Origin of the sequence: Streptomyces sp. NBC_00080 (assembly GCF_045041255.1) — a bacterium.
Classification (GTDB): domain Bacteria; phylum Actinomycetota; class Actinomycetes; order Streptomycetales; family Streptomycetaceae; genus Streptomyces; species Streptomyces coriariae.
Genome location: NZ_CP108235.1, coordinates 7772011 through 8685645, shown reverse-complemented (window position 1 = coordinate 8685645; position 913635 = coordinate 7772011). Strand labels below are relative to the sequence as shown.

Annotated in this window: 787 protein-coding genes, 3 rRNA genes, 23 pseudogenes and 4 riboswitches (2 of these 817 cut by a window edge); of the genes and pseudogenes, 377 read left to right on the top strand and 436 right to left on the bottom strand. The window is 71.8% G+C overall.

Annotated elements, in window-relative coordinates:
* Nucleotides 1-296 carry the 3' portion of a GNAT family N-acetyltransferase gene (locus OHU34_RS38775; RefSeq protein WP_405770892.1) on the top strand. The gene continues 307 nt to the left of window position 1, outside the view, so only the last 296 of its 603 coding nucleotides appear in the window; its start codon lies off the left edge, out of view; its stop codon occupies nt 294-296.
* Nucleotides 297-581: 285 nt separating this feature from the next.
* Here OHU34_RS38775 and OHU34_RS38770 read toward each other — a convergent pair whose 3' ends face one another.
* Nucleotides 582-1373 carry a GNAT family N-acetyltransferase gene (locus tag OHU34_RS38770; RefSeq protein ID WP_230193749.1) on the bottom strand — a complete coding sequence of 264 codons (792 nt, stop codon included), beginning with the start codon at nt 1371-1373 and terminating at the stop codon, nt 582-584.
* A gap of 40 nt (nt 1374-1413) precedes the next feature.
* Nucleotides 1414-1812 carry a MerR family transcriptional regulator gene (locus OHU34_RS38765; RefSeq protein WP_142268776.1) on the bottom strand — a complete coding sequence of 133 codons (399 nt, stop codon included), beginning with the start codon at nt 1810-1812 and terminating at the stop codon, nt 1414-1416.
* A gap of 134 nt (nt 1813-1946) precedes the next feature.
* Here OHU34_RS38765 and OHU34_RS38760 point away from each other — a divergent pair, with 134 nt between their 5' ends.
* Together OHU34_RS38760 and OHU34_RS38755 are read left to right on the top strand one after the other, a co-directional pair.
* Nucleotides 1947-3146 (top strand): MFS transporter, encoded by a 1200-nt coding sequence (locus OHU34_RS38760; RefSeq protein WP_405770888.1) that lies wholly within the window; start codon nt 1947-1949, stop codon nt 3144-3146.
* A gap of 44 nt (nt 3147-3190) precedes the next feature.
* Nucleotides 3191-3373 (top strand): annotated as a pseudogene (locus OHU34_RS38755) (nucleoside deaminase); the annotation flags it as partial.
* A gap of 212 nt (nt 3374-3585) precedes the next feature.
* Here OHU34_RS38755 and OHU34_RS38750 read toward each other — a convergent pair.
* Nucleotides 3586-4293: a chaplin gene (locus OHU34_RS38750; RefSeq protein ID WP_230193767.1), complete on the bottom strand. Its 708-nt coding sequence runs from the start codon at nt 4291-4293 to the stop codon at nt 3586-3588.
* A gap of 329 nt (nt 4294-4622) precedes the next feature.
* Here OHU34_RS38750 and OHU34_RS38745 point away from each other — a divergent pair, with 329 nt between their 5' ends.
* Together OHU34_RS38745 and OHU34_RS38740 are read left to right on the top strand one after the other, a co-directional pair.
* Nucleotides 4623-6242: an alpha/beta hydrolase gene (locus tag OHU34_RS38745; protein WP_230193768.1), complete on the top strand. Its 1620-nt coding sequence runs from the start codon at nt 4623-4625 to the stop codon at nt 6240-6242.
* Nucleotides 6243-7733, top strand: a complete 1491-nt coding sequence (locus tag OHU34_RS38740; RefSeq protein WP_142268778.1) for an FMN-binding glutamate synthase family protein — start codon at nt 6243-6245, stop codon at nt 7731-7733.
* A gap of 45 nt (nt 7734-7778) precedes the next feature.
* Here OHU34_RS38740 and OHU34_RS38735 read toward each other — a convergent pair whose 3' ends face one another.
* Nucleotides 7779-8561 carry an alpha/beta fold hydrolase gene (locus tag OHU34_RS38735; protein ID WP_142268779.1) on the bottom strand — a complete coding sequence of 261 codons (783 nt, stop codon included), beginning with the start codon at nt 8559-8561 and terminating at the stop codon, nt 7779-7781.
* 256 nt (nt 8562-8817) lie between these two features.
* On the opposite strand from OHU34_RS38735, the gene OHU34_RS38730 reads away from it, so the two are divergent.
* On the top strand, nt 8818-9912 hold the full coding sequence (locus OHU34_RS38730; protein WP_142268780.1) for a chemotaxis protein: 1095 nt from the start codon (nt 8818-8820) through the stop codon (nt 9910-9912).
* A 117-nt stretch (nt 9913-10029) separates the two neighbouring features.
* Nucleotides 10030-11055 carry a Gfo/Idh/MocA family protein gene (locus tag OHU34_RS38725; protein WP_142268781.1) on the top strand — a complete coding sequence of 342 codons (1026 nt, stop codon included), beginning with the start codon at nt 10030-10032 and terminating at the stop codon, nt 11053-11055.
* A gap of 13 nt (nt 11056-11068) precedes the next feature.
* Here the strand turns inward: OHU34_RS38725 and OHU34_RS38720 are convergent, their stop codons facing one another.
* Nucleotides 11069-11482: an SsgA family sporulation/cell division regulator gene (locus OHU34_RS38720; protein ID WP_142268782.1), complete on the bottom strand. Its 414-nt coding sequence runs from the start codon at nt 11480-11482 to the stop codon at nt 11069-11071.
* 349 nt (nt 11483-11831) lie between these two features.
* Between OHU34_RS38720 and OHU34_RS38715 the strand changes: the two genes are divergently transcribed.
* On the top strand, nt 11832-13229 hold the full coding sequence (locus tag OHU34_RS38715) for a PP2C family protein-serine/threonine phosphatase (protein ID WP_405770882.1): 1398 nt from the start codon (nt 11832-11834) through the stop codon (nt 13227-13229).
* Nucleotides 13230-13254: 25 nt separating this feature from the next.
* On the opposite strand, the gene OHU34_RS38710 is transcribed toward OHU34_RS38715, so the two are convergent.
* Nucleotides 13255-14766, bottom strand: coding sequence for a hypothetical protein (locus OHU34_RS38710; RefSeq protein ID WP_142268784.1), 1512 nt, complete (start codon nt 14764-14766; stop codon nt 13255-13257).
* Between the two features lie 232 nt (nt 14767-14998).
* On the opposite strand from OHU34_RS38710, the gene OHU34_RS38705 reads away from it, so the two are divergent.
* Nucleotides 14999-16138 carry an aminoglycoside phosphotransferase family protein gene (locus OHU34_RS38705; protein ID WP_142268785.1) on the top strand — a complete coding sequence of 380 codons (1140 nt, stop codon included), beginning with the start codon at nt 14999-15001 and terminating at the stop codon, nt 16136-16138.
* A gap of 243 nt (nt 16139-16381) precedes the next feature.
* Entirely contained in the window at nt 16382-18301 is a 1920-nt protein-coding gene (locus OHU34_RS38700) for an N-acetylmuramoyl-L-alanine amidase (RefSeq protein WP_405770878.1), read from the top strand.
* 7 nt (nt 18302-18308) lie between these two features.
* Here the strand turns inward: OHU34_RS38700 and OHU34_RS38695 are convergent, their stop codons facing one another.
* The 6 genes from OHU34_RS38695 to OHU34_RS38670 form a co-directional block, all read right to left on the bottom strand.
* Nucleotides 18309-18806, bottom strand: a complete 498-nt coding sequence (locus OHU34_RS38695) for a hypothetical protein (protein WP_020126127.1) — start codon at nt 18804-18806, stop codon at nt 18309-18311.
* A 175-nt stretch (nt 18807-18981) separates the two neighbouring features.
* The gene (locus tag OHU34_RS38690; protein ID WP_020126126.1) at nt 18982-19224 is read right to left on the bottom strand and encodes a DUF397 domain-containing protein; all 243 of its coding nucleotides are present in this window, start codon (nt 19222-19224) and stop codon (nt 18982-18984) included.
* An 83-nt stretch (nt 19225-19307) separates the two neighbouring features.
* A complete protein-coding gene (locus OHU34_RS38685) occupies nt 19308-20474 on the bottom strand; it encodes a thiolase domain-containing protein (RefSeq protein ID WP_142268787.1) in 1167 nt (388 codons plus the stop codon).
* Nucleotides 20471-21520, bottom strand: a complete 1050-nt coding sequence (locus OHU34_RS38680; RefSeq protein WP_020126124.1) for a thiolase domain-containing protein — start codon at nt 21518-21520, stop codon at nt 20471-20473. The genes OHU34_RS38685 and OHU34_RS38680 overlap by 4 nt, the downstream gene beginning before the upstream one ends.
* Nucleotides 21517-22458, bottom strand: coding sequence for a Zn-ribbon domain-containing OB-fold protein (locus OHU34_RS38675; protein WP_142268788.1), 942 nt, complete (start codon nt 22456-22458; stop codon nt 21517-21519). Before OHU34_RS38675 ends, OHU34_RS38680 begins: the two co-directional genes overlap by 4 nt.
* Nucleotides 22459-22590: 132 nt before the next feature.
* On the bottom strand, nt 22591-23391 hold the full coding sequence (locus OHU34_RS38670) for a crotonase/enoyl-CoA hydratase family protein (protein WP_142268789.1): 801 nt from the start codon (nt 23389-23391) through the stop codon (nt 22591-22593).
* Nucleotides 23392-23564: 173 nt separating this feature from the next.
* Here OHU34_RS38670 and OHU34_RS38665 point away from each other — a divergent pair, with 173 nt between their 5' ends.
* Nucleotides 23565-25169, top strand: coding sequence for an acyl-CoA synthetase (locus OHU34_RS38665; RefSeq protein ID WP_142268790.1), 1605 nt, complete (start codon nt 23565-23567; stop codon nt 25167-25169).
* A 42-nt stretch (nt 25170-25211) separates the two neighbouring features.
* Here the strand turns inward: OHU34_RS38665 and OHU34_RS38660 are convergent, their stop codons facing one another.
* Together OHU34_RS38660 and OHU34_RS38655 are read right to left on the bottom strand one after the other, a co-directional pair.
* Nucleotides 25212-26720, bottom strand: a complete 1509-nt coding sequence (locus OHU34_RS38660; RefSeq protein WP_230193756.1) for an alpha/beta fold hydrolase — start codon at nt 26718-26720, stop codon at nt 25212-25214.
* Between the two features lie 44 nt (nt 26721-26764).
* Nucleotides 26765-27634, bottom strand: a complete 870-nt coding sequence (locus OHU34_RS38655) for an alpha/beta fold hydrolase (protein WP_142268792.1) — start codon at nt 27632-27634, stop codon at nt 26765-26767.
* Nucleotides 27635-27843: 209 nt separating this feature from the next.
* Between OHU34_RS38655 and paaK the strand changes: the two genes are divergently transcribed.
* Nucleotides 27844-29139 (top strand): phenylacetate--CoA ligase PaaK, encoded by a 1296-nt coding sequence (paaK, locus tag OHU34_RS38650; RefSeq protein WP_405770871.1) that lies wholly within the window; start codon nt 27844-27846, stop codon nt 29137-29139.
* Here paaK and OHU34_RS38645 read toward each other — a convergent pair.
* The 4 genes from OHU34_RS38645 to OHU34_RS38630 all read right to left on the bottom strand — a co-directional run bounded on the left by OHU34_RS38645 (nt 29134) and on the right by OHU34_RS38630 (nt 34342).
* Complete coding sequence (locus tag OHU34_RS38645) at nt 29134-30630, bottom strand: acyl-CoA synthetase (RefSeq protein WP_405770868.1); 1497 nt, start codon at nt 30628-30630, stop codon at nt 29134-29136. The genes paaK and OHU34_RS38645 overlap by 6 nt on opposite strands.
* A gap of 131 nt (nt 30631-30761) precedes the next feature.
* Nucleotides 30762-32315 carry an acyl-CoA synthetase gene (locus OHU34_RS38640; RefSeq protein ID WP_142268795.1) on the bottom strand — a complete coding sequence of 518 codons (1554 nt, stop codon included), beginning with the start codon at nt 32313-32315 and terminating at the stop codon, nt 30762-30764.
* On the bottom strand, nt 32312-33421 hold the full coding sequence (locus tag OHU34_RS38635) for a nitronate monooxygenase family protein (protein WP_142268796.1): 1110 nt from the start codon (nt 33419-33421) through the stop codon (nt 32312-32314). The genes OHU34_RS38640 and OHU34_RS38635 overlap by 4 nt, the downstream gene beginning before the upstream one ends.
* 69 nt (nt 33422-33490) lie before the next feature.
* On the bottom strand, nt 33491-34342 hold the full coding sequence (locus tag OHU34_RS38630) for a helix-turn-helix transcriptional regulator (protein WP_230193761.1): 852 nt from the start codon (nt 34340-34342) through the stop codon (nt 33491-33493).
* Between the two features lie 54 nt (nt 34343-34396).
* On the opposite strand from OHU34_RS38630, the gene OHU34_RS38625 reads away from it, so the two are divergent.
* Nucleotides 34397-35230 (top strand): SDR family NAD(P)-dependent oxidoreductase, encoded by an 834-nt coding sequence (locus OHU34_RS38625; RefSeq protein WP_200840014.1) that lies wholly within the window; start codon nt 34397-34399, stop codon nt 35228-35230.
* Nucleotides 35231-35245: 15 nt separating this feature from the next.
* Here OHU34_RS38625 and OHU34_RS38620 read toward each other — a convergent pair whose 3' ends face one another.
* Complete coding sequence (locus OHU34_RS38620; RefSeq protein WP_142268799.1) at nt 35246-36853, bottom strand: NAD(P)/FAD-dependent oxidoreductase; 1608 nt, start codon at nt 36851-36853, stop codon at nt 35246-35248.
* Nucleotides 36854-36895: 42 nt separating this feature from the next.
* The gene (locus tag OHU34_RS38615; protein ID WP_142268800.1) at nt 36896-37591 is read right to left on the bottom strand and encodes a class I SAM-dependent methyltransferase; all 696 of its coding nucleotides are present in this window, start codon (nt 37589-37591) and stop codon (nt 36896-36898) included.
* 59 nt (nt 37592-37650) lie between these two features.
* On the opposite strand from OHU34_RS38615, the gene OHU34_RS38610 reads away from it, so the two are divergent.
* On the top strand, nt 37651-38169 hold the full coding sequence (locus tag OHU34_RS38610) for an NUDIX domain-containing protein (RefSeq protein WP_142268801.1): 519 nt from the start codon (nt 37651-37653) through the stop codon (nt 38167-38169).
* Between the two features lie 4 nt (nt 38170-38173).
* Here OHU34_RS38610 and OHU34_RS38605 read toward each other — a convergent pair whose 3' ends face one another.
* From OHU34_RS38605 to OHU34_RS38575, 7 genes and pseudogenes are all read right to left on the bottom strand, one after another.
* Nucleotides 38174-40405 (bottom strand): tetratricopeptide repeat-containing serine/threonine-protein kinase, encoded by a 2232-nt coding sequence (locus OHU34_RS38605; RefSeq protein ID WP_142268802.1) that lies wholly within the window; start codon nt 40403-40405, stop codon nt 38174-38176.
* Nucleotides 40406-40463: 58 nt separating this feature from the next.
* Nucleotides 40464-40565, bottom strand: a pseudogene (locus OHU34_RS38600) (DUF2236 domain-containing protein); the annotation flags it as partial.
* 1 nt (nt 40566) lies between these two features.
* A complete protein-coding gene (locus OHU34_RS38595; RefSeq protein WP_142268803.1) occupies nt 40567-42105 on the bottom strand; it encodes a cell wall metabolism sensor histidine kinase WalK in 1539 nt (512 codons plus the stop codon).
* Nucleotides 42102-42845, bottom strand: a complete 744-nt coding sequence (locus OHU34_RS38590) for a response regulator transcription factor (RefSeq protein WP_142268804.1) — start codon at nt 42843-42845, stop codon at nt 42102-42104. The genes OHU34_RS38595 and OHU34_RS38590 overlap by 4 nt, the downstream gene beginning before the upstream one ends.
* A gap of 48 nt (nt 42846-42893) precedes the next feature.
* Nucleotides 42894-45098 (bottom strand): glycosyltransferase family 39 protein, encoded by a 2205-nt coding sequence (locus OHU34_RS38585; RefSeq protein ID WP_142268805.1) that lies wholly within the window; start codon nt 45096-45098, stop codon nt 42894-42896.
* Between the two features lie 17 nt (nt 45099-45115).
* Entirely contained in the window at nt 45116-46405 is a 1290-nt protein-coding gene (locus OHU34_RS38580; protein ID WP_142268806.1) for a glycosyltransferase, read from the bottom strand.
* A gap of 628 nt (nt 46406-47033) precedes the next feature.
* Nucleotides 47034-48305: a hypothetical protein gene (locus OHU34_RS38575; RefSeq protein ID WP_230197049.1), complete on the bottom strand. Its 1272-nt coding sequence runs from the start codon at nt 48303-48305 to the stop codon at nt 47034-47036.
* A 460-nt stretch (nt 48306-48765) separates the two neighbouring features.
* Between OHU34_RS38575 and OHU34_RS38570 the strand changes: the two genes are divergently transcribed.
* Nucleotides 48766-49215 carry a DUF1931 family protein gene (locus OHU34_RS38570; RefSeq protein ID WP_142268807.1) on the top strand — a complete coding sequence of 150 codons (450 nt, stop codon included), beginning with the start codon at nt 48766-48768 and terminating at the stop codon, nt 49213-49215.
* A 359-nt stretch (nt 49216-49574) separates the two neighbouring features.
* A complete protein-coding gene (locus OHU34_RS38565) occupies nt 49575-50768 on the top strand; it encodes a PP2C family protein-serine/threonine phosphatase (RefSeq protein ID WP_142268809.1) in 1194 nt (397 codons plus the stop codon).
* A gap of 610 nt (nt 50769-51378) precedes the next feature.
* On the opposite strand, the gene OHU34_RS38560 is transcribed toward OHU34_RS38565, so the two are convergent.
* From OHU34_RS38560 to OHU34_RS38550, 3 genes are all read right to left on the bottom strand, one after another.
* Nucleotides 51379-51771, bottom strand: a complete 393-nt coding sequence (locus tag OHU34_RS38560; RefSeq protein ID WP_405770856.1) for a DUF2267 domain-containing protein — start codon at nt 51769-51771, stop codon at nt 51379-51381.
* 26 nt (nt 51772-51797) lie between these two features.
* The gene (locus OHU34_RS38555) at nt 51798-53729 is read right to left on the bottom strand and encodes an MFS transporter (RefSeq protein WP_405770853.1); all 1932 of its coding nucleotides are present in this window, start codon (nt 53727-53729) and stop codon (nt 51798-51800) included.
* A gap of 466 nt (nt 53730-54195) precedes the next feature.
* A complete protein-coding gene (locus tag OHU34_RS38550; RefSeq protein ID WP_405770850.1) occupies nt 54196-54690 on the bottom strand; it encodes an Hsp20/alpha crystallin family protein in 495 nt (164 codons plus the stop codon).
* Between the two features lie 332 nt (nt 54691-55022).
* Between OHU34_RS38550 and OHU34_RS38545 the strand changes: the two are divergent.
* Nucleotides 55023-55181 (top strand): annotated as a pseudogene (locus OHU34_RS38545) (Hsp70 family protein); the annotation flags it as partial.
* Here OHU34_RS38545 and OHU34_RS38540 read toward each other — a convergent pair.
* Nucleotides 55178-55279, bottom strand: a pseudogene (locus OHU34_RS38540) (Hsp70 family protein); the annotation flags it as partial. The pseudogenes OHU34_RS38545 and OHU34_RS38540 sit on opposite strands and share 4 nt — an antisense overlap.
* 268 nt (nt 55280-55547) lie before the next feature.
* Between OHU34_RS38540 and OHU34_RS38535 the strand changes: the two are divergent.
* A complete protein-coding gene (locus OHU34_RS38535; RefSeq protein ID WP_405770848.1) occupies nt 55548-56231 on the top strand; it encodes a hypothetical protein in 684 nt (227 codons plus the stop codon).
* A gap of 758 nt (nt 56232-56989) precedes the next feature.
* Nucleotides 56990-59440, top strand: coding sequence for a SpoIIE family protein phosphatase (locus tag OHU34_RS38530; RefSeq protein ID WP_405770845.1), 2451 nt, complete (start codon nt 56990-56992; stop codon nt 59438-59440).
* Between the two features lie 531 nt (nt 59441-59971).
* Here the strand turns inward: OHU34_RS38530 and OHU34_RS38525 are convergent.
* Together OHU34_RS38525 and OHU34_RS38520 are read right to left on the bottom strand one after the other, a co-directional pair.
* Nucleotides 59972-60163, bottom strand: coding sequence for a hypothetical protein (locus tag OHU34_RS38525; RefSeq protein ID WP_405770843.1), 192 nt, complete (start codon nt 60161-60163; stop codon nt 59972-59974).
* Between the two features lie 190 nt (nt 60164-60353).
* Nucleotides 60354-60896, bottom strand: coding sequence for a MarR family winged helix-turn-helix transcriptional regulator (locus tag OHU34_RS38520; RefSeq protein WP_405770840.1), 543 nt, complete (start codon nt 60894-60896; stop codon nt 60354-60356).
* A gap of 249 nt (nt 60897-61145) precedes the next feature.
* Here OHU34_RS38520 and OHU34_RS38515 point away from each other — a divergent pair, with 249 nt between their 5' ends.
* The 6 genes from OHU34_RS38515 to hpaD are packed head-to-tail and all read left to right on the top strand — an operon-like array spanning nt 61146 to nt 68016.
* Nucleotides 61146-61649, top strand: coding sequence for a flavin reductase family protein (locus OHU34_RS38515; protein ID WP_405770838.1), 504 nt, complete (start codon nt 61146-61148; stop codon nt 61647-61649).
* 59 nt (nt 61650-61708) lie between these two features.
* Nucleotides 61709-63175: a 4-hydroxyphenylacetate 3-monooxygenase, oxygenase component gene (gene hpaB / locus OHU34_RS38510; RefSeq protein WP_405770835.1), complete on the top strand. Its 1467-nt coding sequence runs from the start codon at nt 61709-61711 to the stop codon at nt 63173-63175.
* Nucleotides 63175-64599 carry a fumarylacetoacetate hydrolase family protein gene (locus OHU34_RS38505; protein ID WP_405770832.1) on the top strand — a complete coding sequence of 475 codons (1425 nt, stop codon included), beginning with the start codon at nt 63175-63177 and terminating at the stop codon, nt 64597-64599. The genes hpaB and OHU34_RS38505 overlap by 1 nt, the downstream gene beginning before the upstream one ends.
* Nucleotides 64596-65522: a 4-hydroxy-tetrahydrodipicolinate synthase gene (gene dapA, locus OHU34_RS38500; protein WP_405770829.1), complete on the top strand. Its 927-nt coding sequence runs from the start codon at nt 64596-64598 to the stop codon at nt 65520-65522. Before OHU34_RS38505 ends, dapA begins: the two co-directional genes overlap by 4 nt.
* A gap of 2 nt (nt 65523-65524) precedes the next feature.
* Nucleotides 65525-67009 (top strand): 5-carboxymethyl-2-hydroxymuconate semialdehyde dehydrogenase, encoded by a 1485-nt coding sequence (gene hpaE, locus OHU34_RS38495; RefSeq protein WP_405770826.1) that lies wholly within the window; start codon nt 65525-65527, stop codon nt 67007-67009.
* A complete protein-coding gene (gene hpaD / locus OHU34_RS38490) occupies nt 67006-68016 on the top strand; it encodes a 3,4-dihydroxyphenylacetate 2,3-dioxygenase (protein ID WP_405770823.1) in 1011 nt (336 codons plus the stop codon). Before hpaE ends, hpaD begins: the two co-directional genes overlap by 4 nt.
* Nucleotides 68017-68071: 55 nt before the next feature.
* Here hpaD and OHU34_RS38485 read toward each other — a convergent pair whose 3' ends face one another.
* Nucleotides 68072-69325 carry an acyl-CoA dehydrogenase family protein gene (locus tag OHU34_RS38485; protein ID WP_405772503.1) on the bottom strand — a complete coding sequence of 418 codons (1254 nt, stop codon included), beginning with the start codon at nt 69323-69325 and terminating at the stop codon, nt 68072-68074.
* A gap of 140 nt (nt 69326-69465) precedes the next feature.
* Here OHU34_RS38485 and OHU34_RS38480 point away from each other — a divergent pair, with 140 nt between their 5' ends.
* Nucleotides 69466-70428 (top strand): helix-turn-helix domain-containing protein, encoded by a 963-nt coding sequence (locus OHU34_RS38480; protein WP_405770820.1) that lies wholly within the window; start codon nt 69466-69468, stop codon nt 70426-70428.
* Here OHU34_RS38480 and OHU34_RS38475 read toward each other — a convergent pair.
* The gene (locus OHU34_RS38475; RefSeq protein ID WP_405770818.1) at nt 70410-70667 is read right to left on the bottom strand and encodes a hexameric tyrosine-coordinated heme protein; all 258 of its coding nucleotides are present in this window, start codon (nt 70665-70667) and stop codon (nt 70410-70412) included. The two genes, OHU34_RS38480 and OHU34_RS38475, sit on opposite strands and share 19 nt — an antisense overlap.
* A gap of 169 nt (nt 70668-70836) precedes the next feature.
* On the opposite strand from OHU34_RS38475, the gene OHU34_RS38470 reads away from it, so the two are divergent.
* Together OHU34_RS38470 and OHU34_RS38465 are read left to right on the top strand one after the other, a co-directional pair.
* Nucleotides 70837-72369 (top strand): GMC family oxidoreductase, encoded by a 1533-nt coding sequence (locus tag OHU34_RS38470; RefSeq protein ID WP_405770816.1) that lies wholly within the window; start codon nt 70837-70839, stop codon nt 72367-72369.
* On the top strand, nt 72366-73802 hold the full coding sequence (locus OHU34_RS38465) for an aldehyde dehydrogenase family protein (RefSeq protein WP_405770813.1): 1437 nt from the start codon (nt 72366-72368) through the stop codon (nt 73800-73802). The genes OHU34_RS38470 and OHU34_RS38465 overlap by 4 nt, the downstream gene beginning before the upstream one ends.
* A gap of 155 nt (nt 73803-73957) precedes the next feature.
* Here OHU34_RS38465 and OHU34_RS38460 read toward each other — a convergent pair.
* From OHU34_RS38460 to OHU34_RS38450, 3 genes and pseudogenes are all read right to left on the bottom strand, one after another.
* Nucleotides 73958-74209, bottom strand: a pseudogene (locus OHU34_RS38460) (transposase family protein); the annotation flags it as partial.
* A 673-nt stretch (nt 74210-74882) separates the two neighbouring features.
* Nucleotides 74883-75221, bottom strand: a complete 339-nt coding sequence (locus OHU34_RS38455; RefSeq protein WP_405770810.1) for an oligopeptide/dipeptide ABC transporter ATP-binding protein — start codon at nt 75219-75221, stop codon at nt 74883-74885.
* Nucleotides 75175-75756 carry an ATP-binding cassette domain-containing protein gene (locus OHU34_RS38450; protein WP_405770807.1) on the bottom strand — a complete coding sequence of 194 codons (582 nt, stop codon included), beginning with the start codon at nt 75754-75756 and terminating at the stop codon, nt 75175-75177. Before OHU34_RS38450 ends, OHU34_RS38455 begins: the two co-directional genes overlap by 47 nt.
* A gap of 100 nt (nt 75757-75856) precedes the next feature.
* Between OHU34_RS38450 and OHU34_RS38445 the strand changes: the two genes are divergently transcribed.
* Together OHU34_RS38445 and OHU34_RS38440 are read left to right on the top strand one after the other, a co-directional pair.
* Nucleotides 75857-75958, top strand: coding sequence for a winged helix-turn-helix transcriptional regulator (locus tag OHU34_RS38445; protein ID WP_405770805.1), 102 nt, complete (start codon nt 75857-75859; stop codon nt 75956-75958).
* Between the two features lie 15 nt (nt 75959-75973).
* Entirely contained in the window at nt 75974-76303 is a 330-nt protein-coding gene (locus tag OHU34_RS38440; RefSeq protein ID WP_405770803.1) for an Lrp/AsnC family transcriptional regulator, read from the top strand.
* Between the two features lie 575 nt (nt 76304-76878).
* On the opposite strand, the gene OHU34_RS38435 is transcribed toward OHU34_RS38440, so the two are convergent.
* Nucleotides 76879-77784 (bottom strand): LysR family transcriptional regulator, encoded by a 906-nt coding sequence (locus tag OHU34_RS38435; protein ID WP_405770800.1) that lies wholly within the window; start codon nt 77782-77784, stop codon nt 76879-76881.
* Nucleotides 77785-78008: 224 nt separating this feature from the next.
* Between OHU34_RS38435 and OHU34_RS38430 the strand changes: the two genes are divergently transcribed.
* Genes OHU34_RS38430 through OHU34_RS38405 form a run of 6 tightly spaced genes read left to right on the top strand, consistent with a single transcriptional unit; the run spans nt 78009 to nt 83813 of the window.
* Entirely contained in the window at nt 78009-79169 is a 1161-nt protein-coding gene (locus tag OHU34_RS38430; RefSeq protein ID WP_405770797.1) for a substrate-binding domain-containing protein, read from the top strand.
* A complete protein-coding gene (locus tag OHU34_RS38425; protein WP_405770794.1) occupies nt 79166-80656 on the top strand; it encodes a sugar ABC transporter ATP-binding protein in 1491 nt (496 codons plus the stop codon). Before OHU34_RS38430 ends, OHU34_RS38425 begins: the two co-directional genes overlap by 4 nt.
* The gene (locus OHU34_RS38420) at nt 80653-81684 is read left to right on the top strand and encodes an ABC transporter permease (protein WP_405770791.1); all 1032 of its coding nucleotides are present in this window, start codon (nt 80653-80655) and stop codon (nt 81682-81684) included. The genes OHU34_RS38425 and OHU34_RS38420 overlap by 4 nt, the downstream gene beginning before the upstream one ends.
* A 28-nt stretch (nt 81685-81712) precedes the next feature.
* Nucleotides 81713-82171 carry a VOC family protein gene (locus OHU34_RS38415; RefSeq protein WP_405770788.1) on the top strand — a complete coding sequence of 153 codons (459 nt, stop codon included), beginning with the start codon at nt 81713-81715 and terminating at the stop codon, nt 82169-82171.
* Nucleotides 82168-82626 (top strand): VOC family protein, encoded by a 459-nt coding sequence (locus tag OHU34_RS38410; RefSeq protein WP_405770786.1) that lies wholly within the window; start codon nt 82168-82170, stop codon nt 82624-82626. Before OHU34_RS38415 ends, OHU34_RS38410 begins: the two co-directional genes overlap by 4 nt.
* Complete coding sequence (locus OHU34_RS38405; protein ID WP_405770783.1) at nt 82623-83813, top strand: acyl-CoA dehydrogenase family protein; 1191 nt, start codon at nt 82623-82625, stop codon at nt 83811-83813. Before OHU34_RS38410 ends, OHU34_RS38405 begins: the two co-directional genes overlap by 4 nt.
* A 322-nt stretch (nt 83814-84135) precedes the next feature.
* On the opposite strand, the gene OHU34_RS38400 is transcribed toward OHU34_RS38405, so the two are convergent.
* Both OHU34_RS38400 and OHU34_RS38395 read right to left on the bottom strand, forming a co-directional pair.
* A complete protein-coding gene (locus OHU34_RS38400; RefSeq protein ID WP_405770780.1) occupies nt 84136-84402 on the bottom strand; it encodes a hypothetical protein in 267 nt (88 codons plus the stop codon).
* Complete coding sequence (locus OHU34_RS38395) at nt 84399-84824, bottom strand: DUF1622 domain-containing protein (RefSeq protein ID WP_405770779.1); 426 nt, start codon at nt 84822-84824, stop codon at nt 84399-84401. The genes OHU34_RS38400 and OHU34_RS38395 overlap by 4 nt, the downstream gene beginning before the upstream one ends.
* Before the next feature lie 168 nt (nt 84825-84992).
* Here OHU34_RS38395 and OHU34_RS38390 point away from each other — a divergent pair, with 168 nt between their 5' ends.
* Nucleotides 84993-85247 carry a hexameric tyrosine-coordinated heme protein gene (locus tag OHU34_RS38390; protein ID WP_405770776.1) on the top strand — a complete coding sequence of 85 codons (255 nt, stop codon included), beginning with the start codon at nt 84993-84995 and terminating at the stop codon, nt 85245-85247.
* Between the two features lie 397 nt (nt 85248-85644).
* On the opposite strand, the gene OHU34_RS38385 is transcribed toward OHU34_RS38390, so the two are convergent.
* The 6 genes from OHU34_RS38385 to OHU34_RS38360 all read right to left on the bottom strand — a co-directional run bounded on the left by OHU34_RS38385 (nt 85645) and on the right by OHU34_RS38360 (nt 95729).
* On the bottom strand, nt 85645-87186 hold the full coding sequence (locus OHU34_RS38385) for a glycoside hydrolase family 43 protein (RefSeq protein ID WP_405770774.1): 1542 nt from the start codon (nt 87184-87186) through the stop codon (nt 85645-85647).
* A 70-nt stretch (nt 87187-87256) separates the two neighbouring features.
* Complete coding sequence (locus tag OHU34_RS38380; protein ID WP_405770771.1) at nt 87257-89830, bottom strand: glycoside hydrolase family 3 C-terminal domain-containing protein; 2574 nt, start codon at nt 89828-89830, stop codon at nt 87257-87259.
* Between the two features lie 110 nt (nt 89831-89940).
* Nucleotides 89941-92490: a glycoside hydrolase family 3 C-terminal domain-containing protein gene (locus OHU34_RS38375; protein WP_405770768.1), complete on the bottom strand. Its 2550-nt coding sequence runs from the start codon at nt 92488-92490 to the stop codon at nt 89941-89943.
* A 103-nt stretch (nt 92491-92593) separates the two neighbouring features.
* Nucleotides 92594-93508, bottom strand: a complete 915-nt coding sequence (locus OHU34_RS38370) for a carbohydrate ABC transporter permease (RefSeq protein WP_405770766.1) — start codon at nt 93506-93508, stop codon at nt 92594-92596.
* The gene (locus tag OHU34_RS38365; RefSeq protein WP_405772502.1) at nt 93508-94353 is read right to left on the bottom strand and encodes a carbohydrate ABC transporter permease; all 846 of its coding nucleotides are present in this window, start codon (nt 94351-94353) and stop codon (nt 93508-93510) included. Before OHU34_RS38365 ends, OHU34_RS38370 begins: the two co-directional genes overlap by 1 nt.
* A 50-nt stretch (nt 94354-94403) precedes the next feature.
* Nucleotides 94404-95729 carry an extracellular solute-binding protein gene (locus tag OHU34_RS38360; protein WP_405770763.1) on the bottom strand — a complete coding sequence of 442 codons (1326 nt, stop codon included), beginning with the start codon at nt 95727-95729 and terminating at the stop codon, nt 94404-94406.
* A gap of 239 nt (nt 95730-95968) precedes the next feature.
* Between OHU34_RS38360 and OHU34_RS38355 the strand changes: the two genes are divergently transcribed.
* Nucleotides 95969-97000, top strand: a complete 1032-nt coding sequence (locus tag OHU34_RS38355) for a LacI family DNA-binding transcriptional regulator (protein WP_405770760.1) — start codon at nt 95969-95971, stop codon at nt 96998-97000.
* Nucleotides 97001-97038: 38 nt separating this feature from the next.
* A complete protein-coding gene (locus OHU34_RS38350; protein WP_405770757.1) occupies nt 97039-99345 on the top strand; it encodes a glycoside hydrolase family 3 N-terminal domain-containing protein in 2307 nt (768 codons plus the stop codon).
* Between the two features lie 622 nt (nt 99346-99967).
* Here OHU34_RS38350 and OHU34_RS38345 read toward each other — a convergent pair.
* From OHU34_RS38345 to dctA, 3 genes are all read right to left on the bottom strand, one after another.
* Nucleotides 99968-101050: a tartrate dehydrogenase gene (locus OHU34_RS38345; protein ID WP_405770755.1), complete on the bottom strand. Its 1083-nt coding sequence runs from the start codon at nt 101048-101050 to the stop codon at nt 99968-99970.
* Nucleotides 101051-101208: 158 nt separating this feature from the next.
* Complete coding sequence (locus tag OHU34_RS38340) at nt 101209-102114, bottom strand: LysR family transcriptional regulator (RefSeq protein ID WP_405770753.1); 906 nt, start codon at nt 102112-102114, stop codon at nt 101209-101211.
* A gap of 75 nt (nt 102115-102189) precedes the next feature.
* A complete protein-coding gene (gene dctA / locus OHU34_RS38335) occupies nt 102190-103677 on the bottom strand; it encodes a C4-dicarboxylate transporter DctA (protein ID WP_405770750.1) in 1488 nt (495 codons plus the stop codon).
* Between the two features lie 764 nt (nt 103678-104441).
* Between dctA and OHU34_RS38330 the strand changes: the two genes are divergently transcribed.
* From OHU34_RS38330 to OHU34_RS38320, 3 genes are read left to right on the top strand one after another with little or no spacing between them, the layout of a single operon-like run.
* Nucleotides 104442-105032 (top strand): hypothetical protein, encoded by a 591-nt coding sequence (locus OHU34_RS38330; protein WP_405770747.1) that lies wholly within the window; start codon nt 104442-104444, stop codon nt 105030-105032.
* Nucleotides 105026-105376, top strand: coding sequence for a hypothetical protein (locus OHU34_RS38325; RefSeq protein WP_405770745.1), 351 nt, complete (start codon nt 105026-105028; stop codon nt 105374-105376). Before OHU34_RS38330 ends, OHU34_RS38325 begins: the two co-directional genes overlap by 7 nt.
* Nucleotides 105377-105383: 7 nt before the next feature.
* Nucleotides 105384-105659 carry a hypothetical protein gene (locus tag OHU34_RS38320; RefSeq protein WP_405770742.1) on the top strand — a complete coding sequence of 92 codons (276 nt, stop codon included), beginning with the start codon at nt 105384-105386 and terminating at the stop codon, nt 105657-105659.
* A gap of 243 nt (nt 105660-105902) precedes the next feature.
* On the opposite strand, the gene OHU34_RS38315 is transcribed toward OHU34_RS38320, so the two are convergent.
* The 5 genes from OHU34_RS38315 to OHU34_RS38295 all read right to left on the bottom strand — a co-directional run bounded on the left by OHU34_RS38315 (nt 105903) and on the right by OHU34_RS38295 (nt 114429).
* Nucleotides 105903-109562, bottom strand: a complete 3660-nt coding sequence (locus OHU34_RS38315; protein WP_405770740.1) for a discoidin domain-containing protein — start codon at nt 109560-109562, stop codon at nt 105903-105905.
* 195 nt (nt 109563-109757) lie between these two features.
* Nucleotides 109758-111452: a glycoside hydrolase family 5 protein gene (locus OHU34_RS38310; protein WP_405770738.1), complete on the bottom strand. Its 1695-nt coding sequence runs from the start codon at nt 111450-111452 to the stop codon at nt 109758-109760.
* A gap of 33 nt (nt 111453-111485) precedes the next feature.
* A complete protein-coding gene (locus tag OHU34_RS38305; protein WP_405770736.1) occupies nt 111486-112310 on the bottom strand; it encodes a carbohydrate ABC transporter permease in 825 nt (274 codons plus the stop codon).
* Nucleotides 112303-113253 carry a carbohydrate ABC transporter permease gene (locus OHU34_RS38300; protein WP_405770733.1) on the bottom strand — a complete coding sequence of 317 codons (951 nt, stop codon included), beginning with the start codon at nt 113251-113253 and terminating at the stop codon, nt 112303-112305. Before OHU34_RS38300 ends, OHU34_RS38305 begins: the two co-directional genes overlap by 8 nt.
* Before the next feature lie 63 nt (nt 113254-113316).
* Nucleotides 113317-114429 carry an extracellular solute-binding protein gene (locus tag OHU34_RS38295; protein ID WP_405770731.1) on the bottom strand — a complete coding sequence of 371 codons (1113 nt, stop codon included), beginning with the start codon at nt 114427-114429 and terminating at the stop codon, nt 113317-113319.
* Between the two features lie 1688 nt (nt 114430-116117).
* Between OHU34_RS38295 and OHU34_RS38290 the strand changes: the two genes are divergently transcribed.
* Complete coding sequence (locus OHU34_RS38290) at nt 116118-116333, top strand: twin-arginine translocase TatA/TatE family subunit (RefSeq protein WP_405770729.1); 216 nt, start codon at nt 116118-116120, stop codon at nt 116331-116333.
* A gap of 131 nt (nt 116334-116464) precedes the next feature.
* Here OHU34_RS38290 and OHU34_RS38285 read toward each other — a convergent pair whose 3' ends face one another.
* Both OHU34_RS38285 and OHU34_RS38280 read right to left on the bottom strand, forming a co-directional pair.
* Nucleotides 116465-118810 carry an FtsX-like permease family protein gene (locus OHU34_RS38285; RefSeq protein WP_405770727.1) on the bottom strand — a complete coding sequence of 782 codons (2346 nt, stop codon included), beginning with the start codon at nt 118808-118810 and terminating at the stop codon, nt 116465-116467.
* Nucleotides 118807-119517: an ABC transporter ATP-binding protein gene (locus OHU34_RS38280; protein WP_142268810.1), complete on the bottom strand. Its 711-nt coding sequence runs from the start codon at nt 119515-119517 to the stop codon at nt 118807-118809. The genes OHU34_RS38285 and OHU34_RS38280 overlap by 4 nt, the downstream gene beginning before the upstream one ends.
* 213 nt (nt 119518-119730) lie before the next feature.
* On the opposite strand from OHU34_RS38280, the gene OHU34_RS38275 reads away from it, so the two are divergent.
* Nucleotides 119731-121026 carry a sensor histidine kinase gene (locus OHU34_RS38275; protein WP_235034700.1) on the top strand — a complete coding sequence of 432 codons (1296 nt, stop codon included), beginning with the start codon at nt 119731-119733 and terminating at the stop codon, nt 121024-121026.
* On the top strand, nt 121023-121724 hold the full coding sequence (locus tag OHU34_RS38270; protein ID WP_142268811.1) for a response regulator transcription factor: 702 nt from the start codon (nt 121023-121025) through the stop codon (nt 121722-121724). Before OHU34_RS38275 ends, OHU34_RS38270 begins: the two co-directional genes overlap by 4 nt.
* A gap of 61 nt (nt 121725-121785) precedes the next feature.
* Here OHU34_RS38270 and OHU34_RS38265 read toward each other — a convergent pair.
* Together OHU34_RS38265 and OHU34_RS38260 are read right to left on the bottom strand one after the other, a co-directional pair.
* A pseudogene (locus tag OHU34_RS38265) lies at nt 121786-122250 on the bottom strand (CBS domain-containing protein); the annotation flags it as partial.
* A gap of 99 nt (nt 122251-122349) precedes the next feature.
* Nucleotides 122350-124908, bottom strand: coding sequence for a GH32 C-terminal domain-containing protein (locus tag OHU34_RS38260; RefSeq protein ID WP_405770722.1), 2559 nt, complete (start codon nt 124906-124908; stop codon nt 122350-122352).
* 542 nt (nt 124909-125450) lie between these two features.
* On the opposite strand from OHU34_RS38260, the gene OHU34_RS38255 reads away from it, so the two are divergent.
* The 9 genes and pseudogenes from OHU34_RS38255 to OHU34_RS38215 all read left to right on the top strand — a co-directional run.
* Complete coding sequence (locus OHU34_RS38255) at nt 125451-126458, top strand: LacI family DNA-binding transcriptional regulator (RefSeq protein ID WP_142268814.1); 1008 nt, start codon at nt 125451-125453, stop codon at nt 126456-126458.
* Nucleotides 126459-126854: 396 nt separating this feature from the next.
* Nucleotides 126855-128153, top strand: coding sequence for an extracellular solute-binding protein (locus OHU34_RS38250; RefSeq protein ID WP_142268815.1), 1299 nt, complete (start codon nt 126855-126857; stop codon nt 128151-128153).
* Between the two features lie 34 nt (nt 128154-128187).
* On the top strand, nt 128188-129174 hold the full coding sequence (locus OHU34_RS38245; protein ID WP_142268816.1) for a carbohydrate ABC transporter permease: 987 nt from the start codon (nt 128188-128190) through the stop codon (nt 129172-129174).
* Nucleotides 129175-129180: 6 nt separating this feature from the next.
* The gene (locus OHU34_RS38240) at nt 129181-130068 is read left to right on the top strand and encodes a carbohydrate ABC transporter permease (protein WP_142268817.1); all 888 of its coding nucleotides are present in this window, start codon (nt 129181-129183) and stop codon (nt 130066-130068) included.
* Nucleotides 130069-130315: 247 nt separating this feature from the next.
* Entirely contained in the window at nt 130316-132532 is a 2217-nt protein-coding gene (locus OHU34_RS38235) for a glycoside hydrolase family 3 N-terminal domain-containing protein (RefSeq protein WP_405772501.1), read from the top strand.
* A 123-nt stretch (nt 132533-132655) separates the two neighbouring features.
* The gene (locus OHU34_RS38230; RefSeq protein ID WP_405770717.1) at nt 132656-134128 is read left to right on the top strand and encodes a glycoside hydrolase family 32 protein; all 1473 of its coding nucleotides are present in this window, start codon (nt 132656-132658) and stop codon (nt 134126-134128) included.
* Between the two features lie 92 nt (nt 134129-134220).
* The gene (locus OHU34_RS38225) at nt 134221-137157 is read left to right on the top strand and encodes a discoidin domain-containing protein (RefSeq protein ID WP_405770714.1); all 2937 of its coding nucleotides are present in this window, start codon (nt 134221-134223) and stop codon (nt 137155-137157) included.
* Nucleotides 137158-137961: 804 nt separating this feature from the next.
* Nucleotides 137962-139089, top strand: a complete 1128-nt coding sequence (locus tag OHU34_RS38220) for a transposase (protein ID WP_405770712.1) — start codon at nt 137962-137964, stop codon at nt 139087-139089.
* A 126-nt stretch (nt 139090-139215) separates the two neighbouring features.
* Nucleotides 139216-140497 (top strand): annotated as a pseudogene (locus OHU34_RS38215) (LCP family protein); the annotation flags it as partial.
* Between the two features lie 15 nt (nt 140498-140512).
* Here OHU34_RS38215 and OHU34_RS38210 read toward each other — a convergent pair.
* From OHU34_RS38210 to OHU34_RS38200, 3 genes are all read right to left on the bottom strand, one after another.
* Nucleotides 140513-140743 carry a hypothetical protein gene (locus tag OHU34_RS38210; RefSeq protein ID WP_405770709.1) on the bottom strand — a complete coding sequence of 77 codons (231 nt, stop codon included), beginning with the start codon at nt 140741-140743 and terminating at the stop codon, nt 140513-140515.
* A 181-nt stretch (nt 140744-140924) separates the two neighbouring features.
* On the bottom strand, nt 140925-141554 hold the full coding sequence (locus tag OHU34_RS38205) for a hypothetical protein (RefSeq protein ID WP_405770706.1): 630 nt from the start codon (nt 141552-141554) through the stop codon (nt 140925-140927).
* Between the two features lie 14 nt (nt 141555-141568).
* A complete protein-coding gene (locus tag OHU34_RS38200; protein WP_405770704.1) occupies nt 141569-142144 on the bottom strand; it encodes a TerD family protein in 576 nt (191 codons plus the stop codon).
* Between the two features lie 166 nt (nt 142145-142310).
* Between OHU34_RS38200 and OHU34_RS38195 the strand changes: the two genes are divergently transcribed.
* Together OHU34_RS38195 and OHU34_RS38190 are read left to right on the top strand one after the other, a co-directional pair.
* Nucleotides 142311-142697 (top strand): BlaI/MecI/CopY family transcriptional regulator, encoded by a 387-nt coding sequence (locus OHU34_RS38195; RefSeq protein WP_405772500.1) that lies wholly within the window; start codon nt 142311-142313, stop codon nt 142695-142697.
* Nucleotides 142698-142703: 6 nt separating this feature from the next.
* A complete protein-coding gene (locus OHU34_RS38190) occupies nt 142704-143636 on the top strand; it encodes a M56 family metallopeptidase (protein WP_230197040.1) in 933 nt (310 codons plus the stop codon).
* 85 nt (nt 143637-143721) lie between these two features.
* Here OHU34_RS38190 and OHU34_RS38185 read toward each other — a convergent pair.
* From OHU34_RS38185 to OHU34_RS38170, 4 genes and pseudogenes are all read right to left on the bottom strand, one after another.
* A pseudogene (locus OHU34_RS38185) lies at nt 143722-144093 on the bottom strand (tellurite resistance TerB family protein); the annotation flags it as partial.
* A gap of 127 nt (nt 144094-144220) precedes the next feature.
* Nucleotides 144221-145315, bottom strand: coding sequence for a GNAT family N-acetyltransferase (locus OHU34_RS38180; protein WP_142268823.1), 1095 nt, complete (start codon nt 145313-145315; stop codon nt 144221-144223).
* Nucleotides 145316-145454: 139 nt separating this feature from the next.
* Nucleotides 145455-145985: a hypothetical protein gene (locus OHU34_RS38175; RefSeq protein WP_142268824.1), complete on the bottom strand. Its 531-nt coding sequence runs from the start codon at nt 145983-145985 to the stop codon at nt 145455-145457.
* A gap of 195 nt (nt 145986-146180) precedes the next feature.
* The gene (locus tag OHU34_RS38170; RefSeq protein ID WP_142268825.1) at nt 146181-146588 is read right to left on the bottom strand and encodes a helix-turn-helix transcriptional regulator; all 408 of its coding nucleotides are present in this window, start codon (nt 146586-146588) and stop codon (nt 146181-146183) included.
* A gap of 127 nt (nt 146589-146715) precedes the next feature.
* Between OHU34_RS38170 and OHU34_RS38165 the strand changes: the two genes are divergently transcribed.
* A complete protein-coding gene (locus tag OHU34_RS38165; protein WP_142268826.1) occupies nt 146716-148701 on the top strand; it encodes a heavy metal translocating P-type ATPase in 1986 nt (661 codons plus the stop codon).
* Nucleotides 148702-149480: 779 nt separating this feature from the next.
* Here the strand turns inward: OHU34_RS38165 and OHU34_RS38160 are convergent.
* Nucleotides 149481-150659: an acyl-CoA dehydrogenase family protein gene (locus tag OHU34_RS38160; RefSeq protein ID WP_142268827.1), complete on the bottom strand. Its 1179-nt coding sequence runs from the start codon at nt 150657-150659 to the stop codon at nt 149481-149483.
* Between the two features lie 109 nt (nt 150660-150768).
* Nucleotides 150769-151161: a ferredoxin gene (locus tag OHU34_RS38155; protein ID WP_142268828.1), complete on the bottom strand. Its 393-nt coding sequence runs from the start codon at nt 151159-151161 to the stop codon at nt 150769-150771.
* 165 nt (nt 151162-151326) lie between these two features.
* On the opposite strand from OHU34_RS38155, the gene OHU34_RS38150 reads away from it, so the two are divergent.
* Nucleotides 151327-151692: a DUF6479 family protein gene (locus OHU34_RS38150; RefSeq protein ID WP_405770697.1), complete on the top strand. Its 366-nt coding sequence runs from the start codon at nt 151327-151329 to the stop codon at nt 151690-151692.
* A gap of 81 nt (nt 151693-151773) precedes the next feature.
* Here OHU34_RS38150 and OHU34_RS38145 read toward each other — a convergent pair whose 3' ends face one another.
* The gene (locus OHU34_RS38145; protein ID WP_142268830.1) at nt 151774-154158 is read right to left on the bottom strand and encodes an excinuclease ABC subunit UvrA; all 2385 of its coding nucleotides are present in this window, start codon (nt 154156-154158) and stop codon (nt 151774-151776) included.
* A 309-nt stretch (nt 154159-154467) separates the two neighbouring features.
* On the opposite strand from OHU34_RS38145, the gene OHU34_RS38140 reads away from it, so the two are divergent.
* The gene (locus OHU34_RS38140; protein WP_405770695.1) at nt 154468-156414 is read left to right on the top strand and encodes a PAS domain S-box protein; all 1947 of its coding nucleotides are present in this window, start codon (nt 154468-154470) and stop codon (nt 156412-156414) included.
* On the opposite strand, the gene OHU34_RS38135 is transcribed toward OHU34_RS38140, so the two are convergent.
* The 3 genes and pseudogenes from OHU34_RS38135 to OHU34_RS38125 form a co-directional block, all read right to left on the bottom strand.
* Complete coding sequence (locus OHU34_RS38135; protein WP_142268832.1) at nt 156398-157375, bottom strand: RimK family alpha-L-glutamate ligase; 978 nt, start codon at nt 157373-157375, stop codon at nt 156398-156400. The genes OHU34_RS38140 and OHU34_RS38135 overlap by 17 nt on opposite strands.
* 356 nt (nt 157376-157731) lie before the next feature.
* A pseudogene (locus tag OHU34_RS38130) lies at nt 157732-157875 on the bottom strand (hypothetical protein); the annotation flags it as partial.
* A gap of 323 nt (nt 157876-158198) precedes the next feature.
* Complete coding sequence (locus OHU34_RS38125) at nt 158199-158723, bottom strand: RpiB/LacA/LacB family sugar-phosphate isomerase (protein ID WP_235034701.1); 525 nt, start codon at nt 158721-158723, stop codon at nt 158199-158201.
* A gap of 212 nt (nt 158724-158935) precedes the next feature.
* On the opposite strand from OHU34_RS38125, the gene OHU34_RS38120 reads away from it, so the two are divergent.
* Both OHU34_RS38120 and OHU34_RS38115 read left to right on the top strand, forming a co-directional pair.
* Nucleotides 158936-161920, top strand: a complete 2985-nt coding sequence (locus OHU34_RS38120) for a glycosyl hydrolase 115 family protein (protein WP_142268833.1) — start codon at nt 158936-158938, stop codon at nt 161918-161920.
* A gap of 147 nt (nt 161921-162067) precedes the next feature.
* The gene (locus OHU34_RS38115) at nt 162068-162271 is read left to right on the top strand and encodes a hypothetical protein (RefSeq protein ID WP_200840016.1); all 204 of its coding nucleotides are present in this window, start codon (nt 162068-162070) and stop codon (nt 162269-162271) included.
* A 38-nt stretch (nt 162272-162309) separates the two neighbouring features.
* On the opposite strand, the gene OHU34_RS38110 is transcribed toward OHU34_RS38115, so the two are convergent.
* Nucleotides 162310-163098, bottom strand: a complete 789-nt coding sequence (locus OHU34_RS38110; protein WP_142268834.1) for a YqjF family protein — start codon at nt 163096-163098, stop codon at nt 162310-162312.
* A 245-nt stretch (nt 163099-163343) separates the two neighbouring features.
* Between OHU34_RS38110 and OHU34_RS38105 the strand changes: the two genes are divergently transcribed.
* Nucleotides 163344-163871, top strand: coding sequence for a hypothetical protein (locus tag OHU34_RS38105; protein ID WP_405772499.1), 528 nt, complete (start codon nt 163344-163346; stop codon nt 163869-163871).
* Nucleotides 163872-163888: 17 nt separating this feature from the next.
* Here OHU34_RS38105 and OHU34_RS38100 read toward each other — a convergent pair whose 3' ends face one another.
* From OHU34_RS38100 to OHU34_RS38090, 3 genes are all read right to left on the bottom strand, one after another.
* Entirely contained in the window at nt 163889-164452 is a 564-nt protein-coding gene (locus tag OHU34_RS38100) for a hemerythrin domain-containing protein (RefSeq protein WP_405770689.1), read from the bottom strand.
* 138 nt (nt 164453-164590) lie between these two features.
* Nucleotides 164591-165736 (bottom strand): RNA polymerase sigma factor, encoded by a 1146-nt coding sequence (locus OHU34_RS38095; protein WP_142268836.1) that lies wholly within the window; start codon nt 165734-165736, stop codon nt 164591-164593.
* Complete coding sequence (locus tag OHU34_RS38090; RefSeq protein WP_054240770.1) at nt 165733-166152, bottom strand: YciI family protein; 420 nt, start codon at nt 166150-166152, stop codon at nt 165733-165735. Before OHU34_RS38090 ends, OHU34_RS38095 begins: the two co-directional genes overlap by 4 nt.
* A gap of 274 nt (nt 166153-166426) precedes the next feature.
* On the opposite strand from OHU34_RS38090, the gene dhaK reads away from it, so the two are divergent.
* Genes dhaK through OHU34_RS38075 form a run of 3 tightly spaced genes read left to right on the top strand, consistent with a single transcriptional unit; the run spans nt 166427 to nt 168509 of the window.
* Nucleotides 166427-167419: a dihydroxyacetone kinase subunit DhaK gene (gene dhaK / locus OHU34_RS38085; RefSeq protein ID WP_142268837.1), complete on the top strand. Its 993-nt coding sequence runs from the start codon at nt 166427-166429 to the stop codon at nt 167417-167419.
* Between the two features lie 60 nt (nt 167420-167479).
* Nucleotides 167480-168091: a dihydroxyacetone kinase subunit DhaL gene (gene dhaL / locus OHU34_RS38080; protein WP_142268838.1), complete on the top strand. Its 612-nt coding sequence runs from the start codon at nt 167480-167482 to the stop codon at nt 168089-168091.
* 7 nt (nt 168092-168098) lie between these two features.
* Nucleotides 168099-168509, top strand: coding sequence for a PTS fructose transporter subunit IIA (locus OHU34_RS38075; RefSeq protein WP_054240767.1), 411 nt, complete (start codon nt 168099-168101; stop codon nt 168507-168509).
* 523 nt (nt 168510-169032) lie between these two features.
* Here the strand turns inward: OHU34_RS38075 and OHU34_RS38070 are convergent.
* Nucleotides 169033-169731, bottom strand: a pseudogene (locus tag OHU34_RS38070) (glycoside hydrolase family 75 protein); the annotation flags it as partial.
* A gap of 429 nt (nt 169732-170160) precedes the next feature.
* Here OHU34_RS38070 and OHU34_RS38065 point away from each other — a divergent pair.
* On the top strand, nt 170161-171099 hold the full coding sequence (locus tag OHU34_RS38065) for a fibronectin type III domain-containing protein (protein WP_405772496.1): 939 nt from the start codon (nt 170161-170163) through the stop codon (nt 171097-171099).
* Between the two features lie 331 nt (nt 171100-171430).
* On the top strand, nt 171431-171976 hold the full coding sequence (locus OHU34_RS38060) for a hypothetical protein (RefSeq protein ID WP_142268839.1): 546 nt from the start codon (nt 171431-171433) through the stop codon (nt 171974-171976).
* On the opposite strand, the gene OHU34_RS38055 is transcribed toward OHU34_RS38060, so the two are convergent.
* The 4 genes from OHU34_RS38055 to OHU34_RS38040 all read right to left on the bottom strand — a co-directional run bounded on the left by OHU34_RS38055 (nt 171973) and on the right by OHU34_RS38040 (nt 176089).
* Nucleotides 171973-172518: a PadR family transcriptional regulator gene (locus tag OHU34_RS38055; RefSeq protein ID WP_230197033.1), complete on the bottom strand. Its 546-nt coding sequence runs from the start codon at nt 172516-172518 to the stop codon at nt 171973-171975. The two genes, OHU34_RS38060 and OHU34_RS38055, sit on opposite strands and share 4 nt — an antisense overlap.
* Before the next feature lie 31 nt (nt 172519-172549).
* A complete protein-coding gene (locus OHU34_RS38050) occupies nt 172550-174565 on the bottom strand; it encodes an NADPH-dependent 2,4-dienoyl-CoA reductase (protein WP_230197032.1) in 2016 nt (671 codons plus the stop codon).
* A 116-nt stretch (nt 174566-174681) separates the two neighbouring features.
* Nucleotides 174682-175050 (bottom strand): hypothetical protein, encoded by a 369-nt coding sequence (locus OHU34_RS38045; RefSeq protein WP_142268842.1) that lies wholly within the window; start codon nt 175048-175050, stop codon nt 174682-174684.
* 133 nt (nt 175051-175183) lie between these two features.
* Nucleotides 175184-176089: a hypothetical protein gene (locus OHU34_RS38040; protein WP_230197031.1), complete on the bottom strand. Its 906-nt coding sequence runs from the start codon at nt 176087-176089 to the stop codon at nt 175184-175186.
* Between the two features lie 240 nt (nt 176090-176329).
* On the opposite strand from OHU34_RS38040, the gene OHU34_RS38035 reads away from it, so the two are divergent.
* Both OHU34_RS38035 and OHU34_RS38030 read left to right on the top strand, forming a co-directional pair.
* Nucleotides 176330-178396 carry a SpoIIE family protein phosphatase gene (locus OHU34_RS38035; protein WP_142268843.1) on the top strand — a complete coding sequence of 689 codons (2067 nt, stop codon included), beginning with the start codon at nt 176330-176332 and terminating at the stop codon, nt 178394-178396.
* 117 nt (nt 178397-178513) lie between these two features.
* The gene (locus OHU34_RS38030) at nt 178514-179218 is read left to right on the top strand and encodes a hypothetical protein (protein WP_142268844.1); all 705 of its coding nucleotides are present in this window, start codon (nt 178514-178516) and stop codon (nt 179216-179218) included.
* On the opposite strand, the gene OHU34_RS38025 is transcribed toward OHU34_RS38030, so the two are convergent.
* The gene (locus OHU34_RS38025; RefSeq protein WP_405770682.1) at nt 179211-180089 is read right to left on the bottom strand and encodes a putative protein N(5)-glutamine methyltransferase; all 879 of its coding nucleotides are present in this window, start codon (nt 180087-180089) and stop codon (nt 179211-179213) included. The two genes, OHU34_RS38030 and OHU34_RS38025, sit on opposite strands and share 8 nt — an antisense overlap.
* 250 nt (nt 180090-180339) lie before the next feature.
* On the opposite strand from OHU34_RS38025, the gene OHU34_RS38020 reads away from it, so the two are divergent.
* On the top strand, nt 180340-180801 hold the full coding sequence (locus OHU34_RS38020) for a MarR family winged helix-turn-helix transcriptional regulator (RefSeq protein ID WP_200840017.1): 462 nt from the start codon (nt 180340-180342) through the stop codon (nt 180799-180801).
* A 16-nt stretch (nt 180802-180817) separates the two neighbouring features.
* On the opposite strand, the gene OHU34_RS38015 is transcribed toward OHU34_RS38020, so the two are convergent.
* On the bottom strand, nt 180818-181546 hold the full coding sequence (locus tag OHU34_RS38015; protein ID WP_142268846.1) for a GNAT family N-acetyltransferase: 729 nt from the start codon (nt 181544-181546) through the stop codon (nt 180818-180820).
* A complete protein-coding gene (locus OHU34_RS38010) occupies nt 181543-181824 on the bottom strand; it encodes a zinc-binding dehydrogenase (protein WP_372481814.1) in 282 nt (93 codons plus the stop codon). The genes OHU34_RS38015 and OHU34_RS38010 overlap by 4 nt, the downstream gene beginning before the upstream one ends.
* A 207-nt stretch (nt 181825-182031) precedes the next feature.
* On the opposite strand from OHU34_RS38010, the gene OHU34_RS38005 reads away from it, so the two are divergent.
* The 7 genes from OHU34_RS38005 (at nt 182032) to OHU34_RS37975 (ending at nt 187789) form a co-directional block, all read left to right on the top strand.
* Nucleotides 182032-182637 (top strand): sulfite oxidase-like oxidoreductase, encoded by a 606-nt coding sequence (locus OHU34_RS38005; RefSeq protein ID WP_142268847.1) that lies wholly within the window; start codon nt 182032-182034, stop codon nt 182635-182637.
* Nucleotides 182630-183385: a ferredoxin reductase gene (locus tag OHU34_RS38000; protein ID WP_142268848.1), complete on the top strand. Its 756-nt coding sequence runs from the start codon at nt 182630-182632 to the stop codon at nt 183383-183385. Before OHU34_RS38005 ends, OHU34_RS38000 begins: the two co-directional genes overlap by 8 nt.
* Nucleotides 183386-183542: 157 nt before the next feature.
* On the top strand, nt 183543-184130 hold the full coding sequence (locus tag OHU34_RS37995) for a hypothetical protein (protein WP_142268849.1): 588 nt from the start codon (nt 183543-183545) through the stop codon (nt 184128-184130).
* Nucleotides 184131-184217: 87 nt separating this feature from the next.
* Complete coding sequence (locus tag OHU34_RS37990) at nt 184218-185186, top strand: acetylxylan esterase (RefSeq protein WP_230197025.1); 969 nt, start codon at nt 184218-184220, stop codon at nt 185184-185186.
* A 10-nt stretch (nt 185187-185196) separates the two neighbouring features.
* Nucleotides 185197-185601: a nuclear transport factor 2 family protein gene (locus tag OHU34_RS37985; RefSeq protein WP_142268851.1), complete on the top strand. Its 405-nt coding sequence runs from the start codon at nt 185197-185199 to the stop codon at nt 185599-185601.
* A 107-nt stretch (nt 185602-185708) separates the two neighbouring features.
* Nucleotides 185709-186875 carry a serine hydrolase domain-containing protein gene (locus tag OHU34_RS37980; protein ID WP_405770675.1) on the top strand — a complete coding sequence of 389 codons (1167 nt, stop codon included), beginning with the start codon at nt 185709-185711 and terminating at the stop codon, nt 186873-186875.
* A gap of 155 nt (nt 186876-187030) precedes the next feature.
* Entirely contained in the window at nt 187031-187789 is a 759-nt protein-coding gene (locus OHU34_RS37975; RefSeq protein WP_142268853.1) for a GntR family transcriptional regulator, read from the top strand.
* A 29-nt stretch (nt 187790-187818) separates the two neighbouring features.
* Here the strand turns inward: OHU34_RS37975 and OHU34_RS37970 are convergent, their stop codons facing one another.
* A complete protein-coding gene (locus OHU34_RS37970) occupies nt 187819-188547 on the bottom strand; it encodes a class I SAM-dependent methyltransferase (protein WP_142268854.1) in 729 nt (242 codons plus the stop codon).
* 5 nt (nt 188548-188552) lie between these two features.
* Nucleotides 188553-189116 carry a PadR family transcriptional regulator gene (locus tag OHU34_RS37965; RefSeq protein WP_142268855.1) on the bottom strand — a complete coding sequence of 188 codons (564 nt, stop codon included), beginning with the start codon at nt 189114-189116 and terminating at the stop codon, nt 188553-188555.
* Nucleotides 189117-189195: 79 nt separating this feature from the next.
* Here OHU34_RS37965 and OHU34_RS37960 point away from each other — a divergent pair, with 79 nt between their 5' ends.
* Complete coding sequence (locus OHU34_RS37960) at nt 189196-189603, top strand: nuclear transport factor 2 family protein (RefSeq protein ID WP_142268856.1); 408 nt, start codon at nt 189196-189198, stop codon at nt 189601-189603.
* A 2-nt stretch (nt 189604-189605) separates the two neighbouring features.
* Here the strand turns inward: OHU34_RS37960 and OHU34_RS37955 are convergent, their stop codons facing one another.
* The 5 genes from OHU34_RS37955 to OHU34_RS37935 all read right to left on the bottom strand — a co-directional run bounded on the left by OHU34_RS37955 (nt 189606) and on the right by OHU34_RS37935 (nt 195790).
* On the bottom strand, nt 189606-191507 hold the full coding sequence (locus OHU34_RS37955; RefSeq protein WP_405770669.1) for a hypothetical protein: 1902 nt from the start codon (nt 191505-191507) through the stop codon (nt 189606-189608).
* 251 nt (nt 191508-191758) lie between these two features.
* Nucleotides 191759-192529, bottom strand: coding sequence for an SDR family NAD(P)-dependent oxidoreductase (locus OHU34_RS37950; protein ID WP_142268858.1), 771 nt, complete (start codon nt 192527-192529; stop codon nt 191759-191761).
* Nucleotides 192526-193827, bottom strand: a complete 1302-nt coding sequence (hisD, locus tag OHU34_RS37945) for a histidinol dehydrogenase (RefSeq protein ID WP_142268859.1) — start codon at nt 193825-193827, stop codon at nt 192526-192528. The genes OHU34_RS37950 and hisD overlap by 4 nt, the downstream gene beginning before the upstream one ends.
* Before the next feature lie 50 nt (nt 193828-193877).
* Entirely contained in the window at nt 193878-194813 is a 936-nt protein-coding gene (locus tag OHU34_RS37940) for a VOC family protein (RefSeq protein ID WP_142268860.1), read from the bottom strand.
* Nucleotides 194810-195790, bottom strand: a complete 981-nt coding sequence (locus OHU34_RS37935) for a fumarylacetoacetate hydrolase family protein (RefSeq protein ID WP_230197017.1) — start codon at nt 195788-195790, stop codon at nt 194810-194812. The genes OHU34_RS37940 and OHU34_RS37935 overlap by 4 nt, the downstream gene beginning before the upstream one ends.
* 264 nt (nt 195791-196054) lie before the next feature.
* Between OHU34_RS37935 and OHU34_RS37930 the strand changes: the two genes are divergently transcribed.
* The 8 genes from OHU34_RS37930 (at nt 196055) to OHU34_RS37895 (ending at nt 203799) form a co-directional block, all read left to right on the top strand.
* Nucleotides 196055-196351, top strand: coding sequence for an antibiotic biosynthesis monooxygenase (locus OHU34_RS37930; RefSeq protein WP_142268862.1), 297 nt, complete (start codon nt 196055-196057; stop codon nt 196349-196351).
* A 43-nt stretch (nt 196352-196394) separates the two neighbouring features.
* Nucleotides 196395-197519, top strand: coding sequence for an FAD-dependent monooxygenase (locus tag OHU34_RS37925; protein ID WP_405770662.1), 1125 nt, complete (start codon nt 196395-196397; stop codon nt 197517-197519).
* The gene (locus OHU34_RS37920) at nt 197516-198541 is read left to right on the top strand and encodes an amidohydrolase family protein (RefSeq protein ID WP_405770659.1); all 1026 of its coding nucleotides are present in this window, start codon (nt 197516-197518) and stop codon (nt 198539-198541) included. Before OHU34_RS37925 ends, OHU34_RS37920 begins: the two co-directional genes overlap by 4 nt.
* On the top strand, nt 198538-199506 hold the full coding sequence (locus OHU34_RS37915; protein WP_142268865.1) for a cyclase family protein: 969 nt from the start codon (nt 198538-198540) through the stop codon (nt 199504-199506). The genes OHU34_RS37920 and OHU34_RS37915 overlap by 4 nt, the downstream gene beginning before the upstream one ends.
* A gap of 8 nt (nt 199507-199514) precedes the next feature.
* Complete coding sequence (locus tag OHU34_RS37910; RefSeq protein ID WP_405770655.1) at nt 199515-200885, top strand: FAD-binding oxidoreductase; 1371 nt, start codon at nt 199515-199517, stop codon at nt 200883-200885.
* Nucleotides 200886-200888: 3 nt separating this feature from the next.
* Nucleotides 200889-201845: a fumarylacetoacetate hydrolase family protein gene (locus OHU34_RS37905; RefSeq protein WP_405770652.1), complete on the top strand. Its 957-nt coding sequence runs from the start codon at nt 200889-200891 to the stop codon at nt 201843-201845.
* A gap of 158 nt (nt 201846-202003) precedes the next feature.
* Nucleotides 202004-202978 carry a LysR family transcriptional regulator gene (locus tag OHU34_RS37900; RefSeq protein ID WP_142268868.1) on the top strand — a complete coding sequence of 325 codons (975 nt, stop codon included), beginning with the start codon at nt 202004-202006 and terminating at the stop codon, nt 202976-202978.
* Nucleotides 202979-203016: 38 nt separating this feature from the next.
* Nucleotides 203017-203799 (top strand): SDR family NAD(P)-dependent oxidoreductase, encoded by a 783-nt coding sequence (locus OHU34_RS37895; RefSeq protein WP_142268869.1) that lies wholly within the window; start codon nt 203017-203019, stop codon nt 203797-203799.
* Nucleotides 203800-203854: 55 nt separating this feature from the next.
* Here OHU34_RS37895 and OHU34_RS37890 read toward each other — a convergent pair whose 3' ends face one another.
* The 4 genes from OHU34_RS37890 to OHU34_RS37875 form a co-directional block, all read right to left on the bottom strand.
* On the bottom strand, nt 203855-204751 hold the full coding sequence (locus tag OHU34_RS37890; protein ID WP_200840018.1) for a hypothetical protein: 897 nt from the start codon (nt 204749-204751) through the stop codon (nt 203855-203857).
* A 175-nt stretch (nt 204752-204926) separates the two neighbouring features.
* Entirely contained in the window at nt 204927-206462 is a 1536-nt protein-coding gene (locus OHU34_RS37885; RefSeq protein WP_405770647.1) for an MFS transporter, read from the bottom strand.
* An 11-nt stretch (nt 206463-206473) separates the two neighbouring features.
* Complete coding sequence (locus tag OHU34_RS37880) at nt 206474-206887, bottom strand: VOC family protein (protein WP_142268871.1); 414 nt, start codon at nt 206885-206887, stop codon at nt 206474-206476.
* A 6-nt stretch (nt 206888-206893) separates the two neighbouring features.
* A complete protein-coding gene (locus tag OHU34_RS37875; protein ID WP_200840019.1) occupies nt 206894-207664 on the bottom strand; it encodes an SDR family NAD(P)-dependent oxidoreductase in 771 nt (256 codons plus the stop codon).
* Between the two features lie 500 nt (nt 207665-208164).
* On the opposite strand from OHU34_RS37875, the gene rho reads away from it, so the two are divergent.
* On the top strand, nt 208165-209307 hold the full coding sequence (rho, locus tag OHU34_RS37870) for a transcription termination factor Rho (RefSeq protein ID WP_142268872.1): 1143 nt from the start codon (nt 208165-208167) through the stop codon (nt 209305-209307).
* An 88-nt stretch (nt 209308-209395) separates the two neighbouring features.
* A pseudogene (locus tag OHU34_RS37865) lies at nt 209396-210250 on the top strand (D-alanyl-D-alanine carboxypeptidase family protein); the annotation flags it as partial.
* A gap of 83 nt (nt 210251-210333) precedes the next feature.
* Here the strand turns inward: OHU34_RS37865 and OHU34_RS37860 are convergent.
* The 15 genes from OHU34_RS37860 to OHU34_RS37790 all read right to left on the bottom strand — a co-directional run bounded on the left by OHU34_RS37860 (nt 210334) and on the right by OHU34_RS37790 (nt 226897).
* A complete protein-coding gene (locus OHU34_RS37860) occupies nt 210334-211752 on the bottom strand; it encodes a glycosyltransferase 87 family protein (RefSeq protein ID WP_142268873.1) in 1419 nt (472 codons plus the stop codon).
* A gap of 20 nt (nt 211753-211772) precedes the next feature.
* Nucleotides 211773-213179, bottom strand: a complete 1407-nt coding sequence (gene mptB / locus OHU34_RS37855; RefSeq protein ID WP_405770641.1) for a polyprenol phosphomannose-dependent alpha 1,6 mannosyltransferase MptB — start codon at nt 213177-213179, stop codon at nt 211773-211775.
* 142 nt (nt 213180-213321) lie between these two features.
* Entirely contained in the window at nt 213322-214251 is a 930-nt protein-coding gene (locus tag OHU34_RS37850) for a glutaminase (protein WP_142268875.1), read from the bottom strand.
* Nucleotides 214252-214346: 95 nt separating this feature from the next.
* Nucleotides 214347-215759 carry an aspartate ammonia-lyase gene (gene aspA, locus OHU34_RS37845; RefSeq protein WP_142268876.1) on the bottom strand — a complete coding sequence of 471 codons (1413 nt, stop codon included), beginning with the start codon at nt 215757-215759 and terminating at the stop codon, nt 214347-214349.
* Between the two features lie 238 nt (nt 215760-215997).
* Entirely contained in the window at nt 215998-217014 is a 1017-nt protein-coding gene (locus OHU34_RS37840; protein WP_142268877.1) for an asparaginase, read from the bottom strand.
* Between the two features lie 44 nt (nt 217015-217058).
* On the bottom strand, nt 217059-218498 hold the full coding sequence (locus OHU34_RS37835) for an amino acid permease (protein WP_020126060.1): 1440 nt from the start codon (nt 218496-218498) through the stop codon (nt 217059-217061).
* On the bottom strand, nt 218495-219172 hold the full coding sequence (locus OHU34_RS37830) for a FadR/GntR family transcriptional regulator (RefSeq protein WP_020126059.1): 678 nt from the start codon (nt 219170-219172) through the stop codon (nt 218495-218497). The genes OHU34_RS37835 and OHU34_RS37830 overlap by 4 nt, the downstream gene beginning before the upstream one ends.
* A gap of 197 nt (nt 219173-219369) precedes the next feature.
* Nucleotides 219370-220206, bottom strand: a complete 837-nt coding sequence (locus OHU34_RS37825) for an undecaprenyl-diphosphate phosphatase (RefSeq protein ID WP_020126058.1) — start codon at nt 220204-220206, stop codon at nt 219370-219372.
* A gap of 94 nt (nt 220207-220300) precedes the next feature.
* Nucleotides 220301-220666: a fluoride efflux transporter CrcB gene (crcB, locus tag OHU34_RS37820; protein ID WP_142268878.1), complete on the bottom strand. Its 366-nt coding sequence runs from the start codon at nt 220664-220666 to the stop codon at nt 220301-220303.
* Nucleotides 220663-221055, bottom strand: a complete 393-nt coding sequence (locus tag OHU34_RS37815) for a DUF190 domain-containing protein (RefSeq protein ID WP_142268879.1) — start codon at nt 221053-221055, stop codon at nt 220663-220665. The genes crcB (OHU34_RS37820) and OHU34_RS37815 overlap by 4 nt, the downstream gene beginning before the upstream one ends.
* A complete protein-coding gene (crcB, locus tag OHU34_RS37810; RefSeq protein WP_142268880.1) occupies nt 221052-221522 on the bottom strand; it encodes a fluoride efflux transporter CrcB in 471 nt (156 codons plus the stop codon). Before crcB (OHU34_RS37810) ends, OHU34_RS37815 begins: the two co-directional genes overlap by 4 nt.
* 78 nt (nt 221523-221600) lie before the next feature.
* On the bottom strand, nt 221601-222569 hold the full coding sequence (locus tag OHU34_RS37805; RefSeq protein ID WP_405770634.1) for an SMP-30/gluconolactonase/LRE family protein: 969 nt from the start codon (nt 222567-222569) through the stop codon (nt 221601-221603).
* Between the two features lie 134 nt (nt 222570-222703).
* Complete coding sequence (locus OHU34_RS37800) at nt 222704-222991, bottom strand: ArsR family transcriptional regulator (protein ID WP_142268882.1); 288 nt, start codon at nt 222989-222991, stop codon at nt 222704-222706.
* Nucleotides 222992-223202: 211 nt separating this feature from the next.
* Nucleotides 223203-224771, bottom strand: a complete 1569-nt coding sequence (locus tag OHU34_RS37795) for an arabinogalactan endo-1,4-beta-galactosidase (RefSeq protein WP_142268883.1) — start codon at nt 224769-224771, stop codon at nt 223203-223205.
* 104 nt (nt 224772-224875) lie between these two features.
* Nucleotides 224876-226897 (bottom strand): beta-galactosidase, encoded by a 2022-nt coding sequence (locus tag OHU34_RS37790; protein ID WP_142268884.1) that lies wholly within the window; start codon nt 226895-226897, stop codon nt 224876-224878.
* Between the two features lie 228 nt (nt 226898-227125).
* On the opposite strand from OHU34_RS37790, the gene OHU34_RS37785 reads away from it, so the two are divergent.
* The 6 genes from OHU34_RS37785 (at nt 227126) to OHU34_RS37760 (ending at nt 232272) form a co-directional block, all read left to right on the top strand.
* Nucleotides 227126-228454 carry an ABC transporter substrate-binding protein gene (locus OHU34_RS37785; RefSeq protein WP_405770629.1) on the top strand — a complete coding sequence of 443 codons (1329 nt, stop codon included), beginning with the start codon at nt 227126-227128 and terminating at the stop codon, nt 228452-228454.
* Nucleotides 228451-229386, top strand: a complete 936-nt coding sequence (locus OHU34_RS37780; RefSeq protein WP_142268886.1) for a carbohydrate ABC transporter permease — start codon at nt 228451-228453, stop codon at nt 229384-229386. The genes OHU34_RS37785 and OHU34_RS37780 overlap by 4 nt, the downstream gene beginning before the upstream one ends.
* Nucleotides 229383-230288: a carbohydrate ABC transporter permease gene (locus OHU34_RS37775; protein WP_020126048.1), complete on the top strand. Its 906-nt coding sequence runs from the start codon at nt 229383-229385 to the stop codon at nt 230286-230288. The genes OHU34_RS37780 and OHU34_RS37775 overlap by 4 nt, the downstream gene beginning before the upstream one ends.
* The gene (locus OHU34_RS37770) at nt 230285-231319 is read left to right on the top strand and encodes a LacI family DNA-binding transcriptional regulator (RefSeq protein ID WP_054240731.1); all 1035 of its coding nucleotides are present in this window, start codon (nt 230285-230287) and stop codon (nt 231317-231319) included. The genes OHU34_RS37775 and OHU34_RS37770 overlap by 4 nt, the downstream gene beginning before the upstream one ends.
* A 125-nt stretch (nt 231320-231444) precedes the next feature.
* Complete coding sequence (locus OHU34_RS37765; RefSeq protein WP_142268887.1) at nt 231445-231795, top strand: VOC family protein; 351 nt, start codon at nt 231445-231447, stop codon at nt 231793-231795.
* 84 nt (nt 231796-231879) lie between these two features.
* On the top strand, nt 231880-232272 hold the full coding sequence (locus OHU34_RS37760; protein WP_405770623.1) for a MarR family winged helix-turn-helix transcriptional regulator: 393 nt from the start codon (nt 231880-231882) through the stop codon (nt 232270-232272).
* Between the two features lie 56 nt (nt 232273-232328).
* Here OHU34_RS37760 and OHU34_RS37755 read toward each other — a convergent pair whose 3' ends face one another.
* Both OHU34_RS37755 and OHU34_RS37750 read right to left on the bottom strand, forming a co-directional pair.
* Nucleotides 232329-232727: an SseB family protein gene (locus OHU34_RS37755; RefSeq protein ID WP_142268889.1), complete on the bottom strand. Its 399-nt coding sequence runs from the start codon at nt 232725-232727 to the stop codon at nt 232329-232331.
* A 239-nt stretch (nt 232728-232966) separates the two neighbouring features.
* The gene (locus tag OHU34_RS37750; protein ID WP_405770619.1) at nt 232967-233596 is read right to left on the bottom strand and encodes a MerR family transcriptional regulator; all 630 of its coding nucleotides are present in this window, start codon (nt 233594-233596) and stop codon (nt 232967-232969) included.
* Nucleotides 233597-233729: 133 nt separating this feature from the next.
* Between OHU34_RS37750 and OHU34_RS37745 the strand changes: the two genes are divergently transcribed.
* Both OHU34_RS37745 and OHU34_RS37740 read left to right on the top strand, forming a co-directional pair.
* A complete protein-coding gene (locus OHU34_RS37745) occupies nt 233730-234131 on the top strand; it encodes a DUF3291 domain-containing protein (RefSeq protein WP_230197006.1) in 402 nt (133 codons plus the stop codon).
* Between the two features lie 117 nt (nt 234132-234248).
* Nucleotides 234249-235694: a glyceraldehyde-3-phosphate dehydrogenase gene (locus OHU34_RS37740; RefSeq protein WP_020126040.1), complete on the top strand. Its 1446-nt coding sequence runs from the start codon at nt 234249-234251 to the stop codon at nt 235692-235694.
* A 60-nt stretch (nt 235695-235754) separates the two neighbouring features.
* Here the strand turns inward: OHU34_RS37740 and gndA are convergent, their stop codons facing one another.
* From gndA to OHU34_RS37725, 3 genes are all read right to left on the bottom strand, one after another.
* Nucleotides 235755-237194 carry an NADP-dependent phosphogluconate dehydrogenase gene (gndA, locus tag OHU34_RS37735; protein WP_142268892.1) on the bottom strand — a complete coding sequence of 480 codons (1440 nt, stop codon included), beginning with the start codon at nt 237192-237194 and terminating at the stop codon, nt 235755-235757.
* Nucleotides 237195-237372: 178 nt separating this feature from the next.
* Complete coding sequence (locus OHU34_RS37730) at nt 237373-237879, bottom strand: MarR family winged helix-turn-helix transcriptional regulator (protein ID WP_142268893.1); 507 nt, start codon at nt 237877-237879, stop codon at nt 237373-237375.
* A gap of 319 nt (nt 237880-238198) precedes the next feature.
* Nucleotides 238199-239881 carry a cellulase family glycosylhydrolase gene (locus OHU34_RS37725; RefSeq protein ID WP_372481812.1) on the bottom strand — a complete coding sequence of 561 codons (1683 nt, stop codon included), beginning with the start codon at nt 239879-239881 and terminating at the stop codon, nt 238199-238201.
* Nucleotides 239882-240174: 293 nt separating this feature from the next.
* Here OHU34_RS37725 and OHU34_RS37720 point away from each other — a divergent pair, with 293 nt between their 5' ends.
* Together OHU34_RS37720 and OHU34_RS37715 are read left to right on the top strand one after the other, a co-directional pair.
* Nucleotides 240175-241665, top strand: coding sequence for an aldehyde dehydrogenase (locus OHU34_RS37720; RefSeq protein ID WP_405770613.1), 1491 nt, complete (start codon nt 240175-240177; stop codon nt 241663-241665).
* A complete protein-coding gene (locus OHU34_RS37715) occupies nt 241662-242372 on the top strand; it encodes a gamma-glutamyl-gamma-aminobutyrate hydrolase family protein (RefSeq protein ID WP_405770610.1) in 711 nt (236 codons plus the stop codon). The genes OHU34_RS37720 and OHU34_RS37715 overlap by 4 nt, the downstream gene beginning before the upstream one ends.
* A gap of 283 nt (nt 242373-242655) precedes the next feature.
* On the opposite strand, the gene OHU34_RS37710 is transcribed toward OHU34_RS37715, so the two are convergent.
* The 6 genes from OHU34_RS37710 to OHU34_RS37685 form a co-directional block, all read right to left on the bottom strand.
* A complete protein-coding gene (locus OHU34_RS37710; protein WP_020126034.1) occupies nt 242656-243228 on the bottom strand; it encodes a MarR family winged helix-turn-helix transcriptional regulator in 573 nt (190 codons plus the stop codon).
* Between the two features lie 92 nt (nt 243229-243320).
* A complete protein-coding gene (locus OHU34_RS37705; protein WP_142268897.1) occupies nt 243321-244277 on the bottom strand; it encodes a TIGR03619 family F420-dependent LLM class oxidoreductase in 957 nt (318 codons plus the stop codon).
* A 27-nt stretch (nt 244278-244304) separates the two neighbouring features.
* On the bottom strand, nt 244305-246002 hold the full coding sequence (locus tag OHU34_RS37700; protein WP_405770606.1) for an amidohydrolase: 1698 nt from the start codon (nt 246000-246002) through the stop codon (nt 244305-244307).
* A gap of 41 nt (nt 246003-246043) precedes the next feature.
* Nucleotides 246044-247048 (bottom strand): ABC transporter permease, encoded by a 1005-nt coding sequence (locus OHU34_RS37695; RefSeq protein ID WP_142268899.1) that lies wholly within the window; start codon nt 247046-247048, stop codon nt 246044-246046.
* Complete coding sequence (locus tag OHU34_RS37690) at nt 247045-248649, bottom strand: sugar ABC transporter ATP-binding protein (protein ID WP_405770603.1); 1605 nt, start codon at nt 248647-248649, stop codon at nt 247045-247047. The genes OHU34_RS37695 and OHU34_RS37690 overlap by 4 nt, the downstream gene beginning before the upstream one ends.
* A gap of 9 nt (nt 248650-248658) precedes the next feature.
* Nucleotides 248659-249696 (bottom strand): sugar ABC transporter substrate-binding protein, encoded by a 1038-nt coding sequence (locus OHU34_RS37685; protein ID WP_405770600.1) that lies wholly within the window; start codon nt 249694-249696, stop codon nt 248659-248661.
* Between the two features lie 238 nt (nt 249697-249934).
* On the opposite strand from OHU34_RS37685, the gene OHU34_RS37680 reads away from it, so the two are divergent.
* On the top strand, nt 249935-250972 hold the full coding sequence (locus tag OHU34_RS37680; protein ID WP_142268902.1) for a LuxR C-terminal-related transcriptional regulator: 1038 nt from the start codon (nt 249935-249937) through the stop codon (nt 250970-250972).
* Nucleotides 250973-251187: 215 nt separating this feature from the next.
* On the opposite strand, the gene OHU34_RS37675 is transcribed toward OHU34_RS37680, so the two are convergent.
* Nucleotides 251188-251931, bottom strand: coding sequence for a GntR family transcriptional regulator (locus tag OHU34_RS37675; RefSeq protein WP_142268903.1), 744 nt, complete (start codon nt 251929-251931; stop codon nt 251188-251190).
* 140 nt (nt 251932-252071) lie between these two features.
* Between OHU34_RS37675 and OHU34_RS37670 the strand changes: the two genes are divergently transcribed.
* Together OHU34_RS37670 and OHU34_RS37665 are read left to right on the top strand one after the other, a co-directional pair.
* The gene (locus tag OHU34_RS37670; RefSeq protein ID WP_160160048.1) at nt 252072-252221 is read left to right on the top strand and encodes a hypothetical protein; all 150 of its coding nucleotides are present in this window, start codon (nt 252072-252074) and stop codon (nt 252219-252221) included.
* A gap of 213 nt (nt 252222-252434) precedes the next feature.
* On the top strand, nt 252435-253091 hold the full coding sequence (locus tag OHU34_RS37665; RefSeq protein ID WP_142268904.1) for a YceI family protein: 657 nt from the start codon (nt 252435-252437) through the stop codon (nt 253089-253091).
* Between the two features lie 360 nt (nt 253092-253451).
* Here the strand turns inward: OHU34_RS37665 and OHU34_RS37660 are convergent, their stop codons facing one another.
* Nucleotides 253452-254012 carry a TetR/AcrR family transcriptional regulator gene (locus OHU34_RS37660; protein WP_142268905.1) on the bottom strand — a complete coding sequence of 187 codons (561 nt, stop codon included), beginning with the start codon at nt 254010-254012 and terminating at the stop codon, nt 253452-253454.
* Between the two features lie 109 nt (nt 254013-254121).
* Between OHU34_RS37660 and OHU34_RS37655 the strand changes: the two genes are divergently transcribed.
* On the top strand, nt 254122-254808 hold the full coding sequence (locus tag OHU34_RS37655; protein WP_405770593.1) for an SDR family oxidoreductase: 687 nt from the start codon (nt 254122-254124) through the stop codon (nt 254806-254808).
* Nucleotides 254809-254848: 40 nt separating this feature from the next.
* Here OHU34_RS37655 and OHU34_RS37650 read toward each other — a convergent pair whose 3' ends face one another.
* Nucleotides 254849-255349: a PaaI family thioesterase gene (locus OHU34_RS37650; protein WP_230196997.1), complete on the bottom strand. Its 501-nt coding sequence runs from the start codon at nt 255347-255349 to the stop codon at nt 254849-254851.
* A gap of 91 nt (nt 255350-255440) precedes the next feature.
* On the opposite strand from OHU34_RS37650, the gene OHU34_RS37645 reads away from it, so the two are divergent.
* Nucleotides 255441-255908 (top strand): helix-turn-helix domain-containing protein, encoded by a 468-nt coding sequence (locus tag OHU34_RS37645; RefSeq protein ID WP_230196996.1) that lies wholly within the window; start codon nt 255441-255443, stop codon nt 255906-255908.
* On the opposite strand, the gene OHU34_RS37640 is transcribed toward OHU34_RS37645, so the two are convergent.
* Entirely contained in the window at nt 255868-257397 is a 1530-nt protein-coding gene (locus tag OHU34_RS37640; protein WP_405770587.1) for a flavin-containing monooxygenase, read from the bottom strand. The two genes, OHU34_RS37645 and OHU34_RS37640, sit on opposite strands and share 41 nt — an antisense overlap.
* 1 nt (nt 257398) lies before the next feature.
* Complete coding sequence (locus OHU34_RS37635) at nt 257399-258385, bottom strand: patatin-like phospholipase family protein (protein ID WP_405770584.1); 987 nt, start codon at nt 258383-258385, stop codon at nt 257399-257401.
* 160 nt (nt 258386-258545) lie between these two features.
* On the opposite strand from OHU34_RS37635, the gene OHU34_RS37630 reads away from it, so the two are divergent.
* Complete coding sequence (locus tag OHU34_RS37630) at nt 258546-259139, top strand: TetR/AcrR family transcriptional regulator (RefSeq protein WP_230196993.1); 594 nt, start codon at nt 258546-258548, stop codon at nt 259137-259139.
* Nucleotides 259140-259176: 37 nt separating this feature from the next.
* On the opposite strand, the gene OHU34_RS37625 is transcribed toward OHU34_RS37630, so the two are convergent.
* A complete protein-coding gene (locus tag OHU34_RS37625) occupies nt 259177-259896 on the bottom strand; it encodes a DinB family protein (protein ID WP_405770581.1) in 720 nt (239 codons plus the stop codon).
* 309 nt (nt 259897-260205) lie between these two features.
* Between OHU34_RS37625 and OHU34_RS37620 the strand changes: the two genes are divergently transcribed.
* The 3 genes from OHU34_RS37620 (at nt 260206) to OHU34_RS37610 (ending at nt 263132) form a co-directional block, all read left to right on the top strand.
* On the top strand, nt 260206-261063 hold the full coding sequence (locus OHU34_RS37620) for an SDR family oxidoreductase (protein ID WP_142268912.1): 858 nt from the start codon (nt 260206-260208) through the stop codon (nt 261061-261063).
* A gap of 157 nt (nt 261064-261220) precedes the next feature.
* Nucleotides 261221-261979: a nuclear transport factor 2 family protein gene (locus tag OHU34_RS37615; protein ID WP_142268913.1), complete on the top strand. Its 759-nt coding sequence runs from the start codon at nt 261221-261223 to the stop codon at nt 261977-261979.
* A gap of 112 nt (nt 261980-262091) precedes the next feature.
* The gene (locus OHU34_RS37610; RefSeq protein WP_405770576.1) at nt 262092-263132 is read left to right on the top strand and encodes a macro domain-containing protein; all 1041 of its coding nucleotides are present in this window, start codon (nt 262092-262094) and stop codon (nt 263130-263132) included.
* A 30-nt stretch (nt 263133-263162) separates the two neighbouring features.
* Here the strand turns inward: OHU34_RS37610 and OHU34_RS37605 are convergent, their stop codons facing one another.
* The gene (locus tag OHU34_RS37605) at nt 263163-264074 is read right to left on the bottom strand and encodes an AraC family transcriptional regulator (RefSeq protein ID WP_200840021.1); all 912 of its coding nucleotides are present in this window, start codon (nt 264072-264074) and stop codon (nt 263163-263165) included.
* Nucleotides 264075-264231: 157 nt separating this feature from the next.
* Between OHU34_RS37605 and OHU34_RS37600 the strand changes: the two genes are divergently transcribed.
* Nucleotides 264232-265098, top strand: a complete 867-nt coding sequence (locus OHU34_RS37600) for an NAD-dependent protein deacetylase of SIR2 family (protein ID WP_405770573.1) — start codon at nt 264232-264234, stop codon at nt 265096-265098.
* Between the two features lie 22 nt (nt 265099-265120).
* Here OHU34_RS37600 and OHU34_RS37595 read toward each other — a convergent pair whose 3' ends face one another.
* The 3 genes from OHU34_RS37595 to OHU34_RS37585 all read right to left on the bottom strand — a co-directional run bounded on the left by OHU34_RS37595 (nt 265121) and on the right by OHU34_RS37585 (nt 268569).
* The gene (locus OHU34_RS37595; protein WP_372481813.1) at nt 265121-266590 is read right to left on the bottom strand and encodes a glycoside hydrolase family 43 protein; all 1470 of its coding nucleotides are present in this window, start codon (nt 266588-266590) and stop codon (nt 265121-265123) included.
* A 253-nt stretch (nt 266591-266843) separates the two neighbouring features.
* Nucleotides 266844-267716: an N-acetyltransferase gene (locus tag OHU34_RS37590; protein WP_142268917.1), complete on the bottom strand. Its 873-nt coding sequence runs from the start codon at nt 267714-267716 to the stop codon at nt 266844-266846.
* An 82-nt stretch (nt 267717-267798) separates the two neighbouring features.
* On the bottom strand, nt 267799-268569 hold the full coding sequence (locus OHU34_RS37585) for a response regulator (RefSeq protein ID WP_230196988.1): 771 nt from the start codon (nt 268567-268569) through the stop codon (nt 267799-267801).
* A gap of 110 nt (nt 268570-268679) precedes the next feature.
* Between OHU34_RS37585 and OHU34_RS37580 the strand changes: the two genes are divergently transcribed.
* A complete protein-coding gene (locus OHU34_RS37580; protein WP_230196987.1) occupies nt 268680-270287 on the top strand; it encodes a sensor histidine kinase in 1608 nt (535 codons plus the stop codon).
* An 8-nt stretch (nt 270288-270295) separates the two neighbouring features.
* Complete coding sequence (locus OHU34_RS37575) at nt 270296-271516, top strand: PP2C family protein-serine/threonine phosphatase (RefSeq protein WP_142268919.1); 1221 nt, start codon at nt 270296-270298, stop codon at nt 271514-271516.
* Here the strand turns inward: OHU34_RS37575 and OHU34_RS37570 are convergent.
* The 3 genes from OHU34_RS37570 to OHU34_RS37560 form a co-directional block, all read right to left on the bottom strand.
* Entirely contained in the window at nt 271498-272100 is a 603-nt protein-coding gene (locus OHU34_RS37570; protein ID WP_142268920.1) for a dihydrofolate reductase family protein, read from the bottom strand. The genes OHU34_RS37575 and OHU34_RS37570 overlap by 19 nt on opposite strands.
* The gene (locus OHU34_RS37565) at nt 272097-273011 is read right to left on the bottom strand and encodes a metalloregulator ArsR/SmtB family transcription factor (RefSeq protein WP_405772493.1); all 915 of its coding nucleotides are present in this window, start codon (nt 273009-273011) and stop codon (nt 272097-272099) included. Before OHU34_RS37565 ends, OHU34_RS37570 begins: the two co-directional genes overlap by 4 nt.
* Nucleotides 273012-273244: 233 nt before the next feature.
* Entirely contained in the window at nt 273245-274057 is an 813-nt protein-coding gene (locus OHU34_RS37560) for a VOC family protein (protein ID WP_142268921.1), read from the bottom strand.
* Between the two features lie 245 nt (nt 274058-274302).
* Here OHU34_RS37560 and OHU34_RS37555 point away from each other — a divergent pair, with 245 nt between their 5' ends.
* Nucleotides 274303-276042, top strand: coding sequence for an immunity 49 family protein (locus OHU34_RS37555; RefSeq protein ID WP_405770566.1), 1740 nt, complete (start codon nt 274303-274305; stop codon nt 276040-276042).
* 332 nt (nt 276043-276374) lie between these two features.
* Here the strand turns inward: OHU34_RS37555 and OHU34_RS37550 are convergent, their stop codons facing one another.
* Nucleotides 276375-278180, bottom strand: a complete 1806-nt coding sequence (locus tag OHU34_RS37550) for a RecQ family ATP-dependent DNA helicase (protein ID WP_405770563.1) — start codon at nt 278178-278180, stop codon at nt 276375-276377.
* Between the two features lie 390 nt (nt 278181-278570).
* On the opposite strand from OHU34_RS37550, the gene OHU34_RS37545 reads away from it, so the two are divergent.
* On the top strand, nt 278571-278741 hold the full coding sequence (locus tag OHU34_RS37545) for a hydrophobic protein (protein ID WP_405770560.1): 171 nt from the start codon (nt 278571-278573) through the stop codon (nt 278739-278741).
* A 561-nt stretch (nt 278742-279302) separates the two neighbouring features.
* Nucleotides 279303-280742: an MFS transporter gene (locus tag OHU34_RS37540; RefSeq protein WP_405770557.1), complete on the top strand. Its 1440-nt coding sequence runs from the start codon at nt 279303-279305 to the stop codon at nt 280740-280742.
* A 64-nt stretch (nt 280743-280806) separates the two neighbouring features.
* Here OHU34_RS37540 and OHU34_RS37535 read toward each other — a convergent pair whose 3' ends face one another.
* The 4 genes from OHU34_RS37535 to lnt (OHU34_RS37520) form a co-directional block, all read right to left on the bottom strand.
* Nucleotides 280807-282735, bottom strand: coding sequence for a GAF domain-containing protein (locus tag OHU34_RS37535; RefSeq protein WP_142268926.1), 1929 nt, complete (start codon nt 282733-282735; stop codon nt 280807-280809).
* An 84-nt stretch (nt 282736-282819) separates the two neighbouring features.
* Nucleotides 282820-283623, bottom strand: coding sequence for a 3-hydroxybutyrate dehydrogenase (locus OHU34_RS37530; RefSeq protein WP_405770554.1), 804 nt, complete (start codon nt 283621-283623; stop codon nt 282820-282822).
* Between the two features lie 54 nt (nt 283624-283677).
* On the bottom strand, nt 283678-284157 hold the full coding sequence (locus tag OHU34_RS37525; RefSeq protein ID WP_142268928.1) for an NUDIX domain-containing protein: 480 nt from the start codon (nt 284155-284157) through the stop codon (nt 283678-283680).
* Nucleotides 284158-284183: 26 nt separating this feature from the next.
* Entirely contained in the window at nt 284184-285794 is a 1611-nt protein-coding gene (lnt, locus tag OHU34_RS37520; protein ID WP_142268929.1) for an apolipoprotein N-acyltransferase, read from the bottom strand.
* Nucleotides 285795-286015: 221 nt separating this feature from the next.
* Here lnt (OHU34_RS37520) and OHU34_RS37515 point away from each other — a divergent pair, with 221 nt between their 5' ends.
* Nucleotides 286016-287092 carry an O-antigen ligase gene (locus OHU34_RS37515; RefSeq protein WP_230196979.1) on the top strand — a complete coding sequence of 359 codons (1077 nt, stop codon included), beginning with the start codon at nt 286016-286018 and terminating at the stop codon, nt 287090-287092.
* A 49-nt stretch (nt 287093-287141) separates the two neighbouring features.
* Here the strand turns inward: OHU34_RS37515 and OHU34_RS37510 are convergent, their stop codons facing one another.
* Together OHU34_RS37510 and OHU34_RS37505 are read right to left on the bottom strand one after the other, a co-directional pair.
* Nucleotides 287142-287717, bottom strand: a complete 576-nt coding sequence (locus OHU34_RS37510; RefSeq protein ID WP_200840023.1) for a hypothetical protein — start codon at nt 287715-287717, stop codon at nt 287142-287144.
* A 105-nt stretch (nt 287718-287822) separates the two neighbouring features.
* Nucleotides 287823-288608 carry a glutamate racemase gene (locus OHU34_RS37505; protein ID WP_142268931.1) on the bottom strand — a complete coding sequence of 262 codons (786 nt, stop codon included), beginning with the start codon at nt 288606-288608 and terminating at the stop codon, nt 287823-287825.
* A gap of 69 nt (nt 288609-288677) precedes the next feature.
* Here OHU34_RS37505 and OHU34_RS37500 point away from each other — a divergent pair, with 69 nt between their 5' ends.
* A complete protein-coding gene (locus OHU34_RS37500) occupies nt 288678-289841 on the top strand; it encodes a glycosyltransferase (protein ID WP_372481811.1) in 1164 nt (387 codons plus the stop codon).
* 52 nt (nt 289842-289893) lie between these two features.
* Here OHU34_RS37500 and OHU34_RS37495 read toward each other — a convergent pair whose 3' ends face one another.
* The gene (locus tag OHU34_RS37495) at nt 289894-291219 is read right to left on the bottom strand and encodes a TerD family protein (RefSeq protein WP_405770548.1); all 1326 of its coding nucleotides are present in this window, start codon (nt 291217-291219) and stop codon (nt 289894-289896) included.
* Between the two features lie 281 nt (nt 291220-291500).
* Here OHU34_RS37495 and OHU34_RS37490 point away from each other — a divergent pair, with 281 nt between their 5' ends.
* The 4 genes from OHU34_RS37490 to OHU34_RS37475 all read left to right on the top strand — a co-directional run bounded on the left by OHU34_RS37490 (nt 291501) and on the right by OHU34_RS37475 (nt 296139).
* Nucleotides 291501-291932 (top strand): DUF6643 family protein, encoded by a 432-nt coding sequence (locus OHU34_RS37490; protein WP_020125984.1) that lies wholly within the window; start codon nt 291501-291503, stop codon nt 291930-291932.
* Between the two features lie 39 nt (nt 291933-291971).
* On the top strand, nt 291972-292796 hold the full coding sequence (locus OHU34_RS37485) for an MOSC domain-containing protein (RefSeq protein WP_405770545.1): 825 nt from the start codon (nt 291972-291974) through the stop codon (nt 292794-292796).
* A 182-nt stretch (nt 292797-292978) separates the two neighbouring features.
* Nucleotides 292979-293584, top strand: coding sequence for a hypothetical protein (locus OHU34_RS37480; RefSeq protein WP_405770543.1), 606 nt, complete (start codon nt 292979-292981; stop codon nt 293582-293584).
* A 107-nt stretch (nt 293585-293691) separates the two neighbouring features.
* Nucleotides 293692-296139, top strand: a complete 2448-nt coding sequence (locus tag OHU34_RS37475) for a right-handed parallel beta-helix repeat-containing protein (protein WP_230196976.1) — start codon at nt 293692-293694, stop codon at nt 296137-296139.
* Between the two features lie 5 nt (nt 296140-296144).
* Here the strand turns inward: OHU34_RS37475 and OHU34_RS37470 are convergent, their stop codons facing one another.
* Entirely contained in the window at nt 296145-298490 is a 2346-nt protein-coding gene (locus tag OHU34_RS37470) for a hypothetical protein (protein WP_405770539.1), read from the bottom strand.
* Between the two features lie 281 nt (nt 298491-298771).
* Here OHU34_RS37470 and OHU34_RS37465 point away from each other — a divergent pair, with 281 nt between their 5' ends.
* Both OHU34_RS37465 and OHU34_RS37460 read left to right on the top strand, forming a co-directional pair.
* A complete protein-coding gene (locus OHU34_RS37465) occupies nt 298772-299602 on the top strand; it encodes a DeoR/GlpR family DNA-binding transcription regulator (RefSeq protein WP_020125979.1) in 831 nt (276 codons plus the stop codon).
* A gap of 55 nt (nt 299603-299657) precedes the next feature.
* Nucleotides 299658-300128: an SRPBCC family protein gene (locus tag OHU34_RS37460; RefSeq protein ID WP_142268935.1), complete on the top strand. Its 471-nt coding sequence runs from the start codon at nt 299658-299660 to the stop codon at nt 300126-300128.
* Between the two features lie 39 nt (nt 300129-300167).
* On the opposite strand, the gene OHU34_RS37455 is transcribed toward OHU34_RS37460, so the two are convergent.
* Complete coding sequence (locus OHU34_RS37455) at nt 300168-301292, bottom strand: PLP-dependent cysteine synthase family protein (RefSeq protein ID WP_142268936.1); 1125 nt, start codon at nt 301290-301292, stop codon at nt 300168-300170.
* A 397-nt stretch (nt 301293-301689) separates the two neighbouring features.
* Between OHU34_RS37455 and OHU34_RS37450 the strand changes: the two genes are divergently transcribed.
* Nucleotides 301690-302013, top strand: a complete 324-nt coding sequence (locus OHU34_RS37450) for a hypothetical protein (RefSeq protein WP_142268937.1) — start codon at nt 301690-301692, stop codon at nt 302011-302013.
* A 224-nt stretch (nt 302014-302237) separates the two neighbouring features.
* Complete coding sequence (locus OHU34_RS37445; RefSeq protein WP_142268938.1) at nt 302238-302774, top strand: ATP-binding protein; 537 nt, start codon at nt 302238-302240, stop codon at nt 302772-302774.
* An 83-nt stretch (nt 302775-302857) separates the two neighbouring features.
* Here the strand turns inward: OHU34_RS37445 and OHU34_RS37440 are convergent, their stop codons facing one another.
* The 3 genes from OHU34_RS37440 to OHU34_RS37430 are packed head-to-tail and all read right to left on the bottom strand — an operon-like array spanning nt 302858 to nt 306464.
* A complete protein-coding gene (locus OHU34_RS37440) occupies nt 302858-305419 on the bottom strand; it encodes an ABC transporter permease (RefSeq protein ID WP_405770534.1) in 2562 nt (853 codons plus the stop codon).
* Complete coding sequence (locus OHU34_RS37435; RefSeq protein ID WP_230196973.1) at nt 305416-306174, bottom strand: ABC transporter ATP-binding protein; 759 nt, start codon at nt 306172-306174, stop codon at nt 305416-305418. Before OHU34_RS37435 ends, OHU34_RS37440 begins: the two co-directional genes overlap by 4 nt.
* A complete protein-coding gene (locus OHU34_RS37430) occupies nt 306171-306464 on the bottom strand; it encodes an SHOCT domain-containing protein (protein ID WP_230196972.1) in 294 nt (97 codons plus the stop codon). The genes OHU34_RS37435 and OHU34_RS37430 overlap by 4 nt, the downstream gene beginning before the upstream one ends.
* A 188-nt stretch (nt 306465-306652) precedes the next feature.
* Here OHU34_RS37430 and OHU34_RS37425 point away from each other — a divergent pair, with 188 nt between their 5' ends.
* The 3 genes from OHU34_RS37425 to OHU34_RS37415 are packed head-to-tail and all read left to right on the top strand — an operon-like array spanning nt 306653 to nt 308717.
* Nucleotides 306653-307219 (top strand): TetR/AcrR family transcriptional regulator, encoded by a 567-nt coding sequence (locus tag OHU34_RS37425; RefSeq protein WP_230196971.1) that lies wholly within the window; start codon nt 306653-306655, stop codon nt 307217-307219.
* Between the two features lie 8 nt (nt 307220-307227).
* Complete coding sequence (locus OHU34_RS37420; RefSeq protein ID WP_230196970.1) at nt 307228-307812, top strand: DUF4865 family protein; 585 nt, start codon at nt 307228-307230, stop codon at nt 307810-307812.
* On the top strand, nt 307809-308717 hold the full coding sequence (locus OHU34_RS37415; RefSeq protein WP_405770529.1) for a phosphotriesterase: 909 nt from the start codon (nt 307809-307811) through the stop codon (nt 308715-308717). The genes OHU34_RS37420 and OHU34_RS37415 overlap by 4 nt, the downstream gene beginning before the upstream one ends.
* 24 nt (nt 308718-308741) lie before the next feature.
* On the opposite strand, the gene OHU34_RS37410 is transcribed toward OHU34_RS37415, so the two are convergent.
* Together OHU34_RS37410 and OHU34_RS37405 are read right to left on the bottom strand one after the other, a co-directional pair.
* Nucleotides 308742-309164 (bottom strand): PPOX class F420-dependent oxidoreductase, encoded by a 423-nt coding sequence (locus OHU34_RS37410; RefSeq protein WP_142268944.1) that lies wholly within the window; start codon nt 309162-309164, stop codon nt 308742-308744.
* A 32-nt stretch (nt 309165-309196) separates the two neighbouring features.
* Complete coding sequence (locus OHU34_RS37405) at nt 309197-310081, bottom strand: NAD(P)-dependent oxidoreductase (protein WP_142268945.1); 885 nt, start codon at nt 310079-310081, stop codon at nt 309197-309199.
* Nucleotides 310082-310365: 284 nt separating this feature from the next.
* On the opposite strand from OHU34_RS37405, the gene OHU34_RS37400 reads away from it, so the two are divergent.
* Together OHU34_RS37400 and OHU34_RS37395 are read left to right on the top strand one after the other, a co-directional pair.
* Entirely contained in the window at nt 310366-310950 is a 585-nt protein-coding gene (locus OHU34_RS37400) for a TetR/AcrR family transcriptional regulator (RefSeq protein WP_405770526.1), read from the top strand.
* Nucleotides 310951-311029: 79 nt separating this feature from the next.
* Nucleotides 311030-311803 (top strand): SDR family NAD(P)-dependent oxidoreductase, encoded by a 774-nt coding sequence (locus OHU34_RS37395; RefSeq protein WP_405770524.1) that lies wholly within the window; start codon nt 311030-311032, stop codon nt 311801-311803.
* Between the two features lie 99 nt (nt 311804-311902).
* Here OHU34_RS37395 and OHU34_RS37390 read toward each other — a convergent pair whose 3' ends face one another.
* Nucleotides 311903-313147, bottom strand: coding sequence for an ROK family protein (locus OHU34_RS37390; protein WP_142268948.1), 1245 nt, complete (start codon nt 313145-313147; stop codon nt 311903-311905).
* A 27-nt stretch (nt 313148-313174) separates the two neighbouring features.
* Nucleotides 313175-313837 (bottom strand): alpha-ketoglutarate-dependent dioxygenase AlkB, encoded by a 663-nt coding sequence (locus tag OHU34_RS37385; protein ID WP_142268949.1) that lies wholly within the window; start codon nt 313835-313837, stop codon nt 313175-313177.
* A 78-nt stretch (nt 313838-313915) separates the two neighbouring features.
* Here OHU34_RS37385 and OHU34_RS37380 point away from each other — a divergent pair, with 78 nt between their 5' ends.
* Nucleotides 313916-315055: a methyltransferase gene (locus OHU34_RS37380; RefSeq protein WP_405772491.1), complete on the top strand. Its 1140-nt coding sequence runs from the start codon at nt 313916-313918 to the stop codon at nt 315053-315055.
* Here the strand turns inward: OHU34_RS37380 and OHU34_RS37375 are convergent.
* Together OHU34_RS37375 and OHU34_RS37370 are read right to left on the bottom strand one after the other, a co-directional pair.
* The gene (locus tag OHU34_RS37375) at nt 315042-315884 is read right to left on the bottom strand and encodes a class II fructose-bisphosphate aldolase (RefSeq protein WP_230196967.1); all 843 of its coding nucleotides are present in this window, start codon (nt 315882-315884) and stop codon (nt 315042-315044) included. The two genes, OHU34_RS37380 and OHU34_RS37375, sit on opposite strands and share 14 nt — an antisense overlap.
* Before the next feature lie 27 nt (nt 315885-315911).
* Nucleotides 315912-316793 carry an SIS domain-containing protein gene (locus OHU34_RS37370; RefSeq protein WP_142268952.1) on the bottom strand — a complete coding sequence of 294 codons (882 nt, stop codon included), beginning with the start codon at nt 316791-316793 and terminating at the stop codon, nt 315912-315914.
* Between the two features lie 94 nt (nt 316794-316887).
* Here OHU34_RS37370 and OHU34_RS37365 point away from each other — a divergent pair, with 94 nt between their 5' ends.
* Nucleotides 316888-317667 (top strand): DeoR/GlpR family DNA-binding transcription regulator, encoded by a 780-nt coding sequence (locus OHU34_RS37365; RefSeq protein ID WP_054240658.1) that lies wholly within the window; start codon nt 316888-316890, stop codon nt 317665-317667.
* Between the two features lie 109 nt (nt 317668-317776).
* Here the strand turns inward: OHU34_RS37365 and OHU34_RS37360 are convergent, their stop codons facing one another.
* From OHU34_RS37360 to OHU34_RS37345, 4 genes are all read right to left on the bottom strand, one after another.
* Complete coding sequence (locus OHU34_RS37360) at nt 317777-320164, bottom strand: MFS transporter (protein WP_405770520.1); 2388 nt, start codon at nt 320162-320164, stop codon at nt 317777-317779.
* Between the two features lie 144 nt (nt 320165-320308).
* Nucleotides 320309-322243, bottom strand: a complete 1935-nt coding sequence (gene htpG, locus OHU34_RS37355; RefSeq protein ID WP_142268954.1) for a molecular chaperone HtpG — start codon at nt 322241-322243, stop codon at nt 320309-320311.
* Nucleotides 322244-322405: 162 nt separating this feature from the next.
* Complete coding sequence (locus OHU34_RS37350) at nt 322406-323029, bottom strand: hypothetical protein (RefSeq protein ID WP_230196964.1); 624 nt, start codon at nt 323027-323029, stop codon at nt 322406-322408.
* Nucleotides 323030-323125: 96 nt separating this feature from the next.
* Nucleotides 323126-323902 carry a class I SAM-dependent methyltransferase gene (locus OHU34_RS37345; RefSeq protein WP_230196963.1) on the bottom strand — a complete coding sequence of 259 codons (777 nt, stop codon included), beginning with the start codon at nt 323900-323902 and terminating at the stop codon, nt 323126-323128.
* Nucleotides 323903-324211: 309 nt separating this feature from the next.
* Between OHU34_RS37345 and OHU34_RS37340 the strand changes: the two genes are divergently transcribed.
* The 7 genes and pseudogenes from OHU34_RS37340 to OHU34_RS37310 all read left to right on the top strand — a co-directional run bounded on the left by OHU34_RS37340 (nt 324212) and on the right by OHU34_RS37310 (nt 330809).
* Nucleotides 324212-325603: a sensor histidine kinase gene (locus OHU34_RS37340; protein WP_405770516.1), complete on the top strand. Its 1392-nt coding sequence runs from the start codon at nt 324212-324214 to the stop codon at nt 325601-325603.
* A complete protein-coding gene (locus OHU34_RS37335; RefSeq protein WP_142268957.1) occupies nt 325600-326247 on the top strand; it encodes a response regulator transcription factor in 648 nt (215 codons plus the stop codon). Before OHU34_RS37340 ends, OHU34_RS37335 begins: the two co-directional genes overlap by 4 nt.
* A gap of 157 nt (nt 326248-326404) precedes the next feature.
* Complete coding sequence (locus OHU34_RS37330) at nt 326405-326968, top strand: CGNR zinc finger domain-containing protein (protein WP_405770514.1); 564 nt, start codon at nt 326405-326407, stop codon at nt 326966-326968.
* A gap of 272 nt (nt 326969-327240) precedes the next feature.
* Complete coding sequence (locus OHU34_RS37325) at nt 327241-328392, top strand: alpha/beta fold hydrolase (RefSeq protein ID WP_230196961.1); 1152 nt, start codon at nt 327241-327243, stop codon at nt 328390-328392.
* A pseudogene (locus OHU34_RS37320) lies at nt 328332-328563 on the top strand (glyoxalase); the annotation flags it as partial. The gene OHU34_RS37325 and the pseudogene OHU34_RS37320, both read left to right, overlap by 61 nt.
* A 153-nt stretch (nt 328564-328716) precedes the next feature.
* Nucleotides 328717-330012: an MFS transporter gene (locus OHU34_RS37315; RefSeq protein WP_405770511.1), complete on the top strand. Its 1296-nt coding sequence runs from the start codon at nt 328717-328719 to the stop codon at nt 330010-330012.
* A gap of 50 nt (nt 330013-330062) precedes the next feature.
* Nucleotides 330063-330809, top strand: a complete 747-nt coding sequence (locus tag OHU34_RS37310; RefSeq protein ID WP_142268961.1) for a maleylpyruvate isomerase family mycothiol-dependent enzyme — start codon at nt 330063-330065, stop codon at nt 330807-330809.
* A gap of 49 nt (nt 330810-330858) precedes the next feature.
* Here the strand turns inward: OHU34_RS37310 and OHU34_RS37305 are convergent, their stop codons facing one another.
* The gene (locus tag OHU34_RS37305; protein WP_020125945.1) at nt 330859-331263 is read right to left on the bottom strand and encodes a MarR family winged helix-turn-helix transcriptional regulator; all 405 of its coding nucleotides are present in this window, start codon (nt 331261-331263) and stop codon (nt 330859-330861) included.
* 86 nt (nt 331264-331349) lie between these two features.
* Between OHU34_RS37305 and OHU34_RS37300 the strand changes: the two genes are divergently transcribed.
* Together OHU34_RS37300 and OHU34_RS37295 are read left to right on the top strand one after the other, a co-directional pair.
* Nucleotides 331350-332840 (top strand): MFS transporter, encoded by a 1491-nt coding sequence (locus tag OHU34_RS37300; protein WP_142268962.1) that lies wholly within the window; start codon nt 331350-331352, stop codon nt 332838-332840.
* A gap of 101 nt (nt 332841-332941) precedes the next feature.
* Entirely contained in the window at nt 332942-333226 is a 285-nt protein-coding gene (locus tag OHU34_RS37295) for a DUF6332 family protein (protein WP_142268963.1), read from the top strand.
* Here OHU34_RS37295 and OHU34_RS37290 read toward each other — a convergent pair.
* From OHU34_RS37290 to OHU34_RS37280, 3 genes are all read right to left on the bottom strand, one after another.
* Nucleotides 333187-333852 (bottom strand): response regulator transcription factor, encoded by a 666-nt coding sequence (locus OHU34_RS37290; protein ID WP_230196960.1) that lies wholly within the window; start codon nt 333850-333852, stop codon nt 333187-333189. The two genes, OHU34_RS37295 and OHU34_RS37290, sit on opposite strands and share 40 nt — an antisense overlap.
* A gap of 121 nt (nt 333853-333973) precedes the next feature.
* Nucleotides 333974-335239: a sensor histidine kinase gene (locus OHU34_RS37285; protein ID WP_230196959.1), complete on the bottom strand. Its 1266-nt coding sequence runs from the start codon at nt 335237-335239 to the stop codon at nt 333974-333976.
* A 253-nt stretch (nt 335240-335492) separates the two neighbouring features.
* Nucleotides 335493-336182 carry a TetR/AcrR family transcriptional regulator gene (locus OHU34_RS37280; RefSeq protein WP_142268966.1) on the bottom strand — a complete coding sequence of 230 codons (690 nt, stop codon included), beginning with the start codon at nt 336180-336182 and terminating at the stop codon, nt 335493-335495.
* Between the two features lie 163 nt (nt 336183-336345).
* On the opposite strand from OHU34_RS37280, the gene OHU34_RS37275 reads away from it, so the two are divergent.
* Entirely contained in the window at nt 336346-336801 is a 456-nt protein-coding gene (locus OHU34_RS37275) for a nitroreductase family deazaflavin-dependent oxidoreductase (RefSeq protein ID WP_057605354.1), read from the top strand.
* 15 nt (nt 336802-336816) lie between these two features.
* Here the strand turns inward: OHU34_RS37275 and OHU34_RS37270 are convergent, their stop codons facing one another.
* The gene (locus OHU34_RS37270) at nt 336817-338088 is read right to left on the bottom strand and encodes a geranylgeranyl reductase family protein (RefSeq protein ID WP_405770506.1); all 1272 of its coding nucleotides are present in this window, start codon (nt 338086-338088) and stop codon (nt 336817-336819) included.
* Nucleotides 338089-338281: 193 nt separating this feature from the next.
* Here OHU34_RS37270 and OHU34_RS37265 point away from each other — a divergent pair, with 193 nt between their 5' ends.
* Both OHU34_RS37265 and OHU34_RS37260 read left to right on the top strand, forming a co-directional pair.
* On the top strand, nt 338282-339637 hold the full coding sequence (locus OHU34_RS37265) for a dipeptidase (protein WP_142268969.1): 1356 nt from the start codon (nt 338282-338284) through the stop codon (nt 339635-339637).
* A gap of 61 nt (nt 339638-339698) precedes the next feature.
* The gene (locus OHU34_RS37260; protein WP_405770503.1) at nt 339699-340046 is read left to right on the top strand and encodes an MBL fold metallo-hydrolase; all 348 of its coding nucleotides are present in this window, start codon (nt 339699-339701) and stop codon (nt 340044-340046) included.
* A 385-nt stretch (nt 340047-340431) separates the two neighbouring features.
* Here the strand turns inward: OHU34_RS37260 and OHU34_RS37255 are convergent, their stop codons facing one another.
* Nucleotides 340432-341475 (bottom strand): NUDIX domain-containing protein, encoded by a 1044-nt coding sequence (locus OHU34_RS37255; protein ID WP_405770502.1) that lies wholly within the window; start codon nt 341473-341475, stop codon nt 340432-340434.
* 149 nt (nt 341476-341624) lie between these two features.
* On the bottom strand, nt 341625-341819 hold the full coding sequence (locus tag OHU34_RS37250) for a hypothetical protein (protein ID WP_142268972.1): 195 nt from the start codon (nt 341817-341819) through the stop codon (nt 341625-341627).
* A 118-nt stretch (nt 341820-341937) separates the two neighbouring features.
* Here OHU34_RS37250 and OHU34_RS37245 point away from each other — a divergent pair, with 118 nt between their 5' ends.
* Complete coding sequence (locus OHU34_RS37245) at nt 341938-342897, top strand: ADP-ribosylglycohydrolase family protein (RefSeq protein ID WP_142268973.1); 960 nt, start codon at nt 341938-341940, stop codon at nt 342895-342897.
* A 159-nt stretch (nt 342898-343056) separates the two neighbouring features.
* Here OHU34_RS37245 and OHU34_RS37240 read toward each other — a convergent pair whose 3' ends face one another.
* Nucleotides 343057-344028 (bottom strand): ROK family protein, encoded by a 972-nt coding sequence (locus tag OHU34_RS37240; RefSeq protein ID WP_142268974.1) that lies wholly within the window; start codon nt 344026-344028, stop codon nt 343057-343059.
* Nucleotides 344029-344260: 232 nt separating this feature from the next.
* Between OHU34_RS37240 and OHU34_RS37235 the strand changes: the two genes are divergently transcribed.
* The 3 genes from OHU34_RS37235 to OHU34_RS37225 all read left to right on the top strand — a co-directional run bounded on the left by OHU34_RS37235 (nt 344261) and on the right by OHU34_RS37225 (nt 346518).
* On the top strand, nt 344261-345298 hold the full coding sequence (locus tag OHU34_RS37235) for a LacI family DNA-binding transcriptional regulator (protein ID WP_405770499.1): 1038 nt from the start codon (nt 344261-344263) through the stop codon (nt 345296-345298).
* Nucleotides 345299-345304: 6 nt separating this feature from the next.
* Nucleotides 345305-346042 (top strand): hypothetical protein, encoded by a 738-nt coding sequence (locus OHU34_RS37230; protein ID WP_405770497.1) that lies wholly within the window; start codon nt 345305-345307, stop codon nt 346040-346042.
* An 86-nt stretch (nt 346043-346128) separates the two neighbouring features.
* Nucleotides 346129-346518, top strand: coding sequence for a VOC family protein (locus OHU34_RS37225; RefSeq protein WP_142268976.1), 390 nt, complete (start codon nt 346129-346131; stop codon nt 346516-346518).
* 91 nt (nt 346519-346609) lie between these two features.
* Here OHU34_RS37225 and OHU34_RS37220 read toward each other — a convergent pair whose 3' ends face one another.
* Nucleotides 346610-347914, bottom strand: coding sequence for a DUF6986 family protein (locus OHU34_RS37220; RefSeq protein ID WP_405770493.1), 1305 nt, complete (start codon nt 347912-347914; stop codon nt 346610-346612).
* 199 nt (nt 347915-348113) lie between these two features.
* Here OHU34_RS37220 and OHU34_RS37215 point away from each other — a divergent pair, with 199 nt between their 5' ends.
* A complete protein-coding gene (locus OHU34_RS37215) occupies nt 348114-349034 on the top strand; it encodes an endonuclease/exonuclease/phosphatase family protein (protein WP_142268978.1) in 921 nt (306 codons plus the stop codon).
* A gap of 63 nt (nt 349035-349097) precedes the next feature.
* Here OHU34_RS37215 and OHU34_RS37210 read toward each other — a convergent pair whose 3' ends face one another.
* The 4 genes from OHU34_RS37210 to OHU34_RS37195 form a co-directional block, all read right to left on the bottom strand.
* Nucleotides 349098-350060 carry an electron transfer flavoprotein subunit alpha/FixB family protein gene (locus OHU34_RS37210; protein ID WP_020125926.1) on the bottom strand — a complete coding sequence of 321 codons (963 nt, stop codon included), beginning with the start codon at nt 350058-350060 and terminating at the stop codon, nt 349098-349100.
* Nucleotides 350061-350110: 50 nt separating this feature from the next.
* Nucleotides 350111-350899: an electron transfer flavoprotein subunit beta/FixA family protein gene (locus OHU34_RS37205; protein WP_028806184.1), complete on the bottom strand. Its 789-nt coding sequence runs from the start codon at nt 350897-350899 to the stop codon at nt 350111-350113.
* A gap of 218 nt (nt 350900-351117) precedes the next feature.
* A complete protein-coding gene (locus OHU34_RS37200; RefSeq protein ID WP_142268980.1) occupies nt 351118-351627 on the bottom strand; it encodes a flavin reductase family protein in 510 nt (169 codons plus the stop codon).
* A 208-nt stretch (nt 351628-351835) separates the two neighbouring features.
* On the bottom strand, nt 351836-352249 hold the full coding sequence (locus OHU34_RS37195; protein WP_142268981.1) for a thioredoxin family protein: 414 nt from the start codon (nt 352247-352249) through the stop codon (nt 351836-351838).
* Between the two features lie 75 nt (nt 352250-352324).
* On the opposite strand from OHU34_RS37195, the gene OHU34_RS37190 reads away from it, so the two are divergent.
* The 3 genes from OHU34_RS37190 (at nt 352325) to OHU34_RS37180 (ending at nt 354869) form a co-directional block, all read left to right on the top strand.
* The gene (locus OHU34_RS37190) at nt 352325-352741 is read left to right on the top strand and encodes a DUF4395 domain-containing protein (RefSeq protein WP_142268982.1); all 417 of its coding nucleotides are present in this window, start codon (nt 352325-352327) and stop codon (nt 352739-352741) included.
* A 188-nt stretch (nt 352742-352929) separates the two neighbouring features.
* Nucleotides 352930-353658, top strand: coding sequence for a 1-acyl-sn-glycerol-3-phosphate acyltransferase (locus tag OHU34_RS37185; RefSeq protein ID WP_020125921.1), 729 nt, complete (start codon nt 352930-352932; stop codon nt 353656-353658).
* 212 nt (nt 353659-353870) lie between these two features.
* Nucleotides 353871-354869, top strand: coding sequence for a hypothetical protein (locus OHU34_RS37180; RefSeq protein ID WP_142268983.1), 999 nt, complete (start codon nt 353871-353873; stop codon nt 354867-354869).
* Nucleotides 354870-354881: 12 nt separating this feature from the next.
* Here the strand turns inward: OHU34_RS37180 and OHU34_RS37175 are convergent, their stop codons facing one another.
* The 5 genes from OHU34_RS37175 to OHU34_RS37155 all read right to left on the bottom strand — a co-directional run bounded on the left by OHU34_RS37175 (nt 354882) and on the right by OHU34_RS37155 (nt 360102).
* A complete protein-coding gene (locus OHU34_RS37175; protein WP_405770488.1) occupies nt 354882-356126 on the bottom strand; it encodes a hypothetical protein in 1245 nt (414 codons plus the stop codon).
* Nucleotides 356127-356174: 48 nt separating this feature from the next.
* Nucleotides 356175-356768, bottom strand: coding sequence for a transglutaminase domain-containing protein (locus OHU34_RS37170; protein WP_405770486.1), 594 nt, complete (start codon nt 356766-356768; stop codon nt 356175-356177).
* A 78-nt stretch (nt 356769-356846) separates the two neighbouring features.
* Entirely contained in the window at nt 356847-357920 is a 1074-nt protein-coding gene (locus tag OHU34_RS37165) for a low specificity L-threonine aldolase (RefSeq protein WP_142268986.1), read from the bottom strand.
* Nucleotides 357917-358663, bottom strand: a complete 747-nt coding sequence (locus tag OHU34_RS37160) for an SDR family NAD(P)-dependent oxidoreductase (RefSeq protein WP_142269922.1) — start codon at nt 358661-358663, stop codon at nt 357917-357919. The genes OHU34_RS37165 and OHU34_RS37160 overlap by 4 nt, the downstream gene beginning before the upstream one ends.
* Before the next feature lie 41 nt (nt 358664-358704).
* On the bottom strand, nt 358705-360102 hold the full coding sequence (locus OHU34_RS37155; protein ID WP_142268987.1) for a DUF6421 family protein: 1398 nt from the start codon (nt 360100-360102) through the stop codon (nt 358705-358707).
* A 288-nt stretch (nt 360103-360390) separates the two neighbouring features.
* Between OHU34_RS37155 and OHU34_RS37150 the strand changes: the two genes are divergently transcribed.
* Nucleotides 360391-361074, top strand: a complete 684-nt coding sequence (locus OHU34_RS37150) for a glycerophosphodiester phosphodiesterase family protein (protein ID WP_020125914.1) — start codon at nt 360391-360393, stop codon at nt 361072-361074.
* Nucleotides 361075-361089: 15 nt separating this feature from the next.
* Here OHU34_RS37150 and OHU34_RS37145 read toward each other — a convergent pair whose 3' ends face one another.
* On the bottom strand, nt 361090-361629 hold the full coding sequence (locus OHU34_RS37145) for a GNAT family N-acetyltransferase (protein ID WP_142268988.1): 540 nt from the start codon (nt 361627-361629) through the stop codon (nt 361090-361092).
* Between the two features lie 74 nt (nt 361630-361703).
* Between OHU34_RS37145 and OHU34_RS37140 the strand changes: the two genes are divergently transcribed.
* Both OHU34_RS37140 and OHU34_RS37135 read left to right on the top strand, forming a co-directional pair.
* Nucleotides 361704-362099 (top strand): VOC family protein, encoded by a 396-nt coding sequence (locus OHU34_RS37140; protein WP_142268989.1) that lies wholly within the window; start codon nt 361704-361706, stop codon nt 362097-362099.
* A gap of 262 nt (nt 362100-362361) precedes the next feature.
* Entirely contained in the window at nt 362362-363126 is a 765-nt protein-coding gene (locus OHU34_RS37135) for a VOC family protein (protein ID WP_142268990.1), read from the top strand.
* A 78-nt stretch (nt 363127-363204) separates the two neighbouring features.
* Here the strand turns inward: OHU34_RS37135 and OHU34_RS37130 are convergent, their stop codons facing one another.
* Nucleotides 363205-363720 (bottom strand): MarR family winged helix-turn-helix transcriptional regulator, encoded by a 516-nt coding sequence (locus OHU34_RS37130; protein ID WP_020125910.1) that lies wholly within the window; start codon nt 363718-363720, stop codon nt 363205-363207.
* A 215-nt stretch (nt 363721-363935) separates the two neighbouring features.
* On the bottom strand, nt 363936-365549 hold the full coding sequence (locus tag OHU34_RS37125) for an FUSC family protein (RefSeq protein WP_405772488.1): 1614 nt from the start codon (nt 365547-365549) through the stop codon (nt 363936-363938).
* Between the two features lie 258 nt (nt 365550-365807).
* Here OHU34_RS37125 and OHU34_RS37120 point away from each other — a divergent pair, with 258 nt between their 5' ends.
* From OHU34_RS37120 to OHU34_RS37100, 5 genes are all read left to right on the top strand, one after another.
* Nucleotides 365808-366350: a DUF5134 domain-containing protein gene (locus OHU34_RS37120; RefSeq protein WP_142268991.1), complete on the top strand. Its 543-nt coding sequence runs from the start codon at nt 365808-365810 to the stop codon at nt 366348-366350.
* A gap of 81 nt (nt 366351-366431) precedes the next feature.
* Nucleotides 366432-367367 (top strand): M56 family metallopeptidase, encoded by a 936-nt coding sequence (locus OHU34_RS37115; RefSeq protein WP_142268992.1) that lies wholly within the window; start codon nt 366432-366434, stop codon nt 367365-367367.
* A gap of 352 nt (nt 367368-367719) precedes the next feature.
* Nucleotides 367720-368391, top strand: coding sequence for a phosphatase PAP2 family protein (locus tag OHU34_RS37110; RefSeq protein ID WP_142268993.1), 672 nt, complete (start codon nt 367720-367722; stop codon nt 368389-368391).
* A 148-nt stretch (nt 368392-368539) separates the two neighbouring features.
* A complete protein-coding gene (locus OHU34_RS37105; protein ID WP_142269924.1) occupies nt 368540-369229 on the top strand; it encodes an HAD family hydrolase in 690 nt (229 codons plus the stop codon).
* A 189-nt stretch (nt 369230-369418) separates the two neighbouring features.
* A complete protein-coding gene (locus tag OHU34_RS37100; protein ID WP_230196924.1) occupies nt 369419-370102 on the top strand; it encodes a TetR/AcrR family transcriptional regulator in 684 nt (227 codons plus the stop codon).
* Here the strand turns inward: OHU34_RS37100 and OHU34_RS37095 are convergent.
* Nucleotides 370090-371592 carry an LVIVD repeat-containing protein gene (locus OHU34_RS37095; protein ID WP_142268995.1) on the bottom strand — a complete coding sequence of 501 codons (1503 nt, stop codon included), beginning with the start codon at nt 371590-371592 and terminating at the stop codon, nt 370090-370092. The genes OHU34_RS37100 and OHU34_RS37095 overlap by 13 nt on opposite strands.
* Nucleotides 371593-371783: 191 nt before the next feature.
* Here OHU34_RS37095 and OHU34_RS37090 point away from each other — a divergent pair, with 191 nt between their 5' ends.
* On the top strand, nt 371784-372422 hold the full coding sequence (locus OHU34_RS37090; RefSeq protein ID WP_230196923.1) for a DUF305 domain-containing protein: 639 nt from the start codon (nt 371784-371786) through the stop codon (nt 372420-372422).
* Between the two features lie 125 nt (nt 372423-372547).
* Here OHU34_RS37090 and OHU34_RS37085 read toward each other — a convergent pair whose 3' ends face one another.
* A complete protein-coding gene (locus OHU34_RS37085) occupies nt 372548-373117 on the bottom strand; it encodes a DUF6214 family protein (protein ID WP_230196925.1) in 570 nt (189 codons plus the stop codon).
* Between the two features lie 199 nt (nt 373118-373316).
* On the opposite strand from OHU34_RS37085, the gene OHU34_RS37080 reads away from it, so the two are divergent.
* Nucleotides 373317-374699 (top strand): FAD-dependent oxidoreductase, encoded by a 1383-nt coding sequence (locus OHU34_RS37080; protein WP_405770479.1) that lies wholly within the window; start codon nt 373317-373319, stop codon nt 374697-374699.
* A gap of 207 nt (nt 374700-374906) precedes the next feature.
* Nucleotides 374907-376373 carry a nucleobase:cation symporter-2 family protein gene (locus OHU34_RS37075; RefSeq protein ID WP_405770476.1) on the top strand — a complete coding sequence of 489 codons (1467 nt, stop codon included), beginning with the start codon at nt 374907-374909 and terminating at the stop codon, nt 376371-376373.
* On the opposite strand, the gene OHU34_RS37070 is transcribed toward OHU34_RS37075, so the two are convergent.
* Nucleotides 376345-377601 carry a PHB depolymerase family esterase gene (locus OHU34_RS37070; protein ID WP_372481809.1) on the bottom strand — a complete coding sequence of 419 codons (1257 nt, stop codon included), beginning with the start codon at nt 377599-377601 and terminating at the stop codon, nt 376345-376347. The two genes, OHU34_RS37075 and OHU34_RS37070, sit on opposite strands and share 29 nt — an antisense overlap.
* Before the next feature lie 466 nt (nt 377602-378067).
* On the opposite strand from OHU34_RS37070, the gene OHU34_RS37065 reads away from it, so the two are divergent.
* Nucleotides 378068-378871, top strand: a complete 804-nt coding sequence (locus tag OHU34_RS37065) for a pectate lyase (protein WP_142268999.1) — start codon at nt 378068-378070, stop codon at nt 378869-378871.
* 81 nt (nt 378872-378952) lie between these two features.
* On the opposite strand, the gene OHU34_RS37060 is transcribed toward OHU34_RS37065, so the two are convergent.
* A complete protein-coding gene (locus tag OHU34_RS37060) occupies nt 378953-379705 on the bottom strand; it encodes a PaaX family transcriptional regulator C-terminal domain-containing protein (protein ID WP_142269000.1) in 753 nt (250 codons plus the stop codon).
* A 71-nt stretch (nt 379706-379776) separates the two neighbouring features.
* Here OHU34_RS37060 and OHU34_RS37055 point away from each other — a divergent pair, with 71 nt between their 5' ends.
* Complete coding sequence (locus tag OHU34_RS37055; RefSeq protein ID WP_142269001.1) at nt 379777-381474, top strand: acyl-CoA dehydrogenase family protein; 1698 nt, start codon at nt 379777-379779, stop codon at nt 381472-381474.
* 38 nt (nt 381475-381512) lie between these two features.
* On the opposite strand, the gene OHU34_RS37050 is transcribed toward OHU34_RS37055, so the two are convergent.
* Nucleotides 381513-382094 (bottom strand): hypothetical protein, encoded by a 582-nt coding sequence (locus OHU34_RS37050; protein ID WP_142269002.1) that lies wholly within the window; start codon nt 382092-382094, stop codon nt 381513-381515.
* Between the two features lie 280 nt (nt 382095-382374).
* Here OHU34_RS37050 and OHU34_RS37045 point away from each other — a divergent pair, with 280 nt between their 5' ends.
* The 4 genes from OHU34_RS37045 (at nt 382375) to OHU34_RS37030 (ending at nt 386356) form a co-directional block, all read left to right on the top strand.
* Entirely contained in the window at nt 382375-383460 is a 1086-nt protein-coding gene (locus OHU34_RS37045) for an exo-alpha-sialidase (RefSeq protein ID WP_142269003.1), read from the top strand.
* Between the two features lie 81 nt (nt 383461-383541).
* Nucleotides 383542-384219 (top strand): uracil-DNA glycosylase, encoded by a 678-nt coding sequence (locus tag OHU34_RS37040; RefSeq protein ID WP_028806178.1) that lies wholly within the window; start codon nt 383542-383544, stop codon nt 384217-384219.
* Nucleotides 384216-385244 (top strand): N-acetylglucosamine kinase, encoded by a 1029-nt coding sequence (locus OHU34_RS37035; RefSeq protein ID WP_230196920.1) that lies wholly within the window; start codon nt 384216-384218, stop codon nt 385242-385244. The genes OHU34_RS37040 and OHU34_RS37035 overlap by 4 nt, the downstream gene beginning before the upstream one ends.
* A gap of 188 nt (nt 385245-385432) precedes the next feature.
* Nucleotides 385433-386356, top strand: a complete 924-nt coding sequence (locus OHU34_RS37030; RefSeq protein ID WP_082412707.1) for a sirohydrochlorin chelatase — start codon at nt 385433-385435, stop codon at nt 386354-386356.
* 114 nt (nt 386357-386470) lie between these two features.
* Here the strand turns inward: OHU34_RS37030 and OHU34_RS37025 are convergent, their stop codons facing one another.
* Both OHU34_RS37025 and OHU34_RS37020 read right to left on the bottom strand, forming a co-directional pair.
* Nucleotides 386471-387511 (bottom strand): lactonase family protein, encoded by a 1041-nt coding sequence (locus OHU34_RS37025; RefSeq protein ID WP_142269005.1) that lies wholly within the window; start codon nt 387509-387511, stop codon nt 386471-386473.
* A gap of 262 nt (nt 387512-387773) precedes the next feature.
* Nucleotides 387774-389285: an FUSC family protein gene (locus tag OHU34_RS37020; RefSeq protein ID WP_405770470.1), complete on the bottom strand. Its 1512-nt coding sequence runs from the start codon at nt 389283-389285 to the stop codon at nt 387774-387776.
* A gap of 313 nt (nt 389286-389598) precedes the next feature.
* Between OHU34_RS37020 and OHU34_RS37015 the strand changes: the two genes are divergently transcribed.
* Nucleotides 389599-390075, top strand: coding sequence for an Lrp/AsnC family transcriptional regulator (locus OHU34_RS37015; protein ID WP_142269007.1), 477 nt, complete (start codon nt 389599-389601; stop codon nt 390073-390075).
* Between the two features lie 139 nt (nt 390076-390214).
* Complete coding sequence (locus OHU34_RS37010) at nt 390215-393001, top strand: beta-L-arabinofuranosidase domain-containing protein (protein WP_405770467.1); 2787 nt, start codon at nt 390215-390217, stop codon at nt 392999-393001.
* 15 nt (nt 393002-393016) lie between these two features.
* On the opposite strand, the gene OHU34_RS37005 is transcribed toward OHU34_RS37010, so the two are convergent.
* Nucleotides 393017-393820 carry a LysR family substrate-binding domain-containing protein gene (locus OHU34_RS37005; RefSeq protein ID WP_142269008.1) on the bottom strand — a complete coding sequence of 268 codons (804 nt, stop codon included), beginning with the start codon at nt 393818-393820 and terminating at the stop codon, nt 393017-393019.
* Nucleotides 393821-393878: 58 nt separating this feature from the next.
* Between OHU34_RS37005 and OHU34_RS37000 the strand changes: the two genes are divergently transcribed.
* Nucleotides 393879-394265, top strand: coding sequence for a DUF5997 family protein (locus tag OHU34_RS37000; RefSeq protein ID WP_230196890.1), 387 nt, complete (start codon nt 393879-393881; stop codon nt 394263-394265).
* Nucleotides 394266-394280: 15 nt separating this feature from the next.
* Here the strand turns inward: OHU34_RS37000 and OHU34_RS36995 are convergent.
* Nucleotides 394281-394490, bottom strand: a pseudogene (locus OHU34_RS36995) (EamA family transporter); the annotation flags it as partial.
* Here OHU34_RS36995 and OHU34_RS36990 point away from each other — a divergent pair.
* The 8 genes and pseudogenes from OHU34_RS36990 to OHU34_RS36955 all read left to right on the top strand — a co-directional run.
* Nucleotides 394491-394604, top strand: a pseudogene (locus tag OHU34_RS36990) (LysR family transcriptional regulator); the annotation flags it as partial.
* Between the two features lie 88 nt (nt 394605-394692).
* The gene (locus OHU34_RS36985; protein ID WP_028806173.1) at nt 394693-395082 is read left to right on the top strand and encodes a cold-shock protein; all 390 of its coding nucleotides are present in this window, start codon (nt 394693-394695) and stop codon (nt 395080-395082) included.
* Nucleotides 395083-395262: 180 nt separating this feature from the next.
* Nucleotides 395263-396117: a DUF4132 domain-containing protein gene (locus OHU34_RS36980; protein WP_142269010.1), complete on the top strand. Its 855-nt coding sequence runs from the start codon at nt 395263-395265 to the stop codon at nt 396115-396117.
* Nucleotides 396114-401114 (top strand): hypothetical protein, encoded by a 5001-nt coding sequence (locus tag OHU34_RS36975; protein WP_405770462.1) that lies wholly within the window; start codon nt 396114-396116, stop codon nt 401112-401114. The genes OHU34_RS36980 and OHU34_RS36975 overlap by 4 nt, the downstream gene beginning before the upstream one ends.
* Nucleotides 401115-401149: 35 nt before the next feature.
* Nucleotides 401150-402352 (top strand): AAA family ATPase, encoded by a 1203-nt coding sequence (locus tag OHU34_RS36970; protein WP_405770459.1) that lies wholly within the window; start codon nt 401150-401152, stop codon nt 402350-402352.
* Between the two features lie 5 nt (nt 402353-402357).
* Nucleotides 402358-406218, top strand: a complete 3861-nt coding sequence (locus tag OHU34_RS36965) for a vWA domain-containing protein (RefSeq protein WP_405770457.1) — start codon at nt 402358-402360, stop codon at nt 406216-406218.
* Complete coding sequence (locus OHU34_RS36960) at nt 406215-407987, top strand: hypothetical protein (protein ID WP_405770454.1); 1773 nt, start codon at nt 406215-406217, stop codon at nt 407985-407987. Before OHU34_RS36965 ends, OHU34_RS36960 begins: the two co-directional genes overlap by 4 nt.
* An 87-nt stretch (nt 407988-408074) precedes the next feature.
* Nucleotides 408075-408629: a DinB family protein gene (locus OHU34_RS36955; RefSeq protein WP_142269014.1), complete on the top strand. Its 555-nt coding sequence runs from the start codon at nt 408075-408077 to the stop codon at nt 408627-408629.
* Nucleotides 408630-408648: 19 nt separating this feature from the next.
* Here OHU34_RS36955 and OHU34_RS36950 read toward each other — a convergent pair whose 3' ends face one another.
* The 3 genes from OHU34_RS36950 to OHU34_RS36940 are packed head-to-tail and all read right to left on the bottom strand — an operon-like array spanning nt 408649 to nt 411529.
* The gene (locus OHU34_RS36950; protein ID WP_405770451.1) at nt 408649-410097 is read right to left on the bottom strand and encodes an alpha-amylase family glycosyl hydrolase; all 1449 of its coding nucleotides are present in this window, start codon (nt 410095-410097) and stop codon (nt 408649-408651) included.
* Nucleotides 410094-410417 (bottom strand): hypothetical protein, encoded by a 324-nt coding sequence (locus OHU34_RS36945; RefSeq protein WP_235034709.1) that lies wholly within the window; start codon nt 410415-410417, stop codon nt 410094-410096. The genes OHU34_RS36950 and OHU34_RS36945 overlap by 4 nt, the downstream gene beginning before the upstream one ends.
* The gene (locus OHU34_RS36940) at nt 410417-411529 is read right to left on the bottom strand and encodes a hypothetical protein (protein WP_405770448.1); all 1113 of its coding nucleotides are present in this window, start codon (nt 411527-411529) and stop codon (nt 410417-410419) included. Before OHU34_RS36940 ends, OHU34_RS36945 begins: the two co-directional genes overlap by 1 nt.
* 275 nt (nt 411530-411804) lie before the next feature.
* Between OHU34_RS36940 and OHU34_RS36935 the strand changes: the two genes are divergently transcribed.
* On the top strand, nt 411805-414273 hold the full coding sequence (locus OHU34_RS36935) for a CBM35 domain-containing protein (protein WP_405770447.1): 2469 nt from the start codon (nt 411805-411807) through the stop codon (nt 414271-414273).
* A gap of 25 nt (nt 414274-414298) precedes the next feature.
* On the opposite strand, the gene OHU34_RS36930 is transcribed toward OHU34_RS36935, so the two are convergent.
* Nucleotides 414299-415699, bottom strand: a complete 1401-nt coding sequence (locus tag OHU34_RS36930) for a cytochrome P450 (protein ID WP_142269017.1) — start codon at nt 415697-415699, stop codon at nt 414299-414301.
* Nucleotides 415700-416077: 378 nt separating this feature from the next.
* On the opposite strand from OHU34_RS36930, the gene OHU34_RS36925 reads away from it, so the two are divergent.
* The 6 genes from OHU34_RS36925 (at nt 416078) to OHU34_RS36900 (ending at nt 426602) form a co-directional block, all read left to right on the top strand.
* Nucleotides 416078-417667 (top strand): acyl-CoA carboxylase subunit beta, encoded by a 1590-nt coding sequence (locus OHU34_RS36925; protein WP_405770444.1) that lies wholly within the window; start codon nt 416078-416080, stop codon nt 417665-417667.
* A 58-nt stretch (nt 417668-417725) separates the two neighbouring features.
* A complete protein-coding gene (locus OHU34_RS36920) occupies nt 417726-419483 on the top strand; it encodes a fatty acyl-AMP ligase (RefSeq protein ID WP_405770442.1) in 1758 nt (585 codons plus the stop codon).
* Nucleotides 419480-423511, top strand: coding sequence for an acyltransferase domain-containing protein (locus OHU34_RS36915; RefSeq protein WP_405770441.1), 4032 nt, complete (start codon nt 419480-419482; stop codon nt 423509-423511). The genes OHU34_RS36920 and OHU34_RS36915 overlap by 4 nt, the downstream gene beginning before the upstream one ends.
* Nucleotides 423512-423520: 9 nt before the next feature.
* The gene (locus tag OHU34_RS36910) at nt 423521-424465 is read left to right on the top strand and encodes an alpha/beta hydrolase (RefSeq protein ID WP_405770439.1); all 945 of its coding nucleotides are present in this window, start codon (nt 423521-423523) and stop codon (nt 424463-424465) included.
* Nucleotides 424466-424587: 122 nt separating this feature from the next.
* Entirely contained in the window at nt 424588-425796 is a 1209-nt protein-coding gene (locus tag OHU34_RS36905) for a CdaR family transcriptional regulator (protein ID WP_142269021.1), read from the top strand.
* Between the two features lie 164 nt (nt 425797-425960).
* A complete protein-coding gene (locus tag OHU34_RS36900; RefSeq protein ID WP_230194038.1) occupies nt 425961-426602 on the top strand; it encodes a cutinase family protein in 642 nt (213 codons plus the stop codon).
* Between the two features lie 75 nt (nt 426603-426677).
* Here the strand turns inward: OHU34_RS36900 and OHU34_RS36895 are convergent, their stop codons facing one another.
* The 5 genes from OHU34_RS36895 to OHU34_RS36875 form a co-directional block, all read right to left on the bottom strand.
* Entirely contained in the window at nt 426678-428399 is a 1722-nt protein-coding gene (locus OHU34_RS36895) for a hypothetical protein (protein WP_405770435.1), read from the bottom strand.
* A gap of 118 nt (nt 428400-428517) precedes the next feature.
* Nucleotides 428518-428958 (bottom strand): OsmC family protein, encoded by a 441-nt coding sequence (locus OHU34_RS36890; RefSeq protein ID WP_142269024.1) that lies wholly within the window; start codon nt 428956-428958, stop codon nt 428518-428520.
* Nucleotides 428959-429079: 121 nt separating this feature from the next.
* Nucleotides 429080-430495, bottom strand: coding sequence for a DEAD/DEAH box helicase (locus OHU34_RS36885; RefSeq protein ID WP_142269025.1), 1416 nt, complete (start codon nt 430493-430495; stop codon nt 429080-429082).
* 191 nt (nt 430496-430686) lie between these two features.
* A complete protein-coding gene (locus OHU34_RS36880) occupies nt 430687-430890 on the bottom strand; it encodes a cold-shock protein (RefSeq protein WP_020125862.1) in 204 nt (67 codons plus the stop codon).
* Nucleotides 430891-431160: 270 nt separating this feature from the next.
* On the bottom strand, nt 431161-434181 hold the full coding sequence (locus OHU34_RS36875) for an AAA family ATPase (protein WP_405770432.1): 3021 nt from the start codon (nt 434179-434181) through the stop codon (nt 431161-431163).
* 229 nt (nt 434182-434410) lie between these two features.
* Between OHU34_RS36875 and OHU34_RS36870 the strand changes: the two genes are divergently transcribed.
* The gene (locus OHU34_RS36870; protein ID WP_230196858.1) at nt 434411-437302 is read left to right on the top strand and encodes a LuxR family transcriptional regulator; all 2892 of its coding nucleotides are present in this window, start codon (nt 434411-434413) and stop codon (nt 437300-437302) included.
* Nucleotides 437303-437405: 103 nt separating this feature from the next.
* Here OHU34_RS36870 and OHU34_RS36865 read toward each other — a convergent pair whose 3' ends face one another.
* Nucleotides 437406-438347, bottom strand: a complete 942-nt coding sequence (locus OHU34_RS36865) for a transmembrane domain-containing protein (protein ID WP_142269028.1) — start codon at nt 438345-438347, stop codon at nt 437406-437408.
* 365 nt (nt 438348-438712) lie between these two features.
* Here OHU34_RS36865 and OHU34_RS36860 point away from each other — a divergent pair, with 365 nt between their 5' ends.
* The 5 genes from OHU34_RS36860 to OHU34_RS36840 all read left to right on the top strand — a co-directional run bounded on the left by OHU34_RS36860 (nt 438713) and on the right by OHU34_RS36840 (nt 442570).
* Nucleotides 438713-439339, top strand: a complete 627-nt coding sequence (locus OHU34_RS36860) for a response regulator transcription factor (protein ID WP_230196856.1) — start codon at nt 438713-438715, stop codon at nt 439337-439339.
* 60 nt (nt 439340-439399) lie between these two features.
* On the top strand, nt 439400-440140 hold the full coding sequence (locus OHU34_RS36855; protein ID WP_142269029.1) for a class I SAM-dependent methyltransferase: 741 nt from the start codon (nt 439400-439402) through the stop codon (nt 440138-440140).
* Nucleotides 440141-440245: 105 nt separating this feature from the next.
* Complete coding sequence (locus OHU34_RS36850; protein WP_142269030.1) at nt 440246-440461, top strand: DUF4177 domain-containing protein; 216 nt, start codon at nt 440246-440248, stop codon at nt 440459-440461.
* A 188-nt stretch (nt 440462-440649) separates the two neighbouring features.
* Entirely contained in the window at nt 440650-442152 is a 1503-nt protein-coding gene (locus tag OHU34_RS36845) for an APC family permease (protein WP_142269031.1), read from the top strand.
* Nucleotide 442153: 1 nt separating this feature from the next.
* Nucleotides 442154-442570: a universal stress protein gene (locus OHU34_RS36840; RefSeq protein ID WP_142269032.1), complete on the top strand. Its 417-nt coding sequence runs from the start codon at nt 442154-442156 to the stop codon at nt 442568-442570.
* Nucleotides 442571-442620: 50 nt separating this feature from the next.
* On the opposite strand, the gene OHU34_RS36835 is transcribed toward OHU34_RS36840, so the two are convergent.
* The 6 genes from OHU34_RS36835 to OHU34_RS36810 form a co-directional block, all read right to left on the bottom strand.
* Nucleotides 442621-443784, bottom strand: coding sequence for a substrate-binding domain-containing protein (locus OHU34_RS36835; protein ID WP_405770425.1), 1164 nt, complete (start codon nt 443782-443784; stop codon nt 442621-442623).
* A 70-nt stretch (nt 443785-443854) separates the two neighbouring features.
* Complete coding sequence (locus OHU34_RS36830; protein ID WP_142269034.1) at nt 443855-444964, bottom strand: ABC transporter permease; 1110 nt, start codon at nt 444962-444964, stop codon at nt 443855-443857.
* Nucleotides 444961-446514: a sugar ABC transporter ATP-binding protein gene (locus tag OHU34_RS36825; protein ID WP_405770422.1), complete on the bottom strand. Its 1554-nt coding sequence runs from the start codon at nt 446512-446514 to the stop codon at nt 444961-444963. Before OHU34_RS36825 ends, OHU34_RS36830 begins: the two co-directional genes overlap by 4 nt.
* Nucleotides 446515-446648: 134 nt before the next feature.
* Nucleotides 446649-449561, bottom strand: a complete 2913-nt coding sequence (locus OHU34_RS36820) for a SpoIIE family protein phosphatase (protein ID WP_405770420.1) — start codon at nt 449559-449561, stop codon at nt 446649-446651.
* Between the two features lie 168 nt (nt 449562-449729).
* On the bottom strand, nt 449730-451376 hold the full coding sequence (locus OHU34_RS36815) for a serine/threonine-protein kinase (protein ID WP_405770418.1): 1647 nt from the start codon (nt 451374-451376) through the stop codon (nt 449730-449732).
* A gap of 134 nt (nt 451377-451510) precedes the next feature.
* Nucleotides 451511-451933, bottom strand: coding sequence for a YjbQ family protein (locus tag OHU34_RS36810; protein ID WP_142269037.1), 423 nt, complete (start codon nt 451931-451933; stop codon nt 451511-451513).
* 89 nt (nt 451934-452022) lie between these two features.
* On the opposite strand from OHU34_RS36810, the gene OHU34_RS36805 reads away from it, so the two are divergent.
* Entirely contained in the window at nt 452023-453099 is a 1077-nt protein-coding gene (locus OHU34_RS36805; RefSeq protein ID WP_230196851.1) for an NAD(P)-binding domain-containing protein, read from the top strand.
* A 12-nt stretch (nt 453100-453111) separates the two neighbouring features.
* Here the strand turns inward: OHU34_RS36805 and mltG are convergent, their stop codons facing one another.
* Both mltG and OHU34_RS36795 read right to left on the bottom strand, forming a co-directional pair.
* Nucleotides 453112-453996 carry an endolytic transglycosylase MltG gene (mltG, locus tag OHU34_RS36800; protein WP_142269039.1) on the bottom strand — a complete coding sequence of 295 codons (885 nt, stop codon included), beginning with the start codon at nt 453994-453996 and terminating at the stop codon, nt 453112-453114.
* Between the two features lie 53 nt (nt 453997-454049).
* Nucleotides 454050-455852: an ABC transporter ATP-binding protein gene (locus OHU34_RS36795; protein WP_142269040.1), complete on the bottom strand. Its 1803-nt coding sequence runs from the start codon at nt 455850-455852 to the stop codon at nt 454050-454052.
* A gap of 93 nt (nt 455853-455945) precedes the next feature.
* On the opposite strand from OHU34_RS36795, the gene OHU34_RS36790 reads away from it, so the two are divergent.
* Nucleotides 455946-456479, top strand: coding sequence for a MarR family winged helix-turn-helix transcriptional regulator (locus OHU34_RS36790; protein ID WP_405770413.1), 534 nt, complete (start codon nt 455946-455948; stop codon nt 456477-456479).
* 81 nt (nt 456480-456560) lie between these two features.
* Here the strand turns inward: OHU34_RS36790 and OHU34_RS36785 are convergent, their stop codons facing one another.
* From OHU34_RS36785 to OHU34_RS36775, 3 genes are all read right to left on the bottom strand, one after another.
* On the bottom strand, nt 456561-458081 hold the full coding sequence (locus tag OHU34_RS36785; RefSeq protein ID WP_405770411.1) for a cation:dicarboxylate symporter family transporter: 1521 nt from the start codon (nt 458079-458081) through the stop codon (nt 456561-456563).
* A 180-nt stretch (nt 458082-458261) separates the two neighbouring features.
* Nucleotides 458262-459968: a peptide-N4-asparagine amidase gene (locus tag OHU34_RS36780; protein WP_405770408.1), complete on the bottom strand. Its 1707-nt coding sequence runs from the start codon at nt 459966-459968 to the stop codon at nt 458262-458264.
* Between the two features lie 57 nt (nt 459969-460025).
* The gene (locus OHU34_RS36775) at nt 460026-460730 is read right to left on the bottom strand and encodes a L,D-transpeptidase family protein (RefSeq protein WP_405770405.1); all 705 of its coding nucleotides are present in this window, start codon (nt 460728-460730) and stop codon (nt 460026-460028) included.
* Nucleotides 460731-461023: 293 nt separating this feature from the next.
* Between OHU34_RS36775 and OHU34_RS36770 the strand changes: the two genes are divergently transcribed.
* The 4 genes from OHU34_RS36770 (at nt 461024) to OHU34_RS36755 (ending at nt 466182) form a co-directional block, all read left to right on the top strand.
* Nucleotides 461024-462904, top strand: coding sequence for an ABC transporter ATP-binding protein (locus OHU34_RS36770; protein ID WP_142269044.1), 1881 nt, complete (start codon nt 461024-461026; stop codon nt 462902-462904).
* Nucleotides 462901-464754 (top strand): ABC transporter ATP-binding protein, encoded by a 1854-nt coding sequence (locus OHU34_RS36765; RefSeq protein ID WP_405770403.1) that lies wholly within the window; start codon nt 462901-462903, stop codon nt 464752-464754. Before OHU34_RS36770 ends, OHU34_RS36765 begins: the two co-directional genes overlap by 4 nt.
* Before the next feature lie 591 nt (nt 464755-465345).
* Complete coding sequence (locus tag OHU34_RS36760) at nt 465346-465816, top strand: DUF5709 domain-containing protein (RefSeq protein ID WP_054240566.1); 471 nt, start codon at nt 465346-465348, stop codon at nt 465814-465816.
* Between the two features lie 108 nt (nt 465817-465924).
* Entirely contained in the window at nt 465925-466182 is a 258-nt protein-coding gene (locus OHU34_RS36755) for a type B 50S ribosomal protein L31 (protein ID WP_028806163.1), read from the top strand.
* A 44-nt stretch (nt 466183-466226) separates the two neighbouring features.
* Here the strand turns inward: OHU34_RS36755 and OHU34_RS36750 are convergent, their stop codons facing one another.
* Nucleotides 466227-467021, bottom strand: a complete 795-nt coding sequence (locus tag OHU34_RS36750; RefSeq protein ID WP_405770399.1) for a metal-dependent hydrolase — start codon at nt 467019-467021, stop codon at nt 466227-466229.
* A 145-nt stretch (nt 467022-467166) separates the two neighbouring features.
* Here OHU34_RS36750 and OHU34_RS36745 point away from each other — a divergent pair, with 145 nt between their 5' ends.
* Together OHU34_RS36745 and OHU34_RS36740 are read left to right on the top strand one after the other, a co-directional pair.
* Nucleotides 467167-469680, top strand: coding sequence for an RNA helicase (locus OHU34_RS36745; protein ID WP_142269047.1), 2514 nt, complete (start codon nt 467167-467169; stop codon nt 469678-469680).
* Nucleotides 469681-469711: 31 nt separating this feature from the next.
* The gene (locus tag OHU34_RS36740; protein WP_230196847.1) at nt 469712-470578 is read left to right on the top strand and encodes an acyl-CoA thioesterase II; all 867 of its coding nucleotides are present in this window, start codon (nt 469712-469714) and stop codon (nt 470576-470578) included.
* A gap of 10 nt (nt 470579-470588) precedes the next feature.
* On the opposite strand, the gene OHU34_RS36735 is transcribed toward OHU34_RS36740, so the two are convergent.
* Both OHU34_RS36735 and OHU34_RS36730 read right to left on the bottom strand, forming a co-directional pair.
* A complete protein-coding gene (locus OHU34_RS36735; RefSeq protein WP_230196846.1) occupies nt 470589-471485 on the bottom strand; it encodes a DUF6397 family protein in 897 nt (298 codons plus the stop codon).
* A 138-nt stretch (nt 471486-471623) separates the two neighbouring features.
* Nucleotides 471624-472037 (bottom strand): roadblock/LC7 domain-containing protein, encoded by a 414-nt coding sequence (locus OHU34_RS36730; RefSeq protein WP_405770395.1) that lies wholly within the window; start codon nt 472035-472037, stop codon nt 471624-471626.
* A 105-nt stretch (nt 472038-472142) separates the two neighbouring features.
* Between OHU34_RS36730 and OHU34_RS36725 the strand changes: the two genes are divergently transcribed.
* Nucleotides 472143-472571 carry a PPOX class F420-dependent oxidoreductase gene (locus tag OHU34_RS36725; protein ID WP_405770393.1) on the top strand — a complete coding sequence of 143 codons (429 nt, stop codon included), beginning with the start codon at nt 472143-472145 and terminating at the stop codon, nt 472569-472571.
* 20 nt (nt 472572-472591) lie between these two features.
* Here OHU34_RS36725 and OHU34_RS36720 read toward each other — a convergent pair whose 3' ends face one another.
* From OHU34_RS36720 to OHU34_RS36700, 5 genes are all read right to left on the bottom strand, one after another.
* A complete protein-coding gene (locus tag OHU34_RS36720) occupies nt 472592-473197 on the bottom strand; it encodes a GTP-binding protein (protein ID WP_405770390.1) in 606 nt (201 codons plus the stop codon).
* A 249-nt stretch (nt 473198-473446) separates the two neighbouring features.
* A complete protein-coding gene (locus OHU34_RS36715) occupies nt 473447-473857 on the bottom strand; it encodes a DUF742 domain-containing protein (RefSeq protein WP_142269052.1) in 411 nt (136 codons plus the stop codon).
* 22 nt (nt 473858-473879) lie between these two features.
* Nucleotides 473880-474317: a roadblock/LC7 domain-containing protein gene (locus OHU34_RS36710; protein ID WP_405770387.1), complete on the bottom strand. Its 438-nt coding sequence runs from the start codon at nt 474315-474317 to the stop codon at nt 473880-473882.
* Nucleotides 474314-476881, bottom strand: a complete 2568-nt coding sequence (locus OHU34_RS36705) for a nitrate- and nitrite sensing domain-containing protein (protein ID WP_405770384.1) — start codon at nt 476879-476881, stop codon at nt 474314-474316. Before OHU34_RS36705 ends, OHU34_RS36710 begins: the two co-directional genes overlap by 4 nt.
* 42 nt (nt 476882-476923) lie before the next feature.
* A complete protein-coding gene (locus OHU34_RS36700; protein WP_142269055.1) occupies nt 476924-477718 on the bottom strand; it encodes an MHYT domain-containing protein in 795 nt (264 codons plus the stop codon).
* A 152-nt stretch (nt 477719-477870) separates the two neighbouring features.
* Between OHU34_RS36700 and OHU34_RS36695 the strand changes: the two genes are divergently transcribed.
* Complete coding sequence (locus tag OHU34_RS36695) at nt 477871-478470, top strand: class I SAM-dependent methyltransferase (RefSeq protein ID WP_230196843.1); 600 nt, start codon at nt 477871-477873, stop codon at nt 478468-478470.
* 4 nt (nt 478471-478474) lie between these two features.
* Here the strand turns inward: OHU34_RS36695 and OHU34_RS36690 are convergent, their stop codons facing one another.
* Entirely contained in the window at nt 478475-479233 is a 759-nt protein-coding gene (locus OHU34_RS36690) for an alpha/beta fold hydrolase (protein ID WP_142269057.1), read from the bottom strand.
* A gap of 157 nt (nt 479234-479390) precedes the next feature.
* Here OHU34_RS36690 and OHU34_RS36685 point away from each other — a divergent pair, with 157 nt between their 5' ends.
* Nucleotides 479391-479915, top strand: a complete 525-nt coding sequence (locus OHU34_RS36685; RefSeq protein ID WP_405770379.1) for a PadR family transcriptional regulator — start codon at nt 479391-479393, stop codon at nt 479913-479915.
* On the opposite strand, the gene OHU34_RS36680 is transcribed toward OHU34_RS36685, so the two are convergent.
* Entirely contained in the window at nt 479901-480797 is an 897-nt protein-coding gene (locus OHU34_RS36680) for an oxygenase MpaB family protein (RefSeq protein WP_200840029.1), read from the bottom strand. The two genes, OHU34_RS36685 and OHU34_RS36680, sit on opposite strands and share 15 nt — an antisense overlap.
* A 99-nt stretch (nt 480798-480896) precedes the next feature.
* Here OHU34_RS36680 and OHU34_RS36675 point away from each other — a divergent pair, with 99 nt between their 5' ends.
* The gene (locus tag OHU34_RS36675) at nt 480897-481226 is read left to right on the top strand and encodes a hypothetical protein (protein WP_142269059.1); all 330 of its coding nucleotides are present in this window, start codon (nt 480897-480899) and stop codon (nt 481224-481226) included.
* 138 nt (nt 481227-481364) lie between these two features.
* Nucleotides 481365-482273, top strand: coding sequence for a hypothetical protein (locus OHU34_RS36670; protein ID WP_142269060.1), 909 nt, complete (start codon nt 481365-481367; stop codon nt 482271-482273).
* Between the two features lie 97 nt (nt 482274-482370).
* On the opposite strand, the gene OHU34_RS36665 is transcribed toward OHU34_RS36670, so the two are convergent.
* On the bottom strand, nt 482371-482553 hold the full coding sequence (locus tag OHU34_RS36665) for a hypothetical protein (RefSeq protein ID WP_020125819.1): 183 nt from the start codon (nt 482551-482553) through the stop codon (nt 482371-482373).
* Nucleotides 482554-482794: 241 nt separating this feature from the next.
* Here OHU34_RS36665 and OHU34_RS36660 point away from each other — a divergent pair, with 241 nt between their 5' ends.
* The 3 genes from OHU34_RS36660 (at nt 482795) to OHU34_RS36650 (ending at nt 488438) form a co-directional block, all read left to right on the top strand.
* Nucleotides 482795-485650, top strand: coding sequence for a DEAD/DEAH box helicase (locus OHU34_RS36660; RefSeq protein ID WP_405770373.1), 2856 nt, complete (start codon nt 482795-482797; stop codon nt 485648-485650).
* Nucleotides 485647-486948 (top strand): SWF or SNF family helicase, encoded by a 1302-nt coding sequence (locus tag OHU34_RS36655; RefSeq protein WP_142269062.1) that lies wholly within the window; start codon nt 485647-485649, stop codon nt 486946-486948. The genes OHU34_RS36660 and OHU34_RS36655 overlap by 4 nt, the downstream gene beginning before the upstream one ends.
* A 146-nt stretch (nt 486949-487094) precedes the next feature.
* Nucleotides 487095-488438 carry an esterase-like activity of phytase family protein gene (locus OHU34_RS36650; protein ID WP_405770370.1) on the top strand — a complete coding sequence of 448 codons (1344 nt, stop codon included), beginning with the start codon at nt 487095-487097 and terminating at the stop codon, nt 488436-488438.
* A gap of 58 nt (nt 488439-488496) precedes the next feature.
* Here the strand turns inward: OHU34_RS36650 and OHU34_RS36645 are convergent, their stop codons facing one another.
* Together OHU34_RS36645 and xylA are read right to left on the bottom strand one after the other, a co-directional pair.
* On the bottom strand, nt 488497-488961 hold the full coding sequence (locus OHU34_RS36645; protein WP_230196840.1) for a hypothetical protein: 465 nt from the start codon (nt 488959-488961) through the stop codon (nt 488497-488499).
* A gap of 231 nt (nt 488962-489192) precedes the next feature.
* Nucleotides 489193-490359 (bottom strand): xylose isomerase, encoded by a 1167-nt coding sequence (gene xylA, locus OHU34_RS36640; RefSeq protein ID WP_142269065.1) that lies wholly within the window; start codon nt 490357-490359, stop codon nt 489193-489195.
* A 128-nt stretch (nt 490360-490487) separates the two neighbouring features.
* Here xylA and xylB point away from each other — a divergent pair, with 128 nt between their 5' ends.
* The 7 genes from xylB (at nt 490488) to OHU34_RS36605 (ending at nt 499839) form a co-directional block, all read left to right on the top strand.
* Entirely contained in the window at nt 490488-491933 is a 1446-nt protein-coding gene (xylB, locus tag OHU34_RS36635; protein ID WP_230196839.1) for a xylulokinase, read from the top strand.
* Nucleotides 491934-491955: 22 nt separating this feature from the next.
* Nucleotides 491956-493164: an ROK family transcriptional regulator gene (locus OHU34_RS36630; protein ID WP_142269067.1), complete on the top strand. Its 1209-nt coding sequence runs from the start codon at nt 491956-491958 to the stop codon at nt 493162-493164.
* Nucleotides 493165-493619: 455 nt separating this feature from the next.
* Nucleotides 493620-494219, top strand: a complete 600-nt coding sequence (locus tag OHU34_RS36625; RefSeq protein WP_230196838.1) for an N-acetylmuramoyl-L-alanine amidase — start codon at nt 493620-493622, stop codon at nt 494217-494219.
* Nucleotides 494220-494349: 130 nt separating this feature from the next.
* Complete coding sequence (locus tag OHU34_RS36620) at nt 494350-495618, top strand: GAF domain-containing protein (RefSeq protein WP_142269069.1); 1269 nt, start codon at nt 494350-494352, stop codon at nt 495616-495618.
* Nucleotides 495619-495790: 172 nt separating this feature from the next.
* Nucleotides 495791-497314, top strand: coding sequence for an aldehyde dehydrogenase family protein (locus OHU34_RS36615; protein ID WP_142269070.1), 1524 nt, complete (start codon nt 495791-495793; stop codon nt 497312-497314).
* 690 nt (nt 497315-498004) lie between these two features.
* On the top strand, nt 498005-498811 hold the full coding sequence (locus OHU34_RS36610; RefSeq protein ID WP_142269071.1) for an alpha/beta hydrolase: 807 nt from the start codon (nt 498005-498007) through the stop codon (nt 498809-498811).
* Between the two features lie 494 nt (nt 498812-499305).
* Nucleotides 499306-499839, top strand: a complete 534-nt coding sequence (locus OHU34_RS36605; RefSeq protein WP_142269072.1) for a sigma-70 family RNA polymerase sigma factor — start codon at nt 499306-499308, stop codon at nt 499837-499839.
* 68 nt (nt 499840-499907) lie between these two features.
* Here OHU34_RS36605 and OHU34_RS36600 read toward each other — a convergent pair whose 3' ends face one another.
* Nucleotides 499908-501338: a hypothetical protein gene (locus OHU34_RS36600; RefSeq protein ID WP_405770364.1), complete on the bottom strand. Its 1431-nt coding sequence runs from the start codon at nt 501336-501338 to the stop codon at nt 499908-499910.
* A gap of 266 nt (nt 501339-501604) precedes the next feature.
* Between OHU34_RS36600 and OHU34_RS36595 the strand changes: the two genes are divergently transcribed.
* The 3 genes from OHU34_RS36595 to OHU34_RS36585 all read left to right on the top strand — a co-directional run bounded on the left by OHU34_RS36595 (nt 501605) and on the right by OHU34_RS36585 (nt 508364).
* Complete coding sequence (locus tag OHU34_RS36595) at nt 501605-503509, top strand: hypothetical protein (protein ID WP_405770361.1); 1905 nt, start codon at nt 501605-501607, stop codon at nt 503507-503509.
* A 90-nt stretch (nt 503510-503599) separates the two neighbouring features.
* On the top strand, nt 503600-503893 hold the full coding sequence (locus tag OHU34_RS36590; RefSeq protein ID WP_142269075.1) for a WXG100 family type VII secretion target: 294 nt from the start codon (nt 503600-503602) through the stop codon (nt 503891-503893).
* Nucleotides 503894-503972: 79 nt separating this feature from the next.
* On the top strand, nt 503973-508364 hold the full coding sequence (locus OHU34_RS36585; RefSeq protein WP_405770360.1) for an FtsK/SpoIIIE domain-containing protein: 4392 nt from the start codon (nt 503973-503975) through the stop codon (nt 508362-508364).
* Between the two features lie 117 nt (nt 508365-508481).
* Here the strand turns inward: OHU34_RS36585 and OHU34_RS36580 are convergent, their stop codons facing one another.
* Together OHU34_RS36580 and OHU34_RS36575 are read right to left on the bottom strand one after the other, a co-directional pair.
* A complete protein-coding gene (locus OHU34_RS36580) occupies nt 508482-509099 on the bottom strand; it encodes a hypothetical protein (RefSeq protein ID WP_142269076.1) in 618 nt (205 codons plus the stop codon).
* Nucleotides 509096-509377, bottom strand: coding sequence for a hypothetical protein (locus OHU34_RS36575; protein ID WP_142269077.1), 282 nt, complete (start codon nt 509375-509377; stop codon nt 509096-509098). The genes OHU34_RS36580 and OHU34_RS36575 overlap by 4 nt, the downstream gene beginning before the upstream one ends.
* Nucleotides 509378-509494: 117 nt before the next feature.
* Between OHU34_RS36575 and OHU34_RS36570 the strand changes: the two genes are divergently transcribed.
* From OHU34_RS36570 to OHU34_RS36550, 5 genes are read left to right on the top strand one after another with little or no spacing between them, the layout of a single operon-like run.
* Complete coding sequence (locus OHU34_RS36570; RefSeq protein ID WP_405770356.1) at nt 509495-510169, top strand: hypothetical protein; 675 nt, start codon at nt 509495-509497, stop codon at nt 510167-510169.
* Between the two features lie 52 nt (nt 510170-510221).
* Complete coding sequence (locus tag OHU34_RS36565) at nt 510222-512990, top strand: ATP-binding protein (RefSeq protein ID WP_405770354.1); 2769 nt, start codon at nt 510222-510224, stop codon at nt 512988-512990.
* 51 nt (nt 512991-513041) lie between these two features.
* Nucleotides 513042-513887 carry a BTAD domain-containing putative transcriptional regulator gene (locus OHU34_RS36560; protein ID WP_142269080.1) on the top strand — a complete coding sequence of 282 codons (846 nt, stop codon included), beginning with the start codon at nt 513042-513044 and terminating at the stop codon, nt 513885-513887.
* A gap of 39 nt (nt 513888-513926) precedes the next feature.
* Nucleotides 513927-516659, top strand: coding sequence for a LuxR family transcriptional regulator (locus OHU34_RS36555; protein ID WP_230196569.1), 2733 nt, complete (start codon nt 513927-513929; stop codon nt 516657-516659).
* Between the two features lie 18 nt (nt 516660-516677).
* Nucleotides 516678-519590, top strand: coding sequence for an AfsR/SARP family transcriptional regulator (locus OHU34_RS36550; RefSeq protein ID WP_405770351.1), 2913 nt, complete (start codon nt 516678-516680; stop codon nt 519588-519590).
* A 33-nt stretch (nt 519591-519623) separates the two neighbouring features.
* Here the strand turns inward: OHU34_RS36550 and OHU34_RS36545 are convergent, their stop codons facing one another.
* Together OHU34_RS36545 and OHU34_RS36540 are read right to left on the bottom strand one after the other, a co-directional pair.
* The gene (locus OHU34_RS36545; protein ID WP_142269083.1) at nt 519624-520445 is read right to left on the bottom strand and encodes an alpha/beta fold hydrolase; all 822 of its coding nucleotides are present in this window, start codon (nt 520443-520445) and stop codon (nt 519624-519626) included.
* Between the two features lie 194 nt (nt 520446-520639).
* Nucleotides 520640-523465, bottom strand: a complete 2826-nt coding sequence (locus OHU34_RS36540; RefSeq protein ID WP_405770349.1) for an AfsR/SARP family transcriptional regulator — start codon at nt 523463-523465, stop codon at nt 520640-520642.
* A 179-nt stretch (nt 523466-523644) separates the two neighbouring features.
* Between OHU34_RS36540 and OHU34_RS36535 the strand changes: the two genes are divergently transcribed.
* A complete protein-coding gene (locus OHU34_RS36535) occupies nt 523645-524235 on the top strand; it encodes a LuxR C-terminal-related transcriptional regulator (RefSeq protein WP_405770346.1) in 591 nt (196 codons plus the stop codon).
* On the opposite strand, the gene OHU34_RS36530 is transcribed toward OHU34_RS36535, so the two are convergent.
* The 6 genes from OHU34_RS36530 to OHU34_RS36505 form a co-directional block, all read right to left on the bottom strand.
* Entirely contained in the window at nt 524222-525010 is a 789-nt protein-coding gene (locus tag OHU34_RS36530; RefSeq protein ID WP_142269086.1) for an oxidoreductase, read from the bottom strand. The genes OHU34_RS36535 and OHU34_RS36530 overlap by 14 nt on opposite strands.
* A gap of 67 nt (nt 525011-525077) precedes the next feature.
* Nucleotides 525078-525902 (bottom strand): alpha/beta fold hydrolase, encoded by an 825-nt coding sequence (locus tag OHU34_RS36525; RefSeq protein WP_405770343.1) that lies wholly within the window; start codon nt 525900-525902, stop codon nt 525078-525080.
* A 19-nt stretch (nt 525903-525921) separates the two neighbouring features.
* Nucleotides 525922-526734, bottom strand: coding sequence for an alpha/beta fold hydrolase (locus tag OHU34_RS36520; RefSeq protein ID WP_405770340.1), 813 nt, complete (start codon nt 526732-526734; stop codon nt 525922-525924).
* Between the two features lie 433 nt (nt 526735-527167).
* Nucleotides 527168-528262, bottom strand: coding sequence for an MBL fold metallo-hydrolase (locus tag OHU34_RS36515; protein ID WP_405770337.1), 1095 nt, complete (start codon nt 528260-528262; stop codon nt 527168-527170).
* A gap of 1138 nt (nt 528263-529400) precedes the next feature.
* Nucleotides 529401-530702, bottom strand: a complete 1302-nt coding sequence (locus tag OHU34_RS36510; protein WP_142269934.1) for an RICIN domain-containing protein — start codon at nt 530700-530702, stop codon at nt 529401-529403.
* A gap of 100 nt (nt 530703-530802) precedes the next feature.
* A complete protein-coding gene (locus tag OHU34_RS36505) occupies nt 530803-532233 on the bottom strand; it encodes an endo-1,4-beta-xylanase (RefSeq protein WP_142269089.1) in 1431 nt (476 codons plus the stop codon).
* A 923-nt stretch (nt 532234-533156) separates the two neighbouring features.
* Here OHU34_RS36505 and OHU34_RS36500 point away from each other — a divergent pair.
* The gene (locus OHU34_RS36500; RefSeq protein ID WP_142269090.1) at nt 533157-534623 is read left to right on the top strand and encodes a non-reducing end alpha-L-arabinofuranosidase family hydrolase; all 1467 of its coding nucleotides are present in this window, start codon (nt 533157-533159) and stop codon (nt 534621-534623) included.
* Nucleotides 534624-534940: 317 nt separating this feature from the next.
* Nucleotides 534941-536161 (top strand): metallophosphoesterase, encoded by a 1221-nt coding sequence (locus OHU34_RS36495; protein WP_142269091.1) that lies wholly within the window; start codon nt 534941-534943, stop codon nt 536159-536161.
* A gap of 136 nt (nt 536162-536297) precedes the next feature.
* Here the strand turns inward: OHU34_RS36495 and OHU34_RS36490 are convergent, their stop codons facing one another.
* Both OHU34_RS36490 and OHU34_RS36485 read right to left on the bottom strand, forming a co-directional pair.
* Complete coding sequence (locus tag OHU34_RS36490) at nt 536298-537269, bottom strand: hypothetical protein (protein WP_142269092.1); 972 nt, start codon at nt 537267-537269, stop codon at nt 536298-536300.
* Nucleotides 537270-537501: 232 nt separating this feature from the next.
* Entirely contained in the window at nt 537502-538401 is a 900-nt protein-coding gene (locus OHU34_RS36485; protein WP_405770332.1) for a helix-turn-helix domain-containing protein, read from the bottom strand.
* Between the two features lie 131 nt (nt 538402-538532).
* On the opposite strand from OHU34_RS36485, the gene OHU34_RS36480 reads away from it, so the two are divergent.
* From OHU34_RS36480 to OHU34_RS36465, 4 genes and pseudogenes are all read left to right on the top strand, one after another.
* The gene (locus OHU34_RS36480; protein ID WP_405770325.1) at nt 538533-539063 is read left to right on the top strand and encodes an SRPBCC family protein; all 531 of its coding nucleotides are present in this window, start codon (nt 538533-538535) and stop codon (nt 539061-539063) included.
* Nucleotides 539064-539386: 323 nt separating this feature from the next.
* A complete protein-coding gene (locus OHU34_RS36475; RefSeq protein WP_142269095.1) occupies nt 539387-539557 on the top strand; it encodes a hydrophobic protein in 171 nt (56 codons plus the stop codon).
* A 352-nt stretch (nt 539558-539909) separates the two neighbouring features.
* Nucleotides 539910-540263 carry a PRC-barrel domain-containing protein gene (locus OHU34_RS36470; protein WP_142269096.1) on the top strand — a complete coding sequence of 118 codons (354 nt, stop codon included), beginning with the start codon at nt 539910-539912 and terminating at the stop codon, nt 540261-540263.
* A gap of 101 nt (nt 540264-540364) precedes the next feature.
* Nucleotides 540365-540670: pseudogene (locus OHU34_RS36465) on the top strand (homoserine O-acetyltransferase); the annotation flags it as partial.
* Nucleotides 540671-540901: 231 nt separating this feature from the next.
* On the opposite strand, the gene OHU34_RS36460 reads toward OHU34_RS36465, so the two are convergent.
* The 13 genes from OHU34_RS36460 to OHU34_RS36400 form a co-directional block, all read right to left on the bottom strand.
* Nucleotides 540902-541897, bottom strand: a complete 996-nt coding sequence (locus OHU34_RS36460; RefSeq protein WP_230196590.1) for a LacI family DNA-binding transcriptional regulator — start codon at nt 541895-541897, stop codon at nt 540902-540904.
* A gap of 88 nt (nt 541898-541985) precedes the next feature.
* The gene (gene purU, locus OHU34_RS36455; RefSeq protein WP_142269097.1) at nt 541986-542891 is read right to left on the bottom strand and encodes a formyltetrahydrofolate deformylase; all 906 of its coding nucleotides are present in this window, start codon (nt 542889-542891) and stop codon (nt 541986-541988) included.
* Nucleotides 542888-543760, bottom strand: coding sequence for a methylenetetrahydrofolate reductase (locus OHU34_RS36450; protein WP_405770321.1), 873 nt, complete (start codon nt 543758-543760; stop codon nt 542888-542890). Before OHU34_RS36450 ends, purU begins: the two co-directional genes overlap by 4 nt.
* 40 nt (nt 543761-543800) lie before the next feature.
* The gene (locus tag OHU34_RS36445; RefSeq protein ID WP_405770318.1) at nt 543801-545144 is read right to left on the bottom strand and encodes an aminomethyl transferase family protein; all 1344 of its coding nucleotides are present in this window, start codon (nt 545142-545144) and stop codon (nt 543801-543803) included.
* 264 nt (nt 545145-545408) lie between these two features.
* Complete coding sequence (locus tag OHU34_RS36440; protein WP_142269100.1) at nt 545409-546056, bottom strand: CoA transferase subunit B; 648 nt, start codon at nt 546054-546056, stop codon at nt 545409-545411.
* Nucleotides 546053-546838 (bottom strand): CoA transferase subunit A, encoded by a 786-nt coding sequence (locus OHU34_RS36435; RefSeq protein WP_142269101.1) that lies wholly within the window; start codon nt 546836-546838, stop codon nt 546053-546055. Before OHU34_RS36435 ends, OHU34_RS36440 begins: the two co-directional genes overlap by 4 nt.
* Nucleotides 546839-546866: 28 nt before the next feature.
* Nucleotides 546867-547619 carry an SDR family NAD(P)-dependent oxidoreductase gene (locus OHU34_RS36430; protein ID WP_142269102.1) on the bottom strand — a complete coding sequence of 251 codons (753 nt, stop codon included), beginning with the start codon at nt 547617-547619 and terminating at the stop codon, nt 546867-546869.
* Nucleotides 547616-548587, bottom strand: a complete 972-nt coding sequence (locus tag OHU34_RS36425) for a fumarylacetoacetate hydrolase family protein (protein WP_405770314.1) — start codon at nt 548585-548587, stop codon at nt 547616-547618. Before OHU34_RS36425 ends, OHU34_RS36430 begins: the two co-directional genes overlap by 4 nt.
* Nucleotides 548588-548638: 51 nt before the next feature.
* Nucleotides 548639-549571: a VOC family protein gene (locus OHU34_RS36420; protein ID WP_142269104.1), complete on the bottom strand. Its 933-nt coding sequence runs from the start codon at nt 549569-549571 to the stop codon at nt 548639-548641.
* A gap of 5 nt (nt 549572-549576) precedes the next feature.
* Nucleotides 549577-550584: an amidohydrolase family protein gene (locus OHU34_RS36415; RefSeq protein ID WP_405770311.1), complete on the bottom strand. Its 1008-nt coding sequence runs from the start codon at nt 550582-550584 to the stop codon at nt 549577-549579.
* Nucleotides 550581-551711: an FAD-dependent oxidoreductase gene (locus tag OHU34_RS36410; protein WP_405770309.1), complete on the bottom strand. Its 1131-nt coding sequence runs from the start codon at nt 551709-551711 to the stop codon at nt 550581-550583. The genes OHU34_RS36415 and OHU34_RS36410 overlap by 4 nt, the downstream gene beginning before the upstream one ends.
* A gap of 23 nt (nt 551712-551734) precedes the next feature.
* Entirely contained in the window at nt 551735-552733 is a 999-nt protein-coding gene (locus OHU34_RS36405) for a cyclase family protein (RefSeq protein WP_230196584.1), read from the bottom strand.
* Nucleotides 552730-553752: a fumarylacetoacetate hydrolase family protein gene (locus tag OHU34_RS36400; protein WP_142269108.1), complete on the bottom strand. Its 1023-nt coding sequence runs from the start codon at nt 553750-553752 to the stop codon at nt 552730-552732. The genes OHU34_RS36405 and OHU34_RS36400 overlap by 4 nt, the downstream gene beginning before the upstream one ends.
* Nucleotides 553753-553878: 126 nt before the next feature.
* Here OHU34_RS36400 and OHU34_RS36395 point away from each other — a divergent pair, with 126 nt between their 5' ends.
* The 3 genes and pseudogenes from OHU34_RS36395 to OHU34_RS36385 form a co-directional block, all read left to right on the top strand.
* Nucleotides 553879-554826 carry a LysR family transcriptional regulator gene (locus tag OHU34_RS36395; protein WP_142269109.1) on the top strand — a complete coding sequence of 316 codons (948 nt, stop codon included), beginning with the start codon at nt 553879-553881 and terminating at the stop codon, nt 554824-554826.
* Nucleotides 554827-555192: 366 nt separating this feature from the next.
* Nucleotides 555193-556491 (top strand): MFS transporter, encoded by a 1299-nt coding sequence (locus OHU34_RS36390; protein WP_405770305.1) that lies wholly within the window; start codon nt 555193-555195, stop codon nt 556489-556491.
* Between the two features lie 54 nt (nt 556492-556545).
* A pseudogene (locus OHU34_RS36385) lies at nt 556546-556808 on the top strand (LysR family transcriptional regulator); the annotation flags it as partial.
* A gap of 134 nt (nt 556809-556942) precedes the next feature.
* Here OHU34_RS36385 and OHU34_RS36380 read toward each other — a convergent pair.
* From OHU34_RS36380 to OHU34_RS36355, 6 genes are all read right to left on the bottom strand, one after another.
* Nucleotides 556943-557611, bottom strand: coding sequence for a potassium-transporting ATPase subunit C (locus OHU34_RS36380; RefSeq protein WP_405770302.1), 669 nt, complete (start codon nt 557609-557611; stop codon nt 556943-556945).
* 5 nt (nt 557612-557616) lie between these two features.
* Nucleotides 557617-559713 carry a potassium-transporting ATPase subunit KdpB gene (gene kdpB / locus OHU34_RS36375; RefSeq protein ID WP_405772485.1) on the bottom strand — a complete coding sequence of 699 codons (2097 nt, stop codon included), beginning with the start codon at nt 559711-559713 and terminating at the stop codon, nt 557617-557619.
* A gap of 29 nt (nt 559714-559742) precedes the next feature.
* Nucleotides 559743-561407: a potassium-transporting ATPase subunit KdpA gene (kdpA, locus tag OHU34_RS36370; protein WP_142269112.1), complete on the bottom strand. Its 1665-nt coding sequence runs from the start codon at nt 561405-561407 to the stop codon at nt 559743-559745.
* A 6-nt stretch (nt 561408-561413) separates the two neighbouring features.
* On the bottom strand, nt 561414-561503 hold the full coding sequence (kdpF, locus tag OHU34_RS36365; protein ID WP_016434100.1) for a K(+)-transporting ATPase subunit F: 90 nt from the start codon (nt 561501-561503) through the stop codon (nt 561414-561416).
* Nucleotides 561500-561688 (bottom strand): hypothetical protein, encoded by a 189-nt coding sequence (locus OHU34_RS36360; RefSeq protein WP_142269113.1) that lies wholly within the window; start codon nt 561686-561688, stop codon nt 561500-561502. The genes kdpF and OHU34_RS36360 overlap by 4 nt, the downstream gene beginning before the upstream one ends.
* A gap of 63 nt (nt 561689-561751) precedes the next feature.
* Nucleotides 561752-564214 carry a SpoIIE family protein phosphatase gene (locus OHU34_RS36355; protein ID WP_405770298.1) on the bottom strand — a complete coding sequence of 821 codons (2463 nt, stop codon included), beginning with the start codon at nt 564212-564214 and terminating at the stop codon, nt 561752-561754.
* 138 nt (nt 564215-564352) lie between these two features.
* Here OHU34_RS36355 and OHU34_RS36350 point away from each other — a divergent pair, with 138 nt between their 5' ends.
* Nucleotides 564353-566419, top strand: coding sequence for a SpoIIE family protein phosphatase (locus tag OHU34_RS36350; RefSeq protein ID WP_142269115.1), 2067 nt, complete (start codon nt 564353-564355; stop codon nt 566417-566419).
* Here the strand turns inward: OHU34_RS36350 and OHU34_RS36345 are convergent.
* The gene (locus tag OHU34_RS36345) at nt 566400-567020 is read right to left on the bottom strand and encodes a TetR/AcrR family transcriptional regulator (protein ID WP_142269116.1); all 621 of its coding nucleotides are present in this window, start codon (nt 567018-567020) and stop codon (nt 566400-566402) included. The two genes, OHU34_RS36350 and OHU34_RS36345, sit on opposite strands and share 20 nt — an antisense overlap.
* 23 nt (nt 567021-567043) lie before the next feature.
* On the bottom strand, nt 567044-569098 hold the full coding sequence (locus tag OHU34_RS36340) for a discoidin domain-containing protein (protein WP_405770295.1): 2055 nt from the start codon (nt 569096-569098) through the stop codon (nt 567044-567046).
* Nucleotides 569099-569407: 309 nt separating this feature from the next.
* On the opposite strand from OHU34_RS36340, the gene OHU34_RS36335 reads away from it, so the two are divergent.
* Together OHU34_RS36335 and OHU34_RS36330 are read left to right on the top strand one after the other, a co-directional pair.
* The gene (locus OHU34_RS36335) at nt 569408-571408 is read left to right on the top strand and encodes an FAD-dependent oxidoreductase (protein ID WP_200840030.1); all 2001 of its coding nucleotides are present in this window, start codon (nt 569408-569410) and stop codon (nt 571406-571408) included.
* Nucleotides 571409-571505: 97 nt separating this feature from the next.
* Entirely contained in the window at nt 571506-572447 is a 942-nt protein-coding gene (locus tag OHU34_RS36330; protein ID WP_405770292.1) for a DUF1731 domain-containing protein, read from the top strand.
* A gap of 55 nt (nt 572448-572502) precedes the next feature.
* On the opposite strand, the gene OHU34_RS36325 is transcribed toward OHU34_RS36330, so the two are convergent.
* The 5 genes from OHU34_RS36325 to OHU34_RS36305 all read right to left on the bottom strand — a co-directional run bounded on the left by OHU34_RS36325 (nt 572503) and on the right by OHU34_RS36305 (nt 580806).
* A complete protein-coding gene (locus OHU34_RS36325; RefSeq protein ID WP_057605494.1) occupies nt 572503-573216 on the bottom strand; it encodes an alpha/beta fold hydrolase in 714 nt (237 codons plus the stop codon).
* Nucleotides 573217-573236: 20 nt separating this feature from the next.
* Nucleotides 573237-574205 (bottom strand): alpha/beta hydrolase, encoded by a 969-nt coding sequence (locus OHU34_RS36320; RefSeq protein WP_142269120.1) that lies wholly within the window; start codon nt 574203-574205, stop codon nt 573237-573239.
* Nucleotides 574206-574423: 218 nt separating this feature from the next.
* A complete protein-coding gene (locus OHU34_RS36315; protein WP_405770290.1) occupies nt 574424-575479 on the bottom strand; it encodes a helix-turn-helix transcriptional regulator in 1056 nt (351 codons plus the stop codon).
* A gap of 93 nt (nt 575480-575572) precedes the next feature.
* Nucleotides 575573-577801, bottom strand: a complete 2229-nt coding sequence (locus OHU34_RS36310; RefSeq protein ID WP_405770288.1) for a BTAD domain-containing putative transcriptional regulator — start codon at nt 577799-577801, stop codon at nt 575573-575575.
* A gap of 50 nt (nt 577802-577851) precedes the next feature.
* Nucleotides 577852-580806 carry an AfsR/SARP family transcriptional regulator gene (locus OHU34_RS36305; RefSeq protein ID WP_405770285.1) on the bottom strand — a complete coding sequence of 985 codons (2955 nt, stop codon included), beginning with the start codon at nt 580804-580806 and terminating at the stop codon, nt 577852-577854.
* Between the two features lie 216 nt (nt 580807-581022).
* Here OHU34_RS36305 and OHU34_RS36300 point away from each other — a divergent pair, with 216 nt between their 5' ends.
* On the top strand, nt 581023-581883 hold the full coding sequence (locus tag OHU34_RS36300) for an alpha/beta fold hydrolase (RefSeq protein ID WP_142269124.1): 861 nt from the start codon (nt 581023-581025) through the stop codon (nt 581881-581883).
* Between the two features lie 107 nt (nt 581884-581990).
* Here OHU34_RS36300 and OHU34_RS36295 read toward each other — a convergent pair whose 3' ends face one another.
* Nucleotides 581991-582284, bottom strand: coding sequence for a DUF6355 family natural product biosynthesis protein (locus tag OHU34_RS36295; protein WP_037733872.1), 294 nt, complete (start codon nt 582282-582284; stop codon nt 581991-581993).
* Nucleotides 582285-582622: 338 nt separating this feature from the next.
* Here OHU34_RS36295 and OHU34_RS36290 point away from each other — a divergent pair, with 338 nt between their 5' ends.
* The 4 genes from OHU34_RS36290 to OHU34_RS36275 all read left to right on the top strand — a co-directional run bounded on the left by OHU34_RS36290 (nt 582623) and on the right by OHU34_RS36275 (nt 587423).
* A complete protein-coding gene (locus OHU34_RS36290) occupies nt 582623-583189 on the top strand; it encodes a hypothetical protein (RefSeq protein ID WP_405770282.1) in 567 nt (188 codons plus the stop codon).
* A gap of 209 nt (nt 583190-583398) precedes the next feature.
* Nucleotides 583399-584982, top strand: coding sequence for a hypothetical protein (locus OHU34_RS36285; protein ID WP_405770280.1), 1584 nt, complete (start codon nt 583399-583401; stop codon nt 584980-584982).
* Between the two features lie 158 nt (nt 584983-585140).
* Nucleotides 585141-586502, top strand: a complete 1362-nt coding sequence (dacB, locus tag OHU34_RS36280; RefSeq protein WP_230196565.1) for a D-alanyl-D-alanine carboxypeptidase/D-alanyl-D-alanine-endopeptidase — start codon at nt 585141-585143, stop codon at nt 586500-586502.
* 204 nt (nt 586503-586706) lie between these two features.
* Entirely contained in the window at nt 586707-587423 is a 717-nt protein-coding gene (locus OHU34_RS36275; protein WP_142269128.1) for a response regulator transcription factor, read from the top strand.
* Between the two features lie 89 nt (nt 587424-587512).
* Here OHU34_RS36275 and OHU34_RS36270 read toward each other — a convergent pair whose 3' ends face one another.
* The gene (locus OHU34_RS36270; RefSeq protein ID WP_142269129.1) at nt 587513-588493 is read right to left on the bottom strand and encodes an SMP-30/gluconolactonase/LRE family protein; all 981 of its coding nucleotides are present in this window, start codon (nt 588491-588493) and stop codon (nt 587513-587515) included.
* Nucleotides 588494-588739: 246 nt separating this feature from the next.
* Here OHU34_RS36270 and OHU34_RS36265 point away from each other — a divergent pair, with 246 nt between their 5' ends.
* The gene (locus OHU34_RS36265; protein ID WP_020125738.1) at nt 588740-589030 is read left to right on the top strand and encodes a zinc-ribbon domain-containing protein; all 291 of its coding nucleotides are present in this window, start codon (nt 588740-588742) and stop codon (nt 589028-589030) included.
* 15 nt (nt 589031-589045) lie between these two features.
* Here the strand turns inward: OHU34_RS36265 and OHU34_RS36260 are convergent, their stop codons facing one another.
* Nucleotides 589046-590140: a substrate-binding domain-containing protein gene (locus OHU34_RS36260; RefSeq protein WP_405770277.1), complete on the bottom strand. Its 1095-nt coding sequence runs from the start codon at nt 590138-590140 to the stop codon at nt 589046-589048.
* Nucleotides 590137-592497: a SpoIIE family protein phosphatase gene (locus tag OHU34_RS36255; protein WP_405770274.1), complete on the bottom strand. Its 2361-nt coding sequence runs from the start codon at nt 592495-592497 to the stop codon at nt 590137-590139. The genes OHU34_RS36260 and OHU34_RS36255 overlap by 4 nt, the downstream gene beginning before the upstream one ends.
* A gap of 119 nt (nt 592498-592616) precedes the next feature.
* On the opposite strand from OHU34_RS36255, the gene OHU34_RS36250 reads away from it, so the two are divergent.
* Both OHU34_RS36250 and OHU34_RS36245 read left to right on the top strand, forming a co-directional pair.
* Complete coding sequence (locus OHU34_RS36250; RefSeq protein ID WP_142269132.1) at nt 592617-593705, top strand: sugar ABC transporter substrate-binding protein; 1089 nt, start codon at nt 592617-592619, stop codon at nt 593703-593705.
* Between the two features lie 184 nt (nt 593706-593889).
* Entirely contained in the window at nt 593890-595101 is a 1212-nt protein-coding gene (locus tag OHU34_RS36245; RefSeq protein WP_142269133.1) for a sugar ABC transporter permease, read from the top strand.
* A 46-nt stretch (nt 595102-595147) separates the two neighbouring features.
* On the opposite strand, the gene OHU34_RS36240 is transcribed toward OHU34_RS36245, so the two are convergent.
* Nucleotides 595148-596281, bottom strand: a complete 1134-nt coding sequence (locus OHU34_RS36240) for an NAD(P)/FAD-dependent oxidoreductase (protein WP_142269134.1) — start codon at nt 596279-596281, stop codon at nt 595148-595150.
* A gap of 309 nt (nt 596282-596590) precedes the next feature.
* Between OHU34_RS36240 and OHU34_RS36235 the strand changes: the two are divergent.
* The 5 genes and pseudogenes from OHU34_RS36235 to OHU34_RS36215 all read left to right on the top strand — a co-directional run.
* Nucleotides 596591-596821 (top strand): annotated as a pseudogene (locus OHU34_RS36235) (DUF899 family protein); the annotation flags it as partial.
* Between the two features lies 1 nt (nt 596822).
* Nucleotides 596823-597243: pseudogene (locus OHU34_RS36230) on the top strand (sterol carrier protein domain-containing protein); the annotation flags it as partial.
* A gap of 194 nt (nt 597244-597437) precedes the next feature.
* Complete coding sequence (locus OHU34_RS36225; RefSeq protein ID WP_405770270.1) at nt 597438-599669, top strand: nitrate- and nitrite sensing domain-containing protein; 2232 nt, start codon at nt 597438-597440, stop codon at nt 599667-599669.
* A gap of 118 nt (nt 599670-599787) precedes the next feature.
* Nucleotides 599788-600912 carry a nitrous oxide reductase family maturation protein NosD gene (locus OHU34_RS36220; protein ID WP_405770267.1) on the top strand — a complete coding sequence of 375 codons (1125 nt, stop codon included), beginning with the start codon at nt 599788-599790 and terminating at the stop codon, nt 600910-600912.
* A 40-nt stretch (nt 600913-600952) separates the two neighbouring features.
* Nucleotides 600953-601981 carry a methyltransferase gene (locus OHU34_RS36215; RefSeq protein ID WP_142269136.1) on the top strand — a complete coding sequence of 343 codons (1029 nt, stop codon included), beginning with the start codon at nt 600953-600955 and terminating at the stop codon, nt 601979-601981.
* Between the two features lie 93 nt (nt 601982-602074).
* Here the strand turns inward: OHU34_RS36215 and OHU34_RS36210 are convergent, their stop codons facing one another.
* The 12 genes from OHU34_RS36210 to OHU34_RS36155 form a co-directional block, all read right to left on the bottom strand.
* Nucleotides 602075-602407, bottom strand: a complete 333-nt coding sequence (locus tag OHU34_RS36210) for a TcmI family type II polyketide cyclase (protein ID WP_020125749.1) — start codon at nt 602405-602407, stop codon at nt 602075-602077.
* Between the two features lie 20 nt (nt 602408-602427).
* On the bottom strand, nt 602428-602907 hold the full coding sequence (locus OHU34_RS36205) for an SRPBCC family protein (protein WP_142269137.1): 480 nt from the start codon (nt 602905-602907) through the stop codon (nt 602428-602430).
* A 1-nt stretch (nt 602908) separates the two neighbouring features.
* Nucleotides 602909-603163, bottom strand: coding sequence for an acyl carrier protein (locus OHU34_RS36200; protein WP_142269138.1), 255 nt, complete (start codon nt 603161-603163; stop codon nt 602909-602911).
* Nucleotides 603164-603198: 35 nt separating this feature from the next.
* Nucleotides 603199-604449: a beta-ketoacyl synthase N-terminal-like domain-containing protein gene (locus tag OHU34_RS36195; RefSeq protein WP_142269139.1), complete on the bottom strand. Its 1251-nt coding sequence runs from the start codon at nt 604447-604449 to the stop codon at nt 603199-603201.
* Nucleotides 604446-605714 carry a beta-ketoacyl synthase gene (locus OHU34_RS36190; RefSeq protein WP_028806148.1) on the bottom strand — a complete coding sequence of 423 codons (1269 nt, stop codon included), beginning with the start codon at nt 605712-605714 and terminating at the stop codon, nt 604446-604448. Before OHU34_RS36190 ends, OHU34_RS36195 begins: the two co-directional genes overlap by 4 nt.
* A complete protein-coding gene (locus OHU34_RS36185) occupies nt 605711-606130 on the bottom strand; it encodes a cupin domain-containing protein (RefSeq protein WP_054240490.1) in 420 nt (139 codons plus the stop codon). Before OHU34_RS36185 ends, OHU34_RS36190 begins: the two co-directional genes overlap by 4 nt.
* 94 nt (nt 606131-606224) lie before the next feature.
* Nucleotides 606225-607379 (bottom strand): SchA/CurD-like domain-containing protein, encoded by a 1155-nt coding sequence (locus OHU34_RS36180; protein WP_142269140.1) that lies wholly within the window; start codon nt 607377-607379, stop codon nt 606225-606227.
* Nucleotides 607380-607516: 137 nt separating this feature from the next.
* A complete protein-coding gene (locus tag OHU34_RS36175) occupies nt 607517-608158 on the bottom strand; it encodes a class F sortase (RefSeq protein ID WP_200840086.1) in 642 nt (213 codons plus the stop codon).
* A 221-nt stretch (nt 608159-608379) separates the two neighbouring features.
* Nucleotides 608380-608931: a hypothetical protein gene (locus tag OHU34_RS36170; protein WP_405770262.1), complete on the bottom strand. Its 552-nt coding sequence runs from the start codon at nt 608929-608931 to the stop codon at nt 608380-608382.
* A 134-nt stretch (nt 608932-609065) separates the two neighbouring features.
* Nucleotides 609066-610784 (bottom strand): FAD-dependent monooxygenase, encoded by a 1719-nt coding sequence (locus OHU34_RS36165; RefSeq protein ID WP_230196562.1) that lies wholly within the window; start codon nt 610782-610784, stop codon nt 609066-609068.
* A 174-nt stretch (nt 610785-610958) separates the two neighbouring features.
* A complete protein-coding gene (locus tag OHU34_RS36160) occupies nt 610959-611888 on the bottom strand; it encodes an anti-sigma factor RsbA family regulatory protein (protein WP_142269143.1) in 930 nt (309 codons plus the stop codon).
* Nucleotides 611885-612241: an STAS domain-containing protein gene (locus OHU34_RS36155; protein WP_142269144.1), complete on the bottom strand. Its 357-nt coding sequence runs from the start codon at nt 612239-612241 to the stop codon at nt 611885-611887. The genes OHU34_RS36160 and OHU34_RS36155 overlap by 4 nt, the downstream gene beginning before the upstream one ends.
* A gap of 183 nt (nt 612242-612424) precedes the next feature.
* On the opposite strand from OHU34_RS36155, the gene OHU34_RS36150 reads away from it, so the two are divergent.
* On the top strand, nt 612425-613084 hold the full coding sequence (locus OHU34_RS36150) for a DUF6629 family protein (RefSeq protein ID WP_142269145.1): 660 nt from the start codon (nt 612425-612427) through the stop codon (nt 613082-613084).
* Between the two features lie 21 nt (nt 613085-613105).
* On the opposite strand, the gene OHU34_RS36145 is transcribed toward OHU34_RS36150, so the two are convergent.
* Nucleotides 613106-614830, bottom strand: coding sequence for a VanW family protein (locus OHU34_RS36145; RefSeq protein WP_230196560.1), 1725 nt, complete (start codon nt 614828-614830; stop codon nt 613106-613108).
* A 188-nt stretch (nt 614831-615018) separates the two neighbouring features.
* On the bottom strand, nt 615019-615438 hold the full coding sequence (locus tag OHU34_RS36140; RefSeq protein ID WP_142269147.1) for a hypothetical protein: 420 nt from the start codon (nt 615436-615438) through the stop codon (nt 615019-615021).
* 180 nt (nt 615439-615618) lie between these two features.
* Between OHU34_RS36140 and OHU34_RS36135 the strand changes: the two genes are divergently transcribed.
* Nucleotides 615619-616104, top strand: a complete 486-nt coding sequence (locus OHU34_RS36135) for a cation:proton antiporter regulatory subunit (RefSeq protein ID WP_200840035.1) — start codon at nt 615619-615621, stop codon at nt 616102-616104.
* 18 nt (nt 616105-616122) lie between these two features.
* Here the strand turns inward: OHU34_RS36135 and OHU34_RS36130 are convergent.
* The 3 genes and pseudogenes from OHU34_RS36130 to OHU34_RS36120 form a co-directional block, all read right to left on the bottom strand.
* Nucleotides 616123-616347: pseudogene (locus OHU34_RS36130) on the bottom strand (helix-turn-helix domain-containing protein); the annotation flags it as partial.
* A 107-nt stretch (nt 616348-616454) separates the two neighbouring features.
* Entirely contained in the window at nt 616455-617675 is a 1221-nt protein-coding gene (locus OHU34_RS36125) for a cation:proton antiporter (RefSeq protein ID WP_142269148.1), read from the bottom strand.
* A 429-nt stretch (nt 617676-618104) separates the two neighbouring features.
* Nucleotides 618105-620237, bottom strand: coding sequence for a SpoIIE family protein phosphatase (locus tag OHU34_RS36120; protein WP_142269149.1), 2133 nt, complete (start codon nt 620235-620237; stop codon nt 618105-618107).
* Nucleotides 620238-620448: 211 nt separating this feature from the next.
* Nucleotides 620449-620633, top strand: a riboswitch (cobalamin riboswitch).
* 29 nt (nt 620634-620662) lie between these two features.
* On the opposite strand from OHU34_RS36120, the gene OHU34_RS36115 reads away from it, so the two are divergent.
* The 9 genes from OHU34_RS36115 to OHU34_RS36075 all read left to right on the top strand — a co-directional run bounded on the left by OHU34_RS36115 (nt 620663) and on the right by OHU34_RS36075 (nt 628107).
* Entirely contained in the window at nt 620663-621388 is a 726-nt protein-coding gene (locus tag OHU34_RS36115; RefSeq protein WP_142269150.1) for an energy-coupling factor ABC transporter permease, read from the top strand.
* Nucleotides 621385-621888 carry an energy-coupling factor ABC transporter substrate-binding protein gene (locus OHU34_RS36110; RefSeq protein ID WP_405770255.1) on the top strand — a complete coding sequence of 168 codons (504 nt, stop codon included), beginning with the start codon at nt 621385-621387 and terminating at the stop codon, nt 621886-621888. The genes OHU34_RS36115 and OHU34_RS36110 overlap by 4 nt, the downstream gene beginning before the upstream one ends.
* Nucleotides 621889-621894: 6 nt before the next feature.
* Nucleotides 621895-622656, top strand: coding sequence for a cobalt ECF transporter T component CbiQ (gene cbiQ / locus OHU34_RS36105; protein WP_142269152.1), 762 nt, complete (start codon nt 621895-621897; stop codon nt 622654-622656).
* Complete coding sequence (locus OHU34_RS36100) at nt 622653-623573, top strand: energy-coupling factor ABC transporter ATP-binding protein (protein ID WP_230196557.1); 921 nt, start codon at nt 622653-622655, stop codon at nt 623571-623573. Before cbiQ ends, OHU34_RS36100 begins: the two co-directional genes overlap by 4 nt.
* Nucleotides 623574-623595: 22 nt before the next feature.
* Nucleotides 623596-624081, top strand: coding sequence for a hypothetical protein (locus OHU34_RS36095; protein ID WP_405770251.1), 486 nt, complete (start codon nt 623596-623598; stop codon nt 624079-624081).
* Between the two features lie 288 nt (nt 624082-624369).
* Nucleotides 624370-624819 (top strand): carboxymuconolactone decarboxylase family protein, encoded by a 450-nt coding sequence (locus tag OHU34_RS36090; protein WP_020131593.1) that lies wholly within the window; start codon nt 624370-624372, stop codon nt 624817-624819.
* A gap of 165 nt (nt 624820-624984) precedes the next feature.
* Nucleotides 624985-626187: a bifunctional class I SAM-dependent methyltransferase/NUDIX hydrolase gene (locus tag OHU34_RS36085; protein ID WP_405770249.1), complete on the top strand. Its 1203-nt coding sequence runs from the start codon at nt 624985-624987 to the stop codon at nt 626185-626187.
* Complete coding sequence (locus OHU34_RS36080) at nt 626177-626725, top strand: GNAT family N-acetyltransferase (RefSeq protein ID WP_405770247.1); 549 nt, start codon at nt 626177-626179, stop codon at nt 626723-626725. The genes OHU34_RS36085 and OHU34_RS36080 overlap by 11 nt, the downstream gene beginning before the upstream one ends.
* A 152-nt stretch (nt 626726-626877) precedes the next feature.
* A complete protein-coding gene (locus OHU34_RS36075) occupies nt 626878-628107 on the top strand; it encodes a phosphodiester glycosidase family protein (protein ID WP_142269157.1) in 1230 nt (409 codons plus the stop codon).
* A gap of 32 nt (nt 628108-628139) precedes the next feature.
* On the opposite strand, the gene OHU34_RS36070 is transcribed toward OHU34_RS36075, so the two are convergent.
* The 6 genes from OHU34_RS36070 to OHU34_RS36045 all read right to left on the bottom strand — a co-directional run bounded on the left by OHU34_RS36070 (nt 628140) and on the right by OHU34_RS36045 (nt 633401).
* Complete coding sequence (locus tag OHU34_RS36070) at nt 628140-628334, bottom strand: hypothetical protein (protein ID WP_142269158.1); 195 nt, start codon at nt 628332-628334, stop codon at nt 628140-628142.
* A 117-nt stretch (nt 628335-628451) separates the two neighbouring features.
* Nucleotides 628452-629312 carry a phosphatidylinositol-specific phospholipase C/glycerophosphodiester phosphodiesterase family protein gene (locus OHU34_RS36065; RefSeq protein WP_405770243.1) on the bottom strand — a complete coding sequence of 287 codons (861 nt, stop codon included), beginning with the start codon at nt 629310-629312 and terminating at the stop codon, nt 628452-628454.
* A gap of 170 nt (nt 629313-629482) precedes the next feature.
* Complete coding sequence (locus tag OHU34_RS36060; protein ID WP_230196552.1) at nt 629483-630565, bottom strand: acyl-CoA dehydrogenase family protein; 1083 nt, start codon at nt 630563-630565, stop codon at nt 629483-629485.
* Nucleotides 630562-631746: an acyl-CoA dehydrogenase family protein gene (locus tag OHU34_RS36055; protein ID WP_142269161.1), complete on the bottom strand. Its 1185-nt coding sequence runs from the start codon at nt 631744-631746 to the stop codon at nt 630562-630564. Before OHU34_RS36055 ends, OHU34_RS36060 begins: the two co-directional genes overlap by 4 nt.
* Nucleotides 631743-632714 carry an NADPH:quinone oxidoreductase family protein gene (locus OHU34_RS36050; protein ID WP_020131600.1) on the bottom strand — a complete coding sequence of 324 codons (972 nt, stop codon included), beginning with the start codon at nt 632712-632714 and terminating at the stop codon, nt 631743-631745. The genes OHU34_RS36055 and OHU34_RS36050 overlap by 4 nt, the downstream gene beginning before the upstream one ends.
* A 111-nt stretch (nt 632715-632825) precedes the next feature.
* Nucleotides 632826-633401, bottom strand: a complete 576-nt coding sequence (locus tag OHU34_RS36045) for a helix-turn-helix domain-containing protein (protein ID WP_142269162.1) — start codon at nt 633399-633401, stop codon at nt 632826-632828.
* A 70-nt stretch (nt 633402-633471) separates the two neighbouring features.
* Here OHU34_RS36045 and OHU34_RS36040 point away from each other — a divergent pair, with 70 nt between their 5' ends.
* The 5 genes from OHU34_RS36040 to OHU34_RS36020 all read left to right on the top strand — a co-directional run bounded on the left by OHU34_RS36040 (nt 633472) and on the right by OHU34_RS36020 (nt 638226).
* The gene (locus OHU34_RS36040; RefSeq protein ID WP_142269163.1) at nt 633472-634464 is read left to right on the top strand and encodes an NAD(P)/FAD-dependent oxidoreductase; all 993 of its coding nucleotides are present in this window, start codon (nt 633472-633474) and stop codon (nt 634462-634464) included.
* Between the two features lie 29 nt (nt 634465-634493).
* Complete coding sequence (locus OHU34_RS36035; RefSeq protein WP_142269164.1) at nt 634494-636032, top strand: ATP-dependent DNA ligase; 1539 nt, start codon at nt 634494-634496, stop codon at nt 636030-636032.
* Nucleotides 636029-636502 (top strand): NUDIX domain-containing protein, encoded by a 474-nt coding sequence (locus OHU34_RS36030; protein WP_142269165.1) that lies wholly within the window; start codon nt 636029-636031, stop codon nt 636500-636502. Before OHU34_RS36035 ends, OHU34_RS36030 begins: the two co-directional genes overlap by 4 nt.
* 76 nt (nt 636503-636578) lie before the next feature.
* Entirely contained in the window at nt 636579-637964 is a 1386-nt protein-coding gene (locus OHU34_RS36025; RefSeq protein WP_142269166.1) for an NADP-dependent succinic semialdehyde dehydrogenase, read from the top strand.
* A gap of 25 nt (nt 637965-637989) precedes the next feature.
* The gene (locus OHU34_RS36020) at nt 637990-638226 is read left to right on the top strand and encodes a DUF6213 family protein (RefSeq protein ID WP_028807142.1); all 237 of its coding nucleotides are present in this window, start codon (nt 637990-637992) and stop codon (nt 638224-638226) included.
* 90 nt (nt 638227-638316) lie between these two features.
* Here the strand turns inward: OHU34_RS36020 and OHU34_RS36015 are convergent, their stop codons facing one another.
* On the bottom strand, nt 638317-639543 hold the full coding sequence (locus OHU34_RS36015) for an acyl-CoA dehydrogenase family protein (protein ID WP_020131607.1): 1227 nt from the start codon (nt 639541-639543) through the stop codon (nt 638317-638319).
* A gap of 178 nt (nt 639544-639721) precedes the next feature.
* Between OHU34_RS36015 and OHU34_RS36010 the strand changes: the two genes are divergently transcribed.
* Nucleotides 639722-640363: a TetR family transcriptional regulator gene (locus OHU34_RS36010; protein WP_020131608.1), complete on the top strand. Its 642-nt coding sequence runs from the start codon at nt 639722-639724 to the stop codon at nt 640361-640363.
* 74 nt (nt 640364-640437) lie between these two features.
* Here the strand turns inward: OHU34_RS36010 and def are convergent, their stop codons facing one another.
* Nucleotides 640438-640992 (bottom strand): peptide deformylase, encoded by a 555-nt coding sequence (gene def, locus OHU34_RS36005; RefSeq protein ID WP_142269167.1) that lies wholly within the window; start codon nt 640990-640992, stop codon nt 640438-640440.
* A gap of 158 nt (nt 640993-641150) precedes the next feature.
* On the opposite strand from def, the gene OHU34_RS36000 reads away from it, so the two are divergent.
* The 5 genes from OHU34_RS36000 to OHU34_RS35980 all read left to right on the top strand — a co-directional run bounded on the left by OHU34_RS36000 (nt 641151) and on the right by OHU34_RS35980 (nt 645743).
* Nucleotides 641151-642389 carry a MurT ligase domain-containing protein gene (locus tag OHU34_RS36000; RefSeq protein ID WP_020131610.1) on the top strand — a complete coding sequence of 413 codons (1239 nt, stop codon included), beginning with the start codon at nt 641151-641153 and terminating at the stop codon, nt 642387-642389.
* Between the two features lie 17 nt (nt 642390-642406).
* Entirely contained in the window at nt 642407-643135 is a 729-nt protein-coding gene (locus OHU34_RS35995; protein WP_020131611.1) for a type 1 glutamine amidotransferase, read from the top strand.
* Nucleotides 643136-643376: 241 nt separating this feature from the next.
* A complete protein-coding gene (locus OHU34_RS35990) occupies nt 643377-644402 on the top strand; it encodes a 6-phosphofructokinase (RefSeq protein WP_054240459.1) in 1026 nt (341 codons plus the stop codon).
* Between the two features lie 148 nt (nt 644403-644550).
* Nucleotides 644551-645501 (top strand): cytochrome c oxidase assembly protein, encoded by a 951-nt coding sequence (locus OHU34_RS35985; RefSeq protein ID WP_020131613.1) that lies wholly within the window; start codon nt 644551-644553, stop codon nt 645499-645501.
* Nucleotides 645502-645560: 59 nt separating this feature from the next.
* Nucleotides 645561-645743 carry a hypothetical protein gene (locus OHU34_RS35980; protein WP_020131614.1) on the top strand — a complete coding sequence of 61 codons (183 nt, stop codon included), beginning with the start codon at nt 645561-645563 and terminating at the stop codon, nt 645741-645743.
* Here OHU34_RS35980 and OHU34_RS35975 read toward each other — a convergent pair.
* The 4 genes from OHU34_RS35975 to OHU34_RS35960 are packed head-to-tail and all read right to left on the bottom strand — an operon-like array spanning nt 645712 to nt 649788.
* Nucleotides 645712-646935 carry a sensor histidine kinase gene (locus tag OHU34_RS35975; protein WP_142269168.1) on the bottom strand — a complete coding sequence of 408 codons (1224 nt, stop codon included), beginning with the start codon at nt 646933-646935 and terminating at the stop codon, nt 645712-645714. The genes OHU34_RS35980 and OHU34_RS35975 overlap by 32 nt on opposite strands.
* Nucleotides 646932-648662: a cation acetate symporter gene (locus OHU34_RS35970; RefSeq protein WP_020131616.1), complete on the bottom strand. Its 1731-nt coding sequence runs from the start codon at nt 648660-648662 to the stop codon at nt 646932-646934. The genes OHU34_RS35975 and OHU34_RS35970 overlap by 4 nt, the downstream gene beginning before the upstream one ends.
* Nucleotides 648659-649027: a hypothetical protein gene (locus OHU34_RS35965; RefSeq protein ID WP_405772483.1), complete on the bottom strand. Its 369-nt coding sequence runs from the start codon at nt 649025-649027 to the stop codon at nt 648659-648661. The genes OHU34_RS35970 and OHU34_RS35965 overlap by 4 nt, the downstream gene beginning before the upstream one ends.
* The gene (locus OHU34_RS35960; RefSeq protein ID WP_020131618.1) at nt 649024-649788 is read right to left on the bottom strand and encodes a LytTR family DNA-binding domain-containing protein; all 765 of its coding nucleotides are present in this window, start codon (nt 649786-649788) and stop codon (nt 649024-649026) included. Before OHU34_RS35960 ends, OHU34_RS35965 begins: the two co-directional genes overlap by 4 nt.
* Before the next feature lie 78 nt (nt 649789-649866).
* On the opposite strand from OHU34_RS35960, the gene OHU34_RS35955 reads away from it, so the two are divergent.
* The 5 genes from OHU34_RS35955 (at nt 649867) to OHU34_RS35935 (ending at nt 656520) form a co-directional block, all read left to right on the top strand.
* Nucleotides 649867-650352 (top strand): Lrp/AsnC family transcriptional regulator, encoded by a 486-nt coding sequence (locus OHU34_RS35955; RefSeq protein ID WP_142269169.1) that lies wholly within the window; start codon nt 649867-649869, stop codon nt 650350-650352.
* 162 nt (nt 650353-650514) lie between these two features.
* Entirely contained in the window at nt 650515-651327 is an 813-nt protein-coding gene (gene ddaH / locus OHU34_RS35950; protein WP_028807143.1) for a dimethylargininase, read from the top strand.
* Nucleotides 651324-652553 (top strand): ornithine--oxo-acid transaminase, encoded by a 1230-nt coding sequence (gene rocD / locus OHU34_RS35945; protein ID WP_142269170.1) that lies wholly within the window; start codon nt 651324-651326, stop codon nt 652551-652553. Before ddaH ends, rocD begins: the two co-directional genes overlap by 4 nt.
* A gap of 145 nt (nt 652554-652698) precedes the next feature.
* Nucleotides 652699-655164, top strand: a complete 2466-nt coding sequence (locus OHU34_RS35940) for a SpoIIE family protein phosphatase (protein WP_405770227.1) — start codon at nt 652699-652701, stop codon at nt 655162-655164.
* A gap of 102 nt (nt 655165-655266) precedes the next feature.
* On the top strand, nt 655267-656520 hold the full coding sequence (locus OHU34_RS35935) for a PP2C family protein-serine/threonine phosphatase (RefSeq protein WP_142269172.1): 1254 nt from the start codon (nt 655267-655269) through the stop codon (nt 656518-656520).
* Nucleotides 656521-656576: 56 nt separating this feature from the next.
* On the opposite strand, the gene OHU34_RS35930 is transcribed toward OHU34_RS35935, so the two are convergent.
* The gene (locus OHU34_RS35930; protein ID WP_405770223.1) at nt 656577-657296 is read right to left on the bottom strand and encodes a hypothetical protein; all 720 of its coding nucleotides are present in this window, start codon (nt 657294-657296) and stop codon (nt 656577-656579) included.
* A 683-nt stretch (nt 657297-657979) separates the two neighbouring features.
* Here OHU34_RS35930 and OHU34_RS35925 point away from each other — a divergent pair.
* The gene (locus OHU34_RS35925) at nt 657980-658714 is read left to right on the top strand and encodes a 1-acyl-sn-glycerol-3-phosphate acyltransferase (protein ID WP_142269173.1); all 735 of its coding nucleotides are present in this window, start codon (nt 657980-657982) and stop codon (nt 658712-658714) included.
* 86 nt (nt 658715-658800) lie between these two features.
* Here the strand turns inward: OHU34_RS35925 and OHU34_RS35920 are convergent, their stop codons facing one another.
* The 8 genes from OHU34_RS35920 to OHU34_RS35885 all read right to left on the bottom strand — a co-directional run bounded on the left by OHU34_RS35920 (nt 658801) and on the right by OHU34_RS35885 (nt 665893).
* Nucleotides 658801-660333: an alpha/beta hydrolase gene (locus tag OHU34_RS35920; RefSeq protein WP_372481794.1), complete on the bottom strand. Its 1533-nt coding sequence runs from the start codon at nt 660331-660333 to the stop codon at nt 658801-658803.
* Between the two features lie 186 nt (nt 660334-660519).
* Complete coding sequence (locus tag OHU34_RS35915; RefSeq protein WP_142269175.1) at nt 660520-661278, bottom strand: urease accessory protein UreD; 759 nt, start codon at nt 661276-661278, stop codon at nt 660520-660522.
* Between the two features lies 1 nt (nt 661279).
* The gene (gene ureG, locus OHU34_RS35910; RefSeq protein ID WP_142269176.1) at nt 661280-661957 is read right to left on the bottom strand and encodes an urease accessory protein UreG; all 678 of its coding nucleotides are present in this window, start codon (nt 661955-661957) and stop codon (nt 661280-661282) included.
* A gap of 139 nt (nt 661958-662096) precedes the next feature.
* Nucleotides 662097-662771 carry an urease accessory protein UreF gene (locus OHU34_RS35905; RefSeq protein WP_142269177.1) on the bottom strand — a complete coding sequence of 225 codons (675 nt, stop codon included), beginning with the start codon at nt 662769-662771 and terminating at the stop codon, nt 662097-662099.
* Between the two features lie 21 nt (nt 662772-662792).
* Nucleotides 662793-664514 carry an urease subunit alpha gene (locus OHU34_RS35900; RefSeq protein WP_142269178.1) on the bottom strand — a complete coding sequence of 574 codons (1722 nt, stop codon included), beginning with the start codon at nt 664512-664514 and terminating at the stop codon, nt 662793-662795.
* Complete coding sequence (locus OHU34_RS35895) at nt 664507-664818, bottom strand: urease subunit beta (protein WP_020131633.1); 312 nt, start codon at nt 664816-664818, stop codon at nt 664507-664509. The genes OHU34_RS35900 and OHU34_RS35895 overlap by 8 nt, the downstream gene beginning before the upstream one ends.
* Before the next feature lie 10 nt (nt 664819-664828).
* The gene (locus OHU34_RS35890; protein ID WP_028807144.1) at nt 664829-665131 is read right to left on the bottom strand and encodes an urease subunit gamma; all 303 of its coding nucleotides are present in this window, start codon (nt 665129-665131) and stop codon (nt 664829-664831) included.
* Nucleotides 665132-665263: 132 nt separating this feature from the next.
* Complete coding sequence (locus OHU34_RS35885) at nt 665264-665893, bottom strand: TetR/AcrR family transcriptional regulator (RefSeq protein ID WP_142269179.1); 630 nt, start codon at nt 665891-665893, stop codon at nt 665264-665266.
* 266 nt (nt 665894-666159) lie between these two features.
* Here OHU34_RS35885 and OHU34_RS35880 point away from each other — a divergent pair, with 266 nt between their 5' ends.
* Entirely contained in the window at nt 666160-667149 is a 990-nt protein-coding gene (locus OHU34_RS35880) for an ABC transporter permease (protein ID WP_405770212.1), read from the top strand.
* A gap of 128 nt (nt 667150-667277) precedes the next feature.
* Here the strand turns inward: OHU34_RS35880 and OHU34_RS35875 are convergent, their stop codons facing one another.
* Nucleotides 667278-667556 (bottom strand): type II toxin-antitoxin system Phd/YefM family antitoxin, encoded by a 279-nt coding sequence (locus OHU34_RS35875; protein ID WP_142269181.1) that lies wholly within the window; start codon nt 667554-667556, stop codon nt 667278-667280.
* 94 nt (nt 667557-667650) lie between these two features.
* On the opposite strand from OHU34_RS35875, the gene OHU34_RS35870 reads away from it, so the two are divergent.
* From OHU34_RS35870 to OHU34_RS35860, 3 genes are all read left to right on the top strand, one after another.
* Entirely contained in the window at nt 667651-668286 is a 636-nt protein-coding gene (locus OHU34_RS35870; protein ID WP_142269182.1) for an ATP-dependent Clp protease proteolytic subunit, read from the top strand.
* A gap of 7 nt (nt 668287-668293) precedes the next feature.
* Nucleotides 668294-668599, top strand: a complete 306-nt coding sequence (locus tag OHU34_RS35865; protein ID WP_142269183.1) for a hypothetical protein — start codon at nt 668294-668296, stop codon at nt 668597-668599.
* Nucleotides 668600-668941: 342 nt separating this feature from the next.
* Nucleotides 668942-669153, top strand: a riboswitch (cyclic di-AMP (ydaO/yuaA leader).
* 3 nt (nt 669154-669156) lie between these two features.
* Nucleotides 669157-669630, top strand: coding sequence for a C40 family peptidase (locus OHU34_RS35860; RefSeq protein WP_057601952.1), 474 nt, complete (start codon nt 669157-669159; stop codon nt 669628-669630).
* Between the two features lie 57 nt (nt 669631-669687).
* Here OHU34_RS35860 and OHU34_RS35855 read toward each other — a convergent pair whose 3' ends face one another.
* On the bottom strand, nt 669688-670170 hold the full coding sequence (locus OHU34_RS35855) for an ATP-binding protein (RefSeq protein ID WP_142269184.1): 483 nt from the start codon (nt 670168-670170) through the stop codon (nt 669688-669690).
* Between the two features lie 213 nt (nt 670171-670383).
* Here OHU34_RS35855 and OHU34_RS35850 point away from each other — a divergent pair, with 213 nt between their 5' ends.
* Complete coding sequence (locus OHU34_RS35850) at nt 670384-671244, top strand: helix-turn-helix domain-containing protein (protein ID WP_405770207.1); 861 nt, start codon at nt 670384-670386, stop codon at nt 671242-671244.
* Nucleotides 671245-671253: 9 nt separating this feature from the next.
* A complete protein-coding gene (locus tag OHU34_RS35845; protein WP_142269186.1) occupies nt 671254-671505 on the top strand; it encodes a DUF397 domain-containing protein in 252 nt (83 codons plus the stop codon).
* Between the two features lie 46 nt (nt 671506-671551).
* On the opposite strand, the gene OHU34_RS35840 is transcribed toward OHU34_RS35845, so the two are convergent.
* Nucleotides 671552-672679, bottom strand: coding sequence for an 8-amino-7-oxononanoate synthase (locus OHU34_RS35840; protein ID WP_142269187.1), 1128 nt, complete (start codon nt 672677-672679; stop codon nt 671552-671554).
* 147 nt (nt 672680-672826) lie between these two features.
* Between OHU34_RS35840 and bioB the strand changes: the two genes are divergently transcribed.
* Genes bioB through bioD form a run of 3 tightly spaced genes read left to right on the top strand, consistent with a single transcriptional unit; the run spans nt 672827 to nt 676090 of the window.
* A complete protein-coding gene (bioB, locus tag OHU34_RS35835) occupies nt 672827-674083 on the top strand; it encodes a biotin synthase BioB (RefSeq protein ID WP_230196542.1) in 1257 nt (418 codons plus the stop codon).
* Nucleotides 674076-675365 carry an adenosylmethionine--8-amino-7-oxononanoate transaminase gene (locus OHU34_RS35830; RefSeq protein WP_142269189.1) on the top strand — a complete coding sequence of 430 codons (1290 nt, stop codon included), beginning with the start codon at nt 674076-674078 and terminating at the stop codon, nt 675363-675365. Before bioB ends, OHU34_RS35830 begins: the two co-directional genes overlap by 8 nt.
* Before the next feature lie 2 nt (nt 675366-675367).
* Nucleotides 675368-676090 (top strand): dethiobiotin synthase, encoded by a 723-nt coding sequence (gene bioD / locus OHU34_RS35825; protein WP_405772481.1) that lies wholly within the window; start codon nt 675368-675370, stop codon nt 676088-676090.
* Here the strand turns inward: bioD and OHU34_RS35820 are convergent.
* Nucleotides 676087-678309, bottom strand: a complete 2223-nt coding sequence (locus tag OHU34_RS35820) for a LuxR C-terminal-related transcriptional regulator (protein WP_405770202.1) — start codon at nt 678307-678309, stop codon at nt 676087-676089. The two genes, bioD and OHU34_RS35820, sit on opposite strands and share 4 nt — an antisense overlap.
* 216 nt (nt 678310-678525) lie before the next feature.
* Between OHU34_RS35820 and OHU34_RS35815 the strand changes: the two genes are divergently transcribed.
* Nucleotides 678526-679212, top strand: coding sequence for a triacylglycerol lipase (locus OHU34_RS35815; RefSeq protein ID WP_142269191.1), 687 nt, complete (start codon nt 678526-678528; stop codon nt 679210-679212).
* A gap of 92 nt (nt 679213-679304) precedes the next feature.
* A complete protein-coding gene (locus OHU34_RS35810) occupies nt 679305-679982 on the top strand; it encodes a class I SAM-dependent methyltransferase (protein ID WP_405770199.1) in 678 nt (225 codons plus the stop codon).
* On the opposite strand, the gene OHU34_RS35805 is transcribed toward OHU34_RS35810, so the two are convergent.
* Nucleotides 679977-680351, bottom strand: a complete 375-nt coding sequence (locus tag OHU34_RS35805; protein WP_142269193.1) for a fic family toxin-antitoxin system, toxin component — start codon at nt 680349-680351, stop codon at nt 679977-679979. The genes OHU34_RS35810 and OHU34_RS35805 overlap by 6 nt on opposite strands.
* Before the next feature lie 4 nt (nt 680352-680355).
* Nucleotides 680356-680598: a hypothetical protein gene (locus tag OHU34_RS35800; protein ID WP_020131652.1), complete on the bottom strand. Its 243-nt coding sequence runs from the start codon at nt 680596-680598 to the stop codon at nt 680356-680358.
* Between the two features lie 148 nt (nt 680599-680746).
* Here OHU34_RS35800 and OHU34_RS35795 point away from each other — a divergent pair, with 148 nt between their 5' ends.
* From OHU34_RS35795 to mug, 8 genes are all read left to right on the top strand, one after another.
* A complete protein-coding gene (locus tag OHU34_RS35795; RefSeq protein WP_142269194.1) occupies nt 680747-681622 on the top strand; it encodes an ABC transporter ATP-binding protein in 876 nt (291 codons plus the stop codon).
* Between the two features lie 4 nt (nt 681623-681626).
* Nucleotides 681627-684194, top strand: a complete 2568-nt coding sequence (locus OHU34_RS35790; RefSeq protein WP_405770195.1) for an ABC transporter permease — start codon at nt 681627-681629, stop codon at nt 684192-684194.
* A gap of 252 nt (nt 684195-684446) precedes the next feature.
* A complete protein-coding gene (locus OHU34_RS35785) occupies nt 684447-684872 on the top strand; it encodes a GNAT family N-acetyltransferase (protein WP_142269196.1) in 426 nt (141 codons plus the stop codon).
* Nucleotides 684873-685058: 186 nt separating this feature from the next.
* On the top strand, nt 685059-686399 hold the full coding sequence (locus OHU34_RS35780; protein ID WP_405770192.1) for a hemolysin family protein: 1341 nt from the start codon (nt 685059-685061) through the stop codon (nt 686397-686399).
* Nucleotides 686396-687427: a hemolysin family protein gene (locus OHU34_RS35775; RefSeq protein ID WP_142269197.1), complete on the top strand. Its 1032-nt coding sequence runs from the start codon at nt 686396-686398 to the stop codon at nt 687425-687427. Before OHU34_RS35780 ends, OHU34_RS35775 begins: the two co-directional genes overlap by 4 nt.
* Before the next feature lie 68 nt (nt 687428-687495).
* A complete protein-coding gene (locus OHU34_RS35770; RefSeq protein ID WP_230196529.1) occupies nt 687496-688275 on the top strand; it encodes an SGNH/GDSL hydrolase family protein in 780 nt (259 codons plus the stop codon).
* Nucleotides 688276-688440: 165 nt separating this feature from the next.
* Nucleotides 688441-689883, top strand: coding sequence for an adenylosuccinate lyase (purB, locus tag OHU34_RS35765; protein ID WP_405770189.1), 1443 nt, complete (start codon nt 688441-688443; stop codon nt 689881-689883).
* Entirely contained in the window at nt 689880-690425 is a 546-nt protein-coding gene (mug, locus tag OHU34_RS35760; RefSeq protein ID WP_142269200.1) for a G/U mismatch-specific DNA glycosylase, read from the top strand. Before purB ends, mug begins: the two co-directional genes overlap by 4 nt.
* Before the next feature lie 31 nt (nt 690426-690456).
* Here the strand turns inward: mug and OHU34_RS35755 are convergent, their stop codons facing one another.
* From OHU34_RS35755 to OHU34_RS35745, 3 genes are read right to left on the bottom strand one after another with little or no spacing between them, the layout of a single operon-like run.
* The gene (locus OHU34_RS35755; RefSeq protein WP_230196528.1) at nt 690457-690828 is read right to left on the bottom strand and encodes a hypothetical protein; all 372 of its coding nucleotides are present in this window, start codon (nt 690826-690828) and stop codon (nt 690457-690459) included.
* Between the two features lie 57 nt (nt 690829-690885).
* On the bottom strand, nt 690886-691635 hold the full coding sequence (locus tag OHU34_RS35750) for an ABC transporter permease subunit (protein ID WP_405770188.1): 750 nt from the start codon (nt 691633-691635) through the stop codon (nt 690886-690888).
* A gap of 2 nt (nt 691636-691637) precedes the next feature.
* Entirely contained in the window at nt 691638-692558 is a 921-nt protein-coding gene (locus OHU34_RS35745; RefSeq protein WP_405770185.1) for an ATP-binding cassette domain-containing protein, read from the bottom strand.
* A gap of 109 nt (nt 692559-692667) precedes the next feature.
* Between OHU34_RS35745 and OHU34_RS35740 the strand changes: the two genes are divergently transcribed.
* The 3 genes from OHU34_RS35740 to OHU34_RS35730 all read left to right on the top strand — a co-directional run bounded on the left by OHU34_RS35740 (nt 692668) and on the right by OHU34_RS35730 (nt 695754).
* Complete coding sequence (locus OHU34_RS35740) at nt 692668-693822, top strand: sensor histidine kinase (protein ID WP_405772477.1); 1155 nt, start codon at nt 692668-692670, stop codon at nt 693820-693822.
* Nucleotides 693823-693836: 14 nt separating this feature from the next.
* Nucleotides 693837-694499 (top strand): response regulator transcription factor, encoded by a 663-nt coding sequence (locus OHU34_RS35735; RefSeq protein WP_142269204.1) that lies wholly within the window; start codon nt 693837-693839, stop codon nt 694497-694499.
* Nucleotides 694500-694596: 97 nt separating this feature from the next.
* Nucleotides 694597-695754: an ROK family transcriptional regulator gene (locus OHU34_RS35730; protein ID WP_054240418.1), complete on the top strand. Its 1158-nt coding sequence runs from the start codon at nt 694597-694599 to the stop codon at nt 695752-695754.
* A gap of 127 nt (nt 695755-695881) precedes the next feature.
* Here OHU34_RS35730 and OHU34_RS35725 read toward each other — a convergent pair whose 3' ends face one another.
* Nucleotides 695882-696643, bottom strand: a complete 762-nt coding sequence (locus tag OHU34_RS35725) for a GntR family transcriptional regulator (protein ID WP_405770182.1) — start codon at nt 696641-696643, stop codon at nt 695882-695884.
* Between the two features lie 348 nt (nt 696644-696991).
* Here OHU34_RS35725 and OHU34_RS35720 point away from each other — a divergent pair, with 348 nt between their 5' ends.
* Nucleotides 696992-697822 (top strand): alpha/beta fold hydrolase, encoded by an 831-nt coding sequence (locus OHU34_RS35720; protein ID WP_230196525.1) that lies wholly within the window; start codon nt 696992-696994, stop codon nt 697820-697822.
* Between the two features lie 45 nt (nt 697823-697867).
* On the opposite strand, the pseudogene OHU34_RS35715 reads toward OHU34_RS35720, so the two are convergent.
* Nucleotides 697868-698704: pseudogene (locus OHU34_RS35715) on the bottom strand (EamA family transporter); the annotation flags it as partial.
* Nucleotides 698705-698751: 47 nt separating this feature from the next.
* On the opposite strand from OHU34_RS35715, the gene OHU34_RS35710 reads away from it, so the two are divergent.
* From OHU34_RS35710 to OHU34_RS35700, 3 genes are all read left to right on the top strand, one after another.
* Nucleotides 698752-700188: a PLP-dependent aminotransferase family protein gene (locus tag OHU34_RS35710; RefSeq protein ID WP_142269207.1), complete on the top strand. Its 1437-nt coding sequence runs from the start codon at nt 698752-698754 to the stop codon at nt 700186-700188.
* A 166-nt stretch (nt 700189-700354) separates the two neighbouring features.
* The gene (locus OHU34_RS35705; protein WP_142269208.1) at nt 700355-701941 is read left to right on the top strand and encodes an alkaline phosphatase; all 1587 of its coding nucleotides are present in this window, start codon (nt 700355-700357) and stop codon (nt 701939-701941) included.
* Nucleotides 701942-702172: 231 nt separating this feature from the next.
* On the top strand, nt 702173-703549 hold the full coding sequence (locus OHU34_RS35700) for an N-acetyltransferase family protein (protein WP_372481793.1): 1377 nt from the start codon (nt 702173-702175) through the stop codon (nt 703547-703549).
* 114 nt (nt 703550-703663) lie between these two features.
* Here the strand turns inward: OHU34_RS35700 and OHU34_RS35695 are convergent, their stop codons facing one another.
* Nucleotides 703664-704887 carry a trans-sulfuration enzyme family protein gene (locus OHU34_RS35695; RefSeq protein WP_405770178.1) on the bottom strand — a complete coding sequence of 408 codons (1224 nt, stop codon included), beginning with the start codon at nt 704885-704887 and terminating at the stop codon, nt 703664-703666.
* A gap of 60 nt (nt 704888-704947) precedes the next feature.
* On the opposite strand from OHU34_RS35695, the gene OHU34_RS35690 reads away from it, so the two are divergent.
* Nucleotides 704948-705439, top strand: coding sequence for an Lrp/AsnC family transcriptional regulator (locus OHU34_RS35690; RefSeq protein WP_054240412.1), 492 nt, complete (start codon nt 704948-704950; stop codon nt 705437-705439).
* Nucleotides 705440-705472: 33 nt separating this feature from the next.
* Nucleotides 705473-707164 carry a DUF885 domain-containing protein gene (locus OHU34_RS35685; RefSeq protein ID WP_405770176.1) on the top strand — a complete coding sequence of 564 codons (1692 nt, stop codon included), beginning with the start codon at nt 705473-705475 and terminating at the stop codon, nt 707162-707164.
* Between the two features lie 57 nt (nt 707165-707221).
* Here OHU34_RS35685 and OHU34_RS35680 read toward each other — a convergent pair whose 3' ends face one another.
* Nucleotides 707222-707737: a rhodanese-like domain-containing protein gene (locus tag OHU34_RS35680; protein ID WP_405770173.1), complete on the bottom strand. Its 516-nt coding sequence runs from the start codon at nt 707735-707737 to the stop codon at nt 707222-707224.
* Nucleotides 707738-707876: 139 nt separating this feature from the next.
* On the opposite strand from OHU34_RS35680, the gene OHU34_RS35675 reads away from it, so the two are divergent.
* Nucleotides 707877-708323: an Lrp/AsnC family transcriptional regulator gene (locus tag OHU34_RS35675; protein ID WP_142269210.1), complete on the top strand. Its 447-nt coding sequence runs from the start codon at nt 707877-707879 to the stop codon at nt 708321-708323.
* Here the strand turns inward: OHU34_RS35675 and OHU34_RS35670 are convergent.
* The 3 genes from OHU34_RS35670 to OHU34_RS35660 form a co-directional block, all read right to left on the bottom strand.
* Nucleotides 708284-711307, bottom strand: coding sequence for an AAA family ATPase (locus OHU34_RS35670; RefSeq protein ID WP_405770172.1), 3024 nt, complete (start codon nt 711305-711307; stop codon nt 708284-708286). The genes OHU34_RS35675 and OHU34_RS35670 overlap by 40 nt on opposite strands.
* Complete coding sequence (locus OHU34_RS35665; protein ID WP_142269212.1) at nt 711304-712467, bottom strand: exonuclease SbcCD subunit D; 1164 nt, start codon at nt 712465-712467, stop codon at nt 711304-711306. The genes OHU34_RS35670 and OHU34_RS35665 overlap by 4 nt, the downstream gene beginning before the upstream one ends.
* A gap of 175 nt (nt 712468-712642) precedes the next feature.
* On the bottom strand, nt 712643-713269 hold the full coding sequence (locus OHU34_RS35660) for a YigZ family protein (protein WP_142269213.1): 627 nt from the start codon (nt 713267-713269) through the stop codon (nt 712643-712645).
* A gap of 121 nt (nt 713270-713390) precedes the next feature.
* Between OHU34_RS35660 and OHU34_RS35655 the strand changes: the two genes are divergently transcribed.
* Nucleotides 713391-715358 (top strand): amino acid transporter, encoded by a 1968-nt coding sequence (locus OHU34_RS35655; RefSeq protein ID WP_405770170.1) that lies wholly within the window; start codon nt 713391-713393, stop codon nt 715356-715358.
* Here OHU34_RS35655 and OHU34_RS35650 read toward each other — a convergent pair.
* Nucleotides 715355-715906, bottom strand: a complete 552-nt coding sequence (locus tag OHU34_RS35650) for a SixA phosphatase family protein (protein ID WP_405770168.1) — start codon at nt 715904-715906, stop codon at nt 715355-715357. The genes OHU34_RS35655 and OHU34_RS35650 overlap by 4 nt on opposite strands.
* Entirely contained in the window at nt 715903-716655 is a 753-nt protein-coding gene (locus OHU34_RS35645; protein ID WP_405770167.1) for a hypothetical protein, read from the bottom strand. The genes OHU34_RS35650 and OHU34_RS35645 overlap by 4 nt, the downstream gene beginning before the upstream one ends.
* A 112-nt stretch (nt 716656-716767) precedes the next feature.
* Between OHU34_RS35645 and OHU34_RS35640 the strand changes: the two genes are divergently transcribed.
* Together OHU34_RS35640 and OHU34_RS35635 are read left to right on the top strand one after the other, a co-directional pair.
* Nucleotides 716768-717175, top strand: coding sequence for a CoA-binding protein (locus OHU34_RS35640; protein WP_142269217.1), 408 nt, complete (start codon nt 716768-716770; stop codon nt 717173-717175).
* 50 nt (nt 717176-717225) lie between these two features.
* Nucleotides 717226-718434 carry a 4-hydroxybenzoate 3-monooxygenase gene (locus tag OHU34_RS35635; RefSeq protein ID WP_405770165.1) on the top strand — a complete coding sequence of 403 codons (1209 nt, stop codon included), beginning with the start codon at nt 717226-717228 and terminating at the stop codon, nt 718432-718434.
* Between the two features lies 1 nt (nt 718435).
* On the opposite strand, the gene OHU34_RS35630 is transcribed toward OHU34_RS35635, so the two are convergent.
* A complete protein-coding gene (locus OHU34_RS35630) occupies nt 718436-718795 on the bottom strand; it encodes a metalloregulator ArsR/SmtB family transcription factor (RefSeq protein ID WP_200840040.1) in 360 nt (119 codons plus the stop codon).
* A gap of 61 nt (nt 718796-718856) precedes the next feature.
* Here OHU34_RS35630 and OHU34_RS35625 point away from each other — a divergent pair, with 61 nt between their 5' ends.
* Complete coding sequence (locus OHU34_RS35625; RefSeq protein ID WP_405770164.1) at nt 718857-719969, top strand: cation diffusion facilitator family transporter; 1113 nt, start codon at nt 718857-718859, stop codon at nt 719967-719969.
* 21 nt (nt 719970-719990) lie between these two features.
* Here the strand turns inward: OHU34_RS35625 and OHU34_RS35620 are convergent, their stop codons facing one another.
* Together OHU34_RS35620 and OHU34_RS35615 are read right to left on the bottom strand one after the other, a co-directional pair.
* Entirely contained in the window at nt 719991-720548 is a 558-nt protein-coding gene (locus OHU34_RS35620) for a YbaK/EbsC family protein (protein ID WP_230196516.1), read from the bottom strand.
* Between the two features lie 43 nt (nt 720549-720591).
* Entirely contained in the window at nt 720592-721164 is a 573-nt protein-coding gene (locus tag OHU34_RS35615; protein ID WP_142269221.1) for a helix-turn-helix domain-containing protein, read from the bottom strand.
* 105 nt (nt 721165-721269) lie between these two features.
* On the opposite strand from OHU34_RS35615, the gene OHU34_RS35610 reads away from it, so the two are divergent.
* A complete protein-coding gene (locus OHU34_RS35610; RefSeq protein ID WP_142269222.1) occupies nt 721270-722127 on the top strand; it encodes a DMT family transporter in 858 nt (285 codons plus the stop codon).
* A 1-nt stretch (nt 722128) separates the two neighbouring features.
* Here OHU34_RS35610 and OHU34_RS35605 read toward each other — a convergent pair whose 3' ends face one another.
* Nucleotides 722129-722920: an acyltransferase gene (locus tag OHU34_RS35605; protein ID WP_078615958.1), complete on the bottom strand. Its 792-nt coding sequence runs from the start codon at nt 722918-722920 to the stop codon at nt 722129-722131.
* 76 nt (nt 722921-722996) lie between these two features.
* Here OHU34_RS35605 and OHU34_RS35600 point away from each other — a divergent pair, with 76 nt between their 5' ends.
* Nucleotides 722997-723524, top strand: coding sequence for a gamma carbonic anhydrase family protein (locus OHU34_RS35600; protein WP_142269223.1), 528 nt, complete (start codon nt 722997-722999; stop codon nt 723522-723524).
* Nucleotides 723525-723534: 10 nt separating this feature from the next.
* Here OHU34_RS35600 and OHU34_RS35595 read toward each other — a convergent pair whose 3' ends face one another.
* The gene (locus tag OHU34_RS35595) at nt 723535-724188 is read right to left on the bottom strand and encodes a DedA family protein (RefSeq protein ID WP_142269224.1); all 654 of its coding nucleotides are present in this window, start codon (nt 724186-724188) and stop codon (nt 723535-723537) included.
* A 201-nt stretch (nt 724189-724389) separates the two neighbouring features.
* Between OHU34_RS35595 and OHU34_RS35590 the strand changes: the two genes are divergently transcribed.
* Nucleotides 724390-724803, top strand: coding sequence for a hypothetical protein (locus OHU34_RS35590; protein WP_405770161.1), 414 nt, complete (start codon nt 724390-724392; stop codon nt 724801-724803).
* A gap of 93 nt (nt 724804-724896) precedes the next feature.
* Here the strand turns inward: OHU34_RS35590 and OHU34_RS35585 are convergent, their stop codons facing one another.
* Nucleotides 724897-726807, bottom strand: coding sequence for an RICIN domain-containing protein (locus OHU34_RS35585; RefSeq protein WP_142269226.1), 1911 nt, complete (start codon nt 726805-726807; stop codon nt 724897-724899).
* 407 nt (nt 726808-727214) lie between these two features.
* On the opposite strand from OHU34_RS35585, the gene galU reads away from it, so the two are divergent.
* Entirely contained in the window at nt 727215-728144 is a 930-nt protein-coding gene (gene galU / locus OHU34_RS35580) for a UTP--glucose-1-phosphate uridylyltransferase GalU (protein ID WP_142269227.1), read from the top strand.
* A 114-nt stretch (nt 728145-728258) separates the two neighbouring features.
* Here the strand turns inward: galU and OHU34_RS35575 are convergent, their stop codons facing one another.
* Entirely contained in the window at nt 728259-728696 is a 438-nt protein-coding gene (locus OHU34_RS35575) for a DUF4442 domain-containing protein (protein ID WP_142269947.1), read from the bottom strand.
* A 246-nt stretch (nt 728697-728942) separates the two neighbouring features.
* Between OHU34_RS35575 and OHU34_RS35570 the strand changes: the two genes are divergently transcribed.
* Nucleotides 728943-729992, top strand: a complete 1050-nt coding sequence (locus tag OHU34_RS35570; RefSeq protein WP_405770158.1) for a hypothetical protein — start codon at nt 728943-728945, stop codon at nt 729990-729992.
* A 153-nt stretch (nt 729993-730145) separates the two neighbouring features.
* On the opposite strand, the gene OHU34_RS35565 is transcribed toward OHU34_RS35570, so the two are convergent.
* Nucleotides 730146-730937, bottom strand: coding sequence for a spermidine synthase (locus OHU34_RS35565; RefSeq protein WP_142269948.1), 792 nt, complete (start codon nt 730935-730937; stop codon nt 730146-730148).
* Nucleotides 730938-731079: 142 nt separating this feature from the next.
* A complete protein-coding gene (gene tuf, locus OHU34_RS35560) occupies nt 731080-732261 on the bottom strand; it encodes an elongation factor Tu (RefSeq protein WP_142269229.1) in 1182 nt (393 codons plus the stop codon).
* A 266-nt stretch (nt 732262-732527) separates the two neighbouring features.
* Between tuf and OHU34_RS35555 the strand changes: the two genes are divergently transcribed.
* Nucleotides 732528-733088, top strand: coding sequence for a hypothetical protein (locus OHU34_RS35555; RefSeq protein ID WP_200840041.1), 561 nt, complete (start codon nt 732528-732530; stop codon nt 733086-733088).
* Between the two features lie 4 nt (nt 733089-733092).
* On the opposite strand, the gene OHU34_RS35550 is transcribed toward OHU34_RS35555, so the two are convergent.
* The gene (locus OHU34_RS35550) at nt 733093-733821 is read right to left on the bottom strand and encodes a DNA alkylation repair protein (protein WP_405770154.1); all 729 of its coding nucleotides are present in this window, start codon (nt 733819-733821) and stop codon (nt 733093-733095) included.
* 49 nt (nt 733822-733870) lie between these two features.
* On the opposite strand from OHU34_RS35550, the gene OHU34_RS35545 reads away from it, so the two are divergent.
* Complete coding sequence (locus tag OHU34_RS35545; RefSeq protein WP_142269231.1) at nt 733871-734680, top strand: TVP38/TMEM64 family protein; 810 nt, start codon at nt 733871-733873, stop codon at nt 734678-734680.
* Nucleotides 734681-734722: 42 nt separating this feature from the next.
* On the opposite strand, the gene OHU34_RS35540 is transcribed toward OHU34_RS35545, so the two are convergent.
* Nucleotides 734723-735892 (bottom strand): thiolase family protein, encoded by a 1170-nt coding sequence (locus OHU34_RS35540; RefSeq protein WP_142269232.1) that lies wholly within the window; start codon nt 735890-735892, stop codon nt 734723-734725.
* Nucleotides 735893-736027: 135 nt separating this feature from the next.
* On the opposite strand from OHU34_RS35540, the gene OHU34_RS35535 reads away from it, so the two are divergent.
* On the top strand, nt 736028-736498 hold the full coding sequence (locus OHU34_RS35535) for a helix-turn-helix domain-containing protein (RefSeq protein ID WP_142269233.1): 471 nt from the start codon (nt 736028-736030) through the stop codon (nt 736496-736498).
* Nucleotides 736499-736605: 107 nt separating this feature from the next.
* Here OHU34_RS35535 and OHU34_RS35530 read toward each other — a convergent pair whose 3' ends face one another.
* From OHU34_RS35530 to OHU34_RS35515, 4 genes are all read right to left on the bottom strand, one after another.
* On the bottom strand, nt 736606-737313 hold the full coding sequence (locus OHU34_RS35530) for a hypothetical protein (protein WP_230196512.1): 708 nt from the start codon (nt 737311-737313) through the stop codon (nt 736606-736608).
* 111 nt (nt 737314-737424) lie between these two features.
* Nucleotides 737425-738141: a cupin gene (locus OHU34_RS35525; RefSeq protein ID WP_230196511.1), complete on the bottom strand. Its 717-nt coding sequence runs from the start codon at nt 738139-738141 to the stop codon at nt 737425-737427.
* Nucleotides 738135-739064, bottom strand: a complete 930-nt coding sequence (locus OHU34_RS35520) for a PmoA family protein (RefSeq protein WP_142269236.1) — start codon at nt 739062-739064, stop codon at nt 738135-738137. The genes OHU34_RS35525 and OHU34_RS35520 overlap by 7 nt, the downstream gene beginning before the upstream one ends.
* Nucleotides 739061-740296 carry a Gfo/Idh/MocA family protein gene (locus OHU34_RS35515; protein ID WP_405770150.1) on the bottom strand — a complete coding sequence of 412 codons (1236 nt, stop codon included), beginning with the start codon at nt 740294-740296 and terminating at the stop codon, nt 739061-739063. The genes OHU34_RS35520 and OHU34_RS35515 overlap by 4 nt, the downstream gene beginning before the upstream one ends.
* Nucleotides 740297-740723: 427 nt before the next feature.
* Here OHU34_RS35515 and OHU34_RS35510 point away from each other — a divergent pair, with 427 nt between their 5' ends.
* From OHU34_RS35510 to lnt (OHU34_RS35485), 6 genes are all read left to right on the top strand, one after another.
* Complete coding sequence (locus tag OHU34_RS35510; protein WP_142269238.1) at nt 740724-741599, top strand: undecaprenyl-diphosphate phosphatase; 876 nt, start codon at nt 740724-740726, stop codon at nt 741597-741599.
* Nucleotides 741600-741769: 170 nt separating this feature from the next.
* Nucleotides 741770-741949: a hypothetical protein gene (locus OHU34_RS35505; RefSeq protein WP_405770148.1), complete on the top strand. Its 180-nt coding sequence runs from the start codon at nt 741770-741772 to the stop codon at nt 741947-741949.
* A gap of 154 nt (nt 741950-742103) precedes the next feature.
* The gene (locus OHU34_RS35500; RefSeq protein WP_235034719.1) at nt 742104-743081 is read left to right on the top strand and encodes a YhjD/YihY/BrkB family envelope integrity protein; all 978 of its coding nucleotides are present in this window, start codon (nt 742104-742106) and stop codon (nt 743079-743081) included.
* Between the two features lie 138 nt (nt 743082-743219).
* Entirely contained in the window at nt 743220-743753 is a 534-nt protein-coding gene (locus tag OHU34_RS35495; RefSeq protein WP_142269241.1) for a GNAT family N-acetyltransferase, read from the top strand.
* 390 nt (nt 743754-744143) lie between these two features.
* Nucleotides 744144-744614 carry a nuclear transport factor 2 family protein gene (locus tag OHU34_RS35490; RefSeq protein ID WP_142269242.1) on the top strand — a complete coding sequence of 157 codons (471 nt, stop codon included), beginning with the start codon at nt 744144-744146 and terminating at the stop codon, nt 744612-744614.
* A 142-nt stretch (nt 744615-744756) separates the two neighbouring features.
* Nucleotides 744757-746328 carry an apolipoprotein N-acyltransferase gene (gene lnt, locus OHU34_RS35485; RefSeq protein ID WP_142269243.1) on the top strand — a complete coding sequence of 524 codons (1572 nt, stop codon included), beginning with the start codon at nt 744757-744759 and terminating at the stop codon, nt 746326-746328.
* Here lnt (OHU34_RS35485) and OHU34_RS35480 read toward each other — a convergent pair.
* Nucleotides 746246-747157: a Gfo/Idh/MocA family protein gene (locus OHU34_RS35480; RefSeq protein WP_142269244.1), complete on the bottom strand. Its 912-nt coding sequence runs from the start codon at nt 747155-747157 to the stop codon at nt 746246-746248. The genes lnt (OHU34_RS35485) and OHU34_RS35480 overlap by 83 nt on opposite strands.
* Before the next feature lie 75 nt (nt 747158-747232).
* On the opposite strand from OHU34_RS35480, the gene OHU34_RS35475 reads away from it, so the two are divergent.
* Both OHU34_RS35475 and OHU34_RS35470 read left to right on the top strand, forming a co-directional pair.
* The gene (locus tag OHU34_RS35475; protein ID WP_405770141.1) at nt 747233-747412 is read left to right on the top strand and encodes a DUF664 domain-containing protein; all 180 of its coding nucleotides are present in this window, start codon (nt 747233-747235) and stop codon (nt 747410-747412) included.
* A 111-nt stretch (nt 747413-747523) separates the two neighbouring features.
* Complete coding sequence (locus OHU34_RS35470) at nt 747524-748015, top strand: hypothetical protein (protein WP_230196505.1); 492 nt, start codon at nt 747524-747526, stop codon at nt 748013-748015.
* A gap of 77 nt (nt 748016-748092) precedes the next feature.
* Here the strand turns inward: OHU34_RS35470 and OHU34_RS35465 are convergent, their stop codons facing one another.
* The 7 genes from OHU34_RS35465 to OHU34_RS35435 form a co-directional block, all read right to left on the bottom strand.
* Complete coding sequence (locus tag OHU34_RS35465; RefSeq protein WP_230196504.1) at nt 748093-748593, bottom strand: hypothetical protein; 501 nt, start codon at nt 748591-748593, stop codon at nt 748093-748095.
* Nucleotides 748594-748742: 149 nt separating this feature from the next.
* The gene (gene ung, locus OHU34_RS35460; RefSeq protein WP_020132836.1) at nt 748743-749435 is read right to left on the bottom strand and encodes a uracil-DNA glycosylase; all 693 of its coding nucleotides are present in this window, start codon (nt 749433-749435) and stop codon (nt 748743-748745) included.
* A 92-nt stretch (nt 749436-749527) separates the two neighbouring features.
* Nucleotides 749528-751111: an ABC transporter substrate-binding protein gene (locus OHU34_RS35455; protein WP_142269246.1), complete on the bottom strand. Its 1584-nt coding sequence runs from the start codon at nt 751109-751111 to the stop codon at nt 749528-749530.
* Nucleotides 751112-751317: 206 nt separating this feature from the next.
* Nucleotides 751318-752079 (bottom strand): SDR family oxidoreductase, encoded by a 762-nt coding sequence (locus OHU34_RS35450; RefSeq protein WP_142269247.1) that lies wholly within the window; start codon nt 752077-752079, stop codon nt 751318-751320.
* Between the two features lie 31 nt (nt 752080-752110).
* Nucleotides 752111-752872, bottom strand: a complete 762-nt coding sequence (gene fabG / locus OHU34_RS35445) for a 3-oxoacyl-ACP reductase FabG (RefSeq protein WP_054240370.1) — start codon at nt 752870-752872, stop codon at nt 752111-752113.
* 132 nt (nt 752873-753004) lie between these two features.
* On the bottom strand, nt 753005-753421 hold the full coding sequence (locus tag OHU34_RS35440; protein WP_142269248.1) for a DUF3037 domain-containing protein: 417 nt from the start codon (nt 753419-753421) through the stop codon (nt 753005-753007).
* Nucleotides 753418-754173, bottom strand: coding sequence for a HipA family kinase (locus OHU34_RS35435; protein ID WP_405770135.1), 756 nt, complete (start codon nt 754171-754173; stop codon nt 753418-753420). Before OHU34_RS35435 ends, OHU34_RS35440 begins: the two co-directional genes overlap by 4 nt.
* Before the next feature lie 191 nt (nt 754174-754364).
* On the opposite strand from OHU34_RS35435, the gene OHU34_RS35430 reads away from it, so the two are divergent.
* Nucleotides 754365-754856: a Rieske (2Fe-2S) protein gene (locus OHU34_RS35430; RefSeq protein ID WP_142269250.1), complete on the top strand. Its 492-nt coding sequence runs from the start codon at nt 754365-754367 to the stop codon at nt 754854-754856.
* On the opposite strand, the gene OHU34_RS35425 is transcribed toward OHU34_RS35430, so the two are convergent.
* Nucleotides 754843-755490: a cysteine hydrolase gene (locus OHU34_RS35425; protein WP_405770132.1), complete on the bottom strand. Its 648-nt coding sequence runs from the start codon at nt 755488-755490 to the stop codon at nt 754843-754845. The genes OHU34_RS35430 and OHU34_RS35425 overlap by 14 nt on opposite strands.
* Nucleotides 755491-755622: 132 nt before the next feature.
* Between OHU34_RS35425 and OHU34_RS35420 the strand changes: the two genes are divergently transcribed.
* Nucleotides 755623-756090 (top strand): pyridoxamine 5'-phosphate oxidase family protein, encoded by a 468-nt coding sequence (locus tag OHU34_RS35420; RefSeq protein WP_142269252.1) that lies wholly within the window; start codon nt 755623-755625, stop codon nt 756088-756090.
* Between the two features lie 6 nt (nt 756091-756096).
* Here the strand turns inward: OHU34_RS35420 and OHU34_RS35415 are convergent, their stop codons facing one another.
* Entirely contained in the window at nt 756097-756999 is a 903-nt protein-coding gene (locus OHU34_RS35415) for a LysR family transcriptional regulator (protein WP_405770130.1), read from the bottom strand.
* A 74-nt stretch (nt 757000-757073) separates the two neighbouring features.
* On the opposite strand from OHU34_RS35415, the gene OHU34_RS35410 reads away from it, so the two are divergent.
* From OHU34_RS35410 to OHU34_RS35395, 4 genes and pseudogenes are all read left to right on the top strand, one after another.
* Nucleotides 757074-758006 carry a DMT family transporter gene (locus tag OHU34_RS35410; RefSeq protein ID WP_230196502.1) on the top strand — a complete coding sequence of 311 codons (933 nt, stop codon included), beginning with the start codon at nt 757074-757076 and terminating at the stop codon, nt 758004-758006.
* 330 nt (nt 758007-758336) lie between these two features.
* A pseudogene (locus OHU34_RS35405) lies at nt 758337-758690 on the top strand (three-helix bundle dimerization domain-containing protein); the annotation flags it as partial.
* Between the two features lie 79 nt (nt 758691-758769).
* Nucleotides 758770-758925, top strand: a complete 156-nt coding sequence (locus OHU34_RS35400; protein WP_405772567.1) for a hypothetical protein — start codon at nt 758770-758772, stop codon at nt 758923-758925.
* A gap of 211 nt (nt 758926-759136) precedes the next feature.
* On the top strand, nt 759137-760921 hold the full coding sequence (locus tag OHU34_RS35395) for a SulP family inorganic anion transporter (RefSeq protein WP_142269255.1): 1785 nt from the start codon (nt 759137-759139) through the stop codon (nt 760919-760921).
* 315 nt (nt 760922-761236) lie between these two features.
* Here OHU34_RS35395 and OHU34_RS35390 read toward each other — a convergent pair whose 3' ends face one another.
* Entirely contained in the window at nt 761237-762568 is a 1332-nt protein-coding gene (locus OHU34_RS35390) for an aminotransferase class I/II-fold pyridoxal phosphate-dependent enzyme (RefSeq protein ID WP_142269256.1), read from the bottom strand.
* A gap of 35 nt (nt 762569-762603) precedes the next feature.
* Between OHU34_RS35390 and OHU34_RS35385 the strand changes: the two genes are divergently transcribed.
* Complete coding sequence (locus tag OHU34_RS35385) at nt 762604-763287, top strand: pyridoxamine 5'-phosphate oxidase family protein (protein ID WP_230196495.1); 684 nt, start codon at nt 762604-762606, stop codon at nt 763285-763287.
* Entirely contained in the window at nt 763287-763919 is a 633-nt protein-coding gene (locus OHU34_RS35380; RefSeq protein ID WP_142269258.1) for an FMN-binding negative transcriptional regulator, read from the top strand. Before OHU34_RS35385 ends, OHU34_RS35380 begins: the two co-directional genes overlap by 1 nt.
* 61 nt (nt 763920-763980) lie before the next feature.
* Here the strand turns inward: OHU34_RS35380 and OHU34_RS35375 are convergent, their stop codons facing one another.
* Both OHU34_RS35375 and OHU34_RS35370 read right to left on the bottom strand, forming a co-directional pair.
* Nucleotides 763981-764985: an EamA family transporter gene (locus tag OHU34_RS35375; RefSeq protein ID WP_405770126.1), complete on the bottom strand. Its 1005-nt coding sequence runs from the start codon at nt 764983-764985 to the stop codon at nt 763981-763983.
* 98 nt (nt 764986-765083) lie between these two features.
* Entirely contained in the window at nt 765084-765644 is a 561-nt protein-coding gene (locus OHU34_RS35370; protein WP_405770124.1) for a Clp protease N-terminal domain-containing protein, read from the bottom strand.
* 258 nt (nt 765645-765902) lie between these two features.
* On the opposite strand from OHU34_RS35370, the gene OHU34_RS35365 reads away from it, so the two are divergent.
* Nucleotides 765903-766331 carry an SRPBCC family protein gene (locus tag OHU34_RS35365; protein ID WP_142269260.1) on the top strand — a complete coding sequence of 143 codons (429 nt, stop codon included), beginning with the start codon at nt 765903-765905 and terminating at the stop codon, nt 766329-766331.
* 91 nt (nt 766332-766422) lie between these two features.
* Here the strand turns inward: OHU34_RS35365 and OHU34_RS35360 are convergent, their stop codons facing one another.
* The gene (locus tag OHU34_RS35360) at nt 766423-767043 is read right to left on the bottom strand and encodes a PadR family transcriptional regulator (protein ID WP_054240358.1); all 621 of its coding nucleotides are present in this window, start codon (nt 767041-767043) and stop codon (nt 766423-766425) included.
* 186 nt (nt 767044-767229) lie between these two features.
* Between OHU34_RS35360 and OHU34_RS35355 the strand changes: the two genes are divergently transcribed.
* Nucleotides 767230-768033 carry an SDR family NAD(P)-dependent oxidoreductase gene (locus tag OHU34_RS35355; RefSeq protein ID WP_020132815.1) on the top strand — a complete coding sequence of 268 codons (804 nt, stop codon included), beginning with the start codon at nt 767230-767232 and terminating at the stop codon, nt 768031-768033.
* A gap of 59 nt (nt 768034-768092) precedes the next feature.
* On the opposite strand, the gene OHU34_RS35350 is transcribed toward OHU34_RS35355, so the two are convergent.
* From OHU34_RS35350 to OHU34_RS35320, 7 genes are all read right to left on the bottom strand, one after another.
* Complete coding sequence (locus tag OHU34_RS35350; protein ID WP_142269262.1) at nt 768093-768932, bottom strand: class II glutamine amidotransferase; 840 nt, start codon at nt 768930-768932, stop codon at nt 768093-768095.
* A 91-nt stretch (nt 768933-769023) separates the two neighbouring features.
* Nucleotides 769024-769458 carry a hypothetical protein gene (locus tag OHU34_RS35345; protein ID WP_020132813.1) on the bottom strand — a complete coding sequence of 145 codons (435 nt, stop codon included), beginning with the start codon at nt 769456-769458 and terminating at the stop codon, nt 769024-769026.
* A gap of 107 nt (nt 769459-769565) precedes the next feature.
* Nucleotides 769566-769994, bottom strand: coding sequence for an SHOCT domain-containing protein (locus tag OHU34_RS35340; protein ID WP_405770119.1), 429 nt, complete (start codon nt 769992-769994; stop codon nt 769566-769568).
* Nucleotides 769995-770103: 109 nt separating this feature from the next.
* A complete protein-coding gene (locus OHU34_RS35335; RefSeq protein ID WP_142269264.1) occupies nt 770104-770790 on the bottom strand; it encodes an HdeD family acid-resistance protein in 687 nt (228 codons plus the stop codon).
* A gap of 46 nt (nt 770791-770836) precedes the next feature.
* Nucleotides 770837-771034: a hypothetical protein gene (locus OHU34_RS35330; RefSeq protein WP_020132810.1), complete on the bottom strand. Its 198-nt coding sequence runs from the start codon at nt 771032-771034 to the stop codon at nt 770837-770839.
* Nucleotides 771035-771151: 117 nt separating this feature from the next.
* Nucleotides 771152-771670, bottom strand: a complete 519-nt coding sequence (locus tag OHU34_RS35325; RefSeq protein WP_142269265.1) for a hypothetical protein — start codon at nt 771668-771670, stop codon at nt 771152-771154.
* A gap of 197 nt (nt 771671-771867) precedes the next feature.
* Entirely contained in the window at nt 771868-774588 is a 2721-nt protein-coding gene (locus OHU34_RS35320) for a LuxR C-terminal-related transcriptional regulator (protein WP_200840043.1), read from the bottom strand.
* 370 nt (nt 774589-774958) lie between these two features.
* Here OHU34_RS35320 and OHU34_RS35315 point away from each other — a divergent pair, with 370 nt between their 5' ends.
* Nucleotides 774959-775768 carry a PhzF family phenazine biosynthesis protein gene (locus tag OHU34_RS35315; protein WP_142269267.1) on the top strand — a complete coding sequence of 270 codons (810 nt, stop codon included), beginning with the start codon at nt 774959-774961 and terminating at the stop codon, nt 775766-775768.
* A 31-nt stretch (nt 775769-775799) separates the two neighbouring features.
* Here OHU34_RS35315 and OHU34_RS35310 read toward each other — a convergent pair whose 3' ends face one another.
* Nucleotides 775800-776579, bottom strand: coding sequence for a CPBP family intramembrane glutamic endopeptidase (locus OHU34_RS35310; RefSeq protein ID WP_142269268.1), 780 nt, complete (start codon nt 776577-776579; stop codon nt 775800-775802).
* Nucleotides 776580-776787: 208 nt separating this feature from the next.
* Between OHU34_RS35310 and OHU34_RS35305 the strand changes: the two genes are divergently transcribed.
* Nucleotides 776788-777381 (top strand): hypothetical protein, encoded by a 594-nt coding sequence (locus OHU34_RS35305; RefSeq protein ID WP_405770114.1) that lies wholly within the window; start codon nt 776788-776790, stop codon nt 777379-777381.
* 223 nt (nt 777382-777604) lie between these two features.
* On the opposite strand, the gene OHU34_RS35300 is transcribed toward OHU34_RS35305, so the two are convergent.
* Nucleotides 777605-779122, bottom strand: a complete 1518-nt coding sequence (locus OHU34_RS35300; protein ID WP_405770111.1) for a glutamate--cysteine ligase — start codon at nt 779120-779122, stop codon at nt 777605-777607.
* A 571-nt stretch (nt 779123-779693) separates the two neighbouring features.
* Here OHU34_RS35300 and OHU34_RS35295 point away from each other — a divergent pair.
* The 3 genes from OHU34_RS35295 (at nt 779694) to OHU34_RS35285 (ending at nt 782132) form a co-directional block, all read left to right on the top strand.
* Nucleotides 779694-780284 (top strand): hypothetical protein, encoded by a 591-nt coding sequence (locus tag OHU34_RS35295; protein ID WP_142269270.1) that lies wholly within the window; start codon nt 779694-779696, stop codon nt 780282-780284.
* Nucleotides 780285-780649: 365 nt separating this feature from the next.
* On the top strand, nt 780650-780838 hold the full coding sequence (locus tag OHU34_RS35290) for a DUF5999 family protein (protein WP_020132802.1): 189 nt from the start codon (nt 780650-780652) through the stop codon (nt 780836-780838).
* A gap of 226 nt (nt 780839-781064) precedes the next feature.
* A complete protein-coding gene (locus tag OHU34_RS35285; RefSeq protein WP_142269271.1) occupies nt 781065-782132 on the top strand; it encodes a LacI family DNA-binding transcriptional regulator in 1068 nt (355 codons plus the stop codon).
* On the opposite strand, the gene OHU34_RS35280 is transcribed toward OHU34_RS35285, so the two are convergent.
* The 4 genes from OHU34_RS35280 to OHU34_RS35265 form a co-directional block, all read right to left on the bottom strand.
* Nucleotides 782125-783198, bottom strand: coding sequence for an endo-1,4-beta-xylanase (locus OHU34_RS35280; RefSeq protein WP_405770109.1), 1074 nt, complete (start codon nt 783196-783198; stop codon nt 782125-782127). The genes OHU34_RS35285 and OHU34_RS35280 overlap by 8 nt on opposite strands.
* A 50-nt stretch (nt 783199-783248) precedes the next feature.
* Complete coding sequence (locus OHU34_RS35275; RefSeq protein WP_230196500.1) at nt 783249-784013, bottom strand: carbohydrate ABC transporter permease; 765 nt, start codon at nt 784011-784013, stop codon at nt 783249-783251.
* 83 nt (nt 784014-784096) lie between these two features.
* Nucleotides 784097-785095 carry a carbohydrate ABC transporter permease gene (locus OHU34_RS35270; protein WP_142269274.1) on the bottom strand — a complete coding sequence of 333 codons (999 nt, stop codon included), beginning with the start codon at nt 785093-785095 and terminating at the stop codon, nt 784097-784099.
* A gap of 6 nt (nt 785096-785101) precedes the next feature.
* Nucleotides 785102-786394: an extracellular solute-binding protein gene (locus OHU34_RS35265; RefSeq protein ID WP_230196499.1), complete on the bottom strand. Its 1293-nt coding sequence runs from the start codon at nt 786392-786394 to the stop codon at nt 785102-785104.
* Nucleotides 786395-786790: 396 nt separating this feature from the next.
* Between OHU34_RS35265 and OHU34_RS35260 the strand changes: the two genes are divergently transcribed.
* Together OHU34_RS35260 and OHU34_RS35255 are read left to right on the top strand one after the other, a co-directional pair.
* Nucleotides 786791-788746 (top strand): amino acid transporter, encoded by a 1956-nt coding sequence (locus OHU34_RS35260; RefSeq protein ID WP_230196491.1) that lies wholly within the window; start codon nt 786791-786793, stop codon nt 788744-788746.
* A 126-nt stretch (nt 788747-788872) separates the two neighbouring features.
* Nucleotides 788873-789292: a molybdopterin-binding protein gene (locus OHU34_RS35255; RefSeq protein ID WP_230196490.1), complete on the top strand. Its 420-nt coding sequence runs from the start codon at nt 788873-788875 to the stop codon at nt 789290-789292.
* Nucleotides 789293-789342: 50 nt separating this feature from the next.
* Here the strand turns inward: OHU34_RS35255 and gcvP are convergent, their stop codons facing one another.
* The gene (gcvP, locus tag OHU34_RS35250; protein ID WP_230196489.1) at nt 789343-792228 is read right to left on the bottom strand and encodes an aminomethyl-transferring glycine dehydrogenase; all 2886 of its coding nucleotides are present in this window, start codon (nt 792226-792228) and stop codon (nt 789343-789345) included.
* A gap of 183 nt (nt 792229-792411) precedes the next feature.
* A riboswitch (glycine riboswitch) is annotated at nt 792412-792507 on the bottom strand.
* 112 nt (nt 792508-792619) lie between these two features.
* Between gcvP and OHU34_RS35245 the strand changes: the two genes are divergently transcribed.
* Nucleotides 792620-792991 carry a PRC-barrel domain-containing protein gene (locus OHU34_RS35245; RefSeq protein WP_020133144.1) on the top strand — a complete coding sequence of 124 codons (372 nt, stop codon included), beginning with the start codon at nt 792620-792622 and terminating at the stop codon, nt 792989-792991.
* A 12-nt stretch (nt 792992-793003) separates the two neighbouring features.
* On the opposite strand, the gene OHU34_RS35240 is transcribed toward OHU34_RS35245, so the two are convergent.
* The 14 genes from OHU34_RS35240 to OHU34_RS35175 form a co-directional block, all read right to left on the bottom strand.
* Nucleotides 793004-793465, bottom strand: coding sequence for a nucleotidyltransferase domain-containing protein (locus tag OHU34_RS35240; RefSeq protein WP_142269279.1), 462 nt, complete (start codon nt 793463-793465; stop codon nt 793004-793006).
* A gap of 100 nt (nt 793466-793565) precedes the next feature.
* Complete coding sequence (locus OHU34_RS35235; protein ID WP_405770104.1) at nt 793566-794984, bottom strand: DNA polymerase IV; 1419 nt, start codon at nt 794982-794984, stop codon at nt 793566-793568.
* A 69-nt stretch (nt 794985-795053) separates the two neighbouring features.
* Complete coding sequence (locus OHU34_RS35230; protein WP_078616156.1) at nt 795054-795737, bottom strand: MerR family transcriptional regulator; 684 nt, start codon at nt 795735-795737, stop codon at nt 795054-795056.
* Between the two features lie 245 nt (nt 795738-795982).
* On the bottom strand, nt 795983-796456 hold the full coding sequence (locus OHU34_RS35225; RefSeq protein ID WP_004934251.1) for a bifunctional nuclease family protein: 474 nt from the start codon (nt 796454-796456) through the stop codon (nt 795983-795985).
* Nucleotides 796457-796540: 84 nt separating this feature from the next.
* Nucleotides 796541-797278 carry a MerR family transcriptional regulator gene (locus OHU34_RS35220; protein WP_142269281.1) on the bottom strand — a complete coding sequence of 246 codons (738 nt, stop codon included), beginning with the start codon at nt 797276-797278 and terminating at the stop codon, nt 796541-796543.
* A 44-nt stretch (nt 797279-797322) separates the two neighbouring features.
* The gene (locus tag OHU34_RS35215; RefSeq protein ID WP_078616158.1) at nt 797323-798207 is read right to left on the bottom strand and encodes an FHA domain-containing protein; all 885 of its coding nucleotides are present in this window, start codon (nt 798205-798207) and stop codon (nt 797323-797325) included.
* Nucleotides 798208-798289: 82 nt separating this feature from the next.
* The gene (locus OHU34_RS35210; RefSeq protein WP_142269282.1) at nt 798290-799123 is read right to left on the bottom strand and encodes a DUF881 domain-containing protein; all 834 of its coding nucleotides are present in this window, start codon (nt 799121-799123) and stop codon (nt 798290-798292) included.
* Between the two features lie 5 nt (nt 799124-799128).
* The gene (locus tag OHU34_RS35205) at nt 799129-799461 is read right to left on the bottom strand and encodes a small basic family protein (protein ID WP_020133151.1); all 333 of its coding nucleotides are present in this window, start codon (nt 799459-799461) and stop codon (nt 799129-799131) included.
* Nucleotides 799458-800294 (bottom strand): DUF881 domain-containing protein, encoded by an 837-nt coding sequence (locus OHU34_RS35200; RefSeq protein WP_230196498.1) that lies wholly within the window; start codon nt 800292-800294, stop codon nt 799458-799460. Before OHU34_RS35200 ends, OHU34_RS35205 begins: the two co-directional genes overlap by 4 nt.
* 166 nt (nt 800295-800460) lie before the next feature.
* On the bottom strand, nt 800461-802956 hold the full coding sequence (locus tag OHU34_RS35195; RefSeq protein ID WP_054240337.1) for a mannose-1-phosphate guanyltransferase: 2496 nt from the start codon (nt 802954-802956) through the stop codon (nt 800461-800463).
* Between the two features lie 114 nt (nt 802957-803070).
* Nucleotides 803071-803679, bottom strand: a complete 609-nt coding sequence (locus tag OHU34_RS35190; RefSeq protein WP_020133154.1) for a CDP-alcohol phosphatidyltransferase family protein — start codon at nt 803677-803679, stop codon at nt 803071-803073.
* Nucleotides 803680-803788: 109 nt separating this feature from the next.
* Nucleotides 803789-803905: ribosomal RNA gene (gene rrf, locus OHU34_RS35185) — 5S ribosomal RNA — on the bottom strand.
* Nucleotides 803906-803995: 90 nt separating this feature from the next.
* Nucleotides 803996-807118 (bottom strand): 23S ribosomal RNA (locus tag OHU34_RS35180).
* A 316-nt stretch (nt 807119-807434) separates the two neighbouring features.
* A 16S ribosomal RNA gene (locus tag OHU34_RS35175) occupies nt 807435-808960 on the bottom strand.
* Together the 16S, 23S and 5S rRNA genes form the textbook arrangement of a ribosomal RNA operon.
* Nucleotides 808961-809533: 573 nt before the next feature.
* On the opposite strand from OHU34_RS35175, the gene OHU34_RS35170 reads away from it, so the two are divergent.
* Both OHU34_RS35170 and ptsP read left to right on the top strand, forming a co-directional pair.
* On the top strand, nt 809534-809983 hold the full coding sequence (locus tag OHU34_RS35170; protein ID WP_142269285.1) for a PTS glucose transporter subunit IIA: 450 nt from the start codon (nt 809534-809536) through the stop codon (nt 809981-809983).
* A 77-nt stretch (nt 809984-810060) separates the two neighbouring features.
* Nucleotides 810061-811731: a phosphoenolpyruvate--protein phosphotransferase gene (gene ptsP / locus OHU34_RS35165; RefSeq protein ID WP_405770099.1), complete on the top strand. Its 1671-nt coding sequence runs from the start codon at nt 810061-810063 to the stop codon at nt 811729-811731.
* A gap of 95 nt (nt 811732-811826) precedes the next feature.
* On the opposite strand, the gene OHU34_RS35160 is transcribed toward ptsP, so the two are convergent.
* Both OHU34_RS35160 and OHU34_RS35155 read right to left on the bottom strand, forming a co-directional pair.
* A complete protein-coding gene (locus tag OHU34_RS35160; RefSeq protein WP_142269287.1) occupies nt 811827-812720 on the bottom strand; it encodes a hypothetical protein in 894 nt (297 codons plus the stop codon).
* Between the two features lie 255 nt (nt 812721-812975).
* Entirely contained in the window at nt 812976-814952 is a 1977-nt protein-coding gene (locus OHU34_RS35155) for an acetoacetate--CoA ligase (protein WP_142269288.1), read from the bottom strand.
* A gap of 214 nt (nt 814953-815166) precedes the next feature.
* On the opposite strand from OHU34_RS35155, the gene OHU34_RS35150 reads away from it, so the two are divergent.
* Nucleotides 815167-817545 (top strand): TIM-barrel domain-containing protein, encoded by a 2379-nt coding sequence (locus OHU34_RS35150; protein ID WP_142269289.1) that lies wholly within the window; start codon nt 815167-815169, stop codon nt 817543-817545.
* On the opposite strand, the gene OHU34_RS35145 is transcribed toward OHU34_RS35150, so the two are convergent.
* Nucleotides 817536-818072 (bottom strand): NUDIX domain-containing protein, encoded by a 537-nt coding sequence (locus tag OHU34_RS35145; RefSeq protein WP_142269290.1) that lies wholly within the window; start codon nt 818070-818072, stop codon nt 817536-817538. The two genes, OHU34_RS35150 and OHU34_RS35145, sit on opposite strands and share 10 nt — an antisense overlap.
* A 47-nt stretch (nt 818073-818119) precedes the next feature.
* On the bottom strand, nt 818120-818929 hold the full coding sequence (locus tag OHU34_RS35140; RefSeq protein WP_405770096.1) for a M15 family metallopeptidase: 810 nt from the start codon (nt 818927-818929) through the stop codon (nt 818120-818122).
* A 97-nt stretch (nt 818930-819026) separates the two neighbouring features.
* Here OHU34_RS35140 and OHU34_RS35135 point away from each other — a divergent pair, with 97 nt between their 5' ends.
* The 5 genes and pseudogenes from OHU34_RS35135 (at nt 819027) to glpK (ending at nt 824921) form a co-directional block, all read left to right on the top strand.
* A complete protein-coding gene (locus tag OHU34_RS35135) occupies nt 819027-819449 on the top strand; it encodes a Zn-ribbon domain-containing OB-fold protein (RefSeq protein WP_405772471.1) in 423 nt (140 codons plus the stop codon).
* Nucleotides 819449-820639, top strand: coding sequence for a lipid-transfer protein (locus tag OHU34_RS35130; RefSeq protein ID WP_405770093.1), 1191 nt, complete (start codon nt 819449-819451; stop codon nt 820637-820639). Before OHU34_RS35135 ends, OHU34_RS35130 begins: the two co-directional genes overlap by 1 nt.
* Before the next feature lie 129 nt (nt 820640-820768).
* The gene (locus tag OHU34_RS35125) at nt 820769-822430 is read left to right on the top strand and encodes a GGDEF domain-containing protein (protein WP_230196480.1); all 1662 of its coding nucleotides are present in this window, start codon (nt 820769-820771) and stop codon (nt 822428-822430) included.
* Between the two features lie 541 nt (nt 822431-822971).
* Nucleotides 822972-823337, top strand: a pseudogene (locus tag OHU34_RS35120) (MIP/aquaporin family protein); the annotation flags it as partial.
* A gap of 63 nt (nt 823338-823400) precedes the next feature.
* Entirely contained in the window at nt 823401-824921 is a 1521-nt protein-coding gene (gene glpK, locus OHU34_RS35115; protein ID WP_230196479.1) for a glycerol kinase GlpK, read from the top strand.
* A gap of 79 nt (nt 824922-825000) precedes the next feature.
* Here glpK and OHU34_RS35110 read toward each other — a convergent pair whose 3' ends face one another.
* Genes OHU34_RS35110 through OHU34_RS35090 form a run of 5 tightly spaced genes read right to left on the bottom strand, consistent with a single transcriptional unit; the run spans nt 825001 to nt 829474 of the window.
* The gene (locus OHU34_RS35110) at nt 825001-825606 is read right to left on the bottom strand and encodes an ATP/GTP-binding protein (protein ID WP_142269295.1); all 606 of its coding nucleotides are present in this window, start codon (nt 825604-825606) and stop codon (nt 825001-825003) included.
* 3 nt (nt 825607-825609) lie between these two features.
* Nucleotides 825610-825732 (bottom strand): hypothetical protein, encoded by a 123-nt coding sequence (locus OHU34_RS35105; protein ID WP_405770089.1) that lies wholly within the window; start codon nt 825730-825732, stop codon nt 825610-825612.
* Between the two features lie 35 nt (nt 825733-825767).
* The gene (locus OHU34_RS35100; RefSeq protein WP_142269296.1) at nt 825768-826163 is read right to left on the bottom strand and encodes a DUF742 domain-containing protein; all 396 of its coding nucleotides are present in this window, start codon (nt 826161-826163) and stop codon (nt 825768-825770) included.
* Between the two features lie 9 nt (nt 826164-826172).
* Complete coding sequence (locus OHU34_RS35095) at nt 826173-826613, bottom strand: roadblock/LC7 domain-containing protein (protein ID WP_142269297.1); 441 nt, start codon at nt 826611-826613, stop codon at nt 826173-826175.
* Complete coding sequence (locus OHU34_RS35090) at nt 826610-829474, bottom strand: nitrate- and nitrite sensing domain-containing protein (protein ID WP_142269298.1); 2865 nt, start codon at nt 829472-829474, stop codon at nt 826610-826612. Before OHU34_RS35090 ends, OHU34_RS35095 begins: the two co-directional genes overlap by 4 nt.
* Before the next feature lie 420 nt (nt 829475-829894).
* Between OHU34_RS35090 and OHU34_RS35085 the strand changes: the two genes are divergently transcribed.
* Nucleotides 829895-830545 (top strand): hypothetical protein, encoded by a 651-nt coding sequence (locus OHU34_RS35085; RefSeq protein WP_142269299.1) that lies wholly within the window; start codon nt 829895-829897, stop codon nt 830543-830545.
* A 177-nt stretch (nt 830546-830722) separates the two neighbouring features.
* Nucleotides 830723-831016, top strand: a pseudogene (locus OHU34_RS35080) (amino acid permease); the annotation flags it as partial.
* A gap of 144 nt (nt 831017-831160) precedes the next feature.
* Here OHU34_RS35080 and OHU34_RS35075 read toward each other — a convergent pair.
* The 4 genes from OHU34_RS35075 to OHU34_RS35060 form a co-directional block, all read right to left on the bottom strand.
* A complete protein-coding gene (locus OHU34_RS35075; RefSeq protein ID WP_405770086.1) occupies nt 831161-835789 on the bottom strand; it encodes a hypothetical protein in 4629 nt (1542 codons plus the stop codon).
* A gap of 102 nt (nt 835790-835891) precedes the next feature.
* On the bottom strand, nt 835892-836770 hold the full coding sequence (locus tag OHU34_RS35070; protein WP_142269301.1) for a hypothetical protein: 879 nt from the start codon (nt 836768-836770) through the stop codon (nt 835892-835894).
* A gap of 52 nt (nt 836771-836822) precedes the next feature.
* The gene (locus OHU34_RS35065; protein WP_142269302.1) at nt 836823-838352 is read right to left on the bottom strand and encodes a hypothetical protein; all 1530 of its coding nucleotides are present in this window, start codon (nt 838350-838352) and stop codon (nt 836823-836825) included.
* A 158-nt stretch (nt 838353-838510) separates the two neighbouring features.
* Entirely contained in the window at nt 838511-839212 is a 702-nt protein-coding gene (locus OHU34_RS35060; RefSeq protein WP_405770083.1) for a GntR family transcriptional regulator, read from the bottom strand.
* 169 nt (nt 839213-839381) lie between these two features.
* Here OHU34_RS35060 and OHU34_RS35055 point away from each other — a divergent pair, with 169 nt between their 5' ends.
* From OHU34_RS35055 to OHU34_RS35035, 5 genes are read left to right on the top strand one after another with little or no spacing between them, the layout of a single operon-like run.
* Nucleotides 839382-840695, top strand: a complete 1314-nt coding sequence (locus OHU34_RS35055) for an MFS transporter (RefSeq protein WP_230196474.1) — start codon at nt 839382-839384, stop codon at nt 840693-840695.
* Between the two features lie 8 nt (nt 840696-840703).
* Nucleotides 840704-841546: a putative hydro-lyase gene (locus OHU34_RS35050; protein ID WP_142269954.1), complete on the top strand. Its 843-nt coding sequence runs from the start codon at nt 840704-840706 to the stop codon at nt 841544-841546.
* 20 nt (nt 841547-841566) lie between these two features.
* Nucleotides 841567-842334: a LamB/YcsF family protein gene (locus OHU34_RS35045; RefSeq protein ID WP_230196473.1), complete on the top strand. Its 768-nt coding sequence runs from the start codon at nt 841567-841569 to the stop codon at nt 842332-842334.
* 2 nt (nt 842335-842336) lie between these two features.
* On the top strand, nt 842337-842972 hold the full coding sequence (locus OHU34_RS35040) for an allophanate hydrolase subunit 1 (protein ID WP_230196476.1): 636 nt from the start codon (nt 842337-842339) through the stop codon (nt 842970-842972).
* Entirely contained in the window at nt 842969-843838 is an 870-nt protein-coding gene (locus tag OHU34_RS35035; RefSeq protein WP_142269306.1) for a biotin-dependent carboxyltransferase family protein, read from the top strand. Before OHU34_RS35040 ends, OHU34_RS35035 begins: the two co-directional genes overlap by 4 nt.
* Before the next feature lie 39 nt (nt 843839-843877).
* Here the strand turns inward: OHU34_RS35035 and OHU34_RS35030 are convergent, their stop codons facing one another.
* The 5 genes from OHU34_RS35030 to OHU34_RS35010 all read right to left on the bottom strand — a co-directional run bounded on the left by OHU34_RS35030 (nt 843878) and on the right by OHU34_RS35010 (nt 849590).
* On the bottom strand, nt 843878-844864 hold the full coding sequence (locus OHU34_RS35030; protein ID WP_142269307.1) for an SGNH/GDSL hydrolase family protein: 987 nt from the start codon (nt 844862-844864) through the stop codon (nt 843878-843880).
* Nucleotides 844861-846093: a glycosyltransferase gene (locus OHU34_RS35025; RefSeq protein ID WP_405772468.1), complete on the bottom strand. Its 1233-nt coding sequence runs from the start codon at nt 846091-846093 to the stop codon at nt 844861-844863. The genes OHU34_RS35030 and OHU34_RS35025 overlap by 4 nt, the downstream gene beginning before the upstream one ends.
* Nucleotides 846094-846107: 14 nt before the next feature.
* Nucleotides 846108-847235 (bottom strand): glycosyltransferase family 4 protein, encoded by a 1128-nt coding sequence (locus OHU34_RS35020; RefSeq protein ID WP_405770077.1) that lies wholly within the window; start codon nt 847233-847235, stop codon nt 846108-846110.
* A 217-nt stretch (nt 847236-847452) separates the two neighbouring features.
* Nucleotides 847453-848874 (bottom strand): HEAT repeat domain-containing protein, encoded by a 1422-nt coding sequence (locus OHU34_RS35015; RefSeq protein WP_142269309.1) that lies wholly within the window; start codon nt 848872-848874, stop codon nt 847453-847455.
* Between the two features lie 323 nt (nt 848875-849197).
* Complete coding sequence (locus OHU34_RS35010) at nt 849198-849590, bottom strand: ankyrin repeat domain-containing protein (RefSeq protein WP_142269310.1); 393 nt, start codon at nt 849588-849590, stop codon at nt 849198-849200.
* A gap of 263 nt (nt 849591-849853) precedes the next feature.
* On the opposite strand from OHU34_RS35010, the gene OHU34_RS35005 reads away from it, so the two are divergent.
* Nucleotides 849854-850048 (top strand): hypothetical protein, encoded by a 195-nt coding sequence (locus tag OHU34_RS35005; RefSeq protein WP_020128927.1) that lies wholly within the window; start codon nt 849854-849856, stop codon nt 850046-850048.
* Between the two features lie 41 nt (nt 850049-850089).
* The gene (locus tag OHU34_RS35000; protein ID WP_142269311.1) at nt 850090-851754 is read left to right on the top strand and encodes a hypothetical protein; all 1665 of its coding nucleotides are present in this window, start codon (nt 850090-850092) and stop codon (nt 851752-851754) included.
* A 21-nt stretch (nt 851755-851775) separates the two neighbouring features.
* Here OHU34_RS35000 and OHU34_RS34995 read toward each other — a convergent pair whose 3' ends face one another.
* Nucleotides 851776-853275 (bottom strand): PLP-dependent aminotransferase family protein, encoded by a 1500-nt coding sequence (locus tag OHU34_RS34995; protein ID WP_142269312.1) that lies wholly within the window; start codon nt 853273-853275, stop codon nt 851776-851778.
* Between the two features lie 99 nt (nt 853276-853374).
* On the opposite strand from OHU34_RS34995, the gene OHU34_RS34990 reads away from it, so the two are divergent.
* The 4 genes from OHU34_RS34990 to OHU34_RS34975 all read left to right on the top strand — a co-directional run bounded on the left by OHU34_RS34990 (nt 853375) and on the right by OHU34_RS34975 (nt 856923).
* The gene (locus OHU34_RS34990; protein ID WP_142269313.1) at nt 853375-854061 is read left to right on the top strand and encodes a YitT family protein; all 687 of its coding nucleotides are present in this window, start codon (nt 853375-853377) and stop codon (nt 854059-854061) included.
* An 8-nt stretch (nt 854062-854069) separates the two neighbouring features.
* Nucleotides 854070-854825: a glycerophosphodiester phosphodiesterase gene (locus OHU34_RS34985; protein WP_372481788.1), complete on the top strand. Its 756-nt coding sequence runs from the start codon at nt 854070-854072 to the stop codon at nt 854823-854825.
* A 53-nt stretch (nt 854826-854878) separates the two neighbouring features.
* Nucleotides 854879-856270, top strand: coding sequence for an MFS transporter (locus OHU34_RS34980; protein WP_405770073.1), 1392 nt, complete (start codon nt 854879-854881; stop codon nt 856268-856270).
* 278 nt (nt 856271-856548) lie between these two features.
* Complete coding sequence (locus OHU34_RS34975; RefSeq protein WP_020128921.1) at nt 856549-856923, top strand: RNA polymerase-binding protein RbpA; 375 nt, start codon at nt 856549-856551, stop codon at nt 856921-856923.
* 195 nt (nt 856924-857118) lie between these two features.
* On the opposite strand, the gene fxsA is transcribed toward OHU34_RS34975, so the two are convergent.
* From fxsA to OHU34_RS34955, 4 genes are all read right to left on the bottom strand, one after another.
* Nucleotides 857119-857649 (bottom strand): FxsA family membrane protein, encoded by a 531-nt coding sequence (gene fxsA, locus OHU34_RS34970; RefSeq protein WP_142269316.1) that lies wholly within the window; start codon nt 857647-857649, stop codon nt 857119-857121.
* A gap of 103 nt (nt 857650-857752) precedes the next feature.
* The gene (locus OHU34_RS34965) at nt 857753-858589 is read right to left on the bottom strand and encodes a polyprenol monophosphomannose synthase (RefSeq protein WP_142269317.1); all 837 of its coding nucleotides are present in this window, start codon (nt 858587-858589) and stop codon (nt 857753-857755) included.
* Between the two features lie 584 nt (nt 858590-859173).
* Nucleotides 859174-860790: an amidohydrolase gene (locus tag OHU34_RS34960; RefSeq protein WP_142269318.1), complete on the bottom strand. Its 1617-nt coding sequence runs from the start codon at nt 860788-860790 to the stop codon at nt 859174-859176.
* 57 nt (nt 860791-860847) lie between these two features.
* On the bottom strand, nt 860848-861288 hold the full coding sequence (locus OHU34_RS34955) for an Lrp/AsnC family transcriptional regulator (protein WP_020128917.1): 441 nt from the start codon (nt 861286-861288) through the stop codon (nt 860848-860850).
* A gap of 277 nt (nt 861289-861565) precedes the next feature.
* On the opposite strand from OHU34_RS34955, the gene OHU34_RS34950 reads away from it, so the two are divergent.
* Nucleotides 861566-862027 carry a hypothetical protein gene (locus OHU34_RS34950; RefSeq protein ID WP_142269319.1) on the top strand — a complete coding sequence of 154 codons (462 nt, stop codon included), beginning with the start codon at nt 861566-861568 and terminating at the stop codon, nt 862025-862027.
* Between the two features lie 542 nt (nt 862028-862569).
* Here OHU34_RS34950 and OHU34_RS34945 read toward each other — a convergent pair.
* Nucleotides 862570-863745: an acyl-CoA dehydrogenase family protein gene (locus OHU34_RS34945; protein ID WP_405770067.1), complete on the bottom strand. Its 1176-nt coding sequence runs from the start codon at nt 863743-863745 to the stop codon at nt 862570-862572.
* 231 nt (nt 863746-863976) lie between these two features.
* Between OHU34_RS34945 and OHU34_RS34940 the strand changes: the two genes are divergently transcribed.
* A complete protein-coding gene (locus OHU34_RS34940) occupies nt 863977-865218 on the top strand; it encodes a glycoside hydrolase family 18 protein (RefSeq protein ID WP_405770064.1) in 1242 nt (413 codons plus the stop codon).
* Between the two features lie 107 nt (nt 865219-865325).
* Here OHU34_RS34940 and OHU34_RS34935 read toward each other — a convergent pair whose 3' ends face one another.
* From OHU34_RS34935 to OHU34_RS34925, 3 genes are all read right to left on the bottom strand, one after another.
* On the bottom strand, nt 865326-865985 hold the full coding sequence (locus OHU34_RS34935) for a TetR/AcrR family transcriptional regulator (RefSeq protein WP_142269323.1): 660 nt from the start codon (nt 865983-865985) through the stop codon (nt 865326-865328).
* A gap of 74 nt (nt 865986-866059) precedes the next feature.
* Nucleotides 866060-866200, bottom strand: coding sequence for an SCO1431 family membrane protein (locus OHU34_RS34930; protein ID WP_142269324.1), 141 nt, complete (start codon nt 866198-866200; stop codon nt 866060-866062).
* A gap of 103 nt (nt 866201-866303) precedes the next feature.
* Entirely contained in the window at nt 866304-867680 is a 1377-nt protein-coding gene (locus OHU34_RS34925) for a peptidase C39 family protein (protein ID WP_142269325.1), read from the bottom strand.
* A 206-nt stretch (nt 867681-867886) separates the two neighbouring features.
* On the opposite strand from OHU34_RS34925, the gene OHU34_RS34920 reads away from it, so the two are divergent.
* Complete coding sequence (locus OHU34_RS34920) at nt 867887-868522, top strand: uridine kinase (RefSeq protein WP_142269326.1); 636 nt, start codon at nt 867887-867889, stop codon at nt 868520-868522.
* Between the two features lie 437 nt (nt 868523-868959).
* On the top strand, nt 868960-870822 hold the full coding sequence (locus OHU34_RS34915; RefSeq protein ID WP_142269327.1) for an AAA family ATPase: 1863 nt from the start codon (nt 868960-868962) through the stop codon (nt 870820-870822).
* Nucleotides 870823-870840: 18 nt separating this feature from the next.
* On the opposite strand, the gene OHU34_RS34910 is transcribed toward OHU34_RS34915, so the two are convergent.
* The 9 genes from OHU34_RS34910 to OHU34_RS34870 form a co-directional block, all read right to left on the bottom strand.
* Complete coding sequence (locus OHU34_RS34910) at nt 870841-871965, bottom strand: hemolysin family protein (RefSeq protein WP_020128908.1); 1125 nt, start codon at nt 871963-871965, stop codon at nt 870841-870843.
* Nucleotides 871962-873287, bottom strand: coding sequence for a hemolysin family protein (locus OHU34_RS34905; protein WP_142269328.1), 1326 nt, complete (start codon nt 873285-873287; stop codon nt 871962-871964). The genes OHU34_RS34910 and OHU34_RS34905 overlap by 4 nt, the downstream gene beginning before the upstream one ends.
* Nucleotides 873288-873493: 206 nt before the next feature.
* Nucleotides 873494-873961, bottom strand: a complete 468-nt coding sequence (locus tag OHU34_RS34900; RefSeq protein WP_142269329.1) for a PH domain-containing protein — start codon at nt 873959-873961, stop codon at nt 873494-873496.
* Between the two features lie 14 nt (nt 873962-873975).
* On the bottom strand, nt 873976-874824 hold the full coding sequence (gene hisG, locus OHU34_RS34895; RefSeq protein WP_020128905.1) for an ATP phosphoribosyltransferase: 849 nt from the start codon (nt 874822-874824) through the stop codon (nt 873976-873978).
* Between the two features lie 71 nt (nt 874825-874895).
* A complete protein-coding gene (locus tag OHU34_RS34890; protein WP_054239553.1) occupies nt 874896-875168 on the bottom strand; it encodes a phosphoribosyl-ATP diphosphatase in 273 nt (90 codons plus the stop codon).
* Between the two features lie 33 nt (nt 875169-875201).
* Nucleotides 875202-875687, bottom strand: coding sequence for a 6,7-dimethyl-8-ribityllumazine synthase (gene ribH / locus OHU34_RS34885; protein WP_020128903.1), 486 nt, complete (start codon nt 875685-875687; stop codon nt 875202-875204).
* A gap of 37 nt (nt 875688-875724) precedes the next feature.
* Nucleotides 875725-877014 (bottom strand): bifunctional 3,4-dihydroxy-2-butanone-4-phosphate synthase/GTP cyclohydrolase II, encoded by a 1290-nt coding sequence (locus OHU34_RS34880; protein ID WP_142269330.1) that lies wholly within the window; start codon nt 877012-877014, stop codon nt 875725-875727.
* Nucleotides 877011-877652 carry a nicotinamide riboside transporter PnuC gene (pnuC, locus tag OHU34_RS34875; protein ID WP_405770057.1) on the bottom strand — a complete coding sequence of 214 codons (642 nt, stop codon included), beginning with the start codon at nt 877650-877652 and terminating at the stop codon, nt 877011-877013. The genes OHU34_RS34880 and pnuC overlap by 4 nt, the downstream gene beginning before the upstream one ends.
* The gene (locus OHU34_RS34870; RefSeq protein WP_142269331.1) at nt 877649-878254 is read right to left on the bottom strand and encodes a riboflavin synthase; all 606 of its coding nucleotides are present in this window, start codon (nt 878252-878254) and stop codon (nt 877649-877651) included. Before OHU34_RS34870 ends, pnuC begins: the two co-directional genes overlap by 4 nt.
* Nucleotides 878255-878400: 146 nt before the next feature.
* A riboswitch (FMN riboswitch) is annotated at nt 878401-878531 on the bottom strand.
* A gap of 378 nt (nt 878532-878909) precedes the next feature.
* Here OHU34_RS34870 and OHU34_RS34865 point away from each other — a divergent pair.
* On the top strand, nt 878910-879671 hold the full coding sequence (locus OHU34_RS34865; protein ID WP_142269332.1) for an SDR family oxidoreductase: 762 nt from the start codon (nt 878910-878912) through the stop codon (nt 879669-879671).
* Here the strand turns inward: OHU34_RS34865 and OHU34_RS34860 are convergent.
* Complete coding sequence (locus OHU34_RS34860) at nt 879668-880924, bottom strand: ROK family transcriptional regulator (RefSeq protein WP_405770054.1); 1257 nt, start codon at nt 880922-880924, stop codon at nt 879668-879670. The genes OHU34_RS34865 and OHU34_RS34860 overlap by 4 nt on opposite strands.
* A gap of 135 nt (nt 880925-881059) precedes the next feature.
* Here OHU34_RS34860 and OHU34_RS34855 point away from each other — a divergent pair, with 135 nt between their 5' ends.
* Nucleotides 881060-882280 carry an MFS transporter gene (locus OHU34_RS34855; RefSeq protein ID WP_142269334.1) on the top strand — a complete coding sequence of 407 codons (1221 nt, stop codon included), beginning with the start codon at nt 881060-881062 and terminating at the stop codon, nt 882278-882280.
* Here OHU34_RS34855 and OHU34_RS34850 read toward each other — a convergent pair.
* Nucleotides 882240-882698 (bottom strand): thioesterase family protein, encoded by a 459-nt coding sequence (locus OHU34_RS34850; protein ID WP_142269335.1) that lies wholly within the window; start codon nt 882696-882698, stop codon nt 882240-882242. The two genes, OHU34_RS34855 and OHU34_RS34850, sit on opposite strands and share 41 nt — an antisense overlap.
* Before the next feature lie 142 nt (nt 882699-882840).
* Between OHU34_RS34850 and OHU34_RS34845 the strand changes: the two genes are divergently transcribed.
* Nucleotides 882841-884220 (top strand): uracil-xanthine permease family protein, encoded by a 1380-nt coding sequence (locus OHU34_RS34845; protein WP_230196466.1) that lies wholly within the window; start codon nt 882841-882843, stop codon nt 884218-884220.
* On the opposite strand, the gene OHU34_RS34840 is transcribed toward OHU34_RS34845, so the two are convergent.
* Nucleotides 884199-885317: a glycoside hydrolase family 6 protein gene (locus OHU34_RS34840; RefSeq protein WP_142269957.1), complete on the bottom strand. Its 1119-nt coding sequence runs from the start codon at nt 885315-885317 to the stop codon at nt 884199-884201. The two genes, OHU34_RS34845 and OHU34_RS34840, sit on opposite strands and share 22 nt — an antisense overlap.
* A 142-nt stretch (nt 885318-885459) precedes the next feature.
* On the opposite strand from OHU34_RS34840, the gene OHU34_RS34835 reads away from it, so the two are divergent.
* On the top strand, nt 885460-886188 hold the full coding sequence (locus tag OHU34_RS34835; protein ID WP_230196465.1) for a DUF5995 family protein: 729 nt from the start codon (nt 885460-885462) through the stop codon (nt 886186-886188).
* Between the two features lie 19 nt (nt 886189-886207).
* Here the strand turns inward: OHU34_RS34835 and OHU34_RS34830 are convergent, their stop codons facing one another.
* From OHU34_RS34830 to OHU34_RS34795, 8 genes are all read right to left on the bottom strand, one after another.
* Nucleotides 886208-887920 (bottom strand): NAD(P)/FAD-dependent oxidoreductase, encoded by a 1713-nt coding sequence (locus tag OHU34_RS34830; protein WP_142269337.1) that lies wholly within the window; start codon nt 887918-887920, stop codon nt 886208-886210.
* 78 nt (nt 887921-887998) lie between these two features.
* Entirely contained in the window at nt 887999-888787 is a 789-nt protein-coding gene (locus OHU34_RS34825) for a carbon-nitrogen hydrolase family protein (protein ID WP_142269338.1), read from the bottom strand.
* A 188-nt stretch (nt 888788-888975) separates the two neighbouring features.
* Nucleotides 888976-890121: an MFS transporter gene (locus OHU34_RS34820; protein WP_405772464.1), complete on the bottom strand. Its 1146-nt coding sequence runs from the start codon at nt 890119-890121 to the stop codon at nt 888976-888978.
* Nucleotides 890122-890185: 64 nt separating this feature from the next.
* Nucleotides 890186-891664, bottom strand: a complete 1479-nt coding sequence (locus OHU34_RS34815) for an HAD-IA family hydrolase (RefSeq protein WP_230196463.1) — start codon at nt 891662-891664, stop codon at nt 890186-890188.
* A gap of 23 nt (nt 891665-891687) precedes the next feature.
* Nucleotides 891688-892773: an ABC transporter ATP-binding protein gene (locus OHU34_RS34810; protein WP_230196462.1), complete on the bottom strand. Its 1086-nt coding sequence runs from the start codon at nt 892771-892773 to the stop codon at nt 891688-891690.
* A 3-nt stretch (nt 892774-892776) separates the two neighbouring features.
* Entirely contained in the window at nt 892777-893589 is an 813-nt protein-coding gene (locus OHU34_RS34805; RefSeq protein ID WP_142269342.1) for an ABC transporter permease, read from the bottom strand.
* A complete protein-coding gene (locus tag OHU34_RS34800) occupies nt 893577-894473 on the bottom strand; it encodes an ABC transporter permease subunit (protein ID WP_230196461.1) in 897 nt (298 codons plus the stop codon). Before OHU34_RS34800 ends, OHU34_RS34805 begins: the two co-directional genes overlap by 13 nt.
* Nucleotides 894470-895630, bottom strand: coding sequence for an ABC transporter substrate-binding protein (locus tag OHU34_RS34795; RefSeq protein WP_142269344.1), 1161 nt, complete (start codon nt 895628-895630; stop codon nt 894470-894472). The genes OHU34_RS34800 and OHU34_RS34795 overlap by 4 nt, the downstream gene beginning before the upstream one ends.
* A gap of 211 nt (nt 895631-895841) precedes the next feature.
* Between OHU34_RS34795 and OHU34_RS34790 the strand changes: the two genes are divergently transcribed.
* A complete protein-coding gene (locus tag OHU34_RS34790) occupies nt 895842-896582 on the top strand; it encodes a GntR family transcriptional regulator (RefSeq protein ID WP_142269345.1) in 741 nt (246 codons plus the stop codon).
* Nucleotides 896583-896754: 172 nt separating this feature from the next.
* Here the strand turns inward: OHU34_RS34790 and OHU34_RS34785 are convergent, their stop codons facing one another.
* The 7 genes from OHU34_RS34785 to rpe all read right to left on the bottom strand — a co-directional run bounded on the left by OHU34_RS34785 (nt 896755) and on the right by rpe (nt 903185).
* Nucleotides 896755-897207 carry an Lrp/AsnC family transcriptional regulator gene (locus OHU34_RS34785; RefSeq protein ID WP_020128883.1) on the bottom strand — a complete coding sequence of 151 codons (453 nt, stop codon included), beginning with the start codon at nt 897205-897207 and terminating at the stop codon, nt 896755-896757.
* Nucleotides 897208-897217: 10 nt separating this feature from the next.
* Nucleotides 897218-898693: an amino acid permease gene (locus OHU34_RS34780; protein WP_142269346.1), complete on the bottom strand. Its 1476-nt coding sequence runs from the start codon at nt 898691-898693 to the stop codon at nt 897218-897220.
* 330 nt (nt 898694-899023) lie between these two features.
* Complete coding sequence (locus OHU34_RS34775) at nt 899024-900463, bottom strand: GuaB1 family IMP dehydrogenase-related protein (protein ID WP_028806693.1); 1440 nt, start codon at nt 900461-900463, stop codon at nt 899024-899026.
* 131 nt (nt 900464-900594) lie between these two features.
* Nucleotides 900595-900900: a barstar family protein gene (locus OHU34_RS34770; protein ID WP_142269347.1), complete on the bottom strand. Its 306-nt coding sequence runs from the start codon at nt 900898-900900 to the stop codon at nt 900595-900597.
* Entirely contained in the window at nt 900897-901316 is a 420-nt protein-coding gene (locus tag OHU34_RS34765; protein WP_405770045.1) for a ribonuclease domain-containing protein, read from the bottom strand. Before OHU34_RS34765 ends, OHU34_RS34770 begins: the two co-directional genes overlap by 4 nt.
* 48 nt (nt 901317-901364) lie before the next feature.
* Complete coding sequence (locus tag OHU34_RS34760; RefSeq protein ID WP_028806692.1) at nt 901365-902408, bottom strand: sugar-binding transcriptional regulator; 1044 nt, start codon at nt 902406-902408, stop codon at nt 901365-901367.
* Between the two features lie 90 nt (nt 902409-902498).
* Nucleotides 902499-903185 carry a ribulose-phosphate 3-epimerase gene (gene rpe / locus OHU34_RS34755; protein WP_057606884.1) on the bottom strand — a complete coding sequence of 229 codons (687 nt, stop codon included), beginning with the start codon at nt 903183-903185 and terminating at the stop codon, nt 902499-902501.
* Nucleotides 903186-903346: 161 nt separating this feature from the next.
* On the opposite strand from rpe, the gene OHU34_RS34750 reads away from it, so the two are divergent.
* Both OHU34_RS34750 and argG read left to right on the top strand, forming a co-directional pair.
* Nucleotides 903347-905491, top strand: a complete 2145-nt coding sequence (locus tag OHU34_RS34750) for an MMPL family transporter (protein WP_405770042.1) — start codon at nt 903347-903349, stop codon at nt 905489-905491.
* Nucleotides 905492-905533: 42 nt separating this feature from the next.
* Nucleotides 905534-906988: an argininosuccinate synthase gene (gene argG / locus OHU34_RS34745; protein ID WP_020128875.1), complete on the top strand. Its 1455-nt coding sequence runs from the start codon at nt 905534-905536 to the stop codon at nt 906986-906988.
* An 87-nt stretch (nt 906989-907075) separates the two neighbouring features.
* On the opposite strand, the gene OHU34_RS34740 is transcribed toward argG, so the two are convergent.
* The gene (locus OHU34_RS34740; protein ID WP_142269349.1) at nt 907076-908503 is read right to left on the bottom strand and encodes an RsmB/NOP family class I SAM-dependent RNA methyltransferase; all 1428 of its coding nucleotides are present in this window, start codon (nt 908501-908503) and stop codon (nt 907076-907078) included.
* Between the two features lie 178 nt (nt 908504-908681).
* On the bottom strand, nt 908682-909614 hold the full coding sequence (fmt, locus tag OHU34_RS34735) for a methionyl-tRNA formyltransferase (RefSeq protein WP_142269350.1): 933 nt from the start codon (nt 909612-909614) through the stop codon (nt 908682-908684).
* A 223-nt stretch (nt 909615-909837) separates the two neighbouring features.
* Between fmt and OHU34_RS34730 the strand changes: the two genes are divergently transcribed.
* Complete coding sequence (locus OHU34_RS34730) at nt 909838-910479, top strand: hypothetical protein (protein ID WP_020128872.1); 642 nt, start codon at nt 909838-909840, stop codon at nt 910477-910479.
* A gap of 122 nt (nt 910480-910601) precedes the next feature.
* Here OHU34_RS34730 and OHU34_RS34725 read toward each other — a convergent pair whose 3' ends face one another.
* A complete protein-coding gene (locus tag OHU34_RS34725) occupies nt 910602-912755 on the bottom strand; it encodes a primosomal protein N' (protein WP_142269351.1) in 2154 nt (717 codons plus the stop codon).
* Nucleotides 912756-912843: 88 nt separating this feature from the next.
* On the opposite strand from OHU34_RS34725, the gene OHU34_RS34720 reads away from it, so the two are divergent.
* Nucleotides 912844-913509 (top strand): hypothetical protein, encoded by a 666-nt coding sequence (locus tag OHU34_RS34720; protein ID WP_142269352.1) that lies wholly within the window; start codon nt 912844-912846, stop codon nt 913507-913509.
* A gap of 66 nt (nt 913510-913575) precedes the next feature.
* Here OHU34_RS34720 and metK read toward each other — a convergent pair whose 3' ends face one another.
* Nucleotides 913576-913635: the 3' end of a methionine adenosyltransferase gene (metK, locus tag OHU34_RS34715; protein ID WP_142269353.1), read on the bottom strand. The gene runs 1149 nt beyond the window's last position; the window shows 60 of its 1209 coding nt (coding positions 1150-1209); its start codon lies off the right edge, out of view; it ends in the stop codon at nt 913576-913578.

Genomic DNA, 913635 nt, shown 5'->3' with positions numbered 1-913635 from the left:
AACTCGCCTACGGGGTCGGCGCCGGGCACCGCGGACAGGGCCTCGCCGGCCGGGCGGTGCGCCTGGTCGCGGAGCTCGCGCTGCGTGAACTACGGCCACGGCGGCTGGTGTTGTGCATCGAACAGGGGAACACGGCGAGCGAGGCCGTCGCCCGCGCGTGCGGCTTCGCGCTCGCCGACGAGGCGCCCGTGCCCCGCCAGGCCAAGGGCCGCGAAGTCCTGCTGCGCACCTGGTCCCTCCGTCCGGAGGACACCGTCCGGTCGGGCCGCCCGGGAGATGCGGCCCGACCGGCCTGACGCGGGCAATAACGCGAGCGAAAACGTCAACACCTGCCCCGGCACGGCCGCAGCGGAGCGGCTCGTCGTCCCGAGCGACACGGCTGCAGCGGGAGGGCTCGCCCTTCGGGCGGCCGGCCGTCGGCGTGCTGTCGGCGATCGGCGTCGGCGTCCCGGCCGCGCCCGTCGGATCGTTCGCCCGCCGCGGTGCCCGGCGGGGACGGGACCGAGGGCGTCGACCGTGTCGAGTGGCCGCCCCTCCGGATCGAGATCGGCCCGGCCGCGTCGGGCGTCGGCCCTGCCGCCCTACGCCGTGCCGCCCTGCCCCGTGTACACGTACGGCGTCGTCGTGCTCAGGGGCGCGAAGCCCAGGCGTTCGAGGATGGGGCGGCTCTGGTCGGAGGCGTCGACCTGGAGGTAGCGGTAGCCGCGGTCGGCGGCGATGCGGGCGCGGTGGGCGATCAGAGCCCGGTAGACACCTCGGCCGCGCCAGCCCTCGACGGTGCCGCCGCCCCACAGGCCCGCGAACCTCGTTCCCGGGATGAGCTCCATCCGCGCCGAACTCACCGGCACGTCCCCGGCCATCGCGACCAGGGCCACGATCGCGTCCGGGTCGGCGGCGAGACGGGCGCGCAGAAGATCCCGCAGCCAGGAGGCGTCGTGCCCGAACGCCCGCTCGTTGGCCTCGACCATGAGCTCGACCCCCGCCCGGTCCGTGACGGGGACGATGCGGACCCCCTCGGGCGGTCCGGCGTCGATCAGCTGGTCACCGGTCTCGCCGATCATCAGGGTCTCCTCCGGGTCCGCGGTGAAACCGGCCGCGGTGAGCCGCTGCCCGAGGTCGGCCGGACGGTCGTGACCGTGCAGCTTCCACTCGAACTCGTGCCCCAGACCGGTGAAGTAGGCGACCTGTTCCGCGATCACCGCGTCGGCGTCGGCGGAGTCCAGGTCCGACCAGAGCACCCCGCTCCAGCCGCCCTCGCCGCCGACATGGCGGACCACGGACCCGGTCCGTTCGACGCGTGCGTCGGAGCTCTCGGGGCGCGCGCCTTCACGCATCTCCCGGTCGTACAGGGCGAGTACCGCGGCATGATCCATGCGCCCACTCCAGCACCCCCGCCCGGCCGCGACAACGGATTTACGGGGGCGGGGACGAGCGGGGCGCCGCCACGCCGTCCGGCCGCACCGCCGCCAGGTACGCGCTCAGCCGGTCGCGGTTGCGGGCCAGGCAGTCGATCCGGGCCTGGATGCGGTCGATGTGCCCTTCGAGGAGGGCGGCGGTCTGCGGGGTGAGGTGCTCTGCGGGCAGGACGATCTCGTCGGGGCCGGACAGATACGGCAGGATCGCGCGGATCATCTCGGTGGTGAGGCCGGAGTCGAGCAGCCCGCGGATCTGCTGGACGTCCCGGACGGCCGCCTCCCCGTAGGAGCGGTAGCCGTTCTCCCCGCGGTCGGGGTGCAGCAGGTCCTGCTCCTCGTAGTAGCGCAGCAGCCGGGTGGGGACACCGGTGCGGCCGGAGAGGTCGCCGATCTTCATGCCGCGCTCCGATCTTCGCTCACCGTCACCGCTCACCGTCACCGCTCGGCGCAGCGGCTCCCCGCCGTCGCTCCGTGAGCGGCGCGCGGGGCACGCTTGCCTTCACACTGATGTGAATGTTCGACCATGGTGGCATGTCCACCACCTCCATGGTCAAGGGCACCGCTGTGCCCGCGTCCCTGCCCTGGCCGGGGCTGCTCGCCCTGTCCACGGCCGCCTTCACCGCCGTGGTGACCGAGCTGCTGCCCGCCGGGCTGCTGCCGCGCATGGCACCGGCCCTCGGCGTCCCCGAGGCCCGGGTGGGATTCCTGGTCACCGGGTACGCGGTGGCGTCGTTCGTGGCAGCGATCCCGGTGACGGCACTGCTGCGCGGCCTGCCGCGCCGACCGGTCCTCGTCGGCACCCTGCTGGGCTTCGCGCTGAGCAACGCGGTGGTCGCGCTGTCGTCGTCGTACGGCCTCACCTTCACCGCGCGCCTGGTCGCCGGTGTCATGGGCGGCACGCTGTGGGCGATGCTCGCCGGGTACGCGGCCCGGATGGTGCCGGCCGAGCGACGCGGCCGGGCGATCGCGGTCGTGCTCGCCGGCATCACGCTCGCGCTGTCGCTGGGTGTGCCCGCCGGAACGGCGCTGGCCGAGGTGGTGGGCTGGCGCGCGGCGTTCGGGCTGCTGTCCGCACTGGCGGTGCTGCTGGTGGGCTGGGTGCGGTGGCGGGTCCCCGACTTCCCGGGCGAGGCACGGGGCGAGCGGGTGCCGTTGGCCCGGGTCGCCCTGCTGCCGGGGCTCCCGGTGATCCTTTCCGTCACCCTGTTCCTGTTGCTGGGCCACCAGGTGCTCTACACGTACATCGCGCCCTTCACCGAGCACGCGGGGTTCGGACGTACGGATGTGGTGCTGCTGGTGTTCGGGGCGTCCACCGTCGCCGGGATCTGGGGGACGGGCCTGCTGGTGGACCGGCGCCCGCGGGCCACGCTGCTCGGCGCGCTCGCCCTGTGCGCGGCGGTCATGCTCGCCCTCGGCCGGTACGCCGACGCGCCCTCCGTGCTGCTGGTCTCCGTAGCCCTGTGGGGAGTGGCCTTCGGCGGGGCGCCGACCCTCATCCAGACGGCACTGGTGAACGCCTCGGGGCCCGCCGCCTCCGACGTGGCGACCTCGCTCCAGACGACGGTGTACAACGCGGGCATCGCGGGCGGCTCGCTGACCGGAGGTGTGGTCCTGGGAGCGCTGGGCGCGGGGGCCCTGCCGTGGACGGCACTGCCGCTGGTCGCGCTGGCCCTCACCGCGGTCGCGCTGGGCCGCGGGCACGCCTTTCCGGTCGGGCGGAGCCGAGCCTAGGTTGGGCGGCCAGGCCCGGGTCAACCGTCGAGGAGCCGTACACCATGGTCGAGGCCGCCGAACTGCCGTATCTGCGCCGCTGCGTGGAACTCGCCGCCGAGGCGCCGCGGGTCGGCGACGAGCTGTTCGGTTCCGTACCGGTGGGCGCGGACGGCACGGTGCTCGCCGAGGACCACAACCGGGTGGCCTACGGCGACCGCACCCGGCATCCCGAGCACGAGGTCGCCCCCTGAACGACGGTGGAGGGACCGGTTCCCGAGCTGGTCGAGGAGGTACACGCCCTGCACCGGCGGTTCCGCGACGGCTGAGGCGGACCCACCCGCCCGCACCCCGCGCTTCGACGGCCCACCCCCTGCGGCGCGCCGGACCGCCACAGGCCCCCCGCCCCCGCCCGACCTGACCGAGGGGGCCTGCGCACTCCCGCTCCGAGGAGGGCGGCTCAGCGCTCCGCGTGCGGGCGGAACCGCCGCTGGAGGGCCAGACCGCCGAGCAGCAGGGCCGCGCTGCCGGCGACGGCCGGCAGAGTGGCGTCTGCCCCCGTGTGGGCGAGCGAGGACACGGCCTCGGGCACCCCGATCTGGGGCGCGACGGCCGGCGCCTGCGGAACGGCCCGCGGGCCGGGGTGCTGCGGCTCCGAGGGCGGCTCGTGCCGGGTCGGCGGCTGCGGCGCGGGCTCGCCGGGCGGCGGGGGCTCCTCGTCGGACACGTTGACGGACTCGTTGCCGAATGCCGGGTTCGCGATGCCGACGACGTTCACGCTGTTGCCGCTGACGTTCACCGGGAGATGGACCGGCAACTGGATGCCGTTGCCGGAGACGACGCCCGGGGAGCCCTGCGTGACGCCGTGTGCGGTGGCCCCGCCGCCTGAGGACGCTCCGTGCGTGGCGGCCCCACCACCGGACGAAGCGCCGTGCTTCCCGGGAGCGGCCGCCGCGCCCTTGTCGGCACAGGTGTTGCCCGCGGCGGGGTTCAGCACGCCCACCACGTTCACCGTGTTCCCGCACAGGTTCACCGGGAGGTGCACCGGCAGCTGGACACCGTTGCCGGAGATCAGTCCGGGCGAGCCGGCCGCTGAGCCGTCCGCCGCGGAGTCGGCATGTGCGGGCAGTGTCACAGCCATCGCGCCGGAAACTGCGGCGACGGCCATCACACCGGTTCGGGTAACCCGTCTCATGGGTCCCTGCCTTCCAGACTTGAATCGCGGGCACTCGCCCGCACCCGGTAGAACGTCGGCGCACCATCCGGGTTATGCCTGAACACCCTTTCACCCCATTGGGTCACCTTTGCGATCCCTCTTCGGCCCTCTGGTCGAACTGGTGTCAGCCCCTTCGCACGGGCCTCGCGGGGCGCCCCGGGCGCACCCGGCGCAGAGGCGCGGGGTGCGCCCCGCCCGCCCGGAGGCGGGTCGTCGGCAGGCCGCCTATCGTGAGCCAGGGCGCCGTTCCCGGACCGCTGCGGGCGTCCCTGGAGGCACTGATGCTGGCCAAGCTGCCGACGCGCCCCGGGCTGCGACGTTGCGCGCTCGCCGCCACCGCCGCACTCACCCTGGTGGGCGCGGGCCTGCCGACGGTGACCGCGAACCGGAACACCGCCGAGGGCGACCGTCCCGACCTCTCCCGGTTCTACGACCAGAAGGTCACGTGGTCGGCGTGCGACGGCGACGGCATGCCCAAGGACCTCCAGTGCGCCGACCTGACCGTCCCCCTCGACTACGGCCGTCCCAAGGCCGGCACGCTCGACCTCGCGCTCGCCCGCTACCGGGCCACGGGCGACAAGCGCGGCTCGGTGGTGCTCAACTTCGGCGGTCCCGGCGGCCCCGGTGTTCCCGAACTCGCCTACGGAGGCAAGGAGTTCATGGATCTCACCGACGGCTACGACGTGGTCACCCTCGATCCCCGGGGGGTCGGCCGCTCCTCCCCCGTCAGCTGCGGGGACGGTGCGGACAGCGGACTGGCCTCCCTGGACGCCGACTCGGCCCTCGCCGATCCCCAGGCGCTCCTCACGAGATTGAAGCGGGTGGCCGGCGACTGCGCCGAGCACTCCGGGCCGGTGCTGCCGCACATAGGCACCGTCGACGCGGCACAGGACCTGGACGTACTGCGCGCGGCACTCGGTGACAAGAAGCTCAACTACCTGGGGTTCTCGTACGGCACCCGGCTCGGCGCGGTGTACGCCGCCCGGTTCCCCGACAAGGTGGGCCGGGTGGTCCTCGACGGCGTCGACACCCTGACCGAGCCGCTCACCGAGCAGGGCCTCGCGGGCGCCCGGGGGCAGCAGGTGGCGCTGGACGACTTCGTCGGCTGGTGCACGAAGGACATCGCCTGCCCGTTCGGGCAGGATCCGCGCGTGGCCCGCGAGGAGGTCGTCCGGCTCGTGCGCTCGCTGGACGAGGACCCGGTGCCGACCGACTTCGGCGACGACTTCTCCGGCCAGGACCTCGTCGGCGCGCTCGGACAGGGGCTGTACAGCAAGGAGCTGTGGCCCCTGCTGGAGCGGGCGCTGGCCCAGCTCATCGAGAGCGGGGACGCCAGCGGGGTCCTGAGCTTCGCGACCGGCGGCTTCGCCCTGCCGCTGCCGTTCCCGCTCCGGGCCGCGGGCCGCGGCGAGCCCTCCCCCGGGGCGCTCGTCGAGGAGGAGGACGTCCCCCTCGACAACCTGCCCGCGGCGCTGATGGCGATCAACTGCGCCGACGATCCCGACCGCCCCACGGCCGCGCAGATCTCCGCGGACCTCAAGCGGCTGCGCGCCGCGTACGACAAGGCCTCTCCGGTCTTCGGGCAGTACCGCCTCACCGAGGTGCTGATGTGCTACGGCCGCCCCAGGGGAACCGATTTCATCCGCGACGAGGTGAAGGACCTGAGCAGCCCGGAGATGCTGCTGGTCGGCACGCGCGGGGACCCGGCGACGCCGTACCACTGGACCGTGGAGACGGCGAAGCGTCTCGGTGCCGCTGCCGTGGTGCTCGACAACAAGGGCGACGGCCACACCGGATACGGGTCGTCCAAGTGCGTGCACCGCAAGGTCGACGACTTCCTGCTCTACGGCTCCCTCCCGCCCAGCGGCAGCTCCTGCGGGCCCGACGAGGACGACGACTGAGTGCGCCGGCTCCTGCCACTGCTGCTCGTCTGCCTCCTCGCGGCCGGGACGACGGTCGCCTCGTCCGCCCGGTCCGCCTGGTGGTGGCTCGCGGCCGGACCGCTGCTGGCGGCGGCCTGTCTGGGGGGCTGGGACCTGCTCCAGCGCCGCCGCTCCGAACTGCGCAACCACCCGCTGGTCGGGCGGCTGCGATATCCGACGCAGGAGGTACGCGCGCGTGCCCGGAGCGGCGACGCGCGGGAGCCGTTCGGCGGCGACCGGGACGCGTACGAATATCTGGTGCCGTCGCTGCGGCCGGTCGAGCCGGCCGAGGAGCCGCCGGTGGTGCGGGTGGGCGGGCCGGACTGCTCCCAGCCCTACGACATGGCGCTGCTGAACGTGTCCGCGATGAGTTTCGGGGCGCTGTCGTCGCGCGCGGTGCTCGCCCTCAACAGGGGCGCGGCGCTGGGACGTTTCGCGCAGGACACCGGGGAGGGCGGGCTGTCGGAGCACCATCTGCGCGGCGGCGGCGACCTGGTCTGGGAGATCGGGACGGGGTACTTCGGCTGCCGCGACGCCGACGGCGGCTTCGACGCAAGGGAGTTCGCGGACAAGGCGGCGCTGCCCGAGGTGAGGTGCGTGTCGTTGAAGCTGTCCCAGGGGTCGGCGCCGGGCAGCGGCGGGGTGCTGCCCGGGGTGAAGGTGAGCGCCGAGATCGCGCGGGAACGGAAGGTCCCGGTGGGCGAGACGGTGGTGTCGCCGCCCTCGCACCGGGTCTTCTCGACGCCGCGTGAACTGGTGCTGTTCCTGGCCCGGCTGCGTGAGCTGGCGGGCGGCAAACCGACCGGGTTCAAGCTGTGCGTGGGCTCGCGGCGGGAGTTCCTCGCGGTGTGCCGGGCGATGGTGGCGGAGGGTCTGACGCCCGACTTCGTGGTGGTGGACGGGTCGGAGGGCGGCACCGGCGCCGGACCTGCGGGGTTCGCCGGCCGCCTCGGTATGCCGCTCACCCAGGGGCTGATCACCGTGCACAACGCCCTGGTCGGCGTCGGGCTCCGGGACCGGGTCCGGATCGGGGCGAGCGGCCGGGTGGCCACCGGCTCGGACATCGTCACCCGTCTCGCGCAGGGCGCCGACTACACCAACGCGGCCCGGGCGATGATGCGCGCCGTCGGCTGTGTCGGCGCGCTGCGATGCCACACCGGGACCTGCCCGGCCGGCGTCGCGACCCAGGATCCGCTGCGGACGCGCTCCTTGAACGTGGCCGACAAGGCCCGGCGGGTCCGGCGCTACCAGCGGGAGACGGTGCGTGACGCCGTCCGGATCATGGCGGCGATGGGCATCCGCGAGCCGGCCGAACTCACTCCTGGCCATCTGGTCCGGCGGACGCGGCCGGGCACGGTCCGTTCGTACGCGGAGCTGTACGAGTGGCTGGCCCCGGGAGAACTGCTCGCCGGACCACCGCCGTCCTGGGAGACGGACTGGAAGGCCGCGGACCCGGACAGCTTCGGCTAGCGGCCCCGCGGCCGACGGCCACGAGACCTACCGCGGCTGCAACGGCTACGAGGGCTTGACGGTGACGAAGGCGTCGATCGCCGCCGTCAGCTCGGCCGGCTTCTCGACCGGGAGTTCGTGGCCCGCGTCGAGGACGCGGACGGTGGCGTCCGGATAGGCCTTGGCCATGCGCAGCATCTGCTGCACCGGGAGCTGGATGTCGTGGTAGCCGTGGATCATCAGGGTCGGGGCCTGGATCTCCCCGACCCGGTCCAGCACGTCGAAGGCCCGCATGGCGCCGTACAGCGTCATGACCACCTCACGCGGGGTGTCCGCGGAGGACTTGATGTACGCGCGGATCTCCTCGCGGGGGTAACCGGGAGCGAAGGCCCGCTGGATGTTGGTGGCGACGAACAGCTTGAAGGGGACGAGGGTGGAGACGCCCATCAGCAGACCCCTGCCCCGGCTGTAGGTCATCCGGCCGATGGAGTTCACCAGCACCATGCGCTCCACCCGTTCGGGGTGGGAGAGGGCGACGGTCTGCGAGATCATCCCGCCCATCGAGTGGCCGATCAGCACGAACCGTTCGATCTCCAGGTGGTCGAGGAGGGCAAGGAGGTCCGTCGCCAGCTCCGCGACCGTCTTCACGCCGGCACCGCTGCTCTCGCCGTGCCCGCGCAGGTCGAGCCGGATCACCCGGCGCCGCTCGGCGAAGTGCGCCACCTGGTGGTCCCAGCGGTGCCGGTTCGCCGTCCAGCCGTGCACGAACACCAGGGGCACCCCGTCGCCGTCGCGCGGGCCCTCGTCGTCGTACGTCAGTGCTGCGCCGTCGACTTCGAGCTGCGGCATGGGTGCCTCCTGCGGTGCGGTCCCGGTTACTGACGCGTACGGTAACCGGCCGAGGGGGTCGCCGTCACCGTCGGGCGCCTACGAGATCGCGCAGGTGCGATGGCTCGCGCATCAGCACAAGGCTTCCCCCGGCGGCCGGGGAACGCCCGCCGACCACCGCTGCGACCCCGACGGCGACCGCGACAGCGCAGGGGACCGGAGGTGTACCGATATTGCCCCAAATGCCTTAACGGCAATTGGGACCTATCGTGCCGATATGGAGCACGCACTCAGCCCAACGACCCTCTCCGAACTGCGCCGCCCGCGCCCCTATCCCGCGGTGTCCGTGCTGACGCCGACGCACCGCCGTGAACCCGAGAACGCCCAGGACCGGGTCCGGCTGCGCAATGTCGTGGCCGAGGCGAAGAAACAGCTGGAGACCGACCCCGCGGTCAGCCGCGAGCGGCGCGCCGACGTCACCGACCAGCTCGACCGGGCCCTGGCCGAGGTCGACCTGGCGCACACCGAGGACGGCCTGGTCATCTACGCCGCCCCGGGCGAGCACCAGGTGTGGTCCCTGGCCCGTGCCGTCCCGGAACGCGTCGTGCTCTCCGACACCTTCCTGACCCGCAACCTGGTCTCGGCCCAGGCCGCCGAACGCCCGTTCTGGGTCCTGTCGGTCTCCGCCGACCGCGTCACGTTGTGGAACGGCGGCGCCGACCGGATCACCGAGGAGCACTCCGGCGGCTTCCCGCTGGTCAGGAGCCAGCCGAACTTCGACGCCGAACGCATGGAGCGGATCGGCGACCTGCCCAGCACGTTCCGCGACGAGGACACCCGTCACTTCCTGCGTGAGGCCGACACCGCGCTCGGCGGACTGCTGCGCCAGGACCCGCGACCGCTGTACGTCACCGGCGAGCAGGCGGCGCTGTCGCTCCTCGACGAACTGGGCGGAGTCACCCGGGACGCGGTGCACGTCGCGCACGGCGGACTCTCCCACGGCACACCCGACACGGTGTGGCAGGCGGTGCGCCCGCTGCACGACGCGGAGGCCCGCCGGAACACCGCCGCCGTCGCCCGGGAGCTCGACTCGGCCCGTGGACACAAGACGTTCGCGGCCGGCGTCGACGAGCTCTGGCAGAACGCCCGGGAGGGCCGGATCCGGCTGCTGGCCGTCGAGGAGAACTACCGTGTCACGGTCCGCGACGGCGGCGACCATCTCGTCCCCGCCCTGAGCGACGATCTCGACGCCCGCGAGGACATCGTGGACGAGATCGTCGAGCAGTGCCTGGAGACGGGCGCCGAGGTGCGCTTCGTACCCGACGGCGCACTGGGCGACGCGGACGGGATGGCAGGCGTGCTGCGCTACTGACCCCGCTCGACGGCGGCCCGGCGGTTGCACCGGCGTTGCACCGGCCGGGGCCCCGGCAGCGGCTTTCACCGGCGGCGTACGCTACGGCGTGATCGTCCACCGGGAGGGTGAGTACGCGTGAGTGACCTGCTGGGCGTGGCCGTGCTGGGTGCCGGACACATGGGAGCCGACCACATACGCCGCCTCGATCGCGTGGTCAGCGGAGCCAGGGTCGCCGCCGTGGCCGATCCCGATGCCGCGCGCGCGAAGGAGGCCGTGGCCGGGATCGAGGGGGTGACGGTCCACACGGAGGTCGAGGCCGCGCTCGACGCGCCCGGCGTCGAGGCCGTACTGATCGCCTCGCCCGGCCCCGCGCACCGGGAGGCGCTGCTCGCGGCCTTCGCCCGCGGGCTCCCGGTGCTGTGCGAGAAGCCCATGGTGCCGGACTCGGCCGGGGCGCTGCGCGTGCTGGAGGCGGAGGCCCGGCTGGGGCGGCGGCTGACGCAGATCGGGTTCATGCGGCGCTACGACGCCGGGTACCGCAGGCTCAAGGCGCTGCTGGACGACGGGCGGCTCGGACGGCCGCTGATGCTGCACTGCGTGCACCGCAACGTCTCCTCACCGCCGGGCTTCACCAGCGCGATGCTGATCGACAGCTCGGTGTCGCACGAGATCGACGCGGCCCGCTGGCTGCTCGGCCAGGAGCTGACCGCGGTCACCGTGCGGCGCCCGCGCCCCTCCGCCGGCGCCCCGCAGGGCCTGCTCGACCCGCAGTTCGTGCTCTTCGAGACCGACGGGGGCGCCCTGGTCGACGTGGAGGTCTTCGTCAACTGCGGCTTCGGGTACCAGGTGCGCTGCGAGGCCGTGTGCGAGGCGGGCAGCGCGCGGATCGGCGACGACCAGGGGATGCTCGTCACCGCAGGGGGAACCGCCGCCGCGGAGGTGCCCCAGGACTACCTCGTGCGGTTCGTGGAGGCCTACGACCGCGAGGTGCAGGCCTGGGTCGACGCCACCCGGCGCGGTCTGGTCACCGGCCCGACCGTCTGGGACGGCTACGCGGCCTCCGTCGTCGCCGAGGCCGGGATCCGGGCCCTGGAGAGCGACACGCGCGTCGCGGTCGAACTCGCCCCGCGCCCCGGCCTGTACACCGCGGGCGGTCACTGACACCCGGCGGGTCTCAGGCACTGCCGAGCAGGGCCTCCAGCCCCTGGTCGACGGCGGCGCCGACATCCTCCCGGCCCGCCGCGACCACGGCGTAACTGCGCAGCAGGAACCGCCGCAGGGCACCCGTCTCGAACTGGAGCAGGGCCAGACCGAGCGGGGAGTGGAACTCCACCACCGTGCGCACCGGCCCACAGGGCCAGATGTGCACGTCTCCGCTCCCGGCCGGATCGCTCACGCCCTGCTCCAGCAGGGCCCGGCCGAAGGTCCAGGTGACGGCCTCACCCGCGAGGGACACCTCCGGCGGGAAGTCGACGTGCACGGCGAACGGGTCGGTGGAGTCGTAGCGGAGCGTGGCGGGCACGGGCAGCTCCTGGTCCTCCGCGGTGATCAAGCGGGCGCGGACGGGTTGTTCAAGAGTGATGTCCATGCATGTACGACCCCGCGGGGGCCTCTTGCATTACGCGAAAGCGGTCTCCAATTCTTGTGACCTGCGTCACAGTTGCTCTTGCCTGGAACATCAGCCCGGCGAACATGCGACCGATGGTCACCTCGACCCCCTCAGGAGTCCCCCAAGTCACGTACGTCACCTACGACTTGACCCCCGCCCAGCGCCCACCGGCCACCTCCCGCCGCCCCTCCCCGAAGACACTGGCATATGCCAGAAGCACCACCGAATCGTGTGTTGCCAAATCCCTTACACGCCGTCGCGGGCTGTGCAACAGTCGTAACGGCCCTTGCGCCAGCCTTCGCCGTACCGTCCCGCATCGGAGTGCGTCATGCCGCCCCATGTCTCTGCGGACCGCTCAGCCGCCCAGCCGCCGGGGCGCGGCTCGGTCGACGCGCTGATCACGCAGACGCGACGGCTCAAGGGCGACATGGACGCCGTACGGCAGGACACCCGGCGCGACGCGGCGGACCCGCAGGGCCGCTGGCAGCGCGCGCTCTGCGATCTGGCGCTGCACCAACTCGACGATCTCGACACGCACTTGGCGCAGTTGCGGGACGGGCCGCCGCCCGTGCCGGCCGCCGGGCCCGCGCCCGCCGCACCGGTCGCTTCCCGGCGCGAGTCGCTGCTGAGCCGGGTCGGCAGCGCGGAGTGGAACCTGCTGACGGACGAGGCCCTCTGGTCCGAGGAGCTCTACGGGATCCTCGGCCGCGGCCCCACCGCCCCCCCGCTCACCCTCGACGAACTGCCGGCGCTCGTCCTCGACGAGGACAGGCCGAAGCTGACCGCGATGGTCACGGACTGCCTGATCGACGCCCGGCCCATCGACGGCGAGTTCCGCGTGGTGCGCCCGGACGGCGAGCAGCGCACCGTGCACATGATGGGCGAGCCCGTGCTCGACGCCGAGGGCGGCACCACCTCGATGTGGGCCGTGCTACGGGACGTCAGCGAACTGCGGCGCAGCCAGCGCGCCGTGCGCGAGAGCCGTGACTCGCTCCAGCGGCAGCGGCACCTGGCCCAGACCGAACACCGGCTCGCGGTGGAGTTCCAGGAGGCAGTGCTGCCGCCGTGGCGCGGCTCCCCGCGCCTGCCGCACCAGGGCCCCCGCTCCCTCGACCTCGCCGCCCACTATCTGCCCGCCGCGACGACCTCGCGGATCGGCGGCGACTGGTACGACGCGCTCGAACTCGCCGACGGGCACACGCTGCTGAGCGTCGGTGACCTCACCGGCCACGGCCCGACCGTCACCTCGACCACGGCGATGCTGCTGGGCGCCCTGCGCGGAATGGCCATGGCGGGCACCCACCCGGCCCAACTGATGGCCTGGCTCAACCAGTTACTGGACGCCACGGTCCAACCGGCCCTGGGCAGCGCGGTCTGCTGCCGCTACCGGCCGGACACCCGCACCCTGATGTGGGCGCAGGCCGGACACCCCGTCCCCTTGCTGTTCCGCGACGGGACGGGTCGCCGGCTGGACGCACCTCAGGGGGTGCTCCTCGGAGCCACCGCACGCGCCGCCTACGGGCAGGCCGAGGAGACCCTCGAAGAAGGCGACCTCCTTCTGCTGCACACCGACGGGCTGGCGCCCGCCGACCGCCTCCTCGGCCTGGCCCCTCGGCTGGACAGGGCGCGCACCGCACAGGAGTGTGTGCGGATGGTCGTGGAGGAGTGCGGCGAGAGCGAACGCGCCGACGACGCCTGCGTGCTGGTCGCCCGGGTCACCCGCTGAGCGGACCGACCGACGACAACCCCCTTCACACCTGAGTGCCGTTGCCCCCCTTGCTCGCCCTGCTGCCCTTCTGCTTCGGCAGCGCCAGCCTGATCTCCTCCCGCAGTTCACTGATCCTCGGGTAGCCCGCGTACTGCGCGGTGAGCCGGTACATCTGGCTCAGCCGGTCCCAGGTGCGCCGGGAGGAGTTCGATCCCATCGACATCAGGGCCAGCCGCGCGAAACGGTCCGCCTGCTCGGGGTCGTCGGCGATGAAGCAGGCGGACGCCATGGACAGATGGTCGAAGATCTTCGACCGTTCCCGCCCGTCGACGCGCAACGCCAGCGCCTTCTCCGCGTAGTACTGGGCGTGCGCGGCCGCCTGTGGCTCGAACTCGGCCAGCGTCCGGTAGGCCAGCGCCTGCATGCCGTACAGATCCTCGTCCTTGAAGGTCTGCATCCAGGACGGCGGTGTGACGTCACCCTTGCCGGAGACGAAGAGGTCCTCCGCCTGACCGAGGGTGCGGCGCATGGCCTGGCCCTTGCCCATCGACGCCTGCGCCCAGGCCTCGATGGTGTGGAACATCGCCCGGGTGCGCGGGGTCACGTTGGCACCGGAACCGGACTGGGCGAGTTTCATCAGGTCGAGCGCCTCGTCCGGCCGCCCGAGATGGACCATCTGACGGGCCGCCCGGGAGAGCGCCTCGCCGGCCCGCGGGCGGTCACCGCCCTCTCGTGCGGCATGGGCGGCGATGACGAAGTACTTCTGGGCCGTGGGCTCCAGACCGACGTCGTGCGACATCCAGCCCGCGAGGACGGCGAGGTTGGCCGCGACGCCCCACAGGCGTCGCTGGAGATGGGAGGGGTGTCGGTAGGCGAGGATGCCGCCCACCTCGTTGAGCTGCCCCACCACGGCCTTGCGCTGCAGCCCGCCTCCGCGGGCGGCGTCCCAGGCCCGGAACACCTCCACCGAGCGCTCGAGTTCGTCCACCTCCTCCGTTCCGATGGGGGCGGCCTCGTAGCGGTCGAACCCGGCGGGGTCGGCATGGTGGAGGAGGGGGTGGTCGATGACAGGAGCGTCGGAGGAAAGGGTGGGGTCGGTGTGCAGCCACTCGTGCATGGCACTGCTGAGAGCTGATCCCGCGGCGAGCGCGGCACCCGCGCCCACCAAGCCGCGTCGGTTGAGCATGAGGTCCATTCCCGTGAATTCGGTGAGGACCGCAGCAGTCCGTTCGGGCGCCCACGGCACGTCGTCGGGATGTTCCACACTCCCGCCACCGGGCCGATTCCCTGTACGCCCGTGCCGGACCAGACCGAGGTCCTCGATGGTCACGACACGGCCGAGACGCTCGGTGAACAGGACCGCCAGCACCCGCGGTACCGGATCGCGCGGGATCTCTCCCGTGTCGATCCACCGCCGCACCCGGGAGGTGTCGGTCGACAGCTGGGGGTGGCCCATGGCCGCCGCCTGCCGGTTGACCAGCCTCGCGAGTTCCCCTTTGGACCAGCCGGCCAGGCCGAACAGGTCCGAGAGGCGGGTGTTGGGTTGTCCGCTCACGTCAAGCCCCCAGGTTCTCGGCTGAGTTGACAGTAGCCCGGTGAAAGTTGCCGGGCGACTATTCGCCAGGGTTCGCCAGGGTTCGCCAGATGGTGTGCCACTGGGCGATGGGTGTCAGGTAGGAAAGCGCCACCCCGACCCGGTCGCCGAGGGACATTCCCCAGGATGTACCCGAAAGGACCGGTCGGGGCAGCGTTCTGACGTCCGGCACACGAAGGGATCTGTTTCTCCCATGTACGCAGCATCGTCCTCCGTGTCCGCCCCGCCCCGGTCGCTGCACACCCGTCCGGGCGGTGGCGGCCCCTACCTCGATCCCGCCGCGCGGTCGGCGGGTCCCGCGCTCGGCGCCGGTCCGGCCCGGCGTCCTGCGGGGCTCGGCACCCAACCGCTCAGCGGGAGACTCGACCTGTCCGGCCCCCAGGGCGCCCAGCTGCGCACGGCGATCGCGTCCGTGCACCGGATCTGCCCGGAGTTCGCGCCGGTCCAGGTGCTGCGCCGCAGCGGACGCTCGGTGCTGCTGGTCGGTACGACCGGCCGCAGCACGGCGGTCGCCAAGTGTTTACTCGACCACTCCCCCGTGTGGGCCGAGCAGATCCGGCACGAAATAGCCGCGTACCGCACGTTCGTCCGGCACCGCCCTCCAGTGCGGGCGCCGAGACTGATCGCGGCGGACCCGGACAACTGCACACTGGTGATCGAGCGGATGCCGGGCCGGGTGGCGGCACTCCAGCGGCACCCCACCGAGGCCCCGCCGCGGGCCGACGTCCGGGCGGCACTCGGCGCGGTCTGCCGGCTCAACGCGTGGCGGCCGCCGGCGGGGACGTTCGACGCCCCGCTGGACTACGCCGCCCGTATCTCCCGCTACCACGAGCTGGGTCTGCTCACCGACCGGGACCTCGGCGACCTCCAGAAGCTGCTGCACGGCATCGCGGCCACCGCGGGCCGGCAGGGCATGGGCCAGTTCTGTCACGGCGACGCCCTCCTGTCGAACATCCTTCTCTCACCGGCCGGTCCAGTGCTGGTGGACTGGGAGCACGCGGGTTGGTACCTGCCGGGCTACGACCTGGCGACACTGTGGTCGGCGCTGGGCGACGCGCCGGTGGCGCGCCGTCAGATCAGCCAGATCGCCCAGTCGGCGGGCCCGGCCTCCCGGGACGCCTTCCTGGTGAACCTGATGCTGGTCCTGACCCGCGAGATCCGTACCTACGAGACGGCCGTGCAGCGTTCGATGCACGACATCACCCCGGCGGCTCCGGGGGGCCATCCGGGTGGCGGGCCGTCCGGCGAGGAACAGCGCCTGCTGCTGCGACGGCTGCACGACGACTGCCAGCTGGCCCGCCGGGCCGTACGCGCGGCGGTCGGCACCCGCTGAGGGGACGGGGTTCGCGGTTGCGCCTGAACGGCGGCGCGCCGCGGGTCCCTGCGGTGCGTTCGCGGTGTCTTGACGAGGTAAATCTCCTGCCTGTGGGCATGATTGACGGGTTGTCGGCAAGCCGGTGACAGATGGCTCATGTCCGGCCCCGCACGCCCCGCCCGCTCGTTCCAGGAGGCCGCATTGCGAAAACCCGTCACTCACCCCGGACCTGGCAGACACGCCCGTAGAGCCGCAGGCGCCATGGCGTCGGCGGCTCTGTTGCTCCCGCTGCTCGGCGCGGCCTCCCCGTCCGAGGCCACCGGTCCCTCGACCTCCCGCGCTGCCGGGGCGGCCGGCCTCCAGCGGGCCTTCGCCGTCGCTGCCGCCGAGTACCACGTGCCGCGGAGCCTGCTGCTGGGCGTCTCCTATCTCCAGTCCCGCTGGGACACGCACGGCGGAGCGCCGAGCGTGACCGGCGGCTACGGACCGATGCATCTCACCGACGCGCGTACGGCGCTCGCCGCGGCACCGCACCACGGCCAGGGCGCGGAGGACTCCCGTGGCGACTCCGCCCGCCCGGCCCGTGTCCCGAAGACGCGGCTCCCGGCCGGCGAGGAGATCCCGGCCCGGCTGCGCACCCTGCCGAGGGCGGCGGAGCTGACCGGCCTGAGCGCGGAGGAGCTGCGCACGGACCCCGCGGCCAACATCGCGGGTGGAGCCGCGCTCCTCGCCGCCGCGCAGCGGAGCCTGGGCGAGCCGCTGAGCGGTGACCCGGCGGACTGGTACGGCGCGGTGGCGCGTTTCTCGGGCGCGGACGACCGCGCGACGGCCGCCGACTACGCCGACGACGTCTTCGACGTGCTCCGCACCGGCGCGGAGCGCAGCACGGACGCCGGTGGGCCGGTCGCCCTGGCCGCCGTGCCGGACCTGGCCCCGCGGACCGCCCAGCTGCGGAAGACGGGCCTGCGCACGGCCTCCACGGCCGGCACCGAGTGCCCGACGACGGTGTCCTGCGAGTGGATCCCGGCGCCGTACGAGCAGTTCGGTGACAACGACTACGGCAACCACGACCTCGGCGACCGGCCCGCCGCGCCGAGCATCAAGTACATCGTCGTGCACGACACCGAGGGCGGCTGGGAGGGGGTACTGAACATGGTCCAGGACCCCACCTATGTGTCCTGGAGCTACACCCTGCGCTCCACCGACGGGCATGTCGCCCAGCATGTGAAGGCCAAGGACGTGGCCTGGCACGCGGGCAACTGGTACGTCAACGCCAAGTCGATCGGCCTGGAGCACGAGGGCTTCCTCGCCCAGCCGGACTCCTGGTACACGGAGGCGATGTACCGGTCGTCGGCGCGTCTGGTGAAGTACCTGGCAGCGCGGTACGGCATCCCGCTGGACCGGCAGCACATCCTGGGCCACGACAACGTGCCGGGGCCGACCACCGCGACCGTCTCCGGGATGCACACCGACCCGGGCCCCTACTGGGACTGGCGGCACTACTTCGAACTGCTGGACCGGCCCTTCGCGGCCACGGCCCGCAGGAGCGGCGGTCTGGTGACGATCCGGCCGGACTACCTCGCCAACCAGCCGGTGTACACGGACTGTGTCACCAAGGGCGCGCCGTGCGCGGCGCACGGCTCCGGCGCCGTGCGGCTGTACTCCGACCACGACGAGAAGTCGGCCCTGATCAAGGACATCGGCCAGGGCTCGGCCCCGACCACGGGCGTGAACGACACCTCCTCGCGGGTGTCCACCGGCCAGCAGTACGCGGTCGCCGACCGGTGGGGTGACTGGACGGCGATCTGGTACCTGGGTCAGAAGGCGTGGTTCCACAACCCGCAGGACCGGCCGACGGCGGTACCCGCGGCGGGCCAGGTGATCACCCCGAAGGACGGCCGCGACAGCGTTCCGGTCTACGGCCGCGCCTACCCCGAGGCGTCGGCCTACCCGGCGGGCGTCCCGGCCCAGGCGGTGTCACCGCTTCCGTACACCCTGCCGAAGGGCCAGAAGTACGTGGTCGGTGACAAGGTGCCGGGCGAGTACTACTACGCGGCCACCTTCGCCACCGGCTCGCACCGGGTGGTGATCGGTGCGGACCAGTACTACGAGATCCAGTACGGCCACCGGGTGGCGTTCGTGCGGGCCGCGGACGTGAAGCTGATGTCGTCCACGTCGTAGCGGCGCCTCAGCCCTGCTGGAACAGCTCCGCCGGGAGCGGTTTCAGCAGGGCGTACAGGTCGTCGGTGATGGGGCGGTCCCAGGCGGCGATGGTCACCAGGACGTTGTCGCTGCGGTCGAACTGCACGCAGGAGATCCGGCCCTCGGAGAGCTTGAGGCGGCGCACGATCAGGAGGTTGTCGCCCTGCATCACCGGCATGTCCTCGGTGCCGACGACGGTCACCTCCTCGTCGTTCTCCAGCGCGAGCAGCAGCTGGGCGACCTCGAAGGGGACCTCGTCCTCCTCCACCTCGCGGGCCGGGGAACCCTCGGGCAGATTCCCGATGATCATCGCGGGGCCGCGGCCGCCGAAGAGGTCGTAGCGCAGGAAGACGCCCTGGCAGCTGCCGTCGGGGGCGGGCAGCAGCCCGGCACCCAGATTGCCGGGCCAGTCGCCCGGATCCATGGCCAGGACGTCGAAGTCGGGCCCGGCGGGAGTGGCGCTGCGGCGGCGGAGGAACGACATGCCGCCATGGTACGTGGACAGCGCCGTCCGGCGACCGCCGGGAGGGACGCGGTCCGTCGTCCCGGGTGCCGTCACTCCCCGGGTGGTGGCGGCCGACGCCTGTCCGCCCGGTTCCCGCGTCGGGTCCTCTCGTCCGGACAGGCTCCCGGTGCCGGCCGTGCGGCCGACACCGGTCTCAGGTCAGGTCGAACTCCCCCTCCCGCGCCCCCGACACGAACGCGCCCCACTCGGCGGGCGTGAAGATCAGGGAAGGGCTCTGGGGACTGCCACTGTTGCGCATCGCGATGAATCCCTCGACGAAGGCGATCTGGACATCCCCCCGCCCCCGGCTGCTGGACTGCCACTCGGCGTTGCTGAGGTCCAGCTCCGGCTTGTCCCAGCCCGTGAGCGGCTGCTGCTGGATGGTGCTCTCGGCCACGTCCGTGCTCCTCCCGGTTCGTCGTCCGCGGGTCAGCCTAGCGATCGGTCCCGGACGCCGACAGAGCACGTGAGGGGGACCTTTCAGGACTCAGGTGGCCGCGCTCCCACGAGCCACATGGAGAAGAACTGCGAGCCGCCGCCGTAGGCGTGCCCGAGAACCCTCCGGGCCCGCTCCACCTGGTGTTCCCCGGCCTGCCCGCGCACCTGGAGCGCCGCCTCCGCGAAGCGGATCATGCCGGAGGCTCCGATGGGGTTGGTGGACAGGACGCCGCCCGACATGTTGACGGGCAGGTCGCCGTCGAGCTCCGTCACCCCGGCCTCGGTCAGTTTCCAGCCCTCGCCCTCGTCGGCGAAGCCGAGGTTCTCCAGCCACATGGGCTCGTACCAGGAGAACGGTACGTACATCTCGGCGGCGTCGATGTCGCGGCGCGGGTCGGTGACGCCGGCCTGCCGGTAGACGTCGGCGGCGCAGTCCCGGCCTGCCCGCGGGGACACGGCGTCCTTGCCCGCGAACAGGGTCGGTTCACTGCGCATCGCGCCGCCGAGCATCCAGGCGGGCGGCCGGGGCGCGCGGGCGGCGCCGGCCCGGTCGGTGAGGATCATCGCGCAGGCGCCGTCGGAGGAGGGGCAGGTCTCCGAGTAGCGGATCGGGTCCCAGAGCATGGGCGAGGCCTGGACCTTCTCCAGCGTGATGTCGTGCTCGTGCAGGTGGGCGTAGGGGTTCTTCAGCGCGTTGCGCCGGTCCTTGTAGGCCACCAGCGAGCCGACGGTGTCCGGGGCGCCGCTGCGCCGCATGTACGCCCGCACGTGGGGCGCGAAGAATCCGCCCGCCCCGGCGAGCAGGGGCTGCTGGAAGGGGATCGGCAGGGACAGTCCCCACATGGCGTTGGACTCGGACTGTTTCTCGAAGGCGAGGGTCAGCACGGTGCCGTGGACGCGGGCCGCGACGAGGCCCGCGGCGACGAGCGCGGTGGACCCGCCGACCGAGCCGGCCGTGTGCACCCGCAGCATCGGCTTGCCGACGGCGCCGAGCGCGTCGGCGAGGTAGAGCTCGGGCATCATGACGCCCTCGAAGAAGTCGGGGGCCTTGCCGATGACGACGGCGTCGACGTCGGCCCACGTCAGCTCGGCGTCGTCGAGGGCGCGGCGGGCGGCCTCGCGGACCAGCCCCGCGATCGACACGTCCCGGCGGGCCGCGACGTGCTTGGTCTGGCCGATCCCGACGACGGCCACGGGCTCCTTGCTCATCGCGGTTCCCCTTCGAGTACGGCGACCAGGTTCTGCTGGAGACACGGGCCGGAGGTGGCGTGGGCGAGGGCGCGGTCGGACTCGCCCCGGTGGATACGGGCGGCGGCCTCGCCGACGCGGATGAGGCCGGCGGCCATCATCGGGTTGGCGGCGAGGGCACCGCCGGACAGGTTCACCCGCACGCTGTCGTCGAGCCGCAGCGCCTTGCGCAGGACCACCTCCTGGGCGCTGAACGGAGCGTGCAGTTCGGCGGTGTCGACGGGCCGTTCGAAGACGCCCGCCCGTTCCGCGGCCAGGCGGGTGGAGGGCGAGTCGGTCAGGTCGCGCACACCGAGCGAGTGCGCCTCGATCCGGTGGTCGATGCCCCTGATCCAGGCGGGCCGGGAGCACAGGTCGCGGGCCCGCTCCCCGGCCGCGAGGATCACGGCGGCGGCGCCGTCGCCGACGGGCGGGCAGTCGCCGGTGCGCAGCGGCCGTACGACATAGTCCCCCTGGGGGACCGCTCCACGGAGCTGAGCACGGGAGTTGAGGGTCGCGACCCGGCGGCTGCGGGTACCGATCGCGGCGAGTTCGCGCTCGTCGGTGTCGCCCGCGTCGATCAGGGCCTGCGCCTGGAGGGCGGCGAGGGCGACGGAGTCGGGCCACAGCGGGGCGACGTAGTACGGGTCGAGCTGGCGGGTGAGCACGTCGCGCAGGGAGCCGGGTGAGGACTTGCCGTAGGAGTAGACGAGCGCGGTGTCGGCGTCGCCGGTGAGCAGCTTGGTCCACGCCTCGTACAGGGCCCAGGCGCCGTCCATCTCGACATGGGACTCCGAGATGGGCGGCCAGGCGCCGACGCCGTCGAGGGCGAGGGTGAAGGAGAAGGCCCGGCCGGCGAGGTAGTCGCTGGAGCCGGAGCAGGTGAAGCCGATGTCGGCGGTCTTCAGGCCGGTCCGGTCCAGGACGCTGTGCAGGACCGGCATGAGCATCTCGACCTCGGAGAGCTCGTCGGTGGTGCGCAGGACGTCGGTCTGCGCGAAGGCCACCACCGCGATGTCCCGGGTCATAGCAGCTCCTTGTAGGCGTCGTAGTCCGCGTCGGGTTCGCCGGTCGGCCGGTAGTGGTCGGGGTAGCGGGCGCCGTCCGTCCACACGGGTTCGACGCGCAGGCCCATGCGCACCTGGTCGTAGGGGATGCCGCCGATGCGGGCGTGCAGGGCGAGGTCGGCGCCGTCGAGGGCGATGTGGGCGTAGACGTAGGGCACCTCGATGTCGAGGTTCTTCGCCTTGATGTTGACGATGCAGAAGGTGGTGACGGTCCCGCGCGGCCCGACCTCGACCTGCTCGGCGGTCGGGACGCCGCAGGTGGGGCAGGCCCCGCGCGGCGGCACGTACACCTTGCGGCAGGACGGGCAGCGCTCCCCGACGGTCCTGCGGTCGGCGAGGGAGTTGATGTAGGCGGTCTGGGCGCGGCCGGGCGAATAGGTGTAGTCGAGCCGGGCGGCTGCGACGATGCCGGCGACCGGGTCCGCGAACTCGCCGTTGCCGCCTGTGAGTTCGGCCGGCTCACCGCCGTACGGTTCGAAGCAGGCGATGTCGGTGATGGCGCCGGTGCGTTCCTCGGCCCAGCGGATCCGGACGCGCATTCCGGTGTGCACGGCGTCGGGGCCGGGGGCGTCGAGGGCGTGCAGGAGGGCGGTGTCGGCGCCGTCGAGCCGGACCAGGGCCCAGGCGAAGGGGGTGGTGAGGGGCTGTCCGCGGCGAGGGGCGTGGTTCCACGCCCAGGTGGTGACCGTGCCGGTGGGGGCGACCTCGACCAGGTCACTCAGGTCGTCGGCGGTGACCGGGTCGTACTCGACGGGCGGCACGAGGGTGCGCCCGTCGGTGGTCGTCACCCCGAGAACGACCCGCTCGCGCAGACCGGTGAGAAAGGCACTCTGGACAGGGCCGAGAGACCGGGTGAACGGAAACTCGACAACCAGCGGCGCTTTGAGAACTTCGGGCATCGGGGCTGCCTCCTCGGGAAGCCGACGTCGGCGGAAGCGCCCCCGAAAAGGGGGGCGCGGGGAACTGCGCGACCAGCACAACGGACCGCAGTACGGCGAACAGCGCGCACCACCCCCTCACCCAGCGGAGCGTCACGCACGCTTGTAGACCGGCGCCCGCTTCTCCGTGAAGGCACGCGCGCCTTCCTTCGCGTCGTCGGTGTCGAACACCGGCCACCCCCGCACGAGTTCGGCGGCGAGGCCGTCGGTCTCGGTCAACTCGGCCGCCTCGTACACGGACGCCTTCACGGCCTCCACGGCAAGTGGCGCGCAGGCGTTGACGCGTTCGGCGATCTCCAGGGCCCTGTCCAGGGCTGTGCCGTCGGGGACGACGTGCCCGATCAGCCCGATGCCGGCGGCCTCGCGGGCGGTGTAGGGCCGGCCGGTGAGCAGCATCTCCAGGGCGTGGGTGCGCGGGATCTGGCGGGGCAGCCGGACCGTCGAGCCGCCGATCGGGAAGAGGCCGCGTTTCACCTCGAAGAGTCCGAAGGTGGCGGACTCGCCCGCGACGCGGATGTCGGTGCCCTGGAGCATCTCGGTGCCGCCCGCCACGCAGTACCCCTCGACGGCGGCGATCACCGGCTTGCGGGGGCGGTGGTGGCGGAGCATCGCCTTCCAGTGCAGATCGGGGTCGGCCTTGAGCCGGTCGCGGTGCTGCTCGCCCTCCATGCCGCGGCCGGCCAGCGCCTTGAGGTCCATGCCGGCGCAGAAGGAGCCGCCCGCGCCGGTGAGGACGATCGAGCGGACCGAGTCGTCCGCGTCGGCCTCGAGCCAACCGTCGTACAGGCCGACGAGCATGGCGATCGAGAGCGCGTTCCTGGCCTCCGGTCTGTCGAGCGTGAGCACGAGTGTGGCGCCTTCGCGGCGCACGGTGAGGTGTTCGGTGCCGCCCATCGCAGGTCTCCCCTCGGAAAGAACGAGAACAGGTTGCAGGAGGCGTGATGGCAGTTCAAGGGTTTTCTGACAGTCAGTCAGATTTATTGGCGCGAGCCCTTCCCACTTGCCGCCCCCTTTGCTCAGATGACCGACGAACCGTCAAAGAACCAGGCCCCCGGTCAGGAGGAGCGGTGGAGTACAACCTTGCCGACCTGTTCGAGTCGGTCGTCGACGTGGCGGCGGACCGCGAGGCCCTCGTGTACGTCGACCACCCCGGCACGGGGGCGGAACGCCGTCTGACGTACGCGGAGCTGGACGCCGCGGCCAACCGCGTCGGGCACCACCTCCTCGACAGCGGGATCCGCCCCGGCGAGCACCTCGGCCTGCATCTGTACAACGGCGTCGAGTACCTCCAGACGGTGCTCGGCTGCCTCAAGGCGCGGATCGTGCCGGTCAACGTCAACTACCGCTATGTGGAAGAGGAGTTGGTCTACCTCTACCGGGACGCGGACCTGGTGGCACTCGTCTTCGACGCGGAGTTCACGGACCGGGTGGCGGCGGCGCTGCCGCAGACGCCGGCGCTGCGGCACCTGATACGGGTGGGGCCGTCGGGCGAGGGCATCACCTCCTTCGCGGACGCCGAGGCGGGCGGCTCTCCCGAGCGCGGCTTCCCGGCCCGTTCGGGCGACGACCAGTTCATCATCTACACCGGTGGCACGACCGGCCTGCCCAAGGGGGTGATGTGGCGTCAGGAGGACCTGTTCTTCTCGGGGCTGGGCGGTGGCTCACCCACCGGTGAGCCGGTGAAGAAGCCGGAGGAGATCGCCGAGCGGGTCGCGGCCGGCGGTACGGGGATCACCTTCTTCCCCACCCCGCCGCTGATGCACGGCACCTCCACCCTCACCGCCTTCATCGGCTTCAACTTCGGTCAACGTGTGGTGATCCACCGCAAGTTCGTGCCCGAGGAGGTACTGAGGACGATCGAGCGGGAGAAGGTCACCAGCATCTCCCTGGTGGGCGACGCGATGCTGCGGCCGTTGATCGACGCGCTCGAAGGGCCCCTGAGGGGCACGGACTGCTCGTCGGTGTTCAGCGTGTCGTCGTCCGGCGCGATCATGTCGGACACGGTCCGCCGCCAGTTCCGGGCGCTGATGCCGAACGCGATGCTGCTGAACAACTTCGGCTCCTCGGAGTCCGGGTTCAACGGCACGGCGACGGACGACTCGGGGCCCGAACGCGGCTTCCGGGTCCGCGTCAACTCCCGTACGCGGGTGGTCGATCCGGCCACCCACGAGCCGGTCGCCGCGGGCGAGGTCGGACGGGTCGCCCAGTGCGGCCATGTGCCGCTCGGCTACTACAACGACCCCGCGAAGACGGCCGAGACCTTCTTCCGCAAGGACGGCGAACGCTGGGTGCTGCTCGGCGACATGGCGACCGTCGACGAGGAGGGCGTGGTCGTGGTCCTCGGGCGCGGGTCGCAGTGCATCAACACCGGGGGCGAGAAGGTGTACCCCGAGGAGGTCGAGCAGGCGCTGAAGTCCCATCCGGACGTGTACGACGCGCTGGTGGCCGGGGTGCCGGACCCGACCTGGGGCAACCATGTGGCGGCGGTCGTACAGGTGCGCGACGGCGCGGCGCGGCCCTCGCTGGAGGACATCCAGCGTCATTGCCGCTCCCGGCTCGCCGGCTACAAGATCCCGCGTCAGCTGGTGGTCACGGAGGTCATCCGCCGCTCGCCGAGCGGCAAGGCGGACTACCGGTGGGCGCGCGAGGTGGCGGTCACCGAGGACCGCTGACCCGGCCGGGCGTCGGCCGCGGGGGGTGTCAGCCGCGGAGCGTCAGCCCCAGGGCGTGACCGTCAGCCGGATGCTCGCCTCCTCCCCCAGGATCGGCGCCGCCGTCCCGGGGAGGGGGATGTGGGCCAGCCAGACGCCGCTGCGGGGATCTTCGTCGCCGCACGGCGTACCGGTGGGCCGGTGTTCCCAGATGGCGCCGGGAAGGTCCGAGTTCCAGACGGCCCAGACACCGGGGCCCGGCTCGGCGGATCCGACGTCGACGACGAGGATGTCGGCGAAGTCCGCGGTCTGTTCGAGGTGGTCGGTGAAGCGCAGGATCCCGTCCCGCTCCCGCAGCGACAGGATCCGCAGGTGCAGCGCGTAACGCAGTGTGGGGGTCTCCGGGGGCCGGGGCGCCTTGCTGTTGAGGAAGGTCGTCGCCAGCGGGACGGGCTCGGCGGCCGTGCCGTCGCCGTGCGGCTCCGGCAGCTGGATCGGGCACCAGTGGGCGGCCAGCTGTTCGTGCATCACGCTGGGCAGCCCGCGCACGGCCAGCCGCACCTCGGCCTGCCAGCTGGTGCCGCGGCTCTCCCGGGGCAGCCGCAGGCCGACCAGTTCGGCCTGGACCCGCAGGTCGCCGAAGAGGAAGCGCTGGAGGTTCTGGTAGCCCTCCTCGGAGTTGACGAGTCCGTAGCGTCCGCTGTGACTGCGGTGGACGAACGCCCGGTGCGCGTGGGGCACCTGCGCGTTGTCGATCTGCACCAGCCCGTCGCTGCGAGCGCCGACGGCACGCGCGGACAGCCCGTGGGCGACGTCGTAGTCGGTGGGATCCGTGCCCACCAGGCAGAAGACCCGGTGCGGCGGGAATCCGCCCTCGGGGATCTCCCGCGGGTCCCAGTTCCGCGGCGGGCCGCCGTCCTCCCGCAGGGAGTCGGGCGTGAGGTACTCGTACATGCGCCGGGGGGCGAAGACGTCGGCGCCGCTGATGCCGGTGGCGCCCATCAGCCGTTCGACGAGACCGAACCCGACGTCGAAGGCGATGCCCCCGTGCGGTGTGCCGTAGGTGAAGAACCTGTCCACGTGGTCGGCCGGGTCCTCACCGAGCTCGGGGAGGATCTTCTGGATCAGACAGCGGCAGACGAGGCCGCCCATGGAGTGGGCCACGAGGTGGACCCGCGGCGCGCCGCTCTTCTCCTTGAGCCTCCTGACGAGGCGGAGCAGGTCCTCGGCCGCGTCCTCCAGGCGGAACTTCCTGGGGCTCGTGCCCCAGGTGCTCGCCGAGACGTCGTAGAAGCGGTGGATCCAGATGCTGTCGGACGGGATCTCGTCGTGCGTGTCCAGGTAGGTCTCCTGGCCGCCCTGCACCAGGATCCGGTACCCCTCGTCGAGGTGCAGTCGCAGCAACGGGCTCTCGAACTGGTGGAACGCGGGTTTGTCGTCCGGTCCGACGCGCACATGCGTCGATCCCTCGTTGAAGCCGTAGAAAGGGTCCTGGACGGCACTGTTGATTCCCGAGGTGTCGCCCGCGAATCCCCTCACGTACACGATGGGGAGCTTCGGCTGGTCGGGCATGGCCCACTCCGCGGCTCGAGTTCGCTGGTGGAGGCACCCTCAGTTTAGGCGGGCGGCACCGAACCGGCGACCGGTGCGGCGGCGAGGAAGGCGCCGACACGTCCGGCGAACCACTGCGGGTCGTCCAGCCACGGATAGTGGCCTGCACCGGGCTGTACGGCGAACTCGGCGTTCGGGAAGGCGTCGGCGAGGAGCCGGGCCAGTTCGGGCCGGGGACCGCCGTCGACCTCGCCGGCGAGCACCAGCACCGGGGCGGTCAGGTCCGCGAGGGCGGTCCGCAGCGCGGCCGGGTCGAAGGCCTCCGGATCCAGAAACCCCTTCTCCGCCTCGGAGTTGGTCTGCTCGTCCGCGGCGGCGTCGTGGGCGCGGGCGGCGGCGTCCCACCGGCCGTAGAAGAAGGCGCCGACGACCTCCCAGTCCGGCTCGTCCCCACCGGTGAGCCATGCCTCGAAGGCGGGGTACGCCGCTGCGAACCAGGGTTGGCCCGTGCGCAGCCGAGCCGCCGTCAGCCGGTCCTCAGCCGTGGCCGGCCGGCCCAGGGCCCACGGCGTGGCGGTGATCAGCGCGAGCCGCGACACCCGGTGCGGGTACCGGGCCGCGTACAGCAGCGCGAGACTGCCGCCCGCCGAGTGGGCGAGCACGTCGATCCGCTCCTGTCCCAGCCGGACGCGCAGCGCCTCGACGTCGTCGACCTGCCGGTCGCAGCGGTACGTCGCCGGGTCGGCCGGGACGGCGGAGTCGCCGGTGCCGCGCAGGTCGAGGAGGACGAGGCGGCGGTGGGCGGCGAGACCGCCGAGGTCGCCGAGGTAGGCGGAGGCGCGCATGGGGCCGCCGGGCAGGACGACGAGCGGCTCTCCCTCGCCTCGTACGTGGTAGGTGAGCTCGGTCCCGTCCGGGGCGGTGAAGGTCGGCATGCCCCGATCGTCCACGTGGGCCGGACCGGCCCGCAACGGAGTTCCCCCGGACGAAAGTCACGGCCGCCCTCTTGCCTGCGGCCGGCCGGCCTGGATTACTGATCCCGAGGAAGATCGACCGAATGATCGGTCGTCCGTATTGGCATGGTTCGATGGCCGTGTCGGCGTGGTCCGACGAGGGTGACCAGGGTGACGAGGGAGAAAGTCGCATGACGGATGCGAGGAACCTGCTGGACGAGGGCGAGCGCCTCGACGAGGGCGCCCTGCGCGCCCTGCAGTTAGAGCGGCTGCGGGCCTCGCTGCGCCACGCGTACGCCCACGTCCCCTTCTACCGCGAGTCCTTCGACAAGGCGGGCGTCCACCCCGACGACTGCCGAGACCTCGGCGACCTGGCCCGCTTCCCGTTCACCACCAAGGCGGACCTGCGCGAGCACTACCCGTACGGGATGTTCGCCGTGCCCCGGGACCGCGTCCGCCGCATCCACGCCTCCAGCGGCACCACCGGCCGTCCGACGATCGTCGGCTACACGGACGCCGACCTGGCCATGTGGGCCGACGTGGTGGCCCGTTCGATCCGGGCGGCGGGCGGCCGGCCCGGTGACACGGTCCATGTGGCCTACGGGTACGGCCTGTTCACCGGCGGCCTCGGCGCCCACTACGGCGCCGAACGCCTCGGTTGTACGGTGATCCCCGCGTCCGGCGGCATGACGTCCCGTCAGGTGCAGCTGATCCTGGACCTCGAGCCCCGGATCATCATGGTGACCCCCTCCTACATGCTCACGCTGCTCGACGAGTTCGAACGCCAGGGCGTCGACCCCCGCTCCACCTCGCTGCGGGTGGGCGTCTTCGGCGCCGAGCCGTGGACGGAACGGATGCGGCAGGAGATCGAGGACCGGTTCGCGATCGACGCCGTGGACATTTACGGATTGTCGGAGGTGATCGGCCCCGGGGTCGCGCAGGAGTGCGTGGGGACGAAGGACGGCCTGCACATCTGGGAGGACCACTTCTATCCCGAGGTCGTCGACCCGATCACCGGCGAGGTGCTCCCGGAGGGCGAGGAGGGCGAGCTGGTCTTCACCTCGCTCACCAAGGAGGCGATGCCCGTCGTCCGCTACCGCACCCGTGACCTGACCCGGCTGCTGCCGGGCACGGCCCGGGTCTTCCGGCGGATGCGGAAGGTGACCGGCCGCAGCGACGACATGGTCATCCTGCGCGGGGTGAACCTCTTCCCCACCCAGATCGAGGAGATCGTGCTGCGCACGCCGGGCGTGGCGCCCCACTTCCAGCTCCGCCTGACCCGCGAGGGCCGCCTCGACGCCCTCACGGTCCGCGCGGAGGCACGCCCCGACGCGACCCCCGAGGACCGTGACACGGCCGCGCGCACCATCGCGGCGGCCGTGAAGGACGGGATCGGTGTGTCGGTCGCCGTCGAGATCGTCGATCCGGAGTCGCTGGAGCGGTCGGTGGGCAAGATCAGGCGGATCGCGGACCTGCGGAATTCATGATCCGAACCGATCCCGCAGCTCCCGCTTGAGGATCTTGCCGCTGGCGTTGCGTGGCAGCTCCGCCACGAACAGCACCCGCTTCGGCGCCTTGAAGTGAGGAAGGTTCCCGCGGGCGTGGGCGACGAGTTCCGCCTCGGTGACCTCGCCGCGCGGAACGACCACGGCCGTGATCACCTCGATCCACTTCTCGTCGGGCAGTCCGATCACGGCGGCCTCGGCGACGGCGTCGTGGGTGTACAGCGCGTCCTCGACCTGGCGCGAAGCGACCAGCACACCACCGGAGTTGATGACGTCCTTCACCCGGTCGACGATCGTGAAATAGCCGTGGGCATCGCGCACCGCGAGGTCGCCGGAGTGGAACCAGCCGTCGCGGAAGGCGGCCGCGGTCTCCTCGGGCTTGTCCCAGTAGCCCTCGCACAACTGCGGGGACCGGTAGACGATCTCGCCGGCCGTGCCGTCGGGCACGTCGTTGCCGTTCTCGTCGACGACACGGGCGTCCACGAACAGGACCTGGCGCCCGCAGGAGTCCAGCCGGCCCTTGTGCTCGTCGGGGGCGAGGACGGTGGCGAGCGGACCGATCTCGCTCTGCCCGAAGCAGTTGTAGAAACCCAGCTTCGGGAGGCGTTCGCGCAGCCGCTCCAGCACGGGCACCGGCATGATCGACGCCCCGTAGTACGCCTTGCGCAGCCCGCTCAGGTCACGGGTCGCGAAGTCGGGGCGGTTGGCCAGGCCGATCCACACGGTCGGCGGCGCGAAGAGGCTGTCGACACGGTCCGCCTCGATCAGGTCGAAGAGACGGTCGCCGTCGGGCGCGTCCAGCACGATGTTGGTGGCGCCCACCGCGAGATAGGGCAGCAGGAACACGTGCAGTTGCGCCGAGTGGTACAGCGGGAGGGAGTGCGCGGGGCGGTCGCCGGCGCTCAGGTCGAGGGCGGTGATCGCGCTCAGGTACTCGTGCACCAGGGCGCGGTGGGTCATCATCGCGCCCTTGGGCAGAGCCGTGGTGCCCGAGGTGTAGAGCAGCTGCACCAGGTCCTCGGAGCGCGGTTCGGGACCGTCGTACGCGGGAGTCGCGGGCAGCCGGGCGAGGAGCGAGTCGTCCGCGTCGCGCAACGCGAGCGTCCGGGTGCCGGCCGGGAGCCGGCCGGTCAGGTCCGGGTCGGTGAGGACCAGCGCGCTGCCCGACTGGCGGACGATGTACGCCAGGTCCTCGCCGGTCAGGTTCTGGTTGACGGGGACGTGCACCAGGCCCGCGCGGGCGCAGGCGAGGAAGGCGACGAGGTAGGCGTCCGAGTTGTGGCCGTAGGCGCCGACCCGGTCGCCGGGGGCGAGACCCTCGCCGAGCAGGACGCTCGCCGCGCGCGAGACGGCCTCGTCGAGTTCCTCGTAGGTCCAGGTGCGGTCGCGGTACTCCACCGCGACGCGTGCCGGGGTGCGGCGGGCGCTGCGCCGCAGCACCCCGTCGACCGTGCTGCCATGTCCGGGCGTCATGACTCATGATCCTCGGGCGGCGGCCGGGGCGGGTCAAGTCGTCGGCGGCCCGGGATGCCTGCCGGGCCGCCGTGGTGGCGCCGCCTCCGGGGAAGGGGCGCCACACGCGTCACACGCCGACCGGGCCCCGCTCAGACGGGCCGGGTCCGTCCCTCCCAGTACGGTTCCCGCAGCCGCCGCTTGTAGAGCTTGCCGTTGGGGTCGCGGGGCATCTCGGTGATGAAGTCGATGCTCCTGGGGCGCTTGTAGCCGGCCAGCCGTTCGGCGCAGTGGTCGAGGAGGGCGGCGGCGAGGTCGGGTCCGGGTGCGTGGCCGGGGGCCGGTTCGACCACGGCCTTCACCTGCTCGCCCCAGTCGTCGTGCGGGATGCCGAAGGCGGCGGCGTCCGCGACGGCGGGGTGGGCGAGCAGCGCGGACTCGATCTCGGCGGGGTAGATGTTGACGCCGCCCGAGATGATCAGGTCGATCTTGCGGTCGCGGAGGAAGAGGTAGCCCTCCTCGTCGAGCACGCCGAGGTCGCCGACGGTGAAGAAGTCGCCGATGCGGTTCTTCCGCGTCTTGTCGGCGTCCTTGTGGTAGGCGAAGCCGCCGGTCGCCATCTTCATGTAGACCGTGCCGAGTTCGCCGGGCGGCAGACGGTTGCCGTCGTCGTCGAAGACCGCCAGTTCGCTGATGGGCCAGGCCTTGCCGACCGTGCCGGGTTTTTTCAGCCAGTCCTCGGCCGTGGCGAAGGCACCGCCGCCCTCGCTGGCCGCGTAGTACTCCTCCACGCAGGTGCCCCACCAGTCGATCATCGCCCGCTTCACATGGTCGGGGCAGGGCGCGGCACCGTGGATGGCGTGCCGCATGGACGACACGTCGTAGCGCGCCCGGACGTCCGCCGGGAGGGCCAGCAGACGGTGGAACTGGGTCGGGACCATATGGGTGTGGGTGCACCGGTGGGTGTCGATGAGACGGAGCATCTCCTCGGGCGTCCACTTGTCCATCAGGACCAGCGGGTGGCCGATGTGCAGGGACGCGCCCGCGAACTGGAGCACCGCCGTGTGGTAGAGCGGCGAGCACACGAGATGCACGTTGTCGTCGAACGGCCGGACGCCGAAGATGCCGAGGAATCCGCCGAGGTAGGCCTCCTCGGGCAGCTTGCCGGGCAGCGGGCGCCGGATGCCGCGCGGGCGGCCCGTCGTGCCCGAGGTGTAGTTCATGACCCAGCCCAGGGTGCGGTCGGCGGGGGGCGACTCCGGTTGTCCGTCGAGGAGTTCGGCGTACGGCCGGAAGCCCTCGACCGCGCCGACGGCGTAGCGGTGGGTGGCGGGGAGAGCGGCCTCGTCGGCGGCCCGGCGCGCCTGGTCGGCGAACCGCTCGTGGGCGAGGAGGACCTTGGCGCCGGAGTCGGAGACGATCCAGGCGATCTCGGGGCCCACCAGATGGTGGTTGACGGGGACGAGGTAGAAGCCGGCCTGGGTGGCGGCGAGATGGGCGGTGAAGAACTCGGCCGAGTTGGGCAGGACGACGGCGAAGGCGTCGCCGCGCTCCAGACCGGCGGCGCGCAGTCCGTGCACGAGCCGGTTGGCGGCGGCGTGCAGACGTCCGGCGCTCCACTTCTCTCCGTCCGGCGCGATCAGGACCGTGCGGTCGGGGTCCTGGGCCGCCTGGGCCCAGAAGCCCGCGGGGGGTGTGCTGGTCATGTGCCGCTCCTTCCGGCGATGCGGTTGACGCGGTCCACGGCCTGTTCGAAGCCGCGGGTGAGGTCGTCGAAGACGGCCCGGACACTGCGGACGTCCTTCATCCGGCCGACGATCTGGCCGACGGGCGTGCCGAGCAGGGGGTCGATCTCGTACTTCTGGATGCGCGAGACGGCCTCGGCGACGAGCAGGCCCTGGAGCGGCATGGGAAGGGTGCCGGGCCCGTCGGCGGCGTCCCAGGCGTCGGTCCATTCGGTACGCAGCTGGCGGGCGGGTTTCCCGGTGAGGGCGCGGGAGCGGACCGTGTCGCCGGAACCGGCCGCGAGGAGTTTGCGGGTGAGCGCGGAGGAGTGCAGGTCGGCCTCGGCGGTGGTGAGCCAGACCGATCCGAGCCAGACGCCCTGGGCGCCCAGGGCGAGGGCGGCGGCGACCTGCTGTCCGCTGCCTATGCCGCCGGCGGCGAGGACCGGCAGCGGGTCGACGGCCTCGACGACCTCGGGGGTGAGCACCATGGAGGCGATCTCGCCGGTGTGACCGCCCGCCTCGTAGCCCTGGGCGACGACGATGTCGATGCCGCCCTCCTGGTGTTTGCGGGCGTGCCGGGCGCTGCCGGCGAGGGCGGCGACGAGCACGCCCTGCTCGTGGGCGCGGGCGACGATGTCGGCGGGCGGGGAGCCGAGGGCGTTGGCCAGCAGCCGGATCGGGTAGTCGAAGGCGACGTCGAGCTGGCTACGGGCGACCTGTTCCATCCAGCCGGTGATCCGCCATCCCGACGCCTCGCCCTCGGCCAGCTCGGGCACCCCGTACTTGGCGAGGGTCTCCTGCACGAACTGCCGGTGCGCCGCGGGGATCATCGCTTCGACGTCCGCCTCCGTGACGCCTTCGACCTTCTTCGCGGGCATGACGACGTCGAGGCCGTACGGCTTGCCGTCGACATGCGCCTCGATCCAGTCGAGGTCGCGTTTGAGGTCGTCGGGCGCGGTGTAGCGGACCGCGCCGAGCACGCCGAAGCCGCCGGCCCGGCTGATGGCCGCGGCCACGGCGGGGAACGGCGTGAAGCCGAAGACGGCGTGCTCGACTCCCAGTTGATTGCTCAGCTCCGTCTGCATGGGCGCAGGATGCCGTAGCCCGTGCGACGACGGAAGCCTCTTTCTGATACTCCGTCAGATTTGCTGTCCTCAGCCGGGCACGTTCATCCGCTGGGTGCCCACGACCGAGAGCAGACGCAGCGCCTCCTCGGACGGCGAGCCCGGGGCGGCCGTGTAGATGACCACCCGCTGGTCGCGGTCGGTGATGTCCAGGACATCGCAGTTCACGGTGACGAGACCGACGAGGGGGTGGTCGAAGGTCTTGCACAGGGTGGGCCGCGCGGTCACCTCGTGGGCCGCCCACAGCGCGGCGAACTCGGCGCTGCCGGTGAGGAGTTCGTCGATCAGCGCGGTCAGTTCGGGGTCGCCCGGGTAGCGGCCGGCGGCGCCGCGCAGGTGCTGGGCCGCTGTCCGGGCGAACTCGTCGGCGTCGGACACGCTGAACAGCCTCGTACCGCTGCGCCAGGGCTCCAGGAAGGCCCGCCGGACGAGGTTGCGGTCGCGCCGCGGCAGAGCGGAGAAGTCCTCCAGCAGGGCGGCGGCCAGATCGTTCCACGCGATGACCTCGTAGGTCGCCGACAGGACGATCGCCGCGGCCTGCGGCAGCCGGTGCAGCAGGTCGACGATGCTCTGCCGTACCTCGCGCGAGGGGCCGGGCGGGGGGCCGGGCGGTGTGCCCGCGAGGTGGTGGAGGTGGTCGCGCTCGGCGTCCGACAGCCGCAGGGCGCGGGCGATCTGGGCCAGCACCTCTCGGGACGGGTGCGGGGCACGGGCCTGCTCCAGTCGGGTGTAGTACTCGGTCGAGATGAACGCCAGCTGGGCCACCTCCTCGCGGCGCAGCCCGGGGGTGCGTCGGCGCGAGCCGGCGGGCAGCCCCACGTCGGCAGGGGTGACGCGCTCGCGTCGGCCGCGCAGGAAGTCGGCCAGTTCTCGTCGGTCCACGTCCCCAGTGTGCGCGGACCGCCGTGCGCCCAGCCAGGTACCGGCTGTGCCTGGATGAGCGGCGCGGCCGGGCGCAGGCTCGTCGGCATGAACCACAACACAACGACCAGCACCCCGTCCCACCCCGCCGCGGGCCTGCTCGCCGACAAGGTCGCCTTCGTCAGCGGCGCCGGCCGCGGCATCGGCGCCGCCGCGGCACGGCTGTTCGCCCGGGAAGGCGCCCGGGTGCTCCTCGCGGCCCGCACGGAGAACCAGCTCAAGGCCGTGACCGAGGAGATCCGGGCAGCCGGCGGCACCGCGGAGTACGTGCGCTGCGACCTGGCCGAACCGGCGAGCGTCCGTGCCGCCGTCGACCGGACCGTCGAGCTGTACGGCAGGCTCGACGTGGCCTTCAACAACGCGGCGACCATTCAACAGCCGGGCCCCATGGAGGAGTTGCCGGAGACCGACTTCGACCATGTCCTCGCGGTCAACCTCAAGGGGCCCTGGCTGGCGATGAAGGCGCAGATCGCCGCGATCCGCGCCACCTCCGGGACCGGCGCCATCGTGAACACCTCCAGCGTCGGCAGTCTGATGGCCAACCCGGCCCTGCCCGTGTACGGCGCGGCGAAGCGGGCTCTGAACAGCCTGACCGCGTCGGCCGCCGCCACCTACGGCCCCGAGGGCATCCGCGTCAACGCGATCGCGCCCGGTACGACGCTGACGGAGATGATCGATGCCTGGGAGGCGGACACCCCGGGAATCGTCGGCCACCTCAACGCGCTCACCCCGCTGGGCCGTGCCGCCGACCCGGACGAGATCGCCCAGGCCGCGGCCTGGCTGCTGAGCGACCGGGCGTCCTACGTCACGGGCACGGTCCTGCGGGTCGACGGGGGCATGCGGGCCTGATCCCGGGGCCGCTGCTCAGCCGGTGGCCGGCGCCTCCAGCACCGCCATCGCCGCGTTGTGTCCCGGCACCCCGCTGACCCCTCCCCCGCGCACCGCGCCCGCGCCGCACAGCAGCACGTTGGCGTGCCGGGTCTCCACGCCCCAGCGGCCGGCGCCCTCCTGGGCATACGGCCAGGCCAGGTCGCGGTGGAAGATGTTGCCGCCGGGCAGCCCGAGGTCGCGTTCCAGGTCCAGCGGGGTCCGCGCCTCGATGCAGGGGCGGCCGTCGGCGTCCGTGGCCAGGCAGTCGGCGAGGGGCTCGGCGAGATGGGCGTCGAGCTGGGCGAGGGTCGTCCTCAGGAGCTCCTCGCGCACGGCGTCGTTGTCCCGCTCGAAGAGCCGGGCAGGGGTGTGCAGACCGAACAGCGTCAGCGTCTGGTAGCCCCGCGCCACGAGGTCCGGCCCGAGGATGGTGGGGTCGGTCAGGGAGTGGCAGTAGATCTCCGAGGGCGGGGCGGCGGGCAGTTCACCGGCTGTCGCCTGGGCGTGGGCGGTGGCGAGCTGCTGATAGCCCTCGGCGATGTGGAAGGTGCCGGCGAACGCCTCGCGCGGGTCGACGGAGCTGTCCCGCAGCCTGGGCAGGCGCTCCAGGAGCATGTTCACCTTGAGCTGGGCGCCCTCGGCGGGGGTGGGCGGCGCGTCGCCGGTGAGGGCCGCGAGGGCCTGCGGGGAGGCGTTCACCAGGACGTGCCGGGCGATGGCGACGCCCTCCCCGTCGGCGGTGCGGTAGGTGACCTCCGCCGTACGGCCGTCCGTGTCGATGCGTACGGCCTCGTGCCCGGTGGCCAGGACGGCGCCCGCCTCCCGGGCGGCGGTGGCGAGGGCGTCGGTCAGCGCGCCCATCCCGCCCACCGGTACGTCCCAGGCGCCGGTGCCGCCGCCGATCACGTGGTAGAGGAAGCAGCGGTTCTGCTTGAGCGAGGGGTCGTGGGCGTCGGCGAAGGTCCCGATGAGGGCGTCGGTCAGGACCACGCCCCGCACCAGGTCGTCCGTGAAGCGCTCCTCGACGGCGACGCCGACGGGCTCCTCGAACAGGGTCCGCCAGGCCTCCTCGTCGTCGACACGGCGGCGCAGTTCGTCCCGGGTGGGCAGCGGTTCGGTGAGGGTGGGGAAGACCCGCCGGGCGAGGCGCCCGGTCATGCCGTAGAAGCGCTCCCAGGCCGCGTACTCGCGCTCGCCGCCGGTCAGCCGTGCGAACGCCTCCCGGGTGCGTTGCTCGCCGCCGCCGACGAGCAGTCCGGTGGGCAGTCCGCCGCGCTCCACGGGAGTGTACGAGGAGATGGTGCGGCCCTGGACACGGAAGTCCAGCCCGAGGTCCCGCACGATCTTCTGCGGCAGCAGGCTGACCAGGTACGAGTAGCGGGACAGCCGGGCGTCCACGCCAGTGAACGGGCGGGTGGAGACGGCGGCGCCGCCGGTGTGGTCGAGCCGTTCCAGCACCAGCACGGACCGGCCGGCCCGGGCCAGATAGGCGGCGGCGACCAGACCGTTGTGGCCGCCGCCGACGATCACGGCGTCGTAGGCGCGGTGTCCCCGGTGATCCGCGTGTCCCGCGTGTCCCTGGTGTCCCTCGTGTTCAGGCATGGTTCTTCGTAACACGAGCCGATCAAGGTCGGCCAGAGGTGGTCACGGCCGGCGCAGCCGGACCGCCAGGAAGGTCGGCGTGCGGTGGGTCTTCTCGTACCTGCGGGAATCGACCGCCCGCGCCTCCTCCGTGGCCCGCGGCTCCACCAGCCGCTCCAGGACGTACCCGGCCCGGAGCAGCTCCCCGAGGAAGGTCTCCAGCGTCATCCGCCGGTAGCTGAGGGCGTGCCCGTTGCCGAAGGGCAGCGTGACCCGGTCCTCCGTGAAGTAGGAGCCGCCGCGGTACTGCCAGTCGCCCGTGGGGTGGGTGGTGGACACGAGCAGGATGCCGCCCGGCCGCAGCACGCGCCGGATCTCGGCGAGCAGCCCCTCCCGGTTCTCGACGTGGTGGTAGACCAGCGCCAGCACCGCCAGGTCGAAGGTCTCGTCCGCGAGAAAGGCCAGCGGCTCCTCCAGGTCGTGGCGGTGCAGGTCGGCCCGGTCGCCGAGCCGCTCCCGCGCCACGCGCAGCAGACTCTCGCTGCCGTCCACGCCGACGACCGTCGCCGCGCCCCGCTCCAGCAGCTCGGCGGCGTAGTGCCCCGCCCCGCAGCCGAGGTCCAGCGCCCGCAGCCCGCCGACGTCACCCGCGAGCCCCAGCACGGCCGGACGGTCGGTGTAGCTGTTGTAGACGCTCCTCGTGACCTGGGCGGCGAACTCCTCGCCCATCTCTCCGTGATACGCGGTCTCGGCTCCCATACGATCATGATGGCCTCAAGTACGCGGCACCGCACCCGTGTTGGACCCGAGGGGGACGCATGACCACCGAGCCCGAGCCCGATCCCGAGCCCCGCGGGACCACCGCGCCCGCCGCGCCCGCCCCGGGGCCGCCCGCACGGCAGACCGTCCTCAACGTCGTCGGCGTGCACCTCTATCTGGAGCGCGACGGCAGGATCCTGCTCGGTCTGCGGCACCCCGACTCGCCCTTCGCGCCCCTGCACCACCACTTCCTGGCCGGTCACTGCGAGCAGGAGTCCGCCGTCGCCTGTCTGATCCGCGAGGCCCGGGAGGAGGCCGGCCTGGAGATCGCGGCGGCGGACGTCGAACTGGCGCATGTCGTCCACGTCGTCGACTCTCCCGGGACGCAGCCGCGGATCCAGCTGGTGTTCCGTGCGGAGCGGTGGCGGGGCGAGCCGCGGCTGCTGGAGCCGGACAAGTGTCTCGGCTGGGACTGGTGGCCCCTGGACGCGCTGCCGGAGCCGATGGTGGGGTACGCGCGGGCGACGGTCGCCGGGATCCGCGCCGGGCGGCGGTACACGGAGCTGGGCTGGGTCTGAGGACCTACGCCCCGCCCGCCGCGCGCTGCTGTTGCAGTACCGCCACCCTCCGGTACAGCGCGACCGCCTCCTGGCCCCGGCCGAGCCGCTCCAGGCAGTGGGCCTCGTCGTTGCGGGCGGCGAGGGTGTCGGGGTGGTCGGCGCCCAGCAGGTGCTCACGGGCCGCGGCCACCCGCCGGTACTCGGTCAGGGCGTCGGTCCAGCGGCCCAGCCAGCCCAGGCCGACGGCGACCTCGCGGCGGCTGACCAGCGTGTCGGGGTGGTCGGCGCCCAGCACGCGCTCCCGGATGGCGCACACGTCCCGGGACTCGGCGAGAGCCTCCTCCCAGCGGCCCAGCCGGCCGAGGTTGACGCCGAGACCGTGGCGGGCCCGCAGGGTCTCGGGGTGCGCCGGGCCGTGGATGCGGGTGCGGTCGTCCACGAGATCGCGGTAGAGCCGGAGCGCCTCCGCGCTGCGGCCGAGGCGGCCGAGGCTGATGCCGGTCTCGTAGCGGGCGGCGAGGGTGTCGGGGTGGTCGGGGCCGAGGGCCTGCGCACGGGCCGCGGCGACCTCGCGGTAGGTCTGGAGGGCTTCCGGCCAGCGGCCCAACTGCCCCAGGGCGTAGGCGACCTCGTAGCGGGTGACCAGGGTGTCCGGATGGGCGGGGCCCAGGACGCGGGCGCGGGCCACGGCGACCTCGCTCGCCATCCGGTAGGACTCCTCCAGCCGGCCGAGCCTGCTGAGGTTGAAGGCGAGGTTGTGGCGGCAGCGCAGGGTGTCGGGGTGGTCGGGGCCCGCCGTACGCACCCGGGCGGCGAGGACCGAGGCGTACACCTGGTGGGCGTCGAAGTGGCGGCCCAGCCGGCCGAGCACGTAGGCCATCTCCTGCCGGGTGGCCAGCGTGTCGGCGTGGTCGGCGCCGAGCACCCGGGTACGGGCGGCGGCCACGTGCTGGTACTCGCGCAGCGCGTCGGCGGCGCGGCCGGTGCGGCTCAGGGTGAAGGCGACCTCGTAGCGGCTGGCGAGCGTCTCGGGGTGATCCGCGCCGAGCAGGTGCGCGCGTTCGGCGGCGACGGCGCGGTGCACCTCCCCGGCCTCCGCCCAGCGGCCGAGCCGCCCCAGGCCCAGGCCCGCGCCGTGCCGTCCGGCGAGCGCGGTGAGCGCCTGCGGGGACGGCGGGTCCGGGGCCGGCGGGGCGGGGACCGCGCCGAGCGCCGGCCGGGGGATCCACTCGCCGGTCAGGGCCGCCCCCGCGTCCGGCGGCGTGACCCGCAGTGCGGCGCCGGTGGCCTTGTGACCGGTCGTCATGCCCTGTGTCCAGGACGGCAGCCGCGGCTCGCGGCCGGCGGGCCCGGGCGGCCGCAGCTCGGGCCGGGGCGTCACCAGGGTCGGGACGTACGACGGTGCGGTGCGGCCCGCGGCGATGCGCCGGACGATCTCACGGGCGTCCTGGGGACGCTGGTCGGGCCGTTTCGCCAGCAGGTCCAGGATGATCCGGTCGAGGTGGTCGGGCAGGTCCGGGCGGAGTTCGCGCGGCGGCCGGGGCGGGGTGTCCCGGTGGCCGACGAGGATCGCCCACGGGTCGTCCAGGTCGAACGGCGGGGCCCCGGTGGCGATCTCGTACAGCACACAGCCCAGCGAGTAGAGGTCGCTGCGCTGGTCGACCTCCTCCCCGCCGATCTGCTCCGGTGACATGTAGTGCGGCGTGCCCATGGCTATGCCGGTGCCGGTGAGTCGGGAGGTGAAGCCGATGTCGTGGCCGAGGCGGGCGATGCCGAAGTCGCAGATCTTCACCGTGCCGTCGGCGAGCCGCACGATGTTCGCGGGCTTCAGGTCGCGGTGCACCACGCCCTGCCGGTGCGTGTAGGCGAGGGCCGCGGCGACCTGGTCGGCGACCTCCACGACGTCGGCGACGGGCAGCGGCCGGCGCTCGTTGTCGTCCAGCAACTGGCACAGGTTGCTGCCGTCGAGCAGCTCCATGACCAGGAAGAGGACACCGTCGCTGTCACCGAAGTCGTGGACGACCGTCACCCCGCGGTGCTGGAGCGCGGCCGCGACGCGGCCCTCACGCCGGAAGCGTTCCCGCAGGACGCGTCCGGAGGCCGGATCGTGGTGCGGGGCGATCGGTTTGAGGCACTTCACGGCCACCTGCCGGCCGAGGGACTCGTCACGGGCCCGCCACACCTCGCCCATGCCACCGCGCCCGATCCGGTCCAGCAGCCGGTACCGGCCCTGGATCACCCTGCTCTGAGCCATAGTGCGCCGCCGCCCCCGTTGCTTTCCGGCCCTCCCCTGGCCGGTCCAGTATGGCGGCCTATCGCCCCACTTTGAACGGGTCCGGGCGAGCTTCGGGGCCGAGCCTCGCCATGGCCCGCAGAATGTGTTCGGGCGGGAGTTGCCACCGCACACGCGCGGGATCAGCGGGGTTCCTGGCCAAAGTCGGCTGCCGGCAGAACCAGCCGGAAGGTGCAGCCGCGGCCGGAGACCGTGTCGAGTTCGAGGCGGCCGCCGTGGCCCTCGGCGATGGTCGCGGCGATGGCCAGGCCGAGGCCGCTGCCGCCGTGGATGCGGGAGCGGGCGGGGTCGGCGCGGTAGAAGCGCTCGAAGACGAGTTCGGCGTCGGCGGGTTCGAGGCCCGGTCCTTCGTCGGCCACCTCGATCACGGTGATCGGCAGGCCCTCCGGCAGAGGCGGTGAAGCGGTGGTGCGTCCGGGTCGCTCCGTCCCTCCGGTTCCGGCACCCGCCTCGGTCGTGCCGACGCGAACGTGGACGCGGGTGCCCGGTGGGGTGTGGGTGCGGGCGTTGGAGAGCAGGTTCTCCACGATCTGACGCAAACGGTGCGGGTCGCCGACAGTCTCCGCGACGTCGAGTTCCTCGGCTCCGGTGGGATCGGCCGGGGTGTGCAGCGGGCCGAGGTCGACGGGGTGGGCCTCGCTGTGTACGGCGGCGGCGCTGACGGCGTCCGCCGCGAGGGTCAGCAGGTCGACCCGTTCCCTGCGGTAGGAGGGTTCTTTGTCCAGGGTCGCGAGCAACTGGAGGTCGTCCACGAGCAGACTCATACGTTCCGCGTTCTGTGCGATGAACCGGTCGGCCTCGTTTCGGTCGAGGGCCGAGCGCGGTTCAGGGCGGAGGGCGAGTTGGGCGTAGCCCTGGATGGCGGTGAGCGGAGTGCGCAGTTCGTGCCCGGCGTCGGCGACGAACCGGCGCAGGCGGGCCTCCGAGGCCTCTCGGGCCAGCAGCGCCTTCTGCAGGCGGTCGAGCATGGAGTTCAGGACCTGGCCGAGTCGTCCGATCTCGGTACACGCATCGGTGTCGGTCAGCCGCAGATCGAGTCGGCCTGCGGTGATGTCCTGAGCCGTCCGTTCCATTCTGGTCAGGGGCAGCAGCCCCAGTCGAACCACCCACCGGCCCAGGGCGATCAGGGCGACGATCGTGACAGCGAGCAGCACGGCGTTCAGCCACAGAAGCTTCGATGTGGCGCCGTCGACGGTCTCGAGCGGAAGGGTGACCACCGCTCTCATGCCGTCCGGACCGGGGTTCAGCAGCACCCGCCAGCGGCCGTCACCACTGATGGCGGGCACGGTCTCGGGGTGCCCGTCCTGCAGCCCGAGGTCCTCCGCGTGATCGGCCAACCGAGGTCCTGGCTTGGTCTCGGAGCCCAGGGAGCTGTTCAGACGGCGCCCGGAGGAGTCGTAGAAGTAGATGTGGAAGTCCGAGGGAAGCACGTCCGGACGTTCTCCCGAGTGCGGGAGCCTGCCTTGGAGCGCGTCGTAGTAGGCGGGAGCCGGCGGATGGAACCCGACGAGCTGCTCGTCGACGCGGTCCAGCAGCCAGGAGCGAAGCACCACGAAGCCGATCGCCTGGGAGGTCAGGACTGCCGCGGTGGCGAGCAGAGTGGCGCCGAGGACGAGGCGCCGTCGCACCGACCTGGGCGGCCGGGGCAGGAACCGGGTCACTGGTCCGACGTCCCTGAGTGGTCGCGGGGAAGCCTCAGGCAGTAACCCACGCCACGCACGGTGTGGATCAGTGGCGGCTCGAAGCAGTCGATCTTCCTGCGCAGGTACCTGACGTACGTTTCGATGATCCGCGAGTCGCCCGCGAAGTCGTAGCTCCAGACGTGGTCGAGGATCTGGACCTTGCTCACCACCTGGCCCGCGTTCGACAGGAGGTATGCCAGGAGCTTGAACTCGGTCGGAGACAGGGCGATGTACTGCCCTGCGCGGTGCACCTCGTGGGCGGCCTCGTCGAGTTCGAGGTCGGCGTAGCGCAGAACACTCTGGACCGCCTGCCATGCGGCGGCCGGCGCCGTGCGACGCAGAATGGCCTCGATGCGCAGCAGCACCTCCTCGATGCTGAAGGGTTTGGCGACGTAGTCGTCCCCGCCGGCGCTGAGGCCGGTGATGCGATCGTCGGTGCCTGTGCGGGCGGTCAGGAACAGGATCGGACAGTCGTCGCCCGCCGCCCGCAGCCTGCGGGTCACCTCGAAGCCGTCCAGGTCGGGCAGCATCACGTCCAGCAGCAGCAGATGCGGTTTCAGGCGTTCGACCTCCAGGAGGGCCGCCTGTCCGGTGTCCGTGCTGCTCACCTCGTATCCGGTCAGGCGAAGCGTTGCCTCCAGCAAGGTGCGAATGCTGGGCTCGTCCTCGACCACGAGGAGCCGATGTCGCGGCCGCGCGGTTGCGGGCTGCTCGGTCATGGGTCTGCTGGTCCGTTCTGCCGTGTCGCGACCGTGGCTCGGGCGTCGCTACTTGGCGGCGCAGTCGTAGAGCACGTCGCTTCCTCCGAATCCCATCGCACCGCCGCCGCTGTTCTGTGACGACGTGCCGGAGTTGCCGCCGTATGCCGACGCCGGAACCTCGGTGCAGTGGTCGGCGATCCAGTCGGATCGCTGCTTGGTGTATCCGCCGGACAGGCCCGGCACGCCGCCGCCGTTCGTGGCGGAGCCCAGGACGTAGCGTAGTTCGCCGTTCCTGGTCCATTCCTTCAACTGGGCCACCGACGGCGCGTTGTCGCTGTTCGTGAAGCCGCCCATGCCGATGACCCTCTCGTCGGTGCCCAGGATGAAGGCGCTGGCGGACAGGGCGCCCCCCTCGACGGCGAGCTTGATGCGTGCGTCGGGTGCGTGCTCGACAGCGTACTGAAGGATCTTGCGCTGGTCAGCGGTGAGTTCCCCATCGCCGAGACCACCGCGCCCGCCCGGGGCACTCCCCGAGCCTCCGGACGTACCGGGCATGCCGTTCGCTCCACCCGTGGGCATGCCAGAAGGCATTCCGCCGGACGGGGGTCCGCCCGAGGCCGAGGACTCGTCACCGCCGGGGAGGCCAGGCATGTTCGACGGCATCCCGGACGGCATGCCCGACGGAAGGTCGCCGCCGCTCCCACTCTGCCGGGGCATGTCGCCGCCTCCACCGAAGCCGAGCGTCTGCGGACCGGCCATCGGGTTGGAGCCGCCCATGGTGGTGGAGCCGGGCACGCTCAACGCCCAGGCTCCCGGGGCCACCAGTACCGACGCCACCGCTGTGCCCACCGCAGCAGTCAGCAACCGGCCGTGCCGTCGTGAGAGCCCCAGCAGGACGACGGCGGCGCAGCCCACGAACAGCACCGGCCACACCAGCCAGCCGTTCCAGTCGGGTTCACGGCGGATCAGCACCACCGCCCAGACCACGCTCACCGCGACCCCTGCCACGCCGGCCAGTGGCGCCCAGCACAGGCCCGCACGGTGCACGCGGACCAGGGCGGCCGTCAGTCCGCCGCACAGAGCGGCGATGGCCGGCGCGAGCTGGGTGGTGTAGTAAGGGTGGAAGATGCCCTTCTGAGTCGAGTACACGGCGGCGCAGACCACCAGCCAGGTGACCCACAGCAGCCAGCCGGAGGCCGGGAGCAGGGCGGAGGCGGGCAGCTTCCCACGTCGGCGCAGCACCGCCGCGGCGACGGCGACGGCGAGAGCCAGCGCGCAAAGCGGCAGCAGCCAGCTGATCTGACCGCCCACCTGCGTGGCGAACATCCGACCCGGGCCGGACTGGCCGCCGAACCCGCCGGCGAAACCGCCCCCGCCCCCCATGCCCTGGGGCGTTCCGTCGCTGGAACCGAAGACCCTGCCCAGGCCGTTGTAGCCGATCACGAGGTCCCAGGCCGAGCCGTCCTCGCTGCCGCCGATGTAGGGGCGGTCGCCGGGCCACAGGGCCACCATGGCGACCCACCACAGAGAGGACGCCGCCAGGATGGCGCCCGCGCCCAGCAGACGCCGCACTCGCGGTATCCAGGGGCAGCTTCCTCCCACGAGCCAGGCGACGGCGAACGCGGGAACGACCATCCAGGCGGCGAGCATTTTGGTGAGGAATCCGCACCCGATCAGGAAGCCGCTCGCGCACAGCCACCAGGTCGCGGCCCGGCCCTCGGCCTGCAGCGCGCGGGTGAGCGCGTACGCCGCCGACACCAGCAGCAGGACCAGCAGCGTGTCCGGGTTGTTGTCCCGGTTGATGGCCACGGTGATGGGCGTCAGGGTGAACACCAGAGCCGCGATCAGCGCCGCTCCCTCCCCCGCCCAGCGCCGCACGGTGCGGTGCAGCACCAGCACCCCGGCCACACCTTCGAGCGCCTGCGGCAGGATCAGCGCCCAGCCGTGCATCCCGAATATCTTGCTGCTGACCACCTGCGGCCACAGCGCGGCCGGAGGCTTGTCGACCGTGATCACACCGGCCGGGTCGAAGGAGCCGAAGAGGAAGTCGGTCCAGCTCATTCCCATCGACTTCACGGCCGCCGAGTAGTAACTGTTGCCCCAGCCCAAGGAGCCCAGTGCCCAGCCGTACAGGACGGCCGCGAGCACGAGGACGGCTCCGAGCGCCGCGGGTGCCGCCCAGGCGGGGAGCGAGCGGACGGACGTACTCGTACGCCTCCCGTCGTGTGTCGATGCCGCCGGTGCGGGCCTGATGTGCGCGTAGTCGCTCATGTCGGGATTCGCTCTCGTCAACGGGTACGGCTACGGGGGTCGGTGAAGACAGCCAGCCGCAGTACGGCGAAACGCACGCAGGTGACCGCGACCGACGCCGTGGCGAGGACCGCCGTCTCCGCGGCCGGCGAGGCACCGGGGTCGAGCCACTTGAACCACAGCACCGCAGCGGAGGTGACCAGATAGCCGAGGAGGAACAGGCCCCCGGCACCGAGGTGCGCCCGTGCGGGCGGGGTGGCGGAGTACCGGAAGGTGAGGCGGCGGTTCGCTTCGGTGTTGAGGACGGTGAGGCCGAACAACGAGATCAGGTTGGCGACGGCCGGAGACCACCAACCGCGCAACAGCCAATACAGCAAGGCCTGTCCGACCGTGGAGACGACACCGATCGCGAGGAAACAGCCGACCTCCCACGACAGCACACCGCGTCCTGTGGAGGGGGCGAGGACGGCGTCGGGGTGTTCGGCGGCCGGCTCGGGGCGCGCCCGCACCTCGACCCGGGCGTCACCGGCCGCCTTGAGCCGCGCCATGCGCCACAGGCCCCGCAGGTCTTCCCTGGCGGTGCTCACCACATCCACCCGGGTGTCGATGTCCTCGACCCAGTCGACCGGGACCTCGTGGATACGCAGTCCGTTGTGCTCGGCGAGCAGGAGCAGCTCGGTGTCGAAGAACCATGCGTCGTCGCGGGTCACTTCCAGCAGCGGCCTGAGCACGTCCGTGCGGGCCGCCTTGAACCCGCACTGGGCGTCGGTGAAGCGGACTCCGTGGGTGAGCCGGATGATGCCGTTGTAGCAGCGGGAGACGAACTCGCGGCGCGGGCCGCGGACCGTGCGTGCGCCGGAAGCCAGCCGGGAGCCGATCGCGAGGTCCGAGTGGCCGCTGGCCAGGGGCGCGACCAGCGGGAGCAGTCCGTCGAGGCCGGTGGAGAGGTCCACGTCCATGTACGCCACGATGTCCGCGTCGCTGGCGCCCCAGACGGTGCGCAGCGCAAGCCCGCGCCCCTTGCGGTCCAGGTGGACGACGCCGACGCCGGGCAGTTCGTCCGCGAGGCGGCGGGCGGTGGCGAGCGTCTCGTCGGTACTGGCGTTGTCGGCGACGGTGATCCGCCAGGGGAAGGGGAAGCCCTGGGACAGCCGGGCATGGAGCGTGCGCAGGCAGCCGGGCAGTGCTCGTTCCTCGTTGTATACCGGAACGACGATGTCCACCGTCGCGGTACCGGCGTCAGGGAGAAGCGGATGTGCCGCGGGCTGGAAGGGGGCGGGGCGCTCCACGCGGGCGGCGAGTTCGGTGAGGTGGGGGGTGGGAGTCATGGTTTCCTCAGGCATGAGGGGACGGCAGACTGCGGCTCACAGGCCCTGGTCCAGGGCCTGTGACCTCACTGTTGCCGCCCCGCCTGTGGGGGCAACGGGAGAATCGCGAGAACTGACGGGGAGTCAGATCAATGGCCGAAAGCGCTCCCTCGATTCACCCTGCGCTCGGCCGCGTCACGGCGTTGCGGGCCCGGAGACCGCCTCATCTCCCCCATGCGTCCCCTGCACTCCGCCTCGCGCCGACGGGGCGGTCGCCGGGCCGGCCGAGGGGACTGCTCCGGCGTCGCTACCGACGCCGAAGGTCAGGGGCACGTCTCGTCCGTGGGACGCGCGCCCCCGGGCCGGCCTCCACTCATAGACCGGCACACCCTCGCGTACATCGGCGAGCGATGACCACACCCTCCGACGCCGGCTGTTCAGCCCCAGCGGCTCGACGTCGCCCTCGGGACCGATCCGGGATGGCCGACGGAGGTCGCGAAGCGGCTGAGGAAGGGTGACGGACCTGCCCTGCCAGGACGCCCCGGCGTCGCCGAAGGGCCGCCGCGTGGAGCTCGAACGCCCGGTACGCCGACCAGCGGTGAGCGGCGATGCCGCACGCGCGTCCAGAGCCATCTGTGGCGGTATCGGTTCACTTCGAGGGCTGGTCACCGTGGTCGCCTCGGAGCGCGTGGCGACGTTGCTGTTCGCGCTTGGAGTAGGCGGCTGCCCGGATCGCATCGTCGCTCTCCAAGCCCGATCCCAGCGCGCCGCCCACGGTGGCGACCGAAGCGACGAACCAGGACAACGTCAAGTACTCCGTGGCGTGGAGCGGGGTTCGCGTCATGGACGCGAACACTCGGTCGTTGAGGATGAACAGCGCCCACATCAAGTTGACGACCATCAGACCCACATAGCAGACCAGCACCCCGATACCCACGGTCACGACCGTCGAGGCGTTGTAGAGCCTGGCCCTCTGCCTCGCCTCCGGCGAGCCTTCCGATGATCGATGCCACAGCTCCCCGTCTACGATCAGCCAGCCGATCATGAGCCCGACGGACCCGACCATGGCGATCACGAGGCGTGGCGCGCTCAGGGCCTCAGCGAGGCTCCAGGTGGTGGAGTCCAGGGTGGCGATGGCCCCCGTGGCGAGTGCGGCCGCCAGGGCTTTCGACAAGCCCGTAACCAATCGCCACGGCCGGTTGGCGCGGACCATACCGACGAGCACCCGCAGGTATCCGCGCGGCCCGCGGACGACGTACCGAAGATCGTCGGTCTCCTTCTCACCGCTCGGGCCCGGACGAATAGGCGCGAGACGTTTGACGAAGGGCCCCAGAAGCGGCTGACTTCGCGGAGGTCCTTCAGCCCCGGTGGTCTGCGGGCCCGCCAAGCCAAGCACGGCTTCTTCGACGGCCCGCCGGGCCCTCGTCTGCAGCCGCAAGCCCCCCAGTGAAGGAAGAGAGAGCAGTGCCAAGCCGTGTTCGTGGTTCAGATTCACAGCGAGCTTGCGCCCGTGCGAGTGCAGCGGAAGGTCGGTGAGGGCCACGACGATGTCCCAGTTCTCCGCACTCCCACGGTCCATGATCCGGCGCATCAGGGTGGGCGGGTCCTCGGTCCCCGCGGTGAAGGGCTCACTGACCACCTCGACGTCGAACCGTCGCCCCTGGCCAGACTTGTCGGCGAGCCGAGCAGGAAGTGTCCGGGCCATGCGCTGCGCGATCTCCGTCGGCACGTCCGGATCCGCCAGGAGAGCCACGACCGTAACGCCCTGAGACGACACCTGCATGACTGGGCCCTCCTCGTCGGCTGCCCCGCGATCCCAAGTGCCCAGGGACGCCGCCCAGGTAACGTCGACGCCGCGTGACACGCTGGCCTCCGCCAGCAGGTGCAGGCTGTACGGCCATATCTCCTCGTCTCCCAGCACAGGGCCTGCTCCCACCGCCGGGCCACGATCACGTGCGCCACCGCGAACACCCGCTCCGGCACCACCCCGGCACGCACCGCACGCCGCGCCACCGACCACCCCGCTTCGGTGTCCGCCCCGGGAGCCGGAGTCCGGCAGGCCCTGCCACGCGGGAAGATCCAGACCGCCTGCGAGCACAACGCTACGTCCTGCCCGGCGCCGGGGGCGGCTGGTGGGCGGGATGGGCCGCGTCAACCGGCCCTGGCTGCTGCTCCCCGGCCTCTGCCGAGCGCTCTCGGGCCCTGCTGTCGGTCCGCACTCCCGTCCGACGACACGCGCAGTCGGATGCACGGGCCTGGCAGGGCAATCCACGGAGGCTATTTGGCCCCGCCATGCGCATGCGTTCGCGTGCCCCGTCGGCCAGGCTGACCGGGAAGCCCAGGGGCCAGGAGCGACCTGGCTCCCGCAGGAGGTTGTCGTCATGACCGTGATGTCCATCGCCAGATTCGAGAGGTTCTTTCGCGCGGCCGCAGGACTGAACGTCGACAAGAACGATCTCAAGCGGTACAGCGACTTCGTCGACGCCAAGCTCTACGATCTGCTGACCGTCGCCCAGGCCACTGCCAAAGCCAACGGGCGCGACATCATCCGGACCTGTGACCTGCCGATCACGAAAGGCCTGCGGGAGAGCATTCACCACTTCCGGAAGATCGACCAGGAAGTAGAACTCGAGCCGATCCTGGAACAGCTCGCCACCCATCCCGCTCTGGACCGCACGCCCGATGAGGAGACCGAGGCGGCCTATCCGGACATCATCGGCGGACTCGGTCTGGCCCTTGCCCAGAGCTTCAAAACCCTCCACCCTGACCTGAAAAACCCCCAGACCCAGCACTGGGACGAGGCTCGAGCCGTCTTCGACCTCCTGCTGTGAGTGGCGACCGGAACAGCGGTGCAGGCCACGGCCGACCAGCGTCAGCGCGTTCTGCTTCTCGGCTGCCGCAACGACCTGCTGGCTCGCCGCAGGCCCTCGTCCACGTCCAGGGTGCTGCCGAAAGCGGTTCCGGTCGGTGAGCCGGCCGAGACCGCGGCGGGTACCCGCCGGGTGCTGGACCAGACCGCTGTGCGGCTTGCGGGGGTCTGCCCGATCCCCGACCGGCTGGTGTCGCCAGCCGATCCCGATGCCCGGCCGATCCGGGCAAGCCCCAGTCCTCCAGGCTGATCAGCCCACGGCTCGAGTGTCGGAGAGCTCGGATCGTGGCGGCTCGTACTCGAAGGGATCATCGAAGGCACATGGACAGGAACGTGTCCGTCGGGTACGGGGAGCGGCTGCTGGATGAACTGGTCAGGGCGGCCCAGCTTGCATCACCCGGGGAACTGCCCTTGGTCCTGAACCGGTATACCGAGGCCATGGGCTTGGGCAGGGCCGTTGTCTATCTGGTCGACATCCAGCAAGGACTGCTGGTGCCGTTTGTCGAAGGCGAGCCGGAACTGGAGCTCGACACTTCGCTGGCCGGATGGGCCTACCGCACCGACTCTCTCCGAGTGGAGGAAACCCCCTCCGGGGGGCTGAACGTGTGGCTGCCCCTGGCCGACGGAGCGGAGCGCCTGGGCGTCGTGGAGCTGAACATGAGCACTCTGGACGGGCTCAAGCTCCGGCGCTGCCGAACGGCGGCGCTGCTCCTGGCACTGGTCATCACGTCCAAGCGCACCTACAGCGACACCATCGCGCAGCGCATGCGTACCAGGCCGATGCACCTGCCCACGGAGATGGTGAGGGCCTTTCTCCCTCCCCGGTCGATCGGCACCGGGCGGGTCGTGTCGACGGCGGTCGTGGAGCCTGCGTACGAGCTGGGCGGCGATGCTTTCGACCATGCGTTCACCGAGGACGTTCTGCACGCCACAGTCCTTGACGGCATGGGGCACGATCTGGCGTCTGGACTTGCCACCTCTGTCGCCATGGCAGGCTGCCGTAACGCCCGGCGCAGCGGGGCAGACCTGAACGAACTCGTGGGCACTATGGACGAGGCGTTGGCGAAGTGGCTTCCGGAGCAGTTCTGCACGGGGGTCTTCACCCAGTTGCACATGCCCACCGGTGTGCTGCGATGGTGCAACTGCGGCCACCCGCCTCCGTTGCTCATCCGTCGCCATCGCCTGCTCCACAGGGCCTTGGAGCGGGCACCTGAGCCTCCTTTGGGTCTGCCCGCCAGCCTCGCCGGGACCGCCCGTCAGGTGCACGACGTCAGCCTCGAACCCGGTGACCGGATACTGCTCTACTCAGACGGCGTCGTGGAGTCACGCGATGATGCAGGCGAAGAGTTCGGCCTGGAGCGCTTCACCGACTACATCATCCGGTCGACCGCAGCGGGGCAGAGCGCCCCGGAAGTGCTGCGCCTGCTCATCCATGCCATCCTCGAGCATCAGCACAACGAACTCAGCGACGACGCCACGATCCTGATGTTCGAGTGGCAGCCCCCTGATCCGTGACCGCAAGAGCCGGAAGGCGCAGCCGTGGCGCCGGACTCCGAGGACGCAGCCGCTACGTCGGTGGATTTCCGGGCGGAGCTCAGTCTCCGGGAAGCGGCCGGCGCCGCAATCTGCGGCGCCGGCCCGCGCAGGCAGGGCCTCAGGCGATCACTGCGAGGGTAAGCGAAGATCCGGACACAGCGGTTTGAACCCGTCGCACACTCCGGCAGCGGAACCTGAAATCCATCCCGCAGGACCGGCGGACGACGGTCATCACACTCGGTAACCGCATGTCGGGCCGGCTCATGACCTCCTCCGCCGGGGTCACGGCAGGAGCGCGGCAAACGAGGTCGGCAACCGGGATTTGAGGTGCTGCCATTCGCCGGCGCTCACATGGCGCTCCAGAGATCCCAGAACTCCTCGTCACTCATCTTCACGGGCGTCCCGGCCGGCTTCCAGCCGTCGTGGTGGACGCCCCTGACCAGGGTCGGCAGCTGGGCGCCGGACTGTACGGCCGTCTCGACCGGGAGGACGATCCCGGAGCGGGTACAGCACGGCCCGCAGTGCCGCGTACGACTGCTTGCGCCGGTCTTTGGCCCATTGGGCCCTCCGTTCTGGGCGCCTCACGGGCTCAGTCGGCGAGGTCGGCCTTGCCGAACAGGACCGCGTAACTGGAGGGGAGCTGGCTGATGATCTGGTTCAGTTCTCCGCCGGTGACAGCGTCGGCAACAGTGGTCAGGACCGCACTGGCGTCCCACTGCGCCGTACGCGGCCGGGCATTGGTGCGCTCGGCGACCCGGCGGTAGAACTCTTCGATCCCGAAGCTCTGCGCCTGCTGCGGCGTGGCATGGTCAAGAACCTGTCCCAGCGGGCCGGGCAGCTGGGATGCGAGGTCCTTGACCTCTCCCGGACTGATCCGTTGGGCCAGCACTTCCAGCACGGCGTTGGTGACGTTCGCGGCTTCGTCCTGGTCGTTGTATTCGCCTCGCTCGCGTACACGGGCGAGGAACCCGTCGTATTTCATCGCTGCCTTCCTCCTGCCCGCTCCGGTCACCGCTGGTCATGGGGATCGCCCGGTGCACTGCCGGGCCGTCCGGGTCCGTGCGTCGGCGCGTAGCTGCCGTCCGCAAGGCTCTCGGCCCGGGACTCCCGCACGGACGCACGCAGGGCACGGCGGAAGCGACCGGGGCCCCAGGAACGGCCGCCCACGGCCTGTTCGAGTCGGTCGCGGCTGGTCGGGCCGGCTTCTCGGAGCGTGTGGGTGATCTGTTCGATCTCGTCGTCGAGGCGTTGTTCGGCCATGGCGGACGTACGGCTTGCCGTACCCGCGGTGCCGGCCATCCCCGGCGAGTACAGGGTGCTGCCCGGTCCCGTGCCCGGGCGGTAGCGGCGGGCTCCGGCGCGCTCCCGCTCCCGGCGGCGGCCGGTGCGGTCGGCGATCCGCAGTTCCCGCTCGTGCGCGGCCTGCCGGACGTGCGCGGGCCGGACGCGGTCTCGCGCGTCCTGTGGCGCGGGCTCGTTGCGCCAGGCTGCTTCGGTTTCCTCGGCGGTGAGCGGCCGGGCGATGTTCTCCAGGGACTGCTGTTCGGCCTGGACACCGAAGAAGACCTCGGCCAGTCCGCCCAGCGCCATGGCTGCCGCTCCGACGAGGAAACCGACGGCCACCAGATCGGCATCGCCACTGTGAATCAAGTGGCCGAACAGCAGCGGGCCGGTGATTCCGCCCACGGCCGTGCCGATCGCGAAGAACAGCGAGATGGACAGGGCTCGGGTTTCCATGGGGAAAACCTCACTCACCGTCAGGTAGGCCGAACTCGCTCCCGCGGACGCCACGAAGAAGGTCAGCGAGACCAGCAGGAAGAACCACCATGTCGTCAGGGAGCCGCTGATCAGCAGGACGGCGAGCACGGCTGCCACGACTGCCGAGCCGAAGTAGGTGCCCGCGATCATCGGCTTTCTGCCAATGGTGTCGAACAGTCGGCCGAGAAGGAGTGGTCCGAGGAAGTTGGCGATCGCGAAGAGGGCCAGGAAGTAGGGGATCGAGCCGGAGCCGATGTCGAAGAAGCCGTTCAGGATCGTGCCCAGGTCGAAGACGATCGCGTTGTACAGGAACGCCTGTCCGATGAAGAGCGCCAGACCGAGAACGGCGCGACGCGGGTACCGCCGCAGAGCCACGACGGCGATCTCCGTGAACGGGATCACGGCGCGCTGCCGTACGGTGACCGCCTCGCCCGGTTCCGGCAGCTCGCGGCCGGTCTCCTGGCGGACCTCGGCCTCGATCCGGTCGACGATGCGTTCAGCCTCGGCTTGATGCCCGTGGATGAACAGCCAGCGCGGACTCTCCGGTACGTGGCGGCGTACCAGCATGATGCCCAGGCCCAGGGTGCCGCCCAGGCCGAAGGCCAGCCGCCAGCCGAGGTCGGCTGCCAGCAGACTCTCGTTGAGAAGCAGCACAGCGACCAGGCTGCCGAGCGCCGCACCGACCCAGTAGCTGCCGTTGATGGCCAGATCCACCTGGCCGCGGTTGCGGGCGGGAATCAGCTCGTCGATGGCCGAGTTGATGGCGGCATACTCTCCGCCGATGCCCATACCGGTGATGAACCGGGCGAGGTAGAGGTACCAGGCGTCGTGGGCGAACGCGGTCGCGACGGTGGCGAGGATATAGATGCCGAGCGTGAGCATGAACAGCTTCTTGCGCCCGTAGCGGTCGGTGAGCCTCCCGAACAGGAGAGCGCCCGCACATGCGCCGGCCACATAGATGGCGGCGGCAGTGCCTATGTCGCCGCTGGTCAGGTTGATGCCGCTGCCCGGCTCGGTCATACGGGCGGCAACCGCTCCGACGATCGTCACTTCGAGTCCGTCCAGAATCCAGACGGCTCCCAGACCGATGACGATCCGCCAATGGAATCGGGACCACGGCAGCCGGTCAAGCCGGGCCGGGACCTTCGTCGTGACGACGCCGAACTCGGCGGTGGTGGTCATGCCATGCCTCCTCGTTCAGGGCCATGGGCTGTTGCCCGGAGAGGGACAGAACAGGCTGGAACGGACCGGTCCACATAGAGTGGTCTTCTGTGCTGCGCTGCCACCTTCTGGGACACCGTTTTCGCTTCCTCCACGAGGGCGACACGATGCTCTGGCACTGCGCGCGTGGGTGCGGAGCGGAAGGAAGCAAGCGATATCCGAGGGCCCAGGACGCCGAGCGTTACGCACGGGCATTCGACCGCGAGGACCAGGCGGACATGGGCCGGCGAGCACCGCTGGGCCTGCTTCCCCTTCGGCTGCTGCGCGCTTGGCGTCTGCGGGGCCGAAAGGAGGCCGGTGGGGAGCCGCGTGCAGAGTTTCCGCCGCCGTGAGGGGGTGCGGACGTCGTTCACGAGTCACTCGGTGTCGAGTCTCGCCGGCCCGGCCGCGGTGCCGGACGTCTGTCCGGAACCGCGGCGTTCGGGTCTCAGCCCTCGCTCTCGGGGCTTTCACTCTTCTCGCTGATCTCGATGTGCCGGGGCCTTGCGACCTCGGCCTTGGGTACGGCGATGTTGAGCACCCCGTCCGACATCCGCGCATTGATCTTTTCGGTGTCGACCTCTCCGGGCAGCCGCAGCCGGTACTCGAAGGATCCGGTGCGGCGGGTGCTCCGGCGCAGGACGCCTTTGCGTTCCTTCTCCTTGATCTCTCCGGTGACCACCAGCTCCTGGCCGTTCGCTTCGACGTTGATGTCCTTGCTCTTGACGCCGGGGATTTCGATCTCGACGTGGAAGGCGTCGTCGGACTCCGTGACATCCGCCAGAGGTGTCCACGCGACTGCGGGCGCCGCGCCTCCCACCGTGGATTCCATCAGTCCGCTCATCTCGCCGAGCAGTTGGTCGAACTCCGTCAGTGGATTGCGTGCCCAGCCAAGGGGTCTGTCCTGTATTGCGCCGCGGTGGCGCCGGACGGGCGTGGACATTGCCATCGCCTCCTTCTCCTTCTCGTGATCTCGTCGCCTGCTGGGTGTCATGCGGGCCAAGCGGACTGTTTCGGACGGGTCTGCGGGGAGGTGTCGGTGCCGCCGGGCGCGGCCGTGTGGCTCAGGTAGCGGTGCACGGAGTGGATGCTCATCGCGCCTTCGCCGACCGCGGAGGCCACGCGCTTCACCGAGCCGCTGCGGACGTCGCTTGCGGCGAAGACGCCAGGCAGGCTGGTCTCCGACGTCAGGCAGTCACGGGCCCTCTCCCGCTCGCCCTGCAGGACGACGACGTCGACGGCGGGCTGGTTGTCCTCGGCGGTGGAGAAGGCAGTGACAACGACATCGGCGAGGTCATCCTGGTCGGCGGCTCGGCCCGCATCCCCGCCGTCCAGACCCTGGTGCGGAGGCTGAGCGGCGGCAGGGACCCCAACATGAGCGTCAACCCCGACGAGGTCGTGGCGATGGGCGCCGCGATCCAGGCCGGGGTGCTCTCGCTGCGGCGCACCGGGATGGTGGTGTTCCGCTCGATGATCTTCGTCATCACTCCGCCGCGCGTCTCCACGCCCAGCGACAACGGGGTGACGTCGAGCGGCGATGGTCCTGCGGGCCTGCTCGTTCATCAGCCAGTCCTTCCTGCCACAGCCACCGGTGCGCCCGGCGATCCCTGACAAGCCCAGAGTGGCAACAGAGCAGCGCGCTCCGCCTGCACCCGGCAGGTCGGAAATCGACGCAGTCGATCGGCCCACGAGAACAAGGCTCAAAGTCGGATGGTCTTGCCTGCGCCGGGTGCTCGGGGCTCGCCCGGGCGGGGATCCCACGACTCGCTCGATCCCCTCCGATGACCGGAGGGGAACGGAGTGATCCATGGCCTGCCATCCGTAACGGAGGCCGTCCCCTCACGTCTCCGAACCAAGACGTCCCCCGCCACCCGAGCAACACCGCGGGCGCCGAACGGCACAACCCCCGTCCACTCGCGGCGCTGCACCCACACGGGCTGCTGGTGCTGTCCCACACCCTGCCCAGCGTTCGCTCGCCCAGGAGCTCATGCATATGCGCGAACTCACCGAGGTCGACTGCGGCTGCGCCGCCAGCTGATCGACAACCTGTTGGAGGGCACGGACGAGACGAGCGCCTGTGCCCGGGCCGAAGCCGTCGACCACGACCTGCAACGTACTCACTACGTGGTCGCGGTGCACTGGCCGGGCGACGCCGCGACCAGCTCCTTCACTTGTGCCGTCGAGCAAGCGACGGCCACCACGGCGACCCGGCCGCTGATCACCCGTCGCGGCGACCGGATGGTCCTGCCGACCGAAGCGAGGATGGGAACGGCGCCACTGCGCGCCGGGCCAGTAGGAGCGGTCGCGGTGCGGTGCGGGCCGGTCACGACCTTCTCGCACTTCTCCTACGAACGCGACGAGGCGAGGCCGAGGGCGCGCATGCGCCTCACGTGCCGCGGAGAAGGGTTCGGGTCTCGTGCTCGATCTGCCGGGCCTCTCCGGTGGGTACGACCACGATCGGTATTTCCGCCCCCGGCCCGCTGACGATTGCCGGACGGCCCACGTCATCGGGCGTGCGCAGGCCGCCGGTCAGGCCGAGGGCGGTGAGACGGGTGCATGGTTATGGCACGGAGCTGAAAGTGTGCGGACCAGGACGGGTACCGCGGCCAGGCAGTGCGTGCGGGTCGCTCCCGCGGCGTTCGACCAGCACGACAGCAAGGGCGACGTGCATTCTCCTTCATTCACCGCCGAGGTCGGTCAGGCGGTGCGGTGGACGATCCGGCCACGATTACCGGCGCGGATGGATCGAACGCTCCCCGCTCGACCGCCGGCCGGCACCGACCAGATGAGCGACCTGCCCTTCCTGTCCTCGTCGAGACTGCTGGGGCCCCGTGGAACATGACCAGAGCGTCGGCGGCCCTGCCGAGAGGCCCCGTATGAGCGCGGCCTATCTGTTCTGTTCCATCGGCCAGGCAGGCGGCCGGACCACTTCACGTGGCCGTGAAGGCGCCCGGTCGGGACAGGGAGGGGCCACGACGCACCAGCGCCGCCCACTTCGGCGCCGCGGACATCGAGGTGGCTGTGCCGACCGGGGCGCCAGCGCGTAGTGATTCGCGGCCGCTCTGAGTGGCTCACTACGCGTGGCGCGGCAGGAATGTGGACCCACCTGGTTCAGCAGCGCAATGATCCGGATCAGGCGACATATCACCATCTTGCCTCTCAGGAGTTCCAGGGGGATGCTGAGGTCACTGACCCCGGCCGCGGAGGGCACGGTGGCTCCGCCGGAGTGAGGAACGCCAGCAATGGACCTGCCCGGAGGCGCTGCCAACCGCAAACCCGCCGATCTTCCGTCCGGCATCGAACCGCCTGTCGCGATGACCGTCGACACCTCCGGCGTCGTGACGGGGTGGAGTCCTGGCGCCTACCGGCTCCTGGGCCGCACCAGTCAGAAGATGGTGGGCCGGCCGCTGACCGACATCATGGTCTCCGTGAACGGTTTCCCGTCCGCTCTACGGGACGGGTGGCGCGATGAACTGGGGATGCGGTGCCGAGACGGGCGCGTCCTCAGGGCGGTGGTGGAGGCGCACGCCCTCAGTCGGCAGGGAGCGGCGGAGTGGTTGCTCACGATCGGAGCCTGCCGTCAGGACGGCGGGGCCATCGCAGCCGATCAGGCCGTACTCGAATGGCTGTTCACGGACTCGCCGGTCCCGCTCACGGTCTACGACACGGACCAGCGCTGCGTGCGGCAGAACGTAGCCATGAGCCGGATGATCGGCATGTCCGAGGACGACAGGCAGGGGCGCGAGCTCGAAGACGTCCTGACCGGCCCGGACACGGAGGACTGGCAGAGCCGACTACGGCAGGTGGTGGAGAGCGGCCGCCCGGCGACGGCGCACATGATCCGTGGGCGCACGCCGGCTGATCCGGATCACGATCACATCTTCACCGCCACCGCTTCTCCGCTGTACGGACGGGCCGGAGACGTGGTGGGCGTGTGCGCCACCGTTCGAGACATCACCGATGAGCACCGCGACAAGCAGCGGCTGGCCATCCTGAACGAAGCCAGCGCCCGCATCGGCAGCACCCTGGACGTGATGGGCACCGCCCAGGAACTCGCCGAAGTCGCTGTTCCCCGGCTCGCCGACTTCGTCAGCGTGGATCTGCTCGAGCCCTTGTTGCGCGGCGAAGAACCCGATTCAGTCACGCGGGGGGCCGAACTTCGACGTGTGGCTCACCTGTCTGTGCGTGAGGGCACACCGGAGGCAGTGGTGGCGCTGGGGGAGGTCGACTACTTTCCATGGCACTCACCCGCAGCCCGCTGTCTCGCGACAGGTCGCCCTGTGCTGCTGCGGGGCGAGGACGCCCGTAGCTCCCGATGGTTCGCCGACGACCCGCGTCGCGCGCGGAAGACAGCGCAGTACGGGTTCCATTCGTGGATGTTCGTCCCGGTCCGGGCCCGGGGGCTTCCGCTCGGCGTGGCGCTCTTCTGCCGGTCACGGCCCGCCGAGCCGTTCGAGCAGGCGGACGTGGAGCTGGCGGAGGAACTGGTCTCGCGCGCCGCGGTCTCACTGGACAACGCCCGCCGCTTCACCCGCGAGCGCGGGGCGGCCCTGACCCTGCAGCGCAGTCTTCTTCCCGGCCGCCTGCCTCAGCAGTCCGCCCTGGAGGCTGCCGGCCGCTATCTGCCGGCGACATCGCGGTACGGGGTCGGGGGCGACTGGTTCGACGTGATCCCGCTGTCCGGTGCGAGGGTCGCCCTGGTCGTCGGCGACGTGGCCGGGCACGGCATCCAAGCCTCTGCCACCATGGGACGCCTGCGCACGGCGGTCCGTACCCTGGCCGATGTCGACCTCCCTCCCGACGAACTCCTGATCCACCTCAGTGATCTCGTCGCTCAGCTGGGCGACGAAGAGCCCTTCGAGGCGGACGATTCGGCCCCCACGGCGATATGGGCCACGGCCCTGTACGCCATCTACGATCCCGTCTCGGGCAGGGCCTCGTTCGCCAGCGCCGGCCATCCGCCCCCGGCGGTACTCGCTCCAGGCAACGGCACGAGGTTCCTGGAGCTCGAGCCGGGTCCCCCGCTGGGCCTGGGCGGCCTGCAATTCGACGTCTGCGATGTCGACCTGCCCGAGGGCAGCGAGATCGTCCTGTACACCGACGGGCTGATAGGCCCGCGTGACAGGGATGTGGACGAGGGGCTCGAACAGCTACGCCGCCGACTCGCCAGGCCCTCCGCATCGCTGCGGACGAGGTGTGACGACGTGCTCGGAGACCTGTCGTCGGGGCATCCCGCGGACGACGTGGCCTTGCTGATCGCCCGCACCCACACCTTCGGTGAGGACCGCGTGGCCGTCCTGGACGTACCCGTGGACCCGGCCTTCGTGGCCGACGCCCGGTCATGGGCCAGAGGCCGGCTGGTCGCCTGGGAAATGGAGGAGGCCGACTTCGTCACCGAGTTGGTGGTGAGCGAACTGGTGACCAACGCCATCAGGTACGGCGCCCCGCCGATTCAGCTGCGGTTGGTCAGGGACAGCACCTTGATCTGCGAAGCGAGTGACGCGAGCAGTACGGCCCCGCACCTGCGCCGAGCCCAGCTCTTCGACGAAGGCGGACGCGGACTCCTTCTCATCGCCCAGGTGACCGACCGCTGGGGAACGCGGCAGAACCGGCACGGCAAGACGATCTGGTGCGAGCAGAAGTCGTCGGAGGATTCCGGGCGCGGCCTGTTCCCGGCTCCGGGCTCCCTGTGACGGGCTGCGTACCTAGCCGCACGCGCGGCGTGTGTCGAGGACGAAGCCGGTTCGCGGACGATGGCATCGATGGACGCCTGCGTGGGATCGAAGGCAGCCGTGTCGGTCGTCAACCGCGCACTCCCTTTGTTGAGGGCGATAGCGGCCGGGACGGCCAGCAACGCAATCGCGGTACTGACCGGCCCCCTCGCCGCGAGGGAAGCCCTCCCGCGTCCGCGCCGCCGGGCCCGGCCGCCGTCCGCGACGGGATCGATGTGGCACATCGTACGTCGTGGTTATCCGGATTCTGGGCCTCGATGAACTGCCCCGCCCACCGCTGCGTCCTGCTCGCCACCGCAATCGCCGTGTCCGCCGTGCTCTGGTCGCGCTCCACCGTCGGCATGCGGGCCGCGGCCGCAACCCTGCGCGTGCATCACTCCACCGTGCAAGAACGCATTTTCCCGCGCCGACCTCGACGGAGGCCGCGTCCTGTTCTCGACGGGGCTGCCGGCCGCGGGTCCGGTCCAGGACGGCGGCGGCCGCGTCGGCCGCTCATTCCAGCACTATGGCGTCCACGGGTCGTCGCGGACCGGAGTGCTCCAGCCGCAGCACGGTGCCCGCAGTGCCGCCGTGGGCGCGGGGCCAGGCCGGGTCGGGCAGGTCGGCCGACGCGGCCGTCCGCGTCGACGCCGTCCAGCGCCTCTTCCCTGCCTCCGAGCGAGCAGCCGCCTCGGCAACCGACACGGGATAGCCGGTCCCTCCCCTCCGCTTCGGCCGGAGCGATAGGCACCGGCAGCGCGTTCGGGACCGTGTCCGGCGGGCGCGGGATGGTGGAGCCGGTACGACGAACGGGACCGAATACGCCCGGACCCCGTGACGCACGCATCCTGAGATCATCCGGATGGCGATCCCCGCTCCGCCTGTCGTCCCCCACTCAGACCCGGTGGCGGACGTCGAAGCGCGTGGAGTGGGCGATCAGCTTGCCCAGCAGTTCGGTGAGGCTTCGCTGCTCCTCCGCGGTCAGGGAGCTCGCCCATTCCTGCTCACGTTCGTTGTGTGCCCGGAAGGCCGAGGTGATCGCCTCCAGTCCGGCCGGAGTCAGACGGAGTTGGACAGCCCGGCCGTCGTACGCGGCACGCTCTTTGCTGATCAAGCCGTCCCGCTCCAAGGTGGCGACCAACGCGGAGACCGCGGCCCTGCTCATCCCGGACAGTTCCGCCACCTTCTTGGCCTCCGCAGGGCCGGCCAGCCAGACGGCGAAGAGAACCCTGAAGCCGGGCCACGACCAGCCGCGCGGCCTGTGCACGCTCGACTCGAGGTCGTACACGAGCATGTTGGCGGCGCGATGCAGGGTGAGCACCAGCCGCATGGCGACGGGGTCGATACCGGGCAGTTCCCGTTCGGCCCGTTCGACGGCGTGGTCGATGAACGACCAGAAGTGCAGGTCCTCGGCGGCGTCGGGTTCTTCCTGGGTCACACCCGGAGTGTAGGCCGGGCCGCGAGGCTGCCCCGGCGGGCCGCCCCGCAGGTTTCCGGCGAGTAACACGACTTTCCCCCCGGGGGTTCCCAACCCCGCACACCGCGAGTACGGTCACAGCAATAATCAAAGCTTTGATTGTTCTTGTTGGCCGTGTTCTCCGCCGGTGCACAGGTCCCCCGCGTCCCTTGGTCCTCCGGCGGAATCTCCGCCCAAGGTCCCGTCGCCCGGCCGCCCCTGGGAGTCCCCATGCCAGATGCCCTCGCTCCACCCAGTCCCGGCGCCCTGCGCGCCTGTATGGCACGCTTCGCCACCGGTGTCACTGTCGTGACCTACCGCGGTGACGACGGCGCGCGGGGCGCGACGATGAACTCGTTCACGTCCGTCTCGGCCGATCCCGCGCTGGTGCTGATCAGCGTCGCCCGCCGGGCCCGCTGCCATGACCAGCTCCTGGACCGGCCCTTCTGCGTGAACGTCCTCGGCGCCGAACAGGAGCCCCTGGCCCGGCAGTTCGCCGGCGTCGAGGGAGCCGCGCAGCCGCGCTGGATGCCCGACGCCCGCGTGCCACGGCTCCATAGCCCCCTCGCCTGGATGGAGTGCGCACCCTGGCGCTCGTACGACGGCGGCGATCACACCCTGGTGCTCGGCCGCGTCACCGATCTCGGCCACCGCGACGGTGACGCCCTCACCTACGCCTGGAGCCGCTTCGGCACCGCGACCGAATCGGCCGACGGCATCGAGCACCTCTTCTGACACCGACACCCCTCCGCACCCCTGTCCCGAGCCCCTCCCCCAGCCCGTAGGAGCTGAACATGGCCGCACGCACCGGCAAGGAATACCTCGAGCGACTCGCCGTCTCCCGACCCACCGTCCACATCCAGGGTGAGACCGTCACCGGCGGCATCCCCGATCACCCGGCGTTCCGGAACGTGGTGCGGACCTACGCCGAGTTGTTCGACCTCCAGCACTCGGACGAGCACAAGGACGTCCTCACCTACGCCTCCCCCACTTCCGGCGAGCCGGTCGGCACCTCGTTCCTCACGCCGAGGAGCGCCGACGACCTGGTCAAGCGCCGCGAGGCGTTCAAGGTGTGGGCCGACCACAGCAACGGCATGCTCGGCCGCACCGGCGACTACATGAACAGTTCCCTGATGGCGCTCGCGTCCGCGGCCGACTGGTTCGCGCAGGCCGATCCCGGCTTCGGGGAGAACATCCGCCGCTACTACGAGAAGGTCCGCGAAGAGGACCTTCTGTGCACGCACACCCTCATCCCGCCGCAGGTCAACCGTGCCGTGGCGGGCACCCAGCAGGCGAGTGGGAAGCTCGCTGCGCGGATCGTGAAAGAGGACGACAACGGGGTCGTCATCCGGGGCGCGCGGATGCTGGCCACCATCGCCCCGTTCGCCGACGAGATGCTGGTCTTCCCCTCGACGGTGCTGCGCGGCACTCCCGAGGACAAGCCGTACTCCTTCGCCTTCGCCGTCCCCAACGACGCCCCGGGGCTGCGCTATATCGCCCGCGAGCCCCTCGACTACGACCGCCCGCGCCACGACCACCCCCTGGCCTCCCGCTTCGAGGAGTCGGACTGTGTGGTCGTCTTCGACGACGTGCACGTGCCCTACGAACGGTGCTTCGCCCTCGGCGACGCCGAACTGTGCAACGGCTTCTACTCCCAGACCTCCTCCGTCGTGCACATGACCCACCAGGTCGTCACGCGTACGTCCGCGAAGACCGAGTACGTCCTCGGCCTGGTCTCCCTGCTGACCGAGGCCATCGGCATCGAGCAGTTCCAGCACGTCCAGGAGGACATCGCCGAGATCATCACCACCCTGGAGATGCTGCGCGCCTTCCTGCGGGCCGCGGAGGCCGACGCCGAGCTCAACGAGTACGGGGTGCTGACCCCCGCCTGGGCCCCGCTGAACGCCGCCCGCAACCTCTACCCCAAGCTCTACCAGCGCTTCCCGCAGATCCTGCGCAAGCTCGGCGCCTCCGGCCTCATGGCCACGCCGACCGAACTCGACATCACCGGGCCCGCCGCCGCCGACATCGAGGCGTACCTGCAGTCCGCGACACTGACCGGCCCGGAACGCGTCAAACTCTTCCGCCTGGTGTGGGACACCTGCATCTCGGCGTTCTCCAGCCGGCAGGCCCTGTACGAGTACTACTTCTTCGGTGACCCGGTCCGTATGGCGGGCGCGTACGTCAAGTCGTACGACCGCGATCCGTACAAGGCCAAGGTGCAGGCCTTCCTGAATCAGCACAGCCTGGAGCGTTCGTAATGGCGCACCCGCTGGGAAACCCCCCGTCGAAGATCATCGCCGTCCACCTCAACTATCCGAGCCGCGCGAGGGAACGGGGCCGCATCCCCGCCCAGCCGTCGTACTTCCTCAAGCCGCCGTCGTCGCTGTCCGGGACGAAGGAGGCGATCGTCCGGCCCGACGGATGCGAACTCCTCGGCTTCGAGGGCGAGATCGCGCTCGTCATCGGCTCACGCGCGCAGCGCGCGGCCCCGGAGGACGGCTGGTCGTACGTCCGCTGGGTCACGGCCGCCAACGACGCGGGGGTATACGACCTCCGGTACGCCGACCGCGGCTCCAACCTCCGTTCCAAGGGCGCCGACGGCTTCACCCCGATCGGGCCGCGGCTGCTGGACGCACGCCAACTCGACCCGGCCGCGCTGCGGCTGCGGACCTGGGTGAACGGCGAACCGGTGCAGGACGACACCACGGACACGCTGCTGTTCCCCTTCGGGCAGCTGGTCGCCGATCTGTCACGACTGGTCACCCTGGAGCCGGGGGACGTGATCCTCACCGGGACTCCGGCGGGCGCCTCGGTCGTCGCGCCCGGCGACGTGGTGGAAGTCGAGGTCACGGGCGGCGGGTTGTCGACGGGACGGTTGCGCAACCCGGTCGCCGCCGGGCCCGCGCTGGAACCGTACGGGGCGATGCCCAGGACCGATGCGGCCGAGCGGGACGCGGCGTACGGCACCGCGCACCCGCTGCTCGACCCGACGTTGGAAGAAGGGCTGCGGTCGGTGGCCGTGGCGACCTTGAGCGCCCAGTTGCGTTCGCGCGGCCTGCCCCACATGTCCGTCGACGGCGTCCGCCCGCTGCACCCCGGGGCTCGGCCCATGGTCGGGGTCGCCCACACCCTGCGCTACCTGCCGCTGCGTGAGGACCTGTTCCAGCGGTACGGCACCGGCATGAACGCCCAGAAGCGCGCGGTCGAGGAACTGCGCCCCGGACACGTGCTGGTGATGGACGCCCGGCGCGATCCGAGCGCCGGCACCCTCGGCGACATCCTCGCTCTGCGCGCCCAGCGGCGCGGTGCGGCCGGAGTCGTGACGGACGGAGCGGTCCGCGACAGCGTGGCGGTGGCGGGCCTCGGTCTACCGGTGTATGCGGCCGGTTCTCATCCGTCGGTCCTCGGCCGCCGGCACGTCCCCTGGGACACCGGGGTGCCCATCGCCTGCGGCGGGGCCCTGGTGCAACCCGGCGACCTGATCGTCGGCGACGCGGACGGCGTGGTGGTCGTCCCGCCGGACCTGGCCGAGGAGCTGATCGCCGACTGCCGGGAGCAGGAACGGCAGGAGCGCTTCATCACCGAGCAGGTCGCCGCGGGCGAGAGCGTCGACGGCCTGTATCCGCTGGGTCCGCCCTGGCGGGACGCCTACGAGAACTGGTGCAAGGGAGAATCACAGTGAAGTTCCGCAGCGACCCGTCGGCCATCCGCGGGTCCATCGCCCCCGTCGTCACACCGTTCACCGCGGACGGCGCCCTCGACCACGACAGCCTGCGTAACCTGATCCGCTTCCAGCTGGAGTCCGGTTCGCACGGCATCTCGCTCGGCGGCTCGACCGGCGAGCCGAGTGCGCAGAGCGTCGCCGAACGGATCGCGGGGATGCGTACGGCGGTGGAGGAGATCGGCGACCGGGTGCCGTTCCTGCCCGGCACCGGCTCCCACAAGCTCGATGAAACCCTGGAAATGACCGCGGCCGCCCGGGAGTTGGGCGCGGACGCGGCGCTCGTCATCACGCCGTACTACGCGCGGCCCACGCAGGAGGCGCTGTACCAGTGGTACGCGCGGGTGGCGCGGGAGTTCCCGGACCTGCCGATCGTGGCCTACAACGTGCCCTCGCGCACGGCGGTGGACATCGCACCGGAGACGGTCAAGCGACTGTTCACCGACTTCGAGAACTTCGTCGGGGTCAAGGAGACCACGAAGGACTTCGAGCACTTCTCCCGCGTGCTGCACGCCTGCGGGCGCTCCCTGCTGGTGTGGTCGGGCATAGAGCTTTTGTGTCTGCCGCTGCTGGCGCTGGGCGGGGCCGGGTTCGTGTCGGCCGTCGCCAACCTCGCGCCCACCGCGGTGGCCCGGATGTACGAGCTGTGGGAAGCGGGCGAGTTCGACGCGGCCCGGGACCTGCACTACCGCCTGCACCCGCTGGTCGACCTGCTGTTCGTCGAGACCAACCCGTCGCCGGCCAAGTGGGTGCTCGCCCAGCAGGGCCACATCGCCTCCACGTACGTCCGCCCGCCGCTGACCGGCCCCACCGACGCGGGACTGACCGAGATCCGTGCGCTGCTCGCACAGGGCGGCGACCTCGCCCAGCAGATCGGAGCCTGACCATGACCTCCATCGAGGATCTGCCCTCCGTGATCCGGCACTGGATCGGCGGGGAACTCACCGACGCCACCGACAGGCGGACGTTCGACGTCGCCGACCCCGTGGCCAACACCCCCTACGCGCAGGCCGCACGCGGTTCGGCGGCCGACATCGACCGGGCTGTGACGGCGGCACGCGCCGCCTTCCCGGCCTGGTCGGGCCTGTCCAACCGGGGGCGCGCCACCGTCCTGAACCGCATCGCGGACGCCGTCGAAGCGCGCCACGAGAAGCTGGCCGCCTTCGAGACGTACGACACCGGGCTGCCCATCACCCAGGCGAAGGGGCAGGCCCGCCGGGCCGCCGAGAACTTCCGCTACTTCGCGGACGTGATCGTCGCTCTCGGCGAGGAGGCCTTCCGTCAGGGCGGCGAGCAGGTCAGTTACGTGGTGCGCAAGCCGGTCGGGGTGGCCGGGCTGATCACACCGTGGAACACCCCGTTCATGCTGGAGAGCTGGAAGCTGGCCCCGGCGCTGGCCTCCGGCTGCACGCTGGTGCTCAAGCCCGCCGAATGGACGCCGCTGTCCGCCTCGCTGTGGCCGGAGATCTTCGCCGAGGCGGGTGTCCCGGCCGGTGTGGTGAACATCGTGCACGGCATCGGCGAGGAGGCCGGGCAGGCGCTGGTGGACCACCCGGACGTGCCGCTGATCTCCTTCACCGGTTCGACCGACACCGGCCGGCACATCATCCGATGCAGCGCCCAGCACCTGAAGACCACCTCCATGGAACTCGGCGGCAAGTCCCCGGCCGTCGTCTTCGCCGACGCGGACCTCGAAGCCGCACTCGACTCAGTGGTGTTCGGGGTGTTCTCGCTCAACGGCGAGCGGTGCACGGCTGGTTCACGGGTGCTGGTCGAGCGTCCCGTCTACGAGGAGTTCACCCGCCGGCTCGCCGAGCGGGCGGCGAACGTGCGGGTCGGGCCGCCCTCCGATCCGGCCACGGAAGTCGGCGCCCTGGTCCATCCCGAGCACTACGAACAGGTCCTCAACTACGTCGGGATCGGCAAGAAGGAAGGCCGGCTGGTCGCGGGCGGCACCCGTCCCGACCACCTCACGGACGGCAACTACCTCCAGCCCACGGTCTTCGCCGACGTGGAGCGCGACGCCCGGATCTTCCAGGAGGAGATCTTCGGCCCGGTCGTCGCCGTCGCCCCCTTCGACGACGAGACCGAGGCCATCGAACTCGCCAACGCCACCCAGTTCGGCCTGGCCGCCTACATCTGGACCTCGGATCTCAAGCGCGGCCACCGCATCGCCCACGCCGTCGAGTCCGGCATGGTGTGGATCAACTCCCACAACGTCCGCGACCTGCGTACCCCCTTCGGGGGCGTGAAGGCCTCCGGCGTCGGCCGCGAAGGCGGTGCGCACTCGATCGACTTCTACACGGAATCGAAGATCGTCCACATCGCCCTCGGTGACGTCCACACCCCCCGCTTCGGAGCCGCCTCATGACCACCGCGCACCCCGACGCCCCCGACGTCATCCGCTCCGCCTACGCGCAGCTCGCCGTCACCGACCTCGGCTCCGCCCGCTGGTTCTGGGTCGACATGCTCGGCTTCCACGTCCAGTACGAGGACGCCGACTCCCTCTACCTGCGCGGCACCGACGAACTCACCCACCATTCCCTGGTGCTGCGGCGCGGAGAAGTGGCCGCCCTCGACCACCTCGCCTACCGCGTCCGCAGCCCCGAGGACGTCGACAAGGCGGAGAGGTTCTTCACCGACCTGGGCCGCCCCGTCCGGCGCGTCCCGAAAGGACAGGGCACCCACGGCGTGGGCGACGCCGTGCGCGTGATCGACCCGCTCGGTTTCCCGGTCGAGTTCTTCCACGAGATCGACCGCGCCGAGCGCCTCATCCAGCGCTACGACCTGCGCCACGGCGCCGAGATCGCCCGCCTGGACCACTTCAACATCTGCACCCCCGACATCCCCGCCGCCTACGCCCACTACCGGTCCCTCGGCTTCGGCTGCTCGGAGACCATCGAGGGCGACGAGCACGAGCTGTACGCGGCCTGGATGTACCGCAAGCAGACCGTCCATGACGTCGCCTTCACCGGTGGTGCGGGCCCCCGCCTGCACCACCTGGGTGTCGCCACCCACGAGTCCCACCAGGTGCTTCGCTGCGCCGACCTCTTCGGTTCGATCCGCAAGGAGCACCACATAGAACGCGGCCCCGGACGGCACGGCGTCTCCAACGCCTTCTACCTCTACCTGCGCGATCCCGACGGCCACCGGGTGGAGATCTACACCTCCGACTACTACACCGGCGACCCCGACCACGAGACCTACCGCTGGAACGTCCACGACGACCGCCGCCGGGACTTCTGGGGCAACGCCGTGATCGAGTCCTGGTACAAGGAGGCCGCGCCTGTGCTCGACCTCGACGGGAAACCACAGTCCGTGTCCGACGCAGTGCTGGACGAGTCCGCCGTGCAGGTCGGCGCGGACGGTCTCGGCTGAAATGAACCCAGGGGCGGAACCCGTCCGGGTTCCGCCCCCGCGAGGAGCTGTCATGTCACTCCCCCGGCACACGCCCCTCGGCTGCGGCCAGCTGGTCGTATCCGGGCCGGGCGAACAGCCGCTGCAGCTGCGGCCTGCGCACCCCCACGTTGCCGCCGTCGAACAGCGGGTAGGCGAGGACGTCCTGGAGCAGACCGCCCAGTGGGCGGGCCGTGGTGTAGGCCTCGGCGCCGACGGCGCGCATGGCGTCGTAGACGACCTGGACTGCGGTCTCGGAAGCGAACACCTTGGTGGCCAGGGAGAGTTCGGTCCCCTGTCCGCCGGTCTGGTCGAAGTAGTGGCAGGCCTTCCAGGTCAGGTAGCGGCAGGCCTCCAGGCGCGCCTTCATGTCCGCGAGGAGTGTGCCGACGTTCTGGTGCTCGATGACAGGAACCGGGCCGCCGCGACGTTCGGTCCGGGCGAAGTCGAGCACCGTCTGGAAGGCCGCCCGCATCACGCCCACGCAGAACGCGCCGACCAGGCCGGCGGTGGCACTGAACGCGGTCTCCAGAATGCGGATGCCGTCACCGGGCGCGCCGAGGATGTTCCCGGCCGGAACGCGCACCTCGTCGAAGCGGATCCTGGACACGAGTGCCGACCGGTGGCCGAGGGTGTCCATGGCTCCGAGCACCGTCAGGCCGCTCTTCGGGCGGGGCGCCAGGAAGACGGCCAGGGACTCCTGCGGCGGGTCCTCCAGGTCCGTGCGAGCCGCGACCGCGAAGAGGTCGGCGCCCTCGCCGTCCCAGCCGGAGGCATGCGGGATGAACTGCTTCTCTCCGCTGATCACCCACTCGTCGCCCTCCCGGCGCGCCACGGTAGCGATCCCCGTGCCGGGATGGGGCGAGCGGAAGTTCGCGGAGCCGCCCGGCTCGCTGAAGGCCGGCGCGGCCAGAGGTTCGCCGTCGTCACCGACGAACAGCGGCAAGAGCCGTTCCTGCTGGTCAGGGCTGCCGAACATCAGCAGGGGCATCAGGCCCAGGCCGGTGGAGAACAGCGACAGCGGTACGTCGGCATCGACCGCCCACAGTTCCTCGGCGACCAGCGCGAGGTCGAGCAGACCGGTCATCGTGCCGCCGAGCGGCGGCGGAACCTGCTTGCGCAGCAGCCCGGCCCGCACGAGTTCCCGGTAGCGGGGCCGCGTGGCGGCGAACCGCTGCTCGGGCGTGCCCTGGCCCACGCCGGTGGCCTGGGCGCCGCCAAGAACCTCTTGCGCGGTCTTTCGCGCATGGAGCTGCAGCTCTCGCTGCTCGGGGCTGAGAGTGAAGTCGATGGTGCTGGATCGTGCCTCTCTCCGGTCGGTGCGCCGCGGGTGCCTGCGGACACTGTCGGACCTGCGGGAAGTGTGGCACTTGTCGGCCGCGGCACGGATGCTTGTCGTACCGCGCACGTGGCCGTGGAAGGGAGACGGTGATGTCCACGATGACGACTCCACTGGAGGAGACCGCGGCTGGCCGCTTCGACTACTGGCACGCGCTCATCGGCCGCAGCTTCGTGCCCCTGGAGGCGTTGCCGCACGACGTGCCCGACTTCAGCGCCAGTCTGTGTAGTGCCCTGGTCGGACCGGTGCAGGTGTCGGTCGTCGAAGCCGATCCGCACGCGGTCGCCCACACCCGCCGGCACATCACCTCCGACCTGCCGGACATGATCAAGGTGAGTCTTCAGCTCACCGGACAGTGCGCCCTGGCGCAGAAGGACCGCCAGGTCTTCCTGAGACCGGGTGAACTGGCCCTGTACGACACCAGGTTTCCCTACACGCTGGACTTCGAGCGCCCCTACCGCATGCTCGTGCTGATGTTCCCCCTGCCGATGCTGCGACTGCCCGACCGTGAGGTGGAGCGGCTGACGGCCACCCCGATCCCCTCCCGGACAGGCCTCGGGCCGGTGGTCATGCCCTTCCTGAAGGGACTCGCGGAGCAGGTGAACGAGCTCGAGGCCGTCGCACCCCCGCGGCTGGCGGACACCGTGGTGGACCTGGTCGGCGCACTCGTGACGCCGAGTACCGAGCGGGCGCGCGAGGTGCCGTACGGCGACGGTGAACCGCTCACCCGCCGCATCCTGAGCTACATGGAACAGCGGCTCGCCGACCCGCGGCTGGGACCCGACCAGATCGCCGCCGCCCACCACATCTCACGCCGCTACCTGTACAAGCTGCTCGCCGACCGGGGCCACACGGTCTCGGGCTGGATCCGTGAACAGCGCCTCGAGCACTGCCACCGGGACCTCACCGATCCCGCGCTCGACACGTTGCCGGTGAGTGCCGTCGGCGGGCGCTGGGGCTTTCCCGACCCGGCCGGCTTCAGCCACGCCTTCAAGGCCGCCTACGGGATGAGCCCCAGCCAGGCGCGCGCCGCCGCTCAGGCCTTGCGCCAGTAGTCGTTCGCCGCCGCTATGGTGGCGAACTCGACCGCCACGACGTGCGAGACCGCGATGAGCGAATCCGCGTTCTCGGCGTACTCGGGACGCAGCCGGCCGCGTGCGGCGTCGTCCGGCTGTGTCGCCTTCACCACCAGCCGGGCCATCTTCAGCGCCAGCTCCCGGCCCGCTTCGGGCGTAGCGGTGATCAAGGTGTTGCCGGGGACGAGTGCCATGGGGACCTCCGTGGTGCTGGACATGCCGGGACCGAACGGCCCCGCCGGTGGCAGGTGCCGGCACCCATCCTCGCCTCGTCCCACGGCGCCGCGGACCGGAAGCGGCCGTCCGCGGACGTTCGTGCCCAGTGCCGCAAGCGACCGTGCACCGCACCGCAAGCCAAGGCGCGTCCCGCGGAGCGAGGCTCACCGCATGCGAGCCGCACACACTGCCTATGACCACATCGTGGTGGGCGCCGGATCCGCCGGCTGCGCTCTCACGCGCCGCCTCGTGGACGCCGGCCGCACCGTCCTGCTCATCGAGGCGGGCGGCCGGGACGACAATCCGGCCATCCACGACCCGGGGCGCCTGTGGGAGCTGTGGAACTCCCCTCAGGATCACGCCTACAGCACCGAGCCGCAGCGCCACTCCTCGGGGACGCGGGTGTTCTGGCCGCGTGGCAAGGTCCTCGGCGGCTCCAGCGCGCTGAACGGCATGATCTACGTCCGGGGCAATCGCGCCGACTACAACGCCTGGACCTGTCAGGGGGCGTCCGGCTGGTCCTACGACGAGGTGCTGCCGTACTTCAAGCGCTCGGAGGACTTCGAGGACGGGGCGTCGTACTACCACGGCGCGGGCGGTCCGCTACCCGTCACCCGCAACCACTCCCCCAACCCGGTCACGACCGCGTTCGTCGAGGCCTGCCAGGACTACGGCATCCCCCACAACGACGACTGCAACGGCGAGCGGCAGCTCGGCGTGAACGTGCTGCACCGCACCGTCCGCGACGGCAGACGGGTCAGCGCGTGGACCGCCTTCGTGCGGCCGGTGCTCGACAGCCCGCTGCTGACGGTGCTGACAGGCTCGCTCGTCGCGCGGCTCCTCGTGGAGCGGGGCCGGGCCCGGGGCGTCGTCCTGCTGCAGGACGGCCGGGAGACGGAGATCCGCTGCGAGGGCGAGGTGATCCTGTCCGCCGGCACCATCGGCTCGGCCCAGGTACTGCTGCTCAGCGGCATCGGACCCGCCGACGAGCTGCGGGCACTCGGTATCGACGTCACCGCCGACCTGCCGGGCGTGGGTGCCAACCTGCACGACCACACGCTCGCACCGGTGGTGTGGGAGTCGGCACGCCCGATTCCCCAGGGCACGGCGAACAAACTGGAGGCGCACTACTTCGCCACGTCCGACCCCGCGCTGGCCATGCCCGACCTCCAGCCGCTCATGTCGCACGTGCCGCTGCCGGTGTCCGACATGACCGTCCCCGAGGAGGGGCACGGTTACACGGTGCTCGCCGGCACGATCCGCCCGCTCAGCCGCGGCCGGATGTGGCTGCGCTCCACCGACCCCACCCGGGCGCCCGCCCTGGACCCCGCGTACTTCGCCGAACCCTCCGACCTCGCGGCCATGGTGCGGGCCGTGCGGCAGGTGCGGGAGATCGGCGAGGAGAAAGCGCTCGGCGATTGGCGGGCCCGCGAGGTGGCGCCGGGACCGTACGTGCGCACCGCCGAGGAGATCGCCGCTTACATCAAGCGCACCCTGCTCAGCTACCACCACCAGGTGGGCACCTGCCGCATGGGCACCGACCGGGCGGCGGTCGTCGACCCACGGTTGTCCGTCCACGGCATCACCGGGCTGCGCGTCGCGGACGCCTCCGTCATGCCCTCCGTCACCTCCGGCAACACCCACGCACCGGCCGTCATGATCGGCGAGCGCTGCGCCGACTTCACCCTGGGAGTACACCAGTGAGCGACACCCTCTTCATCGGCGGCGCATGGCAGTCCGCCGCCTCCGGCGCCGAGTTCGAGACCCTGGACCCGGCCACGGGCCGTCCCCACGCCAGCGTGTCCGACGCCAAAGCGGCGGATGCCGACGCGGCCGTACGGGCCGCCCGCACAGCCTTCGACAGCCCCGAATGGGCCGGCCTCACCCCGGCCCGGCGCGCCCGGATACTGTGGCGTATCGGCGATCTCATCGACGAACACGCCGAGGAGCTCGCCGCGTTGGAGACCCGCGACCAGGGCCAGCCACTCGGGATCTCCGCCGCGATCAGCGTCGCGGGGGCGGCCGAGCACTTCCGCCACTACGCGGGCTGGGTCACCAAGATCTACGGCGAGACAGCACCACTGTCCTTCCCCGGTGTGCTGCAGTACAGCAAACGCGAGCCGGTGGGCGTGTGTGCGCTGATCACCCCGTGGAACTTCCCGCTGATGATCGCAAGCTGGAAGATCGCCCCGGCCCTGGCCTGCGGGAACACGGTGATCGTCAAGCCCGCCGAGCAGACCCCGATGACCACTGTGCGGCTGGTCGAACTGTGCCGGGCGGCCGGCATACCCGCCGGCGTCGTCAACCTGCTCACCGGCGGTCCCGAGGCCGGGCGCGCCCTCGTCGAGCACCCCGGCGTGGACAAGGTGTCCTTCACCGGTTCCACGGAGACCGGCCGGGCCATCGTCCGTGCTTCGGCGGGCAACCTCAAGCGGGTCTCCCTCGAGCTCGGCGGCAAGGCGCCGAGCATCGTGCTTCCCGACGCCGACCTGGACGCGGCCGTGGCCGGCTGTCTGCAGGGTGCCCTCCTCAACAGCGGTCAGGTGTGCGCCGCGTACACCCGCTTCCTGGTCCACCGCTCGCTGGCCGACGCGTTCGCCGAGCGCTGCGCCAAGGCGGTCGCCGGCATGCGGATCGGCGCGGGCAGCGCGCCGGGCACCGAGCTCGGCCCCCTCGTCACCGCCGAGCACCGTGACCACGTCGACGCGCTGGTGCGCAGCGGGACCGCGGAGGGTGCGCAGCTGCTGGCCGGCGGGGCGCCCGTGGAAGGTATGCCCGGCTTCTTCTACCAGCCCACCGTGTTCGCCGGAGCCCGCGACGACATGCGCATCGCCCGCGAGGAGATCTTCGGGCCGGTGCTGACCGTCCTGGCCTACGACGACGAGGAAGAGGCCGTCACCCGGGCCAACGACACCGAGTACGGCCTGGCCGCGGCCGTCTGGACGCGTGACGTGGCCGCGGCGCACCGCGTCGCGGGTGCCGTCCGGGCGGGCACCGTCTTCATCAACATGCCCAATCCGCTGGACGCGTCCGCCCCCTGGGGCGGCTTCAAGGCGAGCGGCTGGGGCCGGGAGATGGGCTCGGGAGCGATCGATCTGTACACCGAGGTCAAGAGCGTGTGGACGTCACTCACCTGACGCGCTCCGGCCGACGCGAATGATCCCCGGCGGGTGACTCGCCTCCGCACTCAGGGAATCGAGTGGGGTGCGGCTCTGTTTGAGGGACGGTGCCGGCGGGGGTTTCGCGTTCCGGTGGTCCGGTAAGTCCTCGGGGGGTGTGGGGGCTGGATCCGGCGCTCGCGGAAGGTCTGCCGGCAGCCGCGCGTGGGACACACCAAGCGTCGCACCCGCACTCGCAACACCACCCGCCGTCCGTCGACCGGCACGTCGGCCACCGTCCGCAGGTGAAGGCCGTGCACCCGCCCCGACGACGCGCCGCACACCGGACAGACCGCGGTGCCCTGCCCAGCCCGTGCCCGCACCACGATCCGCTCGCCCTCGTCGGCCACATCCTCTACGACCAGCGGGGAGAGACCCGAAAACACCGTCTGCACAAGCTTGTTGACATCCTCCACGCGAGTGTCGAGGACCTTCACGACTCTCCGTCACCACCGAATGTGAGACAGGGCCGCTCACCGTACAGACCCCTCCATGCCGATCCACTGCTCGCGGGCGGGGGTGGGGGGGAGGGCATGTCGTCGGCGTCAAGCCGATGTCCACCGACATACGACAGCGGATGATCGTCCCTCCCTTGCTCGGAACGTGGTCCGAAGCGAAGGAGGCGGCGGTCCAGCCACCGTATTCGGGCAGCCAGACGTCCCGCCAGTGCCTATCGGCCCGCGGCACCGTGGACATCTTCGCGCAGATGGACGATCAGCCATCCGGCGTCGCTGCCGCCGCGTCGCAGGACGGCGGTGTTGCGCGCCGGTTCCGGTGTCGCGGTGTGGAAGTCGACGCACAGCCAGTAGCGGGCCGCGGCCTCGCGGGCGTGGCCGAGACGGTCGGCCGGATACAGGTCCTGGCCGGACTCGTCCGCCCGGAGGGCAGGCGGAAGCGGTACGCCGCTGACGCGTGGTGGCAGCCGCGCATCGCGGCCGCTCCGGGGAGCTCCGGGCCCCTTTCAGGCGGGGCTTCGGCACGGACGGTTGTGTGCGCCGGCCGGGCACCAGGGCGTGCTGAACCTCCGTGGCCGCGGGCAGGTGGACTGTTCGGTTCAGGTCACGCCGCGTAGAGGCGGCGGGCGACGCCACCGGAGATCAGCTGCGGCTCCTCGCGGTCGCAGCCGTCGAAGGCACGCGGGCAGCGGGGGTGGAAGCGACAGCCGCTGGGCGGGGCGGACGGGTCGGGTACGTCGCCGGGGAGTTCGGCGGGCAGCATGCCGGCGCCGTCGGGCTGCGGGATGACGGCCAGCAGCGCCTGCGTGTAGGGGGGCGGGGGTTGTCCCAGACCCCGGCGGTGGGGCCGGTCTCCACGATCCGGCCGAGGTACATCACGGCGATGCGGTCGGCGATCAGCCGTACGACGGACAGGTCGTGGCTGATGAACAGCAGCCCCCACCCGACTCGACGGCCAGCGACCGCATCAGCGTGGCCACTTGGAGCTGGGCGGAGGCGTCGAGGGCGGAGATCGGCTCGTCTCCGACCAGCAGCTGGGGCCGGGCGGCGAGGGCACGCGCGATGGCGATGCGCTGCCGCTGGCCGCCGGAGAACTCCTGCGGGTAGCGCTGCGCGGCGCTTTCAGGCAGTCCCACGCGGGTCAGATACTCCTCCGGTGTGGCCACCTCCCCCTTGTCGGCGCGAGCCGCCGCCGTACGGATGCCGTCGGCGATCTGCGCGCCCACCCGGCGCCGCGGGTTGAGCGATCCGTACGGGTCCTGGAAGACCATCTGGACGGCGGTCAGCGCGAGGTCCCGGCGGCGTACCTTCAGTGACCGCACCGGCGTGCCGTCGAAGGTGATCCCGCCCTTCTTGGGTGCCGTGAGGCCGCAGACCGCGCGAGCCAGTGTCGACTTGCCGCAGCCCGACTCGCCGACCAGACCGACGACTTCCCCTGCGCGGTCAATATCAAATCCGATTGGCCAACTGCCGCTCATCGTGCACCAAATTCATCGGACCGCCTGGCACGACCGGAGGGGCCGAAGAACATGCAGCCCGATGAGCTGGACGAACGCATCCTCTGAGAACTGATCACGGATGCGAGAACCCCCCAACAACGCCCTCGCCTATCGGCTTCACGTATCCCCCTCGACAACGCTCAACCGGGTGCGCGCTCTGCGCGAGTCGGGGATCCTGTAGTCATCGCACGCCGTCGTGGACCGGCGAGCGCTCGGACTGTCGATCCAGGCAGTGGTGTCCGTGCGGCTCCGGCCGCAAAGCCGCGGCGACATCAAGAGCTACGCGACGCGGATCATCCGTCTGCCGAACGTCCTGAACGTCTTCTTTATCGGCGGCCCGGACGACTTCCTCGTGCACGTCGCCTGTACCGGCACGGAACAACTGCGCGACTTCGTTGCCCACTCGCTGAGTTCCGACCTCGCCGTCGCGTCCACGCAGACGCACATCGTCTTCGACCATCTCTTCGAACCCCAGTACACACGGCTCATCAGCGGCTTCGACGACATGCGGCGCAGGATCGACTGACGGCTTCCCCGTTGCGCGTCCTGCACCGATGCGGCGCCGACGCTGCGGATCCCAGCACAAGCAGGGCGGAGCCGGTGACGACGGCAGGCTCGCTCCGCGGACAGGCGAGCTGGCCCCATCGCTTACTGCACCGTCATGAAAGCCCTGCCCGACGCCAGCGACAACGATGCCGTGGTGGTCGTGGGCGCGGGCGGAGTCGGAGCATCGCCCTGCTGCTGACCTCGGCGACCGTGACCGCCGTGGACCGCCCAGAGCGCCCACCGCTCAAGACTCGCGGGCGTCGGGCTGAGCGGACCGCGAGGGCGCTGTCAGACCGCGAGGCGGTTGAAGGACGTGGTGCAGGACCGAGTTACGCCGGCCCGGATCCTGGTCCGCGCGCGGTGGCACTACCAGGACAGCGCAATCCACTCCGGCTGCCAGCGCGCCGGGGCCAAGCGGCGCACGGAACATCAACCAGGCCGGCCTGCGGTTGCGCAGAAACACTCGAAACGCGAAAGGATCCCAGCGCCGCAACCTCCTGCGCGGCGCTGACGCCCCGGTCACGATCTCTGCGGGCACTCTGCGACGAGCGCGTTTCAGCCGTCGGATGCTGCCCCCACCCGGGTCACCGCCTCCAGCAGTGCGCACTGCGGCCGGGACAACGGGCCGGGCGGGAAGACGAGTTCGATCGAGGCGGGCGAGACGTCCGTGATCGGCAGGAACACGATGTCCGGCCGTGGGAAGGCGTCCGCGATGCTCTGCGGGGTGATGCCGACCTCGTGGGAGGCGGCCACCACCTCCAGCATCTCCTCCAGCGAGTGGACGACCGAGCCGAAGCGCGCCCGGCTGCCGTCCGGCCGAGGATCCAGCGCCCACCAGGCCCGCCACCCCTCGGGCGCGTCGGCTGCCTCGACCTGCACGCAGTCGCTCAGATCGGCAACCACCACCTCCACCCGGCCGGCCAGCGGATGCCGCCGCGACACCACCAGCATGCGCGGCTCCGTGAGAACCAGGTGGTGCGGCAGCTCTCCGATCGGCACCGGCGGCCGGGCGAACACCGCGTCGAGCTCGCCGTCGAGAAGGCCCGACAGCTGGTCCCCCCAGGGGACCTGCTTCATGGTCAGCGACACCGACGGCTCAACGCCCCGCAGCTCATCGAACAAGCGCCCCGTCTGCCGTCCCGCGGTGCCCGGGAGGAAGCCGACCCGCAGCGCCGCTGTCGGTGCCTCCGGGCCGGCACCGAGCGTCCTGGCCAGCGACACCACCTCGTCGTGCAGCTCCAGCAGCCGCGCCGCCCGGGCCAGCACCTCACGCCCGGCGGGCGTGGGGCGGACCCCCGCCGACGTACGGTCCAGCAGCTTCACCCCCAGCTGACGCTCCAGTTTGGCGACCTGCTGGCTCAGCGAAGGCGTCGTGATGAACAGCCGGCGGGCGGCCCGGGTGAACGAACCGGCCTGCGCGACCGCAGCGACGTAACGCAGCTGCCTGATGCTCAGCTCCATGGAGCAGATTAGGCGATCGCCAAAGAGGCCTTGTCAAGTGCGTCATACGCACTCACACGAGAACCATCGCGCCCGAGCAGGCCGGATGACTACCGTCAGCTCACCGATCGCGACGGTTCAAGTCCCCTTCTCTCCCCATTGGACTGACCATGCCTTCAGCCTCCCAGCGCGCCTGTTCCGGCGCACATCCGCCCGCAGGCCCGCCGAGCCCGCCGAGCCGTACCGTGGCGCCACACCCCATCGGGCCGCGCCGAGTCGTGCGACTGCTGCTCGCACTGACCATGCTCACGCTGGCCCTGGCCGGCTGTTCCTCCTCAGCCGGAGCCGGCTCGGCACCCGGGCACACCAAGGGTGCCTCCGACGCCGCCCTCAGCGCGCTCTACCGGGGCCGGTACGGCACACCACCGTCCACCGCTCCGAAGCCCCGGCCCGGAGTGAAGCTGTGGGTCCTGTCCTGCGGCGCCCAGTCGGTCGGCTGCACGGCCGTCTCACAGGCAGTCGTCGATGCCGGTCACTCCCTCGGGTGGACCGTGTCCGTCTGCGACGGCAAGCTCGATCCCGGTGTCTGGGCCGGCTGCCTGCGCTCCGCGGTGGCCGCCAAGGCGGACGCGCTGGTGCAGGTCGCCGCCGACTGCGCGGCCGTTCGCCAGCCGCTCAGCGAGGCACGCTCTGCCGGGCTGCCGGTCGTCGGGGCGCTGTCCTTCGACTGCGGCGCCGACGGGCCCTCCGCCCTGTTCTCGGCGAGTGTCCAGATGGCCGAGCAGTACCCGAGCCTGCAGTCCTACGCCGCGGCGAACGGGGCGGCGCGCGCGGACTGGGTCGCCGCCAAGACCGATGGCCGGGCCAAGGTCATCACCGTGACCGCCGCGAGTTCACGGATCACCAAGGTCCAGAACGACGCCTTCACCACGCGACTGGCGAAGTGCCGGGGGTGCTCGGTCGCCGAGCACGTCGAACTCACCAACGAGGACCTGGCAACGGGCAAGGTGCGGCAGAAGATCGAGTCGGCCCTGCTGCGGAACCCGGCCGCGAACGCGTTGGCGACCCCTGCGGACACGTTCTTCACCCTCGGCCTGCAGCCCGCGATCATGGCCTCCGGCCGGTCCGGTGACCTGGCCGTCATCGGTGGTGAGGGTGACCCGCCGAACTTCGGCTTCATCGCGGGAAACCAGGGGCAGGACGCTACTGTCGCCGTCCCCAACGGCTGGGTCGGATGGGCCGCGGTCGACACGGTGATCCGCGTGCTCGCGAAGCAGCGGCCGGTGGACGAGGGAATCGGTTTCCAGGTGGTCGACCATGACCACATGTCGGCGGTCTCGCACGGTACGTACGTGCCCCCGGTCGATTACGAGGCCGCCTATCGCACCGCCTGGGGCCTGAAGTGACCGCGCTGCGCCTCACGGGGCTGAGCAAGACATTCGGCGGGAGCAAGGCTCTCGACGACGTCTCGCTGGAGGTGGCTCCCGGCACCGTGCACGCTGTGCTCGGCGGCAACGGCTCCGGCAAGTCGACCCTGGTGAAGATCCTCGCGGGTGTGCACACCGCGGATCCCGGTGGGCACCTCGAGGTGGGCGGACACCGGGCGCGGGCGGAGCGGTTCACGGCTCACCGGTCTCGTGCCTGGGGGCTGCGCTTCGTTCACCAGGACCTCGGCCTGATCGGTGAGGCGACCGTCGCCGAGAACATCGCCCTGACCGAGGGCTTCCCCCGCCGGGGCGGTGGCATCGCATGGCGCAGCCTGCACCGCGACGTCGACGAACTGCTCGAACGTTTCGACGTGGCGGCGCGGGCCCAGGACCGGCTGGACACGCTCTCACCCGCGACGCGGACCATGGTCGCGGTGGCACGAGCACTGCGTGACCCGGCCGGTTCCGTGCTCGTACTGGACGAGCCGACCGCCAGCCTACCTCCGCGCGAGGTCGAGATCCTGCTCGGCGCCCTGCGCCGGTCCGTCGCGAAAGGCAGGACGATCGTCTACGTCGGCCACCGGCTGGAAGAGGTGCTCGCCCTGGCGGACGACATCACCGTGCTCCGTGACGGCCGTCGTGCGGGCACGCTGGCCCGCGCGGAGGTCGACGAGCGCACCCTGATCGAGCTGATCACCGGTGGCACCCACACCACCGCACACAGGCCCGCCATCCGTGCCGACGGCGACGAGGTGCTGGCCGTCGCGGGGCACCAGGTCGAGCTGTCGGTCGCAGCCGGCGAGGTGGTCGGCCTGGCCGGCCTCGCCGACTGCGGGGCCCGGGAACTGCTCCAGGCCGTCCACGGCCAGCGTCCCGGCATCCTGCGCTCGATGAGGGTGGACGGAAAGGCGGTGCGGCCGCGCACTCCTGCCCAGGCGATCAGTGCCGGCATCTCCTACGTGCCTCCCGACCGGCTGGCCCAGGCGTCCTTCCCGGACCTGAGCGTGCGGGACAACCTGACGCTGCCCCTGCTGCGCCGGTACTGGAGCCACGGCCGGATACGCGGCAGACATGCGGCCACCGACGCCGACCGGCTCGCCCGGCGGTTCGCCGTCCGGGCACCGTCGCTGACCGCGCCCTTCGGCGCGCTGTCCGGCGGCAACCAGCAGAAGGTGGTGGTCGCGCGAGCGCTGGAGACCCGCCCTCGGGTCCTGCTGCTCGACGAACCGACCCAAGGCGTGGACGTCGGCGCACGCAGGGACATCCACACCGCGGTGCGGGGTGCCGCCGAGGAGGGCGCCGCGGTTCTCGTCGCCTCCACCGACTTCCACGAACTCGCCGAACTGTGCGACCGCGTGGTCGTACTCCACCACGGCCGCCCGCTGACCGAGGCCACAGCCCCCGGCCTCAGCGCGCATGCCCTGCTGACCCTGCTGCAGTCCGCCCTGGAGGAGGCCCTCGTATGACCGAGACCGGATTCAAGACGGCCGACCGGCGGATCACACGGTCAGGTGGCGTGCCCCGGCGTCCACGGCTGGCCGATCTGCTCGAACGCTATCTGCTGCTCGGGCTGGTCGCCCTGGTGGTCGTCGTCTTCTCGGTGCTGCCGGCCACGTCCGGCACCTTCCCCACCACCGCCAACCTCGCCGCGGTCCTGGCCAACCAGAGCATCGTCGCACTGGTCGCCGTCGCGGTCATCCTGCCGCTGGCGGCGGGCCACTTCGACTTCTCCGTGGCCGCGAACGCCTCACTCAGTTCGGTGGTCGTCGCCGCGGCGATCACCGATCTCTCCTGGCCGCTGTGGCTGGCGGTGCCCGCGGGAATCGTGACCGGCATGCTGGTCGGGGCCGTCAACGGGTTCCTGGTGGCCTGGCTGCGCACCAGCGCGTTCGTCACCACACTGGCGACGGCGACACTCCTCGGGGGAGTCGTGCAGTGGGCGACGGGCGGACAGCAGATCACTCCGGCCGGCCCCACCGGGCTGTCCGAGCTGTCCGCGCAGCGGTTCGCGGGCCTCAACCTCGTCACCTACCTCGTCGCGGCGGTGCTGCTGGCCTTCTGGTGGCTGCTCAGACACACCCCGTACGGCCGACGGCTGTACGCCGTCGGGTCCAACAGCCGCGCAGCGGTGCTCATCGGCATCCGTGCCGACCGGCTGGTCTTCTCCACCTTCGCCGTGTCCGGACTGATCGCCGGGCTGACCGGCTGCCTCTACGTGGCACGGATGGGCGGCTCGGCCGCCGACGGCGGCACCGGGATGATGTTCCCCGCGCTCGCCGCCGTCTTCCTGGGCGCGAGCGCGGTGCAGCCCGGCCGGTACAACATCGCGGGCACCGTCCTGGGCCTGCTGTTCGTCGCAGCCTGCGTGTCCGGCCTGACCCTGAGCGGGGTGGCCGCCTGGGTCGAGCCGGTGTTCAACGGCGTCGCACTGGCGGTCGCCGTGTGCGTGGCGGCCCTGCTCGCCCGTCGCCGCACGGGTCCCACCGCCGTCTGAAAGCGCCCCTCCCGCAGACAGGAGAGTCATGTTCGACCGCTTCTTCCACATCAACATCTGTGTCTCCGACATGGACCGGGCGATCGCGTTCTACACCGCCCTGGGTTTCGACGTGGCCGAGGACGTCCACGTCGAGGGCACCGACGTGGCACCCCATCTGGGCATCACCGTGCGCGAACTCCGCGCCGTCATCCTGACCTGCCCGGGCACGTCCTCGCCGATGATCGACCTGGTCCAGCTCATCGACCCGCCCGCCGCGACCGGCCCCTACCCGCGGCTGGACAACCTCGGCGCGGCCCGGATCTCGTTCTGGACCGACGACGTGGACCGTGTGCTGGCGCACCTGGCCGAGCACGGCATCGAGACCTTCGGCCCGGACGTCCGCTACCCCAGCCCCACGAACGAACAACTGCGCACCGTGGTGTTCCGCGATCCCGACGGCACGGCACTGCAGGTCATCGGCTCCGGACTTGAGGTGGCTTCATGATCAGCGACGTCTTCCACGTCAACCTGGTGGTCTCCGACCTGCCCCGCTCGGTCACGTTCTACCAGGGACTCGGATTCGAGGTGCTCGGGCAGCTCGAACCGGCCGGGCCCGACCTGGGGCTGCCGCTCGGCCTGACGACACGGCGGCTGCGGACGGCGTTCCTGCGGCTGCCCGGCGACGGCCCCTACCTGGACCTGGTCGAGTTCGTCGAACCGCCGTCGACGCTCCCCGCCCACCCGAGCGCCGCGGCCCTCGGCATCGCCAGGATCGCCTTCTGGTCACGTGACCTGCACGGCACGGTCGCCGCGGCGGAGGCGGGCGGGGCGACGGCCGTGGCTCCGCCGTACCGGTTCCCGGGCCCGGGCGGAGCCGTGGTGGACACCGTGTGCTTCACCGACCCGGACGGCATTCTGCTCCAGGTGTTCAGCGCCGTGCCCGAGGAGGCAGAAGCATGACCACCGCCCGGCTGCGGGCCAGGGAGTTCGCCTGCGACGTACTGGCCGCCGCGCACGCCGAGACCACCAAGGGCCGGAACTCGCCGCAGGAGGTCTTCGCGGCCACCGAGCCGTACTACGCCGAACTGGTCCGCGAAGGCTACTTGCGCGCCTTCATCCCGGCCGCGCACGGCGGGGACGGAGACAGTGTGCGCGAGCAGCTGGCCATCGTGGAGGAGTTCGCCGCCGTGGAGCCGGGTGTGACGCTGACCCTGCTCGCCACCACGTTGGGCCTCGCTCCCCTGTTGACGGCCGGCACGGCAGAGCAGAAGGCGGCCCATCTGCCGCCGTTCCTGACCCGAACAGGCACCCCGCTGGCCTCGTTCGCGTTCTCCGAGCCCGGTGGCAGCGCCGACTTCGACGCTCCGGCGCCGGCCGAGGGAACGCGGACAACGGCTACCAGAGACGGCGCGGACTGGGTGATCACGGGCGCCAAGCAGTGGATCTCCAACGCGATGGGCTGGGGAGGGGACGGGCCCACTTTGCTGACGGTGACCGCGATGGCAGGACCGGGTGACCCTGACACCTCCCTCGCCGTCTTCGCGCTCCCCGGCCGGCTCCGGGGACTCACCTGCACTCCCATGGCGCGTACGGCCGGCCTGGCGACGCACCCGCTGCCCCGGGTGGACTTCGCGGACGTGCGCGTGCCGGCCGAGGGCCTACTGGGGCGTGTGGGCGATGGCGTGGCCACGGTCCGGGCCGCGTTCGGCAGCGGCGCGGGAGTGGGGGCCCTCGCGGTGGGGGTGGCCCGCGCCGCCTTCGAGTTCGCCCTCCGATTCGCCGCCGGCCGGCGCAGCGGTGGCCGGCCGCCCCTTCTCGAACATCCTGTCGTCGCCACCGCTCTCGTGGACGCCAGGACTCGGCTGGCCGCGGCCGGTGCCCTGGTCCACCGGGCCGCCGCGGCGACGGACGCGGGCGAGGACGCGGCGTTCGAGCTCGGCCTGCAGGCCAAGGTCTTCGCATCGGAGACAGCGGTCGATGTGGTGCCCCGGCTGATGCGGGTGGTCGGTGTGGAGAGCTGGTCCGAGGACACCCCGCTGGCGCGTCATCTGCGCGACGCGCTCGCTTTCCCGCTCATCAGCGGGAGTAACGACGGCGTCCGGCGTCGCCAGCTCGTGACTCTGCTCACCGCGCCGGAACTCGGGTAGCCGCCGATACGGGGCCTCGTTCCCGGGCGTGGACGTTCTTGTGGTGACCCTTTCGCCGATCGTGTCGGCACGCCACAGGCAGGGGGCGGTGGCGTACAGATCTGCGCGGCCGGGACGCGACCTGCTCCCGATCCCGCCCGGCAGACCGAGAGGGGCGTCGCCCTTCGGTTTCGCGAAAGAGGCGGGCGTGGTCACCCGCCGATACCGGGCCGCCGTGCGGCGTCCAGCACACGCCGGCCACGGCCGTCCCCGGGCCGCATACCGCGCATCCGCGCCCGTGCCGCTGTGGCGGCCGGTCGCAGCTCGACCGAGGACGGGCTGGTCACAAGGTCCGCCCCCGGACGTGCCGCGAATGCAGCTTGCGCAGGTTGGCATTGAGCACCAGCCGAACGGCGGCCGTGGCGGAGGCGAGGGCGAGAGAGGTCCAGGTCAGGTGACCGGCCAAGCGGATGAGTCCGGCAGCCAGCAGGAAGTCCGACAGGACTGCGATGGCCGGCTGCAGTCGCCGCAGCCGCACGGTCACACCGACTGCGGCCAGCATCCCGAGGACGGTCACCAGGAGCGCGGCCTGCCCCAGTGCCTCGGTCATGGCGAAACCTCCGCACCACTGAGGCGTGCGGCAGCACCCTGCTCGACCTCCTTGCGCTCGTGCTCGATCTCCTTGCCCAGGAAGTAGTTCAGCACGGTGCGGATCGCGGCGATGGCGGCGAGCTGGCCGATCTGGGCGAACGTCGGGGCGACGGCAGTGCGCAGGATGTCCCCGGCGAGCTGGAACTCCAGGCCGAGCGCCAGGTAGCGGCCCAGTCTGAGGCGGACACGGTTGAAGTCGCCGGCCGGACTGGACACCGAACCTGCTACGGAATGTGACCTTTTGAAGGTACCGACGACGAAACCGGCGAACGCCAGGACCGCCCCGGCGGCAATGACAAGCGCCCCGGAGCATTCCACGAGTCGCACCAAGAGATCGACAACGTCATGCAGTACCGGCTCCGGCAAAATTTCCAGTTTCATGGAAGGAAGTCTCGCCACTCGAACCTGCATTAGGCAATACCCATATCAAGCTTCGCGGCCTCACGGACCGACCCGCCGGACCCGCTCAAAATCTCGCTGGTTTGCGTTTCCCCACTCATCACCTGCTGCCTGTTGTAAAAGCACGGGAACAGGAGTACTTTCCACCCTATGAACCGAGTACCCGACGAGGGGCTGATCCTGGTCCCCGGCAACTCCCTGATCACCGAAACACCCGAAGAGGGCCGCGCACTGGCTCTCACCATCGCCCGACACACGATTCACAACATCCAGCCTGACCTGGATGTTCTCAAAGGTGGGCGCCCGAACTATTCCACATCCCCGGACAGCCTGATCCACGCGGCACAGGTGGTGTCACTCGAATTCCAGACCATCGCCGCCGCCAATAACTACTGGCGGGAATGAGCAGCTCCAACGCTCCCGACGAAGAATTTCTGAAATGGACTCGCAGGGCGACACCTGCGGGTCCATTTCACTGACTATTGGTGAGCGAAGAGGTTTCTATGCTTGCCCTTCATCGGCGATTAAAGCCACCTTCACGGACGGTGCCGCCTTCACGATCACTGCCGCCGATCTTTTTCCTGGCATGCGAATAAATTTCAAGAGCAGCAACGCAGCGGACCGATCCGGGAATCAGTCCGATGCCATTGATTGCATTGCCTTAATCAGTGCAGGGTGGAACTTCTTGACCTCTGGATGAAATCTCCCGTTGGTGACCGTGCGTTGCTTACCGGCCTGGGTTCGAACTCTTTGCCTGGGTCCCGGACAGAACGCGGTGCGGACGTAAGCGGAGCTTCGCTGTTCAGCGCTGCGCGTCATGTCCTTCGTAGGCGAACCAGTCGGCGTCGACGGTTCCTTCGGCGGCGTAGAGGCCTACGGACCTGCCGGTGAAGGAAGCCGTGGTCTCCGCGCTCACGTAGCGGCCGTCGAGCAGGGCCAGGGTCGTCCATGCCTCGCCGCTGTCCCCGGCAGTGCCGGAGCGAACGGACAGGCGGACCATGTCGGCGGCGAGGTTCTCCAGTCCGTCCGCCGGGGGCTTCTCTGTGCTGATACGCAGAACGGCCACGTCACCCGGGTGGGGCTGTTCCCAGGTCTGCGTCAGCGAGCCGACCCGGGCGCGGGCCCGTATGACGCCGTGACCGGCTTCGATGTCGTAATGGTGCTGCTCGTCGATGCGCAGACTGATCCCGCCCGTGCCACCGCTCACGTCCAGCAGCGCGCTGAAGGCGGCGCGTTCGTGCTGCTGGCGCCGTCCCACGAACGCGGGCCGCAGGTCGTCCATGCCGGCCTTCGCCTCGCCGGCGTGCAGGCGCAGCCAGCCGGAGCGCTCGGTCAGCGAGGCGACCGAGGCCGGCAGCCGGCGCACACCGAGCCAGCGCGGTTCCAGGCACTCGTCGTCGAAGTCGTCGCGCTCGCGCACCTCGGGCCCCGGCGGCGTGAGCTCCACCGGAGCGACGACGGGCCAGCCGTCCTCCCAGTGAAGGCTGGTCACGAACGTCTCACGGCCCATCGGCGAGAAAGCACGTGTCGTCCCGCGCGGCCGCATGCCGAGCATGACCATCAGCCAGGAGCCGTCGGGCCGTTGCACGAGGTCGGCATGGCCGGTGTTCTGGATGGGGCGGTCGGTGCTACGGGCGCTGAGGACGGGGTTGGCCGGGCAGCCCTCGAAGGGACCTTCCGGGCGGGTGGAGCGGGCGATGCTGACGGCATGCCCGCGCTCGGTGCCGCCCTCGGCGATCAGCAGATACCAGGTCTCGTCGATCTTGTAGAGGTGGGGGGCCTCGGGAAACATCAGGCCCGTACCCGACCACAGGGACCGCGGTTCCTCCAGGGCCCGGCCGGTCCGGGGGTCCATGCGCACCTGCTGGATGCCCAGATGGGTGGGCGGGGCGTCACCGTCGTGCAGCAGCAGTCCCGAGTAGGTGATGTAGCAGGTGCCCTCCTCGTCCCAGGCGATGTCGGGGTCGATACCGGAGACGCCCTGCATGACCGTCCCGTTGGACCACGGGCCCTGAGGGTCTTCTGCGGTGAAGATCAGGCTGCCGCGTCCGTGGGCGTCGGTCACCACGCAATAGAACCGGCCGCCGTGATGACGCAGCGTCGGAGCCCAGGCCCCGCCCAGGGTCGGAGTGTCGCACACATCCAACTGGCCCTCACGATCGGCCACATGCCCGATCAGAGACCATGCGGCCAGGTCCCGGCTGTGGAACACCGGAATGCCGGGGAGGTATTCGAAGGACGAACAGGCCAGGTAGTAGTCGTCGCCGACTTTGCAGACGCTGGGGTCGGGATGGAAGCCGGGGATCAGGGGATTGCTGGGGGCGAGGGATGGCGTCTGGGTCATGGGTACGTGGCTCCTCGGTAAGAAACAGACAGGGGGAGGTGAAGAGTCGGTCTGGGGTCCGGCGCGGTGCTCACGCTCGCCGGGACGGGTGGCCGGGTGGTTCGTGCGGGGCGTCGGTGTCGTCGACCTTCAGATCGACGTCGAGGCGCAGGTCCGCGTAGCTCCGGCCGATCCGGATCCGGTACGGTCCGCCAACCGTGTGCCAGGACGCCGAGTCGGCATCCCAGACCTGCACCGCGCGGCGGGGCACGGAGATCTCCGCCACGGCGGACTCGCCTCGGGCGCAGTCGAGGACGGTGAACCCGGCCAGCCACCTGAGCGGCCGGTCGTGCGTCGTCCGGCCGGGGGCCGGGAGCTGCTCGTCGCGCTGCGGCTCGATGTAGGCCTGAACGATCTCGCGTCCCTGACGGACACCGGTGTTGCAAAGGGTGGCCCGGACGACGCCGAGGAGCCCTGGCCCCTCCTGTTCGTCGCCGGGATGGAAGTCGGCCCTCTCGTAGGCCCATTCGGTGTAACCCAGGCCGTGCCCGAACCAGTAGGCGGGTGGGGTGCTGTGGCGCTGCCAGGCGCGGTATCCGACGTGTACTCCCTCGTCGTAGGAGAGGACGCCGTCGTGAGGGTGGGTTTCCAGGACGGGGCAGTCGGCGGTGGCGGACGGCCAGGTGGTGGGCAGCCGGCCGCCCGGCTCTCTGACTCCGAGCAGGACGTCGGCGAGGGCGTGCCCGGCTTCCTGGCCCGGGAACCAGGTCACCAGGATGGCCGCGACCTGCTCGCGCCAGGGCATCTCCACCGGCGAACCGGCATTGACCACGACGACGGTGTCGGGGTTGGCCTGCGCGACCCGTGCGACGAGGTCGTCCTGGCGGCCGGGCAGGCGCAGGTCCGTGCGGTCGAAGCCCTCGCTCTCGACCTCGTCGGTGGTGGAGACCACCACGACGGCGACATCGGCTCCGGCCGCTGCCACGACCGCCTCCTCGATGAGTTCGTCCTCGGAGGCGGTGGGCGGTCGGTGGCCCAGGCACACGGACAGGGACGGGATGCCGTCGCCGAGGTCGGCGCCGTACGGTACGCAGCTGAGCGTGACCTCCACGGGCCGGCCCGCCGTCAGCTTCGTCTCCCGGCGCACTTCCGTGGGCGCCATGACGGCCAGGAAGGGATCGTCGGTCTGCGGCACCCGGTGCGCATCGAAGAGGGTGTGGCCGTCGACGGTGAGGACTACGTCCCCGTAACCGCTGACGCCGAAGGTGTGGACGCCGTCGCGGTCCGGGGTGAAGCGGCCCGAGATGGTGACCGAGTGGAGGCGGTCGGGGGAGACACCGGCGGGCAGGCTGCCCATCATCTGCACCCTGCCGTCCGGCTGCGGCAGGTCGGCGAGCACCGTGCCGTCGGCGGCCCGGAAGCGCGAGCGGAGTTCGAAGCCCGCCCGGGCGGGGGCGAGGCTGGTGCGCGGGTCGGCGCCCTGGGCGTATACGACCTCCACGTCGCCGGGCAGAGCGTTGCGCAACCCGTCCAGCGGGGTGACGGTGTGCGGCGGGAAGACAGTCGCGCTGCCTCCGCCCATGATCCTGGCTTCCTCGGCGGCGTCCCCGATGACGGCCACACAGGTGAGCCGCCGCGGGGACAGCGGCAGAACGGAGCGCGGGTTCTTCAGCAGGACGAAGGAACGTGCGGCTGTCCGGCGTGCCAGTTCGGCGCCGTCGAGTCCCTCCTCCGGCCCATCGGTGCCGAGCCACGGTCGGCGCAACGGGGTGGGCCGCTGGTTGTGCGGCCCCTCCAGCGCGCCCACGCGGGCGGCCAGCAGCAGCACGTGCCGGACCGCGTCGTCCACCAGTCGCTCGTCGACGCGGCCGTCGCGGACCGCGTCGGCCAGATGCTCGCCGTAGACGGTGTTCGGACCGGGCATGGCGACATCCAGTCCGCCCGTGATCGCCCGCACGGTGTCCCGCGCGGCGCCCCAGTCGGAGACGGTCACCCCGTCGAAGCCCCATTCGCCGCGCAGCACCTCCTGCTGGAGGTGGCGGTTCTCCGTCATGCTGGTGCCGTTGACGCCGTTGTAAGCCGACATGACGCCCCATGGACGCGCGCGGGTCACGACGTGCTCGAACGGCGCCAGGTACACCTCGCGCAGCGCCCGGTCGCTGATGCGCACGTCCATCGAGAAGCGCTCCGTCTCGCTGTCGTTGGCGACGAAGTGCTTGACGACGGCGGCCACCTTCCCGCTCTGCACGCCGTCCACGAACGCGGCCGCGATCACGCCGGTGAGCAGCGGATCCTCGGAGAAGCACTCGAAGTGCCGGCCGCCCAGTGGTGAGCGGTGCAGGTTGATGGTGGGGGCGAGCAGGACGTCCGCGTTCTTGCGTCGCGCCTCGCGGGCGAGGAGCTGCCCGACACGGTGCACGAGCCGGGCATCCCAGGTGGCGGCCAGGGCCGTGGGGCTGGGCAGGGCCACCGACGGATCGTCGGGGGACCATCGCGTGCCTCGCACGCCCACCGGGCCGTCCGACATCACCACGGCACGCAGGCCGATCTCGGGGACGGCCGGCAAGGACCACATGTCGTGGCCCGCGAGCAGGCGCGCCTTGGTATCGAGATCGAGGCGGGCGAGCGCGGTCTCGATCACCTCCGTGGCGGGGGTCTGCCACATATCTGTGAGTGGTCCTTTCACTGGGCGCCCGCGGTGGTCAGGCGCGTGATGCGGGGCGGAGGCAGCCGGACGGCAAGGCCCGCACGTGTCACTGGCGGTTCGGCTGCCGGTCAGCGCACGTTCAGCCAGCCGGCCAGCCGGGCGTCGGCGGCGGAGGTCCCGACATAGACGGGCGTCCGTCCCCTGGGCGTGACCCAGGCGTCGCGGCCTTCGTCGAAGTAGGACACCGAACGCCGGTCGACCGCGATCGTCGCGTGTCCCTCCTGGCCCGGCTTCACCTCCAGGCCGCGGAACCCGGCCAGTTGCCGCGACGGTGTGTCGACCGCGGTGGGCAGGTGCCCGACGTATACCTGGACGGTCGTCCTGCCCGGCTGCCCTCCGGTGTTGCGCACCTGCACGCGGACCTGACCGATGGTGTCCCCGGCGGTCTGTGAGGCGACCTGGGCGCGGGTCGTGAACGTGCCGTAGGACAGGCCGTATCCGAACGGGAACAGCGGTTTCTGACCGGTCTTCTGGTACCAGCGGTAGCCGACGTAGATTCCTTCGGCGTACGACTGGGCCGGCCCCGTCGGGGTCATGACGCCCGGGTAGGTCAGCGGTGCGTTGGCCGCGGCGGGGCCCTGGGTGTCGGATGCGGGGAAGGTGACCGGGAGCCGCCCGCTGGGGTTGGTGTCGCCGAAGAGGATCCGGGCGAGGGCGGTGCCGAACTCCTGGCCCGGGTACCAGGCCTGGACGACGGAATCCACGTCGCGCAGCCACGGCATCAGCACGGGGCCGCCCGTGTTGAGGACGACGACGGTGCGGGGGTTGGCCTTCGCGACCGCTTCGATGAGCTGGTCCTGGTCACCGGGCAGGGCGAGGGTGGAGTGATCCATGCCCTCACCGGATGCCGCCTGGGCGAACACGACAGCCACGTCGGCCTTGCCGGCCGCCGCCACGGCCGCGGGGATCTGCGACTGCGCCGGCGTCTGCCAGCCGACAGTGAGCGAGGGGCGGCCGAGGGAGGCGCTGTAGTCGACACGGAGATCGACCGGACGGCCCGCTGCGAGCCGGATCGTGCCCTGGACGGGGTACTGGGGGCCGGCGAGGAAGGAGGCGCCCTCCCGGTAGCCGGTGCCGATCTTCTTGCCGTCGACATACACGGAGGTGATGCCGCGGCCGAGCATCGTGAACCGGTACAGCCCCGTCTCGGGCGGGGTGAGGGTGCCGGTCCAGCGCACGGAGTACGCGGAGGCCAGAGATGCTGGTGGGGTGGTGAGGCCCGGACCGTTTTCGGTACGGGTGGCCGCGGGAGTTCCGCGGAAGTCGGTGTCGTTCCAGTAGGTGGCCGTCACTCCATGGCCCCCGCCGTCGGCGGGCCTGAGCGCTTCGGACGGCAGGGAGGTCCTGGCCGCGGTGTCACCGGCGGAGCCCTGGGCCGTGGTCACGGTGACGGACGTGCCGGCCCGGGCGGTGATGCCGTGCAGCGGGGTCACGTTGGCGCCCACGGTGGTCGGGACCGCTGCGGAGCCGCCGCCTGTGTAGAGGGCGTCCTCACCCGACGGGCCGATCACCGCGATCGAAGCGCCCGGCTTGGCGGACAGCGGGAGCGTATGGTCCTCGTTGCGCAGAAGGACCATGGAGTCGGCCGCCACGTCGGCCGCCAGGCGGCCGTGGGCGGCGGTGGACACGACGTCCTGGGCGGAGCCGACCGGATGGTCGAACACCCCGGAGTCGAAGATCGCGAACAGGGTGCGGCGCACGATGTCGTCGAGCCGGGACTGCGGGACGGCACCGGAAGTGAAGATGCCGACCGTCCGGCCGCCGCTGCCCTGGTCGTACTGGGGTATGTCGACGCCTGCGTTGGCGGCGGCGGCCTGGTCGCGCACGGCCAGGCCGTAGTCGGGGGTGACGACACCGTCGAACTGCGGTTTCAGCCGGTCCAGCAGATGCTTGTTCTCGCATGCCTGGGTGCCGCCCACGCGGTTGTAGGAGCACATCACCGCGTCGGCTCCACCCTCGGTGACCAGCTGGTCGAAGGGCTTGCCGTAGATCTCGCGCAGCGCCCGTTCGGAGACCTCGACGTCCACTCCCCCGGTCCGTCCGGTGGCCGTCTCAAGGCCGGTGCGGTAGTACTCCTGGTTGTTGCCGGCGTAGTGCTTGGCGGTGACCAGGACGTTGTGCGACTTGGCCGCGGCGGCCTCCGCTGTTGCCAACTGTCCTGCCAGATAGGGGTCTTCGCCCAGGCTTTCCGGCTGCCGCCCGGCCAGTGGGGTGCGGGTGATGTCGGCCGCGGGGCCGAGCCAGACGTTGCGTCCCTTGCCTCGCAGCTCGTCGGCGATGGCGGTGCCGACAGCCTGGGCGTGGCCCGGGTCGAAGGTGGCCGCCAGCGCCTGTGAGGACGGGAACGCGGTGGTTCCGGACAGCCCGATGCCGCTGGGTCCGTCGTGGGAGTTCAGCAGCGGGACGCCGTATCTGGCGAGCGGTGCGAGGTCGTCCAGGGCGACGGCGATCTTCTCGTCCTGGCTCAGTACGGTCAGCAGTTGCCGGGCGCGCTGCGCGGCGGGCTGGTTGGGGTCGCGCCACGGCTGTCCGGCCGGGGCCTCGGCGGCGCCGGTGGGTGCCATGCCGGTGAGTGTGGCCAGCACGGCGGTGACGGCGAGGGCGGCGAGTGTGCGCATCCCCTTTCGGGTCCTCGTGGTGGCTCTGGGTGCGGGCAGCATGGCATCACTTCCTCGTGATCGCTGAGTGCCGAAGGGGGACCCCGGCGGTTCTTGGGAGGCGCTACTTGCCGAAGCCGGCGGTGAGGCCGCTGATGAGCTGGCGGCGGCCGACGACGTAGAGCGCGAGGATCGGCAGGGTGGACAGGACCACGGCCGCCAGGATCGCCGGGACGTTGATGGTGAATTCGCCCTGGAAGCCCCACACGAACAGCGGCAGGACCCGCTTGTCGGGGCTCTGGGTCAGGATCAGCGGGAAGAGGAAGCCGTTCCAGACGTTGAGCGCGTCATAGATCGTGACGGTGATCAGGGCGGGTCGGGAAAGCGGCAGCACCAGGCTCCACAGCATCCGCCAGTGACCGGCTCCGTCCGCGCGCATCGACTCGTACAGCTCGTCGGGGATGTCGCGCAGGAAGTTCACCAGGATAATCACGGTGAGCGGAATGGCGAACGCCGCCGACGGGAGCACGATGGCGGGCAGGGTGTCGTACATCTGCGCCTTGGCGATCAGGTAGTACACCGGGATGATCGTGGCCTGCAGCGGGATCGCCAGGCCCAGCAGGAAGACGCTGAAGGCCCAGCGCAGTGCGCGGGTGGTGCCGCGGACGATGGCGTACGCCGCCAAGAACGACACGACCAGCGTCAACGCCGTCGCGCCGGCCGTGACCAGGACGCTGTTCAGGAGGTAGTGCCAGAAGCCGCTGTCCAGGACCTGACGGTAGTTCGCGAGGGTGGGGTCGGTCGGCAGGGCGAGCGGGTTGGCGTCGAAGAAGCCCTCGCGGGTGCGCAGGCTGGTCACGACCACCCAGTACACCGGGACCAGGGTGATCACCAGCCAGAACAGACCGCCCAACGCACCGAGGGGGTTGGCCCGGCGCAATCGGCCGATCCGGCCGCGCGGCTTCTGGGGGGAGGTGACACGCCGAGGCCGCGCGGGGGGCGGGGAGTCGGTGGACGGGGCGTGGGAGAGCGCGGACATCACATACCTGCCTGCTGGCTTCGCATACGGGAGAAGCCGGAGAAGCGGACGACGATCAGGGAGAGGAGGAGCCCGGCTGCGACCAGGATTACGGAGACGGCGCTGGCGAGACCCATCTGGTTGCTCTGGAACCCGGTGATGTACATGTCCAGGGGCAGCAGGCGGGTGGCGTATCCGGGGCCTCCGCCGGTGAGGACGAAGACCAGGTCGAAGTAGGTGAGGGAGCCGACCAGCATCAGCGTCGAGGAGGTGACGACTGTGTACCGCAGCTGGGGCAGGGTGATGTGCCAGAACTGCTTGAGCCGGCTCGCCCCGTCGATCGACGCGGCCTCGTACAGCGAGGCGGGGATCTGCCGTGCGCCGGCCTGGTAGAGCAGGGTGTGAAACGGCACGAACTGCCAGGAGATGACGAACACGACTGTGAAGAAGGCGAGTTGGGGGTCCCCCAGCCAGTTCTGGTTCAGCAGGGGCAGGTGCAGGGTCGCGCCGAGGCCGAAGTTCGGATCGAGCAGGTTCTTGAAGATGATCGCGATCGCGGCCGAGGAGATCAGCAGCGGCACGAAGTAGAACACGGCGAACAGGGCCCGGTAGCGCTGCCGGCCCGCGACGAACACGCCGAGCAACAGGCTGATGGGGGTCTGCACCAGCCAGGACACCAGCATGAACTTGCCCGTGAGCCACAGCGCATGCCGGGTGACGTCGCTGGTGAGGGCCGTGTGCCAGTTGTCGGTCCCGGCCCAGGCAGGCGTGCCCAGGCCGTCCCAGTGGGTGAAGCTGAGGTAGACCACGATCGCCATCGGCACGAGCGCGAACAGGGCGAAGAGCGCCAGAGCGGGCACGGCCATCAGGAAGGGCGGTCCGCCACGCCCGGCGGACGCGGGGGCCTTGACCGCACTCACTGGGTCGCCGCCTTGTCCATCTGGGAGCAGAACTGCTGCGGGCTGATCTCGCCGAGGAAGAGCTGGTCGAGGTGGGTGAGCAGTTCCTGGCCGAGTTGGGGGCTGACCGCCTGGTCCCAGGAGAGCTGGAAGCTCTCGGCGTTCTGGGTCAGGTGGTAGGCGTACGTCAGCCAGTCGGGGTTCTCGGTGGCCTTGATCTTGGCGTCCAGGTCCTTCACGGGAGGGACGTCGCCGTTCTTGAGCAGGTTGTCGACGTAGTTGTCGTTGTAGACGCCGTCCTTGAGGTAGGACACGGCGGTCTTCTTCTCCTTGGCGCTCGCCTGCGCCGACAGGGAGTAGAAGTTGGCGGGGTTGCCGACGATGTTGCTCGCGTCGCCCTTGCCGCCCGCGACGGCCGGGAACCCGCTCCAGCCGAGCTTGCCCTCCGCGACGAACTTGGGCGCGCCGCTGACGATGGTGCTGTACGCCCAGCCGCCCTGGAGGATCATGGCCGCCTTGCCGGTGTACATCTGCGCCTCGGCCTGGCCCGCGTCGGCCGTGACCGAGGTGAACCCCTTCGCGAAGCCACCCGCGTCGACCAGCTGCCTGATCATCTGCGCGGCCTTCAGCACCGCCGGGTCCGACCAGGCGCCCTTCTTGCCGGCCGCGATGTTCGCGAAGACCTCGGGGCCGCCGACCCGGTCGACCAGGTACTCCAGCCACATCAGGTCGGGCCACTTGGAAGCGCCGCCCATGGAGATCGGCGCGACCCCCTCGGCCTTGAACTTCTTCACCAGGGCCAGCAGGTCCTCCCAGGTCTTGGGCGGCTGAGCACCGGCCTTGGCGAACAGGTCCTTGTTGAAGTACAGGACCACCGGCTGCACGCCGTTGACAGGGACGCCGTAGACCTTGCCGTCGACCGTGGCCGCCTTGAGCACCGACGGGAAGATCCGATTCTTCCACTCGGGGTTCTTGTCCAGGTCGGGCGTGAGATCGGCGACCTTGCCCGCGTCCACATAGTCCTTCAGCGCGCCCCCGCCCCAGTTCTCGAAGAGCACCGGTCCGTTGCCGGCGCCGACGGCCGTGCGCAGCTTCTGCTTGTACGGGTCGTTCTGGAAGAACTGGTAGTCGACCTTGCTGTCGGGGTGGGCCTTGTTCCACTCCGTGGCCGAGGCACGGAACGTCGCCTCGGACCCCTGCGTCAGCGCCCACACCAGTGCACCGTCACCGGCGCCGCCGCCACTGGAGCGTCCACTGCTGCCACAGGCCGACAGCGTCAGCGCCAGGGATGCGGCAACCGCGGTCGCGGTCATCAGTACGCGGGGGGATTTCGTCGTGGCCATCGTGAGCTCCCTTGCTCCTCAGAGGTCCGATGCCGTTCGCGGCTCGAAAGTTTTCGAAACCTCTGCTCTTTCCGGCCATAAAGTAGGAGGTGACGTTTCGAGGGTCAAGAGGTTGGCCGTGCTTGGTTCCGCAGAACCATGAGGAGTGCACTCCAGAACAAATCTTGAGCAGGCGCAGTTCACTGGACCTCCCCGAAAGCTTGCGCTACGTTCCCTACAGACCTCCGAAAGGGATCAGCATGGCGAAGACAGCCGTCGGTCGGAACCGGACCACGCTGACCGGCATCGCCGAAGCGGCCGGTGTCTCCGTGGCCACGGTGTCGAAGGTGGTCAACGGCCGCAGTGACGTGTCCCCCGAGACCCGGGCCCGCATCGAGCGTCTGCTCGTCGAGAACGACTACGTGGCAAGAGGGCCGGGCGGAATCCAGGCTCCGGTCCGTACCATCGACCTGACCTTCGACCAGCTGGTCAACCCCAACGACCTGGTGATCATGCGCGGCGTCACAGAGGCCGCCGCCGACGCGGGGGTCGACGTCGTCGTCGGCGTGACACCCGACGACCCGCTGGGCGCCTCGTGGGCACGGAAGGTCACCAACGCCGGGCGGGAGGGCGTCATCCTCGTGACCTCCGAACTGACCCCCCAACAGCGGGCGCAGTTCGCGCAGGCCGGCATCCCGCTGGTGCTCATCGATCCGATGAACGTGCCCGACGAGTCCGTACCGAGCATCGGCGCGACCAACTTCAGCGGCGGTATGGCCGCCACCGCACATCTGCTGAAGCTCGGGCACCGCCGGATCGCGATGATCGAGGGCCGACACGACGCGGTCTGCAACACCGCCCGTCTGCACGGCTACCAGGCCGCACTCGGCGGCGCCGGGATCACCCCCGACCCCGCCCTCATCAAGCGCGGCGACTTCCGCTTCGAACCCGCCTACCAGGCTGCGCTCGAGCTCTTCGCGCTGGACGAGCCCCCCACCGCCATCTTCACGGGCAACGACCTGGAAGCGTTCGGCGTCATGGAGGCCGCCAGGGCAAACGGGCTGCGCATCCCCGACGACCTCAGCGTCGTCGGATTCGACGACACCGTCGCCGCCGGCACCTCGGCCCCACCGCTGACCACCGTGCGCCAGCCGCTGGCCGAGATCGGCCGTGCCGCCCTGCGCACGCTGCTGCGCCTGGCGGCGGGAGAGACACTCGACAGCCACCGGATCGAGCTGGCCACGCAGCTCATCGTCCGGGCCTCCACCGCCCCGCCGAAGTCCAACACCTGAGACGCCCTGCCCGACGCCACCATCTCAAGGGACGCACGATGACCGCACCTTGGGCCGATCCGGCCTGCCCCCATGACGACAGAGTCGAGGCCCTGCTGGCCGAGATGACCCTGGAGGAGAAACTCGCCCAGCTCGGCAGCTCGTGGCCCGGCGTGGAACGCGTCAGCGGCAACGTCGCCCCCATGCAGGACGTCTTCGCCCGGCACACCGACTTCGCGGCCGCGAGCAAGAACGGCCTGGGCCACCTGACCCGGCCGTTCGGCACCAAGCCCGTGGAGCCCGCCGACGGGGCCCGTCAACTCGCCGTGATGCAGCGCGAACTGATGGCCGGCACCCGGCTGGGCATCCCCGCCGTCGCACATGAGGAGTGCCTCACCGGCTTCACCGCCTACCGCGCCACCGTGTTCCCCGCCGCCCTGGCCTGGGCCGCCGCCTTCGACCCGGCCCTGGTCGAGCGGATGGCACACGCCATCGGGACCAGCATGCGCCAGGTCGGCGTCCACCAGGGCCTGTCCCCCGTCCTGGACGTCGTACGCGACTACCGCTGGGGCCGGGTCGAGGAGACCCTCGGCGAGGACCCCTACCTCGTGGCCATGACCGGCACCGCCTACGTGCGCGGCCTGGAGAGCGCCGGGATCATCGCCACGCTCAAGCACTTCGCCGGCTACTCGGCGTCCAAGGCGGCCCGCAACCACGCCCCCGTCTCCATGGGGCCACGCGAGTTCACCGACGTGATCCTGCCCCCCTTCGAGATGGCGATCCGCGAAGGCGGGGCGCGCTCGGTCATGAACTCCTACGCCGACGTCGACGGCATGCCGGCGGGCGCCGACGCCGGCCTCCTCACCCGGCTGCTGCGCGAGGAGTGGGGTTTCGAGGGCACCGTCGTCTCCGACTACTGGTCGGTGGCTTTCTTGCGCACGATGCACCGGATCGCGGCCACCGACGGGGAGGCCGCGGCCCGCGCGCTCGAGGCGGGGATCGACGTCGAACTGCCCGACACCCTGTGCTACGGCGAGCCGCTCGCCGAACTCGTCCGCACCGGCGCCGTCAGCGAGGACCTGGTCGACCGGGCGGTTCGCCGCGTCCTGCGCCAGAAGGCCGAACTGGGTCTGCTGGACGCCGACTTCACACCAGAGGCCCCCGCCGGGAACTCCGTCGACCTCGACCCTCCCGCGCACCGCGCCCTCGCCCGGGAACTGGCCGAGCAGAGCATCGTCCTGCTCGACAACCCCGCCGGGTTGCTCCCGCTGTCGCCGGACGCTGCCTCCATAGCCCTCGTCGGCCCCTGTGCCAACGACCCCAACGCCTTCTTCGGCTGCTACTCCTTCCCCAATCACGTCCTGCCCCACCACCCCGGCCACGACAACGGCATCGAGACCCGCTCGCTACTGGAGGCGCTCGCGGCCGAATTCCCTTCGGCACGGATCGCCTACGAACCGGGGTGTCCCGTTCGGGACGTCGACCGCAGCGGATTCGACGCGGCCGTGACGGAGGCCCGGCGGGCGGACGTCTGCGTCGCCGTGGTCGGCGACCGGGCGGGCCTCTTCGGCGCAGGCACCTCCGGGGAGGGCTGTGACGCGGAAGACCTCGCCCTGCCCGGAGTGCAGGCGGAACTGGTGGAGGCGCTCCTGGACACCGGCACGCCGCTGGTGCTGCTCGTCGTGTCGGGACGCCCCTACGCGCTCGGCGCGTACACCGACCGCGCGGCCGCCGTCGTCCAGGTCTTCTTCCCCGGGGAGGAGGGCGGAGGTGCCCTGGCCGGTGTGCTCTCCGGGCGCGTCAATCCGTCCGGGAAGCTGCCCGTACAGATCCCCCGCACACCGGGCGGCCAGCCGGGCACCTATCTGCACGCCCCGCTGGGCGGCCACAGCCAAGGCGTAAGCACCCTCGACCCCACCCCCGCCTACCCCTTCGGGCACGGGCTGTCCTACACCACATTCGCCTACGACCGGCTCGAGGTGAGTGCCGAGGAGATCCCGACGGACGGGGAGGTGGAGATCGGCTGCCGGGTCCGCAACACGGGCGAGCGCACCGGTGCTGAGGTCGTGCAGCTGTACACCGCCGATCCTGTGGCACAACTGCCCCGGCCTGTAATCCAGTTGACCGGCTTCACGCGGGTCCGGCTGGACCCCGGCGAGGAGCGCCGGGTCAGCTTCCGGCTGCACGCGGACCGACTCGCCTACACCGGCCCGGAATTGCGCCGCATCGTCGAACCTGGCGAGATCACCGTCATGCTCGGCACCTCCAGCACCGACATCCGGCTCACCGCCGGCGTCCACCTCACCGGGCCGGTCCGCCAGGTCGGCCACGACCGGGTCCTGCACACATCGGCACACGTCGACTGAGCCATCACACCAGAACGTCCCGCCGACGCCACTGCACCGGCGCCCGTGCCCGGCCATCCTGCTGAGATCCGGGCAGAGTTCGCGCCTACTGGGCCGCCAGGACCTGTCGGGCGGATCACGGACGCCGGCACGCGAATCTCGGAAGGGCCGGCTTCACTCTTCTTGCCGCGCCCTTTCCAGACACTCGGCCGCGCGCTGAGCGCCGAGTGAGGCCCCTTCACGCGGCCCGCCTCGGCAGGTCTGCGTTCCCACAGTCGAGGTTCGCGCTGATCCTGTCCGGTTCGACTCCCTCGGTGCAGACTCCCATGCAGGCGCTCAGCATGGCCGTACCGTTCGCGGTGAAGGCACCCGTGGTCGGCCTGCTGCTGGGATCTCTCCTGGCGTGGCTGCGCCCTTGAGCCAGGGGTTGCCCTGCCTGGCAGGGGCCGCCGCGTTCTTCGCGCCGGACTGGGATCGTGCGCGGACATGACCTCCCCCCAGGAGACCAGCTGGTCGGAGGCGACAATGCCGGGCCCCTGGTGGATCTCAGGGGCCCGGCACTGTGGGTGTGCCGCTGTGGAGCGGCTTCCAGGCCTGCCGGCGCGACATTGAGGCAGACCGGGACGTGCGGGTAGTGGTTGCGTCAGTCGTTCAGTGCGTCGATGAGGGCCTTGGTGACCTGTTCGGTCGTGGCAGTGCCGCCGACGTCGCGGGTGAGGATGCCCGCAGCGGTGGTCGTTTCGATCGCCTTGTGCAAGCGTGCGGCCTGTTCGGTGAGCCCGAAGTGTTCCAGCATCAGTGCGGCGCTACCGACGGCGCCGATGGGGTTGGCCAGGCCCTGCCCGGCGATGTCCGGCGCGGAGCCGTGGACGGGTTCGAACATGCTGGGGAAGCGGCGTTCGGGGTTGAGGTTGGCGCTGGCGGCGAGGCCGAGGCTGCCGGCCAGGGCGCTGCCGAGATCGGAGAGGATGTCGGCGTTGAGGTTGGAGGCGACGACGACGGAGAGGTCCTCGGGCTTCAGGACGAACTTGGCGGACATGGCGTCGACCAGGACGCTCTCGGTCTCGACGTCCGGGTAGTCGGCGGCGACCCGCTTGAAGACGTCGTCCCAGAGGACCATGCCGTACTGCTGGGCGTTGGACTTGGTGACGGAGGAGACCTTGCGGCGGGGGCGCGTGCGAGCGAGGTCGAAGGCGAAGCGCATGATCCGCTCACAGCCCACCTCGGTGAACAGGGCGGACTGGACGGCGACTTCGCCGCCGGGGCCGCGGCCGGAGAGATTGCGGCCGCCCAGGCCGGCGTATTCGCCCTCACTGTTCTCCCGGACGACGACCCAGTCGAGGTCGGTGTCGTCGGCTTTGCGCAGAGGGCTTTGGACGCCGGGCAGGAAGTGCACGGGTCGGACGTTGGCCCACTGGTCGAAGTTCTGGCAGATCTTCAGGCGCAGCCCCCACAGGCTGATGTGGTCGGGGACGCTGGGCCAGCCGACTGCGCCGAAGTAGATCGCGTCGAAGTCCTCGAGCTGTTCGAGGCCGTCGTCGTCGATCATCTTCCCGGTGCGCTCGTAGTAGTCGCACCCCCAGGGGAACTCCTGCCAGTCAAAGGCGAAAGCTCCGCGGGAATCGGTGGCCAGCGCGTCCAGCACGGTCCGGCCCGCAGCAACGACCTCGGCGCCGACTCCGTCGGCGGGGATCGCGGCGATCCGGAAGGTTTGGGTCTCGGTCACGGGGGCCTCCGACGCTCAGGGGACCGCCCTGTACTCAACCGAGCGTGGGCGGGGTGTGGGTGGGATGATGCCGAGTCAACACGCCCGTGCTGTAGGGCGTCCAAGACTTGCTTCCGATCCGCCCCATAGGTACCGCCGATGGGTTCGGCGGCGGCACGTCACCCTGATGCGGTGTCGGCGCGTTGCCGGGCCAGGGTGCGGGTCAGTTCCAGGAAGGCGCGTGCGCCGGGTGTCAGGTGGGAGGGGAGGCTGATCATCGCGACGTGCAGGTGCGCGGTGGGTTCCAGGGAGGCGACCGTGAGCCCACAGCGGCGGGCCAGACGGGTCCAGGCGGCAGGCAGGACAGCTATGCCCACGCCGGTGAGTACCAGCGGAAGGATGGAGGTGCGGTGGTCGACGACCGCAACGATCTCCGTGTCGCCGCTCGATGCGGTGATGTCGTCGACGATGCTGCGCATCAGGCTCCCGGGCCGTGATGCGATCAGCTTCTGGCCTGCGAGTTCCTCCGGGCTCAGTACCGTGCCGTCGGTGAAAGCGCCGTCGGCCGCGGCCACGACGACGAACGGCTGTTCCTCCACGGGCAGGACATCGATCCCCGGCACGGTCACGGGTTTGGGCGATCCGAGCAGTCCCAGTTCGCAGGCTCCGCTGCGGACCAGGTCGACCGTCTCCGCGGGGGTGAATGCAGCCCGGGTGGTGATCGTGACAGACGGGTGCAGTGCGGTGAACCGGTGGATCAAAGAGGTCAGGGGTTCGATGCCCGGTGACGGCATGGCGGCCACCTCCACGAAGCCGCTCCCCAAGTCGGCCAGGGCGGTGGCCTTTTGCCGTACGGCGTCCAGGTCGCGCAAGACCCGGCGGCTCGGTTCGAGGAGTTCGGCGCCGGCCTGGCTGAGGACCACCCCGCGGCCCATGCGGTGGAAGAGGGAGACTCCCAGGTCTGCTTCCAGGTTGGCCATCGCCTGCGACAGGGACGGCTGTGCCACGTGGAGCGCGGCAGCGGCCTTGCTGAAGCCGCCGTGCTCCACGATGGCGAGAAAGTACTGCAGGTGCCGGGCGTCCAATGTGGCTCCTCCGCTGGCCGTACAAGAGCAGCCTATCGACGGCGCAGCGGGCGGGGGCAGGGACCGTCCCGGCGGTCAGGTCGAGCGGGGCGACATCACCGTGGCCACTACGCCGTCGCTGTCGCGGTGGTGTCCGTCCTCCCGGCCGGTACTCACCTGCGCTTCCCCGCCGGCATCGGCAGCGGCCTCCGTGCTGGGTTGGCGCTCCGCGTCCTGACCCTGTGCACCCTCGTGCGGATCGGCCGCTGCAGGGGGTTCGGGGAGCCGGCCCGACAGGACCTGCCGGGCGCGATCGAGGTCCACGGCATTCTCCCAGCGTGCGACAAACAGGGTGGCCACGGCATTGCCGCAGAAGTTGACCAGGGCCCGGCACTCGGACATGAACTTGTCGATGCCGAAGACGAGCATGATGCCCGCGGCCGGGACATGTCCCACGGTGGACAGCGTCGCGGTCAGGGCGATGAACCCGCCGCCGGCGACACCGGCGGCCCCCTTGGACGTCAGGAGCATCACCGCGAGCAGTCCGAGCTGCTGGCCGACGGACAGCGAGGTGTCGGTGGCCTGGGCGATGTACATCGTGGCCAGGGAAAGGTAGATCGCTGCCCCGTCGAGGTTGAAGCTGTAGCCGGTCGGCACCACCAGTCCGACCGTGGGCCGGTCGACACCCATGAACTGCAGTTTGCGCATCAGCCCCGGCAGTGCGGGTTCCGCGGTCGACGTGCCCAGGACCAGGAGGAGCTCTTCCTTGAAGAAGCGCAGCAGCTGGAAGATGCTCAGCTTCACATACGCCGCCAGCGCGGCGCCGAGCACGACCACGACGAACAGGATCGAGGTGACGTAGAAGAGCAGGATCAGCGAGCCGAGACTGGTCAGGGTGGACAGGCCGAACTTGCCGATGGCGAAGGCCATCGCCCCGAACGCCCCGAGCGGGGCGGCTTTCATCACGAAGGAGAGGACCTTGAACACCACGTCGGTCAGTCGGTTGACCGAGGCGATGAGCGGCTCGCCGGCCTTTCCGACCGTTTTGAGCGCGATCCCGAGGAGCACCGCGAGGAAGATGACCTGGAGGATGTCCCCCTCGACGAAGGGGCCGAAGAAGCTGTCGGGAACCAGGTTGGTCAGGAACTCCCACCAGTGCTGGTGTTCCCCTTTGTCGATGTACTGACCCGCGTCCCCGGACGTGCGCAGACTGCTCACGTCGGCGTGCACACCGTCGCCCAGCGGGAAGAGGTTGATCGCCACCAGCCCGGCGGTCATCGCGATGATCGTGCCCACCTGGAAGTAGACGAGCGCCTTGACGCCGGTGCGCCCCACCTTCTTCAGATCCGCAACGCCGGCGATTCCGCCGATGATGGTCAGGAAGACGATCGGCCCGATGAGCATCTTCATCGCCGTGACGAAGGTCGTGCCGATCGGCTCCATCGAGGTGCCGACGTCGGGCCACCGCCACCCCAGCACAATGCCGACGACGATCGCCGCCAGCACCTGTATGTAGAGCTGCCAGTACCACGGCTTGGCTTTCTCCACTGCGCTACCTGCGGCATCGTCCGGGGTATGCGTCATTGCAACCTCCATCCAGGCACGGTGTGAGCGACACCCCCGAGCGACGAGCCGGACGGTCGGCGGTCGCGGCGCTGGGGCCCCTCCGGCGCCGAACATGCGGCACCGCTCTGACTGACGGATCAGTGAAGCGGCTCACACGACTGCGGGTCCACGACCAAAAACCGATGCCCCGCATAGGCAGTACCTATGAGTGGGCAGTCATCCGCCGATGGCAAGGGGCACTGACGGTGCCGCCCTCACGTCACGATTCATAGGCAGCCTCAATACGCCCTACAGGAACTTGGTCTTGGACGTGACGACCGTCACGCGGTCACAGTGTGCGCAGTCGAGCCTCAAGGAGGAGGAATGACGTCCGCGGCTTCACTGAGTGAAAGACCTGGGGCCGGACGGGAAGGCAGTACGCGGACCGGAGTCGGGAAGCCGTTGCCCGGCGGATCCGCCTACCGGAGTTCTGATCGAGCCGAGGCTGCCTTCGGCCGACGAGCAAGCAGCGGCCCTCCGGCACCGCCCCCCGGTCGGCCATCATCCTGGTGTTCGGGCATGCCGCTTCGGTCGCAGGGTCTCGCCCCGTTCCGCCTGGCCACCAGGCGTTCACCGACGCGTTCATCCTCATCCAGCACCCGGATTCTCAGCGCTGGGCTCACCTTCGCCGTCCTTCGCACCTGCTGACCGCCTCCCGGTCACGCCCGGTGTGGCGAACCTCAGCTGACGGGCTGACAAACCCGGCCTTGCCATGGTTCCTTCCCACATACCCCGGAGGCGTCTTGAAACGCAGACAGCTGCTCGCCAACTCCTCGGCCGCGCTGTCCGCGGCCCTGGTCGGATCCGGTGTCGCGACCGCTCCGTCGGTCGGCGCCGTGACCCGGTCCCGAAGTGCGCCGCTGCCCGATGAGACCGTGGCAGCCCGGATCCGCTTGTTCGGCCCGGAGCATGTCGACCTTCGCAGCGGGGCCCTGCCCGAGGGCCGGGTTGTCTTCTCGTGGCTGTCCAAGTCCAGCTTCGCCGCGGCCGTGTGTGGGCGGCTGCTGTATCTCGACACCTACATCACTCGTCTGGAGACTCAACGCGGCCGCACCCCCCTGGTGATCGCCGACCTGGTTGACGCCCGGCCCGACGCGATCCTGCTGGGGCACGACCACGGTGACCACGCCGACAACGCCGCATACATCGCCGCCCGCACCGGCGCGACGGTCTACGCGTCCGAGGAGACCTGTGGGGTGATGGTCTCGGACCTCGCCCGCATGAAGGCCGACCCGGCGATCCAGTCCGATCGGCGTAGGCGCATCGCCCCCGACACGGTGGTCCGCACGGTACCCGTCACCACAGCCGCGTCGGCCCCGGAACCGAGATGGTGAGGCTCGACGTACTGGAACCGCACGCCCAGGTGGTCGCCTTCCGCCACCTGCTCTCCGGTCACCAGGTGGGCCGGTCAGCCTGTACTTCCACATCACGCTGCGACACGGCAGCCGCTTCGCCTTCCGGCTGGCAGAATTCGGCTGGTGCCCTCAAGGAGGGCAATGGCTGGGACGGTACTCCGGACGACGGGCGGCGCGCCCTCGACCGCCTCGGCCAACTCCCGGCGACGGACCTGCACCTGGCGACCGCGTCCACGGCCAATTACACCAACAACGGTCTGCGGGACCTCAATCACTACCAGGGGGCGCGCTCCACCCGCGCATCTTTGTGCCCAACCACCTGACCAGCGGTTGCTCACCCGCGAGGCCAGCTCGCTGGCGGTCTACGCCGGCTACCTGGAACAGCTCGATCTCATGCAGGTGGCCACCGGTGACCGCCCGGCCGTGCCGTGGCTCATCGATCCGATGGACTACCTCGTGCCGATGTCCTTCGACATTGACGACAATACGTGGCGCGGCCAGACAAAGCTGACCGTGATGCGGGCCCTCGACCGCCTTACTCCAGCATCGCCCCACACCGTACGCGCCACCCGCACCGCCGGTTCGTCGGAACCCTGCGACTGTTGACGCTGCCCATCCCGCGAGTCCGCTCCGTGCCTGCGCCCGGCGTGGTCGGAACCCGGCACTGAACGAGCTGACCTGGGTGAGCAGGGCCGGGGTGTGCACCGGCTCGGGGCCGCTACGATTCCTGCTCGCCCCCTCGCGCTGTGTGAAACCCGCCCGCGAGCGCCCGGTCGACGGCGGCGTCTCCTGGCGCTGCTGCGGCAGGGGACGCGCCGAGCCGGGACACCGCGGGCCCCGGACTTCTGTTCACTGGAACACACGGAACTCCGCGATCGACCACCACTTCGCACTGGCGGCCTGGAGTGTCACCCGGGCGTAGCGGGCCTGCACGATGGGGAAGTTGGCGGTCACCAGGTCTCCCTTCGCCTCGCCGTTGGCGACGGTCTTCCAGGTGCTGGCGTCGTTGGAAGTCTGCACGACGAAGCTGGCCGCCGAGTCCCCGGTGCTGGTGCCGACGTCCATCACGATCTGGTTGAACCACTGGGGCGATCCCTGGTCCAGCTGGAACCACTGGCCCGAGGCCTGGGGGGTGCCCGAGGTCCAGCGGGTGGTGAGGTCGCCGTCGAAGGCGTTGGCCGTCGAGCTCCCCGCCCCTGTGGAGGAGGCCGTCGCCGACCATCCGGTGGCGCTGTTCTCCTGTTCCCCGTAGACGAAGAGCTCGTTGACAGACCACCAGGTGGACGAGGTGCCCGTCTGGACGATCTTCAGGTAGCGGGCTGTCTGGGCGGGGAAGTCGGCGAGCGTGACCCAGCCGGTGCCGGTGCCGGTGGCGGCTGTCGTCCAGGTGGAACCGTCGTCGGACACCTGGATCTCGTATCCACGCGGGTAGTCACCGGAGGACGCTGAGCCCGCGTCGAGCACGACCTGGTCGAAGGTCTGCGCCCGGCCGAAGTCGACCTGGTACCACTGGCTGTTGCTCTGCGCCGCGCCGGTGCTCCAGCGGGTTCCGGAGTCGCCGTCGAGAGCGGCGGACGGGGTGGTGCCCGACGCGCTCGAGGAGGCCGTGGCCGTCCAGGACGCGCGGCCCAGGGCCGGCTCTGCGTAGGCGTGGAACTCCGCGATCGACCACCATTCCTGGGCGCTGCCCGTCTGGGTGATGCGGACGTAGCGCGCGTACTGCGGGGCGAAGGCCAGCACCTGCTTCCATCCGATGCCGTCGCCGCTGCGGACGGTCGTCCAGGTACTGGCGTCGGCGGAGACCTGGACCCGGTAGGCGCGGGAGTAGTCCCATCTCTCGTTCGACCTGGTTTCGAAGGACACCTGGTCGACGGCCTGAAGGGAACCCATGTCGACCTGGAACCACTGACCGTCGCTCTGGGAGGCTCCCGTGCTCCAGCGGGTGCTGGTGTTCCAGTCAAGGGCGGCTGCGGGCGAGCCGCCGGACTCGGTGGAGGAGGCCGTGGCGCTCCAGCCGGTCTGCGGCAGGACGACCGGCTGCATCCAGGGCCGGCCTCCGGTGAGCGGTTTCACGTCGTCGATGAAGGCGGTGTTGGGCTGGAAGTCGGCGATGGTGAACTTGCCGAGTTTCGCGGTGATGGTCGCCGCGTCGTCGCTGTTGATGACCGGCACCGGGTTGGAGTTGCTGTTGTAGAAGCCCCAGTAGCCGCCGGTGGGTTCGTTCTGCCCGGCGGTGACCTTGTAGTTCCAGTTGGTCCAGGAGACGTGCAGGGCGTTCAGGCCGGCCATCCACTGCTGCCACACGTCGTCGTGCTGGTAGAGCTGGTACTCGCCGTAGAGGACCGGGACCTGCCAGGCGGGGTCCGCCTGCTTGGCGGTCACGGCGGCGAGCTGGGTCTGCACCAGGTCGCTCTGGGCGTCGTGGTCCTGGCCTTCGGGCATGTTGTACGGGTGGAGCTCGTAGGCGACGTTGGTCCAGCCGTACGTGCTCGGCGCGGCGATGTTCTCCCAGCTGAAGAACGCCTGCATGAAGATCACGTGGTCGGGGTCGACCGCGCGGACCGTCTTGTAGAGCCGGTCGTAGTAGGCGCTCTTCTGGGTGACGTCACTGGTCGACTCGTTGTAGCTGAGCAGCGGTTCGTTCATCAGGTCGTAGCCGGCGACCGTCGGGTTTCCGGCGTAGCGTGCCGCCATGGTGTGCCAGATGTCGTTGACCCAGTCCTGGTAGGTGGCGTTGCTCCAGAACTCGTTGGGGTTGATGGCCTGGCGTCCACAGCTGCCCCAGGGGCAGTTGCCGCCGGGCAGGGAGTGCAGGTCGAGGATCACGTAGATGTTGCGCTGCGCCGCCTGGGAGACGAGCCAGTCAATCTTGGTGAAGGCGTTGGTCTTCCAGGTGCCGTCGTCGTTGAGCAGTGTTCGCCAGCCGATGGGCAGGCGGATGGTGTTCATGCCCATCGCCGCAATGTTGTCCAGGTCCGATGCCTGGATCCAGGAGTTCATGTGAGTGTTCAGGATGCTCTGGGTGGTGGTGGCTCCGAAGCGGCTCTGGTACTCGACGTTCATGTTGTTGTCGTCGTTGTACAGGGAGACGCTCGCCTCGTCGACGGACCACCAGGCGGAACTGGAGGCGGTGAGGGCCAGCTTGATGTAACGCCCGCTCGCCGCAGGGAAGCTGATGGGGGTGGCCTTGGGATATCCGGAGCCGCTCGCGACCTGGTTCCAGTGCGTGCCGTCGGTCGATACCTGCACGCTGTAGCCGCGCGGGTAGTCGCCTGGGTCGGCGGTGTTGTCGAGCTGGACCTGGTTGAAGGTTTCGGTGGCCCCCAGGTCGATCTGCAGGAACTGTCCGGCGGACTGGGACTGGCCGGTACTCCATCGGCTTGAGGTGTTGGCGTCGATGGCCTTGGACGGTGAGCCGCCGCTTTCGGTCGCGGTCGCCGTCGCACTCCAGCCGGAGCGGTCGAAGGTGTCGCCGGAGTAGAGCGCGAGGCCGGCGATCGACCACCAGTTGCTGCTGGTGCCGGTCTGGACGATCTTCAGGTACTGCACGTACTGCGTGGCGTAGAACGAGGCGGTGGTGATGCGACCGCTGCCGGTGCCGCTGGCGTACTTGGACCAGTTGGTGTTGTCCGTCGAGCCCCAGACCTCGTACGACGTCGGCCGGTCCCCGGCCGAGGTCGGTCCCGCGTCCAGCAGGACTTTGCTGACAGAGGTGCCGGCACCGAGATTGACGGTGAACCACTGGCCCGGCTGCTGGGACGTCCCCGTCGTCCAGCGGGTGCCGGGGTTTCCGTCGAGGGCGTCGCCGGGAGCCGATCCGGATCCGGTGGTGGAGGTCGTCGCGGTGCGGCCGCCGTTGTGGAGCACGGGGTCGGAGAACGCGTTGAACTCGGCCAGCGTCCAGGGCTGTGACGAGGTGCCCGTCTGGACGATCCGTACGTAGCGGCCGATCTGCGCGGGGAAAGTGACCGCGGTGCGCTGGCCACCGGCCGAGCCGCTGGCGACGTTGCTCCAGGTGCTCGCGTCGTCGGACACGAGGACCTGGTAGCCGGCCGCCTGGTCGCCGTTGAAGGCCGCCGCGTCGAGGTAGACCCGGTTGAGCAGGGTGGGAGTGCCCATGTCAATCTGATACCACTGACCTGCGGCCTGCGCGGTGCCCGTCGACCAGCCGGTCGTGGCGTCGCCGTCCAGAGCCTTCGTGGCCGAGGCGCTGTTCGTCGAGGCGGTGGCCGTCCAGCCGGTCCGGTCCAGGGCGAATTCGCCGAGCGGCGACATCCACGCTTCCTGGGTGAGCCAGCCGCCGAGGTTGGTGCCGCGAAGGGTGACCATGTCCCCGGATCCCGAGTTGTTCCTGAGGTACTTGCCGTCGGCTTTCAGGAAGTCTGCGGCGCCCAGGGCGGCGTGCGCCGGCGGGGCGGACGTGATGAGGGCGAGCAGTTGCACCAGCAGGACGGTCGCGAGACAGATCGCCAGGGCCGGTCCGTGTCTGCGGGATGTGAATGTGCGCACGTGCTCCTCATTGAGCAGTCGCGACTGGCACAGCACGCCGGCGCCCTTCCGGAACGAGGGCGCAGGCGCTGCCCGGACATGCCCGGTCTCTCAGGGCATGTCCGGTGAAGAGGGGGTGCGCCCGGTTCAGGACAGGCGCACCCGGTCGGGGGGTGTGGGGGGTGGGTGCGCCCGCGTCAGGACGGGCGCACCCGGTCAGGGGGCGAGAGCGGGACGGTCCGCGTCGGCCGGCACGACCTCCGCTTCGCTGGGCTGCTCGGGTACCGCTTCGGAGACGTGGACGAAGCACACGACGACCGCGGGTGCGCGCCCGGTGAGCTGCAGAGTGTGACGACCGGGCTGGACGGTCGTGGGCGTCACGGCACGGACGAGGGTGTTCCCCGGTGTGGGGACGGCGTCGGCCGGTTCCCTGTCGACGAGGACGTCGAGCGGCGCCGGGTGGTCCTCACCTGGGTCGGCGCTCAGTTCGACCAGGACATCAAGACGCAGCGGGGTCGTCACCTCGATGTCGTATCTGACCCAGTCCCCCGCCCCCAGTTCCAGGAACAGTTCCTGGTCGACCGTCCGGGGGGCTCCGGTCATGTGCTCGAAGTCGATGTTCTCGGGCTCGGTCCCCCCGGCGTGCCGGATGGTCACCTGCTCGTCGCTGCGGAAGCCGCGCAGTGGTTCGGCTCCCGTGGACCGGTAGGAGACTCCCGCGCCGAGGAAGCCGAATCCGCTCGCCGGGATCTCCAGGGGAACGCGGCGCATCAGTGCTCGGATCACCTCCGGCCGGTAGGTGCAGCGGGCGATCGGCATGACGTCGAGTAGCGCCGTCAGTGTGTCCCATGCCTGGTCGGGGTGAGGCTGGGGAGCGGATCCCGCGGCGTGGGCGAGGATGTCGGCCCACCCGGCGGGCGCGTCCACGGAGCAGGGGGAGGTGAGGGTGTCGATCTTCTTCCACGGCCAGAAGTTCCAGCCGATCCCGCAGTCCTCGTACAGCTGGAAGGCGGTCTGCAGCCATGCGAGGTTGTTTTCGCCGCCCTCACCCATGTAGACGGGCAGACCGAGCCGGCGCCCGGTGTCGATGAACCGCTGGATGCCGGGCCGGTCCGGCGGCGACCAGTACCGGTGGAACTGGAGCATGGAGTTCGGGTCCCAAACCTCGGTGAATATGCTCCAGTTGGTGGCCCAGTGGGTGCCCTCATAGCACAGCAGATGGTTCTGGTCGATCTCACGGATCGCCTTGGTCAGATCGATGTAGAGGGCGGCGAGGTCGTCGGCGTGGCGGTGCTGGTACTCGTTGGGCAGCGGTTCGTTCAGCAGGTCGTAGGCCGCGACGACCGGCTCGTCGCGATAGCGCTCGGCGATGGCGCGCCACAGCCTGATCGTCAGTTCCCGGTAGCGGGGCTCGGTGAACAGCTCCGGGATCCCGCGCGGGGAGTCGTCGATGTTGGTGCCGGTCTGGCCGCCCGGTGCGCCGTGGAGGTCGAGGACGACCCAGAGACGGTGGGTTCGGCACCACTCGATGAGCTGGTCGATCAGCGCGAAGCCCTCTTCGACGAGAGCGCCGTCGTCGTCCATGACGACGCGTGAGTTGATCGGAAGGCGGACGTGGTTCATGCCTTCGGCGCGGATGCGGGCGATGTCGTCCTCGTTGACGAAGACCTGCCGGAAACGCTGCCAGAACTCGTCGGCGCGCGTGGTGCCGACGAGGCTCTCGAAGAGCGCCTCGATCTCACGGGGCGACTGCGCCGCTGCCGACGGCGTGAACTTCCACATGTAGCCCTCGGGCAGCAACCAGTTACCGAGTCCCACACCGCGCAGGAGCACGGGATTGCCCGTGCCGTCGACGATCCGGCCGTCCGCCGCACGGAGGAATCCGTCGAAGCAAGCGGGAGGAGAGGTCATGGAGTTGCTCCAGGAAACGTTGGTGGCTGCGGGTCACTTGAGGCCGGACAGGGCGAAGCCCTGGACGACGTGCTTCTGGAAGACGACGAAGACGATGACGATCGGAACGACCATGAGTGAGGCGCCGGCCATCTGCAGGGGCGGGTCCACCGTCAGTTGCTTGTTCAGCAGGGAGAGGCCGACGGCCAGGGTGTAGTTCTGCTGGTCGTTGGCGAGAATCAGTGGCCACAGGAAGCTGTTCCAGCCCGAGATGAACGTCAGCACGGCCACGACCGCGAGGATCGGCCGGCACATGGGCAGAACCATCGAGAAGAAGATCCGGAACTCGTTCGCGCCGTCGATGCGCGCGGCTTCGAGGACCTCGTCGGGGATGGTCGTCATGAACTGGCGGATGACGAAGATGTTGAACGCGCTGACGAGCGACGGAAGCGCGACACCGACCAGGGTGTCCGTGAGCCCGATGCCGTTGATGACAAGGTAGGTGGGCACCATGGCGACCTGCACCGGGATCATCATGCTGGTCAGCACCAGCATGAAGAGGCCGTCGCGACCGCGGAAGCGGAACTTGGCGAACGCGTAACCGGCCATCGTCACCAGCAGCATTCCGGCGAAGCCGATGAGCACCACGATGACGGTGTTGACGATGTAGGGACCGAAGTCCAGGTCGCGGAACAGGGTGAGATAGCTGTCGAAGGTGATTCTCGACGGGACGGCGTGCGGAGGGTAAGCGACCGCGTCGCTCTCCGGTTCGAGAGAGGTGGTGAGCATCCAGAGGAACGGAAACGCGGTGAGCACCGCACCGATCGTGAGGAGGACGCCGATCGGCAGGACGTGGCGGCGCCGGGTGCGACTAGTCATCGCTGTCCTTCCTCATGCGCAGTTGGATCACGGTGACGGCCGCGATGATCAGAAACAGCACGATCGACGCCGCCGATGCGAAGCCGAACGCGTTGTAACGGAAGCCCTGTTGGTAGATGTAGAGCGACACGGACGTCGTCGCGCCCACCGGCCCGCCCTGGGTGAGGACGTACGGTTCGTCGAAGAACTGCATCCAGTTGATCAGGGTCGTGACCGTCACGAAGAAGATCGCGAAACGCAGGAGCGGAACGGTGATGCTGAGGATCTTGCGCCATTCCCCGGCGCCGTCGAGCGACGCCGCCTCGTAGTAGTCCTCGGGGATGGCCTGCAGCGCCGCCAGGAAGATGACCACGTTCAGGCCCGACCCGCGCCAGATCGCCACCAGCGCGACGGAGAACTTCGCCGTGGTCGGATCGCTGAGCCAGTCCACGGGGCCGAGACCCACCAGGTGCAGGAGGTAGTTCAGCAGCCCGAACTGGCCGTTGTAGAGGTAGCCCCAGATGAGTGAGATGGCCACGATCGCGGTGATCGCGGGCACGAAGTAGAAGGCGCGCAGGGCCCGGAAGAAGCGCGAACGGCTCCGGTTGAGGCCGATGGCGATGATCAGTGAACCGAGGACCAGGACGGGAACGCCCAGGGCGACGAAGAGGCCCGTGTTGCGCAGCGCCTCCCAGAACGCGGCGTCGCCCAACAGCTTCTGGTAGTTGTCGAGTCCGATGAAGTGGACGTTTCCGTAGTCGGCGAGCCCGCTGATGTTCATGTCGGTCAGGCTGACCAGAGCCGCGAGGACGATCGGAAACACGCCGAAGGTCAGCAGGCACAACACCGCGGGGCTGAGGAAGACGTACGGCACCAGGCGTTGGAGGCGCCTTCGGGGCAGCGGACGGGCCTGAGGCGGTGGGGTTTGTTCCTTGCGGGGGGCGAGTTGGGTGGCGGTGCTCATGCGGTCTCCCGTCGAGGTGCGGGCGCCGGATACCGGACCGGCGCCCGCACAGGCCTGAAGGTGCTACTGCTGCGCTTGGGCGACGGCTTTGTCGAGGCCTGCCAGCGCCGACGACTTGTCGGCGCCCTTCAGCGCGACGCTGTTCAGGGAGTCCAGGAGGCTCTGGCTGATCTTGTCCCACTGCGGCGCGAGGGGCAGCAGCCTGGCGTCCTTGAGCTGGCGCACGTAGACCTGGGCCTTGGGGTCCTGGGCGAGCGCGGGGTCGTCCAGTGCCGCCTTGGCGGCCGGCAGATCGTTGGTGGCCTTGTACCACGCGACCTGGGTCGCGGGACGAGCCATGTAGTCGAGCAACCGGAGCGAGTCCTTGATGTGTGAGGAGTTGCGCCAGACGCCCAGGTTGGAGCCGCCGAACAGGGATGTCCCCGCACGGTCCGCGGGCAGCGGCGCCACCTCCCACTTGCCGGCCAGCTCCGGTGCCTGGCTGTTGATGGTGGCGGACAGATAGGGGCCGGAGATCAGCATGGGTGTGGCGCCGGAGACCAGGCCCTGGGTCTGGTCGAAGTCGGACGCCGTCGGGACGAGCTTGTCCTTGTAGAAGGAGAGGTAGTAGTCGGCGGCCTTCTTGAACTGCGGGCTGTCGAAGGTGACCTTGCCGGCGGCGTCGGTGATGTCTCCGCCGGCCTGCCAGGTCAGTTCCGCGGGCAGCGCGCTGTCCCACTGCGGAATGTAGAAGCCGTACTTGCCCTGCCCGCGGCCGGCGAGCTTCGCCGCGTCCGCGTGGAGCTCGGACCAGGTGGTGGGCGGCTTGGTGATGCCCGCCTTCCCGAGGATGTCGCTGCGGTAGAAGAGCACGCGGACGTCACTGATCCAGGGCATGGTGAGCCGCTTGCCGTCAGGGTGGAGCTTGTTCGAGGCGACGGCGTCGAGGTACTGGGAGTCCTGGAGGGCGGGGTGGTCCTTGGCGTAGGGGGTGAGGTCTGCGAGAGCGTCTGCGGCCACGAAGGACGGCAGCTGTGACAGGCCCACCTGGACGACATCCGGACCCTTGCCCGACGCGACCGCCGTGGTCAGCTTGTCGTTGACGTTCGCCCACGGGATCGCCTGGACCTTCACCTTGACGTGTGTCTCCTTGGTGAAGCCACGCAGCAGTGTGGTCAGAGCCTTGCTGTCCTCCATGGTCCACACCGTGATCGTTCCCGGCCCGTCGGCCTGGGGGGAAGTGCCACCACACCCTGCCACGGTCATGGCCAGAGCCATGATGCCTGCTGCTGCGCCAGCTCTGCGCACTCTCTTCATCGGGCTCTCCTCGGTGACTCTCGCCTGCTTGCGGCCCTGCACTGGCTGAGCGATGGCGACCGCTCCCGGACGTCGACGCCGGATGCGGCACCATGCCGCCGCCATGCAGCCGACGCTCAGTCAGTTGTTGTGCAGGGGCCAGTGCGGGGATTCCTGGCCCCTGCCGCCGCACCTCGATTCGAAAGTTTTCGAAATTCGAGCTGCGGTCAGGCCGAGAAGTTAGAGCGACCGAAACGGGTTGGTCAATGGCAATGCCCGAAATTCTTTGACAGGCTCCCCCCGTCGTCAGCCATGGGGAGCCTTCATTTCCGGCCCTCGGCACCCTCGCCAACGACAGACCGCGCGCTCGATAAGTTGCGAAAGAAGACACACTCCCTTTGAGCGACTGGCGTCGACAACACCAGATCTCGGCGCGAACCCGGCCGACAGCAGCTGGGCGCAACCCCCATTCACACATGACCTGCCGAGACTGCCTCCGCCCGCATTACCTTCGCCTGTGCAATCTTCGCGATTCGAGTAGCAAGCCCCGGCAGAAACCACCGGCTTCACGTGCGTCCCGCCGTTTCGACCCTCGCCGATGCCCGGGCCGACGCCGCGTCGGCCTGGGCGCCGACCGCGCGCTGATGCACCCGCACGAGGGTGGAGTGCGCCGACCTCCCGGCCGATCTCACCCGCGGGTCAGCGGCGGCCCGCGGAACCGGCACCGAGGGGCCGTCCGGCGTCTCGCCGGCCGCGGCGGCGTTCTCTTCGCCATGCTCCGCGACGAGACCTTCTGCTTGCGACGCCTGAACCCCGTCCTCGCGGGCCCGACCGCACCGGCCTGTCCTGAACCTGCCTCGACCCGGACGACGGCTGGGCCTGACGGCGGTCACCGGCTAGGCGGCGAGGGAGCGGTCAGAACGGCCCGTCAGTCGACAGGTCCTCCCGCGCAGCCGGAGGACAGCCGGTACACGCCCGGCCGGGGTGCGGTAGCCGGGTCCACGAGCCGTCCGCGGCGACCCGCGCTCCCCGGACCACGACCACGGCGAATACGCGATCCGCACGGTGCGCGTCCCGGCACGAGGCGCCGCCCTCTCGATCCCGCCATCACGCCTTGAGATCACATAGCTGACCTGCAGCGACACCCTGAAAGACGCGGAATGCAGCCGGATTCGACCCCGATTCGACCCAGAAGCCCTCTCATCAAAGCCCCCCCTCGCCGCCATGGCCGAGGCGTTCCAGCGGGGTTCAGCTCACTCAGCGGCGTGGACCTGCCGCCATTGCGCAACTGCTCCTCGGTCAGCTCCACGGTCCGCGCAAGTCGATTCCACGACCGTTCGCCATAGAGCACCTGGCTCACAACCAACCCCGTTTTCACGCAGCCGGCTCAGCAGATCCCAACTTCACACCCCGACGTAGCCCCGCCGTGGCTCATCCTCTTGGCTCAAGGGGACTACACACGCAGAGTGTGCCTGGTGCCTTCCTGGTTCCGCATGAAGGGTCCCGAGTCGCCCGCGGTGCGTGTGCAGACGGGGTGGCGGCGCTCAGCCGGTCATGAAGCCCCCGGGAGAAAGCACACGATGTTCGGTATGAGTGAGCTGGCCTTGATCCTCCTCGTCGTCGTGGTCATCCTCGGGATCAAGAAGCTGCCGGAGTTGACGCGTTCGGCGGGCAAGGCCGCCCGGATCTTCAAGAGCGAGGCGAAGGCTCTCAAGGAACAGGATGCCCCCGGCGCTCCGGCTGGAGCCGGGCCGGCCGTCTCCGGCACCGTCGTCGATCGGGACGAGCCTTCTGCGCGTGCCTGACGGCGGGGACGACCCGCACAGGCTCCGGGCGACCGGGCGACACCCTCACCGCACGTGCGGCGGGGGCCGGTTACCTGCGCTTCCCGCCCCACCGCCGCAGCGCACAGCCGTTCGCCCGCCCCGCTCCATCCCTACTCGGTGCGCAGGGCGGTCGCCGTACGGGCTCTGGCCGCCCAGCTCGCGGGCAACAGCGCACCCAGGACGGCGATGAGCAGGCCCCCCAGGGCGAGCAGGGTCAGTTCGGCCGCGTGGTAGACGGCGAGTACGGAGTCCGGGAGTTCCAGGCCGGCGCTGTGGCCCATGGCTGGAATGACCCAGCCGTGCAGGGCGACGCCGAGCGGAACGCCCAGGGCTCCGCCGAGCAGCCCGGTCACCACGACGGAGGTGACGACCATCGCGATCACCTGCCGGGGGGTCATGCCCAGGGCTTTGTGGACGCCGAGTTCGCGCACGCGTTCGCGGGTGTCGAGGACGACCGCGTTGAGCACGCCCAGCGCTGCCACGGCGACGAGCATCAGCGTCAGGAGCGCGGACAGTGCGTTCAGGGTGGCGACCATGTCGCTGCCGCCTTCGGCCCCGCCCGCTCGGGCGGTGACGCCCAGCGGTTCGAGGCCCTTGTTCAGGGCGGCGACATAACCGGCCACGTCAGTACCGGATTTCGCCGCGATGTGCTGCGTGGTGTCGGTCAGGTCCGGGTGTGCGGGTGCGAGCGTCGCGGCGTCGGTGAACACCTGCATGCCGTCGTAGCGGGGGTCGAGGACCTCGCCGACGATTCGGACCGTGACCGCCTTGCCCAGGCCGCCCAGCGTGATGGTGTCCCCGATGTGCGTACCGGTGGCGGTGAGGAAGGGGGTGGGAACGGCGGCCTCGCCGGGCTCGGCGATCCAGCGGCCGGAGACCATCGTGTAGCCGCCCCAGGAGGCGTCGCCGGTGAAGGCGACGACCGCGGTGGTGCCGGCCAGGCCGGGGACCGTGGCCCGGGCCGTCGCGGTCGTGTAGTACGTCCTGGTCGCGGGCTGGGCGTCGATCGCCGCGGCGACGGCGGCGGGATCGGGATCGGGCCGCGTGTCGGGGATCGGACCGTCGGGGCCGAGTTCCGGCAGGGGCGCAGCGACGGTGACGTCGGCGGCGGCGTGTGCCCTTGCCTTCGTCACTTCGCCGAGCGATGACCCCATGCCCACGGTGAAGGTGATCGCGGTGGCGCCGAACAGGATCGCCGTCCCCGTGGCCAGGGCACGGGCGGGTCGTGCGAAGGGGCGGGTCAGTCCCAGGGCGAGCGGCCGTGACAGGGGCAACCGTCCGGCCAGGCTTGCCGCCCACCGGCCGCGGTCCGATTGCGCGGCCCGCCCGACGGCGAGCGCGTCGACCGTGCGCAGCCGCCCGGCCCGCCAGGCGCTCGCCCACGCGGTCACCGCGACCAGGCCGAGCACGCCCGCGACCACGGCCGCGTCGACCCAGGGGGCGACGGCCAGGGACGTGGTGCCGTAGACGTCCTCCGTCTCGGACATGACCGGCACGGCCAGCAGATGGCCCGCGAGGAGGCCTAGCACGGTGCCTGCCGCCGCCGGGACGAGCGCCTGGCCCACGTAGGCCCGTACGACCTGTGCCGGGGTGAAGCCGATGGCCTTGAGGACGCCGATCCGGCGCAGTCCCGCCCCCACGGTGCCGGCGACCACGTTGCCCACGATGAGCACCGACATGACCAGACCCAGGACGCCGAACGCGAGGAGGAAGGGTACGTACAGCGCGGTCTCGCGCTCGGCGGAGGCCCTGACGGTGAGCCAGGACTGCGTCCCCGTCACCGCCTCGACCCCCGCCGTCACGGCCTCGCGGCCTGCCGCGATCTGTGCGGCCGTGCCGGCTGCGGTGAAGCGGTAGAGCATCTGGTAGCCGCCGGGGCGTTCGGGCGTGGCGAGTGCGGCGGCTTGGGCCGGTGTCACCCACGCGTCGGCGCTCCCGGTGACCGAACGGGCCGCGCCGACCACCTTCAGGGTGGGGTTGCCGGGCAGTCCCGGGAAGGTGAGTTCGAGCCCGAGGGCGGGAAACAGCGAGGCGTCGGTGTTCAGCACGATCTCGCCGGGACGAGTGGCCCAGCGCCCGGCGCTCAACGTCAGGTCGTCGACCGCGCCGTCGGGATCGCCACGGCCGACGACGGTCATCGGCCACGCGTCCGTACCTCCGTGGATCCGTGGGTTGACCGACACCGTACGGAACGGTCCGGCAGCGGCAGCCACTCCTTCGGCGCGACCTGTCTCCTTCGCCTGCCCGGCGTCGGTGCGGGCCGCGTCGTACTCGACGGACAGGTGCGCGCCGTGCTGCCGGGCGAAGGCGTCGTCGAAGGGCGCGCCGGAGACCACCAGCAGCGAGCCTCCCAGGACGGACGCGGCCACCGCCATCATCGCGGTCAGGCCGATCACCAGCGTCTGCACCCGGCGCCGGCCCACACCCGCGCGCACCACCCGGCCCAGCGCGCTCATCGGGCCACCTCCACGCTGACGTCCTCCACACCGGCGTCCTCGGCGATCCTGCCGTCGACGATGCGCACCGTGCGGTCCGTGCAGGAGCGGGCCAGGGCGAGGTCGTGAGTGACCACGACGAGGGTCTGGCCCTCGGCATTGAGGTCCCTGAGCAGTCGGCTGACGTCCTCACCGGCTGCCGTGTCGAGCGCGCCGGTGGGTTCGTCGGCCAGGATCAGCGCCGGGCGGTTCATCAACGCCCGCGCCACCGCGACGCGCTGGCGTTCACCGCCGGACAGCCGCCCCGGGTAGACGCGGGCGTGCCGGTCGATGCCGAGGGTCTCGAGGAGTTCCGCCGCGCGGCGATGCGCCTCGCCCCGCGCCATGCCGGCGAGCAGCGCGGGGAGCGCGACGTTGTCGGCGACGGTCTGATCGTCGAGCAGATTGAAGAACTGGAAGACCATGCCGATTTTGGATCGCCGGTACCGGGCCGCCGCCGCCTCGCCCAGGCCGTCGACCCGTACGCCGTCCACGGTGACGGTCCCCGTCTCCGGCCGGTCCAGGCCCGCGATCAGGTTGAGCAGCGTGGACTTGCCGCTGCCGGACGGCCCGAGGATCGCGACGGCCTCGCCGGAGCGCACGGTCAGCGACACGTCGTGGAGGGCGGGCGGCCCGTCGTCGTATCTGCGGCTCACGTCGCGCAGTTCGATCAGCGGCGGCTCGGTCATGAAGGGCTCCTTGCTTCCACACAGCTGGCGCCCTGGACGCTAGGCGGGCTTCCGGCCCGGCCACGTCCTTCGCCCGAGCCGTTTGCGGTCCTCCGTCGGAACGAGGGCCCGGCGGTGTCCTCCTTGAGAAGTAGGCGGCCGGCGTAGGAGGTGCGCCGGAAGTGATCTCCGGGACGGATCCCACGAGGGCGAGGCGGCGGTGAGAATGTGCCGGTGACGAACGAGACGACCGCGGCGGGCCGGCCACGAGAGGCAGCCCGCCGTGCGCTGCGCCCGACCGGGCCGGCTCCGCGCCTCACCCGGCGCGGACGGCAGTTCGACGTGATGGTGGCGGTGGCCTTCGCCGTCACCACCGTGTACTACGCCATCGACGTCACGAACAATCAGGTGCGCGAGGTCCTCCCCGGTGTGGAGAAGGTGGTCCAACCGTCGGGAACGGACGGCGCGGTCGCCCTGAGCGCCCTCGCGCTCGTCACCTCCGGTGCCCTGATCCAGCGGCGCCGCTACCCGCTCGGCGTGCTGTGCGTGGTGGCCTGCCTGGCGCTGCTCACCCCGCAGGACGTCGCGCGGCTGACCTTCTACCCCCTGGTCGTCGCCGTCTACAGCGCCGCCGCCTACAGCCCGTACCGGATTCCCACCCTGGTGGCCGTACCGACGGCGGTCCTCCTGGTCTACACGTCGGGCAGCTCGACCACCCACGTCTACCCGTACCAGCCGGGCATCGTCCCGAACGAGTACGTGGTCCTGTGGATCCTCGGGCCGCTGGCGATGGCCGCCAACGGGCTTCGCACCTGGAGGGTGCGCACCGACGAGGGCCGCGCGCGGCTGACCGCCGTGGAACGCGAGCAGGCCGAGGCGCTGCGTCGTGCCGTCGCCGAGGAACGCGCCAGGATCGCCCGCGAACTGCACGACGTCGTCACCCACAACGTCAGCGTCATGGTCATCCAGGCCGGGGCCGCCCGCAGGGTCATGAGAGCCGTCCCGGACGAGGCCGACGAGGCACTGCTCGCCGTCGAGGCGAGCGGACGGGCGGCCATGACCGATCTGCGTCACGTCATGGGCCTGCTCACCATGGACAGCGGCAGCCAGAACGCGGACCGCGCCGAGAAGTTGACCCCGCAGCCGGGTCTGGAGCAGCTGGAGACACTCGTCGGGCGGGTCCGGGAGACCGGCCTGCCGGTCGACCTGGAGATCACCGGAGCGGCCCGCCCCGTACCGCCCGGCATCGGGCTCACCGCATATCGCGTGGTCCAGGAGGCGCTCACGAACACGGTCAAACACGCCTGCGGAGCACATGCCACCGTGTCCGTCGAGTACGCCCCCGACCGGCTGCGGGTGGAAGTCTCCGATACCGGTGGCCTTCCCGGGCCCGGCGCGGCCACCGGGAACGGCCGCGGGCTGCTCGGCCTGCGCGAGCGCCTCTCCGTCTACGACGGAACCCTGGACACCGGCCGGCGCCTCACCGGCGGCTACCGTGTCGAGGCACTCATCCCTCTGGAGGCACTGTGACCGAGCCGCCGCCGCGCGTGGTGCTCGCCGACGACCAGACCCTGGTCCGTACCGGATTCCGGATGATCCTGCGCTCCGACGGCATCGAGGTCGTGGGCGAGGCCACCAACGGGTCCGAAGCCGTCGACGCGGTTCGCCGTACCCGGCCCGACGTCGTTCTGATGGACGTCCGGATGCCGGAGATGGACGGCCTGGAGGCCACTCGCCGCATCCTCACCGGCACCCCGGGCGAGCCGCGCGTGATCATCCTGACCACCTTCGACCTCGACGAGTACGTCTACGCGGCGCTGTCCGCGGGCGCCAGCGGCTTCCTCCTCAAGGACGTCACCCCCGAGCAGCTGATCGCCGCCGTCCGCACGGTCCGCTCCGGCGACGCCCTGCTCGCACCGGCCGTCACCCGACGCCTGGTCGAACGGTTCACCCGCCACGGGAGCCAGACCACGGCGATCCACCGGGACCTCACCTCGCTCACCTCGCGCGAACGCGAAGTCCTGGGGCTGGTGGCCCGAGGACTGAGCAACGCCGAACTCGCCGACCGCCTGCACCTGGCCGAGACCACGGTCAAGACCCATGTCTCCCGTGTCCTCGGCAAGCTCCAACTGCGTGACCGCGTCCAGGCCGTCATCGCCGCCTACGAGACCGGGCTGGTCAGCGTGGGCGGGCAGGAGCCCGCCCAGCCGACCGCCGAACACCCGTGAGGCCTGTCGGCGGCCACCCGAGTTTCCAGGACCTCGATGACGGTGCCGTGACAAGCGTCCGTCAGGCGGCCTGCGGATGCAGCAGCCGGCCGAGCAGGTCGTCGAGGGTGACGATGCCGGTGAGGCGACCGCTGTCGTCGCGGACGACGGCGAGCGAGGCCCGGCGTCGGCGCAGCTGCTCGATGGCGTGGCTGATCGTGTCCTGCTCGGTCAGTTCCGGCAGCGGACGGGCCAGGTCCCGGGCCGTGGCAGACCGTCCACGGGCGCGGGCGATGAGCGCGTCACGCGCGTGCACCGATCCGACGACCCGGTCACCGTCGCGCACCAGCAGACGGTTGCGGTCGTGCTCGGCCGCCTTGGCGAGGATCTCGTCCACCACCGCTTCCACCGCCACCGAGGTCACCTGCGCGGCGGGCACCTGGAGATCGCCCACCGGGTTGTGGGGCTCGGTGAGTGAGCTGGTGAGCAGCTCCGAGTCCGTCTCACTGATCAGACCGAGCCGCTCCGACTCCTCGATGAGACGAGTGGGGCACTCTCCCATCGAGTCACACCAGTGTCAGCCGCGCGCCGAGAGCCGCGCGCCGGCAGCCGCTCCTGGTCAGCCGGCGCACGGACCCGCGGCGCGTCACCGCCAGATGGACTTCAACTGCCACGCCCGCATGTGGTTGAGGGTGGCGGCGCCGCCCTCGGCGAAGACCTCGACGCCGGTGCTGGAGGGGTCGGGGAAGATCTGGTCGGTGATCACGGCTTCGCCGTTGCCGCCGAAGACCTCGACGGAGGACCAGTCGACGAGGATACGCAGTTTGACCTTGCCGTTCTTGGGCTTCAGGGGTGCGGTCTGGACGCCGGGGAAGGTGCTGTTGAAGTCCTCGGCGCCGGAGCGGGTGCGGTCGACGTACAGCTCCTGGGTCGTGGTGTCGTAGCCGATGACGGTCTCCTCGCCGCCTGCGCCGGTGCGCACCTTGAGGCCGAAGCGGTCGGCGTCTTTGAGGGAGAAGGTCGCCTCGATGTCGAGTGCCTTGCCCTTGGCCGCGGGGCCGATCAGCGGCTTGGAGGTGCTCTTGACGGTGACGCCTGACGCCGTCGCTGGGTGCTGCTGCCGGAGGGACTCCAGGCTGCCCACCGGCTTGCTGGTCAGCCGGGTCTGGCCGTTGATCGTGCGCAGGGCCATTTCCCGGGGAACGCTCTGCGCGCTGCGCCAGGGGGAGGTGGGGATGGATTGGCCGTAGTCCCAGTTGTTCATCCAGCCGATCATGTAGCGCTTGCCGCCCGGGGCGTTCTCCCAGGACACCGCCGCGTAGTAGTCCTTGCCGTAGTCGGTCCAGTCGGCGCGCTGTACGACGGACTTGGCGGGCTTCTCGGCGGCGGTGAACTGGTCGGCCATGACGTGGCCCCAGCCGACGGAGTTCATGTCGACGACCTGGATCTGCGCCTTCTTGCCGACGTAGGGGCGCAGGTCGAAGGAGGCCCAGTCCAGGCTCTCGCTGTCGGCGCCGGTCGTGCTGCGGACGACCTCGCCGTCGACCAGGAGATTGACGGACGTCTCCTGAGAGACGCGCGGGGCCTTGGTGTCGGACAACATGATGTGGTCGACGTTGAGGTGACCCCAGCCGCCGCTGTTGTTGTCGACGATCTTGATCTGCGCCTTCTTGCCGGCGAGTTCGCCAACGTCCCAGGAGGCCCAGTTGAGTGCCTCGCGGTCCTTTCCGGTGGCGCTGCGGACGACCTGGCCGTCCACGAGGAGTTCGACGGCGGTGGGGTTGTCGGAGTCGGCAGGGTGGTTGCCGCCGCCGATGAGGAAGTTGATGTGCTTCTTGTCGATGGTGAACTCGGGCGAGGTGAGTGTGCCGGTGGCCGAGTCACCGTTCAGGAAGGTGTTGGCCAGCCCGTCTCCCAGGAATCCGGAGACTTGCCCCTGGTCGGGGAGGGTGCCGGGGGCCGGTGCGGTGCCGAAGGCGTCCCCGGTCGCCGTCCAGTCGCCGTAGGTGCCGCCTTCGAAGTCGGCGAGGACCGTGCCCTCGGGCGGAGTTCTGTCCATGACGGTTCCGGCCTCGTGCGGATGCCGCCCGCCACCGACCTTGAAGTTCAGGTAGGGGCTGTCGACGGTGAATTCGGGTGAGGTGAGGGTGCCGGTGGCTCCGTCACCGCCGTGGAAGCTGTTGGCGAGGCCCTTGCCGTCGAAGCCCTCGACGGTCCCCTGCCAGTCCACCGCCCCGGTTGCCGGTCCCTGGCCGAACGCGGTGCCGGTGGTCGTCCAGGAACCGAAATTGGTGCCCTCGAAGTCCTGCACCACCGTGCCGGTGGGCGGGGTGTAGGTGCCCTTGTCGTCTGCGGTGAACTTCTTGCCATCGAAGTCACCGATGAAGTATTGCGAGCCCGAACCGCCCGCGATACCACCGGGATTGATGTTGACGACCAAGACCCACTTGATCTTCTTCTTGTTCCCGTCGACCGCGAGGGGGAACAGGTCGGGGCACTCCCACACGCCGCCCGTCGCACCGGCCGGCCCGAACTCGCTCTGCAGCTTCCAGTCCTTGAGGTTCTTGGACGAGTAGAACTGCACCTTGTGCTCGGCGGACAGCGACACCGTCATGAGCCAGCTGTTGGTCGGCGCGTACCACTGGACCTTGGGATCGCGGAAGTTGTTGGAGCCGATGTCGATGACGGGGTTGCCCTGGTACTTGGTCCAGGTGCGGCCGCGGTCGGTGCTGTAGGCGAGCGACTGGGCCTGCTTGCCGCCGTTTTTGTAGGCGCTGGTGTAGATCGCCACCATGGGCGGGTTTTTCTTCGTCCCGAAGCCGGTGGTGTTGTTCCAGTCGACGACCGCACTGCCGGAGAACACCATCTCCTCGTCGTCGTGCGACAGGGCGAGCGGCAACTCCTCCCAGTACACGAGGTCCTTGCTCACCGCGTGCCCCCAGGACATGTCGCCCCACGTGTTGCCGTTGGGGTTGTACTGGTAGAAGAGGTGGTACTCGCCCTTGTAGTACACGAGCCCGTTGGGGTCGTTCATCCAGTTCTTCTCCGGAGTGAAGTGGAACTGGGGTCTGTAGGTCTCGGTGTACGTCGGGGTGTCGGCAGCGACGGCTGAAGGAGCCAGCGGAGCTGCGGACAGGGCGCAGACGGTCGCCACCGCCGCCATCATCCGTATGCGGGCATGCCGGGATACGCGTGCAGAGCTCATGGTGTCTCCTAGTCCCGCGGCTCGTCGGCGCAGCACTGACTGCGGCCCCGGCGCGGACGGACCGAAAAGTGGCATCCCAGCGGCGTCGACGTCCACGCAGCCGACTGGGGCGTCAGCGACGACGAATGTCATCGATGACAGCGAGTGCCCGATTATGAAGGGCAATCCGGCCAGCGCGTCAACGGTGCGGGCGGGATTGCTTCGGGACGGGTCTACGGTCCGTCGGGCATCGTCGGCAGTCGCGAACCGCACCAACGAGTTCGGCCATGGCGGGTTGGACTTGGCAACCGCGCAGGTCAGAGCGGTGACCTGGGTGGCAACCGGCAGGCTTCCGCGGCCTCGCGCGAGACCGAGATCGGCTGCGTCAACAAGTTGTTTCCGGGGTGTTGACCGGTGGGGCCTCTCGGTGCTTCACTCCCGGAACCGGTACCGAAACCGGTTCCGGTACTGCTTCCGGTACCGGTTGCACGGGTCTCTGTACGATCGTCCCTTCGGTGCGGGAGGGAAGTCTTCCGCCTCTGCAGAAAGGGAGGGGAGGTGACATGGGAGTCACTATCGCCGACGTGGCCACGCGGGCCGGCGTCAGCAAGACGACGGTCTCGCGGGTGCTGAACGCCAAGGGCGAGATCAGCGAGGACACCGTCTCGAAGGTCCGCGAGGCGATCTCGGAACTCGGCTATGTGCCGAGCGCGGGGGCCGTGGGGCTGGCACGCGGCACGACACAGATGATCGGCATGCTGGTCCCTGACCTGGCATGGGTCTGGGCCGGCATCGTGCAGGCGGTCGTCGAGACGCTGGAGGCCGAGGGCTTCGGGCTGCGGATGCTGACCGTGAACGGCGGTGAGGAGTCACTGCGCAGGCTGGGCCTGCAGGTCGCCGCCAAGTCGTTCGACGGCCTGCTGGTGATTGAGCCCGAGGGGGCCCTGGCGGCCATCACGGAACTGCACGAGGCCGGACTGCCGGTGGTGCTGATAGACGACCGCTTCCAGCGGCCGGGATTCCCCTACGTGGCCACCACCAACCGGGAGGGCGGTGAGCAGGCGGCGCGCCACCTGCTGGACCTCGGTCGCCGTCGCCCTCTGGTGGTGACCGGTCCTGATGAGTACGGCTGCACCCAGGAACGGCTGGGCGGCTTCGTCGACGTCTATGCGCAGGCCGGGATCGAGCTCGACCCGCGCAGCATCATCGGCGGTGACTTCTTGTTCGACACAGCCCGGAGCGCGGTCGCGGGGGCTCTCGCGGACGGCGTGGAGTTCGACGCGGTCTTCGGGCACAACGACCCCTCGGCGGCCGGCGTGCTCGCGGCCCTGCACGAGGCCGGCCTCAAGATTCCGCGGGATGTCGCCGTGGTGGGGTTCGACGACGTCGAGGTGGCGTCGTACACCTATCCGGCCTTGACCACCATCCGCCAGCCGATGCGGGAGATGGGTGAGGCAGCGGCGCGTCTGCTGCTCGACCACGTGCGCAGATCGCCCGAGGCCGCCCCCTCGCGCATCATTCCCACCAGCCTCGTGATCCGTGGTTCGACGTTAGAGCCGAGCTCGAACTGACGCGATGTCATCACGATGCGTACGTGATGGCACCTCGCAGCCGGGCGGTGCGTCGCCGGTGACGCACCGCCCCCCGTCTCCTTGAAACCTCGGCGACCCACTTGGGCCTCGCCTTCCTCGCAACCATGGCGGCTGCACACGCGTTCATGCGGCACCGCCCACATGCGCCCTTCCGCTCGCGCGTTCCCGATCCGGGACACCGAACGGCGCGCCTGGCCCACCCCGCCCGGCCCCTACCCACTCCGCGTCGGATGCTCCAGCCGCGCCCTGCGGCTGACCGCCGATGCCGCTGTCGCCGCAGACGGTCCCCACCCGTGCGCCGGCCCATCCGGGCGTCCGCCCGCTCTCACCCTTAGCCCCCCGCGCCTGTATCGCTCAACGGCAAGGAGCCGCATCATGCGTATCACCACCCGTCACGCTGTCAGAACCGTCCAGACCCTGTGCGTCACCGTCACGGCAGCCCTCGTGGCCACCGGCTGCGGCCGGAGCGAGGATTCCGGCCCCGGCAAGGACGCACCCGCCGAGATTGCCGCGGGCAAGGCCAAGGGGACGGTGGTCATGTGGTCCATGGGCGACCCCGACGAAGACCTCAAGGAACTGGCCAAGAAGTTCGAGCAGGAGAACCCGGACGCAGACGTCAAGATCACCGCGGTCCCGTGGGACGGCGCCCACGACAAGCTGACCACCGCCATCGCCGGCGGCAACACACCGGACATGTCCATGGTGGGCAGCACTTGGATGGCCGAGATGGCCGCCTTGAACGGCTTCCAGGCCACCCCGACGTCGATCAAGTCCTCGGACTTCTACCCCGGCCAGTGGGACACCACCAAGTACAAGAAGACCTCCTACGGCGTCCCGTTCATCGCCGACACCCAAGCGGTCTTCTACCGGACCGACATCACCAAGAAGGCCGGTATCAAGGGCGCCCTGGCCGGCGACCGGGCCGGATACCTGAAGGATCTCAAGGCCATCCAGGCCACCGCCGGCAAGGAGAACCCCAAGCTGCGCCATGCCAGCGGGCTGGTGATGGGCTTCAACTCCTGGATTTTCTGGGTGCCGATGGTCTGGCAGCAGGGCGGTGACATCTACGACGCCAAGACCGGGAAGTTCACCTTCGACTCGCCCGAGGTCGCCAAGGCGCTGGAGGACTACGCGAGCGTCCCCAAGCAGGGCCTGGCGCCGACCGACAGGTCGGACAACGTTCAGGGCTTCCGGGACGGGCTGATCGCCGTCTACCAGGAGGGTGCGTGGGCCGGCGGCAGCCTCCACAAGGACGCCCCGGAGCTGGACGGCAAGTGGAAGACCATGCCGATGCCGTACTCCGAGCAGCCCGCCGGGTTCGCCGGCGGCAGCGACCTGGCGGTGTTCAAGGAGGCCAAGAACCCCGACGCGGCATGGAAGTTCGCCCAGTTCCTGACCGAGCCCGCCAACCTCGCGGCCTATTCCAAGGCCACCGGCAGCCTGCCTCCTTCGCCCCAGGCGTGGACGGAGGGGAAGCTGACCGAGGACGAGAACTTGAAGGCGTTCGCCGAGCAGCTCGAGGTCAGCAAGGCGCCGCCCGCCATCACGACCTGGCAGCAGATCGCCGACACCATCGACTCCGAACTGGAGAAGCTGACCCTCGGCAAGGCCACCGTCGCCGAGGTGCAGAAGACACTGCAGTCCAAGGCCACCAGCATCGGCACGGGCCGCTGAGCGCCACCGCCATGAGCACCCCTCGTAGGGACGGATGACATCCATGTCCACGAATACACTCCCCGGGCGGGGCGACACCGGCAAGCAGAACACCGGAGGGCCGGAGCGGAGTGCCGATCGCCGGAGCCTCACGTTCCGGAGCCCGGCGCGCGGCAGGCAGGCCCGGGCCGCCTGGCTCCTCGCCGGGCCCTTCCTCGCGCTGTTCGCGGCCTTCATGCTGCTGCCGGTGGTGTGGTCGCTGCTGATGAGTTTGACCGACACTCAGAGCGCTGACCTGCGCACCCCTTTGAACGTGTCGTTCGTCGGCTTCGACAACTACGTGCGGCTCTTCCAGGACGATCAGTTCTTCACGGCCCTGCGCAACACGGCCGTGTTCGTCCTGGTGGCCCTGCCCCTCACCCTGGCCGCCGGGCTCGCCGCGGCGGTCGCCCTCGACCGGGGCATCCGCCGTTTCCGGGCCGTCTTCCGGGTCGGCTTCTACCTCCCGGTGATCACCAGCATCGTGGCCGTCGCCGTGGTGTGGAAGACGCTCCTCGAACCTCGCGCGGGACTGGTGAACCTCGTCCTGGGCTGGTTCGGGATCGACGGCCCGGCCTGGCTGGCGGACACCCGCTTCGCACTGCCCGTCATGATCCTGATGGCCGTATGGCGCAACCTGGGCACCGTCATGATCATCATGCTGGCCGGGCTGCAGTCCGTGCCCCAGTCCCTGATGGAGGCGGCAGAACTCGACGGCGCCGGGCCCTGGCAACGGTTCTGGCGCGTCACCTTCCCGCTCCTGCGTCCCGCCCTGCTGCTCACCGCCGTCACGACCGGCATCGGCTACCTGCAGTTCTTCGACGAACCGTTCGTCATGACCGACGGCGGACCGCTGGACTCCACCCTCTCGGCCACGTTGTACGCCTACAAACAGTTCGGCAACGGCAATTACGAGATGGCGTCGGCCGCCAGCTACGTCATCTTCGTCCTCATCGTGGCGCTGACCGTGCTGCAGTTCCGCGTGCTGCGAGACAAGGACTGACGACCCATGAGCACCCTCTCCACCCTCCCCACGGCACAACCGGGCACGGACCGCGTCCTCAAGCGTCGCCGCATCCGCCAGACCTGGGGCCAGCCCTGGCTGTATCTGCCGCTCGCGGGCGCCCTGCTGCTGATGATCGCGCCGTTCCTGTGGATGCTGTCCGGCTCCTTCAAACCCGAGGCCGACATCCGCAGCGTCCCGCCCGTCCTGCTCCCCACGGCGCCCACGACCGCCAACTACGGTGAGCTGTTCAGCACGCTCGACTTCACGAGCATGTTCGCCAACTCCGTGATCGTGGCCCTCGCCGTCACCGCCGGGAACCTGATCTTCTGCTCGATGCTCGGATACGCCCTGGCCAAGCTGGAGTTCCGCGGACAGCGCGCCGTTTTCCTGCTGGTCATGGGGACGCTCATGATCCCCGGCCTGGTCACCTTCGTTCCCCTGTACGTGCTGGTGTCCAACATGCAGCTGACCGGCTCCATGCTCGGGCTGATCCTGCCGTTCCTGGCCGGCCCCTTCGGGGTGTTCCTGATGCGGCAGTTCATCTCCACCCTGCCCGACGAGCTGATCGACGCCGCCCGCGTCGACGGCTGCAGCGAACTGTCCATCTTCGCGAAGATCATCCTGCCGCTGACCAAGCCGGCCCTCGCCACCCTCGGGATCATCACCTTCCTCGGCTCCTGGAACAACTTCCTGTGGCCCCTGGTCGTGGCCCAGAACGAGAGCCAGTACACCCTTCCCGTCGGCCTCGCCCTGGCCAGCAGCGGACAGTCCTTCACCCGCTTCGGCATCCTGCTCGCCGGCGCCATGGTCGTCCTGCTGCCGGTGATGATCGTCTTCCTCTTCTTCCAGCGCCAGTTCGTGGCCGGCATCGCCACCACCGGCCTGAAGTGACACCCCGGCTCCCACCCCGCCGCCCCATGCCGTGCCGGTCCCGCCCGGGGCGGCGGACAGACGGCACGCGAGCCCCGCCGCGCAGGGCGGCAGCGTGCGCGCGACGAGGCACTCGCGTCGCCCATCAACTCTCTGATCTGTGACGACTCATCTCTTGGAGAACACCGTGGGACAGCCGGTCCACTCTGCCTTGTACCTGGATCCGGAAGCGGCCGTGGAATCGAGAACCGAGGACTTGCTGTCCCGGATGACCCTGCCGGAGAAGGTCGGGCAGTTGCTGATGCTCGACGCACAACACGGGGACCTGGTGGACATCCTGTCGGCCAAGCTGGCCGGGTCCGTTCTGCATGTGACTCCCGAACGGATGCCCGAGGCCATGAAAATGGCCCGGCGGACACGGCTCGGCATTCCGCTGCTGACAGCCGACGACGCCATCCACGGCCACTCGTTCTGGCCCGGCGCGACCATCTTCCCGACACAGCTGGCCATGGCCTGCACCTGGGACCCCACTCTGCTCCACCGGGTGGCCCGCGCGTCCGCGACCGAAATCGCGACGACCGGAATCCACGGGACCTTCTCCCCGGTCCTGTGTATCACCCGGGACCTGCGCTGGGGTCGGATCAACGAGACGTTCGGCGAGGACCCCTTCCTGATCGGCGAACTCGGCGCGGCAATGGTGCGCGGCTACCAGGGCGAGGGCCTCAGCGACCCGACAGCCGTGCTGGCATACGCCAAGCACTTTGCGGGCTACTCCGAAACCCTGGGCGGCCGCGACGCGAGCGAAGCCGAGCTCAGCCCACGCAAGCTGCGCTCATGGTTCCTGCCCCCGTTCGAGCAGGCGGTGCGGGCCGGCTGCCGCGGCTTCATGCTCGGTTACCAGTCGATCGACGGGGTGCCCATCACCGCGAATCAGTGGCTGATCAACGATGTGCTCAAGGGCGAGTGGGGCTTCACCGGGACGCTGGTGACCGACTGGGACAACGTCGGCCGGATGGTCTACGACCAGCGGACCTGCGCCGACTACGCCGAGGCGGCGGCGGTCGCCGTCAACGCCGGCAACGACCTCATCATGGCCACGCCGCAGTTCTTCGAGGGCGCGCAGGAGGCGGTCGCCCGCGGCTTGGTCGACGAGAAACAGATCGACGACGCGGTACGGCGGGTTCTGCGGCTGAAGTTCGAGCTCGGGCTCTTCGAGGACCCCCGCGCCCCCGACCCCGAGCGGCAGGCGCAGGTGATCGGCTGCCGCACCCACGCAGACCTCAACCTCGAGACCGCCCGGCGCTCCCTGGTGCTGCTGCGCAACGAGGGGATCCTGCCCCTCGAAGGCGGGCTGACCTCGGACGGAACCGGCCGCGCCGCGAGCCAGGGCGCACTGCGGACGATCGCGGTCATCGGCCCCAACGCCGACAGCCCGGAAGCCATGCTCGGCGACTGGGCAGGCGCCACCGGCCAGGTCCCGTGGATGCCCGAAGGCCATCCCCGCGAGATGGTGGAGACGGTGCTCGACGGCCTTCGCGCCGTCGCACCCGCCGGCTGGACCATCACGCACGCCCGCGGAGCCGACATAGCAAGCCCCACCGCCGACCCCGGATGGTCCCTCGGGCCCGACGGCCAGCCACAGCCGGACGCTTTCACCCCCGCCCCGGTCGACCAGGCACAGCTTCGAGAGGCCACCGCCGCCGCGCAGACTGCCGACTACGCCGTCGTGGTCGTGGGAGACACCATCGCCCTCACCGGCGAGGTGCGCTCGACGGCCACGCTCGACCTCCAAGGAGGACAGATCGCCTTGCTGGACGCGGTCGCCGCCACCGGCACACCCATGATCGTCGTACTCGCCCAGTCCAAGCCGAGCACGCTTCCAGAGTCGGCACTGAACGCGGCAGCCCTCATCGAGGCGTTCAACCCGGGCATGCGCGGTGGCCGCGCCATCGCCGAACTCCTCCTCGGACTCATCGAACCCAGCGGCCGGCTCCCGCTGTCCTTCGCACGCCACGTCGGTCAGCAACCGGTCTTCTACAACCAGGTGCGAGGCCAGCACGGGAGCCGCTACGCGGACCTCACCCAGGACCCCCTGTTCGCGTTCGGCGAGGGCCTCACCTACACCACCGTCACCTACTCCGACCTCGTCGTGCACGACCCGGACGTCCCTTCCGACGGCACCGTCGACGCGACGGTACGACTGACCAACAGCGGAAGCCGTCCGGCCCTGGAAACGGTCCAGGCATACGTCAGCGACCTGACCACCAGCGTCACCTGGGCCGAGCAGGAGCTGAAGGGTTTCACCCAGGTAGAGGTCCCTGCCGGCGAAAGCCTGGACGCCACCATCAATATCCCGGCCACTCACTGCTCACTCGTCACCGCGGACAACCGCCGAGTGGTCGAACCGGGTGAGTTCATGCTCCGCGTCGGCCCCAGCTCACGGCGGGAGCAGCAGCTGAGCGCGGGATTCCGCATCGGGACCTGAACCCCCGTATCTGGACCTGTAGCCCGCATACGGGCTCGAAGACCCCCGCCCCGCCAGCCTGCCGCCCCGCCAAATCGAGGGCCGGCGGGGCGGGTTCCATCTGAGACACCGAAAGGCACGCGTGTGTCCACCACACCCCGCGATCCGCACCGCCCCGTGGCGCACCTGCGCCCGCCCCGCAACTGGATCAACGACCCCAACGGGCTGGTCTTCCACGACGGCCACTACCACGTGTGCTACCAGTACAACCCGTCCGGAGCGACCCACGCGAACATGCACTGGGGCCACTTCCGCAGCCCCGACCTGCTGACCTGGGAGCCGCTGCCGATCGCCCTGTCCCCGAACCCCGATGGCGTGGACGCCGACGGCTGCTTCTCCGGCAACGCCGTCTCCGACGGCGACCGTCTCGTCGCTTTCTACTCCGCGCACCGCGAGGACCGCTCGTTCCAGCACCAACCGGTCACTTGCGCCGTATCCCACGACGGCGGCAACAGCTTCAGCCCGTGCGGCGAACTGCTCATCCCCGAGCTGCCCGAGGGCTGCACCATGTACCGCGACCCGTACGTCTGGCAGGACGGCGAAGGCTGGCGGATGCTGGTCGGCGCCGCCCTCGCGGACGGCCGCGCCGCCGCCCTTCTCTACGACTCACCCGACCTGGAGAACTGGACCTACCGGGGGCCCTTCGCGGCCCGCCGTCCGGAGCCCATCGGTGGTACCGACCTGTTCACCGGCGAGGGCTGGGAATGCCCCCAATACCTCCCGGCAGCCGACGGACCCGGCGCCCTCCTCTTCAGTACCTGGACCGAACCCACCGGTCCGCAGAGGGTCGCGGCCCTGATCGGCGAAGAGCATGCCGGCCACTTCGAGGCCGGCCCAGCGGTACTCGCCGACCACGGCCCCGATTGCTACGCGCCCGCCCTGCTGCGGGCACCGGGCGATCGGTGGCTGCTGTGGGGCTGGTCGTGGGAAGCCCGCGACGAAGCCTGGGCCGTCGCGGACGGATGGGCCGGGGTCCTCACCCTGCCCCGCGAGATCCATGTCGACGGCGACGGTACGCTGCGCCAGCAGCCCGTCACCGAACTGCTCGCCCTGCGCGGCGAGCACACCATCCACGCCGAAGGCGCGACGCACGGCCCGCAGCCGGTGGACCTCGGCAGCGTGGGCCGCGCTTTCGACCTGACGGCCCGTCTGGAGCCGAGCGGAAACGCCGGTCTGCGGCTGCTCACCACCCTGGACGGCTTGGAGTACCTCGACATCCGCGTCGATACCGATGCGGGCGAACTGGTCGTCGACCGCGACCACGCCTCACTGGACAGCCGGGCCCGCGGCGGCTCCTACCGGATGCCCTGCCCCTCTGGTCAGCCGGTCGACCTGCGCGTGGTCGTCGACCACTCCATCGTCGAAATCTTCCTGATCACCACCGGCCAGGTCCTCACCCTGCGCTGCTATCCCACAGGGCAAGGCCCGTGGCGACTTGAGGCCCGCAGCGCACCGGGTACGCGCCTCGGCTTCGCGGTCGACGCGTGGGAGCTGCACCCGCTCGTGATCAAGGAGCCGAGCACCGGCACCGCAGAGCCGGCGCCGACGTCGCCGTAGCACCGACTCCTACCGGTCGATCCCCCACCTCGGCGATGTGTCCCACCCTCTCTCCCAAGTGCTGACCAAGCAGGTCCGAAGGAGGATCTTCCATGAGTTCATACGGTCTCGGACGACGCCAGTTCCTGGCCACCGCTGTTGGTGTCGCCGCCGCCTGGACCTCGGTTTCCGGGAGCGCCATCGCCGCCCCGCAACTGAAGCAGGCCGCACGTGGCCATTCCGTCCGTGTGTGGCTGACGGACGTATCGGCCGACAAGTGGGTCGCCGGCCAGGACGATGTGCTGTTCAAGGCGAAGAGAACGGCCAACCCGCTCACGATCAAGATCGACGGCAGCGTCAAGTACCAGAAGGTCCAAGGCTTCGGTGCGGCCATGACCGACTCCTCCGCCTGGCTCATAGACAAGCTGTCCACCGTCGAGCGGACCAAGCTGATGAAGAAGCTGTTCGATCCCTCGAAGGGAATCGGCCTCAGCCTGCTCCGCTCCCCGATGGGCGCCACGGATTTCAACGCGTCCGGGAACTACTCCTACAACGACATGCCCGCCGGCCAATCGGACCCGACGCTGTCCAACTTCTCCATCCAGCACGATGTGCCGTACATCATTCCGGCCTTGCGGCAGGCCCTCTCACTCAACCCGTCCATCAAGATCATGGCCAACCCGTGGAGCCCGCCAGGCTGGATGAAGACCTCCGACTCTATGATCGGCGGCACCCTCAAGAGCGAGTACACCTCCGCGCTGGCCAACTACTTCGTCAAGTTCATACAGGCCTGTGGCGAAGCCGGCGTGCCCATCTCCTACATTTCCCCGCAGAACGAACCCATGGGTACTCCCACCTGGCCCGGAATGTTCCTGTCCGCGTACCAGGAAGCCGAGTTGATCCAGGAGATCGGCAAGGCGTTCGAAGCCAACGGAATCTCCACGAAGATCCTGGCTTGGGACCACAACTGGGACGTGCCCTCGTATCCGGAGACGATCTTCAGCGATCCCGCAGCCTCCAAGTACACCGCGGGAACCGGATGGCACATCTACAGCGGCAACCCGAAGTACCAGTCAGTGGTCCACAACGACTACCCGAGCAAGGAAACCTTCATCACGGAAGCCACCGGAGGCGTTTGGCAGGACAGCGACCAGACGGCGTTCAGCGAAGCGCTGGGTACCTGGATCATCAACGGCACGCGCAACTGGGCGAACGGGGTGATGCTGTGGAACATCGCACTCGACCCCGATCGGGGCCCGCTCAACAGTGACACCGCCGGTATACCCATGCTGCGGGGCCTGCTCACGATCGACCCGGCCGACGGGCGGGTGACCTACAACGTGGACTACCACGCCCTCGCTCACGCCAGCAGGTTCGTCAGGCCCGGAGCACGCCGGATCTACTCGAACACCTTCGGGGAAGGCAGCATAGAGAACGTTGCGTTCCAGAACCCGGACGGATCGAAGGTCCTGATCGCGCACAACACGGGAAGCGCGGCCAAAACCTTCAGCGTCGCGGACGGGACGCACTCGTTCGACTACACCCTGAACGCCGGCGACGCCGTCACCTTCACGTACTCCGGACCTGCGCAGAGCGGCCGTACCCCCGCAGCGACCAAGGTCTCGGACCCGACACACGACTTCACCTTCAAGTCGGCATCCGGCCCGGTCACCGTCACGTACGACCCGGCACTGCTGCCCTACCAGAACTCCATCCGCACCGGAAACAAGCTGGTCACGTACTCCCTGCCGATCGGAGCTTCCGTCCAGACGACAGGAAGGGCACTGAGCCGCAGCAAGTGGACCGCCACGGCTTCGGCGCAGCCGGACTGGGGTGTGGCCGCGAACGCGATCGACGGCGACATCGACACGCGGTGGAATCTCGGGCACGGGCCCACGAGCGGCGACTGGTTCCAGATCGACCTGGGGAGCCCTACGAGCTTCAATAGAATCGTCCTCGACACCGGCGTGAACAACTCGTTCGACTACGTCACCAAGTATCAGATCTACGTTTCGAACGACGGTGCCGATTGGGGCAGCGCGATTGCGAGCGGCAGTGGAGGCATTGGCAAGATAGCCGTCACGTTGCCGACCTGTACGGCACAGCACATTCGCATCGTCAGTACTGCGGCATCCGGTTTCTGGTGGTCCATCGGCGACATCGAGGTGTACGGGTCTGCGCGTGGAACCGGCTCGATCACAGCTCCGGCAGCGGCATCGAACGGCCTCCAGCTGAAGAACTGGACCAGCAAGGAAGGGGAGCAGGTCACCGCTGTATTCAACGGGACCGCCGACAGCAAGAGCTTCAAGATATCCACCGACGGCTCGTACACGTATACGCTGCCGGGCGGCACCTCGGCGATGTTCACTACCAAGAAGCTGTCGAGCTTCCCATCGCCGACCTTCAGCGATCTGAAGCCGGGCCAAGGCATGCCGCGCTCCAAGTTCACGATTCGCGGCTCTGGTTTCGGCGATGCACAGGGGCTGGGCACGGTTTATTTCGGATCAAGCTATGCCGAAATAGACACCTGGTCGGACACGAGCATCAGCGCCTACGTTCCGAAGGGGCTTCCAGCGGGGAAGGTCACGGTTTCCATGAAGGGAACCAGCGGAGCAGACGCAGGACGATCGTCGTTCGACGTCATCGATCTAGGTCCTGCACTGCCCCGGGCAGGCTGGACCGCAAAGGCTTCGGACGCAAGCCAGTGGGATGCGCCCGGAAACATGCTGGACGGTAATTCCGACACCCGGTACAGCTCCGGAACAAGGCAGTACGACGGACTCTGGATCCAAGTGGACATGGGGCAGACACAGACCTTCGACAAGATCGTGCTCGATGTCGGCGCCAGCGTAAGCGACTATGCGCGGAGCGCAGACGTACACGTGTCCACGGATGGAACCGACTGGACCAAGGTCACGTCCGTAGCGGACGGCCAACGAGTCCACCTGATCTCCTTCCCGACGCAGAAAGCCCGCTACATCAAGGTCGTCAATACCGGAAATGTTGCGCGTAGCTGGTGGTCAGTCGCAGAATTCAACGTCTACAACTGACCCCGGGCTTTCATGTAGGGCGACGTTGGCCTTGCCCCCGTCGCAGAGAGAGTGCATCTTGCCGGCGGGAACAGGGAGTGCTGATGTCCTTGTTCCCGCAGGGCCCTCCGATCAGGCCGTCGCCGTCGTGACCCCCACGCGACCGCTACCAGGACGGTCGCGGAGACCGTAAGCGCCTGGGGCCTGCACAGCTGAACCGTCGCACCACCATGACGCCATCACAGGGCATTAAGACCGCGGTTCGGACACGGGCCTTTGGCATGTCGGCTTCAGCAGCAGACTCTGACCTTGTTCTTTATGGTCGGAGGCTTCGTTGAGGCCAGCAGCGCACCCGGGCGGTGTGACCGTCGATACGGACGATGCACTCTTTGAAGAGCGCCATGGGTCGACCTTCGTCTTCCGGAACCAGCGTTAGTCCGAGGTCCATGATGGGCTTGATGGCCTGCGCTGTGCGAGAGCCGTCGGGGTCCGGGCCGTGCAGGTCCGCCCAGCTCTCGAACAGCGCACGGACCTCTTCCCATCCGGGCCCCGGGATGAAGTGGCAGAGGAACGCTGGCTGATCAATTGCGTACTGCCGTAGCTCGCCGATCCGGGTGTCGCCCTGTGTGAGCCACCACGTCCCGTTCACTACCGCTCCCGTCAGCCACGGCCTCAAGCGGGTTGCCTGAGCTCCCGAGCTCCGTAGTGTCGAATGTCCGTCGAACTGGCTCCCCCACGCGGAAGTTCATCAGACGTGTGGGCGGCCTCCGTCCGATTCTGTGCTCCGACCAAGGAATGCGCCGAACCAGAACGAAGGCCGTGGGGATGAGCCTGCCGCACCTCGATGTCCCGGGGGAAGCGTTCGCCGAAGCGTCACGCCTCCGGGACGACTTCTTCGACTGCCTGACCGCCCGCGGGGACGAGCTGTTCGAGCTGGCCGACGCGCTGCTGTGTGCGGATGGGCCGGTGACCTCGCTGGTGGACCTGACGCTGGTGGCCGAGCACCGGCGTGGGCACGGCGCGATGTACGAGGCGTTGAACCACGGAAACGTGGACGTGCCCCGGCTGCGGCAGGTGCTGGCCGGGCTGCCGATGCCGCGGGCCGCCGACGGGCGCCTGGTCCTGGCGGTCGACGTCAGCAACTGGCTTCGCCCCGACGCGCCGACCAGCGCGGACCGCCTGTTCTGCCACGTTTACGGCCGCAGCGGACGGTCCTCGGACCAGTTCATCCCCGGCTGGCCGTACTCCTTTGTCGCCGCCCTCGAATCGGGCGGACGTCCTGGTGCCAGCTGCTGGACGCTGTCCGTCTCGGGCCCGAGGACGACGTCGCCGAGGTCACCGCCACCGGACGCAACCACGACGCAGGTCACCGACCGGTACGGCACCGCCCGCGCGATGGCCTGGGACCGCATCCACCCCCGTCTGACCACCCGCTCCGCTTGGATCGACCACACCGGCGAACTCCCCATCATCGAAGGCACGCTGATCCGCCTCCAGGTCGACCGCCTGCCTGGCGGAGGCGACCCGCTCCCGCTCTGGCTCTGGTCGTCCGCCACCGGCCTGAACAGCGAGGACGTCGACGTGCGCTGGCAGGCGTTCCTGAGGAGGTTCGACATCGAGCACCTATTCAGGCTGATGAAGCAGACTCTCGGGTGGACCCGCCCGAAGCTGCGAACTCCCGAGGCCGGCGGGCGCTGGACCTGGCTGATCATCGCCGCTCACACCCAGATCCGTCTTCTGCGCGAGGCCGCGTCGACTTGCGGCGGCCGTGGGAGAAGCCCGCCGAGCTTGGCCGGCTCACCCCGGCCCGTGTCCGCCGGGGGTTTCGGAACCTCCGCCCGCACCTGCACTGTCCGGCCCGTGCACCGAAAATCTCAACTCCTGAACCTGGAAGGCCACTTGGTTCGAAGAACCAGCGGCCCGCCACCCGCTACGACGTGGGCAAGACCGTGAAACGACCCGAGAGCATCACCGAGCGAAACCGACTCAGACCATAAAGAACAAGCTGACTGGTTTGCCGCACGGGAAGGCACACTGACGCCGAGCATTCCGCAGGTTCTGATAGCAGGACTTACCGATATCGGCTCGGACGCGCGCACGGACAGCAACAGCGCGCTGGGCGGGGGCGAGTCGGACGACATCGGCCGGTCGGACACGGCGTTCCTTCTGCACGTCTACGCCGACCACAAGAACGCCATCGCGGTCTCCGTCCCCCGCGACACACTCGTCACGATCCCACCCTGCAAACTCCCGGACGACTCCTGGACGAAGACGCGGACGGACACGCAGTTCAACGCGGCCTACTCCGTCGGCGAGACCGCCGAGGGCAACCCCGCCTGCACCCAGAACACCGTGGAGAAGCTGACCGGCCTGCGCGTCGATCACACCGTCGTCGTCGACTTCAAGGTCTTCGCCTCGCTGACCGAGGTGGTCGGCGGCGTGAGGGTGTGCCTGCCGAACGACATCTACCAGGGCGATCTCAACCCCAACCGCGCCACCAAGGGCAAGCTGCTGTTCAAGAAGGGCGAGCAGACGGTCTCCGGGCAGGAGGCCCTCGACTACGTCCGGATCCGGCACGGGATAGGCGACGGCTCCGACATAGGGCGCATCAAACGTCAGCAGGCGTTCGTCGGCAGCCTGATCAAGACGGTCAAGAGCGACGGGCTCACCCCGACCAAGCTGCTGCCCCTCGCCGAGGCGGCGACGAACTCGATGACCGTCGACCCCGGCCTCGGCACGGCCAACAAGCTGATCTCCTTCGCGATGTCGCTGAAGAACATCGACCTGCACAACACCAAGTTCGTCACCATTCCCTGGCGCTACGACGGTTCACGCGTCGCGATCGTCGAGCCGGACGCCTCCGCGCTGTGGGCGGCGCTCAAGGCGGACCGCACCATCGACGGCAAGGACGCCGGCGGCACGAAGAGCACGGCCACGGCCGCCGCCTCCGCGTCACCGAGCGCCGCAGAGAGCATCTCGGGCGAAGGCATCGCCGTAACCGTCTACAACGGCACCACCACCACCGGCGGCCTGGCCTCCACCGCCGCCACCAAGCTGACTCGGCACGGCTTCACGGTCACCGGCACCGCGAACGCCGACAGCCAGGACCACACCACCACGGTCGTCGAGTACCGGTCGGGCCTGAAGGCCCAGGCCGACGGTCGCCCGGCTCTTCCCCGACGCCGAACTCCGGTCCATCACCGGCTCCGGCATCAACGTCGTCCTGGGCGCGTCCTACACCGAGGACGACGGCCCCTCCGCCTCGGCCACCCCGACCGCCGTCCGGACCTCTGTCGCGGACGACGCACGTTCGGCGGACGACGACCTGTGCTCCGACCTGTCGTACGGCTCGGGCGGCTGAATCGGACGTCAGAAATCAGCGCTGTCCTTGACGAGCCCGGACGGCCATCAACCCGGTGGTGTAGAGCGCGAGGACGGCGGCCAGCAGAAGGTAGTAGAGGGCCGGCAGCGGTGTGAGGCCCAGCAGCGAGCCGACCGGGGAGAGCGGCAGCAGCAGCCCGACAGCGGTGAGTGCGCCGGCTGCCCAGCTCACCGGGCCGGGCGGCCGGCCCTCGGCGCGTCGGCGACCGCCCCGCAGCAGGAGCATCTGTTCGGCAACTCCAGGAACTGATCCCCCACGTCCGTCGTCGCCGCCACAGACGTGCGGCGACGGCCGCCTCCCGCGTCCCGCCTCCCGCCTCCCGCGTCCCGCCTCCCGCCTCCCGCCTCCCGCCTCCCGCCTCCCGCCTCCCGCCTCCCGCCTCCCGCCTCCCGCCTCGGCGGACGCTCTACGGGGCGAGCGGTTCCGGCAGATGAAGGCGCAGATAGGGCAGCACACCCCGCTCCAGCAGGGCCTCCCGCCATCGCTCCCGGGCCCGCTCCACATCCGCTCCGTTCGCGGAGCCTCGGGCGCCAGGGGACGCCGTGCCGGGCTCGTCACGTCCGCGCAGGGCCGTGCGCAGCAGCGCCCAGAGGCCTGCGGCCGTGGTGACGGCCGCTACGAGAGCCAGCATCCACCCCGCCGTGACAACCGACGCGGCGAACCCCTCGCCCTGCCCGACGAGACGTAGCCCGTACCCGATGAGGAGAAGTGCCGCCGCGGCGACGGCGGACACGGCAGGGACCAGAACCGCGAGTACGGGCCACACGGCGCCGTCGGGCGCAGGGAAACGCCCGTCCGGCGCGGACGCCCGACGCCCGACCGCCGTGCGCACGGCGCAATAGGCGCGGTACTCGGCACCGGCGGCCGCCGCTATCTCCTCGGCCGCTCCCAGAGCCTGGGCACGCAGCCGGGTCGTGGAGTTCCGGTCGAGATCGTCACGGAGTCCGGCGCGGACATCGGTGAGAGCCAGCGCCATGTCCAGCACCGTCTCGAAGTCGACTCGGTCCTGCGGACGGAGAGCGGGTCCACCGATCACGCCTTCTCCGCGGCTCAGACGTTGACCCCGAAGTCGGAGGCGATACCGGTGAGTCCGGAGGCGTACCCCTGACCGACGGCACGGAACTTCCACTCGGCGCCGTTGCGGTACAGCTCCCCGAAGACCATCGCGGTCTCGGTCGAAGCGTCCTCGGACAGGTCGTAGCGGGCGAGTTCGGCTCCACCTGCCTGGTTGACGACGCGAATGAAGGCGTTGCGGACCTGGCCGAAGCTCTGGCCGCGGTTCTCGGCGTCATGGATGGACACCGGGAAGACGATTCGGTCGACCTCGGCGGGCACGCCGGCCAGATTCACCTTGATCGACTCGTCGTCGCCCTCTCCCTCGCCGGTGAGGTTGTCACCGGTGTGCTCGACCGAACCGTCAGGGCTCTTCAGGTTGTTGTAGAAGACGAAGTACTGGTCGGAGGCGACCTTGCCCGACGCGTCGAGGAGCAGTGCGGAGGCATCGAGGTCGAAGTCGGCTCCGGTGGTGGTGCGCACGTCCCAGCCGAGACCGACCAGGACGGCGGTCAGGCCCGGCGCCTCCTTGCTCAGCGAAACGTTTCCGCCCTTGGACAGGGAAACACCCATGCCTCATCCCTCCACGCATTCCGACGGTCCGACTCCACGGCACGGACCCGAGCCAGAATCTACATCACTGTAGAATTCGAGGGTGGCAGCTGGGTAACCGGGCCCATGCCCGCTCTATACGATGTGACGACCGCGACCCACGGCCGCAGGAGGGAGACGCAGCGTGATGGATCCGGATTTCCGCCCTCAGCGCCGTGCGCAGGGCGAACTCGAGACACAGGTGCTCACGGCGCTGCACACGGCCGACACCCCGGTGACCGCGGCCTGGGTGCAGGAGCACGTGGACGCCGAACTCGCGTACACGACCGTCATGACCGTCCTGGTACGTCTGCTGGAGAAGCAGGCCGTGACGCGCAGACGGGAGGGACGCTCGTTCGTATGGTCGCCCGCCGCGGACGAGGCGGGCCTCGCCGCACTGAAGATGTACAAGGTCCTGAACGGCGAACGGGACCGCCGCGCGGTGCTGGCCAGCTTCCTGACCACCCTGCGGGAGGACGACGAGCAGTTGCTGCGCGACCTCATGGAGCAGGCGACCGACGAATCGGCGGACTGACATCTCGTGGGTGTTTTCGTCTTCCTCCCGCTCGTACTGCCGTTGACGGCATGGCCGACCGCCCGCCTGGCCACCCTGCACCTTCATCCGCGCACCGCCACCACCCTGTTGAGTGTCGTGGCCGCTGTCATGGCCTTGTGCAGCACGCTCTGCCTGGGCCTGCTGATGGTGGTCGGCACCGCCCAGCTACCGGGCAACCCGCTGCCGGACGGCTGGTCGGACCCCGAAGTGCGCGCAAGCGTCCCGCATGACGAGATCGCCGGAAAGGCCGCGATCCCCGCGCTCTTGGCAGTGGTCCTGAGTTGCACCCGGCTGCTGTGGCGGCATTATCGGGTACGGAGTCGGGCCCACGCGGCGCTCGTCGGGCTGCGCGACACCACGGTCGCCGTCCTCCCGGCCACCGAGCCGTATGCCTACGCCCTGCCCGGCGGCCCCCGCGACCGGATCGTGGTGTCCACCGCCATGCTCGGCTGCCTGAACTCGCGCGAGCGTCGGGCCCTCTTCGCCCACGAGCGAGCCCATCTCACCGCTCGCCATCACCGCCAGCTGCTGATCGTCCAACTGGCCGCGCGCGCGAACCCCTTCCTCCTGCCACTGCGGACAGCCGTCTCCTACGTCACGGAACGCTGGGCCGACGAGGAAGCCGCGCAGAGCGTCGGCAGCCGCAAGACCGTCGCCCGCGCGATCGGCAAGGCAGCCCTCGTCTCACGCGGTACGCCGGCGCCGACACTCGCCGCCCTCGCGGCGCCCGGACCGCTCCCCCGCCGGGTCGCGGCCCTGCTGGCCCCGCCACTCACCACGCGCACCTGGCCACCGCTCTTCACCACCGCGGGCCTCGCGCTCTGGAGTGCCGCGGCGGGTTCCGTACTGTCCGCCATGTTCTCGGCGAACTCCGCAGTGACCCTGCTGCTCCTCCTGCACGCCGCGACGCCGTTGTAGCCATCACGGCAGGGGCCACATGTTTGCGGCCGACCGGGATGCGTTCCCGGTCGGCCACAACCACGTCCTGCTCAGCGCTTTCGGACTACAGGTCGAACTCGTGCGGCGGCAGGTCGAGGGTGAAGCACGCCTCCCGTACGACGGCCTGCTCGGTCTTGTCGAAGTCGCCGTCGGCGCCGCCGATCACGATGCCGATCTGGATCACCGCGCGCGCCTCGGCCGGCTTCTTCTTCGCCTTCGCGATCTCCTGGAGGACGCTCACCTTGCCGAAGTCGAAATCGGTGGTCAGCTTGTTCAGGTTCTCGTCGAAGCGCCGCTGGAGATCCGTGGCGTCGAAGTTCTGCAGCACCTCGTTGGAGGCGATCAGCTGCGCCACACGCTGCCGTTCGGACGGGTCGATCTTCCCGTCGGCGGCCGCAACGAGCGCGCACATCGCCATGCTCGCGTCGCGGAACGCGCGCCCCACTTCCTACATCTACAGCAATGTAGAAGGTATCAGCGATCGCCTCCGCCGCAACGACGCCGGGCGCCCGCCACCCGAACCAACGTACGAAACAGCCGTCCCGTTCCCTGGTGATCGGTTGCTACGCCGAACCCCGGACCGTGCCGACGGCCCTGAGAGTGCGTACCGCCGCGCTTTTCAGCGCGGGGTGCTCGCGCACCAGCCGGTGGGCCGCCCGGAGCGGTTCGCGGCGGAGCCAGTGCAGGGCAGCGCCCGGGCCGGACGTACGCAGCGCTCCTTCGTGGACCATGAGGTCACCCGTCTTGAAGGAGTCCTTGTAGGCGGCCTCGCCCCTGCCGAAGTCGACCAGCCGGACACCGGACGCCGCGGCGGCTTCGATCATGCGCAGATAGAGGATCCGGCCGGGCGAGAAGGTGGCGACGGTTCGATCGTAGGAGGGGAACCAGCAGGAGAGGACCGTGCGCGAGCGCAGGCCGAAGTGGGCGGCGACCGGGCGGTCTGCGGCGTAGAGCACCGAGAGAATGCCCGAGCAGTCCGGTGACGTCGTGTCGGCGAGCAGGTGCACGAGGTTGGCGATCCACGACTGGTCGAACGGGTCACGGCGGCCGGTGCGGCGGTAGTGGGCGGACTTCCAGTCGACGAGGGTCCGAAGGGCCGCCGGGTGGCGCTCGTCGTGAACGAAGCGCAGGGGACCGAGGTGCCGTGCCACACGGCGCTCCTGAGCCAGGGTCGATTTCAGGAGACTTCGCGAGTGGGCGCGCAGGTGGGCTTCGTACGCATCGAAACCGTGCGTGAGGTCGACGACGGGAGACGCGAACCGGCCCGTCGCGTACGGCAGGAAGAGGTCCTGGCCGCTTTCGAGGTGGTTGAACTCCCAGGCGTTCAGTGAGCAGGCACGCAGGAGGTGGTGCGGGTCGAGATGCGTGTCGTCGGGGTGCAGGACGGCGCCCTGACAGTCGGAAACCCCCAGACCGACCGCGCGGCCGTGGCCCCACCGGCCCTGCTGGTAGGGGAAGTAGCCGACGGGCCGGCGCTTGCGGCGCAGCACCGCCACTCGGGCGTCGCGGCGCACCCGGCCGACGGCCTGGGTGAACTCGGCGCTCATGAAGGGGTTGGCAGGAGCGGTGGTCGTGGCGCGTCGCAGTTCGTTCCAGATGTCGAGGTCGCTCGGCGTGAGTTCGCCGGCGGGCACGATGTCGATGCGTGGAGTCGTCATGGAGGTCCCTGAGTCCTGGTTTCGCGGCATGGCAGGTGATCCCGCTGGGCCGCATGAGGTGCGCGACGGTCGGACCGTGGGGCGCCGAGGAGTTCGGCGACGCGTCGAGTACGCGGAACCGCGACGGTCCGTCAGGGTGCTAGGGAGGGCCTCGGCGGCCGGTCGCGCCGGTGAGCAGTACCTCGGAGACGCACTCCTCGTCGTCGGCACGTGCTCCGGAGAACCGGCTCGGGTCCACGGCCGGGACCGTGGACGTTCGTGCGAACAGCAGGGCGCGCAGACGGCGGAAGAGGCTGCGAAGTCCCGCCTGCACCATGACCGAGAGCCGGAACCGGGAGCGTGCCACGGTACGCAGCGCGCACACGGTGACCAGAGTCATCGCCAGATGGACCGCGCCGCCCGAGGCTCCGTGGAAGGCCCCTCCGGCGGGGCTGGGGTCGGAGGCGGCGAAGGAGAACCAGCAGCAGGCCGCAGCCTGTGCCAGAACCATGGCACCGAGGTCGGGCAGCAGGGCGCCGGATCCGGCGGCGCGCAACCGCAGCAGGGCACTCACGAAGAAGGCCAGCGCCACCACCAGGCATGCGGTGAAAGAGGCGGTGCGCGCGAAGACCAAGTGGTAGCCGGCGGCGGCCAGGGCGGTCGCCGTCGCGGCCAGGCCGATGGCCGGCAACGCTCCTGTCGCGGCCTTGCCGTCAGCATGCCGAGGGCAAGGCCGGGCGAGAGCAAGCGGGTGCACGGTCATGTCTCGTCCATGGTCGGCGAGATGTGCGGCCGCGAAGTCCGGAACGGGGAAACCGTTTGTGCGAACGTTCGCGCGACCTGTCACGTCTGCGGGTGAACCGGCACGAGAGCGGTAACCGCGGACTCAGCGGGCCTCGGTCGGCGCCGACCGGTCCGCGAGCCCCACGACGGCCTCGACGGTCGGGGTGTCAGCGAGGCCGAGACGAAGGTGCTCGACGTGGTAGAGAGCCTGGTCGAGCAGTTCGGCGACGTGGTTGTCGTAGAGGGCGTAGATCACGGAGCGGCCCCGGCGTTCACCCGTGACCAGGCCGAGGTTGCGCAGCAGGCGCAGCTGGTGGGAGCAGGCCGACTGCTCCATGCCCGCCGCGTCGGCCAGCTCCGTGGCGGGGCAGGGCCCTTCCTGGAGGCGGGCCAGAATACGCAGACGGGACGGCGTCGCCAGCGCTTGGAGAGCGGCGGCAACCTCCGCCGCTCCGACCCTGTCGAGTCGGTCGCGCGCAGTGGCGGTGTCGGTGTCGGCTCCATGACCCATGCGCTCATCCTACGGACCGCAACGCATGAACACATGAATCGTTGTTCATTCAATCCTGTACAGTGAAGGGCGAAGCAACGTCGATGTCCCCCTGAGCCGCCCCGCGCCTGAAGGATCGCCCCTCTCCATGTCCGACACGCTCACCCGCCCAGTACCGTCCGGTACCACCCGAGAGGCCGCCGCTCCCCGGCGGCGCACACGCGTCCTCGCCCTCCCCGAGGCCCGCTGGGCTCTCGCTGCGCTGATGCTGTTCCTGACGGCCCTCCCGCTGCATCTGCTCGGGGCACCGGCGTGGTCGTGGGGTGCGCTGTACACGCTCACCTACGTGACCGGCGGATGGGAGCCGGGATGGGAAGGGCTGAAGGCCCTCAAGCACAAGACCCTGGACGTGGATCTGCTGATGGTGGTGGCCGCGCTCGGGGCCGCCGCGATCGGACAGATCCTGGACGGCGCTCTGCTGATCGTCATCTTCGCCACCTCCGGCGCTCTGGAGGCCGTCGCCACCGCTCGCACCGCCGACTCCGTCCGAGGCCTGCTCGACCTCGCCCCCGCCACCGCCACCCGACTCGGCGACGACGGCAGCGAAGAGGACGTGCCCACGGACCGGTTGACGGTCGGTGCCGTGATCCTGGTGCGTCCCGGCGAGCGGGTCGGCGCCGACGGGCGGGTCCTCAGCGGGACGAGCGAAGTGGACCAGGCCACCATCACCGGCGAACCGTTGCCCATCACCAAGGAAGCGGGCGACGAGGTGTTCGCCGGCACCATGAACGGGACCGGCGCCCTGCGCGTGAGTGTCGAACGTGACCCGTCCGACTCGGTGATCGCTCGGATCGGGAAGATGGTCGAGGAAGCCTCCGAGACCAAGGCTCCCACCCAGTTGTTCATCGAGAAGGTCGAACAGCGTTACAGCATCGGCATGGTGGCCGCCACGGTCGCCCTGTTCGTCATCCCGCTCCTCCTGGGAGCCGCGCTCCAGCCGACCCTGTTGCGCGCGATGACCTTCATGATCGTGGCCTCGCCGTGCGCGGTGGTCCTGGCCACCATGCCCCCGCTGCTGTCCGCGATCGCCAACGCCGGCCGCCACGGAGTGCTGGTCAAGTCCGCCGTGGTGATGGAACGCCTGGGCCAGGTCGACGCCGTGGCCCTGGACAAGACCGGCACCCTCACCGAGGGCACCCCCCGCGTGACGGACGTCCGCCCGCTTCCCGCCTCGCGCTTCTCCGACGACGCTCTCCTCGCCCTCGCCGCGGCGGCCGAGCGCCCCAGCGAACACCCCTTGGCCCGCGCCGTGGTCGACGCCGCTCACGCCCGCCGTCTCGCGCTCCCGCCTGCGGAGGACTTCACGTCGGCCCCGGGCAGGGGGATCACCGCGACCGTCGACGGGCACAAGGTGGAGGTCGGCAGCCCAGCCCGTCTTCTGAACGGCGACACCGACCATCCCGGCGCAGCCGTGGTGGCGCAACTGGAGGACGACGGCCGCACCGCGGTCCTGGTCGAGATCGACGGCATCCTCGTCGGTGCGCTCGGCGTCGCAGACCGGCTCCGCGAGGACGCCGCCGCCACCTGCGCCGCCCTGACGACGCTCACCGGGACCACCCCGATCCTGGTCACCGGCGACAATCCGCGCGCCGCCGGGCATCTGGCCGCCGAGGTCGGGATCACCGACGTACGGGCCGGACTCCTGCCCGAGGACAAGGTCGCCGCTGTCAAGGAACTGGAGACGGCGGGCCGCCGTGTTCTGGTCCTCGGCGACGGCGTCAACGACGCCCCGGCACTCGCTGCCGCCCACACCGGCATCGCCATGGGCAGGGCAGGCTCGGACCTCGCGCTGGAAACCGCCGACGCCGTCGTCGTCCGCGACGAACTCGCCGCCGTCCCCGCCGCCGTCGCCCTGTCCCGCCGCGCCCGCAGGCTCGTCGTACAGAACCTCGTGATCGCCGGCGCCTTCATCACCGGCCTGGCCGCCTGGGACCTGGCGGGCACCCTGCCGCTTCCGCTGGGCGTCGCGGGGCACGAGGGCTCCACCGTCATCGTCGGCCTCAACGGCCTGCGGCTACTGCGGGACGCCGCTTGGGCCGGGGCCCGCACGGACAGTGGAGTGACTCGGGACTGACGGGGAGAATCCACTGCTGTGGCCGTCCTGCCGGGGAGACCGAGCGGAACAGCCGCAGCAGCAGGTCTGGGCAACAGGCGCGCGCCTGCCAGGACTATTCGGCCTTGTCCGCCTCCTTGCTGCCACAGCGCCGGTCCTGCCACAGCTGGGACACCAGCAGAACCGTCACCACGAAGGCCGCCACGATGGCGATGACCATCTGGGCCGAGGAGAAGAAGTCGAGCAGGGAGTTGGTCTCGTCCGGTTGCTGCGGGGTGTAGGTGTCGTCGGCGAGGAGGACGACGTGGGACTCGTCGACTCTTGCGCCTCCGTCTCGATCGTTACGCCTCTTCGCTGTTCCAGGCTTGCGACCTGCAGAGACCTTTGGACATCGACATCGACGAGATCGCCGCCACTCCTGCCACATCGATGTCTCAGGTGTCCCAGGTCCGACGCCGCTCCCCTGAACCCGAACCCTCACCTCCCGTACAAGTGCGCAGCCCGAAGCTCACCTCCGCCGCAACCGCCCGTTCCGCCGCTGTCGACGTCTGAACCCCGACGCGACGCATGTGATGCAAACCTGCGACCAAGACACGGAGCTTCCGCTCGACATAGCCGTCGGAGCCCCGGAGGAAACGGCCATCCGTGCCTCAAACACTGCAGCCTCGCCCCGACATAACAGCAGTTCAAAGCCCAGTCAGCAACATCGCTGACGGATCTGCACCGCCGCCGCCGAACGTTGAGCTCAGTGCCAACTGTCCCGCTTTTGCGCCAACTAAAAAGCCTCGTCACAGTTCCGGCTAACGCCGTACCCGCGGCATCCCCAGGCCGATCCACGAGATGATCTCCCGCTGGATCTCGTTGTTGCCGCCGCCGAAGGTGAAGATCACGGCGGAGCGGTAGCCGCGTTCGAGTTCGCCGTGCAGCACGGCGCCCGCCGATCCCTCCTGGAGTGCGCCGGGGGCGGCGACGACCTCCATCAGCCAGGCGTAGGCGTCCCGGCGGGCCTCCGAGCCGTAGACCTTGACGGCGGAGGCGTCCTGCGGGGTGAGGGTGCCGTTCTGGAGGGCGCCGACCATCTGCCAGTTGAGGAGCTTGAGCGCGTCGAGCTTCACATGGGTCCGGGCGAGCAGGCGGCGCACCCAGGGCAGGTCGACCACCCGGCGCCCGTCGGCGAGCTTGGTCTCCGTCGCCCAGCGCTGCACGTCGTGCAGGGCGCGGATCGCCATCGTGCCGTGCGCGGCGAGGGTGACCCGCTCGTGGTTGAGCTGGTTGGTGATCAGCCGCCAGCCCTGGTTCTCGGCGCCGACGCGCCGCGAGACGGGGACGCGCACGTTCTCGTAGTAGCTGGCGGTGGTGTCGTGCGAGGCGAGGGTGCGGATCACCGTGCAGGAGTATCCGGGGTCGCCGGTCGGCACGAGAAGCATGGTGATGCCCTTGTGCGGCGGGGCGTCGGGGTCGGTGCGCACCGCGAGCCACACCCAGTCGGCGGTGTCGCCGTTGGTCGTCCAGATCTTCTGCCCGTTCACGACGTACGTGTCGCCGTCGCGCACCGCGCGCGTCTTGAGGGCGGCGAGGTCGGTGCCCGCGTCGGGTTCGCTGTAGCCGATCGCGAAGTCGATCTCACCGGCGAGGATCTTCGGCAGGAAGTACGCCTTCTGCTCGTCGGTGCCGTACCGCATGATCGTCGGTCCGACCGTGTTCAGCGCCATCAGCGGCAGCGGCACGCCGGCCTGGGCGGCCTCGTCGAAGAAGACGAACTGCTCGATCGGGGTGAGGCCGCGGCCGCCGTACTCCTCGGGCCAGCCGACGCCGAGCCAGCCGTCCGCGCCGAGCCGGCGGATCGTCTTGCGGTAGAAGCGCTTCGCGGCGACCGGGTCGATGTGCCGGGCGTAGGCGTTGTGCGGCACCAATTCGGCGAAGTAGGCGCGCAGTTCGGTGCGCAGCCGCAGTTGCTCGGGCGTGTGGTCGAGGTGCACGGCGCCTCCTGGCTCCCCAAGGCCGGTCCTGACGGCGCACACGGTAGAACGTGTTTCAGAAATTGGGAATGGCAGGGGCTCGCTTCCTTCGGTTCCCGGGCGCGGGGCCTCAGGCCAGCGTGGCCATGAATTCCGTGCAGGCCTCGGCACAGGCGCGGCAGGCGGCAGCGCCCTCCTCGGCCCCGGGGTGCTTGTCGAAGACGTGGGCGGTCTCCAGGCACACGGTCCGGCACCACTCCAGCTGGGCGCGGATACCGGCCTCGTCCAGGCGGTTGTCCTCGGACAGCACGCGGCAGGTCGCGTCGCACACCTCCGCGCACATGATGCCCTTGCGGCGCAACAGCGCCTGATCGTCGGTCCCCTCCGGATCCACGAGGCTCGCGCGCAGCGCACTTTCCCGCGCACACCCGGTGCACGCCTGGGCACAGGCGAAGCGGTCCTCCAGGAACCGGAAGAGCTCCTGTTGCGATGTCTGACAGGTCTGAGATGTCGTCGGAGTCACCCCTGACGGGTAGCCGGGCGCGGCGGCACGAAACCCGTGGGCCGGCCCGGAGGCGGCGGCGGCCACAACGCGCGAGGCGTCGTCGGCGAAAGGCCGCAGGCCCGGAACGGCGAGTTCATACCTCGAAGACGGATTCATGTCCCATTTGGTGGGTATTCGCCTGATATGACTACCGCAAGCGTTCAGCTGGCCGCCGCGAGCGGCCTGCTCAGCCTCGTGCTGTTCGTGGTCGCGATGGCCGTCGTCGCCGTGCTGGGGGGCAGCTTCTGGCTGGGCGCGCGTGTGAAGTCGCGCGAGCCGGCCCGGCCGCGCCCCGAGGAACAGCCGCACCTCCCGCCGGACGGCGCGGTGCACGAGATACGCGAGAACCGGGAACCCGACGAGGTGCCACGGACGCCGAAGGGCGGCCGTCCTCTGACGCCGTACGAGCTGACCAACATGCAGACCCGGTCGAGCGGGGACAAGACACGGCCGCGCTGGAGCCGCGGCAGCAGTGGCTCCTTCGGCGGGGGCGGTATCGGATCCCACTGACCCGGACCGGCGGGCCGAGCCGAAGGGCGCCCGGAGCCGGTCGCACCAGGCCACGCGGGAGGGGTCCGGCGGGTGCCTCGGTCAGGCGCCGACGTAGTCCGCGAGGTGTTCGCCGGTGAGGGTGGACCGGGCGGCGACGAGATCGGCGGGGGTGCCCTCGAAGACGATCCGGCCGCCGTCGTGACCCGCGCCGGGACCGAGGTCGATGATCCAGTCGGCGTGCGCCATCACCGCCGGGTGGTGCTCGACGACGATGACCGACTTGCCGGCGTCGACGAGCCGGTCGAGCAGGCCGAGCAACTGCTCGACGTCGGCGAGGTGCAGGCCGGTGGTCGGCTCGTCCAGTACGTAGACGCCGCCCTTCTCGCCCATGTGGGTGGCCAGCTTCAGCCGCTGCCGCTCGCCGCCGGACAGCGTGGTGAGCGGCTGGCCGAGGCTGAGGTAGCCGAGCCCGACGTCGGCGAGACGGCCCAGGATGCGGTGCGCGGCCGGCGTGCTCGCCTCACCGGTGCCGAAGAATTCCTCGGCCTCGCTCACCGACATCGCCAGCACCTCACTGATGTCACGGCCGCCGAGGTGGTACTCGAGGACCGCGGCCTGGTACCGCTTCCCCTCGCACTCCTCGCAGGTGGTGGCCACACTCGCCATCATCGCCAGGTCGGTGTAGACGACGCCGGCGCCGTTGCAGGTGGGGCAGGCGCCCTCGGAGTTGGCGCTGAACAGCGCCGGTTTCACGCCGTTGACCTTCGCGAACGCCTTGCGGATCGGGTCGAGCAGGCCGGTGTACGTCGCCGGATTGCTGCGTCGGGAGCCGCGGATCGCGCCCTGGTCGACCGACACCACGCCCTCTCCGGCCGGGATCGACCCGTGCACGAGCGAGCTCTTGCCGGAGCCCGCCACACCGGTGACCACACAGAGCACCCCGAGCGGAATACCGACGTCGACATTGCGCAGGTTGTGCGCCGTCGCGCCGCGGACCTCCAGCGTGCCGGTGGGCTTGCGCACGGTCTCCTTGACTGCGGCCCGGTCGTCGAGATGACGGCCGGTGATGGTGTCGCCGGACCGCAGGCCTTCGACGGTGCCCTCGAAACAGACGGTGCCGCCCGCCGTGCCGGCCCCGGGGCCGAGATCGACGACGTGGTCGGCGATCGCGATGGTCTGCGGCTTGTGCTCCACGACGAGCACCGTGTTGCCCTTGTCCCGCAGCCGCAGCAGCAGGTCGTTCATCCGGCTGATGTCGTGCGGGTGCAGGCCCGTGGTGGGCTCGTCGAAGACGTACGTGACATCGGTGAGCGAGGAGCCGAGGTGGCGGATCATCTTGACGCGCTGCGCCTCACCGCCGGACAGCGTGCCCGACGGCCGGTCGAGCGAGAGGTAGCCGAGACCGATCTCCACGAACGACTCGAGGGTGTGCTGGAGCGCGGTGAGCAGCGGCGCCACCGACGGCTCGTCGAGGCCGCGCACCCATGCGGCCAGGTCGCTGATCTGCATCGCACAGGCGTCGGCGATGCTGATCTCGCCGATCTTCGAGGACCGGGCGCCCTCGCTGAGCCGGGTGCCGTCGCACTCGGGACAGACGGTGAACGTCATGGCCCGCTCCACGAACGCCCGGATGTGCGGCTGGAGCGCGTCGATGTCCTTGGCGAGCATCGACTTCTGGATCTTCGGGATCAGCCCCTCGTACGTCAGGTTGATGCCGTCGACCTTGATCTTCGTCGGCTCCTTGTGCAGGAGGTCGTGCAGCTCCTTCTTGGTGAACCTGCGGATCGGCTTGTCCGGGTCGAAGAATCCGCAGCCGCCGAAGATACGGCCGTACCAGCCGTCCATGCTGTAGCCGGGGATGGTGAGCGCGCCCTCGTTGAGCGACTTGCTGTCGTCGTAGAGCTGGGTGAGGTCGATGTCGGAGACCGTGCCGCGGCCCTCGCAGCGGACACACATGCCGCCGGTACGGGAGTAGGTCGCCTTCACCGTCTTCTTGGTGCCGCGCTCGACGGTGATCCCGCCGCTCGCCCGGACCGAGGCGGTGTTGAAGGAGTACGCGGTGGGCGGCCCGATGTGCGGCCGGCCGAGCCTGCTGAAGAGAATGCGCAGCATCGCGTTGGCGTCCGTCGCCGTGCCGACGGTGGAGCGGGGGTCGGACCCCATCCGCTGCTGGTCGACGATGATCGCGGTCGTCAGCCCTTCGAGCACGTCGACCTCGGGGCGGGCCAGCGTCGGCATGAAGCCCTGGACGAACGCGCTGTAGGTCTCGTTGATCAGCCGCTGCGACTCCGCGGCGATCGTGTCGAACACCAGTGAGCTCTTGCCCGAGCCGGAGACGCCGGTGAACACCGTCAGCCGGCGCTTCGGGATCTCGATGCTGACGTCCTTGAGATTGTTCTCGCTGGCGCCGTGCACGCGGATCAGACCGTGACTGTCGGCGATGTGCTGCGCAGGCGGCGCGTCCGTCTTCTTGGCCATGCTCATCGTCTCTCCATCTGCTGCTCGCGACCGCCTTCGCGGGGTCGGGCGTCGCCTGGCCCGATCTGACCGACGCAACGCTATCCGTGACCCGATGACCGGCGCTTCTCGAATCCTGATCGGTTCGGTCGCGTTCAGGTTCGGACAGGGGGCGGACAGTATGCGACAACGCGCGGCGCGGGCGGGCCGGAGGCGATGGGATGGCCTGATTCGTCGTGCGGGATGAGGTGGAAGATGGCCGATGTGATGCGGGCTGAACCAGCGCGGCGCGCGGACACGGGGGCAGCCGCGGGAGCGGGCACCGCGAAACGGAGCGTGAAGCAGAAGGCCGGGCAGAACGTGAAGCAGAAGGTCCGGCAGAAACGGTGCGGCTGCGGAGCGTCCCCGGCGGACGGGGCGGTCGGCGGGGCCGAGGAAAGGTTCCGGGGGTTGCTGGAGGCGGCGCCGGACGCCATGGTCATCGTCGACGACTCCGGCATCATCAGGCTCGTCAACGCCCAGACCGAGGCCCTGTTCGGGCACGGCCGCGAGGAACTGCTCGGCCAGCCGGTCGAGCTGCTCATCCCGCACCGGTTCCACGGCCAGCACACCGCGCACCGGAGCGGGTACACGGCCAACCGCCAGGTGCGTCCGATGGGCGCCGGGCTGGAACTGCACGGGCTGCGCAAGGACGGCACGGAGTTCCCCGTCGAGATCAGCCTGAGCCCGCTGGAGACGGCGGACGGGCTCCTGGTGTCGGCGGCCGTGCGCGACGTCAGCGACCGCAAGGCGGCCGAGGCGCGCATCAACGAGCTCGCGGCGCTCGTGGAGTCGTCGCAGGACGCGATCCTCGCCCACACCCTCGACGGGTACATCACCTACTGGAACGCGGCCGCGCAGCGCCTGTACGGCTACACGGCCGAGGAGGCCATCGGCCGGCACATCTCGCTGCTGGCTCCGCCGGAGCTGCGGGACGAGATCCGCGAGCTGCTCCAGCGGCTGCGGCACGCCGAGAAGGTCGAGCACTACGAGACGCTGCGGATGACCAGCACCGGGGCGCTGCGCGACGTGGACGTCACGCTGTGGCCGACCCGGGACGCCCACGGCGCCGTGGTCGGGGCGTGCGCGATCGTGCGGGACATCAGCGACCGCAAGCGCGCGGAGGCCGAGCTCAAAGCCCTGTACGAACAGCAGCGGCACATCGCCCTGACGCTCCAGCGCAGTCTGATGGGCACGCCGCCCGCCCTGCCCGGTCTGGCCACCGCGAGTCGCTACCGGCCCGCCACCCAGGGCGCCGGCGTGGGTGGCGACTGGTTCGACCTGATCCCGCTGGGCGCCGACCGGGTGGGGGTGCTGATAGGCGATGTGATGGGCCGCGGGCTGGAAGCGGCCGCCGTGATGGGCCAGTTGCGGTCGGCCGCGCACGCGCTGGCCAAGACCGGTATGCAGCCCCGGCAGCTGATGCAGGCGCTGGACACCTGCGTCGGAGACCTCGACGTGCCCGACCAGCTCGTCACCTGCTGCTATCTGGTGATCGCCCCGGACGCGGGCACGGTGACGGTGTGCTCGGCGGGACATCTGCCGGTACTGGTCGCCGGGGTGGCCGAGGGCGTCAACGCCCTGCCCTGTCCGGTCAACGCTCCGCTCGGCGTGGGCGACATCCTGTACGAGCAGTCCAGTTCGGAGATAGCGCCCGGAGCCACCCTGGTGCTCTACACGGACGGCCTGATCGAGACGCCGGGCAGCGACATCGAGGTACGGATCGGCGAACTGACCCTGCTGCTGAACAAGTTGTTCGTCGGAACACCTTGCCTGGAGGCCGCGGCCGACCATGTCCTCGCCGGTCTGCTGCCGGACGCCGACGGCCACAACGACGACGTGACCCTGCTGCTCGCGCAGCTGCCGGCCGCGCCCCTGGCCGCCGTCACCACGCACTTCCCGGCCGCCCCGGCCTCCGTGCCGGAAGGACGGGCCTTTCTGCACAAGGCGCTGACCTCGTGGAACTGTACGGAACGGGCCGACGACGCGCTCCTGCTGCTGTCGGAGACGCTGACGAACGCCGTGCAGCACTCCGAGGGCCCGATCGGCCTGCATCTGCACCGCACCGCCACCGACCTCACGGTCGAGGTCAGCGACCCCAGCCCGCAACTCCCCCAGCCGCGGGTGGCGGTCGAGGAGGCGGAGTCGGGCCGCGGTCTGATCCTGGTCCGTGCCCTCGCCGCCGCATGGGGGGTGCGGCCGACGGACGAGGGCAAGACGACCTGGTTCACGCTGAAGCTGTGAGCCCCCGGGACGGGCCGCCGCAGGCGAGCGCGAAGGCGTCCAGGTGCGCCTGGACGTACGGCACTGCCACCGCCCGGAGTTCCAGCTCGCCGTCGACGAAGGCGGGCTGGACGTTGACCTCGAAGACGACCCCGCCGTTCTCCGCGGCCAGGTCGACACCGGCGAAGGGGAGCCCGACCGAGGCGGTGGCAGCGACGGCGAGTTCGGCGAGCCGGGGCTGGAGGTCCTGCGGGGCGATGTGGACGGCGGTGGCGCCCTGGCAGGTGTTGCACGGGGTGTCGGTCTCCGGCTGGAGGTGCTCGCGGGCGTGCACGACACGGTCGCCCAGGACGAAGACACGGAACTGGTGGCGGCGGCCGTCGGCGGTGAAGTTGGCCGCGTCCCGGGAGAGCAGCCAGTCGGTGCCGCGCTCGGCGTAGTAGGCGGCGGCGAGTTCCAGTTGGGCGGGGTCGGTGACGTGGAAGGTGTCGTTGCCGCCGGTGCCGACGACGGGCCGGGCCCAGGTGTCGCGGCCGAGCCGGTCGAACGCGTCGGCCGCCTCCCGCGGGGAGGGCCGCGACAGCACGGCGGTCTCCATCTGGGCGACACCGTCCCGGACGAAGCGTTCGACGGTGAGGTTCTTCTCGGTCGCGGTCCGCCAGGCGTCGGGTCCGGCGGCCAGGGTCACCACGTCGTGGGTCTCCAGCAGCTCCTGGAAGCCGGCGAGGGCCTGCCGGTGGTGCGGCGGGATCTCGTAGAGCAGGACGACGTCGGGTACGAAGTCCAGCCGCTCCTCGGGGACCCGGAGCCGTAACCGGCCTCCGTCACGGACGCCGTGGCCGGATCCGCCGGTCGCGAAGTGCCGGGAGTCGACCCGGACGGGCGGGGCGCCGGTGAGCAGTTCCACGGCGTCGGCGAGATACTCGCGGCAGCCCTCGGGCGAGGTGGGGTCGGCGATCAGGGCGATGCACGGTCGGGACACAGCGGCCTCCAGCGGCTCTCGACGCGCGCTCGTACCGCGAACGGGCCCTCACACGGCACGAGCGGTGTCACGGATGGTGTCTGTCGCGCGGGTCGTCGTCGCGCCCGTCGCCCTTCGGAGCCGCTCCGGTGCCCGGAGCCGCCCGGGCCCGGACGCGTGCCGGGCGGGGACGAGGACGACGGTCGACCACGGGGGGTGGGACTCGCCCCGCCGGATCCGCGTGCAGGGCTGGCCGACCACTGTAAGCACCGGGCGGGACGCCGTACCAGGGCGCACGACGGCCCGCCCGCTGCCCCTCCCCCTGCGCCGTCCGCCCCGGTCCGTGCGCCCTGGCCGGTCCGCGCCGGCCCGCCGTCTCACCCGTCCCAGGTCCAGTCGGCGACCTCGGGAAGGTCGGTGCCGTGGACGCGGATCCGGTCGTGGTGGCGCAGTCGCGCGTCCTCCATCCGCCGCCGTACGCCGGCGGCACGCACGGCGAGGCCGGGGACCCGGTCGATGACACGTGGGCGTGCAGCGTCCTGAGCTCGTCGTCGGTGAGCCGGGCGGACGTCGCCTGCGGTTCGACGGGCATCTCGGGTTCCCTTCCGGGTCGGGTCGCTCGGAGGTGCGTGCCGGTCCGCACGTCCCCACCCTCTCCGGCCGCCGGGTACCCGGCAGAGTCGAACGAGCCGTACGGAGCCGCGAAGCCGTCCTTACGAGGGGCGCGGCCCCGGCCGTGTCCGCGGGTCCGGCCCGGCCACGCACTCCCCCGGAGGGCACCCGCAGCCGCGTCGGCGGGGTCGCCCACGTGCACCGGGTACGCGGGCGACCCCGCGCCCCGCGATCACACGCACGGACGCCGCGAACCCTGCCCTCCGGGCGGACGACGCCCCTGTGCGGAGACGGCCTGGGGCCCCTGTCGCGCCCGGGCGGCGTCGAGGCCTTCGACATGGGCCACGTTCTGCCGGTCCTCGGTGTCCCCGCCCGACTCGGCGGCGAACCATGCGTCGAGGATCTCCTTGAGCAGCGGCTCCGAGGTGAGGCGGAGGCTGAGGGCGAGGACGTTGGCGTCGTTCCAGCGGCGGGCGCCGTCGGCGGTGTAGGCGTCGGCGCACAGGGCGGCCCGGACGCCGGGCACCTTGTTCGCGGCGATCGACGCGCCGGTGCCGGTCCAGCAGCACACCACCGCCTGCTCCGAGGTCCCGTCGGCCACGTCCCGGGCCGCCACCGCCGAGCACACCGCCCACCGAGGGTCGTCGCCGGGCCGCAGCGCGCCGTGCGGCACCACGTCGTGCCCTCGGCCGCGCAGCTCCGCGACGAGGGCGCGGGCCACTGGTTCGTCCATGTCCGAGGAGACGGAGATCCGCATGCCGCAGAGCCTACTGAGGAACCGGCCCGGGGGCACGGCCTGAGGAGTTCGTCGCCTCGCCGTGCGGAGCCGGTGCCGATCGGACCAGGACCGCCAGCGGCCCCGCACGGATATGGACGCCGCCGTCGGCGTCGGTCTAGGGTTTGGGGAAAGCGCTTTCTAGCATGGTCATGCCACTGCCCTAGCCGTCACTGCCCGGACCAGGAGCGTAGATGCCGACCACCGCACCGCAGGACCCCTCGCAGCCGTGGACCCGAAAGGGGTTCCTGCGGGGCATGACGGCCGTCGGGCTGGCCCCGCTGCTGCCCGCGGCCGCGCACTCCGCGTCGGCGGCCACCCGTCCCGGATTCGACCTGGTGCGGGACGGCGTGGCGGTGGACGTGTTCGTGGACGCGGCCGACCACCCCGCCGTGATCCGCGCGGCCGGGGACCTCCGGGCCGACGTGGAACGGGTCTGCGGGGTACGGCCCGGGTTACGGCACACCCTGCCGGAACGGTCCACGGCGCTGGTCCTGGTGGGCACCCTCGGCGCGAGTCCGGTCATCGACCGGCTCGCGGCACAGGGACGGCTGGACGTCCGGCGGGTGAAGGGGCACTGGGAGGCCTCGGTGACCCAGGTGGTGGAGCACCCGGCACCCGGCGTGGACCGCGCGCTGGTGATCGCGGGCAGCGACCGGCGCGGCACGGTCTACGGGATCTACGACACCTCGGAACGCATCGGCGTCTCACCCTGGTACTGGTGGGCCGACGTACCGGTGGAGCAGCGTGACGCCGTCTCCGTGCCCGCGGGCCCCTTCGAACGGCGCGAGCCGTCGGTCCGCTACCGGGGTGTCTTCATCAACGACGAGCAGAACCTGACCACTTGGTCACAGCGCACCCAGGAGCCGGACAAGAACATCGGCCCGAAGACGTACCAGCGCCTGTTCGAGCTGCTGCTGCGGCTGAAGGCCAACTACCTGTGGCCGGCGATGCACCCGTACTCCGACTTCTTCAACAAGTACCGGGAGAACCCCGAACTCGCCGACCACTACGGCGTCGTCGTCGGCTCCAGCCACCCGGAGGCCCTGCTGCGCAACGGCGTCCACGAGTGGGCGCCGTGGGCCGAGGAGCACCGCGGCGCCGACGGCGGACTGCCGGCGTACGACTACACGGTGAACCCCGCCGTCATCTCCGACTACTGGAGAGCCCGGGCCCGGGAGAACGCGGCGTACGAGAGCAGTTGGACCCTCGGCATGCGCGGCCTGCACGACACCGCGCTGGAGACCAAGTACGCCACCACGATCGCGGAGAAGGTCGTGGTGATGAACGACATCATCGCCGACCAGCGCCGGATCCTGGCCGAGGAGGTCGGCGCGGCGGCTCAGCCACAGATCTTCATCCCGTACAAGGAGGTCCTGGACCTGTACAACGCGGGCGTCCAGGTCCCGGACGACGTCACGCTGATCTGGCCGGACGACAACCACGGCAACATGCGCCAGCTGCCGGACGACGCGGAACGCGCCCGGTCCGGCGGCAACGGGATCTACTACCACCTCTCCTACTGGGGCCGTCCGCGCAGCTATCTGTGGCTCGACACCACGCAGCTCACCAAGGTCTGGCAGGAGCTGCGCCGGGTGTACGAGCACGGTGCGGACCGGATGTGGATCTTCAACGTCGGTGACCTCAAGTCGATCGAGACCGGACTGTCCTTCTCCCTGGACATGGCCTGGGACGTGGACCGGTGGCACGCCGACGACGTCGCGGGCTTCCTCGCGCAGTGGTACGGACGGCAGTTCGGGCTCCCGCACGCCCAGGAGATCGCCTCGATCCGCACCGAGTACTACCGGCTCGCGGCCGAGCGGCGCCCGGAGTTCATCGACCGGAACATGTTCTCCGTCGTGCATCACGGGGACGAGGCCGGACGCCGCATGGCCGCGTACGACCGTCTGCTCGAACGGGCCGTGACGCTGGGAACCGGGCTCCCCCAGGCGTACCGGGACGCCTACTACGAGCTCGTCCAATATCCGGTGCACGGGGCGTACTTGATGAACCTCAAGTACTACTGGGCGGACCGCAACGCCCTCGCGGTACGTCAGGGCCGCGGCGCCGGAGCCAACGTCCTCGCGGACCTCGCCGAAGCGGCGCACACCCAGGAGGCGGCGCTCACCAGGCGGTACAACACGGAGGTCGCGGGCGGGAAGTGGGACGGTTACGTCAACCCCTATCCCTCACAGATCCCGAAGGCGCCGGGCCGCCCGGCCGTCACCAGGATCCCCCGGCAGGAGACCTCGGGTCTGGGGGTGGCCTCCGAGGGGAACGAGATCGGCACGCAACGGCCACTGGCCTTCTCGGCCGTCACCCGGGACCGGCGCTTCGTCGATGTCTTCAACACCGGCTTCCTCCCGGTCGACTGGGCCGCGGAGGCCGAACACCCCTGGGTCCGCCTGAGCGCGGCGGGCGGCACGCTCACCGAACAGACCCGGGTGTGGGTCGGGATCGACTGGGCGCGGGCACCCGAGGGCACGCACGACGTCACGGTCGCGTTCACGAGTGGCGCCCTGCGTTTCGAGGTGCCCCTGAAGGTCGTCAACGACGGGGGCCGAGCGCGCCGGCGTGCCCGCGGGTTCGTCGAGGCCAACGGCTACGTGTCGATCGACGCCGTGCACACCGAGCGCCGGGTGGCACGCGGCCGGGCCCGCTGGCGGACCGTGCGAGGCCTCGGACGCCGTACCGCCGCGGTGGAGGCGGTACCGTCCACGGCGGCCCCGATCACCGCCGACTTCGCCGCTCGCGCACCGGAGTTGAGGTACCGGGTGCGGTTCGACAGCACCGGCACCTTCCCCGTGACGGTCTTCCGGCTGCCCTCGCTCGACGAGCGCGGAGCGCGGCGGCTGGCCGTCGCCCTCGACGACCGGCCGCCGACCGTCCTGTCGGGGCAGGCCGTCGCCACCGGCAACCGCGGCGACGCCTGGGCGCGCAACGTGGAGGAGGGCGTCGAGAAGCTGACCGCGACCATCACGGTCACCGCGCCCGGCGAGCATGTCCTGCGGGTGTTCATGGTCGACCCGGGGACCGCCGTGGACCAGATCGTCGTCGACACCGGCGGACTGCCGGCCGGCGCCTATCTCGCACCCCCGGAGAGCTATCACCCGGTGTTCAACCCCGAGCCGGACGCCGGGACGGATGCCCGGCCGGGCCTGGACGCGCCGAGCCGGTAGGCGAGCCGGTCGCGGCGATGTTCGCGCTGCACACGCCGACAACGCCAACTCCGCCGGCCTGGTCCGCGGCCCGTGGACACCCCTGGACGAGGCGCCCGAACTCGCCGCCGTGACCGCCGAGTTGCTGACGACGGCCGGAGCGTCGCGGTGGGCACCGGCAAGGAGGTGCTGGGGCATCCGGCCACCGCGGTCGCCTTGGCCGCCGACAGGCTCGCCTCCTTCGGCGCCGCGCCGGAGCCGGGCCGCCTGGTCCTGCCCGGCACGATGACCGGGGCGCCGTCCGTCGAGGCCGGCCGGCACGTCGAGGCGCGCTTCGGCGGTCTCGGGGCGGTGTCGGTGACGTTCGCCTGATCCGCGGCATCCGGGCCCGGCGGCGAACCCCGGTGCGGTCAGGGGGTCGGGATGCCCGCCGGACGGTGGGGCCGGGCCGGACGGTCGAAGCGGGCCGGGACGCCCGGTGAGTACAGGACGCTCACCGGTTCCCCCACCGGCTCCGGCAGGCCCGCCGCCGTCACCAGGTCCTCCTCGCACTCCACGAGCTCGGCCCGGTGCAGCGGCCAGCGCGGATGGGCGTTGGGCAGGTACATCGACCGGCCGAAGAAGGCGCTGTGCATGCCCCAGCGCGCGGTCAGGAAGTGCTCCGACGCGGTCGGTTCCCCGATCCGTTCACCCACCCGCACGGTGAGCCGGCTGCTCGCCCCGCGCGGGCCGGGCCAGCGGCGGCGGCTGGTGTACGTGACGGTGTCGGCGTCGGCGTCGATCGCCATACGGGACCACACGTAGGGCATCCGGAACCCGATCCGGCCCACCGCGACCGGCAGCAGCCGGGAGGCGTCGAGCGACCGGAAGACCACACCCCGGCGACCGTGCTCGTCCACCGAGTAGAGGCGGACGTTCGTCTCGGGAAAGGACCCCAGGTAGGGAACGCCCGGGAGACGCAACCAGCCGACGCGATGCATCCGGAACGCGACCAGCCCGACGTAGGTCACACCGTCCAGCGTGTCCGGGACGGTCCCCGGCGGCAGCAGCCCGGCCACGTCGGCCGGGTCCGCGGCCCAGTGCACGAAGGTGAGGTCGAGCCAGGACTGGGTGAGCAGGGGCCGCGCTATCGCGTCCGGTGCGTCGGGTGTTATCGGATGCGGGGGAACCAGGGCCCGCGGCTGCGGTGTCGACGGCACGGCGCCAGTATCGCAGAGGCCCCGCCCGGGGGCGGGTTGCGGGCCGGGCTCGGCCGGGCGGCGACGGGTCTCGGCGGTGGGTGGGTCCCGGTGGGTGATGCCGGTGGGGTCGTGGGTGGGGCGCCGGGTGGTGCTGTGGTCGAGGCCACGGTCGGGGCGGGGACTCGGGCATGTCGTCCGGCGGGGGTCGCGGGCTACGGTTGCGGAGCTTCCCGTTCTTCTCGCCGCACACCCCGGACGGCTCCGTGCTCGCAGATCTCTCCCCCGTCATCGCCGCCACCACCGAATGGCTGACCCGCGCCTACCCGGCGAGCGGCGGCGCGCTCGCCTCCGCCCTGTGCGAGGCGCAGGCCCGGCAGGCGGTGACCGTCGCGGCCTGGCTGCGCTATCCGACCGTCACGGACGCCGCTCTGCTCGGCATCGCGGGCCCGGGCGGCTCGGCCCGGCTCGACCGGATCAGCGGCGCGGACCCGGACACCGGCCGGGACACGGACGACGCGGCCTGGCGGAGCTGGGTGGACGAGGTCGTGGCGAGCTGGGCGGCCTGTCTGCTCGCCGATCCGGGACTGGCCGCGGGCGCGGTGGCCGGGCTCGCCGGCGGCGACCACACCCGTGGGACGGCGCCGGACTTCCGGCGTCTGGTCGCACCCGACCGGCGCGACCGGCAGGCGGCGGCGCTGCTGCGCCACCCCGACCTCCTCGCCTCCGTGGCCGGCCTCCATCACACACAGCTCCTCGGCCGCCTCGGCCGGGGCCCGGCGCTCATCGCCTGACGGCCACCGGGGCCGGCTCAGTCGGCCCTGCCGCGGCCGGTCAGCGCGTCGCGCATGCGGTCGATCATCCCGACGCCGGGGGCCAGCATCTTGTTCGCCGGGGGCTTGTCCGGGGCGGCCGGGTGCGGACGGGTCGGGGCCGTCTTCTTCGCCTTGCGTACCTTGTCGCCGAGGTCGTCGAGGGTGTCCGCCGGACACACCGCGCGCAGCCTCGGGAACAGGTTCTGCTCCTCGTCGGCCACATGCTCGCGGATCTCGCGCATGAGCATGCCGATGAGCCGGTCGAACTCGGGGTCGTCCGCCCGACAGCCCTCCAGGTCCTTCATGAGCTGTTCGGCCCGCGCGTGGTCCTCGAGTTCCTTGTCGGCCAGGGCCTCGCCGCCGGGTACGTGCTCACGCACCGCCGGGTAGAGGTACGCCTCCTCGGCCACCGAATGCCGGACCAGCTCCATCGTGGCCTGGTCCGCGTACAGCTTGCGGTCCTTGGCACCGGACGGCAGTGCCTCGATCCGGCCGAAGAACTCCTCGACCTCGTGGTGATCGGTCACCAGCTCGTCGATCACGTTCCCACCATGACCCATGTCCCACACCTCCAGCCTGGCACGACGGCCCCGGACCGGAGCCGTCCCGCCCCGAGTGCCCGACCTCGACAGATCGATGCGACAGATCGACACGACACGCCGTACGGCCCGTCCCGGACCGGGGCCGGCAGCGGCCCGTCAGCGGGACAGGCGGACGTTCAGCCGGGCGGCCTGGCGGGTCAGGTGGTCGCGCTCGGCGAGGTTGGGTGCCTTCCGGGCCGCCTCGACGTACAGCCGCGCCGCCGTCGTCAGGTCGCCGTCGCGTTCGTGGAGGTACGCCGCCACCGCGGTGTGGCGGGGCAGCGAGTCGTCCAGCGCCGCGAGCGCCGCCAGCCCGGCGCGCGGCCCGTCGGCCTCACCGACGGCCACCGCACGGTTGAGCCGGACGACCGGGTTGTCGGTCAGGCCCGCCAGCTCGTCGTACCACTCGACGATCTGCACCCAGTCGGTCTCCCCGGCGGTGGGCGCGTCGGCGTGCAGCGCCGCGATCGCGGCCTGGGCCTGGAACTCGCCCAGCCGGTCGCGGGCGAGCGCCGCCTGGAGGATCACGACGCCCTCGGCGATCGCCCGGGTGTCCCACCGGCCGCGGTCCTGCTCGGCGAGCGGCACCAGGCTCCCGTCGGGCGCGGTCCGGGCGGCGCGCCGGGCGTGGTGGAGCAGCATGAGGGCGAGCAGCCCCGCCACCTCGGGGTGGTCGATCGCCGCCGCGAGCTGCCGGGTGAGCCGGATGGCCTCGGCGGCGAGGTCGACGTCACCGGAGTAGCCCTCGTTGAAGACCAGGTAGAGGACGCGCAGCACGGTGGCGACGTCGCCGGGCTGGTCGAACCGCACGCCGGAGACGGTTCGCTTGGCCCGGCTGATGCGCTGCGCCATGGTCGCCTCGGGCACCAGGTAGGCCTGCGCGATCTGGCGGGTGGTCAGCCCGCCGACGGCGCGCAGCGTGAGCGCGACCGCGGACGACGGCGTCAGCGACGGGTGGGCGCACAGGAAGTAGAGCTGGAGCGTGTCGTCCGCCGCGGGCGCGGGCCCGGGCACCGGCTCCTCGTCGACGAGGTCCTCGCGCCTGCGGCGGGCTGCGTCCGCCCGGGTCGCGTCGAGGAAGCGGCGCCAGGCGACCGTGATCAGCCAGCCCTTCGCGTCCCGCGGCGGGTCGGCCGGCCATACGCGGACCGCCTCGACCAGCGCGTCCTGCACGGCGTCCTCGGCCGCCGCGAAGTCGGCTCCGCGGCGGACGAGGATCCCGAGCACGCTCGGCGTGAGGCTCCGGATCAGGATCTCGTTCACTTCAGAGTGCACTCGGTGACCGTGGGGTGCGCGCCCAGGAACGGGCGCAACTCGAGCCACTCGTGGATCGGCTCCCCGCCCTTCCCGGGCGCGGCCGACAGTTCCCCGGCCAGCTCGACGGCGCGCTCGTAGCTGTCGACGTCGATCACCATCCAGCCGGCGATGAGGTCCTTGGTCTCGGCGAACGGGCCGTCGGTGACCGGCGGGCGGCCCTCGCCGTCGTACCGGACGAACGAACCCTCGGCGGCGAGCGCCTGGCTGTCGACGAACTCGCCGGTCTCCTCCAGCCGGGCCGCGAAGTCGTTCATGTACTGCACGTGGGCCGAGATCTCCTCCGGCGTCCACTGGTCCATCGGCACGTCGTTGACCGAAGCCGGGGCGCCGCGATAGTGCTTGAGCAGCAAGTACTTTGCCATCGTCGTTCTCCTCGGTGCGGGTGCGGCCCATTGTGGTCGCTTCCACCACGGGGACGGAGCCGGCCACGGGTTCTCGACATCGTCCGCGGAAGTTTTTTCGGCTCCGGTGGACGACCCCGGTGGGGACCCGCCCGCTCCGCCGGCATCTGGTAGCCGCCCGGGATATCGGGGATGCTCGAAGGGAACGCGGAACACGCCCGATCCTGGGATCGTGACACCGACCTGAGGAAACGGGGGTCACAGGCTCCTTTGTCAGTCTCATCAGGAGGTACCCATGAAGATGCTGATCAACGTTGCGGAGACCGTGGTCGCGGACGCGCTGCGTGGAATGGCGGCCGCCCATCCCGAGCTGACCGTCGATGTCGAGAACCGGGTGGTCGTGCGGCGGGACGCTCCGGTGGCGGGCAGGGTGGCGCTGGTGTCCGGCGGCGGCTCGGGGCACGAGCCGCTGCACGGTGGGTTCGTCGGGCCCGGAATGCTCTCGGCGGCCTGCCCGGGTGAGGTGTTCACCTCGCCGGTGCCGGATCAGATGGTGCGTGCCGCGGCGGCCGTCGACAGCGGGGCGGGTGTGCTGTTCATCGTCAAGAACTACACGGGCGATGTGCTCAACTTCGACATGGCCGCCGAGCTGGCCGAGGACGAGGGCATCCAGATCGCGAAGGTCCTGGTCGACGACGACGTCGCCGTGACCGACAGCCTCTACACGGCCGGGCGGCGCGGCACGGGCGCGACCCTGTTCGTGGAGAAGATCGCGGGTGCGGCCGCCGAGGAGGGGCAGCCGCTGGAGCAGGTCGAGGCGGTCGCCCGGCAGGTCAACGAGAACTCCCGCAGCTTCGGCGTGGCGCTCAGCGCGTGCACCACACCGGCCAAGGGCAGCCCGACCTTCGATCTGCCGGCCGGCGAGCTGGAGCTGGGCGTCGGCATCCACGGGGAGCCCGGACGGGAGCGGCGGGCGATGATGACGTCCGGCGAGATCGCCGACTTCGCGATCCACGCGATCCTGGACGACATGACGCCCCGCAATCCGGTGCTCCTCCTGGTCAACGGCATGGGCGCGACACCCCTGCTGGAGCTGTACGGCTTCAACGCCGAGGTGCACCGCCTGCTGGCCCAGCGCGGGGTGGCGGTCGCCCGTACGCTCGTGGGCAACTACGTGACGTCCCTCGACATGGCCGGCGCCTCGGTGACCCTGTGCCAGGTGGACGAGGAACTGCTGCGCCTGTGGGACGCGCCGGTGAAGACCCCCGGGCTGCGCTGGGGTGTGTGAGGCAGGGAGAGAAACACCGGGACAGGCGCCCCGACCGTACCGACCATGCAAGGAGATCCCGTGCTCGATGCCGATTTCTTCCGCCGTTGGATGACCGCGACCGCCGCGTCCGTCGACCGCGAGGCGGACTGGCTCACGGCGCTCGACTCACCCATCGGGGACGCGGATCACGGCAGCAACCTCCGGCGTGGCTTCACCGCGGTGAGCGCGGCGCTGGAGAAGGAGGCACCCGAGACGCCGGGCGCCGTCCTGGTGCTCGCGGGACGCCAGCTGATCTCGACGGTGGGCGGGGCCTCGGGGCCCCTGTACGGCACGCTGCTGCGCCGGACCGGCAAGGCGCTCGGGGACGCGGCCGAGGTGGACGAGGAGCGGTTCGCCGAAGCGCTGCGTGCCGGAGTGGACGCGGTGATGCAGCTCGGCGGTGCCGCACCCGGCGACAAGACCATGATCGACGCGCTGGTACCGGCCGTCGACGCCCTCCCCGAGGGTTTCGGCGCCGCCCGGGCCGCCGCCGAGCAGGGTGCCGAGGCGACGACGCCGCTCCAGGCCCGCAAGGGCCGGGCCAGCTATCTGGGCGAGCGCAGCATCGGGCATCAGGATCCGGGCGCCACCTCGTCGGCGCTGCTCGTCGCCGCCCTCGCCGACACCGGCGCCGACGCGGGCGGGGAGTGAGGCACCGATGAGCGACGAGAAGCTGGTGGGCGTGGTGCTGGTGTCGCACAGCGCGGAGGTCGCGTCGGCGGTGGCCGGGCTGGCGCTGGGCCTGGTGGGCGGCGGTCCGGTGGTGCCGGTCGCCGCGGCGGGCGGTACGGCGGGCGGCGGGCTGGGCACGAGTGCCGAGCTGATCACCGCCGCTGCCGCCTCGGTGGACCGGGGCGCCGGGGTCGCGGTCCTCGTCGATCTGGGCAGCGCCGTCCTCACGGTCAAGGCACTGCTCGCGGAGGGCGACGAACTGCCCGACACCGCACGGCTGGTGGACGCCCCGTTCGTCGAGGGCGCGGTGGCCGCGGTGGTGACGGCGGCGACCGGTGCCGACCTGGACGCGGTGGAGGCGGCGGCCGTGGAGGCGTACGGCTACCGGAAGGTCTGAGGCGGCACGGCCGGCGTGCGACGCGCGGTCAGGTCAGTCCCTCCGACGCCACCACGAGGGCCGAGCGCGGGGCCTCCGCCAGCTCGGCCCCTACCGTCGCGGGGTCCGTGCCGGTGGCCTCGGCATGCCACGCGTGGTGCTCCACGGCGGCGCGCAGAGCCGCGTAGGCCGGGCCGGACTCCGCCTACGCGGCCTCCTCGTCGCCTTCTCCCTCGTCCCCCTCGTCCGTCCCGCCCGTCCCGCCCGTCTCGGCGTCCAGGGCCTCCTGAGCCTCCGTGTCGTCGGTGTCGTCGGTGTCGTCCGACGGTGCCTCCGGAGCCTCGTCCTCCTTCGGCGCCGCCCGCTCCTCCCGGTCCTGCGGCTCCTGGGGGGTGGCCCCGCCGTCGCCCTTGGCGGCTGCGCGGCCTTCGCTGCCGGCACCCGTCCGCCACGCCACGCCGCCCTCGCCCTGCGGCGGCTCCGCGAGACCGCCCGGCGCCCATTCGTCCGCCTCCTCCTCCGGCGGACGGGGCTGTTCCTTCGTGCCGCGCACGAAGAGCCGCGCCAGTCGCTCCCCCACCTCCACCGCCGACGCATGGCTCTCGATGGGGGTCGCCCGGGAGTCCTTGAAGACGATGTACGTGACGCCGGAGGGGGTGCCGCCGCCGCGCGGATCGGGACGGATGCCGAGCGCCTTGGCGGTGGCGTACGACGCCTCGCCGATGATCCCGCTCGGTCCCGTGTCGCCGACGACCGCGTACTGCACCCGGTCCTGGTAGACGACGGCCGCGACCGAGCCCCCGCGCACCCCGTGGTCACGGTGGTCCCAGAGTGCGCTCACCCCGGGCACCACGATGTAGGGCAGCGTCTCGGCGCTCAGATAGCGGCCGTCGGACTGCTGATAGGCCGTCGCGTCGGAGAACAGCGGGTCGGTGCGGCTGTTGCACTCCGGACCCGGGCGGCCGTCGCAGTCGATGTCCATGTCGGCCGTCCAGAACACCGCCTCGTCGGTACCGCAGACCGGGACCGTGGCCGCCGCGCCCTCGTCCGGGCGGTAGCGGCCGCGCGAGACGGGGGCGCAGTCGCGGACCCGGGCCAACAGGTCGGCGGCACGGATCGTGCCTTCCTGCCGGGGCGCCGGAGCCCCGAGGGCGCCCGAGGACGGATGCGGGGCGACGGGTGAGGTGGTCGGGGCCAGCAGGGCAAGGCCGGCCGCGGCCAGCGTCAGCGACTGGACGCGCACGATACGGACCCTCTCGTGGGGGCATTGACGGACACCCGGAACAATCTGGTGTCGATCACGCCCCGGGGCCAGCCCGAAGGGGCCGTACGGAGCACGAGGAGCATCCTCGGGGCGGCCGACGGTGCGACAGAGGGCCGGGGGCCCGGACACCGTTTCGGCTCCGGGCCCCGGGCCGCTTTGCCGGCGCGGGATCAGCGACGACAGCGGTCCGCGCCGCCGGCTTGAACTCACGAGCGCTGAGGGTGAGTTCAAGCCGGGAGGAACTTCAGCATACGTAACCTCCGGAAGCGGTCGCCGACGGCGGCCCCGTCCGTCCGCCCCCTTGATGTGTGCGCACCGCCGCGTCATATTGGTCCGGACCATTGCCGCCGTGCCGGGCCGGGAGGCGAAGCCGTGCGACGCGTTGTGCTGTGGGTCGTGGTGTACGGCCTGGCGGCAGCCCTGTGCTGCGGGTGCGCGGGCGGGAGCCGGGACGAAGGAGGCGCGCCGGGCGCGCCGACCGGGGTCACCGCGGAGGCCGGAAGCGCGACGAGCGTGCACGTCATGTGGAACGCGGTCGCCGCGGACCCCGCCGTCAGCGCCTACGAGGTGTACCGCGGTTCCGAGAAGGTCCGCGAGGTGCCCGGCTCCGCGCACATGCTGGACGTCGTCCGCCTCTCGCCGTCGACCACGTACGTCTTCACCGTGCGGGCCCGCGACGGCGACGGGCGCCTCGGTCCGCGCAGCCGGGAGGTGCGGGCCACGACACCGGCGGCCGCCGCCGCGGACCGCTCGCCCCCGACCCCGCCGGGCGCGGTGACGGGCCGGGCGGCCGGCAGCCGGGCCGTCCAGCTGTCCTGGACGCCGGCCACGGACGACCGCAAGGTGGTGTCCTACGACGTCTACCAGGGTAGCGTGCGGATCCACAGCGTCGGCGGGGGTCAGACGGCGACGGTCGTCACGGGACTGCGTCCCGGCGCACGCTACTCGTTCACCGTCCGGGCCCGGGACGCGGCCGACAACGTCTCGCCCGCCGGTGCGCCCGTGCGCCTGACCACCGCGCCGGGTGACGACGAGGGGGCGGAGACGGCGCCGGCCGACTTCCGGGCGAGCGCCCACCTTGCCGACGGGTCGTACTACCTCGACCTGTCGTGGGTGCCGCCCCGGGTGGACGGGGTGGTCACGGAGTACCAGATCCAGCTCGACGGGCGGCCGGCCACCTCGCTGGTGTGGGGCGGGACCCCGCCGCGGGGAAGGGCGACGTACAGCTTCTATGTGGGGCGGGAGGCAGGAGCCGGACACCGGGTGCGGCTGCGGGCCCGGCTGCCGGACGGCACATGGGGCGCGTACTCGGTGGAGCGGACGGTGACGACGGGCGCACGGCGCTGAGAGGCGGCACCCGGCGGTGCGCTGCCGGCCCGGCCAGGGTGCGGGCCACGGCCAGGCCGCCCGTCGGGCCGACGCTCGCGCTATGGGTCGCGCCGGGCCGGGGCACGGGGCCGGGGCACCGTCGAAGCGCCCCTCGGGCCGCGGGTCGGTCACCACGCCGGGAAAGCGGTCCGCATGGGCCGTCCGGAGGAATCCGTCACCTGGGCGGTGGCCGTCCGCATGCGCGGCGGGACCGGGGCGCGTTGGCTTCCCGTGAGGCAGCACGGGCGTACCCGACCTTCGGCGGCGCAAGGGATGTACCGCCAACCGTGCCGCCGCCGGAGGACATCCGATGCGCACTTCCCGTTTCCTCGTCCGCTCAGGGCTGACCGTCGCAGCCGCCGCCGCCCTGCCGCTCGCCCTCACCGCCCAGCCAGCCGCGGCCCGCGCTTCGGGCATCTCCGTGAGCACGACCGGCTCCACGGTGTCGGTCGTGACCAGCGCCTGCACCCAGATCAACGGCAGTTGGGGCACGGCGGCGCTGCTCGGCAGCGCCCAGGCGAGTTTCGCCCAGGGGCGCCAGGTCGCCCTGTCCGGGACGGCGGCCGGGCAGTCCGCCGCCTGGTCCGGGGTCTCCCCGGGCACGTACACCGTGGTCGTCATGTGCTCCAACGGCAGCACCGCGGGCACCCAGTCGGTGATCGTCTCGACCCCGGCCACGGCCTCCCCGAGGGTCACGGTGACGCCCACGCCCTCGCGGGGCGTCATGGGAGGCCTCGGTGGCGCGGCCCGCGACGTCGGCCCCGTCGCCATGGGGGTGGGCGGGGCGCTGGTGGGGACGGGCGTCATCGCGGCGGCGTGGTTCCTGCGCCGCCGCTCGAAGCCGTACCGGCTCTAGGCCGTGTCCTCCACGACAGGCAGTTCCTCGACGGCCTCGGTGAGCCACTGCGTCCAGAAGGTCTCCAGCTCGATGCCCGCGCGCAGGACCAGGTGCTGGAGCCTGGCCTGCGGGCTCTCGTCGCCGGGCGGGAAGTCGCGCTTCTCGATCTCCTCGTACTCGGCCAACTGCCGCCGGTGCAGTTCGAGATGGCGGCGCAGGTCGGCCTCGAGGCCCGCGGTGCCGACGACCGCCGCGGCGCGCAGCCGCAGCAGCATGGCGTCGCGGTGCGGCTTCGGGTCCTGGGCGGCCGCCGTCCACCGGGCGAGTTCGGCGCGTCCCGCGGGCAGCACCTCGTAGGCCTTCTTCTGCCCGCGGGCCGGCGCCTGTGCCGGCAGGGCCCGGATGTGCCCCTCGGACTCCAGTTTTCCCAGCTCGCGATAGATCTGCTGGTGCGTGGCCGACCAGAAGTAGCCGATCGACCGGTCGAACCGGCGGGTCAGATCCAGCCCCGACGAGGGCCTCTCGAGCAGGGCGGTGAGGATCGCGTGCGGGAGTGACATGCAGTCATCCTAGGGAGGCGCCGGGCCGGTCCTACAGTGCCGCCGCCAGTTCCGTGCCCTGCTGGATGGCGCGCTTGGCGTCCAGTTCGGCGGCGACGTCCGCGCCCCCGATGAGGTGCACCTTTCCGCCGTCGGCGACCAGCGCCTCGTACAGGTCCCGGCGCGGGTCCTGGCCCGTGCACAGCACGATGGTGTCGACCTCCAGGAGCGTGCTCCGCTCGCCGACGGTGAGGTGCAGCCCGGCGTCGTCGATCCGGTCGTAGCGCACCCCGGGAACCATCGTGACGCCCCGGTGCTTGAGCTCGGTGCGGTGGATCCAGCCGGTGGTCTTGCCGAGGCCCGCGCCGACCTTGCCGGTCTTGCGCTGGAGGAGGTGGACCGTGCGCGGCGGTGCCGGGCGCTCGGGGGCGGTGAGACCGCCGGGGCCCTGGTAGTCCATGTCGACGCCCCACTGGCGGAAGTAGACCGCCGGGTCCTCGCTCGCCTTGTCGCCGCCGTCGGTGAGGAACTCCGCGACGTCGAAGCCGATGCCGCCCGCGCCGAGGATCGCGACGCGGTCGCCGACGGGGGCGCCGTCGCGCAGGACGTCGAGATAGCCGACGACGCTCGGGTGGTCGACGCCGGGGATGTCGGGGGTGCGGGGGCTGACGCCGGTGGCGACGACGACCTCGTCGTATTCGGCCAGGTCCCCCGCGCCGACGTACGTGTCGAGCCGTACGTCCACACCGTGCGCGTCGAGCTGGTGGCGGAAGTAGCGCAGCGTCTCGTCGAACTCCTGCTTGCCGGGGACCTTGCGGGCCACGTTGAGCTGGCCGCCGATCTCGCTCGCCGCGTCGAAGAGGGTGACGTCGTGCCCGCGTTCGGCGGCGCTCACGGCGCAGGCCAGGCCCGCCGGGCCGGCGCCCACCACCGCGACCCGCTTGCGCAGCCGGGTCGGGGCGAGGGTCAGCTCGGTCTCGTGGCAGGCGCGCGGATTGACCAGGCAGGAGGTGATCTTTCCGCTGAAGGTGTGGTCGAGGCACGCCTGGTTGCAGCCGATGCAGGTGTTGATGGCCTCGGGCCGACCGGCCGCGGCCTTGGCCACGAACTCGGGGTCGGCGAGCATCGGACGGGCCATCGACACCATGTCCGCGCAGCCGTCGGCGATCAGTTCCTCGGCGAGTTCGGGGGTGTTGATGCGGTTGGTGGTGACGAGCGGGACGGAGACCGCGCCCATGAGCTTCTTCGTCACCCAGGTGTAGGCGCCGCGCGGCACGGAGGTGGCGATGGTGGGGATGCGCGCCTCGTGCCAGCCGATGCCGGTGTTGATGAGGGTGGCGCCGGCCGCCTCGACGGCCTTCGCGAGGGTGACGACCTCGTCCAGGGTCGAGCCGCCGGGCACCAGGTCCAGCATGGACAGCCGGTAGACGACGATGAAGTCCTCGCCGACCGCCTCGCGCACCCGCCGCACGATCTCGACGGGGAAGCGCATCCGGTTCTCGTACGAGCCGCCCCAGCGGTCGGTGCGGTGGTTGGTCGGGGCGGCGATGAACTCGTTGATGAGGTAGCCCTCGGAGCCCATGATCTCGACGCCGTCGTAACCGGCCTGCCGCGCGAGCCGGGCGGCACGGACGTAGTCCTCGATCGTGCGCTCGACGTCGGCGTCGGTCAGCTCGCGGGGCGGGAAGGGGCTGATCGGCGCCTGGAGCGGGCTGGGAGCGACCAGGTCCCGGTGATAGGCGTACCGGCCGAAGTGCAGGATCTGCATCGCGATGCGGCCGCCCTCGCGGTGCACGGCCTCGGTGATCGCCCGGTGCTGCTCGGCCTCCGCCTCCGTGGTGAGCTTCGCGCCACCCTCGTAGGGCCGGCCCTCGTCGTTGGGGGCGATGCCGCCGGTGACGATGAGGCCCACTCCCCCGCGTGCCCGGGCGGCGTAGAACGCGGCCATGCGCTCGAAGCCACGCTCGGCCTCTTCGAGGCCGACGTGCATCGAGCCCATCAGGACGCGGTTGGGCAGCGTGGTGAAGCCCAGGTCGAGCGGGCTCAGCAGGTGCGGGTAACGGCTCATGACAGCCCTCCGTGCGCGGTGTCTTCCCTCCAGTTCTAGAGGACCGTGCACGGGTTGTGCAACTAGTTGCACAATGGGATCGGCGTCATGTGCCGCAGGTCACCGGCAGCGTCGCCTCACCGGCTCTCCAGCAGGACGTGCAGTTGCCGCTCCTGGTCCCCGGAGGCCGAGGAGAGGTCGCGCACCGCGAAGACCGAGTCCAGCGTCGAGCGGAGCCGCTCGATCGCCCAGTAACTGCCCTGCGCGTCGGCCTCCACGGAGGACGAGAGCCGGGCCGGGCGCGCGCAGTCATGCGTCTCGGTCACCTCGAAGGTGCCGAGCCACACCATCGGACGGCTCTCGTGCAGCTGCTGCGGCACCTCGTCGCTGCCGCGGTCCGATGCGAAGCACTCGCCGAGCATGTCGAACACGATCCGGGCGTCCTCCTTGCTGCATCCGCTGATCTCGACGGAGACGGACTCCTCGTGCGGTCGTTCGCGATCCATCGTGATCGCTCCTCTCATGGGATGTGGCGCGGAGGTGCGGGTTCCCCGCGAACCGCGCCACATCCCCAGAAAAGCACCACTTTCCGAGTGGGACCAGCGACAGGAGGGGCGCCGGAGGCCCGCCGGCCCCCGGTCAGCTCCGGGTGAAGCGGTAGGTCTTGCTGTCGGTCAGCACACAGAACCCGGGCGACACGACGATCACCCGCAGGGTGCCGGAACGGCGGTCGTAGTCGATGCCCTCGGCCTCGAACGTGCCCGAGCAGGAGCTGCGCAGCGGAAGCTGGCGCAGGGCGGTGACATGGCCGGTGACGTCGGAGGTGCCGTTCGGTTCGGCGGACAGGTCGATCTGGAGGAGGGGCTTGGTGATGCCGAAGAGGGTGCCCGCCGGGTCGTCCGAGGCGCACAGCAGGGTGGTCGGGCCGGTGAAGTCGCAGCCCTGGACATCGCGCACCGCATGGTCGAGGCGGACGGTCGACACCTGCGGCAGGTTCGCGGAGGGCGAGGTGACGGGGTTGGCGCCCGGGGTCGGGAAGACGAGGAACCGGGTCATGGTGCCCCACTCGCCGGACAGCATCCACTGGCTGTTCGGGGTGATCGCCGCCCAGGAGTTGTTCAGGGCCTCACCGGATCCGAGCGCGTGGACGTACTCCGACCAGGCGCCGCCCGGTGCCTGCACGCGGTACATCTTCGCGTTGTTCGAGTCGCTCTGGTACGGCTCGACGTAGTAGCCGTCATAGGAGGCGTCGGGGTCGCCGACGTGGTTCCAGCCCCGGGTGGAGACGGCGAAGGGGATGGTGCCGATGCCGGTGTAGCGGTTGGCGCTGCCCGCCGGGACCTCGACCGACGCCAGGCCCTGGCTCTCGGTCAGCGGGTCGGCACGGTCGGAGCCGACCTCGGTCCAGGTGTCGGCGGCCGCGGCGGGCGGGGCCGCGGAGAGGACGGCGACCGTCGCCACGGCCAGCGCCAGGGAGGCGGTGCGGGCGGCGGTGCGGGCGATGCCGGCCGTGGTGCGACGGCGGCGGGCAGGACGCAGGGGCATGGGACTCCTCGTCGAGGGGGGTGGGCGCGCTCGGCGGACAGTCTGGCCCGGCAGGATAGTCATGTACAGACCAATTCCATGGACAGGTGCGGGCCTTGAGGAGAACGGCGCGCGACGCCGTACTGGAGGAGCATGAAGAAGGGCGCCCCAGGCGTGGGAGAAAAGGGTTGAGCACGGTAGAACAGGGGAGTCGGCACGGGGGACGGCGTGCCGCGTCGATATGCGGAGGCGGTGCGTGGCATGAACGGAGCCGGATCGTCCGCGGCTGAGGGCGGTGGCCCGACCGGGCCCAGCGGCCTGCTGGACGTGCTCAACGTGGCTTCTGTGGTGCTCGACACCCAGGGCCGCATCGCCCTGTGGAGCCCCCAGGCCGAGGAGTTGTTCGGATACTCGGCCCATGAGGCGCTGGGGCGGTACGCGGCCCATGTGATGGTCCACGAACGGCACGTCGACCTGGTCGTGCAGCTGTTCGCCGATGTCATGGCCACCGGCGAGAGCTGGGCGGGGGCGTTCCCGATCCTTCGCAAGGACGGCACCACCCGGTTGGTGGAGTTCCGCAACATGCGCCTCATGGACGACCGGGGCGACGTCTACGCCCTGGGTCTCGCCACCGACCGGACGACGGTGCGCCGGCTGGAACGACACCTGGCGCTGTCGACGCGGATGGTCGCGCAGTCCCCCAACGGCCTGGCCGTCCTGGACACCGACCTGCGGTACGTCTCGGTCAACCCTGCACTGGAGCGGATCAACGGCGTTCCCGCCGCCGATCACCTCGGCCGGACCATACACGAGGTGCTGCCCCGGCTGGACGCGGAGGCGCTGGAGGCGGCGGCGCGCCAGGTGCTGCGGACCGGGGAGCGGCTCGTCGACCGGTCCACGGTCGGCCGCACCCCCGCCGATCCGGACGAGGACCACGTCTGGTCACTCTCCCTGTACCGCCTGGAGGACGCCCGGGGCACCGTGCTGGGCGTGGCCGTCTCGGTCGTCGACGTCACCGACCGGCACCTGGCCGCCGTCGAGGCCGAGGCGGCGCGCCGCCGGCTGGCGCTGATCGCGGACGCCTCCGCCCGGATCGGCACCACCCTGGATCTGGAGCGCACCGCCTTCGAACTGGCCGACGTGGCCGTGCCGGAACTGGCGGACGTGGCCGCGGTGGATCTGCTCGACGCGGTGATGGGCGGCCGCCGCACCAGCCTCGGGCCCGCCGAGTCGGCCGTGATCCGCGCCCTCGCGGTGTGCGGCGCCGACGAGCCCGACGCCCTGCGGGCCGCCGACCAGCCCGGCCAGGTGGCCCGCTACGCGCCCGACCGGCTCGTCACCGAGTGCGTACGCTCGGGCCGGCCGGTCATGGTGGCCCAGGTCAAGGACGAGGACCTCGGGCGGATCGCCCACTCCCCCGAGGCGGCCGCACTGCTGGCGCGGGCCGGTGTGCACTCCTATCTGGCCGTGCCGCTCATCGCGCGGGGCGAGGTACTGGGCGCCCTCGACCTCAAACGGACCCGCAACCCGCTGCCGTTCGACCACGACGACCTGCTGCTCGCGCGTGAGCTGGCGGCCCGGGCGGCAGTCCAGATCGACAACGCCCGCTGGTACCAGAGCGCCCGCACCACCGCGCTCACCCTCCAGCGCAGCCTGCTGCCGAGCCATCCGGCCGTCACGGGCGGCCTCGAGGTCGCCTCCCGCTATCAGCCCGCGGGCGCCACCACCGAGGTCGGCGGCGACTGGTTCGACGTCATACCGCTCCCGGACGGCAAGACGGCGCTCGTCGTCGGCGACGTCATGGGCAGCGGTATCGACGCCGCCGCCACGATGGGCCGGCTGCGCACCGCGACGACCACGCTGGCCTCCCTCGACCTCGACCCGGCGGTCCTCCTGGAGCACCTGGACCGGATCACCCAGGGCCTGGACCACTTCATCGCCACCTGTGTGTACGCCGTCCACGATCCCCGGCTGGGGAGATGCCGGATCGCCAACGCCGGCCATCTGCCGCCGGTGCACATCCGCCCGAACCGTCCGCCGGAGCTGCTCGACCTGCCCACCGGCGCGCCGCTGGGCGTGGGCGGGGTGCCGTTCTCCACGACCGACGTCGACTTCGCCCCCGGCGACCAGCTCGTGCTGTACACCGACGGCCTGGTCGAGACCCGCACCCACTCGCTCGACGAACGTCTGGAGGCGCTGCTGGCGCTGCTCGACGATCCCGCGCGGCCGCTGGAGGAGGTGTGCGACCTGCTGCTGAGCGCGTTGCACCACCCCGACAACCACGACGACGTGGCTCTGCTGGTGGCACGTGCGCGAGCCGGGGAGTGAGCGGCGCCGCCGTCCGATTCACAGGCTTTCGTTATCGCTTCCTTACCGGACACCTCGGACAATCACAGTGAGGCGTGGCAGTGGTGCCGCCGTCGTGGCCGAGGAGAGTGAGCCGTGATGCAGGAGCCGGACAGGCCCGAGGGGCCGGAAGAGGTCGAACTGCTCTCGGGACCGGTCGAAGGGGAACGGGAACGTACGGACCTGCGCGCGCCGTGGCGGCGCCGGTCGGCCCGCGGGCGGGCGCTGATCGCGGCCACCACCGTCGCCGTCCTGGCGCTCGGCGGCACCGTCGCCTACGCGGCGGCCTCGGGGGACTCCGGAGGCGGTTCGCCGTCGGCGGCCCCGTCCGCGTCCTCCTCCGAGGGGCCCGCTGGACGGCACGGCCACGGCGGCCCGTGGTTCGGCCTCGGCGGGGACGCGGCGCACGGTGAGGCGACCGTCAAGGACCCCGACACCGGCGACTGGGTCGTCCGCGTCTGGCAGCGGGGCGCCGTGGCGAAGGTGGCCGACGACCGGGTCACCGTCCGGAGCGAGGACGGCGTCTCGTGGACGTGGACGGTGGGTGCGGACACGACCGTGTCCGCCGAGGGTTCCTCCGGCTCCGGGGCCGACGCGTTGAAGAAGGGCGACACCGTCCTCGTCTTCGGCTCCCGTTCCGGGGACACCAACACCGCCGACCGCGTCCTGTCCGGCACCTTCCGGGACCGCGGCCCGGGCGAACGCGGGCCCGGCGACCGCCACGACGACGCCCCGGGGCACGGCCCGTGGAACCGCGGGGACGACCGCTCCCCCGGCCCCACGGGCAGCGGAGCCGCTACCTGACCCTGGTGCCGACGACCACGTGGGCGTACAGCCCCTCGTCCGCGGCCAGACGCACCGTCAGACCGCCGCGGGTGAACGCCTCGACGGCGGCCGGGGCCTGGCGCTCGCTGGTCTCGACGAGGACACAGCCGCCGGGGGCGAGCCAGCGCGGCGCCTCGGCGGCGACCCGGCGCAGCACGTCCAGCCCGTCACCGCCGCCGTCGAGGGCGGTGAGCGGCTCGTGGTCCCGGGCCTCCGCGGGCAGCAAGGGGACCTCGCCGGTCGGGACGTAGGGCACGTTCGCCGCCAAGATGTCTATTCGGCCCCGCAGTTGCCCGGGAAGCGCCGCGAACAGGTCGCCGGCGTAGGCGTGTCCGCCGTGCTCGGCGATGTTGCGCCGGGCGCAGCTCACCGCCGCCGCGTCGATGTCCGCGGCGTGCAGCTCGACTTGTCCGAGGGATGCGGCGAGGGCGGCGCCGACGGCGCCCGAGCCGCAGCACAGGTCGACGACGACGCGGGCGTGCGGCATCGCGGCGAGGGCCTGGTCGACGAGGAACTCGGTGCGGCGGCGGGGCACGAAGACGCCCGGCTCGACGGTGATCCGCAGACCGTGGAACTCGGCCCAGCCGACGACGTGTTCGAGGGGCAGGCCCGCCGCGCGGCGGGCCGCCATGGCCGCGGCCTCGTCGGGCGTACGGGCCGCGCCGAGGATCAACTCCGCCTCCTCCTCGGCGAACACACACCCGGCGCCCCGCAGAACGGCGACCAGGACGTCACGGGACGACAAGAGTGAGGCCGGGGAGGGCGACGAGCCAACGGGAGACGAACCAGAAGAACTCGGAGGGGGAGAAGAAGCGGGAGAAGACGAAGAGGCGGGAGAACGAGGGGGCATGAAGCCGCGAAGCCTTTCGGAAGCCGAAGGGCGCTCTCACGGTCGCCTACCGGCGGCGATCCACGCTGTCACGGGAGGAGAGCACCCGACCTGACACTGCGGTAATGGGTCTCACCTCCTCGGTCACGCGCGACTGGGAACCTCCGCAGCCGGACGACCACCCTACCCCAGAGATCGGACGACGTTCCTGGCACGAAAGCCCTCGCCACCTGAAGTTGTACTATGCAACCAGGCTAGTGAGGGAGGACCGGTGGAAGCACCCGAGGCCGTGGAGACCATCCAGCGGGAGATGACGAGCTTCGCCCGGCGGGCCCGTGCCTCGGCGGGCCGGCTGCACCCCGAGCTGTCGCTGGTGTCCTACACGCTCCTCGGCCATCTCGAGGAGAGCGGCGGTTGCCGGGCCACCGACCTCGCCGCGCACTACGCCCTGGACAAGTCCACGGTCAGCCGCCAGGTCGGCGCCCTGGAGCGGGCCGCCCTGATCGAGCGGCGCCAGGACCCCGAGGACCACCGCGTCCAGGTCCTGCACCTCACCGACACGGGCCACCGCATCCTCGCCCAGGTCACCGAGAGCCGCCGTACGGCCTTCCGGGAACGGCTGGCGCAGTGGCCGCAGGCGGACCTGGAGCGGTTCGCGGAGTACCTGGTGCGCTACAACGCGTGGCGCGGGCCCGCCGCCGGGAGCGACCCGGCTCCCCCGGCGGCCCCGTGACCCCCCGGCCGGCCCGCTACGCCACCGGGACCGACTCCCGCCCCTCCCCCAGCCGCTCCGGCACCCGTACCGCCAGGAACGCCGTTCTGCGGCGCAGCCGGAAGCCCAGGGACTGATAGAGCCGGATGGCGTTCGTGTTGCCGGCGCTGGTGTGCAGGAAGGGCGTCTCGCCCCGTTCGCGGATGCCGTGGGCGACGGCCAGGATCAGCCGGGTCGCCAGGCCCTCGCCCCGGAAGGCGGGGTCGGTGCAGACCGCGCTGATCTCGGTCCAGCCCGGCGGATGCAGGCGCTCGCCGGCCAGGGCGATCAGGGCGCCGTCCCGTCGTATGCCCAGGTAGGTGCCGAGTTCGATGGTCCGGGCCTCGAACGGCCCCGGCTGGGTGCGGGCGATCAGGTCGAGGATGTCCGGTACGTCGGCGGGACCGAGCCGGACCGCCTCGGGTTCGGGTGCGGCGGCCAGCCCGTCGTCGACGAACTGCACGCCCTCGATCTGCAGGGTGAGCTCCCAGCCGGCCGGGAGCTCACCGCGGAAGCCCGGCAGCGGGACCTCCGCGCCGGGGCCGGCGAGCGCTGCGAGATCCGCCCAGTCGGCCGCGTCCGGCTCGTCCGGCAGGGCCAGCCAGGGCGACACGTCGACGGGGTAGCGCAGCACCCGGCCCCGGCGCTCGGCGAAGTGGGCGTGCGGACCGGTGAGGGAGGCGAGGGCGGGGTTGTCGAGGACGTGCGGGGGCTCGATGGCGCTCATCCGTCCGCTCCGATCTCCAGGACGACCTTGCCCCGGGCGTGGCCGCTCTCGACCTCGCGCAGTGCCTCGCCCGCCCGCTCCCGCGGGAACGTGAGGGTGACCTGCGGGTTCAGCTCGCCGCGCACGACCAGGTCCGCCACCGCCCGCTGCACGGCCGTGTCACGGGCGCGGGCCACCCGGGCGCCGCCCAGCCGCTCGACCTCCTCGGCCGGGGCTCCGGCGGTGATGGCCTCGGTCTCCGGGCCGCCGTACCGGGTGAAGACGTACGCCTTCGGCATTGCTCCCACTCTCCTTCGTCGGCACCGGACCGCTGGGCCGCTGGATCCGGAACGACACGTGCAAGAGCCGGGGCCCGGTGCCTATTCCCCCCTCGCGGGACTGTTCATACGGGCTTAATGATCGGCGGGCGGACCGGGTGCGGAGCAGGGCTGACATGCACGTACGGTTGACTGCGTGAACATCCGCCGTCCTCCCGCTGGAACCGCATGAACGTCACCCGAGGCTTCACCTGCCGCCCCCGCGCCCACCGTCCGGGACTGCCCCCCGGCCAGTACGACGCGGGCGACGACTGGCCCGTGCTGTCCGCCGAGGTCACACCCGACCTCGCGCCCGCGGAGTGGACCTTCCGCGTCGACGGGCTGGTGGCGGCGCCCCGCACCTGGGACTGGGACGAGGCGCACACGCTGCCGGAGTCCGCGTACGAGGGTGACATCCACTGTGTGACCAGCTGGTCCAAGTTCGGGGTGCGGTTCGGGGGCGTGTCCCTGGACGCCTTCCTCGCGGCCGCACGGCCCGACGCGTCCGCGACCCACGCCGTCGCGTACTCGCACACCGGCTACACCACCAACCTGCCCCTGTCCGACCTGACCGGCGGCCGGGCGTGGATCGCCTGGGAGTACGACGGGAAGCCCCTCGCGGCCGAGCACGGCGGTCCGGCGCGGCTGCTGGTGCCGCACCTGTACTTCTGGAAGAGCGCCAAGTGGATCGCGGGCCTGCGGCTGCTCGACCACGACGAGCCGGGCTTCTGGGAGCAGAACGGCTATCACGCGCGGGGCAACCCGTGGGAGGAGCAGAGGTACGCCGGTGACTGAGACCTTCACTCCCCCGACCCGGTTCGCGGTGCCGGGCCGGATCGCCGTGAGCAACCGGGCCGCCGCCCTGTGGCAGACGGCGACGCTCACCGAGATCCGCCGCGAGACCCCGCACGCGGCCACCTTCCGGTTCGCGGTGCCGGCCTGGGCGGGGCACCTGCCCGGCCAGCACCTGATGCTGCGGCTGACCGCCGACGACGGCTACACCGCCCAACGCCACTACTCGATCGCCTCGGCGCCCGACGACGACGGGCACGTCGAGCTGACCTTGGACCACGTGGACGGCGGCGAGGTCTCGGGCTGGTTCCACACCAGGGCGCAGCCGGGTGACGAGGTCCAGGTGCGGGGTCCGCTCAGCGGCTTCTTCGCCTGGCCGGGCGACCGGCCCGCGCTGCTGATCGGCGCCGGCTCCGGGGTCGTCCCGCTGATGTCGATGGTCCGCCACCACCGGGCGCGCGGCCTCGACGTACCGCTGCGGCTGCTGGTGTCCGCGCGCGGTCCCGAAGAGCTGATCTACGCGCGGGAGTACGGCGCCGAGACGACGCCCGTGTTCACGCGGAGCGCGCCGGAGGGCGTGCCCGTGGGGCGGCTCGCGGCAGGTCACCTCGCCCCGCTGCTCGCCGAGGAGCCGGCGGGCGGCTGGGAGGCGTACGTGTGCGGCTCCAACGCGTTCGCCGAGCACGCCTCGCGGCTGCTGGTCCGGGCGGGGCAGCCGGTCGACCGCATCCGGATCGAACGCTTCGGCTGACCCGCCCGGCCGCCGCACCGGGCCGCTCCCTCCCCACTCGTCCCCGGCGTCCCACGGCTGCCGACGGGCCGACGTGAACGATGCGTGAAACGATGTACTCCGAACGGGGTATGTCGCTCATGTGGGCACTCGTACGCGTGACGGCGAGGAGGTCGACATGCGAGACCGGGTGCGTGGCTGGCGCCGGCGGGACAATCCGCTGCGACGCCGGTCGGACGTGGTGGAGGCGTGGACGGCGCTGTTCGTCGCCGTGCTTCTGCTGGTCGCCGTGCCGCTCGCCGGGGCGCTCGCCGGCCAGTGGGGCCATGCCGACGCCCAGGCGGTCGCGGACCGGCTGCGGGCCGAACGCCACCGGGTCCGGGCCGAGGTCGTCGGTCACCCTCCCGAGGCCCTGCCCTCGGTGGAGGGCGTCAGACAGCAGATGTCCACCGTGGCCGTGCGGTGGACCCCGCCGGGCGAGCCGGCGCGGACGGCCACCGCCCGGGTTCCGGCGGGCACGCACGCGGGCGAGATGGTGGACGTCTGGTTCGACACGCGGGGCCGCAACGTCGAACCGCCGCCGAACGACACCATGGTGTGGCAGCACACGCTCACCATGGGTGCGTGCGCGGCCGGGGGTACGGCCGTGGTGGTGCTGCTCGGGCACGCCGTGATCCGCCGGGTGTCGATGCGGCACCGGCTGGGCGAGTGGGAGCGGGAGTGGGCCCGCACGGAACCCCAGTGGACCCGCCGCAGGCCCGCCTGAAGGTCCTGACCAGGGTCTGGCGAGGTCTCCCGGTGCCCACGTACGGTGTGATCATTCGTATGGGCACTTAACAAAAGGCGGTCCTTGATGCCCCTGTTCGACCTGACCGACGAGGAGCTCCGCACCTACCGCAGCGCGTCCCCCGAGCCCGAGGACTTCGACGCGTTCTGGTCCAAGACCCTCCAGGAGGCCCGTGAGCACGACCTGGACGCCCGCTTCGAGCCGGTCGACACGGGTCTGACCACGGTGCAGGTGTACGACGTGACCTTCGCCGGATTCGGCGGGCATCCCGTAAAGGGCTGGCTGACGCTGCCCGCCGGGACGGAGGAACCGCTGCCGCTGGTCGTGGAGTTCGTCGGCTACGGCGGTGGGCGCGGACTGCCGCACGAGCATCTGCTGTGGGCGTCGACGGGCCGCGCGCACTTCATCATGGACACCCGCGGCCAGGGCAGCGCCTGGGGCGGTGGCGGCGGCACCCCCGACCCGGTGGGCGGTGCGCCCTCGTACCCCGGTTTCATGACACGGGGGATCGACGCCCCGGAGAACTACTACTACCGCCGGGTGTTCACGGACGCGGTGCGCGCGGTCGAGGCGGCCCGCTCCCACCCGCTGACCGACGCGGCACGGACCGTGGCGATCGGCGGGAGCCAGGGCGGCGGCATCACCATCGCCGTGGGCGGCCTGGTACCGGATCTCGCGGGCATCGCCCCTGACGTGCCGTTCCTGTGCGACTTCCCGCGCGCCGCGGTACTGACGGACCGTCACCCGTACCGCGAGATAGGTCTGTTCCTCAAGACGCACCGCGGCCGCTCGAAGGACGTCCTGAACACCCTGGCGTACTTCGACGGGGTGCACTTCGCGTCCCGGGGTTCGGCTCCCGCGCTGTTCTCGGCGGCCCTGGAGGACCAGACCTGCCCGCCGTCGACGGTGTTCGCCGCCTTCAACGCCTGGGCGCACGAGGACAAGAAGATCGAGGTGTACGACTTCAACGACCACGAGGGCGGCGGCCCCTACCAGGAGGCGGCCAAGCTGCGCTGGCTGCGCTCGTACCTCTGACGGCCGGGGCATGGACACACGGGCCGCCGCCGAGCGGTTCACCGGGGTGTGGGAGCGGGCCTGGGCGTCGCACGACGTGACGGCCCTGCTGGAGCTGTACGCCGAGAACTGCGTCCACCGGTCGATGCCGTTCCGCGCGCCGCACCGGGGACGGGCCGAGCTGGAGGCATATCTGCGCTGGTCGTTCGCGGCGGAGCGGGTGACCGACGTACGGTTCTCGCCCCCGCTCGTGGGCGCGGACCGGGTCGCGGTGGCGGAGTTCCGGGTGCTGGCCGACGAGGACGGGGCGGCCGGCACGCTGGCCGGCTGCGTCTTCGTCCGGTTCGACGAGGCCGGGCTGGCGGTCGAGTCACGCGACTACTGGCACACGGCGGAGGGCCACCGGGAGCCGACCGGGCAGACCTTTCTCCTGTGATCCAGGACCTGTTCGGCACACTTCCCTCCAGTCCGACCAGTCGGTACGTTCGGGGTGCCCGGGCCGCACCGTAGCGGTCCGGGGTTCCGGCGGACCACGGAGGCTCCATGTCCGAGCACGTGCCACAGATACACGGCCACTGCGATCCACGGTTCGCGGCGGTGCGCGCGGCCTTCGAGGAGAACTTCCGGGACCGGGGCGAGCTGGGCGCCGCGGTGAGCGTCACGGTCGACGGCGCCATGGTGGCCGATCTGTGGGGCGGCCGGGCCGACGCGGCGGGCACGCGCGCGTGGGAGCGGGACACCGTGGTCAACGTGTGGTCCACGTCGAAGGGCCCGACGGCGCTGTGCGCGCACATCCTCGCCGACCGGGGCCTGCTCGACCTCGACGCTCCGGTGGCCGTGTACTGGCCGGAGTTCGGCGCGGCGGGCAAGGAGCGCGTCCTGGTCCGGCATCTGCTGTCCCACCGGGCGGGCCTGGCCGGGCTGCGCGAGCCGCACTCCCTCGATCAGCTCTACGACTGGGAGCTCACCACCGCCCGCCTAGCGGCCACGGAGCCCTGGTGGGAGCCGGGCACCCGGTCCGGCTATCACGCGCTCACCTACGGCTTCCTGGTCGGGGAGCTGGTGCGGCGGGTGTCGGGGCTGCTGCCGGGGGCCTTCCTGGAGCGGGAGGTGACCGGTCCGCTGGGCGTCGACTTCACGATCGGGCTGCCGGAGAAGGAGGCCGGGCGGGCGGCCGAGCTGGTGCATCCGCCGGTCGCCTCGTCCAGCGAACAGGCCGCGATCCTGAGCCAGTTGGCACCGGCGGCCGTCACCGCCCTGACCAATCCGGCGGCGGGCGCGAGCGAGGCCAACTCGCCGCGCTGGCGGGCCGCGGAGATCCCGGCCGCGAACGGCCACGGCACCGCTCGGGCGGTGGCCGCGCTCTACGGGATCTTCGCCGGCCGGGGCGCGTACGGCGGGCATCGCGTCCTGTCCCCCGAGGCGGCCGAGCGGGTGCGCGAGGGACAGGGCGCCTGCCGGGACCTGGTGCTGGGGGCGGGGTTCGCGCACGAGACGGAGATCGGGCTCGGGCTGTGGCTCAGCGGTCCGAACGGATCGTACGGACCCAACCCGCGCGCTTTCGGACACGACGGCTTCGGCGGCTCGTGCGGGCTCGCCGACCCGGAGGCGGGGGTGTCGCTGGGGTACGTGATGAACCGCATGGGGCCGCACATCGCCGACGACCCGCGGAAGACAGCGTTGGTGGACGCCCTGTACAGCGCGCTCTGAGCGGCGGCGCGGCGCGGCCGCGCGGACGGTGCGGAGCGGTCCGGTTTCGGCCGATCGGGCGGCCCGCCCTTCCCTGCTGGTTTAGACCAATGCTAGATCTGGTGGCGCACCGAGTCCGCACGACCACGGCACGTCACCCACAGGAGGCGCGCGGCATGGCCCGCAGCACCACCCCCACCACCCCTGATGTCCACCCGCACCCCGGCGAAGGACCGCTGTACCGGCGGATCGCCGCGGAACTGCTCGGCGAGCTGCGCGAGGGCACCATCGCACCCGGCGAACGACTGCCGGCCGAGCGGCAGTTGGCCGGACACTTCGGCGTCAGCAGGCAGACCGTACGGCAGGCCCTGGAGGTCCTGCGGAGCGACGGACTGGTCGAGACCGACCGGCGGGGCAGTCACGCCGCCCTGCCGGCCGGGTCGCTCGGCACCCCGTCGTTCCTCGCCTTTCCCGTGGGCGCGCGGCCCGCGGACGACGCGTCGGCGGTGGCCCGCGCCGCCGTCAGCTGGGAGACGCCCCCGCCCGCACACGCCGAGGCGCTCGGACTCGCCCCGCACCGGCCGACGCTGGTGCACCGCTACGAGTCCGCCCGCGCCGACGGACGCGGTCTGCGTACGGCCGTCACGTCCTTCTCCGCGGTCGCCCTGGCCGAGGTGGAGGAACTGGCCCGCTACCGCGACCGCGCCGACTCGAACGCCTCCCCGGAGCTCCGGCGGGCCTACGACTGGATGCGCCGGGCCGGTCTGACCCTGCACCACCGGGACTGCATCACGCATCTCGACGACGACCCGTCGATGCGGGTCACCCGGCGCGTGCACGACCAGTACGCGCGCCCCCTGGAGATCACCGACCTGGTGGTGGACACCCGGCGGGAGGCACTGGTCTACGCGTTCACGCTGCCCGCGGCCGGCTGATCCCGTCCGGACCGGCTCCGCGTACCGTCTCAGCGGTCCGTCCGGCGCGCCTCGACCATGCGCACCCGTGGACTTCCGTCGCTCCTGGTCCCGAACTCGGGCAGGGCGCGGAGGTCCACGCGGAACCCGGCGCGCTCCAGTTCGCGCCGCACGTCACCGAGCCGGAAGGCCCGGTAGTACATCACGAACGGCGGCCGCCACAGGGCGTTGCGGACCCGCATCACGGCGTCGAAGCCGAGCAGCATCCAGAACGCCGGCGAGGAGCGCCTCGGCGGGGCCAGGACGGGGAACGCGAAGCATCCGCCCGGCCGCAGCGCGGTCCGCACCCGGGCGAACAGGTCCGGCAGTTCGCGGGGCAGGAAGTGCCCGAACGCGCCGAAGCTGACGACGAGGTCGAAGGCGGCGGTGAACGGCAGGGCCCGGGCGTCCGCGCGCACCCAGGACACCCGGGGGCCCGCCGGACGGATCCGCCGACGCGCCTGGGCCAGCATGCCGGCGCTGAAGTCGACGCCCGTCACACTCCCCCGGCACACCGTCGCCAGGACCTCGACCCCCGCACCCGTGCCACAGCACAGGTCGAGGCCGTCCTCGTACGGGCCGGAGTCCTTCAGGGCCGAGGCGACCGCGTCCAGGACGGCGTCCGGCGTGCGGAAGGGCGTGTGGTCGAACTTCGGCGCGAGGAGGTCGTAGCCGTGCTCGACGGACGACAGGGCCTGGACGGCGAGTTCGCGCAGCGTGGGGCCTTCGGGACTGAACATCCGCGTCAGCCTACGGCCGTCCGCCGCTTCAGGAGCAGCAGGGCGCGTTCGCACCAGGCCAGGTTCGTCTCCTCGAAGGCGATGCCGGCCATCAGCGTCAGATAGGGGCCGATCCGGTCGGCCTCGGTCAGGTACACGTCCTCGGTGCGTCCGTCGAGGAGGCGGTCACGCACCCGCAGGTAGCGGTCGAGCTTGGCGCGGGACCAGGTCCTGCGCTCCTCGACCAGCGCGCGGGTCACCTCGGGGTCCACGCCGTCCATGGCCTGGATCCTGATGAGGAGTTCGTCGCGGATGGCGGTGGGCCGCCGCGGCGGGGTGGCGGCGAAGGCGTCCAGGTCCGCGCGGCCGGCCTCGGTGAGGGTGAACATCCTTTTGTTCGGCCGGCGTTCCTGCTGCACCACCCGGGCCTCGATCAGGCCGTCCTGCGCGAGGCGCTCCAGTTCGCGATAGAGCTGCTGCGGGGTCGAGGGCCAGAAGTTCGCGAGGGAGACGTCGAAGACCTTCGACAGCTCGTAGCCCGATGCCTCGCCTTCCAGGAGGGCGGCCAGGACGGCGTACTTGAGGGACATATGGACACGTTAGCAGGAGGCGATTATTGTCATCGACACCTACTCAACAAATTTACCAATCATGCGATGAGGTGATCCGATGCGCGCGTTCCGCGAGGCGGTCGAGGCCGGCGATCTCGATGCCGTCGAAGCGCTGCTGGCCGAGGACGTGGTGTTCACCAGCCCCGTCGTGTTCAAGCCGTACCCGGGCAAGGCGATCACCGCGTCGATCCTGCGGGGGGTGACCCGGGTCTTCGAGGACTTCCGCTACGAGCGCGAGCTCGACGGGGGCGACGGGCGTGACCACGCGCTGGTGTTCCGGGCCCGGGTGGGCGAGCGGGAGCTGACCGGCTGCGACTTCATCCATCTGAACGAGGAGGGGCTGATCGACGAACTCACGGTCATGGTCCGCCCGTTGTCGGGCGCTCAGGCGCTCGCGGCGGCGATGGGGGCCCGGTTCGACCAGATCCTGAAGGAGGCGGAGGCCCGGTCGGCCTCCGCCTCCTGACGTCAGGCAACCGTGAGGGTGAGGGCTCCCGTATAGGTCGCACCCGGCGTGAGGGCCGTCGGCGTCCCGTCGACGGCCAGGGTCACCCTCCTGCCGCGCGGCGCCTTCACGGCCGCGTCGGCGGCCAGGGTCAGCGAGGTCAGGTACGACGTCCCGGTGACCGTCCAGACGGAGCCGCTGCCGAGCCGGACGATCGCGCCGTTGTTCACGGCGGGCCGCGCGGTGTTGGTGACGATGCCGAGCTCGTAGAAGGTGGACGCGTCGATCGACGGCACCCGGTGCTCGGCCTTCGCCGCCGAGATCACGCCCTTGAGCGTCGCCCCCTCGAAGGCGAGGACCATGTTCTTGCCGCTGCGCATGCCGTTGTAGAAGTCGCCCTCCAGGTCGATGGCGGTGAAGGTGGCCGCGCCGTCGGTGGAGTGGACGGCGGTGACGTCGAAGGACGCGTTCCTGACGGGGTCGGTCGTCGGCTCGGTGTAGACGCCGACGTTCATCATCCTGCCGCCGACGTTCACCGGGCCCGGGTCGTCCAGCTCGATCATCTGGAGGAGGACGCCGTCCCGCGGGTTCAGGCGGGCGCCGCCCGAACCGTCGACGGTGATGGCGGTCTGCTGGCCCTTGTTGAGGAAGGTGGCGCGCTCGGAGTTGATCACCGTGCCGCCGTCGAGGGTGAGCGTGCCGGCGCCGAAGAACATGTAGCCGAAGTGACCGGAGTTCACGACGGTGTTGCGGACCGGCAGGGCCGCCGACTCGGCCCGGGTGAGCCCGAGTTCCAGCTCCGCGTCGAGGGCGGCGACCGCCTCGCGGGTGCTGTCGCCGTAGTGCACGACCGCGGCCGGACCGGCGATGATGGTCGCGTAGCTGCCCACGTCGAACCGGGAGCCGAGGACGCGTACGGTGGCGTCGCCGATGGCGTAGGTCCCGTAGCCGTACTCCCCCGTGTTGCCGATGTGGCTGTTGATCGCGGTCAGCTTCAGCCCGCTGCCGCCCTCCACCGACAGGGCACCCCAGGTCTCCGAGAACACGGTGGAGCCGATGTAGGTGGCCCTGCTGTCCTTGCCGATGAGGTTGGTGGCGCGGACATTGCCGTCGAGGCCCAGCATCCAGGGCACCGACTCCATGTACGGGGTCTCGACCGTGGCCCGGTAGTCGGCGGGCAGCACGCCGTTGCGGGTGTGGACGGTGGAGTTCTTCACCACCACGTTCGCGCCGTCGTTCGAGATGACCCCGGTGCGCACGACACCCTTGGTGCTGATCCGGGCGCCGTCCACGACGAGCGTGGTCGCGGATCCGTCGCCGACGACCGCGGCGCCGTAGCCGGCGAAGTCGCAACGGCCGTTGCCGGTCAGGGAGATGACGGGCCGCTGGAGCGTGTAGGTACCGTCCTGCACGAAGACGCCGTCGAAGCACTCGCCGGTCGAGGTGATCGAGATGCCGCGGGCCAGGGTGTCGGTGAGCTTTCCGCCGGTCACCGCGGCGAGGACGGAGCGGTCGCGGTCGACACCGTCACCGTCGACGTAGAGGGCCTGCCGGAAGGGGAAGGTGAGGGTCTCGTAGGTGACGTCGTTGGCGGCCGCCACCGTGAGGACGACGTCACCGCGGTAGGTGCCCGGCCGGATCAGGGTGGCGGTGCCGCCCGTCGCGGTCAGCAGCTGTCCGGTCTCGACGCCGTCGACGGTCAGGGTGAGGCCGTGGCCGGCCGGGGCCGCGATCGCCCCGCCCCCGGCGAGGGTGAGGACGCTCAGCCGGGTGGTCGCGGCCACCTCGTACGTCTCGCCGGAGCCGACCGTGAGTGTCCTGCCGGAACTCTTGGTCCCCGCGGTGGCGGCGGTCGTCGGGATGAGGACCGCGCCGGCCGTGGCGGTACCGGCGATCAGGATCGAGCGTCGGGTGATCAGCGTCATTGCTTGCCTTCCCAGAGGTCGATTCGCGCCGTCGCGCCCGGAGACCGGGTGCGTCGTCGCGCAGCGTGAGCGCCCGCCGTCGGCGACAGAGGCCCGGACGGCACGGGCGGGGGCACCAGGGGTGCGCACGAGGGAGTGAATCAGCCTGCCCCACCTGGCAGTAGAGGTCGCGCGCAGCCATTCGGGAACCCGATGCCTCGGATCGCACCGCCCGGTCCACAGTGGTGACACAGGGTCGTGAAAGGCGCCGTCTAGGAGGGCGCGATCATGCCCGCCGACAGGTCGATGTCCGCGCCGCACAGCCCCGGCATGGCGAGCATCGCCACCAGGGCCCGGGCGACCTCGTCCTCCTCGACCAGGCGGCCCAGGGCGGCCCGGGACGCGAAGTCGTGCTCGGCCTCCTCGACCGTGCAGCCCGTCAGCTCGGCGGTGAGGCGGAAGTTGCGGTCCATGCGCGGGCCGCGCACCGGGCCGGGTGAAAGGGAGTTGACCGTCACGCCCTTCGGCCCCACCTCGCCGGCGAGGGTGCGGGTCAGGCCGAGCAGGGCCGTCTTGGAGGCCGTGTAGGGCGTGCGGTTGAGCAGCGGGCGTTTGCCGCTCACGGAGGCGACGTTGACGACGTCACCGCGTCCGGCCGCGAGCATCGGCGGCAGGAACGCCCGGCACATCAGGTACACCCCGCGGACGTTGACGGCGAAGACCTCGTCCCACTCCTCGGGTTCGACGTCGACGAGCGGGCGCACCGGGCCCGCGACCCCGGCGTTGTTCACGAGCAACGACACCTTCTCGTCGGCGAGTTCGGCGGCCAGGGAGCGGACCGAGACCGGGTCGGACACGTCACAGACCGCCGTACGCGCCTCGCCGCCCCCTTCGGCCACCCGCTCCGCCGCCTCGGTCAGGCTCGCCCGGTCGCGGCCGGTCAGCAGGACCCGGGCGCCCGCGGCCGAGAGCGCCAGCGCGAACGCCCGGCCCAGCGGCCCTCCCCCGCCCGTGACGAGCGCCGTCCGCCCGTCGAGGCTCACGCGGTGTTCCAGGGCAGCGCGTCACCCGCGGCCCGTGCCGCGCGGACGTCACCGGAGCGCGCGTGCCCCTCGAACAGCTCCACCCGCGAGGCCCGCCCGCACAGCCGGCCGAGCAGGGCCTGCGAGCCGGTGTCGGTGACCTCCTGGTAGGTGACGGTCCTGAGGTACTTCCCCACCCACAGGCCGCCGGTGTAGCGGGCGGCGCCCCGGGTGGGCAGCACATGGTTGGTGCCGATGACCTTGTCGCCGAACGACACACAGGTGCCCTCGCCGAGGAACAGGGCGCCGTACTGGGTCATCCGCTCCAGGGCGAGCCTCGGCTCGGCGGTCAGCACCTCCACATGTTCGAAGGCGAACTCGTCGGCCAGTGCGTACAGTTCGTCGATCGAGTCGACGACATGAACCTGGCCGTGGTCGCGCCAGGCGGGCTCGGCGAAGTCCCGGGTGGGCAGGCCGGGCAGCAGCCGTTCGACCTCGGCGACGGTCCGTTCGGCGACCGCCCGCGAGGTGGTGATCAGGACCGCCGGGGAGTCGGGGCCGTGCTCGGCCTGGGAGAGCAGGTCGACCGCGCACACGAACGGGTCGGCGTGCTCGTCGGCGAGGACGAGGATCTCGGTCGGCCCGGCGAACAGGTCGATGCCGATCTCTCCGAACAACTGCCGCTTGGCTTCCGCCACATAGGCGTTGCCGGGTCCGGCGATCAGGTTCACGGGCCGCATGGTGTCCGTGCCGACGGCCATCGCCGCCACCGCCTGAACCCCGCCGAGCAGCCAGATCTCGTCCGCGCCCGCGAGGTGCATCGCGGCGACGGTGGCGGCGGGGATCTCTCCGCGGATCGGCGGGGTGCAGGCCACGACCCGCGGCACGCCCGCCACCTTCGCGGTCACGATGGTCATGTGGGCGGAGGCGGTCAGCGGGTACCGGCCGCCCGGGACGTACGCGCCGGCCGCCTGCACGGGGAGGTGCTTCTGCCCCAGCCGGACCCCGGGCAGGGTCTCCACCTCGAACTCCCCCAGGGAGTCGAGCTGACGGCGGGCGAAGGCGCGCACCTGCTCCTGGACGAACCGGATGTCCTCGATGACCTGCGCCGGCACCGACGCGACGATCGCGGCGACCTCCGCCCCGGACAGCCGGAACGACTCCGGGCTCCAGTCGTCGAACTTCTCGGAGTACTCGCGCACGGCCGCGTCACCGCGCTCTCGTACGTCGGCGATGACGTCGGACACGGTCGCGCGCACCTGATCGAGGGAGGCGGTCACCTCGGCCCTGGGTACGGCGTGCTTCAGGATCTCTGCCACGACTGCGGCCTTTCTCGGGGAGAGGGAGGGGAGGAGGGGAGGGAGCGGCGTCACACGGGCGGCGCTTCGAAGAGCACGTCGGGGTCGTTGAACTGCTCCTTGGCGACCGACTCGCTCATCGGGTCGGCGGTGCCCCACTGGTCCTGGGTGAGCGGGTCGTCGACGTCATGCCGTCCGGGGTGCCACAGGTCCTCTTCGAGGACGGCGAGTTCGGTGGTGTACTCCACCGTGTTGCCGTGCGGGTCGTGGAAGTAGGAGAAGGTGTTGTCGCCCGCGAGGTGCCGTCCAGGACCCCAGGTCAGCCGCGTCCCGGCGCGCAGTGCCCGGCCGGTGCCACGCATGTACTCCTCGACACCCCGCATCTCGAACGAGGTGTGGTGCAGGGAGACATGGGGGCCGCGCGCGATGGCGAAGGAGTGGTGCAGGGGGCTGCACCGCAGGAAGTACATGAGGTCGCCCATGTGCGCGGAGTACAGGGTGTCGGTGAGCCGGAAGCCGAGGTGCTCGACGTAGAAGTCCCGCAGCCGCGCCGGGTCCTGGGAGTTGACCACGCAGTGGGAGAGCCGGACCGGGATCGCCTCGCGTTCCTCGATCCTGCGGTGGACGCGGGTGGCGACCTCGGCGGAGACCTCGACGACACGGCCGTCGGGGTCGAAGAAGCGCAGGGCGTAGCCGCCCCCCGGGGTGTCCAGCGCGCCCGGCTCCCCGATGAGCCGGATCCCGGCCCGGCCGAGTCGTACCGCGAGTTCGTCGACGGCCGCCGCGGACACCGCCCCGAAGGCGACGAGGTCCATCCGCTTGCGCTCGTCCGCGCGGATCCGCACGACGTAGTTCTCGGGGCTGCCCTCGGCGGCGAAGAAGGCGAGACCGCTGTCGCTCGCCACCTCGGTCAGGCCCCAGGTGGTGCCGTAGAAGGCGCGCTGCCGCGCGAAGTCCGGTACGGCCAGGTCGACATGGCGCAGATGGGTGATGAGGGAGGACGTCACGGTGCGCTCCTGACGGTGTTGCGCTGGTGGCCCAGGCCGGTGATCTCCGCCTCCAGCACGTCCCCGGGGCGCAGGAAGACGCCCCAGTGGGCGCCGTTGCCGGCCGGGGAGCCGGTGAGCAGCAGATCGCCGGGCTGCAGGGTGGTGGTCGTCGAGACGTAGGCGATGAGCCGCGGGATGTCGAAGATCATGTCCTTGGTCGACTCGTCCTGCCGTACGACACCGTTGTGGCGCAGGGTGATCCGCAGGCCGCCCGGGTCCCCGGCGAAGGCGGCGGGCACCAGGAAGGGGCCGGTCGGCAGGAAGGTGTCGGCGTTCTTGGCGGTGAACCAGTCGGTGCCGATGGCCTTCAGGTCGGGCCGGTAGAGACGGTCGCGGGTGGTGAGGTCGTTGCAGGCGGTGTAGGCGGCGACGTGGTCGTAGGCGTCCTCGGCAGCGATGTTCCGGCCCGGCTTCCCTATGACGAGGGCGAGTTCGAGCTCCCAGTCGTGCTGTTCGCCGAGCGCGGGCAGGACGATGTCGTCATAGGGGCCGCACATCGCGCGCGGAGAGCCGAGGAAGACGTACGGGACCCCGGTGCGGATCCGCTCGTCCATCATCTTCTCGGCGTCGGCGCGGGCCTGATCGGGGGTGGCGCCGTGCACGCTCTCCTTCTCGGCGGCGACCAGATCGACCACGTGCTTGCGGTAGTTGGCGCCGCTCTGGAGGATCTGCCCCGGCTCGATCGGGGCGAGGATCCGCAGGCCGGCCAGGTCGTGCCAGGTTCCGTCGGCGCGTCCGGCGAGTCCGGCGAGGCGGGGCAGCCAGGTGTCCCAGTCCTCGACCAGGGCGCGCACGGACGGCACCAGGTCGGACAGGTCGCGCACCCGCGCCCCGGTCACCAGACCGGGGAAGGGGCGGGATGCCGGGTCGTCGCCGGCCGTCCGGAACGTGCCGAGCGCGAAGGGTCCGGCATGGGTGGGGAGTGGATCGGGCACGGGCGGCTCTCCTCGTCCGGGTGGGGGGCTCGCCGTCGACGCTAGGCAGCCCGGGGCGGCGGCGGAAATGGCCGTTGGCGATGCCTGCCATCACCGGCGTGCCCGCACCCGGCCGCGCCGGGGGGCGGCTTCACCGCGCGGTACCTCCATCGCCGTACGGGATGGATGACGTCCCCCTTGGCGATGCCTCGATCCGTTGACCGCGCGGGCGGCCCCGACCAGGCTCGGAGCACCCCCGTCCCGAGGAAACCAACGGAGTCCGCCGTGGTCGTCGAGCATGCCCAACTGACCGTCGAGACCGGCCGGGAGGAGGAGTTCCAGGAGGTCTTCCGTACGGCGCGGGAGGTGCTCGCGGAGGCCGACGGCTTCCGGTGGGCGCGGCTGCTGCGCTGCGTCGAGCGGCCGCGGGGGTTCCTGCTGCTGGTCGGCTGGGACTCCGTCGAGGCCCACACGGTCGGCTTCCGGGAGTCCGAGCGCTTCGGGCGCTGGCGCGCGCTGGTCGGACCGTTCTTCGCCGCGCCGCCGGCCGTGGAGCACTACGACGAACCCGTCCCGCGCTGAACCCGATCTCCCCCACCTGTTCCTACGTCCGCAAGGATCGCCCATGCCCGTACAGAAGGTGCTCGTCGTCGGCGGCGGCATCACCGGAAGCGTGCTGTCCGTCGCTCTCGCCCAGCGCGGCGTCGACGTCGACCTCGTCGAGATCTCCCCCCGGTGGTTCGGCGTGGGCCACGGCATCACCCTTCAGGGCAACGCGCTCAAGGCGCTGCGCTCCGTGGGCGTACTGGACCGGGTCCTGGAACGGGCCGTGCCGTTCGACGTGCTGCGGCTGCTGCGCGCCGACGGCGCACTGATAGCGGAGCTGCCCACTCCGCGCACCGGGGGGCCGGACCTGCCCCCGACCGCGGGTGCGCTGCGGTCGGACCTGCAGGACGCACTGTGTGACGCCGTGCACGCGCACGGCGTCACCGTGCGGCTGGGCCTCACCGTCGACCGTCTGGAGCAGTCCGCCGACCACGTGGACGTGACCTTCACCGACGGCACCACCGGCCGCTACGACCTGATGGTGGGGGCCGACGGGATCAACTCCCGGATGCGCGAGCTGATCGGGATCACGGCCAGGCCCGCTCCGGTCGGCATGTCGATCTTCCGGGTGGTCGCCGAGCGGCCCGCGGAGATGGTCTGCCACGAGGTGTACTACGGCGGCCCGCGCTTCAAGGCCGGCTACAGCCCGATCTCCGCCGACCGCTGCTACACCTACCTCCTGGACGAGAACCTGGACGCGTCCCTCGTGGGTCCGCGGGCCCCGCTGGCGCTGATGCGGGAGCGCGGTACCGGGTACGGCGGCACCTGGGCGAAGATCATCGCTTCGCTGCCGGACGACACGGCGGTCGACTACCGCTGGATCGAGGCGGTGCTCGTGGACGAGCCCTGGTACCGCGGCCGGACGATGGTCGTCGGCGACGCCGCGCACGCCTGTCCGCCGCTCATCGCCCAGGGCGCGGCCATGTGCATGGAGGACGCGGTGCTGCTGGCCGAACTGGTCACCGGGGACGGGCCGTTGGAGAAGGCCCTGGACCGCTTCATGGCCCGGCGGCTGCCCCGGGTGCGGATGGTGCTGGAGAACTCGCTGCGACTGGCCGAGTGGGAGATCCACCCCGACACCCCCGGCGCGGACCCGGCCCGGATCATGTCGGAGACCCTCGACTCGCTGACGGCGGCCGCGTGAGCGCGCCCGTCGGCCGGCCGGGCGCCCCCGTCGTCGATTTCCACGGCCATCTCGCCGTCCCGGCCGCCGAGGCGATCGTCGCGGGCACCCCCGGTCTCGCCGCCGAGCTGGCCGCCGAACAGCGGGCCCACTCCCCGGCCTCCCTGGCCGTCAACCGGGCCCAGCTGGAGCGGCTGCGGCCGAGACTGACGGACGTGTCCGCGCGACTCGCCGATCTGGACGCGATGGGGGTCGACGCGCAGGTGGTCGGCCCGATGCCGATGCACCACTACTGGGCCGACCCGGCGACGGCCGCACGGCTGGCCCGTACCGTCAACGAGGCCGTCGCCGCGCACTGCGCGGCGGCGCCCGCGCGGCTCCACGGGCTCGGCACGGTGCCGCTCCAGCATCCGGACCTGGCCGTGACGCTCCTCGCGGAGGCGGTCGGCGAACTCGGCCTGCACGGGATCAGCGTCTCCACGACCGTGCACGGCCGCGAGCTGGCCGACCCGGCGCACGACCCGGTGTGGCGGGCGGCCGAGGGGACCGGGGCCGTCGTGTTCGTGCACCCCTGGGGCTGCTCGCTGGGCGAACGGCTGGCCACGCACTATCTGGGCAACACCGTCGGACAGCCGGTGGAGACGGCGGTCGCCCTCTCGCACCTGATCTTCACCGGCGTCCTGGACCGCTTCCCGGGCCTGAGGCTGGTGGCCGCCCACGGCGGTGGCTATCTGCCGACGTACATCGGGCGTTCCGACCACGCCTGGCGGGTGCGGGCGGACGCCCGCGGCTGTGCCGAGCCACCCAGCGCGTATCTGCGGCGGATGTGGTTCGACGCGCTCGTCTACACCCCGCGCGCCCTGCGCCATCTGGTGGCGGAGGTGGGCGCCGACCGGGTGGTGCTCGGCACCGACCACCCCTTCGACATGGGTGTCGGCGATCCGCTGGCCCGCCTGGACGCCGCCGGCCTCTCCCCGGCCGACCGGGCCGCCGTCGCCGGCGGCACCGCACTCGACCTGCTGCTGAAAGGACATCCGCGATGACCCTCGGTCCCATCGAGGAGGAGCTCGCCAAGGCCCGTTCCGCGTACCGCAACTGGGGCCGCTGGGGCGAGGACGACGTGCTCGGCACGCTCAACTTCCTCGACGACGCGATACGCGCCCACGCGGCGGGCCTGGTCCGCCGCGGACGTTCCTTCTCCCTCGCCCTGGAGTTCAACGAGGCGGGGCCGCAGCGCGGGTTCCGCGGCCGGATCAACCCGGTGCACTACATGAAGGACACCGGGTCCGACGCGGCCGCGGGCACCCAGGGATTCCCGCACGGCTTCGGCGGGGCGGACGATCATGTGGTGATGCCCCTCCAGGCCTCCACCCAGTGGGACGGGCTGGGTCATATCTTCGACAACAAGCAGGCCTGGAACGGCCGTTCGTGCACCATCGTGAACGGCGACGGCGACTCGGTCACCGGCATCGAGCACATGGCGGACGTCTTCACGGGACGCGGGGTCCTGCTGGACGTCGGCCGCGCGGTCGGCGACGAACACGGCGAACTGCCCGACGGCTTCGCCATCCTGGAGGAGCATCTGCGCGCCACGATCGAGGCGCAGGGCGCCACCTCGACGGTGCGTCGCGGTGACCTCGTGCTGGTGCGCACCGGTCAGCTCGGCCGGGTACGGCGGCTCGGCGGCTGGGGCGGATACGCGGCCGGGGACGCGCCCGGTCTGTCCTTCACCACCCTGGGCTGGCTGCACCGCACGGAGATCGCGGCGATCGCCACGGACACCTGGGGTCTGGAGGTACGGCCGTACGAGTTCGCCGAGCCGGCGATGTCCCCGCTGCACCAGATCGCCATCCCCAACATGGGCCTGCCGCTCGGCGAGATGTGGGACCTGGAGGCCCTCGCGGAGGACTGCGCGGCCGACGGTGTCCACGAGTTCCTGCTGGTCGCCGCTCCGCTGCCGGTCACCGGCGCGGTGGGCGCGCCGGTCAACCCGATCGCGGTGAAATGAGCAGGCACGTGAACGCGAACCGCTTCTCCGGCACTCTCCACCTCCCCGGCGACGAGGGCTTCGAGGAGGCCTGCTTCGGGCGGGTCTTCAACGCCCGGCGTCCCGTGGACCGTACGCCGGCGGCCGTCCTGGAGGCCGTCTGCGAGCAGGACGTCGTCGAGGGCGTGCGGCTCGCCCTGGAGCGCGGCTGGCAGGTCGCCGTCCGCTCGGGCGGGCACAGCTGGCCCGCCTGGTCGGTGCGCGAGGACGCGCTGCTGATCGACCTCGGAGAGTTCCGGGAGATGGCCTACGACCCCGCAACCGGGATCGTGACGGCCACGCCCAGCGTCAAGGGCGGCGACGAACTCAACCCGTATCTCGGTGAGTTCGGACGCTTCTTCAACGGGGGCCACTGTCCCTCCGTCGGCATCGGCGGCTTTCTGCTCCAGGGCGGTCAGGGCTGGAACGCGCGCGGCTGGGGCTGGGCGGCGGAGAACATCGTCGCGATCGACGTGGTCACCGCCGAGGGCGAGCCGGTGCGCGCGGACGAGGAGCACCACAGCGACCTGTTCTGGGCGGCCCGTGGGGCGGGCCCCGGCTTCTTCGGGGTCGTCACCCGCTTCCATCTGCGCACCCGGCCCCTGCCGCGGCACCTCGCCCACACGGTCCACGGTTACCCCCTGGAGCTCTTCGACGAGGTCATGACCTGGCTGCACGGCATGCACCACACGGTGTCCGACCTGGTCGAGATCGTCGCGCTGACCCAGACCCCGCCGGGTTCCGACACCGCGGTGCTGCTGGTCACGGGCGTGTCGATGACGGACACGCCGGCGCAGGCCGCCGAGGCGCTGGCCCCGCTGCACGCGAACCCGTACGCCGACCGGGCCCTGTTCCGGGTGGAGGCGCGGCCGACCACCCTGGCCGAGCAGCTCGCGGGCCAGCGCGCGGCCAACCCCGAGGGCCACCGCTACCTCGTCGACAACGCCTGGCTGACCGGCCCGGCGCGGGAGGTGGTTCCGGCGATCCGCGAGGCGTTCACCGGGCACCCGACCCCGGGGACCTTCACCATCTGGTTCTCGATGGCCCCGCTGCGCCCGCTCCCCGACATGGCCTTCTCGTTGCAGTCGGAGATCTACTGCGCCACCTACGTCGTGTACGACGACCCGGGGCGGGACGCGGAGCTGCGGGCCTGGCTGGACGCGGCGACGGCGGCGATGCGGCCGGTGACCGCCGGCCAGTACCTCGGCGACTCCGACTTCACCGTGCGGCAGTTGCGGTTCATGGGGGACGCGCAGTGGCGGCGGCTGAACGAGATCCGGGCCGTGCGCGACCCCAAGGGTCTGTTCGCGGGCTACCTCGATTCCGGGGCCGTCACCAACACCAACCACTGGGAGCAGTGAGCGATGCGGTTCGCGACATACGAGTACGAGGGCGCCGAGCGCGCAGGCGTGGTGCGGGACGGCGTCGTCCATCCGCTGCCCGAGGGTGTCACCGTCCTGACCCTGGTGGAACAGGACGTACTGCACGCGGCGGGGCGGGAGGCGCTCGGCCGGCCCGGTGAGCTGGCGGTGGACCAGGTGCGGCTGCTGCCGCCGCTGAAGCCGCCGTCCATCCGGGACTTCGTCGGGTTCGAGGCGCACATCGAGGGGGTGTCGAAGTCGCTCGACGGCCTGGAGCACGTGCCCGAGGAGTGGTACCGGGCGCCCAACTTCTACTTCACCAACCCCCACGCGGCCTACGGCGCCCACGACGACGTGCCGGTACCGGCGGGGTGCTCGGTGCTGGACTTCGAGCTGGAGGTCGCGGCCGTCGTCGGCCGGGCCGGACGCGATCTCACGCCCGAGGGGGCACGCGCACACATCGTCGGCTACCTGGTCTTCAACGACTGGTCGGCCCGGGACCTGCAGAAACCGGAGAAGAACCTGGGGCTCGGCTTCTCCAAGGGCAAGGACTTCGCCAACACGCTGGGCCCCTGTCTGGTCACCGCCGACGAGGTGGAGGACCGGCGCGACCCGGACGGCTTCCTGGACCTGGAGATGACGGCCACCCTCAACGGGCGGCTGATCGGCCGGGACACCCTGGCGAACGTCTCCTGGACCTTCGAGGAGATGGTCGCCTACGCCTCCCGGGACGCCTGGGTGCGGCCCGGCGACGTCCTCGGCTCGGGCACCTGCGGATGGGGCGCGCTGGCCGAGTTCTGGGGTCGTGTCGGGGAGCGCACCCCACCGCCGCTGCGGCCCGGCGACGAGGTGGAGCTGAGCGTGGAGCGGCTGGGCACCCTGCGCAACCGGATCGTCCCGGGGCGCAGGGACGTCTATCTCCCCCGGGCGCGCAAGCGGGGGCGCACGCCGCGGCCGTAGCCGGCCCGCTCTTCGTTGACCTGCGGGTATCCGGGGATCCGATGGCTGTTATCGGATCCCTGTGAGTTGCCTCCCGGAGTCTTCCTCGCCGTGGACGGGGTCGTTACGCTCCGGTTCCACCGAGCTTCAAGGACGCGGCGCGGCCGGAAGGGGACAACATGGGTCTCGGAGCGATCGACCTCAATCTTCTGGTGGCGCTGGAAGCCCTCCTGGAGGAGAAGAACGTCACCCATGCCGGGGTACGGCTCTCCACCAGTCAGTCCGCCATGAGCGGCTCGCTGGCCCGGCTGCGCCGTCACTTCAACGACGAGCTGCTGATCCGGGTGGGCCGCGAGTACGAGCTGACGCCGCTCGCGGAGCGGCTGCTGCCCGTCGTCCAGGCCTCCCTGCACAAGGCCGAGGAGGCGCTGTCGCTCACCCGGCACTTCGACCCGTCGCGCAGCCGGCAGCGGTTCTCCGTGGTGATGTCCGACTATGTGATGACGGTGTTCGTGGAGCCGCTGCTCCGGGTCATCGCCCAGGAGGCGCCGGGCGTGCGGATCGACGTGCACCCGATCGTCGACGGTCAGCTGGAGACGGAGACCCACCTGCGCTGTCACGACCTGATGGTGGTGCCGCTCGGCTACCAGCTGCCCGGGGTCAGCGAGGCCGTGATGCACGACCGGTTCGTGTGCATCGTCGACCCGGACCATCCGCGTCTGGTCGACGGACGGCTCTCGCTGACCGACCTGGCCCAGATGCCGCACGCCGCGTCGGCGATCGGCAAGAGCCTCACGCCCACCGACCGCCAGCTGGAGACCCTCGGCATCGTCCCGCGGGTGCAGGTCAGCACGCCGGGCTTCAGCGTCCTGCCGTTCCTGGTGGCCGGCACGGAGCTGGTGGCCCTCGTGCCGGAGCGGCTGGCGCGGCGCTACGAGGGCTTCGCCCGCTGCGCCGTGGTACCGACGCCGTTCCCCGACGTACCGCTGGTGGAGGCCATGTACTGGCACCACAACCGGCACTCCGACCCGGCACACCGCTGGCTGCGGGAGACGGTGCGCCGGGTGGGCGCGTCGCTGGACGAACCGGTGATCGCCGGAGCGGATGCCAGCCATGGTGAACACGCGTTTCCGGAGCTGACCGCGGCTCCCTAGCGTGGACGGGAAGGATTCCCGTACCCCCAGGAGGAGCCGTGAGCCGTACGCGTCTGGCGGGCCGCACCGTCGTCGTCACCGGAGCCGCGCAGGGCCAGGGCGCCGCGGAGGTGGCGGCCGCCGCCCGGGAGGGCGCGACGGTGGTCGCCACCGACGTCCTGGACGAGTCCGGCGAGAAGCTGGCCGCGGCCCTGCGCGCCGAGGGCCTCGACGTGCGCCACCGGCACCTGGACGTGTCCTCGCCGGACGACTGGGCGGGCCTCGCCGACGAGCTGGACGTCGTGCACGGCCTCGTCAACAACGCGGGCATCGCGATGCGGGCGCGCCTCGGCCAGGTGAGACTGGCCGACTGGGAGCGGGCGTTCGCGGTGAACACGACCGGAGCGCTGCTCGGCATCCAGACGCTCGCCCCGCTGATGCCGGCCGGCTCGTCCATCGTCAACGTCGGCTCGGTGGCCGCCCTGACGGCTCATCACGCGGTCGCCTACACGGCCAGCAAGTGGGCGTTGCGCGGACTGTCGAAGGTGGCGGCGCTGGAGTTGGCGCCCCGGGGGATCCGCACCAACCTGGTGCATCCCGGGTACATCGAGACCCCGCTGATGGCTTCCGCGAACCCGGTGTTCGTGGGGGCGCACCTGGCGATGACGCCCCAGGGGCGCCCCGGCTGCGTCGAGGAGGTGGCACCGCTCGTCGTCTATCTGCTGTCGGACGAGGCGTCGTACGTCAACGGCGCGGAGATCACCGTCGACGGCGGCTACGCGGCACACGGCGGGGTGATGGCGATCACGAACGCGCTCGACGCGCCGGAGGCCGGCCGCTGAGGCGTGTGCCCGCGGGCCGGCCGCCGTGCCGGGTGACCCCTGCCGTGGCCGGACCTCAACTCCCGAGGTCCTCCAGGGTCGTCCTCGTGTCCGTCTTCAGGTAGCCGGTGACCTCTTCGAGCGTCGGCGGGTCCGTGTCGTCGTCGTACGAGGAGTAGTAGGCGCTGTAACTCATCGTGTACGTCACCCAGCCGTCCCGCACGGCGAGCGTGGCGTAGAGGGATCCGCTCGACGACCCGGACGTGGTGTCGTTGCTGACGAGGTAGGCCTCGTCGCCAATGCCCGTGATGGCTTCCACGTCGTAACCCGTGTGGCTGTCGGCGTAGTTCTTCCAGGCCGCGGTGAACTCCGGCCCGGGGTCGGTCTTCTTGTGCAGGTCCAGCTGGGAGTACAGGTAGGCGTCCGCGTAGCTGGACGTGGACTTCTTCAGGCTGATGCTGCACAGGCCCTCGTCGAGGGCGTCGTCCTTGAGGGTGTTGTGCGTCGGGGAGGTGTCGTTGTCCGGGTACTCCTCCTTGAAGGACGAGTAGTCCGTGGAGTTGCACAGGTTCGACGGCGCCGAGTAACCGCTCAGGTCGGGGTCGTCTTCGGCGCCGATCAGGAAGACGCCGGCCGCCCAGGCCGCGGACGCCAGCACCGCTCCGACGGCGCCCCACAGGACGGCTTTCCCCGCGCCACCGCCACCGCCGCCTCCGGGCGGCGGGCCGACCACGGGGTACGGACCCTGCTGGAGGTAGGGGTTGACCGGCTGCGGCGGCGCGGGCTGCCCGACCAGGGTCGGCTGGGCGTAGACGCTCGGCTGGCCGACCTGGGTCGCGGGCGCCGCCGGCGGGAAACCCAACGGCCCGCCGGGGGCCGGCGACTGCGGATGCGGATAGGGGTACGCGCTCGGCTGGGCCGGCGCGTCGGACGGCTGCTCCGGCTGCTGCGGGGGCTGAGGCGGCGTGGACATGACGTGAAGATAATGCAGAAATGGCGGTCAAGTCCGCTACCGTTACGGATCGTTACCCTCTGAGGACATCTGTGGGAGAACCCGGAAGAGGCCGGGACTCCGGCCCGGCCTCTCCTGTGTCCGCCGTCGGTCCGGCTCCCCCTCCGTACCGCTTGTCCGGCGGGGGGGCCGGTGCCTAGACGGTCGCCGTCCGCACCCGGGCGCCGACCGTCGCCTGCGCGGTGCTCTTCCGCACCAGGAACAGCGTGACCAGCGCGCCCAGCAGTGACGCGCAGCCGCAGATCACCACGCCGACGGCCATTCCGTGCCCGAGGGCGGCCTGGGCCGCCGCGCGAGCGCTGTCGCTGCCGGCGTTGACGACCGCGAGGGGCCCCGCGGCCGCCTCCATCCCGGCGTCGGCTCCGCTCAGCTTGCCCACCAGCGCGGCGGACGCCGCGCTCATCGCGACCGTGCTGATGACGGCGGGGCCGAGGCCCTGGCCGAACTCGCGCACCAGGCTGGTCGCGCCGCTGGCCATGCCGGTCATGTGGAGCGGTACGGCGTTCACGGCGGCGGAGGTCAGCGAGGAGACCACGCAGATGAAGCCGATGCCGAGCAGCAGCACCGGGCCGATGAAGGCGGCGAGCGAGGTGGTCGTGATGGGCAGGGCCGCGATCCAGAACTGCCCGGCGGCCATCGGCAGCAGGCCGCCCATGAGCAGCCAGCGGGGTTCGACCCGGGTGAGCATCCGGCTCAGCACGGGCGCCAGGAGCAGCGGGACGAGCTGGAGGATCACGAACGGCATGCCGGCCCGCAGCGCGCTGAGGTGCATGACGGCCCCGAGGCGGATGGAGACGCAGTAGGCGGTGCCGATGAAGCCGAACATGCCGGCCAGGGCGACCACGGCGGCGGCCGCGAACGACGGGATCCTCAGCAGGTCGAGATTGAACATCGGCGACTCGGCGCGCTTCTCCGCGACGACGAAGGCGACGAGCGACACCGCGGCGAGGGTCAGCGAGCCGACGATGGCCGGGCTGCTCCAGCCGCGTTCGCCGCCCTCGATGATGCCCCAGAGCAGGGCGGTGAGGCCGACGGCGACGGTGATCTGGCCGGGCCAGTCGAGGGCGCGGCCCTCGGGCGCCTTCGAGTCGGTGACGAGGACCCGGCTGGTGACGGCGACGGCCAGACCGAGGACGACCGGGGGCACGAACGCCCAGCGGAAGTCGGCGACCGTGGCGAGCACACCGGAGGACAACGGGCCCGCGGCCGAGGCGAGGGAGATGCTGAGCGCCCAGGTGGACACGGCCCTGGCCCGGTCCTTCTCACCGGGGGTGGCGGCCGCGATCACGGCGAGGGAGCTGGGGAAGAGCGCGGCGGCGCCGACGCCCGCCAGGGCCTGGCCGATCCAGAGCATGCCGATGTTCTGCGCGGTGGCGTTGAGGAGTTCACCGAGCGCGAGAACCAGTCCGCCGAGCACCAGCAGGCGTTTGCGGCCGAAGAGGTCGCCCACCACACCGAAATTCAGCTCGAGAATGGCGGTGGGGAGAATGAACGCCGAGGTGACCCAGGCGACCTGGGAACCCGAGGCGCCGAATGCCGCCTGGATTTCTCCGTTGATGGGCGAGGGAACCGTGATGCACAACTGTGCCGCGGCGACCGCGAGACAGCATGCTATGAGCGTTCCACGGTCCAGTCTTTTCACAGCGGACGTCAAGGACGTCGAATCCGTCATCGCGCTTTCCCTCACTCTGCGTTCTTCTCTATGAGTTCGATGAGATTTCCCTCGGGGTCACTGACCCAGGCCATACGGACGCCGGGTTCGGGCGACGGCCCGGGTTTTCTGACCTCGCCCGCTCCGCACACGACGAGGGCGTCGTAGACGGGGTCGAGTTCGGGGGTGGTGACCGCGAAGTGGCCGTATCCCTCGGTGAGGACGGCGGTCACCGGATCGGGGGCCCTCAGGCCCGGGGCGGATCCGGGGCGGGCGAGGAGTTCGAGGCGCCAGCCGTGCGGATGTTCCAGGACGACCCCGGTCAGGCCGGTGCCGTCGAGGCGGAACTCGAAGACGCTCTTGAGCCCGAACGCGTCCTGGTACCAGGCGGTCTGGGCGGCGAGGTCGCGGACGTTGACGCCGACGTGGTCGAGCCGGGCGCGCATCCCGGGTCAGCCCGCCATCGCGCTGTCGCCGCCGTCCACCATGAGGTTGGCGCCGTTGACGAAGGCGGCCTCGTCGCTGCAGAGGAAGGCCGCGACGCGGGCGATGTCCTCCGGTTCGGCGATCCGGCCGACGGGGATCCGCGCCTCCAGGTGGGCCTTCGGCCCCTCGGGGTCGTCGAGGAAGGGCGCGGTGGCCGAGGTGCGGGTCATTCCGGGGGCGATGGTGTTGACCCGGATGCGGTGCGGGGCCCCGGCCGCGCACAGGTGCTTGCTCATGGCCAGCACACCGCCCTTGGCGGCACCGTGCGGCACCATCGGCAGGAACGGGGCGCCGCGTACGGCGGCCACCGAGGCGACGTTGAGGACGGCCCCGCCGCCACGGGCGACCAGGTGCGGCCAGGCGGCGCGGGTGCACAGGTAGGGGATGTCGAGTTCGTTGCGGAGGGTGAAGTACCAGTCCTCGACCGGCTGGCTGTCGAACGGTCCGTTCCGCAGCGCGGAGGCGTTGTTGTAGAGAATGTCGATTCCGCCCCAGGCCGAGATCCCGGCGTCGATCCACTCCTTCGCACCCGCCTCCGTGGACAGGTCCACGGGGGCGTGGGAGCGCATGACTCCCCCGGCCTTCTCCACGAGTCCCACGGTTTCCGCGGCGCCGTCGGCGTCGATGTCGCAGCCGAATACACTCGCCCCTTCCGCCGCGAACAGCAGCGCCGCCGCACGTCCTATTCCGGCTCCCGTGCCGCTGATGAAGGCGATTTTCCCCGCCAGTCGACCCATGATTGTCCAAGTCCCTTGTTCATGCCGCCGAAGTGCGGTGGTGGCAGCGTAGGGAGAGCCTTTCGCCGGAACAAGAAATGCGTCGGCCCGGGGGCATCGGGGGTTCGTATGGCTGGTATGCGGGGGCGACGCACGCCATGGTCGTCGCAGGGCCGCACAGCATCTCCGCGTCGCCCTTCGGCTGGGTGGCCGAGCCGTGGGGAACAACCGTCGCCATGGGCGCGTTGACGCCATCGGGACCGACCGGCGTGCTACAGTGCCGGTAGCACTTGTGTACGCCCCCCTTGTGGGCGCCGGTGCCAGTTCCCTTCAGTTCGCCGCATCACCCGTCGTTTCCGACCGGTACAGCGGCTTTCCCGCACCACCTCACCGACGGTTCGATTCTGCCGTGGCCGAGGTGCTGTTCCCGCCGCCCGAGGCGCGCCGTGCGCCCTCCCTTCGCGGCTGCTCCCCCCTCCCCGCATGTCTCATGCCTGCCGTCCTCGAAAGGACCGACCACCATGACCACCACTCTCGAACACCCCCCGGTACAGCAGCAGCCCCCGGCCCGGGCCGTCGCCGGTGTCCTCGACATCGACGCCGGCGGGAAGGGGCACCTGCGCCCCGCGGACTGCCTGCCCACAGCCGCCGACCTCCAGGTCCCGGCCGCGCTGATCCGCCGTCACAACCTGCGCAGGGGCGACCTCGTCGAAGGGGTGCGCGGTACTCAGCGCGCCCTCACCGAGGTCGCCCGTGTCAACGGCCGTACGCCCGAGGAGCAGCGCGCCCGTCGGCACTTCCGCGACCTCACCCCCGTCCACCCGCACGAGCGGCTCCGCCTGGAACATCCGGCGGCCGGCCTCGCCGGACGGGTCACGGATCTCGTCGCGCCGATCGGCAAGGGCCAGCGCGGACTGATCGTCGCCCCGCCGAAGACGGGCAAGACCGTACTGCTCCAGCAGATCGCCGCCGCCGTCGCCGGCAACCACCCCGGGGCGCGGCTGATGGTCGTCCTGCTCGACGAGCGGCCCGAGGAGGTCACCGACATGCGGCGCTCCGTGCGCGGCGAGGTGTACGCCTCGACGTTCGACCGGGCGCCCAAGCAGCACATCGCGCTGGCCGAACTCGTCATCGAGCGGGCCAAGCGGCTCGTCGAGGCGGGCGAGGACGTCGTGATCCTCCTCGACTCGCTCACCCGGCTGTGCCGGGCCCACAACAACGCGGCCGCCGCCGGGGGCCGCACCCTCAGCGGCGGTGTGGACGCGACCGCGCTGATCGGCCCCAAGCGGTTCTTCGGCGCCGCGCGGGCGGCCGAGGAGGGCGGCTCGCTCACCGTCCTCGCCACCGCCCTGGTCGAAACGGGCTCCCGCGCCGACGACTTCTACTTCGAGGAACTGAAGAGCACCGGCAACATGGAGCTCCGCCTCGACCGCGAACCGGCCTCCCGCCGGGTCTTCCCGGCCGTCGACATCAACGGCTCCGGCACCCGGCGCGAGGAACTCCTCTACTCCCCCGGCGAGTTGACCGGCGTACGCGGTCTGCGCCGGGCCCTGCAGACCCGGGACGGCCAGGCGAACCTGGAGACGCTCCTGGAGCGGATGCGCGAGACGCCGGACAACACCGCCTTTCTGCGCCGCATCCACCCGACCCTGCCCGCCGCATAGGGCTCGGCGTGCGGCATCCGGGTGCACGCACCCCCGTTTCCGGCACGGGCAGCGCGAGGAATGCCGGGTTCATTCCTACGTTGATCGTATGACGATCGGATTCTCTCCCCGGGCCGTTGCGACGGCGTGCGCGTTCTGTGTGGCGGGCGTCCTCGCCCTCGGCCCCGCCGCGGCCGCCGACCCGGCCGGGACGGACCCCGGACCGCCGGGGGGACCCGGTGGGCCGGCCGGCCCCCAGGTGGCGGCGCCCCTGCCGTCCGTGCTCTACCGCTCCGGGACGCAGGTCAGACCCCACCGTGGCGCCCCCGAGGTCCCCGACGTCTCGGCACTGTCCTGGCTGGTCTCCGACGCGCAGACGGGTGAGGTGCTCGCCGCGTCGAACGCGCACCGCAAACTGCCCCCGGCCAGCACCCTCAAGACCCTGTTCGCCCTCACGGTGCTGCCGGTCCTGCCCGGCGAGATCCGGCACCGGGTGAGCGAGGAGGAGCTCAGCGGCGTCGGGCCGGGCAGCAGCCTCGTCGGAGTCGCCGAGGGACACACGTACCGGGTCGCCGACCTGTGGCGCGGAGTGTTCCTCAACTCCGGCAACGACGCCGTGCACGTACTGGCGGCCCTCAGCGGCGGCTGGCACGCCACGGCCACCCGCATGCAGGCCAAGGCGCGCTCCCTGGGCGCCCTGGACACCCATGTGCTGTCGCCCGACGGATACGACACCCCGGGCCAGGTGTCCTCCGCGTACGACCTGGCGGTGTTCGGACGGGCGGGGTTGCGCAACGCGGACTTCGCGCGGTACTGCGGCACCGCGGAGGCGAGCTTCCCCGGCGACGACGACTGGTCGTACGAGATCGCCAACACCAACCGGCTGCTGACCGGGGCGGACGGTGTCGAGCCGTACCCGGGGCTGATCGGGATCAAGAACGGCTACACCAGCAACGCCGGCAACACCCTGGTCGCCGCCGCCCGCCAGGGCGGACGCACCCTCGTCGTGACGGTGATGAACCCTCAGGCGGGCGGCGGGTTCGAGGTCTACGAAGAGGCGCGCGCGTTGCTGGACTGGGGATTCGCGGCCGCCGGGCGGGTCGATCCGGTGGGCTCGCTGGACGCGCTGCGGGCCCCCCTCCGGCCGCGGCCGGTACCCGGGCCGGGTCCGGAGGCCGAACGGGTGCCCACCTCGGCCTCCGCCGCCGCCTCTCCCCCGGCCGGAGCCGGGGTCGCCGTAGCCGTGGCCGCCGCCGACCCGCCCGGCTGGCCGGAGGCCGCGCTGGTCGCGGGCGCCGCCGCGCTGGGCGGGGCAGCCGTGGCGCTCGTGCTGCGGCTCGCCGGCCGACGCCCTTCGGGAGGATGACCGACCGGCAGCCACACCAGCAGGCCGAGCGTGATCCAGGTGTAGACGTTGCTGCCGAGGAAGCCGTCGACGCCGGACGCGTCGTCGAACCACAGCCACACCACGCTGGTGCACAGCACCGCGTACAGGGCGCCCGCGACGCGTGGGCGCCCCGCGCGGATCAGCACCGCGAAGGACGGCAGCAGCCACACCAGGTGGTGCACCCACGTCACGGGGCTGACCAGACAGGCGGTGAGGCCGGTCAGGGCGAAGGCCGCCAGCCAGTCCCGCGCGGCGACCGCCCGCCGGGCCCGCCACGCCCACCAGCCCAGGGCGGCCGGCACCAGCACCGCCCAGACCGCCCGGCTCTCCACGCCCAGCCGCGCCAGGACGCCCTGGAGCGACTGGTTGGAGACGTAATCGAGCCGGCCCACCCGGGTCGTGTCCCACAGGGCCCGCGTCCAGTAGAAGCGCGAGGCGTCCGGAGCGACCAGGGCCGCGAACGCGGTGGCGGCCGCCGCCACGGCCGTGGCCACCGCGGCCTCCCGCCACCGGCGGGCGACCAGCAGCAGCCCGATGAAGAGCGCGGGCGTGAGCTTGACGGCCGCCGCCAGGCCGATGCCGACCCCCGCCCAGCGGGTCCGCCCCGAGGCGAGCAGCCCGGCGTCGGCGAGCACCAGGGCCAGCAGCAGCAGGTTCACCTGGCCGAAGCTCAGGGTGTCGCGCAGGGGTTCGAAGAGCGCGAGCACGCAGGCGGCGAGGCCGGCTCCGTACCAGCCGTACCGCCGCCACCGGGGTCCGACGCACACCCGCACCGCGAACGCCAGCGCCGCCAGGTTGAGCAGCAGGGCGGTCACGATCGCGGTGCGCAGTCCGACCAGCGCCATCGGCAGCATGACGACGGCCGCGAACGGGGGGTAGGTGAAGCCGTACGGCGTGCCCGGTACCCGGTAGTCGTAGACCCGGCCGCCGTCGTGGATCCAGCTGTTGACCGTGCCGTAGTAGACGCGCAGGTCGAACCAGTCGCGCAGCAGCGGCACCGTCGCGGTGAAGACGGAGACGACGACGGCGAGCGCGAGGAGCAGCAGAAGGCGGCCGCGGTCGGTGCGGGGCGGCCTCACCCGACGGATCTCACGAGGTCTCACGCCGTACGCCCCAAGGCGGTCGGCGCCTGTGCCGCGAGGTGGGCCTGCCACAGGACGACCACGGCGAGCGCGCCGCCGCACACGGCCAGGACCAGGCGACCCGTGTCGGCGGGGCCCCCGTCGGGCAGGACCGCGAGGGCGAGGACGCCCGCCACGGCCGCCGTCCGGTGGCGTATCAGGGTGTCCGGGGCCGCGGCGGCGATGAGGAACAGACCCCACAGCGCGTACCAGGGGCGGATCGCCGGGCCGAACGCGGCCACCGTGGCGAGACTCAGGCCGAGCGCGTACACCGGGCGCCGGCGCAGCCGCCACCAGATGACGACGAGGGCGACGGCGGTGACCGCGAGGCCCAGGGCGTGCCAGACGGGCACCGCCCAGGACGCGAGGTCGCTGCCCAGGCCCTCCAGGAGAGCACGGGTGGCCCGGCCCAGCAGGCTGGTGAGCGCCCAGTTGTGCGCGGAGACGGGTGTGTCCAGGGCGGCTATCCAGCCGTAGCCGGTGCCCGCGACGGCGGTCGCCACGACCGTGGTGGCGGTGACCGCGGCCCCCGTGCCCAGCAGGGTCAGGACCGGGCGCCGGCCCGCCCGCAGCGACAGGACCACTGTCGCGACGAGACCCAGCGCGGCGGGCGCCTTGACCAGGGCCGCCAGGGTGACCAGGACGGCCCCGAGCACCGGACGCCCGCCGAGCGCGGCCACCAGCCCGACACCGAGCAGGCCCAGCATGATCGCGTCGTTGTGGGCGCCGGCCACCAGATGCAGCAGGACCAGCGGATTCAGCGCGCCGAGCCAGAGCGCGGCGGCCGGGTCCGCTCCGCTGTGCCGGGCGAGCCGGGGCAGGGCGGCCGTCATCAGCGCCACCCCCGCCAGCGCCACGCACCGCATGCCGAGAAGCCCGGCGGACAGGGCGCCCCGGGTCAGTCCGGACAGCGCGGCGGCGACGGCGAGGAAGACCGGGCCGTACGGGGCTCCGGTGTTCCGCCACAGCGGGGCGACCTCCTCGGCGAGCGGACCGCCGAGCCGGGCCGGACCGTGCGCGTACACGTCGAGGTGCGCGTCCACCATGGCGCCCTGCGCGAGATAGCTGTACACGTCCCGGCTGAACAGCGGCGGCGCGATCAGCAGCGGCGCCGCCCAGACGACGAGGACCAGGACGAGGGCGCGAGGGGTCGGCGGATCCGCGCCGCGCACCAGCGTGCCCAGCAGGATCCAGGCCGCGGTCAGCAGCACCAGCCCGAAGTACACACCGACCAGGCCGAGCACGGCGTGCACCGAGGACGGGGCCAGGAGCTCCCGGGCGGGCAGCGCGCCGGCCGTCTCGCCGCCGAGCGCGAGACAGGCGGTCCCGGCCAGGCCCAGAGCCTGGCAACGCCGTAGATCGATGGGAAAGGCCTTGGTCAGCACGCTGTCATGGTGTCCGCCCCGGGTGACCGCGGAGCGACATCACGCCTTCCTGGCGGCGGCCTGCGCGTGACCGACGTGTGCGCCGGGCGCGGTGGCGACGAGCGCCGCGGGCCAGGACCGTCCCGCTGTCCGAACCGCGATCTCAGAACACCGACACCCCGGTCAGGGTCGTGAACCGGTCCAGGGCGGCCACGCCCGCCACCGAGTTGCCTCGTTCGTCCAGGCCCGGGCTCCACACGCACAGCGTGCAGCGGCCCGGTACGACGGCGATGATGCCGCCGCCCACGCCGCTCTTGCCGGGCAGGCCGACCCGGTAGGCGAATTCGCCGGCCGCGTCGTAGGTGCCGCAGGTCAGCATCACCGCGTTGACCTGCTTGGCCTGGCTGCCGGTGAGGAGCCGGGTGCCGTCGGCGCGGACGCCGTGCCGGGCGAGGAAGCCGGTGGCCAGGGCCAGGTCGGCGCAGGAGGCGGTGAGGGAGCACTGCCGGAAGTACTGGTCGAGGAGGACCGGTACCGGGTTGTCGATGTTGCCGTAGGACGCCATGAAGTGGGCGAGGGCGGCGTTGCGGTCGCCGTGCGCGGCCTCGGAGGCGGCCACCTCCTCGTCGAAGCCGAGCGTGGGATTGCCGCTCTCCGCACGCAGGAAGCCGAGGAGTTCGCCCGCCGCGTCCCCCGTACGGGTCTGGAGCCGATCGGTGACGACCAGCGCGCCCGCGTTGATGAAGGGATTGCGTGGGATGCCGTTCTCGTATTCCAGCTGGATCAGGGAGTTGAAGGGGTTGCCCGAGGGCTCGCGGCCCACGTGCTCCCAGAGCTCGTCGCCCTCGCGGGCCAGGTCCAGGGCGAGGGTGAAGACCTTGGTGAGGGACTGCGTGGAGAACGGCTCCTGCCAGTCCCCCACGCCGTACACCGTGCCGTCCGGCTCCGCGACGGCCATGCCGAAGCGGCGCGGGTCACAGGCCGCGAGCGCCGGGATGTAGTCGGCGGGACGGCCCCGGCCGGGGGTGCGTTCCATCTCCTCGGCGATGCGGTCCAGGACCGGCTGGAAGCCACGGGACGGCGTCGTTGTCATGATCACTATTGTGCCTCCGTGCCGGTCCCGGCGCGTCGTCGCGGGTGACGGGTGTCGAACGAGGGCTGCCGGAAGACGGCTGTCCGACGAGGGGGTCAGACGAGGGGGGCTCCGCTGCCCGCCAGGACCTCGGGGCGCAGCAGGGCGGCGAGCCGCTCGGCGGGCAGCAGGCCCTTCTCCAGGACGAGTTCGGCGACCCCGCGACCCGTGACGAGGGCCTCCTTGGCGATGTCGGTGGCCGCCGTGTACCCGATGTGCGGGTTGAGGGCGGTGACCAGGCCGATGGAGTTCTCGACGCTCGCGCGCAGCACCTCGGTGTTGGCGGTGATGCCGTCCACGCAGCGCTCGGCGAGGGTGAGGCAGGCGGCGCGCAGGTGGGTGATGGACTCCGACAGGGAGTGCAGGATGATCGGCTCGAAGGCGTTGAGCTGGAGCTGTCCGGCCTCGGCGGCCATGGTGATGGTGACGTCGTTGCCGATCACCTCGAAGGCGACCTGGTTGACGACCTCGGGGATCACCGGGTTGACCTTGCCCGGCATGATGGACGAACCGGCCTGCACGGGCGGCAGGTTGATCTCGCCGAGGCCGGCCCGCGGACCGGAGGACAGCAGCCGCAGATCGTTGCAGCTCTTGGAGAGCTTGACCGCGACGCGCTTGAGCACGCCGGACATCTGGACGAACGCACCGCAGTCCTGGGTGGCTTCGACCAGGTTGGCCGCGGTGACCAGCGGCAGCCCGGTGATCTCGGCGAGGTGACGGCGGGCCGACTCCGCGTATCCGGCGGGAGCGTTGAGGCCGGTCCCGATGGCCGTGGCACCCAGGTTGATCTCATGGATCAACTGGACGGCCTCGTCGAGACGGTTGCGGTCCTCGTCGATCATGACGGCGTAGGCCGAGAACTCCTGACCGAGCGTCATCGGCACCGCGTCCTGCAACTGTGTACGGCCCATCTTGAGCACGTCGCGGAACTCGACGGCCTTGCGGGCGAAGGCGTCCTGGAGGACCGCCATGGCCTTGAGCAGGCCGCGCACGGCGAAGACGGTCGCGACCTTGACCGCGGTGGGGTAGACGTCGTTCGTCGACTGGCCGAGGTTGACGTCCTCGTTGGGGTGCAGGTACCGGTACTCGCCCTTCGCACGGCCGAGCAGTTCCAGCGCGCGGTTGGCGACGACCTCGTTGGCGTTCATGTTGGTCGAGGTGCCCGCGCCGCCCTGGACGACGTCGACGACGAACTGCTCGTGCAGCTTCCCCGCGCGGATCTCACGGCAGGCGGCGACGATGGCGGCCGCCTTGTCCGGCGCGAGCAGGCCGAGCTCCTCGTTGGCGAGGGCGGCGGCCTCCTTGACGGCGGCCAGGGCGTCGATGAGGTGCGGGTAGGCGGAGATCGGCGTCCCGGTGATGGGGAAGTTCTCCGTGGCGCGCAGGGTGTGGACGCCCCAGTACGCGTCGGCCGGGACGTCCCGGTCTCCGAGCAGGTCGTGTTCGCTGCGGGTGACGGCGGCGGTCATGAGGGTGCGGCCTCTTTCCGAGGGTGAGGGTCGAGTGGAGCGGGTGTCGTCCGGTGGGAGGGCGGCCGGCTCGGGCGGTACGGGGTGACGCCCGCCCGAGCCGGTCGATGCACCCGCCCGGCGGTGACCGGGCCGGTGGTTCAGGGCCGGCCGCGCGAGGTCTGATCGCGGTGACCGCGCGTGGGGTCCGGCGGGACGCCGGTGACCACCGCGCACACCCGGTGGTCACCGGAGACTGTCAGGCGCAGGCGCGCACGGTGACCGGGTCCAGCGCGCGGACCGGGCGGACACAGCCGACCGGCTCGCCTCCGCCGAGGAGGGGTTCGCCCGCGAACTCGGTGAGCAGGGCGGGGTCCACACCGGCGCGGACGAGGGCGGCCGCGGTGACCGGGACGCGCGCGCGGTCCGCGCCGTCGGAGATCTTGACGGCGACGGCCCGGCCGTCCGGGAGCGCGGCGACCTCGACGCCCTCGAAGCCGTCCTTCGCCAGCAGGCCGGGGACGGCCCGCATCAGCGCGGCCACGTCCCGGCCGGAGCCGGACGCCATCTCGGCGTGCTCGCGCATCGCGTCGGCCACCCGCGCCTCGGGGGTGCCGGGCGCGGAGGCGGTGACGCGGGCGGCGGCCCGGGCGAGGCCGTGCAGGGAGACCGAGAACAGGGGTGCGCCGCAGCCGTCGACGGTGACCCGTGCGATCCGCTGTCCGGTGAGGTCCTCGACGATCTCGGCGATCGCCTGCTGGAGCGGGTGCTTCGGGTCGAGGTAGTCGTCCAGGGACCAGCCGTTGAGCCTGCAGGTGTACAGCATGGCCGCGTGCTTGCCGGAGCAGTTCTGGGCCAGTCGGGAGGGCGCGCGGCCTTCCCGTATCCATCCGTCGCGGACCGCCGGGTCGTACGGCAGGTCGGTGACGTTGCGCAGGTCGTCCTCCGAGACGCCCGCCAGGTCGAGGATCCGCCGGGTCCCGGCGAGGTGACGTTCCTCGCCGGAGTGGCTGGCGGCGGCGAGCGAGAGCAGCTCGCCGTCGAGCGGCAGTCCGGCCCGGACCATGGCGACGGCCTGGACGGGCTTGAGCGCCGAGCGCGGGTAGAAGGCGGCCTCGACGTCGCCGAGCTGGAGCTCGATCTCGCCGCCCGCGCCGAGGACGACCACGGAGCCGTAGTGGATGCCCTCGGTCACCCCGCCGCGGACGAGGTGGGCGACGGGGGTGTGGAGGGGTTCGCGGATCGCGGGGGCGTCGGCGAGGGAACTGCTGTACATCACTGCCTGCATCACTGGTGGGTGGTCGGCGGCCGGCGCCGGGGTCACGCGTCGGCCTTGGCTGAGGTGCGCGCGAGGTTGCGGCGGATGGCGTACCACCCGGCGACCAGCGCGGCGACGATCAGCGGCAGGCACAGCACGGTGGTGCGTCCGGCGCCGCCGTCGGCGTACATGAGGACCAGGACCGAGGCGAGGAAGAACAGGGTCACGAGTTCGGTCCAGGGGGAGCCCGGCAGCCGGTAGTCGGGCCGGGTCAGTTCGCCCTTCTGGGTCTTCTGCCAGAAGAGCAGGTGACAGATCATGATCATGCCCCAGGTGGAGAGGATGCCGATCGCCGCGAAGTTCAGCACGATCTCGAAGGCGTCCGCCGGGACCACGAAGTTGAGGCCGACGCCCAGCACACAGATACCGCTGGTGAGCAGGATGCCGCCGTACGGGACCTGGCTGCGGCTCATCACGCCGGTGAACTTCGGCGCGGAACCGGACATCGCCATGGAGCGCAGGATGCGGCCGGTGGAGTACAGGCCGGAGTTGAGCGAGGACATGGCCGCGGTGAGGACGACGAGGTTCATCACGCCGCCCGCCGCGGGGATGCCGATGTTGGAGAGGACCGTCACGAAGGGGCTCTCGCCGGACGTGTACTTGTTCCACGGCAGCAGCATCGACAGCAGGACCACCGAGCCGACGTAGAACAGACCCACGCGCCACATGATCGAGTTGATCGCCTTCGGCATGATCTTCTCGGGGTTCTCGGTCTCACCCGCGGCGACGCCGACCAGTTCGACGGAGGCGTAGGCGAAGACGACGCCCTGGATGATCAGCAGCATGGGCAGCAGGCCGCTGGGGAACACGCCGCCGTTGTCGGTGATGAGGGACGGGCCGGGGGTGGCTCCGTCCACCGGGTGCTGGGTGACCAGCAGGAAGATGCCGATACACATGAAGATCACCAGCGCGCTGACCTTGACGATGGCGAACCAGAACTCCAGTTCGCCGAAGATCTTGACCGAGATCAGGTTCACGGTGAGGACCACGGCCAGGGCGATGAGCGCGATCACCCACTGGGGTATGTCGGAGAACATGCCCCAGTAGTGGGTGTAGGTGGCCACCGCGGTGATGTCGGCGATGCCGGTGGTGGCCCAGTTCAGGAAGTACATCCAGCCGGCCGTGTACGCGCCCTTCTCGCCCATGAACTCGCGGGCGTAGGACACGAAGGCGCCGGAGGAGGGCCGGTACAGCACGAGTTCACCTAGGGCGCGCACCACGAGGAAGGCGAAGATCCCGCAGACCGCGTAGGCGATGAAGAGGGACGGGCCCGCGTCGGCGAGCCGCCCGCCGGCGCCGAGGAAGAGACCGGTGCCGATGGCGCCGCCGATGGCGATCATGTTGACGTGGCGGGACTTCAGCGACTTGCTGTAGCCCTCGTCTCCGGCGTCGACGTGACGGGTCGAGGGGCGCGTCTCGTCTTTGAGGTGCTGGTCGCTCACGCCGCGGGTCCGCCTTCCAGGGGAGTGTCCGTGCGCGGGGCGCGCACGATGTCGGTGAGGGTCGTCTCGACGCGGTCGAGGTGGTGGCTCATGGCCTCCACCGCGTCGGGCTCGGAACCGTCGATCAGCGCCTCGACGATCGCCCGGTGCTCGCGGTTGGACTGCTCGCGCCGTCCGCCCAGCTCGTTGAGGAAGGCCGACTGACGCGCCAGTGCGTCCCGGATCTCCTCGATGACCCGGCGGAACACCGGGTTCTGGGCGGCCTCGGCGACGGCCAGGTGGAAGAGGGTGTCCATCGCGACCCACGCGGTGGTGTCCGTCTCCCGCTCCATGCGGTCGAGCAGATGTGCCAGGTGGTCCAGGTTCTCCGGGGTGCGGCGCAGCGCCGCGTACCCGGCGACCGGGACCTCGACGTGCCGACGCACTTCGAGCAGATCGCTGGCCGCGTAGTCACCGAAGGTGGGGTCCTCCACGGTGTTCGCGATCACAAAGGTGCCTTTGCCCGTCTTGGCGACGGTCAGGCCCATCGTCTGCAGGGCGCGCAGGGCTTCCCGCAGGACGGGCCGGGACACCTCGAGGGTGCGGCAGAGCTCCGCCTCGGAAGGGAGCTTGTCACCGATGGCATAGCGGCCGCGCTCGATGGCGCCGCGGAGGTGGGTGAGGACCGCTTCCATCGCGCTGACGCGCCGCGGCCCCGTCCCACCTGTCTGGCTGTCTGACAGGTTCACGGGAGTGATACTCCGGGTGCGCTGCCACCGCTGTCAAGACGTGCCCTGAAACAGAAAATTCAGGGGGCGGGGGGCCTGAAAGGCACCTTCCCGCCCCCTGAGGGGGATGGCGAGGGGATTCCCCGGCCGGCTGTCGGGCCCGGTCAGCTGTCGAGGACCCCGGCGGCCAGCAGCCCGAACAGGGCCACGCCGACGACGAGCCGGTAGATGACGAACGCGTTGAAGGAGTGCTTGGCGACGAACTTCAGCAGCCAGGCGATGGAGGCGTAGGCGACCACGAAGGACACCGCCGTGCCGACGGCCAGCGGCGCCGCGCCGGCGCCCGTGCCCAGGGCGTCCTTCAGCTCGTAGATGCCGGCGCCGGTCAGGGCGGGGATGCCGAGGAAGAACGACAGCCGGGTGGCGGCCACCCGGTCCAGGTCGAGCATGAGCGCGGTGGACATGGTGGCACCGGAGCGGGAGAAGCCGGGGAAGAGCAGCGCGAGGATCTGCGAGCTGCCGACCAGCATCGCGTCCTTGAACGAGGTGTCGTCCTCGCCTCGCTTGTGGCGGCCCATCTGGTCGGCCGCCCACATCACGCCACTGCCGACGATCAGCGAACCCGCGACCACCCACAGCGAGGCCAGCGGGCCCTCGATGAGCGGCTTGGCGGCGAGGCCCACGACGACGATCGGGATCGTCGCGTAGATCACCCACCAGGCGAACTTGTAGTCGTGGTGGTGACGCTCCTCACGGCTGCGCAGCCCGCGGAACCAGGCCGTGACGATCCGCACGATGTCCTTGCGGAAGTACACGAGCACGGCGGCGATCGCCCCTACCTGGATCACGGCCGAGAACCCGACGACGGCGTCGTCGTCGACCTTGATGCCCATCAGGCCCTCGGTGATCTTCAGATGGCCGGTGGAGGAGACGGGGAGGAACTCGGTCACTCCCTCGACGGCTCCGAGGACGACGGCTTGGCCGACGGAGATGGCGCTCATGGAATCCAGTTCTGAGGAGACGAATCGGTCGACAGCGTTGTAGACGCTCCGGTGTCGTACACAGTCCTACCAGGCGTGGAGCCGGCCGGACCGCCTACGACCACGCCCACCGGCCTATCGCGACCCCGGCGAACGCGGCCCCGAGCCCCATCGCCACGCTCGCGACGGCATTGACGGTGGCGTAGAGGCCCGCGCCGGTCTCGGTCAGCCGCAGTGTCTCGTACGAGAACGTCGAGTACGTCGTCAGCGCCCCGCAGAAACCCGTCCCCAGGAACAACCGCAGGTCGGGACCGACGGTGGTGGCGCCGGTCAGCGCGCCGAGGATCAGGCAGCCGCCGACGTTGACGACGAAGGTGCCCCAGGGGAAGAGCGAGTCGCGCCGCGCCTGTACCGCGCGGTCGGTCAGGTAGCGGAGCGGGGCGCCGATCATGCCGCCGACGGCGACCACCAGCCAGTTCACAACGACTTCTTACCCTTCATGTCCGGATCGCCCCGGTTCTCGGCCCGGCCCCCGCCCCGGCCGACGTACCGGATGACCTCGCAGCGATCGAGGGTCACCATGCCCTCCGTGACCAGCTCGTCGAGCTCGGGCAGGAAGGCCCGCACCCGCTCCTCGGTGTCCACGACGACCACCGCGACCGGCAGGTCCTCGCTGAGCGACAGCAGCCGGGAGGTGTGGATCAGCGAGGAGGCGCCGAAGCCCTCGATGCCGCGGAAGACGCTGGCCCCGGCGAGACCCGCCGCACGGGCGCGGTGCACGATCTCCGTGTAGAGGGGCTTGCGGTGCCAGGTGTCGCTCTCGCCGATGAAGACGGTCAGCCGCACGGCCGCGCCGGTCGGTCTCGTCATCGCTGCCTCCACGATCGCTGCCTCCACAGGAGCACACGGCGGGTCGCCGTGGCCGCCAGCCGGACGGCGAGGAGCGCCGCGAACAGGGTCGCGGCGAGGTAGGCCAGGGCCGTGCCGGGACGGCCCTCGTCGAACAGCTTGCGGATGTCGACGGCGTACGTCGAGAAGGTGGTGAATCCGCCCAGCACACCGGTACCGAAGAACGGCCGCACGAGCCTGTGGGCGGTGACCGCCTCGGTGATCACCACCAGGAAGACACCGATCACCGCGCAGCCGACGACGTTCACCCAGAAGGTGGTCCACGGGAACCCGCCGGTCCGCGTGGGCCACCACAGGGAGGCCGCGTAGCGGGCGGCGGCACCGATCCCGCCGCCGACGGACACGACGGCGACCACCGGGAGCTGACCCGTCCCGGTGGCCCTGCGTGCTGCGCCGGTGCGGAGGCCCTCGGCCTCCGGAGCTGTCATGTCCTACGTCTCCTGCCCGGGCCGGGACCGTCCCGCCTCATCGGAGTGATCACGACCGGGCACCAGCGTAGCGCCGTCTCACTTGGTCACGGGCGCCTCGCAGATCGCGATGCCACGCTCCCAGAGGCTGCCCAGGACCAGTCGGCCGCCGGTCTCGCAGACGCTGGTGACCATGCGGAACCCGGAGCGGCGGTGGGTGAGGTGGTGGACGATCCGGCCGTCGTCGTCGACCGCGAGCACCCCCGCCGTGCCCGACGGACGGTACGGCGCCTTCACGGCGAGGCGGGCGGCGCGGCGGCGTACGGCGGGGCCGGCGCGGTGCAGGAGGTCGAGCGGGGGGACGCGCGGGCCGGCCAGCGCCACCCAGACCGGGCCGTCGGGCGCGCCGCGCCACAGGTTGTCCGGGAACCCCGGCAGCTGCTCGACGAGCGGCTCGGCCCGGCCGGCCCGGGGGCCGGTGAGCTGGTAGCGGGTGAGGCGGCGCGCGCCGGTCTCGGCGACGATCAGGAACGAGTCGTCGGCGCCGCGCGCCAGGCCGTTGGCGAACTGGAGCCCCTCCAGGACGACTTCGGCCTCCCGGGCGCCGGGTTCCAGGCGCAACAGGCGTCCGGTGCCGGTGTGTTCGACGAGGTCGCCCATCCAGTCGCGCAGGGGGTGGACCTGGCTGGACACGGTGAAGTACACGGTGCCGTCGGGCAGCGCGACGACGTTGCTGCAGAAGCGCAGCCGCTCCCCCGCCGCCGACTCGGTCAGGACCGAGACGTTTCCGGTGCCGCCGTCGGGGTCGACGCGCAGCAGCGCGCCCTCGGCGCAGCAGACCAACAGGTCGCCGTCCGGGAGGAGTTCGAGGCCGAGCGGCCGGCCGCCGATCTCGGCGATGTGCTCGACACGGGCCGCGGGCGGGTCGTCCAGACCGTCGATACGCAGGATCCGCCCGTCCGCCACCCCGGTCAGTACCCGCCCTCTGGGGTCGGCGACGACGTCTTCGGGGCCGTGCCCGGGGAGAGTGATGTACCTGAGGGGGACGAGAGGCGTCCGACGGTCCATATGGGCCGCCCTTCCTTGAGGAGGCGGCCATCCTCGCAGGCGGGCATGGCGTCGGCAGGTCGTGGCCGTGGTCTTTTGCCGGGCCTTTCCGGAGGGTGGACCCTCCGTCCCCTACCGCCTCTTCCCGAAGTCCTTCACCACCCCTTCTCGAACATCCGCGCCACTTCGGCGATGCGCATCTCGTCGCGCCGGTAGTAGGTGCGGCGCCTGATCCGCCTGGCGCGCAGCAGGCCGATGCCGGCGAGCAGGCCGAGGTGGGTGCCGGCCACCTGCCGGCGCACGCCCAGCTTCGCCGCGACGAGGTCCGCCGTGACACCGTCCTCGACGAGGTCGCCGTGGCGCTGCGGCGGGAAGTGCCGGGCCGGCTCCTTCAGCCACTCCAGGATTTCCAGTCGCCTCTCACTCACGGGAGTCCTCAGCATCGTCGTCCCCTCCGTCCCGGTGGTCGGGGCTCCCCCGGTACCGCGTCGTCCCACTGTTCCGCAGCCGGGGCCGCCGTGTCCCGCACTCCGCGAGCCTTGGCCGGGATCGAACACCCTTGCCGCGCAGTGGTGTTCGGGTGAACTGCCGGAAGACGGACGGGGGCCCGGCCGCGCGGTGCGGCCGGGCCCCGCTCCGGGAGGGGAGGACGGATCAGCGGTGGCTGAACCACGACATGGAGGACAGGGCCTTGTCGTCGTAGCCGAACAGGGCCTGGTTCTCCCAGCCGTTGCCGGAGGAGGCGTCGGTCGGGTCCCAGCCGTTGCCGGTGACGGCGGTCCAGGTGGACTCCCAGTAGAAGACGCCGAGTCCGCGGCCGTTCGGGACGGCCTCCACGATGCTCGCCACGTCGTTCATCCACCGGGTCTGGCCGGCGACGGTCGCCGGATAGCCGGACACCAGCTCGCTGGAGAGGTCGATGATGTTCTCGGTCGAGTCCTCGCTGTCCAGTCGGAAGGGGTACGCCGTCTCGGCGACGTAGACGGGCTTGGCGTAGCGGGAGGCCGCGTCGTCGAGGGTGGTCTGGAAGTCGGCGAGCGTGCCGTGCCAGTACCCGTAGTACGACAGGCCGATGACGTCGAACTTCACCCCGTTGGAGACGGCGTTGTCGAACCACCAGCGGGTGCCGGCCAGGTCACCGCCCTTGGCGAGGTGCAGCGCCACGGTAGTACCGGAGTTGACCGCCTTGACGGCGTCGTAGCCGGAGTTGAGCAGACCGGCGAGCTGCGACCAGTTGTCGGTGGAGCCCGTGGACCACAGCATGCCGCCGTTGATCTCGTTGCCGACCTGCACCATGTCCGCGGTGGTGCCCTGCGCCTTGAGGGCGTTGAGGACGTCGTAGGTGTGGTTGTAGACGTCCGTCTTCAGCCGGCTGTAGGAGTGCCCGGCCCACGCGGCGGGCACGGTCTGCGCCCCCGGGTCGGCCCAGGTGTCCGAGTAGTGGAAGTCCACCAGGAGCTTCGTGCCCTGTGCCTTGATGCGTTTGGCCGCCGCCAGGACCCGCGCCTTGTTGTTGTAGCCGTCGGCGGGGTTCACCCAGACCTTCAGGCGCGCGTAGTTCTGTCCGGCGTTCTTCAGGACGGCGAGCGCGTCCTGGGTGGTGCCGGAGCTGTTCTTGTAGACGCCGCCGAGTGCTTCGCTCTTGATGAGCGACGACACGTCCGAGCCCTTGATGGACAGGCCGGTGGAGCCCGACGCGAAGGTCAGGTCGTCGACGTTGATCCAGTTCCCGGCGTTGGCGTCGGAGTTGATGCTGATGGTGCACTGGTTGTTCGTCACCGCTATGGAGGTGACGATGCGGATCCAGCCGCTGGAGGAGACCGGGATGGCGGTGCGCTGCTCGGCGCTGCCGCAGTTCCTCAGCGCGAGGTACGCGGAGTTCTGGCCACCGCCGGAGCGCACCCAGGCGGTGAGCTTGTAGTTCCCGTTGGTGAGCCCGGACAGGTACTGGTACGTCTCGACCTTGTAGGCGGAGGCCGAGTAGTGCGAGAGGCGGTAACTGCCCGCGTGACCTCCGGACTCGGTGAAGGAGGCGGAGTTCTGCCCGGCCGCCGAGTACGTCGACCAGCCGGACGGGGTCGCGGTGCCGGCGCCGTCGGTCTCGAAACCGGCGTTGGTGAGGGTGGTGGCCGCCTGCGCGGTCTGTGCGGGCAGGACGGTGAGGGCGAGCCCCGCGGCGAGCGGCAGCAGCAGGGTTCTGAGTGTGCGTCTGGGATGGAACATCGTCGTCCGTCGTCCCTTCGACGTGATGGATGGGGATTCCCTCGTGAGACGAGGGGCCCCCTCCGCCCGCGGCTCGCGGCTCCACGGGCGAAGGGGGAGTCGGCTCAGCCGTCGAGTCGCACGACCCGTACGGCGCCCGCCGGGACCGCGAGGCGGCCGGCGGCTCGTTCGCCCGTCAGCAGTTCGGTGCCGGAGGTCTCCATCGGCACCTTGGCGTCGGTGGTGGTGTGGTTGATCGCGAAGAGGTAGCTGCCCGTCTCGCCGGAGCGGCGCACGACCTCCACGTCGTGCGGCAGGTCGGCGCGCGGGGCGATCGCCGCGTCCTCGGCGGCCCGGCCGAGCAGCGTGTCCAGGCCCTCGTGGCCGAGGCGGGTGGAGACGTACCAGGCGGTGCCCTCGCCCAGCCGGTGCCGGGTGACGGCGGGGTGGCCGGCGGTGAGGCCGTCGGCGTAGGTCCAGACGGTCTCGGCGTCGCGCGGCACCACGAACTCCGTCCACACGTCGCCGGCGAGCTCGCTGCCGTCGGGGCCGGTCAGGCGCACGCTCCCGCCCTGGAGCAGCGGCGAGAACTCCTCGACGGTCAGGCCCAGTACGTCGCGGAGCGCGCCGGGGTAGGCGCCCTCGTGGACGGCGTCGTGCTCGTCGACGATGCCGGAGAAGTACGACACGACCAGGGTGCCGCCGTTCGCGACGTACTCCCTGAGGTTGTTCCCGGCCGCCTCCGTCATCAGGTACAGGGCGGGCACCACGACCAGCGGGTACCGGGACAGCTCGGCCTCGGGGTGGGCGAAGTCGACGGTGAGGTGGCGGTCGTAGAGGGCCTCGTAGAAGGCGTCGGCGCGTTCGCGCGGGTCGGCGTCCTCGCTGGGCCGCCAGTCGAGGTTCTGCGCCCACCAGGAGTGCCAGTCCCACAGGACCGCCACGTCGGCCTCGGTGCGGGTGCCACGGATCGCGCCGAGCGAGTCGAGGGAGGCGCCGAGTTCGACGACCTCGCGCCAGACGCGGGTGTCGGTGCCGCCGTGCGGGACCATCGCCGAGTGGAACTTCTCGGCGCCGCGCCGGGACTGCCGCCACTGGAAGAACATCGCGCCCTCGGAACCGCGGGCCACGTGGCCGAGGGAGTTGCGGGCCATCTGGCCGGGGGCTTTGGCGGGGTTGCGCGGCTGCCAGTTGACGCCCGAGGTGGAGTGCTCCAGGAGGATCCAGGGGGCGCCGGCGGCGACGGAGCGGGTGAGGTCGGCGGCCATCGCGAGGTTGACGTGGGTGCGGCGGCCGTCGGTGATCAGGTAGTGGTCGTTGGTGACGATGTCGACCTCACGGCCCCAGGCCCAGTAGTCGACCGAGTCGCACTGGCTGAGGGCGGTCATGAAGTTGGTCGTCACCGGGACGCCGGGCGCGAGCCGGTGCAGGATGTCCCGCTCCATGACGAAGTTCTCGCGCATGGTGGCGTCGGCGAACCGCTTGTAGTCCAGTGCCTGCCCCGGGTTGCCGACGGTCGGGGTGGCGCGCGGCGGGTTGACGTCCTCGAAGCTCGCGTAGCGCTGGCCCCAGAAGGCGGTGCCCCAGGCCTTGTTGACCGCCTCGACCGTGCCGTACGTCGTCTCCAGCCAGCGGCGGAAGTGGGCGGCGCAGGAGTCGCAGTAGCAGGCGGAGACGGGCACGCCGTACTCGTTGTGCACGTGCCACATCGCCAGCGCCGGGTGGTCTGCGTAGCGCTCGGCGAGGCGGGTGGTGATGTTCGCCGCGGCGGCGCGGTAGTCCGCGTTGCTGTGACATATCGCGGCCCGCGAGCCGAACTCGTAGCGCACGCCCTCGGGGGTCACGGGCAGCGCGTCGGGATGGTCGCGGTAGAACCAGACCGGCGGCGCCACGGTGGGGGTGCCCAGGTCGACGCGGATGCCGTTGTCGTGCAGCAGGCCGATGACGCGGTCCAGCCAGCCGAAATCGTACTCCCCGGGTGACGGCTCCAGCAGGGCCCAGGAGAAGATCCCGACGCTCACCATGGTGACGCCGGCCTCGCGCATCAGCCGGACGTCGTCCTGCCAGACGCTTTCCGGCCACTGCTCGGGGTTGTAGTCCCCACCGAAGGCGAGCCTGGTGAGGCCCTTGGGGCTGGTCTCCGGCATGGATCTCTCCCGTTTAATCGATCATTTGGGAACGTGCACACACTGAGGCGGCGTTCGGATCCCAACATAACCGCACAGCAACAACCATTGACAAGTGTCCGGGATGTTTCTCTACTGTGAACGCTCACAGACAGCAGAGCAGCTTCTCGCGACGGGCGGGGAGCCCGCTCATGCGATCGCATGGCAGGTTTTCGCACCGGGCGAGAACCCAGGTCAGGGGAGAGATCCATGCCCAACACGAAGCGCCGGCGGCTCTTTGCCAGAGGTGCGGCTGCCACCATCGCCGTCGCCCTCGGCGCCACCGCACTCACCGCCTGCGGCTCGTCCGACGAGGACAGCGCCGAGTCCGGTCCGGTCTCGCTCACGTACTGGACGTGGACGCCCGGCATGGACAAGGTCGTGGACCTGTGGAACAAGGGCCAGGGCAAGAAGGACCAGATCACCGTCACGGTGAAGAAGCAGGCGTCCGGCGACACGCTGGTCACCAAGATCCTCACCGCGCACAAGGCCGGCAAGGCCCCCGACCTGGTCCAGGCCGAGTACCAGGCGCTGCCGACGCTGGTCAGCAATGACGCGCTGGCGGACATAGCGAAGAACGTCGGCGACGCGAAAGCCAAGTTCGCCGACGGTGTCTGGCAGCAGACGACGCTGGGCACGGACGCCGTCTACGCGGTGCCGCAGGACATCGGCCCGATGATGTTCTACTACCGCGCGGACCTGTTCAAGAAGTACGGGCTGACGGTCCCGACGACCTGGGAGCAGTTCGCGGCGACCGCCCGGACGCTCAAGGAGAAGGCTCCGGACACGGACCTCACCACCTTCTCCGCCAACGACTCCGGCCTCTTCGCGGGCCTCGCCCAGCAGGCCGGCGCCAAGTGGTGGACCACCTCCGGCGACAAGTGGAAGGTCGGCATCGACGACGCGGCCACCAAGAAGGTCGCCGACTTCTGGGGCGGCCTCGTCAAGGAGGGCGCCATCGACAACCAGCCGATGTACACGCCGGCCTGGAACAAGGCGCTCAACACCGGCAAGCAGATCGCCTGGGTCTCCGCCGTGTGGGCCCCGGGCACCCTGACCACCGCCGCGCCCGACACCAAGGGCAAGTGGGCCATGGCCCCGCTCCCCCAGTGGTCGAACAGCGAGAACGTCACCGGCAGCTGGGGCGGATCCTCCACCGCCGTGACGACGGACTCGAAGCACAAGGAGGCCGCCGCCGAGTTCGCCGCCTGGCTGAACACCGACGGCGACGCCCTCAACGCGCTGGCCAAGGAGAGCGGCATCTACCCGGCCTCCACCTCCGCCCAGCTCAGCGGCGCCTTCACCACCCCGCCGGACTACTTCTCGAACCAGGCGGACTTCTACACCACGGCCGCCAAGATCGCGAAGACCACGGCACCTTCGGCCTGGGGCCCGAACGTGAACGTCGCCTACACCACCTTCAAGGACGCGTTCGGCGCCGCCGCGAAGAACAAGTCGGACTTCTCCGCCGCCCTGGCCAAGATGCAGGCGGACACGGTCGCCGACCTCAAGAAGCAGGGCTTCGAGGTCTCCGAGTGACCATCGCACGCCGGAGGTCGTACGGGGTCAAGGGGGCCCCGTACGCCTTCCTTGTCCCGGCGACGATCCTCTTCGCCCTGTTCTTCGCGCTGCCCATCGGGTACGCGGTGTGGCTCAGCTTCCGCAAGGTGCACGTCTCCGGCCTCGGGCTGGGCTCGGGTGCGCGCAAGGAGGTGTGGGCCGGCCTCGAGAACTACACCGACGCCCTCACCGACAGCGAACTGCTCGACGGCGCGCTGCGCGTCCTCGGTTACGGCTGCATCGTCGTCCCGGTGATGCTGGGCCTGGCGCTGCTGTTCGCGCTGATGCTCGACTCCGACAAGGTGCGGCTCGCGCCGTTCACCCGGCTCGCGATCTTCCTGCCGTACGCCATCCCCGGCGTGGTGGCGGCGCTGCTGTGGGGCTTCCTGTACCTGCCCGACGTCAGCCCGTTCTACTTCGTTCTGGAGAAGCTGGGCATGCCGCAGCCGGACCTGCTGGACGGCGGTCCGCTGTACCTCGCCCTGTCGAACATCGCGGTCTGGGGCGGCACCGGCTTCAACATGATCGTCATCTACACCTCGTTGCAGGCCATCCCGGCCGAGGTGTACGAGGCGGCGAAGCTGGACGGCGCCACCCCGACGCAGATCGCGCTGCGGATCAAGATCCCGATGGTGGCGCCCTCGCTGGTGCTGACCTTCTTCTTCTCGATCATCGCCACCCTCCAGGTGTTCAACGAGCCGACCACCCTCAAGCCGCTCACCAACTCCGTGTCCACGACCTGGAGCCCCTTGATGAAGGTGTACCGGGACGCGTTCGGCACGGGCGACATCTACCTGGCGGCCGCCGAGGCCGTGATCATCGCTTTCGCCACGCTGGTGCTGTCCTTCGGCTTCCTGCGGGCCGCGAACCGCCGTACCAAGCGGGACGCCAGTCATGGAGGGGCACGATGAGTTCACTTGCCGTTCGGAAGGCCCCCTCCGCGGCCGGTGCCACCGGCGCGTCGCACAACCGTCCGCCGCTGCGCGGCCGGATCGCGCTGGTCCCGACGATCGGGCTGCTGCTGGGCGCCCTGTACTGCCTGCTGCCGGTGGCCTGGGTGGTGATCGCGTCCACCAAGTCCGGCAGCGAGCTGTTCTCCACGTTCACCTTCCTGCCGGGCAGCGGTTTCACCGACAACCTGCACGACCTCAACGCCTACCGCGACGGCATCTACTGGCAGTGGATGGCCAACTCCGCCCTGTACGCCGTGCTCGGCGCGCTGCTGTCCACGTGCGTGTCGGCGTTCAGCGGCTACGCGCTGGCGACGTACCGCTTCCGGGGCCGCGAGACGCTGTTCAACGTCCTGCTCGCGGGCGTGCTGATGCCGCCGATCATCCTCGCCATCCCCCAGTACCTGCTGATGGCGAAGGCGGACCTGACGGACTCCTACTGGTCCGTGCTGCTGCCGCAGGTCCTCTCCCCGTACGGCGTCTACCTCGCGCGCATCTACGCGGCCGCGGCCGTGCCGAGCGACGTGGTGGAGGCCGGCCGGATGGACGGGGCGAGCGAGTGGCGGATCTTCACCAGGGTCGCGCTGCCGATGATGGTGCCCGGCATGGTGACGGTGTTCCTGTTCCAGTTCGTGGCGATCTGGAACAACTTCCTGCTGCCGTACATCATGCTCAGCGACGACGAGAAGTTCCCGCTCACCCTAGGTCTGTTCACGCTCCTCGAACAGGGCGCCAACACCCCGGCGCTCTACACGCTGGTGATCACCGGCGCGTTCCTCGCGGTGATCCCGCTGGTGGCGCTGTTCCTGGTCATTCAGCGGTTCTGGAGCCTGGACCTGCTGTCCGGAGCCGTAAAGTCATGACCATGAACAATGGTGCGGGGGGCCGGCGCAGACCGCCGACCATCCACGACGTGGCGCGGGAGGCCGGAGTCTCGCGGGGCACGGTCTCGCGGGTGCTCAACGGTGGACACTACGTCAGCCCTTCCGCGGCCGAGGCGGTCAACGCCGCGATCCGCAGAACGGGTTACGTCGTGAACCGGCACGCCCGTTCCCTGATCACCGGCCGTTCCGACTCGGTGGGCTTCCTGCTGACCGAGCCCCAGGAACGGTTCTTCGAGGACCCCAACTTCAATGTCCTGCTGCGCGGCTGCACGCAGGCGCTGGCCGCGCACGACATCCCCCTCCTGCTGATGCTGGCCGGGACCGAGGACGAGCGGCGGCGCATCACGCGGTACATCACCGCCGGGCATGTCGACGGGGTGCTGCTGGTCTCCAGCCACTCCGGGGACCCGATCGCCACGGAGCTGCGCGAGGCGGGCGTCCCGCTGGTCGCGTGCGGCAAGCCGATCGGGATCGGGTCCAAGGTGAGCTACGTGGCCGCCGACGACCGGGACGGCGCCCGGGACATGGTGCGCCATCTGCTGGCGCAGGGCCGTCGGCGGGTCGGCGTGGTCACCGGCCCGCTGGACACCCCCGGTGGTGTGGAGCGGCTCGCGGGCTACCGGGAGGTGCTCGCCGAGGCGGGTGTCGACTACGACGAGCGGATCGTCGTCTCCGGCGACTACAGCCGGGCCAGCGGTGAGGCGGGCGCCGAGCGGCTGCTGGCGCAGGCACCGGACCTCGACGCGGTCTTCGTCGCGTCCGACCTGATGGCACAGGGCGTGCTGACGGCGCTGCACCGGGCGGGACGGCGGGTGCCCGAGGACGTCGCGGTCGGCGGCTTCGACGACTCCCCGGCGGCGACCGCGGCCAGCCCCTCCCTCACCACCATCCGTCAGCCCTGGGACCGGATCAGCAACGAGATGGTCCGGGTGCTGCTCGCCCAGATAGGGGGCGAGGACCCGGCGGCGGTGATCCTGCCGACGGAGCTGGTCAAGCGCGAGTCGACGTAGCGGACCGGGCGGCGCGCGCCGAACCGGTCAGGATCGGAGAAGCCGTCAGCCGCTCCCCGGCCTAGCGTGAGCAGTGCGGGAACACGGACCCGTTCCCGCCTACCGCACGCACCGAGGAGAACGCCATGGGCGCCGGCATGCAGACGATCATCTACCCCGTCAAGGACCTTGCCCGGGCGAAGGCCCTGTTCAGCGCGCTGCTGGACGTCGAGCCGTACGCCGACGAGCCCTACTACGTCGGTTTCAAGGCCGCGGGGCAGGACGTCGGGCTGGACCCGAACGGACACGCCAAGGGCATGACCGGGCCGGTTCCGTACTGGCACGTCACCGACCTGCGCGAGCGGCTCGCGGCGCTGGTCGCGGCGGGGGCGGAGCTGCTCCAGGACGCGCAGGACGTCGGCGGCGGCAGGCTGATCGCCTTCGTGAAGGACGCGGACGGCAACCTGGTGGGGCTGCTCCAGGACCCGGCCGCCTGAGACGCCCGAAGCGCCGGAAGAACCGCTTGCACCCGCACTAGTTGCACACTCAATGAACTGCCGTTTCGGTGTTACCGTGCACATATGGCAGCGAAGACGGCCGGGGCGGGCCTCGAAGAGCGATGGCGGGACATCCTGTCGGTGCACGCGCGCACGATGTGCGAGATCGATCGCGCGCTGCACCCGCACGGTCTCGGGGCGAGCGACTTCGAAGTGCTCGACATCCTCGCCTCCGAGGCACCCCGGGAGGGCGACCAGTGCCGGGTGCAGAACCTGGTCGGGCGGGTGCACCTCAGCCAGAGCGCGCTGTCCCGGCTCATCGGCCGCCTGGAGAAGGAGGGCCTGGTGGAGCGTTCCGTCTGCGTGGAGGACCGGCGCGGGGTGTGGGTCGCCCTCACCCGTAAGGGCCGCGACCTGCACACCGACGTACTGCCGCTCCAGCGGGCGGTGCTGGGGCGGATGCTGGCTGAGTCCTAGGCCTTCCCGGCTCCCCCGGTGCGCGGGGGAGCCCGATGCGGGGAGGCGCCCGTGGGTCAGCGGGCCAGCAGCGTGCGGACCCCCTCCGAGGTGAGCGTCAGGGGATGGTCTCCGGCCGCGTCGATCGACAGGGACAGCTCACCGGTCGGCCACTGAGCGGCGAGCGCGCCGAGCGGCACGAGTCGGTAGCGGGCGATCTCGGGCAGCAGGTCCACCATCTCCGGTTCGGAGGTGAACACCGGCACGACGGGCGCGCCACCTGGCTGTTCGAGGACGGGCAGCGCGACCGTTGCCGGGTTGGTGACGTCCTCGTCGATGGCGTCGTCGGGCACGGGCACGAGGACGTCGCAGTGCGCGAGCGTGTCCAGTGCGGCGGTGTCCTCGGTGTCCCGGGCCAGCGCGTCCAGCGCCAGCGCGGCGGGGTTGTTGATGCGGTCGTGCGCGGGTGTCTCCATGACGGTCTCCCCTGGTAGCGGTGGTTTGGCCACGCGTACCCGACCGGCAGACGCTCAATCACCCGTCGGCCGCCGGGGAGCCGACCGCCACATGCCCGGCACACATCCGGACGATCCGCGCGATCCGTGTGACTGGCGACCCGGGACCCGCCGGGAACGGCCTTCCCCGGCCCGCCCGAAACGGGTTCCCCCGGCCGGCCCGGCGACACTCGGACGTCGACGTCGGCGAAGGCCCCCGGCTACGGCAGGTCCTGGGAGGGGTGCCGGCGGGCCGACTCGTTCTCCTGCGCCATCCGCCTGAGGGCCATCAGCGCGGGCTCCAGCAGGACGGTCAGCAGCAGCGCGCGCTCGGCGGTCTCCAACGGGTCGGTGAGGCCGTCGAGCTGGTCGAGATCGAGGGTGGCCGTGCGCTCGGCGAGCCGCGCGTACGGCAACAGGGTGCGCCGGTCCAGCGGGACGCCGAGGGAGCGCAGCGAGGACAGGGTCTCGGCGAGGGCGGCCCGGGCGGGCGCCGACTCGTGCACGTCCCAGCCCAACTCCTCGACCAGCGCGGCCACTTCGGCAGCCTCCGGGGTTTCCTCGGCGGGCTCGTCGTCCACCCGGAGCGAACCCAGGGCGAGGCCGAGCAGGCGGTGGGTGTCGCCGGTGTGCTCCGCGAGGGCGTCCAGCACCTCGCGGGTGATGCTGACCGACAGCCCCCGGACGCCGGTCAGGGCGCGGATCAGGCGGAGCCGACGCAGGTGCTGGTCGTCGTACTCGGCCTGGGTCGCCGCCGTCTGCCGGCCGGGCTGGAGCAGGCCCTCGCGGAGGTAGTACTTGATCGTCGTCACGGAGACGCCGCTGTGGCGGCTCAGCTCGGAGATGCGCATGCGGTTCGGCTCCGGTTCCTGCGGTTCGGTTTCGGTCCGGCACTGCCCTTGAAAACTGGATACCTCTACTGTCTAACATAGATAGTGAAGGTATCCAATATTCCTTCGCCTCATCGGAGAGAAGGCGACAGCCATGCCCACCCTGCGCTGGACCACCGTCAGCACCCCCGCTCCGGACACCGAGGCATTCGTCATGGCATCCCGGTTCGAGGTGCGCTCGCTCAAGGACGTGCCGCGCTTCTTCGCCCAGTCCCTCAAAGCCTGGAAGCAGGTCTCCGGCGCGCCCGGCGCCTACGGGGCCGCACTGATCGCCCAGCCTCTGAAGCGCACCTTCTGGACCCTGTCGGCCTGGGAGGACCAGGCCGCGCTGTACACCTACGCGCGGACCGAACCGCACAGGTCGATCATGCAAGGGCTGCGGCCCACGACGAAGGGCTCGGTCTTCACGTTCTGGGAGGTACCGGCGGCCGACCTGCCCGTCGACTGGACGGACGCCCGGCGGCGGCTCGCCGATCAGGAGCGGGCCGGCGGCTGAAAACCCTCCCCGCACAGCCTTCCGTCACGGGGTGCACAGCTGAGCGCGGGCCCGCTTGAATGATCGAATGACCGGAGGGTTAGCATATGAGCGCCACCTAGCTCGAAAGATAGGCCCGTGACGCTCAACGACGATTCGTTCACCAACTGGAAGAACCGCGAGGAGATCGCGGAGTCGATGATCCCGATGATCGGGAAGCTGCACCGCGAGCGGGACGTGACCGTCCTGCTGCACAGCCGCTCCCTGGTGAACAAGTCGGTGGTCAGCATCCTCAAGACCCACCGGTTCGCCCGCCAGATCGCGGGCGAGGAGCTCTCGGTCACCGAGACGCTTCCGTTCCTCGAGGCCCTCACGGCGCTCGATCTCGGCCCCTCGCAGATCGACCTCGGTATGCTCGCCGCGACCTACCGGGCCGACGACCGCGGCCTGTCGGTGGCGGAGTTCACCGCGGAGGCCGTGGCCGGCGCCACCGGCGCGAACAAGATCGACCGGCGCGAGCCGCGCGATGTCGTCCTGTACGGCTTCGGCCGCATCGGCCGGCTCGTCGCCCGTCTGCTCATCGAGAAGTCCGGCTCCGGCAACGGCCTGCGACTGCGCGCCATCGTGGTGCGCGGCGGCGGCGAGCAGGACCTCGTCAAGCGCGCGTCCCTGCTGCGCCGCGACTCGGTGCACGGCCAGTTCCAGGGCACCATCACGGTCGACGAGGCCAACAGCAGGATCATCGCCAACGGCAACGAGATCACGGTGATCTACGCCGACGACCCGAGCCAGGTCGACTACACGGCGTACGGCGTCCGCAACGCCATCCTCATCGACAACACCGGCAAGTGGCGCGACCGCGAGGGCCTCGCCAAGCACCTGCGACCGGGCATCGACAAGGTCGTGCTGACCGCGCCGGGCAAGGGCGATGTGCCGAACATCGTGCATGGCGTCAACCACGACACCATCAAGCCGGACGAGCAGATCCTGTCCTGCGCCTCCTGCACCACCAACGCGATCGTCCCGCCGCTGAAGGCGATGGCCGACGAGTACGGTGTGCTGCGCGGCCACGTGGAGACCGTCCACTCGTTCACCAACGACCAGAACCTGCTGGACAACTACCACAAGGCCGACCGTCGCGGCCGTTCGGCGCCGCTGAACATGGTCATCACCGAGACCGGCGCCGCCTCCGCGGTCGCCAAGGCGCTGCCCGACCTCAAGGCGCCGATCACCGGCAGCTCGATCCGGGTGCCGGTGCCGGACGTCTCGATCGCGATCCTCAGCCTGCGGCTCGGCCGGGAGACGACCCGCGAGGAGGTCCTCGATCACCTCCGTGAGGTGTCACTGACCTCGCCGCTCAAGCGCCAGATCGACTTCACCACGGCGCCGGACGCGGTCTCGATGGACTTCATCGGCTCGCGCCACTCCTCGATCATCGACGCCGGCGCCACCAAGGTCGACGGCGACAACGCGATCCTCTACCTCTGGTACGACAACGAGTTCGGCTACTCCTGCCAGGTCGTCCGTGTCGTCCAGCACGTCTCCGGGGTGGAGTACCCGACGTACCCGGCGACGGGCGTCTGAGACCGACCGCGCGGAGTAGGAGTGGGGCGCCCTGGGCCGAGGGCGCCCCACTCCCGTGTGTCAGGCCGACGTCTCCGGGCGGTCGGCCTCGGCCCAGTGGGTGTGGAAAGCCCCGGGACGGTCGGTGCGCTGGTAGGTGTGGGCACCGAAGTAGTCGCGCTGGCCCTGGAGAAGGGCGGCGGGCAGGCGCTCCGCGCGCAGGGTGTCGTAGTGGGCGAGCGCGGCCGAGAAGGCGGGCACGGGAATGCCACGACGGGCGGCGGAGGCCACCGTCTCCCGCCAGGGCACCTGCGCGTCCGTGATCTCCATGGCGAACTCCATCTCGCCGAGCAGGCTGACCAGGTCCGGGTCGGCGGCGTACGCGGCGCGGATGCGGTCGAGGAACGAGGCGCGGATGATGCAGCCACCGCGCCAGATCCGGGCGACCGCACCCAGGTCGATCTTCCAGCCGAACTCGCCGGCCGCGTCCTGGATCATCTTCCAGCCCTGGTCGTAGGCGATGACCTTCGAGGCGTACAGGGCGTGCTCGACCTGCGAGGTGAAGCGGGTGGCCTCGGTGCGGCTGAGCGGGGGTGTGGTGCCCCCGGGGAGGCCGGCGTAGGCGGCGCGCAGTGCGCTCTGCCCGGAGGCGGCGCGCGCGAAGGTGGCCTGGGCGATAGCGGTGACCGGGGAGCCCAGGTCCAGGGCCGTCTGCACGGTCCAACGGCCGGTGCCCTTCTGACCGGCGGCGTCGGCGACGATGTCGACGAAGGCCAGGCCGGTGGTGGCGTCGGTGTGGCCGAGGACGTCGGCGGTGATCTCGATCAGGTAGGAGCCGAGCCGGCCCTCGTTCCAGGTGCGGAAGATGTCGGCGATCTCCGCCGGGGTGTAGCCGGCGACCTGGCGCAGCAGGTCGTACGCCTCGGCGATGAGCTGCATGTCGGCGTACTCGATGCCGTTGTGCACCATCTTGACGAAGTGCCCGGCGCCGTCGGTGCCGATGTGCGTGGCGCAGGGCTCGCCGCCGACCTTCGCGCTGATGGACTCGAACATCGGGCCGAGGACGTCGTACGACTCGGTCGAGCCGCCGACCATGACGGCCGGCCCGTTCAGCGCGCCCTCCTCGCCACCGGAGACGCCGGCGCCGACGAAGTGGAGACCACGCGCGCGCAGGGCCTCCTCGCGGCGGCGGGTGTCGGCGTAGTGGGCGTTGCCACCGTCGATGATCATGTCGCCGGGCTCCAGGAGCGGGGCGAACTCGTCGATGACCGCGTCGGTGACCGCGCCCGCCTGCACCATGATCATCAGCCGGCGGGGCCGCTCGAGCGCGGCCACGAAGTCCGCGGCCGACTCGGCGGGGACGAAGGCACCCTCGTGGCCGAACTCCTCGACGAGCGCGCGGGTGCGACCGGCGGAACGGTTGTGGACGGCGACGGTGTAGCCGTTGCGGGCGAAGTTGCGCGCGAGGTTGCGGCCCATCACGCCGAGGCCGGTGACGCCGATGGCGGCGGTTGCGTTCACGAGGTACGTCCCTAGGATCGGTGGCGTGGTCGGAGGGGCGGGCGGCCCCCCGGTACCCCCAGGTACGGACCGTCGGCCGGTTCTTCTCGATCCGTCGGCGATTCCTTGCGACGATCAGCGATTCCGTGACCCGGTCGAGCCGCCGGGACCGGCGGGAGCGACCGGGTCGCCCGACCCGCTACCGGCGACGCCAGGGCAGCCCCGCGGGGTCGGCCTCGGCGTTCTCGGCCCGCACCAGAGCCGCGCTGATGGCCTCGCCGATGTCCGCGAACTGGCGCACCTGTTCGGGGGTGAGGACGTCGAACACCGCCCGGCGGACGGCCTCCACATGCCCCGGGGCGACCTCCTCCAGCAGCGACCTGCCCTGTTCGGTGAGGAAGGCGAGCTGGCCCCGGCCGTCGGCGGGGTCCTCCCGGCGGTCCACGAGACCGACCTCGCGCAGTCGGTTCACCGCGTGCGTGAGCCGGCTGCGGGTGATCTTCAGCCGCTGCGCCAGCTCGGACATGCCGAGGGTGCCGTCCGGGGCCGCGGAGAGGTAGGCGAGCACGCTGTAGTCGGCGTGTGTCATACCCGCGTCGCGTCGCAGCTGCCGGTTGAGGTGGTCGGCGAGCAGGGTGGAGAAGTCGATGTAGGCCAGCCAGGCTCGTCGTTCGTCGGCGCTGAGCCAGCGGGGCGTCGTGGACATGGGCACACCCTACGGGGTGGGCCCGTCCCCGCCCGGAGAGCCGGAACGCCAGGACCGCCAGGACCGGCAGGACCGGCAGGACCGCCAGGACCGGCAGGACGAACCGGATAGGCAGGGCGAACCGAATAGGCCGGACCGCTTCGTCGGACTGCGCCGAACGCGACGCGGTGGCCGATCTTCGGCCGACCCCTTCCGGTACGAAACGCGAGTACAAAGCACCGGTACGGAACGCCGGTACGAAGCGCCGACGTGGAACACCGATACGGAGCACCGGCCGGCGGAGGCACCGAAGTCCTCCGCCGGGCGGCGGGAGCGCCGGTCAAGTGGTGGCGCAGGCACTGCCGTTGAGAGTGAACGCGGTCGGTGCGGTGTTGGTCGCTCCCTTGCTGCCGATGAAGCCGACGGTGACCGAACCGCCGGCGGGGACGGTGGACGTGTACGAGGCGGGGGCGACGCTCACCGAGCCGCCGCTCTGGGTGGCGGTCCCGCCCCACATGTTGGTGACGGTCTGGCCGTCGGCGAAGGCGAAGGCCAGCTTCCAGCCGCTGATGGCGGTGGTGCCGGTGTTGCGCAGGGTGATGTCGCCCTGGAAGCCGCCGGGCCACTCCCCCACGACGCGGTAGCCGACGGAGCAGGCCACGGCGGGCGCGCTGCCGGTGGTGACGTTCACTGAGGCGGAGCGGGCCGAGCGGTTCCCGGCGGCGTCGCGGGCGTAGACGGCGAAGGTGTACGCGGTGTTCGCGGTGAGGCCGGTCACGGTGGCGGAGTTGGTGGTCGAGGCGGCGACACCGGTCTCGGTGGTGCCGCTGATCCGTACGACGTCATAGCCGGCGACGCCGATGTTGTCCGTGGCGGCCGTCCAGGAGAGCGTCGCGGAGGTGGCCGTCACCGTGGCGGCGGTCGGGGTACCCGGAGTGGTGGGGGCCTGGGTGTCGCCCGGGGTGCCGCCGCCGAAGATCGTGGCCTCCTCGGCGGTCCGGGCGATGCCGTTGACGCCGTTGAAGATGCGCTGGCCCCATGAACTGAGCTGCGCGGGATCGAAGTTGATCGTCAAGTCGAGGATCGGGTCGGTGTTCCCGCTCCAGGACCAGGCGAGGTAGCCCAGGTCGAGCTGCTGGGCGGTGGCCATCATGGTGTCCTCGTCGGGATCGCCCCACTGGTCGGCGGGGCCGCCGAACTCGCCGATGAGGATCGGGAGTCGGGCGTCGACGAAGGCGTTCAGATAGTCGGTGATCTCCGTGGCGGTGTCGAAGACGCTGTACATGTGGATCGAGAAGATCAGGTTGCCGGTGGTGTCGGCGGCGTACACCGCCTGGGCGTTGGCGCGCATGACGCCCTGCCAGTCCTGACCCCAGTTGGGCGCGTCCACCATGATCGTGTGCTGGAAACCGGCGTTGCGCAGCTTCTTGATCGCGGCGATGGTCGGATCGGTCCAGCCCGCCGGGTCGGTGTTGCCCCAGGGCTCGTTGCCGATGTTGACGATGATGTAGTTCTCCTGGCCGGCCAGGACGTCCTTCAGGCCGATCCAGTAGTCGGCCGCCTGGTCGAGCGTGCCGGCGGCGGTGTCCTCGCCGTACCCGGTGGTGTCGTGCACCTCCAGTACGCAGATGAGCCGGTTGGCCTTGCACTGCGCGACGACGGTCGCCACGTCCGAGGCGCTGTTCGCGCTCCAGCGGTGGCCGTCGGCGAGGACGACGCGCACCGCGTTGGCACCCATCGCCTTGATGTCGGCGAGGGACTGCTGCGTCCTGCCCGGGTACCAGGTGTGGGCGTGGTTGACGCCGCGCATGACGAAGTCGTTCCCGTTGCTCTCGACCAGCCGGCCGTCGCTGATGTGCAGGCCGGTGGCGAGAGCGTCGGGCGATCGGGTCTGGGCCTGGGCGGCGGCCGGGCAGAGGGCACCGACGAGGACCAGGCCGAGGAGGGCCGCGAGTCTGGTCAACAGCGTGCCCAGGGGGTGCGCTCGCGACGCGCCTCGGGTCGTGCTCCTTGCCGTGCGCACAGCTGCACGTACGGCCGTGCTTCTCTTCGTGCTCCTTGCCGTGCTCGGTGTCGTGCTCCTTGCTGTTCTCACTGCGACTCCAGAAGTGAGGCCAAGAAACTCAGGCGGCAGAGGGGGTGGGGGGTGCGGGGGATAGCGTGTGGGAGCGCTCCCATGAAGCCACTACGTCAAGTACACGTCAAGCCCTGGCGCAGGGTCCCGCCGGATGCGGGGAGGTCGCCGAGCCTTGTGGGGAAACCCGTGAGGCCATATCGTTTGACATCAAATGATGCCCCGTGAAGGGAAGACCTGGCATGCCGGACCTCACCCACGACGAGTGGCTGCGCCGCGCCAAGACCCTTGAGGTGCCCGGCGCCCATCACCTCGACGGCGCCGACGAAAGCGGTGGCGGAGCCACCTTCGCCGCCGTCTCGCCCCGGGACGGCCAGGTACTGGCGCGGGTCGCCGACGGGGGCGCGGCCGAGGTGGACGCCGCGGTGGCCGCCGCCCGCCGGGCCTTCGACACCGGCCCCTGGCCGCGCCTCGCACCCGCCGATCGCGGCCGGACGCTGCTCCGGATCGCCGACCTGCTCGAGGAACGGCGTACGGAACTGGCGCTCACCGTCACTCTGGAGATGGGCAAGCCCGTCACCGACGCGTACGGGATCGAGCTGCGGGCCCTCATCAACACCTTCCGCTGGTACGGGCAGTTGGCGGACAAGCTCACCGACGAGGCCCCGCACACCGCTCCCGACGCGCTCGCCCTGGTCACGCGGGAGCCGGCCGGGGTCGTCGGCGCGGTCGTGCCCTGGAACTTCCCGCTCACGCTGGCGGGCTGGAAGGTCGCCCCGGCGCTGGCGGCCGGCTGCGCGGTCGTGCTCAAGCCGTCGGAGAACTCACCGCTCTCCGCCCTGCTGCTGGGCCGGATCGCGACCGAGGCCGGGCTGCCGGCGGGCGTGCTCAACGTGGTCAACGGCCAGGGGCCGGTGGCGGGCCGTGCGCTCGGGCTGCATCCGGACGTCGATGTCCTGGCCTTCACCGGTTCCACCGCCGTGGGCCGCCACTTCCTGCACTACGCCGCCGACTCCAACCTCAAGCGCGTCTGGCTCGAACTGGGCGGCAAGTCCCCCAACATCGTCCTGCCCGACGCCCCCGACCTGGCGAAGGCCGCCGCCACCGCCGCCTGGGGCATCTTCTTCAACCAGGGCGAGATGTGCACCGCACCCTCTCGTCTGCTGGTGCACTCCTCGATCGCCGAACGCGTCACCGAGGCGGTCGTGGCCCGCGCCCGGGAGCTGCGGGTCGGCGACCCCCTCGACCCGGCCACCGAGATGGGCGCGCTGGCCGGCGAGGCTCATCTCGACCGGGTACGGGAGCATGTGGGCACCGGGCTGGCCGAGGGCGCCCGGCTCCGGGCCGGTGGCGAGCGGGTCCTCGCCGACACCGGCGGCAGCTACCTGGAGCCGACGGTCTTCGACCGGGTGGACCCGGGGATGCGCCTGGCCCGCGAGGAGATCTTCGGACCCGTCCTGTCCGTGCTCGCCTTCGACGACGTCGACGAGGCGGTCCGCCTGGCCAACGCCACCGAGTACGGTCTCGCCGCCGGCCTGTGGACCTCCGACCTGTCCACCGCCCACCAGGTCTCGCGCGCGCTCAGGGCGGGCACGGTCTGGGTCAACTGCTACGAGGAGGGCGACCTGACCGTCCCCTTCGGTGGCATGAAGCAGTCGGGCAACGGTCGCGACAAGTCCGCCCACGCCCTGGAGAAGTACACCGAACTGAAGACCACCTGGATCCAGCTGTGACGACGTCCGTACGCCCGCTCATCGCGATCCCCGCCCGCTTCTCCGCCACCACCTCCGCGCTCCGGTACGCCGCAGAGGTCAACGCCCGGGCCCTGATCGAGGCCGTGTGGCGGGCGGGCGGCGAACCGGCGACCATCCACCCCGCCAGGGGCGACGTCGCCTCCCGCCTCGCCCGCTTCGACGGCGTCCTGCTGCCCGGCGGCGGCGACCTCGCCCCACATCGCTACGGCGTCACGGACACCCACGGCAGCGTCTACGACGTCGACGACCTCCAGGACGCCTTCGACCTCGAACTCGCCCGGCGGACCCTCGACTCGGGCCTGCCCCTGCTCGCGATCTGCCGGGGCCTCCAGGTCGTCGACGTCGCCCTCGGCGGCACCCTGGAACAGGACATGGGCGGGCCCGGGCGCGAACACCGGCACGTCGTGCACCCGGTGGAGGTGCTCCGCGGCACGCTGCTGGAGCGGGCAACCGGCGCACAGAAAGTGGAGGTCTCCTGCTACCACCACCAGCGGGTGAACGGCATCGCGGCGGGGCTCACGATCACCGCACGAGCCGCCGACGGCACCGTGGAAGGACTCGAACTCCCCGGCGCGCGAGGCTGGTTCACGGCCGTCCAGTGGCACCCGGAGGACACCGCACACGAGGATCCCGCACAACAGGGACTCTTCGACGCACTGGTCCGGGCCGCCCGCGACAGCCACTGACCCCGCCCACGCCTCCCGGACCGCCCGGCGCGGTCGGGCAGCGCGAGCGGCGGATCCCGGCAGGCCGTGCCGACGGGTGACCCCGGCAGGCAGTGCGGGCGGGCGGTCCGGGCGGGCGCGCGATCAGCGCGGGCAGGAGATGCGGGCGAACGCGCAGGCGGCGCGCCGGGCTGCCCGTTCAGACCGGCAAGCGGCGCGGCCGGGCGGCAACCAGCGCGATCTCCTGCCCCGGCAAGGGCGGCATCCGGCGGCTCCAGCGGGCGGGGTCAGGGCTTCGGCAAGGTCAGGCCTTCGGGCGGCGGCCACTGCGGCGGGGGGCCGGGGCGGCGCCGTCGAGCAGGGCCGTGCGGCGCTCCTCGCCCTTCTCCTCGACCTGACGCACGACGCGGCGCAGCCCGTCGGCGACGCTTCGGCACTCGTCGTCGCTGAGCCGGCTCGCGACGAACGCCTCCTCCTCGTTGAAGGCCGGGAACAGGCGCTTCATCAGCGCCTCCCCCTCATCGGTGAGGCTGAGCAGGACCAGCCTGCCGTCGGCGGGATGTCCGGCCCGCCGCAGCAGGCCCCGGCCTTCCAGCGTCCGCGACACGCCGGTGAGCGTGCCCTTGGAGATCCCGGCCTCCTCGGCGACGTGCCGGGTCTCCGACTCCCCCCACACCCACACCACCCAGAGCACGACGAACGCCGTCCACGTCAGGTCCGAGCCGCGCAGCACGGAGTTCTCCAAATGCTGCCGTACCGCCGAGGCGGCGCGGTAGATGTTGGCGACGACGGCCATCTGCTCCCGCCGCAACGGGATGCCGCCGAGCTTGGCCTCGGCGAGCTTCTCGGCTTCGGCGATGGATCGCTGGCCGGGCATCGGCACACTCCTTCGGCCACGTGACGCGTGGGTCGTCGTGTTGTTCGGACTCAAATTGTACGAAACGACAGGCCCATGGGGAGTGCGCCTCCTCAGGCGGTGAGTGCCGCGACGCGGCGCATCACCTCACGGCAGAACGCGCCGACGGCCGAGGGGTCGTCGATGAACTGGTTGGGCTTGACGCAGAAGGTGGTGAAGCCCAGTTCCAGCTGTTCCGGGATGCAGGCGAGCGCCGCGCCGAGGTCCGCGGTGGAGTGGTCGTCGGGGAAGACCGCACGGGTGCCGCCGATCATCTCCAGGTCGGCGATGTCCCGGCCGGCCGCGGCCATGGCCTCCCTGAGCGTCCGCAGGTCCTGCGGTGTCGGCCGCCCCAGCGGATGGAAGCCGTGGCCGTACCGTACGAGCCTGCGCAGGACGGGCCCGCCGAGACGCTGACCGCCGAACCAGAGCCGTGGTCCGGTGGGCCGGAACGCCTTGGGTTCGAAGTGGACGTCCCGGAACGGGTAGTGCTCGCTCTCGTGCGAGATCGGCGACGCTCCCCAGGCCTTCGCCCAGATGTCGAGGTGCTCGTCGAGCAGCCGCCCGCGCCGCCCGAAGGGGACGCCCAGAGCGTCGTACTCGTCCCGGCTCCAGCTCACCGTCGGCTGCACCAGCAGGCGTCCTTCGCTGATCAGGTCCAGGGTGCCCAGTTCCCGTGCCATCAGCAGCGGGTGGCGCAGGGGTGCCAGGACCGCGGCGGCGGCCAGGCGCAGGCGCTCCGTGACGGAGGCGATGGCGGCGAGCAGGAGCAGCGAGTGGGGCCAGGGAGTGAACGGGTCCTGGTTGCCCGGCAGGGCGTAGTCGCGGGGGTTGCCCATGACTCCGTCGGCGGCGGCGTCCGGGCCGAGCACGATGTGTTCGCTGACCATGACGGCGTCGAAGCCGGCTTCCTCGGCCTCGCGCGCCCACCGGACAGCGGCGGGCAGGTCGGCCCGGCCGCCGGTGAGCGTCCAGTTCTCGCTGAGGACGAGCAGCATCCGAGGTGCGCCGGTCGCGTCTGCGGTGGTCATTTCTTCTCCTCCGTGTTCCGTGCCTGCTCAGCGCTCGTGCACGATCCGGCCGTCGAACACCGTCAGGTCCACCTCGGCGTCGGTGAGGGTGTGCGGGTCCCGGTCCAGCAGGGGGCGGTCCAGGACACACAGATCCGCGACCTTCCCGGTCTCGATCGACCCCTTCCAGCCCTCGGCGAAGTCCTGTCGGGCCGGGTTGACCGTGTACGAGCGCAGCGCGTCCGCCAGCGGTACGCACTGCTCGGGCCCGCTGGGCCGGCCGCTGGCCTTGGACTCCCGCAGCAGCATCGCGGTCACCCCCTGCCGCCAGTCGGGCTCCGTGATCGGCGCGTCGGAGCTCGCACACACGGTCACCCCGGCCTCGACCGCCGACCGTACGGGCCACTGGTAGGCGGAGCGCTCGGGGCCGACGACCTCGTCCATCAGGTCGGAGATGGTCCACTTGATGGCCGGGTTCATGTTGACGCCGTAGCCGTGGGCGGCCAGCTTGGCGAGGCTGCGCGCGCCGACGAAGTCGCCGTGGATGACGTAATGCCGGGCGTCCGGTCGCGGCACGGCGGTGTTCGCGGCGACGAAGGCGTCGACGACCTCGTCGATGGCCCGGTCGCCGGTGACATGCACGCCGAGCTGGAAGCCAGCCTCATGGGCGACGCGGATCATCTCGCGCAGTTCGTCGCTGCGCAGGGCCGGTGTGTCGCCGTGCACGCACAGCGCGCCATGGCCACCGTCCGCGTACGGCTCGTTCATCCACGCCGTGCGGTTGGGCGGCACCCCGTCGGCGAAGATCTTGACGCCGATGGCGTTCAGCAGCCGCGGGTCCGCGGTGCCCGGGCGGCGCAGTTCGGCCAGTCCCCTGCGCACGTCGTCGGCCGAGCCGCCCATCGGGGCGGGCAGCAGCAGGACGCTGACCCGGGCCTGGAGCTCTCCGCTCGCGGCGAGTTCGGCGTAGGCGGTCCAGTTGTCGGTGCTCAGCCCGCCGAGGAGGGAGGTGGCGCCGCCGGGGCCGAGTCCCGGCTCGGTGTAGCTGGTGATGCCACGGGTGTGGAGTTCGCGCACCACACCCCGGACGGCTTCGCGGCGTTGCGCGACGGTGGGCGAGGGCAGCCGGGCGTTGACGAGTTCCTGGGCGGCCTCACGCAGGATGCCGGTGGGCCGGCCGTCGGGGTCGGCGTCGATGACACCGCCCGGCGGGGGCCGGTCGGCCCCGTCGACGCCGCAACGGCGCAGCGCGGCGCTGTTGACCCACACGAGGTGCGAGGAGAAGTGGGTCAGACAGACCGGGTGGTCGGGTGCGACCTTGTCGAGGTCCCGACGGTGCGGGAAGCGCCCGGGGTCGGCCAGACATTCGGCCAGGTAGCCGGTGTCCCAGCCCAGGCCGATGATCCAGTCGCCGGGCCGGGCCGTGCGGGCCGCCCGCCCGACGGCGTCGGCGATGTCGGCGATCGATCCGACCGCCGGGTGGCCGACGTCGAGGGCGAACGGCGGCTTGGTCAGGCCGTACGCGGCTCCGTGGAGGTGGGAGTCGTTGATGCCGGGCAGCACGCTCCGGCCGCCGAGTTCGACGAGCCGGGTGCCGGGTCCGACCAGGGCGCGCATCTCCGCGTCGCTGCCGACGGCGACGATGTCCCGCCCGCGCACGGCCACGCCCTCGCTCACGGTGAAGTCGGCGTCGACGGTCAGGACCTGGCCGCCGGTCAGGACGAGGGAGGGGGCACTGTCGTTCACGTGGGTCCTCTCGGAGTGGGGGCGGGGTGGGGCGATGCGCGTCACCGGGTCGGTCGCGGGCCGAGGCAGGCGAGGGCCGCTCCCGCGACCAGGGCGGTGCCCTGGGCCATCTGCTGCCAGAACGTCGGCACGCTCAGCAGTGTCAGGCCGTTCTGGAGACAGCCGAGGAACAGCACGCCGAGCAGGACACCGAGGACCGAACCGGAGCCGCCGGTGAGCGCCACCCCGCCGAGGAGGACGGCGGTGAGCACGGTCAGTTCGAACCCGGCCCCCGAGGTGCCGGCGACGACGCTGTCCAGCACCGACGCCTTGATCGCCCCGGCCAGCGCGGCGGCGGCCCCGGTGACGAGGAACAGCGCGAACGGCGTACGGCGGACGGCGATGCCGGAGAGGTAGGCGGCCTCCCGGTTGACGCCGATCGCGAAGACGTGCCGCCCGGCCGGGGTGAGCGCCAGGAACAGGGCGCCCGCGACCAGGACGAGCGCGGCGAGGACGACCGGTGCGTCGATCCCGGCGATCCGCGACCCGCCGAGCCAGGCGAACCCGGAGCCGAACCCGCTCAGCGGCAGCGGGAAGAGCTGCTGGGCGAAGCCGCGCACCGCCGTCAGCATGCCCAGCGTCACGATGAACGCGGACAGTCCCAGGTAGCAGCACAGGATGCCGTTCACGGCACCGACCGCGGCGCCCACCGCCAGCGCGCCGAGGACGGCGACGAGCGGGGGCTGGTGCTGCTGCCCGGCGAGCCAGCCGGCCACCAGTCCGCCGAGTGCGAGGGTGGAGCCGACCGAGAGGTCGAGGTAGCCGCTGATGACCAGCAGGGCCAGGGGCACGGCCACGATGGCCAGGGTGGCGGCGTCGGTGGCGATGCCGCGCAGGTTGCCCGCGTCCAGGAAGGTGCCGGTCGTCAGCTGGAAGACCAGCACCATGAGGGCGAGGACGAGGAGCAGCGGATGCCGCCGTACGGCGTTCAGCCCGACGTCCGCCCGCGCTCGCGGGGTCGGCGGGAAGGGGTCGGTGGAGGCTGTGGTCGTGGTCGCGGTGGTCATGCCGCTCCTTCCGGGCTCGGGGAGGTCGGGTGGTCGGCTTCGTGGACGGCCGAGAGCAGGGCGGCCTCGGTGAGCCCGGCGCCGGTCAGTTCGCCGACGACACGGCCGGCGGCGACGATCAGGCAGCGGTGGGCGAGCGCGACGATCTCCTCGGGGTCGCTCGAGGCGAACAGCACGGCGGTGTCCCGCTGTTCGGCCAGCGAGGACACCACCTGGTAGATCTCCTGGCGGGCGCCCACGTCGACGCCCTGGGTGGGCTCGTCCAGGAGCAGCACGCCGATGTCGCGCGCGTCATTGATCCACCTGCCGAGGACGAGCTTCTGCTGGTTCCCGCCGGAGAAGGCGGCGGCCGGCAGCCGTGGTCGGCCCGGGCGCAGCCCCACGGCTTCGGACAGCGCGCCGAAGATCCGCCGTTCGGCACGCAGGGCCCGCACTCCGTGCCGGGCCAGCGTGCGTACCGACGGGAGCAGCGCGTTGTCCTGTGCGCTCAGCACCGGGAACACCGCCTGTCGGCGTCGGTCCCCCGGGACGAGGGCGAGGCCTGCGGCGAGCGCGTCCGCGGGACGGGTCACGGTGACGGTCCGGTCCCCCACGCGGACGGTTCCGGCTGTCGCGGGGCGCCTGCCGAAGAGGGTCTCGAGGATGCGGGTGCGGCCTGCGCCGACGAGGCCGTACAGGCCGACGATCTCGCCCTCCGCGACGGCCAGGTCGACGGGGCCGAAGCCGGGGCCTTGCAGGGCTGCCACGGTGAGGCGGGGAGCGCGTGGGCGCCTGTGGGACGGGGGCCGCTTGTCGTCCGGCGGCGGTACGGTCGTCCGCGGCCGGTCGCGCGGTTCCCCGCGCACCGTGAGTCGTTCTCCCGGGCCGTGCCCGGCAGACGCCCCTCCGACGATGGCCTCCACCAGTTCTCTTCTGGTCTGCCCCGAGACCGTCGAGCGGTGGCTCACGCGGCCGTCCCTCAGTACCGTCACCGCGTCCGCGAGTCGCTCCACCTCGGCGAGCAGATGGGTGACGTAGACGATGGCCAGGCCCTGGTCCCGCAGGTGCTCGACGCGCGCGGCGAGGGCGTCGCCCTCCGACCCGGACAGGGCTGCCGTGGGTTCGTCCAGGACGAGCACCGAGGCACTGCGGCTGAGCGCCTTGGCGATCTCCACCAACTGCCGCTGCGCCATGGGGAGTTCTCCCACCCGGTCGCGAGGCGAGCAGGTTGCCGTCACCCGCTCCAGCAGACCGGCGGCCACCTCTTCCTGGGCGCGTCGGTGGACGGTTCCGTACCGGGTCCACTCCTGACCGAGGAAGATGTTCTCGGCCACCGTCAGGGAGTCGACGACGCTGAGCGTCTGGAAGATGATCGCCACACCGGCGGCGATCGACTCGCGCGGACTCAGCCGGGTGTGGGCGGTCCCGTTCACCGCCATCGTGCCGGTGTCCGGCGGGAAGGCGCCGCCGAGACACTTGATCAGGGTCGACTTGCCGGCGCCGTTGTGGCCGAGGAGCGCGTGCACCTGGCCCGCCGGGACGGTGAGGTCGACGCCGTCCAGTGCACGGACGCCGCCGAAGGACTTGCCGAGGCCGCTGATGCGGAGGGTCGGTTCCGTCATCGCGGGCGCCTAGGAGTTCTGGGCGAGCAGGGCGTCGATGCGCGCGGTGTCGCCGGGCCCGACCAGCGTGATGGGCACCTGGACGCCGGGGTTCGTCTTCCCCGCGGCGACCGCGAGGGGTACGTCGACGACGGCGTTCGCGATGTCCTGCGGCGCCAGGGCGGCCGACGCGCGGTAGAAGGTGCCCTGTTTGATCGCCAGGAGGGAGGGGGCCGCGCCGTCCTGTCCGCCGACGAAGGTCCTGGCGTCGGTCGTCCCGCGGCCCGTCTGCTGGAGCGCCTTGAACCCGCCGTACGCGGCGGCGTCCGTGACCCCGAGGATGATGTTGAGGTCGGGGTGCTCGGCCAGCAGGGCGCGGGACTTCGACAGCCCGGTGTCGGGGTCGATGGCCTGCTCCCGGGCGACCACGTCGACGCCGGGCGCGGCCTTGGTGAAGGCGTCGATCATGCCCTTGGTGCGCTCGCGGCCGAGTTGGATCGTGTCGTCCGTGAGGAACGCGATCTTGCCCTTGCCGCCGAGCCGCTCGTGCGCCCACCGGGCGGCGGCCTCCCCCAGGAGCGTGCCGCCCTCGCGGAAGCTGAACTGGATGTCCGCGCTCTGGTGCTCCAGCGATCCGCCGTACGTGACCCAGATCAGCCCGGCGTCCATGGCGGCCTCGGCGATCGACTCGGCGGCCTCGAAGACCATCGGGAACGACACGATGGCCGGGACCTTCCGGGAGACCCAGGTGTGCAGATTGGTGGCCTGGGTGTCGGCGCTGCTCGCGTCGCTCGTGGTCAGCAGGGAGACGCCGTGCTTCTTGGCGGCGGCGGAGGACAGTTTGACCAGGGTCGAGTAGAGCGGGAGCTGGGTGAAGGGGTAGTCCAGGCCGATCCGGCCGAGGGTGCGCGCCCCCGTCGCCGAGGCTCCCGCGGCCTGCGTGGAGTTCGTCCCCTCGTCCGGTGCCGCGCAGCCGGCGGCGCCCAGGAGTGCGGTGGCGAGGGTGCCGCCGGACAGGGCGAGGAACTGCCGGCGCGAGGCCTGGGAAGGGGACGGAAATCTGTTCATGGCGGCGGTCTCCGAGGAATGTGGCCCGGTCCTGCTGACGTCGGGCGTCCGGCTGTCCGAACAGGAAAGACCCGGGCGTCCCGGCCCGCCATCCGTACAAATACCGACCGTCCGAAGAGCTGGGCGGTGGTGGCGGACGTCCGGTCACGAAATCGGCGAACGTCTTGTCCGGCCACCGAAGGACCCATATCGTTAGGGACCAAACGACATTCCTGGTCGTGGGTTCCCGGAGGCCCGCATGATCAGCCACCAGCAGCTCGCGGCAGCCACCCGCATCGGCATGCTCACCCGCGAACGCGACACCGCGTCCGCCTGCGCCCAGGCCCTGCACGAGCTCGCTCACGCCCTCCCGCTGGACGCGGCGACACTGCTCGCCATCGATCCGATCAGGGGCACCCATGTACAGCTCGCGGGCATCGGCTACCCCGCCGGGACGTCCGAGTCGCTGGCCGCCGAGTTCACCTCGACGCCCTGGTACGCCAACGTGGTCCGGCAGAGCCTGCCCCAGTCCATCACCGAGGACGTCGAGGACATGACGTCCGGCGGGCAGCGCTTCCGCAACGGCTGGTTCTACGCCGAGCGGGTCCGCCCCGCCGGGTTCCGGGACGCGCTGACCGGCGCCCTGCGCCACCAGGGCCGCCTGGTCGGACTGGTCAACCTGTCCGCCGCGGGGCCGGGCACCTACGACACGGAGGCGCGCCGGCTGCTGGCCTCGATCCTGCCCGCCCTCGGCGCGCTCGCCGACCCGACGTCGCACAGCGGCGACATCCACGACCTGCCGGCCGCCGCGGGCGCGAACCTGGTCACGGCCGACGGCTCCATCGACCTGCCCGGCCGCGGGCCCGCCAGGGTGCTGACGGACCCCGCGTTCCGCCGCCTGGTCGCGGAGTTCACCGCTTCGGGCGGCCTGCGGCTGCGGGCACTGTGGCCGGTGGGGCGCGACTGGCACCGGGTCGTGCTGCGCCGGTGCACCTCGGGGTCACCGATCGCCCGGCAGTCGGTCCTGGTGACCGAGACGCCCACCGAGCTGCCGTACGGTCTGAGCCCGCGCGAGCTGGAGGTGCTCACCCGCGCCGCCCGCGGCCAGACCAACCAGGCCATCGCCCAGGCCCTGTTCCTGTCCCCGCGGACCGTGCACAGCCACGTCGAGCATCTGCTCCGCAAGACCGGCAGCGCCTCCCGCGCCGAGGCCACGGCGCTCGCCCTGCGGGACGGCCTGCTGAGGCCCACGACCGAGGACCTGGAACACTTCGTCGAGCGGCTCCCGGCCGCCTGAGACACCGGCCTCTCCGCCTGCCGAGAGCGCACAGCACCTCACTGCTGTCGACAGAAATACCTTTCCCCCGCCTCCAACCCCATGACCGACCCTTGATGTCGACACCAAGTAGGAGTACGCGCCGTGTCACGGTCGCGGGTGACGGGCGGCAACTTCCCCGTGGACGGCGGGGTGTTGGCCAAGCGAACTGTTCTCAGGGGGTGTTGCGGCGAGGGCTACGAGGCGGCGTGACGGCCGCGTGCGGGCTCCCGGCCGCGTGCCGCGCCGTCCTGCGACAACTGCTCCTCCACGGCCCGCTGCGCCCGTACGGTCGCCCCCGCGATCAGGGCGGAGGCCAGCTCCCCGTCCCGCTCCTCGCAGGCCTGGAGCAGCCGTTCCTGGTAGTCGACGCTGTGCGCGAGCCGGCCTGCCCGGGTCAGGCCGAGGTGCCGCAGCATCAGCGTGCGCAGGGCCAGCGAGTCCAGGATCTGCTTCAGCGTGGGGTTGCCGACGATCTCGGCCATCCGCTCCTGGAGCAGCACGTGGTTCCAGAAGTACCCGTCGACGTCACCGCCGTCGGCGAGCTTGCGCATCCGTTCGACCCGGGTGCGCAGCTCGGCCAGTTCCTCGTCGTCGGCCCGCTCCACCAGCAGCCCCGCGAGCATCGACAGGAGGTTCCTGCGCACCTGGTAGATGTCCCGGATGTCCTGCGGGGTCGGCGCGGCCACCCTGGGGCGGCGGCGCGCCCTCATCTCGACCAGGCCCTCCTGTTCGAGGAGCATCAGCGCCTCGCGGACGGGCGTACGGCTGGTCTCGAACCGGCGTGAGAGATCGACGCTGTTGAGGTCCTGACCTGGCTCCAGCCGGCCCTCGATGATGCCCGCGCCGACCCATTCGGCGATCTGCGCGACCAGCGGTTCACGCCGCTCCCGCAGCCGCAGGAGGCACTCCAGCACGAGGCGCGTGTCCTGATCGGTCATGCGGCACTTCCCCCTGCCTGTCCGGGCTCACAGCCGACGCAACGGTGTCGACACTGTCCCACCCCAGGGCGGTCCCCGCCGTAGATCCCCCGCTTGCTGTCGACAGACAGGCCCCCATACCGCACCGGAGAAGCGAGGAGATGTCCGGCCCCGCGCGAGCACCGGAGGAGCCCGCGTACGAGACGGCCCGCGACGCCCTGGGTGAACGCACCCTCTTCGAACTGTCCACGCCGGTGGGCTACCACAGCACCCCGGCTCTCCAGCCACGGCTCCTCGGCGTCCCGGCCTGACGGCGATTTCCCCGGATCTCGTCGAGCGGGTCCGCTACGGAACTGCTTGCCGAAGTCCGTGGATTCGCTCGACCATCGAGTGACGGGCGTGTGTGGGTATTGTATCCGCCGGTCATTCCGTGATGGTGTATCAGCCTTTCGGTACGGATTCATCCGCCGTCGCTCCCGAGGAAGCCTTGCGGCGATATCTGCGGTGCAGTAACTACGTGAACCATGAACCTGTTCACCCGTGGCGCATCCTCGCGACGCCCGGCTCCCCCCACAGCTCCGCAACGCACCGCCGACTCGCCCTCCCATCGCTCCGCCGGCCTGCCGAATCCCGCCCTCGCGGCGCTGACCGGCGACTGGATGATCGACCCGGCGCACAGCCGTATCGGCTTCTCCGTCCGGCACGCCCTGGTGACCACCGTGCGCGGTGCCTTCACGGAGTACCAGAGCCGGCTCTACTTCGACGGCCGCGATCCGGCCCGCTCACGGGCCGAGATCGTGTTGTCCACCGCAAGCGTCGACACCGGCGTGGAGCAACGCGACGCCCATTTGACCGGCCGTGACTTCTTGGACGCCGCGACCCATCCGCGTATGCGTTTCGCCAGTACCGCCGTGCAACTCGCGGGCCCCGACGTCTATCGCATGACCGGCGACCTCACCATCAAAGAGACCACTCGCCCCGTAGCCCTTGAACTCACCTACATAGGACATGTCACCGACCCGTTCGGTTACGAAAGGGCCGGATTCGACGGGACCACCACCATCGACCGTTCCGAATGGGGTCTGACGTACAACGCGCGACTGGCCGAGGGCGGCGCCATGGTGAGCGAGAAGGTGCGCCTCCAGTTCGACATCGCCGCCATTCGCACCTCCGTGCGCTGACCGGCTCGGGGGGAAGTCAGCGCAGGGCCCCCTTGGTGACGTCGGCGATGAATCCCCCACGGCCCACCGGGTGGTGACCCGGCAGCGGTGGCGAAGCCGGGAGGGGAGGGGGCTCACCCGCATCAGGACCCCCGCGCGCAACCCGACGCCCGGCCCTGCAAGCGGCGGTGAACAGGCTCAATAGGTGGCACGTCGAAGTCGGCCGCCCGGCGTCTCGACGCCGGGCGGGCGGGAGCCCGCGGAGAGTCGGATGCGGGCGACTCCGGCAGCCATGCAGCCATGCCTCCACGCCGCGTCGAGCGCGCGTCCCGGCCCGCATGCGCACTTCTCCGTACGAGATCCGCCTCGAGCCGGGCGGTATCAGTCCGCTTCCGTCAGGGCCACCCGCGCGGCGGCGAGGATCTTCTCGGAGAGGGGTGAGTCCTTGGTGGCCCGCGCCAGGACGAGTGCGCCGAGCATCGTGCACAGCCGGGCGATGCCGTCCTCGTCCTCGGTGGCGAGCCACTCGGCGAAGTCGCCCACGCCCTCGGTGTAGACCCGATGCGCCCCGTCGGCGCCGGGTTCACGGGCCATGTCGTGGGCGAGCGCGGCGGTGGGACAGCCTTCCGCCGGGTTGTCGCGGTGCTCGACGGACAGATAGGCGTCGATCAGCGCCCGCTGGGCGGCGGCGCGCTGCCCGGTGCCCTGTTCGAGGGCGGCCGCGCGACGCTGGGCGAGTTCCCCGAAGGCATGGGCGGTGGCTTCGTCGATGAGCGCGTCCTTGGAGGCGAACTGCTTGTAGAAGCCGCCGTGCGTCAGCCCGGACGCCTTCATCAGGTCGGCGACGCTGATGTGCGTGCCCTGCTCGCGGAACAGCCGGGAGGCGGTTCGCACGACCCGCTCGCGATTCTCCCGCGCCTGCGCCTGTGACACACGACCCATCGGACCTCCTCGGTTGAATGTCGGTTGCCATCTATTCTATGCTCTGTTTAGATTTTGATCGTAATCTAAATGGGCCCCTCCCCCGGGGTCCACAGCACAGGGAGCAGACATGGAACTCAAGGACGCCGTCGTAGTGGTCACCGGGGCCAACCGCGGACTGGGACGCGAGCTGGCCACCCAGCTCCTGGAGCGTGGCGCGAAGGTGTACGCGGCAGCGCGTCGCCCGGAGACCGTCGACCTGCCCGGCGCGACCCCGCTCCGCCTGGACGTCACGGACGAGGAGTCCATCCTGTCCGCGGCCCGCGTGGCGTCCGACGCGACGCTGCTGGTGAACAACGCCGGCATCTCCACCGGCACCCCGCTCATCGCCGGCGGCCTGGACGCGGTGCGACTGGAGATGGCGACGAACTTCTTCGGGCCGCTCGCCGCGACCCGCACCTTCGCCCCGGTCATCGAGCGCAACGGCGGCGGCGCCGTACTCAACGTCCTGTCCGTGCTCTCCTGGCTGCACCCGGCGGGCCTCGGCTCCTACGCGGCGACCAAAGCCGCCGCCTGGGCGCTGACCAACGCGACCCGGGAGGAGCTGGCGCCCCGCGGCATCACCGTGTCGGCGCTGCACGTCGGGTACATGGACACCGACATGGCCGCCGCCGTTCCCGCCGACCAGAAGGCCGACCCCGCCGACGTCGCCGCCCAGGCGCTCATCGGCCTCGAGCAGGGCCTGCCCGAGATCCTCGCCGACGAGACCACGCGGTACGTCAAGCAGGGACTGGCCGCGGCGCCGAGCGCGACATGAGGCCGTCCGGCCGGATGGCCCGGTCCGGCACGGAGCCGGGTCATCCCTGAGGGCGAGGCACCGGGAAGAGCAGGCAGCTACTGGTGGCGTGGGCGAGCAGACGGTCCGTCGCGTCGAGCAACTGCGCCTGGGCCAGAGCCGTTTGACGGCCGGCGCTGACCACCGTACCGATGGCACGGACGGGGCCCGTGTCGGCGGTGATCCGCCGCAGGAACTTCACCGTCAGGTCGAGCGAGGTGTAGGCCGTGCCCAGCGGGAGGGTGGACTGGACGGCGCATCCCGCCGCCGAGTCGAGCAGGGTGGCGAAGATGCCGCCGTGGACGCTGCCGATCGGGTTGTAGTGCTCCTCACCGGGCGTCAGGGAGAAGACGGCCCTGCCGGGCTCCACCTCGTCCAGGGTGAAGTCGAGGGTGTGACTTACGGGCGGTCCCGGCAGTCGTCCCGCCTGAAGCTCACGCAGGAAGTCGAGACCGGCCATGCGCCCGGCGGCGTCCGCGAGGATCGCCGGATCTTCCCACTGATACGTACGTGTTCGTCCCACAGCCCAGTGCCTCCATCTGACTTTTTGAAATGAAGCTAGCCTCCCCGTCGGCTGACTGTCAATGACGAAGCCAGGGCCCTAGGATGGCGGGATGAAGTGGCTTGAGGCGAGCACGGAGAACTGTCCCGTCCAGCGCACGCTCGACGTGATCGGGGAGAAGTGGACCTTGCTGATCCTGCGCGACGCCGTCAACGGAGTCCGCCGCTTCGACGACTTCCATCGCCATATCGGCCTGTCGGAGGCCGTCCTCAGCGACCGCCTCCGCAAGCTGACCGCGGCCGGCGTCCTGAGGACCGTCCCCTACCAGGAGCCGGGCAGCCGCCCGCGCAACGAGTACCGCCTGACCCGAAAGGGCTGGGACCTGTGGCCCGTGCTGATGGCACTGAGCCAGTGGGGCGAGGCCTACACCCTCGACGCCGAGGGTCCCGTGCTGGACATGCGCCACACCGACTGCGGCGCCCCGCTCCGCGTCGTCGTCGAGTGCTCCGCGGAACACTCCGCCCTCGGCCCCGGGGAGGTCACCGCCCGGCTGGGGCCCGGCGCCCGACCCCGGTCATGAGTGTGACGTCGTACGCCTCCGGGTCGAACCCGGCCAGCCGTCGGCGCATCCGGCCCGTCGACCAGGGCCAGCTGAAGCTGTTGCGGCCGTTGCCGTCGAGGTAGTAGCTCGAGCATCCACCCGAGTTGTAGACGGTGGACGGAAGGGCCTGCTGTACCTCGGCGTTGAAGGCGGCCTGGACTTCGGGACGGACGTCCATGGCCGCCCAGCCGGCCGAGCGGAAATGCCGCACCGCGCCCGCCAGATACTCCAGTTGGGCTTCCAGGACCATGAAGGCCGAGGAGTGCCCGGTTCCGAGATGCGGCCCGAGGAGGATGAACGCGTTGGGGAATCCGCTGACGGTGGTGCCCAGATAGGCGTCCGGGCTGCCCTTCCAGTGCTCGTCCAGACAGACACCGTCGGCGTCGAACACCCGCCGGGCGATGGGCATGTCCAGGATGTGGAAGCCCGTGCCCAGGATGATCGTGTCGACGTCGGCGCCGGTGCCGTCCGCGCCGACGACCCGGTTGCCGCGCACGGCCTCGACCGCCGTCGCGTGGACGGTGACATTGGGCCGCGTCAGTGCCGGGTAGTACGCGTTCGACAGCAACAGCCGTTTGCAGCCCAGCGTGTAGTCGGGTGTCAGCGCCCGGCGCAGCCGCCGGTCCTTCACCGTGGCCGCGAGGTGGAGGGTGCCCACCTGCTGCACCGCCCGCAGCAGGGCAGGATGCCGGAAGCCGAGACCCAGGGTCTCCATCGCCGCGTACTCCGCGCTCCGCAGGGCCCGTTGGGCGGCCGGAAAACGGCGCAGGAGCCGGCGCTCGGCCCCCGGCACATGGTGGTCGGGCTTGGGAAGCACCCACTGCGCCGTCCGCTGGAACAGGTCCAGCCGGGCCACCCGCGGCTGGATGGCGGGCACGAACTGCACAGCCGAGGCGCCACTGCCGACGACGGCCACGCGCGCGCCCGCCAGTTCGTGGTCGTGGCGCCAGCGCGAGGAATGGAAGACCTCACCGGAGAAGTCCGCCAGCCCGGGTATCCCGGGAATCAACGGCTCGTGCCAGGGTCCCGCGGCCGAGACGAGGAAGCGCGCCGTGTAGCGGTCACGGCTGGTCTCGACGTGCCAGCGCGACTCGTCCGCGTGCCACTGTGCGCGCAGGACCTCGGTGCCGAAGCGGATGAGCGGGGTGATCCCGTACGTGGCCGCCGTGCGGTGCAGATAGGCGCGAATCTCGGGCTGGGCGGCGAAGGCCCGCGTCCACCCGGGGTTGGGCGCGAAGGAGTAGGAGTACAGGGCGGAGGGAACGTCGCAGGCGCAGCCCGGGTAGGTGTTGTCCCGCCAGGTGCCGCCCGGTTCGTCCGCCTTCTCTATGAGGACGAGGTCGCGCAGACCGGCTTCACGCAGCTTGACCGCCGCTCCGATGCCGGACAGACCGCTGCCGATGATGAGCGCCTCCACCGCGTGTGTCTCGCGCGTGACGGTCGCGGCGGTGCCGTCGGGTCGGGACATGTCAGGCTCCTGTACGCGGGCGGGGAGAGGGCACGGGCTCTGTCAGACGGTCGCGGACCGTCGCCCGCGTCGTACGAAGAGAGGTCTCCAGCACGGCCGGACGACGGCGCGGGTCCATGAGGTTGCCGCCCATCGCCGCCAGGTCGGCGGCCGTGGGCTCGATGCGGACCACGCGGGTACCCGCGGCGCGCAGCGCGGCGCACTCGGCGCTCAGGATGCGGGTCATGACGCGGCGCAGCACCGCTTCGGCCCGGCCGAGTCCGCCGCGCCGCCCGGGAGCCCGCGAACTCATCGGGGCCACGACGTACACCTCGTCCAGTCCGCACGGCACCAGCAGGTCGGCCGAGGTCGGGGAGCTGATGCCGCCGTCCGCGTAACGTCGGCCGCCGATGCGCACCGGCGGAAACCAGCCCGGGACCGCCCAGGAGGCACGGAGCGCGTCCCGCAGGGCGACCGGCGGGGTGTCGGGATGCCCGAAGGGCGTGCGCCGGCCCGCGTCGAAGTCGGTCGCCACCAGCCAGGTCGCGGGATGGGCCACCCACTTTCCGTCCGGTGCCAGGAAGTCGGCGGCGGCCGCCAGCCAGGTGGCGTCGCCCCGGCCCCGCGGCAACAGACCGGACAGACCGGTCAGCGGGGGCAGGGCGCCGCCCAGTGCCCGGCGGGCGAGTCGCGGTGATCCGAGGAGGGCCGCCGGTCGTGGCGGTACACCTCGGGGCGGCGCCGCGAAGTGGCGGGCCAGTTCGGGACGGGAGTCCTGGCTCCCGAGCTGTGCGGTCAGCAGATCCCGCACACCGATGCCGCTCCCCAGCATGGCGGCCAGCTCGGCCCCCGCCGAGGTGCCCACCAGCACGTCCGCGTCGCGCGGATCCCAGCGCAGGGCCTCCTGGAGCGAGTGCAGGGCGCCGATCGTCCAGGCCGCGCCGAGCGTTCCGCCGCAGCCCAGCACCAGCCCTCGGGAAGGTGTCGCTCGCCTGCCGGTCGTGGTCAATGCAGTCTCCGCCCCTCTGCGATACCGCCGAGATCCGGATACTAGCGGTATCTGAAATCGGGGAACAGGCCCTGCGGGGATAGGATCCGAGAGCTTTCGAACTTCGCGGGACAGCCGCGCAGGGCGGACGCCGCACAGGACGGACAAGGGAACGGAAATCATGGCCCGCCTCAGCCGCGTCGAGAGCCAGGAACGCACTCGTGAACGGCTCGTCACCACCGCCCGGGACCTGTTCCTGCGCAACGGCTACGCCGCCACTTCCCTCACCGACGTGGCGGAAGCAGCCGGGTTCTCCAAGGGAGCCGTCTACTCGAACTTCCGCAACAAGGACTACCTGTGCCTCGCCGCCATCGACGACATCCGTGCCGAGCAGCTGAGGCTGCTGACGGACTCCGTCAGCGGCGACGACCGGTTCGAAGTCCGCCTCGCGGCCTTCTCCGCCTGGGGCGAAGCGCACATCGGCGACGAGGCGTGGACCACGCTCGAGGTCGAGTTCCTCACGCGCGCCCGTCACGACGACGAACTCCGGCGTGAGATCACGGCGCGGGCCACGGCCGTCCGCGCAGTGCTGGCCCAGCTCCTGGAGGCGCTGGCCGAGGAACTGGGGGCCGGCTTGGCCATGCCCGCCGACCAGGCCGCGATGACCCTGCTCAGCCTGGGTATCGGCCTGGGCATCCAGCGGGTGGCCGACCCGTCGGTTCCCACCACGGTCCTCACGGACACACTGCGGCTCGTTCTGAACCTGCGGCCATGACGCCGCGGCGCCCGCACGGGGCGCCGGGCGCCCGGCCCTAGCCGGCGGTGGTGAAACGGGACCGCCACAGGTCCCGGAGCAACGCGATCTCGGCCATGTGGTGGATGAATTCGAGGTTGGCCGACGCGAGCACACCGATGTACGGGTAGTCGCGGTCGTTGCTGTACGGGTACCGCGAGAACCCGACCGTGTCGAGCTGCTCGTCGGTGACGCCGGCGACGCTCTCCCGCCAGCGGTCGATCACCGCCCAGAACCGCTCCAGGGTCGGGGCGGCGGAGGGCGTGAAGTCGACCATCAGCTTCGGGTCCCGCCGCCGTTCACCGAAGGTCCACTCCCACATGCCCGCGAACTCGAAGTGCAGGTGCCCCAGCCGCCACGCGATGGTCGTGATCGGCGTCGCGTCGGGCTCCGGGGCGCCGGTGTGGGCGAGGATCTGCTCGACCCGCTCGACACCCACGCTCCAGTCCTCGGCGATCTTCGCGACGGACATGCCGTCGGCGGCCTGCCGGGCGACCTCGGCGTACTCGTTCGCCGGGATGTCCGCGGCACCCAGGTCGAGCACCCACTCCCCGGGCCCGAAGGCCCTGGGGGTCGCCGCTTCGCCCCGAAGCCGGAGCGACCAGCAGCCGGGCACCGGCTCCCACAGATACTCCTCGTCACCGAGCCCCGTCAGCCGCACCTGGGCCATCTCCCTGGCCTGGTCGAACTGATCGAGCAGTGGCCCCAGACGATCGGGTCGCGCGCCCTCGGTCTCCATGCGTGGCTCCCCTCACGGTCGCGGCCTCGTAACTCACCGCGCTCAGGCGGAAGTTAACGGCTCACCTCACGGGACGCCACCGAATTCCCCGCTCCCCGGAGCGGCAGGTGGTGTAGCGGGCTGCACCACGGGTTCGGGAGGCCGCTCCCTCGTGGCGGCGGTCGGACGAAGGGATGGGCCTGATCATCGGCGTCATACTGTTCCGGCGCGACGCGCCCACGGCGCGCGCCTGCTCGTCGACGGGCTCGACTCCGGATTCAATACACCGGCGTCAACCACCCCCACCGACCTGACGGAAGTGATGTCAGCATGACCGGATCATCCCGACCGACCCTGGTGGTCACCGGAGCCACGGGCCGACTCGGCGGTCGCGTCGCCCGTCGCCTCGCCGCGCGGGGAGTGGCTCAGCGGATGCTGGTCCGCAGCCCCGAGCGGGCACCGGAACTGCCCGGCGCCACACCGGTCCAGGGCGGTTACGGCGACCACGACGCCGTCCTGCGCGGTCTGGACGGTGCGCGGACCGTGTTCATGGTGTCCGCCTCGGAGAGCCCCGACCGGCTCGTCCAGCACAAGACCTTCGTGGACGCCGCGGCGGAGGCGGGCGTCGGACACCTCGTGTACCTCTCCTTCTTCGGCGCCGCGCCGGACGCCACCTTCACCCTCGCCCGCGACCACTTCCACACCGAGGAACACATCCGTGCGCGCGGCCTGTCGTACACGTTCCTGCGCGACAACCTCTACGCGGAGTTCGTCCCCGATCTGGCCGGTGAGGACGGTGTCATCCGTGGTCCGGCCGGGCACGGACGTGCCGCGTTCGTCTCGCGGGACGACGTCGCCGACGCCGCCACCGCCGTGCTGACCCGCCCGGCCGAGCACGCCGGCGGCGTGTACGACCTGACCGGGCCCGACTCCCTGAGCTTCGCCGAGGCCGCGGTGATCCTGTCCGAGACGCAGGGCCGCACCGTCACCTATCTGCCCGAGACCGTCGAGGAGGCGTACGCCTCCCGCGCCTCCTACGGCGCCCCGCGCTGGCAGCTCGACGCCTGGGTGTCGACCTACACCGCCGTCGCCGCCGGTGAGCTCGACGGGGTCAGCGAGGCCGTGCCCCGCCTCACCGGCCGCCCCGCCACTCCGCTCGCCGACGTCGTCCGCGCCAGCCGGGGCTGACCGGCGCGAGGCCCCTCCGTCGACGTCACCGGCGCCGCGAGACGACGCGATGTCACCTTTTGACCATCACTGGTCGCCAAAAGGTGACGGCAACCCTTCCATGTCGGCCTAGTTTGAACACATAACCCCCGCGCCACCGCCGACAAGGAAGACAGTCATGAGCGACAACAAGAACACGGCCCTCCAGGCCGCCACCGAACTGTTCGGCGACAAGGACCCCTCCGCCGTGGACCGCTGGGTCGCCGCCGACTACACACAGCACAGCTCCCTCGCGGCCGACGGCCCGCAGGCGCTGCGCGGACTGGTCGCCGGTCTCGGCGCCGACTTCCGCTACGAGGGCGCCCGGGTCATCGCCGACGGCGACCTGGTCGCCCTGCACGGCACCTACCACGGCTTCGGCCCGGACCCCCTCGTCGGCTTCGACATCTTCCGGGTCGCCGACGGCAGGCTCGCCGAGCATTGGGACGCCCTGACCCCGTACGTCAAGGACACCGTCTCGGGCCGCTCCCAGACCGACGGTCCCGCCGAGACCACCGACGCCGACCGGACCGAGGCCAACCGCGCCCTGGTGACGGAGTTCGCGGCGAAGGTGCTCGTCGGCGCCGACTACTCGGTCCTGGCCGACTACATCTCCACCGAGACGTATCACCAGCACAACCCGGAGGCCGCCGACGGGCTCGACGGCTTCGGCGCCGCCGCCGCGCGATGGGCCGAGCAGGGCAGGAACCTCGTCTACACCGAGGTCCACCGGGTCATCGCCGAGGGAGATCTCGTCCTGGTGCAGTCCGAGGGCGAGTTCGGAGTGCCGGTCGCCTACTACGACCTCTTCCGCGTCGCCGACGGCAAGATCGTCGAGCACTGGGACGTCATCGCCCCCGTCCCGGCCGAACTCCCCCACACCAACGGCCTGTTCTGACGGGTCCGCACCGGCTGCCGGCCGGGGCGCGGCGTCGCGCCCATGCCGGGGCCGGGCACTCCCCCGCCGCCGTACCGCCTCACCGATCCGCCCCACCAGCCGGAGCCGTTCCATGACCACTTCTCGGCCGCGGTTCAGCGATCCCGCCCGGACGGACACCCGGACGGACGCCGGGACCGACCGGGCCAGGATCGAGGGCCGCCCCTCGGCGTTGCCGCTGGCCGCCTACCGCACGGCCGTCGCCCTGGACGAACCCTTCCGACCGTCCGCGGCCGCCGCCCCGGCCGATCGGCCGGACGAGCACGTGCGCACGGCGCTGGGTCTGCTCGGCACCGACCGAGCCATGTCACAACTGGGCCTGCGAGCCGGCTCCCTGCGCGATCTCCGGCACGCCGACGCGGCCACGGCACGCCGGCTCCTGCGTGCCGTGCTGACCGTCCGTCCTCCCGGACCACTGCCCGAGGGCGCCGAGGAGGCCGTGGACCGGGTCCTCGGGACGGAACGTCGGCTGCGGCCGGGTGTCACGGCAAGTCATCTGCCCACGATCGAGGAGGAGTTCCCCGGCACGGCCTTTCCGGCGGCCCGGCACACCGCGCTGTGGCGGGGCGACATCACCACCCTCACGGCGGACGCCGTCGTCAACGCCGCCAACAGCGCCCTGCTCGGCTGTTTCCATCCCCTGCACGCCTGCATCGACAACGCGATCCACCACGCAGCCGGGCCCCGCCTGCGCGACGACTGCCACACCGTCGTCACCCTGCAGGGTGCCTCCGAACCGACCGGTGGCGCCAAGATCACTCGCGGCTACCATCTCCCCGCCCGCCACGTCCTGCACACCGTCGGCCCCATCGTCGACGGCCGGCCCCGCGCCGGTGACGCGCGGGCGCTGGCCTCGTCCTACCGCTCCTGTCTGGATCTGGCGGCCGAGGTCGGGACGATCCGCACCGTCGCCCTGTGCGCGGTGAGCACCGGCGTCTTCGGTTACCCCAAGGACGAGGCCGCCCTCGTAGCGCTGCGAACGGTCGCCGACTGGCTCGACGAGCGCCCCGGCAGGTTCGACCGCGTCGTGTTCACCGTCTACGAGGACGCCGACGAGAGCGCCTACCGCCGTGCCCTCGCGCGACGGACCCGGCCCTCGGCCGCACCCCGGTAGGGCGCCGAGCCCGACGGGGCGCTTGTCCGCTCATCCCGGCCCGTGTCCCTCGTCACGGCCGCGGACCACGTCACGGAAGTCGATCGGGGACCGGCCGACCCGGTGCAGGAAGTACTTGCTGAACTGGGAGGGATGGGCGAAGCCCAGCTGGTCCGACACCTGGGCCGCGGTCCGGTCGCTGTGTGCGAGCAGCCGCTTGGCCTCCAGGACGACCCGGCGGTCCACGAACTCCTTGGCGCTGATCCCGGCAGCGGTCAGGGTGGCACGGGCGAGCGTGCGCGCGGAGTAGCCGAGCATCTGGGCGTAGTCCTCCACGCGGCGGGTCCGCGTGAAGTGCCGCTCGACAGCGTCCCGGAATCGCAGGTAGGTCTCGTCCGGTTCCGGGGCGAGGCTGCCGACCGGGACCGTGAGGTGGGCCAGACGCAGCACGAGGACCGCCAGGAGATGCCGGAGGGCGGCCAGATGCACGTCCAGGGGCAGATGGCCGAACGCGCGGAACTCGCGGCTCAGGTGCTCCACCGCGAGGTCGAGCGCCTCGGCGTCCTCGGCGACGGGGGTGCTGACGACGGGGGCGTGCGGGTCGTCGATGCGGGCCGCCGTCGCGGTGGCCGCGTCGAGGAACTCCTGCCGGAAGAGGATCAGGGTGCCCTCGGCCCTGGTCAGGTCGCCCCACTGCTGAACCTGCCCGGGGCGCACCCACAACCAGGAGCCCGGCCGCAGGACATGACCGGCGAAGTCCACCGTGTGCCGGAGGTCTCCCGACGTCAGGGCGAGCAGATGGTGGAAGTCGGGACGCTGCGGCTGGGTGAGGATGCGCTCCGGCACCCGCCCCCGCAGGTCGGCCAGCGACATGACCTCGACGCCGGCGGGCGTCCCGGCCGGCGCGGCGAAGGGGACCTCGGGAATCTCCCGCGAGGAACTCTGTCGGTTTTTGGCCATCATCAGTCAGAAGTGTATCCCGATGACACCTCCTCTCACTCGTAAGTTGAAGGTGTCCCGCAAGCAGGGACGCCTCGAGTGACGGAAAAAGACAAGGCAACGAACCAGACCGCGAACAAGGCCACGAACCAGGCCACGGATGGGAAGGAACCCCGCAGTCGTGAGCACCACGAGCAAGCTCCCTCGCTCCGCAGCACAGGCGGCCGACACGTTCCGCGCCTGGCTGGGAGAGGCGGACCGGATCCTGGTCGCGGCCGGTGCCGGCCTCAGCGCGGCCGCCGGCTACGACTACGGCGACGCCGAGCGCTTCCGGGAACTGCTTCCCGCACTGCACCGCCTCGGCCTGCGCTCGCGTTACCTGCTCGGGGTGCCTCTGCCGAAGGACATGATGTGGGGCTACTGGGCCGTCCACATCGACGACATTCGCTACAGCACCGGTCCGAACCCGCTCTACCAGCGGCTGCGGGAACTGGTCGGCGACCGCGACCACCGGGTGATGACGTCGAACGTCGACGCGCTGTTCGTCCGCAACGGCTTCGCGGCGGACCGCGTCTTCACCCCCCAGGGCGACTACGGCCGGCTCCAGTGCACCGTTCCCTGCACGCGGGAGACCTGGTCGAGCAAGCCGTTCCTCGACGCGGTCCTCGCGGCGTACGACCGGGAGAGCGGTCGCGTACGCGACGAGGAGGCCCTACCGCGCTGTCCCCACTGCGGCGCGGAGGTCTTCCCCAACGTCCGGGTCGGGCCCGAGTTCGTCGACGACGCCCATCTGCCCTCCGGCCGGCACCTGGCCCGCTGGCTCGAACGGAAACCCGACGACGGCGACCTGCTCGTCGTGGAGATCGGCGCCGGGTTCAACACCCCCGGCGTGATCCGCCGCCCCATGGAGAACCTGGTGCGCCGAACGCCTCGGGCCCGACTCGTCCGGGTCAACCCCGAACACCCCGAGGTCCCCGCCGACCTCGCCGGACGAGCACTGTCCGTCCCTCTGGACGCGGACCTGTTCCTGCACCTACTCCTCGTCTGAGGGACTTCGGACCCGGAGCGGTTCAGCGATCGACCGGCTCGTACGCGAACCAGTCGAAATGGACGGCGCCGCCGCCGGCGAACATGCCGATCACCCGGCCGGTGAAGCCGCCGGCGACCTCCGTGGAGAGGTACTTCCCGTCCAGTGAGGCCAGTTCGACGATGGTGCCGTCCGGCTCCTCGATGCCGAACGTGACGATGTCCGGACCGGTGCGGGCATCGTGCACGGCGTGCACGGCGGCCACTTCGATGCGGAGGACCACGGGACCTGGGGGTGTGGACCGGGACGCCACCACGGTGTCCGACGGCCCGATACGGGCCCGCACCCGCACCTCCCCCGACGAGGCCTCGATGTCGTAGTGATGCTGCTCGTCGAGGCGGACGGCGAGGCCCCCTCGGCCGTCCGCGACGTCGGCCAGGACGCGCACCCGGCACGACCTGTGTTGCTGGCGCCGGCCGACGAACGTCACGTCGGTGTCGTCGAGCGATCCGCCGCGGGCCCGCAGGGTGAGCCAGCCGGGCTTCTCCTTCGTCGTGCACACCTCCGGCGGACGGTGCCGCAACGAGACCCAGAACGGGGCGAGTTCACTCAGCTCGAAGTCGTCCCGGTCCGGCACCGCAGGCTGCGGCGGCAACGGCCAGGGAGGTGCGGGCATCGAGGTCGACAGTGCGCCGACGACCGGCCAGTCGTCCACCCAGTCGACCGGCACCAGATACGTCTCCCGGCCGAGTACATGCCACCCCGGGGTGCCACCGCCCGGCCGTACGCCGAGCAGCACCATCCACCACGAACCGTCGGGCGCCTGCACCAGGTCCGCATGGCCGGTGTTCTGGATGGGGTGGTCGGTGCCCCGGTGGGTCAGGATCGGGTTGGCCGGGCACGGCTCGAACGGGCCCGTGGGTGTGCGGCCGCGGGCGATCGAGACACTGTGGCAGCGCTCGGTGCCGCCTTCGGCGATGAGCAGGTACCAGTAGTCGCCGATCCGGTAGAGGTGCGGTGCCTCCGGGGCCTTGGCGCCGGGGCTGCCCGACCAGAGCCGCCGCTGCGGGCCGAACGTCTCCCCGGTATGGGGATCGATGCGGATCTGCCCGACTCCGGCGGTGGTGCACCAGCAGTTGCCGTCCTCGTCCCAGGCGAGGTCCGGGTCGATGCCGTGCACTCCGGGCAGCCGGACGGGATCGGACCAGGGGCCGGCCGGGTCGGTGGCCGTGAACAGCAGATTGCCGTCGGCGCTCACATTCGTGACGATCAGCCAGAAGCGGCCGTCGTGGTGGCGGAGCGTGGGGGCGTAGATGCCGCCCGAGGACGGGGTGTCGAGCGGCAGGCGCAGCTGACTCGGCCGGTCGAGGGCGTTCCCGATCTGCGTCCAGTGCACCAGGTCCCGGCTGTGGAAGATCGGTACTCCCGGGAAGTACTCGAAGCTGGAGCAGGCCAGGTAGTAGTCCTCCCCGACCCGGCACACGGACGGATCCGGATGGAAGCCCGGAATCACCGGGTTGTCGACGGTCTCGGTCTTCTCGGGCCTGCTCGACACCCTCATCGAGTCCTTTCGCTGGTGTGACCCGCCGGAGGTCCGGCGGAGCCTGTCCGGTCGGTTCGGCGGCGGAGCCGGGCGATCACGATCGAGTAGGCGCGGCGCGCCGCTTCCTGTCAATTTCTCCGCCGCGTACCGAAAGTTTCCGTCGTCGTTCCGGGCCTGCCGCGACGGCGGTTTCGGCACCCCGCCCACGGTCGTGAGATGCGGCTCAGCCCTCTCGGTACAGGTCCCGGGTCTCGGGCAGTTGCCGGAAGCCGGCCGACCTGTAGGTGGCGACGGCGCCCGCATTCGTGCTCGGGGTGCAGACGATCGCGCTCGACGAACCGAGTTCCCGGAGTGCGGCCGCCGCGGCGACGGTGATCGCCTTGCCGTGGCCGTGACCGCGATGTTCCCGGTGCACGCCCATCGGCTCGAGCAAGCCGGGCTTTCCCGGACCGGCCGACCACACCGTCACCGCAGCCACCGCGTTGTCCCGGGCGTCGTACCCGACCAGGCACCGGGCGTCGGCATACGGCGATCCGGCGGCCATCGCGTGCCAGTGCTCGTCCGTGAACGTCGACCTCTCGAACGCCGCCCGCTGTACGGCGGTCCGCGCAGGTACCCGCGCCGACCCCGGCCCGGTGACCTCGATCCGTAGGCCTGGATCCTTCACCGGCCGCGTGAGGTCGCGGCGCAGCGGCGTCCACGGTTCGTCGGCGTGCCAGCCGCGCTCGAGCAGCAGATCTTGCAGCAGTGCGCCCGGCGGCGCCTCGACGGACACCTTGCCCGCCGGCAGTACGCCACGCTCGGGCTCGGTCAGGTCCTCGAGCAGCTGCTGCGCCGGCTCCTCGTCCCGTCGGGCGTCCGGGGCGATCGTCAGCCGCAACAGCCGGGGCCCGTCCAGCAGTCCGACGGCGAGAATCCGTCCGTCCCGGCTCCAGGTCCGGACCGCCGCGGCCGTCGCCTCCGCACCGAACCGCCAGAACCAGCCCAGGTCCCCCGGATGCAGTTGCGTCGGCGCCCCGTCGCACTGCCACTCCCGCAGCGCGCCCACGGCCTCGCTCAGCCCGTCGACCTCCGGCTTGCCCAGCACCATCGCCATACTCCCGATGACACACCACCGCGCCGACCGCCCGCACCCGAATTCCGGTGGCCGGGCGTGGTGGGGGTTCGGGGGCGGGGGTTCAGGGGCGGGGCCGCGTGGCGGTGTCGAGGTAGAAGGCGTCGATGCTCTGGACGGCCTGCTCGAACTCGTCCAGGTTGACGGGCTTGGTCACGTAGGCGTTGGCGTGGCTGCTGTATGCGTCGGTCACATCGCCGGGGGCCGTGGACGTGGTGAGGACGACCACGGGAATGGTCTGCAGGTCCTCGTCGTTCTTGAGGACCTTCAGCAGCTCGCGGCCGTTCATGCGCGGCATGTTCAGGTCGAGGACGATGAGGTCGGGCCGCGGGTTGCCCGGGGTACGCAGGTGCTCCAGGGCGGCGACTCCGTCGGTGACCTGGACCAGGTTGCGCGCTCCACGCTCGGAGAGGGCTTCCTCGATGAGCATCGCGTCGGCGACGTCGTCCTCGACGAGCAGGACGTCGAACGGGCGGGCGGGGGTGGTCATCATCGGATGCTCCGTGGGTGTCTCGTCAGAGTGGTGAAAGAGCCCCGGCCAGCGGCGCCGGGCGCCTTGGCGGGTCAGGCCGCAGGCGGCGCCGAGCTGCGGGTAGCCCGCTCCCGCGCGGGCGGCAGCCACGGCTGCTTCCCGCTGGAGGCGTTCGGCGGCCTGTTGGAGCTGGTCCAGCAGGTGGAGCAGGGCCAGGGCCTGTGCCGGGTCGTCCGGTGCCGGTTGCGGGGGGCTGTCCAGCAGCCGGTGGGCAAGGCGCTGGGCAAGGTTGCCGACCGCGGCGTCCGCGATGACGGCCGTCTCCTGCGGACTGGTCCGCAGAACGAAGTTCTTGCCTGGCATACCTGGCACTCTATGGTCCGGGAGGAGTTCGCGACAACAAGCGTTGTCGCCGTCTAGAGTGTGCTGACCGTTGTCTTCGGGCAAATGTTCGCAGCAAGGAGTTCCACAGAATGACCGGCAGTGAGAGACCACCGCGTACGCGGTGGCTTTCCACGTGGACGACCCGGCGGTGGCTTCGCGTGGGCGCGGCGGCGTCCCTGGCGGTTCTGGCACTTCTCGGTGTCACGGGAGCATGGGTCCTGGCGCGGACCGAGTCGATCAGCAGGGACCTCGTGGACGTGCGGTCTCCCGCCCTGACCACGGCGATCCGGCTGGAGTCGGCTCTTCTCGACCAGGAGACGGGGATCCGCGGCTACGGGATCACCGGCACGACGGACTTCATCACTCCTTACCAGGAGGGTCTCGCCGAGCAGAAGACGAGCATCGCGCAACTCACCGAGCTGCTCGCCGACGACCGGGCCGGCCTGGACGACCTGAAGGCCGTGCAGGACGCGTTGGCCACGTGGCAGGAGAGGATCGCGCGGCCGGTCGCCGCCTCGCCGGCCGGCTCACCCTCTCCGCTGGCCACCGAACGGGCGGCGGAGGGCAAGAAGGCCTTCGACGACGTACGTGCCGCCCTGAGCGCGCAGCAGCAACGGCTGCGCGCGGAGCGCGTCCGGGCGAGGGACGACCTGATGGCCACGATGGCCCTGCGCAACGTGGTGTTCGGCGCCGCCGCGGTGCTCGTCGTCATCCTCACCGCTTTCGTCTTCGAAGGACTGCGCCGCGGCATCACCCGGCCGCTGGATCAGCTCGGCGCGGACGCCCGCACCATCGCCGAGGGTGACTTCGACCACCCCATCTCCCCGACCGGCCCCGCCGACCTGCGGCGTCTCAGCGGTGAGATCGAGTTCATGCGCCGCCGTCTCGTACGGGAACTGGCCTTCAGCGAGGAGGCGCGTCAGCGTCTCGACGCGCAGGCCGCGGACCTTCAGCGCTCCAACGCGGAGCTGGAGCAGTTCGCGTACGTCGCCTCCCACGATCTCCAGGAGCCGCTGCGCAAGGTCTCCAGCTTCACCCAGCTCCTCCAGCGGCGCTACGGAGGGCAACTCGACACCCGGGCCGACCAGTACATCGACTTCGCGGTGGACGGCGCGAACCGTATGCAGGTCCTCATCAACGACCTGCTCGACTTCTCCCGGGTCGGACGGATGCACAACACCCACCAGAGCGTCGACCTGGACACGGTGCTGGAGCGGACCCTGTCCGCGCTGAGCGTCGGTATCGAGGAGGCCGGAGCGACGGTCACCCACGAGCCGCTGCCGACCCTGGTCGCCGACCCCACCCAGATGGGCATGCTCTGGCAGAACCTGATCGGCAACGCCGTCAAGTTCCGCCGCCCCGGCGAAGCGCCGAAAATCCATGTGACGGCGGTCCGGGAAGACGAACTGTGGCGGTTCACCGTCACCGACAACGGCATCGGGATCGCTCCGGAATACGCCGACAAAGTCTTCGTGATCTTCCAACGGCTGCACACCAAGGACGCCTACTCCGGCAGCGGCATCGGCCTCGCGATGTGCAAGAAGATCGTCGAATTCCACGGCGGCACCATCGGCGTCGACACCGCGTACCAGGACGGCACGCGCATCTCCTTCACCCTGGCACCCGAGCCGCCGGCGAACCCCGGCCCGTCCACCCTGCCGGAGGCCGACCGCGCCGGCACCGAGCAGACACGATGACCACAGCGATGACAACCGGTCCCGAAGCGGCGCCCGACGAGCCGATGTACCGCATCCTGCTGATCGAGGACGACCGGGGCGACGCCCTGCTCGTCGAGGAGCTCCTGTACGACACGGGACTGCGGTTCGAGCTGACGACCCGCACCAGCCTGGCCGAGGCCCGTACCGAACTGGCCGGCGCCCCGATCGACTGCGTCCTCCTCGACCTGCACCTTCCCGACGTGTCGGGCATCGACGCGGTCGCCGCCGTGCGAGCCCTGGCCCCGCACACCGCCGTCATCGTCCTGACCGGGCTGTCCGAGGCCCAGGCGGGCACCGACGCCATGGCCGCCGGAGCCCAGGACTACCTCGTCAAGGGCAAGGTCGAAGCGGACCTGCTGCACCGGACGGTGCGCTACGCCGTCTACCGCAGCCAGACCGAGCGCGCGAGCTCCGAAGCCCAGGCCTCCCGGCTGCGGGCGGAGGAGAACGCCCGCCTGGAACGAGGCCTGCTGCCCCAGCCGATGCTCGACACCTCCACCGTGCGGGTGACCTCCCGCTACCTGCCAGGCGCCGCGATGGCCCTGCTCGGCGGGGACTTCCTCGACGTGGTGGAGGGAGACGACGGACTGCTGCACGCCGTCGTCGGTGACGTCAGCGGACACGGCCCCGACGCCGCCGCCCTCGGTGTCTGCCTGCGCATCGCCTGGCGTTCCCTCGTGCTCGGCGGACACCGCGGCGAGGACCTGCTGCACCTGATGGAACGCATCCTGATCGCCGAACGCGGCGACCAGCAGCTGTTCGCCACCTGCACCCTCCTCACCCTCGACCAGGACACCGCGACCGCCACCCTCCACCTCGCCGGCCATCACGAGCCCCTCCTCACCACGGCCGAGGGAACCCGGGAACTGACCGCCGCGCACGGCATCGCCCTGGGTATCGTTCCCGGGCTGCGCAGCTGGCCCTCCACCGTCATCCCGCTCCCGGCCACGGGGGCCCTGACCCTCTACACCGACGGCCTCACCGAGGGGCACAACGGGGCGACGAACGAACGGCTCGGCGTCGAGGGACTGCTCACGCTGATCGGAACCCTGCCGTCGGCGGACCCGGCCGCTCATGTCGACCTCCTCATCAAGGAAACCCACGAGCTGAACGCCGGACGCCACTCCGACGACCTCGCCGTGCTCCGCCTCGACTGGGGCATCCGCCCCGGCGGCGGCGCCGAGGGAACTCAGCGGACCCGGTCGTAGACGAGGGCCAGCGTGCCGTGCTCGCCCGCGGTCTGGCTGACGAGCGTCCACCGATGCGCGGGCAGGCCGTCGTCGAAGAGGCGCGGCCCGCCGCCGAGGAAGACCGGAAAGACCGTGAGCGCAAGCCGGTCGACCTCGTCGGCCGCCAGCAAGGCCTTGACCACGCTCGCGCTGGAGAGCACGAGAATGTCGCCGCCCTCGGTCGCCCTGAGGTCCGCGACGACCTCGGCGGCCGGCTTGTCGACGAGCGTCGTGCGCTCCCACGGCGCCTTGTCGAGGGTCGAGGAGAGAACCACCTTGTCGGAGTCGACGAGCCACTTCGCGAAGCCCTCGTCGCGCGGGTCGGCGCCCTCCATACCGATGACGGTGGGCCAGAAGCCGAGGAATCCCTCGGCGTTGACCCGCCCGAGCAGGGCCGTCGTGGCCGGCTCCCAGAGGCTGGTCAGGTGGTCGCGGGCGACGTCGGTCACGGCGTACGGCATCACCCAGCCCATGTCCACGGGGTTGTCCGGTGCGGCGTAGCGACCGTCGAGGGAGAGGGCCATGTTGGTGACAACTCGACGGCCGGCGATCTGCTCTGTCATGTCGCGCTCCTTGTGTCGGTGCGGGCCGTGCCGTCTGCACGGCCCGCACTGTCGGTGTCCGTGCCGTTGGTGTCCGTGCCGTTGGTGTCGTCGTGCGGGGCCGCTGCGAGGGTCGACGCGAGCTTGTCGAGGCTCTGGCCGAAGCCGATCTCGATGCCCGCGACGAAGTCCGCGGATTCGACGGCGCTGTCGGTCATACGCCAGCGGACGTCGAGGTCCGTGCCCGCGCCGGTGGGCCGCAGGTCGATGTCGATGTGAGCGGTGAAAGCGAGGCGGCCGTCGGGAAGCAGCGGGGAGAGCCGGTAGGCGAGGCGCTCACCAGGGCTCACGTCGACGACGACGCCCTCCGCGCGCCCGGCGACCGGGTCGGAGTCGCCGATGTCCTCGGCGTCGCGGTACTCCTGGACGATCCGCCCACCGGGCCGTGCCTCGAAGACGAGTTCGCAGACGCGGAGGTCGTCGGGGGTCCACCAGCGTGCGAGCAGGGCGGTCTCGGTCAGGTGGCGCCAGACGAGCTCGGGGCGTCCCGCCAGGGACCGGTGGAACGTGAAGGAGCGGTCGTCGGCCCACCCCGGCTCCTGCGCGGCGAGCCGCTCCGTGTGGACGCCGAGCCCGTAGCGGTCGTACGTCGTGTGCGGGCCACCGACCTGGTCCGCGGCATCGGCCAGTCGACTCAGCGCGGCCGCCAGCTCGCGGAGGGGGCCCGGCCGGAGCGCGTAGATCCGGCGCTGACCGGTGCGCTGCGAGGTCACGATGCCGGCCCGCTCAAGAGTCTGAAGGTGCTTGGTCGTCTGCGGTTGGCGCGCGTCGGCGAGCCGAGCGAGAACGCCCACCGGGCGGGGCCGCTCGGCCAGCAGGCTCACGAGCCGCCGGCGGGCCGGGTCGGCCAGTGCGGCGAGGAGTGCGTCCATGGCGTCCATGAACACGAGTATTCCTTAAGGCGAATATTCGCGTCAAGGAATATGTGGGCGGGGTGTCCGACTCCTGCCGAGCCCGGCGCTCTCCAGCAGCGTTGCCAGCGCTCGGTGCGGAACCCGGTGTCGTCCTCACCACCCGCTCGGACAGCGGCACACCGGGTCCGGCGGCACACAGCCGCACGTCCCGTGCGCGCCCCGCGACGAGCGGGTGCGCAGAGCGGGTGCGTTCAGCTCGGGGAGGACGGCGTGAGCACCACGAAGTCGGCGTCGGACCGGTCGAGGCAGACGGCGAGCCGGCCGACGCCCTCCGCGTCCGTCGGTCCCATCTGCACGCTGCCGCCGCCCCCGGTGACCGCCGCAACGGCGGCGTCACAGTCGGCGACGGCGAACACCGGGTGCCAGTACGCCTGCCCGCCCGCCAGGGCGAGGTCCTCCTCGCGGACCTGCATCAGGCCGCCCTGCATACGTTCCTCGGGAAGCCCGGCCGGTGTGATGAGGGTGTACGTGCCTCCGCCGCCCGGCATTTCCGTGTCGCCGAACTGCCAGCCGAAGACCGTGCCGTAGAACTCCTTCGCGGCCGCGGCGTCGCTCGTGTACAGCTCCGTCCAGGAGAGCGATCCCGGCACGTCCGCCAGCTCGAAGCCCGCGTTCTTCCCCGGCTGCCAGACCGCGAACTGGCCGCCCGACGGGTCGGTGTACTGCGCCATCCGCCCCCACTCACCGAGATCCCTCGGGGGCACCCGGACCGTGCCGCCCGCACCCTCCACCGCCTGGGTGGTGGCATCCGCGTCGGTGACGCAGTAGTAGATCATCCAGGCCGAGCGAGCGCCCTCCTCGGACAGCTTGCCCAGACCGGCGACGGTCTTGCCGTCCTTCTGGAACATCCCGCCCTCCATGTCCCCGCCCTCGCCCCCGCCGTCGCCCATGGACTCGAAGTCCCAGCCGAGCACCGAGCCGTAGAAGGCCGCGGCGGCGCGGACGTCGGGCGCCCCGAGGTCGAGCCAGCAGGGGGAACCGGGAGTGAGGTCGGTCGTGATCACGGCTGTTCCCTTCGCAGGTCCTGTGTCATTTCAGCGTGACACCGGCCACCGACGATCGCGCGTCGGCCGCGTCCAGCGGCTCCCGACGACACGGCCGAGCGCTCCGGACACGAAGGCGCGGCCGGCCGTCGACAGGACGGGTCTGCGGTCCACCGCACCTGCGGCATGGGTGTCAGACCCCGCGCCTAGGCTGGCCTCCTGACAAGTGATCAAGGAGCGGCGTAGTGCGGATAGGGCGTCACCAGGTGGACGGAGCAGTGGTTTCGGCGGCGCGCGAGGACTTCGCGAACCGGATCGGGGGTCAGGTCCGGTCGATGTCGAAGGCCGGCCGTATGGCCACGTACGAGTGGACGTCGATCGCCGAGGAGTTTCTCGACCACCTCGGTGCCCTGTCCGTCGAGACACCTGACCTCGACACCCCGGAGGCGAAGGCGGTGCTGGGGGATGCCACCGAGGCCGCGGCGGGCGCGGTGGCCTTCGCGGCGTACTTCCCGCACTGCTCCTTCCACGTCACGCTCAACTACGTGAACTTCGGCATGGGGTACGACGCCGAAGACGAGGACGCGGCCGAGGAGAGCGTCACCCCGGGCGAATGGATCGACGCGTTCTGTCTCGCCGTCCTCTCGGACAAGGCCAAGTGGCACGGCGAGGCCTTCCACTTCGCCCGCCAGAAGTTCGCCGGCACGGACGGAACGCCCGCCGCCGAGCTGATCAAGGGCTTCATGGCACAGGTTCTCGACGACACGGGAGACGACGACGCGGACTACCCCCCGAGCACCCGGCACAAGCTCGCCGCCCTCGACGCCGCGCTGGCGCGTATCCGCAGCCGGGAGGAGCAGACGGGCGAAAGCCTCCTCGGCCGGCCGCACAGCGTGGCCCTCGCGACCCTGCGTGCCCTGGCCGCCGAGGACCGGGCGGGCTTCGACTCCGGACTGACCGCCCTCCTGCTGCCCCACAGTGCCCTACCCGGCCCCGGCGCCTCGCCCGGCAGCCTCCTCCCGCTGCTGCCGGTCGCCCTGGCCGCGCTCGCGTACCGGACGCTGGGCTGGGCGCCGGCCCTCGAGACCGACTACCTGCCGCGCGCCCTGGTCACCGGCTTCGAGACCCGCGGCCCGCGCGTCGAGGGCTTCGGCCGCCGCCGGCGCCCGGAGGCGGTCGCCGCGCTGGCCGCCGGGCCGCTGCCGGTAGGGCGGCCGGCCCTCGAAAGGGCCCCGGCCCCGGAGAGCGAGGCCCTGTTCGACCGGTACACCCGAGAGGCCCTCACCCCGGTGGACGGGCAGTCCCTCGCCGTCCGGCGGCTCGGGAGCGCCCTGCGCTATCAGGAGCTCCTGTTCAAGTGGCGTGCCTCGGACTCCGGCGAGGTCACGGACGCCCAGCTCGAGAACCTGCGCCTGGCCTCCCAGCTGGGTGCGGCCCTGTTCCGCATCGCCCTCGCCGAACCGGGCACCGAGGCCCGGGTCACGGTCGACGGCCGTACCTTCGGCTGTCCGGCCACCCGCGGCGAGGACGCGAGCGCGGGCAACTGGCAGACCGCCACCGCCTTCGCCCTGATCACCGGCGTACGCGAAGACCTCGCTCCCCTGGTCCTGACCGGTCCCACCTTCACGTCCGACGACCGCTCCGCGTTCGCGTCGTACCGCGTGGCCCTCCACGACTATCTGAAGGGCGCGGACCCGGAACCCGCGATGGAACGGGCGCTGCGGGACCTCGGCAAGGCCAGGGACTGGGGCTTCTTCCCGCCGCCGGGAGCCCTCCTGTCGCAGCTCGTGGAGGGTGACGAGGAGAGTTTCAACCTGGCCCTGGCCGACGCTCTCGAAGCCCACCGCGACCACTACCGGGTCGCCGACCGCGCCGACGACCCGGACGCCCGGTTCGACCTCGACGCCCTGGCCCTGGCCTGCCACGCCCGCCGCAGGGGCTGGAACGTCCGCGTCGAGTCCCCCTACCTGCCCCGACGGCTGCTCCAGGCGGCCGAACCCTTCTAGGACGTGAACCGAACGAGGGTGTGCCAGGAGGTCGGCTTGTTGAAGGGTGGGGACGCATCGGGGTGTGTCGGGCCGGCCGCGCGCAGCCGCCGAAGGGCCCCGGCACCGGAGGCTACGCCAAGTGGTCGGTGCCTCCGGGTGCCTGGCCGCCGAGACGTCTCCGCCTACCGCGGCGGCCCGTTCACGCATCCCGATCAGACCTGGAGTTCAGCGACGCGCGCCACGACCGGACCGTCACGCCCCCCGCGGACGAGTCGACCGGTGTCGGGCGCTCCGCACGGTGGCGTCACGCACTCGCCGACGCCATCGGGCAGCACCATGTGGGTCCGGCGTCAGCGTGGTGAGTCGGGCAACGCGGCGAGCAACTGCTTGTCCGTCACCACGGCCAGCGACAGGGTGCGATAGCCGACCGACTCGAACAGAATGGTGATCTTGCCGTCGCCCTCGCTCATGACCTCTCCCTGACCCCACCGGTCATGGCGCACGAGGACGCCCGGCAGGTAGGGGTGATCGTCCGCCGCGGGCCGTGCGACGGTCTCCACCGCCCGGACGGCATCCGCGGAGCCGCCCGCGCGCCCACCGACCCGGGTCCACCGGCGCTGCCGCGTGGCCGCCTTGTGGGGCCGTCCGGCGGTCTCGGACCGCTCGCGCCCAAGCCCGGCCGCAAACGCGGCCACCGGGCCCGTGCAGTTCCCGCACGCCCCGCACGGGACGGGGACGGACTCCCCGAAGTACCCAAGGAGGAACCGCCGTCGGCAGTCGGTCGTCTCGGCGTACCCGCGCATCATGTCGACCCGGGACTGTTCGAGCTTACGGTGCGTGGCATGGACGGCGAGGGCGCTCTGCACGGCGGCGTCGACGTCGTCCTCCGCGGAGGCGCCGACGGTGCCGGCCGCGCCGGTGAAGCGGCTGCCGTCCCGTCCGGTACGGACGGCCCCGGCCTCCTCCAGCAGGTTCAGCACGGCGGACAGCGCCGTCGCGCCGAGCTCGCAGTCGGCCCGGAGCCGGGTCGCGCTCACGGCGCCCTCCTCGCCGCGCAGCCGCCCGGCGACGCGGCGCAACGCGTCGGCGTCGGGAGCGCCGGCGGCGAAGAAGCGCTGCAGGCCCAGATCCTGCGGACGGTAGGCGAGGATCGCCCTGGCCGGTGCCCCGTCTCGGCCGGCCCGGCCGATCTCCTGGTAGTAGGCGTCGAGCGAGCCGGGGACGGAGGCGTGCAGCACGAACCGTACGTTCGCCTTGTCGATGCCCATCCCGAACGCCGAGGTCGCCACGACCACGTCGAGTTCACCGGAGCTGAAGCGGTCCTGGGTCCGGCCGCGCTCGGCGGCGGGCCGGCCCGCGTGGTAGCTCGCGGCGGACAGTCCCAGGTCGCTCAACTGCTCGGCAATGCTGTCCGCGGCCCGCCGCGTTCCCGCGTACACGATTCCCGGTTTCTCCTCGACGGCCGCCCGCTCCACGACGAACCGCTCCTTGGCGGCTCCGTCCTGAAAGGTCGACACGTCCAGGTGGATGTTGGGGCGGTCGAAGCCGGCCACTATCTCCACCGGGTCGTTCATGCCGAGCCGTTCGGCGATGTCCCGGCGCACCGGGGCCGCCGCGTTCGCGGTCAGGGCGAGCACCGGCGGGTTGCCGAGCCGCTCGCGCGCGTGGCGCAGCCGCAGGTAGTCAGGCCGGAAATCGTGCCCCCAGGACGACACGCAGTGGGCCTCGTCCACCACCAGCAGCCGGGGCCGGACGGCGGCGAGCCGGTCCGTGACGTCCGGCTTGGCGAGCTGCTCCGGAGCGAGGAAGACCACATCGACCGAGGAGGCACTGATGCGGGCCCACGCCGTCTCGTTGTCGCTTCGGCTCTGCGCGGAGTTGATGGCGGCGGCGCGCAGCGCACCGGACCCGAGCAGGCTCTGCAGCTGGTCCCGCTGGAGCGCGATCAGCGGCGAGACGACTACGACCGGACCGCCGAGCAGGACCGCGGGCACCTGGTACACGGCCGACTTGCCCGCGCCGGTCGGCATGACGGCCAGTACGTCACGCCCCTTCATCACGGCCCTCATCGCACTCAGTTGGGCCGGACGCAGCTGCTGCCAGCCGAAGACCCGACGGGCGATGCCGCGCAGACGACGGGACGTGAGTGCGAACATGGTTCTCCTTGAAGGATGGGCGTCCAACCGCCGTGTCTCTGGCGGCTACCCCGGTTCGCCGGGATATCGCCTCACGCGATTCGGTCACCCGTTTCTACGGCACCGACACCGGCACGAGGCCTTGTCCTTGGCCGCCGGTGATCTCTCGGGGTGCATGGCGCGCCGGTCGCCCGTTGATCCAGATCCACGGCGGGTGGCCGGGTCGGCATGGGCCGCAGAAGGTGATCGCGACGGTTGCCGATGTCGGCCTCGGTGAGGATCCCGAGTCTGATCTGGTGACGCCGGTGGAGAATCCGGGTCCAATGCCCGCAAGAGTGGTGAAGAAACCAGGTGAATCAGCCGTGTGCTCTTCGATTCGCCGGGCATCTGGAGCAACGGAGGTTGATAATTATGGTTCCCTTGCTTCTCGTTCTTCTGCTGGCTCTGATCCTCTTCGGCGCGGGCTTCGCGCTCAAGGCACTGTGGTGGATCGCCGTCATCGTGCTGGTCGTGTGGCTGCTGGGCTTCGTCATGCGCGGCGCGGACACCAGCGGCCGCAAGGGCCGCTGGTATCGCTGGTAGCCCGGCCAACAGCAGCCGGCTGTGGGCCCCCGGGGACACCCGGGGCCCACAGCCATGTCCGCCGCAGCTCCGCCGGTCATGTTGTTCATGCAGGTCAGAGGCAGGCGAGAGCTGTACCACCAGCAGACCAAGAACCTGCCGGGAGGGACCGAGCGACGGGAACTCGCCCTGTGCCGCCACCCGCAAGGGGACACACAGGCAGGTATGCACCCCCTCGCCGATGGGTCGCCCTGGTTCGGCGATACGTGTCACCACAGCGGTGCCGGCAACTTCCGAGGCTCGTCCGATCTGATCCACACGCCGGATTCTGACGCAGCGTAGTCGGCACCGAGTCAGCACGGGAGTCAGCACCCCACCTCCAAATAACGCCCGAGCAGTGCAACTCGGGCACGCTCTCGCGGGCTCGATTGAGGCTCTCGAGACGCCAGCGGCGCCCTCATGGTGGTCGCACGCACCTCCGCACACAGAACTATGGTGTCCCACCACATGTGCCCCTGACCTGCGGATTCCTACCGTATGGCGACACGGAACGTCCCCGCCAACCGCTTGGAAGTGGTACCGATGTCCTCCCCCGCGACCGCTCCGCCGTCCCCGGGAACCCCCGCCAGCCTCAAACGCATCGTCGCCGCCAGTCTCATCGGCACCACCATCGAGTGGTACGACTTCTTCCTCTACGGCTCGGCCGCCGCTCTCGTATTCAACAAGCTGTTCTTCCCGGACTCCGACCCTCTCGTCGGCACACTCCTGTCGTTCCTGACCTACGCCGTCGGTTTCGCCGCGCGGCCGCTCGGCGCACTGGTCTTCGGGCACTACGGGGACCGGCTCGGGCGCAAGAAGCTGCTGGTGCTGAGCCTGCTGCTGATGGGCGGGGCCACCTTCGCGATCGGACTGCTGCCGACGCATGCGACCGTCGGGAGCGCCGCCCCGGTGCTGCTGACCGTGCTGCGGCTGGTCCAGGGTTTCGCGCTCGGCGGCGAATGGGGCGGAGCCGTTCTGCTGGTGTCCGAGCACGGGGACGCGCAGCGGCGCGGTTTCTGGGCCTCGTGGCCGCAGACGGGCGCCCCCGCGGGGCAGTTGCTCGCGACCGGTGTGCTGTCCCTGCTCACGGCCGTGCTCTCGGACGCCGCCTTCGCCTCCTGGGGCTGGCGGATCCCGTTCCTGCTCTCCGGGGTGCTCGTGGTCGTCGGTTTGTGGATACGTCTGTCCGTCGATGAATCCCCCGTCTTCCGACAGGCGTTGGCGCGGGCCGAGGCCCGCAAGGCGGAACGGTCGGCGGAGGCGGAACAGCTGCCGCTGGTGTCGGTGCTGCGGCACCACTGGCGTGACGTGCTGGTCGCGATGGGTGCGCGGATGGCGGAGAACATCTCCTACTACGTCATCACCGCGTTCATCCTCGTGTACGCGACCACCTCGGCCGGTGTCTCCAAGCAGACCGCGCTCAACGCCGTACTCGTCGCCTCCGCCCTGCACTTCGCGGTGATCCCGGCCTGGGGTGCGCTGTCGGACCGGGTCGGGCGACGGCCGGTGTACCTGCTGGGCGCGGTCGGGATCGGGCTCTGGATGTTCCCGTTCTTCTCGCTCGTCGACACCGGCACCTTCGGCAGTCTCGTCCTCGCCGTGACGGTGGGTCTGGTACTGCACGGGGCGATGTACGCGCCCCAGGCCGCCTTCTTCTCCGAGATGTTCGCGACCCGGATGCGCTACTCCGGCGCTTCCATCGGCGCCCAGTTCGCCTCGGTCGCGGCGGGCGCGCCGGCGCCGCTGATCGCCACCGCGCTGCTGGCCGACTACGACAGCTCCACCCCGATCGCCCTCTACGTCATCGCCGCGGCCCTGTTGACGGTCGTCGCCGTGGGAGTCGCCAAGGAGACCCGTCACCGTGACCTGACCGACGGCGACCTGACCGACGGCGGTCCGGCCGACGGCAAGCTGACCGACGGCGATCCGGGCGTGGGCGCGGAGCACCCGCAGAGCCCGGCGACGGACGCGCGCGCCGTCTGATCCCGTCCGTGTGACCGCCGCACACCCGCCCCCGTACGCCGTCCCGCGCGCGTACGGGGGCCGGTCAGTGTGGCGCCGGACTCGCCAACCGGTGCAGTCTCAGGGCAAGTTGGATCTCCAGTGCGCGGGCCGGGCTCTGCCAGTCGTCGCCCAGGAGGCGGCCGACGCGTTCGAGTCGCTGGGCAACTGTGTTGACGTGGACGTGGAGTTCGTCCTTGGTGCGGGCCGGACTCATGCCCGACGCGAAGTATGCGTCCAGGGTGCGCAGCAGGTCGGTGCCGCGTCGTTCGTCATAGGCGACGACGCGGCCTATGGTGCGCTCCACGAAGCCCGCCACGTCCCGGTCGCCGGCGAGGAGGAGCCCCAGGAAGCCGAAGTCCTCGGCGGCCGCCCCGTCGCCGGAACGACCCAGCAGCCGCAGGGCGTCGAGACAGCGGCGGCCCTCCGCGTACGCGGCGACCACCGTGTCCGGGTCGGCGGCGAGGCCGCGCACCGGGGCGGACGCGCCGACGGTGACCGCTTCGTGGACGGCGGTTCCGAGGTGCAACGCCGTACGGCGGGCCAACTCCGTCGCGTTGTCGCCGCGTTCGAGCGGCAGCAGCAGGACGGTGCCGCCGTCGCGGGCGGCGGCCAGGCCGTGCCGGGTGGCGGCGAGGTGGGAGGCGGCGGACCACAGGCGGCGGCGTGCGGCCGCCTCCTGGTCGGCGTCGGGTGCGGCGGCGTCGAGGCGGGCCGCGAGCACGACATGGGTCGCGTCGAGGTCGGCGTGCAGCCGGGTGGCGCGCTCGCGCAGCAGACGCGGGTCACGGTCGCGGGCCTCGAGCAGGTCGTCGAGGAGCTCGCCGCGCACGCGCTGTTCGGCCTCGGCGGCCGAGCGTCTGGCCAGGAGCAGCAGGGAGGTGACCATCGCGGCCCGCTCCAGGGTGCGCTGATCGACCGGGTCGAGGCCCGGGTGGCCGCGCAGCACCAGCGCGCCGAGCAGTTCGCCGCCGGCCGCGACCGCCGCGACCCAGTCGTGCTCGTGGCGTACGGCGTGGCCTTCCGCGCGGGAGGCCTCCACGGCGGCGGCCGGTGCGGTCTCCAGAAACTCCACGGTGCCGTCGAGTACTTGGGAGACCGCTGCGGCCACGTCGTGGACCCCGCCGCCGCGCAGGACGAGTTCGGCCAGCCGGTCGTGGACGTCGGAGGCGCGCTCGATGACCGCGCTGCGGTCCCGGATGATCTCGTTGGCGTGCTCCAGGCCGGCCAGGGCCGAGCGCGTCTCGGTGAGCAGGTTGGCGGTGTCGATGGCGGCCGCCGCGAGCGCGGCGAAGGATCCGAGCAGGGCGATCTGCTCCCGTTCGAAGACCCGGGCGCGCCGGTCGGCGGCGAACAGCACCCCGATGACGTGCGGTCCCAGCATCAGCGGGACCCCGAGGATCGCGACCAGTCCCTCGTCGCGTACGCCCGCGTCGATGGTCGTCGTGTGCCGGAAGCGGTCGTCGCGGAAGTAGTCGTCGGTGACGTAGGGACGGGCCGTCTGGGCGACCAGGCCTCCGAGCCCCTCCCCCATTCCGAGGCGCAGCTGCTGGAAGCGGGCGGCGACCGACCCCTCGGTGACCCGCATGTACGTGTCGCCCCTGGCCGGGTCGTGCAGGCTGAGGTAGGCGATGTCGGTGCCGAGCAGCGAGCGGGCCCGTTGCACGATCGCCTGGAGTACGGCGTCCACGTCGCGTGGGCCCGCGAGGTCGTGGGCCGTCTCGAAGAGGGCGGACAGCTCGGCCTCTCGTCGGCGGCGGCCCTCCAGTTCGGAGCGGACCCGCAGCGCGAGCAGCTTGGCGTGTTCGAGTGCCGCGATCCGCTCGCCGGACCCTCCCTCCGCGCGGGCGAGCAGCACGGGCCGGTCGTACGCCTCGGCGGCCGCGCCCCGGGCGAGCAGCTCGAGGAACGGCGCGTCGGCGTCGTAAGGGGGACCGAGGGCTGCCGTGGCGCCCTTCAGGTGATCGCGGGACATGCTCACAGGATTCCTCATCGCCGGGCCGCCCCGTCAGCCCTGTGGACAACTCGGCCGGCGCGGGAGGCAGGGTGCTCGGTGCGCTCAGTGCGCGGTCCAGCCGCCGTCGAGGACCAGCGAGGTACCTGTCACGAAGGACGCCTGCGGGCCGCACAGGTACGCCACGGCCTCGGCGACCTCCTCCGGTTCGATGAGCCGTTTGACGGCACTGTCCCGCAGCAGCACGTCGGCCAGCACGCGTTCCTCGGGCACGCCGTGCGTCCGCGCCTGGTCGGCGAGCTGCCGCTGCACGAGCGGGGTGCGCACATAGGCGGGGTTGACACAGTTGGAGGTCACACCGTGGGGCGCGCCTTCGAGCGCGGCGGTCTTGGAGAGGCCCTCGAGTCCGTGTTTGGCGGCGACGTACGCCGACTTGTAGGCGGAGGCGCGCAGTCCGTGCACGGAGGACACGTTGACGATGCGGCCCCAGCCCTGCCCGTACATGTGGGGCAGGGCGCCGCGGATGAGCCGGAACGGTGCCTCCAGCATCACGGTCAGCACCGTGTGGAAGACGTCCGGCGGGAACTCCTCCAGTGGGGCCACCCGTTGCAGCCCTGCGTTGTTGACCAGGACGTCGGTCCCGGCGGCCGCGAGTTCGGCGGCGTCCAGGTCGGTGAGGTCCAGGACGTACGGTTCGACCGAGCCGGGCAGACCGGCCGCGCTCCCGGCCAACGTATCCAGTCCTGCCGCGTCCCGGTCGACGGCACGGACCTTGGCCCCGGCGGCCGCGAGCCGCAGCGCGCAGGCCCGTCCGATGCCGCCGGCCGCGCCGGTGACGAGGGCGGTACGGCCGCCGAGGTCGAGTGAGGGGGTGGCGGGACCGGGGGCGGCGACCTGGGGCGAAGTCATGCGACGAGCCTAGGCAGGGCCGGGTCACCGCCCCATGTGGTCACCGCCCATACTTCACGCGGAAGGCGTGGTCTCGAACCACGTGGGTTCGTCGGTGAGCGCCTGCTTGATACGGAAGAGCTGCCGGTCCTGCATCGGCGGCAGCGCGTCCAGCGCGAACCAGCCCACCTCGACGGACTCGTCGTCGTTGACGCGCGCCTCGCCGCCCACGGCCCGGCAGCGGAAGGTGACGTCCATGAACTGGCATTCGTCGCCGTTCGGAAACTTCACCTGCCGGCCGGCGCGGACCAGGACGACGCGTTCGGGGACGCAGTGCACGCCCGCCTCCTCGTACACCTCCCGTACCGCGCAGTCCGCGGGCTGCTCGCCCGGTTCCGGGATGCCCGAGATCACGCACCACTCGTGGTTGTCCGCGCGCTGGCCGAGCAGCACCTGCCCCTCGTCGTCGAAGACGACAGCGCTCACGCCAGGGAGCCAGAGCAGTTGGTGGCCCGCGGAGGCCCGGATCTCGGTGATGAAGTCAGGAGTCGGCATAGGGCGACCCTATCCGGGCCGCCTGTTCAGTCGGTGGCGCTCCGTCGGGCCCGCAGCCCGGCGCCGATCGCCCAACCCAGGCCGCCCACGGCGACGAGCACCAGGGCGATCTCGGGCAGGATGCCGAGCTTCGTCGCCGGCGTCTCGGAGGAGCGCAGGGGCACCTTCTGCACCAGGGAGTCCGCGACGAACATGCCGGTCTTCTGGGTGATCTTCCCGTCCGGCATGATGATCGCGCTGACGCCACTGGTCACGGGCACCGTGACGGTACGACTGTGCTCGACGGCGCGGACCCGTGACATGGCCAGCTGCTGGTAGGTCATCTCGCTGCGGTCGAAGGTCGCGTTGTTGCTGGGCACGGAGATCAGCTGGGCGCCATGGGTGACCGTGTCACGCACGGCCCAGTCGAAGGCCGCCTCGTAGCAGGTGGCGAGGCCGACCTTCGTCCCGTCCATGTCGAACACACCCGGCTTGCTGCCCCGGCTGAAGTCCTGGCCGACCATGGAGGTCCAGTTCTCGTTGATGGCCCCGATGAACGAACGCAGCGGGAGGTACTCGCCGAACGGCTGGACCTGCCGCTTGTCGTACGTCTGGGTGGGTCCCTTCACCGGGTCCCACAGGATCTGCTCGTTGTAGAGCTTGCCGTCCCGCTCGACCACGCCGCCGACCGAGATGGGCGCGTCGATGGCCTTGGCCGCCTTGTCGATGACCGCGGCGGCGTCGGCGTAGGCGAAGGGGTCGATGTCGGAGGAGTTCTCGGGCCACAGCACGAAGTCGGGCCGGGCGACCTTGCCCGCCTTGACCTGGGCGGCCAGGCGCTCCGTCTCGCGCGCGTGGTAGTCGAGCACGGCCCGACGCTGGGCGTTGAACTCCAGACCGAGGCGGGGGACGTTGCCCTGGATGACGGCGACCGTCGCCGTGCCGTCCTCCGCCTTGTCGCTGACCAGCGAGCGGGCGGCCACGGCGCCGACGACCGGGACGGCCACGCTGAGCAGGGCCAGGGCGGCCGCCGACCGCCGCACCTCACCCGAGCGCCGCCGCTCCAGGACGAGGCGCACGACCTCGTACAGGCCGAAACCGCACAGGACGACGGCGAAGCCGAGTACGGGGGTGCCGCCGAGCGCGGCGAGGGGCAGGAAGACGCCGTCCGCCTGACCGAAGGCGATCTTGCCCCAGGGGAAGCCGCGGAAGGGCACGCGCGCGCGTGCCGCCTCGCCGGCGATCCAGAGCGCCGCCGCCCACAGCGGCCAGGCCGGCAGCTTGGACACGGCCGCGACGCCCACGCCGACCAGCGCCACGAAGACCGCCTCGATGACCACCAGGGCGAGCCAGGGCCCGGGGCCGACCTCGACGCCGGTCCACACCAGGAGCGGCAGCAGGAAACCCAGCCCGAAGAGATAGCCGAGACCGAGGGCCGCCTTCCAGCTGCGCCCGCGCAGCACCCAGCCGAGGACGGCGAAGGCCGGCAGCGCCAGCCACCACAGGGTGCGTGGCGGGAAACTGACGTAGAGCAGCACTCCGGAGAGCGCGGCTGCGGCGGCCGGGACGAGGCGCAGGAGCCGCGCGCCGCGCGGGGCCCGCGCGGCCTGGGGCTCCAGCTGGTCCGGCTGGCCCACGGAAGTTGCGGTGACGGTCACTCCGGGAGTGTACGGCGAGTGACCTTTTGGCCGACAGCGCAGTCCGCGGGGCGGTCTCCGCTTGCCGCACAACCCGGCGCAACTCATCCACAAACCGCCCATCAGCCGTTACGGTGTGCCAGTGCCCCAGGTCGCGCGCGGGCGGCCGGGGTCCGTCACGGTTCAGGGCCGTCACGGTCGGGGGGCGACCGGGTTCGGGGGGACGGGTGGGTTCCACGGGGATGACGTCCGCGGTCGACGCGGACGGGGAAAGACGAAACGTTTCTGACGCGGCGGGCGTAGCCGTGCTCGGGGCCTGCGCCATCTGGTCCCTGGTCACCGCCGCCGTGCACGACGGGCGCCCCGAGGGTGTCCTGCTCGCGGTGCTGGCGGTGGCCGCCGGCTATGCGGCGGGGCGGATCCTCGGGGTGTTGCTGCCGGTCGCCGGGCCCTGTGCCGGGGCGCTGGCGGGGCTGACCCTGTCGGTGGCCCGGCCCCGGCTCGCTCCGGGCCCCGAGATCGCCGCGCCGCTGGGCCACGCCGGCGCCACCGCCGCGGTGCTGACCCTGTCGGCCGGTGCCGCGTGCTGCGCCGCCTGGGCGACCGCCGTGCCGGTGGTGCGGCTCGGGCTGTGGCTGCTCGCCGGAGGCATCACGGTCACCGGGGCCCTCCTGGGCTCGACCACGGCCGTGGTGACCTGTTGCGCGGTGCTGCTGTGCTCCCTGGCGGCCGGCCGAATGCGCCGCCGGGGGCCGTGGCTCGCGGCCATGGCCATGGCCGCCGCCCTGGTGACGGGCCTGATCTGGGCGGTCGCCGGGAACGTGCCGTCCGGCGGCCTCGCCGGGTCTGTGACGGACCGGCTGACCGCGCACCGGGTCGATCTGTGGCGCGACGCCCTGGGCATGGCCCACCGGGAGGCCGGCCTCGGCGTGGGCCCCGGGCGCTTCGGGGAGCTGAGCGGTACGGCGGCGCAGTCGACGCTGTCCGACGGCAAGCCGCACTCGGCGCCCCTGCAACTGGCGGCGGAGCAGGGTGTCGCCGGTGTGCTGCTGCTCGCCGCGGCGTTCTGCTGGGTGCTGTTCGCCCTGTGGCGGGCGCCGCGCCCCACCCCGGTCGTCCTCACCGCGGGTGCCGCGCTCACGGCTCTGGCCGCCGTCGCCGCGATCGGCAACGCGCTGAGCTTCACCACCGTGTCGGTCGGTGCGGGGCTGCTGGCCGGCCTGGCCACGGCCCGGCCGCTCGCCGAGGAACCCGCGGCGCCCGAGGCCCGGCCGGAGTTCGACCGGGACCTGCGCCACGACGGCCGCCCGGCCGCCTGACCGTCTGCCCTTCTGCCCTTCTGAGCCTCAGCGCTTTCCCGTGCGCGCTTCAGGGCGTGGTGCCCGGCGCGCCCGCCCGCAGCCGGTCTCTGATGACGCGCACCGCCGACTCCGCGTCGTCCACGGTGATGGTGAACGTGTGACCGTCCCAGAGCCGCAGCAGCACACCCTCGCCGCGGCGGACCACGACGGCCGTGCCCTTCTCCGGCCGCCAGCGATAGCCCCAGCCGCCCCAGTGGCGCGGAGTGACGAGCGGTACGAAGTCGGCCCCGGCGACATGGGCCAGCGGGATCCGCCGGCGCGGCAGCCCGATGTGCCCGCAGCGCACTTCGAGCGACTCCTTGTCGAGCTTGAGGTCGACGTGGACGAAGGCGAGGGTGCCGAAGAGAACCAGCAACCCGGCGGCGATACAGCCGACGACGGACATGGCGAGCGGGGCGATGCCGGACGTCCACGCGGATTCGACGGCGAGCTCGACGCCGAGCGCCATGCAGGCGGCGCCGACGAGCGCCAGCACCCACTGGAACCGGTTGGTGGCGCGTCCGGTCCAGACGTCGGGATGCGGGGCGTCTGCATGCGGGACGTCGGGAAGCGGGATGCTCTCGTCGTGGGGGTGGTCCCTCATATTCATGAGGTTACTCAGGTTTCGCTGCGCCGGTAGCGCGTAGCGCAGGGTGACTGCTCCGCCCGGGCGGCGGGCGACCCCGAGGGGCCGATCCGGGCCCTTCGGTCACCGGACGGAGCTGACGGCCTCCAGCAGTCGGCCTTCCGCGTAGGCCAGGGCGGGCGCGGGGAGAGCGCCGGGACGGCCGCTGAGGAGAACCGTCACGGTGCCGAGCGCCGCCGCCTCGGGTGCGGGGCGCGCGCCGATACGGCGCAGTGCCTGCGCGGCCACGGCTCCGGCCGAGCCGTGCAGGACGAGCGGCGGCCGGTCGGGTCGCTGTACGGCGGCCCGGATGCGGTCGGCGACCAGTTCGTAATGGGTGCAGCCCAGGACGACGGTCGTTACTTCCTCGGGAGTGAGGGCGGCGGCCGCGGTGACCGCTGCGTCGATCGCCGCCTCGTTCGCGTGCTCGACCGCCTCCGCCAGTCCCCAGCAGGGCACCTCGGCGACCGTGACGTCGCCGGCGAAGTCCCGGATGAGGTTGCGCTGATAGGGGCTGCCGGTGGTGGCGGGTGTGGCCCAGATCGCGACCGGGCCGCCGCCGGCCGCGGCCGGCTTGATCGCCGGGACGGTGCCGATGACCGGGATGCCGGGTTCGAGGAGGGAGCGGAGCGCGGGCAGGGCGTGCACGGTCGCCGTGTTGCAGCCGACGATGAGGGCCTCGGGCCGGTGCGCGGCGGCGGCCTCGGCGACGGCCACGGCACGCTCGGTGAGGTCCTGCGGGGTGCGCGGCCCCCAGGGCATGCCGTCGGGGTCGAGGGAGAGCACGAGATCGGCGTCGGGCCGCAGGCGCCGTACCGCGACGGTGGCCGCCAGCAGACCGATTCCGGAGTCCATGAGCGCGATCTTCACCCGGCCACCATAGACGATGTGCTCTTGCGGCCCGGTGGCGTGGGGCAGACTGCGCGCGTGAGCGCCATCGTGTGGATCGCCGCCGTGACTCTGGCCGCCTGGGTGTGGCTGTTGCTCTGTCAGGGCTTCTTCTGGCGCACGGACGTCAGGCTGCCGGCCCGGGTGGAGCCACGGGAGTGGCCGTCCGTCTGCGTCGTCGTCCCCGCGCGCGACGAGGCCGCTGTGCTGTCCGCGAGCCTGCCCTCCCTGCTCGCGCAGGACTACCCGGGGCGGGCGGAGATCTTCCTCGTCGACGACGGCAGCTCCGACGGCACGGGGGAACTGGCGCGCGTGCTCGCCCGGCAGCGGGGCGGGCTCCCGCTGACCGTGGACTCGCCCGGCGAACCTCCCGCGGGCTGGACCGGGAAGCTGTGGGCGGTGCGTCACGGCATCGGGCTGGCACGCGCGCGTGAGCCCGAGTACCTCCTCCTCACGGATGCCGACATCGCGCACGGGCCCGACAGCCTGCGGGAGCTGGTGGCGGCGGCCCGCACCGGTGGGTTCGACGTCGTCTCCCAGATGGCACGGCTGCGGGTGGAGAGCCTGTGGGAGCGGCTGGTGGTACCCGCCTTCGTCTACTTCTTCGCGCAGCTCTACCCCTTCCGGCGGATCGGCCGACGTGGGGCGCGGACGGCTGCCGCCGCGGGCGGATGTGTCCTGCTGCGCAGCGACGCGGCCGAGCGGGCGCGGATCCCTGACGCCATCCGGCACGCCGTCATCGACGACGTGGCGCTCGCGCGGGCCGTGAAGGGTGCGGGCGGTCACGTCTGGCTGGGACTGGCCGACCGGGTGGACAGCGTGCGCCCGTATCCGAGGCTGCACGATCTGTGGCGGATGGTCTCGCGCAGCGCCTACGCGCAACTGCGGCACAGTCCGCTCCTGCTGACCGGCACGGTGCTCGGTCTGGCGCTGGTGTACCTGGTGCCTCCGCTCGCCCTGATCGGCGGGCTCGCCGCAGGCAGTGGGGCCACCGCCGTGTTCGGCGGTCTGGCGTGGCTGGTGATGACGGGGACGTACGTCCCGATGCTGCGCTACTACGGGCAGCCGCTGTGGCTCGCTCCCCTGCTGCCGTTCACGGCGTTCCTCTATCTGTTGATGACGGTCGACTCCTCGGTCCAGCACTACCGGGGACGCGGGGCGGCCTGGAAGGGCCGTACCTACGCCCGTCCGGACGCCGTCGCGGACGAGGGCTGAGCCGTCGTACGGGGACCCCTGTGAACAAGGGCCCCCGACCTCGGGGCAGCCTCTATTTGCGGCCCGGCGTCCAGTTCATGCCCCACCCGTAGGTGTAGTCGACGGTCCGCTGGGGGCTCACCCCGCGCTCGGGCACCAGGTAGCGGGCCTCGCGCTGGACGACGAGGTCGCCCCCGTTGTTGGTGATCAGCGCAAGCGCGCACACGGTCGAGGGCACCGTGCACTCGTCGAGGGAGAAGTCGATCGCGGCGCCGAACTGCGGTTGCAGCGTGACGGTGGCGTGCAGGTCGGCGAAGGAACGGGCGCCCTCGTAGATGGTGACGAAGACGAGGATGCGCCGGAAGTCGTTCTTGTGGTCGAGGTTCACGGTGAGGTTCTCACCGCTCGCCAGGGCGCCGGTGCGGTCGTCGCCGTCGAGGTGGATGTAGGGCGGTTGGTGGAGGGCACCGAAGGCGTTGCCGAGGGCCTGGACCACGCCCTTGCGGCCGTCGGCGAGCTCGAACAGGGCGCACAGGTCGAGGTCGAGGTCGTTGTGCATGGCGACCGCGCGGCCGCGCTTGCTGCCCCAGCCCGAGAACTGCTTGCGCACCTCCCAGTTCAGGTTCACGCGCAGGGCGCCCGAGGTGCCGCCCTGCTTGCTCAGGGACACCGACGGGGCGGCCTTGGTCAGCGTCACCTTGGTCAGCCGGACCGGTGCGGCGGGCGGTGCCGGCGGCGGGGGCGGCGGGGCCTGGTGGACGGGCGGGGGAACCGTGGCCGGAAAGGCGGGCATGGTCGGCTGCTGGGACGGCGGCGGAGGAGCGACCTGACGGGCCGGCGGGGCCGGGGCGGCCGCCTGCTGCGGCTCGTCCACGGCGATCCCGAAGTCGGTGGCCAGGCCTTCGAGGCCGCTGTCGTAGCCCTGGCCGACGGCCCGGAACTTCCAGGCGCCCTGGCGGCGGTAGAACTCCCCCAGCACGAAGGCCGTCTCCACCGTCGCGCCCGCGCTGTCGAACCGTGCCACGACGGTGCCCTGCGCCGCGTCCCGTACCTCGATGTAGAGGTCCGGCACCTGACCGAACGAGCCACCGTCCGTCGAGGCCGCCAGGACGATGGTCTCGATCGAGGGCTCCACGCGCGCGAGGTCGACGAGCAGGCTGTCGGTCACCCGGCCCCCGGCGTCCCGCTTGCCCTCGTGCCGAACGCCTCCGGAGGAGTGGGCCGGCTGGTTGTAGAAGACGAAGTCCGCGTCGGAGCGGACCTTTCCGCCCACCAGCAGCAGCGCCGACGCGTCCGCGTCCGGAACGCCCGTTCCCGAGCGCCAGCCCAGTTCGACCCGCAGTGCCGTGGTCGGCACCGGAGCATTGGACCCCTTCGACATTGACATGTACGCCCCCATCGCGTGTCAGTGCACCGGGCCGCACGCCTCGGCACCCCTCGGGTTGTCTTTCCGGCCAACCTATTCCGCGGGACGGGGAACTCCCATCGGGAGCGCAGGATCAGCCCTGACCAACCGCCGGTAACCCGCTCGGAACTCGGCCTTTACACGATCGGAAGGACGCGCGCCGTCCTTTTTCCCCATGTTCGCTCGCATTGGGGGTCCGAGGTCACTGCGGACACGGAAATCAACCCTCTTATCGGTCTCCCCAACCAGCACATCGTGGGCTTAACTTATGTGCCATGACCTCCCCCCGCTCCACCTATGGCGGCGGCTACTACGCCTCCTTCCCGGACACCCCGATCTACGACTCGCTCGTGGCCGAGCGGGGCACCCCGCAGATCGCCCCGATCCGGGTCCCCGCCGCGTACGACATGGGCAGCAGCAACCTGCCCGCGTTGCCGTCGGCACTGCCCGCTCTCCCGGCGGGCCCCTCGCAGTCCTACGGCTACGGCTACCCGCAGGCGCAGCAGCCCGCGCCGTTGCAGCAGGCTCCTGCGGCGTACATCCCGCCGCAGGCCGGCGCGCCGCGCGGCTACCCCGGACCCCAGGCGCAGCAGCAGCCGCGTCCGGCGGGCCCCGGCACGGGCTACGACGCCATGCGCCCGGCCGCTCCCCGGCCCGCCGCGCCCCAGTACCAGGACCCGTACAACCAGCAGTACCGGGGCTACTGAGCCCACGGGGTCGTCGGTGCCACCTGGCAGGATGACCCCATGGGGCATGTGCAGCTGCTGTCGATTCACGTCCATCCGGTCAAGGCGTTCCGGGGTCAGGCACCCCGGGAGGCCGTCGTGGAGCCCTGGGGGCTGGCCGGGGACCGACGCTGGGCGCTGATCGACGACGGGGGAAAGGTCGTCACACAACGTCAGCAGCCGCGCCTCGCGCTGGCCGCCGCCGAGCTTCTGCCCGGCGGCGGCGTGCGTCTGTCCGCACCCGGTCTGCAACCGCTGACCGTGCCGGTGCCCGAGCCGGTGGGCACGGTGTCGATGGAGATCTTCCGTGACAAGGTGGAGGGGGTCCTCGCCGACGACACCGCGCACGCCTGGTGCAGCGCCCACCTCGGCGCCGACGTGCGGCTGGTGCACATGGACGACCCCGCGACCCGTCGGCCCGTGGACCCCGGGTACGCGCGGCCCGGCGAGACCGTCACCTTCGCCGACGGATATCCGCTGCTGGCCGTCACGACCGCGTCCCTGCACGCCCTCAACTCGCTGATCGCCCAGGGCGAGCACGCCGCGGAGGGCCCGCTGCCGATGAACCGCTTCCGGCCGAACCTGGTCCTGTCGGGCACTGATCCGTGGGCGGAGGACGGCTGGTCACGCATCGTCGTCGGCGAGGTCGAATTCCGGGTCGCCAAGCCGTGCGGCCGCTGCGTCGTGACCACCACCGACCAGGGCACCGCGACACGCGGCAAGGAACCCCTCCACACCCTGGGCCGGCATCGGCGCCTCGGCGGCAAGCTGATCTTCGGACAGAACCTCGTCCCTCTCGGTCACGGCACGATCAGAGTCGGTGACCCGGTGCGCGTCATCGCATAGTTCCGGCCTGGGTCGGAGGCCGGGCGATCCGTGGGAACCCCCGCCAGGCTCCGGAGCGTTGGGATTGCGTGAGAAGTTCATGAGAGGTCCCGGGCTCTGGTGATTTCGCTCTCTCTTTCCCCGGGCTCGCGCGTGAACGGCTCCAACGCGGGTTATCACGGAGCGGGAAGGGGGTGCGGGCGGTGCGAGCGATCGGCGGAATCTGGCGCTGGCGACACAACCCACTGCGTCGTACGACGGATCTGGTCGAGGCGTGGGTGGCCTTGTCGGCCTTGTTGCTGATCCTCCTGGTCGCACCCGTGGTGGGTTCCCTCGTCGGCGCCGTGGCACAGGAGGTCCTCCAGCAGTCGGTCCACGAGCAGCGGCAGTCCCGCCACGAGGTCACGGCCACCGTGGTGCGGAAGGTGGACGGTTCGCCGCTGGAGGTGGACCCGGAGACGGCCACCGGCCGGGAGGCCCGTACCCGGGTCGTCGCGGACTGGACGGCGCCCGACGGCACGGCACGGCACGGGACGGTCCTCGCGGGCCTCAAGTCCCCGCACGGCGGCGACCACTTCGCGATATGGACGGACGAACACGGCGCGCTGGTGGCCCGCCCGCTGGACTCCGCCACGGCGACGACGCACGCCGTGCTCGCCGGCTTCGGCGCGGCCCTGCTCACCGCGGGCACCGTCGAGGGCGTTCGGCGGCTGATCGTCTGGCGCCTGGTCCATCGCCGGTACGCCCGTTGGGACCAGGCCTGGGACCGTGCGGGCCCGGACTGGGGCCGCACCGGCACCGGCAGCTGACGGCCTTCCGTCTCTGGTCAACCCACCACCCGCGCGCACGCTACGGTGGTCCGGCCGAACCATTCGGCATCAACCCGCGTACCACGAGGTGGGGGCACATCAACGCCATGGCACAGGGCACGGTCCAGGTGACGCACACCGGCACATCGAGGTGGCGGCGCCGCACGGGTGAGTACGCATCGCTCGCCGCCGCCCTGGAGGCCGCGGCCGAGGGTGACGTGCTCACCATCGCTCCCGGAACCTACCGGGAGAACCTGGTCGTTGAGCGGTCGGTGACGCTGCGCGGACCCGAGGGCTCCCCCGGTTCCGTGCGTCTCGCGCCCTTGGACGGGGTGCCGTTGACCGTGCGCGCCTCGGCGGTGGTACAGGACCTGCACGTGGAGGGCCAGGACGCGGCCGCGCCCGCGGTGCTCGTCGAGGACGGCACACCGGAGCTGCTGGACGTACGGATCGTCACGCGGTCCGCGGCGGGCATCGAGGTGCGGGGCAGTGCCCGCCCGACCGTGCGGCGGTGCACCGTCGACAACCCGGCGGGCATCGGCATCGCCGTGGTCGACGGCGGCGGCGGTGTCTTCGAGGAGTGCGAGGTCGTCGCGGCGGGGCAGGCCGGCGTCTCGGTGCGCGGCGGGGCCCACCCCCGGCTGGAGCGCTGCCGGGTGCACCACACGTCGGGCGCGGGTCTGAGCGCGTCCGGCGAAGGCTCCTCCCTGGAGGCGGTGGGCTGCGAGATCTACGAGGTCAGGGGCAGCGGTGTGCAGATCACCGCCCGGGCCACCGCGCACCTCACCGACTGCGATGTGCACCGCACCACCTCCGACGGCGTCACGCTCGACACGGACGCCGTGCTCACCCTGGCCGACTGCCGTATCCACGACATCCCGGAGAACGCGGTCGACCTGCGCTCCCGTTCCGTACTGACACTGACCCGCACGACGGTGCGTCAGTTCGGCCGCAACGGGCTGTCGGTGTGGGACCCGGGCACGCGCGTGGACGCCAACCAGTGCGAGATCTTCGACAGCACCGGCGACTACCCGGCCGTCTGGGTCAGCGACGGCGCCACCGCGGTCCTCGACTCCTGCCGGGTGCACGACGTGCCCGACGCCCTGTTCGTCCTCGACCGGGGCTCCCGCGCGGACGTCGTGGACAGCGACCTGTCCCAGGTGCGCAACACGGCCGTGTCGGTGAGCGACGGGGCGACCGCCCAGCTCGACGACTGCCGGATCCGGGACGCGGCGACCGGCGCGTGGTTCCGCGACCACGGCAGCGGCGGCACCCTCAACAACTGCACCGTGGACAGCACCCAGACCGGCGTGATCGTCACCAAGGGCGCCGACCCCACCGTCGAGCGCTGCACCGTCGACTCCCCCGCCGAGGCCGGGTTCTATGTGTCGGCCGGTGGCCGCGGCACCTTCCTGAACTGCCGGGTGACGAACAGCGGCGGCTACGGCTTCCACGTGATAGACGGCAGTCGCACGACGCTGCGCAAGTGCCGTACGGAGCGCTGCGCGCGCGGCGGTTACGAGTTCGCCGACGCCGGGGGCGACGCGGGCTCGGGCTCCGGTCCCCTGGCCGAGGACTGCACCAGCGACGAGAGCGCGGGCGCGCGGACACCCGGGGCCGCAGCGTCGCCGGCGACGGTGGTGCAGACCACCGCCCAGTCGCCGGGTCTGCTGGGTATGGTCCCCGAGCAGCGGGTCACCACGCCGGAGCCGCAGCAGGCGGCCGGTGAGAGGGAGACGTCGGTGCGGACCTCGAAGGACGTGCTCGGCGAGTTGGACACGCTGGTGGGCCTGGAGAGCGTCAAACGCGAGGTGCGGGCCCTCATCGACATGATCGAGGTCGGGCGGCGCCGTCAGCAGGCCGGGCTCAAGGCGGCGTCCGTCAAGCGTCATCTGGTCTTCACCGGCTCCCCCGGCACCGGTAAGACCACCGTCGCCCGTCTCTACGGCGAGATCCTCGCCGCCCTGGACGTGCTGGAGAAGGGCCATCTCGTCGAGGTGTCCCGCGTCGACCTCGTCGGCGAGCACATCGGCTCGACGGCGATCCGCACCCAGGAGGCCTTCCAACGGGCGCACGGCGGCGTGCTGTTCATCGACGAGGCGTACGCGCTGTCGCCGGAGGACGCGGGCCGCGACTTCGGCAAGGAGGCCATCGACACCCTGGTGAAGCTGATGGAGGACCACCGGGACTCCGTGGTGGTGATCGTGGCGGGCTACACGGCGGAGATGGAGCGCTTCCTCTCGGTCAACCCCGGTGTGGCGTCCCGTTTCTCACGGACCATCACCTTCGGCGACTACGGCCCCGAAGAGCTGCTGCGGATCGTGGAACAGCAGGCCGAGGAGCACGAGTACCGGCTCGCTCCGGGCACCTCGGACGCCCTGCTGAAGTACTTCACGGAGCTCCCCAAGGGAGCCGCCTTCGGCAACGGGCGTACCGCGCGCCAGACGTTCGAGGCGATGGTGGAGCGGCATGCCGGCCGGGTCGCCCAGGTGGCCGAGCCGAGCACGGACGACCTGACCTTGCTGTACGCGGAGGATCTGCCCGAGCTGCCCTGATCCGCTCAGGTGCGCTGCTGGGGCAGCTCCGGTCGCAGCCGTCCCAGCAGCATCTCGCGTTCCTCTGCGAACGCCGGGTCGGCCTGGTAGTCGGAGTGGCCGAGCACAGGCGCGGGCAGCGGGTGTGCCTCGGTGCGGCCGTACGCCAGCGGGTCCGCCAGGGGCTCGCGGTCCACCTGGGGGCCGCAGGCGTCGCCTGACAGCCGGACCGGGCCGCCGATGGGGTCGGTGAGCCGGTACAGGTTGCGCCAGCAGGCGATGTCCTCGTGCAGGGCGGCGAGCGCGGCCGGGCCGAAGTGGGCCGGGAACCAGCGGCCGTAGAGGCGCTCGATCGGGGAGCCGTAGGTGAGCAGGGCGACCCGCTTGCGGTCGGAGGGTTTCAGCTGCCAGGCCGCGGCGGCCGCGAGGACACTGCCCTGGGAGTGACCGGAGATCACCAGACGCCCGCCCGTGGCGCGCGTCCAACCGGCCATCCGCCAGGTCAGGTCGGGGACCGCGCGCTCCGCGTAACAGGGCGGGGCGAAGGGGTGCGCGGCGCGCGGCCAGAAGGTGCCGACGTCCCAGAGGATGCCGATCGTGCGCCGCGCGGAGGCGTCCTTGTAGGCGCGCCGGCCCCAGGTGACGAAGAGGACGAAGCCGAGCCCTATGAGCCAGGAGCCCATGGCCTGAGCGGTCTGGGCGGCGCCCTGGACGAAGGCCTGGGCGCCGTCCGTGGCGCGCACCGGGGTCTTCCCGGTGCCGAAGGCGCCGACGAGCGCGCCCGCGCCCAGGAGCAGCGTCGCGGTGGAGACGACGGCGACGAGGAGCGGGCCACGGTCGGTGAGCGTGGCCATCGCGCGGGCGCGGGCGATGCGACGGGTGCGGGCAGGGTCGCCGGGTCCGACCCCGTACGCGCGGCCCACCGCGTCCTGCTCGGCCCGGGTGAGCAGCCAGGTCTGCCGTCCGAGCAGTGCACACAGCGCCAACAGGACGACGAGCAGCACGGGGATGACGGACGCCTGCCAGGTCAGGAGCACGGGCGGTCCGTCGAGGAAGGTCCCCGTGCCGTCCAGCCAGTCCGACACTCGCTGCGACACCCCGCCGGACATCACCCCGCCGAGCGCGCAGGCCAGCATCGCGACAGCGGGCCCCCCGAGCCCGCGCAGGGCGCAGCGCTCCTGCTGGACGAGTTGAACCCGCTCGACGGCGGTGGCCCCGTCCGGGTCAGCCGGCGCGGAGCGCTCGCGTGGGCAGTGGTGCAGGACGCGGGCGACGACCGCCAGGGCGATCACCAGGGCGCCCTGGGCGAGGGCGAGCGCGCCGAAGGTCGCGTCGCCGGGGAGCCGACCCTCGGAGTGCCAGCCGGGGCGCTGCCACCCGGCGTACACCAGGGTGAGGGTGAGCAGGACGAGGGCGGCCAGGGGCAGCCGATGGACGAGGTGCGCGTCGACGCGGCGGTCGAGGCGGTGCTCGCTGCGGCCCCGGCGGCACACCACCCAGACCGTGGCGAGCGTGCCCGCCACCAGGGACGCCTCCAGCAACCGGCCGAGCCAGTCGAGGAGGGCGGGGCCGCCGGGTCGGCGGTCCTGGCGCACGGCCGCCGTGCCGACGGCCGCGGCCACCGTCAGCAGTCCCGCCGCGGTGTGGGCCGCGCGCAGGCGGGCCACCAGCCGGCGCCCGTACCAGAAGCCGGGCCGGCGGAGTGCGGTGTGACCGGGGCCGTTCTCGGGTTCGGAGGCGCGGTCGAGGGGCTCCTGGGACTCGTACGCCCGCCAGGTGCGGTGGGACAGGTACCACAGGAGACCGACGAGGGCGGTCGGGACCAGGGCGGCGAGGGCGAGCCGGCGGCCCGGCAGGCTCCACCAGCCGCCGTCGGAGACCGCCGGGGAGAGGAAACCCAGCCAGGAGTGACGCTCGGCGCACGCGGTCGTGCCCGCGCACTGCCAGGCGGTCAGGTCGAGGGCGACCTCGCAGGCCGCGGCGACGAGCAGCACCGTCAGGCTCAGTGCCGCGAGCCGCACGAGCAGCCCGTACAGCCGCACCGCGCGGACGCCCTCCCGTGCGGCGGGGCGCATCCAGTGGGCGAGGTTGACGACCATGAACGGCAGCAGCAGGAGCCACAGGGCGCGCGTGCCGTTGCCGGAGGTGAGGTTGGACCACACATAGGCCTCGGGAACCGGGGCGTCGCGGCCGCGGTCGTCGGCGGGGCCGGTGTCCGCGGTGACGTCGTCGGCGCGCCGGAACACGGCCGCCGTGTCGTCGCCGGTGATCCGCACGGTGCGCGGATCGTTGAGCATCTTCTCGGGCGTGGCGCCACCCACGCCGTGGACCAGGAGTTCCAGGGCCGTTCTGTCCGCTGAGGCACGTTCCACTGTTCGCACTTCCCCCGTGACACGCCTTCGACATGTGTCCGCGCGGACATAAGGATCGCCATTTCGAAGGCCTGATACACCTCCCGTCACGGAACCTCCCCGGAGCGGGCGGGGAACGCCCACGCCACACGTGAGTGGCATGCACGCGTCGGGGTGGTGGACCAGCTGTGAGCAAGCCGTGCGAGGATGGGACGCCCCCGCACCGGAATCGGCGAGAATGGCCTCGTCGGAGCAGGTGAGCGGGCCTGTCGGACGGGCTGAGGGAAAGGACCGGAGCGTACGTGAGTGAGAATCAGAACCTCCTCGCGGAGCAGCGCCGCGCCCTGATCCTGGACGAGGTACGCCGCCGGGGTGGCGTACGGGTCAACGAGCTGACCCGCAAGCTCGGCGTGTCGGACATGACGGTGCGCCGTGACCTCGACGCGCTGGCGCGACAGGGTGTCCTGGAGAAGGTGCACGGCGGTGCGGTGCCGGTCGTGGAGGCGAGCACCCACGAGCCGGGCTTCGAGGCGAAGTCGGGTCTGGAGCTGACCGCCAAGGAGGACATCGCGAAGGCGGCGGCGGAACTCGTCGCCCCGGGCAGCGCGATCGCGCTGTCGGGCGGTACGACGACGTACGCGCTGGCGCATCATCTGGTGGACGTGCCGGATCTGACCGTGGTGACCAACTCGGTGCGCGTGGCCGACGTCTTCCACGTGGCGCAGCGCACCTCGGGCCCCCGCCAGGGCGCGGCCACGGTCGTGCTGACCGGCGGGGTGCGCACGCCGTCCGACTCGCTGGTGGGTCCGGTCGCCGACCAGGCCATCGCGGCGCTCCACTTCGACGTGCTGTTCCTTGGTGTGCACGGGATATCGGCCGAGGCCGGTCTGTCGACGCCGAACCTCGCGGAGGCCGAGACCAACCGGCGCCTGGTGCAGTCGGCGCGCCGGGTGGTGGTGGTCGCGGACCACACCAAGTGGGGTGTGGTGGGCCTGAGTTCGTTCGCGGCGCTGGAGCAGGTCGACACGCTGGTGACGGACGCGGGGCTGCCGGAGGCGGCGCGCGCGGAGGTCTCCGAGCACCTGCGGCGGCTGGTGGTCGCGGGCGAGCCCGGTGAGGGTACAGACATCTGAAGGGCCTGCGGCTAGGGTGACGCACCCGTTTCCTCGCCCCGAGGAGGTTGTGCGCATGGCTCACCGGTTGCGCCCCGAAGGACTCGCGTTCGTCGAGACCGCTCCCGTACGGCTGGTTTTCGCTCGGGAGGTGTCCGCTCCCCCTGGGCTCGTCTTCCGCGCTCTCGCCGAGGACGTGTCCGGCTGGGCGCAGTGGTTCCCGGCCGTGACGTCCGTCCAGCCCCTGGACGACGGCGCGGGGCGCGACGTACGGCTCAGGGGCGGCACGCGTTTCCGCGAGACGGTGCTCGTGGCGAAGGAGCCGGAGCTGTACGCCTACCGCGTGGACGTGACCAACGCGCCGGGCGTCCGGGCGCTGGTCGAGGAGTGGCGGCTGACGCCGGCCGGGGCGGGAACGCGGGTGCAGTGGACGTTCGCCGCCGACGGCAACGGCGCGTTCCGGGCGGTCCTGCGGCTGGCGCGGGCCGGTCTGGGGCGGTCGTTCCGGGACGCGGTGACGAAACTGGACCGCCGGCTCACCCCGTAAGGGCCACGAGCCGTCCGCTCGGGCGGCGCGGGCCGGAGGTCAGGCCGGCCACACGCCGGTGGCCAGCAGCGATTCGATCGCGGCGGTGTACGGGGCGATGTCCAGGCCCTGCTCGGCGAGCCAGCTGTCGGAGTAGTACTTGTCGAGGTAGCGGTCGCCCGGGTCGCACAGCAGGGTGACGACGCTGCCGCGGTGTCCGTCGGCCACCATCTCGGCGACGATCTTCAGCGCGCTCCACAGTCCGGTGCCGGTCGAGCCGCCCGCCTTGCGGCCGATGGCCCGTTCCAGGGCGCGTACGGCGGCGACGCTGGCCGCGTCCGGGACCTTCATCATCCGGTCGACGGCGCCGGGCACGAAGCTGGGTTCCATGCGCGGCCGGCCGATGCCCTCGATGCGTGAGCCGCAGTCGCAGGTGACGTCCGGATCGCCGGTGGTCCAGCCCTCGAAGAAGCACGAGTTCTCCGGGTCGGCGACGCAGATGCGGGTGTTGCGCCGCGTGTAGTGGACGTACCGGGCGAGGGTCGCGGAGGTGCCGCCGGTGCCGGCCGTGGCCACGATCCAGGCGGGCTCCGGGAACCGCTCCCACTCCAGTTGACGGAAGATGGATTCGGCGATGTTGTTGTTCCCGCGCCAGTCCGTGGCCCGTTCGGCGTAGGTGAACTGGTCCATGTAGTGACCGCCGCTGTCCGCCGCGAGGCGGGCGGACTCCTCGTACATCGTGCGGGAGTCGTCGACGAAGTGGCACTGGCCGCCGTGGAACTCGATCAGGCGGATCTTCTCGGCGCTCGTCGTGCGCGGCATGACCGCGATGAAGGGCACGCCGATCAGCTTGGCGAAGTACGCCTCGGAGACGGCCGTCGAACCGCTGGACGCCTCGATCACCGGACGGCCCGGCCGGATCCAGCCGTTGCACAGGCCGTAGAGGAAGAGCGAGCGGGCGAGTCGGTGCTTGAGGCTGCCGGTGGGGTGGGTCGACTCGTCCTTGAGATACAGGTCGATGCCCCACTTCTCGGGGAGCGGGAAGCGCAGCAGATGGGTGTCGGCCGAGCGGTTGGCGTCGGCCTGGACCTTGCGGACGGCTTCTTTCAGCCAGTCGCGGTAGGCGGTGTCGCTGCGGTCGACGTCGAGGGTGGCGCCGGTCCTGTTGTGCTGGGGGGTGGTCACGGCAGGGCTCCTTCAGGCTTCGCGCCGACGGTGTTCCGCGCGGCCGACACACCGATCATAAGCACCAGCCACACGCTTCTCACCTGCATAAACACACCTTTGAGAGCCTCAAAGGCGGCCCTGGGGGGCGGCTTTGGGGGCGCGGGGGCGCATTCCCGCGAATGCTCCGGGCGGGTAGCGCCGAGGCGTCGTGCGCACTGGTGCTCGACGCCGGGCGCGGGCAGACTGCACCGGGTCGGGCGAAGGTCCGGGCGGGGTGATGACGCCGGTCCGGACGCGGGACCCGGACGGGGGCGCACACTGGACCGAGGACGGGTTCGATCACGACGCGGGCTGGATCACGACCCACGCGGGTGCACGGTTCGGCTCGCCCAGGCACACAAGGGGGCGGGGAAGCATGGCGGAGCCGGAGTTCACGGCTACGGGCGTGCGCATCGGCAAGCGGCTGCGTTCGCTCACCCGAGCCGGCCAGGTCCGGATCAGCGACGGCAGGCTGGAGTTGCTGACCAGCTACGGCAGTGAGATCGACAGCGCGCCCGTACAGGCGGTCCGCGCCTCCAGGCCCTGGTTCGCGCCGGAGGACCGGGCACTGGCCGACTTCAACGGCAAGCGGTACCTGCTGACCCTCGGCGACCACGACCCGGCGCCCGGCGAACCGGGGCCGCCCGCGGCGCGCCGCTTCATCGAGGCCGTGCGCAGGGCGGCGGGGCGCGGCGGCTGAGCCGGCGCCGACGTACCGCGTCCGAGGCCGAACGGGTGGCCTGGCCGACGCAAGTTGCGGCACTGCGGCCACTGCGTCACTCTGGTCTCACGTCACTCTGGGTTTACCGGCGATAACGCTGCGAACCAGCCCGCCGGCCACGACAGCAGGCGGCCGCCTTGCGCAGACGCTCTGCTCGATCCGAATCCCGTGTTCTTCCGGACCTAAGTCGGGGAGTCGCAGCCGTGATCACCAACCCGAACAGGCACTGCACGGTCGAGCTTCAGGCCCTGCCGTCGCGGATCGGCCAGGTCCGCAGAATCGTATCGGCGCAGTTGCGCTACTGGCATATGGATCCACTCATAGACCGCGCCGCGCTCGGTGTGACGGAGCTGTTGACCAACGTCCACCTGCACGCGCAGCCCGACAAGATGTGCGTCGTGGAGATGGAGCTGCTGCTCGACCGGCTCACCGTCTCCGTGCGTGACCACGACCCGCGCCTGCCGGTCGTGGGGGTCGTCGACGAAGCGACGCTCGCCACCTGCGGGCGCGGGCTGGCCATGGTGGCGGCGGTGAGCGAGAGCTGGGGCGCCCGGCCGGACGGCGAGTCCGGCAAGGTCGTGTGGTTCACGCTGCCGGCCCCCGTCGCCACGCGGGAGCTCTCGGCGCGGCCGCCGCGTCGTACGCCCAGGGAGCAGGTCCCGCCGCGGTTCACGGAGGTCGTCTCCGTCGACGACCTGCGGCCCGCACATGCCCCCGCCCGGTCGGCCGCCGTCGGCTGACCGGGCGGTGACGTCACCTTCGGGGCGTCCGTCGCCCGGGCCACGGTGACCCATCCCTGAGGCGTACTCCGTCCGGGTGTACGTCACTCCGCGGCGACGGCCCGCAGCACGTCCAGGTGTGCCGCGCGCCGGGCCGGACGCAGCCCGGCGAGGACTCCGGCAGCGATGCCCACCAGGGCCACCACGGCGAGTCGCGCGGGCGGCAGCGCGAAGGCGAAGGCGCTGTCGCTCGACCCGTCGGAGGCCCGGACGAGCACCCAGCCGAGGAAGGCGCCGAGGGCCAGGCCGCCCACCGTGCCGAACGCGGCGACCAGGACCGACTCCCAGCGGACCATGGCCCGCAGCTGGGACCGGGTCTGGCCGACGGCGCGGAGCAGGCCGAGCTCGCGGGTGCGTTCGTGGATCGCCAGGGTCAGCGTGTTGGCGATACCCAACAGGGCGATGAGGACCGCGAGGGCGAGCAGGGCGTAGACCAGGGTGAGCATCATGTCGATGCCGCCGGCCGAGGACTGCGCGTACTCGTCTCGGGTCTGCACCTCGGGGTTGCCGTAGCGGGCCGCGACCTTCTCCACGGCGGCCTTGCCCTCGGCCGCGCTCACGCCGTCCGCGAAGGAGACCGCGAGGAGCGTGTCGGCGTCCTGGGTGCGGTGCGGGGCCCAGGCCGCGCGGGTGATGACGTACTCGCCGACGAGTTCGGAGCGGCCGTAGACGGCACGCACGGTGAACGTCTTCTCGTCGCCGTCGGTGAAGGCCAGCCGGGTGGTGTCACCGGTGGTCAGGTGCCGGCGGTCGGCCTCCTGCCGGGTGATCGCGATGCCGTCGGTCCCGAGGGCGCCCAGGTCGCCCCGGACGGTGCCGAGGTCGAAGGTGCGGCGCAGCGCGACCGGGTCCGTGACGGTCAACGCCCGCCCCTTCCCGTCGACTTCCGCGACGCCGCGGCCGAGTCCGACGGCCGTGGCGACCTCGGGCAGCCTGTCGAGGGCCGGTGCGAGCTTCGGGCTGAGGCCGCTGCCGCCCGCACCGAACGAAGGGGTGCTGACGGCTACGTCGCCCGCGAAGGAACGGGAGACGGTCTGGTCCATGGTCGCCTTGAGGGAGGCCCCGAACACGGTGAAGAGGGAGACCACGGCGACGCCGATCATCAGGGCGCCGGCGGTGGCCGCCGTCCGCTTCGGGCTGCGCAGGGCGTTGCGGCGGGCGAGGCCCCCGGTGACGCCCCGCAGCCGGTCCAGAGGGCTGCCGAGGACGCGTACGGCCGTTCCGGCGGCGACCGGACCGAGGACGACGAAGGCGATCAGGGCCAGGGCTGCTCCGCCTCCCGCCAGCCACACGGACGGGGTGACCAGGACGCCGGTGAGGGTCGCCGCGACGGCGAGGGCGAGCAGGCCCGCGCCGGTGACGGCACGCGGACGGGAGGCACCCAAGGAGTCCACGGCCGTCTCACGCAGCGCGGCCAGCGGGGCGGTGCGGCCGGCCCGCACAGCGGGCAGCAGCGCGGACCCCAGGCAGACCAGGACGCCGACCACGAGGGGGACGGTCAGCGACAGGGCGCCGATCACCAGGTCGCCCTCGGGGAAGGGGAATCCGATGGCCGGGAACAGTGCCTGGAGACCGGCGGCGATACCGATGCCGCCGGCGAGTCCGGCGGCCGAAGCGGTCACGGCGACCGCGGCGGCCTCGACGAGCGTGGCCTCGGTGACCTGGCGGCGGGAGGCGCCGAGGGCGCGCAACAGTGCGTTCTCCCGAGCGCGTTGGGCCACGACGATCGCGAACGTGTTGTGGATGGAGAAGGTCGCGACGAGCAGGGCCACACCGGAGAACACCAGCAGGAACGTGGTGAAGATCGTCAGGAATTGGCCGGCGATCATGTCGGTGTTCTCCTGCGCGGACTCCTGACCGGTGATGGCCTCGACGCCCTCGGGCAGTACGGGAGTCAGCCGGTCGACGAGCTCCGCCTGGCTCACCCCCGGGTCGGCGCGCACGACGATGCTCGTCGCCCGGCCGGGCCTGGCGGTGAGGTACTTCTCGGCGTCGGCGCGGGTCATACCGGTGAAGGTGACCTGGGCCATGCCGTCCTCGCCGCCGAAGGTCGCGAGTCCGACGATCGTCACGCGCACGGGGTCGGGGGTGCGCAGCGTGGTGGTGTCGCCGATCTTCAGGCCGCCCTTGTCGGCGGTGCCCCGGTTGACGACGACCTCGCCGGACCGGGCCGGTGCGCGGCCCTCCGCGAGCCGGTAGGGGTTGAGCTTCGTGTCCGGGATCCAGTTGCCGGCGAGGGTGGGCGGGCCCTGGCCGCCGATCGGTTCGCCGTCACCGGCGACGAGTTGTCCCGCGCCCCGGATGTCGGGGGCGACGGCCGCGACGCCGGGGACGGCAGCGACGGTGCCGACCAGGTCCGTGGGGACGGGCTGTCGCACGCCCTGGCTCTCGCCTGGGGTGGTGATGGTGTCGGCGCCGCGCACGACGGCGTCGGTGCCCGCGGTCGCGTTGCCGAACATCGAGTCGAAGCCGGCGCGCAGGGTGTCCCCCATGACCAGTGTTCCGGCCAGGAAGGCCACGCCGAGGAAGACGGCGAGGAAGGTTCCGGCGAAGCGGCGCCGGTGGGCGCGCAGGGACGAGAGGCTGAGGCGCAGGGACGCGTTCATGACGGCACCTCGAAGGCTTTCATGCGGTCCAGGACGCGGTCGGCGGTCGGGGACTCCATCCGGTCCACGAGCCGTCCGTCGGCGAGGAAGACGACCTCGTCGGCGTGGGCGGCGGCGACCGGGTCGTGGGTGACCATGACGACCGTGCGGCCGGTCCGGCGTACGGTGCGGGCGAGGAGCCCGAGCACCTCTCCCCCGGCGCGGGAGTCGAGGTTGCCGGTGGGCTCGTCGGCGAAGACGACGTCCGGTCTCCCGGCGAACGCCCGTGCCACGGCGACGCGTTGCTGCTGGCCGCCGGAGAGTTCGGAGGGCCGGTGGTGGAGCCGGTCGCGCAGCCCGACGACGTCCACGAGGGCGTCGATCCACTCCGACTCGCCCCGCTCGCCCGCCAGGTCCAGCGGCAGCCGGATGTTCTCCTCGACGGTCAGGGTCGGCACCAGGTTGTACGCCTGGAAGACGAACCCGACCCGGTCGCGGCGCAGGAGGGTGAGGCGACGGTCGTCGAGCGTGCGCAGTTCGGTGTCGCCGATGTACGCGGTGCCCGAGGTGAGGGTGTCCAGCCCGGCGGCGCAGTGCATCAGGGTGGACTTGCCCGAGCCCGACGGGCCCATGATCGCGGTGAACCGACCGGCCGGAAAGGCCACGTTCACCCCGTCCAGGGCCCGTACGGCGGTGTCGCCGACGCCGTGGACCTTCACGGCGTCGACGACCCGCGCGGCGTTGCGCGTGGCCGTGGTGGCGGTCGCGGTGCTCATGCCGCACCGCCCTTGTCCGTGCGGCCGAACTGCTCGTCCAGGACGGACAGCCGACGCCAGTACTCGTCCTCGTCGATCTCACCGGAGGCGAAGCGACGGCCGAGGACGGCGAGGGGCGAGTCGCCGGTGGGCCGGGGGTCGCCGGCCGCGCTCCACGGGCCGCGGCGGCCTCGCCACACCGTGCGGCGCAGGAGCGTGACGACGCCCACGACGACGGCCGCCCAGATCAGCGGGAAGAACAGGATCCACGGGCCGGGTCCGCCACCGTCCCAGTTCGCCAGGGTGTTCATCTCGGGTCATCTCCTCAGTGGGTCTGCGTGATGTCTCGAGAGTCCTGCCGGGAGGGGGTCCGGGTCGTCGTACGGCCAGCGGCAGTGCGCGTACCTCGCCGGGAGTACGCGCGCGTGTTGCGGCTGCTCCCTGCGGGCTGTTCCATGGGGGCTCGACTTCTGTAACTACCAGTATGTACAGTCGGGTCATGAGCACTGCGGAGCGGCTGATCGAGTCCACCCGGGAGCTGCTCTGGGAGCGCGGTTACGTGGGGACCAGCCCCAAGGCGATCCTGGAGCGCGCCGACGCCGGGCAGGGCAGCATGTACCACCACTTCAAGGGCAAGCCCGATCTCGCGCTGGCGGCGATCAGGCGGACCGCCGACGAGATGCGGGCCACCGCCGAGGGGGTACTCGACGGGCCGGGCACGCCGTACGAGCGCATCGAGGCGTACCTGACACGCGAGCGGGACGTGCTGCGCGGCTGCCCCATCGGGCGGCTGACGATGGATCCGGAGGTGATCGCGAGCGACGAACTGCGCGAGCCCGTCGACGAGACCATCGACCGGATCCGTGAACGGATCGCGCATCTCGTCGAAGAGGGGAAGGAACAGGGGCAGTTCGGGGCCGAGCTGGACGGCGAGGCGATCGCCGCCACCGTCGTCGCGACCGTCCAGGGCGGTTACGTGCTGGCCCGCGCGTCCGGTTCACCGACCGCCTTCGACGCGGCTGTCCGCGGGCTGCTGTCGCTGCTCGTACCCCGTCCGGCCGACTAGGAGACCCGATGCACGCCATGCAGTACGAGCTCACGCTGCCCGCCGACTACGACATGGGCGTCATCCACGCGCGCGTGTCCCGTGTCGGGCATCTGCTCGACGACTGGGAGGGCCTGGGCCTCAAGGCGTACCTGCTGCGCGAACGCGGGGTACACGGTTCGCCGGTCAACCAGTACGCGCCCTTCTATCTCTGGAACACCGTGGAGGGAATGAACGCCTTCCTCTGGGGAGGCGGCTTCCAGGGTCTGAGCGACGACTTCGGGCGTCCGACGGTCCGTCAGTGGACCGGTCTGGCCTACGCGGAGGGCGTCGCCGCCGGTTCCCCCGCCCTGTTCGCCGTACGGCGGCGCGAGCCGGTCCCGGACGGAGTGGCGCTGTCCGAGACGGCGCGGGACGCGGCGGACGAGGTGGAGCGGCTGGCGCGGGAGGAGGGCGCGGTGCTCGCGGCGGCGGCGGTCGACACGAGCCGCTGGGAGCGGGTGCACTTCTCGCTCTGGGCGCACGACATGCCGAAGGCCGACGGCGACCTGTTCCAGGTGCTGCACCTGTCGGCGCCGGGGCGGACCGTCCTGCCCGGGGGCCGGCACTGGTGAACGCCGTGCGGACCGTGCTCGGGGACCTGCCGGCGGAGCGGCTCGGCGTGTGCGACGCGCACGACCACCTGTTCTTCGGCAGTCCCCGGCTGCCCGGCCAGGAGCTGAACAGCCGCTCCGCGGCGCGTGCCGAACTCGCGGCGTTCCGCGCGCAGGGCGGTGACGCCGTCGTGCAGTGGACGCCGTACGGTCTCGGGCGGCGCGCGGCGGATCTGCCCCCGCTGTCCCGGGAGGCGGGGGTGCGGGTGGTGGCCGCGACGGGGCTGCACCAGGACGTCCACTACGACGAGGCGACACTCGACGGGTTGCGGCACCGGCTCGCCGAGGTGTTCGTGACCGAACTGACCGAGGGCATCGGGACGTCGGGGGTCCGCGCCGGGCTGGTCAAGGTCGCGGGCGGGTTCCACGCCCTCGACGCGCACGCCCGCTGGACCATGGCCGCCGCGGCCGAGGCGCATCACGCGACGGACGCGCCGATCGCCGTCCATCTGGAGCTGGGTACCGGCGCGCTCGACGTGGTCGACCTGCTGTGCGGGGAATTGGGCGTGCCCCCGCACCGGGTGATCCTCGGGCACCTCAACCGGGCGCCCGACGGGGTGGTGCACCGGCAGGCCGCCGAGGCGGGCTGCTGGCTCGCCTTCGACGGCCCGTCACGCGCCCATCACGCCACCGACTGGCGGATGCCGGACGCCGTACGGGCCCTGGCCGATGCCGGTTTCGGCGACCGGCTGCTGCTCGGCGGCGACACCACGACGGCCGCGGCCCGCTCGGTCGACGGCGGTCCCGGGATGCCGTATCTGCTGCGCCGGGTCCGGACACGGCTGGCGCTCGCCGTGGGTGAGGAGCTGGTGGTGCGGATCCTGGCGGAGAACCCGGGACGGGCCTTCGGCTTCGAGTGGCGCTGAACGCCGGGCCCGGCGGCGGGACGCTCAGGTGGACGCCTGGTCGCTGTCCTTCAGGGCGCCCCAGCCGTGCCAGCGGTCGATCTCGATCCAGGCGCTGACACGGGAGCGGACCCGGTCGGGGTACGGCTTGCCCGTGTAGTGGGTGGAGATGCGGTCGATGTCCGCCAGGCCTTCGTCCTCGTGCAGCTCGGCCACCCGCCCGATGAGGGTGACGTGCGTGTACCAGTCGTCAGAGTCGAGAACGGTGAGGGTCAGGCGCGGGTCGCGGCGCAGGTGCCGGAGGCGGACCCGGCTCTCGTCCAGGTTGATCAGGACGCGCCCGTCCTCCCAGAGGTACCAGGTGGGGGTGGAGACGGGGGCTCCGTCGGAACGCAGGGTCGCCATCACACAGGGGTTGGGGCGGCCCAGCAGTTCGACGGCCTCGGGCGGCAGCGGGGGCTTGGACACGGGATCTCCTCGCGGTTCGGGTGTCTCGCGGTTCAGGCGTTCTTGTCGAAGCTGGCGAAGTAGGCGGCGGCCATGTCCTCGTCGCCGTGGCCCTGAGCGGCGGCCCGCTCCAGACGCTCGGCACTCGCCGCCGCCACGTCCAGGCGGACGCCGTGCTCACGTCCGGCCTCGACGATCAGCCGCGCGTCCTTGGCCGCCGTCGCGACCGCGAACTGTGCGGGCGAGAGCCGGTCGTCGAGGATCAGCGCGGTCTTCGCCTTCAGGTACCCCATGTCGAGCGGGCCACCCGCGATCAGGTCGAAGAACGCGTTCGGGTCGACATCCAGGGACTGCGACAGGGCGAGGACCTCGCCGGCCGCGGCGGTGGCCGCGATGACCCAGCTGTTGGCCACCAGCTTCAGGCGCGTCGCGCTCCCCTCGCCGCCGTCCTCGCCCGTCCACACCGTCCGCGCGCCCACCGCGTCGAACACCGGCGCCACCGCGTCGCGGTGCTCGCTCGGGCCCGCCGCCAGCACGGTCAGCCGACCGTCCTCGGCGGGTTGCCGGGTGCCCAGGACGGGCGCGTCGAAGAAGACGAGGTCGTGTGCGAGCGCGAAGGCTGCCAGGTCGCCGATGACCCCGGTCCCGGCGGTCGTCGACTGCACCCAGGCCGCTCCGGCGCGCAGGCCGGGCACGGCGTCGCGCATGACCTCCAGGGCGGCGGGCCCGTCGTAGAGCATGGTGAGGACGACATCCGCACCCTCGACCGCCTCGGCGGGGGTGTCGACGACAAGGACGCCGTCGGCGGTGAGCGGCTCGGCCTTGGCGCGGGTGCGGTTCCAGGCACGCACGGTGTGGCCCGCCCGGGCGAGGTTGCGGGCCATCGCGGCACCCATGATGCCGGTGCCCAGGACGCCCACGGTCAGTTCGTCTGTCATGGCCTCAACCTACTTCGACGCGGCGCCGACCAGGTCGTCCAGCCACGCCCGGTGGCCGTTGAGCATAGGGTCCGGCGTACGTCCTGGTCGCCTCCCGGCCTGGGCCCGGCGCGTCGGAGAGTGCCGGCGGCGGACGGCGGTCCGTGCGCCGCGCCCCGGGGCGTCTCGCTCTTCCTCGTCCGGCATCCCGGAAGCCGGCAGCAACGCGGACGCCTGCGAGGACGACTGACCCGCACCCCCTCCCATACTTGACCGATCATTCTCGTTTGATCTAGCGTCACCCCATGGCCAGAACCAAGGAATTCGATCCCGACGCGGCTCTCCAGTCGGCCCTGGAGCTGTTCTGGCGGCGCGGCTACGAGGCCACTTCGATGGCGGACCTCGTCGAGCACCTGGGCATCGGCCGCGCCAGTCTCTACGCGACCTTCGGCAACAAGCACGACCTGTACCTGAAGGCGCTGGACCGGTACGGGGACAAGCATCAGCCGCTGCTCCTGGACGAGTTGTCGCAGCCGGGGCCCGCGCTCCCCGCGGTGCGCGCCGTGGTGCGGCGGTTCGCCGCGGAGGCGACGGACGAGGCGATTCGGGCGTACGGGTGCCTCGTCACCAACACGGCGGCGGAGCTGGCCCCGCACGACGTCGCGGCGGCCCGCCGGGTCGAGCGGAGCTGGGAGCATCTGGAGACGCTGCTGGAGTCGGCGCTGGTGCGCGCGCGGGCGCAGGGCGAACTGCCGGCCGGGCGCGATCCGCGGGGGCTGGCACGCATGCTGCTGGTCCTGCTCCAGGGGCTGCGGGTGGTCGGCAAGGCCTCGCCCGATCCCGCGCGGGTGCGGGACGCGGCGGAGCAGGCGCTCACCCTGCTGGACTGACCGACCCCGGCCCACGGCAGCCGTCGGGGTCGCTCTCAGCTGTCCACATACTGGAATGATCGGTCTGGAAAGGACTGCCATGCCTCGGAACCGGAACCGCTTCTCCGGCCGCACCGCACTCGTCACCGGTGGGGGTTCCGGCATCGGACGCACCCTCGCCCTGGCTTTCGCCGCCGAGGGGGCCCGGGTCGTCGTGGCCGGGCGCACCCGCGCCTCGCTCGACGAGACGGTCGGGCTCGTCGAGCGGGACGGCGGGACGGCGTTCGCCCGGGTCGCCGACGTCTCGCGCGCCGCCGACCTGGACGCGCTCGTCCGGGCGGCCGTCGACCAGTTCGGCTCGCTCGACGTCGCCGTCAACAACGCGGGGGTCCTCCGGGCGGGCCGGCCGCTGGCCGACGTCGACGAGGAGGACTGGCAGTCCATGATCGACACCAATCTGACCGGGGTCTTCCTCGCCCTGCGGGCCGAGGTGCGGCAGATGCGGACGCAGCCGGGCGGCGGCGCGATCGTCAACGTGTCGTCCAACATCGGCGTGCACCGGCAGATCCGGGGCCTGACCGGTTACGCCACGAGCAAGGCGGCCGTGACCGCGCTGACCCGTGGTGCCGCGCTGGAACACCTGGGCGACGGCGTCCGGATCAACGCCGTCAGCCCCGGCCCGTCCGAGACGGCCATGTCGCTGCGGCCGGGCGAGTCCTTGGACGAGCGTGCCCTGCGGATGAAGGAGCAGTCGCCGCTGGGCCGGGTGTCGTCGACCGAGGAGGTGGCCCAGGCGGTGCTGTACCTCGCCTCGGACGACGCGGCGTCCGTCGTGGGCACCGACCTGGTGATCGACGGCGGGGCCGCGCTGTAGACCGGCCGTGCAGTGGGCGCGCCGTGCAGTAGACGGCCGTGCGGTGGGCCGCCCCTGCGGTCGGCCGGGCCGTGCCCGTGCCGTGGGCAGCGCCGCGTCTCACACGGGCCCCAGCGCCCCCAGCGGATCGTCCAGCACCGGCTGCCAGGCCAACTCGGCCGCGCCGACCAGGCTGTTGTGATCGAGGGAGCAGGCGAGGATGGGAACGCCGCCGCTGCGGCCCCACAGGCTCCGGTCGGCGACGACGGCGCGCAGCCGGTCGGGGTCGGCGTCGAGAAGGGTGCGGTGCAGACCGCCGAGGATGATCCGGTCGGGGTTGAGGATGTTCACCAGACCGGCCAGCCCCAGGCCGAGCCGGTCGATCAGGGCTTCGGCGGCCATGCGGACCACCGGATCGCCGTACTCCTCGCGGATCAGTTCGTTGGCCTGCTGGAGCAGGGAGCCCTCGGGGCCGGGTTCGCGGCCCGCGGTGGTGAGGAGGGCGAGCGGGTCCGCCTCCACGTCGAGACAGCCCCGGCTGCCGCAGTAGCAGGGCCGGCCCTCGGGGTTGACGGTGAGATGGCCGACCTCCAGGGCGAGGCCCGAACTGCCCGTGTGCAGACGGCCGTCCAGCACCAGCGCGCCACCGACACCCCGGTGCCCGGTGGCCACGCACAGCAGGTCTCGGGCGCCGCGTCCGGCGCCGTGCCGGTGCTCCGCGAGGGCGGCGAGGTTGACGTCGTTACCCACGAACCCGGGGCCGGTGAGCCCGGCGGCGCGGATCCGCTCGGCGAAGATCTCCCGCACGGGCGCGCCCACCGGCCACGCCAGGTGCAGCGGGTTCAGCGCCAGCCCCTCGGGTTCGGTGACCGCGGACGGTACGGCGAGTCCGGCGCCCACACAGGGCCGGCCCGTCTGCCGCAGCAGTTCGGCGCCTGCGTCCACGGCGGCGCCGAGCACCTTGGCGGGGTCGGCGTCGACGGTCTCGCAGCTGGGCGTGGTGGCGACGATCCGCCCACCGAGACCGACCAGCGCGGCCCGGAACCCGTCGGCATGGACCTGCGCGGCGAGGGCGACCGGGCCTTCCTCGGCGACCTCGAGCCGGTGGGAGGGGCGGCCCTGGGAACCGGCGGCGGCGCCCGGCCGCGCGTCGACCCTGATCAGGCCCAGCGCCTCCAGCTCCGCGGCGACCGCGCCGGCCGTCGCACGGGTGACGCCGAGTTCGGCGGTGAGGACCGCGCGGGTCGGCGCCCGTCCGGTGTGCACGAGCTCCAACGCGGGCCCGAGCGCACCGCGCCCCCGGTCCAGCCGCGCTCTCGAGGTGGTCCCATCCCCCGCCGGCCGGGGGTCCGCCTTGCCGCTCATGAGGGCGAGTCTCCCATGATCCGTTCCTCAGGTGGCGGCGGGGAAGCCGCTCACCCGCAGGGTGATGTTCAGCCGTCCGGTCAGGCCGAGGCCGGCCGGCGCCGTGCCCGGGAGGACCCGCGGCACTCCGTGGTACGCGAGCCGCGACGGCCCCCCGAACACGAACAGGTCGCCGCTGCGCAGCTCGACGTCGGTGTAGGGCCGGGTCCGGGTCCGCGGGTTGCCGAACCGGAAGACGCAGGTGTCGCCGAGGCTGAGGGAGACCACGGGCGCGTCGGACTTCTCGTCGGCGTCACGGTGCATGCCCATCCGGGCATCGCCGTCGTAGAAGTTGATCAGCGCGATGTCGTACGCGGCTCCCGCGGCCTGCTCCACACCCAGCGCGTCGGCCACCGCGCGCCGGCCCAGCTCGCCCAGCCAGTCGGGGAAGGGCTTGACGGGCGCGCCGTCACCGTCGCTGACCGTCCGGGCGTAGGCGTACGGGTACCAGTGCCAGCCCAGACAGACCTGGCGGGCGGTCATCGTGCCGCCGCCGGGTGTACGGACCGTGCGCAGGCCGGCCGGCGGTCGGGCCCAGTCCCGGCAGGCCCGGAGCAGCTCACGCTGGTGTGCCGGGTCCGCCCAGTCGGGCACGTGCACCGCGCCCGGCGCGACCTGCGCGCGCTCCCGCGGAAACAGCTCGGAGTCCATGGACCCATCCTCCGCCATGGGTCCGACACCGGGCCTGAGCTGCTGCTCGGTTAGCCTTGAAGCACGATGAACGACCCTATGACGACGCCGTGGGGCGAGGTCACGCTGGCCCGCCACCCCGAGGATCCGCGCGAGACGCTGCGCGCCTGGGACGCATCCGACGCGTACCTGCTCAGACACCTCGCGGAGCAGGACGTCCCGCTGACCGGCACGGTGGTGGTGCTCGGCGACCGCTGGGGCGCGCTGGTCACGGCGCTCGCGGCGCATCGCCCCACGCAGATCACCGACTCCTGGCTGGGACAGGAGGCGAGCCGGGCCAATCTGGCGCGGGCCGGCGTCGAGACCGGCGCGGTCCGGCTGCTCACCACCCAGGACCCGGTGCCGGAGCGGATCGACGTGCTTCTGGTCCGGGTGCCCAAGAGCCTGGCGCTGCTGGAGGACCAGCTGCTGCGGCTGGCGCCCGCCGTGCACGCGGACACGGTCGTCGTCGGCACCGGCATGGTGAAGGAGATCCACACCTCGACGCTCAGGCTGTTCGAGCGGATCCTCGGGCCGACCCGGACCTCGCTCGCCGAGCAGAAGGCCCGGCTCGTCCTCTGCACCCCGGACCCGTCGCTGCGCCGCCCCGCCAACCCGTGGCCGTACGCCTACGACCTTCCCGACGACGTCGGCGGCGCCCTCGCCGGCCGTCCGGTCGTCAACCACGCGGGCGTGTTCTGCGCCGACCGGCTCGACATCGGCACCCGGTTCCTCCTGAAGCACCTGCCGACGACCAGCGGCACCCGCCGGGTCGTCGACCTGGGCTGCGGCAACGGCATCGTCGGCACGGCGGTGGCGCTGGCCAACCCGGAGGCCGAGGTGCTGTTCACGGACGAGTCGTTCCAGGCGGTGGCGTCGGCGGAGGCCACCTACAAGGCGAACGGGGTGCCGGGGCACGCCGAGTTCCGGGTCGGGGACGGGCTGGCGGGGGTGGCGGACGGCAGTGTGGACGTCGTACTGAACAACCCGCCGTTCCACTCCCACCAGGCGACGACGGACGCCACGGCCTGGCGCATGTTCACGGGGGCCCGGCGCGCCCTGCGGCCGGGCGGCGAGCTGTGGGTGGTGGGCAACCGGCACCTGGGCTACCACCTGAAGCTGAAGCGGCTGTTCGGCAACAGTGAACTGGTCGCCGGTGACCGGAAGTTCGTGGTGCTGAAAGCCGTCAGGCGAGGGTGAGCCCGACACCGGTGACGATCCGCTCGACGGTGCGCGCCATGGCCTCCCGTCCCGCGCTCAGGTAGGTCCGGGCGTCGACCGCGTCCGGATGCGCGTCCAGGTGCTCACGGATCGCGCCGGTCATGGCCTGGTTGAGCGCGGTGCCGATGTTGACCTTGGCGATGCCGCCCGTGACTGCGGCCGTCAGCTCGCGGTCCGGGACGCCGGAGGAGCCGTGCAGGACGAGGGGCACGTCCAGGGCGGTGCGGAGCCGGTCGAGCAGGCCGTGGTCGAGGACGGCGGTGCGGGTGGTCATCGCGTGGACGCTGCCGATGGCGACGGCCAGTGCGTCCACACCGGAGTCCGTCACGAACGCGCGGGCCTCGACCGGGTCGGTGCGGGCACCGGGCGCGTGCGCGCCCTTGCCGCCTATCTCCCCCAACTCGGCCTCGATCCACAGCCCTCGGGCATGCGCCAACTCCACGGCGGCACGGGTCGCGGCGAGGTTCTCCTCGTACGGCAGGCGGGAGGCGTCGTACATGACCGAACTGAAGCCCGCGTCGGCCGCCCGGCGCAGCAGCGGGTCGCTCTGGACGTGGTCGAGATGCAACGCGACCGGCACGGCGGCCCGTTCGGCCGCGACGGCGGCGGCGCGCGCCAGCGGGAGCAGCTGCCCCCGGCGATAGGCGACGGCGTTCTCGCTGACCTGGAGGACGACGGGCGCTCCGGCGGACTCGGCGCCGGCGATGACGGCCTCGACGTGTTCCAGCGTGATGATGTTGAAGGCGGCGACGGCGGTACGGGCCGCGTGCGCCCGGGTGACCAGTTCGCCGGTGGTGGTGAGCGGCACGGCAGCTCCTCTTCGGGAGTCGGGGGCTCAGGGGGTGAGGATCACCGAGCGGGTGAGATGGCGCGGGCGGTCCGGATCGAGGCCGCGGGCGGCGGCGACGGCCACCGCGAGGCGCTGGGCGCGGACCAGTTCGGCGAGGGGGTCCAGCTCACCCGGCACCCACAACGCGCCGGTGGCGCCCACCTGTCGGGCCAGCCCGTCGGGCGCCTCGCCGAACATCCAGGTCGCGGTGGAGGCGGTGGCGATGCTGATGGGGCCGTGCCGGTACTCCATCGCGGGATAGGCCTCGGTCCAGGACAGCGACGCCTCGCGCATCTTCAGCGCGGCCTCGTTCGCCAGTCCGACGGTCCAGCCGCGTCCGAGGAAGGTGAACTGCCCGCACTCCACGAGCCCTCGCGGAAGCGGCTCGGCGAGCGCGGTGCGGGCGTCGGTGACGACCCTGTCACCGTGCAGGCCGAGATGGGCGCGGAGCAGGGTGAGCGCGGTGGTCGCGAACCGGGTCTGCACGACGGAGCGTTCGTCGGCGTAGTCCAGGACCACCACGTGGTCGGCCGACTCCATGACCGGGGTGTGCGGGTCGGCGGTGATCGCGGTCGTGCGGGTGTGTCCGCGCAGCCGGCCGAGCAGGCCGAGGACCTCTGTGGTGGTGCCGGACCGGGTCAGGGCGACGACCCGGTCGTAGGAGCGGGCGTGGGGGAACTCCGAGGCGGCGAAGGCGTCGGTCTCGCCGTGCCCCGCCCCCTCGCGCAGGGCGGCCGCGGCCTGGGCCATGAAGTACGAGGTGCCGCACCCGACCATCGCCACCCGCTCCCCGGGCATCGGCAACTCGCCCGCGTATCGGGAGACTTCGGCTGCGGCGCGGGTCCAGCACGCGGGCTGGTCGGTCAGTTCGTCCTCGACGTGGGTCATGCCCCACCTCTTCCCGACGGTGACTGTTCATGCTTGTTCATGCAAGATAGGGCCATCATTCGAGCAACTTCAAGCATGCGAACGGAGAACGTCGATGTCGCGTGACGCCCGCTGGAAGGCGCTGCTGGAGCTGCTCGTCGAGCGCGGCCGGCTGGACGTCGAGGACGCGGCGGCCGAGCTCGCCGTGTCGGCGGCGACGATCCGCCGTGACTTCGACCAGCTCGCCGAGCAGCAGATGCTGCTCCGCACGCGGGGCGGGGCGGTGGTGCACGGGGTGTCGTACGAGCTGCCGTTGCGGTACAAGACGGCCCGGCAGGCGACCGAGAAGCAGCGGATCGCGAGGGCGGTGGCCGATCTGGTCGCACCCGGCGAGGCGGTCGGGCTGACCGGCGGCACGACGACCACGGAGGTGGCGCGCGCGCTGGCCGTGCGCGGTGATCTGGCGTCCGGCTCGCCCGCGCTGACCGTGGTCACGAACGCGCTGAACATCGCGGCGGAGCTGGCGGTGCGCCCCCAGTTCAAGATCGTGGTGACCGGCGGGGTGGCGCGGGCGCAGTCGTACGAGCTGGTCGGGCCGCTCGCGGACGGGGTGCTGGGTCAGATCACCCTCGACGTGGCGGTGCTCGGCGTCGTGTCCTTCGATGCGACGCACGGCGCCGCCGCGCACGACGAGGCCGAGGCGGCGGTCGACCGGCTGCTGTGCGAGCGCGCCGAGCGGGTGGTGGTGGCCGCCGACTCCAGCAAGCTGGGGCGGCGGGCGTTCGCCCGGATCTGCGCGGCCGACACGGTGGACACACTGGTCACGGACACGGCGGCCGACGCGGCGGCGGTGGGCCGGTTCGAGGAGGCGGGAATCAGGGTCCTCCTCGTCTGAAGCCGCAGCCCGTACGCCATCGCCCGCCGCCGTGCCGTTGCCGGCCATCCGCCACTGTGCCGCGCCGTTGCCGGTCGGCGGCCACGCACGCGTGGCCGCCGTCGACGAACTAGTCCCCGGCGTGGGCGAGTTCGATGTCGTGCTCGTCCACGTCACCGCCGCCGAGGCTGATGCCGCTCGCGCGGGGCGGATAGCCGGTCGCGACGACCGTGTACTGGCCGCCGTCCAGGTCGGAGAAGGCGTACGCCCCGTCGCTGCCCGTCGTGGTGGTCGCCACGACGTTCCCGGCGGCGTCCACCAGGGTCACCCGCGCGTCGCCCAGCGGAGCGCCGCCGCCGCGTATCGTGCCCCGCACCAGCGCGCCGGGCCGCAACTCGACGTCGACCCGGGTGACACCGGTGCCGGCGATCTCCACGGGCAGCGCCAGCGGCCGGTGCTTGGGCGAGCTGACCGCGAGGGTCACCGGACCCGGCACCAGTTCGGCGACGGAGAACTCTCCCGTGCCGTCGGTCTGCGCGGTGGCCAGCACATCGCCGCGCACGTCCGTGAGGATGACCACCGCCCCGGCGACCGGCGCCCCGCCCTCCGCGGACCGCACCGTGCCGACGAGCCCGCTGGTGCCGCTGAGCAGCACGTCGTACGTCACCGGCGCCGCCCCGACCACCACGGTCGTCGCCTGCGGCCGGTGCCCGTCGGCGGAGGCGATGAGCACGTAGGTGCCCTCGCCCGGCGCCTCGAGGGCGTAGGAGCCGTCCGGCCCGGCGGCCGCCCGGCTCAACTGCCGTCCGCCCAGCGAGATCAGGGTGACCGCGGCGCAGTCCACCGGCACGCTCTGGTCGCCCCGCACGTGCCCGCGTATCGGATGCCCGTGGCCGACCGGCCCGTCGTCGGTCAGCCCGGGGACGACTGCGACGAGTTCCGCGACCGCGCGGGCCAGCGGCACGGCCACCGCGGCACCCACGACCTGCTCGCCCGGTGCGGCGACCGCCGGTGTGACGACGGCCTGTTCGGCTCCGGTCGGTCCCACCTCGGCGGGCACCGGGGACACGGCTTCGGCGGCCGACGGCGCCGTGCCCGCCGTCCGCTGCCGCGGGATGAACGCGGCGACGGCGAGGGCCAGCAGGGCCGCTCCGGAACCGACGGCCATGACCACCTTGAAGCCGTTCTCCGAGGGCAGCGCGGTGCCGCCGAAGGTGGTGGTCAGCTGGGCCAGGAGCACGCCGGCGACGGCGCTTGCGGTGGACGTGCCGATGGACCGCATCAGCGTGTTGAGACTGTTCGCGGCGGCCGTCTCGGAGGGGTCCACGGCGCCCATGATGAGCGCGGGCATGGCCCCGTAGGCGAAGCCGATGCCTGCGCCGATGACACAGGAGACCAGGACGAGTTCCCACACCGCGTCCATCAACACGATGTTGAGGCCGTACCCGGCGGCGACGATGACGGCGCCGAGCATCAGGGTCACCTTCGGGCCCCGCGCCTCGGAGACCAGCGCGGAGAGCGGCGCGGTGGCCATCATCACCAGGCCCGTGGGCGCCATCACCAGGCCGGCGGCCAGCAGCGACCTGCCCAGACCGTAGCCCGTCGCCTCGGGCAACTGGAGCAGCTGAGGGAGCACCAGGGACATCGCGAACATGGAGAAGCCGAAGGCCATCGAGGCGAGGTTGGTGACCAGCACCTGGCGGCGGGCGGTGGTGCGCAGATCCACCAGGGGTTCCCCGACGCGCAGTTCGAACACGCCCCACAGCAGCAGGACGACGACAGCGGCGGCGAAGAGCCCGAGCGTGGCGCCGCTCCCCCAGCCCCAGTCTGCGCCCTTGGAGATCGCGAGCAGCAGACACACCAGCCCGGCCGCCATGCCGAGGGCGCCGACCAGGTCGAAGCGTCCGCCGGTGCGCACCTTCGACTCGGGCACGAAGACCGGGACGAGCACGGCCGCGACGACGCCGAGGGCGGCCGACGTCCAGAACAGCGTGTGCCAGTCGAAGTGGTCCGCGATGAGCGCGGCGGCGGGCAGTCCGAGGGCACCGCCGATGCCGAGGGAGGCGCTCATGAGGGCGGTGGCCGAGCCGAGCCGCTCGGCGGGCAGTTCGTCACGCATGATGCTGATGCCGAGCGGGATGACGCCGGAGGCGAGTCCCTGCAGGGCCCGGCCGACGATCATGGGGACGAGCCCGTCACTGAGGGCGGCCGTGACCGATCCCGCGATCAGCGTGAGAAGGCTGACGAGCAGCATGCGGCGCTTGCCGTACATGTCACCGAGCCGGCCCATGACGGGGGTGGCGACGGCGGCCGCGAGGAGCGTGGCGGTGACCGCCCAGGCCGTGTCGGAGGCCGGGGCGTCGAGCAGCTTCGGCAGCTCCGGGACGATCGGGATCACCAGGGTCTGCATCAGCGAGACCACGATCCCGCCGAAGGCCAGCACCGCCACGAGGAGGCCGGCCCGCGGCGCGGCGGATCCCTCCCCCGCCTCCGCGGACCTGGGTTGCGCATGGGACATGGCCGAGCCTCCGTGGGGGGATGCGATTCTGCACGACTGCGCAGCATCGTAAGCCCACTTGATTGACTCAAGCAACGAGTACTTTCGGTGTGCGACGGGTGAAGAAACCGGGCAGGAGGCTCTGCCCGGTCCCCACGGCGTCGGCTACAGCGCGCGCTCCAGCTGGTCGGCCACCAGCTTCACGAACCGTCCCGGCTCCTTCGGCCGTCCGCCCTCGGCGAGGACCGCCAGACCGTGCAGCAGCTCGGCGGTCTCGGCGAGCCCGGCACGGTCCTCCCGCTCCTTGAAGGCCTGGTTCAGGCCCTTCACGAGCAGGTGATCGGGGTTGAGTTCGAGGATCCGCAGGGCGCGCGGCACCTCCTGCCCCATCGCGCGGTACATGTTCTCCAGCGCCGGGGTGAGATCGTGCGCGTCGGAGACGATGCAGGCCGGGGACACGGTGAGGCGGGACGACAGCCGCACCTCCTTGACGTCCTCCCCCAGTTGCTCCTTCATCCAGCCGAGCAGACCGGCGTACTCCTCGCCCTGCTTCTCGCGCTCGCCGTCGGCCTTCTCGCCGTCCTCCCCGCCGAGGTCGACCTCGCCCTTGGCGACGGACCGCAACGGCTTGCCGTCGAACTCGCCCACCGCGTCTACCCACACCTCGTCGACCGGGTCGGTGAGGAGCAGGACCTCGATGCCCTTCGCCCGGAACGCCTCCATGTGCGGGGAGTTCTCGATGCTCTGCCGGGACTCGCCGGTCAGGTAGTAGACGGCGTCCTGTCCGTCCTTCATCCGCTCCACATAACTCTTCAGCGTGGTCGGTTCGTCCGCGCTGTGCGTGGACGCGAACGACGAGACGGCGAGAAGGGTGTCGCGGTTGTCGGAGTCGGACAGCAGTCCTTCCTTCAGAACGGCGCCGAACTCCCGCCAGAAGGTGGCGTAGCGGTCGGGGGCCGCGGTCATCATGTCCTTGACCGTGGAGACGACCTTCTTGGTGAGCCGGCGCTGCATCATCCGGATGTGCCGGTCCTGCTGGAGGATCTCGCGCGAGACGTTCAGCGAGAGGTCCGCTGCGTCGACCACGCCCTTGACGAACCGCAGGTAGGACGGCAGCAGCGCCTCGCAGTCGTCCATGATGAAGACGCGCTTCACATACAGCTGCACACCGCGCTGGTAGTTCTGGTTGTACAGGTCGTGCGGGGCGTGCGAGGGGAGGAACAGCAGCGCCTGGTACTCGAAGGTGCCCTCCGCCTGGAGCCGGACGGTCTCCAGCGGTTCGCGCCAGTCGTGGCTGATGTGCTTGTACAGCTCGTGGTACTCGTCGTCGGACACCTCGTCGCGCGAGCGCGCCCACAGGGCCTTCATCGAGTTCAGCGTCTCGGGTTCGGCCGCGGTGCCGGCTTCCCCGTCGCTGCCGGTGGTGTCGGCGGTGGCGCCGTCGACCGCCTGCGGGACCAGCCTGATGGGCCAGGTGATGAAGTCCGAGTAGCGCTTGACGATCCCCTTGATCGTGCGGTCCGCGGTGTAGTCGTGCAGCTGGTCGTCGGCGTCGGCCGGCTTCAGGTGCAGCGTGACCGTGGTGCCCTGCGGCGCGTCGTCCACCCTCGCCAGCGTGTAGGTGCCCTCACCGCGCGACGACCAGCGGGTGCCCTGGCTCTCGCCGGCCCGCCGGGTCAGCAGCGTCATCTCGTCGGCCACCATGAAGCCGGAGTAGAAGCCGACGCCGAACTGCCCGATGAGCCCCTCGGCCCCGCCCTCCTCCTGGGCCTCGCGCAGTTCCTGCGCGAACTTCGCCGTGCCCGAGTTGGCGATCGTGCCGATGAGCCGGCCGACCTCGTCGTACGACATCCCGATGCCGTTGTCCCGCACCGTCAGGGTGCGGGAGGCCGCGTCGATCTCGATCTCGATGTGCGGGTCCGAGACGTCGGCGTCGAGCGTGTCGTCCCGCAGCGCGGCGAGACGCAGCTTGTCCAGCGCGTCGGAGGCGTTGGAGACGAGCTCGCGGAGAAAGACGTCCTTGTTCGAGTAGACCGAATGGATCATCAGCTGCAACAGCTGACGGGCCTCTACCTGGAACTCAAACGTTTCTGTCGACATGATGGGCGTGTACCTCACAGGTTCCGGAGTCTCCTGGACTGGCGAGAGCCACTGTAAAACACCAAGTCAGCCTGCGGTGCTCGCTGTTCGTGATCGTCCGGATGCGGGAGAACGGGGCAGGCGGTCCGGGCGGGGGATCAGGGCGGCCGACGGGGCGGGGGATCAGCGCCGGATCTCCTCCACCTCAGCGAAGCCTTCCGCTCCGCTCCACCGCAGCCGGGTCAGCCACTCGGTGGAACCGCGGGTGAAGACGAGGTCCCCCGCGCCGCCCACGGGGGCGACCTTCGACCAGCCGTCGAAGCTCCTGGTGAGTTTCGTGTCCCACCGGCCGAGGTCCCCCGTGCCGACGGCCGCGATCGACTCCATGGGCGGTTCGCCGTCGTAGCAGTAGTCGCCCCAGTCGGCGATGACCGCGACCGTCGCGTCGAACACCTTGAGCGTGAGGCTCTGGCACCGGTCGGTGGCGGTCGCGTACACCACGCGCGGCGGGCTCCACACGCGCGTGTCCGCGTCCCGGTGCCGTTCCACGAGCCCGCGTCCCTCCACGTACGCCATGCCCACGCGTCGGCCGTCGGGCAACCCGATCTCCTCGTCGAATCGAGGGGCCGACGCGGTCGGCGCGCCCTCGCCACCTTTGCTCGCGCCCGTGGCCGTGCCCTCGGCGGGCGCGGTGGCCGTGGCGGTCGCCGGCCCGCCGCCGCCTCCCTGCCCGCCGCAGGCCACCGCGACACCCACCATCAACACCGCCCCCGCCAGGACCCGCAGCCGCTCTCCGTACATCCGCATGACGCCTATGGTCCCCTCTCCTCGGGTCGAGGCAGGACAGGCCGGCTCAGGCCGAGTGGGTTCGGCTCAGGTCCTGGCGTGTCATGTCATGTCATGTCAGGTCCTATGAGTGACGCGGATCTTGGACTGGCCGTGCGGGAGTTCCTCCCAGTCGTCCATGAAACCGGCTCGCAGGCCGTGCTTCTCGGCCAGGGCCACGAGGGTGTCGGTGCGGTAGTAGAAGTCCTCGCGCAGCACGTGGTGTTCCTCGCCCTCGGTGCGGTCGAAGGTGAAGTCGAACCAGCCGCCGGGCGCGAGCACCCGCCCGACGTTGGCCAGGCACTCGTCGATGACCGGAAGCGGCGAGTGCGAGAAGACGCTGTGCGCGTGCACCACGTCGAAGTGGGCGTCGGGCAGGAACCGCAGCGTCAGGTCGCGCACCGGCGTCAGCGTCGGCAGCCGCTGCCGCAGCCCCATCTCCACGATCGTGTCCTGCGCGGCCACGAGGATGTCGGGGGAGATGTCGATGCCGTGGTAGTTGCCGGGTTCCAGGTGCCGGATGAACCGCCAGCCGCCCCTCAGGTTGCCGCAGCCGATCTCCAGCATGCGGTGCTCCGGACGCAGACCGTGTCCGAGCAGGTAGTCGAACTGCATGGCCCCGAGGGCGAGCCACCGTTCACGGCTGCGGCTGCCGACCGCCGCGTCCGGATCGGCGCGGGTGTCGGAGCGCATCACCGCGCGGTAGTAGGAGACGTGATCCTGATGGCGGCGGCTCAGCCACAGGTCCCGGGCGGCACGGGCGACATGGCGGGGCACCCGGTCCGGGTGCCGCAGGGCGTACCCGATGCGGTGACCGAGGGCCGCGCGGTTGACGGTGAGCTTCTTGGCGGGCATGCGATTCCCGGCCTTTCCGAACGATGTTCTCGAGATGCGTGACGTGCGCGAGGTCCCCGGCGATCACGCCGGTTCCGGACCGTCGCGCGGCTCCGGGCTGTCGCGTGGTTCCCGGCAGCCGTGCAGGTCCCCGCGGTCGCGCAGGTCCCGAACGGTGTCTCCCGCACGGTGCGGGATCCGTTTCCAGCCTCGCGCTGCTTCGGCGTGTCCGCCTCGTTCGACCGTCTCGGCCGGCCGACCGGTTCGGGCGATCCGGATGTCAGCCGATCGGTTGATGCGGTCGGGCGTCCCTCGCGTTAGACACGGAGGATGAGAGACACCGATTCGGACGAGCGCTGGCTGGGCACCGTCGTTCACCTCGCGTTCTTCGTGCTGCTCGGCTCCTCGTTCGTCCGCTTCCTGAGCCGCGACCGGGGCGGAGCGCACGCCGGCTGGGTGGTCGCGCTGTACGCGGCCTTCTGCCTGCTCTACGTCCTCGGGCGGGTCCTGGCCCCGGCGCCGCGGCCCGGTTGCGCGCCTTCCTCGCGGCATCTTGCGTGGCTGGGCTCGGTCTCGGCCGTCTGGGTGGTTCTCCTGGCGCTCGCGCCGAGCGCGACCTGGTGCGCCATGCCGCTGCTGTTCGCCGGCCTGCACGCGTTGCCGACACGGATCGCGGTGCCGCTCGCGGCGGTGCTCACCGCGCTGGTCGTGGTCTCGGAGGTGCGCGTGGCCGACGGGGCACTCAATCCCAACATGGTCCTGGCCCCGCCGGCCGTCGCCGCGGTGGCCACCGCCGTGATGGTCCACCTGCAACGCCAGGGAGCCCGGCAGCGTGTGCTGATCGACGATCTGGTCCGTACCCGCCGCGACCTCGCGGCCTCCGAGCGGCAGGCGGGTGTCCTCGCGGAACGTCAGCGGCTGTCCACGGAGATCCACGACACCCTCGCGCAGGGCCTGTCCAGTCAGCGGATGCTGCTGCACGCGGCGGAGCGCGTCTGGGAGTCGGATCCGGACGCGGCCCGGGAGCACCTGCGCGAGGCAGCCGAGATCTCCTCCCGGGGCCTCGCCGAGGCCCGCCGGTTCGTACACGACCTGGCGCCGGCCGACCTCGCCGCACACACGCTCCCCGAGGCACTCACCCTGCTCGCCGCTCGGGAGAGCGGACCGGGTCTTGCCCTGGAGTTCCGGCTCGACGGCGACCCGGGCCGACTGCCCGAACGGGTCGAGGCTGCGCTCCTGCGCATCGCCCAGGGAGCGTTGGCCAACGTGCGCGAACACGCCGCGGCGACCCGCGGTGTCCTGACTCTGACCTGCCTGGACGACCTGGTCTCCCTGGACGTGGCCGACAACGGGCGCGGATTCGAGCCGGGGCCGAGGCCGCGGCCGGGGCCTGAGCCGGGGCCCGGCGAACCGGTCTGCCCGCGCGGTGCCGCCGCCGGTGCGCTCACCCCGGACATCGCCCCGAACACCGCTGCTGACGCCCCTCCGGGCACCTCTGCGGACATCGATCCGAGCACAGCTTCGGACACACCTTCGGGCAGGGCTCCGGTGCCGGAACAGGACCGCACGCGCGGGCACGGGCTGTCGGCCATGCGGATCCGGGCCCGGCAGACGGGCGGCACGCTGAGCGTCGAGTCCACCCCCGGCGAGGGCACTGTCGTCACCGTGGCCGTGCCCCTGACGTCGTCCGTCCCCGATCTTCACAAGGAGCCCGTCCCTTGAGCGCTTCCGCGCCCCCGCCGCCCGTCCGGCTGCTGCTGTGCGACGACCATGCCGTCGTCCGGGCCGGACTGCGCGCCCTGCTGTCCAGCGCCGACGGCATCGACGTGGTCGGCGAGGCGGGCACCGGCGAGGAGGCACTCGCCCTGACCGCCCGGCTGCGCCCCGACGTGGTGCTGATGGATCTGCAGCTCGACGGCGGCATGGACGGCGTCACGGCCACCCGGCGCCTGACCGGAGGACCGCAGGCGGGTCCCCGGGTCCTGGTGCTGACGATGTTCGACACCGACGCCGACATCACCCGCGCCATCGAGGCGGGCGCCACCGGCTACCTGCTCAAGGCCGAGCGGCCGGACGAACTCTTCGCGGCGATCCGAGCCGCGGCGGCCGGCCGCACCGCGCTGTCGGCGCCCGTCGCCGACCGTCTGCTGACCAGGCTGCGCAGCCCGCGCCCCACCCTGTCCGCCCGTGAGCACGAGATCCTCGCTCAGCTGGCCCGAGGCCTGGGCAACCGGGAGATCGCCCGGGCGCTGTTCATCAGCGAGGCGACGGTCAAGACCCATCTCGGGCGGATCTACGGCAAGTTGGGAGTGGAGACGCGGTCGGGCGCGGTGGCGGTCGCCAAGGAGAGACGACTGCTGCCGTGACGACGCGGCACGGGGCGGCCGGGTGCCGTCACCCGGCCCGCGCCATCGGTCACTCGCCACCGGCCACGCGCCATCGGCGCACCGTCCCGAACGTCCGTCACCGGCCTGACCGGTGACTAGCCTTGCAAGGCTACATGTCACCTGTCAAGATGGTGACGTGAATCCGGACCATGTCTTCGTCTGCGGGAACCCGGCCCTCGACTTCGCCGCGACGCTCCGCGCGCGGCGGTCGCTCCGGTTCGAGATGTTCGCGACGCCGAGCCGCCTGGAGGCCTGGTACGTCGAGTCCGCGGTCGTCGACGCGGTGACACCCAGCAGCGAGGCCGACGTGACGCAGGCGATCGCGCTGCGGGAGGCCGTCTACGACCTGGTCACGAGCCGTCGCCTCGGGGAGGCCTACCGTCCCGCGGCGCTCGCCGCGGTGAACGGCGCGGCCCGCGGGACTCCCGCGACGCCGCAGCTCACCGAGACGGGGCGGTGGACGAACGCGACGCCGGAACAAGCGCTGGCCACCGTGGCGCGGCACGCCGTCGAGCTTCTGAGCGGGCCGGATGTGCCGCTGCTCAAGGAGTGCGGCAACCCCGAGTGCACCCGCGTCTACATCGACCGCTCGCGCGGCATGCGCCGGCAGTGGTGCGGCATGGAGTCCTGCGGCAACAAGCTCAAGGCCGCGGCCTATCGCGCCCGCAAGAAGCAGCCGCAGGGGTCCGCTTCCCGCTGATCCCCGCCCGCCCCACCCGGTTGCGCCGAGCCTTACCGCCACCGAGCACATTGAGCACGCGGGGCCTCACCGAGCCCCACCGCGAGCGCACCAGGCCTCGCCACGGGAGCGCCGGCAGAGGCACGTCCACGTCTTACCCGAACCCCAAGGGCCCGCCACCGGCGGGCCCTTCGGCATGTCCACAGTCATGCGTTACTGGTTTGACAGGTGACGCACCCCATGCCAGTGTCGTTTCACGTTCGCGCCGCGTCCGATCGACGGAAAGGCTCCAGATGTTCACGAGGCGAGGTTTCGGCAAGGCCGTGGGGGTGGGCGTGAGTGCCGCCGGCGCGTCGATGACCGGGCTGCCCACGGCCGCGGGGGCGGTCCCCGCTCCCGGAGCGCTTCCCACGCCCGGGGGAACTGCCGCCGCCGGGGCGGCCTCCGACCCCGGGGCGCCGGACGGTTTCGAAGTGCCGGGCGGTTTCGGTCGGCTGAAGCAGATCCGCGCCGGGGAGTTGGACATCGGGTACGTGGAGACAGGCCCCGCCCACGGGCCGGCCGTCGTCCTGCTGCACGGCTGGCCCTACGACATCCACAGCTTCGCCGAGGTGGCCCCGCTGCTGGCGGCGCGTGGCCACCGAGTGATCGTCCCGTACCTGCGCGGGCACGGCACGACGACGTTCCTGTCGAGCACGACGTTCCGCAACGCGCAGCAGTCGGTGGTGGCGCTCGACATCGTCGCGCTGCTGGACGCACTGCGGATCCAACGGGCGGTCCTGGCCGGTTTCGACTGGGGATCACGGACGGCCGGCATCATCGCCGCGTTGTGGCCGGAGCGCTGTCGGGCGCTCGTCTCCGTGACCGGCTATCTGATCACCAACCGCGAGCGCCAGCGCCTGCCGTTGGCCGCCGAGGCCGAGTGGGCGTGGTGGTACCAGTACTACTTCGCCACCGAGCGGGGACGACGGGGACTGCACGACAACACGCGGGACCTGGCCCGGCTGGTGTGGACGTTCAACTCACCGACCTGGCGCTTCGACGAGGCCACGTTCGAGCGCACCGCGACCGCCTTCGACCATCCGGACCACGTCGACATCGTGATCCACAACTACCGCTGGCGGCTGGGCCTGGTCGAGGGGGATCCCCGTTACGACGGGCTCGAGAAGCGGCTCGCCGCAGGACCCGCCATCGCCGTGCCGACCGTCACCCTCGACGGCGAGAAGGACCCCTTCACCCCCGCGGGCGACGGCACGGCCTACCGCGACAAGTTCACCGGCCCCTACGCGCACCACACCCTGACCGGGATCGGCCACAACGTGCCGCAGGAGGCGCCCGGGGCATTCGCCGAAGCCGTCCTCGAAGCGAACCGCCTCGCCGGCGCCTCGTCGTCCAGGACATCGAGGCGGCCCGGGCCGAACTCGTCGAGCGGGGCGTGGCGGTGAGCGCGGTGTTCCGGCGACGCGGGCGGTGTGTTCCACCGCGCCGGGAACGAGGGACGGGTGCCCGGCCCGGACCCGGAGCGCCGCAGCTACGCGTCGTTCGCCTCGTTCAGCGACCCGGACGGCAACGGCTGGGTGCTCCAGGAGATCACCACGCGCCTGCCGGGCCGGTGACACGGGCCGACGCCCGCCCGACGCGCCCACCGGATGCCCGCGGGACGGGGCGGTACGTGCGGGGAGGGAGGGTCCCCCCGTCCGGGCGGAGGAGAGCGGCCAAGACCCCACGACGGTCTTGTTCAGTTCCGGACCACCACCTAGCCTGATTTTGTGCCGCAAATAAACAAAACCCGAACGCGCGACACGGCACCGGGTCACGGCAATGACCTCACCCGGCTCCGTATCGCCCTGACCACGTTCTTCGCCCTCGACGGCTTCGTCTTCGCCGGATGGGTCGTCCGCATCCCGGCCATCAAGGAACAGACCGGCGCCTCCCCCAGCACCCTCGGGCTCGCGCTCCTCGGCGTCTCCGCGGGCGCGGTGATCACGATGATGTTCACCGGGCGCCTGTGCGGCCGCTACGGCAGTCACCCGGTCACTGTGGCCTGCGCGGTCCTGCTCTCCCTCAGCGTGACGCTGCCCCCGCTCACCCACTCCGCCGCCACGCTCGGCGCCGTCCTGCTGCTGTTCGGCGCGGCGTACGGCAGCATCAACGTCGCCTTCAACAGCGCCGCCGTCGATCTGGTCGCGGCGCTGGGCAGGCCGGTCATGCCCACCTTCCACGCGGCCTTCAGCCTGGGCGGCATGATCGGCGCCGGTCTCGGCGGGCTGGTCGCGGGATCCCTGTCCCCCACGCTCCATCTGCTGGGCCTGGGAATCATCGGCCTGCTCGTCACCGCGCTCACTGCACCCACGCTGCTCCGACTGGAGCCGCCGCGGCCGCCGGAGCACGCCACCGCCGGGCCCGAGCGCCCCACCACCGCCGGGCCCGAACGCTCCACCGCCGGGCCCGAGCACCCGACCACCGCGGGGCCCGACGATCCGGCGACCGCGAAGGCGGCTCCGCACCGGGTGACGCCCCGCGCCCGTCGTCTCGTCGTCGTCTTCGGCCTGATCGCCCTCTGCACCGCCTACGGCGAAGGAGCCCTGGCCGACTGGGGTGCCCTGCATCTGCGACAGGACCTGGGGTCCTCAGCAGGGGTCGCCGCGGCCGGGTACTCGTGTTTCGCGCTCGCCATGACGGTCGGCCGGCTCACCGGCACCACCCTCCTCGAACGGCTGGGCCGCACCCGTACCGTGGTGCTCGGCGGCGGCGTCGCGGCGGCGGGGATGCTGCTCGGCGCGCTCGCCCCGGCCCTGTGGGCGGCGCTCCTCGGCTACTCGGTCGCGGGACTCGGACTGGCCAACCTCTTCCCGGTGGCCGTGGAACGCGCGGGCGCCCTGGCCGGCCCGAGCGGTGTCGCCACCGCCTCGACGCTCGGTTACGGCGGCATGCTCCTGGGCCCGCCCGCCATCGGCTTCATGGCCGACTGGTTCTCCCTGCCCGCCGCCCTCACCAGCGTGGCCGTACTGGCCGGAGTGGCCGCGGCGATCGGCTTCGCCACCCGTCGTGCGACCGCCGGCTGACGACCCCCGCCCCTCCCCTCGACCGCACTCCATCCGGCACACTCCCCCACATGGAGACTGCGGAGTTCATCCACGCCCTGGACCGGGAAGGCCGGTCGCTCGCCGCCGCGGCGGCGGAAGCGGGTCCCGACGCGAAGGTGCCGACCTGCCCGGACTGGCAGGTCAGGGACCTGCTGCGGCACACGGGCGCGGTGCACCGCTGGGCGACGTCGTTCGTGGCCGAGGGCACCCCCGCCCCCCGCCCCCTCGGCGAACCGCCGGAGCTCGACGGCGACGCGCTGCTCGACTGGTTCCGCGAGGGCCACCTACGGCTCGTCGGCACCCTGTCCGCCGCCCCGCCCGACCTGCGGTGCTGGCACTTCCTGCCCGCGCCCTCACCACTCGCGTTCTGGGCCAGGCGGCAGGCGCACGAGACGGCCGTGCACCGCGTGGACGCGGAGTCGGCCCGTGGCCGCGCACCCGAGGAGATCGCCCGGTACATCGCCGCCGATTTCGCGGCGGACGGCATCGACGAGTTGCTGCGCGGGTTCCACGCGCGCGCCAAGAGCCGGGTGCGGACCGACGAACCCCGGGTCCTGCGGGTACGCGCGACGGACATGGAGGACGCCGTGTGGACCGTACGTCTGTCGGCAGAGCCGCCCGTGACGGAGCGGAACGGCGAGGGGGACGCCGACTGTGAGGTGTCCGGTCCCGCGGCAGCGCTCTATCTGTCGTTGTGGAACCGGTTGCCGCTCCCGGCCGTGACCGGGGACGCCGCGCTGGCGACACTGTGGCGGGAGAAGTCCGCCATCGGCTGACCGGCCGCCGTCAACCGACAGGCGGGAGTCAACCCCCAGGCCGCCACGGTCAGTCCGTGAGCATCCTGGTCAACACCGCGCGCTGCACCGGCCGTACGTCGCCGTGCAGCGCGCGCCCTTTCCCGGTGAGCGCGACCCTGACGCCTCTGCGGTCCTCCGGGCACATGCCGCGCTCGACCAGACCGTCCTTCTCCAGACGAGCGACGAGCCGTGACAGCGCGCTCTGACTGAGATGGACCCGCTCGGCGATCTCCTGGACGCGATAACTGCACGAGCCGTCCGGCGCGGCCGACTCCGCGAGGACGTCCAGCACCTCGAAGTCGCTTCCGCACAGGCCGTGTTGGTGCAGCGCCCGGTCGAGTTCGCACTGGGTCCGCGCATGCAGCGCCAGCATGTCCCGCCACTGTTCCACGAGCGCCTGATCGGCCTCGGCCTCACCCTTCTTCGCCGCCATGGGGCGCACCGTAGCAGAGAACATCAATTATTGCATCGGAATTAAATGCATTTGCATTCGATGCATGTGCATGTAGCCTCTCCGTCATGACCTCTCCGCTCCCCTCCCCCGCGTCCCCTCTCACCGAGGGCCGCTGGACCTCACGGCTGTGGGGCACCCTGCTGGTGCTGTGTGCCGCGATGTTCCTGGACGCGCTGGACGTGTCGATGGTCGGCGTCGCCCTGCCGTCCATCGGCTCCGACCTCGGCCTCTCCACCTCGACCCTGCAATGGATCGTCAGCGGCTACATCCTGGGATACGGCGGCCTGCTCCTGCTCGGCGGTCGCGCGGCCGACCTGCTCGGCCGCCGCCAGGTCTTCCTGATCGCGCTCGGTGTCTTCGCGCTGGCCTCGCTGCTCGGCGGGCTGGTCGACTCGGGCCCGCTGCTGATCGCGAGCCGGTTCATCAAGGGCCTCAGCGCCGCCTTCACGGCCCCGGCCGGCCTGTCCATCATCACCACGACGTTCCCGGAGGGCCCGCTGCGCAACCGGGCGCTCTCCATCTACACCACCTGCGCCGCCACCGGCTTCTCGATGGGCCTGGTCCTCTCCGGCCTGCTCACCGAGGCGAGTTGGCGCCTCACCATGCTGCTGCCCGCGCCGATCGCCCTGATCGCTCTGGCGGCCGGTCTGAAGCTGCTGCCGCGCAGCGAACGCGAGAAGGACCACAACGGCTACGACGTGCCCGGCGCCGTGCTCGGCACCGCGTCGATGCTGCTGCTGGTCTTCACCGTGGTCCAGGCACCGGAGTCCGGCTGGACCTCCGCGCGCACGCTGCTGTCGTTCCTCGCCGTCGCCGCCCTGCTGACCGTCTTCGTCCTCGTCGAGCGCCGCTCGGCCGGCCCGCTGATCCGGCTCGGCGTGCTCCGTTCCGGCAGCCAGATCCGTGCCCAGCTCGGCGCGATGGCCTTCTTCGGCTCGTACGTGGGCTTCCAGTTCCTGGCCACCCTCTACATGCAGACGCTGCTCGGCTGGTCGGCGCTGCACACGGCACTCGCGTTCCTGCCGGCCGGCGCGCTGGTGGCGGTGTCCTCGACCAAGATGGGCTCGATCGTCGACCGGTTCGGCACTCCGCGGCTGATCGCTGCGGGCTTCGCCTTCATGGTCACCGGGTACGCCCTGTTCCTGCGCGTCGATCTCGACCCGGTGTACGCGGCGGTGATCCTGCCCACCATGCTGCTGATCGGCGCGGCCTGCGCACTGGTCTTCCCTTCGCTCAACATCCAGGCCACCAACGGCGTGGCGGACCACGAGCAGGGCATGGTCTCGGGGCTGCTCAACACCTCCGTGCAGGTGGGCGGTGCGATCTTCCTCGCGGTGGTGACGGCGGTGGTGACCGCGGGCGCCCCGGCCGACCCCACCCCGCAGGCCGTCCTCGACAGCTACCGGCCCGGACTGGCGGTGGTGACGGCCATCGCCGCCGCAGGCCTGCTCATCACGCTCCCCGGACTGCGCACCCGGCGCGCCCGGGGCTCGGTAGTGATCGCCAGGTCCACCGTGGCGGAGGCGGACGCGGAGCCCGTGGGCGTCCGCGACTAGGGCCCGTCTCAACAGACGGGCCCTGAGGGGGAAACCGCCTCCAGGAGTGCGCCCGGCGGGGCCGATTGCCTCGCCGGGCGTACACCTGTGAAACTCGCCGTATGAGCGGGTACGGGGGCCGGCGCACACAGGCCGAGCGGGACGTGATCACCGTCGAGATCGGATACGCGCTGTGCAGTGCGGTGTTCGCGGCGGCGGTGCTCTTCGGGGCGGTCGCCGGTCCAGCGCTGCTGTTCGAACTGCCGACTCTGGCGGAGAAGTCGCTGCTACGGGCGGGCCTGGCCCTCGCTCCCGTGGTGTTCGTGGTTCGAGTCGTCTCCGTCCTGGTCCGCTTGCGGACGGGCGCTCAGCCCAGCCAGCCCGGCCGGACCAACCCCGACTCGTAGGCCAGGACGACCAGTTGGGCCCGGTCCCGGGCACCCAGCTTCACCATGGTGCGACTCACGTGGGTCTTGGCGGTGAGCGGGCTGACCACCAGCCTGCGGGCGATCTCCTCGTTGGACAGGCCGATCCCGACCAGCGCCATCACCTCCCGTTCGCGCTCGGTGAGCCGGCTCAGCGCGTCGGCCGCCGCGGGCTCCTTGGAACGGGCGGCGAACTCGGCGATGAGCCGGCGGGTGACTCCCGGCGAGAGAAGCGCGTCCCCGGCGACCACCGCCCGTACGGCACGCAGCAGTTCCTCCGGTTCGGTGTCCTTGACCAGGAAGCCGGAAGCGCCCGAGCGGATCGCCTCGAAGACGTACTCGTCGAGTTCGAAGGTGGTCAGCATGATGACCTTGACCTGGGAGAGCGTCTCGTCGTCGGTGACCCGGCGGGTGGCGGCCAGCCCGTCGAGGAGGGGCATCCGGATGTCCATCAGCACGACGTCGGGCCGCAGTTCCCGCACCACGCGCACCGCTTCCTCCCCGTCGGCGGCCTCGGCCGCCACCTCGATGTCCGGCTGCGCGTCCAGCAGCGCCCGGAACCCCGCCCGGACCAGCGACTGGTCGTCGGCGAGCAGTACGCGGATCACGTGCCTCCCTCGTCCACCGGTCCCGGCCCGTCCACCGGTCCCGGCCCGTCCACCGGTCCCGGCCCGTTCGCCGGTCCCGCCCCATGCACCGCTCCCGGCCGGTTCGCCGGCTCCGCCGCGTTCACTGGTTCTCCCCGGCCTTCGTGGGCAGTACGGCGAGCACTTGGAAGCCGCCGTCGGGGCGCGGTCCCGCCTCGATCGTGCCACCCAGGGCCGCGGCCCGCTCCCGCATCCCGGCGAGACCGTTGCCGCTGCCGCCCGCGTCGGCACCGGTCGCCGGACCGTCGTCGTCGATGCGCAGCCGAAGCGTCCCGCCACCCTGTTCGAGCCGCACGCGCGCGTGGCGCGAGCCCGAGTGGCGTACGACGTTGGTGAGTGCCTCCTGGACGATGCGGAACGCGGCGAGATCCGTGTGCGGCGACAACCGGGGCGGGCGGCCGTCGACATCGACCGTGAGGCCCGCGCGCGCCGCCTGTTCCACCAGTTCGGGCAGCCGGTCCAGGCCGGGTGCGGGGGCGCGTGGCGCGTCCCCCGGCGTGCGGAGGCTGTCGAGCACCTGACGCACCTCGCCCAGCGCCTCCTTGCTGGCGGACTTGATGGTGGTGAGCGCGGTACGCGCCTGCTCCGGGTCGGAGTCGAGGAGCGCGAGCCCCACGCCCGACTGCACGTTGATCACCGAGAGGCTGTGCGCGAGCACGTCGTGCAGCTCGCGGGCGATCCGCAGCCGTTCCTCGTCGGCGCGCCGCCGGGCGGCCTGGGCGCGCTCGGCCCGCTCACGGGCCCACTGTTCGCGCCGGATCCGGGCCAGTTCCGCGACCGCCACGATCGCCACGGCCCATCCCGCGACGACGATCTCCTGCCCGTAGGAGGCCGCGTCGTCACCGGCGGGCGGCAGCCACCGGTACAGCCAGTGCGCGACCAGGAGGTGGACGGTCCACAGCAGGCCCAGCGCCGTCCAGGCGGCCCGCCGGTGCCCGGCGACCACGGCGGTGAAGCAGGCCACGGCCACGGTCAGGAAAACCGGTCCGTACGGGTAGCCGGCGCCCAGGTAGAGGGCGGCGGCGGAGGCCGTGCCGAACACGACGGCCACCGGGTGTCGCTGCCGCCACAGCAGCAGCCCGGAGGCGAGCACCAGCAGCACGCGCGCGAAGGCGTCGAGCGGTGCCCGCTCCCCTTCCTGCGCATGGGCCGCGAAGTTCGAGCCGACGAGGACGAAGGCGGTGAGCAGCACGGTGGAGCGCCAGGGCCACCGCGTGGCACCCGGCTCCGGGACCGCCCCACCCTCCCGACCGTCCCGGCCCTCCCCCCAGCGGCGCAGCCGGCGCGGCGGCCTGCGCGACCACCACTGTCCCGGGCCACCGTGCCCCCGCGTCCGCTCTTCTTCCATGTCCGCCACGCTAGACGCCGCCGGGCGCGCCGGACGTCCGCCGGGCGAGGTGATCAGCCGTACTCCCCTGGAAGTACGCGCCGCCCCTGGAGACGGTGTGGACCCTTGATCGACGGCCTTCACCGGCCTCCACCGCCGTTCCTGACCGGGCGCGTGACCGACGGGCCGACGCACCAACACGTCGACGCACCAACACGTCGACAGCTCGACAGGTCGACGGCCGAGTGGAGGGCCGCGGGCCGCGGGCCGCGCCCTAGCGGAGTCCCACCCCTTGGGCGAGGCGTGTGACCGCGTGCCGGAAGAACGGCTCGCGCTCCTCCACGACCCGGTTGAACTGCCCGAACAGCTCGAAGCCGACCAGCCCGTACAGCTGGGCCCACGCCGCCACCAGCGCCGTGACCGCCCCCGGCGGAAGGTCGGGGGCGAGGTCGGCCGCCAGCCGGACCGCCTCGGGGACCAGCTCGTCCGTCAGGAGCGGCACCTCCAGCGCGTGGCTCCGGTGCGCGTCGCGCACGATGCCGATGAGGAGAAGACCGACGCGGGCGGCGGCCGGGACGGTCGTCTGCGGCGCGCTGTAGCCGGGCACCGGCGAGCCGTAGATCAGCGCGTACTCCTGCGGATGCGCCAGCGCCCAACCGCGCACCGCCTCGCCGACCGTGACCCAGCGCTCGACCGGAGCGGCGTCGGTGACGGCCGCGTGCGCGGCTTCCGCGGCCTCGCCGAGGGAGTCGTAGGCGTCGATGATGAGTGCGGTGAGCAGGTCGTCGCGGCTCGGGAAGTAGCGGTACAGCGCGGAGGAGACCATGCCGAGCTCACGGGCCACGGCGCGCAGCGAGAGCCTGGCCGCGCCGTCGGACGCGAGCTGTCTGCGGGCCTCCTCCTTGATGGCGGCGGTGACTTCGATCCTGGCGCGGGCGCGGGCCCCTCGAACGACGCTGCTCATACCTGCCAGTGTCCCACGAAAACAGAGCACCGCACCCAACGAGGATCGGTGCACAAAACAGAGAGCACCGCTCTTGCAATGGAGCGGTGAACACGGCAGACTCGAATCAAGCGAGAGCAGTGCTCACACTTTCCGTCCCGTTGTCGTTCAGGAGGCAGCAGCCATGTCCACCCACGTGCAGAAGCCCGGCTGGTTCACCGTCAACGTCTTCAACCGCGCCGTGGCCTGGCTGACCCGCCGGGGTCTGAGCGTGTGGGGGTCCCGGGTGCTGGCGGTCCGCGGCCGCAAGAGCGGCCAGTGGCGGACCACCCCCGTCAACCTGCTGACCGTGGACGGGCAGCAGTACCTGATCGCACCGCGCGGCCACGTCCAGTGGACGCACAACATGCGGGCGGTGGGCGGCGGTGAGCTGCGCCTCGGCAAGAACGTGGAGGAGTTCACCGCGGTCGAGGTCGCCGACGACGACAAGACGCCGTTGCTGCGCGCCTACCTCAAGCGCTGGAAGGCCGAGGTCGGCGTCTTCTTCAACGGGGTGGGTCCCGACTCCCCGGACGCCGAGATGCGCCGGATCGCCCCTGACCACCCCGTGTTCCGGATCACCGTCACGAACCGACGGTGATCCGCGCCCTTCGGGTCAGGAGCCGCTCTCCTCGGCCGCCGGGGCTGCCGTCGCCGCCTGCCGCCGGTCCACCGCGGCCAGCGCCCGCTGGGCCATCGGATGCGAGCGGACGAGTTCGCCCAGGGTCGTCCGGCCGCGGGTGATGTCGGTGAAGGCCCGCCAGGCAGGGCGGACACCGGTGAGGGCGGCGTGGAAGAGTCCGGGACGACGCTCGAAGAGGGCGAGCAGCCGCTTGCCGACGCTCATCTCCACACCGAGGCCCGCCTTGATCGCGAAGGCGTAGTTCAGTGCCTGCCGGCGGGCGTCCACCGCGTCGTGCGCCTCGGAGACACGGACCGCCCACTCGCCCGCGAGCCGGCCCGAGCGCAGCGCGAAGGAGATACCCTCGCGGGTCCACGGCTCCAGCAGCCCCGCCGCGTCACCGCACACGAGCACCCGCCCGCGCGACAGCGGGGAGTCGTCGGCCCGACACCTGGTCAGGTGGCCGGAGGAGATGCTCGGCTCGAACCCGGCGAGGCCGAGCCGCCCGATGAAGTCCTCCAGATAGCGCTTGGTCGCCGCGCCCTCGCCGCGCGCCGAGATGACACCGACCGTCAGCGTGTCCCCCTTGGGGAACACCCAGCCGTAGCTGCCGGGCATCGGACCCCAGTCGATGAGGACACGGCCCTTCCAGTCCTCGGCGACCGTCTCCGGCACCGGGATCTCCGCCTCCAGGCCGAGATCCACCTGGTCGAGCTTCACCCCGACATGAGCCCCTATGCGGCTCGCGCTGCCGTCCGCGCCGACCACCGCGCGCGCCAGCAGCGTCTCGCCGCCCTGGAGGACGACCGCGACCGTGCGCCGGTCCGGCACCGCCGAGCCGTGCTGCTCGACCCGCTGCACGGTGACTCCCGTGCGCAGCTCGGCGCCCGCCTTCTGGGCGTGCTCGACGAGCTGATGGTCGAACTCGGGCCGGTTGATCAGCCCGAACAGCATCTGGCGGGAGCGGCGGGTCCGGGTGAAGCGCCCGTTGTTCGAGAAGGTCACCGCGTGCACCCGGTCGCGGAAGGGCAGCTCGAAGCCGGGTGGCAGCGAGTCGCGGGAAGGTCCGATGATGCCGCCGCCGCATGTCTTGTAGCGGGGCAGCTCCGCCTTCTCCAGCAACAGCACCCGCCGTCCCGTGACCGCCGCCGCGTAGGCGGCCGAAGCCCCTGCGGGGCCCGCGCCCACCACGACGACGTCCCACACCTGCCGTGCGTCGTCCGCCGAAGAGTTCTCGTCGTCCGCCGGAGAGTTCTCGCTGCTCACGATGGTCTACTGCTCCTGATCAAGCCGCTTGCCGCACCTGTCCCCCGCATCCTACGGCGGAGATCGCCACGGTCCGCTGTGGGAGGATCGACGGCGCGCGCGCCCCACATCCCGGCAGGCGCGTACGCTCGCACGGTCACCCGTACGGACCAGTACACACCAGTACAACGTCGCACCCACAAGGAGCGTGCCCATGTCGTCGAATCCGGTCGCCGAGACCGTCGCCTCGCTGCTGCCCAGGGCACGGGCGGAGCTCACCGAGCTGGTGGCCTTCAAGTCGGTGGCGGACTTCGACCAGTTCCCCAGGAGCGAGAGCGAGGCCGCCGCGAACTGGATCGCGGACGCGCTGCGCGCCGAGGGCTTCCAGGACGTGGCCCTGCTCGACACCCCGGACGGCACGCAGTCGGTGTACGGCTGCCTGCCGGGCCCCGCCGGTGCCAGGACGGTCCTGCTCTACGCCCACTACGACGTGCAGCCGCCGCTGGACGAGGCCGGCTGGACCACCCCGCCCTTCGAGCTCACGGAGCGCGACGGCCGCTGGTACGGCCGCGGCAGCGCCGACTGCAAGGGTGGCGTCATCATGCACCTGCTCGCGCTGCGCGCCCTCAAGGCGAACGGGGGCGTCCCGGTCACCGTGAAGGTGATCGTGGAGGGCTCCGAGGAACAGGGCACCGGTGGTCTGGAGCGGTATGCCGAGCAGCACCCCGACCTGCTGGCGGCCGACACCATCGTCATCGGCGACGCGGGCAACTTCCGGGTCGGTCTGCCGACCGTCACCTCCACGCTGCGCGGTATGACCATGATGCGGGTGCGGGTCGACACCCTCGAAGGCAACCTGCACTCCGGGCAGTTCGGCGGAGCGGCGCCGGACGCGCTGGGCGCGCTGATCCGCGTCCTGGACTCGCTGCGCGCCGAGGACGGCTCCACGACCGTCGACGGCCTCACCGACGACGCGCGCTGGGAGGGCCTGCAGTACGACGAGGCGCAGTTCCGCCAGGACGCCAAGGTGCTGGACGGGGTCGACCTGATCGGCTCCGGCACGGTCGCCGACCGTATCTGGGCGCGCCCCGCCGTCACCGTCCTGGGCATCGACTGCCCGCCGGTCGTCGGCGCCACCCCGTCCGTGCAGGCGGGTGCCCGGGCGCTGATCAGCCTCCGGGTGCCGCCGGGCGTGGACGCGGCCGAGGCGACGAAGCTGCTCCAGGCCCATCTGGAGGCCCACACGCCGTGGGGTGCGCGGGTGAGCACCGAACAGATCGGCCAGGGCCAGGCGTTCAGCGCGGACACCACCAGCCCGGCGTACGCGGCGATGGCCGACGCGATGGCGGTCGCCTACCCCGGCCAGGACATGCAGTACGCGGGGCAGGGTGGCTCCATCCCGCTGTGCAACACCCTGGCCTCCCTCTACCCGCAGGCGGAGATCCTCCTCATCGGCCTGAGCGAGCCCGAGGCGCAGATCCACGCGGTCGACGAGAGCGTGTCCCCCGAGGAACTGGAGCGGCTCTCGGTGGCGGAGGCCCTGTTCCTGCGCAACTACGCGGCCGGCTGACCGGCTCTGCCGTCGGCAGAGGGCCTCGCCCACCGGGCGGGGCCCTCTCTACGGTCGCCCCATGGACGTCATCGAGCTCCTCCCCCGCCTGCACCTGCTCCGCTTCCCGGTCGGCCAGGCCTGTCTCTGGCGCGACGGCGGCGAGTTGACCCTGGTCGACGCGGGGCCGCCCGGCTCCGGCGGGGCCGTCGCGGAGGCGGTCACGGCCCTCGGGTACCGGCCCGGGTCCGTACGGCGGATCGTCCTCACGCACTTCCACGCCCTCGACCGGCCACGGGCCCTCGCCTCGTTCCGCCGACTGGCCTCCCTGGACACGGACATGGCCTGCTTCGGGCACGGCGACCCGGTGACCACAGGAGCGTCGGCGGTGCTGCGAAAGGCGGCGGAAGACCATTCCGCCCCGCGGTGAGGCCGAGGATCTCCGAAGATGCCGGCCAGGACAGCGCCGCACCGCCCACGGCCCGGCCCTGTCCGCCGGGTTTCCGCTCGCCCGCCTGGACGGGCCCTCTTCGACCCGCACCGCGGTGACAACGTGCGTAGACCAGCTCCCACCTGGCGAAGTGGCTCGTCATCGATCTGTACGGGTACCGCGGCGAGGAACGGGCGGCTTTCGTGCGCACGTGCGCCAGGGCGCTGCGGCCCGAGGGCGTCCCGGACGAAGCCGCCGCGCTCGTCGGCCGTCACGCCCCGGTCGCCGGGGTGTTGGGGGGTTCGAGCGGCGGTTCCGGGAGGAGGGCCGGTCGGCTGCCTTCCCTGCGGAGGCGCTGCGGCGGATCCCGTCCCCGCAGCGGCGCTCACTCGGTCGGCACACCCGCCTCCAGATACAGCGCCGCCCCGCGCTCGCGGGCGCGCAGCGCCCAGCGCAGTCGCTCGTAGCGGACCGGCGGCAGGAGACCGGCCGCCTCCTCCTCCGTGACGAAGCGCCAGGCCCGCAGTTCGGGGCCGGGCAGCAGCACCCCCGCCACGGCGGCGGCGTCGAGCCGTCCACCGTCGTAGAGGAGGCGCAGCCCACCGTAGGCGGGCGGGGTCGGCCGTTCCCAGTCGACGACCAACAGCCGGGGTATGTCGTCCAGCCGGATGCCGGTCTCCTCCTCGACCTCGCGCACGCCCGCGCGCGCGGGCGCCTCGCCGGGTTCCACCACCCCGCCGGGGAACTCCCAGCCGGGCTTGTACGTCGGGTCCACGAGCAGCACCCGGTCCTGCTCGTCGAAGAGGAGGACCCCGGCGGCCACCGTCTCGGCGGTGGGCTCGGGGGTCTGCACGATGTCGCAGGCGGCCACGGCGCCACTGCCCACGGCCTCGGCAATCCGGGCGGCCGCCTCCCGCGGGGTGAGGACTCCGTTGTCGACGGGATGGGCGTCGGCGGTGAGCCAGGAGGCGACGGCGGCGTGGTACGGCTCGATGTGGTCGTACGACCACTGACGGATGCGTATCTCTCCGTCGGGGAGGTCCGGGGGAACGTCACGGGCGGCTATTCGCTCGCGCAGGATCGTTTCCCCCGGGGCGAGGAGCACATGGCGGACGGGAATCCGGCGGGCGGCGAGACCGCCGAAGATCTCGTCGCGGTACTCCTGGCGCAGCAGGGTCATGGGGACGACGAGGGTGCCGCCCAGCTCGGCGAGCAGCGCGGCCGCCGTGTCGATCACGAGCCGCCGCCAGATCGGCAGGTCCTGGAAGTCGCCGACCTCGGCGAGACGTTTGGGCGGCAGCAGGTACGGGAGAGCTCCGCCGATGACCTCGGGGTCGAAGAGCGTGCTGTTCGGGATCAGGTCGATCAATTCCCGTGCGGTGGTGGTCTTCCCCGCACCGAACGCGCCGTTGATCCAGACGACGGTCACAGTTCCCCCTCTTCTGTTGGCCCCCTGTGGCTTGCCCGCTCCACCCTGCCACGGAAACCAGTTCCCGTTGAGGGCGCACGAACGCCGTGGCGCCGACCCCTCGCGGTGGGGTGCCGGCATCACGGCGTTCGTGGTCGGTGCCCGGTCCGTCAGCCGTTCTGCCCCAGGGCGTCGTCGTCGACGGCCAGGCTGTCACCGGCGATGGTGTGGTCGAGGGTGCTGAGGGTGTCGCCCACGTTCAGCCCTTCGAGGTCGGCACCGGTCAGGCCGTGCGAGGGGGTGATCGCCGCGACGACGAAGCCGGTGGCGAGGGAGGCGATGGCGAGCATGCTGCGCTTCTTCATGCGGGGATCAACGGCGTCGACGGGGTCGGGGTCACGCGTCCCCCGGTAATCCCCGCGCACGATCGACCGGTCTGCGGCGAGAATGCCGTGGTCACCGACGGTTCGGAGGAGCTTCGCCATGATCGGCCCGCAGCACGCCCATGCCGGCCTGGACGGTCTGGTGACGGGCGACGCCTTCGGCGACAGCTGGTTCACCCGCTCCGACGAGCCCGCCGAGGAGTTGTGGGCGGCGCGGGAGCCGCGTCCCGCGCCTTGGCCGTGGACGGACGACTCGGCGATGGCGTTCGTCCTGTTCGCCCACCTGACGGAGCACGGGGAGGTCCGTCCGGGCGACCTGGCACGGCAGTTCGCCGCCGAGTACCGCCGCGACCCGGGCCGTAAGTACGGCCCGTCCATGCACAGCGTGCTGCGGCGCGTCGGCGAGGGCGAGGACTGGCGGGCGGTGACGACGGGACAGTTCGGCGGACAGGGTTCGTACGGCAACGGCGCCGCGATGCGGGTCGCCCCGCTGGGCGCCTGGTTCCGGGACGACCTCGCCGCGGCCCGCGAGCAGGCCCGGCTGTCGGCGCTGGCCACCCATGCCCACCCCGAGGCGGTCGCGGGCGCGGTGGCCGTGGCGGTCGCCGCCGCGCTGGCGGCCGCCGGCGCGGGCCGGGACGCCCCTGCGCGCGACGCGTTCTTGAGGGAGGTCGCCTCGCACCTGCCGGACAGCGACGTCCGCTCCGGGCTGCTGGTGGCCGCGGGCCTCCCCGAGCGCGCCTCGGTGCGCCACGCCGCGTCGGTGCTGGGCTCGGGGACGCTGATCTCGGCTCCGGACACGGTGCCGTTCGCCCTCTGGTCCGCCGCGGGGCACCTGGACGACCTCCCCGAGGCACTGTGGCAGACCGTCGGCGGGTGGGGTGACCGCGACACTACCTGCGCCATCGCGGGAGGCGTGGTCGCGTCCCGGACCGGCACGGACGGCGTCCCCGCCCGCTGGCGGCAGTCCTGCGAGGCCATCCCGGCCTGGAGCGGCTGGGACGCCGTCACGGCGGGCCGGACGGCATCCGGGACGGCGGGCCGGCACGTCGTCGAGTGAGCGTCGCACGGCCGGCCGTGTGACGGTCGGGTCCCCCGCCGGTGCCCGCGCCGTCCCCGGTCACCCGGCGCACAGACGAACACCGGCAACCCGGTCCGCCACCGCCCCGCACACCACGGCGACACAGGAAACGTTTTTCCAGGAGGCCGCCCGTCGGCGTCAGACCCCCGCCGCCGTGGCGCCCGCCCCCGCCCCGGCCCCCGCGCTCGCCGACAGCGCCGCCGCGGCCGCTCCCACCAGGCCCGCGTCCGTGCCCATCTGCGCCGGCGTCACGGTCAGGCGCTGGACGAAGGAGAGGGTGGCGTAGTGGCGGAGCGCCCGGCGCAGGGGGGCGAACAGCACCTCACCCGCCTTGCCCACGCCCCCGCCGATCACCGCGATGTCGATCTCGACGAGGGTCGCGGTGGCCGCGATGCCGGCGGCCAGGGCCTGGGCGGCCCGCTCGAAGGACGCCACCGCGACCGGGTCGCCCGCGCGGGCGGCGGCGGCCACCGCGGCCGCGGAGGTGTCGCCGTCGGGGCCGGGCAGCCAGCCGTTCTCCAGGGCCCGGCGGGCGATGTGGGGCCCGCTGGCGATGCGTTCCACACAGCCGCGGCCGCCGCACGGGCACGGGTCCCCGTCGAGTTCGACGCTGATGTGGCCGATGTGTCCGGCGTTGCCGGTGGGGCCGGGGTGCAGTCGGCCGCCCAGCACCAGACCGCCGCCGACGCCGGTGGAGACCACCATGCACAGCGCGTTGTCGTGCCCGCGGGCGGCGCCCTGCCAGTGTTCGGCCGCGGTGATCGCCACGCCGTCGCCGATGAGTTCGACGGGGAGGTTCCCCGTCACCGCCCGGACCCGGTCGACCAGCGGAAAGTCGCGCCAGCCGGGCACGTTCACCGGGCTGACGGTACCCGCCGAGGCGTCCACCGGACCCGCGCTGCCGATGCCGACGGCTCGGACGCGCCCCCACCGCGGAGCCGCGGTCAGCTCCGCCAGCGTCTCCTCGACGGCCCGCATCACGGTGTCGCCGTTCTCCTGGGCGGGCGTGGGGCGCTGCGCGCGGGCCAGGATCGTGCCGTCGCCGTCCACCAGCGCTCCGGCGATCTTGGTGCCGCCGATGTCGAGCGCGGCCACGAGGTCGGTGTACATCAGTCTGGTTTCTCCCGGTCCACCATGGAAGGGCTGGCCGGTCCAGCGATTGGGGGACGCGGGCCGGAGATGCGGTGGACAGTCTCTCCCGCATCTGACAACGTTGTCCAGGCTCTATGCTCGACGCCACATCCTCATACACACCCTGGGACCCACGCATCCCCGTGCGCAACATCTTGTGGACGGCGTGCATGGCCGACCTCCCGTGGACGACAGGACAGGACACAGCATCGTGCCCGAGACGCAGCGCCGGCCCGAGAGCCGCTACGGCAACCGTCCCACCATGAAGGACGTCGCCGCTCGCGCCGGAGTCGGCCTCAAGACGGTCTCCCGCGTGGTGAACGGCGAGCCGGGCGTCACGCCCGAGACGGAACGCCGTGTCCAGGAGGCCATCGACGCGCTCGGCTTCCGCCGCAACGACAGCGCCCGGGTGCTGCGCAAGGGCAGCACGGCCAGTATCGGCCTGGTCCTGGAGGACCTCGCCGACCCGTTCTACGGGCCGCTCAGCCGCGCGGTGGAGGAAGTCGCCCGCGCCCACGGCGCCCTGCTCATCAACGGCTCCAGCGCCGAGGACCCGGACCGGGAGCAGGAACTGGCGCTGGCGCTGTGCGCGCGCCGGGTGGACGGTCTGGTGGTGATCCCGGCCGGCGACGACCACCGGTATCTGGAGCCCGAGATCAAGGCGGGCGTCGCGACGGTGTTCGTGGACCGGCCGGCCGGGCAGATCGACGCCGACTGCGTCCTGTCGGACAACTTCGGCGGCGCCCACGAGGGCGTGACCCATCTGGTGGCGCACGGCCACCGCCGGATCGGCTTCATCGGCGACATGCCCCGTATCCACACCGCCGCCGAGCGTCTGCGCGGTTACCGGACGGCGATGGAGGACGCCGGCATACCGGTCGAGGACGCCTGGATGTCACTGGGCGCCACCGATCCCCTGCGGGTGCGCCGCGCGGCCGAGGACATGCTGTCCGGCCCCGCGCCGGTCACGGCGATCTTCTCGGGCAACAACCGGGTGACGGTCACCGTGATCCGGGTGCTCGCCGAGCGGGCCCGGCGGGTCGCCCTGGTGGCCTTCGACGACCTGGAGCTCGCCGACCTGCTCCAGCCGGGGGTCACGGTGGTCGCCCAGGACGCGGCCACGTTGGGCCGTACCGCCGCGGAGCGCCTGTTCGGGCAGCTGGACGGCACTCTCATCACCCCCGAGCGCATCGAACTGCCGACCCGGCTCGTCACGCGCGGCTCGGGCGAGCTGCCGCCGGCCGACTGAGACGCCGTGGACGCCCGCGACGACCACCGCACACTTCGCGCGCTGGGCCTGGCCGACGCGCCGCGCGACCACCCGCTGAGCTATCCCGGCGCCTGGCCGGCCAGGTCCGGGCTGCTCCACGGGGACGAGCTGCTGCCGCTGGACCGGCTGACACATCCCGGCCGCACTCCGGTCGTGGCCGTCGGTTCCAACGCCAGTCCAGCCCAACTGCGGCACAAGATGGCCGAGTTCGAAGTCACCTCACCGATCCCCATGGTGAGGGCCCGGGTGACGGGGATCGATGTCGGCGTCTCGGCGCATGTCAGCCGCGTGGGCTATGTGTCCGCGTCCCCCGTCGACGCCCCCCGCGTCACCCGCGAGTTGTTCGTCATCTGGCTGGACCCGGAGCAACTCGCCCTGATCGACGCGACGGAGCCGAACTACGACCGGGTCCTGCTGCCCGCTCCGGGTTTCCGGGTCGAGCTGGAGAACGGCGAGGCGCTCCTCGACTCGTTCGCGTACGTGAACCATCATGGTGTGCTGCACAACGGCGACGGCATCCCGCGCCGCCATCCCGGGCAGCGCGCCCTGATCGCCGAACTCCTCGCGCGGTCAACGGCGTTGCGGGAGCTGTTCGGGGCGACCCCGGAGGAGTTCTGCGCCCGCGCCAGGGCCGACGCGCGGCTGTGCGAACGGGGTACCCGGCTGTTCGCGGAAGAGAAGCTGGTGACCGCGTCCGGCCTGGAGCACCTGCACGTCCGATAGAATGATCGAACGGCATCGCGTGTCGGTCACCGGCCGGGTGAGGCATGGAGGTGCCCGTGAGTTTGCCTTACGGAGGCATTCCACACATGTCAGTCGAGTTGAACCACACCATCGTCCACTCCCGCGACAACCGCGAGTCCGCCGAGTTCCTGGCCCACATCCTGGGACTCGAAGTCGGGCCCGAGTGGGGCCCGTTCGTCCCGGTGAACACCAGCAACGGCGTCACCCTGGACTTCGCCGCCATCCCGGTGGAGTCGATCGTCATGCAGCACTACGCGTTCCTCGTCTCGGACGAGGAGTTCGACGCGGCCTTCGAGCGGATCGAGCGGGCGGGGATCACGTACTTCGCCGATCCGCACGGCAAGCAGCCGGGTGAGATCAACCATCACCACGGCGGCCGGGGTGTGTACTTCATGGATCCCGCCGGGCACGGCATGGAGATCATCACGACCCCGTACACCTTTCCTGAGCAGTAGTCGCCCCTGAGGGCCGGTGGCCGGTCGGCGTCTCTCACGCCGGCCGGTCACATCTCCTGCGCGCTGTCGCCTGCCGCCTTTGCCTGCCGCCCTACTGTCCGGAGACCGTCAGATCACCTCGGCGCGGCGTCGCGAAGCTCTCCAGGGCCGCCCGGCCGAGCCCGGTGGCGCCGCTCACCTCGGCGAGGTCGAGGGCGCCGCAGTCCAGGCCGCGCAGCAGGTAGCCGCTGAGGGCCTTGGCGGTCGCGGGCTCGTCCATCACATCGCCACCGGCCCGGTTGGCGTACCGCGCGAGCCGCTCGGCGGCCTGGGCGAAGCCCTCCCGGTAGAAGGCGAAGACGGCCGCGTAGCGGGTGGGGATGTGGCCGGGGTGCATGTCCCAGCCCTGGTAGTACGCGCGGGACAGGGCGCGGCGGGTGAGTCCGTAGTGCAGCCGCCAGGCGGCGTGCACCTGCTCGGTCGGGCCGACCGGCAGCACGTTCGTGGAGCCGTCCGAGACGCGTACCCCGGTGCCGGCCGCCGCGACCTGCATGACCGCCTTGGCGTGGTCGGCGGCGGGGTGGTCGCTGGCCTGGTAGGCGGCGGAGACGCCGAGACAGGCGCTGTAGTCGAAGGTGCCGTAGTGGAGGCCGGTGGCGCGTCCCCGGGCCGCCTGGATCATCCGGGCGACCGTCGCGGTGCCGTCGGTGGCGAGGATGGACTGGCTGGTCTCGATCTGGATCTCGAAGCCGAGCCGTCCGGCGTCGAGGCCCCGCGCCCGCTCGAAGGCCTCCAGGAGCCGGACCATCGCGGTGACCTGCTCCGGATAGGTCACCTTCGGCAGGGTCAGGACCAGGCCCTCGGGAAGGCCGCCGTTCTCCATCAGGCCGGTGAGGAAGATGTCGAGGGTGCGGATGCCCCGGTCGCGCACCGCGGCCTCCATGCACTTCATGCGGATGCCCATGTACGGGGCCCCGGTGCCCTTCGCGCTCGCCTCCGCGATCAGCCGGGCCGCGCGGGCGGCCGTCGCGTCCTCCTCGGCGTCCGGACGGGGGCCGTAGCCGTCCTCGAAGTCGACGCGCAGGTCCTCGATGGGCTCGCGCTCCAGCTTGGCCCGCACGCGCGCGTACACGGGCTCTGCGAGGTCCCGGGAGAGGCCGAGACAGGCGGCGAAGGACGCCGCGTCGGGGGCGTGCTCGTCGAGCGCGGCGAGGGCCCGGTCGCCCCAGGAGCGGATGGTGTCGGCGTCGAAGGCGTCGCCGGGGACGTAGACGGTGTGGACGGGCTGCCGGGTGCCGGGGTCGCCGGGGTAGCGACGGTCGAGTTCGGCGTCGACCGGGGCGAGGGAGGCACTGATCTCCTCGCTGACGGCGCCCGCGAGGCTCGTCGTGACCGTCTCCTGCTGGCCCTGACCCATTCCACACCCTCCGGTTTTTCCGCTGTACGGAATCAACAATCCGTAGAGCGAAGTTATCCGTGCAGCTTCCGGCAGGTCAACACCCTGTCCACGGCGCGGTCCCCACGCTCGGCGGCACTCACCGGTACACCGCCTCCCCCGTCTCCCTCTTCCGCACAACCGTCCTCACCTTCATCCTGTCTCACAAGGGAGGGAACATATGACCGGCACCACGGGGCAGACCCGGCGGGCGGGGCTGCGCACGGCCCTGGCCGTCCTTGCGACCGTGCCCGTGCTGGGCACGGCAGGGTCGTCCGCCACCCGCCACGAGAGCCCGGCGCGCGGGGCACTTCAGCCCGCGCCCGTGCCGCCGCTGGAGGTCATGACCTTCAATCTGCGCTACCCGGGCGCCAAGGACGCCCACACCTGGGCGGTCCGCCGTCCGGTGATGCGCGCGCTGCTGCGCCGGGCGGCTCCGCACGTCATCGGCACCCAGGAGGGCCTGCCGGCCCAGTTGCGCGACATCGAGACCGACCTGGGTCCGCACTACGACTGGATCGGCAAGGGCCGCAGCGTGGAAGACCCGGAGGCGGTGGCCGTCTTCTTCGACACCCGTCGGCTCGCCCCGGTCGAGCACGCGCACTTCTGGCTCTCCGACACACCCGAAGTGCTCGGCTCCAACACCTGGGGGGCGGACTACCCCCGCATGGTGACCTGGGTCCGCTTCCGCGATCTGCGCGCGCGGCAGGACTTCTACGTCCTCAACACCCATCTCGACAACGCCAGCCAGTACGCGCGCGTGCGCTCCGCCGACCTGATCGCCGCACGGATCGCGCGCCTCGACCGCTCCCTGCCGCTGCTGCTGACCGGCGACTTCAACGCGGTCGCCCACGTCAATCCGGTCTACGACCGGCTGCTGGCCGCCGGGCTGGTCGACACCTGGGACACGGCACGCGCGCGTGGCGGGGCCTACGCGACCTACCACGGGTACAAGCCGCTCACGCCGAACGGGGACCGCATCGACTGGATCCTGGCGACACCGGGCGTCACCGTCCACCGCGAGTGGACGGACACCTTCCACCTGGACGGCCAGTACCCGAGCGATCACCTGCCGGTGCGGGCCTCGATGACCCTGGAATGAGCCGAGGCCCCCGTGACCGGTACGGTCTCGGGGGCCTCGGACAGTCCTGCGACGGCCGGGTGATCAGCCCTTGCGGGTGTTGATCTCCTCGGTGAGCTGCGGGACGACGTCGAACAGGTCGCCGACGACGCCGTAGTCGACCAGGTCGAAGATCGGGGCCTCGGCGTCCTTGTTGACGGCCACGATGGTCTTCGAGGTCTGCATGCCGGCGCGGTGCTGGATGGCGCCGGAGATGCCGTTGGCGATGTAGAGCTGCGGCGAGACGGACTTGCCGGTCTGGCCGACCTGGTTGGTGTGCGGGTACCAGCCGGCGTCCACCGCGGCGCGGGAGGCGCCGACGGCCGCGCCGAGGGAGTCGGCGAGGGACTCGATGAGGGCGAAGTTCTCGGCGCCGTTGACGCCGCGGCCGCCGGAGACCACGATCGCGGCCTCGGTCAGCTCCGGACGCCCGGTCGACTCACGCGGCGTGCGGCCGGTGACCTTGGTGCCGGTGGCCTGGGCGGAGAAGGTCACCGCGAGGGCCTCGACGGCGCCGGCGGCCGGGGCGGCCTCGACGGCGGCCGAGTTCGGCTTCACGGTGATGACCGGGGTGCCCTTGGAGACACGGGACTTGGTGGTGAAGGACGCGGCGAACACCGACTGGGTGGCCACCGGGCCCTCGTCGCCGGCCTCCAGGTCGGTGGCGTCGGTGATGATGCCGGAGCCGATGCGCAGCGCCAGACGGGCGGCGATCTCCTTGCCCTCGGCGGAGGACGGGACGAGGACGGCGGCCGGGGAGACCGACTCGACCGCGGCCTGGAGCGCGTCGACCTTCGGTACGACGAGGTAGTCGGCGTACTCGGAGGCGTCGTGGGTCAGCACCTTCACGGCGCCGTGCTCGGCGAGCGCGGCGGCGGTGTTCTCGGCGCCCGCGCCGAGGGCGACGGCGACGGGCTCGCCGATGCGGCGGGCCAGCGTCAGCAGCTCCAGGGTGGGCTTGCGGACGGCACCGTCCACGTGGTCGACGAAGACGAGGACTTCAGCCATGGGATTGCTCTCCTGCGAAACGAAGTTGAGGGGCGGTCGGCGAAGGGCCTTTAGATGAACTTCTGGCCCGCGAGGAACTCGGCGAGCTGCTTGCCGCCCTCGCCCTCGTCCTTGACGATCGTGCCCGCGGTGCGGGCCGGACGCTCGGTCGCGCTGTCGACCGCGGTCCAGGCACCCTCGAGGCCGACCTCTTCGGCCTCCAGGTCCAGGTCCGACAGGTCCCAGGACTCGACCGGCTTCTTCTTGGCCGCCATGATCCCCTTGAACGACGGGTAACGCGCCTCGCCCGACTGGTCGGTGACCGACACGACGGCCGGCAGGGAGGCCTCGAGCTGCTCGGAGGCGGCATCGCCGTCCCGGCGGCCCTTGACGGTGCCGTCCTCGACGGAGACCTCGGAGAGCAGGGTGACCTGCGGGACGCCCAGGCGCTCGGCCAGCAGGGCCGGGACGACGCCCATGGTGCCGTCCGTGGAGGCCAGGCCGGAGATGACCAGGTCGTAGCCGGCCTTCTCGATCGCCTTGGCCAGCACCAGGGAGGTGCCGATGGCGTCGGTGCCGTGCAGGTCGTCGTCCTCGACGTGGATCGCCTTGTCGGCGCCCATGGAGAGGGCCTTGCGGAGCGCGTCCTTGGCGTCCTCGGGGCCCACCGTCAGGACGGTGATCTCCACGTCGTCGTCGGAGTTCTCGGAGATCTGCAGCGCCTGCTCGACCGCGTACTCGTCGAGCTCGGAGAGCAGACCGTCCACGTCGTCCCGGTCGACGGTCAGGTCATCGGCGAAGTGCCGGTCGCCAGTGGCGTCGGGCACGTACTTCACAGTGACAACGATCCTCAAGCTCACGCCGGCTCTCCTACTGCATCGTCAGTTCTCGGCTGCCTTCTTCCAGGCAGCATAGGCGCCACAAGCGGCCGATCCCGGTCGGGGCGGCCCGCGCTCCGACCGAAATATTACTCGTCAGTACACCCAGTTCGTTCCCGCTAAGCAAGCGCTTTGAACTGTGACCTTTGCAACGCAGCGTAATCGGAACTCGACGAGTTCGCAGGAAGGCCCGGCAGTGATCAATCCCGCAGGGCGGTGAACCGCCCCTGGTGGTAGAGCAACGGGCGGCCCGCGCCCTCCGGGTCACCGAGGACCACCTCGGCCAGCACGATGCGGTGATCGCCCGCCGGGACCCGCGCGACGACCCGGCACACGAGCCACGCCAGCACGTCGTCCAGTACCGGAACACCCTGCGGACCGTCCCGCCAGGCGGTCGGCGCGCCGAAGCGGTCGGCGCCGCTCCTGGCGAATGTGGCGGCCAGCTCCTGCTGGTGCTCGCCGAGTATGTGGACGCCCACGTGCGTGGCCCGGGAGAGCACGGGCCAACTGGAGGCTCCGGTGCCGATGCCGAAGGAGAGCATCGGCGGCTCGGCGGAGACGGAGCTGAGCGAGGTCGCGGTGAAGCCGACCGGGCCGCTCTCGCCGGAGGCGGTGATCACGGCGACCCCCGCGGCATGCCGGCGGAAGACGGAGCGCAGGAGGTCGGGAGAGGCCAGGCGGGGGGAACCGAGGCCGGGTATGACGGTCATGGGGTTGTCCTTCTGCGGGAAGTGGCGGGCCGGGCCGTGGGTGCTCAACGGGCCGGACAGCGCGCGCTCGCGGTACGGACCAGGTCCACGTGGACCCGGCCGTGGAGAAGGAGTTCCTCAGACATACGGTCAGGCTGACGATAGGTGGCGCGCACAGTCAAGTACGTTCCGGCATCTGGGAGATGCCTCACCGTCCCCCGCGGGCGGCTCACACCGCCTCCCCCAGGGCCGCGATGACGTCCGCCTTGCGGGGCTGGCCTGCTGCCCGTCGGACGATGTGACCGTCGGCGTCGAGCACCAGGACGGTCGGGGTCTTGAGGATGTCGAGCTCGCGGACGAGGTCCAGATGCGCCTCGGCGTCGATCTCTATGTGGGTGACTCCGGGGACCACGTCGGCCACCTCGCCGAGGACCCTGCGGGTGGCCCGGCAGGGCGCGCAGAAAGCGCTGGAGAACTGCACGAGCGTGGCCCGTTCGCCGAGTTCGCCGCCCAGCCGGTCGGCTCCGAGCCGTTTGCCGTCGTCGCGCCCGCGCACCCGCACCCTCCCGCTCCGCCGCTTGTGCAGCACTCCGTAGGCGCTCGCCGCCGCGAGCACCGCCACACACACCAGCAGTCCTGCCATCAGGTCCTCCAGCGTTCACGAGACTGCAAAGATTCCCGACCCCAGGAATCGTTTCCGTTGCGGAATGCTTGATTCATGGACATCGATGCGAGGGGCCCGCGCTTCGGGGCCGCCGTGACGACCGTAGTACTCGCGGTCGTGCTGATCAGCGGCGACGCCTGGCTGCTGGCGTGGCAGACGCTGGCGTTCGCGCTCGGCGCGGCGGGCGGGGTGGGTCGTTCACCGTACGGCTGGGTGTTCCGCAGGGCCGTGCGGCCGCGGATCGGGCCGCCGACCGAGTTCGAGGCGCCGGAGCCGCCCCGGTTCGCGCAGGCGGTGGGTCTGCTGTTCGCGGGGGTCGGACTCGCCGGCCTCACCCTGGGGCCCGACTGGCTGGGCCTCGCGGCGACCGGGGCGGCGCTCGCGGCCGCCTTCCTCAATGCCGCTTTCGGGTACTGCCTCGGATGCGAGATGTACCTGCTCGTACGGCGGGTCGCGGTACGCGCGGAGTAAAGGCGGCCTAAAAGCCCGAGGTCGATCAAGGGGGTGAAGTGACGAGGATCTCGCCCTTCCCGGGCACCAGGGCTGGCTCCCCGGCCGTTCTTCGGGCACGATCTGCGAGATGCCGTAAACCTACGGCTGCGTAACTTTGCCGCCGGGAGCCCCTCCCCGGCAAAGAGAAGGAAGGGTTCGCCCCGCCCATGGCAGAGATTGTCTACCGCCCCGTCGTCGGCCTCGCCCAGACGTTGTTCAAGGCCTGGGACCTCAAGATCGACTGCAAGGGTTCGGAGAACATCCCGCGCTCGGGTGGAGCCGTGCTGGTGAGCAATCACATCAGCTATCTCGACTTCATCTTCGACGGTCTGGCCGCGCTCCCGCAAAAACGTCTCGTTCGTTTCATGGCGAAGGAATCCGTCTTCCGCCACAAGATCTCCGGCCCGCTGATGCGCGGGATGAAGCACATCCCGGTGGACCGCAACCAGGGCGAGACGGCCTACGCGCACGCCCTGGAGTCGCTGCGCTCCGGCGAGATCGTCGGGGTCTTCCCCGAGGCCACCATCTCGCAGTCGTTCACGCTCAAGAGCTTCAAGTCGGGCGCGGCCCGGATGGCCCAGGAGGCGGGCGTCCCGCTGATCCCGGTGGCCCTGTGGGGTACGCAGCGACTGTGGACCAAGGGACACCCGCGCAACTTCAAGCGCAGTCACACCCCGGTCACCATCCGGGTCGGCGAGGCCATCGAGGCCTCCCGCGACAAGTACGCGGGTGCGATCACCCGGCAGCTGCGCGAGCGTGTCCAGGAGCTTCTGGAGGCCGCTCAGCGCGCCTACCCCGTCCGTCCCAAGGACGCCAACGACACCTGGTGGATGCCGGCCCACCTCGGCGGCACGGCCCCGACCCCGGAGCAGGTACGCGCGGCCGAGGCCCGCTGACGCGGTTCGTGCGCCTACGGGCCCCGGCCGGCATGCGCCAGGCCGGGCCCCGTTTGCGTGATCCCGCGCCCGGTGCGCGCCGCGGCGGCCGATAGGGTCCCGGCCATAACGGGAAGCCGGATGCCGGGGCGCCGAGCGTCCGTCGGGCCCGGCTGTTGTCTGCCGGACGCGCTACGGGGGCGAAGATGCGGCGTTGGGTCAAGGTGTCGGTCGTGGCTGCTGCCGTGCTCGCTCTGGGCGGCTGGATCGCCCAGCCGTACGTCCACCAGTGGTGGGTGATCCGCACCGCCTGCGACGGCATACTGCCCGACGGCGCCGTCCGCGACCTCGTTCCCGAGGACGCCCGGGTCACGGGTGCCGAGGCGGGCGGGGTGAAGGCGCTCGGCGACTACGGCTGCGAGGTCACCGTCGCGGGCGACCACGGTGCCGACCGGCGGCTCCTGTCCCTGTACGCCTACACCCGGCGCGACGACGTGGACCGCGAGTTCATGTCCGCCTTCCCGGAGAACGGATTCGACTCCCAGGCGGCGATGCCGGCCGGGCTGCCCGGCTTCGTCTCCCGCCTCGGCACCCTCGAGTTCCTGCTGCCCTGTCCCGACCTGGGCAAGGACGCCGACGGCCGGCAGCGCAAGCTGCTGGTGCACGCGGGCGTCAGCCGCAACGGCTCCGGGCGTCGGCCCGCCTCCTACGAGGTCGCCGTGGCCTTCGCCAACTCCGCCTCGAAGCGCCTGGGTTGTGGCGCAGAGCCGCTGAGGGCACCGGGGGGCGTCAGCCCGGCCGACCCCGGCGAGGACGAACCGAGGAAGGTCACCCTGGCTTCCGCCCGGGACACCGCCTGCGGCTGGCTGGCCGGGGCGGGGCTGCCGGACCCGACGCAGTGGAAGCTCGACGTCCGGCTCACCGACGCGGCGCCGACCGGTGGTTGCGAGGTGACCATCGAGGACGAGACCACTGGCGGCGGACCGAAGGGCATGGGCTTCGTCGCCTGGTTCGGGGACTGGAGCAACCGGCTCGTCTCCGGCAACGGCTCCGACCGTCCGTCCCCCACCGCGAGCGCCCGCTGTGCCGGCGAGGCCGCCCACTTCGGACTCGACGCCTCCGACGACCTCCCGGGGGTCGATCAGGCGAAGAAGCGGGCGCTGCTGCGGGCCTTCGCCGCCGCACAGGTGGAGCGGCGGGGCTGTACCGGCCTCGAGGTGGACGACGCCTGACACGGGTCGTCGTCAGATCGTCAGCCAGAGCGCCCGTACGTAACGGTCGTCGATGGCCTGCCGCATGACGTCGGCCCGCTCCTTCGGGACCTTCCGTGCCGTCGCCCAGGAGGACACCACCCTGAGCAGTTGGTGCCGGGCGTCCATCAGGTCACCGCTTACCCGGCCCGCGTACCGGGCGGCGATCCCGGCCATCGGCGGGCGGGTGGTGACCTGCGTGGTGTGGGCGGGATAGACGCCGGGCGTGTACCGGCCGACGGCCGCGTCGAAGGCGGTGACGTCGGCGATGGTGCCGTCGCGGGCGTAGCGCGCCCGGTACTTCATCAGGGCGCCGACCCGGTCGGCCATGTGCTCCAGGTCGCTGTCGACCCAGTAGGTGTCGGGCGTCTCGTACCCGTCCTTGCTCGGCTTCGGGTGGTAGTGGGGGTCGCGCCCCTGCCCGTCGAGCCGCTCCAGGTAGTAGGCCAGCCAGGCGCGCTCGGCGGAGTAGAGGATCGCGAAGGCCTCGGGGTCCTCGGCCAGTTCGGCGAACAGTTCCTCGGGTTCGGCCTCGATGTCCGAGTAGGGCTGGGTGTGTTCGAAGTCGGCGTGTGCCTCGCCGGGCGCGAGGAAACGGCCGTACGTGGTCCAGCCCTCGTCGTCGAGGCCGGCTTCCCCGGCGGGGACCGCGGGCCGGACGGCGTCGTCGTCGGAGCGCGTCCAGCGGTGCTGGTCGACGACGTACTGGGCGAGCATCCGGGCCACCCCGGGGGCCATCCCGTCGGGCAGTTCGACGCCGTTCAGGGCGGCGGCCACCGCGAAGGCGCCGCGTGCCTGGGCCAGGGTGTGCGGGTTCTCGGTGCCGGTGGCGCGGGTGGCCGCGTCCACGAGCCGGCCCAGCACCTCGCCGCCGTCGCCGCACGGGTGCTCGTACACGAGGAGGTCGCGCACGGCGTCGAACCGGGCGAGGTCGTCGCCCGGGTCGAGCGCGCGGGTCGCGGCCGCCGGGTCCTCGGCCAGGGCGCGGGTGGCGGCGGGGAGCTCCCGGCAGGGTGTCTCGTCCCCGGAGGCGGCGAGGACGATCGGGACGGTGGTGGCGGTCGCGAGAAGGGCCAGGGCCGCGGCGGAGCCGAGCAGCGGGTGCTTGCGCAGCCGGGCGAGGAGTCGCCGCCGGCCACCGGCCGGGGCGCTCGGCCCGCTCGGCTCGGGCGGGGCGTCCTGTCCCAGATCCTCGTTCCCGTCCGCACCGGCCTCTCGGGCCTCTCCCCCGTCACCCATGCCGGGGAGGTTAGCGACCGCGACGGCCGTGGCCCGCGGCGGGGGTGGTCACAGTGCGGTGGGGAGGGTCTTCCACAGGTGCGGGCGGTCGGGGGCGGCCCGCAGGGCGCCGAGGACGCCCGGATGCGGAATGGCGTAGAGGCCGGGGTAGTCCAGCTCGCCCGCCGCGGCGTCGGGCAGGAAGGCCAGGTGTTCGCCGTCCAGGGAGAACCGCGCGTCCACACCCGGTTTGTTGCCGCGTGGGTCCTGGCGGTGCCAGGCCCCGTTGAAGCGCACGGCGACGAGCCCGTGGAGGGCGTATCCGGCGCCCGCGTCGTGCACGAACCGCTGGTAGCACAGCGCGGTCGGGATGTCCTCGGCCCGCAGCAGGGCGGCCAGGGCATGGGCCTTGGCGTGGCAGATGCCGGTGCCCTGTTCCAGCACGTCCGAGGCGCGCCAGGTCACGCGCGGGTCGCCGACGTCCTGCGAGTGGGGAATCGTGTCTCGGACGAAGTCGAAGGCGAGGTTCGCATAACCATACGAGTCCTTCGCATCCTTCGCGAGGCGCGCGGCCGTGTCCCGCACCAGCGGATGGTGATGGTCGATGACCTCGTCAGCAGCCAGATAGGCCGAGAGGTCAGGGTTCTCCTGGATCAGCTCCATGAGGGGAGAGCATAGGAAAGCGATCACCCGAGAGTCAATGACTTTTCAGGTGACCGCATACCTATGCAATCGACGTCCTTACGACCGGGCCATCTCTTCCTTGACCGCGGCGACGAAGGTGTCCACGTCCTCTTCTGTCGTGTCGAACGCGCACATCCAGCGCACGACACCTGCCGCCTCGTCCCAGAAGTAGAACCGGAACTTCTTCTGGAGCCGCTCGCTCACCTCGTGCGGGAGCCGCGCGAACACGCCGTTGGCCTGCACGGGGTACAGGATCTCCACGCCGTGCACGGCCCGCACGCCCTCGGCGAGCCGCTGCGCCATCTCGTTGGCGTGGCGGGCGTTGCGCAGCCACAGGTCCTTGGCCAGCAGGGCCTCCAACTGCACCGACACGAAGCGCATCTTGGAGGCGAGCTGCATGGACAGCTTGCGCAGGTGCTTCATGTGGCGGACGGCGTCCTGGTCGATGACGACGACCGCCTCGCCGAACAGCGCGCCGTTCTTCGTCCCGCCCAGCGAGAGGAGGTCGACGCCGACGGCGTTGGTGAACGTCCGCATCGGGACGTTCAGCGAGGCCGCCGCGTTGGCTATCCGGGACCCGTCCAGGTGCACCTTCATGCCGTGCGCGTGGGCGTGGTCGCAGATCGCGCGGATCTCCTCGGGCGTGTAGAGCGTGCCCAGCTCCGTGCTCTGGGTGATCGAGACGACCTGCGGCATCGCGCGGTGCTCGTCGTCCCAGCCCCAGGCCTGCTTGTCGATCAGCTCGGGGGTGAGCTTGCCGTCCGGGGTGGGCACGGTGAGCAGCTTCAGGCCGCCCATGCGCTCGGGCGCGCCGCCCTCGTCGACGTTGATGTGCGCGCTCTCGGCGCAGATCACCGCACCCCAGCGGTCGGTGACCGCCTGGAGCGCGACGACGTTGGCACCGGTGCCGTTGAAGACCGGGAAGGCCTGCGCCGTGGCACCGAAGTGGCTGCGGATGATCCCCTGGAAGTGCTCGGTGTAGTCGTCCTCGCCGTACGCCACCTGGTGGCCGCCGTTGGCCAGGGCCAGGGCGGCCATCACCTCCGGATGGGCCCCGGCGTAGTTGTCGCTGGCGAAACCGCGGACCTCCGGGTCGTGATGGCGCCGTGCGTCGGTCTTCGGAGGGTTCACGGCTTCTCGGTGAGCCACAGACGCTGTCCGTTCACTTCGGGGGCGGGCTTGTCCCAGACTCCGGTGATGGCCTCGGCCAGATCCTTGACGTCGGTGAAGCCCGCGAACTTCGCGTTGGGGCGGTCGGCGCGCATCGCCTCGTGCACCAATGCCTTCACCACCAGGATCGCAGCCGCGGAGGTCGGGCCCTCGGCACCCCCGGCCTTGCGGAACGCGTCGGCGAGCGCCAGGGTCCAGGCCTCGGCGGCGGCCTTGGCGGCGGCGTACGCGGCGTTGCCCGCGGAGGGGTTCGAGGCGCTGGCGGCGCTGATCAGCACGTACCGGCCGCGGTCACTGCGCTGGAGGCCCTCGAAGAAGGCGAGCGAGGTGTGCTGCACGGTCTTGACGAGCAGCAGTTCCAGGAAGTCCCAGTCGTCCAGGCTGGTCTTGATGAACGTCTCGCTGCCGCGCCAGCCGCCGACGAGATGGACCACGCCGTCGATCCGGCCGAAGTCCTTCTCGACGCGCTGCGCCCAGTCCCGGGTCGAGTCCAGGTCGAGCAGATCGACCGGCTCACCGGTGACGGTGGCGCCCCCGGCCCCGTAGCGGGCCGCGTCGACGGCCTCCGCCAGGCGCTCGGGGTCGTTGTCCGCGCCGGCGACGATCGCGCCGGCCTCGGCGAGACGGAGCAGCGCCGCCCGGCCGGCCGGTCCGCCCGCACCGGCCACCGCGATCACCGCACCGCTGAGAGCCCCGTTCCCCATGGTCTTCGCCTCCTGAGCAGTGTTCTCGGTACGCAGGTCGCTCACGCGGCGATCCGCTCGGCGCCGTCCGCCGTGATGCCCCGGGTCGAGGCGATCACGCTCTTGAGCTTCTTGGACAGTGCCTCATAGAACATGCTCAGCGGAAACTCGTCCGGAAGCACGTCGTCCACGAGTTTGCGGGGCGGCTGGGTCAGGTCCAGGGCGTCGGGGCCCTTGGCCCACTTGGAGCCCGGGTGCGGGGCGAGGTAGGCGGAGACCAGCTCGTGGGCGGCGAACCAGTGGACGAGCTTGGGGCGGTCGATGCCGTCGCGGTACAGCTGCTCGATGTCGGCGCACAGCTCGTTGGTGACCTGCGGGGCGCGCTGCCAGTCGATGTGCAGCTTGTTGTCGGTCCAGCGGACGACGTCGTGCTTGTGCAGGTAGGCGAAGAGCAGCTGGCCGCCGAGGCCGTCGTAGTTGCGCACCCGGTCTCCGGTGACCGGGAAGCGGAACATGCGGTCGAAGAGCACCGCGTACTGCACGTCACGAGCCTGCGGAACGCCGTCGGCCTCCAGCTTCACGGCCTCCTTGAAGGCGGTGAGGTCACAGCGCAGCTCCTCCAGGCCGTACATCCAGAACGGCTGGCGCTGCTTGATCATGAAGGGGTCGAAGGGCAGGTCGCCATGGCTGTGGGTGCGGTCGTGGACCATGTCCCACAGGACGAAGGCCTCTTCGCAGCGCTTCTGGTCATGAACCATGGCGGCGATGTCCTCGGGCAGCGAGAGGCCCAGGACGTCGACGGCCGCGTCGGTCACCCGGCGGAAGCGGGCCGCCTCGCGGTCACAGAAGATGCCGCCCCAGGAGAAACGTTCCGGCGCCTCGCGGACGGCGATGGTCTCGGGGAAGAGGACGGCGGAGTTGGTGTCGTAGCCGGCCGTGAAGTCCTCGAAGGTGATGCCGCAGAACAGCGGGTTGTCGTAGCGGGTGCGCTCCAGCTCGGCCAGCCACTGGGGCCAGACCATGCGCAGCACGACCGCTTCCAGGTTGCGGTCCGGGTTGCCGTTCTGCGTGTACATCGCGAAGACGACCAGGTGCTGGAGCCCGTCGCGACGGTTCGCGGCGGGCTGGAAGGCCAGCAGCGAGTCGAGGAAGTCCGGCACCTCGAAGCCGCCGTCGGCCCAGCCCCGCAGGTCCTTGACGAGCGCCCGGTGGTAGTCGGCGTCGTGCGGGAGCAGCGGGGACAGCTCCTCGACGGCCTCGATCACCCGCAGGACGGCCTGCTCGGCGTCCGTGCGCGGCGGTGCGCCCTCGGCCGCGAAGTCGATCGACCCGTCCTTCGACTGCCAGGGCCGGATCTGTTCCACGGCATCCTTGAGCACGCGCCACGCCGGGTGCTCAACCACCCTGTCCGCCGGAGGAACCTGCTCCCCCGTAGCCGCCTGCACAAGAATTTCCGTCATGTCCCATCCTTCACTGGAGAAGCTCGCGTCAGGACACCGTATGCATATGAGGATTCCTCCAGCAAGTGGGACCTCCGGAAATTATCCTGCACTCCCGCACCTTCACCGCACTTTTTCCTGCCTGACACCGAAGATGCGGCTACTTCCACTAGCGCCTGTCCAGCGGGTCGGATCTGCGGCCCGGGCGGGTAGAGGAACCCTCGGTGCACGCTCATGTCCTTGACGGCCCCCGGGCCACTAGGCTGCGTGCTCCTCCAGCCCAAACCGTCGACGGAAGCGGGTCGTGTCTTGAACTTCCTCACCATCGGTCACCGCGGAGTCATGGGTGTCGAGCCCGAGAACACCCTTCGTTCCTTCGTCGCCGCGGAGCACGGCGGCCTGGACGTCATCGAACTCGATCTTCATCTGAGCAAAGACGGTGCTCTGGTGGTCATGCACGACGCCGATGTGGACCGGACGACCGACGGGACCGGCCCCATCGCCGACCAGACGCTCGCGGAGCTGCGGACCCTCGACGCGGGCCGCGGCGAGCGCGTGCCGTTCTTCGAGGAGGTCCTGGACGCCGTGCGGCTCCCGCTCCAGGCCGAGATCAAGGACGTCCAGGCCGCGCGGGCCCTTGCCGAGGTGATGCACGCGCGGGCCCTGGTGGACCGCGTGGAGGTCTCCTCCTTCCACGACGAGGCCGTCGCCGAGATCGCGCGCCTCGTCCCCGGGGTGCGCACCGCGCTCATCGGCAGCCGCTACGGCCTCGACATCGTCGACCGTGCCGTGGAGGCCGGCGCGGCGACGGTCTGTCTCAACCTGCGCCGGCTCACCCTGGAGATCGTCGAGGAGGCACGGAAGCGGGACCTGCGGATCATCGGCTGGGTGGTCAACACCCAGGACCAGTTGCGGCTCGTCCGGGCCCTGGAACTCGACGGCGCGACCACCGACTACCCGGAGATCAGGCGCACGGGCCGCTTCACGGCCTAGGCCGGGTCCCGACGGTCAGAGGAGCTCCTTGACCAGCAGCTCGAACCGGAGGTCGTCGCGCTGCGGGATGCCGAAGCGCTCGTCGCCGTAGGGGAAGGGGGTCATGCGACCGGTCCGCCGGTAGCCGCGACGCTCGTACCAGGCTATGAGGTCCTCGCGTACCGAGATCACGGTCATGTGCATCTCGGTCACGCCCCAGTTCTCGCGGGCCTGCCGCTCGGCCTCCGCCATGACCGTCTTGCCGAGGCCGCCGCCCTGGACCGCGGGACTGACGGCGAACATGCCGAAGTAGGCGTGGTCACCGCGGTGTTCCAGCTGGCAGCAGGCGACGATCCGGCCCTGCTGCTCGACGGTGAGCAGGCGGCTGTCCGGCGCCTTGATGACCGCGAGCACGCCGTCGGGGTCGGTCCGCCGGCCCTGGAGGATGTCGGCCTCGGTCGTCCACCCGGCCCGGCTGGCGTCTCCGCGGTAGGCCGACTCGATGAGCGCGACGAGCGCGTCCACGTCGGCGTCGACGGCGTCGCGGAAGGTGAATTCGGTGGCGGCGGTGTCCATGCGGGCGTTCTCCGGTCTCTGACTCGGCTGGGGCACCGCCGAGCGTAGACCCTGCGCCGGTAGGCTCCGGCTGCATGGTGCACGTACTCAGCAGTAGGACCCTGCTCCGGCCGACCGACCCCGAGCGTTCCCGTGTCTTCTACGGCGAGCAGCTCGGCCTGGCGGTCTACCGCGAGTTCGGGACGGGGCCGGAGCGCGGGGTCGTCTACTTCCTCGGCGGCGGCTTCCTGGAGGTCTCGGGCCGCTCGGAGACACCGCCGGATCCCGCCGCCGTACGGCTGTGGCTGCAGGTGCCGGACCTGGCGGCGGCGCACGACGAGCTGCGTGCCCGGGAAGTGGAGATCGTCCGGCCGCCGGTGCGGGAGCCCTGGGGGCTCCTCGAGATGTGGATCGCCGATCCGGACGGCACGCCGATCGTTCTGGTGGAGGTACCGGCGGACCATCCGATCCGGTACCGGCCGGGAATCTGAGCCGATCGGGCACGGCGGGGAGTCCGGGTCGATCCGTACCCACCGGAGACCGGGGTGGATCCGGGACCCCGGCCCCGCCCTGCCTGCCCGCGGCCGAGCAGGCGCCCTGCTGCCCACAGCCGACCGACGAGGAGATCCAGCGGCGGGTCGCGAGGCCATCGGGCCAGGCCGGAGCCTGTTTCCGGGCCTCGGCGGCCACCGGATGCCGTAGCGCGGACCGAGGCATAGCGTGCTGAAGGGGGCCCCTTTCGGAAGGAACGCCATGAAGCTCGACGCGCCCGTGCCCGGCGGGCCCTGCTGGGCCGAGCTGGGGACCAGTGACCTGGAGGCGGCTAAACGGTTCTACGCGGCGCTCTTCGGCTGGCGCGCGGAGACGGATCCGCGCCAGGAGGCGGGCGGCTACACGGTCGCGCACCTCGGCGAAGCGGCCGTCGCCGCACTCAGCCCCCTGTACCAGGAAGCACAGCCGTGCGCCTGGAACGTGTCGTTCGCGGTGACCGACGCGGATGTCAGCGCGCGGCTGCTCACGGAGGCCGGGGGCAAGGTGCTGGTCGGCCCGATGGACGTCTTCGACGTGGGTCGTTTCGTGGTCGCCCTCGATCCCGGTGGCGCCGCGTTCCAGCTGTGGCAGGCGCGGACCTTCCCGGGCGCCGGGCTGTTCAACGCACCCGGTTCGCTCGGCTGGGTCGAGCTGCTGACCCGCGATCGCCACCGGGCGGAGACCTTCTACACCACGGTGTTCGGCTGGACCGTCCGCTCCTCGGAGAACTACCTCCAGTGGGGCGTCGGGGGCGCGGACTTCGGCGGCATGATCACGATGGACGAGAAGTTCCCGCCCGAGGTGCCCCCGCACTGGCTGCCGTACTTCGCGGTGACGGACGTGGACGAGTCCACCGGGACGGCGGTGGAGGCGGGCGGCACCGCCCTGATGGAACCGACCTCGGTGCCGGACGGTCCACGCATCGCCGTACTGCGGGACCCGCAGGGCGCGGTGTTCGGTGTGTACCGGGCGGGAGACGAGGGGTGAACGCGACGGACGACCGTCGACGGGGCGCGGCCACCCGGTCGGCCCGGTCCCGTGTCCGGTCCCGCGTCGACGCGGCGTTCAGACCCGCAGGGCCCGCATGTGCCCCTCTAGCCGACTCAACAACTCGCCCAGCAGATCGGCCAGTTCGCCCTGTCGGCCGTCGTCCAGGGCGGACAGCACGGCACTCTCGTAGACGAGCTGCTCGGGCATGATGCCGTCGACGAGGTCCCGCCCGGCGTCGGTGAGGCGGAGGTGCGCGACACGGCGGTCCCGGGTGTCGACGCGACGCTCGACCAGTGCGCGCTCGGTGAGCTGCTTGAGCCGCTTGGTGACGGCGGCCCCGGAGGAGAAGGTCTCACGGGCCAGTTCGCCGGGCGTCAGCTCGTGGCCGGTGCGGCGCAGCGCGCCGAGCAGGTCGAACTCCGCTCGGCTCAGGCCGGCCCGGCGCAGGGGGGCGTCCTCGGCCTGCTGGAGGAGCGCGGCGCAGCGGTTGACGCGGCCGATGATCTCCATGGGGCCGGTGTCGAGGTCGGGCCGGACCGTCTGCCACTGCCGTACGACAGCGGCGACAGTGTCGTTCCGTACCGGCTCCACCGGCTCTGACGGCTCTGACGGCTGTGCCCGCCGTACCGGATCGCCGCTGCCCGTCCGGCCACCGTTCCCCCGCCCGTCGCCGCTCCGCGCGCGGTCACCGGTGGTTCCGGGGCCGCCGGCCGCCGGTTCCGCTCCGGTCACCGGTCTTTCCCCCGGCCCGGCCGCCGGTCCTTCCCCCGCCCCGTTCCCGGCCGCCGCCCGTCCCTGCGTCGCCGTCATCGCCGTACGTCCTCCGCTCCCGTGCTCGCGTCCCGGTCCAGGAGCAGTCCCTGGCGCCGTACCGTCGCCGCGAGCGTACGGTGTCCGGACTGTTCGGCCGCGACGACCCGCTCCTCGGGCAGCGCCCGCTGCCACCACTCGCCGGACGCGGCGTCGGCGGTGGCGCGCAGGTCGACCAGCGCGGCGGCGAGGCCGCGGCGGGCGGACTCCAGGGCGCCGGCGGCGGGACGCGGCTCCGCCAGGAGGCGGGCGGCCTGCTCGCGGGCCCGTTCGGCGGCCGTCAGGGCGTGCCCGAGGCGGTCGCCGGCCCGGCGGTTCGTGACGGCGACCGCGGCGACGAAGCCGACCACGGCGCCGACGAGGGTGTCCACCAGCCGCTCGGTGATCAGTCGGCCCGAGTCCTGGACCTGCGCGAACTCGGTGATGAGCAGCGCCATCGGGGTCACGCAGACGCTGCCGAGCCAGTAGTTGCGGCTGATCAGCGCCTCGGCGCCGAAGTTCAGGGCGAGGCAGACCAGGACGAGGGCGGCCTGGGTGAGATGGGCGAGCGGGACGAGCGCGGCGAAGGCGAGCACGCCGACCAGATTGCCGACGACGCGCTGGACTCCACGGCTCCAGGTGAGCGTGATGTTCGCCTGGTAGAGGGATGCGGCGGTGACCAGGGCCCAGTAGGGGCGGCCGACTCCGACGGCGAGAGAGGCGTACCCGGCGAGGGCACAGCCGAGGGCGGTGCGTGCGGCGATCGGCGCGAGAGGGCCGAGGCGGAGCCACAGCGGCGGTTGCCCGGTGGCGAGTTCGGCGTCGACGCCGAGGAGTTCGTCGTCGTCCACCAGATCGCCCGGATGCGGGACCGGGCCGGTGCCGCGCAGGTCGCGGGCCCAGTCGCGCAGCCGCTTCGGGTCGGTGTCGGCGGGGGCGGCCAGGGCGATCTCGGCGCGGACGACGAGACGTTCCAGGGCCCGCCGACTCTCCGTGGCGCGGGCCGCCAGCAGGGTCTGCCAGGCGGCGTGCACGGCGGCGGCTGCGGCGGCGCGGGTCCGGGCGTGGCCGTCGCCGGGGCCGTCCGTGGCGGCGTGGGCTGCGGCCGCGTTCAGGGCGTGGGCGGTGGCGCGGCGCTCGGGACCGTGCGGCCGCAGCAGGCCGGGCGCCATGCCGATCAGCCAGGCCCAGGCACCCGCGGCGAGTGCCAGCCCCAGGTGGCCGGGGACCTGCCCGAGGGACTGCGGGGTGAACAGTGCGGCGGAGCTGATGAAGGTGAGGACGACGTTGGCGGGCGGGCCGAGGCGGGTCGCGTCACAGAGCGCCTTCTGCGCGGCCGCCAGCAGGGCGCCGACGGTGACCAGGACGGCGGCGTCGCTCGTCAGCGAGGCCGTGAGCAGGGCGACCGCCAGCCCGGCGGTCATGCCCAGCACCACCCAGGCAAGGACACGGGCCCGGGCCGCGTAGGGGCGGTTGTGGGCGTACAGCGCGCACAGGGACCCGGCCATCGTGTACATCGCCAGGTCCAGCCGCCCGAGGGCCAGCAGGATCAGGTTCGGCGGGGCGACGGCGGCGATCACGCTCAGGGCGGGCTTGAACCAGATGTCGGAGGGCCTGCCGAGGCGCAGCACTCCGGCGATCGGGAGGCGGCGTCCCGGGCGCCGCCTGCGCCGACGGCCGTGCTGCCCGCCGCGCGGTTGCGGGCGGGCTTCGGGGCGGGGGTGCTGCGGGGTCGCACTGCTCATACGTACCAATTTAGCATGTGTTTTATCCGTGAAATACTTCGTGCTCCGTCGAATGCCCCCCGTGTACATCCTTGCGCCCGCGTGCGCACGGTGTGCCGTGGGCATCGCATCCCTCGATTGCGAACGTCGAGCGGGGAGGTGCGCGTGCACGGACCGGCTTCGCCCGGCTGGCTGCTGGTGGCGCTGTGTGCGGCGACCGGGGCCTACTGCCTGCTGCGGATGCGCAGCGCGGTCGAGGAACAGCGCAGGGCCGCGGGCGGCGAGGCGCTGATGGGCTTCGGGATGGCCGCGATGGCCGTGCCCGCGGCCGCGTTCACCCCACCCGCGTGGGCCTGGCCTGCCTTCGCGGCGGTCTTCGGGGCGGCCGCCCTGCGGGCCCTGTGGGCGGCCCGCGTCAGCGCCCACCACCTGCACCACCTGGTCGGGGCCGGGGCCATGGTCTACATGGCGGCCGTGATGGCCGCCGCGCCCGCGCACCAGCACGGACACGGCGGCTCCGGCGTCCCGCTGCTGACGGGGGTGCTGCTGCTGTACTTCACCGGGTACGTGCTGCTCGCCGGGGTCCGGCTGCTGCCGGCGGCCGGGACGGGTGGCGCCGCCGTGGCCTGGAGCGACCGGCCCGAGGTTGCGCGGGCGTGCCGGCTGTCGATGGGGATCGGGATGCTCGCCATGCTGCTGACGATGTGAACCCAACTCGGGCGTGGTCTACGTCACTTCGCTGTGACAAGCCGTACCCCTGAGCGGTACGCCGCTCATAGGCTGCTGCCCATGATGGTCCCCGCGGTACTGCTGCTGCTCGGTGCCCTGACCGCCGTGATCGCCCCCCGGCTGATCGCCCGGGCCGACTGGCCGGACCGCGAACCGGTGGTCGCGCTGTGGGCGTGGCAGTGCGTGGTGGCCGCGGTCCTGCTGTGCTGTGCGCTGTCGATGACGCTCAGCGCGGCGGCGGCCTGGCAGGCGGTGCGCGGCCATGTCTTCGCGCCGGCCCCGCGCTCGGTGGTGGAGGCGTACGCGCTGGGCGCGACGGGCCCCTGGGCGGCCGCGACAGCGGTGGCGCTCGCGTGCGGAGGGCTGTGGAGCGGCGCGATGCTCGTACGGGAGGTGCTGCGGAGCCGGGCGGGGCGACGATCGCGGCATGCCGAACTCCGTTTGCGTGCGCCGCTGTTGCCGGGCGAGGAGTCCGCGTCCGGCCGACTGCTCGTCCTGGAGGGTGAGCGGCCCGACGCCTGGTGGCTGGCAGGCGCGGCACCCCAACTCGTGGTCACCACAGCCGCGTTGCGGCGCCTGAAGGGGCGCCAGCTGGATGCGGTGCTGGCGCACGAGCAGGGGCACGCCCAGGCACGTCACGACTGGTTGCTGCACTGCTCGACCGCACTGGCCACCGGCTTTCCGCAGGTACCGGTGTTCGCTGCGTTCCGCGACGAGATGCACCGGCTGGTCGAGTTGTCGGCCGACGACATGGCCTCCCGGCGCTTCGGCCGACGGACGACCGCGCTGGCCCTGGTCGAACTCAACGAGGACCGGGGCGTGTTCGGCCCCTCCCCCGCCCCGCAGGCCCATGTCCCGCAGCGCGTGCACCGGTTGCTCACACCGCCCGACCGCCTCACCGCGGCCCGCAGACTACGACTGACGGCGGGAGCCTCCCTCGTACCGGTGATCCCGGTACTGGTGACCCTGGTCCCCGCCCTCCGGGCGGTGGGCTGAACCCCACGGCCCCGAGACCCCGCCCAGGAGCCGGAACCAGCGCTCCGGAGACGGCCGGGCTCCCCCTGACCGGCCGACCGACCGTCTCGGAGGCCCGGCGGGACACTCCGCCTCCCACGGCACGTCCACCCCACCGGCCGGAACCACCACTCCCCGAACCCGAGCCGCCCCCTGAACAAGCCATCCCGGGGTCATCACCAGCAGCACCCCCGGGCACCGCCTCGTCACCCCACCCGGCCGACCGAACCACCCCGGCCCCGCACCGGCTCCGGAACAGGGCCGACCGCCCGGAACCCGGACCGAGCGCGCCCCGGGTTCGCTTCCGGCCCCATCGGTCGGCGAGGATCTCCGTATGCCCCATCCGACCGTCGACCGCCCGCCCCGCCGCCCGGCCCTGCGCACGCCGCTCCGGACCGCACTGGTCCTGGGGCTGTGTTCGGCCCTGCTCCTCGCCCTGGTCGCGGCCGACTGGCATCCCCTGATGTCCGCCGACGGCGACATCTCCCGCACCACCCACCGCTGGGCCGTCGCCGACCCCGACGTCACCCAGGCCTGCCGCATCCTCACGGACTGGGTCTGGGACCCCCTGACCATGCGTCTGCTGGTCGCGGCGGTGGCCGTGTGGCTGGTGTGGCGGCACGGGGCCTGGTGGACCGCCGGATGGCTGGTCGTCACGGCGGCGGTGGGCACACTGCTCCAGCAGTCCCTCAAGGCGGGGGTGGGCCGCGCCCGCCCGGTCTGGCCCGACCCGGTCGACTCCGCCCACTACGCGGCGTACCCCTCCGGGCACGCCCTGACGGCCACGGTGGTGTTCGGTCTCCTGCTGTGGCTGCTGCACCGGCACGGCGTCGCCCCCGTCGTGTGGCGTACGGCGCTGGCGGTGGCGGTGGTCTCCGTGGCTGGCGTGGGACTGACCCGGATCTGGCTGGGCGTGCACTGGCCCTCGGACGTCCTGGGCGGCTGGCTGCTGGGCGCCTTGCTGGTGGCGCTGGCGATCGCGGCACACCTGCGCTGGCGACCGTGACCCTGCCGGGGCGAGGTGGCGGCGGTACGGCTACGCGGGTCCGCAGGACGTGCGGCGGGCGGTCGTTCCGGTCGTGCTCGGCGCGGGCGGGATCTCGTTCCGCCATACCCCGCTCGGCGGGCTGATTCATAGACTCGGCGCCATGCGCATGAGAGCCGTGTTGTTCGACTTCTCCGGGACCCTGTTCCGCATCGAGTCCGCCGAGTCCTGGCTGCGGGCGGTGCTGGAGGCGGCGGGCGTCGCGCTGCCCGCCTCGGAGCTCGCCGAGAAGGCGCGGGCGCTGGAGACGGCCGGCGCGCTGCCGGGCGGGGCGAGTCCGGTCCGGCTGCCCGCCGGGGTCGCCGAGGTGTGGCGGGTGCGGGACGAGAGCGCGGAGCTGCACCGGGCCGCGTACACCGGCCTGTCCCGTCAGGTGCCGCTGCCGGATCCGGCGCTGCACGACGCCCTGTACGAACGGCACAGGATCCCGGCGGCCTGGGCGCCGTACCCCGACGCCCTCGACGTGCTGAGCGGGTTGCGCGAGCGCGGGCTCCGGGTCGGCGTGGTCAGCAACATCGGCTGGGACCTGCGGCCGGTGTTCCGGGAGCACGGCCTCGACGGGTACGTCGACGCGTACACGCTGTCGTACGAGCACGGGTTCCAGAAGCCGGACCCCCGGCTGTTCACGGTCGCGTGCGAGGCGCTGGACGCCGATCCCGGCGGGACCCTGATGGTGGGCGACGACCGACGCGCGGACGGCGGGGCGGCGGCGCTGGGATGCGCGGTGCACTTCGTGGACCACCTGCCGGCGGCCGAACGTCCGGACGCGCTGCGGACGGTGCTGGACCTGGTGGGGTGACCCGACGGCCTCGGCCCGCCCCCTACCGAAGGTCGCCTGAGGCCACCATTACGAGCGAAGCACGCCCACTCTGGACGATCCCCCGCGTCGCCCAGAGCAGGCGGCAGCCCGGTGCGCTCCGTAGCGGAACCCCACCGGGTTGGCCCTGAGTATAGTTGGCTGCCAGCCAGTCAACGCAGGAGTTCCAGGATGTCCCCGCGCAGCGCATCGGTCAATGAAGAATTGCGGCGGCGTTCCCGGGAACGGCTCCTTCAGGCCGCGGTGGAGCTGGTGAGCGAGCGCGGGTACGAGGCGACGACGCTCGGTGACATCGCGGACCGGGCCGGCTCGGCGCGCGGCCTGGTGTCGTACTACTTCCCCGGCAAGCGGCAGCTGGTGCAGTCGGCGGTGCACCGGCTGATGCACCGCACGCTGGAGGAGGCGCTGGAGCGGGAGCCGCGCACCGAGGACGGCCGGGAGCGGATGGCGCGGGCCATCGACGGCATCCTGGGCCTGGCCCGGGACCGTACGGTGCTGATGCGCCAGCACATGGCCGGCCTTCTGCAGGCCGAGGGGTTCGTGCAGTGTCCGGAGCAGCAACGGCTGGCCGAGCTGCTGCGGGAGACCGCGGCCCGGCACGGGTCCCAGGACCTCGACCACGACTACCCGATGCTGCGCTCCCAGCTGATGGGGGCGGTCTACGCGATGGTGCTGCCGAACGTGCCCCTGCCGCTCGGGACGCTGCGCGCCGAACTGTTCGCGCGCTACCGGCTCGACTGGGAGCAGGGGGTCCCGCCGGACGCCGAGGCGCCCGGCGGGACGAGTGACACCGATCTGTCGCGCTTCTTCGCGACCGACCCGACGACTCCGCGGAGCGAGGGTCAGTCGAAGTAGTCCGGCTGGGTCTGGACGTTGAGCTCGTGGACACGGACCCGCTTGGCCGGGTCGGTGCGCCGGTCGCTGAGCTTCAGCACGTCGAAGCCCTTGGCGATGTCGTTCGAGTAGATGTAACCGTTGTAGTAGTACGCCGACCAGGAGCCGCCGCCCCTCAGCACCTGGGTGTCGAGCGGACCGCGCTCGAAGTAGGCGATCTCCTTCGGTTTCGACGAGTCGGTGAAGTCCCAGACCGAGACACCGCCCTGGTACCAGGCCTGCACCATGATGTCCTTGCCCTTGACCGGGATCAGCGAGCCGTTGTGGGCCACGCAGTTCTCGGTGTCCGCCTGGTGACGGGGGATCTTGTAGTAGCTGCGGAAGACCAGCTTGCGCTTGTCGCCCTTGCCGACGATGTCGTAGATGCCGTCGGCGCCCTTGTCCGGCCCGGTCGCCGCGTTGCACGTGGCCGCGCCGCCGCCGCCGAGCTCGTCGGTGAACACGACCTTGTTCGCCTTCTGGTTGAAGGTCGCCGAGTGCCAGAACGCGAAGTTCACGTTGTCCTGGACCTGGTCGATGACCTTCGGGTGCTCCGGGTCCTTGATGGAGAACAGGATTCCGTCGCCCATGCAGGCGCCCGCCGCCAGGTCCTTGGAGGGCAGGACCGTGATGTCGTGGCAGCCGGTGGTCTTGGAGACCCCGGGGTTGGTGGGCGAGCCCGGGTTGCCGCCGCCGTCCGGGCCCTCCCCCGGGAACAGCACGGGGAAGCTGACGATCGCGGCCTTCTCCGGCGTTTTGCGCGGCACCTTGATGACCGAGATGCCGTCGTGCGGCGGCTGGCAGTCCGGGTAGGCGGCGTTCGGCGAGTACGAGGAGACGTAGATGTAGACGTTCTTGCGCTCGGGCACCAGGGTGTGGGTGTGCGAGCCGCAGGCGGTCTCGACGGCGGCGACGTACTTGGGGTTCGCCTTGTCGCTGATGTCGAAGACCTTCATGCCCTCCCAGGAGGACTTCTCGGTCACCGGCTGCGTGGTGCTGTTGCAACTGCTGTCGCTGCGCGAGGAGTCGGTGGAAAGGAACAGCAGGTCGCCCGAGACGGAGATGTCGTTCTGCGAGCCGGGGCAGAGCACCTGGGCGACGGTCTTGGGGGACTTCGGGTTGCTGATGTCGAAGACCCGGAAGCCGTCGTAGTTGCCGGAGAAGGCGTACTTGCCCTGGAAGGCGAGGTCCGAGTTGGTGCCCGGCAGGGCATCCTTCGGGATGTTCGTCAGGTGCTCGATGTTGTCCGAGTGGACGATCTCGTCCTGCCCCGGTATCTCGCCGTCGGCGATCGCGGCCGCCGCCTCGGCCCGGGCGCCCTCGGACACCTTCTGCTGCACGGCGGGCCCGTCCCCCGGGTCGGGGGTAGCGGCTGCCGGGACGGCCGTGAGCAGCGCGGCCAGCAGTCCGGTACACGCGGCGGCCACCCCCAGCCGTCTGCGTCGCGTTCGAAGGTCGTTCAACAGGGTCACTGTGTCCTCCCTTGTCGCCGTTCACGCGGAACGGTTCGCGGTGCTCCGAAGTATCGTCTTCATCATGCACATATCAAGGGCTGGCAACGCACTCGTAATGAATCTTTCGGTTCAGTAGTGCGACCCATGGTGCGAAGATCCAGACGAGGACGGCGCCCCCGTCCTCAACCCACCTGCTTCAGGAGGTCGTTGTGCTCGTCCGCCGCGCGCCCCTCGTCTCAGCCTCACTGCTGCTCGTCCTCGCCCTCGCGGGGTGCGACTCCGGGCCGGACACCAAGTCGGGCGCGGCGAGCGGCCCTTCGGTGATCGCGCCGGGCAAGCCGGGCGAGACGAACCGGACCCTCTCCGCCCAGGACGCGGCCGAGCAGCGCGCCGACGACGACACACCCAACTCCGCCGACGTGGCGTACGCGCGGATGATGATCCAGCACCACGCCCAGGCCCTGGAGATGACCGAACTCGCCCCGAAGCAGGCCGAGTCGAAGGCCGTCAAGGGCCTCGCTTCGCGGATCGGCGCCGCGCAGGGGCCGGAGATCGAGGCCATGAAGGGCTGGCTCACGACATACGGCGAGGACGAGACGGGCGCCGAGCACGACCACGCGGCGATGCCCGGGATGGCCACCGAGGCACAGCTGACCCAGCTGCGGGCGGCCCGCGGCAAGGCGTTCGACACGCTGTTCCTCTCCCTGATGATCACCCACCACGGGGGCGCCCTCACCATGGCCGCGGACGTCAAGGCACAGGGCAACAACGTGCGGATCGAGGAGATGGCCGACGATGTGATCGCGCAGCAGACGAGCGAGATCACCCGGATGCGCGGGATGCAGTGACACCCCGGTCCACGGAACCTCGCCGGCAGACCTCGACAGCGCGACCGGTCGACGGGGCCGTGGCCGGGGCCGCTGAACGGGGTCCGTTCCACGGTCTCGCCTGCGGTCCTCGCCAATGAGCCCTGTCAGCGCCGGGCGTGACGTGGGGTCAGGTATCCCGCGTCACGCGCCTGCGCGATCAGCCTGAGCGATCTGCGGCGGCTGTGCCCCGTGGCGCACATGACCGCCAGGACGGGGTCCGCCCCCTCCTCCTGGGCCGCGCGGTACTCCTGCGCCGCCAGCCACCGCCCCTCGATGCCGCGCGGCCAGGCCTGACGGGCCCGCCGGGGGCCGAACGTCTCGTCGGCGTCCACGGCGACGGCCGGCTCCCGCGCACCCTCCGCGTCGCACCCGCCGTGCCCGCCGACCGTGTCCGCCGTGTCCGCCGCGTCTCCGGCACCCTCCACGCCCGCCGCTTCGAGGGCGCCGCCTTGGTCGCACCTCTCGAACAGCGGTCCCTCGATCCAGTCCGCGAGCATCCTCAGGTCCACGAGCGACAGGGGTGGCTGGGCGCGGACGTCCTCGACGGAGACACACCCCTCGCAGACGACGGCCAGCAGCTCCACGCGCGCACCGTCGACGAACCCCAGCCGCACATGGAACCAGGACGTGGCGCCCCCGGCTTCCCGGACCTCCCACCCGGGCCACACGGACACCGTGCCGTCCTCGGCGGAACGATCAGAAAGATTAAGAAACGATGCTTCCAGCACACACGCAACGTAACCGCATGATCACTTTCCATACGAACGGACACGCACGCACCGAGCGCGCACAGCACCCTGTCAGCGGAGCCGCACTGATGCGATGCTGGAGACACCAGCGATCTCCTCCGTCCCCTTGGGTAAGGAGTTCCGCGTGCTGCGTGTCGCCGTCGTCGGCTCAGGGCCGAGTGGGGTCTACACCGCCCAGAGTCTGATCCAGCAGGACCCCGAGGTGCTCGTCGACGTCCTGGACCGGCTGCCGTGCCCGTACGGGCTGGTGCGGTACGGCGTCGCCCCGGACCACGAGAAGATCAAGTCGCTGCAGAACAATCTGCGCGCGGTGCTGGAGCACGAGCGGGTGCGCTTCCTCGGCGGGATCAGGGTCGGGACGGGCGGGGTGCCGGCGGCCCGGCTGCGCGAGCTGTACCACGCGGTCGTGTACTGCGTGGGCGCCGCGACCGACCGGCACCTCGGCGTGCCCGGCGAGGAGCTGCCGGGCAGCTGGTCGGCGACGGAGTTCGTGTCCTGGTACAGCGCGCATCCGGACACCGTCGCCGACGGATTCCTGCGGGACGTCCGCTCGGCGGTGGTGGTGGGCGTGGGGAACGTGGCGGTGGACGTCACCCGGATCCTGGCCCGGCAAACGGCCGAGCTCACCCCGACCGACATGCCGCAGGCGGCGCTGACCGCGCTGGCGGCGAGCCAGGTCGGCGAGATCCACATGGTGGGGCGGCGGGGCCCGTCGCAGGCCCGCTTCACCACCAAGGAACTGCGCGAGCTGGCCGGCCTGCCGGACACCGAGGTGGTCGTGGACGAGGCCGAGCTGGCGCTGGATCCGGCGTACGGCGACCCCTCCGCACTGCCGGCGGCACAGCGGCGCAACGTGGAGGTGCTGCGCGGCTGGGCGGCGAACCCGCCGGCCGTCGGCGCCCGGCCGGTTCGCCGGATCCGGGTCCGGTTCTTCCTGCGCCCCGTCGCGCTGATCGCCGACCACGGCCGGTTGGGCGCGGTGCGTTTCGAGCGGACCCTTCCGGACGCGCACGGCGGAGTGACGGGCACCGGCCGGTACGAGGACATCGAGGCCCAGCTGATGCTGCGGTCGGTGGGCTATCGCGGGGTGCCGCTGGAAGGCCTGCCCTTCGATCCGGAGCGGGGTACGGTGCCGCATCTCGCGGGGCGGGTCCTGCGCGAGGGCGTGGTGGCACCGGGCGAGTACGTGGCGGGCTGGATCAAGCGGGGCCCCACCGGGGTGATCGGCACCAACCGGCCGTGCGCGAAGGAGACGGCGACCTCCCTGCTGGAGGACGGCCCCGTCCTCGTACGGCGGGAGCTGCCGGTTGATCCGCTCGAACTGCTGCGGGCCGCCGGGGCCGAACCCGTGGAGTGGGCGGGGTGGCTGGCGATCGAGCGGGCCGAGGCGGCGCTGGGCGCCTCACTGGGGCGGGGCGTGGTGAAGCTGCCGGACTGGGCGGCGCTGTGGGCGGCGGCGGGTCCCGCCAGGATCGGTGTACAGGACACACAGCAGCAACATCGGTGAAATCAACAAACTGTTTAAGTCCCGTACGTTCTCGTGCTGTTCGGCCTTCCCGGCCCGTTCGGTCCGACCGGTCCATCCGTTCGGCCTGACCGGTCCGTCCGTTCGGCCTGACCGGCCCGTTCCGTCCGTTCGGCCTGACCGGCCCGTTCGGTCCGTTCGGTCCGACCGGCCCTGTTCGGATGCCCCCGCCGCCGCCCTGGAGTGCCCATGACCATGACCGCCCCCGTCCATCCCGTCGACGAGGTGCCACCCGCACGGCAGTTGGCCGCCTTCGGCCTCCAACACGTGCTCGCCATGTACGCGGGCGCGGTGGCCGTGCCTCTGATCGTGGGCGGTGCGATGAAGCTGTCGCCCGCCGACCTTGCGTATCTGATCACCGCCGACCTGTTGGTGTGCGGCATCGCCACGCTGATCCAGTGTGTCGGCTTCTGGCGGTTCGGCGTCCGGCTGCCGATCATGCAGGGCTGCACGTTCGCCGCGGTCTCCCCCATGGTACTGATCGGGACGACGGGCGGCGGACTGCCCGCGATCTACGGGTCGGTGATCGTGGCCGGGCTCGCGATCATGCTGCTGGCGCCTCTGTTCGGCAGGCTGTTGCGCTTCTTCCCGCCGCTGGTCACCGGCACCGTCATCCTGATCATCGGCATCTCGCTGCTGCCCGTCGCGGGCAACTGGGTGGCGGGCGGCGCCGGTTCGGCGGACTTCGGGGAGCCGAAGAACATCGGACTCGCCGCGTTCGTCCTCGCAGTGGTGCTCGCCGTGCAACGGTTCGCGCCGGCGTTCCTGAGCCGGATCGCCGTGCTGATCGGCATCGTGGTGGGGCTCGCGGTCTCGGTACCGTTCGGGTTCACCGACTTCGACGGCGTGGGGGACGCCGACTGGATCGGGATCAGTACGCCGTTCCACTTCGGTGCGCCCGCCTTCGAGGCATCGGCGATCATCTCGATGCTGGTCGTGGCGCTGGTCACGATGACCGAGACCACCGGTGACCTCATCGCGGTCGGCGAGATGACCGGCCGCAAGGTCGAGCCGCGCAGCCTCTCCGACGGGCTGCGCGCCGACGGGCTGTCGACCGTCCTCGGTGGTGTCTTCAACACCTTCCCCTACACCGCGTACGCGCAGAACGTCGGCCTGGTGGGCATGACCCGGGTGCGCAGCCGCTGGGTCGTCGCCACCGCGGGCGGCATCCTCGTGCTGCTGGGCCTGCTGCCCAAGCTGGGCGCGGTGGTGGCCGCCGTTCCGGCGCCGGTCCTCGGCGGGGCGGGCCTGGTGATGTTCGGGACGGTCGCCGCGAGCGGTCTGCGGACGCTGGCCGAGGTCGACTTCAAGGGGAACCACAACCTGACGGTGGTGGCCGTGTCGGTGGCGATGGGCGTGCTGCCGGTCGGCGTGCCGACGATCTACGAGCAGTTCCCCGACTGGTTCCGGACGGTGATGAACAGCGGTATCAGCGCGGGCTGCCTGACGGCGATCGTCCTGAACCTGCTCTTCAACCACCTGCCCTCGAAGGCCGGTCCGGCGCCGGAGACGGTCGCTCTGCCGACCGGCGGCGGCGAGGAGCCCGTCGAGGACGTGCCGGAGAAGTCCGGGGAAGAGGTCGTCCAGACGGCGTGGGCGGCCGGGCTCACCGGCCGCCCACGGAACATCAACTCGCGCCGCAGGCGGCTCCGTTGAGCGAGAAGGCGCCGGGCGCCGCGCTGTTGCCGGTGTGGTTCGCCTGGTAGCCGATGGTGACGCTCGCGTTGGGGGCGAGCGTGCCGTTGTACGTGGCGTTGGTCGCCGTCACGGCTCCCGAGGCCGGTGCGTAGGTGGCACCCCAGCCGTTGGTGATGGTCTGACCGGAGGGCAGGGTGAAGCCGAGCCGCCAGCCGTCGACCGTGGTGGTACCGGTGTTGGTCAGGGTCACGGAGGCGGTCAGACCGGTGTTCCAGGCGTTGGTCGTCGCGGTCACCCGGCAGCCGCCGGGCTGGGGCTGGGGCACGGGGCCGGCGGCGTCCAGCCCGAAGAAGGTGATCACACGGGCCGCCATGCCCCAGGCGTACAGATTGTGGCCGACGCCCTGGAGGCTGACGGCCTCCGCGGGAGCCTGGTCACCCGTGCCGCCGTACCGGGTGCGGGTCCAGCCCGAGACGGGCGAGTCGGTGGCGGCGGGGGTCTGGCTCACGCCCCGCACATCGGTCCACTGCTTGATCTCCTCACCGAAGTTGGGGTAGCGCAGCACGTCGTCCTCGGTGCCGTGCCACACCTGCATACGCGGCCGGGACCCGGTGTAACCGGGGTAGGCCGCGCGAACGAGGTCGCCCCACTCGCGCGCCGTGCGGATCACGGTGCCGCCGGAGCAGGCGCTGTTCCACTCGGAGCCGTCAGTGGTGGCGAAGCAGCCGAAGGGCACTCCGGAGAAGGCGGAACCGGCGGCGAACACGTCGGGGTAGTCGCCGAGCAGGACGTTGGTCATCATCGCCCCGGAGGAGATACCGGTGGCGTAGACCCGGCCGGTGTCGGCCGCGTAGGCGGCGGTCACCCAGTCGATCATCGACTTGACGCCGACCGGGTCGCTGCCGCCGCCCCGCCGGAGCGCCTGGGGCGAGGAGACGTCGAAGCACTTGCTGCTCCGGGTGACGGACGGGTAGACGATCACGAACCCGTACTGGTCGGCGAGTTGGGAGTACTCGGTGCCGGAGTACATCGCGGGCCCGGAGCCGCCGCACCAGTGCACCGCGACGAGCACCGGCGGGTGAGCGGTGACGTTGGCCGGTGCGTAGACGTACATCTGGAGATTGCTGGGGTTGGCACCGAAGCCGGTGACCTCGGTGAGGGTGGCCGCCGGGACCGGCGCGGCGGCCTGTGGGCGGGCGGAGGCGGCGGGAGCGGTGAGGAGAGCGGCGGTGAGCAGGAGCAGCAATGCCCCGCACAACGAACGCAAGGCTCTCCCGGGGGAGTTCGACACGCGCTTGTCCCTTTCTGGTAGCGGCTCGGGGGACGTCGTACGTGGGGTGCGCGAGAGGGAATCGGCGGCTCGGCAGTTGGCGCCGGTCTGCGTGGACAGACCCGGACGCATGCCCCTCTCCGACACTCGTGAGGGGGCGTCCGCACCGCATGGTGACATGCACACGCTTGCCATGGAAGCGCTCCCACGGCAACTCCCGGCAAGCCCTTACCGGTTGGCCGGGGGCCGGCCGACTGGCCGGATGTGTTCTGCGCAAGGCGTTGACTAGAAAGCGCTTGCCCCCTACGTTCCGTTCAGCAGTGTGACCGAGCCGCTAACGCAGACCCACAAAGGGCCGCACTGCCCGCGCAGGCCGTTCAGCATGGCGCGCGACATTCACATACCTGACCATCGCCCCCCACCTGGAAGAAGGCATCGGGACATGACTTCACCAGCACTGCCGCGCCGACGACGCGCCTTGACGGGCGCCCTCGCCGCCCTCACGCTCTCGGTTGGCATGATCATGACCACCGGGGCGCTGACCCCGGCGAACGCCGCCACCTGGCCCAGCGCGACCGGCAGCCAGGCCGTCTCCTCCACCATCGCGGTGTCCGGCACCAAGGACTACGGGATGATCCGCCTCTACGGCACCGGCGACCTCGGCAGCGGCAGCCAGGACGAGGACCAGGGGCCGATCCTGGAACTGGCCGCCGGCGCGGTGCTCAAGAACGTCATCATCGGCGCCCCCGCCGCCGACGGCATCCACTGCAAGGGCGCCTGCACCCTTCAGAACGTCTGGTGGGAGGACGTCGGCGAGGACGCGGCGACCTTCCGCGGCTCCTCGTCGTCCAACGTGTACACCGTCTCGGGCGGGGGCGCGCGGTCGGCCAGCGACAAGGTGTTCCAGTTCAACGGCGCCGGCACGCTGAACGTCTCCAACTTCGCGGTGCAGACCTTCGGCACCTTCATCCGCTCCTGCGGCAACTGCTCGACGCAGTACAAGCGGACGATCAACCTCAACACCATCGAGGCGACCTACTCGGGCAGCAAGCTCGTCGGCATCAACACCAACTACGGCGACAGCGCGACCCTGAAGAAGATCACGATCGTCGGGGACAGCAGCAAGAAGATCATCCCGTGCCAGAAGTACATCGGCAACAACACGGGGGCCGAGCCGACCACCAACGGCACCAGCGCGGACGGTACCTACTGCAAGTACGCGTCGTCCGACATCACCTACAAGTAGCCCCTACCCCACCGGTCCCCCCACGGTAGGAAGGCGGCCGTACGAAGCGTCCCCGCACGGCGCTTCGCACGGCCGCCGTACCTATGCGCCCGCCCCCGACACGGTGGCGACGAGTTCCCGTTGGTAGTGACCGTAGGCGGTGCGCAGGGCCGGTCCCGGCCAGTCGGCGGGGAGGAGTCCGGCCGGCAGCACCGGGTCGGCGAGCAGATGCCGTACGACCGCCGCGAGCGCCGTGAAGCGGTCGGCGGGCCGCTGGGTCGCCTCGACGTGGGCCAGCAGGATCCGGGCCGTCCGCGCCCATGCGTCCAGCGGCCACAGTCCGGCGGCCAGGCCGGGGGCAGGCCGTTCGGGGCGGGCGGTGAAGTGCTGGAGCACGTCCCCGAGATCCGCGGGCCAGGGCCGGCCCAGATTCGCGGGCCGCAGCCAGACCCCCTCGCGGAGCTCGGCGAGCCGGAGGGTGCTCAACCGGCCGCGCAGTTCGGCGCGCTCGGCGGGGCCGCGGCCGGTCGCGGTGATGACGGCCATCTCCCACGCGCCGTCCCACGCGCGCGTGTCCGGGTGCACGGCGTCGTCCTGGCGGCGCTGGCGCTCCAGCAACCGGTCGCTGAGCCGGTAGACGCCGTCCGTCCGCCGCAGGTCGCCCGCCGCCACCATCCGGCTGAGCGCCGCCCGCACCGTCGATCCGCCGACACCGAACGGCTCCACCCCGCGTACCAGGTCCTTCGCCGCCATCTCGGGCGGATGCGTGCCCAGCAGCAGACTCAGGACCACCGACCGCGCGGACAGCGGGGGCAGGTCGACCTCGCCGGGCTGCGCCGTCACGTTCATCCGCATGGGGCCGTACTTTACGTGCGACCCGCTGTTGCACTATTGCTACACCCGTAGGGAAAGTGCAACATGGCCGCATGGCCCAGATACTCACCCAGCCGCAGCCGCAGGCACACCCGGCGCCGCCCGTCCCGTCGTACGCCACGCACGACGTCACCAATCAGCCTCCGCCCCTGGCTCCGTACGACGCCTCCGACGACGTGGCCCTCCTGGAGGGGCTGCGCCGGGAGGGCGCCGGATGGGCGGAGCCGGACGTCCGCCGGATCGGTCTGCTGGCGGGCGGCGTCGAGGCGCAGGAGTGGGGCGAACTGGCCAACCGGCACGAACCCGTCCTGCGCACGCACGACCGCTACGGGCACCGCGTCGACGAGGTCGACTTCCACCCCGGCTGGCACGAGCTGATGCGGGTCGCGGTCGCGGAGGGGCTGGCCGGCGCGCCCTGGGCGGACGACCGGCCGGGTGCCCATGTGGCGCGCACGGCGGGCGGTCTCGCCTGGGGGCACACGGAAGCCGGGCACGGCTGCCCCACGTCGATGACCTATGCGGCCGTCCCCGCGCTGCGTCGCCAGCCGGAACTCGCCGCCGTCTACGAGCCACTGCTGACCGGCCGGGTGTACGACCCGGGGCTGCGGGTGCCGACACAGAAGCGCGGGCTGCTCGCGGGCATGGGGATGACCGAGAAGCAGGGCGGCTCCGACGTCCGCACGAACACGACGACGGCCCTGCCCACGGCGGAGCCCGGTGTGTACACCCTGCGCGGGCACAAGTGGTTCACGTCGGCGCCGATGTGTGATGTCTTCCTGGTGCTGGCGCAGGCGCCGGACGGGCTCTCGTGCTTCCTGGTGCCGCGTGTGCTGCCCGACGGCACCCGCAACACGTTCCGCGTCCAGCGGCTGAAGGACAAGCTGGGCAACCGCTCCAACGCCTCCTCCGAGCCCGAGTTCGACGGGACCGTGGCCTGGCTGGTCGGGCCGGAGGGACAGGGCGTGAAGACCATCATCGAGATGGTCAACTGCACGCGCCTGGACTGCGTGATGATGTCGGCGACGCTGATGCGCAAGACACTCGTGGAGGCGGGGCACCACGTGCGGCACCGCAGCGCGTTCGGGGCGCGGCTGCTGGACCAGCCGCTGATGCGCAACGTGCTGGCCGACCTGGCGCTGGAGTCGGAGGCCGCCACCACGCTCACCCTGAGGCTGGCCGGCGCGGCCGACCGGGCGGTGCGCGCGGACGACGGTCCGGGTGCCGAGCGGGCCTTCCGGCGGATCGCCACCGCGGTCGGCAAGTACTGGGTGACCAAACGGGGTCCGGCGTTCACCGCGGAGGCCCTGGAGTGCCTCGGCGGCAACGGCTACGTGGAGGACTCCGGAATGCCCCGCCACTACCGCGAGGCGCCGCTGCTGTCCATCTGGGAGGGCTCGGGCAACGTCAACGCCCTCGACGTACTGCGGGCGTTGACCCGCGAGCCGGCGACGGCGGACGCGCTGTTCGGCGAACTAGCCCTGGCGCGGGGCGCGGACGCCCGCCTCGACGCCGCCGTCTCGCGGCTGCGGACCCGGCTGGGCGAGGCGACACCGGCCGGCGCCCGCCGTCTGGTGGAGCAGATGGCCCTCACCCTCCAGGCCTCGCTGCTGGTCCGGCACGCCCCGCCCGCCGTCGCCGACGCGTTCTGCGCGACCCGGCTGGGAGGCGACTGGGGGTACTCCTTCGGCACGCTTCCGGACGGCGCCGATCTCGACGGGATCCTGGAACGGAGCCTGCCCGGCACGGGCTGACGTCTCTCCCGGGCAGGAGCGCGGGCGGGGTCGTCGGGTCAGCCCGTCGGGCGGCCCCAGAGCGCGTCGAAGCGGGCCCAGTCGGTGTCCCACTGCTCCACGCGCCGGCGTTCCATCCGGCCCCGCAGGACGCGGCCGCCCGCGAAGGGGAGGACGGCCGTGCCGACTCCCGCAAGGCCGCCGACGAGGGAGGCGCGCAGTCTGGCCTGGGCGGCGGTGGCCGGTTTCGTCACCAGGCGGCCCTGCCGGTCCGTCCAGACCGTGACGGGGGTGCCCGCGGCGCTGCCGGGGCCGACCCGGACCTGGCCCTGGTGCGCGGAGCCGTCCGGTCCGGTCCAGCCGACCTTCGCCCACACCTGATCACCGGCGGCCGAACCGTTCACGGCGGCCCTGCCCGGGGCCCGCTCGGTCAGCCGCCCCTGCAGGGGCCGCCACTCGACGCGTTCCCGCGCCAGACCGTGTTCGACGGACCCCGCTGTCGCCCACCCCGCCAGCACCCCGGTGAGGACGGTCAGCGCCCACACGGCGAGCACGACCCAGGCCTCCACCGTGTCGGCGCGGCGCTTGAGCGGGTTGCGCCGCCAGCGCCACAGCCACACCTTCGGACCACGGAACGCCATCGAAGGCTTCCTCCTCATGAGCACATGAACATCCCGGCCGCCCTCCCATACGGGGCGGGCGGGCCTGATGCTCAGGGCGAATCCCTCGTCCCGACGCTGCCACGGGCCCGGCGCCCGCGCAGGCGTCCCGGTGAAAGTGGCCGATGTCTTGCGCTCGCGGACCGCCGTCGCCGCTGTGACCTGCGGCGACGGCGTTTCCGGAGGTGACTGTCAGTGGCGGGGTGCAGACTGGCCGGTGTCTGGGACAAGGACGTCAAAGACACAGCGGAGGTGATCGGGCATGACCGAGACACTGCTTGCCGTGGGCACGCGCAAGGGCCTGTTCATGGGGCGTCGGCGCGGGGGCACATGGGAGTTCGACGAATCCCCCTACTTCAACGCACAGGCGATCTACTCGGTCGCCATCGACACCCGTGGCGACCGCCCGCGGCTGCTGGCCGGCGGCGACAGCGCGCACTGGGGTCCGTCGGTGTTCCACTCCGACGACCTCGGCCGGACCTGGACCGAACCGGCCGCACCCGCCGTCAAGTTCCCGCAGGACACGGAGGCCTCGCTGGAGCGGGTGTGGCAACTGCACCCGGCGGCCGCCGAGCCGGACGTGGTGTACGCGGGCACGGAACCGGCCGCCCTGTACCGCTCGGAGGACCGCGGCGAGAGCTTCGAGCTGGTCCGCCCCCTGTGGGAGCACCCCACGCGCTCGAAGTGGGTGCCGGGCGGCGGCGGGGAGGGCCTGCACACGGTTCTCACCGACACGCGCGACCCGCGGTCGGTGACCGTGGCCGTGTCCACCGCCGGGGTGTTCCGCACGAGCGACGGCGGCACGAACTGGGCGCCCGCCAACTCCGGTGTCTCCGCGGTGTTCCTGCCGGATCCGAACCCGGAGTTCGGCCAGTGCGTGCACAAGGTCGCGAGGGACGCGGTGAACCCGGACCGTCTCTACCTCCAGAACCACTGGGGGGTCTACCGGAGCGACGACGGGGGCGGGCAGTGGACCGACATCGGCGCGGGCCTGCCCTCCACCTTCGGCTTCGCCGTCGCCGCGCACCCGACGCGCGGGGACACGGCGTACGTGTTCCCGATCAACGCCGACGCGGACCGGGTGCCCGCCGACCACCGCTGCCGGGTCTTCCGTACCTCGGACGCGGGCCGGACCTGGGAACCGCTCACGGCGGGCCTGCCGCAGGAGGACCACTACGGCACGGTGCTGCGCGACGCGCTCTGTACGGACGACGGAGACCCGGCGGGCGTGTACTTCGGCAACCGCAACGGCGAGGTGTTCGCCTCGGCCGACGACGGCGACAGCTGGCGGCAGTTGGCCTCGCACCTGCCGGACGTCCTGTGCGTACGGGCCGCGGTGGTCGGATGAGCCGACCCGCGCGCGAGGGGCGGCCGTCCGGCCTTGGCCACCGGTTGATCAGCGACCTGTGTACGGCAGTAGGGTGACGCCGTGGCACCACGACCCTTGCATGAAATCGTCGAACCGGGCTGGGCCGAGGCCCTTGCACCCGTCGCCGGGAAGATCGCCGAGATGGGCGACTTCCTGCGCGCGGAGATCGCCGCGGGACGCACCTACCTCCCTGCCGGACAGAACGTTCTGCGGGCCTTCCAGCAGCCCTTCGACGACGTCCGCGTCCTGATCGTCGGACAGGACCCGTATCCGACGCCCGGGCACGCGGTGGGTCTGTCGTTCTCGGTCGCTCCGGAGGTCCGTCCGCTACCCGGCAGCCTGATCAACATATACCGGGAGCTGAACACCGACCTGGGCCTGCCCCAGCCGTCCAACGGCGACCTGACACCGTGGACGCAGCAGGGGGTGCTGCTGCTCAACAGGGCGCTCACCACGGCTCCGCGCAAGCCGGCGGCACACCGCGGGAAGGGCTGGGAGGAGGTCACCGAACAGGCGATCCGGGCGCTGGCGGCGCGCGGCAAGCCCCTGGTGTCCGTCCTGTGGGGCCGCGACGCCCGCAACCTGCGTCCGCTGCTCGGGGACCTGCCCTCGGTGGAGTCCGCGCACCCCTCCCCCATGTCGGCGGACCGCGGCTTCTTCGGCTCGCGGCCGTTCAGCAGGGCGAACGACCTGCTGGTCCGGCAGGGAGGTCAACCGGTGGACTGGCGCCTGCCGTGACCGGCGGTGCCGGTCCCGGCGACGGGGCCGGGACCGGCACCGCGGCCGGCTCCGGCAGCGGCATCCTCGCCGTGGACTCGGGCGGTTCCGGTCTCCGCGTCGTCCTGGGGACCGCCGAGCGCGGTGCCCTCGGCCGGCGTTCGTCCCCGGTGCCCGTGCGCACCGGCGCGCGGGGCATCGACCCGGACCACCTGATGTCACAACTGACGCCGCTGGTCAGGGCGTTGACGGCCGAGACCGGAGTTCCCCGGCCCACTACGGCGGTCGTGGGCGCCGCGGGACTCGCCACCCTGGGCGACGCGCTGCGCGCGGAGCTCCCGGGCGCCCTGGCGCGGGAGTTCGGCGTCCGGACCACCGCGCTCGTCGCCGACGCCGTCACCGCCTACGTCGGCGCGCTCGGACCGCGGCCGGGCGCCGTGGTGGCCGCGGGTACGGGCCTGATCGCGATCGGGACGGACCTGACGGCATGGCAGCGGGCGGACGGCTGGGGCCATCTGCTGGGCGACTGCGGCGGCGGCGCGTGGATCGGGCGGGCCGGCCTGGAAGCCGCCCTGCGAGCCTATGACGGGCGGCCCGGCGGGTCGGCCGCGCTGCTGGCGCGGGCCGAGGAGCGGTTCGGGCCGATGACCGGGCTGCCCGGTCTGCTGTATCCGCGTCCGGACCGACCGGCCGTCCTCGCCTCCTTCGCGCCGCAGGTGGCCGCCTGCGCCCAGGACGATCCGGTCGCCGCCGGGATCCTGCGCACCGCGGCCCGGCACATGGCCGAGTCGGCCGCCGCCGTCTGTCCGGCCGACGGAGAGCCCCGGATCGCTCTCACCGGCGGCCTGTTCGGGATGGGCGACCCGCTCCTCGTCCCTCTGGAGGGAGAGCTCGCGCGGCTGCTGCCGCATGCCCTGCGGGTGCCGGCCGAGGGCGATCCGCTGGACGGCGCCGTGCGCGTCGCCACCGCACTGGCGACGGGCACGCTCGCGCTCCCGCGCGAGGAGAGCCTGTTCTCGGTGGAGAGCCTGGCGAACCCCCCCTGATGCATCGTGCGTAGGGAAAGTACGTCATGCCCCAAAAGGGGGATTACTGCCTCCGAGGGCAAGTCGCCTGGAAAACACGCTGATCACTTCTGATCCGTACGTAACTCATCAGACAAAACCGGACGGATACCGCTCACGTGCACCCTCCCCGAACAGGGGAGCCCAGGAAGCCAGTAACATGCGTCGCCATGAGCTCCCCCACTGGGCCCGCGTCCGGCCTGCCAGTACGAATGCCGCGGCCTCGCCAGCCTGGGCGGCACCGCCGACCCGAGCCGGTGGCGGCTCCCGAGGGCGCGCCCGCGCTCGTCCTCGCGGTGCCTGGTCCGCCGAGTGCCGCCACGCGCGGTCTCGCCGAGGAGATCGTGAGCATCGCCCGCTCCGAGCTGCCCGGCCTCGACGCACGCATCGGTTACCTGGACGGGGACGACAACGGTTTCCCCACCCTCCAGTCCGTTCTCGCGCACGCCGCCGACGAACGCACCGCCCGCTTCGAGCAGGCCCGTGCCGCCGGACTGGACGTCAAGGAGCCCGACGGCCCGGTGGGCGTCGTCGTGCCGCTGCTTGCCGGTCCCGACGGCGCGCTGCTGCGCCAGGTCCGCCAGGCCGTCATGGAGAGCCGGATCGCGGCCGAGCTGACCGATGTGCTCGGTCCGCACCCGCTGCTCGCCGAGGCCCTGCACGTGCGGCTGTCCGAGGCCGGTCTGGCCCGCGCCGACCGCGCCCGGCTGTTCACCGTGGCGACGGCCGCGGACGGCATCATCCTCGCCTCCGTGGGCGGCGAGGAGGCCGTGCAGGCCGCAGGGATCACCGGCATGCTGCTCGCCGCGCGCCTCGCCGTGCCGGTGATGGCCGCGGCTCTCGACCAGGAGGGCTCGATCGCCTCCGTCGCCGAGCAGCTGCGCTCCTCCGGCTCCCAGCAGCTGGCGCTGGCGCCCTACCTGATCGGCCCGGAGATCGACGCCACGCTGATCGAGGAGGCGGCCAGGGAAGCCGGCTGTGCCGCCGCCGAGGCGCTCGGCCCCTACCCGGCCATCGGCAAGCTCGCGCTGGCCAAGTACACGACCGCCCTCGGTATCGCCCCGCCGCAGCCCCAGGGCGCGCCGGTCCGCTGAACCGAACGCACGGACGCCGTACGCGCGAAGGGCCCGCTCCGGGTGTGGAGCGGGCCCTTCGCGTCACCCCGGACCGGCGCGAGGCAGGTCGGGGGCGCGGAGCAGCGGTGCGGCTCAGCCGAGGACCACGCAGGAGGCGGCGGGTACCGCGATCGAGCCGGCGCGCCGGGGCAGGCCGGTCGTCGGGTCGAGGGAGAACCAGGTGACATCGCCCGAGCGTTCGTTCGCGACGTACAGGAATCCGTTGGACTCGGCGACGGCCCGCGGCCAGTGTCCAGCGCAGGGCACGGTCCCGACCAGCCGCAGCGCCTCCCCCGCGCCCTCCACGGCGAACACGGAGAGCACGTCCTCGCCCCGGGTGGCGGTCCAGACGAACCGGCCGTCGGGCGAGACGACGAGGCCCGAGGGGTAGGCGTCCCCGGCCGGGGCGCCGGGCAGGACGGCGGCCTCGGCCAGCGGCTTCAGCGAGCCGTCGGAGGCGTCCCAGCGGCAGACGGTGACGGTCGGGGTGAGCTCGTTGACCACGTAGGCGTGGCCGCCCCCCGGGTGGAAGGCCAGGTGGCGGGGGCCCGAGCCGGGGCGCAGGGCGTGCTCCCGGTGCAGGACGGGGCTGCCGTCGCGCAGGGCGCACACCCGTACGGAATCGGTCCCGAGGTCCACGCTGACCGCCCAGCGGCCGCTCGGGTCGGGCTGCACCTGGTGGGCGTGCGGCCCCTGCTGGCGTCGCGTGTGCGGACCCGAGCCGGTGTGCCGGAGAACGCCGGAGGCGACGCGGGCGAGGCCGCCGTCGGCGCGGACCGGGACGGCCGTGATGCTGCCGGAGCCGTAGTTGGCGGTGAGGACGTGTCCGTCGAAAACGCTGAGGTGCGTGGGACCGCTGCCGCCGACCGGCACCGGTGGCCCGGTCTGCTCCGGCGTGTCGCCCGTCACCCGGTACGCGGCCACCGCGCCGTCCGCCGTCTCGCTGACCGCGTACAGCGTGTCCCCGGTGGCCGACAGGGCCAGATAAGAGGGGTCGGGGACGCCGTTCACTCTGCTCAGGACGGTCAGCGCACCGCTGACCGGGTCCACGGCGGCGGCCACGATCCCGGGCCCTCCAGCCGCCGTGAACGAGCCGATGAACGCCCGCTGTCGCCTTCCGCCGAGGTCTGCCACCGCTGTCCCCTCCCGGGTCGCCGCTGCCGCTGCTGACGCTGCTGCTCGGGGTGACCGTAGCAGTCGATCACCAGCGGTCTAGACCAGGCGCGCTCGCCCGTCGACAGACGGCCCCCGGGCGGCGGGCCGCCGGGTCCAGGAGCCGCGCCCGCTCGGGCGCCGAGCGGTACGGCGACGGTTGCGGCGGGTGCGGCCGTCCGTCGGCGGGTGCGGTCAACCGCGCCGGGGCGGCGGGCCGCCGCGCCGAGAGGGCCGCGTCCGCTCAGGCGCCGGCCGTGACGCGGGCTGCGCCGCGCAGGGGCACCGCGAGTTCGAGAAGGGCCCGCTCCAGGGCGTGGAGGTGGGCCAGGACCGGCTCGGATCCCGGGCCGAGCGGTACGGCGGCGGTTTCGGCGGGGTGGGGCCGTCCGTCGGCCGGTGCGGCGGTGAGCGCCTCGACCGCGGACTCCACCCGCCAACAGGCGGCGACGAGGCGGGCGTCGTGGGAGGCCTCGGGGTCCGCGGCGACCGAGGCCAGCCCGCGCACCTCGCGGGCGCACTCGTCGAGCAGCTCCAGCACGTGCCGGGCCCGGCCCTTGCGCGCCCGCAGGGGGCTGAGCGGATGCACCAGCGGCGCCAGCGACAGCCGGACCCGGGCGAGGATCTGCTCCAGTTCGACCACCCGCCGAGCCGGGTCCGCCGCCTCGGAACCCGCGAGCCGGGCGGCGGCCTCCGCGGTGCACAGGTGCACACAGCGCAGTGCGCGCTCCACCCAGGCGTCGGTGACGGAGTGCGTGGTCACCGGGAGCACCAGCAGCACCGCCAGGGCGGCCCCGAGCGCCCCGACGGCCGTCTCGGTCACCCGCAGGGCGAGCAGCGCCGGGTCGAGCAGGCCGAGCAGCCCGTACAGCGCGCTCGCCATGACGGTGACGGCGAGCATCATCCAGGTGTACGACACGGCGGCCGAGTAGAAGATCCCGAAGACGCCGGCCGCGACGACCACCGCGGTCGCCACCGGCTCGCCGTGCAGGGGCAGGGCCACGACCAGACCCAGCACGATCCCGAGGACGGTCCCGAGGAACCGCCGGAACCCCCGTACGAGGGTCTCGCCGCGCGAGGTGGTGTTCACGAACACCCACCAGGTGGCGCCAACGGCCCAGTACCACCGCTGGTCCGACATGGCCTGTCCGACGACGAGGGCGATCCCGGCGCCCACGGTCGCCTGCGTCGCCTGCCGCGTGGTGATCCGCGCCAGACCGGTCCCGCCGGTCGGCGGGGCGACGGCCGCCGGCGCCGGAAGCCGTCGTTCGTAGGGCCACACCCCGAACCGCACCGCGGACGAGGCGGCGATCGACAGCAGGACGGCGGCGCACAGCTCGGGCAGCTGACCGGGGACGGTGTGCAGGAACTGGGCGGCGAAGAAGGTCATGAACGCGAACACCCCGAGCGAGTGCCCGCGCGGCCCCCAGCGCCGCGCGTACACCCCGGCCCCGACCACGGCGAGGAAGGCCGCGTCACGGGCGACGGGCACGCCGTGCAGGACCGCCGCGAGCGCCAGCACCGGCAGCCCGACGACCGGGAGCAGGGCGGTGGTCACGGCCTGTCCGCGCACCGTCGGGTCCGTCACCGTGAACAGCGCGAGCAGCGCGGCCAGGCCACCGGTGATGGCCGCCACCAGCGAAAGCCCGGCCGGCCCGCACAGCCCGACGGCCAGCCCGATGCCGAGCACGGCCCGGGAGGCGAACCGCAGTCGCATCCGTCCGGGATCCGGTGCCACGAACGCCCTCTTCAGCAAGCTGCCCCGCCCTTTCCCCACCCTGATGCGCCACGGACGTACCGCGACATGAGAAAGGCGCCGCGGGGGTCCGCAGCGCCATCGACTCCACCATTTGAGCATCCGGAGGGCTGGTGGTTCAACAGGGGCCGGGTTGACTGGGCCAATGGCTCACACCAGACCGGAATCCCCTCGCCACCAGCCTGCCATCGGCACACTTCCGCCGACGACTTCGGCGGTGGCGCCCACCCGACCGGCGGCTCGGACCCCACCCGTCATCCTGGGCCATTGGTACAGTCGGCGCTGATCACGAACGTGCGAGGAGGCCCGCCGGATGGCCGTGGACGAGCTGGACACCCGCATCCTGCGCCTGCTGCTCGAGCAGCCGCGGACGAGCGTGCGGGAGTACGCCCGGCTCCTCGGCGTCGCGCGCGGCACCCTTCAGGCGCGTCTCGACCGGCTGGAGCGGGACGGCGTGATCACCGGCGCGGCGCCGTCGCTCTCCCCCGCCGCACTGGGTCACCCGGTGCTCGCGTTCGTGCACATCGAGGTCACCCAGGGGCACCTCGACGACGTGGGCGACGCGCTGGCCGCCGTACCGGAGATCGTCGAGGCGTTCTCCATCACCGGCGGCGGCGATCTCCTCACCCGGGTCGTGGCGCGCGACAACGCGCACCTGGAGGACGTGATCCAGAAGCTGATCAGTCTGCCCGGCGTGGTCCGCACCCGCAGTGAGGTAGCGCTGCGCGAGCGCGTGCCGCACCGGCTGCTGCCGCTGGTGGAGTCGATCGGACGAGCGGCCTCGAAGTAGCGGTCGCCCTCGCAACTTTCCGTCCCGTCAGGACCGTTGACGCTCACCCGCCACCCCTCTAGCGTCTGGTCGACCATCCGCACATCGTTCGTGATATCGAACGATCGTGTCGATCACCTGTGGACCGGAGGAGCAGCACATGGCACCGCCCCTCACCCGACGGATCCTGCTCCGGAGCGCGATGCTCACGGCGGCCGTCCCCGCGCTGTCCGCCACCGCCGCCGCGCGGGCCTCGACGGCCGCGCTCCCGCCCTCGGCCGCCCGGTCGCTCCGGCCCTTCGGCCTCGAGGACGTCGCGCTCGGCGCCGGTGTCTTCGCCGCCAAGCGGCAGCTGATGCTCGACCACGCCCGCGGCTACGACGTGAACCGGCTGCTCCAGGTCTTCCGCGCCAACGCCGGCCTCTCCACCCTCGGCGCGGTCGCCCCCGGCGGCTGGGAGGGCCTGGACGGGGAGGCCAACGGCAATCTGCGCGGCCACTACACCGGCCATTTCCTGACCATGCTCTCCCAGGCGTACGCGAGCACCGCGGAGCAGGTGTTCGCGGACCGGATCCGCACCGCGATCGGCGCGCTGACGGAGGTGCGCGAGGCCCTGCGGCACGATCCCGCCGTCCTGAGCACCGACGGGAGGTTCGGTACGGCCGTGGAGAACATCCGCGGCTCCTACCAGTACGTCGACCTGCCCTCCGGCGTGCTCGGCGGCGCCACGGAGATGACCCTCGCCGCCTGGGTGAAGCCCACCCATGACGCCGCCTGGACCCGGATCCTCGACTGCGGCAACGACACGACCCGGTATCTGTACCTGGCCGCCCGCAACGCGAGCGGGGTGCCCCGGTTCGCCATCACCACCGGCGGGCCGGGCGGCGAGCAGGGACTCGACGGCACGGCCGCGCTGCCCCTGAACCGGTGGAGCCACCTCGCGGTGACCCTCGCCGGGGGCACCGGCACCCTGTACGTCGACGGCACGGCAGTGGCCCGCAACACCGCCATGTCGCTCACCCCGGCCGCCCTCGGCGCCCTCACCGGCCACTGGCTCGGCCGGTCCCACTACGCGTCCGACCCCGTCTTCGCGGGTGCCTTCGGCGGCTTCGACGTCTGGTCGCGCGCCCTGACCGCCGACGAGGTCGCCGGGTTGCAGAGCGGCCGGACGGCCGGCGACCTCGTCTCGTACGCCTTCGACGAGACCTCGGGGAGCACCTTCGCGGACGCCTCCGGACGCGGCCTGACCGCCACCCTGCGCCGCACCTGGGACGGCCCCAGCCATCCCGGTTTCCTCGCGGCCTACCCGGAGACCCAGTTCATCCAGCTGGAGTCGATGACCGGCCCCGACTACACGAAGGTGTGGGCGCCCTACTACACCGCCCACAAGATCCTCCGGGGTCTGCTGGACGCGTACCTGGCCACCGACGACGACCGTGCGCTCGACCTGGCGTCCGGGATGTGCGACTGGATGTACTCCCGGCTGTCGAAGCTGCCCGAGGCGACGCTCCAGCGCATGTGGGGGATCTTCTCCAGCGGGGAGTTCGGCGGCATCGTCGAGGCGATCTGCGATCTGCACGCCCTCTCCGGCAGGGCCGAACACCTCGCGCTGGCCCGGCTGTTCGACCTCGACAGGCTCATCGACGCCTGCGCGGCCGACATCGACACGCTCGACGGGCTGCACGCCAACCAGCACATCCCGATCTTCACCGGCCTGGTGCGACTGTACGACGAGACGGGCGAGGCGCGTTACCTGACCGCCGCGAAGAACTTCTGGCGCATGGTCGTACCGCACCGCATGTACGGCATCGGCGGCACCAGCACGGCGGAGTTCTGGAAGGCGAGGGACGTCATCGCGGGGACGATCGGCGCGACCACCGCCGAGACCTGCTGTGCGTACAACATGCTGAAGCTGAGCCGGCTGCTCTTCTTCCACGAGCAGGACCCGGCCTACATGGACTACTACGAACGGGCCCTGTACAACCAGGTCCTCGGCTCCCGGCAGGACACTCCTGACGCGGAGAAACCGCTGGTCACGTACTTCATCGGGCTCACCCCGGGCCACGTGCGCGACTACACGCCCAAGCAGGGCACGACCTGCTGCGAGGGCACCGGCATGGAGAGCGCCACCAAGTACCAGGACTCGGTGTACTTCAGGGCGGCCGACGGCAGCGCGCTGTACGTCAACCTCTACAGCCCATCCACGCTCACCTGGGCCGAGAAGGGCGCCACCGTCACGCAGAGCACCGACTTCCCGCGCGAACAGGGCAGCACGCTCACCGTCCGGGGACGCCGGGCCGCCTTCGCGCTGCGGCTGCGCGTGCCGTCCTGGGCGACGGCCGGCTTCGGGGTGACGGTCAACGGGCGCGAGGCCGGCGGGACGCCGGTGCCCGGCACTTACTTCACGGTGTCACGGACCTGGCGCGACGGGGACGTGGTCCGGGTGACGATGCCGTTCCGGCTGCGGGTCGAGAAGGCTCCCGACGACCCGTCGCTCCAGACCCTGTTCCACGGTCCGGTCAATCTCGTCGCCCGCAACTCCGCGACGACGTACCTGGAGTTCGGCCTCTACCGCAACGCGGCCCTCTCCGGCGACCTGCTGCCCTCCCTCGCGCCGGTGAGCGGGAAGCCGCTGCACTTCACGCTCGACGGCACCGAGTTCGCCCCGTTCCACGAGGGCACCGAGGATCCGACCCACGCCTATGTACGGCGGGCCGAGCCCGGGATCGTCTTCGGCAACAGCGACTCGGGCGTGGCCAACCCGGCGAGGACGGACGGCACCACCCTGCTCGACGAGGTGTGGGCGCAGGCACCCTTCCGCGGGAAGCCGGCGCTGGTGGCGCGGGTACGGACTGTGGTGGACGCCTGGGTGGCCGGCGGGCTGCTCGGCGCGGCCGACGGGGCGAAGGTGGTGCGCACCGCGCGCGGGGCGACCTACGTGCCCTGACGGCGCGGGAGCCCGCTACGACCGGCGGCGGGGCTTGCCGCCGCCGGTACCGCGCCGACCGCCGCCGCCCTTCGCGGCGCCGCCCTTGGCACCACCGCCACCGCCGCGGCCGCGGGCGCCTCCGGCGGTACTCTTGCCCGCACCCCCGCCGGCCTGCGGCTTTCGACGCTCGCGCTCGGCCTTGCGGTCCGCTGCCGGAGCCTGCTGGGCCCGGCCCCGCGTGCTGTTGACGGTGCGGCCGCGGACGATACCGATGAAGTCCTCGACCAGCTCGGTGGTCGCGTCCTCGGGCCAGGCGAGGGCGATGTCCGACCGGGGGGCGTCGACGATCGTCCGGTAGGTGAGGTCCTTGCGGTGGTGCAGGCGGGCCAGGGACTGGGGCACGACCAGCACGCCGATGTTCGCCGCGACCAGCTCGATCGCGTCCTCGGTGGTCGCCGGGCGCTCGAAGGCGGCCTCGCCGGGCAGCTGCTCCCAGCCGAGGACGTCGTCCAGCGGATGGAGGACCACCTCGTCGGCGAGGTCGGCCACCGTGACCTCCTCGGCCGCGGTGATCACATGGTCCCGGGGGACCACGACGACGGTGGTCTCCGTGTACAGAGGAATCGCGCTGAACACCGTACGGTCGACCGGAAGCCGCACGAAGGCGGCGTCCGCGGCACCCTCACGCAAGACGTCGGAGGCCTCCGCGGGGGTCACCTGGAGGAGGCCGAGGGGTGTGTCGGGCAGGCGCTCCGCCCAGATCCGCACCCACTTGGCGGGCGTCACTCCGGGGACGTACGCGAGCCGGAACGAGGGGGAGTCCGCCGAGTCGGTCATCCCGCCAGGCTACCGGCTGTGGTCGGAGGTCTTCGCCGCGGCCGATACCCTGGACGGCATGAAGTCGCAGCAGAACACCCAGACGATGAAGCCCGCCACCGCGGCGAAGAAGCTGGGTGTGCACCTCCCCGCCACGCCCGCCGAGTTCCAGGAGGGCGTCGTCACGCGCGCCGAGCTGAACGAACTCCAGGCGAACCCGCCCGAGTGGCTGCTCAAGCTGCGCGAGACCGGCCCGCACCCGCGCCCGGTGGTCGCGGCCAAGCTGGGCGTCTCCATCGCCGGCCTGGCCCGCGCCGGGGTGACCGAGGCGCTCACCACCGAGCAGATCGAGGCCGTCAAGGACGCCAAGCCCGAGTGGCTGGAGAAGGAGCGCGCCACGCAGGCCGAGGTCCGCAGGGAGACCGTCCGCATCAAGAAGCGCAACGCGGAGCGATCCGAGTCCTGACCCCGGTCAGCGGCGCGGCACGAGGACGCTGAGGGGAACCCCGGCGGCCACGGCGAAGCCGACGGACTGCACGGTCGGCGGGTGGCGCAGGGCCAGTACCACGCCGACGGGCAGGAAAAGCACGGCGGAGACGGTCGCGGCGGCCGCCGCGCCCTGGGCACCGGGGACCCGTCGTCCGACCGTGCGGTTGAGCAGGATGTACGACGTCCGGCAGGCGGCGGCCAGTCGGTGCGTGACGCGGAGCCCGTCGCGGTCCGGCTGGTGTGGTGGCGCGACGACCCGCACCCCGCGACGCAGGCCGTGGTCGAGCTGCTCACCACGCTGTATCGCGCCCAGTGAATCCCCTGAGTCGCCCGGGGCCCGTCGCCTTGACTACGATCTGGGCAGGTTCACCGACGTGGGTGTTTCGAGGTTGCTGGGGGTTGGGATGGTTGCTGGTCGTGTGGTGCGCTTCGACAGTCAGCGGGGCTACGGCTTCATCGCGCCCGACGACGGCGGGGAGGACGTCTTCCTGCACGTCAACGACATGCTGATGCCCGAGTCGCAGGTGCGCCGGGGCATCGTGGTGGAGTTCGAGATCGAGGACGGCGAACGCGGTCCGAAGGCGTCCGACGTACGGCTGGCGCGGGGTGCGGACGGCAAGCCCCTGGCCGCCGACGACGACGTCCTGTGCGATGTGCTGAGCACCGAGGAGTTCACCCGGGACGTCACCGAGGCGCTGCTGACGGCGGCGCCCTCGCTCACCGGTGAGCAGATCGTCCAGGTGCGGGCCGGGCTGGCGCAGTTCGCGAAGAACCACGGCTGGGTCGAGGGCTGACGCCTGCGACCGGCCGGCGGCGCGCGATGACTCGGGCGAGTCCCGCCGCGAAGCCCTGAACCGGGGTCTCGTCCTGCCGGACCCCTGGGTGCCGCCCGTTCCGCCGCCTTCCCGATCCCGTTGTCAGTGGCCTGTTCTAGTCTTCCCGTCACTTGATCACTGCGGGTGCGGGAGGCACACATGGGGTGGGTGTCGGCCGGCGACTACGAAGTCGCCCTCGATGACGGCAAGGTGGTGTGCCGCAACGCGGCCGGGCGGCGGTTGAAGTCCGTGCCGCCCAAGATCGCCGACGAGCCGGCGGTGGTGGGCCTGCGTCAGCTCACCGAGTGGCTGGAACGGCACGAACGCCAGTGCCTGGCCGACGTGGAGCGGTGGATGGTGCGCTCGCTGCCGGTGCCGTTCGCCGTCGTCGCCCAGGTGTGGCCCGACCCCGCCTGGCAGGCCGCGCTGCGCGACCTCGTCGTCACCGGGGTCGACGGCGAGGTGGCCGGATTCCTGCGGGACGCCGACCCCGAGCGCGGACTCGGTCTGGTCGACCTCGACGGCGACACCGTCCGCATCACGCCCGAACTGGTCCACCTCCCGCACCCCGTGCTCCTCGACGACCTGGAGGAGCTTCGGGAGTTCGCCGTGGAACTCGGCGTCGAGCAGCGCGCCCAGCAGTTGTTCCGCGAGGTGTGGCGGCGTCCCGCGACGCTCGACGCGGAGGGCACCGCGGTCGAGGAGTACGCGGGCGGCTCGTTCAAGGAACAGCGGTTCCTGCACGGCCGGGTCACCCAGCTCGGCTACCGCGTGCGCGGCGGCCACGCCGTCACTTCCGTCCTGGAGGAGAACCGCACCGTGGAGGCCCGGGTGTGGGTCGGCGACTACGAGGGCTACGAAGAGGCGGAGACCGGCCCCCTGGTGTTCACCGACTCCGCCGGCCGGGTGCTGAAGCTCGGCCTGATCGGGCCGGTGGCCTGGTCCGAGGGCATGCGCATGGCGGCCGCACTGTACGCCGGGCGGGACATCGAGGACGAGGAGCGGGCGGCATGACGACCTACGACGAGACCACCGCCGGCGCGCTGCTCGACGCGGGCGCTGTGCTGCCCCCGGGGAGCACCACCCGCGAGGACGCCGACACACTCACCGTCCGCAGGTACACCCACCCCGCGCTGGACGACCGGCAGATCGTGCGGCTCGTGCCGGGCACCCTGGGCGAGGCCGAGGACCTGGCACTGGACTTCCTCGGGCTGGCCCGCGACCCGGAGACCCCCGAGGTCGGTCAGGTGCGCCGGGAGACCCTCGGCTTCCCCGCCTGGGCGCTGGTCAACGACCCGGCGAACGGCCACCACGCGCTGGCGCTGGTCAAGGACGTCGAGCGGCTCGCGCGGCAGGCCAAGTCCCGCCCCGGCAACGCCAAGGACGGCTTCGAGGCGCTCGGCACCCGGCTCGGTCGGGCCGTGCCGCACTTCCTGCCCACCTTCTACGAGCAGGCCGCCCGCGTCTTCCTCCAGCACGAGAACACGACGTACGCCTCCGCCTTCTTCGGCAAGGCCCGGGAGGCCGAGCGGGTGCACGCGCTGAAGGTGGACGAGGAGCGGCAGCGGGCCGTCTTCCTGGAGTTCGCGTTCGCCGGGGCGCTCACCGTCAAGGCACTCAAGGAGCATGTCAAGGCTCTCGCGGCGCGGCTCCACGCGGCCGAGGCCTGGGCGCAGTTCCGGCAGTTGACCGTGGAGCGCTGTGCGGCCGGGATGCCGCCGTACGCTTCCCTGCCGCAGGACGCGCGCGGGCTGATCAAGGCCGCCGGTCTCGACCGGGTCACCGAGGAGTGCGGCCTGGTCGCCGACCTGCTCTCCTCGCCGGCCGCGGTCCGGGCCCCCGCCTCCTTCTGGAACGCCTACCGGGAGACGCTCGCCGTCCTCGCCGAGCAGCGGCCGCAGGTGCGTGAGCGACTGCTGGAGATCATGCCGGCCGGCCTGGGGCGTACCGTCGAGGACGACGAGTTCTGGCTGGCGCTGCTCGCGGAGTGCGGGGCGGATCTGCTCCTCACCGGGGAGACGGCGGCCGACGTGGACCCGGCGGACTGGCTCGGCCGGTGGGCCCTGCACCGCAAGCACGGCGGCAATGTCAGCGGCCGTTCCCCGGCCACCCTCGCCCTGGTGGAGCGGATGGGGCCCCGGCTGCGTGACCTGGGCCGTCCGGTCGATCTGTGCTCGGGCCGATGGCACGCCGGCGCCGATCTCGACCTGCTCGACCTGTGCGCGGCCCAGGGCGTGCCGCTGACGCTGCCCGGCCCCGACCAGGTCGTGTACCTCTCCATCGACCGCTGGTTGCGCGAGGCCGTACCCGGCCGGCGCGACCTCACCGCGACCGCGGCGGACCCCCGCCTGCGCCGCCTGCTGTACGCCGACATCAGTACCCTCGGCGGCCTGCGCCCCGCGCCGAAGGTGCTGGAGAAGCTGGCCGCCCACCCCGTGCTCGCCGAGGTGCTGCGCGAGTGGCTGGACGACGCGGCCGGGGAACTGGCCTCGGCGGTCGGCCTGCCCGCCGCGCGGGCGGCGCTGGAACGGCTCCGCCCCTTCCGTACGATCGCCGCCCGGGTCAGCCCGGCGGCCGTCGCCGTGGTCGCCGCGCACGCGGTCGCGCCGCTGCTCGGGCACACGCTGCGGGCCGGACTGCTGGACGAACTGGGCTGGCCCGCGCTGGACGAGGCACTGCGCCGGCTCGACGCCGAGACCAAGCGCGACCGCGAGGACACACTGAGCGTCAGCGAGGCCTGGCCCGCGCTGATCCTCGCCCGCGCCCACAAGGTGATCGTCGTCGGCCCCGAGGAGATCCTGCTCGAGCACGACCTTCGGCTGCCCGTGACGCTGGACCGCTGGCAGCGCCCGAGCTACCGCTACACGGACGGTGAACTGCTCGTCATGTGGCGGCAGGACGGCAAGCAGTTCGGCTACTGGTCGGCCCGCCCCGCCGACGTCTTCCCGCTCGCCGGTGAACAGCTCCCGCACTGGTACGGCGGCAACGACGCGGGCGAACCGTCGATCCCGGTCCCCGGAGGCGGCCGCGCCACCGGCGGGCGCACGCTGCACGCCGGCGACACCGTCGTACCGCCGAGCCGCCGCATCCTCGGCGACGGCACCTCGTACTGGCGCCAGGGCAGGCAGGGCCGGCAGCAGGTGTGGCTCGAGTACGACCCGGCCACCGGCACCCACGGGCGCGCCTCGCTGCCCGCGTTCCTGTCGTCCGGCATCCGGGAGGACGCGCCCCTGCTCCAGCAGCACTGCGAGGTGCTGCCGCTCCAACCCGGCCTGGAGCGGACCCCGTTCGGCACGGACGGCACCGTGCTCGGCCGCTGGGTGCGCACCGAGGGCGAGGGTGCCGAGGGCCGCACCGTCGCCGGTAGCCCGGACGGCCGCACCGTCACCCTGCCGTGGGCCGACGGGCGGGCGCCCGGCGTCCTGCTCGGCGCGCTGCGGCTGCCGGGCGGGGCCGAGCCCGTGGCCGTCGCTCTGCACCGGCAGATCGCCCTCTACGCGGGTGACGACCCGTCCGCCGCCGGGGAACTGGGCCGGGTGACACCGATGGAGCGCGGCGGCGAGTTCGCCGCCGGCACCCGGTTCGTTCCGCCGGTCGACTTCTGGCACGCCCTTCGCCCGCGCGACGAGCGCGCGTCTGCGGCGCTGCGTGCCCTGACCGACGAGCAGGCGGCCGAGCTGCTGCGGGCCGGGAAGGAGGCGCTGGCTCAGCGGCAGGCGAAGCTGGCGACGGCCAAGGTCGTGGACGGGACCTCGGACGCCGCCGCCGTCGTGCCGCCCGCGGACGAGGTCGTCCGGGAGGTCGTGTCCCGCTCCCTGCCCTCGCTGGGCGACGGGGGCCTCGTCGCCGGTGTCGCCGCACTGGTGCGCGCGGTGCTGCGGCTCGCGGAGTCGACCGCCGCGTTCGTGGCGCCGCCGGTCGAGCGCCCGACGGCGGAGCGCCGCCGGACCGACGGCATGTTCGCCGACCTCAAGCCCGAGCACGGCGACGACGCGACGCTGCGCGAGGCCACCACCGGGCTCACCGAGGTGCACGGGTGGTGGGGCAGCGAGGTCCGCTGGAGCACGCTGCGGCAGGTCCGCGCCGTGAACCACGTGCTGGCCGGGAAGCCGGCCGACGGCAAGCCCCTGGCCGAGGCCTCCCGGTCCACCGGAACCGCCGACGGATGGCGCAGCGACGAGTTCACCCTGCCGGGCATCGGGCTGGTGTGGACGCCGGTGCTCGACATGCTGCGCCCGCTCGCGTACCGCGCCGCCTCCGCCACGGTGACCGAGGCGCACCGCGAGGCGCTGCTGCTGCTGTTCGAGGCGATCACGGACGGTCCGCTGGCCGCTCCCGGGGCCGCCCTGCGCGAGGTCGTGCTGAGCGAGCCGCACGAGAAGCAGGAGCGCGTCGGTCAGGTGCTGCGCCGGGACGGCCGTACCGTCGTCGTCCTCGGCTGCCAGAACGTGGACCGGCAGGCGGGGCGGGTGCACTGGCTCGCCCTGGACCACGATCCGGCCGGCTCCTTCGGCGCGATCGCCCACTTCACGCTGGAGCGGGAGACCGCGCACCCGGCGGTGTTCCCCGCCGACGCGCTGCGCGCCGTCACCGGACTCGTCCGGGACAAGGGCCCGGCGCCCTGGCAGCCGGAGGCGCCGGCCGCCCTCGCCTCAGCGACCCGCGGCGGGCTGGGGCTCATGCAGGCGGCCCTGCTGCTGGCCGGCAAGCCGAAGCAGCTCACCGCCGAGGTGATCGCCGCGACCGGGCTGAAGCCGCGTCAGAAGGAGCTGGCCGACGCCCTGCTGTCCTCGGTCGGGAGCGGCGACCGGGCGGCCCTCGTCGGTGCCCTGCTGCCCGGGAACCCCGGTGACCTGTGGACGGCCGGGCCGGACACGGAGGCGGCCGGCCGGGTGTGGGCCGAGCGGCTCGGCGAGGTCGTCCGGCTGCCCGAGGACCTCGCCGGAGAACTCTCCCTGGGCGGCCTGCCCACCGGCTCAGCGGAGGACATCCTCAACCCGGGGCTGACCCCCTGGATCAGCCGCACCACCGTCCAGCGGCCGGACAAGGACGGCAATCTGGTCGCGGCGGACCCCGCGGCGCTGCCCGGCCGGAACCACCTGACGGGTGCCGTGACCGCCCTGGCCGGACTCGCCTACTCCCTGCCGTACGGGCACCCGCTGCGGGCCGTCCTGCCGGAGAGCCTCGCCGCCCTGCGCCGCCGCTTCGCCGACCGGGGCCTGCTGCTCGACCTGGACGTCGCGTGGACGGAGAAGGGCTCCTCGTCCGCCGTCGAACTGCGCAAGGCGTACGGGCTGCCCGCCACCGGGGGCGCCGACGCCCACGGTCTGACACCCGTCGGCGAGGCGCTGGCGCTGCGCCCCTGGTACGGCGACCAGGAGACCGTCCTGGTCCGGCCGGGCGCGCTCGGCGCTCCCGACGACCCCGTGTTCGGGCTCGTCGAGGGGCTGGTCGGACCGGGACGGGGCGAGGGCATGCGGGCCCTGCGGACCCTTCTCGACGACGAACTGGCCCGCGCGGTCGCGGTCGGGTGCGATCCCGAGGGACCCTCCGGACACGCCCAGGACCCGACCTTCAGCGTGCCCGATCTGGTCGCCGAGGTAGCCGCGCGGCACGGTCTCGGCGAGGACGCGGCGGCGCTCTACCTCCAGCTGCTGGCTCTCCCGGACCCCACGGACCGCAACTGCGCCCGCTGGACCGGCTGGAAGCCCGCACGGACGAAGAAGGCCCGCGCCGAACTCGCGGCGAGCGAGCTGGTCGTCGAGGCCAAGCGGGCGCGCGCCGGACGCACCCTGTTCCTGCCGTGCGGCTGGCTGGACCTGACGTCGCCCGCGCTGCCGGTCGAGATCTGGAAGGAGGGCCTCTATCCGGTCCGCGCCTATGGGCGCGTGCTGCCGCTGATGCCCGTGCCCGAACTGTTCACGCGCGCGTGGGACCGCGTCCGCTCCGGCGACGCCCCGGCCTACGAGCAGCTCACCACCCGCGCCACCCGTAAGGGCCGCCGCCGATGACCACCCTCCCGCCCTCTCTGGAAGAACGCGCGCCGATGACCACGACCGCCCTGTCCCTCGACTCCGACTCCGACTCCGGCGGCTCCCCGGGCCCGGTTCGCCAGATCGTCCCGCCCGAGGACCGGTACGCCGGCGAGCTGGCCTTCCTGGCCGCGTACGACGACGGGCCGCGCCCGCCCGCCTGGCGGCTCACACCGCGTGCCGTCGTCACGTTCGTCATGGGCAGCGACGGTCGCGCCCTGAAGCTGCCCGAGGACGCCGAGGCGCCGGACGGGGTGCCGCGCCGGCTGGTGGTGGAGGGCAAGTTCGTCGGCGACCGTGCGCTGGTGGAGCGGTGTGTGGTCACGCTCGCCGGCGAGCGCGGACTGTTGCTCGTCGGCGAGCCCGGTACCGCGAAGTCGATGCTCTCCGAGCTGCTGTCCACCGCCGTGTGCGGCACCAGCGGGCTGGTCGTGCAGGGCACCGCGGGTACGACGGAGGACCAGCTCAAGTACGGCTGGAACTACGCCCTGCTGCTGGCGCAGGGGCCGAGCCGGCAGGCGCTGGTGCCCTCGCCGGTGCTGACCGCCATGTCGCGGGGCGCCATCGCCCGGGTCGAGGAGGTCACCCGCTGTCTGCCCGAGGTGCAGGACGCGCTGGTCTCGCTGTTGTCGGAACGGCGCATCGCCGTGCCCGAACTCGCGGGCTCGGACGACGCGTTGGCGCATGCCGCGCCCGGCTTCAACCTCATCGCCACGGCCAACCTGCGGGACAAGGGCGTCTCGGAGATGTCCGCGGCCCTCAAGCGCCGCTTCAACTTCGAGACGGTCGGGCCCATTCCGGACCTCGACGCGGAGACCGCCCTGGTGCGCAGCCAGGCACGGGCCTCGGTGGAGCGGGCAGGCGCGCCCTTCCAGGTCGACGACGCCGTGCTGGAGGCGCTGGTCACCGCCTTCCGTGATCTGCGGGAGGGCCGCTCGGCGGAGGGCTGGGAGGTGGAGCGGCCGTCCACGGTGATGAGCACCGCGGAGGCCGTGTCCGTCGCGGGTGCGCTGGCGCTGGCGGCTGCGTACTTCCCGGGCGACCGTGATGTGCTCGGGCTGCTGCCGGGCCATCTGCTGGGCGTGGTCCGCAAGGACGACCCGGCCGACGCGGCCCGGCTGCGCGGCTACTGGGACGGGCCGGTCCGCCGCCGTGCCGAGCAGGGTTCCGCCACCTGGCGCACCCTGTGGGACCTGCGCACGGTCCTGGAGGGCTGACGGCCGTGTCCCTGCACCCCACCACCGCGCCGGGCGCACCGGACTCCCCCGGCACACCGGCTTCTCCGGACTCCCCGGACGGGGCTCTCGCCGCCCTCACCGACCCGGCGGGGCCCTACCTCATCGGGGTACGGCACCACGCGCCGTCGCTGGCCGCCGCCGTGCCCGCGCTGCTGGACGAGGCGAAGCCCGACGTGCTGCTGGTCGAGCTGCCGGCGGAGATGCAGGAGTGGCTGCCCTGGCTCGGGCACGAGGAGACCAGGGCCCCGGTGGCGCTCGCCGCCGCGCCCGGTGACGGCGGGAGCGGCGGGGGCCCGGCGTTCTATCCGTTCGCCGATTTCTCGCCCGAGCTGGCCGCCGTGCGCTGGGCCGCCCGGCACGGCGTCCCGGTGGTCGCCTGCGACCTGCCCCTCGCGGACCGGGCGTGGGGCGAGGGGCGCGGCGGCGCCGCGCAGGCGGAGGCGCCCGGACTCGCCAGCGCGCTGCGGGCCCGGCTCACGGGCCGGCCCGGGGACGACCTGTGGGACCGGCTCGTCGAGGCCACCGCCCCGGGTTCGCCGCCCGAGGCACTACGCCGGGCGGCCCTGCTGACGGGGTGGGCGCTGCGCGAGGACGCGGCCGCTTCCGGCGGGGTGCCCGAGCTCGACCTGCGGCGTGAGCGATGGATGCGGTCCCGGATCACCGAGACCACCGCGCGGGGCGAGCGGGCCGCCGTGCTCGTCGGCGCCTTCCACGCACCGGCACTGACCGGGTCGGCCCTCGCCGGACGAGGAGACGGCTCGACACCCGCCGACGTCGGCGGACAAGGCGAGAGCGCTGCCCCGGGCGTCGGTAACAGGGCCGGGGCCACGCTCCCAACCACCGGCGAGCAATCCCGTGCCACCGTCCCGGACGACGGCAAACAGGGCGACGGCGCCGTCCCGGCCACCGGTGAACGTGCGGAAGCCACTGTCCCGGCCATCGGCGAGCAGGCCGGTGCCACCGTCCCGGACATCGGCAAGCGGGGCGCAGACGCCGTTGCGGGGGGCGGCGGGTCGAAGGAAGGGGCCGTGGGGAGTCCGGCGGGGTGGATCACCTCGCTGATTCCGTATGCCTATGCCCTTCTGGACGAGCGGTCCGGTTATCCGGCCGGTATCCGGGACCCGGAGTGGCAGGACATGGTGCTGCGGGCGGCGGGCGATCCGCTGGCGTTGGAGGAGGCGCTGACGGCGGCGGCCGTGCGGGTGTGTGCGGCGTTGCGGGACCTCGGGCATCCGTCCGGGCCGGCCGACGCGCGCGAGATCACCCGGCTGGCCTCGGATCTGGCCCGGCTGCGCGGGCTGCCCGCGGCGGGCCGGGGCGAGTTGGTCGAGGCGGTGCAGACGGTCCTCGCGCAGGGTGAGCCGTACGGGCGTGGGCGGGCCGTGGCGCGGGCGATGGAGCGGGTGCTGGTCGGCACCCGCACCGGCCGGCCCGCGCCGGACGCACCGCGCAGCGGTCTGGTCCCGGCGGTCGAGGCCGAGGTGGCGGGGCTGGGCCTGCCCGGACCGGAGAACGCCTCCGGCCCGGCGCGGGATCTGCGACTCGACCCGCTGCGGTCGGACCTCGACCGACGCCGTGAGCTGCTGCTGCGCCGACTGGCGGTGTGCGGTGTGCCGTACGGCGAGGCGCGGGAGGTGGTCGGCGCGGGCGGCTCCGAGGCTCTCACCTCGCGCTGGGAGGTGCGCTGGACGCCGGCGACGGCGGCCATGCTGACCGCGGCCGGCGTGCGCGGGGTCACCGCGGCGCAGGCCGCCGAGGGCGTGCTGCGGGAGCGTCGGCGCGTGGAGCGCGACGCGGGCGGGTCGACGGCAGCGCAGGTGCTCCAGGGGCTCGCGGAAGCCGCGGAGTGCGGCCTGCCGGCCCTGGCGGACGAGCGGCTCGACGACGTCGCCGAGGTGCTGCCCCTGGCCGGTACGCTGCCCGAACTCCTGGCCGGGCTGGCTCTGTCGGACCGGCTGCGGTCCGGTCATGTGCCGGGGCTCGGCGCCGACGGGGAGCGCACGGCGCGGGCGGCCGCCGTGGCCGAGCTGCTCACCGCGGCGGCGGTGCGGCAGGTGGACGGACTGACCGGTTCCGAGGACCCGGCCGACGCCCACGCCCTGCTCGAACTCGCGCACCGGGCCGACCTGTTGGGCGGCATCCGGCTCACCGACGCCCTCGCCCGGCTGGCCGCCGACGGTTCCCCGCTGATGCGCGGCGCCGCCGGAGCCGTCCGGGTGCTGCTCGGGCAGGAGAGCGCCCGGACCTTCGGCGACCGGGTCGCGTCCTGGGTGGACGGCGCCGTCGACGCCGAATCGCGGTCTGCGCTGACGGCCCGGCTGAGCGGGCTGCTGGCCGCCGCCGGTCCGCTGCTGGAAGCGGCGGCGCCCGCGCTGGAGCCGTTGCTGAGCCGCGTGTCGGAGTTGCCCGACCGGGACTTCCTCGATCGGCTGCCCGCGCTGCGGGGCGGCTTCGAGACCCTGAGCCCCGCGGCCCGCGACCGTCTCCTCTCGGCCGTCGAGGAACGCCTCGGCACCGGGCGTGTCGCCGACACCGACGGGCTGGACCCGGCCGCGCTCGCCGCCTGGGCCGGGGCGGACCTCGCGGCCCGCGCCGCCCTGCGGTCACTGGGGCTGTTGCCCACACCCGGTGGCGAGGCACAGGCGCCCACCGGCGGGACGGTGATCGCGACGGCCGCCACTGCGACCGCGAGCGGGAGCGACAAGGGCGGACCCTCCGGGGAGGACGGTCTCGACCGTCGGCTCTCCCCCGCCGACCGGTGGCGGCTCCTCCTGGGCCGTCGCAGTGATCAACTCCCCTCGTCCGCACGCGCCTTGGCGACGGCGCTGGACGAGCTGTACGGCAGCGGGCGCGGCGAGGGCAGCCGCGGGGACCTGACGGGCCCGGGGACCGGCGGTGGCCGGGACGCGCCGTATCCCGGGGTGCGGGAGTGGTCGCAGGAGCTGGCCGCGCTGTTCGGGCCGGGCATCCGGGAGGAGGTGCTGGCGGCCGCCGCCGCGTCGGGCCGCAGGGACGTGCTCACGGAGCTGGACGCGGACAGCGTGCGCCCCTCCGTCGATCTGCTGCGTACCGTGCTGCGGCACGCGGGCGGGCTGCCCGAGGCCCGGCTGGCGGCGCTGCGTCCGCTGGTACGGCGGCTGGTCGAGGCGCTGACCCGGCAGTTGGCCACCCGGCTGCGCCCCGCGCTGCACGGCACGGCGCTGCCGCGGCCCAGTCGGCGTCCGGGCGGCGGCCTCGACCTCCCGCGCACGCTGCGCGCCAATCTGGCGACCGCGCGGCGCGGCCCGGACGGCACGGTCCGGGTCATCCCCGAGCGCCCGGTGTTCCGTACCCGGGCCCGGCGGGCCGCCGACTGGCGGCTGATCCTGGTCACGGACGTGTCGGGATCCATGGAGGCGTCCACGGTGTGGGCGGCGCTGACGGCGTCGGTGCTGGCCGGGGTGCCGACGCTGTCCACACACTTCCTGGCCTTCTCCACGGAGGTCATGGACCTCACCGGCCATGTCGAGGACCCGCTGTCGCTGTTGCTGGAGGTCAGCGTGGGCGGCGGCACCCACATCGCGGCGGGGCTGCGGCACGCCCGCGAGCTGGTCACCGTGCCGTCGCGGACGCTTGTCGTGGTCGTCAGCGACTTCGAGGAGGGCTATCCGCTCGGCGGGCTGCTCGCCGAGGTGCGCGCGCTGGTCGGCGCGGGCTGCCACGTGCTGGGCTGCGCGAGCCTCGACGACACGGGCCGGCCGCGCTACTCCACGGGCGTCGCGGGACAGCTCGTCGCCGCGGGCATGCCCGTCGCCGCTCTCAGTCCGCTCGAACTCGCCCGCTGGGTAGGGGAGAAGATCGCATGAGCCAGGACCTGTTGCCGCCGGTCTCGCCGTCCGTCACCGCCGAACTCGTCGAGGCGCTCTCTCCCCGGCTGCGCAAGCGGCTGGACGCGGGCATCGCCAAGCTGGCGGCGCGTCCGGTCGTCCGTGACGGCGACACCGTGCGGATCGCCGTCGACGACGACACCGACCTCGAACTGCACGCACCCGAGGGCGCGGTGACCAGCGCGGACGCGATCCGCTGCGGCTGTCTGCTCGCCCCCGACTGTCTGCACCGCGCGGCGGCGGCCTCGGCCGCGCCGGTGGCCGAGGACGCTCCCGACAGCGCGCCCGCCCAGCCGACGGACGACGAGACCCCGCCCACGGCCGACGGAGCGTCACCACCGGGCGACGAGACCGTCGCCCCGGCCCAACTCGCCGCCGCGCGGGTCGTGTACGACGCGGCGGCCGCCGTGCTCGAAGCAGGTGCGGACGGCTCCGGTGCCGTGCTCCAGGCGGAGCTGCTGCGCGCCGCGCACACGGCGCGGCTCGCGGGTCTCCCGCGGGTCGCCGCCGCCGCGGTCTCCGTGGTGAACGGGGTACGCGCGGCCCGTTCCGCCGACCCCGCCCACCGGCTGCCCGACCTTGCCGACGCGCTGCGCACCGTCCTCGGCATGGCGCACCGCCTGCCGTTCGCGACCGGCCGGGACCTGGCCGAACTGCGCGGCAGCGTACGTCAGCCGTACACCCCGGACGGTTCGTTGCGGCTGTACGGGCTCTTCTCGGAGCCCGTGCTGACGACGACCGGCTACGCGGGCGCCGTGACCTGGACCGCCGACGCCGAGGGCCGCCTCTACACGGTCTCCGACGTGGCTCCGGGCGGCCCCGGCCGGGCGACCGGCGCCGCCGACCGGGCCATCCGGATCGGCGACACCGCCCTGACCCACCGTGAACTGTCGCGCGCGGGCCTCGCGGTGTCCGGCGCGACCGTCTCCCCGACGGGCCGGCTCGGCGCCGGGGCGGGGGTGCGGGCAGTGCGCGCGTCGGGTGCCGCCTGGAGCGCCGAGCCGCTCGACCGCCTGTGGACGGTGCCGGTCGCCGAGCAGGTCGCACGCGCCCTGGGCGGCGGCCACGGTCTGCTCTTCCTCGACGTCACCCTGACGGGCACGGTCCGGGAGGCGACGGGTGACCGTCTGCTGGCCGACTGCGAGGGCCGCACGGTCCGGCTCGCCGTCGCCCACGACGATCCCGCGCTCCCCTACCGCGACAACCTCCGTCTCCTGGCCGCCGCCCGGGGCAGCCGGCTGCGGGTCGTCACGCGTCTCGCCCCAGGGCCGCTCCCGCGCGCCCTGCTGCTCGCCGCCGAACACCCGGCCCGGGCCGACGAGCGGGTGGATCTGGGCCTGGACCGTCTCCAGCACGCGGACCTGCCCACGACGACGGCGACGGCCGCGCCCGCCCCCGCTCCTCCGGCGGACGAGGCGCCGTTGCACCTCCTGCGCCGACGGGTGCACCAGGCCGTGTCGGGGGGCCGCCGGGTGCTGGGCTTCCCGGACAGCGGGGCGGGGGACGGCGGTCGGCTGCGCCGTGTCGGTCTCGCCACCGCGGGCGAGCTGCTCGGCGAACTCCGGTCCGCGGCGGCGGACCGCTCCCGCGACGCCTTCGGCCGGCTGCTCCCGGCGGACACGGGCCGTTTCGCCCACGCCTGGCTGGCCGCGGCCGTCTACACCGACGAGGTCGAGCGGGCGCTGTGCGCGGCGGCCTGGGGAGCGGATGCGGAGGTGGGTGCGGAGCTCGTGGCGACATCGCGGTGAACCCGGCGCCTTTAGGACAGCACCTGACCTCTATCGCTCCTAACGTGGTACTCGCACACGGAAGAGGACTCACGGAAGAAGGCGCCCATGAACCAGCCCACCACCCTCGACGAGACCGCCTCGGCACCGGCCGTCAGCCGCGAGCGCGCCGACCTGCTGGAGGCGCTCGCCAAGCAGCGGCACTTCCTGCGCTTCACCACCCGCGACCTCACCGACGAGCAGGCAGGGCAGCGGACCACCGCGGGCGAGCTGTGTCTCGGCGGCCTGATCAAGCACGTCGCCTCGGTCGAGCGGGGCTGGGTGGCCTTCATCCTGGAGGGCGCGTCGGCGATGCCCGACTTCACCAAGATGACCGAGGAGGACTTCGCCAGGCGGGCCGACGAGTTCCGGATGCTGCCCGGTGAGACGCTGGCGGGGGTGCTGAAGGGCTACGAAGAGGTGGCTCACCGCACCGACGAACTGATCGCCTCCCTGCCCGATCTGGACGCGGACCACGCCCTGCCGGCGGCTCCCTGGTTCGAGGGGGACGCGCGGTGGTCGGCCCGCCGGGTGCTGCTGCACATCGTCGCCGAGACCGCCCAGCACGCCGGTCACGCGGACATCATCCGCGAGTCCCTGGACGGCGCGAAGAGCATGGGCTGAGGCCCCTCGCGCAGAACGGTCACCCGACTTCGAGGACATGCGTCTGCCAGGCCTCCAGGACCACGAACAGGCCGGGGTCGGTCAGTTCGCCGCCGTCACGGTCGTACGTCTGTGAGGTCAGCAGGTCGGTCAGGCGGTGCTCGCGCCCGGCCAGGTCGTCCCAGGGCAGGGGCAGCCGTGCCCGGGCCGGGTGGTCGGACTGGTTGACGACGACCAGGTGGCGCGCGTCCGCGTGCGTCCAGGTCCAGGCGAGCAGACCGCGGTGGGTCTCGTCGTCCGGCCGGCCCGTCGGGACGAGCGGCCGCCATTCGCCCCGGCGGACGGCGGCCGCGGCGGTCAGCAGCCGGTGGTGGAAGGCGCGCAGCGGCTCGTCGACGGGCTCGCGCGGTCTGCGCGCGAGGAACACCGGCGGGCGGACCCGGCGTCCCTCGAACTGGCCCTCGTGCCACAGCGTCGCGCCGGGCAGGGTGGCGACGGCCACGGCTGCCGCCCGTCCCCGCGCACCGGGCAGGGCGGCGGCGGCCCGTGGTTCGTCGTGGTTCTCGAGAAAGCGGACGAGACCTCGCTGGTAGGTGAGGCCGGCCCCCAGATGGGCGCGGACGGATTCGGCGTCCTCGTGCAGGAGACGGTCGTACAGCCGCTTGTCGTAGCAGTGGTCGAAACCCTGCTGCTGCAGGGCCCATTCGAGGTCCCAGTACGCCTCCGCGACGAGGAGGAGGTCCGGGTGGCGCTCGCGGACGCGCGGGAGGACGTACGGCCAGAAGTCCTCGGCGGGCACCGGTCCGGCCCGGTCGCCCCACGTCTTGGCGAAGACGTCGTTCATCAGCAGCATCGCCATGTCGCAGCGCACGCCGTCCGCCTGGTCGCCGATGGACACCAGTGTGTCCACGGTCGCCGTGCGCAGGGCGTCGCCGAAGGCGTTCAGCTGGACGACGTCGGGCCAGGGCGGGAAGAACGGGTCGCGTCCCCGGGCGAGGATCCGGCCGTCGGACTCGATGAAGTCGCCCGGCGTTCGGGACAGGTCGCCCGCGGTGCCCTGGATCAGCCGGTCGGGGTGCCGGGTGACCCACGGGTGGTCGGGGGCGACGTGGTTGGGGACGAAGTCGAGGATCAACCGCAGTCCGCGGGCGGCCAGTTCGGACCGGGCCTCGGCCAGTCCCTGCGGTCCGCCGAACGAGGCGTCGACGACGTAGTCCCGTACGCAGTAGGGGGATCCGGCGATGTCCGCCTCGGTGACGTCGGGCAGGGCGGCGCGGAACGAGGTCCGCAGGGCTTCGTCGCGCAGCGCGATCCGCAGTCCGGCCGGGCTGCGCTCCCACACACCCATCAGCCAGACGGTGTCGACACCGGGCAGGGCGATCTCGTCCCAGGCCTCGCCCGGCACTTCGCCCAGGGTGACCGGGCGTCCGTACCGTCCGCTCAACTCACCCAGCCAGACGGCAGTGTTGATCTCGTAGAGCACCGTCATGACAGCGGCTCCTCGCGGTCGCCGTGACTCTTCGGCCGCAGTGACTCGCGGCCGCCGCGGTGCCACTCGTCGGCCGCGAGGGTGTGGAACGGCGTCGTGGTGGCCGCGCCCAGGCCGGTCCAGCCGGTCTGGTGGGAGGCGCCGAGACCCGCGCCGTTGTCGCCGTGGAAGTACTCGTAGAAGAGGATCAGGTCCTTCCCGTGCGGATCCTTGGCGAACCGGGGCTGCGCGCCGTGCCCCGGGCGGTGGCCGTCGGCGTCCCGCAGGAAGATGGAGGTGAGCCGGTCGGAGAGCTCACGGGCGACCTCGTACGGGTTCATCAGGCGTCCGGTGCCGGCGCCTGCCGGACCAGGTGCCGCTCGCCCTCGCCCATGCCGTCCGGGGTGATGTCCTCGTAGAAGGCGTCGGCCTCGACCCGGCGCGACTCCAGGGTCGTGTCGAAGTCCCCCCAGGGGTCGTCGAGTTCGGTGTCGGTCAGGCGCAGCCGGAGGGTCGCGCTGTCGCCGGCGGGGACGGTGCGCACCTGGTGGACCGCCGCCTTGGTGCCGGTGCGTGCGGGGTCGACGGCGCCGGCCTCGCCGTGCACGACATGGCGGCCGATGCCGTCCTTGACGTAGGGCGTGGTGTTCGGACTCCCGAAGATCCGCTCGTTGTCGGTCTCGTTACCGGTGAACAGGAGCTCCGCGCCGTCGTGGTGGAGCCGGCGGGTGCCGAGCTCGTCGTGGCCGGCGCGGATGCCGCCGTCCGCCGCGCGCAGGGCGGGCACGGCCGTGCCGCCGGCCCAGGACCAGGTGTGCCGGAACCACGGCGTCGGCAGCAGACGGAGGACCGCCTCGTCGGGGCCACGGTTGTGTGCCGTGATCTCGACCAGCAGGTCTTCGGGGCCCGCTTTCGCGTACTTGACGAACACGTCGAAGTAGCGGTCCTCGTCGAAGACACCGGTGTCGAGCAGTTCGTACTCGAGGGCGTCGCGCCCGCGGGACCGGTCGGTGTCGACGAGATCGGCGTAGGGGAACTCGCCCTGCGGATACTTGTAGAGGTACTTCATGTACGAGTGGGTGGGCGTGTTGTCGAGGTGGAACCAGTACTCCTTGACGTCCTCGCCGTGGTTGCCCTCGGTGTTGGTGAGTCCGAGCATCCGCTCCTCGAGGATCGGGTCGCGGCCGTTCCACAGAGCCAGGGCGAAGCACAGCCGCTGCTTGTCGTCGCTGACGCCGGCGATGCCGTCCTCGCCCCAGCGGTAGGCGCGCGAGCGTGCCTGGTCGTGGGTGAAGGACGACCAGGCGTCGCCGTCGGTGCTGTGGTCCTCCCGGACCGTGCCCCACTGCCGCTCGCTCAGGTACGGCCCCCGGCGCCGCCAGGGCGCCACGCCCTCGTCGGCCTCCGCCAGCCGCCGCCGCTCGGCGTCCACGGCGCTGCCGCCGTCCGTCATCGCCCGTCCTCCTCGCCACCGCCCGCCACCTGGCTCCACCCTCGGGCGTCCGGGGGCGGGCCGCAATGACAGGGCGCGAGCCCGGTCACGACTTGGGCCGAACGACTGACGCGCGGCGCGGGCCACCGAGGACCACCCGCCCCGCGCGACCCTCCCCCTGCTCGACTCCCCACGCTCCACGCCCCCTTCCCCCTGCTCGACACCGCCCGTTCCACGCTCCACGCCCTCGTCACGGTCCCCTTGACGGTCTCCGTGGGGCCGGTCACAATCCCCCCATGGATGTGACCGGTCACATATCGCCCCCGTCGGAGGGCGCCCCGCAGCGCCTCACCGTCGACCTCGCCGTCTCCGAAGGACCGGTGCTGCTCGGCGCCAACGGCGCGCTGTACGGGCTCGGCGACGACGGGGTGCCCGGCGACGCCGTACTCGCACCGCTGAAGATCACCAGCATCACGCAGAAGCCGGAGGGCGGCGCCCAGCACCCGAACGGGGACGCGCTCTCCGTCTCCGGGGCGTTCTTCCGCAACGGCGGCGGCGAGATCAACGTGATGATGCAGGACGTCTACGCCGAGTGGCCCTACGAGAACCTGGGCATCGACGACTACCTCCCCAAGGTCGACAAGATCGTCAAGGAGGTCTCGGCGCACCCGCACGGCGACCGCTTCGTCCACATCCCCTTCAACGAGCCGGACTGCATCTGGTACGACCTCGGCGTCCCCGACCGGACGCGGTACGAAGCCAACCGCGACCGCTTCTTCCGGGACTGGACCACGGTGTACCGGCGCATCCGCGCCCTCGCCCCCGGCGCGAGGATCGCCGGGCCCAACGAGACCGGCTACCACACTCGCCTGATGACCGACTTCCTCGCCTTCGCCCAGCGGGAGAACGTGCTGCCCGAGGTCGTCACCTGGCACGAGTTGGGCCCGGACTCGCTGCGGGACTTCCAGCGTCACCACGACGACTACCGTGCGATCGAGCGCCGGTTGGGCATCGCACCGCTGAGGATCAGCATCGACGAGTACGCCAACCGCCGTGATCTGTCGGTGCCGGGACAGCTCGTGCAGTGGGTGTCGATGTTCGAGCGGAACAAGGTGTACGCCAACCAGGCCTACTGGGACGCCGCCGGCAACCTGGACGGCAACGTGGTGCGCACGAACATCCCCAACGGCGGCTGGTGGTTCTTCCGTTGGTACGCCGGGCTGACCGGCGACACCGTGCAGGTCACCCCGCCACAGCCGCACACCGTCGACACCCTCCAGGGCCTCGCCTCCCTCGACACCTCGCGCCGTCAGGCCCAGGTGCTGCTCGGCGGCTCGGACGGCGACGTGGACGTCGTGGTGCGCGGCGTCCCCCGTGCCGTCTTCGGCCGCACGGTCGTCGCGACCCTCGCCGAGGCCGCCTGGTCGGGCTACGAGGGACAGCACGCGGCTCCGCGGGTCCTCGCCCGCACCCGGGTCGAGGTGGCGACCGACGGTTCGGTGACGGTGCCGCTGCGCGGCGGGCACAGGATGTCCGCGTACCGGATCGTCCTCACCCCGGGCGGCGCCGGCACCCCGTCCGCCCCACCCGTGCCCTGGTCGGCGTCGTACGAGGCCGAGGACGCGGCGATCACCGACGGCCTGGTGCGGACCCTGGGGACGGTCGCCGACGCAGGCGGCTACGCGGCCTCCGGCACGAAGGACGTCGGCTCCCTCGACACCGCCTCCAGCAGGGTCGACCTCACGGTGACGGTCCCGGCGGACGGGAGGTACGACCTGGCGATCCTCTACGGCAACCAGTCCGGCGCCCCCGCCACGCACAGGCTGCTCGTCGACGGCGCGGACCCGGTCACCGTGACGTACCCCTCCACACAGAACTGGGCCTACCGCGCCAAGAAGGACCTCGGTGTCGAGCTGTCGGCCGGCACCCATGTGCTGACCCTCGCCAAGGGCGACGCCGAGGTCACCCTCGACCGCGTCGACCTCACCGCGCGGACCGGCGCGCCGTCGGCGTCGTACGAGGCGACGCTGGCGGACGTCGACGGCAGCCCGTCGTACGACTACTCCTCGTCGGCCGGAGTGGGCACGGGCGCCCTGGTCCTGCGGGAGGGCGACCGGGCCGTCTTCGACGTCTACGCCCCTCGCGACGGCTACTTCACGGCCGTGCCGCGGGCCTCGGCGGCGGTGCGCCTCACGCTGCACGGCGAGCGGGTGACGGCGGCGCCGGACCGGCCGCTGCGGCTCTACCTGGTGGCGGGCAACAACCGCGTCGAGCTGACCGCGCGGCACGCGGCCGTCCGGTCCCTCGACGTCTCGGGGGCGGGCTCCACCGAAGGCACCCTCTCCTACGCCGCCGCCTCCGCCACCCTCACCGGAGGAGCGAAACTCGTCGGCTCGGCCCACGCCTTCGGCGGCTCCTGCATCGACGACCTCGGCAACAGCCCGGCCGACGCCGCCGAGTTCACGGTGCACGCGCCCGAATCCGGCCGCTACCTGCTGGTCGTCCACTACGCGCACGACGACCGTCGCGACAACGGCCACGCCTACAACACCGACATCCTGTCCCGTACGGCGGAGGTCACCGTCGGCGCCGCAGCGCCACGAAGGCTCACCTTCAAGAACACCTGGAGCCGGGAGGACTACTGGACCCTGGGTGTCCCCGTCGACCTGCGGAAGGGCACCGAGAGCGTGACCTTCCGCAACGCGACCGGCCTGGCCCCGCGCATCGGCCGCATCGAACTGGGCCGGGTGTTCGGCCGGTCGTAGTCCGGCGCGCGTCGCTGCCGCGGGGTCAGCGGCCCACGCCGATCAGGCCCGTCAGATAGCGCCACAGCGACGAGCGCTGCCGGACCGCCGGATCGGTCAGTCCGATCCCGGCCGGTTCCTCGGCCGGGGCCCGCGAGGACGACGGCTCCGGCAGCGTGGCCAGTTCGTACCGCACGGGCAGCGAGCGCAGGCCGCGCATGAAGGGCGAGGAACGCCAGGGGAGTTGATCGGCGGGGAGGGCGAGGTCCAGGTGGGTGAACCGCTCGAACAACCGGCCCACACCGACCGCCGCGACCGTCGACGCGAGCTCACGCGCCGGGCACTGACGAGGGCCCGCGCCCCAGGCCAGGTGCGCCCGGGTGCTGACCGTGGTGCCCGACTCCACGTGGTCGGCGAAGAGCGGGTCGGCGTGCGCCGCCGCGGAGGAGACCCACACGGGGTCGCCGGCCCGGATCGTGTAGTTCCCGAGCGGGGTGTCCTCGGCCGCGAACCGCGGCACGAAGTTCACCAGCGGCGGCTTGCGCATGACCACCCGGTTCATGCTCTCCCTGACCATCCCGGCGGACAGACTGGCCCGTACGCCGCCCTCACCCGAGACGACCTCGACCACGGTGTTGGAGATGAGGATCCCGACATGGTCGGAGGTCATGCCCAGCAGCATGAACAACTCGCGGGCGAGCTGGTCGAGCGAGAGGTCGGGATGCGCGGCCAGCAGGTACGAGGGGAAGTCCTCCCCCGGCTTCTCCAGCTTGCCCGCCGCCAGTTCGGCCAGCGCGGCCAGCAGCCGTTCCAGGGCGGGTTCCGCGTCCGGACCCGCGTCCAGTACCCGCCACATGTCCATCAGCGCGTCGTCGCCCTGCGAACCGGGGAAGCCGAGCAGATGGCTGGCCACCATCAGCGGCAGCGGCCGGGAGAACTGCGCGGACAGGTCCGCCCAGCCGGTGCCGCCGGCCTGCCCCACCAGGCTGATCAGTTCGTCGGCGTAGGCGCCGACGGCCGTCTTCAGCCGCTTGGCCTGGGGGTGACGCGGGTCCTGGAACGGCTTGAGGGCCGCGTCCCATGCCGTGCGCAGCGGCCGGTAACCGGGGCCGCCCTGGATCAGCACATGGTTGACCTCGAGGGACGGTCCGAGCGGCCAGTCGGCCGGCACCCTGCCCTCCGAGCGGGCCCGCCACTTCTCCAACCCCTTGGGCCACCCGGCGTCGTCCTGGAGCACCTCGAGCGACTCGCGATAGCCCAGGACCAGCCAGGCGGGCACTCCCAGCAGGTCGACCGGCGCGACCGGACCGTGCTGTTGCCTGAGCCGCTCGTACACCAGCGAGGGGCGCGTCTCGTAGTCCCGGGTCAGCAGCGGCTGCGGACTCATCGTCTCCAGCCGCGCGCCGTCCAGGTCCACGGATCCGCCGTCACCCACCTGCGATTCCATCGCTCTGCCGCCCTCCGACACTCCCCGCACCGGCGCGTCGTCATTCGGTAGCCGGAACCGGTCGGACCCTATCCCAGGACCCGCCCCGGGTGAACGACGGGGGCACTGCGACCCATGCGATGCCGGGAACGCCGTCCCCGAGCGCGGCACCACGTCAACTCCGATGGCTCGCACCATGGTTGACGGCGCCGCTGCCGCGCCGCGCGAGCGTCCGGCGACGGCGGCCTTGTCACGCCAGGACGAACCCGCGTCCCCGAGGACTCACCTCACGCAAACAGAACGGTGATCCCTCCGGTTCGCTCCCCATCGCTGCCATATTCGAGAACCACTTCGGAGGTGGCTGTGACGCGAGAGGCGACAACATCCCTGGCTACGACGATGACGGCTACGGCTACGGCGAAAGACACAGCGACGACTACGGCGACGAGCGCGGCGGACCGGACCACCGACAGGACCGCCGACCGCATCGCCGACCTGGCGCGCCGTCAGGAACAGGCCGTGGCGCCGGGCAGGCCCAGGAGAGCAGGGGCCCTCGGTGCGCGGGAGCGGATCGAACGCCTGCTGGACGAGGGCTCCTTCACGGAGACCGGCGGGTTCGTCCGGGCGCGGTCCACGGGGGACGGTGCCCGCCGGCCCTACGGCGACGGGGTCGTCACCGGGTACGGCACGGTCGACGGACGGCCGGTCTGTGTGTTCGCCCAGGACTCCACGGTCTTCGGCGGCAGCATGGGCGAGGCCTTCGGTGAGAAGACCGTGGCCCTCATGGACCTCGCGCTGAAGACCGGTTGTCCGGTCGTCGGGCTCAACGACTCCGGCGGCGCCCGGATCCAGGAGGGGGTCTCCTCGCTCGCCCTCTACGCCGAGCTGGTGCGCCGCAACGTGCGGGCGTCCGGCGTCATCCCGCAGATCTCGGTCGTCCTGGGGCCCTGCGCGGGCGGCGCCGCGTACTCGCCGGCCATCACGGACTTCACCGTGATGGTGGACGGTGTCTCGCACATGTTCGTCACCGGGCCCGACGTCATCGAGGCCGTCACCGGCGAGCGCACCACCGCCGAGGAACTGGGCGGTGCCCGCGCCAGCAACTCCGTCAACGGCAACGCCCACTTCCTGGCCGCCGACGAGGAGGACGCCCTCGACACCGTGCGCGACCTGCTGTCCTACCTGCCCGCCAACAACCTCGGGCGGCCACCGGAGTACGCACCCGCGCCCGCCGCCGACGGGGTTCGGCTCGACACGCTGGTCCCCGACCGGACCGGCCAGGCCTACGACATGCGCGACCTCCTGCACACGGTCGTGGACGACGGCGAACTGCTCCAGGTGCAGGAGCTGTTCGCGCCGAACATCATCTGCGCCCTGGCCCGGGTCGAGGGCGCCACCGTCGGGCTCGTCGCCAACCAGCCGATGCACGCGGCCGGCGTCCTGGACATCGACGCCTCCGAGAAGGCCGCCCGGTTCGTACGGTTCTGCGACGCGTTCGGCATCCCCCTGCTCACCTTCGCCGACGTCCCCGGCTACCTCTCCGGTGTCAGCCAGGAACAGGCCGGCATCATCCGGCGCGGCGCCAAGCTCCTGTACGCCTACGCCGAGGCGACGGTCCCGAAGATCACGGTGGTGGTGCGCAAGGCGTACGGGGGCGGCTACGCGGTGATGGGATCCAAACACCTGGGCGCCGACCTCAACCTAGCCTGGCCCACCGCCCGTATCGCCGTCATGGGCGCGGAGGGCGCCGTCGGCGTGCTGCACCGGCGTGAACTCGCCGCGGCCGACGACCCCGAGGCGCTGCGCGCCCGTCTCGTCGCCGCGTACGAGGCCACCCACGGGACGCCCTACCCCGCCGCCGAACGCGGGTACGTCGACGCCGTCATCGCCCCGCGCGACACCCGCGCCCACCTGTGCCGTGCCCTGCGCGCGCTGCGCGGAAAGCGCGCCCCGATGCCGGAGCGCCGGCACGGCAACATCCCGCTCTGATCGCCCGATCCGCCAGCCCGACCCCCAGCCGACCCCGCGCCGTGAGGAGCCACGCCCGATGGACAGCCGCCCCCCGCTCGCGCCCGCGTACCGGACTCTGCCCGAGTACCTGCGGCACTGGGCCGAAACCGCCCCCGACCGCCGGGCGTTCACCTTCGTCGACCACCCCGCCCCGCACTCGCGGGGCGTACACCGAACGCTGACCTGGCGAAGTCTGGATCGCCGCGTGCGGGCGCTCGCGGCCCGGCTCGCCGAGCAGGCCGAGCCCGGGGCGCGGGTGGCGCTGCTGTGCCCGCAGGGAACGGAGTACGTCACCGGCTTTCTCGCGGCGCTGGCCGCCGGGCTGGTCGCCGTACCGCTGTATCCGCCCGGCCTGCCCGGGCACGGGGACCGGCTCACCGGGGTGCTGGCCGACGCGCGGCCCGCGGTCGTGGTGACCACGAGCCGGGCCATGGCGGAGGTCGCGGACCTCTGCGCGGGCGCGCGGGTGCCGGCCGTCGCCGTGGACCGGATCCCCGACACCGCCACCGACACCGCCACCGGGGACCGGTTGCCGGCCGCGCCGGACCCCGGGGCGACCGCCTACCTCCAGTACACCTCCGGATCCACCCGGGCTCCGGCGGGCGTGGAGATCACCCATGCCAACGTGGTCGCCAACGCCCGCCAGGCGCTGACCGCCTACGGCGCCGACGCGGCCCCGGTGACCTGCGTGGGCTGGCTGCCGCTCTACCACGACATGGGACTCGTGCTGAGCGTCGCCGCTCCTGTCGTCCAGGGGCGTCCGTCGGTGCTCATGGACCCGACGGCGTTCCTGCACGAGCCGGCCCGCTGGCTGCGGCTCCTCGCCGCACATCCGCGCGCCCTGAGCGCCGCGCCCAACTTCGCCTACGACTACTGCGTCTCCGCCGTCTCCGACGCGCAGAAGGCGGAGCTGCGCCTCGACGGGGTCGCCGCGTTGATCAACGGCAGTGAACCGGTGCGGCCCGGCACCGCCGACCGCTTCCACGCGGCGTTCGCCGCCCAGGGGCTGGCCGCGGACGTCCACTGTCCGTCGTACGGGCTCGCCGAGGCCACCGTCTTCGTGAGCGCCGCCCGGCCCGGTGAGCCGCTGCGCCGGTTCACCCTCGACCGGGACGCCCTCGCCGCCGGCAAGGCCCTGCCCGCACGGCCCGACGACGCCGACGCCGTGCAGCTGGCGGGCTGTGGCACCCCGGCGGGCCAGCAGGTCCGCGTCGTCGATCCCGTCTCCCGCGACTCCCTCTCCGAGGGGGAGGTCGGCGAGATCTGGGTGCGGGGACCCAACGTGGGGCGCGGCTACTGGAACAACGAGGCCCAGAGCCGCCGTGTCTTCGGTGCCCGGCCGGCCGGCGCCCCGGACGGCTGGCTGCGCACCGGCGACCTGGGGACGGTGCTGGACGGACAGCTGGTCGTCACCGGCCGGCTGAAGGACCTCATCGTCGTCGACGGCCGCAACCACTACCCGCAGGACGTGGAGGCCACCGTCCAGGACGCGCATCCGGCGGTGCGGCGCGACCGGCTCGCCGCCTTCGGCGTCCCGGGCGGCGCGGGGGACGCGGGCGAGCGGGTGGTCGTGGTGGCCGAGCACGCGCGGGCCGCCCCGCTCGCCGCGATCGACGTACCGGGCCTGGTCCGGGCCGTGCGCGCCGCCGTGTCCGCCCGGCACGGCCTGCGGCTCGCCGACGTCGTGCTCGTCGCTCCCGGCGCCGTACCCCGGACGTCGAGCGGAAAGGTCGCGCGGTCCCTGGCCCGGGCCCGCTATCTGGAGGGCGCCTTCGGGGCGGGGACCGCGCGATGAGCGCCGTCGACGAGGGCGCGCTGCGCCGCCTGATCGCGGAACGGGTCGCCGCCCGGATCGGCACCGGCGACGACGTACCGATGGACCTGCCGCTGGCCGACCTCGGGATGTCCTCGCGGGACGCCGTGGGCCTGGCCGGGGAACTGTCCCGGCTGACGGGCCGCGAGCTGCCGGCGACGCTGCTCTGGTCGGCGCCCACGCTGGAAGCGCTGGTGGCGCAGCTGCGCGGCCCCACCGAGCGGCAGTCCCCCGCGACGCCCGCGGCCCCTCCCCCGGCCACGCTCGACGAGCCCGTCGCGGTCGTCGGCGTCGGGTGCCGGCTGCCCGGTGGGGTGCGCGGCCCGGCCGACTACTGGCGGCTGCTGGGCGACGAGAGCGACGCGATCGGGCCGGTCCCGGCGGACCGTTGGCGGGACTTCACCGCCTTCCCGCCCGCCGAGGCGCCCACGTGCGGCGGCTACCTCGACGACATCGCCGGGTTCGACGCCGACTTCTTCCGCATCACACCGCGCGAGGCCACGGTGATGGACCCGCAGCAGCGGATGCTCCTGGAGGTCGTCCACGAGACGCTCGACCACGCCGCCGTCCCGGCCGCCGCCCTCGCCGGCACGGCCACCGGCGTCTTCGTCGGCGTCTGCGCCACCGAGTACGGCCAGCTCACCGGCGCCCGCGCGGCCGCCGTCGATCCGTGGGCCCCGGCGGGCGCGGCGCTCGGTGTGACCGCGGGCAGGCTGGCGTACGTCCTGGACACCCGCGGGCCGAGCATGGCCGTCGACACCGCCTGTTCGTCCTCGCTCGTGGCCGTGCACCACGCCTGCGTCAGTCTGCGCACCGGTGAGAGTGATCTGGCGATCGCCGCCGGGGTCAACCTGCTGCTGTCGCCCGTCGTCGGCGTCGCCTTCGCACGGGCGGGCGCCCTCGCGCCGGACGGCCGCTGCAAGCCGTTCTCCACGGCGGCCGACGGGATCGGGCGCGGTGAGGGGTGCGCGGCGGTGCTGCTGAAACGGCTGTCCGACGCCGAGCGCGACGGTGACCGCGTCCTGGCGGTCGTCCGGGCCACCGCCGTGAACTCGGACGGCCGCTCGAACGGTCTCCTCGCCCCCAACCCGGCCGCCCAGCAGGCCCTGTTGAGCACCGCCTACGCGCGGGCCGGGCTGGCCCCCGCGCAGATCGACTACGTCGAGGCGCACGGCACCGGTACCCCGCTCGGCGACCCGATCGAGGCGGGCGCGCTCGGCAGGGTGCTGGGCCCGGGCCGCGACCCCGACCAGCCGCTGCTGCTCGGCTCCGTGAAGGGCAACCTCGGGCACCTGGAGTCCGCGGCGGGCATCGCGGGCCTGGTGAAGACGGTCCTCGCCCTGCATCACGACCGCGTTCCGCCGTCGCTGCACTGCGCGCACGGCAGCGCGCTGGAGGATGTACGCCTGCGGGTGGTGACCGAGCCCGAGCCGTGGCCCCGCTACGGCGGCACGGCCACCGCGGGGGTGTCGGCGTTCGGGTTCGGCGGTACCAACGCCCATGCCGTACTGGAGGAATGGCGGCCCGACACGCTGCCGCCGCCCCCGGCCGAGGAGCCGGCCGCCCGGCTGCACCTGCTGTCCGATACCGACACCGAGCGGGTCCGGGACACCGCGGCCCGGCTCGCCGACTGGCTCCGCACGCCCGGGGGCCGCGCCGCCCGTCCGGCCGACGTCGCCCGTACGCTCGCCGGACGCACCGGGCGCGGGCCGGTACGCGCCGCCGTCGTCGCCCATGACCGGGACGAACTGGCCGACTCCCTGGACGCGTTGGCGGACGGCCGGCCGCACGCGCGGGTGCTGACCGGCGACCGCGACCGGATCGGGCCGGGCCCGGTGTGGGTGTTCTCCGGATACGGCAGCCAGTGGCCCGGCATGGGGCGCCGGCTGCTGGCCGAGGAACCCGCCTTCGCCGCCGCCGTGGAGAAGCTCGACCCGCGGCTCGCCGTCACATGCGGCTTCTCGCTCCACGACACGCTGGCTTCCGGAGCGGCGCTCGACCGCGTGGAGACCGCCCAACCCGTGCTGTTCGGAATCCAGTTGGCACTCGCCGAGTTGTGGCGCTCGTACGGCGCCGAACCGGCGGCCGTCATCGGTCACTCCATGGGCGAGGTGGCTGCCGCCGTCTGCGCGGGCGCGCTGGACCTCTCGGACGCGGCCCGGGTCGTCGCGGTGCGGGCCCGGCTGCTGAGCGGGCTCAACGGCGGCGCGATGGCCGTCGTCGACCTGGAGGACGGCGAACTGGCCGACCTGGAGCGCGACTTCCCGGGTGTCCAGGTCGCCGTCCACTCCTCGCCCCGGCAGAAGGTCGTCACCGGGGACGAGGGCGCGGTCACCCGGCTCGTGCGCCGGCTCGCGGAGCGGGGCCGCGCAGCCCGCGCCATGCGGGTCGTCGGCGCCGGCCACTCGCCCCAGGTGGACCGGCTGCTGCCGGAACTGACCGAAGCCCTCGCCGACGTCCGGGGCAGGCCCGCGCGCGTCCGGGTCTACTCCACCGTCCTCGACGACCCGCGCGGCGACTGCCGGTTCGACGCCGCCCACTGGGCCGCCAATCTGCGCCGTCCCGTGCGCCTGGACCGGGCCCTCGCGGCGGCCGCCGCCGACGGCCACACCGCCTTCGTCGAGATCTCGCCGCATCCGGTCCTGGCCCGGCCGGTGACCGACACGGTGCCCGGCGCCCTCGCGGTGGGCACCCTGCGCCGCGACGCGGACGGCTGCGCCGGGTTCCTCTCGGAGCTGGGCGCCCTGTACGCGGCCGGGCTGCCCCTGCCGCGGCCGCCCGGCCGGGTCGTCGACGTACCCGCACCGCGCTGGCGGCACACGCGGTACTGGTGGACGGACGGGCGGGCCCCCGTCGCGGCTGCGGCGGTGACCGCGGGGCGTTGGGCCGAGCCCGCACCGGGCGCGCAGGCCGACGGTCCGGTCTCGGTCGCCGCCCGCCTCAGCCACCACATCGCCGCCGTCACCGGCCACCCGACGGCCCGCGTCACGCCTGGCACGGCGCTGGCCGAGCTCGGCCTGGACTCGCTGATGGCGGTCCGTGTCCGCAGCGCCCTGGAACGGGAGTTCCGGGTCGACCTGCCGCTGCGCGACCTGCTCGGAGCCGCCACCGTCGACGAGGTGGCCGACCGCGTCCGGCAGGCCCTTCCCGCGCCGGAAGCGGCCGGGGACGAGACGGAGTCACCCGCTCCGCTGCGGCCCCTGCGCACCGCCGGTTCCCGGCCGCCGCTGTTCCTGTTCCATGCGGCAGGCGGCCGCGCCGACGTCTACCGCGCACTCGCCGAACGGCTCGGGGACGACCGTCCGGTGCACGGGCTGGAACGGCTGGAGGACGCCCGTACCGTGCCGGAGAAGGCACGCCGCTACGCCGAGGCGATCACCGCGGCCCATCCCGACGGGCCTCTGCTGCTGGGCGGTTGGTCCTTCGGCGGCTTCCTCGCCCAGGAGGCGGCCCGGCAGCTCACCGCCGCCGGACGGGCCGTGCCGCTGGTCGTCCTCATCGACTCGGTGCGGCCCCTCCTGCGACCGGACCGTACGCAGGCCGACCGGCTCCGCGCGCACTTCACGGGCTTCGCCCGGCACGTCGCCGACACCTACGGCGTGTCGCTGCGGCTGCCGTACGACGAACTCGCGGCGATGGACGACGACCGCGAGCGCATCGACCTCGTGCTGCGGACCCTGCGCGGCGCCGTCGAGGTACCGGCCGCCGCGCTGGAGCACCAACGCGCCTCCTACCTGGACCTGAGGGTCGGCGAGGCCCATCGGCCTGGCCGCCACGACGGCCGCGTGGTCCTGTACCGCGCCACCGAGCCGGCCCCGCACACCGTGCGCGACCCGGCGTACGAACGGGACGACGAGACCCTCGGCTGGGACGAGGTGTGCCCGCGCCTGACGGTCGTACCGGTCCCGGGGCACCACCTCTCGCTGCTCGACCCACCGCACGTCGACGAGATCGCCGCCCACCTGGGGCGGCTGCTCGCCACGCCGAGCGGACCCGCTGAACCGGACTGAGGAGCCGCCATGCCGCAGCACACCGCCCGACCGTCCCGCCGCGCCGTCGCCAGGGCCGCGGCTGCCACCGGCCTGGCCGCCCTGTTCGGCGCGACCGCCGCCGAGGGACGCGCCCGGGCCGCGAGCCCGCTGGGGCCGCGCACCTTCGACGTGTCCGTGTCCTCCCCCGCGCTGGGCCGCAACGCGCCGGTCCGGCTGATCCTGCCGTCGGACTTCGACGCCCGGCCCACCCGGAGCTATCCCGTCCTGTATCTCCTGCACGGCGCCCACGACGACTACACGTCCTGGACCCGGGAGACCGACATCGAGGCCTTCACCGAGGGCCGCGACCTGATCGTGGCCATGCCGGACGCGGGCCCCACGGGCATCCCCACCGCGTGGCGCGGCGGAGCCGACTACGAGACCTTCCAGCTCCAGGAGGTCCCGGCGCTGCTGGCCCGCGACTACCGGGCGTCCGGGGTGCGGGCCGTCGCCGGGGTCTCCACCGGTGGCTACGGAGCGATGGCGCACGCGGCCCGCCACCCGGGCACGTTCACCGCCGCGGCCTCCTACAGCGGCATCCTCGACACCACCGCCCCGGGCGTGCCCACTCTCCTGGACGCCATCGTGGCCCGCGAGAACCTGGCTCCGCACTCACTCTGGGGCAGTCCGCTCCTCAACGCCCTGACCTGGCGCGACTTCAATCCGCGGGCCCGGGCCGCCGGGCTGCGCGGCACTCCCCTGTACGTCTCCAGCGGCAGCGGGGTGGTCGGTGGCATCGGCGACTGGCTGCCCGAGGCGCTGGAGAGCACCCTGTGGCCCTCCGCACACGCCTTCACCGACTTCCTCGGACTCCTCGGCATCGCGGCCACCACCCACTACTACGCGGGAGGAGGACACAGCTGGACGTACTGGAAGCGGGAGTTCACCGCCTCGTGGCCGATGCTCGCCGGTGCGCTGGGGGTGCCGGAGTGATGTCGGTGCAGCCGGGGCACGGAACGGAGCGCAGGGGACGTCCGTCCAACGCAGGACGTCCCTCTCGTCCCACGGGCAACGGTGCGTGGGCGAGCCGCCTCCGGGTGAAAGGAGTGTCCGTCGTGGCTGTCCCCACCCCGCGCGGCGTGCCCACCGACCCCGGGACCGTTTCGGTTCCGCCCGACCTGGCCGAGTTGCTGCGCGCCCGGCTGCAGGACGTCGCCGCCGAGGTGCAGGAGGAGGTCCGCCGGCAGGTCCCCGAGTACGCGCGGCCTGCCGACGGGATCTACGGCCGCAACCTCCGGGCCGGAGTGGTGCAGGCGCTCACGCTGTTCGTCGACCACATCGCCGACCCGCGCGGCCAGGGAGCCGCCATCGCCGCGACGTACTACGAACTCGGGCGCGGCGAGGCCCTCGAGGGCCGCAGTCTGGACGCGTTGCAGTCCGCGTTACGGGTGGGCGGACTGCACGCCTGGCGGTTGCTGGGCCGCACGGCGGAGGAACTCGGGCTGGACTCCACGGTCGTGGCCACACTCGGCGAGCTGGCGTTCCGGACCGTGCACGAGGTCGCGGAGGCGGCCGCCGCGGGCTACGCGGAGGCACGGTCGCACAGCACGGACGAGCTGGAGCGGCGCCGCCGGCGTCTGCTCGACCTGCTGCTGGGCGACGGGCCGGTGTCCCCGGAGGCGGTGCAGGACCTGGCGCACGGCGCACGCTGGCGGGTGCCTTCGCAGGTCGCCGTCGTCACGCTGGCGGCCACCGCGGACCCGCAGGCGGCGGACGGGCCACCGGCGATGCCCGGGGCGCTGACGGACATGGGGTCACGGCCGCCGCGCGTGCTGGTGCCGGACCCGGAGGGCTCCGGGCGGTTCGGCGGCCGGTCGTTCCTGCTGGGTCTCCAGGGCCGTCCGGCGGCGATCGGCCCGACGGTCCCCGTCACCGAGGCCGCGCAGTCGCTGCGCTGGGCCACGCGGGCCCTGGGACTGATGGGCCGCGGGATCCTGCCCCGGCAGGGCGTGGTGCGGTGCGCGGACCACCTGTCGACCCTGCTGCTGCACAGTGACGAGCCGCTGCTGGCCCACCTGCGGACGCGGGCCCTCGCGCCCCTCGACGCCGCTTCCGAGGGCCAGCGGGCCCGGCTGGCCGAGACCCTGCTGGCCTGGCTGCTCAGCGGCAGCAACGTGCCCGATGTCGCCGCCCGGCTCCACATCCATCCGCAGACGGTCCGCTACCGCCTGCGCCAGCTGGAGAAGCTCTTCGGCGACGCCCTGCACGACCCCGGCGCCCGGCTGGATCTGATCCTCGCCCTGCGCTCCGCGCACCAGTCCTGACGGCCACCGGCGCCGCGCCGCATCGGCCCGCCCCGCTCACCGCAGAACAAAAACAAGCGGAATTTCTGAATTCTCGTCCATAACACCCGGCAAGGAAACGCGAATACCTTCGGGACTGTCCTTTTCACCAGGCGCTGCACGCGCCCCACCCGCAAAGGATTCCCATGCGTATCCGCTTGTGCCTCGCCGCGCTCTCACTCGTCGGCGGGGCTGGAATCGCCACTCTCACGGCACCCACCGCATCCGCCGCCACCTGCTCGGACATCGACGTCGTGGCCGCTCGCGGCACCTTCGAGCCGGGCACGCTCGGCCTGATCGTCGGCGATCCGGTGTTCTCCGCACTCCAGAGGAAACTGACGGGCAAAACCCTGTCCAGCTATGCGGTGAACTATCCCGCGGACCTTTCCCTGACATCGGCAGCGCAGGGAAACGCGGATCTGGTGAACCACGTCAAGGCGCAGGCGACGGCCTGCCCGAATCAGCGTTATATTCTCGTCGGATATTCACAGGGCGCGAATGTCGTCGACAACTCCATCGGTATCAGCAGTGCGGGTGCGGTGGTCGGCAGCCCCATCGTCGCGACCCTCCCGGCGGCGGTCGAGCCGAAGGTCGCCGCGGTCCTGCTGTTCGGCAACCCGATCCGGGCCCTCGGCAAGAGCGTCACCGGCACCTACCAGAGCCGCACCATCGACTTCTGCGCCACCGGTGACCCCATCTGCGAGAACGGCGGCGACGACGTGCTGGCGCACCTCGGCTACACCGCCGACGCCACCGCGGCGGCCACGTTCGCCGCCGGCAAGGTCTGACCGTACCGGCACACCGGCGCACGGCACGGCCCGGGAGGAGTTCCTCCCGGGCCCTTCGGACGGGCGACGCGACGGCTAGCGGGGAGTGCGGGCGAACGCCGCGAGAGCGTCGGACACGGGTTCGGGCAGCCCGTTGTTCTGCACCGGCGCAGCGGTCAGCACGTCGAGGTGCTGATAGCCGGGGGCGACGACCGGGTGCAGGTCGGCCGGGACGCGGCCCGCGAGCAGTCCGTCGCCCGCGAGCACCGTGAGCGTCGGACGGGCCGTCAGCCCGGTGGGATGTACGACGAGCTTCTTCACCTGTGGTGACGTGGCCAGCTGGATGTCGGTCACCAGTTTGGTCGGGAAGTACTGCTCGGTGAAGTCGAGCGGCTGCTCCGCCAGGCTGCGGGCCAGCTCCTGGAGGTCGGTGACCTCCTTGCCCGCGTCGGTGAACGGCGTACCGTCGGCCGACCGGTACCCGGGGTCGTCGGCGTCGCCGACCCGGTCGTAGTCGCGCCAGGTGTACAGCGGCCCGTGCGGCTGCGCGGGGATGGCCTTGTACCCGACGCCGAACAGCTGCGTCGGCTGCGTGCCGCCGTTGGCCACGGGGAAGCTCTTGTCCGTGACCGGCCCGCCGTCGAAGAAGCCCACGCTGCTCTGGAGGAACGCCAGCGGTACCGAGTTGTCGTCCATCAGGGCGCCGAGCACCGTGGCGTTGGTGAGCCGGAAGTCCTTCACCCCGGGGGAACCGGTGAGGAAGGCGGCGGCGTCCTTCGAGAACAGGAAGCGGTTGGTGGCCTCGACGTTGATGCCGGACGGCAGGTAGGCCGGCAGGTCCGCCTCACCGTCCGGGTCGCGCATCGCGCCCAGGCCGGCGATGGCGAGCAGGGTCATGGTCTCCGGGTTGAGCAGCACCGGCGCGGACAGCGAGCGCGGCAGCAGCCCGGTGTCGAGTCCCGCCTGCACCGCCGCGTAGCCGAGCCCGACGTCCGGCAGGTCGGTGTCGTCGGGCAGGCTGCCGCTCAGGTCGGCCAGCGAGGTGGAGATCGTCGTGTCGAGCGCGAAGTAGCCGGCGCACTGGTTGTGTCCCGCGTCCGCCAGGGTGGCGGGGTCGCCGTCGAAGTCGGCCGCCGCGAAGTACCCGGTGACGACCCCGCCCAGCGAGTGTCCGCCGCACAGCACCTTGCTCCGGCGCAGGCGCTGGTCGGGCAGTTCGTGGACCAGCAGGTCGTATTCGTCCCGTACGGTCTGTTCGATGCCGAGCTTCGCCATCCACCCGAGCCGGTCGTCGCCGACGAAGCCGCCGAAGACCCGGCCGTCGACCGGCTCGGCCCGGTAGTAGTAGTCGACGGCGGTGTGCTGGTCGCCGGAGGCGATGCCGGTGCGGTCCTCCAGGCAGTTGGAGCGCCGGTCCAGGGCCCAGAACTCGATGTGCCGCCCCTGCGCGGCGGCCTTCGCGACGGTGCCCCGGGCGACGCTGTCGAAGGCTCCGGCACCTTCCAGGATGCCCGGCTGGGCCACCAGGATCCGGTCGGCGTCGGCCGACGCCGCCGGTCCCTCGGCGGAGCGGTAGCGCAGATACGACAACTGGTCGCAGGCCGCCGGCCGGTCCCCGAAGGACCTCGGCAACGGCACCTTCACCCGTACCGACGACTCGGTCACGCCGTCGGCCGGGTGCGTCGACGGCACGGGCGTCTCGGTCCGTGCGCCGTCTCCCCGGGCGTCCGGGGCGGCCGCGGTGAGCGCCCCCGTGGTCAGCAGCACCGCAAGTACCGCGCCGCGCCACGTCCTTCCTCTGCTACGACTCGTCTTCATAGCCGGACGGTAGGGCCGTGGAGCGCGGGTGCCCGGGAAGTGCTCACAACAACGCAGCACGCGACGGCGCGCTTGTCACCGGCCCGCAGAGAACGGGGCGGCGGTGTCGCGCCGCGGGTCAGGCGTCCGTCACGGTCACGGTGACGGGAGTGCCGATCTCGATGGTGCGGCTGACGGTGCACTGCCGGTCGTGGGAGATCGCGACCGCCCGGGGCAGGATCGCGCGGGCCCGGTCGCCGGAGGCGCCCTCGGGGAAGCTGACGGTGAAGGTGACCGCGAGGTCGGTCATCCGGTTGCCGAACTCGTCGCCGACCTTGTCGCCGGTCACGGTGACGGTGAACTCGGTGGGGTCGACGTGCCGACCGGTGGCCGCGTCCACGTCGGCGGCGGTGCAGCCGCCGATGGCCGCGAGCAGGAGTTCGACCGGGGTGAAGTCGGTGCCGCCGTCGGAATCGGAGCGGGTACCGAAGCCGATCGTGCCACCGCGGACGTTCGTCGCGGTGAACCGGCCGGCGCCGGTCCGCTCGATGGTGACGAGGCGCTGGGAGTCTTCGCTCATGCCGACGACACTAGCGCCGCGCCACCGGCACGCCACACGGGCGGAACCCCGTCCCGGCGCCGTCTCGCCCCGCCGGGTGGCAGGGGCCGGGCGGGCCCGGGGCGCGACGGCCCGACGTGGGCTAGGCGCCCCGGCGTACCCGGGCTGCCGCTCGGGCCTCGGCGGCCTTGCGGGCATCGGCGGCCTTGCGGGACTCGCCACCGCGGCCGGGCCGCCCCGGGCGGGTGCCCATACCGCGGAAGGGGGCGCCGCCGCGCGCCGGACGCTCCGTGGCGGCCGGCCCGTTGCCTGCGATGGGGACGCCGGAGGGAGCCTGGGCGCCGGTGATGCGGCTCAGCTCGGCCTCGCCGGAGCGGATCGGTGTGATCTGCGCCCTGATGCCCGCGTCGGACAGCAGTCGGGCCATGTCCCGGCGCTGACTGTGCGTGACCAGCGTGACGACACTGCCGGACTCCCCGGCACGAGCCGTACGGCCGCCGCGGTGCAGGTAGTCCTTGTGGTCGGCGGGCGGGTCGACGTTGACGACCAGGTCGAGGTTGTCGACGTGGATGCCGCGGGCCGCGACGTTGGTCGCCACCAGCACCGTGACACGGCCGTCCTTGAACTGGGCCAGCGTGTGGTTGCGCTGGGGCTGCGACTTGCCGCCGTGCAGTGCGGCGGCCCTGACGCCGCTGCCCAGCAGGTGCCGGGTGAACTGGTCGACGGCGTGCTTGGTGTCCAGGAACATGAGCACGCGCCCTTCGCGGGCGGCGATCTCGGTGGCGGTGGCGTACTTGTCGGCGCCGTGCACCTGGAGGACGTGGTGCTCCATCGTGGTGACCGCGCCCGCCGACGGGTCGACCGAGTGGACCACCGGGTCGTGGAGGTAGCGACGGACCAGGAGGTCGATGTTGCTGTCGAGCGTGGCCGAGAACAGCATGCGCTGACCGTCGGGGCGAACCTGGTCGAGCAGCTCCGTCACCTGTGGCATGAAGCCCATGTCGGCCATCTGGTCGGCCTCGTCGAGGACGGTGATGTCCACCCGGTCCAGGCGGCAGTCCTTGCGCTCGACGAGATCCGTGAGACGGCCGGGCGTCGCGACGACCACCTCGGCCCCGGCCCGCAGCGCGCCGGACTGCCTGCCGATCGACATGCCGCCGACCACGGTGGCCAGCCGCAGCTTCAGCAGCCGGGCGTACGGGGTGAGCGCGTCGCTCACCTGCTGGGCCAGCTCGCGGGTGGGGACGAGGACCAGGGCCAGCGGCTTGCGCGGCTCGGCACGTCGGCCGGCCGTGCGCACCAGGAGCGCCAGGCCGAAGGCGAGGGTCTTGCCCGAGCCGGTGCGGCCGCGGCCCAGGACATCGCGGCCCGCGAGCGAGTTCGGCAGCGTGGCGGCCTGGATCGGGAACGGCTCGGTCAGGCCGTGTCCGGCGAGCAGCTCCAGCAACTCGGCGGGCATGTCCAGTTCACCGAAGGTCGCTGCGGCGGGGAGTGCGGGGGTGACGGTGACCGGGAGCGCGAACTCGGAACGGTCATTCGTGCGAGCTGAACGGTTCAACGGAGAACCTTCCTCGAGGGGCACGCATCGAGGAATTCCCGGCAGGAGTGGCGATGAGCCGGATGAATTGCAAGCACGAGCCGAAAATGAGACTGAAAGAATTCCATGAGAATCTTCGGAATCCCGGAAAAGCAGCAAGCTGGGGCCCGCACCACGTGGTGCGGGCCCCAGCTGCCTCATACGCTTTCGCGTCAGGCAGGCGTGATGTTCTCCGCCTGCGGGCCCTTCTGGCCCTGCGTGACGTCGAAGTTCACCTTCTGGCCTTCCTGAAGCTCACGGAAGCCCTGGGTGGCGATGTTCGAGTAGTGAGCGAAAACGTCGGGGCCGCCGCCGTCCTGCTCGATGAAACCGAATCCCTTTTCCGAGTTGAACCACTTGACGGTGCCAGTAGCCATGTCACATCTCCTTCGGGGCAGTGCCCAGAGGTCCACACCGTGTGGACCCATGCGTTGCCACAATGAACCCCGTCCGGATAAGCACCGGAGATACAAAAATGCCCGGCGACAGACTGTCGCCGAGGCACTTGAAGTTTCGGGAACCACAACTGCAACTAGCTTGAAGCCTAGCACGGTACATACAACCGCACTACCTTTCGCCCACGCGGCACCGGATCGGGCGCGCAAGCCTGTACGAAGTCAAATACACGCGAAAGGTTAATTTTCAGATTACACAAGGTGCGCCGCAGACGAACTCGACCATGGCTCGGGCGCGAGCCGACGGTCGGGCCGGCCGGTGAGCACGGCCGTGACCACCTCGGTGCGGGACCGCAGTCCGGTGCGTGCGAACAGCCGGGACAGCCGGTTGGCCACCGCGTCCTCACTGAGCCGCAGCACCGTGGCGATCTGGCGGTTGGTGAGCCCCTCGGCGATCAGGGTCGCGAGCAGCCGCTCGTTCTCGGCGGTGGCCCGGGCGCGTCCCGGGACGGTGATCCCGGCCTCCCGCATGGCGGCCCTGGTACGAAAGCGCGCCAGCGCGGAACCGGTCATCCCGAACAGCTCGTACGCCTCGTGCAGCAGCGTGGGCGGCCCCGCGCCGGCCTCGGCCGCGGCGACGAGCGTGAGCGCCGTCTCGAACGGCTGGCTGCGCGAGCGTGCCAGCTCCACCGCCTCCCGCAGGCCGTCCCGGGCGGTGCCGGGCGAGTCCTGCCGCAGCACGCGGGCCGACGCGAGCAGAAGCCTCAGCCTCGTCCGTCCGCCGCCCGTCCGGCCGGAGATCCGCTCCAGGCGTTCCAGACAGGTCAGCGCCTCGCCGGTGTGTCCCGTTTCCGCGTACACCTCGGCGAGGGCGGCCCACAGCTCGTCCACGCCGGCGACGTGTCCGTGGGCGTCCGCCGCGTCCAGACCGCGCCGCAGCGTCTTCTCGGCCCCGTTCGGATCACCGAGGGCCCGCTGCACCTCGGCCTCGACGGCGTCCAGCGAGTACTCCGGACGGCCCTCGCCCCGGTCGCGCACGCTGTCGAGGAGGCGGCGGGCGCTGGTGGTGCGGCCCCGGGCCAGGAGGATTTCCGCCGTCCGGGCGGGAATCAGACAGCCGTCCGCCGCGGGCGTGTGGATCCGGTTGTTCGCCAGCATCCAGCGGGCCGGCTCCAACGCCTCGTCCCAGCGCCCCTGGAGGTGGCGCCGGAGGAACACGCTGTGCGGCTGCAGCCGGTCGGGGGTCAGCCCCTGTGCGGCCAACAGGTCTTCCGCCGCGTCGAGGTCCCGGCCGCTGAGCAGCTCGTCGAACATCGTGGTGGCCAGCGCGTACACGTGCTCGGCACCGAGGATCGGGGCCTCGGAGAGGGCCAGGGCGCGTCTGAACCGCTCCGGCCGGCCCAACACCATCTCCGCCACGGCCCGGAAGTAATCGGGCTTCACCCGGCCTCGGACGTCGGTGGCCCACACCTCTTCCGTCCGGGCCAGCAGGTCCAGCGCCTCCTGCCACCTCGCCAGCCCGCACAGGGCCAGCGCCCGGCCGGTCACCGCGACCAGGCCCGGCAGCCGCAGTTCGTCCCACCACCGGGCCGTGGCCAGCCGGGACAGCGCCCGCCAGTCCGCGTCGTTGGCGGTCGCCGCCGTGAAGAGGTTCGCGGTGTCCTGCAGCGCATGAGTGCCCAGCACGTCCGCCCGGTCGCGCAGGATCGACTCGGCGATGGTCCGCGCGGTCCGGTGGTCCCCCGCCTGGTAGGCGGCCTTGGCGTACCGCTGAAGGGCCGGGACGCGGTCCTCGGGCCGCTCGACGAGGTTGCCGACCGCCCGGCACCACCGGAGCACTCCCCTGCCCTCGGAGTCGGGGTGCAGCCGCTTCGCCGCGGCCGTCAACTCCCGTACCGCACGGTCGCGGTCGACCAGGTGCCCGGCTTCCGCGACCCGGTCCGCCAGGTAGGCCACCGCGTCCGCCTCGTCGGACAGCGCCACCACCGGTGGCTCCGCCTCGTACGCGATGCCCGCCGCGTCGCGGTCCGCCCACACCGCCTCCACCGCCGCGGCGGACAGCCGACTGCGTTCCAGCGGCCCCAGCCGCTCGCGGACGGCGTGCGCCGTCAGCGCGACGGCGAAGGTCCATCCGCCCGCCCCGGCGCCGTCGGACCCGGGCCCGACGTCGACGATCTCCGCGTCGATCAGTTCGCGGATCGCGTCGTCGACCGTCCCGGCGGACAGTCCGGTCGCCGCGGGGACCAGCTGCGCGGCCCGCCCGCCGAGCGGCCACAGGATGCTCAGCGCCCCGGCCACCACACGGCACGGCTCACTCAGCGCGTCGAGCGCCCCGACGAACCGGTCGCCGTCCGGCAGCACCGGCGCCGGTGTCCGCACCCCGATGAAGGCGTGACCGTCGGCCACCCGGATCGCCCCTTCCCGCGTCCACCCGGTGAGCAGGGCGTCGATCGCGCCGGGGACGCCGTGCGTCAACTCCCGTATCCGCCGGGACAGACCGCTGTCCGGTGTCGCCCGCAACCGCCGTGCCACCGCCGCCGCCGTCTCGTCCGGCCCGAGACGGGACAGCACGATCGTGTGCGCCCACGGCACGTCTGCCTGCTGTTCCAGGGCGCCTGCGGCACCATGGCGCGTTGGCGTCCCGCCCTTGCCGTCCGCGGCGCCGCGGGCATCGGGCGCCGCCTCGTGCCCGTTGCGGCATCGGGCGCTCCGCTCACCGCGTCCCACCGCGGAGGCCAGCAGCCGGACCGAGGACGGCACGCGCGCGAAGTCGGTCCCGCGGAGCAGGGCCAGCGAATCCGCGTCGGCGAGGTGGAGGTCGTCCAACTCCACGACCACGGGCGCGGACCGCGCCAGAGCGGCGCGCAGCAGTGCGGCCATCGCGGTCCCGTCGCGCCGCTCGGCCGCGTGCAGCGCCTCGGTGACCGGCGTCGCCGCGCGCTGGCGTGCCGTGCCCGAGAGGTGCCCCTCCAGCGCCGTGACCAGCCGCAGCGCCAGCAGCAGCGGCCGCGCGTCGTCGCCCGGCACGCAGTCCACCGCGAGCACGGGCGTCCCTTCGGCGCGCAGCCGTTCGCCGAGTGCGTGCAGGAACACGCTGCGCCCGGCTCCCCGTTCGCCCCGGACGAGCACCAGGCGCGGTCCGGCCGGATCCCCGAGTCGGCCTCGGACCTCGTCCGACTCCCGCTCTCGGCCGACCGGGCAGCCGGCCGCGCGGTCGAGGCTCGCGGCCGTGCCCCCGTGGACCAGCCAGGGGCTTTCGGACGGAGCAGTCATGGTCCACCGCGTTCTCTTCGACGACCTGTGCGAGGCGGGTGGCACCGGACCCGGCCGCGTGACGCGTCTCCGGCGGCCTCGCGGCCGGGCCGTCAACACTGCGAACCATTATGGCCATTTCCGTATGATCATGTCCTGTCGGGCAGCGGGCTCCGAAAGCACCGTGCCGCGAACGTTCCTGCTCCGGTCGGCCGTTCACCCGCGCAGTACCGGACCGGGAGGAGTGGGCGTGCCGAAGTGCGGGCCTGTCGTCGGCAGGGACGGCGAGATCCGGGAAGTCACCGGCACCCTGGTGTCCACCGGTGCCTCGGCGCGCACCCTGCTGCTCGTCGGCGGAGCGGGAACAGGCAAGACCGCCGTGCTGGAACAGGCCCGCCGGACGGTGGTCGGGCAAGGCGCCAAGGTCTTGCGGCTGCGCTGTCACGACGGTGGGGAGGCGCCCGGCGCGGCCGCCCTCGCCGATGGCGTCCACCAGGTGCTGACCAAGGCCCACGACCGCTGGAGCCCGGCCCGTACCGGTGCCGTCCGCCGGACCCGGCTGCGCAACAGCGGCCGCGGCGGCGAGTTGACCCTGTTGTCCACGCTCGGCGAGGTGATCGGGGACGCGGCCCGTCACCTCCCCTTCGCACTGATGATCGACGACGTCGAGCGGATGCCGTCACCGACGGCGTCCGCCCTCGGCCTGCTGCTGCGCGTCTTCCGCCCGGCCGGCGTGCCGATGGTGCTGGCCGGCCGGCCGGCACGACCGGGAGACGAGGGTGTCCGGCAGCTCACCGTGGCGGCCGACCGGCTGCTCGAACTGCCGCCGCTGGGCCCGGCCGACGTGGAGGCCCTCGTGGTGCGGCGTCTCGGCCGCCCGGTCGAACCGGCCCTGGTGACGGCGGTGGTGCGGGCGTTGGGTCCGATGGCGGGCACCCCCGAGGCCGTGCTGTCGGTGCTCGACTCGATGGCGGAGCGCGGCGACTTCCTGGAGCTCGACGGTCATGTGTGCCTGACCGAGCCGGAACAGGCGCTGCGCCTCACCACGGATGTGGCGCGGCTGAGCCGGCTCTGCTGGCCGGCCGGCCCCCCGGGCGCCGCGGCCCTGGACGCGGCGGCCGCGGTGGCCCGCAACCTCGAGCACGCCGAGATACGGCTCGACGACCTGCACCGGCTGAAGCCGGGCGGGCCACGCCGGGCCGGCCTCGTCGACCGCACGCTGACCCCGCTGGTCGCGGACGGGATTCTCACCGTGGACGAGGACCGCCGCATCGCGTTCGCCGTTCCGGCCCTCGCGGCGGCGCTGCGCGCGCTGCCCACGCGTCACGCCGTGTCCTCGCTGCACGCCCTGATCACCCGATCGCTGACCGATCGGCTGGGCGCGGAGACGGCGGGGGGCGGCTGTCCCCGGCTGGCCGATCACGTGGCCGCCGCCGGGCCCGAGCTGGACGACGCCCTCGCGGTGGACGTGCTGCTGGCGGCGGCCCGTACGGACGCCGGGTCCGACTGGTCGCGATCGGTGCGCGCCTACTCCTCGGCGCTCCACCGTCTGCCGCCGCACGACCCCCGCACCCCCGGCGTGCTGCGCGAGTCCGCCGAGCTGAGCCTGCGTCACGCCGATCACCGCGGTGCGCTGGCCCTGGGCGAACCGCTGTTCGCCTGCCTGGCCGCGCCCTCCGCCGAACGGGACCGGGACGGGCTGGAGCACGTCGCCGGGGTGTGGGCGCTGGCGGCGCTGCACGAGCACCGGTTGCCGCCGTGCGGCGTCGACGCCGACGTCGACGCCGGCCCCGGGGGCCGTGCCGCGGTGGACCACGCGCCCGCCGTGGCCGGCTTCGGGGCGCTCGTCGGTCCGTACGGGCTCGGCCCGGTGACGCCCCGCCCGGGTGCGGAGGCCCCCCGCGGGCCTGCCACCACCGGCCCCCGGCCCGGGTCCGGGCCACTGCCCTCGGCGGCGGAACTCCGGCTGCTGGCCGGGGCCGCGGGCAGCCGCGCCGGGCTGTCGGACGTCCTGCCGCCCGGTGCGGACGGCGTACGGACCCTGGACCTGCTCCGGAACGCGAGCGCATACGCGGACCTGGCCGGCGCCCTGGCCTCCGTGCTCGGGGACCGCTATCCGGGGGCGGGGAGCAGCACCGCCGGGCTGTACCACGCCATGGTGCGCGCGTATCTGCAAGGGGACTGGGACCGGGCGCTGGCGTCCGCCCGCCGGATCGAGGCGCGCAGCCGGACCCGCGGCACAGCGGCCGGCCCCGCGCAGGCCGCCCGGGCGCTCGCGGCCGACATCCACTGCGCGCGCGGGGAGTTGGGATACGCGCGGGCGTGGCTGGAGCTGGTCCCGGGCACCGTGACCCACCCGCTCGTCGCCTGGACGAGGCTGGGCGTGCGGTACTGGTCGGGCCAGGTGGAGGAGGCGATGGAGGAGGCGCTCGACGAGGTGCGGCGGGCTCGGCGGAGCGGCCTGCTCTCGGGCATCGAGAAGGTGCTGGTGCGGTACCTGTCGTTCGCTCTGCTGGAGGCCGTGCCGCAGGCCATGGAGCGGGCGCTGGACGAACTGGAGGCGCTGGACGAGGAGGTGGGCTCCCCCATGACGCGCGAGGCGGTGCTCCTCGGCCGAGGCGTGGTGCGCCGCGACGTGGACAGCGCGCTGGCCGCTCTCCGCGCGGTGCGCCGACGGGGCGACGCGTACCTCGAACTGCTCTGCCACCTGGGTCTGGTGGAGATCGGCGACGACTGCGAACGTTGGCTGGCCGAGGCCACACGCGGCGCTCAGGCGCTGGGCATCGGGCGCGCCACCCGTACCTCGCTCGGCCATATGACGCGGCGCCGGACCCTGGTCCTGCCGCGGGTGCGTCCGGCCAGGGACGAGTTGAGCGAGGAGGACATCGAGCTGACCACGATGGTCAGCCGGGGCGCGACCAACCGGCAGATCGCGGCGCGGCTCGTGTGGAGCGAGAAAACCGTGGAGCGGCGGCTGACGCGGCTGTTCCAGCGCACGGGCTGCCGCTCCCGGGTGGAGCTGGCGGCGGCCTGGCTGGACGGCAGCCTCGCCCGCCGTGACCTGGTGCCGGACGGCGTGCGCGGCGCGGCCGGGGGTTCGTTCCCCGCCCCCGGCCCCGGGGCGCCGTCGAGCCGGCGCTGACGTGCGGTGTGCCGGGCGCGGCACACCGGCCGGGCGTCTGCGGCCGGGCGCCCGACGTCGCGGGCCTCGCGCGCCGGGCACGGCCGTTCCCCCGGTCGGCGGGTCAGTCGAGGCGGGCGGCGTGGGTGTCGATGGGCAGGCCGAGCCGGCCGGTGTCCAGGGAGCCGTCGGCGTTCACGTGGAAGTTCCAGTCGGCGTCGTCGCCGACATAGCCGAGCACCAGGAGCGCGTCGGTTCCGCGCAGCGCGGCGTCCCGCCAGTTCTCGTCGCGGAACTGGGCGGCGGTCACCACGAAGAGGCGGCGGGCGTGTGTCCAGGCGGTCACCCGGGCGGTGCTGTCCGGCGGCGAGGTCTGAAGGGCGGGCGATCGCCGGTCGGCACCCGTCGGCACGCTGTCCCGGCAGGCCAGAGCCTCGTCCCGGGTGGCCGCGGCACGCAATCGGGCCGATCTCGCGCCCAGTCCGTCGGTGACCGACGCCGTGGCCGCCGAGCCCACCAGGACGACTGTGGCGAGCGACCCGACCGGTCCCCCGATCAGTTCGGTGATGAGGGCCTGCGCCAGGGACAGGACATCGTTGTCCTCCCCCGTCAGGGCTATCGCCCCCGACAGCAGCGAGAGGTCGACGAGCACCCTGTCGCCTCGATGGCGGCCGAGGGTGACGGCCAGGGAGTAGGGATGCGCCACCTCTGCGCCCCCGTTCGCCGGACTCGTCAGGTCCTTCGGTTCCACCCACCACTCCTTGCCCGAGAGGTCGGCGGTCCATGGCGCGGGCGCGGGGGCGTCGGCCCCGGCGAGCAGCAACGTCAGCCGCTGACCCGAGTGGATGACCGCATGCACCTCGGGCAGCGCGCCTGCACTGGGCGCCCGCCCCTCGGCCACGGCCCGCAGGCCCAGGGCGACCGTCTCCAGTTCCTTGCGGTGGACGCTCGGTCTCGCGGTACGGACCGGTCCGGGCAAGGAGTCGCGTCTGCGCAGGATCCACGCGGCGGCGGCCCCGAGCAGCACCAGGCCGAGCACCACGGACGGAACAATGGACGCGATCATGCGGCCACCTTTGTTACTAGAAGTTGCCAGAACTGGTCACCGGCTCTGCGACGACGCCGTCCGCGGTGCTCCGCGGGCGCATCGCCAGGGGCCCGGTGGCACCCGGGGGAATGCCGCCGCCGATCGATCGGCAGCCGTGGGAAACGTCGAAACGCGTTTCCCACGCCATCGTGGTGCTTTCTCCCCTTCCGGTGGAAGGCGCGACCGCGAACCTTGCCGGTCCGTACAGGGAGAACGGGCCGGTCCGCTCGCGCCAGGTTTCCCTCGGTCGGCGGACGCCGGGCTCCTGACGCGGAGCTCCGGTCCTCCCGGGTGGCAGCATCGCCCTCCTGAACTCGTGGAGAATCTGTGTGATGGGGGGGCGCATGCCTCGGCAAGCAGTCGGCGGGACCGTGCGCGTGGCGATCCACGCGCCCGCCCCCTTGGTCCGTGCCGGACTGGCCGGCTTCGTCGCACTGGACCCGCGTCTGCACGAACTGCCGCGGGACAGGATCGGGGAGGCCGACGCCATCGTGGTCGCCGTGGACGTGGCGGACGCCTCCGCCCTGGACCTGCTCCACCGTGTGTGCGACAGACCCGGCGCACGTTTCCTCGTGGTGGTGGGCAAGAAGTGGCGGGCCGACCTGTCGGCTGCGCGGACGCGGGGTGTCCGCGCCGTGGTGTGGTGGGACTTCTGCAGCCCCGACGTCTTCGCCCGATCGGTGCGCGCGGTGGCCGGCAGCGAGGAGACCCCGCTCCCTTCCCCACTCGCTCCCGAGCGGGCGGAACACCACGTCGTCGCCTCCCGGGGCCGGGCCGAGCCGCGACTGAACGCTCGCGAGGTGGACGTGCTGCGCCTTATCGCCGAGGGAAAGCAGTGCGACGAGATCGCGCTCGAACTCTCCTACTCCGAACGCACGGTGCGTTACATCCTCTACGGCGCGATGAAGCGGCTGCGGACGCGCAACCGGGCCCACGCCGTCTCCCACGCCATCCGGGCCGGGCTGATCTGAGCCGCCGGCGGCGGAAATCTCGTCGACAGCGCGCGGCCGCACCCGGCACAGTGGCCGCTTGTGACGAGCAGCGAACTGTGGACCCGTGCGACCGCCGACCGCTACGACGCCGAGGAGGGCGAGATGTCCTCGGCCGCCGTCCTCGGACCGACCCTCGACTTCCTCGCCGAACTCGCCGGTGACGGCCGGGCACTGGAGTTCGCCATCGGAACCGGACGCGTGGGTGTCCCGCTCAGGGAACGCGGCGTGCCCGTGGTCGGCGTCGAACTGTCCGAACACATGGCGGCGGTCCTGCGGCGCAAGATCGACGAGGACGGGCTCCCGGTCACCCTCGGGGACATGGCCACGACCGTCGTGCCCGGCGAGTTCGCCCTGGTGTATCTCGTCTACAACACCATCACGAACCTGCTCACGCAGGACGAGCAGGTCGAGTGCTTCCGCAACGCCGCGCGGCACCTGGCGCCCGGCGGCCGCTTCGTCATCGAACTGGGGGTGCCGCCGCTGCGGTTCCTGCCACCCGGACAGGTCGCGGTGCCGTTCGACGTGTCCGAGCGGCATCTCGGCTTCGACACCTTCGACCTGGTCGAACAGATCCTCGTCTCGCACCACTTCACCCGCGACGCCGACGACGGCGGCTACCGCCGCGCCAACTCCCGGCACCGGTACGCGTGGCCCGCGGAGCTCGACCTGATGGCACGGATCGCGGGACTCGCACTGGAACGGCGCGTCGCAGACTGGGACGGCGCACCGTTCACCCAGGACTCCCCGAAGCACATCTCCGTGTGGCGCAAGCCGGCCTGACACGCCGCCTTCCGGGCCGAACTCCCCCCGACGCGTACGGTGACACGGACCGGTGATTGGCTGTCCCCGTTTCCGGTAGCCGGTCCACCCCCAGGAGGCCCCGTCATGAGCAGTTTCCACGCACTCGAGTACAAGGTCGTCACCTTCCGCGAGTCACTGATCGGCGACGCGCTGGACAGCGACAAGCTGGAGAAGGTCCTCAACAAGCACGCCGAGGACGGCTGGGCCCTCAAGGCGATCACGTCCGCCGACGTCAAGGGCCGGATCGGGCCCGGTGCGGTCGAGGGTCTGCTGCTCACGCTGGAGCGCCCGCGCCGCTGACCCCCGCGGTCCCGCCTACGGGTGCCGCTCCGCGGAAGGCCGTGGAGCGGCACCGGTCCGCCTTCGGATGCCTTCGGTGTCCTGTCGATGACACCCGTGCCCCATAAGTTCCCAATGGCACCGAAAGTCGTAAAGCTCCCTGTTGTATGGCTGCTGTAGGGCGTCACGTACAACCGGAGCGAGGGAACATGGCCAACGACACCACCGACGCACGTCCACCCGACGGGTTGAAGGCCGATGCGATCGGATTCGTCGACGCGCTCGTCATCGGGCTCAACGCCACTTCACCGGCGTACTCACTGGCGGCGGTCATCGGTCCGATCGTGGCGCTCGTGGGCATCTACGCCCCCGGCGTGCTGGTCGCCTCGTTCGTGCCGATGCTCCTGATCGCGTCGGCGTTCTACTACCTCAACAAGGTCGACCAGGACTGCGGCACCACCTTCTCGTGGGTCACCCGGGCCATGGGGCCGTGGGCCGGCTGGCTGGGCGGTTGGGCCATCACCTTGACCGGGGTGCTGGTCGTCGGGTCACTGGCGGACGTCGCCGTGAGCTTCGCGCTGCTCGCCTTCGGCCTCGACAGCTGGGTCGACAACGACTTCGTACGCCAACTGCTCGCGGTGTTGCTGATCCTCGTGATGACCGCCGTGTGCGTCATCGGCACCGAGGTGTCCGCCAAGGTGCAGAACGTGCTCATCCTCGCCCAGGTCGTCTGTCTGCTCGCCTTCGTCGTCGTGGCGCTCTACCGCGTCTACGCCGGCACCAGCACCTTCGATTCCATCGAACCGTCGTTCGGATGGCTCAACCCCTTCGGCGCCGGCGGCGCGACACTGACCGGAGCCCTGCTGCTGGGCGTGTTCATCTACTGGGGCTGGGAATCCGCGGTCAATCTCACCGAGGAGGTCGAGGACTCCGCCACCGCGCCCGGCAAGGCGGGCGTCTGGTCGACGGTCATCCTGCTGGTGACCTACGTGTCGGCCGGCTTCGCCGTCGTGGCCTACGCCGGTACGACCTTCCTGGCCGAGAACGCCGACGAGGAGGAGTTCATCTTCGCCCTGCTCGCCGGCAAGGTGATGGACGGCTGGGACTGGGTCGTCCTGCTGGCGGTCTCCACCTCCGCGCTGGCGTCGACGCAGACGACGATCATCCCGGCGTCCCGTACGGCGCTGTCCATGGCACGCCGTCAGGCGCTGCCCGCGCACTTCGCCCACATCCACCCGCGGTTCCGCACCCCCGACGTGAGCACCTGGTGGGTCGCCGGCATCGCCATCGCCTGGTACCTCGCCCTCAACCAGATCAGCACCAACGCGCTCTTCGACTCGCTCACCGCGCTGTCGTTGCTGATCGCCTTCTACTACGCCCTCACCGGTGTGGCCTGCGCCGTCTACTACCGCCGCCATCTGTTGGAGAGCGTCCGCCACTTCGTGCTCATCGGCCTCGGCCCGCTCGTCGGCGCCGGGCTGCTGGCGTGGCTCCTCGTGGAATCGGTCTCCGACATGTCCGACCCCGCGAACTCCTACACCGGCGCCTCGTGGCTCGGGGTCGGCCCGCCGCTCGTCATCGGCGTCGGCATCGCCGTCACGGGTGTGGTGCTCATGGTGGTGTGGCGGCTGAAGGCACCCGCCTTCTGGTCGGAACGCGCGGGCGTGGCCGACCCCGATCTTGTCCACGGCGTCCCCGGCAAGGAGTCCTGAGATGGCGGTCGTCCTCGGATACGACGACTCACCCGGCGCGGTACGCGCCCTACACATCGCGATCCAGGCGGCGGCCGCGTTCCGTGAACCCCTCGTCCTGGTCTACGGCGCCGCGGCCCCGGGCACGAGGGGCGAGGAGTACCGGGCCCACCACGAAGCCCTCCGCGAGGCCGGACGCCTCGCCCTCGATCACGCCGTCGCGAAGGCCGAGGCGGCGGGCGTAGCCACGACCGTCGAGCTCATCGACCAGAAACCGGCGCAGGCACTGATCGACGCCGCGACACGCCACGGGGCGAGGTTCATCGTGGTGGGCAGCTGGGGCGAGAGCCCGATGCGCGGGGCCCTGTTGGGCTCGACCCCTCACAAACTCCTGCACCTGTCGAGCATCCCGGTGCTCTGCGTCCCGACCGAGCGATAGGCCGCCGCACCCACCGTCACCGCCGGCCGCTCGAATCCCGGCGCCGGGTGTCACCTGCCCCAGATCCTCCGGTACGCCTCCTGGTACCCCGACGGGTCCCAGGTCGTGTCACCGGCGCTGTTGTCGGCCGTGGCGATGTGGACCGGGGCCGTGTACCCGCTGGCGGGACGGCCGGAGAAGGCGCGGTTGAACTCGTCGACGATCTGCCAGCCCTGCAGGGACAGCGGCTCGGGCACGGTGGCGGCCTGGTACTGCCCGCTGTTGATGCGCTGGAAGGCGGAGGGGTCGCCGTCGCCGGCCCCGATGTTGAAGGGCGGGCCGGAGCCTTTTTCCCCGGCCGCCCGGAAGGCGGGGGCGGCGTCGGCGAAGTACAGGTCGTTGATGGCGACGGAGTGGGTCCATCTGCTCCGGAACCGGGAGAGCAGGGAGGCGATCTCGCGCGGGGTGCGACTGCTCGCGTCCGGGATCGGGATGTTCTCGTACGCGAGCAGCCGCACACCCGGACAGGTGGCGAGCTCCTTCCTGATCAGGTCGGACTTGTTCCTGGCGAAGGGAATCGAGGCATCGGTGATGAGCACGACCCCCGCGCGGCCGTTGGAGGTCGAGATGATCCACCGCGCGCTGATTCCCGCCACCTCCGCGACGTCGGTGGTGACGTTGGTGAAGAGCTCGGGACGCCGGCTGGGGCCGGGAGCGGCGACCGCGTGCCAGCCGATGAGCGGGATGCCCGCCGCGTGGGCCCGCGCGACCTGTCGCGACGTCGCGTCGGGGTCGAACCCGCCGATGACGATGCCCGAGGGCTTGAGGGCCACGGCCTCGCTCATGGCCGCCTGGATACCGGTGGGGGTGCCCCCGCCGTCGATCACCCGGACGTCCCATCCGATGACCCGCGCGGCTTGCCTCACCCCGGTCGCGGCGCCGGCGACCCCGGGATTGGTCATGGTCTGGGCGACATAGACGATGGTCTTGCCGGCCACCGCCGCGGGGCCGCTGGTCGGCCCGTTCCAGGGGATGTCGGTCTCCTCCGCCCGTGCGACGGCCGCCTGGGCCCCGGCCTGGACAACAGGGCAGCCGCTCGGGCCGTCGGTGGATTCCTGCGGGCCGCCCGACGAGCCGCGTTCACAGCCGGCCAGCAGGGTCGCCGTTGCCACCAGGACGCAGGCGGCGAGCCGAGCCTCGAAGGCGCCAGGGGTCGCTGTGCGGCTGCCGTGCACGGGAGCTCCTCACGTGGGAACGAGCGGGAGGATGCGGCTGGAGGCCACGGAAGTGGTGCCCGCGGCGCGGTCAGGAAGCGCTGCCCGCTGTGCCGTCGTCGGGCGTCGCGGCCGGCGGCGGCCGAGGCGGCGGGGCGGGCCCGTCGCGGCCCTCGAAGGCGCCGGTGCGCATGCGGCGGCGGGCCGCGTAACCCGCCAGGCCGACGGCGAGGAGCAGGGTGCCGCCGTAGAACAGCGGGACCGTCCAGAAGTCGGCGCCCAGCTGGCCGATGCCGGTGAGACCGACGGCGAGGACGGCGACGGCGACCACGGTGCCGATGGCGTTGGGACGGCCGGGTTTGATCGCGGTGGAGCCGAGGAGGGCACCGACGAAGGCGGGCAGCAGGTAGTCGAGGCCCACGCTCGGATTGCCGATCTGCTGCTGGGCCGCGAGCAGCACACCGGCGAATCCGACGATCAGCCCCGATGCGGTGAACGCGTAGACGGTGTACCTGCGGGTCGGGATGCCGACGAGGTCGGCCGCGCGCGGGTTCGAGCCGACGACGTACAGGTACCGGCCGAGCGGCAGTCGCTCCAGCACCGTCCACAGGACGACCGTGAGGGCCAGCACGTAGAAGGCGGGGACGGGAAGGCCGAGGAACGTGGAGTCGTAGAGGTCCGTGAAGGCGGGCGGGAGGCCTTGCGGGCCGGGGACGATCCGGCCGCCGTCGGTGATCCAGCCGGTCACGGCGTACATCATGCTGCCGGTCCCGAGGGTGGCGATGAAGGAGTCGATCCGGCCGAACACGACGATGACACCGTTGAGGGCGCCCACGGCCGCCCCTGCGACGATCACCGCGAGGCAGGCGAGCGGCCAGGGCCACCGCTCGTGGACGACGAGTTGCAGCACCGTGACGTGCGCCAGGCCGAGGCCGTAGCCGATGGAGAGGTCGAACGCCCCGGTCACGATGGGGACCATGGCGGCGAGCGCGAGGACGGCCGGGATCGACTGGTTGGACAGGATCGAGTCGACGGTGTCCAGCGTGGGGAAGGTGCGCGGCAGGGCGAGGGAGAAGATCAGGACGAGCAGGGCGGTGAGGGCCAGGAGGCCGTACGCGCCGATGAGGTGCCCGGGGCCGTGCGGTCGCCCCGGTCGGCGCGGTCGTGGCCGGGGCGAGGAGGGGGAGGGCGGGGCGCTCATGGGTTCGTCCCGGCCCCTGGAGAGGGCACGGCCGAAGCCGCCCGGGTGAGCCCGGCGACCGTGAGGGCCGCACCGCTCAGCTCGGCCGTCACGGACCCGCGGACGAAGACCAGGGTGCGCCGGCACACGCCCGCCACCTCCTCGAAGTCGGTGGAGATGAGCAGGACCGCGAGGCCGCCGGCCAGCGCCTCGTCGAGCAGGCGGTGGAGCGCGGCCTTGGCGCCGACGTCGACGCTGGCGGTCGGCTCCTCGAGGATCAGCAGGCGCAGGCCCACCCGGAGCCACCGGCCGATCATGACTTTCTGCTGGTTCCCGCCGGACAGGGTGGCGATGGGGGCCTCGCTGTCACGGGGGCGTACCGAGAACCGTTCGATCAGGGTGACGGCCTCGGCGCGTTCGCGCCGGGGGTTGATCCAGCGCAGCGCCGACAGGCCTCCCGCGCGGGGATTGGCCAGGAGGTTCTCCCGCACGGTCAGCCCGGCGAGGCAGCTCTCCCGCAGTCTGTCGCCGGGCACGAGGCCGACCCCTGTTCCGACGGCCTCGGCCACCGTGCGGGGTCGGTACGGCCGACCGTCGAGAAGGGCCCGCCCGCCGAGCAGGGGCCGGGAGCCGGCGAGGGCCCGGCCCAGTTCCGTGTGGCCGGCGCCCGAGAGGCCGACCAGGCCCAGGGCTTCCCCGGCCCTCAGTTCCAGGCTGACCGGCCCTGTGCCGGCGGTCCTCACACCGTCGAGGGTCAGGACGGGCGCCCCGTCGGCCGGCGCCTTGACGGGGTGGTGGTCCGTCAGGTCCTCGCCGACGATGTCGTGCACCAGACGGGAGGGGCTGTGGCCCGCCAGCGAGCCATGGCTGACGAGACGGCCGTCACGCAGTACGGCGAAGGTATCGGCGACTTCGTACACCTCGTCCAGGCGGTGGCTGACGTAGAGGACGGCGTGCCCCCGGTCGCGCAGGGTGTGCAGGACGCGGAACAGCCGGGCACAGTCCGCGGCGGGGAGGCGGGCGGTCGGTTCGTCGAGGACGATGAGCTTGGCGCGCGCCGCCAGCGCCCTGGCGATCGCGACCAGCGAACGCTCGGCCGGGGAGAGTCGGGCGGCCGGTGCCTCGGGGTCGAGATGTCCGGCGACGAGACGCAGGGCGTCCACGCAGCGCTCGCGGGTCCGCCGCCAGGAGATCAGTCCGGCACGGCGCGGATATCCGGTGCTCAGCGCGATGTTCTCGGCGACCGTCATCCACTCCACGAGACCCAGGTCCTGGTGGATGAACGACATGCAGCGGGAGGCCGCCCGGCTCCCGAGCGGATGGCCGTCCACCGTGATCAGCCCCGCGTCGGCGTGGTGGACGCCGGCCAGCACCTTGATGAGCGTGGACTTTCCGGCACCGTTGGGCCCGAGGAGGGCGAGGACGCTGCCGGCGTGGACGTCGAGGTCGACCCCGGCCAGCGCGAGGGTCCCGCCGAACCGCTTGCCGAGCCCGCGGATCCGGACCACGGGTTCCGCATCAGAAGGCGCAGCCGCATCGGCGGACATGTCGGGAGCGTCGTGCACGGACATCTCCGGGGGTCGGCCTGGCGATTTCTTCCCGACGTTCACCGGCATACTATCCGAGGAAATCACATCATTTCAGACAATTCGGCTCGCCGTGACTCCAACGGGTCAGCGGGCCGCGCCCGGAGCGCCGGGCTTCCTCACGCCGCGCCGAGCCCGCATTCGGCCCAGATGACCTTGCCCTGCGGGAGGTAGCGCGTACCCCAGGCCCTTGACAGCTGTGCGACGAGGAACAGGCCACGCCCGCCCTCGTCCGTGCTGGCCGCCCGACGCAGGTGCGGGGCGGTGTTGCTGGAGTCGGAGACCTCGCAGATCAAGGTGCGGTCGTGCAGCAGCCGCACCCTGATGGGCCCGGCGCCGTGGCGGATGGCGTTGGTGACCAGCTCGCTCAGTATCAGTTCCGCGGCGAACGCCGCCTCGTCGAGTCCCCAGTCGGCCAGTCGCCCGAGGGCGGACGCGCGCACTTCACCGACGAAGGCCGGGTCGGCGGGCAGCTCCCAGGTGGCGATCCGACCGGGGTCCAGGGCGTGGGTGCGGGCGACGAGCAGGGCGATGTCGTCGCACGGGTGAGCGGGCGCCACGGTGTCCATGATCGCCTGGCAGGTCTCCTCGGGGGTGCGCTCCGCGTGGGCGAGGGTCCCGCGCAGCTCGTCGAGGACGACGTCGACGTCGCGGTGCCGGTCCTCGATGAGCCCGTCGGTGTAGAGGACCAGCTGACTGCCCTCCGGAAGATCGATCTCGACCGCGTCGAAGGGCAGGCCGCCGAGGCCGAGCGGGGGCCCGGCCGGCAGCTCGGGATACGACACCTCGCCGTCGGGGCGGACCAGCGCGGGCGGCGGGTGACCGGCCCGGGCCAGCACGCACCGCTGCGAGGTCGGATCGTAGATGGCGTACAGACAGGTCGCGCCGATGATGCCGACCCCCTCGCCGTCGGGGTCCTCCCGGTCCAGGCGGCCCACGAGGTTGTCGAGGTGGGTGAGGACTTCGTCCGGGGGGAGGTCGAGTTCGGCGAAGCTGCGTGCGGCGGTGCGCAGCCTGCCCATCGTGGCGGCGGACAGCATGCCGTGGCCGACGACGTCGCCGACGATGAGGCCGACCCGGGTCCCGGACAGGGGGATGACGTCGTACCAGTCCCCGCTGACGTCGGATTCGGCGGGCAGGTAGCGATGGGCGACCTCGACGGCATCCTGATCGGGCAGACCGTGCGGGAGCAGCCTGCGTTGCAGGGCCAGGACCATGGTGCGTTCGTGGGTGTAGCGCCGGGCGTTGTCGATGGACAGGGCGGCGCGGGTGGCGAGTTCCTGGGCCAGCGCGCGGTCGTCGTCCCCGAAGGGGGCGGGATCCTGGGCGCGGTAGAAGCCGGCGATGCCCAGGACGACACTGCGGGCGACGAGGGGTACGACGATGAGGGAGTGCACGTCCGCCGGCAGCCGTTCGGCGTGCTCGGGGTCCTCGGTGAGCCAGCCCGCGGCGGCCTTCAGGTCCGGTTCCAGTACTGCCTGTCCACCGGCCAGGCACCGCAGCCGGGACGTGGCCGGACCGAAGTCCGTCCGCTTGCCGACCGGGGTGAAGGGCAGGTCGTCGCGGATGCCGTGGACCACCGTACGGCGTAGGTCGTCGAGGGTGTCGGTGGCTTCCTCGCCACGCAGTACGGCCTCGGACAGGTCGACGGTGACGAAGTCGGCCAGCCGCGGGACCGCCGTCTCGGCGAGTTCTTCGGCGGTACGGCGCACGTCCAGGGTGGCGCCTATGCGGCCGCTGGCCTCGGAGAGCAGCTCCAGGCGGCGGCGCGCGGCAAGGGCGTACGCCCCCACGAGCGGCTCCCCCATCAACACCAGCCGCCTGGCCGAGGAGGACGGTACGGGGCGATCGTCCGTGGCGCCGTCCACGCCGTCCACGCCGTCCACGCCGTCCACGCCGTCCGGGCCAGAGGCTCCAGCGGCCGTGACGCCCTTGGCGCCCTTGGCGCCTGCGGCGAACCTGCCCGGCGCCGCGTCGGGAAGGTATCCGGCCTGCGCGGTGGCGAAGAACCGCGCGGCCGGTCGACCGGCAGAGACGACGGCGAGTTCGGCGGGGAAGCCCGCCACCTCTTCCACCTGGCGCGGGATGACCAGGGGCTCTTCCGGAGAGGAGTACGGCAGGACGGCCTCGACCGCGATGCCCTCCACCCCGGAGGCACTCGTCATGGGTCGGCTCACGAGCGTGATCCGCCGGCCGTCGGACAGGGGCACGTCGACGGCGGCCCGCTGCGCGCGGGAGATCAGCTCGGCGGCTTTCTCCATGAGGGCCGCCTGGTCCCGGGTGCTCAGCTCGGCGGCCAGTTCCTCCACCGCGATACCGCGATGGGGGCTGCCGGCGGATTCGGCTCCGGTGGTCAGGTACGCCCGCAGCAGAGCGCGCTCCCGCCCGGAACTCTGCCCCAGCAGCCGCCGTTCCATGGCCTGCGCCGCTTTGCGTATCACGGCGCGCAGCGCGGGGTTCTCGGCGCCGCGCGGATAGCCGAAGCACAGGACCCCTTCGATGCGCCCGCTGAGGGGGTCGCGGACGGGAAGCGCGACGCAGGCGCTCGCCTGGGAGCGCTCCGCGAAGTGCTCGGCCCCGTAGACCCGGATGAGCTGCCGCTCGGCCAGGGCGAGACCGATGCCGTTGGTACCGGCGACCCGCTCGGCGAACACGAAGCCCGGGACTCTCTGGATCGCCGGGAGTCTTCTGGCCAGCGACGCCTCGCCGAAACGGCGCAGGAGGACCGTCCCGTGCGCGTCGGCGACGGAGATGTTGATCTCGCTGCCGGAGAACCTGGCCTGCAATCGGTCGAGCACCGGCACGGCGGCGCGGACGATCCGGCCGTCCGGGTCGAAATCCTCCAGGAAGGGAAGATCGGACTGGTCCGGCGAGAGGCCGAGGGTCCGGCAACGCCGCCACGAGTCCAGGATCGACGTGCGTACGCCCTGCTCCACCGGCTCACCCTGCAAGAACCGCTCACGGGAGCGGACGGGCCCCGTGCCGTCTACGGCATGTCCCGCCGACCTCGGTTCCTCGCCGGACCGAACCACGCTTCGCCTCACCTGTGCCCGATTAGTCTCATTTCAACAATAGAATCCGATATCGGTGAGGATACGGGCATCGGGGGCACTAGTCACGGCTCACGAGGCCCCGCGCGGGTGCGGTGACCCGGCGAACCGGGGCCCGTCCGCGCACCTCCCCTGCACGTCCGCCTCCTTTCACCCCGGCACGGCGAACTGGCTCCCGGTCTTCTCACCGTCCTGCGTGACCGCGGCGGCCACGCAGCGGAAGACGCGCAGCCCCTTGTCCCATTCCACCGCTGTCGGCGGGAGGATGTCGACGTTCCACTCGTCCGCGACCTCGCGGCCACCATCGACCATGGACTCGGCCATGACCTGCTGCGAACACAGCGCCTTCACGTCGGGATGCTTGATCAGATCCCGCGCGTTGTTCGTCGTGCCGTCCTGCGGCAGCGGGGCGATGGCGAAGGTCTCCCACACATGCCTGGTCCGGCAGTCCGCTCGGCTGACGGTCACGATGCCCGAGATATCCGTGATGCCGCTCCAGCACTCGGGGCTCGCGACACATCGGCCGCCCACGCCGTCGACGCCCGTCGCGGGGCAGTTCTCCGTCGTGGTCGCCACCCCTCCGAAGCCGGACGCGCCCTTGCCCTCGGCCGTGGCGGAGGAGGAGGTCGAGGGAGAGCCCTCGCCCCCGCGGTCCTGCCGGCCGTTCTGATACGTCACCACGGTGACCGACACGCTCACCGAGACGGCCACGGCGGCCAGTACGGCGATCAGCCGGGGGCGCCGCGATCCCTTCCGCCCACCGTCGCCGTCACCGTCGCCGCCCGGCCCGACGGCCGCGGTCGTCCGGCTCGCGTCGCGGAGGGACGGCGGCGGAGGGGCGCCCCCGTACGGAAGAGCCACATCGCGCGGCCCTGTGGACGAAGCGGGCGACGCATCCCGGTACGACGGAGCGGTGGTGGTGCCGAATGCCGGTCCGAAGCCGCCGGCGCCTCCCGCGTCGAGGGTGTCCGGATCATCGAGATCGACGGCGGCGAGAGCGTCCCGGAACGCGCCCGCGTCGGACAGTCGCCGGGCCGGGTCCGAGGTCACGGCGTGCCGAAGAACCGAGTTGAGGGCCGCCGGTACCCCGGGCAGGGCGGGGTACGGCCAGGTGTGGCGCACGATCAGTTCGGCGAGGCTGAGCTGGGTCCCGTCGTCCGGGTAGTGCGGCGGACAGCCGCGCAGCAGGGCGTAGACGGTGGCGGCCAGTGAGTACACATCGCCGGCCGGGGTGGGTTCCGCCATGTGGAAGGCCTCGGGCGGCGCGTACGCGGGGGTCAGCGCCTCCCTTGTCACGGACAGTTCCCGCCCCGGCCGGGGCATGGCGGCCAGCCCGAAGTCGGTGAGGGCCACACCGCCGTACCGGTTGACCATGACGTTGCCGGGCTTGATGTCGCGGTGCAGCACCCCGGCCGCGTGAGCGGCCGCCACCGCGTCCGCGAGGCCCACGCCGATCTCGCGTGCTTCCTTGAGCGGCAGGGGTCCCTGCCGGTGCAGCCGGTCGCCGAGCGAGCCGCCGGGGCACAACTCCAGAACCATGTAAGGACGGTTGTCGGCAAGCACCCCGGCGTCGTACACCGGCACCACGTGCGGGTGCCCGGACAGTTGCCCGGCCGCGGTGACCTCACGCAGGAAGCGCTGCCGGTCGCGCGGTGTGGACAGGGTCCTGCTGTCCACCTTCAGTGCGACCTCCCGGCCCACGGCCAACTGCCTGGCCCGGTACACCGTGGCGAACCCACCCTGACCCAGGATCTCCTGGATCTCGTACCCGGGCAGTTCCATTCGTTCGAGCCCCACGTGCCGTACCCCCAGCGCACAGTCCCGGGCAGAACATCCGACCGAGGATGAGGCGAGACTCTAGCCCAGCGGGGGCCGCCGCCCTCGATGCCCGGTGCGCATCGAACTTCTCCCACGGGGCGAAGGACCCTCACTCACCCCAGGAAGCTCAACCGCACCTGGCGGTCGGGGTTGTCCTTGTTGGTGTCCACCAGGCACACCGACTGCCATGTGCCCAGTTCCAGACGTCCGTCCACGACCGGCAGGGTCGCGTGGGGCGGGACGAAGGCCGGGAGGACGTGGTCGCGGCCGTGGCCGGGGCTGCCGTGCCGGTGCTGCCAGCGGTCGTCGGCGGGGAGGAGGGTGTGCAGCGCGGCCAGGAGGTCGTCGTCGCTTCCGGCGCCCGTCTCGATGATCGCGATTCCGGCCGTGGCGTGCGGGACGAAGACGTTCAGCAGGCCGCCGCGCCCGGCGGCCACCTCGCGCAGGAACGCCGCGCAGTCCCCGGTCAGGTCGACGACCCTCTCCCGGGAGCCTGAGGAGATGTGCAGAACTCGGGTGGTGAACGCATCTGACATGCCCCCCATCCTGACTCATACGCCGGTGCCGAGTCCGATCTCACAGGCGGACCGGGAAGATCCACGCCGACCCTTCTGTTGGTGCGGGCGTGAACAGCTTGCGTGAGGTCGAGGTGGTCGTCATAGGCGCCGGCCAAGCGGGTCTGGCCGCCGCCTATCACCTGAGGCGCACCGGTTTCGCGCCGGAGCGCGACTTCGTGGTGCTCGACCACGCCCCCGCCGCCGGCGGTGCCTGGCAGTTCAGGTGGCCCTCGCTGACGTACGGCAAGGTGCACGGGATGCACGCGCTGCCCGGCATGGAGCTGACGGGTGCGGATCCCGCCCGACCGTCGTCCGAGGTCGTCGCCGAGTACTTCGCCGCCTATGAGCGGGCCTTCGACCTGCGCGTACGGCGCCCGGTCGACGTGCGGGCGGTGCGTGAGGGCACCGGGGGGCGGCTGGTCGTCGAGACCTCGGACGGTACGTGGTCCACGCGGGCCCTCATCAACGCCACCGGCACCTGGGACCGGCCGTTCTGGCCGCGCTACCCCGGCCAGGAGACCTTCCGCGGCCGGCAGTTGCACACCGCGCGGTATCCGGGCCCCGAGGCGTTCGCCGGGCTGCGGGTGGTCGTGGTGGGCGGTGGTGCGTCCGGCACCCAGCACCTGCTGGAGATCGCGCCGTACGCGGCGGAGACCATGTGGGTGACGCGGCGGCCCCCCGTCTTCCGGGAGGGGCCCTTCGACGAGGGCGCGGGCCGCGCCGCCGTCGCGCTCGTGGAGGAGCGGGTGCGGCAGGGGCTGCCGCCGAAGAGCGTGGTGTCCGTGACGGGACTGCCGCTGAACGACGCGATCCGGCAGGGGCTCGCCGACGGGGTGCTGGACCGGCTGCCCATGTTCGACCGGATCACTCCGGACGGCGTGGAGTGGGACGACGGGCGGCGGGTCACCGCCGATGTCATCCTGTGGGCGACGGGCTTCCGGGCCGCCATCGACCATCTCGCGCCGCTGCGGCTGCGCGAGCCGGGCGGTGGGATCCGGGTCGAGGGCACGCGCGCCCTCGCCGATCCCCGCGTCCATCTCGTCGGCTACGGGCCGTCGGCCAGCACCATCGGTGCCAACCGGGCCGGCCGCGCGGCCGTACGGGACATCCGGCGGCTCCTCGCGGAGGAGCCGGCCGCCGCCTGATGCCACGCCAGGTCACCCGGCCGCCGCCGACTGGCTCCGCGGGCTCTGCCCGCGCGGATGCGGGCTCGCCGGGCTCTGCTGGTTCCGGTTGAACTCGGCGACGTTGCGCAGGTGCTCCGCGTAGCTCGCCGTGAAGCGCGTGTCGCCCGGCTTGACCGTGACGAAGTACAGCCAGTCGCCCGGCGTGGGACTGATGGCCGCGCGCATCGCCTCCTCGCCGGGGTTGTCGATCGGCGTCGGTGGCAGGCCCATGCGCTGGTAGGAGTTGTAGGGGCTCTCGACACGGGTGTCGGTCTCCGTCGTCTTCAGCGTGAAGCGGTTCAGCGCGTAGTTGATGGTGGAGTCCATCTGCAACGGCATCCCGCGTTCCAGGCGGTTGAACACGACCCGGGCCACCTTGCCCATGTCCGCCTTGGTGGCGGCCTCGGCCTGCACGAGGCTGGCGATGGTGACCGTCTGATAGACGTTCATGGCGTTGCGCTGGGCGCCGGCCGCCGTCGGCGGCGCGTTGAACTTCTTGTTGGCGGTGTCGACCATGTAGGAGAGCAGCGTCTGCGGCGTCGCCTTCTTGTCCAGCGGGTACGTCGCCGGGAAGAGGTAGCCCTCCGGGTTGCCCTCGGCGTCGTTCGGCAGCTTCAGCCCGGCCTTCGGCAGCACGTTCCTGGTGGTGCCGGCCGGCAGGGCGAGCGCCTTGTCGACGGCCTCGTAGACCTGGCTCGCGCGCCAGCCCTCCGGGATGACCAGGGTCGCCGGCTTCGGCTTCTCCTTCGGACTCTCCAGGCTCAGCAGGGGCACCGCCACGGCGGTGCCGGCCACGACGGCTCCGGTCGCGATGAGGACGAGACGGCCCCGGCGCGTCAGTCGAATCGTGCTCCGTGGCGGAGTGTTCATCTGCATGCGGGCACGGTAACCCTCATATCGTCACAAAACCGTCGCAACTTGCCATACTGTCATCTTGTCGGCTCCAGACGGGCGTCCCGTCGCACCAGGGCCGCGTACCGTCCGTCCCGCTCCAACAGCTCCTCGTGCGTGCCCCGTTCGGCCACCTGGCCGGAGTCGAGGACCACGATCTGGTCGGCACCCCGAATGGTGGACAGTCGATGGGCGATGGTGAGCGTGGTGCGGTTCGCCGAAAGCGCGTCGATCGCGTCCTGGACGGCCTGTTCCGTGCGGGTGTCGAGGGCACTGGTCGCCTCGTCGAGGATCAGCACCGGCGGGTCGCGCAGGATGGTGCGGGCGATGGCCAGCCGCTGCTTCTCGCCGCCGGAGAACCGGTGGCCGCGCTCACCGACGACCGTGTCGTAGCCGTCGGGCAGGGCGGCGATGTGGTCGTGGATCTGCGCCGCCCGGGCGGCCGCGTGCAGCTCCTCGTCGGTGGCGTCCGGCTTGGCGAAGCGCAGGTTGTCGGCGACCGTGGCGTGGAAGAGGTACGTCTCCTGCGAGACGACGCCGACAGCGCGCGCGAGGGTGTCGAAATCGAGGTCACGGACGTCGACGCCGTCGAGCGTGACCCGGCCGCCCGTCACGTCGTACAGGCGCGGCACCAGATAGCCCAGCGTGGACTTGCCGGCGCCCGTCGGGCCGACCACCGCGAGGCTGCCGCCGGCGGGGACGTCGATGTCGATGCCGTCGAGGACGGGCCCGCCCTTGTCGTCGTACCGGAAGGAGACGCCCTCGAAGCGGACCTCGCCCTTGATCCGGTCGAGTCGGACCGGATCGTCCTGCTCGGTGATGTCGATGGGCAGGTCGAGGTACTCGAAGATGCGCTGGAAGAGCGCGAGGGAGGTCTGGATCTGCACGCCGGTCGACAGGAGGCTGACGGCCGGGCGGAACAGGCCCTGCTGGAGCGAGACGAAGGCGACGATCGTACCGAGGGAGACATCGGGGCCGCCGACCCGGAGGGCCATGCCCGCGGTCCAGTAGATGACCGCCGGCATGGCGGACATGACGATCCCGATCACGGCCATGCGCCAGCGCCCGGCCATGCTCGACCGCACCTCGAGGTCGACCAACTGCTCGGACTCGTCGGCGAAGGACCGCGTGAGGGAGTCGGAGCGGCCCATGGTGCGGCCGAGCAGGATGCCGCTGACAGACAGCGACTCGGTGACCGTGGCGGCCATCGCGGCCATCTGCTTCTGCCGCTGGGTGGTGATCTTCTTGCGTTCGTTGCCGACGCGACGGCTGATCCACACGAACACCGGCAGCAGGAGCAGCGAGACGACGGTCAGCCGCCAGTCGAGGGCGACCATCGCGATGATGGTGGCGACCACGCTGGTGAAGTTGGAGACCAGGGAGGTGGCGGTGGAGGTGACGGTGGCCTGCATGCCGCCGATGTCGTTGGCGATGCGGGACTGGACCTCGCCGGTACGCGTGCGCGTGAAGAAGGCGAGGGACATCCGCTGGAGGCGGTCGTAGACGGCCGTCCGCAGGTCGTGCATGACGCGCTGGCCGACGGTCGTGGAGATCAGGGTCTGAAGGACGCCGAAGACACCGCCCAGGACGGCGCTGAGGATCATGCCGAGGGCGAGGAGGCTCAGCAGGCCCGTGCGCCCCTCGGGAATGGCGACGTCCAGCGTCTCCTTCAGCAGGAACGGGGTGGCCACGCCGACCAGCGAGGCGGCGGCGACCAGCAGGCCGACGACCGCGAGCCGGGCACGGTAGGGCTTGAAGAGGGTGAGGATGCGGCGCACCTGCCGGGGCTGTTCGGTCGAGGTGCCGGGCGAGGGGGTCCAGTCGATGTGGTCGCGGGGCATGGCTCCTACGGAGGGTGAGACGATGAGGACTGACGGAGCATAGCTCATTGTTACCTATACTCACAATGAACGGCGTCCTGATATTGTTCCCCCATGACCACCCCCGATTCCGACAGCCTGCTCGCGGAGCAGCTGCTGCGGCTCACGCGCCGGGTGCACCGCATCCAGAAGCACCACCTGGAGCGGAGCGGGCTCGGCGTCACCCCGGCCCAGGCCCGGCTGTTGCGCACACTGGCGCACTGCGACTCGCCGCCGCGCATGGCCGACCTCGCCGAGCGGCTCGAGGTGGTACCCCGGGCCATCACGACCCTGGTCGACGGGCTGGAGGGGAGCGGCAAGGTGCGGCGGGTGCCGGACCCCACCAATCGGCGGGTCATCCGGATCGAGCTCACGGAGGACGGCCGCAAGGCCCTGCGGCAGCTGCGAGGAGCACGGATGTCCGCCGCGGAGGAGATCCTGGATCCGCTGACGGACCTCGAACGCCAGGTACTGAGCGGGTTGCTGGACGCACTGGTGGACGTGAACCCGGAACGGGGACCGAAGCATGACCACGGACACGGACACGGCCAGGGGCAGGGGCAGGGGCAGGGGCAAGGGCAAGCACGGGAGCAGGGACGCACCTGCTGAACCCGTGAGAACGTGCCGTGGCCGCCCCTCCGTACTGCTGGAGGGGCGGCCACGGCACTTTGACGCGTCGGCGTCGTCCGGTCAACCGGCCTCGGGGGCGGTCTCCTTGGCGGGCCCTGACCCGGACCCGGACCCGGCGGAGACGACCACCGGTATCCCACCCGCCGCTTCCGAACCCTCCGGACTCACCGAACCGGCCGGACCGGCCGGACCCTCCGACTGCCCGGAGCCTTCGGGTCGCTCGGAGCCTTCCGGACGCTGCGACCCCACCGGCTTCGCGGGGCCGCCCGGCTCCTCGTCCGGCATGACGACGGTCTCGCCGTCCAGGACCTTCCTGGCCCGCTCCAGGTCCAGCGCACCCTCCCAACGGGAGACGGCGAAGACCGCCACGCAGTTGCCGAGGAGGTTGGTGACGACGCGCATCGAGTCCATGATGCGGTCCACGCCCAGCAGCAGGGCGACGGCGCCGGCGGGGATGGCCCCCAGCGAGGAGGCGGTCGCGGACAGGGCGAGGAAGGCCGAGCCGGGGATGCCGGCCATGCCCTTGCTGGTGAGCATGAGCACCAGGATCACGGTGATCTGCTGGCCGAGGCCGAGGTCCACGCCCACCGCCTGGGCGATGAACAGGGTGCCGATGGACAGGTAGAGCGAGGCACCGTCGAGGTTGAAGGAGTAGCCGGTGGGCAGCACCAGGCCCACAGCGTCGTCGCGCGCGCCGGCCTTGCGCAGCTTCTGCATCACACGCGGCATGACGGACTCGGTGGAAGCGGTGCCGAGCGCGAGGAGCATCTCCTCGCGGATGTAGCGCAGGAACTTCCACAGACTCAGGCCGGTGACCAGTCGCAGGGCGACGGCGAGCAGCGTGATGAACAGGGCGGCGGCCACGTAGCACAGCACGATCAGCTTGCCGTAGGTCTCGATGACGCCCAGGCCGTAGTTGCCGATCAGGACGGCCATCGCGCCGAACACGGCGATCGGCGCCAGCCGCATGACGAAGCCGACGATCGCGAAGATGATCTCCTGCGCCTGCTCGACGGCCGGCAGGACCTTCGGCACCCTGGTGTGGCCGAGGTGCAGCAGCGCGGCGCCCACCAGACAGGCCAGGATGAGCACCTGGAGCAGGGAGTTCTCCGCGAAGGCGCCGATGAAGCTGGTGGGCAGCGCGTTCACGACGAACTCGGTCGTCGAGGGCAGCGAACCGCCGCCCGTCTTCGCGTCGACCGCCGAGGTGTCCAGCGTGGAGGGGTCCACGTTCATCCCCGAGCCGGGCTGGACGATGTTGGCGGCGAGCAGCCCGATGACCAGCGCGAGCGTGCTCGCAACCTCGAACCAGATCAGGGCCTTGAGCCCGATCCGGCCGAAGGCCTTCAGATCACCGGCCTTGGCGATGCCGACGACGACCACACAGAACACCAGGGGCGAGATGACGGTCTTGATGAGCCGGGTGAAACCGTCGCCGAGCGGTTGGAGATCCGTGGCCACGTCGGGCCACAGCTTTCCGACGACGATTCCGAGGACGAGCGCGCAGGCGACCTGCGCGAAGAGTGAGGTACGCAGTATGCGTGCGACGCGTCGCGGCAGGGACGGGACGGACGGCGGCACGGGCACTCCTTGGGGGGGATGGCGGCACGCGGAAGCCTGACGGGGACGGACAGGACTTCTGCGATGCGGAAAGCGGCTTCCGTAGCGATCACTGTGAACGTGCCGTTGATCGCGCACGAGACCTGCGCGTTTCCTCTGTGTAAATCCCGCCTCGAGTGACGCGTCGCACGCGTTCCCGACTCAGCAGCCTCCGTGATCCTCGGTCAGCACCCCCTGCCTCGTGGCCAGTCGCCGGTCGTAGCAGCCGCCCGAGCCGTACAGCCGGTAGCGCTCACTCGTCGTACCGACGGCATGGCGCTGATCCCGGGGCACGTTGACGGTGAAGGTGGCATCACCCGTGTATGTGTCGTCGAGCCGTGACCACGACGTGCGTCGGCCGTTCCGGGTCGTCACCGAGTCGGCCCGGTCACCCAGGGTCAGCACGGTGCGGAGCCGGTCGTCGGCGCCGAGGGTGGTGGTGCCGTTCATCGTGTAGGTCCGGTGGGTGCGCGTCGTACGGGCCGGTCCGCGGCCGTCGACGGTGACCGACTCCTCGTCCGTCCAGGTGGCGTCGAGGCCGTCCACCGCCTCACCGTCGGTCCAACGGTGCGCGGAGGTGTTCGCGAGGACGCGGGTCACGGTGGTCCGCACGCGTCCGTGCGAGGTGTCGAGGTACCCGGAGACGGTCAGGCGGTGCCCGCCCTCGGTGTCGACGCGGTGCTCCGTGCCGGGCGTGTAGGTGGCGGAGTCGGCGACTTCGCCCGCTTCGTGCGTCAGGAGCCCGCCGCCTACGACGGTCTTCCCCGGGTCCTGCCAGACAAGCACGTTGACGGGCGTGCTCCAGCCGCTCTGGCCCTCGGACACTCCGACGACGGACACCTCCACACGGTGCGGACGGCCGTCGTTGAGGATCCCGGCGAAGGGGGTCAGGTCGTATTCGATCGGCTTGATGTCGAAGGCCCGGGGACCCGGAACCACGTACCAGAGGAAGGGGTTGGACCAACCGCCGGTCCAGACGGTCGGGAAGGGGGCGGCGATTCCGGCCGGTCGCCCGTCGATCTCGACCTGCACCTCCCGATAGGGCCCGTCGTCCGACCGACAGGAGTACGGCGCGGTCGCGGGCACGGTCAGATACCAGTACTCCTCGCACCCGCCGCCCGAGCCGGTGGCGTACACCTCGGCGACGAGCCGCTCGGTGTTGCGGGGCGTGGTGAGGGTCGTGCCGCCCGGACCGTCGGCCAGGGTGAGGACCCGATCGGCGGCGGACGCGGCCGGTTTCCCCACGTAGAAGGTGAGCGTCACCTTGACGTCGATCACGCCCGTGTAGGTGTCGTCGACGACGTTGCCGATGAGCATCTCCACGTCCCGGGCGGAGCGGAACGTGTCGGCGTAGCGGGTGACGTCCTTCTCGACGGACCACTCGATCCCGTCGGGCGACGGCTCGGGCGTCGAGGTGCGGAAGATCTCCACGCCTCCGACGTGCAGATAGCCGAGCCGGTCGAACTGCCGCCCCTTGACCTTGCCGTCGAGGCGCAGCACCACCTTGCTCCAGCGGCCGCCGCAGCCGTCCGGCGGGGTGTACGAGCCCCGGTACGGCGTGAAGTCGCGGAACTGCGCCTCGGCGAGGGTGACCTGGCAGGTCTTGGCATGGGGCCTGGTCACGGGCGGGGCGGCGGTGAGGGGGTCGTGCCAGTCGCTCCCGAACTCGGCGGGGACCTCGGCCGAAGCGGACGCCGACGTTGACGCGGACGCCGACTCCGACTCCGACTCCGAAGCGGACGAGGACGGCGGGGACGACAAGGACGGGGAGGACGGGGAGGCATCCGCTCGCGCCGTGCCGCTCCCCAGGACGGTACCCGCCAGGAGGATCCCTCCGGTGAGCATGGACATGATAATCCGGCTTCTCATGGCCGGTGTTCTACGGGGAGTCGACCGTTCCCCGCAATGACGCCTCCGCCGCGAGAACTAGGCCTTCAGCGCGGCCCTGTCCCCCATGACCACCACCGGATGCCGATCCGGGTCGAGGGTGCGCAGCAGCTGTTCCATCGCCGCCCGGGGCAGGCTGACGCAGGCCGACGTGCCGCTGCCGTGGTCCAGGTGCAGCCAGATCCCCCCGCCCTTCTCCTCACCCTCGGGCCGCGTCGGATCGTCGGGCGGGGCACCCTTGACGCGGTTGTAGTCGATGGCGATGACGTAGTCGAAGTCATGCCAGTGCGACCGCGCCCACCAGCGCGGCGCCGCGAACGAAGCGGACCGCGTGTACGGCAGCCGGGTGCCGGGATCGGCCAGGACACCGCCCGCGTCGGTGAGCGTGAACACGCCGACCGGACTGCGGTTGTCGCCTGCGTGGTGCTCGGCGGTCCAGCCCTTCTTGCCGTTGTGCCCCCGCCAGCTCCGGACGCGCTCCCAGGACGGTCCCCTTCTGGCGTAGAGCACGACCGTGGCGTCCGCGGAGCCCTTCCCGTCGCCGTACACCGCCACAACCTGGCGGGAAACGGCGGGGATCCGCCGTTGCAGCCGGTCACCGACGCCCGGGACGCCGGTCGTCGGGGCGGCGCTCGACGGGGTCCCGCCCCTCCCACCGGCCGCTCCCGACATACCGTCACTCCCGTGTTGCACGGCCGCACCACCGCACGCGGACAAGGCCGCGAGCAGCAGGCCACAGACCATCGGAGCGGCTCCCGCGCGCCGCGCACAGCCATGTCGCATCGGCCCATGCTCGCACCACTTTCCGGGCGTCAGCGGCAGGTTCCGGACATCCGGGCCGTGTCGGACAGCTGCCGGATCCGGCCGCCGCCATGGAAAACCGGTTGATTTTGACCACGCTGCGACGCGAACCTTGCACGGTTTGTTGCCGCTCCCCGCTGACCTTCCCGCTCGTCCGTCCGCGCCTCCCCCCTCCCCGTCGCCTTCTCCCCCGTCTCCTTCTCCCCCTACCCCCTGACTCGAGCCACTGGGACGTCATGCAGATCCAAGACCTTCCGTACCCCGACCCGGGTGTGCCGGACGCACGCTCGGGACCCCGCTTCCTGTGGTGGCTCGGCCGCAACCAGCTGGGCGGCCAGCTCAAGTCCCTGGCCTGGGGGCTGCTGCACTTCGTCGCGGTCTCGGCGCAGCCGTTCTGCGTCGGGTTCGCCATCGAGGCCGTCGTGGACCGTTCCGGTACCCGGCTCGCCCTCACCGGCGGCGTGATGGCCCTGTGCGGTGCCGCCACCGCGATCGGGGACACCTTCCTGCACCGCGCCGCCGTCACCAACTGGATCACCGCCGCCGCCCGGGTGCAGCAGCTGCTCGCCCGCAAGGCCTCACAGCTCGGCTCCGCGCTGACCCGGCGGGTCGCGGCCGGTGAGGTCGTGGCCGTCTCCACGGGAGACGTAGAGAAGATCGGCTGGCTCGTGGAGGCGGTGTCCCGCTTCACCGCCGCGGCCCTCACGGTCCTGCTGGTCTGCGTCGGCCTGGTCGTCTACCAGCCGGCGCTCGGCCTGGTGGTCGCCGTGGGCCTGCCCGTTCTCGCGCTCGCCGTGCTGCCCCTGCTGCCCCCGGCGACGCGACGGGCCGACGTCCAGCGTGAGAAGGCCGGACGCGCCACCGAACTGGCCTCGGACACCGTGGCCGGTCTGCGGGTGCTGCGCGGGATCGGCGGCGAGGAGCTGTTCCTCGACCGCTACCGCAGCGCCTCGCAGGAGGTCCGGCACGCGGCCGTGCGCAGCGCCCGCATGTGGTCGCTGATCAGCGCCATCCAGGTGCTGCTGCCCGGCCTGCTGCTGATCACGGTCGTCTGCTACGGCGTCCACCTGGCCCGCGAGGGCCGCATCACCGTCGGCGAACTGGTCACGGTCTACAGCTCCGTCATGGTCCTGGCCTATCCCCTCAGGCACTTCGAGGAGATCGCGATGGCCTACTCCTTCTCGCGCCCGTCGGCCAGACGCGCCGCCCGGGTGCTGTCCCTGGAGCGGGTCACCGACATCGGCGGCTCCCGCGCGGCCGACGCTCCCTCGGGCGACCTGTACGACCCCGCCACCGGGCTGCTCGCCCCGACCGCCCGGCTCACCGCAGTGGTGTGCGGCGACCCGGACGCGGCCGGACAGCTGGCGGAGCGGCTGGGCGGGCATCCCCCGGAGGACACCCCTTCGGTACTGCTCGGCGGGGTCCCGCTGAACGAGCTGCCGCTGGACTCCGCGCGCGCCTCGGTCCTCGTCCAGGACAAGGACCCGGTGCTGCTGTCCGGTTCCCTGCGCGACCTGCTCGACGTGCCCGCCTCGGGTGCGGTCGACGCGGGTGCGGCGCTGGCCGCCGCCCAGTGCGGGGACGTCCTCGACGCACTCGTGCAGGGTTCGCTGGACGCCGACGACCCGATGGACGCCCGCATCACCGAACGCGGCCGGTCCCTCTCCGGCGGCCAGCGGCAACGGCTCGCGCTGGCCCGCTCCCTGTACACGGACCCCGAGGTCCTCGTCCTGGACGAACCCACGTCCGCCGTCGACTCGCACACCGAGGCACGGATCGCCGAGGGGCTGCGCGAACTGCGGTCGGGGCGCACGACGGTGGTGTTCACCTCGTCCCCCCTGCTGCTGGACCGCGCCGACCGGGTCGTGCTCGTGCACGAGGGCGAGGCCGTCGCGGTGGGCGTGCACCGCGAACTGCTGCGCTCCGAGCCCCGGTACCGGGCCGTGGTGACCAGGGAGACCGAGGAGGAAGCCGCGCTGGGCAAGGCCCTCAAGGACGAAGAGCCTTCCCTGAACGGTGCGTTGAAGGACCTGGAAGACAACCGACTCGCAGAGATCGAACGCGAAGAGATCGAACGCGAAGAGATCGAGCGCGAAGAGATCGAGGAGACCGCATGATCGGCGTGGCGCCGCCCGCGTACGACCCGGCGGCACCGACGACGGCGAACACGCTGCCCGTCGGCGCCCCCGCGACCGTCCGCGCCTACGTGGCCGAACTCCTGCGCCGGCACCGCCGCGCCTTTCTGCTCCTCCTGCTCGTGAACACGGTCGCCACGGTCGCCTCGATGGTGGGCCCATGGCTGGTCGGTGACCTCGTGGAGCGGCTCTCGGACGGCGCGCGCGAACTCCATCTCGGGCTCATCGCCACCCTGTTCGTGCTCGCCCTGGTCGTCCAGGCCGCCTTCGTACGGCAGGTTCGGTTGCGCGGCGCGATGCTCGGCGAGCGGATGCTGGCCGACCTGCGCGAGGACTTCCTCGTACGTTCGGTGCGGCTGCCGCCGGGCGTGCTGGAGCGGGCCGGGACCGGGGACCTGTTGTCCCGCATCACCACGGACATCGACCGGCTGGCCAACGCGATGCGCGAGGCCGTGCCCCAGCTGACGATCGGCGTGATGTGGGCTCTGCTGCTGCTCGGCGGGCTCGTCGTCACGGCGCCGCCGCTGGCGCCGGCCGTCCTGGTCGCGGTGCCTCTGCTGGTGGCCGGGTGCCGCTGGTACTTCAAGCGGGCGCCCGCCGGCTACCGCTCGGAGGCCGCCGGCTACGCCTCCGTGGCCGCCGCCCTCGCCGAGACCGTGGACGCCGGCCGCACCGTGGAGGCCCACCGGCTGGGCGACCGCCGTATCGCGCTCTCCGAGCAGCGCATCCAGCAGTGGACCGCATGGGAGCGCTACACGCTGTGGCTGCGCTCGGTGCTGTTCCCGGTCATCAACATGGTGCACGTCACCGTGCTCGGCTCTGTCCTGATGCTCGGCGGGGCGTTCGTGCTGAAGGACTGGATCGGGGTGGGCCAGCTGACGACGGGCGCGCTGCTGGCGCAGATGCTCGTCGACCCGGTGAACCTCATCCTGCGCTGGTACGACGAGCTCCAGGTGGCCCAGGTGTCGCTCGCCCGTCTCGTCGGAGTGCGTGACATCGAGCCGGACGGCGGCGACTCCGGGCTCGTGCCGGACGGACGCGACGTGCACGCCGACCGGGTCCACTTCGGCTACCGGGAAGGCGTCGACGTGCTGCGCAAGGTGACCCTGGAGGTCTCCCCCGGCACCCGGCTGGCTCTGGTCGGACCCTCGGGTGCGGGGAAGTCCACACTGGGGCGGCTGCTCGCCGGGATCTACGCGCCGCGCGACGGCCGGGTCACCCTCGGCGGCGCCGAGCTGTCGCGGATGACCGCGGAACGGGTCCGCTCCCATGTGGCGCTCGTCAACCAGGAGCACCACGTCTTCGTGGGCTCCCTGCGCGACAACCTCCGGCTCGCCCTCCCCCACGCGCGACTCCACCCGAGCGAGGAAGCCTCGACGGCCGCGGAGGGCGCGGAGGGCGCCGAAACCCGCAAGAGCGCCGAGGACGCCGAGCTGTGGGCGGCCCTGGGCGCGGTCGACGCGGACGGCTGGGCCCGAGCCCTGGACGACGGCCTCGACACCGAGGTCGGCTCCGGTGGTGTCGCGCTCACGCCGGCGCAGGCCCAGCAGATCGCCCTGGCCCGGCTGGTCCTGGCCGACCCCCACACGCTGGTCCTGGACGAGGCGACCTCGCTGCTCGACCCGCGCGCCGCCCGACACCTGGAGCGGTCCCTCGCCCGCGTCCTGGACGGGCGCACCGTCGTCGCCATCGCCCACCGTCTGCACACCGCGCACGACGCCGACGTCATCGCCGTCGTCGAGAACGGCCGCATCAGCGAGCTGGGCAGCCACACCGAGCTGGTCGCGGCGGACGGCGCGTACGCGGCACTCTGGCGGTCGTGGCACGACTGAGGAGCGAAGCGGCGGGGGCGGCCGCCGGGCGCCGGCGCGAGGCGTGAGAGCGCCTGCGGCGCGGGCGGCGCGAGTGTATGGGCCGGTGCCGAAGCCTGGACCGGTGCCCGAGCCGGCACCGGTGTCCGGGTGCCTGGGCCGGTGCCGGTGTCCGGGCCTGGGCCGCTGCGGTGCCGGTGCCTGGGACGGTGTCCGGGCCCGCACGGGCGTCGACGCCGGTGTCCGGGCCTGGCCGGTGCCTGGTCCCGCACCAGTGCCGGTGTCAGTGTCTGGGGCGACGGAGGCGCCCGGTCCGGTCCCGGTGCCGGTGCCCTCGGTTGACGCCTCGCGGGGCTGCGAGCTGCGTGCCCCGGGGACGAGGGTGGCCTCGGGTCGCGGCCCCCGCGCGCGGGCACAGGCGGCACGGCGCGGCCTTCGTACGCCCTCTGGCGTTGCGCGGTCCCGAAGCGGGGTGGAACGCTGGAAAGCGGCACCCGCGCGGAAGGCAGTCGGGATCCCTCCGGAAGACACCGCGCTCGACCGGTGCCCCGTGCGGCGGCACCCCGCCGCCGACCGCGATGAGTACGGGGCCGTCACCCCCTGGAGGTACCCGTGAACAGTGCCGACGGATGGGGGGACGACGTCTACCAGCCCGACGCGTCCGACATCCAGGAAGACTCGGGACTGCTCGATGCCGAGGACACACTGGAGAACGACGGCGTCGAGGACCCTCTCGATCGCGGTTGGTCCCCGCCGGACCGTCCCTGGGCGGTGGAGCACGACGGTGTGACCGCCGCGGAGCGCCGACAGGGCGAGAGCCTTGATCAGCGGCTCGCGGAGGAGGTCCCGGAGCCCGGTGCGCCGGACGGCGACGGCCTCGGCGATTGCGACGGCACCGACGGGGAACTCCTCGACAACGAGGTCGGCTCCGCTCGCTCCGGCAGACTCGTGGCGCCGGACGAGGGAGCCCACGAGGACGAGGAGAGCGCCCTGATCGCCACGGACGTGGGCATCGACGGCGCGGCGGCCTCCGCCGAGGAGGCCGCGATGCACATCGTCGACGAGGACGCCCTGTCCGGCTGACCCGTCCCCGGCGGCGCCGGCCGTTTCCGACCCGTCGCCGCGGTGTCCCTCTCCGTATCCGTCGGCAGCACCCTCGCCATCGCCATTGCCATCGCACGAGGAGCTCTCATGCAGCAGGACAAGCAGCCCGACTACCACGCCGTCGTGTTCCGCGACCGGACCGCCGGCTACGCCTTCCTGACCCGGTCCACCGCGAGCAGCGATCAGACCATCGAGTGGGACGACGGCGAGACGTACCCGGTCGTGGACGTGGAGATCTCCTCCGAGAGCCACCCCTTCTACACGGGCAAGGCACGCACCGTGGACACGGAGGGCCGGGTCGCCCGCTTCGAGCGGCGCTACGGCGACGGCGGGGCGATGACCTGAACTGCTGGCGTCGCCACCACCGACGGCAGCAGTCGGGTGGCTCGTCAGATGTAGTTGAGGGCGGCCGCGCCGCCCACTCCCCCGAGCAGCATGAACACGGGCATCAGCACTTTCAGCTCGACCCAGCTGCCGGCCCGGAACCGCATCACCTTGGGCGGACCGATCGGGTACCAGCGCTTGCGCCCGATCGGGATGGGCCACAGGACCGGGCAGCCCGAGACGGTCAGGGCGTCGCCGATGTCGTGCACCAGGGCGCCCAGCACGATCGGCAGCCCCAGCCACAGGTACTGCTGCCCCGGGTCCGTGAACAGCCAGTCCGAACCGTTGCCGGGCTTGTCCAGGACACCGGCGAGGATCCAGGCGCTGGTGGCGGCCAGCAGCCACACCAGCACATCGCTGCTTGATCCCCGGGCCGCCCGCCACAGCAGTCCTTCGATCGCCAGCACCATGTGCACGAAGAGGAGCGCCAGGACCGCCCAGCGGCCACCGGTGATCGCCAGGGCCGAGGCGCCTCCGCCGATCATGACGGCCCACAGCCAGGTGTGCGTCAGGGTCCGGTGACCGCCGGAGCGGCGCGGGTCGCCCTGCTTCCTGGTGCTCTTGTAGACGGCGTAGGAGAGCCTGTCGACGATCTCGCACAGCCAGCGCGAGACGGGTCCGAAGGCCCGCGAGATGGTGGCCGCCTTGTGGTCGAGGTCCGGGGCGAGCGCGGCTCCGGCGCAGATCAGCGCACCCGCGAGCAGGACCGGCCAGGGCATCGTGTGCCCGGCCGCGGCGGCGGCCGCACCGACGCCGAGCCAGGCGGCCGCGCCCGACAGTGAGTGTGCTGGTCCCATCATGGCCGGTGCCCGCCCTATTCCTCGAATGCCGCTGTCCAGTTGACCGGGTGCGTTGACGCTCCGTCGGCGACACAGCGTAGCGGTCGTGATCTTCGGACCGGCATCCGATTCCCCCATCAGGGACCAGGACAGGCAAGATGGGGGCGTGACCCTCATCGATCAGTTGCCGCCGACCGCAGATCCCGACGCCCTGTACGAAGCCTTCGAGTCCTGGGCGCAGGAGCGTGGTCTGACGCTCTACCCCCACCAGGAGGAGGCGCTGATCGAGGTGGTCTCCGGGGCGAACGTGATCGTGTCGACGCCCACCGGCTCCGGCAAGAGCATGATCGCGGCGGCCGCGCACTTCGCGGCGCTCGCCCGTGACGAGGTCACCTTCTACACGGCTCCGATCAAGGCCCTGGTGTCGGAGAAGTTCTTCGAGCTGTGCAAGATCTTCGGCACGGAGAACGTCGGCATGCTGACCGGCGACGCGTCGGTGAACTCCGACGCCCCGGTCATCTGCTGCACCGCCGAAGTTCTCGCTTCGATCGCGTTGCGCGACGGCAAGAACGCCGATGTCGGTCAGGTCGTCATGGACGAGTTCCACTTCTACGCGGAGGGCGACCGCGGCTGGGCGTGGCAGATCCCCATCCTGGAGCTGCCCCAGGCGCAGTTCGTGCTGATGTCGGCCACGCTCGGCGACGTGTCGTTCTTCGAGCAGGACCTCGCCCGGCGCACGGGCCGCCCCACATCGGTGGTCCGCTCGGCGACCCGGCCGGTGCCGCTGTCCTACGAGTACCGGTACACCCCGATGACGGAGACCCTCAGCGACCTGCTGGTCACGAGGCAGGCACCCGTCTACATCGTGCACTTCACGCAGGCGCAGGCGGTGGAGCGGGCGCAGGCACTGATGAGCATCAACATGTGCTCGCGCGAGGAGAAGGAACGGATCGCCGACCTGATCGGCAACTTCCGCTTCACCACGAAGTTCGGCCGTAACCTCTCGCGCTACGTGCGGCACGGCATCGGCGTCCACCACGCCGGCATGCTGCCCAAGTACCGGCGCCTGGTGGAGAAGCTGGCCCAGGCCGGACTGCTGAAGGTGATCTGCGGTACGGACACCCTCGGTGTGGGCGTCAACGTGCCCATCCGGACGGTGCTGTTCACGGCGCTCACCAAGTACGACGGCAACCGGGTGCGTACCCTGCGGGCCCGTGAGTTCCACCAGATCGCGGGCCGGGCCGGCCGGGCCGGCTTCGACACGGCGGGTCTGGTGGTGGCGCAGGCTCCCGAGCACGTCATCGAGAACGAGAAGGCCCTCAACAAGGCCGGTGACGACCCGAAGAAGCGTCGCAAGGTGGTGCGCAAGAAGGCGCCCGAGGGATTCGTGGGCTGGGCGGAGAACACCTTCGACAAGCTCATCGAGTCCGAGCCGGAGCCGCTGACGTCCCGCTTCCGGGTCACGCACACGATGCTGCTGTCGGTGATCGCCCGGCCCGGCAACGCCTTCGAGGCGATGCGGCATCTGCTCGAGGACAACCATGAGCCGCGCAAGCAGCAGCTTCGGCACATCCGGCGCGCGATCGCGATCTACCGCTCGCTGCTGGACGGCGGGGTCGTCGAGAAGCTCGACGAACCGGACGCCTCCGGCCGCGTGGTCCGCCTCACCGTGGACCTCCAGCAGGACTTCGCGCTGAACCAGCCGCTGTCCACCTTCGCGCTGGCCGCGTTCGAACTCCTCGACCCGGAGTCGCCCTCCTACGCTCTCGACATGGTCTCCGTCGTGGAGTCCACGTTGGACGACCCGCGTCAGATCCTGGCCGCCCAGCAGAACAAGGCGCGCGGTGAGGCGGTGGCCTTGATGAAGGCGGACGGCGTCGAGTACGAGGAGCGGATGGAGCGCCTCCAGGACATCACGTACCCGAAGCCCCTGGAGGAGCTGCTCTTCCACGCGTACGACACCTACCGCAAGAGCCACCCGTGGGTCGGCGACCATCCGTTGTCGCCGAAGTCCGTCATCCGTGACATGTACGAGCGGGCGATGTCGTTCACCGAGCTGGTGTCCCACTACGAGCTGGCACGCACCGAGGGCATCGTGCTGCGGTACCTGGCCGGCGCCTACAAGGCCCTCGACCACACCGTCCCGGACGACCTCAAGTCGGAGGATCTCCAGGACCTGGTGGAGTGGCTGGGCGAGATGGTGCGCCAGGTGGACTCGAGTCTGCTGGACGAGTGGGAGCAGCTCGCCAACCCGGCGGAGATGACCGCCGAGGAGGCCCAGGAGAAGGCCGACGAGGTCAAGCCGGTCACGGCCAACGCGCGTGCCTTCCGGGTCCTGGTCCGCAACGCGATGTTCCGCCGCGTGGAGCTCGCCGCCCTCGACCACGTCGCCGAACTCGGTGAGATGGACGGCGAGTCCGGTTGGGACGCCGACGCCTGGGGCGAGGCGATGGACAAGTACTGGGACGAGTACGACGACCTCGGCACCGGCCCGGACGCGCGAGGCCCCAAGCTGCTCGTCATCCAGGAGGAGCCGCAGAACGCCCTGTGGCGGGTCCGCCAGATCTTCGACGACCCGAACGACGACCACGACTGGGGCATCAGCGCGGAGGTCGACCTCACGGCCTCCGACGCCGAGGGCCGCGCGGTCGTCCGGGTCACCGCCGTCGGCCAGTTGTGAGTACCGAAGAGGGCACAGGAGAAGAGCACCGATGACGAATCCGGCCGAGAGGCTCGTCGACCTGCTCGACCTCGAGCAGATCGAGGTCAACATCTTCCGCGGCCGCAGCCCGCAGGAGTCCCTGCAGCGGGTCTTCGGTGGCCAGGTGGCGGGCCAGGCGCTGGTCGCGGCCGGCCGGACCACCGAGGGAGACCGGCCCGTGCACTCGCTGCACGCGTACTTCCTCCGTCCGGGCCGGCCGGGCGTGCCGATCGTGTACCAGGTCGAACGGGTGCGGGACGGGCGGTCCTTCACGACGCGCCGGGTCACCGCCGTGCAGCAGGGGCGCACGATCTTCAATCTCACCGCCTCCTTTCACAAGCCTGAGGAAGGTCCTTTCGAGCACCAGCTGCCGCCGGCTCGCGAGGTCCCGGACCCGGAGTCCCTGCCGACCGTCGTCGAGGAGATCCGGAAGCATCTGGGCGAGTTGCCCGAGCAGTTGGAGCGGATGGCGCGCCGTCAGCCCTTCGACATCCGGTACGCGGACCGGTTGCGCTGGAGCACCGAGGACGTCAAGGAAGCGGAGCCGCGCAGCGCGGTGTGGATGCGCGCCGTCGGGCCGCTGGGCGACGATCCGCTCGTCCACACCTGCGCGCTCACGTACGCCAGTGACATGACTCTCCTGGACGCCGTCCGTCTCCCGGTCGAGCCCTTGTGGGGTCCGCGGAACTTCGACATGGCGTCGCTGGACCACGCGATGTGGTTCCATCGGCCGTTCCGCGCGGACGAGTGGTTCCTGTACGACCAGGAGTCGCCGATCGCCACCGGCGGACGCGGGCTGGCCCGTGGCCGGATCTACGACCTGGAGGGACGCCTCCTGGTGTCCGTCGTCCAGGAGGGGTTGTTCAGGGCGCTGTAGGTCCGGTGCGTCACCCGTTTCGGCGGCGTAGCCAGGTCAGCAGTCCGCGGGTCGGCCGGTCGGGCGGGTCGGTGTCCTCGGGCCGGTCCGGTGGCCCGGCCGGGGGCGTCGGGGCCGGTTTCCAGGCAGGCCGTGGCGCGGGCTGCTCGGCCCGTGCCTCGGCCAGGGTTCGTTCCAGGTCGTACCTCAGCCAGTCGATCTCGTCCGGGTCGTCGGCCGTCATGATCTTCTCCACGAGGTGCGCGGCCGGTGTGCCGGGGGTGCCCTGGGCGGGCGGCCGGGGCCGGAACCTGTTCAGGTGGGAGCGTTCGTAGGGGTCCTCGACGACCGCCGCGACCTGGAGGGGGTCGAGGAACCCTGCCAGGACTCCGGCGCGTTGCCAGGGGCCGTCGGCCTGTCGGTGCAAGAAGCCCAGGTGGCGTCCCCGCCAGTTGCGGGACCGCAGGTCGACACCTGCATCCAGCTGGCTCCGCAGTACCTCGGGTGTGCGGCCGGTCAGCAGGAAGGCGTTGGTCCCGTCAGTGGCGAACTGCTTGAGTTCGTCGGCGAGATAGAGCCAGACGACGGCCCGATAGCGGTTCAGGTAGAACTTCACCGGCACCACCAGTCCCAGCCGCGCGAGGCGGGTGAACCGGGCCGGGGGCACGCCCATGACGGCGGCGCCTTCGCTGGTCCCCACGGCCAGCACGCTCGAGCGCAGTGCCTCGGGGAAGCCGGGGTCCGAGCGCAGACGTTCGATCTCCGCACGGGCCACCCGACGGCCCCCTCCGCCTTCGTCGGGCATGGTCCTGATGCGCCCGAGGTGCACGGCCAGGTCGAACTCGCTCCGCTTCAGATCCAGTTCCCGCGCTGCCCGGCTCGGCGTGCAGGAAGCGGAAAGTGGTCGCGTGACGGTGTTGCCGGACATGGTCGTCTCCCCCGTGGAGTGAAGTGGAGTGGAGCGGGCCCGCACGGTCGGCGGTGGCCTCGGAAAAAACCGTAGCCGGAATCGCCGACATCGAGGCGAGCCTGTGGATAACTCCACGAAGGAGGGAGAAAATGCAGGTCAGAGGTCTTCGAGTGGAGCACGGTCGGGCTGCCGGGCGTCCACGGTGAGGTGCTCTCCGACCCGGTTCACGAGCAGGGTCATCTCGTAGGCGATCTGGCCCATGTCGGCCTCCGCCCCGCTGAGCACGCACAGACAACTGCCGGTGCCCGCGGCGGTGACGAACAGCACCGCGTCGTCGAACTCGATCATCGTCTGGCGCACTCGGCCCGCGCTGAAGTGACGCCCCGATCCCTTCGCCAGGCTGTACAGTCCGGACGAGACGGCGGCGAGGTGCTCCGCGTCCTCCCGGAGCAGTCCCGCACTCGCGCCCGCCACCAGCCCGTCGTTGGACAGAACGAGTGCGTGCCGTACGTGGTCGACGCGCTCCGTCAGGTCGTCCAACAGCCAGCCCAGCCCCTGGTTCTGCGCCATGTCCCGCTCCCCGTGTGACGTTCCCCGTGTGACCCTCCGCCTCGCCGGAGAATCTGCCCGCCAGCCTTCCCCAGGAGCGGCCGCGGGAGCAAGGAGGATGGCGGCATGGCACAGAAGATGACCGATGAGGAATGGCGGGCGTTCGTCACGTACGGGACCCGCACCGCGAAGCTGTCCACCGTACGGGCCGACGGAAGCCCGCATGTGGCGCCGATCTGGTTCCTGCTCGACGGGGACGAGGTGGTGTTCAACACCGGCAAGGAAACGGTGAAGGGGCGCAATCTGGCGCGGGACGGCCGGGTCGCCCTGTGCATGGACGACGACCGGCCGCCCTTCGACTACGTGGTGCTGCGGGGCCGGGCCCGCATCTCGGAGGACCTCGACGAGGTCCGGCACTGGGCGACGCGGATCGCGGCGCGGTACATGGGCGAGGAGCGCGCCGAGGAGTTCGGCGCCCGCAACGGCGTGCCGGGCGAACTGCTCGTCCGTGTCGCCGTCGACAAGGTTCTGGCGCAGAAGGGCGTCGCCGGCTGACCGGTTCGACTTGGGCCGGGTCAGCCCACGGAGTCGAGCAGCCGGGCGGTGTGCATCCGCCCGGCGTACTCGACCAGCCGGATCAGCACCTCCTTCCCCGAGTCGCGGTCCCGGGCGTCGCACAGGACCACGGGGGTGCCGCCGTCGAGGTCGAGGGCGCGCGAGACATCCTGGGCACCGTATGTCCGCGTCCCCACGAAGCAGTTGACGGCCACCACGAACGGGATGTGCCGGTGCTCGAAGTAGTCGACCGCGGGGAAGCAGTCCTCCAGACGCCGGGTGTCGGCGAGGACCACCGCGCCCAGGGCCCCCTGCGACAACTCGTCCCACAGGAACCAGAAGCGGTCCTGGCCCGGGGTGCCGAACAGATAGAGGGAGAGGTCGGAACGGATGGTGATCCGGCCGAAGTCCATGGCGACGGTCGTCGTGACCTTCTGGTCCACGCCGTCGGTGTCGTCCACCGACTGTCCGGCCTCGCTGAGCAGTTCCTCGGTGCGCAGCGGCTTGATCTCGCTGACCGCGCCCACCATGGTGGTCTTGCCGACGCCGAATCCGCCGGCGACCAGTATCTTCAACGCCAGGGGAGCCGTGTCGCCGCCCGTGGTGTCGGAGTGTTCGAAGACCATGGATCACTTCTCTCGGGAGTGTCGGCAACGGTCGGGGTCGGTACCGGGGTGCCGTGGCTCGGCGCGGCGGTCGCGCGGGGTTTCGGCGCCGGAGTGCGAAGTCAGCATCATGACAACCACGGCCGCTTTCCGGGGGGTTCGACCGCTATCTGCCCGATGTGACCGACTCTTGCGTGTTCCGTGTCCGAAGGCGCGCACGAGGCGGTGTGCGGTGGGTCCGTACGCGTCCGGGTCCGTCCGAGGGTTCATCTACAGCGCTCGCAACCCCTCGATCACCTCGCGCAGAATCCGTTCGTCGGGCAGCTGCGCGGGCGGGACCGGGCGGCTGACGGTGACGCAGCCGAGTTCCAGCAGGTCTCCGAGGAGCACCCGGACCACGCCCACGGGAAGGTCCGCACCCGCCGAGAGTTCGGCGACGGACTGGGTCTCCGTGCGGCAGAGTCCGATGAGGGCGCGGTGTTCCGGTCCGAGCGCCATGCCGTCCGTGCTCGGCGCACCCGGATCCAGGGTGACCAGGGCGATCAGGTCGAAGCGCACTCCGGTGGGTCCCGGCTTCGTGCGCCCGCCGGTCATGGCGTACGGGCGGACGAGCGGGCCGGCCTCGTTGTCGTACCACTGGCTGTCCAGCTCGCGCGGGGTGCCGGTCATGTCCTCGGTCATCTGCGTGGGTCGCTCTCTGGCCTCATCCGGCGGCGGTCGGGCGCCCGGCAAGCCGTGGCGCCGTGTAGAGGTGCTCTCCGACCCGCTTGACCAGGCGCGCCATCTCGTAGGCGACGAGGCCGATGTCGGCGGTCACGGCGGTGAGGACGGTCAGGCAGGAGCCGTCGCCCGCGGCGGCCACGAACAGGAAGCCGTCGTCCATCTCCACCATGGTCTGGCGCACTCCGCCGGCGCCGAAGTGGCGGCCCGCGCCCTTGGCGAGGCTGTGGAAGCCGGAGGCGACGGCGGCGAGGTGTTCGGCGTCCTCTCTCCTGAGGCCCGTCGAGGCACCGACGGCGAGTCCGTCGTTCGACAGCACCACCGCGTGCCGTACCTCGCTCACGCGCATCACCAAGTCGTCCAGCAGCCAGTCGAGTTCGCCGGACCGCTGGGCCGACCTCGTGCTCGGGTCCTGGATCATCTGGGGTCTCCTTCGCTGCTGTCGCTGCCCGGTTCGGGTTCCGGGGCGGCTCCGTGGCCGGGCTGTATGCCGCCGCCGCGCGCCCAGCCCTTCCGGTACGCGGACATCCGGTCCCGTACGAGCTCGGGGGTGCGCTGTTCGTCGCCGCGCGGGCCGGGCGGCCGGGGCGGTTCCTCGGCGTGTGTCCTGCGCAGTTGGGGGGCGAGGTTGGCCTGCCGCACCCGGCGCGGGAGGTCGTCCGATCGTTCGGCGTCGTCCGGGGGACGGTGCAGGCGCAAGGCGGTGACTCCGGGAGGCGGGGGGTCGGCGGCCGCCGGTTCGGCAGCTTCCGGTTCCGCGGCGGCTCGGACGGCAGCGGCTCGGACGGGGGCCACCAGCGCGGGGCGGTCGGCGGAGGCGGGGACGGCTTCCTGATGCCGGTCGGCGGTGTGCCGGTCCGCGGCGGACACGCGCGCGTACACGCGTTTCGCGGGCCGTGGCTCGGTCTGGGCGACCTCACGGGCGGAACGTTCCGGCTTGTCACTGTGCAGCAGCGCCGTCGGCAGCAGGACCACGGCGGTGGTACCGCCGTAGGGCGAGGTCCGCAGATGGACCTTGATGCCGTGGCGGGCGGCGAGCCTGCTGACCACGAACAGGCCGAGCTGGTCGCTGTCGAACAGGTCGAGCGCCTCCGACTGCGCGATGCGCCGGTTGGCCTCGGTGAAGGTCTCCTTGCCCATGCCCAGGCCACGGTCCTCGACCTCGACGGCGTAACCGTTGCCCACGGGTTCGCCGGTGACCCGCACCCGCGTGTGCGGGGGCGAGAACTGGGCGGCGTTCTCGACGAGTTCGGCGAGCAGGTGGGTGAGGTCGGCGACGGCGGTGCCGATGACGGCTGCCTCCGGGAGCTGCCGTACCTCCACGCGCGCGTAGTCCTCGACCTCTGAGACGGCGGCACGCACCACGTCGGTGAGGGACACCGGCATGCGCCAGGCCCGGCCGGGCGCCGCCCCGGAAAGGATGATCAGGCTCTCCGCGTGGCGCCGCATGCGGGTGGTGAGATGGTCGAGCCGGAAGAGGTCGCTCAGCTCGTTCGGATCGTCGGAGCGGCGCTCCATGCTGTCCAGAAGGCTCAACTGACGATGGACGAGGACCTGGCTGCGGCGGGCGAGGTTGACGAACACCCCGGAGATGCCGCTGGCCAGTTCGGCGCGTTCCACGGCGGCCCGCAGTGCTGCGCGGTGCACGGTGCCCAGGGCCTGGGCGACCTGTCCGGTCTCGTCCTCGGAGGGAGGTCCCGGCGGCGCTTCGGCACGGACGTCGATCTCCTCCCCGGCGCGCAGCTTCCGCATGGCCTCCGGGAGTTTGCGCCGGGCGATCTCCAGGGCGCTGTTGCGCAGGCTGACCAGCTCGACGACGAGTCCACGGCCGATGCGCACGGAGATGACGAGCGAGGCGACGACGGCGGCGAGGCCGAGCAGGACTGCGGCGCCGGCCGAGGTGAACAGACCGCGGGTGAACGGGTCGGCGCGGTCGGCGACACCGCGTCCGGCGTCCGCCTCGATCGTCCGCATCCCGTTCTGCACGCGCGCGTGGGCCTTGTCCCAGCTGCTCGCGGGGGCGGCGGCGAGCGCCTTCGCGCCGGGTCCGTCGGCGAGGGCCCTGTCCTCGGCGGCGTACAGGGCCGCGTAGGTGGTGCCTGCGGCGAGCCGCTGCCAGGCGGTGCGTTCGGGTCCGCGCAGGTCCGCGACGGCCGATTCCGTCAGGGTGCGGCGGGTGTCGACGGCTCCGGTGAAGAGCCGCAGACGCTCTCCGTCGAGGCGTCCGGCGAGGCGCGCGCCGGCGAGCACGGCGCCCTCCTGGGCCAGTGCCTCCCCCGCGCGGGAGAACTCGAGCAGCACGCGCGCGTCCGAGCCGAGTTCGGCGTCCTGGACGCCCGAGAGGGCACCGCCGACCGAGAAGGCCGCCGAGATCGTGCTCGTGTACCGGCCGTACGTCTCCTCCCAGCCGGCGCTGCCGTCCAGGACCGCGGTCCGCAGCGAAGGGAGGCCCTCGGCCCCGGAGACGAACGTCTCGAGCCGCTGGGCCACTCCTGTGGGCAGGTCCTGGCCGTCTGCGACGGTGGCGTCGTCGCCCAGCCGCAGCCGGCCCACCGCGCGGTCCGTGCGTTCCGCGAGTGCCTTCAGGTCGCCGCCCTGCCCGGAGGCGGGTTTCGTCGCGTAGCGTACGGCGGCCGCCCGCTCGGTCTGGAGGGCGGCCACCGCGGCTGCCACGGGGGCGCGGACCTGGGAGTCCACGCGCTGCAACTGGCGCAGCCCGGACACGTCCTGGGCCGTGCTGACGGTGGCGTACGCCCACAGGGCGAGCAGGGAGACGACCGGCACCATCAGCAGGCAGACGATCTTGGCGCGTACGGTGCGCGGCCTGATGCGCCAGCGCTCCGCGCGCGGGGGTATCGCGTCCGCGAGCGTGTCGATCTGCTCTTCCGCGCCCTCGTCGGCGGGCGGTCCGGCGTGGGCGCGGCGCCCGCGTGTGGGGGGCGGCGCGTCGGCGCCTGCCGTGGGGGTCCTACGGGGTGTACGCATGGCCTCCTCGCTCGGAAGGGGTTCAGGGACGGGCCGGTCGCGTCAGACGGACCGGGCCTGCTGTCGGACGGTGAGGCTGTCCACGGGCTGCTGGGCCGAGGCGGACGCCTCGCGCTCCCCCGTGGTGGGCGACAGCGCGACGAAGGCCGAGGTCAGGAAGAGATAGGAGCCGAGGCCGACGGCGAGGGGGAAGATGAACTGCATCGCCGAGGCCCCCGGCAGCGGCTCGCCGGAGGGCGTGACATGGACGCTCACCGCGAACATCGCGGTGTAGTGCATGCTGCTCACCGCCGCGCCCATGACGAGGGAGGCGAAGGTGACCGCGATCGGCGACCTGATGTTGAGCGCCGCCCAGAGGGCCGCGGTGGCCGCGACGACGGCGATCAGGACGGACAGTCCGACGCGGACGGGGTCGTACGTCACGTCGGCGTGCAGGCGGACGGCGGCCATTCCCAGGTAGTGCATGCTGGCCACCCCGAGGCCGGTGGTGAGGCCGCCGATCAGCAACGCGCGTGTGCGGTCACGGCTGTAGCCGACGGCGAAGACGCCGGCGCAGACCACGGCCATGGCGACGAGAAGACTGAGCACGGTCAGCGGAACGTCGTAGCGGATGTCGGTGCCGCTGACGGCGAAGCCGAGCATGGCCACGAAGTGCATGGTCCAGATTCCGGTGCCGATCGCCGAGGCGGCGGTGATCAGCCAGTTGCGGCGCGAGCGTCCGGTGGCGCCGAGTGCCCGCACGGTGCAGCGCAGCCCGAGGGCGGCGCCCACGCAGGCCATCACGTACGACAGCACGGGGGTCAGCCAGCCGAAGGCGGCGTGGTCCAGGTGTCCCATGGCCACGGGACGCTAGTGGGGGCACGGGAGCACAAAGGGGGCGCATTTCGAAAGGTGTTGAAATGTGGCGCAGTAGTGCGCCGGAACGATCGGGTCACGCTCGAACGTGTGCACCGAGGCGTCGTCCGTGTCGGTGAGGGATCATGCGGAGCATGAGCGACGACCACACACACGTTCAGGAGTTCTTCGGCGCGCGGGCCGCGGACTGGGACAGCCGCTTCCCGGACGACGGCCCCGCCTACGCCGCCGCGGTCGGCCGGCTCGGCCTGCGTGCGGGAGCGCGTGTGCTGGACGCGGGCTGCGGCACCGGGAGGGCCCTGACGCCGCTGCGTGCGGCCGTGGGGCCGTCCGGAGTGGTCGTCGGGGCCGATGTGACGCCGGCCATGCTGGCGGCCGCCGTACGGGCCGGACGCGACCGTGCCGGGCGGCTGATGCTCGCCGACGTGACCGCGCTCCCCCTGCGCTCCGCGTCGCTGGACGCCGTGTTCGCGGCCGGCCTCATCGCCCACCTGCCCCGGCCGCAGGAGAACCTGCGGGAGCTGGCGCGGGTGGTGCGCCCCGGCGGCACGCTGGCACTGTTCCACCCGATCGGCAGGGCGGCGCTCGCGGCCCGTCAGGGAAGGCAGCTCACGCCGGAGGACCTGCGTGCGGAGCCCAATCTCCGCCCGCTGCTGGCAGGTTCGGGCTGGCGCATGACGTCGTACGCCGACGAGGACGCCCGCTTCCTGGCCCTGGCCGTGCGCGAGGCCTGAGGGCTCACGCCTCCCCGGCGACCGCCCGCACGAAGGCGTCGGGGTTGTCGAACATGACGTTGTGACCCGCCCCCGGGACCGTCACCACACGCACGCCCGCCGCCTCCAGGGCGTCCGCTCCGTCGAGCTCGCCGGTCAGCGCGCCCTGGAGGTAGACACGCTCCACCGCGTCGAGGCCGGCCAGGATCTCGCGCATGACGGGGTCGGAGCCGCGCCTGAGTCCGACGGCGGTGCGGTGCAGTGCCCGCGGGTCGGCCAGCCGCATGGTCGCGGCCCACATCGGCCCGACCTTGCCCAGCACGCGCGCGTACCCGCTGTCGACGAACTCCTCCTCCGTGTACGAGGCGATCCCGCTGCTGCCCGCGGAGGGCGGCGGAAAGGGGTCCAGATTGGCCTCCGTGAGCACGAGACGTGCGACCAGGTCGGGCCGGCGATGGGCGAGGACGACGGCCACGGAGCCACCCATGCTGTGGGCGACCAGCTCGGCGCCGGTCACCCCCGCCGCGTCCAGCGCGGCCGCCAGGGCGTCGGCGTGCTCGTCGAGTGTGTAGCCGAAGTCCGCGGGACGGTCACTGATGCCGTGTCCGGGCAGGTCGACGAAGAGGCTGCGCCGTCCGGCGAGTTCGGGACGGGCGGCCACATGCGCGTGGTAGACGGCCGAAGCCGCGCCCAGGCCGTGCACGTACACCCGCGCGGGTCCCGCGCCCTGTGACTCGGTCCAGCGGACATGGCTGCCCGCACCGTCGAACTCCGCCTGCTGCATCGTCTCCCCTTCGGCTCGTCACCGCCGTCGATTCCGGCGACGCTCAACATACATCGGATCGGATGTATCACGTCGACGCTATATTAAGCTACCGATGTAGACGACCATCGAGGTAAGGCCGTACCGATGTACCACTGTCATGCGGCAGAATGCGGGCATGCTGGAGCTCGCCATCCTCGGTTTTCTGTACGACGCCCCGCTGCACGGCTACGAGCTGCGCAAACGCATCACAGCGCTGACGGGACACGTCCGTCCGGTGGCCGAGAGCACGCTCTACCCGACGATCAAGCGGCTGGAGAAGTCGGGTTTCCTGGTGCGCACCACCGAGCCCGGCGCCGTCGCCGCTCCGCGCCATGTCCTCAGCCTCACCGACGAGGGCGGGAGGGAACTGCGCCGGCAGCTCGCCGAACCCGACCAGCGCGACATCACCGACGAGAACCGCTGGTTCACGGTGCTCGCCTTCCTCCGGCACCTGGACGACGCCGCAGCCCAGGCGGCCGTGCTGCGCCGCCGACTGGCCTTCCTGGAGGAGCCCGCGAGCTTCTTCTACGAAGGCGACCGGCCGCTGCGGGCCGAAGAGCTGGAGGACCCGTTCCGGCGCGGTGTGCTGACCATCGCGCGCGCCACGTCCCGGGCCGAGCTCACCTGGCTGCGCGACACCCTCGCCTCACTGGGCGGATGACCCGCCCGGCTGCCGGACGGGGCAGCCTGCGACGCCGGGTACCGGGCGGGTGCCCAGCTCGCCCAGCCGGAAGCCGTTGGGGTAACCCTTGATCTCCCGGTTCTGTCGCGCGTGGTGGGGTGCGCTGCGCGGCGGCAGCAGCCGCACCAGGCGTCCACGCGCGCGTACCGCGGCCCGCACCGAGGCGCGGGTCACGGGGCTCGGAGGGGTGTAGCGAAACGCCCTCAACAGGTGTTCGTCGAGCAGGGCGAGTGTGGCGTTGCGCAGGACGGGTGCCAGCGGCCTCGGATACCAGGAGGCCATCAGGGTGAGCGTGGCGTCCGAGACCCGCCGCGCGCCCTCGTCCCAGGCGAAGTGAGCCTCTTCGTAGGCGTCGAGGCAGGCCTCGAACTCCTCATAGGTCTCGGGGATGTCCTGGATACCCATGCGCTGCCCCAGGGTGCGGTAGTGCACGGTGCAGGCGACGATCTCGTGGCGCGACAGCCTGCGCCATCCGTAGGCGTCGATCCATCGCTTCGGCATCACGACGAAGGTGCAGAGCACGTAACGCATGTCGTCGTTGCTGATGTCGTAGGAGCGGTGCATCTGGTTGATGCGCCGGACGGCCGTCCGGCCCTGCTCGCTGTCGAAGCCGTGCTCGACGACGGCGTCGAGCAGGAGCGAGGTGTCGTCGTAGCGCTTCTGGGCGCGGTCCGTGAGTTCCGCCGTCTCGGCGAGCAGACGCCCGATGCTCGGCACCGCGTAGGTGCGGTACAGGGCCAGTTCCAGGGCGCGCGTGACGTCCCAGGGGAACTCGTACGCCGCGGTGAGTCGGTAGATCTCGAACGCGTCCTTGTACGGGTCCATCCGCCGGATCCGCCCGAGCCGTTCGAAGCGCTTCACCGCACCGTCCCCCTTCTGCCGCCGGAACTGCAACTCTAGTTTGAACAGAAGGAGATGAAGGATCAGTCAGGGCAACCACGCAGGGGGAAGGCGGTCGGCATGTTCGACAGGGTCAGCAAGGCCTACGGGAGATTCCGCGACGCGATGCGCGCGCGGTCGCGTCCGGACGGGGAGGGGCGTCCCGAGAAGGAGTCGCGTGGTGGCGGGAAACGCACCCACAATCTGTTCGAGGCGGCCGCCGCGTACGTCTCGGCGTGCGCCGAGGACGATCAGGACAGGATCGACGAGGCTGCGGGCTGGGTGTCGCCGGAGGCGCTGTCCTTCGGGGTCAACGAACTGGCCTGTCGTGCGGTCATCGCGCTCGCCCGGGAGCGCGACGAGTCGCCCCGCACCGTGGCTCGTGAGCTGCTCGGACTGCCGTCGGCGTGACGGACGCAACGGCCGGGGGTGGTCGATTCGCCCCGTCCGACCGGAAAGCCGCAGCTCGGGTGAGTCGGGGAGTCGTGACAAGCGCCTTCCCGCCGCACTAGGGTGCGCGCCGTTGGACAAACCTATGGGGAGGCTGGGATGGCTGGGACGGACGAGGATGCCGTCGCCGCCGCGGACGATGCGCTCTATGTGCTCACGGCGGTGCTGCTGACGCCGGCGAAGTTCCCGAGCGCGCTGGGCGACGACTACCCGGAGGCCTGTGCGGCGCTCGGCCTCCCGCCGCTCGCCGACGGGTACGGATTGGTGCTGGGCCAGGACGGCGAGGGCGCGCGGTGGACGGTCGTCATCGACGACGTGTCGCTGGTGGCCGTCGCCATCGCGTCGTGGGACTGCGGCATGGAGTACGACCTGTCGCCCGGCGAGCGGACGGTCGTCGCCGCCCTGCCCGGCTGGCCGCTGGCGGTCGCCGTCGCGGCTCCCGGCGTGCCCGCGCCGCACGATCCCGCCGCCGAGGTCGCGGAGGGCCCCGCGCTGTCGCCTCCGGACACGACCACCTGGGGTCCGGCCCAGCGGCGCCTGGGGGCCGACGAGATCGCGCTCCAGTGGGCGCTGTGGCGCGAGCAGATCGACGACGCGGACTTCGCCCGCCCCCAGGAGGGCACCACCGCGAACGCCGGCGTCGGCGCCGGTCAGGGGGCCCGGGACGAAGAGGCGGGCGGGTCCGACACCGCCGACCGCGCCGACGGGGTCAACGGTGCCGAGAAGGGCGCGGCGAACGGCCACAGCGGCATCCGACGCGTCCTCGCCGAGGTACGCGCCTACGTGGACGCCCCGCCTCCGCTCGGCCGCGTCCGGTCGTCGTTCGCTCCCGGTGACGCGCGTACGCTGCGCGCCGACGGCCCCGGGTGGTCACTGGTCGCCAGGACCGACGACATCGCGTTCGTCCTGCTCGACGAAGAGCCCGGCGAGGTGCTGCCGGTCGGCCGCGGACCCGAACTGCCCGGGCTCCTGGAAGCGCTCGACAAGATGGCCGTACGGCCGCTCTGAGCTCGCGGCGACCCCTCTGCGGCCGTCGGCGCCCACTCCATGGGCACCGACGGCGTGGATGTGCGAAGGACGGGGACCGCGACGCGGTCCCCGTCACTCAGCGGCCGAGCTCCTTGCGCGTGGCGCGGCGCAGCCTGCGCCGCTGAGAGGGATCCAAGGTGAGGTAGGCAGCCGCCGGAACCCCCAGCACGATCAGCAGGGCGGCCCACCAGGGCAGCCAGATCAACAACAGCAGTCCGACCGCCACACCCCCTGCGGCGATCTTCGCGTTCTTCGACATGTGCGTCGCCTCCTTCGCGGCCACTGCCGCTCTCTGCCATGAAAACGGCTCCACGCGGCCCGCGGTTCCGGACTCGACCCTGAGACGTCCCTGAGGTACAGCCCCGAGACGCCCCTGGGAGTTCCCGTCCCAGGATGGCGGACCAGACCGGATCCTCACATGGTGCGCGTTTGCCGCCGCAGTGCTGTACCCTCAGCGACCCCGCCCCTGGTAGTCAAGTTTGAGGAGTAATTTCATCACCGTGCAGAGGGTTCCCTTGGCGACACCGTTCGAGATCTCCGAACTGGCACGTTGCTCCGCCGTGTTCGTGCCCGGCACCCCGGCCCGAACCGGCGGCGTCGCCTTCTGGCGACCCGACGACGACGCCCTTCCCGCCGCCGGCCGACGGGTGGAGGATCTCTCAGTCGTTCTGCCGGCCGGCTCCGGTGTGGCACTCGCGCGCGTGCCCGCCCTCCTCCTGCCGCTGGAAGAGGCCCTGCCCCTCCTCACGCGCGCGCGTGACGTGCCGGACGGACACCGGGCCGCCGCCTTCTGGGGTGCGGCCGCTCTGCTGGCACTGCGGTGTGTGGCGCGCGGTCTCCTGCTGCCCGGCCTGTCACCGGAGGACCACGACGCCTGGCGGATCGGCCCGCTGGCTCCGCAGGACATCGACCAGGTACGCCGACTGGCCGCCTCGATGCCACCAGAAGCACACGCCGCCCCCCTGGACGAGGCCCCGCCCCTGCGCCTTCCCGACCCCGAGCGACTGCTGCGCGCCTTCCTGGACGCCGTGGCGGACGCGCTCCCGCGCACTCCCGCCGCGCCGCTCCTGACCGGAGGTCCGGCCTACGCGGCCCCGCAGCCCCGACACCTGCCGGAACTGCGCGCCTGGGCGGCCGACGTCGCCGCGGGCCACGACGCCGGCGTGCGGATCTCGCTGCGGATCGAGGTCTCCGGGCTCGACATGCCCGGGATCGACGCGCCCAGGTTCCGGGCCGTGCCGCAGGTGCACAGCGTGAGCGACCCCGCGCTCGTCGCGGACGCCACCGACGTCTGGGCGGACTCCGGCGTCACCCGCGGGGCGTTCGGCCCCCGCGCGCGGATGGACACCCTGCTCGCCCTGCGCCGTGCGGCCCGTGCCTGGCCTGCGCTGACACCCCTGCTGTCGGCCACCGTGCCGGACGCCGTCGAACTCCTCGACGAGGAGCTGTCCGAGCTGCTGGGCGAGGGCTCGCGGGCACTGGCGGGCGCGGGGATCGAGGTGCACTGGCCGAGGGAGTTGGCCCGCACCCTCACCGCCCGCGCGGTCGTGGGGCCGCCCGAGCAGGAAGGGGGGCACGCTCGGCTCGGCGCGGACACACCGTCCTTCCTGTCGGCGGACTCGCTCCTGACGTTCACCTGGTGGTTCGGGCTGGGCGAACAGCAGCTGACCCGCGAGGAGCTGGACCGGCTGGCCGAGGCCAATCGGCCTCTGGTGCGGCTGCGCGACCAATGGGTCCTGATCGACCCACGGGAACTGCGCCGGGCCCGCGCGCAACAGGACCGCAAGATGACGCCCGTGGACGCGCTGGGCGCGGCTCTGACGGGCTCGACGGAGGTCGACGGCCGCCGGGTCGACGTGCGGCCCACCGGGTGGCTGGCGGCCCTGCGAGAGCGGCTGACGCAGCCCGGGACGCAGGAGCCCGTGGCGCAGCCCGCGGCCCTCGACGCCACGCTGCGCGACTACCAGCGGCGCGGTCTGGACTGGCTGGCCCGGACCACGGCGCTGGGACTGGGCTGCTGCCTGGCGGACGACATGGGGCTCGGCAAGACCGTCACGCTGATCGCCCTGCACCTGCACCGCCAGACGGACGCCTCGGCGGCGGGTCCCACCCTCGTGGTCTGTCCGACGTCCCTGATGGGCAACTGGCAGCGGGAGATCGAGAAGTTCGCGCCGGGCACGCCGGTGCGCCGCTTCCACGGTCCGCAACGAGATCTGGCATCCCTGGCCGACGGGGAGTTCGTCCTGACCACCTACGGCACGCTGCGCCTGGACGCGGGACGGCTCGGCGAGGTGCCGTGGGGCCTGGTCGTGGCGGACGAGGCCCAGCACGTGAAGAACCCGTACTCGGCGACCGCGCGGGCGCTGCGCACGATCGGCGCACGCGCGCGCGTGGCGCTCACGGGCACGCCGGTGGAGAACAACCTGTCGGAGCTGTGGGCCATCCTGGACTGGACGACACCCGGTCTGCTGGGCCGGCTCGGCGCCTTCCGTACGCGGTACGCGCGGGCCGTGGAGAGCGGCGGGGACCCGGCCGCGGCGGAGCGGCTCGGCCGGCTCGTGGGACCGTTCCTGCTGCGCCGCCGCAAGTCGGACCCGGGGATCGCCCCCGAGCTGCCGCCCAAGACCGAGACCGATCGGCCCGTGGCCCTCACGCGGGAGCAGACCGGCCTGTACGAGGCCGTGGTGCGCGAGACGCTCGCCGCGATCGCCGAGGCGGACGACATGGCGCGCCGGGGGCTGATCGTGAAGCTCCTGACCGGTCTCAAGCAGATCTGCAACCACCCGGCGCAGTACCTCAAGGAGGAACGGCCGAGGACGGCCGGGCGCTCCGGGAAGCTCGAGCTCCTGGACGAGCTGCTCGACACCCTCCTCGCCGAGGGGGCGAGCGTGCTGGTCTTCACGCAGTACGTGCGGCTGGCGCGCCTTCTCGAACAGCACTTGGCGGCGCGGGGCGTACCCACGCAGTTCCTGCACGGCGGTACTCCCGTCGCCGAGCGCGAGAACATGGTCGGGCGTTTCCAGGACGGCGAGGTGCCCGTGTTCCTGTTGTCGCTCAGGGCCGCGGGCACGGGCCTCAACCTCACGCGCGCGGAGCACGTCGTGCACTACGACCGCTGGTGGAACCCGGCCGTCGAGGCGCAGGCCACCGACCGCGCGTACCGCATCGGCCAGACCCGGCCCGTGCAGGTGCACCGGCTGATCGCCGAGGGCACCATCGAGGACCGCATCGCGGCCATGCTGCGCCGTAAGCAGGATCTCGCGGACGCCGTTCTCGGCTCCGGCGAGGCGGCGCTCACTGAACTGACGGACGCCGAGCTGGCCGATCTGGTCGAGCTGCGAGGGGATGCGCGATGAACCGGCACGACAGCGTCGAGGAACGGACCTTCGCCGCATTGCCTCCCGCTCACGGGACGGGGTTCGCCCGGACGTGGTGGGGACGGGCGTGGCTGACCGCGCTCGAGGACGGCGCGCTGGACGGGGAGCAGGTGAGGACGGGCCGTCGGCTCGCGCGCGCGGGCGCCGTGGGCGCGGTGTCGGTGCGGCCGGGGCGGATCACGGCCGTCGTCCAGGACCGCGATCACACGCGGCACCGGGCCGACGTGCTGCTCGACCGGCTCTCGGACGACCACTGGGACCGTCTGCTGGACCTGGCGGTGGAGCGCGCGGGGCACGTCGCCGCGCTGCTCGACCGGGAGATGCCGCCCGATCTGGTCGAGGACGCCGAGTCGGCCGGCATCGACCTGCTTCCGGGGCTGGGTGACCTGGAGGCGCAGTGCGACTGCGGCGCCTGGGACCACTGCGGTCACACGGCGGCGGTCTGCTACCAGGTGGCGAGGCTGCTCGACCAGGATCCGTTCGTCCTCCTGCTGCTTCGGGGACGTTCGGAACGGAGCCTGCTGGACGACCTCCAGGCGCGTGGCTCCGCCGCTCGGCCCGACGCGGAGCCGCCGCGGACCGAAGGGGTGGACGCGGCGGAGGCGTACGCGGCCGGGAACATCCTGCCCCCGCTGCCCGCCGTGCCCGTACTCCCGCCGGAGCCGGGAGTGCCGCCCTCCTGGGACACGGATGCCCCTCCCCCGTCCGGGGTCGAACCGTCGGCGCTGGAGATCCTGGCCGCCCGGACGGCCGCCGCGGCACACCTGCTGCTCGCGGAGGCACTCCGTGAGGGAGCGGAACGGCGAGCGCCGACGGCCGGATTGACCGTGGGTCAGGACGCCGTACGGCTGGCGGAGGGCGTCCTCGGCGTATCCGGGACGGCGGACCGACCCGGCGCGGCCGTGCTGGACCGTCTCGCCACCGGGTCGGGGCGCGACCGGGCGGAACTGGCCGCTGCCGTCCGGGCCTGGCGACACGGCGGGGCGGCCGCCCTGTCCGTGCTCGAGGAGGAGTGGGTCGTGGAGGGCGAGGTGTTCGCACGCGCGCGTGCCGCGCTGGAATCGGCCTGGGAGGAGGACGAGCGGCCGGTGCTGCGGGCACGGGCGAACCGGTGGACGGTCGTCGGGACGGCCTGCCAACTGCGGCTGGGGCGGGACGGCAGATGGTGGCCGTACCGTGAGGAGGGCGGTCGCTGGATGCCGGCCGGGGATGCGGCCCACGACCCGGCGACGGCTCTGGCCGTGGCCCGCCCTGACGGCGAGGAAGCGCTCTCTTAGGCCTGCTCCCTACGATGCCGCGCGGGGCGTCGGTCCGACGGGCGGCCGACGCCCTCCGTTCATCCGGAGGTCGTACGGCGTTCGACGCGTGCCCCAAACCTGGCCGCTGTCAGCGAACTTGTCGCATCTTCTCCTCAGGAGGCCTGATGTCCCCGCACGCCACCGGTCGGCGCCGCGTCCATCGTTCCGTCGCGGCGGGCCTACCGCTCGCCGTGCTGGCCGCGCTCGCCACCGCCGGACCGGCCGCCGCGGGCACTCCGGCCCAGGAGGCGCACGTCACGCGGACCGCGACGCTCGCCGACATCCCGCTCGGGACGTTCAGCAACGCGCTGTTGCCCGGCACGGTGGCCGACGACCGGGGCGTGGACCTCGGCGGCATCGGCAGCGACATCTATCCGGCGGGCCGCAAGGGCGAGTTCTGGACGGTCACCGACCGCGGGCCCAACGGGCAGATCAAGGTCGGCGGCACCAAGCGCCGTACGTTCCCCGTGCCCGGGTTCGATCCGGCGATCGTGCGCATCGGGGTGTCCGGGGACACGGTGAAGGTGCTCCAGGCGATCCCGGTCACCACGAGGTCGGGCAAGCCCGTGACGGGCCTGTCGAACCAGGCGGGGCGCGACGAGGCGCCGTACTCCTACGACGCCCAGACGCCCCTGCCGTACAACCCGAACGGGCTGGACACCGAAGGCATCGTGCGGGCGGCGGACGGGAGTTTCTGGCTCGTCGACGAGTACGGGCCCTCGCTGGTGCACGTCTCCGCGCGCGGGAAGGTGTTGACGCGTTACGTGCCGCAGGGGCTGAAGCTCACGGGCACGGACTACCCCGTGGTGGAGGCGCTGCCGGCCGTCCTGCTGCACCGGAAGAGCAACCGCGGCTTCGAGGGGCTGGCCCAACTCCCGGGCGGCGACCTCGTCCTGGCGGTGCAGAGCCCGTTGTCGCTTCCGGACACGGACGCGGGAGAAGGCTCGCGGACCACGCGTCTGCTGCGTTTCTCACCGAAGAAGAAGGCCGTCACCGCAGAGTACGCGTACCGCTTCGACCCGGTCGAGGTGGTCGACCCGAGCGAGGACGACACCTCCGAGCTCAAGATCTCCTCGCTGGTCGCCGTGGGCGGCGACCGGCTGCTCGTGGAGGAGCGCACCGACAAGGCCGCGCGGCTGCACCTGGTACGGCTGAGCCGGGCGGCGAACATCCTGGGCGGCCGCTGGGACGACGACACGACGTCCCCCTCGCTGGAGCAGTTGGACGACCCCGCGGCCTCGGGAGTCCCGGTGCTGGCGAAGCGGCTGGCCGTCGATCTCGGCACGGTCGCCGGGGTGCCCGGGAAGATCGAGGGCGTCGCACTCGTGGACCACTCCACGTTGGCCCTCGTCAACGACAACGACTTCGGGATGACGGACGGCGCCGGCGCTGTCGACGCGCAGGGCCGGCTCGTCGACAGCGGCATCGAGACGACGGTCACCTACGTGCGGCTGCCGCGCGGCGTGTGAGCGACGGCACCTCGGCCCGCGCGCGTGGCGCTGACCGGCGGCCACACGCGCGTGGCCGCTAGGGCAGCAGCTCCTCCAGGGACGGCAGCAGGGACTCGAGATCGCTGGGCAGATCGCTCGGCAAGGCGGTCGGCAGCCGGCTCGGCAGTCGGGTGGGGAGCTGCGACGGAAGTTCGGTCGGCAGGCCGCTGGGCAGCTCGACCGGAAGGCTGAAGGAAGGGGTGGGGGTGGCGCCGCTGCCGGTGCTGTTGCCGACGTTCGGCTCGTTGTCCGGCGAATCGTCGCCTCTCATCAGCACGACGGCGACCACGGCCCCGGCGGTGACGAGCAGCGCGAGGACGACGAAGAGCGGGTTCCTCCGCCTTCCGGACCCGCCCGGCGGACCCGATGGCGGCGGCGACCAGCCGCCCCCGCCCGTCCCGTCGTCGGGTCCGTAGCCGGAGCGGGGCGGTCCGAAGCCGCCCGGAGGCGGCATGTCGCCCGGCGGTCCGGGCGGTCGAGGCGGTACGGGCGGCGTGGCCATGCCGTCCAGCGTCGCGGGGAACCGCCCGCGGCGCGAGCCCCGCACGGAAGTTGATACCGACTCATGCCATGGACCGCATGATTCCGGCGTATTCCGCGCGGACGCCGCTCGAAGCCGAGCGAGGACCGAGCGGAGACCGAGCGCGGACCGAGCGCGGACCGAGCGAGAACCGATCGTTCGACGGCACGCGTGTGTGCACGCTCATCGGTGCACACACGCGTGCGTGCCGGTTCAGCCCCGGGCGCCCAGCAGGTGGTCCATGGCGAGCTGGTCGAGGTGCTCGAAGGCCATGCCGCGGGCGGCGGCCGTCTCGGCGTCGAAGTCCTCGAAGGCGGTCCGGTCGGCGAGCAGGCTCTCCAGGCCGTCGGCGGCGGTCGCCTGGGCGAGCTCGTCCAGGCGGGAGGCGCGCAGGGCCGCCTGGACCTCCGGGTCGCTGCGGAACGCGGCCGCACGCTCCTTGAGGATCAGGTAGTTGCGCATGCAGCCCGCGGCCGAGGCCCACACACCGTCGAGGTCCTCGGTGCGCGGCGGCTTGAAGTCGAAGTGCTTCGGGCCCGCGTAACCGGCGCTCTCCAGCAGGTCGACCAGCCAGAACGCGGAGCGCAGATCGCCGGCGCCGAAGCGCAGGTCCTGGTCGTACTTGATGCCGGACTGGCCGTTGAGGTCGATGTGGAAGAGCTTGTCCGCCCACAGCGCCTGGGCGATGCCGTGCGGGAAGTTCAGCCCGGCCATCTGCTCGTGGCCGACCTCGGGGTTCACGCCGTACAGCTCCGGGCGCTCCAGGCGCTCGATGAAGGCCAGGGCGTGGCCGACGGTCGGGAGCAGGATGTCGCCGCGCGGCTCGTTCGGCTTGGGCTCGATGGCGAACTTCAGGTCGTAGCCCTGGGAGGTCACGTACTCGCCGAGGAGGTCGAAGGCCTCCTTCATGCGGTCGAGGGCCACTCGTACGTCCTTGGCGGCACCGGACTCCGCGCCCTCACGGCCGCCCCAGGCGACGTAGATCTTCGCGCCGAGCTCGACGGCCAGGTCGATGTTGCGGATCGTCTTGCGCAGGGCGTAGCGACGCACGTCACGGTCGTTCGCCGTGAACGCGCCGTCCTTGAAGACGGGGTGCGTGAAGAGGTTGGTGGTGGCCATCGGCACGGTCATGCCGGTGGTGTCCAGGGCCTGGCGGAAGCGCTTGATGTGCTCCTCGCGCTCGCTCTCGGAGGACCCGAAGGGGATCAGGTCGTCGTCGTGGAAGGTCACGCCGTAGGCGCCCAGCTCGGCCAGGCGCTGCACCGACTCGACCGGGTCCAGGGCACGCCGCGTGGCGTCACCGAACGGGTCCCTTCCCTGCCAGCCGACGGTCCACAGGCCGAAGGTGAACCTGTCATCGGGGGTGGGCTGGTAGCTCATCGTGCGGCTCCTTGCTTGAAGACTGTGTCGCCGACTATTTCGTCATGGCAGTTTACAAATTAGTATGCGGACGCATCTCTGGGAAGACAGATCCCGCAGAGCCGCGGAAAAACTTGAGGGAGAACCCGATGTCAGCAGCCGAGGGTCCGCTCGTCGTCGGCGTGGACACGTCCACCCAGTCCACGAAGGCGCTGGTCGTCGACGCGGCCACCGGCCAGGTCGTCGCGAGCGGCCAGGCGCCGCACACGGTGACCTCGGGCGCCGGCCGCGAGAGCGACCCCCGCCAGTGGTGGGACGCCCTGCGCGAGGCCCTGCACCAGTGCGGCGACGCGGCCCGCGAGGCCGCCGCGGTGTCGGTCGGTGGGCAGCAGCATGGGCTCGTCACGCTGGACGAGCGCGGTGAGCCGGTGCGTCCGGCGCTGCTGTGGAACGACGTACGCTCCGCACCGCAGGCTCGTCGGCTGACCGAGGAACTGGGCGGAGCGAAGTTCTGGGCGGAACGCACCGGGTCCGTCCCGGCCGCGTCCTTCACGGTCACGAAGTGGGCCTGGCTGGCCGAGCACGAGCCGGAGGCCCTGCGCGCCACGAAGGCCGTACGCCTCCCCCACGACTACCTCACCGAGCGCCTCACGGGTGAGGGCACCACCGACCGCGGTGACGCCTCCGGCACCGGCTGGTGGGCGTCCGCGACCGAGTCGTACGACGCGGAGATCCTCGCCCACGTGGGACTCGACCCGGCGCTGCTGCCCCGCGTGGTGCGCCCCGGGGAAGTCGCGGGCACCGTACGCGACAGTCACGACCTGCCCTTCGCCAAGGGCACCCTGGTCGCCCCGGGCACCGGGGACAACGCCGCGGCGGCGCTGGGCCTCGGGCTGCTCCCCGGCACGCCCGTGCTGAGCCTCGGCACGTCGGGCACGGTGTACGCGGTGGCCAAGCGCCGTCCCACCGACCCCACCGGCACCGTGGCCGGGTTCGCCGACGCGCACGGCGACTGGCTGCCCCTTGCCTGCACCCTGAACTGCACCCTCGCCGTCGACCGCGTCGCCGCCCTGCTGGGCCGGGACCGCGAGGCCGTGGAACCCGCCGCGGACCTCACCCTGCTGCCCTACCTGGACGGCGAGCGCACTCCGAACCTGCCGAACGCCTCGGGCCTCCTGCACGGTCTACGCCACGACACGACCGCCGGCCAGCTGCTCCAGGCCGCCTACGACGGCGCGGTGCACTCCCTGCTCGGCGCGCTCGACCTGGTCCTCGACGAGGACGCGGACCGCTCGGCTCCCCTGCTGCTGATCGGCGGCGGCGCCCGGGGCACGGCCTGGCAGGAGACCGTGCGCCGGCTGTCCGGGCGGCCGGTCCAGGTGCCCGAGGCCAAGGAACTCGTCGCGCTGGGGGCTGCGGCGCAGGCGGCGGGCCTGCTGACCGGCGAGGACCCGGCCGCCGTCGCCCGCCGCTGGAACACCACCCGGGGTCCGGTCCTCGATGCCGTCGAGCGGGACGAGGCGACGCTCGCCAGGATCGCCGGGGTACTCTCCGACGCGGCCCCGCTGCTGGACCGGAGCACGGACGCCCACTGAGCATCGACGAATCGACGGAGGCATGACCGCACCGCTGCACGAGGCCCGGCCGACCGGCCCGGGGCGCGCACTGCCCGACACCCAGCAGGGCATGCGCCGCCGCAACCTGGCCCGGGTGCTGCACGCCGTCCGCGCCGAGGGGCCGCTCTCGCGCGCCGCGGTCGCCTCACGCATCGGCCTGACCCGGGCCGCGGTCTCCACCCTCGTCGACGAACTCATACGCACCGGACTGCTCGAGGAGCTGGGCCCCGAGCGGCCGGGCCGGGTGGGCCGCCCCGGTTCGGCGCTGGCGGTCAGCGGGCGCGGTCCGGCGGGCATAGGTGCCGAGATCGGCGTCGATCACCTGGCGGCCTGCGCCGTCGACCTGCGCGGCGACGTGCGGGCACACGCCGTGCGGCACGGCACGAACCGGGGCCGCTCCCCCGAACCGGTGGTCGAGGAACTGACCGGCCTGGTGCGCCGGGTGGTCGCCGAGGCCGAACGCGCGGGGCTGTGGCCGGCCGGACTCGCCGTGGCCGTCCCCGGCCTGGTCGCCCGCGACGCCCGTACGGTCGTCCGCGCGCCCAACCTCGGCTGGCAGGACGTCGACCTCGGCGCGTTGCTGCCCGGGGAGTTCCCGCTGACCGTGGACAACGAGGCCAACTTCGGCGGGCTGGCCGAACTCTGGCTCGGCGCGGACACTCCGGGGAACTTCCTGCACGTGTCGGCGGAGATCGGCATCGGCGCCGCGCTGGTCGTGGACGGCAGCCTGCTGCGCGGCACCCGCGGCTTCGCCGGTGAGCTGGGCCATGTGCCGGTGCACCCGGACGGACCGGAGTGCGGGTGCGGCGGGCGCGGCTGTCTGGAGCAGTACGCCGGCGAGGAGGCGGTACTGCGGGCGGCCGGGCTGGAACCGGGCGAGGACCGCGTCGGACTCCTCGCGGGACGCGCCGCGGACGGCGACCCGGACGTACGGCGGGCGCTGCGCGAGGCGGGAACGGCCCTCGGCATCGCACTCACCGGGGCGCTCAATCTCCTGGACCCTGAGGGTGTCGTGCTCGGTGGCGCCCTGGCCGGGCTCGCGCCGTGGCTGCTGCCGTCGCTCGAGGCCGAGCTCTCCCGGCGTACGGCGGGCCCCGCCCGTCCGGTGTCCGTCTCCCGGCTGGGTCCCGAGGGCCCGTTGCTGGGGGCCGCGCACTCGGTGGTGCGGGCCGTGCTGGACGATCCCGCGGCGGTGGCGGAGCGGGCCTGAACTGACGGGCCGTGGAGGGCCGTGGACCTGGCCGCCCGGCCCGGCGCCGACGGCTCGCCGGTCGCGTGACGGCCCTGGCCGGACGTCGCGTGGCCGGACGTCGCGTGGCCGGACGTCGCGTGGCCGGACGTCGCGTGGCCGGGCGTCGCGTGGCCGGCATCCGCGCTCACAGCGGCCGGGGTGCCGATCGGATCGGGCCCGGAACTCCCCGTTCGGGTGAGCGAGTTGTCCACAGTTGCGCACTCGTCCACCGAGCCCCGGCGTGTCCTCCGGCCCGGCCCGTCGGCGCCGTAGCGTAATGCGTGCGGGACACGGCCGCCGAGTGGTGACGGCAGTGTCCGGCCGGTACGGGATCACGGGTTCGGCGAGTCGGACGCGCACCGGACCGACCGCCGCCCCGTACGCGCTCCGGTACCGCCCGCCGGACGCCCGAGACCCCGAAAGGCAGCACCTCTGTGGAACGAACGAAATCCCTCCCCGCACGACGACGGATCCTGAAGGGCGCCGCCCTCGCCGCCGTGCCGTACGTGCTGCTGCCCTACGCACAGGCGGGCGCCCGGCCTCGGACCGTCGACTTCCCGTCCGCCGAGTGGCGGCCCGCGGCCGACGCCAACCGCACGGCGGCGAACCGCCCCCTCACCCATCCCGTCGACCGCGTCGTCATCCATGTCACGCAGACCCTCTACGCCAAAGCCCTGACCGTCTTTCAGAACCCGCGCAAGAAGGTGTCCGCCCACTACGTCGTGCGCTCCGAGGACGGTCATGTGGCGCAGTGCGTGCGCGAGTCGGACATCGCCTGGCACGCGGGGAACTGGGGCTACAACACCCGCAGCATCGGTATCGAGCACGAAGGGTGGGTCGACAGACCCGCCTACTTCACCGACGCCCTCTACGAGAGGTCCGCCCGGCTGACGGCGTCGGTCTGCGACCGGTACGGCATCCCGAAGGACCGCGCGCACATCATCGGCCACTACGAGGTGCCGGGCACCGATCACACCGATCCCGGTCCGAACTGGGACTGGAGCCGCTACCTGAGACTCGTCGGCCGCGCCTGACCCGGACCGGACCGCAGACCCGGACCGCAGACCGGACCGTCGCCTTCGGAGTGACGTCGTCCAAACGGTTGTCGGTCCGCGTACCCGGCGTGACGATGTCCCCAGCCGTATCGCCTTCCGGGAGGACGAGTTGACCGATCCCTGGGTGGCCCTCGAACCGGGTGCCGACCCCGCCGAGCGGGTGCGGGTCCTGCGCCGGGCGCATGAGACGTTCACCGAGGCGGGCACCGTGCCGCGGCCGGTGCGCTCCGTCGTGGCCGACTCCTGGCGGCGTTCCGCACGGGCCGGCGTCGGTCCCGACGGCACGGCGAGCGTCGAGTTGACCGACGGCGATCTCGGCGCCTACCGGTCCGAGCATCCGCTGGCTCGGGTGATGCCGTTGTTCCGTGAGCTGATGGGCACGTTCGCGGCCGACGGCGAGCATCTGCTGGCGGTGTGCGACGCGCACGGGAGGCTGTTGTGGGTCGAGGGCCACGCGGCGACCCGGCGGCAGGCGGGGCGGATGAACTTCGTGCCGGGTGCGCGATGGGCGGAGAGCGCGGTCGGGACGAACGCGCCGGGCACCGCGGTCGCCCTGGACAGGCCGGTGCAGGTGTTCGCGGCCGAGCACTTCATCCGGCGGGTGCAGCCCTGGACGTGCGCCGCCGCCCCGGTGCACGATCCGCGGACCGGGCGGGTGCTCGGTGCAGTGGACATCACGGGCGGGGACGGCCTGGCGCATCCGCACAGCCTGGGCTTCGTGCAGGCGGTCGCGCGGGCCGCGGAGGCCCACTTGGCGCTGCTCGCCCCGGAGCGGCCCGCCGTCGACGCACCGCGGCTGACCGTGCTGGGCAGGGACGAGGCGCGTCTGGTCACCAACGGCCGTGACCTCAGGCTGAGCCGCCGGCACAGCGAGATCCTGGTGCTGCTGGCCCGTCGTCCCGAGGGTCTGACGGGCGACGAGCTGCTGTGCGCGCTGTACGAGGACGAGTCGGTCCCCCCGGTGACACTGCGGGCCGAACTCGCCCGGCTGCGCGGGGTGCTCGGCCCCGGGCTGCTGGCCTCGCGCCCCTACCGGCTCACCGTCGCGTGCGAGTCGGACGTCGCCGTCGTCGAACGCCGGCTGGCGGCAGGCGCGGTCACGGCGGCCGCGACGGCGTACACCGGGCCGCCGCTGCCGTCGTCGCAGGCACCGGCGGTGGCACGGCTCAGACGCCGCCTCGCCGAGGGCCTGCGCGCCGCGCTGATCGCCCGCGGCGACCCCGATCTGCTGGCGGACTGGGCGCACGCGCCGTGGGGCGAGGACGACCTCGACGTATGGCGGGCGCTCGCGGCGACCCGCCCGACGGCCGCGACACGGGCTCGCCTCGCGTCCCTCGAGTCGGAGCTGACGGCGCCGACCGGGTGGCCGCACCCGTAGGCCGGGCGAGCCGTCCGCAGTCGAGGCGTTGTCGTCGAGGTGTCCGTCGTCGAGGCGTCGGCAGGCAAGGCGTCCCGGCGGGCACCGCAACGTGGATGCAACGTCCGCCTGCCTAGCCTCCCGCGGAGAGCTGCCCAACGGCGGGCAGCGCTGCTGAGGGAGGCAGAGCAGGATGACCCGTTACGCGGCGCCAGGCACCGAGGGCGCGATCGTCTCCTACCAGACGCGTTACGACCACTACATCGGCGGCGCCTACGTGCCACCGGCCCGGGGGCAGTACTTCGACAACCCGTCCCCGGTGAACGGCGAGACGTTCACCGAGGTGGCGCGCGGTACGGAGGAGGACGTGGAGCGGGCGCTCGACGCGGCGCACGCGGCCGCGCCGGGCTGGGGCCGCACCTCGGCGACCGAGCGCTCCGACATCCTGCTGAAGATCGCCGACCGCATGGAGGCGCATCTGGAGCCCCTGGCGGTCGCGGAGAGCTGGGAGAACGGCAAGCCCGTCCGTGAGACGCTGGCGGCGGACATCCCGCTGGCCATCGACCACTTCCGCTACTTCGCCGGCGCGGTGCGGGCCCAGGAGGGTTCGCTCAGCGAGGTCGACGACGACACGGTGGCCTACCACTTCCACGAGCCGCTCGGCGTCGTCGCGCAGATCATCCCGTGGAACTTCCCGATCCTGATGGCCACCTGGAAGCTCGCGCCGGCCCTCGCCGCGGGCAACACGGTGGTCATCAAGCCCGCCGAACAGACCCCGGCCTCGCTGCACTACTGGATGAGCCTGGTCGGGGACCTGCTCCCGCCGGGCGTGGTGAACATCGTCAACGGCTTCGGGCTGGAGGCGGGCAAGCCACTCGCCTCCAGCCCGCGGGTGGCGAAGGTCGCCTTCACGGGCGAGACGTCCACGGGCCGGCTGATCATGCAGTACGCGGCGGAGCACCTGAAGCCGGTCACCCTGGAACTCGGCGGCAAGTCACCGAACATCTTCTTCGACGACGTGTGGGAGAAGGACGACGACCTCCGCGACAAGGCCCTCGAAGGCTTCACCATGTTCGCGCTGAACCAGGGCGAGGTCTGCACCTGTCCCTCGCGCGGGCTGATCCAGCGCGGCAACTACGGCGACTTCCTCCAGGCGGCCGTCGCCCGCACCGAGCTCATCAAGCCCGGCCACCCCCTCGACACGGACACGATGATCGGCGCGCAGGCGTCCGGCGACCAGCTCGCGAAGATCCTCTCCTACATCGACATCGGCCGGAAGGAGGGTGCGAAGATCCTCACGGGCGGCGAACGTGCCGAGTACGAAGGCGAGTTGAAGGGCGGCTACTACGTCCAGCCGACGATCTTCGAGGGTGACAACCGTATGCGGATCTTCCAGGAGGAGATCTTCGGTCCGGTCGTCTCGGTGGCCTCGTTCGACGACTTCGACGACGCCATCAAGATCGCCAACGACACGTCGTACGGCCTCGGAGCCGGCGTGTGGACGCGGGACATCAACACGGCGTATCGCGCGGGCCGGGCGATCCAGGCGGGTCGCGTCTGGACGAACTGCTACCACGCGTACCCGGCACACGCCGCCTTCGGCGGCTACAAGCAGTCGGGCATCGGCCGTGAGACGCACAAGATGATGCTGGAGCACTACCAGCAGACGAAGAACATTCTTTGTTCCTACAGCCCTCAGAAACTTGGCTTTTTCTAGAGCCTGATGTCGGGTTGCCTGGAGGCATCGTCGTGCACCAGCCAACCCGACATTGTAGGTATCCCGAACGCGCCGGTCGATCCCGGCCAGGCCGCCGCGCTCACGAGGTCGGCGGATCTGGAACCACTGGAGCCCTGGTCCCGGCACCGACCTCCCCTGGAGGTGCCGCTGCGCAACCTGCGGAACGGTCGGGACGCCCATTCATGGGGCCGGCCGGACCGACGGGCAGCAACGCGCCCGCCTCCGACTCCTGGACGCGAGGCGATCAGGGCACCACTGAGCGCACGGTCCGCGACGGCGGCAGCCGCTTCGCCGAGACGGTCCGGAAGCCGGGGCACGAGAGATGTGAGCCGAGCGCCCGCCAGATGATCGCCGGCGACAAGAGCGGTACGCAGCAGTGCGGGCAGCAGGAGGAGCTCGTTGCCCTCCGTGTCGCGGCCCGCGGGTCCGCACCATCGCACGAAGAATCTTTTGGTGTCGTATTCGGCAAAGAAGCTCGGGTTCTTCTGGGGACGACGAGTCCGGACCGAGTGACAGCCACTCTTTGGGACCCGTCCCTGGGGCCGGTCCCGTGGTCGTTCCGGTGGCCGGCCCCAAGGAGTCATCTGGCGGATTCAGCAGGCACGGACGGCAGTCAAGACTGACTTGGCAGCACCGCAAGTTAACGTCCCCACGCCTCAGGAGCAGACCGTGTCGGCCTCATTCGTACCTGTCGTCTTCATCCATGGGCTCTGGTTGCACGCCTCATCGTGGCAGCCATGGCAGGACCTGTTTTCCGAGCACGACTTCGATCCTGTCGCGCCGGGCTGGCCCGGCGAGGCCGCGACCGTGGCCGAGGCCAGAACCCGGCCCGAGACAGTGTCCGGCTTCGGTATCGACGACGTCACCGCCCACTACGCCGAGGTCGTACGCGGCCTGGACCGGCAACCGCTGCTGATCGGTCACTCCTTCGGCGGGCTGATCGCGCAGAAGTTGCTCGGTCAGGGGCTGGGCCGAGCCGCCGTCGCCATCGATCCGGCCCAGATCAAGGGGGTCAAAGCCCTTCCCTTCGCGCAGTTGAGAGCCGGTTTCCCGGTGCTGGGGAATCCTGCGAACCGGAGCAGAGCGGTATCGCTGACTGCCGAGCAGTTCAGATATGGCTTCGGAAATGCGTTGCCGCAGGTCGAATCCGACGATCTGTTCGATCGATACACGATCCCGTCGCCCGGGCGACCGCTCTTCGAGGCAGCCTTCGCCAACTTCGCTCGGCACTCACCCGCGAAGGTTGCGACGGACCGCTCCGATCGCGGTCCGCTGCTGTTCATCTCAGGGCAGGCCGATCACACCGTTCCGGACGTGGTGACCCGCTCCGCCCACCGCCTGTACCGCGGCTCGTCCGCCGTTACCGAGCTCAAGCAGTTCCCGGACCGTGGCCATTCCCTGGCCATCGACCAGGGCTGGCGCGAAGTCGCCGAATACGTCCTCGACTGGTCGAAGCGGCACGGTATCCAGGCCTGAATGCCCTCAGCAGGGGCGTGCCTTCTTTCGGCACGCCCCTGGCAGCCCGCCCCGAGGCCCTTGTCTCCGCCGGTTCATGACGCCGACTGCCCAGCACGTCAGGGGCAGTCGGTTTGTCATGTGTCCCCGCTCCCTGCCGCATTCGACGATCTTCGACATGCGTCCCGCCCAGCTACGACCGGCGGGCAGGAAGGGGTGATGTGGATGAACGTAGTCGCGCACTGTGTCGTGTACCGGGCAGACAGCGCCGGGTCGCAAGGCCTGGCACACGACTTCGATCTCGGCAGAACCGCGGGAGGGGCGACCGGTGAACACCGGACTGCGGTGGCATCCACCTTCTCGGCACTGGTTGGTCACCGGTGTCTTTCTAGGCTCCTGCTGCCGCACACCGACGGAGTGATCACACAGGTGAGGCGGTACGCACCGGCCTCTTTGCCCTGATCCGTGGACCGCACACGGACCGCACGGCAACCCTCCCCCTCAGGATGCGCCCCATGACGCCCTCTGCCCCGTCCTCTCCCCGGCTCGACGAGGTGCAACAACACAACGTGCAGGCCTTGTTGGCCGAACACCGGCCGGCGGTACTCGCCTACGCGGAGAAGCTCCTCGGCGACCGCCACGCCGCCGAGGACGTCGTCCAGGAAGTCCTCATCCGGGCATGGCACCACATCGACCGGCTCATGTACCGCTCCGGTTCCGTACGCGGCTGGCTCATCACCGTGACACGCAACCTCATCATCGACCGGCTGCGCAGTGCGGCCTCGCGCCACGAACTGATCGGCGCCGAGGACACCGACATCGCACAGCGCGATCACGCCGATGCCGTGGTGGCCTCGATCGAGACCACCGCCCTGATGCGCCGACTGCCCCTGGAACACCGGGAGGTGCTGTTCCACACCTACCTCTGCGGTCGTACGGTCCGGGAAACCGCCCAGCTGATGGGAGTTCCGACGGGCACCGTGAAGTCCCGTCAGCACTACGCCCTCACCAGGCTCAGACAGCGGTTCCCCGCCCACAGCCCCGCGTAGGGCGTCCCTGGGGTGGGACGCGCCCCGACCGCGAGTGTCGTCCCTCCGGGCGGCGGGGGGGGGCAGGGTCACGCAGGTGCGGTGACCTTCACCCCGAGGAGCGGGAGTTCAACCGATCCCTCGGCTTCGGCATGCCAACGCCATCGAGCGTCAGGCAGGTCTCCGCACACCAGGCCCGTCCACCCGGCGCCTCCCGGACCGCACAGTTCGAGGAGCTCCGCGGTCTCGTGCCGGGTGGGGGTGCCCGCGACCACCACGACTCCACGCACAGGGCGCCGCACCGCACCCGCGCGGACCGTGCCCGCACCACGCACGTCGCCGGGGGAGCGGTGTCTGTCCGACTCCGTGGGCTCACGCAGCCCGGCGGGCAGGGCGAATCCCGCTCCCCCTTCCGCTCCCTGCCTCAAGGTCACCGGGATCTCGGGACGGCTGCGGGCGAGTTCCGCCAGCAGACCGCTCACGACAGCCCGGCCGACCTCGGCATCTCCGGTGACACTCAGAACACCGTCCAGCCGACTGAGATCCACCAGCAGAGGAGCACCCTCCTCATCGATGCCGACTCTCACCAGGCAGGCCGAACCGTCGAGAGAAGCCGTGCGAGCCGTGGTCGTCGTGTCGGCTCCTCGGCCGAGCCAGTCAGCCGCCTGGCGGCGCCAACGGGCCGAGTCGAGCTGCTGCCAGGACGCAGGGACCCCGGCTGATGCTTCGAGCCACACCGTCGCCCCGGCAGCATCCACACGCACCGCGTGCACGGCTGTCTCCGGGCGGCTCCCCGAACCGGCGAACTCCCCCAACACGGCATAGGCCCGCCGGACCGGATCGGCGTCGACGGAGAACCTGGCGGAGAGTGCCACACGTTGACGCAGGCCACGGCGACGGCGAGCGGGTTCGCCCAGCCTGCGCAGCTGACGGAGAAACGCCCTCCAAGTGCTCCGCACCCGCTTCCTGGCGAGAATGGCGGCGGTGACCAGTGCCAGCAACACCGCTCCGGCGACGGCCAGGAGAGCCGGCAACGGCACGACGACGGTGGCGGAATCAGGCTGTCCTGCCGTGTCGCCGGGGGCCGCCTGCTGTGGTGGGGTGGCGGGTGAAACCGTCTCCGATCCGGCCCCGGTCTCCTGTGCCAACTGCACGTCCGGTCCTGCGGCGTCCTCGGGAAGCCTGAGAATCCAGCCGGTGCGGAGCGCGTCGCCCTGTGTGGTGAGCGCTCCTCCGTCGGGCTGGGCGAGGCCGCGGTTGAGGTCGAAGATCTCCTCGGCCCTGGAGGAACTGCCGAGAGTGCGGGCGGCAATCGACTCCAAGGTGTCGCCACCGGCGGTCTGCACGACGAACACCTTGACGGTGTCCCCGTCCGCGGCGGCCGCCCGGCCGGTCACCGCCGAGGCCAAGGCCGTGGCGAGGGCGAGAACGATCAGCAGTGCCGCCGCGCCGTGGGTGAACAGTGCCCGCCGCACGACCCGTGGTCGGCCGGATCCGTTCCTGTCCGCTGAGTCCATCATGATCGATCCATCCGTGTCTCCCGGTGTACGTGTCTGCGCTGTCCGCGGCCGTCGTGTCGGATGAGGGCGGCTGGGCACGGGCGCATGTCACGGGGTACACGGGACCGCCGCGGGAAAGGTTCGCATGCGACTCCGTCCCCTCCCTCGCCGCGGCGGCGACGGCCCGACGGCAGACGACCGGCGGCGAAGGACCGGGGCACGGGTGAACCACTCGGACGGCTGTCTCGTGTACCTGCCGACCAGCAGCCAAGCTCCCGGGAGATGCCGTGGCACGACAGCACGTTTCCGGCTTCGAGGTACTCGGCATGTCCGAGGACCCGACGCCCGGGGATCCCGACGAGATAGGCCGCTTGGAAGGCCGCTATCGCGACATCGGCGAGAAGGCCGAACTCGCGGCCCGGCACCTGAGCGAGGGCGGCGCGGTGGAGAAGGGCACCGGCGACGCCATGGCCGCCCTGCAGAACAAACTCAAGGACCTGCCCGGCAAGATGCGCAGGACCCAGAAGTCCTTCCTCACCGCCGCCGAGGCGTACAAGGCCTACGCCGCCGCGTTGACGGAAAGTCAGGCGATGGTCGACCGGGCGATGAACGAGGCACAGACGGTCGCCGACACCGCGAACCGCGTGCTCCCGGAGCTGCCCACGGACCCCACCCCGGAGCAACGGGCAGCCGCGACACAGCAGCGGGACCGGGTGTCCGCCGCCCAGGACGCGCTCAACTCGGCGAAACGACTGGCCGAGGACGCCCGTACTCTGCGCCAAGCGGCTTCGTCCAAGGCTCAGGACACGCTTGACGAAGCAGCCGGCGCGGCCATCCCGGAGCGTGACTTCTTCAAGAAGGTCGCCGACTTCTTTCAGGACTTCCCGTTCGTCCAGATCCTGCTGTCCATCGTCATCGCGGTGACGTCGATCTTCTTTCCCGTGGTCGGCTTCCTCCTGGGGCTCGGGACGTTCATCTTCAATCAGATCGTGGCGGCGCAGACCGGCGCTCTCAAACTGGGCGACCTCCTCATCGGGATCGTCGCCCTGATACCGGGCGCCGCCGTGTTCAAGGTGGGGGGAGCCGCGCTGACCAGGGTGGCACCGGCGCTGAGCAAGAAGATCGGCGGCCTCATCACCAAGGCCGGTGGCTCCTTCACGGGGTTCAAAGACGCCTTCGCCGCGACGCGCGTCGGCGGTGCCCTGCTCGGCAGCACAGCGGCACGGATCGGAGGGGAGGTCGTCGGAAAGTTCGCTGTGGGTGCCGTCACCGAGGTCCTGGTCAAGGCTGCCAACCACGACAAGATCACTGCCGGCAACATCCTGGCCGGTGCCGCGGCGGGGGCGGCGGCCGGCGGCCTCATCCGAACAGGCGGTGCGCTACGAAACCGGGGCGACCGGGCGACTCCTCGCGCGACGGCGCCGGACTCTCCCCCGGCAGCGAACGCTCCCCCGGCGGCGGTCCCGCCCGTGACTCCGCGAACGACTCCCCGACCCCTGGACGACGTGCCCGCCGCCCCGGCCGGGCGTACTCCTTCGCTTTCGCTCGGAGAGCGCTTCAAGGCCGGACTCAAGGAACAGGCTGAGGCCCTCGTCCCGGCCGGGGCGGAATCGGCGGCCAAGGTGGGCGTGGCGGTCGGCGAGGGCATGTCGTTGAAGGATGCTGTGGTGGGCGAGGCGGCCAACTTCGTCCCGAAGTCGCCCGGCCCGGCGGCACACAGAGGTCTGGAGGCAAGAGCGGACCGGCTCGTGGACCAGAGGACTCCATCCGAGCCCGGACCGTCCTCACCGCTCCCACCGCCCCCGCCGTCCTCACCGCTCCCACCGCCCCCGCCGTCCTCACCGCTCCCACCGCCCCCGCCGTCGAGCCTGCGGCCTTCGGTGAGCGACGGTGGTCCCCCGGCCGACCGGCCCGCCTCTCCGGCCCCGACACACCAGGACTCCCCCGTGCCGGCGGACGGCCCGCAGACGCCGACGTCGCCCGGGAGCTCACGTCCCTCTCCCGAGAACGGGCCGCTGCCTCCCTCCCCGACCTCGGCCGATTCCACCGATTCCACCGACGGGTTCGCCACCGCTCCTTCGTCGCCGACGACGGACGGGTTCGTCACAGCACCCACCTCGCCGACGACGGACGGGTTCACCACAGCACCCACCTCGCCCGTCACCGACCGGCCGGACCCGTCCGGCGCCTAGAGCCACCGGACACGGGGCGCAGGACGCAGGACCAAAACTTTCCGCCCACTTTCTGGGCGGGTTTCCCACCCACACGCAAGGAGCACTCCCATGCCCAACTTCGCCGTCAACTCGGACGAGACCGCTGCTGCCTCGGCCTCCCTCCTCAACGACTTCTCCTCGCTGCAGGACAAGCTGACCGAGGTGCGCGGCAAGATCACCCAACTGCTGGCCCAGGGCTACAGCACTCCTGCCGCACAGCAGAAGTTCCAGCCCTTCTTCGACGAGTTCGCCAAGGGCTTCGAGCAGGTGAACCAGGGACTTCAGGGGATCAGCCAGTACGTCAAGGCCGTCGGTGACGCCTTCTCGCAGACCGACGAGCAGCTCGGTTCCAACCTGGGCTGAGGTCTCACGTAACCCCATAACCCCGTTCGCGCTCCCCGTCACACCGTCGTCACCCCCGTGTGGAAGGACATCGATCACCGTGCGATTGAACGTCAGCGTCCGTGACCCCCAGGACGAGGGGGTGTCCATCCCTGTCGTCGTCGACACCGAACCCTCCGCCCGGACGGGCCGGCTCGCGGCGGAACTCGCCCGTGTGGTCGAGCAAGACGGTGCTGACGGAGGGTGGGACACCGGCCCCGCCCTCTACGCGGGAGCCGAACCCGTCGACCCGGACCTGACCCTGCAGGCCGCGGGGATACGCGACGGCATGGACCTCGGTCTCGGCGCGCCCCCTCCCTGGGCGCCAGAGCCCGAGGGCATGACGGAACTGCGCCTGGTCTCGGGGCCGGGGGCCGGCACCGTCTTCCGTCTGACGCCGGGCGAGTACGACCTGGGCAGCGCGCCGAACTGCCGCATCCGGCTGGCTTCCTCGGTACCCGCCTTCGCCGCCCGGGTCCAGGTCAGGGTGGACGGCACGGCATTCGTCTCCCCCGGTGAGGCCGCACAGCTGGACGGCCGACCGCTGAGCGATGAGGCGGCCTGGCGGGCCGGCAGCCAACTGACCGTCGGAGACGTCCTTCTGGAACTGAGTTCGAGGACATCGGCCAAAGCGCCACTGACACCGTCCGATGACGGCCTGGGACTGGAATTCAACCGGCCTCCCCGCTTCCTGCCCACACTCGGCAACGCCCGTTTCCGCCTGCCGACACCACCCGTGAAACCCGACAAGCGCCCGATTCCTCTGCTGCCGATCCTGCTGCTGCCCGCGGGAAGCGCCGTCATCGCCATCTTCGTCACGGGGCGCTGGACCTTCGTCTTCCTGGCGCTGCTGTCACCGATCGCCGCCCTGGTCACCCAGTTCGGCGGCCGCAAGCAGGCGATGCTCAAGTACCAGGAGCAATTCGCGGAACACCAGCGCACGATGGACCGACTGCGTTCGGACATCGAGGACGCCGTACGCGAGGAACAGCGCAGCCTCAGGGCGGCGCACCCGGATCCGGCCGCACTGCTCCAGATGGCTTCCCAGCCCTCGGAACGACTCTGGGAACGGCGCTGGCAGAACGCGGACTTCCTCACCCTCCGGGTAGGTACCGCCGACATCCCCTCCTCCGTGAGCGTGGAGGATCCGACACAGGACGAACACCGCCGCACGACGGTGCCCGGCCTGAACCAGGTCCCGGTCACCGTGCCCCTGAGACGTGCCGGAGTGGCGGGCATCGCCGGTCCAGGCTCCGGTCGGCTCGCCGGCTGGCTGGCGGCACAGGCCGCGACCCTGCACAGTCCGTCGGACCTGCGGATCGTCGTGCTGGCCGGCTCCGACGCCGAGGGCGACTGGGCCTGGACGCGCTGGCTGCCGCACTGCCGACCGCAGTCCGAGGACACGTACGCGCTGGTGGGATCCACCGCCGACTCGCTGGCCCGGCGCATCGGCGAACTCGGCCAGATCGTCGCGTCCCGTCTCGCCGCCGGGCCCGAGCGGCAGCGTGGTGGGGTGGCCGGACTGCCCGACGTCCTGGTGATCCTGGATCAGGCCCGTCGGGCCCGCTCCCTGCCGGGAGTGGTCGCTCTGCTGCGCGACGGCCCGTCGGTGGGGGTGCACACGATCTGCATGGACCGGGAGGAGCGTCTGCTGCCCGAGGAGTGCGGCGCCGTCGTGGTGCTGCCCGCCGGGCCCGACGGTGGTTCCCGGGTGCGCACCGGCGGGGGCGCGGCGCTGGAGGACGTACGTACCGACGTTCCCGATCCTGGCTGGTACGACCGGCTGGGCCGGGCCCTCGCGCCGTTGCGGGGCGTGGGCGACTCCGACGAGAGCGTGCTTCCCGGCGCCGTCCGGCTGCTCGATCTCCTGGGCCTCGAACCGCCGACGGCGGAGGCCGTGGCCGCCGGCTGGGCGCTGTCGGGACGCAGCACCCGTGCGGTCATGGGCACCGGCTACGACGGCGACTTCGCCGTGGACCTGGTGCGGGACGGCCCGCACGGTCTGGTGGCGGGCACCACCGGTTCGGGCAAGTCGGAGCTGCTGCAGACCCTCGTAGCCACGCTCGCCGTCGTCAACCGGCCCGACGAGATGACATTCGTCCTCGTGGACTACAAGGGCGGCAGCGCGTTCGCCGAGTGCGCGGAGCTGCCCCACACCGTCGGCATGGTGACCGACCTGGACACCCATCTGGTCGAACGGGCTCTGGTCTCGCTGGGAGCGGAGCTGCGCCGCCGGGAGTCGCTCCTGTCGGAAGCGGCGGCGAAGGACATCGAGGACTATCTCGACAAGCGGGCCAGGGGCGGGGACGTGCTGCCGCCCCTGCCGCGGCTCCTGCTCGTCATCGACGAGTTCGCCTCCATGGCGCGCGAACTCCCCGACTTCATCTCGGGGCTGGTCAACATCGCGCAGCGGGGACGGTCCCTGGGCATCCATCTGATCCTGGCCACGCAGCGGCCCAGCGGTGCCGTCACCGCCGACATCCGGGCCAACACCAACCTGCGGATCGCACTGCGCACCACGGACACCGGCGAGAGCCGGGACATCATCGACGCCCCCGAGGCGGGTGAGATCTCCTCCGCCACGCCCGGGCGCGCCTATGCCCGGCTGGGCCCTTCGGCCCTGCTGCCGTTCCAGGCGGCCCGGGTGGGCGGCCGAAGTCCCGCGGCGGCAGCGGTGGCGGACACCGAGGTACCGGTGCGGGCCCGCACGGTGAGCTGGCAGGAGCTGGGCGGGCCGGTGGTCCGCCGGCCCGGCTCCGCCGAGAACGTCTCCGCCGTCACGGATCTCTCCACGCTGACCTCGGCGATCGTCCAGGCGGCGCGTCTCGCGGAGGTGGCACGGCAGCCCAGCCCCTGGCTGCCGGCGCTGCCGGACGTCCTCGCCTGGACACCCGCGCAGTCTCCCGAGCCGGTCACCGTCCGCGAGGCGTCGCTGCCCGTCGTCGCCTACGGTCTGGTGGATCTGCCGGCCGAGCAGAGCCGTAGTCCGCTGGTGTTCGACCTCGACCGGGCGGGCCACCTGCACATCGTCGGCTCCGCCCGCAGCGGTCGCTCACAGGCGCTGCGTACGCTGTCGGCGGCGCTGGCCCAGGCGCACGGGGTTGAGGACGTCCACCTGTACGGCATCGACTGCGGCAACGGCGCACTGAACGCGTTGACCGCGCTGCCGCACTGTGGCGCCGTCGTGGATCGCAAACAGACCGAGCGGCTCAACCGGCTGCTCGACCGGCTCGTCGCCGAACTCACCTCGCGTCAGACGCTGCTGGGTGCGCGCGGGACCGCCGACCTCGCCGAATTGCGGAGCATGGCACCCGCGGACGAACGGCTGCCGCACATCGTGGTGCTGGTGGACCGGTTCGAGGTCTTCGAGCGCGAGTTCGCCACGTTCGACAACGGCAGCTTCCTGGAGCGCATGCTCAAGCTCCTCAGGGACGGGGCGGGCGCGGGCATCCACGTGGTGCTGGCAGGTGACCGGGTGCTGGGCAGCGGCCGTTTCGCCGGAACGACCGAGGACAAGCTCGTCCTGCGGCTCAACGACCGCTCGGACTACGGCACGGTGGGCATTCCGTCCCGGTCGGCACCCACGGATCCGGCGCCGGGCAGAGCGCTGCGGGCCCAGGATCTGAGCGAGGTGCAGATCGCCGTACTGTCGACGGACCTGGCCGGCACCGCGCAGGCCCAGGTGCTCACGGAACTGGGAGCCGCTCTGGCCCTGCGGGAGGCGGAGGTTCCCGACACCCGCCGCCCGCCGCGGCTGGACGTACTGCCCGACCGCATCCCGTACGCCGACGCGAAGGCGCTGCACACCGCGGGAGGTCCGCTGCGTCCCCTGGTCGCGGTCGGCGGGGACAGTCTCGTCTCCATGGGCCCCGATCTGGCGAACGTGCCCACGTTCGCCATCGCCGGGCCACCGCGCACCGGCCGCAGCACCGCTCTGCTGAGCGTGGCATGTTCTGTCCTGGCGGCCGGCGGCGGTGTCGTCGTGCTCGCTCCGCGCAGGTCACCGTTGCGTGAGCTGGCGGGGCGCCCGGGTGTCGTCGCCGTTCTCACCGACGCGGATGTGTCGACCGCCGTGTTCCGCGAGACGCTCGGAAGCGTCCCTCAGGAGACCGCGGTGATACTGGTGGACGACGCCGAACTCTTCATGGGAGCGGAGATCGACCCGGATCTGGGGTTGCTGGCGCGCGGCGGAGCGGGGGCCGGCTGGGGGTTGGTCGTGGCAGGCAACGCCGAATCACTGTCCCTGAGTCTCGCCGGTTGGGTGGGGCAGGTGAAGCGGAACAGGTCCGGCATGCTGCTCTCTCCGCAGAATCTGAGCGACGGCGATGTCGTCGGCGTCCGGCTCACCCGCGGGCTCATCGGCGGCGCTCCGCAGGCGGGACGCGGGCTGCTCCATCTCGGAGACGGCACTCTGACCGCTGTACAGGTTCCGGCCACACGTCCCGAGGACTGACGCGGACGTTGAGCGACGATGATGAGGGGCGGAGGCCCGTCGGCCTCCGCCCCCTCCTCGTGCGCTCTCCGCGCAGCCCCTGCTCGCAGGTCCCCGTCCCCGTCCCCGGGCCTCGCTTCACACGGCCGCCGGCTTCTCCGCGGAGTGCACATAGCGGAACGTGTGGGTGATGGCGTCGAAGAGGTCGTACACGTCAGCCCTGAGGGGCAGGTTGGGGCTGCTGCAGGACACCAACAGATAGTTCCTCGGCGCGGTGGGGACCGGGATCACCGTATGCATCGTGAGTACCTTCATCTTGACGTCGGCGGTCAGCGACACCTCCTCCACGGCTGTCACCCGAGCCGCAGTCCCCACCTCGGGGATCTCGACCGAGGTGACGACCCGGTCCGACAGTGCCTTCCCCCTGGCGGCCGGCCCGCCCAACTGGGCGGACAGGGTGGCCAGGTTCAGCTCCCGGCCCGCGGGGGCACTCACGGCGAAGACCATGACGTTGGCCATGAACACGCCCTCGTCGAAGAGGGTGACCGTGCCGGCCCCGTAGAGCGCGCCGTGGCTCCGTGCGGCGCGCACCAGTTCGCGGCCCTGCCGGAACATGTCGTTGATGGCCGCCTTCTGCCGGGGGTCGTCCGTGCGCGCCAGTGCGGCGGCGCGCATCTCGGTCAGTGACTCCCCGCTGAGGTCCGCGTCCGGCCAGGACTCGGGCACCTGGAGGACGAAGCGATCAGGGGCGTTCATCGGGGCGCTCCAAGGTTCGCGGCGGCATCGTTGTCCGTCTGGGTGAACTGGTCGTTGATGTCCTCGGCGGCGTCCCTGATGCCCTTCGCCTCTCGCCGGACCTGGGTACGGCCGTCGACCCACCGGTTCTCGAAGTTGCGCGCCGCGTCGACGAGCGGGGAGCCCAGCGCGCGCTCGAAGTCGATGCCGGCGTTGCCAGTGTCGATGTTGTCCATGACGGTTCCGAGGGACCGACGGACCTCGTCGAGTTCCGTGCCGGGTATGAAAATGTCAGCCATCACAGTCCTGCCGCTGGTCGGGTCGCATGCTCTGCCTCGCCGGGAACACGATGCGGAGCCCCGGAACGTTCGGCACAGATGTGTGAACCTTTCGGCCGTCCGTCTCGTGATGGCGATGTGATTCTCAACAGCACCACGACACATGGCCCGTTCACCCGGGCCACGCTCACCGCTCTCGTCCTGTGCGGACTGTCGCTGGCCACCGGCTGCGGCAAGACCGTTTCGGTGGGCAGTTCCTCGGACACTCCCGCATCCGTCCCGTCCCGGCAGGAGTCCTCGGCACCGCCGGCCGGTCAGCAGTCCGCGCCGCCGCCGGCCGCCGGCAACACCGGCCTGCAGGTGGTGGACAGCACTGCCGCGGACAACGGTCTCAAGGGGACCGGCGGCACGGTCACCGGCAAGGCGGCACAGGAGGCGCCGCCGAGGTGGGTGCAGCTGGCCGCGGTGCAGTCGCCCGCGCTCGGCACCCATCTGATCAACATCAACCAGGCGACCCTGTACCGGTTCGACAAGGACCCGGCCGAACCGTCCAAGTCGACGTGCGTCGGCGAGTGCGCCACCACCTGGCCGCCCGTGACGATCGAGGAGGGCGGCAACGTCTACCTGGCCGGAGTGGAGGAGAAGCAGGTGGGCGCGATCCGACGGGACGACGGATCGGTGCAGCTGACGGTCGGCGGCCGGCCCGTCTACCGCTACTCGGGCGACAGCAGGGCGGGGGACGCAAACGGTCAGGGGCTCGGAGGGACCTGGTTCGCGGTCGGTCCGACGGGGCGGAAATCCGTGTTGCCGTAAACGGAGATTCTGCGGAATTCGTTTTCTGCGCTCATTCTCTGGAGGTGCCCAGATGGTGGATTCACGTCCCCAGGATCTGTTCGGCCGCGAAAAGGAGACCGACTGTCTCCACGAAAAGATCGGGGCACTCCAGAACGGCGGCGGAGCGGTTCTCCTGCGCGGCGAACCCGGGGTCGGCAAGACCGCCTTGCTGGACATGGCCGCTTCGCACGCCTCGGAAAACGGTGTACGTGTCCTCCGGGCGACCGGCGTGGAATCGGAGGCACTTCTTCCTTTTGCCGGCCTGCATCAACTGGTCTATCCGGTCCGCTCTTTTGCCGCGCAGTTGCCCGCAGCGCGGCGCGACGCCCTGGAGGGTGCGCTCGGGGTACGGGGCTCCACCGTGCCCGACCCTTTCCCGGTGGCCCTCTCCGCCCTCGATCTGCTGGCCCGTGCCGCCGCGCACTCCCCCGTGCTGCTGGTGATCGACGATGTCCACCGGCTCGACCGCGCCAGCTCGGACGTCTTCGCCCTCCTCGCCCGACGGCTGGAGTCCGAGCCCGTCCTGCTCCTGGCGGCGCTGCGCGACGGTTGTCCCTCGCCGCTGACCGCGACCGGCGTGCCCGATCTGGCGGTGGGTCCCCTCTCCCCCGAAGCCTCCGCCGCCCTGGTCGACGTCCGGGCCCCGGATCTGACCCCCTCGACCCGCGCGGTTGTGCTGAGGGAAGCAGCGGGCCATCCCCTCGCGCTGACGGAACTGGCCGGCACCGCGGCGGGCCCGGGGTCCTCCGGCCCGGCCACGGAACCCTGGACCCCCATGTCCCGGCGCCTCCAGGACGCCTTCACCAGCCGTCTGCACACGCTGCCCCCCTCGACCCGTCTGCTGTTGCTGGTGGCCGCGTGCGACGACCGTGCCTGTCTCCCCGAGATCCTGCGCGCGGCATCGCTCCAGGGTCCGGTGCGGGTCGAGGCGTCCGACCTGGCACCGGCGATCGCCGCGGGCCTTGTGGAGGCCGGCGACGACACCGTACGTTTTCGCCATCCGCTGATGTCCTCGGCCATCCGCCGGAGCACGCCCGCGGACCGGCGCCGGGCGGTGCATGCCGCGCTGGCGCGCTACGTCACGGCGGGCTCCGACCGGCAGACCTGGCACGAGGCCGCGGCGGCGACCCACCCCGACGAGCACTTGGCCGTACGTCTCGACGAGGCCGCCCACCGGGCCCGTCGCCGCGGTGACGCCGACGAGTCGGTCAAGGCACTTGAGCAGGCGGCCAGACTGAGCGGCGACACCGCACGAGGGGGCGAACGACTCCTCAGGGCCGCGGCCCAGGCCGTCGACGCCGGTCGGCACCACCTCGTCACCCGGCTGCTGGAGGCCGCGGAGCCATGGGCCACCGCACCCGGGCAACGTGCCCGCCTGCAGTGGATAAAGGGCAGCCCGGAGGACGGGATGCGGGACGTCTCCGAAGGGGCCGCCGCTCTGACGCGGCTGGCCCGGACCGTTCTCGCGGAAGGCCGAGTCGATCTCGCCGCAAGCATCCTGGGGAGTGCCGCGCAACGCTGCTTCTGGTCCGAACCGGGGCCGGCCGCACGGCACGGCATCGTCGCGCTCGCCGACGAACTGCCCTTGTCCGACACCGATCCGTCGCTGCTCGCGATCATCGCCCACGCCCAGCCCATCGACTGCGGCCGCCGGGTGGTGAGCGGTCTGAGGCGTGCCGCGGCGCTGACCGCGGCCGATCCTGGGGCGGCACGTCTCATCGGCGGCGCCGCTCTCCTGGTCGGTGAGTTCGATCTGGCGCAGAGGCTGTCCAGGACGTCGGCACCGGGTCTGCGGTCGGAGGGGCGTCTGGGACTCGCCGCCAGGGCGTGGGGGGTGCAGGCCTGGAGCGGAGCCCAGTTGGCGCAGCTCACGTCGACCGTTCCGGTCGCCGAGGAAGCGACACGGCTGGCCCGGGACACCGGGCAGACCTATCTCCGCGGACTGGGTATCGCGACCGAGGCGCGTATCGCGGCGTTGCAGGGGCGGCACGGACGCGCTCTCGAACTCGCGGGAGAGGCGGAGCGCATCGCCCTGCCGGTCGCGGCGCGGCCCGTTCTCGCGACCGTGCAACTGGCGCGCGGACTGGCCGCGATGGGGGCTGGGCGTTTCCACGAGGCCTACGGGCATCTTCGGCGGATGCACGACCCGAAGGACCCCGCCCACCAGATCGCCCTGCGCTGCTACGCGCTGATCGAGCTGACGGATGCCGCCGTACATTGCGGGGAGCGGGACTCGGCGCGTTCCGTGACAGCCGAGATGACGCGGGCCGCCTCTCGGACGTCGTCCTCGGGAATGCACAGCGGCCTGGCCTACGCCCGCGCGGCACTGGCGGAGGACACGGACGCCGAGGGGCTCTTCCGCGCGGCGCTGGACGACGCCTCCTGCACCTGGCCCTTCGACCGCGCGCGCCTGCAGCTGGCCTACGGACAGTGGCTGCGGCGTCAACGGCGGGCCATGGACTCCCGCGAGCAACTGCGCGCCGCCGAGGATGCGTTCGACACGCTGGGAACCGTTCCGTGGGCGAACCGGGCCCGCCAGGAACTCCTGGCCTCCGGAGAATTCAGCAGACGCCGCGAACCGGCCGCCCGTGACCGTCTGACGCGGCAGGAGTCTCAGGTCGCGCAGCTGGCAGCCGAGGGACTCACCAACCGTGAGATCGCAGAGCGGCTCTTTCTCTCCCCCCGCACCGTGAGCACTCATCTGCATCGCGTTTTTCCGAAACTGGGCATCTCGTCGCGGGCCGCACTGGCTTCCGTCTTTCCCGAGCGGGGAGCCGAATACCACGAGGCTTCGAGGTGAGCGTCATCTGACGTACGCGACGGATATCCGGTCGGCCCTAGCGTATTTCCCATGGGACAGATGAGCTTCGGAGTACTGGGAGCGTTGCAGGTAAGGCGTGACGGCGTGGCCCTGGCCGCGGGGCCACCGCGGCAGCGGTCCCTGCTGGCGCTGCTGCTCGCGCGCGCGGGTGAGGCGACCGCCCTGCACGAGGTGGTGGACGTGCTGTGGAGCGAATCTCCGCCGCCGAGTGCGGTCAATCTGATCCGGCGGTACGTCGGTGAACTACGCAGGGTCCTCGAACCGGGACTGCCGTCCATGGCAGCCGGGCAGTGGCTGCTGGGTCAGGCCGGAACCTACCGGCTGGCCCTGCCGGACGGCCGCCTGGACCTCGTGACGTTCCGGCGGCTGAGGACCCAGGCCCGCGAGCGCTGCCGTGCCGGGGATCACCGGCAGGGCGTCGAGAAGTACGTTCAGGGGCTGCGGTTGTGGCGCGGGCCCGCGGCGGCGGACATACCGGCCGAGGTCAGGGGCCACCCCGTCTTCGGCGCGCTCGACCGGGAACGGCTGGCGACCGCCAAGGACGCAGCCGACGCGGCACTGCGGGGCGGCTGCGGCGCCCTGTTGGTGGACGAGCTGTACCGGGTCGCCGACCACCACCCGCTGGATGAGTCGTTGCAGGCCAAGCTGATGACAGCCTTGACGGCCACGGGGAACCGGGCGGAGGCGGTCGCCGTGTACAACGAAGTCTCGACCCGACTGCGCGACGACCTGGGCATCGGTCCGGGCCCTCAGTTGCGCTCCGCGCTCCGGGACACCGTCACACCGTCCGCCGGAGCCGGCGCCCCGGTTCTCGTGGCGCGGGAACGCGTCCAGGACGGACAGCGGACCCTGGAGCGCCGGACGGTCACGACGTAGACTGATCAAAAAAGATCATCAGTTCGAGAATCGAGCGTCGTGGCACTCATCGGACGGGGCCCCGAGCTCGCCACCGTCACGGCTGTCGTCGACCGTGCACGCGCGGGCGGTGGTGGGGCGCTCCTGATCGCGGGAGAACCCGGGATCGGCAAGACCGCACTGCTGGAGCACCTGCTCACCGGGCTCGCCCCCGAGGACGTCCGCGTACTGACGACCGTCGCCACCGAGCGGGACGCCCACCTGCCCTTCGCCGGCGTGAGCCGTCTGCTGGCCTCCGTACGCTCCCACGGCGCCACGCTGCCGCCCGCTCAGCAGGCGGCCCTCGCCGGGGCCTTCGACGCCGAGGACAAGGACGAGGACACCGCCGATCCGTTACCGGTGGCCCTGGCGACCCTCGGCCTCCTGGCGGAGGCAGCCGCCCGACTCCCCCTCCTGCTCGTCGTGGAGGACCTGCACCTGCTGGACGCGGCGAGCGCCACAGCTCTGGCCTTCGTGGCGCGCAGGCTCGCCTCGGAACCGGTCGTGCTGCTCGCCGCTCTCCGGGAGGGCCTCGACTCGCCGCTGAACAACGCCGGTCTGCCCACACTGACACTGAAGCCGCTTGACGCGGCCCACGCCGCCGATGTCGTCGACGCCCGGGCCCCGGGCCTTTCTCCCGGCTTGAGGGAGCGGGTACTGGCGGAAGCGGGAGGCAATCCCCTCGCTCTGACGGAGTTGGCGTTCGCCGCCCGGCAGAGCCACGCGACGACCACGATGACCACGGCATGGCTGCCGCTGTCCACCCGGCTGGAAAATGCTTTCCGCAGAAGAGTCGCGGCGCTGCCCTCGCGAACGAGAACCCTCCTGGTGATCGCCGCCGTCAACGACGGCAGCCCGCTGACGGAGATCCTCGACGTCGCACGGCTGGTCGACGGAGAGCCGGCCCGCGTCGAGGACCTGGCACCCGCCATCGACGCCCACCTCATCGCCCTGTCCGGCGACGAACTGCGCTTTCGTCACCCGCTCAGCCGGGCCGCCGTGCTCTCCGGGACGAGCACGCGCCGGCACCAAGCGGTGCGAGCGGCGCTGACGAAAGTACTGGACCATCCGATCGAACGTCAGATCCGCCAGTCGCAGGCCGCGCAGCCGCCACCGGCCGACGACGTCGCCGCGGCCCTGGAGGAGGCGAACCGCCGGATCGAACGGCCCGGCGGTGTCATGACGGCCGTCAGCGCGCTGGAACACGCCGCACGGCTGGTGAGTCGGCCGGAACAACGGACCGAACTGCTGCTGCACGCCGCCGACATCGCCGTGGAGTCGGGGCGGCACGACGAGGTGGTGCGCCTGCTGAACCGGGCGGCCGCAGACCCGCTGACCGCACAACAGCAGGCCCGGGTCACCTGGACGTCCGCCCGTTTCCAGGAGAACGTGCATGACGACGCCGATGTCTTCACCCTGGCGGCCCTGGCCGAAGAGGTGGCCTCCGGCGGCGACACCGGACTCGCGCTGCGGATCCTGTGGACGGCGGCCCGACGCAACTTCTGGCTGGAGAGCGGCGAGGACGCCGCCCGGTACGTGGCCGACCTCGCTCTCCGCCTGCCCTTCGACAACGAGCCGCAGGTCCTCGCCATCCTGGCCTACACAGCGCCGATGACGCAGGGAGCCCACGTCATCGCACGGCTGAAGCACTGGGCGGCCCATCCGAGCGGCGACGCCACCGCCGACCGGTTCCTCGGTACGGCGGCGGTCCTGGTCGGCGCGTTCGACCTTGCCGCGGGCTTCTCCGCCGCCTCCCTGTCCGGACTGCGGGCCCAGGGCCGACTGTTCCAACTGGTCGGCGCACTCGCCGCCCGGGGGTGGAGCGCCACTCTGCTGTGCGACTTGGCGGTGGCCGTCCCGTCAGCCGCGGAGGCCGACCGACTGAGCCAGGAGACCGGTCAGACCCTGCTGCAAGGGACGGCACGCTGTACGAAAGCCCTGATCGCGGCGCTGCAAGGGGAACTGGACGACGCCGAGCGACTGGCGGAGGAGTCGATCGACCTCGGCAGCAGCCTGCACGCCCGACCCGTTCTCGCCACCGCCCGCATGGCTCTCGCCCAAGTGGCGTCGGCCCGCGGGTCGTTCGACGAGGCACTGCTGCTCCTGCGGCAACTTCAGGATCCGGCTGCCGCCGCGTACCACCCGACGCTGCGGTGCTACGCATTGATCGATCTCGTCGACGTCGCGCAGCGGGCACACCGCACCGAGGAGATCCGGGACCTCGTCCGCCGCATGGAAGTCATCGCCCGCCAAACGCCTTCGACCGCCTTGCACGTGGGTGTGCGCTTCGCACGGGCCGTGCTGGCTCACGAGGACGCGGACGCCGAGCGCTGTTTCCTGGAAGCACTGGCCGCCGATCTGACTCGTTGGCCCTTCGCCCGCGCCCGCACGCAGCTCGCCTACGGCGAATGGCTGCGCCGCAGGCGCCGCGACACCCAGGCCCGCGGCCCCCTGCGGGCCGCCCGCGACGCGTTCGACGCGTTGGGCGCCGTCGCTTACAGCGAGCGTTCCCGCCGCGAGCTGCGCGCCTCCGGAGAGGCCGGATCGGAACGGGTCCCCAGGGCACACGAGTTGCTGAACCCGCAGGAGCTGCAGATCGCCATGATGGCGGCAGAGGGGCTCACCAACCGGGAGATCGGCGAAAAGCTCCATCTGTCCCACCGGACGGTCAGCAACCATCTGCACCGCATCTTTCCGAAGCTCGGGGTCACCTCTCGCACCGCCCTGGGACACCTGCTGCGGTCGGCCGTCTGAGTGAACGATTTCAAGACCATGGATGAGGATGACACCCCAGCCGCTCCGCCGCGCCCACCCGAGGTGCGCTTCGCCGTACTCGGCACGGTGCGGGTGTGGCGGGACGGAACCGAACTGCACGCCGGGCCCCCACAGCAACAGGCCCTGCTCGCCGTCCTGCTGGCGGGCGCGGGCCGGGCGATGTCGCTGCCCCAGCTGATCGGCCTGCTGTGGGGCGGCGCCGAACCGGCCAGCGCGACGAACGTCATCCGCCGTTACGCCGGATCGCTGCGACGGATGATCCAACCGGATCTCCCCCGCATGGCTTCGGGACAGTGGCTGGTAGGAGGCGGCGGCGGTTACCGGATCGACGTGGACGAGGACTCTCTCGATCTCCTGGGCTTCCGCGCGCTCTACGCGCGCGCACGCGAAGCCCGTGACGAGGGGCTTATCGACGCGGCAGTACGCCTGTATGTCGATGCTCTCGCCCTGTGGCGGGGCCCCGTGGCGGCCGGTATCAGCGCCGAGGTGCGCGGCCATCCGCTGTTCACCCAACTCGACAACGAGCGGCTGACGGTCGCCGTGGAGGCGGCCGACCTCGCTCTGCGGCACGGCGAGGCCGGTCCGGTCCTGGCCTCCTTGCAGACGTTGGCGGACCAGCACCGACTCGAGGAGCACCTGCACAGCAAGCTGATGCTCGCCCTGTCCGCGTCCGGACGGCAGGCCGAAGCCCTCGATGTCTTCCACCGTCTGCGCGACCGCCTCCGGACAGAACTGGGAGTCGAGCCCTCCGCCGTGCTGAGTGAAGCGCAGCAACAGGTGCTGGCCAAGACCCCTCCCCCCGCCCCTTCTCAGGCACGGGACGAGGCCGAGCGGCGGTCCGACCAGCCGGTCCGGCGAAGACACGGCTCCCTTCTTCCCCGCCCCGCTCAACTGCCGGCCGCTCCGGCGGACTTCGTCGGGCGGGAAGCCGAAGTCGACAGTCTGTTGCGCCAACTGACGGCCGGCGAACGCACCCCTCCCGCCTCCTCCACGATGATCATCAACGCCATCGGCGGCATGGCCGGTGTCGGCAAGACCACTCTCGCCATCCACCTCGCGCACCGCGTTGCCGACCGCTACCGCGACGGGCAGCTCTACGTCGATCTCCGCGGCTTCGATCTCAACGGATCGGCCATGACTCCCGCCGAGGCGATCCGCGGCTTCCTGGAGAACCTGGGTGTCTCACCCCAGCAGATCCCCGACGGTCTCGACGCCCAAGCCGCGCTCTACCGGAGCTTCCTCGCGGACCGGCGCATGCTGGTCCTGCTCGACAACGCCCGCGACGCGGAACAGGTCCGGCCGCTTCTCCCCGGATCCGCAGGTTGCCTGGTGCTCATCACGAGCCGTAACCAGCTGAGCAGTCTGGTGGCGGCGCACGGCGCGCACCCGCTGGCACTCGACGTGATGTCCACCGAGAGCGCCCGGGAGAGTCTCGTACGGCGGCTCGGCGCCGATCGGGTCGACGCCGAGCCCGAGGCGACGCAGACGATCATCTCCTTGTGCGGCCGGCTCCCGCTGGCCCTCTCCGTCATCACGGCGCGGGCCCTGATGAACCCCCGCCTTCCGCTCGGCGCCATGGCCGAACAACTGCTGGAGGCCAAGGGCAGCCTCGACGCCTTCGAAGGCGCGGACCGGTCCACCGACATACGGGCCGTGTTCGGCTGGTCCTACCGCACGCTCTCCGACGACACGGCCCGCCTGTTCCGCCTGCTGTCGCTGCATCCGGGAGCGACGTTCGACGTCCATTCCGCTGCCGCTCTGGGCGGGCTCACCGTCCGCCGGACCCGCCCGTCGCTGGCCGAACTCGTACGGGCGCACCTCGTCGCCGAGGAGGCGGGGGGCCGTCACCGCCTGCACGACCTCCTGCGCGCCTACGGACGGGAGGCGACCGACTCGTACGACACCGCCGACGACAGGGATGCGGCGCACGACCGGCTGTTCCGGCATTACGTGCAGACGGCCCACACGGCTCTGCGGTTGCTGGACCCGGCCCATCTCGTCACCGTCCCCGCCGGGATCGGGCCGCCCGCGGCCGCCGGGCCGTCCAGCGTGGAAGCCGCGGTGCGGTGGTTCCAGCAGGAACGCCTCACGCTGACGGCGGTCGTACGCCAGGCCGTCCAGGACGACCGGCCGCACGACGCCTGGCGGCTCGCCCGCCTGCTCGACTCCATGTACGAGCGGGTGGGCCACTGGCACGACTGGGCGGACCTCCAACTGACCGCGCTGGGTGCCGCACAGCAGGCGGGCGAACCGCTCGGCGTGGCCCACGCGCACGCGGGACTGGGACGCGCGCACTCACTGCTGCGCCGGTACGAGTCGGCCGAGGAACACCTGTGCCAGGCCCTCGTGCTGTTCGAGGCCCTCGGCGACCGTGTGGGGCAGGCGCACTGCCTGCGGCAGCTCGGCTGGCTGATGACGCGTACCGAACGTGACGTCCTGGCGATAGAGCACACACGGCGTGCGCTCGACCTCTATCGCGCCGCCGGTCATCTCAGTGCGCAGGCCGACTCCCTCAACGCGCTCGCCTGGTACCAGGCGTCGCTGGGAGCCTGCGAGGACGCGGTCACGAGCGCCGTGCGGTCGCTGCTGCTCTACCGCCGGATGGCCGCGGGCGGAGGCTCGGGGCACGGGAACACCTGGGACACCCTGGCGTTCGCCCATCATCATCTTGGCAATCTCCGCCGGGCCGTGCGCTGTTATGAACGCGCGGTCCGCCTCCTGCGGGCGGGCGGAGACCGCTACAACGAGGCCGGCAGCCTCAGCCGCCTCGGCGACACGCTCGCTCTGGCGGGCGCTGCCGAGGACGCCCGCGCGCGATGGCGTCAGGCGGTCGAGATCCTCACGCCGATCGATCCCGACTGGGCGGCCGAGATCCAGGAGAAGCTCTCCGCCACCGTGAGCGCTTCCTAGACCGACTGGACCGGGCACACCGACGGGTGTGTGTCAGTCCCTGATGAAGGCCAACAGATCCGCGTCGAAGGCTTCCCGGTACGCGCCCACCAGCCCGTGCGGGGCGCCGGGGTACACCTTGAGAACGGCGTCGGGCAGAAGTCTCGCGGTGCGCTCCGCCGACAGGTGCACGGGCACGATCTGGTCGTCACCACCGTGCGCCACGAGCGTCGGGAACGTGAACTTGGCCAGGTCGTCGTGGAAGTCGGTCTCCGAGAACTGCCTGACGCAGTCGTAGGCCGCTTTCAGCCCGGTCTGCATGCTCCACAGCCAGAAGGCGCGGCGAACTCCCTCGGACCCGGTCGCGCCGGGGCGGTTGAATCCGTAGAAACTCTCGCTCAGCTCCCAGTAGAACTGGGACCGGTCGGTCCGCACGCCGGCGCGGATACCGTCGAACGCCTCGCGGGGAAGGCCGTCGGGGTTGGCGTCCGTCCGGAGCATCAAGGGCGGAACGGCTCCGAGCAGGGCCGCCTTGGCCACCCGGTCCGTGCCGTGACGGCCGATGTAGCGCGCGACCTCACCGCCGCCGGTGGAGTGTCCCACCAGGATGACGTCACGTAGGTCGAGGGTCTCCAGAAGTTCGGCGAGGTCGTCGGCGTAACGGTCCATGTGGTTGCCGCCCCAGGACTGGCCGGAACGACCGTGCCCGCGTCGGTCGTGGGCGATGCCCCGGAAGCCGCTGCCGGCGACCAGAAGCAACTGCCCGTCCCAGGCGTCCGCGTTCAGCGGCCAACCGTGGCAGAAGACGACGGGCTGCCCGCTGCCCCAGTCCTTGTAGTGGATGTCGACACAGTCCGATGTGGTGAACGTGGGCATGACCTGATGTCCCTCCGGATGTCATCGAGGTGCTGCCGGGTGTGCCGGCGCGGTGCGGTGCTGGGGGGGAGGCCGGCTCGGCAGCCCGGCCAAGGTAGCCGGGGCGAGGTGACCAAAAGGTGCGGACGTACGACAGGATCTCCGCGGCCGCGGAGATCCGTCAGAGGCCTCCGGTGCCGCCGCCCGCGTCCTCGTCAGTGGACCAGGCGCTGCCGCACCGCCTGCGCGTCCGGGTGTCCCAGGTGTTCGAGGATCCGCAGGGCCTGCCGCCAGGACACACCGGCTTCGGTGCGCTCTCCCGCGGCCTCCTGGCTGTCGCCGATGTGGACCAGGGTGTCGGCTTCGAGGTAGGCGTCGTGCAGGCCGCGGTAGAGCGTCAGGGCATGGCGATAACAGTCGACGGCCCGTTCGTGGGCCGCCAGATGATGGTGTGCGTAGCCGAGGCTGTCCCACGCGGCGGCCTCACCGTTCGGATTGCCGAGTTCCCGGTGGAGGTCGATTGCCCTCTGGCACTCCACCAGCGCCAGGGCGTGGTCGCCCCGCAGGATGTGGGTCCAGCCGACCTCGTTGTGCACCTGGGCCTGTCCGATGCGGCCGCTCACGTCCGCCTCCGCATACAGGCTGCGGGCGAGACCGTAGTGGACCAGCGCGTCCTCGTGCCGACCGCCCTTGTTCGCCTGGAACGCCAGATATCGCCGTGTCCTGGCCTCGCCGGCCGGGTCGGCCGCCGCCCGGAACAGGTCCAGGGCGGCGGTCAGGTGCTGGGTGGCCGCCTCGGCGTCGCCGAGCCGGCCGTGGACGAACCCCAGGGCGCGGTGGGCGTGGGCGCGGCCGGACGGATCTCCGGAACGCTCCGCGGCGTCGAGCGCCGCCGACTGGAGGGCGAGTTGCTCCTGCCAGCGGCCCAGCCGGTCGAGGTGCAGTTCCACGGTCGCGGCCAACTGCCAGCGCCGCGAAGCCGTATGTGTGCGAGCGGGCTCATGGGCGACCGCGGCGAGGATGACGGCCCGCTCCGTCTCCAGCCAGTCCGCTGCCTGTTCGCGGTTGCGGAACTCGGCGACGACAGCGCCGTCGACGGGAGCAGGGAGGGTCAGCCGTTCTCCCTGCGGTGCGAGTACGGTGCCCGCGTGGTGCGCGCTGTGCAGCAGGTGGTCGAGCAGCCGCCGCAGGGCCAGGACCTGCTCCTGCTGGGACTCGTGGATCTGGAGCAGGTCGCCCGCGTAGGCGCGCAGGAGGTCATGGCACAGGAACCGGCCCGCGAAGCGTTCGGTGAGCAGGTGTGCCCTGGTCAGTTCGCACAGCGCGGGCCGTGCCTCGTCCCGGGGCAGACCGAGCAGGCTGGACGCCGCTTCGAGCGACACCTCGGGCCCGGGATGCAGGGCGAGCCGGCGGAAGAGCAGGGCGGCCAGCGGGGAGAGTGCCTGGTACGACCAGGAGAAAACCGTTTCGAGATCGGTGGACGGATCACCGGCCGACAGCATGGCAAGGCGGTCGTCCTCCTCCGTCAACTCGGACGCGAGGACACCGAGATCGCCGTGGGGGTTCATGGACATGCGGGCGCTGACGATCGCCAGGGCGAGCGGCAGGCCGGCGCACGAGTGGATGATGTCCTTGACCGCGTCCGGCTGTGCGGCGAGCCGTTCCGCACCGAGGCGACGGGTCAGCAGGGCCTGGGAAGCGACGTCGTCCAGTACGTCGAGGGCGATGGGATGTGCGCCTTCGGCCACCAGCCCGGACAGGAGGTTGCGGCTGGTGACGATGGCGAGGCAGTCGCCCGCGCCCGGCAGCAGCGGCCTGACCTGCTCGGTTTCCTTGGCGTTGTCGAGAACGATCAGGACCCGTCTGCCGACCAGAAGACTCCGGTACAGCGACGCCTGGGCGTCGACGCTCGGCGGTATGTGTTCCGACGCCACTCCCAGCGCGTCGAGAAAGGTGCGCAGGATCTGAGCAGGGCCGGGCGCCGCCCCGCCGGGGTCGAAGCCGCGCAGGTCGGCGTAGAGCTGCCCGTCGGGGTAGCGCGGGGCGACCTCGTGGGCCCAGTGGACGGCCAGCGTGGTCTTGCCCACTCCGGCCATGCCTCCGATGGCGCTGATGACGACGGGCCGCCCCGGCAGGCCGTCCGCGGGCAGGAGGCTCCGCGCCAGGGCCATCTCCGTGTGCCGACCGCTGAAGACACCCAGATCCGGGGGGAGTTGCGCGGGTCTCGTACGGATGATGCCGTCGCTCGCCGCGGGTGCCGCGGTCGGGGTGAGGCCGGTCGGGACGGCCGGCGTGCCCGTGGCCGGACCGGTCGAGCGCGTGCGCAGACGCTCTCCGGCTTCCGCCAGCTCCGGGCCGGGCTCCAGTCCGAGTTCCTGGTTCAGCCGTCCGCTGACCTCCTCGTAGCTCCGCCGCGCTTCCAGCACGTGCCCGGTACGGGCCAGCACGGTGACGAGCCGCGCCTGCAAGGCCTCGTCCAACGGATGCGCCTGGGCCGCCTGCCGCAGCGGCATCAGTACGCGTTCCAGGTGGACGTCACCGGCTGCCACGGCGGTGTCGACGGCTTCCTTGACAGCGTCCGGGTACTCGCGTTCGACCCGCGCGAACAGCGGGTGGGCGCGCATCGACGCCGACAGCCCGTCGGCGACCGGCCCGCGCCAGAGACCGAGGGCCGCCAGCAGTTGTCTCAGACCCGCGATGTCGTCGCCCGCCCGCCGGCTCTCTCCGGCGTCGGCGCGCAGCGCGCGGAACCGCAGGAGGTCCAGCTGACCGGAGTCGAGGTGGAGCCGGTATCCGCCGGACGCCCGCACCAGAATCGGGCCCAGCGCCTTCCGCAGGGTCCCGACGTGCCTGTGTACGACATTGACCGCGCTGTCCGGGGCGCTCTCCCCCCACAGGAACTCGACGATCTCGGAGGTCGGAACGGGCTGGTCGACCTGTGTCAGCAGGAGCGCCAGCAGTGCCTTCCTCTTGGGCGGGCCGAGTTCGAGCTCCTCCCCGTCCCGCCAGGCCCGGAGCGGGCCGAGAACCGTCACACGCACAAGTGGGAAGTGTACGAGGTCCCGGCGCGGGCCGAGTCGGGCCAGTCACCTTCTCGTCACGGATCGCTCACCATGCCCTGCGTAGCGTGCGAATCGGCAGAGGTCGAACGGCGAACGACCAGCCGTCGGACCGGACTTCGCCGGTGCCGGTGCCCCCGGCAGAGCGTTTTGGAGACACGATGCACTTGACGACCATCGACGACCCGCGGCTGCTGCACAAGCGCTTCCTCAAGGCGAGTCGAACGACCGACGGCCCCGTGGTGGTCGTCAGCGGGAGCACGTTGCTGGTGAACGGTTCGGCGGCGGCTCTGACACGTGTCGCCGACCGCTCGCTGTTGTGGGAGTGGGCCCGTCATGAGGTGGCGTCCCCGATGACGGACACGGCACCGCCCTCGTCGGCGCCGGCCCTGGAGTCCGGGGCGCGTCCACGGTTCTGCGAGGGCATCTGGACCGGACGGGCTCTTGCGGGAGCGGTCGTCCGGCTGACCGTGCCCGCTCCCGCCCCTCCTCCGCGCGTCGCGGGGCCGGGCGGGGTGCAGAACCTGCGGTGGGCCGAGCTGACGGAGGCGCAGAAGCTGGTGGCCGAGCATGTCGCCGGCGGCCTGACCAACCGGCAGACCGCCGCACTGCTGTCCGTGTCGCATCACACCGTGGACTACCACTTGCGGCACGTCTTCCAGAAATTCCAGATCCATTCGCGGGTGGAGCTGGCGCGCATGGTGGCGGCGGCGTTCCACACGACACCGTCCGTGCCGGTCACACCGTGCTGATCATTCCGCCGTCGATGACGAAGTCGGAGCCGGTGACATTGCCGCCCCGGTCCGAAACGAGCAGCAGGACCAGGTCCGCCACCTCCTCCGGGCGCGTGAAACGGCCGGTGGCGGAGTCCTTGGCGGCCTGTGCCGCCACGGTCTCCGCGTCCAGCCCGCCGGCCTGCCCCAGGACGGCGGCCACCCCCGCCTCGCCCAGCCACAGGTCCGTGGCCACCGGCCCCGGACTCACCGTGTTGACACGGATTCCGCGGGGGCCCAGTTCCTTCGACAGGGACTTGCTGAAGCTGAGGAGCGCCGCCTTGGCGGCGCTGTAGTCGATGACGAGCGGGTCGGGCAGCCTGGAGTTCACCGACGCGACCGTGACAATCGTTCCCGAGCCGCGTTCCAACATCAGCGGCAGCACCGCCCGCGTGGCGCGCACGGCCGACAGGAGATTGATCTCCAGCGTGGTCGTCCAGTCCAGGTCGGTGACGGACGAGAAGCCACCCGTCCGTGGGCGGACCGCGCCCACGTTGTTCACCAGGATGTCCGGCGGCCCGTACACGGCCGCCGCCCCCTCCACCAGCAAGGCCGGCCCTTCGGGGGTCGCCAGGTCCGCCTCGACGACGTGGACGGAGCCGGTCTCGCTCAGCTCGGACAGCGGGCCGGACGTGTGACGGGCGCCTGCGGTGACGCGTACGCTCTCGGCCACCAGGGCTCGGGTCACGGCAAGTCCGATGCCTTTGCCGGCGCCGGTGACCACGGCGCTCTTGCCTTGCAGATTCAGTTCCATCGCGGACCTTCTGGAGGAGGACGGACCCGGCAGCCGGAAGGCAGCCGGGTTCTCGGGCCGGTACGGGTCAAGCGGTGCCGCGGGCCGCGCTCACGATCACGTCGACCACGGCGTCGGGCCGGGACAGCATGACGAGATGGGACCCGGCGACCTCAATGATGCGACTGCGGGCCCGCTGAGCCATGGACCTCTGCCGGTCCGGCGGCAGAATGTGGTCCCTGGTGCCGAGCACATACCAGCTCGGCAGGCTCTTCCAGGCGGGCGGGCCCGAGGCTTCCAGCAGCGCGGAAAGCGCGATGGGGCGCTGCGAGGAGGCAAGCAGGTCCGCCGTGGCGGGGGCCAGATCGTTGGCGAAGACCTCGCCGAACAGGTCCGGTTTGATGTAGAGGTCGACAGTCTGTTCGCCGTGCTGCTCATGGACCACCTGGTCGAACAGCGCGCCGGGGTCGGCTCCCTCGCCCTGCAGGCCCAGGACGGTCTCGCCCTGTTCCGGGACGAAGGCGTCCACATAGACGAGCGCTCTGACGTCGGCGGCGGGGGTGACGGCGTTCGTCACCACGGCCCCTCCATAGGAGTGGCCGACCAGAACCACCGGACCGGTCACACGCTGAGCGAGGAAACTGTTCAGGTCCTCGGCGTCCTCGGCGAGGCCGCGCAGCGCGTTGGGCACCGCGTGCACGGTGTAGCCGCGGCGCTGGAGCCGCCGGGTGACCTCCTGCCAGCTCGCGGCGTCCGCCCATGCGCCGTGCACGAGGACGATGGTGGGCTTGACGGTCCGGGGGTGTCCCGCCTGCGCGGCGGCGGGAATCGACGAGGTCGCCAACGCGACGGTGGCGGCTCCGGCGCTCCCCACGACCTGCCGCCGGGACGGCGGCCTACCTTGGTACGGCATGGTCGCTCGCTCTCCCTGTCTAGTCGAGGAAGTCGAGAAGACGGCGCGTCATCTCGGCGGTGTGCTCTTCGTAGATCCAGTGACCGGAGTCGGCGATGACCGCGCCGGTGACGTGGCGGGCGTACGAACGTACCTGCAACTCGACCTGGTCCTTCAGGCTGCTGCTCGCGCCGATGGCCAGCACAGGCATGGGCAGCTTGGTCTTCTTGTAGACCAGGTTGTCCGCCATGTCCGTGGGGAAGGCACGGAACCACTCGTGGTTGGCGCGCAGATGCGCGTCGTCACGGAGGTACTTGGCGAACTCCTTGACCTGGGCGGGTCCGACACCGTCCTTCTGCACCTCGAGGGAATCGACGAATCCGTCGACCCAGATCTCTTCCTTGCCGTCGATCAGCTTCTCCGGCAGGCCGTTCTTCAGGTCGAAGAAGCCGAAGTGCCAAGCGCCGGGGCCCTGCGCGGTCAGCGACGGATACTCGTACAGCGCCTTGTCCGGGATCGGTGCCTCGCTCAGCACCAGCTGGTGCACCTGGCGGGAGTGAGCGGCGGCGTAGGCGTAGGCCACCATGGTGCCGATGTCGTGGCCCACGAGGCGGATGTCGCTGTCCAGCCCGAGTTGGCGCAGCAGTCCGTTGATGTCACCGGCCATCGTCTTCTTGTCGTAGCCGCCGGCCGGGGCGTCGCTCTTGCCTGCGCCCCGCAGATCGGGAGCGATGACGGTGTAGTGCTTACTCAGCTCGGGGAGCAGGTCGCGCCACTCGTACCAAGTCTGCGGATACCCGTGCAGCAGCACGAGTGTGGGCCCGTGACCACCTCGCACGTAGTTGATGTGCACGCCCCCCCACTTCGGCTCTCTGTTCGGTGAATCCGGCGGGGACGCGCTGTTCGGATCCGACGTATTCCGTCGGGCTGCCGCTGGCCGCGGATTCCTGCACGCCGGCGAACATCGCGGTGAACGCGGTGGTCACGGCGAGGGCGAGAAGCGCCGGGCGTGAGCGTACGAACGAACGGGACATGGGTGATGGCATGGAGGTTCCTTAGACGGACCGCGGAGTGCGGGGTGCAAAGTGCGGAGTGGGTGGTGAGAGCCGGGGCGGCGCGGTGCGTGGCGGCCACCGGCGTTCTGCAGGTCGTGTCACGTGGTGCCGGACACGACGTTAGGCGCGCTGCGCGGCGACCGGCCCACGTACTCACGTAGTCGGAAGCGGGCCGGCGGCCGTCACAGGGCTCGTGGCGGGCGACCCGCGTGCGCGCTCCGGGCCGTGGCTCTACGGGCGGATGCCGAAGGGCCCGAGGAGTCCCTGGTCGATGCGCAGGGACTCGATCATGGCGAATGCGTTGTCCACGGTGAAGACGTCGACGGCGGCGAGCCGGCCCGTGTACTTCGCCACGACTGGCTGTGCGGCCTGGTTCGCCGCCGCGTCGAGGTAGGTCTTGAAGATGGCCCAGGAGTTGCCGGTCGGCCCGTATTTGTCGAAGAACGGCGTGGGGTCCAGCGATTCCAGGGTCTGCCGTGCGCTGAGTTCCAGGTCGTCGATGTAGTGCTGCTGGACGACGGCGTCCGCGCGTAGACCGAGGCGGCCCAGGTGTCCCCCGACCAGGGTCTGCCATGGGTATCTCATGGCCACCTGGTGGGCTTCGACCCACGCCGGTATGTCCTGGGAGACAGCGAGGTTCTTGAAGGGAACCCACCCGGGATAGATGACGTCGACCACCATCAGGGTCTTGTAACGGGGTGCGTGGACGAAGATGTTGTCCGGCGAGTGGTTCGGGCCGTGATGAGCCAGTTCGAGCGTCTCCCCGCCGACCCTGAGGGTGTAGCGGTCCTTGAAGGTGATGTGGGGCAGGGGCCTGTTCGGGTCCCTGTCCTGGCGCAGGAAGCGCTCGGTCTCGACGTGCGCGATACGACGTGCCCCGGTGCCGAAGAGAACGGCGGCGCCGATGTGGTCGGCGTGGCTGTGCGAGTAGATGACGTGCGTGACCTCGGACGGCCTGCCGTTGGCGTCGGTGACCCCGCGGATGGCCCGCAGCAGGTTGTGGCCGATGGTCGGCGGCGCGTCCACCACCACGACTCCGGTGGTGGTGGTGAGGAACATGGCCTGGTAATAACCGTCGGTGACCCAGTACAGGTGGCCGCCGATACGGCCGACGTAGTAGCCGTCGGTGAGCGTGGGACCGACCGCCGCGCCCGGCACCGGTGCGTAGTCGGGCAGGACGGTCGCCGCGGCCGCCTCGGCGGGACCGGCCAGGGCCAGGTCGGCGAGAGCGGGAACGAAGGGCAGGGCGGTGGCAACACCGGCCGTCTTCACGAACGTTCTTCTGGTGGCCTGGGTGGACGCCCTGGGCGTGCCGGAGTTGTTCATGACGGAGATTCCTTCCGCGGTTGGTCGATGCGGGATCGTTCGGCACGCGGCGCCCACCGGGATGAGCGCCGAGGCTGAGGGAGGGACGGCGGCGGCAGAGGCGGCTGAGACTGTGGTGTCACCGGCCGCTGAGAATTCTCGGAAGACCACGTTGCCGATCGCGGGGCGGCGCTTGCGGCCGAGTCCCACGGCCAGATCGGTCAACGACCCGCCGCGGACACCCTTTTGCCGGGATTCCTCGATGCCGTCGGTGAGTCTCTGGCCGTCGGCCCGGGAGCTGGACCCTCCGCGGTTGATTGAGTGTCAGGGAGGTGCATGTCGGCTCATCCGTTCCACGGCTGACGGCGCGTACGTGGTGGTCCTCGTGCGACAGGACGACACTAGAAGCTCACCGTTCGCGCCACCCCACGTGGACGCGTAGGACGGATCCGCCACGCGGTAACGCCATGAGCCGAAGAAGTCCACGGCCCGAAGAACACCGGCTTTCGCCGACTCCCGCAGCCCTTCAGAAGCTCTCCACCAGTCGGCGGACGGCCAAGGAGTCGTCATCCGCGCCGCCGCACTCGCTGCCGCCGATGCGTCCGGAGACTGTCGCAAACCCTGCGGCATCAGCCGGCCGCCCATCTACGGACAGCAGTACCTGAGCCGGCCGAGCCGGCCCGGTACGCCCTTGCAGCCGCGCTCGCCCACGCCCAGAGCGCCGGCCGCGATCCGGCGGCGCTGCGCACGGAGAGTGCGGGACGGCGCGTACTGGACACCCGGGGTCGGTCAGCGACGCACCGGTGTGGCGGCTGCGCCCAGTGGCATATCGGTCCACCACGGCTTCACGGGCACCGGCACGTGGCCGGCCAACGGCGCAGACGAAGAACATTCTTTGTTCCTACGGCCCCAAGAAGCTCGGGTTCTTCCAGAGCTCACGGTCGTTGCCTGGAGGCCCGTCGCGCCTCAGGCAACCCGACACAGGAGTCAGGGCTCGCGGTTCATTGCCCGTTCTCGCCGGGAACGAGCGGAAAGGGGCGCAGCTCGACCTCGTTCGTCCAGTGGATGATTCCGGTCGCCTCTCCGCCCTTCGATCCGGGACAGACATCGACGAAGTGGAGCCGGGACCGTCCTGGCTCCACTCCGTCGTGCGGGCGTGTCACCCGAACTGTGCGAAGAACCTCCAGATCTCCGCTTTGGTCCAGGTGGCGACGCCGCTTTCGCCGGCGGAGCCGTCGACCGGACCGGGTATGTGGTCTCCGTCGAACGCGGCCCATCGGACCGGGTATCCGGCACGGCAGCCCGAGTAGGTGGTGGTGATGTGCGTTCGGCTGCCCGGCGCGGGCTCGCGCGGGCTCTGGGGGGTGCAGCCGTTGTTGCTGACGAATCTGTCGCGCAGGGACCGTCCTTGCGCGATGTTGAGGACGGAGTCGCCGACACCGTGGATGCCGAGGTAGGCGATGGGCCGGGTGCCTCCGCTGCACCCGCTGATCTGAGCGCCGGACATGACCGCGACGGCCCTGAAGACGTTCGCCCGGCTGCATGCGAGCGCGTGGCTCATCCCGCCGCCCCAGCTGAATCCCGTGGCGAAACGCTGTGCCGGGTCGACACAGAGGCCGCCCTCGATCCGCCGGATCATGTCGTCGACGAAGGTGATGTCCTCACCACCCGCATTGGCCCAGCCGTTGCCGAGACCCTGGGGGGCGACGAGGATCGCGCTGTTGTTCGACTGTTCCTGTTGGCCGTAGTAGGACCAGGCGTTCCCGCTCGTGCCGCCCGAGGCGACGTCGCCGGCGGTTCCGCCCCGCCAGTGGAACGCGAAGATCAGCCGGTAGGGGTGGCCGTCGTCGTAGTCGGCGGGAACCCTGAGGATGAAGCTGCGGCTCTTGCCGCCGCTCTGCATCGTGTGCGTACCGCTCGCCAGAGTCGGGGGGCTGCCGCATCCGCCGGCGCCAGGTGCCGACAGTTTGATCATCTGCCATTGCTGGTTGGCGCCGCCCCAGTCGGTGTACTGGACGACGTTGCCGCCGTCTGCGGTGGCGGCGCCCTGCACCTCCACCGCCTTGCCGCTGGTGCGGTTGATCAGCCGCACGTGGCCCGCGTCGGAGTCGGCCAGGCGGAACTGCTGGTTGGCCCCGTTGTGGTCGGCCCACTGCTGGATCGCGGCACCATCCGCGGTCGAGCCGCCGGCCACGTCGAGAACCCTGTCCGAATGCCGGGCCTTGAGGCGGTAGAAGCCGTCGCCGGAGTCCACGAACTGCCACTGCTGGTTGGCTCCGTCGTTGCGCGTCCACTGGCTGACCCGCGCGCCGTCGGCGGTGGACGCGCCAGAGACGTCCAGCGCCTTGCCGCTGTTGCGATTGACCAGGGCGTACCAGGCGTTGGTGTCCACCGTCGCCGCCTCGGCGGGTGCCGGATGCACCACGGCGAGCATGCCGATCGCGAGGGTCGCCGCCATCACGGCGGCGACCCGGGACCACCAGCGATGTCTTGTCGGAGGGGCGGGGGAAGCCGCACCAAAGGTCTTCATCGACTCGCCCTTTCGTTTGTGGCAGGTCCCATCAGGTGCGGGTCCAGCGTTGGTTGCCGCTGTTCGAGCAGGAGTAGAGCTGGATCAGGGTGCCGTTGGCGGTGCCGCCCGCGACGGCGTCGAGGCAGAGGCCGGACTGGACGCCGACGATGGATCCGTCGGAGTTGAGGCGCCATTTCTGGTTGTCGCCGCCCCAGCAGCTGTAGATCTGGACTTTGGTGCCGTTGCCGGTGCCGCCGGCGTCCAGGCACTTGTTGCCGTAGACCCTGAGCTCACCGGCGGCTGTGGACGTCCACTGCTGGTTGGTGCCGTTGTTGCAGTCCCACAGTTGGAGCTGGGTGCCGTCGGTGGTGCTGCTGCCGGGCACGTCCAGGCAGCGGCCCGATCCGACGCCCTTGATCGGTGCGGAGTCCGAAGGGGGCGTGGTGGAGCCGCCGTTGAGCGCGTTGAGGACGGCGGTGTAGGCGGGCTTCTTGCTGCCGTCGCCGTTGAACAGCAGCGGCGTCTGCTCCGCTCGCCAGGAGTCGCTGTCGCGCACACCCCAGACGGTGATGCCGAGGCAGCGCGGGACGGCCAGGCAGTCGTTGGTCACGCTGGCGTAGGTGGAGGCCGGGGCGCCCTGGATGTCGAGTTCGGTGATGGCCACGTCGACGCCGAGGGCGGCGAAGTTCTGCAGGCTGGTACGGAAGTTGCTGTTGTAGGGGCTGCCGCTGTTGAAGTGCGACTGGAAGCCGACGCAGTCGATCGGCACGCCGCGCTGCTTGAAGTCCCGGACCATGGCGTACATGGCCTGGGTTTTGGCCCAGGTCCAGTCCTCGACGTTGTAGTCGTTGTAGCAGAGCTTGGCGGCCGGGTCGGCGGCGCGCGCGGTGCGGAAGGCGACCTCGATCCAGTCGTTGCCTGTGCGTTGCAGGTTGGAGTCGCGCCGGGCTCCCGAACTGCCGTCGGCGAAGGCCTCGTTCACGACGTCCCACTGGGCGATCTTGCCCTTGTAGTGGGCCATCACGCCGTTGATGTGATTGATCATCGCCTGGCGCAGCGTGCTGCCGCTGAGGCTCTGCATCCAGCCGGGCTGCTGGGAGTGCCAGGCCAGGGTATGGCCGCGCACCTGCTTGCCGTTCTGCACCGCCCAGTTGTAGACGCGGTCACCGGCGGTGAAGTTGAACTGGCCCCGCTGCGGTTCGGTGGCGTCGATCTTCATCTCGTTCTCGGCCGTCACCGAGTTGAACTCACGGCCCGCGATCGTCGTGTACGCCGAGTCGCCCAGCCTGCCGGAGGCGATGGCCGTGCCGAAGTAGCGGCCGCTCTGCGCCGCCGCGGCGCCGAGCGTGTTCTCGGCGGCGTGTGCGGTCGGCGGCGCGACCAGTGTGGTGACCGTACCGAGGACGCCGACGACCAGCGCCAACAGCAGGCCGCGGATCTTCCGGCGGACAACGGGTCTGGGAAGGACGTACGAGCCCATGGCTGTGCCTCCAAGGTAGACATCACGGAAGGACGGAAGGACCGAAGCGCAGGGGGAATGCGTCGTCCGCTCCCCATCGGCGGACGGACAGTGCGGAACCCGGGCGGCACTGATCACCGGACACCGAGGTCATGGGACCGGGACGATCTGAACCGGCACGGACGGCACTGGTCGGAGGTCGGGTGACGTACCGGCGGTCGGGTGACGTACCGGCGGGGCGGCGGCGGTGCTTCGACACAGGCATGGGGGTACTCCATCGCGGCTCGGCCGAGGGACCGCCACGCGGCGTCGCGCACCTCTCCAACTGCGCGAGAGCCAGGTTGCGCTGGTGCGAACCTCACCGGAACGAGACGGGTGGCGCGGGTGCTTCGGTGCGCGGATCTGTCGTGCAGTTGCGCGGGCATCTGCCGTGCAGCACAGATTGCCCAGAGCCGACGCGGTTCGACATCTCGAACTACGGCCGGGTTCTCAGACAGGGATGATTGAGGTATTGGTGACGGGTCGTCAATACTCCCCGCAGAAGAAGTTTCCGTTCCTCGCCCGAAAATTTCCGGAATCCCGGCGAGCCGAACGGCGAACCCCCGTCGCCGCGTCGGCGAATGCCGTACGGCCGGGGCCGGGACGAGGGTACGGACGCCGCCGGCTCGACTTCTCACTCCTCGCGGAGGCCCTGTACTGGCGAGCCTTCTCGCAGACGCCGGAGCGCCTCCGGTCGGCGTGACAGCTCGTCACGCCCGAAGGGGAGGCGCTGTTTGTGGACAGATCGGCGACAAGCCTTGACCAGAGGGCTCCACATTCCTAGCTTGTGGCGTCACAGCATCCGGGAATTCTTCGAATGTTTCGAGATTGTCCCTCCCCCGGCGCTTCCGCCCCGCGATTCATCGGGGTCACCTCACCCCCGCCCCCCCCAAGGAGGCCCTCTGATGTGGTTTCGCCGCCCGTCCCCGGTCCGTCCAGGACGCTTACTCGCCGTCCTCGCGCCTTTGCTGCTCGTGGCCACCTTCCTCGGCGCCCAGCCCGCCGCCGCGGCGACCGTAGACCCCAACGCCTCGTACGTGCTGGTCAACCGCAACAGCGGCAAGGCCCTGGATGTCTACAACATGGCGACCGGCGACGGCGCCCGCATCACCCAGTGGACCAGGAACGACCAGAGCCAGCAGCAGTGGCAGTTCGTCGATTCCGGGGGCGGCTACTACCGCATCAAGTCCCGGCACTCCGGCAAGGTGCTGGACGTCTACAACTGGTCCACCGCGAACGGCGGCTCGATCGTCCAGTGGTCCGACCTGAACGCCGACAACCAGCAGTGGCGACTGGCCGACAGCTCGGACGGCTACGTGAGGTTCATCTCGCGCCACAGCAACAAGGCCCTCGAAATACAAGGCGCCTCCACCGCCGACAACGCGAACACGGTCCAGTACGACGACTGGGGCGGCACCAACCAGCAGTGGCAGCTCGTCAAGGTCGGCGGCGCCGATCCCGGCTCGTGCGACCTTCCGTCGGCGTACCGCTGGACATCAACGGGCGCGCTGGCGCAGCCCAAGCCGGGGTGGGCCTCGCTCAAGGACTTCACCGTAGTCCCCTACAACGGCAGGCAACTCGTCTATGCGACGACGCACGACACGGGGACGAGTTGGGGTTCGATGAACTTCGGCCTGTTCACCAACTGGTCGGAGATGGCCTCGGCCGGCCAGAACCCGATGTCGGCTTCCACCGTCGCGCCCACGCTCTTCTACTTCGCGCCGAAGAACATCTGGGTGCTCGCCTACCAGTGGGGCGGGACGGCCTTCTCCTACCGGACGTCGAGCGACCCCACCAACCCGAACGGCTGGTCATCCCAGCAGGTGCTCTTCTCCGGAAGCATCTCCGGCTCCGGAACAGGACCCATCGACCAGACGCTCATCGGTGACGGGACGAACATGTACCTGTTCTTCGCCGGTGACAACGGCAAGATCTACCGGGCCAGTATGCCGATCGGGAACTTCCCGGGAAGCTTCGGCACTACCTCGACAGTGATCATGAGCGATACGACGAACAACCTGTTCGAAGCCCCGCAGGTCTACAAGCTGCAGGGCCAGAACCGCTACCTCATGATCGTCGAGGCGATCGGCTCGCAGGGCCGCTACTTCCGCTCGTTCACGGCCACCAGTCTGAACGGCTCATGGACACCCCAGGCCGCGACCGAGAGCAATCCCTTCGCCGGCAAGGCCAACAGTGGCGCCACCTGGACCAACGACATCAGCCATGGCGAACTGATCCGCACCAGCGCCGATCAGACCATGACCGTCGATCCCTGCAATCTGCAGTTGCTCTACCAGGGGCGCAGCCCCGACTCCGGCGGCGACTACGGCCTCCTGCCCTACCGTCCGGGTCTGCTGACACTGCAGCGCTGACGGCGTGACACGAGTCCGGCTCCGGTATGGAGCCGGACTGGCGGGCTCGGCGGAAGGCCGAGCCCGCCCGGGTCACGCGACCCGATCGCACAGTCGGTTGATCTTTGAGTGCGCAGGTGGTGAGCCTGGACAAGTCCCGGGATGACAGTGGCCTCCCTGATCGCGGCTCATGCCGAAGGAGGTGTCTGCGGCGGAGTCCTGCCGTCCCGCGGAGAACCCTTCGACCCACGGGTCCGCGCCCATGAACGCCGGTCCGGCCGGTCCGAGGGCGACCGGATACAGTGCGCGAGACGGCAGCCTGGTTTGTGAGGGGAAGCGTGACCGACACCAGCAACACCCGAGTCGCCGACAGCGAAGGGCAAGCTCCGCGGCAGAGCCGACTGCACCGCCTGATGCGCTACCTCCCCCTGATCACCCCCGTCCTGCTGTGGGCCGTGCCCTGCTGGGTGCTCCTGTACACCGGCCAACACTGGCCGCTGCCCGTCACGCCGGCCGGCACCGCCCTGTTCGTGCTCGGGCTCGTCGGCATGCCGCTCGCGATGATGCGCGGCCACGGCCGGCGCCAGCAGGACCGGGCGGCGATCGTCGGTGACACCCTGCTGGGCACGAGTTGGGTTCTGTTCACCTGGTCCGTGCTGCTCGGCGTCTTCTTGCGGCTCGCCCTGACCGTGGCCGGTGTCGGCGAGAGTCAGGACCGGGCCCGAATCGTCACCTGGGCCGTCCTCGGCACAGCCGCCGTGCTGCTCGCCTGGGGGTACGTCGAAGCCCGCCGCGTGCCACGCGTGCGCCGGCTCGACGTCCGACTCCCCCGGCTGGGTCCCGGGTTGGACGGCATCCGCGTCGTCCTGATCACCGACACCCACTACGGCCCACTCGATCGCGCCCGCTGGTCGGCACGGGTGTGCGAGACGGTGAACACCCTGGAAGCCGACCTGGTCTGCCACACCGGCGACATCGCGGACGGCACGGCCGAACGCCGCCGCGCCCAGGCCGCCCCACTCGGAACCGTGCAGGCCACCCGGGCCCGGGTATACGTCACCGGCAACCACGAGTACTACAGCGAGGCCCAGGGCTGGGTCGACCTGATGGACGAACTGGGCTGGGAACCGCTGCGCAACCGCCACCTGCTGCTCGAACGCGGAGGCGACACCCTCGTGGTCGCCGGCGTGGACGACGTCACCGCCGAGTCCTCCGGCCTGGCGGGCCACCGCGCCCACCTGGCCGGCGCCTTGAACGGCGCCGACCCCGACCTGCCCGTCCTGCTCCTGGCCCACCAGCCCAAGTTCATCGACCGGGCAGCGGCCGCCGGCATCGACCTCCAGCTCTCCGGCCACACCCACGGCGGCCAGATCTGGCCCTTCCACCACCTGGTCCGCATCGACCAGCCCGCACTCGCCGGCCTCAGCCACCACGGCCCCAGAACCCTCCTCTACACCAGCCGCGGCACCGGCTTCTGGGGCCCGCCGTTCCGCGTCTTCGCCCCCAGCGAGATCACCCTGCTCGTACTCCGCTCCCCGCACCTGCCCACCTCCCCGTAGCACGCGACGGGCCGACACGTCCGCTCGGAGCAGTCCACGAGCCGAGGGGTCCGGCGTCGACAGACGACCAGGCCCCTCTCGCCGAGGACAGGATTCGGACCGTTCCCGGGCCGACGGCTCCAACGAGCCATGCCTGCTACGGGCGGCCGCCCAGGCGGGCGCGCAGCAGATTGGGGTCGGTGGCCGTGGTGTAGGCGGCGCTGAGCACGTACACGTCATTGCCGCGCAGCGCTACGGAGGTGGGGTTCTGAAGTCCGTCGGTGGCATCCAGGACGGTGCTGCTGGTGCCGTCCGGCCGGATGCGCACGATCGTGTTGGGGGCGTTGCGGGCGGCGAGGATCTCGTCTCCGCGGCCGGTGAAGGCCAAGTCGTCGATACCGGCCAGGCCCGAAGCCTTGACCTGCGGTGATCCCGCACGGTTTCCCGAACGGATCGGGATGCGCAGGACGGTGCCCTGGTCCAGGTTGGTCACCCACAGCGCGCCGCCGTGCACTTTCGCGCCGTTGGCGCCGAGGAAGCCGGTCGAGGCGAGTTCGGGAGCGGTGGACCACGCCCGGGGGGTGCCGCCCGTGACGGGGACGGTCCACACGGTGCCGAGCACCGAGTCGGTGATGTAGAGCTGTCGGCTGCGCTCGTCCAGTGCCAGCCCGTTGGGCAGGCCTCCTGCGGGCAGTGCGGCGATCCGCTGCGGCGCCTGCGCGGGGCGCAGCCGCCACAGCCCCGTCAGGTCGGCCGTGCCGGTCGCGTACAGCACGTACAGGGTGCCGTCCGAGGTGTGGGCGATGCCGGTGGCCAGGGGAAAGCCGAGGACCGGGGTGTCGACTCCGCCGTCGGCCGGGGCGGGCAGCGTCGCCAGGACACGCGTGGTGCCCTGGCGGGTGACCTGAGCCACCTGGCGGCCGGCGGCGAAGGTGACGGCCGCCGTGCCGTCGGGCAGCAGGGTGATGTTCTCCGGCATCTGACCCGCGGACAGGTCGAAGTGGGTGGCGACCCGCACATGTGTCAGCGGTCCCCCGGTGGACGTCGCGTCGGCGGGCACAGCCGTTGCAAGGGCGGCCGCGGCCACCACAACTGCCGACATGATCAGCTTGATGCTTCGCTCGGACATGGTTCCTTCTCTGTTTTCGGGCATGCGGCAGCCGCGGTGCGGTGCCGTGGACGAGGGGTGCTTCGGGGGTGGCCGTGATCGTGCCGCCGACCGACGGGCGTCGGACAGGCCGACCGGCGGGCGTGGGACCGTCCGACCGGGCGGACGGCCCGCCGAGGTGGACAGCCCGGCAGCGGGACGCTCCGGCGGATGCGCAAGCGCCGGGCGCCCTCGGGCGACGGAGTGGCTCGGGTCAGGTGGTGCGGGTCTCGGCGCCGTGGCGCGGCTGGGTCGATTCGTATGGCGCGGTGGTGTGGACGAGCAGGGTCAGGGCTGTCGCGGACGGGGACCCGGGCGCGGCCGTGGCCACCACCAGGGACGGTCCGCGTCCTTGCGGGCTCTGGAGGGTCTGCTGGGTGACCGCCAGTGTCCCGACCAGCGGGTGGCGCATTTCGTAGTCGGCGACATCGCAGGCCTGGATCCGGTGATCGGCCCACATCGTGGCGAACTCCGGGCTGCGCATGGCGAGTTCGCCGACCAGTCCGGCCAGCAGCGGATCGTCCGGGAAGCGGCCGGCCGTCAGACGCAGATTGCCCACCACGGCCCGGGCCTTGGCGGGCCAGTCGCTGTACAGATCGCGGGTGTGCGCGTCGAGGAACACCAGCCTGGCCATGTTCGGCCGTCGGCCCGGGTCGTCGGGGCTGGCCGCGTCGAGATGCCCCGCGAACAGCGCGTGTCCCGGCCGGTTCCAGGCCAGGACATCGCTGCGGCGGCCGATGACGACGGCCGGTGTGCCCTCGATGGCCGCCAGCAGGGCGCTCGTTGCCGGGGTGACGCGTTCGACGGGCGGTCGGCCGGCGGCCCTGGGCCGTCTTGGCGCACGGGCCAGGGTGTGCAGATGGGCACGCTCGGACTCGTCCAGGCGCAGGGCGCTCGCCACGGCGTCGAGCACCTCGCGCGAGGCGTTGCGTGACTGGCCCTGTTCCAGGCGGGTGTAGTAGGGCGCGCTGATGCCCGTGAGCATCGCGAGCTCCTCCCGGCGCAGCCCGGGCACCCGGCGCCGCTCACCGTAGGTCGGCAACCCGACGTCCTGGGGACGCAGTTGGCTACGGCGTGCCTGGAGGAAGTCGGCGAGGGGCCCGTGCTTGGTCATGGCACCGAGTATGCGCACCGCCGAGGGCGCGCGCCTCACCCCGCCGGGGTAGGGATCGGTGGGGTCTGGCTCGGCCCGGCCCCGGTCTCCAGGATGGGCCGCGTTCCTCTTCGTCGTTTCCGGGAGAATCCATGAGCGCCACCACCTCCGGCCCCCGAAACCCGCTGGCCGGGCTCGACCTGACTCCGTTCGCCTTCACCCGGCGGTGCTGGGTCGACGCGCCGCCGGACTCCGTCTACGACCTGATCAGCGATGTGTCACTGATCGAGACGTGGAGTCCGAGCGCCGAGGGGGTGAACTACGCGCCGGGCGACGGTCCGTGGGTCGGTGCCCGGTTCAGCGGCCGCAACCGTCGGGACGGGCGCGAATGGGTCACCCACTCCGAGGTGGTGCGGGCCGATCCGGGCACCGCCTTCGCCTTCGTCGTGGGTGGAGCCGACCATGGCATCGTGCGCTGGGACTGGCACTTCCACGAGCAGGGCCGGGGCAGCATCGTCCGGCAGTCCTGGCGGTTGCTGCGCGCCGACCCGGTCCTGGGTGACACCCTTCAGGACGTCCGTTCGCTGCAGGACCACATGGCCGACAGCGCGGAGTCCACCCTGCTCGCCCTGGCAGAGTGGATCGCCGACCGCCGCACCCCCGCCGGCCACCGCGCCCGCTGACGGTTCGGCCCGCCTCCGAACGGGCCGTCTCCGAACCCGACGCCTCTCCCCTCGTCCTCGGCCTTGCCGGGATCGTGGTTCTGTCTCGATCAACATCGGGGCCACGCAGGGGTCATTCTCCGAATAACGCGTCCCCTTGACCCCAAATTCCACTCCCAAACAGGAATCAGCCCACATGCTTTTCCTGGCTCCGCGCTCTGGGCTCCGCGCTCTGGGGCTACGGGATATGAGCTATGGGCTACGGGCTCTCCAAAAGAACACAGCGCGTCGCCAGGAGTGAAGATCGCCCCGCAGGGCACACGATGGATCGGAGGTAGATAACCATGGTTCCTGTTCTTCTCGTTCTTCTGCTTGCTCTGATCCTCTTCGGTGCCGGTTTTGCACTCAAGGCTCTGTGGTGGATCGCAGTCGTCGTGCTGATCGTGTGGGTCCTCGGATTCGTGATCCGTCCTGCGGCGAGCGGCGGCAAGCGGGGTCGCTGGTACCGCTGGTAAGCGGGCCTTCATCACGACCGAACAGGGGTGGGCACCGGCGCCGTGGCGTCGGTGCCCACCCCTGTTCGGTTCCCCTGTCACAGCGGGATGAAAATGGTGACTCTGTTGATTCAGGGTACTGGGATTCAGGGTACTGGGAGGTCGTGGCCGGAGGGTGTTCGTGCCGCCAGGAACCATGGCCTCCAACACGACTCCTCCGGCCATCTGAATTTTCTTTCGGAGTGAATGCGTGGGTGGCGAAGAACAGGGCACTCGATTTTCTGAGCAGGCGGCACCGAATGTGATGACGTCAGCACACCCCCGCAGATTCGACTGCGGAGGCAGCGAAGAATATCGATGAGGGAGCCGTTTTATGAGTGACAGCATCTGGGGCTACCAGCCGACCACCGGCCACACCGCGGGCACCGACCTGATCGGCTACACGGTCGAGGCCACCGACGGCAGCATCGGGAAGGTCGACAAGCACTCGGACGACGTCACCTCTTCGTACCTGGTCGTCGACACCGGCGTATGGATCTTCGGCAAGCACGTTCTGCTTCCGGCCGGAACCGTCAAGACGGTCGACCAGGCCGAGCGCAAGATCTATGTCGACCTCACGAAGGAGCAGATCAAGAACTCCCCCGAGTTCGACAAGGACAAGCACGTCGGTGACGCCGGCTATCACGAGCAGGTCGGCGGCTACTACCAGAACCACCGAAGCGTCTGACTCACGACGTCACCCTGAAGTGGGGCCGCCCGGAGAACCTCCGGTCGGCCCCACTTCTCGTGCACCGGCAGGAGCCGTCAAGCGGGCGGCCCGAGCTCGCCGGCTCCTCTCGACCGCGCTGCTCGTCCTCGTTCGAGACCTGCGGGCGGCTCGCACCGGACCGCTCCGATGCCGTGCCGGTGCTCCACGCGCTCACCGGCGACAGCCATGCCGCCGGGCCGGCCGAACCCGGTCACCCCACCCCCGGCTGGTGGGACGGGCTCATCGGGCCCGGTCTGGCCTTGGACACCGACCGCTGGTTCGTCGTCGCTCCCCATGTGCCGGGCGGCTGCCAGGGCAGGATCTGCGCAGTTTCGCCGACCGGATCGGCCTGCTGGTGGAGAATCCCCGACGGCGGAGCCGGGCCCCCGACTCCGGCGGGCCCGGCTCCGGGGTGGTCGACCGCAGGATCGCGGCCCTCGACGCCGAGATCGACCGCCTGAGCCGGCTGCGCGCGGAACTGGCCCTGCGCACCTACGAACGTCCCCTGACGCCCCGTACCGCGAGGCGGACGGTTCACCGCGACCGGTGGACGTGGCCGCTCCCGCCGACGGCGTCGGCTCGTCACGGCTCGGCGGCGGTCACCGGCTGGTCGGCGGTCACACGGACGCGCGGTCCACGATCTGGCCGCGCACCGGTGCCAGGCCCTCCGTGTCGATACCGAGGGCGTCCCGCGCGGCGATCCGTCCGAGGATCTCGGCGTCGATGCGCACGGTGGTGAGCGCGGGCGTGGACAGGGAGCCGTACTCGGTGTCGTCGAAACCGATCACGGCGACGTCCTCGGGCACCCGCAGCCCGAGGTCGCGCAGGGCCGTGAGGCTGCGCAGCGCGATGTCGTCGTCGAAGGCGGCCAGCGCGGTCACCTCCGCGTGCGCCGCCAGGAACGCCTGGACGGCGGCCGCGCCGGCCTCCCGCGGCCGTGGCACGACAAGGCGTTCCAGGGGCGCGAGTCCCCGTCGCCGGGCGGCCTCCCGGGCGAAGCCGAGCCGGGCCTTTGTCAGCGGGAACTCGTGGTCGGGCAGGGCCATCGCGATCCGGGTGTGCCCGCGTTCGGCGAGGAAGCCGATCTGGAGCGCGGCGTTCGCGGCGAAGCCGCTCTCCCGGTCCTGCTCGTCCGGCTCACCCTGCTCAACCGTCTCGTCCTGCTCATCCGTCCCGTCCGATTCGTGCCCGCTCATGTAGGCCTCGCCGAGCCTGAGCACCGCCCGCGGCACGATGGCGTCGAGGATCTTCTGCGTGGCCTCGGGCGCCGCGTGTCCGTGCCGGACGAGGAGGACGTGGTCGTGTTCGGCCAGTTCCTCGTCGAGCCCTCGGACATAGCTCCGGGAGAAGTTGCCCTCGATGCCCCGGTCGACGTTGAGCACGACGATGCGCGAGGAACCCTCGCGCAGGGCGCGGGCGATGCCGTGCGGGACGTACCCCAACTCGCGGGCGGCCTCGGTGACCCGCTCCCGGGTGGCGGCGGAGATCGTCTGCCGTGGGTCGTCGTTCAGCACGAAGCTCACCGTCGCCCTGGACACACCGGAAGCCTTGGCGACGTCGCTCAGCGTCACCCGACCGGAACGGCCCACGCCGACCCACTCCCTCTCAGCCACGCGTAGAACGATTAAGTCCCGGGCGTCAGCCTACGCGACGAGCGCGACCGCCAGTGTGCCGTGCGCAGCGTGCCGTCGTCGCGTGCCGTCAGGCGAAGACGATGGTGTGGTTGCCGTCGCGGATCACGCGGTCCTCCGCGTGCCACAGGACGGCGCGGGAGAGCACCGCGCGTTCCACGTCGGCGCCCCGGCGGGTGAGGTCGCCGGCGGTGTGGGCGTGGGTGACGCGGACGACGTCCTGTTCGATGATCGGGCCCTCGTCGAGGTTCTCGGTGACGTAGTGGGCGGTGGCGCCGACCAGTTTCACCCCGCGTTCCTTGGCCTTGGCGTACGGTCCGGCGCCGATGAAGGCGGGCAGGAAGGAGTGGTGGATGTTGATGATCGGCACGCCGACCCGATCGATGAAGTCCGCCGACAGGATCTGCATGTAGCGGGCCAGGACGACGAAGTCGACGTTGCCCTGGAGCAGTCGGAGGTGTTCCGCCTCCGCGGCCGACTTGTCGGCGCCCTGGCAGGGGACATGGAAGAAGGGGACGCCGAAACTCCGTACCTCCTCGGCCACATCGGGATGGTTGGAGATCACCATGGCGACGGTGACGGGGAGTTGGCCCTGGCGGTGGCGCCAGAGCAGGTCGAGCAGGCAGTGGTCGGACTTGGAGGCGAAGATCGCCACCCGCTTGGGCACGGAGAGGTCGCGGAGCGTGTAGCGGAGCCCGAACGCGTCCACCAGGTTCCGGTCCAGGTCGGCCCGCAGGGCGGGCAGCGCGGCCTGGAGGCCGTCGAGGCCGAACACGGTCCGCTGGAAGAAGGCGCCGCCCTGCGGATTGTCCGAGTACTGGTCGAGGGAGACGATGTTCGCGCCGTGGCCGCCGAGGGCGGAGGTGACGGCGGCCACGATGCCGGTGGCGTCCGCGCCCTGCACGACGAGCGAGGCCTGCGGGGCGGGCGGCCCGCTCCTGGCGGCGCGGGCCGGAGCGTCCTGGGTGAGGGTCATGCCGGGCTGTCCTTCCGGAAGCGGGCGGCCCAGTCGGACGTCGCCCCGAGCCCGCCGAACGTATAGAAATGGATCTTCAACTCGCCGTGGCGGGCGGGGTCGTGGGCCGCCGCGAGAGCGCGCAGGAATCGGTCCGGTCCCGCCGTACCCATGAGATTGGTCAGGGAGAAGCCGTACTTCTTGACGACGGAGGCGCTGGTGCCGACACCGAAGCGGGCCGCGTACGCCATGAGCCGCCGTACTCCGGCGGGACCGGGCACGCCGATCCTGATCGGCAGACCGACGCCACGGCTGCGGACCTCCTCCACCCAGGCGAGCACCGGGTCGACGTCGAAGCCGAACTGGGTGGTGACGCCGGCCTCCAGCGGCTGGGCGGCGAGTGCCGCGTGCTTGTCCCGCAGCGCGGACCACAGGGCGGTGCCGTCGATCGAGGGGTGGCCCTCCGGGTAGCCGGCGATGCCGACGTGACGGACGCCGTACTCCCGCAGCAGCCCCGTGCCGATCAGGGACAGCGCGTCCGCGTAAGGGCCCTCGGGGTGTGCCGGGTCCCCGCCGACGAGGAACACGTTGTCGGAGGTGCCGTCCGCGCGCAGTCCGGCCAGGAACCGCTCGAAGTCGTCGCGGGATCCGAGCCGCCGGGCGGATATGTGCGGTACGGGCACGAAGCCGAGCCGCTTGACCGCCCGGGCCGCGTCCAGCCGCAGCCGGAGGTCCTCGTTGCCGAGGAAGGTGACGTTGATCCGGGTGCCCGGGGGGATGGTGTCGCGGGCCTCCTCCAGCTTGGGGACGTCCTTCCCGGTCATCTCCAGGGAGAAGTCGTCCAGCAGCGAGGTGCCGACCGCTGTGCTTACCGTGCTCGCGGGTTGCATCGTCTTGACGTCTCTCGTTTCGCTTCTCGGTCGACCCGCGTCAGCGGTTGTGGCGGTACAGGGTGCGTGCGTGCGCGTTGAACGGGGACGGCTGGACGGTGGCGCGGATCCGGGGGAAGCCGAGGTCGGCCCCGGGGTCGGTGCCGGAACCGGGGTGCTCTCCCCAGACGACCGCCACCTCGGTGCCCGGCGCGGTGTGCTCCGGGTCGATCAGGGTCTGCGCCAGCACCGTTCCCACCGGGTCGATCGACGCGCTCTGCATCGTCATGCCGACCGGACCGGCCGCGCTCTCCACCCGGTGCCGGGCGTAGGTGAGGACGAACCCCGGGTCCTCTCCCCCGCCGATGACGGAGCGGACGTCGTCCGGGTCCAGGACGAGGGTGACCTTGGTGCGCAGCGGCTCGTCCCTCGCCTTCAGCAGGGCGTCCCGGCCCAGAAAGTCGTGGTTGAAGGAGATCATCTTCCCGTAGCCGAGCTCGTACGGGGACACGTAGTAGTCCTCGATGTCCTCCGAGTAGTGACTGCCGTTCAGCGGGCGCTTGCCCTCGATACCGAACAGAGGCAGGTACCGGCGGTATTCCAGCAGGTCCGGGTCGGTGTAGATGCCGGGCACCGGCGAGGGGATCCAGCCGCTCTCCACGCTCGGTGTGGCGTAGGCCAGGGCGCCCACCCGGATCAGGCCGAGGGGCTCACCGACCTTGAGGAACGTCTCGTGGACGTACGCGGAGTGCTCCCAGTCGCCGATGAACTCGAAGCCCGCCTGGCCGGCCATGCCGTGCCGCAGGGCACGCACCGGACGCCCGTCCAGGGTGACGGGGCTGGAGTGGAAGAACTTCGTCTCCGGCAGTGGTCCGCCGAAGGCGCGCTCGACGAGTTCGGCGGCCAGCGGCCCCTGGATCTGGTAGCGGAACAGCTTCGGGTCACCGCCACCGGGCCGGAAGGCGCAGGACGGGTCGGTGGCGAACCCGACGTCGTACCCGCCCTTCTCCGCGTGGTACCGCACCCAGTGCTGCGCGGCCGGGATCCCGCTGAGCAGGTACCTGTTCTCGCCCTCGCGGGCCAGGATGCCGTCGGTCACGAGGTGACCGTGCCGGGTCACCGGCACGTACTGCTTGGCCTGCCCGATCGCGAACTTCTCGAAGTTGTTGGCGCCGTGGTCGGCCAGCAGCCGGGTGGCGTCCGGACCCTCGATCCACAGGTCGTACATGTGGTGCGAGAGGTTGAGGAGCGCCACGCCCTGGTGCCAGGCGGTCTGCTCCTGACGCCAGCCGGCGTACTCGCGGTCCACGACCTCGGGAAGCCACGGCTCCGCGTTCGGCCGCCACAGCAGTTTCATCGGGGACCCGGCCCGGTCGATGCCGTCCTGGAGGGAGGGGGTCGTCATGTGCGGCTCCTTCGCCGAGCGTTCGTCCCATCGCGCTAGCTGCACTAGATCGATTTAGTGAACACCGGGGAGGACCGGCCGCTAAATCGATCTAGCGCACGTTAGCAAAGCGACTCCGTCCGTACGAAGGGCCCGACGCGGAATCTTTGTGTGCGGCCCACGTACTCGACACGCGGAACCGACGCCGGACCGGGACGGGATTCCCTGCGCGCCGCCGGCGGGGATCCCCGGTCCGGCGGCCCACGGGGAGCCGGCGGGAGGTGTTCAGCAGGCGGCGACGGCGTCGGTACGCAGCGGGGCGGCGGTCTTCGCGGTGACCTCCTCCAGGGTGACGCCCGGAGCGGTCTCCACCAGCGCCAGGCCGTCGGGGGTGACGTCGAGGACACCGAGGTCGGTGATGATCCGGTGGACGCAGTTCTCCCCGGTGAGCGGGAGAGAGCACTCCCGGACGATCTTCGGTGAGCCGTCCTTGGCGGTGTGGTCCATGAGGACGATCACGCGGCGGGCGCCGTGGACGAGGTCCATCGCGCCGCCCATGCCCTTGACCATCTTGCCGGGGATCATCCAGTTGGCCAGGTCGCCGTGGGCGGAGACCTGCATGGCGCCGAGGACGGCGGTGTCGATGTGGCCGCCGCGGATCATGCCGAAGGAGAGCGCGGAGTCGAAGAAGCCGGCTCCGGGCAGGACGGTGACGGTCTCCTTGCCCGCATTGATCAGGTCGGGGTCGACCTCGTCCTCGGCCGGGTACGGGCCGGTGCCGAGGATGCCGTTCTCGGAGTGCAGGACGACGTGCACGTCCGGCGGGAGGTGGCCGGGGATCAGGGTGGGCAGGCCGATGCCGAGGTTGACGTAGGAACCGTCGGTTAGTTCGGCCGCGGCGCGGGCGGCCATCTGGTCTCGGGTCCAGCTCATGCGCGTACGGCCCCTCGTGTCGAAGACGCGGAAACGGAAAGGTGCTCGATGTGCTTGTCGGCCGCTTCGGCGGCCGTCAGTCGCACGACCCGCTGGACGTAGATGCCGGGAAGGTGGATCTCGTCGGGGGCCAGGGCGCCCGGTTCGACGAGTTCCTCGACCTCGGCGACGGTGATCCGGCCGGCCATGGCGGCGAGGGGGTTGAAGTTGGCGGCGGCACGGCGGAAGCGGAGGTTGCCGTGCCGGTCGCCGCGCCAGGCCCGTACGAGGGCGAAGTCGGTGGTGATGCCGTGCTCCAGGATGTGCGGGCGGCCCGCGAAGTCGCGGGTCTCCTTGGGGGGTGAGGCGACGGCGACCGATCCTCCCCCGGCCGCGTGGCGCCAGGGCAGTCCGCCCCGCGCTACCTGGGTGCCGACGCCCGCCGGGGTGTAGAAGGCGGGGATGCCCGCGCCGCCCGCGCGCAGCCGTTCGGCGAGAGTGCCCTGCGGGACCAGCTCCACCTCCAGTTCGCCGGAGAGGTACTGGCGGGCGAACTCCTTGTTCTCGCCGACGTAGGAGCCGGTCACGCGGGCGATCCGGCCCGCGGCGAGCAGCACGCCGAGGCCGCGTCCGTCGACACCGCAGTTGTTCGAGACGACGGACAGACCGGTGGCGCCCTGTGCGTACAGGGCCCGGATCAGCACCTCGGGCACACCGCTGAGGCCGAAGCCGCCGACGGCCAGTGACGCGCCGCACGCGATGTCGGCCACCGCTGCCGCGGCGCCGGAAATCACCTTGTCCATAGGGGAGTTGCCTTTCGGTCGGGGCGTCTCACGGCGCCGCCTCGCGCAGGGCGTCGGAGACGGACTTCACGCCGCCGTGCGCGGTGAGGCCGCCGTCGACGGGGATCTCCGCGCCGGTGATGAAGGAGGCCTCGTCGGACAGCAGGAACACCACGAGCGGGGTGACCTCGTGCGCGGTGCCCGTGCGGCCCAGCGGTGTCTCGCGGACGTTCGCGTCGCGGAAGGCGGGTGCTGCGGAGGCGGTCATCTCGGTCTCGATGAAGCCGGGGTGGATCGTGTTCACGCGGATGCCGCGCGGGCCGAGTTCGGTCGCCGCGCTCTTCGACAGGCCGCGCAGGGCCCACTTGCTCGCCGTGTAGGCGACCGGGTAGTGGCCGGTGAGGGCGGCGGAGGAGCCGACGTTGACGACGGAGGAACCCGGCGGCATCAGCGGGGCCAGATGCTGGATGCCGAGCAGCGGTCCGGTGACGTTGACGGCGTGGACGCGGGCGAAGTCCTCGGGCCGTACGTCGCCGACGCGGGCGCGCCAGGTGATGCCCGCGTTGTTGACCAGTCCGTGCACCTCGCCGTACGACTCCCGCAGGACCGAGGCCAGTTCGGCCCAGTCGTCCTCGCTGGTGACGTCCAGGCGCCGGCAGTCGCCCGTCGGCCGGGCGTCGGTGGCGACCACCCGGGCGCCCTCGCGGACCAGCGCCGCGGCCTCCGCCGCGCCCTGGCCGCGGGCCGCGCCGGTGACGACCACGACCTTGCCCGGGAGCCTCCCCCGTTGCGGCGCGGTCACGGCCGCTCCCGGGTACGGCGGCGGGCGGCGGGGAGCGGCACCGGATCGGCGCCCGCCACCACCGTGTTGGAGACGGTGCCGATGCCCTCGACGGTGAGGGTGACCGTGTCACCGGGCCGCAGCGGCGGCGGTGACTGCCGTCCGCGTACGCCCCACAGCTCCGCAAGGCAGCCGCCGTTGCCGCAGGTGCCGGAGCCGAGCACGTCGCCGGGGCGGACGACGGTGCCCCGTGAGGCGTAGGCGACCATCTCCTCGAAGGTCCAGCTCATGTTCGACAGCAGGTCCTCGCCGATGACCTCGCCGTTCACAGCGGCGGTCAGTGCCAGGCGCAGGAAGCCGTCACTGTCCCGGTACGGCTCCAGCTCGTCCGCGGTGACCAGGTACGGCCCGAGGGTGGCGGCCGTGTCCTTGCCCTTGCACGGGCCGAGTCGGACCTGCATCTCCCGGGACTGGAGATCCCGGGCCGACCAGTCGTTGAAGACCGTGTAACCGACGATGTGGTCCCGTGCCCGTTCGGGGGTGAGGTCCCGTCCCTCGCGGCCGACGACCGCCGCGACCTCCAGCTCGAAGTCGAGCAGGTGGCTGCCCGGCGGCAAGGGCACGTCGTCGTGTGCGCCGACGACCGCGTACGGGTTGGTGAAGTAGAAGGTCGGGGCGTCGTACCAGGCTTCCGGCACTCCGCCGGCCCCGTCCACGGACCGTCGTACCCCTTCGACGTGTTCCTCGAAGGTGACGAAGTCCCGCACGGTGGGCGGCTCCAGGGGCGGCAGCAGCCGCACCTCGGACACATGGGGTCCGGCCGGAGCACCGAGGGCGGAGGCGCCGACGCCGAGCAGCGCGTCGAGGCCGTCGCCGGACCGGATCAGCTCCGTGAGCGAGCGCGCGCCGGGCACCGGGCGGAGGGTGCCGTCGTCGTCGACGACGGCGGCCCGGCGCCGGTGCTGGTGTTCGTAGGTGGCGAAACGCATGGACGGCTCCAGGCTCCGGGGGCTCGGGGTGTGGCTCGGGAACGGGGGGGGTCAGACCGGCGGGGCGATGAACACGCCGCGGTCTACGTCGTTGAACGACTCTTTGGCGACGAGTTCGTTCATGGGGTTGGCGGTGCCCCACTGGTCGGCGATCTCGGGCTGGGAGAAGTCGTAGACGTGCGGGTGCCAGGTGTCCTCGTCCAGCAGTTCCAGCTCCGTCGTGTACTCGACGGTGTTGCCCTGCGGGTCGAGGAAGTAGGTGAAGGTGTTGTCGCCGGCCGTGTGCCGCCCCGGGCCCCAGAGCTTGCGGGCGCCCGAGCGGATCACCCGGCCGGAGCCGCGCAGGTACTCGTCGATACCGCGCATCTCGAAGGAGACGTGGTGCAGGGAGGTGTGCGGGCCCTTGGCGATCGCCATGGAGTGGTGCTGGTTGCTGATCCGCATGAAGTGCATGGCCTCACCCATCCGGGGATGCATGAGGGTGTCGGAGAGCCGGAAGCCCAGGTGGCGCTCGTACCACTCCCGGGTGACGTTCAGGTCGGGGGAGTTGAGGACGACGTGCGAGAGCTTGACCGGGATGGCCTCCTTCTCCTCGATCTTGCGGTGCTGCCGGGTCTCGACGTCCGCCGAGACCTCGACGGTGCGGCCGTCGACGTCGAAGAAGCGGAAGCCGTAGCCGCCGCCCGGGGTGTCGACCTTGCCCGGCCGTGAGACCAACCGAACTCCGCCGGCCAGCAGTTGTTCCGCGAGCGTGTCGACGTCGGCGGCGGACGCGGAGCCGTAGGAGACCAGGTCGAGGCGCTTCTCGTCGGCCTTGCGCAGCCGGACGACGTAATTCTCGGGACTGCCCTCGGCGGCCAGGAAGGAGATCCCGGAGTCCTCGGCGACCTTGGTCAGGCCCCAGACACCGGCATAGAAGTCGAGTTGCCTGTCGTAGTCGGGCACGGCGAGGTCGACGTGCCGCAGGTGGGTGAGCAGACGCATGGGGGTCAGTCCTTCCGGAGGAGGGCGGCGGCGTTGCCGCCTCGTACGGCGTGGAAGTCGGCGTCGGGCAGCCGGGCCGCGCGCAGCGCGCCGACGGGGTCCTCGGTGCCCATGTCGAAGGGGAAGTCCGAGCCGAGGAGGACGCGGTCGGCGCCGACGGCGCGGACCAACTCCCGCAGGACGTGCGGGTCGTGGACCAGTGAGTCGAAGTACAGCCGCCTGAGGTAGCTGCTGGGCAGGTGGGCGCAGCCGGCTCCCGCGTCGGCGCGCGCCGACCAGGCGTGGTCGGAGCGGCCGATGTGGGTGGGCAGATAGCCGCCGCCGTGTGCGGCGATCAGTGTCAGCCCGGGGTGCCGGTCCAGCACCCCGGAGAAGATCAGGTGGGACAGGGCGACGGCGTTCTCGGTGGGCTGGCCCACCGTGTTGGACAGGTACCAGCGGTCCAGGCGCTCGTCGAGCGTGCAGCCGAAGGGGTGCAGGAAGAGGATCGCGCCGGTCTCCTCGGCCCGCGCCCAGAAGGGCTCGTACGCAGGGTCGGACAGTTCCCGGCCCGGGGCGTGGGAGGAGATCTCCACTCCCGACAGACCTTGTTCCAGGGCGTGTTCGAGGGCGCGTACGGCCAGGTCCGGGTGCTGGAGCGGAGCGAGTCCGAGCCCCTTCAGTCGGTCGGGCGCCCGGGCGCAGTGCGCGGCGGTCGCCTCGCCCGCGAGCCGGTACAGCTTCTCGGAGGTCTCCTCGTCCGCCCAGGAGTGGTAGTGCGAGGGCGACGGACTGACCAGTTGCACGTCCACGCCCTGCGCGTCCATGGCGGCCAGCCGTACGGTGACATCGGTCAGCCGCGGGACGCGCTCACGGACCATGGGGCCGCTGACGGCCAGCGAGGCGGGGCCGTTGCGCCGGGCGTCCAGCTCCCTGGCCGCGGTGAGTCCGGGGAGGCCGGCGACGAGGGCGTCGACCTCGGGGAGCAGGACGTGGGCGTGCACGTCGACGGTCGGCGTCGGGCGGGTGGTCACGGCAGTTCCTTGAGCATCGTCATCGTCCGGCCGATCAGACCGGGGACGTCGGCGTCCCGGACACCGTCCAGTTGCCACTGCCCGAGCAGCACGGACGCCTCGACGACCGCCCGCACCCGGGGGATGCGGCGCTCGTAGTACTCCTGGAGCAGTGTGCCGTCCCATTCCCGGCCGGCGGTGAGGAGTTCGGCGAGGACGGAGGCGTCCTCCAGTGACATGGCCGCGCCCTGCGCGAGGGTGGGCGGGCAGCAGTGCGCGGCGTCGCCGACGAGCACCACCCGGCCGCGGTGCCAGGAGCCCTCGACCAGCAGTCGGTCGAACCAGGTGTAGTTGACGTTCGCCGGGTCCGTGATGTGCGGGGTGATCTCGGCCCAGTGGCCGCCGTATCCCCGCGTGAGCCTGCGCATCTCGTCGGCGTAGGAGGCCGGGTCGATGGCGGCGCGGTCTCGGCACGCCTCGACGACGTAGGCGTAGAGGGTGTGCTCGCTGGTCGGGCAGTAGCCGGCGATGTACGCCGGGCCGCCGTAGGCCAGGTCGGTGCGCACCAGGCCCGCGGGGCGCGGGGCGGTGGTGCGCCAGATGGCCATGCCGGTCGGCTCGGGTTTCGCCGTGATGCCGATGGCGGCCCGGGTCGCGGAGTTGAGTCCGTCGGCGGCGATCACCAGGTCGTACCGGGCGGTGGAGCCGTCACTGAAGCGCACCGAGACGCCTTCGGCGTCCTGGTCCAGGGTCTCGGCGGTGGTGCCGAGGCGGACGCCGGCGCCACTGGCGCGGACGGCGTCGATGAGGATCTGCTGAAGCCGGGGCCGCTGCATGCCCAGGGTGGCGGGCAGGTCTTCGCCACCGGTCAGGATGTCCTCGGCCTCATGGAGGAGGGTGCCGTCGGGGGCGACGACGCCCAGCGAGCCGAAGGCCCAGCCGGCGGATTCGACCTCGTCCTGGACGCCGATCTCGCGCAGTACGCGCAGGGCGTTGCCCTGGAGGGTGATGCCGGAGCCGGTCGTGGCGTTCCAGTCGGATCTGGCCTCGATCAGGTCGACGGCGAGGCCGGCGCGCCGCAGCAGGACGGTCACGGCGTTGCCTGCGGCGCCGCCGCCGATGACGAGGACCGTGCGGGGTGTGGTCATGGGAAGCTCCCTTGTCACGCGGGCTACTTGACCGCGACCGGGTTGACGGGTGAGCCGACGGCTCCGGTGATGGGCAGGGGCGCGGCGGTGAGCCAGAACGCGTACCGGCCGTCCGCCGCGCAGTCGGCGGCGAGCGCGTCGAGGTCCCACATCTCCCCGATGAGCAGGCCCATGTTGGGGATGGCGACCTGGTGCAGGGGCTGGAAGGCGGCCTCGAACTCGTTCGGCCGTACCTCGAAGCCCCAGGTGTCGGTGGCGATCGCGGCGATCTCGGTGCGGTGCAGCCAGCCGGCCGTGGTGAAGGACAGTCCGGGCGAGTCGCCGCCCGCGTAGTCGCCCCAGCCCTCGCGCCGGGCACGGGCCAGCCGTCCGGTCCGCACGACGACGATGTCCCCGCGGCCGACCGCCACGCCGTGCGCGGCGGCGGTCGCGGTGAGGTGCTCCTCGGTGATCGCGAACCCGTCGGGCAACTCTCCCCCGCTCTCGGCTCCGCTCGAGCGGGAGGTGCCCCCACCTTCTCCGATGACTCGGCCGACATCCAAAAGAACCCCGCGTCCCGCGACGTACGGCGCCATGTGCTCGATGCCGGTGACGAGATCACCGTCCGAGGTGACGACCTGCTCGGCCGGCCGGCCGTTCCACGCCTTGCCGTGGTCGAAGATGTGGCCGAGCCCGTCCCACTGGGTGGAGCACTGGAGCGGCATCGCGATCACGTCGTCGGCGCCGCCGATGCCGTGCGGGAAGCCCTGGTTGCCGAGGGCGGCGTCGGTGCCGGTGTCGAGCATGGTGTGCACCGGGTTGGTGCGCCGCCGCCAGCCCTTCTGCGGGCCGTTCATGTCGAAGGACTGCGCGAGCGAGAAGCTGACTCCCCTGCGGACCAGTGCGGCGCCTTCGCGGCGCTTCGCCTCGTCGAGGAAGTTCAGGGTGCCCAGCACATCGCGTTCGCCCCAACGCCCCCAGTTGGAATATGACTTGGCTGCTTCGGCGATCGCACCCTCGGGGTCGTGGCGGTCCGGGCTCACGGCGCCCCCTGCGCGATACAGCGGGTGCGCTGGGAGCCGAGCCCGGTGATCGAGCCGTCCATGACGTCGCCGTCGCGCAGCAGGCGTCCCCAGTGCATGCCGTTGCCGGCCGGTGAGCCCGTCAGCACCAGGTCGCCGGGCAGGAGTCGGGAGGTCTGCGAGGCGTACGACACCAGCCGGGCGATACCGAAGAGCATGTCCTTGGTGGACTCGTCCTGCATGGTCTGGCCGTTCAGCTTCAGGGTGACCCGCAGATCGCCCGGATCGGCGATCGACGCGGCCGGCACGATCCAGGGGCCGAGCGGGGTGAAACCGGGCGCGTTCTTGCTGCGCAGCCAGTCCGTGCCGATGGCCTTCATGTCCCGGCGGAAGACGGTGGCACGGTCGGTGAGGTCGTTGGCGATCGTGTACCCGGCGACGTGCGCGAGGGCCTCCGACACGGGCACCCGGTAGGCCGGCCTGCCGACGACGACCGCCAACTCCAGCTCCCAGTCCGGCTGTTCGGCCCAGGAGGGCAGGACGACGTCGTCGTAGGGACCGGTGATCGCGCTCGGCAGACCGATGAACACGTACGGCAGGTCCTCCGCCGCCCGTCGGTCCATGACTTCGGCGATCTCCGCCCGGGCCTCTTCCGGGCTGCGTGGGTCGTCGGGCGCGCGGTGGGCGACCTCCAGGTCGATCACGTGCTGCCGGTAGTTGGCGCCGGACTGGAAGACCTGGCGGGGCTCGACCGGAGCGTGCACCCGCAGTCCGTCGAGCGGCTGCCAGGCGTCGGCGGTGTCGGTGGGTGCGTCGGTGTCGTCCGCCGCGAGGGCGTCCAGGCGCGGCAGCACCTCGTCCCAGCGCTCGAAGAGCCGCCGGGTCGTCAGGGCAGGGTCGTGGAAGGCGGTACGCAGGTCCAGCACCCGCCCTTCGGGGACCACGAGGCCGGGGAAAGACGCCTGGTCAGGGGCGGAGAGGGTGCCGAGGGCGAAGGGTCCGGAGAAGGACGCGGAAGGGGCTGCGGGTTTCACTGACATGTCCTCCTGATTGCGATGCGACTAATCTGGCCCCACCTCCCGTAATCTGGGAAATCGATTCTTTGGATATCGATCATCCATGGCATGAATAACGCCGCCCCGGCGCGGCCTCGGTGTGGAGGCGCTGTGTACCTGTCCGGCCTCGATCTCAACCTCGTCCTGTCCCTGCGGGCGCTGCTGGAGGAACGCAACGTCACCCGGGCCGGGCAGCGCATCGGGCTCAGCCAGCCCGCGATGAGCGCGGCCCTGGCCCGTCTGCGCCGCCACTTCGACGACGAGCTGCTCTCCCGCGTCGGCGGCCAGTACGAGCTCACGGCCCTCGGGCGGGCGCTGCTCGACCGCACCGCCACCGCCTGTGACCTGCTGGAAAGGGTGTTCAGCAGCAGGGCCGAGTTCGTGCCCGGCAGCGAGGAGCACGAGTTCACGCTGCTCTCCTCCGACTACGCCGTCACCGTGTTCGGTGCCGAGCTCGCCCGGACCGTGCACGCCGAGGCTCCCGGGGTGCGGCTGCGCTTCCAGCGGCCTCCGACCGACGTGACGGAGGAGACGGCGACCCTGCTCAGCACGGCCGACGGACTGCTGATGCCGCACGGCGTCATCAGCGGCTTCCCCGCCGTCGAACTGTTCACCGACGGCTGGGCCTTTCTCGTCGCCGAGACCAACGACGAGGTCGGCGACCGGCTGACCATGGACGACCTGGCACGCCTGCCCTGGGTCACCTATCAGCGCACCTACGACGCCCCCGCCGCCCGCCAGTTGAGCATGCTCGGCATCGAACCGCGCGTCGAGGTCTCCGTGGACAGCTTCCAGGTGCTGCCGTTCCTGGTGGCCGGCACCCGCCGGATCGCCCTGGTGCAGCAGCGCCTGGCCGAGCAGCTGCGCGGGGTGGCCGCCGTACGCGTCATGGCGGCGCCGTACGAGGTCGTCCCCCTCCAGGAAGCCCTGTGGTGGCACCCGGTCCACACCCACGACGCGGCGCACATGTGGCTGCGCGACACCGCGGCCCGCGTGGGAGCGGAGCTGAGCGCGCTCGCGTCCGACCCCCGGGCCGCATCGACCGCATCCAGGGCATGAATGATCCACATCTTCGATCTCGATCGGCCGGGGGCTAGGCAGGTCCCGCGCGGTACCTCATAGTCGTCTCAACCCGGCGCCGGAGCCGCCCCACTCACCGTCGCCGGGACGGCGCAGGCCCCGGTGAGCCCGACCTTCGCGACGCCACGGCGATCATCGGTGCCCCCACACTCCGGCCCCGCCGAGCGCTCCGGATCCACCGCGAGTCTCGGTTCCGCCATGTGCTGTTCCGGATCGGCCCGGTGTTCCGGATCCGCTCGGCGTTTCCGGATCGGCCATGTGCTGTTCCGGATCTGCCCCGCCGGGCGGCCTCACCGAGACAGCCGCGCCCCGTCCCCCTCCCGCTACGCCAGGTGGAGTTCCCGCATGCCCGCACCCGTGCCCCCGTTGCCGTCCCCGCCGCTCGCCGCCGTCGAGGACGCACCCTCCGAGCAGCCCGTGTCCGGAGCCGGCCACCGGCTTCGCCTCACGCTGCTGATGGCCGGCAGCTGTCTGCCCATCCTGGGCGCCGTGCTCATCGCTCCCGTCCTGCCGCGGATGCGGGACCACTTCGCCGGCACACCCGGCGTCGAGGCGCTGGTCCCCATGGCCCTGACGATCCCGGCCCTTTCGCTGGCCCTGCTGGCGCCCTTCGCCGGCATCGTCGTCGACCGGCTCGGCCGTAAGCGCCTCCTCGTGATCGCCACCGCGCTCTACGCCGTCGTCGGCACCTCTCCGCTGTGGCTGGACTCCCTCGGCGCCATCGTCGCCGGCCGCGCCCTCGTCGGCGTCGTCGAAGCCGCCATCATGACCTGCTGCACCACGCTGATCGGCGACTACTACTCCGGCCGGCAACGCGACCGCTACCTGGCCCTGCAGACGATGTGCGCCTCGATCTCCGCGACGGCCTTCTTCGTCCTGGGCGGCGCGGCGGGATCGGCCGGCTGGCGCACACCGTTCTGGGCCTACGCGGTCAGCCTGCTCCTCGCCCCCGCCATGGCCGCCTTCCTGCCCCGCCCCCGGCCGACCGGCAACACCACCACCCCCTCCCCCGTCGCGCCCGCCGGCACGACCACCGCTCCCTCCCCTGCCGCACTCCCGGAGCCGGCCGGGCGCTCCTTCCCGTGGCGGCCGCTGGCCGGGACATGCGCGCTCACCGTCTTCGGCGCCGTCCTCTTCTACACCGTCCAGGTGGAGATGGCCTTCCTCCTCGACGACATGGGCGTGACCGACCCCGGCATGATCGGGCTCGCCATCGCCGCCTCCAGCCTCGCGACCGTGATCGGCGCGGTCGTCTTCACCCGGCTCGGCCGCGCCCCGGACGCCTGGCTGCCCGTCGTCTTCGCCCTGTGCGCGCTCGGCTTCGCCGTGATCTGGCTCGCCCCCGGCCCCCTCGTCCTGACCGTCGGCGCCATGATCAACTGCTTCGGCGGCGGCATCATGCTGCCGAGCCTGCTCACCCTCGCCCTGTCCAAGCTCGACTACGCCGACCGCGGCCGAGGCACCGGCCTGTGGACGGGTTCCTTCTTCATCGGCCAGTTCATCTGCCCACTCGTGGTCCTCGCGCTGACCTCGGCCGTCGGCAGCCTGACAGGAGCACTGGGCGTACTCGCGCTCGCCGGGTCCGTCGGGGCGGTCGCTCTCGGCCTCGCCGGCCACCGACGGGTGCCCCGCACCGCCGGCTGACGGTCTTCCCGCGCGCCCGACCGGCGGGGCGCGGGTCGCCGCGGTCTCAGGAGTCGGCCGGGCCCAGCCGCGGACGTGGCCCGCTTCGTCGCCGAGACGGCCGCGGGCGCACCGCTGAACGGTGTCCTCGACATCGCGGGCCCCGACCGGTACCCCCTCGACGAACTCGGCCGGCTCACCCTCGCCGCCAAGAGCGACGCGCGGACCGTCGTCACCGACGACAGCGTCGGCATGTTCGCCGCGGTCGACGGTGACGTCCTCACCCACCGGGCGACGCCCGCATCGCCCCCACGCACTACACCGACTGGCTCTCCTGACCGCCGAGGTGCCGACGGCATACGGCAGATGACATACGGCAGGTCAGCGCACCACCGGCCGCGCGCGAGCCGGAGTCGGCGGACCCGGTTTCACTCCCGGATCCGCCGACTCCCCCACGCGTCGCGTGCCGCCGTCAGCCCTTGGCCACAAGGCCCTTGAGTGCGATGTTGAGCTCCAGTACGTTCACCCGGGGTTCGCCGAGGAAGCCGAGGGTGCGGCCGTCCGTGTGCTCGTCGACCAGCCGCTGGACCCGGGCGACGGACAGACCGTTCCGCTCGGCGATCCGATGGACCTGGATGTCCGCGTACCGCGGGGAGATGTCCGGGTCCAGGCCGGATCCCGAGGACGTGACGGCGTCGGCGGGCACGTCGCGGGAGCGGACCTTGTAGTCGGCGGTCGAGTTGTCCTTGACGACGGCCGCCTTGGCGGCGGTCACCCAGTCGATCAGGTCCTTGTTGTCGGCGGAGCGGTTCGTCGCGCCGGACAGGATCAGCTTGTACTGGGTGTTGACGCTGTTGCTGCCGAGGCCGTTGGCCGGCCGGCCCTGGAACCACTTCAGGTCGGGCTCCGGGGTCTCCTGTCCTTCCTTCAGCGGCAGGTTGTACGACTGCCCGATCAGCGATGAGCCGACGACCTTGCCGTCCGCCTCGATCTCCGAGCCGTTCGCCTTCCCGGGGAAGATCCCCTGGGCGACGCCGGTGACGACCAGCGGGTAGATGACGCCGGTCACCAGGGTCAGCACGAGCAGGGCGCGCAGCCCCGCCCCGAGCAACCGGGCGGTGTTGGTCAGGGAGTTGGTCATGGCGTTCAGCCGATCCCGGGGATGAGGGAGATGAGCAGGTCGATGAGCTTGATGCCGACGAAGGGCGCGATCAGGCCGCCGAGGCCGTAGATCGTCAGATTGCGCCGCAGCATCCTGTCCGCGCTCACCGGCCGGTAGCGCACGCCCCGCAGGGACAGCGGGACCAGGGCGATGATGATCAGCGCGTTGAAGACGACGGCGGACAGGATCGCGGAGTCCGGGGAGGTCAGGCCCATGATGTTGAGCTTGTCCAGGCCCGGGTAGACCGCCGCGAACAGCGCCGGGATGATCGCGAAGTACTTCGCGACGTCGTTGGCGATGGAGAACGTCGTCAACGCGCCCCGGGTGATGAGGAGTTGCTTGCCGATCTCGACGATCTCGATGAGCTTGGTCGGGTTGGAGTCGAGGTCGACCATGTTGCCGGCCTCCTTCGCGGCCGACGTACCCGTGTTCATCGCCACTCCGACATCGGCCTGGGCGAGAGCCGGGGCGTCGTTGGTGCCGTCGCCGGTCATCGCGACGAGCTTGCCGCCTGCCTGCTCCCGCTTGATGAGCGCCATCTTGTCCTCGGGAGTGGCCTCCGCGAGGAAGTCGTCGACACCGGCCTCCTCGGCGATCGCCTTCGCCGTGAGCGGGTTGTCGCCCGTGATCATGACGGTCTTGATGCCCATCCGGCGCAGTTCGTCGAACCGCTCACGCATGCCGTCCTTGACGACGTCCTTGAGGTGGATGACGCCCAGCACGCGGGCACCCTCGGCGTCCTCGACCGCGACCAGCAGCGGGGTACCGCCCGCCTCGGAGATCCGGTCGGTCAACTCCGAAGCGTCCTGCGCGACTTCACCACCCTGCTCCCGGACCCAGGCGACGACCGAACCGGCCGCGCCCTTGCGGATCCTCCGCCCGTCGACGTCCACGCCCGACATCCGGGTCTGTGCGGTGAAGGCGATCCACCCGGCGCCGGACAGCTCGCCCTGGTGCCGCTCCCTCAGTCCGTACTTCTCCTTCGCCAGGACGACGATGGAGCGGCCCTCCGGCGTCTCGTCGGCCAGCGACGACAGCTGGGCGGCGTCCGCCAGTTCGGCCTCGCTGGTGCCGGTCACCGGCACCATCTCCGACGCCTGACGGTTGCCCAGAGTGATGGTGCCGGTCTTGTCGAGCAGCAGGGTCGACACGTCACCCGCGGCCTCGACCGCACGCCCCGACATGGCCAGCACGTTCCTCTGCACCAGCCGGTCCATACCCGCGATGCCGATCGCCGACAGCAGCGCGCCGATCGTGGTGGGGATGAGGCAGACCAGCAGCGCCACCAGCACGACCATCGTCAGATGCGTGCCCGCGTAGTCCGCGAAGGGCGGCAGCGTCGCCACCGCCAGCAGGAAGGCGATCGTGAGCGAGGCGAGCAGGATGTTCAGCGCGATCTCGTTGGGCGTCTTCTGCCGGGCCGCGCCCTCGACCAGGGCGATCATCCGGTCGATGAAGGTCTCGCCGGGCTTCGTCGTGATCCTGACGACGATCCGGTCGGAGAGGACCTTCGTGCCGCCGGTGACAGCGCTGCGGTCACCGCCGGACTCCCGGATGACCGGGGCCGACTCACCGGTGATCGCCGACTCGTCGACGCTCGCGACACCCTCGACGACGTCACCGTCACCCGGGATGATGTCGTCGGCCTCGCAGACGACGAGGTCGCCGATGCGCAGTGCGGTGCCGGGCACCTGCTCCTCGCGATCACCCACCAGCCTCCGGGCGACGGTGTCGGTCTTGGCCTTGCGCAGGGTGTCGGCCTGCGCCTTGCCCCGGCCCTCGGCGACCGCTTCCGCCAGGTTGGCGAAGACGACGGTCAGCCACAGCCAGGCGCTGATGGTCCAGCCGAACCAGTCGCCCGGGTCCTTGACGGAGAAGACGGTGGTGAGCAGGGAGCCGATCCACACCACGAACATCACGGGCGACTTGACCATCACCCGCGGATCGAGCTTGCGGACGGCCTCCGGCAGGGACCTGACGAGTTGCCCGGGGTCGAACAGGCCCGCACCGACGCGGCCCTGGTCCTGGTGACCGGTCGGCACATCCCGGTGGGGCGCCCGCGTGGGGACGGCTGTGGACATCGGGTCCTCTTGCTCCGTTACGTCGGTAGTCATGACGCCAGCCCTTCGGCGAGCGGTCCCAGCGCGAGCGCCGGGAAGTACGTCAGGCCGGTGATGATCAGGATCGCGCCCACCAACAGGCCGGTGAACAAAGGCTTTTCGGTACGCAGGGTGCCCGCCGTCGCCGGGACCGGCCTCTGTTCGGCGAGCGAGCCGGCCATGGCCAGCACGAACACCATCGGCAGGAAGCGGCCGAGGAGCATCGCCACGCCCAGGCTGCTGTTGAACCACTGCGTGTCCGCGTTCAGACCGGCGAAGGCCGAGCCGTTGTTGTTGGACGCCGAGGTGTAGGCGTAGAGGACCTCGGAGAAGCCGTGCGCGCCGGAGTTGGTCATGGAGTCGCCCGGCGTGGGCAGGGCCATCGCGGCGGCGGTGAGGACGAGCACCAGGGCGGGGGTGATGAGGAGGTAGCAGGCCGCGAGCTTGATCTCGCGGGTGCCGATCTTCTTGCCCAGGTACTCGGGGGTCCGGCCGACCATCAGACCGGCGATGAACACCGCGACGACCGCCATGATCAGCATGCCGTACAGGCCGGAGCCGGTACCGCCGGGCGCGATCTCGCCCAGCATCATGCCGAGCATGGTGATGCCGCCGCCCAGGCCGGTGAAGGAGGAGTGGAAGGAGTCCACCGCGCCGGTCGAGGTGAGCGTGGTCGCCACCGCGAAGATCGAGGACGAACCGACGCCGAAGCGGACCTCCTTGCCCTCGTACGCCCCGCCGGCGAGTTCCAGCGCGGGGCCGTGGTGGGCGAACTCGGTCCACATCATCAGAGCCGTGAAGCCGACCCAGATCGTGGCCATGGTCGCGAGGATCGCGTAACCCTGCCTGACGGAGCCGACCATGATGCCGAAGGTGCGGGTCAGCGCGAGCGGGATCACGAGCAGCAGGAAGATCTCGAAGATGTTCGTGAACGGGGTGGGGTTCTCGAAGGGGTGGGCGGAGTTGGCGTTGAAGTAGCCACCGCCGTTGGTGCCCAGCTCCTTGATGGCCTCCTGCGAGGCGACCGCACCGCCGTTCCACTGCTGCGAGCCGCCCGTGAACTGGCCGACCTCGTGGATGCCGGAGAAGTTCTGGATGGCGCCGCAGGCGACCAGCACGATCGCGGCGACGAGGGCGAGCGGCAGCAGGATACGGACGATCCCGCGCACCAGGTCCGACCAGAAGTTGCCCAGCTCACCGGTGCGGGAGCGCGCGAAGCCGCGCACCAGCGCCACCGCGACGGCGATGCCGACGGCCGCCGAGACGAAGTTCTGCACGGCCAGACCGGCGGTCTGCACGACGTGGCCCATGGCCTGCTCGCCGTAGTACGACTGCCAGTTGGTGTTCGTGACGAAGGACGCGGCGGTGTTGAACGCCTGGTCCGGGTCGATCGCCTTGAAGCCGAGCGAGCCGGGCAGGTGTCCCTGGAGCCGCTGGAGCAGGTAGAGGAAGAGGACGCCGACCGCCGAGAAGGCGAGGACACCGCGCAGGTAGGCGGGCCAGCGCATCTGGGTGTCGGCGTCGGCACCGATGCCCTTGTAGATCCACTTCTCGACGCGCCGGTGCCGGTCGGAGGAGTAGACCCGGGCCATGTAGGTGCCGAGGGGGACGTAGGCGAGCGCCAGCGCCGCTATGAGAGCCAGCAACTGGAGTACGCCGGCGAGTACGGGACCCATGGCCGCTCAGAACCTCTCCGGGAAGATCAGGGCGAGGACCAGATAGCCCAGCAGGGCGACGGCCACGACGAGCCCGACGATGTTCTCGGCGGTCACAGCTCGGTCACCCCCTTGGCGACGAGGGCCACCAGCGCGAAGACCGCGACCGTGGTGACGACGAAGGCCAGATCGGCCATCGCGAACTCCTTGGAGAGGTTCGGAAGAGGTACGGACAGATCGAGGGAACACCGTCCGTGGCCGGAAACGACCGTCGTTGACGCATCCCTGACGGGGGCGCCCACGCCTTTGACGCGGCCCTTACGGCCGACCGTCGGTGGTGGGATCCGCGGGAGGCGCGGACCGGGTCACGGAATCTCCTGCTCGGCCCAGATGATCTTTCCGTCGGCCGTATACCGAGAACCCCACCGGTGGGCGAGCTGGGCCACCAGAAAGAGGCCGCGGCCTCCCTCGTCCATGATCCGGGCATGCCTCAGCCGCGGAGCCGTACTGCTGGCGTCGGAGACCTCGCAGGTCAGGCGTGCGTCCAGGATCAGCCGTAGCCGTATGGGCGGTGTGGCGTAGAGCACGGCGTTGGTGACCAGCTCGCTCACGATGAGCTCGGACGTCATGGCCAGCTCGCCAAGTCCCCAGGCCTCCACCTGCCGGGTGGCCCGGGCCCGGACGTCGGCGACGGCGGCCGGGTCCGCCGGCACCTCCCAGGAGACGACGTGGTCGGCGCCGAGGGCGTGCGTGCGCGCCAGGAGCAGGGCGATGTCGTCGGGCTGGGGCACGGGCACGAGCTGTCGTACCGCCGAGGTGCACAGGGTCGCCAGGTCCGCGTCGGACCGGGCCAGCACCTCGCCGAGCCGGGACATGCCCTGCTCGATGTCCCGGTCGGGCCCCTCCACGAGCCCGTCGGTGTAGAGACCGATCAGGCTGTTCTCGGCCAGCTCGATCTCGGTGGCTTCGAACGCCATCCCGCCGAGCCCCAGCGGAGGCCCGGCCGGGGGCTCCGGGAACGAGACCCGCCCGTCGGGGGCGACGACGACGGGCGGCGGGTGTCCGGCCCGCGCCATCCTGCACCGTCGGGTGACCGGGTCGTAGACGGCGTACAGGCAGGTCGCCCCCAGGAAGGCGGTGGCGCCCTGCTGGGCGCCCGTGTCGTCGGTCCGCTCCCCGCTCAGCCGGAGCACGAGGTCGTCGAGGTGGGCCAGGAGTTCGTCGGGGGGCATCTCCATGTCGGCGAGGGTCTGTACCGCGGTGCGCAGCCGTCCCATCGTCGCCGCGGCGGCGATGCCGTGCCCCACCACGTCGCCGACGACGAGTCCCACCCGGGCCCCGGACAGCGGGATCACGTCGAACCAGTCGCCGCCCACCCCGTCGGTGGGATCCGCCGGCAGGTAGGAGGAGGCCAGCTCCAGCGCCGTTCCGCCCGCCAGCGCGTGGGGCAGCAGACTGCGCTGAAGGGTGACCGCCGCCGTGTGTTCCCGGGTGTAGCGGCGGGCGTTGTCGACGCAGAGCGCCGCCCGCGCCACCAACTCCCGAGCCAGCAGGACGTCGTCGGAGCGGAACGAGACGGGGTTGAGGGACCGCACGAAGGTGGCGAGGCCCAGGGCGGTGTTCCGCGCCCGCATCGGCACGGAGATGAGGGAGTGCAGGCCGAACTCGCGGATGCTCACCGCCCGTTCGGGCTGTTCGGTGGTCCACAGCTCGTCGCAGGGGTCGAGCACGGGGATGAGGATCGGCTCGCCGTCGATGAGCAGGTTGGCGTCGTGCGGCGGCGGCAGGAAGTCGACCCGGTCCCCGATCCGGGCCACGGCCTCCGGGCAGCCCTCGCGCACCGAGCACATCCCGGCGCGCCGCATCACCGGCCGCGCGGGCGCCGGCCCGGCGTCGGTCAGCCACGCCCCGTGGCCTTCGGTGCTGAGCACCGGCTCCAGGAGGTCGACGATGACGAAGTCCGCGAATCCGGGAACGGCGAAGTCGGCGAGCTCCTGGGCCGTGCGCATCACGTCCAGGGTCGTGCCGACGCGCGTCCCGGCCTCGTTGACCAGCGACAGCAGCCGACGGGCGTGCCACCGCTCGGTGACGTCCTGGACCATGTAGCAGATCCCGGTGACGGCGTCGTCGTCACCCACCAGCGGAAAGAACGACGTGGAGTAGGCGTGCCGGCGGTGCGGGTCGGCCCAGCTCCACCCGAGGTACTCGTAGTCGGTGACCGGGACCCCGGTCTCCAGTACCTTGCCCATCAGTCCCTCGATGGCGACCGCCTGGAGTCCGGGCAGCAGCTCGCTCAGCCGCCGCCCCAGCCGCTGTTCGCGGGGCACACCGCCGAACCGTTCCAGCGTGTCGTTCAGCCACACATAGCGCAGCTCCAGGTCCATCACCGCCATCCCGACCGGGGAACGGGTCAGGAACCCGTCGAGGACGGACTGGCCCAGCGTCCACCGCTCGCTCCGCCTGCGCGCCGAGAGCAGGAAGCACTCGTCGTCGCCGATCCGGAAGGAGGCGGAGACCCGCAGGTCGACGTCGACGGAGCGGCCGTCGTGGTGCCGTACGGAGACGACACCGCTCCACCCCATCCCGGCCCGGCACCGCGCCGCCACACCGGCCACCCGGGCCGGGTCCCGGTCCATCGCCACCAGGTCGGCGGCCGAGTGGCCGACGACCTGCGACGCCGGGCGGTCGAGCAGAGCCTCCGCACCACGTGTCCAGCCGACCACGACGCCTTCCGCGGACACGATCGCCGCCGCGTCGGTGGACGCGTCGAGGAGATCGCGCGGTCCCGCGGGCGTCGGGGCGTCGAAAGCATCTCGCGCAGAATCCATGGGTTCCGTCCTTTACACGACCATGGTCCTGCTTGTCCGCCCGATGCGCACGGCGCCGCCGGCGCCGCCCGGCGTGGCTCCCGGTTTTCGGACACGCCGAACCAGAGGCAGCATGGAGGTACAGGAGGAGGCTCCGCGATGACAGCCGAACCCATCCGGTCGGGCGGGGACAGGTACGACGCCGAGCAGCCCGCGCGCACCGGTCTGCTGGACGTGCTGAGCGTGTCCGCGATGGTCATCGACATCGACGGACGCATCGTGTTCTGGACCCCCCAGGCGGAGGATCTCTTCGGCTACACCGCGCAGGAGGCCCTCGGCCAGTACGCGGCACGGCTGTTGATCCACCCCGAGCACCTGCAGTCCGTGGTGCGGCTGTTCGCGGAGGTGCTGGAGACCGGCCGCAGCTGGGCCGGTGCCTTCCCCATCCGGCACAAGGACGGCAGCAGCCGCCTGATGGAGTTCCGCAACATGCGGCTGCAGGACGATCTCGGGGACGTCTACGCCCTGGGCATCGCCGCCGACCACAATCTGCTCCAGCGTGTCGAGACCGACCTGGCACTGTGCGAACGGCTGATCAACCAGTCGCCGATCGGTCTGGCTCTCCTGGATCCGGACCTGCGCTACCTCCTGGTCAACCCGGCGCTCGAACGCATCGACGGCATCCCCGCCGAGGAGCATGTCGGCCGTCGGCTCAGGGAGGCGATGCTCCTGCCCGACATCGACACCATCGAGTCCGCGCTGCGTCAGGTGCTCACCACCGGCACGCCGCTGCTCGACCAGTACCACGTGGGCCGTCCGCCGACCGACCCCGACCAGGAGCACGCCTGGTCCCTCTCCTTCTATCGCCTGGAGGACCCGGGCGGGCGGGTGCTGGGCGCGGCCGCCTCGGTCGTCGACGTCACCGAACGGCACCGCGCCGCCGCGGAGGCCGACCGGGCCCGGCGGCGCCTCGCCCTCATCGCCGAGGCCTCCACCCGGGTCGGCACCTCACTGGAGGTGGAGCGGACCGCCCACGAACTGGCCGACATCGCCGTCCCGCAGCTCGCCGACGTCGTCGCCGTGGACATCCTGGACTCCGCACTGGCCTGCCGCCGCTCGCGCCGGCCGGACAACGGCCCGGAGCTGTTCCGCGCCCTCGCGCTGAAGGCGGCCCACCCCACCGCGGCGCTGCGCGCCGCCGACCCGCCGGGTGACGTCGCGGCCTACGAGGGTGACCGCCTGGTCACCCTGTGCGTCCACACCGGCCGGCCGGTCCTGGTACGGCACGTCGGCGAGCAGGACATCCCCCGGATCGCCCGGGACGCCGAGGCCGGTGCGCTGCTGGCCCGGGCCGGGGTCCACTCGTACCTCGCGGTGCCGTTGATCGCCCACGGCGAGGTGCTCGGCGCCCTCGACCTCAAGCGCACCCGCAACCCGCTGCCGTTCGACGAGGACGACGTCATCCTGGCCAGTGAGCTGGCCGGCCGTGCCGCCGTGGCCATCGACAACGCGCGCTGGTTCCAGAGCGTGCGCAACACCGCCCTCACCCTCCAGCGCAGTCTGCTGCCGGACCACGCGCCGCATCACACCGGTCTGGAACTGGCCTCCCGCTACCAGCCCGCCCAGGCGACCAGCGAGGTCGGCGGCGACTGGTACGACGTCATCCCGCTGACCGACGACAAGACCGCGCTGGTCGTCGGGGACGTCATGGGCAACGGCATCGACGCCGCCGCCACCATGGGCCGGCTGCGCACCGCGACCTGTGCCTACGCGGACCTCGACCTCGAGCCCGGCGACGTGCTGCGGCACCTCGACAAGATCACCTGCGACCTGGAGCACTACATCGTGACCTGCCTGTACGCGGTGTACGACCCCCGTACCCGGCAGTGCCGCATCGCCAACGCGGGCCACATGCCGCCCGCGCTGGCCGGTCCCGGCCATGAGCCGACGCTGCTGGAGCTGCCCCCGGGCGCCCCGCTCGGCGTCGGCGGCGTCCCCTTCGAGACCACCACGGTCGAACTCGCCCCCGGCGATCTGCTGGTCCTGTACACGGACGGCCTCGTGGAGACCCGCCTGCACCCCATCGACGACCGCCTGGCCGTCCTGCTCAGCTTCCTGGACGACCCCGGGCGGCCCCTGGAGGAGCTCTGCGACCTGCTGCTGTACGGCCTGCGCCACCCCGACGACCACGACGACGTCGCCCTGCTCATCGCCCGGACCCCGTAGCGGGGGCGTCGGCCATGACCAGACCCGCGATGTGCGCGGTGACCGTGTCGAGGATGTCGGTCCAGGCGGTCGCGTCGCCCAGCACCAGGTAGTTGAGGGTCAGACCGTCGGTCATGGCGGCCAGATAGCGGGCCAGGACGGGGACGGGGACGCGCAGCCGGAGGTCCATGCCGCTGCGGAGCTGCTCGATGAGTTCGGTGTAGGCGTCGCCGTACATCTCGTACTGCCGCCGGGCCAGTTGCTCGAATCCCGGCTCGCGCAGCGCGTACTGGGTGAGTTCGTAGGTGAGCATGTGCTCGTCGGGGTGGGCGCGGACGTGGTCCCAGTACGCCTGGAAGCCCGCCCGGACGGTCTCCTCGAGGGTGGCCCTGGGCCGTAGGGCGTCCTTCACGACGCTCACCGAGTGGTCGGTGAGCGTCGTGATGACGGACTCGACGAGCGCCTGCTTGGAGTCGAAGCAGTAGTGGAAGACGCTCAGGGACACCCCGGCCTCGGCGGCGATGGACCGGGTGGTCGTCTTGGGGACGCCGTCCCGGGCCATCGCTCTGATCGCCGCTTCCGTCAGCTGCCGGCGCCGTTGCGCCGACGGCATCCGTGCCATGTGTGTCCCCCCGTGGCTGCCTGCTAGGCGCTGTGGACGCCCACCTCGTACAGCGAGTATCCCCAATCCGTGCCCCGGTCCAGGCCGTGCACCCGGACGTAGCGGGCGGGGGTGCCGGCGAACCTGGCCGTGTCCAGGCCGCCGTCGCCGGAGGTGGTGGACCAGGCGGTCGTCCAGGTGGTGCCGTCGGTGGAGAGTTCGACGCGGTACGACTTCCCGTACGCGCGCTCCCAGTCGAGGGTGACGCGGGAGACCAGGTTGGTGGAGCCCAGGTCGACCTGCCACCACTGGTCGTCGCTCCAGTCACCGGCCCAGCGGCTGGCGTCGTCGCCGTCCACGGCACGGCCGGGCTGGTAGCTGGTGAACGGGTTGGACTCGGACGAACTCGCGCTGGCGGTACGGCCCTTGGCGAGGTTGACCGACGCCTGGTGCTGCTCGGTGGAGCCCCAGGTGCCGAGGTAGGACTCGGCGCCCCGGAAGAGGTCGTCCACCACGTCCTGTCCGGCGACGAGCCGGATGTCCTCGATCCAGTCGGGGATCAGGCCCACCTCGGCGGCGCCGTCGGTGTTGTAGTCGAAGGTGCGGGTGCCGACGGTCTGCCTGTCGATGACGGAGCCGCCGTCGACGCTCTTGAAGGGGTACGTGACCTTGTTCGCGGCGTCGGCTCCGCGCGGGGCGGGGTGGTCGCCGACGCCGTTGAAGTCGGTGCCGTAGCCGTAGCCGACGCCGTACTTGTCACGCAGCGCTTCGGTGCGCTCGGCCTCGGCGCCGAACGCCTGGGAACCGTGCATGTACTGGGCGACGAAGCCGCCGAGGGAGTAGACCCGCTCGGTCCAGTTCAGGTCCATCCAGCTGTGCGAGGACAGCACACCGGGGTAGTTCGCGGCCTCGAAGATGTCGAGCGCCTGGCCGGTGGCCTTGACGCTCATGTGGTCGATCTCGAGCATCATCTTGCGCTTCATCATGCCGCGCACCGCGTACTCGCCCAGGGCGGTGAGCCCGCGGGTGTTGCACTGGGCGTCCGCGGCGTACGAGGGGACCTCCGTGCCCGCCGGCAGGTCCGCCTCCGCCTCGGAGGCGGCGGTGCCGATCGGGTTGTCATGCTGCGGCCCCGTGCACTTCTCGGTCTGCCAGAAGGTGCCGGTGGACAGGAACTGGCCGACGTTGATGGCCGTGCCGAGGCCGCCCTCGTCGAAGCGGACGCCGCACAGCGCGTTGTCGAACTTGTGGCACAGGAACATGCTGCGCACACCGAGCGCGTACAGCTCGTCCAGCCCCTTGTCGACGTCGGCCTGGCTGCACTGCGCGATGTCGAAGATCTGCTTGCAGCCGAACGGTTCGGAGGTCTCGACGCCCAGGACGACCGCCAGCTTGCCCTGCTTGATCACCTCACGCGCCTGTGCGCTGTCCAGGACGATCCGGAACCAGCCCTTGCCGGTGCCGCCGTACATCTTGTCGATGTAGGCCTGGAGGTCGTACGTCAGCTTCGCCTGGAGGCGGATCGACGTCATCTCGTCACAACTACGGTCCTTGAACGGGTAGATGGAACAGATCATGCCGTTGGTGACCAGGTCGTTGACCAGCACCCGCTGCCCGCCGCGCCAGGCCCGCTCCACCCAGGCGTAGTAGTTCGCCTGATGGGTCATCGAGTCGTAGGCCGGCCAGTCCTTGAACGTCGGCCAGCCGGCCGGGTCGTGCTTTCCGTCACCGCCGTGGGTGATGTAGTCGAAGAGCGCGAGCGTGCCGTCGGGGTAGTGCTCGGGACAGTCCTTGAGCGCGTCGGCGACCCCGGCTTCGGAGAACACCTTGCCGCAGATCAGCCGACCACCGAAGGCCTCGTTGGAGAACAGGTGGTTGTGCGCGTCGACGAACCCGCGCACGTCGCCCGCCGAGTCGGTGCCGGTGAACGGCTCGCCGGTCACACCCACCTGGGAGTCGGGGGCCGGCCTGGCCGTGGGTGTCCACCAGTCCGCGCCGGCCGCCGAGCTCGGGGTGGGGCCGAGGACCGTGGCGAGCACGAGAAGGAGCAGCGAGACGACGGTGACATCTCGGCGTCTGCGGTACGGGCGTCCGGTCATGGTCACAGCCCACGTCCCTCGGTCGGCGGGAAGGCGCGGTCGACGAGGGCCTTTCGACTGCCCATGAGATTGTCATGACCGACGCAAGATAGTGCGACGAGGATCGCGACAGATGCTCACCGAGTCAAGAGTCCGGGACGCTTGACCTGATGGCCGAACGCCCGGCGCGCGGCGCAAACTTCCCACGCCCTCCTTTCAGTTGCGCCGGAAGCACTGCGGGATCACTCCCTCACCGGCGCGCTCACACGTTCAGGTGGTGATCCACGGGAGCGCCCCTCGCCACCTCCGCTCTGCCCCTATCCAGGGCATATGGACAAATCTTCCGCTTCTGTAGACCCTGCTCGGCTCTCCCGCCGACGGTTCACCGCGGCCGGCGCGGCCACCGCGACGACCGCCGCCGCACTCACGGTCGCCACCCCGGCCGCCGCCCTGCCCCGGCAGCCCGTCTGCCCGCCCAGGTCCACCGCGGACTGGGCGACCTGCCTCACGGTCGCCCGCGCGCTGCTGGTGGTGGACGAGCACGACCGGCCGCTCGTGCCCCGGTACGAGAAGGTCCTCGCCGGCGGACTCCCCCGCGCCAGGACGGGGACCGGGAAGAAGGTCCTCGTGATCGGCGCCGGACCCGCCGGGCTGGTGGCCGCCTGGCTGCTGAAGCGGGCCGGGCACCGCGTGACGCTCGTGGAGGCCAACGGCAACCGGGTCGGCGGCCGTATCAAGACGTTCCGTACCGGCGGACACGAGCACGCGGCGCAGGCCTTCGCCGACCCGGCGCAGTACGCGGAGGCGGGCGCCATGCGGATCCCCGGGAGCCATCCGCTGGTGATGGGCCTGATCCGTCAACTGGGTGTCGACAAGCGCCGGTTCCACCTCGTGGACGTCGACGCGGACGGCAAGCCCGTCAACAACGCCTGGCTGCACGTCAACGGCGTCCGGATGCGCCGCTCCGCGTACGCGAAATCGCCGCGCAGGGTCAACCGGTCCTTCGGGGTGCCCCGGAAGTACTGGGACACTCCGTCCGCGACGATCCTGCGGGAGGCCCTGGACCCGGTGCGCGACGAGTTCAGCACCCGGGGCACCGACGGCAAACGGGTGGACAAGCCGCTGCCGGAGCGGGTGCAGGGCTGGGCACGGGTCGTGCAGCGGTTCGGGGACTGGTCGATGTACCGGTTCCTGACCGAGGAGGCGGGCCTCGACGAGCGGACCGTCGACCTGGTCGGCACGCTGGAGAACCTCACCTCCCGGCTGCCGTTGTCCTTCATCCACAGCTTCATCAGCGCCTCGCTCATCAGCCCGGACACCGAGTTCTGGGAGCTGGTCGGCGGCACGGCGAAGCTCCCGGACGCCCTGCTGAAGGAGGTCTCCGACGTCATCCGGCTCGACCGGCGCGCGACGCACATCGAGTACTGGGCGCCGGACCGGCAGGGCGACGACCACACCTCGCACGTGCGGGCCGACGGGCCGCACGTGTGGATCGACACCGTCTCCGAGGGGCGCGGCGGAAAGGTGGTGCGCGAGCAGTTCACCGCCGACCTCGCGATCGTCACGGTTCCGTTCTCGGGGCTGCGCCAGGTCCAGATCAGCCCGCTGATGTCGTACCGGAAGCGGCGTTCCGTCGCGGAGCTGCACTACGACAGCGCGACCAAGGTGCTGCTGGAGTTCAGCCGCCGCTGGTGGGAGTTCACCGAGGCGGACTGGAAGCGGGAGCTCGACGCCGTCCGGCCGGGGCTGTACGAGGACTACCGGGCGGGCCGCGCGCCGGCCGACGGGAGTCTGCTCGGCGGGCATCCGTCCGTGCCGCCGGGGCACATCACCGCGGGGCAGCGGGTGCACTACGCCGCCAACCGGTGGGCCGGCCGCGACCAGCCCGAGGCGGCGCACATCGTCGGCGGCGGCTCGGTCTCCGACAACTCCAACCGGTTCATGATCAACCCGTCCCACCCGGTCGACGGCAGCGCCGGCGGGGTCGTCCTCGCCTCCTACAGCTGGGCCGACGACGCCTCCCGCTGGGACTCCCTGGACGACGAGGCGCGCTACCCGCACGCCCTGCGCGGGCTCCAGCAGGTCTACGGCCAACGCGTCGAGGTCTTCTACACGGGCGCGGGCCGCACCCAGAGCTGGTTGCGCGATCCGTACGCCTACGGGGAGGCGTCCGTCCTGCTCCCCGGTCAGCACACGGAGCTGCTGAGCGCCATCCGCTCCGCCGAGGGCCCGCTGCTCTTCGCGGGCGACCACACCTCGGTCAAGCCGTCGTGGATCGAGGGCGCGCTGGAGTCGGGGGTCAGGGCGGCGCTGGAGGCGCACGGGGCGTAGGGAGGACCCGAAGTGCTTCGGACCCGTCGACCCCGAATCTTTTGAACGCGTTCAAATACGTAGTAGGGTCCCCTTCCGAGAAGAGGGGGCCTTACTCATGAAGATCGTGCTGCCGGGTGGGACCGGGCAGGTGGGGACCGTGCTGCGCCGTGCGCTGACCGCGGCCGGACACGAGGTGGCGGTGCTGAGCAGACGGCCCACGGGTCACGGCGAGATCCTCTGGGACGGCCGCACCCTCGGCCCCTGGGCCGAGGTGATCGACGGCAGTGACGTCGTGGTCAACCTGGCAGGACGCAGCGTCAGCTGCCGCTACACACCGGACAACCTGCGGGCGATGATGGACTCCCGGGTGGACTCGGCCCGGGTCGTGGGCCGGGCGATCACCGCCGCCGCGCGGCCCCCGCGGGTCTGGCTCCAGATGAGCACCGCCACGGTCTACGCCCACCGGTTCGACGCCCCCCACGACGAGGCCACCGGCGTGATCGGCGGAGCCGAACCCGGCGTCCCGGACTACTGGGGCCACAGCGTGGACATCGCGACCGCCTGGGAGCGGGAACAGGAGATGGCCGACACCCCGCACACCCGCAAGGTCGCCCTGCGGGCCGCGATGGTGATGAGCCCGGACCGGGGCGGGGTGTTCGACGTCCTGTCGCGGCTCGCCCGGCTCGGCCTCGGCGGCCCGGTCGCGGGCGGCCGTCAGTACGTGTCCTGGATCCACGACCACGACTTCGTCCGCGCGGTCGAGTTCCTCGTGGGACGCGACGACCTCGCAGGACCGGTGAACCTGGCCGCCCCGGCCCCCCTCCCCCACCGCGCGTTCATGCGCGCACTGCGCTGCGCGTGGGGGGTCCCGGTGGGCCTGCCCGCGACGAAGTGGATGGCGGAACTCGGCGCCTTCGCCCTGCGCTCGGACACCGAACTGCTGCTCAAGAGCCGGCGTGTCGTCCCCGGCCGGCTGCTCGACGCGGGCTTCGCCTTCGACCGGACCGAGTGGCCGGAGGCCGCCGCCGACCTCGTACGACGGGTGCGAGGCCGCTGACGGGCCGCGCGGACGTGCACAGGGGTCACGTCCGCGCGGCTGTTCTCGGTGGGTGTCAGCTCGTCGCGCGGACCGCTTCGAGGATCAGCTCCGCGACCGCCTTCGGCTGCGACACCGCGACGGCGTGCGAGGCGCCGTCGATCTCGACGATCGTCGCCCCGGCCCGCTGGGCGCCGAAGCGCTCGACCTCGGGGTTGATGGCCTCGTCCGCACCGGCGATCAGCGCCCAGGACGGCCTGGTCTGCCAGGCGGCCGCGGCGGCGGTCTCCTCGAACGCGGCGGCGGCCAGCGGGCGCTGGGACGCGGCCAGGATCTTGGTGACGCCCGCGGGCAGGTCGGCGGCGAAGACCGACGGGAAGGCGTCCTCGGCGATGGTGACCTCGACGGCCGGCTCGCCGCCCGGCACCGGATACGTCCACTGCTTGAGGTTGCTGACCAGCGTGGAGAGCGGGAAGCGGCCCTGGAGCTCGCCGAGGCTCTCGCCCTCCGCCAGCGCGTAGGCGGCGACGTAGACGAGGCCGACGACGTTCTCCGTGGTGCCGGCCACCGTGATGAGGGCGCCGCCGTAGGAGTGACCGACCAGGATCACCGGGCCGTCGATCTGAGCGGCGAAGGAGGCGACGTACGCGGCGTCGGAGGCGAGGCCGCGCAGCGGGTTCGGCGGGGCGACCACGGGGACGCCGTGGCCCTGGAGTTCGGCGATGACGCCGGACCAGCTGGCGGCGTCCGCGAACGCTCCGTGGACCAGGACGACGGTGGGGGTAGTCATAGCGGTGTGTCTCCTGAGGGTCAGACGTGCAGAGCGTCGCGCAGAGTGCCGACGGCGAGCGTGATGGCGGCTTCGGCGGCGTACGTCGGGCGCAGCGCGTTCAGCATCACGAAGTCGTGGATGATGCCCTGGAAGCGCACCGCGGTGACCGGGACACCGGCCGCGCGCAGCTTGTTCGCGTACGCCTCACCCTCGTCGCGCAGCACGTCGGCCTCGCCGGTGATGACCAGGGCGGGGGGCAGGTCCTTGAGCTGCTCGGTGGTGGCACGCAGCGGGGACGCGGTGATCTGGGCGCGCTCGGCCTCGTCGGTCGTGTACTGGTCCCAGAACCACTGCATGCCGTCGCGGCGCAGGAAGTAGCCCTCCGCGAACCGGTGGTAGGAGCCGGTGTCGAAGCTCGCGTCGGTGACCGGGTAGAAGAGCACCTGCTGGACCAGCGGGACGCCGCCGCGCTCCTTGGCCATCAGGGTGAGGGCGGCGGTCATGTTGCCGCCGACGGAGTCACCCGCGACGGCGATGCGCGTGGCGTCGAGGCCCTTGGACGCGCCCTCCTCGACGATCCACCGGGCGACCGCGAAGTTCTGCTCGATGGCGACCGGGTAGCGGGCCTCGGGAGAGAGGTCGTACTCGGGGAAGACGACCGCGGCCTCGGCGCCGACGGCGAGTTCGCGCACCAGCCGGTCGTGGGTGTGGGCGTTGCCGAACACCCAGCCCGCGCCGTGGATGTAGAGGATCACCGGCAGGGTGCCCTCGGCACCGGCCGGCTTGACGATCCGGGCCCGGACGCTGCCCGTGGGACCGCCGGAGACGGTGATCCACTCCTCGTCGATCGCGGGCTTGTGGATCTCACCGGACTGGACCTCGTCGACGGCCTTGCGCCCCTCCGCCGGCGGCAGGTCGAAGAGGTACGGCGGGTTGGCGGTCGCCTCGGCGAACGCCGCGGCCTCGGGTTCGAGCACCGGCGTGACCGGCTCGACGACGTCGGACATGGCATCTCCTGCTGTATTCGGTCTGCGTTGTGCGTTGTCTTGCTCCGCCACGCTAAATCCGCCGAGCGGGCGGATTTTGTCCGCCCGTGCACCGACGCTGTGCTCACAGTGCACAGCGGCCTTCCCCGTGGTGGGCACGGAATTCTTCCGACCACGAAAGGAAATTCGAGAATACGATTCCGCTCCGCATGGTGAACAGCCGGGGATCACGGCCGCATTCAGCGGTGGCCGCTCCACGCGCCGCGACCCGCGGTGTCCCGCCATTCGCGCGGGGACATGCCGTAGGCCGACCGGAAGACCCGGCTGAAGTGCGTGGCGCTCAGGAAACCCCACCGGGCGGCCACCGCCGCGATGGTCCTGCCGCCGCGGCCGTACCGCATCAGGTCGCGTCGGCACTCCTCCAGACGGCGGCGCAGAATCCACCGGCCCACGGTGGTGCCCTCGTCCTTGAACAGCTTGTGCAGATAGCGCACGGAGATGTGGTGGGCACGCGCGATGACCTCCGGGGACAGGTCCGGGTCGGTCAGGTGCAGTTCGACGTACTCCAGGACGCGCCCCAGCACCGGGGAGTGCGCGCCGGGTGTGCCCGGGGCCCCGGGCACACCGCGTGTTCCGGTTCCTCCGGCTTCTCCGGCTTCTCCGGCTTCTCCGGCTTCTCCGAGTGTTCCGGACGTCGAGGGCGGTCCTGGTACTGCCGTGCCCAACTGCTCGGCGGCGAGGGTGGCCAGCAGGTTCACCGCGTTCCAGGCGAGCATCTCGCCGACCTGAGGGCGGGCCTCGGCCGAGGCGCGGGCCAGGTCGGACAGCAGCGGCGACAGCAGGGTGCCGAGCCGGGAGGCGCGGGCCACCGGTGTCCGCGCGATCCGCCGCACGTCGGAGTCCACCAGCCCGAGCAGGTCGGCCGGGACGAGGAACGTCGTCGCCCGGAACGGCTCGCGGAAGTCGAGCGCCGGCGCGCGCCGGACGTCGTAGAAGCAGACGTCCCCGGGCGCCAGACGCAGGCCGAGGGCACCGGACGGCTCATGGGCGGGAGCGGGAGCACCGGTGTGGGGGGCGGCGGTGTCGGGCCGGGCGCCGCCGCGCAGGCCGACGAAGAGGTACTCGCCGGCGTCACGGGCGAGCAGTCGGTGCGCGGGGTGCGACGACACCTCGCCCGGCAGCCGGGCGGGTGTGTCCTCCCCGGCCGTGATCTCGACACCCAGGGGTGTCCGGACCACGGGCCGGGCGAGGGTGCGGGCGCTGTCACAGGGACTGGTGGTGCTGGTAGTGGGCATCTTCCGCCGTAACCTCCGGGGACCGTCCATCACGTCGTGCGGACGGTAGTTCGGCGGATGTGCAAAAAGAGTGACAACGAAGTGACAGCGCCTTCACCGGCCGCGTGGCCGGCCCTCCGCGGCGGCGCGTTCCGTGGCGAAGACCCGCACCAGGTCATGGAGGGTGTAGCGGCCCGGCGCGGGCTCGGTGAGGAGGTGGGCGTCGGCGAGCACGCCGAGCAGCAGCCGGGCTCGGCGGACCGGCAGCCCGGCGAGCGCGGCGACCCCGGCCGGGGTGATGTCGGGTCCTTCGTGCCGGGGCAGGAGCCGGAGGAGCCGCGCGCTGTCCGGCGCCAGCAGCCGGTAGGAACCCTGGAAGGCCTCGCGGGTGGCGGCGAGGGCGTCGAGACTGCCGTGCGCCTCGCGCAGTTCGCCGGCCACCGCGGCGAGCGGGAAGTCCCGTCGGTCGGCAGCGCGCGCGGCGACGGTGGCCAGCGCGAGAGGCAACCGGCCGCACCGGGCGACGATCTCGTCGGCGGCCCGTGGTTCGGCGGCCACCCGCTCGGCACCCAGCCGCCCGGCCAGCAACGCGTGGGCCTCCTCGGCGGGCGGGGTTGCGAGGCGGAGCGGCCGCGCTCCCGAGGCCACCAGTCCGGGCAGGGCGTGACGGCTGGTGACCAGCGCCAGGCAGCCCGGCCCGGTGGGCAGCAGCGGGCTCAGCTGCCCGGTGCCGGCGGCGTCGTCGAGGACCACGAGGACGCGCCGACGCGCGAGGAGGGTGCGGTACATGCCGGTCAGGGCGTCCAGCCCGTCCGGCATGCGGGACGCGGGCACGCCGAGCGCCGCGAGCATCCCGCGCAGCGCGTCGGCCGACTCCACGGCGGGCCGGGCCGTATCGGAGCCACGCAGCGCCACGTACAACTGCCCGTCCGGGAAACGGTCGATGGCCCGGTGCGCCCAGTGCAGCGCGAGGGTGCTCTTGCCGATCCCGGCCAGCCCACCGACCAGCACGACCCCCGCCGCAGAGCCGGCCGCCCTCTCCAGCCATTCCGACTCGACGACACGCCCCACGAAGGAGGGAACGGCCGACGGCAACCGGGCGGGCCGCACGAACTCCCCGACGCCCCGCCCACGACCGGCAGGGGCGTCGGTCGTACGGCCGGGTCCGCCCACCTCGGCGACTGCGGCAAGCCCGTGGGCAACAGCCCTGCTGCCGGTGGAGCCAACGCGCGCAGGCCCCGGACCGACAGGACGCGGGGTACCGGGTCCCCTGGCGGTACGACCGGAGTCGGCGTCAGCGGAAACGGGAGCCCCACAGTCGCTGAGGTGGGACGCGGAGAGTCCCAGGACGGCCGCCCCGGCAGCACCGTCCCCGGCATCGACGAGCCCCGGGGCGGCAGCCCCGGCAGCATCGGCCCGGTTTCCGTCGGTGGCGGGGGCAGGGACGACGGGTCCCGGGGTCGGGGGCCCGGGTGGAGGCGGGGCCGTTGGGGCCGGGGTTGTGGGGGCGAGAGCGGGGGTCGTGGTGGTCTTCGTGGTGTGGATCGGTCGGCCGAGGTGGACGACAGGCCCGCTCTTGAGGCGGTGTCCGACGTCCTGGCGCAGTACCCGCGTGTGGGCCGCCGCCAGTTCCGTGCCCGGGATGAGGCCGAGGTCGCGGGCGAGGCGGCGGCGGACGTCCTCGTACGCTCCCAGCGCCTCCGCCTGGAGTCCGCAGGCGGCCAGGACCAGCACCAGTCTGGCGTGCAGCGACTCGTCGAGGGGGTCGTGCGCGGTGGCCCGGCGCAGGGCGGGCAGCGCCTGCTCGGCCTGGCCGCACAGCAGCGCCGCGTCGGCGGCCAGCCGGGCCGTCTCGAGGAGTTCCCGTTGCACGGCCGTGAACTGGACGTGTTCGCGCGCGGATGCCGGGATCCCCATCGCCACCTGCCCACGCCACTCCCCCAGCGCCAGGACGAACTGCCGGGCCGCCGTCTCGGCCCGTCCGGTGGCCGCCGCCCGCTTGCCCTGCCGGGTCAGCTCACGGAAGCGCAGCAGGTCGACCTCGTCGGTCGCCGCCTCCAGGAGGTAGCCGCCGGTGCGGCGCAGCAGACGCCGGCCCGGGGCGCGGGGCGGCAACCCCGGTTCGAGCAGCCTCCGCAACGCGCCCACGTAGCGCCGCACCACGTTCAGCGCACTGGCGGGCGGCCGCTCGGCCCACAGCACGTCGACGATCTCGGTGGTCGGCACGGACCGGCCGGCGTGCGCCAGGAGCAGGGCGAGCAGGGCGCGTTGCTGGGGGAAGCCGGGATCGAGCTCCCGCTCCTCCCGCCACACCCGTACCGGCCCCAGCACCTCGAAGCGCATCACATCACCCAACGCGTCGTCCGGCGGCGCGCTCGAGCCGGAGCCGGGTGTCAGACGGCACCGGCGTGACCGTCCCGTGCGTCCAGCAGTGCCTCGACCCGCTCGGCGTCGGGATGGTTCAGGCCCCTGAGGAGGACCAGGGCCTGCTGCCACGCGGTGCGGGCGCCGTCGTGGTCGCCGGTGGCGAGGTGGGTCTCGCCGACCCGGACCAGGATGTCGGCCTCGACATAGGGCACGCCCTGGTCGCGCAGCAGAGCGAGGGCGTTGCGGTAGCCGAGGAGCGCGTGCGGGTGGCGGCCGAGGTGGTGGTGGGCGTAGGCGATGCTGTCCCAGGTGGCGGCCTGCCCGTAGCGGTCCCCGAGTTCCTGGAGCATGGTGAGGGCCTCGAAGCAGTGCGTCAGGGCACGCCGGTACTCGCCGAGCTGAGCGTGGTACCAGCCGACCGAGTTCAGCACGCTGGCCTGCGCGGCGCGGTCGCCGAGGGTACGGAACAGGCCGAGGGCGAACCGGTTGTGGCGCAGGGCTCCGGGCAGGTCGCCCCGCTGGTCGCATTCCCAGCCGAGACTGCGGTGGGTGTGGGCCCGGCCCGTGTCGTCGCCCAGCTCGGTGAAGAGTTCCAGGGCGCGCTCCAGTCGGGGAACGGACCGGGAGTGCAGACCGAGCCGGCCCTCCACCCGGGCCAGTCCACGCAGACCGCGGGCCTCCAGCGCGGGGTCGGCGAGCCGTCGGGCGGCGTCGAGCGCGGTGCGCTGCACGGCGAGCCCGTCGTGCCAGTGGCCGCGCCGGTCGAAGAACGGCTCCAGGGACCAGGCAAGTTGGCAGGCGAGACGTTCCTGCACGGGCTGTCCCGACGCGGCGGCCGTCTCGACCACGGCGAGCAGGACCGCGTGTTCTGCGGTGAGCCAGGCCAGGGCGCGGTCGTCGTCGGCGAGGGGTTCGGGATCGACGCCCTCGGGCGCGGGCGGCGGTGGCAACGGGTCGGCGTTGGGGGCCAGCAGCCGGTCCGCGGCGTGGACGGTGTGCAGGTAGTGGTGGTGCAGCCGGTTCAGGGCCGCCGCACGGTCGGCCTCGGTGTGCCGCTCGTGGACGAGTTCGCCGGCGTGGGCGCGGAGCAGGTCGTGGAAGGCGTAACGGCCGGGACCGTGTTCGGTGACGAGGTGCAGTCCGGTCAGCTCGGCCATCAGCGGTCGGGCCCGGCGTGCGGGCAGGCCGGCCAGGGCGGCCGCGGCCGGCAGGGAGAGGTCGGGGCCGGGGTGCAGCGCGAGCAGCCGGAACAGCCGGGCGGCCGCCGCCGAGACCGCGCGCGAGGACCAGGAGAAGACCGTGCCGACGTCCACGGAGGCGTCGGAGCGGACGAACGCGTCGAGGCTGCCGTGGGCCTCGCGCAGTTCGGCGGCGACGGCGGCGAGCGGGAAGTGGGGGTGACCGGCGGCGCGGGCGGCGACGCAGGCGAGGGCGAGGGGCAGTCCGGCGCACAGTTCGCTGATCTCGTCGGCCGCCCGGGGTTCGGCCGCGACCCGCTCCGCGCCCAGGCGGCGGACCAGGAAGGCCCGCGCCTGGACGGCGTCGAAGGGGCGCAGGACCAGGGAGTGGGCACCGTGGGCGGCGACGAGCCCGGCCAGTTCGTCACGGCTGGTGACAATGGTGAGGCAGCCGGGCGAGCCGGGCAGCAGCGGCCGTACCTGCTCGGTGTCCCGCGCGTTGTCCAGCACCACGAGGACCCGGCGGCCGGCGAGCACGCTGCGGTAGAGGGCCGCCTGTGCGTCCACCCCGTGCGGGACGCGTTCCGGCGGTACACCGAGCGCACCGAGGAACCCCCGGACCGCTTCCCCCGGGTCCAGGACGGCGCCGGACGGGTCGAAGCCGCGCAGGTTGACGTAGAGCTGCCCGTCGGGGAACCGGTCGGCGACGCGGTGGGCCCAGTGCACCGCGAGCGTGGTCTTGCCGACGCCCGCCATACCGCCGATGGCGCTGATCACCACGGTCCCGGGCCCCGCCCCGTCCACACCGGACAGCGCGAACGCCTCGTCGAGTTCGACATCCCGACCGGTGAAAACCTCTATGCCGTGCGGTAGTTGGGCAGGCGGCGGCAGAGCGGACGGCGACGGCGGACCCGGCGCAGGCGCACGCGCCGGGTCCGCGAGGGAACCGTCCGCGCCCGCACCCTCGGTCACCTCACCACTCGACTCACCTGACGACGGCCCGACCGCCGTCTCCGGCACCCCGTGCAGCACCGTCTCCCGCACCGCGTGCAGCACCGTGTCGCGCGCGTCGCGCAGTACCGCTCCGGGGTCGATCCCCAGTTCCTCGGCCAGCCGCGCCCGTACGGCCTCGTAGGCGGCCAGCGCCTCCGAGCGGTGGCCGGCCGCAGCCAGCGCGAGCAGCAGTCCCGCCTGGAGGGGTTCGTCCAACGGATGCCGCGCGGCGGCCTGTCGCAGGTCGGCCAGGACCACGTCCGGCCTTCCGGCGCGCAGCGCGGCGTCCGCCGCCTGCCGCACGGCGGCCGGCAGCTCACGGTCCACCGCGTCGAACGCCGGGTGCGCACGGGCCTGCGCGGGAATGCCGACGGCAAGGGGTCCGCGCCACAACGACAGCGCCTCGGTGAGGAGTTCGAGCGCCTGCGCGGGTGAGCGGTCCGCGATCCGGCGCCCCTCCTCGCGCAGCGCGCGAAATCTCAGCAGGTCGGAGGAGTCACCGTCGGTCACCAGCCGGTATCCGCCGGCCTCCCGCACCAGCCAGCGCCCCTCCGCTCGGGCGGCGAGGCCTGGCTCCAGCAGCCGACGCAGCGAACCCACATGGCGCCGGACGACATTGACCGCGCTGCGCGGTGGAGCCGCTCCCCACAGGACGTCGACGATCTCGCTCACGGCGACCGGCCGCCCCGCTCCGACCAGCAGCAGGGCCAGGAAGGCACGTTCCTGCGGTCCTCCGAGCTCCAGTTCCGCATCCCCCCGGAAGACCCGAACGGCTCCCAGGACCGCGAACCGCAGCGGCTCCAGCGGCACGCCATGCCCTCCCTCCGGTCTTCCTCCCCGGCTTCGACTGTACGACAGGAGAGAGGTTACCCAGAGTTACACATGACGCGTTCCGGCTGTTCAGAGACGGCGACCGGGTAGAAAACTTGTTGAGCTAGGTGAAAACCTAGAGATACTAGGAAACCAGGAGACGGTGGCGAGGACATGAGGTCCCTCGCCCGCACGCACAACCGACTGGAGCAAGCCATGAACCCGCCCCGGACCGGCACCCTGGCAGTGCCCGGCGCCACCCTCCACTACGAGACCCGCGGCAGCGGACCGGTCCTGCTGCTCATCCCCGGCGGCGCCGGGGACGCCGGACTGTACGCGGGCATGGCACCGGAGCTGGCCACCCGCTACACGGTCGTCTCGTACGACCCGCGCGGTCTGTCCCGCAGCCCTCTCGACGTCCCGGCGGACACTCCACGCGGCGACGAAGAGGTGCCGGTCTGGAGCGACGACGCCCACCGGTTGCTCGAGCTGCTCTCCCCCGACGAAGAGGCCGTCGTCCTCGGCTGCAGCTCCGGCGCCGTCGTCGCGGTGGATCTGCTCGCCCGGCACCCCGAGCGGCTGCGCCGGGTGGTCGCGCACGAGCCGCCGCTGCTGGAACTGCTGGAGGACCCCGCCCCGCACCGAGCGCTGTTCGCCGAGGTACGCGAGACCTTCCGCACCGAGGGCGCCGACGCCGCCATGGCCCGGCTCGGCGAGGGACTGGCGGACGGGCCGGCCCCGCAGGCGCCCGCGCAGCCCACCGAACTGCCGCCCGAGATACGGGAGATGGCCGTCCGGATGCACACCAATCTGCCGGTCTTCCTGGGCCGCGTCCTGCGCCCGTTCTCCTCGGCCGTACCCGACCTCGCCGCGCTCCGGTCCGTGGCGCACAAGCTGGTGCCGGCCGCCGGGCGCGACTCCCGCCGCCGACTCCCGTTGTACGGACCGGCCGCGCGCCTCGCGGAGCTGCTGGGAACCGGACTCGTCGAGTTCCCGGGCGGCCACCTCGGAGCCGTCGAGTCCCCGAAGGAGTTCGCCGACCAGCTGCTGAGAGTCCTGGACCGACCGGACCGATGACGGCGCACCGGCCCGTACCGCCCCTGACCGGACCGGCGGACAGACACGCGGGGTCCGGGACGACTTCGCCCCGGACCCCGAGAAACCGTGGAGCGAGTGACCGCTCGTCAGCAGGTCCGGCCGGTGTAGTGGGCGCCCTGGATCTTGGCGGCGGAGCCCAGCCATGACGTGCCGGGACCGACGCACCGCTCGTAGTCGGCCGCCCAGGCCACGTCGACCTTGATGACCACGCGTGAGCCGTCCGACGTGCAGTGGTTGTAGAAGGCGTCGGAACCGGTCTCGTAGAAGCCGCACGGGTCCGCGGCCGCGGGACCCGCGGTGGCGGCGGTCAGTGCACCCAGAGAGGTGAGGACGAGAGCGACGGAACCGAGGGTGCTGAGCACCGTACGACGAACACGCACAGCGGAACTCCTTGCCGGGAAATGAGGGTCGATAGAGAGAAAAGCCCAGGTCCGCCGAGGGGACGAAGGCCTGCACCAGGATCGCCGCGTGCCCTCGGGGATGATCGAACGACGGGCCCCGTTCACCCCGCGAATCGTTTCGCCGCTACTCCGTCGGAGTGGTCGCCGCCGGAAGGGCGACTGGGCGGGCCGGGGTCCCCGAGATGGCGGGCCGCTTCACCCGGGTGAGCGCCTTGAGTGGTGGAGCGGGGCTCGCTGGCTGACGGTGGATCACGTCAGGCCGGGTCGTGTCAGCTGACGAGGTGTCGGCTGCCCGGTCGTGACGGAAGGACCATCAGATGCGTTCAGCTCGCATGATCCTGGCCACCGCGGCGGCTTCGGCCGCCCTCGCCATCGGCGCCCCCGGCGCCTACGCGGCCGGTGACACGGACCACGACGACTCGTCCTACAGCAAGGAGGACAGCTCCTCGTACAGCAAGGAGCACGACAAGGAGGACGACTCCTCGTACAGCAAGGAGGAGCACGGCAAGGAGGAGCACGGCAAGGAGCACGGCAAGGAGGAGCACGACTCCCCGCACGGCGGCATGCACACCGGCGGCGGCGCCCTCGCCTCGGTGAACGACAGCGGCGGCGCGGCCAAGGACCCCAAGTACGACCCCGAGACGTACAAGGACAAGGACACCGAGAACGGCGGTGAGCACGGCAAGGACTCCTGGAACGGCGGGAAGGAAGAGGAGTCCGGCGGCTGGAGCAAGGAGCACGACAAGCCCAGCGGCGGCATGCACACCGGCGGCGGCGGCCTCGCCACCCCGTCGACGACCGCGGCCGGACTCGGCGTCCTCGCCGTCGCCGGCACCGGCCTCTACGCCCTGCGCCGCAAGAAGACGGTGGGGGGTGTGGCCTGACCCATGCCTGACGCGATAGCGAAGCCGCGGCCGCCACACATGCCCCCTGTGGCGGCCCGGCCCGCGTTCCGCCGACCGGCTCCCTTCGGCCGCGCCGCTCCCGGGCGAGATCGTATGCAGGAACCCCAGCGCCTCTGTCGGCCCGTCCGCTTCGCCCGTACACTGACAAATTGTAGATGTGCGGGCGCAGTTGACCGGGGGGAGCCGCCATGTCGGGGGACCAGTACGGCAGATACAACGACACCGACCACAACACCTTCTACTACGTTCCGCCCATGCCGTCGGCCCCGCCGCCGGCGCCGGCGGACGGCGCTCGGGCCGTCGCGGTGGCCGTGCTCAACCTCAGTGGTCTGGGCCTGGGTTACGCGCTGGTGCGCCGCTGGGCACTGATGGCGCTGTGCTGGATCGCCACCGCCGTCCTGCTGTTCGTGGCGCTGCCGGCCGACCCGGACGGTGTCCCGGGTTTCGCTCTCGTCCTGTACGTCCTGTTCCTCGTCGCGGTGGCGGCGGACGGCGCGCGCGTGGGCCTGCGCACCCGGCTGACGGGACTCCGGCGGGCACCGCTCGCGCTCGGCCTCGGACTACTCCTGCTCGTCGTGCCGGCCGGGGGTGTCGTGCTGTACGACGGCGCACGGGACGAAGCGACCCAGCAGATGCTGCTCGACCGGCTCGACGAGGCCGACGAGCTGGTGCAGGCCGCAGGTGACAAGCCGTTCAACTCGGCCCAGGCCGACTACCGCAAGGCGCTGGGCGTCTACGCGGACCTCAGGTCCGACCACTCCGGTTCCCGGGCGGCCGAGCGGGTGCCCGCCCGGATGAAGACCTACTACACGACGGTCGGAGCCGCGTACGCACAGGGCGACTACTGCGAGGCGGTGGAGCCGCTGAAGTATCTGCGGACGGTTCCCGAGAGCCTGCCCGGGACGGATCTCGGGGCACTGAAGACCTGGCCCGACGACCGGCTGGCCACCTCGCTGTACGAGTGCGCGTCGACGGCGCTCACGGCGGGCGAGGCCAACTGGGGTTCGCAGTACGGGGAACTGCTGACCACCTTCCCCGAGTCGGAGCAGGCCGCGAAGGTCGAACCCGCCGTGGCCGCCGCCGTCGTCCGCACGGAGAAGGACCTGCACGGGGCCGAACCCTGCTCCGCGGTCCAGCGGCTGCGCACGCTCGGCTCCCAGATCGACGGCCTGGAGGCCGGACAGGCGGACATCGGCGTCGCTCTCGACAAGGACAGCCGACGGGCCACGACCAGCGCCGACACCGGCACGTACACCTGCGGCGTGGACCAGTACCGGGACGGCGACTTCGAGTCGGCACAGACGACCATGACGGAGTACGCCTCCGCCCACAAGACCGCCAAGAACGCCGGCCTGGCGAAGAAGATCGCCATAGCGGCGGAGATCGCCCAGACCGTGCCGGCCGCGGGCAAGAAGCTGCCGACGACCCGTACCGGCGGCAGCATCTCGGTCACCGTGCAGAACGACAGTCCCGACGCCGTCACGGTCCTCTTCACGGGCCCGGTCACCGGCAGCTTCACCCTCAAGGCCTGCGGCAGCTGCAAGGCGTACTCCTTCAGCAGCACCATCAACCCGTCGTTCGAGCCGTGCAACGACAGCGGCAAGAACTATCCGCAGCGCACCATCAGCCTGCCGGTCGGCACCACGTTCTTCCTGCACAAGCCGAACGGCGACAGCTCCGCCACGCCCGCTTCGGACACGGCCAAGCTCGAGTCGGGCTACCTCTACACGGAGTGCGCCTACACGACGCAGAGCTTGGGGTCGGGCCTCTGAATTCCGTGTGAAAGTCCGGGGGATTTACGCCCGCTGAAGGGATGTCAGCAGCGCACTTTGTTACCTGTGGGTCGCATGTGACGGGTGATAAGGTGCGCCGGAATTCTCTCGCGCAGGGCCCCCACACGAAAGCCTTGAGATACTCCATGAACGACATAATGGCGGAAACGCCCGTGCATTCCTTTGCCCCGGGCGGTCGGCGCCGACACCGCAAGGCCAGGCAGAGCAGCACCGGCGTCCGGCGGGCGATCGTGCTCGCGCTGGCCCTGCCCGTCACCTCGGCGGCCCTGGCCGGCCCCTCGGCGTTCGCCGCCGAGAAGGGCATCGGCACGACGGCCAAGGACACGGCGGCGGGCCGGACGCTCGACGCGGACGACCGGCAACTGGTCGCCAATCTCGAGGCCCGCGTCGTCGACCCGCGCCTGGGATCCGAGGTCAGCGGTGTGGTCCTGGACTCCGAGTCGGACACCACCCTGTGGGACCACAACGGGGCGACCGCGCTGATGCCGGCGTCCAACACCAAGCTCGCCACGGCGACCGCCGCCCTGACCGTGCTCGGCCCGGACCACACGTTCACCACGAAGGTCGTCTACGGCAACGGCACCCTGACCGTGGTCGGGGGCGGCGACCGTACGCTGACCAGCGCCGACCTCGCCGAACTGGCGAAGACCGCGGTCGCCGGGCTCAAGGCGGCGGGGCTGACGTCGGTGAAGGTCGCCGTGGACGACAGCCTCTTCGGCGCGCCGACCCTGGCCAACGGCTGGAACACCGGCTACTACCCCGACTCCGTCGCCCCGGTGCGCGCCCTGGTCGTCGACGGGCACGGCGTCCAGGACACCTCGATCGACGCCGGGCAGGTCTTCGCCCGGCAGCTCACGGCGGCCGGGGTCACCGTCGACGGCGCCGTCACCCGTGCCGAGGCGGCCCCGGGCGACGTACCGGTGGCACGTCACCGGTCGGCAGCGCTGTCGGAGATCGTCCACAAGATGATCAAGGTGAGCGACAACAACATCGCCGAGACCCTGCTGCGGATGACCGCACTCGGGGCGGGCCGCCCGGCCACCTTCGAGGACGGCACGGACGTCGTGCGCAAGGTGCTGAGCATTCGGTACGGCGTTTCTCTCGACAACTTCGAGATCTACGACGGAAGCGGCCTTTCGCGGGCCAATCGCATTCCGGCCGCCACGCTCGCGGAAATCCTCGAACTGCTGACGGAATCGCGTTACTCCCCCACTCTGGGCTCCATCCTCGACGGGCTGCCCGTCTCCGGTGAGGCCGGCAGCACGCTCGGTCCGGAATGGGGTCGCTTCGACGACGTGAACTCCAAGTGCGCGGTCGGCAAGGTGCACGCGAAGACCGGCACCCTCACCGGAGCCATCGCCTTGAGCGGTCTGACCCAGGGCAAGGACGGCAAGTGGAAGGTCTTCTCCTTCATCGAGAACAACTCCACGGCCAACCCGAACGACATCAAGGACGCCATGGACGGCCTCGCGGCCACCGTGAACGGCTGCTGGGCGTAGCGAACGCCCTGGTGCGACGAAGAGGGCCGGATCCTGCGGGACCGGCCCTTTCGCGGCACAGCCCGACCCGTCCCCCGATTGTGACCCACACCACACGGAAACGCTGCCGTTTCGATGACTTCGAGGGCTAGTCTGACCATCAAGTGAACGAAACAGTTTCGTTCATGAGAGGCGTACGCCCCCACTCGCATGGAGAACACAGCCATGGCCTCCGTACTCATCGCCAACGACCAGTCCCTTCAACGCGTCGGCCTGCGCATGCTGCTGGCCGCCGAGCCCGACCTGACCGTCGTGGGCGACACGGCGAGCGGGGCCGAAGCGGTCCGGATGAGCGCCGCGCTCCGTCCCGACGTCGTCCTGCTCGGTGGCCGGCATCCCGGGACGGACGGCATCGAGACCATCCGGCGCATCGCCCACCCACCACGCCTCACCGCGGTCCCCGGCCTCGACGCGGTCCCCGGCCCCGCCGGGCCGGTCGGGCAGCCGCCGAGGATCCTGGTGCTGACCTCCACCGGTGACGAGGGGCACGCCTACGCCGCGCTGCGCGCCGGCGCCGGCGGATTCCTCCTGGAGGACGCCACACCCCACGAACTCACCGCGGCCGTCCGCGTCGTGGCAGCCGGAGACGCCGTCATCACCCCCGAGCTGACCCGCGCGCTCATCGACACCGTCCGCCATGAGCGCGCCCCGCGCCCCGGCGAGCGGGCCGTCGGACCCGACACCTTCACCGGGCGCGAACGCGATGTCCTCGTCGCCGTCGCCTCCGGCTGGTCCAACGCGGAGATCGCCGCACGGCTGTCCATCGCCCCGACCACCGTGAAGTCCCACGTCAGCCACATCCTCGCCAAGATCGGCGCGCGCGCCCGGGTCCAGGCGGTCGCCTTCGCCTACGAGTACGGCCTGGTACGCCCGGCGGCCTGACGACGACCGCCCGTCCCGCCCTTTCCACGCGCTTCCGCCCTCCCCCACGGCCCCGTACCCCGCCTTCCGGGTACGGGGCCGCCCGGCGGCTAGCCGCGGTCGCGTTGGTGGACGCGGGCCAGGAGCAGGTTCGGGTCGGGCTGCTTGAAGTACGCCGCGCTGGGGACGTAGGCGGTCCGGCCGCGTACCGCCACCGAGGTGGGGTTGGACAGCCCGTCCTGTCGGGTGAGGACGATGCGGTGGGTGCCGTCCGGGCGGACCTGGGCGATCTCGCTGCCACCGACCAGGGCGGCGAGAACCGTGTCGCGGTGCCGGTCCACGAACGCGAAGTCGTCGATCGCGAAGAGGCCCGTCGCCCGGGTCTCGATCGCGCCGGCGCAGCCGCTCTCCCGCAGCGGGATGCGCAGCAGCGTGCCCGCGTTGGTATTGGACACCCACACGGCGTCGCGGTGGACCTTGAGACCGTTGACTCCGACGCGGGCTGCGGGCGGTGCGTTGAGGGGCTTGAGCAGCGCTCCCGCGGCCCACGCCGTGGGCTTGCCGCCCGAGCGCGGGACGCGCCAGACGGTGCCCAGCACCGAGTCCGCGACGTAGAGCACGCCCCGGCGTTCGTCGAGGGCGAGGCCGTTGGGGAACCCGGTCGGCGGCAGCTGTGCGATCTGCCGGGGCTTGCCGCCGCCGGAGGGGATGCGCCAGATGCCGGTCGCGCGGGTGCCGGTGGCGTAGTTGACGTACAGGGTGCCGTCCTGTGCGCGGGCGATGCCGAGGACGACGGCCCGGCCGACGACGGGTGTCTGCGGGTTCGTCACGGCGGGCAGGGTCGCGAGGAGCCGCGACCTGCCCTGACGGGTGACGTTGACGACCTGCCGGGCGGTGGAGAACGTCAGGTCGGCGGAGCCGTCGGGTTCGAGGGCGATGCTCTCGGGTGACTGGCCCTTGGCGAGGTCGAAGTGGGCGACGACGCGCGGAGCGGAGACCGCCGGCTCGTCCGAGACGGCGGGGGCCGTGGCGAGCAGGCCGAGGGCGAGGGCGGCGGCGGTGACGCCCGCCGAACGGGGGACTCGGGGCATGTGACCTACCTTGCGGGGTAGCCGGAAACGCCGCCGTGCGGCGGCCAGACGACCATGGCGGTGGGCCGGCGGCGGGCGCCGCAGTCGTGGCCGGGGGATCGCCCGCGTGGCCCTGGGCATCGACCCGCCTGCCGCTCACCCGGGTGACCCGGCCATGCAGCAGACTGTGCGGTGCGGACAGCGGTCCCGACCGCCGTCCCGACGGCGACCCGCCCGGACGGACACTCACCCAGAAGGAAGCACAGCGTGATCATCTTCGGCACCAAGGGATACCTCTACCAGCTGGCGATACTGACGCTCGTGTGCGGCCGTTGCGGCAACCCCGCCGCGCACACGCTGCGCAAGCGGGTCACGAAGTTCACGCTGTTCTTCGTGCCGCTGTTCCCGATCTCGACGAGTCACGCGACGCAGTGCACGTTCTGCGGTGCCGAGCAGAAGCTGACCAAGGAGCAGGCGGAGCAGTTGACGGCGCAGGCCGCGGGCGGCTTCGGCGGCCAGCCGTACGGCGCGCCGCACCAGCAGCCGCACCAGCACTGACGGCCTCCCGGCGGCTCAGCGGGTGAGTCCCGCCTTCGCGCAGGCGGTCAGGAGTTCACGGGTGCAGATCTGGCCCGTCGTGTACAGGCCGCCCTTGACCAGGATCCGCTCGATGTCACGGGCCGTCACCGCACGCGGCTGGAGCAGGACGGCCGGGATGCGTTTCGTGGTGGGGCTGTCGACGGTCGTGGTGGCGCTGTCCTCGGGGTCCTCGCCCCGTCCGACGGCGACGGCCATGGCGGCGACCGCGGCGGCCTCCTTCGTGAACGGCTTGTAGACCGTCATGTACTGCTCGCCCTTGACGAGGCGCCGCACCGCGTCGAGGTCGGCGTCCTGGCCGGTGACGGGCGGGAGGTCGGTGACGCCGGCGCGCTTCAGCGCGGCGACGACGCCCGCGGCGATGCTGTCGTTGGCCGCGAGGACCGCGTCGATCCGGTCCGGGCCGAGGGCCGCGATGGCGGCGGACATGTTGGTGTGGGCGTTCTGGGTGCTCCAGTCCGGGGTGTTGTAGGACCGGGCGATCCGCACCTCGCCGGTGAGGACGGACAGCGCGCCCTTCCGGTAGGAGTCCGCGTTCGGGCTGGTCGGATCGCCGTTCATCATGACGACGTCGTCGTTCCCGGCCCTCTGCCCCGCTTTCAGTCCCAGGGCCTTCAGGAGCGCCTCGCCCTGGAGTCTGCCGACCATGAGGCCGTCGAAGCCCACGTAGCCGGTGATCGGGCCCTCGGCCAGGCGGTCGTAGGCGATCACCGGGACACCCGCCCGGTCCGCCTCCTGGATGGAGGAGCGCAGCGCCCGGGTGTCGGCGGCGTCGAGGATGAGGACCCGGGCCCCCTTGGTGATCATGGAGATCATCTGCTGCCGCTGCCGGGTGACGTCGTTCTCGGCGTTGGCGTATTCCGTGCGGCAGCCGGGGCAGAGCTTCCTCACCTGCGCCTCGATCAGCGGTCGGTCCGCGTGTTCCCAGCGCGGGACCGTGCGGCTCGGCAGCAGCAGGCCGACGGTGAAGCCTTCGCCGGCCTCCTTGTCGTCTCCTCCGCAGGCGGCCAGGGGCATCGTCAGGAGCGCCGCGGCGAGCACCGCGACGACGGCCCTGCGGCGCGTCCTCACGGCACTCCCTCCGGCACGGCGATCTCGCTCCACACCTGTTTGCCGCCGGCCACCGGGACCGACCCGAAGGCGTCCGACATCGCCTCGACCAGCAGCAGGCCCCGGCCGCCGGTCGCCTCCCAGTCGACGATCACCGGTTTGGCGGGCGCGCGCGGCGAGGAGTCGCTCACGGAGACGCGCACCCGGTCCCCGCGCAGCACCAGGTCGAGCCGGACCGGCCCCTGGGTGTGCACCAGGGCGTTGGTGACGAGTTCGGAGACGACCAGCAGCACCGCGTCGGCCGCCTCCTGGACCTTCCAGCGGCGCAGGGTGCGCGCGGTGAAGCGGCGGGCGTGCATGACGGCGTCCGGCAGCCGCCACACCATCCAGCCGGCCCGGATCGGCCGGGTCTTCATGCCGTCGTAGCGCAGCAGCAGCAGCGCCACGTCGTCCTCCCGGCGGCCGTCGTCGCCGAGGAGTTCGTCGGCCATCTTCCCCGGGTCGGCGGGGTCGGCCGCGGCGAGCGCGAGGCGCGTGCGGCGCATGCCCTCGTCCAGGGGCAGGTCGGCGGCCTCGACCAGACCGTCGGTGACCAGGGCGAGGACCGTGCCGGGCGCCAGTTCGACGGCCGTCATGGGGAAGTCCGCCTCCGCCAGGATGCCGAGCGGGGGGCCGCCCGCCACCTCGACCTCCTCGGTGGAGCCGTCGGGAAGGCGCAGCATGGGCGCGAGGTGCCCGGCCCGGACGAAGAGGGCGTTGCCCTCCTCCAGGTCCAGTTCGGCGTAGCAGCAGGTGGCGAACAGGTCGGTCTCCATGCCGACGAGGAGCCGGTTGGCGTGCGAGACGACCACGTCGGGCGGGTGGCCCTCGATGGCGTAGGCGCGGACGGCCGTACGCATCTGGCCCATGATCGTCGCGGCTCCGGCGCTGTGGCCCTGGACGTCTCCGATGACCAGGGCCACCCGGTCCTCGGAGAGGGCGATGACGTCGTACCAGTCGCCGCCCACCTGGAGCCCGCGTCTGGCCGGCAGGTAGCGGGCGACGGCGGTCCCGCCGGGCAGTTCGGGCAGGCGCCGGGGCAGCAGGCTGCGCTGGAGCATCGTCGCGAGTTCCTGCTCGGCGTCGTGCGCGTGGGCGCGCTTGAGGGCCTGGCCGACCAGGGCCGCGGTGGCGGTGAGCAGGGACCGCTCCTCGGGGACGAACTCGTGCGGCCGGTCCCAGCCGACCAGGCACACCCCGGCCACCTGGCCCTTGGCGGGCAGCGGCAGCACGGCCAGTCCCCCGGCTCCGATGCCGGCCAGGTCGGCTTCGAGGGCGGTACCGGCGGGCCAGAGGTCCATCCGGCCGTCCCGCAGGGCCGCCTGGAGGGTGGGCAGGGCGCGCAGCGGTGCGTCGGGCCATTCCGTGCGCCACTCGGTGCGCCACACGTCCGGCCAGGCGCCGGGCTGGGGCGGGTCGAGTGCGGTGACCATGACCCGGTCGTCCTGGACCGCGGCGAGGGCCACGTGGTCGGCGGCCAGCGGCTCGCGCAGGGCGGCGACGACGACGCGGCCGACGTCGCGGACCGTCGCCGCGTCGTCGAGGGCGGCCGTCAGCCACTGGATCCTGGAGACGTCGTCGCCGCCGCGGCGCAGCACCGGGGTCGCCGTCACCACGCCCAGGACCTGTTGCGGCCCGTCGCCCGCGCCCGGCTCCGCCCGGCAGCTCAGGCTCAGCCAGCGCATCTCGCCGGTCGGGCCCCGGACCCGGAACTCCAGGTCCCGTCGGCCGAAGGCGTCGGTGGTCGGCTCCAGGACCGACATCAGGGCGTGCATGTCCTCCGGGAGGGCGTGCGCCAGCAGGGTGTCGACCTTGCCGTCGAAGTCGTCCGGTGTGATGCCGACCAGTTCGAGCAGGGTGTCGTCGGCCTCGATCAGGCCGGTTTCCGGGGAGAGGACGAAGGAGCCGACGCGCAGGCTGCGCAGGGCGGGGCCCAGCAGCGGTGTCGGGACCGGCGGGTCCGCGCCCGGCGGGAGGAGGGCTGCGACCGCGTCGGCGTACCGCTCCAGGAAGCGGCGCTGCTCGGCCTCGAAGCCGTCCGGGGACGCCCCCAGGACGAGGAGGCAGCCCAGCCGGCTGCCCTGGATGCCGAGGGGCAGCGCACCGAGCGGGGTCTCGGCGGTCAGCCACAGGGGGTGGTGGGTGCGAAAGGCACGCGCCGCCGGCGAGTCACCGGACAGCGGCAGGCGCTCCGGCGGTGCCGGTCCGGAAGGGACGCTTCCGGACGTGTCCACCAGCTGAAGCTCGCGCGTGCCGACCTCCGGCGCGTAGACCGCCGCCAGTGTCGCTCCGGCGAAGGTCAGGGCCCGGTCGAGGCATGTCCGCAACGTACCTCCCATCCTGCCGCAGGTGCCGACAGGTTGAGATCGGGGCACCCACCCACCAGAATCGCATATAAGGATCAACCGAACATATCCACCGCCATCCACCCTATTGTCGTCTACGGCAGGTATCACCCATGAAGGCCTGCATCAGGGACACAGCAGCCGCGGTGACCGCGGTCTCCACCGCGGTCGTCCTGACGGCCTGTGGGGCGGACACCCCCGACGAACCGGGCCCGGACGGCAGGCCGCGCATCGGTCTGCTGCTGCCGGACGTCACCACGCCCCGCTGGGAGACCCAGGACAGGCCATTGCTGGAGAAGAAGATCCACGAACTGTGCCCCGACTGCGCGGTCGAACACGCCAACGCCAAGGGCGATGTGGCCCTCCAGCAGGAACAGATGGACTCGATGATCACCAAGGGGGTCGATGCCATCATGCTCGTGGCCGTCGACGCCCGCTCGCTCGGCCCGGCGGTCGCCAAGGCCCAGAAGGCGGACATCCCCGTCATCTCCTACGACCGGCTCGCCGAGGGCCCCATCTCGGGTTACGTCTCCTTCGACGGCAAGGAGGTCGGCCGGCTCCAGGGCCGGGCGCTGCTGAAGGCGATGGGCGACAAGGTGCCCGGCGCCGAGATCGTCATGATGAACGGCGACCCCAGCGACCCGAACACGAAGTCGTTCCAGGACGGCGCCCTGTCCGTGCTCGACGGAAAGGTGAAGATCGGCAAGGCCTACGACACCCTCCAGTGGCGTAGGGAGGCCGCGCACATGAACATGTCCGGGGCCATCGCGGCCCTCGGCGCCGAGTCGATCGACGGGGTCTACGCGGCCAACGACGGCCTCGCCGCCGGGAGCATCTCCGCCCTCAAGGCGAACAAGATCGACCCGCTGCCCCCGGTCACCGGGCAGGACGCCGAACTCTCGGCCCTGCGGCGCATCGTCGGCGGCGAACAGTACATGACCGTCTTCAAGCCGTTCGCGCCCGAGGCCGCCGCCGGCGGTGCCATGGCGGTCGCCGCGGCCCGCGGGGAGAATCTCGGGCAGGTGGCCACGGCCGAGGTGCCGACGAGCGGCGGGGAGGCGGTCGCCGCCGTGCTGCTCACCCCGGTGTCGGTGACCGTCGACAACATCGAGGACACGGTGGTGAAGGACGGCCTGCACACCGTCCGGCAGATCTGCACGCCCCAGCTCCGGGCCGCCTGCGACCGGGCCGGACTGACCTGACCCCCATCGAACGGACACCGTGTCGGCAGGACGCGCGTCGACCTGACGCCGCCGGAGCCGACGCCCTCGGGAAGGAGATGGTTTCCGTGCCGGAGATTCGCTCCGGGCGTTCCGCCGCCATGCTCGGGGCCGTCTCCGGCGCCGCACCGGGCATGCCCCCACCGGCGGCCGCACGGGAGGCGAGGTGGTGACCCGCGTGCGGGCCGCGGCCCGTGCCGTGCGGAGCGGGCCGGCGGTCGTCCGGCGCAAGCTGAGCGCCGGTGAGCTGGGCTCGCTGCCCGTCGTCCTCGTCCTCGCCGTCGTCTGGATCACCTTCCAGTCCCTCAACGAGAACTTCCTCTCGCCCCGCAACCTGTCCAATCTCAGCGTCGACATCGTGGGCACCGGGATGATCGCGGTCGGCATCGTCTTCGTGCTGCTGCTCGGTGAACTCGATCTGTCCGTCGGCTCGATCAGCGGGCTCGCGGCGGCCGTCTTCGCCGTGCTGAACGTGAACAACGGGGTGCCGGAGTGGCTCGCGCTCATCGTCGCGGTGCTGGCGGGCACCGTGGCGGGGACCGTCCAGGGCTACTCCATCGCCAGAACCCGGGTGCCGGCCTTCGTGATCACTCTCGCCGGGCTGCTCACCTGGAACGGCCTGATGCTCTCCGTCCTCGGGGACAACGGCACCGTCAACCTCGACGAGAACGGGCTGGTCGCCAAGCTGACCAGCTACTACTTCACCGACGACGCCGTGGCCTACGGCCTGGCGGCGGTCGCCACGGGCGCGGTCTTCCTCGTCTGCGACCGCGACCGGCGGCGCCGCAAGGCCATCGGTATGCCGCACCGGTCGGTGCACGCCATCGCGCTGCGCACCGCAGCGGTCGCCGTGGTCGCCTTCGGCGTCGCGTACCTGCTCAACCGGTTCCAGGGGCTGCCGCTCGCCCTGCTGATCTTCCTCGTGGTGGTGGCCGGTCTCGACGTGGTGCTCCGCCGCACCCACTACGGACGGCAGGTCTACGCGCTCGGCGGCAGCATCGAGGCGGCCCGCCGCGCCAGCCTCAGCGTGACGTGGGTGCAGACCGCGGTGCTCGCGGCCTCGGGCACGATGGCCGCCGTCGGCGGCCTGTTCCTGGCCTCGCGCATCACCTCGGTGAGCCAGAGCTCGGGGTCGGGCGTGCTGCTGGTCAACGCCATCGCGGCGGCCGTCATCGGCGGCACCAGCCTGTTCGGCGGGCGCGGTACGACCTGGTCGGCGGTGCTCGGCATGCTGGTCATCCAGTCGATCGCCTCCGGCATGGCGATCACGGACACTCCCCCGGCCGTGCAGTTCATCATCACGGGCGGGGTGCTCTTCGCCGCGGTGGTCATCGACTCGCTGTCGCGGCATACCCAGGCCACCCGCAGACGGGCGTGAGGAGACGTTCGTGGAACGGTCCCGGTGACCGTTCCACGAACGGAGGTCACGGCGTCTGCTCGTCCCCGAGGAACGCGGTGATCAGGCTGTGGGGCGCGTGGTCGCCGAACATGAGCTCGTGGAGCCGGGTGCCGTCGGCCGCGGCCTCGGTGCTGCGGGGGAACATGGCCCGCTCGTACGCGGTGAGCGCGGCCTCGACGTCGTCGGGGTGCGCGGCGAGGGCCTTGCCGAGTTCGGCACCGTCGTACATGGCCAGGTTGGCGCCTTCGCCGTTCGGGACCGAGAGGTGGGCGGCGTCGCCGAGCAGGGTCACCCCCGGCACCCGGTCCCACCGGTGCCCGGTCGGCAGCGCGTGGAGGGGGCGCAGGACGGGGGCGGTGTCGGCCTCGGTGATCAGCGCGGTGAGCTCCGGCGCCCAGCCGTCGAACTCCCGCGCGATCCGCGCGCGGGCCCCGGCGGCATCGGAGAAATCGACGGCGTCGAACCAGTCCCGCGGCCGGGTGAGCGCCACGTAGGCGTGCAGGGTGTCACCCTTCTCCCGATGGGCCTGGATCGCCCTGCCCGGGGCGAGCGCGAGCAGCGACCCGCCGCCGACCGCCTTCGCGGCCGCCGGGTGCCGGGTGTCGCCGTCGAACAGATAGGTCTCGACGTACGACATGCCGGTGTACTCGGGTACGGCGGCGGAGAGCAGCGGCCGCACCCGTGACCACGCGCCGTCCGCGCCGACGAGCAGGCTCGTGGTGACGGTGGAGCCGTCGGCGAAGGTCACCTCGTGGCGGCCGTCGCCGAGGGCACGGGTGGTGTGGGCCTTGTGGCCCCACCGGACGGTGCCGGCCGGGAGCGAGTCGAGCAGCATCCGCCGCAGCTCGCCGCGCTGCACCTCGGGGCGCCCGCCGGTGCCGTCGTCGGGCTCGTCGAACAGGACGGCCCCGTCCCGGTCGAGGAGCCGCAGCGCCTGGCGGCCCTCCAGGACCAGGCCGCGGAACTCCTCCATCAGGCCGGCCGCCCGAAGAGCCGGCTGGCCGTTGTGGTCGTGGATGTCGAGCATCCCGCCCTGGGCGCGGGCCGCCGGTGAGGCCTCCGCCTCGTGGACCGTGGACGTTATGCCGTGGACGTGCAGGACGCGGGCCAGGACGAGTCCGCCGAGGCCGGCGCCGATGATCGTGACATCAGTGGTCATGGTGATTCCTTGCGTGTCGAACGCCTGCCGGACGGGCGCCCGGCGGGATCACCTCGAAAGGTTCCGGACCGGGCCGACAGGTCGCCGACATCCGACCGACAGCCCCGACATCGGACCGACAGCCCCGGCATCGGACCGACGCGCGGCCCCGCCGCCCGATCTCCCGGGTCGCCCGGCCCGGTCGGTGCAGGCCCGCTCCCGCGGGCGCCGCCGGTCGCGATGAGTTCCTGGCGGGGCGCGGGTCTCTTCTCGTGACCGTCGCGGGACGTCGTAGGACGCTGCCCGGCACGAGACACCACGGAGGACGCCATGACGACCACGCCGCACGACCCGACCACCGCGCTGCCCGGCCGCCCGCCCGTCGTCGACCTGGCCACCTGGCAGACCGCCCGTGACGAGCTCCTGGTCCGCGAGAAGGCGTACACCCGGGCGGGCGACGCCCTCGCCGCGGACCGCCGCCGGCTGCCGATGGTGGAGTTCGACGGAACGGTCGAGGTCGTCGGACCCGACGGCCCGGTCCCGTTCCTGGACCTGTTCCAGGTTCAAGCACTTCCCGCCCGAGCACCCGCTGCGCTGGCAGTTCGCGGACTTCCGGGCCGCCGAGGTGAGCGACGACACCGACTGGCTCTGGGTGCGGCTGCTGGACGTCCCGCGTGCGCTGACCGCGCCGCGGCTGGGGCACGGACGGCGAGCTCGTCCTCGACGTCGACGACCCGTTCCTCGGCGAGCACGGCCGCCACCTGCTGACCGTCCGGGACGGCAAGGCCGAGTGCGTGCCGACGGACCGGGAGCCCGACCTGTCCCTGGACGTGAGCGACCTGGGTTCGGTCTACCTCGGCGGTACCGCCCCGAGCACGCTCGTGCGTGCCGGGCACATCCGGGCCCACCGTCCGGGCGCGGCCGGCCTCGCCGACGCCCTCTTCCGCGCCGAGCGCTCCCCGCACTGCCTGCACTGGTTCTGACCGCGCGCCGGCCGAACCCGAGCGACGTCTTAGGTGAAACTTGCACCACTTTTGAACGCAGTGCCGCCGACGCGTCGTAGTGAGGGGTACCCGGCGCGTCACGCGCGAGGCGCTCCAGAGGCGATAGGTCGATCGTGCCGAAGAACTCACCCGCGACTGAGGGACGAAGAAAGCCCCTCACCCGCAACTGGCCCGTGGCCAGACGGCTTCGGGCCGTGCTGCTGATCCCCGTGCTCGTCGCCCTCGTGCTCGGAGGCGTACGGGTGAAACGCTCGGTCGACACCTGGCAGGACGCGGACGACGCGGTCCGCGTGGCGGAACTGATCCAGGCGGCGAACAAATACGCGAGCGACGCGATCAACGAGCGCGATCTGTCGGTCATCCCCCTGCTGACAGGCGCCAGGACCTCCGACACGGTCGTACAGGCCCGGAAGATCACCGACGCGGACGCCCGGGTGTTCGACGCGGCGGTCGACCGGATGCCGAAGACCGGCGGCCTCGTCCGGCGGGTACAGCTGGTCCGCGCCGGTGAGGCGCAACTCGCCGCCGTGCGGGCCAACGCGTTCACCTCCCGGATGTCCGGAGTGCAGACCGAGGAGAGCTACCACACCGTCCAGCACCCCTTGATGGAGATCTCGAACGAGCTCGGCTTCGGCAGCAGCAGCCAGGCGAGCATCGGCCGGACGCTCTACGCCGTGTCCCTGACGCAGGCGGCCGAGTCCCTGATCCGGTCCATCGGCACCCACCTGCTGGTGGAGGACCGCGACCGGCTGGCCCCCGGCGAACTGGCGTCCCAGCTGGCCTCGTTCCGCTCGTACGCCTACCTCGAACAGGTCGGGCTCCAGGAGTACGTGGGCGCCGGCACCACCGCGGACGTGACGAGGCTCCAGCAGGCGCTCGCCGCCGCCGAGGAGCGCGGCAGACAGCAGACCGCCGCCGCTGCCGCACAGGCCGCGGCGGCGGGGCGGACGTTCGTCACACCGCCCGCCATCGACGTGATGATCGCCGAGATCGCCGACGGGAAGCCGGTCGCGGAACTGGCCGCGCGGGGCATCACGCCCGAGTCGTTCTTCGCCGCGTCCACGCTGGGCTTCGACGCCTACCGGGGCATCCAGGTGAACCTCACCGACGCCGCGCTCACGAGCGCCCACGACATCGCCGACGACGCGCGCCGGGACGCCGTCACCAACGCTGCGCTCGTGCTCGCCTCGCTGCTCGTGGCGTTTCTGCTCGCTTCCTGGGTGGCCCGCACGATGAGCACCGGGATGCGCCGCCTCAGCGCCTCCGCGATCGAGATCGCCGGCCGGCGGCTGCCCGCTCTCGTCGACCAGATGTCCCGGCCCGACTCCGGCGAGGTGGACACCCGGGTCGTCCCGATCCCGATCCACACCACCGACGAGATCGGCGAGGTGGCCCGGGCCTTCGACCTCGTCCATCGCGAGGCCGTCCGGCTCGCCGCCGAACAGGCCCAGCTGCGGGGCAACATCAACGCGATCTTCACCAACCTCTCGCACCGGGGCCAGTCCCTGATCGAGCGTCAACTGGCCCTCATCACCAGCCTGGAGGACAACGAGACCGACCCGGAGCAGCTGGAGAACCTCTTCCGGCTGGACCACCTCGCCACCCGGGTCCGCCGCAACGGCGAGAACCTCCTGGTGCTCGGGGGCGAGCGGCCCGCCGAGCAGTGGGACCGGCCGCTGCCGCTGGTCGACGTCGTCCGCGCGGCCTGCTCGGAGGTGGAGCAGTACGAGCGCATCCGGCTCTCCGGGCTCCCGGAGGCCCAGATCGACGGCCGGACCGTGCCCGACCTCGTACATCTGCTCGCCGAACTGCTGGAGAACGCCACGGTGTTCTCCTCCCCGCACTCGGAGGTGCGGGTGACCGCCGTGCGGCTCCCCGACGGCCGGATCACGGTCGAGATCCACGACGAGGGCATCGGGCTGGCGGCGGACGACTTCGCGGTGATCAACCGCAAGCTGGCCGACCCGCCGACCGTCGACGTCGACATCTCCCAGCACATGGGGCTGTTCGTGGTCGGCAGGCTCGCCGAGCGGCACGGCATCCGCGTCCAGTTGCGGCCCTCCGGCGGGAAGTCCGGCACGACCTCCCTCGTCATGCTGCCCGACACGGTCACCCAGCCCCTGCCGGGCACCCTGCCCGACTCCGACACCCTGACACTGGCCCTGCTCAAGAACGTCCCGCGGCCCGAGTACGCGGGCGCCGCGCCATCTCCCGGTGGCCAGGACTCCGGTGACGCCTTCACGGACTACGAGGCGTGGCAGGACGAGCCGGCCGGGACGCGGCCCGCCGACGAGCCGCCCCCGGACAAGCCCTCCACCGACAAGCCGCAGCCGACGGCCGGGGCCCGCCCGCGGCGACTCTCCCGGCGCGCGTCCCGGAGCAACCGCCGCCCGCGCACCGGCTGACGCCCTCCCCGGGACCGGCTGCCCGCGATGACCGCCGGGCGGTGTGCGACCGGAGGGACACGCCGCCGGATGGCCCATCCCACCGGTTCCGGGGTCATAGGGTCATACCGTGCGCAATATGAAGAAATGCCATATCGCGTACTTGGCGTGCACCGCGGCGTTGATCGGGACGGGCCTCGGAGCCGCTCCGCCGGTCGCCGCGCACAGGATCCATGTGGTCCACCCGGGGGAATCCGTCCAGAAGGCGGTGGACGCGGCCCAGCCGGGAGACACCGTTCTGCTGACCTACGGCACCTATCACGAGAGCGTCGAGGTGAGCACGCCCGGGCTCACCCTGCGCGGCGTGGGCCGCGGCACGGTGCTCGAACCGGAGGCGGGCGCGAGCACCGGCACCGCCCCGAGCACCGGAACGGGCGCCGCGAAGAACGGCACGGCCGGGAGGGCCGCGAAGGCCGCGACCAGTTGTGCCGCGGCCGGCAACGGCATCTGCGTCGTGGGCACGAAGGACCACAACGTCGACGGCGTCACCGTCGCCTCCCTGACGGTGACCGGCTTCGCCAAGACCGGTCTCTACGCCACGGAGGCCGACGGGCTGACCGTGCGGCGCGTCACCGCGGTGAAGAACGGCGTGTGGGGCATCGCCACGGAGCACTCGGTCCATGGCGTGTTCCGCGACAACACCGCCCGCGACAACGGCGACGCGGGCCTCTTCCTCGCCAACACGGTCAAGGAGGAGCAGGGCGCCACGGACACCGAGGGAACGGTGGTCGAGCACAACCGGCTGGAGGGCAACCGGATCGGTGTCACCGTCCGCCGGCTGCGCAACCTGACCCTCGCGGGCAACCACCTCACGGGCAACTGCGCCGGCGTGTTCGTCGTCGGCGACGAGAACAAGCCGAAGGCCGGCTTCGTGACGGTGCGCGACAACCGCATCGAGCGCAACAACAAGTCGTGCCCGAAGACCGCGCGGCTGGACGCCCTCCAGGGCTCCGGCATCGTCCTGACCGGTGCCGAGGACAGCCTGGTCACCCGGAACGTGATCAAGGACAACGTCGGCAAGTCCCCGCTGTCCGGCGGCATCGTCCTGTTCAAGAGTTTCGTGGGCACGACCAGCGAGCGGAACCGGATCAGCGACAACCTGCTGCGGGGCAACTCCCCGGACCTCGTCAACACGGACACCGGCAAGGGCAACACCTTCGAAGGCAACTCCTGCCGCTCGTCGAAGCCCGCCGGCCTGTGCTGAACCCCGTGAACCCCACGAACCCCAAGAAGGAAGGCGGCACATGACGACCGCTCAGTCTGCCCCTCCGCCGTCGATGCGGCTGCGGGAACTCGCGTTCGGGGCGGCATGTGCCGCCGCCGTGCGCGCGGCCGCCCGGCTGGGCGTCGCCGACGCCCTCGGCGACAGCCCCATGGCCGTGGAGGACCTCGCGGCCGCGGTCAAGACCGAACCCCGCCCGCTGCGACGGCTGCTGCGGGCCCTGTCCTGCTACGGCGTCTTCGCCGAGGCGCCGGACGGGACCTTCGCGCACACCGACGTCTCCCGGCTGCTGCGCGAGGACGACCCCAACAGCCTGCGCGCCATCACGCTGTGGTGCACCGAGCCGTGGACCTGGGACGCCTGGCCGATGCTGGACGAGGCGGTGCGCACCGGCCGCAACGTGGTGGAGGACCTGTACGGCAAGGAGTTCTTCCCCTACCTCAACGAGGACGCCCCGGAGTCGGCCGACATCTTCAACCGCGCCATGACGACCTCCAGCGTGCAGTCGGCGCGGGACGTCGCGGAGTTCCTCGACCTGACGGGGATCTCGTCCGTCGCCGACATCGGCGGCGGCCAGGGGCACGTGGTCGCGAGCCTGCTGGACAAGTACCCGTCGATGCACGGGGCGCTGCTCGACCTCCCCCGGGTGGTGGAGAACGCGGTGCCGCGTCTGCTCGCGGGCGGCGACCTCGCCGGCCGTGCGCGCGTCGTACCCGGCGACGTCCGTACGTCCGTTCCGGTGAAGGCCGACGTCTACGTCATCAAGAACATCCTGGAGTGGGACGACGAGAGCACGGCCCGCGCGCTGCGCAACGTCCGTGAGGCGGGCGGCCCCGGGACCCGGGTCGTGGTCATCGAGAACCTCGTCGACGACTCGCCCTCGATGCGCTTCAGCACCGCGATGGACCTGCTGCTGCTCCTGAACGTCGGCGGGGCCAAGCACACCACCCAGAGCATGGTGGACCGGCTGACGGAGGCGGGCCTCGTCATCGACGACATCAGCCCGGTCAACCCCTACCTGCACGCGTTCGACTGTCACGTCCCCGGCTGATCCGCCCGCGAAGACACACACGAAGGCACACAGACCACCGGTCGCCGGGCCCGCAGCGTCGCGGGCCCGGCGACCGGTGACGGTCGGCGGGGGTCAGCCGGCCGGCTCACGCTCCCAGAGGTAGAAGCGCTGCGCCATGGCGTCCTTCGGGGAACGCCAGGTCTCGGGGTCGTACGCGCTGACGTACGCGGCCAGCCGCTCGCTGACGCCCCGGAACTCGGGATGACCGGTGATCTTGGCGATGGCGGGCCCGGGGTCGCGCTCGGACTCGATCAGGTGCATGTACACGTCGCCGAACTGGAACAGGCTGCGCCGGTTCACACCGACGAGCCGCGGCAGCTCTCCCCGGTCGGACTCCTCGAACACCTTGGCGATGTCGGGTGCCGATCCCGGGGCCATCCGGGCGACGATCAGAGCTTGGTGCATGGTGCTGTTCTCCGTCCGGCTCAGTCGGTCAGACCGGGGGTGGCACCGCGCTCGGCGGCGGTCTTCTCGATGCGGTCCCGGATCAGGCCCAGCTGGACCTTGGAGTTCCGGTTGATGTTGTCGGTCATCCACTCGTCGTCGACCGGCGCTTCCGGCTTCATCGCGAAGTCCTGCGTCCAGACCATCCGCGTACCGCCGGGAACCTCCTCGTACCGCCAGTGGATGTCCATGTGGGCGAAGGGCCCCGTCTCGACCCGGCGGGCCTTGACGGTGAGCGTGTCGCGGTCCGGCTCGCGCTCCGAGACCCAGCTCCACACGGTGCCGTTCTCGTCCGGGTGCATGGTCAGCCGGAACGTCGTCCTGCGTCCCTCCCGGGAGAGGATCTCGACGGAGGCGTACTCGCTGAACAGCCGCGGCCAGTTCTCCAGGTCGTTGGTCACCTCCCAGACCAGGTCGACAGGCGCCGCGATGGTGATCTCGTTCTGTGTGTGTCCGGTCATCTCAGGCTCCTGTCAGGAGGGCGCTGTTGACGAGGTCGAGGAACTGCCGGGGCGACTTGGAGCGTTCGGCGTCGGGAGGCATCGGCGTGCCGTACCGGTTCTCCAGTTCGCCCACGATCCCCAGCAGGCCGAGCGAGTCGACGCCCAGGCGGTCGAAGCCGGTGTCGTCGCGGCGGAGTTCCTCCGGGTCGACGGTGACGCCGGCGGACTTCTTCATGAGTTCGGCCAGCTCTTCCACGGTGATGCGGTCAGTCATGCCATTCCCTTCCTCTGCTGCTCCGCGGCGCCTCGCTACGAGGCGTCGGTGGCGCCGTGCCGCAGCACCAGCGCCGAGTTCGACCCCATGAGTCCCCGGCTCAGGACCAGCGCCGTGCGTACCTCGGCGGTACGGGCCCGGCCGGTCACGAGGTCGAGGTCGTGGCAGATGTCGAAGACGTTGGGGGTGGGTGGGATCAGGCCGTGCTCCATCGCGAGCACCGCCGCCGCGACGTCCATCAGCGGCGCCGCACAGTAGCCCCGTCCGATCCCGGTCTTCGGCGCCGTGACGGGCACGCGCCTGCCGTGCGCCCCGAGGGCGTCGGCGATCGCCAGGGCCTCGGCGCGGTCCGCCTCCGGTACACCGAGCGCGTCGGCGAAGACCACGTCGATCTCCTCGGGCGCGCAGTCGGCCTCCCGCAGTGCTTGCCGGACGGCCTGGGCGAGCCCCTCCCGGGACTCCTCCCAGCGGGAGGCCCCGGTGAAGGTCGCCGCGTGTCCGGCCAGGTGGGCCCGCACCCGCGCGCCCCGTGCCCGGGCCGCGCCGTCCGCCTCCACCACGAGCATGGCGCCGCCCTCGGCCGGCACGAACCCGCAGGCCGCGGAGGTGAAGGGGCGGTAGGCGCGGGTCGGGTCGTCGACCGTGCTGAGTTCGTCGTAGCCGAGTTGGCAGACCATCGAGTAGGGCGCGATCGGCGCCTCGGTGGCGCCGGCCACGATCACGTCGGTGCCGCGGCGCACCGCCCGCGCCGCGTGGGCGAGGGCGTCCAGGCCGCCGGCCTCGTCGGCGGCGACGACCGAGCAGGGGCCCTTGAAGCCGCGGCGGATGGAGATCTGGCCGGTGCTGGCGGCGTAGAACCAGGCGATGGACTGGTACGGGCCGACGAAGCGACTGCCCTTGCCCCACAACTGCTGGAGCTCCCGCTGTCCGAACTCGCCGCCGCCGGAGCCGGCCGCGGTGACCACGCCCACGGAGAAGGGCGCGGCGTCGGTCTCCGGCCGGCCGAGCTGGGCGTCGTCCAGCGCGAAGTCGGCCGCGGCCATCGCGAAGTGCGTGAACCGGTCGGTCTGGACCAGGAAGCGCTCCTCGATCGCGGCCGACGGGTCGAAGTCGCGGACCTGACCCGCCACCCGCAGCGGCAGATCCTCGCAGCCCTCGCGGTCGACCCGGTCCAGGACGCTGATGCCCTCCCTGGTGGACTTCCAGAAGGTCTCGGTACTGGCTCCGTTGGGCGCGATCACACCGATTCCCGTGACGGCCGCGCGCCGTGGCTGGGGTTCGCTCATCGTGTCTTCTCCCTCGGCCGGTTCATGACCACCGCGGACTGGAAGCCGCCGAACCCGCTGCCCACCGAGAGCACGCTGGCGAGCTTGCGCTCACGTGCCACGCGCGGGACGTAGTCCAGGTCGCACTCGGGGTCGGGCGTCTCGTAGTTCGCGGTCGGCGGTACGACCTGGTTGGCCAGGGCCAGCACACAGGCGACGAGTTCGATCGCCCCGATCGCGCCGAGGGAGTGGCCCACCATCGACTTGATGGAGCTCATGGGCGTGTCGTAGGCGTGGGTGCCCAGGACCCGCTTCACCGCGGCGGTCTCGTGGCGGTCGTTCTGCTTGGTGCCCGAGCCGTGCGCGTTGACGTAGTCGATCGCGGTGGCGTCGAGCCGGGCGTGGTCGAGGGCTTCCTCGATGGCCCGGGCCATCTCCAGGCCGTCACTGGTCAGGCCGGTCATGTGGTAGGCGTTGCCGAACGTGGCGTACCCGCCGAGCTCGCAGTAGACGTGCGCGCCGCGGGCCCGGGCGTGCTCGAGCTCCTCCAGGACGAGTACGGCGCCGCCCTCGCCCATGACGAACCCGTCACGGTCGGCGTCGAAGGGACGCGAGGCGTGGGCCGGGTCGTCGTTGTTCGAGGAGGTGGCCTTGATCGCGTCGAAGCACGCCATGGTGATCGGCGAGATCGGCGAGTCCGAGGCGCCGGCTATGCATATGTCGGCCCGGCCCTCCTCCACGGTGTGGAAGGCGTACCCGACCGCGTCGAGCCCGGAGGTGCAGCCCGTGGAGACGGTCTGCACCGGACCGCGCGCCCCGAACCGCTCCGCCACGGTCGAGGCCAGCGTGCTGGGCGTGAACGCGCGGTGCAGATGCGGGGCCGCCTCCCGGTGGTCCACGTTCCAGCGCTGCCCGCCGTGGCTGACCGCGACGTAGTCGTTCTCCAGCCGGGTGGTGCCGCCGACCGCGGTGCCCAGCGAGACACCGACCCGCCAGGGGTTCTCGGCGGCCAGGTCGAGACCCGCGTCGCGAACCGCTTCGTCCCCGGCGACCAGGGCGAACTGGATGTAGCGGTCGCACCGCTCGACGTCCGTCGCGTCCAGGCCGTGGGCCGCCGGGTCGAAGTCGCACTCGGCGGCGATCCGCGACCGCAGACCCGTCGGGTCGAAGAACGTGATGGCCCGCGTCGCCGTACGCCCGTCCGCCAGGAGGTTCCAGAAGGCCGGTACGCCTATGCCGCCCGGGGCGACGATGCCTATGCCGGTGACCGCCACTCGTCTCGTCATGAGCGCACCTGACGTCGCTCGGCCGACTCCGCCCCGACCACGGCGGGCTCGGCTTCGGTTCCCTCGGTGTCGACGTGACCGAGCGGCGGGCTCGGGGCCAGCGGGCCGAGGTGGAAGACCATACGGGCCTCCACCTTGCCGACGTTGCGGAAGCGGTGGCGCACGTTGAGGGGGATCAGGAGCCCCTGCTCGGGCTGGAGCGGGTGCGGCTCACCGTCCAGGTCCACTTCCAGTTGTCCGCACACCACGTACACGAACTCCTCGGAGTACGGGTGGTAGTGCTCACCGATGCGGTCACCGGGCTGGATGAGGGCCAGGCCCATGAAGCCGCTGGTGGCGCCCACCGTGGCCGGGGTGAGCATGGCGCGCAGGTCGCCGCCTCGCCGGGTGTTGGGCTCGACCTCGCTGAGATCCATGATTCTGTGACGAGAAGTGATCACGACTTCCTCCGATGATGTGGTGCACCGACGTGGCAGGGGCGGGGCACCGCCCCTGCCACGTGATGGCGAATCAGGCGTCGGGCGACCGGCGGTCGGTGACGAGATCCATGCGCGCCAGTTCGAGGAAGCGCGCGAGAGGGCCGTCCTTCGACTCGGACGCGCCGGCGGCGTCGTCCTGGAGCGTCGTCAGCTCGGCCACCTGTCCGGGGTCGGACAGACCCAGGGCCTGTACCGGGTCGGCGGCCTCGAGTCCGCCGCGCACGTCGATCAGCCGTACGACGACGTCGTCGCGCTGGAAGATCGTGCTGCGCAGGACCGGGCTGCGCGGGTCGTCCGCCGCCGCCTCGTCCTGCCGGGCGAGCAGCTCGGCCAGCTTCATGCCGCGGTCCGGGCGGGCCGGGTAGTACAGGGCGTACCGCTCGGCCTGCGGGTTCTGCCGCTCCTCCGCCGTCACGTGGTGGACGGCCGGCAGCGCGGCGCGGGTGAAGAAGACCCGGGCGGACTCGGGGTCGTTGAGGTCCCGGTCCTGCTCCAGATGGGGGTTGATGGCCTCCTCGACGGCCCGCACCTCGGGCTGCCGGGAGACGTGCCGCAGCGCGGAGAGCAGGTCGCCCCGCACCTCGATGGCCCGCACCACCCGGTTGCCGTGCATGAACAGCGAGGTGCGGCACAGCCGGGTGGTGTCGTCGACCTGCGGCTCGGGTGAGGCGTAGTCGGCGAGGATCTTGGCGACGATCTCCTCGCTGCCCGGCTTGACGGTGAAGGTGAGCGCGTGCCGGATCACGCCGTCGCCGATCCTGGGCGACGTCTGCAGCCGGCGCTTCGCCTGGTCGGCTGCCGCCACCGGGCCACCCGTCTCGCGGACGACGTGGAAGCGCAGCGAGCGGGTGTCGCGCACGCAGCTGTGCAGCGGCTCCACCATCGCCACGTGCTCCTCGCTGTTGACCCAGGCGAGGAACGGCGGGGCGCTCTCCCACTCGCTGGTGATGAGCCACTGCGAGGGGTTCTCGATGGACTGGCACAGCTGGTCGCTGACGTGCCCGGGGACGGACGCGACCTGGTTGCAGAGCTGCTCGTACGCCTCGAGGAACTGCTGCTGGGCGCCGTCGTAGACGTCGACCAGCAGGACGACGCGGAGCCGGGAGCCGTCGAACACGGACTGGGAGACACGTTGTGACGCCTGTCGCGCCCGCGAACCTGCAACACGTTCGGAGGTGGTGGTCATCCTGCGCACATCTCCTTCGCGGAGGGGAAAGGTGAACGTCGGCCGCGGTGATGCGACGTCAGCGTTCCTCGATCCTGTGCCCGTCCCCGCAAGCGCGCGACTCGGATGAACTACGTGGGTGACTGGGCGGCCGGCCGTCAGACGAGATGAGCGAAGACGACCAGGTTGTCGGTGTAGTCCTTGACCCGCCGGTCGTAGGCCCCCGCGCAGGTGATGAGCCGCACCTGCGCCTCGGAGGTGTCGCTGTACACCCGTTCGCTGGGGAAGTCGGCCTTGTCGAAGGTCTCCACGCTGTCGACCCGGAAGGACGCCTTGGCGCCGTCGGCCCGCAGGACCTGGAAGGCGTCGCCCTTCGCCAGCTGGCTGAGCCCCGCGAAGACGGCCGGGGAGGTCTTGGTGTCGACGTGCCCGGCGATGATCGCGGTGCCCGTCTCGCCGGGTGAGGCTCCCTTGGCGTGCCAGCCGACGAGGTTGACATCGTTCGCGGGAGGCGGCTCCAGCCGGCCGTCGGCGCCGATGGCGAGGTCGACGAAGGGGGCGTCGACCCCGATCTTCGGGATGTACAGCCGCACGGGCCGGGAGCGCGGCAGATGCTTGCCCACCGCGCCCCCGGTGTCCGCTTCACCGGCGGTCGGGGCCGGCGCGTCCGGCGCGCGGGCGGCGGGGACCGAGCCGGCGGCGGGCGGGGCGTGCGGCGGGCTGGCGGTACCGGTCGACGTGTCGTTGCCGCCGCCGAACAGGTTCAGCGCCAGGAGCAACGCGACCGCGGCGCAGACCATCATCACGCCGGCGCGGGAAGTTCCCTCTTCGGTGGACGTCGGCTCGGTGCCGGAGGGTTTGGCGGGGTCGGAGGGAGAAGGGGAGGAGGAAGAGGGAACTGCCATCGGGGACCACCTCATTCGGACACGGCAGCGGGGCGGACAGAGCACGGGGAGCGAGCCGGGCCGCCACCCTGGGGTACCGGTGGCGGCCGCGGCTTCGCTATCGCGTCCGGCATGGGTCAGGCCACGCTTCCGGCCGTCTTCCTGCGGCGCAGGGCGTAGAGGCCGGTGCCGGCGACGGCGAGGACGCCGAGTCCGGCCGCGGTCGTCGACGGGGTGGCGAGGCCGCCGCCGCCGGTGTGCATGCCGCCGCTGGGCTTGTCGTGCTCCTTGCTCCAGCCGCCGGACTCCTCTTCCTTCCCGCCGTTCCAGGAGTCCTTGCCGTGCTCACCGCCGTTCTCGGTGTCCTTGTCCTTGTACGTCTCGGGGTCGTACTTGGGGTCCTTGGCCGCGCCGCCGCCGTCGTTCACCGAGGCGAGGGCGCCGCCGCCGGTGTGCATGCCGCCGTGCGGGGAGTCGTGCTCCTCCTTGCCGTGCTCCTTGCCGTGCTCCTCCTTGCTGTACGAGGAGTCGTCCTCCTTGTCGTGCTCCTTGCCGTACGAGGAGCTGTCCTCCTTGCTGTAGGACGAGTCGTCGTGGTCCGTGTCACCGGCCGCGTAGGCGCCGGGGGCGCCGATGGCGAGGGCGGCCGAAGCCGCCGCGGTGGCCAGGATCATGCGAGCTGAACGCATCTGATGGTCCTTCCGTCACGACCGGGCAGCCGACACCTCGTCAGCTCGGGTGACCCGAACGGGACGTGATCCACCGTCAGCCGCCCGTCGCCGCGGCACCACTCGGGGCGTTCACACGGGTGAAGCCCGCGGGGTCAGACGAGCCCCAGCCCGGTCTTCAGGACCTGGCGCAGCGTCGCCTCGGCGTCCGCGTCCGGACCCGGCGACCGCCATAGGACGAATCCGTCGGGCCGCACGAGTACGGCGCCCCCGCGTGCCGTGCCGTGGCGCTCCGCCCAGTCGGCGTCGCCCTCCGGCACCAGGTCCGCGTCGGCTCCCGTGCCCACCCGGTACGACCTGAGCGGGAGGACCAGCTCCTCGGCGAGGCGGGTCGCGGCCTCGTGCCATCCGCTCGGCTCGGCGGCGTCGCTGAGCAGGACCAGGGTCCGCTCGTAGAGGTCGAGGGTCGAGAGCCGTTCGTTCCCGCGGCGGACCCACAGGTGGGGTGCCCTGCTGCCGGGTCCGCCGGTCAGGTCGAGGCTCTCCGGCACGACCGGGACCGCGGGGTCGGCGCCGACGACGGCGCCCTGCGGGTAGCGGTAGCCGAGGGCCACGTTGAGGATGCCTCGCTGGGGACCGCCGCCGCCGGCCGCGGGCGGCGCGGCGAACCCGGGGTGGCTGTGCTCGGCCGACCGGGCGGCGGCCCGGGCGCTGGTGGCCTCGGCGACGGGCCGACGCTCGGCGTCGTAGGTGTCCAGCAGCGCCTCCCCCGCCCAGCCGTCGACGACCGCTGCCAGCTTCCAGGCGAGGTTGTGCGCGTCCTGGATACCGGTGTTGGAACCGAAGGCCCCGGTGGGGGACATCTCGTGGGCCGAGTCGCCGGCCAGGAACACCCGTCCCGACCGGTAGCTGCGGGCGACCCGCTGGGCGGCGTGCCAGGGCGCCTTGCCGGTGATCTCCACGTCGAGGTCGGCGACCCCGACCGCCCGGCGGATGTGCTCGACACAGCGCTCGTCGGTGAACTCCTCCAGGGTTTCGCCGTGTTCGGGGTGCCAGGGGGCGTGGAAGACCCAGTTCTCGCGGTTGTCCACCGGCAGCAGGGCGCCGTCGGCCTCCGGGTCGGTCAGGTAGCAGACGATGAAGTGGCGGTCGCCCACGACGTCGGCGAGACGGCGGGAGCGGAAGGTGAGGCTGACGTTGTGGAACAGGTCGCCGGGCCCGCTCTGACCGATGCCGAGCTGCTCCCGGACGGGGCTGCGGGGGCCGTCGGCGGCGACGAGGTAGTCCGCGCGGATGGTGGTGTGCTCGCCCGTCCTACGGCTCTTGACCACCGCGGTGACGCCGGTGGCGTCGCTGTCGAACGACATCATCTCGGTGTGGAAGCGCAGGTCTCCGCCGTGCCGCTCGGCGTGGTCGAGCAGGACCGGCTCCAGGTCGTTCTGACTGCACAGGCACCAGGAGCTGGGGCTGAAGCGGGCCAGGCCGCCGCCCGGGTCGATGTCCCGGAACAGCCACTCGCCCGCGTCGCCGACCAGGGTGGGCGTCTGCAGGATGCCGTGGTTGTCGGCCAGGGTGGCGGCGGCCTCCTGGATCGCCTGCTCGACACCCGCCACCCGGAACAGCTCCATCGTGCGGACGTTGTTGCCGCGGCCGCGGGGATGGATGGAGGTGCCGGCGTGGCGCTCCACCAGTACGTGCGGTACTCCCAGCCGTCCCAGGAACAACGAGGTCGCCAGCCCGACCAGGGAGCCGCCGACGATGAGGACCGGGACCCTGATGGTGTGGGGGCCGGTCTCTTCGGCTCGTTCTTTCGTCACTCTCGCCTCCAGCGCGTCGATTCCGCCGACCCGGCCGGATACGGCGGAGATCCTCATGCATGCCCCGTGGAGGTGACGGCGCCTCAGGCTTCACCCGGCTGCGTCGAGGCGCCGGACGGGCCCGTCCGGCGCCTCGTGAACCGTCGGACCCCGCACACCCTCGGGTGTACGGGGAACGGTTCCGATCGCCGGGTCTCGGACGGGGTCTCGGCCCGGGTCCCGGACGGGCTCTCAGGTGCCGACGTAGAAGCGGACGGTCGTGCCCTCGTCGGAGGTGTGCTGACGGACCAGGTCGGCCACGTAGTGGACCAGCATCAGTCCGCGGCCGCCGATCTGGCCGCGCGCGGGCGGTCTGCGGCCGGCGAGCGGATCGGACAGCCGGCCCGCGTCCCGGATCTCGCACACGACCTGTCCCGCCCGGGCCCAGACGGCGAGCGTTCCCCGTCCGGCGCCGTGCACCACGCTGTTGGTGGTCAGTTCCGCCACCGCCAGCTCGGTGTCGGCCAGCCGCTGCCCGGTGAGGCCCAGCCGTCCGGCCTCCTCGACCGCGAAGGCACGGGCCGCGTACAGCTCGTCGGCGCCGAACGAGAACACGGCGGCGTCCGGCGCGGGCATCAGTTCCTCGTTGTAGCGGGCCACGACGGAACGCCAGTCGTAGTCCTCGCTGATGCCCTCCTTGTCGCGGGTCACGATCGTCGGATGGGTGATCCTCGCGTCGGCCAGGACCTCCTCGTCCAGGCGTGCCTCGTCGTACGGGCAGAGGATGGTCACCGGACGCCCCTCGAAGGCCGCGTTGATCAGGGCCTCGTGCTGCGCGCAGGCCGGGTACTCGACGGCGCTGCGGCCCGCCCAGATCGGCTCGCCGATGATCCGGACCCGCCCCCGCTGATGCGAGTCGGCGAACGCGCGTAGCACTCCGGGAATGATCCGGCCCGGGTTGCGGCCCGCCACCGTCATGTCGAGCAGCCGAACGGCCCGGGCGTCCGCGCCCAGACCGGCCCTGATCAGCTCCAGGTTGGGTCCCGGCACCGCCACCGCCACCGGTTCGCCGAGGTCCAGGCCCTCCTGCACGAAGGACACCGTCCGGTCCACGTACTCCTGTTCGGTGCGGTAGAACAGCGCGGGGTGCTCGAACGCCTCGTGCGTCGCCACCGTGTTCATCGCGGCGCCACCTCGATCGTGCCGAGGCCCGGCCAGAACAGGCTCAGTACGCGCGGTACCTGCGGTGGCGGATGCTCGACCACCACCCGGCCTCCGGACAGGCCCAGGGCCGTGACGGCGAGCGCCGCCACCCCCGCGACGTCGACGAACGCCACTTCCGACAGCTCCACATAAGACACGTCGGCGTGCTGCCGGGCCAGGCCCGCCAACGCCTCTTCCCAGGGCGAGCGGGTGATCTCGCTGATCTCTCCCCGGGCCCGAATACCGGGTCGCCCTGTCAACGGGCCCACCTCCAGCACGGCCGCGCCGCGCCCCGGCCCGAGTCCGTCGTCTCCCTGCGAGACGTCCACCACCCGCGGCCTCCTTCGCTGTCTGCCGCCACCGGCACCAGCGTAACGCGGCCCCTTGCGCCGTCGGTGCGCCGCTCGAACAGCGGCGTCGGCCCGGCGGCCGGGAAATTCCCGGCGCGAGACGTAACCTGACCCGCACCGCACGAGGAGGCGGATGCGGACGACGGCCGAACCCATGGTGACGTGATGTGCTGGAGTGCGACGGCCGATCTGGTGGCGGGCGCCGGTGTGGCGGCCGTCGGGGTGGCCAGCGTGACACGGGTCCGCGACCGCCGGGATCTTCCCCTTGCCGCGCTGCCGCTGCTGCTCGGGGCTCATCAGATCGTGGAGGCGGTCGTCTGGGACTCGGGCGGGGGCAGCGGGCCCGCCACCGTCGTCTGGGCCGTGATCGCGCTGCCGCTGCTGGCGGTGTGGGTGCCGGCGGCCGTGCGGTGCGCCGCCCCGCCGGCCGCCCGGCGCAGGCTGAGCTTCCTCCTCGCGCTCGGCGTCGCGACCGCCGCGGGGCTCGCGACCGCTGTCGCCACCGAGCCGGTGACGGCCGAGATCCGCGGCCACACGGTCGGGTACTCGGTCCACCTCTCACACCCGGCCGTGCTCGTCGCGGGCTATCTCCTGGCCACCATCGGCTCCCTGCTGCTCTCCGGCGACCGGCGGCTGCTGGTCCTGGGGGTGGTGGTCGGCGTGGGCGCGGCGGCCTGCTTCACGCTCTGGCGGCTGGAGTTCGTCTCGACCTGGTGCGCGTTCGCGGCGCTGTGGTCGGTGCTGCTGTTCGACTGGGTACGCCGCCGGCCGGACGCCGCACGGCTGCCGCCGGGCCGGACGAGGAACTCCGGCGCCACCCGGTGAGTGCCCGCCAGGCCGCCGGACCTACTGCGGGTCCTCGGCGGGAGCTTCGCAGGTGATCTCGTCCCGGGGGGTGTAGTGGGTGCGGAACGGCTCCCGCCGCACTTCCCTGCCGTCGTTGGAGAAGACCCGGTCGACGGTGACGTCGAAGCCCTGGAGCGGGGTCTGCGGTACGCACTTCTCGTCCGTGCTCACCTTCCGCGCGGGCTGCCGCACCTGGGTGCGGGGCCCGGTGACCGACTTGATCTCGTCGTACTTCCTGGTGCCGAGGAAGGTGACGGTCACCGAGGTGTCGGTGGCCTCGGCCTGGATGTAGAGGGCGTGGCCGGAGTCGTTGGCGAACTTCAGATCGAGGCTGCCCCAGGCGACCGTCGCCTCGCGGCCCTCCGGATAGCGCTCGATGTAGAAGGAGTGGGCGCCGTACTCCACGGGCTTGACCCCGGCGAAGAACATCGCGTTGAACATGGTCGTGGCCATGGTCGAGACACCACCGCCAGGCGCCTTGGTGAACTCGCCGTCGAGGATCATGATGCCCTCGCCGAAGCCGTTGGCCTCGGTGCGCTGCCCCACCGTCCGGTTGAAACTCCAGGTCTTGCCCGGCATGACGAGGGAGCCGTTGATGAGCTGTGCGGCCCGGCCGATGTTCTTCGTGCGGTACGCGGCCGGCTCGAAGTGGACGGTGAAGGAGGACATCTTCTCCGTCAGCCCCAGCCGTGCGGCGCCGGCCCGGGTCACCTGCGGCTGCGTCCGCAGTGCGACCACTTCCCCGGTGCGGGCCGCTCCGCCGGACCGGGTGAGCAGCGGCAGCACGGCCTTGCCCAGGGCCTTGTCGGTGATCCGGACGCCGGTCCGGGCGTCGTCGGCCACCACGACCCGGTCGCCGTCCAGCCGCAGGTCGGCGTTCGCGGCGGTGGTGGTGATGCCGGCCAGCGGGCGGGCCACCGAGGGGGCCGCGCGCAGTCCCTTGTCGTCCAGCTTCGGTACCAGCCGGCCGGCGCTGTCGGGCCGCATCGTCAGATGCTCGCCCAGCACCTTCTGCCCGATGGTGAACCGTTTGCCGCCCGTGGTGAGGGTGACGGGCGCCGACATGGCCGGCTGCGCGAACTCGCGCACCGCGCGCCGCACCTCGTCCGCCGTGACCTTCGGCCGTGTCTCGCGGGCGGGCAGCGCCGTGACCGCGCCCTCCTCGCCGCGAAGGAAGGAGGTCCGCAGGGTGCCGACGGCGGCGTCCACGTCCAGTGCGTGGCCGGGATGCGGGGCGACCTGCTCGACCCGGCCGTCGGCGAAACCGACCGTGCCCTCGCGGACCGTCTGGTCGAGGGTCTTCGCCAGCTTCCCCAGAGCGGTGCGGGCCTTGTTCTCGTCGAGGTGCACGACCGGCTCCTCGTCACCCCCGGAGCCGAAGAGCGCGCCGACCAGAGCCACCGGATCGGAGCCGACGCGGGCCACCCGGTCGACCGTGCGCTCGGCGTCGAAGGCGAGTCCGGCCTGCCGCGGGTCGACGGTCCCGCCGCGGTCCCCGACCCGCACGGCCAGCTCCCGCGAGCCGGCCGCCGTCAGATGCTCGTCCAGTTTGCGGACGGCCTCCGCACGGCTGAGGCCGCCGATGTCCACGCCCCGCACCGTCGTGCCCGGCTCGATCTCACCGCCCGTGAGCAGCAGCCCGGTCAGGTACAGCGCGCCGACGCCGACGGTCAGCGCACCGCCCGCCAGGGCGAGGGGCGGCACGGAGGCTGTTCGGGGGCGCATGGGTCTCCAGGACGGACGATCGACGGGTGATCCGCCCCGCTGCGCGACGCCGCACACGGGACAGCGTCGAACACGGGGGCAAGCATGGGCAAGCACCCCAAGCTACCCAGAATGCGCGATGGGATCATATGCCCCAGAGCACGTATGTTCCGGATCACGTCCGTTCCGGATCACAGTCCGGCCCCGGATCAGCCGGTCGACGGGGTGACCGGCTCTGCCGCGATCCGGCGGTAGGCGGCGCGGGCCTGGACGATCCGGGCGAGCACGGTGCCGACGAGAGTCGCGGCGCACAGGCAGGTGAGCCAGAAGGTGTCCCGGTGACCGGCCCAGGTGAGCGTGCCTACGGGCGGGATGGCGAAACCGTTGAGGGTCAGCCAGCACAGGACGGCGGTACCCGGGGCCGCGGTGAAGCGGGCGCAGAGTCCCAGCAGGGCCGCCAGCAGGGACAGGGCGGCCAGGGCGAATCCGGGGCGTTCCGAGCCCACCAGGATGTTGTGCACGGCCACCAGGACCAGCGCGCCGCCGAAGGCCGTGGCCCACACCACCGGGGTGGCGACGGGCTGGGGCACGGGCCGGGCGCCGGCCCTGAGGGACACCCACTCGATCATGCTGCACGCTTCCTTCCGGCCCCCATGCCCCCGGAACGCCGGCCGCCACGGCAGCGTGGACCTCGACGCGCATTCTCCCACCCGGTCGCCGAGCACACCCCCGTCGCCCCGTTCCCCGTGCTGGCTAGGGTGGCATCGACAGGTGTTCGAAGGAACGCTCCAACCAGACAGGGGGCGGCCGTGGGTGCTCCACGCCTGAGCAGTACGCCGTTGCCGGGGATCGGCGTCCGCTACGACCTGACCACACGCGAGCAACGCCGCCTCTCGGTGGTCGCGCACCGCGACGGGGCTCGCACACTGAGCGCCTACCACGAGGACGATCCGGACGCCTGTGCCCTGTCGGTGCGGCTGACCTCGGGCGAGGCGGCGGCGCTCGTCGACGCGATGCTGCCGGACCACCACAGCCCCAGCCTGCTGTCCACCACCGAGCTGGGGCTGGTGGCGGAGCGCGTCGAGCTGCCGGGGACGTCGCACTGGAACGGGCGGCTGCTCGGCGAGACCCGGATGCGCACCGAGACCGGGGTGTCGATCGTGGCGGTGCTGCGCCGCGCCGAGGCCATCCCCTCACCGAAGCCGGATTTCCGGCTGACCGGCGGGGACACGCTGATCCTCATCGGCACACGGGAGGGCGTGGAGGCGGCCGCGGCGATCCTCGCGCGGGAGTGAGGCGCGAGCGCCGCCCCTTCAGCGGGCGCCGCCTCTCCAGATGGGAGTCTCGGCCGACGTCAGGGGCCTGGTCGGCCGGTCGAGCGGTCGGGCGCCGATGACCGCGGTCTGCAAGGTGTAGCGGTGGGCGGGGTCGACGGGGTCGGTGCCGGTCAGGGCGTGGATGCGGGCCAGGCGGCAGGTGAGGGCGCGCACGCTGAGCGAGAGCCGCCGGGCTGTGGCGGCGGCCACACCGTTCGGATCGAGCACTGTCGAGCATCGGACGCATGTTCCCACCGAGCGGTACGGCGAGGTGGAGTGCTCCGGGGTGCGCCCGGCGTGGCGCCCCACGTGGTATCCGCCCACCCGGCTCAGCGGCCCGCGTGGACGGCTTCGGCGGACTCCGTCGGTGCGGCCGGGCCGGGCGGCGCGCTCCGGGGGCGCCCCCGGGCGAGGCGGCGGGCGAGGGGCTCGGTCCAGCGGGCGGCGAGCGGCCCGAGGACGACCAGGATCAGTACGTACGCGGTGGCCAGCGGGCCGATGCGCGGTTCGACACCGACGGCGAGTCCGGCGATGACGATGGAGAACTCGCCGCGCGCCACCAGGGTGCCGCCCGCCCGCCACCGGCCCTTGGCGGAAATCCCGGCCCGCCCGGCCGCCCAGTAGCCGGTGGCGATCTTCGTCAGCGCGGTGACGGTGGCCAGCGCGAGGGCCGGGAGGAGGACGGGCGGGATGTCCGCGGGGTCGGTGTGCAGGCCGAAGAAGACGAAGAACACCGCGGCGAACAGGTCCCGCAGCGGGGTGAGGAGACTGCTGGCGCCCTCGGCGACCTCGCCGGACAGCGCGATGCCGACGAGGAAGGCGCCCACGGCCGCCGAGACCTGGAGCTGCTGGGCGATGCCCGCGACGAGAAGGGTGAGGCCGAGGACGACCAGCAGGAGCATCTCGGCGTTGTCGGAGGAGACGGCGCGGCTGATGAGACGGCCGTGGCGCAGCGCCACGTAGAGGACGGCTCCGACGGTCCCCAGGGCGATCAGGAGGGTCACGGCTCCGCCGGCGAGGCTCACCCCGGCGAGCAGGGCGGTGAGGATGGGCAGATAGAGGGCCATGGAGAGGTCTTCCAGGACCAGGATGCCGAGGACGACCGGAGTCTCGCGGTTGCCGAGCCGGCGCAGGTCGCCGAGGACCTTGGCGATGACGCCGGAGGAGGAGATCCAGGTGACTCCGGCGAGGGCGACGGCGGCGACCGGGCCCCAGCCGAGCAGCAGGGCCGTCGCGGCGCCCGGGGCGGCGTTGAGCGCGAAGTCGACCGCGCCGGAGGGGTATTGGGTCTTCAGGCTGGTGACGAGTTCGGAGGCGCTGTATTCCAGTCCGAGCAGGAGCAGCAGGAGGATGACGCCGATCTCCGCGCCGGTGGCGACGAACTCCTCGCTGGCCTCCAAGGGCAGGATGCCGCCGTGGCCGAAGGCGAGCCCGGCCAGCAGGTAGAGGGGTATGGGCGAGAAGCCCACGCGTCCGGCGAGGCGTCCCAGCAGGCCCAGGACGAGGATGATCGCCCCGAGTTCGATGAGCAGGGCGGTGGTGTCGTGCACGGGCGTCTGACCTCCGTCGGTCGAAGTCGGTGGTGGCGTCTGTGCGTACGGGCGTGCGGGTGTCCCGAAGTGGCTCGTCGCTGCGTCAGGGAGCCGGAGAAGGGCGCGGGTTGCCGCCGTGAGCGGCGGACTGCGGCGCGGGCGAGGCGGTACCGACCGCGGGACTGCCTGTTTCCACCGCGCGGGCGAGGAAGGCGTCAGCGCACGGGGTGGTCGCTCAGGACGGTACCGCCGGTATCGGGAACGCCGTCGCGAGCGGCGTTGTCGACGCGCACGTGGACGACTCGACCCATGTCACGCCCCCCATCACGTCGGCGGCGACCGCCGGCCCGTTGCTCCACGGCCGGGCGGAGCGGCGCCCAGCGGAGTGTAAGCGCTTGGTAAAGGATCCTAGCGCACGCCGAAAGGTGAAAATCATAGAAATAAGGATCAGATGGGGTGAATGAGGAGGAGAGCGATGTCGTCGCTGCGTGGGGTCGAGCGGCGGGCGTGCCGGACGAGGGCATCGGCGAGGGCGCTCATGGTGCCGGGCCCGGTACGGCCGAGTTCGCGGGCGAGGCCGTTCACGGCGTCGTCGATGTCGATGCCCGGGGCTTCGACCATGCCGTCGGTGTAGAGGGCCAGCACCGAACCGGGAGGCAGCGGGATCTCGATGGACTCGTACGGGGCGTCCGGCTCGATGCCCAGCAGGAGGCCCGGCGGCACCTGGAGGACTTCGACGCGGCCGTCGGGGTGGCGCAGCAGCGGGGGCGGGTGGCCGGCGCTGGCCAGGCACGCGCGGTGCGTGGTCAGGTCGAGGTGGACGTAGAGGCAGCTGGTGAACAGGCCGGGGTCGAGGTCGGTGAGCAGGCGGTTGGTGCGGGCGAGGACTTCGTCCGGAGCCGCGTCGGCGTTGGCGTGGACGGCGGTGCGGACCTGCCCCATGAGCGCCGCCGCGTTGACGTTGTGCCCCTGGACGTCGCCGATGGTGGCCGCGGCCGTCGTGGTGTCGAGGCGGATGAGGTCGTAGAAGTCGCCGCCGATGTCCATGCCGCGGGTGGCGGGGAGGTAGCGGGCCGCCACGTCCAGACCGGGGACCCGGGGCAGGGTGTGGGGCAGCAGAACGGCCTGGAGGTTGTGGACGAGCTGGTGCTGGGTGTCGTAGAGACGAGCCCGGTCCAGCGCCTGCGCGATCAGCCCGGCGGTGGAGGTGAGGACGGCCCGCTCCTCCGGAAGGAAGGGGCGGGGCCGGTCGTAGGCGAGCACCAGGGAGCCGACGGGCCGTCCGGAGGTGATCAGCGGCAGGAAGGCCCAGGCGGCCATGCCGTCCTGGAGGACCGCGGGGGGATACGCGCGTCTGAGCTCGGCGAAGGTGGCGAAGAAGCCCGGAACGCCCGTGGTCAGGGTGTGCACGGCGGGGGTGTCGGAGGTGAGCGGAACGGCGTCGAAACGCTGCATGAGGTCGGCGGAGTAGCCGCGGTAGCCGATGATCCGCAGCCGGCCGTCCTGCGCCGTCATCAGCGCGAGGGCCCCGGCGCCGAAGGCGGACGGAAGCTGTTCGGCCACCTGGTCGACCACGTCCCGGACCCCGACGGCCTCGGTGAGCGTGGCCGCCAGGTGCATCAGGTGGTAGAGGGTGGCGGCCCGGCCGGCCGTGGCGGCGGCCGCCGGATGCGGCCGCGGCGGGCCGGTGAGCGGGGCGTGGGCGTGCGCCGAGTGGGTGGGGGTGATGTACACGCTGATGCCGGAGGCGTCCGGGTGCAGCCGGAAGGACAGCCACCGGTCCGGCGGCCGCAGCGCGGTGAAGGAGGTCGGTTCGCGGCTGATCAGGGCCGCCCGGTAGCTGTCCTCGGCGATCGGGTCGTCGAGCCAGGGCAGCGCCTCCCACGGCTTGGTGCCGAGCAGGTCGGGGACGGCGGAGCCGAGCAGCCGGGCGGCCGAGGTGGTGGCGAAGGTGATGCGGCCGTCCACGTCCAGCGAGCAGCAGCCGCCGGGAAAGCGCTCGGCGAAGTCGACGGCGGACTGCGCCTGGGCCGCTGCGACCGGCCGGGCCCGGAGCGGCGGCAGCACCCGGGGCACCCCGCCGACCCGCACGGGGTGTCCGTCTGCGGCGGCGCGTTGCAGCAACCGGCCCAGCCGGAGGCACAGACCGGTCATGGCCTCCCGTTCGCGCACACTCAGCTGCGCCGGGTGCGAGGCGGGCCACTGGAGCACCAACCCGCCCCGGACCTCCTCGCCGGTGGTGATCGGGGCGGCGGCCAGCGAGAAGCGGTACGGCACGACGAGCGACAGACGCGGATATCGGCGCGCCATCTCCTCCGCGCCGCCGATCCACACCAGGCGTCGTTCCCGCACGGCGTCGGACACCGGGGACGCGGCCGTCAGCGCCACTCGCGCCCAGGGCATGGAGATCTCCCAGGGAAGTCCGCCCAGTACGGCGAGCCGCAGCACCGGTTCGCCGGCCGCCGGCAGGTACACGGCGGTCACGGAGGCGCCGGTCTCCTGTGCGGACTCGGCGAGGACGGTGTCCAGCGACTCCGGACCGCGGCCCCCACCCGACCCGGCAGCGACAGCATCCGGCACGCTCTCACCTTCCCCGCAGCGCAGGGGCGCTCGCTGAACGACGCGCAGGCCCCCGGGCGCCGAGGGCCGTCACCCCTACGGCGGACCCTACGCCGACCGTGCGGACCCGGCATTTCGTCGGGCCCGCGGACGGCGTCCGTGCGCCGGGGTGAGCCGTCGTCCGCCGTCTTCGCGCCCCACATCGCCGCTTGTCAGCGCCTCTGTGCGGGCACTACTGTCACCACGCCTTGGTGAACGGGAAATCCGGTGTGATGCCGGTGCGGCCCTCGCCACTGTGATCGGGAAGTCCGGCTCCGGCCCTCGCGGGCAGCCACTGGGTCCTTGGGACCCGGGAAGGCGGAGCACGGGCGGTGGTACCCGTGAGCCAGGAGACCGGCCAAGGCACGTCAACCATCCACGAGGTGCTGGAGAGGGTCTGTTCAGCCATGCACATAGCCGAGGGTTTTCTGCCTCCGGCGCATGCGATCGCCTGGAGCGTCGCATCCGCGCCATTCGTCGTCCACGGAGTACGGTCACTCACCCGTGAGGTCAAGGAGCACCCCGAGAGCACCCTGCTCCTCGGCGCCTCCGGAGCCTTCACGTTCGTACTGTCCGCGCTGAAACTGCCTTCGGTGACCGGGAGTTGCTCACACCCCACCGGCACGGGGCTCGGCGCCATCCTGTTCCGGCCGCCGATCATGGCGGTGCTGGGCACCATCACCCTGCTCTTCCAGGCCCTGTTGCTCGCCCACGGAGGCCTGACGACGCTCGGCGCCAACGTCTTCTCGATGGCCGTCGTCGGACCCTGGGCCGGTTACGCGGTCTACCGGCTGCTGCGGCGGTTCGACGTGCCGCTGATGGTCACGGTGTTCTTCGGCGCGTTCGTGGCCGACCTGTCCACCTACTGCGTCACCAGCGTGCAGCTGGCGCTCGCCTTCCCGGACCCGAGCAGCGGATTCCTGGGCGCGCTCGGCAAGTTCGGCTCCATCTTCGCCGTCACCCAGATCCCGCTCGCGGTCAGCGAGGGGCTCCTCACGGTGTTCGTGATGCGACTGCTGACGCAGTCCAGCAAGGGTGAACTGACCAGGCTGGGCGTGCTCGTGACCGGCCGTCGGACCAAGGCCGGCGCCGACGCCGGAACCGAGGCCGGGACCGAGGCGGTGGCCCGGTGAGCCGCAACGCGAAGATCAACGCCCTGCTGCTGTTCGTGGTGGCCGCGCTGGCCGTCCTGCCGCTGGCCCTCGGGCTCGGCGACCACAAGGAGGAGCCGTTCACGGGGGCCGACTCGGAGGCGGAGACGGCGATCACCGAGATCCGGCCGGACTACGAACCCTGGTTCTCGCCCCTGTACGAGCCGCCGTCCGGCGAGATCGAGTCGGCACTGTTCGCCCTTCAGGCGGCCCTCGGTGCGGGGGTCCTCGCCTACTACTTCGGTCTGCACCGGGGACGGCGGCAGGGCGAACTCCGGGCCCTGGCACAGCGGGACACCACGACCTCGACGACCTCGGCAGCAGCGAGGCCCTCGACGACGACGAGGGCCTCGCAGAGCACCGAGAACCGCGAGAACGCCGGGAGCACCGGGAACACCGGGAACACCGGGAGCACCGGGAGCACCGGGAGATCCCATCCCTCCGGGAGCGCCTCCGAAGCGTCCGCTCCCGAACGGACCTGAACCCGCGTGCTGCCGATCGACGCGGCGGCGCACAGCAGTCGCTGGCGCCACCGCCATCCCGTGGACAAGGCCGTGTTGGGCCTGGGCCTCACCGTGCTCGCCATCTCCCTGCCGCCCTGGCCCGGCGCCGCCCTGGTCCTGGTGACTGCGCTCGTCATCCTGCTGGGGCCCGCGGGGGTGCCGGGCCGGCGGCTGTGGCGCGCCTACCGGGTACCGCTGGGCTTCTGCGTGACCGGTGCGCTCACCCTGCTCGTGCGGGTCGGCGGCCCGGACCGGTTCGTGGCCCTGGCCGACGGCGGTCCGGTGCGCGCCGGGGAGCTGCTGCTGCGCACCTCGGCGGCCTCCCTCGGGGTCCTCCTCCTCGCGTTCACCACTCCGATGTCCGACCTGCTGCCCCGCCTGGTCAGGGCCGGGGTGCCCGCGCCCGTCGTGGACGTCGCGCTGGTGACGTACCGCATGAGCTTCCTGCTGCTCGACTCCGTGCGCCGGATCCGGGAAGCGCAGGCGGCCCGGCTCGGGCACAGCACCCGGGCCGCGGAGTGGCGTTCGCTGGCCGGGCTCGGCGCCACCGCGTTCGTCCGTGCCTTCGACCGGGCGGCTCGCCTCCAGGACGGGCTGGCCGGACGCGGCTACGACGGCACCCTGCGCGTCCTGGTGCCCGAGGCCCGGGTCTCCGTCCGCTTCACGGCCGCCAGCGCCGCGCTCTTCGCGGGCCTGGTCGGCCTCACCCTCGTACTGCAATCCGTACTGGAAAGGCCGCTGTCATGAGCGAGCCCGCACTGGTCGCCCTGCGGGGTGCCTCCTTCGCCTACGAGGACGGCCCGGCCGTGCTCAGCGGCCTGGACTTCGAGGTCCACGCGGGGCGCGCGCTCGCCCTGCTGGGCCGCAACGGCAGCGGCAAGACCACGCTGATGCGGCTGCTGAGCGGTGGCCTGCGGCCGGGCGAGGGCGAGTTGCGGGTCGAGGGGCGCCCGGTGACGTACGACCGCAAGGGGCTGACCCGGCTGCGTACGACCGTGCAGCTGGTGGTCCAGGACCCGGACGACCAGTTGTTCGCCGCGTCCGTCGCCCAGGACGTGTCGTTCGGACCGCTGAACCTCGGCCTGCCCGACACCGAGGTGAGGGACCGGATCGAGGAGGCGCTCGCGGCCCTGGACATCACCGCCCTGGCCGACCGGCCCACCCATCTGCTCTCCTACGGCCAGCGCAAGCGCACCGCGATCGCCGGCGCCGTCGCGATGCGGCCCCGGGTGCTGATCCTCGACGAACCGACCGCCGGGCTCGACCCCGACGGTCAGGAGCGGCTGCTCGCGATTCTCGGCCGGCTGCGCGAGTCCGGCACGACCGTGGTCATGGCCACCCACGACGTCGACCTGGCCCTGCGCTGGGCCGACGACGCGGCCCTGCTCACCCCGTCCGGCGCGCGCACCGGCCCCGCCACCACGACACTCGCCCGCACGGACCTCCTCCAACAGGCGGGCCTGCGGCTGCCCTGGGGAGTCGCCGCCGCCCGACTCCTGCACGTCCACGGCCTGCTGACGGACTCCTCGACCGGACCGCGCACCGCGGAGGAACTGGCCGCACTGGCCGCGACGCCCGCACCCACGGTCCCCGCCGAAGGCCGACGCCCCCGCGACGGTGTCCGCAGGCCGCCGACAGCCGACGCACGGGAACCGGACAAGTGATGATCGCCCCATGGAGCGGATCATGGATCTCGACGAAGCCGTTGCCGCCGTCACCGACCGCCGGACCGCCTGGCGGGCCGGAGGACTGACGGTCGGCCCTGTGACCTGGCGCGACGCGGCAGCCCCCTGGCCACAGCGGCTGGAGACCGACAGGGCCGAGGTGACGGATCCCGACTCGATCGGTATCCATGTCCGCGGCCCGCACGAGGCCGAACTGCTCGTCGTCCTCTACCGCGGCGGGTGGGCCGACATCGACTACCTCGCGAGCATCGACGACGCGGGCGTGCTCCCCACCCCGGCGATGACCTCCACCCAGCAGTTCGGAGCCCTCCTCGACACCTGCATGACCCGCGTCTTCGGCCTCGCCCCCGCCGGCGGGCAGGGTCCCCCGAAGAGGGGCAGTCCCGCTCCGAGGAGCGCGGGCACCACGTGCGGCCGGAGCTCGTCGATGAGGCCCTCCCCCAGGTACCGCGATCCTACGGTGCCGATCATGACGGGGTGCTCCTGAACTCCTGTTGGGCGCCACCGCCTTCACCCTCGCGTCGATCGGGACCCGGCGCTTTCGATACTCCTGGACGATTTGCCTGCGGCCCCGCGCGGCTCATCGCATGCGCCCCGCGCCGGGCGCGTCAGCGCGCGCCGACGAGGCCGCGCGTACGTTGCGGCGGCGCCCGTCGTACGGTCGTCGCCGGGGGCCGCCCGGCGGGACGTCTCGCGAGGTGGTGCCTCGGCCCTGCTCACCGTGGGCACTTCCCGTACCCGCGGTTCCGACCCATGAATGGTTTGATATTCAACTATGACTCGACGGATCTTCATAGACAAGCAGAGCCCCAAGGCCTACCACGCGCTGGTCCAGACGTCCGAGGCCGTGCGGGCGACCGCCGCCGACGCCGGTCTGGAGCGCACCGTCGTGGAACTGATCAACCTGCGCGTCTCGCAGCTCAACGGCTGTGCGTTCTGCCTCGACCTGCACACCAGGGCCGCCGTGCGCGCCGGTGAGGACATCCGGCGGCTGGGTGTCCTCGCGGCATGGCGGGACACCGACCTCTTCAGCCCCCTGGAGCGTGCCGCCCTGGCGCTGGCCGAGGCGACCACCGTGCTGTCCGACGCCGCCGCGCAGGAGGCCGCGTACGCCGACGCCGTGGAGGTTCTCACCGAGGACCAGACAGCGGCGGTGATCTGGGTGGCGGTCACCATCAACGCCTTCAACCGGGTGTCCGTCCTGAGCAAGCACCCGGTGCACTAGCAACCGCGGCCCCCGTGGGCCCGCGGCCGCCCGACGTCTCAGCGCGGGCCCGTCGGCGCCGGCCCCACGGCGCACCCTGGGCGCCCGCCGGTTGCGCGGTGTCGCGTCCGGTAAGAATCGTCTGGCCCGATGCGCGCCGACCGCCCCACCCGTGGAGGACCGCCCATGCCCCGTCCAGCCGCCCCCGACGGCCCGGAATCCGTCAACGCGGAGGCCTGGCAGGCCTACGCGACGCACCACCTGCGGCGCGGCACGGTCCTGGCCGAGGCGGAGCGGATCGACTGGGGATTCCCGGGCGCCGGGCCGGACGTGGCCTTCCTCGGGGAACTGGCCGGCCGGCGCGTCCTGGACCTCGGCTGCGGTCCGGCCCGGCACGCCGCCCGGCTCGTCCGCGCGCACCGGGCCACCGTCGACGCGGTCGATCGCGCTCCGGGCCAGATCGAGCGGGCCCGGGACCGGTACGGCTCACTGCCCGGCCTGCGTCTGCTCTGTGCCGACGCCGTCGAGCACCTGCGCACCGCACGGCCCTACGACGTGATCTACTCCGTCAACGCCGTGCCGTTCATCGACCCCCGGCGGCTGTTCCCCGCCCTGGCGACCGCGCTCGCTCCCGGCGGGACGCTCTGTTTCTCCGTGCTGCACACCAACTCCGACGGCGAAGGCCCCACTTCGGAGTTGGTGGCGCGGCCGGAGACCCTGCGGTTCGCGGGCGGCGGCGAGACGACGGTGCGGATGTGGGTGCCCACCACCGAGCAGTGGCAGGACCTGCTCGCCGAGCACGGGCTGCGTCTGGAGGACGTGGTGCCGGTGACATCGCCGGACCCCGCCAACCCCGCCGCCTACCGGGTCCTCCGGGCCAGGCGCCCCGTGCGCGTCTCGGCCCGTGCCCGCTCCGGCCGCCCGCCCGTCGCCCAAGCGGCGATCGGCGTCGGCGCCATCCTGTACGGGCCCCGGGGGCTGCTCCTGGGCCGTCACCGCGGGGGCACCTGGGAGCTGCCCGGAGGCACGGTGGAACCCGGGGAGTCGCTCCAGGAGACGGTGGTGAGGGAGTTGCGCGAGGAGACCGGGCTGCGGGCGGACCCGTCGAAGGTGCGCCTGCTGGGCACCCTGCTCGACCGGGTGGAGGGCATCGTGCGGATGACCGTCGGCGCCGTCGTCACCGACTGGGAGGGCGAGCCGGCCGACCAGCCCGGCGAGAGCGTCGGCGACTGGCGCTGGTACTCGCCGGACCGGCTGCCGCCGTCCCTTTTCGTGTGCAGCGCCCAGTCCCTCACCGTCTGGCGCCCGGACCTGCCGATCGATCACGCCCCGGCCCACTTCACCCCGTTCGCCGGGTACGACGGCCAGGTGCGCGGCGATGACGACTGACCCCGCCGGGGCCCCTCGCGTCCGGGTCCGCCCCCTGGTCCGCCCCCGGCTCCCGGCCGACCTGGACGGTTGCGTCGCCGTGCTCGCGCTGGTGCACACGCACAGCGGCTACCCGGTCGACCTGCCCGAACGGCCCGCCACCTGGCTGACTCCGGCCGCCCTGCTCGCGGCGTGGGTGGCCGAGCTGGACGGGCGGATCGTCGGGCACGTCGGTCTGTGCGGTGCCGGGAAGGAGGACGCGGCGGCGATCCTGTGGGACGGCCGGGCGGCGCCCGCGGTGATCAGCCGGCTGTACGTCTCCCCCGAGGCCCGCGGCCACGGCGTCGGCGCGGCCCTCCTGGCACGGGCGGCCGGGGCGGCACGCGCCCGGGATCTGCACCCGGTCCTGGACGTGGTGGCCGCCGACCCCGCGGTGTCCTTCTACGAGCGGCTCGGTTGGCGGCTCCTCGGCACCGCCGACCAGCGGTGGGGCCCGACCCGGACGGTGTCCGTGCGCTGCTACGCCGCCCCGCATACGGCCGCTCGGGCGACCGAGTAGCACAAGGGGCCGGCAGCCGCTGCCGAACGGCGGTGCAAGCACCCGGAATCGTGCGTTTCCTCACCCGTTCTCGTGATCTTCCCGCCCGCCCCTCTGGCGGGAGTTCCCGCAGGTCATGAGAAAGTTGCGGCCCAAACTACCCAGGGGGGTCTGTGACACGACATCAGAAGCGGTTCGGGGTGCGCAGAAAGCCGGTGACACTGCTCGTCGCGCTCGGCACGATGGCCGGGGCGGCGCTCGCGGGGGCGGCCCCGGCCGACGCCGCGACCTGGACCACCGTGGCGGCGGGCGTGGCGTACCGGCAGTACGACCTGTCCGCCGCCGCCGGGACGACGCATGTGCATGTGCTCAGCGTCGATCTCGACAACACCCACGTGCGCCTCGGGCTGTTGTACCCGGGGGCGGTCGCGTCCCGGTCGGCGATCTCCTCGCTGGCGAACAGCCAGCAGGCCGTCGCCGGCATCAACGGCGACTTCTTCAACATCAGCGAGACGCAGCACCCGGGCGTCGCGGCGACCGGGGCGAGCGTGGGGCCGGCGGTCGCGAACGGGAAGGCGCTCAAGGGCGCGGTCCCGAACGGGCAGCGGTTCGGGCCGGCGCTGCCGCCGGGCACGAACACCAGGGCCGTGGTCGGTGTGGGCACCGACGGCAAGGCCCGGTTGGACAGCCTGTCCCTCAACGGAACGGTCAGTGTCCTCGGGCGGCGGCTGCCGTTGGGCGGCGTCAACCAGTACGCGCTGGCCGAGAACTCCATCGGCGCGTACACCTCGGACTGGGGCAGCGTCTCGCGCGAGCGGGCCACCTGCGGCACGGACACCGAACGGGCCGCCGCGTGCAGCACCAGCACCTACGAGGTGACGGTGAAGAAGGGCCGGGTGGTGTCGACGTCGACCGCGCCCGGCAGCGGCACCATCACGGCCGGCACCACGGTCCTCGTCGGGCGGGAGGCGGGCGCGGCGCGCCTGAAGAAGCTCGTCAAGGGTCAGGCGGTGGCGGTGCGCTACGGGCTCACGGCCGCGTCGAAGTCCGCGTACAGCTTCGCCGTGGGCGGCTACCCGATCCTGTCGGCGGCCAAGCCGCTGTCCGGCCTGGACACGTCGGTCTCGGCGGTGCGTACGGCCGTGGGCATCGGCAACGGCGGGAAGCGGGTGTACCTGTTCGCGCTGGACGGTGCCACCGCGTACCGCAACGGGCTGACGATCGCCGAGGTCGCAGGCGCCCTGAAGAGCCTCGGCGCGACCGAGGGCTTCAGCCTGGACGGCGGCGGCTCGTCGACCCTGGTGGCCCGTCCCGCGGGCTCGACCAAGGTGACGGTCCGCAACCACCCGTCCGACGGATACGAGCGCCCCGTGGCGAACGGCATCGGGGTCTTCACCAGGTAGGAGCCCAGGTCATGGATGAACCCGCGGTGGCCTCACGGTCGAAGACTGCCGACGATGTCGGCCGTCGCCGTGAGGCCACTGTGGATGGTGGGGGCGATGCCGGTGCCGGCCAGGAGGAACCCGAGCAGCAGGCAGACCAGCCCGTGCGAGACCTTCAGTCCGCCGTTGCGCATGAAGATCACCGCCAGGACCAGCAGCAACAGCACCGCGGAAATCGAAATGGCCACCGTCAACCTCCTCCGATACGTCCGTTTTCACGGCGTTCGGCCGCAAGTGTGGCCTAACGGAGGGTTCGTCCGTGCGGCTGACCTGTCCGCCGAACGAGTGGTGTCAGGCGAGGGCCGCTACGCCGTCCGGTGGGCGTCGAGGAATGCCTCCAGGCCCGCCAGGTCGTCCGTGTTGAGGTAGTCGACGCCTGCGGCGAGGAGTTCGGCCCACAGCGCGTCCCGGGCGGGGCCCGCGAGATCGGGCGTGGCCCAGAACCGCACCTGCTGCCCGCGCGCGTGGGCCGCGCCGACGATGCTCCGCAGCTTCTGCCGTTCCGCCTCCGGGAAGGCCCCGACGCCGGGCCAGGTGAAGTGGAGCGTCCAGTTGTCGCTGATCAGCGAGGCGAACGAGGACTCGGAGGTGCCGAGGTCGACAAGCCGGCCGTCGTAGAAGGCCCGGCGGACGGTCTGGGCCTCCATGGGCGTACGGGCCGCGCGGTCACCGGAGATGACGGCGGTCACGGCTCCGGGGTGGACGCGGCCGTGCGCGTAGGTGGTGAACAGGCCCTTGTGACGCCCCAGTTGACGGTCGAGTTCGAGATACGTCGAGGACCCCTCGGTCTTGATGTCGATGAGCAGCTGAAGGGGCTGCCGGTAACCCCGGTACACCGATCCGCGATTGGCTTTCACGCGGGCGGCGAGCGGGGCGAGGTAGAGCGACTCCAGGGTGCGGGTGGGGTCGAGCTGGTCCGCCGAATGGGCGATGAGGAGTTCGCCGTCGACGAGGAAGATGTCGGCCTCGACGCTGCCGAAGCGGTGGTCGAGGGCGTCGAGGAGCGGGCGGGGATGCTCGTAGTCGTTGTGGGCGTGGGCGCGCCACAGCGGGCGGGGGCCGCGCTTCGGGCCGTCGGCGAACGCGCTGCCGGCGGGCGGGGCGAGCACCGCGGCGACGGTGGCGCCGAGGCCGGTGAGCACTCTGCGGCGGGTGACGAGAGCCATGTCGTTCCTCCCTGCGGGGCGGTCGGGACCACAGGGAGTATGAGGCTGAAGGAGCGGCAACGAACCTGCACGTGCGGGGAGTTGGCCGGACCGCCGCCGCTTGTTCACTCCTTCCGGCCGAGGGCACGAAAAAGCCCGCCCCAGGTGGGGCGGGCTTCATCGGGTGACGGTCAGGGGGCCCGCAGATCGACGAGTTCGGCCACGGCTGCCCGGTGGGCGCCCGCGCTGCCGTAGGCGATCGAGTCCGCCTTGGCCCGCTTGAGGTACAGGTGGATCGGGTGCTCCCACGTCATGCCGATGCCCGCGTGCAGCTGGAGCGCCTCCTCGGCGGCGTGCACGGCGACGCCTGCCGCGTACGCCTGGGCGACGGCCACCGCGATGTCGACGTCCTCACCGCTCGCCAGCGCGTCGGCCGCGCCCCGGGCGACGGCCCGGAGGTTGACGACCTCCAGCCACAGCTGGGCCAGCCGGTGCTTGATCGCCTGGAAGCCGCCGACGGGCCGGTTGAACTGCTTGCGCTCCTTCAGATAGCGCACGGTCTCGGTCAACGCCCATTCCGCCAGACCGAGTTGCTCCGAGGCCAGCAGCCCCGCGCCGGCCCGCAGACCACGGCGGACCGCCGGTTCGGCGTCGCCGAGGCGGCGGCCGGGGGCACCGCCGAGGGTGACCGTCGCGAGCGGGCGGGTGAGGTCGAGGGACACCTGCGGGGTGACGCTCACCGCGGCCGCGTCCACCGCGTACAGACCACCGTCGTCCGCGGGCACGAGCAGCACGTCGGCGACGGAGGCGTCCGCGATGCCGGACAACTCACCCCGCAGGAGGCCTCCTTCGACATGTGCGGTCTGGACGGCGGCCCCCGGCGCGGTGTGCAGGCCGACCGCCAGCGCGCCGACCGTCCGCCCGGACGCCAGCCGGCCGAGCAGTTCCTCGTCCCCGAGAGCCAGCAGCGCCTCGGTGGCGACGACGGCACTGGTCAGGTACGGCACAGGGGCGACAGATCGCCCCAACTCCTCCAGCACCACGGCGACTTCACGATGGCCGGCGCCCTGACCGCCCAGCGCCTCGGGCACCAGCAGGCCCGCGAGGCCCATCCCGTCGGAGAGCGCCTTCCAGGCCGCGAGGTCGTGCGGCGCGTCCGACTCCGTACGCGCGATGACCCCGGGCGCGTCGCAGTGGTCGGCGAGCAGGTCGCGGACGGCGGCGCGCAGCGCCTCTTCCTCCTCGGAGTAGAGGAGATCGGGCTGTGCGCTCATCGGGCCAGGTCCTTCCAGGCGACGTCCTTGTCGGTGCGCGGCTCGGACGGCAGGCCCAGGACGCGTTCGGCGACGATGTTCAGCAGGACCTCGCTGGTCCCGCCCTCGATGCTGTTGCCCTTGGAGCGGAGGTAGCGGTATCCGGCCTCCCGGCCGGTGAAGTCCACCAGCTCCGGGCGGCGCATGGTCCAGTCGTCGTACAACAGGCCCTCCGCGCCGAGTAGTTCGACCTCCAGGCCGCTGATCTCCTGGTTGAGCCGGGCGAACGCGAGCTTCATGCCGGAGCCCTCGTAGCCGGGCTGGCCGGCGACGAGCTGCTGGCGCAGGCGTTCACCGGTGAGACGGGCGGCCTCGGCCTCGACCCAGAGCTTCAGCAGCCGCTGGTGCAGGTCGTGGGTGCGCAGCTCGGGCCGCTCGCGCCAGGTCTTCGAGACCGGGCCGATCATGCCGCCCTCGCGGGGCAGCCGCATGCCGCCGATGGCGACGCGTTCGTTGTTCAGCGTGGTCTGCGCGACCCGCCAGCCGTCGCCGACCTCGCCGAGGCGGCGGGAGTCGGGGATGCGGACGTCGGTCAGGAACACCTCGTTGAACTCGGCCTCGCCGGTGATCTGGCGCAGCGGCCGGACCTCGACACCCGGGTCCGTCATGTCACAGAGGAAGTAGGTGATGCCCGCGTGCTTGGGCACGTCCGGGTCGGTGCGGGCGATGAGGATGGCCCAGCGGGCGACATGGGCGCTGGACGTCCACACCTTCTGCCCGTTCACGACCCAGCCGCCCCCGTCCTCACGGACGGCGCGGGTGCCGAGCGCGGCCAGGTCGGAGCCGGCGCCGGGCTCGCTGAAGAGCTGGCACCAGACCTCCTCGCCCACCCACAGGGGACGCAGGAACCGCTGCTTCTGCTCCTCGGTGCCGTAGCGCAGGATCGTCGGCGCGGCCATGCCGAGACCGATGCCGATGCGCCGCGGGTCGTTGTCGGGGGCGCCCGCGGCCGCCAGCTCGGCGTCCACGACGGCCTGGAGGGAGCGGGGCGCGCCCAGTCCGCCGAGGCCCTCGGGGAAGTGCACCCAGGCGAGTCCCGCGTCGAAGCGGGCCTTGAGGAAGTCCGTCGTACCGGTGTCGGCGGGCGGGTGCGCGGCCAGCAACTCCGCTGTGCGGCCCTTGAGTTCGGCTGCGTCGGTCATGCGGTGGCTCCGTTCTGCGGTACGACGGCGACCCGGCCGGTGGTGACGCCGTCCCCGACCCGCTGCACGGCGGCCGCGGCCCCGTCGAGCGGTACGCGCTCACTCACCAGCGGCCGGATCGCGCCCCGGCCGGCCAGTTCGGTGAGCTGCTCGTGACAGTGCTGGACCAGCTTCGGGTTCTTGGTGTTGTACAGGCCCCAGTGCAGGCCGAGGATCGCGTAGTTCTTGACCAGGGCGTGGTTCAGCGCGGGACTCGGGATGGTCCCGCTCGCGAAGCCGACGACCACGATCCGGCCCTCGAAGGCGACGACCTTCGTGGACTGGGTGTAGGCCTCGCCGCCGACGGGGTCGTAGATCACGTCGGCGCCCCGGCCCCCGGTGGCCTCCTTCACGGCGCCGACGACGTCCTGCGCCCGGCGGTCGATCACCACGTCGCAGCCCAGCTCCCGGGCCACGGCGGCCTTCTCGGCGCCGCCCACGACGCCGATGACCCTCGCGCCGGCCGCCTTCCCGAGCTGCACGGCCGCGCTGCCGACCCCTCCTGCGGCAGCGTGGACGAGCAGCGTCTCGCCGGCTTCCAGACGCGCCCTGCGGTGCAGACCGAACCAGCCCGTCTGGTAGCCGATGTGCAGCGCGGCGGCCTCGGCGTCGTCCAGCGACTCGGGCGCGGACAGCAGGGCGGCCGCGTCGGCGACGGCGTACTCGGCGAAACCGCCGTACGGCAGCGCCGGGTTGGCGATCACGCGACGGCCGTCCTCGGTCTCGCCGCAGATCTCCACGCCGGGCGTGAACGGCAGCGGGGGCCGCACCTGGTAGTGCCCCCGGACCATCAGCACGTCCGGGAAGTTGATGTTCGCGGCACGCACCCTGAGCAGGACCTGGCCGTCGCCGGGCGTGGGCCGCTCCACGTCCTCGAGCCGCATCACCTCGCTCGGCTCGCCGTTCTCGTGCACCTGCCATGCCTGCATGCGGAGCCTCCACGGGACTGCGTCGTCCGACCGGCGTTCCGACCGGTTCGCTCGCATACTAAGCGGTCGCTTGCCAAGAGGGAACAGACGACGGACGAAGAGTCGCCTCCGTCACCCCTGCCGGGGCCGCGCTCGCACATGCATCCGCTCGCCCTGCGGTCCGAACAGGCTCAGGAACTCGGCCGACCCCTCCCCCGTGGACCCGAACCAGTGCGGCACGCGCGTGTCGAACTCCGCGGCCTCGCCCGCCGTCATCACCACGTCGTGCTCCCCCAGCACCACCCGCAGCCGCCCGGACATCACGTAGAGCCATTCGTAGCCCTCGTGGACGCGCGGTTCGGGCTCCTCCTCACGCCGGGGCACCAGCACCTTGAAGGCCTGAAGCCCGCCGGGCTGCCGGGACAGCGGCCAGAACGTGCGGCCGTGGCGCACGACCGGCTCGGCGGCACGCACCCGCGGATCCCCCACCGGTGGCGCCCCGACCAGTTCGTCCAGCGGCACCTGATGGGCCTGGGCGATCGGCAGCAGCAGCTCCAGGCTGGGCTTGCGCAGCCCGGACTCCAGCCGCGAGAGGGTGCTGACGGAGATGCCGGTCGACTCGGACAGCGCCGCGAGCGTCACCTCCCGATCCTTCCGGAGCCGCCGCAGCCTCGGCCCCACCTCCGCGAGTACCTCATCGGTCGTCATGCCTCCATCTTGCCGAACCGGCAAATGTGTTTGTCAATCCCGCGCGCGCCCGGCGACCGTGGTCGCGGAGGTGGTCACCGTGACCGAGAAGACCGAGGAGTACGAAGTGATCGTCGTCGGCGGGGGCGCCGCCGGCCTGTCCGCCGCGCTCGTCCTGGGCCGGGCCCGGCGCCGCACCCTGGTGGTGGACGCGGGCGAGCCGCGCAACGCGCCCGCCGCCCATATGCAGGGTTATCTGTCGCGGGACGGCATGTCGCCCGCCGAGTTCCTAGCCGTCGGCCGCGAGGAGATCGCACGGTACGGCGTGGACCTGGTCCACGACCGGGCGGTGGACGCCACCCGGGAGGAGGGCTTCGCCGTACGGCTCGCGAGCGGGCGGACGGTGCGGGCCCGGCAGCTCGTCGTCGCGACCGGCCTGAAGGACGAGCTGCCGCCGGTCCCGGGCGTCGCCGAGCGCTTCGGCCGGGATGTGGTCCACTGCCCCTACTGCCACGGCTGGGAAGTCCGCGACCGGGCCTTCGGCGTGCTCGCCACCACCGCGGCGAGCGTCCACCAGGCACTGATGGTGTCCCAGTGGTCGAAGGACGTGACCCTGTTCCTGCACACGGTCGCCGAGGCGGAGCTGACGGACGAGGACCTGCGCAGACTGGCCGCGGCCGGCGTGCGGATCGTCCCCGGCGAGGTGGCCGGCCTGGTCGTCGAGGACGACCGGCTCACCGGGGTCCGGCTCCGGGACGGGCGGATGCACGAGCGCGAGGTGGTGTTCGTGGCGCCCCGGGCCGTGCCGCGGACCGACCTGCTCGCCCGGCTGGGCGCCGAGCTGAGCGAGACCCCCTTCGGCACGTACCCCGTGGTCGACGGACGGGGCCTGACGACCGTGCCCGGCCTGTGGGCGGCCGGCAACGCGTCGGGCTTCGCCGAGCAGGTCGTGAACGCGGCCAGCCGTGGCTACCGGGCCGGGGCGGCGATCAACGGGGAGCTGCTGATGGCGGACCTCGACCGGGCCGTCGCCACCGGGGCCGCCGGGGCCGCCGACGCGGAGGTGCCGGCCGTGCGGATGTAACGCGGCCGTCGGCGTTGCACCATGGCTGCATGCTGCTGACCCGGCTCGCCGACGTGTCCCGGGAGGTCGCCGCCACCTCGGCGCGCTCCCGCAAGATCGCCCTGCTCGCCGAACTCTTCCGGGACGCGGAGGCGGACGACGTGCCGGTCGTCATCCCCTATCTGGCCGGCCGGCTCCCCCAGGGCCGGCTGGGTATCGGCTGGAAGGTACTGAGCCGGCCGGTCGCCCCGGCCGAGACGCCGGCCCTCACCGTGCGGGAGGCGGACGCCCGGCTCACCGAGCTCGGCAAGGTGTCGGGCCCCGGCTCGCAGGCCGAACGGACGCGCCTGGTCGGCGAGTTGATGGGAGCGGCCACCGCGGACGAACAACGCTTCCTGTTCGGCCTCATCACCGGCGAGGTACGGCAGGGCGCGCTGGACGCCGTGGCCGTGGAGGGCCTGGCGCAGGCGACCGGGGCGCCCGCCACGGACGTACGCCGGGCGGTGATGCTGGCCGGGTCCCTGCGGACGGTGGCGCAGGCGCTGCTCGCGGACGGACCGGCGGCGCTGGAGGCGTTCCGGCTCACCGTCGGCCGGCCGGTCCTGCCGATGCTCGCGCACACCGCGTCCGCCGTGGCCGAGGCGGTCGGCAAGCTCGGCGTCTGCGCGGTGGAGGAGAAGCTGGACGGGATCCGCGTCCAGGTGCACCGTGACGGCGACGACGTCCGCCTCTACACCCGCACCTTGGACGACATCACCGACCGGCTGCCCGAAGTGACGGACGCGGCGCGGCGGTTGACGGGTTCGCGGTTCATCCTCGACGGCGAGGTCATCGCCTTCGACGAGACGGGCCGCCCCCGCTCCTTCCAGGAGACGGCCGGCCGGGTCGGCTCGCGGGTGGACGTGCCGGCGGCCGCCGAAGCGGTCCCCGTGGCGCCCGTCTTCTTCGACGTGTTGTCCGTGGACGACCGGGACCTGCTCGACCTGCCCTTCGCCGAACGGCACGCGGAGCTGGCCCGGCTGGTGCCCGAGCCGATGCGGGTGCGCCGCACGGTCGTGTCCGGCCCCGAGGACGTCGAAGCCGCGGAAAAGTTCTCGAGGCAGACCTTGCTGCGCGGTCACGAGGGCGTCGTGGTGAAGGCTCTCGACGCGCCCTACAGCGCGGGCCGGCGCGGCGCCTCCTGGCTGAAGGTCAAGCCCGTGCACACGCTCGACCTGGTGGTGCTGGCCGCCGAGTGGGGCCACGGGCGGCGCACCGGCAAGCTCTCCAACCTCCACCTCGGCGCCCGCACCGCGGACGGCGGCTTCGCCATGCTCGGCAAGACCTTCAAGGGCCTGACCGACGCGCTGCTCACCTGGCAGACGGAGCGCCTGCGGGAACTCGCCGTCGACGAGAGCGGATACGTGGTGACCGTACGCCCCGAACTCGTCGTGGAGATCGCCTACGACGGCCTACAGCGCTCCACCCGCTACCCGGCCGGCGTCACGCTCCGCTTCGCCCGCGTCCTGCGCTACCGCGAGGACAAGCGCCCGGAGGAGGCGGACACGGTGGAGACCCTGCTCGCCGCTCACCCGGAGGTGCGCCCTTGACCCCCTCGACGCCGAAGCGCAGCGCGGGCCTGCTGTTGTTCCGGCACACCGCCGACGGTCCCCAGGTGTTGCTGGGCCATATGGGCGGTCCGTACTTCGCGAAGAAGGACGCCGGGGCGTGGACCGTCCCGAAGGGCGAGTACGAGCCCGGCGAACCTGCCTGGGAGGCGGCCCGCCGCGAGTTCCGGGAGGAGCTGGGCCTGCCGCCGCCCGACGGCGAGGCGATCGACCTCGGCGAGGTCCGGCAGAGGAACGGCAAGATCGTCACCGCGTGGGCGATCGAGGCGGACCTCGACCCGGCGGCGATCGCACCCGGCACGTTCACCATGGAGTGGCCGCCGAGGTCCGGCCTGACCCAGGAGTTCCCTGAGCTGGACCGGGTGGCCTGGTTCGGGCTCGATCGGGCCCACGAGGTGATCGTCACGGCACAGGCCGCGTTTCTCGACCGACTGGCGGAGCACTCGGGCTGAGCGGATGCGCACGCGTTGCGGCCCCGGGTCCGGCGCGGGAAGGTCGAAGCACAGTCAGCTCTTCAGGAGGTCGGTCATGCCCATCGCGACGGTGAACCCGGCGAACGGCGAGACGCTTCGGACGTACGAGGCCATGGGCGAGGAGGAGCTGGAGCGCCGGCTCCAGCTCGCGGAGGCCACCTTCCGTACGTACCGGACGACGACGTACGCCGAACGCGCCCGCCTGCTGAACCGGGCCGCCGACCTCCTCGACGAGGACCAGGGGGACATCGGCCGGGTGATGACCACCGAGATGGGCAAGCCGGTGAAGCAGGCGCGCGCGGAGGCCGCGAAGTGCGCCCGGGCGATGCGCTGGTACGCCGAGCACGCGGCGGAGCTGCTCGCCGACGAGGAGCCGTCCGCCGCCGACGTGAAGGACTCCGGTGCCGCGCGCGCCCTGGTCCGCTACCGGCCGCTGGGCCCGGTGCTCGCGGTGATGCCGTGGAACTTCCCGCTGTGGCAGGTGGTCCGCTTCGCCGCGCCGGCGCTGATGGCGGGCAATGTCGGCCTGCTCAAGCACGCCTCGAACGTCCCGCAGACCGCCCTGTACCTGGAGGACCTGTTCCACCGGGCCGGCTTCACCGAGGGCTGCTTCCAGACGCTGCTCGTCGGCTCGGGCGCGGTCGACGAGATCCTGCGCGACGAACGGGTCAAGGCGGCGACCCTGACCGGCAGCGAGCCGGCCGGCCGGGCGGTCGCCGCCACCGCCGGGGAGATGATCAAGAAGACGGTGCTGGAGCTGGGCGGCAGCGACCCGTACGTGGTCATGCCGTCGGCGGACGTCGACCGGGCCGCGCAGGTGGCGGTGACCGCGCGCGTGCAGAACAACGGGCAGTCGTGCATCGCCGCCAAGCGGTTCATCGTTCACACGGACGTGTACGACGCCTTCACCGAGCGGTTCGTGGCGGGCATGGCGGCGCTGAAGGTCGGTGACCCGCAGGAGGAGGAGACGGACGTCGGACCGCTGGCGAGCGAGCAGGGGCGGTCGGACCTGGAGGAGCTGGTGGACGACGCGCGACGGTCCGGCGCCACCGCCCTGTGCGGGGGCGAACGGCCCGACGGGCCGGGCTGGTACTACCCGCCGACCGTGCTCGCCGGGATCACCCGCGAGATGCGCATCCACCGTGAGGAGGCGTTCGGGCCGGTCGCGACGCTGTACCGGGCGGCCGACCTGGACGAGGCGGTGCTCATCGCCAACGACTCGCCGTTCGGCCTGAGTTCCAACGTGTGGACGCGGGACGAGGCCGAGGTGGACCGTTTCGTACGGGATCTGGAGGCCGGCGGTGTGTACGTCAACGGGATGACCGCGTCCCATCCGGGGTTCCCCTTCGGCGGGGTGAAGCGGTCCGGGTACGGCCGTGAGCTGTCCGGGCACGGAATCCGGGAGTTCTGCAACATCACCACGGTTTGGCACGGTGCGTGAGCGCCGCGCGGCTACGATCCCGGATGTGAACCGCGAAGTGACTCTGCCTCTGATCGTCGATGACCGCGGGACCTTGCAGGTGGCCGCGGCCGACGTGAGCAAGCTGCTCCGCACGTTGGGCGGTCGGTGGCTGCATCTCGTCGAGGCCGGGGCGGACGGGCTCGACGAGGACACCGTCGCGGCGTTGACCATCGAGCTCGCGAAGCTGGCCGACCGGATCGATGTGGCGTGCATCGCGCACAGCAGCGGGGGTGCGCCGTAGTCCGTTGCCGCTGATCGCGCAGGCCCCGGGGGCGTCCCCGGGGCCGTGCCACGTCGTCCAGCGGTGTCCTGCGGTGTCCTGCGACCCGTCCTAGCGGATCGGCATCCCCGACAGCGTGCGGGCGATCACCAGGCGCTGGATCTCGCTCGTGCCTTCGAAGATCGTGTAGATGGCCGCGTCGCGGTGCATGCGCTCCACCGGGTACTCCCTGGTGTAGCCGTTGCCACCGAGAATCTGGATCGCCTGCGCGGTGACCTGCTTCGCGGTCTCGCTGGCGTACAGCTTCGACATCGACCCCTCGGCGGCGGTGAACGGCTTTCCGTTGATCGCCATCCAGGACGCGCGCCAGACCAGCAGCCGCGCGGCGTCGATCTGGGTGCGCATGTCCGCGAGCTGGAAGGCGACGCCCTGGTTGTCGATGATCGGGCGGCCGAACTGCTCACGGGTCTTGGCGTAGTCGAGGGCCACCTCGTACGCGGCGCGGGCCGTGCCGACGGCCATGGCGCCGACCGCCGGCCGCGAGGCCTCGAAGGTCGCCATCGCCGCGTTCTTGACGCGCTCGCCACCGGTCCTCGCCCGCTCGCGGGCCCGCGCCAGCCGCTCGTCCAGCTTCTCCTTGCCGCCGAGCAGGCAGGAGCCGGGGATCCGCACGTTGTCGAGGATCACCTCGGCGGTGTGCGAGGCGCGGATGCCGTGCTTCTTGAACTTCTGGCCCTGGGCGAGACCCGGGGTGCCCGGCGGGACGATGAAGGAGGCGTGCCCCTTGGAGCCGAGGTCGGTGTCCACGGCCGCGACGACGACGTGGACGTTGGCGATGCCGCCGTTGGTCGCCCAGGTCTTGGTGCCGTTGAGCACCCACTCGTCCTTGGCCTCGTCGTACACGGCACGCGTACGCAGGGAGGCCACGTCGGAGCCGGCGTCGGGCTCGGAGGAGCAGAAGGCGGCCACCTTGACGTCGCTGGCGTCGCCGTACATCTGCGGGATCCAGGTGCCGATCTGCTCCTCGGTGCCGTTGGCGAGAACGCCCACGGCGGCGAGGCCGGTGCCCACGATCGACAGGGCGATGCCCGCGTCGCCCCAGAACAGCTCCTCCATGGCCATCGGGATACCGAGGCCGGTGGGGTCGAAGTACTGCTGCGCATAGAAGTCGAGGGAGTAGATCCCGACCTTGGCGGCCTCCTGGATGACCGGCCAGGGAGTCTCCTCACGCTCGTCCCATTCGGCGGCCGCGGGGCGGATGACGTCGGCCGCGAAGCCGTGCAGCCAGTCCCGGACCTCCTTCTGTTCGTCGTTGAGCTCCATGGTGAACTCGGCCATGTCCCCTCCAGCGGCGGAACGTGCGTGTTACTAGCGGTAACGTGAGTCTGTTACCGGTGGGTAGGAAAAGTCAACTCCTGCTGACGGCCCGGGAGCCCCCCGGCCCGTTCGATGTCAGGCTGCTGCCAGGTGTTAGTTTGCGCAGGCGTCACCGAATCAGCACGGGTGGGGAGAGCTCATGGACACCACACAGCGGACCGAGCAGCAACGGTCCGCCGACCGCCGAAGGCGCGAGCTGCTGGAGGCCGCCGACCGGGTGGTGCTGCGCGACGGGCCGCAGGCCTCGATGAACGCGATCGCGGCGGAGGCGGGCATCACCAAACCGATCCTCTACCGGCACTTCGGCGACAAGGGCGGACTCTACGCCGCGCTCGCCAAAAGGCACACGGACGCGCTGCTGGACTCGCTGCGGGCCGCGCTGGACGCGCCCGCCGAGCGGCGCGAACGGGTGGAGGCCACGCTGGACACCTACCTCGCCGCGATCGAGGCCCGGCCCCAGGTGTACCGGTTCCTCATGCATCCGTCGGACGGGTCTCCGGGCGAGCAGGGTTTCGACGTGGGCAAGCACTCGGCGCCGCTGCTCCGGCGGATGGGCGAGGAGCTGGCCCAGGTCATCGAGGACCGGGTGGACCTCGGACCCGGCAGCCAGCAGCTGGCCCGGGTGTGGGGGCACGGGATCGTCGGGATGATGCACGCGGCCGGGGACTGGTGGCTGGGTGAGCGCCCCTGTACCCGGGCGGAGCTGGTGCGGAGTCTGGCCGATCTGTTGTGGGGTCGCCTCGCGGCGGCCGGCGACAAGCTCGGCGGGCCCGGGTTCTGACGCCGGCCCACCGGGCGCGGGACACGTGTGGGCGCTCGCGCCCGCACGGCCCGGCCGTCCCTCGGCACCCCGCCCTAGGCGGGACCGGCTCCCCGGCTCCAGGAGGCCCGGGCGACCTGGCGCGTCAGTCTCCTGCCGCGCCACCCCGTCACGCGGTCCGCGTACACCGTGCCCTCCAGGTGGTCCGCCTCGTGCTGCAAGCATCTGGCAAAGAATCCGGTGCCGTGCACGGTGATCGGCTCGCCCGTCATCGTGAACCCCTCGACCACCGCGTGGTCGTGGCGCTCCGTGCCCGCCTCCAGACCCGGCAGGGACAGACAGCCCTCCGGGCCGCGCAGGACGATGCCGTCGGCCTCCACCAGCCGGGGGTTCACCACATGGCCCAGGTGGCGGACGTCCTCGTCGTCGGGACAGTCGTAGACGAAGACCCTCAAGGGCTCGCCCACCTGGTTCGCGGCGAGGCCCACGCCCTGGGCCGCGTACATCGTGGCGAACATGTCCTCGACCAGGCGGGCGAGTTCGGGGCCGAAGTCGGTGACCTCCTCGCAGCGGGTGTGCAGGACGGGGTCGCCGAGCAGGGAGAGGGGCCGGACGCGCCCGTGGGCGCCCGGGATGGAGCCGTGTCGCATGGCGGCAAGGGTACGGTCCTTTCTGACACGCGCATGCCGCTCACGGGCGTGAGGTGGTGCCGGGATTCGGGAGTGCGAATGGATCTCGATAGGCTGACCACCCACCACGTTGCCGTACGGCAGAGGCGCGGCGCGTACGCAAGGAGGATCGAGAACTGATGGCAGGCAACTCGGACCCGCTCTCGCCGCGGGCCAAGATCGCCGTGACCGCCGGCAAAGCGGTCGCGGCGGCGTCGCGCGCCGCGGGGCGCGGCAGTGGTTCGGTGATCGGCGGCCGGGTGGCGCTCAAACTCGACCCCGACCTTCTCGCCCGGCTCGCCCAGAACCTGGACGTCATCCTCGTCTCGGCGACCAACGGCAAGACCACCACCACGCGGCTGATCGCCGAGGCACTGCGCGCCGCCGGGCCGGTCGTGTCCAACGCGCTCGGCGCCAACATGCCGGCCGGCATCACCTCGGCCCTCGCGGGCGGCTCCGACGCCCGCTACGGCGTGATCGAGGTCGACGAGAAGTACCTCGCGGGCGTGGCCCGGGACACCGCCCCCAAGTGCATCGCGCTGCTCAACCTCTCCCGCGACCAGCTGGACCGCGCCGCCGAGACCCGCATGCTCGCGGAGAACTGGCGTGAGGGGCTTGCCGGTTCGAAGGCCGTCGTGGTCGCCAACGCCGACGACCCGCTGGTGGTCTGGGCCGCCTCCTCCTCCCCCAACGTGATCTGGGTCGCCGCCGGGCAGATGTGGAAGGACGACGCCTGGTCGTGCCCGTCCTGCGGTGGTGTCATGCAGCGGCCCGGAGACGACTGGTTCTGCGGCGAGTGCGGGTTCCGGCGCCCGACGCCGAGCTGGGCGCTGTCCGGGGACCACGTGCTCGACCCGCACGGGTCCGCCTGGCCGATCCACCTCCAGCTGCCGGGTCGCGCCAACAAGGCCAACGCCGCCTCCTCGGCCGCCGTGGCCGCCGTCTTCGGGGTGCCGCCGCAGGTGGCGCTGGAGCGGATGTACCAGGTGCAGGCGGTCGCCGGACGCTATGACGTCGTCCAGTTCCAGGGCCGTGACCTGCGGCTGCTGCTCGCGAAGAACCCGGCGGGCTGGCTCGAGACGTTCAGCCTGATCGATCCGCCGCCCACCCCGGTGATCCTCTCGGTGAACGCGCGCGGCGCCGACGGCACCGACACCTCCTGGCTGTGGGACGTCGACTACACGCGGCTGACCGGCCACCCGATCTTCGTCGTCGGTGACCGGAAGCTGGACCTCGCGGTGCGTCTGGAGGTCGCCAACCAGCACTTCCAGGTGTGCGAGAACCTCGACCAGGCCGTGCAGCAGGCACCGCCGGGCCGGATCGAGGTCATCGCGAACTACACCGCGTTCCAGGACCTGCGCCGCCGCGTCGGCAACTGACCACTAAGGACGTTTCCATGAGCGACAACCAACTGCGGCTGGTGTGGATCTACCCGGACCTGCTGAGCACCTACGGCGACCAGGGCAACGCCCTCGTCGTCGAGCGCCGCGCCCGGCAGCGCGGCCTGGACGTGGCGCGACTCGACGTGCGCAGCGACCAGCCGATCCCGACCTCCGGCGACATCTACCTCATCGGGGGCGGCGAGGACCGGCCGCAGCGCCTCGCGGCGGAGCGGCTGCGCCGGGACGGGCACCTGTACCAGGCGGTGCAGAACGGCGCGATCGTCTTCGCGGTGTGTGCCGGGTACCAGATCCTGGGCCAGGAGTTCGTCAACGACCTCGGCCAGCGTGAGCCCGGTCTCGGTCTGCTGGACGTGACGACGACGCGTGGCGAGGGCGAGCGGTGTGTCGGCGACGTCCTCGGGGACATCGACCCGCGGCTCGGTCTGCCCCCGCTGACGGGCTTCGAGAACCACCAGGGCATCACCCACCTCGGCCCGACCGCCCGCCCGCTCGCCCGCGTCTCGCTCGGCAAGGGCAACGGCACCGGCGACGGCACCGAGGGCGCGTACAACGACACCGTGTTCGGCACGTACATGCACGGCCCGGTGCTCGCCCGCAACCCGCTGATCGCGGACCTGCTGCTGAAGCTGGCGCTCGACGTGAACGCGCTGCCGCCGATCGACGACCGCTGGTACGAGGCGCTCCGCAACGAGCGCATCGCGGCCGCGCAGCAGCCCGCGTAGGCACGGCCGCGCGGCGGCCTGCGCGGACGCTGCCGCGCGGCCGTCCGCGTGACCGTGCGTTCACCTGATTTTCGGGGTGTCGTCAGCAGCCCGTCTGACGGTGCATCCGCACAGGTGAGCAGGCACGTCCAGCAGGCGGACGCGTGCTTCGGCCCCGCCCCCTCCTGCCGCTAGGGTGGCGGGGATTCGAGCCGGACAGTGTGGTCCGGACCGGCCCACGTGGAGAAGGTTGTTTCGGGCTATGCGCATTGGTGTCCTCACGTCCGGCGGCGACTGCCCCGGCCTGAACGCCGTCATCCGGTCCGTCGTGCACCGTGCCGTCGCCGACCACGGCGACGAGGTCATCGGGTTCCGGGACGGCTGGAAGGGCCTCCTGGAGTGCGACTACCTCAAGCTCGACCTCGACGCTGTGGGCGGCATCCTCGCCCGCGGCGGCACGATCCTCGGCTCCTCCCGGGTCCAGCCCTCGCATCTGCGGGACGGCGTGGAGCGGGCCCGGGGCCATGTCGCGGAGCTCGGCCTCGACGCGATCATCCCGATCGGGGGTGAGGGCACGCTCAAGGCGGCGAAGCTGATGTACGACAGCGGGCTGCCCATCGTGGGCGTACCGAAGACCATCGACAACGACATCGCCGTCACCGACGTCACCTTCGGTTTCGACACGGCGGTCGGGGTCGCGACCGAGGCGCTGGACCGGCTGAAGACGACCGCCGAGTCCCACCAGCGGGTGCTCGTCGTCGAGGTCATGGGACGCCACACCGGCTGGATAGCGCTCCAGTCCGGAATGGCGGCCGGCGCCCACGCCATCGTCGTACCGGAACGGCCCTTCGACATCGACGAACTGGCCCGCCGGGTCGGCGAGCGGTTCGAGGCGGGCAAGCGGTTCGCGATCGTCGTCGCGGCCGAGGGAGCGAAGCCGAAGGCCGGCAGCATGGCCTTCGACGAGGGCGCGAAGGACATCTACGGGCACGAGCGGTTCGCCGGAATCGCCCGGCAGCTCTCCATCGAGCTGGAGTCCCGGCTCGGCAAGGAGGCCCGGCCGGTCATCCTGGGGCATGTGCAGCGGGGCGGCACGCCGACCGCGTACGACCGGGTGCTCGCCACGCGGTTCGGCTGGCACGCGGTGGAGGCGGTGCACCGGGGCGAGTTCGGGAAGATGACCGCCCTGCGCGGGACGGACATCGTGATGGCGCCGCTGGCCGACGCGGTCGCGACCCTCAAGACCGTTCCCGAGGACCGGTACGCCGAGGCCGAGACCGTGCTCTAGTCCGTCCGGTCGGGCGCGGGTCCGCCGTGCCGGCCCCGCGGCCCCGGGACAGGGCCGTTCGCCCCCGGTGACAGAGGTCGCCGGGGGCTTCTCTACTCTTGTGGGCGGCAGGAAACGTACAACCCCCCACGAATCAGGAGCCGGCGGCATGGGACACAGCGGGCACGGCATGACCATGGATCTGCCGCCGTTCACGCTGGGGCGGGGCCTTCAGTGGTCGGCGGACCCGTTCTTCCTCGTCGGCTGTCTGGTGGGGCTGGGGCTCTACGGCTGGGGCGTCCTGCGGCTGCGCAGGCGCGGGGACGCGTGGCCGGTGGGGCGGACCGTGTCGTTCGTCGTCGGGGTGCTGACCATCGGGCTCGTCATGTGCACCAGGCTGAACGACTACGGCATGGTCATGTTCAGCGTGCACATGGTGCAGCACATGGTGATCAGCATGCTGTCGCCGATCCTGATCCTGCTGGGCGCGCCGATGACGCTGGCGCTGCGTGCGCTGCCGGCCGCCGGACGGGGTCGCAAGGGGCCGCGCGAGCTGCTGCTGATGCTGCTGCACAGCCGCTACATGCGGATCGTCACCCATCCCGCGTTCACCATCCCGCTGTTCATCGCGAGCCTGTACGCGCTGTACTTCACGCCGATCTTCGACTTCCTGATGGGCTCCAGGGCGGGGCACCTCGCGATGATGGTGCACTTCCTCGCCGTCGGTGTGGTGTTCTTCTGGCCGATCATCGGCGTGGACCCGGGGCCGAACCGGCCCGGCTATCTGATGCGGATGCTGGAGCTGTTCGCGGGCATGCCGTTCCACGCGTTCTTCGGCATCGCGCTGATGATGGCCTCGCAGCCGATGGTCGAGACGTTCGAGAACCCGCCCGCCTCGCTCGGCATCGACGCGCTCTCCGACCAGAACGCGGCCGGCGGGATCGCCTGGGCGTTCAGCGAGATCCCGTCCGTGCTCGTGCTGATCGCGCTGCTCTTCCAGTGGTACGGCTCCGAGCAGCGGCAGGCCAAGCGCAAGGACCGGGCCGCGGACCGCGACGGCGACCAGGAGCTGGAGGCGTACAACGCCTATCTTGCGTCGCTCAACACACAGGGGCGCTGAACCCGGGGCACCATGGAGGGACGCGCCCTGCGGAGGGCGGCCCCGAGGAAGGTGTCGCGATGGCAGGTACCACGGACAGTTCCACGAAGACCATGGGGGTGCTCACCGTCGGCGGACTCGTCGCGGTGACCGCCTACACGGTGGCGCTCGGCAGCAACGGCTGGCTGTGGTTCGGCTGGGTCGTGCTGGGGTTGATCACGCTCGCCATGATCATGACACGGCCCGGCCCTGGCCACCGGTGAGGCGGGCCGCCGAGTGGACGCCCGGCTGGTACTTCGGCAGCCGGGCGGTGATCTTCATCCCTGCTCCGAGGGCCGTCTCGATGACCAGGCCGTAGTCGTCGCCGTACACCTGGCGGAGCCGGTCGTCCACGTTGGACAGACCGATGCCCCCCGAGGGGCTCACCTCGCCGGCCAGGATGCGGCGCAGCGCGACCGGGTCCATGCCGGCGCCGTCGTCCTCGATGACGACCAGGGCCTCGGCGCCGGCGTCCTGCGCGGTGATCTGGATGTGACACTGGTCGGCCTTGCCCTCCAGGCCGTGTTTGACGGCGTTCTCCACGAGCGGCTGCAGGCAGAGGAAGGGCAGGGCCACCGGGAGGACCTCGGGGGCTATCTGGAGGGTGACGGCGAGACGGTCGCCGAAGCGGGCCCGGACCAGCGCCAGGTAGTGGTCGATGGCGTGCAGTTCGTCGGCGAGGGTGGTGAAGTCGCCGTGCCTGCGGAACGAGTAGCGGGTGAAGTCGGCGAACTCCAGGAGCAGCTCGCGGGCGCGTTCGGGGTCGGTGCGGACGAACGACGCGATCACCGCGAGCGAGTTGAAGACGAAGTGCGGGGAGATCTGGGCGCGCAGGGCCTTGATCTCCGCCTCGATCAGTTTCGTACGGGACTGGTCGAGGTCCGCCAGCTCCAGCTGGACGCTCACCCAGCGGGCCACCTCGCCGGCCGCCCGGACCAGGACGGCGGACTCGCGGGGCGCGCAGGCCACGAGAACGCCGTGCACCCGGTCGTCGACGGTGAGCGGGGCGAGAACGGCCCAGCGGACGGGGCAGTCGGCGTGCTCGCAGGTGAGCCGGAAGGCCTCGCCGCGCCCGCTCTCCAGGGGACCGGCCAGCCGTTCCATGATCTCGGCGCGGTGATGTGACCCCACGCCGTCCCAGACCAGCACCTGCGTCTCGTCGGTCAGGCACAGCGCGTCCGTGCCGAGCAGGGTGCGCAGCCTGCGGGCCGATCTGCGGGCCGTCTCCTCCGTGAGGCCCGCCCGGAGCGGGGGCGCGGCGAGCGATGCGGTGTGCAGGGTCTCGAAGGTGGCGTGCTCGACGGGGGTGCCCAGGCCGCCCAGGTTCTCGGGACGGGCGGTGCGGCGGCCCAGCCAGAAGCCCGCCGCGACGAAGGGGAGGATGGCGATGCAGACACCCGCCAGGAACCCGCTCATGCCTTCGCCTCCGCCGCTCGCAGCTCTTCCGTGCGCAGTTCCTCGGGCAGGTGGAACCGGGCCAGGATCGCCGCCGTGCCGGCCGGGACCCGCCCCGGGGTGGCCAGGGACACCAGGATCATGGTGAGGAAGCCGAGCGGTACGGACCACAGCGCGGGCCAGGCGAGCAGCGCGTGCAGGCCGCCCGTGCCGGGGAAGCCCGCCATGGTCGCGGCGACGGCGGCGAACGCCGAACCGCCGCCCACCAGCATCCCGGCGGCCGCGCCGGGCGGGGTCAGCCGTCGCCACCAGATGCCGAGGACGAGGAGCGGGCAGAAGGAGGACGCGGACACGGCGAAGGCCAGCCCGACCGCGTCGGCCACCGGCAGCCCGCCCACCAGCGGGCTCGCGGCGAGGGGCACGGCCATGGCGAGCCCGGTGCCCAGCCGGAAGTGCCGGACGCCCCGGGTCGGCAGGACGTCCTGGGTGAGCACGCCCGCGACGGCCATCGTCAGCCCCGACGCGGTGGACAGGAACGCGGCGAAGGCTCCGCCGGCGACCAGCGCGCCCAGCAGGTCGCCGCCGAGGCCGCCGATCACCCGGTCGGGCAGCAGCAGCACGGCCGCGTCGGCGTCGCCAGAGAGGGCCAGCTCGGGTGCGTAGAGGCGGCCCAGGGCGCCGTAGACGGGCGGCAGCAGGTAGAAGGCGCCGATCAGGGCGAGGACGGCGACGGTGGTGCGGCGGGCGGCGACTCCGTGGGGGCTGGTGTAGAAGCGGACGACGACGTGCGGCAGGCCCATGGTGCCGAGGAAGGTCGCGAGGATCAGGCCGTAGGTCGCGTACAGGGGGCGTTCCTCGCGGCCGGCGGCGAGGGAGGTGGACATGCCGCCGTTGCTGCCGCGCTCGGCGACGGGGACGGCGGTGCCCTCGGCGAAGGTGAGGCGGGTGCCCCGCTCGATGTGGTGGGTACCGACGGGGAGCCGGAGCACGGCGTCCCGGTGCGGGCGGCCGTCGACGCGGCCGTCCACCGTCACGGTCAGGGGGCGGTCGAGTCTGAGGTCGAGGGTGTCGTCGACCCGGACGACGCGCTGGTCGCGAAAGGTGGCCGGTTCCCCGAAGGCGTCGCGGGGCGCGCCGTCGCCCTGCCAGGCGAGGACGAGGAAGAGGGCCGGGACGAGGAGGGCGGTGAGCTTGAGCCAGTACTGGAAGGCCTGCACGAAGGTGATGCTGCGCATGCCGCCCGCGGCGACGATCGCGGTGACCACGACCGCGACGATCAGGCCGCCGAGCGAGTCGGGGGCGCCGGTCAGGACGGTCAACGTCAGCCCCGCGCCCTGGAGTTGGGGCAGCAGGTAGAGCCAGCCGACGCCGACCACGAAGGCGCCCGCCAGCCGCCGGGACGACTGCGAGCCGAGGCGGGCCTCGGCGAAGTCGGGGAGGGTGTAGGCGCCGGAGCGGCGCAGCGGGGCCGCGACGAAGAGGAGCAGCACCAGATAGCCGGCGGTGTAGCCGACCGGGTACCAGAGCATGTCCGGCCCCTGGACCAGGACCAGCCCCGCGATACCGAGGAAGGAGGCGGCGGAGAGGTACTCGCCGCTGATGGCGGCCGCGTTGAGGCGCGGGCCGACGGTGCGGGAGGCGACGTAGAAGTCGGACGTGGTGCGGGAGATGCGCAGGCCGAAGGCGCCGACGAGGACGGTCGCGACGACGACGAGCGCGACGGCGGGGACGGCGAAGGCCGAGTTCATCGGTCCTCGACCAGGCGTATGAGGTCCCGCTCGTTGCGTTCGGCGCGGCGGACGTACCAGCGGGCGAGCAGCACGAGCGGGGCGTAGAGGCAGAAGCCGAGGACCGCCCATTCGAGGCGGTGGGCGTCGGGCATGGCCGCGAAGAGCAGCGGCAGCGGGCCCACGAGCAGGGTGAGGACGGCGAACACCGCGAGAGCGGCCCGCAGTTGGGAGCGCATCAGGGAGCGGACGTAGGTGTGACCGAGGGTGGTCTGCTCGTCGATCTCGGTACGCGGCCGGTAGTAGCCGGAGGCGCGCAGGGTGTGACGGGCGGGCCCGGTGACGACGACACGCCGCTCGGCGGGGTCCTGGTGGGGCACGGTCAGGGCCTCCTCATCAGCAGGTCCCGCAGTTCTCGGGCGTGACGGCGGCTGACCTGGAGTTCCTCGCCGCCCACCAGGACGCTCACCGTGCCCGCGTCCAGGCGGAGTTCGCCTATGTGGCGCAGGGCGACGAGATGACGGCGGTGGATGCGGACGAAGCCGCGGGCCCGCCAGCGCTCCTCCAGGGTGGACAGCGGGATCCGGACCAGGTGGCTGCCGCGGTCGGTGTGCAGCCGGGCGTAGTCGCCGCGGGCCTCGACGTGGGTGATGTCGTCGACGGCGACGAAACGGGTCACACCGCCGAGCTCGACGGGTATGTGGTCCGGGTCGGGCTCGTGCACGGGGATGCGCGGAGCGGGGCCGCGCCGTTCGGCGGCTCTGAGCTCGACGGCGCGGCGGACCGCCTCGGCGAGCCGTTCCTTGCGGACGGGTTTGAGGACATAGTCGACGGCCTTGAGGTCGAAGGCCTGGACGGCGAAGTCCTCGTGGGCGGTGACGAACACGACCAGGGGCGGCCGCGCGAAGCCGGTGAGGAGACGGGCGAGGTCGAGGCCGTCGAGGCCGGGCATCTGGATGTCCAGGAAGACCACGTCGATGGCCTCGGGGCCGTCGGGTCCGGACTCCAGGGCACGGTTGATGCGGCGCAGCGCCTCGGTCGCGTCGCCGGCACCCTCCACGGTGCCGATCCGGGGGTCCGCGGTGAGCAGGTAGAGCAGCTCCTCCAGCGAGGGGCGTTCGTCGTCGACGGCGAGGGCGCGCAGCATGAAGGTGGAGTGTAGGGGCGATCCGCACGACTGGACATGCACCGGGGTGTGGACGTATGCGCTGGATACAGTGCCCGCATGAACAGCGCGCCCGCCCCTTTCGACGAACTCGACCGGAAGATCATCACCGCTCTGATGGCGAACGCCAGGACGAGCTTCGCCGAGATCGGGACGGCCGTCGGTCTGTCCTCGACGGCGGTCAAGCGCCGGGTGGACCGGCTGCGGGACACCGGGGTGATCACGGGATTCACGGCCACCGTGCAGCCGTCTGCGCTGGGCTGGCGCACGGAGGCGTACGTGGAGGTGTACTGCGAGGGCGCCGCGCCCCCGAGGCGCCTCGCGGAGGTGGCGCGCAACCATCCGGAGATCACCGCGGCGATGACGGTGACGGGTGGGGCGGACGCCCTGCTGCATGTGCGGGCACGGGATGTGGAGCACTTCGAGAACGTGCTGGAGCGCATCCGGTCCGAGCCCTTCATCCGCAAGACGATCAGCGTGATGGTGCTGTCCCATCTGCTGCCGGACAGCCCCGAGGCGGGCGCGAGCCAGCCCGCTCCCGAATAAACCTGCGCGGACGCAGTGAAGCTGCGTTGACCAGGCATATCACGCAGCATTCCTGCGTCGACACGCAATGCATGTTCCTTGTCGGGCGTCCCCGTCAGTTCCTACCGTGGTGTCAACCCCCGTCGACTCCGTAGGAAAAGGGAAAGGTGGAGGTACCTCACTGTGACCGAAACCCGTGTGCGGCGCCCTCGGCGCTTCCTCGTCTGCGAACCCAGACACTTCGCCGTGCAGTACGCGATCAACCCCTGGATGCGTCCCGACAGCCCCGTCGACGTCGACCTCGCCCAGGAGCAGTGGCACGGACTGGTCCGCGCCTACCGGACCCACGGCCACACCGTGGACACCGTGGAGCCGGCCCCCGGTCTCCCGGACATGGTCTTCGCCGCGAACTCGGCGGTCGTGGTGGCGGGCCGGGTCTTCGGCTCCCTGTTCCACGCTCCCGAGCGGCGGCCCGAGTCCGTCCACTACGACACCTGGTTCAAGGCGGCGGGCTACGACGTCCACCGGCCGGAGTCCGTCTGCGAGGGCGAGGGCGACCTGGTGTGGACGGGCCGGTACGTGCTGGCCGGCACCGGCTTCCGGACGACCCGTGAGGCGCATCGGGAGGTGCAGGAGTTCTTCGGCCACCCGGTGATCAGCCTGACCCTGGTGGACCCGCACTTCTACCACCTGGACACGGCGCTGTTCGTCCTCGACGACGACAACATCTCGTACTACCCGGAGGCGTTCTCCTCCGGCAGCCGTGAGGTGCTCGCCCGGCTGTATCCGGACGCGGTCCTCGCCACCCGCGACGACGCCATGGTGTTCGGCCTGAACTCGGTCTCCGACGGGCGCCATGTGTTCATCGCGCCCCGGGCCGAGGCCCTCGCCTCCCGTCTCACCGAGCGCGGCTATGTCCCCGTCCCCGTCGACCTCTCGGAGTTCCAGAAGGCCGGCGGTGGCATCAAGTGCTGCACGCAGGAGATCCGTTCATGACCGCACCCGTCGTCCCGACGCGCACCTCCGCCGATCTGATCCGTGCCGAGGAGCCTGTTCTCGCGCACAACTACCATCCGCTGCCCGTGGTCGTCTCCCGCGCCGAGGGCGCCTGGGTGACGGACGTCGAGGGCCGCCGCTACCTCGACATGCTGGCCGGCTACTCGGCCCTCAACTTCGGCCACCGGCACCCGCTGCTGATCGAGGCGGCCCACCGCCAGCTGGACCGTCTCACCCTCACCTCCCGTGCCTTCCACAACGACCGCCTCGCCGAGTTCGCCGAGCGGCTCGCGGAGTTGACCGGCCTGGACATGGTCCTGCCGATGAACACGGGCGCGGAGGCGGTCGAGAGCGGCATCAAGGTGGCCCGCAAGTGGGCGTACGAGGTGAAGGGCGTACCCGCCGACCGGGCGACCATCGTGGTGGCCGCCGAGAACTTCCACGGCCGTACGACGACGATCGTGAGCTTCTCGACGGACGAGACGGCGCGGGCGGGCTTCGGACCGTTCACCCCGGGCTTCCGGATCGTGCCGTACAACGACCTGGCCGCGCTGGAGGCGGCCGTCGACGAGACGACGGCTGCGGTGCTGATCGAGCCGATCCAGGGCGAGGCGGGCGTCGTCATCCCCGACGACGGCTATCTGGCGGGGGTCCGGGAGCTGACCCGCCGCAGGAACTGCCTGTTCATCGCGGACGAGATCCAGTCCGGGCTCGGCCGTACCGGGCGGACGCTCGCCGTGGAGCACGAGGGCGTCGTGCCCGACATGCTGCTGCTCGGCAAGGCGCTGGGCGGCGGGATCGTGCCGGTGTCGGCGGTGGTGGCCCGGCGGGAGGTGCTGTCGGTGCTGCGGCCGGGCGAGCACGGGTCGACGTTCGGCGGCAATCCGCTGGCCGCCGCGGTGGGCACGGCGGTGGTGGAGCTGCTGGAGACGGGTGAGTTCCAGCGCCGGGCGACCGAGCTGGGCGTGGTCCTGCGGGACGGGCTGACCGGGCTGGTCGGCAAGGGCGTCGTCGGCTTCCGGGCGCGCGGACTGTGGGCGGGTGTCGACGTCGACCCGGCCCTGGGCACCGGCCGCGAGGTGAGCGAGCGCCTCATGCGCAAGGGCGTCCTGGTCAAGGACACCCACGGCTCGACCATCCGGCTGGCGCCGCCGCTGACCATCACCGGCGAGGAACTGGCCTCGGCGCTGGCCACCTTGGAGAGCGTGCTGACGCGCGACGCCTGAGGGACGCGCCCCGCGAGGGGCGCGGATTCCCGGCCGCGCCGGCGCGCGGCCGCCGCCTCCCCGGTGGCTCGGCCGCTGTCGTGCAGGCAGGGTGAAGATTGAGTCAGGAGGTGGTAGACCACTCTCAGCGACAGAGAGGTCGGCCGTGGGCACACACGACGAGGACGGCGTTGCCCGCCGGTGGTTCGACGTGGCGGACACCGCCCCCCTGCTGCTCGACGCTCGGGGGACGGTGACGAGCTGGACCAGGGAAGCCGAGCGCCTGCTGGGGTACTCGGCCGCCGAGGCGGTGGGCGAGGACCTGGCCGGGCTGCTCGCCCCCGGGGACGCCGAGCGGCTGCCGTACGTCATGGACCGGTGCCGTCGGGACGGCGGCTGGGCCGGGCTGCTGTCCGCCCGCCGCCGGGACGGGCGGCCGGTGTCCGTGATGGCGCGGATCACCTCGGCCGATGAGCCCGGCGGCAGCGCGCGCCGGCTGGTCCTGCTCAACGAGATGGCCGACGCCCCCGGCTGGGACATGAGCCGCGCGGTGCTGGAGCAGATGATCGGCGGCTCCCCGATCGGTATCGCGATGGTCGACGCCGATCTGCGTTTCGTGTGGTCGAACGCGGCCCTGACCCAGTTCGGCGGCGGTCCGCCCGAGAGCCGGCTGGGGTTGCGGCTGGCCGAGGTCCAGCCGGGGCTGAACTCCGAGGCGATCGAGACGCAGATGCGACGGGTGCTGGCGACCGGCGAGCCGGTGCTCGGCTACGAACTCGTGGGGCGGGTACGGGCGGCGCCGCACCGCGAGACGGCGCACATGCTGTCGTTCACCCGTCTGGACGACGAGCACGGCGCCCCGATGGGCGTCTACTACACGGTCGTGGACATGACCGATCGGCACCGCGCCCGGCAGCGGCTCGCCCTGCTCGACCGGGCCGGCCGGCGCATCGGCCGCAGCCTGGACATCGCCCGGACCGCCCAGGAGCTGGCGGACGTGGCGGTGCCGGGGTTCGCCGACCTCGTCACCGTGGATCTGCTGGAGCCGGTGCTGCGGGGCGCGGAGCCCTCGCCCGGCCAGGTGTCGGACGACGCGGACGACTCCGTCACCCTGCGCAGGGCGGGACGGCGGGAGACCGGCGATCCCGGGGTCGCGACCGGCAGCCGTGAGGTCGTGCACCGGGGCGGCTCACCGGCGGTGCGCTGTCTGGTCGGCGGACGGCCCTGGCGGGTCGAACGGCTGGATCCCCTCGACCCGCTCGATCCGCTCACCGAGGAGTGGGTCGCGGATCTGCCCGCCGGTTCCGAGCCGCCCAGTGCCCTGATCGTGCCGGTCCGGGCGCGGGGGGTCACCCTCGGCGTGACCACGTTCCTGCGGCGCCACCGGCACGAGCCCTTCGGCGAGGACGATCTGGCGCTCGCCGAGGACCTCGTCTCGCGGGCGGCCGTCTGCGTGGACAACGCGCGCCGCTACACGCGCGAGCGCGACGCGGCCCTGGTACTCCAGCGCAATCTGCTCCCCCGGCGGCTGCCCGAGCAGGACGCGGTCGAGGTGGCCGCCTGCTACCGGCCGGCCGACGAGCTGACCGGTCTCGGCGGCGACTGGTACGACCTGATCCCGCTGTCGGGTGCGCGGGTGGCGCTGGTCGTCGGCGAGGTGCCGGGGCACGGCATCGACGCCGCCGCGGCCATGGGGCGGGTACGGACCGCCGTGCGCACCCTGGCCGCCCTCGACCTGCCGCCCGCGGAGATCCTCGCGCACCTCGACGACCTGGTCACCCGCATGGACGACGAGGAGAGCGTGGCGGCCGAGACGGAGCCGCGGGAACCGCGGTCGGGCGGTGCCCAGACCGTGGGCGCCGCGTGCGTGTACGTCGTCTACGACCCCGTCGACGGCCGGTGCGTGATGGCCGCGGCGGGGCATCCCGCCCCCGCCGTCGTCCTGCCCGACGGCAGCGTCACGTTCATCGAGCTGCCCCAGGGGCCACCGCTCGGTGCGGGCGGGCCGCCGTTCGAGGCGGCCGAGGTGACCCTGCCGGAGGGCAGCACGCTGGCGCTGCACACGGACGGTCTGCTGGCCCGGGGCGAGCGGTGGGCACTGGACACCGACCGGGAAAGGCTGCGGCAGGCCCTGGAGCAGTCCGCGGACACCCTCGAACTGCGCTGCGGGACGGTGATCGACGCCCTGGTCCCGGCCCGCCCGTACGACGACGTGGCCCTGCTGATGGCCCGGACCCGTCGGCTGTCGGCCGAGCGGGTCGCCGACTGGGAACTGCCCGCCGACCCGGCGGCGGTGGCCGAGGCCCGCAAGACCGCGAGCCGCCGGCTGGCGGAGTGGGGTCTGGCCGAGCTGTCGTTCACCACCGAGCTGGTCGTGAGCGAGCTGGTCACCAACGCCATCCGGTATGCCACCGGACCGATCCGGCTGCGGCTGATCCGCGAGCGCACCCTGGTCTGCGAGGTCTTCGACGGCGGCACCACCGCACCGCATCTGCGCCATCCGCGCGCCACCGACGAGGGCGGCCGCGGGCTGCTGCTGGTCTCGCAGGTCACGCAGCGGTGGGGCACCCGCTTCCTCCCCGAGGGCAAGATCATCTGGGCCGAGCAGTCACTCACGGATCCCGACGCCTGACCGGTTCCGACCGGCTCCGACCGGCTCCACGGAGCGGCCCACCCACCCTGTTCGTCACATCACATGAGAAAATGATGCAAACCCGGCGGATGGGACACTGCCATGAACGACAAGGCGATCGACTACACGGCGGTGTTCCAGGCGTTGCCGGGCGCGGTGGCGCTGCTGACACCCGAGCTGCTGTACGCGGACGCCAACAGGGAGTTCCTGCGCGTGTCCGGCCGCAGGCGCGAGCAGTTGATCGGCCGGCACGTCTTCGAGGTCTTCCCCGACAACCCCGAGGACGGCGCCGCGAGCGGCATGCGCAACCTGGAGGCCTCGCTGCGGCGGGTGCTCGCCACCGGCGAGCGGGAGGCCATGGCGCTCCAGCGTTACGACGTCGAGTCGAGCGAGCGGCCCGGCGAGTGGGACGAGCGCTACTGGAGCCCCGTCAACGCGCCCGTGCACGGGCCGGACGGCTCGGTGGTGCTGATCGTGCACCGGGTCGAGGAGGTCACCGAGCTGATCCGGGCCCGCGGCGGCCGCGGGACGGGCGGGGACGGAGCGCGGGCGGGCAGCCGGGGCCGGGTCCTGGAGGCCGAGCTGTACACCCGCGCCCGCGAGCTCCAGGAGCTCAACGAGCGGCTGCGGCTGGCCCATGCCCGTGAGCGCGAGGTGGCCCTCGCCCTTCAGGAGGCGATGCTGCCCGCCGGCCGGCAGGTCGGGCACCACCGGGCCGCCGTGCGCTACCGGCCGGCGGTCGGCGCGCTCAACGTGTGCGGCGACTGGTACGACCTGGTGGACCTCGTCGGCGGCAACCGCATCGGCGTGTCGGTCGGCGACGTCGTCGGGCACGGTCTGGAGGCGGCCGGGGTGATGGGCCAGCTGCGCAGTGCCCTCAGCGCGGCCTCCCGGGTCGCCGCGGGCCCGGCCGAGGCGCTGAACGTCCTGGGGCGGTACGCACACGTCGTGGACGGCGCCGAATCCGCCACCGCGGTCACCACGTTCATCGACTTCGACCACCACATCATCACCTACAGCAGCGCCGGGCACCCCCCGCCCGTGCTCGTCCACACCGACGGCCGGGTGGAGTTCCTCGACCGGGCCACCGACCCCCCGCTCGACGCCCGGCCCACGCCGGTCCCCCGGCCCCAGGCACGCACCGCCTACGACAGCGGCGCCACGCTCGCGCTGTACACCGACGGACTCGTGGAACGGCGGCGCGAGGACATCGACACGGGTCTCGCCCGCCTCGCCGACGCCCTGGCGCGCCACCGGGAGGCGGACCCCGAGTCCCTCGCCGACGCCGTCCTGCTGGAGTTGCTGCCGCCCGGCGGGGCGACCGACGACACGGCGCTGGTGATCGTGCGGCTGTGAGGAGGCACGGCCGCGCGGGTCCTACGCCCTTACGCCTCGTCAGTCACATCGACTCGTCAGTCACATCGGCCACAACGGCCACGACGGCCTCGACGAATTCGTGACCCGCGAGGGGCGCTCGGTTCGGCGGCCGGCGCGGCCGCGACCCGGTCGATGGCCGGCCCGGCCGCATGCGAGCCGGAATTCGAAGGAGGCGCAGTTTCGCTGCCGGGCCCCTTGATGTTGTCGAGCAGGGAGCGTTCCTGTCCTTCCACGGTCCGGGTGAGCGACTCCTGAAGAATGCCGAAGGCGAATCCCCGGGCAATCACCTGAGTCGGCGTGTCGAGCCGTGTCGGACCCGAGAAGAACTGCCCACTCGTCAGCAGTATTCCCCCCGTCGCCAAAAGAGCGCCGACAGGCAGTCGCAGGATTATCAATCCTGTCGCCACATGATAGGGTCCGGCCGTCCCGCGGACGTCCTTCAACGAGACGGCACCCGCTATGGCGGCGGCAAGCATTCCGATGAACTCCAGGAAAAACACATCGGCCGATCCTGCGGAGTCACCGAGAGGGCAGACTTTTTCGGGTGCTTCGACCTCCCGGTCCACGGGGAAGCAGAATATTTCGGCAACGTGATGATTCTGTGCGGCCCACACCCCGAGGGCGACAGCCAGGATCCACATGACACCCGCGGCGCTCACCACCATGTGCGTGAAGCTGCGTACCCTCGCCCGCTCCGCCTCCTCCGCCTGATAGGCGGCATGCAGGGTGATGGCCGCCAGCTCCCGGGTCCCCACGGCAGGGCCCACGTCGGTCCCCGGTACGGCGCGGCCTCCGGTCGCCGGGGCAGTTCCTCGTCCCGCCCCAGATGGAGCCAGGCATGAGAAAGCGCCTGGAAGCCCTTGTTGCGAAATTCCTCCCGCGGGGCGATGCGCAGCAGGGCGACCTCGGCCTCGTGTATATTCGCCAACGCTCGATCCGCCGGTGCGCCTGACATGCGCCTAAGGATCTTTCTCCCCTTTGGCCCCTGCGGAGCGGTGCGCGCGGCATTCAGGTGTGCCGTTACCTTGGTGACGATTTCTTCGTCCGCGGCAGTGATTCCACCGGCTTGGACACGTAATGCCACGAACTCGTTCAGCTGCCCCTGGAGGTGGGCCACATGTGCGCTCATGCACTGATACCAGGAAGATCCCCTGACGGCCACATCGGCATCGCTGTCGACATTCACCATGTCTCAGTCCTCCTGAAGAGGCCCCTCTATTCCATTTGACACCTTCGGATAAGTATGGGTAACCGCGGAAAAATAGTGGATTCAACCTTTGTTGCGCAAACTCGTGGCTCTGCGAGCGGTTCCTCGGGCGGCTTCGCCCCGTGCTTCCGTACAGTCGGCCCCGGCACCTACACTTACACCCCACGACTTACCGGCTGACCAGCCGGAACACGGCGGTTGGGCAAACCCGCTGGAGTGAGGAGCCACCCTTTGTTCTACTACGTGCTCAAGTACGTCTTGCTGGGCCCCCTGCTGAGACTGGTCTTCCGACCGCGGATCGAAGGCCTCGAGCACGTACCGGAGTCGGGTCCGGCGATCGTCGCCGGGAACCATCTGTCGTTCTCGGACCACTTCCTGATGCCCGCGATCCTCAAGCGCCGCATCACCTTCCTCGCGAAGGCCGAGTACTTCACGGGTCCCGGCATCAAAGGCCGGCTGACGGCGGCCTTCTTCCGCAGCGCGGGCCAGATCCCGGTCGACCGCTCGGGCAAGGAAGCGGGCCAGGCCGCGATCCGCGAGGGCCTCGGTGTGCTCGCCAAGGACGAGCTGCTCGGTATCTACCCGGAGGGCACCCGCTCGCACGACGGCCGCCTGTACAAGGGCAAGGTCGGGGTGGCGGTGATGGCGCTCAGGGCTCAGGTCCCCGTCATCCCCTGCGCGATGATCGGCACCTTCGAGGCGCAGCCGCCCGGCAAGGTGATCCCGACCCTGCACCCCGTGGTGATCCGGTTCGGCAAACCCCTCGACTTCTCCCGCTACCTCGGCATGGAGAACGAGAAGGCGGTGCTGCGGGCGATCACCGACGAGATCATGTACGCGATCCTGACGCTGTCCGAGCAGGAGTACGTGGACCAGTACGCGGCCGTCGCCAAGGCGGAGGAGGCCGCGGCGAAGGCGGCCAAGGCCGAGAAGGAGCGCAGGTTCCCGCGCCTGCCGTCACGTTGACGTCCCGTCACGAATCGATGGTCCGTCAGGACGACTGAAAGGGCGGCCGGATCACTCCGGCCGCCCTTCGCTGTCGTGCGGTGGTGCTACGGCTTGGGCGTGGCGTGCGGCGCGCAGGTCACGTCCGCGGTGTCCAGCTTGCCGGTGAGCAGGTAGGCGTCCACCCGGGAGTTGATGCAGGTGTTCACCAGGCCGGTCACTCCGTGGGAGCCGGCGTCCTTCTCGGTGATCAGGCGGGAGCCCTTGAAGCGCTTGTGCAGTTCGACGGCACCCTCGTACGGGGTGGCCGCGTCATCCGTGGACTGCACGATGAGCACCTGCGGCAGGCCCTTGTGGGTCTTGACGTCCACCGGGGTCTGCTGCTGGACCGGCCAGAAGGCGCACGGCAGGTTCATCCACGCGTTGGCCCAGGTCATGAACGGGTAGTCCTTGTTGAGCCGCGTGTTGTCGCTGTTCCACTTCCGCCAGCTGGTGGGCCACTTGGCGTCGGTGCACTCGACGGCGGTGTAGACGGCGTTGCCGTTCTCCGAGGAGATGTTGCCGGCCGTGTCGGTCAGGTCCGGGGCGGCCGCGTCGACGAGCGCCTGGGTGTCTCCCGCGAAGTACTTGCTGAAGACGGTGGCGACCGGAACCCACGAGGAGTCGTAGTACGGGGCGCTCTGGAAGAAGGAAATGAGCTCGGCCGGGCCGACGATCCCGCCGATGGGGTTCTTCTTTGCGGTGGCGCGCAGTTCGAGCCACTTGGCCTGGACGGCGGCGCGGGTGGTGCCGAGGTGGAAGGTGGCGTCGTTGGCGGCGACCCAGTCCTGCCAGTCCTTCCAGCGGCCCTCGAAGGCGACGTCCTGGTCGAGGTTGGCCTCGTACCAGATCTTCTCGCGGGAGGGGTTGACCACGCTGTCGACGATCATGCGACGCAGGTGGCCCGGGAACATGGTGCCGTAGACGGCGCCGATGTAGGTGCCGTAGGAGACGCCCAGGAAGTTGAGCTTCTTCTCACCCAGGGCGGCGCGGATGACGTCCAGGTCGCGGACGGTGTTCGGGGTGGTCATCTGCGCCAGCACGGCCTTGCCGCTGCGCTCGGCGCACCCGTCCGCGTACTCACGGGCGAGCTTGATCTGGGCGAGCTTGTCGGCCTCGCTGTCCGGGACCGGGTCGGCCTTCGGCGCCTTGACGAACTCCTGCGGGTCGATGCAGGAGATGGGCGCGGAGTGGCCGACCCCGCGCGGGTCGAAGCCCACGAAGTCGTAGGCCTTCGCCACGTTGGTCCAGACGGGGGCCTTGGTGGTGACGCGGCGCGGGAAGCGCAGGCCCGAGCCGCCGGGACCGCCGGGGTTGTAGACGAGCGCGCCCTGGCGCTCCGCGGCGGTGCCCGTGTTGCCGATGCGGTCGACGGCCAGCTTGATCTTCTTGCCGTTGGGCTTGGCGTAGTCGAGCGGCACGGTGACCCAGCCGCACTGGATCGGCTTCTCCAGACCCCAGTCGGCGGGGCAGTCCTGCCAGTCGATGCCGGCCTTGCCGGCGCGCTCCGCTGCGATCGCGGCACCGCGCGCCTCCCGGTCCTGCCCCGGACGGCCGCTGGTCGCGCTGGCCGTGGGCGCCGCGAAAGCGCCGGCGAGCATCGTCGCGGCGACGAGTACGCCGGCCGAGCCGAGCGCCGTGGTGCGCTTGTTCGGTCGTATGTCCTTCAAGTGGGAACTCCCCTACCTGGTGTTGGCGGCAGAGGGATCCTCGCGGCTGTGAGGCACCTGAGAAAAGGTGTCGTTGACCTTCTTTGCCAATCCGATAACCGGAAAGTGATGTACCGCTCACCGGATGTCGACATCGGCGAGCGCCTCGTCCAACGCCCGCCGCAGCCGCAGCGCGTCGGGCGCGACGGCGGTGACGAGAGCCGCCGGCCCGGCCAGCGGCATGACACGGGCGTGCTCACCGATGTGCCGGGCCTCGGTCGGGGATTCGCGGAACTCCGGCCGGACGACGACGAGTTGACCCACCGCACGATACTCCGCCAGGACGGCGGGCCCGTCCCAGCCGCCGGGCGCGCCGGGCCCGCAGGCCAGTTCCTGATCGAGGACGACCCGCCCGGCGACGCGCACGGTGAGCCGGCTGGTCAGCCTCCCCGGCTCCTCCCCCACCCGGCCGAGCACCTGCTCCTCGCGCAGGACGAGCCGGGCGTCGGCCCCGAGCTCGGCCCGTGTGGTGACGAACAGATCGCTCCCCCTCGCCGAGATCAACTGCTCGGGCAGCCAGCGCAGTTCACCACCGTCGGCGACCGTGAGGCGGACGTCGTAGTGGGCCTCGTCCTTCGCCTGCCCGGGCAGGGCGATGGTGGCGGCGGCCGAACCGACGCGCAGCCGGGCGCCGCTCCCGACGTCGGCCTCGACGGCGAAACGGTCGCCGCCGAGAGGCCCGCTCATCGCGCCGACGAGGATGACCCGCGCCTCGCCGGCGGTGCCCCGGGTGCGGCGCAGCGCCAGCGGTCCGTCGCTCTCGAGGACGGGCAGGGAGGTCCCCCCGCGTCCGTCGTCCCTCGCCCCGATCCGCGCGGTGGCGTGCACTCCGCTCATGTCACGCCGTCCAGGCGGCGAACTGCGCCCGCACCCACGCGGCGACGTCCCCGACACCGCCCTCGCTCCGCAACGACTGGAAGACGACCGGCAGTTCGGCCCGCTGGGCCTTGGCATCGGCGGCCATCCGGGCGAGGTCGGAGCCGACGTACGGCGCGAGGTCGGTCTTGTTGACGACGAGCAGGTCGGCGGTGGTGACACCGGGCCCGCCCTTGCGGGGGATGTCGTCCCCGCCCGCCACATCGATGACGAAGATCTGCGCGTCCACGAGGCCCTTGGAGAAGGTCGCGGTGAGATTGTCGCCACCGGACTCGACGAGGATCAGGTCCAGCGGGCCGACCTCGTCCTCCAGATCCTCCACGGCCTCGAGGTTGGCGGAGATGTCGTCCCGGATCGCGGTGTGCGGACAGGCGCCCGTCTCGACGGCCGTGATCCGCTCGGGCGGCAGCACGGCCTCCCGGAGCAGGAACTCGGCGTCCTCGCGGGTGTAGATGTCGTTGGTGACGACGGCGAGGGACAGTTCGTCGCGCAGGGTGCGGCAGAGCGCGGCGACGGTGGCGGTCTTGCCGGATCCGACGGGACCGCCGAGCCCGATACGCAGGGCGCGGCGCGAGCCGTCGGCCCGACGGGCGTCGGCGCCGACGGCTGCGGGCCCGTGGTGGGAGTGGTCGAGATGCACAACGGCTCCTGTTCAGCCGGTCCGGGTCAACTCAGCCCGTCCGGCGCTTGAGGACGAGGCCCGTCCAGGGCCGAGAGCGGGGGTCCGGGGGCAGAGCCCCGGGGTCGGGAACGGGAAGGGGCGGCGGGGGCGGGAAGCCTCACGAGGCGAACAGCCGTACCGGCCAGGCAGCATGCACCTCCGCCCCGATCTCCAGCAGCGGCGCCGAAGCCGCCGGCAGCGCGTCAACCCCGGCCGTGGCTGCGGCCGCCCCCGCCACCACCGCCCGGTCGACCACCCGGTCCAGCTCCGGGGCCAGCCTGGCCAGCACCGCCGTCGCTTCGAACGGGTCCAGGCTGAGCAGCCGCACCACGGCCGTCGCCGGTCCGCTCACGCTCTCGTAGACCGAGCAGTACGCGGCGTCCGCCGCCCCGAGCCCGGCCGCCCGCGCGGTCAGCCCCAACACCACCGGCTGATGGGCCCCCTTGGGGAACTCACGAGCCAGGGCGTCGAGTTCGGTGCTCGGCCAGGCCGCCCGGGCGGCCCGCATCAGCTGCCGGCCCAGCTTCCTGGCGGTCAGCCGAAGTGCCGGGGACGGGGTGCGGGCGTCCGCCGCCGCGTCCAGCTCCGCCGGGTCCCCGCCGGCCGCGGCGGCGGCCGCCAGCGCGGCGGTCACCAGCCCCGTGGTGTGCAACCTCCCCCGGAGGAAGGCCTCCAGGCTCGTCGCGCCGGTGATCCGTCCCGCCCTGACGGCCTGTTCCGCCCCGCCGGAGTGCGCGTGTCCTCCGGCGGGGAAGCGGCCGTCGGCCAGGACGAGCAGTGCTGCCCTTGTCACGTCGATGTCCTCAGAACCTGATCAGAACAGGAAGTAGCGCTGTGCCATGGGCAGTTCCGCGGCCGGCGTCGCCTCGACCAGCTCCCCGTCGATGTGCACGGCGAAACTGTCGGGGTCGACCTGGACGCGCGGCCGGGCGTCGTTCTCCCGCATGTCCGTCTTGGTGACACCGCGCGTGGACTCGATGGCGACGAACTTCTTGCCCAGTTGCAGACGCTCCGGCAGTCCGTCCTCGATCGCGAGCGGCGCCACGAAGTTGAACGAGTTCGAGGCGGGTGCCCGGCCGATCGCGCCGTACATCGGTCGCGGCAGGATCGGCTGCGGCGTCGGGATCGAGGCGTTGGCGTCGCCCATCTGCGCGTACGCGATCTGCCCGCCCTTGATCACGAGGTGCGGCTTGACGCCGAAGAACGCCGGCTCCCACAGCACCAGGTCGGCGAGCTTGCCGCCCTCGACCGAGCCGATCTCGCGGGCCAGCCCCTGCGCGAGCGCGGGGTTGATCGTGTACTTGGCGATGTAGCGGCGCACCCGGTGGTTGTCCGCCCGGCCGTCGCCCGGCAGGGAGCCCCTGCGCCGCTTCATGACGTGCGCCGTCTGCCAGGTCCGCAGGATGACCTCGCCGACCCGGCCCATGGCCTGCGCGTCGGAGGAGATGATCGAGATCGCCCCGAGGTCGTGCAGGACGTCCTCGGCGCCGATCGTCGACGGCCGGATCCGCGACTCGGCGAACGCCAGGTCCTCCGGGACCGCCGGGTTGAGGTGGTGGCACACCATCAGCATGTCGAGGTGTTCCTCGGCGGTGTTCACGGTGTACGGCCGCGTAGGGTTCGTGGAGCTCGGCAGCACGTGCGGCTCGGAGACCACGGTCATGATGTCCGGCGCGTGCCCGCCGCCCGCACCCTCGGTGTGGTAGGCGTGGATGCCGCGGCCGGCGATCGCGGCGAGCGTGTCGCCCACGAACCCGGCCTCGTTGAGGGTGTCCGTGTGGATCGCGACCTGGATGCCCGTCCGGTCGGCGACGGTCAGCGAGGCGTCGATGACGGCCGGCGTCGAGCCCCAGTCCTCGTGCAGTTTCAGACCGAGCGCCCCGCCCCGGATCTGCGACAGCATCGCGTCCTGCGAGACCGTGTTGCCCTTGCCGAGGAACCCGATGTTCAGCGGGTACTGCTCCATCGCCTCCAGCATCCGCGCGAGGTGCCACGGGCCGGGCGTCACGGTGGTCGCCTTCGATCCCTCGGCCGGCCCGGTGCCGCCGCCGACCAGCGTGGTGACACCGGCGGACAGCGCCTCGTCGGCGATCTGCGGACAGATGAAGTGGACGTGCGCGTCGACCGCGCCGGCCGTCAGGATCCGTCCGTTGCCCGCGATGATCTCGGTCTCCGGGCCGATGACCAGGTCCGGGTGGACCCCGTCCATCGTGTCGGGGTTGCCGGCCTTGCCGATGCCGGTGATGCGCCCGTCGCGGATGCCGACGTCGGCCTTGACCACACCCCAGTGGTCGACGACCACCGCGCCCGTGATGACGGTGTCGGGCGTGCCGTCTGCTCGCGTGGCGCGGGACTGTCCCATGGACTCACGGATGACCTTGCCGCCGCCGAAGACCGCCTCCTCACCGGCGAGTCCGGGGCCGCCGCAGCGGTCCTCCTCGATCTCGATCAGCAGGTCGGTGTCGGCGAGCCGGATGCGGTCGCCGGTCGTCGGACCGAACAGGTCGGCATACGCGGCACGCGAGATCTCAGGCATCGAGGGCACCTCCGGTCTCGCCGCGCAGACCGGGCACGACACGGGCGCCGGCGAGGGGGACGAGTTCGACGTCGACGGGGATGCCGGGCTCGAAGCGCACGGCCGTGCCGGCGGCGACGTTCAGCCGCCGGCCGCGCGCGGCGGCGCGGTCGAACTCCAGGCCGGGGTTGGCCTCGGCGAAGTGGTAGTGGGAGCCGACCTGGACGGGCCGGTCGGCGGCGTTGAGGACGGTGAGCCGGGTGACCTCACGGCCCTCGTTGTAGACGACGGGGTCCGCGGCGAACAGGATCTCTCCGGGAATCATCGAGGCCCCCTCAGACGATCGGATCGTGGACGGTGACCAGCTTGGTGCCGTCCGGGAAGGTGGCCTCGACCTGGACGTCGTGGATCATCTCGGGGATGCCCTCCATGACGTCGTCGCGGGTGAGCAGCTTGCGGCCGGAGGACATGAGCTCGGCCACCGTGCGGCCGTCACGCGCGCCTTCGAGGATGTGCGCCGTGATGAGGGCCACGGCCTCCGGGTGGTTGAGCCTGAGCCCGCGGGCCCGGCGCTTCTCGGCGACGTCGGCCGCCACGTGGATCAGCAGCCTCTCCTGCTCGTGCGGGGTCAGTTGCACGTCCCACCTCACATCCTCGCTCCGGACCGTGCGGGGCCCGGTTGCCGCGGCCACGGGGTAAAGACCCTGGTGGCATGGATCGGCAGGCTAGTTGGACCGCATTTCGAGCAAGTTAACCGAGCTGTGATCGATTCAGGCGCCCGAAAGCGGCGGCGACACGCTCATCAACGCGCGCAGTCCGTCGCGCAGCACCTCGACCGGTGCGGGACCGTACAGCGACTGCTGGACGAGGAAGCCCAGCACGACGGCGATCATCGTGCGTGCCACGTCGTCCGGCGCCACGTCGGACCGCATCATCCCGGCCTCCTGGTAGGCGACGACGATCCGCCCCCACGCCTCGCGCACCCCCCGGTAGCCCTCGCTCAAGATCGCCGCCAGCTCTTCGTTGCGCAGCGTCTCCGTCCACACCTGGATCACCAGACGGGGGAAGGCCGGCCGGCCGTCGACGGTCAGGGACTCCTGGGTGGCGAGGACCCTGCGCAGGACCGAGGAGACGAGGTCGTCGGGGGTCGGCGGCGGGATGTGCCGGCTCTCCTCCTCGAAGCCCTCGCGGACCAGGCTCAGCACCTCGCCGACGATCGCGGCGATGAGCTCCTCCTTGCCGCTGAAGTAGCGGTACACCGCCCCGGCGGACAGGTCGGCCTCCTTCAGCACGTCCTGCATGGACGTGGCGTGGAAGCCGTTGCGGGCGAAGCAGACCGACGCGCCGTCGAGGATCTGCCTGCGGCGGGCGTCGAGGTGTGCCTGGGATACACGGGCCATGGCCCAAACGTAGAACGAACATTCCTTCTTGACAAGGAGCGGTTCCGGCGGGACGGTGTGCGCGAACGGTAAAACGAACGATCCTTCTTTTTGCCCCTCAGGCCCCTGCCTCCCCGTCCACGACCCGACCCGTCCGCAGCCCGCCTCATTCGCACGCCGCCTCATTCGCAGGCCGACCCGCCCGCACGACCATCTGCCCGCACACCGACCGCCCGCGGCCCCGCCCGTCCGACACGCCGTCCCGCACGCCTCCAGGGGGAGTCCCCATGTCCGCCACCCGGCGCCTGATCGCCCTCGTCCTGCTCGTCCCGACCGTCGCCGCCGTCGCCCTCTGGGCCTTCGCCTGGCCGGCCGCCCGCACCGCACCCCGCGACCTGCCGCTCGGCGTGACCGGTCCGCCCGCCGCGACCGCGCAGCTGGAGAAGCAGCTGACCCGGCACGAGGGCGCCTTCGAGATCCACCACTACGCCGACGCGACGGCCGCCCGGGACGCCGTCGAGGACCGGACCGTATACGGCGCGGTGGTCGTCACCGCCGAGGGGTCCGAACTGCTGACCGCCTCGGCCGCGAGCCCGCTCGTCGCCCAGCTGCTGCAGCAGGCGGTCGCGCGGCAGGCGGCGGCCTCCGGCACCCGGGTGAAGACGGTGGACGTGGTGGCGGCTCCGGCCGCCGACCCGCGCGGCTCGGCCCTCGGCGCGAGCGTGCTGCCGCTGGCCCTCGCCGGGATCGCGGCGGGCGCGCTGGTGTCCCTGCTGGGCCTGCGCGGGGTCCGTGCCGTGATCGCACTGGTCGGCGCCGCCGCCCTGGTCGGGTCGGTCGCGGCGGCGCTGGCGCACAGCTGGCTCGGGGTGCTCACCGGCGACTGGTGGGCGGAGGCCGCGGTGCTGGGGCTCTCCACGCTCGCGGTGAGCGCGGCCGTGGCGGGCTGCGCCGCACTGCTCGGCACGCCGGGCATCGGAGCCGCGTCGTTCGTGGTGATGTTCCTCGGGAATCCGCTCTCCGGTGCGGCGTCGGCGCCACGGATGCTGCCGGAGCCGGTCGGGGTGATCGGCCAGTGGCTGCCGCCGGGTGCCGGTACGACCCTGCTGCGTTCGGTGTCGTTCTTCGACGGGGCGGCGGCGACCGGCCCCGCGCTCACGCTGGTCTGGTGGGCCGCGCTGGGCCTCGGGGCGGTGCTGCTGGGCGCCCAGCTGAAGCCGGCACCGATCCGGGCCGAGCCGACCACCGAGGCGCGGCGGTCGGCACTCGTCGCCTGACCGTCCCGTCGCCCGCCCCGCCCACAGGGCCGGGCACCCCCGGATCCGGGGGTGCCCGGCCTTTCGTGTGCCACTACGACCGGTGCCTACGACCGGGGCTTCCTGCCGATGCCCGCCGCCGGTGCCCCCTACGACGGATTCGGGCCCCGGTACTCCGCCGTGACCCCGAACCGGCGCTGTTCGCGGGGAGCGGACGCGACCTCGCGCACGGTGGTGACCGAGCTGATCACCGGCTCCTCCGCGGCCTTGTCGAGTTCGTCGAGTCGCTCCAGGTCAGCGGCGGAGACAAGGGCGACGAGAGGCTTGCCGTGGCGTGTCACGACGACACGTTCACCGCCGTACACCACGCGGTTGATCAGGTCGGCGAGTTCAGCCCTGGCTTGCGTCACCGGAATCTCGTAGGCCATACCCCCATTCTAACGTCACGTACATCCTGTACATTTTTTACAGATCCCGTCGGACGTAGAAGGCGTCCTACGGAGAGGAGAAGGAGGGGCTCCGATGAACCGACCGTCCGCCCGCCATGTCCTGCCCGAGTTCACCGAGCGCACGAGCTTCGGGCACCGGACCATGGATCCGTACTCGAAGCTGCTGGAGGAACGGATCGTCTTCCTGGGGACGCGGATCGACGACGTCTCGGCGAACGACGTGATGGCCCAGTTCATGTACCTCGAGCACAAGGACCCGGACCGGGACATCGCGCTGTACATCAACTCCCCCGGCGGCTCCTTCAGCGCGATGACGGCCCTCTACGACACGATCCGGTACGTCACCTGCGACGTGGAGACCACCTGCCTGGGCCAGGCGGGCTCGTCCGCGGCGGTGCTGCTGGCGGCGGGCACGCCGGGCAAGCGGTACGCGCTGCCGGGCGCGCGGATGACGATCCGCCAGCCGTCCCTGCCCGAGCCCGTCCAGGGACAGGCGAGCGACCTGGCGATCCAGGCCGAGGAGCTGGCCCGGACCCGCGCCAGCCTGGAGGAGATGCTCGTACGGCACACCGGGCGGACGCCGGAGCAGGTGACCGCTGACATCGAGCGGGACAGGTTCCTCACCGCCCAGGAGGCCGTGGAGTACGGCCTGGTGGACGGGATCATCCCCAGCCGCAAGGCATCGGCCGGCGCGCCCGGCGGGAGGTGAGCCGCCGATGGTGCCCGAGCTGCCGCCACTGCCCGCGCTGACCCGCGCGGAGGCCGAGCTGATCGACGGTTATCTCGACGTGGTCGACATGCTCGGCCGGATCAATCCCGCCCACCACGGCGACACCTACCGCGGACTGCGCGCCGCCCAGGCGCTGGTGACCAAGGCGACCGCGCTGCGCGACGCGCTGACGCTCATGCACCAGCGGGGCGAGAGCGAGCTGCACGCGCCGACGCTCGCGCGGGCGCTGCGCGTGCTGGACGGGGAGCGCCGTACCGCGCGTGTCACGCTGCCTCCGCTCTCCGACAGTTGACCCGGGCGACCCGCCTCCGGTCCGGACCGCTCGCGCCCAGGACGTGACGACCGGACCGGAGTTGAAACGACCCATAAGAGGTACCCCCGTTCAGCGGAGCGTCTACTGCTCCCCCGACCCCCGCGAGGTTGCGCAAAAGGGCGCTCTTCGGGCGGAATAGCGGGCTCCACCGCTGGTGGGAGCCCCTGGGGTGCCTTGACACCTGATCGCCCATCAGGGTGTCCACCCGAACGGGTGAGTGGTGAGTAACCCCACAAATCCCCGGTTCCGTTGGGATTTTCGGACATCGGTGAGCCAAGATCCCTGACTGACGACAAGCCCCCGCCACAAGAGGCGGGGCGGTCCGGGCGGACGCCGAGTCCTGCCGCCGCCCGGATGACCGGTCGACAGGAGTGCATCGGCAGGAGTGGAGGACCCAAGCACGACGGGTCGCCGGAACGGTCACGCCATGACCGGGCCGAGCAGCCCTTGGGGTGAAGCCGCAGCAGCGGCCGGGCAACTTCGCCAGCCCGAATCCGACAGGTCATCCTTCACAGGCGGCTGACGAAGGGTTGCGCATGACTGCGCTCAATCGTGTCCCGTCGCTCATGGCCAGGGCCGGTACGGCCTCGGCTTTCGCCATCGCCGCCGTGGGCGGCTCGGTCGTGGTCCCGGGGCTCGCCCCCGACGCCGCGGCCGCCACACCGGCGACGAAGGCGCTCCAGATCGCGGCCTCCAAGAAGGGTGCCCCGTACAAGTACGGGGCCACCGGGCCGAAGAGGTTCGACTGCTCCGGGCTCACGCTGTACTCGTTCAAGAAGGCGGGCAAGAGCCTGCCGCGGACGGCGTCCCAGCAGTACAACAAGACGAAGCACATCAAGGCGTCGAGCCGCAAGGCAGGCGACCTCGTGTTCTTCCACTCGGGCTCGAACGTCTACCACGTCGGGATCTACGCGGGTAAGGGCAAGATCTGGCACTCGCCCAAGACCGGCGACGTGGTGAAGCTCCAGAAGATCTGGACCAAGAGCGTCTGGTACGGGCGGGTCCGCTAGGGCCTGGCCGGGTCACGGGCTGGTTTCCCGGGGTGGTGGGGGCGTCCTGACACGCCTTCACCGCCCCGGGAGCTCACCCTCCGCCGGGGCCGCCAGGGCGCCGGCCACCGGCTCCGCCGCCGGGACGGCCCACGGGAGCTCGACGGTGACCGTCTTGCCGCCCTCCCGGGTGGGCCGCACTCTCAGCCTGCCGCCGCACTCCGCGGTCAGCCATCGAATGATCACCATGCCTCGGCCGTTGTCCTGCTGGACGGCGGCCGGCAGTCGTTTGGGGAAGCGCGGGTGGCTGTCGGTGACCCCGACGCGCAGGTGTTCGTCACGGTCGAGGGCCAGGTCCACCGTGAAGGTGGGTGACTGGCCGAAGGTGTGCTGTACGGCGTTGGTGGCGAGTTCCGAGACGATCAGCCGGATGGCGTCGGCCAGCTCCGCGTCCGCCGGCAGACCCCACTCCCCGAGGGCGCCCGCCACGAATACGCGAGCAGCGTAGACCGAGGCGGGATCGCTCGGCAGAGTGACGGATGCTTCCAGGTGATCTGCCATGGCGACGTCGACCCTTTCCCACGGGACCGGGAGCCCGACACGGTGCGGATGGTTCGAGTACGGTCCCGGACTGGTGCTTCTTCGCCAGACTGCCATTACCGCGCCGGTCACGGGTGGGATCCACCGAGATATGCATATATCTGTCGCCCAATGCGGTGAACTCTGCGACGGCAGAGCGTATTTGGTCGGCCCGATAGGAGTAAGGAGGAGCCCATGCAGCACGGTCCCGCGGTGCGCCGCCGGAAGCTGGGCGCCGAACTGCGCAATCTGCGCGCCCAGGCGGGCCTCACCAGTGGTGAGGCGGCCCGGCTCGTGGGCTGGCACCAGTCCAAGGTGAGCCGCATCGAGACCGGTATCAGTGGATCGAAACCGGCCGATGTGCGGTTACTCCTCGACACCTATGGTGTGGCGGATCCGCAACTGCGGGAGCTGATGTTGGCGTTGGCGGGCGACGACGGCAGTGGCGGCCGGGACCACTGGTGGCACGCCTACCGCGGGGTGCTGCCGCCCACCTACCGGGACTTCATCAGTCTGGAGTCGCAGGCGAGTGCGATGCGCACCCTGGAGACGACGGTGGTACCGGGGCTGTTGCAGACGCCCGAGTACGCGCGCGCGGTGACCAGGGCATCCGTGGAGCGCGGCGCCGAGGATCAGCTCGACACCCTGGTGGAGGTGCGGCTGGCCCGCCAGGACGTGCTGCGCGCGCAGCCGCCGCTGGAACTGAGCGCCGTACTGGACGAGGCGGTGCTGCGAAGGGAGGTGGGCGGGCCCGAGGTGATGGCACGACAGCTCGGTCGGCTCGTGGAAGCCGCCCGATTGCCCCAAGTTCGGCTCCAGGTACTGCCGTTCGCCGCCGGAGCGCATATCGGGGTAACCGGCCCTTTCGTTATCTTCTCATTTTCGCGCACTTCTGATCTGGATGTGGTTGTTCTCGACCACTTGACGAGTAGCCTCTATCTCGAACGGAAAGAAGACCTCCAGGCCTACACCGAGGCCTTCAACGCCCTTCGGGCGCATGCCCTTTCGCCCGGGGACTCATCGGATTACATCGCCGCGATAGCCGACGGCGCGTAAGGAGGCACCATGTCCGCACCACCGCGGAACGTACCTTCCAGTACCGATCCCGACCGACTCCCTGATGTGCGATGGCTGCGCAGCAGCTACAGCACGGGAGCGAACAACTGTGTGGAGACGGCCCGGCCGGCCTCCGGCCCCTGGGCCGGCCTGCTCGCCGTTCGCGACTCCAAGGACCCGGCCGGACCCGCCCTGCTCTTCTCCCCCGAGAGCTGGTCGGGCTTCACCGCCGTGTTCTCGAAGGTCGCGCCGGTCCGCTGACCGCACCGCAGTAGTCAGAGGCGGTCCACGGCCGTGTCACGCCGACTCATGGTCGTGTTTCGCCGATCACCCGTACAGCGCGTTCCAGCTCGGCCCCGGAGAGGTCCGCACGCGCGGTCAGCCTGAGGCGTGAGATGCCGTCGGGCACGGAGGGAGGACGGAAGCAGCCCACGGCCAGGCCTGCCGACCGGCAGTCCGCCGCCCAGCGCACGGCCCCCTCCGGGGACGGCGCACGCACGGAGACGACCGCGGCGTCCGGACGCACCGCTGCCAGGCCCGCGGCCGTCAGGCGCGCGTGCAGCTCGCCCGCCACCGCACGCGCGCGTGCCGCGCGCTGCGGCTCCCGGCGCAGCAGCCTCAGGGCGGCCAGCGCCGCCCCCGCCGCCGCCGGGGCCAGGCCCGTGTCGAAGATGAACGTCCGGGCCGCGTTCACCAGATGCTCGATCACCCGCGCGGGCCCCAGCACGGCGCCGCCCTGGCTGCCCAGCGACTTGGACAGCGTGACCGTGACGACGACGTCGTCGGCGCCCGCCAGACCGGACGCGTACGGAGCGCCCTGGCCGCCGTCCCCCAGCACACCGAGCCCGTGGGCGTCGTCGACGACCAGTCCGGCGCCGTACTCCCGGCAGGCGGCCGCCAGGGCGGCCAGCGGGGCGGCGTCGCCGTCGACGGAGAAGACCGTGTCGGAGACGGCCACGGCCGGGCCGTCGTGGGTGCCGAGCGCCTTGCGCACCGCGTCCGGGTCGGCGTGCCCGACGACCTGGGTGGTGCCGCGGGCCAGCCGGCAGCCGTCGATGAGCGAGGCGTGGTTGCCCGCGTCGGAGACGATCAGCGAACCGTGCGGGGCCAGCGCGGTGACCGCGGCGAGGTTGGCCGCGTATCCGGAGGAGAAGACGAGGGCCGCCTCGAAGCCGCAGTGCTCGGCGAGCTCCCGCTCCAACTCTCCGTGCAGCTCGGTCGTGCCCGTGACGAGCCGGGAGCCGGTGGCGCCGCCTCCCCAGGTCCTGGCGGCCGCCGCGGCCCCCTCCGTGACCTCGGGGTGGCGGGCGAGGCCCAGGTAGTCGTTGCTCGCCAGGTCGAGGAGCGGCGAGTCGGCCGGGCGGGGCCTCAGTGTCCGTACGAGTCCGGCCCGGCGCCGCAGCTCCGCCTGCTCGTCGATCCAGCCGAACGCCATGGGTCCTCCGGGCTTTTGTAGGTAGCGGACAGACACTAGCGGCCCGACCGCCCACCCACGGTGTGGCAATACCCACACGTCGAACCCGGTGTGTTGTGTGATCCCTACCTTGGCCCGGAGCGGGTGCGTAGGACAGGATCGGCTCTCATGGACCTGCTGAACACGCTGGTGGACAAGGGGCTTCGGCGCGAGCTGCCGACCCGCGAGGAAGCGTTGGCCGTGCTGGCCACTTCCGACGACGACGTGCTGGACGTGGTGGCCGCGGCCGGCCGGGTGCGCCGGCAGTGGTTCGGGCGACGGGTGAAACTCAACTACCTCGTCAACCTCAAGTCGGGGCTGTGCCCCGAGGACTGCTCCTACTGCTCCCAGCGGCTCGGCTCCACGGCCGGGATCCTGAAGTACACCTGGCTCAAGCCGGAAGAGGCCTCGCAGGCGGCGGCTGCCGGGCTGGCCGGCGGGGCCAAGCGGGTCTGTCTGGTGGCGTCCGGGCGTGGTCCGACGGACCGCGACGTCGACCGGGTCGCCGGCACCATCAAGGCGATCAAGGACCAGAACGAGGGCGTCGAGGTCTGCGCCTGTCTGGGTCTGCTCTCCGACGGCCAGGCCGAACGGCTGCGCGAGGCGGGCGCCGACGCCTACAACCACAACCTGAACACGTCCGAGGGCACGTACGGGGAGATCACGACCACGCACACGTACGCCGACCGGGTGGACACGGTGCAGAAGGCGCACGCGGCGGGTCTGTCGGCGTGCTCGGGCCTGATCGCCGGCATGGGCGAGTCCGACGAGGACCTGGTGGACGTCGTCTTCTCGCTGCGCGAGCTGGACCCGGACTCCGTTCCGGTGAACTTCCTCATCCCGGTCGAGGGCACCCCGCTCGCCAAGGAGTGGAACCTCACCCCGCAGCGCTGTCTGCGCATCCTGGCGATGGTGCGGTTCGTGTGCCCGGACGTCGAGGTGCGCATCGCGGGCGGCCGCGAGGTCCATCTGCGCACGATGCAGCCGCTCGCCCTGCACCTGGCCAACTCGATCTTCCTGGGCGACTACCTCACGACCGAGGGCCAGGCAGGCAAGGCCGACCTGGAGATGATCGCGGACGCGGGATTCGAGGTGGAGGGCGCGGAACAGGTCACCCTGCCCGAGCACCGTGCGACGGCGGCGGCCGGGGGCTGCGGTTCCCACGAGGGCGGTGGCTGCGGCTCGCACGAGGACTCCGGGTGCGGTTCGCACGGGGACGCGGGCTGCGGCTCGCACACCGGCGGCGGTGTGTGCGGCTCCGCCCCGGCGTCCGCTCCGGCGTCGACTCCGGCCGCGGCCCCGGTCGCGGCGGTCGGCGAGGCCCGTACGGACCTGGTCGCCGTGCGCCGGCGTGGCGCCGGTACCGATCTCGCGCCCAATGCCTGAGCCGGACCGGCTCGGGGTGCCCGAGCTGCTGGAGCTCGACCGGCGCCATGTGTGGCATCCGTACGGTCCGATGCCCGGCCGGGGCGAACCGCTCGTCGTGGAGTCGGCGAGCGGGGTACGGCTGCGGCCGGCGGACGGCTCGGGCGATCTGGTCGACGGCATGGCGTCCTGGTGGTCGGCGATCCACGGCTACAACCACCCGGTGCTCAACGAGGCCGTGCGCGAGCAGCTGGGCCGGATGAGTCATGTGATGTTCGGCGGGCTCACCCACGAGCCCGCCGTACGGCTGGCGAAGCTCCTTGTCGACATGTCGCCCGACGGTCTGGAACATGTGTTCCTCGCCGACTCCGGCTCGGTGTCGGTCGAGGTCGCGGTGAAGATGTGCCTCCAGTACTGGCGCTCGCTGGGCCGCCCGGCCAAGCGACGCCTGCTGACCTGGCGCGGCGGTTACCACGGCGACACCTGGCAGCCGATGTCCGTGTGCGATCCCGAGGGCGGGATGCACGACCTGTGGACCGGGGTGCTGCCCCGGCAGGTCTTCGTTGACCCGCCTCCGGTGGAGTTCGAGGAGGCGTACGCCGACCTGTTGCGCGAGACGATCGGGCGGTACGCCGACGAACTGGCCGCGGTCATCGTGGAGCCGGTGGTGCAGGGCGCGGGCGGGATGCGGTTCCACTCCCCCGGCTATCTGCGGGTGCTGCGCGAGGCGTGCGACGCGCACGACGTGCTGCTGGTGTTCGACGAGATCGCGACCGGGTTCGGACGCACGGGCGCGCTGTTCGCGGCGGAGCACGCCGCGGTGACACCGGATGTGATGTGCGTCGGCAAGGCGTTGACCGGCGGCTATCTGACGATGGCGGCGACGCTGTGCACGTCCCGGGTGGCCGACGGGATCTCGCGGGGCGAGGTGCCGGTGCTGGCCCACGGGCCGACGTTCATGGGCAACCCGCTCGCCGCGGCGGTCGCCTGTGCCTCGATCGAGCTGCTGCTCGGACAGGACTGGCTCGCCGAGGTCAAACGGATCGAGTCGGGGCTGCGGGACGGCCTCGCCGCCGCGGCGGAGATCCCGGGCGTCCGGGACGTCCGGGTCCTCGGCGCGATCGGTGTCGTCCAGCTCGACCACCCGGTGGACATGACGGCCGCCACCCGGGCCGCGGTGCGCGAGGGTGTCTGGCTGCGGCCGTTCCGCGACCTGATCTACACGATGCCGCCGTACGTCACCGGTGACGCGGACGTGGCACGGATCGCGCGCGCGGTGTGTGCCGCGGCGCGGGAGGGATGAACATGCCGATCCTGGTGATCACGGGGACGGGCACGGAGGTCGGCAAGACCGTCACGACGGCCGCGGTCGCCGCGTCGGCGCTCGCGGCGGGGCGGACGGTGGCCGTCCTCAAGGCCGCGCAGACCGGCGTACGGGCGGACGAGTCCGGTGACGCCGACGAGGTGGCCAGGCTCGCGGGCACGGTGACGACCGCCGAAGTGGCCCGTTTTCCCGAGCCGTTGGCTCCGGCGACGGCGGCGCGCAGGGCGGGCCTGGCTGCGGTGCGGCCGCAGGACGTGGCGGAGGCGGCGCAGAAACTGGCCGCCGGGCACGACCTGGTGCTCGTCGAGGGGGCGGGCGGGCTGCTCGTACGGTTCGACGAGGCGGGCGGGACGCTGGCCGACGTGGCGCAGCTGCTGCGGGCGCCGGTGCTGGTGGTGGCCTCGGCGGGCCTCGGTACGCTGAACACGACGGAACTGACGGCTCGTGAACTGCGGCGTCGCGGCGTGGAGTTGCTGGGGGTTGTGATCGGCAGCTGGCCCGACTCCCCTGATCTGGCCTCGCGTTGCAATGTCGCGGATCTTCCGGAGGTGGCCGGGGCCCCGCTGCTGGGGGCGCTGCCGTCGGGTGCCGGCGCTCTCGCGCCCGGCGATTTCCGTACCGTGGCGCCCGGTTGGCTGGCTCCGCGGCTGGACGGGACGTGGGAGGCGGAGGCCTTCCGGCAGCGGACCGGTTCCGGGGTCTAACCGCCGTCCGCGTCCGCGAGCAGCCGGACGAGTTCGATGCGGGAGCGGATGCCTAGGCGGGTGAAGACGCCTCGCAGATGGTGGTCGATGGTGCGGGGGCTGAGGGCGAGGCGGGCGGCGATCTCGCGGTTCGTGGCGCCGTCGGCCGCCATCCGGGCGACCAGCAGCTGCTGGGCGGTCAGGTGGACCGTCGGGCGCCGGTCGCCGCGACCGGGGGCCGCCGGGGCGCCCAGCGCGCGCAGTTCGGCGCGGGCGCTCTCGGCGCAGTGCGGGGCGTCGAAGGACTCGAACGCCTCCATCGCGCTGTGCAGCCGGTCGCGGGCCTCGGTGCGTCGGCGCAGCCTGCGCAGTGCACTGCCGAACAGCAGTTCGGTGCGGGCCCGTTCGAAGGCTCGGGTTCCTTCGGCGTGCAACCGGAGGGCCGTGCGGTAGTGCTCGACGGCGTCGGCGCCCGGCGTGAGCAGGGCTCGGCAGCGGGCGCTGAGGGCCAGGTCGTCGGCGCTGCCGACGGCGCGGGCCCAGCGGTCGTAGTCGGCGTGCGCGGCGCGCGCCACGCGGGTCTCGCCGGTGCGGACGGCGGCCTCGACATAGTGCGGGGTGGCCAGGTGGCGGATGGCCCGGTGGCCGTGGCCCGGACCCGAGGCGGCGAGGGCGCGCAGCCGGGCCGCGGCGGCGTCGAAGCGGCCGGAGCCGAGGTCGAGGAAGGCGAGCGCCCACTGCGCCAGGGCGGCGGGCAGGCCCAGGGCGTGGGCGAGGGCGTAGGAGCGGGCGGCCGCTGCCCGCTCCCGGCACAGGGCCTCGTCGCCGGTGAGCGCGGCGAACATCGCGAGGGCGGCCTGCAGATGGCAGGCGCCGTTGTCCTGTCCGGTGGCGTACGCCTGCCGCAGGGCGTCCAGCGCGGCGGCCTCGGCGGCGCGTGGGCGGCCGGTCCAGAAGTCGGCGTAGGCGCGGAACTCCATGGCCTGGGACACGGCGGCGGTGACGCCCCGGGCGCGGGCTGCGGCGGCCGACCGGACCGTGGCGGTGGCGGCGCGGGTGTGGTCGCCGAGCATCAGGGCTGCGATCCCCGCGTGCAGAAGGAGGGTGGGGTCGCCGCCCGGACCGCACCGTCCGGCGGTGGCCTCCAGCAGGTTGCGCGCGTCCTCGTACCGCCCGTCGACGGCCGCGGCGATCCCGCCGAGCACACCGGGCGGGTCGATGCCCGACTGCCCTGCGACGAGGGCCGCTTCACGGCATCGGCGCAGATCACCGGTGTAGACGGCGGCCTCGGCGGCTCGGGCCAGGAGGTGGGCGACGGGGGCGGCGGGGACGGAGCCCGCCGCCTCGCCGGACTCGTGCGAGGCGACCGGCTCGTGCGAGGCGACCGGGGAGGTGACGGAGGAGGCGGCGGGACGGGCCGTGGAGCCGGCCCGTCCCGGGGGCGGGTCACCGGGCGCGAGCCGCGGCCCGGCCGCACGTACCGCCCCGGCCAGCAGCGCGTCGAACGCCTCCCCCGCGTGCCCGGTCCGCAGGGCGAGGATGCCGGTGAGGGCGTCGGCGTCGGTGCGGGCGGCGAGGGCGCGGGACCGGTCGCCGTCACCGCGGTGCCAGGCGTCGGTCGCCGCGTGGGCGAGGAGCCGGGACCTCTCGCCCGGGTCCGTGCAGAGCGCGGCGGCGCGTTCGGCGAGGGCGCCCGAGAGCGCCGGGTCGCCGGCGGCGCGCGCCCGGGCGGCGGCCGCCGTGAGTTCCGCGGCGAGCCGCGCGCTGGGCCCGAGTGCGCCCGCGCCCCGGTGCCAGGACCGCCGGGGTGTCTCCGCCGCGCCGTGCAGGACGCGGGCGAGCAGCCGGTGGGCGTCGCGCCGGTCGGCCGGTGCGGCCGTCTCGTACGCGGCGATCCGGGTCCAGGCGTCGCGGAAGCCGACCCCGCCGGCCGTGGCGTGGGCGATCCCGGCCGCCTCCGCCGCTTCGAGGGGCCGGGTGTCGAGGCGGGCGGCGGCGACGGCCCGCAAGAAGGCGTGGGTGGCCACCGGGTACTGGTCGGCGGCCGCCAGCAGGAGCACCAGCCGGGTGCCGTCGGGCAGCGCGCGGATCTCGTGGCGGTGGGCGCGCAGCGTCTCGGGGGCGAGGTCGGCGGGTTCGGCCGGCAGCGGGTCGAGGCCGGCCGCCTGCCGTTCGGTCAGCCGTGCGACGAGTTCGGCGGCGGCGCACGGGTCGCCGTATACGAGGCGCAGCACGCGCACACGGACGCCTTCGGACAGCGCCGGGGCCGGGCGCGGGCCCGCGTCCGGCGGCGCCGGTGGCGAAGTGCGGTCCGCAGACGGGGGGTTCACTCGTGTCACCACACAAGTGACGTTACTGGCGGGTTACTTGAACCGTAAAGACTGGCGATTTCACCGATGCGGCGCGCGTAGACCCGCCGGACACTCCTGGCAACCCCACACGTTTCAGGAGGCATCATGCAGCGCCACAAGCGTCGCATCGCCGCGGCTTTCTCGGCCGTGGTCTCTTCGCTCCTTCTGTCACTCTCGTTCTCCGCCCCCACAGCCCACGCCGCGACCCACAACCCGATCGTCTTCGTGCACGGCATCAGCAGTTCCTCCAGCAGCTGGGACGACTGGGTCGCGGACTTCAAGGCCGACGGCTACACGGCCGCCGAACTGGACGCCTGGACCTACAGCTGGTCCCAGTCGAACGCCACGACCGCCTCCCAACTGGCCACCGAGATCAAGAACGTGCTGGCGAGAACCGGCGCGTCCAAGGTCGACGTCGTCATCCACTCCATGGGCGCGCTGAGCTCCCGCTACTACCTCAAGAACCTCGGCGGTACCGCGTACGTGGACGACTTCGTCTCCGTCGCGGGCACCAACCACGGGACGTCGGTCGCCTCGTGGTGCAGCTGGCTCTACACCTCCTGCGCCGAGATGGTCACCGGCAGTTCGTTCCTCACCGCGCTCAACTCCGGTGACGAGACCCCGGGCAGCGTGAGCTACGCGACCTACTGGTCGAACTGCGACTCGGCCATCGACCCGGACTCCTCGGCGCTGCTCAGCGGGGCCACCAACGTCGGCGTCGGATGCATCTCGCACACGGACATCAACAACGACTCCGGGGTGTACGAGCAGGTGCGCGACTTCGTCCAGTAGACCGTCGGACAAACGAGCAGCGCGACAGCGTGGGTGCGGCGGGCCTGCACGGGGGAGAATCCCGGTAGGCCCGTCCAGCCCGGGAGGTCGCCATGCCCCTGCGCCGTAGCGGCTCCGTCAAGGTGCCCGGTGACGCCGTCCACCACCCGTTGTTCGCCCGGTTCTACGCCCGGCTCGGCACGGCCGCCGAGACCCGCGGCGGCCTGGCCCCCGTACGCGATCAGCTGCTCACGGGGCTGTCCGGACGGATCATCGAGATCGGCGCGGGCAACGGACTGAATTTCGCCCACTACCCTGCCGCCGTCTCGGAAGTCGTCGCGATCGAGCCGGAGCGCCACCTGCGCACGCTGGCGCTGGAGGCGGCCCGGCGCGCGGAGGTGCCGGTCGATGTCGTGCCGGCCGTGGCGGAGGCGCTGCCGGTGAAGAGCGAGGCCTTCGACGGAGCGGTGCTCTCGCTGGTGCTGTGCAGCGTGCGGGACGTGCCCCGCGCGCTCGGGGAGCTGCGGCGGGTGCTGCGGCCCGGCGGTGAGCTGAGGTTCTTCGAGCACGGTCCCGGCGGTGGTCCGGCGATGCGGTTCACGCAGCGCGCGCTGGACCGCACGGTGTGGCCGACCCTGGCCGGCGGCTGTCACCTCACCCGGGACACCCTCGACGCCCTGCGCGAGGCAGGGTTCGAGCCGGGCCCGTACCGCCGGCTGTGCGTGCCGGAGAAGGGCCCGAGATTCCCCGCCTCGTACTGCGTTCTCGGCAGGGCCCGGCGCCCCTCATAGGCTCCACTGGCGCAGTTCCCGCGCGATGTCGGACACCGACGCCTCCCCGGTCTTGACCAGCCGGGCCAGGTCGCGGACCTGTTCGGGAGAGGTGGCGACCTTCAGACCGCTGGCGACGAGATAGGCGTACGCGACGGCGCAGGCGAACAGGGCGTTGGAGCGCTCCAGCGCGGGAACGTGGATGAGGAGCTGGAGCAGCGCCGCGGCGCGGGACGGCGCGTCGTCGTAGACGGGGACGTCGAATATCTCGGCCTGGTGGCGCGCCACGGCCGCCACCAGTGCCCCCCAGTCGGTGACCTGCGGGTCCCCCGGGGTCTTCTGTTCGGCGAGCATGAGAAGCCAGGCGAGATCGATGCGGAGGTCGCTCAAGGGATCAGCGGCGACCTTCGCGCGTGCCGCCCTCGCGGTCGGCGCCGAACTCTTCCGCGAACACGGCCTCGTACTGCTTCATGAAGTCGCTGGCGGCCTCGACGAACGTGTGGCCGACTTCGCCGGCATCCTGTCTGACCAGCTCTTCTATATAGCGGTTGACGCTCATGCCGCGGGCCGTGGCGCGCTCGCGGGCGGCGCGGGCCGTGCCCTCGTCGACGCGTACGTTCAGCTGGGTCTTCGCCATACCTCGACGCTAGCGCCGTGCCGCTAGCAACGGCAAGGGCGGCCGGGAGGTGAAAAGGAATACCGGGTGTGCGCCGGGTCACACTACGCTCGGCCGGGCAGACACATCACCACGCGATCGGCACGTCCACACAAACGAGGAGACAGCCTTGTCCACACCTGCTGCGGAGCACGCCCCCGGCTTGGCCTCGGCCGGCGGGATCGCGGCCCGCGCCCGCGGTCTGACCAAGGCGTACGGCTCGGGCGAGACCACGGTGCTCGCCCTGGATTCGGTGGACGTGAACATCGCGCGCGGCCGCTTCACCGCCGTCATGGGCCCGTCCGGTTCCGGCAAGTCGACCCTGATGCACTGCCTGGCGGGCCTCGACACGGTGTCGGCCGGTCAGGTGTGGATCGGCGACACCGAGATCACGGGACTGAAGGACCGGGAGCTGACCCGGCTGCGACGGGACCGGATCGGGTTCATGTTCCAGTCGTTCAACCTGATCCCGACGCTGAACGCCGCCGAGAACATCACCCTGCCCATGGACATCGCGGGGCAGAAGCCCGACCAGAAGTGGCTGGACCAGGTGATCGACACGCTCGGCCTGCGGGACCGGCTGAAGCACCGGCCGTCGCAGCTGTCCGGCGGCCAGCAGCAGCGCGTGGCCTGCGCCCGGGCACTCGCCTCCCGTCCCGAGCTGATCTTCGCCGACGAGCCGACCGGCAACCTGGACTCGCGCGCCGGGCTCGAGGTCCTCGCGTTCCTGCGGGAGGCCGTCGACCAGCTGGGTCAGACCGTCGTCATGGTCACCCATGACCCGGGTGCCGCCGCCCACTCCGACCTGGTGCTCTTCCTGGCGGACGGGCGGATCGTGGACGAGATGGAGCGGCCGACGGCGGACGCGGTGCTGGAGCGCATGAAGCGCTTCGACGGGATCCGCGCCCAGTCCGACGGCGAGAGCGGCGGCGCCGGCATCCCGGCCGCCGACGCCCACGGAACCGCCCAAGGGACCGACCACGGCACCGACGCCAAGGAGAAGTGATCCGGTGCTGAAAGCCACCCTCAGAAGTTTCCTCGCGCACAAGGGACGGCTGCTGCTGTCCGCGCTCGCCGTCGTCCTGTCCGTGGCGTTCGTCTCGGGCAGCCTGATCTTCTCCGACACGGTCACCCGCACCTTCGACCGGCTCTTCGCGTCCACGTCGGCGGATGTGACGGTCGAGCCCAGCGACGACCTCAAGGCGTCCGTGCCGACCGGCGCGGTGCAGACCGTGCCCGCCTCCCTCGCCGAGGAGGTGGCCCGCGTCGACGGGGTCGCGTCGACCCACGCGGACGTGAGCGTGGAGAACATCACGGTCGTGGACGGCGAGAACCAGTCCGTCGGGCCGACCACCGGCGCGCCGACCATCGCCACCGACTGGTACGTCACCGACCGCAGCCCGGTGAAGCTGACCTCCGGCCACGCCCCGCAGGGCGCGGGCGAGGCCATGCTCGACGCCGACACCGCCGACAAGAAGCACGTGAAGATCGGCGACACACTCACCGTGATGGCCCAGCCGGGCTCGTTCAAGGTGAAGATCGTCGGCATCGCCACCTTCACCACCACCAACCCGGGCGCGGCCCTGGTCTTCCTCGACCCGAAGACGGCCTCCGACCAGCTCCTGGGATCGCCGGACAAGGCCACGAGCATCTCCGTCGACGCGGCGCAGGGCGTGAGCGACCCGGTCCTCGAGCGGCGCGTCAGCGCCGCGATCGGTGCCGGGCCCTACGACGTGAAGACCGCGGACGAGCAGGCGAAGTCGTCGGCGGAGGCGCTGGGCGGGTTCCTCGACGTGATCAAGTACGTGATGCTCGGCTTCGCCGGGATCGCCGTCCTGGTCGGTGTGTTCCTGATCGTCAACACGTTCTCGATGCTGATCGCCCAGCGCACGCGCGAGCTGGGCCTGCTGCGTGCCCTGGGCGCCGACCGCCGCCAGGTGCGCCGCTCGGTGCTCACGGAGGCGGTACTGCTCGGTGTCGTGGGCTCCACGGTCGGCCTCGCCGCAGGCATCGGTCTGGCGGCCGGGCTGATCAAGCTCATGAGCGCGTTCGGCATGAACCTGAAGACCACGGAGATGGCCGTCGGCTGGGCGACCCCGGTGTCGGCGTACGTCGTCGGCGTCGGCGTCACCTTCGTGGCGGCCTACCTCCCGGCCCGGCGCGCCGCGACCGTCTCGCCGATGGCGGCCCTCGCGGACGCGGACATCGCCGGGGTGGGGCGGCCGCTGAAGGTGCGCGCGGTGGTCGGCGCGGTCGTCGGCGCGCTGGGCGTCGCGGCGCTCGCCGGCTGTGTGAGCTCCTCGAAGACGGCGTCCGCGGCATCCCTGCTGGGCCTGGGTGTCGTACTCACGCTCATCGCCACCGTCATCGCGGGGCCCCTGCTGGTCCGCCCGGTGATCCGCGTGCTCGGCGGCGCCTTCCCCGCGCTGTTCGGCTCGGTGGGCCGGATGAGCCAGCGCAACGCCCTGCGCAACCCGCGCCGTACCGGCGCCACGGCGGCCGCGTTGATGGTGGGTCTCGCCCTGGTCGGCGGGATGTCGGTGGCGAGCGCGTCGATGTCCAAGTCCTTCGACGAGCAGATCGACAAGACGCTGGGCGCCGACTTCGTCGTCCAGAACGCCAACTTCACGCCGTTCTCCCAAGAGGTCACGGACGCGGTACGCGACACCGAGGGCGTCGGCCTCGTCGTACGGCAGCGGTTCGCGCCGCTCGCCGTACGGCTGCCCGACGGCAAACGCGTCGAGACGACCGCCTCCGGTTACGACGACCAGGTCGACGACGTCGCGCACATCACCTACGCGCAGGGCGACACGGCGGCCGCGCTGGCCGACGGCGCCATCGGCATGGACGTCGACTTCGCCAAGGACCACGGGGTACGGCTGGGCAGTGTGCTGCCGGTGGAGTTCCCCGGGAAGCGGACCACGTCGCTGAAGGTCGGCGCGCTCACCGACCAGGACGGCGGCGACGGGTTCGGCATGCAGGGCGGGCTGTTCCTCGGGATCGCCACCGTCGAGAAGTACGTGCCCGGCGGGCAGGACTCGGCGCTGTACGTGAACGCGGCCTCCGGGACCGGCGGCGACCAGCTGCGGCCCCGCCTGGAGAAGACGCTCGACGCGTATCCGCAGGTACAGGCGCGTGACCAGGCCGACTACAAGAAGCTGGTGCACGACCAGATCGCCGTGCTGCTCTACCTGGTGTACGCCCTGCTCGGGCTCGCGATCGTCATCGCGGTGCTCGGTGTGGTCAACACCCTGGCGCTGTCGGTGGTGGAGCGGACCCGGGAGATCGGACTGCTGCGCGCCATCGGGCTGGGCCGGCGGCAGTTGCGCCGGATGATCCGGCTGGAGTCGGTCGTGATCGCGGTCTTCGGCGCGGTGCTGGGCCTGGCGCTCGGGCTGGTGTGGGGCGTGTGCATACAGCAGGTCCTGGAGTTGCAGGGCATGAAGGCCCTCGCCGTCCCGTGGGGCACGATCGTCGCGGTCGTGGTGGGCTCCGCGGTCGTCGGTGTCGTGGCGGCCCTGCTGCCCGCGCTGCGCGCCTCGCGGATGAACGTACTGGCCGCGATCGCGCACGAGTGACACGAGGGCGATCACGGGCGCGAACACCGCGGGCGGGGTGTCCGCGCCCGTGATCGCCGGGCGGTGCGCCGAGCGGCGGCCGAACACCGTCCGGGGACCGCCCGGACGGTTGCCCTCCGGGTGCCGGCCCCCTGCCGTCCGAGACGGTGACGGTGCCGACCGGGACCCGCTTGCCGTCCGCGGGCCGTCGGCGGGCGTCCGCATGCTGGAAATTCGCGTTCCGGCCGGTTTCCCGCGTGGTGGGATCGTTCTATGAGCGATCTGCGGATACGGGCCGCCGGGCCCGAGGACCTGGACACCGTGCTGGCCTTCTGGAAGACCTCCGCCGAGGGCACGAGCATCAGCGACGACCGGAGCGGCGTGGAGCGGCTGGTCGCGCGCGATCCGGGGGCACTGATCCTCGCCGAGCGGGATGGTGAACTGGCCGGGACGGTGATCGCCGGGTTCGACGGATGGCGGTGCCACCTGTACCGGCTGGCGGTGCACCCCGACCAGCGCCGCCAGGGCATCGGCTCGGCGCTGCTGGCCGCCGCGGAGGAGCGGTTCGTGCGGCTGGGCGGACGCCGCGGGGACGCGATGGTGCTCACCCGAAACGAAACGGCGCATCATGCCTGGCGCGCTGCGGGGTACGCGCCCGAGGAGAAGTGGCGGCGCTGGGTGAAGCCGCTCAGCGACTGACCGGAGCCCCTGAAGGGCTCTTTTGCCGATCCTTTACCATTGGGGGACTGTGCGGACGACCCGCACGGTCCCCCGATGACTTCATGAAAGGTGTGAGCGTCCGCCCATGGGCGAGCCTCCCAGTACCCCCACGCGACACCGCGCGTCCCTCCCCACCCTGTCCGATCATGGGACGGAGGTGACCCGATGACCGAAGTCCTGCTGCTCCTGGTGGCGATCCTGCTGTCGCTCGCGTGCGGTGCCTTCGTCGCCGCCGAGTTCTCGCTGACCACGGTCGAGCGCAGCGAACTGGAACGGGCGGTGGAGCGCGGCGAGCGCGGCGCTCCCGGAGCGCTCAAGGCCGTACGGAACCTCACCTTCCAGCTCTCCGGCGCCCAGCTCGGCATCACCGTCACCAACCTCGTGGTCGGCATGCTCTCCGAGCCGTCGATCGCCAAGTTGATCGCCGGGCCGCTGGAGTCGCTCGGCCTGTCGAGCACCACGTCGAGCTCCGTCGCGCTGGTGCTGGGTACGGCCCTGTCGACCGTGTTCCTGATGGTCGTCGGCGAACTCGTGCCCAAGAACTGGGCGATCTCCTCCCCGCTGGCCGTCGCCAAGCGCGTGGGCAACGCGCAGCGCTGGTTCAGCGCCGCCTTCCGGCCCTTCATCACCCATCTCAACAACACCGCGAACCGCATCGTGCGCCGCTTCGGCGTGGAGCCCACCGAGGAACTCGCCGCCGCGCGCGGCCCCCAGGAGCTCGCGGCCCTGGCCCGGCACTCCGCGAGGGAGGGCGCCCTGGAGGCGGACACCGCGGAGCTGTTCGTGCGCACGCTGAACCTGGCCGATCTGACCGCGGAGAACGTGATGACCCCGCGCGTCCAGGTCATCGCCCTCGACGCGGCGGCGACCTGCGAGGACGTGGCGAACGCGACCCGGGCGACGGGCTTGTCCCGGTTCCCCGTGTACCGCGGCAACCTCGACTCGGTGGTGGGCACCGCGCACATCAAGGACGTACTGGCGATCCCGGCGGAGCGCCGACCGCGCGTACCCGTCTCGGAGATCATGCGTGAGCCGCTCCTCGTGCCCGAGTCGCTGACCGTGGACCGGCTGCTGGACCGGCTGTCCGGCAAGCGGACGATGGCCGTGGTCATCGACGAGTACGGCGGCACGGCGGGCGTGGCGACGCTGGAGGACATCGTCGAGGAGGTCGTCGGCGAGGTCCGCGACGAACACGACCCGCACGAGACGTCCGACCTGGCCGCCGCCGGCAAGGACGACGAGGGCCGCACGCTCTACTCGGCCGACGGCGCCGCCCGCACCGACCAGCTCGCGCGCGTGGGCCTGCACACCCCCGAGGGGCCGTACGAGACGCTCGCCGGTCTGCTCGCCACCGAGCTGGGCCGGATACCGGCGGTCGGCGACACCGTGGAGGTCGCGGGCTGGCGCATGGACGTGGTGGACGCCTCGGGCCGGCGGGCCGCGCGCGTGCTGCTGCACGCGCCGCTCGCCCCGTCCGAGGGTTTTGAACAGGAGGCCGGGAAGTGATCGCCGTCCAGTTGCTGATCGCACTGGCGACCCTCGTCGTCAACGCGTTCTTCGTCGGCGCGGAGTTCGCGCTGATCTCCGTACGCCGCTCCCAGATCGAGCAGTACCTCGAAGGCGGCGCGAAGGGCGCGCAGGGCGACCGGCGTGCCAAGAGCGTGCTGTGGGGCCTCCAGCACGTGTCTGCCCTGATGGCGGCCGCGCAGCTCGGCATCACCCTGTGCACGCTGATCCTCGGTGTGGTCGCCGAACCCGCCATCGCCCACCTGCTGGAGCCGGCGTTCCACGCGGTGGGCGTGCCCGAGGGCGCGGGACACGCGGTGTCCTTCGTCATCGCGCTGGCGGCGGCGACCTATCTGCACATGCTGCTCGGCGAGATGGTGCCGAAGAACATCGCGCTCGCGGAACCGGTGCGCAGCGCGCTGCTGCTGGGGCCGCCGCTGGTCACGCTGGCCCGGGCGCTGCGCCCGGTGATCTTCGCGATCAACGCCTTCGCGAACGGCCTGCTGAAGCTGCTGCGGATCGAGACCAAGGACGAGGTCGCCGCGGCCTTCTCGGACGCCCAGCTCGCCCAGATCGTCAAGGACGCCGGTGAGGCCGGGCTCATCGACGACCGCGCCCTGGAGCGGCTGCACGACGCCCTGGAACTGGGCCGCCGTCCGGTGCGTGATGTCGTCCTGCCGCTGGAACGGGTCGTCTACGCGCGCGTGGGCGTCACTCCGGAGGAGCTGGAGCGGCTGGCGGCGGAGTCCGGGTTCTCCCGGTTCCCCGTGGTGGACGAGGGGCGCCGGATCGTCGGTTACCTGCACGTGAAGGACGCGCTGGACGCCTCGCCGCGGGACACGGCGTTCCGGCTGGGCGACATGCGGCCCATCGCGCGCGTGCGGGAGGCGACTCCGCTGGACGACGTCCTCACCGCGATGCGGGGCACCCGTACGCATCTGGCGGCCGTGCTCGGCTCCGACGGACGGCTGTCCGGTCTGGTGACCATGGAGGACGTGCTGCGGGAGCTGTTCGGGCAGCGGGCGTGAGGGCGCGGAGGCGGGGCCGGAGGTGACCGACCGCCGGGTATGGGACTCGGGCTACCATCTATGTCGCCATGCAGACGAATCCCACACACACCAGCCTGGTCGCCCTCGGCGACTCCTTCACCGAGGGCATGTCGGACCTGCTGCCCGACGGCTCCTACCGGGGCTGGGCGGACCTCCTCGCCGCGCGGATGGCCGCCCGCACCCCCGGTTTCCGGTACGCCAACCTGGCGGTGCGCGGCAAGCTGATCGGACAGATCGTCGAGGAGCAGGTGCCGGTGGCCGTCGCGATGGGCGCCGACGTCATCACCCTGGTCGGCGGCCTCAACGACACCCTGCGCCCCAAGTGCGACATGGGCCGCGTGAAGGGCCTGCTGACGGAGGCCGTGGAGCGCCTGACCCCCGCGTGCAAGGAGCTGGTGCTGATGCGCAGCCCGGGCCGGCAGGGGCCTGTCCTGGAGCGGTTCAGGCCGCGCATGGAGGAACTGTTCGTGCATGTCGAGGAGCTGGCGGAGCGGCACGGCGCACTGGTCGTCGACCTGTACGGCGCCCCGTCCCTCGGCGACCCGCGGATGTGGGACATCGACCGGCTGCACCTGACGGCGGAGGGCCACCGGCGGGTCGCGGAGGCGGTCTGGCAGGGCCTCGGGCACGACCCGCAGGACGCCGAGTGGCACACGCCGATGCCGGCCACACCGCCTCCGGGCTGGGCCGCCCGCCGCGTCGCCGACGCGCGGTTCGCCCGGCAGTACCTCCTCCCCTGGATAGGCCGCCGGCTGACCGGCCGGTCCTCCGGGGACGGCCTGCCGCCGAAGCGGCCCGACCTGCTGCCGTACGAGGGTCAGGCCTAGGCGTCTTCCGTACGCGTTCGCGTTCCCTGCGCGCGAGTGAACCGGCCAGGCGGCCGGAGCCGGGGGTGGCCCCGCCGGGCAGGGCGGGGTGACGCCGGTCTCGTAGGTTCCGCCGAACCAGGCCGTGGCGCTGGCCTGCACGAATCGCCAGTAGAATCCGTACACGTGACTTCCGCTCCCGCCAAGCCCCGTATCCCCAACGTGCTCGCCGGACGCTACGCCTCCGCCGAACTCGCCACGCTCTGGTCGCCCGAGCACAAGGTGAAGCTGGAGCGTCAGCTCTGGCTCGCCGTGCTGAAGGCTCAGAAGGACCTCGGGATCGAGGTGCCGGACGCGGCGATCTCCGACTACGAGCGTGTCCTCGACACCGTCGACCTGGCCTCCATCGCCGAGCGCGAGAAGGTCACCCGGCACGACGTGAAGGCCCGGATCGAGGAGTTCAACGACCTCGCCGGCCATGAGCAGGTCCACAAGGGCATGACGTCCCGCGACCTGACGGAGAACGTCGAGCAGCTCCAGATCCGGCTCTCGCTGGAGCTCGTCCGCGACCGCGCGGTGGCCGTGCTGGCACGTCTCGGCAAGCTGGCCGGCGAGTACGGCGAGCTCGTCATGGCCGGGCGCTCCCACAACGTGGCCGCGCAGGCCACGACCCTCGGCAAGCGGTTCGCGACCGCCGCCGACGAACTGCTCGTCGCGTACGGCCGCGTCGAGGAGCTGCTCGGGCGTTACCCGCTGCGCGGCATCAAGGGCCCGGTCGGCACCGCCCAGGACATGCTCGACCTGCTCGGGGGCGACGCCGCCAAGCTCAGCGAGCTGGAGGACCGGATCGCCGGTCACCTGGGCTTCTCGCAGGCGTTCACGTCCGTCGGCCAGGTCTACCCGCGGTCGCTGGACTACGAGGTCGTCACCGCGCTGGTGCAGCTCGCGGCGGCGCCCTCCTCGCTGGCGAAGACGATCCGGCTGATGGCCGGGCACGAGCTGGTGACCGAGGGCTTCAAGCCCGGCCAGGTCGGCTCCTCGGCGATGCCGCACAAGATGAACACCCGCTCCTGCGAGCGTGTGAACGGCCTGATGGTCATCCTGCGCGGCTACGCGTCGATGACCGGCGAGCTGGCGGGCGACCAGTGGAACGAGGGCGACGTGTCCTGCTCGGTGGTGCGACGGGTCGCGCTGCCGGACGCGTTCTTCGCGCTCGACGGTCTGCTGGAGACGTTCCTGACGGTGCTCGACGAGTTCGGCGCCTTCCCGGCGGTCGTCGCCCGGGAGCTGGACCGCTACCTGCCGTTCCTGGCCACCACCAAGGTGCTGATGGGCGCGGTACGCGCGGGCGTCGGCCGTGAGGTCGCGCACGAGGCGATCAAGGAGAACGCCGTCGCCTCGGCACTGGCGATGCGTGAGCAGGGTGCGGAGCGCAACGAGCTGCTGGACAAGCTCGCCGCCGACGAGCGGCTCCCGCTCGACCGTGCCCGGCTGGACGCGCTGATGGCCGACAAGCTGTCCTTCACGGGTGGCGCGGCGGCCCAGGTGGCCACGGTCGTCGGCCGGGTGGAGGAGATCGTGAAGCAGCGTCCCGAGGCGGCGGGTTACACCCCCGGAGCGATCCTCTGACGCGCTTCACCCAGGCGGAGCTGGAGGCCGCCCGCGACCGTCTCGTACCGGACGTCGTCGCGGGCGGCCTGCGTGTGCTGTTCTGCGGCATCAACCCGGGTCTGATGACGGCGGCGACCGGTCATCACTTCGCCCGCCCGGGCAACCGCTTCTGGCCGGTGCTGCACCTGTCCGGCTTCACCCCGAGGCTGCTGAAGCCCGCCGAACAGCAGGAGTTGCCGTCCTACGGTCTCGGCATCACGAACGTGGTGGCGAGGGCGACCGCGCGGGCCGACGAGCTCACGGCGCGGGAGTACCGGGACGGCGGGCGGCTGCTGGCGGAGAAGGTGACCCGGCTGAAGCCCCGCTGGCTGGCGGTGGTCGGCGTGACCGCGTACCGGGCGGCCTTCGACGACCGCAAGGCGGCGGTGGGCCCGCAGGAGCGAGTCATCGGGGACACGCGCGTGTGGGTGCTGCCGAATCCCAGCGGTCTGAACGCGCACTGGACGGCGGCGACGATGGCGGAGGAGTTCGCGCGACTGCGGGTGGCGGCGGAGGACTGAGGGCCTCGTGCCGGAACGTCGTACCGGTGCTTCAGGGCGGGTCGGTCTCGGTGACGACCAGGAGGAGCTGGATCTCGTCGCACGGGTCGAGATCGGCGATGCCCAGGGCCACCCAGCGGCCGTGCTCCGCCGCCCGCCAGAGGTACACGTCCCCCACCCGCAGGCTCAGCTCGGCCCAGGGCTCGGGTATCTCCTCGGTCCCGGTCCGCAGCCGGACCGTCTGCAGCCCGACCTGGTACGGATCTCCCCATCGCACCGTCAGTTTCCCGGCCAGTTGCTCCTTCTCCTCGTGGAACCGCTCCAGCTCGGCGTGACGCACCGCGGCGTCCGCGGCGGCGAGGCCGTGACTGGTCACCAAGGCCGTCGTACCGTGACCGGGCCCGAGGTACCTGTCGATGTCCATGAGTTCCAGTAAACCCGCCACCACTGACAATTGGCGGTCCGTCAGCCGCCCTGCGGCTCAGGCATCCCTTCGCCGTATCCGCCACGCCCCCGCGACGACCGCCGTCGCCGTCCACAGGGCCGTCACCGCAAGCCCCGTCCACGGCCCCAGCGGACCCTCCCACCTGCTGTGGAGCACGACTTGGCCGGCTCGGTCGGGCAGCAGGTCCGCGACGTCGCCGCTCATGTCGCCGACGACGAAGGACACGATCAGCAGGAACGGGACGAGGATGCTCAACGCGGCTGTTCCGCTGCGCAGCACGGCCGTCAGGCCCGCCGCGAGCAGCGCCATCAGCGTCAGGTAGAGGCCACAGCCCAGCGCGCCGCGCAGACGGTCGGCGGTGCCCAGCCCGTCCGCCCGCTCCCCCAGCACGGCGCTGCCCACCGCCACGGTGATCAGGCCCGTGGTCAGTCCGACGGTCAGCACGGGCAGGGCGATCGCGGTCAGCTTGGCGGCGAACCAGCGGCCCCGGTGCGGCACCGCGGCCAGCGACAGACGCAGTGCGCCGCCGTGGAACTCGCTCGAGACGGCCGTCGTCGCGAAGGCGATCGCCGCGATCTGACCGAAGCTCACACCGAAGAGGACGGAGAAGAGCGGGTCGAGGTCCTCGCCGCCCGAGCCGGTCGCGGCGTCCGCCGAAGACGCCGAGACCACGGAGAACCCCGAGAAGACGAGGGTGGCCGACAGCATCGCGCACAGGCCGCCGACCAGCGGGCGCAGCGTACGGATCTTGATCCACTCGGCGTGGAGCGCGGGTGTGAATCCCATGGTCATGCCTCCTGGGGCCGGGCCGCGAACTCTGCTTCGGCGGCGGTCAGGTCGAGGTAGGCCTGTTCCAGCGTGCCTTCCTCCGCGGTCAGTTCGAGCAGGGGGACGCCGGCCTCGGACAGCAGGCGGCCGATGTCGTCCACGCGCGCGTGGTGCACCGTCCAGTGCCCGTCCTGGTGCTCCTCGGCGTCATGGCCGTGGCGGGCGAGGGCGCTCTTCAGCGCGGTGGGGTCGGTCGTACGGATGCGTACGCGCGGCCGCACGCGCGCGTCGATGAAGTCCCGCAGGGGGGTGTCGGCCAGCAGGCGGCCCCGGCCGAGGACGACGAGGTGGTCGGCGAAGGAGGCGGTCTCGTTCATCAGGTGGCTGGAGACCAGCACGGTGCGTCCTTCCGCGGCGAGCCTCCGCAGCAACGCACGGATCCAGACGATGCCTTCGGGGTCCAGGCCGTTGGAGGGCTCGTCGAGGAGCACCACTTCGGGGTCGCCGAGCAGGGCGGCGGCGATGCCGAGGCGTTGGCGCATGCCCAGGGAGTAGGTCCGCACCCGGCGCCGCGCGGCCGGGGAGAGGCCGGTCTCCGCCAGCACCTCCTCGACCCGGCGGACGGCGATGCGGTTGCTCGCCGCCAGGGCACGCAGGTGATCGCGCCCCGTCCGGGAGCCGTGCGCGGCCTGCGCGTCGAGCAGCGCGCCGACGTGGCGCAGGGGTTGCCGCAGGGCGGTGTAGGCCCGGCCGCCGACGGTGGCGGTGCCCGCCGTCGGCTTGTCCAGGCCGAGGACGAGGCGCAGGGTGGTGGACTTGCCCGCGCCGTTGGGGCCGAGGAAGCCGGTGACGCGGCCGGGCCGCACGCGGAACGTGAGGCGGTCCACGGCCCGTCGGGGCCCGTACTCCTTGGTGAGGTCTCGTACGTCGATGCTGGTCATGGCCCTCACTCTCGCCACTGGCGGCGGCGCGGTCCTCCCCCGCCGGTGGGGAGCGTCTCCCCCGCTCGGGGGAGGACCGTTGTCGGTGCCGCCTGCCACGATGGTCGGCATGGGCCGCTTCCTGCGCCCGCTGCTGCGGGGGACGACGTACGCACGACTGCTGCATCTGTGGGTGCCGATGCTGGTCGTGAGCGTCTGGATGTTCATCGACCCGTCGAGGCCGTGGGTGCCCGCGCTGCTGCTCGTACCGGTGGGGCTGATCCCGGCGGTGCGGACGGGCGAGGGGGTCCAGGCCCGGCTGCTGCTCCTGGCGGGCGACGCGGACGCCGGCTTCTCCGTGGCGCCGTCGGAGACCTGGCGGGACCGGCTGCGTACGGTGCTGTGGCTGGAGGCGCGGATGGCCCTGGGCGCGGTGGCGATGTTCGCGTGCGTCTGGTTTCCCACCCTGGCATACGACCTCGCCGCGACCGCGGGCGGGGCGGTTCCGGACGACCTGCCGGGCCTGGGCGGGGCGGCTCCGCACCGGTGGCCCGCCCTGCTCGTCCCGCTCCCCGTCCTCGCCCTGTACGGGGCCGTGGTGGGCCTGGGCGAGCTGGTGACCGTCGTCGCGCGCGGGCTGCTGGGTCCGTCCGCCGCCGAGCGGCTCGCCGCCCTGGAGGAGCGGACGGAGCAGTTGCTCGAACGCAACCGCATCGCACGGGAGTTGCACGACTCCATCGGCCACGCGCTGACGGTCGCGGTGGTGCAGGCGGGCGCGGCGCGGGCGGCGGGCGACGCGGAGTTCACCGACCGGGCCCTGACCGCCATCGAGGAGAGCGGCCGGTCGGCGCTCGCGGACCTGGAGCGGGTGCTCGGCGTGCTGCGGGAGTCGGGACGGCCGGTGGGCGACAGACCCACGCTGGCGGAGGCCGACCGGCTGCTGGAGTCGGCGCGGGCCTCCGGGGCGAAGGTCGACGCCGAGGTGACGGGGCCGCTGGAGACGGTCCCGGGGCCGGTGTCCCGGGAGGGCTACCGCATCCTCCAGGAAGCGCTGACCAATGTGCTGCGGCACGCGGGGCCGGTTCCGGTGCGGGTCCGCGTCGGGGTCGCCGGCGATCTGCTGCGCCTGGAGGTGCGCAACCCTTCGACGGCCCGGCTTCCCGGCCCGGGGCGGGGCAGCGGCCTGCGGGGCATACGGGAGCGGGCCGCCCTGCTCGGCGGGCGGGCGTCGACCGGGCCGGACGAGGGGGACTGGAGGGTGCGGGCGGAGCTGCCCCTGCGCTGATCTACGCTGGCCGGATGCCGGTCACCGTGCTCCTCGTCGACGATGAACCCCTGGTGCGGGTGGGGCTGCGCGCCGTGCTGGAGGCGCAGCCCGACATCGAGGTCGTCGGGGAGGCGGCCGACGGGGCGGCGGTCATCCCGTTGGTGCGGCAACTGCGGCCGGACGTGGTGGCCATGGACGTCCGGATGCCGCTGATGGACGGTATCGAGGCCACGCGCGCGGTGCTGCGGTCGGTCGACGAGCCGCCGAAGATCCTCGTCGTGACGACCTTCGAGAGCGACGAGTACGTCTACGAGGCGCTGCGCGCGGGCGCGAACGGGTTCCTGCTGAAGCGGGCGCGGGCCGCCGAGATCGTGCACGCGGTGCGCCTGGTCGCCGAGGGCGAGTCGCTGCTGTTCCCGGCGTCGGTGCGGAGGCTGGCCGCCGAGTACGGCGACCGCGGAGGCAATCGGGCGGCGCAGGACACCCTGGAGCGGGCCGGGCTGACCGAGCGGGAGGCCGAGGTGCTGCGGCTGATGGCACGTGGGATGTCGAACGCGGAGATCGCCGCCCGGCTCGTCGTCGGGACGGAGACGGTCAAGTCCCATGCCGGGGCGGTGCTGGCGAAGCTCGGGGCACGCAACCGGACGCAGGCGGTGATCACGGCGTACGAGTCGGGGTTCGTCGCGCCGGGGTGAGCGCGCCGGTGGATATCGGTACGGATTCCTTACTCGCCGGGGTACCTCCCGCCGAGTACGATCCGCCCAACACGCGCACGAGCTGGAAGGACGGACGTTGGGGCAGCTGACCGGCGGGGATCCCTCGCTGCTGCGAAGGATCAATTCCGCGGTGGTGCTGCACGCGCTGCGTGCCGCGGACTGCGCGACGCTCACGGAGATCACCCGCGTGACGGGCCTGTCCCGGCCGACGGTCGAGGGGGTGGTCGAGGATCTCATCGGGGCGGGGCTCGTCGTCGAGAAGGCGGCCGACGAGAGTGTCGCCCGGCGGCAGGGGCGGCCCGCGCGGCGGTTCCGGTTCCGGGCGGAGGCCGGGCACCTGCTGGGGCTGGAGATCGGCTCGCACCGGGTGGCCGCGCTGCTGGCCGACCTGGACGGCCGGATACTCGGCGCGCAGGCCAAGGAGGTCGACGAGGCGGCACCGGCGGACGAACGGCTGGAGCGGCTGCGTACGGCCGTCGCCGAGCTGCTCCGCCGGGCGGGCGTCCCGCGCAGCTCGCTGCGGGCGGTGGGGGTCGGCACGCCCGGGATCGTGGAGGCGGACGGGACGGTACGGCTCGGCACCGCGCTGCCGGAGTGGACGGGGTTGCGGCTGGGTGAGCGGCTGAGCCGTTCCTTCAAGTGTCCGGTGCTGGTGGAGAACGACGCCAACGCGGCGGCCGTGGCCGAGCACTGGAAGGGATCGGCCACCGAGTCCGACGACGTCGTCTTCGTGCTGGCCGGGCTGAGCCCGGGTGCCGGCTCGCTGATCGGGGGCCGGCTGCACCGGGGGTACGGCGGGGCGGCCGGGGAGATCGGCGCGCTGCATCTGCTGGGCCGGGAGGTGACGCCGGAGACGCTGCTGTCCATGACGGACGAGCCGCTGCATCCGCTGGACGAGCAGGCGGTCGCGGAGGTGTTCGCGCAGGCCCGCGAGGGCGACCAGCAGGCCAGGGCCGCGGTGGACCGTTTCATCCAGCGGCTCGTCCACGACGTGGCGGCGCTGGTCCTGGCGCTCGATCCGGAGCTGGTCGTGGTGGGCGGGTGGGCGGCCGGTCTGGACGGTGTGCTGGAGCCGCTGCGCAACGAGTTGGCGCGCTACTGTCTGCGCCCGCCGAAGGTGGCCCTGTCGCTGCTCGGTGAGGCGGCGGTGGCGACGGGGGCGCTGCGGCTCGCCCTCGACCATGTCGAGGAGCAGTTGTTCGCGGTCGAGGGGACCGTGACGGCGCGGCGGTGAGCTGCCGTCATCGGTGAAACGCGCCGCGCCCCGGTGGAGTTCCGGGGCGCGGCGGGGTGTCCGCGCGGTGGGCCGGGTGCAGGCTGTTCAGGGAGCCTGCCGTATCCGGTCCGCGGGGACGGGGTGTTCAGGAGGCCTGGCGCTCCGGGCCGTGGTGTATCTCCACGCCGCCGGACGCGCCGAACGTCAGTCGGCAGGTGTCCGCGCGGTAGGTCGCGACGGAGAGCGCCGCGGTGCGTCCCCCGGCGAAGAAGCGGGTGGTGACGACGAGGACGGGGGCGCCGGGGAGGCGGTCGAGTTCCCGGGCGTCGTCCGCGCGGGCCGAGCCCAGCTCCACGGCGCGGTCCTGGCCCTCCAGTTCCAGGCGCTGGAGCTCGCGCAGCACCGCACGCGCGCGTGCCGCCTCGGAGGGGGTGTCGATCGCGGTGAGGTCGGGCACCGACGTCACGGGGACGTAGAGCAGTTCGGCGGCGACGGGCTGGCCGTGCGAGACGCGTGAGCGGCGCACGATGTGCACGGCCTGGTCGCGCGCGGTCTCCAGGGCGGTGGCGACGACCGCGGGCGGAGTCGCGAGCGTGCAGTCGACGGCCTGCCAGGCGTCGTCGCCCGTGCCCGGCCAGACCTGCTGGTCGTTGCCGACGGCGACGCCCATGCGCGGCGGGGCGACGGTGGTTCCGACGCCACGGCGGCGCTGGAGCCGGCCCTCCAGTTCGAGCTGCTCCAGTGCCTGGCGGAGCGTGGCGCGGGCGACGCCGAAACGGGCGGCCAGGTCACGCTCGTTGGGCAGGATCTCGCCCACGGTGAATTCCGAGTCGAGTGCCTCGCTGAGCACCGTCTTGAGATGCCAGTACTTCGGTTCCGGTACCGATTCCAGCTGCGTGGTCCCCACCCTGTCCTCCGCAATCGCCGTGGTCCGGCGGCGTTTTTCGCGCCCTTGTTTATTAAAGGTTGTTGTACTTCTCTGCGACCATAGGGCGGCCCCCACCCTTGGTCAAGACCAATCCTCGGTCCCTCTCCAGGACGACAGGTGTCCGACAGAAAAGCGTTCACGGCGCGTTCGTACGGGCGCGTTTTCGTGACACTCCGGCAAGGTCCGCTCAGTAAATGCCGCCCCCAGGAGACCCGATGAGGGGGCGCGCGGTTCACCCTCGGGGGCTACCCGTCGGTAGCTATCGCTGACAAGCTGTCTACGGCGTCCGCCGGCCGGTCCACGGCCCGTTCAGTCGAGGAGCTCCTCATGTCCGCCACCGTCTCCTTCACGGTCCCCTCCCCCAGTGGCCCGCTGCCCGTCACCGTCTCCTACGCGCGCGTGGGCCGGGGCGAGCCGCTGCTCCTGCTGCACGGCATCGGACACCACCGGCAGGCCTGGGACCCGGTGGTGGACATCCTGGCCGCCGAGCGCGAGGTCATCGCCGTGGACCTGCCCGGCTTCGGCGTGTCCCCGCCCCTGCCGGACGGACTGGCCTACGACCTGCCCACCACGGCCGCCGTGTTCGCCGCCTTCTGCGAGGCGCTGGAGCTCGACCGGCCCCACGTCGCGGGCAACTCCCTCGGCGGACTGCTCGCCCTCGAACTCGGCCGCGAGAAGCTCGTACGGTCCGTCACCGCGCTGTCGCCCGCCGGGTTCTGGTCACAGGCCGAGCGGCGCTACGCCTTCGGCGTCCTGCTCACCATGCGGCAGATCGCGCGCCGGATGCCGCTGCCCCTCGTCGAGCGGATGGCGAGCACGGCGGCCGGCCGCACGGCCCTCACCAGCACCATCTACGCCCGCCCGAGCCGGCGTTCACCCGAGGCCGTGGTCGCCGAGACGCTGGCCCTGGCCCGCGCCACCGGGTTCGACCAGACCCTGCGGGCCGGCGCCACCGTGCGGTTCGCCGACGACCTCCCCGGCGTCCCGGTCACGCTCGGCTGGGGCACCCGCGACTGGCTGCTCGTGCGCCGACAGGGTGTCCGGGCCAAACGGATCATCCCCGCCGCGCGTCTGGTGCGACTGCCCGGCTGCGGTCACTGCCCGATGAACGACGACCCGGCGCTCGTCGCTCGCGTGATTCTCGACGGCAGCCGCTGACGTCCTGGGGGCACGCCGCAACACCCCGGCCCCCAGGGCGACTCCGGCCCCGACAAGGGCGCTCCCCACGCCTTGGGCGGGGCCGTAGGAGCCCGTTCCGACGAGCGGGGCGGTGCAGGCGGCCGCCACCGGGATGAGCCCGGAGAAGAGCGTGGCGCGCTCCGCGCCGATCCGCTGCATGCCCATGTACCAGCACACGAAGCCGACGACGGTGACGACGGCCGCCTGCCACAACAGCGCGGCGGCCTCCGTGCCGTCCGGCCGCCGCAGCCACGCGCCGCCGTCGAGCAGCAGGCCGGTCGCGGCGGCCTCGGCCGCGGCGATCGCGCACACCGTGGCGGACAGCAGCCGTGGTCCGAGAACCCGCAGGACGGGCACGGCCAGCACCGCGAAACCGACCTCCCCGGCCAGCGCGCAGACCGAGTAGGCGATGCCCGCGCCGTCCGTGCGCCCCCATCCCTGCACCGTGAACGCGCCGACGGCCACCAGCGACGCCCCCACCAGCACCGGACGGCGGGGCCGCCGCCCCTCCAGCAACGGGACGACGACCGCCACGACGACCGGCGCGCAGCCCACGAGGACACCGGGGACGGCGGGTTCCGCCGAGCGCTCGGCGGCCAGCACCGCCACGTTGAAGCCGACCATCCCGACGGCCGCGAGCAGCGCCAGGCGCAGCCACAGCCGGAGGGTGAGCGCGCGCAGCCGGAGCCCGGCCCCCGCCCCCGCCAAAGGCACGAGCAGCAGACAGGCGAGGCCGTAGCGCAAGGCCTGGCCGCCGGCGTACGGATAGCCGCCGAGGACGCTGTTCGCGGTGAACGACCCTCCGACGAGGAGGCAGGCGAGCGCGGCGAGCAGGGACCCGCGCAGGGTGGTCGCGTTCATGAAGGTGACGCTAGGAACGACGGCGGTCCCGGTTAAGGTCCACTTCCATGACGCCATCGGGGACCAATCCCGGCCCGGGTCCCGGGCCGGCGGCCTGGGAGCTGCTGCTGCCGGCCGCCTCGGCCCCGCCGCGCGCGCGTGGCCGCGCGCTCCAGGCCTCCCTGCGGGACGCGGTCCGCTCGGGGCGACTCGCCCAGGGCACCCGGCTGCCGTCGAGCCGGGATCTGGCCGCCGATCTCGGCGTCTCGCGCGGGCTCGTGACGGAGGCGTACGAGCAGTTGACGGCCGAGGGCTATCTGCGCAGCGGCCGCGGCGCGGGAACCTGGGTGAGCGGCGCCGTCCGGGCGGCCCGGCCACGCGCGCGTGACCTCGCTCCGCGGCCCCCGGGCGTACGGGCCGACTTCGTGCCGGGCACCCCGGACCTGTCGCTGTTCCCGCGCGCCGCCTGGGCCGCCGCGCAGCGGGGTGTGCTCGCCGAGCTGCCCCACCACGAACTCGGCTATCCCGACCCGCGCGGGTTGCCCCGGCTGCGCACCGCGCTCGCCGGGCTCCTCGCCCGCCGCCGGGGCGTGGTCGCCGACCCGGAGCGCCTGGTCGTCGTCTCCGGGGTGGCCCAGGCGACGGCATTGCTCGGGCTCGCGCTGCACGCGCGCGGGACGGACACCGTCGGCGTCGAGGACCCCGGGAGCCCCCAGCACAGCGCCCTGTACGCGGCGGCGGGCGTCACCGCCGTACCGCTGGCGCTCGACGCCGAGGGGCTGGCCGTGGACCCGCTCAGGTCGTCAGGGGTGCGGGCGGTGGTGACGACGCCGGCGCACCAGTTCCCCACCGGGATCGCGTACTCCGCGCGGCGGCGCGCCGAACTGCTCGACTGGGCGAGATCCGTGGACGGCTTCGTGGTCGAGGACGACTACGACGGCGACTTCCGTTACGACCGCGCTCCCGTGGGCGCGCTCCAGGGCCTGGACCCCGAGCGCGTGGCCTACACCGGGTCGGTCAGCAAGTCGCTCGCACCGGGACTGCGGCTCGGCTGGCTGCTCGTTCCCGAGGCGCTCGCCGAGGAGGTCGTCGAGCGCAAGCGGACGATGGACCTCGGCCATCCCACGCTCGACCAGGCGCTGTTCGCCCGGTTCGTGGAGCGCGGCGACTACGACCGTCAGCTGCGCCGCTGTCAGCGGGCCTACCGGGAGCGCCGGGACGCCCTGGTGGGCGCGCTCGGGGAGCACTTCCCCGGGGCGCGGGTGTCCGGGATCGCGGCGGGGCTGCACGTCATCGCCGAGTTCCCGGCGCGATACGGGCCGCGGGAACGGTTCCTCGCGCGGACGGCCGCCGCGGGCGTCGAGGTGCGTGCGCTGGCGGAGTACGCACACGCGCGTGCCGTGCGGGACGCGCACACCCGTCTCGTGCTCGGCTACGCGCAGATGTCGCCCACGCGCATCCGGGACGGCGTACGGCTGATGGCGCAGGCCGTCACGGGCGGGTGACAGGGGCGGGAGACGCGGTCGGTGACGCAGGCGGAGACGCGGGCCGTGCGCGTCGGATCCCCGGTGCGCGCGGCCAGTTGTTCACTTGTGGTTTCCGTGTGCGCTGCGACGCACCAGTAGTTGTGGCTGTGCACACCGGCCGGTTCCCGCCCCTGGAGGCCCCTCCATGTCACCCAGTCCGTTTCCCGGGCGCCGCAGCGTCCTGCGCGGCACGCTCGCCGCTTCCGCGGCCCTGACCCTGCCCGCCGCCGTCGGCGCGGCGCCCGCCTTCGCGCTGTCCGGGCGGCCCAGGGCGGGTTGGGGTGTGCAGGCCGGGGACGTGACCTCCGACTCCGGGCTGGTGTGGGTGCGCTCCGACCGTCCCGCGCGGATGGTCGTCGAGACCGCGGCCACCGAGTCCTTCCGCGGGGCCCGCCGCTGGCACGGTCCGCTGCTCGGCGCCGGTACGGACTTCACCGGCACCACCCGGCTGCACGGGCTGCCCGCCGGTGAGCAGATCCACTACCGGGTGCTCCTCGCCGACCCGGACGATCCCCGACGCACCGGGGAGCCGGTGACCGGCACCTTCCGCACCGTGTCCCCGGGGTGTCGGCGCGGGGTGCGTTTCCTGTGGTCCGGGGACCTCGCGGGCCAGGGCTGGGGCATCAACCCCGAGTTGGGCGGTTACCGCATCTACGACGCGATGGCGAAGCTCGATCCCGACTTCTTCCTGTGCAGCGGCGACAACATCTACGCCGACGGCCCGATCACGGCGACCCAGGCACTGCCGGACGGCACCCTCTGGCGGAACGTCGTCACCGAGGAGAAGTCCAAGGTCGCCGAGACGCTCGCCGAGTTCCGCGGCAACTTCCGCTACAACCTGCTCGACGAGAACCTGCGCCGCTTCAACGCTCAGGTGCCGTCCGTCATCCAGTGGGACGACCACGAGGTCCGCAACAACTGGTACCCCGGCGAGGTGATCGCCGACTCCGACGCCCGGTACACGGAGAAGAGCGTGGACGTGCTCGCGGGGCGCGCCCGGCGGGCGTTCGGCGAGTACTTCCCGATCTCGACCCTGCGTCCGGGCGCCAAGGAGGGCCGGGTCCACCGGGTCGTGCGCCATGGGCCGCTGCTGGACGTGTTCGTGCTGGACATGCGGACGTACCGCAACGCCAACTCGGCGGGCGACCAGAGCGTGGACCCACAGGGCATCCTCGGCGCCGAGCAGCTGGAGTGGCTGAAGCGCGAGCTGTCCCGGTCGCGCGCGGTGTGGAAGGTGATCGCCGCCGACATGCCGCTCGGCCTGGTGGTGCCCGACGCCACCGAGGGCCGGGCGAACATCGAGGCCGTCGCGCAGGGCGACCCGGGCGCGCCGCTGGGCCGTGAGCTCCAGATCGCCGAGCTGCTGCGGTACATCAAACACCGCCGGATCACCGGCACGGTGTGGCTGACGGCAGACGTCCACCACACCTCGGCGCAGCACTACCAGCCCTCGCGGGCCGTGTTCGGTGACTTCGAGCCGTTCTGGGAGTTCGTCTCCGGCCCCCTCAACGCGGGCGCCTTCCCGGCCAGCGCGCTGGACGACACCTTCGGTCCGGAGCGGGTGTTCGTGAAGGCGCCGACCGCGTCGAACGTGTCGCCCGCAGGCGGCTACCAGTTCTTCGGCGAGGTCGACATCGACGGCGGCAGCGGGGAGCTGACGGTGCGTCTGCGCGAGCAGGACGGGACCGTGCTGTTCACACAGGTGCTCCAGCCGGGACGGGTCGGCCAGTAGTCCGGGTCCCGTACCCTCGGACACGTGCCGCGCACCGGCGTCATCCCCCGGTGCGCGGCACAGTCGTGACACCCCGTACACGGCGCGATCGTAGAAGAATTAACAAAACGGGCATTGGTAACCTTTACCCATCAGTCACAAACCGTTCGTGATCACGCAACACCGTTCCTCCACAGTGGCTGCATGACTCGAGACATGTCTGATGTGACGCGTGCGAAACGCGGACGCCCCGTGCACCACTGGCGACGGGACGCGGTGGAACTCGCCGCGCTGTTCACAGCGGTCGCGGTGGCCGACGGGGTGGCGAACCTGGTGGGCCACGGACCCGACGGTCCGGCGCTGCTGGCCGTCTCCGCGGCACTGCTCGTCGCCACGGCCGGCTTCCACACCTGGTGGGCACGGCGCCACGGTCACGCACCCCCCACGGGCGATACCGACGCCCGGCCGCGCTCCGAGGAGCCGCAGGCCGGGCCGTCCGCACTCCCCTCCCAGGTCACCGAGGAGAGCGCCCTGTGGCGGATGCGGACGACGGTGAAGGACGCCCCGGGGTCACTGGCCGCACTCTGCGCGGCGCTCGCCGGCCACCGGGTGGACATCCTGAGCCTCCAGACGCACCCGCTGGGCGAGGAAACCGTGGACGAGTTCCTGCTGCGCGCCCCGGGCGCCCTGGCGGCGGGCGAGATCACCCGGGCCGTGGCAGTGGCGGGCGGCAGCGGCACCTGGATCGAACGGGCCGACGCCCACGACCTGGTGGACGCGCCGACCCGGGTCCTCGGCCTGGCCACCCGCACCGCGCTCGACGCGGCTGAACTACCCTTGGCACTACGTCAGTTGCTGGGCCGCTGCACGATCCGTTCGCTGCCCGCCGCGCCGGGCGGCAGCGGCCGCGGGCAGGAAGGCGTGCCCGTGGAGGGCGTACTGGAGGACACCGTGATGCGCCTGCGGGCGCCGGAAGGCGGAGTGATCACCGTGGAGCGGCCGTATCTGCCGTTCACCCCGACCGAGTTCGCCCGCGCGCGTGCGCTGGTGGAGCTGGACGCCCGGCTCGGCCCGCGGGTGCCGCGCGGCCAGGACGTGCTGACGCTGCCCGAGGGCAACGCCATCACCGTGCGCCGGGCGGACCCCGGTGACCTGGCGGCGGCGAAGGCGATGCACGACCGGTGCTCCTCACGCACGCTCGGAATGCGCTACCACGGGCCCGTCGGCGACGCCGACCGCTACCTCAGGCACCTGCTCAGCCCCCGCTTCGGCCGCACGCTCGCCGTACAGACCCCGTCGGGGCGCGTCGTCGGCCTCGGCCACCTGCTGTGGGACGGCGACGAGACCGAGGTCGCCCTGCTGATCGAGGACCAGTGGCAGCGGCGCGGCATCGGCGCCGAACTGCTCGGCCGGCTGGTCGCGATGGCCGTCGAGGCGGGCTGCGAGAGCGTCTACGCCGTGACGCAGGCCTCCAACACCGGCATGGTCGCCGCCATGCGCGGCCTCGACCTGCCCCTCGACTACCAGATCGAGGAGGGCACCCTGGTCATCACCGCGCGCCTGGACGGCGCGGCGACCCGGGCGCGGGCCGGCTCCGGGCGGTACGACGAGCGCGTCGCACGCGACTGAGTCACGGAACACCACGCGGCCCGGCGGTGCGACCACACCGCCGGGCCGTCGGCATGCGGGTCGCCGCTCACGCATCCCCGTCCCGGGTCGCCGTACCCGGATCGCCGTCGGCGGTCACACGACGGCGGCTCCGTGCCCGGCCGGGTCGGCCGTGGCGTCCGCCGCGCCGAGAGCGGCTCGCAGGTCGTCCCACAGGTCCTCGACGTCCTCCAGGCCGACCGAGAGCCGCAGCAGCCGGTCGCTCACGCCCGCGCCCCGGCGCTCGTGCGCGTCCACGATGCGATGGCTGATGGACGCCGGGTGCTGGATGAGGGTGTCGACGCTGCCGAGGCTGACGGCCGGGGTGATCAGACGGACCCCCGCGATCACCTCGTGCGGGTCGCCGTGGACCTCGAAGGCGATCATCGCGCCGCCGATCCGCGGATAGTGGACGCGAGCCACCCGCGGGTCGGCGGCCAGCCGCCGGGCCAGGTCGGCGGCGGTCGCGGAGGCGGCCCGCACCCGGACCGGGAGCGTCGACAGGCCCCGCAACAGCAGATATCCGGCCAGCGGGTGCAGGACGCCGCCGGTGGCGAACCGTATCTGCCGAAGCCGCCCGGCGAACTCCTCGTCGCAGGCGACCACGCCCCCCAGCACGTCCCCGTGTCCGCCCAGGTACTTGGTGGCGCTGTGCAGCACGAGCCGCGCGCCCCCCTCGGCGGGGCGCTGGAGCACGGGCGTCGCGAAGGTGTTGTCCGCGAGCAGCGGGACCGAGCCGCAGGCGTGGGCGACGGCCCGCAGGTCGACCTCGGCAAGCGTCGGGTTGGCCGGCGACTCGACCATGACGAGACCGGTGTCCGGGCGCAGCGCGTCGGCGATCCCGGCCGGGTCGGTCCAGGTGACCTCCGAGCCGAGCAGTCCGGCGGTCAGCAGGTGGTCGCTGCACCCGTAGAGAGGGCGCACGGCGACGACGTGCCGAAGCCCCGTCGAGGCGCGCGCCAGCAGCACCGCGCTCAGCGCCGCCATCCCGCTGGCGAACGCGACCGCGCTCTCGGTGCCTTCGAGGCGGGCGAGGGCCGTCTCGAACCGGGCGACCGTCGGGTTGCCCAGCCGGCCGTAGACGGGCGGTCCCTCCGGCTCCGCGCCGGTCGTGGCGAACGCGTCGATGCGGGCGGCCTCGCCGCGGCTGTCGAACGACGGGTAGGTGGTGGACAGGTCGATCGGCGGGGCGTGCAGGCCCTGGCGGGCCAGGTCGTCCCGCCCGGCGTGCACGGCCTCGGTGGCCAGTGCTCGGGGCGCTCTCGACGCGGGTCGGCGTACGTCGTCGTACGCGTGCGTGCTCGCTGAGGCTGAGTCCATGGACCGCAGGGTGAACAACGAGCGGGGTCGCGTAATCGAACACCGTGCTACGTTCGGCCAATGGCTGAATCCGTCGTACTGGACCCGGTCGATCTCCAGCTGCTGCGGCTGCTCCAGAACGACGCCCGGACCACCTACCGCGACCTCGCGGCGCAGGTCGGGGTCGCACCGTCGACCTGTCTGGACCGGGTGACGCGGCTGCGCCGATCGGGCGTGATCCTCGGTCATCAGCTGCGGCTCGATCCGGCCAAACTGGGTCGTGGCCTCCAGGCACTGCTGTCGGTACAGGTCAGGCCGCACCGGCGGGAGCTGGTGGGGCCCTTCGTGGAGCGGATCCGGGGGCTGCCGGAGGCGCTCACCGTCTTCCACCTCACCGGGCCCGACGACTATCTCGTCCATGTCGCCGTCGCGGACATGGCGGATCTGCAGCGACTGGTGCTGGACGAGTTCACCTCGCAGCGGGAGGTGGCCCGGGTCGAGACGCGGCTGATATTCCAGCAGTGGGAGTGCGGGCCTCTGCTGCCGCCGACGACTTCGGGACAAACGGCGTGACGTGCGCCACCGCCTCGTACGAGGATGGAGCCCATGTCACAGACCAGCAGCCCGCTTCCCCGCGAGGTCGCCGACGCGTATGTCGACGACCTCATCGCCCTCGACCCGGTGACCGGTACCTACCTCGGTGTGCAGGAGAGTTCGAGCCGTCTGCCCGACTACTCGCCCGCCGGCCAGGAGGCCCTCGCGCAGCTCGCGCGGGACACCCTGGCCCGGCTCGACGAGGCGGAGCGGAGGCCCGGCGCGGACAGTGACATCGAGCGCCGGTGCGCGCGCCTGCTGCGCGAGCGCCTGACCGCGGAACTCGGTGTGCTGGAGACCCACGAGGGACTGCGCGCCGTCGGCAACATGGCGACGCCTCCGCATCACGTGCGCGAGGTTTTCACCGTGACGCCCACCGAGACCGACGCCGACTGGGCGGCGATCGCCGAGCGGCTGCGCGGGGTGCCGGCGGCCCTCGCGGGCTACCGGGAGTCCCTGGCGCTGGGTCTGGAGCGCAAGCTGTACGCGGCGCCGCGGCCGACCCTCACGTTCGTCGGACAGCTCACCGAGTGGTCGGACACGGACGGCGAGGGCCGCGGCTGGTTCGAGGACTTCGTGTCCACCGGTCCCGACGCGCTGCGCGCGGAACTGGACGAGGCCGCCCGTACGGCGACCGCGTCCGTCGTCGAGCTGCGGGACTGGATGCGCGACGTGTACGCGCCGACGATCGAGGGCGCCCCGAACACCGTCGGCCGGGAGCGGTACGCCCGCGCGTCGCGCTACTTCAACGGCACCGATCTCGACCTCGACGAGGCGTACGCGTACGGCTGGGCGGAGTACCACCGGCTGCTCGCCGAGATGAGGGAGGAGGCCGAGAAGATCCTGCCGGGCGCGGAGACCCCCTGGGTGGCCCTGGCCCATCTCGACGAGCACGGCACGCACGTCGAGGGCGTCGACGAGGTCCGCGACTGGCTCCAGGGCCTGATGGACCAGGCGATCGAGAAGCTCGACGGCACGCACTTCGAACTCGCCGACCGGGTACGGAAGGTGGAGTCGCGGATCGCCCCGCCCGGCGGCGCGGCCGCCCCGTACTACACGCCCCCGACGGAGGACTTCTCGCGGCCGGGCCGCACCTGGCTGCCGACGATGGGGCAGACCCGCTTCCCGCTCTACGACCTCGTCTCGACCTGGTACCACGAGGGCGTCCCCGGTCACCACCTGCAGCTGGCGCAGTGGGCGCACGTCGCCGGGGACCTCTCCCGTTACCAGGCCTCCGTCGGCATGGTCAGCGCCAACTGCGAGGGCTGGGCGCTGTACGCGGAACGGCTGATGGACGAACTCGGTTTCCTCACCGACGCGGAGCAGCGGCTCGGTTACCTGGACGCCCAGATGATGCGGGCGGCGCGGGTCATCGTCGACATCGGCATGCACCTGGAGTTGGAGATCCCGGCGGACTCCCCCTTCCACCCCGGCGAGCGCTGGACCCCGGAGCTGGCCGAGGAGTTCTTCGGCGGGCACAGCAGCCGCCCGGCGGACTTCGTGGAGAGCGAGCTGACCCGCTACCTGACCATTCCCGGCCAGGCGATCGGCTACAAGCTCGGCGAACGGGCCTGGCTGCTGGGCCGGGAGAAGGCCCGCGAGCGCCACGGCGACGCCTTCGACCTCAAGTCCTGGCACATGGCGGCCCTTTCGCAGGGCTCGCTGGGCCTGGACGACCTGGTGGACGAGCTGGCACAGCTCTGAGACACGGGTTCGGGACCGGCGCGGCGGACTGTCGCCGTGCCGGCCCCGAACGGGCGGTCAGCAGCCGCAGTTCTCCGCGTCGACGGGCGCCGTGAGCGGATCGGCGGCGCGCCGCTCGCCGCCCTCCCAGGTGTCGTACGCGAAGCCTTCCCGCGCCCAGTACTCGAAGCCGCCGAGCATCTCCTTGACCCGGTAGCCGAGTTCGGCGAGCGCGAGGGCGGCACGGGTGGCCCCGTTGCAGCCGGGCCCCCAGCAGTACGTGACGACCGGCACGTCCGGGTCGAGGAGCCGGGCGGCCTGCTCGGCGATGAGCGCGGTGGGCAGGTGGACGGCGCCCGGGATGTGGCCCTGGTCCCAGGACTCGGTGGAGCGGGAGTCCAGGACGACGAAGCCGGGGTCACCACCGGCGGCGAGGGCCGCCGCCACGTCGGAGACGTCGGCGTGGAAGGCGAGGCTCGCCCGGAAGTGGGCGGCGGCCTCGGCCGGGGCCGCGGGGGCGACGCGCAGGACGGGGTTGACCGTGGTCGCGGCGACCGTGCCGGTCATGGCGGTGAGCGGGGTCATGGGGGTCATCGCGGGGCCCTCCCGTGGGGTTCCGGCTGGTCACTGCTTTCGATGACCAGAAATCTACGACCGGTGATCCCCCTTCCTGAAGAGGCATTCCCCGGCCTGAACCTTGCCCTGCCGGGGATTTCCCTGCTATCTCTCGCCCATGACCGCGTATTCCCCGGACGCCACCGACTGGCGCATTCTCGAGGTCCTCCAGCGCGAGGGCCGGGCCAGTTTCGCCGACCTGGCACGTGCCGTGGCGATGTCGTCGAGCGCCGTCACCGAGCGGGTGCGGCGGCTGGAGGAGGCGGGTGTGATCCAGGGGTACGCGGCCGTGGTGGACCCCGAGCGGCTGGGGCTGCCGATCCTGGCCTTCGTGCGGCTGCGCTACCCCAACGGCAATTACAAGCCCTTCCACGACCTGGTGGCCGTCACGCCCGAGATCCTCGAGGCACACCATGTGACGGGCGACGACTGCTTCGTGATCAAGGTCACCGCCCGTTCGATGCGGCACCTCGAAGAGGTGTCGGGCAAGATCGGCGCGCTGGGGTCGGTGACGACCAGCGTCGTCTATTCGTCGCCGCTCCCCAGGCGCCCACTGGGCCGGTAGCCCCGCTGCCGCACCAGTGACCCCGATCTCCCCTTGACGACCTCCAGCTGGGCGTGGATCCGCCGCCGCAGGTCGGCGACATGGCTGACGATGCCGACGCTGCGGTCGCGTTCGCGCAGCGAGTCGAGGACGTCGAGGACCTCGTCGAGGGTCTGGTCGTCGAGGCTGCCGAACCCCTCGTCGATGAAGAGGGTGTCGAGGCGGACCCCGCCCGCCTCGTCGGTCACGACGTCGGCGAGGCCGAGGGCGAGGGCGAGCGAGGCGAAGAAGGTCTCGCCGCCCGACAGCGTGGCCGTGTCCCGCTCGCGCCCGGTCCAGGCGTCGACGACGTGCAGGCCGAGCCCGCTGCGGCCGCGCCCGGCCCGGTCGTCGGAGTGCACCAGGGTGTAGCGCCCCGAGGACATGCGCTGGAGACGGACGGTCGCGGCGGCGGCCACCTGCTCCAGACGGGCGGCCAGGACGTACGCCTCCAGGCGCATCTTGCGCTCGTTGTCGGCGGAGGTGCCGGCGGTGAGACCGGCCAGCCGGGCCACCCGGTCGTACTCCTCGCGCAGCGGCCCGAGCCGGCGCACGCCGTCGCTCGCGCGCGCGGAGAGCTGGTCGAGCTCGGCACAGCGGCGGGCGGCGGCGTCCTGGGCGGAAGCGGCTGTGCGCAGCCGCTCGGCCGCGGCGGCCGCCGACTGTTCCGCGGCCGCGAGGTCGGCGGGCGGCTGCTGGGCCGCCGCCACGGTGTCGGGTTCGGCGAGGACGGCCCGTACGGCGGCCTCCTCGCTCTGCCGGGCGTCCAGCCGCCGCTGCAGCTCACGGTGGGCGGTGTCGTCGAGGAGGGCGTCGGCGGCGGCCCGCGGGGTGTCGAAGCCGGCCCGGAACGCGGCTTCGTCGAGACGCCCGTCAGCTGCCTTGAGACGCTCGGCGCTCCCCTCGGCGACGCGGGCGGAGTCGGCCGCTTCGGTGAGCCGTGCCGCCAGCCCCTCCAGTTCCGCGGCCCGCGCGGCGACGCTCTCCGCGGCACCCCGGGCCTGCGTCAACTCCTCCTCCAGGGTGGCCCGTTCGCGCTCCAGGCGCTCCCGGTGGCCGACCCGGGACGCGGTCCGCACCGCGGCCTCGCGCTGCGCCGCCGTACGGCGCTCGTGCTCCTGCTCGGCCTGGCGCAGCTCCTCCCGCGCGGGATGCAGCGCGGAGGCCTCCCGGCGCGCCCGCGCGTAGTTCTCCTCCCCCTCCCGGGCCTCGGCGGCGAGCCGGTCCGTCGGGGTGTCGCCCGCCTCGGCGGTCGCGGCGGCGAGCGCCTCTCGTACGAGGCCGAGCTCGCGTTCGTCCTGGGCGTGCCGTTCCTCCGCGTGCCGGGAGGCGGTGAGCGCCCGCTCCTCGGTCTCCCGGTCGACGTGCCCCGCGACCTTGCGGGCGGGCGCGGGGTGCTCGGTGGCACCGCAGACGGCGCAGGGTGTCCCGTCGGCGAGAGTGGCGGCCAGTTCGGCGGCGATGCCGTTCAGGCGCTGTTCCTTGAGGTCGAGCCAGTGCGCGCGGGCCGTCTGGGCCTGCTCGCCGGAGGCGAGGGCCTTGCGCTGGGCGGCCTCCAGGTCGCGGGCCAGCTCGTCGCGCAGCCGGGCCGCCTTCAGGCGCCGCTGCATGGGCTCGCGCCGGCCGTCGAGCTGTTCGGCGCGGGCGGCGGCCTCCTGTGCGGCCTCGATGCGGGCCCGGAGACCCGCGCGGACGGCCTCCCAGTCCGCGAGCCAGGCCTCGGTCTCGGTCAGGACGTCCTCGTCGTCGCGCTCCCGCCGGTCCAGGTCGGTCCGCTCGGCGACGAGACCGGCCAGCCGTCGCTCGCCCCGACGGGCCGACTCCAGCCCGCCCAGTTCCTCGGCGGCCCGGCGGGCCGCCGCGGCGAGCCCGGCGGCGCCGGCGTCCGCGAACCGCCGCGGGAGCAGGCCCCGCGCGCGTGCCGCGCGCGCGGAGGCGCCGGTGTGCTCGGCGTCGGCGGCCTCGCGCAGCTCCAGCGCCGGCGCCACCGACTCCGCCTTGCGCGCCCGCTCCATCCGCGCCTGCGCGTCCCGATGGTCGCCCGCCCGCTCCTGAAGCACGGCGGCCCGCGCGCGCGCGTCGGCGAACCGCCGCTGGAGCCGGGCCCGTTCGCGTACGTCCGCCAGGGCGCGCTCGGCGGCGGCCTGCGCGGACTCGGCGGCGAGGCGGCCGCAGTGGGCGGTCGTCAGCAGCTCACGGGAGGTGCTGCGAGCGACGGCGGCCGCGGCCAGCACCTCCTCGGCCAGCCCCGGGTCTCCCGGGGCGAGCTCGGGCAGCTCCATGGCGTCCCCGGCGACCTGCTGCATCCGGTGGGCGTCGGCGAGCAGGGCGGAGTCGCCCTCACGCACGCGTGCCTCGGTGGTGCGGCGGCGCTCGACGAGCCGCTTCTCGACCTCGGCGAACCGCCGGGTGTCGAAGAGGCGGCCGAGGAGCCGACCGCGCGCCTCGGCGTCGGCCCGCAGGAAGCGGGCGAAGTCTCCCTGGGGCAGCAGCACGACCTGGCAGAACTGCTCGCGGCTCATACCGAGCAGCTGGGTGATCTCCTCGCCGATCTCCTGGTGGGAGCGGCTGAGGTCCTTCCAGGCGCCGGCGACCGTGTCGTACTCGCGCAGCCAGCTCTGCGCCTTCTCGACCGTCGTGCCCGTGCCGCGCTTCTTGGGCCGCTCCCAGGGCGGCTGCCGGGTGACCTCCAGGCGGCGTCCCGCGACGGTGAGTTCGAGGGTGACCTCGGTGCGGGTGCCGGGCGCCGCGTGGTCGCTGCGCAGGGTCAGGCCCTGGCCGCTCTGCCGGGCGCCGGGTACGGAGCCGTACAGCGCGTAGCAGACGGCGTCCAGGACGGAGGTCTTCCCGGCGCCCGTCGGCCCGTGCAGCAGGAAGATCCCGGCGGCGGAGAGTTCGTCGAAGTCGACGCTCTGAGGGCCGCCGAAGGGGCCGAAGGCCGTCAGGTCGAGCCGGTGCAGCCTCACCGCGCCACCTCCCGCACCGAGTCGTCCGCGCGGACCGCGTCGAAGGCGTCCCGCAGCACGCCCTGCTCACGCGCGTCGGGGCCGGCCCCGCGCACATGGGCCACGAAGTCCTCGGCGATCTCCTGGTCGCTGCGGTCGGCGAGGCGCCGGGCGTACGACACGTCGGGGTCGCCGGGCGCACGCTCGGGGGCGAAGACGAGGCTGAGCGTGTGCGGGAAGCGCTGGGTGAGCCGGGCCATGGGGTCGGCCGGGCGGGCGGCGTCGGTGAGGGTCGCCTCGACCCACGCCTCCTCGTGGCGCGTGAGGGCGGGGTCGGCGAGCAGTTCCTCCAGGGGGCCGCGGATCCTCGCCAGCGCGCGCGGCACCGGGCAGTCGATCCGCTCGGCGTCGATCTCCCCGTCGGGTCCGAGGTCGACGAGCCACATGGTCTTGCGGTGCGCGCTCTCCGAGAAGGAGTACGGCAGCGGGGAGCCGGAGTAGCGCACGCGCTCGGTGATGGTCTGGCAGCCGTGCAGGTGCCCCAGCGCGGTGTAGTCGACGCCGTCGAAGACCCCGGCGGGCACCGAGGCGACCCCGCCGACGGTGATGTCGCGTTCGCTGTCGCTGGGCTCGCCGCCGGTGACGAAGGCATGGGCGAGGACGACGGAACGCGTCCCGCGCGCGCGTGCGCCGAGGTCGGCGCGGACCCGGTCCATCGCGGCGGCCAGCACGGTCTCGTGGCCGGCCTTCTCCACGCCGAACTCGTCCTTCACCAGGGAGGGTTCGAGATAGGGCAAGCCGTAGAACGCCACGTCCCCATGGGCGTCGGCGAGCACCACGGGCGTCCCGGCGGCGGCGGGGTCGGTGCGCAGATGGATACCGGCCCGCCCGATCAGCCCGGCTCCGACCCCGAGCCGACGGGCCGAGTCGTGGTTCCCGGAGATCATCACCGTGGGCACCCCGAGGGCGGCGAGCCGGTGCAGCGCGTCGTCGAACAGTTCGACCGCGGCGAGCGGGGGCACCGCCCGGTCGTACACGTCTCCCGACACGACCACCGCGTCGACCTCGCGCTCACGCACGGTCGCGACGAGGTGACCGATGAACTCGGCCTGGGCACCGAGCATGTTCACCCGGTGGAACGCCCGGCCGAGATGCCAGTCGGAAGTGTGCAGGAGCCTCATGATCCCCGAGACTAACGGCCGGGTCTGACATCACGGGCGGTTGCTCCCGTATCGCACCGTCACACCGACCGACACAAAGGGCTGTTACGGACATTTCACCCAGGCGTTCGCTCAACGCGTCACGAGTCGCCGGGTCGGGCGCCGCGTCATGCACCGCGCGCCGTGCGCCGACGCCTCACGCGTCCCCGTACGCCTCCCCGCCCAGCTCGAACCCCGCCGTCCCCGCCGTCGCGTCCGCGAGCCAGGCGCGGAAGGCGTCCACGTCGGCGTCCGGCAGGCCGATCTCGATGGTGACCTCCTCGCCGTAGCGGACGTCGCGTACCGCGCGGCCCGTCGAGTGCAGGTCGTTCTGGACCTTGCCGGCGCGCTGGTGGTCCACGGTCACCGTGGCCAGCCGGAAACGACGGCGGGTGAGGGTGCCGAGGGTGTCGAGGGCCTCGCCGACCGCGCCGCCGTAGGCCCGGATGAGGCCGCCCGCGCCGAGCTTGACCCCGCCGTAGTAACGGGTGACGACGGCGACGACGTACCGCATGTCGCGGCGCAGCAGCATCTGGAGCATCGGGACGCCCGCCGTGCCGCCGGGTTCACCGTCGTCGCTCGCCTTCTGGACCGAGGCGTCGGCGCCGATGACGTACGCCCAGCAGTTGTGGGTGGCGTCGGCGTGCTCCTTGCGGACGGACGCGAGGAAGGCCTGGGCCTCCTGCTCGGTGGCCGCGGGGGCGAGGGCGCACAGGAAGCGGGAGCGGTTGACCTCGGTCTCGTGCACGCCCGCGTGGGCGACCGTGCGGTACTCGTCCTGCATCCGGCCAGCCTAAGCGGTGAGCGCTGGGTCGCCGTCGCCGGAGGGTCGGGCGACGATGTGCGGGACGACCGAGGGTGGTGACCGTGGAACGTGGCCCGACCGATCGCGGGGAGCGCGCAGCATGACCGGCACCCGGCTGAAGGGGAGCGGCGCGGGTCCGGCGTCCTCCCGGTGGCGGGCGTGGCTCCTGGAGGGGCTCAGCGAGCAGACCGCCCGTCATCCGGGCCCGCACGCCGCCCCGCAGGCTCAGGAGAAGGGCCACCGCTGGTGGCGGGTGATGTGCCTGACCGGTGTCGACTACTTCTCCACCCTCGGCTACCAGCCGGGGATCGCCGCCCTCGCGGCCGGTCTGCTGTCCCCGCTCGCGACGCTCGTGCTGATCGCGCTGACGCTGCTCGGCGCGCTGCCGGTGTACCGCCGGGTGGCGCACGAGAGCCCGCACGGGGAGGGCTCGATCGCCATGCTGGAGCGGCTGCTGCCCTGGTGGTCGGGGAAGATCCTGGTGCTGGTGCTGCTGGGGTTCGCGGCCACCGACTTCATGATCACGATCACCCTGTCGTCCGCGGACGCCGCCGCGCACGTCGTGGAGAACCCCTTCGCTCCGCACTGGATGAGCGACGGCAACGAGTGGATCACCCTGCTGCTGGTCGGCGCGCTGGGCGCGGTGTTCCTCAAGGGATTCCGGGAGGCCATCGGCATCGCGGTGCCGATGGTGGCGTCCTATCTCGCGCTGAACCTCGTGGTGCTCGGCGTCTCCGCCTGGGAGATCCTCACGCACCCCGTGCGGATCGGCGACTGGACCGACGCCATGACCGCCGAGCACTCCTCGCCGTGGGCCATGGTCGGCGTGGCCCTGCTGGTCTTCCCGAAGCTGGCGCTCGGCATGTCGGGCTTCGAGACCGGGGTGGCGGTGATGCCTCAGGTCAAGGGTGATCCGACGGACACCTGGGAGGAGCCGAGGGGGCGGGTGCGGGACACCCGCAAGCTGCTCACCACGGCCGCGCTGATCATGAGCGTCTTCCTGCTGCTGTCCAGCCTGGCGACGACGATCCTCATCCCGCAGGACGACTTCGAGAGCGGCGGCCCGGCGAACGGCCGGGCGCTGGCCTACCTCGCGCACGAACATCTGGGCGAGGCCTTCGGCACGGTCTACGACGTCTCCACCATCGCGATCCTGTGGTTCGCGGGCGCCTCCGCGCTGGCCGGTCTGCTGAACCTCGTCCCGCGCTATCTGCCCCGCTACGGCATGGCGCCCGAATGGGCGCGCGCGGTGCGCCCCCTGGTTCTGGTGTTCATGGCGGCCGCCGTCTGCATCACCCTGTGGTTCAACGCGAACGTCGACGACCAGAGCGGCGCCTACGCGACCGGTGTGCTGGTGCTGATGCTGTCGGCGGCGTTCGCGTCGACCGTGGCCGTGCACCGGCGGGGCCGCCGCCGGGCCGCGCTCGGCTTCGGCACGATCACGGCCGTCTTCGCCTACACGCTCGTCGCGAACGTCATCGAGCGACCGGACGGCATCAGGATCGCGGCGATCTTCATCTTCGCCATCCTGGTCACGTCGTTCGCCTCACGGGTGCGCCGCGCCTTCGAACTGCGCGCCGCCGAGGTCACCTTCGACGAGGTGGCGGCCCGGTTCGTCGACGGGGCCGCGCGGCACGGACCCCTCCAGCTCATCGCCAACGAGCCGCGCGAACACAGCACGCGCGCGTACCGCTCCAAGGAGGGGGAGCAACGCGAGCACACCCCGATCCCCGGCGGGGGTCCGGTGCTCTTCCTGGAGGTGTTCGTGCGGGACTCCTCCGACTTCACGGCGGACGTCACCGTGCGCGGCGACGAGAAGCACGGGGTCCGCCGGCTGCGCGTCTCCGGTCCCACGGTGCCCAATGCCATCGCCGCGGTCCTGCTGGCGCTGCGGGACCGCACCGGTGAGGTGCCGCACGCGTACTTCAGCTGGACCGAGGGCAACCCGGTCGGCCATCTGATCCGGTTCCTCGTCTTCGGCGACGGCGAGGTCGCCCCGGTCACCCGCGAGGTGCTGCGCCGCGCGGAGCCCGATCCGGGGCGGCGGCCGCGCGTGCACGTCGGCTAGCCCTCCTGCGGCTTGCGGCCTCTCGGGACGGTCGTCGACGTCAGCAGGGCCGTGCCCGGCGCCAGGGACCGCCAGTCGGTCCCGTACCAGGCCAGGACGGCGATCGCCGACGTGGGGAACTTCAGCCGCACCTCCTCGAGCGCGCCCGCCGGACCGTCCCCGGCCAGGTCGAGGACCAGTTCCTCCAGGCCGGGGTTGTGCCCGACCAGCAGCAGTGTCCCGATCTCGGCGGGCGTCTCGTGGACGACCTCCAGGAGCTCGCGGACGTCGGCCCCGTAGAGCCGCGGGTCGAGGCGCACCGGGGGCGGGGTGTCCCACTCGGCGGCGGCCAGTTCCCAGGTCCCGCGGGCGCGGGCGGCGGTGGAGCACAGGGCGAGGTCCGGGACGCAGGCGGCTTCGGCGAGCGCCCGGCCCGCGGCCGGCGCGTCGCGACGGCCGCGCGGGGCGAGCGGCCGCTCGTGGTCGGGGACACCCTCCGGCCAGGCCGACTTGGCGTGCCGCAGCACCACCAGCCGGCGCGCGGGTGTCCCCCCTCCGGGCCCGGTCACGCCGGGGCTCCGAGGTCGCGGGTGAGTTCGAGGCCGAGGAGACGGTCGGCGTAGGCGTAGCTCTCGAAGCGGGCGCCGGCCGGCAGCTCGGGCCCGGCGGCCTCCACCGACCGCAGTACCCGCAGCACCTCGGGCAGGTCCAGGTCGTCCTCCCAGGCGGTACGCAGCCGTCCGCGCACCGCGTCGGGAACCGGCCGTGAGGGCCGCCGCGCCCACTCGGCGACGGCTCGCCGCCAGCCTGCGAGGGTGTCCCGGGCCTCGTCCAGCACGTCCGCGTCGAGCCGCACGGGCTGGGTGCGGGGCCGGGAGAGAAGGGCCAGCCTCAGGACGGCGAAGTCGGGGTCCGTCTCCCCGGGGGCCCGGCGCGGCCCCCCGGGCAGCGCGCCCTCCGCCGGCGCGACGGCGACACACACCCCGTCGGGGAGCCGGCCGCCCTCCTCCACCACGTGCAGGCTCTGCGCCTCGCCCACCCCGGCACCCGCGCCGAGGTCGCGGCCGCCCTCGAAGGGGTGCATGCCGAGGGCGGTGGCGCCCGCCCGGAGTTCCGCCTGATCTCGTTCGCCGGACAGCAGCGCCCACACGGGCGTGCCGCCGAGTTCCAGCGCGCGGACGAGCAGATCGGCGACGAGGAGGATCCGGAGCGATCCGGCCCCGTACCCCGAGGCATGCGCCTCCACCCGGGTCAGACCACGGCGGACGGGGGCGGCGACGACGGGCTCGCCGGTTCGGGCGTCGATGAGGCTCAGCACGAGGCGAGCCTAGGCGGGCGGGCGCGATTTCGCAGGCAGGGGCCGGAATCAGGGTGCGGCGCGAGCTGTTGTAGGCCAGGAGCGTTCCTTTCCGATCTCAAGGAGGCCGCCGGTGCACGGCGACGAGGCAACGATCCGCAGGATCCTCACCGGACTCGGCGACACCTGGGCCGTGGTGGGCCTGTCGACGAACCGCGGGCGGGCGGCCTACGGGGTCGCCGAGGTGCTCCGGCGCTTCGGCAAGCGGGTCGTGCCCGTCCACCCGAAGGCGGAGACGGTGCACGGGGAGCAGGGGTACGCCTCCCTCGCGGACATCCCCTTCGAGGTGGACGTCGTCGACGTCTTCGTCAACGCCGAACTCGCGGGTGCCGTGGCGGACGAGGCGGTCGCCAAGGGCGCCAAGGCGGTGTGGTTCCAGCTCGGCGTCGTCGACGAGGCGGCCTACGACCGGACCCGGGCCGCGGGCCTGGAGATGGTCATGGACCGCTGCCCGGCCATCGAGATTCCCCGGCTGGGCTGACCGGCCGGTGTTCTCCGGGCCGCGTCGGAGGGCCCGCCCATAATGTGCGGGTGACCACCAACTCCCCTTCCCCCCACCACACTCCCGTCGTCGTCGTGGGCGCGGGCCCCGCAGGTCTCACCGTCGGCAACATCCTGCGGGCCGCGTCCGTCGACTGCGTCGTACTGGAGACGGAGAGCCGTGAGTTCATCGAACGGCGGCCGCGCGCCGGAGTCCTGGAGGAGCGGGCCGTCCACGGACTGCGGCAACGGGGCCTGGCCCGGAACCTGCTGGCGCGGGCCCAGCAGCACTCCGCGTGCGAGTTCCGCTTCGGCGGCGAGCGCTACCGCTTCCCCTACACCGAACTGACGGGCCATCACCACTGGGTGTATCCACAGCCGTTGCTGGTGACGGACCTCGTCCACGAGTACGTCGACGTACGCGGCGGCGACGCCCGCTTCTCGGTGCGCGACGTGGAGCTGCACGGCCTCGACACGAGCCGTCCCTCGGTGTCGTACATCTGTCCCGACACCGCAGAACGGCAGGTGCTGACCTGCGACTTCGTGGTCGGCGCCGATGGGGCGCGCGGGGTCAGCCGGGCCGCGCCGAGGCCGGAGCACGCCCGGATCGCGCGGCACGACTACGGCATAGGCTGGCTGGCACTGCTCGCCGAGGCGCCGCCGTCCTCCGACTGCGTCCTGTTCGGTGTCCATCCGAACGGGTTCGCCGGGCACATGGCCCGCAGTCCCGACGTGACCCGGTACTACCTCCAGTGCCCGCCCGGCGACGACCCGGAGAACTGGTCCCACGACCGCGTCTGGTCCGAGCTGCACCAGCGCCTCGAGGGCGCGGGGGCCCCGCCGCTCACCGAGGGGCGGCTGATCGAGAAGCGCGTGCTGGACATGCACGACTACGTGGTCGAACCGATGACGTACGGGCGGCTCTTCCTGGCCGGGGACTCGGCCCACCTCGTCGCGCCCATCGCCGCGAAGGGCATGAACCTCGCCCTGCACGACGCGTTCCTGCTGGGCGACGCACTGGTCGCCTATCTCGACGGCGGCGACGGCGACGGACTGGACGACTACTCGCAGGCGTGTCTGCGCCGGGTGTGGGACTACCAGGAGTTCTCGCAGTGGCTGTCCGAGGTCTATCACGGGACCGCGTCGGGCGACCCGTTCCGCGCGGGCACGACGTTCGCCCGGCTGCGTCGCCTGTTCACGTCTCCCGCCGCCGCGGCCGCCTTCGCGGAGCAGTACCTGGGAACGGCCGAGCACTACTGAGTCAGTCGTGCGGCGGCTCGTCCCCGAGCCGGTGGTCCGCCACGTTCAGCGCCTCGTCCACCAGGCGGCGCAGATGGCCGTCGGAGAGCGAGTAGACCACCCGGCGGCCCTCCTTGCGGGTGTTCACCAGCCCGGCCAGCCGCAGCCGCGCCAGGTGCTGGCTGACCGCAGGCCGGGCCGCTCCGACTCCTTCCGTCAGGGTCGTCACATCGGCCTCGCCGGCGGACAGCGCGTGCAGCAGGGCCAGCCGGGTGCGGTCGCCGAGCAGGGCGAGAAGCTCGGCGGCGAGGGCGAACTGCTCCTCGCCGGGTGTGCGCGGATGCGCATGGTGTGCAGGTGATAGGTGCATGCGTGCGCTCATACGCACATAATGGCGGTGTGGACGGCCACGCGTCCACCTCGGCGCACCGGAAGGGATCGACGTGAGCGAGCGGCACGACCACGAGCACGGACACCGGCACGACCGCGGGCAGCACCATCACGACCACGCCCACGAGCACCCGCACCACCACTCCGCCCCCTCCTCCTCCCCGTCCCCCTCCCCCTCTCCGGGACTGCGCCACCGCGTCGCTCACCTCCTCACCCCGCACTCGCACGAGAGCGCAGACAAACTCGACCCGGCACTGGAGTCCTCGGCCCGGGGCATGCGCGCGCTGTGGGTCTCGCTGGCCGTACTGGGCGTGACGGCCGTCGCACAGGCGGTCGTGGTCGCGCTGTCCGGGTCGGTGGCGCTGCTCGGCGACACGGTGCACAACACGGCGGACGCGCTGACGGCCGTACCGCTGGGCATCGCCTTCGTGCTGGGCCGGCGGGCGGCCACCCGCCGCTTCACCTACGGCTACGGGCGGGCGGAGGACCTGGCGGGCATCGCCATCGTGCTGACGATCGCCGCATCGGCGGCCTTCGCGGGATGGACCGCGGTCGAGCGGCTGATGAACCCGCGCCCCGTCGAGCAGGTCGGCGCGGTCGCCGTGGCCGCGCTGGCCGGCTTCGCGGGCAACGAGTGGGTCGCGCGCTACCGCATCCGGGTCGGCCGTTCGATCGGCTCGGCCGCGCTGGTCGCGGACGGGCTGCACGCCCGCACGGACGGGTTCACCTCGCTGGCGGTGCTGCTGGGCGCGGGCGGCTCGGCGCTGGGGTGGCAACTCGCGGACCCGGTCGTGGGATTGGCGATCACGGCGGCGATCGCGCTGGTGCTGCGTGACGCGGCACGCGAGGTGTTCCGCCGGGTGATGGACGCCGTCGACCCGGTGCTGGTCGACCGGGCCGAGCACGCGCTGCGGGAGGTCGAAGGGGTGCGCGCGGTCGGCGAGTTGCGGCTGCGCTGGATCGGGCACCGGCTGCGGGCCGAGGTGGCGGTCGTCGTGGACGGCGAGGCGACGGTACGCGAGGCGCACGGGATCGCCGTGGCGGCCGAACACGCCCTGCTGCACGCCGTGCCGCGCCTGACGGCCGCGCTGGTCCACGCGGATCCGGCGCCGGTGCCGGGCGAGGACGACCCGCATCTGGCCCTCGCCCATCACACGGCGGCCTGAGACCCCTGCCGGTGAGACGCCTCAGGCCACGCCGAGCCCCTCCAGCACCACCGCGCCCGGCAGTTCGGCGAACGCCTTGCCCGGCACCAGCAGCTTCCCGCGCCGACGCCCGCTGCCCACCAGGACGTACGGCAGGTCGACGACGGCGGAGTCCACCAACACCGGCCAGCCGGCCGGGAGTCCGATCGGTGTGATGCCGCCGTACTCCATGCCGGTCTCCCCCACCGCCGTGTCCATCGCCGCGAACGAGGCCTTGCGGACGCCGAGTCGGCGGCGCACGACCCCGTTGACGTCGACCCGGGTGGTGGACAGCACGACACACGCGGCGAGGGTCGTCTCGCCGCCCCGCTTGCCGGCGACCACCACACAGTTGGCGGACTGCTCCAGCAGCTCCCGGCCGTAGTGCTCCACGAAGACGGCCGTGTCCGCCCACCGCGGATCCGTGTCGACGTGGACGAACTCGTCGGCGGGCACGCTGCCGCTCCACCGGCGTACGGCGTCGGCGACCGGGCCGACCAGCTCGTCGAGGCAGTCCGGGGCGGGGGTGGCGGTGTCGAAGTGTCCGATGGGTGCGCGCATGACCGCACGCTAACAAGAGCCGCCCGCCGACGGCCGCTTCGTCTCAGTGCACGGGCGGCACCGAGACGGCCATCACCATCTCCATCGGCACCTCGCCCCGGTTGCCGTAGACATGCGGGACGCTCGCCTCGAAGGAGGCGCTCGCGCCGGTCGGGACGCGGTACTCCTCGCCGTCCACGGTGAGCGCGAGTTCGCCCGCGGTGACGTGCACGAGCTCGACCGTGCCGACGGGGTGGGGTTCCGAGAGGCTGCTCTCGCCCGGCATCAGCAGCCAGTCCCACATCTCCAACGGACCGGGGGCCTCCGTGCCGGCGAGCAGCCGGTTGTAACTGCCGGCGTCGGTGTGCCACAGCCGTACCGCCTGATCGGCCGGGACGATACGGACCTTCGCGCCTCGTTCGTAGTCGAGGAGGGTGGTGACGCTGATGCCGAGCGCGTCACCGATCTTGACGACCGTGCCGATGCTCGGATTGGTGCGGGCCTGCTCGATCTGGATGAGCATCCCGCGGCTGACACCGGCCCGGGCCGCGAGCACGTCCAGGGTGAAGCCGCGCACCGCGCGCCAGTGCTTGACGTTGCGCGCCAGGGACTGGGTCAGGAGTTCGAGGTCCGACACATTCCGTCCACTTCGGGAGTCCAATATTTTGGATGCCAGGATTCACTTCCCTGTACTACCGTGGGGTGCACCTGATCGTGCACCGAACTGTACTGCGAGGGACCCGTGACAGCACTCTTCGCCCTGGCCACCAGCCTCCTGTGGGGCCTGGCCGACTTCGGCGGCGGGCTGCTGACGCGCCGGGCCCCGGCGCTCACCGTGGTCGTGGTCTCGCAGTCGATCGCGGCCGTCGTCCTCGGCGCGATCGTGGTCGCCACCGGTGGCTGGAGCGAGGCCGGCCCCCGTCTGTGGTTCGCGGTCGCGGCCGGACTGGTGGGCCCGGTCGCCCTGTTCTCGTTCTACAAGGCGCTGGCGCTCGGCCCCATGGGAGTCGTCTCCCCCCTGGCCACCCTCAGCGTGGCCGTGCCGGTCTCCGTCGGGCTGGTCCTCGGCGAGCGGCCGGGACTCGTCCAGGTGGCGGGCATCGCGGTCGCCGTGGTGGGGGTCGTCCTGGCGGGCGGCCCACAGCTCAGGGGCGCCCCGGTGCAGCGCCGGGCCGTCCTGCTCACACTGGTCGCGGCGCTCGGCTTCGGCACGGTGTTCGTCCTGATCACCGAGGCGTCCACCACCGTCACCGGCCTGTTCCTCGCCCTGTTCGTGCAGCGCGTGACCAACGTGGCCACCGGCGGTGCGGCGCTGTACCTGGCCGTCCGGCGCGGGGCGCCCGCGCTTCCCGCGGGCGGCCTGGCCCTGTCCGCACTGCCGGCGTACGGGTTCGTCGGGCTGGCCGACGTCGCCGCGAACGGCACCTACGCCGTCGCCGCCCAGCACGGCCCGGTCACGGTGGCCGCGGTGCTCGCCTCGCTCTACCCGGTGGTGACCGCCCTCGCCGCGCGCGGCCTCCTGCGGGAGCGGCTGCGCGCGGTCCAGGCGGCGGGCGCGGGCCTTGCCCTGGTCGGCACGCTGCTGCTGGCGACCGGGTGACCTAGGGTTCCAGCCGGGCGAGCGCGGCCGCCGTCTCCTCGTCCAGTTCCGACAGCGCGACCAGCTGGTCCGAGGTGACGCCGTCCGGGATCGGCACCGGCGCCGGGGTGCGCAGCGGCGGCTGCCAGCCCTCGGCGGGCGTCCAGCGCCGTACGACCTTGGCGGGCGCCCCCGCGACGACGCTGTGGTCGGGCACCGGGCCGCGTACCACCGCCCCGGCCGCGACGACGACGTTCCGTCCGATCCGCGCACCGGGCAGGATCACGGCCCCGGTGCCGATCCAGCACCCAGGGCCGATCTCCACGGGCTCCATGCGGGGCCACTGCTTGCCGATGGGCTCGTGCGGATCGTCGTAGGAGTGGTTCGTGGACGTGACGTAGACGTACGGGCCGAAGTAGCAGTCGCTGCCGATGGTGACCGTGGTGTCGGCGATGACATGGCTGCCCCGACCGAGCACCACACCGTCGCCGAGACGCAGGATCGGGTCCGGGCCGAGGTCCAGGTCGGGCATGAGGCCGGCGGTCAGGGTGACCTGTTCGCCGACGATGCAGTGCGCGCCGAGGTGGATCCAGGGCTCCCCGAAGACCGTGCCGAGCGGGAAGGCGAGCCGGGTGCCCCGGCCGATCGAGCCGAAGCGGAGGCGTCCGGGGTGCTCCGCGGTGACGGAGCCCGTGCGCTGCACCCACGCCCAGCCCGCGTGGACGGCGCGCTGCACCAGTCGGCGCCGCCATGACGAGAACGTGTTCCAGGGCTTCGGCACCCGCTCACCGTACTCAGCGCGCGGTGCGGCCATGCGCCCACGGCCCTGTGATCTTCGCCCCACCCGGTGGCGTACGGTGCGGTGGGACGACCGAGACGAGGAGACGGTGATGACGCACAAGGCGCTGATCGTGGGCATCGGCGGCAGGGAACCGAAGATCGACGCCGAGGCGTTCGTGGCGCCGACGGCCTCGGTGATCGGGGACGTGACGCTGGAGGCGGGCGCGAGCGTCTGGTACGGGGCCGTCGTGCGCGGCGACGTGGAGCGGATCACCGTCCGGGCCGACGCCAACATCCAGGACAATGTGACGCTGCACGCCGACCCCGGCTTTCCGGTGACGATCGGCGAGCGGGTGTCCGTCGGCCACAACGCCGTCGTGCACGGGGCGACGGTCGGCGACGACTGCCTCATCGGGATGGGCGCGACCGTGCTCAACGGGGCGGTGATCGGGGCGGGTTCGCTGGTCGCCGCACAGGCGCTGGTGCCCCAGGGCATGGAGGTACCGCCGGGATCACTGGTCGCGGGCGTACCGGCCAAGGTCAGGAGGGAGTTGACCGATGAGGAACGGCAGGGTGTGACCCTGAACGGCACCCTCTACGCGGACCTGGCCAAGGCCCACGGGAAGGTGCACGAGTAGGGCGGCCCGCCTACTCGGCGGCGGCGGGCACGGTCTCCGCTTCGGCCTCTTGCGCAGCGCTCTGCATCTTCTTCGCCTTGCGCTTGAGGATCAGCATCGACGTCAGGCCGATCAGCACCGCCGCCACCAGGCCCAGGTACGAGAACTTCTTCAGCCACGACTCCGCCACGACACCCACGTAGTAGATGACGGCCGTCGTGCCGCCCGCCCAGGCGATGCCGCCGAGGACGTTGGCGACGAGGAACTTCCAGTACGGCATGTGCAGCACGCCCGCGAGCGGGCCGGCGAAGATACGCAGCAGGGCGACGAAGCGGCCGAAGAAGACGGCCCACATGCCCCACTTCTCGAAGGACCGCTCGGCGGTGGCGATATGGCCCTCGCCGAAGTGCCGGGGGAACTTCCCGCCGAGCCAGGCGAGCAGCGGACGTCCGCCCTTGCGGCCGATGGCGTAGCCGATGGAGTCGCCGATCACGGCCCCCGCGGTGGCGCACGCGCCGAGCACGACGGGGTTGATGCCGCCGTGCTGGGAGGACAGCAGCGCGGCCGAGACCAGGACGATCTCGCCCGGCAGCGGGATGCCGAGGCTCTCGAGTCCGATCACCAGCCCGACGAGGGCGTAGACGGCGGCCGCGGGCACCGTGTCGAGCCATTCCTGCACGTGCACCGCGGGTTCCTCCCGTTTGACGTCCCTGGGCAGCCTTGCCTTCCCGGAAGCCTACCGGGTCGGCCGGACCCGGCCCGTCGCGTGGTGTAGCCCGCTACACCACGGATCCGGGGGCGGGGTCCCTCGTGACGACGGCGCCGTCACGTGATCGTGGTGGAGGAAGGACCCACCGTGCCCCACCGTTGCCGAAAGGACCCCACCATGGCCGTGAACCGCCGACGCGAACGCCGTACTGCCGTCATCGCCACCGCCGCGGCAGCCCTCGCGCTGACCGCCGGCCTGCTCACCGGCTGCGAGTTCGACGACTCCGTCGACTGCCTCTCGAACGCCGACGACATCACGGACAGCATCACGGCGATCAACAAGGCCGGAGCCGACGCCATCGAGGATCCGACGCGGACCGAGGACTCCATCGACACCATCGAGAAGAACCTGGACAAGATCAACGGCAGGTCGGACGACAGCTCGTCCGACGGCGGCAAGGTCGACAAGGCGGTCGACAAGCTCCAGCAGGCCGTCGAGGACTACAACCAGGACATCCTCGACGGCGAGCGGCCCGACTCCGCCGAGATCGACAAGGCGGCCTCGGAACTGAGGGACGTCTGCACCTCGTAGCCGGGCGGTCGTCCGCGCGAGAAGTGAGCCGGCGAAGAAAGAAGGAAGGAGGGGCCACTCCCCTCGTGCGGCCCCTCCTTCCGGTTCCTGGGCTCAGTGACCGAAGGACCCGGTCACGTCCGCGACGACCTTCCCCAGCGTGTCGGACACCGCGGCGGGCGCCGGGAGCGCGTCGAGGAGCGTGGCGGGGGCGGCCTCGGGCGCGGCCGGCCCGCCCGGCGGGTCGCAGCACTGCACCTGGGCGACCCTCGTCCCGAACTCCGGCGCCGGATCCGTTTCGGCGGGCGCCGGTGCGGCGTCCGGGGCGAGGGGCCGGTCACCGCGCGGCGCCGGGAGGTCCGGGGACCCGGGTGTGCCCGGCACGGGCTGCTCCGCCGTACTGCGCGGCTCCGGACCGGGCACCCCCGGCGCCGCCGCGGCCGTGTCGAACACCCACCGCTGCCCGCCGGAACCGTCCCGCTCGGTGACGACGACGGCCGCTCCCGGCTTGCCCGCGGCGCGCGCGACGACCAGTGCGTCGTCCCGCCGCAGCAGGAGTTCCCCGCGGACGGTCAGGTCGAAGAACGTCTCGCCGGCGTGCACCAGGCAGCTGACCAGGGCGGTCGTCCGGTGGCCCGGGTCCGCGCCCAGGCAGAGCGTGGGGTCGGCCGCGCTGCGCAGCAGCCCGTCGTCCTGGTACGACCACTGCTGGGACGCGGCCTGCGAGCAACCCGCGAGGACGATTCCCGCACCGGGCCTGGCCGGACCGCGGGCGGCGTCGAGGCAGAGCTCCGTGTCCGGGCTGCGCAGCCTGCCGTGCGCGACCTCGGCGGACCGGGACGCGGAGGCGGCCGACGGGGATCCTGGGGGCGAGGGGTCGTCGGAGCCGCCGGGCAGACCCCGTCCGCCGGTGGCCGGGGTGCTGTTCCCGCCGACGGGTGCGCCCCAGGTGGCCCCGGGGGTGGGGACACCGTTGTCATCGGACCAGCCCTTGGTCACGAGGACGGTCGCGATCAGCGCGAGCGAGGTCAGGCCCACGCCCACCAGCACGGCTTTGGGCCGCCTGCCCGGCAGTTCGAGCAGCCCCGCCGAGGTGGTGCGGTGCCGGCCGCCTCCGACGGGCGGCCGCCGCGCGGCAGGCCCGGCCGGCACTGCGGGCCCGGCCGACATGCCGGCGGAGGCCGTGCGCCCGGGGCGCGAGTCGAGGTAGCGGCGGGCGCCCCAGCCCAGCACGGTCTCGACGAGCAGCAGGTCGAGGCCGTCGTCGAAATGGCTGAGCTGTTCGGCGGCGTGCCGGCAGAAGCGGCAGTGCGCGAGATGCTGCCGGACATCGGGCAGCAGCGTTCCGCCGCGGCGCAGCGGAACGTCGAGGAGACGATTGTAGAAGCGGCATTCACTCGTCGGCGCGAGTTCCCGGTGGGCGCGTACACAGCCCGCCCGGAATTGTTCTCGCGCCTGTTCCAGCGCGGCCGCCGCGGAGAGCTCGTCCACGCCGGACAGACCGGCCGGTACGGATATCGGGTCCGCCTCCACCTCCGTGTGCCACAACAGGCATTGGGAAGCGGACGGAAGCAACTGGAAAGAACGCTCGGCGAGTTGCCGCCTTTCGGCGGTCACCGCCCGCGCGGCGCGCAGTCCGCGGCCGCCGACGGTTTTCCGCAGCTCCGGCAGAACGTCGGCCACCCCGTCGGCGCCGGCCCATTTGCGGACCGTCTCCCGTACGGAGACGAGGAGTTGGGGACGCAGGGCGCCACCGGTGCGCCCGTCCGCGAGCCGGCCCAGCACCTCGTGGAACGCGGCGGCGGCCACGAGCCGCGCCGTGTCCTCGGTGCCGGCCAGGCAGACGGTCGCGTAGTCGTGGGCCGCCCGCCAGTGACGGGCGAACAGCAGGGCGACCGCGCGGGCACGCCCGTCGTCACCGGCGGGCCGGGCGGCCAGCAGGGCGGCGAGTTGGGGATCGGAATCCCCGGGGGTCCAGCCGGGGCGGGGCGGGTGGGGCGGGCGTGGGGGGTTCGGGGATTGCACGGAACCATTTCCTTCCAAGCCGACGAACGGCACGGAAAAGCACGGTGTCGGAAAGCAGGTGCCTGATTGGTGCGTACCTTTGGCCTGACCAGGCACGTTGGCCTGATCCGACCCGTCCGTAAGGGGAGGCTCACCTTCGCACACGGGCCTCACAGGAAACAAGGAGTTCGAGTGACCCAAGTTCAAAGCGCGCTAATTTCAGATAAGTTACCGGCGGTATCCGCACCCGCATTCGAAATGGCGCCCGGATCCCGGGACTCAACTTGTGTACGCGCAAAGCCGGATGGCACACCGAATCTCCAACTTCCGGCCCGGAGCGGCCGGCCGCTCCGGCGCAGGGACGGCCCACAGGAATCTCAGATGTGACTCTCGGGGAACTCCCATCCCCGTGGGACACCCTGATCCGCATGAGCGCCCCCCACTCCGCACCCAGTGTCCGCAAAGCAGTCGTCCCGGCCGCCGGCCTCGGTACCCGCTTCCTGCCCGCCACCAAGGCGACGCCGAAGGAGATGCTGCCGGTGGTCGACAAGCCGGCCATCCAGTACGTCGTCGAGGAGGCGGCCGCCGCGGGTCTGGACGACGTCCTGATGGTCACGGGCCGGCACAAGCGGGCCATCGAGGACCACTTCGACCACGCCTTCGAACTGGAGCAGGCGCTCGCCGCCAAGGGCGACACCGTCCGACTGGACGCGGTGCGCGATCCGGCCCGGCTCGCCGACATCCATCACATCCGGCAGGGCGACCCGCTCGGGCTCGGTCACGCAGTGCTCTGCGCCCGCAACCACGTCGGCGACCAGCCGTTCGCGGTGCTGCTGGGCGACGACCTCATCGACCCGCGGGAGACCCTGCTCAGCCGGATGCTCGAGGTCCGCGACCGGTACGCCGGCAGCGTGGTCGCCCTGATGGAGGTCCCGCCGGAGCAGGTCCACCTCTACGGCTGCGCGGCCGTGGAGCCGTCCGGCGAGGACGGGGTGGTGCGCGTCACCGGTCTGGTGGAGAAGCCCGCGCGCGAGGACGCGCCCAGCCGGTACGCGGTCATCGGACGGTACGTGCTCGACCCGGCCGTCTTCGACGTCCTGGAGCGCACCGCACCCGGCCGCGGCGGTGAGATCCAGCTCACCGACGCCCTCCAGGAACTCGCGGCGGGCGGCACGGTGCACGGCGTGATCTTCTCGGGCCGCCGTTACGACACGGGCGACAAGGCGGACTATCTGCGCACGGTCGTTCGCCTGGCCTGCGACCGGCCCGACCTGGGGCCGGAGTTCGTCGCCTGGCTGAAGGAGTTCGTGGCGGGCCTGGAGGACGGCGACGCGACCCGGGAACAGCCGGCGGCCTGACCGGCGCGTGGCGGGCGGAGGGTGGCGGGCAGTACCCGGCGCCCCGCAGGGCCCCGAGGTCGCCGTGACCGGGGGCCGCCGCCCTCGCAGGACACCGCTCGGCCGCTCGGCCGATCAGCTGTTGGGACGCAGGGTCCAGGTCACCGTCATCTCGCCGGTCACCGCACCGTCGGCGCGGCGGATCTCGATCGCGACCGGGAACTCGGGCCGCTCCCCCGCGTCGAGCTGCGCGACGACCTCGGCGGCCGGGCGGCCCAGCGTGGCGGTGGCGGTGACCGCTCCCATGGCCAGCTTGCGGTAGGCGATCTCGGCGCCGACGGCGAGCGGTACGGCGCGGGAGAGCTGGTCGCCGAACGCGGCGAGGACGATCGCACCGCTGGCGGACTCGCCGAGCGTGAACATGGCCCCGGCGTGCGGCCCGCCCACGTGGTTGTGGAACTCGCCCTGGTCGGGCAGGGCGACCACGGCCTTCTCCGGACCTGCCTCGAGGAACTGGAGGTTCAGGGTCCGGGCCATGGGCACCGTGGCGGCAAGCATCTCGCCGATGGACATCTGGTCTGCGCTCATGCCCGCGATGTTACCTGTGAGTAGCTTCAACTGACCAGACCGGCGTGACGTTCGCCCCACCTCCTCGCGCGCCCCCGCCCTCGCGAGGGTCGCCGACGAGGTCCCGGATGGCGCAATCCGGGAAGTTCAGGGCACACTTCGCATGCTTCGGCCCTTCGCGTCCGATTCGGTACGTCCCTGACAAGGGGCGGTGACCGAATCGTGTCCCGGACGGCACTAGGGTTTCTGGCCATGTGGCCAGGACAGCAGCCGCCCGGGGGAGAGCAGAACCCGCAGGCGCAGAACAATCCGTACCAGCAGCCGGGATACCAGCAGCCGAATCCGTATCAGCAGCCCGGCTACCCGCAACAACCCGACCAGCAGCCCAACCCCTACGCGCAGCAACCGCAGTGGGGCGCCCCGTCGCCCGCGGGCGCGCCCACGCCGCCGCCCGGCGGAAGCGGCTCAGGCGACGGCAACCGGACGAAGCTGATCGCGATCGTCGCGGCCATGGCCGTCGTCGTGGCCGCCGGTGTCACCGGGTTCCTGGTGCTGGGCGGCGACGATGACGACAAGGTCGACGCGGGCAAGGGCAGCGCGAGCCCCACGGTCTCCACGTCCGGTTCCGCCTCGGCCTCCGACTCCTCCTCGACCGGCACCGACGACAACCCGCGCAGCAACGAGACCGCGAAGGCGACCGTCGCCGGCTGGAAGGTCGTGGTCAACCCCAAGTGGGGCATCGCCTTCGACGTGCCGGCCGACTGGGAGGTCCAGTCCCCGACGCTCAGCCAGGGCTTCGAGTGGGAGGACAAGGAGCAGTCCGACGGCTACGACCAGATCCTCCAGGGGGGCACGGCCGAGTTCAAGTCGAAGTGGTGCTCCGTGGACTCCGACAAGGACGGCAAGACCGAGGACACCGCGCTGGCCGTGGTCGGCAGCAAGGGCGCCGAGGGGGCCAAGTCGACCGACGAGATCGCCATCAACACGCCCGCCTGGTGGGTCTTCGGCGGCTACACCGAGCCGGACAAGAAGAGCCTGACCTTCGAGAAGAAGGCCACCGCCTTCACGACCGCCTCCGGCATCGTGGGCAGTTACGCCTGGGCCCAGTCGACGAACACGCCCCAGAAGGGCAAGTGCGACAGCGACGGCAAGGCGATCACGTTCGGCTTCAAGAACTCCAACGGCGACTACGTGTCGTGGAACCTGTACGGGGCCAAGGGCGTGAAGGACGAACTCCCGAAGGCCACCATCATGCAGATCCTCAGCACCGTACGGCTGAACGGGACACCGACGCAGAACTAGCCGCCACCGGGTCACCGGCCGCGCCGCCGCTCACCGGGTCACCGGCCGCACACCGCGGAACCTCCGCGAGGACGGCCGGCCGGTGACCGGTACGCGGGTTCCCCGCGGGGCACCCGCGGCGCTGCGACGGTGCCGCCGCTGGGCCGACGCCGCTCAGCCGATGCCGAACGCACCCTCGGGTGGTTCGGGGGACGGTACGGCGTCCTCGTCCCGTACCGGGCGGGCGTCGCCGATGAAGCGGCGCAGTCCGGGGCCGTGCTCGACCCGGGCCGGGAACGCGTCGGAGGCGGTGCGGCGGGCCAGAGTGGTCACGTCGAGCGGACGGTGCGCGGCGACGAGCACCGCGTTGCCGAACCGGCGGCCGCGCAGTACGGCGGGCTCCGCGATGAGGGCGAGTTCCTCGAACACCGCCGCGAAGTTGGCGAGTTGGGACCGCAGGAAGCCGAACGGTGCCGCGTCGGCGAGGTTCGCCAGATAGACGCCGTCGCGGCGCAGGACCCGACCGGCCTCCTGGGCGTAGGTCAGGGACGTCAGATGGGCGGGGACGCGGGAGCCGCCGAAGACATCGGCGACGAGCGCGTCGGCGGAGCCGTCCGGAGCCGCTTCCAGCCAGTCCCGCGCGTCGGCGGCGTGCAGCGCGATGCCGGCTCCGGCCGGGACCGGCAGGTGCGTGTCGATCAGCTCCAGCAGCCCGCGGTCGAACTCGACGACGTCCTGCCGGGAACCCGGCCGGGTCGCGGCCAGATACCGGGGCAGGGTGAGCGCGCCGCCGCCGAGATGCAGGACGTCCAGGGGCCGCCCGGCCTCGGCGACGGTGTCGAGGACGTGCCCGAGGCGCCGCGCGTACTCGAACTCCAGGTACGTCGGCTCGTCCAGGTCGACGTACGACTGCGGTGCCCCGTCGACGGTCAGCAGCCAGGCCCGCTCCCGGTCCACGTCGGGCATCAGCTTGGCGGTGCCGTGGTCGACGGCGCGGGAGACGGGTATGGGCTCGTCGTTCACCGTCCCATTGTGCCCGCGGGCCACACCCCCGAAGGAGCACGGCCCGCAGGCCCCCGCGCACGTCGGCCACGGGCACCGGCCGCCCTCACAGCACGGCTGTCACGGTTCCCGCCCCCACGGTCCGCCCGCCCTCGCGGATGGCGAAGCCGAGACCGGGCTCCAGCGGAACCTCACGCCCCAGCTCGACGGTCATGCCGACCGTGTCCCCGGGCCGTGCGACCGGGATCCCGCCCAGGTCCACGTCCCCGACGACGTCCGCCGTACGGATGTAGAACTGCGGCCGGTAGCCGGTCGAGACGGGCGTGGTGCGGCCGCCCTCCCGCCCGGACAGGACGTACACCCGGGCCGTGAACCGCCGGCTGGGCACCACGCTCCCCGGCGCCACCACCACATGACCCCGCCGAACGGCGTCCCGGGGCACGCCGCGCAGCAGCAGTGCCACGTTGTCCCCGGCCTGCGCCTCCTCCATCGGCTTGCCGAAGGTCTCGATGCCCGTCACCACGGTCTCGACACCGGCGCCGAGCACCTGCACCTGGTCCCCCAGGCGGAGCGTCCCGCGCTCCACGGCGCCGGTGACGACCGTCCCCCGGCCGGTGATGGTGAGCACGTTCTCCACGGGCAGCAGGAACGGCGCGTCCAGATACCGCTCGGGCATGGGCACATAGGTGTCCACCGCGTCGAGCAGCGCGTCGATCGACGCCGTCCAGCGGGGGTCGCCGGCCAGGGCCCGAAGCCCCGACACCCTCACGACGGGCGCGGAGTCGCCGCCGTAGCCGTGCTCGGTGAGCAGGTCGCGGACCTCCAGTTCGACCAGGTCGATCAACTCGGTGTCGTCCCCGTCGACGAGGGCGTCGGCCTTGTTGAGCGCGACCACGATGTGGTCGACGCCCACCTGGCGGGCGAGCAGGACGTGTTCGGCGGTCTGCGGCATGATCCCGTCGAGCGCGGAGACGACGAGGATCGCCCCGTCGAGCTGCGCGGCCCCGGTGACCATGTTCTTGACGTAGTCGGCGTGGCCCGGCATGTCCACGTGCGCGTAGTGGCGGGTGTCGGTCTCGTACTCGACGTGCGCGATGTTGATGGTGATACCGCGCGCGGCCTCCTCCGGGGCCCGGTCGATACGGTCGAACGGAACGAAGGCGCCGGTGCCGCGGTCGGCGAGGACCTTGGTGATGGCGGCGGTCAGGGTGGTCTTGCCGTGGTCCACGTGGCCCATGGTGCCGATGTTGAGGTGTGGCTTGGTCCGCACGTAAGCGGTCTTGGGCATGGCTGTACCTCGAAGCGTGTCCGTAGGAAGTGGGGACCCCGGCGAACTGACCGACCCTCCCCCTGCGGGGTCCGCCGGACGATCCGGAGAGGGTCAGCTTCGGGCGCCGTCGACAGCGGCCACGAGGAGCGGGACGGCAGCCTTCGGCGTATCCGCGACCGCGGATGCTGCGAGGAGGAAGGCGTACCGGAACATGGTGCCGATCATCGCCGACGGTTCGTTCGGCGTCGAATGGTTTTCACCGGATGGGAAGGGTTACGGTCCTGATGACCGACATCAGCACGACACAGTCGTGGGAGCGGTGGTGGGAGCTGCTGCCGCAGGGGGTCCGCGAGCAGGTCGACGGGTACGTCCTCCAGGACGCCCTGATGCCGGCGATCCGCACCGTCTGGGTGGCCGGACGGGCTCGCGGCGTCGGCCTCCACGAGGCGCAACTCGTCGTCCACGAGCGCTATCTGCACCACGGTGACCGGATCGCCCGCACCCCCGACGATCCACTGGACCTGGACTCGCTCGGCGCCCGCGCGGCCGGCGCGCCTGGGCGGGTCGTGGCGATCGAGGTCGTCTGGGACGGGGACACGGTCCACGACTGGTTCGTGATCCTGTACGCCGTCACCGCCGACCCCGAGGGCGAGCAGGCGCTCGCCACCGTCTACCGCCGCACGGCGGAACGACACCTCGACGGTACGGACCCCGCGCTGCACCACCCCTGCGCGGCCGTCGCCGACAAGGTGGGCAGGGCCCTGGCCGCGCGTCTGTCGGTCCCCTTCCACTTCGCGAGCCCGCACACCCCGGACGACGAGGCACCCCGCCTGCGGCCCGCGTGAACCGCTAGGCCGTGTCCCCGATGTTCTTCAGTGCCTCACGCACCGTCAGCGGCGCGAGGCGGTCCCGCTCGCGGGTGACGAAGGCGCGGACGGCCGCCGGGTCGGTCTTGGCGTATTCGCGCAGGGCCCAGCCGATGGCCTTGCGGATGAAGAAGTCCGGGTGGCCGGACCGGCGCAGGCAGTGGGCGAAGAGACGGTCGGTGTCGGTGCGTTCCTTGTAACGGAGCTGGTGGAGCAGGGCGGTACGGGCGACCCACAGGTCCTCGTCGGCGATCCAGACGTCCATGTCCGCGCCGAGCCGGGGGTCGGCCGCGACGAGCGTGCCGACCACGTGTGCGGCGAGCAGGTCGACCGTGTCCCACCAGGACGTCGTGGTCACCAGTCGGCGTGCCACGGGCAGGAACGCCGAAGACAAGCGTGGCGCGTACCGGCGCAGGTAGTCGACGGCGAAGTAGTGGTACTCGCGCTGTGGCAGCGCCCAGCAGCGCAGCGCGATCGCCGTGCAGTCGGCCTCGTCGGGGCGGGGCGTGCCCGCCAGGACGGTGCGGGACAGCGCCCGGCGGGCGGGAGTGGGGAGGCCGAGGAAGGGGGCCACGTCCTTCATGTACGCGCGCATGGCCGCCGCCCGGCCCGGGTCGGCCGCGGCGCCGTACGCGGTCGTCAGCCGCTCCAGCACGATGTCGGCGAGAACGCTGTCCGGCACGCCGATCGCGTCCGCACCTGTGACCGTCATGAGACGAACCATACGGCGATCACACATGTCCGTCGGTTAGTGTCGCGGGATGCTCGATGCCACCACCCGCTCTGGGGGCACCGCCACGGCCACTCCCCGGGCCACCGCCACGGAGCTCGTCGTCCCCACGCTCGCTCCCGTGCCCGTCATCGCGTCCGTCGCCCCGGCGGTCGCCGCACCCGGCGGCCTCGCCGCGCGCTGCGCGAGAGTGCTGCGCTCGCCCTGGTCCCGTTTCGCGCTGCTGGTCACGCTGCTGGCGGCGGCCGCGTCGAGCGTGCTGCTCTTCGAGCCGCAGAAGCTCCTCTCGGACGGCTGGCCACCCCAGTTGGGCGGTGTCACGGCGGCCGCGGTCTTCGCGGTGGCGTACGGCCTGTGCACGGTGGCGTTCGTGCCCCGACCGCTGCTGAACCTGGCCGCGGGCGCCCTCTTCGGTTCGCAGTGGGGCGTCGCCGCGGCGCTGGCGGGCACGGTGCTGGGGGCCGGGATCGCCTTCGGACTCGGCCGGGTCCTCGGGCAGGACGCGCTACGGCCGCTGCTGCGCGGACGGCTGCTCAAGGCGGCGGACGGCCAGCTGAGCCGGCACGGCATGCGCTCGATGCTGGCGGCCCGGCTGTTCCCGGGGGTGCCGTTCTGGGCCGCGAACTACTGCGCCGCCGTCTCCCGCATGGGCTGGCCGTCCTTCCTGGTGGCGACCGCGCTGGGCTCGATCCCGAACACCGCCGCCTACGTCGTCGCCGGGGCCCGTGCCTCCTCCCCGACCTCGCCGGCCTTCCTGATCGCCATGGCCGCCATCACCCTGCCGGCGCTGGTCGGCGCGGTGGTGGCCTGGCGCAAGCGCCACCACCTGCGCCGCCCGTAGCCGTCCGCGGCCGTCCGCTTCGCGGCCCCTGGCGTCGGCCGGCTACACGGATTCCAGCACCATGGCGTTGGCGAGCCCGCCCGCCTCACACATCGTCTGCAGGGCGTAGCGGGCGCCGCGTTCCCGCATCGCGTGGACGAGCGTCGTCGTCAGCCGGGTGCCGCTCGCGCCGAGCGGGTGTCCGAGCGCGATCGCGCCGCCGTGCACATTGACCTTGTCGAGGTCCGCGCCGGTCTCCTGCCGCCAGGCCAGGACCACGCTGGAGAAGGCCTCGTTGACCTCGAAGAGGTCGATGTCGTCGAGCCGTAGCCCGGCCCGGCGCAGCACCTTCTCGGTCGCCGGGATCACGCCGGTCAGCATCAGCAGCGGATCCGAGCCGGTGACGGCGAAGCTGTGCAGTCGGGCGAGCGGGCGCAGACCGAGGCGGGCGGCGGTCTCGCCGGAGGTGATCAGCACGGCCGAGGCGCCGTCGTTGACCGGGCTCGCGTTGCCCGCGGTGACGTTCCACTCGATCTGCGGGAAGCGCTCGGCGAACGCCGGGTCGTAGTAGGCGGGTTTGAGGCCGGCGAGGATCTCGGGGGTGCTCCCGGGCCGGACGCACTCGTCGCGCGAGACGCCGTCCAGGGGCGCGACCTCGGCGTCGAAGAGCCCCTGTGCCCAGGCCTCGGCGGCCTTGCGGTGCGAGGAGACGGCGAAGCCGTCCATCTGCTCCCGCGTGATCGACCACTTGGCGGCGATGAGCTCGGAGCTGATGCCCTGCGGGACGAGTCCCTCCGGGTAGCGCGCGGCGACGCCGGGGCCGAAGGGGTCCTTGCCGGGCGGCACGTTGGACCACATCGGCACCCGGCTCATCGACTCGACACCGCAGGCGACGACGAGGTCGTAGGCCCCGGACATGACGCCCTGGGCCGCGAAGTGCACGGCCTGCTGGGAGGACCCGCACTGCCGGTCGACGGTGGTCGCGGGGACGGTCTCCGGGAAGCCCGCCGAGAGCAGCGCGTAACGGGTGGTGTTCATGGCCTGCTCGCCGACCTGGTCGACGGTGCCGCCGATCACGTCGTCGATCAGCGCGGGATCGACACCGGAGCGGTCGACGAGGGTGCGCAGGGTGTGGGCGAGGAGTTCGACGGGGTGGACGTGGGCGAGGGAGCCGTTCGGCTTGCCCTTGCCGATCGGGGTGCGTACGGCTTCGACGATGACTGCGTCACGCATGTGCGATGCCTCCATGACGAGCACGAGCAGGGAAACTACCGGTGAGTAGGAAATCCGGACTCACCATAACCCCGAGGGTTGGAAAATCCAACCGACCTCGATTTGTTTTTCCAACCCTCCCCTAGACTGACCGCCATGGCCGCCTCCAAAGATCCGCGCCCCTGCTCGATCGCCGACGCACTCGCCCTCGTCGGCGAGAAGTACTCCCTGCTCGTCCTGCGGGAGGTGTGCCTGGGCAACACCCGCTTCGACCAGCTGGTGCGCAACATCGGCGCCCCGCGCGACGTCCTGGCCACCCGGCTGCGCCGCCTCGTCGACGCGGGAATCCTGACCAGGCGTGCCTACAGCGAGCGGCCGCAGCGCTTCGAGTACCGGCCCACGCAGGCGGGGCTCGAGCTGGAGCCCGTCCTGATGACCCTCATGGCGTGGGGCGACCGCCATCTCCGCGAGGACGACGACCGCCCCATGGTGCTCGCGCACGTCTGCGGCCACGAGCTGGCCCCCGTGGTCACCTGCGCGGCCTGCGGCGACCAGGTCCGCCACGAGGACGTGAGCGCCCACCCGCAGGCTCCGGGCTGGACGGTGGCGGGCCCGTCGGCCGCCTGAAGCCGCCCCGCGCAGACGCGCGGGCGGTGTGGATGGTGCGGGCGGCGATGGCGGGGTGTGCGCCGGGAGCGCGACCGCACCAGCGGACAGCAGTCACGGGACGTCCCTCAGACACCCAGCTTCCGGATCTGCGCGGTGACCAGATCCGCCGGTACCTCCGCCGCGGAGCCGGTGCCGGCCGCGGTGAAGAACAGGACGACCGTGGAGCCGCTGCGCACGACCACGAACGCGTCCGCGCTGTCCCCCTGGGTCTCGAGGCCGAAGGCGACCGCTTCGTCGCCCGCGTCGGGGACGGTGGCCGCCTTGGCGGTGGTACGGGCGGGCACGCCTCCCTCGTAGGCGGTGCACTTCTTCAGGGCGGTGCGGAGGCCGTCGAGGATGCCCTCCGCGTCGGACCCGTCGTAGGCCATGAGGCCGATGGTGGTGGCGGAACCGGCGGTGGGGCCGGCTCCCCCGAAGGCGAGGAGGCCGACGAACGCCTTGGGGCCCGGGTCGGGCGACGCGGTACGCATGTTCTCCAGCGGCTGGCAGTCCGCGGGCCGGGCGGTGGAATCGCCGTCGGGCTTCACGGGGAAGTCGGTGATCTGGTAGCCGTCCACGTCCCCGCCGACCAGCGCGGCGGACTTCAGCTGAGCCTCGCCGAGCGGTTCCGCGGGCGCCTCCGGCGCGGCAGCCGAGGCCGATCCGGATCCGGATGAAGACCCCTGTGCCGCCGCGGAATCCGTGGCCTTCGCATCGGAATCGCCGCCACCGCCTCCGCATCCGGCCACCAGCACCGCCGCGCACAGGGCCGCCGCCGTCACTCTGATCCGCACCCGCTGACTCCCCGCTCTCGACATCGGTCGATTGGATCATTCCGGCAGGGAAGCCGCAGGAATACCACGGAAACTACGTCAGCCGATCCCCCGTGCGCTGATGACCCGGGGCTACGGCAGCGCGTACACGTCCAGCCATCCGCACATCCCGAACGTGCCGTGGGACGAGGGCTGTTCGGCCCGTACGGCGGCCTCGGCGAGGTAGGACACATCGCCGTCCGCGAGCCGGTCGAGCTGCTCGCCCGTGGCCTGCGCGGCCGCCCGCGCACCGCGGAGCCAGCGCTCACGCCACTCGGCGAGCCGGGGCTCCACCAGCGCGGCGGCCGACCGGTGGAAGGCGACCAGAGCGGCCGGACCGTCCGCCGCCTCGCGCAGCGCGCGGTAGCCCTCCAGCGCGAGGTCGCGCCGGGCACGGACGATCCGAGCCTGCTCCTCCCGGGGAGCGTCGGCCGGGATCACGGTCGCGGCGGCGTACGTCTCGGGGTCGGTGAGGTACTCCGGCGGCAGGGTGAGCACGGCGTCACCGGCCTCCGGCAGCCCGCTGTTCTGCATCAGCACGGTGATGCGCAGGTCGTCCGCGTCGACCAGTCGGTGGATGGTGCCCGGCGTGAACCAGGCGACCGTGCCGCGTGCGAGCGGTGTGACCTCGTACCCGGACGCCGTCAGGGTCTGCACCGCGCCGCGCCCGGCCGTGACGACGTATCCTTCCGAACACGTCAGGTGCATATGGGGAGTTCCGCCGTGCAGACCGTCGGCGGCGGGCCAGTCGTACACGCGCAGGTGCGAGACGGCGACCCCGCCGGGCAGTCCCCCGGGCTCGCTCACCACGGATGTGCCTCCAGGTACTTGGCGATCTCCTCCCGCTCCCAGGCACCGTCGGCCACCACCACGCGGTAGCGGCGGGTGAGCGTGTCGCCGGGGGCGAGCTCGAGCTCGTCGAAGAAGGACCAGGACGGGGCGATGCCCGCGAAGGGCTCGTTGCGGACGAACCAGTGTGCGGGGTGGGCCCCTCGGGCGCCGGAGTGGTCGTTCTCGGGGGCGTGCGCGAAGACGACGGTGGCGTGACCGTCGGCGCCGTCGTGCTCACCGGAGAGGGCCAGCCAGGGGCTCTGCGAGGCCATCAGCCCGGGGCCCTCCCCGTCCGGGCCGATGATCCGGCCGTCACGGAACGCGCGCGGGCCACGCCAGAACAGGCCTGTGTATCCGGCCAGTTCGCGCCCGGCGGTGGTCGGGCTGCCGAAGCGGAGCGGCTCGTCCCTGCGGTTGGTGACGGCACTGGTCCAGGTCAGCGCCCAGGAACCGGCGTCCGGGTCGACGTCGTGCACCTCGATCCGGCGCGCCTCCTGCGCCCACAGCTCGCCGCTGTGCGGATGCCAGGTCAGCCGCTCGGCGATGACGACCCGGCCGCCGGCCACCGACACCTCGTCGAAGCCGACGTGCGCCATCGAACCGACCCGCTCGGGGAGTTCGAGATACCCCTCGCCGTGCACATACGAGTTGCCGCCCCACAGGTTGGCGCCCGAGAGGTGCGAGGCGGTCAGTGACAGCCCCTTGTGCCAGCGATGGTCGTTGGGCCGGTAGTCGGTGACGACGTCACCGGCGAGCGTCCGCAGCGGGTGGATGTACGGCCTCGGCGCCTCCCACGCCGCCTCGGGCCGGTAGACGTAGGCGAGCAGCTCGACGCCGGTGGCCGGGTCGGTCACCGTGACCCGGTCGCCGTGCGCGTGCACGAGCCGCAGGTCGCCGGTCACGCCGGCACCTCCGCGTTCGTCGCCGCGCTCGTACCCGTACCCGTACCCGTATTCGTCCCCGTACCCGTACCCCTCTCGGTCGCCGTCCCCATCGCGACCGTCGCCGGTGCCCAGCCGGGGGCGCCGCCGTGCAGGGCCGTGTAGTACGGGTCACCCGGCCCGATCTCGCCCCGTCGCACCGTCGTGTCGGTGAACGCCGACTTGTACAGCGCGCTGATCAGCTCCAGGCTGGTGCGCCCGTCCGCGCCGCTGCTGCGCGGCCGGCGGCCCGCGCGCATGCTCGCCACCAACTCGCGCAGCTGCGCCAGGTGCGAGCTGGGGACGTCTGCGCCGAAGTCCTGCCAGGCCGCTGCCAGCTCACCGGAGACGTCCGGGGCGGGCGTGATGTGCCAGTTGGCGTTGGAGTGGCCGTAGAGGTGGGTGAGTTCGACGGTGGCACGCTCACAGTCGATACGGATCCGGCTGACCTCGTCGGGACTCAGGACGCTGTTGACGACCGTCGCCATGGCCCCGCTCTCGAAGCGGACCAGGGCGGTGGAGACGTCCTCCGTCTCCACGTCGTGCACGAGCCGGCCAGCCATCGCGCGCACCTCGCTCCACGGACCGAGGAGGTCGAGCAGCAGGTCCATCTGGTGGATGCCGTGGCCCATCGCCGGGCCTCCGCCCTCGGTCCGCCAGCGCCCACGCCAGGGCACGGCGTAGTAGGCGGTGTCGCGGTACCAGGTGGTCTGGCAGTGCGCGACCAGCGGCCGCCCGAGGGCCTGCTCGGCGAGCAGGCGCCGTACATGCCGGGTCCCGGATCCGAAACGGTGCTGGAAGACGATCGAGGAGTACGGCCCCGCCGCCGCGCCCTCCTCCGCCTGCACGGCGTCGTAGTCGGCGAGGGTGGGCACCGGCGGCTTCTCGCACCACACCCAGGCGCCGGCGCGCAGCGCCGCCACGCTCTGCTCGCGGTGCAGGGTCGGCGGGGTGCAGATGGTCACCAGGTCGGGGCGCTGCTCCGCCAGCATCCGCTCCAGGTCGGTGTAGGCGTGCGGAACCCCGCTCTCCGTGCAGAAGGCCTCGACGGCGGTGGCATCGATGTCAACGGCCGCCACGACCTCGGCCTCGCCCTCGGCGGCGAGCTGCTGGAGTGCGGGCAGATGGGAGCCGCGCCCGATCGCGCCGATACCGACGATGGCGGCCCGGACGCGGCGGCCGGCGAGCGCGGGCAGCGGAGTGGATGGGGGCATGGGCGTGATCAGCACTCCTCCGACGTACGGCCGAACGGCCGGGCGGGCCAGCAACCGAGGGGGAAGCGTGCAGTACCTGCACACAGCAAGCGCTTTCCCATCGGCAGCAACGTATGCGGCGGCCGGGCGGCCGGTCAACCATGGGGACACCTCTCCGGCGCGCCGATCCGCACGTGAGCCGCCTGCGGGCGGGTGCGGTGGGGCCGGGCGCGTGCGCGTCGTGTGAGGGATTCCTGTCGCTCGTGGGGAGGGGGCGAGAGTCGTCGGTGCGGGAGCTCACGCGGCGCCTGCGAAACCCCTGTGCCGGGCCTGTCACCCGGGAACGCTACGCTTCCCCCCGGCACACACCTGATCACCTGATCATCGCGCGCGACGGGCCGACCGTCGCCGTCGCCCTCCCCGATCGGCACTTGGACTCCGTAACCTCATGTCTTGGTTTGAATCCCTCATCCTCGGACTCGTCCAGGGGCTGACCGAGTTCCTCCCCGTCTCCTCCAGCGCGCACCTGCGGCTGACCGCGGCGTTCTCCGGCTGGAAGGACCCCGGCGCCGCCTTCACGGCGATCACGCAGATCGGCACGGAAGCCGCGGTGCTGATCTACTTCCGCAAGGACATCGGCCGGATCATCTCGGCGTGGAGCCGATCGCTGTTCGACAAGACGCTGCGCAAGGACCACGACGCCCAGATGGGCTGGCTGGTGATCGTCGGCTCGATCCCGATCGGCGTGCTGGGCGTGACGCTCAAGGACCAGATCGAGGGCCCGTTCCGCGACCTGCGGATCACCGCCACGATGCTCGTCGTCGTCGGCATCGTGATCGGCGTCGCCGACCGGCTGGCGGCCCGCGACGAGACGGGCGGGAAGCACCGCGCGCCCAAGCAGCGCAAGAACCTGGAGAACCTGGGCGTCAAGGACGGCCTGATCTTCGGCCTCTGCCAGGCCTGCGCGCTCATCCCCGGCGTCTCGCGTTCCGGCGCCACCATCAGCGGCGGCCTGTTCATGGGCTACAAGCGCGAGGCCGCGGCCCGCTACTCCTTCCTGCTGGCCATTCCGGCCGTACTGGCCTCCGGTGTCTTCGAGTTGAAGGACGCGGTCGAGGGCGGTCACGTGGCCTGGGGGCCGACGATGTTCGCGACGGTGATCGCCTTCGTGTCCGGATACGTGGTCATCGCCTGGTTCATGAAGTTCATCAGCACCAAGTCCTTCATGCCGTTCGTCTACTACCGCGTCGTACTCGGCATCGTGATCATCGCCCTGGTCGCGACGGGTTCACTGAGCCCGCACGCGGCGGAGTCGGCGGGCTGACCGGTACCGCTCCACACCCCCCGGGGCTGCGCGCCGCCGCACGGATCGGCCTTCCCGTCCGAACCGGCCGGGGGGCCAACGGAGTTGATCGATCAGCCGTGACCAAGCCCATAACCGCGCGCGTAGCCGTCCGGTAGCGCAGTGTCAGTGCTTGCGCCTAGGCTTGGCCCATGTCCCCCAACTCTGTGTCCTCTGGTTCCGTGCGGTCCGCTGCCGAGTTAAATGAGCGGATCCGGGCCCTTTGGCTGCGCGCGGGCGGTTCGCTCTCCGCCCAGGAGCGGGCGGAGTACGAACTGCTGGTCGTGGAGTGGGCCATCGCGATCCGCGGCGAGGTCGTCAAGGCGGCCTGAGCCCCGGACTCCCCTCGCCCACGCCCGACCCCTCGCCTTCCGGCCTTCCCCCCTTCTCCTGCTCCCCCGTGCCGTCCTTTGCCCTCCCGTGTCGCCCCACGTCGGGACCGCTACCGTCCGTTACGCTCGCCTCGCCACAACGGTCGCTATCTTCATGGAGGGCACGACGGCGAGGATCAAGCGTGAGCGCCTCGTCAGAACGCTGACGTTCTGGCTGCGTCCCGCCTTCGCGTTGCGCGTCATCAACCGGTTTCAGAAGATCGTGGGTTTCGACCGGTCGATGGCCCTGGCGTCCAGCGCGCTGACCGCACTGGTCCCGCTCTCCATCCTCGTCGGCGCCGTGTTGAGCAGCTTCGTGCACTACGACGCCGCGGAGCAGATCATCAAGCGCTACCACCTCACCGGCGCGGGCGCGACGGCCGTCAGCTCCCTCTTCTCGCCCGCGGAGGAGAGCAGTGCGAGCGTGGGCGTCTTCGGAGCCGTGTTCCTCATGATCTCCATCCTCAGTTTCGCCCGGGCCGCACAACGCCTCGTCGAACAGACATGGGAGCTCAGCCCGCTCAGCGTGCGCAACACCCGTAACGGCCTGTGGTGGGTCCTCGGCCTGGGCGGCTACGCACTGTGCACCGCCTCGCTCACCGCGCTCCTCGGCAAGGGCGAACTGGGACTGGTCGCCTCGGTGTGCGAGGTACCGGTGACGGCCGTGTTCCTCGTATGGAGCGGATGGCTCCTGTCGGCGAAGCGGGTCGGCTGGCGGGACCTGGTGCCCTTCGGCGTCACCGCCGCCGTCCTGACGGCGGCCTATTCGGTGGGCGCGGCCGTCTACATGCCGCGGCTGTTCAACTCCTACGCCGAACGCTACGGCGTGGTGGGAGCGGTCTTCGCGATGATCTCCGCGCTCTTCGCCGCCATGCTGGTCATGGTCGGATCGTCGGCGCTGGGGCGCGAGGTACGGGACGAACTCGACCGGATCCGTCAGGGTCACCGCCCCTCCGACCACGAGGTCCGCCGGCAGTGGGACACCCTGGTCGAGCAGACCCGGTCACGGTGGCGCACGGCACGGGGGCAGATCTCCCGCCGTCAGAACCATCAGACCGATCAGGACCGACAGACCGAGAACCCCGACCGCTGAGAGCCCGGCAGCGACCTGAACGGGGCCCCGCACGGGGCTCGGACAGAGCCCGGACCGCCCGGCCGACGCCGCCGGCCGCCCCGGCGTCGGTTACCGCCGATTACCGGTGAGGCTCCCGCCACGGGCAGGATGGTGACCATGACCGAGATCCACACCCCCCGCCTCCTCCTCCGCCGCTGGACCGACGACGACCTCGTGCCGATGGCCGAGATCAACGCCGATCCGCACGTCATGCGCTGGGTCGACGACGGGTCGGTTCTCGACCTGGAGCGGACGGCGGAGGCCATCGAGCGGTGGGAGGAGGAGTGGGACGAGGAGGGCTTCGGACTCTTCGCCGTGGAACTGCTCGGCTCGGGCGAACTGGCCGGCTTCACGGGCCTGTCCGTGCCCGAGTTCCTGCCGGAGGTGCGGCCCGACGTGGCGATCAGCTGGCGGTTCGGATCCCAGTTCTGGGGTCAGGGGTACGCGTCCGAGGCCGCCCACGCGACGCTGGAGTTCGCCCTCCAGGATCGCGGCCTGGACCGCGTCATCAGCATCAACCGGATCGGTGACGACGCGTCCGAGAACATCAGCCGCAAGCTGGGCATGACAGCGGAACGCGAAACGGCGCACCCGGTGCACCGCTTCGCGTTGCACGTCCACGCCATCGACCTCACCGAGTTCGATGGGTGACTGAGCCTCGTACGGGGAGCGCGTCCTGCCGGGCAGGGGCGCGGGCATGGCGCATCGCGCGGCGTTCAGCGGAGACGGACGGCCAATCCTCACCGTCACGTCGTCCCCTGCCCGACGACCAGCCGTCCGCGGTGGTGGTGTGACGTCCGCCCCGAAGAGCCCGGTGATGCGCACTCTGCTTCCCGCGACGGGGCCCAGCCCGGGACACGACAGGTCGGGACGCCCCCCGAGACGTCCTCCCGCGCCCTCTCCGACCCCGGCCTTCCGACGGACGTCATGCACCGATACCTGGACGACGCGGGAATCCCTCGCTGAGATCACCGCACCGAAATACCGGATCGTTCCCGCACGGAGCTTGGCTGAGCAGCCCTCATGCCCAACACTCGGGCCATGACGCAGCGTGTGGAACTCGCCGCAGTGATGGACCGGCTGGCCGTGGACGGGTTGGTCACCGACTATGCGGTGGCGGTCGACGACGGTGACTGGACCGCGTACCGGGAACTGTTCACGTCGGACGGACGGGCGGACTACCGCTCGGCCGGTGGTATCGAGGGCGACGCCGGGAACGTCGCCTCATGGCTCGCGGAGACCATGCGGGTGTTCGCGATGCGGCAGCACCTCATCGTCAATCGCCAGGTGCGCTTCGGGGTTCTGGAGCAGGACACGGGCGACACGGCCCGGGTCCAGGCCGACTACGTCAACCCGATGCGGTTGGCCGCGGCCGACCACGACGACTCGGCGGACGGTGCGCCGGACTTCGTCTGCGGGGGCAGGTACTCCTTCGGTCTGCTGCGGACCGACGACGGGTGGCGGGTGCGTGAGGTCGTCGTCCGGGAGAAGTGGCGGCGACTCACCGGCTGAGACACAAGCGGCAAGTACCGGGCGGAAGCTTGAGGCGGAGGCGGCAGCGCCTCACGACGGCCGGGTCGAGAAACTTCCCCTGTCGGAGATCGTCCGACGCGCGCACACTGGAGGAGCCCCTGAGCGGGTAGGGAGGTGCCGTATGAAGACGTTCGGACTGTGGCTCACCTCCCCCTGGCGGCGTTCGGCCGTCGCGGCTCTCGCGGGCGCGCTGCCCGTGCTCGCGTTCCCCGCGCCGGCCCTGTGGTGGTGGGCCTATCTCGCGCTCGTCCCGTGGATCCTGCTCGCCCGCTCCGCACCGACGGGGAGGCGGGCCGCGTACGACGGATGGAGCGGCGGGTTCGGTTTCATGCTGGCCATGCACCACTGGCTGCTGCCGAGCCTGCATGTGTTCACCCTGGTGATCGCCGCGCTGCTGGGCGCCCTGTGGGGCCCGTGGGCGTGGCTGGTCCGCCGGTTTCTCAGCGCGGACCTGATCCCCAGCCGCGGGCGGGTGTTCGCCGCGCTGCTGGTCCTGCCCTCGGGCTGGCTGGCGATCGAGCTCGTCCGCTCCTGGCAGGGGCTCGGCGGGCCATGGGGCATGCTCGGGGCCAGTCAGTGGCAGGTGGAGCCCGCGTTGCGGCTCGCCTCCGTCGGCGGGGTGTGGCTGCTCAGCTTCCTGGTGGTGGCCGTCAACGTGTCGGCCGCCGTCCTGGTCTCCGTTCCGGCGTCCCGGGCTCCGGCCGTCGCCGGTCTGGTGGCCACCGCGGCCACGGCCTCCGCCGCGTGGATGTGGGCGCCGCGCCCCGACGCCGACGGGCAGGCCCGGATCGCCGTCGTGCAGCCGGGGGTGATCGACGGCCCCGACCGGCGCTTCGACCGCGAGGAGCAGTTGACCCGGCGGCTGGTCGGGCGGGACGTGGACCTGATCGTGTGGGGCGAGAGCAGCGTCGGTCACGACCTCGACGACCGGCCCGACCTGGCCCGGCGCCTTGCGGAGTTGTCCCGCGTCACCGGCGCCGACATCCTCGTCAACGTCGACGCCCGCCGCTCCGACCGGCCCGGTATCTACAAGAGCTCGATGCTCATCGGGTCCGAGGGCCCGACCGGCGACCGGTACGACAAGATGCGGCTGGTGCCCTTCGGGGAGTACATACCGGCCCGCTCCCTGCTCGGCTGGGCCACCTCGGTCGGCAAGGCGGCCGGTGAGGACCGGCGGCGCGGTACCGAGCAGGTCGTGATGGACGCCGGGCACGGGCTGCGCATCGGGCCGATGGTGTGCTTCGAGACGGCGTTCCCCGACATGAGCCGGCACCTGGCCGGGGACGGCGCGGACGTGCTGGTCGCGCAGTCGTCGACCTCCTCCTTCCAGCACAGCTGGGCGCCCGCGCAGCACGCCTCGCTGGGCGCGCTGCGCGCCGCGGAGACGGGGCGGCCGTTCGTCCACTCCACCCTCACCGGCGTCTCGGCCGTGTACGACGCGAGTGGCCGGCGGACGGGCTCGTGGCTGGGCACGGAGGCGAGCACGACGGCCGTCTACGACGTCCCGCTCGCCGACGGCGTCACCCCGTACGTCCGCTACGGCGACTGGCCGGTCCACGGAGCCCTGCTGGTGCTGCTGGCCCTCGCGCTCACGGAGGGCGCGCGGACGGTCAGGCTGCGGCGGACTGCTCCCGCACCGCTCGTACCACCCGCTCGCACAGCTCATGAGTCGCCAGCGCGTCCCGGGCGCTGAGCACCTTGCCCGCGCGCACGGCGTCCAGGAAGGCGAGCACCGCCTGTTCGATGCCGCGCTGTCGGGCCACCGGCACCCAGTCGCCGCGCCGCCGCACAGTGGGCTGCCCCTTGTGATCGATCACCTCGGCGAGGTTGACGACCTGACGCTTGGTGTCCTGCCCGGACACCTCGAGGATCTCCTCGTTGGAACCGCTGAGCCGGTTCATCACGCCGAGCGCGGTGAAGCCGGGGCCGGCGAGCTGGAGGACGACGTGGTGCAGCAGGCCGTCCTCGACGCGGGCGCGCACGGTCACGTCGTCGACCGGGCCCGGCGCCAGGAAGCGCAGCGTGTCCACGACGTGGATGAAGTCGTCGAGGATCATCGTGCGCGGCTGCTCGGGCAGCCCGACCCGGTTCTTCTGCATGAGGATCAGCTCGCGCGGATGGTCGGCGCATTGCGCGTAGCCGGGCGCGAGGCGTCGGTTGAAGCCGACGGCGAGGGACACGTTCCGCGCTTCCGCGAGCGTGACGAGCCGCTCGGAGTCGGCGAGTTCGTACGCGAGGGGCTTGTCCACGTACGTCGGGACGCCCGCCTCCAGCAGCCGGGAGACGATCTCGGGGTGGGCGACGGTGGGCGCGTGCACGAAGGCCGCGTCGAGGCCGACGGCGAGGAGCGCGTCGAGGTCGTGGTGGCGCTGCTCGCGGGGCAGGCGCAGGCCGTCGGCGACCCGGTCGAGGGTGGCCGGTGTGCGGGTCTGGAGGTGGAGCTCGATCCCGGGCAGCGCGCCGAGCACCGGCAGATACGCCTTCTGCGCGATGTCGCCGAGTCCGATGCAGCCGACCTTCACGGGCGCTCCCTCGCTACCTGTCCCACACGGCCCGGCCCACTACCAGGCCGACCGTGTACGGCAGCATACGGCGAGGTGGCCCGACGGCATGCGGCGGGCTTCGCCCTGGCCGAGCTCTCCCGCGGTCGGAGCAGGTTCACCGACGAGCCGTTCAGCCTGCGCCGGATCTACACCCACGTGATCGAGGAGTACACCCGTCACCACGGCCACGCCGACCTGATCCGGGAGCGCATCGACGGTTTCACCGGCGAGTGACGTCAGCGCGGGCGGGCCCGCTCCCTCGTACGGGGTACGAGATCACCCGTGCGGGGCAACCTCCGCTGCTCCGCTGTTGCTCGGGCGGGCGGAACCAGCAGAGTTGCGCGGGTGCATCGAACGACGACGACTACCGCAACGCTCCTGGTCACCGTGGCCGTCTCGGCCCTCGCGGGATGCGTGACCGTCCAGCGCCCGGCCGTACCCGGCCCCGTCCTGGCACCGTCCCAGCCGCCCGTGCCGCGGCCGGAGGGGCGGGCCGGGGTGCAGGTCGTCCAGGCGCCCGCCCGGGAGGCACTGGAGATGGTCGGGCCGTCCCGTGAGCCGAAACCGGATGCACCGACGGCTCCGGCACAGCGGCGGCCAACGGCGGCACTGCCGGGGGCCGGGGGCGCCGGACAGCAGCCCTCGTCCCGCTCCCGCCCGCACCCCCGGCCGTCTCACCCGGAGGTCCGGCGGCACGGGCTGCCGCGCGTGGCGATCCCGGACATCGAGAAGGAGGTGCGCAGGAACGCCGACGTGTGCGCGCTCGGCAGGACGTACGGCGGATGGCAGGGCGACAGCCCGGAGGCGGCGATCTGCGAGCAGGCCTACGGGCGGTGAGGGTTCAGGTGCCGTGGCCGTCGGGAGACGACCGCCTCACCGGTCTCACCACTCCCGCGACGACGGCCTCGCCGCTCTCACCACTCCCGCTCCCACTCGCCCCGTCCCTCCCAGTCGCCTTCGCCTTCGCCCGGCCCCAGTCTCAGTTCCATCCGGCTGATCGCCGCCCGTACGCCGTCCCCGTAGCTGTCGTCCCTCAGTGCCACGGCCGCCGTACGGGCCCTGCGTACATGGGTGCGGGCGGCCTCGGCGCGGCCGAGTTTGACGTAGTCCGCCGCCAGGTTGAGGTGCAGCGACGGATAGAGCGCCCGCACCTCGACCGAGCCGACGTGCTCCTCCGCCGCCGTCAGCGCCCGCAGGTCCCACGCCAGCTCGTCCGAGGGGTCGTCGTGGGTGTCGGCCAGGTAGTGGGCGAGGGTGCAGCGGTGCAGCGGGGCGCCGCCCTCGCCGAGCTCCGTCCACAGGTCGAGGAGGCGGCGCCGGGCCTCCTCGCGGTCTCCCCCGTGGTGCAACATCACGACCTGCCCGATCCGCGTCAGCAGGGCGTCCGGCACCGTCTGCCCCTGTCGCTCCGCCACCACGGCCTCCTTGCGTCGTTGCGACGACGCTAGCCGCAGGCATCCGCAATCCCGGTCAGGCGGCACCGTGCCGGTCCGCGGAGGAACCGGCCCGGCGGCAGGCGGCACGTGCCGTCACCCGAGGTCGGGCCGGGTCGGGTGGCTACGGGTCAGGCCTGGTCGGCCAGGTTCGGGACGGTCCAGTCGATCGGCTCGTGGCCCTGCTGTGCCACCGCCTCGTTGATCTGCGTGAACGGGCGGGAACCGAAGAACTTCTTCGCCGAGAGCGGCGAGGGGTGGGCGCCCTTGACCACGATGTGCCGGGTCTCGTCGATGAGCGGGAGCTTCTTCTGCGCGTAGTTGCCCCACAGGACGAAAACGGCCGGGTCGGGCCGGTCGGCCACCGCGCGGATCACCGCGTCCGTGAACTTCTCCCAGCCCTTGCCCTTGTGCGAGTTCGCCTCGCCGGAGCGGACCGTGAGGACCGCGTTCAGCAGCAGGACGCCCTGCTGTGCCCACGGCATCAGGTAGCCGTTGTCCGGGATCGGCGTGTCCAGCTCCGCGTGCAGCTCCTTGTAGATGTTCCGCAGGGACGGCGGGATCTTCACTCCCGGCCGCACCGAGAAGCACAGGCCGTGCCCCTGGCCCTCGCCGTGGTACGGGTCCTGTCCGAGGACGAGCACCTTCACCCGCTCGTACGGCGTCGCGTCGAGCGCGGCGAAGACCTCCTCGCGCGGGGGGTAGACGGGACCGGCCGCCCGCTCCCCCTCGACGAACTCCGTCAGCTCCTTGAAGTAGGGCTGCTGGAGTTCGTCGCCCAGAACCCCGCGCCAGGACTCGGGCAGCATGGCGATGTCGGTCACGTCAACGTCCTTGCGTCGTGCGGTCACTTGTAGAGCACAGAACCTACAGGCGACCACTGACAACCGGCCCCGCGGACCGGTTCGCCGACCGGCTACCAGCTGGTCTTGCGCGTCAACTCCCACATCATCATGATCGTCGACGGGTCCAGGGACCGCTCGCCCCCCGACACGTCCTCGGAGGAGGCCAGGTACTGCTTGCCCTGCCACAGCGGCAGCAGCCGGGCGTCGTCGACGAGGATCTGCTGGGCCTCCTCGAAGTCCTGCACCACGTTGGCGCGGTCGCTCTCGCCGCGGGAGCGGGGCAGCAGCACCTGCGTGATCTCCTTCGCCGGGTAGGGCGTGCCGAGCGCGTTCTGATCGCCGACGAAGGGGGCGATGAAGTTGTCCGCGTCGGGGAAGTCCGGGGCCCAGCCGCGCCCGAACACCGGGTACTCGCCCTTCTGGTAGCCGACCACGTAGGTGTTCCAGGGGCGGCTCTTCAACTTGACCGAGAACAGGCCCGAGGCGTCGAGCTGCCTCTTGATCTCCTTGAACTCCAGGGCGGTGTCGGAGCCGTAGCGGTCGGTGGTGTACCAGAGGGTGAGCGGGACGGTCTCGGTGATGCCCGCCTCGGTGAGGATCTTGCGCGCCTTGGCCTTGTCGGGGTCTCCGAAGGAGTCGAAGAAGCCGGTGGTGTGGCCGGTCAGGCCCGACGGGACCATGGAGTACAGCGGCTCGACGGTGTCCTTGTAGACCTCGTGGGCGATCGCGGCCCGGTCCACGAGCTGGGCCACGGCCCGGCGCACGGCGACCTTGTCGGACCACGGGTCCTTGGGGTTGAACACCAGGTAGTTGATGTTGCTGCCGGCGCCCTCGATGAGCTGAAGGCCCTCGTTGGCGGCGGTCTTGCCGTCCAGGTCGACGATGTCGTCGGCGGCGAGACCCTGGTAGGTGATGTCGATGTCCTTGCTGCGCAGGGCCTTGACCATCTCGCCGGAGTCCTGGAAGTAGCGGATGGTCACCGCGTCGTTCTTGCGGTCGGCGAAGCCCTTGTAGTTGTCGTTCCGTACCAGTACGGCCTGCTTGCCCTCTTCGTAGGACTGGAGCCGGTACGGTCCGGAACCGACGATGCCGTCGTCCTTGCGCAGGGCCTTCGCGGAGTAGTCCTCGGGGTCGACGAGGGACATGCCGGGGGTGGCGAGCACGAACGGGAAGGTGGCGTCGGGCTTGTTGAGCCGGAAGAGCACCACCTGGTCGCCCTTCGTCTCGACGCTGTCCAGGCTGCCCAGGAGTCCGTTGGGGCCGGTTTCGGCGTTGATCGCCCTTATTCGGTCGATCGAGTGCTTCACGGCGTTCGCGTCCAGCTTGTCGCCGTTCGAGAACTTCAGGCCGTCGCGCAGTTCGCACTTGTACGTGCGGTTCGAATCGTCCGTGAAATCACAGGACTTGGCGGCGTCCGGCTGGGGACTCGTCGCTCCGTTGGGGTAGCTCAGCAACGTCTGGTAGATGTTGCGGAACAGTTCCCAGGAGCCGTCCCAGGCCGCGGCGGGATCGAGCGTGCTGGGAGCACTGGTGGTGCCCACGACGATCGGTCCGGCATCGTCGGAGCTCTCCTCTCCCAGGAGGCTGCATCCGGCCACCAGGGATATGGACACGATCGCCGCCATCTGCTGCAAGGATCGGTTCCGGTTGAACACGCGCACGCTCCTCGATCTGCCATGCCAAGGGTTGGCAGACCATACCGCAGCCCCACGCGCCGTGAACCCGCACCCTTGCAGCATTCTTGATCACTTCGGGGTGACGACGTTGTCATCGCCCGTTCGCGGCCCGAACGACGACACGGGCGCCGTTTTCGTCAAGAAAACGGCGCCCGTGCCGGTGTCGCATTCAAGCCGGGCCGGGATCAGCCCACGCCGGCGTTGAGGAAGATCCCGCCGTCGACGACGAGCGTCTGGCCGGTGATCCAGTCCGACTGCTCCGAGGTCAGGAACGCGGCGGTGCCGCCGATGTCGGACGGCACACCGAGCCGGGCGAGCGGGTAGGCGGCGGCCGCCTCCTCCTCCCGGCCCTCGTACAGAGCCTCGGCGAACTTCGTCTTCACCACGGCCGGGGCGATCGCGTTGACCCGCACGCGCGGCGCGAACTCGTGCGCCAGCTGCTGGGTCAGGTTGATCATCGCGGCCTTGCTGACGCCGTACGCGCCGATGAAGGGCGAGGCGGAGAGGCCCGCGACGGAGGCGATGTTGACGATCGCGCCGCCGTTGTCCTTCTGCCAGGCGTGCCAGGTCCGCTGCGCGAAGCCGAGCGCGGAGACCACGTTGGTCTCGAAGACCTTGCGGGCCACGTCCAGGTCGAGGTCGGCGATCGGCCCGAACACCGGGTTCGTACCGGCGTTGTTGACCAGGAAGTCGACGCGCCCGAAGGCCTCCATGGTGCGCTCGACGGCGGCGGCCTGGTGCGCCGGGTCGTGCGCCTTGCCGGCGACGGCGATGACCCGGTCGGCGCCGAGCCGCTCGACGGCCTCCTTGAGCGCGTCCTCGCCCCGGCCGGTGATGCAGACCCGGTCGCCGCGGGCGACGAGCGCCTCGGCGACGCCGTAGCCGATGCCGCGGCTGGCGCCCGTGACGAGGGCGACCTTGCCGGAGAGTGCGGGCAGTTCAGTCATGTTCGTGATCCCCAGTGCTCCCTAGTGGCCTTTAGTCGAGCGGTCCGCCGGCGACGTACAGCACCTGGCCGGAGACGAAGCCGGCGGCCTCGTTCGTGAAGAAGGCGATCGCGTTGGCGATGTCGTCGGGCTCGCCGACGCGCGCGACCGGGATCTGGGTGGCGGCCGCGGCCTTGAACTCCTCGAAGCCCATGCCGACCCGGGCGGCGGTCGCGGCGGTCATGTCGGTGGCGATGAAGCCGGGGGCGACGGCGTTGGCGGTGATGCCGAACTTGCCGAGCTCGATGGCGAGCGTCTTGGTGAAGCCCTGCAGACCGGCCTTGGCGGCGGAGTAGTTGGCCTGGCCGCGGTTGCCGAGCGCCGAGGAGGACGACAGGTTGACCACCCGGCCGAAGCCGGCGTCGACCATGTGCTTCTGGACGGCCTTGGTCATCAGGAACGAGCCGCGCAGGTGCACGCCCAGGACGGTGTCCCAGTCGGCGACGCTCATCTTGAACAGCAGGTTGTCGCGGAGCACGCCCGCGTTGTTGACGAGGATCGTCGGCGCGCCGAGCTCCTCGACGATGCGTGCGATCGCCGCCTCGACCTGGGCCTCGTCGGAGACGTCGGCACCGATCGCGACGGCCTTGCCGCCCGCCGCGGTGATCTTCTCGACGGTGTCCTTGCAGGCGGCCTCGTCGAGGTCGACCACGGCGACCGCACGGCCTTCCGCGGCCAGCCGTACGGCGGTGGCGGCGCCGATGCCGCGCGCCGCGCCCGTGACCACGGCGACCCGCTGCTCAGTGGTGGACATTGCTGGTTCTCCTCGCCCTTGAGAAAATCTGGATGCGCCCGAGTGGTGAGCGACCGCTTAGTACCTTCGACAGACGTGACGCTAGAAGCCCTGGCACCCGGTGTCAACGCCACACGGCGCGGGTGTGATCCATTACCTCACCAGCAGTTCCAGCAGCCGCTCCGTCTCGGCCGCGGGATCGGTGGTGAGCCCCGTGTGGACGGGGCCCGGCCGGACGATCGTCGAACGGGGGGCGATCAGCCAGCGGAAGCGCCGTCCGGGGTCGTCGTGCGCCGCCTGTCCGGCCGACGCGCCGCCCGCGCACACGCCCTCGACCGCCCGCAGGGCGGCACGCACCCCGGCCACGTCCGCCTCCGGGTCCAGCGCCAGCAGCTTCGCCTCGTCGAGGTGGGTGCGGGCACCGACGTAGTCCTGGCCGCGGCAGTACACCAGCACGCCCGCGTTGATGCACTCGCCGCGCTCGACACGCGGTACGACGCGCAGCAGGGCGTACTCGAAGACGTCCCGGTCGCCGCCCTGGCCCGGCCGGATGATGTGGCGCTCGTTCACTTGATTCCCTTGATGCGGTCGTGGATGACGGCGGCGCGGGCGAGCAACGGGGCTGTGTAGGCCCGCCGGAGCGCGTCCGCGGTGTCGAAGCCGGGCTCGTCCGCCAGCCAGACGTCGGGGATCTCGGCGGTGACCTCGGCGAGGAGGTCGGCGGTGACCAGCGGTGCCAGCTCCGCCGCCGCGGCCGCGACGTCCGGCCGGAACGGGGTGAGCGCGTGGTCGCCGGCGTCGTAGGGGCGGGCCGCGGAGGTCTCGGCGGTGGGCCAGTTGTGCTGCCAGATCATGGTGGCGCCGTGGTCGATGACCCACAGGTCGCCGCGGTGCATCAGCAGGTTGGGGTTGCGCCAGGAGCGGTCGACGTTGTTCACGAGCGCGTCGAACCAGACGATCCGGCCGGCCTCCGCGGAGGTCACCGGGAAGGCGAGCGGGTCGAAGCCGAGGGCGCCGGAGAGGAAGTCCATGCCTAGGTTGGTGCCGCCGCTGGACTTCAGCAACTCCTGTACCTGCTGGTCGGGTTCGCCGAGCCCGAGCACGATGTCGAGCTCCAAGGTCACCAGCCGGGGCACCCGGAAACCCAGCCTGCGGGCGAGTTCGCCGCAGACGACCTCGGCGACGAGCGTCTTGCGACCCTGTCCGGCGCCGGTGAACTTCATGACGTACAGACCGAAGTCGTCGGCCTCGACGAGTCCCGGCAAGGAGCCGCCCTCACGCAGGGGGGTGACGAAGCGGGTCGCGGTGACTTCCTTGAGCATCGCCCCAGGCTACTGGGCCTGGAACGATGCGGGGCCGACAGCTCCGCGACAGCTCTGGCTTACGCCGCACTCATCTCGAACGGGTCAATATCTCGACACTGTCCGGACTTGGCGGGGGCGCTGAACGACCGGCGCCCGTGGCTCGTACCTCTCGGCAGATCCACGCACCCCTCTGGAAGGAAACCTCCAGCATGACCAGCGCATCGATCAAGTCCGCGTCGGGGCCTGCCCGCCGTACCGTCGTGGCAGCCGCGGGAGCCGCGGGGCTCTCCGTCGCGCTGACCGCGTGCGGAGGCTCCGACGACGACTCGTCGAGCTCGTCCGCCTCGGCCGGCACGTCGGGTTCCACCGAGGCCGCGAGCAGCGGTGGCACGGGCGGCGGGGACAACGCCGCGGCCGGCGCGCTCGCCACGACCGCCGACATACCCGAGGGCGGCGGCAAGGTCTTCGACTCCGAGAAGGTGGTCGTCACCCAGCCGACGGCGGGCACGTACAAGGCGTTCTCCGCGGTCTGCACCCACCAGGGCTGCGCGGTGAAGAGCATCAGCGACGGCGTGATCAACTGCCCCTGTCACAACAGCAACTTCTCGATCACGGACGGCAGCGTGAAGAGCGGTCCCGCGCAGAAGCCGCTGCCCGAGGTGTCGATCACCGTCAGCGGCGACTCCATCACGCTGGCCTGACGGCCGGCCGCCGGAGGCAGGCCAGCACCTCGTCCGTGGTCGCGACCGTGGCGACCAATTCGAGGGTGTGGCGGATCATCGCGGGGGTGTAGTCGGCGGGCACCCCGGCGATGGCGTCCGACGGCACGACGACCGTGTAACCGCGGTTGACGGCGTCGAAGACGGTGTTCGGGATCGCCACGTTGGCCGAGACGCCGGTCACGACCAGGGTGCGGCAGCCCAGGTTGCGCAGCAGGGCGTCGACGTCGGTGCCCTGGACCGGCGACAGGCCGTGCAGCCTCCGTACCACGAGGTCCTGCTCGGCCGGCTCGATCGGGGGCGCCAGGCTGGTCGCGACGGTGCCGGTGAGCTGCTGGACGGGAAGGCGCTCGGCCGCGCGGAACAGCCGGGCGTTGCGGTTGGCGCCCCGGCCGTCGGGGCGGCGTTCGGCGACGGCGTGCACGACCTGGACGCGGCTCGCGTGGGCGGCCGCGACCAGCCGGGCGACGTTGTCGAGGGCCCCCGACTCCCGTGCCGCACGGGCGAGCTGGGGCAGCGCGGCATCGGGCCCGACGACGCCCTGCTGGCATTCCACCGTGATCAGGACGGTGGTCGCCGGGTCGAGGAGGGCGCTGAGCTGTTCGTAGGACGGCATGACTCCCCCTGGCGTCGGTGTGGAGCGGGCGACAGTAACCGCCATTGCGCGCAGAAGGAAGAAGACCCATGCTTTCCTGACGGTATTTCAGGAGAGCGGCACGTACCCACAAGAAAAGAATGAGGGGGCCGGATGACCGTCACTCAGCGCCGGGGCCGGAAGATCATGATGTCGCCGGGTGAACTGGACGCGTTCCTCACCCTCCAGCGCACCTGCCGGGTCGCGACCGTGTCCACCGACGGCGCCCCGCACGTCAGCGCCCTGTGGTTTCTCTGGGACGGCACCGCGTTGTGGCTGTACTCGGTCGTGCGCAGCAAGCGCTGGGCGGACCTGAACCGCGATCCGCGGGTCGCGATCGTGATCGACACGGGCGAGGAGTACGACGCGCTGCGGGGCGTGGAGCTGTCCGGCGTGGTCGAGTTCGTGGGCGAGAGCCCGCGCACCGGGGAGCTGTGCGCCGAACTCGACGCCGTGGAGACGCTGTTCGCACGCAAGAACTTCGGCCTGGACGCGATGCCGCACGACGGCCGGCACGCGTGGGTGCGGCTGAAGCCGACGAAGATCGTGTCCTGGGACTTCCGCAAGCTGGGCGGGGCGTAGGGCTGTTCAGCCCACGGCGCTCCCCGCGGCCTTGAGCGCCGCGACCGCCGCCCGGATCGACGGGCGGCGGTCGGCGTCCGCCCGCCAGAGCACGTACACATGCCGGCGCACCCGCTGCCGCAGGGGGACCGTCACGACACCCTCGGGCACCGGGTGACGACCGAGCAGCGGCGCGATGCAGACCCCCAGTCCGGCGGCCACCAGCCCGAGTTGGGTGTGCGTCTCGGCCGCCCGGTGGCCGACGATCGGCTCCACGCCCCGGGAGCGCAACGTGAACATCAGCCACTCGTGGCAGAACTCGCCCTCGCCCCAGGTGATCCACTCGTCCTCGGCGAACTCCCCCAGATCCACCTCGTCCCGGTCCGCGAGGGGGTGCCCGGCCGGCATCGCGACATCGGCGGGATCGTCCAGGATGGGTGCCTTGACCAGGCCGTCCGGCACCGGCATCGGCTTGTTGTACCAGTCCAGGACGACGGCGAGGTCGAGGTCGCCGCGGACCACCCCGGCGACTCCCCGCTCCGGTTCCAGTTCGCACGAGCGCAGGCGCAGCCCCAGGTGCGCCTTGCGCAGCTCGGCGAGCGCGACGGGGAACAGCCCGCGTGCCGCGGTCGGGAACGCGGACAGCCGCAGCTCCCCCACCACCTGCCCGCGCTGGGCCTCCAGATCGGACTGGGCGAGCTCGACCTGCGACAGGATCCGGGACGCGTGGTCGGCGAGCAGCCGCCCCGCGTCCGTGAGCCGCACGCCTCGGCCCTGCTTGGCGAGGAGCCGCTGCCCGACCTCCCGTTCCAGCTTGGCCATCTGCTGCGAGACGGCCGAGGTGGTGATGTGCAGGCCCGTGGCGGCGCCGCTGACCGATCCGTGCCGGGCCAGGGCGTCGAGGGTGCGCAGGCGATCCAGGTTCAACATGTAAGCGATGCTACGAGGTATCGCTCGAATATTCTCGATTGTGTGACGAGACGATGTCCAGCATCGTTACGCTCATGACTGCTGTCACCGCCCCCGCCCGCACCTCCCCGCAAGCCCCCGCCCGCCCGCGCCGCACGCTCGACTGGCGGCTGCGCTTCGGCGTGCTGTCGCTGATCTGGGGCTTCAGCTTCCTGCTCATCAAGGTGGGCACCGACGGCTACGCGCCCTTCCAGGTCACCCTGGGCAGGCTGCTGTTCGGTACGGCGGTCCTGGCGGTCGCGATGGTGGTGAAGCGCGAGCGGCTGCCGCGCGGGGCCCGCACCTGGGCGCATCTGACGGTGGCGGCGTTCCTCCTCAACGCCCTGCCCTTCTCCCTGTTCGCCTACGCCGAGCTGACCATTCCCTCCACCCTGGCCGGGATCTGCAACGCGACCTCGCCCCTGTGGGGCATGGCGCTCTCCCTGGTGGCGCTGTCGGAGGACCGGCCGACCCGGCTGCGCGTCGCGGGCCTGGGCCTCGGCTTCCTCGGTGTTCTCACGGTCCTCGGCGCCTGGCAGGGCTTCCACGGCCTGGACGCCCGGGGCACCGCCCTGGCCCTGCTGGCCTCGCTCAGCTACCCGATCGGCTGGATCTACCTCCGCCGCACCCTGGCGAACACCGGCTCCTCGGCCCTGTCGATGACCGGCGGGCAGCTCCTGCTGGCCACGCTCCAACTGGCCATCGTCACACCGCTGTTCACCTCCTTCCCGAGCCGTTTCCCGCTGGTCCCGCTGCTCGCGACGGCCGCCCTGGGCGCGCTCGGCACGGGCCTCGCCCTGCTGATCCAGTACGGCCTGGTCACGGAGGTCGGCCCCACGACAGCCCAGATGGTCACCTACTTCATCCCGGTCATCGCGACGGCGGCGGGCGTCGCGATCCTCGGCGAACCGCTGAGCTGGTCGACTCCGGTGGGCGCGGCGATCGTCCTGGCGGGAGCGGCACTGACCCAGGCGCGGAGCAGGACCTGATCCCGGGGCACGACGCCCGGCCCCGGGGCACGGAACGCCGACCGCCGTGCGGTCCCCTCGCGAAAGCCCGGGAACGCACGGCGCCCCCGCACCCGCGCCGTACCGCTTCGGTGGCCGGTCTCAGGGGGCGATCATGTCTGGCCGAACCGAGAATGTGTGTGGCCCCCGCCCGCGGGCGACGGTGCGGGATGCGGTCGCGACGGGCTGGAGGTCGGCGGATATGGAACACCTGACGGGTGCGAAGCGGAACACGAGACCGGCCCCGTCGGGCGGAGCGGGCCCGGCACGCCGAACGGGCGGGTCGGCCCGGGGCCCAGGGACCGTGCGGCCATGACGGTCGACAAGGGCGTTCCCGCGGTCGTCGCGTCGAGCCCGGTCGACATCGGGAGCCGCGATCCCGACGCCCCCCTGGAGCACACGGACCCCGCCGGGCCACCGGACCCACCGGACCCACCGGACCCACCGGACCCACCGGACCCACCGAGTCCAGCGGATCCACCGGATCCACGGCCGTCCGGCTCGCCGGAGGAGGTCGTTGCCGTCCGCGACCTGGTGGCGCGGCTGAGGGCGACCTGGCCCACGGTCGACGAGGCCGCCGTCGAGGCCGTGGTCAGATCGGCGTACGACTCGTTCCGGCAGGCCAGGGTCAGGGCCTACATTCCGATACTCGTCGAGCGCCGGGTCCGCAGGACGCTCGGCGAGGCCGCCGGCGACCGCATCGCTCGGTCCGCACAACCACCGCCGGGAGAGGAACTGATCAGTGATGTCGGACGAAAGCGCCGGGCGCATCGCCGATTTCACCGAGCCCCTCGGGGCACGACCGGGCTCGAAGGTCCGGCCGGGCCGGGACTTCGGCCCTCGTGAGCAGGCGGGTACGAAGAAGCGGAACGGCGTCGAACCGCTGTGCGGCGACGGGTAGCTGAAGATCTTCCAGAACATGTCGAACGAGGAGCAGCGCACCCGTTTCCTGAAGCGGCTCGACCTGCCGGGGAAGGACGGGAACGGGGGCTGGGCAAGCTTGCGGCCCGGCGGTCGAGAGCGACGGACCGGGTGAGCCGGGGTACGGTGCCGGATCAGCCGGGTCGCCGGGCGGGAAGCCCGAGGGGCGGCACGCGACGAGGGGACGGCCCGTGACCGACCGGCAAGACCTGCCCGCGGCCCTGTCCTGGCTGCGTACCGTACCGGGAGTCCGCGCCGCGTCGTCCTACCGGCGTGAGTGGCTGGGCAAGGACCTGGTCGCCGGAATCGTCCTGACCACCCTGCTGGTGCCGCAGGGCATGGCGTACGCGGAGCTGGCGGGTCTGCCGGCCATCACCGGCCTGTACACGACGATTCTCTGCCTGCTCGGCTACGCCGTGTGCGGGCCGTCGCGCATCCTGGTGCTGGGCCCGGACTCGTCGCTGGGGCCGATGATCGCCGCCACCGTGCTGCCGCTGGTGGTGGCGGACGGGGATCCCGACCGGGCGATCGCGCTCGCCTCGATGCTCTCGCTCATGGTGGCGGCGATCATGATCCTGGCCTCGGTGGCGAGGCTCGGCTTCATCGCCGACCTGATCTCCAAGCCGACGATGATCGGCTACATGAACGGCCTGGCCCTCACCATCCTGATCGGCCAGTTGCCCAAGCTGCTCGGTTTCAAGGTCGAGGCGGACAACCTGGTCGGCGAGTGCGTCGGTCTCGCGCGCAAGCTCGCCGACGGGGCGCTGGTGCCCGCCGCCGCCACGGTCGGCGTCTGCGCGATCCTCCTGATCCTGGTGATGCAGCGGTGGCTGCCCAAGGTCCCCGCGGTGCTGGTGATGGTGGTCCTGGCGATCGCCGCGGCCGCGCTCTTCGACCTGGGCGAACACGGCGTCGACCTGGTCGGGAGACTGCCCGAGGGGTTCCCGCCGTTCACGATCCCCGACGTCCAGGTCGCCGACCTCGCACCGCTTTTCGGCGGCGCGCTGGGCATCGCCCTGGTGTCCCTGACCGACACGATCTCCAACGCGTCGGCCTTCGCTGCCCGCAGCGGGCAGGAGGTCCGGGGCAACCAGGAGATGGCCGGGGTCGGCGCGGCGAATCTGGCGGCCGGTCTCTTCCAGGGCTTCCCGGTCAGCACGAGCGGCTCCCGTACGGCGGTGGCGGAGCGGGCCGGAGCCAGGAGCCAGCTCACCGGGGTCGTCGGGGCGGCGCTCATCGTCCTCATGCTCGTCCTGGCACCGGGCATGTTCAGCGATCTTCCCCAGCCGGCCCTGGCCGCCATCGTCATCACGGCCTCGCTGTCCCTGGCCGACCTGCCGGGGACGGTACGGCTGTGGCGGCAGCGCAGGACGGAGTTCCTGCTGTCGGTCGCCGCCTTCCTGGGCGTGGCCCTGCTCGGTGTCCTGCCGGGGATCGCCATCGCCGTGGCCCTGTCCGTCCTCAACGTCTTCCGGCGCGCCTGGTGGCCGTACAACACCGTGCTGGGACGGGTGAAGGGCCTGGAGGGGTACCACGACGTCCGCTCCTACCCGCACGCCGAACAGCTGCCGGGCCTGGTGATCCACCGCTTCGACGCCCCTCTCTTCTTCGCGAACGCGAGGACCTTCCGCGACGAGATCAGGCGACTGGCGCGCACGGAGCCGCGGCCACGCTGGATCGTGATCGCGGCCGAGCCGATGACCGACGTGGACACCACCGCCGCGGACGTTCTGGAGGAGCTCGACGCGGCCCTCAACGCCGAGCACGTCCACCTCGTGTTCGCCGAACTCAAGGACCCCGTGCGGCGCAAGATCGAGGAGTACGGGCTCACCCGCACCATCGACCCGCGGCACTTCTTCCCCACCGTGGAGGCCGCCGTCGCCGCGTTCCGGCTGCTCACCGGGGCGGACTGGACGCCCCTCAGCCCTCCCGAGCAGTCCCCCGGCGGTGCGCCGGAGGCGGACGGTCAGGGGTGAGCGCACACAGGCATACGGGTGCACCGGGGCAGATGTCGCACGACGTCGACGGGGACGCGAGGGTGACGGCTGCCTGACCGACAGGACTCGGCGGTCCTGTCGGCGCGGGTGGCGACGGCGCGCCACTGCCTCGGCCGGTCGAAACGCCGTCCCACCACGTTGCGCCGCTTGCGGATCCGCCGGTCGAAGACGAGTGCGGCCGGCCGCCGCGGCTGCCGCGTCCGAGGGCCGCCGCGTGACCGTCCGAATGCCCGGCACTCCCTTCCGGGCAGCGGCGGCGTGCCGGTGGGCCCGCACGACGGCGGACGACAGACCCTAGACGTACCCGCGGGTGCCGCCCACCCGTACCGCGGCGGCGACGGCGTCCGCCAGTGGTCCGACCTCGTCCCGGGCCAGCGTCGACACGGTGATCCGGATCCCCGGCGGGGCCTCGATCCGGAACCGCGCCCCGGGCGCGACGGCCCACCCCGCCTGGAGCAACCGCGCGACGGCCCCTGTCTCGTCCGGCACGGGGATCCACACGTTCATCCCACTGCGGCCGTGCGCCTCGACCCCCCGCACGGCCAGCGCCGTGATCAGGGCGTCCCGCCTGCTCCCGTACGCCTCGGCGACCGCCCGCGCGTCCACCGCGCCGTCGGCCCACAGCCGCAGTACCGCCCGCTGGGTGATCCGGCTGACCCACCCGGGTCCGAGCCGCTGCCGCCCACGCACCCGGTCGAGGGTGACCTCGTCCCCGGTGAGCACGGCGAACCGCAGGTCGGGGCCGTACGCCTTGGCCACCGAGCGCACGAACGCCCAGTGCCGGGTCACGCCCGCGAGGGGGTGCAGAGGGAGGTCGACGATGCCATGCCCGTGGTCGTCCTCGACGAGCACGGTCTGCGGGTGTTCCCGCAGCACGGCACGCAGGGCACGCGCGCGTGCGGCACTCACCGCCGCGCCGGTCGGGTTCTGCGCGCGGTCGGTGACGATCAGGGCGCGTGCCCCGGCCTCCAGGGCGTGCCGCACCTGCTCGGGCAGCGGGCCGTCGTCGTCGACGCCGACCGGGACCGGGCGCAGCCCGAGCGCCGGGACGAGGTCGAGCAGGGAGCCCCAGCCGGGATCCTCGACGGCCACGGTGTCGCCCGGCCTCACATGCGCGGCGAGGACGCGTTCGATCGCGTCCAGCGAACCGGAGGCGACGGCCATCGGTCCGGCCGGCACGCCGTCCGTGTCCAGTTCGGCCCGCGCCAGCCGCGCGAGTTCGGGCTCCAGCGGAGCGTGTCCGTACAGGACCGGCTCCCGGTCGCCCTGCGCGGCGGCCCACGCGAACGCCGGCGCCAGCGGTGGCAGCAGCGCGGTGTCCGGGTTGCCTGCGGCCGCGTCCCGTACGCCCTCGGGCACCTCGACCCGGAGGAACTCGCGCCCGGTCGTCGCGGGCTTCGACCGCACCCGGCTGCCTCGCCGGCCGTCGGTCTCGATCACTCCGCGCTCCCGCAGGGTGCGATACGCGGCCGCGACGGTGTTCGGATTCACCCCCAGCGCGGTCGCCAACTCCCTCATGGGAGGCAGCAGCTGCCCGGGAATCAGCTCACCCGCGCCCACCGCCGTCTCGATGCTCGCGGAAATGTCCGCTGCACGCCGACCCCTGATCGGATATTCTCCTAGCACAAAGCCTATTATGCACTAGTGCAATGGAGAACGCCATGCAGGGGACCCCGGAGACGACGACACGGACCGCCGCCTACACCCCGACCGAGCGCACGATCCCCACCCGGTCCGCGCAGAAGGCCTCGTACGACAGGGGCCTCGTGCACGCGATACTCGACGAGGGTTACGTCTGCCACCTCGGTTTCGTCCGCGACGGCGCGCCGGTCGTGCTGCCGACCCTGTACGGCAGGGTCGGCGAGACGCTCTACGTGCACGGCTCCACGGGTTCGCGCCCGCTGCGGATGACGGGGCAGGCGGACCCGGGGCTGCCGGTGTGCCTGACGGTGACGCATGTCGACGGTCTGGTGCTGGCCCGCTCGGCCTTCCACCACTCGATCAACTACCGATCGGTCGTGGTGCACGGGATCGCGTACGACGTGACGGACCCGCAGGAGAAGCTCACCGCGCTCGACGCCCTCGTCGACCATGTCGTCCCGGGCCGGGCCGCCGACTCGCGCCCCGCCAACAAGAAGGAGCTGGCGGCGACCGCGGTGATCCGCCTCGACCTGAACGAGGTCTCGGCCAAGACCCGCACCGGCGGGGTGAACGAGGAACCGGAGGACCTCACCCTCCCCCACTGGGCCGGCGTGCTCCCGCTGCGCAAGGGGTACGACGCGCCCCTCCCGGAGGCCGACCTCGCCCCCGGCATCGCGCTCCCCGACTACCTCGCGGTGCCGTGATGCTCGTCCACCCCTGGGACGCGCCCCACGACGACGGCGAGTGGCGCACCTGGCTGTCCGCCCACGACTTCGGCCAGCTCGCCGTCAACGGCCTGCCGGGCGAGCCGCCGTTCGTCCAGCCGCTGCACTTCGCCTATGACCCCGACGCGCGCGAGGCCGTCACCCATCTGGCCCGCCCCAACCCGCTGTGGCCCGCCCTGGAGGCGGACCCGACCGTGATCCTGAGCGTGGTCGACGACTACGTGTTCGTACCCGGCCCGTGGCAGGCACCGCCGGGTGCCCCCGCCGAGCACGGCACCCCGACGAGCTTCTACGCGGCGGTGCAACTGCGCTGCGCGGCTCACATCGTGGACGATCCGACCGCCAAGGCCGAGCTGCTCACACGCCAGTTGGGTCACTTCCAGCCCGAGGGCGGCTCCGCCCGGCCCACGGTCGGCGAGGCGCCGTACGGCCGCCTGCTCTCCGGCATCCGTGGCGTCCGGCTCGAGGTGACCGGCGTGCGGGCGAAGTTCAAGTACGCGGCCCACCGGCCGAGCGAGACCCAGGACCGCATCGCCGCCGGCCTGGCCGCCCGCGGCGGCCCGCGCGACGCGGCGGCCGGCGAGCACCTGTCGCGACGACGCCGGGCATGACCGCCCGGCCTGACGTACGGGAGGGCGCGAGAAGGGCGGGCGCCCGGTGTGAACCGGGAGCCTAGGCAGCCGTCCCGCGGGCCGACAGCTCCCTCTCGGGGCTGCCGCCGGCCACGGGCTCCACGGCGCCCTTGGCCGGCGCGGACGACTGCGCGATGAAGGCGCCCAGGAGAACCACCGCCCCGCCCACGATCTGCGGTGCCGAGAGGTGCTCGCCGAGCAGCACCCACGCCAGGACCGTCGCGATGACCGCCTCCAGGCAGGCCACCACACCCGCGACCTGGGGAGAGAGCCGGCGCACGGAAACCACGCCGGTGACGTACGCGACCACCGTCGCGATGAGCACGATCCAGGTGAGCAGCAGCCAGGCGGGGACCTCGGTGCCGTTCATGCCGGCGGTGTGCGCGAGCGCGGACCAGTCCATGCCCCAGGGGCGGGAGACGGCGGTCAGGACGACGGCGCCCACGAGGAGGCCGTACGCGATGACGCCGAGCGGATCGGGGGCGTCGTCCCCGGAGTCGCCGCCCTGGTCGGACAGGACGAAGTAGCCGACCTGGCAGCAGGCGGCCGCGAGCGCGAGCAGCAGCCCGACGACGTCGAAACTCAAGCCCGTCCAGACCTCGACGACACAGGCCAGTCCGCCCACGGCGAGGACCACGCCGAGCGCGGCGGCGCGCGTCACCGGCCGCCGCTGCACGAACCGCACCCAGCCGAGCACCAGCGCGGGCGCGAGGTACTCGACGAGCAGCGCGACACCGACCGGGATCCGGGAGATCGCGGCGAAGTAGAACGCCTGCACTCCCGCCACGCCGAGCAGACCGAACCCGGCGAGCAGCGCCGGGCGCGTGCGCAGCAGGGCGCGGTGCCGTACGGCGAGCGGCAGCATCACCAGGGCCGCGCCGGTCACTCGCAGCCACACCACGTGCAGCGGATCGAGGCCCGCCTCGATCAGCGGCTTGGCCGCGACCCCGGATCCGCCGAAGGCGATGGCCGACCCGATCGCCAGACCGAGCCCGATGCCCTTTCCGCGGTTGCCCTCACTGCTCACAGACGTATGCACCGGCACATGATGACAGGCGATGACATGAGCGTCATCCCCGTTGACACCTGTCTCATCGGCTGGACGGCCCGGCCGGCGGGCGAGGACGCCGGGCGAGGGCGGGCTCAGCAGGCGCCTTCGCCGCCTCCCGCGCGGGCCTCGCGCTCCTGCGGACCGTCCTCGATCCGTGCGCGCAGCGCGTGGACGTCGACGGCGGCGCGGGTCAGCACCTCGACGGCCCGCGCCTGCGGGTCCGCGACGATCGCCGCGAGCAGGTCGACGCCCCGGGCCCGCGCTCCGTCGCGCCGGGCGGCCCGCACGCGGGCGTGCTCCAGCGCGGCCGCGGCCAGTGGGGAGAAACCCTCGACGGCCGTCACGACGCGCAGGGTCCCGGAGTCCTCGACTCCGCTCTGCCAGCGCAGGCCGTAACCGATGCTGCGCTGGACGAGGTAGCCGAGCAGCCGGGCAAGCTGCGGTCCGCCGCCGAAGGCGGCGCGCACCTGTGGGTCCTGCTCCAGGAGCGAGTGCAGCAGGTGGGCGGTGTCGATCTGCCGGTCCCCGTCGCGCACCGCCCTGCGACGGGCGGCGGCGAGCGCCGCCGCGGGCTCGGCGGCGAGCCTGGGGTCGTCGTCCATGCCGTGCGCCACCGGATTGTGGGGCGACTGCCGGGAAGTACGGGATTGCACAACCCCACCCCATCAGTCCCGCCGGGCACGGTCATCCCCGGCGGGGAGCATCTTCGCGTCCCACACAGAGCGGACCCCGGCCGTCGGAATCTCCTCCCTACGGATGAGATCAGGCGCTCTCCCCACCGGGGTGCGCGCCGACTTGCCGTACGCCCCCTCCACATTTTCTGACGGTTCGTCAGTATTGAATGTTCGAGGCCCTGGAGCTACGTTCCGCGACACCGCAGCCCCAGTTGCCCGACACGAAGAGGTGGTCGCATGGCCGAAGTCAGCGCGGAGGCACGCATCCAGGCACCGGCCGAGAAGGTGTGGGCCCAGCTCACCGACTGGCCGGCGTACGGGGAGTGGAACGCGACCCACACCAACTTCCCCAAGGGCGGCCCCGAGACCCTCGAAGTGGGCGCGACCTTCCAGGAGAACATGAAGCTCATGGGGTTCCCGGCCGAGGTCGAGTGGACCGTGGCGGAGCTGGAGCCCGCCCGATTGCTGGCCATCCGCGGGAAGGGCCCGATGGCGGTGTCCGTCAGCACCCGCTACACCCTGACCCCCGACGGGGACGCCACGACGGTCCGCATCGACGGCGAGTTCACGGGCGCGGCCGTATCGCTGATGGCGGGCAGGCTCAAGGACTCGGGCACGGCCGCACTCAACGAGTCGCTGCGCAAGCTGGGCGGACTGGTCGCCTGACCGGGCGACCCGCCCGGCAGGCGAGGCGCCCGCCACACGAAGGCGCCCCGCGGATGACTCCGCGGGGCGCCTCGGCATCGCCGTACGGCGATCAGTCCTCGTCGGCGAGGATCAGGTACAGCTTCTTGCGGGCGTCATTGATGACCGTGAGCGCCTTTTCGCGCTGCTCCTTGCTGCCGGTCTTCCAGACCTGCCCGAAGGCCTCCATCAGCCCGAAGCCGGCCTGGCGGATCTCACTGAGAGCCTCCCAGTCGACCCCGCGCGAGGCCTCCTCCCAGGGGGCCTCGGGGCCCTCCTCGGCGGCCGTGCGGCCTTCGTCGGTGAGCGAGAACAGCTTCTTGCCGCCTTCGCTCTCACTGCTGATCAGGCCCTCGTCCTCCAGCAGCTGGAGGGTGGGGTACACCGAGCCCGGGCTGGGCTTCCACGCCCCGCCGCTGCGTTCGGCGATCTCCTGGATCATCTCGTAGCCGTGCATGGGCCGGTCCTTGAGCAGGGCCAGGATCGAGGCCCGTACGTCACCGCGCCGCGCCCTCCCCCTGGGTCCGCCACGCCCTCGTCCGCCCCAGGGGCCACCGAAGCCCGGCCCGAAGCCGGGGCCGCCGGGGCCACCCGGACCGAAGGGCCCGAATGCCGCCCGCCGTCCGTCGAAGCTGCCGCGGCCACGCCGGGGGCCGTCCTGTCCATGTCCACGCTCGAATCCGTGGGTACGCATCGCAAACCACTCCTTCATTCCATCGTTGATCTGTCGCGATGCGTCAACGATATATCGGAACAGTTCGCTTGGCAAGGATCCCGGGTGTCCCCGGGTACGCAGGCCGTCCGAGCTGCGGAGACCGTCCGCCGACCGGGGTGCGAGACCGTCCGCCGACCGGGTGCGGAGGCCGTCTAGGGTGCGGACATGACTTCCCGCAGCCCCTCGCACGGCACCCCGGACGCCTATCTCTCCGAACTGTTCTCGCTGGACGGCCGGGTCGCCCTGGTGACCGGCGGCAGTTCCGGCATCGGCCGGGCCATCGCCGGCGCCCTCGCCCGGGCGGGGGCGCGCGTGGTGATCGTGGCGCGCAAGGAGGCGGAACTGGCCGCCACGGTCGACGAGCTGACGGCGGACGGCTGCAAGGCGGCCTGGGTGAGCGCCGACCTGAGCACCCGCGACGGGGTGCGCGCCGCCGCGGAGCGGGCGGCGGCGGTGTACGGGGAGCCCGACATCCTCGTCAACTGCGCCGGGATCAACCTGCGGCCGCCGATGGGCGAGCTCGGCGAGGAGGTGTGGGACGCCACGATGGCGGTGAACCTGGAGGCGCCCTACCTGCTGGGCCTGCGGTTCGGTCCGGGGATGGCCGAGCGCGGCTTCGGACGGATCATCCACATCACGTCCCAGCAGGCACACCGCGCGTTCGTCCAGAGCGGCGCCTACGGCGTCTCCAAGGGGGCCCTGGAGTCACTGGCCCGCTCCCAGGCCGAGGCGTGGTCCCCGTACGGCGTCACCTGCAACACGCTGGTGCCCGGCTTCGTCCTGACCCCCCTCAACATGCGGCTGCAGTCCGACCCGGAGAAGGTGGCGGCGCTGGCCGCGCGCACGATGGTCGGGCGCAACGGCCTGGCCGAGGACTTCGCCGGAGCCGCGGTGTTCCTGGCCGGCCGCTCCTCCGGCTATGTGACCGGGCAGTCGCTCTTCGTCGACGGCGGCTTCTCCGTGCACTGACGTCCAGGGGCGGCCGTGGATGTCTGGGCTGCCCACCGCTGCCCATGGACGTCCACGGACTAAGCCGCCTGCGGGGCGAAGTGGACGATGTCGTCCCCTCCGGGCTGCACCACGCCGTACGTGCTCTCGGGGACCTTGTTCCAGGCGCCGGGCATGTCGCCCAGGGGCTCGGAGACGATGAGCCGGGTCTCGTCGGACACCTCGCGCAGGAAGCCCAGGTCGGGGTGGAGCGACCGGAGCGTCTCCACCCGGGTGCTGTAGAACAGCGAGCGTGAGTCTCCCTGGCTGGAGTAGCGGAAGGCCCACAGCCGTTCTCCGTCGGTCACGGCGACCGTCATCTGGACCGGGTACTCCACCCCGTGTGCGCGGCCGGTGCGTTCCACCAGGCCGACCATCCGGGCGACGGCGCCCGGCGGATCCTCCTCCAGGCCGAGGGTGAGGGCCAGGAAGAACATCATCTCGGAGTCCGTCGACCCCTCGATGTCGAGGAAGAGCTGCGGGTCGACGGAGAGGGCGAGGTCCCGGCGCATCCGGTGGAAGTCGGCGATCGCGCCGTTGTGCATCCACATCCAGCGCCCGTGCCGGAACGGGTGGGAGTTGGTCTGCTGCACCGCCGAGCCGGTCGAGGCCCGGATGTGCGCGAAGAACAGCGGTGAGCGGACGTGACCGGCGATCTCCCGCAGATTGCGGTTGCTCCACGCCGGACCGATCTCCCGGACCACCGCGGGGGTCCCGTCGCCCGAGTCGGGCCCGTACCAGCCGACGCCGAAGCCGTCACCGTTGGTCGTCTCCACACCCATCTTGGAGTGCAGGCTCTGATCGATCAGCGAGTGCTCCGGCCGGTAGAGAATCGTTTCGAGCAGGACAGGGGTTCCCGAGTAGGCGAGCCAACGGCACATCGTCTGCCGCCTTCCTGATGGTGCGGACGGGAGGGATTCCGTTCGGTCGGTCCGGGCAGTCCGGGCAGTCCGGTCGGTCCGGTCGGTCCGGTCAGTCCGCAGGCCTGTCCGGCTTCACCACGCACAGCGCCCAGATGATGAACCCGGAGAACGCGATCATCACGACGGACCAGACCGGGTAGTACGGCAGGGAGAGGAAGTTGGCGATGACGATCAGCCCGGCGATGGCCACGCCGGCCACCCGCGCCCACGTCGCCGACTGGAACAGCCCCATGCTGACGATCACCGCGACCGCGCCCAGGGCCAGGTGGATCCAGCCCCAGCCGGTGAGGTCGAACGCGAAGACGTAGTTGCGGGTGGAGAGGAAGACGTCGTCCTCGGCGATCCCCATGATGCCCCGGAAGATGTCGAGCACTCCGGCGAGCATGAGGGTGACGGCGGCGAAGACCATCAGGCCTTCGGCCCAGTTCTGTTTGGCCGTGTGCCCCTTGGCCGACGGCGTGTGGGTGGGGTGTGTCGCTGTCATCCCGAAGCCTCGATTCGGTTTCGTCGGGCGGGGTTGTGTCAGGCGGACCGGGTGTCGCCGGGCTCGGTGTCGTCGGGCTCGGTGTCGTTCGGTGTGCCGCTGTGTGCTCAGTGGCGGGAGCCGCTCAGCACCATCTGCTTGGCCCTGTTGAACTCCTCGTCCGTGATGTCACCGCGGGCACGGATCTCCGAGAGCTTGGCGAGTTCGTCGACGCTGCTGGTGGGCGCCGAGCCCTTGGCGGTCTCGCGGACGTAGCTGTCGAAGGCCTGCTGCTGGTCCCGCGCCTGCTTGATCTCCCGGCGTCCCATGTTCTTGCCCCGCGCGATCACGTAGACGAAGACGCCCAGGAAGGGCAGCACGATGCAGAACACCAGCCAGCCGGCCTTGGCCCAGCCACTGAGTTCGTCGTCCCGGAAGATGTCCACGACGATCCGGAACAGCAGGACGAACCACATGATCCACAGGAAGAACACCATCATGGTCCAGAAGGCGCTCAGCAGCGGATAGTCGTAGGCGAGGTACGTGTCCCCACTCATCTCTTCCTCCGTTCCGGGCCGGAGCCCGTATGCCGTTGTGTGGCGATCTCAGCGTGCGTGCGAGAGGTCCCGGCGTCCTCACCCGGGACGGGTGAGTGAGCCGGCGGGCTCAGACCGTCCCCGCGGGAGTTCCCGGCTCCGCCGCCCGCGCCCGGCGCAGTGCGGCCCGCCAGGCGAAGGCGACCGCCGCCTCGACCAGGCCGAGCAGGACGAGCCACAGGCCGAGCAGCCGGGTCAGCGCGCGGGCCGACTCGGTGGGCAGGGCGAGCACCACGATCCCCGCGACGATGGCGAGCACGGCGGCGCCGAGCACGACTCCGCGGTGGGGCAGGTCCTTGGTGGCGAGCGCCGTGTAGAGGGTGAGGATGCCGGACACCAGCCAGAGGACCCCGACGATCAATGAGAGCGTCGCGATGGTCTGCAGCGGGTTCCGCAGGCACAGCACCCCGGCGACGACGTACAGCACCGCCAGCAGGAGCCCGGTGAGGCGTTCGCCGTGGTCGTCCCTCGCGAAGGCCGCGACGAACCGGAAGCCGCCGGTGACCAGCAGGTACAGGCCGATGAGGACCGCCAGGACGTGCAGGGTCTCGTCCGGCCAGATCAGGATCAGGATGCCCGGCACGAGCGTGGCGACCGCCGAGCCGAGGATCCATGTCCAGGAGCGCCCGAGCACGGCCAGTGCCTCGGCGGGGTCGGCGCCCACCGGTCCGGAAGCCGCCCCGCCCGGTGGCCGCTGATGGCCACCGAACGGGTCGTCCGGTCCGGTGTGCGGTGCGGGTCCAGGCGAAACGCTCATGACTCCTCCTCCTGCCCGGCCGGGTGCCTCTGGCGTCCCCGGCACGTCACTCCGGCAGTTGACGCATCTCCAGGACCCGCAGCCCCAGGGACTGGCAGCGGGCCAGCAGCCCGTACAGGTGCGCTTCGTCGACGACGTACCCGAACAGGACGGTCTGACCGGACATGACCACATGGTCCAGTTCCGGAAAGACCCTGGTCAGTACCTCCGACAGGTGTCCGTCGACGCGGATCTCGTAGCGCATGAGCTGCTCTCCCGGGATGGCCTGGGACTGGCTGACTGCGCACTCACCCTGCGATCGTCCGCCCCCGGCGGGGCGGACGTCCTCACCCCGTGCAGGTGATACCGGGTCCTGGCCCCTCTAGTGCGTCAGGTAGAGCTTGAAGGAGATGATCAGCAGCCCGAGCACCAGGTTCACCGCGGCCGTGACCCCCACCATCCGCCACGAGGCTCCGGCCCGCCGTGCGGCCGCGGCCGACCAGCCCACCTGGCCCGCCACGGCGACCGCGAGCGCGAACCAGAGCGACCCCTCCAGGTCGAGTCCGAGCAGCGGGCTGACGGCCACGGCGACGGCCGGCGGGACCGCTGCCTTGATGATGGGCCACTCCTCGCGGCACACGTGCAGCACGGCCCGGCGGTTCAGGTTCCGCTGCACCAGTCGCGCCCCGAACAACTGGGCGTGCACATGCGCGATCCAGAACGCCACTCCGGTGAACAACAGCAGCAGCACGAGTTCCAGTCGCGGGAACGAGCCCAGGGTGCCCGCGCCGACGATCACCGAGGCGGCGAGCATGGATCCGTAGACGCCGCCGGTGAAGTCGACGGCGTCCCGGCGATCGGCACGCGTCCGAGCTTCCGTGACGTCTTCCGCCCTCGGCATCACGACCTCCCTCGGCGAGCGGGACGGGTCAGTTGAGTCAGATGATTCAGATGAGTCGCACGGGCCGCACAGGCCGCATGAATCGGGCAAGTCGGATGAGGGGGCCGCGGGCAGGTGTCCACACCCTCATCGCAGCGGAGAAGCGCGGTAGGCGCCTCACCCGCCACGGGCGAGCCGGAGGGATCCGCGGGCCTCGGTCACAACAGGTTCAGCTCGCGGGCGCGGCGCACCGCGTCGTTGCGGCGGTTGACCGCCAGCTTGCGGTAGACGCTCTTCAGGTGGGTCTTGACGGTGTTCACGGAGACGTACAGGTCGGCGGCGATCTCCTCCGTCGACATCGTCAGGGCGAGCCTGCCCAGCACATCGCGTTCGCGTCCGCTCAGCTCCTCAACGAGCGGGAGCGGCGGGCCTTCGGACGCCGCGGCGCCGGGGGTGGCCCGGTCCGTCGCCGGTACCCGCGGTGCCATGGCGTCCAGGAACGGGCGGATCCACGGACCGGCCTCGACGAAGGGCCGTCGCAGCCCGTCCCGCCGTGCCTCGCGCAGGGCCTGGGCGACGAGTCGGCGCGAACTGACCGCGTCCCCCGACTCGTCCGCCGCCTGTGCTCTCACCAGCAGGGCCCGGACGGTCACCGCGGGGCCCGCGCCGCCGTCGGACCGTACGCCGTCGAGCAGCTCGATCGCCGCCCCGGGTCGGCCCGCCGCGAGCTGGGCCCGCGCGGCCCCCACCGCGCACGCCGGCTGCTCGCCGGACAACGGCTGGAGCACCTCGAAAGCGGTCTCCGGCCGGCCTCCCGCCAGATGCGCGGCGGAGACGACGAGCGCCGTCTGGCCCGCCGCCCAGGGCGAGATCACGGCGGCCGGCACCGCTCGCTCCGCCGCTTCGAGAGCGGCTCGGGTGTCGCCGCGGGCCAGATGCAGACGGGCGGTCGCGATGGCCCGGCCCGCCTCCATCACCGGGTCCCGCAGTGCCGGGTCCGACTCGGCCGCCTCGGCGAGAAGCGCCCGCGCCCGGCCCAGGTCGTCACGGTCCACGGCGACGGCGGCCAGCACCAGCCGCCCCATACCGGAACCGGACGGCTGGGGCAGCCCGTACCGCTCCGTCTCGGTCACCGCCGCTCGGGCCTTCCGCTCCGCCCTGCCCAGCCAGCCGTTCAGATAGTCGATCAGCGCCAGCCGGCCGAGCGAGTCCTCGCGGGCGAGTGCCGTCGAAGCGCCTGCCGAGGCGCCTGCGACCCGTGACAGGGCGGCGGACGCGTCGTCGAACCGCCCCGCCCACAGGCGAGCCGAGCCCAGATGGGCCAGCAGCAGCGCGGTGAGCTCGGGATGCCTCTCCAACAGGTGGGCGGGGGCCTGGTCGCACAGCGTCTCGGCAGCCGTCGCGGCTCGCTCCGCCCGGCCCGGCGCCCCGGTCAGCCGGGCGGCCAACGCCTCGAGCAGGGCGCAGCTCAAGCGGGCCGCGACCAGGCCGGGCTCCTCGCCCGCCGGACTCCACTCGGCGGTCAGTGCCTGTTCCGCCGGATCGCCGGGCCCTGCCGTCAGGCCCAGTTCGGCCGTCAGGCCCTGCTCGGCGCGACGCAGGTGCCTCAGTCCCCGGTCGAGATCGCGCCGGGACAGGTCCCCGGCGGCACGGACCAGGTCCGTCGCGGGGCCCGCGGCGTCCGGTCCCATCCGGGCGAACAGCTCGGCGAGTTCGTCGGAGCGCAGGCCGGTGAAGAGCCAGCCGATGGCGAGGTCGTCGATCAGGGCTCCGGCGGTGAACTCCCAGTCACCCGCGGCGGCGCCCTGGCACAGCGTCTCCGTGAGGGCTCCGGAGCCCCGCAGCCAGTGCGCTGCCCGCCGGTGCAGTTCGGGCTCCAGGCCGGGTGAGCGCACCCGCAGATGGGCCTGGAGGATCTCGCCGAAGAGCGGGTGGAGGCGGTACCAGTCCTGGCCGAGATGCTCGACGAAGGCGTTCTCGCGGTAGAGCCCGGCGAGGATGGGCCCCGCGTCGGTGCGCTCCGTCAGCGCGTTCACCAGTTCGGGGCGGAACCGGTCGAGGACGCTGACCCGCAGCAGGAGGTCCTGCGTCTCGGGCGGCTGGCGTCTGAGCACCTCCGCGAGCAGGAAGTCGGCGACCGTGGTGCGGTCGGCCTCGAACTCCTTCAGATAGAGCTCCGGATCCGGGTTCTCCCGCGCGGCGAGGGCGCACAGCCGCAGTCCGGCGGCCCAGCCCCGGGTGCGCTCCACGAGCCCGTGGGTCGCGTGCGCCGGAAGCCGCAGTCCGTGCAGGCCGAGGAGCTCGGCCGCCTCCTCGGCGGTGAACGCCAGCTCCGCGCCGCGGATCTCGGTCAGGTCGCCTGCCGCCCGGTAGCGGTGCAGGGGCAGCAGCGGCTCGGTACGGGTGACGAGGATCAGGCGCAGGCCGTCCCCGGCGTGGTGCAGCACGAACTCCAGCTGGTCCGCGATCTCCGGGTCGATCACGCGGTCGAACTCGTCGAGCACCACGATCACGGGACGGTCGCGGGTACTCAGCTCGGCGGCGAGCCGCGCCAGCAGATTGGGGGGCACGCGGCTCGCGTCCGCGGGGCAGCCGATCTCTGCGGGCAGCGACGCCCCGGAGGCGCGCAGGGCATGGAGCAGGTACGCCCAGAGCATGCCCGGGCCCTGCTCCGCCGCGTCCGTGGTGAGCCAGGCGACGGGCCGGTCACGGGCCGCGGCCCAGTCGGCGACCAGCAGCGTCTTGCCCGCGCCCGCAGCGCCGTTGACCATCGTCAACGGGGTGCGCAGCGCCTCGTCGAGATGCCTGACCAGCCGCTCGCGCCGCAGGAACGTCACCGGCCGGGCCGGTATGACGAACCGAGTGCGCAGAAACGGATCGCCCTGCGGATCGGCGTACGACGCCGTTGGATCGGCGCCGCTCTCCTCGAGCCCAGCCATGGCGCTCACCGCCCGTGGTCGTCAGGTCATGGGTCGCGCTCCTCACCCTCATGATCCCAGGGTTTCGCCCCGGGTGCCCTGCGAGGCCCCCGGGCGATGCGCCTCGGCGTGCGGACGACGGGACGGCGCGACCCGGCCACGGGCGCTCCCGGCACAGGCACGACGGACCCGGCCCGAAGGGCCGGCCGGGGGCTGCGCTGCCCCGCCAGGACGTGCTCCGGGCAGGATCGGCGGCAGACCGGCCACGGCGTCTTGGCGACGGGGCGCGACGCAGACCGGGGCCCATTCGCGGCGAAGCCCGGGGAAACCGGGCCAGGACTCGCGGATTGGCCTTGGTCGGCGGCTGGGCCCAGCGCCTACCGTCACGGTCATGCGCATTCGAATCGTCGACGCCTTCACCGACCGCCCCTTCACCGGCAACCCGGCCGGCGTCCTGCTCCTGGACGCCTTCCCGGACGACAACCGGCTCCAGAACGTGGCTCTGGAGGTCAACCACGCCGAGACGGCGTTCGCCCACCCACTCCCCGAGGGCGGCGAGGCGGACTGGGCCCTGCGCTGGTTCACGCCCGTCGCCGAGGTCGACATGTGCGGTCACGCCACACTCGCCACGGCCCATGTCCTGCACACCACGGGCGCCCACGAGGGCCCGGTGCGCTTCGCCACCCGCAGCGGTGTCCTCGTCGCGACGCCGGCCGAGGACGGCTCGATCACGCTGGACTTTCCGACCGCCCCGCTGACCAGGGTCGAGGTCCCGGCCGGGGTCGCCGACGCCCTGGGCGCCGAGGCGCTCGCGTGTGCCGACACCGGCCCGCACGTCGGCGACCTGCTGGTCGAGCTGGCCGACGAGAAGACCGTCCACGCCCTGCGGCCCGACCACAAGGCCCTGGGCGCCCACTCGCGCCGGGGCATCATCGCGACCGCCCGCGCCGAGAACCCGGACCTGGGATACGACTTCGTCTCCCGCTGCTTCTTCCCGAACATCGGCATCGACGAGGACCCGGTGACGGGCAGCGCCCACACCGCCCTGGCGCCCTACTGGGCCGAGCGGCTCGGCCGCACCGCGCTGACCGGCCTCCAGGCCTCGCCCCGGGCGGGCCGGGTCCGCACCGAACTGTGCGGCGGGCGCACCCTGCTGAGCGGTCGAGCTGTCACGGTCATCGAGGGCGAACTGCTGGCCTGAGTGCTGTCCGGCGGGGACACCCTGGGCCGGCTCACGCAGTCGGCAGCCACCCCACCTTCCCCGCCAGAAGCGCGTATCCCACGAAGGCTCCGATGTCGAGCAGGGAGTGCGCCACCACCAGGGGACCCACCCGGCCCCAGCGCCGGTAGAGGTAGACGAACACCACACCCATCGCCATGTTGCCGAGGAAGCCGCCGATGCCCTGATAGAGGTGGTAGGAGCCGCGCAGCACGGCGCTGGCCACGAGCGCGGTGCCCGGAGTCCAGCCCAACTGCCCCAGCCGGCGCAGCAGATAGCCGACGACGATGACCTCTTCGAGGATCGCGTTCTGCATCGCGGACAAGATCAGCACGGGGTACTTCCACCACACGTCGGGCAGCGCCTCCGGCACCACCGTGAGGTTGAAGCCGAGGCCGCGCGCCGCCAGATAGAAGGCGATGCCCGTGCTGCCGATCACCGCGGCGATCGCCGCCCCGCGACCGAGGTCCGGCCAGGGCCGGGTGCGATCGAAGCCCAGGGTCCGCAGCCCCTGGCCCTCACGCATCAGGAAGTGCGCGACCAGGGCCACCGGGACGAGCGCCTTGGCGATCCAGAACAGCTGCCAGGCGAGGTCGAGCCATGGACGACCGGGCGCGGCCGAGGCGTTGAGGGTCGCCGCCTGGTCCTTCAGGCCGCCCGGCTCGGTGACCGATCCGACAAAACTGATCAGGGCCGACACGCCGCTCGCACCGAGCGAAACCCCCAGAACGAGCAGTGTCTCATTGCGGAAAATCCGTCGCGAGAGCTGCTCCCGCGGAAAAGAATCAGTCACCTACCCTGCCTCCACCTGCACACTTGCCTCCAGTTGCGTAAACCCGCCGCATCCCCACCCCTGCCTCGCCAGGGTCTCGAAAGAAGTTACGAAGATCGTGCGTGACAGGCCGTCCGGGGGGACGGGCGTCGTACGGGGCGTACCTCCCCTTCGCAGGCCGTGCGGCGGAAATCCGCCACCGGGGCCCACGGGGAGGGGCACCACCGACATGGGACGTCACAGCTTGCCCGATCAGTACGGGGCGGGCGGCAGCGACCCCCGTCCGCGGATCCGCCGCCGCACCGTGGCCCTCGCGACCGCCCTCGTGCTCACGGTCGCCGGGGGTGCCGCGGCCGCCGTGCGCAGCGGATTGCTCTCCTTCGGCTCGTCCTGCCGCGACCACCCCGTACGGCTGACCGTGGCCGCCTCCCCGGACGTGGCCCCGGCGCTCATGGTCGCGGCGAAGCAGGCCGAGGACAGCGGCCTCACCTCCGACGGACAGCGCCTCGAGACCGGCGTCACGGCGCGCGAGTCGTCCAAGGTCGCCGAGACGCTGGCGGCGGGCAAGGACCCGGACGCGCAGGTGTGGGTGGCCGACTCGGACCTGTGGGTCCAGCGGATCACCGCCGACCGCGAGGCGACCCGCGGTCGGCCCCGACGCGGACCGCGAGGAGGCCGCCCGGACAGCCGGGGCGACGGGCGGCTCGGGCCAGTCGGTGACCGGCCCCTCCCAGATCCACACGGTGATCCTGAAGGCGACAGTGGCAGCAGGAACCCAGGGCAACGAGGACTGGCCCCCTCAAAAGGCCGCCACGCACCGTGAACCCCCACCGCCCGGCACGGAAACCCCCCAGCCGGAATCCCCACCCGTCAGCACGGAAACCCACCCGAGCCAGGATCCCCACCGGCTACCGACCCCACCCAGGGGCGCGGGGAACTGCGCGACCAGCCCCCACCGCCCCACGGCCGACGAACCACCGAAAGCCCCGGGAGTCCCGAACTCCCGGGGATCCCGGGGCTCCCGGGCCACCGAACACCACCCCGCCTCACCCCAAGGAGGCAGGCTCCGGCAACCCCACAGGCCACGTATGCACCGGCTCCCCCAGATGCATCAGCTCCGCGTACCGCCGCGTGGTCGCCGCCAGCGCCGCGTCCCGCGACAACCCCGCCTCCACCGCCCGGTGGAACGTCGCCACCTGCCAGGTCGCCCCGTTGGTCCGCCGCCGGCACCGTTCCTCGATGACCCCCAGGTAGAAGTCGCGGTCGGCCGGCTCCACACCCCACCCGTCCAGCCCCGCCTCGGCCAGCGGCAGCAGCTCGTCCCGTACGAGACTCACCGCGTCCACCTCGGCCACGCCGCCCAGCCGCCCGCGCCGTGGCCACTGGAGCCGCGCCTCGATCCCGTACCGGCATGCCGCGTCGAAGTTGGCCTCGGCCGCCTCGAACGGCAGCCGGGACCACACCGGCCGGGACTCCTCGGCCAGGGCCCGGACCACGCCGTAGTAGAAGGCCGCGTTGGCGACCACGTCGGTCACGGTCGGCCCGGCGGGCAGGACGCGATTCTCCACCCGCAGGTGCGGAACGCCGTCGGCGATGCCGTAGACGGGCCGGTTCCAGCGGTAGACCGTACCGTTGTGCAGGACGAGTTCGGCGAGCGAGGGCACCCCGCCCGCGTCCAGGACCTCCAGCGGGTCCTCGTCGTCGCAGATCGGCAGCAGCGGCGGGAAGAACCGAAGGTTCTCCTCGAACAGCTCGTACGCCGAGCCGATCCACCGCTCCCCGAACCACGTCCGCGGCCGTACGCCCTGCGCCTGCAGCTCCGGCGGCCGGGTGTCGGTGGCCTGCTGGAACAGCGGGGGCCGCGACTCCCGCCACAGCTCGTGACCGAACAGGAAGGGCGAGTTGGCGCCGACGGCGATCTGCGCGGCGGTGACCGCCTGCGCGGCGTTCCACACCGCGGCGAAGCGGCCCGGCGTGACCTGGAGGTGCAGTTGCACGGAGGTGCAGGCCGCTTCGGGCACGATCGACTTCGAGGTGCACGACAGCCGCTCGACCCCGTCGATCTCCAGGACGAAGTCCTCTCCCCTGGCGGCCACGATCTGGTCGTTGAGGAGCGTGTAGCGGTCGACCTCGGAAAGGTTCGACGAGACCAGGTCGTCCCGGTCGAGCGTGGGCAGAATACCGATCATCACGATACCGGCGTCGACCTCGCCCGCCTTTCGGTGGGCATATGCCAGTGACGTACGGAGTTCTTCCGCGAGCCGATCGAATACCCGGCCCCCCAATCGGTGTGGAGCTATGTTCACTTCCAGATTGAACATGGCGAGTTCTGTTTGGAAATCGCGGCTCGCGATCCTCTCCAGCACTTGCCCATTCAGCATTGTCGGCTGGCCGTCGGCACCCGCGAGATTCAGTTCGATCTCGAGCCCCATGAGGTTCTTGGGGCGGTCGAAGCGCTTCTGGGCCAGGAGCCGCTCGAGCCCCGTCAGGCACCGCCGGAGCTTGTCCCGGTAGTGCTGACGATCGGACAGGTCGAACGCGCCTGCCACGACCTTCTCCCCCATCGAAGCGTCCCTCCTCGCGTGGGCGGACCGGCGATCCCGGCCGCCGGATGATCCGGGTCAGGTGGGATGATGCCCAGCCGGGCCGATCGATAACGTCCCCCACGCCGCCCGGCACCCGCTACGCTGACCGAAAGCCACCGGCGGTGACCGCTGGCACATTCACGGGGCATGCGGCCGAAGGCCCTTTCACGAAATATGGAACTCGTGAAAAACGCCGACTGAAATACGCCGACCGCGTGACGCACATAAGCCGAGGTCATCGCCGCGCACCCCGCTCTGAATCGGGATGATTCACCCCTATCGCCGACCGAATGAACCCTTGCCGAGTGTCCCGGCATCGACTAGACGAAACACAGTCTGAACACATGTCGTATAAACTCCGCGAACAAGGCAGAGAAGGTTGGCGCCCACAGTCGAAGGAGCCTGTCGTCGAGGTGACGGCAGGCCGCTCGCGCACCCCCGCACCCCAGACTCCGGCCCCTGCCTCTCCGACCTGTTCGAGAGCTAGCTGACAGCGCCGTCCGCCCACGCCCTCGCGCCACCGTGCCTGTCGAATGAGAGGCGACCCACCATGCCTTTGCATGTCCCCCCGGCTCCCGCGCCCGCCCTTCGCTCCGTCCTCATGGCACTCGGTTCCCCCACCGCGGTCCGCGAGGCTCGTACGCCCTCCCTGCGCACCGCTCAGGGTGATGTCACTCCCGAACTCCCGCTGCCCCTGCACGTCCTGGACCGGATCGCCCCCGAAGGCTTGGCCGCGACCCGGCTGGCCGGCTGGCGCTTCCTGATCCGCTGCGGCGACCGCGCCGTGGCCGCGGCCGAGACCCGGCTCACCCCGGACGGCTGGGCGTTCTCGCACTTCTTCGAAGGCCCCTACATCGCCTCCACCGAACGCGCCCTGCGCCAGGCCGAGTCGACCGCCCAGCCGTTCCAGCCGCGGCTGCTGTCGGTGCCCGGCCTCTACATGCTCACCCTCTGGCTGCACGGGGACAGTTCGTCGGACGGCACCACGGGGCATCCCGCCCCGACCGACCTCCTGGTGCCGTTGGCCCCGGCACCGCCCGGGATCGCCGCACACCGGGCGCACCGGGTCGCCGAGCTGCTTCCGCTGCTCACCCTCCGCGCCACCCCCGCGACACCGCCGCTGCTAGGTTCACCGGCCTGACCGTTCGGCCCCCGACCGGTCGGCCCAGCACCCCGCACCCCGTACCCCGTCACCGCGGCCCCGGTGGCGGGGTACGGCGCCGTCCGGTGACCTCGAGAACCTCCCGGGCGCCGCGGACTAGCCCCATTCGGCCACCAGGAACCACCCGAAGTGACAGTGCGGTTGGGATGAACCGCCCGCGCGGGTGATGCGTCATGAACCTGTGAGAAGCGGTGCCGCGAAATCCCTGCGGAACGACCTCCGTGGGGCAACACTGGGTTCCGACGGACTTATCACAACGGGGGGCGGCCATGAACGACGTTTCACGCCGCGGAACAGACACCACAGCCATCTCAGACCTCACGCCAGAGCGGAAGTTCCCATCCATGTGCCAGCACCAGCCACCGTGCCCGACAGCGACCTCAGCCGACCGGGAATCCGCGCGCCTCACGGCGCACCACCCGGAGCAGGGCTGGAGCCTGCTGTGCAACGGCGTCCTGCTCTTCGAGGACACCGGTGAGCTCCTGCCGGACGGCCGGGTCATCGCCCCTCACCGGGTCGTGACCGCCGCCTGAGCATCAGCCGGACGGCGCGGGACCGCCGTCCGCAGACATGAGGGGCCGGCCCGCGGAGACCACCGCGAACCGGCCCCGACGCGCGTCCACGGCCGCTCACTGCGTGTAGTCACCCCGTCTCGGCGTGGTGCGTACCCCCTGTATGTCTTCCCACGACTGCGCATGTTCCGGAAGACTTCTGGAAGTTTCGGCGCACCGTCCGGAACCACGCGACGGAGGTGGGGAAGTGACAGCGGACGACACCGTGCCCGTGTCCCGGGGCAGAATCACGATCACGGAGATCGCCCGCCAGGCCGGCGTCTCGGTACCGACCGTGTCCCGGGTCGTCAACGGCCGCTCCGACGTCTCCCCGGGAACCAGGGCCCGGGTCGAGGACCTGCTGCGGCAGCACGGCTACCGCAAGCGCCCCGCCGCCGCCCGCACCCGGGCCGCGCTGCTCGACCTGGTCTTCAACGACCTCGACAGCCCCTGGGCGGTGGAGATCATCCGAGGCGTCGAGGAGGTCGCCCACGCCGCCGGGGTGGGCACCGTGGTGTCGGCGATCCACGGCCGCTCGGGCGACGCCCGCGAGTGGATGCGCAACCTGCGCGCCCGCGCCTCCGACGGCGTCATCCTCGTCACCTCGGCCCTCGAACCCACCCTGCACGAGCAGTTGCGCATCCTGGGCGTCCCGCTGGTCGTCGTCGACCCTATGGGCTCCCCCGCCGTCGACACCCCGACCATCGGCGCGGCCAACTGGGCGGGCGGCCTGGCGGCCACCGAGCATCTGCTGTCGCTGGGCCACCGGAGGATCGGCCTGATCGCCGGCCCGCCCCGACTGCTGTGCTCCCGCGCCCGCCACGACGGCTACCGGGCCGCGCTGGAGGCAGCCGGTCTCGCCGTGGACGAGACCCTCGTCGTCCCCGGCGACTTCCGCCCCGAGTCGGGCTTCACCGGCTGCACCGCCCTGCTCGGCCTGCCCGAACCGCCGACCGCCGTGTTCGCGGCCAGCGACCAGATGGCGCTCGGCGCGATCGAGGCGCTGCGCCGGCGCGGACTGCGGGCCCCGGAGGACATGAGCGTCGTCGGTTTCGACGACCTTCCGGAAGTCCGCTGGTCCGCCCCGCCGTTGACCACCGTCCGTCAGCCCCTCGCCGACATGGGCAAACTGGCCGCCCGCACCGTCCTGAGCCTGGCCCGCGGCGAGCGCCCCGACTCGCCGCGGGTGGAACTGGGCACGGAGCTGGTGATCCGCTCGAGCACCGCGCCGCCCCGCGGCACCCAGAGCCTGCCCGGCCTGACCGGCCCTAGCTGAGCGCCTCCCGGATCGCCCGGTAGGCCGGCTTCGGCGCGAGCTGCTCGTCCCAGGGCAGCGCCGCGCCCTCGCCGGGGAAGAACGCCGGGATCCACGAGTACTTGTCGGTGTAGTCCCAGACGGTGATGCCGACGCACCGCCGCACCGCGAGGCACGACTCGGTCATGTCCCGGTACCAGTCGGCCTGTCGGGCCAGCTTCTCGTCGGTCGCGGGCAGCAGCATCCGGACGTCGACCTCGGTGAGCGCGGTGTCCAGGCCGAGCCGGGAGAAGCGGCGGAGGTTGTCCTCCAGGGTCGTCGGATAGCCGTACTGGAGGGCGAGATGCGCCTGGAGGCCGATGCCGTCGAGCGGGACGCGCTGGGCCTTCAGCTCCTTGGCGAGGGCGTAGTAGGCGTCGCTCTTCGGGCCGACGGCCTCGATGTTGTAGTCGTTGAGGTAGAGCTTCGCCTTCGGGTCTGCCTGGTGGGCCCACCGCAGGGCGTCGGCGATGTATCCCGGGCCGAGCGTCCTGTAGAAGACCGTCTCGCGGTAGGTACCGTCCTCGTTGAACGCCTCGTTGACGACGTCCCAGGCGTAGACCTTGCCCCGGTAGTGGCGTACCTCGGTCTGGATGTGGTGCTTCAGGACGGCCCGCAGCTCGTCCGCCGTCCACTCCTTGCCGGTCAGCCAGCCGGGCAGCTGGCTGTGCCAGACGAGGGTGTGGGCGCGGACCTTCTGGTGGTGGTCGCGCGCGAGGTCGACGATCTCGTCGCCTGCCGTCCAGTCGAAGACGCCCTGCTGCGGCTCGGTGGCGTACCACTTCATGCCGTTGCCCGGGGTGATCATGTCGAACTCCTCGCCCAGGATCTTCGTATAGGCGGTGTCGGTGAGTTCGGGGTTGTCGGTGGCGCTGCCGAAGTAGCGGCCGTGGCGCTGCGCGAGGTCGGCGAGGGTCGTACGCGGCTTTCCGTGCGCCGGGCCCTCGTGCGCCTGGGCGGCCGGTCCGGTGGCGACACCGGAGGCGACCAGGACGGCTGCGAGGGCGCCGGCGAGTCTGAGCCGGGTGCGGGCGGCGGTGCTGTGCATGGTGCGACTCCTCACGGTAGGGGTGAGCCGTACGGGTCCGCGGGCGCGCGTCATCCCTTGGTGGCGCCCGCGGTGAGGCCGCCGACGAGCTGGCGCTCGGCGACGGAGTAGAACGCCAGGGCGGGCACCATGGCGAGCACGAGGTAGGCGAAGACGCGCGCGTACTCCGCGGAGTACTGGCCCTGGAACTGCTGGACGCCGATCGGGATGGTCCACCAGGTGGGCTCGTTGAAGACCAGCAACGGCAGCAGGAAGTTGTTCCAGCTGCCGACCACGGCGAGCACGGAGACCGTGCCGAGGGCGGGCCTGGCCATGGGCAGCAGGATCCGCCAGAAGAACTTCAGGGGCCCGCAGCCGTCGAGGGTGGCCGCCTCCTCCAGCTCGGCGGGGATCTCCCGGAAGAACCCGCGCAGGACCACGATGGTCATCGGCAGCCCGAAGGCGGCCTGCGGCAGGATCACGCCGAGGGGGTTGTCCAGCAGGCCCATCGACCGCAGCAGCAGGAAGAGGGGCAGCGCCGCCACCGCGAAGGGGAACATCAGCCCCATCGTGAACAGGGTGAACAGCATCTCCCGGCCGCGGAAGGCGAACCGGGCGAAGGAGAACGCGGCCAGCGCCGAGACCGCGACGACCACCACGGTCGTACCGGCCGCGATGAGCGTGCTGCTGCCGACGAGCTGCCAGAAGGAACCGGAGCCGAGGATGTCCGTGTAGTTGGAGGTGACCCAGGGGTCGGGCAGGCCGATGGGGTTGCGGGAGAGCTGGTCGGTGGACTTGAAGCCGGACAGCACGGCGTAGCCGAGCGGTACGGCCATCACCGCGCCGACGAGCCCGAGGACGAGGTGCAGGGGAAGCGTCCGGCCGGTACGGCGGGTGCTCCGGCCGGTCTCACGGGTTTTCACGCGCCGCCTCCTCGCATGGTCGTGGTGGCGCCCTGAAGGTCCCGGCGGAGCACGAACCGCTGGTAGGCGAGGGCGAAGACGAGACTGATGCCGAACATGGCCACGCTGATCGCGCTGGCGTAGCCGACCTGGTAGCGCTTGAACCCGTACTGGAACATGGTCACGGCCATCGTCTCGGAGTGGTGGTCGGGGCCGCCCGCGGTGACCACCCACACCAGGTCGAAGAGCTGGATCGAGCCGATGACCGACAGGAAGACGCTGATCCGCAGGGTCGGCGCGAGCAGCGGCAGGGTGACGTTGCGGAAGCGCTGCCAGGGACCCGCTCCGTCGATCAGGGCCGCCTCCGTCAACTCGGCCGGGATGGACTGGAGTCCGGCCAGGTAGAGCATCATGTGGAAGCCGAAGTACTTCCACGTCATGACCAGGAAGAGGGTGGCCATGACGGTGGAGGGGTCGGCGAACCACTGGCCGCCCACCCCGTCCAGACCGATCGCCCCCAGCACGTGGTCGGCGAGACCGTCGTCCGGGGCGAAGATCATGCTGAACAGCACGCCGGTGATCGCCTCGGAGAGGATGTACGGCGCGAAGAACAGCATCCGGTACACGGCCCGGCCGCGGATCTTCTGGTTGAGGGCGACCGCGAGGGCGAGCGCGAACGGCAGCTGGAGGACGAGCGAGAGGCCGACCAGGAGCAGACAGCGCCACAGGTCGCCCAGGAACACCGGGTCCTGGAAGAGCCGGGTGAAGTTGTCGCCGCCGATGTAGTCGTCGGGCATGCCGAAGCCGCCCCAGCGGAAGAACGAGGCGTACAGCGCGAAGAGCATCGGCAGCAGCACGAGCGTGCCGAAGAGCACCAGCGCGGGCACCTGGAAGCCGACGGCGGTGAGCCAGTGCCGCGCCCGCCGCCGCGCCCGGCTCCGGCCCGGGCCGGCGGACGGGGGCGGCGGGCCTGCGTCCGGGCCGCTGCGCTTGTCCGGAAGGAAGGTGGAGGTCATCGCCTGCTACTGCTCTTCCTTCGCGACCTTGGTGATCGAATCGGTGACCTGCTGAGGCGACTTGGACCCGGCTATGAGGGCGGCGACGCTGTCGTTGACCTCCTGGCCGAGGGCCGGCGCGTAGGCCTGGTCGAGGTAGAGCTGGAAGCCGGTGGCGGCCTTCAACTGGGCCTGTACGGCCTTGATGTTGGGGTCGGCGATGGCGCTCTCGGCGGCCGGTACGACAGGCAGAACCCCGGTCTTCTTGACCAGTTCGGTGTCCGTGGCGGCGGTGGCGAAGAACTTCAGGAAGTCGACGGCCGCCTGCGGGGCGTCCTTGCGCAGGGCGTGCCCGCCGCCTCCGCCGAACACCTCGGTGATCACGCCCTTCCCGCCGTCGACCGCCGGGAACGGGAAGAAGCCGAGGTTCGCGCCGAGCCCCTTGCCCGCGTCGGCCTCCACCACCGGCGCCCACTGGCCCATGAGTTCCATCGCCGCCTTGCCGTTGCCGACGGCGGCGGCCTGGCCGGTGGGGCTGGAGTAGGCGGCGCCGAGGAAGCCCTTCTGGAACGGCTTTAGATCGACCAGGTCCTGGAGGTGCTGCCCGGCCTGGACGAACCCGTCCCCGGTGAAGTCCTTGTCGTCCCCGGCCGTGCGCAGGGCGTCGACACCGGCGGTGCGCATCGCGAGATACGCCCAGTAGTACATTCCGGGCCACTTCTCCTTGCCAGCCAGCGCGAGCGGGGTGATCCCGGCGGCCTTCAGCTTGCGCACCGCGTCGAGGAAGCCGCTCCAGGTGGTCGGGGGAGCGCTGATCCCGGCCTGCTTGAAGAGCGCCTTGTTGTACCAGAACCCGATCATGCCGATGTCGAACGGGACACCGTACGCCTTCTTGTCGAGCAGGTAGGGCTCGCGGGCGACCGGGAGCAGGCCGTCGCCCCACTCCTTCGTCCGCTCCGTGAGGTCCTCGACGAGCCCGGCGTCGACCTGCTGCCGCAGGACACCGCCGCCCCAGGTGTGGAAGATGTCGGGCAGCTTCCCGGAGGCGGTCAGCGCCGTCATCTTCGACTTGTAGGCGTCGTTCTCCAACTGCACGATCTTGATCTTCACCTTGGGGTTCTGGGCCTCGAACTGCTTGGCGAGACCGGCCCAGACGTCCTTGGTCGGCTGGGTGGTGGAGATGTTCCACCACTCGATGGTCGTCGTCCCCGACGACCCTCCGTCCGAGTCGCCGCCGCAGGCGCTCAGTGCCGTCATGCTCAGACCGGCCGCGGCGGAGGCCGCCAGAAAGCCGCGGCGGGAGAGTGCCGGGTCGCCCATCATGCGCTCCTTGATAGATCGAAAGTTTCGAACCAGATCCAGAAAGCTTCGCTGCTGCCGCACCCTAGAGACACCCTTCGACGGGTGGCAACCCCTTGAACACAGGGAATCCGGGGGCCCTTTCACGGGAGAAGGCTCAGCGAGGCGCCAGGCGGCATCGAAACATTCGGATCAACCGGCGAACATTACGAAGCGGGCGGGGGCAATGATCCGGCGGCCGGAAACAAACCAGGCGGTGCGTCACGCTGCGTGTCCACCCCGCGACCAGTCTTAACGGAAGCTTGACGCCGTGCCGCCCATGATCCAAGGGCCCAGGCGTCACTCTCCGCTTACGCTGATTCCGCCGTCCGCGTGATGGCCGAAACCACACGCCGATCCGCACCTCAGGAGCGCCCGATGGCCACCACCGAGCACCCTCCTCCCGGTCGCCTGCGCGCCTGGATGCTGGAGGGCCTGTCCGACATGGGCAAGGGTCACGCTCCCCCAACGGCCCCGGACACCGAGGCCGCGCCCGAGCACAAGGGCCAGCGCTGGTACCGGGTGATGTGCCTGACCGGCGTCGACTACTTCTCGACCCTCGGCTACCAGCCGGGTATCGCCGCCCTCGCGGCCGGCCTGCTCTCGCCGGTGGCGACGATCGTGCTGGTCGTCGTCACCCTGGCGGGCGCCCTGCCGGTCTACCGGCGCGTCGCCGAGGAGAGTCCGCACGGCGAGGGCTCGATCGCGATGCTGGAACGACTGCTGTCCTTCTGGAAGGGCAAGCTGTTCGTCCTGACCCTGCTCGGGTTCGCCGCCACCGACTTCCTGATCACGATCACCCTGTCCGCGGCGGACGCCTCGACCCACCTGGTCGAGAACCCGCACCTGACCAGCACCCTGCACGACCGGCAGATGGTGATCACGCTCGTCCTCGTCGCCCTGCTGGGAGCGGTGTTCCTCAAGGGCTTCCTGGAGGCCATCGGCGTCGCGGTCGCGCTGGTCGTCGTCTATCTGGGGCTGAACGTCGTCGTCGTGGCCGTCGGCCTGTGGCATGTGGTCACCGAGGGCCATGTGGTCACCGACTGGGCCGACGCGCTGACCGCCGAACACGGCAACGTGTTCGTGATGATCGGTGTCTCGATGCTGGTCTTCCCCAAGCTCGCGCTGGGCCTGTCCGGTTTCGAGACCGGCGTCGCGGTCATGCCGCACGTCCAGGGCGACCCGGACGACACCGCGGAGCACCCCAGAGGACGCGTCCGGGACACCAAGAAGCTGCTGACGACCGCCGCCCTGATCATGAGCGTCTTCCTGATCGCCACCAGCTTCATCACCACGGTGCTGATCCCGGAGAAGGAGTTCGAGTCCGGCGGCCAGGCCAACGGGCGCGCCCTCGCGTACCTCGCCCACGAATACCTGGGCAACGCCTTCGGCACGGTGTACGACGTGTCGACGATCGCCATCCTGTGGTTCGCCGGCGCCTCCGCGATGGCCGGGCTGCTCAACCTGATGCCCCGCTACCTCCCCCGCTACGGCATGGCCCCGCACTGGGCCCGCGCCGTCCGCCCCATGGTCATCGTCTTCACCCTCGTCGCCTTCCTGGTCACCTGGATCTTCGACGCCGACGTCGACGCCCAGGGCGGCGCCTACGCCACCGGCGTCCTGGTCCTGATGTCCTCGGCGGCGATCGCGGTGACCATCGCCGCCCGCCGCGCCCGGCAGCGGGGCTGGACGGTCGGCTTCGCCGCGATCTCGGCCGTGCTGCTCTATGTGACCGTCGTGAACGTCATCGAGCGCCCCGACGGCGTAAAGATCGGCGCCTGCTTCATCGCGGGCATCATCCTGGTCTCGCTGCTGTCCCGGCTGGCCCGAGCCTTCGAGCTCCGGGTGACCAGCGTGACGCTGGACCCGATGGCGGAACGTTTCATCCGGGACATGGCCAGCCGCAAGATACGGTTCATCGCCAACGAGCCCGACCAACGCGACAAGGCCGAGTACCGCGACAAGATCGAACAGATCCGGCAGGACAACGACATCCCGGGGGAGGATTTCGTCTTCGTCGAGGTCACCGTCGTCGACCCCTCCGAGTTCGAGTCCGGCCTGACGGTCCGCGGCGAGGTGCTGCACGGCCGCTACCGCGTCCTGACCCTGGAGTCCTCCTCCATCTCCAACGCCCTGGCCGCGCTGCTGCTGCGCACCCGTGATTCCACCGGCTGCATCCCGCACATCTACTTCGAGTGGACCGAGGGCAACCCCTTCGCCAACTTCCTGCGCTTCTTCCTGTTCGGCCAGGGCGAGGTCGCCCCGGTCACCCGTGAGGTCCTGCGCGAGGCCGAACCGGACCGCGACCGCCGGCCCCGCGTCCACACCGGCTGACCCGTCCCGGGCCGTCGTCCCGACACGATACGAAGGGAACCGACCCGACCCGCCCCGACGTCGCCAGGACGACGCATACCCGGACATAACCGGCATAAGGCGACCCGCGGCCTACCGTTGACGCTCATGAGCCTGAGCATCCGCAACCAACTTCCCGGCACCGTCACCGACGTCCGCCCCGACGAGGTGATGGCCACCGTCAAGATCCGACTGGACGGCGGCCAGGACCTCACGTCGGCCATCACGCTGGAGGCCGTCAACCAGCTCGCCCTGGCCGCCGGCACCGCCGTCCGCGCCCTGGTGAAGTCGACGGAGGTCTCCCTGGCCACCGGCCGGGTCGACGGCCTCTCGATCCGCAACCAGCTCACCGGCACGATCACCGGCCTGGTGACGGGCGGGGTCATGGCCTCGGTGAAGGTCTCCATGGACGGGGGCGAACTCACCTCGGTGATCACCAAGGAAGCAGCCACCGACCTCGGTCTCTTCGTCGGCTCCGACGTCATCGCGCTGATCAAGGCGACCGAGGTGTCCCTGGCGACGGCCTAGCACGCGTGAGGGCCCCCGCCCGGAACGGACGGGGGCCCTCACGCACCGGCTCAGTCCTCGTACGCGTCCAGCGGCGGGCACGAGCAGACCAGGTTCCGGTCGCCGAAGGCCTGGTCGATCCGGCGCACCGGCGGCCAGTACTTGTCGGCGGCCGACACACCGGCCGGGAAGACGGCCTCCTCACGCGTGTACGCGTGCTCCCACTCCCCGCCCAGCGCCGCCGCGGTGTGCGGGGCACCGTGCAGCGGGTTGTCCTCGGCCGGCCATTCGCCCGCCCCGACCTTCTCGATCTCCGCGCGGATGGCGATCATCGCCTCGCAGAAACGGTCGATCTCGATCAGGTCCTCGGACTCGGTCGGCTCGATCATCAGCGTCCCGGCCACCGGGAACGACATCGTCGGCGCGTGGAACCCGTAGTCGATGAGCCGCTTGGCGACGTCGTCGACGCTCACGCCGGTCGCCTTGGTCAGCGGCCGCAGGTCGATGATGCACTCGTGCGCGACCAGCCCGCCCGGCCCGTTGTAGAGCACCGGGTAGTGCGGCTCCAGCCGCTTGGCGATGTAGTTGGCGCTCAGCACGGCCACCTGGGTGGCCCGCTTGAGCCCCTCGCCGCCCATGAGCCGCACATACGCCCACGAGATCGGCAGTATCCCGGCGGAACCCCAGGGAGCCGCGGAGATCGGCCCCACCCCGGTGTCCGGCCCGGCGGCGGGCTGCAGCGGGTGGTTCGGCAGATACGGCGCCAGGTGCGACCGTACGGCGACCGGTCCGACGCCCGGGCCGCCGCCGCCGTGCGGGATGCAGAACGTCTTGTGCAGGTTCAGGTGCGAGACGTCCCCGCCGAAGTGCCCCGGCTTGGCGAGACCGACGAGCGCGTTGAGGTTGGCGCCGTCGACGTACACCTGCCCGCCCGCCTCGTGCACCTGGGCGCAGATGTCGGCGACGTGCTCCTCGAACACGCCGTGCGTCGACGGGTAGGTGATCATCAGCACCGACAGCTCGTCCCGGTGCCGCTCGATCTTCGCCCGCAGGTCCTCGACGTCGATCTCGCCGTCCTCGGCGGTCTTCACGACGACGACCTTCATGCCCGCCATCACGGCACTGGCCGCGTTCGTGCCGTGCGCGGAGGACGGGATGAGGCACACGGTCCGCTGCTCGTCGCCGTTGCCCCGGTGGTACCCGCGGACGGCGAGCAGCCCGGCCAGCTCGCCCTGCGACCCGGCGTTCGGCTGGAGCGACACCTTGTCGTACCCGGTGACCTCGGCGAGCCGCTCCTCCAGCTCCCGGATGAGCGTCAGGTAGCCCTCCGCCTGCTCGGCCGGCGCGAAGGGGTGCAGCTGCCCGAACTCGGGCCAGGTGACCGGCTCCATCTCGGTGGTCGCGTTGAGCTTCATGGTGCAGGAGCCCAGCGGGATCATGCCCCGGTCCAGCGCGTAGTCCCGGTCCGCGAGCCTGCGCAGGTAGCGCAGCATCGCGGTCTCGGAACGGTGCTGGTGGAAGACGGGATGCGTCAGAATCGCGTCGGACCGCAGCAGATCATCGGGCAGGGAGTCGACGGTGGCCGCGTCGAGCGCCTCGATGTCGCCGTCCACCCCGAAGGCTGCCCAGACGGCGGACACCTGCGCCCGCGCGGTCGTCTCGTCGCAGGCGATCGACACCTGGTCGGCGTCGACGAGGTGCAGGTTGACCCCACGCTCCCGCGCGGCGGCGACGACCTCGGCGGCCTTCGCCGGCACCCGTACGGTCAGCGTGTCGAAGTACGACCCGTGCACGACCTCGACGCCACCGGCCTCGAGCCCGGCGGCGAGGACGGAGGCGTACCGGTGCGTGCGCCGGGCGATCGCCCGCAGCCCGTCGGGACCGTGGTAGACGGCGTACATCCCCGCCATCACCGCCAGCAGCACCTGGGCCGTGCAGATGTTGCTGGTGGCCTTCTCGCGCCGGATGTGCTGCTCACGCGTCTGGAGCGCGAGCCGGTAGGCCTTGTGCCCGTCGGCGTCCACCGACACGCCCACCAGCCGCCCGGGCAGGCTGCGCGCGAACTGCTCGCGGACGGCCATGTAACCGGCGTGCGGCCCGCCGAAGCCCATCGGCACGCCGAACCGCTGCGTCGTTCCGACGGCGATGTCCGCCCCCAGCTCGCCCGGCGACTTCAGCAGCGTCAGCGCGAGCAGATCCGCGGCGACGGTGACGAGCGCGCCGAGCCCGTGCGCCTGGTCGACGAGCGCCTTGAGGTCACGTACGGCACCGGAGGCACCCGGGTACTGGACGAGCACACCGTTGATCTCCCGCGCGGCGATCTCCGCCGGGATCCCGTCGCTCAGGTCGGCGACGACGATCTCCACGCCTGTCGGCTCGGCGCGGGTCTCGATCACTGCGATGGTCTGCGGCAGCGCGTCCGCGTCGATGAGGAAGAGGCCCTTCTTGTTCTTCCCCATCCGCCGGGACAGCGCCATCGCCTCGGCGGCTGCCGTGCCCTCGTCGAGCAGCGACGCACCGGAGGTCGGCAGCCCGGTGAGGTCGGCGACCACGGTCTGGAAGTTCAGCAGCGCCTCGAGCCGCCCCTGGGAGATCTCCGGCTGGTACGGCGTGTAGGCCGTGTACCAGGCCGGGTTCTCCATGACGTTGCGCAGGATGACGGGCGGCGTGAACGTCCCGTAGTAGCCGAGGCCGATCATCGAGTCGAGGACCTGGTTGCGGTCGGCCAGCGAGCGCAGCTCGGCCAGCACCTCGGCCTCGGTGCGCGCGCCCGGCAGGTCCAGCGCGTCGGCGTTCTTGATCACATCCGGGACCGCTGCGGCGGTGAGCTCGTCGAGCGAGCCGTAGCCGACCTGTGCGAGCATTTTGGCCCGCGCTTCGAGGTCGGGCCCGATGTGGCGCTGTTCGAAGGGGATTCCCTGCTCGAGCTCTGTGAGCGGAATGCGGTGGGCGGTCATTACGGAGGCCTCCTGGTCTGACACGACCTTCGAGGGTCACCACGGTGGGTACCCGGACGGCCTCCCCCTCTGTCATCTCAACCTGAGAGCTTCACCGGGCCGCCCGAGGGCACCCGGCTTTCACCGTCGGTGAGAGCGGAAGCCGTCGACGCCGTCGGCACCCGCCCTGCTTTCCAGAGTGACCTCGTCCGTGCGGTACGTGAGCCTGAGAGATTCCGGGGAGGATTTGCTCCTTCGGCGCCTCCGGTGATGTCCGGAGGACTCTCCCGCGCGGTGTCAGCAGCCATTGTCAGACTACCAGCGGGGTCAACGAGACTCGCTCGAGTGGCCACTCGTCCCAATGTGCTCTTTTGTAGTGCTTACGGATGAGTTGCGACCAAGTGGAGGGCCCGTGCAGACCGACATCGATCCGCGCAACCTGATCGGCCGCAAGGCGTTCGACCGCAACGGCACCAAGATCGGCACGGTCGACGAGGTCTATCTCGACGACGCCACCGGAGTTCCGGAGTGGGCGGCCATACGCACCGGCCTGTTCTCCCGCGACGCCTTCGTCCCCCTGGAGCCCAGCCAACTGGTCGAGGGCACCCTGCGCATCCCCTTCGAACGGGCCCTGATCAAGGACGCTCCCGACTTCGGCGTGGGTCGCCACCTCTCCCCCGAACAGGAGCTCCAGCTCTACCACCACTACGGCCTCGACGTGGGCGCCGCTCCCCCGCTCCCCGACCGCGACTTCGGCCGGCTGGCGGGTACGGACGACAGCTGACCCCTCGGCCCCTCAGCCGCAGGCCTGTAGCAGCGCCCCGAGAATCCCGGCAGGGTCGTACAGCGGCCGGGCGCCGTCCGTGACGACTCTTCGGGTGCCGGCATCGACCGGATCGGTTCGCGCCCAGTGGGCGGAACCGATCACCACCGCGCCCTCCAGACCGGAGGCGGTCACATACCGCCATTCGGTGACGGACCCCCGTTCCTGGACCCGGACCACCTCCCCCAGGGCCGGCTCCCGCGCCCACCCGTCGTCCTCCGCGTACCGGGCAGGCGCCGTCGACAACACCACGAGGTCCACATCCGAGTCGGGACGCGCGGCCCCGCGTGCAAGGGACCCGACGAGCAGCAGCCCCACCACGTCACTCCGGTTCCCCGCCCACCGGGTGACCCGGTCCACCACCCGGCCCATCTCCGCTTCGCGCTCCGGCGACGCCCCCGCCGGGTCCGCGAACCGGCCTCCGTGCAGCTTCATGCAGTTCCCCATCCGTCACCGGTGTCACCTCTCGGGACACCGCCACCGCTCCGACCCACCCCACACTTCGAACCGCTTCACTCTGTGTAACTGATCCGCCTCACGCGGAGTTCCCGGGCTCCACCCCCGACGGCTTCGCCTCCGGACGCGGCGCTCCCGTCGCCGTCCCGCCACCGTCTTCCTCAAGTCTTCGTCGCACCAGCGGCAACGGATCCGCCGGCTCCAGCCCCGGATCGTCGGTCCTGAAGGTGCGCACCCGTCCCGGCTCCGACTCGGGCGTCTCGAACCGCACGGTGACCCGGCCCAGCCCGCTGCCCTGCACCCATCCGTGTCCGAGCTCGGCATGCCGCACGTCGTGTCCTGGGCGCCACTGGCGCTCGACCGGCACCGGCGCCTCGCCGACGGGCTCGTCCGCGAGTACCTCCTCGGGCCCGTCCGCCCGGTCCTCGGCGGCCTGCGCGAACAGATCCTCCTGTGTGAAGTCCGCAAGCCCGCTGACGCCCACCCCGAGCAGCCGCACCCCGCCCGTCGTGTCCACCGAGTCCAGCAACCGGGCCGCCGCCTCCCGGACCACCCCCGGGTCATCGGTGGGTCCGCGCAGGGTCTCGGACCGGGTGAGCGTGGAGAAGTCGTACCGCCGCACCTTCAGCACGATGGTCCGCCCCGACAGGCCGGCTCCCCGCAGCCTGCGCACACACCGGTCCGCGAGCCGCTGCACCTCCAGCTCCACCCGGACCCGGTCGTGGATGTCCACGTCGTACGTGTCCTCCACCGACACCGACTTGGTCTCCCGCTCCGCCACCACGGGCCGGTCGTCGCGGGCCAGCGCCATGGCGTACAGCGCGTGCCCGTGCGCCTTGCCCAGCAGCCGTACCAGCTCGTCCTCACCCGCCTCCGCGATCTCGTCGATCGTGGTGATCCCGGCCCGGCGCAGATGGTCCCCCGTCGCCGGTCCGACCCCCGGCAGGGTCCGCACCGACAGCGGTCCGAGCAGGGCCCGCTCGGTCCCCGGCTCGATCAGCACCAGCCCGTCGGGCTTCGCCTGCTCCGAGGCGATCTTCGCCAGCATCTTGCAGGAGGCCAGGCCCACCGAACCCGTGAGCCCGGTGACGGCCCGTATGTCCGCGCGCAGCCTGATCCCCGCCAGCCGCGCCGACTCGCTGTCCCACGCCGCTCCCCCGGCATCCAGGTCCACGAAGGCCTCGTCCAGACTCAGCGGCTCCACCAGCGGCGACAGCGCCCGCAGCAGCCCCATGACCTGCTCGCTGATCGACCGGTAGAACGCGAAGCGCGGGACCAGATACGCGGCGTTCGGAGCCCGCCGGCGCGCCTGGGCCATGGGCATCGCCGAATGCACTCCGAAGACCCGCGCCTCGTAGGAGGCGGTCGCGACCACTCCACGGGGCCCCAGACCCCCCACGACCACGGCTTTCCCGCGCAGACTCGGCTTGGACGCCTGCTCCGCCTGGGCGAAGAAGGCATCCATGTCGAGATGCAGGATCGTGGGCGCGTTTCTCACATGTCCGATGCTGCACCACGCCACTGACAATGACGTCGTACAGCTGCCCCCAGCACGCCAGGAGGGGTGTCAGACGGCCCGGTTACGCCGACGGGCCAGCTCGTCCGCCGGATTGTGGCCGACGAGCGTCTCCCCGGTGTCGACACGCTCCCCGTGCAACTGCGACAGCGCGCTCTCGACGTCCCGCCACACCACGCCCACGGCGATCCCGAAGATGCCCTGACCGCCCTGGAGCAGCGCGTGGACCTCGTCCGGCGAGGTGCACTCGTAGACCGTGGCGCCGTCGCTCATCAGCGTCATGCGCTCCAGGTCACTGAACCCGCGCTCCCGCAGATGCTGCACGGCGGTGCGGATGTTCTGCAGCGACACCCCGGTGTCGAGGAACCGCTTGACGATCTTCAGAACGACGACGTCCCGGAAGCTGTACAGACGCTGCGTGCCGGACCCGTGTGCGGGCCGCACGCTCGGCTCCACCAGCCCGGTGCGGGCCCAGTAGTCCAGTTGCCGATAGGTGATGCCGGCGGCCGCGCAGGCCGTCGGACCGCGATAGCCGATCTGCTCGGACGCCATGGACGTCGCCCCTCCGCTGCTCGGCACGGCCGCCGGTCGCTGCGGAGCGTGGTCGGCCGCGCTGCTCTGCTGGGGGTACCCCCTGCTCGAGCGTGCTGGAGAGCCCGGGGAAGGGTACGGACCGCTCCCCCCGACACCGAGTCCGGGGGCACCCCCAGCCGTACCGTCGCCGCTGCTTCTCACGCCGACCTCCGTCCTTGACCTGCCTTGTCGACGGTAGGCAGTCACCAGGGGTGCGTCAACGATCGCCACACTCGGCACGCCGAGTGATAATCACCCTGAGAGTGGTTTCCCGCACCCCGTCGCGGGGAAAGGCTAGCCGAATGCGCTGAGAAGTAGCCGTAGGACGCTCTCACTCGCCGTTGGCATTTGCCGAAAACAGGGCGGGCGTCCCCGTGCAGGACGCCCGCGTTCCGCGCATGTGCCGGCTACTGGTTGCTGGTGCCGAAGTCCTCGGGCGAGATCTGGTCGAGGAACTCGCGGAACTTCTCCACCTCGTCCTCCTGCTCGTCCGGGATGGCGATCCCCGCGTCATCGAGGACGGTGTCACTGCCGTAGATCGGTGTCCCCGTGCGCAACGCCAGCGCTATGGCGTCCGACGGACGCGCGCTCACCTCGACCCCGCTGGCGAAGACCAGCTCCGCGTAGAAGACGCCCTCCCGCAGGTCCGTGATGCGCACCTCGGTGAGCTCCTGGCCGACGGCCTCCAGCACGTCCTTGAACAGGTCGTGGGTCAGCGGTCGCGCGGGAGCCATGCCCTGCTGGGCGAAGGCGATCGCCGTCGCCTCGCCCGGTCCGATCCAGATGGGAAGGTAACGGTCGCCTCCCACTTCACGCAGCAGCACGATCGGTTGGTTGGAGGGCATCTCGACCCGGACACCTACGACATCGAGCTCGTTCACACAGCAACCCTAGGCCGTGCCCGGGACGTTTGGGTAGTCGGGCCGGGAACGGGTGACCGATCCGCCCAGGGCGAAACCGCCCGCTCAGGGCAGTCGCACCCCGAGTGCCGTCTGCACCAGCGCCGCGTGCAGCCGCACCGTGAGCCCCGCGATCTCCTTCGTACGGGCCTGCGCGTGGGCCCTGGTCTGCGGATTGCGGTGGCGCTTGAGCGGGGCCACCACCTGGTCCACGAGCCCGGCCTCACGGTCGGCCGCGGCCTTCATCACCCGCAGGTGCCTGGGCTCGATCCCGAATCTGCCCAGCTCGGCGACAAGCGCTGCCACCGTGGCCGCCTCGGCGTCGTAGACCCCGTCCTCCAACGGAGCGACGAGGCCGTAGGACTCCCACTCCTCGAGCTCCGGCTCACCGATTCCCGCGGTCGCCAGCAGCTCGGACCGGCCGATCCTGGCGACGGTGGGCCCCTCCGACGCCTCCAGAACGACCTCGCCGTCCCGCTGCCGGCCCACGGTCGGCAGCGGCGCTGCCTCGCCGCGCTCCACGGCGTCCAGGTGCTCGCGGATGACCTTGAGCGGCAGATAGTGGTCCCGCTGCATCCTCAGGACGTGGCCGAGGCGCTCGACGTCCCGCACAGTGAACTTCCGATACCCCGAAGGGGTCCGTTGCGGCTCGATCAGCCCTTCCGACTCCAGAAAACGGATCTTGGAGATGGTGACTTCGGGAAACTCGTCGCGCAGCGCGTTCAGCACGGTGCCGATGCTCATCGGACCACCGTCCGCGGCGGCGGTGCCGTGTCCGGCACCGCCCCTCGGTGTTTGAAGCATGGACCTTCCCTGGGGAGTCCCCCCGGACGGTGCCCGGGGGCCGGTCAGTAGCCCCGCTGGCTCGCGTAGAAGACCAGCCGGTACTTGCCGATCTGCACCTCGTCACCGTTCGACAGAGGGACCTCGTCGATCCGCTCCCGGTTGACGTACGTGCCGTTCAGACTGCCGACGTCCGCGACCTTGAACGTGCCGTCCGGGTTGCGCCGGAACTCCACGTGGCGACGCGAGACCGTCACGTCGTCCAGGAAGATGTCGCTCTGCGGGTGACGCCCGGCCGTCGTCAGGTCGCCGTCCAGAAGGAAGCGGCTGCCCGAGTTCGGGCCGCGCCGCACGACCAGCAGGGCGGAACCCAGCGGCAGCGCGTCGACCGCGGCCTGCGCCTCGGGCGAGAGCGCGGGCAGCTGCGTCTGACCGGTGACCTCGGCGTCGTAGGCCTCGAGACCGGAGATGGAGATGGTGGAGGTCGTCTCCGACGGACGCTCGGGCGTCAGCCCGGGGCGCAGCGGCGCGCCGCAGTTGGAGCAGAAGCGGCTGTTCTCCGCGTTGCGGTTACCGCACCTCGTACACACCAGGGCCGACATAGGGGAAAACCCTCCACCCGTACTTGAGGTTGACGGTTGGCCGAAACCTATGCCGCCGGACTGCGCAGGGTCAACAGACGCCGCGCCCTGGCCGCCGGAAACGTCGCCGCCCTGACCAGCCACCTGGTCCCTGAACAGCGGCCGCTGACCCTCTGCGTCAGGCTGTGCGCGATGGCGAGCGGTCGCGTTGTCGCTACCCTCTCGCGCGCTCTTGCCGAACAACTTCGCAAACAACTTCACGGGCGATTCCCCTTGACCGAAACAGACCCGCCCGTGGGGCAGGACGAACCCTGACTGAATACACCGGTCGACCCGGACACCTTCACAACGTCCGTGCCCACCAGACAGTTTCCACCACGCACCACCCGATCGGTGCGTCGACCCCCCGCAACCTCATGCCCCTGCCGGACGGCCGCCATGCACCCCCGGTTCACTGGCCCGACGACCGAGCGTAGTCAGGCTGCTTCGCCGCTCGCAAGGCGTCCACGACGATCTTGTCCGACCGCTCGACAGTCACGGTGGCCTGCTCCTTCTCAAGAGTCTGCACCACGCCTCCAGGGATGTTCAGCGCCGGTTCGAGGTCCTGCGGGTTGCCGATGACCTTGAAACGAAAGGGCGTGTTGATCTTGTTCCCGTCGACGCTCACACTCTTGCCCGAATCCTCCAGAAAGGTGCCGGCGACGACCCGCACTCCGTTCACCTGGATCGCCTCGGCCCCTGCCGCGCGCAGCTCCTGGATCGCGTCGAGCAACATGTCCGCCTCGACCGTCCCCTTCGTGTCCTCGATGGTCATCGTGATGCCCGGCCCCTGCGCAGCGACCGTGCCCGCCAGAATGCCGAGTTGCTTCTCCTTCTCGACCGTCTGCTTCCGGGCCTCCTCGGCCTGGTCGGAGCTGTTCTCCAGCTCCTGCTGCTGCTTCTCGAGACCCTGCTTCTCGTCCTCAAGACGCTGACTGCGGTCATCGAGTTCATCGAGGATGCGTACGAGATCTTCCTGACGCGCACCGCGCAGCGCGTTTCCGCTGTCGCTGTTGGAGGCGACCTGCACCGCCAAGCCGAAGCCCAGGCCGAACAGCAGCAGGGCGACGATGAGTTGGGCCCTCGACACCCGCGGCGGCCAGAGTCCCTGCACCAGCCGCTGCCGACCGGTCAGCGCGGGCTCGGCGGGCTTCTCGGCCACGTCGTCCGCGGACGCGGTCACCGGGACCTCGTCGGGCAACTCCTTGCGGAGCCTGTACTCGGGCGTCTCGTCCTGGTTGCTCATCGACCTCACGCCCGGAAGACGTGCCGACGGATCGCCGCGGCGTTGGAGAAGATCCGGATACCGAGGACGACCACGACCCCGGTGGACAGCTGCGATCCGACGCCCAGCTCGTCCCCCAGGAAGACGATCAGCGCGGCCACCACCACGTTCGACAGGAAGGACACCACGAACACCTTGTCGTCGAAGATGCCGTCGAGCATGGCCCGAAGCCCGCCGAACACGGCGTCCAGCGCCGCCACCACGGCGATCGGCAGATAAGGCACGACGGCCGCCGGAACCTCGGGCTGGACCAACAGGCCGGCCACGACTCCCACGACGAGGCCCAGTACGGCGATCACGATGTGCCCTTCTCAGTTCTCGGCTGCGCTGTACGTACGATCACACTCGGTGCGGCGGGCAGCCGGAGGTCGTCCGCCACGGAGATGGCCGTCCGGATGCCGTAGTTCTCCTGCAAGGCGTTCAGATACAGCCCGTCGGCGCTGTTCTGGAACCTGGTGCTGAGGCTCTTCCCGTCCCCCACCGCCAGCACCGTGTACGGCGGGACCAGCGGTTTGTTGTCGACCAGTATCGCTTCACCCGCGGCCCTGATCGCCGAGAGCGCCGTCAGCCGTTGTCCGTTGATGGAGACGGCCTCGGCACCCGACGCCCACAGCCCGTTGACCACGCGCTGCATGTCACGGTCCCGGACCCGCCCGGTGTCGGAGAAGCCTGAGGTCTCACGCGGGTTGCCGTCACCACCCGTGGTGGCTTCCTTGGCGTCGTCCACGACCAGCTTGACGCCCGGCCCGTGCACCTCGACGGCGCCCGACAGGATGCCCACCAGATCCGCCTGGTCACCGCCGCCGCTCTGCTTGAGCGCCTCCTGCTGCCGGCCGCTCACATCGTCGCGCAGCTTGTCGACGGCGCTTTCGAGCTCGTCGGCGGCATCGGTCTCACGATCGATACGGTCGATGAGCTCCTCGCGTTCCTTCGCGACGACCGGCGCCGCGACCCGCGCCTGCGCCGCACCGACGGTGACCACGAGGGCCGCGAGCACCAGGCCCACGGCGAGACCCAGCTTCGCCCGAACCGTCCTGGGCAGCCCAGCGGCGCCCTCGGCCTGCTTTCGGGCGGCGGCCTCGGCATAACCGTCGTCGAGGCTGTGGTCCATGACGTTGGTGAGCAGCGACATGGACGCGTCCGGGCGTGACACACGCGCGGGTGTGCTCCGAACGGGGGGCTGCTGCGGCATGCCGCACATCGTCGCACGTCGCGCCCAGTACCTCCGAATGGCCCCACCGGCGTGCCGGACAGGCCCCCTTGGGGACACTTGTCCGGCACGCGCGCGTGCGCGTGGATCAGCGGCCGGCGCTGTCCACGACCGCCGACCACTCGTCGAGCAGGGCCTGCGCCGACGCGTCGTCCGGCCCCTCCGCCCACAGGTGGGTGACGGCCTCGGCCGGGTCCGGCAGCACCATCACCCAGCGCCCGTCCGTCTCCACCACCCGGACCCCGTCGGTGGTGTCCACGAAGCGGTCTCCGGCCACCTCCACGACCCGCCGCATCACGAGGCCCTTGACCGCCCACGGGGTCGCCAGATCCCGCTTCAGGACGTGCGCCCGCGGAATCCGCGCGTCGATCTGGCTGAGCGTGAGCTGCGTCCGCGCCACCAGCCCGATCAACCGCACGAAGGCCGCCGTACCGTCGAAGACGCTGCTGAACTCCGGGACGATGAAACCGCCCTTGCCGTCCCCGCCGAAGATGGCCGTCTCGTCCCGCCCGACGCGGGTGAGGTCGTCCGGCGAGGTCGTCGTCCACTCGACCTGCGTCCCGTGATACGCCGCCACCTGCTCGGCGATCCGCGTCGTGGTCACCGGCAGGGCGACCCGCCCGCTGCGCCGCTCGGCGGCCACCAGGTCGAGCAGCACGAGCAGCGCCCGGTCGTCCTCGATGATCCGGCCCTTCTCGTCGACGAGGGAGAGCCGCTCACCCACAGGGTCGAACCGCACGCCGAACGCGGCCCGCGACGACGCCACGATCTCTCCGAGCCGGACGAGCCCGGAGCGCCGCTGGTCGCCCGTCTCCGTGGGCCTGGCCTCGTTCAGACCGGGATTGACGGTCAGCGAGTCCACACCGAGCTTGCCCAGGAGGCTCGGCAACACCAGCCCGGCGCTGCCGTTCGAGGCGTCCACCACGACCTTGAGCCCGGACTCCGCGATCCCTGTCGTATCCACGTTCCGCAGCAGCGACCCGGTGTACGAGTCGAAGACGCTGGCCGGGAAATGCAGGTCGCCGATCTCTCCCGGGAACGCCCGCCGGTATTCCTGCCGCGCGAACACCCGGTCCAGCTTGCGCTGACTGCCCTGCGACAGATCCGCGCCCTGTCCGTCGAAGAACATGATGTCGACGGAGTCCGGCACCCCGGGCGAGGTCCGGATCATGATCCCGCCGGCACTCCCCCGCGCCGTCTGCTGCCGCGCCACGGGCAGCGGGACGTTCTCCAGGTCCCGTACGTCGATGGCGCTGGCCTGAAGCGCGGAGATGACCGCCCGCTTCAGCGCACGGGCACCACGCGAGTGGTCCCGGGCCGTGGTGACCGTGGACCCCTTCTTGAGCGTCGTGGCGTAGGCCCCCGCGAGACGCACGGCCAGTTCGGGCGTGATCTCGACGTTCAGGATTCCGGACACTCCACGGGCACCGAACAGATGCGCCTGCCCACGGGACTCCCAGATCACCGACGTGTTGACGAACGCGCCGGCTTCGATGGTCTTGAAGGGATAGACCCGCACATTGCCCTGCACGATCGATTCTTCACCGATCAGGCATTCGTCACCGATGACAGCGCCGTCCTCGATCCGGGCCGCCCGCATGATGTCGGTGTTCTTCCCGACGACACAGCCACGGAGATTGCTGTGCTCACCGACGTACACGTTGTCGTGTACCACGGCCTTGTGCAGGAAGGCCCCGCTCTTCACGACGACGTTGGATCCGATGACGGAGTGTTCGCGGATTTCGGCGCCGGCCTCGACCTTCGCGTAGTCCCCGATGTAGAGAGGGCCGCGAAGGACGGCATCGGGATGCACCTCGGCACCCTCGGCCACCCACACGCCGGGCGAGATCTCGAACCCGTCGATCTCGACGTCGACCTTGCCTTCGAGCACGTCGGCCTGGGCCTTCACGTAGCTCTCGTGCGTGCCCACATCTTCCCAGTAGCCCTCGGCGATGAAGCCGTAGACCGGCTTGCCTTCCTTCATCAGCTGCGGGAAGACGTCCCCGGACCAGTCGACGGGCACATCGGCCTCGACGTAGTCGAAGACCTCCGGCTCCATGACGTAGATGCCCGTGTTCACCGTGTCCGAGAAAACCTGGCCCCAGGTCGGCTTCTCGAGGAAGCGCTCGACCTTGCCCTCCTCGTCGACGATGGTGATACCGAATTCCAGCGGATTGGGCACACGCGTCAGACAGACGGTGACCAGTGCGCCCTTTTCCTTGTGGAAGGCGATCAACTCGGTGAGGTCGAAGTCCGTGAGGGCATCGCCGGAGATGACGACGAAGGCGTCGTCCTTCAGCGCCTCCTCTGCGTTCTTGACGCTTCCGGCGGTACCGAGTGGCTTCTCCTCGTTGGCATAGCTGAGCTCCATTCCGAGCTCTTCGCCGTCACCGAAGTAGTTCTTGACCAGCGACGCCAGGAACTGAACAGTTACGACGGTCTCGTTGAGCCCATGCCTTTTGAGCAGCCTCAGTACGTGCTCCATGATCGGCCGGTTGGCCACCGGCAGGAGCGGCTTGGGCATGCTCGAGGTCATAGGGCGAAGGCGCGTGCCTTCGCCTCCGGCCATCACGACGGCCTTCATGTCGGAAGCGTCCTCCTATTGAGACGACTGTCTAGCCGACTTCACCCGTCCAGATTGTCCCGCACTTTTCGTCCGCGGGCCATCGAGCCACTGCGCAGCTGCCAATCGGCGAGGTCAGTCGGCCACGGCGTCCGCACGAACGAGGCGGCGGACCTGTACCACATAGAGGACTCCTGCCCACCAATAGAGCGTTGTACCCCATCCGGCGAACGCCCATCCGAAAATGGCAGCGAGTGACGCCAGCCAGCCACTTCCGTCACTGAGCAGAAGCAGCGGGAAGGCGTACATCAGGTTGAAGGTGGCCGCCTTCCCCAGGAAGTTCACCTGCGGCGGCGGATAGCCGTGTCGCCTGAGGATGCCGACCATCACCAGCAGAAGCAGCTCCCGGGCCAGAAGTACAGCGGTCAACCAGACAGGCAGAATCTCCCGCCAGGTGAGACCGACCAGAGTCGAAAGAATGTAGAGCCGGTCCGCAGCAGGGTCGAGGAGCCGGCCGAGGCTGCTGATCTGGTTCCAGCGCCGAGCGAGCTTGCCGTCCAGATAGTCGGTGATCCCGCTGAAAGCCAGCACGAGGAGAGCCCAGCCGTCGCTCTGCGGGCCTCCGAACTCGGGCCGGAGGATCAGCCACAGGAACACGGGTACGCCGACCAGGCGCGCCATGCTGAGGATGTTCGGGATGGTGAGGACCCGGTCTGTCTGGACACGGGTCTCCTGGACCTCCACCCGGGGGCCTCCAGTAGGAAATGAGCCAACGATGCCCCCTGACCTTACCCCAACGCAAAAAAGCTCTGGCCCTCGGGCTGTATGCCCAAGAGCCAGAGCTCTAAAAGGAGTTCGGCGGTGTCCTACTCTCCCACAGGGTCCCCCCTGCAGTACCATCGGCGCTGTAAGGCTTAGCTTCCGGGTTCGGAATGTAACCGGGCGTTTCCCTCACGCTATGACCACCGAAACACTATGAAACTGTCCAGCCGCACCACACCGTGACCATGGCATGGGGCTGTTCGTGGTTTCAGAACCAACACAGTGGACGCGAGCAACTGAGGACAAGCCCTCGGCCTATTAGTACCAGTCAGCTTCACCCATTACTGGGCTTCCACATCCGGCCTATCAACCCAGTCGTCTACTGGGAGCCTTAACCCCTCAAGGGGGTGGGAATACTCATCTCGAAGCAGGCTTCCCGCTTAGATGCTTTCAGCGGTTATCCCTCCCGAACGTAGCCAACCAGCCATGCCCTTGGCAGAACAACTGGCACACCAGAGGTTCGTCCGTCCCGGTCCTCTCGTACTAGGGACAGCCCTTCTCAATATTCCTGCGCGCGCAGCGGATAGGGACCGAACTGTCTCACGACGTTCTAAACCCAGCTCGCGTACCGCTTTAATGGGCGAACAGCCCAACCCTTGGGACCGACTCCAGCCCCAGGATGCGACGAGCCGACATCGAGGTGCCAAACCATCCCGTCGATATGGACTCTTGGGGAAGATCAGCCTGTTATCCCCGGGGTACCTTTTATCCGTTGAGCGACGGCGCTTCCACAAGCCACCGCCGGATCACTAGTCCCGACTTTCGTCCCTGCTCGACCCGTCGGTCTCACAGTCAAGCTCCCTTGTGCACTTACACTCAACACCTGATTGCCAACCAGGCTGAGGGAACCTTTGGGCGCCTCCGTTACTCTTTAGGAGGCAACCGCCCCAGTTAAACTACCCATCAGACACTGTCCCTGATCCGGATCACGGACCCAGGTTAGACATCCAGCACGACCAGAGTGGTATTTCAACGACGACTCACCGTGAACTGGCGTCCACGTTTCAAAGTCTCCCACCTATCCTACACAAGCCGAACCGAACACCAATATCAAACTGTAGTAAAGGTCCCGGGGTCTTTCCGTCCTGCTGCGCGAAACGAGCATCTTTACTCGTAGTGCAATTTCACCGGGCCTATGGTTGAGACAGTCGAGAAGTCGTTACGCCATTCGTGCAGGTCGGAACTTACCCGACAAGGAATTTCGCTACCTTAGGATGGTTATAGTTACCACCGCCGTTTACTGGCGCTTAAGTTCTCAGCTTCGCCACAACGAATTGTGACTAACCGGTCCCCTTAACGTTCCAGCACCGGGCAGGCGTCAGTCCGTATACATCGCCTTACGGCTTCGCACGGACCTGTGTTTTTAGTAAACAGTCGCTTCTCGCTGGTCTCTGCGGCCACCCCCAGCTCGAGCAGCAAGTGCTCTCACCAGACGTGGCCCCCCTTCTCCCGAAGTTACGGGGGCATTTTGCCGAGTTCCTTAACCATAGTTCACCCGAACGCCTCGGTATTCTCTACCTGACCACCTGAGTCGGTTTAGGGTACGGGCCGCCATGAAACTCGCTAGAGGCTTTTCTCGACAGCATAGGATCATCCACTTCGCCACAATCGGCTCGGCATCAGGTCTCAGACTATATGGCGTGCGGATTTGCCTACACACCGTCCTACACCCTTACCCCGGGACAACCACCGCCCGGGATGGACTACCTTCCTGCGTCACCCCATCACTCACCTACTGCAAGTCTGGTTCGTCGGCTCCACCACTTTCCTTTCCCCGAAGGGTCCGGAACGGCTTCACGGACTTAGCATCGCCTGGTTCGATGTTTGACGCTTCACAGCGGGTACCGGAATATCAACCGGTTATCCATCGACTACGCCTGTCGGCCTCGCCTTAGGTCCCGACTTACCCTGGGCAGATCAGCTTGACCCAGGAACCCTTAGTCAATCGGCGCACACGTTTCTCACGTGTGTATCGCTACTCATGCCTGCATTCTCACTCGTGAACCGTCCACAACTCGCTTCCGCGGCTGCTTCACCCGGCACACGACGCTCCCCTACCCATCACAGCGGGCGTTGGCCCTATAGCTGCAATGACACGACTTCGGCGGTACGCTTGAGCCCCGCTACATTGTCGGCGCGGAATCACTAGACCAGTGAGCTATTACGCACTCTTTCAAGGGTGGCTGCTTCTAAGCCAACCTCCTGGTTGTCTGTGCGACTCCACATCCTTTCCCACTTAGCGTACGCTTAGGGGCCTTAGTCGATGCTCTGGGCTGTTTCCCTCTCGACCATGGAGCTTATCCCCCACAGTCTCACTGCCGCGCTCTCACTTACCGGCATTCGGAGTTTGGCTAAGGTCAGTAACCCGGTAGGGCCCATCGCCTATCCAGTGCTCTACCTCCGGCAAGAAACACACGACGCTGCACCTAAATGCATTTCGGGGAGAACCAGCTATCACGGAGTTTGATTGGCCTTTCACCCCTAACCACAGGTCATCCCCCAGGTTTTCAACCCTGGTGGGTTCGGTCCTCCACGAAGTCTTACCTCCGCTTCAACCTGCCCATGGCTAGATCACTCCGCTTCGGGTCTTGAGCGTGCTACTGAAACGCCCTATTCGGACTCGCTTTCGCTACGGCTTCCCCACTCGGGTTAACCTCGCAACACACCGCAAACTCGCAGGCTCATTCTTCAAAAGGCACGCAGTCACGACGCATTGAGTAAACTCAATGCGCGACGCTCCCACGGCTTGTAGGCACACGGTTTCAGGTACTATTTCACTCCGCTCCCGCGGTACTTTTCACCATTCCCTCACGGTACTATCCGCTATCGGTCACCAGGGAATATTTAGGCTTAGCGGGTGGTCCCGCCAGATTCACACGGGATTTCTCGGGCCCCGTGCTACTTGGGTGTCTCTCAAACGAGCCGTTGACGTTTCGACTACGGGGGTCTTACCCTCTACGCCGGACCTTTCGCATGTCCTTCGCCTACATCAACGGTTTCTGACTCGTCTCACAGCCGGCAGACTGTGAAAGAGAGATCCCACAACCCCGTACACGCAACCCCTGCCGGGTCTCACACGTATACGGTTTGGCCTCATCCGGTTTCGCTCGCCACTACTCCCGGAATCACGGTTGTTTTCTCTTCCTGCGGGTACTGAGATGTTTCACTTCCCCGCGTTCCCTCCACACTGCCTATGTGTTCAGCAGCGGGTGACAGCCCATGACGACTGCCGGGTTTCCCCATTCGGAAACCCCCGGATCAAAGCCTGGTTGACGACTCCCCGGGGACTATCGTGGCCTCCCACGTCCTTCATCGGTTCCTGGTGCCAAGGCATCCACCGTGCGCCCTTAAAAACTTGGCCACAGATGCTCGCGTCCACTGTGCAGTTCTCAAACAACGACCAGCCACCCATCACCCCGAACCCTTAACAGGTCCGAGTGCACTGGGGCCGGCATCAGAAGGACGAGCAAACGCTCGCACCCTCAGATACCCAACAGCGTGCCCGACCCGGTCCCGTCCGGAGATCATGCTTTCCACGCCCTTGCGGACAGTACTTGCAGCCTCCGACCCGTGAACCGGACCGAATAATCAACGTTCCACCCATGAGCAACCAGCATCGGACGTACGCCGATGTACTGGCCTCTGACCGGGCAAGCCCGGTAAGAAGTGCTCCTTAGAAAGGAGGTGATCCAGCCGCACCTTCCGGTACGGCTACCTTGTTACGACTTCGTCCCAATCGCCAGTCCCACCTTCGACAGCTCCCTCCCACAAGGGGTTGGGCCACCGGCTTCGGGTGTTACCGACTTTCGTGACGTGACGGGCGGTGTGTACAAGGCCCGGGAACGTATTCACCGCAGCAATGCTGATCTGCGATTACTAGCAACTCCGACTTCATGGGGTCGAGTTGCAGACCCCAATCCGAACTGAGACCGGCTTTTTGAGATTCGCTCCACCTCACGGTTTCGCAGCTCTTTGTACCGGCCATTGTAGCACGTGTGCAGCCCAAGACATAAGGGGCATGATGACTTGACGTCGTCCCCACCTTCCTCCGAGTTGACCCCGGCAGTCTCCTGTGAGTCCCCATCACCCCGAAGGGCATGCTGGCAACACAGAACAAGGGTTGCGCTCGTTGCGGGACTTAACCCAACATCTCACGACACGAGCTGACGACAGCCATGCACCACCTGTACACCGACCACAAGGGGGCGCCTGTCTCCAGACGTTTCCGGTGTATGTCAAGCCTTGGTAAGGTTCTTCGCGTTGCGTCGAATTAAGCCACATGCTCCGCTGCTTGTGCGGGCCCCCGTCAATTCCTTTGAGTTTTAGCCTTGCGGCCGTACTCCCCAGGCGGGGAACTTAATGCGTTAGCTGCGGCACCGACGACGTGGAATGTCGCCAACACCTAGTTCCCACCGTTTACGGCGTGGACTACCAGGGTATCTAATCCTGTTCGCTCCCCACGCTTTCGCTCCTCAGCGTCAGTAATGGCCCAGAGATCCGCCTTCGCCACCGGTGTTCCTCCTGATATCTGCGCATTTCACCGCTACACCAGGAATTCCGATCTCCCCTACCACACTCTAGTCTGCCCGTATCGAATGCAGACCCGGGGTTAAGCCCCGGGCTTTCACATCCGACGCGACAGACCGCCTACGAGCTCTTTACGCCCAATAATTCCGGACAACGCTTGCGCCCTACGTATTACCGCGGCTGCTGGCACGTAGTTAGCCGGCGCTTCTTCTGCAGGTACCGTCACTTTCGCTTCTTCCCTGCTGAAAGAGGTTTACAACCCGAAGGCCGTCATCCCTCACGCGGCGTCGCTGCATCAGGCTTTCGCCCATTGTGCAATATTCCCCACTGCTGCCTCCCGTAGGAGTCTGGGCCGTGTCTCAGTCCCAGTGTGGCCGGTCGCCCTCTCAGGCCGGCTACCCGTCGTCGCCTTGGTGAGCCATTACCTCACCAACAAGCTGATAGGCCGCGGGCTCATCCTTCACCGCCGGAGCTTTTAACCCCCACCCATGCGAGTGGAAGTATTATCCGGTATTAGACCCCGTTTCCAGGGCTTGTCCCAGAGTGAAGGGCAGATTGCCCACGTGTTACTCACCCGTTCGCCACTAATCCCCACCGAAGTGGTTCATCGTTCGACTTGCATGTGTTAAGCACGCCGCCAGCGTTCGTCCTGAGCCAGGATCAAACTCTCCGTGAATGTTTACCGGTAATCCGGTCGACACCACGAGAGCGGAACAGCCAGGCGGAATAAGCCCGGCCGTTCACAGCGTCCTCGCTGTGTTTTGTTTCAAAGGAACCTCATCCTCGGCTATCACTGCCGGGGACGGGGTATCAACATATCTGGCGTTGATTTTTGGCACGCTGTTGAGTTCTCAAGGAACGGACGCTTCCTTTGTACTCACCCGAGAGACTCTCTCAGGCTTTCCTCCGGGCGCTTCCCTTCGGTCTTGCGTTTCCGACTCTATCAGGGTTTTTCCGGCCCCCTGACCACCGTTCTGCAGACATGCAGAAGATGATCCAGAGATTAGGATCTGACAAGTTGGGTGCTGCTCGGCAAGCGCGCTTGATCGCGTCACTCACCCTCAAGCAGGAGTACGACTGTACACGGGGCCGCGGAGACGCTGCAAATCGACTACGCTAGTGGTCTAGACCACGGATCGGGTGCTCTCGTGCGGAACCGGTACTTCATATGACATACCCTGCTGCACAGTGCGCCGACCTGGACAAGTAGTGACGGCCCATATACATCTCCACCCCTGGGAGGCTTCCCATGACCACCGTGACGTCCCCTCTAGCAGGACGCGCCATCGGGCTGGCAGCCGTGCCGGACCCCGTCTTCTCCGGGGCCATGGTCGGCCCGGGCACGGCGATCGACCCGGTGCGTGAGCCTTCCGAGGCCGTCGCACCCGTGGACGGAGTCATCGTCTCCCTCCACCCGCACGCCTTCGTCGTGGTCGACTCCGAGGGACATGGGGTACTCACCCATCTCGGGATCGACACCGTGCAGCTCAACGGCGAGGGCTTCGAGCTCCTGGTGAACAAGGGCGACACCGTGACGCGCGGGCAGAGCATCGTGCGATGGAACCCGGCCGCCGTCGAGGAGGCCGGCAAGTCCCCGGTGTGCCCGGTCGTCGCGCTGGAGGCCACGGCCGACTCGCTCGGCGACCTCCGTGAAGACGGCGATGTCAAAGCCGGCGACGCTCTCTTTTCCTGGCAGTAGTACTGACGCCGTCATACCGACGGCACAGGACAACCACCGCGGCGGCGGGACCCGCCGCACTATCGGAGACGGGTGAGATGGAGACAACGCTGCGAGGCGTCGGCGTGAGTCACGGTGTGGCGATCGGCGAGGTTCGGCACATGGGAACGGCGGTGCTCGAACCGCCGGCCAAGCAGATCCCGGCGGAGGATGCGGAGCGCGAACAGGGGCGCGCACGCAAGGCCGTGGAGGCTGTGGCAGCCGATCTGATGGCGCGCGGCAATCTGGCGGGGGGCGAAGCCCAGGCGGTGCTCGAGGCGCAGGCCATGATGGCCCAGGATCCCGAGCTGATGGTCGACGTGGACCGGCGTATCGCCGTCGGAAGCACGGCCGAGCGTGCCGTGTACGACGCGTTCGCCGCCTACCGTGAGTTGCTGGCGGGAGCCGGCGAGTACCTCGCCGGTCGTGTGGCCGACCTCGACGATGTGCGGAATCGTATCGTCGCCCGTCTGCTGGGCGTCCCGATGCCCGGTGTGCCGGACAGTGACGAGCCCTACGTGCTGGTGGCCCGGGACCTGGCGCCCGCCGACACCGCATTGCTGGACCCGACTCTCGTGCTCGGTTTCGTCACCGAGGAGGGCGGGCCGACGAGTCACAGCGCCATCCTGGCGCGGGCGCTCGGTGTGCCTGCCGTGGTAGCCCTGCCGGGTGCCGGTGAGCTCGCCGAGGGAACGGTGATCGCCGTGGACGGCAGCACCGGCGACGTCTTCGTGGACCCCAGCGACGAGAAGAAGGCCCGGCTCGAGGCCGCGGCCGCCGAGCGCAGGGCGGCACTGTCCGCCTCGACCGGCCCGGGTGCCACCGCCGACGGTCACAAGGTGCCACTGCTGGCGAACGTCGGAGGCCCTGCCGACGTGCCGGCTGCCGTGGAAGCCGGTGCCGAGGGAGTGGGGCTCTTCCGTACCGAGTTCCTCTTCCTCGACGACAGCAAGAGCGCGCCGTCCGAGGAGAAGCAGGTCCAGGCCTACCGACAGGTGCTCGAGGCGTTCCCCGAGGGACGAGTCGTCGTGCGGGTGCTGGATGCGGGCGCCGACAAGCCGCTGGACTTCCTCACTCCGGCCGACGAGCCCAACCCGGCTCTGGGCGTGCGCGGGCTTCGGACCCTGCTGGACCACCCCGACGTCCTGCGGACCCAGCTGACCGCGTTGGCGAAGGCCGCCGAGGGGCTGCCTGTCTACCTCGAGGTCATGGCGCCGATGGTGGCGGACCGTGCCGACGCGAAGGCGTTCGCGGACGCCTGTCGTGAGGCGGGGCTGCGGGCGAAGTTCGGCGCGATGGTGGAGATCCCGTCGGCCGCTCTGCGGGCTCGTTCGATCCTGCAGGAGGTGGAGTTCCTGTCGCTGGGTACGAACGACCTCGCGCAGTACACCTTCGCCGCCGACCGGCAGGTGGGTGCGGTGTCCCGGCTGCAGGACCCCTGGCAGCCCGCGCTGCTGGACCTCGTGGCGCTGTCCGCCGAGGCGGCACGGGCCGAGGGCAAGAGCTGCGGTGTCTGTGGCGAGGCCGCGTCCGATCCGCTGCTCGCATGTGTGCTGACGGGTCTGGGCGTCACCTCCCTTTCCATGGGGGCGGCGTCGATTCCTTACGTCCGGACCGCGCTCGCGAAGTACACGCTGGCGCAGTGTGAGCGTGCCGCGGCTGCCGCGCGTGCGGCGGACAGCGCCGAGGAAGCGCGCAGCGCGGCGCAGGCCGTGCTCTCCGGCGAGTAGTCGGTTCCGGTCGGCGATCGGCCGGTGAGCAGGGGCGCTCCGCCTTCGGGTGGAGCGCCCCTGCTCTTGTGTGCGTCCTGGTTCTTCCCTTGCGGTCAGTGGCTGTGGCCCGGTGTCTTCCCCGCCGGGCCGAGCTCCGGCGGGAAGCAGTAGTCCACGTTGGACTCGGGTGAGATGAGGTCGCCGGATTCCACGTCGGTGCAGTAGGCGTCGAAGACCTCGCCGGCGGTCAGGGGTTCGAGGCCGTCGCCGCGCAGCCGCCAGCCGTAGATCCGGTCGGAGGTGTCGTGGGCGGTGGTGCGCATGACCAGGCCGCCAGGGCTCCGGGTGGCGAGGCCCAGGGCGAGGACGGTGGTGAACTCGAGCGCTTCGGCGTCGTCGAGCCGGGTGGCGCCCTCGGCCTCCTCGTCCGCGTGCAGGACGGCGACCAGGGTCTCGGGTGTGCCGGTCACGCTGCACACGAGGTGGCGGTTGCCGGGTGGCGCCGTGTCGAGGATGCGGCCGACGAGGTCCGATGCGCGGGTGAAGGCGGCGCGGCCGATGTCCTCGCCGCAGGTGGCGCAGGCGCCGAGGCGGGCGAGCAGGGTGGCCGCGTACTCCCAGGTCGCCTGGCGTACGGCTTCGTCGACGAGTGCGGGCAGGAGATCGGCGAGGGGCTGGCCCTCGTAGGGGATGGTGGGGCCCGTGGTCGCGAGCTCGGCCGTGAAGCGGGTGCGGTTGGCGGGGATGTCGGGGTCGAGTCCCCTGCCGGTGCAGTACTCGGCGTATTCCTGGGGGTCGAAGAGGGCCACGGTGGTGTGGGTGCCTTGCATGGCGCGGGTCTTCAGCAGGTCTTCGACCTGTTGGAGGTAGACGGCGTGGTCGTCGAACGCGAAGGTGCGGTAGCGCCGCATGGCACGGAAGTCGTGTTCGTCGGTGAGCAGGCCGATGGTGCCGGCGATCTCACGGCGCAGGACGCGTCGCATGGTCCGGTGGTCGGTGTGTGCCATGTTTCCCCCTGTGTGCACAGTCGATCAATGCTCACTCACAGTAATCGGCGGCACTGACAACGGGCCCTGCCCGATCGGGCCAGACGCCCGGAGGCGCGGAAACATTCAGGTCATGGGGATTTCGTGAACGCAGGTGAGGCGCACGGGCGCCCCGGTGACGATCATGGTGGTGACGGCGAGTGGCGCGGTGGCACTCAGGGCCGGTCGGCCTCGGACTTCGTGGTGGCACCGGGTGAGTCCGAGGCCTTGGGCGGCTCAGGCCCGCTTGCGGGCGAGGTCCTCGTAGAAGTGCAGGAGGTCGAGGTTGTCGATGGAACCCGGGTTGACCGCCTTCTCCAGAGGAGTGCCCTGGAGGAGGCGTTTGACCGGGACCTCGATGCGCTTGCCGGTGAGGGTGTGCGGGACTCCGGGTACCTCGATGACCTCGTCGGGGACGTGACGCGGCGAGAGCTGCTCGCGGATGGCCTGTTTGATGCGGCCGAGGAGGGCCTCGTCGAGTGCGGCTCCCGGGGCGAGGTGTACGAAGAGGGGCATCCAGTAGCCGCCGTCGGGCTGCTCGATCCCGATGACCAGGGATTCCTTGATCTCGGGGAGGCGTTCGACGACCTCGTAGATGTCGGCGGAGCCCATGCGTACGCCCTGGCGGTTGAGCGTGGAGTCGGAACGTCCGTGGATGACGACCGAACCGCGTGAGGTGACGGTGATCCAGTCGCCGTGGCGCCACACGCCGGGGTAGGTGTCGAAGTAGCTGTCGTGGTAGCGGCTGCCGTCGGGGTCGTTCCAGAACCGGACCGGCATGGACGGCATGGGGTTGGTGACGACGAGTTCGCCCACCTCGTCGATCACGGGGTGGCCGTTCGCGTCCCAGGACTGCAGGTCGGTGCCGAGGCCGGGTGCCTGGAGTTCGCCGGTGTGGACCGGGAGCGTCGGGACGGCCCCGGCGAAGCAGGAGCACACGTCCGTGCCGCCGCTGACGGAGGCGATCCACAGGTCGGCCCCGCTCGCCGCGAACTCGTCGTGCAGCCAGCGGAAGCCGTCGGGCGGGAGTGGGGATCCCGTGGTGGCGACGCACTGGACCTTGGAGAGGTCGAAGTCGCGGGCCGGGTGCACGTCCGCCTTGCGGCAGGCCATGACGTACGCGGCGGAGGTGCCGTAGAGGGTGGCGCCGGTGCGTTCGGCGATCCGCCATTGGGCGCCGGTGTCGGGATAGCCGGGACTGCCGTCGTAGAGGACGATCGTCGTGCCGGTGAGCAGGCCGGAGACGAGGAAGTTCCACATCATCCAGCCGGTCGAGGTGTACCAGAAGAAACGATCTTCGGGACCCAGGTCGCAGTGCAGACCGAGCTGCTTGAGGTGTTCGATCAGGATGCCGCCCTGCGACTGGACGATGGCCTTGGGCAGGCCGGTCGTACCGGAGGAGTAGAGCACCCAGAGGGGGTGGTCGAAGGGAACCGGTTCAAATACGGGTGCCTCGTCCGCGGCCGTCAGGGCCGACCAGTCCAGGGCTCCCCGGGGTGGTTCCGTGCCCAGCAGGGGGATGTGGACGACGGCGCGCAGGGTGGGCAGTTCGGCGCGGAGTCGGGCGACGACGTCACGGCGGTCGTGCTCCTTGCCGCCGTAGCGGTAGCCGTCGACCGTGAAGAGGACGACGGGTTCGACCTGCTGGAAGCGGTCGAGGACGCTGCGGGCGCCGAAGTCGGGGGCGCAGGAGGTCCAGACACCGCCCACGGCGGCCGTCGCGAGGAAGGCCACGACGGCCTGCGGGATGTTCGGGAGGTAGCCGCTGACCCGGTCACCGGGGCGGACGCCGAGGGCACGCAGTTCGCCGGCCAGTGAACCGACCTGGCGGCGCAGCTCGGACCAGGTCACCGGGCTGGGTTCATGCGTCTCGTCGACGTACAGCAGGGCCGGTTCGGCCGGGCGGGTGGCGGCCGCGCGCAGCGCGTGCTCGGCGTAGTTCAGCGTCGCACCGGGGAACCACTGGGCGCCTGGCATGGAGCGGTCGCCCAGCACGCGCGCGTAGGGCGTCGAGAACCGTACGTCGAACCACTCCGCGACGGCTTTCCAGAACGTCTCCAGCTCGTCCACGGACCAGCGGTGCAGTGCCGGATATCCGCCTTCGGACGGGGCTCCGTGCTGGTCGGCCGCCCAGGCCTGGAACTTGGTGACCTGGGCCTGGGCGATGCGCTGCGGGTCGGGCCGCCAGAGCGGCTCGGGGTTCAGGGTCGGCATGGGGCGGCTCCCGGGCTGTACGCGTCGTGTGCGTTGCCCGCGCACGAGCTGGGGTAGTGCGCGTGACGCGGCTGACACGGACGATGCCATGTGATCGACTTCTGCACCAGGGTGGGCTCCCCACAGTCCGTCCCGTGAAGATGTGGCCTCACCACGGGTGAACGGCAGTTGAACGACCCGCGCGCGTGACGCGGTCAGTGACAGGGTGAACAGCATGGACGGTCGTGACCTGGTGCGTTCGATGAAGGCGGTCGGTTCCGCGGGAGCTGCCCAGGGTCTGCGCACGGTGCGGGCGGCCTGGCGCAGGAACCGTGCCGACGCCGCCGGGTTGCCGGTGCGGGGTCCCGAGCGTGCGCGGGTGCCGGGTGCGGTGCAGGAGGCGGAGCCGGGGCCCGGTGGTGGGACGCTCCGGTTCAGTCGCTCCGAGCTGAGGATCCGCGTCGCCGTGAGCGGCGCGGTGTTCTGGGGTTGGGACGGTGCCGAGCCCGAGCCGTCGTACGCGCTGGCCGGCCGCTGTCCGGAGCCTGATCCCCGAGCGGTTCTGGAGCCCGACAAGGACGGCGGATGGCGCGTGATCGCCGAACGGGTGACGGTCGTGGTCTCCCGTCACGGCGCCATCGACGTGTGCACGCCCGGAGGCGTGATGCTGCGGCGGGAGCTGCCGCCCCGGTGGTGGGAACCGGAGGGGGGTGGCCCGGCGCGCTGGATGCAGCGTTCGGAGGTGGCGGCGGACGCGCGCTTCTTCGGTCTCGGGGGGCGGGCGTCCGGGCCGCGGCTGCGCGACGGGACGTATCGGCTGTGGAACACCGATCCCGGGCGCGCGTTCGGGCGGGGGGACGATCCGCTCCCCCTCACGATGCCGGTGCAGCTGGTGGTGGCCGACGCGGGCACTCACCTGGTGTTCCACGACACCTCCTGGGACGGCACGGTCACGCTGCGGGAGGGCACGGAGGGGGCGGGCTCGGGGCACGACCGGTCCGGGGCGTGCGAGGTGCGGATGGCGGGCGGTCCGTTGCGCTGCTGGGTGGTGGTGGGCACCCCCGCGCGTGTGCTGCTCGCCTGGGTCGCGCTCACCGGGGCGCCCGCGCTGCCGCCCGCGTGGGCGCTGGGCCGTCAGCTCGCGGGCCGGGGCCTCGGAAGCGAGGAGGAGGTGCGCCGGACCGTTGCGGGCCATCAGGATCACGGTCTGCCGCTCGATGCCGTCCACCTCGGCATCGGCCACTACGACGAGCACCAGGTGTTCACCGTCGACCAGGAGCGCTTCCCGAAACTGGCGGTGCTCTCCGAGGAACTGCGTCGGGACGGGATACGTCTGGTGTCGGCCGTGGGCCCGGCGGTCAAGGCCACGCCGGGCAACGCCGTGTACGACGGTGGGGTCGCCGAGGACGCGTTCGTGCGGGGCGCGTCGGGCCGGCTCGTCACGGCGGTGGCGTCGCCCGGGGAGGCCGTCTTCCCGGACTTCACCCACGCGCGCGTGCGGCAGTGGTGGGGAGGTCTCCACGCGGAGCGGATCGCGCAGGGCTTCGCCGGCTTCTGGCACGACATGGACGAACCGACGGTGTTCGCCGCTTTCGGGGAGTCGACGTTGCCCCGGTCTGCGCGGCATGCCCTGGAGGGACGCGGGGGTGACCATCGCGAGGCCCACAACGTGTACGGGCTGTGCATGGCCTCGGCGGCCTACGAGGGGGTGCGGGACCTGGTTCCCGACCAGCGTCCCTTCGTCTTCTCGCGGTCCGGCTGGGCGGGCGTGCAGCGCTACGGCGGCACCTGGTCCGGGGTCGCCGCCGCGGGCTGGCCGGGGTTGCGGGCGTCACTGTCGCTGGTGCTGGGGCTGGGGCTGTGCGGAGTGCCGTATTCAGGCCCGGACACGGGCGGTTTCGACGGTGGTCCGTCGCCCGAGCTGTATCTGCGCCGGCTCCAGCTGGGCGCGTACCTGCCGCTGTTCCGCACGCACACGAGCGGACGGGCGGGGCAGCGGGAGCCGTGGGAGTTCGGTCCCGAGGTGTTGGAGCACGCGCGTGTGGCGCTCGTCGAGCGTAGGCGGCTGTTGCCGTACTTCGTGACGCTGGCGCATCTGGCCCGGCGTACCGGTGCCCCTTATGTCCGTCCGGTGTGGTGGGGGGCGCCCGGCAACCGGGCGTTGCGGGACTGCGAGGACGCCTTCCTGCTGGGTGACTGCCTCCTGGTGGCGCCGGTGCTCGGCCCCGGCGGCGACCGGCGAGCGGTGCAGCTGCCGCGGGGGCGCTGGTACGACACGGCGACGGAGCGGGCGTACCAGGGGCCGGGGCAGGTACTCGTGGATGCCCCGCTGTCGCGTGTCCCGGTGCTCGCGCGCGCGGGTGCCGTCATACCGGTGCGCGGCGACGACGGCCGGGTGGAGTTGGAGGTGTGGGCGCCCGTGCGGGGGCGGACGGGTGGCGGTGTGGTCGTGCGGGACGCGGGCGACGGATGGGCGGAGCCGGAGGTCGAACGGTACGTCGCCCGCTGGGAGGGGCCGCGGGTCGTCGTCGAGCGGGAGGCTGCGGACGGCGTGCGTGTGCCGCCCCACCCGGTGCGGGTACGCGGGCTCGACGAGCGCCGAGCTCAGATGTAGCGGCCCTCGAAGAACGCCCGCACCGCGAGTGTGTGCAGGGGGAAGGCGAGTTCCTCCTGTCCACGCAGCAGGTGCCAGCCCTCGGTCTCGTCCGTGGGGGCGGGCGCCGGGAGACGGTCGGCAGGACGCTCCGGCAGCAGCCCGAAGAGCAGCAGGTGGCCGCCGGGAGAGCTCATGGCGTCGGCCAGCCGCACGTCACGGGGCGCTGCCTCGATGCCGGTCTCTTCCATGAGTTCGCGTACGACGGCCTGGCGCCAGTCCTCGCGGTCGTCGATGTAGCCGCCGGGCAGGGCGACGCCCCCGCGCGCGGGGGCGATGGTTCGGGTGATGACGACCAGGGCGGTGCCCTTGGTGTCGTACACGGGCTGGAGCGCGACGGCGACCGGCAGCGGGTTGCGGTAGGTCACGGTGGCGCAGACCGGACAGGTGCGGGGCCAGCCGGTGGCGCCCTCCCCGTAGGGCGCTCCGCAACTCGAACAGTGGGAGTCGCGCGCGGAGTTCGAAGTGGAGTGCAGATTTTCGGACACGCGGCGGAGCGTATCCGATCTTGGGGAGGGCGTCGTACGGAGGCGGCTCAATACCTCTGGGCCAGCGACCTGGCGGACACGGGGAAGTCGAAGTAGGTGTCGGGGTAGGGCTCGGGCTTGAAGGTGTAGTGCCACCACTCCTCGGCGAGATTCACGAAGCCGAGGTTTTCCAGAGTGCTTTTCAGGAGCGTCCGGTTGGCGCGCTGCCGCCCCTGGATGCGCGGGTCCAGGGTGTGGGCCAAGGTGTCGAAGCAGTCGAAGCCGGTGCCCATGTCGACCGAGTTGTCGGGGAAGCGCTGCTGTTGTGGGGCGTAGCACGGTACGAGGGGTTCACCGGGCACGTAGGGCCTGGTCGGGGTGGCGGGGAGCCTGACGATGGTCAGGTCCATGGTGGAACCGCGGCTGTGCCCGGACTTGGCGGCGATGTAGCCGTCCTCGAACAGACGGGACTTGTCGACGTTCGGGTAGAACTCGCCTTTCAACTGCTCGTCGTTCAGGTCCTCGGCCCAGCGGACGAAGTGGTTCACGGCGCGCTGGGGGCGGTAGCAGTCGTAGACCTTGAGTGTGTAGCCCTGACTCAGCAGGTTCCTCTGGGCCTTGTGCAGGGCCTCGGCGGCCGGCCGGGTGAGGATGCAGATCGGCTGCCGGTAACCGTCGATGCGCTCCCCGACGAAGTTGTGCGGGGTGAAGTAGCGCATCTCCTGAAGGATCGTCGGGTCAACGGTTCTCAGGGCCACGAAGTCCGCGGTGGCCACGGGGTCGGCGTTCGCCCGCGCGGTGGTGGAGGCGGCGGTCACGGTCAGCAGGGCGACGAGCACGGCGACCACACCGCGTACTGCGCCGGAGAGTCGTGTCATGTCCCCTGCCCTGCCCATTTCAGCACGCCCGTGACACACTTCTGACGATCCGTCAGACATGCTGTCGGGAGGGGCCATGTCACACACACGCACACCCGTGGTCACGGGCTGGTTCGTCGGGGACGGGGAGGACTTCAGGCTGCTCGGCACGCGCTGCTCGGCATGCCGGTCGGTCTTCTTCCCGCGCGAGGACACGCACTGCCGCAACCCGGGCTGCGGGGGCGGCGATCTGACGGAGGTCCCGCTGTCGAGGCGGGGGCGCGTCTGGTCGTACACGGACAGTCGGTACCGCCCTCCGTCACCCTATATGACCGACCCGGAACTTCCGTGGGAGCCGTACGCGTTGATCGCTGTGGAGCTGGAGTCCGAGCGGATCGTGGTGCTGGGGCAGGCGGTTCCCGGGGTCACCGTCGCCGATCTGGCGGTGGGCATGGAGATGGAGGTCGTCCCGGGCGTGCTCGACGAGGACGCGGAGACGACCTGGACGACCTGGCGATGGCGGCCGACGGGGGTGGCGTGATGACGGCAGAGGTGGCGGTGCTCGGCGCCGGGATGCATCCGTGGGGCAAGTGGGGGCACGGTTTCGTCGAGTACGGCGTGAAGGCGGCGCGCGCGGCCCTCGCGGACGCCGGTGTGGACTGGCGGGACGTCGGTTCGATCGTGGGCGCGGACACGGTGCGTGGCGGCTATCCGGGATATGTGGCCGGGGCGACGTTCGCCAAGGCCCTGGGATGGCAGGGCGCCCGCGTCGCGAGCGTCTACGCGGCCTGCGCGTCGGGCGCTCAGGCGATCAACACGGCCCGGACCCAGATCCTCGCGGGCCTGGCGGACGTGGTGCTCGTGGTGGGGGCCGACGCCGCCCCCAAGGGCTTCTTCCGGCCTGCGGGCGGGGACCGGCCGGACGACCCCGACTGGCTGCGGTTCCGGGTGCTCGGCGCGACCAATCCGACGTACTTCGGGCTGTACGCGCGCAGGCGCATGGCCGTGCACGGGGATACGCCGGAGGACTTCGCGCAGGTCAAGGTGAAGAACGCCGCCATGGGCGCGCTGAACCCGAACGCGCGCTACCGCAAGCGGGTGACGGCGGAGGAGGTCGCCGCCTCCGCGGTGGTCGCCGATCCGCTGCGCCTGCTGGACATCTGCGCGACGTCGGACGGCGGGGCGGCGCTGGTGCTGTCCAGCATGGAGTTCGCCCGACGGCACGGGGCTGCGGAGCCGGTGCGCATCAGGGCGGTGTCCACCGTGACGCCCCGGTACCCCAACACGGTGCTGGATCTGCCGGACATCGCGACCGACTCCGCGGTGGGGGTGGAGCCCGGCGAGGAGACCTTCCGGGCGTCGATCGCCCGCGCCGCCTACGAAGAGGCCGGCATCGGGCCCGAGGACCTGTCCCTCGCCGAGGTCTACGACCTGTCCACCGCACTGGAGTTGCAGTGGTACGAGGATCTGGGGCTGTGCGGCGGGGGCGAGGCCGCCAAGTTGCTGCGGGCGGGCGTGACGGCGCCGGGCGGCCGTATACCGGTGAACCCGAGCGGTGGACTCGCCTCCTTCGGCGAGGCGGTGCCCGCGCAGGCGATCGCCCAGGTCTGCGAGGTCACGTGGCAGTTGCGGGGGCGGGCCGGCGATCGCCAGATCCCGGACGCGCGCGTAGCCATCACGGCGAACCAGGGGCTGTTCGGGCATGGTTCGGCGGTGGTCGCGGTGCGGTGAGGAGGGCCCGACGCCTGCGTGTCACCTGTCCCGCTCGACCCCTCTCACCCTCCGTGTTCACCCGGGAATCCTGTGTGAACGTCTCATGAACTGCGCCTGGGCGCACGCCCGCAGCGCAATCATGCTGCCGTGCACTCCTGGACGGACACTCTCCGCTTCGCCTTCCAGCCCGTGGTCAACCTGACCACCGGAGGGGTCGCGGGGCTGGAGATACTCGCCCGCCCGGAGGCCGGCGACATCCTGGCGCAGGCTCGCCGGGATCCCGAACTCGACGGCCGACTGGCCGTGTTGGCGTTTCGCGTGGCGGCCCGCAAGGAGACCCTGCTGCCCCTGCATGTGAACGTGTTCGCCGGCACTCTGGCCGATCTCGGTGGGCTCACCGCGCTGCACGAAGCCGTGCGCGAGGCGGGGCGCTTGCCCTGGGAGGTCACGCTCGATGTCGTTCCGCCCTACACGCACGTCCCGCAGCCCGCTCTTCTGGAGGCCCTGGCGACACTCCGGGACCAGGGCTTCCGCATCAGCGCGGACGGGGTCGGGGACGGGGACGCACCGCTGCGGCTGCTCGTCGACATCGCGCCGGACCTGGTCAAGCTCGACGCCTCGCTCCTGGCACGGCCCTCGGCGGTCAGGGCGATGCGGACACTGTGCGACGAGTTGGGGGCGCTGCTGGTCGTCGAGGGCGTGGAGACCGAGCTCCAGTGCGCGGCCGCGATGTCGGCAGGGGCGCAACTGGCCCAGGGCACGCTCCTCGGGCCGCCGAGCCGGTTGCCGACCGCCGACGTGTACGTTCCGCCGCTCGGTCCCGCCGTCCTGCCGGCGCTCCGGTCGGGGCCGTCGGTACGGGAGTTCGTCCGGCCGGCCGCCCTGCTGCCCGCGACCGCCTCCGCCGGTCAGGTACGGGCGCTGCTGACCGGCTCGCCGGACGTGTCAGGGGTGCTGCTCGTGGACCGCACGGGGGTCCCCGTCCGGTCGGTGCACCGGTCACGCTTCCTGCTGTCGATGTCCGGGCGCTACGGCCATGCCCTGTACGCGGACCGTCCCGCGGCCAAGCTCGGTGATCCGCCGCGGACGGTGGGCGTCGACGCGACGGCGTGGGAGGTGCTGGACGTGGTCGCGGTCGGCGACCGGGACCGCACCTCCGACGACGTCGCCGTCGTCGAGCGCAACGGGCGCTGTGTGGGTGTCGTCCGGCTCGCGGACCTCGTACGGGCGTTGGCCGAGAGCCGGGTCGAGGAGGCGGCCGGCCTGAATCCGCTGACGCGGCTGCCCGGTTCGGACGCGATCACCTGGGAGGTGGACCGGAGGATCGCCGAGGGGCGCATGTTCGCGCTGAGCTGGCTGGACATCGACCGCTTCAAACAGGTCAATGACGGCGCCGGGTTCGCGGCGGGTGACGAGCTCATCCGGTCGGTGGGGCGGGCACTGCAGTTGACGGCGTCGGGGAACGCGCGCGTGGGCCACATCGGCGGAGACGACTTCCTGGTGCTGGCCGATCCGGAAGGCCTGGAGCCGCTGGTCTCGACCGTGCTGGACGTGCCGTGGTCGGCGGGCGGGAGCCCGGTGACCCTGTCGCTGGCCACGGTTCTGTGCCGGCCGGGCAGCGTGACGGATCACCGCCAGGCGGCGGCGTGTCTGGCGCCCTTGAAGAAGGCCGCGAAGTCGTTGCGCGGGGCGAGCTGGGTGGTCGGGCACGCGGGGCTGGCCGGCTACCAGATCCGGCGCGGGTCGCAGCCGATGGCTCCCGCGGGGACGGGGGCGGCCGGGGCGGAGCCCGCGAGCGGGCTGACCTGACGTCAGCGACCGTCCCGTGCGGCCGAACCGGGAAGCGGCCGTCACGAGACGACGACCGGCCGGGTGCTCGGCAACTCCCGTGCGCCCTGCCGGAGTCCGGAGCGGGTCCGGATCGGCAACAGAGGGTCGGCATCAGGTGGACGAGATGGGCGCTCCGGGGCGCCGGGCCGGTGATCGGCGCCCCGCACCTCGGTGGCGCGGGCCGTCTCCCGCGTCTCCAACCGTTCTCGTCGGCCTCCTTGACGCTCCCTGGGTGCCGGTGAACACTTCCCGGTGTCAGCCGACATCGCCGTACATTCTCGGCTTGTCCAGGCACGCCACGCGGGCTCCCGATGCAAGGCCCACTCCCCCGGGGGCGATTCGGCTACGACGGCACGCTCGTCACGGACGCCGGGCGGGGCGCGGGTTCTCCCTGCCTCGGCTTCGGCAGCCACGGGAACCGCACCCTGTACGGAGCACCGGGGTCGATCCGCCCCGGGCCGGGCCCAGGAGCCGCCATGAGCAACGCAGACATATTCGTCGGGGCGAGGTCATCGGTACCGCGACCCCGGGCATCTTCTCCACCATCCCCGAGATCCGGAATCCGGTCGCCAACCTGATCACCGAGATCATCGCGACGAACGCCCTCGTCCTGCCGGTCCTCGCCTTCGGGCTGACCGAGGGTCTCGGCGAATCCGGAATCACGGTGCTGATCGTCTCCCTGCTCGTCGTCGGCATCGGTCTCTCCCTCGGCGGGCCCACCGGCTGTGCCATCAACCCGGCACGTGACCCCGGACCCCGCGTCGTGCACACCTTCCTGCCCATCCCGAACAAGGGCACCTCGGACTGGGGTTACGCCTGGATCCCGGTCGTCGGCCCGCTGGTCGGCGGAGCGCTCGCGGGTCTCCTGTACAACGCGGCCTTCTGAAGCGCCGTCCGACCGCCGCCGCAGTCATCCACGCAGCCTTCCGAACCAGCTCAAGGGGTAGCCATGACGGACAACGCCGAGAAGTACGTCGCCGCGATCGACCAGGGCACCACCTCCAGCCGCTGCATCGTCTTCGACCGGAACGGCGCGATCGTCGCCGTCGACCAGCGCGAGCACCGTCAGATCTTCCCCAAGCCCGGCTGGGTGGAGCACGACGCCACCGAGATCTGGTCCAAGGTGCAGGCCGTGGTCGCCGGGGCGATCGCCAAGGCCGGGCTGCGCGCCGACCAGATCAGCGCTCTCGGGATCACCAACCAGCGCGAGACGACCGTGCTGTGGGACCGCGCCACCGGCAAGCCGGTGCACAACGCGATCGTGTGGCAGGACACCCGCACCGCGGGACTGTGCGGCCGGCTGGGGGGATCCGACGGGCAGGACCGTTTCCGCGAGCAGACCGGGCTGCCGTTGGCCAGCTATTTCTCGGGGCCCAAGGCGGCCTGGCTGCTGGACAACGTGCCGGGTCTCAGGGCACGCGCCGAACGTGGTGAGATCGCCTTCGGCACGATCGACTCCTGGCTGATCTGGAACCTCACCGGCGGCGTCGACGGCGGCCGGCACGTCACCGACGTCACCAACGCCGGGCGCACCATGCTGATGAACCTGGAGACCCTCCAGTGGGACGCCTCCATCCTGTCCGCGATGGACGTGCCCGAGGCCGTGCTGCCGGAGATCCGGTCCTCCGCCGAGGTGTACGGCACGGCCGTGGGCCAACTCGGCGGCGTGCCGGTCGCCTCGGCGCTGGGCGACCAGCAGGCGGCGGTGTTCGGCCAGGCCTGTTACGAGGTGGGCACGGCGAAGAACACCTACGGGACGGGCAGCTTCCTGCTGCTCAACACCGGCAACCGGCCGGTGCCTTCGAAGAGCGGGCTGTTGACGACGATGGGCTACAAGATCGGCAGTGAGGCGCCGGTCTACTGCCTGGAAGGCTCGATCGCCATCACGGGTGCGCTCGTGCAGTGGTTCCGGGACCAGCTCGGCATCATCCGTACGGCGGACGAGATCGAGAGCCTGGCCGCGAGCGTCGACGACAACGGCGGCGCCTACATCGTCCCCGCCTTCTCGGGGCTGTTCGCGCCGTACTGGCGCTCCGACGCGCGTGGTGTCGTCACCGGGCTCACCCGGTACGTCACGAAGGGGCATCTCGCGCGTGCGGTGCTCGAGGCGACGAGCTGGCAGACGCGCGAGGTCGTGGACGCCATGTTCCAGGACTCCGGGGTACAGATCACGACCCTGAAGGTGGACGGGGGCATGACCAAGAACAATCTGCTCATGCAGCATCAGGCGGACGTGCTGGGCGTGCCCGTGATCCGCCCCCGGGTGTCCGAGACGACCTGTCTGGGCGCGGCCTACGCCGCGGGGCTCGCCGTCGGTGTGTGGAACGACCTCGACGAGCTCAAGGCGCACTGGCAGAAGGACGCCGAGTGGACTCCGTCGATGGACGCGTCGGTACGGGACCGCGAGTACCACAACTGGCGCAAGGCCGTGGAGAAGAGCTTCGGCTGGCTGGAGGACGGCGAAGGCTAGTACGCGCGCGTACCTCCCCGTGAGCCACGGCCCGTACCCCTGTCGGCGGGGGTACGGGCCGTGTCACGGCGCGGGCGTCTCAGGTGGTGATCGCCTGGCGGCGTTCGGCCCCGAAGTCCATCGCGTGCTGCACGACGCCGACCAGGACGTCCCTCACCGATCTCCGGTCGCGGGCGTCGCACAGCACCACGGGTATGTCGTCGTCGAGGTCCAGAGCGCCGCGGACGTCCTCCTCCGGGTAACGGTCGGCTCCCTCGAAGCAGTTGACGGCGATGAGGAAGGGTATGGAGCGCCGTTCGAAGTAGTCGACCGCTGCGAAGCAGTCCTCGAGCCGGCGGGTGTCGGCGAGCACGACGGCACCGAGCGCGCCCTCGGAGAGCTCGTCCCACATGAACCAGAACCGCTCCTGACCGGGCGTCCCGAAGAGGTAGAGCACCAGGTCCTCGCGCAGGGTGATGCGCCCGAAGTCCATGGCGACGGTGGTGGTGTGTTTGGCCTCCACGCCGGTCGTGTCGTCGACCGGGCGGCCCGCCTCGGTGAGGTACTCCTCGGTACGCAGCGGCTTGATCTCGCTGACCGCCCCGACGAGGGTGGTCTTGCCCACGCCGAAGCCGCCGGCCACCAGGATCTTGAGCGTGACGGGTTCGACCGGGGGCTTGCCGCGCTCAGAACGCCCGAAGATCATCGATCACTTCTCCTGCTGGATGCTTGACTGGGGGTTCTCCGACAGCGGTCCGTGCGTGGGCAGCCGGACGTCCGGGCGGCGCGCGACGCTGTGGACGAGGGCGTTGTCCGGGTCCCCGCGAACCACCGACCGGTCACGTCCTCACCTCACTTCCGCGCTGCTCACAGCGCCCGGAGGCCGTTGATCACGTCGCGCAGAATACTCTCGTCCGGCAGTTCGGCAGGAGGTACCGGCCGGTTCACGTGGACGAACTCCGCGTCCACGAGGTCGCCGACGAGGACCCGTACCACCCCGATGGGCAGATTGAGTTCGGCGGCGAGTTCGGCGACCGACTGCGGTGCTTCGCGGCACAGGTCCACGATGTCCACGTGCTCCGGCGACAACGACGGGTCCGAGTCCGCTTCCTCGGCGTGCGGCTCGGCGACGACCAGCGCGATCAGGTCGAGACGGTGCTGGACCGCACTGGAGGTACGGCCGCGCGTCATGGCGTACGGACGGACGACCGGTCCGGCCTCGTCGTCGAACCAGTGACTGCTTCCCCGACCGTCTGTGCTCATGCCATCCCACTACCCGCCGGAGGGCAGATCGGTGCGTGGGGTGGTGGCCAGATGTACGCCGACCCGCTTGACGAGGAGCGTCATCTCGTACGCCACGAGCCCCACGTCCGAGTCGGCGTCGGAGAGGACGGCGAGGCAGCTGCCGTCGCCCGCGGCCGTGACGAACAGGAAGGCGTCGTCGAGTTCGACGACGGTCTGGCGGACGCTGCCGGCCTCGAAGTGACGGCCGACGCCCTTGGCCAGGCTGTGGAACCCGGAGGCCACGGCGGCCAGGTGCTCGCCGTCCTCCCGGCTCAGGTCCTTGGACACCCCCGTCGGCAGACCGTCGCCGGAGAGGACGACGGCCTTGCGGATGCTGGCGACGCGGTCGACGAGTTCGTCGAGGAGCCAGTTCAGCTCGCCGTTGTTGGTGGTGGTGGCGCTGTGGCCGGTCGTCTTCGGTGCGGTCATCGACCGTCCCCCTTTGTCGTTCGTTGTGGTGCTGCGCCGCTGTGGGCGTCGTCGCCCGCGGCGTTCTCTACGCGACCGCGCTGCCAGCCGCGCTGGAGCGAGGCCATCCGGCTGCGTACCTCGTCGGCGTCCCGGTCCGCGGGGTCGGCTCGGTCATCGGTGCGCGGGGCCGGACCCTGCCGCAGTTGCGGGGCCAGGTTCGCCTGCCGTACGCGCCGCGGCAGCGCACCCGCGCCGGACCCGCTGCCGTCCGTCCTGCCGGACGCGGTGTCGCCGGACCTGCCGGACGTGGTGTCCGCGCCCTCGGTGGTGCCGCCGGGGACGCCGGGCCGGGCCGTGGCCTGTCGCGTGCGCTGGGGAAGGGCGGGAGGCCGGGCCGGCTCCTGTGCGCCGCGACCGGGACGTTCCTGCGGCGCGGGGCGCTCGGTGGTGCCACCGTTGCGGGGGATCTGCGCCGTCATGCCGCGGCGGCGCGAGGGCAGCGGTGCCGGGCCGTCGTTCTCCACCCGGCGGGGGCCGGGCCTGGCAGGGGACTCGGGGTCCGTCTCGGCACGACGGGGCCGCTGTTCCGGGACCGGGCGGCCGTGCGAGCTGACCAGCTTGGGCATGCGGCGACCGGCCGGATCGTCGGCGAGGGGCCCGTGCGGTTCGCCGGGGCTGTCGGGCAGCCTGCGGTGCTGGTCGACGGTGTCCGCCGCCGGCTCGTCCTCGGCGCGGGTGAGGGAGCGCCGCGGGCGGAACAGGCCACCGCCGTCGTCGTCCTCGTCCAGGGTGGCCGGGAAGTCACCGAGGGCGTCCAGGCCGACGGGGGCCTCCAGTTCGACCGGTCCGTCGAGCACCGAGGCCGGCACTCCGGGAAGCTGCATCGAGGCCGGGGAGAGGGCGGTCCTGCGGGGCTCCGCGGGGTCGGCCTCCTTCGGGGGCCGGGGCCGGTCGAGCCGGAAGCCGATGCCGTTGGTGTCGGGGACGTCGTCGGTCAGCAGGGCGTCGGGGATGAAGACGATGGCCGTCGTCCCCCCGTACGGCGACGGTTGCAGGGAGACGCGGACGTTCTGCCGCTGGGCGAGCCGGCTGACCACGAACAGCCCGAGGCGGTCGGTGTCGGACAGCTCGAATTCCGGTGTCTCGGCGAGCCGGAGGTTGGCCTCCAGGAGAGCCTCGGGTGCCATGCCGAGGCCGCGGTCGTGGATCTCGAGGGTGAAGCCGTTGGCGACCCGGTCGCCGAACACCTGGACCGCGGTGTGCGGCGGGGAGAACACCGTGGCGTTCTCCAGGAGTTCGGCCACCAGGTGGGTGAGGTCGGCGACGGCCGGGCCGGTGACGGCGAGGCGCGGCAGCCGGCGGACCTCGATGCGTTCGTAGTCCTCGACCTCGGCGACCGCGGCGCGCACGATGTCCATGAGCTGCACGGGCCTGCGCCACTGCCGGGAAGGGGCGGCGCCCGAGAGGATCACCAGGCCCTCGGCGTGCCGACGCATGCGGGTGGTGAGGTGGTCGAGGCGGAAGAGGTCGGCGAGTTCCTCGGTGTCCTCGGTGCGGCGCTCCATGGTGTCGAGCAGGGTCAGCTGCTTGTGCAGCAGGACCTGGCTGCGGCGGGCGAGGTTGACGAAGACCTCGGAGACCCCGGACCGCAGTTCGGCCTGTTTGACGGCGGCCTCGACCGCGGCGCGCTGGAGGGTGTTGAGGGCCTGGCCGACCTCGCCCATCTCGTTCTTGTCGTACTCCAGCCGCGGTACCTCGGTCTCCACGTCGACCTGCTCGCCCGCGGACAGGCGGCGCATCACACTGGGCAGCCGCACCCCGGACGCCTCGTGGGCCTCCAGCCGGAGCTGGCGCAGGTCGCGTATGAGGCCACGGCCGATACGTACGGACAGGACCAGGGAGACCAGCAGGGCGACCAGCCCGAAGACACCGGCGACGACCGCCTTGACGATGACCTCGATCGCGACCGGGCGCACCCGGTCCTGGTAGCGGTCGTTGGCCTGATCGTCCAGGGTGCCGAGTTCGAGGAGGACGTTTCCGGCCGCGGTGTCCCAGTTCTTGGCGCTGACGCCCCGGGGCATGCCGCCGGGTGTGGTGCCGACGACGGCCTGTTCGACGGTGCGCAGCGGGGCGGTGGTGGCGTTCTTCCAGAAGCTCTCGTAGCGCTCGCGCTCCGCGGTGGGCAGCTGGACGAGGCCGACTTCGTAGACCACCTCCCGCTGGGCCTCCAGGTCGGAGACGTCGCGGATCTCCTCGCGGCTGAGCCGGCCCACGACCAGGGCGGAGCCGAGCAGGGCGTCCTCCTGGGAGAGCAGTTCGCGGGCTCGGGCGACGCTGACGAGCGCTCGGTACTGCTTGTCCATCTCCACGCTGTCGACGACGTCCAGCTTGGCCAGCAGGGCGTAACAGGGGTCGATCAGCTGGGTGTAGAGGGCGAGGGCCTGTGCCCGGGTGACGGTGCCTTCCTCGACGCTCCGGCGCAGCGAGTCGACGCCGTCGAAGGCGTCGAGCACCGCGGTCAGGCCTTCCCCGTCGTCCTGGTCCAGGACGTCACGCACGTCGGGGTCCTGGGCGTTCACGCGGATCTCGGCGACTGCCTTGTCGGTGGCGGTCCGGGTGCGGCGCAGTGCCGACAGCGCGTCGGAGGCACGGGGGTCGGCGAGGTAGACGAGGGCCTGGCGGCGTTCCTGCTGAACGACGCGGACGGTGTCCTCGATCGGGTAGCCGACCTTCTCGACGAGGGACGACACCGTGAACAGGCGGCTCGCCTCGCGTCCCGTGAGTACCGTGGCGAAGCCCCAGACGGCGGTCAGGGACACCAGCGGCACGAGAAGCAGCGCCACGATCTTCCGGCGGATCGACTTCCCGCGAAAGCGCATGGCCTCCCCCAGCTCGAACCCCCTCCGGCAGGGGGTACGCATGTGCGTCAACAAACGGCGCGAGCCTACTACCGACGCACAGTGAACTCGAAGAGCTGTCCGGAAGCTGAACTTCCGCCCCGGGGGCGAGACATGGCGTGTTGTCCGGTAATTACGGGAGATTGTCTCCCCGAATCCGCTCCTGTGGACCCGGCCGGATCCGGTCGGTCGTGCACACGAGTTGGCCAGAATTTTTCGCAACTCGGGAATCTTCGGGGCACGTCGTTCGTCCTACTCATTGGGAATTGGGGGCGGAATCGGCCACACGAGCCGTTTGCCGCACCTGGGCGGCGTAAAACAGCGCAAGCCGGGCAGCCACTGGGGAGCCGGGTCTTCGACTCGGAGGCGAGCGGTCTGCTGGCGGTGGGGAGTGACACAGTGATGGGCACGGCGGAGCGGCGTGAGGCGCCCGAGGAGAGCGCGGCGGCGGGCAGTACGGCGTTGCGGGATCCCGAGGCATCCGACCGCGACATTCCGGCGAACGAGCACGTGACAGCGGAGCGGAGCGAGAGCGCGCCGGACCGGCGCGGGTCGACGGGCCGCGGCACCCCCGCGGGAGCCGGGGACACGGCGCAGCAGGTCCGGCGGACCGGCGGGGGCGACACCCGCGGTACGTCCGCCACGGCACAAGCGCGGGCGGTCTACCGCCCGTTGTGGGTGGAGGAGCCCGCGCGGCGGCGTCGGATGCCCGACCCGGTGCGTACGGCGGCGGTGCGCGCGGTGCTGGTCATCGCCGTGACACTGATACAGGCGATGGTCGCCTTCCTGTGCACCCTGGCCGGATCCTGGCTGGCGTTCCCGATGGTGATCAGCAGCGTGGTCAGCACGGTGCTGGCCACCTGGGGCGCGCTGGACGTCTGGGTGACCCGGCAGGTGTGGAACCAGCGCAACGGCGTGGTGTCGACGCCCAGCAGCACCGCGCGTTCACTGCGCCGTGAGCGCCGTCGGCTGCGTCGACAGGCTCAGGCCGCCGAGCGCGCGCAGGAGCGGATACGCCGGCAGGGCGGCACCGGGCAGCTGTCCCACTCCTGAGGCGCTCGGCGCGGCACCGGCCGGGGGAGCCATGACGGGTTTCCCGGTCGGGCCGCGTCCGTTCACGCGGTGAGCGCAGATCTTCGGGACCTGTGAACGGACTCGGCCGACGACGATCTCGCGGGCCGATCGCCCTGGTGGTGTGCTGGACTCCTCACGAGCACCGGGAGTTCGCCCATGACGACGGCCGAGCATCCACCAGGCCCTCGGCAGGACGACGTCGAGCTCGCCGAGTTCGGCTACCGGCCCGAGCTCAAGCGGACCTTGGGCAACTTCCACACCTTCGCCGCGGGCAGCAGCTACATCTCGATCCTGACCGGCACTCTCCAGCTCTTCCACTTCGGCTACGGCAGCGGTGGCCCCGCCTACTGGTGGTCCTGGCCGATGGTGTTCGTCGGCCAGTTCGCGGTCGCCCTGTGCTTCGCGGAGCTCGCCGCCCGCTATCCGGTCGCGAGGTCCTCGGTCTACAACGCGGCGGCACCCTTCCACCGGTACCTCCGGTGGGGGGCCGTCCTGTTCGTCGCCGTGATCGCGGGCGGTGGCTTCGCCTACTGCTGGGTCGTGCAGCGGCACCGGACCGGTGTCCTCCAGGACCACCGCCTGACGAAGAGCTGATCAACCGGCGTTCGGCGCGGGCCGTTTGTACATCCGGGTCGCCGTGATCTCGCTGCGCACCTGCACCGCATCGCCTTCTCCGGCCGGGGCCTGCTGCGGCAGACCCGGCCGGAGGTGTTCCTCGACGCTGATGTACTTCAGGCCTGCCCGCAGGTCGGCGTCGTTGCGCAGCCGGATGACCAGCGGGAACTCCGCCAGCGCCGTCGTGTCGAACAGCCCTGTGGTGTACAGGAGCTGCACGCCGAGGGCGTCCGAGACGGCGCGCTGGAGCTCCAGCAGATAGGTCGCGTTGGCGCGCCCGATGGGGTTGTCGAGGAACAGCGTGCCGGCGTACCGGTGTTTGTCGCGACCCCGGTCGTTGCTCCTGAGCGCCGCCATCGTGCAGTACAGGGCGATGGCCGCGGTGAGCAGCTGTCCACCGGAAAAAACGTCGCCCATCTGACCGACGGGGACCCGCTCGGCCCGCAGTACGGCGTCCGGCTTGAGGATCTCGACGGCGACACCCTTGGGCTGAAGGGCCGCGCCGACCCCGCGCAGCAGCAGTGACATGCCGTCGCGCCGCAGATCGGAGTTCTTCTTCACGGCGGCCCGGGTCGCCTCGTCGATGACCTCGCCGAGCCGCTCGGTGAGGGTGCTCTGGTCGGGCTCCTCGAAGCGGATGCGCAGGAACTCCTGGCCGGACCACTCGCCGAGTCCCTCGGGCAGCCGGGAGAGCCGCTGGGCCGAGCGCAGGGTGGCGAGCGAGGACTCGACGAGCCCGCGCAGCCGGTCCACGATCGAGTCCCTGTTGCGCTCCAGCTGCTCCAGCTCGTCGGTCAGGACACGCAACCGGGGCGCGAAGGCGTTCGCCCACTTCTGCGCGTGCTCGGGCAACGCGGCGGCGGGCAGCTCACGGATCTGCTGGCGGGCCGGGGTGCGGACCTGCTCGTAGCGCGTGGAGTTGGCGTGCCGGACGAGGATGTCACTGGCCTCGCGGACGGCGGACTCGGCGGCGGACAGGTCGGCGGCGCAGCCGCGCAGCGAGCGGCGGGCCTCGGCGGCCGACTGCCGGGCCTCCTCCGGGGTGCCGGGGTAGGGCTCCGCCTCCTCCTGCTCCTCCTCGGGGGTGTGCTCGCGCAGCAGGTCCCGGAGCATCGCGGCGATCTCGTCGAAGCCGCCGGCCGCGTCCTCGGCGGCGCGGTGGTCGGCCAGGAGTTCTGCGTGGGCCTCGCGGGACCGGCTCAACGCCTCGGTGCGGGAGGCGAGTTCGGTCGTCGCGGTGCGCAGCAGCGCCTGGGCGTGCTCGGCGTCGCGCGGCTGGAGCTCCTCGGGCAGCTCGGTGTGGGTCCCGCCGTCCTCGGGGGCGTGCCGCTCGGTCTCGCCGCGCAGCCGCCCGAGCTGCTCGCTCGCGGTGGACACACGGGTCTCCAGGAGCTGCACCAACTCCTCCGCACGGGCGGCGGCGGCCTGCCGGGACGGCCCGTCGGAGCCGTCGGGCGACTGGAGCAACTGCTCCGCGCGCGTGCGGACCTTGTTGCTGAGCCGGTCCAGCTCGGTGCGGGCCCCGCTCTCGTCGCTCTCCGCGCGGGCCTGCTCGGCCCGCAGGTCCGCGCCGACGCCGACCTTCTCGTACAGCTGGGAAGCCGCCCGGTAGGCCTCGCGGAGGGCGGGCAGGGACGCCCCGGACGCGTCCGTCCCGCCTTCCGGTACGTCGTCGGGGGCGCCGGCGATCTCGGCGCGTTCGGCACGCAGCGCACGCGCGGTGCGGCGGGCGTCGTCGGCGGCGCGCTGGGCGCCGCGGCGGTCCTCGTCGGCGGCGCGGGCGCGCTCCAGGCAGGTCTGGGCGCGGGCCTCCGACTCGGCGGCCTCGTCGGCGAGTTCGCGCACCTTGACCTGCCACCCGGCGCGTTCGCGCAGCCGGAAGGCGAGGCCGGCCAGGGCGTCGGCGGCTCGCCTGGCCTTCTGCGCGGCCTCCTGGCGCTCGTCGCGCACCTGGGCCGCCTCGGCGGCGATCTCGTCGGCCTCCGCGCGCGCGGTCCGTGCCTCGGACAGCTCGGCCTCGGACTCCTCGGCGAACGCGCGCGCCTCCCCGGCGGACCGGGCCAGTTCGGTGAGCCGCCCGGCGGGACAGCCGGTACGCCACGAGGACAGCCGGGCGGCCAGCTCCCGGTCCTTGCCGAGCCGCGCGGCGAGGCGGCGGATGTCGTCGTCCCGCTCGGTCGCCCGCGCACGCAGCGCCTGCCGTTCCTCGTCGGCGGCGTGCTCGTCGTGCATGGCCGGGTTCGGCGGGACGAGGAAGACGTCTGCGCTCTGCGCGTCGGCCGCCGGGGTGGGCGCCAGCAGGGCGGCGGCCGTACCGACGGCCACGGCCGAACGGGGCAGCAGCGCGGCTTCACCGAGAGCCTCCCGCGCGCGCGCGTGCGAGGCGGGGTCGGTGATGATCACGCCGTCGACCAGTTCGGGCCGCGCGGCGAGCACGCGCGCGTGGTCGGCGGGGTCGACGGCCTGCGCGAGGTAGCGCCAGCCGGGCAGGGCAGGGATGCCGTGCTCGCCGAGGAACTCGACCGTGGCCAGCACGTCCGGGCCGGGCGGCAGCAGTCCCCCGTCACCGAGCGCGCCGAGGATGCGGGAGTCGTCGGCGGCCGCCGTCCGCAGCTCGAAGAGCTGCCGTTCGGCGGAGGAGACGGCGTCGTCGAGGAGATCACGCAGTTCGTCGGCGCAGCGGTCCAGGTCCTCGGGGGTCAGCAGGGAGCCGTCGTCCGGCTCGCCGTTCTGCCGTGGCTGCGGGATCCGCGGGCGGGCGCCGCCGGTCAGTCCGAGCAGCTCCGCGAGCCGTTCCTCGCCCGCCAGGGACTCGGCGAGCCGCAGCTCGGCCTCGTGGGAGCGGTGCGCGGCCGTCGCCGCGTCGGCGGCCCGGGCCGCGGTGAGCTCGGCGCGGGACTCCGCGGAGGCGGCCTCGCGCGCGTGCTCGGCGGCCCGGCGTGAGGCGTCACGCGCGGTGTCCCAGGCGGCGACGGCGGTCTTCTCGGCGTCGCTGGCGGCGAGGGCCGCGCGGGCGGGGTCGGCGTCGGGCGCGCTGTCGTCGAGCCAGCCCGCGCGTACGGCCTCGGCGGTCTCCTGCTCGACCTCGGCGAGGCGCTGGCGCAGGTGGCCGACCTCGCTGCGGGCGCGCTGGGCGTCGGTGGCGGCGGACGTCGAGTCCCGGTGTGCGGACTCGCCGACCTCCTGGAGTGCCGCCGAGCGCTCCTCCTCCTCGTTGGCGAGGGCCTCGGCGTTCTCGGCGGCCGCGTGCAGGGCCCGGACGAGGTCGACGGCGGCCCTGGCGCGGGCGGCCAGCGCGGGGGCGGCGTCGCGTTCGGCCTCCTGGATCGCGGCGGAGACGCGCGCGACCCGGTCGGCGGCGGCGCGATGGCGCAGCACGGCCTCGGCGGCCTGCCAGGCGGAGTGCAGGGTGCGGGCGTCGGCGAGTTCGCGCTTCTGCGCGGCGGCGGACTTCTCGGCGCCGGCGAGCGCCAACGAGGCATGACGGTAGGCGAGTTCGGCGGCGATCAGCGCGCTGCGCTCGCGCGCGCTCTCGGAGTGCGTGACGGCGTAGGCGGCGGCCGTGACCCGCTGGGCGAGATCACCGGCCCGTGCCTTCTCCCGCAGGCCGCGCGAGGACAGCCGCCGGGCCAGCGCGCGGGTGCGGCGCTCGGCGCCGGCGTGGATGTCCCGCGCGCGTGCCCGCGCCTCGGCGGCCTCGACGATCCGCCCGAGCAGGTCCACCGAACCGGCGGTGAAGTCCCGTTCGGCGATCAGCTCGGCGCGGCGGCCCAGCTTGTTGCCGAAGCCGCTGACCAGGTCGGCGAGCCCGTCGGTGTCCCGTGTGTCGGTCACCGCGCGCAGCAGCAGGTCGGTGAAGTCGGAGTCCTTCTTGACCGCGAAGAGGCCGGCGGCCTCGCCCTCGTCGGCGTTCATCTCCCGCTGGTAGCGGAAGAGTTCGGGGTCCAGGCCCAGCTCGCCCAGGTGCTCGATCCACCGGTCGTGGATCTCCTCCCAGTGCACCTCCAGATGCGGATACGCCTTCCCCGCCTCGGTGATGGCGTCCCGGAACCCCTTCATGGTGCGCCGCCGCCCCTGCGCGCCGGAGGCGCCCTCGACGGGTGGGCGGACGGCGGTGGACTCGGCGACGGGCAGGTTGTCCAGGCTGAGCCCCGGCCCGGGCCGGAACGAGTACCAGGCCTCCGCGAACTTCCGCGGATCGTTGGACACCTGCCGCCCGCGCCACTCGCTCGCCTTGCCGACGACGACGCACTCGCCGGTGAGCACGTGCTGCCACTCCAGTGCCACGTGTCCGCAGTCGTCGGCGAGCAGGAACTTACGGAGTACGCCGGAACTGGCGCCGCCGAGCGTGTTGCGGTGGCCCGGCAGCATCACCGAGAAGATCAGCTTGAGCAGGACGGACTTGCCGCCGCCGTTCTCCAGGAAGAGCACGCCCGCGGGCGCCGGCCGGCGCGGCGGGCCGACCGGCTCCTCCTCGAAGAACTCCGCCTGAGTGGGGGCGGGGTCAGGCACGATGTCGCCCACGCCCCGCAGGTCAAGCACGGTGTCGGCGTAGCGCGCACCGGCAGGCCCGATGGAGTAGAGGCGGACCCGGGACAGCTCGTACATGGCGGACTCTCGTAAGTCTTCGGCAGATCGGGGAGGGAAGGCGCTTCAGAAGCTCAGGGGCCCGAAGGCCCGGTAGCTCGGTAGCTCGGTAGCTCGGTAGCTTCAGGAGTGGAACGGCAGGCCGGCGTCGGCCACCAGGTCCAGGTCCTCGGTCTCCTCGGCCGGCAGCAGCGTCGGAGAGCCGTCGGTGACCGGGACGACGCCCAGCTCCAGCAGCTCGGCCATGGCGGCACCGCCCGCCATGTCACGCACCTGGAGCTGATAGCGGGCGGTCGTCCGGTAGGTACCGCCGCTTTCGTCACCGGTCCGCTGGAGGAAGCCGGAGTCGGTGAGGAACGCGACGGCCTTGCCGACGATGCCGGTCGTCGAACCGGCGAGTCTGCGGGCGTCCTTGGTGGCGCCGGTGGAGCTGCGTCTGGCCCAGATCCGCCAGGCGGCCTCCAGGCCGGGCGCGTCGGTGGCGGGGTCGGTGTTCTCGCCCTGCTCGTCCGCCCGCTCCTCCAGCCGGCGGCAGGCCTGGCGTACGAACGCGTCCACTCCGTTGACGCTGACCCGGCCGATGTAGCCGTCGTCGGCCAGGTCCTCGGGCCGGGGGAACGCCATCGCGGCGACGGAGAGGTGCGCGAGCCCGTGCAGGAACCGGTCGCCGCCGTCGGCGGAGGTACGACGCGCGTAGTCCCCCATCCGCACGGCGAACACCGAGTCCTCGGCTGCGGTCACCGCCATCCCCGCGCGTGGGGAGACCTCCAGCACGATCAGCCCGAGCCCGGTGGCCACGGCGTCGGCGAGCCGCGCGAACGCCGGGTCCTCCCGGTACCGCCGCAGCAGCTCGGCGTACTCCTGGTCCCGCGCGGGCTGCAGCTTGGGCATCAGCCCGAAGGCGACGAGCCGCGCCGCGTCGGCGGCGTCGGCGGGGGTGACGGCGGCGTTCGCCGCCGGGGCGGGGGCCTCCGTGTCGCTCCACTCGACCTGCTCGGTCACAGCTTCGGCTCCTTGGTGTTCTCGTGCTCGTCCACTCGGTTCCCGACCCGGCTCATGCCGCCTCCGTGCGGTCCGCCGCCATCCCCGCGGCGTCCAGCAGGGCGGTGCCGACGATGAGATCGGCTCCGCCGAACCCCGGGTCGTCCAGTTCCTTGCCGTCGTCCACGGCGAACAGCAGTTTCTCCTCGCCCTGGCGGTAGGCGGTGCCCACGGCCGGGCTGGCGGCGTGCACGGCCAGCAGAGCCACCAGATAGGCCAGTTCCTCGCCGTCCTTGGCCCGCGCCTCCTCGAGCAGTCCCGACAGCCGTCGTGGCGCGTCCGCCGGCAGATCGAGCAGCTCCTTGGCCATCGCCAGCTGTTCCTCGCTGAACCGGCTGTCGTCCGGCGTCGCGATGAGGTCCGGCTCCGGCATCTCCGCGCCCAGGTGCTCCCGCTCCACCGGCGGAGTCAGCAGCAGGTCGACGAGGTCGCCCACGCGCACCGACACCGGTGTGCGCAATCCGGTCCCGTGGGCGAAGAACGCGTCGGTGACCCGGACCGCCTGCTCCAGCGGCAGCGGCAGCACGGGGGTGACGAGGTGCCCGTAGAGGTCGATCCCCGACGAGGTCATGGGCGTGGCGAAGGCCTGGCGGTCCTGCTCGGCCCGGAACAGCGGGCCGGCCTCCAGCAGCCGGGACTGCAACTGGGTGTGCCGGCGGATGCAGTCCTTCACGATGTCGACGAGCTCGGCGGCCCGCCGCTTGTTCTCCGCGTCCTCGATCTCGTCGCGTGCCTTGCGGATGTTGGTGAGGATCGCGTTCTCGTGGCGGTAGCGGTCGGCGACGTGGTCGAGGGCCTCGGCGATCATGTCGGGGACGGCGTTGAGCCAGTCCACCGCGCGCACGTTGCGCCGGGTCGCCTCCAGGGCGCGGCGCAGGGTCTCCGAGTACTGCACGGTGCGGTAGCGGGCCTGTTCGGCGGCCAGCTGGGCGTCGGCGAGCCGGCCCCGCCGGATGAGCACCTCGAGCTTGACCTCGGCGGCGATCTGCGCGCTGGTGACGTCGGTGTCGAGGGCGCCGACGAGGACGTTGACCGCCTCGTCGGTCGTGCGGAGGTAGACCGCGCCGCCGTAGCCGGGGACCTCTTCGATCAGCTTGAAGTCGTAGTCGCGGCGCACATACGTGCCGTCCGGCGCGAACGTGCCGTACGCGGCGCGGAAGCCGCGGTCGACGCTGCCGACGTTGATCAGGTTCTCCAGCACCCAGCGGGCCACCCGCTCGTGCTCGGCGACGGGCCGCCGCGGGGCCTGCGCGGCGATGCGCGGCATGAGGCGGGCCACTATCTGGTCGTGGTCGGCTCCGGTGTCGAAGTCCATGTTGAGTGTGACGAGGTCGATGGCGGCGAGGGCGATCTCCGCCATGCCGTAGACCGAGTACTCACCGGCGAGGTTGGCCTTGCGGGCGTCGAGGTCGTGGATCGGCGCGGTGCAGGCGAGCGCGCGCAGGCGCCGCGCCAGCCCCTCGTCGGCCGCCGGGCCCGGTGCGGGGCGCGGCGCCGCGCTGAGCTGGGGCGGAACACGGTCCGTCGACGCAGGCGAAGTCACGGTGCACAGACTAGGTCCTCGGTCTGACATCGACCCAAACGGCGCGGATCGCCTCCGGCGGGATGGCCGGACGACCGCGGGTCGTTCTCCGGCTGCGGGCCGGCGGGAGCCGGTCGAGTCCGCGCGGCGGAGCCGCACATCGATGCAGACCCGCGTCGCTATGGGGTGCTGTCGCCCTCGACCCTTCGCCGGTAGGCCTCGAGCACGCGTTCCGACGAGTCGGCCAGGTAGACGGCCAGCAGCCGCTCGGCCTCCTCCGTGTCCTGCGCCTCCAGGACCTGGAGGATCTGGCGGTTGCGCTGGAGGTAGGGCTCGTGCAGCTTGCGCGGCTCGTCGACGAGGTGAAAGGCGAGGCGCAGCTCGGCGAAGACGCTGCGCATCAGCTCGTCGGTGCGCACGCTTCCGGCCAGGGCCACCAGTTCGCGGTGGAAGTGGAAGTTGGCGGTGCCCAGTCCTTTCCAGTCACTCTCGACGGCCGCGACCTGTCCTTCGGTGACGCTCGCCCGGAGGCCGTCCAGCATGTACGGCGGCTCTCCCAGCCCGCGTACGACGGCGCACTCGACGAGCGCGCGCGTGCGGTAGATGTCCTCGACGTCCTCGACGGTCAGGACCCGGACGAACACGCCCCGGTTCAGCTCGTGGACGAGCAGGCGCTCGTGGGTGAGCAGCCGGAACGCCTCGCGCAGCGTGTTGCGGGAGACGCCGAGCGCCCCGCCGATGCTGTCCTCCGACAGCCGTGTCCCGGGTGGGAAGTAGCCCTCGGCGATGCGGCTCCTGAGGATGTCCGAAACCCGTTCGGCCGTGCTCGTGCGGCCCAGGAGGGCGCGATCGTCGGCCAGTCCCGCCAGCTGCTCTGCCATGCCGGGAATTCAACCGCAGACACGAGAACGAAACAACGTGGGTATTGAAGGATCGTTCAACGATCCTCTACCTTCCTTTCATGGCACCGCCCGTCCCCGCCGCGGCGACCGCCTCCGCACGGCACAGCTCAGTCCCCGCACCCTCCGTCCTCCCTCAGCGAGGTGCCCCATGAGCACGCCCCCTCCATCCCGGACGCCGGCCACCGACACCCGCCCCGCCGCCTCCGCTCCCGCCTCCGGCACCGCTCCCGACGACGGCGCTCTGGCCTGGCTGCGGGCCCTCGGTCCGCGCGGCCGCCGCGCCTTCGCCGGCGCGTTCGGCGGCTACGCCCTCGACTCCTACGACTACTTCACGCTGCCGCTGAGCATGGTCGCGCTGGCGGCCTACTTCGGCCTGGACAGCGGTCAGACCGGCCTGTTCACCACCGTCACCCTGGTCGCCTCGGCGATCGGCGGCGCCGTCGCGGGGGTGCTGGCCGACCGGATCGGCCGGGTCAGGGCCCTGATGATCACGGTGATCACGTACGCGGTCTTCACCGTCGCCTGCGGCTTCGCGCCCAGCTACGAGACGCTGCTGGTCTTCCGGTCCCTCCAGGGCCTCGGTTTCGGCGGCGAGTGGGCGGTCGGCGCGATCCTGGTCGCCGAGTACGCGAGCGCGAAGCACCGGGGTCGCACCCTCGGCGCGATCCAGAGTTCGTGGGCCGTCGGCTGGGGCCTCGCGGTAGTGGCGTACACGCTGGTCTTCTCGTTCTTCGGCGACGACGTCGCCTGGCGCGTGATGTTCTGGACCGGCGCCCTGCCCGCGCTGCTCGTGGTGTGGATGCGGCGCCGGGTGCAGGACGCGCCGGAGGCCACGGCCGCCCGTGAGCAGAGCGCCGAGAAGGGCTCGTTCCCGGCGATCTTCAAAGGGCCGCTGCTGCGGACCACGCTCTTCGCGGGCCTGCTCTCCACCGGTGTGCAGGGCGGCTACTACACCCTGGCGACCTGGGTGCCGACGTATCTGAAATCGGAGCGGGGCCTGTCGGTGGTCGGCACCGGCGGCTATCTGACCTTCCTGATCTCGGGGGCCTTCCTCGGCTACCTCACGGGCGGCTATCTCACCGACAGACTGGGCCGGCGCCGCAACATCTGGCTGTTCGCCCTGCTGTCCGCGGTGTGCATCCTGGCCTACGCGAACATCCCGAGCGGCGCGGACACCCTGCTCCTCGTGCTCGGCTTCCCGCTCGGGTTCTGTATGTCGGCGATCTTCAGCGGCTTCGGCTCCTACCTGAGCGAGCTGTACCCGACGGCCCTGCGCGGCACCGGACAGGGCTTCACCTACAACACCGGCCGCGCCGTGGGCGCCGTCTTCCCCACCACGGTCGGGTTCCTCGCCGACAGCTGGGGCGTGGGCGGCGCGCTGGTGTTCGGCGCGATCGGCTACGCCATCGCCGCCCTGGCTCTGCTGGGGCTGCCGGAGACCCGCGGGAAGGAACTGGAGTGAACCGTCCGATCCTCACGCAGGACAGCCGTCCGCCCCTCGCCGACGACCGTCCCGTCACCCTGCTCGACGAGCACGCGCACGCGTGGAGCCCCGCCACCGCCCGGGCCCGCTTCCGGGCGGGCCTGGCCGGCCCCACGGCCGGGGTCGCGGGCGGCCACACCCAGGTCAACCTGATCTCGGTGCCCGCGGACTGGGCGTACGACATGCTCCTGTTCTGTCAGCGCAACCCCAAGCCCTGTCCCGTCCTCGACGTCACGGACGCCGGCTCCTGGACGACCGTCCTCGCCGAGGGCGCCGACCTGCGCACCGATCTGCCGCGCTACCGGGTCTGGGCGGACGGGGAACTGGTGGACGAGCCGACGGACGTGCGCGCCTACTGGCGTGACGACCTGGTGTCGTTCCTCATCGGGTGCAGCTTCACCTTCGAGTGGGCGCTGTCCGGGGCGGGCGTCCCGATCCGGCACGTCGAGCAGGGGCGCAACGTCCCGATGTACGTGACGAGCCGCCGGTGCCGGCCCGCGGGGCGACTGCACGGCCCCATGGTGGTGTCCATGCGTCCGGTGCCGCCGCAGCACCTCGCGGCAGCCATCCGGGAGAGCAGCCTGCTCCCGGCGGTGCACGGCGGCCCCGTACACTGCGGCGATCCGTCGGGACTCGGCATCGACGACCTCGGCCGGCCCGACTTCGGCGACCCGGTGGAAGCCGCGCCGGACGACATCCCGGTGTTCTGGGCCTGCGGTGTGACCCCGCAGGCCGCGGTGATGGCCTCGCGCCCGCCGTTCGCCCTCACCCACGCCCCGGGACAGATGTTCCTCACCGACGCCCGCGACGAGCAGTACCGCGTGGCTTGAGAAGGAGATACGAAGGAACCATGACCGCGACGACCGCGATCGATCTGAACGCCGACCTCGGCGAGGGCTTCGGCCGCTGGCAGCTGACCGATGACGAACAACTGCTGTCCGTCGTCAGCAGTGCCAACGTGGCCTGTGGCTTCCACGCCGGGGACGCGATCACCATGCGGCGGGTGTGCGACCTGGCGGCCGAGCGGGGCGTGATGATCGGCGCGCAGGTCTCCTACCGGGACCTGGCCGGGTTCGGGCGGCGCGCCATGGACGTGCCGCCCGCCGAACTGGCCGCCGAGGTGGCGTACCAGATCGGCGCCCTGGAGGTGTTCGCCCGGGCGGCGGGCGCGTGCGTGGCGTACGTGAAGCCGCACGGCGCGCTCCACAACCGGGTCGTGCACGACGAGGAGCAGGCCGGCGCGGTGATCGACGGGGTGCTCCTCGCCGATGCCGCGCTGCCCGTGCTCGGGCTGGCCGGCTCGCGCCTGCTGGAGCGGGCCCGGGAGGCGGGGCTCCTGGCCGTCCCCGAGGCCTTCGCCGACCGCGCCTACACCGAGAAGGGCACGCTCGTCCCTCGTGGGAGGGCCGGGGCCGTGATCACCGACCCGGACGCCGTCGTGGAACGGTCGGTGCGGCTGGCTCGCATCGGGCAGATCACATCCCAGGCGGGATCGTCCATCGACGTACGCGCGCGTTCTCTGTGCCTGCACGGCGACACGCCCGGCGCGGTGGAGCTGGCCCGCCGGGTCAGGCGTGGACTGGAGGAGTCGGGCGTACGGGTGGAGGCCTTCGTATGAGCGTGCGCGTGCTGTCCGTCGGCGACGACGCCCTGCTCGTCGAGGTGACGTCGGGCGCGGAGGCCGAGGCACTGCACGCGGAGCTGCTGCGTCGCCGCGGGGCGGGCCTGCTCAGCGCCCGCGAGATCGTCCCGGCGGCCCGGACCGTCCTCCTGAACGGTCTGACCGACCCCGGTCGGCTGGCGTCCGAGCTGGCCGCGTCCGACGTACCGCCGGCTCCCCCGCGTGAACAGGCGGCCGTGGAGATCCAGATCCGGTACGACGGCCCGGATCTGGCCGAGGTCGCCGCCCACTGGGGCGTCCCGGAGGCGGAGGTGGCCCGCATCCACGCGGTCACCGAGTTCCGGGTCGCCTTCTGCGGGTTCGCGCCCGGCTTCGGCTATCTGACCGGCCTGCCTCCGCGCTACGACGTGCCGCGCCGGGCCACCCCACGCACCGCCGTGCCGGCCGGTGCGGTGGCGCTGGCGGGGCCGTACACAGGTGTGTACCCACGTTCGTCGCCGGGCGGCTGGCAGCTGATCGGCAGTACGGACGCGGTGCTCTGGGACCACACGCGCGTGCCGGCCGCGCTGCTGTCGCCGGGCACGCGCGTGCGCTTCGTCCCGATGGGACCGGCGGGACCTGTGGGCACCTCATGAGCGACCGCGCAGTCTCCGTCGTCCGCGCCGGGGCGCTCACCACGGTGCAGGACCGGGGCCGCCCGGGGCACGCGCATCTCGGCGTGCCCCGTTCCGGCGCTCTCGACGCGCCCGCGGCGGCCCTCGTCAACCGGCTGGTGGGTAACCCGCCCGACGCGGCCGTGCTGGAGACGACGCTCAACGGCTGCGCCCTCAGGCCGCGTTCCGACATGACCGTCGCGGTCGGCGGCGCGCCCTGCCGGGTCACCGTGGACGGCCGGCCGGTCGCCTGGGGCGCGCCCGTGCGGGTACGCGCCGGGACCCTCCTGGACATCGGACCGGCCGTCTGCGGGGTACGCACCTATGTGGCCCTGGCCGGCGGCATCATCGTCGAGCCGGTCCTCGGCAGCCGGTCCACCGACCTGCTCTCGGGTCTCGGGCCCCCACCGCTCACGGACGGCACCGTCCTGCCGCTGGGGCGCGAACGCGTCCCGCACGCGCGCGTGGACGTCGCCCCGCAGGCTGCGCCCCCGGCCGAGCTCGTCCTCCGGGTGACGCTCGGCCCACGGGACGACTGGTTCACGCCGGACGCGCTCCGCGCCTTCACCTCGCGGACGTTCCTCGTGTCCTCCGCGAGCAATCGCATCGGACTGCGCACCGAGGGGCCCGCCCTGGAGCGGGCGCGCAGCGGTGAACTGGCGAGCGAGGGCATGGTCCTGGGCGCCGTGCAGGTTCCGCCCGCCGGCCGGCCGGTGGTCTTCCTGGCCGATCACCCGACCACCGGGGGCTACCCGGTGATCGGGGTCGTCCGCGCGGGCGATCTCGCGGCGGCGGCCCAGGCCGTGCCCGGAACACCGGTCCGCTTCGTGGCCGTACGCCGAAGGTGACGCAGAAGCCGACACCTTCCGCTTCGGCTCTTCCGGGCTTCAGGCGGCGTCCGGCTGCCGTTCCGCCACGGAGAGCGCGGCGAGCGCCGCGGACACCGCCGCGGAGGCCCGCAGATCGAGACGGGCGCTCGTCCCCCGCGCGCGGTGCCGCAGCTCGTCGGCGGCCAGCGTGAGCAGTTGCGGGAGCAGGTCGGTGCAGCGCCGGGCCACCCAGCCGGTGCCAGCGGTCGCCAGCCACCACAGGCTCGCCGAGGCCGTCGGCGCCGGGAACTCGGGCTCGGGCGAGGGCGCGGCGCCGTTCGCGAGGCCCGCCTCGGCGAGCACCGCGTGGAAGCGCAAGGCCAGTTGCCGGTGCCCCCGCTCCCCTGGGTGGAGCCGGTCCGCGCTCCACATGGCCCGGTCCGTCAGCCAGGCGCCCTCCGCGGCGTGCAGGTGGACGGCGCCGTACCGTTCGGAGAGCGCGTGGACGACGGCGTTGACCGCGCGCTGCCGCCGGGCCAGCGGCCGGGCGAGAGCCCCGGGCAGCCCGAGGGTGCCGCCCGGGTCCGGCAGGCAGGCGGTGAGCAGGACCGCGCCCTGCTCGGCGAAGGCGCCGTAGACCGTGTCGAGCCGGGCGGCCACGGCATGGATGTCGAAGGTGCAGCGCAGAGTGTCGTTGACGCCGACGACCACGGAGACGATGTCGGGCCGCAGTTCCAGCCCGGCCGGGAGCTGCCGCTCCAGCACGTCCCGCGTCTGCGCGCCGCTGACCGCGAGATTGATGAACTCGACGCGCTCCCCAGGCGCCACGACCGCGTCGCTCCCCGCGCACGCCGCGGTCCGCGCGAGCCCTTCGGCCCCCGTGGTCCACGAAAGCACCTCGACCCCTGGGAGCCCCTCGGCCACCGCCGCCCGCGCGGCGCCTTCGTTCTGGCCCACCAGGCCCTGGGCGAGCAGGGCGGCCCAGCCGCGCCACCGCCCGCCCACGGGGTCCCCCACGCCCTCGGTGAGCGAGTCCCCGAGGGCGACGAAGCGGACGTGTCTCATCCGAGGCCTCCGGGCGCGAAGGGACGCACAGGCGCGGTCACCGGGGCCGGCACCGACACCGTCGCGTCGTGCGCCGTGAGGAAGGCGTCGACCGCCGTACCCCAGCCGAAGCACTCCGCACGCGCGCGTGCGGCCTCCCGGCGAGCCCTGAGGGGGCGCTCCAGGAGGTTCTCCACGGCGTCCGCGAACGCCTCCCCCCGGTCGGCCGCCGTGGTCCCCGCGGCGCCGATCACCTCGGGGAGCGCCGAGGAGGCGCTCGCGACGACGGGGGTCCCGCACGCCATGGCCTCCAGGGCGGCGAGCCCGAACGTCTCCGCAGGCCCAGGGGCCAGACACACGTCGGCCGAGGCCTGCAGGGCCCCGAGCGCACCACGGTCGGAGACATGCCCCAGGAACGTCACGGGGAGCCCGCGCTCGCGGGCCCGCTGCTCCAGCCGCGGCCGCAGCGGTCCGTCGCCCGCGACGACCAGGACCGCCCGCGCACCGCGCCGCAGCAACGCCTCCAGGGCGTCCAGCGCCGTGCCGGGCCGCTTCTCCACGGACAGACGGGTGCACATCACCAGCAAGGTCCGGTCCTCGCGCGCGTGACGGGCCCGCAGCCCGGCGTCGTACAGGGCGGGGTGCCGTTCGACGAGGTCGACGCCCAGCGGCGCCCGCACGACGTTCCGCGCCCCGATCCGCACGAACTCCCGCTCGGCGAACTCCGTGGTGCACACCACGCGCGCGTACGTGTGCGCCGTGCGGAGGTTGAGCGCGTCGGCGGCGCGCCGGGCCGCACCCTCGGGCACACCCCAGGTGCGCAGGACGCCGTCGGCGCTCTCGTGGGAGACCATCACGGCGGGAACCCGGGCCCGTCGTGCCCACCTCCCGGTCCAGCGCAGTGTCGTACGGTCGGAGACCTCCAAGCGGTCGGGGGCGAGTTCCTCCAGCAGGCGGGCGACCCGTCGTTTGTCGGTGAGGACGCGGTAGCCGCCGGTGCCGGGCAGCAGCGGCCCCGGCAGGGTGATCACCCGCCCCTGCTCGGTCCGACGGTCGCTCTCCCGCTCGCCGGGCACGATCAGGACCGGGTCGTGGCCGGCCGCGCGATAGCCCTTGCCGAGTTCGCGCAGGGCCGTGCGCAGGCCGCCCGAGGCGGGGGCGACGAAGTTGGCGAGCCGCACGATCCGCAGCGGCCCGGCACTCGTGGAGGTGGGGCGGCCGGGGCCGTTGCCGCCGTCGCTGCGGCTCATGCCGTCGGGGCCGCTCATGCCGCCACCGCCGGTCGACGCGCGGCGAGCACGTCCTCGTAGTGGTCGATGAGCCGGTCGCCGACGGCGGCCCAGGTGCGTCCCTCGACCGTGGCCCGCCCTGCGGCACCGTAGGCGGCCCGCCGCGCGGGGTCGGCCACCAGCGCCGCCACCGCCTCCTGCACGACGGCGGCGTCCCGGGGCGGGACGAGCAGGCCGGTACGCCCTTGGGCGACCAGGTCCAGCGGGCCGCCCGCGGCGGGCGCGACCACCGGCACACCGCTGGCCATGGCCTCCTGCACGGTCTGGCAGAAGGTCTCGAAGGGGCCGGTGTGCACGAACACGTCCAGCGAGGCGAAGATCCGGGCGAGTTCGTCGCCGGTGCGGTTGCCCAGGAAGACCGCGCCCGGCAGGGCCTCCTCCAGGCCGGGCCTGCTCGGACCGTCGCCCACCACCACGACCCGCACGCCCGGCAGCCCGCAGACGCCGGACAGCAGCTCGACGTGCTTCTCGGGGGCGAGCCGTCCGACGTAGCCGACGATCAGCTCGCCGTTCGGGGCGAGCGCGCGGCGCAGAGCCTCGTCGCGGCGGTCGGGACGGAAGCGGCGGGTGTCCACGCCCCGCGGCCACAGCTTCACCCGGGGGACACCGTGCGCGTCCAGGTCGTACAGGGCCGCACTGGAGGGGGCGAGGGTGAGGTCGGCGGCGGCGTGGACGGACCGTATCCGGCGCCAGGCGGCTGCCTCGCCGGCGCCCATGTAGGTGCGGGCGTAGCCGCCCAGGTCGGTCTGGTAGACGGCGACGGCGGGGATACCGAGCCGGGCGGCGGCCGACATGCCCCGTACGCCGAGGATGAAGGGGCTGGCCAGGTGGACCATGTCGGCCCGGTGCTCGGCGATGGCGGCGGCGACGCGTCGGCTGGGGAGAGCGACGCGGACCTGGGGGTAGCCGGGGAGCGGAAGGGAGGGGACTCGGACGACGGGGCAGGGCGCTTCGGCGTCCGGCCCGGTCCCGGCGGCGGTGGCCGGGGCGACGACGACGGGGGTGTGACCGCGATCGACGAGGTGTCGGGCGGTCTGGAAGGCGCAATGGGCCACGCCGTTCACGTCGGGGGGAAAGGATTCGGTCACGATGACGACACGCATACCCGTGTTGTCGCCGCCCCGGACGTGGACGCGTCAAAGTGGATCTTTCCGAACGACAAACGTCCCGTGAGCGTTGCGCTGCGCAGGGCGTAGGCGCGCTACCCGTTCCGCGCAGGTCGGACGGCGTCCATGCCGGTCCGCCCGGCGGGCCATCGGGTGTTCATCTGCCGGGCCGGCCGCCGCCAGGCTCCCCTCGGGCGGCGGCCTGTCCCGACAGTCACATCGCGGACGCGGAGTCCGGTCCGATCCGGCTGCGCACGGCCGTCTGGACCTCCGCCTCCTCGGCCGGATCTGCGGCGAGCCGGCGCAGGCGCTCCACGACCCGGGCGTCACCGGTCTCGGCGTGCCGGGCGGCGATCTCGCGGGTGCCCTCCTCGCAGTCCCAGAGGCACTCGACGGCGAAGCCGGTGGCGTAGGACGGGTCGGTGGCAGCCAGTGCGCGGGCGCAGCGCCCGCGCAGATGGGACGAGGCCGTCTCGCGGTAGATATGGCGCAGGACGGGTGCCGCGCAGACGATGCCGAGCCGTCCGGCGCCGTCGACGAGGGTCCACAGGCTCGGCGCGTCGCAGCCCTCGCCGCGTACGGCCTCGCGCAGCGCGCCGAGGACGAGATCGCTGTCCTGGGTTCCGCCCCGGCAGGCGAGCATGCGGCCGGCCGCGGCGCCCAGGGGGTCGGGCCGGTGGGCCCAGCCGCGGGCCCGGTCCACGGCGGCGACGCTGCGCATGCGCTCGAAGGCGTCGACGGCGGCCTCGACGACGGGCGTCGAGCCGGTGGCCATGGCCTGTTCGATGAGGAGCAGGGCGTCGGGGTCGTTGAAGTCGGCGAGGTAGCGCAGGGCCGTGCAGCGGGCTCCCTCGGTGCCGTCCTTGGCCGCCTGCACGATCTCGGCGCGGTCCTCGGGACCGGCCACGGCGGACAGGCAGCGGGCGGCGGGGACATGGAGCGCGGCTCCGCGTTCGACACCCTGCTGGGCCCATTCGAAGACGGCCTGGACGCTCCAGCCGGGGCGGGGTCCGCTCGGACTCATCTGACGTTGCCAGCGGTCGAAACAGCCGGCCTCCTGAGCGGCACGCACGCGTGTGGAGACGTACTCGCGGGGATCCTCGGCCCACAGCCGCCAGGGCCGTGGTTCGAAGGCGTCCCGTACGGCGGCGGCGAGTTCGGCCTCGCCCTCGGTATCGGTGGCGAACCGTGCGAGCACGGGTGCCGCGAGGGCGCGCAGACCGGCGTCGTCGTCCCGCAGGGCGAGTTCGTCCAGGGCCCAGGCCCAGTTGGCTCCTGAGACCGCGTATCGGCGCAGCAGGGCCAGGGCTTCCCGCCTGCCGTAGGAGGCGAGGTGGCCGAGGACGGCCAGGGCCAGGCCCGTGCGGGATTCCTCGGTGTCGAAGGAGTCCTCGACGTCGAAGAGGTGGGCCTCGATCTCGTCCAGCTCGCCGTGCAGATCGAGGTAGAGACGGGCGTAGTAGAGGGAGCGGTTCTCCACCTGCCAGTCGTGGCGGGGGTCCCGCAGCACACAGTGGTTCAGCGCCGCGAGCGCCTCGGCTCGCGGAGCGGTGAGCGCGTGCAACGTGCCGTCGCCGCGCCCCCTCTGGAGCAGGCCGAGCAGCGTACCGCTGGGCGCTATGACCGGATCGAACATGGGAAACAGCCTCACATCAAGCGTCGACGCAACCGGGGACGTGCATTACCTGGCCGCGTGACAACACGTCGGGGCGCCCGCCGTTTCCTGCTTGCTGTAGACCATTTTCCTCTGCCTCTCGTCGGTGGCCCATGCGGACCGCGTCACGGCCCGCGCGGTGCGGCAACACCTGCCCAGCCATCGCGTCCGTGAATCACGACGTCATGATGACCCGGCTGTTCTACCTGCCGCGACCGAAATTTCCGGCGGCCTTGTACCGCCTCCCCCGTGGTCGTCGATTTACCTGGTCAGGAACTCTCGTTGACCTGCTCGCAACCGTCGGCTCAGTGCGCGCCGAACAGGTCGAGCAGCTCCGCCCTGCCGAACATGCGAGCGGTGTCGACGGCCGACGGGGTCCCCTGGGAGGGGTCGGCGCCGGCCTCCAGCAGGACCTTGATGACGTCCGTCTCGCCCTTGAAGGCCGCCCCGGCGAGCGGGGTCTGGCCTCGGTCGTTGATCCGGTCGGCCTCGGCGCCGCGGGCCAGCAGGGCCCGGACCGCGTCGGCGTGGCCGTGGTACGCGGCGAGCATCACCAGGGAGTCGCCGCGGTCGTTGGTGAGGTTGGCCGGAACGCCCGCGTCGACGTACGCCACGAGCTCCTCGGTCCGACCCCCGCGGGCCAGATCGAAGATCTTGGTCGCCAGCTCCACGACCTCGGGGTCGGGGCCTTCGCTCATCGGCCGGTCCGCCTCTCCACTCAACCGTTCAGGTGAATCGCCAGCGTACTGGCTCGTCGGAAACATGGCCGGTCCCGTCGACGGCAAAGATCACGGGCAGACCCGTTCGACGCAACTCTCCTGCTCAGGCAGTCCACCAGGCCTTCCGCCAGCTGGGGGAAATCAGCCGTTTTTCACCCAGTTGCACCTTTTATAGTATGGATACATCCTGTGATCCTGGAAGTACTCATGGTGACTGTCCCCCGCGAACCAGGAGAACCCAAATGATCCTGTCCATGTCAGGCGTAGTCCTGCTCGGCATCATCGTCTTCCTCTTCTTCCGCAAGGACGGGCTCAAGGCGTCGCACGCCGTGGTCTCGGCCCTGTTCGGGTTCTACATGGCCAGTACGGCCATCGCCCCGAGCATCAAGGCAGGCGGCGAGAGCCTGGCGAGCCTCCTCGGCGGCATCAAGTTCTGACGCCGTCCGTCCCGTCCGTACGCACCTCACAGGAGACAGCAGTGGCCCGGCGCCCCCTTCCCAGCATCCTGAGCACAGGCAGCGCACAGATCGCCCGGAGCCGGGAGCTGGCCCGGACGGCGGCCGACAGCGCCACCGATGTCCTCCATCCGCTGATCACGATCACCCGCGGACTGCGCCGGCTGGCCTCGGCCGGGCGGCGCAGGTGGGCCGAGACCCCCAGGGACAAGCGCGGACCGCTGCTGTTCCTGGCGGCCTCGTTGATCCTGGTCGTGGTGCTGGTGCCGTACGGCCCGCTGCTCGCCGTCATCACCCTGATGGCGGCAGCGGCCTGGCAGGGCAGGGACCGCACCCCACCGGTTCCCGAAGGCCCCGACGAGTCGCAGATCCAGCGACTCCAGGTGCTGTACGAGGCCCTGGTCCCGCACTTCTCGACGGCCGACGACCCCGCTCCCCTGTACGCCCACGGCGGCGACTGGGAGACCGTCTTCCCGACGCAGGAGTTCGACGACTCGGGCCGCGTGGCCCTCCTCGTGATCCGCTACCCCGCGTTCTTCCCGGACGGAGAGGCCGCACCACGCGCTCGGATCGAGCAGTTGCTCGCCGCGAAGTCCGGCCGTGGCCGCGAATACCTCTTCGTCTGGGACGAGGAGGGCAACGAACTCACCCTCAGCGTCCTCAGCCCCCTCCCCACCGACTTCGCGGCCCAACGCTTCGTCACCGCCCCCGGCGAGACGGTCCTGGGCTTCACCGACCCCTCCCGTGTCCATCGCACGCTCCCCCTCGCCCACGGTGAGGACCGGCGCGACGTACCGCCGGTCGTCTGGCGCACCGGCATCCGCTCCACCGAGCCGCACCTGCTGGCGGTCGGCCAGCCCGGCAGCGGCACCTCCACCCTGCTGCGCTCCATCGCCCTGCAGGCCCTCCAGCACGGCGACGTCCTGGTGATCGAGGGCGGCAGCACCGGCGAATACGCCTGCCTCACCGGCCGGGACGGCGTCCTGGGCGTCGAGGTAGGACTGGCCGGGGCGCTGGCCGCCCTGGAGTGGGCGGTGCACGAGACGGAGCGCCGGCTCATCGCCGCCAACCGCGCCCGGCAGGCGGGAGACCCGCCGCCGGACGACACCAGACACCCCCTGTGGATCCTGCTGGACCGCCCCACCGCCTTCACCCACCTGGCCGACACGGACGGCCGCAAGGACCCGCAGTCCCTCCTCCAGGTCCCCCTCCGGCACGGCCGCGCGGTCGGGGTCACGGTGGTGGTGGCCGAGCAGTTCGACGCCCTGGACTCGCTGAGCGACGCCGTGCGGCAGCACACCCGCGCGCGGGTCGCGCTCGGGCCGGCGTCGAAGCAGCAGCTGGAGGCTGTCCTCGGCGCACCCCCGCACACCACGCCCGTCGACCACACACCGCCGGGACGCGGATACGCCCGGCTCGGTTCGGGGCCGGTGCACCGGCTCCAGGTACCGGCGACGCCGGACCCGTACGACGACGCGACGAGCGACGCGCATCGGCAGGCCGTGCTGGACCTGCTCCCGCCGCGCTCCACGCCGGCCGACACGGAGACGTTGCCGCCGGTACCGGCCGAGGTCGTCGTGCTCACCAAACCCGTGGACACGGACGCCGAGGCCGGGAAGGCCACGGGTGCCGAGCCCGTGGCGGCCGACGCCGTGACCGCGGAGCAGGTGTCCAGCGCGGGGGGGTGACCGCTCCCGCCGGGCGTTCCCCTAGGCGACGAACGTGCGCGGCCCCTCGGCGCCGACCGTCCCCCCGCTCTCCACGATCCGGGCCGCGGCCGCCAGCCGGGCGGCCGCCTCCTCCGCCACCGCGCCTCCCACGGTGAACGGCAGCCGTACATACCCCTCGAAGGCGCCGTCGACGCCGAACCGCGGTCCGGACGGCACCCTCAGGCCCACCCGTTCCCCCGCCTCGGCGAGCCGTGACCCGGAAAGACCCCCGGCCCGCACCCACAGCGTCAGCCCGCCCTCGGGCACGGCGAACTCCCACTCCGGCAGCTCCCGGCGCACCGCAGCGACCAGGTCGTCCCGGTTCTGCCGGGCCTGGTGGCGGCGCAGTTCGACGGCCTGCTCCCAGCCGCCGGTGCTGAACAGCCAGTTCACCGCCAGCTGCTCCAGTACCGGTGTGCCCAGGTCGGCGTAGGCTCGGGCCGCGACGAGGCTGCGGATCACGTCCGGGGCCGCGCGCACCCAGCCGATGCGCATCCCGGCCCAGAAGGCCTTGCTCGCCGACCCCACCGTGATCACCGTCGACCCCGCGGGATCGAAGCCGCACACCGGCCGGGGCATCTCGACACCGTCGTCGAGCCACAGTTCGCTCATGGTCTCGTCGGCGACCAGCACGGTCCCGGCGGAACGGGCCGCCTCCACGAGTTGGCGCCGCTGGTCCTCGTCGGCGAGCGCGCCGGTCGGGTTGTGGAAGTCGGCGACGACATACGCGATGCGCGGCGCGGCCTCGCGCAGGACCTGGCGCCAGCGGTCCATGTCCCACCCGGCGAGCCCCTCGGCCATCGCGACGGGCACCAGACGCGCCCCCGCCTCACGCATCAGCTGGAGGATGTTGGCGTAGGAGGGCGACTCGACGGCGATGCGCTCGCCGCGCCCACCGAACAGATGACAGATGGCGTCGATGGCGCCCATCGCGCCCGTGGTGACCATGATCTGCTCGGGCATCGTCGGGATCCCGCGCGCGGTGTACCGCTCGGCGATCATCGACCGCAGCGCGGGCAGGCCCGCCGGATAGTCGCCGTGCGTGTGGGCGTACGGCGGCAACTCCTCCAGCGCGCCCCGCACCGCCCGGGTGAGCCAGGGCTCGGGCGCGGGCAGCGCCGCGCAGCCCAGGTCGATGATCGAGCCGAGGGCCTCGGGCGGCAGGGGCTCCAGGCCGCGCGCCGGAACCGGGTTGCCGGCCGGGACGGCCGTCCAGCTGCCCGCGCCGCGCCGGGACTCCAGGAACCCCTCGGCGCGCAGCGCCTCGTAGGCGGCGGCGACGGTCGTCCGGCTCACGGACAGGGAGAGGGCCAGTTCACGTTCCGCGGGCAGGCGCGCGGCGACGGGGACGCGGCCTTCCAGCACCAGCAGCCGGATACCGTCGGCGAGCGCCCGGTAGGCCGGCGGCCGGCGCGACCCGGGGCCGGCCGGACGGTCCTGCTGGGACTTGAGCAGCCGCGAAAGCTGTGCGGCCCCCACCGCCGAGGTCCACTGCGCCATGCTTACCAGTCCACCTTCCCCAAATTGGCCATGGATGCCCTGCGCTTCCAAGCCACAGAGTGTCACGGGTCAGGCCACTACGACCACCAGGGGGACCCCTTGTCCGAGCCGCCACCGCAGGGAGCACCCTCGCGGGATCCGCACGGCCACCTCGCCCGTCGGCTGATCCAGCTGTACGTCGGCCTCGCCCTCTACGGCGCCAGTTCCGCCCTCCTCGTGCGGGCAGGGCTCGGTCTGGAGCCCTGGAACGTGCTGCACCAGGGTCTCGGCGAGCTCACCGGCCTGACGATCGGTGTCGTGTCGATCGTCGTGGGCGCGGCGGTACTGCTGCTGTGGATCCCGCTGCGCCAGCGTCCGGGCCTCGGCACGGTCTCCAACGTCTTCGTCGTCGGCCTCGCGATGGACGGCACGCTCGCGTACGTCCCCGAAGCGCACGGGCTCGCCGTCCAGATGCCGCTGCTGCTGGCGGGGATCGTCCTCAACGGGGCGGCCACCGGTCTCTACATCGCCGCCAGCTTCGGGCCCGGCCCGCGCGACGGGCTGATGACGGGGCTGCATCGGCGTACCGGGCGTTCGATCCGGCTGATGCGGACGGCCGTGGAGGTGGCGGTCGTGGTGACCGGGTTCGCCCTCGGCGGCACCATCGGCGTCGGCACCGTGCTCTACGCGGTGACGATCGGTCCGCTCGCCCAGCTCTTCCTGCGGATGTTCGCCGTTCCCGCTGCACCGGGCGGCAGCACGGTCGTTGCCACCGGGACACCCCAGGGAGCCATACTGCGTCCGTGACCAGCCTCATGACCCACCCGTATCTCGACCATCCGGGGCCCATCCCGTTCGCCCACCGCGGTGGGGCCGCGGACGGCCTGGAGAACACCACCGCGCAGTTCCGGCGGGCGGTCGAGGCGGGGTACCGCTACATCGAGACCGATGTGCACGCCACCCGGGACGGCAAGCTCGTCGCCTTCCACGACGCGACGCTGGATCGGATGACCGACGGCGCCGGCCGCATAGCGGACCTGCTCTGGTCGGACGTACGGCACGCGCGCGTGGCGGGCAAGGAGCCGGTGCCGCTCTTCGAAGAGCTCCTGGAGACCTTCCCCGAGGTGCGCTGGAACGTCGATCTCAAGGCGGAGCCCGCGCTGCACCCGCTGCTCAACCTGATCGCCCGCACGGGCGCGTGGGACCGGGTCTGCGTCGGCTCGTTCTCGGAGGCACGGGTGATGCGGGCCCAGCGGCTGGCCGGGCCTCGTCTGGCGACCTCGTACGGCACCCGGGGCGTGCTCAACCTGCGGCTGCGGTCCTGGGGCGTGCCCGCGGCGCTGCGTCGCTCGGCGGTCGCCGCGCAGGTGCCCGAGAGCCAGTCGGGCATCCAGGTCGTGGACCGTCGCTTCGTCCGGGCCGCCCACGCGCGCGGGCTCCAGGTGCATGTGTGGACGATCAACGATCCGGATCGGATGCACCGGCTCCTGGACCTAGGGGTCGATGGCATCATGACCGATCACATCGACACGTTGCGCGAGGTCATGGAGGACCGCGGCGTCTGGGTCTGACCTCGGGCCCGTCCGCCCGCGCGCGACTGCGGCAGCGGGAAGCGAGGGCACGGGTGGACATCGACACCGTGCGGACGGCGGCGTCCGACGAGGCCGCCGAACGGCGGCGCGAGCAGCGCGGCTGGTACTTCTACGACTGGGCTTGCTCCGTCTACTCGACGAGCGTGCTCACCGTGTTCCTCGGCCCGTACCTGACATCCGTCGCCAAGCGGGCAGCGGACGCCGACGGGTACGTGCATCCGCTGGGCATCCCGGTGCGGGCGGGTTCCTTCTTCGCCTACTCGGTGTCCCTGTCGGTGATCGTGGCCGTGCTGGTGATGCCCCTGGTGGGTGCGGCCGCCGACCGCAGCGGCCGCAAGAAGCCCCTGCTGGGCGCCGCCGCGTATGTGGGCGCCGCGGCCACCGCCTGCATGTTCTTCCTGGGCGGCGACCGCTATCTGCTGGGGGGCGCGCTGCTGATCGTGGCGAACGCGGCCCAGTCCGTGGCGATGATGCTCTACAACTCCTACCTGCCGCAGATCGCCCCGCCCGAGGAACGCGACGCGGTCTCCTCCCGGGGGTGGGCCTTCGGCTATGCGGCGGGCTCGCTCGTCCTGGTCGTCAACCTGGTGCTCTACCTCGCCCACGACTCCTTCGGCGTCTCCGAGTCGATGGCGGTACGGATCTGCCTGGCCTCGGCCGGCCTGTGGTGGGGCGGCTTCACACTGATCCCCCTGCTGCGGCTGCGCGACCGGCCGACCGCCGGCCGGGAGGCGACCTCTGGGCCGGATCACACGGATCGGACGGATCGGAGGGTCGGCACGGCTCCTGGACTGCGTCAGCTCGCGGCGACGGTCCGCGACATGCGCCGCCACCCGCTGACCCTCTCCTTCCTCCTCGCGTACCTGATCTACAACGACGGCATCCAGACCGTGATCTCCCAGGCCTCGGTCTACGGCTCCGAGGAGCTCGGCCTCGGCCAGTCCACGCTGATCGGTGCCGTCCTGCTGGTGCAGGTGCTGGCCGTGGCGGGCGCGCTGGGCATGGGGCGGCTGGCCCGGACGTACGGCGCGAAGCGCACGATCCTCGGTTCACTGGCGGCCTGGACGCTCACCCTGGGCGCCGGCTACTTCCTGCCGGCCGGGGCGCCGGTCGGTTTCTTCCTGCTGGCGGCCGCGATCGGCCTGGTCCTCGGCGGCAGCCAGGCGCTGTCCCGCTCCCTCTTCTCCCACCTGGTCCCGCCCGGCAAGGAGGCCGAGTACTTCTCTGCGTACGAGATGAGCGACCGCGGCATGAGCTGGCTCGGGCCGCTCCTCTTCGGGGTCACCTATCAGCTGACCGGGAGCTACCGGGACGCGATCATCTCGCTGGTGGTCTTCTTCGTGGTGGGTTTCCTGCTGCTCGTTCGGGTGCCGGTACGGCAGGCGATCGGCGACGCGGGGAACCCTGTGCCCGAGAAGATTTAGCACTCAAGGCGAAAGGGCGGTAGTGTACGCGTTTGGCCTGCCAGGCGTACCGTTACTGCGCGTCAAAGATGCCGAAACGCTGGGTGACATCTCCTTTCAGATGTGACAAACCGGGCGCCGGTGGGTACTGCACTGGTTGACAAGACCGCGGCTACGACGGCGACGCATGACCCGGAACGGGACTCCGAACGGGAATCTTTACCGCCGACCGGACGTTGACCGGATGACGACGACAGCGACACCTGTCCTGTGGGCGACAAGCCCGGGAGGCACGATTCATGAGTGAGCGAGCTCTTCGCGGCACGCGCCTCGTGGTGACCAGCTACGAGACGGACCGCGGCATCGACCTGGCCCCGCGCCAGGCCGTGGAGTACGCATGCGAGAAGGGGCACCGGTTTGAAATGCCCTTCTCGGTCGAGGCGGAGATTCCGCCGGAGTGGGAGTGCAAGGTCTGTGGAGCCCCTGCACTCCTCGTGGACGGCGACGGCCCTGAGGAGAAGAAGGCCAAGCCCGCGCGTACGCATTGGGACATGCTGATGGAGCGGCGGACCCGCGAGGAACTCGAAGAGGTCCTCGAGGAGCGGCTCGCCGTTCTGCGGTCCGGGGCGATGAACCTTGCGGTACATCCCCGCGACAGCCGTAAAAGCGCATAGCCCCAAGGGGCTGTGACCAGCTTCACAGCGAACGACAACGACCGCGGGCGCCGTACGTGAATGACGTACGGCGCCCGCGGTCGTCGTGCTGCCTGCCCTCTGCGATGCCGTGGTGCCCGCTGCGTGCGAGCAAGGGCGATCGGCGGCTCCCCAGGGCCCGAAGGGGTAGCTCCCTGGCCGATCAGGCCCCGTGGCTCACTGCTCGTCCCTGATGACCTCGCCCTGCACCACCTTGCCGTCCGGGCGGTGGATGCGGGCCTGCTGGAAGGCGTCCCCCAGAGTGCCGGGCGTGGCCGCGGCCGCCCTCAGCTTGCGCTCCCCATAGCCGCTGACCACCTTCTGGACCGGCGGGAGCAGCAGGAGCAGGCCGATCACGTCGGAGGCCAGGCCCGGGATCATCAGGAACAGGCCGCCGAGCATCATGAGGCCGTTGCCGCCGCCCCGGTCGGAGGAGGCCGTACCGCGTTGGAGCGCCTCGTTCAGGTTCTGGAAAGCCCGGCGGCCGGCCCGCTTGATGACCACGGCGCCCAGGACGAACCCGGCGGCCAGGAGCAGAAGGACCACCAGCCCGCTCGTCGCGCCCGCGACCACGGTCAGCAGCCAGATCTCCAGTACCAGCCAGGCGGCCAGCCCCAGCGGCAGGAACGTCCGCAGGCGGGAACGGCGGGGCTGGGCCGGGGGCCGGGCGGGTGTCTGGTACGCGGGGGTCGGAGAGCCAGTCGTCATGCTCCCAGTGTGCCCGGAACAGGCTCAGAGCGGCATAAGGGGAGGATCAGCCGTCGCTGTGAGGCCCAGCCGTCGCCGTGAGGATCAGCCGTCGCCGTGAGGCTCAGCCGTCGCCGTGAGACGTGGCGGGCGCCTGTGGGCGCTCCGGACGGTCGGCGGTCCGGCCCGTGATCTTGCCGACCCGCTCCCCCACGCCCCAGGCCGTGACCCGCCACAGGGCCTCGACGAGGATGTCCCGGCTCATCTTGGAGTCGCCGTGCTCCCGCTCGACGAACGTGATGGGGACCTCGATGACGTGGAAGCCGGCCTTGACGGCGCGGCGGGCCAGGTCGACCTGGAAGCAGTACCCCTGGGAGGCGACCTCCTCCAGACCGAGACCCTCCAGCGTCTCGCGGCGGAAGGCGCGGTAGCCGCCGGTGATGTCGCGCAGCGGGAGGTCGAGGGCGAGGCGGGAGTAGAGGCTGCCGCCGCGGGAGATGACCTCACGGGACTTGGGCCAGTTGACCACCCGGCCGCCCGGCACCCAGCGGGAGCCCAGGACCAGATCGGCGCTCTTGAGCGCGGTGAGCAGGCGGGGCAGTTCCTCGGGCTGGTGGGAGCCGTCAGCGTCCATCTCGATCAGTACGCCGTAGCCGTTCTCCAGGCCCCAGCGGAAGCCCGCGAGGTAGGCGGCACCGAGGCCCTCCTTGCCCTTGCGGTGCAGGACCTGGACCTGGTCGTCACCGACGGCCAGCTCGTCGGCGAGCTTGCCGGTACCGTCGGGGCTGTTGTCGTCGGCCACGAGGACGTGAGCCTCGGGGACGGCCTCGCGCACCCGGCCGACGATGGTCTTGATGTTCTCCGCCTCGTTGTAGGTCGGGATGATCACCAAGGCCGTGCCGAGCGGACCGAACTGCCTTCCCCGGTCCTGTGCCGCGAGGGTCCCGTCGCCGTCGTTCACTACTGCCCCTTCAAGTCCGTACGCAGAGGACCACCATAGTGGCCGCCGCCTGCGGTGACGTGACAGGACGTACGTACGGTGGTGTCGAACCCGCGTGAGCGGGGTAAGAACGTACCTTTGGGCTTGTATGTGCGCACCTGCCCCGTGGGGGTGAGCGCAAGCGGGGTGAGAACGGGCCTGCTGCGGATGGGGGCCCGGCGCTCTTCGGGCCGGCCCGGGACCCGCTGGCTGCGGGTCGACCGAAAGCCGTTGTCTACTGAGCGCCCGGGCCCCATCCGGGTCACACCTCCCCGACCGGCCGGAACGTACCCTCGCTGCGGCGCGGGCGCTGAGCCTGGCTGCCAGTGGCGGTGCGCCGCTACGGCTCACCGTCCCTGACCCAGCGGCGCCGCGGCGAGTGCGCGGGCGTTCCCCGGACGGGGCGTCCGGTGGTGGACTCCGCCGAACCTACCGGCCCCCCGCCATCGGCTGTCAACAGCGGCTTGACCTGCGGATCTTCCGCCAATGCCCAGGTCAGCGCGGAGAACACACCGGGCGTATGTCGACAGGCGGACGGGTGATCTTCCCCGGGCCGACGCGGGAGATCACTCGCTCGGCCGCAGGAACACGGTCCGGCCGCCCACCACCGTACGCAGGCACACCGGGAGTTCGGTGCCGGGGGTCAGGTCCGGCAGGCCGGGGGTGCCGGAGCGGGGGTCGGTGGACCAGCGGGCGACCCGGTCGTCGGGGGCCTGGACGACCAGTTCCTCGGTGCGCCAGACCGCGTAGTCGGCGAGTGCGCCCGGCACCAGGACGCCCGCGTCGTCCCGGCCGATCGCGCGCCAGCCGCCGCGTGTGTGGGCCGTGAACGCGGCGCGAGCCGACACCCGGTGCCCGGGGGTGCGGTGGAAGGCGGCGGCGCGGACCGTGCCCCAGGGGTCGAGGGGGGTGACCGGGCTGTCCGAGCCGAAGGCGAGCGGGACACCCGCGCGCAGCAGGGCCGCGAAGGGGTTCAGGGTGCGCGCCCGCTCGACGCCCAGACGCTGGGCGTACATGCCCTCCTCGCCGCCCCACAGGGCGTCGAAGGCGGGCTGGACGGAGGCGGTGAGGCCGAGTTCGGCGAAGGCGGCGATCGTCTCGGGCGTGAGCATCTCGGCGTGCTCGATGCGGTGGCGGGCGGCGCGGATCCGGGCGAGGCCGACCTTCTCCGCGGCGGCGCGCACACCCTCGACGACGGCGGTCACGGCGGCGTCGCCGATGGCGTGGAAGCCCGCCTGGAGGCCGGCCTCGGTGCAGTCCGTCACGTGCGCGGCGACGTCGGCGGCGTCCAGGTAGCCGGCGCCGGTGTGGTCGGCGTCCGCGTAGGCGGCGTGCAGACAGGCCGTGTGGGAGCCGAGAGCGCCGTCGACGAACAGGTCTCCGGCGGCACCGAGCGCGCCCAGCCGCCGGGCCTTGTCCACGTCCCGCTCGGCCCAGTAGCCGACGACCCGGGGGCCGGGCTCCTCGGCGGCGAGCCGCAGCAGGTCCGTGAAGTCGTCCTCGGAGGAGATCTCGGGTCCCGCGCACTCGTGGACCGAGCCGATACCGAGGGAGGCGGCGTGCGCGAGGGCGGCCCGCTGGGCCTCGGCGCGCTGGGCGGGCGTCACGGCTGCGAACGCGGCGGCACGGACGGCGTGGTGGGCGTCACGGGTGAGCGGCGCGCGGTCCGCGAAGCCCGGCTCGGTGCGGGCCCGGGGCGCCAGTTCCAGCAGGGCGGTGGTGACCACGGCGGAGTGGACGTCGATCCGGCTGAGGTAGAGCGGTCGGCCGCCGGTCGCCTCGTCCAGTTCCTCCCGTCGGGGCGGGCGGCCCTCCGGCCAGCGGGAGGCGTCCCAACCGTGCCCGAGCAGCACCTTGTCCTGGGGACGGGCCACCGCGAAGGCCCGTACGAGGGCGAGGGCGGCCGCCAGCGAGGAGGCGGCGGAGAGGTCGAGACCGGCGAGCGCGAGGCCGGTGGACGTGGTGTGCACATGGGCGTCGGTGAAGGCCGGGGTGACCAGGGCGCCGTCCAGGTCGACCACTTCGTCGACGCCGTCCGCGAAGGCGTCGGCAGCGCCTTCGGAGCCGACCCAGGCGACCTGGCCGCGTTCGACGACCATCGCGGTCGCGAACGGATCGGCGGGGCTGTGTACCTCTCCTCGGCGGAGCAGGACGGTCTTCGGCTCGGCGGTGCGCTCACTCATGGGGAACAGTCTCGCGCCTCGCCTCGGCCGCTCGGCACGGGGACCCCTCGGATCCGCTCAGATGCGGGGTGGCCGGGCCTCGTACGGGGTGGACAGCACGACCGTCGTGCGCGTCGACACGCCGGCGAGCGCCCGGAGCCGCCCGAGCAGCTCCTCCAGCTCGTGCGGGGTGGCCACGCGCACCTTGAGGATGTAGTTCTCGTCACCGGCCACGCTGTGGCAGGCCTCGATCTCCGGTACGCCGGCCAGCCGCTCGGCGATGTCGTCGGGGGCGCTGGGGTCGAACGGTTTCACCGAGATGAAGGCGGTCAGGGGCAGCCCGATGGCCTCGGAGTCGACGACGGCCGCGTATCCGCGGATGACGCCGCGCTGTTCCAGCCGGCGCACTCTTTGGTGCACGGCCGAGGTGGACAGGCCCGTGGCCTTGCCCAGATCGGTGTAACTCATCCGCCCGTCCTTGACGAGCAGCTGCACGATTTGTCGGTCCAGCTCCTCCATGACGCAAGAACTTACCGTGCGTGTGATCTCCGCGTATACCTATGCAGTCCAGGTCATAGCCGGTTTGTGATGTGGCCGGGAGTCGACGGCGGCCGGGTGCGCCTCGTTCGGGGGCTCGACCGACGCACGAGGCACCTGCAAGCGGCATGTGACGAATGCCACAGCACTCCTCAACTCTTCGTGATGTCCTCGTGATTACCGCCGAGACGGGGCGGGAAGTGCTTGCTGTGGTCGAGGCCGCAGTGCCTTCACGGCCCAGCCCGAGGGGGAGAATCCCATGCAGAGTCTTAAGCGCCCTGGTCGCACCGCGCCCAAGCGGCTCCGGTCCGTCGTCGAGCCCGAGCCGGAGGGCGTCGAACCCGACGCGGACTACTCCGACGGCTTCGACGTCGACGACGCCGATCACTTCGACGCGTACGACACCTTCGAGATGTACCGGGTGATCTGCCCGGACTGTGCGCAGCCCATCGCGCTGCTGGCGGACGAGGAGGTCCTGCCGGAGCACGCGCTGTGCGCCTCGCCGTGGAACCCCTTCGGGCTGACGGTCTGCGCCGGGACGGGACGGGGGGCCTCCGAGGCCCGGCCCGCGGACGAGTCCGTGGAGCCCCAGGAGCAGGACACCGCACTCCTGTTGACGCTTCCTCAGGGGCTGGACTGGCGCACCCAGCCCTTCTCGCACGTCGGCGGCCCGGGCTCGCGCCCGATGCGCGTTCCGACGGTGCGCCGCCTGGCCGCCTGAGCGCCGCTTGGGCGCTCGCCCCATCGGCTCGACTCCCGTAGCCGCCCTGCACCATGGCCGGCAGGTCGCCGTGGTGCAGGATCAGTGCGTCCGGGCGACCGGGAGGCCGGCGCGGGCGAAGCGCTCCTGCCGGTGGTCGGCGGGCGTGCGGCGGGCGGGCGGCAATCGTTTTGCTCCGTAAGGCATTTGACGGAGCGTCGGGTTCGACCGGGCCGACCGGTCCACGCTCAGCGCCGGAACCGGGGGCACTCCCCGAACTCACGCTCGACATTGCCTGCCGGTGACCTGTCCGGTGGCTTCGCGTTGCCCTGGTATGACCCCCACCCAGTCAGTCGCGCCCGGGCGTCACCGCCAGCTCTTCGTCCCCGCACGTCCGGAACCTGTCCGGGCAGAATCGGTTCCGCTGGCCCCGCCGCCCCCGCAGGACCCGCCCATCTACCGCGACCTCCTGCGCGCCTGGGCCGATCGGGGCCGCACCCTGCCGGGACGCCACGACCCGGAGTGGGTACGGCTGGCGGCCCCGCAGGTGCGGCCGGGGCAGTTCAGCGGGTTTCCGGACCCAGTAGGTGACGGGCGATGACCATCCGCTGGATCTGGTTCGTGCCCTCGACGATCTGCAGGACCTTGGCCTCGCGCAGGTAGCGCTCCACGGGGAAATCGGCGGTGTAGCCGTACCCGCCGAGGACCTGGACGGCGTCGATGGTGACCTGCATGGCCGCGTCGGTGCAGTGGAGTTTGGCCATGGCCGCCTGCCGGCCGAACGGCCGTCCGGCGTCCCTCTGCCGCGCGGCCGCGAGGTACAGCGCGCGGCCCGCCTCGATCCGGGTGGCCATGTCGGCGAGCAGGAAGCGCAGGCCCTGGAAGTCGGCGATCGGGTGCCCGAACTGCCGCCGCCGCCGCGCCCAGCCGACGGCCTCGTCGAGGGCGGCCTGGGCGAGGCCGACCGCGCAGGCCGCGATGCCGAGCCGCCCCGAGTCCAGCGCGGCCAGGGCGATCGCGAAGCCCTGGCCCTCGTCGCCGATCCGCCGGGCGTCGGGGATCCGTACCCCGTCGAGGTGCACCTGGGCGGTGGGTGACCCCTTCAGCCCCATCTTGCGCTCCGGGGCCGCGACGTTCAGTCCCGCGGCGTCACCGGGCACCAGGAAGGCGGTGATCCCCGACGCGCCCGCGCCGCCGGTCCTGGCCAGGACGGTGTAGAAGTCGGCGAGCCCGGCGTGGGTGATCCAGGCCTTGGTGCCGGTGATCACCCAGTCCCCGCCGCCCTCCCGCACGGCCCTGGTCCGCAGCGAGGCCGCGTCCGACCCGGAGGAGGGCTCGGAGAGGCAGTACGCGCCGAGCTGCCCGCCGCCGAGCATGGCGGGCAGGTGCGCGGCCCGCTGCGCGGCCGTGCCGTGGGCGGCGAGCGCGTAGGAGGCCAGCGTGTGGACGCTGACGCCCAACCCCACGGTGAGGCGGACCGCGGCGAGCTCCTCGACGACCTGGAGGTACACCTCGTAGGGCTGGTCGCCGCCGCCGTGCGCGGAGTCGTACGGCAGACCGAGCAGCCCCGATGCGGACAGCAGGGTGAACAGCTCGCGCGGGAAGCGCCCGGCGTCCTCCTCCTCGGCAGCGGCCGGGGCGATCTCGCGCCGGGCGATGTCGCGCACCAGCGCCATGAGTTCCCGGGCTTCGGCCGTGGGCAGGGAGCGGTCCACCGGGGACGGCGCGCGGTCGGGCATGGCGGCTTCCTCCTCCCGGACTGACCAGCGGCTTCGCGCTGTGAGTATGCCCGCGGGACACCGCCGCCGCACGGGGGGACCGCCGGAGGGGCGGCGGCACGGACCGTCGGCCGATTGGTCCGAACCATTGACCGAAGTGGTCTAGTCCTCCTACCGTTCCACTCCAACGCTTCCCCGCGTTCATGCCAATCGGCGTGCGATCCCCTCTCCGTCCCTGCGAGGAGACACCCGATGCACACCCCGCTCCGCCCCCGCGCCCGGTTCCGGACGCTGCTGTCCGCCGTCTGCTGCGCCGCGCCCGGCGCCGCCCTGCTGGCCGGCGCGGGCACCGCCACCGCCGGCGAACCCGGCCCCGCCGAGGCCCGCGCGAACGGCTCCAAGGTCGTGGGCTACTTCACCGACTGGGGCATCTACGACCGCCAGTACTACGTCAAGAACATCGAGACGTCCGGCTCCGCGGACCGCCTCACCCACATCAACTACGCCTTCGGCAACGTCACCGACGGCAAGTGCGCCCTGGGCGACTCCTGGGCGGACACCGACCGGCCGTTCACCGCCGAGGAGTCCGTGGACGGCGTCGCCGACACGGCGGACCAGCCGCTCGGCGGCAACTTCAACCAGCTGCGCAAGCTCAAGAAGCTGCACCCGAAGCTCAAGGTCATCTGGTCGTTCGGCGGTTGGAGCTGGTCGGGCGGGTTCGGCGAGGCGGCCAAGGACCCGGCGGCTTTCGCCAGGTCCTGCTACGACCTGGTCGAGAACTCACGGTGGGCGGACGTCTTCGACGGCATCGACATCGACTGGGAGTACCCGAACGCCTGTGGCCTCACCTGCGACACCAGCGGCCGCGAGGCCTTCCGGGACGTCGTGAAGGCGCTGCGGGCCGAGTTCGGCGAGCGCGAGCTGATCACGGCGGCGATCACGGCGGACGCGACCGACGGCGGCAAGATCGACGCGGCGGACTACGGGGGCGCGGCTCGGTACGTCGACTGGTACAACCCGATGACGTACGACTACTTCGGCGCATGGGCGGCCACCGGCCCCACGGCACCGCACTCGCCGCTGACCTCGTACCCGGGCATCCCGCAGCAGGGCTACGACACCGCCGCGACGATCGCCAAGCTCAAGCGCCTGGGCATCCCGTCACGGAAGCTGCTGCTAGGCATCGGCTTCTACGGGCGCGGCTGGACCGGCGTCAGCCAGGCGAAGCCGGGCGGCACGGCCACCGGTCCCGCGGCGGGGACGTACGAGGCCGGCAACGAGGACTACAAGGTCCTCAAGGCCAAGTGCCCGGCGACCGGCACGGTCGGCGGCACCGCCTATGCCAAGTGCGGGAACGAGTGGTGGAGTTACGACACCCCCGCGACCATCGGGACGAAGATGAAGTACAAGTCCCGGCAGGGGCTGGGCGGCACGTTCTTCTGGGAGCTGAGCGGGGACACGGCCGACGGCGAGCTGATCCACGCCATCAAATAGCCCGGCTCATGGGGCACTTGGGGCGGAGGACCACGAGCCTCCGCCCCCCGTGCGTCCGCCTCGCGCGCCTGCCTCGCGCCTTGAGCCTCGCGCCTGCGTCTCGTGCGTCAGTCCTCGCGGCGGGCCGGCTTCGGCGCGGCGAAGGCGGGGTCGAGCTCCTCGATGGCGCGCAGGGAGCCGCCCAGGGTCTTCACCAGCAGGTCGACCATGATCTGGCGGGAGAGTTCGGGGCGGGCGATCCACTCAAGGGTCGCGCCCTCGACGCTGCACAACCAGGCGAGCAGGCCCATGCGGGGCAGTGGCGGGATGTCGCTCCTGCCGTACGCGCCCTCGGCGATGGTCGCCACGATCGCCGCGCGCACCCCGTCCCGGATGGCGTGCACCTCGGCGTCGAAGCCGACGCCGCCGCTGACGATCGTGCGGTAGGCGGCCGTGTTGTGCTCGGCGTAGCGCAGATAGCTGTCGATGGTGCGGTGCACCCGGTCCACCTGGGGCAGTTCGAGGCCGCTCGCCGCGAAGGTGACCAGATCGGCGACGGAGTCCTGGATGATCGCCAGGTAGTAGCCGCGCTTGGACTGGAAGTAGTAGTAGATCAGCCCTTTGGCGACATGCGCCTGCCGGGCGATGTCGTCCATCGAGAGCGCGTCGTAGGACGTGTCGGCGAACAACTTCCGCCCGATGGAGATGAGTTCGGCGCGACGCGCCAGTGAGCGCTCGGTGCCGCGTGCCCGGGGACGGGCAACTTCGCGCTGTTCACTGATATTCAATTTCGACCCTGGTCTCGGGCGGTCGGCGGGACATCCGCAGTATGTCAGGTCAACCGTGCGTCACGTCACGCCCGTCACAGCAGTCCGAGCTGGGTGACCAGCATCGCGACGACCGCGACGAGGACCCAGCCCATGACGTGCTCGACGACCTTCGGGCCGTCGGTCTCGGGGCCGCCGGTGCGGGTGCGGGTGGCGGTGGCTGTCTGTGCGGTCATGGTGTCTCGCTGAGGTCGGACGGACAGGTGCTTCCCCCCACCGGCTCCCCCACCGATCCGTCCACCTTGCCACCCGCCGGGGCTTTTGCGGCGGAGACCTTGCTCACACGGGAACCCCCACCGCCGTGAGGGCCATGCACTGGCGGGCCGTGGGGCGCGCCGGGAAGTACAGGTAGCAGACACCGCCGGTGCCGGACGCGACCTTGCCGCTCGCGTTGTACCGCTTGGTCCTGAGCCAGATGTTCTCGAACTCCCGCCGCCGGTACACGCGCCGCACCGCCGTGTCGTCCGCGGAGAACGGGTCGTTGGCGATCACATCGCCCTCGGCCGTGAAGCCGATCACGGTCATCAGGTGCCCCGAGGTGCCGTATCCCGCGCCCGTGAGCTCCTCCTTGAGGAAGGACTGGGACGTTATGGCCGGGATCCCCGCCGCGATCAGCGTCTCCAGGTCGGCGAGCGAGCCGAGCCGGGTGACCACGCCCTGGAGATCCTTGAAGGTGGCCGCGTAGGCGGCGTTGAACGGCCAGTTGCCGCAGCCGGCGTACTGGTGGTCGTACGTGTGCCGGGCCGCGTGGCACACCTGCGGGTCGGCGTAGGACGGGTCGACCCACGCCAGCTGCTCGGCGGTGAGCCGACCGCCCCAGTACTCGACGATCATCTGCGAGGAGGTGGGGCTGCACCAGGCCTCACCGCCGCTGTCGTACTCGGGGTACTGGCCCAGGTGGATCTCCTGCGAGTAGCGCGGGACGGCCAGCTCCTGCGCGAGACCGGGCACGGAGGCCGGGACGGTGAACCGGTCCGGGACGTCGGAGCCCATCGCGCCCAGCCGCCACACGGTCGGGGTGAGCTTGGTGCCGGGGCGGCGGTACAGCGTGAGGCGAAGGCGACAGGAGGCGAGACGCAGGCCGGTCGAGGCGTCGTCGATCGCGAAGGTGTCGGTCCAGACGGTGCTGCGGCCGTCGGTCTGGTCGTCGACCGAGGTGCGCTTGATGTCCTGGTCGCCGGAGGCCCAGCGGCCCATCACGTACCAGGGGGTGTCCGTGCCGTCGGAGTACGTGCCCTTCAGCTCGACCTGGAGCCAGGTGCCGGCCGGGGTGCTCGCGTTCCAGGAGGCGATCACCTCCGTCGAGGGCACGGCGAGCTTCTGGACCGGGGACGTCCAGGTCGCGTACTCCCAGGTGGCCGTGGTCTTGGTGTGCGGGTCGGTGTAGTCGACGGTGCCGAGCGGGGCGCCTACGGCCACGCCCGGGCGGAGGCCCGCCACGGCACGGGTGCCCCTGGCCGTACCGGCGCGCCAGTCGGCGTACGTGGTCCAGGAGCGGTAGTCGACGGTTCGGGCCGGGGCGGACTCGGCGGTCGCGGTGTCCGCCGAGTCGGCGGTGGTGGCGGCCGTGGCGGCCGGGGCCGAGCCCCCTGCCACCGCGGCGGCGACCGCGGCGGCGAGGACCGTTCTGCGGGACGGCTGTTCGGCTCTGCTCATGTGCGGAAGACCCCCAGGGTGTCTGCGCGACTGTGCGCCAACTATGGACGGAGCGGGCCCCGCCTTCCAGCACTTCCGCCCGTGCCACGCCACCAATATTGGTCTGGGCCACTGGCGGCGCGGGCGGCGCGGGCGGCGCGGGCGGCCGACCGTAGACTTCGGCACCGTACGACGCCCCCACCCCGCTCTTCGCCCCGGGAACCGCCATCCATCAGCTCTCCCTCCGTCAGCTCGCCTCCCGTCTGCGCCGTCTGCCGCCGTCCTGTGGGCCGGTCCGGCTGATCGGTGTCGACGGACACGCCGGCTCGGGGAAGTCCACCCTGGCCGGAAGGCTCGCCGAGGCGCTGGGGGGCGCGCCGGTCCTGCGTCTCGACGACCTCGCCAGCCACGACGAGCTGTTCGCCTGGACCGGGCGGCTGCTGAGCCAGGTCGTCGAGCCGTTCGGCCGCGGCGAGACCGCGCACTACGCCCCGTACGACTGGCGCGCCCGCCGCTTCGGCCCGCCGCGGCCGCTCCCGGCGGCCCCCGTCGTCCTGGTAGAGGGGGTCGGCGCCGGCCGCCGCGCCCTGCGCCCGTTCCTGGCGTGTCTGCTGTGGATGGACATGCCCCCCGAGGAGGCCTGGGCGCGCGGACGGTCCCGGGACGGGGAGGAGCAACGGGAGTTCTGGGACGAGTGGGTCACGGCCGAGATCCGTCACTTCGCCGACGATCCTTCGCGCCCCCATGCCGCCCTGCTGGTACGGCAGTTGACGCAGGGGTACGAGGTACTGCCGGGGCCGACGGGAGACCTTGGACCACACCAGAATGTCACCCACCGTGACGGACCACCCGCAATGTGGTGAACGTGTGAAGGGTCCTGCGTGCGAACTTCGCCAACTGCTTCAACGCTGCTTGACCGACGGCCCGTACAGGACTTACGTTCTGAATGTGCGGCTATCACAGCCGCCCTCGGACGCGAAGCCCCCGGTTGTTCCCCCGTGATCGGGGGCTTCGTTCTGTCCTCGTCCCGCCCGACGCCCCGTTTCCGGACGCGCCACGGCACGATTCGCTCACCCAGGGTCACCGTGCGCGATGCGCCCCGTCCGCTCCCACCTCGCCGAACGGCCTGTGCGCACCCTACGGCGAGCGGCTCCCACGCAGGTACGATGCCCTCGGTGCGACCTGGGCGACTGCCTCGCGCACCTTGCAACTCCGGTCCGCGGCACAGCGGTTCGACCAAGGCAGCCGAAGGGCGACGCCCGGCGGCACACCGACGGGGGCACGGTTTGTGGGGGACGTGATGGACTTCGGCACGCAGGGCCCCGACGCCCCGGCCGACCTCGCCTGGCTGCGAGGCGTGGACGCCTACACGATGGGCGCCTATCCGCAGGCGGAGGAGGAGTTCCGCACCGCGGTGCGGATCGATCCCGGGATGGCCGACGGCTGGCTCGGGCTGCACGCGCTGCGCGTCGACACGACGACCGCGCTGCTCAGGATGTTCCGGCACCGCGAGCGCTTCGGCGAGCAGCGGACCCGGCACCGCCGCACCCTCAACTCCTGGTACTGGCTGGGCTGGTGGGTGCAACCGGTGCTGGAGAGTCCACGCGATCTGCTGCTGGCGCACGCCTCGCACTGGCTGGACGGCCGCCATGTGCCCGAACTGGACCGGGCGCTCGCCGGGCTGCCACCCGTCGACACCGATCACCAGGTCCGCTTCCTGCACGCCTGCCGCGCCTATCTGGTCAAGGACTGGGAACAGCTGGTCCGGCACACCGACCCGCTGCTCGACGACCCCCTGCTGGGCATCGAGGCCGGTCTGTTCGGCGGGATGGCCCGGGTCCGCCTGGAGATGTACGGACAGGCCGAGCCCCTGCTGTCGTCGGCCCTGATGCGCTGCCGCAGCGAGCAGCCGCAGCGCAAGGAGCTGCGGTACTGGCTGGCCCGGGCCCATGAGGGAACGGGCCGCTCGGCGGCGGCCCTCCCCCTGTACCGGGCGGTGCACCGCGTCGACGCCGCCTTCATGGACACCTCCGCCCGGCTCGCCGCGATCGCCGAGGGCGACGGATACGACGATCCCGCCGACTTCGCGGCGATCACGCTCACCGGGATCGGGCAGGACATGGTGGACGGCCCCGACGGCTTCGACCCGCTGTTCGGCACCGAGGGCCGGGATCTGCGGCTGACCGAGCCCTCCGACCTGCCGCCCGTCGGCCCGCTGCCGTCGGTGACGGACCCGGCGGTGCGGGAGAAGAGCGTCGTCGCCTCGTCGCTGCCGCCCGGGCCCACCGATCCCGTATTACTCGAGGAGGCGCTCGCCGAACTGGAGGGCATGGTCGGCCTGGAGCCGGTGAAACGCCAGGTCAAGGCCCTGTCCGCGCAACTCAACATGGCGCGGCTGCGGACCGGCCAGGGCCTTCCGGTCCAGCCGCCGAAGCGCCACTTCGTCTTCTCCGGTCCTTCCGGCACCGGCAAGACCACGGTGGCCCGCATCCTCGGCCGGGTCTTCTACGCCCTCGGCCTGCTGGGCGGCGACCATCTCGTGGAGGCCCAGCGGGCCGACCTGGTCGGCGAGTACCTCGGCCAGACGGCCGTGAAGGCCAACGAGCTGATCGACTCCGCGCTCGGTGGCGTGCTCTTCGTCGACGAGGCGTACTCGCTCTCGAACTCCGGTTACGGCAAGGGCGACGCGTACGGCGACGAGGCGCTCCAGGTGCTGCTGAAGCGGGCCGAGGACAACCGGGACCACCTGGTGGTGATCCTGGCCGGCTATCCGGAGGGCATGGACCGTCTGCTGGCCGCGAACCCCGGGCTGTCCTCCCGCTTCACGACCCGTGTCGACTTCCCGTCCTACCGGCCCCTCGAACTCACCTCCATCGGTGAGGTGCTGGCCGCGGAGAACGGCGACGCGTGGGACGAGGAGGCCCTGGACGAACTGCGCTCCATCGCCGGGCACGTCGTGGACCAGGGGTGGATCGACGAACTGGGCAACGGGCGGTTCCTGCGCACCCTGTACGAGAAGAGCTGCGCCTACCGGGATCTTCGGCTGTCGACCTATCCGGGCGGGCTGACCCGGGACGACCTCGCGACCCTGCGCCTGCCTGATCTGATGCAGGCGTACGGAGAGGTGCTGTCGGGGAGGGGGCCGCAGGATCCGGCGGTGTGACGGATCCCGCGGCGCCGCTCAGCTCGCCAGCGCCTCCTCCGGGGACGGGGGTCCGCCCTGCTCCAGCGGAGCCGACACCTTGGGGGAACTCCCCCTCGGCTCCGTCAGCCGGATCCCGGAGACCTCCCGGTGCGCGGGGTCGGTGACCTCGCCCACCAGCAGCTCCAGTACGTCCTCCAGGGCGACCAGGCCGAGCACCCTGCCGGACGCGTCGGCCACCTGCGCCAGGTGGGTCGCCGCCCGGCGCATCACCGTCAGCGCGTCGTCCAGCGGCAGCTCGGAGCGGAGCGTCGTCATCGGTCGCCACACCTGCTGCGGCACCGCCCGCTCGGATTCCTCCAGGTCGAGGACGTCCTTCACGTGCAGATAGCCCATGAAGGCGCCGTTCTCCGCGGCCACCGGGAAGCGGGAGTAGCCGGTACGGGCGGTCAGGCCCACGATCTCCCCGGGGGTGACCGACGGGCTGACCGTCACCAGGGACTCGCGCTTGAGCAGCACGTCCGTCACCGGGCGGGAGCCCAGCTCCAGCGCGTCCTCCAGCCGTTCCTGCTCCTCGGGGTCGAGGAGGCCGGCCTGTCCGGAGTCCTCCAGCAGGCGGTTCAGCTGCTCGCTGGTGACGACGGCCTCGACCTCGTCCTTGGGTTCGACGTGGAAGAGCCGCAGGATGCCGCGGGCGCAGGCGCCGAGAGCCACCGTGATCGGCCGGCAGACCCGGGCGAAGGCCACCAGGCCGGGGCTGAGCCACAGCGCGGCCTTCTCGGGGGCCGCCATGGCGAGGTTCTTCGGGACCATCTCGCCGATGACGAGGTGGAAGAAGACCACGGCCGCGAGGGCCACCACATAGCCCAGCGGGTGGATCATGCCGTGCGGGAGACGGACCGCCTCGAGGACCGGCTCCAGCAGGTGCGCGACCGTCGGTTCGGCGACCGCGCCGAGGGTGAGGGAGCAGACGGTGATGCCGAACTGGGCCGCCGCCATCATCTGGGGCAGGCGTTCCAGACCGTAGAGGACCTGACGGGCCCGTGCGGTGCCCAGTGGCTCGATCTGGCTGCGGCGGACGGAGACGAGAGCGAACTCGGCGCCGACGAAGAATCCGTTGGCGAGCACGAGCAGCGCGGCGAAGAGGAGCTGGAAGGCACTCATCGGGCGACCTCCACGACCTGGCCGGTCCGCACCAGGCGGACCCGCTCGGCACGGTAGTGGCCGACGCGGCGCACGGAGACCCGCCAGCCGGGCAGTTCGGCCCGGTCGCCGACGGCCGGGATCCGGCCGAGCAGATCGGCGACCAGCCCGGCGACCGTCTCGTACGGCCCCTCGGGGACCGTCAGGCCTATGCGCTGGAGGGTGTCGACACGGCAGCTGCCGTCCACGTCCCAGGCGGGCCTGCCCTCCTCGGGCGGGGCGGCGGCGAGTTCGGGCGTGTCCTGGCCGTCGTGCTCGTCACGGACCTCGCCGACGATCTCCTCGACGATGTCCTCGAGCGTGACCACGCCGGCCGTGCCGCCGTACTCGTCGACGACGACGGCGATGGGCTGCTCGCTGCGCAGCCGGGCCAGCAGGGGCTGGACGGGCAGGGTCTCCGGGACCAGCAGCGCGGGGCGGGCGATACGGCCGAGCGGGGTACGCAGCCGGTCGTGGACGGGGATCGCCAGGGCGTCCTTGAGGTGGACCATCCCGACGATCTCGTCGATCTTCTCGCGGTAGACGGGGAACCGGGACAGGCCGGTGGCACGGGTCAGGTTGACCACGTCCTCGGCGGTGGCCGAGGACTGCAGGGCGCTCACCTTCACCCGTGGGGTCATGACGTGCTGAGCGGTCAACTCGGCCAGCGACAGGGTCCGGACGAAGAGGTCGGCCGTGTCCTGTTCGAGCGCCCCGGCCTGGGCCGAGTGACGGGCCAGCGAGACGAGTTCGCCGGGGGTCCGCGCGGAGGCCAGCTCCGCGGTGGGCTCGATGCCCAGGGCGCGCACCAGCCGGTTGGCGACGGTGTTGAGCGCCGCGATCACCGGCCGGAAGAGGCGGGAGAAGCCGGCCTGCGGGCCCGCGACGAAGCGCGCGACCTGGAGGGGCTTGGACACCGCCCAGTTCTTGGGCACGAGCTCGCCGATCACCATCTGCACGGCGGAGGCCAGCAGCATGCCGACGACCACGGCGACACCGGAGACGGCACCCTCGGGGATGCCGATCGCGGTGAACGGGCCGTGCAGCAGCTCGGCCAGCGCCGGTTCGGCGAGCATGCCGACGACCAGGGAGGTGATGGTGATGCCGAGCTGGGTGCCGGAGAGCTGGAAGGACAGTTCCTTCAGCGACTCGACGACCGTGCGGGCTCGTCTGTCGCCCTCGGCGGCGGCCTTCTCGGCGTCCGGCCGCTCGACCGTGATGAGGCCGAACTCGGCGGCGACGAAGAAGCCGTTGGCGAGGATGAGCAGGAACGCGGCTGCCAGGAGCAGCAACGGGGTGGTCATGATGCCGCCGCCTCCGAAAGAGGTCGGACAGGGGCGGCGCAGGTACTACAGGACGAACCGTCCATCGCCGGAGGGAGTCACTCCTCGGGTAGCAGGAACCCCTGTGCACCCGGCTGGGAGCCACAGGGGCGGAGGCGTCAGGGGAACGCCTCCGTCACCAGATTAATCAAGACACGGGCTTCAGCGTCAGGGTGGACGGCCCCGAGTCAGCCCTGATCTTGCTCTGTGGACTTCTCGGGGTCCCGGACGGACCGGGCTTCGGCGAGGGTCCGCAGGGTGCGCGCGTCGGCGATGGCCTGCTGCTTGTCGATGCCCGGCTGGATTCCGAGGGCGGGCAGGCTGGTGCCGTCGCTGAGGTTGAGGAACACCCAGGGGTCGCCCGGACGGAGGTTCACCTGGACGATCTCGGCCCAGTCCAGGCGCCGCCTGCTGGCGATGTTCACGACGGTGACACCGGATTCGTCGGCGACGACCCGCACCCGGGCGAGCTGGGCCAGCACCCAGAAGATGAGGGCGCCGGTGAGAATGAAGCTGAGCCGCTCCCCCGGGCCGAGCTGCTCCAGCAGCATCGCCACGGCGGAGATGACGAGGAGGATCACCACTCCGGCCGTGAGCAGCACCACACGGGTGCGCCCTGGCCGGAAGGTGACGGGGAGGGTCGGCAGGTTGGACATGTTCCCGGCTGAGGTCAGAGTCGGCAGGCGTGGATGGCCGTGGTCAGGATGGCGCGGGCGCCGATGTCGTAGAGGTCGTCCATGATCCGCTGGGCCTCCTTGGCCGGGACCATGGCGCGGACGGCGACCCAGCCCTCGTTGTGCAGCGGGGAGACGGTCGGCGACTCCAGACCCGGGGTCAGCGCGACGGCCTTCTCGAGCTGCTCGACCCGGCAGTCGTAGTCCATCATCACGTACGTCCGGGCGACCAGGACGCCCTGGAGACGGCGCAGGAACTGCTGCACCTTGGGCTCCTCGACGTCGGCGCCGGTGCGCCGGATCACGATGGCCTCGGACTTCATGATGGGCTCGCCGAAGACCTCGAGGCCCGCGTTGCGCAGTGAGGTGCCGGTCTCGACGACGTCGGCGATGACCTCGGCGACACCCAGTTCGATCGCGGTCTCGACGGCGCCGTCGAGGTGGACGACGGAGGCGTCGACGCCCTGCTCGGCCAGGTGCTTGGCGACGATGCCCTCGTAGGAGGTGGCGACCGTCCGGCCCTGCAGGTCCTCGATGCCGGCGGCAGTGCCCGGCTTGCCGGCGAAGCGGAAGGTGGAGCGGGCGAAGCCGAGCGGGAGGATCTCCTCGGCGTTGGCGCCCGAGTCGATCAGCAGGTCGCGGCCGGTGATGCCGATGTCGAGGCGCCCGGAGGAGACGTAGATCGCGATGTCCCGGGGGCGGAGGTAGAAGAACTCGACGTCGTTGACCGGGTCGACGATCCGCAGCTCCTTGGACTCGCGGCGCTGCTGGTAGCCGGCCTCATGCAGCATCTCCCCCGCGGGGCCTGACAGGGAACCCTTGTTGGGGACGGCGATGCGCAGCATGAGGTCGGCTTCCTTCGCGTGGAACGTGACGATCGGGGCGGATATGTGCGGTGGTGTCTGAAAAATGATGTTTACAGGTGGGCGTACACGTCGTCCAGCGAGATTCCGCGGGCGACCATCATCACCTGGACGTGGTAGAGCAGCTGCGAGATCTCCTCGGCGGCTGCTTCCTTGCCTTCGTACTCGGCCGCCATCCAGACCTCTGCGGCCTCTTCGACGACCTTCTTGCCGATGGCATGGACGCCCTTCCCGACCAGTTCTGCGGTGCGGGAAGTGGCGGGGTCGCCGCTGGCGGCCTTCTGCTGGAGCTCGGTGAAGAGCTCCTCGAACGTCTTCTTGGACATGGTGATCCCACCCTAGCCGTTGTGCCGGCCTGCCTACCGCCAGGGTTCGGATACTGAGCGGAGGGTGGCCGCGGTCGCCACCGCCGCCGTCACCGCCTCGTGCCCCTTGTCCTCGTTGGAGCCCTCGAGGCCGGCCCGGTCCAGGGCCTGCTCCTCGGTGTCACAGGTGAGGACGCCCATGCCGACGGGCACGCCGGTCTCGACGGAGACCTGGGTGAGTCCCTGGGTGACGCCCTGGCACACGTACTCGAAGTGCGGGGTGCCGCCGCGGATGACGACGCCGAGGGCGACGATCGCGTCGTAGCCCCGCCCGGCCAGCACCTTGGCGACGACCGGGAGCTCCCAGCTGCCGGGGACCCTCAGCAGGGTCGGCTCGTCGATGCCGAGGTCGTGCAGGGCGCGCAGCGCGCCGTCGACCAGTCCGTCCATCACCTTCTCGTGCCACTGTGCCGCGATGACGGCGACCCGCAGGTCACCCACATTGCGTACGGACAGCTCCGGTGCACCCTTGCCGCTCACGTCTCTCCTCTTGCCTTTCGTGCCTTGCCGACTTGCGTTACTGGTTGCCGCAGGGGGACACGGGAGCCGTGTCCAGCCAGGGCAGGTCGTGTCCCATCCGGTCCCGCTTGGTGCGCAGGTAGCGGATGTTGTGCTCGCCCGCCTGTACGGGCATCGGCTCACGCCGGGTGACCTCGATGCCGTGCCGGACGAGGGCGTCGGTCTTCTCGGGGTTGTTGGTCATCAGGCGCACGCTGCGCACGCCGAGGTCCTCGAGGATCTGCGCGCCGGCCGCGTAGTCACGGGCGTCGGCGGGCAGGCCGAGCTCCAGGTTGGCGTCGAGGGTGTCGTGTCCCTGCTCCTGGAGCTCGTAGGCCCTCAGCTTGGAGAGCAGACCGATGCCCCGGCCCTCGTGTCCGCGCAGATACACCACCACGCCCCGGCCCTCGCTCTGGATGCGCTCCAGGGAGGTGTCGAGCTGGGGGCCGCAGTCGCAGCGCTGGGAGGCGAAGATGTCGCCGGTGAGGCACTCGGAGTGCATCCGGACGAGCACGTCCTCGCCGTCGCCGATCTCGCCGTGGACCAGGGCGACGTGCTCGACCCCGTCGACGGTGGAGCGGTAGCCGTACGCGGTGAAGGTGCCGTGGACGGTGGGCAGCCGGGTCTGCGCCTCGCGGCGGACGGTGGGCTCGGCGCTGCGGCGGTAGGCGATCAGGTCCTCGATGGAGATGATCGTCAGGCCGTGCTTGCGGGCGAACGGGATCAGTTCGGGCAGGCGGAGCATCCGGCCGTCCTCGCCGGCGATCTCGACGATCGCGCCGGCCGGACGCAGCCCCGCGAGACGGGCGAGGTCGACGGCCGCCTCGGTGTGGCCGTTGCGGGTCAGCACACCGCCGGGCTTGGCGCGGAGCGGGAAGATGTGTCCCGGTCGGACGAAGTCGGTGGCCTCGGTCGCGCCGCTCGCCAGGAGCCGCAGCGTGGTGGCGCGGTCGGCGGCGGAGATGCCGGTGGTCACGCCGTGGGCGGCGGAGGCGTCGACGGAGACCGTGAACGCGGTCTTCATCGACTCGGTGTTGTCCTCGACCATCTGCGGGAGCTTCAGGCGCTCCAGTTCGTCGCCCTCCATGGGGGCGCAGATCAGGCCGCGGCACTCGCTCATCATGAAGGCGACGATCTCCGGGGTGGCCTTCTCCGCGGCGATGACGAGGTCTCCCTCGTTCTCGCGGTCCTCGTCGTCGACGACCACCACGGGACGGCCGGCGGCGATGTCGGCGATGGCCCGCTCGACGGGGTCCAGCGCGAAGTCCTCGATGCCGTCCGTGCTGTAGAGGATCGGTGCGGTACTCATGCCGGCGCTCCTTCCAGAGCGGGTTGCGAGGCCTTGCGGGAGCGCAGCCACCAGTCGCGCATGCCCCACAGGACGAGCGCGCCGTAGATGACGTAGACGAAGCCGGAGAAGGCGTAGCCGTTGGCGAAGTTCAGGGGGACGCCGACGAGGTCGACGAGGAGCCAGGCGATCCAGAACTCGACCATGCCGCGCGCCTGCGCGTACATGGCGACGATGGTGCCGACGAAGATGTAGGCGTCCGGCCAGGGGTCCCAGGACAGGGACGGGTGGGCCTTGAAGAGCAGGGCCACCGCGACCGTGCCGACGGCGGCGGCGCCGACCATGGCCGCGCGCTCGATCCAGGTCGCGAAGCGGGGCGTGATCTGGCCGTCCTCGGACCGCCCCTTGCTGCGGTTCCACTGCCACCAGCCGTACAGGGCGACGACCATGACGACGACCTGTTTGCCGGCACTGCCGGTCAGATGGCCGAAGAAGGCGCCGAAGAGGACGAGCCCGGAGAGGAACTGCACCGGCCAGGTCCACAGCGAGCGGCGCCAGCCGAGGGCGAGGGTGATCAGGCCGAGGATGTTGCCGATCATGTCCGACCAGAGGATGTGCTGGTCGAGGAGGGTGAAGGCCTCGGAGTTCAGCGCGTTCACTGCGCCGCTCCCCGGGTGGTGGTCAGCAGGCGCTCGACGTACTTGGCGACGATGTCCACCTCGAGGTTGACCGGGTCGCCGGCCTGCTTGAGGCCGAGCGTGGTCAGGGCGAGGGTGGTGGGGATGAGGCTGACGGTGAAGAAGTCGGGGCCGGCCTCGACGACCGTGAGGCTGATGCCGTCGACGGTGATCGAACCCTTCTCCACGACGTACCGGGCGAGGTCGGCGGGAAGGGAGATCTTGATGATCTCCCAGTTCTCGGAGGGCTTGCGCTCCAACACCGCGCCGGTGCCGTCGACATGGCCCTGCACGATGTGCCCGCCGAGGCGGTCGCCGACGGCGGTGGGGCGTTCGAGGTTGACGCGGGAGCCGACGCCGAGTGCTCCGAGGCTGGAGCGGTTCAGGGTCTCCGCCATGACGTCGGCGGTGAACTCGTCGCCCTCGTGCTCGACGACGGTGAGACAGACCCCGTTCACGGCGATGGAGTCGCCGTGCTTCGCGCCGTCGGTCACGACGGGGCCGCGCAGCCGGAAGCGGGAGGCGTCGCCGAGATTCTCGACGGCGGTGACCTCACCCAGCTCTTCGACGATTCCGGTGAACACTTCCCGGGTCCTCCTGCCTCTTCGGGCACGGACTCCGGGGCCTGTCGATGACGACAGCAGGTACGGGCAACGACACCGGGGGCGACGCCGGACAGACTCGTCCGCGGACGAGCACGTATACGGCGGCGCGCACGAATGCCCGCCCGCCGCGCACTGCCTCCCATCCGGACTTTAACCGTCGGTCCAGGAATTTCACCTGGTCAACCGGTCGCTGGAAGCGACCGGGTCGCGGACTGTAACCGCCGGTTCGGACTTTCACCGACCCCGGAGTGCGCTGCTTTGGTTTACAGGGCCAGTGTGCCACGCCGGGTAGGCGTCCATACAGGTGAAGGATGTGGGGTGGCTCACAGGTCGTCACTTCGGCTTGCGCCCGGCCCGGTTCGAGGCCCGCCCCCGCTCGGACCGGGATTGGTCCATACCTATTGACGTACTGGTCTAGTCCTTTCTAGGGTCGGCGGAGTGCGGCCCGGCGGCGGTGACGACGGCCCTTGCCCGCCGCCGGGTCCCTTCGCCCCGGCCGATCGCCGCGCGTTCCGGCGGGCGGGACCCCCGCCGTGAGCTGCGGGACATGCGAGCCGTGGCCCACCCCGACAGGCTTGACCCGACGGAGGGCGTTCCGACCGGGAGCGCCCGGTGTCCGAAGGGACTGAACGGTATGACCACGATCCTGGTGACCGGCGGTACGGGAACCCTCGGCAGGCTCGTCACCGAACGGCTGCGCTCGGACGGGCACGAGGTGCGGGTGCTGAGCCGGCACACCCGGCCGTACGCCGTCGACCTGCGCGAGGGCGGGCCAGGACTCGACGCGGCCGTCGCGGGCGTGGACACGATCGTGCACTGCGCGACCACTCCGCGCGGAGACGATGTGCAGGCGGCCGCGAACCTGATCGCCGCGGCGCGGCAGGCCGGGGTGCCGCACCTGCTCTACATCTCGATCGTCGGCGTCGACCGGGTGCCGTTCGGCTACTACAAGGCCAAGCTCGCCGTGGAGGAACTGCTGGCGGAGTCCGGGCTCGGCTGGACGGTGCTGCGTGCGACCCAGTTCCACGACCTGCTGGTCCAGCTCTTCCAGGGGCTGGCCAAGGTACCGGTGATGATGTTGCCGGCCGGGGTGAGCGACCAGCCGGTGGAGGTCGCCGAGGTCGCCGACCGGCTCGCGGAGCTGGCCGCGGGCGCGCCGGCCGGCCGGGTCGACGACATGGCCGGGCCCGAGGTCCGCACCTTCGAGTCGCTGGCCCGCGCGTTCCTGAAGGCGAGCGGCCGACGGTGCGCGGTGGTGAACGTGCCGCTGTGGGGCGCGGCCTACCGGGGCTTTCGCGCGGGCGGCCACCTGGCGCCGGAGCGGGCGGTGGGCAAGGGCACCTTCGAGGACTACCTGGCCACGCGCATCCGCAGCCAGGCCTCGGTCGTGTCCTAGGTCGCGGACACGACCTGGTGCGCGTCGGTCCTGTGCGCCGTGCTGAACAGCTCCTCCTGGGCGGCGTCACGGGCCGTCAGCAGCGCCCCGCGCAGCACCGCGCCGCCGCCCAGGGCACTGGCGCGCACCTCCGTGGGCAGCGGCGCCATCTGCCGGAGCCGCCGTGCCACCCGGCTCGCGAGCACCTCCCCGCCGGCCTGTCCGACCTCCCCGCCGAGGACCACACAGCCGGGGTCGAGGACGGCGACGACGGAGGCCGCGCCGAGGGCGAGCCGGTCGGCCAGGGCGTCGAGAAAGCCGACGGCGGCCCCGGTGTCCGGCGCGTCCACCGCCGCTCGCACCAGCGCCGCCGCCACCGGCTCGTCGGCGCGCGCGTGCGCCGTCAGCCCGTACTCCCCCGCCAGGGCGGCGATCGCCGCCGAACCGGCCAGCGAGTGGAAGCCGCCCGCGCAGTCCGTCGCCGAGGGCAGACCGCCGGTGCCGGGTACCGGCAGGAAGCCGATCTCGCCGGTGCCGCCGGAGGCGCCGCGACGCAGTGCGCCGTCCAGGACGACGGCCGCGCCGGTGCCGTGGCCCAGCCACAGCAGCACGAAGGTGTCGCGGTCCCGGGCGGCGCCCTCGCGCTGTTCGGCCAGGGCGGCGAGGTTCGTCTCGTTCTCGACGTGCGCGTGCGCGGCCGGGAAGCGTTCCTGCAGCGCGGCCACCAGTCGGCGGTGCCACTCGGGCAGGCCGCTGGAGTCGCGCAGCTCACCGCCGGCGGGGTCGATCAGCCCGGGTGCGCCGATGCCGAGGGTGTGCAGCCGTCCCCAGGCCCGGAGACCCTCGCGCGGGGGTGCCCCGACGGCCTCGGCCTCCTTCACCGCCCGCTCGACCAGCGAGACCGCCTGTTCCACGGCCGTCCCGGTGCCCGTGTCGCCGCCGATCGGCACGGACGCCTCGGCGAGCACCCGGCCGACCAGGTCCGAGACGAGCACCGTGACCCCGTCGGTGCGTACGTCCAGCGCGGCCAGATGGGCGCGGTCGGCGACGATGCCGTAGAGCTTGGCGTTCGGCCCGCGGCGCTGCGCGCCCGCCTCTCCGACCATCTCGATCAGACCGGAGGCGGTGAGGCGTTCGACGAGGTCGGCGACCGACGGGCGGGACAGGCCGGTGAGCTGCTTCAACTGCCCCGCCGTCAACGGGCCTTCGTGCTGGAGCAGGCGGAGGGCGAGCCGGTCGTTGATGGCCCGGGCGGTGCTCGGAGATGCGGGCATGGCGGGAATCCTCCCATGGCCGAGGGGACCCGATCGGCTGCCGCCGACCGTCGGCATCTATTTATCAGGCAGGGTTCCTGATAGTTTACGACGGCATCGCGACGGCGCGGCGCGAGTCCGGAAGGGACGGGAGAAATGAGCGGAGTGGGCGAAGTGATCCACGCACCGTCGGAGGTGCGGCGCGCCCGGCACGCCGTGGCGGCCGTGTTCGCCGTGCACGGCGCGGTCACCGGTTCGTTCGCCACCCGCGTGCCGTGGATCCAGGACCACGCCGACGTCTCCACCGGACAGCTCGGGTTCGCGCTCGCCTTCACGGCTTTCGGCGCGGCCTGCGCGATGCCGCTGGCCGGCTCGATCACCCATCGCTTCGGCAGCCGCGCTGCCCTGCGTGGACTGCTCGCCCTGTGGACGCTGTCACTGACGCTGCCCGCCCTCGCCCCGAACCTGCTGACGCTCTGCCTGGCGATGTTCACGTACGGCGCGAGCGCGGGCATGGCCGATGTCGCGATGAACGCCCTGGGCGTCGAGGTGGAGCGGCTGCTCGACAGGTCGATCATGTCGGGACTGCACGGCATGTGGAGCGCGGGCGCCCTGATCGGCTCGGCGGGCGGAACGCTCGCCGCGCACCTCGGTGCGGACGCGCGCGTGCACCATGTGCTGGCGGCGGCCGTCCTCACCCTGCTCGGCCTGCTGGCCTGCCGCTGGGTGCTGGACCTGCGGCCCGCCGAGGACGAGGAGCCGCCCCCGCGGTTCACGCTGCCGCCCCGTTCGGCGCTGCTCATCGGCGCGGTCGGCTTCTGCGCGGTGTTCGCCGAGGGCGCCAGCCTGGACTGGTCGGCCGTCTACCTGCGCGACCAGCTCGGCTCGTCGGCCGGGGCGGCGGCCGCCTGTACGACCGGCTTCATGTTCACGATGGCGGTGGCCCGGATCGCGGGTGACGCCGTGGTGAACCGGTTCGGCGCGGTGCGTACCGTCCGGGCGGGCGGTGTCCTCGCCGCGCTGGGGGGGCTGCTGATCGTCGTCGCGGGGCACCCGGCGGTGGCGATGGGCGGGTTCGGGCTGATGGGGCTGGGCATCGCGGTCGTCGTACCGCTGTGCTTCGCGGCGGCCGGGCACAGCGGACCGAACCCCAGCCAGGCCATCGCGGGCGTCGCGACGATCACCTACACCTCCGGGCTGATCGCCCCGAGCCTGATCGGCGGCGTGGCGCAGGCGACCAGCCTGGTGGTGTCCTTCGTCGTGGTGACGGTCCTGGCGTGCGGGCTCGTGCTGTTCGCGGGCGTACTGCGGGGCGGCGAGCGGACCGGTGCGAAGGTCAGTCCGCAGGCCGCAGCAGTGCCCGGCCCCCGGTCCTGAAGGCGTCGCTCCACGGCGTGGGGCGCATCGTGGTCGCGTCGAGTCGCACCAGGACGCGCGTGCCGCGCGCGTACGTCGTGGCTCCGTCCGCCGAGCAGAACCGGAAGCCGTAGGTCAGCCCCGTGGTACCGAGCCGGTCCAGCCAGAGGTGGACGGCGTACGTGCCGGTACGGGTGACCGGGGCCTCGTAGCCGATCAGCAGTTCCTTGACCACGTTGCAGGCATCCCCGGCGCTCGCCCAGTCGCCCTCGAAGCGGACCCCGTTGTCCTGCCAGAACTCGGTCCAGGCCCGCTCGACGAGCAGCGGATAGCGGGCGTTGTGCAGCATGCCCAGTGCGTCCAGGTCGTCGAAGTGGACGGTGACGGGCATGAGCCGGCCGTACGACACAGCGGGGGCGCTCGGGGCTTCGGCGGTCACGACGGGGGCTCCTGTGCGGGTATGAGGTGCGTGTACGAGGAAACTACCCTCATCGTACGGGGTCGCTAAGCGGTCGCTCACCCTCCGGTTTCACGTGAGAATGGTCCGGACACCCGCACCCCCAGGAAAGCGAACCCGCACCATGGATCTTGGCGTCCGCTGGAAACTGCACGGCGACGGACGCACCCCGGCGCCCGGCGCGGTGGTCCGTCCCGACGAGCGGCTCTCCTGGCCCCGCACGGTGGGGCTCGGCGCCCAGCACGTGGTGGCGATGTTCGGGGCCTCCTTCGTCGCACCCGTCCTGATGGGTCTCGACCCCAACCTCGCCATCATGATGTCCGGTGTCGCGACCGTGATCTTCCTGCTCGCGACCCGTGGCCGGGTGCCCAGTTACCTCGGCTGCTCGCTGTCCTTCGTCGGCGTGGCCGCGGTCATCCGGGCGCAGGGCGGGACGAGCGCCACGGTCACCGGCGCGGTGTTCGTCGTCGGGGTCGCGCTGTTCCTCGTCGGACTGGCCGTACAGCGCTTCGGGGCGCGGATCATCCACGCCGCGATGCCGCCGATCGTGACGGGCGCGGTCGTGATGCTCATCGGCTTCAACCTCGCCCCGGTCACCGCCACCACCTACTGGCCGCAGGATCAGTGGACGGCGCTGCTGGTCATGGCGTTCACCGGGATGGCGGTGGTCTGCCTGCGCGGTTTCTGGTCCCGCATCGCGATCTTCCTCGGCCTCGTCTTCGGGTACGGCATCTCGTGGGCGTTCGACCGGATCTTCGGGCGGATCCACTCCGCCGACGCGAGCGGCAAGGTCACCGACCACTGGCGGCTCGACCTGTCCGGGGTCGGTCACGCCGACTGGATCGGGCTGCCGTCCTTCCACGGCCCGTCCTTCGAATGGTCGGCGGTCCTCGTGGCACTCCCCGTCGTCATCGCCCTGGTCGCGGAGAACGCGGGCCACGTCAAGGCCGTCGGCGAGATGACCGGCGACAACCTGGACGACCGGCTCGGTACGGCGATCTCCGCCGACGGCGTCGGCTCGATGCTGTCCACGGCGGTGGGCGGGCCGCCCAACACCACCTACTCCGAGAACATCGGCGTGATGGCCGCGACCCGGGTCTACTCGACGGCCGCCTACTGGGCCGCCGCCGGGTTCGCCCTCCTCTTCGGCCTGTGCCCGAAGTTCGGCGCGATCGTCGCCGCGATCCCCGGCGGGGTCCTCGGCGGCATCACCGTCATCCTCTACGGCATGATCGGCCTGCTCGGTGCCCAGATCTGGATCACCGCCGGGGTCGACCTGCGCAATCCGCTGAACCTGGTGCCGGCCGCGGCGGGCGTCATCATCGGCATCGGCAACGTCACGCTGGAGTTCACCGACACCTTCTCGCTGAGCGGTATCGCGCTCGGCACGGTCGTCGTCATCACGGGCTACCACGCGCTGCGCGCGTTCGCGCCCTCCCACCTCAAGTCGCCGGGGCCCTTGCTCGACGAGGGCACCAGCAGCTACGACGAGGCCAGTTCGTAGGCGTACGACGGGCTGAACTCGCCGGCCGACCCCTTGCAGCCGTCCGACTCCCCCGGCAGTTTCACCCACAGGTAGGCGTCGATCCGGGCCTGACCGGTTTGGAAGGTGGGGGCCCGGCCGATGCTCCGGCCGTCCGGGTCGCACCACTCGCCGCCGGTGGGCGCGCCGTTGCCGTTGCGGCTGGTGTCGATGACGGCGCCCAGGCCGGGCGGGCCGCCCAGGGCGTCCAGGATCCTGCGGTCGTAGGCCACCTCGTCCGCCGTGCGGTGGAAGTTGGAGACGTTGCTGAAGATCCCGTCGGAGGAGGCGGCCGAGGCGGCACCGGCCTGTTTCAGCAGCGCCGCCTGCTCGGCCGGGGCGTTCCAGGCCGAGTGACCGGCGTCGTAGTAGACGCGCGCCTTCGGGTTCGCCGCCTTCAGCACGCGCCCCGCGCGGGCCAGCGCGGCGAACCGGGCAGCCCGCCCGGCCTCGTCGAGGCAGTCGGTCTGGGCTATCGAGTCGGGCTCCAGGACGACCACGACCTCGCCGGAGCCGAGTCCGGCGGCGAAGGCGTCGATCCAGCCCGCGTAGGCGTCGAGGTCGGGGGCCCCGCCCTCGGAGGCACCGCCGCAGTCGCGGTCCGGGATCGCGTAGGCCACGAGGACGGGCACCCGGCCCTGCGCGGCGGCGCCCGCCGTGACCGCGCGGACCCGCGAGGTCACGGTGTCGGGGGCGTACTCGGTGAACCACACCGCCGCCGGCCGGCTCGCGATCCGGGACTCGATGACGGCGGTGCGCGGATCCGCCGGGTTGGCGCGGACCCAGTCGAGGACCTGGGACTCGGGGTGGCGGTAGAGGCTCGTGGTCACGGCGGCCGCCCGCGGCTTGCGCGCGGTACGGCCGGGCGAGGGCGTCGGCCGCGCGGTCGGGGCGGAGGCCGAGGGGGACCCGGACGGGGACGGCGGATTCGCGGTCGAGGGGGAAAGGAGCGTCGCGCTCACCTTCGGACGGGCCCGGTCCGCGCCGCGTGGGTCGTCGCCGTCGTCCCCGTCGCCGAGTGCGGTCAGCAGCCCGGCCGCGGTGCCCAGGGCCACCACCACCGAGGCGGCGGCGACCATGACCGTCCGCCGTCCGGACCGTCGCTCACGTACGCCTCGCACCGTGCTGTTCCCCTCCCGTGCGACGGGCTCGTTCCCCCGTTCCGGGGAAGCGTCGGGCCCGCCGGCACGCGGGCCAGCCTAGGACTGTCACCCTGCCCCCATGCCGCAATTGGAACAGTTCACCGCTCCCGTCGAGACGGGCCTCGACACGGACCGCACAAGTGTCGACGACGTGCTCGCCCGGATGCGCGCCCTCGACGCGGCCCTGCCTCCCGGGGACGGCGTCGCGGTCTTCAACCGCGTCTACCTCGGGGTGACCCAGGAGGTCGACCGGCGCATCGACACCGGTCGGTTCCCGGACGCACGGGCCGCCGCCACGCTGGACGTCCGGTTCGCGAAGCGCTACCTGGACGCGGTCGATCCCGGGCCGGCCGACCGACGGCCACCGGCCTGCTGGCGGCCGCTGCTCCAGTTCCGCCGCCATCCCGGCGTACGCCCGCTGCAGTTCGCGCTCGCGGGCATCAACGCGCACATCGGGCACGACCTCGCGCTCGCCGTGGTGGACGCCTGTCGTAGCCTCGGCTGCGAACCGGCCGAGCTGGAGGACGAGTTCGACCGCGTGGGCGAACTGCTCGGCTCGCTGGAGGAACGCATCCGCGAAGAGCTGATGCCGGGCCCCGACCTGTTGCAGATCGCCGACCCCCTCACCCATCTGCTCGGCTCCTGGAGCCTGGACCGCGCCCGGGACGCCACCTGGACGGCGGCCCGGGCGCTGTGGGCGCTGCGCCGGCTCCCCGACGTGGCCGGGGAGTTCACCGAACGACTCGACACGGCCGTCGGCTTCGCGGGCCGCATGATGCTCACCCCGCTGTCGGGCCTCGCGCTGTGAGACCTCGCGCCGTGCGGCCTCAGTCCTCCGGGAGTTCCACCGGCGCGATCTCGTCGTACACGTCGCCCGGGCCCGGGTTGGTCGCGTCGGTGGTCCCGCCGAAGTGGTGCATGACGCCCCAGACCGCGTTCAGCGCGGTCTGCACGGCCCCCTCGGCCCAGCCCGCGGTCCAGGAGATGTCGTCGCCGGCGAGGAAGACGCCGCGCTTGTCCTCGGGCAGCCGGTCCTGCATGAAGTGGGTGAACAGGCGCCGCTGGTAGCGGTAGTGGCCGGGCAGGTTGGCCTTGAACGCGCCCATGAAGTAGGGCTCGTTCTCCCAGGAGACCGTCACCGGGTTGCCGATGATGTGCTTCCTGATGTCGACGTTCGGATAGATCTCGCCGAGCGATTTCAGCATGACCTCCATCCGCTCGTTCGCCGACAGCGGCAGCCACTTCAGGCTGTCGTCGCACCAGGTGTACGAGAGACAGATGACGGCGGGCTTGTCCGGGCCGTCGTCGAGGAGGTAGGTGCCGCGCGTCATGCGGTCGGTGAGCGTCATCGACATGACGTCCCGGCCGGTGGGATTCCCCCTGTCGTCGACGGCCTTGTCGAGCCAGAACGGCCGGTCGACCGGCACGAACAGCTTGCTGGACTCCATGTAGTGGGTGCGCTCGATCGCCGTCCAGTGGTCGATCGGGAACAACGAGTCGTCACAGGCGATCTTCGACAGCAGCATCCAGGACTGCGCGGTGAAGATCGCCGCACGGTAGGTGCGGATGTCGCCGTTCGCGTCCGTCACGGTGATCCGGTTGCCGGCGGTGCGGTGCAGCCGGGTCACGGCCGGGCGGGGCTCGCCGTCCTCGTGCAGGCTCGCCAGCGAGGTGCCGTACGCCCAGTGGACGATCTTCTCCGGCTCGCGCTCCCAGAGGCGCAGCGGCAGCTGCTGGGAGCCGCCGACGATACCGCGGTGGTGGTCGTCGGCCTCGGTGTAGACGACCCGCAGGATCTCCAGGATGGAGTTCGGGAAGTCCGTGTCCCAGCCGCCGGTGCCGAAGCCGACCTGGCCGAAGATCTCGCGGTGCCGGAAGGACCTGAAGGCCTCGGAGTCGCAGAGGAAGCCGTAGAAGGTCTGGTTGTCGAGCTTCTCGACGAGCTTCGCCCAGATCTCGCGGATGCGCGGCACGTCCCGCTCGCGCATCGCCTGGTTCATGTCGGAGAAGTCGGCGCCCTCTTCGAGGCACTTGTTCCAGGCGGCCGCGACGTCGCGGTAGACCTGCGGCAGGTCCTCGGCCGTCTCGGCGTAGTGCGACTCGCCCTTGAGGTCGACGACCGTCGACGGGGTCGCCTCCGCGAGCGGGTTGGGGAACGGCTGGGTCCGCAGTCCCACCAGGTCGATGTAGTGCTGGAGCGCCGTGGAGGACGGCGGGAAGCGCATCGCGCCCATCTCGGCGGTCAGCGAGGGGTCGCAGCCGTCGAAGCCGACGGTGCGCAGCCGGCCGCCGATCCGGTCGGCCTCGTAGACGACCGGCTTGAGCCCCATCTTCATCAGCTCGTACGCGGCCACGATGCCGGACAGTCCGCCGCCGATGACGGCGACCTCGGTGCCGTGCTCGGTCGCGGGGATCTGGCCGAGGCCCGCCGGGTGGGCGAGGAAGTCGTCGTACGCGTAAGGGAAGTCCGGGCCGAACATGGTGATCGGCGGCTGCTGCTCGTCTGCGTGCTCGACGGCGTTGGGCACGGTGGACGTCATGGGGTACGGACTCCTTGCGCGTGGTGACTCGGGGGGAGGCTCAGGGGGTGACGGATGCGGGGCGGGTGCGGGCCGGGTTCAGACCAGGGATCCGTAGAGGCCGGGGCGGCGGTCCTTCAGGTACGGGTTCGCCTCGCGGGACGCGGCCAGGGCGACCGGGTCGGCGTCGGCGAACACCAGCTCCTCGCCGCGTCCGGCGCGGGTGCGGGCGATTCCGTCGGGCCCGGCCAGTGTGGAGAGGCCGACGAACTCGAACTCGCCCTCCTGGCCGACCCGGTTGACGTACGCCACGTACATCTGGTTCTCGAAGGCGCGCACCGGGACCACCGACTCGGCGACGAACTGGAAGGGGTGCATCTGGGCGGTCGGCACCACGAGGAGGTCGGTACCGGCGAGGGCGTGGGCGCGGACGTTCTCCGGGAACTCGACGTCGTAGCAGATCATGAGGCCGACGGTGAGGCCGTTGAGTTCGGCCTGGACGACCGGCTGCCCGCCCGGCTGGAAGTGGTCGCGCTCGAAGCAGCCGAAGAGGTGGGTCTTGCGGTAGTTCGCGAGCCGGCTGCCGTCGGCGGAGACCAGCTGGGCGGAGTTGTGGACCGTCTCGCCGTGGCGCTCCGGGTAGCCGTACGCGATCGCGAGACCGTGCCGGCCGGCGATCTCGGCGACGGCGTCCGCGGAATCCCCGTCGGCGGGCTCGGCGAGGCGGGCGATGTCGTCGCCGATCGCGTACCCGGTGAGGAACATCTCCGGCGCGACGAGCAGCCCGGCGCCCGCGGCGGCGGCCCGGTCCGCGGCCTCGTCGAGGACCTTCAGGTTCTCGACGACGGAACCGGGGCGGCCGGAGCTCTGGAGCAGGGCGGTGCGCATGCGTGATCCTCACCGGGCGAAAGGGTGGTTGTGGGGGCCATCTAGACGGTACGGGCGCCCACCCGGGCCGGACAAGAAGGAGCCGTTGCGCGCCGGTGAGCGGAACGTTGCGTGCGTGGACCGCTGGGCGGCGATTCGTTGCGCCCCGGCACTCGCCCCCTCGCTCGCCGCCCCCTCGCTCGCCCCACTCACCCGCCCCTCCCCCGTGCCACCGTCGACATCGTCAGCGCGGTCAGCAGGTACGGCACCGCGCACAGGGCGAAGACGACGCCGTGCGGGAACGTCGAGCCGAGGGCGCCGTACGCGCCGTACACCGCGATGGTCACCACCTCCGTGCCGAGGCTCGCGACCGAGGTGAGGGTGGCCCGGCCGGTGCCCTCGATGCGCTGCTGGAGCCGGACGTCGGCCAGCACGGTCGCCAGCTGGAAGCCGCCGAAGGCGAGGGCGACAAGGGGGATGCCGGCCGGCGTGCCGCTGATCCCTCCGAGGGCGAGGGCGAGCGCGGAGAGGGCGAGCAGCGCGGCGAATCCCCTGCGGCCCAGGCGCTCGGCCGGTCCGGCCAGCAGGCTTCCGGCGGTGACGCCGACCCAGATCAGCACCAGCAGGTGGGAGACGTTCGCCTCCGGTACGCCCGTCTCCCTGACCAGCAGGGGTGTGTACTCGTCGAGGGCGCCCCACACCGCAGTCACGGCCGGGACGAGCAGCAGGGCACCGCGTACGGAGCGGTCGCGGCGGGCGTCGGCCAGTCCGGCCCGCAAGGTCGCGGCCCCGCTGTCACCGTCGTCCACCGGCCGCCGGTGCTCGGCGAAACGGGTCGCCGTCGCCGCGCAGAGCAGACACGCCAGCACGCTGGCCGCACCGACGGCCCGGTACCCGCCGACCGCGAAGACCGGCCCGGCCAGGCCCATCGCCGCCATCACGGCCACCTGACCCACCGCGTGCGCGCCGCCCGTGAGCCGGGCGTACCGGTCCGCGGCCCCGGCCCGGTCCAGCTCCTCGTAGACCAGCGCCTCCAGCGCGCCGGATCCCAGCGCGCCGCGCGCACCCCACAGGACGAAGCCGGCCGCGAAGGCCCAGTACGAAGGGAACAGCACCCACAGGGCGAAGCCGGCCGCGCCCAGCAGCGGGCCGATCCACAGCAGCAGCCGTCGGGAGACGGCGTCCGCCCAGGCGCCCGAGGGCACCTCCAGCAGGACGCCGGTCAGCGACCACAGGACGAACAGGGAGGAGATCTGCCCGACGGACAGGCCACTGTCCGCGAACAGCAGCGCGTACACCGGGTAGAGCAGCACGAACTCGTCGAGGAACGCGTACGCGTACAGCGTGGCGGTCAGTCGACGGACGTCGGGGCCGGTCGTGGATCAATGTCGCCAGGTCATGCCACCGATGGTAGTCGGCTCACGCGCCGCCGCCCACCGGCTTTCCGGTGATCTCGGAGGTGGTGATCGCGAAGGTGGTGATCACCGCGGCGTGGTCGGAGGGCCAGTCGTTGTCCTCGACGTCGGGCCACGGCCGGGGGCTGCCGGTGACGAGTGTCCGGGAGTCCAGCACCCTGAGGCCCCGGTGGAGCACGAAGTCGATCCGGTCCTGCGGTTCCGGGCGGCCGCTGCCGTCCTCGTGCTCGGCGTGGACCGGGGACCAGGTGTGCCCGGGTTCCCGCACCGGATCGGGGTGCGCCTCGCGGTAGGAGTCGGCGAAGCCCGCCTCCTCGGCGGCCCTCGTCACCGGCCACCCGACGTCCGGCCGGTCCAGGTGGGAGGGGCTGTTGAAGTCACCGACGAGGACGACGGGCACGCCGGAGCCCGGCCCGACCCGGCGCAGGGCGTCCCGCAGCCGCGCGAGCCGCGCCCCCTCGTGGGCGACCAGGGTGTCCGCGGCGAGCCCGTCGAAGGCGGACTCGTAGGGCCCGTACGGCGCGCAGTCCAGGTGGGCCGTCCACACGTCGGCCTCGCCTGCGCCGACGGCGATCCGGACGCCCGCCGCGCCGTAGAAGCCCACGTCGGGGTCGCCGAGGGCGGCCGTGATCGGGTGCCGGCTGATGATCCCGAGGTTCTCCCCGGCGCGGTGGTGGTACCAGCCGAGGGCCTCGGCGAGCTCTTCGGCGGCGGTGCCGTACGTCTCCTGGAGGCCGACCACGTCCACGTCGGTCTCGGTGAGGACCTTGAGCTGCTTGGCCCGGTGGTCGCGGACCTTCGTGCCGCCGTACCAGAGGTTCCAGCTCATGACGCGGAGCCGGTGCGGCAGCAGGGACCGCAGCCGCCCGGGGGTGACGCCCTCCAGGCCGGGCACGACGGTCCGGCCGGGCGCCGTGCCGACCGGCGCGAGCGACGGCACCGCCAGCACCGTGCACCCGGCGGCCTCGGCGGAGGTCACGCCGGTCTCGGTGTCCTCGACGGCCACACAGGCCGCCGGGTCGACGCCCAGGGCGTGGCAGGCGGCGAGGTAGGGGTCGGGGGCGGGCTTGGTGTGCTCGGTGTCGTCGGCGGTGACGGTGACGGCGAAGCGGCTCGCGCCGAGCGCGTCGAGCACCGTGTCGGCGACCGCCCGCGGCGACGCGGTCACCAGCGCCGTCGGTACGCCCTCCCGGGCCAGGGCGTCGAGCAGGGCGAGCGCGCCGGGGCGCGGCACGATGTCGGCGCGGACGCGGTCCGCGAACTCCCGGTGGAGCGCCTCGGCGAGCCCCGGCGCCGGCCGGCCCGTGGTGGCGGCCAGCCAGTGGGCGGTGTGCTCGACGGGGCGGCCGAGCACCTCCGGCCGGTCCGCCTCGGTCAGGGGCCGGCCGGCCACCTCTTCCACCGCCTCCCACCACAGCCGCTCGGTGTCGACGAGCGTGCCGTCCATGTCGAACAGGACGGCCTGGAGGGGGAGTTGCGTCACGGTTGCCTCTTTCGGTGGGGGGATCAGGACGTACGTTCGGCGACGAGCACCGGGCGGTCGGGCAGCGAGAGGCCCACCGCGGTGCCCGCGGTGAGCGCGGCGGCCTCGTGGGCGGGCAGGTCGGCCTTGACCTCCGTGCCATCGGCGAGCCGGACGGTGACCCGGACGGCCGCGCCCAGGAAGGAGGTGGCGACCACGCGCGCGTCCCCGCCGTCCTCGGCCCGCACCCGGACCGCCTCCGGCCGCACCAGTACGTCCACCTCGGTCGCGGCCGGGATCCTGCCGTCGACGGGCAGCCGGCGCCCGAGCACCTCGACGGTCTCGCCGTCGAGGTGTCCCGGGATCCGGCTCGTCGTGCCCACGAACTCGGCGACGAAGGCCGTGGCGGGCCGGCCGTACAACTCGGCCGGTGCGGCGCACTGTTCGAGCCGTCCGGCCTGCATCACGGCGACCCGGTCCGCCATGGACAGGGCCTCCTCCTGGTCGTGGGTGACGAACAGGGTGGTGATGCCGAGCTCCTGCTGGAGCCGCCGGATCTCCTCGCGCAGGGTCAGCCGCACCTTGGCGTCGAGCGCGGAGAGCGGTTCGTCCAGGAGCAGGACGCGCGGGCGCAGGGCGAGGGCACGGGCCAGGGCGACGCGCTGCTGCTGTCCGCCGGAGAGCTGGTGCGGGAACCGTGCGCCCTTGTCGGCGAGGCCCACCAGCTCCAGCAACTCGGCTGCCCGGGAACGCCGTTCGGCGGTGCGCACCTTGCGCATCCGCAGCCCGAAGGCCACGTTGTCGAGCGCGTCGAGGTGCGGGAAGAGGCTGTACGACTGGAACACCATGCCGGCGTCGCGGCGGTGGGCCGGCACCCGGGTGACGTCCTCGCCGTCGACCAGCACCGCGCCGGCGTCGGGGTGTTCGAACCCTGCGAGCATCCGCAGCGCGGTGGTCTTTCCGCAGCCGGAGGGGCCCAGCAGGGCGAGCAGTTCACCCGGCCGGACGGTGAGGTCGAGGCCGTCGAGGGCGACGGTCGGCCCGAACTCCCGGCGCAGGCCGCGGAATTCGACGGTCGCCGCGTTCGTCGCCGGTTCCGTCGTCGTCGCTGTCTTGTCGAGCACGGTCATGGTTCATCCCCGGGAAGTAGGACGGGTGCGCCCGCCGAAACCGGCGAGGACGAGGAGCAGCACCCAGGTCACGAGCAGGCTGAGCACGGACACGGCGACGGACAGCTGGGCCTGCGATCCGCTGACGTTCACGATCCAGACGGCGAAGGGCTGGAAGCCGAGCAGCTGCGCCACGGTGAACTCACCGAGCACCAGGGCCAGGGTGAGGAAGGAGGCGTTGAGCAGAGCGCCGCGCAGGTTGGGCAGGACGGCCCGGACCAGCGCCTGCGGCCAGCCGGCCCCGCAGCTGCGGGCGGCCTCGACGAGGGTGGCCACATCGACGGAACGCAGCCCCGCGTCCAGGGCCCGGTACACGAACGGCAGCGCCATCACGACGTACGCCAGGACGAGCACCACGGGGAAGTCGGGGTTCTGGATCGCCACGAAGGTCTGGAACAGCGGTGTGCGCGAGAGCTGCTCGGGCCCCCATTTCAGCACCGTCCCGATACCGGCGACGAACGCGATCGGCGGCACGACCAGCGGCAGTGAGCACACCACCTCGACGACCGGCCGCAGCCGGGGCGCGCCCAGCCGCAGCGCCACCATGGCCGGCACCATCAGCAGCAGGACGACGGCGATGGTGGCGAGGGCCAGTTCCAGCGAGAGCAGCAGACTGGATCCGAAGCCCGCCGTGGAGAAGATCCGGGTGTAGGCGTCGAAGGTGACGCCCTGTCCGGGCACGTCGACGGTGAAGACGACCGACGCGGCCAGCGGGACCAGGAAGTACAGTCCGGCGAGGCCGAGGACTCCCCACCGCCACAGGTTCAGGCGAGCCATCGCGCGCTCCGTCGTTGCAGGGGCAGATACACCGCCATGACCAGACCCGCGACCAGGACCATGTCGAGGCTGAGGGCGAGCGCCACGTTCTCCTGGCCGACGAGCACGTTGCCGGAGATGGCGTCGGCGATCTGGAGGGTGACCAGCGGGATGGAGCTGCCCACCATGGCGGCGGCGGTGGCGTACGCGGCGAAGGCGCTGCCGAAGAGCAGCACCAGGCCGCCGAGCAGCGAGGGCAGCAGGACGGGCAGGGCGACGTGCCGCCAGTACTGCGCGGAGGTCGCGCCGTTGTTCTGCGCCGCCTCGCGCCACTGGGAGCGCAGGCCCTCCAGGGCGGGGGTGATGGTGAGCACCATCAGCGGGATCAGGAAGTACAGGTAGACGATCACCAGGCCCCAGAAGCTGTACAGGTCCCAGCCGTGGTCGGTGAGGCCGAAGTGCCGGGTCAGCACACCGGCGTTGCCGAGCGTGGCGACGAAGGCGAACGCCAGCGGGACGCCGCCGAAGTTGGCGAGCACCCCGGACGCGGTGAGCACCGCCTCGCGCAGCGCGCGGAAACGGGAGGTCACGACGGCCTGGGCCAGCGGCAGTCCGAGCAGCGCCCCCAGCCCCGCCGACACCGCGGACAGCTTCACGCTGCCGAGCAGGGCCGTCAGATACGCGCCCCGCAGGGAGGCCGTCAGGTTGTCGGCCGTGTACGAGGTGGCGCCCGTGGCCGGGTCCTTGGCGGTGAACGCGCCGTCGAGCATGGCCATGGCGGGCAGCCCGAAGGCGAGCGCGGTGAAGGCGAGCAGCGGGACGACGGCGAGCCAGCCGAGGGCACGGCGCCGCCGCTTCACCGGAGCGGCGGCCGCCGTGTCGACCCGTACGGCGGTGGAGGTCATCCGGAGACGGCCTTGGCCCAGCCCTGCCCGAGGACCGTCTTGGCCTTGCTCTGCTGGTCCTCGGTCGGGAAGGTGGGCGTCCCGGAGACCTCGGGCAGCTTGGCCGCGGCGGTCTTGTCGAGGGTGCCGGCCTTCTCCATGGCGGTCATCAGGGCCGGCCGGGCGTACCCCTTGAGCCACAGGTTCTGGCCCTCTGCGCTGTAGAGGTACTCCTGCCACAGGCGGGCGGCCGCCGGGTGCGGGGCGTCCTTGTTGATCGCCTGGGAGTAGTACTGGGAGAACCGGCCGTCGCTGGGCACCGACACCTTCCAGTCGACACCCTTGGACTTGAACTCGTCGGCGTATCCGGCGTTGAGGTAGTCCCAGTCGATGCTGATGGGCGTCTCGCCCTTCTCGACGGTGGCCGGGGTCGACTCGACGGGCGTGTAGTTGCCGTTCTTCTTCAGTTCGGCGAAGAAGTCGAGGCCGGGCTGGATGTCGTCGAAGGAGCCACCGCTCGCGAGGGAGGCCGCGTAGACGCCGCCGAAGGCGGAGCCGGACTTGGTGGGGTTGCCGTTGAGGGCGACCTGGCCCTTGTACCGGGGCTTGAGCAGATCCGCGAAGGTGGTCGGACAGGTCTTGACGCGCTTGGCGTCGCAGCCGATGGAGATGTAGCCGCCGTAGTCGTTGTACCAGCGGGCCTTCGGGTCCTTCTGCCCCTCGGGGAGGTCGGCGTACGACGCCACCTCGTACGGGGCGAGCAGCCCCTGCTGGGCGGCGCTCAGCGCGAAGGAACTGCCGAGGTCGAGGACGTCCGGCGCGCGGTCCTGGCCCTTCCGGGAGGTGACGGCGTTGATCTCGTCCTGGCTGGAGCCGTCGGGGTTCTCGACCGCGATCTTGATGCCGTACTTCTTCTGGAAGCCGTCGATGAGGGCGCCGTAGTTGGCCCAGTCGCGGGGCAGCGCGATGGCGTTCAGCGTGCCCTCCTTCTTCGCCGCCTTCACCAGGGCGTCGAGGCCGCCGAAGTCGGCGGCGGAGGTGGCGGTGGCGGCGTTCCTGCCGTCGGCGGTGGTGGAGGTGCTGGTGTCGGGGGCGGCGCCACAGGCGCTCAGGGCGAGTACGGCGACGGCGGCGAGGGCACCGCCACGGACGGCTGTTCTCGGCAGGGGCACGGTCACGGCTTCTCCAGGGGACGCGCGAGAATGCAGGAGATGAGGGCAACTTGTCTGAACAAGTTGGCCTCAGTACGCACGCCGCTGGTGTCCCCTTCGTAAACACTGGCGAAACCCTGAGCCCCGATTTCACGCACAGTTGCGGTGGAAGCCGAGCAGCTCCGCAGGTCGACTAGGCTGGTCAAGCTGTGTACAGCCGTCGACGCAGAGGGGAAGCATGGCCGCGCGACACGAGGAGATCGCCGACGCACTGCGCCGGGCGATCGACCGCGAGGAGTACGCGGTCGGGGCGCGGCTGCCCGCCGAGACCGACCTCGCCACCCGGTACGGCGTCTCGCGCGGCACGGTCCGCCAGGCCGTCGCGGCGCTGACCGCCGAGGGACTCATCGGCTCCCGCCAGGGCGCCCGCCGCGTGGTCCTGGCCAGCCGCCGCAGCCAGAGCTTCGCCGAACTGCGCAGCTTCGCCGAATGGGCGCGCGCGATGGGCCGCGAGGCGACCGGCCGGGTCGTCGCGCAGGAGTACCGCCCGGCCGGTACCGAGGACGCGGTGCGCCTCCAACTTCGTGACGGGACACCCGTGTTGCACGTCCTGCGGCTGCGCGGCCTAGACGGCGAGCCGGTGCTCCTGGAGCGGACCGTGTACGCGGACTGGATCTCCCCGGCCGTCGAGTCGATCGAGCCGGACTGCCCCTCCGTGACCCAGCGCCTCCTCGACGACACCGGCCTGGTCTTCGCCTACGGCGAGCATGTCATCGACGCGGTGGCGGCGGGCGCCCAGGACGCCGAACTGCTCGCCATCCGCCGCACGAGCCCGCTGCTGCGCGTCCGCCGGGTCACCACGACCCGCGAGGGCCGCCCGGTGGAGTGGTCGGACGACCGCTACCGCTCGGACGCGGTCAGCTTCAGCGTGCACAACTCGATCGGAAACAACGCACTGGCCCGAAAGACGGCCGGGTAGACCCTGCCCGACCCTGATGGCCCTCGACGCCACCCCGGGCTGACCCGGCGCGATCCGGTACGGCACGGCGGACTCGGCCCGGCGCGGATCGGCTCAGACGGCCCGGACCGACCCCGGACCGGCCGGGCCGACTCAGGCCGGGCCGGGCCGACTCAGGCCGGGCCGGGTTCACTCAGGTCGGTGAGCCCGCGGAGAAGCGGCGCAGGAGCGGCGACAGCACCAGCACGGACTTCGTCCGTTCCACGAACGGCTCCCCCGCGATGCGCTCAAGGACCCGCTCGAAGTGGCGCATGTCGGCGGCGAAGACCTGGGCGACCGCGTCCGCCTCGCCGGTGACGGTGGACGCGGCCACCACCTCCTGGTAGCGCTCCAGGCCCCGCTGGATGGTCTCCGGGGAGGTGTTGCGCCGGCAGTAGATCTCGACGAACCCCTCGGTCTCCCAGCCGAGGGCCGCCGGGTCGACCCGTACGGTGAAGCCGGTGATCGCCCCGGTGGCCCGCAGCCGGTCCACGCGCCGCTTCACGGCGGGCGCGGACAGGCCGACCAGTTGCCCGATGTCCGCGAAGGAGCGGCGGGCGTCCTCGGCGAGGGCGTGCACGATGCGTTCGTCGAGATCGTTCAGCACAGTGGGTTGTTCACTTCTCAGATGGTGCGGGCGCTGCGAGGCGGGAGCGGCGGTGGCCGTAAAGGAAGTAGAACACGAGCCCGACCGCCATCCAGACTCCGAAGACCACCCAGGTGACGGCCGAAAGGCTGCCCATCATCCAGACGCAGAAGGCGAGTCCCACGGCCGGCAGTACCGGCGAGAGCGGCACCCGGAAGGTCCGGGGCATCTCGGGACGGGTCCGGCGCAGCACCACGACCGCGATGTTGACCAGCCCGAACGCGAACAGCGTACCGATGCTGGTGGCGTCGGCCAGCTGGCCCAACGGGATCGCGGCGGCCAGCACACCGCAGAACAGCGACACGATCACCGTGTTCGTGCGGGGCGTGCCGGTCTTCGGGTGGACACGGGAGAACACCTTGGGCACCAGGCCGTCCCGGGACATCGCGAAGAGGATGCGGGTCTGGCCGTACAGCACGGTCAGGACGACGCTCGCGATGGCGATGACCGCGCAGAAGGCGAGGAGGGTGCCCCAGAAGGACTGGCCGGTCACCTCGCGCATGATCTGCGCGAGCGCGGCCTCGGAGTCGCCGAACCGCTGCCAGGGCTTGGCGCCCACGGCGACGGCCGCGACGAGGACGTACAGCGCCGTCACGATGACGAGCGACAGCATGATCGCGCGGGGCAGGTCGCGCTGCGCGTTCTTGGCCTCCTCACCGGCGGTGGAGGCTGCGTCGAAGCCGATGTACGAGAAGAAGAGCGTCGCACCGGCCGCGCTGACGCCCGCCATGCCCAGTGGCATGAAGTGCTCGTAGTTGCCGGAGCGGAAACCCTGGACGCCGATGGCGCAGAACATCACCAGAGCGGCGATCTTCACGGCCACCATGACGGTGTTGGCGCGCGCCGACTCGCGGGCGCCGCCGAGCAGGAAGGCCATGGCCAGCAGGACGACGATGAGGGCCGGCAGGTTGAAGATGCCACCGTCCCCGGGCGGCGCCGACAACGCGTCCGGGATGGTCACCCCGATCGTCCCGTCGAGCAGCTCGTTGAGGTACTCGCCCCAGCCGACGGCCACGGCGGCGACCGACACGCCGTACTCCAGGACCAGACACCAGCCGCAGATCCAGGCGATCAGTTCGCCCATCGTCGCGTACGCATACGAGTACGAGGAGCCGGCGACCGGGATGGTGCCCGCCAGCTCGGCGTAGGACAGGGCAGAGAAGAGCGCGGTGAGACCTGCGATCACGAAGGAGAGCGTGACGGCGGGACCGGCCTTGGGCACCGCCTCGCCGAGAACGACGAAGATGCCGGTGCCGAGGGTGGCGCCGATGCTGATCATCGTGAGCTGCCACAGCCCGAGGGAGCGCCTGAGGGAACCTCCCTCGCCCTGGCCACCCTCGGCGACCAGGTGTTCCACGGGCTTGCGCCGCATGAGACGCGCGACGGGCCCCGGGGACGCGGGGGTGGTCCGACTACGTTGTTGCGGGGGTGCGCCTTGATCGAGCACGCGCTGACTCCTTCGTCGCTGCCTCTCGGCGTGACGGGAACCGGCGGCACACCTGCGCGAGCAGGAACCCACCGAGCGGGGTCCCCGCCACGCTACGTACAGCGCACGACCCTACGAGCAGGGCCGTAGCGCTTGTAATGCTGCAACCTTGCGCACACACGCAAGAACGTTGCGTTCATGGAACGAGGGTGCACATTCGTTGCGGGCCGGCTGAACGCGCCCCGACAGGGGCGCGGGGCCGCGTCGATATGCGGCTCCGCCGCGTGGGCGCGACAGCCGAAGCGGGCCCGCACCCGACACACGGCCCGACCAGCGGAGCTGCACGCGGAGCTACCAGCTCGCGTGCAGCGGCTTGCCCTCGGCGTAACCGGCCGCGCTCTGGATACCGACGACGGCCTTCTCGGCGAACTCCTCGAGAGAGCCCGCGCCCGCGTACGTGCAGGAGGAACGGACGCCCGCGATGACCGAGTCGATCAGGTCCTCGACACCCGGGCGGGCCGGGTCGAGGAACATCCGCGAGGTGGAGATGCCCTCCTCGAACAGCGCCTTGCGAGCACGGTCGTACGCCGACTCGTCGGAGGTGCGGTTGGCGACGGCGCGCGCGGACGCCATGCCGAACGACTCCTTGTACAGCCGGCCGCCCGCGTCCTGCTGAAGGTCGCCCGGGGACTCGTAGGTCCCCGCGAACCACGACCCGATCATCACGTTGGACGCGCCGGCGGCGAGCGCCATGGCGACATCGCGCGGGTGCCGGACACCGCCGTCGGCCCACACGTGCTTGCCGTACTTCTTCGCCTCGGCCGCACACTCCAGGACCGCCGAGAACTGCGGCCGGCCCACACCGGTCATCATGCGGGTGGTGCACATCGCGCCCGGTCCGACCCCGACCTTGATGATGTCGGCACCCGCGTCGATCAGATCCTTGACGCCCTCGGCGGAGACGATGTTGCCGGCGACGATCGGCACCCGCGGGTCGAGCGAGCGCACGGTCCGGATCGCGCTGATCATCGACTCCTGGTGGCCGTGCGCGGTGTCGATGACGAGCGTGTCCACGCCCGCGTCGAGCAGCTGCTTGGCCTTGCCCGCGACATCGCCGTTGATACCGACGGCCGCGGCGACGCACAGCTTGCCCGCCGCGTCGACGGCCGGCGTGTACAGGGTGGCGCGCAGGGCGCCCTTGCGGGTGAGGATGCCGGCGAGCTTGCCCTCCCGGTCGACGGCCGGGGCATAGCGCCGGTTGGCCGCGTCGAGGGTGTTGAAGGCCTCGCGCGGGTCGATGTCGGCGTCCAGGAGCAGCAGGTCCCGGGACATGACGACCTCGAGCTGGGTGAAGCGGTCGACCCCGCTGAGGTCCGCGTCGGTGACGACACCGACCGGGCGGAACTCCTCGTCGACGACGACACCCGCGTTGTGCGCGCGCTTGGGCAGCAGGGCGAGGGCGTCGGCGACCGTCTGGTGCGGGGCGAGCACGATGGGGGTGTCCAGCACCAGGTGGCGGCTCTTGACCCAGGTGATGACGTCGGTGACGACGTCGATCGGAATGTCCTGCGGGATCACCACCAGCCCGCCGCGACGGGCCATGGTCTCGGCCATCCGGCGGCCGGCCACGGCGGTCATGTTGGCGACGACCAGCGGGATCGTGGTGCCCGTGCCGTCCGGGGCGGCCAGGTCGACAGCCTGACGCGACCCGACCGCGCTGCGGCTCGGCACCATGAAGACGTCGTCGTAGGTGAGGTCGTACGCGGGCTGGATGTCGTTGAGGAAACGCACGTGCTGCACATCCCAGTCGATCAGAGGTGACCCCCGGACAGGTCAGCCAGGGGGAGAAGCACGTACTTCATTCTCCCACGACGGCCGCGATGCGATGCCCGGACAGAACGTCCAAGCAGCTCAGGGGGGTCTTAGGAGGATCCTCCGAGGGCGAGCAGCACCGACAGCGCCGGCACCCGGTCGACGGCCTGGGCGAACACGTCCTGCGCGATCACCCACTCCTGCGGCCGCGCCTCGGCGTACGGCCGCCAGTTCCGTACGACGATCTGGAGCCCGCCGTCCCCGGGCGGGGCCTGGAGGTCGGTGAGGCTGTCGGCGAGGGCGTCCCAGTTGCGTCCGAACCAGTCGGGCAGACCCAGGGCGTCGGCACAGCGGTCCATCAGGGCGGACTTGTCGGTCACCCCCTCCAGATCCAGCGTGACCACGAACTGCGTCATCTCAGCACCGCCCGGAACGTGTCGTAGTGATCATCGGTGTAGTAGATCTCGTCGCCCTGCCCGGTGACAACGCGTCGGGCCCCGCGGTCGCGCGAGCCCGGCGTCCCGACGGTGTATTCGTGGTGGTAACCCCGCTTGTGCGCGGGCAGCAGCCCCTCGAAGCTCCCGAAGACGGCGCCGTCCCTGGCGTGCGGGAAGGGGCCTGCGTCGTCGATGAGCCGGAGCGTCCGGCGGGCCTCGGCAGGCAGCTCGGACTCCCGGACCGTGACCGGGCCGCCGGCCCAGGACGGCTCGACGGCCGTGGCGACGGCCGGAGTGGAGTCCTGCGGGCCCGGCTGCCCCGAGGTACAGCCGGTGAGCAGGGCGAGCGGGAGGAGCAGGCACACAAGCACGCGGGGGACGAACCGCAGCAGCATCGTTCGATGCTGTCACGGCCGTCCCCTCATGGCCTGCTTCCGGGCGGGTCAGATCCCGTCCGGGTCCGTCCGGCCCAGGGCGGGCTTCGGAGTCGGCCCCGCCGTCATCAGGTAGTCGGCCGCCGACGTGTCCGTCACCAGGCTGGTGACGAGCCCGGAGCGGAGCACCGCGTCGATCGCGGCCGCCTTGCGCTGCCCGCCCGCGATCGCGACGACCTCGGGGACCCGGCGCAGCTGGTCGGTCTTGACCGTGATGCACCGCTCGCCCAGGTCCCGCCCGACCCGGCGTCCCTCGGCGTCGAAGAGGTGCGCGGACATCTCGGCGGCGACCCCGAGCGAGGCGTAGTGCGCCCGCTCCTCGTCGCTGAGCATGTCGTGCACCGTCGAGATGCCCGGCTCCCAGGAGCCGATGGAGACACAGGCGACCGTGACCTTGTCGAAGTACTCGAAGGCGCGGGCGATCCCGGTCTGGTGGCGCAGCGCGGCCGCGGTGGCCGCGTCCGGCAGCAGCATCGGCGCGTAGATGGGGTGCGCGTCGCCGCCGGACACCTGGGCGGCACGGCGGACGGCCTCGACCGAGCCGCGCTCCGCGGTCCCGGCGTCGTAGACACCCGTCAGCTGCACCACCGTGCACGGCGGCAGCCGGTCCAGCGCCGCCGCCATGTGAATGGTGGACCGGCCCCAGGCCAGCCCCAGTACGTCCCCCTCGTCGACCAGTTCGCCGAGCAGGTCCGCTGCCACTTCCCCCAGGTTCTCGGGGTCCGTGGTCTCCTCGGCCTCGGCCGGGGACTCGACCACGACGGCGTGCCTGAGGCCGTAGCGGGCGCGGAGCGCGTCCGAGCGCTCCGCGTCCAGCTCGGCCGGCACGCGGATCTCGATCCGTACGAGATCCCGTTCGAGGGCGGTCTCCAGGACCCGGGCCACCTTGAAGCGGCTGACGCCGAACTCCTCCGCGATCTGGATCTTGGACTTTCCCTCAAGGTAGAAGCGGCGGGCCATGGCCGCCGCCTGCACCAGCTCAGCGGGTCCCATCCGCATGGCTGACCGGCCCGCCGACATACCCGACACGGCGTTCTCCTCACTGCTGTTCACACTCTGGATACGCCGTTCATCCTCGCAGATCCGGCGCAGTTGATCAGCTCTGTTGAGAGCCGTTCACATACCTGTCGGTAAGTGGTTGGTTCAGTGTCCACATGCCCAGGAGGCGCCGGCGGTCGCCGCCTCCGCCTGAGCCCGCAGGCCACGGACCGCCTCCGCCGGGTCGTCCGCCCCGTATACGGCCGAGCCTGCCACGAACACGTCCGCGCCCGCCTCGGCGCACCGCTCGATCGTCGAGGCTGAGACCCCGCCGTCGATCTGGAGCCACAGGTCGAGGCCGTGCTTGCTGATCAACTCGCGGGTGCGGCGGATCTTGGGGAGCATGATGTCGAGGAAGGCCTGGCCCCCGAAGCCCGGCTCGACCGTCATGATCAGCAGCATGTCGAGTTCGGGCAGCAGGTCCTCGTACGGCTCGATGGGCGTCGCCGGCCTGAGTGCCATGGAGGCACGGGCGCCCTTCGCCCGGATCTCGCGGGCGAGCCGTACGGGTGCGGCGGCGGCCTCGACGTGGAAGGTGACGGACGAGGCACCCGCCTCGACGTACTGCGGGGCCCAGCGATCGGGGGCCTCGATCATCAGATGGCAGTCCAGCGGGGTGTCCGTCGCACGGGCCAGTGACTCTACGACCGGCACACCGAGCGTGAGGTTCGGGACGAAATGGTTGTCCATGACGTCGACGTGGAGCCAGTCGGCTCCGGCGACCGCCTCCGCCTCGTCCGCAAGGCGGGCGAAGTCGGCGGACAGGATGCTGGGGTTGATCTGCACGGCCATGACCCAAGCCTGCCATGCCCTCCGGGGGTTGCGGGCATCGGTCCCGCGGGGGGAGCGTGGTTCGTCGCCCGCGGACCGGCCCAGGAGGATCGCGCAGCCCCCCGCGCCCCTTACCGGAGGCGGCCGCACACGGCGCAGACAGAACGGCTCGGAGGGTAGTCATGGCCCAGAATCGCGGTGTCGCGCACCTGGTCTGCGGGCGGCGTGCGAAGTGGCTGGTGCTGGCGTTGTGGCTGGTGTTGCTGTTCCTGACGGCACCCTTCGCCCAGAAGCTCACCGACGCCCAGGACAACGACGCGGCCTCCTGGCTGCCCGGGTCGGCGGAGTCCACCCAGGTGCTGGAGATCTCGCAGGACTTCAGACCCGAGCAGATCCCCGCGGTCGTCGTCTACGCCCGCGACGCGGGCCTGACGGCCGAGGACCGGGCGCAGATCACCGAGGACGCGGCGCAGCTCAGGCAGCTCACCGACCACGGCATCCGCGGCGCCGAGACCCGCGGCCCGGTCTACGACCGCCCGGCCGACCCGCGCGCCGCCCAGATCTATGTACCGATCACCATGGACGAGAAGGGCTGGGAACGCATCGCCCCGGCCGTCGACTCGATCCGTGACGTCGTAGGCGACGGCGGCGCCGGTATGGCCGTGCACGTCACCGGCCCCGGCGGTACCTCCGCAGACTTCTCCGAGGCGTTCGAGGGCATCGACTCGACCCTGCTGCTGGCGGCGATGGGCGTGGTCGTCATCATGCTCCTGATCACCTACCGCAGCCCCACCCTCCTCGTCGTCCCGGTGCTCGCCGTGGTCGCCGCCCTGTTCACCGCGCAGGCGCTGATCTACTTCCTGGCCGAGCACGCAGGCCTGACGGTGAACGGTCAGAGCGCCGGCATCCTCACGGTGCTCGTGTTCGGCGCGGGCACCGACTACGCCCTGCTGCTGGTGGCCCGTTACCGGGAGGAGCTGCGCCGGCACGAGGACCGGCACGAGGCGATGGCCCTGGCGCTGCACCGCGCGGGCCCCGCCGTCCTGGCGTCCGGCGCCACGGTCGTCCTGAGCATGCTGATGCTGCTGGCCGCCGAGATGAACTCGACCCGCGGGCTGGGCCCGGTCGCGGCCATCGGCGTGGCGGTCGCGCTGCTGGCGATGATGACCCTCTTCCCCGCCCTGCTGGTGATCTGCGGCCGATGGATCTTCTGGCCGGTGATCCCGCATTTCGGGTCCTCGGACCCGACCGAGCACGGTGTCTGGGCCCGCACGGGCCGTGGCATCGCCCGCCGCCCGCGCATGGTCTGGGCCGTGACCGCGCTGGTCCTTGCGGTGTGCTCGCTCGGCCTGATCCAGCTGCGCGCCGAGGGCATCGGCAATGCGGACGCGTTCACCGGCAAACCGGACTCGATCACGGGCCAGGAGGTGTCGGCGAAGTACTTCCCGGCGGGCAGCGGCGACCCGCTGGTCGTCATCGCCGACCAGGCCCGGGCCGGGCAGGTGAAACGCGCGGTCGCGGGGACGGAGGGCGTCGTGCCGACGTCCCTCGGCCTGCCCGCGGGCACGAAACCCGTCCACGACGGCCAGGTGCTGTTCGAGGCGACGATGACCGACCCGGCCGACAGCGAGGCCGCCAAGCAGACCGTGGAACGGGTCCGGGACGCCGTGCACGAGATACCCGACGCCGACGCCCAGGTGGGCGGCGGCACGGCGGCGCTGCTCGACATGGACAAGGCGACCACCCACGACAACCTGCTGATCATCCCGCTGGTCCTGGCCGTGGTCCTGCTCATCCTCGGCGTCCTGCTGCGCGCCCTGATCGCCCCGCTGCTGCTGGTCGGGACGGTGATCCTGTCCTTCGCGGCGGCCCTGGGCCTCAGCGCGCTGGCGTTCCGTCATCTCTTCGACTACGCGGGCGAGTCGACGGACTTCCCGCTGTTCGTCTTCGTGTTCCTGGTGGCCCTGGGCATCGACTACAACATCTTCCTGACCACCCGGATCCGCGAGGAGGCCGGCCGCCAGGGCACCCGGCAGGGCGTGGTGACCGGTCTCGCGGCCACCGGCTCGGTGATCACCTCGGCGGGTCTGGTCCTGGCCGGCACCTTCGCGGCCCTCGCCACCCTTCCCATGGTGGCCTTCGCGGAGATCGGCTTCGCGGTGGCCCTGGGCGTCCTCCTGGACACCTTCATCGTGCGGTCGGTGCTCGTCACCTCACTCTTCCTGGACATCGGACCGAAGATCTGGTGGCCGCACCGGCTGGCCCGGGAGAGCCACCCGCCCCTGCCGAAGGAGCCCGCGCAGCCGGTCGAGAGCACCGAGACCTGAGCACCCTTTGCATGACCATGCGAGTTCATGCATAATCTTCCTATGTCCAAGGTCCTCACCTCCCTTCCCGCCGGCGAGCGCGTCGGCATCGCCTTCTCCGGCGGGCTCGACACCTCGGTCGCGGTCGCGTGGATGCGCGACAAGGGTGCCGTCCCGTGCACCTACACCGCCGACATCGGCCAGTACGACGAGCCCGACATCGCCTCGGTGCCCGGCCGCGCGAAGGCCTACGGCGCCGAGATCGCGCGCCTGGTCGACTGCCGCGCCGCACTGGTCGAGGAGGGCCTGGCCGCACTCACCTGCGGGGCGTTCCACATCCGCTCGGGCGGGCGCGCCTACTTCAACACCACGCCCCTCGGCCGTGCCGTCACCGGCACCCTCCTGGTCCGGGCGATGCTCGAGGACAACGTCCAGATCTGGGGCGACGGCTCGACCTTCAAGGGCAACGACATCGAGCGGTTCTACCGCTACGGCCTGCTGGCCAACCCGCACCTGCGGATCTACAAGCCCTGGCTGGACGCGGACTTCGTGACCGAGCTCGGCGGCCGCAAGGAAATGTCGGAGTGGCTCGTCGCCCACGACCTGCCCTACCGGGACAGCACGGAGAAGGCGTACTCCACCGACGCCAACATCTGGGGCGCCACCCACGAGGCCAAGACCCTGGAGCACCTGGACACCGGCGTCGAGACCGTCGAGCCCATCATGGGCGTGCGGTTCTGGGACCCGTCGGTCGAGATCGCCACCGAGGACGTGACGATCGGCTTCGACCAGGGCCGCCCCGTGACGATCAACGGCAAGGAGTTCGCCTCCCCCGTCGATCTGGTGATGGAGGCCAACGCCATCGGCGGCCGCCACGGCATGGGCATGTCGGACCAGATCGAGAACCGCATCATCGAGGCCAAGAGCCGCGGCATCTACGAGGCGCCCGGCATGGCCCTGCTGCACGCGGCCTACGAGCGTCTGGTCAACGCCATCCACAACGAGGACACCCTCGCCCAGTACTACAACGAGGGACGGCGCCTCGGCCGGCTGATGTACGAGGGCCGCTGGCTGGACCCGCAGGCCCTGATGGTGCGCGAGTCGCTCCAGCGCTGGGTCGGCGCGGCCGTCACCGGCGAGGTGACGCTGCGACTGCGGCGCGGTGAGGACTACTCGATCCTCAACACCGCCGGCCCGGCCTTCAGCTACCACCCGGACAAGCTGTCCATGGAGCGCACCGAGGACTCCGCGTTCGGCCCGGTGGACCGGATCGGCCAGCTCACCATGCGCAACCTCGACATCGCCGACTCGCGCGCCAAGCTGGAGCAGTACGCCACGCTCGGTCTGATCGGCACCGGCAGCCCCGCGATCGGCGCCGACCAGGCGGCCGCGACCGGTCTCATCGGGACCATGACGGAGCTGCCGGAGGGCGGCGCCGAAGCCATCGCCTCCCGCGGCGAGGTCTCCGACGACGACCAGCTGCTGGACCGCGCCGCGATGGAGTTCGGCACGGACTGACCCGCGCGAGGCACCCGCCCGCGCAGAAGACCGGCCCCACGCCGTGGACGTGGGGCCGGTCTTCTCGCGTGTCCGTCCGTGCGGGCCTCAGCCCGTCTTCCTGATCAACGCCAGGTACATGGCGTCCGTCCCGTGCAGATGCGGCCAGAGCTGGATGTCCGGCCCGTCACCCAGCTCCGGTACGCCCGGCAGCAGCGGCCGCGCGTCGATCAGCTCGGCCTCCGGATACTGCTTGAGGACGTCGGAGACGACCGACCGGGTCTCGGCGAGGTGCGGCGAACAGGTGGCGTACCCGACGACGCCCCCGACCCGCACCGAGTCCAGCGCGGTCCGCAGCAGCCCGCGCTGGAGCGGCCCGAACCCGTCGAGATCCTCCGGCCTGCGCCGCCAGCGTGCCTCGGGCCGCCGCCGCAGGGCGCCGAGGCCCGTGCACGGCACGTCCATCAGCACCCGGTCGAAGGAGCCGGGCCGCCACGGCGGCCGGGTCCCGTCGGCGGCGATGACCTGGTAGGGCCCGGGGTTGCCGGCCAGCGCCTTGGCGACGAGCCCCGCGCGGTGCGGCTGCTTCTCGGAGGCGAGCAGCGCGGCCCCCCGCTCGGCGGCGAGGGCGGCGAGCAACGCCGCCTTGCCCCCGGGGCCGGCGCACCCGTCAAGCCACAACGCGTCGGACCCGTCGAGCGGCGCATCGGCCAGCGCGAGCGCCACGAGCTGGCTGCCCTCGTCCTGCACCCCCGCCCGCCCGTCCCGTACGGCGTCGATCGCCCCCGGCTCGCCGCCCTCGGTGAGCCGCACTGCGTACGGCGACCAGCGCCCGGCGACCGAGGCCTCCTCCCGGAGCAGCTCCTCGGTGGTGGCCCGCCCGGGCCGGGCGACGAGCGTGACCTCGGGCCGCTCGTTGTCCGCCGCCAGCAGCTCCTCGATGCCGGCCCGCCCGCCGCCGAGGGAGTCCCACAGTGCGGAGACCACCCAGCGCGGGTGCGAGTGCACGACGGCGAGGTGGTCCTCGGGATCGTCTTCGTAGGGCGGAGCGACCTTGTCGAGCCACTCGTCGAGATCGTGCGCCGCGACCTTGCGCAGCACGGCGTTGACGAACTTGGCACGTCCGTCGCCGAGCACGACCCGGGCGAGCTCGACGGAGGCGGACACGGCCGCATGGGTCGGGATACGTGTCCCGAGCAGCTGATGCACGCCGAGACTCAGCACGTCGAGGACCGGCGGGTCGACCTCGCGCAGCGGCCGGTCGACACACGCGGAGATGACGGCGTCGTACGTGCCCTGCCGGCGCAGCGTCCCGTAGACCAGCTCGGTGGCGAGGGCCGCGTCCCGTGCGTCGAACTTGTCGGGTCCCTCCTTCTCGCGCGCCTTGCGCAGCAGCGGCGGCAGCACGAGGTTGGCGTACGCGTCCCGCTCGTCCACGGCCCGCAGCGCCTCGAAGGCGAGCATGCGGACGGGGTCCTTCTGAGGCCGGCGGTAGGGCTTGCCCGGCTTGCGGGAACGGTGGGGCTGGTCGCTCACGAAAAGGTGCTCCGGATTGCAGAAGAAAGAAAGGAAAGAAAGTTGAAAGAAGGTAATGGAGGTAATGGAGGAAAGGTAGGTCCAGCGTACGTCGGTGGTACGCCGGGCGGACTCGCCGACCGCAGGCCCGGTGACCGGGAGCGGGGCCCACGGACCGGGCCCGGCTTGTGCAGGAGCGTTACGCCCCGACGGTCTCCCCGTCCCCGATCCGGGCGCCCCGGGCCCAGTCGGCGGCCCGCATCGGCTTCTTGCCCTGCGCCTGCACCCACAGCAGCTCGACCGCGTACGAGCCGGTGCCGACGTGCACGCTGTTCTTGCCGACGAGGAGTGCCCCCGGCGCGAGATCGGTCCGCTCGGGAACCGGCTGGACCTGGATGAGCTTGAGCCGCTCCCCGCGGAAGGTGGTCCAGGCGCCGGGGGCGGGGGTGCAGCCGCGCACGACCCGGTCGACCCGCAGAGCCGGGGTGGCCCAGTCGACCTGAGCGTCCTCGACGGTGATCTTCGGCGCGAGGGTGATCCCCTCACCCGGCTGGGGAACGGCCTTCAGTGTGCCGTCCTCGATCCCGTCCATGGTCGCGGCGAGCAGCCCGCTGCCGGCGAAGGCCAGCCGGGTGAGCAGGTCACCGCTGGTATCGGTGGGCCGGATCTCCTCGGTGACCGTCCCGTAGACCGGCCCCGAGTCGAGCCCCTCCTCGATGAGAAAGGTGGACGCGCCGGTGATCTCGTCCCCCGCCATGACGGCGTGCTGCACGGGAGCGGCCCCGCGCCAGGCCGGCAGCAGCGAGAAGTGCAGGTTGACCCAGCCATGGGCCGGGATGTCCAGCGCCACCCTGGGCAGCAGCGCCCCGTAGGCCACGACGGGACAGCAGTCGGGCGCGATCTCCCTCAGCCGCTCCAGGAACTCCGGATCGCGCGGCTTGGCGGGCCTCAGCACTTCGATGCCCGCCTCCTCGGCGCGCTGGGCGACGGGAGAGGCGATCAGCCTGCGCCCCCGTCCGGCCGGCGCGTCGGGCCGCGTGACGACGGCGGCCACCTCGTGCCGCCCGGAGGCGATCAGAGCGTCCAGGGCGGGAACGGCGACCTCGGGGGTACCGGCGAAGACGAGCTTCATGAGTGGGCTGGGCCTCTCGGGCGGGACGGACGACGGGCAACGCACAAGTTTATGACGCCGACCGGGCAGGCCGCCGACGGGCGGGAGTCCCCACCAGCCGCGCCCTCCGGGGGGCGTACGCATATGCCCATACGCCCCCACACCGTGACCAGCGGCGCGAACCCGCGTTGGTCAAGAAAGAGTTGACCACACCTTCTTCAACGCCGGTTCGAGAGGCTTGTTCATGGCCGACCATGCAACCCACGACGCCCAGGCCCGGGCCAGCCTGCACTTGCTGGTGCGGGACATCGAGCGCGTCCGACGGCAGGTGGACGCACTGCGCACCCTCACCGCCCAGCTGGGCAACGTCTACCGCCCCCGCCGCTCCGGCCCGTCCACGGGCTTCGTCGTCTACGGACGCGCCCCCGCCCCCACGGTCCGCCTCGCCCAGGAGCTGCGGGACAGCGTCGAGACCCTGGTCACCGCGGCGGTGGACTTCGACCGTTCGCTCGGCTTCTCGTGGGACGCGGTGGGCTCCGCCCTCGGGGTCACCAAGCAGGCCGTACACCGCCGCTACGGCGCCCGCCGGGCCGCGGCCCAAGCCGCCACCGCCGAGGCCGAGCGACCCGCCGAGCCCACCGCCGCCCGCACGGTCACCGTCAACACGGGCATCCCGACGGTTCCCACCGTTCCGGCCGCCCGCTCGATGCCGACCCAGCCGACGGCCGGCAGCCCGGCCCTGCGCGACGCCGGGGCCCCGGCGCTGCGCGACACCGGCAGCCCCGCCTTGCGCGAGGCCGGCGCCCCGGCGCTGCGTGACGTCGGCAGCCCCGCCTTGCGCGACGAGGCAAGGCCGACCGCCTTCCCCGGCCCGCGCAACGGCTGACGCACCACATCCCGCACCGAGCACCTCCCCACCCCGTCCCCTGCCCTCTCGGCCCGCGCCCGAGAGGGCAGTCGCACACCCCGGCCCTCCCCCACCGCACCGGCGCCGACTCCGCGTCGCCCTCAGCCGATGTCCGGGGGATCGATCCGCACCCGTACGGCCTCCTCGCCACCCCGCGCCATCCGAGCCGCCTGCGCGGTCTTCAGCGCAGCAGCCAGCGCGGCGCCCCTCCCGGGCGGCACCCGGAGCAGCGCCCGCTCCCACTCCTCCCCGGGGGGCGGCGCCCCCGGCCGCCGAGGCCGCCCCGCCGGGCCCGTCGGCACCGGAACCGGCCCCAGCAGCTCCGCCTCCGGCGGCAGTTCGACGGCCTCCAGGAACGCGGTCAGGGCCTGCGCCGTCCCCGACACCGCCGCCATCCGCGACACCGGCGGAAAGCCCAGCTCGGCCCGCTCGGAGAGCTCCCGCACCGCGTGTCCCACCGGATCCCAGCGCACCAGCGCCTGGACGGGCCGCAAGGTCGGCTCGGCGACGACGACCACGGTTCCTCCCTCCCCCGACGGCCGTACCAGCGCGGCGGCCGCGATCCAGCGGCGCAGCGCGTCCTCCCCGGCTCTCAGGTCGGGCCGCCCGAGCATGGCCCAGCCGTCCAGCAGCAGCGCGGCCGCGTACCCGCCCTCGGCGACCGGCTCGGCCCCGGGCGTGGACACCACGAGCGCGGGCGCCCCCGGCACGGTGTCCAGCACCTGCTCCCGCCCCGACGTCCGCACCGGCACGGCGGGAAACGCCCGCCCCAGCTCCTCGGCGGTCCGCCGGGCCCCCACGACCTGGGCCCGCAGGCGGAACGATCCGCACTCCGGACAGTGCCAGGCACTTTCCTCACGCCCGCACCACCCGCACCACACCGCATCCCCGTCCCGCGCCTCCAACGGCCCTGAGCAGTGCCGGCACCGGGCGGCGGCCCGGCACTGCGCACACGCCATCCGCGGCACATAGCCCCGCCGGGGCACCTGGACGAGCACCGGCCCGTGCCGCAGCCCCTCCCTGGCCGCCTGCCAGGCGAGGGTGGGCAGCCGGGCCGCCCGGGCGGCCTCGTCCCGCGCGAGGTCCTGGTCGCCCACGGTGCGCACCAGCGGAGCGCTGTGCCGCACCTGCTCCCGTGCGGCGACGAGCGGCCGCGCCCACCCGCTCTCGACGAGCTGCGCGCCCTCCACGGTGCAGCTCCAACCCCCCATCAGGAAGCCACACTTGTCCTGCGCGGCCCGCAGCAGCAGCACCTCGCGCGCATGGGGCTGCGGCGCGTGCTGCTCGCTGTGGCTGTCGTCCCCGTCGTCCCAGAGCGCGACCAGACCGAGGTTCTGGACCGGCGCGAACATCGCGGCACGCGTCCCGACGACCGCGCGCACGGAACCCCGCCGTACGGCGAGCCACTCCCGATACCGCTTCTCGGGCCCGGCGTCCGCGGTGAGCAGCGCATGCCGTCCCTCCCCCAGCAACGCCGTCAAGGCGGCGTCGACCCGTGCGGCGGCCCGCCCGTCGGGTACGACGACCAGCGCCCCGCGTCCCGAGGCGAGCGTCGCGGCGACGGCCCGCGCCAGCTCCTCGCTCCACCGGGGGCCGGGCAGCGCGTTCCACACCGCCCGGGGCGCGCCCCCGGACGCCAGCGACTCGACGAAAGCGCCCCCACGCTCGTACCGCCCCCAGGACCCGGCCTCCGGCGCCTTCGGGGGCGGGAGCGGCGCCGGGGAGGGGCGCTGCTCGGCACGCGCGTTGCGCGGCGGCACGGCCAGCTGGAGGACGTCGGCCAGGCTTCCCGCGTACCGGTCGGCGACGGCCCGCGCCAGGCCCAGCAGCTCCTCGCTCAGCACCTGCTCGGGCGACACCACCTGGGCGAGCGCCGCGAGCGGCCCGGAGTAGTCCGATGCGGCGAGCCGCTCGACGAGGAACCCGTCGATGAGCCCCCCGCCCTCGCGCCGCCCTTCCCGCACCCGCCCGCGCCCGGCCCCGAACCGCACCCGCACCCGCACCCCCGGCTGCGCGTCGGCGTCCAGCTCGGCCGGCACCGCGTAGTCGAAGTACCGGTCGAGATGCAGCACACCCTTGTCGACGAGCACGCGCGCGACCGGCAGCTCCTCGGCCAGCGCGGCCCCCCGCCAGGTCCGGGGCTTGGCCCGCGGCGTCTTGGCCTGCCGCACGCTCTCCCGGATCAGCGCGAGCTGCTCGGGCGGCGCGCCCTCCCCGGCCGCACCGCCGTCCCCCTGCCCGTTCTCGCTGCTCACGCTTGCATTTTTACCAAACGCCACTGACAACGGTCCTTCCGCCGAAGCTCTGTTCCCCGTCCGGCGCCGCAGGCGGTCGGATGGGCACGTGAGCGTTCAAGACGTTGCCCGGAAGCTGCCCCCCGTCGATCTCCTGCGGGACCACTGCCGTTCGCTGGCCGTGCTGGAGGCGATCCTGAGCCCCGAAGGGGCCGACCGCCGTCATTCCTTCGACGCCCACTGGTCGGGGTCCGAGGAGACGGCCTCGATGCGCGACGGGTCGGGTGACGAGTACGACATCGTCTTCTCCCCCGCCGGCGCCTGGATCCGCGGCTTCGCCCACGAGTCGCCCATGAGCCCCTACGTACAGGACGGCCCCTGGTCTGGCGTGCTGGACGACGTCCCCGAGGTGTTCCGGTCCTGTGTCGAGGAGCCGGCGTTCACCGACGAGGACGGGATGCCCGTCGCCACCGCCTGTCTGTGGCGCGGGACGGCCGACGACGCCTGGTCCACGGGCACGATCGACTTCCCCGAACACCCGGCGGTCGACCCGGACGGCGCCGCGCACCTGTTCCGGCTGCTCACCGACCGCTCGCCGCAGGCCTTCCGACGGTGGGCGGAGGACCACTACGAGGTCCCGGTCGATCCGGAGGCCGTCCGGCACGTCCTCGCCTCCCGTCCGCTGACTTCGGCGGTGGTCGCCGCGCTGAACCCCGAGTTCGCCCTGCCCGGCCTGGCGAAGATCGTCGAGCGGACCGGCTACCCGCGGCGGTGACGCGCGCAAACGCCGAGGCCCGGCCTCCCTGAGGAGGCCGGGCCTCGGCGTCGTGCCGGGGGGGACCTACAGTCCCGCGGCCTTGCGCAGCGCGTCCACGCGGTCCGTGCGCTCCCACGTGAAGTC

Bases quoted from the DNA above. Each gene is read 5' to 3' on its own strand.
- OHU34_RS38770 (WP_230193749.1), bottom strand. From the start codon at position 1,373: ATGGATCATGCCGCGGTACTCGCCCTGTACGACCGGGAGATGCGTGAA.
- OHU34_RS38765 (WP_142268776.1), bottom strand. From the start codon at position 1,812: ATGAAGATCGGCGACCTCTCCGGCCGCACCGGTGTCCCCACCCGGCTG.
- OHU34_RS38760 (WP_405770888.1), top strand. From the start codon at position 1,947: ATGTCCACCACCTCCATGGTCAAGGGCACCGCTGTGCCCGCGTCCCTG.
- OHU34_RS38750 (WP_230193767.1), bottom strand. From the start codon at position 4,293: ATGGCCGTCGCCGCAGTTTCCGGCGCGATGGCTGTGACACTGCCCGCA.
- OHU34_RS38745 (WP_230193768.1), top strand. From the start codon at position 4,623: ATGCTGGCCAAGCTGCCGACGCGCCCCGGGCTGCGACGTTGCGCGCTC.
- OHU34_RS38735 (WP_142268779.1), bottom strand. From the start codon at position 8,561: ATGCCGCAGCTCGAAGTCGACGGCGCAGCACTGACGTACGACGACGAG.
- OHU34_RS38730 (WP_142268780.1), top strand. From the start codon at position 8,818: ATGGAGCACGCACTCAGCCCAACGACCCTCTCCGAACTGCGCCGCCCG.
- OHU34_RS38720 (WP_142268782.1), bottom strand. From the start codon at position 11,482: ATGGACATCACTCTTGAACAACCCGTCCGCGCCCGCTTGATCACCGCG.
- OHU34_RS38715 (WP_405770882.1), top strand. From the start codon at position 11,832: ATGCCGCCCCATGTCTCTGCGGACCGCTCAGCCGCCCAGCCGCCGGGG.
- OHU34_RS38705 (WP_142268785.1), top strand. From the start codon at position 14,999: ATGTACGCAGCATCGTCCTCCGTGTCCGCCCCGCCCCGGTCGCTGCAC.
- OHU34_RS38700 (WP_405770878.1), top strand. From the start codon at position 16,382: ATGGCGTCGGCGGCTCTGTTGCTCCCGCTGCTCGGCGCGGCCTCCCCG.
- OHU34_RS38695 (WP_020126127.1), bottom strand. From the start codon at position 18,806: ATGTCGTTCCTCCGCCGCCGCAGCGCCACTCCCGCCGGGCCCGACTTC.
- OHU34_RS38685 (WP_142268787.1), bottom strand. From the start codon at position 20,474: ATGAGCAAGGAGCCCGTGGCCGTCGTCGGGATCGGCCAGACCAAGCAC.
- OHU34_RS38680 (WP_020126124.1), bottom strand. From the start codon at position 21,520: ATGACCCGGGACATCGCGGTGGTGGCCTTCGCGCAGACCGACGTCCTG.
- OHU34_RS38675 (WP_142268788.1), bottom strand. From the start codon at position 22,458: ATGCCCGAAGTTCTCAAAGCGCCGCTGGTTGTCGAGTTTCCGTTCACC.
- OHU34_RS38670 (WP_142268789.1), bottom strand. From the start codon at position 23,391: ATGGGCGGCACCGAACACCTCACCGTGCGCCGCGAAGGCGCCACACTC.
- OHU34_RS38660 (WP_230193756.1), bottom strand. From the start codon at position 26,720: ATGCCCGACCAGCCGAAGCTCCCCATCGTGTACGTGAGGGGATTCGCG.
- OHU34_RS38655 (WP_142268792.1), bottom strand. From the start codon at position 27,634: ATGCCGACCTTCACCGCCCCGGACGGGACCGAGCTCACCTACCACGTA.
- paaK (WP_405770871.1), top strand. From the start codon at position 27,844: ATGACGGATGCGAGGAACCTGCTGGACGAGGGCGAGCGCCTCGACGAG.
- OHU34_RS38645 (WP_405770868.1), bottom strand. From the start codon at position 30,630: ATGACGCCCGGACATGGCAGCACGGTCGACGGGGTGCTGCGGCGCAGC.
- OHU34_RS38640 (WP_142268795.1), bottom strand. From the start codon at position 32,315: ATGACCAGCACACCCCCCGCGGGCTTCTGGGCCCAGGCGGCCCAGGAC.
- OHU34_RS38635 (WP_142268796.1), bottom strand. From the start codon at position 33,421: ATGCAGACGGAGCTGAGCAATCAACTGGGAGTCGAGCACGCCGTCTTC.
- OHU34_RS38625 (WP_200840014.1), top strand. From the start codon at position 34,397: ATGAGCGGCGCGGCCGGGCGCAGGCTCGTCGGCATGAACCACAACACA.
- OHU34_RS38620 (WP_142268799.1), bottom strand. From the start codon at position 36,853: ATGCCTGAACACGAGGGACACCAGGGACACGCGGGACACGCGGATCAC.
- OHU34_RS38615 (WP_142268800.1), bottom strand. From the start codon at position 37,591: ATGGGAGCCGAGACCGCGTATCACGGAGAGATGGGCGAGGAGTTCGCC.
- OHU34_RS38610 (WP_142268801.1), top strand. From the start codon at position 37,651: ATGACCACCGAGCCCGAGCCCGATCCCGAGCCCCGCGGGACCACCGCG.
- OHU34_RS38605 (WP_142268802.1), bottom strand. From the start codon at position 40,405: ATGGCTCAGAGCAGGGTGATCCAGGGCCGGTACCGGCTGCTGGACCGG.
- OHU34_RS38590 (WP_142268804.1), bottom strand. From the start codon at position 42,845: ATGACCGAGCAGCCCGCAACCGCGCGGCCGCGACATCGGCTCCTCGTG.
- OHU34_RS38585 (WP_142268805.1), bottom strand. From the start codon at position 45,098: ATGAGCGACTACGCGCACATCAGGCCCGCACCGGCGGCATCGACACAC.
- OHU34_RS38580 (WP_142268806.1), bottom strand. From the start codon at position 46,405: ATGACTCCCACCCCCCACCTCACCGAACTCGCCGCCCGCGTGGAGCGC.
- OHU34_RS38570 (WP_142268807.1), top strand. From the start codon at position 48,766: ATGACCGTGATGTCCATCGCCAGATTCGAGAGGTTCTTTCGCGCGGCC.
- OHU34_RS38565 (WP_142268809.1), top strand. From the start codon at position 49,575: ATGGACAGGAACGTGTCCGTCGGGTACGGGGAGCGGCTGCTGGATGAA.
- OHU34_RS38560 (WP_405770856.1), bottom strand. From the start codon at position 51,771: ATGAAATACGACGGGTTCCTCGCCCGTGTACGCGAGCGAGGCGAATAC.
- OHU34_RS38555 (WP_405770853.1), bottom strand. From the start codon at position 53,729: ATGACCACCACCGCCGAGTTCGGCGTCGTCACGACGAAGGTCCCGGCC.
- OHU34_RS38550 (WP_405770850.1), bottom strand. From the start codon at position 54,690: ATGTCCACGCCCGTCCGGCGCCACCGCGGCGCAATACAGGACAGACCC.
- OHU34_RS38530 (WP_405770845.1), top strand. From the start codon at position 56,990: ATGGACCTGCCCGGAGGCGCTGCCAACCGCAAACCCGCCGATCTTCCG.
- OHU34_RS38515 (WP_405770838.1), top strand. From the start codon at position 61,146: ATGCCAGATGCCCTCGCTCCACCCAGTCCCGGCGCCCTGCGCGCCTGT.
- hpaB (WP_405770835.1), top strand. From the start codon at position 61,709: ATGGCCGCACGCACCGGCAAGGAATACCTCGAGCGACTCGCCGTCTCC.
- OHU34_RS38505 (WP_405770832.1), top strand. From the start codon at position 63,175: ATGGCGCACCCGCTGGGAAACCCCCCGTCGAAGATCATCGCCGTCCAC.
- hpaE (WP_405770826.1), top strand. From the start codon at position 65,525: ATGACCTCCATCGAGGATCTGCCCTCCGTGATCCGGCACTGGATCGGC.
- hpaD (WP_405770823.1), top strand. From the start codon at position 67,006: ATGACCACCGCGCACCCCGACGCCCCCGACGTCATCCGCTCCGCCTAC.
- OHU34_RS38480 (WP_405770820.1), top strand. From the start codon at position 69,466: ATGTCCACGATGACGACTCCACTGGAGGAGACCGCGGCTGGCCGCTTC.
- OHU34_RS38475 (WP_405770818.1), bottom strand. From the start codon at position 70,667: ATGTCCAGCACCACGGAGGTCCCCATGGCACTCGTCCCCGGCAACACC.
- OHU34_RS38470 (WP_405770816.1), top strand. From the start codon at position 70,837: ATGCGAGCCGCACACACTGCCTATGACCACATCGTGGTGGGCGCCGGA.
- OHU34_RS38450 (WP_405770807.1), bottom strand. From the start codon at position 75,756: ATGAGCGGCAGTTGGCCAATCGGATTTGATATTGACCGCGCAGGGGAA.
- OHU34_RS38445 (WP_405770805.1), top strand. From the start codon at position 75,857: ATGCGAGAACCCCCCAACAACGCCCTCGCCTATCGGCTTCACGTATCC.
- OHU34_RS38435 (WP_405770800.1), bottom strand. From the start codon at position 77,784: ATGGAGCTGAGCATCAGGCAGCTGCGTTACGTCGCTGCGGTCGCGCAG.
- OHU34_RS38420 (WP_405770791.1), top strand. From the start codon at position 80,653: ATGACCGAGACCGGATTCAAGACGGCCGACCGGCGGATCACACGGTCA.
- OHU34_RS38415 (WP_405770788.1), top strand. From the start codon at position 81,713: ATGTTCGACCGCTTCTTCCACATCAACATCTGTGTCTCCGACATGGAC.
- OHU34_RS38410 (WP_405770786.1), top strand. From the start codon at position 82,168: ATGATCAGCGACGTCTTCCACGTCAACCTGGTGGTCTCCGACCTGCCC.
- OHU34_RS38405 (WP_405770783.1), top strand. From the start codon at position 82,623: ATGACCACCGCCCGGCTGCGGGCCAGGGAGTTCGCCTGCGACGTACTG.
- OHU34_RS38400 (WP_405770780.1), bottom strand. From the start codon at position 84,402: ATGACCGAGGCACTGGGGCAGGCCGCGCTCCTGGTGACCGTCCTCGGG.
- OHU34_RS38395 (WP_405770779.1), bottom strand. From the start codon at position 84,824: ATGAAACTGGAAATTTTGCCGGAGCCGGTACTGCATGACGTTGTCGAT.
- OHU34_RS38390 (WP_405770776.1), top strand. From the start codon at position 84,993: ATGAACCGAGTACCCGACGAGGGGCTGATCCTGGTCCCCGGCAACTCC.
- OHU34_RS38385 (WP_405770774.1), bottom strand. From the start codon at position 87,186: ATGACCCAGACGCCATCCCTCGCCCCCAGCAATCCCCTGATCCCCGGC.
- OHU34_RS38380 (WP_405770771.1), bottom strand. From the start codon at position 89,830: ATGTGGCAGACCCCCGCCACGGAGGTGATCGAGACCGCGCTCGCCCGC.
- OHU34_RS38375 (WP_405770768.1), bottom strand. From the start codon at position 92,490: ATGCGCACACTCGCCGCCCTCGCCGTCACCGCCGTGCTGGCCACACTC.
- OHU34_RS38370 (WP_405770766.1), bottom strand. From the start codon at position 93,508: ATGTCCGCGCTCTCCCACGCCCCGTCCACCGACTCCCCGCCCCCCGCG.
- OHU34_RS38365 (WP_405772502.1), bottom strand. From the start codon at position 94,353: ATGGCCGTGCCCGCTCTGGCGCTCTTCGCCCTGTTCGCGCTCGTGCCG.
- OHU34_RS38360 (WP_405770763.1), bottom strand. From the start codon at position 95,729: ATGGCCACGACGAAATCCCCCCGCGTACTGATGACCGCGACCGCGGTT.
- OHU34_RS38355 (WP_405770760.1), top strand. From the start codon at position 95,969: ATGGCGAAGACAGCCGTCGGTCGGAACCGGACCACGCTGACCGGCATC.
- OHU34_RS38350 (WP_405770757.1), top strand. From the start codon at position 97,039: ATGACCGCACCTTGGGCCGATCCGGCCTGCCCCCATGACGACAGAGTC.
- dctA (WP_405770750.1), bottom strand. From the start codon at position 103,677: ATGACGCATACCCCGGACGATGCCGCAGGTAGCGCAGTGGAGAAAGCC.
- OHU34_RS38325 (WP_405770745.1), top strand. From the start codon at position 105,026: ATGGTGAGGCTCGACGTACTGGAACCGCACGCCCAGGTGGTCGCCTTC.
- OHU34_RS38310 (WP_405770738.1), bottom strand. From the start codon at position 111,452: ATGACCTCTCCTCCCGCTTGCTTCGACGGATTCCTCCGTGCGGCGGAC.
- OHU34_RS38305 (WP_405770736.1), bottom strand. From the start codon at position 112,310: ATGACTAGTCGCACCCGGCGCCGCCACGTCCTGCCGATCGGCGTCCTC.
- OHU34_RS38300 (WP_405770733.1), bottom strand. From the start codon at position 113,253: ATGAGCACCGCCACCCAACTCGCCCCCCGCAAGGAACAAACCCCACCG.
- OHU34_RS38295 (WP_405770731.1), bottom strand. From the start codon at position 114,429: ATGGAGGACAGCAAGGCTCTGACCACACTGCTGCGTGGCTTCACCAAG.
- OHU34_RS38290 (WP_405770729.1), top strand. From the start codon at position 116,118: ATGAGTGAGCTGGCCTTGATCCTCCTCGTCGTCGTGGTCATCCTCGGG.
- OHU34_RS38285 (WP_405770727.1), bottom strand. From the start codon at position 118,810: ATGAGCGCGCTGGGCCGGGTGGTGCGCGCGGGTGTGGGCCGGCGCCGG.
- OHU34_RS38280 (WP_142268810.1), bottom strand. From the start codon at position 119,517: ATGACCGAGCCGCCGCTGATCGAACTGCGCGACGTGAGCCGCAGATAC.
- OHU34_RS38260 (WP_405770722.1), bottom strand. From the start codon at position 124,908: ATGAGCTCTGCACGCGTATCCCGGCATGCCCGCATACGGATGATGGCG.
- OHU34_RS38255 (WP_142268814.1), top strand. From the start codon at position 125,451: ATGGGAGTCACTATCGCCGACGTGGCCACGCGGGCCGGCGTCAGCAAG.
- OHU34_RS38250 (WP_142268815.1), top strand. From the start codon at position 126,855: ATGCGTATCACCACCCGTCACGCTGTCAGAACCGTCCAGACCCTGTGC.
- OHU34_RS38245 (WP_142268816.1), top strand. From the start codon at position 128,188: ATGACATCCATGTCCACGAATACACTCCCCGGGCGGGGCGACACCGGC.
- OHU34_RS38240 (WP_142268817.1), top strand. From the start codon at position 129,181: ATGAGCACCCTCTCCACCCTCCCCACGGCACAACCGGGCACGGACCGC.
- OHU34_RS38235 (WP_405772501.1), top strand. From the start codon at position 130,316: ATGACCCTGCCGGAGAAGGTCGGGCAGTTGCTGATGCTCGACGCACAA.
- OHU34_RS38225 (WP_405770714.1), top strand. From the start codon at position 134,221: ATGAGTTCATACGGTCTCGGACGACGCCAGTTCCTGGCCACCGCTGTT.
- OHU34_RS38220 (WP_405770712.1), top strand. From the start codon at position 137,962: ATGAGCCTGCCGCACCTCGATGTCCCGGGGGAAGCGTTCGCCGAAGCG.
- OHU34_RS38210 (WP_405770709.1), bottom strand. From the start codon at position 140,743: ATGCTCCTGCTGCGGGGCGGTCGCCGACGCGCCGAGGGCCGGCCGCCC.
- OHU34_RS38200 (WP_405770704.1), bottom strand. From the start codon at position 142,144: ATGGGTGTTTCCCTGTCCAAGGGCGGAAACGTTTCGCTGAGCAAGGAG.
- OHU34_RS38195 (WP_405772500.1), top strand. From the start codon at position 142,311: ATGGATCCGGATTTCCGCCCTCAGCGCCGTGCGCAGGGCGAACTCGAG.
- OHU34_RS38180 (WP_142268823.1), bottom strand. From the start codon at position 145,315: ATGACGACTCCACGCATCGACATCGTGCCCGCCGGCGAACTCACGCCG.
- OHU34_RS38170 (WP_142268825.1), bottom strand. From the start codon at position 146,588: ATGGGTCATGGAGCCGACACCGACACCGCCACTGCGCGCGACCGACTC.
- OHU34_RS38165 (WP_142268826.1), top strand. From the start codon at position 146,716: ATGTCCGACACGCTCACCCGCCCAGTACCGTCCGGTACCACCCGAGAG.
- OHU34_RS38150 (WP_405770697.1), top strand. From the start codon at position 151,327: ATGACTACCGCAAGCGTTCAGCTGGCCGCCGCGAGCGGCCTGCTCAGC.
- OHU34_RS38145 (WP_142268830.1), bottom strand. From the start codon at position 154,158: ATGAGCATGGCCAAGAAGACGGACGCGCCGCCTGCGCAGCACATCGCC.
- OHU34_RS38125 (WP_235034701.1), bottom strand. From the start codon at position 158,723: ATGCGGATCTCCGTCTCCTCGGACATGGACGAACCAGTGGCCCGCGCC.
- OHU34_RS38120 (WP_142268833.1), top strand. From the start codon at position 158,936: ATGCCGACCACCGCACCGCAGGACCCCTCGCAGCCGTGGACCCGAAAG.
- OHU34_RS38100 (WP_405770689.1), bottom strand. From the start codon at position 164,452: ATGGGTCATGGTGGGAACGTGATCGACGAGCTGGTGACCGATCACCAC.
- OHU34_RS38090 (WP_054240770.1), bottom strand. From the start codon at position 166,152: ATGGCAAAGTACTTGCTGCTCAAGCACTATCGCGGCGCCCCGGCTTCG.
- dhaK (WP_142268837.1), top strand. From the start codon at position 166,427: ATGAAGATGCTGATCAACGTTGCGGAGACCGTGGTCGCGGACGCGCTG.
- OHU34_RS38075 (WP_054240767.1), top strand. From the start codon at position 168,099: ATGAGCGACGAGAAGCTGGTGGGCGTGGTGCTGGTGTCGCACAGCGCG.
- OHU34_RS38060 (WP_142268839.1), top strand. From the start codon at position 171,431: ATGCGCACTTCCCGTTTCCTCGTCCGCTCAGGGCTGACCGTCGCAGCC.
- OHU34_RS38055 (WP_230197033.1), bottom strand. From the start codon at position 172,518: ATGTCACTCCCGCACGCGATCCTCACCGCCCTGCTCGAGAGGCCCTCG.
- OHU34_RS38050 (WP_230197032.1), bottom strand. From the start codon at position 174,565: ATGAGCCGTTACCCGCACCTGCTGAGCCCGCTCGACCTGGGCTTCACC.
- OHU34_RS38045 (WP_142268842.1), bottom strand. From the start codon at position 175,050: ATGGATCGCGAACGACCGCACGAGGAGTCCGTCTCCGTCGAGATCAGC.
- OHU34_RS38040 (WP_230197031.1), bottom strand. From the start codon at position 176,089: ATGCCCCTGCGTCCTGCCCGCCGCCGTCGCACCACGGCCGGCATCGCC.
- OHU34_RS38035 (WP_142268843.1), top strand. From the start codon at position 176,330: ATGAACGGAGCCGGATCGTCCGCGGCTGAGGGCGGTGGCCCGACCGGG.
- OHU34_RS38030 (WP_142268844.1), top strand. From the start codon at position 178,514: ATGCAGGAGCCGGACAGGCCCGAGGGGCCGGAAGAGGTCGAACTGCTC.
- OHU34_RS38025 (WP_405770682.1), bottom strand. From the start codon at position 180,089: ATGCCCCCTCGTTCTCCCGCCTCTTCGTCTTCTCCCGCTTCTTCTCCC.
- OHU34_RS38015 (WP_142268846.1), bottom strand. From the start codon at position 181,546: ATGAGCGCCATCGAGCCCCCGCACGTCCTCGACAACCCCGCCCTCGCC.
- OHU34_RS38010 (WP_372481814.1), bottom strand. From the start codon at position 181,824: ATGCCGAAGGCGTACGTCTTCACCCGGTACGGCGGCCCGGAGACCGAG.
- OHU34_RS38005 (WP_142268847.1), top strand. From the start codon at position 182,032: ATGAACGTCACCCGAGGCTTCACCTGCCGCCCCCGCGCCCACCGTCCG.
- OHU34_RS37995 (WP_142268849.1), top strand. From the start codon at position 183,543: ATGCGAGACCGGGTGCGTGGCTGGCGCCGGCGGGACAATCCGCTGCGA.
- OHU34_RS37990 (WP_230197025.1), top strand. From the start codon at position 184,218: ATGCCCCTGTTCGACCTGACCGACGAGGAGCTCCGCACCTACCGCAGC.
- OHU34_RS37985 (WP_142268851.1), top strand. From the start codon at position 185,197: ATGGACACACGGGCCGCCGCCGAGCGGTTCACCGGGGTGTGGGAGCGG.
- OHU34_RS37980 (WP_405770675.1), top strand. From the start codon at position 185,709: ATGTCCGAGCACGTGCCACAGATACACGGCCACTGCGATCCACGGTTC.
- OHU34_RS37975 (WP_142268853.1), top strand. From the start codon at position 187,031: ATGGCCCGCAGCACCACCCCCACCACCCCTGATGTCCACCCGCACCCC.
- OHU34_RS37970 (WP_142268854.1), bottom strand. From the start codon at position 188,547: ATGTTCAGTCCCGAAGGCCCCACGCTGCGCGAACTCGCCGTCCAGGCC.
- OHU34_RS37965 (WP_142268855.1), bottom strand. From the start codon at position 189,116: ATGTCCCTCAAGTACGCCGTCCTGGCCGCCCTCCTGGAAGGCGAGGCA.
- OHU34_RS37960 (WP_142268856.1), top strand. From the start codon at position 189,196: ATGCGCGCGTTCCGCGAGGCGGTCGAGGCCGGCGATCTCGATGCCGTC.
- OHU34_RS37955 (WP_405770669.1), bottom strand. From the start codon at position 191,507: ATGACGCTGATCACCCGACGCTCGATCCTGATCGCCGGTACCGCCACG.
- OHU34_RS37925 (WP_405770662.1), top strand. From the start codon at position 196,395: ATGCCCGTACAGAAGGTGCTCGTCGTCGGCGGCGGCATCACCGGAAGC.
- OHU34_RS37915 (WP_142268865.1), top strand. From the start codon at position 198,538: ATGACCCTCGGTCCCATCGAGGAGGAGCTCGCCAAGGCCCGTTCCGCG.
- OHU34_RS37905 (WP_405770652.1), top strand. From the start codon at position 200,889: ATGCGGTTCGCGACATACGAGTACGAGGGCGCCGAGCGCGCAGGCGTG.
- OHU34_RS37900 (WP_142268868.1), top strand. From the start codon at position 202,004: ATGGGTCTCGGAGCGATCGACCTCAATCTTCTGGTGGCGCTGGAAGCC.
- OHU34_RS37890 (WP_200840018.1), bottom strand. From the start codon at position 204,751: ATGTCCACGCCGCCTCAGCCCCCGCAGCAGCCGGAGCAGCCGTCCGAC.
- OHU34_RS37885 (WP_405770647.1), bottom strand. From the start codon at position 206,462: ATGACGGATTCGACGTCCTTGACGTCCGCTGTGAAAAGACTGGACCGT.
- OHU34_RS37880 (WP_142268871.1), bottom strand. From the start codon at position 206,887: ATGCGCGCCCGGCTCGACCACGTCGGCGTCAACGTCCGCGACCTCGCC.
- OHU34_RS37875 (WP_200840019.1), bottom strand. From the start codon at position 207,664: ATGGGTCGACTGGCGGGGAAAATCGCCTTCATCAGCGGCACGGGAGCC.
- rho (WP_142268872.1), top strand. From the start codon at position 208,165: ATGACCACCACTCTCGAACACCCCCCGGTACAGCAGCAGCCCCCGGCC.
- OHU34_RS37850 (WP_142268875.1), bottom strand. From the start codon at position 214,251: ATGACAACGACGCCGTCCCGTGGCTTCCAGCCGGTCCTGGACCGCATC.
- aspA (WP_142268876.1), bottom strand. From the start codon at position 215,759: ATGACCGCCGCCGTCACCCGCAGCGAACACGACCTGCTCGGAGACCGG.
- OHU34_RS37840 (WP_142268877.1), bottom strand. From the start codon at position 217,014: ATGTACAGCAGTTCCCTCGCCGACGCCCCCGCGATCCGCGAACCCCTC.
- OHU34_RS37830 (WP_020126059.1), bottom strand. From the start codon at position 219,172: ATGGAAGCGGTCCTCACCCACCTCCGCGGCGCCATCGAGCGCGGCCGC.
- OHU34_RS37825 (WP_020126058.1), bottom strand. From the start codon at position 220,206: ATGAGCGCCATCTCCGTCGGCCAAGCCGTCGTCCTCGGAGCCGTCGAG.
- OHU34_RS37815 (WP_142268879.1), bottom strand. From the start codon at position 221,055: ATGACGAGACCGACCGGCGCGGCCGTGCGGCTGACCGTCTTCATCGGC.
- crcB (WP_142268880.1), bottom strand. From the start codon at position 221,522: ATGACAGCTCCGGAGGCCGAGGGCCTCCGCACCGGCGCAGCACGCAGG.
- OHU34_RS37805 (WP_405770634.1), bottom strand. From the start codon at position 222,569: ATGGACCGTCGGACGCCTCTCGTCCCCCTCAGGTACATCACTCTCCCC.
- OHU34_RS37800 (WP_142268882.1), bottom strand. From the start codon at position 222,991: ATGCTGAGGACTCCCGTGAGTGAGAGGCGACTGGAAATCCTGGAGTGG.
- OHU34_RS37795 (WP_142268883.1), bottom strand. From the start codon at position 224,771: ATGTTCCATCCCAGACGCACACTCAGAACCCTGCTGCTGCCGCTCGCC.
- OHU34_RS37790 (WP_142268884.1), bottom strand. From the start codon at position 226,897: ATGCCGGAGACCAGCCCCAAGGGCCTCACCAGGCTCGCCTTCGGTGGG.
- OHU34_RS37785 (WP_405770629.1), top strand. From the start codon at position 227,126: ATGCCCAACACGAAGCGCCGGCGGCTCTTTGCCAGAGGTGCGGCTGCC.
- OHU34_RS37775 (WP_020126048.1), top strand. From the start codon at position 229,383: ATGAGTTCACTTGCCGTTCGGAAGGCCCCCTCCGCGGCCGGTGCCACC.
- OHU34_RS37770 (WP_054240731.1), top strand. From the start codon at position 230,285: ATGACCATGAACAATGGTGCGGGGGGCCGGCGCAGACCGCCGACCATC.
- OHU34_RS37765 (WP_142268887.1), top strand. From the start codon at position 231,445: ATGGGCGCCGGCATGCAGACGATCATCTACCCCGTCAAGGACCTTGCC.
- OHU34_RS37760 (WP_405770623.1), top strand. From the start codon at position 231,880: ATGGCAGCGAAGACGGCCGGGGCGGGCCTCGAAGAGCGATGGCGGGAC.
- OHU34_RS37755 (WP_142268889.1), bottom strand. From the start codon at position 232,727: ATGGAGACACCCGCGCACGACCGCATCAACAACCCCGCCGCGCTGGCG.
- OHU34_RS37750 (WP_405770619.1), bottom strand. From the start codon at position 233,596: ATGCGCATCTCCGAGCTGAGCCGCCACAGCGGCGTCTCCGTGACGACG.
- OHU34_RS37745 (WP_230197006.1), top strand. From the start codon at position 233,730: ATGCCCACCCTGCGCTGGACCACCGTCAGCACCCCCGCTCCGGACACC.
- OHU34_RS37730 (WP_142268893.1), bottom strand. From the start codon at position 237,879: ATGTCCACGACGCCCCGCTGGCTCAGCGCCGACGAACGACGAGCCTGG.
- OHU34_RS37720 (WP_405770613.1), top strand. From the start codon at position 240,175: ATGCCGGACCTCACCCACGACGAGTGGCTGCGCCGCGCCAAGACCCTT.
- OHU34_RS37710 (WP_020126034.1), bottom strand. From the start codon at position 243,228: ATGCCCGGCCAGCGATCCATCGCCGAAGCCGAGAAGCTCGCCGAGGCC.
- OHU34_RS37705 (WP_142268897.1), bottom strand. From the start codon at position 244,277: ATGACCACCGCAGACGCGACCGGCGCACCTCGGATGCTGCTCGTCCTC.
- OHU34_RS37695 (WP_142268899.1), bottom strand. From the start codon at position 247,048: ATGACCACCGCGACCACGACCACAGCCTCCACCGACCCCTTCCCGCCG.
- OHU34_RS37690 (WP_405770603.1), bottom strand. From the start codon at position 248,649: ATGACGGAACCGACCCTCCGCATCAGCGGCCTCGGCAAGTCCTTCGGC.
- OHU34_RS37685 (WP_405770600.1), bottom strand. From the start codon at position 249,696: ATGAACAGATTTCCGTCCCCTTCCCAGGCCTCGCGCCGGCAGTTCCTC.
- OHU34_RS37680 (WP_142268902.1), top strand. From the start codon at position 249,935: ATGATCAGCCACCAGCAGCTCGCGGCAGCCACCCGCATCGGCATGCTC.
- OHU34_RS37675 (WP_142268903.1), bottom strand. From the start codon at position 251,931: ATGACCGATCAGGACACGCGCCTCGTGCTGGAGTGCCTCCTGCGGCTG.
- OHU34_RS37670 (WP_160160048.1), top strand. From the start codon at position 252,072: ATGTCCGGCCCCGCGCGAGCACCGGAGGAGCCCGCGTACGAGACGGCC.
- OHU34_RS37665 (WP_142268904.1), top strand. From the start codon at position 252,435: ATGAACCTGTTCACCCGTGGCGCATCCTCGCGACGCCCGGCTCCCCCC.
- OHU34_RS37660 (WP_142268905.1), bottom strand. From the start codon at position 254,012: ATGGGTCGTGTGTCACAGGCGCAGGCGCGGGAGAATCGCGAGCGGGTC.
- OHU34_RS37655 (WP_405770593.1), top strand. From the start codon at position 254,122: ATGGAACTCAAGGACGCCGTCGTAGTGGTCACCGGGGCCAACCGCGGA.
- OHU34_RS37645 (WP_230196996.1), top strand. From the start codon at position 255,441: ATGAAGTGGCTTGAGGCGAGCACGGAGAACTGTCCCGTCCAGCGCACG.
- OHU34_RS37640 (WP_405770587.1), bottom strand. From the start codon at position 257,397: ATGTCCCGACCCGACGGCACCGCCGCGACCGTCACGCGCGAGACACAC.
- OHU34_RS37630 (WP_230196993.1), top strand. From the start codon at position 258,546: ATGGCCCGCCTCAGCCGCGTCGAGAGCCAGGAACGCACTCGTGAACGG.
- OHU34_RS37625 (WP_405770581.1), bottom strand. From the start codon at position 259,896: ATGGAGACCGAGGGCGCGCGACCCGATCGTCTGGGGCCACTGCTCGAT.
- OHU34_RS37620 (WP_142268912.1), top strand. From the start codon at position 260,206: ATGACCGGATCATCCCGACCGACCCTGGTGGTCACCGGAGCCACGGGC.
- OHU34_RS37615 (WP_142268913.1), top strand. From the start codon at position 261,221: ATGAGCGACAACAAGAACACGGCCCTCCAGGCCGCCACCGAACTGTTC.
- OHU34_RS37610 (WP_405770576.1), top strand. From the start codon at position 262,092: ATGACCACTTCTCGGCCGCGGTTCAGCGATCCCGCCCGGACGGACACC.
- OHU34_RS37605 (WP_200840021.1), bottom strand. From the start codon at position 264,074: ATGATGGCCAAAAACCGACAGAGTTCCTCGCGGGAGATTCCCGAGGTC.
- OHU34_RS37590 (WP_142268917.1), bottom strand. From the start codon at position 267,716: ATGGCGATGGTGCTGGGCAAGCCGGAGGTCGACGGGCTGAGCGAGGCC.
- OHU34_RS37585 (WP_230196988.1), bottom strand. From the start codon at position 268,569: ATGCCAGGCAAGAACTTCGTTCTGCGGACCAGTCCGCAGGAGACGGCC.
- OHU34_RS37580 (WP_230196987.1), top strand. From the start codon at position 268,680: ATGACCGGCAGTGAGAGACCACCGCGTACGCGGTGGCTTTCCACGTGG.
- OHU34_RS37575 (WP_142268919.1), top strand. From the start codon at position 270,296: ATGACAACCGGTCCCGAAGCGGCGCCCGACGAGCCGATGTACCGCATC.
- OHU34_RS37570 (WP_142268920.1), bottom strand. From the start codon at position 272,100: ATGACAGAGCAGATCGCCGGCCGTCGAGTTGTCACCAACATGGCCCTC.
- OHU34_RS37565 (WP_405772493.1), bottom strand. From the start codon at position 273,011: ATGGACGCACTCCTCGCCGCACTGGCCGACCCGGCCCGCCGGCGGCTC.
- OHU34_RS37550 (WP_405770563.1), bottom strand. From the start codon at position 278,180: ATGTTCGCACTCACGTCCCGTCGTCTGCGCGGCATCGCCCGTCGGGTC.
- OHU34_RS37545 (WP_405770560.1), top strand. From the start codon at position 278,571: ATGGTTCCCTTGCTTCTCGTTCTTCTGCTGGCTCTGATCCTCTTCGGC.
- OHU34_RS37540 (WP_405770557.1), top strand. From the start codon at position 279,303: ATGTCCTCCCCCGCGACCGCTCCGCCGTCCCCGGGAACCCCCGCCAGC.
- OHU34_RS37535 (WP_142268926.1), bottom strand. From the start codon at position 282,735: ATGTCCCGCGATCACCTGAAGGGCGCCACGGCAGCCCTCGGTCCCCCT.
- OHU34_RS37530 (WP_405770554.1), bottom strand. From the start codon at position 283,623: ATGACTTCGCCCCAGGTCGCCGCCCCCGGTCCCGCCACCCCCTCACTC.
- OHU34_RS37525 (WP_142268928.1), bottom strand. From the start codon at position 284,157: ATGCCGACTCCTGACTTCATCACCGAGATCCGGGCCTCCGCGGGCCAC.
- OHU34_RS37515 (WP_230196979.1), top strand. From the start codon at position 286,016: ATGACGTCCGCGGTCGACGCGGACGGGGAAAGACGAAACGTTTCTGAC.
- OHU34_RS37510 (WP_200840023.1), bottom strand. From the start codon at position 287,717: ATGAGGGACCACCCCCACGACGAGAGCATCCCGCTTCCCGACGTCCCG.
- OHU34_RS37495 (WP_405770548.1), bottom strand. From the start codon at position 291,219: ATGGGGGCGTACATGTCAATGTCGAAGGGGTCCAATGCTCCGGTGCCG.
- OHU34_RS37490 (WP_020125984.1), top strand. From the start codon at position 291,501: ATGACCTCCCCCCGCTCCACCTATGGCGGCGGCTACTACGCCTCCTTC.
- OHU34_RS37485 (WP_405770545.1), top strand. From the start codon at position 291,972: ATGGGGCATGTGCAGCTGCTGTCGATTCACGTCCATCCGGTCAAGGCG.
- OHU34_RS37475 (WP_230196976.1), top strand. From the start codon at position 293,692: ATGGCACAGGGCACGGTCCAGGTGACGCACACCGGCACATCGAGGTGG.
- OHU34_RS37460 (WP_142268935.1), top strand. From the start codon at position 299,658: ATGGCTCACCGGTTGCGCCCCGAAGGACTCGCGTTCGTCGAGACCGCT.
- OHU34_RS37450 (WP_142268937.1), top strand. From the start codon at position 301,690: ATGGCGGAGCCGGAGTTCACGGCTACGGGCGTGCGCATCGGCAAGCGG.
- OHU34_RS37440 (WP_405770534.1), bottom strand. From the start codon at position 305,419: ATGAACGCGTCCCTGCGCCTCAGCCTCTCGTCCCTGCGCGCCCACCGG.
- OHU34_RS37435 (WP_230196973.1), bottom strand. From the start codon at position 306,174: ATGAGCACCGCGACCGCCACCACGGCCACGCGCAACGCCGCGCGGGTC.
- OHU34_RS37430 (WP_230196972.1), bottom strand. From the start codon at position 306,464: ATGAACACCCTGGCGAACTGGGACGGTGGCGGACCCGGCCCGTGGATC.
- OHU34_RS37425 (WP_230196971.1), top strand. From the start codon at position 306,653: ATGAGCACTGCGGAGCGGCTGATCGAGTCCACCCGGGAGCTGCTCTGG.
- OHU34_RS37420 (WP_230196970.1), top strand. From the start codon at position 307,228: ATGCACGCCATGCAGTACGAGCTCACGCTGCCCGCCGACTACGACATG.
- OHU34_RS37405 (WP_142268945.1), bottom strand. From the start codon at position 310,081: ATGACAGACGAACTGACCGTGGGCGTCCTGGGCACCGGCATCATGGGT.
- OHU34_RS37400 (WP_405770526.1), top strand. From the start codon at position 310,366: ATGGCCAGAACCAAGGAATTCGATCCCGACGCGGCTCTCCAGTCGGCC.
- OHU34_RS37395 (WP_405770524.1), top strand. From the start codon at position 311,030: ATGCCTCGGAACCGGAACCGCTTCTCCGGCCGCACCGCACTCGTCACC.
- OHU34_RS37390 (WP_142268948.1), bottom strand. From the start codon at position 313,147: ATGAGCGGCAAGGCGGACCCCCGGCCGGCGGGGGATGGGACCACCTCG.
- OHU34_RS37385 (WP_142268949.1), bottom strand. From the start codon at position 313,837: ATGGACTCCGAGCTGTTTCCGCGGGAGCGCGCGCAGGTCGCGCCGGGC.
- OHU34_RS37380 (WP_405772491.1), top strand. From the start codon at position 313,916: ATGACGACGCCGTGGGGCGAGGTCACGCTGGCCCGCCACCCCGAGGAT.
- OHU34_RS37370 (WP_142268952.1), bottom strand. From the start codon at position 316,793: ATGACCCACGTCGAGGACGAACTGACCGACCAGCCCGCGTGCTGGACC.
- OHU34_RS37365 (WP_054240658.1), top strand. From the start codon at position 316,888: ATGTCGCGTGACGCCCGCTGGAAGGCGCTGCTGGAGCTGCTCGTCGAG.
- OHU34_RS37360 (WP_405770520.1), bottom strand. From the start codon at position 320,164: ATGTCCCATGCGCAACCCAGGTCCGCGGAGGCGGGGGAGGGATCCGCC.
- htpG (WP_142268954.1), bottom strand. From the start codon at position 322,243: ATGTCGACAGAAACGTTTGAGTTCCAGGTAGAGGCCCGTCAGCTGTTG.
- OHU34_RS37350 (WP_230196964.1), bottom strand. From the start codon at position 323,029: ATGCGGATGTACGGAGAGCGGCTGCGGGTCCTGGCGGGGGCGGTGTTG.
- OHU34_RS37345 (WP_230196963.1), bottom strand. From the start codon at position 323,902: ATGCCCGCCAAGAAGCTCACCGTCAACCGCGCGGCCCTCGGTCACCGC.
- OHU34_RS37340 (WP_405770516.1), top strand. From the start codon at position 324,212: ATGAGAGACACCGATTCGGACGAGCGCTGGCTGGGCACCGTCGTTCAC.
- OHU34_RS37325 (WP_230196961.1), top strand. From the start codon at position 327,241: ATGTTCACGAGGCGAGGTTTCGGCAAGGCCGTGGGGGTGGGCGTGAGT.
- OHU34_RS37310 (WP_142268961.1), top strand. From the start codon at position 330,063: ATGGAGACTGCGGAGTTCATCCACGCCCTGGACCGGGAAGGCCGGTCG.
- OHU34_RS37305 (WP_020125945.1), bottom strand. From the start codon at position 331,263: ATGGCGGCGAAGAAGGGTGAGGCCGAGGCCGATCAGGCGCTCGTGGAA.
- OHU34_RS37300 (WP_142268962.1), top strand. From the start codon at position 331,350: ATGACCTCTCCGCTCCCCTCCCCCGCGTCCCCTCTCACCGAGGGCCGC.
- OHU34_RS37295 (WP_142268963.1), top strand. From the start codon at position 332,942: ATGAGCGGGTACGGGGGCCGGCGCACACAGGCCGAGCGGGACGTGATC.
- OHU34_RS37285 (WP_230196959.1), bottom strand. From the start codon at position 335,239: ATGGAAGAAGAGCGGACGCGGGGGCACGGTGGCCCGGGACAGTGGTGG.
- OHU34_RS37280 (WP_142268966.1), bottom strand. From the start codon at position 336,182: ATGAGCAGCGTCGTTCGAGGGGCCCGCGCCCGCGCCAGGATCGAAGTC.
- OHU34_RS37275 (WP_057605354.1), top strand. From the start codon at position 336,346: ATGTCCACCCACGTGCAGAAGCCCGGCTGGTTCACCGTCAACGTCTTC.
- OHU34_RS37265 (WP_142268969.1), top strand. From the start codon at position 338,282: ATGTCGTCGAATCCGGTCGCCGAGACCGTCGCCTCGCTGCTGCCCAGG.
- OHU34_RS37260 (WP_405770503.1), top strand. From the start codon at position 339,699: ATGGACGTCATCGAGCTCCTCCCCCGCCTGCACCTGCTCCGCTTCCCG.
- OHU34_RS37250 (WP_142268972.1), bottom strand. From the start codon at position 341,819: ATGAAGAAGCGCAGCATGCTCGCCATCGCCTCCCTCGCCACCGGCTTC.
- OHU34_RS37245 (WP_142268973.1), top strand. From the start codon at position 341,938: ATGATCGGCCCGCAGCACGCCCATGCCGGCCTGGACGGTCTGGTGACG.
- OHU34_RS37240 (WP_142268974.1), bottom strand. From the start codon at position 344,028: ATGTACACCGACCTCGTGGCCGCGCTCGACATCGGCGGCACCAAGATC.
- OHU34_RS37225 (WP_142268976.1), top strand. From the start codon at position 346,129: ATGTCAGTCGAGTTGAACCACACCATCGTCCACTCCCGCGACAACCGC.
- OHU34_RS37220 (WP_405770493.1), bottom strand. From the start codon at position 347,914: ATGGGTCAGGGCCAGCAGGAGACGGTCACGACGAGCCTCGCGGGCGCC.
- OHU34_RS37215 (WP_142268978.1), top strand. From the start codon at position 348,114: ATGACCGGCACCACGGGGCAGACCCGGCGGGCGGGGCTGCGCACGGCC.
- OHU34_RS37210 (WP_020125926.1), bottom strand. From the start codon at position 350,060: ATGGCTGAAGTCCTCGTCTTCGTCGACCACGTGGACGGTGCCGTCCGC.
- OHU34_RS37200 (WP_142268980.1), bottom strand. From the start codon at position 351,627: ATGACCGTCATACCCGGCCTCGGTTCCCCCCGCCTGGCCTCTCCCGAC.
- OHU34_RS37195 (WP_142268981.1), bottom strand. From the start codon at position 352,249: ATGGCAGGACTGCTGGTGTGTGTGGCGGTGCTCGCGGCGGCGAGCGCC.
- OHU34_RS37190 (WP_142268982.1), top strand. From the start codon at position 352,325: ATGGACATCGATGCGAGGGGCCCGCGCTTCGGGGCCGCCGTGACGACC.
- OHU34_RS37185 (WP_020125921.1), top strand. From the start codon at position 352,930: ATGGCAGAGATTGTCTACCGCCCCGTCGTCGGCCTCGCCCAGACGTTG.
- OHU34_RS37175 (WP_405770488.1), bottom strand. From the start codon at position 356,126: ATGGGTGACGGGGGAGAGGCCCGAGAGGCCGGTGCGGACGGGAACGAG.
- OHU34_RS37170 (WP_405770486.1), bottom strand. From the start codon at position 356,768: ATGGAGCTGATCCAGGAGAACCCTGACCTCTCGGCCTATCTGGCTGCT.
- OHU34_RS37160 (WP_142269922.1), bottom strand. From the start codon at position 358,663: ATGGGGAACGGGGCTCTCAGCGGTGCGGTGATCGCGGTGGCCGGTGCG.
- OHU34_RS37155 (WP_142268987.1), bottom strand. From the start codon at position 360,102: ATGACGGAAATTCTTGTGCAGGCGGCTACGGGGGAGCAGGTTCCTCCG.
- OHU34_RS37145 (WP_142268988.1), bottom strand. From the start codon at position 361,629: ATGGACACCGCCGCCACCGAATTCACCTTCCGCGACGCCGTCGACGCC.
- OHU34_RS37140 (WP_142268989.1), top strand. From the start codon at position 361,704: ATGGTGCACGTACTCAGCAGTAGGACCCTGCTCCGGCCGACCGACCCC.
- OHU34_RS37135 (WP_142268990.1), top strand. From the start codon at position 362,362: ATGAAGCTCGACGCGCCCGTGCCCGGCGGGCCCTGCTGGGCCGAGCTG.
- OHU34_RS37115 (WP_142268992.1), top strand. From the start codon at position 366,432: ATGATGGTCCCCGCGGTACTGCTGCTGCTCGGTGCCCTGACCGCCGTG.
- OHU34_RS37110 (WP_142268993.1), top strand. From the start codon at position 367,720: ATGCCCCATCCGACCGTCGACCGCCCGCCCCGCCGCCCGGCCCTGCGC.
- OHU34_RS37105 (WP_142269924.1), top strand. From the start codon at position 368,540: ATGAGAGCCGTGTTGTTCGACTTCTCCGGGACCCTGTTCCGCATCGAG.
- OHU34_RS37100 (WP_230196924.1), top strand. From the start codon at position 369,419: ATGTCCCCGCGCAGCGCATCGGTCAATGAAGAATTGCGGCGGCGTTCC.
- OHU34_RS37075 (WP_405770476.1), top strand. From the start codon at position 374,907: ATGACCATGACCGCCCCCGTCCATCCCGTCGACGAGGTGCCACCCGCA.
- OHU34_RS37065 (WP_142268999.1), top strand. From the start codon at position 378,068: ATGACTTCACCAGCACTGCCGCGCCGACGACGCGCCTTGACGGGCGCC.
- OHU34_RS37060 (WP_142269000.1), bottom strand. From the start codon at position 379,705: ATGCGGATGAACGTGACGGCGCAGCCCGGCGAGGTCGACCTGCCCCCG.
- OHU34_RS37055 (WP_142269001.1), top strand. From the start codon at position 379,777: ATGGCCCAGATACTCACCCAGCCGCAGCCGCAGGCACACCCGGCGCCG.
- OHU34_RS37050 (WP_142269002.1), bottom strand. From the start codon at position 382,094: ATGGCGTTCCGTGGTCCGAAGGTGTGGCTGTGGCGCTGGCGGCGCAAC.
- OHU34_RS37045 (WP_142269003.1), top strand. From the start codon at position 382,375: ATGACCGAGACACTGCTTGCCGTGGGCACGCGCAAGGGCCTGTTCATG.
- OHU34_RS37030 (WP_082412707.1), top strand. From the start codon at position 385,433: ATGAGCTCCCCCACTGGGCCCGCGTCCGGCCTGCCAGTACGAATGCCG.
- OHU34_RS37015 (WP_142269007.1), top strand. From the start codon at position 389,599: ATGGCCGTGGACGAGCTGGACACCCGCATCCTGCGCCTGCTGCTCGAG.
- OHU34_RS37010 (WP_405770467.1), top strand. From the start codon at position 390,215: ATGGCACCGCCCCTCACCCGACGGATCCTGCTCCGGAGCGCGATGCTC.
- OHU34_RS37005 (WP_142269008.1), bottom strand. From the start codon at position 393,820: ATGACCGACTCGGCGGACTCCCCCTCGTTCCGGCTCGCGTACGTCCCC.
- OHU34_RS37000 (WP_230196890.1), top strand. From the start codon at position 393,879: ATGAAGTCGCAGCAGAACACCCAGACGATGAAGCCCGCCACCGCGGCG.
- OHU34_RS36985 (WP_028806173.1), top strand. From the start codon at position 394,693: ATGGTTGCTGGTCGTGTGGTGCGCTTCGACAGTCAGCGGGGCTACGGC.
- OHU34_RS36980 (WP_142269010.1), top strand. From the start codon at position 395,263: ATGGGGTGGGTGTCGGCCGGCGACTACGAAGTCGCCCTCGATGACGGC.
- OHU34_RS36975 (WP_405770462.1), top strand. From the start codon at position 396,114: ATGACGACCTACGACGAGACCACCGCCGGCGCGCTGCTCGACGCGGGC.
- OHU34_RS36970 (WP_405770459.1), top strand. From the start codon at position 401,150: ATGACCACGACCGCCCTGTCCCTCGACTCCGACTCCGACTCCGGCGGC.
- OHU34_RS36960 (WP_405770454.1), top strand. From the start codon at position 406,215: ATGAGCCAGGACCTGTTGCCGCCGGTCTCGCCGTCCGTCACCGCCGAA.
- OHU34_RS36955 (WP_142269014.1), top strand. From the start codon at position 408,075: ATGAACCAGCCCACCACCCTCGACGAGACCGCCTCGGCACCGGCCGTC.
- OHU34_RS36950 (WP_405770451.1), bottom strand. From the start codon at position 410,097: ATGACGGTGCTCTACGAGATCAACACTGCCGTCTGGCTGGGTGAGTTG.
- OHU34_RS36945 (WP_235034709.1), bottom strand. From the start codon at position 410,417: ATGAACCCGTACGAGGTCGCCCGTGAGCTCTCCGACCGGCTCACCTCC.
- OHU34_RS36940 (WP_405770448.1), bottom strand. From the start codon at position 411,529: ATGACGGACGGCGGCAGCGCCGTGGACGCCGAGCGGCGGCGGCTGGCG.
- OHU34_RS36935 (WP_405770447.1), top strand. From the start codon at position 411,805: ATGGATGTGACCGGTCACATATCGCCCCCGTCGGAGGGCGCCCCGCAG.
- OHU34_RS36930 (WP_142269017.1), bottom strand. From the start codon at position 415,699: ATGGAATCGCAGGTGGGTGACGGCGGATCCGTGGACCTGGACGGCGCG.
- OHU34_RS36925 (WP_405770444.1), top strand. From the start codon at position 416,078: ATGACGGCTACGGCTACGGCGAAAGACACAGCGACGACTACGGCGACG.
- OHU34_RS36920 (WP_405770442.1), top strand. From the start codon at position 417,726: ATGGACAGCCGCCCCCCGCTCGCGCCCGCGTACCGGACTCTGCCCGAG.
- OHU34_RS36915 (WP_405770441.1), top strand. From the start codon at position 419,480: ATGAGCGCCGTCGACGAGGGCGCGCTGCGCCGCCTGATCGCGGAACGG.
- OHU34_RS36910 (WP_405770439.1), top strand. From the start codon at position 423,521: ATGCCGCAGCACACCGCCCGACCGTCCCGCCGCGCCGTCGCCAGGGCC.
- OHU34_RS36900 (WP_230194038.1), top strand. From the start codon at position 425,961: ATGCGTATCCGCTTGTGCCTCGCCGCGCTCTCACTCGTCGGCGGGGCT.
- OHU34_RS36895 (WP_405770435.1), bottom strand. From the start codon at position 428,399: ATGAAGACGAGTCGTAGCAGAGGAAGGACGTGGCGCGGCGCGGTACTT.
- OHU34_RS36890 (WP_142269024.1), bottom strand. From the start codon at position 428,958: ATGAGCGAAGACTCCCAGCGCCTCGTCACCATCGAGCGGACCGGCGCC.
- OHU34_RS36880 (WP_020125862.1), bottom strand. From the start codon at position 430,890: ATGGCTACTGGCACCGTCAAGTGGTTCAACTCGGAAAAGGGATTCGGT.
- OHU34_RS36875 (WP_405770432.1), bottom strand. From the start codon at position 434,181: ATGACTGCTCCGTCCGAAAGCCCCTGGCTGGTCCACGGGGGCACGGCC.
- OHU34_RS36865 (WP_142269028.1), bottom strand. From the start codon at position 438,347: ATGATCGCGTCCATTGTTCCGTCCGTGGTGCTCGGCCTGGTGCTGCTC.
- OHU34_RS36860 (WP_230196856.1), top strand. From the start codon at position 438,713: ATGCCTCGGCAAGCAGTCGGCGGGACCGTGCGCGTGGCGATCCACGCG.
- OHU34_RS36850 (WP_142269030.1), top strand. From the start codon at position 440,246: ATGAGCAGTTTCCACGCACTCGAGTACAAGGTCGTCACCTTCCGCGAG.
- OHU34_RS36845 (WP_142269031.1), top strand. From the start codon at position 440,650: ATGGCCAACGACACCACCGACGCACGTCCACCCGACGGGTTGAAGGCC.
- OHU34_RS36840 (WP_142269032.1), top strand. From the start codon at position 442,154: ATGGCGGTCGTCCTCGGATACGACGACTCACCCGGCGCGGTACGCGCC.
- OHU34_RS36830 (WP_142269034.1), bottom strand. From the start codon at position 444,964: ATGAGCGCCCCGCCCTCCCCCTCCTCGCCCCGGCCACGACCGCGCCGA.
- OHU34_RS36825 (WP_405770422.1), bottom strand. From the start codon at position 446,514: ATGTCCGTGCACGACGCTCCCGACATGTCCGCCGATGCGGCTGCGCCT.
- OHU34_RS36810 (WP_142269037.1), bottom strand. From the start codon at position 451,933: ATGTCAGATGCGTTCACCACCCGAGTTCTGCACATCTCCTCAGGCTCC.
- mltG (WP_142269039.1), bottom strand. From the start codon at position 453,996: ATGCAGATGAACACTCCGCCACGGAGCACGATTCGACTGACGCGCCGG.
- OHU34_RS36795 (WP_142269040.1), bottom strand. From the start codon at position 455,852: ATGCCCCGCGACCACATCGACTGGACCCCCTCGCCCGGCACCTCGACC.
- OHU34_RS36790 (WP_405770413.1), top strand. From the start codon at position 455,946: ATGACCACCCCCGATTCCGACAGCCTGCTCGCGGAGCAGCTGCTGCGG.
- OHU34_RS36780 (WP_405770408.1), bottom strand. From the start codon at position 459,968: ATGAGAAGCCGGATTATCATGTCCATGCTCACCGGAGGGATCCTCCTG.
- OHU34_RS36775 (WP_405770405.1), bottom strand. From the start codon at position 460,730: ATGGTCTGTGGCCTGCTGCTCGCGGCCTTGTCCGCGTGCGGTGGTGCG.
- OHU34_RS36770 (WP_142269044.1), top strand. From the start codon at position 461,024: ATGCAGATCCAAGACCTTCCGTACCCCGACCCGGGTGTGCCGGACGCA.
- OHU34_RS36765 (WP_405770403.1), top strand. From the start codon at position 462,901: ATGATCGGCGTGGCGCCGCCCGCGTACGACCCGGCGGCACCGACGACG.
- OHU34_RS36755 (WP_028806163.1), top strand. From the start codon at position 465,925: ATGCAGCAGGACAAGCAGCCCGACTACCACGCCGTCGTGTTCCGCGAC.
- OHU34_RS36750 (WP_405770399.1), bottom strand. From the start codon at position 467,021: ATGATGGGACCAGCACACTCACTGTCGGGCGCGGCCGCCTGGCTCGGC.
- OHU34_RS36740 (WP_230196847.1), top strand. From the start codon at position 469,712: ATGACGAATCCGGCCGAGAGGCTCGTCGACCTGCTCGACCTCGAGCAG.
- OHU34_RS36735 (WP_230196846.1), bottom strand. From the start codon at position 471,485: ATGTCCGGCAACACCGTCACGCGACCACTTTCCGCTTCCTGCACGCCG.
- OHU34_RS36730 (WP_405770395.1), bottom strand. From the start codon at position 472,037: ATGGCGCAGAACCAGGGGCTGGGCTGGCTGTTGGACGACCTGACGGAG.
- OHU34_RS36725 (WP_405770393.1), top strand. From the start codon at position 472,143: ATGGCACAGAAGATGACCGATGAGGAATGGCGGGCGTTCGTCACGTAC.
- OHU34_RS36720 (WP_405770390.1), bottom strand. From the start codon at position 473,197: ATGGTCTTCGAACACTCCGACACCACGGGCGGCGACACGGCTCCCCTG.
- OHU34_RS36715 (WP_142269052.1), bottom strand. From the start codon at position 473,857: ATGACCGAGGACATGACCGGCACCCCGCGCGAGCTGGACAGCCAGTGG.
- OHU34_RS36710 (WP_405770387.1), bottom strand. From the start codon at position 474,317: ATGATCCAGGACCCGAGCACGAGGTCGGCCCAGCGGTCCGGCGAACTC.
- OHU34_RS36705 (WP_405770384.1), bottom strand. From the start codon at position 476,881: ATGCGTACACCCCGTAGGACCCCCACGGCAGGCGCCGACGCGCCGCCC.
- OHU34_RS36700 (WP_142269055.1), bottom strand. From the start codon at position 477,718: ATGGGACACCTGGACCACGCCGCCTTCGGCTGGCTGACCCCCGTGCTG.
- OHU34_RS36695 (WP_230196843.1), top strand. From the start codon at position 477,871: ATGAGCGACGACCACACACACGTTCAGGAGTTCTTCGGCGCGCGGGCC.
- OHU34_RS36690 (WP_142269057.1), bottom strand. From the start codon at position 479,233: ATGCAGCAGGCGGAGTTCGACGGTGCGGGCAGCCATGTCCGCTGGACC.
- OHU34_RS36685 (WP_405770379.1), top strand. From the start codon at position 479,391: ATGCTGGAGCTCGCCATCCTCGGTTTTCTGTACGACGCCCCGCTGCAC.
- OHU34_RS36675 (WP_142269059.1), top strand. From the start codon at position 480,897: ATGTTCGACAGGGTCAGCAAGGCCTACGGGAGATTCCGCGACGCGATG.
- OHU34_RS36670 (WP_142269060.1), top strand. From the start codon at position 481,365: ATGGCTGGGACGGACGAGGATGCCGTCGCCGCCGCGGACGATGCGCTC.
- OHU34_RS36665 (WP_020125819.1), bottom strand. From the start codon at position 482,553: ATGTCGAAGAACGCGAAGATCGCCGCAGGGGGTGTGGCGGTCGGACTG.
- OHU34_RS36655 (WP_142269062.1), top strand. From the start codon at position 485,647: ATGAACCGGCACGACAGCGTCGAGGAACGGACCTTCGCCGCATTGCCT.
- OHU34_RS36650 (WP_405770370.1), top strand. From the start codon at position 487,095: ATGTCCCCGCACGCCACCGGTCGGCGCCGCGTCCATCGTTCCGTCGCG.
- OHU34_RS36645 (WP_230196840.1), bottom strand. From the start codon at position 488,961: ATGGCCACGCCGCCCGTACCGCCTCGACCGCCCGGACCGCCGGGCGAC.
- xylA (WP_142269065.1), bottom strand. From the start codon at position 490,359: ATGAGCTACCAGCCCACCCCCGATGACAGGTTCACCTTCGGCCTGTGG.
- xylB (WP_230196839.1), top strand. From the start codon at position 490,488: ATGTCAGCAGCCGAGGGTCCGCTCGTCGTCGGCGTGGACACGTCCACC.
- OHU34_RS36630 (WP_142269067.1), top strand. From the start codon at position 491,956: ATGACCGCACCGCTGCACGAGGCCCGGCCGACCGGCCCGGGGCGCGCA.
- OHU34_RS36615 (WP_142269070.1), top strand. From the start codon at position 495,791: ATGACCCGTTACGCGGCGCCAGGCACCGAGGGCGCGATCGTCTCCTAC.
- OHU34_RS36605 (WP_142269072.1), top strand. From the start codon at position 499,306: ATGACGCCCTCTGCCCCGTCCTCTCCCCGGCTCGACGAGGTGCAACAA.
- OHU34_RS36600 (WP_405770364.1), bottom strand. From the start codon at position 501,338: ATGATGGACTCAGCGGACAGGAACGGATCCGGCCGACCACGGGTCGTG.
- OHU34_RS36590 (WP_142269075.1), top strand. From the start codon at position 503,600: ATGCCCAACTTCGCCGTCAACTCGGACGAGACCGCTGCTGCCTCGGCC.
- OHU34_RS36580 (WP_142269076.1), bottom strand. From the start codon at position 509,099: ATGAACGCCCCTGATCGCTTCGTCCTCCAGGTGCCCGAGTCCTGGCCG.
- OHU34_RS36575 (WP_142269077.1), bottom strand. From the start codon at position 509,377: ATGGCTGACATTTTCATACCCGGCACGGAACTCGACGAGGTCCGTCGG.
- OHU34_RS36565 (WP_405770354.1), top strand. From the start codon at position 510,222: ATGGTGGATTCACGTCCCCAGGATCTGTTCGGCCGCGAAAAGGAGACC.
- OHU34_RS36560 (WP_142269080.1), top strand. From the start codon at position 513,042: ATGGGACAGATGAGCTTCGGAGTACTGGGAGCGTTGCAGGTAAGGCGT.
- OHU34_RS36550 (WP_405770351.1), top strand. From the start codon at position 516,678: ATGGATGAGGATGACACCCCAGCCGCTCCGCCGCGCCCACCCGAGGTG.
- OHU34_RS36545 (WP_142269083.1), bottom strand. From the start codon at position 520,445: ATGCCCACGTTCACCACATCGGACTGTGTCGACATCCACTACAAGGAC.
- OHU34_RS36535 (WP_405770346.1), top strand. From the start codon at position 523,645: ATGCACTTGACGACCATCGACGACCCGCGGCTGCTGCACAAGCGCTTC.
- OHU34_RS36530 (WP_142269086.1), bottom strand. From the start codon at position 525,010: ATGGAACTGAATCTGCAAGGCAAGAGCGCCGTGGTCACCGGCGCCGGC.
- OHU34_RS36525 (WP_405770343.1), bottom strand. From the start codon at position 525,902: ATGCCGTACCAAGGTAGGCCGCCGTCCCGGCGGCAGGTCGTGGGGAGC.
- OHU34_RS36515 (WP_405770337.1), bottom strand. From the start codon at position 528,262: ATGAACAACTCCGGCACGCCCAGGGCGTCCACCCAGGCCACCAGAAGA.
- OHU34_RS36505 (WP_142269089.1), bottom strand. From the start codon at position 532,233: ATGGGCTCGTACGTCCTTCCCAGACCCGTTGTCCGCCGGAAGATCCGC.
- OHU34_RS36500 (WP_142269090.1), top strand. From the start codon at position 533,157: ATGTGGTTTCGCCGCCCGTCCCCGGTCCGTCCAGGACGCTTACTCGCC.
- OHU34_RS36490 (WP_142269092.1), bottom strand. From the start codon at position 537,269: ATGTCCGAGCGAAGCATCAAGCTGATCATGTCGGCAGTTGTGGTGGCC.
- OHU34_RS36485 (WP_405770332.1), bottom strand. From the start codon at position 538,401: ATGACCAAGCACGGGCCCCTCGCCGACTTCCTCCAGGCACGCCGTAGC.
- OHU34_RS36480 (WP_405770325.1), top strand. From the start codon at position 538,533: ATGAGCGCCACCACCTCCGGCCCCCGAAACCCGCTGGCCGGGCTCGAC.
- OHU34_RS36475 (WP_142269095.1), top strand. From the start codon at position 539,387: ATGGTTCCTGTTCTTCTCGTTCTTCTGCTTGCTCTGATCCTCTTCGGT.
- OHU34_RS36470 (WP_142269096.1), top strand. From the start codon at position 539,910: ATGAGTGACAGCATCTGGGGCTACCAGCCGACCACCGGCCACACCGCG.
- purU (WP_142269097.1), bottom strand. From the start codon at position 542,891: ATGACCCTCACCCAGGACGCTCCGGCCCGCGCCGCCAGGAGCGGGCCG.
- OHU34_RS36450 (WP_405770321.1), bottom strand. From the start codon at position 543,760: ATGCAACCCGCGAGCACGGTAAGCACAGCGGTCGGCACCTCGCTGCTG.
- OHU34_RS36445 (WP_405770318.1), bottom strand. From the start codon at position 545,144: ATGACGACCCCCTCCCTCCAGGACGGCATCGACCGGGCCGGGTCCCCG.
- OHU34_RS36440 (WP_142269100.1), bottom strand. From the start codon at position 546,056: ATGAGCTGGACCCGAGACCAGATGGCCGCCCGCGCCGCGGCCGAACTA.
- OHU34_RS36435 (WP_142269101.1), bottom strand. From the start codon at position 546,838: ATGGACAAGGTGATTTCCGGCGCCGCGGCAGCGGTGGCCGACATCGCG.
- OHU34_RS36425 (WP_405770314.1), bottom strand. From the start codon at position 548,587: ATGCGTTTCGCCACCTACGAACACCAGCACCGGCGCCGGGCCGCCGTC.
- OHU34_RS36420 (WP_142269104.1), bottom strand. From the start codon at position 549,571: ATGCGTCTGCTCACCCACCTGCGGCACGTCGACCTCGCCGTGCCCGAC.
- OHU34_RS36410 (WP_405770309.1), bottom strand. From the start codon at position 551,711: ATGACCACACCCCGCACGGTCCTCGTCATCGGCGGCGGCGCCGCAGGC.
- OHU34_RS36400 (WP_142269108.1), bottom strand. From the start codon at position 553,752: ATGTCAGTGAAACCCGCAGCCCCTTCCGCGTCCTTCTCCGGACCCTTC.
- OHU34_RS36390 (WP_405770305.1), top strand. From the start codon at position 555,193: ATGCCCGCACCCGTGCCCCCGTTGCCGTCCCCGCCGCTCGCCGCCGTC.
- OHU34_RS36380 (WP_405770302.1), bottom strand. From the start codon at position 557,611: ATGACCAACTCCCTGACCAACACCGCCCGGTTGCTCGGGGCGGGGCTG.
- kdpB (WP_405772485.1), bottom strand. From the start codon at position 559,713: ATGTCCACAGCCGTCCCCACGCGGGCGCCCCACCGGGATGTGCCGACC.
- kdpA (WP_142269112.1), bottom strand. From the start codon at position 561,407: ATGGGTCCCGTACTCGCCGGCGTACTCCAGTTGCTGGCTCTCATAGCG.
- OHU34_RS36355 (WP_405770298.1), bottom strand. From the start codon at position 564,214: ATGGATTCTGCGCGAGATGCTTTCGACGCCCCGACGCCCGCGGGACCG.
- OHU34_RS36350 (WP_142269115.1), top strand. From the start codon at position 564,353: ATGACAGCCGAACCCATCCGGTCGGGCGGGGACAGGTACGACGCCGAG.
- OHU34_RS36345 (WP_142269116.1), bottom strand. From the start codon at position 567,020: ATGGCACGGATGCCGTCGGCGCAACGGCGCCGGCAGCTGACGGAAGCG.
- OHU34_RS36340 (WP_405770295.1), bottom strand. From the start codon at position 569,098: ATGACCGGACGCCCGTACCGCAGACGCCGAGATGTCACCGTCGTCTCG.
- OHU34_RS36335 (WP_200840030.1), top strand. From the start codon at position 569,408: ATGGACAAATCTTCCGCTTCTGTAGACCCTGCTCGGCTCTCCCGCCGA.
- OHU34_RS36330 (WP_405770292.1), top strand. From the start codon at position 571,506: ATGAAGATCGTGCTGCCGGGTGGGACCGGGCAGGTGGGGACCGTGCTG.
- OHU34_RS36325 (WP_057605494.1), bottom strand. From the start codon at position 573,216: ATGACTACCCCCACCGTCGTCCTGGTCCACGGAGCGTTCGCGGACGCC.
- OHU34_RS36320 (WP_142269120.1), bottom strand. From the start codon at position 574,205: ATGTCCGACGTCGTCGAGCCGGTCACGCCGGTGCTCGAACCCGAGGCC.
- OHU34_RS36315 (WP_405770290.1), bottom strand. From the start codon at position 575,479: ATGCCCACTACCAGCACCACCAGTCCCTGTGACAGCGCCCGCACCCTC.
- OHU34_RS36310 (WP_405770288.1), bottom strand. From the start codon at position 577,801: ATGCGCTTCGAGGTGCTGGGGCCGGTACGGGTGTGGCGGGAGGAGCGG.
- OHU34_RS36300 (WP_142269124.1), top strand. From the start codon at position 581,023: ATGAACCCGCCCCGGACCGGCACCCTGGCAGTGCCCGGCGCCACCCTC.
- OHU34_RS36290 (WP_405770282.1), top strand. From the start codon at position 582,623: ATGCGTTCAGCTCGCATGATCCTGGCCACCGCGGCGGCTTCGGCCGCC.
- OHU34_RS36285 (WP_405770280.1), top strand. From the start codon at position 583,399: ATGTCGGGGGACCAGTACGGCAGATACAACGACACCGACCACAACACC.
- dacB (WP_230196565.1), top strand. From the start codon at position 585,141: ATGGCGGAAACGCCCGTGCATTCCTTTGCCCCGGGCGGTCGGCGCCGA.
- OHU34_RS36275 (WP_142269128.1), top strand. From the start codon at position 586,707: ATGGCCTCCGTACTCATCGCCAACGACCAGTCCCTTCAACGCGTCGGC.
- OHU34_RS36270 (WP_142269129.1), bottom strand. From the start codon at position 588,493: ATGCCCCGAGTCCCCCGTTCGGCGGGCGTCACCGCCGCCGCCCTCGCC.
- OHU34_RS36255 (WP_405770274.1), bottom strand. From the start codon at position 592,497: ATGGGAGGTACGTTGCGGACATGCCTCGACCGGGCCCTGACCTTCGCC.
- OHU34_RS36250 (WP_142269132.1), top strand. From the start codon at position 592,617: ATGAAGGCCTGCATCAGGGACACAGCAGCCGCGGTGACCGCGGTCTCC.
- OHU34_RS36240 (WP_142269134.1), bottom strand. From the start codon at position 596,281: ATGACCACTGATGTCACGATCATCGGCGCCGGCCTCGGCGGACTCGTC.
- OHU34_RS36220 (WP_405770267.1), top strand. From the start codon at position 599,788: ATGAAGAAATGCCATATCGCGTACTTGGCGTGCACCGCGGCGTTGATC.
- OHU34_RS36215 (WP_142269136.1), top strand. From the start codon at position 600,953: ATGACGACCGCTCAGTCTGCCCCTCCGCCGTCGATGCGGCTGCGGGAA.
- OHU34_RS36210 (WP_020125749.1), bottom strand. From the start codon at position 602,407: ATGCACCAAGCTCTGATCGTCGCCCGGATGGCCCCGGGATCGGCACCC.
- OHU34_RS36205 (WP_142269137.1), bottom strand. From the start codon at position 602,907: ATGACCGGACACACACAGAACGAGATCACCATCGCGGCGCCTGTCGAC.
- OHU34_RS36200 (WP_142269138.1), bottom strand. From the start codon at position 603,163: ATGACTGACCGCATCACCGTGGAAGAGCTGGCCGAACTCATGAAGAAG.
- OHU34_RS36195 (WP_142269139.1), bottom strand. From the start codon at position 604,449: ATGAGCGAACCCCAGCCACGGCGCGCGGCCGTCACGGGAATCGGTGTG.
- OHU34_RS36190 (WP_028806148.1), bottom strand. From the start codon at position 605,714: ATGACGAGACGAGTGGCGGTCACCGGCATAGGCATCGTCGCCCCGGGC.
- OHU34_RS36185 (WP_054240490.1), bottom strand. From the start codon at position 606,130: ATGGATCTCAGCGAGGTCGAGCCCAACACCCGGCGAGGCGGCGACCTG.
- OHU34_RS36180 (WP_142269140.1), bottom strand. From the start codon at position 607,379: ATGACCACCACCTCCGAACGTGTTGCAGGTTCGCGGGCGCGACAGGCG.
- OHU34_RS36175 (WP_200840086.1), bottom strand. From the start codon at position 608,158: ATGGTCTGCGCCGCGGTCGCGTTGCTCCTGGCGCTGAACCTGTTCGGC.
- OHU34_RS36170 (WP_405770262.1), bottom strand. From the start codon at position 608,931: ATGCGTTCAGCTCGCATGATCCTGGCCACCGCGGCGGCTTCGGCCGCC.
- OHU34_RS36165 (WP_230196562.1), bottom strand. From the start codon at position 610,784: ATGAGGATCTCCGCCGTATCCGGCCGGGTCGGCGGAATCGACGCGCTG.
- OHU34_RS36160 (WP_142269143.1), bottom strand. From the start codon at position 611,888: ATGAACACGGTGGCGACGCACGAGGCGTTCGAGCACCCCGCGCTGTTC.
- OHU34_RS36150 (WP_142269145.1), top strand. From the start codon at position 612,425: ATGTGCTGGAGTGCGACGGCCGATCTGGTGGCGGGCGCCGGTGTGGCG.
- OHU34_RS36145 (WP_230196560.1), bottom strand. From the start codon at position 614,830: ATGCGCCCCCGAACAGCCTCCGTGCCGCCCCTCGCCCTGGCGGGCGGT.
- OHU34_RS36140 (WP_142269147.1), bottom strand. From the start codon at position 615,438: ATGATCGAGTGGGTGTCCCTCAGGGCCGGCGCCCGGCCCGTGCCCCAG.
- OHU34_RS36115 (WP_142269150.1), top strand. From the start codon at position 620,663: ATGCACATAGCCGAGGGTTTTCTGCCTCCGGCGCATGCGATCGCCTGG.
- OHU34_RS36100 (WP_230196557.1), top strand. From the start codon at position 622,653: ATGAGCGAGCCCGCACTGGTCGCCCTGCGGGGTGCCTCCTTCGCCTAC.
- OHU34_RS36095 (WP_405770251.1), top strand. From the start codon at position 623,596: ATGGATCTCGACGAAGCCGTTGCCGCCGTCACCGACCGCCGGACCGCC.
- OHU34_RS36090 (WP_020131593.1), top strand. From the start codon at position 624,370: ATGACTCGACGGATCTTCATAGACAAGCAGAGCCCCAAGGCCTACCAC.
- OHU34_RS36085 (WP_405770249.1), top strand. From the start codon at position 624,985: ATGCCCCGTCCAGCCGCCCCCGACGGCCCGGAATCCGTCAACGCGGAG.
- OHU34_RS36080 (WP_405770247.1), top strand. From the start codon at position 626,177: ATGACGACTGACCCCGCCGGGGCCCCTCGCGTCCGGGTCCGCCCCCTG.
- OHU34_RS36065 (WP_405770243.1), bottom strand. From the start codon at position 629,312: ATGGCTCTCGTCACCCGCCGCAGAGTGCTCACCGGCCTCGGCGCCACC.
- OHU34_RS36060 (WP_230196552.1), bottom strand. From the start codon at position 630,565: ATGAGCGCACAGCCCGATCTCCTCTACTCCGAGGAGGAAGAGGCGCTG.
- OHU34_RS36055 (WP_142269161.1), bottom strand. From the start codon at position 631,746: ATGACCGACGCAGCCGAACTCAAGGGCCGCACAGCGGAGTTGCTGGCC.
- OHU34_RS36050 (WP_020131600.1), bottom strand. From the start codon at position 632,714: ATGCAGGCATGGCAGGTGCACGAGAACGGCGAGCCGAGCGAGGTGATG.
- OHU34_RS36045 (WP_142269162.1), bottom strand. From the start codon at position 633,401: ATGACGACCGATGAGGTACTCGCGGAGGTGGGGCCGAGGCTGCGGCGG.
- OHU34_RS36035 (WP_142269164.1), top strand. From the start codon at position 634,494: ATGCTGCTGACCCGGCTCGCCGACGTGTCCCGGGAGGTCGCCGCCACC.
- OHU34_RS36025 (WP_142269166.1), top strand. From the start codon at position 636,579: ATGCCCATCGCGACGGTGAACCCGGCGAACGGCGAGACGCTTCGGACG.
- OHU34_RS36015 (WP_020131607.1), bottom strand. From the start codon at position 639,543: ATGGCCGAGTTCACCATGGAGCTCAACGACGAACAGAAGGAGGTCCGG.
- OHU34_RS36010 (WP_020131608.1), top strand. From the start codon at position 639,722: ATGGACACCACACAGCGGACCGAGCAGCAACGGTCCGCCGACCGCCGA.
- def (WP_142269167.1), bottom strand. From the start codon at position 640,992: ATGCGACACGGCTCCATCCCGGGCGCCCACGGGCGCGTCCGGCCCCTC.
- OHU34_RS36000 (WP_020131610.1), top strand. From the start codon at position 641,151: ATGGCAGGCAACTCGGACCCGCTCTCGCCGCGGGCCAAGATCGCCGTG.
- OHU34_RS35995 (WP_020131611.1), top strand. From the start codon at position 642,407: ATGAGCGACAACCAACTGCGGCTGGTGTGGATCTACCCGGACCTGCTG.
- OHU34_RS35990 (WP_054240459.1), top strand. From the start codon at position 643,377: ATGCGCATTGGTGTCCTCACGTCCGGCGGCGACTGCCCCGGCCTGAAC.
- OHU34_RS35985 (WP_020131613.1), top strand. From the start codon at position 644,551: ATGGGACACAGCGGGCACGGCATGACCATGGATCTGCCGCCGTTCACG.
- OHU34_RS35980 (WP_020131614.1), top strand. From the start codon at position 645,561: ATGGCAGGTACCACGGACAGTTCCACGAAGACCATGGGGGTGCTCACC.
- OHU34_RS35975 (WP_142269168.1), bottom strand. From the start codon at position 646,935: ATGAGCGGGTTCCTGGCGGGTGTCTGCATCGCCATCCTCCCCTTCGTC.
- OHU34_RS35970 (WP_020131616.1), bottom strand. From the start codon at position 648,662: ATGAACTCGGCCTTCGCCGTCCCCGCCGTCGCGCTCGTCGTCGTCGCG.
- OHU34_RS35960 (WP_020131618.1), bottom strand. From the start codon at position 649,788: ATGCTGCGCGCCCTCGCCGTCGACGACGAACGCCCCTCGCTGGAGGAG.
- OHU34_RS35955 (WP_142269169.1), top strand. From the start codon at position 649,867: ATGAACAGCGCGCCCGCCCCTTTCGACGAACTCGACCGGAAGATCATC.
- rocD (WP_142269170.1), top strand. From the start codon at position 651,324: ATGACCGCACCCGTCGTCCCGACGCGCACCTCCGCCGATCTGATCCGT.
- OHU34_RS35935 (WP_142269172.1), top strand. From the start codon at position 655,267: ATGAACGACAAGGCGATCGACTACACGGCGGTGTTCCAGGCGTTGCCG.
- OHU34_RS35920 (WP_372481794.1), bottom strand. From the start codon at position 660,333: ATGCTCGCCGGCGCTTTCGCGGCGCCCACGGCCAGCGCGACCAGCGGC.
- OHU34_RS35915 (WP_142269175.1), bottom strand. From the start codon at position 661,278: ATGAGCGGAGTGCACGCCACCGCGCGGATCGGGGCGAGGGACGACGGA.
- OHU34_RS35900 (WP_142269178.1), bottom strand. From the start codon at position 664,514: ATGCCTGAGATCTCGCGTGCCGCGTATGCCGACCTGTTCGGTCCGACG.
- OHU34_RS35895 (WP_020131633.1), bottom strand. From the start codon at position 664,818: ATGATTCCCGGAGAGATCCTGTTCGCCGCGGACCCCGTCGTCTACAAC.
- OHU34_RS35885 (WP_142269179.1), bottom strand. From the start codon at position 665,893: ATGGCCCGTGTATCCCAGGCACACCTCGACGCCCGCCGCAGGCAGATC.
- OHU34_RS35880 (WP_405770212.1), top strand. From the start codon at position 666,160: ATGTCCGCCACCCGGCGCCTGATCGCCCTCGTCCTGCTCGTCCCGACC.
- OHU34_RS35875 (WP_142269181.1), bottom strand. From the start codon at position 667,556: ATGGCCTACGAGATTCCGGTGACGCAAGCCAGGGCTGAACTCGCCGAC.
- OHU34_RS35870 (WP_142269182.1), top strand. From the start codon at position 667,651: ATGAACCGACCGTCCGCCCGCCATGTCCTGCCCGAGTTCACCGAGCGC.
- OHU34_RS35865 (WP_142269183.1), top strand. From the start codon at position 668,294: ATGGTGCCCGAGCTGCCGCCACTGCCCGCGCTGACCCGCGCGGAGGCC.
- OHU34_RS35860 (WP_057601952.1), top strand. From the start codon at position 669,157: ATGACTGCGCTCAATCGTGTCCCGTCGCTCATGGCCAGGGCCGGTACG.
- OHU34_RS35855 (WP_142269184.1), bottom strand. From the start codon at position 670,170: ATGGCAGATCACCTGGAAGCATCCGTCACTCTGCCGAGCGATCCCGCC.
- OHU34_RS35850 (WP_405770207.1), top strand. From the start codon at position 670,384: ATGCAGCACGGTCCCGCGGTGCGCCGCCGGAAGCTGGGCGCCGAACTG.
- OHU34_RS35845 (WP_142269186.1), top strand. From the start codon at position 671,254: ATGTCCGCACCACCGCGGAACGTACCTTCCAGTACCGATCCCGACCGA.
- OHU34_RS35840 (WP_142269187.1), bottom strand. From the start codon at position 672,679: ATGGCGTTCGGCTGGATCGACGAGCAGGCGGAGCTGCGGCGCCGGGCC.
- bioB (WP_230196542.1), top strand. From the start codon at position 672,827: ATGGACCTGCTGAACACGCTGGTGGACAAGGGGCTTCGGCGCGAGCTG.
- OHU34_RS35830 (WP_142269189.1), top strand. From the start codon at position 674,076: ATGCCTGAGCCGGACCGGCTCGGGGTGCCCGAGCTGCTGGAGCTCGAC.
- bioD (WP_405772481.1), top strand. From the start codon at position 675,368: ATGCCGATCCTGGTGATCACGGGGACGGGCACGGAGGTCGGCAAGACC.
- OHU34_RS35815 (WP_142269191.1), top strand. From the start codon at position 678,526: ATGCAGCGCCACAAGCGTCGCATCGCCGCGGCTTTCTCGGCCGTGGTC.
- OHU34_RS35810 (WP_405770199.1), top strand. From the start codon at position 679,305: ATGCCCCTGCGCCGTAGCGGCTCCGTCAAGGTGCCCGGTGACGCCGTC.
- OHU34_RS35800 (WP_020131652.1), bottom strand. From the start codon at position 680,598: ATGGCGAAGACCCAGCTGAACGTACGCGTCGACGAGGGCACGGCCCGC.
- OHU34_RS35785 (WP_142269196.1), top strand. From the start codon at position 684,447: ATGAGCGATCTGCGGATACGGGCCGCCGGGCCCGAGGACCTGGACACC.
- OHU34_RS35780 (WP_405770192.1), top strand. From the start codon at position 685,059: ATGACCGAAGTCCTGCTGCTCCTGGTGGCGATCCTGCTGTCGCTCGCG.
- OHU34_RS35770 (WP_230196529.1), top strand. From the start codon at position 687,496: ATGCAGACGAATCCCACACACACCAGCCTGGTCGCCCTCGGCGACTCC.
- OHU34_RS35755 (WP_230196528.1), bottom strand. From the start codon at position 690,828: ATGGACATCGACAGGTACCTCGGGCCCGGTCACGGTACGACGGCCTTG.
- OHU34_RS35750 (WP_405770188.1), bottom strand. From the start codon at position 691,635: ATGGGATTCACACCCGCGCTCCACGCCGAGTGGATCAAGATCCGTACG.
- OHU34_RS35745 (WP_405770185.1), bottom strand. From the start codon at position 692,558: ATGACCAGCATCGACGTACGAGACCTCACCAAGGAGTACGGGCCCCGA.
- OHU34_RS35740 (WP_405772477.1), top strand. From the start codon at position 692,668: ATGGGCCGCTTCCTGCGCCCGCTGCTGCGGGGGACGACGTACGCACGA.
- OHU34_RS35735 (WP_142269204.1), top strand. From the start codon at position 693,837: ATGCCGGTCACCGTGCTCCTCGTCGACGATGAACCCCTGGTGCGGGTG.
- OHU34_RS35720 (WP_230196525.1), top strand. From the start codon at position 696,992: ATGTCCGCCACCGTCTCCTTCACGGTCCCCTCCCCCAGTGGCCCGCTG.
- OHU34_RS35710 (WP_142269207.1), top strand. From the start codon at position 698,752: ATGACGCCATCGGGGACCAATCCCGGCCCGGGTCCCGGGCCGGCGGCC.
- OHU34_RS35705 (WP_142269208.1), top strand. From the start codon at position 700,355: ATGTCACCCAGTCCGTTTCCCGGGCGCCGCAGCGTCCTGCGCGGCACG.
- OHU34_RS35695 (WP_405770178.1), bottom strand. From the start codon at position 704,887: ATGGACTCAGCCTCAGCGAGCACGCACGCGTACGACGACGTACGCCGA.
- OHU34_RS35690 (WP_054240412.1), top strand. From the start codon at position 704,948: ATGGCTGAATCCGTCGTACTGGACCCGGTCGATCTCCAGCTGCTGCGG.
- OHU34_RS35685 (WP_405770176.1), top strand. From the start codon at position 705,473: ATGTCACAGACCAGCAGCCCGCTTCCCCGCGAGGTCGCCGACGCGTAT.
- OHU34_RS35680 (WP_405770173.1), bottom strand. From the start codon at position 707,737: ATGACCCCCATGACCCCGCTCACCGCCATGACCGGCACGGTCGCCGCG.
- OHU34_RS35675 (WP_142269210.1), top strand. From the start codon at position 707,877: ATGACCGCGTATTCCCCGGACGCCACCGACTGGCGCATTCTCGAGGTC.
- OHU34_RS35665 (WP_142269212.1), bottom strand. From the start codon at position 712,467: ATGAGGCTCCTGCACACTTCCGACTGGCATCTCGGCCGGGCGTTCCAC.
- OHU34_RS35660 (WP_142269213.1), bottom strand. From the start codon at position 713,269: ATGCAGGACGAGTACCGCACGGTCGCCCACGCGGGCGTGCACGAGACC.
- OHU34_RS35655 (WP_405770170.1), top strand. From the start codon at position 713,391: ATGACCGGCACCCGGCTGAAGGGGAGCGGCGCGGGTCCGGCGTCCTCC.
- OHU34_RS35630 (WP_200840040.1), bottom strand. From the start codon at position 718,795: ATGAGCGCACGCATGCACCTATCACCTGCACACCATGCGCATCCGCGC.
- OHU34_RS35620 (WP_230196516.1), bottom strand. From the start codon at position 720,548: ATGCGCGCACCCATCGGACACTTCGACACCGCCACCCCCGCCCCGGAC.
- OHU34_RS35605 (WP_078615958.1), bottom strand. From the start codon at position 722,920: ATGGCCGCACCGCGCGCTGAGTACGGTGAGCGGGTGCCGAAGCCCTGG.
- OHU34_RS35600 (WP_142269223.1), top strand. From the start codon at position 722,997: ATGACGCACAAGGCGCTGATCGTGGGCATCGGCGGCAGGGAACCGAAG.
- OHU34_RS35590 (WP_405770161.1), top strand. From the start codon at position 724,390: ATGGCCGTGAACCGCCGACGCGAACGCCGTACTGCCGTCATCGCCACC.
- galU (WP_142269227.1), top strand. From the start codon at position 727,215: ATGAGCGCCCCCCACTCCGCACCCAGTGTCCGCAAAGCAGTCGTCCCG.
- OHU34_RS35575 (WP_142269947.1), bottom strand. From the start codon at position 728,696: ATGTCCATCGGCGAGATGCTTGCCGCCACGGTGCCCATGGCCCGGACC.
- OHU34_RS35570 (WP_405770158.1), top strand. From the start codon at position 728,943: ATGTGGCCAGGACAGCAGCCGCCCGGGGGAGAGCAGAACCCGCAGGCG.
- OHU34_RS35565 (WP_142269948.1), bottom strand. From the start codon at position 730,937: ATGCCCGACGTGGACCGGGAGCGGGCCTGGCTGCTGACCGTCGACGGG.
- tuf (WP_142269229.1), bottom strand. From the start codon at position 732,261: ATGCCCAAGACCGCTTACGTGCGGACCAAGCCACACCTCAACATCGGC.
- OHU34_RS35555 (WP_200840041.1), top strand. From the start codon at position 732,528: ATGACCGACATCAGCACGACACAGTCGTGGGAGCGGTGGTGGGAGCTG.
- OHU34_RS35550 (WP_405770154.1), bottom strand. From the start codon at position 733,821: ATGACGGTCACAGGTGCGGACGCGATCGGCGTGCCGGACAGCGTTCTC.
- OHU34_RS35545 (WP_142269231.1), top strand. From the start codon at position 733,871: ATGCTCGATGCCACCACCCGCTCTGGGGGCACCGCCACGGCCACTCCC.
- OHU34_RS35540 (WP_142269232.1), bottom strand. From the start codon at position 735,892: ATGCGTGACGCAGTCATCGTCGAAGCCGTACGCACCCCGATCGGCAAG.
- OHU34_RS35535 (WP_142269233.1), top strand. From the start codon at position 736,028: ATGGCCGCCTCCAAAGATCCGCGCCCCTGCTCGATCGCCGACGCACTC.
- OHU34_RS35515 (WP_405770150.1), bottom strand. From the start codon at position 740,296: ATGCCCCCATCCACTCCGCTGCCCGCGCTCGCCGGCCGCCGCGTCCGG.
- OHU34_RS35510 (WP_142269238.1), top strand. From the start codon at position 740,724: ATGTCTTGGTTTGAATCCCTCATCCTCGGACTCGTCCAGGGGCTGACC.
- OHU34_RS35505 (WP_405770148.1), top strand. From the start codon at position 741,770: ATGTCCCCCAACTCTGTGTCCTCTGGTTCCGTGCGGTCCGCTGCCGAG.
- OHU34_RS35500 (WP_235034719.1), top strand. From the start codon at position 742,104: ATGGAGGGCACGACGGCGAGGATCAAGCGTGAGCGCCTCGTCAGAACG.
- OHU34_RS35495 (WP_142269241.1), top strand. From the start codon at position 743,220: ATGACCGAGATCCACACCCCCCGCCTCCTCCTCCGCCGCTGGACCGAC.
- OHU34_RS35490 (WP_142269242.1), top strand. From the start codon at position 744,144: ATGACGCAGCGTGTGGAACTCGCCGCAGTGATGGACCGGCTGGCCGTG.
- lnt (WP_142269243.1), top strand. From the start codon at position 744,757: ATGAAGACGTTCGGACTGTGGCTCACCTCCCCCTGGCGGCGTTCGGCC.
- OHU34_RS35450 (WP_142269247.1), bottom strand. From the start codon at position 752,079: ATGACTGAACTGCCCGCACTCTCCGGCAAGGTCGCCCTCGTCACGGGC.
- fabG (WP_054240370.1), bottom strand. From the start codon at position 752,872: ATGTCCACCACTGAGCAGCGGGTCGCCGTGGTCACGGGCGCGGCGCGC.
- OHU34_RS35435 (WP_405770135.1), bottom strand. From the start codon at position 754,173: ATGCTCAAGGAAGTCACCGCGACCCGCTTCGTCACCCCCCTGCGTGAG.
- OHU34_RS35430 (WP_142269250.1), top strand. From the start codon at position 754,365: ATGACCAGCGCATCGATCAAGTCCGCGTCGGGGCCTGCCCGCCGTACC.
- OHU34_RS35425 (WP_405770132.1), bottom strand. From the start codon at position 755,490: ATGCCGTCCTACGAACAGCTCAGCGCCCTCCTCGACCCGGCGACCACC.
- OHU34_RS35420 (WP_142269252.1), top strand. From the start codon at position 755,623: ATGACCGTCACTCAGCGCCGGGGCCGGAAGATCATGATGTCGCCGGGT.
- OHU34_RS35415 (WP_405770130.1), bottom strand. From the start codon at position 756,999: ATGTTGAACCTGGATCGCCTGCGCACCCTCGACGCCCTGGCCCGGCAC.
- OHU34_RS35410 (WP_230196502.1), top strand. From the start codon at position 757,074: ATGACTGCTGTCACCGCCCCCGCCCGCACCTCCCCGCAAGCCCCCGCC.
- OHU34_RS35400 (WP_405772567.1), top strand. From the start codon at position 758,770: ATGTCGGACGAAAGCGCCGGGCGCATCGCCGATTTCACCGAGCCCCTC.
- OHU34_RS35385 (WP_230196495.1), top strand. From the start codon at position 762,604: ATGCAGGGGACCCCGGAGACGACGACACGGACCGCCGCCTACACCCCG.
- OHU34_RS35380 (WP_142269258.1), top strand. From the start codon at position 763,287: ATGCTCGTCCACCCCTGGGACGCGCCCCACGACGACGGCGAGTGGCGC.
- OHU34_RS35365 (WP_142269260.1), top strand. From the start codon at position 765,903: ATGGCCGAAGTCAGCGCGGAGGCACGCATCCAGGCACCGGCCGAGAAG.
- OHU34_RS35360 (WP_054240358.1), bottom strand. From the start codon at position 767,043: ATGCGTACCCACGGATTCGAGCGTGGACATGGACAGGACGGCCCCCGG.
- OHU34_RS35355 (WP_020132815.1), top strand. From the start codon at position 767,230: ATGACTTCCCGCAGCCCCTCGCACGGCACCCCGGACGCCTATCTCTCC.
- OHU34_RS35350 (WP_142269262.1), bottom strand. From the start codon at position 768,932: ATGTGCCGTTGGCTCGCCTACTCGGGAACCCCTGTCCTGCTCGAAACG.
- OHU34_RS35345 (WP_020132813.1), bottom strand. From the start codon at position 769,458: ATGACAGCGACACACCCCACCCACACGCCGTCGGCCAAGGGGCACACG.
- OHU34_RS35340 (WP_405770119.1), bottom strand. From the start codon at position 769,994: ATGAGTGGGGACACGTACCTCGCCTACGACTATCCGCTGCTGAGCGCC.
- OHU34_RS35335 (WP_142269264.1), bottom strand. From the start codon at position 770,790: ATGAGCGTTTCGCCTGGACCCGCACCGCACACCGGACCGGACGACCCG.
- OHU34_RS35330 (WP_020132810.1), bottom strand. From the start codon at position 771,034: ATGCGCTACGAGATCCGCGTCGACGGACACCTGTCGGAGGTACTGACC.
- OHU34_RS35325 (WP_142269265.1), bottom strand. From the start codon at position 771,670: ATGCCGAGGGCGGAAGACGTCACGGAAGCTCGGACGCGTGCCGATCGC.
- OHU34_RS35320 (WP_200840043.1), bottom strand. From the start codon at position 774,588: ATGGCTGGGCTCGAGGAGAGCGGCGCCGATCCAACGGCGTCGTACGCC.
- OHU34_RS35315 (WP_142269267.1), top strand. From the start codon at position 774,959: ATGCGCATTCGAATCGTCGACGCCTTCACCGACCGCCCCTTCACCGGC.
- OHU34_RS35305 (WP_405770114.1), top strand. From the start codon at position 776,788: ATGGGACGTCACAGCTTGCCCGATCAGTACGGGGCGGGCGGCAGCGAC.
- OHU34_RS35300 (WP_405770111.1), bottom strand. From the start codon at position 779,122: ATGGGGGAGAAGGTCGTGGCAGGCGCGTTCGACCTGTCCGATCGTCAG.
- OHU34_RS35295 (WP_142269270.1), top strand. From the start codon at position 779,694: ATGCCTTTGCATGTCCCCCCGGCTCCCGCGCCCGCCCTTCGCTCCGTC.
- OHU34_RS35290 (WP_020132802.1), top strand. From the start codon at position 780,650: ATGTGCCAGCACCAGCCACCGTGCCCGACAGCGACCTCAGCCGACCGG.
- OHU34_RS35280 (WP_405770109.1), bottom strand. From the start codon at position 783,198: ATGCACAGCACCGCCGCCCGCACCCGGCTCAGACTCGCCGGCGCCCTC.
- OHU34_RS35275 (WP_230196500.1), bottom strand. From the start codon at position 784,013: ATGGCCGTACCGCTCGGCTACGCCGTGCTGTCCGGCTTCAAGTCCACC.
- OHU34_RS35270 (WP_142269274.1), bottom strand. From the start codon at position 785,095: ATGACCTCCACCTTCCTTCCGGACAAGCGCAGCGGCCCGGACGCAGGC.
- OHU34_RS35265 (WP_230196499.1), bottom strand. From the start codon at position 786,394: ATGGGCGACCCGGCACTCTCCCGCCGCGGCTTTCTGGCGGCCTCCGCC.
- OHU34_RS35260 (WP_230196491.1), top strand. From the start codon at position 786,791: ATGGCCACCACCGAGCACCCTCCTCCCGGTCGCCTGCGCGCCTGGATG.
- OHU34_RS35255 (WP_230196490.1), top strand. From the start codon at position 788,873: ATGAGCCTGAGCATCCGCAACCAACTTCCCGGCACCGTCACCGACGTC.
- gcvP (WP_230196489.1), bottom strand. From the start codon at position 792,228: ATGACCGCCCACCGCATTCCGCTCACAGAGCTCGAGCAGGGAATCCCC.
- OHU34_RS35240 (WP_142269279.1), bottom strand. From the start codon at position 793,465: ATGAAGCTGCACGGAGGCCGGTTCGCGGACCCGGCGGGGGCGTCGCCG.
- OHU34_RS35220 (WP_142269281.1), bottom strand. From the start codon at position 797,278: ATGCTTCAAACACCGAGGGGCGGTGCCGGACACGGCACCGCCGCCGCG.
- OHU34_RS35210 (WP_142269282.1), bottom strand. From the start codon at position 799,123: ATGAGCAACCAGGACGAGACGCCCGAGTACAGGCTCCGCAAGGAGTTG.
- OHU34_RS35200 (WP_230196498.1), bottom strand. From the start codon at position 800,294: ATGTCGCTGCTCACCAACGTCATGGACCACAGCCTCGACGACGGTTAT.
- OHU34_RS35195 (WP_054240337.1), bottom strand. From the start codon at position 802,956: ATGAAGGCCGTCGTGATGGCCGGAGGCGAAGGCACGCGCCTTCGCCCT.
- OHU34_RS35170 (WP_142269285.1), top strand. From the start codon at position 809,534: ATGACCACCGTGACGTCCCCTCTAGCAGGACGCGCCATCGGGCTGGCA.
- ptsP (WP_405770099.1), top strand. From the start codon at position 810,061: ATGGAGACAACGCTGCGAGGCGTCGGCGTGAGTCACGGTGTGGCGATC.
- OHU34_RS35160 (WP_142269287.1), bottom strand. From the start codon at position 812,720: ATGGCACACACCGACCACCGGACCATGCGACGCGTCCTGCGCCGTGAG.
- OHU34_RS35155 (WP_142269288.1), bottom strand. From the start codon at position 814,952: ATGCCGACCCTGAACCCCGAGCCGCTCTGGCGGCCCGACCCGCAGCGC.
- OHU34_RS35150 (WP_142269289.1), top strand. From the start codon at position 815,167: ATGGACGGTCGTGACCTGGTGCGTTCGATGAAGGCGGTCGGTTCCGCG.
- OHU34_RS35140 (WP_405770096.1), bottom strand. From the start codon at position 818,929: ATGACACGACTCTCCGGCGCAGTACGCGGTGTGGTCGCCGTGCTCGTC.
- OHU34_RS35130 (WP_405770093.1), top strand. From the start codon at position 819,449: ATGACGGCAGAGGTGGCGGTGCTCGGCGCCGGGATGCATCCGTGGGGC.
- glpK (WP_230196479.1), top strand. From the start codon at position 823,401: ATGACGGACAACGCCGAGAAGTACGTCGCCGCGATCGACCAGGGCACC.
- OHU34_RS35110 (WP_142269295.1), bottom strand. From the start codon at position 825,606: ATGATCTTCGGGCGTTCTGAGCGCGGCAAGCCCCCGGTCGAACCCGTC.
- OHU34_RS35100 (WP_142269296.1), bottom strand. From the start codon at position 826,163: ATGAGCACAGACGGTCGGGGAAGCAGTCACTGGTTCGACGACGAGGCC.
- OHU34_RS35095 (WP_142269297.1), bottom strand. From the start codon at position 826,613: ATGACCGCACCGAAGACGACCGGCCACAGCGCCACCACCACCAACAAC.
- OHU34_RS35090 (WP_142269298.1), bottom strand. From the start codon at position 829,474: ATGCGCTTTCGCGGGAAGTCGATCCGCCGGAAGATCGTGGCGCTGCTT.
- OHU34_RS35085 (WP_142269299.1), top strand. From the start codon at position 829,895: ATGGGCACGGCGGAGCGGCGTGAGGCGCCCGAGGAGAGCGCGGCGGCG.
- OHU34_RS35075 (WP_405770086.1), bottom strand. From the start codon at position 835,789: ATGTACGAGCTGTCCCGGGTCCGCCTCTACTCCATCGGGCCTGCCGGT.
- OHU34_RS35060 (WP_405770083.1), bottom strand. From the start codon at position 839,212: ATGGCAGAGCAGCTGGCGGGACTGGCCGACGATCGCGCCCTCCTGGGC.
- OHU34_RS35055 (WP_230196474.1), top strand. From the start codon at position 839,382: ATGAGCACGCCCCCTCCATCCCGGACGCCGGCCACCGACACCCGCCCC.
- OHU34_RS35045 (WP_230196473.1), top strand. From the start codon at position 841,567: ATGACCGCGACGACCGCGATCGATCTGAACGCCGACCTCGGCGAGGGC.
- OHU34_RS35035 (WP_142269306.1), top strand. From the start codon at position 842,969: ATGAGCGACCGCGCAGTCTCCGTCGTCCGCGCCGGGGCGCTCACCACG.
- OHU34_RS35030 (WP_142269307.1), bottom strand. From the start codon at position 844,864: ATGAGACACGTCCGCTTCGTCGCCCTCGGGGACTCGCTCACCGAGGGC.
- OHU34_RS35025 (WP_405772468.1), bottom strand. From the start codon at position 846,093: ATGAGCCGCAGCGACGGCGGCAACGGCCCCGGCCGCCCCACCTCCACG.
- OHU34_RS35020 (WP_405770077.1), bottom strand. From the start codon at position 847,235: ATGCGTGTCGTCATCGTGACCGAATCCTTTCCCCCCGACGTGAACGGC.
- OHU34_RS35015 (WP_142269309.1), bottom strand. From the start codon at position 848,874: ATGTTCGATCCGGTCATAGCGCCCAGCGGTACGCTGCTCGGCCTGCTC.
- OHU34_RS35010 (WP_142269310.1), bottom strand. From the start codon at position 849,590: ATGAGCGAAGGCCCCGACCCCGAGGTCGTGGAGCTGGCGACCAAGATC.
- OHU34_RS35005 (WP_020128927.1), top strand. From the start codon at position 849,854: ATGATCCTGTCCATGTCAGGCGTAGTCCTGCTCGGCATCATCGTCTTC.
- OHU34_RS34995 (WP_142269312.1), bottom strand. From the start codon at position 853,275: ATGGCGCAGTGGACCTCGGCGGTGGGGGCCGCACAGCTTTCGCGGCTG.
- OHU34_RS34985 (WP_372481788.1), top strand. From the start codon at position 854,070: ATGACCCACCCGTATCTCGACCATCCGGGGCCCATCCCGTTCGCCCAC.
- OHU34_RS34975 (WP_020128921.1), top strand. From the start codon at position 856,549: ATGAGTGAGCGAGCTCTTCGCGGCACGCGCCTCGTGGTGACCAGCTAC.
- fxsA (WP_142269316.1), bottom strand. From the start codon at position 857,649: ATGACGACTGGCTCTCCGACCCCCGCGTACCAGACACCCGCCCGGCCC.
- OHU34_RS34960 (WP_142269318.1), bottom strand. From the start codon at position 860,790: ATGAGTGAGCGCACCGCCGAGCCGAAGACCGTCCTGCTCCGCCGAGGA.
- OHU34_RS34955 (WP_020128917.1), bottom strand. From the start codon at position 861,288: ATGGAGGAGCTGGACCGACAAATCGTGCAGCTGCTCGTCAAGGACGGG.
- OHU34_RS34950 (WP_142269319.1), top strand. From the start codon at position 861,566: ATGCAGAGTCTTAAGCGCCCTGGTCGCACCGCGCCCAAGCGGCTCCGG.
- OHU34_RS34945 (WP_405770067.1), bottom strand. From the start codon at position 863,745: ATGCCCGACCGCGCGCCGTCCCCGGTGGACCGCTCCCTGCCCACGGCC.
- OHU34_RS34940 (WP_405770064.1), top strand. From the start codon at position 863,977: ATGCACACCCCGCTCCGCCCCCGCGCCCGGTTCCGGACGCTGCTGTCC.
- OHU34_RS34930 (WP_142269324.1), bottom strand. From the start codon at position 866,200: ATGACCGCACAGACAGCCACCGCCACCCGCACCCGCACCGGCGGCCCC.
- OHU34_RS34925 (WP_142269325.1), bottom strand. From the start codon at position 867,680: ATGAGCAGAGCCGAACAGCCGTCCCGCAGAACGGTCCTCGCCGCCGCG.
- OHU34_RS34915 (WP_142269327.1), top strand. From the start codon at position 868,960: ATGGACTTCGGCACGCAGGGCCCCGACGCCCCGGCCGACCTCGCCTGG.
- OHU34_RS34910 (WP_020128908.1), bottom strand. From the start codon at position 871,965: ATGAGTGCCTTCCAGCTCCTCTTCGCCGCGCTGCTCGTGCTCGCCAAC.
- OHU34_RS34905 (WP_142269328.1), bottom strand. From the start codon at position 873,287: ATGACCACCCCGTTGCTGCTCCTGGCAGCCGCGTTCCTGCTCATCCTC.
- OHU34_RS34900 (WP_142269329.1), bottom strand. From the start codon at position 873,961: ATGTCCAACCTGCCGACCCTCCCCGTCACCTTCCGGCCAGGGCGCACC.
- hisG (WP_020128905.1), bottom strand. From the start codon at position 874,824: ATGCTGCGCATCGCCGTCCCCAACAAGGGTTCCCTGTCAGGCCCCGCG.
- OHU34_RS34890 (WP_054239553.1), bottom strand. From the start codon at position 875,168: ATGTCCAAGAAGACGTTCGAGGAGCTCTTCACCGAGCTCCAGCAGAAG.
- OHU34_RS34880 (WP_142269330.1), bottom strand. From the start codon at position 877,014: ATGAGTACCGCACCGATCCTCTACAGCACGGACGGCATCGAGGACTTC.
- OHU34_RS34865 (WP_142269332.1), top strand. From the start codon at position 878,910: ATGACCACGATCCTGGTGACCGGCGGTACGGGAACCCTCGGCAGGCTC.
- OHU34_RS34860 (WP_405770054.1), bottom strand. From the start codon at position 880,924: ATGCCCGCATCTCCGAGCACCGCCCGGGCCATCAACGACCGGCTCGCC.
- OHU34_RS34855 (WP_142269334.1), top strand. From the start codon at position 881,060: ATGAGCGGAGTGGGCGAAGTGATCCACGCACCGTCGGAGGTGCGGCGC.
- OHU34_RS34845 (WP_230196466.1), top strand. From the start codon at position 882,841: ATGGATCTTGGCGTCCGCTGGAAACTGCACGGCGACGGACGCACCCCG.
- OHU34_RS34840 (WP_142269957.1), bottom strand. From the start codon at position 885,317: ATGGTCGCCGCCGCCTCGGTGGTGGTGGCCCTGGGCACCGCGGCCGGG.
- OHU34_RS34835 (WP_230196465.1), top strand. From the start codon at position 885,460: ATGCCGCAATTGGAACAGTTCACCGCTCCCGTCGAGACGGGCCTCGAC.
- OHU34_RS34830 (WP_142269337.1), bottom strand. From the start codon at position 887,920: ATGACGTCCACCGTGCCCAACGCCGTCGAGCACGCAGACGAGCAGCAG.
- OHU34_RS34825 (WP_142269338.1), bottom strand. From the start codon at position 888,787: ATGCGCACCGCCCTGCTCCAGAGCTCCGGCCGCCCCGGTTCCGTCGTC.
- OHU34_RS34810 (WP_230196462.1), bottom strand. From the start codon at position 892,773: ATGACCGTGCTCGACAAGACAGCGACGACGACGGAACCGGCGACGAAC.
- OHU34_RS34805 (WP_142269342.1), bottom strand. From the start codon at position 893,589: ATGGCTCGCCTGAACCTGTGGCGGTGGGGAGTCCTCGGCCTCGCCGGA.
- OHU34_RS34800 (WP_230196461.1), bottom strand. From the start codon at position 894,473: ATGACCTCCACCGCCGTACGGGTCGACACGGCGGCCGCCGCTCCGGTG.
- OHU34_RS34790 (WP_142269345.1), top strand. From the start codon at position 895,842: ATGGCCGCGCGACACGAGGAGATCGCCGACGCACTGCGCCGGGCGATC.
- OHU34_RS34770 (WP_142269347.1), bottom strand. From the start codon at position 900,900: ATGACGCAGTTCGTGGTCACGCTGGATCTGGAGGGGGTGACCGACAAG.
- OHU34_RS34765 (WP_405770045.1), bottom strand. From the start codon at position 901,316: ATGCTGCTGCGGTTCGTCCCCCGCGTGCTTGTGTGCCTGCTCCTCCCG.
- rpe (WP_057606884.1), bottom strand. From the start codon at position 903,185: ATGGCCGTGCAGATCAACCCCAGCATCCTGTCCGCCGACTTCGCCCGC.
- OHU34_RS34750 (WP_405770042.1), top strand. From the start codon at position 903,347: ATGGCCCAGAATCGCGGTGTCGCGCACCTGGTCTGCGGGCGGCGTGCG.
- argG (WP_020128875.1), top strand. From the start codon at position 905,534: ATGTCCAAGGTCCTCACCTCCCTTCCCGCCGGCGAGCGCGTCGGCATC.
- fmt (WP_142269350.1), bottom strand. From the start codon at position 909,614: ATGAAGCTCGTCTTCGCCGGTACCCCCGAGGTCGCCGTTCCCGCCCTG.
- OHU34_RS34730 (WP_020128872.1), top strand. From the start codon at position 909,838: ATGGCCGACCATGCAACCCACGACGCCCAGGCCCGGGCCAGCCTGCAC.